The following is a 922,746-nucleotide window of genomic DNA, read 5'->3' as shown; positions in this document are numbered from 1 at the left end:
AGTTCGGGAGGGGCAGGTGTGAGAACCTACTCGCCGGGTCGTCCCCCCGGTGCGGCTCCTTTGCCGAACTGCCTTGTTCCAAGGAGGAGTTGAGTCAACGCATGCTCTGGCGCATCTCCCGTGGGCTGACGCCGTAGCGCCGTCGGAAGGTCGTGCTCAGGGCGCTCGCGGAGGAGAAGCCGGCGGAGTAGGCGAGATCCGTGATCGTCATGTGCTCGCACTTCGCGCACAGTAAGTGGTCCCGGACCAGGCGCAGTCGCTCCTCGCGGATCAGCTCGCGGGGTGTGGTTCCCGCTTTCTGCAGGGCGAGTTGGATCTGGCGCAGCGACCAGCCGAGAGCGCGCGCCATCGTCGTACCCGTGAGGTTGGGGTCGGCCGCGTGGTCGCGCACATGACGACGGACCATCGTCTCCACCTCGCCCAACTGTCCCGGGGTGTCGGGGCGGTCGTCGCCGGCGGTGAGCATGCACACCAGCTCCACGACCCGGTCGGAGACGGCGTTGAACTCCGGGTCGGTGAGGTGCTCCCGCTCCTCGTGCAGACCGGTCAGCATCGAGCCGACGATACGGCCGAGGCCGCAGGAGAGGTTCAGACCACTGGCGACCGGTGACCTGGCGTTGAGCCGGCCGTCCACCTCGCGGGCCGGGATGGTGAAGATGAACGCGTCGATGGCGTCGCTCTGGAGGCACTGGAAGGGCGAGGCGAAGGTGACCAGCGCCGCGGTGCCCGGGGTCAGCCGGGCCTCCTCGCCGTCCTGTCGCAGCACTATCTCGCCGCTCATCGGCAGCAGCAGCCGGTAGTCCTCGTCCGGGTCCTGGCGGACCTGGCGCAGTGTGCGCGTGTACTCGATCTCGTCCGACCGGTACTTCACCAATTGGTACGTGTCAGTGCGCTGACGGACGGTCTCGCCGCGGAAGTTGTCCGACTGGGCGTACCTGAAGCCCATCCGGGACTGGTACGAGCCGATCTGCTCGGTCCAGAAGTCGGCACGCTCGCGCGGGTCCAACTCCTCGGTGGTCAGCGTCTCGACGCTGTAGCTTCCCGCGGGCAACGCCGCTCCTCCCCTGTGCCGGCTCCCGACCCCGTCCTTGTGGTCTCTTACGGTCCCCGGCGGGAAAATCTTCAACTTCTGCTTGATCAAAGATAGTTACCATCCGGTCGGACCCGGAAGGCACCCTAGCGTGGCAAGCGGTTGCCGTGCCGCTCGGGCGAGGTGGCCGAATATGCCGGGGTCAGTGTCACGAGCCCTGCGCGCCCCTTGCGCCACTCATGCGCCCTGTGGCAACTTCCGTGCGCGTCACGGAAAGTACCCGAGCGGTCGCCGAGCTAGCGTCGGGCGCTCCGTCAACTCCCGCCCGGCGTCCCGGACCTGCGGACGCCTGGGGACTTGAGGCGTTAAGGACTCGTGGACCTCATGACCGAACCGATACCGCAGGCGGTGACCTGGGCCCTGGCCGCGGCCCTGCTCGCCACCGCCGTACTCCTGCTGCGCCAGCACGGGATCAGCAGGCGGCAGCGCCGCCGGAACGCCGTCCTGGCCGACGGCGTGCGGGCCCGGGAGGAGGAGCTGCGCCATCTGGTCACGGTCCGGCTGCCGGCCCTGGCGGACCGTCCCGGCCAGAACCTGCCGGGCGTCGGACCGCTCGACGCCCAGCTCGCCGACACGGAGTTCGGCAAGGGCCTGGACGAGGTGCTGGCCCGCTTCTCCGGCGCCGTCGAGCACGCGCAGGCCCGCGCCGACCAGTCCGCCAAGGCCGCCCTCAAGGCGTCGATGCGCTCGATCCAGGCCCTCGCCAACGAGCAGCAGGTGGCCATCTCCGAGATGCAGGACCGGCACGACGACCCCGACGTGCTGCGCGACCTCCTCGAAGTCGACCACACCAACGCCCAGTTCGGCCGCCGCGCCCAGGCCATCGCCGTACTGTGCGGCTCCTGGCCCGGCCGGCAGCGCGCCACCTCCCCCCTCGTCGAGGTCGCCCGGGGCGCCACCTCGCGCATCCGCGACTACCGGCGCGTCCGCGTCCACGGCCAGGTCGACATCGCGGTGGAGAGCCGCGCCGTGGAACCGGTCGTCCTCGCGATCGCCGAGCTGCTCGACAACGCGGCCCGGCACTCGCAGCCCAACACCACGGTCGAGGTCAACGTCCAGAACGTGCACAACGGCGCGTGCGTCGTCATCGACGACGCGGGCGTCGGCATGGACGGCCAGGCCGTGGAGCGCGCCACCCGTCTGCTCAGTGGACGCAGCGAGGTGGACGTCACCCGCCTCGACGACCCGCCCCAGTTCGGCTTCGCCGTCATCGGGGTGCTCGCCCGGCGCTACGGGTTCACCGTCTCCGTGGACACCCGCTCGCCGTACGGCGGCGTCCGCGCCGTCGCGTTCCTGCCCGCCGCGCTGCTCACCCACCTGGAGCCCGCCGCCCCGGAGCCACAGATCGACCTGACACCCGCACCCGACACCGACACCGCCTCCCGCCCGGCTCGCGCCGACAGCGCCCCCGAGGGCACCACCGAGGGCGGACTGCCCAAGCGCCGCAGGCGCACCCCGAAGCGGACGGCCGCCCCCGAGCCGGAGCCCGCGACGGCCGACGACATGCCCGGCCGCTCGCCCGAGGAGAACGCCCGCCTCATGGGCGCCTTCGCCCGCGGCACCCGCTTCGGCCGCGCGGCGGGACGCATCCTCGACGAGGACGAGTACGCCCCCGACCCCGCCGACTCCGCGCGGACCGCCCCCCACGAGAACGAAGGGACCCCCCACGCATGATCGAGCCCACGAACAACGAGCTGGGCTGGATGCTCGACGACGTGCTGAAGGTCCCCGAGGCGCGGCACGCCATCCTGCTCTCCGCCGACGGCATGCTCCGCGCCCACTCCGCCGACATCGCCCGCGACGACGCCGAACGCCTCGCGGCCGGGCTCTCCGGACTCCAGTCGATCAGCCGCAGCACCGCCGAGTTCTGCGGCTCGACGGACAGCCCGTGGCGGCAGACCCTGATCGAGTTCGGGCACGGCTTCGTCTTCCTGGTCGCGGCCGGCGAGGGCGCCTATCTCGCGGTGTCCACCGGCGACGAGGTCGACATGGAGGCGGTGACCTACCGCATGCACAAACTCGTCGACCGGCTCGGCAGGGAACTGACCAGCCCGGCGCGGCTGGACACGGGCAGCAGGGCATGACGCCCCGCCCCCGGCCCGAAGGGCGTCTGGTGCGGTCCTACGTCGTCACCGACGGCCGCGCCCATCCGACCCGCAACACCCTGGACCTGGTCACGCTGCTGATCGGCGCCACCGACCTGTCGCTGTCCGGACTGAACCCGGAGAAGCGCCGGATGATGGAGCTGTGCCGCCACGGCGCGCTCTCCCTCGCCGAGGTCGCGGGCCATCTCCGGCTCCCCGTCAGCGTGACCAAGGTGCTCGTCGCCGACCTCATGGACAGCGGCCACATCGTCACCCGCGCACCCGCCCCCACGATCGAATGGACTCACGCGGGGGGACCCCCATCGGCCGCCCGGCCGTCCGACGCCAGAATCCTCCAGGAGGTCCTCGATGGGCTCCGCGCCCGCCTCTGACGACGTCTACCTGCGGCCGACGGTGAAGACAGCGGTCAAGCTGCTCGTCGTCGGTCACTTCGCGGTCGGCAAGACCACGTTCGTCGGCACACTCTCCGAGATCCGGCCGCTGCGCACCGAGGAGGTCCTGACCGAGGCCGGCGCCCTCGTGGACGACCTCGCCGGCACCCGCGACAAGACCACCACCACGGTCGCCATGGACTTCGGCCGGCTCACCCTCGACGACTCCCTGGTGCTGTACCTGTTCGGCGCCCCGGGACAGCAGCGCTTCACCAAGCTCTGGCAGGACATGACCCGCGGCGCCCTCGGCGCACTGGTCCTCGCCGACACCCGGCGCCTGTCCCACTCCTTCGACGTGATGGGCGTCCTGGAGGAGCTGGACCTGCCGTACGCGGTCGCCGTCAACGACTTCGACGGCGCCCCCGTGCACGACCTGGACGAGGTGCGCGAGGCCCTCGACCTGCTCGACGAGACCCCGCTGGTGCGCTGCGACGCCCGCGACCCGGACTCCTCCACCCGGGCACTGATCTCCCTCGTCGAGTACCTGCTCAGCCGTGAGACCGAACTGGAGCACGCGTGACCCCCGCATCGCCGTCCGGCCCGCCCCCGGGCTGCCCGGCCCACGAGCCCATGTACGGCGCCGCCTTCGCCGCCGACCCGGCCGCCGCCTACCGGCGGCTGCGCGAACACGGGCCCACCGCGCCCGTGGAGCTCGCCCCCGGGGTGAAGGCCACCCTCGTCACCTCGTACGAGGCCGCCCTGCACGTGCTGCGGAGCACGGAGACGTTCGCCAAGGACCCCCGCCGCTGGAACGACCTGAACGACGGCACCGTCCCCCCGGACAGCCCCGTCGTACCGATGATGATGTACCGGCCCAACGCCCTGTTCGCCGACGGCGAGGAGCACCGGCGGCTGCGCGGCGCCATCACCGACAGTCTGGCCCGGGTCGAGCCCCACATCCTGCGCGGCTATGTCGAGCGCAGCGCCGACACCCTCATCGACCGGATCGCACCCACCGGCAAGGCGGACCTCCTCGGCGAGTACGCCCAGGTCCTGCCCCTGCTCGTCTTCAACCACCTCTTCGGCTGCCCGGCCGAGCTCGGGCTGAAGCTGGTCGAGGGCATGTCCGCCATCTTCGACGGGGTGGACGCCGAGCGGGCCAACGAACTGCTCACCGCGACGCTCTTCCAACTGGTCACGCTGAAGCGGAACCAGCCCGGGCCGGACGTGACGTCGTGGCTCACCCTGCATCCGGCCCGGCTCACCGACGAGGAGATGATCCACACGCTCGTCGTCCTCATGGGCGCGGGCACCGAGCCGCAGCAGAACCTCATCGCCAACGGGCTGCGCCTGCTGCTCTCCGACGACCGCTTCGCGGGCGACCTGTCCGGCGGCAGCCTCCCCGTCGAGGACGCGCTCGACGAGGTGCTGTGGACCGACCCGCCGATGGCCAACTACGCCGTGCACTACCCCAAGCGGGACGTGAGGTACGAGGGGGCGCTGCTGAAGGCCGGCGACCCGGTCGTCGTCTCGCTGGCCGCCGCCAACACCGACCCGGCCCTGACGAACGATCAGCGCGCGGGCAACCGGGCCCACTTGGCATGGAGCGCGGGCCCGCACAACTGCCCCGCGCAGAGCGAGGCCCGGCTGATCGCGTCGGTGGCGGTGGAGAAGCTCCTCGACCGGCTGCCGGACGTCGAACTCGCCGTACCGGTGGGCGAGTTGGAGTGGCGCCCGGGCCCGTTCCACCGGGCGCTCGCGGCGCTGCCGGTGACGTTCCCGTCGGCACCCGTGGTCGGGGCGGCGGCCGAGGAGCCCGTATCGCCCATGCGCCGCTCGGCTTCGTACGTCAGCGCTGCGGGCGCCCGCCCGGCGGAGCCCACTCGCCCGAGGAGCGGCTGGGCCCGGCTGCTGTCCTGGTGGCGCGGCGAGTAGCGGAACGGTCGGGAACACCCGTCGGTCGCCCCCGCCGCCCCTACCCGTCCCATCCCCAGGGGCGCTGCCCCTTCGACCCCGAGGGTGGGTTGTTCGGGTGCGGGTGGGTGGGGGCTTGTCGCGCAGTTCCCCGCGCCCTGAAAGGGGCGCGGGGAACTGCGCGAGCAACCACGACGGACCCGCGGCTGGGGGTCGAAGGGGCGCAGCCCCTGGGGGATGGGACGGGTAGGGGCGGCGGGGGCGAAAAACGGCCTGCTCAGGCCTTGCGCACGGGCAGGCGGCGGTGGCCGTTGGAGATGAACGACTCCACGTGCCCCAACTCCTCCTCGGCGGCGCCCAGTTCGAGCACCGGGAACCGCTCGAAGAGCGCCGGGAGCGCGATGCGGGCCTCCATACGGCCGAGCGGAGCGCCCAGGCAGTAGTGCACCCCGTGGCCGAAGGCGAGGTGTTCCTTGTCGGCACGGGTGACGTCGAAGACGTCGGCGTCCTTCCCATGCCGCTCGGGGTCGCGCCCGGCGGCCGCGTACGCGGCCAGGATCGGGTCGCCCTTGGCGATCACCACGCCCTCGGGACCGCCGAACTCGGCGAGGTCGAGATCCTCCACGGCATAGCGCAGCGGCAGGCTCGCCACCGGCGCCTGGACCCGCAGCGTCTCCTCGATCACGTCGTCCCAGGTCGCGCGCCCTTCCCGGACATGGGCGAGCTGCTCGGGGTGGGTCAGCAGGGAGTGCACGGCCTGGTCGAGGAGGTTGACCGTGGTCTCGTGCCCGGCGCTGACCATGAGCACCAGGGTGTCCAGCAGCTCCTGCTCGCTGAGTCGGGTGTCGTCCTCGTCGCGGGCCGCGATCAGCCCGCTGGTGAGGTCGTCGCCCGGCGACTCCCGCTTGGCGGAGACGAGTTCGCCGAGCACGCCGTACATCCGCTCGTAGGCGGCGTTCATCTCGCCCGGCGCGGCGGAGGTGTCGAACAGCTTGTCCACCAACTCCTTCAGTACCAGCCCCCGTTCCTCGGGCAGGCCGAACAGCTCGCTGATCACCTGGATCGGCAGCGGGTAGCAGAACTCCTGCCGCAGATCGACCGTCACCCCGCGCCGGAAGCCCTCCTCGACCCGGTCGAGCAGCTCCTTGGTGATCTCCTCGACGCGTGGCTGCAGCGCGGCCGTCCGGCGCGCCGTGAACGCCTTGGAGACCAGGATCCGCAGCCGTTTGTGGTCACCGCCGTACGCGGTGAACATGTTCTGCACCGCGACCCAGGTGAACAGCGGCCACTCCGGGGTGATCTCACCGGCGGCGAACCTCGGCCAGTGCTGCCGCGGGTCCTTCGACACCCGGGGATCGGTGAGCAGCCGCTTCAGCAGATCGGGGCTGCTCACGGCCCAGGCCTCGACATCGTGCGGCCCCGGAAGCACGACCCGGGTCGCCGGACCCGTCTCGCGGATACGGGCGGCCTCACCGTGGATGTCACGGCCGGTCGCGTCAATCACCAGGGGGCTCGGGTGGCCCATGGGGGGTCCTCCTGCGGTCGAGTCGAGTACGGTCCAACAGCACAACGTGGAAGCCCCGTTACGCTACGGCCCGGTAGCGTCGCAGGGCGAGAACGCGCGCCGCGCGCTGCGTACGGCGTCAACTTCCCTGCGCGTACTCGCAAGTTGGGTCCTGGACAGGACCCTAGGATCGGCCTCACCCCCACGAAGAGCCGGTGAGTGCCATGACTGTCAGCAGGGCCCCGCGCTGGATGTGTTCCTACAGCCCCGAAGTACGCACCGTGCCGGCCGGGCGCTGGTGGAACGCGATACGCGTCCCGGTCGCCCTCGGCACCCTCGCGCTGAAGTCCCTCGGGGACGAGTCGGGCGCTGTGATCAAGGACGGCTACGGCGGCATCATGTACTGGCTGGTGCCACCGGGCGACGCCTCCGAGTGGCGGATGGCCGACGTCCAGGTCCTCGGCCGGGGCAGCCACGTGGCGGTCCCACCCCTGCGCCGTACCTCGGGCCCCGGCCTCTACTGGCGCGTCCCGCTCTCCCACGACCGCTACTGGACCGACACGGAACGCCTCCGCTCGGCCCTGTCCGAGGCGGCAGTCACGGCCGCCCTGTAAACGCCGGACCCCGCGCCCCACCTAAAGGGGCGCGGGGCTGTATCGATTTGCGGCTCCGCCGCGTGGGCGCGAACAACCACGAACAACCCGCACCCGCCGAACAGCCTCACCTACCCGAGCTCTGCGGCGTGCTGTTCAGGCTGTCCCTTCGGCTTCGCGGAGCGCTTCCGCCGGGGTTCCTGGTCCGGCAGCCAGCCGAAGGCCAGCGTGCTACCGATCGCCCCCAGCAGCAGGCCCACGACGAACCCGCCGATGTTCGACGTGAGCCACGTGCCCAGCGAGAGCATGATCCCGAGGATGGAGTAGAACAGGCGCTGAGCGGGGTTGAAGATGATCAGCGACCCGCACACGATCATCAGCGAGGGCAGGAGATAACCCGCGAGGCCCTGCATCCCGATCTTCAGGATGACCGGAAGCGGCGCTTTCATGGTCACCAGGATCTCGGCCCCGCCCAGCACCAGCAGCAGACCACCGGCGAACGGCCGGTGCCCTCTCCATTCCCGGAATCGGCTCACTGCGGGCAGCCCTCGCTCGTGAAGCTCATGTGCAGGTCGGGCAGCTTGAAGACGGCCGCGGTGGCGGCGTAGTTGTGCTGGTACAGGTCGGTGATGACGACCGAGTCGGCCTGCTGGCCGTAGACACCCCGCGGGCCCTGCTGGTCGACCTTGTCGAACGTGCTGGAGTCACGGCCGATCTCGATGTTGTTGAACGAGGCGTCGCCCGAGATGTCGTCGGAGTCGATCGCCAGGTTCTTCACGCTCACCGGCGTGCCCTTGTTGCCGGCGCTGAGGACCAGCTGGATGCCGCCGAGGTCGACGCTCTGGCAGAGGTTCGTCAGCTTGCCGTTCTTCACGACCGAGGTCACGACCAGCACCTGACCGCCGGTGTCGCCCTCGTTCGGGCTGTTCTCGATCATGTGGTCGAGCGAGCCGAACTGGGCGAAGCCCTCGCCCTCCAGCTTGTCGGCGGTGACCACGAACGGCATACCGGAGATGGCGAACTGGACGCCAAGGGCGCCCTGCGCGGTGAGGATCATGAGACCGGCGGCGACCGCCGTGGCCGGCACCGCCATCACGGCGGCGCGCTTCAGGCGGACCCGCCCGCGTCTGCCTGACGCTTCGGGACCCTCGGGTCTTTCGTTGGTGGACGCCGCGGCGTCCGAGGACGAGGCCATGTGTGCTCCCTGGACTTCCAAGTCATTGCAGATATCGCAAATGGGGCTTCGACGGCACGTTGTCCTGGCGCGGACAGCGGTTGCGGCGCACACCTGGGTGCACCTCCCGTGGGTGCAAGGGCTTACTCGTTACGCCGCAGTAGCCATTTGGGAAGTTACCGGTGGTTACTTTCAGGGGTCAAGGCGCTTGTGACAAAAGGATGTCGGTTGTGCGACACCTGTGAAAGGTGAACATCGCTCACCTTTGGTTTTGTGGCCCATGGCCTTCGGTCTCGGCCCTCGCCGCGACCTCTGGCCCTCACCAACTTCCGTATGCAGCCTTGACGTTGACTCTCCAGCAGGTCTACAACTCTCCCGGGTTTCCCCCACGGATCCGTGGCGCCGGATCCGACGCGCAGCGCATGTCACCGTCCCGAACTCCTCGTCGCAGGCGGGGTGTGGGTGACACCACCTGAACGCACTGCGCGGCCCGACGCAGCACCACCCCCTCGCCGCGGTGCCGGGCACGGTCGCCTTCCCCTCCACTGGGCCGTGTCCGGTTCCTCCGGCAGTCGCTGTCGATCCGTCACGTACGGAGAAGGCGTGTCACGGATCGGCAGCGACCGTTCGGCGCCGTGCGGCATCGCCGCGTTCCCCCGCGCGAACGGTGTCCTCCCGCGCGCAATCACCGCAGCCCGCTTCTTCCGAGGGCTGTCACCCGCACCTGCCGAGGGCCGTCACCTGCGGCCCCCGCTTCCTGAGAAGAGGCACCCCATGCGTACGCGATCCCTCCTTGCCCTCGCCGCGACCACCGCCGCCCTGATGGTGTCCGCCGTCAGCCCCGCCTCCGCCGCCGACACCGTGCTCACCACCGGCGGCCTCGCCGGTGACGCGGTCGCGGTCGGCGACGTGCTCAACGCGTCGCTGGCGTCCGGTACGACCGGCAAGTTCTACTCCAGCGCGACGGGCACGAGCGGCGTCTCCTGCGCCGAGTCGACGTTCACCGCCACGGTCACCGACAACCCGGCCGCGCCCGGCACGGCCACCGAGCGGGTCGACGCCCACACCTTCGGCAGCTGCACCAGCAACGTCGTCGGCGTGCTCGGCGTCACCGGCGTCACGGTCAACAACCTGCCCTACACCACCACCGTGACCTCGGACGGCGTCGTCACCGTCAGCCCGGCGGCGGGCTCGGTCCTCCAGACCACCGTCGTGCTGCGCACCCTGCTGGGCACCATCAACTGCGTCTACCAGGCGGCCAGCATCACCGGCACCTCCAGCAACGACGACAACAGCATCAACTTCACCAGCCAGCCGTTCACCAAGACCTCCGGCTCGTCCCTGTGCTTCGCCACCGGCTACTTCACGGCGAAGTACGCGCCCGTCACGGACGCCACCCAGGGCGGCGCGACGGTCTACACCAACTGACGGCCTGCACAACTGACGGCCTGCACAACTGACGGCCTGCACAACTGACGGCCTGCACAGATGACGGCCTATACCAACTGACGTAAGACACCGGTCGGTTGCTTGACCGCTGGCCGGATCGCCTGCCCGATCAGTCGCTGATACGAGAGCGGCGCCCGCGTCCGCGGAGGAAGAGGGCGGTGCCCACGGCCAGTACCAACGCCAACGCCGTGGCGCCGCCCGCGACCAGCGGAACGGGGGCGCCGCTCTCGTCGGTCGTGGAGGCGACGGGGCTGCCGGGGTCGGCCGCCTGCGCGTCGTCGTCGGCGTTGTCGGCGGCTTCGGCGGGAGGCGCCTGCGTGGACTCCGTCGGCGCGGTCGTGGCGGGCTCGGACTTCTCGGCCGCCGGCTTCTCGGAGGCGGTCTCCTCGCTCCCGGCGGGCGTCTTTGCCGAACTCCCGTCGCCCGCCTCGGAGTTGGCCTGCTTCGCCTTCGGGAACACCACGTCCGAACACGAGTAGTACGTGTCGACCGTGCTCGTGTTCTGCCAGATCGTGTACAGCACATGGTGCCCGGCCCGGTCCGCCGGCAGCTTCGCCGAGAACTGGTACGAGCCGTTCTTCAGCGGCGGGTCGGTGATCGAGGCGAACGGCTTCCCGGGCAGATCGGACCACTTCAGCGGTTCGGTGGGGTCGTAGCCCGGTTTCGTCAGGAACAGCTTGAAGGTCCCGGTGTGCGGGATCGTCGACCGGTACGTCAGGTTCAGCGTGGTACCGGGGGAGAGGCGGGTCGAGGGCCAGTCGGCGCGGGCCAGGTCGAGACCCCTGTAGTCCGCGAGCCCTCCACTGCACAGCTGCCCGTCCGGGACGACCTCCCGGTCGCGCCCGTTCACCCCGGCGATCCGCATGTTGTCCCACGCGGTGAAGGGCGCGCCGTTCGCGGCGACCGCCGCCTCGCACGCCGCCGACCCCTGACTGCCGCCCTCGGGCGAGCATGCCGACACCCGGCTCACCGGATCGGTCGGCGCGCCGTGCGCCCAGGCCGGGGTGACGGCCCCCGCGGTGAGGATCAGCGGGGCCACGACGGTGACGGCGGCGGCCGTGACCGCGGTGCGGTGGCCGGTGGTGCGGCAGGCGGCCGTGCGACAGGCGGTGCGTCGGCCGGTGGTGCCTCGGCCGGTGGTGCGGCGGGCGGACAAGCGGTACATCCGGTACGTCCGATCCAAGGGGATGGTGGGGCTGGCGGTCCACCGAGTCGTACGGGACCCGAGGGCGCCGCGTTCAACACCGCGGCCGTGTTCGACCGGTCGGATCCAGCCATGCGCCGGGCATCGGCAAGGCCTCGGCAAACCCGGCGAAGCGGCACATCCGGCCCGACTGCCGCCTGGCATAGGGGAGTTCCCCGGGGGTCGAGGGTTTTCCCCGTATCCCCATGACCTGCGCTTTGCCTAATGTCATCGCACAGCCGAACCATAGGTAACCCCTGGTGGCACGGCTCGCGCCTGGCCGGCCTTCGCGCCAACCCTTTCTGGACCCCCGCCGCTTCGAAGAAGAAGCGTTTCATTGCCGCTCCTCCCCTGACATGAGCAGGCCACGAAAGGCGAAGCCCTTGCGTACCTCCCCCTCCCGTACCGCCGGACGGAAGCTCATATCCGTCGCTGCGGTCTCCGTCGCCCTGGTGGCGGGCATGACCTCCTCGGTCGCCGTCGCCGCCCCGTCCGCCAAGGCTGACGCGGCCCCCGCCGTCGCCGGTGCCACCGAGGCCGCGCCCGGTACCACCGCCGAGCGCCTGATCGTCGGCTACAAGTCCGGCGCCGCCGAGGCCAAGTCGAACAAGGCCGCCGACGCGGACGCCGTGGCCAAGGGCAAGGAGGCCGGCGAGAGCCTCGACTTCCAGCGCCGGCTGGGCAGCGGCGCGGCCCTCGTCGACCTGGGCGAGGATCTCACCAAGACGGACGTCGCCGACGTCATCGCCGAGTACCAGGCCGACCCGCAGGTCGCCTATGTCGTCCCGGACCGCCTGAACAAGCCGCTGGCCACCCCGAACGACACCGAGTACAGCAAGCAGTGGGACCTCTACGAGTCCACCGCGGGCATGAACGTGCCGGGCGCCTGGGACACGGTGACCGGCTCCGGAGTGACGGTCGCCGTCATCGACACCGGTTACGTCGCCCACTCGGACCTCGCCGCGAACATCGTCGGCGGCTACGACTTCATCGCCGACACCGCTGTCGCCAACGACGGCAACGGCCGTGACAGCAACCCGGCCGACCCGGGCGACTGGACCTCGGACGGGGAGTGCGCCACCGACTGGACGGCCACCACCTCCTCCTGGCACGGCACGCACGTCGCCGGCACCATCGCCGCCGTCACCAACAACAGCAAGGGCGTCGCCGGTATCGCCTACGGCGCCAAGGTCTCCCCGCTGCGGGTGCTCGGCAAGTGCGGCGGCTACGACTCCGACATCATCGACGCGATCACCTGGGCGTCCGGCGGTACCGTCTCCGGTGTCCCCGCCAACACCAACGTCGCCAAGGTCATCAACATGAGCCTCGGCGGTAGCGGCGCCTGCACCACCGCGACGCAGACCGCGATCAACTCCGCCGTGAACCGCGGCACCACGGTCGTCGTCGCGGCGGGCAACAGCAACGCCAACGCGGCCAACTACTCTCCGGCCAGCTGCGCCAACGTGATCTCGGTGGCGGCCACCAACCGCGCCGGCTCCCGCTCGTACTACTCGAACTTCGGCTCGGTCGTCGACATCGCGGCCCCCGGCGGCGATACCCGCACCACCGCGTCGGGCGGCATCCTGTCCACGCTGAACACCGGCGCCTCGGGCCCGGGCAGCGAGACGTACGACTACTACCAGGGCACCAGCATGGCCGCCCCGCACATCGCGGGCCTCGCCGCGCTGCTGAAGTCGGCGAGCTCCGCGCTGACCCCGGCCCAGATCGAGTCCGCGATCAAGACCAACTCGCGTGCTCTGCCCGGAACTTGCTCCGGCGGTTGTGGCGCGGGCCTCGCCGACGCAGCCAAGACGGTGCAGGCGGTGACCGGCGGCTCCGGCGGGGGCTCCACGGGGGGCACCACCTTCACCAACGCCACGGCCGTCTCCATCCCGGACAACGGTGCGGCGATCGAGTCCTCGATCTCCGTCAGCGGCCGCACCGGCAACGCGCCCTCGACCCTCCAGGTCGGCGTGGACATCACCCACACCTACCGCGGTGACCTGGTCCTGGACCTGGTGGCCCCCGACGGTTCGACCTACCGTCTCAAGGCCTCCAGCTCGGACTCCGCCGACAACCTGGTCACCACCTACTCGGTGAACGCCTCCAGCGAGGTCGCCAACGGCACCTGGAAGCTGCGGGTCCAGGACGTGGCGTCCGCGGACACCGGCCGGCTCAACAGCTGGAAGCTGACCTTCTGAGCCCTCGGCCGACAGGCCGGGCCCACTGACCGCCACCCCCCACTGACCGCCACCCCCCACTGCCGGCGGCCGACCGATGCGAGCGGGCATCGGTCGGCCGTCGGCGCATATGTGTTCGACCGTTAGCGTATGTGCATGTCGACAGAGAAGACTGAGACGTACGGGCGTCCCGAAGGGCAGCCGGTCGCGGCGGTGTGTCCCGGCTGTGGCGGTACGGGCCCGGCGGTGCGTACGGTCGCCGACGCCTGCGCCGATCCGGAGTCCCGGCGCGGCGGCCTCACCGACCGGCTGGCGAGGAGCCCGGGCGTGCATGACGGATCCGACAGCCTCGTGCACTTCCTCGAAGGCATGGTGATGGCCGGCATCGGCGCCGGCCTCGCCTACAGCGGCGTACAGAACGACAAACCGCTCTACACGATCGGCGGTTCGCTCCTCGCCGTGCTGCTCTTCGTCGGCACCATCGTGGTGGTCCGTGGCGAGAGGCGCGAACGGAAGGCCGTCGTGGCCGGCGAGGCGCACGCCGAACGACTGTGGCGTCCCGCGCACCACTGCTCGTCGTGCGGGTCGGTGTTCTACCCCGGCGGCAGCCCCTGGCCGGGCCCGCTGACGCCGGAGCAGTTCAAGAAGTACGTGTGGACCGAGGCCGGCTACGGCAAGCAACTCGACACCAAGGTCAAGGGCGTCTCCCTGCCGCCCGGCATGCCTTCCGGCCCCGGAGGGACCCCCGGCCATGCCTGACACCGCCCCCGTGATCCGCTGCGACGACCCCACCTCCTTCCCGCACAGCGTCCTCGCCGAACGGCACCCCGCCCTCATCCGCAAGGTCCAGGACGCCACGCCCTACGGCCCCGAACAGCGCCGAGCCCTCGACGAGTTGCTCAAGAACACCCTCCACGGCACCGTCGAACCACCGGCCGACGACGACTGGTGGGACACCTGGAACGTACGCCGCCACGCCGGCCGCTCCTGGTTCTCCCTCCCCTTCCTCGTCGCCGAGAGCTGCTTCTACCGCCAACTCCTCCGCGCGGTCGGCCACTTCGGCCCCGGCCCGTGGCAGGGCACCGATCCGTTCCGCCCCTTCAAGCTCGCCGAACTGGACACCCCCGAGGCGGCCGCCGAACTCACCGCTCTCGGCACCTTGGCCCAGCACCCCCTCCCCGACCAGCTCAAGGCCCTCCTGCACGGCTCCCTCTGGGGCAACCGCGCGGACCTTGGCTTCCGCATCCAGACCGCCGAGGAGGACGCAACCGCCGCCGACTCCCAACTGGTCGCGGACGACAGCGAGTCGCTGATGTCCTTGCTGACGGGCGCCGGCAGGGGCGCGGGCGCCGGCGCCGGCGCGAGAACGCTCTGCCTGGTCGCCGACAACGCGGGCCGCGAACTGATCCCCGACCTGCTCCTCATCGACCATCTCCTCACCCACGGCCACTTCGACCGCGCCGTACTGCACCTGAAGCCGTACCCGTACTTCGTCTCGGACGCCACGACCGCCGACACCCTCGACGCCGTACGCCATCTGGTCGCCGCAAAGACCGACGCCGGGCACCGCCTCTGGTCCGCACTGTCCGACGGCCGCATCGTCCTGCGCGCTCACCCCTTCTCCTGCGCTCCCTTGCCGTACGCGGACATGCCGGCCGACCTGCGCGACGACTTCGCCTCCGCCGACCTGACCCTCCTCAAGGGCGACCTCAACTACCGCCGCCTGGTCGGCGACCGGCTCTGGCCTCCCACCACGCCCTTCGCGGAGGTCACGGCGTACTTCCCCGGCCCGGTCGCCGCCCTGCGCACCCTCAAGTCCGATGTGATCGTGGGCCTGACCGCGCAGAAGGAGGCCGCCCTCGTGGCCGCCGAGGGACAGCGCTGGCGGACGAGCGGGACCCGCGCACTGATCCAGGTCAGGGTCTGACCGAGGCGCTTCCCCGACCGAAGAACCGGGGGAGCGCCGGGCGGACGTGGGCAGGGCCGTACGCACGGGAGGCTGAGAAAGCCGGCCGGCGAGAAAACCGCCCGGATTCACGCGATGGTGTGATCATGTGCCCCTGTCCGGATGCCCGCCGGAGGCGACGGGTAGGGCCCCGGCCATGACGCAGCCGTTCGAACTCCCGCACTTCTACATGCCGTATCCCGCACGGCTGAACCCCCACCTCGAAGAGGCGCGGGCCCACTCGACCGGGTGGGCCCGGGAGATGGGCATGCTGGAGGGCTCCGGCGTATGGGACCAGAAGGACCTGGAGGCGCACGACTACGGTCTGCTGTGCGCGTACACCCACCCAGACTGCGACGGCCCGGCACTCTCGCTCATCACCGACTGGTACGTGTGGGTGTTCTTCTTCGACGACCACTTCCTGGAGCTCTTCAAGCGGTCCCAGGACCGCGCCGGCGGCAAGGCCCACCTCGACCGACTCCCGCTCTTCATGCCGCTGGACCTCTCGACCCCCGTACCGGAACCGCGGAACCCGGTGGAGGCCGGCCTCGCCGACCTCTGGGCGCGTACGGTGCCGTCGATGTCGATGGACTGGCGCCGCCGTTTCGCCGTGGCCACCGAGCATCTGCTCAACGAGTCGATGTGGGAGCTGTCCAACATCAACGAGGGCCGGATCGCCAACCCGGTCGAGTACATCGAGATGCGCCGCAAGGTCGGCGGCGCCCCCTGGTCCGCCGGTCTCGTCGAGTACGCGACCGCCGAAGTCCCGGCGCCCGTCGCGGAGTCGAGGCCCCTGCGCGTCCTGATGGAGACCTTCTCCGACGCGGTCCACCTGCGCAACGACCTGTTCTCGTACCAGCGGGAGGTCGAGGACGAGGGCGAGAACAGCAACGGCGTGCTCGTCCTGGAGACCTTCTTCGGCTGCGGCACCCAGCAGGCCGCCGAGACCGTCAACGACATCCTCACCTCCCGACTGCACCAGTTCGAGAACACCGCGCTCACCGAAGTACCCGCGCTGGCCCTGGAGAAGGGCCTCACCCCGGACGAGGTCGCCGCCGTCGCGGCGTACACGAAGGGGCTGCAGGACTGGCAGTCCGGCGGCCACGAGTGGCACATGCGCTCCAGCCGCTACATGAACGAGGGGGCCGCCTCCTCGCGCGGCCCCCTCGACTTCGGCGGCGCGGTCCTGTCCGGCCCCGCACTGGTCACCCGGCCGGGGTTCGGCACGGCCGCCGCCAACGTGGGCGCGCTGCTCGCGACCGCCGCGGCGGAGCGGCTGCGTGCCCATACGCATGTGCCGTACCAGAAGGTCGGGCCGTCCCGACTCCCGGATTTCTACATGCCGTTCGAGGTGGAACTCTGCCCGCACCTGGACGCCGCCCGCCCCCGCCTCACCACGTGGATGCACGCGATGGGCATGCTCAGCGAGGGCGTCTGGGACGAGGAGAGGCTCGCCGCCGCCGACCTTCCGCTCTGCGCGGCCGGCCTCGACCCGGACGCGACACCCGAGCAACTGGACCTCAGCTCCCAGTGGTTGGCCTGGGGCACCTACGGCGACGACTACTACCCGCTCGTCTTCGGCCACCGCCGCGACCTCGCCGCCGCCCGTCTGACCACGGCCCGGCTGTCCGACTGCATGCCCGTCGAGGGCGAGGCGGTCACCGTCCCGGTCAACGGCATGGAACGGGGACTCATCGACCTCTGGGCGCGTACGACGGCGGGAATGACCCCCGACCAGCGACGCGGCCTGAAGGCGTCCGTCGACAAGATGACCGAGAGCTGGGTGTGGGAGCTCTTCAACCAGATCCAGAACCGTGTCCCCGACCCGGTCGACTACCTGGAGATGCGGCGCGCCACCTTCGGCTCCGACCTCACCCTCAGCCTGTGCCGGATGGGCCACGGCCCGCAGATCCCGGACGCGGTCTACCGCAGCGGCCCCGTCCGCTCACTGGAGAACGCGGCCATCGACTACGCGTGCCTCATCAACGACGTCTTCTCGTACCAGAAGGAGATCGAGTACGAGGGAGAGGTCCACAACGCGATCCTCGTCGTGCAGAACTTCTTCGGCTGCGACTACCCGACCGCGCTCGGCGTGGTCCACGATCTGATGACCCAGCGGATGCGGCAGTTCGAGCACGTGGTCGCCCATGAACTCCCCGTTGTCTACGACGACTTCGAGCTGTCGGAGGAGGCGCGGGCCATCATGGACGGCTATGTGACCGACCTGCGGAACTGGCTGTCCGGCATCCTCAACTGGCACCGGCAGGTCGACCGCTACAAGCCCGAGTTCCTGGCCCGCCGAGCCCACGGCTTCGTCCCGGACCGGCCACCGGTCCTGTCCTTCGCGCCGGCGCACGCGGGCTGAGCCGACGCCCGGGTCGCGTGCTCGACCGCGGCCCGGGCGAACGCCCGCCGGCAACCGACAGCACCTGGCGGCCGTACCGGGAGTCGTCACCTGAGGAGCCGGGCCGGAAGCCTGTGGAGCCCTTACGAAGCCACCCTGAAGTGGCTCGTCAGCCGTCCCTCGTCGTCCAGCACATGGAAGGCGAGCCCGGGCGGCGCCTCCCGGTCCGCGGCCTGGTCGCCCTCCCAGGGCAGCCGCAGCGTCCAGGTGACGCCGGGCCCGACGACGAGCGGACGCCCGGCGAAGGTGGTCGCGGCGGGGGTGTGGGCGTGCCCGGTGACGAGGCCCGCGATCTCCGGGCGACGCCCCAGCAGCCGGGCCAGAGCGGCGGGCCGGCCCAGTCGGTACGCGTCCGGCAGGGGATGGTGCAGTGCCACCGGCGGGTGGTGGAAGGCGAGCAGGACCGGCCGCTCGCCGTCGAGTTCGTCGAGCGTCTCCTCGATCCAGGCGTACGTCTGGGCGTCCAGTTCGCCCTCGTCCTGCCCCGGAATGCTGGAGTCGCACATCAGCACGGCCGCGTCCGCGAAGACCCGCACGCTGTTGACCGGCCCGTCGGCGGCCGGCTCCCCGAGCAGTGCCTTGCGGTAGGGCGCCCGGCTGTCGTGGTTGCCCGGGCAGGTGAGCACCGGGAAGGGAGCCCCGCCCTCCCGCAGGCCCAGGATGCTCGCCGCCTCCTCGTACTCGGCCTCCGTGCCGTGGTCCGCGATGTCCCCGGTCACCAGCAGCGCGTCCACCCGCCCCGGCAGCCCCCACAGCAGATCCCGCACCCGCTCGGCCCGCCGGGTCGCCCGCTCGCTCCCGTCCAGATGCAGATCACTGATGTGCGCCAGTACGAGCATCGTCGTACGCCTCCTCGGGCGGTGCTTAATGGAACAGTCGAATCCAAGCATTAGACCTAACGGATGGGCAACCCTCAGGCATTAGCCGGGTCCTCGTTGTCTTCGGCGCGCGGACCCTGTGGCAGGCGTGCCGTTCGAAGGGGCAGCCGGCGAGCATGGGGGAGGCGGCCGGGAAGAGCGGCTGGGCCTCGTACCGGGCGTGCTGCTGCTCCTCGGGGCGCGGCTCGCCCGGGAGAGCTGACGCCGAAGCCGCACGACAGTGGACGCCACGGCGCAATCGGCTCGCGTGCGCTGCGGCGGAGGGGCAGGATGCTGCCCGTAGCTTCAGGGAACTCCGAGCAGACGGAGGCATGGATGACCGGCACGCCCAGCGACGGGCCCGCGACCGTCACGACCGATGCCACACCCGCGCCCTTCACGACCGACGACTACCGGGCCCGTATGCGGCGGGCGGCACGGGCCGCAGCGGACGCCGGGCTCGACGGGCTGCTCGTCGCGCCCGGCCCGGACCTGGTGTGGCTGACGGGCCACCGGCCGCCGGAGACCGAGCGGTTCACGATGCTGGTGCTGCGGGACGGCGAGGACCCGGTGCTGGTCGTCCCCACCCTGGAGGCCCCGGACGCCGCGGAGGCACCCGGCGGACCCGCGCTCACCCTCCGCGACTGGACCGACGCCAAGGACCCGTACGAGGCGGCCGTCTCCCTCCTCGGTCCGCGTGGCCGCTTCGGGGTCAGCGACAACACCTGGGCGCTGCATCTGCTCGGCCTGCGGCGGCGCCTGCCCGAGACGACGTACGTCGCGCTCACCGAGGGCCTGCCGATGCTGCGGGCGGTGAAGGACACGGCCGAGCTGGAGCGGATGGCGGCGGCGGGCGCGGCCGCCGACCGGGCGTACGAGGAGATCCGGCAGGTCCCCTTCGCCGGGCGCCGGGAAAAGGAAGTCGCCGCCGATCTCGCCGGCCTGCTGCGGCGGTTCGGGCACTCGCAGGTCGACTTCACCATCGTCGCGTCGGGCCCGAACGGCGCCAACCCGCACCACGAGGCCGGCGACCGCGTCATCGGACGCGGCGACATGGTCGTCCTGGACTTCGGCGGCCTCAAGGACGGCTACGGCTCCGACACCTCCCGCACGGTCCACGTCGGGGAACCGGCCGCCGAGGAGCGCGAGGTGCACGACATCGTGCGCGCCGCCCAGGAGGCGGGCTTCCGCGCGGTACGGCCGGGCGCCGCCTGCCAGGACGTCGACCGGGCCGCCCGCGCGGTCATCACCGAGGCCGGGTACGGCGACCGCTTCATCCACCGCACCGGGCACGGCATCGGCGTCACCACCCACGAACCGCCGTACATGGTCGAGGGCGAGGAGCGGCCCCTCGTGCCCGGCATGTGCTTCTCGGTCGAACCGGGTATTTATCTGCCGGGCCGTTTCGGGGTGCGGATCGAGGACATCGTGACGGTGACCGAGGACGGCGGCCGGCGCCTCAACAACACCCCGCGGGAGATGGCGACAGTGGAGTGACCGACCGCGTATCCCCGTTCCCCTGAACCCCCGGACGACGGCGCGACCATGACCCAGGCACCGACACCCACCGCGGACAGCGTCCGCCGGCTGGTCCGTTCCCTCCTGAAGAACGGGGAGGGCCGGGGCGGCGGCCCCGACGTGCGGCCCGTCGCCGGGGACGAGGCGCACCGCACCTGGTGGGTGGGCACCCGCCACGTACTGCGCCTGACCACCGACCGGCACGCCGTCGGACGCCAGCGGCGCGAACTGCGGCTGCGGGACCTGGTCCGCCCGCACATCGGCGTCGCCGTCCCGGTGAGCGTCGCGGCCGGCGAGTGGTCCGAGGGCCTCACCTACACGCTCGACACCAGGCTGCCCGGCGGCACGGCCGAGGACCACGACGTGTCCGCCGTGGGCGAGGCCGATCTGGCGGCACTCCTCACGGGACTGCGCGAGGTGCCGCTGCGGCAGGTGGAGACGCTCGGGGTGCCCCGGCCGGCCCCACGCTCCCTGGAGACGTTGCGTACGGCCGCCGGGCGCGCGGCGCGGCGCCTCGCCGAGGCCGACGAGTTCGACGCGGCTCGGCTCGGGCAGCTCACGCCCGCGAGCGCCGCGCAACTGACGGCGCCGGCCGCGGTGCTGGTCCACCACGGGCTGACGGGCGACCGCCTCGTCGTGAGCGCCGACGGCCGGGTCCGTGGCGTCCTCGACTGGGCCGACGCGGTCATCGGTGACCCCGCCGAGGACATCGCCGGCCTCGCCACGGCCGTCGGTGCCCCCGCCGCCGTCCGCGCCGCCACCCTCGCGGGCTACGGCGCCCGCCCCTGCCTGCGCGGCCTCTGGCTCGCCCGCTGCGACACGCTCATCGCCCTCGCGGAGGGGGTGCAGGGCCGCGGCGCCGCTCCGCTGCCGGTGCTGCGGGGTCGCCTGCGGCGCACGTGGGAGGCGATCCTGCTGGAGAGGGTGACGGATCTGCGGGGCGAGGACTGAGGCGCCTGATAGGTCGGGGGTGCGTGTTGCACGGCGACTGCGGGTCGTATGTGGCTGATCGCGCAGTTCCCCGCGCCCCTGAAGGGGCGCGCCCCCGCTGACCTGCCTGCCCCAGCTGCGGGCAATCGTGCCGCCGGGGCGGCACGGGTGGGCGCAGCGGCACCTCGTAGCGCCGAGTTGCGCACCGCCCCCCGCCCAGCCCCACCCGCCGGGTGCCCCGCTCACGCCACCGTCAGCACCACGCAGGACTCCCCGCCCAGGCTCAGCACCCCATCCGCACCCGGCCCCTCCACCGGCTCCCAAGCCGCCAGCACCCGCGCATCGGGCACCCCGACCGGAATCATGGCCGTTTCCTTCCCCAGATTCACGGCCACCAGGACGTCCCCCCGGCGGAAGCCGAACCACCGGGCCTCCTCGTCGAACGCGACCTTGACGTCGGAGAGGTCGGGGTCGGAGAGGTCGGGCAGGGTGCGGCGGAGGGTGATGAGGTCGCGGTACCAGGCCAGAACACGGGCATGGGGCGCGCGTGCGGGCTCGGACCAGTCGAGGCAGGAGCGGTCGCGGGTCGCCGGGTCCTGCGGGTCGGGCACGTCCTCCTCGGCCCAGCCGTGCGCCGCGAACTCCCGGCGCCGCCCCCGCCGTACGGCCTGAGCGAGTTCCGGATCGGTGTGGTCGGTGAAGAACTGCCAGGGCGTGGACGCGGCCCACTCCTCGCCCATGAAGAGCATGGGGGTGAAGGGGCCCGTCAGCACCAGCGCGGCCGCGCAGGCCAGCAGCCCGGGGGAGAGGGAGGCGGAGAGTCGGTCGCCCTGGGCGCGGTTGCCGACCTGGTCATGGGTCTGGGTGTAGCCCAGCAGACGGTGCGCCGACACGCTCGTACGGTCCAGGGGGCGGCCGTGGCGGTGCTCCCGGAACGACGAGTACGTGCCGTCGTGGAAGTAGCCGCCCGTCAGGGTCTTCGCCAGGCCCGCCAGACCGGCCCGCGCGAAGTCCTCGTAGTAGCCCTGCGATTCACCGGTCAGGGTGGTGTGCAGGGTGTGGTGGAAGTCGTCGTTCCACTGGGCGTGCAGCCCGAGGCCGCCCTGGGCGCGCGGGGTGACCAGACGCGGGTCGTTGAGGTCCGACTCGGCGACCAGGAACAGCGGGCGTCCGACCTCGTCGGCGAGCGTGTCCACCGCCGTCGACAGCTCCTCCAGGAAGTGCAGGGCGCGGGTGTCCCTGAGCGCGTGGACCGCGTCCAGGCGCAGCCCGTCGAGGCGGTAGTCGCGCAGCCAGGCCAGCGCGCTGCCCAGGAAGTACTCCCGTACGTCGTCCGAGCCGGGCGCGTCCAGGTTGACCGCCGCGCCCCAGGGCGTGTGGTGCCGCTCGGTGAAGTACGGGCCGAAGACGGGCAGATAGTTGCCGGAGGGGCCCAGATGGTTGTGCACGACGTCGAGCACGACCCCGAGGCCCAGCTCGTGCGCCGCGTCCACGAACCGCTTCAGCGCCTCGGGACCGCCGTACGGCTCGTGCACGGCCCAGAGCGAGACCCCCTCGTACCCCCAGCCGTGCGTGCCGGGGAACGGGCACAGCGGCATCAACTCGACGTGCGTGACGCCCAGTTCGGCGAGGTGGCCGAGGCGCTCGGTGGCCGCGTCGAGCGTGCCCTCGGGGGTGTACGTGCCGACGTGCAGCTCGTAGAGGACCGCGCCCGGCAGCCCGCGCCCGGACCATGGCGCACGCCACGCGTACCGCCCGTGGTCGACGACCGCGCTCAGCCCGTCGGGGCCGTCCGGCTGGCGGCGCGAGCGCGGGTCGGGCCGCACCGGTCCGTCGTCGACGGCGAACCCGTAGCGCGTGCCGTCCGAAGCCTCCGCCTCGGCGGTCCACCAGCCCGGCCGCTCCGGATCGCGCTCCATCACATGCGTGGCGCCCGCGCAGTGGAGCGTCAAACGGTCGGCCTGCGGTGCCCACACCTCGAACTGCACGGAACGGTTCTCCCTCGGCTGCCGGTCGTGGTCCTGGGTAGTCAGGGGGTAAGCGGTTCCGGGAACGCACCCACACCGCCCCGTTTCCGCTTCCGTCCATCGTGCGGCAAACGAGATCGGCGCGCGCTCGGATCGGGGCTTTTGAACCCGCGAGTCGTACTGTCCTCCCGCATGTCTGCGGATGGTCACCGTTTACGGGTTGTCTGGACACCTCCGGCCCTCCTGACCGACAATCACCAGCGTGACGTCGTCTTTCGAGTTCCCCACGCACCCCGCGCGGCTGTCGGACGCCGAGCGCGACCGCGCGCTGAGGGTGCTCCGTGACGGCGTCGCGCTGGGCCGGCTGTCGCACGACACGTTCATCCGGCGGATGGAGCTGGCCCTCACCGCCCGCCGCTCCGACGAACTCGCCGCGCTCACCGCCGACCTGCCCGCCGAGAAGCGCTGGTCCCGGCTGGTGCTCGGCACCGTCGGCGCGATCTCCGGCTTCGGGGTGAAGCTGCGCCGCGCCTGGCAGGCCGAGCGGCTCCCCAAGCTCCAGCTGCCGCACCCGGCGAGCGGCCACGGCCTGCGCATCGGCCGCGACCCGGCGAGCGGACTCCGGCTCAGCCACGAGACGGTCTCCCGCGTCCACGCCGAGCTGACCCGACAGGGCGGCATGTGGATCCTGCGTGACCTCGGCTCCACCAACGGCACCACCGTCAACGGCCGTCGGGTGATCGGCGCGGCCGTCGTGAAGGACGGCGATCAGGTGAGTTTCGGCCGGATGACGTTCCGCCTCTCCTCGGAGTGACCTCCCCACCGATCCCCGCACAAAGCTCTGGCCTGGTATTTACGCAGCGAGTTTGTCAACTCACCTTCCCTTCCGGGGTGTTGACGTACGTTCTCGGCCATGACTGACTGTGCTTACACCATGCACACCCGGTGAACCGACGGCGCCACACGCGTGGAGGTGTGCCCTGCCGCCACTCCTCCGCTACCCGACCGTGGACGAGTTGTCCGCCCGTGCCGCGGCACTCGTCGCCCGACATCCGCACCGCGCCCGACTGCGCCGCGTGGGCACGTCACGGGCGGGCACGCCGATGTGGCTGCTGTCCGTCGGGCGGGGCAGCCGCCACACCCTGATCGTCGCCGGCCCGCACGCCAACGAACCCGTGGGCGGTGCCACGGTCCTCCGACTCGCCGAACGGGCCCTGGCCGACCCCCGGTTGAGCGACCAAGCGGACACCACCTGGAACCTGCTGCTGAGCCTCGACCCCGACGGCTCCCGCCGCAACGAGGGCTGGCTGTCCGGCCCGTACACCCTCGGGCACTACTTCCGGCACTTCTTCCGCCCCGGCTTCCTGGAACAGCCCGAGTGGCTGCCCGACGGCGCCGCCGGGGCCGTCCTGCCGGAGACCCGCGCCCTCCTCGACCTCCAGGACGAACTGCGGCCCTTCCTCCAGTGCTCGCTGCACGGCGTCGACGTCGGCGGCGGCTTCGTCGAGCTGACCCGCGAACTGCCGGGCATCGCCCAGCGCGTCGCCCGCACCGCCGCCCGCCTCGGCATCCCGCGCGAGCTGAGCCCGTACGACACCCTGTACTGGCCCCGCCTCGGCCCCGCCGTCTACCGCATCCCGCCGCCGCGCCGGGGCGACCTGGCCGCCGCCATCACCGAGGCCGCCGTCGAGTCCACCTGGTACCACCCGCACCGCTACGGCACGGTCACCGCCGTCGTCGAGGCACCCATGTGGGGCGTGACCGCCGTCGAGGACGCCTCACCGTCGCCCGACGCCGACGCCGTACTGCGCACCGTCAGCCGCGCCCTGCGCCGCGACACCCGGCTGCTGGAGAGCATCCTCGCCCGCGTCCGCCCCTCGGCGGGCGCCGGCCCGGACGCCGCCCGGCTCCTCGCCCCGGTCGACGACTACGTACTGGTCGGGCCGGGCCTCGCCGACTCCTGGGACCCCGACGTCCACGACGTCGCCGCCCGGCCGCTGCCCCCGCTCGACACCGCCCGGCTCACGACCCTCGCCCTCTCCGGCCGCCGGGTCGCCCTGCGCACCGCCGGGCTGCTGCACCAGCTGGTGACCCGCGCCGGACACGACCCGGCCGACGCGCTGCCCGAGCTGGACCGGCTCATCGACGAGTGGTGCGCCGACTACCGCGACGGCTACGGGGCGCGCTGGATCCCCGTCGCCCGCCAGGCGGAGTACCAGGCCCGCGTCGTCCTCGCCGCGTTCGAACTGACGGCCGGACGTCCGCGCCCGGAGTCCGCCCCGCCGCCGCCCTGCCCGGACGCCCACGCCGACTCCCGTTCGGGTGAGCCCCCATGGAGTTCCGAGCCCGCCGTGCCGATGCACCGGGAATGACGAACACCACCCACGCGGTACGCAGCGGCCTGTTCGCCGCACTCGCACTCCTCACCGTCGGCGCCTCGGCCCCGGACCGGACGTCCGCCGCCCACAGCGACTGGCTCTACGTCTCCCTCACCCGAGGCGACGCCCGCTCCTTCGACACCCGCGGCACCCTCCTCCTCTGCGACCCGCCCCAGGGCCACGGCCGCGCCGCCCAGGCCTGCGCGCAACTCCGCGAAACCGGCGGAGACATCACCCGCATCCCCCACGAGCACGCCATCTGCGCCCAGATCTACGCCCCCGTCCGCGCCACCGCCCAAGGCCGGTGGAACGGCCGCCCGATCACCTACGAACAGACGTTCGCGAACGGCTGCGTGATGACGGCCCGGACGGGAGCGGTGTTCGCGCTGTCAGACTGACCGGCGCCCCGTAAGGGGCGCGGGGAACTGCGCGACAAGCCACGACGGACCCGCAGCCGCCTCACCACACCACGAGGCACTCCAGTAGGCGCACTCAGGACCCCACATCCCCCCGCGCGTACAACGCAGCCGCCAGCACCGTACGCACCTGATGCTCGACCTGATCACAGATCGGCACCCACCGCGCACGAAACCGGTCGGCAAAAGACTCGCACCAGTCGGAGACAACCCCTTCGAGATACGGCGCAGCCGGATCGTCGGCCTCCCTCAGAACCCGCAGCAGCATCGCCCCGGCCCGCAGCGGGAGCCGGCGCCCGAAGGCGTCCACACTGCCCACGTACGCCGTCGAGAGGTCCGGCGGCGGGCCGTCGGCCCAGTCCCGGGCCAGCCCCGGCACCAGGGCCAGCGCCCACCGGGCGGCACGCAGCAGCGGCCCCTCGGGCCCCGGCAGCCGGGGCAGCGCGTCGGCGAGGACCCGTTCCACCTGTCCCGCCTCCGCGAGGAGCCGCCGCGCCAGATGCCGCAGGGCCGCCGCCGGGGCCGGGTGCGGGGCCGTGTCGTCCACCAGGTCGCTCGCCCACATCGGCACCTCGACGACCGCCGTCAGGCCGCCGTACCGGTGGGCTTGGTACCAGGTGCTGTGCCGGGCGTCGTCCGGCATGCTCGGGTACGCCGCATGGCCGCCGGGCCGCGGCATGACGAAGACCCCGGGTCCGGAGACGGGCCAGCCGGCGGCGTCGGAGGCGCCCATCTCCACGGGTATGCCCAGCTCGGCCGCGGACTTGGCGAACGGCTCGGCGAGCCCCGGCACGTCCTTCGTCAACTGCACCCAGCTGCCGCCGAGATCGGTGCCGTGCAGGGTCACCTGGAGGTAGGGTCGCAGCTCGTTGATCACCTTCAGCAGGGCGCGCGTCTCGGGCGGCAGCCGGTCCGGCGGCAGCACCGACGGCGACCACTCCGGCTGCTCGGGACCGGCCGGCCGGAAGAACCCCAGGTGGTAGTCGAGCAGCGTGCGCGGCGCCTGGGCCATGTGCAGGCTCGCCCCGTCCGGGTCCGCGCAGAGCACGAAGTGCCAGGAGACACCGGTCCGCAACGCCCGCTCCCGCAGGACCCGTTCGGCCAGCGCGAGCACGGTGGAGCCGCCGGTCGGCTCGTTCGCGTGGGCGCCCGCGACGACCAGGACGGCATGTCTCGCATGGCCCACGGACAGCAGCCGCAGCGGCCGGCCCGCGCGCGAGACACCGATCCGCCGCAGCGCACACAGCCCCGGCCGACGGACCGTCAGAGCCCGCGCCGCCGACTCCAGTTCCGCCACCGTGGGATAACCGAGCTCCAACAGGAGACCCACCCCCGTCCAGTCCACCTGGCATCACAATCCCTCCACCCGACCGAATCGAGTGGGGGATATGTCCAGTGTCCTTCCGTGGAAGGGGCGGCTCCAAGGGGCGCCCAGAGGCATTCACCGTTACCCGGCACGGGAGTTACCGCTACCCGGCGCAGGAGTCACGGCTGCCTGTCGACCCGTTCAAGGAGCGCGACCGGCAGCGTCTCGAAGAGCTCCGCCACCCGCACGTCCCCCGCGAACTCCCGCTCCTGGCCGAGCGCATCGGTCCACCGCCCCTCCGGCAGCGCCAGCCGCGTGTCCCCCCAGCCGCCGGCCTCCGCCAGTCGCAGCGACAACCGCGTGACAGCGGTGACCACCGCACCGGACCGTTCGAACGCCACACAGTGCCCGGCCCCCGGTCCGTCCGCCGGCAGCGGCGCGTACGTCGCCCCGTCCCCGAACACTTCCGGCCGCCGCCGGCGCAGCCGTAGCGCGGCCGAGGTGAGCCGGAACTTGTCGGAAGCCCCCTCCCCGGGCGCCAAGGGCCGCCGGTTGTCCGGGTCCACCAGCGCCCGGTACTCCTCCTCCGTCCCCTGGTAGACGTCCGGCACCCCCGGCATGGTCAGCTGCACCAGGGCCGCACCGAGAGAGTTCGCCCGCACATGGGGCTCCAGGGCCTCCCGCAGCGAGGCGACACGCGCGTCCACGGCGGGCCCCCGCGCGACGAAGTCCGCCACCGCCCGCTCGTACGCCGGGTTCTGCTCGGTCCAGGAGGTGTGCAGCCCCGCCTCCCGCACATGCTTCAGCAGGGCCCCCTGCAACCGCTCCCCGTCCGCGGGGCCGAGCCCGAACGCCGTCTGCCAGGCCGCCCACGCCATCTGCGGATCCGGCACCCCCGCACCGTCCCGCGTCACCTCCGCCAGCGCATCGGCCCACCGCTCCGGGCACTCGCCGAGCACCGCGATCGCCGCCCGCACATCCGCGCTGCGCTTGGTGTCATGGGTCGACAGCACGGTCCCCGTCGCCGGCCAGTCGCGCTGCACCCGAGCGCAGTAGGCGTGGAAGTCCTCCGTCGAGACGGCCGGACTCCCCGGATCGCCACCCACCTCGTTCGCGGACAGCAACGGCACATACCGATAGAACGCCGTGTCCTCCACCGACTTGGCCCGCAGCGCCGACGAGGTCTGCGCGAACCGCGCCCGGAACTCCTCGCCCTCCGGCCCCTCACCCACCCGCCCCAGCACCAGATCCCGTACGGCGTCCACCGACCGGGCCTCCTCGGGCACCACGAACACCGCACGCGCCTCGGCCGCGGCCTCCTCGGTGACGACGAGGGAGGCGTCCCGGGAGGTGTACGGCCGGTACACCTCCATCCGGGCGAGCAGCTCGCACAGCGCGGTGCGCAGCGCCCACGGCGCGTGGTCGCGCAGGGTGAGCTCGGGGGAGCGCTCGCACAGCCGGTGCGCCACCCGGGTGAGCCGTTCGACCTCCGTCGCCAGCTCATGCGTGAGCACGCGATACGCGGCCCGCCGTACGGTCGACTCCCATTCGCCGCCCCGGTCGGCCTGCGCGGCCGTGAACCGCCGGTACTGCCCCAGCAGCTCACCGGCCCCCGCCGGATCGGTGAACAGCCCGTCGACGTGTCGCAGCGCGTCATAGCCGGTGGTCCCCGCGACCGGCCAGGCCGCGGGGAGCGTCTCCCCGTCCGCCAGGATCTTCTCGACGACGGTCCACCGCCCCCCGGTGGCCTCGTGCAGCCGCCGCAGATAGGCGTCGGGATCGGCGAGTCCGTCAGGATGATCGACCCGCAGCCCCTGAACGACGTCCTCCTCCAGCAGCTGGAGGATCTTCGCATGGGTCGCGTCGAAGACCTCCGGTTCCTCCACCCGCACCCCGATCAGCTCCGAGATACTGAAGAACCGCCGGTAGTTCAGCTCCGTACGGGCCAGCCGCCACCACACCGGCCGGTACCACTGCGCGTCCAGCAGCTGCGGCAACGGCAGCTTCTCGGTGCCCTCCCGCAGCGGGAACACATGGTCGTAGTAGCGCAGCTCCCGCCCGTCCACCACGAACTGCTCGATCTCCGCGCCGATCGGCCCCCCGAGCACCGGCAGCAGCACCCGCCCGTCCCGCGCCTCCCAGTCGATGTCGAACCACCGCGCGTACGCCGACTCCGGCCCGTCCCGCAACACCGCCCACAGCGCCCGGTTGTGCCGAGGCGCCATCGCCATGTGGTTCGGCACGATGTCCACGACCATCCCGAGCCCATGCTCCCGAGCGGTCCGGGCCAGCGCCCGCAGCCCGTCCTCCCCGCCGAGCTCCCCCCGCACCCGCCCGTGATCGACCACGTCGTACCCGTGCCGCGACCCCGGCACGGACTCCAGCACGGGCGAGAGATGAAGATGCGACACCCCGAGCGAGGCGATGTACGGCACGGCGGCGGAGGCGGCGGCAAAGGGGAAGTCGGGCTGGAGCTGAAGCCGATACGTGGCGGTGGGCACGACAGAGGTCATGCAGACCTACGTACCCGCCAGACGACGGTTGAGCGCCCTGACACGCCGCCTAAGTCGGCCTCCTGAAAACAGCCAGGCTCCGATCCACCAAACTCACCCGTTCCCCAGCCGCCACCTTCGGCCCGTCCACAGGCACCGCGTCCTCCCGCCCCGTATCCACCACCATCTGCCACTGGGGCCCATGGTTGACCGGCACCACGAACTCCAGCGGCTCCGCAGACGCGTTGACCATCAACAGGAACGAGTCATCGCTGATCCGCTCGCCGCGCGAACCCGGCTCGGAGATCGCGTTCCCGTTCAGGAACACGGTGACCGCTCCCGCCCCCGTCGAGTCCCAGTCCCGCTGCGTCATCTCCGTCCCCTCCGGCGTGAACCACGCGATGTCCGACAGCTCGTCGTGGGTCCCCTCCACCGGCCGACCGTGGAAGAAGCGCCGCCGCCGAAAGACGGGATGGTCCTTCCGCAGCCACACCATCGCGCGCGTGAACTCCAGCAGATCCCCGAAGACCTCGCCGTCGTCCCCGTCCTCGCCGGAAGGCCACGGCACCCAGGACAACTCGTTGTCCTGGCAGTACGCGTTGTTGTTGCCGCTCTGCGTCCGCGCGAACTCGTCGCCGTGGCTGAGCATCGGCACCCCCTGCGACAGCATCAACGTCGCGACGAAGTTCCGCATCTGCCGGACCCGCAACGCCAGCACCTCGGGGTCGTCGGTCTCGCCCTCCGCCCCGCAGTTCCAGGACCGGTTGTGGCTCTCGCCGTCCCGGTTGTCCTCACCGTTCGCGTCGTTGCGCTTGTCGTTGTAGGAGACGAGATCCCGCATCGTGAAGCCGTCGTGGCAGGTCACGAAGTTGATGGAGGCCAGTGGCCGCCGCCCGTCGTCCTGGTACAGGTCGGAGGAGCCGGTCAGCCGGGACGCGAACTCCGCGACCGTGCGCGGCTCGCCCCGCCACAGGTCCCGCACGGTGTCCCGGTACTTGCCGTTCCACTCGGTCCACAGCGGGGGGAAGTTCCCCACCTGGTAGCCGCCCTCGCCGACGTCCCAGGGCTCGGCGATCAGCTTCACCTGGGAGACCACGGGGTCCTGCTGGACGAGGTCGAAGAACGACGACAGCCGGTCCACCTCGTGGAACTGCCGGGCCAGCGTCGCGGCGAGGTCGAAGCGGAAGCCGTCGACGTGCATCTCGGTGACCCAGTACCGCAACGAGTCCATGATCAGCTGCAGGACGTGCGGGGACCGCATGAGCAGGGAGTTTCCCGTCCCCGTCGTGTCCATGTAGTAGCGCGGGTCGTCCGTGAGCCGGTAGTACGACGGATTGTCGAGGCCCTTGAACGACAGCGTCGGACCCAGGTGGTTGCCCTCGGCCGTGTGGTTGTAGACCACGTCGAGGATGACCTCGATCCCGGCCTCGTGCAGCGCCCGGACCGCCGACTTGAACTCCAGCACCTGCTGCCCCCGGTCGCCCCAGGAGGCGTAGGCGTTGTGCGGGGCGAAGAAGCCGATCGTGTTGTAGCCCCAGTAGTTGCTGAGGCCCATGTCGGCCAGCCGGTGGTCGTTCACGAACTGGTGTACGGGCATCAGCTCCAGCGCCGTGACGCCCAGTCCGGTCAGGTGTTCGATGATCGCCGGGTGGGCGAGCGCCGCGTAGGTGCCGCGCAGTTCCTCGGGCAGCCCCGGGTGCCGCATCGTGAGGCCCTTGACGTGGGCCTCGTAGATCACCGTGTGGTGGTACTCGGTGCGGGGCCGCCGGTCGTCGCCCCAGTCGAAGTACGGATTGACCACGACCGACGTCATCATGTGCGGTGCCGAGTCGAGGTCGTTGCGCCGGTCGGGCGCCCCGAAGTGATAGCCGTACACCTCCTCGCCCCACTTGACGGAGCCGCTGATGGCACGCGCGTACGGGTCGAGAAGCAGCTTCGCGGAGTTGCAGCGCAGCCCGCGCTCCGGTGCGTACGGGCCGTGCGCGCGGAAGCCGTACCGCTGCCCGGGCATCACGCCGGGCAGGTACGCGTGCCGTACGAACGCGTCCGTCTCGCGCAGCTCCACCGCCGTCTCGGAGCCGTCGTCGTCCAGGAGACACAGCTCGACTCGGTGCGCGGCCTCCGAGAAGACCGCGAAATTGGTTCCGGCGCCGTCGTACGTGGCGCCGAGCGGATACGCCTGTCCAGGCCAGACCTGCATGGATACGACTCTTCCAGTTGTCGCGCGCCGCTGGGGGCGACTCCGGGTGGAGTCTCCCCCAAACTGATGGAACCACCTATGACATACGTGCCTTCTGCCCAGTGGACGACACTTCGTGACGGTCCGGCGTCCACTTGTGATGTCCCGGCGCGGCTGACCGCTATGAAACAGCTCACTCCCGAAAGCGGTAGCAGGCCGGAACGGCCAAGTCACGTGGGGTAGTTGAGAAACGACCTGTCCATCCGGCTGTATCGCCGGGCGGTACCGGAGTACCCTTCCTTGATCGTTGAGTAGGGGTGAGCTCGGGGGAGCGGAAGGCGGTGCGTGGGTGGGCTCGGGAGGGCTGGAGCTGCCTCCTGGTGACGCGGGCGACGCGGGTCACGAGGGGAACTCCACAGATGTCCCACCCGGCGCGGTGTCCCTGGCACGGCCGATGGAGAGGGGATCCATCGGCCCGGAACTGGACTGGAACGCCGACGCCTGGCTCGAAGTGCGCACGCGCGCCCAGCGGGCCGGCCGCGCCTACATCTGGCTGAACCTCGTCGAACAGCGGCTGCGGGCGGTGGTGGCCGCCGTGCTGCGGCCCATCTACGAGCCCGTCCACGGCGACGACTGGGTGGTCGCCGCCGCCGGACCCGCCGGACAGGAGTGGGTCCAGCGAGCCGTCGCGGTCCGCGAGGTCAGCCGCCGCAAGGGCTATCTCCTCGACCCCGCCGACGACAATGTGCTCAGCTTCCTCACCCTGCCCCAGCTGCGCGAGCTGATGGTGCAGCACTGGCCCTGCTTCGAGCCGTACGTCGACGAGCGGCGCGACGTGGAACTGGCCCTCGACGAGCTGGAGGTCACCCGGAACGTCGTCTCCCGCAACCGGGCCCTCTCCGAGGCCGTCCTCGCCCAGGCCGAGCGCGCCTCGGCGAAGCTGCTGGAGATCCTCGGCGCGGGCAGCGACGTCCCCTCCGCGCGCCGGCTGCCCGTCGACGCGGTCGAGGACCTGGTCGGCGACCGGTACGCGGACGTCGTCGGCGTCCATCCCGACCGGGTACGGCTGCTGCGGCAGTTCCCCGCCGAGGACCTCTTCGGCGGCGCCCGCCGCCTCGACGCCATCGGCATAGGCCTGAACCTCCTCGTGCAGAACTTCTCCGGGCGGCGGCTGGTGCGGCTCGCCGAGTCGGGATGCCGGGTACGGCTGCTCTTCCTCAACCCCGCGTCCAGCGCGGTCAAGCGGCGCGAGCGCGAACTGGGCATAAAGAGGGGCGAGTTGAGCCGTGCCGTGGAGATGAACATCCTCCATATGCGCCGGGTCCGCTCCAAGCTGCGCGACCCCGGCGCCTTCGAGATCCAGGTCTACGACGAGACGCCCCGCTTCACCGCCTACCTCGTGGACGGCGACGGCTCGGACGGCGTCGCCGTCATCCAGACCTATCTGCGGCGCACCCGGGGCATGGAGGCGCCGGTGCTCGTACTGCGCGGCGGCAACCGCGTCCTCAAGGCGAACGAGAACGGCGAAGTCGGTCTTTTCGATACATACCGCGAGGAGTTCGAGGTGGCCTGGGCGGACTCGCGGCCGGTGTCGTGAGCCGCGCGTGAGCCGGGCTGTGAGCCGAGCTGTGACCCCCGCCGTGGCCCGGTGGCGCGGTGCCAAGCGGAATGCGGTCCTCGGATTGTCAGTGGCCCATGCGATGGTGGTGGTCACTGGGGGAAAGCACCACCAAGAAGGGGGGCCAGCATGGGTTGGCACCGGCAGCTGCTGATCGGCTTCGACCTGGAGACCACCGGGACGGACCCGCGCGAGGCGCGCATCGTCACGGGCGCGGTGATCGAGGTCACGGACGGGGAGCCGGTCGGGCACCGGGAATGGCTCGCCGATCCGGGCATGGAGATCCCGGAGGAGGCGGTGGCGGTGCACGGCATCACCAACGCCCGCGCGAGCGCCGAGGGGAGACCGGCCGACCAGGTCGCCGACGCCATCGCCGACGTCCTCGTCTCCTACTGGAAGACAGGCGTCCCGGTCGTGGCGTACAACGCGGCCTTCGACCTCACCCTGCTCGCCGCCGAGCTGCGCCGGCACGCCCTGCCGTCCCTGCGCGACCGTCTCGGAGGCCTCGACCCGGCGCCGGTCATCGACCCGTACACGATCGACCGCTCCGTCGACCGCTACCGCCGCGGCAAGCGCAACCTCGAAGCGGTCTGCGCCGAGTACGGCGTCCCGCTGGACGCCGCCCATGACGCGTCCGCCGACGCCCTCGCCGCCGCCCGCCTCGCCCGCGCGATAGCCCAGCGCCACCCGAAGGTCGCCGCCCTCGGCCCGGCCGAGCTCCACCGCCGCCAGATCGACTGGTACGCCGAGTGGGCCACCGACTTCCAGGCCTTCCTCCGCCGCAAGGGCAACCCGGAAGCCGTCGTGGACGCGACCTGGCCCCTGCGTGAGTCGGCGGAGGAAACGGTATGACCACCGCCCCGATCTCCCTCCGCGAAATGCGTGACAGCGACCTGCCCGTCTTCTGGAAGCACGCGTCCGACCTCGAGGCACAGCAGATTGCCGCTTTCACCGGGGAGTACCACTACGACCGGGGGCTCTTCGACAGCCACTGGGCGAAGATCCGCGCCCACCCGGACGTCCTGATGCGCACCGTGCTCGCCGACGACGAGGTGGTCGGCCATGTCTCGGTGTACGGGCCGTCGGACGAACGTGAGGTCACCTACTGGATCGACCGGGCGTACTGGGGCCGTGGCGTGGCCACGGCGGCGCTCACCGCCCTGATCGGCCTCGACGGCTCCCGGCCCCTGCACGCCTACGCGGCGGCCGACAACACGGGCTCGATCCGCGTGCTGGAGAAGTGCGGTTTCGTCATCGCCGGCCACGAGCGAGGTTTCGCCCGGGCCCGCGCCGGTGAGATCGACGAAGTGGTCCTCGTCCTGACCTGATCTCCCCGCTCAGAAGGGATACCAGCGGACCGTCTCGTCCCCGTCGCGCAGCGAGGCGACGCGGCGTTCGAACTCGGCCAGTGCCTTGGGGTTGGTCGGGGCGTGCTGGGCGACCCACGCGCAGCTCGCCGTCTCGCGGGCACCGCGCAGCACCGAGCAGCCCTCCCATGCGCGTACGTCCCAGCCGTACGTGGCCGTGAAGGCGTCATAGTCCTCGGCCGGCAGGCCGTAACGGTCGTGGGAGAGGGCCATGACCACGAGGTCGTGTTCGCGGAGGTCGCCGGAGAAGGTCTCCAGGTCGACGAGGACGGGGCCGTCCGGGCCGACATGGACGTTGCGGGGGAGGGCGTCGCCGTGGATCGGCCCCGGCGGCAGGTGGGGGGTGAGGGCGGTCGCGGCTGCCGCGAAGCCGTCGCGCCGTTCGCGGAGGTAGGCCGCGTCCGCCGGGTCGATCGCGTCGCCGGCCAGGCGCAGCCAGCGCTCCACGCCGCCCAGCAGTTCACGGCGGGGCAGTGCCAAAGGAGGGGTGGGGAGGGCGTGGACCAGTCGAAGGAGTTCGGCCAAATCGCGGGGGCCCGCCGGGCATACGGGGTCGGGCAGCCGGTGCCACACGGTCACCGGGTGCCCCTCCACGAGCAGGGCCTCGGACTCGGCGGCCCGCACGGCGGGGACGCCCGCCTCGGCGAGCCAGACCGCGACGGCCAGTTCGCGGCGGGCCCGGTCGAGGAGTTCGGCGTCGCGGCCCACCTTGACGACCAGGTCATCGGCGGCGAACACCGCGTTCTCCCCCAGGGCGAGCAGTCGCGCCTCCCCGGCCGCACCGGGCAGCACACCGGCCGCGACCAGTACGTCCCGCGCCCGTGCCTCGTCCATCCTTCGCCTCCGCATCCGACCGGGTCCGTACGACCGACGCCCCGGCGGGACGTCAGGTTCACGCCATACAACGGTCAGTCTCGCATTCGTCCAGGTCGGGCGATGTGCGCGGTGCCTTGACGACCCTTCAAGCCGTCAGCACCATGACGGAGGCCGCGTGGGAGACCACACCGTCACAAGTCGCCCGAGCCCACTCAATCGCCCAGTCCGCCCAGTCCGCCCAGTCCGCCCAGGCACATGCGAAGGAGCCGGCCGCATGACATTGGCGACCGCGACGCCGAAGCGCCCGCGACCGGCCGAGCGGCGCACCTCGGCCAAGGACGAGGAGCGGCGCCTTCTCGACCACGGCGCCTGGTTCCTGGTGCTGCCCGCGCTGATCCCCATCCTGGTGCTCAGCGTCGGACCGCTGCTGTACGGGATCGCCCTGGCCTTCACCGACGCGCAGTCCGGCCGGACCGAGCCCACCCAGTGGATCGGCACGCTCAACTTCCAGGATCTGCTGCACGACACCCTGTTCTGGGACTCGTTCCGGATCGGCCTGCTGTGGGCGGTCGGGGTGACCGTGCCGCAGTTCCTGCTCGCGCTCGGCCTCGCCCTGCTCCTCAACCAGCGGTTACGACTGCGCTGGCTGGCGCGGGCGCTCGCGATCATCCCGTGGGCCATGCCCGAGGTGGTCGTCGGCATCATGTGGCGCCTCGTCTACAACCCGGACGCGGGCATCCTCAACGAGACCCTCCGCGACCTGGGCCTCGGCGACGGCCGCGACTGGCTGAGCGGACTGGCCACCGCCCTGCCCGCCGTCATGGTGGTCGGCGTCTGGGCGGGCATGCCCCAGACCACCGTCGCCCTGCTCGCCGGCCTGCAGAACACCCCGCGCGAACTGCACGAGGCCGCCGCGATGGACGGCGCGGGCGCCTGGCGCCGCTTCCGCACGGTCACCTGGCCCGCCATCAGACCCATCGCCCTCGCCATCTCGGCGCTCAACCTGATCTGGAACTTCAACTCCTTCGCCCTGGTCTACGTCCTGACCAACGGCGGACCGGGCGGCCGCACCCGCCTGCCGATGCTCTTCGCGTACGAGGAGGCCTTCCGCTACGGGCAGTTCGGGTACGCGGCGGCGATGGGATGTGTGATGGTCGCGGTGATCTCGGTCCTCCTCGCCCTCCATCTGGTCGGCCGGCTGCGGCGGGGCGGTGACGCATGAGGACCAGCGGAGCGGCACGGACCGGCCAGTACGTGGCCCTTCTCGCGTATCTCGTCTTCCTCGCGTTCCCCTTCCTCTGGCTGGTCTCCACCGCCTTCAAACCCGCCCGCGAGCTGGGCAGTCTCCACCCGACCTGGATCCCGGAAAACCCGACCCTCGCCAACTTCCGGCAGGCCTTCGACGAACAGCCCCTGCTGGACGCCGCGCTCAACTCGCTGGTCGCGGCACTCGGCGCGGCCGTCGTCGCCGTACTGATCGCGACCCCGATGGCGTACGTCATGGCCCGGCACCGCACGACGCTGTCGCGGATGGCGACCGGGTGGGTGGTGGTCAGCCAGGCGTTCCCGTTCGTGCTGGTGATCATCCCGCTGTTCCTGGTGCTGAAGAACCTCCGGCTGATCAACTCCGTGCCCGGACTGATCATGGTGTACGTGGTGTGGGCCCTGCCGTTCGCGCTGTGGATGCTGGTCGGCTATGTCCGGGCCGTGCCCGCCGAGCTGGAGGAGGCGGCGGCGGTCGACGGGGCCGGGAAGCTGCGGACGCTGGTGTCGGTGACGGCGCCGCTGCTGGCACCGGGCATCGTGGCGACGGCGCTGTTCGCGTTCATCACCGCGTGGAACGAGTTCTTCTTCGCGCTCGTGCTGCTCAAGACCCCGGAGAAACAGACCCTGCCGGTCGTGCTCACGCACTTCATCGGCGCGGAGGGCGTGGCCGACCTCGGCCCGCTGGCCGCCGCCGCGTTCCTCGCGACGCTGCCCTCCCTGGTCGTCTTCGCGGTCATCCAGAAACGGATCACGGGCGGCATGCTCGCCGGGGCGGTGAAGAGCTGATGCGCGCACGATGGCTGATCACGGCCCTGCTGCTGTGCCTCCTGGTCGGCGGCTGCACCGGCGACGACGGCGGCTTTGCCGACGGCCGCGTCACCCTCCGCTTCCAGTCCCTGGCCTGGCAGGAGGAGTCCGTCGCGGCCAACAAGGAGCTGGTGAAGGAGTGGAACGCGACCCACCCCGACGTCGAGGTCGAGTACGTACAGGGGTCTTGGGACAGCGTCCACGACCAGCTGCTCACCTCCTTCGAGGGCGGTGAGGCGCCGGACATCATCCATGACGCCTCCGACGACCTCGCGGACTTCGCGTACGGCGGCTACCTCGCCGATCTGCGTGAGCTGCTGCCCGAGCGGCTCACGTCGGACATCCCGCGGCACAGTTGGGAGACGACGACCTTCGGGGACGGTATCTACGGGGTGCCGTTCCTCCAGGAGCCGAGGGTCCTGATCGCCAACGCCACGTGGCTCCGCGAGTCGGGCGTGCGCATTCCGACCCCCGAGGACCCATGGACCTGGGAGGAGTTCCGCGAAGCCGCCGAGGAGCTGAGCGGCGACGGGAAGTACGGCGTCGCCTGGCCGTTGAAGGAGCCGGTGTCGGCCACGCTCAACCTGTCGCTGTCGGCGGGCGGACAGCTGTTCCACCGGGACGAGGACGGCAGGGTCGAGGTCCGCTTCGAGGCGGCCGACGCGGTCGTACCGAAGACCGTGCACGACGAGGTGAACACCGACGAGAGCGCGTCGGGCACCACGCTCGGCATGGGCGGCTCCGACACGCTGCCCGGCTTCTTCGGCGGCAGGTACGCGATGGTCCCGCTCGGCTTCTCCTACCGTCAGCAGATCGTCCAGCAGGCACCCGAGGGCTTCGACTGGCAGGTGCTGCCCGCCCCGGCGGGCGCCGACGGCCTCACCCAGGGCGTCAGCCCGCAGACCCTCTCCGTCGCCGAGGACAGCCCCCACAAGAAGGAGGCCGCCGAGTTCATCGACTTCCTCCTGCGCCCCGAGAACATGGTCCGCCTCGCCCTCGGCGACTGGATGCTCCCGACCGGCACCGAGGCCCTGAAGGACCCCGCCCTGCGCACGACCGAGTACGACTGGGCCACCGGCACCGCCCTCGCCGCACACCTCCGCTCCGCCCCCGCCCAGTCCGTCCGCGGCTACCCGGAATGGAAGGACAAGGTCGCGACCCCCGCGTTCCAGGAGTACTACAGCGGCGCGATCGACCTCGACGAGCTGCGGGAACGGCTGGAGAAGGACGGCAACCTGGTGCTGGCCCGCTATCAGCGCTGAGCGGCACGCAGGACCAGAGCCTCCTGGAAGTCGGGGTGCGCCTCGGTGAACCGCTGACCCGCGGTCAGAGCGCTCGCCCGGTCGAACAGGGCCCGGGCGAGCGATGCGCCGCCGACCGCCGGATCCAGGGCGTACAGTCTGCGGGCCAGTGCCACGCCCTCGTCGAAGAGCGGCAGCACGGGCTCCAGGAAGAGGTAGCCGCGCCGGTGCACGGCGTGCAGCGCGGAGCGGACCGTCAGCCGGCGGTGCGTCAGGACTTGCCCGGCCAGTTCCGCGTCCGTGGCCCGCGCGTCCACGGCGGTGCTCGGCGCGGGCAGTCCGGCGAAGTAGCGCTCCCGGACATCGGGGGTCCACCTCCCGGCCTCCGCGCCGAATGCCGGGGCCGGGGCCGGGGAAGGGGCCGAAGAGCCGGGCGTCGGCGGCTCCCGGTCAGGGCCGGACAGTCCGAACAGGACCGCCCAGTACGGGTACAGATAGGCGCCGGGGCTGATGTCGCCGCTCGCGGCCGCCCCGGCCAGCAGCTCTGCGACCTCGTCGAACGCGGCGGAGGCGGCCTCGGACTCCCCGTACCCGTCCAGCAGTTCCGCGAGCCGGAGCAGGGCGAAGAGCAACAGCGACCGGGTCGTCCCCCGGGGGGCGAGGTCGCTCCGCTCCATCTCGACCAGTTCCCTGGCGGCCGCCAGGGCCGTCTCCCGCAGCCCGGCCGCCTCGGCCTCGGCCATCCATTCCAGGACGGCCCAGGCGGCGCCCCCGCCCTGGGTTCTGTACGGCCGGGCGTGCCGGACGACCTCCTCGTGGATCTCGGCCGCCTCGCGGTGCCGGCCCTCCTCGGCCAGGGCCCGCGCCCACAGCTCCAGCGTCGACCAGGCCGGGCCGCCCGAACCGTCTTCCAGCGCGCCGCGCGCGAGATCCGCCATCTCCTCGCGCAGCGCCAGCCCCTCAGGACGCCGACCGAGCACGAACAAGTGGTGCTGAAGGGGGTCGAGAGCCTTGAGCAGCACCTTCGTACGCATCGGATCGGATCCGTCCAGCGCGTACGCGGCCTCCGCCGCCTCCTCGAACAACGCCAGCCGCGCCTTGGGCAGTTCGTCGAACACGTCGCCGTAGCCGAGGGCGACCAGGGCCCGCGACAGCCGGGGCAGATAGGTCGCCGGACTCACCCGGGCCAGCACCCGGCACGCCTCGACCTCGTCCCGCCGCGTCGGTCTGCCGGAACCCAGCAGCACGTTCCGCGCCCGCAGCACCGCGTCCTGATCCACGTCCCCGCTCATCGTCCCCCTCTGCCGGCCATCCCTGCTGTACTCGAACGTTTATACGGCATTCGGCGGCGTCCGGCGTCGAGCCCCGAGGTTGTAAACGAGTTGCACGAGACGTCTCGTCTCGCATAGGGTCGCGTCATGACCTCCCACATCGCCATGTTCTCCATCGCCGCCCACGGCCACGTGAACCCGAGCCTCGAAGTGATCCGGGAGCTGGTGGCCCGCGGCCACCGGGTGACGTACGCGATCCCGCCGGCCTTCGCGGAGAAGGTGGCGCAGACGGGTGCCGAGCCGAAGCTCTGGCACTCGACGCTGCCCGGCCCCGACGCCGATCCCGAGGCGTGGGGCACCACGCTCCTCGACAACGTGGAGCCCTTCCTGAACGACGCGATCCAGGCCCTGCCGCAGCTCCTCGAGGCGTACGAGGGCGACGAGCCCGACCTCGTGCTGCACGACATCACCGCCTACCCGGCGCTCGTCCTCGCCCACCGCTGGGGCGTGAAGGCGATTTCGCTCTCCCCGAACCTGGTCGCCTGGACCGGCTACGAGGAAGAGGTCGCCGAACCCATGTGGGCCGAGCCGAAGAAGACGGAACGCGGCCAGGCGTACTACGCCCGCTTCCAGGCCTGGCTGGAGGAGAACGGGATCACCGAGCACCCCGACCCGTTCGTCGGCCGGCCCGCCCGCTCCCTGGTCCTCATCCCCAAGGCCCTCCAGCCGAACGCCGACCGGGTCGACGAGAGCCGCTACACCTTCGTCGGCGCCTGTCAGGGCGACCGTGCGGCACAGGTCGACTGGACGCGGCCGGCGGCCGCGGAGAAGGTGCTGCTCGTCTCGCTCGGGTCGTCCTTCACCAAGCAGCCCGACTTCTATCGCGAGTGTGTGAAAGCCTTCGGCGACCTGCCCGGCTGGCACATGGTGCTCCAGGTCGGCAGGCACGTCGACCCGGCCGAGCTGGGTGAGATCCCGGCCAACGTGGACGTGCGGGACTGGGTGCCGCAACTGGCGATCCTCAAGCAGGCCGACGCGTTCATCACCCACGCGGGCGCCGGCGGCAGTCAGGAAGGGCTCGCCACCGCCACGCCCATGGTCGCCGTACCGCAGGCCGTCGACCAGTTCGGCAACGCCGACATGCTTCAGTCGCTCGGCGTTGCCCGCCATCTGCCCATGGGGGAGGTGACGGCCGAGACCCTGCGCGAGGCGGTCCTCGCCCTCGTCGACGACCCCGAAGTCGCGCGCAGGCTCAGGGAGATACAGCAGGGCATGGCGGGGGAGGGCGGCACCCGGCGGGCGGCCGATCTGATCGAGGCGGAGCTTCGGTAACGGCCGGATAACACCGGGGGTGCGCGGAAAAGAACCATCGACTTGGGTGTGGGGTTCGACCGTTACCCCCGGTGAAAGGTTGCGCTCGGCACTTCTTGTACCTCAGGTGAACGGCTTCCAAGCTGAGTCTGAATTCATTTCGAACGCCAGGAAGTTGACCCATGCGCCGAGACATACCCGACCTCGCGGAAGTGCGCCGCATCACGCAGAAGAAGCGTGACGCCTGGTGGACCGTGCTGCTCGTCGACCCGGTCGCCACCCCGCTGGTGCGGTGGACCGCGACGTACACGAGGATCACGCCCAACCAGCTGACGTGGGGCGCCTTCCTGCTGGGCCTTGTCTCGGCCGCCTTCTTCGCGCTGGGCGACTGGCGCTGGCTGATCGCCGGCGCCGTCGTCTACCACCTGAGCTTCATCCTCGACTGCATGGACGGCAAGGTCGCCCGGCTCACCGGCCAGGGCTCCGTGTTCGGCGCCTGGCTCGACTTCGTCTTCGACCGGATCCGGGTGGCGGCCTGCTCGGTCGCCCTGATGGCCGGGCAGTACCACCGCACGGGCGAGACCTTCTACATCTGGCTCGCCGCCGCCGTCATCGGCTGCGACGCGCTCCGCTACATCAACTCCCTGGAGACCTTCAAGGTCCGTCACACCATGCGCAAGCAGATCAAGGCCAGGCTCCGCGAGGCCCGCCGCGCCGAGAACGAGCGCGAACTCGCCTTCATGGAGGACCTGCTGCGCGAGAACCCCGAGGCCGACATCGAACAGGACGTCCGCACGGCCGCCGCCGAGGTCACCCAGGCAGCGCCGCAGACCCAGGTCGTCGACCTGCACCAGGAGTTCCGCCGCCGCTTCCCGGCCTACCTCCGCGTACGCTCCTTCCTGCTGCGCCACCGCGTCCGCCCTCACCTGATCAGCGGCATCGAGTTCCAGATGGGCGTCTTCATGATCGGCCCGATCGTCGACTCGGTGATGGCCGCGACCGTCGTCTCCGGCGCCCTGCTGCTCGTCTTCGAACTGGCCATCATCTACAAACTGCTGCTGTCCACCCGTGACTTCGCCCGCACCCTCGACTCGTTCGACCAGGGGGACGTGGCCCAGGCGGCCTGACCTCGCGAACGCGAACGCGGACACGGCCCGGAACGCGGGTGTGGGCCGGGGTGATGTCTCCACCCCGGCCCACACCGGTCCTCAGCAGCCGATCAGACTCTCGTCGCGCCTATCGTGTGCTCATGACGACGTACGCGGCGCTTCTGCGCGGGATCAACGTGGGCGGCAGCAAGAAGGTCCCGATGGCCGACCTCCGCACCCTCCTGACCGGCCTCGGCCACACCGGCGTGGCCACCTACCTCCAGAGCGGCAACGTGGTCTTCACCAGCGACCACGGCGACGAGGACTCCCTCGCCACCGAGATCACCACCGCCATCGAGAAGCACTTCGGCTTCACCGTGGACGTCCTGGTACGCGACCACGCCTATCTGGAGTCCGTACGGGAGGCCTGCCCCTTCCCCGCGGCGGAGCTGGAGGGCAAGCAACTCCACGTCACCTACTTCTCCGAGCCGGTGGGGGAGGACCGCTTCGAGTCCATCGACCAACAGGCGTTCCTCCCGGAGGAGTTCAGACTCGGAGACCGTGCCCTGTACCTCTACGCTCCCGACGGCCTGGGCCGCTCCAAGCTGGCGGAGACCCTGTCGAAGCCCCGCCTCCTGAAGGGCCTGGTGGCGACGACCCGTAACTGGAACACGGTGGTGAAACTGGCGGAGCTGACAAAGGCCGGTTGACCGAGGCCCCGCATCGTTTAATGTCCCCATGCGACATATCGTCATCGGCGCGGGCGCGGTAGGCGGAGCCATCGGCGGACGCCTCGCCCAGGCCGGCCACGAGGTGGTCCTCGTGGCCCGCGGCGCCCACTACACGGCCCTGCGCGACCGAGGCCTCCGCCTCATCACCCCCGACGGCGCCCACACCCACCACCTCCCCACGGTCGACGGCCCCGCCGCCCTCGGGGACCTCCGCCCCGACGACGTACTGCTGCTCGCCGTGAAAACCCAGGACACGGAGTCGGCCCTCACCGTCTGGGCCCCCGCCCCGGTGGCCGGCGGCGGCACCGCGGCGGAGCGCCTCCCGCTGGTCTGCGCCCAGAACGGCGTCGAGAGCCAGCGTCTCGCCCTGCGCCGCTTCCGCCAGGTGTACGGCGTCTGCGTCTGGCTGCCCTCCACGTTCGTCGAACCCGGCGTCGTGTCGGCCGCCGGCACCCCGCTCACCGGCATGCTCCACCTCGGCCGCTACCCCCACGGCACCGACGACACGGCCCACCGCATCGCCGCCGACCTGGCGAAGTCCCACTTCGAGTCCCCGGTCGTCCCCGACGTACAGCGCTGGCAGTACGCCAAACTGCTGGGCAACCTGGCCAACGCCCTCGAAGCCGTCAGCGGCCCGCTCGACAACGAAGAGGCCCGGGCGCTGTACGCCAGGGTGCGGGCGGAGGGCGAGCGGGTGCTCGACGCCGCCGGGATCCCGTACGCGTCCGCCGAGGAACAGCGGGCGACCCGCGGCGACAAGATCACCCTGGTCCCGCTGGACGGCGTCCCGCGCGGCGGCGGCTCCTCCTGGCAGTCCCTCACCCGCGGCACCGGCACCATCGAGGCCGACCACCTCAACGGCGAGATCGCCCTGCTGGGCCGCCTCCACGGCGTACCGACCCCGCTCAACGAGCTGCTGCAACGGCTCGCGAACACGTTCGCCCATGAGCACAAGGAGGCCGGTTCACTGCCCCTGCCGAGGCTGACGCGCATGGCGGACGAGGCTGTCGCGTCTGTCCGAGAGGACTGAGCGCGCCGTCCCCGGCGTGAGGCGCACGACGAACCACGACACGCACCCTCAAGCGGTGTCGATATGCGGCTCCGTCGCGTGGGCGCGACCAGCCACGAACCACCACCGGCGCTCAGGCGGTCGCGCCCACCCGCGTCCGCGGCAGCGCCCTCGTGGACGCCTCGTCGTACCTGCGCAGCAGCAGCCGCGCCACCTCCGGCGCGGCCCCCAGCACCTCGCCGAGGACATCCGCCCGCGCCGCGCCGCGCGCGATGCGGTCCGGCAGGAAGCCGGGGGCGAGGACGTACGGCGCGACGGCGACGCGTTCGCAGCCGAGCGCCCGCAGTTCCCGTACGGCGTCCTCGGTGCGGGGGAGGGATGCGGAGGCGAACGCGGGTCGCACGGCGCACCAACCGGTGTGCCACCACTCCCGCGCGATGTCGGCGATCACCGCGATCGCCTCCGGGTCGGTGGACCCCGCCGAGGCCAGGACGACCCCGGTCGAGGACTTGTCGGCGGGGCTCAGCCCCGCCTGGTACAGCCGGCGTTCGAGGGCCGACAGCAGCAGGGGCGAGGGACCGAGGACCTCCGCCTGGCGGATGCGCAGGCGCGGCGGGGCCTCCCGCAGGACCGCCGGGATGTCCGCCTTGGCGTGGAAGGCGCGGGTCAGGAGCAGGGGGAGCGCCACCACGTCCCGTACGCCTTCCTCGGCCAGCGACTCCAGCACCCCTTGGACGGAGGGGATGTTGAAGTCCAGGAAGCCGGTCTCCACCCGCAGCCCCGGCCGCATCGCCCGCACACGCCGTACGAGGGCGTGGACGCTCGCGGCGTGCCGCGGATCGCGGCTGCCGTGGGCGATGACGAGGAGGACGGGACTGCGGCTCATGGAGGTTCGGCTCAGCTCTCTTTCGGCGGCTCGGGGGTTTCGGTCAGCGGCTCACGAGGAGACCGCGGCTGCGGAGCACCCATCGCTCCAGCGGGCTGAAGATCAGCAGGTCGATGGCGATGCCGACGATCAGGATGAGGAAGATGGCGAGGAAGACCTGGGACATGCTGCTGTTGGTGCGGCCCGCCTCCAGCATCTGACCGAGTCCCGAGCCGATGTCGGGTGCCTTGGCGATGATCTCGGCGGCCATCAGCGAGCGCCACGAGAACGCCCAGCCCTGCTTCAGACCGGCCACATAACCGGGCAGCGCCGCCGGCATCACGATGTGCCAGGTCCCCTTCAGGCCCGTCGCGCCCAGGGTGCGGCCGGCCCGCAGGAACAGCGGCGGCACCTGGTCGATGCCGGACACCAGACCGTTGGCGATCGACGGGACCGCGCCGAGCAGGATCACCGTGTACATCACCGACGGCTCCAGGCCCAGCCAGACCACCGCGGGCGGCACCCAGGCCACCGACGGCAGCGACTGCAGACCGGAGAGGATGGGGCCGATCGCCGCGCGGACGATCCGGACGCGGGCCACCAGCAGACCCAGCGGGGTGCCGATCGCCAGGGCCGCGAGGAAGCCCAGCAGACCACGGGAGACGCTGGTCCAGACGGACTCCAGGAGCGTGCCCTGGAGCCAGGCATCCCGGACTTCCTCCCACACCTCGGACGGCGCGGGCAGTTTGTAGGCCGGCGCGACCTCCGCCAGGACGAGGAGCTGCCAGACCGCCAGCACCAGGGCGACCGCGGTGATCGGGGGCAGCACCTTCTGGACGAGTACCTGGCGCAGTGGCGGACGCCCGGTCTGTACCGAGTCGAGCGCGTCGAGGCCCGCCTCCAGGCCGGCGAGGTCGTCCGTCTCCTCGCCGGGAACGGCGTCGCTCTTGGTCTCAGTGCTGGCCATGGCGGCGGATCTCCCTACGCAGTTCTTCGGTGATCTCGACGGACAGCTCCGCCACGGCGGTGTCCTCGATACGGCGCGGCTGCGGAATGCCCACGGTCCACTCGCGGGCCACCCGGCCGGGGCGCGAGGACAGCAGGACGACCCGCTCGGCGAGCCGAACCGCCTCACGTACGTTGTGCGTCACGAACAGCACCGAGACCTGGGTCTCCCTCCAGATCCGGGTCAGCTCGTCGTGGAGCACGTCCCGGGTGATGGCGTCGAGTGCGGCGAACGGCTCGTCCATCAGCAGCAGCTTGCTCTCCTGCGCCAGCGCGCGGGCCAGGGCGACACGCTGGCGCATACCGCCCGACAGCTCGTGCACCCGCTTGCCGTACGCGCCCTGGAGCCGGACCAGCCCGAGCAGCTCCTCGGTCCGCTCGCGCCGCTCGTTCTTCGCGACCCCCCTGAGCTTCAGGGCGAGTTCGATGTTCTTGCCCGCGGTCAGCCACGGGAACAGGGCGTGCTCCTGGAACATCAGGGCCGGACGCCCGTCGGTCGTGATGCTGCCCGCGCTCGGCTCGTCGAGCCCGGCGACCAGGTTCAGCAGCGTCGACTTGCCGCAGCCCGAGGCCCCCAGGAGGGTGACGAACTCGCCCGGTGCGACATCGAGGGTGATGTCGTCGAGGACGAGCTGCTGCCCGGCGGGTCCGGCGAAGGACTTCGACACGTGCTCGATACGGGCGGCGTGCTCGACCGCGTCCTGGACGCCGTCGGCGGCCTTGGCGATTGTGGTGGCCATGGTCGTCACCTCCTGGGAACTCATCGGACTGTGGGGTTACTTGACGCCGAGACCGGCGTCGTCGACCTCGTCCTCACCGGCGGCCTTGAGGACCTTGTTGAGCAGCGTCAGGTCGTAGATCCCGTCGAGCTTCGGGTTCTCCAGCAGGCCGGCCTTGACCGCGTGGTCCGCCTCGGACTGCAGGGTGGACGCCAGCGGGTCGTTGATGAACTGGATGGACTTCCACGCCGGGTCGAGCACGTTCGCCGGCAGCTCCTTGCCGGAGTCTGCCTTGAGCTGGGCGTTCGCCGCGGCCTTCGCCTCGTCCGGGCTGGAGTCGATGTACGCGTTGGTCTTGACCGAGGCGCGCAGCACGGCCTCGACGACGTCCGGGTGCTCCTTCAGGAACTCCTGCCGCACGATGATGTTCGTGATCACGAACTTCTTGTCCGGCCACAGGTCCGCCTCGTCCAGCAGCACCTTCGCGCCCTCGGAGACCAGCTTGGACGCGGTCGGCTCCGGCACCCAGGCACCGTCGATGGCACCGGACTTGTAGGCGTCAGGGGCGACGGAGTTCTCCGTGCGGACCACGGACACATCACCCTTGCCGGTCTCCGCGTCGACCTTCCAGCCCTGCTCCGCGATCCAGTTGAGGAACGCCACGTCCTGCGTGTTGCCGAGCTGCGGGGTGGCGATCTTCTTGCCCTTGACGTCCTTCAGGGACTTGATCTTGTCCGGGTTGACGACGAGCTTCACACCGCCGGACGCCGAGCCGCCGATGATGCGCAGGTTGGCGCCGTCCGCCTTGGTGTAGCCGTTGATCGCCGGGGAGGGGCCGATCCAGCCGATGTCGATGGACTTTCCGTTGAGGGCCTCGATCTCCGAGGGACCGGCGTTGAAGGTCGTGTACTTCGCCCTCGTACCGCCGAGCTCCTTCTGGAAGAAGCCCTTCTGGATGCCGACCAGGGCGGTGGCATGGGTGAGGTTGCCGAAGTAGCCGATGTTGACCTCGTCGAGGCCGTCGATCTTCTCGGCCCCGGCGGCGACCTTGTCGGTGTCGGCTTCCGTGGACTGGGAGCCGTAACCGCAGGCGGCGAGGGTGAGGAGGGGAAGTGCGGCGATGGTCGCGAAAGTACGCCGGAATGCGGCGGAGCGGTGTGCAGGCACGGGAGGTGTTCCTCTCGGAGGCCCGGCGGTCACGGTCTCTCAGGTCGTGGCCGGGAGATCAGGAAAAGGGTCTTCGTCGCAACCGGGACGTCGGGTGGGGGGACGGGGCGCGCAGGCAGTGCGCGTACGTCAGCGCACACATCGCGCCACCCCGCCCTGCCCGCTCCCGAGGGCGCCGCTGCCCACACGGCCGCCCTCCTTCGCGAACGTCGCGTAGAAGTCCTGGAGGTTCATGTCAGAAGTCCCACCCGTCGTCCTCGGACTCGTCCTTGACGGGCTCCGGGGAGGCGAACGACTCGCCGACCATGCCGGCGGTCAGCGTGGTGCCGTCCGCCGGGTCGATCAGGATGAAGGAACCGGTGCGGCGGGAGTCGGCGTACGAGTCGACCGGCAGCGCCTCGGCGGTGCGGATCTTGACCCGGCCGATGTCGTTCGCGACGAGCTGTCCCGGGTGCGGGTGCAGGGACAGGTCGTCGAGCGTGAGGCGGGAGGGGATGTCCTTGACGATCGCCTTGACCGTGCGGGTGCCGTGCTTGAGCAGCACGCGGTGGCCCACGGTCAGCGGCTGGTCGGCCACATGGCAGACCGTCGCCTCGATGTCCTGTGTGGTCGCGGGCGCGTCCTTGGTGGGCACGAGCAGATCGCCGCGTGAGATGTCGATGTCGTCCTCGAGGAGGAGGGTCACCGACTGCGGGGTCCAGGCCGCAGCGACCGGCTTGCCGAGCAGGTCGATGCCCGTCACCTTCGTCGTGCGGCCGGACGGCAGCACCGTCACGGAGTCGCCGACGCGGAACGTACCGGCCGCGATCTGGCCCGCGTACCCCCGGTAGTCCGGGTGCTCGGCGGTCTGCGGACGGATCACGAACTGCACGGGGAGACGGGCGTGGCAGTGCGCCAGGTCGTGGGCGACCGGCACGGACTCCAGGTGCTCCAGGAAGGTCGGTCCGCCGTACCAGTCCATGTTGGCGGACGGCTCCACCACGTTGTCACCGGCGAGCGCCGAGATCGGGATGGAGGTGATCTCCGGGACGCCCAGCTCGGAGGCGTACGCCGTGAACTCCTCGGCGATCGCCGCGAAGACCGTCTCCTCGTACCCGACGAGGTCCATCTTGTTGACGGCGAGGACCACGTGCGGGACGCGCAGCAGCGCGGCGATCGCGGCGTGCCGGCGGGTCTGCTCGACGACCCCGTTGCGGGCGTCGACGAGGATCACCGTCAGCTCGGCGGTGGAGGCACCCGTCACCATGTTGCGGGTGTACTGCACATGGCCGGGGGTGTCGGCGAGGATGAACCGGCGCTTGGCCGTGGCGAAGTAGCGGTACGCCACGTCGATGGTGATGCCCTGCTCCCGTTCGGCCCGCAGACCGTCGGTGAGCAGCGCGAGGTCGGGGCCCTCCTGGCCACGGCTCGCCGAGGCGCGCTCCACGGCCTCCAGCTGGTCGGTGAGGACCGACTTGGAGTCGTGCAGCAGCCGCCCGACGAGGGTGGACTTGCCGTCGTCGACCGAACCGGCGGTGGCGAACCGCAGCAGGGTCGTCTCGGTGAGTTCCGTGGTCGTGCTCATGCTTAGAAGTACCCCTCGCGCTTACGGTCTTCCATCGCGGCCTCGGACATCTTGTCGTCGGCGCGCGTCGCGCCCCGCTCGGTGAGCCGGGAGGCGGCGATCTCGGTGATCACGGCGTCCAGCGTGGTCGCGTCGGAGTCGACGGCACCCGTACAGGACATGTCACCGACCGTCCGGTACCGCACCTGCCGCTTCTCGACGGTCTCACCGTCCTTGGGCCCGCCCCACTCGCCGGCGGTCAGCCACATGCCGGCCCGCATGAACACCTCACGCTCGTGGGCGAAGTAGATCTCCGGCAGTTCGATGCCCTCGCGGGCGATGTACTGCCAGACGTCCAGCTCGGTCCAGTTGGAGAGCGGGAACACACGGACGTGCTCGCCGGGCGCGTGGCGGCCGTTGTACAGGTTCCACAGCTCGGGCCGCTGGCGGCGCGGGTCCCACTGCGAGAACTCGTCCCGCAGGGAGAACACCCGCTCCTTGGCGCGCGCCTTCTCCTCGTCGCGTCGCCCGCCACCGAAGACGGCGTCGAACTTCTCCGCCTGGATCCTCTCGGTGAGCGGCACGGTCTGGAGGGGGTTCCGGGTCCCGTCGGGGCGTTCCCGCAGCACACCCCGGTCGATGTAGTCCTGCACGGAGGCGACATGCAGTCGCAGGCCGTGCCGGGCCACCGTGCGGTCGCGGTACTCCAGTACCTCCGGGAAGTTGTGCCCGGTGTCGACGTGCAGCAGCGTGAAGGGGATCGCCGCCGGGGCGAAGGCCTTCAGCGCCAGGTGCAGCATGACGATGGAGTCCTTGCCGCCGGAGAAGAGGATCACCGGCCGCTCGAACTCGCCCGCGACCTCGCGGAAGATGTGGACGGCCTCGGACTCCAGCGAGTCCAGGTGCGAGAGGGTGTACGGGGTGCCGGTCTCCTCGGAGACGGCCGCGACGGTCGTCGTCATGCCAGACCCCTCTCGGTGAGCAGCTTGTGCACAAGCGCCGCGGACTCCTGGACCGTCTGGTCCTGCGACTCGATGCGCAGGTCGGGGGTCTCGGGAGCCTCGTACGGGTCGTCGACCCCGGTCAGCCCGGAGATCTCACCGGCCGCCTGCTTGGCGTACAGGCCCTTCACATCGCGTACGGAGCACACCTCGACCGGCGTGGCCACATGCACCTCGACGTACGCGGCGCCGCTCGCGTCGTGGCGCTTGCGCACCGCCTCGCGGCTGTCGGCGTACGGCGCGATGACCGGCACCAGGGCCTTGACGCCGTTACGGGCGAGCATGTCGGCGAGGAAGCCGATGCGCTGCACGTTGGTGTGCCGGTCGGCGCGGCTGAAGCCGAGGTCCGCGGTGAGGAACTCACGGATCTCGTCGCCGTCGAGGACCTCCACGAGGTGGCCCTCCTCGCGCAGTCGGCCCGCGAGCTCGTAGGCGATGGTGGTCTTGCCGGCGCTCGGCAGACCCGTGAGCCAGACGGTGGCTCCGGTGGCTCCGGTCGTCACTTGGTTCTCCTGGTTCGTCACAGGAACGCGGTCCGTCACGGGGACGGTGTTCTCGGGGGTGTCGGCGGTCTCGGCAGGCGCTGCGGCGGTCACAGGTGCAGCCCGCACTCGGTCTTGGCGTTGCCGGCCCAGCGGCCGGCCCGCGCGTCCTCGCCCGGGGCGACGCGGCGGGTGCAGGGGGCGCAGCCCACGGACGGGTAGCCGTCCATGAGCAGGGGGTTGGTGAGCACGCCGTGCTCGGCGACGTAGGCGTCCACGTCGTCCTGCGTCCAGCGCGCTATCGGGGAGATCTTGACCTTGCCGCGCTTGTCGTCCCAGCCGACGACCGGGGTGTTCGCCCGGGTCTCGGACTCGTCGCGGCGCAGGCCCGTCGCCCACGCGTCGAACCGGGCCAGACCCTCTTCGAGCGGCTTGACCTTGCGCAGGAAGCAGCACAGGTCGGGGTCACGGTCGTGCAGCTTGGGCCCGTACTCGGCGTCCTGCTCGGCGACCGTCTGACGCGGGGTGATCGTGAGGACGTTGACGTCCATCACGGCCTCGACCGCGTCCCGGGTGCCGATGGTCTCGGGGAAGTGGTAGCCGGTGTCGAGGAAGACCACGTCGACCGGGCCTTCGTCGGGCCTGGCGCGGGAAGCGAGGTGCGCGACCACGGCGTCCTCCATGGAGGAGGTCACGCAGAAGCGCTTGCCGAAGGTGTCCACGGCCCACTGGAGGATCTCCAGTGCCGAGGCGTCCTCCAGGTCGCGGCCGGCCTGCTCGGCGAGCGCCTTGAGCTCGGCGCGCTTCGCCGCTTCGGGGTCGGCGGCGTCCTCGAAGGACGCGGCTGTATCGGAATCCGCCTGAACGGTAGTCATATGTGATCCCCTCCGCTGTCGGCTCGCTGAAGGCTGCTTTTTTGAGGGGCGTGAGCCGAGGGAGCGCCATTGCCGGCGCCGAGGGACCGACCGTGCTCAGCCCCTCCTTCGTCGGGGCCTCCGCGCGCTCGGTCTCTCGACACCGTCGCGCTCCCTCGGCTCACGCCCCGGGCCAGCAGCCCGAGGAACTTCAACTGGAAGGCTCGATTGCAGGCCCCGCATTCCCACGCGCCGTGACCTTCTTCGTTCGGGCGCAGGTCCTCGTCACCGCAGTAGGGGCAGTAGAAGGGGGCGGCTCGCTCGCTCACGACAGGGCCTCCTCGCTGGCGCGGGTGACCCAGGTGGCGAACCGCTCGCCGTCCTCGCGCTCCTCCTGGAACCGCTTGAGCACCCGCTCGACGTAGTCGGGCAGTTCGTCGGAGGTGACCTTCAGACCGCGTACCTTGCGGCCGAAGCCGGCCTCCAGGCCGAGCGCGCCGCCCAGGTGCACCTGGAAGCCCTCGACCTGCTCGCCCGCGTCGTTCAGGACGAGCTGTCCCTTGAGACCGATGTCCGCCACCTGGATACGCGCACAGGCGTTCGGGCAGCCGTTGATGTTGATGGTGATCGGCTCGTCGAACTCCGGGATACGGCGCTCCAGTTCGTCGATCAGGGCGGAGCCGCGCGCCTTCGTCTCGACGATGGCGAGCTTGCAGTACTCGATGCCGGTGCAGGCCATGGTGCCGCGCCGGAACGGGGACGGGTGCACCGTGAGGTCCAGCGCCTCCAGGCCCGCGACGAGCGAGTCGACCTGCTCCTGGGTGACGTCGAGCACGATCATCTTCTGCTCGACGGTGGTCCGGACACGGCCCGAGCCGTGTGCCTCGGCGAGGTCGGCGATCTTCGTCAGCGTGGTGCCGTCCACCCGGCCGACGCGCGGGGCGAACCCGACGTAGTACCGGCCGTCGTTCTGCGGGTGCACTCCCACGTGGTCGCGCCAGCGCGCCACCGGCTGGTCGGGCGCCGGGCCGTCGATCAGCTTCCGCTTGAGGTACTCGTCCTCCAGGACCTGGCGGAACTTCTCCGTGCCCCAGTCGGCGAGCAGGAACTTCAGGCGGGCGCGGGTGCGCAGCCGCCGGTAGCCGTAGTCGCGGAAGATCGAGATGACGCCCTCGTACACGTCCGCGACCTCGTCCAGCGGCACCCAGGCGCCGAGCCGCTGCCCGATCTTGGGGTTGGTGGACAGGCCGCCGCCGACCCAGAGGTCGAAGCCGGGGCCGTGCTCGGGGTGGCGGACACCGACGAAGGCGATGTCGTTGATCTCGTGCGCCACGTCGAGCAGCGGGGAGCCGGAGATCGCGGACTTGAACTTGCGGGGCAGGTTCGAGAAGTCCGGGTTGCCGATGATCCGCCGGTGGATCTCGTCCATCGCGGGCGTGCCGTCGATGATCTCGTCCGCGGCGATCCCGGCGACGGGTGAGCCGATGATCACACGGGGCGTGTCACCGCAGGCCTCGGTGGTGGACAGCCCGACGGCCTCAAGGCGGTCCCAGATCTCAGGAACATCTTCGACCCGGATCCAGTGGTACTGGACGTTCTGCCGGTCGGTGATGTCGGCCGTGCCCCGCGCGAACTCCTGCGAGATCTCACCGATCACCCGGAGCTGCTGGGTGGTGAGGCGACCGCCGTCGATCCGCACCCGCAGCATGAAGTACTTGTCGTCCAGCTCCTCCGGCTCCAGGATCGCGGTCTTGCCGCCGTCGATCCCGGGCTTGCGCTGGGTGTACAGCCCCCACCAGCGCATCCGGCCGCGCAGGTCGTTGGGGTCGATCGAGTCGAAGCCGCGCTTCGAGTAGATCGTCTCAATGCGTGTCCGCACATTGAGACCGTCGTCGTCCTTCTTGAACTGCTCGTTGCCGTTCAGCGGGGTGAAGTGTCCCGCGGCCCACTGGCCCTCGCCACGGTGACGGCTCACCTTGCGGCGGGGCGTGGCGGGGTTCTGCGGGGTGGCGGCCATGGTGTGTATGTCCTTCGGGAAAGGCGTGGAAGCGGCTCTGACCGCGCTTGCGCGCGCATGCGGGCACACGTGAATGCGACGTGTGCGGCGCCTGCGCGCCCTTGCGCCGGCTGAAACAGAGGGGGGTGCGGCGCTGTCGCCCGGGGTCGTCGGACCCCTCGCGGTGGGGCGTCAGCTCACCGGACAGATGGCGCTGGACATGCGGCCGAGGTCGACGTGCCGCCGACTCACCAAGGCAATTCCAGTTCCAGACATGACGGAAGCGTGTCACGGCTCTTTAGACCGAGTCCACCATAGTCCATATGTCGGACGAGGATGTCTCGCATGTCGAGACAATGTGATGTGGGTCATGGTGTGGGCGCGGTCGCCCCGGGCCAGGGTCCCGGCGCCGGAACATCCGCCTCCTCCGTCACCTCCGTGTCGAACAGGGTGAACCCCCGCCGCAGGTAGTTCCCCATGGCGTGCTCCCCGTCCAGGCTGCAGGTGTGCAGCCAGACCCGCTTGGTCGGCGGCAGCCCCGGCCACCGCTCGGCGAGGTCCCAGGCGCGGGCCGTCCCGCAGGACAGGAGGTGTCCGCCGATGCGCCGGCCCCGGAAGGCCGGGATCAGCCCGAAATACGTGATCTCCACGACCCCGTCGTCCTGTGGCTCCAGCTCCACATAACCGGCGGGCGTGCCCCGATCGTATGCGACCCAGGTCTCCACGCCCGGCCGTCCCAGGTGCTCCTGCCAGCGGTCGTACGACCACGAAAGCCGGTCGATCCAGTGGATGTCGCCGCCGACGGAGGCGTACAGGAAGCGGCTGAACTCGGGGGAGGGGACCTCGGAGCGGACGATACGGATGTCGTCGCCGTCGGGGGCGGCGGCGGGAAGCAGGTCGCTCGGCGAAGTCTGCTCCAGGGACCAGGTGGTGACGGGGTTGCTGCTCATGGGGCCAGGGAATCATGGGGCCCGGCCCGCCTCCAAGGGCGGGCCGGTTGCCCGGCCGGGCCGGACTCGCTGACCGGGCGTCCGGGCCGGGCGCCCTGACCAGCGTCCGGGGCCGGGCTCCCTGACTCGGTGTCGGGTCGGGTGCCCTGGCTCGGTGTCGGGGCGGGCTTTCTAGCCCAGCGTGCCGTCGACGTCCGACAGCTTCACCGCGTACAGCACCCGCTCGGGGATCGGGTCGGTGAGCGTCCACACCTCGTCGGTCTCCGGCGAGTAGGAGAGGGAGGCGGTGTGCCGCCCCCAGCAGGCGGACGTCCGCAGGCCCGACTTCTCGTCCGACTTGTCCGCCGCGCACTTGGCGGCCTTCGCGCCGTCCTGGTCCTGCCGCCAGAGGGTGTCGTGCTCGTCACGCCCCTCGCCGGCCTGCCCGATGTACCAGTCCCCGCCGTGGGAGAGGACCCCCCGGACACCGGTGGCCTCGGTCTCGTACGCCTCGGTGGCGACGGCGTCGCTCCAGCGCCCGGTGGTGGTGAGCAGGCCGGTGCGGTCGGCGGTGGTGTCGAGGGCGTAGCGCCAGACGCGGGTGGGCTCCTCACGGCCCGGCTGGAACGACTCGCTCGCGACGAGGCTGGGCCGCGCCGACGTCCGGTCGAGGGAGAGCGAACCGAAGCAGGGCACCCCGTCGTTGTCGCGCGCGTCACAGCCGCCGCCCGCCGCCGGGCTGTAGGTGGCGACCGCCGGCAGCGCGTACCGGTAGTGATGGGCCGACCAGCCGTCGCCGACCTTGCCGATCACATCGCTGTCGGTCACATCGGCGCGGAGGAAGCGAGCCATGTCGAACACGTACAGGGAGTCGTCCTGCCGTCCGCCGCTCTCCGGGCCCCGCGCGGTGACGATCAACTTGTCCTCGTACCAGGCCATGCCGCCGAGCCGGGACCGCAGCCCCTCGAAGCCCTGTCCGTCGGCCTTCGGCACGACCAGCAGAACCCACCGGTACTTGAGGCTCGCGGGGTTCTTGGCGTCGATGAAGGCGACCCTGGTGAGCCCTTCGCCGTCGGTGCTGTCGCCGTTCGTACGGTCGGCACCCGCACCGTCGGCGCTCGTGTCGCCGTCACCCGTCTCGCTGGTCCACCCGGACACGATGACCTGGTTGTTCCGGGACGTGGTGACCGACCGGGGGACCCACTTGTCGTTGACCGCGTCGCCCGGCTCCCAGCAGTACGCCCGTGAGGCCGCCGGTTCGACGGGCAGATTGTCCTTCTCGGAGTCGAAGCAGTCGTCCTCGTCGCGCATCACATGGTTGGCGCTCTCCAGCACCTCGTCGACACCGACCCCACCGCCCATCTCGTCGGCGAGGATGGACAGCCCGGTCTCGTCGGTCAGGGTCTCCCGCAGCTGAAGCCCGCGCAGCTCACCGGCCGAGCCGATCGAGGACAGCGCGCCCGGCGTCTCCCCGCCCGCCGCCTGCGACGTGCTGATCAGCGTGGCCGCCGCCGTGAGCGCCAGCGCGGTCCCCGCCAGGGACGCACGCAGCGCACGTCCCCTTCTGCGTCGACGGTGCCTACCGCGGTGCTTCACAAAACCTCCCGGGGACGGCCAACTGCCTACCGAGAACAAGACCTTGACGCAGAGGCAGGTGGGGCGGCCTGGCAGCGATGCTACGGCAGTGGGACACGTGTCACGCCGAGGACGCGTGAAATACAGGGAGATCCCTCACCCTGGGGACATGATCCGTTCACCGGGAAGGGGGTGCGGCCGGCCCGCCGGTGCCGCTCCCCGCGCCCGCACCACCCCCGGCGCCACCGAATGCGGCAGCAGGTCCAACGGGGCCTCGGGGAGGAGGACTTCGACGTCGGCCCGTTCGGTGAAACGGTACGGCCGGTGGTCGAGGAAGGCGCCGAGGTAGCGGCGTACGCGGGACATCTCGGCGCGGACGGTGACCGTGCGGGCGGGGTCGCCGAACATGTCGTCGGCGAGGGCTGAGGCGCTGCGGCCGCCGCGGTGGAGGGCGAGGAGGTAGAGGAGTTCGGCGTGGCGGGGGGTGAGTTCATGGGTCCAGGAACCGGCGCAGCCTGTGACGGTGACGGTCCAGCGGCGGGGGTGGGAGACGTCGAGGGTGATGTGCGTGGTCGTGGAGGCGGGCGCGGGGTCCGCCGTGGGGCGTATCAGCCAGCCGGCGGGCAGCGGCTCGACGGTGCACAGCCCGAGCGCGGAGAGCCGGCAGCGGCCGGGGGAGAGGGACTTGGGCAGGGCGACGCGGCTGGTGTACGGCATGCCGGTCACCGCGGCCGTCCAGCCGTCCCGGTCGACGGCGATCGCGGGGCCGCCGATACGGGCCAGCACCGGCGCCGCCACCGCCCGCAGTTCTTCGAGCGAGGTCAGGTGCAGTTCTCGTAGCCGGGCCTGGGCGAGCTTGGCGACGGCGTCGACCAGGGCGAGGGTGGAGGGATGCAGGGTCTCCAGGGGGCCACTGATGTCGACCGCGCCGAGGAGACGGCCGTCGCGCGGGTCGGTGATGGGGGCGCCGGTGCAGGTCCAGGGGTGCAGGGCGCGGACGAAGTGCTCGGCGGAGAAGACCTGCACGGGGCGGCGGGAGACGAGGGGGGTGCCGACGCCGTTGGTGCCGATGGTCTCCTCGCGCCAGTCCGCGCCGATCCCGAGACCCTGCCCGTCCGCCTTGCGGAGCACGGCCGTACTGCCCTCGCGCCACAGCACCCGGGCGTCGGCGTCCGCGACCATCATTATGTGCTGCGCGGTGTCCGCGAGGGAGAGCAGCCCCTCGCGCAGGACCGGCAGGACGTGCCGCAGGCGGGTGCTCTGACGGCGGCGCTCGATCTCGTCCTGGCTGAGCAGGTCGGACCGGAAGTCGTGGTCGGGGTCGACGCCGCTGTGGACCATGCGGCTCCAGGACTCCCGGATCGCCGGGCGGGGGGCGGTTTTCGGCCGTCGGCCGTCGAGGGCGGAGGCACGTACCTCGCCGAGGACCCGTGCCGCCCGGGCGGCGTCCGTGGCGGTGAGCCGCGCGACTTCCATCGGCGAGTGCGGCACTCGTTCCTCCCCGGCAGGCCCGATCGCGCCACGGCCCCTGGTGGCCGTGGAAGTCCGGATCTGCGTGACGGCGTTGACTGCGGGCTTCATAGTCTGCCGCTCCTCGGCCACGGAGGGACACACTCCGGCCACAGAGCGCGGACACGTTGCAACCCCCTGCAACTCTGGCGAACCGGCCCTGGCTGCTTGAGACTTGTTCGACGTCGCCCGGTGCGGCGTATGTGCTCCGCTCGAAGGGGCCAGAAAAGCGGGGGTGGTGCCGTGTCGGCGCAGCACCACCCCCGCGTCGTACCACTCGAAAAAGGCCCCCCGCGAAAGGGGGCGTCTCCTGCCCGGCGGCGGCTCAGCTCACCGGACGCGCCCGTTCCACCACCGACGCCAGATCCAGCGTGTGCGGCAGCGTGCCGAAGGCCGTGCCCCAGTCGCCGCCCAGCCGGGAGGCGCAGAACGCGTCGGCGACCGCCGGGGGCGCGTACCGCACGAGGAGCGCGCCCTGGAGGACGAGGGCGAGGCGCTCCACGAGCCGGCGTGCGCGGGCCTCGATGCCGTCGAGATCGGCGAGTTCGGTCAGCAGGTTCTTGATGGCGCCGTCGAGCCGGTGGTCCGCTCCCCGGGCCCGGCCCACTTCCCGCAGGTAGGCGTCGAGGGCCCCCGGTTCCCGCTGGAGTGCCCGCAGCACGTCCAGGGCCTGCACGTTTCCGGCGCCCTCCCAGATGGAGTTGAGCGGGGACTCGCGCAGCAGTCGGGGCATGCCGGACTCCTCGACATAGCCGTTGCCACCGAGGCACTCGGAGGCCTCGACCACGGTCGGGGTGCAGCGCTTGGTCACCCAGTACTTGGCGGCCGGCACCGCGAGCCGCAGGAACGAGCGTTCGGTCTCGTTGCCCGCCTCGGCCGCGTCGTACGCCGCGGCCAGCCGCATCGCCAGCGTCGTCGCCGCCTCCGACTCCAACGCGAGATCGGCGAGGACATTGCGCATCAGCGGCTTGTCGATCAGCCGGCCGCCGAACGCCTCCCGGTACGCGCAGTGGTGCACCGCCTGGGCCACCGCCTGCCGCATCAGGGAGGCCGCGCCCAGCGCGCAGTCCAGCCGGGTGGCCGACACCATCTCGATGATCGTGCGCACCCCGCGGCCCTCGTCCCCGACCCGGCGCGCCCACGTCCCGTCGAACTCGACCTCGGCGGAGGCGTTCGACCGGTTGCCCAGCTTGTCCTTGAGCCGCTGGATGCGGAACACGTTCCGCGAGCCGTCCGCCAGTACCCGAGGCACGAGGAAACACGTCAAGCCGCCCGGCGCTTGTGCCAGTACCAGGAAACCGTCCGACATCGGCGCCGAGCAGAACCACTTGTGGCCCGTCAGCTCGTACGTCCCCTCCTCGGCCAGGGGGCGCGCCCCGGTCGTGTTGGCGCGTACGTCGCTGCCGCCCTGCTTCTCGGTCATGCCCATGCCGAAGAGGGCCCCGGCCTTCTGGTCGGCGGGCCGCAGATCCCAGTCGTAGAGCGGGGACGTCAGCCGCGGCTCCCACTCGGCGGCGAGTGCCGGGTCCGTGCGCAGGGCGGGTACCGCCGCGTGGGTCATGGACAGCGGGCAGCCGTTGCCGGCCTCGACCTGGGACCAGACGACGAACCCGGCCGCGCGCCGTACATGCCCGCCCGGACGGGTCCAGGCCGCCGTCAGCCCCGCCGAGACGCCCTTGCCGAGCAGCCGGTGCCAGGACGGGTGGAACTCCACCTCGTCGATCCGGTTGCCGTACCGGTCGTGCGTGCGCAGCTTCGGCGGATTCTCGTTCGCCAGCCGTCCCCACTCCTGCACCTGCACGGAGCCCGCCGTACGGCCGAGCCCCGACAGCTCGCCCCGCGCCTCGTCGAGGAGGTCCGGGGCCAGATGCCGGTCGACCGCCTCCGCCAGGGCCCGGTCGGCGCTGAAGACGTCGTAGTCCACCAGGGGCGGAGCCTGATTGGTCACTTCGTGGGTGCGGGCAGCCATATCTGGAACCTACCCCTCGGCAGCGCATCGGCACCGCGACGCCCACCGGTGTCCGGTGGGCAGGCCCGGGCAGGTGCCCGGCGCCGGACCCGTTCTGTCCGGCGCCGGACGGCTGGTCTCGGCTCAGACGGGCGCCGCCAGCTCGCCCGTCCCCAGTTCACCTGTGCCGAACTCGTCCTCCGGGTCCAGTACGCCCTCCCCGTACTGCTCCAGCGGCCACCCCGGCCGGTAGATGGTGTCGAGGTAGCGCTCGCCGAGGTCCGGGGAGATCGCCACCGCCGTGATGTCGGGGGAGCCGTTGCGGTTCAGCCAGTCGGTGGCGCCGCTGACGACCGTGCCGGTGGAGCCGCCGAAGAGGAAGCCGCGCCGGGCCATGCGGTGACAGGCCCGTACGGTGTCGATCTCCTCCACCCGGACGACGTCGTCCACACAGGACGGGTCGAGCAGCGCCGGGGGCACGCTCGTGCCGAGCCCCGGGATCATCCGGCGGCCCGGCGCCCCGCCGAAGGCGACCGACCCCACGCTGTCCACGGCGACGATCCGCACCCGGCGCCGTCGTTCCCAGAACCACTGGGCGCAGCCCATCAGCGTCCCGGAGGTGCCGACCCCCACGAACAGCACGTCCAGCCGCGGGAACTGCCGGGCGATGGCGGGCGCGGTGGTGCGGTAGTGCGCCCGCCAGTTCGCCTGATTGGTGTACTGGTCGAGCCACACGTACTCCGGGTCGGCGGCGCACAGCGCGCGGACGTACGCGATCCGCGCGCCGAGGAAACCGCCGTGCGGATCCGGCTCGGAGATGACGTGCACCCGGCTGCCCAGCGCCTCGATCAGGCGCCGGGTCTGCGGATTGCACCGGGAATCGGTCACGCACAGAAACCGATAACCCCGGCTCGCCGCGATCATGCTCAGCGCGACGCCGAGATTGCCGGACGACGACTCGACGAGCGTCGAGCCCGGCCGGAGACATCCGTCCCGTTCGGCGGCCCGCACCATCTCGGTCGCGGCCTTGAGCTTGATCGAGCCGGCGAAGTTGAATCCCTCGCATTTCAGGAAGAGCTCGTGTCCGACGACCTGGCGCAGATCGACGTACAGCTCCTCTTCGTTGAAGTCCGTGGGAACGGATATGACTGGCACTGCGGCCCCCCTGGTTGTGCACTGTGGTACTCGCTGCGCCCGGCAGGTCAGCCGTGGCGGCGCAGCTCGTGGAAGAAGTCGTCCACGACCCGTAGTCCGCCGGAGCGGGCCACTTCGTCGTGGACATAACCGCCGACCGCGAGGTCGAGGACCCCGAGGCCGAAGGGCGAGAAGATCACCGGACGGTCCGTCGGCACGGTCGCCCGGCCGGTGAGGACGTCATGGAGCGTTCCATCGAGGAAGTCCCGTGCGCCGGTGAGCTGTTCGGTCAGGTGCGGTGACGTGTTCGCCTTGAGACAGTGCTCGACGTCGTCGACGAAGTTCGCCGACGCGAGCAGCACCTCGGGCGCGAGATCGCGCAGCGACACGTGCAGCACCAGCGGGTGGTGGGCGAACCACTTCGGTTCGTGGATGTGCGGCTCGCCCGCGATCGTCGCGAAGACCACCAGGTCGCTCGCCCGGATCACGTCCTCGGCACTCTCGTGCACGGTCACGCGCCCGCTCGCGTGGGACCGTTCCAGGTACCCCCGGAACCCGGCCGCGCTGTCGGCGGACAGATCGTGCACCCCCACCTCCTCGAACGCGAAGCCCGTCGCCTCGAGGAAGGTGTGGATGTACCGGGCGATCAGGCCCGTGCCGAGGAATCCGACCCTGGCCGGGCGCGGCGCCCCCCGGCGCTCGCTCAGCCGGTCGGCCGCCAGTGCCGCCGACGCGGCCGTCCGGGTGGCGCTGATGACCGAGGCCTCCAGGCACGCGAACGGATAGCCGGTGGTGTGGTCGTTGAGGATCAGCACGGCGGACGCGCGCGGCAGCCCGGACGCCGTGTTCTCCGGGAAACTGGAGATCCACTTCAACCCGTCCACCTGGAACTTCCCGCCCAGCGAGGCGGGCAGCGCGATGATCCGCGAGGACGGACGGTCGGGGAAGCGGAGGAAGTACGACGGCGGATTGACCGTGTCGCCCGTGTCCCCCGCTCCGTGCAACAGGTAGGCGGATTCGACCAGGTCGACGATCTCCCCCTCCCGGCCCCGCAGGGCCTGCTGTACCTGGGCGCCGGAGATCACGGCGAAACCCGGAACCTCGGTCATCGGAAGCTCACCTCGTCCTTCGCGTCGGAGTCCTTCGAGTCGGGGTCCTGCGAGCGGGAGTCCTGCGAGCGGGAGTCCTGTGTGTCGGAGTCCCGCGTGGCGCAGTCGGTCGGCCGTACCGGATCCGCCAGGCCCACCAGCACCTCGCGCGGCCCTTCGAAGGGCTCACGGCTGTGGGCGGAGCGGATGTTGTCGACGAGCAGGAGGTCGCCGGGCCGCCACGGTTCGCGGACGGTGTGCGCCTCGTAGATCTCGTTGAGGGTCCGGACGGCGTCCTCGCCGATCGGATCGCCATCGCCGTAACGGGTGTTGAAGGGCAGACCGTCGGCTCCGTACATGTCCACCAGGTACTCGCGCACCTCGGCGTCCATGGTCCATTCGTTGAGGAACGCGATCTGGTTGAACCAGCAGCGCCGGCCGGTCATCGGATGGCGGAGCACGGCGGCGCGCCGCTGCCGGGTGTGCAGGGAGCCGTCGGGCTGCCAGGCGAACTCGATGGCGTGCGCCCGGCAGTAGGCCTCGACGACGGTCCGTTCGTCGGTGCCGAACGCCTCGGCGACCGACGCGCCGATCTCGTCGTTGTACGAGCGGGTGAGCAGCCAGCCGTCCCGCTCGAACCGCTCGGTCAACTCGGGTGGCAGCGCGGCGAGTACGGCCTCCGCGTCGGCGACCCCGGTCGCCCCGCCCCGCTCGGCGGCTTCGAGGCAGGCGAAGAGCATCAGGCCGGGGAACTCCACCGTGTAGCTCAACTCGTGGTGCATGCACATCGGTTGGTTCGGCGGCCAGGCCGTCGAGGAGTACACGCCGTCCGCGTACGTCCGCCGCGGCGCGAAGGCCTCCTTCTCGCTCATCAGCGTGTCCGCCAACGCCCGGAAGACGGCTCCGACTTCGGTGGCGTCCCGCAGCCCGAGACCGCGCACGAGCACCGAGCCGTGCTCGGCGACGGCGGCACGCAGGGCCTCCCGTCGCCCGGCGACCCAGTGGGCAGCGGGATCGGCGGGGGAGACCATGAGCAGCGGCGGCCTGCCGGCCGCCGACTCGATGTCCGGTAGCGGCAGGGCAGTTGAGGAGGGCGCCGCCATCCCCGTGTTCTTGCGACGGCGGCTCGCGGCGCCTCGGCGGCTCAGGAAACTCATGACGTCGGCCTCCCTACGGTGTTCGCGCCGGCCCTCGTGTCGATCAGCCCGGCCAGGTCGGACAGCACCGGATACGCGGTCACGTCCTTGGGGGACACCGCCCGGTCCAGGGCGATCGCGAGCTTCACCGCCGACAGCGAGGTGCCGCCCCGGTCGAAGAAGTGGTCGCGACGGCCGATCAGGGACCGCGCCACACCGAGCACCTCGGCCCACGCGGTAGCCAGCCGCTCCTCCGTCGGCGTGGCCGGAAGCCCGCCCGACTCGCCTGGCACGGCGGGGAGTTGTTCGGCCAGCGTGGTGAGCGTCCGCCGGTCGATCTTGCCGTTGGCGGTCAGCGGCAGGCTCTCGCGCCAGTGGAACACCGACGGCACCATGTACGCCGGCAGCGAGGCCGCCAGCCGGTCCCGCAGCTCCTCGCCCGCGAGCGGACGCCCGGAGTGGAAGGCGACCAGATGCGCGCCCTTGGCGACCACCACCGCCCCGTCCCGCACACCCGCCACCCGCAGTAGCGCGTTCTCCACCTCGCCGATCTCGATGCGGAAGCCGCGCACCTTGACCTGGGTGTCCCGGCGGCCCAGGAACTCCAGCTTGCCGTCGGGCCGCCAGCGCCCGTGGTCACCGCTGCGGTACAGCCGCTCACCCGGCAGGTACGGGTCGGTGGTGAAGGCCCGCCGGGTGCGCTCGGGATCGTTGACGTACCCCCGCCCGACACAGACCCCGGAGAAGACGATCTCCCCCGGAGCGCCCAGCGGGACGAGGGAGAGGTGTTCGTCGACGACGTACACACGGACGTTGCGGACCGGACGGCCCAGCGGCACCCGGCCCCCCTCCGGAGCCCGGTCCATCACCTCGTGGTTGGTGTCGTCCGAGGTCTCCGTCAGCCCGTAGGCGTTGACCAGGGGAATCCCCGGCTCGGTGGCGAACCAGCGCTCCGCCAGCTCCTTCTTCAGCGCCTCCCCGGTGACGGAGACCCGGCGCAGATCGGGCAGTTCCCGGGGCGTCTGCTCCAGATGGGCGAGGACCGCTTCGAGGTACGACGGCACGACCTGGAGCACGTTCACCCGGCCGTCGGCGATCCGGTCGACGAACTGTTCGACGTCCAGGATCGCCTCCTGCTCCACGAGCAGCGTCCGACCGCCGACCAGCGGCGCGGCCAGCAGCTGCCACAGGGAGATGTCGAAGCACTGGGGCGCGGTCTGCGCGACCACGTCCCCCTCGCCGATGTCGAGGTCGTCCAGCTTGGCCTGAAGATGGTTGAGCATGCCGGCGTGCTCGCACATCGCGCCCTTGGGCTCGCCCGTGGAACCGGACGTGAAGTAGATGTACGCCAGCCGGTCCGGCGCGATCTCCATGCCGAGGTCGGAGTCCGGATGGGCCTCGTCGTACGCCTCCCCGACGAGCAGCCGCTGCACCCCGGGCAGCGCGGGCAGGGCCTCGTCCAGGGTGGCCGTGCTGCCCTCCTCGGTGAGGACCAGCTCGCAGCCGGCCCGGGCGAGGGTGGAGGCGATGCGCTCGGCGGGGAAGTGCGGCTCGACGGGCAGATAGGCCCCGCCGGCCTTGAACACCGCGAGGACGGCCGCCATCCAGTCCAGGTTCCGCTCGGTCACCACCGCGACGACGCCCTCACGGCCGAGGCCCCGGACCAGCAGGGCCCGACTGAGCTGGTTGGCACGGGAGTTGAGCTCCCGGTAGGTCCAGCGGCGGTCGCCGTGCACGGCCGCGACGGCGTCCGGGTGCGCCACGACCCGCTGCTCGAACAGCTCGTGCACCCGGCGGTCGGGCAGTTCACGGTATGGTCCGGCCAACCCGTCGAGCTGGAACCGGAGTTCGTCGTGCGACACCAGGCTGCGCCGCCCGTGCTCGGCGTCCGGATCGGCGGCCAGCCGGGTGAGCGCGGTGACGTGGTACCCGGCGATCCGGGCCGCGCCGTCCTCGTCGAGCACCTCGGTGCGGTACCGCAGCCGCAGCGCGGGCCCGTCGTCGCGATACACCAGCCCCACCCGCAGGACCACCTCCTCGCCGAGGTCGCCGTCGCCTCCGCTCGTGTCGAGCACGGTCTCGAACGGCGGCTCGGCGAGGCCGAGTTCGCGCCGCAGGGTGTCGACCGGGAAGTCCGCGTGCGTGAGCAGCTCCGTGGTGACGCGGTGGGTGTGCCCCAGCAGGTCGCGCCAGGTGTCGCCGGGCGCGGTCGTGAGCCGGCACGGCAGCAGCCGGCCGTCCTCCATCCAGCCGGTGGTGACCTCGTGCTCGCCCGACAACGCGGCGAGCACCTTGGCATGGGCGGCGAGCACTGCGGCCGTACCGTCCGAAGCGGCCAACGGCCCCTCCGGAAGCGCCACTTCGTAGGCGGCGACGCCCTTCACCGGATCGGCGCTCCACCGCGGAACCACGGTCCGCCCCCCGGCGGTGAGCACCTCGTGCCAGTACTTCCGGGCAGCGGTGCCCGACTCCGACTGATCCATCATTTCCCCCCGATTCACCGTTCTCCGGTGGTTTCCGTAGCCGGGTTCCCGCCCCAGCGCGCGTGCGGCGGCACCTCCTCGCCCTTCATCAGGAAGGAGTCCGGCGCGAGCACGGCCCCCTCGCCCAGCACCACGCCGTAGTGGACGAACGCTCCGACCTCCAGCGTGCAGCGCGCGCCGATCGTGACGTGGTCGGACTTGTAGGTGCCGTCCTCCTGCGAATGCGCCTGGATCTTGCTGCCCGCGGCCAGCGTGCAGTCGTCCCCGACGGCCGTCAGCGTCCGCTCGGTGATGACCACCCCGTCGTCGAAGACCCGTCGTCCGATCCGGACCCCCAGCAGCCGCCAGACGAGGTTCTTGTACGGAGTGCCGCTGAGCACCTGTATGTGTGTGTCCCGCAGCTTCCACAGCCGCTCCTGCCGCCAGAAGAGCGGGTCGTAGATGGAGCACAACCGCGGCCGCAGCGGCCGGAAGCGGGTCATGGACCGTTCCACCAGCGTGTAGTACAGGACGGTGAACACGAGCGCCGCCAGGGGCAGCGCGGCGAGCGCGAGCAGTCCCGCCATGCCGTCCCCGTGCCCGTACAGGTCGAAGGCCGCGAAGCCGAGGACGGTGAGCGCGAAGGTGTGCAGCCAGCGCAGGAACAGGAACAGCCCCATCGAGCGCAGGTTGAAGCGGTTCTTCGCGGCGAGCCGGCGGCGCAGTTCGTCACCCTCGCGCAGATGGTCGAAGCGGGTGTCGCGCTCCACCGAGCGGGGGATCTCGAAGGGCGGCGAGCCGAGCAGCCCGACCCCCTCGCGGATCTCGCCGTCGAGCGGGACCAGCACCTTCGTGGCCAGCAGACAGTTCTCGCCGGTCCGGCCACCGACCGGGTAGGCGATGAAGTTGCCCAGGAAGTTGTGCCCGCCGATCGCCGTCCGGGACACCCGGAACGACGTGGCGGAGTAGTCCGCGTTCATGACCGAGAGACCGTCCGCGACCATCGTGCCGCTGCCGACCGTCACCAGGTACGGCGTCTCGTGCCGCACCTCCGTGCCGAAGTTCGACCCGGTCTGCTCGACGCGCGAGAGGTCGTATCCGAGGGCCTTGAGGTACGGGACGATGTAGGAGCTGTCGCCGCACAGCCACGTGAAGAGCTTGAGGTTGGTCAGCCGGGTGATCGCGCGGTGCACGGAGTAGTGGAAGCCGTACAGCGGGTAGACGCGGTCCGGGCGGACCAGCGGGCGCAGCAGTCGGGGCACGACGAACACGACGACGGCTGCGACGACGAGGGAACCGGCGAACAGCACGAGCGACAGGGCCAGTGCCTCGAGGTAGAAGCGCGCCGACGCGATGTGCCGCGACGCCGGGTCGAGCAGGGTGTCCAGCGAGGGCGCGGCGGTGAGCAGCAGATACGCGCCGCCGAGGGTCAGCGGCACATACAGCAGCAGTGTCTGGAGCAGGGCGGCGCATCCGTATCCGGCCCGCCGGAGCCTGCCGCAGTCGGCCGGGGCGACCCGGATGTGGTCCACGTCCGTGCGCCGAGCCGGGGAGCCGTGCCAGCTCTGCCCGGCCGGGACCGCCTCGCCGGCGCGCAGTGCGGAGGAGTGGCCGAGCTGGGAGCCGTCGCCCAGGGCGGTGTCGATGTCGAGCACGGTGTGCTCGCCGACGAAGACGTCCCGGCCGAGGGTCACCGGGCCGGTGCGGATCCGCCCGGCGCGCGCCCGGTAGCAGAGGAAGAAGGATTCCTTGCGGATCACCGTGCCCGCGCCGATCGTCAGCAGATCGGTGCAGACCGGGAGGGTGCGGCTGAGGATCGTGACGCCCGGGCCGATCCGGGCGCCGAGGGCCCGCAGGTACAGCACGTACAGCGGGTTGCCGACGAACAGGATCATCGGGCTGGTGCGCAGCAGCGCCTTGACGATCCAGAACCGTAGATACGCCGGACCCCACACGGGGAACTCCCCGGGCTTCCACCGCCCGATCAGCAGCCACTTGGCGACGACCGGCAGGGTGCACAGGGCGAGGAAGGCGAGCGCGCCGAAGAGCGCCGACCGGAGATAGACCGCGACGATGCCCGAGGCGTCCGCCACCCACTCGTACCCCAGTACGTATCCGGACGTGGCCAGCAGGGAGTACGCGGCGAAGAGGAGCAACTGCAGCGCCCCGCACAGGACGTACCGGAACGTGTTGCCCGGTGGTGTGACCTCAGCGGGTACCGGCGGGGCGGCCGGCGGTGGCGGTGCCTCGGTGAGCGCGGCCGCGAGGCCGCGGATGGTCGGGTGGCCGTAGACGTCCCGTATGGACACCGACGGCAGATCGGGGTGCTTCCTGACGCGGGCACAGAAATGGGCCATCGTCAGGGAGTTGGCGCCCAAGTCGTCGAAGAAATGGCTTTCTGCGGGCACATGTTCGATACGTGCGACGCCGGCCAGAAGTTCGGCGAGGAGTCGCTCGGTGGCGGTGTACGATTCCGCCGCGTCCGGCTCGGCCGCCTGGACCTCACCCGGTTTTTCCACCACGTGTCGTGGCACTGGCAATGTCATTGAATTTCTCCGCGACAGGTATTGCGAGGGAAGGCGCCCGGGGGTGAACGGGACGGCGCGCGGAATGACAGAAGGAGAGGGGATGGAGAGCGGTGACGGGTGGGGCGGAATTGATCAGGCCTGGTCGGAGCCTGCGTGAATCCCCCGGTGCGCGTTGCGCCGGTACCTGGTCCAGGTGGGCGCAACGGAATGCAATCCGGATTCTTTCGGTACGTTCGGGAACGGGTCAAGGCGGGTCGGGTAATTGACGCTTTCCCACCCCTTTTCCGATCTCTTCCGGCCCGTCGGACCCGGTTCGACCCAAGGCTTCAGCGGGGAACTTTCCAAAAAGCGGGTACAAGCGTGCCCGAACGTTCCACTTCTGGTCCCTCACTGATTCGGCCAGCACGTTCATGACAGAAAAGGAGATTCGGAATCACCTTTGTTTTCTGCTGGGTTTCCTTTTGTTTGCTGCCCCGTGACGCGACCGGAGGGAAGCCTGCGCCGCACGCGGACCCCGCCGCGGCGGGCGGCACCGGGAGGTGAGGGCGGCACGCCCGGCCGGATACCTTTAGGGCGTGCAGCCAGCAAGTCAGTCACCCCCACCACCCGAGAGCCCCCATGGGCGTCTCCACCGCGCGCGTGCCCTCTACCGGAACGTCTCCAAGCGCAGGACCGCCTGGCTGCTCCTGAAGGACACCGTCAACTCCTGCATCGAGTACCGCATCCTGGGCCTCGCGGCCGAGGCGGCGTTCTTCACGCTGCTCTCCGTGCCTCCGCTGCTGCTCAGCATGATCGGCCTGCTCGGCTACGTCGACGACTGGACCGGCGCCGACACCATCGCCAGCCTGGAGCTCAACCTCCTGGAGGCCTCGCGCACCGTCCTGTCCGACAAGGGCGTCGCCGAGATCGCGCAGCCCATCCTGGACGACGTGATGAGGGGCGGCCGCCCCGACGTCATCTCGATAGGGTTCCTCTTCGCCCTGTGGTCCGGGTCCCGCGCGGTGAACGTCTTCATCGACACCATCACCGTCATGTACGGCCTCGACGGCGTCCGCGGCATCGTCAAGACCCGCCTCATGGCGTTCCTGCTCTTCATCGTGGCCCTGCTGATCGGGTCGGTCGCCCTGCCGCTGATGGTCGCCGGCCCCGACGCCGTCGTCCGGATCGTCCCGTGGTCGGCGACCGTCGTCCAGGTCCTCTACTGGCCCGTCGTGATCGTCCTGTCCATCGTCTTCCTGACGACGCTCTACCACGTCTCGGTTCCGGTCCGTTCCCCCTGGGTCGAGGACGTCCCGGGCTCCCTCATGGCCCTCGGCATGTGGGTCCTCGGCAGCTTCCTGCTCCGCATCTACCTCACCAGCACGGTCGAGGGGGCGACGATCTACGGCTCCCTGGCCGCCGCCGTCGCCGTCCTCCTCTGGATCGGTGTGAGCGCCTTCGCCGTACTGGTCGGCGCCGCCGTCAACGCCGCCATCGACCGCGTCTGGCCCGCCGCGGCCACCGCCGCCGCCCGCGCCGCCAACGAGCGCCTCCGCGAGGAACAGGCCGCCGAGTACGTCGCCCGCGCCGCCGCCGCCCGCTCCCACGACCCCGAGGACCCGGACATGCCGTCCGAGTTCCCGGAGCGGTGGTCACGCTTCCTGCCGCCGGAGGACGTGACGTCACGGCTGCGGTCACCTGTGAAGAAGGGGGACGACTAGCGCCCTGAAGGGGCGCGGGGAACTGCGCGATCAGCCACGGACGGTCCGCGGTCCGCAGAGCACCCGCACCTCCAACGGCGCTCACGCTCACCTCCGAGGCGTGGCGGTGCCCGGGGGTAGTGCGCGGTTGCTCGTTCGGTCCCCGCGCGCCCCGGGGCATGCTGGGGAGCCCCTTTGTTCACAGGCGTAGCCTTTTCGTGTGTATGCGGAAAGGGCGTCTCGGCTGGGCGGGGCCGTCGTGTGGACGAACACGCCGAGTGGTTCGGGCGAGCCCGGGGCCGGGCGCATTCTGCCGGACGGGTGCATGGATCTGCTGTGGAACGACGGGCGGCTGTTGGTCGCCGGGCCCGATACGACGGCGTACGTCACCGAAGGCCCGCCCAGCAGCTGGGCGGGCCTCCGCTTCTACCCCGGCACCGCGCCCGCCTATCTGGGTGTGCCCGCGCATGAGCTGCGTGACCGGCGCGTGGAGCTTGCCGAGCTGTGGTCACCGGCGCTCGTACGGCGGCTCACCGCCCGGGTGAACGCGGCGGCCGACCCGGCGAGCGGGCTCGAAGAGGTGGCCCTGGAGCGGGCGGCCGATGGGGGGCGGCCCGATCCGCTGCTGCGGCGGATCGTCGTCGCGCTGGACGCGGGGCGGCCGGTCGCCGCGACCGCCGACGAACTCGGGCTCGGGGTACGGCAGTTGCACCGCAGGTCGCTCGCCGCGTTCGGGTACGGGCCCAAGACGCTGGCGCGGGTGCTACGGCTGCGAAGGGCGCTCGCGCTCGCCCGGGACGGGGTGCCCTTCGCCGAGACGGCGGCCCGGACCGGGTACGCCGATCAGGCACATCTCGCGCGTGATGTACGGGAGTTGGCGGGGCTGCCGCTCGGCGAACTGCTCGGCGGACGATAGCGGGTGCCCGGTGCCCGGTGCCCGGTGCCCGGTGCCGGTGCCGGTGCCGGTGTCGGTTGCGGCGGCGGGTCGGCTACTCGGGGGCGGACGTCGGCAGTGGCGCGAAGAGGTCGACCCCGTTCCCGTCGGGGTCCTGGATCACGGCGTACCGCTGGCCCCACACCGCGTCCCACGGCTTCAGCTCGCCCTGGTACCCGGCGTTCACCAACTCCTCGTACACCGCGTCGACTTCGGCGGGACTGTCGCACAGGAGCGCGAGCCCGGCGCCGCCGCCCGTCCCCGGACGGTACTGGGGGAAGAAGGAACGGACGGTCTCCTCGGTGTCGAGCATCAGCCGCAGACCGCCGGGCAACTGGGCCTCGGCGTGCGGCTGGTTCTCGGCGCCCTCGGGGAAGGCGAAACCGAGCCGGCGGTAGAAGGTGACGGAGGCGGCCATGTCCGAGGCCACCATGCCGATCGCATCGAGTCGTGGAGTCATACGGTCACCGTAGGCGGGCCGGCGCCGGCCGGTCTTGAAGGAATCGGACACCTCACGCTCCTCGCGAGACCCGCACGCCGACGCCTGCCGCGGCGCGAGGGAACCATGTGAGTAAGCGCTCTCGCGGGAACGGACTCTTTGGCTCACCTGTGGAACAACTGTGCGGCAGGATGGAGGGCATGTTCCGTACCGCACGTGTTCTGCTGCCCCTGGCGTTGCTGCCGTTGCTGCTCACGGCCTGCGGGACCGAGAAGGTCGTGGCCGCGGGCCGGGAGCCCCTGATGCCTGCCCCCGACCCCGCCGAGCTGCACGCCCGCGCCGAGGCGCTGGGCATCGCGCCGGGGCTCGTCCATGTCACCGAGTCGCCCGGATTCATGCTGGCCCGGCAGTCGGTCGGCGTGTACGGCGACGACGGCTTCTCCGCCGTCTACTGGTCCCGGAAGAACAGCGCCCAACTCCTGCTCCTCGTCGACCACGGCACGATGAACGCCCAGAACTGCCCCGAGCACCCGCTCGGCCAGGGCACGGGTACGTCCGTCGGCTGCGAGCGCGACGGGGACACCTGGTACCGGACCTCGGCGGGACAGCACGAGTACGCCGTACCGGAGGACGGCCATGTCGTCCGGATCAGCGCCGCCACGGCCGCGGTCGACCGCGACGTCCTGCGCGCGGCGGCCCTCGCCGCGCACCGCCCCACCGACGCCGAACTCGCCTTCCTCCTCCCGCCCCGCCACCACGACAAGCCCCCGCCCCCGCACGACGGCATGCCGATCCAACGCGGCGACCTGCCCCCGGCGGGCGACGGCGCACCGAACAACGAGGTGGGCACGTCGGGCTGAGCCCCGGCCAGGACTGGAACGGTCCAGTCGGGCGCGGCCGTTCGACGCGGCCGGGCCCCGAAGAGAGTCGGCCCATGCCGGCGGCCCGCATCTCCTCCGGCGAAACGCCGGCCGCCCGCTCCGACCAGGACCGCACCCTGCTTCAGGACCGCATTCCGGTCCCGTGACGCGCATCACAGGGAACTCGGGGGTGGCGGAATGGCAGAACCAGGTATGGAGCCACTATTCCGGGCCCGCGTCCGAGCGGGCGACGAGGACTCCTTCAGGGTGCTGTTCCGCGAGCACGGGCGGGCGGTGTACAACCACTGCTTCCGCCTGACCGGCGACTGGTCGGTCGCTGAGGACTGCGTCTCACTGGTGTTCCTCGAAGCCTGGCGGATACGGGAGAAGGTCGACCCGCACGGCGGAAGCCTGCTGCCGTGGCTGCTGGGGATCGCCACGTACGTCGTGCACCACCGAAGACGCACGGCCCGGCGGCACCGGGCCCTGATGGAGCGAATGCCCCCGCCCGGCCTGTTGCCCGACTTCGCCGACGAGGTGGTCGGCCGGCTCGAGGACCAGGAGCGGATCGCCGCGCTGCGCAAGGCGCTGGACCAGTTGTCGCGGCCGGACCGCGAGGTGCTGGCGCTGTGCGTGTGGGCCGGGCTGGACTACGCCGCGACCGCCGAGGCGCTGGGGGTGCCGGTGGGCACCGTCCGCTCCCGGCTGTCCCGGGCGCGTGGTCGGCTGCAGAAACTGACGCAGAAAAATCTTGACGGTGACACGGAACCTGCGGCCGCGAGACGGCAGCAGACAGGTGACCGCCACGAGGCGGTCCGGCCGAGCGGGGACAACGGAAGGGGACTGCGGTGAGCTGGGACGGAGACCGGGACGACGACGTCCGAGAACTGCGCCGGCTGCTGGCCGTGCCGGCCGAGCGGGACCTCCCCGCCGGCCGACGGATCCAGCGTGAGGAACACCTGATGCGCAGTTGGCGGACGATGGAAAAAGAACGCACCGGCGGGCGCGAGCACGGGCGCCGCGTGCGAAAGCGGTTCGCGTGGGGGCTGGCCGCAGCGTCGATCGTGGCCGGCGTGGCGGTGGCGGTGCCGGTGCCGGGCGGGACGGAGACTCCCGCCTACGCGGTGGAGAAGAACCCGGACGGCACGCTGACCATCTCCGTCCGCGACCTCGACTGGTGGGGGGACCCCCAGCACTTCGAGCGGCTGGCACGCGAGATCCGGGCCGCCGGCTTCACCGCGATCGTCGACAAGATTCCCGCGGGCAAGACGTGCCGGCTCGATCGGGGAACGCCCCTGAATCAGCAGAAGACCGGCGACGGCAAGGGGGGCTACCAGTACGTCATGACGCATGCGGACGCGTATGTGGTCGAGGAGTACCTGCCCGGGTCCGGTCCGAAGGGGTCGGACATGAGAACGGCCCAAGCTTTCCGGTACATGTTCTTCAAGGGCCAGGTCAAGCCGTGCGACCCCGTGAGCCGTCCCCAGTTGAAGCCGCCGCAGTGAGGCGGTGACGCGGCTGTGGTCCGCCCGGGGCCGAGCTGGCCCGGGCGGACCACAGCCGCGACTAGGGGACCCGGCCTACACCAGCCGCTGGGGCGCCCAGCACTGGCAGAAACCCCTCACCCGCACCACCCGCACCACCACTCGCCACGGCGCGGCCGCCGTGGCGATCGGCAGGCGCGCCCAGGGACACCCGATCCGGCGACGGACGGCACCGCCCCCTGCTCACCGGAGCGATGAGCAGGGGCATCGGACCGTCCAGGCCCGACCAGGCATTCCCGGGCGTGAGGGAACCCGCCCCCGCATCCCCGGACCACGGACACGATCCGTGCGCGCCGGACGCGGAGCGAAAGCGGGCGACCAGAACACCCAATACCGTTCGGGTTGTTCGGCTGAGCATGAGTCCTGGCAACAGGACTCACTCCCGCTCAGTCTTTAGGAACGGTTCCCGGCGCCCTGCGGGCCGAACGCCGTCATGAAGCGGTCGCGGAACTTGTCCATCCGCCACACCGGGGTGTCGTCGGCGGGCTTGAGGCCGTCCGTCCAGTCCCAGTCGGCGATCTTCTCCAGTACCTCGGGGTCCTGGGCGACGATCGAGACCGGCACGTCATGGCTGGGATTGGCACCGGTGACCGTCTTGTTGGGCTGGTGGTCGCCGAGGAAGACCAGGACGGTGTCCTTCGAGCCGTACTTCGCGACATAGTCGACGAGGCTGGTCACCGAGTACTGGATGGACTTGCGGTACTCGTCGCGGACGTCCGAGGGGTCCTTCCAGACCTCCTTGGGGTCCTTGCCCTCCGCCTTCTGGAGCGAGTGGTAGACCGAGCCGTCGCCGATCCGCTCCTCGGGGATCGTGCTCGGGATGGGCGCCCACGGGTTGTGGCTGGAAGTCAGGATGATCTCCGCCATCATCGGCTCACGGTCCCGCTTGCCGTGCTCCAGCTCCTCGAACGCCTTCAGCGTGTACTGGTCGGGCATCGTCGACCAGCTGAACTTCGGGCCTTTGTAACCGAGTTGGTCGGAGTCGTAGATGTGGTCCAGGCCGAAGTACTTGCCCTCCGGCCAGGCCATCTGGGTGCCCGGCACGATGCCGACCGTGCGCCAGGCGCCGGTGCGGCGGAACGCCTCGGTGAGGGTGAGACGGTCGCTCGCGACGAGGTTGGCGTAACGCGACTGGTTCTTGATCCACAGACCGGACAGGAACGTGGAGTGGCCGAGCCAGCTGCCGGCGCCCGTGATGGGGGAGCGCAGCCAGCCGCTCCGCGACGCGTACCCGGCCTCCTCCAGCTCCTTCGTCTTCTGCGTGAGCGTCTCACCGAGCGGCTCGCCCATCTGCGGGTCGTCGATCGCGGAGCGGCCGTAGCTCTCGATGAACGTGATCAGTACGTCCTTGCCGCGCAACCCCGTCAGCAACTGGTCCGGCGGTACGTCGGCGAAGGCGTCGACCGCCGCCTGCTTCTCGAACGCCTCCCCGTCCTTCAGACCGTCGCTCACCGCCTCGATCCGGTTCTCCACGAGGGTCGCCGCGCTGTGCGAGGCCACCGGTGTGTCGGCGACCTCCAGCGTCAACGTCGAACAGGTGATCCATGCGGTTCCGAGGACCAGCAGCGTACGGCTCGCCGTGTGCCGGTGGCGCACCATCAGCCGGCTGATCCGCACGACTGCGAGTGTCATCAGCGCCGGCAGCGCGAGCGCCAGCGCGATCACCCCGATCGTGGCAACCCGCGCGACCGCGCCGCCCAGCGAGTCCTTCATGAACGACTGTGCGTCGTCCAGCAGGATCCAGTCCAGCACCAGGTCGAACGGGCGGTCCAGGGTCCAGTACGACCCCATGTCCAGCACCTTGACGATCATCAGCAGCCCGAGCACCACCCCGACGACCACCACCGCCACGCGCCGCGCCCTCGGCGGCAGCACCAGCAGCAGCGCCGCCACGAGGATTCCCTCCGCCGGGATCCGCAGGAAACGGCCGACCTCGATGTTGGTCACGTCGTTCGGCACCAGCAGCACGAACATGACGAGAGCGACGGCCAGTCCGGTCACGGCCCAGGCGACGGCACGCGCGGCCCGGGGGTGCTTGGTGCGCCAGCCGGAGGGTGGTGCGACGGGGGCGGGGGCCGACGTGGATGCGGGCTCAGGATCGGGTGCGGGGGCCGACTCGGCCTCGGGGTCGGGTGCGGCTGCCGACTCGGCCTCGGACTCGGGGGCCGGCTCGGCCGCAGGGTCGGGTGCGGCTGCCGGCTCGGCCTCGGGCTCGGGCTCGGGGGCCGGCTTGGCCTCAGGCTCGGGTTTCCCCGTATCCGGCTCCGCCGGCTCCTCGGCCTCCGCCTTGGTCTCCGTAACCGCTTCCCGCTCCGGAGGGGCCGCGTCCTCCGGGGCCGTGTCGTCGTCCGGTGCCGGTGTCGGTCCCGGAAGCTGCGGAGAGCGTATGTGCGACAACCCGAAGGTCCTTCCCTGTGGAGCATGTGGAGCTCAGTGCTGGTGGAGCGGAGGGGGCCGGGGACGGCGGCACCGCCATCACACCCGTACGCCCATCACTATGCGTACGGTCCGACGACGCCCACCGTTCACCCGAACTCAGGTGCTCCGCAACCATTTCGTCCGAACCCCGACACGATCCCACTCCCCCTTCAGGCCGAGCGCAGCACCCCCGTGCTCGCCCGCTCCACCAGCCGCGTCGACAACTCGGTGCGCGTCCCCTCCGGTTGGTCGCCCTCCATCATCCGCACCAGCAGCCGCAGCGCGGTCGAGGCCATCTCGGAGAGGGGCTGGCGCACGGTGGTCAGGCCGGGATTCGCCCACCGGGCCTCGGGCAGGTCGTCGAAACCGACCACACTGATGTCGTCCGGCACCCGCAGCCCCCGCTCGGCCAGCGCCTCGTACGCGCCGAGGGCCATCTTGTCCGAGCAGACGAAGACGGCGGTCGGCGGTTCGGGGAGGTCGAGCAGCTGGAGCATACGGTGGCGGGAGGCGGTCTCCATGAAGTTGCCGTAGCGGACGTACTCCGACCGGTACGGGATCCCCGCGGCCATCAGCGCCGAGCGGTAGCCCGCCACCCGTGCGCTGCTGCACATCTTCCGCCGGTACCCGGCGATCACGGCGATCCGCTCGTGCCCCAGGGCCAGCAGATGCTCGGTGGCGGTGGTCCCGCCCTGCCAGTTGGCCGCGCCCACCGACACCACGCCGGGCGGCGGTTCGAGGACCGGGTCGATCAGGACGAACGGGATGCGGTGCTGGGTGAGCCAGGAGTACTGGGCGGGGGACAGTTCGGCCAGGTTGAACAGCACGCCGGCCGAGCCCCGGGCGGTCAGCTTGTCGAACCAGCCGCGTTCCGGGCGGGCGCCCCGGGTGCGGGTCAGACCGGCCGAGACCACGACCTCCAGGCCGGCGTCGTGGGCCGCCTGTTCCACGCCGTGCAGTACCGCGCCCGACCAGGAACTCTCCAGCGAGTGCACCACCAGGTCGACCATGCGCGGCGGTTTCGACGCCTCGAACCGGGGTCTGCGGACGTAACCGAGCCGGTCCAACGCCTCGGTGACCCGGCGCCTGGTCTCCGGGGCCACGTCCTCCCGGCCGTTGACCACCTTCGAGGCCGTCGGTACGGAGACCCCGGCCTCGCGCGCCACCACCGCCAGCGTCGGCCCGGCCGTCGCGCTCCCGCCACGCACCATCGCGACTCCACCTCTCAGGGCCCCGTCCCGAGGGCCGGTGAAATTTTCGAACAGCCTCGCTCGCGCGGCGGAACCACCCGCCACGTAGCAAGCGCTTCCTACGGTAAGGCCAACTCAACACGGCGGGAAGGAGCGGGGAATCAAAGGACCGCCCAAGCCAAAACTTTCGAAACCTCGAACAAGGGGCGCGGATGGGTGCTTGGCCGAGGGCCGTCGGGGGCCGGAGGGCTGGGGGCGCAACCGGCGTCTGTTCACGGGGGCTTGCCCCCAGGGGTTCTGGTCGCAGTCCTCAACGAGTAGCCATGACCGGCACTTCACCGACAGACCCCAGGCGTATTGCCCCGCAGCGTTGCCTGCACAGAGCCAGAGCCAGAGCCAGAGCCCTGCGGGGCGGACCCGCACCCGGGGCGGTGCCCTCACTCCTCGCCGCACACCAGCCGGAACCCGCCGAAGTCCGCCGTGAAGGCCGCGCCGACGAGGTCCTGGGCGTGGATGCCGGCGAAGGCGCCCGTGAAGCGCAGCTTGGACCCGTAGTCGTCGGAGAGCCGGCTGAAGTCCAGGACCGGTCCAATCGGCGTACGTACCTCGTCGCGCAGATACCAGAAGCGGGCCTCGGCGCCGTCGACACTCGCCCCCAGAGTGACCGGCCGCCCCGCCTCGACCTCGACCTCGGCCACCTGCCGCGCGCCCTCATCGTCACGTTCGACGAGGCTGAGTACGGTGCGGCCCTCGCCCCGCCACTGCTGGCCGCGCTGCGGCTCGCCCTCGGGTTCGGCCCAGGTCAGGTCGAGGGTGAGGTAGGAGGCGGCGTTGTAGCGGAGGGTCAGCCCCGCGGCCTCGCCGAAGGTGCGCGGCCGGGCCTCCACGGTGACCTCCACCTCCGCCCGGTGCTCGGTGACGCGCTGGGCCAACAGGCTCTGGTCCCACAGCGATTCGGGCCCCTGCCGTCCGCGCAGCCGGATCCAGCCGGGACGGGCCGTCGCGTCGACCCAGGACGCGTCCGGCTCCGCGCGCAGACTGCTCCACGGCCAGGACAGCGTGTCCCCGCGTACGACCGGCGCGGACGTGGACGTGGACGTGGACGTGGACTCGCCGGAGGCCCCAGGCACGGTCGGCACCTCCACCTCGACCGCAGGATGCCAACCCCCCTGCCGCAGCCTCGGCCACCCCTCCGCGTCCCAGGCCACCGCCTGGACGGCGGTCTCCCGTCCCAGCGGGCAGCGCATGCCCTGGTCGGTGTGCAGGGGGCGGGCGGTGAGGTGGCTCAGGAACCACTCGCCGGTCGGCGTCTCGACCAGCTCGGCGTGCCCGGCCTTCTGCAGCGGCACCTTCGGGTCGTCCCGGGTCGTCAGCAGGGGCAGATCGTCCAGCTCGTACGGGCCGGTCAATGAGCGGCTGCGCGCGACCCGCACCCCGTGCTCGAAACCGGTGCCGCCCTCGGCCAGCACCAGGTGGAACCAGCCGTCGTGGACCAGGAGCTTGGGGCCCTCGATCAGCTTGTCGTGCTGGAGGAGGAGGTGGGTGTCGCCGAGGGGGCGCAGAGTGGAGCGGTCCAATTCCGTCAGGACGATACCGGCGAACCGTTTGCCGCCGGGGCGGTGGTCGCTCTGCATGTTGAGCAGCCAGAGCCGGCCCTCGTGGTGGAACAGCGCGGGGTCGAAGCCATGGCTCGCGACCCGCCTTGGAGCGGTCCACTCGCCGTCCACCGCCGCGGCCGTGCTGACGTATGTGTCCAGGTCGAAGTACCGCGTGCCGACCGACCGCACGATCGTGTAGACCACCCAGAAGCGTTCGCCGTCCCAGCTCAGGGAAGGCGCCCAGACGCCGCCCGAGTCGGGGACGCCGGCCAGTGAGCCGCCCGGGGCCGCGCCGCGCACATGGCCGGCGTACTCCCAGTGCGCCAGATCCCTGGACCGGTGCAAGGGAATCGTCGGGAACCACTCGAACGAACTGGTCGCCACGTAGTACCACTCGCCGACCCTGATGAGGGAGGGATCGGGGGCGAAGCCACGGATGACGGGGTTGTGGGCCACGGTCATGAGCGAACTCCCGGTGCTTCCAGACTGACGGTCACTCGAGCAGGCACCGGACCGGCCCCTCGAGCAGGCACCGGACGTGTCACTTCAGCGCCCCCAGCGTCACACCGGACCGCCAGTAGCGGCGCATCGCGGTCATCATGATCGCCAGCGGCACGATGGAGAGCAGGGCGCCGGTCAGGACGAGACTCGTCAGGTCGATGCCGGATTCGAGGCTTTTACCGGTCCAGTTGTAGAGGCCGAGGTTGAGGGTCCAGTTCTCCTCGCCGCGCAGGACGGTGAGGGGGAGGAAGAAGGCGTTCCAGGTGTTGACGAAGGCCAGCAGGAAGACCGTCGCGCCGCCCGTGGTCATCATCCGCAGCACGATGCTGAAGAAGATCCGCAGCTCACCGGCGCCGTCGATCCGGGCCGCCTCCAGGAGTTCGAAGGGGATCGTCGCCTCGGTGTAGACCTTCGCCAGATACACGCTGAAGGGGTTGATGAGGCAGGGGATCAGCATCGCCCAGGGGGTGTCGACCAGGCCGATCTTCGAGAACATCAGGTACAGCGGCAGCGTGAGCAGGGCGATCGGGATCAGGAACGAGCCCACCACGCACGCGAACACCACACCCCGGCCGGGGAAGTCGAAACGGGCCAGGCCGTAACCGGTTGCCAGGGCGATGAGGGTGCCGCCGAGGGAGCCGACACCGGCGTACAGGAACGAGTTGGCGGTCCAGCGCAGGAAGATGCCGTCCCCGTACGTGAACAGCTGACGCAGGTTGTCCCACAGGTGTATGTCGGAGAACCACATGCCGTTGCTCTGGTACAGCCCGACCCGGTCCTTGGTGGAGGCGACGATCAGCCACCACACGGGGAACAGGCTGTAGGCGCTGGCCAGGATCAGACCGAGCAGAATGAACCGCTGGCCGCCGCGCCCGCGCGAGGCGGTGTCCGCGCGGGTGATGCGCCGCACGGGCGGGACCCCCGACGTCCCGGATGTCCCGGACTTCTCGGGGGAGCCGGTGGTCGTCGTCGTGGCCATCAGTCGACCTCCTTCGAAGTCAGCCGGAAGAAGAGGAAGGAGGCGACGCCGAGGATCAGGGCGAGGAGCACTGACAGGGCGGCGGCGTAGTGGTAGTTGCCCGCGTTGAACGCCTGGTTGTAGATGATCATGATCGGGGTGAAGCTGTCGTCGACGGTCTCCGGGGTGATTCTCCGGAACAGCGCCGGCTCGTTGAAGATCTGCAGCATCTGGATGATGGAGAGCAGCCCGGTCAGCACCAGGGCACCGCGTACGAACGGGATCTTGATGTTCAGCGCGATACGGGCCTCGGAGGCGCCGTCGAGGCGGGCGGCCTCGAACAGCTCGCGGGGCACGCCCTGGAGCGCCGAGTAGATGATCACCATGTTGTAGCCGATGCCGTGCCAGGTGAGCAGGTTGCCGATGGACGGCCACACCATGGAGGGCGAGAAGAAGTTCCAGTCGAACCCGAAGAAGTCGCCGACCGGGGTCAGCGGGCCGACCTCGGGGCTGTACAGGTTGATCCACACGATCGCCGCGACCACGCCCGGGATCATGTACGGGAGCAGCAGCACGATCCGGAACCGGTTCGCTGCCTTCGAGGTGAGCGCGTCCAGGAACAGTGCCAGGACCAGGCTGACCAGCAGCATGAACGGTATCTGCACGCAGGCGAACAGCACCACCCGCAGGATGGAGCCCATGAACGCCGAGTCGGTCAGCCCGAGCCGGTAGTTGTCGAACCCGGAGTACTCCCGCGTCGCACCGCCGAGGCCGAGCCCGGACTGCTTCTCCTGGAACAGCGACTCGTACACCGCGTACCCGATGGGGAGCAGATAGAGGAAGACGAATCCGAGCTGGAAGGGCACCGTGAACGCGGCACCCTTCCAGCGCTGGGAGCGAATCATCGAAAGATGCCTTTAGCCCTTGACGTTGATACCGCGGGACTTCAGGTCCTTGACCGTCCACTCCTGCATGTGCGCGAGCAGGTCGGTGACCTTCTGTTCCTTGCTGACGACCTTGCCCCACTCGCTCTGCAGCTCGGTGAACATCGCGGTCCAGTTCGGGCCGTAGACCCAGTCGGTGGTCACGGTGCCCAGACTGTCCGTGACGACCTTCTTGCCCGGCTCGTAGTGGTCACCGAGCAGCTTCTCGGAGATCGCCTCGGCGACGTACGCGTCACTGTCGGCCAGAGCCGGCATGACACCGCTGCCGGTCTCCGGGCTCGCCATCGACTTCACCGCGTCGGTGTCGGTGGACAGCCACAGCGCCGCCTCGGCCGCCTGCTTCTTGTACTCGCACTGCTCGGTGACCAGGTTCATGCCACCGCTCTGGTTGGTGCCGGCCGGGGTCTTCGCCGCCTCGCCCTTGTACGTCGGCCACGGTGTGAGCGCCCAGTCGCCGAAAGAGTCGGTGAAGTTCTGCACCATGCCGGACATCTGCCAGGTCGAGATCTGCCGCGTGGCCGTGCCGCCCTTGTCGTAGTTGCGCTGCACGGCCGCGTAGTCGGCGAAGGAGAGCTTGGAGTTGAGGTCGTTGTCGATGATCTGCTGGATCACGTCGGCGGCCTTGAGGCTGCCCTCGTCCTGGAAGTTCACCTTCCAGGAGTCGCCGTCGATCGCGTACCAGTGGGCGCCCGCCTGCATGGCCAGCACCTCCAGGGTGCTCGGGTCCTCACCGGCGTAGTTGGTGATGTGGATGTCGTGCTTCTTCAGTTCCTTGCCCGCGGTGATGAAGTCGTCCCAGGTCGCGGGCGCGTCGAGGCCGTACTTCTTGAAGACGTCCGTGCGGTAGATCGTGAAGGCGGGCGCCGAGCTGGTGGGCACGCCGTAGACCTTGCCCTGCACCTGGACACCGGCCCAGGCGCCGGCGTTGAACTTGTCCTCGCTCGCCCCGACGTACTCGGTGATGTCGGCGAGCGCGCCCTGCGACACCCAGGTCGTCACATACTCGGCGGTGTTCTGCAGCAGACAGGGGGCGTTGCCCGCCTTCACCGCGTTGCTGAGCTGCTTCTGCATGGTCAGCTGGTCGGTGACCTTGGTGTACTTGAGCTGGATGTCCTTGTGGGAGGCGTTGAACGCCTTGACGAGGGTCTCCTGGCCGTTGGCCCAGCCCCAGAAGGGGAGGGTGACCGGACCGGAGGCTCCGGAGCTGTCGTCACCGGAGTCCGAACCGCCGCACGCGGCGAGCAGACCTGTCAGTGCCACACTCGCGACGGCAACGCGGGCGAACCTTCTCCGGGGGCTGGTGGAGTTCATCGTACGGTCATCCTTCGAGACGTAGACGATCGCGGAAGCGGGGGGAGCGAGGGGCGGCTCGGTGGGGCGACGGCGAGCGAGGCGGACCATCAGCTCGGGTCTCGGGACCCCTGCGGAACGTGTAGTAAACGGTTGCTGTGAAACGTAGGTCGCCTGATCGGCTCACGCAAGAGCGCGACGGCAAATTGTTACGCCGGATTGTCCGCGGGGTTGCCGAGAGTCGCTGATCGGTGACGAGAGCGTGACCGGAGCTGCCCAGGTCAGAGGCGCGCCGAACGGCGTACGGGCCGTCGCGGAAGCGGCTCGCGCGGCGGCCCGGCATGTGAAAACGTTTACGTCTCCCTGTCATCCCTTGCCAGCGGGAGGGCTTCCGGTGCGGACGTGAGAGCGCCGCGGAGGGAGAGGGCGGCGTGCCGGCACGGTTCAGGCGACCCGGGCCAGGTCCGTGTGGCGTACCTCGTGGGCCGGTGGCAGGCCCGAGGCGAGGCGCTCCAACTCCTCGACGACGGTACGGCCGAGGCGCTCCAGCTCGTTGCCGAGTGAACCGGCGATGTGCGGGGTGAGGAAGACGTTGGGGAGGTTGTAGAGGGGGGAGCCGGCGGGCAGCGGCTCGGGTTCGGTGACGTCCAGGACCGCGCGGAGCCGGCCGGAGAGCAACTCGTCGGTGAGCGCCTCCGGGTCGACCAGGGCGCCCCGGGAGGTGTTGATGAGCACGCCGTTGTCCTTGATGAGCGCGAGTCTGCCGCGGTCGAGCATGCGGTAGGTCTCGGGGATGTCGGGGGCGTGCAGGCTGACGATGTCGCTGGTGCGCAACAGGTCCTCCAGCGCCATCGGTTCGGCGCCCAGTGCGGCGGCCCCCGCGGTGTCGACATACGGGTCGTACAGCGAGACGGCGAAGTCGAACGGCTTCAGCAGTTCGAGGAGCCGGCGGCCGACTCGCGAGGCCCCGATGACCCCGACCCGGCGGCCGACGTTTCCGATGGCCGCGGTCTCGGCGGGGGAGGGGTAGGTGTGGGTCTGCCGGAAGCGTTCGCGCTGGTCGAAGGTGTCCTTCCCGGCCAGCAGGATCATCGCGAGCGTGTACTCGGCGACCGGCAGCGCGTTCCCGGCCACCGCGCTGGAGACGGTGACCCCGCTCTGCCACAGGGCCTCGCCGACCAGTGCGCGGACCGAGCCCGCGGCGTGCAGGACGGTACGCAGGCGGGGTGCCGCCGTCAGCACGTCCGCGTCGAGGTGCGGGCAGCCCCAGCCGGTGATCAGCACCTCGGCCCCGGCCAGCGCCTGGGCGGCGGCGGGATCGGCGAAGTCCCGGACGACGAACTCGGGTTCGATCTCGACCACGTGTCGCAGCCGGGCCATGAGCGGCGGCGGGAAGAGCAGGGGTAGATGCACCGGATCCATGGCGAACACGGCTCGCGTCGACTGGGCGCTGGGCATGACTCTCCTGGAGAGCTGGGGGTGGATGCGAGGGCTGGTGTGGGAACAGTTTCAGAAAACGTCTTCTACCGTAGATCCGGGTTCGATGGCCGGTCAATCGTCGTGATCGGGAGTCGCGTGCGGAGTCTTGCTGGGCATCGTCCGTAAATGAGCAGGTCATGTGGATGTGCCGAGGGAGGCGAAGTGGGGGTTCGTCGGGGCTTGTCAGGGTGGAGGGGCCGCTTTCCCGCCGGAAAGTGGTGAGATTCCGCGTGATGGCGTAATCGGTTACCCCCGCGTGCCCCGTCGCTGAGGCGGGGTGGCCGCGGCGGATGCCGCGCGGGTCTCCCCGCGAGGCGGGCGACAGCGGTGAGGTGGGGAGCAACCGGTTCCTGGATCCGTGGGTTTCGGGAGACGTGGATCTGTGGTGCCGACTGGCTGAAGTCGGCCGATGACCTGGAATTTCCGCACCCCTTGTGGGGCCCTCGGTGGTGCGTGACGGCGTATCTGGCCATGTCCGGGGGGTTGCGCGGAGTTTTCGAAAACCGGTCAAGACTCTTGACGCAGATGGCGCTCAGGAACAAGCTCTGCCCCGTCGACCGGTAGAAACCGGTTGTTGCCGCTGAAGGTGAGGCGTCCATGCATACCCGTGCCGGTGGTCCTCTGAGCCGCCGTCGATTCCTCGCCCTCTCCGCGGGCGGCGTCGCGGCCGGTGGGGCGGCGTTGAACGGCTGTGCGCTCCAGGTGTCCAGCGGGGTCAGTGGTCCCGGCGAGACCGTCACGCTGATGGTCAAGGCCGAGGACATCTCCCCGGAGCTGATCAAGCAGGCGCAGCAGGACATCGGCGTCCGGATCACCACGGTGAAGTACGACATCACCAAGCTGATCGCGATGCTGACCAGCGGAAACCCGCCGGACCTGGTGCGTGGCGTGGGTGCCGTGGACGCGCCGTACTTCGTGGCGCGGGACGTGGCCGAGGAACTCGACCCGTACTTCGCCGGGAGCAGTGTGCTGAAGGCCGACGACCTCGACCCGGTCAACGACCTGTGGCGCTACGACGGCCGGACCCAGGGCAAGGGCCCGCGCTACGGCATGGTGAAGGACTTCTCCCAGGACTCCATGTACTGGTACAACACCGCGCACTTCGACGAGGCGGGCATCGACTATCCGCCCGAGTCCGAGCCGGTGACGTACGAGGAGTGGTTGGACCGTGCCAAGCGGCTCACGCAGCGGAAGAACGGCCAGACGATCGTCTTCGGCGGCAGCTACAACGGTCTCTACGAGGCCACCAACCTGTCGACGCTGACCGTGGCCGCCGGCGGCAGTCTCTTCAACGACGACTTCTCCCGGATCGACTTCACCACCCCGGCGGCCCGCAAGGCGCTCGGTTGGTACATCGACTACTGCCGGGCCAAGGTGGGCCCGAGCGCGATCCAACCCGACCCGAACACCTGGGACGGGCCCACCTATCAGGCGAGCCGGATGGCCATGACCAACAGCGGCTACTGGCTCGGCGGGATGATCAACACCGACGAGAAGCTGGCGAAGGCGTCCCGGCTGGCCCCCGCGCCGGTCTTCGAGGGCGGTGCGCGGGTCAGCGCCTGCCAGGGCGGCACCGGGTTCTGGATGCCCCGGAAGGCGCGGAACAAGGACGCCGCGTGGCGGGTCTTCGAGTGGTTCTTCGGCGAGGCTCCGGCCAAGGACCGCGCGGGCGGCGGCTGGGGCATCCCGAGCCTGAAGTCCCTGCGTCCACTGATGCCGGCCGCGAAGGACTACCAGCGGCGGGTGCTGAAGGCGCAGGAGGCCGAGCTGGAGCACTTCTCGGTGATCTCCTTCACCCCGTACATCACGGCGGAGGGCTTCAAGGCCCTCTTCAACCAGGTCGCGCCCGCGGCGATGAAGGGCGAGATCTCCGTCGACACCCTCGCCGAGCGCCTGAACTCGACCATCAACGAGCAGCTCGAGCGCGGTAAGGAGCAGGTGGGATGACGGCCGATCAGATCTCCGCCGTGGAGAAGAGGCCCAGGAACGGGGGTGGCGGTGCGACGGTTGTCGCTGCCCGGCCCCGTGTCTCCATGACCACCCGCAGGCACCGGGCGTTCTACATGTTCGCCTCGCCCTGGATCATCGGTTTCCTGCTGCTGACGATCGTCCCGATGGGGTACGCGCTGTGGCTGAGTCTCACCACGTACGACGGGATCTCGCCGCACTGGCGGTTCATCGGGCTCGCCAACTACCGGGAACTGCTCGCCGATTCGGTCACCTGGGACGCCCTGGGCCGCACGGGACTGTTCGCGGTGACGTCGGTGCCGTTGTCGATCGTGGCGGGGCTCGGGCTCGCGGTCCTGGTCAACCGGCCCCTCAGGGCCCGGGGGCTGTTCCGCACCCTGCTCTATCTCCCGGCCGTGGTACCGCCGGTGGGCGCGGGGCTCGCCTTCAAGTCGCTGTTCGACCAGAACTCCGGTGCCGCCAACGGGGTGTTGAACATCTTCGGCATCGACGCCCTCGGCTGGCTCGCCGATCCGTACGCCCGCTACGTACTCCTGATGACGGTGTTGTGGGCCGCGGGCAACGTCATGATCATCTCGTTGGCCGGGCTCCAGGACGTGCCCCGGGAACTCCACGAGGCGGCCCGCATCGACGGGGCGAGCGCCTGGCGGACCTTCCGCAGCATCACCGTGCCACTGCTGTCGCCGGTGCTGCTCTTCCAGACGGTGACCGGGGTCATCGCCTCCGTGCAGACCATCATGCCGCTGCTGCTGGCCGCCGAGCCGACCACGGGCGGCGTCACCGCGATCCCGCAGTCCAACTACATGTACATGATGCATGTGTTCGCCGAGTACTTCGCGCTCGGCCGCTACGGCTACGCCTCCGCGCTGCTGTGGGTGCTCTTCGTTCTGATCCTCATCGTCACCGGACTCATCTTCAGGTTCACGTCCGGAGTGGTGTTCTACAACGTCGATCCGGAGGCGAAGAAGTGACCGTCACGAGCGACACCGCCGGCGGCACCGTCCAGAGCGGCGCCACCACCGCCACCGGTCCGTCCTTGCACCGGTCCAAGTCCCCGGGAGGTCCGGCTCAGGCCCGGGTGCGGGTGCGCACCGGACGACTCGTCCTCTACACCGTGCTCGTCGTCGTCACCGGGCTGTTCCTCGGCCCCTTCGGCTGGCTGGTCCTCACCGGTCTGAAGACCTCCGCGGAGACGGCCGCCGCCCCGGTGCACTGGCTGCCCGGAGACTTCCAGTGGCACAACTTCGCGGACGCCTTCCAGCTGATCGACTTCCTCGGCTACGCCCGCAACTCCCTGATCATCGCCTTCCTCTACGCCACCCTGGTCACCCTCAGCTCGGCCTGGGTCGGCTACGGCTTCGCCCGGCTGGACGCGCCCGGGAAGAAGACGCTGTTCGGCGTCCTGCTCGGCTCGATGATGCTGCCCCAGATGATCACCCTGCTGCCGACCTATCTGATCTTCGCCAAGCTCGGCATGGTCGACACCTACTGGCCATGGGTGCTGTGGGGCCTCGCGGCGGCGCCGTATCTCGTCTTCCTCTTCCGGCAGTTCTTCGCCGGGCTGCCACGCGAGCTGGAGGAGGCCGCGATCGTCGACGGCTGCGGTTACGCCACGATCTTCTGGCGGATCTTCCTGCCGCAGTCCTGGCCGGTGCTCTCCGCGAGCTTCGTGATCGCCTTCACCTGGACGTGGGGCGACTACATCGCCCCCCAACTCCTGCTGTCCACGGACCGTTCCACACTCGCGGTCGCCGTGATGTCCACCTACGTGACCTCGGCCGGGACACCGGTCACCCACCTCCAGGCCGCCGCCTCGGTGATGTACGTCGTCCCCATCCTGCTGATCTTCCTCGTCGCCCAGCGCGGGTTCGTCGCCGGGATGTCCACCTCCGGGCTCAAGTAGTCCCACGTCATCCCGCGCAGTCCCACACGGCCCCAAGTGAACCCTCTTCACTCCACTTGATTCCCCTTGCACATAAGGAAGTCGCTCATGACCGACACCCAGGGCACCGGCCTGTCCCGGCGCTCCCTCCTCCAGGCCGCCGGTGCCACGGCCGCCGCGTACACGCTGCTCGGCGCGGCCACCTCCGCCGCGAGCGCGGACGACAGATCCGAGGCCGCCGACCGGCTGGTGGTGTACCCGATCCCGACCGGGCTGCCGCTCAACACCAGCTTCGCCGTCAAGGCCCGTACACCGGGCGGGGAATGGCAGCCGGTGCCCGTGGTGCGGGCCCGTACGAAGACCATCAACGAGAAGACCGGCTCCGGCATCGTCCGCAGCTCCTCGGTCGCCAACCTCGATTTCCAGGGCACCGTGGAGGTCCAGGTCATCTCCTCGAAGGGGGCCGTCCCTTCCGCGCGCATCCGCCCCCTGTCGTACGACATCGCCCACGAGGTCAGCGGCGACACCATCACCTTCAGCCTCACCGAGCCGCGCAACCTCTCCATCGAGATCGGTGACGCCGACGGCGGCGCGTTCGACCTCTACGACAACCTCCAGCTGCACGCGAACCCGATCGAGAAGTGGCGGCCGGAGGAGGACGACCCGGACGTCATCTACTTCGGCCCGGGCATCCACACCGTCACGGACAACGTGGTGAAGGTGCCCAGCGGCAAGACGGTGTACCTGGCCGGCGGCGCGGTGCTCAAGGCCCGGGTGGAGTTCACGGGCGTGGAGAACGCCCGCCTGCTCGGCCGGGGCATCATCTACGACTCCGACGCCGCCACCCTGGTCGCCTTCTCCAAGAACATCGAGATCGACGGCATCCTCGCCCTCAACCCCAAGACCGGCTACTCCTGCACCATCGGCCAGTCGCAGCAGGTCACCGTCCGCAACCTGCACTCCTACAGCTTCGGCCAGTGGGGCGACGGCATCGACGTGTTCAGCAGCGAGGACGTGCTGATCGAGGGCGTCTTCATGCGCAACAGCGACGACTGCATCGCCATCTACGCCCACCGCTGGGACTACTACGGCGACTGCCGCAACGTCACCGTGCGGAACTCCACCCTCTGGGCCGATGTCGCCCACCCGGTGAACATGGGCACCCACGGCAACCCCGAGAAGCCGGAAGTCATCGAGAACATCGTCTTCAGCAACGTCGACGTCCTCCAGCACCGCGAACCGCAGGTCCTCTACCAGGGCTGCTTCGCCCTCAACCCCGGCGACAGCAACCTCATCCGGAACGTCCGCATCCAGGACGTCCGTGTGGAGGACTTCACCTGGGGCCAGCTGGTCAACATGCGGGTCATGGCCAACCGGTACAACGCCTCGCCCGGCCGGGGCATCCAGGACGTGTACGTGCGGAACCTGTCGTACAACGGCACCAAGGCCGACATGGCGATCCTGACCGGCTATGACGCGGACCGCCCCATCAAGGGCCTCACCTTCCAGAACCTGCAGGTCAACGGCACCGTCGTCCACGACAGGATGAAGAAGCCCGGCTGGTACCTCACCACGGACATGGTCCCGATGTTCGCCAACGAGCACGTGAAGGAGCTCCGCTTCCTGGACGCCGCCACGGCGGCCGCCACGGTGGCTCCGGAGATCACCAGCGCGGGCGAGGCGACGGCCACCAAGAAACGGGTGTTCAACCACCTCGTCACCGCGACCGCGCTGCCGACCTCCTTCGCCGCCGAGGGCCTGCCGAAGGGCCTGGAGTTCGATGAGCAGACGGGGCTGATCTCCGGCATCCCGGCGGTGCCCGGCACCTACACGGTCACCGTCTCGGCCACCAACACCGTGGGCACGGCCACCAAGTCCCTCACGCTCACGGTGCGGCACCCGTAGGACCAGGAGACATCTGTGCTTCCCCTCAGCAGACGGTCGTTCCTCGGAGCGGCCGGGCTCACGGCCGTGGCCGGCGCCGGACTCCTGTCCGCCTCCGCCACGGCCGCGTGGGCCCGCACCACCGAAGCGACCCTCACGTTCAGTCACCCGGGTCTCCTGCACACCACCGCCGACTTGGACCGGTTGAAAGCGGCGGTCGCCGCCAAGGAGTCGCCGATCCACGACGGCTATCTCGCGCTCGCGGCCCACGCCCGGTCCAAGTCGACGTACACCGTCCAGAACACGGGACAGATCACGTCCTGGGGGCGCGGCCCCACCAACTTCCAGAACCAGGCCGTCGCCGACTCGGCCGCCGCGTACCAGAACGCGCTGATGTGGTGCGTGACGGGCGAGCGGGCGCACGCGGACAAGGCGCGGGACATCCTCAACGCCTGGTCGGCGTCCCTGACGATGATCACGGGCGCCGACGGCCCGCTCGGCGCGGGCCTGCAGGCCTTCAAGTTCCTCAACGCCGCCGAACTGCTCCGGCACACCGGCTACGACGGATGGGCCGACGCCGACATCGCCCGCTGCGAGCGGTCCTTCCTTGACGTCTGGTATCCGGCGGTGTCCGGTTACATGCTGTACGCCAACGGCAACTGGGACCTGACGGCCACGCAGACCATCCTGGCCATCGGCGTGTTCTGCGAGGAACGCACCCTCTTCGAGGACGCCCTGCGCTTCGCCGCCGCGAGCGCCGGCAACGGCAGCGTCCGGGGCCGTATCGTCACCGCCGGCGGCCAGGGCCAGGAGAGCGGCCGCGACCAGGGCCACGAGCAGCTCGCGGTCGGCCTCATGGGCGACGCCGCCCAGGTCGCCTGGAACCAGGGCGTGGACCTGTGGGGCCACGACGACAACCGCATCCTCGCCAACGCCGAGTACGCCGCCCGCTACAACCTCGGCGGCGAGGTCCCCTTCACCTCCGACCTGGACCGCACCGGCAAGTACATCAAAACGACCGTCTCCGAGAAGGTCCGTGGCAACCTGCCGCCGATCTACGAGATGTACTACGCCCACTACGCCGGCGTACGCGGACTCGACGCCCCGTACACGAAGGCGGCCGTCTTCCGGGGCACGGGCGGGGCCCGCTTCGTGGAGGGGAGCAACGACGACCTGCCCAGCTGGGGCACCCTCACCTACGCGGGGGCGTCGGCCCCTTCGCCGAGCGTGCCGAAGCCCCCGGCGGGCGTGACGGCGGCGGGCGAGGAGAAGGCCGTCACGGTGGCCTGGCTGCCCTCCGCGTGGGCCACCGGGTACGCCGTCCGGCGGTCCACCCGCCCCGAGGGTCCGTACGAGGAGATCGCCACCGGACTCGACAAGCCGACGTACACCGACACCGGCGTCCGCCCGGGCCGGACGTACTCCTACATGGTCACCGCCACCAACTCCCTGGGAACGAGCGGCGATTCGGGTCTTGCCCGAGCCACCGCCGGACTCCCGGAGCCCTGGTCGACCCGGGACCTCGGGGACGTCAGGATCCCCGGCTCCGCCGCTTTCGACGGCGAACGGTTCCTGCTGGAGGCGAGCGGCACGGCGGACACCTACCGTCTGGCGCATCTGCCACTGTCCGGCGACGGCACGGTCACGGCACGGATCGTGTGGCCGCTCAGCTCCCAGTACTCCAAGATCGGCGTCACGCTCCGTGACTCGCTCGACGCGGAGGCCGCGCACGCCTCGATGCTGATCCAGGGGCTGCCGCTGCACACCTGGAGCGGTGTATGGAGCGTGCGTCCGGCGGCCGGTGCGCCGATCTCCGCCACCGGCAGTACACCGGTCCCGCCCTCCCAGCAGCAGGCCATCACCACTGCCGCCGCCTTCCCGATCTCCAGCCTGGGCACGTTGCCGGAGTCGGCGACACCGCTGGAGGCCCCGTACGTCGAGGGCGCGGGCGACGGCTACCGGCTGCGAGCCCCTTACTGGGTGCGGGTGACCCGCAAGGGCCGCCGCTGCACCGGGGCCATCTCACCGGACGGCATCGACTGGACCGAAGTAGGCAGCACCGAGGTCGAGTTGGGGCGCACCGCCTACGCGGGGCTGGTGCTGACCTCCTGTCTGGGAGTGGACGAGGAGTACGCCGAGACCGGCACCGGCGCCTTCGACAACGTGAGCGTCGTGTCAGCCGCCGGGGGAGAGGTCTGGTCGGTGGGCCGCCCCACCCGGCGGGTCACCGATCTCAAGGCCGGCGCCGGTGCTGATGCGGTCGAGCTGGCTTGGACCGATCCAGACCTCTCCGCCCGTTACAAGGTGCTGCGCGCCACCCGCGCCGACGGCCCTTATCTGACGATCGCGACCGGCGTCGGCCCGGTCGGCTTCGGCGCCCGCATCCGCCACATGGACGCCACCGGCACCCCCGGCACGACGTACCACTATGTCGTCACCAAGACGAACAGCGGTGGACACGGCCCGCGTTCGGAGCCCGCCTCGGCGCGGACGCCGACTCCTTCCACGCCCCAACTCACTTCCACGACAACGGCGTTCGCCAACAAGGGCGACACCTTCCGGCACCTGATCCGCGCCTCGCACGAACCCGTACGGTTCACCGCGAGCGGACTCCCCGACGGCCTGCGCGTCGACAAGCGCACCGGCCTGATCTCCGGAACCCCCACCCGGACCGGCGAGTTCACCGTCACCACCACGGCCGGCAACGCGGCGGGCGACGCGACCGGCACCCTCACCCTGACCGTCGGCACACCCCCGCCCACCCCCTGGACCTACGGCGACCTCGGCGACCCGGTCCTCGACGACCGGCAGTTCGGCACCCTCGGTGTGGTCGCCGTCCGCACGCCCGGCAGCACCGCGTACGAGGACGACGGGACCTTCGTCGTGCGCGGGGCGGGCGTCGACCTGACCGTCAACAACCAGGGAATGACCGGCCAGTTCCTGCGGCGGCCGATCACCGGTGACTGTGAGATCACCGCCCGCCTGGACTCCCGTACCGGGGCCACCGCCGACCGGGTCGGGCTGCTGATGGCCAAGTCGCTGTCACCGTTCGACCAGGCGGCCGGGGCGATCGTCACCGGCGGGACCAGCGCCCAGCTCATGCTCCGCACGACCGTGGCCGGACGCTCGGCCTTCACCGGCAACGCCACGGTCACCACCCCCTGCCTGCTGCGGCTGAAGCGGACCGGGACCGTCTTCGCCGCAGCGGTCTCCACAGACGGCGGCGTCACCTTCACCCCCCTCGCCGAGGGAGAGATCCCCGGCTTCGGTGACGCCTCCTCCTACGTGGGCCTGGTGGTCTGCTCCCGCAGCCCGCTGACCCACGGCACCGCGCGATTCAGCGAGGTGAGCGTCACCCCCCTCTAGATCCTCCATGGATTGGAGATGCACCGATGAGCCGCACTTCCCCCCACAAGAGCCCCAACGAGCCTGTTACTGACGGTGAGTTGAGCCGTCGCGGTCTGCTGCGGACCGCCGGCGGTCTCACCGCCGCCCTCGCGCTGGGCTCCGCCTTCGCCGCCGGTACGGCGGAGGCGGCCCCGGCCACCTTCACCCACCCCGGCATGCTGCACGCCTACGGCGAACTCAACCGCGCCAAGGTGCGGGTGGCCGCCGGCGACGACCCGTGGCTGTCCGGCTGGAACCGCCTGACCGCCAACTCCCACTCGGCGAGCACCTGGACGCCCAACCCGCAGGCCACGATCATCCGCGGTGGAACGGGCCAGAACTACGGCATCCTCTACAACGACATCCACGCCGCCTACCAGAACGCGCTGCGCTGGAAGGTGGCCGGCACCACCGCCAACGGCGACGCGGCGGTCCGCATCCTCAACGCCTGGTCGTCGACGCTCACCAGCGTCACCGGCAACGCCGACCGGTTCCTGGCCGCCGGGATCTACGGCTACCAGTTCGCCAACGCCGCCGAGCTCATGCGCGGCTACAGCGGCTTCGATCTGGACCGGTTCAAGACGATGATGCTCAACGTCTTCTACCCGCTCAACAACCAGTTCCTGAACAGCCACAACGACGCCTGCATCACCAACTACTGGGCCAACTGGGACCTCTGCACCATCAACTCGATCCTCGCGATCGCGATCCTGTGCGACGACGGCGCCAAGTACGACCAGGCCGTGAACTACTTCAAGACCGGCGCCGGGAACGGTTCCATCGCCCACGCCGTCCCGTACCTCCACACCGACTCCGCCGGCTACGCCCTCGGCCAGTGGCAGGAGGCCGGCCGCGACCAGGGCCACAGCGTCATGGGCATCGGCCAGATGGGCGCCTTCTGCGAGATGGCCTGGTCGCAGGGCGACGACCTCTACGGCTACGACAACAACCGGTTCATGAAGGGCGCCCAGTACGTCGCCAAGTACAACCTCGGCCAGGACGTGCCCTTCACCACCTACACCTGGGGCAGCGGCCAGAACTGCGCCCAGCAGACCCACACGGCGGTCTCCTCCGCCGGCCGGGGCCAGCTCCGCCCGGTGTGGGACCTCGTCCACTACCACTACGCACGGCGCCGGGGCCTGTCCGTCCCGTACATCACCGCGATGGCCGAGCAGGTCCGCCCCGAGGGCGGCGGCGGGGACTACGGCTCGACCAGCGGCGGATACGACCAGCTCGGCTTCGGCACCCTGATGTACGCCAAATAGCCGCCTCGTCCACCGAACGGCCCTCGAAGACCCGGCACGACCGGAATACCCCGGAGGGATGTGGTGCTCTGAGGTGAACGACGGTTCACGAGCGGGCGGCCGTGAGGAGCTGGTGCGCGATGACAGCAGACCGGCAGAACCCCGTGGCCGACACGCCGTATGGGGACGTACGCGGCACATACGAGTACGGGGGCGGCTACGAGGACGGGATCGCGGTCTTCCGCGGCATCCCGTACGTGGCCCCGCCCTTCGGCCCCCGCCGGTTCCGGCCGCCCGTCCCGCCCGAGCCCTGGGCGGGTGTGCGTGAAGCCGTGGCCTTCGGGCCGACGCCTCCGAAACCGCCGTACTCGGAGGCGTTCGCCCGCTGTCTGTCGGACCCCGTCGTCCCGGGGGACGACTGCCTCAACCTCAATGTGTGGACGCCGGAGCCGGGCCGCGGGGCCCGGCTGCCGGTGCTGGTCTGGATCCACGGCGGGGCCCTCACCCGGGGCTCGTCGGCGGTCCCGGTCTATGACGGCGCCGCCTTCGCCCGTGACGGCGTGGTGCTGGTGTCCCTCAACTACCGCCTGGGTGTGGAGGGTTACGGCCTCTTCCCGGACGCCCCGGCCAACCTCGGACTGCGCGACCAACTGGCCGCGCTGGAGTGGGTGCGGGACTCCATCGCCGGGTTCGGCGGTGACCCGGACCGGGTGACCGTCTTCGGGCAGTCCGCGGGCGCCATCAGTGTCGGCGCGCTGCTGGCCGCCCCTCGTGCGCGGGGACTGTTCCGCAGGGCCGTTCTCCAGAGCGGGTCGCCCGAGGCCTTGGACCGGGACAAAGTGCGGCGCGTGGTCCGCCGTATGGCCGCCCGCCTCAAGGTCCCGGCGACCGCCGCGGCCTTCGCCGCCGTGGACCGCTCCACACTCGCCGAGGTGCAGGCCGAGGTCGGCCGCCTCAGCAGCCCGGTGCTGGGCGGCCCCGCCTTCGGCATCGTCGTCGACGACGACCTGGTGCCCACCGACCCCCTGGAGGCCCTGACCGAGCACGGCGCGGCCCCGGGCGTCGACCTCCTCATGGGCTGGACCCGCGACGAACACCGCCTCTGGCTGGTCCCCGGGGGCCTCCAGGAGCGCGTCGACCGCCTCGGCACGGTCGCCCTGGCCGGCGCCCGCGCCCGCTGCCGCTGCGGCCCCGAACTCCCCCGCGCCTACCGCGACCTCCATCCCGACAAGGGCACCGCCGACCTGGTCGGCCAACTCGTCACCGACCACCTCCTGCGCGTCCCCCTGCACCGTGTGGCGGACGCCCGCCTCGGCGAAGCCCGGTCGTTCGTCTACGAGTTCGCCTGGCCCTCCGGCCTGCCCGGCCTCGGCTCCTGCCACGCCCTCGAACTCGGCTTCGTCTTCGACACCGGCGGCGCCCCCGCCTCCGCCAAGCTCGCCGGCGAGCACGCCCCACGCGACCTCGCCACCGCCATGCACGCCGCCTGGGTCCGCTTCGCGACGGACGGCACCCCCGGCTGGCCCGCCTGGGACCCCACCCACCCGGTCGGTGTGTTCGACGTGTTCGACACCCCGGACGACGAGCGGATCGCCTTCGGCCCCTACGACACCGAACTGGCCCTCTGGGACGCGGACGCGAGGCGACCCCGGAGAGCCCAGGGTTCCGGCACCTTCATCACCTCCGGCGGAGGTCCACTGCCGGCTCTTCGCCGCTTCCGCCGAACTCCGTAGAGGGCGCGTCTCTCCGCCACCGCGGGCCGGCACCCCCGAGTGACCGGGGGAAGCTTCCGGCGTGGGCACCGCCGGCTGTGACCGTCGAAGCGGCTGTCTGTCCGCGATCCGAGCGTGGCTAGGGGGTGCCGTCCGAGGTCGAGGTCGTCTCGGGTGTCGTGCGGAGGATCTCGCGGGCCTGTTCCGCGGCGCGGGCGGTGCTCTCGCTGACGAAGTCGAGGAAGCGGGCGATGTTCTCCAGGCGTGCGGCGGCCGGGGTGCCCGGGACGAGGACGTGGACGCCTTGCCGTGCGGTCTCCACGAGCTGGGCGAGGGAGCGGGCGCTGGCCATCATCGTCTGGTACCAGACGTCGTCGTCGACGACGTAGCGCTCGCGGCGGCGTTCGCCCTGTTCCCGGCGCACCATGCCCTGGCTCTCGAGGAACGCGATCGCTTTGGAGATGGACGCCGGGCTGACCTGGAGGCGCTGGGCGAGTTCGGACGCGGTGAGGCTGCCGGTGTCGGTGAGGGTGAGGCAGGCCATCACCCGGGCCATCATCGTGGGCATGCCCGAAGCCATCATGACGGTGGTGAAGGTCTCCTCGTACTCGCGCACGGCCTCGGCGTCGCGTCCGTAGGCCTGCTCGGATGTCTCCGGTCCCCGGGGCGCGGCCTGCCTGCGCCGGTGGGTGCGGCGTTCGGTGGAGCGGTGGGCGAGGTCGGCGCGGTAGGTGGTGGGGCCGCCGTTGCGCATGACCTCGCGCGTGATGGTCGAGGTCGGGCGGTCGAGGCGCCTGGCGATCTCGGCGTAGGCGAGGCCGTCGGCCAGCCCCAGCGCGATCTGCTGACGTTCCTGCTGGGTGAGCCTGCCTCCCGGCATCGCGGCCTCCTTCGTGCGTGCTTCCTGGTGCGGCGAGTATAGCGTTCACTCTCAGATCATTGCAACGAACAGAGCGACCACTGTTGCATTCTCGACAGAGCTGTTGCAACGATTTTCTGCTGTCTACCTGCACTGATGCAGATTCTGCGCAACGAGGTGATTGCTGGATCTCTGAATGCAACGTAGCTTTTCCCTTGTTGGAAACGACGAGCCACAGGAGAGCATGATGCAGAAGTTCACCACCCCCGCCCCGATCGCCGCCGTCCTCGACATCCAGTCCGGCCGGGTGCAGGTCATCGCCGCCGACCGGTCCGACACCGCGGTCGACGTCCGGCCCGCGGACCCCTCCAGCGGTCGGGATGTGAAGCTGGCCGAGCAGACCACGGTCGAATACGCCGACGGCACCCTGCGGATCACGGCCACGGCGGCGACGAAGAACCGGATCCTGGGCCCGGCCGGCTCGGTCGAGGTGACCGTCCAGCTGCCCGCCGGCTCCCGTGTCGAGGCGAAGTCGGCCGGCGTCGAGTTCCGGGGGGTCGGCCGGCTCGGCGACGTAGCCATCGACGGTGCCCTCGGCCCGGTCAAGCTCGACGAGACCGCAGGCGCCCGCCTGGCCGTCCTGGCCGGGGACGTCTCGGTCGGCCGCCTGGGCGGACCCGCGGAGATCAGCACCCAGCAGGGCGACATCCGCATCACCGAGGCGGTGCGCGGCACGGTCACCCTGCGCACCGAGAAGGGCGAGATCTCGGTCGGCGCCGCCCGCGGAGTCTCCGCCTCCCTGGACGCCGGCACCTCCTACGGCCGGATCCACAACGCCCTTGTGAACACCGAAGGCACCGCCGCCCAGCTCGACATCCACGCGACCACCGCCTACGGCGACATCACCGCCCGCAGCCTCTGACCCAGGGGGTTGTGAAAGTCCCGCACAGCACCCCCAGTAGCCACGAAGGAGCACCCTCATGACGAACCCGGCCATTGCGGCGAACGGGTTGCGCAAGTCCTACGGTGACAAGGTCGTGCTCGACGGCATCGACCTGGCCGTCCCCGAAGGAACGATCTTCTCCCTGCTCGGCCCGAACGGCGCCGGCAAGACCACCGCCGTCAAGATCCTCTCCACCCTCATCTCCCCGGACCCCGCGTCCGGCGGGATCCGGGTCGGCGGCCACGACCTCGCCGCCGCCCCGCAGGCGGTCCGCGCCGCGATCGGCGTCACGGGGCAGTTCTCCGCCGTCGACGGTCTGATCACCGGCGAGGAGAACATGCTCCTGATGGCGGACCTGCACCACCTGTCCAAGCGCGAGGGACAACGGGTCACCGCCGAGCTCCTTGAGCGCTTCGACCTGGTCGAGGCCGCGAAGAAGCCCGCCTCCACCTACTCCGGCGGCATGAAGCGGCGCCTCGACATCGCCATGACCCTGGTCGGCGATCCGCGGATCATCTTCCTCGACGAGCCGACCACTGGCCTCGACCCGCGCTCCCGGCACAACATGTGGCAGATCATCCGTGAACTCGTCACGGGAGGCGTCACCGTCTTCCTCACCACCCAGTACCTGGAGGAGGCCGACGAGCTGGCCGACCGTATCGCCGTGCTGAACGACGGCAAGATCGCCGCCGAGGGCACCGCGGAGGAACTCAAGCGGCTGATCCCGGGCGGCCACGTCCGCCTCCGTTTCACCGACCCGTCCGCGTACCGGAGCGCCGCCTTCGCGCTGGGCGAGGTCACCCGGGACGACGAGGCGCTGGCCCTGCAGATCCCCAGCGACGGCAGCCAGCGCGAACTGCGCTCCGTCCTCGACCGGTTGGACGCGGCCGGCATCGAGGCCGACGAACTGACCGTGCACACGCCCGACCTCGACGACGTGTTCTTCGCCCTGACGGGCACCAACGTGACCACCCAGCCCAAGGAGACTGTCCGATGAGCGCACCCCTGGCTTCCGCCCGCCCGACCCGGCTCTCCCTCGCCGTGCGCGACTCGGTCACGATGCTGCGCCGCAACCTCCTGCACGCCAGGCGCTATCCGTCCCTCACCCTGAACCTGCTCCTCACGCCGATCATGCTGTTGCTGCTCTTCGTCTACATCTTCGGCGACACCATGAGCGCGGGCATCGGCGGCGGAGACCGCTCCGCCTACATCGCCTACCTCGTGCCGGGCCTGCTGCTGATGACCATCGGCAGCACCACGATCGGCACCGCGGTGTCCGTCTCCAACGACATGACCGAGGGCATCATCGCCCGCTTCCGCACCATGGCCATCCACCGCGGCTCGGTGCTCATCGGACATGTCATCGGCAGCGTGCTGCAGTCGGTAGCCAGCGTGGTCCTCGTGGGCGCCGTCGGCGTGGCCATCGGCTTCCGGTCCACGGACGCCACGGCCCTGGAGTGGCTGGCGGCGTTCGGGCTGCTCGTGCTCTTCGCCCTGGCGCTCACCTGGATCGCGGTCGGTATGGGCCTGGTCAGCCCGAACGCCGAGGCCGCCAGCAACAACGCGATGCCGCTGATCTTCCTCCCGCTCATCTCCAGCGCCTTCGTCCCGGTCGACGCGATGCCGGGCTGGTTCCAGCCCATCGCCGAGTACCAGCCCTTCACCCCGGCCATCGAGACCCTGCGCGGGCTCCTGCTCGGCACCGAGATCGGCCACAACGGATGGCTCGCCGTCGCCTGGTGCCTGGGCCTCGCGGTCCTCGGCTACTTCTGGTCGGCCTCGAAGTTCAACAGCGACCCGAAGTAACCGCCATGACAGCGCGGGCCACCTCCCGCAACCCGTCCCACCCCAGGGCGGCGTACTCCGACACCACGTCGGCGCACGCCGCCCCGTTCGTCTGCGGGGCGGCCTCGCGGGCCGGTTATAGACACCGAGCTCTCAAGCCCCGGCAGTTTAAGGGGCGCGGGGAACTGCGCGACCAACCACAAACAACCCGAACCCGGCAAACGACCTCACCCGGCAGACGAATCCCCGACCGCCCGAACAGAGTCCCGCACCACCACATGCGTCCCCAACAACACATGCTCGTCGGGCGGCGCATCGCGCCCCCGCCCCCGCCCCCGCTCCAACGCCGTCCGCACAGCCAGCCGCCCCAACTCCTCGTACGGCACACGCACCGTCGTCAGCGGCGGATACAGATCCCGCGCGAACGGAATGTCGTCGTACCCCACCAACGACACATCCCCCGGCACCGACACCTCCGCCTCGTGCAGCGCGGTCAGCGCCCCCGCCGCCACCATGTCGGTCGCGGCCATCACCGCCGTGAAGTCGAGCCCGTCCTCCAACGCCCGCCGCATCGACCGGTACCCGGAGTCCCGCGTGAAGTCCCCGGCCAGCCGCAGCGCGGGGTCCGCCTCGACACCCCGCGCGCGATGCGCGGCCAGATACCCCCGCTCACGCCCCTGCGCGGTCGTGTGCTCCGGCTCGCCGCCGAGGAAGAGGATCCGCCGGTGGCCCTGGGACAGGACATGCGCGCACAGGGCGTACGCGCCGCCCTCGTTGTCGTACTCGATGACGGTGACCGGCGCCCCGGGATCGAGCGGCGGTCGTCCGCACAGCACGAGCCGGGACCCGGCGGCCGCCAGCGCGTCGGCGACCCGCGCGGTGCGCGACCGGTACTCGGGGGTGTCCGCCCCGCCGCCGACCAGGATGACCGCGGCGGCCCGCTGGGCCCGCATCGTCTCGATGAAGTCCAGCTCGTGCGCGGCGTCGCCGTCGGTGCTGCACACCAGGCAGAGATGGCCGAGCCGGGTCGCCTCGCGCTCCACACCGTGCGCCATCAGCGCGAACGAGGGGCCGGTGATGTCGTCGAGGACGAATCCGAGGGTGGGCGTGCCGACGCCGGCGATCGCCTTGGCGCGGGCGTCGGCGACGTAGTCCAGTTCGCGGACGGCCCGCAGCACCTGGGTGCGGGTCGCCGTGCTCACCGGGTAGGCCCCGCCGAGCACCCGTGACACCGTCGCCGCCGAGACGCCGGCCCGCGCGGCCACGTCCCGGATCGTGCTGCGGCCCCCGCCGTCGGCGCTCTTCCTCGTCATGCCCCGCCCCACCCCGCCTGTCGGCACACATCGGTAACCGGTTTCCCCGGAACGGAGGCTAGCAGCGGGGAGCGGTCGGAACGCCGTGTTCGTCAGCCCAGCGTCTTCGCGATCGCCGAGATCGCCTCCGGTCCCACCCGGCAGCACCCCCCGATCAGCCGGGCGCCGGCCGCCCGCCATCCCTCCACCTGCTCGGTGGTGAACGTCGACCGCCCGGTCCAGGCCCGCGCCGACGCGTCCCAGACCTCCCCGCTGTTCGGGTACACGACGACCGGCTTGCCGGTGACCCGGACGGCCGTCTCGATCGCCCCGTCCACGTCGTCGGGCGAGCAGCAGTTCACGCCCACCGCGACGACCTCCTCGGCGTCGGCGGCCAGGGCGAAGGCCTCCTCCAGCGGCTGCCCGGCACGGGTGCGGTCGCCGGCGACGGTGTACGACAGATAGGCGGGCACGTCCAGACCGCGGATCGCCCGCAGCAGTGCCTCGGCCTCGTCGGTGTCCGGGATCGTCTCCAGCGCCAGCACGTCGGGGAAGGTGGCGGCCAGCGCCTCCAGGCGGGGCCGGTGGAACCGTTCCAACTCGGCCACGCTCAGCCCGTACCGGCCCCGGTACTCGGAGCCGTCCGCGAGCATGGCCCCGTACGGGCCGACCGAGGCCGCCACCAACAGGGGGCGCGTGATGCCCTTCGCCTTGGCCTCTATCGCCGCGTCCACGGCCAACTCGACACTCAGGCACATGAGTTCGGCCGCCCGCTCACGCCGGATCCGGCGCCTGGCGAAGCCCTCGAAGGTGGCCTGGTAGCTGGCGGTGATCGCCACGTTCGCGCCCGCCTCGAAGTAGGCGAGATGCGCCGCGGTGATCGCCTCCGGCCGCTCCGCGAGCAGCCGCGCCGACCACAGCTCGTCGCTCAGGTCGTGCCCGGTCGACTCCAGCTGGTTGGACATGCCGCCGTCGAGGACGAGGACATCGGCGGCGAGGGCCGCGGCGAAGGGGCCGACGGGGGGACCGGGGATGCCGGGGAACGTGCCGGGCGTGTTGCTGGTCATGCCGACGACGGTAGTCGAGCCGCGGAGGCGGCCCCCGATTGTGTCCAGTACATGAACAGATTGACCACCATGTGGAACGCGGCGATACGATCACGCCTTCCCCGTCCCCTCCCACTCCAGCACCCGGGAACCGCCATGACCACCCCCAGCACCCCCGAGGCCACCGAGCCCGAGCCGACCCCGGCCCCGGCAGCCGAGACGGCCCCGGCGACGAGCGCGGCCGCCCCGGACCGCAAGTTCGGCCTCGCCGCGGCCACCGCCCTCGTCATGGGCAACATCATCGGCGGCGGCATCTTCACCCTCCCCGCCGCCGTCGCCCCGTACGGCACGGTCAGCCTGCTCGCCTTCGTCATCCTCTCCGTGGCCGCCGTGCTGCTGGCCCTGCTCTTCGGCCGGCTGGCCAAGCGCAGTCCGGTCACCGGCGGCCTGTACGTCTACCCGCGCGACGCCTTCGGCCCCTTCGCGGGCTTCCTCTCGGCCTGGTCGTACTGGACGATGTGCTGGGTCAGCATCGCCGCGCTCGCCGTCGGCGTCGTCGGCTATGTCGACGTACTGATACCGCTGGGCGACAGCAAGGTCGTCCTGGCGCTGGTGGCCCTGGCCGCCCTGTGGCTGCCGGCCGCCGCGAACTTCGCGGGCACCCGCTATGTCGGTGCCGTGCAGATGGTCTCCACGGTCCTGAAGTTCGTCCCGCTGCTGCTCGTCGCCACCATCGGACTGTTCTTCATCGACATCGACAACTACGGCCCCTTCAACGCCTCCGGCGAGAGCACCCCCGGCGCGATCGCCGCCGCTGCCGCGCTCCTCCTCTACAGCTTCCTGGGCGTCGAGTCCGCCGCCGTCAGCGCCGGCGAGGTCCAGGATCCGGAGCGCACCGTGGGCCGGGCCAGCGTCCTCGGCACGCTCGCCTCCGCGCTGGTCTACATCCTCGGCACGGTCGCCGTCTTCGGCCTGGTCCCGCACGAGGAACTGGTCGAGTCCGGGGCGCCGTTCGCCGACGCGGTCAACTCGATGGCCGGGGGCAGCTGGGGCGGCACGGTGATCGCGCTGGTCGCGGTCGCCTCCATCGTCGGCTGCCTCAACGGCTGGGTGCTGCTCAGCGCCCAGATGCCGTACGCCGCCGCCCGCGACGGGCTGTTCCCGAAGCCGTTCGCCCGCGTCGGCAAGGGCGGCGTCCCCGGGTTCGGCGTCCTCGCCACGGCGGTCCTCGGCACGCTCCTCATCGTCGTGAACTACGCCGACGACCCGGACACCGCCTTCCGCGTGCTGGTCCTCATCACCACGTTCACCGGCTGCGTCCCGTATCTGCTCTCCGCCGCCGCCCAGCTCTACTGGCTGGCCCGGGGCACCCGCGAACGCGTCCGCCCGGCCGGCCTCGTCCGCGACCTGATCGTCGCCGCCCTCTCCTTCGCGTTCTCCTTCTGGCTGATCGCGGGCGCGGGCTACGCGGCCGTCTACCAGGGCGTCCTGTTCCTCTTCGCCGGCATCCCGGTGTACGTGTGGCTGCGCGGCCGGCAGGAGAAGCCGACCGAGACCCAGGCCACCGCGTAGGCGCACCCCCGGTATCCCATGAGACGGGCGGGCGGCCGCTGACCCCCGTACAGCGACCGCCCGCCCGGGCTCTTTCTCATTCCTCGATATGCCGGTCTCAGCCGGTGGCCGCGTGTCGTCCGCCCCGGCGTCGGTTGTTCCTGCGGCGCCGGCTCACCGGTACCAGCAGCCCGGACAGCATGGCGAGGGCGAGTGCGTACGGCCACCAGCCGAACCCGCTGTCGGCGGAGGCGCTCGCGTTCTGCGTACGGGTGTCCTGGGCGTCGGTGTCGGAACCGGAGCCGGCGGCGGCCTTGACGGCCGGTGACGGGCTCGCCTTCGCCGTGGTCAGGACGACGTCGTTGCCGTCGCCGCCCTTGTAGCTGATCCTGTACGTGCTGTCGGCGAGCTTCACCTTGGCGCCCTCGCGCAGCCCGGTGAACGTACCGGCGTTCTTGCCCTTGCCCTTGTGGTCGATCACGGTGATCTTCTCGCCGGGCCCGCCGACGGCGCCCAGGGCCGCGAAGTCCAGGTCACCGGCCAGCCTCACCGCCCCGCTCACCTTCAACGGCTTCTCCCACAGCACCAGTTCGCCCTGCTTGGTCTGGGTGTAGCCGCCGGTCACTGTGAGGCCTGCCACGACCGCGCCCGCGTTGGTCACCGAGCCCTTCACCGTGCCCTTGCCGGACAGCGACCTGGTCACCTTCAGTCCGGCGGTGCCCACGTCGAGCTTCGCCCCGGCGGTGGTGAGCCGAATGGTCTTGCTGCGGCTGAGGGTCGCTCCCGAGCGGAGCGCCAGCGTGCCCTTGGTGACGGTCGTCGTGCCGGTGTACGTCACCGCGCCGCCCGTCAGGGTCGTGGTGGCCGTGCCCGACTGTGTGAACGAGCCGCTGCCGCCGACGCGCGACAGCGTCACGGGCTTCGAGACGTTGCGGACGATCAGCGAACCGTTGTTGACCACCTTGTAGAGGTCGCCCTTGGTGTACAGCCCGCCGTCGCCGCCGGACCTGCCGCTGCCCAGCCGCAGCACCGCGCCCTTCTCGACCGTCGTCGAGCCGTTGTAGTACTGGACGGCCGCGAAGGTGACGTCGTTGCCCTTCGTCCCCTTGATGACGATGTCCCCGGCGCCGGGCGCGGAGAGGGTGTCGTGGAAAACACCACCGCCGATGGGGGCTCCGAGCGTCACCGGCCCGTTGTAGTCGAACGTGAGCAGTGAACGCGAACGTGCCGCCAGCAGATTGATGTAGACGGTCTCGGCGGTGCCCGGCATGAAGATCTTGTTCGTGGTGCCGTCGCCCCACTGGACGTTCGCGCCCTTGATGTTGGTGCCGCGCTTGTTGACGTTCTTGCGTGCGGGCGTCCAGTTCAGGGCGGGGTCGCTGAGCGAGGGGTTGGTGTCGCCGCCCTGGTTCGACCAGCTGTACTGGCCGGTGAGGATCACCTTGCTGCCGGGCCGCGACTGGACGTTGATGTCGCTGCCGTACTCGCGCTGGTAGAAGTCCATGCCCTGGGTGACGGTCTGGCCCAGCGGGGTGTCCACGGTCCAGGTGCCCTGGTTGAGGACCTTGCGCGCACTCGGCAGCGAGGTCGCGAACTCCGGGCGTCCGGCGTTCACCTGCGTGCCGTTGTCGATGACTCCGGTGAAGGGGTGGGTGCCCGAGAGGTCCCAGGTGGCCCAGAGGAACCTCGGCTGGGTGACCAGGCCGGAGCCGCTGATGGTGCCCAGGTTGTACTGGACGTCCTTCAGGGAGAGCCGCAGGGTGCCGTCGACCCGGATGTTGTCCTGGTTGAGCCGGAACGCCGGGGTGTTGTAAGGGAAGTGGCCGATCAGGCCGGTCCCGCCGCCGTTGCCGTACTGGAGGGTCGCGCCCTTCTCGACGGTCACGGCCGGTGGGTCCGGGTTGGTGACGGTGACGTACGGGTGGTTGCCGCCGAGCGTCTTCACGGTCTGCCGCTGCCGGGACTTCGGCAGGGTGAAGTCGCTGTCCTTGGTGAGGACCAGCGTTCCGGAGCCGCGCACGGTGAGCGTGCCCGTCCCGCTGAACACGCCGTCGTACCTGGTGGTTCCGGACGGCACGGTCACCACCGTGTCACCGGCGAGCGTGACGTTCCGCCCGGCCAGTACGTCGGCGGTCGCATCGCGGGGGCCGGCGGCGGTCGCGGTCGGGGCACCGAGCATGAGGGCGGTGACCGCCAGAGCTCCGGCTGCCGCTGCTGTCTTGTGGGTTTGGCTGCGCACGACATCGGAGACGGTCCGGGGCCCGCCTCGATAACAGAAATTTCGCTTGTAGTTCGTCTCGTCCGACCCGTTGACCTCCGCGTAACACACCCTTACCTTTCAGCCGTTCGGAATGACAGATCTTGTGCGAAATGTCGAACGATTCTGTTTTCTTTTGTGTCCCCCCACGTGCAGCAATCTGCAGAGAGGCAGACCGCATGAGCCGCGAGCACGACCTCCCCGAGCCCCCCAACCGAAGGCTGCTCCTGAAGGGCGCCCTGGCCGCGGGCGCCCTCACCGCCCTGCCCGCCACCGTCGCCCACGCGGCGAGCTCCCCGGCAGGGCCGGGCGCCGCCGCGCCGTACGTCAACCCGCTGGTCCGCAACCGTGCCGACCCGCACATCAACCGGCACACCGACGGCTTCTACTACTTCACGGCGACCGCGCCCGAGTACGACCGGATCATCCTGCGCAGATCCCGCACCCTGCGCGGGCTGTCGACGGCCGCCGAGTCCGTGATCTGGCGCAAGCACGAGACGGGCGTGATGGGCGCGCACATCTGGGCGCCGGAGATCCACCGCATCGACGGCAAGTGGTACATCTACTTCGCCTCCGCGCCCGCCGAGGACATCTGGGCGATCCGGATCTGGGTCCTGGAGAACTCCCACTCAAACCCGTTCAAGGGCACCTGGGTCGAGCGGGGGCAGCTGAAGACCGCCTGGGAGACGTTCTCCCTGGACGCCACCACCTTCACCCACCGGGGCTCCCGCTACCTCGCGTGGGCGCAGCACGAGCCCGGGATGAACAACAACACCGCGGTCTGGCTGTCCAGGATGGCCGACCCGCTGACCCTGACGGGCCCTCAGGTACGCCTCACCACCCCGGAGTTGGACTGGGAGGTCATCGGATTCAAGGTCAACGAGGGGCCGTCCGTCATCAAGCGCAACGGGCGTCTCTTCATGACGTACTCGGCGAGCGCGACCGACTTCAACTACTGCATGGGCCTGCTGACCATCGACGCGGACGCCGACCTCATGGACCCCGCGAACTGGTCCAAGTCCCCCACGCCGGTCTTCACCAGCAACGACACCACCAAGCAGTACGGGCCGGGCCACAACAGCTTCACCGTCGCCGAGGACGGCCGCACCGACGTCCTCGTCTACCACGCCCGCCAGTACAAGGACATCGTCGGCGACCCGCTCAACGACCCCAACCGGCACACCCGCATCCAGCGCCTCGGCTGGAAGCCCGACGGCACCCCCGACTTCGGCATCCCCGTGGCCGACACATCCACCCCGAACGCCCGGTAAGGACAGCTGAGATGAGACGTGCGTACGCGATGCTCCTCGCGCTCTGTCTGGCGCTGGCCGGCGCCCTCGTCACCGCCGGCCCCGCCCAGGCGGCGCCGCAGACGATTCCCAACGGCACGCAGTTCAAGGACACTTCGGGCAACGCCCTGCACGCCCACGGTGGCGGGGTCATCAAGGTCGGCTCGTACTACTACTGGTTCGGCGAGCACCGGAACTCCGACAACACCTTCCGGTACGTGTCGGCCTACCGCTCCACGGACCTGAAGACCTGGGAGTTCCGCAACAACGTCCTGACCGAGGCCACCGACCCGGAGCTGGCGACCGCCAACATCGAGCGGCCGAAGGTCATGTACAACGCGGCCACCGGCAAGTTCGTGATGTGGATGCACAAGGAGAACGGCGTCGACTACAGCGAGGCCCGTGCGGCCGTCGCCGTCTCCGACACCGTCGACGGGAACTACACCTGGCGGGGCAGCTTCCGTCCGCTCGGCCAGCACATGTCCCGTGACATCACCGTCTTCGTGGACACCGACGGCACCGGCTACATGATCTCGGCGGCCCGCGAGAACTACGACCTCCAGATCTACCGGCTCACCGCCGACTACACCGGCATCGCCGCCCTCGTCGCCGACCCCTGGCACGGCGGCCACCGCGAGGCCCCGGCCCTGTTCAAGCGGGGCGGCGTCTACTTCATGCTGACCTCGGGCGCGACCGGTTGGAACCCCAACCAGCAGCAGTACGCCACCGCCACCAACATCGCGGGCCCCTGGACGGCCATGGCGAACATCGGCGACTCGACGACCTTCGGCTCGCAGACCGCGTACGTCCTGCCCGTGCAGGGCACGTCGACCACCTCGTACCTGTACATGGGCGACCGCTGGGGCAACTCCTTCGGCGGCACGGTCAACGACTCCCGTTATGTCTGGCTGCCGCTGACCTTCCCGACCTCCACCACGATGTCCATGTCCTGGGCGCCGGAGGTCACGATCGACACCGCCACCGGCACGATCAGCGGTACCAGTGCCACCTACAACACGCTGATCGCCCGCCACTCCTCCAAGTGCGCCGATGTCACCAGCCAGTCGCAGTGGGCGGCCGCGCAGCTCAAGCAGTACACCTGCAACAGCGGAAACAACCAGAAGTACTGGTTCAAGTCCGTCGGCAGCGGCTACTACCAGCTGATGACCCGTCACAGCTCCCTGTGCGTCCAGGAGAACGCCAACACGGTCACCCAGGAGAACTGCGACTCCTCGGCGACGAGCCAGCAGTGGTCGGTCACGACCACCGGCTCCTACGTGAACATCAAGTCCCGGGCGACCGGCGAGTGCCTGGACGTGAACGGCGCGTCCACCGCCGACTCGGCCGCCGTCATCACGTACACGTGCAACGGAGGGACGAACCAGCAGTGGACGCGCGGGACATGACGAGTGTTCAGCCGAGCAGATCGATCGCGTCGATCGACGTCCCGGCACTCAGATAGGACGTCGACCCCGACCCGCTCACCACGTTGATCTTCAGCACGTTGTACTGGCTCGTGTCCGTCAGCCAGGCGGACGCCGGGACGCTGTAGGTGAACGTGTGGTTGTTGCCCCGGTAGGACCCGTTGGTCAGGGACCGGGTGTTCGGCTGGGTGGGCGGGGAGGGGATGGCCGACGTCCAGGTGTCGTTGACGACGACCTGCGGCCGGCCGTTGGCGTAGGCCGTCGTCACACCGATGCGCAGCGTGTGCGCGGCGGCGGCCTGCGCGGCGGTCAGCCGGAAGTAGACGAGGAGACCGCTGTTCACGTCCTTCCAGAGGTAGCAGGGGAAGGCGGAGGTCTCGGTGCCGCTGCCGATCACCACGTTGCCGGTCCAGGCGGCGGCCCGGGCGTCCGACGGATGCGCGTACGTCATCAGGTCGGCGTTCTTGAAGCCGCTCGGCGTGCCGTTCCAGTCGTTGATCCGCCAGATCGCGCTCGCGTTGGACGGGTCGTTCGACGACGGGATCGCGATCGAGTTCAGGGTCGTCGTACCGCCCGCCGTGACCGTCACCGAGGTCGTGTGGACCGCCAGTTCACCCTTGAAGACGGTGAGCGTGTACGTCCCCGGAAGAACCCCGGAGATGGCGAAGTAGCCGTCCGACGCCCGAGCCGAACCCCAGTACTGCGCCGCCGAGTTGGCGAGCCCCACGGTGTACGCGTACGACGTGTTCCGCCCGGTGATGCCGACACCCGCCACCCGGCCCCGGCCGCTCGCGGCGACGTACCCGGACAGGCCGAGCGAGTCCGCCCACGAGGTGGTCAGCGTGCCCGGGAACAGCGACGAGGAGGGGGCACCGCCGTCCGTGAAGGCGATGACGTACGGGCCCTGGAGGCCGAACCGCTGCTCCTCGGTCTGGTTCTGCCCGTAGTACAGGATCTCGTAGAGACCGCCGCCGTCCGCGCTCTGGTGGCGCAGCAGGGAACGGTAGAAGGGGCCGCCGGAGGCCTTCTCGTGGTTGCTGCGGACCATCCACAGGCCGACGCCGTTCGCCGACCAGCCGACGTAGTTGTAGTCCATGACCCGCAGTTTGGAGAAGTGCTTCGAGCGGGTCTGGCCGTCGGACTTCCTGAACACGTCCGAGGCCTCGATGGTGGTGGGCGCGTAGGTGTACGAGTCGGGCTCGTCGTTGAGGAACAGGCCCGCCTTCACGCGCACGATGTAGCGGGTCGCCGAGACCGAGGTGTCGGCCTTGTTGGTCCACAGGTAGATGTTGTTCTCGCCGCTGCGGGCCGCGTAGTAGTGCCTCAGCGTGCCGTAGGTGACGGAGACGAGGATCGTCGAGCCGGACTGCGTGATGGTGACCGTGGAGCTGCCGAGGCCGGACTCGATGTGCGAGTTCATGCCGCCGTAGCCCTGGTACTCCGTGCCCCGGTAGACGAGCGACGACAGGTCGCCGTTGCTCTTCCTGACCTTGAACACGAGGTTCGCGCCGGTGTCGATGACGTAGTGGGTGCCGTCGTCGGAGTAGCCGAAGGCCGCGGCGCGGGCGGTGCCGGCCAGCGGCCCGGCGAGCGCGGCGCCGGCGGCGGTGGCCGCCGCGCCGACGACGAAACCGCGACGGCCGAGGCCGGGTGCGGTCGGTCTGTCGATGGATTCGGACATGGGGGTCCTCCTCGAAGGTGTGGGGGGAGTGCGGGTGATTCGGAAGGGTGACAGTTGAATCGATTTCGCGAAAGGGCTTTCGTGGCAGGGAAGTTGGCAATCTTGTGAAAATGATCCGAGATCTAGAAAGCGCTTGCCAAACGATGTACCGTCCAGCCGCCGGGTCTTGTCATCCCTGTCGGAGGAGCCGCAATGAGACGTTTCACCGTCGCCGTGCTGACGGCCGCGACCCTGGGCACCGCCCTGTCGGCCGTACCGGCCCAGGCGCACCAGGGCCGGCCCGCGCTCGGCCTGGACAACTGCGCCGCGAACGCCTGCCACTTCGCCGTTCCCGCCGGCACGTACGACGTGACGGTCCGCCTCGGCGGTGAGAGCGCGGCGAGCACCAAGGTCACCGGCGAGGCGCGCCGCACGCTCCTCGCCGAGACGGCCACCGAGGCGGGCGAGCCCGTCTCCCGCAGCTTCACCGTCAACGTCCGCACCCCCGAGGGCGAGCCGACCGGCGCCGAGGGCACCCCCGGCCTGGACCTCGTCATCGGCGGCTCCGCACCCGCCCTCGCCGACATCCGCGTGACCCCGGCCAAGCGGGCCCGGCAGATCTTCCTCGTCGGCGACTCGACGGTCTGTGACCAGCCCGGCGACCCGTACTCCGGCTGGGGCCAGCAACTCCCGCAGTACCTCCGCAAGGGCGTCTCGGTCGCCAACTACGCCGACTCCGGCGAGAGCACGGTCTCCTACCTCGCCGACTCCCGGCTGTGGGCCACCGTCCAGCCGCAGATCCGGCGCGGCGACCTGGTCCTGATCCAGCTGGCCCACAACGACAAGCAGACCGACGAGGCCACCTACCGGGCCAACCTCGAAACGCTGGTCGCCGGCGTCCGCGAGAAGGGCGGGAAGCCGGTCCTGGTCACCCCGATCGTCCGCCGCTGGTTCAACGCGGACGGCACCCTGAACAACAACACGGCCCTGCTGGTCAACGGCCTCGGCGTCGACCACCCGGCGGTCACCCGCTCGGTCGCGGCCGCCCACGACGTACCCCTGATCGACCTCACCGCCAGGACGAAGGCGCTGGTCGAGTCCCTGGGCACCGAAGGTTCCAAGGCGCTCTACCTCTACAACGAGAAGCGCGACAACACCCACACCTCCGTGCACGGCGCGACCGTCTACGCCGACCTGGTCCGCGACGAACTCGTCGCCCAGGGGCTGGTGCCGGAGGGGAAGACCAGGGTGGGATGAGCCCCTGGGGCGCCTCGACCGGAACCGGGGCGCCCCAGGTCTGTGCGCGGGAGGGCTCGGGTGGTGGGGTTGCGTCGGCGGGTGCGGGTGCGGGTGCGGGTGCGTGGGGCTTCTCGCGCAGTTCCCCGCGCCCCTGAAGAGCAGGGGCTGCGCCCCGTGCTTTTCGGCCCGCAGCCCTGCCGATCCCAGGCCCGCAGGCCCGACGCCTTTCAGGCCCGCAGGGCCTGGTCTTTTAGGCCCGCAGGCCTGATCTTTTAGGGGCGCGGGGAACTGCGCGACCAGCCCCCACTCACCCGCAGCCGACGAACTCACCCAGCCCCCCGAACCTCCCACTCCAGAAAGCGCACCACATGCCCTCCCAGCCCCACGACGACCGCACCCTCAGCCCGTACACCGGCTACACCCGCGCCCACTGGGAGGCCGCCGCCGACTCGCTGCTGGCGGCCGTGGAGCCGTACGCGACCGCCGACGGCGCGCTGTACCACCTGCCGGGCGACCGCGCGAGCTGGTCGGGCCGGCTCTCGGACGGCCTGGAGGGATACGCCCGCACGCTGCTCCTCGCCGCCTTCCGTCGCGACGAGAAGGCCCTCGCGCGGTACGCGGACGGGCTCGCGGCCGGTGTCTCGGGCGTCTGGCCGCGCATCGAGGACCGCAGCCAGCCCCTGGTGGAGGCCGCGTCGATCGCCTTCGCGCTCCGCGTGACCCGGGAACTGCTCTGGGACCGCCTCGACGACTCCGTACGACAGCGGGCGGCGGCCTGGCTCGGCGACGCGCTCACCGCCGAACCCTGGCCCTGCAACTGGGAGTTGTTCCCGGTGACGGTCGGGGGCTTTCTGGAGGAGATCGGCCACGAACCCGAGCTGGCGCGCCGGGTGATCGACGAACGCCTCGACCGCATCGAGCAGTGGTACGTCGGCGACGGCTGGTACACCGACGGCGACGGCCGCAAGTTCGACTACTACAACGGCTGGGCGATGCACCTCTACCCGGTGCTGCACGCCTGGCTCGCCGACGACGAACGCCTCCTCGCCCTCTACGGCGACCGCCTGTCGGCCCATCTCGCCGACTACGCCCGCCTGTTCGGCGGCGACGGCGCCCCCCTGCACCAGGGCCGCTCCCTCACGTACCGCTTCGCCACCACGGCCCCGCTGTGGCTGGGCGCCCTCACCGGCCGTACGCCCCTGTCACCGGGCGAGACGAGGCGGCTGGCGTCGGGCGCGCTCAAGTACTTCCTCGACCGGGGCGCGGTCGACGACCGGGGCCTGCTCTCCCTGGGCTGGCACGGCCCCAACTTGGCTGTCCTACAAGGCTATTCGGGCCCCGCCTCCCCCTACTGGGCCAGCAAGGGCTTCCTCGGCCTGCTCCTGCCGCCGGACCACGAGGTGTGGACGGCGACGGAGGAGCCCGGGCCGGTGGAGCGGGACGACGAGGTGCGCCCGGTGGGCCCGCCCAACTGGCTGCTCCAGTCCACGAGTTCGGACGGCGTCGTCCGCCTCCACAACCACGGCAGCGAGGACGTCCGCTACGACCCCTTCTACACGCGGCTCGCCTACTCGACCGTGACGGAGCCCGTGCCCCTGGCGGAGCCCTCGGAGTCGTACGACAACAGCGTGATCGTCGACGCAGATCCGAGCCGGACGGACATCGAGCCGCTGGGGGTGGGGGCGGGCTGGGCGGCCTCCCGGCACACGGTCGGCGACGGCGGCGTCCGGGTCACGAGCCTGGTGGTTGCCCGGGGGGCGGTGGAGGTCCGGGTGCACCTGGTGGCGGGCGCGGCCCCCGGCACGCCGGTGCGGGTGACGGGCTGGGCGGAGGCGGAGGGCCTGGAGTGCGCACTCCACCCCGCGTACGGCCTGTCGGGCGCCGACGGACCGGGCCTGACCGGTGAGACGGCCGATGCGGACGCGACCCTCTTCGTGGCCCTCGCCCGCCTCACCGCCGACCCCGACCCCCGGCCCCTCCCGGAGCTGGTCTCCGTGGAGGTGCGGGGGACGTACGAGGTGTCCGTGACCTGGGCCCACGGTGAGCGGGCGCAGTTCGTGTTCACGGCGTCAGACGGGCGATCCTCAGCGTCTTCGTGGTCGGTGACGCCCCGTTGAGTGCGGACGTGTAGGACGGGGTGACGGGGACGTAGGCCCAGGTCAGCGTCCCGTCCTTCAGTACCGCGATATCACCGGAGATCCGGGCCCTGACGACCTTGTCGGCGCCCTGGAGCTTGCCGTTCCAGTCGACGAGGCGGAAGTGGGTGCCCGTGAAGGTGCCGGTGCAGGTGCCGCTCGCGCACTTGGCGTTCTTCAGGGACTCCCAGGAGACGAGGAGCCGGTTCTTGCCGTACGGGGCGACGCGCACGTTGACGTGTTCGGTGCCCTTGGCGGCGGTGAGGTAGACCGGCTTGCCCGAGGGGGTGTCGCGGTTCTTGAGGAACGCGATGGCGACCTGGTGGGTGCTGGTCCTCGGCTTGACCGTCCAGCCCCGTCCGCTGGAGTCGTCCGGGTTCTTCTTGGCGGAGGCGGCGCCGCGCGAGGCGAACGCGGTGGCGTAGCGGCCGGTGGAGGACTTCACGAGGTCGCCGGTGCGGCCCGCGAAGGTGCCACCGCAGTAACCGGCCCAGCACTGCTCGCGCTGGACGACGGGCGCGTTGTCCGGGGCGGCGATGCCGGTCGAGACGAAGAGCCCCGAACGCCAGTCGTCGAAGCAGAGCGAGGTGAAGTCGCCGCTGGTCTCGGCACGCAGGGCTATGCCCTCGTTGTGGGAGCAGCCCCAGCCCCAGCCGCCGCTGAGCTTCTTGCCCTTCGGGCCGACGTACGCGAGCTTGTCGCCGAAGTGGCCGTCCGCGAAGCCGCCGGCGCCGTGCACGACGAAGTAGGCGCCGTACTTCTTGCCGTTCCAGGCGAGCTGGCCGTCGAGCAGTGGGGCCGTGTCGTTCGAGGAGGTGCCGGTGAGCTTGGTCCGCCAGGTCTGCTTGCCGTTCTGGTAGCGGATCAGCGCGGCGGCCGTCTCCTTCCACTTGTTGGTGTCGGCGACCCGGGTCAGCAGCGCGAACCCGTCGTTGTGCGCGACCAGCCCCCCGACCTCCTTCGCCCCCTTGACGACCGTGTCGGCGCCCGAACGCTTCCCGGCCGCCGTCAGCGGGGTGACATGGATGCCGTCCGAGGCGGGCCAGGCCACCCGCAGCGTGCCGTTCGGCGCCACGGCCGTCGCCGTCCGCGTCCACTCCCGGCTGTTGTTGTAGCCCGCCGAGAGATAGGGGAACTTCGCCGACAGGCTCACGGTCGTGTCGGTGACGGTGAGGTCACCGGCCGCCGCGGTGGTCGTGGGCGCCGCCCCGGCCGTCGCGTACCAGGCGCCGGCCAGTACGGACGCCGCCACGAGCGAGCCGATGACGGGCTTGCGCGCGAGGTGGCGACGACGGTGTCCGGGCGGGGCGGGGGGCGTGGGTGTTGCGGATGTCATGTCCTGTGGTCGCCGCTGGAGGACGGAAGGTTGCCGCCGAGGCGGACATATGTGAGACGTCAAACGCCTTCCCGGGGCCAGTGGATGAGCGCCAGATGCAGTGCTTCGACGGCCTTGTCCCACGACCTCCGCACCTCACGCGGCGCACCGAAGCCACCCCCGGCCTCCAGGGCGCAGTAACCGTGGAACGTGCTGCGCAACAGCCTTACGGCGTCCGTGAGATCGGGTTCGTCGAGGCCGTACGCGCGGAGCATGCCGTAGGTGATCTCGGTGGTGCGGCGCAGGGCGGGGGAGTCGGTGACGAGGACCTGGTCCACGGGGATCTGTGTGGCCGCGTACCGGCCGGGGTGCTGGAGCGCGTACTCCCGATAGGCCCCGGCGAACGCGGCGAGCGCGTCCTTGCCGGCCCTCCCGGCCACGGCCGCCGCGATCCGGTCGATCATCTCGCCACCGGCGAGCAGTGCCATACGGCTGCGCAGGTCCTGGAGGTTCCTGACGTGCGAGTACAGGCTGGCGTCCTTGACCCCGAAATGGCGGGCCAGCGCGGAGAGCGAGACGTTCTCGAAACCGACCTCGTCGGCGAGATCGGCTGCGGCTGCGGTGATGCGGTCGGGCGTCAGACCGACTCGGGGCATGGAGTTCCTCTGGGCCGGGGGTGATCCTAGGGCCCCTAGGTTATTGCCTAGAGACCCATCCCGCCGCGGACACACGAAAAGACCGACGCGAGAAAAGGCCCGAGAGAAGAAAAGACCCGACAGAAGAAAAGGCCCGACACAAGAAAGAGGCGCGGACACAAGAAACGGCAAGGAGGACAACCACTCCTTGCCACTCTCAACGTATAGCGCACCGGGGGGCTTGCGGCAAGACCCCGCCCGTGCCGCAGAATCGCTGGCCGAAGCGAGAACTCGCGCACATGGGGGTTGTGATGATCGACGTGATCGTGGTCGGCGGCGGACCGACCGGCTTGATGCTGGCCGGGGAGTTGCGGCTGCACGGTGTGCACGTGGTCGTGCTGGAGAAGCTGACCGGGCCGACCGGGGAATCCCGTGGGCAGGGCCTGCATGCGCGCAGTGTCGAGATGATGGATCAGCGCGGACTGCTGGACCGGTTCTCCGCGGTCAGTGAGAGGTTCCAGGTCGGCGGTCTCTTCGGCGGCGTCATGAAACCGTGGCCGGACAGTCTGGACACGGCTCACGCGTACGGTCTCGCCGTCCCGCAGCCGGTCACCGAGCGGCTGCTCGACGAGCGTGCCGTCGAACTCGGCGTGGAGATCCGGCGCGGCTGTGAAGTGGTCGGGCTGAGCCAGGACGAGGACGGCGTGAGCGTCGAGTCGGCGGACGGCACACGGCTGCGCTCACGCTACGTCGTCGGGTGCGACGGCGGCCGCAGCGCGGTGCGCAAGCTGCTCGGCGTCGGTTTCCCCGGCGAGCCCGCCACGGTCGAAACCCTGCTGGGTGAAATGGAGGTGACCGAGGAGCCGGCGACGATCGCCGCCGTCGTCGAGGAAGTCCGCAAGACCCAACTGCGGTTCGGTGTCGTCCCCGGTGAGGGCGGGGTGTACCGCGTCGGCGTGCCCGCCGACGGGGTGGCCGAGGACCGTGCGACCGCGCCGACCCTCGACGAGTTCAGGCAGCAGCTGCGGGCGTTCGCGGGCACCGACTTCGGCGTGCACTCGCCGCGCTGGCTCTCCCGGTTCGGCGACGCCACCCGGCAGGCCGAGCGCTACCGGGTCGGCCGGGTGCTGCTGGCCGGCGACGCCGCGCACATCCATCCGCCGACCGGCGGGCAGGGGCTCAACCTCGGTGTGCAGGACGCGTTCAACCTCGGCTGGAAGCTGGCCGCCGAGGTCAACGGCTGGGCGCCGGAAGGGTTGTTGGACAGTTACCACGCCGAACGGCACCCGGTGGGCGCCAGTGTCCTGAACAACACCCGCGCACAGATCACCCTGTTGGGGACGGATCCGGGTGTGGTCGCGTTGCGGGAGCTGTTCTCGAAGCTGATGGACTTCGAGGAGGTGAACCGGTACGTGACCGGGATGATCACCGCGGTCGGGATCCGCTACGACTTCGGTGAGGGCCACGAACTGCTCGGCCGACGGCTGCGGGACGTCAAGCTGAAGCAGGGGCGCCTCTACGAGCTGATGCACGGCGGCCGCGGCCTGCTGCTCGACCAGACCGGCCGGCTCTCGGTGGAGGGCTGGGCCGACCGTGTCGACCACGTTGTCGACACCAGTGAGGAACTGGACGTGCCCGCGGCGCTGCTGCGGCCGGACGGCCATGTGGCGTGGGTCGGTGAGGACCAGCGGGAACTGCTCGGCCGGTTGCCCGAGTGGTTCGGCGCCGCCGCCGGTTGAGCGCGCGACCAGGCCGGCCCCACCCCGGGAACTCAACCAGTCCGGAGTGGGGCCGAGGTGAATCAGCGAGTCGCTGTGGGGCCCGTGCTCAGCCGATCGGCGCGTACAGCACACCCAGCTTGTCGATCTCGTCGCCCGCGCGGCCCGTGAAGCCGACGATCTGCCAGCCGCTGGGGGCGGTGAAGGTCTTCGTGGCCGAGGTGGCGGTGCCGGCGGAGAGGGTGCGGCCCTTGTCCGTGCCGAAAGAGGCGGAGAAGATCCGTGTGTGGGAGTCCTTCTGACCCTGTGTCAGCTTCACCGAGGTGAGGTGCTCGTCCGCGGCCAGCGTGAGGGAGGTCGCCGTACCGCCCGTGCCGCCGTGCGTCAGCGTCGTACCGCCGTCGTGCGTGAGCGAGACCGCGTCGAGGCGGGAGGCGCCGCGCAGGGTCAGGGTGCGGGGCGAGACCGTCGCCGGGAGGTCGTCCGCGTCGTTGAAGGTCGTGCCGTGCGGGCCGCCGTGGAAGTCGCTGGCCCGGAGCTTCGAATTCACGGTCCAGGAGAAGTCGACGGCGTGCGGGAAGTGGTCGGAGAGGTGGGCGCCCGCCGAGTCGAGGAACTTGGCCCAGTCGTTGTTGTAGCGGGTGGCGGTCAGGTCCACGACGTTGCTGTCGCGGTAGAGGACCTTGTCCACGACCTCGCAGTCGTTCGTCGGCGCGGGGGCGGGGCAGAGGACCGGGTCGCTGCCCTGAGCCGGAGCCGTGCCGCCCTTCACCAACTGCACCCACGGGTCCGTGAGGCCGTTCTCCGTGACGAGCGTGCGGATGTTGTCGCCCGCGCGCGTGTAACGGGTGTTGGTGTCACCCATGACGATCACCGCGTTGCCCGCCGAGTTCGCCTTGATGAACTCCGAGAGCTGCGTGACGTTGGCGCGGCGCGCGGCCAGGGCCGCGTCGTCCGAGTCGGCGTTGGTGTGCACGTTGTACAGGTCGACGAAGACGCCCTCGTCGAGCCGCACCCGGGCCAGCGAAAAACCCTTCGGTGTCAGGCAGTTGGTGCCGGTGCAGTTGTTCCACTTCACCCGCTGGAAGTCATCGAACGCGTAGTCCGACAGCGTGTTGAGGCCGTCGCCGAACGGCACGCCACCGCTGGTCGCCGTGCGGTGGGGGTGGTTGTCGCCCGCGTACAGCGCCGCGTGGTAGTTGAAGTCCTCCTGGACGTTGACGATGTCGTAGGCCCCGAGACGCGGTGAGATCAGCGGAGTGTTGGTCGCCGGTTTGCCGGAACTGAGCCCCTCCGGGAGACCGGCGACGTTGTACGTCAGCACGTTGAACGTGCCGCTGGTGGCGGCCGCCGCGGGCGTCGCGCCGGTGGTGGCGAGGCCGGTGACGGCCAGCGCGCCGGCGGCGAAGGTGCCGATCAGCCTTCTCATGGGACGTGTGCGGCTCATGGGGCTCTCCGGGGGGTGTGGGGAAGTTGAGCGGTGCTCAGGTTCAATGTCAACCAGTGTGACGTGCAAGGTCAGTTGGGGAAACAGTGAGGGACGTGGCGATCCGCCGTATCCAGGGCACCCGGTGGCCATCCCTTGATCGTTCGACGTTCATGTTTCGCCTCGATCCTCCACAGGCGGCGCGGTCGCGTCGCGGAAGGCAGCCGCCGAAGGCAGCGGCATCGGGAGGCGTTTCATGGGACACGGGCACGCGCACGGTCATCATCACCACGGACACGATCACGACCACGATCACGGGGATGTGGCGGCGGCAGCGCTCCCCGCGGCCTTCGACACCTCCGTGCCCGACGAGGCGCTGAGCCCCGAGCAGCAGTCGCGCCGTTCCCTGCTGCGCCGTGCCGGTCTGCTGGGCGCGGGCCTGACCGCCGCGAGCGTCCTGGGCCAGGCGGCGGCGACCGCCCCGGCGTACGCGGCCCCGAGCGGCCGTAAGCGCGGCGGCTTCCTGTGGCTGGCAGGCGACCACCACATCCACACCCAGTACAGCAGCGACGGCAAGTACCGCGTCGTCGACCAGGTCCGCCAGGGCGCCAAGCACGGCATGGACTGGCTGGTCATCACCGACCACGGCAGCACGACCCACGCCAAGATCGGCGTCGAGAAGGTCAACCCGGACATCAAGGCGGCCCGGGCCGCGTACGAGGACACGCTCGTCTTCCAGGGCCTGGAGTGGAACATCCCGGGGGCGGAGCACGGCACCGTCTTCGTCCACCCGGGCAAGAACGAGGTCTCCGTCCTCAAGCAGTTCGAGACTGACTACGACGGCAGCGTGAAGGGCGCCTCCGACTCCACGCCCGCCAACGAGGCCCTCGCGGTCGCGGGCCTCGCCTTCCTCGGCGACCAGGTCCGGCGGCGCAAGGTCAAGGACGCCCTGATGCTCGCCAACCACCCGGCGCGGCGCGGCGTCGACTCCCCGCACGAGATCCGCGGCTGGCGCGACGCGACCCCCACGCGTCAGATCGCCGTCGGCTTCGAGGGCGCGCCGGGCCACCAGGCGGCCGGCCTCCCCACGCCCCTCGGCATGGCTCGCGCCCGTGGCATCTACGACAACAACCCCAGCGCCAACTCCTTCCCCGGCTACCCGCTGGAGAGCTACCGCACCTGGGGCGGCTTCGACTGGATGACCGCCACCGTCGGCGGCCTGTGGGACAGCCTCCTCGCCGAGGGCAAGCCCTGGTGGATCACCGCCAACTCGGACTCCCACCAGGTGTACGCGGACACGGCGGTACGGGGCCCGGGCGGCGACTTCGCCACCGACGGCAGGTACCCGGACCCGGTCTACGGCGGCAAGATCGACATCACCCAGGGCGACTACTGGCCCGGCCAGTACAGCCGCACCCACGTGGGCGCCGACGGCTTCTCCTACGCCGCCGTGATGGACGGCATCCGCGCCGGCCGCGTCTGGGTCGACCACGGCCAGCTCCTCGGCGGCCTCGACGTCCGTGTCTCCGGCGGCAGCCGCTGGGCCACCCTGGGCGGCGCCCTGCATGTGAAGAAGGGCACCAAGGTCACTCTGACCGTCGACGTCGCCCTGGCCGGTGGCCCCAACTGGGCCGGATTCGAGCCGAAGTTGGCCCGTGTGGACGTCATCCAGGGCGATGTGACGGGCACGCCCGCCGACAAGGACACCTTCACCGCGCCGACCGCCAAGGTCGTCAAGTCCTACGAGGTGAACAAGTCCACCGGCACGGTCCGGCTCACCTACGAACTCGGCAAGGTCGACCGGCCGCTCTACGTCCGGCTGCGCGGCAGCGACGGCAACCGCTCGGCCGTCGGTGCGATGGGCGCGGCGGTCGACCCGGCGGGCCCCGCCATCGACGTCGTCGGTGACGCCGACCCGTGGCGCGACCTGTGGTTCTACTCCAACCCGGTGTGGGTCCTGCCCTCGTGAGCGCGACCGCGACCGCGACGATGGGTGCCCTCACCGTGGACGCGGGGGTCAGGGACCTGCGCGCCGCCGATCACCTGCTTCACACGCTGGCCGCCGAACTCGCCCTCCCCGAGGGCACGTTCGGCTGCACGCACCTCCTGCGCGGGGACCGGCCACGGGTCGCCCTGTCCCTCGCGGTGCCGTCCGAGCCGCTCCTGAGCACCGTCCAGGAGCGGCTGGCGGCCCGCGGCCACGAGGTGGCGCCCGGCATACCGGACGCCATGGGCCGCGCCGTGATCTATCCCGGCGCCGCGGCCCTGACCGGCACGCTGACGATCGCGGACGTGTTCACCCGCTCCGCGATCGCCCGCGTCACCGTCCTGGGATCGGCCGGCCAACCGACCCCGGACACACGGCTGATGACGCGGGATCACGTACGCCCGCACTGGCACGACGGTGAACTCGTCCTCACCGCCATGCCCGCCGTCGGCGGCACCCTCGTCCCCTTCGAGGTCCCGGAGCCGACACCCTGCTGCGCGGACCACTGAAAGCGCGCCCGCGCCCCGCTCCGGGGGCGCGGGGCGCGTGAAGGTCGCCGTACGGGTGAGGGCGGCCGGGCCTCGGGCCCGGCCGCCCTCACCGGGCCACTGCCGCTCAGCCCGTCTCGGAGAACACGAACGAGAACTCCGTCGGCCCGGCGAGCAGGTGGTACTGAGGCAGGGCGCCCGGTCCGCAGGACTGGGACCCGATGCCCATCTGGCCGTGGTCGAGGTTGACCCACACCGTGTCACCGGCCTGGAGGTCCGTCAGATGCTCGGCGGCGTCCAGCTGTTCGGTCGTCCAACGGCGGGCCGTGAACCAGAACTCCGGGTCGCCGTCGATGCGCAGGCCGCCCAGCTCCGCCCAGCGGACGTCGGGCCGGGCACCGTTCTCCTGGGGGCGGACGTACGGGGTCTGGAGCTCGTCGACCGTGGCGTGCCAACGGCCCAGCATGGACGCCGACTTGGTGTCGGGGTAGCCCTCGCCGGGGCCACCGCCGTACCACCTCACCGCGTCCGCGGACGACAGCCCGAAGCGGATGCCGAGCCTCGGCAGTGGAACGGTCCAGTCGCCCTCCGGGTCCACCGACACGGTCAGCTTCAGCCGCGTCCCGTCGGAGGTCCACCGGTATGTCGTGCGCAGGCCGATCTCCCAGGCGGCCGGCGCCACCCGGGTCCGTACGGTCAGCGCGTCCGCGCCCAGCTCGACGTCGTCCAGCCGGTGCTGCATCCGATGGAAGCCGAACTTGCGCCACAGCAGGCCGTACCGCAGGTCGGGCTGCCAGGGCGCCCCGCTGTCGTTGTCGGTCGGCGCCCGCCACACGTCCAGGCGCAGCCCGGTCACGTCGAGGCCGCCGATGGTCTTCAGCGCGCCGGTGCGGGCGTCGAAGGAGGCCGGGCCCAGGTAGATCAGCCTCTCGCTCGCCGAAGGACCGTCACCCGGCACCACGGTCGGCAACGGCCGCTCAGCGAACGGCAGTTGGGCCCACGCCACCTGGTGGTCCTTCTTGCCCCAGGCCGTGTCCTCGGCCAGCAGCGCCCGTACGGTCCACAGCGCCTCGCCCGCCGGTCCGCCGGACGGCGGCTGCGGCAGCTTCACCTCGGCCGACTCGCCGGGCCGCAGAGAAGGCACGGAGAGGGTGCCCGCCTCCACCGTCTCCCCGTCGACCTGGTACGACCACTCGAAGGCCAGCGAGGAGAGGTCCGCGAAGTCGAACGCGTTCCGCACCCGGACCGTTCCGGCCGACCCGTCGCCCTCGATGCGGACCGGCTCGATGACCTTCTTGAACTCGGTCAGGCCGGGGGAGGGCGTGCGGTCCGGGAAGACCAGGCCGTCGCAGACGAAGTTGCCGTCGTGCAGTTCCTCCCCGAAGTCGCCGCCGTAGGCGAAGCCCAGCTCCGGGTGCTTGACGCCGTGGTCGATCCACTCCCAGATGAAGCCGCCCTGGAGGCGTTCGTGCGCCTCGAAGACGCGCTGGTAGTCGGCGAGGCCGCCGGGGCCGTTGCCCATGGCGTGGCCGTACTCGCACTGGATGAAGGGGAGCCCGCGGCGCTTGTGGGTGCCACCGTCCAGGCCCTGGCCGATGCGCTCGACCTCGGCGTGGTCGGCGTACATCCGGGAGTAGATGTCGGTGTCGCGGCAGTCCCAGTCGCCCTCGTAGTGCACGAGGCGTGAGCTGTCGCGGCCGTGGATCCACTCGGCCATGGCGGTGAGGCCGCGGCCGGTGCCGGCCTCGTTGCCGAGGGACCAGATGACCACCGAGGGGTGGTTCTTGTCGCGCTCGACCATACGGGCCGCGCGGTCCAGGAGGGCCGGGGTCCAGCGGTCGTCGTCGACGGGGTTGTCCCGCCAGTTCTGCTCGGTGAAGCCGTGGGTCTCCAGGTCGCACTCGTCGATCACCCAGAGGCCGTACTCGTCGCACAGGTCGAGGAAGGCCGGGTGCGGCGGGTAGTGGGAGGTGCGCACGGCGTTGATGTTGTGCCGCTTCATCAGCAGCACGTCCTCGCGCATGGTCTCCAGGTCGAGGGCGCGGCCCTTCGTGGGGTGCCACTCGTGCCGGTTGACGCCCTTGAAGAGGATCGCGTGGCCGTTGACCTTGAGCAGGCCGTCCTCCAGGACGACCGTACGGAAACCGATCCGCAGCGGGATCCGCTCGCCCTCGGTGACCAGCTCACCGTCGTACAGCCGAGGGGTCTCCGCGGTCCACGGCTCCACCGGGACCGTCACCGGCTCACCGGTCTCGACATCGATGTCCAGGGCGGGCACGAGGACCCGGCCGTCGACGTCGGAGTCGACGCGCAGGGTCCCGACGCCGCCGACATGGTCGTACGAGGCGTGCACGAAGAAGTCGAGGGCGCTGCCCGCCGGGCGGTGCAGCAGGGTGACGTCCCGGAAGATGCCGGGCAGCCACCACTGGTCCTGGTCCTCCAGGTAGGAGCCCGCCGACCACTGGTGCACCCGGACGGCGAGCACGTTGCCGGCGGGCTTGAGCAGGTGCCCGACCGCGAACTCGTGCGGCAGCCGGGAACCCTTGAACTCACCGATGTCCGTGCCGTTCAGCCACACCCGGGCGCAGGACTCCACGCCGTCGAAGCGCAGCACCGCCCCGCCCTCGGAGTGAGCGGGCCACCCCTCCGGCAGGTCGAAGTACCGCAGATGGTCGCCGGTCGGGTTCTCCGTCGGCACCCTCGGCGGGTCCACCGGGAAGGGGTACAGGTGGTTGGTGTAGATCGGCGCCCCGAAGGCCCCGTCACCCTGCAGCACCCAGTGGCCCGGGACGGCCACCTCGGCCCAGCCCCCGGCGTCGTACCCCTCCGCCGCGAAGGACTCGTCCTCGGCGTCGGCGGTGGGGGACAGCCGGAAACTCCAGCTGCCGTTAAGGGAGAGGCACTTGGCGTCGGACGACGCGTACCAGGCGCGGGGCGGAAGGGCCCCGCTGCCCGGTGACACGTCCTCGACATACTCGACGGAAGATGTGGTGGTGCGGAAAGACATCGGTCTCCTAGCTTGGTCCTAGCCCTTGATGCCGGTCTGCGCGATGCCCTGCACCAGCCAGCGCTGGAGGAAGAGGAACACGAACACCAGGGGCAGGATGGAAACGGCGGTGGCCATGAAGATCAGATGGAAGACGACGGTCTGGTTGGTCATGTAGGCGGAGAGCGCGACCTGCACCGTCCAGGCGCCTGGGTCCTGGCCGATGACCAGCGGCCACAGGAAGGCGTTCCAGCCCTGGATGAAGGTGATCGTCGCCATCGCCGCGAAGAAGTTCAGCGAGTTGGGCACCACGATGCGCCAGTACGCGCCCCAGTAGCCCAGTCCGTCCACGCGCGCCGCCTCCTCCAGCTCCTTGGGGAACCCAAGGAAGTACTGCCGGAACAGGAAGCAGGTGAAACCACTGAACAGGCCCGGGATGATGAGACCCCGGTAGGTGTCCACCCAGCCGAGCGACGACACCAGCACGAAGCTCGGGACGAAGGTGACCGCGGTCGGGACCATCAGGGTCGCCAGGACGGCGTAGAACACCTTGTTGGCGTGCTTGTACGGGATGCGGGCGAGACCGTAGCCGGCGAGGGAGCACACCAGCAGGACGCCGACGGTGTGCAGGGTGGCCACGACCGCCGAGTTCCACAGGGTCTGGGCGAAGGGGACCGTCTCGTCGGTGAAGAGCTCGCTGATGTTGCCCCACTGGATGTCGGTGGGGAAGAACTTCCAGTTCTCGCCGGTGATCTCGGCGTCCGTGGACAGGGCGTTGCGGACGAGAATGTAGAACGGGACCAGGAAGAGGAGCGCGGAGACGCCCGTGGCCACGTAGAGGCCGGTGGAGCTCATCACGCCACCGCCGCCGCGCTTGACGCGGCGGGGCTTGCCTGATGTCGGCGCGGACTTCCGCACCTCGGGGATGGTGGTGGTCACTTGGACTCGTCCCCCCTTCCGAAGCCCAGGATCTTGCCCTGGAGCAGGGTCACGGCACAGATCAGCACGGTCAGGATGAGTGCTCCCGCGCTGCCGGCGCCGTAGTCCTGGCTCTCGCCCAGGGCCTTGTAGTACAGCTCGACGAGGGGCGGGCGGCCCCACGTGGTCTTCGACAGCAGGTTGAAGAACTCGTCGAAGGCCTGGTACGCCGCGATGAGCAGCAGCAGGATCACCGCCGTGGAGGTGGCGCGCAGCTGGGGCAGGGTGATGTACCGGAAGGTCTGCCAGCCCGGCTTGGCGCCGTCGATGGCGGCGGCCTCGTACAGCTCGTCCGGGATGTTCTGCAGCGCCGCGATGAACAGGATCATGTAGAAGCCGGACTGCAGCCACAGGCGCGCGGTGACGATGACCAGCCAGTACCACGGCGGGTTGGGGTCGGCCAGCCAGGCGATGTTCTCGATCCCGAACCAGCCGAGGACCGTGTTCATCAGGCCGAAGCGGACCCCGCTGAAGATGGACATCTTCCAGATCAGCGAGGCGGCCACATAACTGCACGCGGTCGGGAGGAAGAAGACCGAACGGAAGAACGCCCGCATGAAGCGCAGCCGGTTCACCAGCAGGGCCAGGCCCAGCGAGAACGCCCAGGTGGTGGGCACGATGAACGCGGCGAAGACGGTGAAGGTGCCGAGCGAGCCGACGAAGTCGTCGTTCGTCAGCATGTACGTGTAGTTGTCGAAGCCGACGAACTTGTCGGGCGTGACGGTGAAGCGGGCCTCGAAGAAGCTGAGCCAGAGGCTCCAGAGGATCGGCGCGTAGACGAAGATCGCCAAGCCTATGAGGAACGGCCCGGTGAAGAGCCAGAAGTTGAAGGTGGGGCTGCCCCGCAGACCCCGCCGCGGCTTGGCCGATGAGGCCTTCGCCGGGGCGGGGTGCGCGAGGTCGCGCGTCGTGGTCGTCGACATGTCGTGGTCCGTCCCGCGGTCTATCCGAACTATCCGAACAGCTTCTTGAGCTCGCGGTTGACGGCCGTGTCGGCCTTGTCGAGAGCTTCTTCCGGGTCCATGTCCTTGCGGACGGAGTTGGCGAAGACGTCCTCGAGGGCGGTGATCATGGCCTGGGTCCAGCCGATGTTGTCGAAGTGCCCGAACTCGTTGAAGAGCTTGACGCCCTCAGCGGCGTTGCCCGACTTGAGCTTGCCGGCCGACTCCGCGAGCGAGGTGCGCGGCGGGATGTGGAAGCCGTAGGAGGTGGCCCAGTCCTCCTGGTACTCCTTCTGGTCGATCCACAGCCACTTCACGTACTCCTTGGCCGCCTCGACGTTCTTGCCCTTGGCGTTGACGAACATCGACCAGCCGCCGTTGTAGACCGACTGCTTGCCGGAGTCGATGGTCTTCGGGAAGGGGAAGATCCCCCAGTCGTCGCCGAGCGCGTCCTGGATCTGCGGCATCGCCCACATGCCGCACCACTGGATGGCGCACAGACCCTGGTTGAGCGAGGAGGGGTCCCAGGATTCGGTCGGGGCGCCGAGGAGGAGGTCGCCGCTGGTGAACAGCTTGCGCATCTTTTTGAGGCCCTCGATGACGCCGTCCGTGTGGTAGGCGATCTGGTTCTTCTCGTCGAGGGTGTCGGCGCCCGCCGACCAGATCATCGGGTTGATGACGTTGTGCAGGTCGTTGCCGAGGTACAGGCCCTTCACCTTGCTGGTGGTGAGCTTGGCGGCGATCTCCATCAGCTCGTCGAGCGTGGTCGGGACCTCGACCCCGGCCTCCTCGAACATCGACTTGCGGTAGAAGAAGAACTGCGGGTCGTCGATCATCCGGACGCCGTAGATCTTCCCGTCGACCGTGTGCGACTGGATGTCGGCCGGGTTGAAGTCGTCCTTGACCGGCTCGATGATGTCGGTCAGGTCCGCCACCTGGCCGCTCTTGATCATCTGTATCTGCGGGTGGAACTCGAAGACGTCGGGCGCGTTGTCGGTGAGCAGCGTCGAGAAGAGCTTGCTCTCGAAGTCCGAGCTGGTGATCCACTGCGTGGTCACGTTGGCTTCCTTGTAGGCCTTCGCGTAGCGCTTGATGGCCTGCTCGGTGCCCGCCTCGCCGTATGCGTGGAACATCTGCACGAGGGTCTTGCCCGAACCGCCGGCGCGGCCGGTGTTGCCGCCGCACGCGGCGAGTCCGCCGGCGGCGGCCAGGCCCATGGCGGCCCGCAGTACGGAGCGGCGGTCCCAGTTGCTGTTGCTCATTGCCGACATGCTGACGTCCTTGTCTCGAGTACGGCTGCGGCTCTGCGCCAGTGGCTCGGCGGCTCAGTGCCAGTTGGCTCAAAGGGGCTTGCGGTGCGGGACGTTAACCTTCGGCTAAGGCTTCGGCAAGGGGTTGGACGAAGCCTGTTCGAAGCGTTGTATTCGGTTCGGTGTTCCGAACGTCTGTGCGCCGCAAAGGGTTTGGCGAAGGGGGTGGGGGCCGCCGGGTCAGGGTCCGGCGGCCCTCGGCTCATGGGGCACCACTGTGGTGACCGGGCCTGATCGGCCTCGAACGGGCATCGCTTCCGTCGTCATGCAGACGGTGCGCTACGGCTCCTTGCCGGCACGGCGCGTTTCGCGGACCTCTGTCCGACGGACTGGAGCGCCCCTTCGAGCGCGAAGGTCGCCGCGCCCAGGCATGCCGGGTCGGTCGGGATCAGGGAGAGGACGATCTCGGTGGCGGCCATCGGCCGCGGCAGCGCGTGCCGGGCGACGGCTTCGCGCACCTCCGCGACCAGGGGTTCGCCGAGGGCGGCCGCGACCCAGCTGCTGAGCACGACCACTTCGGGATTGAACAGGTTGACCAGGTCGGCGATGCCCGCGCCGAGGTAACGCGCGGTGTCCCGCACCACCTTGACCGCCACCGGGTCCTGCCGGGCCACTCCCTGGGCGAGCGCGGCGATGGTGGCCGTCTGGTCCTCCGGGTGCAGCAACGTGCTGCGCGGACTCAGCTCCCGGAGGTTCAGCATGATCCCGGGAGCGCCCACATACGTCTCCACACAGCCGTGGTTGCCGCAATGGCACAGCCGGCCGTCCAGCACGATCGTGGTGTGCCCCCACTCCCCGGCGCTGTTGCTCACCCCCCGGTGCAGCCCGCCGCCCAGGACCAGCCCGGCGCCCACCCCGGTCCCGAGGTTCACCACCACGGCGTCCCCGCGCCCGCGCGCGGCCCCGAACCACAGCTCGGCCACCGCGACGGCACGCAGCGGGTTGTCCAGGTACAGCGGGTAGGCGATGTGCTCGGTGAGCAGGTCGAGCAGCGGCACGTCGTGCCAGTCCCAGTTGGGCGCGTACTCCGAGATACCGGTGGCGCGGTCCACCTGCCCCGGCACGCTCACACCGACGCCGAGCACCCGGGCGCCCTCGATGCCGGCCTGCGCGACCACCGAGCCGACGGCGGCGGCGACATGGCCGACCATCTGCTCCGGGAGGCTCTCACCGGCGCGGACGTCCTCCTCGGCGCGGGCCAGGACGTTCAGCGCGAGGTCGAACAGCTCGACATGGACGTACGTCTCCGCGATGTCGACGCCGATCAACGCGCCCCCCGACGCGTTGACGGCCACAAGTCCGCGGGGGCGGCCCCCCGCCGAGTCCTCGAACCCGACCTCGGTGATCATGCGGAGGTCGAGCAGCTCACCGACAAGCGTGGCGACCGTCGCCAGGCTCAGCCCGGTGGCCGCCGCCAGCTCCTGCCGGGAGGTGGGAGACTTGGCGATGATCTGGCGCAGCACCTCGTAGCGGTTCGCGGTGCGAATGTCGCGTGAGGTGCGCTTCACCGACGACATGAATCCCCTCGATCCCTCCAGGCCATGACGAGGCCTGCTGCCCCGGCGCGGCGCCAGGCTATGGCGCGGAGGGGCTTTCGACAAGGGGTTAGGAAAGGGGGTTTACAAAGTCCCCCGATGAGCGAGGATCCATGGCCGAGGACCGATGGCACGCCGGCAGCCCTGGTGGGAGCCTCGCACTCCGGTGACCGTCAGGCGTCGAGGACATTCCGCACGAACGCGTTGCGGAACTTGCCCGCCGGGTCCAGCGCGTCGGCCAGCGCCCGAAAATCACCCAGTCGTGGGTACAGCTCCCCAAGTGCCGCCGCCGGAACCGTGAACACCTTGCCCCAGTGCGGCCGCGCCTCGAACGGAGCGAGCACCTCCTCCACCCGCCGCACCACCGGCAGTACGGGCGCCGCGTCCGCGATCCACGTGAAGTGCAGCGCGACCGTGTCCCGCCCGTGGGCGGGGCTGAGCCACTGCTCGTCGGCGGCCACCGTACGGACCTCGCAGACCTGCAGCACCGGCGCCACGGAGTGCCGGATCCCGTCGAGCGCGTGCAGGGCGTCCATGGCGAACGGGCGCGGCAGCAGATACTCCGACTGCAGCTCCTCCCCACTGCTCGGTGTGAACTCCGCCCGGAAGTGCGGCAGCCGCTCGTGCCAGGGACCGGGCACCCCGAACTGCTCGGTGCAGTTCACCGCCGGCATCCCCGGCACCGGATGCATCGCCTCGGTCGCGGGCGCGGCCCAGGGGAAGTCCGCTGTGGACCGGTCCATGCGCTGCTTGACCCAGGCCTGGTCGAAGCCGGAGTGACGCCAGCGGGTGAAGAGGCTCACGCTGTACGCCGACGCCGACACAGCCGCGAAGTCAAGGCCCGCCAGGGAGAGTTGGGCGAACACGTGCTGGCTCACCTCGAAGGCCGGTTCCAGGTCGAGGGTGAGCGCCGTGACCACGCCGAGGGCGCCGAGCGAGGTGACCGCCCCGCCGAAGCGGTCGTCGCCCCGGGCGAGCGTCACCCTCGTACCGTCCGCCGTGACCAGCTCGACCTCGCGCACGGCCGCCGCGAGTGGACCGTTCCCGTTGCCCGAACCATGGGTTCCGGTGGCGACCGAGCCCGCCACGGAGATGTGCGGGAGCGAGGCCATGTTGTGCAGGGCGAGACCGTGGGCGTGCACCGCGCGGGCCAGCTCCGCGTACCGGACACCGCCCCCGACCCGTACCGTACGGGCCGCCGTGTCCACCTCGATCGCCGGCGGCAGGCCGGTCAGGGAGAGCATGACACCGTCGGGGCCGGGCTCCGCGATCTCGTTGAACGAGTGCCCGCTGCCCAGCACCCGCACCCTCTCGCTGCCCGCGACCAGGGTGCGCAGCGCGTCGACGGAGCGCGGCCGGTGCAGTTCCTTGGCGGTGTAGGTGATGTTCCGGGCCCAGTTGGTCAGGGTCTCCGTCGTCATGCTCGGTGTCCTCCACGGTCCGCGAGCCAGGGAGTCTGTCCGGCGGACAGGCCCCAGTCGTACGGGCCATCCTCCCTGCCCGTCCATTGACCGTTCCTAGGGACTGAGCGGGAGTGAGTCTTGTTGCCAGAACTCATGCTCAGCCGGACGCCCCGAACGGTGTTGGGCGTCCTGGTCCACCGCGTTCGCTCCGCGTCCGGCGCGTACGGATCGTGTCCGTGGTCCGGGAATGCGGGGGCGGTGTCCCTCACGCCCCGGAGCCACCGGTGCGGCCTGGACGCTCCGATGCCCCTGCTCATCACTCCGGTGAGCAGGGGGCGGTGTCGTCCGTCGCCGGATCGGGTGCCCCAGGGCGCGCCTTCCGATCGCCACGGCGGCTGCGTCGCGGCGCGTGGTCTTTCTGTTCTTGCTCGTCAGTGGCTTCTGCCAGTGCTGAGCGCCCCACCGGGAGGTGCAGGCGGGGTCTACGGCGATGACGGTGATGCCGAGTTCGGCCGCCATGGCCACGAGCCGGGCCCGCAGCCTGGACGTGGGCAGGCCGGAGATCAGCTTGCGGAAGCGTTTGCGGCGGCCGTGCTTCTCCCGGGTCTTCTCCGCTTGGAAGTCGAGGTCTTCGATCGCGATGGCGAGGCCGTGGCGTTTGGCCCAGTGCAGGAGGCGGATCAGGGCGTGGCGTACCTGGGCGTCCCGGTGGGTGGCGGGGCCGGACAGGTCGTAGCCGAAGTTGAGCGGTTGGCCGACGGGGTTGCCGTGGGCGTCGAGGCGCCAGGCGGCGAGGTGGTCGGCGTTGGTGTCCACCCCGACCAGGCCGCCCATGCGGGCCGCTTTCAGCGGCATCGTGCGGGCCGGGGGGATGGTCCATGAGGCGGTCAGGTACCAGCGGCCCCTGTCCACGTCTTCGTGGATGCGGTACGCCACGGCCCGGTTCGCATGGACGCGGTCGGCCCACTGCTCGCCCCGGTGCGCGAACCCTGCGCGGGTGGTAAGGACGTACCGGCCGTGCGGGGCGTTCGCCAGATATGCCAGCGGCGCGGGCAGTTTGAGGGAGACCTCACCGTCCGGGGTGACGCGGATGGTCTCGTTGCCGAACCGCTTGCCGGACTCTCCGTCGGCCTGGAGGAACCGGCGCCCAGTCTGCCACCGCTGCCGCCACCGCTCTTCGGTGAGCTGGGCGGGGTCTAGGTGGTGGCGGGTGTTCAGCAGTCGCGTGCCGCCCCGCACCACACGCACGATTCCGGCCTCCCGGTCGGCCCGTGCAGCCCGGAGCCGGTCGTCGAGCAGGTGAAGACGGCGGGACTTGGCGAACCACTCCTGTCGGCTGCCATAGCCACGCGGAGTCTTCTTGCTGCCCTTCTCCCCGACGGGCAGGGACAGCCGGTGCGTGATGGTCCTGACGCTGGCTTCCAGGCTCTGGATGTGCGCGAGCTGGCCGCGCCGGGCCAGCGCCCACTGATCGTGGGCGGCCTTCGTGATACTGCCTGCCCAGCGTGACGACGATTCGGCGGAAAGGACGCGCTTGCGCTCGGCCCACTGCTCGCTGTCGTGGTCCAGCCCGGCCGCGCAGCGGGCTTTGAGATCCCGGGAGGCGAGCGAGCCGAGATGGTCGCCGACCAGGCGCAGCGCCCTCTCGTCCCCGGCGGTCAGGCCCTTGAGTCGGGTACGGACTGCGACTCCCGTGGGGCCTGGCACCACGAACGGCGCCGCCACCTCCCGCAGCTCACCCACCTCGCCACCCCCCGGTGTCGCAGAAATCCGTCATCACACCCAACGACCACCACTGGTGAAGGTCACGCATTCGATGCAGGAACTCCCGTTCCCGTTTTGCTCCTCGTGAGCGTTCCCGCAGCTGGCCGGAGACTTCAGTCATACGTGCCAAGCACGTTCAAGTACTGTCGATGCCCACCTGCTCAGCCTTCACGAGCGCCTGGCTACCGTAGAGATCGGTTTCTGTAGTCGGCCTCTCCCAGCCGGAAGGTCCTTCCTTGCCCGAGCTTCACCGCGCAATGTTCGCCATGACGGCCGAGAACGTTCCCCAGGTCTTCCCACCGGATGTGCTGTCCCGCCTGCGCGAGACCGTGGAAATCGATCCCGCTCTGATCGCCGAGGACTTCACAGACCCTCGGGTGCGGGAGGTACTGGCCGAGGTCGAGGTGCTGGTCACCGGATGGGGCTGCCCGCGGATCGACGAGACGGTCCTGGAGGCGGCGCCCAAACTGCGGGCGGTGCTGCACTCGGCGGGCTCGGTGAAGGGATTCGTGGCCCCCGCCGTCTGGGAGCGGGGCATCGCCGTCTCCACGGCGGCCGCCGCGAACGCCCTGCCCGTCGCGGAGTACACGCTCGCCATGATCCTGCTCGCCGGCAAGGACATCCTCGGCCGCCGCGACCGCCTCCGGGCCGAACGCGTCTCCCCCGGCTGGGGGTTCGTCCCCGGAATCGGCAACCACGGCCGCCGCGTCGGCGTCATCGGAGCCTCCCGCATCGGCCGCCGGGTCATCGAACTGCTGAGCCCCTTCGACCTGCGGGTCAGCCTCACCGACCCGTACGTCGACGAGGCCGGGGCCGCCGCCCTCGGCGTACCCCTGCTGCCGCTGGACGACCTCCTGCGCACCTCCGACATCGTCACCGTGCACGCCCCGGACACCCCCGAGACCCACCGGCTGCTCGACCGCCGGGCACTCTCCCTGATGCCCGACGGGGCCGTCCTCATCAACACCGCGCGCGGCGCGCTCGTCGACCACGACGCCCTGATCGACGAACTGCGCGCCGGCCGCCTCTCCGCGATCCTCGATGTCACCGACCCCGAGCCGCTGCCCGCCGACTCCCCCCTCCTCGACCTCCCGAACGCCTTCGTCACCCCGCACCTGGCCGGCTCCCAGGGCAACGAGGTGGCCCGCCTCGGCCTCGCGGTCACGGAGGAGGCCGAACGGCTTGTCGCCGGGCGGGAGTTGGTGCACGTGCTCGACCGGGCCGTGTTGGAGCGGACGGCGTGACCGTCGGGCGTTGGGCCGGTAGCGAACTCTCCGACCGTCAGCACCTGGTCCTCGGCACCCATGTGGTGCTGAGGGGGTCGACGCGGCGTCCCGGGAGCTGACGGTTCACTCATTCCGGTTCGTGCTGGGCGAGGAGTCGGCTGAGCAGGCAGGTCAGAGTCTGCCGGTCCTCGGCCGACAGCGGTTTGAGCAGGTCGTCCTGTACCTGATCGAGCACCCCGTCCATGCGCCGCAGCTGGCGGACACCCCCCTTGGTGAGGGTCACCCTGTTGCGCCGCCCATGGTCCGGGTCCGGCGTCCGCTCGACGTAGCCCTGCTCGACCAGTTCGTTGACGGCCGCCACGACGTCGCTGCGGTCGACGCGGCACCGGCGGCCGAGCTCCGCCTGGCTCGCGGGCCCGAACTCGTACAGTGCCGCCAGGATGCGGTAGTGGTACCCGCGCGCCCCGGAAGCGGTGAAACCGTCGAACACCAGTCGCCGGACGTGCACGGCCAGTTGGGTGATCAGCCAACTCGGCTTCGCTGACAGGCGCTCGGGGGTTTCCTCCATGGCGGCAACTCTATGGCCATAAGTGTGGGTGAGCCCAACACTCTGTGCGTAGTGTTGGGCTCACCCATGTTGGAGCAGCCATCAAAGGAGCCCTTGTGCCCGCTGCCACCCCGACCGCCGACCGAGCCGAGATCGCCGATCTCTTCGCCCGCCTGGCCAACCTGCTGGACGAATGCCGCCACGACGACGCCGCAACCGTCTTTCACGACGACATCGTGGGCCGTTCGCCGCGGGGTGAGCTGCACGGCCTCGATGAGATGACCGCCCTCCTGAAGCGAAGCCAGGTCGAGGGAGAGCGCACCCAACATGTGCACGGGGACGTGCTGGTGCATGTTGATGGTGACCGCGCGAGGGCCACCGCGAACCAGCTCGTGTACTTCTACCGCAACGGCGAAGCGCCCCACCGGACAAGCGGTCTACGAGTGGCCTGCACCGCGGTGCGGACCCCGGCGGGCTGGCGATTCAGCGACATGCACGTCACACTCGCCTGGACGCAAGAGAAGTGACGCGGTGTGCCAGGCGCGGCCATCAGTGTCCACAACCGATCTCCACGCAGTCGTACGTCTCGAAACTCTTTCTGCCGCAGTCCACGACTTGCACGGCCCGGACGCAGAGGTCGTTGATGTCAACGCGGAAGACAGGGCGCGCGTCGCCAAGCCCCTCTCCATCCCCACCGTCGAGGGTGGCGTTTCACGCTCGCCGTCGACCCGGTCCACCAGAACCACCTCACGGTGAGACTGCTCTGACACGCATGTGAGCACCGGTCTGTGCTGTCGCCCTCAGCCTTCTGGGCGCTGCTGCTGCTCGATGTACTGGCGCACAACGGTCAGCGGCGCCCCTCCGCACGAGCCCGCGAAGTACGAGCCCGACCAGAAGTGCCCGCCCCACAAGTACCGGCGGACGTGGCTGTCGTACTCCTGGCGGAGTCTGCGGGAGGAGACGCCCTTGAGGCTGTTGACCAGCTTGGAGAGCTGGACCTTGGGCGGGTAGTGCACCAGCAGGTGTACGTGGTCCTGCTCGCCGTTGAACTCCTTCAGCTCCGCCTCGAAGTCCGCGCACACGTCCCGCATGATCTCTTGGCACCGGGTGAGCATGGCATCGGTGAAGGCGCCGCGCCGGTATTTGGTGACAAAAACCAAGTGGACATGAAGGGTATGGCCAACATGACGGCCCGTGCGTACATCAGGGTTTGGATTCCAGCGTGGTGACATAGCCCAAATGATACGGTGATCGCGTGACCACGGAACGTGCATGGGAGAAGCGGCAGTTCGGGCATCGCGCCCGGCTTGCACTGACCCCTGCGCAGGCCCGGGGCATCGACGATCAGGCGCACGCGGCCCGCACCACGTGGAACCTGTTGCACGACTGGTGGACGATGCTGCCGAAGGACAAGCGCTCCCTGGTCGCAGCGGACACCGCGATCCGCCAGGCACGCAAAGAGATCGGATGGCTCGCCGTCCTTCCTGCACAGGCCGCGCAGGCCGTACTGAAGACCTACGTCCAGGCGTGGAAGAACTGCTGGTGTAATCGCGCCGACGCACCGAATTTCAAGTCCCGTATCCGCTCGACGATGTCGGTGGATATCCCGCAGGGCCGGGACCTGAACATCGTCCGCGTGCACCGCCGCTGGGGCATGGTCAACATCCCCAAGGTGGGCCGGATCCGGTTCCGCTGGACCAAAGACCTCCCCGTGGGCAAACGGGCCAACAAGGACAACCGGATCACCGGCGCACGACTGATCAAGGATGCGCTCGACTGGCACATCGCCTTCCGCGTCCAGACCCTCGAAACTAAACCGGAGCCCCACCAGGGGGCCGAGGTCGGTATCGACGCCGGGGTGAACCTGCCCCTGGCCCTCTCCGACGGCAACCACTTCGACCACAACCGGCCCGCCCGCCTTCCGGACAACACAGCAGACCGCGACAAGTGGCTGACCGATGAGGAGAAATCCAAGCTCCTGCGCCTGGAACAGCGCGCCGCGCACCGCAAAAGCTTCCGCAAGCCCAAAGAACGCAGCTCCAACCGCCTGCGCACCACCTACGACCAGATCAAACAGCTCCGCGCAACAGCCACGCGCCGAGCAGTCGACTGGCAGCACAAAACCACCACCCGCATCGCCGAGCGGTACGGCACCGTGGTGGTCGAACAACTCACCATCACGAACATGGTCAAGTCCGCGAAGGGCACCATCGAGGAACCGGGGAAGAACGTCGCGCAGAAAGCCGGGCTGAACCGCTCCATCAGCCAGGAGGCGTGGGGCCGCACGGTCACGATGCTGACGTACAAACTCGCCCAGCGCGGCGGCACCCTCCACAAGGTCCCCGCCCCCGGAACCTCCCTGCGCTGCTCCGCCTGCGGCCTCACCACGCCCGGCAGCCGCAAGGACCAGGCCACGTTCGTGTGCAAGAACCCCGACTGCGGCTTCGAGGCGAACGCCGACTGGAACGCGGCCCGGAACATCTTGCACCTGTACCGGATCGGCCACGTGGCGATCCCGGCTGCCGGGAGGGCAGTCGTCAGACGCGGAAACGCGTCAAGCCCGCCACCGCAAGGTAGGCGGGAATCTCCCGGCTGAAGCCCGGAGAGCACTTCAAAACCAGGTGATGTACACATAGGCACATACGAGGGTGCCTGGGAGGCACACGAGGGCCTGCGGGTCATCAGCTCGGAGTTCTACGAGGGCCGGGCGCGCGGCCACCGCATCGGCGGCGAGCCCCTCGGCTGCCAGCGCTTCCTCGGCGAGGAAACGCTGGTCGGCCCGGACGGCCAGGACCTGGATTTCTCCCACTTCCTCTTCTGGCACGACCAGACCACGCGCCGGACCGACGACTACATCAAGTACGTCATCAAGGGATTGGCCCGCTCCAAGCTCGACGCGTACGGCAACCTCGTCCGCCGCCTCCCCCTCGGCACGTACTGCACGACCATGGGACGGTAGGCGCGGTGGGGCGAAAAACGCCGCTCCGGCCCCCCGCCACCAGTCCACCCCCGCCGGAGGCATACCGTGAGAAGCCGAGCGCGGGCGACCCCCGCGTGACATCGGGAGCGAGGAGAACGGGATGGGCAGCCGCACCGCACTGGTGGAGGACCTGATGGAGAGGTTCCCGCACGTGCCACGGGAAGCCGTCTTCAAGGAGGACCTGCTCAGGGGCGGCATGGCCTTCGACGCCTCCGCCCTGAGCGACAACGAGAAGGGCGAGGTCAAGCCGAAGTCGTACTTCATCTTCTCCTTCGACCACGGCACCCTCCCCGAGCTCGGCGAGGCCGCCCTCCGTCGCCCGCCGGAGGAGATCATCCTCACCGGCGGCCCCTACGACCTGCGGCGCACGGTCGTCTCCGTACGGGTCAACCCGTCCTCCCCCTACCGCGTGGCCGCCGACGAGGAAGGCCTCCTCGGCCTGTACCTCGACGGCCGGCGCATCGCGGACGTCGGCGTCCCGCCCATGCCCGAGTACTACCGGCACACCCTCTCCAACGGGAAGTCCGTGATGGAGGTGGCCCCGACCATCCAGTGGGGCTACCTCATCTACCTCACCGTCTTCCGCGTCTGCCAGTACTTCGGCGCGAAGGAGGAGTGCCAGTACTGCGACATCAACCACAACTGGCGCCAGCACAAGGCGGCGGGCCGGCCGTACACGGGTGTGAAGGACGTCGACGAGGTCCTGGAGGCGCTGGAGATCATCGACCGGTACGACACGGCGAAGACCTCCACCGCGTACACGCTCACCGGTGGCGCGATCACCAAGACGGTCGCCGGCCGGGACGAGGCCGACTTCTACGGCCACTACGCCAAGGCCATCGAGGAGCGCTTCCCGGACCGCTGGATCGGCAAGGTCGTCGCCCAGGCGCTGCCGCTGGACGACGTCAAGCGCTTCCACGACTACGGCGTGAAGATCTATCACCCCAACTACGAGGTGTGGGACGAGTACCTCTTCAAGATGTACTGCCCCGGCAAGGAGCGCTACGTCGGCCGCGACGAGTGGCACAAGCGGATCCTGGACTCGGCGGGTGTCTTCGGCGCGCGCAATGTGATCCCCAACTTCGTGGCGGGCGTGGAGATGGCCGAGCCGTTCGGGTTCACCACGGTCGACGAGGCCATCGCGTCGACCACCGAGGGCCTGCGCTTCTTCATGTCGCACGGCATCACGCCCCGCTTCACGACCTGGTGCCCGGAGCCCACGACCCCGCTCGGCAAGGCCAACCCGCAGGGCGCGCCGTTGGAGTACCACATCCGGCTGTTGCAGGCCTACCGCGCCACGATGGACGAGTTCGGCCTGCAGTCCCCGCCCGGATACGGCCCGCCCGGACCCGGCCGCGCCGTCTTCTCCGTCAGTTCCTTCATGGACAGCCTCCCGGCCGTCGAGGAAGCCGCCGGGGAAGCCGCCGACGAGACTGTCGGGGAGGCTGCCGGGGGGATTTCCGCGCAGTAACTCCTGTGACGATTGAGTCGATGGGGATCGGCGTACGTACAACTCCACAGTGTGACCGCTGGTAACCGCATTTGAAGACGCAGCTTGTCAGTTGTGTGGGAACCGTGAAAAGCTCGGGGCTGCCGCAAGGTGGTCCCCCCAACGCCCTTGAATCAGAGGGTAGTTGACCGCTTTTGCGGACTTCCCCCCTCGCTCTGTGGATGCAGGAGACCCATGCCCGACCTGCCGAAGCCCCAGGACGCCGCCGAAGCCGCGCTGTTCTCGGAGTGCTGGGACGCGGTCCTGTCGTACGCCGATCTGTGCACGTCCGGTTCGACCGCGGCGACTCAACTGGCCACCGAAGCCTTCACGAACGGCATGCACGAGGCACGCGCCCTGGAGATCGACACGGGGACCGAACGCGGTGCCGGGCGGCGTGCCCTGCGGCTGCCCCGAATACCGTTCCTCCTGACCTGGGTCAGGACCAGCGCCGCGGCCTGGGAGACGGACGGACAGGGCCACCGGCTCGACCCCGACCTGCGCCTCTGGCTCAACTCGGACAAGGCGGCCCGCTACACCGGCCCCCCGCTGCACCGCCCCCTCGCTCTGCGTGCCCTGCGGGACATGCAGGAACCCGACGCGGCCCTGCTGTGGCTGACCGAGGTCGAGTCGCTGCCGCCGGCCTCCGTGGCCCGCCGCCTCGGCCTCGACCCGTCGGTCGCCCGGGCCGAACTCGACCAGGTACGGGCGCTGTTCCGGGACCGGTGCCTGCGCAGCCAGCACGACGCGCCCATGCACGCCGACTGCCGCAGCTACGCCCGGCTGTTGGACGCGGTCACCCGCTCGCCCGGCGCCGACACCCCCGAGGACCTGTCACGGCACCTCGCCACCTGCGTGGAGTGCGCCGAGGCCGCGGCCTGCCTCGGCCTGCACGGCGGCGGCCTGCCCGCCGCGCTCGCCGGCGGCGTGATCGGCTGGGGCGGACTCGCCTACCTGGAACGCCGCCGCCGCGCGGCCGAGGCCGGGCTGCTCCCCGGGCGCGCGGACTCCACCGGCACCGACCGGGGACTCTCACCGGGCCAGGAGCCGAGGCCCAGGCTGGGCCGCAACGGCGTGCTCGTCGGAGCCGGTCTCGTCTCCGTGCTGGCGCTCGCCGTCTCCCTCATGCCGTTCGGCGACGAAGAGCCCGTCGCCGACGGCGCCTCCGCGGGCGAGTCGTCGGTGGTGCAGCAGGACCCCCGGTTCCCGGTGACCCAGTCCCCGTCCGGCGTGTCGTCCGAACTGCAGAGCACGTCCCGGCCCCAGGAGACCGGCTCCGACGGCGATGAAGGCAGCGGCAACGGCAACAGCAACGAGGAGCCCCAGGGCGACTCCTCGACGCCCGCCCGCGTCTCCCACGCACCGGTCGAGCCCGGCGAGTCGTCCACCGCCACCTGCCACGTCCGCTACCAGGTCGTCAACGAATGGCCCGGAGGCTTCCAGGCCGCCGTCACCGTCACCTCCACCAAGGCCCTCGACGGCTGGCAGATCGCCTGGACCTACGAGGACGACCAGCGCGTCACCCAGATGTGGGACGGCACCTTCGACCAGGACGGCTCCCAGGTCACCGCCGGCGCCGCCGACTACAACGAGACCGTCGCCGCGGGCGGCACCTTCGGCGTCGGCTTCCTCGGCACCTGGGACGACGACAGCAATGCGACACCGCAGGACTTCACACTGAACGGGAGTGACTGCAGGACGACGGATTAAGTCGTTCGACGGGGGGCCCGTGTGCTCCCGCTGGGGTGAGATCACCGAGCGCGGCGGCCCTTGAGCGGACGACTTCGCCCCGTACGACGCCGAAGGTCTGCTCGCCGGGCGGGTCGTCCGGGTCGACCGAGGGCAGTGCGACGTCGTCACCCCGGACGGCCTCCTGCCGACTCCACCTTCTCCCAGCGCGCCGAGGGGCGGATCATCCTGGCCGTCAACGTCGACTACGCGGTCGTCGCCGTGTCGCTCGCCGTGGAACTCGACCTCGGCCGCGTCGAACGGTTCCTGGCGCCGGTCTGGGAGAGTGGTGCGCAGTGGACAGCGGTGAGCCGCACGCCTGGAAACCCTGGGTGAACGGGGTGATGGATGCGGCGAGTTGTGCGTGCAAATCGTGAAGTCCTGGCTCAGAAAGCTGAGTTACTCTCCAGGAAATATTGAAAGCTCAATCGGTATGGCTAAGATCACTTGGTATGCACGATGTGATCGTTCGCTGAGCGCTCCGATCGCAATGGCGTCCCCCACTGTTCCCAGCCGCACGGCTGAAACCCTCTCCCCGGTCCGACGCGGCTCCTCCCCCTCCCCGAAACCCCCCCCTTCCCCCCCATGCTCCCTTTCCTACTTCCCCCCACCCCTCTGCACCGGTGATCGATGCTGTCCGCTCACCGTGCGAGTGCGAAAGCGGCACTTCCATGAGCGACGTCAGGGGCCGAGGGCTGCAGACCACTGTCCTCGGCAGGTTCCATTCCGTTGTGATGGCGGTCGCGGGCAGTGACGCCCGCGTCCCGGTGACGGTGACCCGCACGGTCCGCGAAGAGGCTGGGGACTCCCGGCGGTCTCGCCGCCGCACTCGACTCGAACGGGGACAAGGCCTGGCACCACGCGATCCGGCCCGAAGACGTGCTTTCGCGGCGTGAGACGACCTTGACCGGAAAGTTGTCGGAGTTCGGGCCGATCTGGCCGGCCCGGCAACTCCTCCACGGGCTCCAGGGCCGGCTGCGGCGCACCGCGGCCGGCGGGGTGTCTCCGCGGGCGGGTGCTGCCGCAGTGAGAGGCGCATGCGGGTCGGCGATCGACAACTGCCATGGTGGGAGCGCTGTCGACCTGTGTCGCCTCGGGATCTCCTGACCTCGCACGCCGAGGTCCGCTATCACGCCCCTCGACATCTTCCGCCTGCCACGGCCGGGCGCGGTTGTTACTGAACGGGTGGTTTCCCCCACATCATGAGCAAGAGTTTCCTGCAACACGACCAGCTCCGCATCGCGAAGAGTCTCCATGCCGGCGATTCGGGTGCTGACCTACCCCGACTCGGGCGTTCCTTCGCGCTGAGCGTGCTCCGGGATACCGCCTCTGCGGCACGCAAGGGCAGCGCCGGCGCGGCTTTCGTCAGCGGTGCGGCCGGAATGGGGAAGACCAGCCTGCTGACGCGGGCGCGCGCGGAGTTCGCACGTCACGAAGGCACTGTGCTTTTCGCCACCGGCCGTGAGCCGGAGTCTCCCCGCACAACCATGCGTGAGCTGTTCCAGCCGCTCGGGCTCACGGTGTCGGGGTCGGCGGCTTCGCCCCTGCTGGCGGGCGCGGCCCGATGGGCGCTGCCTACGCTCCTGCCCGGCAGCGGGCCGGCCTTCGACGAGGTCGGCGAGAATGACAGGTATCTGATCCTGAGTGGACTGTACCGGCTCGCCGTCAACGTGATGGCCGATGGGCCATTGACGATCATGATCGACGACGCACACCGTTGCGATCCTTTCGTCCTGCGCTGGATCGACTTCCTGCTCCAGAGAACTTTCGACAATCCACTGCTCGTCGTCCTGGCGTACGACGCGGACGCGACGGGGCCGGGGCGGGAGTTGCTGACCAGCGTCACCGGGCACGTCGCCGGTACCATCGTCGAGTTGGGCCCGCTCTCCCATGCCGAGATCGCCGATCTCGTCGCCGCGGTACTGGGGCCTTCGCCCGAGCCGTCGTTCGTTCGACTCTGCTCCGATTTGTCCGGCGGCAGCCCGCTTCTGCTTCGGTCACTGCTCGCCGAGTTCCGCGATCACGACGTGCGACCGGAGGGCGCGGAACTCCGGCGAGCTGCCGACATCGGCGGGCCTGTGCTGTCCGGGGCAGTGTCGGCGCGGTGGGTCCGGCTACCGGAGAGCGTTCGTCAGGTGGCCGTCGGCATCGCCCTGCTCGGCACCACCGAGCTCCCGGTGATCGCCGCTCTGCTCAAGCTGTCCGCGTCCACGGTGGCCGCGGCGGTGGATGTCCTGCGCAGACAAAGCCTGCTGGCGGCGGACCGGCTGGAGTTCGTGGCCGAGCAGGCACGTAGCGCCGTTCTCGGCGGACTGCCCCCCGGCGAGCTCGACGCGCTCCGGATGCGTGCAGCGCTCCTACTGCACGACGAGGGCCGCCCGTCGGAGGAGGTCGCCCACCTGCTCGTCGACCTGCCCGAGCTGCGGGAGCGATGGATGACCAGCATCCTACGGAGCGCGGCGGCCGACGCACGACGGCGTGGAAGCCTCAAGGACGAAGTGCGGTTCCTCGCACGTGTCCTGCAGGCGGTACCCGACCACACCGAGACCCTGATCGAACTCGCCTGGGCACTCCGGAACGCCGATCCGGAAGCGGCGATGGCCCACCTCATGCGCGCCATCGAGCGGACGGCCGATCTCCGGGCCCGCGCCCGACTGATGGTCCGCTTCGAGACGCTCTTGCGCAGGGCTCGAAATCCCGCCTCGGCGTTTCGTCTGCTGTCCGACGTACTGGATGCGGCAGACGGGGCCGCCGGGGAACTTCTCGCCTCTGACGGCAGCCTGCGCAGGCAGGTTCAGGCCGTGTTGCTCGGCGTCGGCCTCTTCACCGGGCCACATGTGGGGGAGACCCTCCGGCGTGCTCGGACGATGACGGTTCCGGACGGCGACACCCCGTCCGACCGGGTGGCCGCCGGCATGCTGGCGGGCGCCGTCATGCTGGACGGCGGGTCCGCGGAGCAGGCGGCGGACTGCGCGAGGGCCGCGGTCTCCGGCGCCCTCACCGCTTCCGACGGACCTCTGATCCTGGCGGCGAAGGCCCTGGACCACGCTGGCCTGCCGGAGGAGGCACTCACCGCGCTGGACCGGATCGTGGAGAACACTCGGCGGGTCGGTGCGGTCAGGACGCACTGCCACGCGTTGGCGATCAGATCGGCCGTGGCAGTGCGCATGGGGCGGCCGGCCAGGGCAGCGGCCGACGCCCAGGCCGCGATGGAAATCGCCCGGGACCGGAGCTGGGCCACGCCCCGGATCGTGTTCGCCACCCTTCTGGTGAACCGAGGTGAGGCAGAGCGGGCCGAGGCGTTGCTCGACGAGATCCACAGGCGGAACTTCGTCTGGGAACACCACGAGGTGCTCGTGGTGCGGGCCGGCGCCAGGTTCATGCTGGGCGACAGCGAAGGCGGGCTGTCGTCCCTGTTGCGGTGTGGGCGCAGCATTGCTGAGGCGAGGGTCTCCGGTTCCGTGCCGGTGCCGTGGTGGGTACCGGCCGCCGTCGTGCTGACCGACCTGGACCGTCGGTCGGAAGCGCTCGATCTGGTCGAAGCGCAGGAAGAGTGGAGCACCCGCTGGGGAACGCCGGAGAGCATCGGGCTCAGCCTGCTGGCCCGGGGGGTGGCGACGCAGGGCCGACGAGGACTGGAACTCATGATGGAGGCCGTCGAGCGGCTGGCGGCATCGCCCGCACTGCTCAGCCAACTCCAAGCGGAGCTCCTGCTCGGCCGTGGGCTGCTGCAGATCGGCGATGACGCGGGAGCGCGCAAGCATCTGCGTCGCGCGGCCATCCTGGCGGTGCGGTGCGGCGGCTCGGCAGTCCACTCGATCGCCAAGACGTTACTCGTGTCCGCGGGGGGCAGGATGCGGGGACTGAACGACGAGTCGTCGGATCTCCTGACCGCCGCCGAGTGGCGGGTGACCGAGCACGCCATGGCCGGTGCGACCAACCGGGACATCGCAAAGGCACTGTTCGTCACCCTGCGCACCGTCGAGACCCACCTGTCCAGTGTGTACCGCAAGCTCGGTGTGACTTCCCGCGCGGAGATTGCCGCAGCGCTCAGGGAGTCCTCTGAGGCTGAGCGAGCCATCGGGCCGACGGCCGTTGTGATGCCCGCCGGGCAGACCTGCGGGCGGGGTTGGGTACGCAGCGGGCGCGAGTGATCCGAACGTACGGAGACACGTGCATGTTGCGGCCTTGACGGCGCCGGAACGGTCCCTTGGACGCCGTGCACGGACCACCGTGCTCGCCTTCGATCGCCTTGACCGGAACAGGAGGTTGTGAACAGGTGTTGCTCGAGCGAGACGACGAACTGAGCTCGGTCTCCGAGGCACTTCGATCCGCTCACCGCGGCAGCGGGTCGCTTCTGGTGATCGGCGGCCCACTGGGTATCGGCAAGTCGGAGCTGCTGCGCGCCCTGCCGGGCCTGGCCGCACAGGGGAGCATCAGGGTGCTCCGTGCGGGAGCCTCGGCGCTGGAGCGGAATCACGCCTTCGGCGTGGTGCGCCAGCTCCTGGAACCCGCCTTGTCCGGGGCGGACGAGAAGACGAGGGAACGCTGGCTGTCGGGTGCCGCAGGGCTCGCTGAAGCGGTCCTCGGCGAGGCCTTGTTCACGACTGCGCACGCCCGGCCGGTCACCGTGCGGCAGGCGGTGCTGCGCGGGCTGCAGGAGCTCGTTGAGCGGATGAGCACCGAACAGACGTTGATGATCCTGATGGACGGCCTCCAGTGGGCCGACGAGCCCTCGTTGCAATGGCTCGCGAACCTGGCGAACCGGCTGAACCGGCTGAAGGTGCTGGTAGTGGTCACGGTTCGGGACGGTGAGTCGGCGTCGAACAGACCGACGGTGCGGGCCGTTACCGGGGCAGCCGCCCGGACCATGCGGCCACGCCCGTTCTCCTTGGCGGGGACACGTGCATTGGTGGCGGACCAGTGTGGTGAAGCCGGACACGAGGAGTTCGTCCTCGCCTGCCACGGGACGACGGACGGTAATCCGTTGTTCCTCAAGTCGATCCTGGTCAAACTGTCGCTCGACAGCATCCCCCCGAGGGCCGAGCACGCCGACCGGGTCCGATCGCTGCGGCCCGCGGGTCTTCGTGACCGGCTGCTCGACTGCATCGGTTCACAGGCCGAGCCGGTACGCGACGTGGCCAAGGCCATGGCGATCGTGGACGGCCAGGCCGATCTGGAGGTCATCAGGAAAGTCGCCGGCCTGGACGCCGTCAGGTGTGCGGAGGCGATGCATGTCCTGCACGAGCTGGGCCTGTTGGCCGACGGGCAGCGGCCCAGGTTCGTCCACCGCGTGGTACAGGACGTGATCGAGGAGTCGATGTCGGCCGAGGAACGCGAGAAGCTTCACATCCGGGCGGCGAAGTCGCTGTACCGAAGCGAGAACACCGTTGAGCAGAGGGCGGCCCATCTGTTGGCGACGACCCCACCTGAGGGGCAGTGGGCGGCTGACCTGCTGCGCGAGGCGGCTGGTACGGCGCTGGGACGGGGTGCTCCGGAAACCGCTGCGTGCTACCTGCGCCGCGCGTTGCTCAACACGTCGACGAACGGGGAGGACCGGGCACGGCTGCTGGTCGACCTCGCGACAGCGGAGCAGGCATTCGACGTGCGTGCCTCGGTACGACACTTCGACCACGCGCTTCCCTTGCTGACTTCCGCGCGGGATCGCGCGGCCGCGATGGTGAGGCTGGGGCCGGCTTTGCTCGGCAGCGCCCCGTCCGGCGTACGCAGGCTGATTCGACAGGTATGCGACGAGTTGGGCGACCTGGACGGGCTGTCCGGTGCGGATCGAGAACTCAAGCTGCGGATCGAGGCTCGGATGCGGCATCTCGACTACACCGAGCCGGTCGAGCTGGCCGACGGAAGCAGGCGGCTCGCCGAGCTCGGCGACGATCCCCCGGCGGATACTCCCGCGGAGCGGGAACTGTTGACCATGCTGCTGTTCGCCGCCACCCTCACCAGCAGCCGGCCGGCCTCCTGGGTGGCCCGGATCGCCGAGCGAATCGTTGAACGGGAGCCCCCCTCGTCCTCACACGTACACGCCGCGCTGCCCATACTGGTGCCGGTGTTGGCGGCCGCGGAATCGACCGGGCGCCTCGCACCCTGGTTGGAGGCGGCACTCGGCCATGCCCGCACGCACGGGACGGTCGTCGAGCAGGCGTTGATCCGGACGGAACAGGCTGTGGTCGCCCTGCACACGGGCCGAATCGCGGACGCGAGACGCGCCGCCACGGACGCGTTCGAACTCGGCGTACTGGAATGGGACACAGCCAACCCCACCACCGCGATCGCGATGGCCGCCGTGGCGAGCGGGGTGCGGGACATCGAGCTGACCAGGAACGTGCTGGGCAACTGTGGCACCGACACCACGAACGAGTGCTTGGCCTCGGTGCTGCTCCTGATGCGGGGCACGCTGGCCACGGCGGAGGGCGATCTCCGGGCGGCCCTGGAGCAATACCAGGAGTGTGGTCGGCAGTTGGGCCGTTCGGACTGGACCAACCCTGTGCTGTTCCCGTGGCGTGCGCTGACCGCGGACTTGTACCGGCGTCTGGGCGACCTCGTCGCGGCGCGTGAGGTCGCCGAGGAGGACTGTCTGCTGGCGGCCGAATGGGGGGCACCGTCCGCCCTCGGGCGTGCCAAACGGATTCTGGGTGACGTCATCGGGGGCGAGGCGGGCATCGCCGTACTGCGGGAGTCGGTCGACATCCTGGAGAGCTCTGTCAATTCGCTTGAGCTGGCAAGGTCGTTGCTGCGGCTGGGGATCAGGCTCCGCGACCAGGGGTCCCCGGAGGCGGTCGGGCATCTGCGCCGAAGTCACCGGCTCGCGCTCGACTGCGGTGAACCCCAACTGGCCGAGAGTGCGCAGGCGACTGCCCTCGAGGCCGCGAGCAGGCTGACGGGGGGCCCGTCACTGACGAACACGGAACGCCTGGTGGCGCGGCTGGCGGCCGCAGGGAGCACCAACCGTGATATCGCGCAGTTTCTCGGGGTGAGCCGACGAGCGGTGGAGAAGCATCTCACGAACTCCTATCGCAAGCTCGGAATACACTGCCGGGGCGAACTCGCTGATGTCCTGCCGTCGGCCGGGTCCGATCGTGGGCCGACCGGGCGGTAGTCCGATACCACCTCCACCTCCATCATCTCCGGCCATCTCATCCAGATATCCCGCGCTCACCGTACCGAACCGCTGGGGCGATCCCGACCACGATCTTAAGCGTGGGTGGGGTCCATTTTTATTGACGGTCGGCTTTTTGCCTTCTTATGATTCTGTGGGTGAGAAGCAGAGTTTCGGCTCCAGCATGCTCGCACCCCATTGCGTATTTTTCTTTCGGCGGACAGAACAGGAGCCGGACGATGGAGATTCTCGCAGGGCCGAAGGCCGAGCAGTTGGTGCACGACGTCCTGGCCGGGTGCACCAAGGAGTTTCTGGTGGCGCGGTCCGCTCCCGAACCGATGGAGGGGGCGGCGCATCGCGTCACCGACCTGCTGCAGCGCGGCATCGACGTCCGCGCGCTGTTCCACCACACCGCCCGCACCCCTCCCGCGGTACGTGACTACGCCCGTACGGTGACCGAGCGGGGCGCCCGGCTGCGCACCGTCCAGTGCGTGCCTGGGGAGTTCGCCGTCGTCGACCGCCGACTGGTGCTGCTGGGACACATGTCCGGGAGCACCTGCCTGATCAGCGAGCAGAGCATCGTGGACCACTTCACCCGGGTCTTCGAGCACCTGTGGGAGGGGGGATGGGCGCTACCCGCCGTCATCACGCGCCACCCGGACCCCGCGAGACCGGCGGAGGCGGATCCCAAGCCCGCCATACTCCGTTTGCTCAGCGAAGGCGCGACGGATGAACAGGTGGCGCGCGCTCTCGGCCTGTCCCTGCGCACCTGCCGCCGCCACATCGCTGATGTGATGTCCCAGGTCGGGGCAGTCGGCCGGTTCCAGGCGGGCGTGCGGACGGCCCGCTACGGACTGCTCGGCATGCCGCCGGTGCCGGATGACGCAGGTGGCGCGAAGTGACGTCACTCGCCGGCGGATTCCGGCGCCGGGTTCACGGCAGAGCGACGCAGCAGCACGTAGCCGACCGTGGCGGCGAAGGCCAGTACGGCCAGCAGTGACGGGAGCCCACCGCCGAGCAGGAACGCGGCGCTCGCCATCAGCGCCACGGCGCACAGTGTCCGCATCGCCCGGTTCGTGAACAACCGCCTGCCTGCGGCGAAGGTCAGCAGGTACACCACCAGCGTCGAGGCGCTGGCGAACGGGATCAGGTCGTGCTCGTCGCCGCCCAGGACGTACATGCCGCCGATGTCGAGCGCGTAGCACCCCCACACCACCCAGAGAGCGGCCATCGGGGTGCCGGTGCGGCGGGAGACCGTCGCCAGGCGACGAGGTGCCGCACCGTCGCGGGCCATCGCGTACAGCAGCCGGGAGGCGCCGAGGACCCAGGCGTTGATGTTGACCACGATCAGGAAGACGGCCAGCGCCGCGCCGAACCGAGCAGCGTCCTCGCCGTGGCTGAACCGCAGCAGCGCGGCCAGCACGGCGGTGGTGTCGGTGTCGGTTCGCGGCGGCACGACCAGGGTGATGACCAGCGCGAGGGTGCAGTAGAGCGTGCCGATGATCCCGGCGACGATCAGCGCGGCGCGCGGAAAGCTGCGCTGCGGGTCACGGACCTCGTCGGCGACGTGCGAGACGTGCTCCCAGCCGAAGAACGAGAAGAAGCACACCAGTACCGCCGTGCCCACCGCGCCCCAGCCGTACGGCGCGAAGGGGGTCAGCCGCTCGGGCTGAGCCGCCGGAGCGGACACCACGATGACGGCGACCAGCCCGACTATCAGGCTGAAGACCAGGACCAGCTGGACCTGCGAGGCGAGCCGGAGGCCGAGCATGTTCGCCACCACGCCCAGGCTCATGGCCGCAAATCCGACCAGCAGGATCACCGTATGGCCGTGCCAGCCCATCAGCGCCGCGAAATAGCGGGCTGCGGCCAGCCCCAGGACCGGGTTGACCACCAGGTTGAGCAGCAGCAGAAACAGGCCGGAGGACGCGCCCAGACGGTCACCGAACGCGCGTCTGATCAGGTAGCTGGTTCCGGCGGCGCTGGGGTACTCGGCGGAGAAACGGGCGAAGGCCGCCGCGATCGGGAACGAGACGACGGCCAGGATCAGCCAGGCCAGCAGCGAGGCCGGCCCCGCCAGCTCCAGCGCGATGCCAGGCACCACGAGGATGCCCGAGCCGACCAGTGTGGACATGTAGTAGACGATGAGGTCGCGGGTGCCCAGCACCTTGCGCAACTGTGTTTGGGCGGCCGAATCCACACTCACCATACACTCCCAACAATTCGGGCCAATGGCCGCGAGGTCATTGTTTACTCTGCTGTTTCGATGGCATTTCGCGTCACTGCAACGGTTCGACGTTAAGATCATCACGCGGGCGGGGTCAATGTGTATGAGTGGCAAGTTCTTGCCAGCATGTCCGGAATTTTGCTGGGAATGCTCTCCGGCATGGAAAAGCTCAATGCCGAAACCGCCCGTTTTACTGCCGAAAATCAAATTCAGATCGGCAGGTGGACCCAGTACGCCGTTAATGAGCAATTGCCTTTCAACGCCATGTGGTGCGTCATTCCGCCCGGCGGCAGCAGCCGGCGCGACTGCCACGACGAGGTGGAGCTGGCCGTGGTCGTGAGGGGCGCCGCCGACTTCGAGACCCCGGACGACACCGCGGAGGCGGCGGGCCGGACCGAGGCCTCGCAGGGGACGGCAATGCTGCTGAACAGCAACGAGGCGCACGTCGTGCACAACCGGTCGGCCACCGAGTCGCTGGTGCTGCTGAGCGTCTACTGGCTTCCGGAGACCACCCGGACGGAGACGGCATGAAGGACACAGCCGAGGCGATGAACGCGGGCGGCCGGCTCACCGTGCTGACGACCCCGCCGCCGACGCCCAACGGCCCCCTGCACATCGGCCATCTGAGCGGCCCTTACATCGCTGCGGACGTCGCAGCCCGGGCAGCCCGCCACCGCGGTGAGCGCGTGCTGACCATGACCGGCCTCGACAGTCACCAGAACTATGTGGTGGCGAAGGCGGAGGCCGAGGAGCGCCCGGTACCGGCTGTGGTGCGCGACTACGGCGCCGACATCAAGACGGCGTTCCGGCGGGCCCGTATCGACTACGACCTGCTGGTCGACCCCACCGAGGACGCCGACTACCGCAAGGCGGTGGACCGGCTCACGGCCGAGCTGGTGGACGCCGGAGCGTTCGCACTGGAGGAGACCGCCCACCAGGTCTGCGCCGAGTGCGGGCGCACGCTCCACCACGCGTACGTGACCGGCGCCTGCCCCGGGTGCGGTGAGGCGATGGGCGGCGGAACCTGTGAGGGCTGCGCGCGCTTCGCGACGGCGGGCACCATGGTCGACGCACGCTCGACCTGCTGTGGCGCCCCGGCCGCCGAGCGGCGGGCGGAGCTGCCCGTTCTGCGTCTGGAGCGGTACCGCGCAGCGTTGCTGGAGGCCTGGGCGCGCGCCCAGGTGCCGGCCCCCGCCATGGCGCTGGTCCGCCACTACCTGGACGCCGGGCTGCCCGATGTCCTGGCCGCCTACCCCAGTGACTGGGGCATCGAACTCGGCGCACTTCCGGGGCTGCGTGCCGACGTCTGGATCGAGATGGGTCTGGGCTACCTCTACGCCGTCGCCCGCGCCGTCGACCCGGCCGTCTACTCCCTGGCGGACTGCGTCGCCGCGTGGCGGCAGGTGGGCGAACTGTGGCACTTCCTGGGCATCGACAACACCTTCTACTACACCGTCGTGTTCCCGGCACTGTTCGCCGCCGCCGGAGTGCCCGCCGGGACGCTCGGCGGGCTGGTGGTCAATCAGTTCTACCGGCTGGAGGGGAAGAAGTTCTCCACCAGCCGCAACCACGCGATCTGGGCCAACGACCTGCTCGCGGCGGAGGACCCCGGCCTGGTGCGGCTGTTCCTGTGCCACGACCGTCCCGACCGCTACGGGAGCGACTTCACGCTCGACGCCTTCCGGGCCTTCCACGGCGATCCGCTGCGGGGCGAAGGAGACCTCGAACGGGCGCAGGCCGCGCTGCGGCTGCCCGACTTCGATCCGGCCCTGGCCGTCCGGTGCCTGGGGAACGCGCCGAACGCGCTGCTTCCGCTCATCACCGGTGAGTCATGACCGGGCCACGCGTGGGAGTGGCCGGGGCAGGCATCGCCGGCACGCTGCTCGCCTGGCGGCTCAAGCTCGCCGACCGGAGTCTGCGGGTGGAACTCGTCGACGCCGGATCGCCCGAGCGCGGCGCGACCGGGGCGTCCGGGGGACTGGTCCGAGGATACGAACCGGACCTGGCCCAACTCGACCTGGCAGCCTCCACCCTGGCCGAGTTGCGCGCCAGCCGTCTGCTGCGGGCCTGGAGCGGTTACCAGGAGACGGGATCGGTCTACCTACAGGCCGATCCGGCCGATCCCGCGGCCGTAGAGCACTTGGAGCGCCTGCTGCCCGGGTCCGCGCGGGCCTGTCCGCCCGGGGAGGCCCCGTACATGGCCGCACGGCACGCCGTCGTGGAACGGCACGCGGGCTTCATCTCGCCACGGAGGCTCCGTGACGAGGTGCTGGCCGACTTCGTCCGGTCCGGCGGCCGCCTCGTCCACGGCACGGTCGGCGGCGTCCGTGCCGGACCCGGCGGAACGGTGAGCTGGCAGGTGGACGGCCGCAGGCGTCACTACCACAGTGGCGTCCTGGCCACCGGCCCGTGGACTCCGGTGCTGCTGCCGGGCGACGAGTACCGGACCAAGCTCATCCAGTACGGCGTGTACGACGCGACCGGGACGGTCCCGGCTCCGTTCGTCGACGAGGTCACCGGCCTGTACGGGCGGCCCGGACCCGGCAGCGGGATCCTCCTCGGCGTTCCCAGCGACGCCTACGACGTCGACCCCGCGGCTCTCCGGCCGGTCCCGGCACTCGTCCGACGTACCACGGACCTGGCCGCTCGTATCTTCCCCGACCTGGGGATCACCGGCCTGCGCCACATAGTGGTGGCCGCCGACTGCTACACCGCTCCGCCGGGCCTGCGGCTGCGTCCCGCACCTCCGGCCGTACCTCACCTGTTCACCTTCACCGGCGGAAGCGGCGGCGCCGCCAAGACCGCGCTCGCGGCCGCACGGCACGCCGCCGACCGCCTCCTGCACGACCTCGCAGTCCCCGCCTGATGTGACGGCTGAAAACTCAGCCCGAACACAAGAACCCACTGGCCAACCACCGTTGGAGAAGACTGCCATGCGCCATTACCACACCGTCGGCGTCGGAGCCGGCCCGGCCAATCTGAGCCTGGCCGCCCTTTTCGAGTCCGTCGCACCTCACCGGATAGCCCTGCTGGAGCGGCGACCCGATTTCTCCTGGCATCCGGACCTGATGCTCAGCGGCGTGTGCCTGCAGACCTCATGGCTGAAGGACCTGGTCTCGTTCGCCGATCCGTGCCACCGGATGTCGTTCATCAACTACATGGTCTCCACCGGGCGGGCCTGGGGTCTGCTCAACGCCCAGTTCGACACCATCCCGCGGCAGGAGTACGCGCAGTACCTGCGCTGGGCGTCCGAGCAGCTCGACTGCGTCCGCTACAACACCGACATCGACCGCATCACCTTCGACAACGGCTTCGCCTACCACGCCGGCGGCGAGCTCGTGGCCACCAGCGACCACCTGGTGCTGGGGCTCGGCAGCAAGCCGTCCGCGCCCCCCGGCCTGGCCGGCGTGCTGGGCGACCGGGCCTTCTTCCCCGAAGAGCTGACCGCCCGGTTGCCCCTGCTGGACCCGGCGGACCCGATCGCGGTGGTGGGCGGCGGGCAGACCGGCGCGGAGTCCGTGCTGGAGCTGCTGGGTCGCGGGTTCACCCGCATCTCCTGGTTCGGCCGCCGTCCCTGGTTCCAGCCGATGGACGACTCGCCGACGGCCAACGACTTCTACCGCCCGGCGTACGTCCAGTTCCTGCAGGACGTGCCCCGCGAGACGCGCCGCCGGTTGGTGGACGGTCACGTCCTGACCGGGGACGCCATCACCTCGGGCACTCTCCGCGCGATCTCCCAGGCCAACTACGAAGGGATGCTGCGTCACAGCGAGTACCCGGTGACGCTCTACCCGGAGCGCGACGTGGTCTCGGCCGGGGCCGACGGCGACCGGCTCACCCTGCACGCGGTCTCCCCCGTGGGGCGTGAGGAGCACCGTGTCGCGCACGCCGTGCTGGCCACCGGCCGACGCGCGGCCGAGCCGCCGCTGGACCCCGAGCTGCTCGAGCGGATCGAGCTGGACGACACCGGGGAGATGCTCGTGGACAGCGACTACTCGGTGCGCTGGAAGGGCCCGGACGGCCACCGGATCTTCGCGCTCAACCGGTCCCGCCACACGCACGGCATCCCGGACGCCAACCTGACCCTGCTGTCGGTGCGCAGCGCCACGGTCATCAACTCGCTGTTCGAGAGTGAGATCTTCACCATCCGCGACACCAGCGTCAGCACCCGCTGGCAGATGGCGTCATGACGGCGGATGTCACCGGGGCGATCGACTACGACGGCAGGTCGTTCCGGTCCGCTGCGGCCGAAACAGCCACCGGCACCGGCGCCCCGGTGGGCCGCTACCACCAGGAGCGCGACACCGTCTGGGCGGAGTTCTCCGGCGGCGCCGTGGTAAAGGGCTACCTGGTCGGCCGGCAGATCGGCGACGGCCGCCTCGACCTGGTCTACTGCCAGGTCCTCGCGGACGAGAACGTCGTGTCCGGCCGCTGTGTCAGCACCCCGGAGATCCTTCCCGACGGGCGCATCCGGCTCCGTGAGGACTGGGAGCGCTTCGGACCCGGGGCGTCCCGCGGGGTGTCCTACATCGAGGAGATTCCGCAGCACGAGCCGTCGGCCTGACCTCATGTGACGAACCGTCACCGAGCGAGGATCTCTCCCCGCGGCGGCCCGGCCGAGCGCGCGGGCCGCCGCTGCCGCGGCGTGAGAGCCGTACACCCGTCGAGAGATCCCGCACCGCCGTCCTCTCTCCCGATCTCCCGACTCGTGCCACCGTCTCCATGAAATCCGAGGCTCGCTCGTCCTCGCCACTGACGGCATCGCCCCGGGGACCGTGGAGGAGACCGCATTGGCCCACTGAACTGATCGTCGCAAGTGGCAGGTTGTTGCCGACATCGTCCGACCGCGCCCCGGCCAGAATCAACAGCAAGGAAAGGCCGCCGACCAGGCGGACCGCTCAACCTGCCTCCCGCGCAAGGACGTTCAGTGAACCAAGCGAGGTGCCACACCGTCGTCGACAGCCCGTACGGTCCGCTCACCCTGGCCGCCGCCGACGGCGTCCTGTGCGGCCTCTACCTGAGCGTGCGGCGCCACAGTCCACCGGAGGAGACCTTCGGTGCCCGCGACGACACACCCTTCGGCGAGGCAGAAGAACAGCTGGCGGGCTATTTCGCGGGCGAGTTGAAGGAGTTCACCCTCGAACTGAGGCTGGACGGCACACCCTTCCAGCGTCGCGTCTGGGAACAGTTGCGGAGGATCCCGTACGGCGAGACCCGCTCGTACGGCGAACTGGCCGACACCCTGGGCAACCCCAAGGCGTCTCGTGCGGTCGGCCTCGCCAACGGCAGGAACCCCATCAGCATCATCGTGCCCTGCCACCGTGTCGTCGGCGCAAACGGCAGCCTCACCGGATACGGCGGCGGCCTGGAACACAAGCGGCGGCTCCTGGACTTCGAACGGGGAACGGCACTGTTCTGAGGAACTGACCCGAGTGCATGACGAAGTGAAATCGCAAAAACGGCACCGATTTCCACTCCCCGTTGATCCGCGCAACTGGCAAGTTGTTGCCAGCGTAATTCGACCGTCACTCGGAAAGAATTGAGGACATGGGAAAGATCGCTGAAGGGGTGACAGGAATGGATTTCGAACTCGTACACGTGAACGTCGGCAGGATGGCGGCGCCGGCGGACGATCCGCGCATGAGCGGCTTCATGGACAACCTGGGACCCATGTTCGCACTGGCAGAGGCGGCGCCGGGTTTCGTCTGGCGACAGACCGACGATGACCCGGGATTCGAGTGGGACGCGGGCGACAGTGCGGGCGCACTCGTGAACATATCGGTATGGGCGTCGATCGAGGAACTCGAGAAATTCACCTACTCCGGCGAGCACCGCGAATTCGTACGCAGGCGGCGGGAATGGTTCCAGCACATGACCGCGGCCGCGTACGCGCTGTGGTGGGTCCCGGCCGGCCACCGCCCGACCACGGCCGAGGCCGAGGAAAGGGTCAGGCACCTGCGGGCGAACGGCCCCACGCCGTACGCGTTCACCTTCAAACAGAATTTCCCGCCCGGCACGGAAATTCCCGGCACGGAAATTCCCGGCGCGGCTATTCCGGAGCCCGGCTCTTCCGAGCACTCGGTGCCCGCTTCCCCTCTCCTGTGAGTGCCCCCGGCGTACGCAGCGGGCCCAGCGGACGGAGCACGGCATCCGGTCACACCGACCGACCGTTCTACGTGCTGTTGGGCCCGGACGGCGCGGGCAAGTCCTCGGTCATGGCGGAGGTCGCGGCCCGGCTGCCCGGGTGGCGGATGCTGTCCACGGACGACGCCTTCATCGGGCGGGGCCACGAACTCGTCGGGGCACTGCGCCGCCAGGTCGTCGAGGACGTCCTGCCGAACCTCGGGACGTCCTACTCCGTGGATTTCCTGGCCGGCGTCCTGCAGACCGCCGTCGTCCACCTCAGGGACCAGGTGGAGCGCCAGGACGAGGACGTTCCGCTGCTGATGGACTCCTACTACTACAAGATCCTCGCCAAGTGCCGGCTGGCCGGTATCGAGCAGAACCCCATGTACACCTGGTGGCGCTCCTTCCCGCAGCCACGCGCGGTGGTCTACCTCGACGTGTCCGCCGCGTCCGCCTCGCGGCGTTCGGCCGAAGGCGCCCGGCCCAACCCCCTGGAGTACTACGGCGAGCGTCCCGAACGGCTGGGCTTCGACAGCTACCGGAAGAGCCTTCGCAAACTGATGCTGGAAGAGGTACGGGACGTGCCGGTGACGCTCATCGAGGAACTTCCCGGTGTGGCCGGGACCGCGGACGCGGTGCTGGAGGTGCTCACCCCGTGACCATGGACCACGGCTGGGCGCACGCCGGCCATGCCGACCGGTACCGGGAGCGGGTCCGCACCGAACGCACACGGCGGCGAGGTGGTACGCCGTAATTCGATGGCATCGCGGGTCCGTGTACCTCTAGGGTTGCTGCTGTTCGAGCGGTGACCGAGAACCGCTGCGGATGACTTGGCATGGTTGGGAGGTGTGACCGATGGCTGTCTTTGAGATGGGCGCTGCCCGCATCCGGAAGTTCATCAAGTCCACCTCTGTGGCCTCCGGCTGACCTCTCCACTTCTCCCGTGCCAGTGAGCGCGGTGCCGGGGCCACCCATGTGAAGGGTCTCCCCCTTGTCTTTCTCTTCTCTCCTGGGTTCTTCCGCGACCTCCTCGCATCCGCTCGTGTCGTACGGCTGGGATGCGGGCTGGGAGGCCGAGTTCGCCCCGTATGCCGGGCAGGGTCTGCTGCCCGGCCGTGTCGTACGGGTCGACCGCGGCCAGTGCGACGTCATCACTCCGGCCGGTGCCGTCCGCGCGGACACAGAGTTCGTCGTCCCCCGCGACCCGATGAAGATCGTGTGCACGGGTGACTGGGTCGCCGTCGACCCTGAAGGCAGCGACCCGCGCTATGTGCGGACGCTCCTCCCGCGTCGTACCGCCTTCGTCCGCTCGACCTCGTCGAAGCGCTCCGAGGGCCAGCTACTGGCCACCAACGTCGATTACGTCGTCATCTGCGTGTCACTCGCCGTGGAACTCGACCTCGGCCGCGTCGAACGGTTCCTGGCGCTGGCCTGGGAGTCCGGGGCACTGCCGGTGGTCGTGCTCACCAAGGCCGACCTCGTGCCGGAAGCGGCCACGCTGGCGCATCTGGTGCAGGACGTGGAGACCGTCGCGCCCGGCGTCGCCGTGTTGACGGTCAGCTCCGCCCTCGGCGAGGGCCTCGACGTCCTCGCCGCGGTGCTCTCCGGCGGCACCTCCGTGCTGCTCGGGCAGTCCGGCGCCGGCAAGTCGACCCTCGCCAACGCGCTGCTCGGCGAAGACGTCATGGACGTCCGGGCCATCCGCGACGTGGACGGCAAGGGACGGCACACCACGACCACCCGCAACCTCCTCGCCCTCCCCGGCGGAGGGGTCCTCATCGACACCCCCGGCCTCCGTGGCGTCGGCCTCTGGGACGCCGAGAGCGGGGTCGGGCAGGTCTTCGCCGAGATCGAGGAACTGGCCGCGGACTGCCGTTTCCACGACTGCGCGCACCTCGCCGAGCCCGGCTGCGCGGTCCTCGGCGCGGTCGAGACCGGCGAACTGCCCGAGCGACGGCTCGACAGCTACCGGAAACTGCTCCGCGAGAACCAGCGGATCGTGGCGAAGAGCGACGCCCGCGTGCGGGCCGAGATCCGAAAGGAGTGGAAGCGGAAGGGCGCGGAGGGGCGCGCGGCGATGGAGGCGAAGAGGGGGCGGCGCTGATTTTTGGCTGCGGGGAGTCTGTGGCTTGTCGCGCAGTTCCCCGCGCCCCTGGGAAAGCGGGGCTGCGCCCCTGCTTTCCCAGGGGCGCAATGTCGTGTCCGAATCCCGCCAGCCCCGGCGGCCGGCGTGGTCGACACTGGTTGTCATGAAGGACGAAGACACCAGGTACGAGGCCGTGCGCAGCAGGGACGGGCGGTTCGACGGGGAGTTCTTCTTCGCCGTCGAGACGACCGGCATCTACTGCCGGCCGAGCTGCCCGGCGGTGACGCCGAAACGGGAGAACGTCCGCTTCTACGCGACCGCGGCCGCCGCCCAGGGCGCCGGTTTCCGGGCCTGTCGGCGGTGTCGGCCGGACGCCGTGCCCGGATCGGCCGAGTGGAACGTGCGCGCGGACGCCGTGGGCCGGGCCATGCGGCTCATCGGGGACGGCGTCGTCGACCGGGAGGGTGTCGCCGGCCTGGCCGTGCGGCTGGGATACAGCGCACGCCAGGTCCAGCGGCAGCTCACCGCCGAGGTCGGCGCCGGCCCCGTCGCACTGGCCCGCGCCCAGCGGGCCCACACCGCGCGCGTCCTCCTCCAGACCACCGGACTGCCGGTCACCGAGATCGCCTTCGCGGCGGGCTTCGCCAGCGTCCGCCAGTTCAACGACACGATCAGGGCGGTCTACGCCATGACGCCCAGCGGACTGCGCGCGGCGAGGCCCCGACGGTCCGTCGGCACACCGACCGCCGGTATCCCCCTGCGGCTCGCCTACCGGGGCTCGTACCGGTCCACCGCCCTCTTCGACGTCCTCGCCGCCGAGGCCGTCACCGGCATCGAGGAAGTCACCGGCGAACGCGGCCACCGCACATATCGACGCACTCTCCGACTGCCGTACGGCACGGGAATCGCCGAGATCGACGAACGACCGGGTGGGCGCCGGGGGCGTTCGGGGACGGCCGCATACGGGCGGCCGGGTGGTCGTCCGGGGCGTGGGGCGGCGGATTCGGATGGGCGGCCGGGTGGTCGTCCTGGCCGTGGGGCGGCGGATTCGGATGGGCGGCCGGGTGGTCGTCCTGGCCGTGGGGCGGCGGATTCGGACGGGCGGCCGGGTGGTCGTCCCGGGCATACGGCGGCCGGACCGGACGGACGGGCGGGCGGTCGGCGGACCATGACGTCGCCCTCGAAGGGCCACCCCGGCGGCTGGCTCGACGCCCGGCTCCATCTCACCGACCCCCGGGACCTCACCACCGCCGTGCAGCGGCTGCGCCGGCTCTTCGATCTCGACGCGGATCCGTACGCCGTGGACGAGCGCCTCGGGAAGGACCCGCGGCTCGCCCCGCTCGTCGCCGCCAGGCCGGGGCTGCGCTCACCCGGAGCGGCCGATCCGGAGGAGTTCGCGGTACGGGCGCTCGTGGGGCGCGGGGAGGCGGAACGGCTGGTCCAGGCATACGGGAAGGCGCTGGACGCCCCGCACGGGACGCTGACGCACCTGTTCCCCGAACCGGCCGCGCTGGCCGGGGCGGACGGCCCGCTCGGCACCCTTGCCACCGCCCTCGCCGACGGCACCGTACGCCTCGACGTGGGCGCCGACCGGGCCGAGGCCGAGGCCGCGCTGCGCGCGCTGCCGGGCCTGGACGCCCACACCGTCGCCGCGATCCGCACCCGCGCCCTCGGCGACCCGGACGTGGCGCCGCCGGGCGAGGTCGTGCCGGACGCCTGGCGGCCCTGGCGGTCGTACGCCCTTCAACACCTCAGGACAGCAGGCGAGTCGGAGTCGGACACGGCTTCGCACGTACAGGTACAGGGAGTTCAGCCGTGAGCACCGGACAACGGACGTACTACACCACCGTCGACAGCCCCGTCGGGCAACTCCTCCTCACCGCCGACGACTTGGGCGCTCTCACCTCCCTCTCCGTACCGGAGCAGAAGGGCGGCCGGGTCCCGCTGGCGGACTGGCTGCGCGACCCGGGGCCCTTCCACGCGGCCGAGGAACAGCTCGCCGCCTACTTCGCCGGTGAACTCAAGGAGTTCCGACTGGAGTTGCGCGGCGAGGGCACCGACTTCCGGCAGCGGGTCTGGGCCGCGCTCGACGACGTCCCGTACGGCGCGACCACCACCTACGGTGCCATCGCCGCCCGCATCGGCGCGCCCCGCGCCGCCGTCCGGGCCGTCGGTGGCGCGATCGGCGCCAACCCGCTCCTCGTCGTCCGCCCCTGCCACCGGGTGATCGGCGCGGACGGCACCCTCACGGGGTACGCCGGCGGCCTCGACCGTAAACGCCTGCTCCTCGGCCTGGAGGGCGTGCTCTAGCACTGCTTGGACCGGTCCACTCGGCCTGTGTCTCGTGGACCGTTCCCACGCCCGCGGTATCCGGGTCATCGGCGCCACGCTCACCCCGTACGGCGATCACGGCGCGTACACGGCGGCCCGGGAAGGCGTACGGCAGGCGGGTAACGCCTCGATCAGGGGTGGCGGGATCTTCGACGCGGTGGCGGATTGGACCGGGCCGTCCGCGACCCCGTCCGCCCGCATCGGATCCGTCCCGCCTACGACCCCGGCGACCACCTCCACTTCAACGACGCGGGGCATGCGCGCCCTGGCCGACGCGATCGACCTGTCCGACGTGACGCCATAACCCGTACCGCCGTACCCCGTACCGCCGTAACCCGTGACCCCGTGACCCGTGCCGTCGTGAGGACAACGACCACCGGCCCGTCTCAGCCCCCGAACACCACGCCCACCCACGCCCCCGTGACCAGCAGGCACGCGAACAGCTCCGCCAGGACGCTCGACCCGCCCGAGCGCATCGCCGTGCGCGTCGCGGCCTTCGCCGCGCCGTGGCGGCCGAGGCGGAGCCGTTCCGAGAGGTAGATGCCGCCGACGAAGCCGGGGATCGCGCCGAGCACGGGGAGGAGGACGAAACCGAGGAGGCAGCCGACACCGGCGTACACGGCCATTCGGGGGGTGGCGCCGCTCTCCGCCACGCGCCGGGGCGGCAGGACCCAGCGGATCGCCCGGGACAGGAGCAGGACCACGGTGGCGCCCACGAGAACCCACCAGGCGATCGGCCGCGGGTCCTCCAGCGCCCACCACATGACCCCGGCCCACACCAGCCAGGACCCCGGTACGCCGGGCACCAGCACTCCGCACAGGCCGAGCAGCACCACCACTCCGACCAGCAGGAGTTCCCACGCTCCCATCTGCCCAGGGTGCAGGACCGCGCGAGAAAGCGCAGGTCAGTGTCAGTCCCGGATCACCCACGCGCGCTCGTACGCGTGCCAGCCCAGTTGCAGGCGGGTCGTCACACCGGTCAGCTCCATCAGGCGTTTCACCCGGCGCTGCACGGTCCGCAGGCCCAGATCGAGCTGTTTGGCGACGCTTGCGTCGGTCATGCCGGCCAGCAGCAGGGAGAGGATCTCCAGATCGGTGTCGTCGGGGCCGTCCGGTACGTCCTCGGTGACGCGGCCGACGCCGAGCCGCAGCGGCAGGGCCTGCCGCCACACCGACTCGAACAGGCCGGACAGCAGCTCCAGCAGACCGCTCGCGTGGACGACGAGCGCGGCGGGCTCGGCGGTGTGGGTGGTGAGCGGGACCATCGCGAGCGTCCGGTCGGCGATGACCAGCTTCGTCGGCACCTCGTCCATCACCCGCACCCGTTCCTCCCGGCCCAGCGCGGCCGACAGCTCGGTGAGCCCGCTGTCCTCGTCCAGGACGGCCCGCTCGACCACCACGCGGTAGCCGACACCGCGGCCGGTGGCCTGCTCCTCGGCGGGATTGTTCTCCGGCCCGGAGACCGCGATCGGCGCGCCGGTGACCATGGCGCACACCTCCTCCGTGGCACCGAGCTGGATCTGCAGGAAGCGCTGCGCTATGGCGGCCGAGCCGATCACCACCTCGACCAGGTCGTGGGCGGCGGGCTCGGCCGCGCTCGCCCGGTACTCCTCGGCGAGGATCGCCGCCGCCAGCTCGGCCTTCTCCAATTCGTGCCGCTGCTGGGTGAGCAGCGCGCCCAGGGCCACGCCGGGCGGCGCGGCCACCCAGCGGCCGGGGCGGGCGGAGGACTGGGCCGCGAGACCGTGCCGCTCCAGCCGACGCAGCGCGCGCTCGGTGTCGTGCTCCCCGAGCGTGAGCCGGCGCGCCAGGTCCGGTACGTCGGCGGCGCCCACGGACACCAGGGCCCGGTACGCCGACTCGTGCGTCTCGTCGAGCCCTATCGCTCCCAGCATGCGACGACGCCCTCCCTTGCCGTGCCTTTCCCGGCGTTTCCGCCTCGGCACATCATCACCGCACCGCACACCGCACTGGTCGGCGGGGTCATACAGCGGAATACCAGGAACATGCCTCACACTCGGCCGACCAGCCCGCGCGCCCGCAGCGCGCCCCCGGTCATCCGGCGCCGCCGGGCGGTTTCTCCTGTGGGGGTGGCACCGCCCGGCGGCTTCTTCCCGCCGGACCGTTCCAAACCGGACTGTCCAAACCGGACTGTCCAAACCGGACCGTTCCAAAGCCGTCTCGGCGGCACCGGTGGCTTCGGACGATCCTCCGAATCCTTCCGGTCCCCACCGATCCCTCGACTCCCTTGCCTCGCACCGGAGTTCGACGTGTAGTCCGACACGCCGTTAGGTCGTCGGCTCCGCGGGCCGATTTTCCGGATGCCCCGTTTTCATACGGCTCCTGAGGTGGACAATTAGGGGCATGAGCCAGCAGGGGGAGAGGCCGACCGGTCACGAGGACGACTGGTGGCGGCAGTTGTACGACGACTCCAAGGGGGACACGGGCCCCTCGGTCGCGGCCGATTCCCTCGACGACCGCTTCGCCTCGGCGGCGGACACGCTCGGGAAGCCGCCGACGAGTCCGACGACGCCGAGGAGCGCGCCGGGCGCGTCGAGTCCATCGGGTGCGTCGAGTCCGCCGGATCCGCCGGGTGCGTCGAGTCCGCCAAGCGGGTCGAGCCGAGCGGGTGCCTGGAGCGCGGTGCCGGGTACATCGGGTGCCTGGAGCGCGGTGCCGGGTGAGTCGAGCGCCAGGGCGAACAGTCCGGGGGGACCGTCCGCCGGAGCCAGCGGCACGGGCGGACCGCCCGCGGCCCAGGACGCCCCGGGGCCCGCATCGGCCAACCCGGGCGGCCTCTCGGGCAGGGTGCCCTCCCAAGGCCCGCCGGGGGGACTCGGCGGGTGGGGCAGCGCCGAGGGACTTGCCGCTGCCGGTGAGTCCGCTGAAGCCGGCCGAGTCGGCGGACAGGCCGCCGGCGGTGGTCCGAGCGGGCAAGCCGACCGTCGCGGTCCCAGCGGACAGGCCGACCGTGGTGGTCCGGCCGGGCAGGGCGGACGGGGTGGCCCCGCCGGGCAGGCCGACCGTGGCGGTCCCAGTGGGCAGGCCGCCGGCGGTGGTCCCGCCGGGCAAGGTGACCGTGGTGGTCCCGTCGGCCAGGGCGGACGGGGTGGCCCCGCCGGGCAGGCCGACCGTGGCGGTCCCAGCGGGCAGGCCGCCGGCGGTGGCCATAGCGGGCAAGCAGACCGCAGTGGTCTCGCCGGCCAAGGCGGACGTGGCGGCCGAGCCGGTGACCCCCCGAAACCCGCCTCACCCCCGGACACCGGCCCCGACGCCCTGCGCCGCAGTGGTCTCACCCCGCAGCGCGCTCCTTGGGAACCACCACCCGTCCAGCCGACAGGTCCCCTGACCTTCCCGCCCGGGCCCACCCCGTCGGGCTTCCGCGTGACCGCCCCCCGACGCCGTACGCCCCCACAGTCACCCACCGGGAGAGGGCGCGACTCGCGACACTCGACGGACGCGCCTTCCACTCCGGGCGGCTGGCCTCCAGCGGGCGCGCCTCCTGTCCCCGGCGGCCGTCCTCCGGCGGACGTACCTCCCGGCGGCATGCCGCCGACGGATGCACCCCCCAGCCGTACACCCCTGCGCCCACCGCTCGTCGGGGGAGGGCCCGCCTCAAGTCCCCCGACGGACGTGCCTGCCGGCCCAGGCGGCCCTCCCCCGGGGGACGTGCCTGCCCGCCCCGGTGGCCCTCCTCCGGGGGACGTGCCTGCCGGTGGTATGCCCCCGGCGGACACTCCCCCCGGCGGCACGCCCCCGCGCCCTCCGCTCGCCGGGCGAGGGCCCGCCTCAAGTCCCTCGACGGACGTGCCTGCCGGCCCCGGTGGCCCTCGTCCGGGGGACGTACCTCCCGGCGGCCTCCCCCCGGCGGACACACCCCCCGCCGGTACACCTCCGCGGCCCTCCGTCCCCCCGCAGGCGCGACCCTCCAGCCCTCCACCGCCCCCGCGCCCATGGACGCGCTCGCCCGCGCCGCGGCCTTCCGACGCCGTTCCGCCCGCCGCGCGTCGGTCGGCGGAGGGGCCCTCTTCGGAGTCCTCGGGGGCCAGCGGCTCGACCGGGCCCCACACCCCCGAGGCGCGCCGGACCGGCGGCTCGGCGGCCTTGGCCGGTGCCGCCGCGTCGGCCTCGGCCCCGCCGCCCGACGCCGAGCCCTCCGACGCCCGGCCGTCCACCCAGCTCGACCTCCCCACCCTTCAGGCGCAGGAGATCACGCTGGTCACCGGCAGCCGGCCGGTGCGGGTCGACTACGTGGGGTCCGGGCCGCCGACGTACGACGCGGAGCCGACCGCGTTGCCGGCGGCGGATCCGGAGGATCTGGGGGATCTGGTCGCGGACACGGTGCTGGACGGGGCGCGTTACGGGGCGTGCACGCTGCGCGCCGCGTCGCTGCGCGGGGACTCGGCGCGCTACCGGGGCGAGCCACGCCGGGACGCGCTCCTGACCGCCCGTTTCGGGGTGGGTGAGCAGGCCCTGGTGCTGGTGGCCATGGCGACCGGCGCCCGGGCCACGCCGGGGGCGCACCGCGCGGCCGCGGAGGCGTGCCGGTGGATCGGGCGGGCCGTCGGGCTCAGCCACGCACGGCTGGTGGAGGACATCCGGGCGGGCCGGCGCGGAGACCTCAAGTCCGGACTGCACCGGCTCACCGACCGCAGCCTCGGCAAACTGCGTGCCGGCGCGGTCGAGCAGGGGCTCGACCCGGAGGAGTACACGGCGAGCCTGCGCTGTCTGCTGCTCCCGGCCGACCCCCGGTGCCGTACGCGCGTGTTCTTCGGGGTCGGCGCCGGGGGACTGTTCCGGCTGCGGGACGGGGAGTGGCAGGACATAGAGCCCCGGGTCGCGGACACCGCGGGCGCGCCGGTGGTCGGCTTCGGTTCGCTGCCGCACGAGACCCCGGACGGCGACCGCCTCACCATGGACCTTGGCATCACGACACCTCCGAGCCCGTACGAACCCGCCCCCGTGCCACCCCGCGAACCCTTCCGCTTCCGGGCATCCGTGGCCCGCGAGGACGACGTCCTGCTGCTGTGCACCGGCGGCTTGGCCGAACCCCTGCGCGGAGAGGCCCCGCTCGCCGAGCATCTCGCGGCCCGCTGGGGAGCCGCCGAGCCGCCCGGCCTCGCCGCGTTCCTCGCCGACGCCCAGGTCAGGGTCAAGGGCTACGCCGACGACCGTACGGCCGCCGCCGTCTGGGAGGCCTGACGACGACCACGGCCGACAGGAACAGGCGTCAACCAGCCGCGCTCGGCCGCAGGTTGGCCTGTACCAAGCGCAGGGTTCCGGCCAAACAACATCATCGGGGCGAGTGACCGGTCTCGGGCGGCGGCTGCCGTACGCGTACGGCAGCCGTGCCCCGGTGGTATACGGCCGGATCGGCGGCCCCGCACGGGCAGTTGGGCCCGACGGCGGCGGTCGGACCGGGGCGTCCGGAGTGGGGTGGGGTGCCGGGTTCGTCGGTGTGTGCGGTGATTTTCCGGGGCGGGAAGAGCTCTCACAAGGTACTGATAGCTGGCTTGACTCTGTGCGTTTGAAAGCGTACGGAGGGTCGTTGACGATTCGACATGAGTGCCGCGTTCCGGACGGGGCATGGATCCCCGTGTACGTGTTCGAGCGGGAGGGGAAGCGTCATCGGCGTGTGGGCGGGGGTCATGAAGAGGCAGGCGCGAGGGAGCGGTCCCATGGCGATCGGGGCCTCCTCGGCAGAAGCGGTGGGGGAAGCGACCGACAACGGGACGGACCAGGCCGGTGCCGGACAGCTCAGGCGCAGACTCGGGCGGGCCGACCTGAGGGCGGTGCCCGAGGCCCGTAGAGCCCTGCGGGAGCTGCTACGGCAATGGGGGCGGCCGGAAAGATCGGAGATAGCGGAACTGCTGACGAGCGAGCTGGTCACCAACGCGCTCATCCACACCGACCACGACGCGGTGCTGACCGCCACCGTCTCACCGCGCGGACTCCACGTGGAGGTACGGGACTTCGTGGGACGCAGGCCCAAACCGCGGATGCCGAACGCCGACGACGGCACCCACGGACGCGGCCTCCTCCTCGTACAGTCCCTCGCCGACGCCTGGGGGGTACGGGCGCACGGAGTGGGCAAGGCGGTGTGGTTCGACCTCGACGGCGGCCTGACGTAGCGACAGCCGGCCCGCTTCGGAAGAGGACGCCGAAACGTGAAAACGGACCGGGGCGCGGCATGATGCCGCGCCCCGGTCCGATGTGCGGTTCGGGATCAGCCGAACTGCTGCTCCAGGTCCTTGAGCTTGCGCTCCAGGGAGTCGAGCCGCGGCAGGGCCATGGTGTCGTCCTCCGCGGTGAGGTCGACGGTGTACGACTTGTCAGAGCCGTTGCGTACGGGCTGCAGGGAGGGACGCGAACGTACGGGCAGCTGATCCGGCGTCGATATGGCAGGCTCCGAGGCGACCTGAGCCGCGGGCACGCGCTCCACGGTGGTGTCCACCTGGCGCCCGCCGCCACCGCCGCCGCCGCCACGACCGGGCAGGCCCCGGTGGCCCCGGCTGATGGCCTTGAGATGGGCGCGCTCCAGACGCTCCTGCTCGCGCTTGCGCGTACGGCTCTCGGCCTTGATCCGCTTGTCCTCGCGCACCTCGTCCACGGCCTCGTCCAGGCTGCGCACACCCTCCAGGAGCATGAGCGACCAGGCCTTGTACGTCTCACGCGGGGCCCGCAGCCAGCGGACGACACGGATCTGCGGCAGCGGACGCGGCACGAGGCCCTGCTCGCGCAGCGCGGCCCGGCGGGTCTGCTTCAGCGCGCGGTCGAAGAGGACCGCGGCGGACATGGACATGCCGGCGAAGAACTGCGGGGCGCCGTCGTGGCCGAGGCCCCTGGGCGCGTGCACCCAGTTGAACCAGGCCGCCGCACCGGCGAACGTCCATACGAGTATCCGCGAGCCGAGGGCCGCGTCACCGTGGCTGGCCTCGCGCACAGCGAGCACCGAGCAGAACATGGCGGCACCGTCCAGGCCGAACGGAACCAGGTACTGCCACCCGTTGGTGAGGCCCAGGTTCTGCTCGCCGAAGCCGACCAGGCCGCGGAAGGAGAGCGCGGCGGCGACCGCCGCACAGCAGAAGAGGAGGATGTAGGAGGCCGTGCCGTACAGGGCCTCCTTGCGCCTGCGGCGCTCCTCACTGCGTTCCCACGAATCCTCGGTCTTCGCGTGCTCCCCGGAGCGCTTGCCGCGCGCGAGCACCGCAACCGCCGCCAGCATGCCCAGGAGCAGTACGGCGCCCGGAAGCAGCCAGTTCAGCGATATGTCGGTCAATCTCATCAGGGGTCCCTTGCATTGGGATAGGGCGTAACGCCCGCCATAGTGGCCCAATCCTCGCGGCCCTCAGGGGGTTTCGGGGCAAGAGACCGCCAAAGAAGTGCAATGAGTGACGCCAGGCGGCATTCTGCTCGAACTACCGCGCGAGGGACGGGAGTTGAGTGCGAGTGAGATTACCCGTTCGAGTGGTTCAACGGAAAGTTCCTGCGGCAAGTGAGGAATTTGTGAACCACCTGTAACCCAACGAGGGTCCCACCCGGAGTTGATCTTACGGCACATGCCGCGGGCGATCGCCGGGGGGTTGCTCCGGCGAGGAGCATCCCGGCGATCGCGAGGGTCCGTCAAGTGGTGGCGGCGGCCGTCAGTTTGGCGATCCGGTCCGCCTCGCAGGTGCGCGGGCAGGTGACGCAGGTGTCCTCCGGGGCCAGCGTGTAGAACATGCAGCAGCTCGCCCGGTCCCGGGTGGGCAGCGACTCACCGCCGGGGCCGGTCAGTTCACGGAACCCCGCGGCCCCTACGTACGGCCGGGTCGCGCCCGGCAGCAACAGCTCCAGCTCGCGTCGGCAGCGCTCCTGCTCGTCCGCGCCGAGGAGTTCGGCGATGTACCAGATGCCCTCGACGATCTCGTCGGTCGCCATGCCCCACAGCGCGCGGCCACGCCGCCGCATCCTCGGGCCGAAGCCGCCGAGTACCGGTTCTATGTGCTCGGCGAACGCCGCCCGGACCTCGGCCCGCAGTGCCTCCTCGTCCGGGACCACCCGGGCGCCCGGCTCACCGGCCGCCGGATCGCCCGGCAGGCAGCTGAACGTTTCGCCCCGCACCACCAGCCGGCTCTGCTCGCGCTGGAACGCGACATGCTCGGCCGGGAAGCGCGGCACCCGGCGCTGCAGGAACCAGGGGACCGTGAAGAGCAGACAGGCGTACCAGGAGTACCGGTGCAGCCCGAACGTCGCCACCACGTCCGGGCGGCCCTTGCGGCCGTAGTCCCGCAGTACCTGGGCCTCGTCCCACGCGAGGAACGCGTCGAGCTCGGGTCCGGCCGCCGCGAGTCCGGCGGCGCTGACCCATCCCTCACCATCGGGCAATGGATCACCGGGGGAGAGTTCTGTCACGCTCATCACCGGCAGAACCTCGGTCAGGCGGGCGTACGCGGCTGTCACGGGGGACGTTCGCGAAGTGGGTGCCGGTGCCGGTGCCGGTGCTGACTGGGGCATACGGAGACCGCCGTTTCACCATCGCTGCCAGGTAAGGCTCACCTTACCCAAGGCGGCGGAGGTTTGAACTGAGGGCTAGTGCGCCTATCGCGCTTCATGGCCGACAGCTCTGCCGCACCTCTCTGACGCGGACAGCTCCGCGCAGCCGGTCGTGCAGCCTCGCCCCGCCACTTGATGCCGTTGTCGACGAGGTAGCGCGCCGCGTCGATCATGGGCATACGGAGACCGCCGTTTCGCCATCGCTGCCAGGTAAAGAGCAGCCGTCAGAAGAATCGTTTCTTCTTGCGGATTGTGCTTCTGGCAGCCAAGGCGGAGGGTACCGTTACCTGCACCTGCTTTCTTGCCAACCCGCCCTGGCCTGTCCGGTCCTGCCAACTCAATCAGGGAGAGTGACGCGTGACAGAGGCCATTGTGACTGCTGCGCTCGCCAAGATTTCCGAAGGGTCCGGCGCTGCGCTCATCGACCTCATCCGCCGCCACCTTGACGGAAATCAGGAGCCTTCACAGGAACCAGAAGTCCTGGCCCGAGCGGAACGAGGAGCTCTCTCCGCGGATGACAGGCGTGAACTCCACGCCCTGCTGTCCACACACGCGAGTCAGAACCCAACGTTCCGGGACCATCTGCACAGGCTTTCCATGTCCGCTGGCGTCAACAACTCCGTGACATCCAGCAATGTGCAGAAACTCATTCAGGCCCAAAACGTTGGTAACGTCTCGATGTGACGCACAACGCAGCGGGAATACGAAGTGCTAGGGACGGATCTGGCCCGCGCCGTGGACAAAGGACTGGAGGCAAGGCTCAGTGAATCCCGAACAGGAAGGCGGTCCACATAATATTGCGGAACGCCTGTCGGCGAATCAGCTGCTGCAGGTGGGGTCGTCAGGTCCTATATATGTCCAGCGATCACCCTCGGTGAACCGTGCTGAAGTACCGCATATGCTGCCCGGCGGCGTGGGCCGGGTCATCGGCCGGTCGCACCTCCTGAAAGCCATGGACGACGCCATGGGATCCCTGGGATCCCGGTGCTGTGTGCTGTGGGGACTGGCCGGATCGGGCAAGACCACTCTGGCACTCGCATGGTCGGGATCGCGGCTGGAAAATTACCCCGACGGGCAGTTCTTCGTCGACATGCAGGCATATTCGAATGCCCCGAGGGTGGAACCCCGTGACGCGCTGCGCACCTTCCTGGCCGCGCTTGGCGTAAGCCGCTCCGACTTGACCGATGACACAGGATGGGGCAACGCCTTCCTCGCAGCGACAGCAGGAAAGAAGTGCCTGGTAATAATTGACAACGTGTCGACATACGACGATGTCAAAGAACTCGTCCCTGGCGTGGGCTCCAGCCTTATTGTCACAAGTCGACGCGCCATCCCGGAAATGATCATTCGGCACCAGGCTCAGGTCCTCAAATTGCCCCTGCTCAGCATCGAAGAAGGCATCGAACTGCTCGCGGAACGCGTGGGCTTCGTCCGCGTCGGCAGGGACAACCACAGCGCGACCCGCATCGTCGAACTGCTGGAAGGACACCCACTGGCGCTCGCCATCGTCGCCGCCAAACTCGCCGTCCACACCACTTGGGACCTCCAGGACGCACTCGCAGGAATCCAGTCCGGAGACACCCCCCTGCGGTTCCTCGACGACGCTGATCTCGGCATAGAGGTCGGAAGAGTCGTCTCTTGGTCCGTCGAAGACCTCGATCCCGAAACCAAGTACGTCCTGTACGCAGCATCGATGTTGCCCAACACCGAGCTCTCCAGCGCCGTGCTGCGCCTCGTCCTCGACCAGGACGAATCCAGATGCGACCGGACCCTGCGCGCACTGACTCTCGCCTCACTGATCGACGAGATCAGCCGAGGGCACTACCGCATGCACGACATCATCCGGGCGTACCTGTCTGAGACGCGCGCCCAAGTACTGAACGCTGAACAACAGACCGACATCGCCCGCCGGATCCGCACCACCTACCTCGCGCTCAGCTTCGCAGCCGACCAAGCGATCGACCCCAACCGCGCACCGATCGCGCTGGGAGACACAGCAGAACGGATCGCTGGCGAGGTCCGATTCACCGTTCCCGAGGCACTCACCTGGTTCAGCACCATCACACCATCCATGGTCCGCCTGATGGACGAAGCATCAGACACCCACGACTGCGAGTTCGTCACCCGCTTCGCCTGGTGCGTCAACACCTACCTCTACTGGCGACAAGACGTCCCCAAAACCCTTGAGGTCCAAGAACGCGCCCTCCAAGCGGCCGTGGCCGGCGACCACCCGATGGAGGCCCACTGCCGGCGCGGCCTGGGAAGGGCGCTCGCCGACGCCGGACGGCTCGACTCCGCAAAGGAACAGCTCCTGACGGCCCTCAGCATTGAAAGTGCCCGCGGAGACAGCAGCCAGACAGCCTCCACCCAGCACGCCATGGCCGAACTCTCACTCCGCTCCGGCTCCTACCACCAGGCCCTGCGCTGGGGCCTGCGCGCCGCCAGAGAATCCCGGCGCAACGACAACGCCGTGCGCGAAGCACGAGGCTTGTACGACGCCGCACGCGCCCTCATCGAGCTGGGACGCTACACCTGGGCCGAAGACCTGGGCCTGCGTAGCCTGGCGATGTGCGAGGAAAGGGCGAACGCGTACGGCCGCGCGCTCGCCCTGCGAGTCCTCGGGACAGCCGGAGTCAGGTCCGGAGACCTCGAGAAAGGCTGCACCTGGTTGGAACGTGCATGGCGAGCCGAAGAAGCACTCGGCAACTCCCGTTCCGTTCGCGCGATTCTGCAGCAACTCGAAGATGCCTACACCCAAGTCGGGAACGACAGCGCGGTGGCCGAGGTCCATCGCGTCCTCACAGATCTCGATCGCTTCGTCAGCGCAGGCGAGCCCAGGTGAAACGGCAACCACATGGCTCTGCGTCACACGCCCCTCGTCCCCTCCGATCGACTGGCCAGTCCTTCCTCCTATCGTCAGCTCGCGCGCCGCACCGAGGACGCCCGCTTCCGCGCCACGCTGGACAATCTCATCGGGACACAAGCCCTTGGCACCTTGAGCCGAGCGCTCGCCCGCGAGGGAGCCGTCAGCACGACCGGACTGCTCGCGGCGAGCCAGTTCGACGACTTCCGGCAAACCTACGACGCGGAGATGCGCGCAGGCGGCAGCCGCGGCACGCTGCACAGCTACCTGAACATCGCCTCGTCGACACCGTTGCTGACGAACCCCGGCTTGTGGGACACCGTCGCGCACCCGCTCTTCGTCGTCCTCATCGCCTACGCACTGGGCGGCCCGATAAAGATGATCGACATGCGGGCCAAGGACACCTACCCAGTCGACGTGGTCGCCCGGGACAACACCCTGCACCTGGACAACAGCCCCTTCATCGACGAGTACAAAGTGGTTGTCACCTGGAAGCTGGGCAGCGCGAAAGGACCCTCAGGCCAGGGGCTGACCTACCTGCCGCGCACGAACCGGCTCTTCAGACAGTGCTTCGTGGAAGCGGACGGGAGCGTCTGGAGTGACGAAGACGCCTGCATCTTTCCGTCCGAGAGCCGAGTCGATGAAGTACTTACCGCACAGGCAGGCTTCATCGAAGGGCCTGACCCGCTGGTGGTGCACTTGACCGATCTCGACGCGCCATGTCACACGATCTTCGCGGCAAGCCGACTGGTCCACCATCGATACCGCACGTCGACCGGAGCGGCCCGAAGCGCTGTCATGGCGTCCTTCCACCGCACTGATGACAGCGAGGAACAACTCGGCTCGAAAGAGCCCGGCCACACGCCACTCAAGCAGTTCCTCGTCACCGGCGGATCACAAGAGCGATTCCTTTCCGCCGTGCACCATGAAAAACCCGCTATCGAAGCAGCCTTGGACCAACTCTCTGCAAGACCGGACCTTCTGGTAGACCCCCGGCGGCACTCTCTCACCGGAGAGGCCTTCACCCAGTGGTACTCACGTCAATGCGCAGGCGTCACACTCAACAACCTACGCACACGGCAAATGTCCCAGAAAACCGCTGACCGTACGTCTCCCGTCGGCCGACTCGTGCAAAGACTCCAGTTCGACCTGCAAGGCCCTCTCAACATGCCCTTCTTCGCCGACATGAGGGAGGCGCGGCGCAAGCGCGCGCGGATCTGGCTTCGGGAAATGTCCCCTGAGGACATCCACGAGGTCATCGAAGCAGAGTGCATGGCATCCCCCCACATCATCAGCCCGGCCGGACAGGAAGCCATCCACGGATCCACCACCGCCCTCCGCAGCCTCCTGCTGGACCTCGGCCGGCTGCTGGCCCCATCACGAGCAGCCGAAGCCAGTGCCATGCCGGGACCGGCAGACGCGTGGGCTGTTCGTTCCTTGCCTTCATTCATCCGGGACCTCACCGTCACAGCGAGCTGGCTGGGGGAGGGGGACAGGGACTCGCTGACCACAGCGATGGCGTTCGCTCTCCTTGCCTCCGCTCTGAGCTCAAGACGGTTCAGCCTGGGAGAGGAAGGCCACCACATCACCGAACGGCTGCTTCAAGGCTACGTGGCCCTGGTGAACGACACCGCGGACACGCACCCATGACACCGGAGCGCCGCAGCCTCGACATCTACCTGCAGTCGGTCAACGAACAGATCCAAACGACGAAAATGTCGTCGGAGCTGTGGTTTCGAAGCCCTCCCCGGCATCAGATCCGCGCAAACGACCAGTTCGTGCGGGTACTCATGAGCGGAGGGCTGGCACCGGCGGCATCGCCCCCCATCTCCGTGGCTGAACTCGCGGAGCCTTGCCCCAGCGCAGTGCGCAGTGCGTACTGGGTCCAGGCCACACGAACTCGAGACGTCGCTGTCCACTTCGGGGCGGCCGGCCACACCTATCTTCACGAGTACTTCACAGCCGACGCCGGACGAAGCCGCGAAGCTGCACGCGCACGCGCACGACGGACCGTGGCCCCCTCCACACCAGCGGACTACCTGCTGCGCAGCATCGACCGGCTCACCGCGGCGACCGGCGCCGATCCCGCTGAGTCCTGCCGCAAGAACATGCGCATACTGGCGCGGGACTGGCCCCGCCTCGTCCGTTCATGTCAGGCACCACCGGACTCCGCGCTGCCTGCCTCCCGCGTACTGCGCGAGTTCTACCGCTCGGCCGCAACGGAAAACCCGCCAGGCCACGGTCCCAAGCACACGCCACCCAGCTCGCCAGGCGATGGTCCACCGGTACTGCTCACGGAGGCCGAAGCCCGCGAGATGGCAACGTCGTACATGCTCGGCCGGCTCCCGTTCACGGCCCAGGAATACCGCATGGCCGCGGAACTGGTGGCCATGCCCCGACTGCAGTCAGCGCTGCTGGCGGTTCAACTGCAGCTCACAGCCTCCTCCGCAGAGCCGCTGGCCAGGCTCGTGGCGGGCTTCGGGACACCGCGAGTCCTGCTGCCGTTCACCGAAGCCTTCGTCGACCGCTTCGATTACAGCTCATCGGCGGGAATCGACTTGTCCCCGAACCCCAAGCTGATCACGGTTCTCTGCAACAACGTTGTACCGGCCATCGCCGGCGAACTCCTTCGCAAAAAGGCGCAGGCCCCCGACCTGGACTCCGACTCCATCCGGGCCGGTGTCATCGCAGCGAGACGACGCCACATCTACGAGATAATGATCGCGCTCTTCAACCGAGCAGACACTCTTCCCCCTGACATGGTGGCGTTGTCCGGCTTCAACCGGCGTGTGTGTCCCGCCGCCGTGCCCTTCTCAGCGTTCCTCGAAGAATGGCTGCCCTACTACTTCGAACGCCTTTCATAAGATGACGAACCGTCCTCCCAACGCGCGGATGAACCAGATCCCAGCTTGGGAGGAGGCTGTGAGTCACCGCCTGTCTGCTCAAGGCGGAGAGCGAGTTGTGACTGAAGGCCCGCGCTGCGTGCTCAACGTTCTGCGGCAAGGCGGGCATTTGTGGGCGCTGCAGGGCTTGTCGCGCTCGGCGAGCCTGTCTCGGCGATGCCGCCGAGACGGAGTGCGGTTGTGCAGTTGCGGGCTTCGAAGCGCCTGCGAGGAACGTCCCGCGCGGTCTTTAGACTCGAACTTTCGTGGCTACTCGTCACTACGACGAAGTGGAGGTGGTCTGGACAGCCTCGACCCGGCGCAACGTCACCGAGGTTCTGGAACTGCTTGGGGCCACGCGCGTACACGCGGACGCACTCCACGACGACGCAGCGCTTGCACATCCTGGCGAACCCCCGCACCCACGACCGTGGCGGCGGGCTCATTTCATCGACCCCATCGACGGAACGGCCGGCTTCGCGGCCGGGCGACCAGACTGGCGTACCCTCATCGCCGTCGAAGACAACGACGACATCACGATGGGATTGGTGCGCGTTGTTGGTTGCCGCTGGCCGACTGGATGTGTTCCTGCTGGCCGGATGCGGACCATGGGACGTTGCCGCCATGGTTCCGGTCGTCGAGGAAGCTGGTGGCCGATTCAGCGACATGACGGGCGGGCGCGCACTCGATGCTGGGGCTGCCCTGTTCAGCAACGGTGTACTGCATGAAGAGGTCCTTCGTTGCATACGCAGATCTGAGTCCTCTGTCGGCGATCTCTGAACCTGCACCCCTTTGGGGTCGCGGACGCGATCGCGTGGCTCAACCAGGTCTCCCGTACTGCGGCGCCGGCCGACCCCGCGCACGGCCCGGTCCGCGACCTCGCACACGAGCAGATCAACTGTGACCGGTGAACCGTCACGTCGAACCGGCGGCCTCCCGTACGAAAACGCCGTTTGCGGAAGTGTTTCCACCTTCGGTGCGACCCGGATTCGACCCCGCACACCTACTGCCCCAAAAGCGTCCGGTTGACCTGGGTAAATGTGAGCGCAGGGGGATTAAACCCTATACTCGTGGTAACAACCCCAGTAGTGACCTAAGCGCCCCCATGTACCCCGTCTGTACCCCGTCGGCCGCACTACTCGACACACGACTCGGCTCGGAGGAGAACCCGTGGAGCAGGCCGGACCTCGCTCGCGTCAGGCCGCGGCCGCCAGTGCGCCGGACGTCGCCGCCCGTCCGGCGTCCGCCTACCGCGTGCCCGCCCAGCCCGGAGTCGCGGACGTCGACCGGGAGCGGGGCATCGCGGCGGACGGGGGCGGCGGGTCGGCGGTACGCGGCGACACCGGCCCCGTCGCCGACGCGGCCCGGGGTGAGCACACGCACAGCGAGACGCCGATCCCCATGCCCCGCGCGCCGGGCCGCCCGGTCGTCCAACGGGCCTCCGTGCGGGGGCAGATCCTCGACGCGCTGCGGGCCGCGCTCGCGGGCGGGGAGCTGACGCCGGGAGAGGTGTACTCGGCGCCCGCGCTCGGTGAGCAGTTCGGGGTCTCGGCGACTCCCGTGCGCGAGGCGATGCAGCAACTGGCCATCGAGGGCGCGGTCGAGGTCGTGCCCAACCGCGGGTTCCGTGTCGTACGGCGGGGCGCCCGGGAGCTGGCCGAACTCGCGGAGGTGCGGGCGCTGCTCCAGGTGCCGGTCATCATGCGGCTCGCGCGTACGGTGCCGGCGGACCGCTGGGGTGAGTTGCGGCCCCTCGCCGAGGAGACGGCTCGGGCCGCCTCCTCCGGGTGCCGGGCGACGTACGGGGAAGCGGACCGGGCCTTTCACCGGGGGGTGCTGGGGCTGGCCGGGAACGAGCAGTTGACGCAGATCGCCGATGATCTGCACCGGCGTACGCAACTTCCGCGGAGCGTTGGCCACTTGGGCGGGGCGGGGGGCGGTGGTCGGGTGGAACTGATGGCTGACGCCGCCGAGCACATCGCCTTGTTGGACGCGTTGGTGGCGCAGGACCTGGACGCGGCTTGCTGTTTGGTGGAGAAGCATTTCGGCGCGGTGGGTTGAGGGCGGGGCGGCGCCGTAGGGGTTGAGGTGCGCTTTCGGCTGCGGGTCGTGTGTGGTTGCTCGCGCAGTTCCCCGCGCCCCTGAAAAGCAGGGGCTGCGCCCCGTGCTTTTCGGCCCGCAGGGCCGTGTCTTCGTCTTTCAGGGGCGCGGGGAACCGCGCGATCAGCCCCCACCCACCCGCGCCCGAACAACCACCTTCCCGCAGTCACGCCGTCGCAGCCGGTGGTGGTGCCAACTGCCTCGCCAACCACGTCGGTACCCCTCCCAGAAGCCGGAACAACCGCCCGGCCTCCTCGCGGAGTCGAGACGCCTCCGGGTCGGATTCTGTGTCGGCCAGGGAGACGAGCGCGGGGGCGGTGCCGACCAGGTAGCCCAACTCCTCGCGGATGCGGAGGGATTCGGCGAAGCCGTGACGGGCCTCGGCCAACTCGCCGTCACGGAGGGCCAGTCCGGCGAGATGGCGCCAGGTGAAGGACTGCAGGAGCAGGTCGCCGTGGGCGGTGGCGCCGGCGTGGGCACGGCGGTAGGCGGCGCGGGCGGCCTGCGGGGAGCGGGCGAGGTTCTCGGCGAGGACGCCCCGGCGGAAGTCGAGCAGGGCCCGGCCCGGCGCGCCGGGGGCGATCAGGGCCGCCGCCCGGCCGAGCGCGGCCCGCGCCTCGTCGGAGCGGTCCCGTACGCCGAGCAGCGTGGCGGCGTACGCCAGTTGGCCGCGCTCACAGGCCGCCGCGCCCCGCTCGTCGTCGCTCTGGGCCTGCGCCTCGGCCGTGCGCAGCGCGTCCTCGGCCTCCTCCCAGCCCTGCTCGGTGTAGAGACAGCGCTCGACGAGCAGCGCGGTCCGCTGGAGCGAGGCCTGTGGGGTGACGGGCTCGATGAGGGCGGCCGCGTCGACCCAGCAGGCGCGTGAGCGCAGCCGCCATACCGCGGTCTGGAGTGGATCGTCACCGGCGGTCGTTCCGTTACCGGACATGGCGGTATGCGCCACGTTGCCCTCCCCGAGCACGCCTTTGAGCTTTGAGTGGTGGCCGCATCTCAGCACGAATCCCCGGGCCCGGCCAAGGGGGTGGGTGAAGGAATTCACAAAGTCATGGGGTGCGGACGGCGCATATGGATCTTCGCCCACACCCCCATGACCTCAGCTCATGCGCAGTGCCAGGAAGAAGTCCAGCTTGTCCTCCAGCCGGGAGAGGTCCCGGCTCGTCAACTGCTCGATGCGGCCCACCCGGTACCGCAGCGTGTTGACGTGCAGGTGGAGGCGCGCCGCGCAACGCGTCCAGGAGCCGTCGCACTCCAGGAACGCCTCCAGGGTCGGGATCAGCTCGGCGCGGTGCCGGCGGTCGTAGTCGCGCAGGGGGTCGAGGAGACGGGCCGTGAAGGCGCGGCGTACGTCGTCGGGGACGAAGGGCAGGAGCAGGACGTGTGAGGCCAGCTCCTGGTGGCCGGCCGCGCACACCCGGCCGGAGCGGGCCGCCGCCACCCGGCGGGCGTGCCGGGCCTCCTCCAGGGCGCCGCGCAGCCCCTCGGCCGAGTGCACGGCCGCGCTGACGCCGACGGTGAGCCGTCCGTCGTCGTCGAGGCCGGCTGTCAGCGGCTCCCGTACGGCCGCGAGGAGCGTGTCGGCCAGGATGCCGGACTCGGAGCCGTCGTGTTCCGTGGCGATCGCCGGGAGGGGGACGAGGGCGATGGCCTCCTCACCCGTGTGGGCGACGGCGATGCGGTCCGAGGGCTCGGGGCCCGTCGCCAGGGGATCGACGAGGATCTCCTCCAGGAGCGCCTGGGTGACGGGGCCGCCGTCGACGTCCGCGCCGTCCCACTCGACCCGGGCCACGACGACCTGCCAGTGCGGTGCGGTCCCGAGGCCGGGCAGCAGCACCGGCGCGGCGACCCGCAGCCGGGCCGCGATCTCGGCGGGGACGGCCCCCGCCTGCACCAGCTCCAGGATCTCCTGGGCGAGCCGTCGCCGTACCGTACGGGCCGCCTCGCGGCGGTCCCGCTCGACCGCGATCAGCTGGGCGACGCCGTACAGCAGGTCGAGCCGCTCGGCGGGCCAGTCCCCGGCGTCGGCCTCGACCGCGAGGAGCCAGTCGGACAGCACCGTCTCGCGGACGTCACGGGCCCCGCCGGGCGCGCGGCCCGTGCTGCTGATCGGGAAGAGCGAGTACGTGGTGGTGCCGACGGCCACGCGGTGCGGGCCGCGCCGCCCCGTGCGGGTCGCCGCCAGGTGCTCGGCGGACAGCCGCGCGCACAGCTCGGCGGGGAGGGCGGGCCCGCCGACCTTGGGGCCCGCGATGAGCCGGCCGGCGGGGGAGAGCACCCAGGCCCTGAGGTCCAGGTCGGAGCCGAGCAGGTCCAGGACGACGTCCGGGCCGCCGCCCGCCGGGCCGGAGGTCATCATCCGGCGGTGGCGGTCCACCACGGCCGCCAGATCCCCGGCGCGCTCGCCGGAGACCTGGCGTACGACGTGCTCGGTGATCGTCGCGAAGGCCACCGACTCGTTGACCGCGAACAGCGGCAGCCGGTGCCGGGCGCAGGCCACGACCAGGTCCTCCGGGATGTCGCCCAGCTCGGCCTCGCCGGCGGCCAGGGCGGTGACCCCGGCACCGACCAGGAGCCGTACGAAGGGTTCGGAGTCGGCGGCGTCGCGGTGCCAGGCGAGGCCCGTGAGCACCAGCTCGCCGCCGGAGAGGTAGCGGCTGGGGTCCCTGAGGTCGGTGGTCATCACACCGCGCACGGTGCGGTCCAGCTCGTCCTCGCCGCCGAGCAGCCGCAGACCCAGCGCGTCGGTGTCCAGCAGTGCGCGCAGGCGCATTCTCGTCGCCGCCGTTCTTGTCTAGAAAACAACGTTCGGTTCGCCCGGGAAGCGTGTCCGTGACTTCCGGAGGAGGGTGGTCGTGAAGGCCGGGGGGCCCCGCGTGTGTGCGGGATGTTTCCAGCACAAAACGAAGAGGGTGCTGATGACGTGCGTTCATACGAATCTACAAGATGCGCCCCCTGGCCAGCCAACTCCTTCATGTTTTCCGTGACTGACAGGGGTGGAGGAGCGCGCTGTGTACTGAAGCTCGATACACCTGAACAGCGCATGGACGAGCCGGGCCCGCCGCACACGATCTGGCTCAAACGAGACGACCACAAGACGAAGAAGAGAGCCGGTCGCATGGACTTCCTTCGCCCCGCCAGCTGGGAGGAGGCGCTCGCCGCGAAGGCCGAGCACCCCACCGCTGTGCCGATCGCCGGCGGCACCGATGTGATGGTCGAGATCAACTTCGACCACCGTCGGCCCGAGTATCTGCTCGACCTGAACCGCATCGGCGATCTCCACGAGTGGGAGGTCGGTGAGGAAACGGTTCGTCTGGGTGCGTCCGTCCCGTACACCCGGATCATGGAGGACCTCCGTCCCGAGCTGCCCGGCCTCGCCCTGGCCTCGCACACGGTCGCCTCCCCGCAGATCCGCAACCGCGGCGGCGTCGGCGGCAACCTCGGCACCGCCTCCCCGGCCGGCGACGCCCACCCGGCCCTCCTCGCGGCGGGCGCCCAGGTCGAGGCCCAGTCCGTGCGGGGCACCCGGCTCATCCCCATCGACGACTTCTACACCGGCGTCAAGCGCAACGCCCTCGCGCCGGACGAGCTGATCCGTGCCGTGCACATCGACAGGGCGGACGGCCCTCAGCAGTACTCGAAGGTCGGCACCCGCAACGCCATGGTCATCGCCGTGTGCGCCTTCGGGCTGGCCCTGCACCCGTCGACGCGCACCGTCCGTACCGGCATCGGCTCGGCGGCGCCGACCCCCGTCCGGGCCGAGGCCGCCGAGGAGTTCCTGAACGCGGCGCTCGACGAGGGCGGCTTCTGGGACAACGGCAGGATCATCACCCCGTCGGTCGCCAAGCAGTTCGCGGACCTGTGCGCCGGCGCCTGCAACCCGATCGACGACGTCCGGGGCACCGCGAGCTACCGCCGCCATGCCGTCGGAGTCATGGCCCGCCGCACGCTGATGTGGACCTGGGAGTCGTACCGCGGCACCGCCCGCGTCTCGGAGGGAGCTGCGTAATGCGCGTCAACTTCACGGTCAACGGCCGTCCACAGGAAGCCGACGACGTGTGGGAGGGCGAGTCCCTGCTGTACGTGCTGAGGGAGCGGCTGGGACTTCCGGGTTCGAAGAACGCCTGTGAGCAGGGCGAGTGCGGCTCGTGCACCGTCCGGCTGGACGGCGTACCGGTGTGTTCGTGTCTGGTCGCGGCCGGGCAGGTGGAGGGCCGCGAGGTCGTCACCGTCGAGGGGCTCGCGGACTTCGCCAAGCAGCGTGCGGAGCACGGTGGTTGTGCGTCCGGCGCGTGCGGCACGCCTGGTACGGGCGGGACCTCGCTCGACGCGGCCAAGGAGTGGGCCGCGAGGGGCACCGACTCGCAGACCGGCGAAGGCGGTGAACTCTCCCCGATCCAGCAGGCGTTCATCGACGCTGGAGCGGTCCAATGCGGCTTCTGCACGCCGGGTCTGCTCGTCGCCGCCGACGAGATGCTGGAGCGCCACCCGAACCCGAGCGACGCGGACATCCGCGAGGCGCTGTCGGGCAACCTGTGCCGCTGCACCGGCTACGAGAAGATCATGGACGCGGTCCGCCTCGCGGCCGCCCGGCAGTCCGAAGGGGTCTGAGCATGGGAACCACCGGCCTGCCCACCAACATCACCCAGGGCTCCCGCACCAAGGGCGGTATCGGCGAGTCCACGCTCCGCCCGGACGGCACCCTCAAGGTCACCGGCGAGTTCGCCTACTCGTCCGACATGTGGCACGAGGACATGCTCTGGGGCCAGATCCTGCGCTCCACGGTCGCCCACGCCGAGATCGTCTCCATCGACACGGCCGAGGCCCTCGCGACCCCCGGCGTCTACGCCGTCATGACGTACGACGACCTGCCGACCGAGGTGAGGACCTACGGCCTGGAGATCCAGGACACCCCGGTCCTCGCCCACGGCAAGGTCCGCCACCACGGCGAGCCCGTCGCGATCGTCGCCGCGGACCACCCGGAGACCGCCCGCCGCGCCGCCGCCAAGATCAAGGTGGAATACCGGGAGCTGCCGGTCATCACCGACGAGGCCTCCGCGACCGCGCCGGACGCGATCCTCGTCCACGAGGGCCGCGACGACCACCACGTCGGCCATGTCTCCCACCCGAACATCCTCCACCGCCAGCCGATCATCCGAGGTGACGTCGCGGCGGCCCGTGAGCGCGCGGACGTGATCGTCGAGGGCGAGTACGTCTTCGGCATGCAGGACCAGGCCTTCCTCGGCCCCGAGTCCGGGCTCGCCGTGCCCGCCGAGGACGGCGGCGTCGACCTCTACGTCGCCACCCAGTGGCTGCACTCCGACCTGCGCCAGATCGCGCCCGTGCTCGGCCTGCCCGAGGACAAGGTCCGCATGACGCTGGCCGGTGTGGGCGGTGCCTTCGGCGGCCGCGAGGACCTGTCGATGCAGATCCACGCCTGCCTGCTCGCACTGCGCACCGGCAAGCCGGTGAAGATCGTCTACAACCGCTTCGAGTCCTTCTTCGGCCACGTCCACCGCCACCCCGCGAAGCTGTACTACGAGCACGGGGCGACGCGCGACGGCAAGCTCACGCACCTGTCGGCCCGCATCGTCCTGGACGGCGGCGCGTACGCCTCCGCCTCCCCGGCCGTCGTCGGCAACGCCGCCTCGCTCGGCGCGGGCCCGTACGTCGTCGACGACGTCGACATCGAGGCCATCGCCCTCTACACCAACAACCCGCCCTGCGGCGCGATGCGGGGCTTTGGAGCGGTCCAGGCGTGCTTCGCGTACGAGGCGCAGATGGACAAGCTGGCGGCGAAGCTCGGCATGGACCCGGTGGAGCTCAGGCAGCTCAACGCCATGGAGCAGGGCACGCTCCTGCCGACCGGCCAGGCCGTCGACTCCCCGGCCCCGGTCGCCGAACTCCTGCGCCGCGTCAAGGCGATGCCCCTCCCGCCCGAGCAGCAGTGGCTCACCGCCGGCGAGGCGGCGGACGTACGCCAGCTGCCGGGCGGCCTCTCCAACACCACGCACGGCGAGGGCGTCGTACGGGGTATCGGCTACGCGGTCGGCATCAAGAACGTCGGGTTCTCCGAGGGCTTCGACGACTACTCGACCGCCCGCGTCCGTATGGAGGTCGTCGCCGGCGAACCCGTCGCCACCGTCCACACCGCCATGGCGGAGGTCGGCCAGGGAGGCATCACCGTCCACGCGCAGATCGCCCGCACGGAGCTGGGTGTCACCCAGGTGACGATCAACCCGGCTGACACGCAGGTGGGTTCGGCCGGTTCGACGTCCGCGTCGCGTCAGACGTACGTCACGGGCGGCGCGGTCAAGAACAGCTGCGAGCTGGTGCGGGAGAAGGTACTGGAGATGGGCCGCCGCAAGTTCGGCACCTACCACCCCGCCTGGGCGACCGCCGAACTGCTCCTGGAGGGCGGCAAGGTCGTCACCGACGGTGGTGAGGTGCTGGCCGACCTGGTCGACGTCCTCGACGACGAGGCCGTCGAGGTGGAGGCGGAGTGGCGGCACCGGCCGACCGAACCCTTCGACCTCCGCACCGGGCAGGGCTTCGGCCACGTCCAGTACTCCTTCGCCGCGCACCGGGCGGTCGTCGAGGTCGACACCGAGCTGGGCATGGTCAAGGTCATCGAACTGGCCTGCGCCCAGGACGTCGGCAAGGCCCTCAACCCGCTGTCCGTGGTGGGCCAGATCCAGGGCGGCACGGTCCAGGGCCTCGGCATCGCGGTCATGGAGGAGATCGTCGTCGACCCGAAGACCGCGAAGGTCCGCAACCCCTCCTTCACGGACTACCTCATCCCCACGATCCTCGACACGCCGACCATCCCCGTCGACGTGCTCGAACTCGCCGACGACCACGCGCCGTACGGGCTGCGCGGCGTCGGCGAGGCGCCCACTCTGTCGTCGACTCCGGCCGTCCTCGCGGCGATTCGGGATGCGACGGGGCTGGAGCTGAACAGGACGCCGGTACGCCCGGAACATCTGACGGGTACGGCGTAGTTCGGTTCGGGCCGCGTATGAGCTCGGGGGGTGCGGTTCGTCGGCGGGTGCGGGTGGGATGTGGTTGCTCGCGCAGTTCCCCGCGCCCCCTTAAAAGCACCGGGCGCGACCTATGCCGGTCAGGGGCGCGGGGAACTGCGCGACCAGCCCCCCACCCACCCGTACCCGCCGACGAACCCGAACCCCCGAGCTCAGAGGCAGCCGGTCAAGCACCGCAGGTACCACGTCTCGGGCCGTCCCCCGGGTCGGGCACCTTCCCAAAACCCGCCGAAGCCCAGTGCGACGGCCGGGTGCCCCTGTGAACCTTGGGAGAAGGCCCACATGACCCAGCAGTCACTCCAGCCGAAGGCCACAGCCGAGGACGCGACCGCGGAACCCCCCGTCCCCGCCGGCAGGCCCTGGCTCGACCGGTACTTCCACATCACCCACCGAGGATCCTCCGTCGCCCGAGAAGTCCGCGGCGGTGTCACCACCTTCATGGCGATGGCGTACATCCTCCTGCTCAACCCGCTCGTCCTGTCCGGCCCGGACGCCGCCGGCGCCACCCTCGGCCAGAAGGCCCTGATCACGGCGACCGCGCTCGCCGCGGCCGTCACCACGCTCCTCATGGGCTTCGTCGGCAAGGTGCCGCTCGCCCTCGCCGCCGGCCTCTCCGTCTCGGGCGTCATCGCCTCGCAGGTCGCCCCCCGGATGACCTGGCCGCAGGCGATGGGCATGTGCGTGATGTACGGCGTGGTCATCATGCTCCTGGTCGTCACCGGCCTCCGTGAGATGATCATGAACGCCATCCCACTGGCGCTGAAGCACGCGATCACCATGGGTATCGGCCTGTTCGTCGCCCTGATCGGCTTCTACAAGGCCGGCTTCGTGCACCAGGGCAAGGCGACCCCGGTCGCCCTCGGCCCGAACGGCGAACTCGCCGGCTGGCCCGTCCTCCTCTTCGCGGTCACCCTGCTCGCGATCTTCATGCTTCAGGCGCGCGGCGTCCCCGGCGCGATCCTGCTGGGCATCGTCGGTGGCACGGTCCTCGCCGTGATCCTCAACGCCCTAGGCGTCATCGACCCCGGGCAATGGGCCGGTGGCGCACCGGAGTTGCACGGCGGCGCGGTCTCGATGCCCGACTTCTCGCTCCTCGGTCACGTCGAGTTCGGTGGCTGGGGCGATGTCGGAGCGATGACGGTCGGCCTGATCGTCTTCACCCTCGTACTCGCCGGGTTCTTCGACGCGATGGCCACCATCATCGGCGTGGGCACGGAAGCCGGGCTGGCCGACGACAAGGGCCGGATGCCGGGCCTGTCCAAGGCGCTGTTCATCGACGGCGCGGGCGGCGCGATCGGCGGCGTGGCCGGCGGCTCGGGCCAGACGGTGTTCGTCGAGTCGGCGACCGGGGTCGGCGAGGGTGCCCGTACGGGCCTCTCCTCCGTCGTCACCGGCCTGTTCTTCGCGGCCTGCCTGTTCTTCACGCCGCTGACGGCGATCGTCCCCGGCGAGGTCGCGGCCGCCGCCCTTGTCGTCATCGGCGCCATGATGATGACGACCGCCCGACACGTCGACTGGTCCGACCGCGCCACCGCGATCCCGGTCTTCCTGACCGTCGTGATCATGCCGTTCACCTACTCCATCACCGCGGGCGTCGCGGCCGGAGTCATCTCCTACGTCGCCGTCAAGCTCGCCCAGGGCCGGGCCCGGGAGATCGGCGCGTTCATGTGGGGCCTGACGGCGGTCTTCCTCGTCTTCTTCGCCCTCAACCCGATCGAGGGCTGGCTGGGCGTGCACTAGGGCCCGCCTGGCAAGTACCGTCCGCGCAACCGTTGCCTGTAAGGAGACCGACAGATGCTGGACATCGCCGAAGAGCTGCACCGGTGGGTCGAGCAGGGACGTGACTTCGCCGTGGCCACCGTGGTGGCCGTAGGCGGCAGCGCGCCCCGCCTGCCCGGCGCCGCCCTCGCGGTGGACGCCGAGGGCACGGCGATCGGCTCGGTCTCCGGCGGCTGCGTGGAGGGTGCCGTCTACGACCTGTGCCAACAGGCGTCGGCCGACGGGAAACCGGTCTTCGAACGCTTCGGCTACAGCGACGAGGACGCCTTCGCCGTCGGCCTGACCTGCGGCGGAATCATCGACATCGTCGTGATGCCGGTACGGGTGGGCGACCCGGTCCGCCCGGTCGTCGCCGCCGCGCTGTCCGCCGCCGCGAGCGGGGAGGCGGCGGCCGTGGCCCGGATCGTCTCCGGCCCGGCGGACCTGCGGGGGCTCGCCCTGCTGGTCCGCCCGGACGGCTCGTACGACGGCGGCTTCGGCGCCCACCCCGAACTGGACCGCACGGTCGCCGCCGAGGCCCGCGCCCTCCTCGACACCGGCCGCACCGGCACCCTGGAGATCGGAGAGCAGGGCTCACGTTGCGGAGCACCGCTCACCGTCCTGGTCGAATCCTCCGTTCCGCCGCCCCGGATGATCGTCTTCGGTGCGATCGACTTCGCCTCGGCCCTCGTCCGCATCGGCAAGTTCCTCGGCTATCACGTCACCGTCTGCGACGCCCGCCCCGTCTTCGCGACGCGCACCCGTTTCCCGGAGGCCGACGAGATCGTCGTCGAATGGCCCCACAAGTACCTGGAGCGCACCTCGGTGGACGCCCGCACGGTCCTCTGCGTCCTCACCCATGACGCCAAGTTCGACGTCCCCCTCCTCCAACTCGCCCTACGACTCCCCGTCGCCTACATCGGCGCCATGGGCTCCCGCCGCACCCACCTCGACCGCAACACCCGCCTCCGCCAAGTCGGCGTCACCGAACTGGAGCTGGCGCGACTCCGCTCACCCATCGGCCTCGACCTGGGCGCCCGTACGCCGGAGGAGACGGCCCTGTCCATCGCCTCCGAGATCGTCGCCCACCGGCGTGGGGGAAGCGGGGTCCCCCTGACCGGGGCGCACACGCCGATCCACCACGACGGCACCCCCGGCGTCACGGAACTGCCGAGCCTTCGGATTTCCTGAACGTGAACCCGACCCGGACCCGAACCGGTGACTTGACCCCCGGGGCGGCAGGGGTGACCGTGTGCGATACGGCAACGGCACAACGGGGGCGGACAGTTGAGCGCGGTGAGCATCGAAGAGGGCCCGGGCGGGGGCATGGACGAGGGTCCGGACGGTCGTACGGGCCCGGATGTGGGCGACAGCCGTTCGGGTTCGGGCGGGGCAGGCGGTGCGGACGACGGCCGTGCGGACTCCGCCGGGAACGCGGACGACGGCGGTGCCGGCCCGGGCGCGGACGACGGTACGACCGAGGCGGGAGCCGATGGCACCCGTGACAAGCGGCGGCTGTCGACGGCGGCGACGACCGCGCTGGGCCTCTTCCTCCTGGCCGACGTCGTCTTCGTCTGCGGCGCCCTTGTGACTCTCTGGCCGGTGGTGCTCGCGACGGTCGAGCCCGGGGCGGAGGCGACGGCCACGGCGCGCTGGTCGCCGTTCGGCTTCGGCGACTGGGCGCTGACGGCCGACACCGCGATGCTGCTCGCGGTCGTCGTGTGCAGTGCGCTCGGAAGCTTCGTCCACGCGGCCACGTCCTTCGCGACGTACGTCGGCAACCGGCGGCTGTACGCGAGCTGGCTGTGGTGGTACCTGCTGCGCGCCGGTATCGGCGTGGCCCTCGCCCTCCTCGTCTATCTCCTGCTGCGCGGCGGCCTGTTCGCCGGCAGCTCCGGCGCCGGGGCGACCAACCCGTACGGCTTCTCCGGCATCGCCGGGCTCTGCGGGCTGTTCTCCAAGCAGGCCACCGACAAGCTGCGCGAGATCTGCGACACCCTGCTCAGCACGACGGGCGACGGCGACCGCGACCGCCGCGACGGCCTGGCGACCGCCCCCCGGAACGGGGACCCCGGCACGTCCTGACCGGCCCCCGCCTTCGGGCTCTTGGCCGCCTACTCCGGCTTGCGCGCCAGCACGTACGCCTGGGGGGTGGTCGCCGTCGGTCCGTCGGCCTCCCGTACCAGCCGCGCCGCCTCGATGAACCCGGCGTCCCCCAGCAGCTCGGCGATCAGCTCCGGTGGGAAGCGGTAGACGTCGAGGGCGAGGTCGTGGCCGTACGCGTGCGTCAGGTGCACGGACTCGTCGCCGACCTTGTAGGCCATCGCGAGGAGGCCGCCGGGGGCGAGCACCCGGTGGAACTCGTCGAATACCGCCGGGAGTCCGGCGGGCGGGGTGTGCACCGTGGAGTACCAGGCGAGGGCGCCGGCCAGGGAGCCGTCCTCGAAGTCGAGCGCGGTCATCGTGCCGACGTCGAACCGGAGCCGGGGGTGGGCCCAGCGGGCCACGGCGATCATTTCCGGCGAGAGATCGATCCCGCAGATGTCGAGCCCCAGCGAGGCCAGATGCCCGGTGATCCGCCCCGGGCCGCACCCCAGGTCCGCGACGCGTCCGCCCCCGGCGTCCAGCACCCGCTCGGCGAACACTCCCAGCATGGCCCGCTCGAACGGGCTGTTCGCCAGCTCGTCTCTCAGCAGCTTCTCGTAGTCGGCGGCGACAGTGTCGTAGGACTCCCGGGTGGTGTGCGGGCGGTGTGTGGTCATGGTTCGGACAGTAGCCGGGGGGTCTGACAACGGCCCCGATCACCGGCCGGGGGTGGGGACCGCGAGGCTCAGTTCGTGTCTTGCCCGTCGGCCGCCAACAGCCCGTCCATCGCCCGCCCGAACATCCGCCGTGCCAGCCAGGCCAGCGGCCGGTCGCAGAACACCGGCAGCCACCGCACCCGCAGATCCTCGCGCCACACCACACGGCACGCGCCGTCGCCGTACGGGTGCACCTCGATCTCGGCCCACCCGGTGACGAACGAACCGTGCTTGACGAGGAGGCACCTCCCCACCACCTCCTCCCCCTCCGGCGGCTGCCAGACCGCGACCTCCATCGGGTCGTCGAAGGCGAGCGGGCCGATGCCGCTATGGGCCACGAACACCGTGCCCTCGCCGGTCGGCGGCGGCGTGCGCACGGTGACGCGGGTCAGGGGGACGACGTCGGCGTGCCGGGGCCAGTCGGTGAGGCGCTGCCAGGCGTGGTCGGCGGGGAGGGGCGAGAGGCGTTCCAGGGCGAAGAGGACCACGAAGTTGATCATAAGTGGACAACCGGGGATGTGGCGGACGCGGCGGAGGGCCGTCGCCCCGTGAGCCATCCCTGGCAGGGCGCCGCTGTTCGGGACTCACACGTCCAGCAACTTCCGCGCCGCCACCGGCATCCCCGTCTCCAACGACCGGTTCGCCGCCAGCCCCGTCACCAGGGACCGAGCCCCGTCCACGGCGTCGGCCGCCCGCCCCAGCTCGTCCGGGACGCGCTCGCCGAAGAGGTCGGTCAGCATCCGTACATCCCCGCCGCCGTGCCCGCCCTCGCCGGTCGTCACCTTCACCTCGCGCGGCCGCTCCCAGAACCGGCGGACCAGCAGCTCCGTCCGGCCGGCCCCGTCCTCGGCCTCCACTCCGTGCAGGACCGGGCTCGCGCCGGTCGTACGGACGTGGGGGCGCGTCCAGGTCGACTCCTCGACCAGCAGCTCGATGCGGCCCTCGCTGCCGTTGAAGGCGATGCGGTAGCCCTCCCAGGGGGCGTACGCGGTGAGGTGGTAGGTCAGGGTGGCGCCGGAGGCGTAGCGGACCAGGACCGCCATGTCGTCCTCAATGGTCACGCCGGGGCCGAAGACGTTCTGGTCGCGGTGGTAGCCGTCCTCCCGTTCGGCGTCCAGGTACAGGGAGGTGAGGACGGGGGAGTCCTTGAGGTGGAGGGCGAACGGGTCGTCCTCGGCCGCCGGGACGCCGTGGGCGCGGGTGTAGTCGCGGGCGAGGCCCCGGCGACGGCCCGCCTCGTCGCCGTAGAAGAAAAGGCCGCCCTGGGCGAAGACGGTCTCGGGGCGGGTGCCGAGCCACCAGTTGACCAGGTCGAAGTGGTGGGTCGACTTGTGGACCAACAGGCCGCCGGAGTTGGCCTTGTCCCGGTGCCAGCGGCGGAAGTAGTCGGCGCCGTGCCGCAGATCGAGCAGCCACTCGAAGTGCACCGAGCCGACCTCGCCGATCTCACCGCTCGTGATCAGTTCGCGTACGGCCGAATGCACCGGGTTGTAGCGGTAGTTGAAGGAGACACGCACCTCGTGGCCCGTCCGCCGCCGGGCCTCCAGGATGCGGTGGGCGCGCTCGGCGTCGGTGGTCATCGGTTTCTCGGTGACCACGTCGCAGCCCGCCTCCAGCGCGCGGACGATGTAGTCGTCGTGGGACCGGTCCATGGTGCAGACCACGACCAGATCGACCCGCTCGCGCCGCAGCATCTCGTCGAACTCCTCGGCCGCGTACGCCGGTACGGGCGGGCGGCCCGGGTGGTCGGCCGCGATCCAGGAGTTGTGGACGGCCATGCGGTGCGCGTTCGTGTCGCAGAAGCCCACCAGTTCGATCCGCTCCGCGAAGGGTCCCGTCAGCGCCTCGGTGAACATCCGCGCGCGGGCCCCGAGACCCACCACGGCGGCGCGACGGTGTCCCATGGAGGTGGTGCAGGGGTCTTGTTGTGACATCCGGACCTTCCCTAGGGTCATGCGAGGGGGGAAGCGCTTTCTAGTGAAAGAGGTGACCCACTCATGCCCGGAAACAGGACGAGGAAGTCCTGCGCGACGGCCGTGGTCCTCGCCCTCTGCGCGGCGCTCGCGGGCTGCTCGGGCACGGACGAGGCGACCGGCGTGGGCGGCAAGGCGGTCCTGCGGTACACCTGGTGGGGCAATCCGGACCGGGCGGCCAGAACCCAGGCGGCCGTCGAGCTCTTCGAGAAGCAGAACCCGGGGATCGACGTCCAGACCTCCTTCGCCGGCTACGAGGCCTACAAGCAGAAGCTCGCCACCCAGGCCGCCGGCGGCGACGCGCCCGACGTCATGCAGCTCGACTACCGGATGATCGACCAGTACGCCTCCGGGGGTGTCCTCCTCGACCTCGCCGAACAGCGATCCGCCCTGGACACCGGTGAGTTCGAGCCGGGACTCCTCGCCACCGGCAAGGTGGACGGCAAGCAGTACGCCGTACCGCAGGGTCGCGGCACCGAGACCATGGTGTACGACACGGAGAAGTGGCAGGCCGCCGGCGTCGAACCGCCCCGGGTGGGCTGGACCTGGAGCGAATGGGCCGACGCCATGCGGAAGGTGGCGGAGGAGACGGGGGTGCCCGGCGGCACCGACCCCGGCCAGAGCGAGGACGCCTTCGAGGTCTGGCTGCGCGGCCAGGGCAAGTCCCTGTACACCGGCGACGGGCAACTCGGCTTCGACGCCGACGACTTGACCCGCTGGTGGAGCTTCACCGACACACTGCGCCGCGAGGGCGTCGTCTCGTCCGCCGAGCAGACCACCCAGATCGACGGCACGGTCGAGAACACGCCGCTCGGCCGGGGCAAGGCCGCCTCCGACGTCAACTGGGACGCTCCCGCCAGCGGTTATCTCGCGCTCGTCCCCACCGGGATCTCCCTCGCCCCCATGCCGGCCGGCGAGGACGGCACACCCGGCCAGTACTTCAAGCCCTCCATGTTCATGGGCGTGGCCGCCGACTCCGGTCACCCCGAGGAATCCGCCCGGCTCATCGACTTCATGCTCAACGACAGGGAGGCCGCGAAGATCCTCGGCGCGACCCGGGGCATCCCCGTCAACGAGTCGATCCGCGAGGACATCGCGGCCGACCTCAAGGACTTCGACAAGACCATCTACGACTACCAGGCCACGGTCGAAGGAAAGCTCAACCCGCCGCCTCAGGCGCCCCCTTCGGGCGACAGCGCACTGCAGACCACCTTCCAGCGCGACTACGACCAGGTGTCGTACGAGCGGATGTCCCCCCGTGAGGCCGCCGAGAACTACATCACCGAGGCGAAGGCGGAGCTGAGGTCATGACCACCACGCAATTGCCGACCACCGCACGCCAAAAGGGAGTTGTCCCGACCGGCGGACCCGCCCGGCGACGCCGCCGCGAGGGCGCGGCCTGGGTGTTCCTGTCCCCCTGGGTGCTCGGGGCCTGCGTCCTGACCCTGCTCCCGATGGCCGTCTCGCTCTACCTCTCCTTCACCGACTACGACCTGTTCAACGCCCCCAACTGGGTGGGCCTGCGCAACTACACCCAGATGTTCACCGAGGACCCGCGCTACTGGCGCTCGGTGGTGGCGACCCTGACGTACGTCGTCATCGCCGTACCGCTCCAACTGGCCCTCGCCCTCCTGGTGGCCCTGGCCCTGAAGAACATGAGGCGCGGCCGGGGCTTCTACCGCTCCGCCTTCTACGCCCCCTCGCTCCTCGGCGCCTCCATGTCCATCGCCCTGGTCTGGCGGGCGATCTTCAACGACGGCGGCACCGTCGACAACCTCCTCGGCACCGGCGGCTGGGTCAACCGGCCCGGCTGGGCCCTGCTCGCGGTGGCCCTGCTCACGGTGTGGCAGTTCGGCGCCCCGATGGTCATCTTCCTCGCCGGACTCCAGCAGATCCCGGGGGAGTTGTACGAGGCGGCCGAGGTGGACGGGGCGGGCACCTGGCGCCGGTTCGCGTCGATCACGGTGCCGATGCTGTCGCCCGTGATCTTCTTCAACCTGGTCCTCCAGACCATCCAGGCCTTCCAGGTCTTCACCCCGGCCTTCGCGATCAGCGCCGGCAAGGGCGGCCCCGCCGACTCCACGCTCTTCTACACCCTCTACCTCTACGACCGGGGCTTCGTCGCCTCCCACATGGGCTACGCCTCCGCCATGGCCTGGGTTCTGCTGCTGGCCATCGGCGCGGTCACCGCGATCCTGTTCCGCACGTCCCGCTCCTGGGTCTTCTACGCCTCCGAGGGGGACCGATGACCACCACCACGACCACCTCGACTCCCGTCGCCCGCAAGCCGATCGCGTGGCGACGTGTGGCCCTGCACATCGGCTGCCTGGCCGCGCTCCTCGTCATGCTGTACCCGCTGGCCTGGCTCCTCGCGACCTCCGTGAAGCCGGCGAACGAGGTCATCGCCAGCCTCGACCTGCTGCCCAGCCGTTTGGAATGGTCCAACTACGAGACGGCGCTCGACGGCGTGAACGACGTGTCGGTCGGCCGACTGCTCGGCAACTCACTGCTGATCGCCGGCGGCGCGGTCGTCGGGAACGTCCTGTCCTGCTCTCTGGCCGCGTATGCCTTCGCCCGCCTGCGATTCCGCTTCCGTGGACCGCTCTTCGCCTTCATGATCGCGACGATCATGCTGCCGCATCACGCCGTGCTGATCCCGCAGTACATCATCTTCAACCAGCTCGGCATGGTGAACACCTACTGGCCCCTGATCCTGCCGAAATTCCTCGCGACGGAGGCCTTTTTCGTCTTCCTCATCGTGCAGTTCATGCGCGGACTGCCGAGGGAACTGGAGGAGGCGGCACGGATCGACGGATGTGGACCGTTCCGGAGTTTCTTCCTGGTGATTCTTCCGCTGACCAGGCCCGCCCTGATCACCACCGCGATCTTCACCTTCATCTGGACCTGGAACGATTTCTTCACCCAGCTGATCTACCTCTTCTCGCCCGAGAAGTTCACCCTGACCCTGGCCCTCAGGTCCTTCGTCGACGCGTCGAGCACCTCGGCCTTCGGCCCGATGTTCGCCATGTCGGTGATCGCCCTCCTCCCGATCGTGCTGTTCTTCCTCGCCTTCCAGCGATTCCTGGTGGAGGGCATGGCCAACTCCGGGATCAAGGGATGAGGGGGGACAAGGGATGAGCGCCCTGCGCACGAACAAGGAAGCGGGCGAGATCTTCGGGCCCCGTATGACGCTGTTCGCGGACGTGCTGAGCGTGGGGATCGCCGTGGCGGTGGTGAGCCTCCCGCTGGTCACCCTGCCCGCGGCGCTCTCCACGGCCTGCGCGGTCCTGCGGGGCGTACGGGAGGACCGTCCGGCCACGGCCGGACGGTTCCTCGTGGCGCTACGGCGACGGCTGCGGCCCGGCGACCTGGCCGCCGGGCTCGTGGCCCTCACGGGCCTGGTCCTCGTCCTCGCCGACCTGGCCCTCGCCGGCGCCGGACTCCCGGGCGGCCGCGCCTTCGCCCTTCTCGCCGCCGCCATCGGCGCCTGCGCCGCCGTGGTGGGCCTGCGCGCCTGCGGACGCCCCGAGTCGGTCGACGACTGGCCCGCGGCGGTGCGGGGAGCGGCCCGGGACGCGGTGCGTGATCCGGGCGGCAGCGGGCTGGTCGTCCTGGCCGTGGCGGCGGCCGCGTTGAGCGCCTGGATGCTGCTGCCGCTCGCGTTCCTCGTACCGGGGCTGCTGGCTCTGGCGCTCACCGCCGTCGACGTACGGGAAAAAGAGGTCGCCCCTGGGAGCGGCGTGTGATGGGGTGACGGCCGGTGTGTCCGACGGGGGCGAGTGACGGTGAACAGACGGCGGTGGAAGAAGCTGTCGGCTCGGCTGACTCTGGCCGCGAGTGGCGGTGACCATCGCGTCGTCGGCCAGTTGCTGCGGTCCAAGCTGCACCCGGACACGGCGGACGCCGAGGGCACGACACCGCTGTACGCGGCGTCCGTCCACGGTTCCACCGCCGCGGTCCGGCGTCTGCTGGCCGGCGGGGCCTCGCCCGACCTGGAGAGCGGACACGGCACGGAAGGCACACCGCTGTGCGCGGCCGCGTGCTGGGGCCACACCGAGACGGTCCGCGCACTGCTCGCCCACGGCGCCGACCCCGACCTCCGTGAGGACCACGGCACGGGCTGGTCGCCCCTCGACTGGGCGGAGCACGGCTCCCACACGGAAACGGCGGCCCTGCTGCGCGCCGCGGGGGCCCGCCCGCGCGAGGGGGCCCCGTGACGCCGCCGCACGCCGGCGGACGGTGACCGAACCCGGCCAGGTCTCAGAACGCGTACGGCCCGAACCGTCCCCAGGCCACCACGGCCGCCAGGACCAGCAGCACCAGACTCGGGACGGTCTCCTTGGTCTCCTTGCGGCGGAGATGGAAGGCGGCCGCGCCGAGCATCGTGACGACGAGGCCGGTCGCCGCGAGCGGGACGAACACCGGGGCTATGTCGAGGACGGCCGGAAGGATCAGGCCGACAGCGCCCAAGGCCTCCAGCGCGCCGATGGTCTTGACCATGCCCGGGGAGAACTCCTCGGCCCAGGTCATGCCCGAGGCCGCCAGCTTCTCCTTGGACTGGGTGGTCTTCATCAGGCCGGCGGCGAGGAAGGCGGACGCGAGGAGGCTCGCGATGATCCAGAGGGTGATGTTCATGGCGGACTCGTCCCGTTTGTGGGTTGAATGTTCAAGGGAAGTGGGGGTTCAACGTAGGGCTGTGCGAGTTGAAGCGTCAAGTCATTCCGTTCTTGATCACTTGAGGCGGCACGTAAAGTGGGCGTCATGGAGACACCGCAGCAGTCGCGTTGGCTGACCGATGAGGAGATGCAGATCTGGCACGTGCTCGCCGGGGTGATGGTCAGACTCCCGAGCGCGCTCGACGCGCAGCTGCAGCGGGATTCGGGGATCAGTCACGTGGAGTACCTGGTGATGGCGATGCTGTCCCAGACCGACGAACGCACCCTGCGGATGAGCGAATTGGCCGCCTACGCCGGTTCGTCGCTGTCCCGGCTGTCCCATCTCGTGAAGCGGCTGGAGAAGAGCGAATGGGTGCGCCGTGCGCCGGACCCCTCCGACGGGCGCTACACGCTGGCCATCCTCACGGACGCCGGATACGCCAAGGTCGTCGAGAGCGCGCCGGGCCACGCCGACGCCGTACGGCGCTATGTGTTCGACGTGCTCAGCAAGACGCAGCAGCGGCAGTTGCGGGACATCGGGCGGCGCATCTGGCAGACCGTCGCACCGGACGATCACTGCCTGTTGCCGCCGAACTGACGGCTCGCTGCCCCCTCACGCGGCGGCGGTTCACAGCTGAGGGCTCAGTGGTCCGGCGGCGGGCCCGTCGTGCCGCGGACCTCCAGGGTCGGTGTGGTCAGGACGACCTTGGCGGGGCGGGTCGGGTCGGCGATGCGGTCGAGCAGGCACTGGGCGGCGCCGCGGCCGACGTCGTGGCTGGCGTTGTCCACGGTGGTGAGCCAGAGGTGGCGCAGGCGTGAGACGTACGTGTTGTCGTAGCCCACGAGGGAGAGGTCGCGCGGCACCTTCAGGCCCAGCTCCTCGGCGGCGGAGAGGGCGCCCACGCAGGCCATGTCGTTGAACGCCACGATGGCGGTGGGGCGCTGGGGAAGGCTGAGCAGCCGGACCGTGGCGCGGTAGCCGCCCTCCTCCGTCAGGTCGCCACGCTCGACGGCCGCCGTGTCGGCCAGCCCGTGCTCGCGCATGACCGTCTCGAAGCTGCGGCGGCGCAGCGCGCCGACCACGCCTTCACCCGCGATGTGCGCGATACGCCGGTGCCCGAGGCCGATGAGGTGCTCGGTGGCGAGGCGGGCGCCGTGCTGGTCGTCGCCCGCGACGACGTCCACATGGGGGAGGGTGGGCTCGCGGGCGCCCGCGACCACGGTCGGGATGAGCCCGGCCGCCGTGCGCAGGGCCTCGGACGGGGGCAGGGTGCCGACCGCGATCAGACCGTCGACCCGCAGTTCGGTGAAGGTGTGGGTGAGGTCCTCGCCGAGCCGCCGGTTGAGATGGCCGTCGGCCAGGAGCATGCGCAGACCGTTGTCGTGCAGCCGGGAGTTGAGGCCGTCCAGCAGCTCGACGAACCAGGGGTTGCGCATGTCGTTGAGGAGGACGCCGACCGTGCGCGTGCGGCGCTCGCTAAGGCTGCGCGCTGCGGCGTTCGGCCGGTAGCCCAGCTCGTCCACGGCCGTCAGCACGGCCTCCCGCTTCTCGGCGCGCACCTGGTCGGAGCCGCGCAGCACCAGGGAGACCAGTGACTTCGACACGCCGGCCCGCTCGGCGACATCCCGGATGGTCGGAGGTCTCATGACGTGGACCGTTCCACAGCCGCGGTGCCCTTGTCAAAGGGGTCTGCAAGGGGTTGACAGCAGCGAAGACGGCCTCGCAGAGTGGGCGACGTACGCTTCTGGACCGGTCCAAACATGGCCCGGTGATTCTCTTGGCGATTCCGGTGATTCCGGTGAAGGTCCGAGGAAGGGCAGTCATGGTGAGTGCGCTCGGTGTCGCGGTCGTGGGGTTCGGCTGGATGGGACGGGTGCACACCCAGGCGTACGCCCGCGTGCCGCACCACTTCCCGCAGCTGCCTGTACGGCCCGAGCTGGTCACGGTCGTCGAGGAGGTGCCCGGTCGCGCCGAGGAGGCGGCCGAGCGGTTCGGGTTCGCCTCGACCGCCCGGGACTGGCGTGAGGTGGCCGCCGACCCCCGGATCCAGGCGGTCAGCATCACCGCGCCGAACTTCCTGCACCGGGAGATCGGCATCGCCATGGCCGAGGCGGGCAAGCACATCTGGATCGAGAAGCCGGTCGGGCTCACCGCCGCCGACGCCCGGGCCGTGGCCGACGCCGTCGCCAAGGCCGGCGTCCAGGGCACGGTCGGCTTCAACTACCGCAACGCGCCCGCCGTCGCCGCCGCCCGCGAGCTCATCGCCGCCGGTGAGATCGGCACGGTCACGCACGTCCGGATCCGTCTCTTCAGCGACTACGCCGCCCACCCCGAGGGCGCTCTGACCTGGCGGTACGAGCGTGAGCGCGGCGGGAGCGGCGTCCTCGGCGACCTCGCCTCGCACGGCGTGGACCTCGCCCGTTTCCTGCTCGGCGACCTCGCCTCCCTCACCGCCGACACCGCGATCTTCGTCCCCGAGCGGGCCCGGCCCACCGGCGCCACCGCCGGGCACACCCGCGCCTCGGGCGGCGAGCTGGGCCCCGTCGAGAACGAGGACTACGTCAACTGCCTGCTCCGCTTCGCCTCCGGCGCCCGCGGCGTGCTGGAGGCCTGCCGGGTCTCCGTCGGCGAGCAGAACAACTACGGCTTCGAGATCCACGGCACCGAGGGCGCCCTCTTCTGGGATTTCCGCCGTATGGGTGAACTGGGCGTCAGCAAGGGTGACGCCTACCAGGACCAGTCCGTCCACACCCTCTTCGTCGGCCCCGGCCACGGTGCGTACGCCGCGTTCCAGCCGGGCTCCGCCAACGCCATGGGCTACGACGACCTCAAGGTGGTCGAGGCGTACAACTTCCTGCGCTCCGTCGCCGAGGGCACCCCGCACGGCACCACCCTGGCCGACGCCGTGCACAGCGCCACCGCGCTGGACGCCATGAGCCGCTCCGCCGAAACCGGGGCGTGGGTGAACCTCTGAGGCCTTGGACCGCTGCCGGCGCCGAACGAGCCCTGTGAAGCGTTCCAGGCCCTGAACTTCCCTTGCCCCGGCGTCAGCTGCGGACGAGCAGCTGGAAGTCGAAGGAGTAGCGCGAGGCCCGGTAGACATGGGTGCCGTACTCGACGGCGCGCCCGGTGTCGTCGTACGCCGTGCGCTGCATGGTGAGGAGTGCGGCGCCCTCCGGTTCGCCGAGGCGCTCGGCCTCCTCGGGGGTGGCGATACGGGCGCCGACGCTCTGGTGGGCGCTGTGCAGGGTGATGCCGGCGTTGCGCATCATCCGGTACAGGCCCGTCGACTCCAGGCGTTCGGTGTCGAGGTCCAGCAGCCCGGCCGGGACGAAGTTCGACAGGAACGCCACCGGCTGGCCGTGCGTGAGACGCAGCCGTTCGAAGAGGTGCACCTCGGCGCCCTCGGCGATGCCCAGGGCGGCCGCGACCTCGGCGGAGGCCCGCCGGATCTCGCTCAGCAGCACCTTGGTCGTGGGCTGCAGGCCGGCCTCCTCCAGGTCGTCGTACAGGCTGCTCAGTTCCAGCGGCCGTTTGACCTGGCTGTGCACCACCTGCGTGCCGACGCCCCGGCGGCGGACGAGCAGGCCCTTGTCGACGAGCGACTGGATGGCCTGCCGCACGGTCGGCCGGGACAGGCCGAGCCGGCCCGCGAGCTCGATCTCGTTGCCCAGCAGGCTGCCCGGGCCGAGCGCACCGTGCTCGATCGCCGACTCCAGCTGCCGGGCCAGCTGGTAGTACAGCGGCACCGGGCTGCTCCGGTCGACGCTGAGGCCGAGACTCCCTGTACTCCCCGTAGTCGCGCTGGTCACGCCCATGAGGGTATCCGTCCGTCCGGATGACAGGAACCCCTGTCATCGCGTTGTCCTTACATGGCCCGGATTCGTAAGAGATTCCGTCACGGATTGCTCAGCGGTGTCAGAGGTGGCGGCGCCGGTTGGCCACCTCCCGGTCGTACGTCGCGCGCGCCTCGACGGCCGCCGGGCGGGCGGCGGTCTCCGCGACCGGGACGTCCCACCAGGCCTCGGCCGGGGGAGCGGTGGGCGTCGGGTCGGTCTCGATGTACACACAGGTGGGACGGTCGGAGGCGCGGGCCGCGGCCAGGGCTTCGCGTAGTTCCCGCACGGTCTTGGCGCGGATGACGTCCATGCCGAGGCTGGCCGCGTTGGCGGCGAGGTCCACCGGGAGCGGGGCGCCGGAGAACGTGCCGTCGTCGGCGCGGTAGCGGTAGGCGGTGCCGAAGCGTTCTCCGCCGACCGACTCGGAGAGGCCGCCGATGGAGGCGTAGCCGTGGTTCTGGATGAGGACCAGGTTGACGGGCAGGCCCTCCTGGACGGCCGTCACGATCTCCGTCGGCATCATCAGATACGTGCCGTCCCCGACCAGCGACCAGACGGCCGTGCCGGGCGCCGCCTGCTGGACACCGATCCCGGCGGGGATCTCGTAGCCCATGCAGGAGTAGCCGTATTCGAGGTGGTACTGGCGGGGGCTGCGGGCGCGCCACAGCTTGTGCAGGTCGCCGGGGAGCGAACCGGCCGCGTTGATGACGACGTCCTCGTCACCGACGACCGCGTCGAGCGCGCCGAGGACCTGGCTCTGCGTGGGTACGGCGTGTTCGTCGGCCGGGGTGTAGGCGGCCTCGACGATCTGCTCCCAGCGCTCCTTGCCGGCCCGGTACTCGGCCTCGTACGCCTCGCTCACGCGGTGGCCGTCCAATGCCTCGGCGAGGGCCGTGAGACCGGACCGGGCGTCGCAGACCACCGTGCGGGCGGCCAGCTTGTGGGCGTCGAAGGCGGTGATGTTGAGGTTGACGAAACGGACGTCCGGGGCCTGGAAGAGGGTGTGGGAGGCGGTGGTGAAGTCGGTGTAGCGGGTGCCGACGCCGATGATCAGGTCGGCGGTGCGGGCGATGTCGTCGCAGACCGCCGTGCCGGTGTGGCCGATGCCGCCGAGGTCGGCCGGGTGGTCGTACCGCAGGGACCCCTTGCCCGCCTGGGTGGACGCGACCGGGATGCCCGTGGCGTCGACCAGCGCCTTCAGGGCGTCTTCGGCCTCGCTGTGGTGGATGCCGCCGCCCGCGACGATGAGCGGACGCCGGGCGGCACGGATGGCTCGTACGGCTTGGGCCAGCTCGACCGGGTCGGGCGCGGGACGCCGTACGGTCCACACGCGCTCGGCGAAGAACTCCTCCGGCCAGTCGTACGCCTCCGCCTGGACGTCCTGCGGGAGGGCGAGGGTGACGGCGCCGGTGTCGGCCGGGTCGGCGAGGACCCGCATGGCGTTGAGGGCGGCCGGGATCAGGGCCTCCGGGCGGGTGATCCGGTCGAAGTAGCGGGAGACCGGACGCAGGGTGTCGTTGACCGAGACGTCGGCCTCGGTGGGGTGCTCCAGTTGCTGGAGCAGCGGGTCGGCGGTGCGGGTCGCGAAGTAGTCGCCGGGCAGGAGGAGGACGGGCAGCCGGTTGATGGTGGCCAGGGCGGCGCCGGTGACCAGGTTGGTGGCGCCGGGGCCGATGGAGGTGGTGACCGCCTGGGCGGAGAGGCGGTTCAGCTGACGGGCGTAGCCGACGGCGGCATGCACCATGGACTGCTCGTTGCGGCCCTGGTGGAACGGCATCGTCTCCTCGCCGGCCTCCAGGAGGGCCTGGCCGAGCCCCGCGACATTGCCGTGGCCGAAGATGCCCCAGGTCCCGGCGATCAGCCGGTGGCGTACGCCGTCGCGCTCGGTGTACTGCGCGGACAGGAACCGCACCAGCGCCTGGGCGACGGTCAGACGGCGGGTGGGCTGGGACATCGGGACCTCACAGGGGCGAAGGGGTTGTGGTGGGTGGCGGGGCTTGTGCGGCCTGAACAGCGTGGGTCGCGTCCGGCGCTTCTAGGGGCGCGACCGGCACCCACTCACCCGCGGACGACGACGGGCGGGACGCCGGTCTGCAACGGATAGAGATCGATTCCGATACGGCCCAGGGCGATCGGATCGGAGGATTCGGGCATGCGCGTCGCTCCTCGGGTGGGGGATGCGGGCCACCGGAGGTCCGTGCGCGCGGGGTGTGCGAGCACTCAGGTCCGGATGTATCCCAGGTTTAGGACCCGAAGCGACCCGCTGTCAAGGATTTGTACTGACATTCGGACCTGAGCCTGAAATGATGTCTTAACAAAGTATTGACAGGCGGGTGTGTCAGGGGTTTGTATCCCGTCCCAACGAAACAGCTCAGTCGGCCTACCGGCACAATGATCCGGACTTCGATGTCCGGGCCCGCGCGGGCACTCCGCCCGACGCTGTCCCGTTCCCTTTCCACCTGTCGCACAGTGAGGTGCAGGAAAGATGGACCGCACGTTTTATCCCCGCTCCCGTAGAGTGGCCCCCTTCTTCGCGATGGCCGCGGCATCCGCGCTGCTGATAGCCGGCTGCTCCAGCGGTTCCGGCGGCAAGGAGGCCGAGGAGGGCGGGGCGGACGCCTCCGCGGGCAAGGCCGACACCCCCAAGATGACGGTCGCGATGGTGACCCACGCCGGCCAGGGCGACACCTTCTGGGACATCGTCCGCAAGGGCGCCCAGACGGCCGCCGACAAGGACAACGTCGAGCTGATCTACTCGAACGACCCGAACGCGGCCAACCAGGCCAACCTCGTCCAGAACGCGATCGACCAGAAGGTCGACGGCATCGCCGTCACCCTCGCCAAGCCGGACGCGATGAAGGACGTCATCGCCAAGGCGGAGAAGGCCGGCATCCCCGTCGTGGGCCTCAACTCCGGTATGGATGTGTGGCAGGAGCAGGGTCTGCTCTCCTTCTTCGGCCAGGACGAGACCGTCGCCGGCGAGGCCTTCGGCAGGAAGCTCAACGAGACCGGCGCCAAGCACGCGGTCTGCGTGATCCAGGAGCAGGGCAACGTCGCCCTTGAGGCCCGCTGCGCCGGCGTGAAGAAGACGTTCGAGGGCGAGACCGAGAACCTCTATGTCAACGGCACGGACATGCCCTCGGTGAAGTCCACCATCACGGCCAAGCTCAAGCAGGACTCCTCCATCGACGAGGTCGTCACCCTGGGCGCCCCGGTCGCCCTGACCTCCGTGCAGTCGGTGGACGACGCGGGCAGCAAGGCGAAGGTCGCGACGTTCGACCTCAACAAGGAGATGACGGACGCCATCAAGTCCGGCGACATCGAGTTCGCCGTCGACCAGCAGCCCTACCTGCAGGGTTACCTGGCCGTGGACTCGCTCTGGCTCTACAAGAACAACGGAAACTACAGCGGCGGTGGCGAGGAGCCGGTGCTGACCGGTCCTGCCTTCGTGGACAAGGACAACGTCGACACGATCGCCCAGTTCGCCGCGAAGGGCACCCGGTGATCCGACCATGACCCAAGCAACGGCACCGGCGGCGAGTTCACCCTCGTCGCCGGCTCCGCCGGCCGCCCACAAGGACGGCCGAACCGCACAACGCTCCCTGGGCCGACGCCTGTTGGCCCGCCCCGAGGTCGGCGCGCTCATCGCCGCGATCGGCGTCTACGCCTTCTTCTTCGCGGTCGCCCCCTCCTTCCGGGAGACCAGCTCGCTGGCGACCGTGCTCTACCAGGCCTCCGTCATGGGCATCATGGCGCTGCCGGTGGCCCTGCTGATGATCGGCGGCGAGTTCGACCTGTCCGCCGGTGTCGCGGTCACCACCTCCGCCCTCACCGCCGGGATCCTCAGCTTCCAGCTCACGGTGAACGTCTGGACCGGCGTGTTCGTCGCGCTGATCGTGTCCTTGGCGGTGGGCGCCTTCAACGGCTGGCTGCTCATCAAGACCGGACTGCCGAGCTTCCTCGTCACCCTCGGCTCCTTCCTGATCCTCCAGGGCTCCAACCTGGCCGTCACGAAGATCTTCACCAATAACGTGGCCAGTGACTCGATCGCCGACATGGACGGCTTCGACCAGGCCAAGAGCATCTTCGCCTCGGAGATCGGCATCGGCGGCGTCGACTTCAAGATCACGATCTTCTACTGGCTGATCTTCGCCGCGATCGCGACCTGGCTGCTGCTGCGCACCAAGTTCGGCAACTGGATCTTCGCCGTCGGCGGCAACAAGGACAGCGCGCGAGCCGTCGGTGTCCCCGTCAACTTCACGAAGATCGCCCTGTTCATGGGCGTCGGCGCCGGGGCCTGGTTCGTGGGCATGCACCTGCTGTTCTCGTTCAACACGGTGCAGTCCAACGAGGGCGTGGGCAACGAGTTCCTGTACATCATCGCCGCGGTGATCGGCGGCTGTCTGCTGACCGGCGGCTACGGCTCGGCGATCGGCCCGGTCATCGGTGCCTTCATCTTCGGCATGGTCAACCAGGGCATCGTCTACGCCAACTGGAACCCCGACTGGTTCAAGGCCTTCCTCGGCGTGATGCTCCTGATCGCCGCCCTCGTCAATCTGTGGGTCCGCAGCCAAGCGACCCGGAGGTGAACCACCCCATGACCACCACCAACGGATCCGCTGCCGACGGCACGCCCCCGAAGGACACCGTCACCGACGCGACGCCCGGCCAGGACACGCCCATCGTCGAGCTGAAGGGGACCGGCAAGGCCTACGGCAACGTCCGCGCCCTGCACGGCGTGAACCTCGCCGTCCACCCCGGCCGCGTCACCTGCGTCCTGGGCGACAACGGCGCCGGCAAGTCCACCCTCATCAAAATCATCTCGGGCCTGCACCAGCACACCGAAGGCGACGTCCTCGTCGACGGCAAGCCGGTGCGTTTCACCACCCCCCGTGAAGCCCTCGACGCCGGTATCGCCACCGTCTACCAGGACCTGGCGGTCGTCCCGCTGATGCCGGTGTGGCGCAACTTCTTCCTCGGCTCCGAGTTCACGCGCGGCCCCTGGCCCGTGCGCCGCCTCGACATCGACAGGATGAGGAAGACCGCCGACGAGGAACTGCGCAACATGGGCATCGTCCTGGACGATCTCGACCAGCCCATCGGCACCCTCTCCGGCGGCCAGCGCCAGTGCGTGGCCATCGCCCGCGCCGTCTACTTCGGCGCCCGCGTCCTCATCCTCGACGAGCCCACCGCCGCCCTCGGCGTCAAGCAGTCGGGTGTCGTGCTGAAGTACATCGCCGCCGCCCGCGACCGCGGCCTCGGCGTCATCTTCATCACCCACAACCCCCACCACGCCTACATGGTCGGTGACCACTTCAGCGTCCTGCGTCTGGGCACCCTCGAACTCTCCGCCACCCGCGACCAGGTCAGCCTCGAAGAACTCACCAACCACATGGCCGGAGGCACCGAACTCGCCGCGCTCAAGCACGAGTTGGCCCAGGTCCGTGGCGTGGACGTCGAGGAGCTTCCCGAGGAGGGCGACCTCACCGCACCCGTGGCCACCTCGAAGGACGGGGCCGCGTGATGTCGGCGGCTGCCCCCTGAGGGCAGCCACGCCGATGACGACGGCCGGGTCGTCAGGACGACTTTCCTGGTACGACGGCCCCTTCGACCGAGGGGGCGTCCAGGAGGGGCGTCCTGACGACCGAGGCCGTACGCATGGACGATGTAATGACGGTGTATTGACGGCCCTTCAGGTGGACCAGTCCGTTCCCCGTCGCCGCGGCCCAACCACCTCGCACCTGCGTTCCAGCGCTGCCGCCAAGGCGTTTGACGATGTCTCTTTGCCGCACGGACTTGGCTGGCGATCGCCTTGCTGTTCGGTTACCGGGCCGTCACTATGAGGTGTGCCGCCCGGAGCCGTACGCCCGAGGAGACGCCTATGGACAGGTACGAGCAGCCCTTCGCCACGAGCGTCGTCAGGGACTTGCACGACACCTCGCTGGATGAGGTTCCGGAGTCCGCTCAGGAGTCGGCTCTGGCAAGGATGCTCGCGGGTGGCGGAGAGCCGGTGGCCGCCTTCCAGTCGTCGCTCTGACCAGGCTGACCGGAACGACGAGGAATCGTACCGGTGACGGTGGCGGCGCGGCCCTTCCGCCAGTTCGTGATCAAGGTGCACAGTCGCTGCGATTTGGCCTGTGACCACTGCTACGTCTACCAGCACGCCGACCAGAGCTGGCGCGGGCGTCCGGTGACGATGTCGGAGGAAACGTTCCGCCGTACGGCTGACCGGATCGCCGAGCATGCCGCCGAGCACCGACTCACCCGCGTCCATGTCGTGCTGCACGGCGGTGAGCCGCTGCTCGCCGGGCGTGAACGACTGCGCGGCTACGCCCGCCGACTGCGCTCCGCCTTGCACGGCGTGGCCGAACTCGACCTGCGTATGCAGACCAACGGTCTCCAACTGGACGACGCGTTCTGCGAGATGCTCGTCGACGAGTCCATCGTCACCAGCATCTCGCTCGACGGCGACGAGGCGTCCAACGACCGTCACCGGATCAGGCGGGACGGCTCGGGCTCCTACCGGGACGTGGTGCGCGCGGTGCGCCGCCTGGGCGCCCCCGCCCACCGGAGCGCCTTCGGCGGGCTGCTCTGCACGATCGACGTCGAGAACGACCCGGTGGAGGTGTACCGGGCGCTGGCCGAACTGCGCCCGCCCGCCGTCGACTTCCTGCTGCCGCACGCCACCTGGGAGTACCCGCCGCCCCGCCCCGGCGGAGAGGCCGGCTCCGACTACGCCGACTGGCTGATCGCCGTGCACAAGCAGTGGACCGCGGACGGCATGCCGATGCGGATCCGGATGTTCGAGTCGATCAGCCGGCTGACCCGCGGCCGGGGCAGCCTCACCGAGGCGCTGGGGCTGGGCAGTTCGGATCTGCTGGTGGTGGAGACCGACGGCGCCGTCGAACAGGCGGACTGGCTCAAGACGGCCTATCCGGGAGCCCCGGACACCGGCATGCACATCGCCACCCACCGCCTGGAGGAGGCCGCCGAACACCGGGGCATCCAGGCCCGCCGCGCCGGACTCGACGGGCTGAGCGCGCAGTGCCGCGCCTGCCCCGTCGTGTCGGTCTGCGGCGGCGGCCTGTACGGACACCGCCACCGGAAGTCGAACGGCTTCGACAACCCCTCCGTCTACTGCGCGGACCTGCTGAAGACCATCGAGTACGTCCAGATCAGCGAACGCGACGACGCCGAGGTCCGCCACGGCTGGCACGGCCTGTCCTGGACCCACTTCGACGAACTTGCCGCCGGATACGGCAGCACGGCGGCCGTCCGGTCGCTCGCCGCGGCCCAGAGCAGCCAGCGACGGGCTCTGCTGGCCGCCGCCCGCCGGGCGGACACCCAGGACCCCCGTGACTCGGCGGACTCGGCTCCCGGCGGCCCGGCGGCCTCGGCCCCTGGCTGGGAAGCGATCCTCGCCCTGCCCGCCGGCGCCCTGGACATACTGCTGGCCGACCCCTATCTACGCGTGTGGGCCCTCGCCTGCGGCCAGTCGGCACGGCGGGCCGAGGGCCACCCGGCCGAGGCCGCGCTCTCGGCCGTCGTACGCACCGGGGGGCAGCTGACCCTGCCGGTCCCGCTGCGGCACGGCCCCGAGGGCTCGGCGATCCATCTGCCCGGCATGGGGCGGCTGTTGCTGCGCGCCGGCAGCCGCGACCGGCGGTCCGGGACCGTCACCGTGACGGCCGCCGACTCCGCGCTCACCGTGGAAGGGCGGACCCTCGGCCGGGAGCGGCCACCCGCCGGCATGATCTGGCAGCCGCTGCGGCACCTGTCCGCGGAGGGGCTGGACGTGGCCTTGGACGACCTGGACCCCGCCCGCGACTGCTACGGGTACGAGCCGTTGCCCCGACTGGACGAGGCCGAATTCCGACGGTGGGAGTCGATGTTCGGGGAAGCCTGGCGGCTGATCCGGACCGAGTACCCCGACTACGCGCCGGGGATCGCCGCCGGGCTGACCGCCGTGACCCCGCTGGCCCCCTCACCGACCGGTGACGACGTCAGCGCCACCTCCCGGCACGCCTTCGGCGCGGTCGGTATCGCGCTGCCCCGCTCGGCCGAGGACCTCGCCATGCTGCTCATCCACGAGTACCAGCACGTCAAACTGGGCGCCATGCTGGACATGTTCGACCTGCTCGACGGCCTCGACGAGCGCCGCTACCGGGTGCTGTGGCGGCCCGACCCCAGGCCGCTCGACGCCATCGTCCAGGGCGCGTACGCCCATCTCGCGGTCGCCGACGTCTGGCGGATCAGGGTCCGCCGCGGTGCGGCGGACGTCGGCGCCGCCCTGCACGAACGCTCCCGCGTCGAGGCGGACAAGTGGCGTACGGCGGTGCTGGACGCCCTCGACACGGTGGCCGGAACCGGCTCCCTGACCGCCCTGGGTCACCGCTTCGTCCGAGGGCTCCGGGGCGAGGCCGAAACTCTGGGAGGAGTGGCCGAAACCGGTCCGGTCGCGGTGTAATGGGGGACCAACTCCCGTTCTCCGCACCGGTGTCCGCTACAACTTGCTCCGGCCGAACCCTGGCACCGGCAGTGGTTTTCGCGTTCCAATGGATCCTGGAGGAGATTCAGCTGTGATGCTCGGGGCTGGGAGGCCCGAGGTGGGCGACGGGGGAGGGGAAAGGCGAGTCCATGATTCATCCGGCTTCTCAGGCGACCCGGTCGACGGTTTCCTCCGATCCGTATGTGTTCTTCATGAGCTATGCCCGGACACCGCTGAAGGGGGCCGCGCGGGCCAGGAAAGATCCGTCGGATGTGGCGCTGGAGCAGTTCCACGCCCAGTTATGCAGCGACATCATGCAGTTGACCGATCACGACGGGGAGGAATCGCCCGGATTCCTCGACCTGAGCATGGACCCCGGCGACGACTGGGAGAGCAGACTCAAACAGGCCCTGGCCACCTGCCGGGTCTTCGTACCGATCTACAACAGCCGGTACTTCAAGAGGGAGTGGTGCGGAAGGGAATGGGACGCCTTCGCGCGGCGTCAGGAGGAACAGCTCCGTACCCGCCCGTACACGGGCAACGCGATCGTCCCCGTCCTCTGGGTGGGGCACCAGCATCTGACGCTGCCGCCCACGGCGGCGAGGGTGCAGTACGCCCACCCCGATCTGGGTAAGGATTACCTGCAGTCCGGTCTCTACGGACTGAAGCAGGCGGGCCGTCACCTCAAGTACCGCAGCTCCGTGTGGACGCTCGCCCAGATGATCGTCAAAGTGGCTCAGCAGACCAGCCTTGAACCGTGCGACGTGGAGCTGTTCAAAGACCTCCGGAATGTCTTCGAGGGGGAATAGCGGGATGCCGATGTTCTTCATGAGCTATGCGCGGGTTCCTGCTCCCCGACACCGGGATGCCTCACAGGATCCCAATCGTCTGGTTTTCCAGTTCTTCGACGAACTGTGCGGGAAAGTGGCACGTCACGCGAGAGTGTCACGGGAGGAGGCCGGGTTCGTCGAGCGGCCCGGGACGCCGGGGGAGAAGTCGATCAAGGCGCTCCTCGGCTGCCAGGTCTTCGTTCCGCTGTACTCGAAGCGGTACTTCAGCAATCCCCAGTGCGGGCGCCAGTGGACCGCCGTCACCCAGGGGGCGTCTCAGGGGGTTCGGCCGAGCATGGTCCCGGTGCTGTGGACCCCGTATTCGCCGACGTCGCTCCCCAAGAGGGTCAAGGAGCAGTACCCCGAGGTGCCGGAAGGCATCGGTGAAGCGGCCGAGAACTACGCCTCCATGGGGCTGCACCGGCTGCTCGACCAGTTGCTCGACCTGACCGAACGGCCGGACCCGGACGACGAGAACGCGGCGGCCCAGCTCTCCGCCCAGGTCGCCCAGGTCACCGACTGGCTCGCCAAGCGCATCGTCGACCAGGCGGCCTCCGTGCCCGGGCAGTCGCGGGTGTCCACCGGCGGCGGCAGGACGGCGGAGCCGACGACGCTGGCCGGCCTGGACGACGCCTTCGCCGATCCGCCCTTCGCCTCCCCGCTGCACATCACCGTGCTCGCCCCGACCGAGGAACAGTTACCGGTAGGCCGGGACAACACCCGCTACGGACCACGCGTCGACGACTGGCGGCCCTATGGCCAAGCGGTGGGACCTCTGGTCGAGCAGATGGAGGCCCTGGCCCGCAACCTCGGCTTCGAGCCCACCGTGCTGCCCTTCCACAAGATCCAGGCGGAGCTGCGGGGTGCGGAGATCCCGACGGCCCCCTGGATCCTGGTGGTGGATCCCTGGGCGCTGGAGAATCCCCAAATGGCCAGTCAGGCACGGGAGTTCGACAGGGCCCGGCGTCCGTGGACGGCCGTGCTGAGTACTCTGGCGGGGGACGATCTGCAGACCAAGGAGCAGGCCGACCGGCTGCGTGGACTGCTGACGACGCACTTCCCCCGCTTCCTCAGCGAGGGCCGGGCGGGAGAGCAGGATGCGGTACGCGGGCTGGCCGGGGCGGATGTCTTCACCCGCTGGTTCAGTGAGCTGGCCGAGGCAACCAAGATCCGCTATTTGCGGTACATTCATTCACAATTGTCCCGGAGCGGAGCTGGCGTCCGGGAAGTTCCGGAATCCGGTGCGGACCTGCCCCGACGGCCCGACGCCGGCAGGGACAACGGGGCACCGAGCGACGGACGTCGCGTGGAGGGCAGGCCATGACCGGCGACGACGCGGGCAGGATCATCACGTTCTACTCGTACAAGGGTGGTACGGGACGGACGATGGCACTGGCCAACACGGCCTGGATCCTGGCCTCCTCGGGCAAGAGTGTCCTGGTGGTCGACTGGGATCTCGACGCTCCGGGTCTTGACCGCTTCCTGCACCCCTTTCTGAGTGAGAGTCAGCTGCGCACCACACCCGGGGTGCTCGAACTGGTCAGCCGGTCCACCCAGTTCATGCTCCAGGCGCTGAACATGGCCGAGCAGACGCGTCAGCTCGAACTCGATTCCGAACTGTCGGCCGCGGCCGACGCCTGGGCGAGTGACGGAATCGCTCTCAACAGCTGCCTCATCCAGGTCGACTGGGAATTCCCCGCGGGAGGCCAGCTCTACTACCTCCCGGCCGGCACGAAGAACAAGGGCTACCTCTCGGCGTTCTCCCAGTTCGACTGGAAGCCCTTCATGGACGGGCCGCTGGCGACCAGGTTTCTGGAAGGGCTCAAGCGCGAGTTCGTCGAGAACTTCGACTACGTCCTCATCGACAGCCGCACCGGGCTCAACGACATCTCCGACATCTGCACCGTCAACCTGCCCCACACCCTCGTCACCTGCTTCACCCCCAGCAGCCAGAGCATCGAGGGCGCGGCGGGCGTCGCCGAGCGCATCGACGGGATGCTGTACGGCAACCGGGACATCCGGATCCTGCCCGTCCCCATGCGGGTGGAGAACGCGGAGGCGGACCGGCTGGACGCCGCCCGGGGACAGATCCAGTACCGCTTCGACCGGATCGTGCGCAAGCACATCACCGACCGGGACCCGGAGGACTACTGGGGCAACGTGGAGATCCCCTACCGGCCCATCTACTCCTACGAGGAGACGCTCGCCCCGTTCCGCGAGCAGCCGGGGGACCCCAAGAGCCTGCTCGCCGCCTACGAGAGACTCACCGAGGTCATCACGGACGGCCAGGTCGACTCGATGCCCCGCATCGACGAGACGCTGCGCCGCAAGACCCTCGACCGGTACACCCGCCACCGCCCGCCGCGCATCTCCGACGTGTACGTCAGCTTCGTTCCCCAGGACCGGAGTTGGGCCAACTGGGCGGGCGCGGTCCTGGAGCAGGCCGGTTTCAAGGTCCACCTGGCGCAGGAGGGCACGGCCGAGGGCGCCCAGCGCAGGGACGAGATCGAGCGCGGCGTCGAGTCGGCCTCGCACACCCTGGTCATCTTCTCCGAGACCTACCTCAGGTCGTCCCGCTTCCGCACCACCTGGGAGGCGGTCTACGCGGAGGGCGACCGGCGCTCGCACCAGCTGGTCTCGATGCAGGTCGACAGGAAGCTGTCACTGGACGCGCCCTTCACGGAACAGCTCGCCGACATGACCCGCTGCGACACCGGAGAGGCGGCCCGTGAGGCCCTGCTGGCCAGCTTCGGCCGGACCTCCGAGTCGCTGACGCGCAATCACTTCACCGGCGCCGAGCCCAAGTTGCCCCGCTACCCCGGCGCCGAACCTCCGGTCTTCGATGTCCCGTTGCGTACGTCGTCCTTCACCGGGCGGACGGAGCTGCTGGAGGGCATCCGGGAGAAGCTGTGGAAGGAGGACAACCGGGCTCTCGTGCTCAAGGGCATGGGCGGGGTCGGGAAGACCCTGCTGGCCCAGGAGTTCGCCTACCGCTACAAGAGCGACTACGACGTCATCTGGCACATCCAGGCCGAGCAGAAGATCCTGGCCGTCGAGCGGTACGCGGCCATGGCCGAGAAGCTGGGCCTGCCGGTGCGGACGAACCCGACCGACACGGCCAAGACGGTCTACGAGGCGCTCAACCACGGTGAGCCGTACGGCAGTTGGCTGCTGATCCTGGACAACGTGACGGAGGCCGACTACCTCCCCGAGTTCATGATGGACGGCCGGGGCGGCCACATCCTGATCACCAGCCAGCGCGCCGAGGGCTGGGGACGGTTCGTGGACACCGTCGACGTCCCCGTGTTCGAGCGGGACGAGAGCATCGCCCACCTCCACAGCCGACTGCCCGACTGCGGCTGGGCGGAGGCCGACCAGATCGCGGAGGCCCTGGGCGACCTGCCGATCGCGATCGAACGCGCCGCGGCCTACATCGAGCAGACCAGAGTCGACGTCCGCAGCTACATCAAGCAGCTCCAGCCCCAGGCCACCGGAGCCCCGGACGACAACACGGTCGGCGAAGTCGTCAAGTCGAGCACCAACACCTGGGAGTTCGCCCTCGGGCAGCTGAGGGAGAAGTTCCCGCCCGCGGTGAAGCTCCTGCAGATCTGCTCGTACTACAGCCCCGAGCCGATCTCCATGGACCTGCTGGAGGGCTTCGAGGTCTCCCGGGCGCTCGGCGGGGTCCGCACGGTCTCCCGCGCCTACAAGGAGCTGAGCAAGTTCTCCCTGGTCACGGTGGACCGCAAGGCCCGGAGCGTGACGGTGCACCGGATGATGCAGATCGCCATGCGCGAGGAGATGACCGACGCGGAGCGCGAGGCGGCGCAGGAAGTCGTGTACCGCTCGCTGATCGCCGCCAGGCCGAGCGGGGACGACCCCGAGAACCCCAACACCTGGGAGAAGTACCGCATCATCTGGCCGCACCTCGGCACACCGTGGGCCGAGACCGCGCCCGACGAAGGCATCAAGGAACTCTTCGTGGACCGGGTGCGCCAGCTGCGCCGCCGGGGCGAGCTGAGCCAGGCCATGGACTACAGCTTCCGGCGGGTGGCCGCCTGGTCCGCGGAGGGCTCACCGGACGAACGCTGGACGCTGCACATGCGCTTCCAGATCGCCAACATCCTGCGCGCCCAGGGCAGGTACGAGGAGTCGCTCGCCCTCGACCAGGAGGTCCTGGAGCGACAGCTCGCGGTGCTCGACGACGTGGACGACCAGCACATCCTCATGACCACCAGTAGCATCGCGGCCGACCTGCGGGGTCTTGGCCGACTGACGGAGGCTCTGCGGTACGACGAGGAGACGTACCAGCGGTACGAGCTGATCTACGGTGAGGACCACGCGCGCACCCTCAGCGCGGCCAACAACCTCGCCGTCGCCCTGCGACTCTCCGGCGACTACTACAAGGCCCGCGATCTGGACCGCAAGACGCTGGAACTGCGTGAGGCGATCCAGCTCCACGACCATCCGCTGACCATCGAGTCGGCGGTGAACCTGGGCCGCGACCTGCGTGACTGCGGTGACTACGAGGAATCCGTCACCCTGCTGAAGCGCGCGTACGAGCGCTGTCTGCGCAATCCTCGCCTCACCCAGGGTTCGCCGACCGTGCTCAACACGGCCAAGGGGCTGGCCGGTTCACTGCGCCGGGCGGGCCGGCCGGTGGAGGCCGAGGAACTCGTGCGCCATGTGCTGCGGAGCACGCCCGACGGGGAGAAGGGGTCGTCCGCCGAGCAGTTGCTGCTGGAGATGAGCCTGGCCGGTGACATGGCCGCCCAGGGGCGGGTCGACGAGGCGCTGACCCTGATCCGCAGGGTCCAGGAGGACCTGAGGGACAACCTGGGGGAGGGCCACTCCCAGACCGTCGCCTGCTCGGTCAACTACGCGGTTCTGCTGCTCGGCGACGTCGAGTCCATTCGTCCCGAAGCGGCGGCCGAGGCACGGGAGTTGCTGCGCAAGGCCCAGGACCGCTTCAGCACGCTCAACGGCGAGCACCATCCCTATGTGCTCATCTGCATCGCGAACCTGGCCGTCGCGGAAGCGGCGCTCGGCGAGTGGGAGGAAGCCCGAAGGACCTGCTCCGAGGCGTTCCAACTCCTCAAGGAGGTCCTTGAGCCCACGCACCCGTCGACGCTGACCTGTGCGGGGAACCTCGCCGTCATCCTGAGCCGACTGGGCCGGGCGGACGAGGCCCGCACCAACCACCATGACGCGCTGGCCGCGCTGAGCAAGCGCATCGGCCGGGAGCACCCCCGGGTACTGGCCCTCCAGGAGTGGGATCTCAGCTGCCTCGACCTGGAGCCGCACCCCATCTAGGGGTCGTCGACCGGAGTGTGCGGCCGGTGCCGGAACCCGGCAACGGCCGCACGCACCAAGGACGTTGGTCAGCGGGCCTTGTCACGCGCCCAGGCGAGCACCTGGGGCAGGGCCGGCAGCGCGGCGAAGTGGGCGGCGGACGGCTGCAGTACGGCCTTGGCCGAGGGGATCTTCTTGGCCAGCCAGTGGAAATGGGCCACCGGGGCGAAGACGTCACGTTCGCCGTGCCAGAGCATCACGGGCACCGAACCGTCGATCTCCTTGAGATCGAATCCCCAGTGCGACCGGAACGCGACCAGGTCGTCCACCCAGCCCATCGGCGCGCGCGGATCGTCCGCCGCTCCCTCACCCTGTTCGGCCTGGCCCACCGCCGAGAGGTAGTTCCTGAGGAGGTGCTGGCGGATTCCGGCGTCTTCGACGATCACCCGGTCCACACTCGGCATCTCTTCTCGGAGGGAGGCGAGGAACACGGTGGGATCGCGCCGGATGGTCTCGGCGTTACGGGCCAGCAGCGCACCCAACTCGGTCACATCGGGCGCGTGGCGGTCGAGCAGGTCGTAGGTCGACACATTGGACTCGGACATCTCCTTGTCCCAGTCGAGTCCGTCGCCGTCCGCGTTCGGTGGGGCGAGCGAGACCAGTGCGGCGACGCTCGCCACCTGGCTGCCGATGTTCCGGGCCGCGCAGGCCAGGGCGTGCGGTGCGCCGCCCGATCTGCCCACCACGGAGTACTTCTTGAGGTCCAGCTTCTGCGCGATGGCGTCGACGTCCTCGGCGGCGTCGACGACCGTGCGTTTCTCGTGGCGGTCGGAGCCGCCGTAACCCGGTCGGTCGTAGGCGATCAGCCGCACGCCGAGCTTGTGCAGGTCGAAGGTGCGCAGTCGGGGCCCGAGTCGGCTTCCGGGAGTTCCGTGCAGCAGAAACACCGGGTGTGCGTCCGGATCGCCCCAGGTCTCAAAGGCGATCGTCCGTCCGCCGGACGGCGTCTTCACTGTCTTAACCACCCGATGCCCTCCCGTGCCAGCGGCTGTGGAGTGAAGCGCGGGACCTCCCAGCATTACGCATGGAAAGCCCCGCTCCTAGTAGCTGCTCAGCCGTTCTGGCTTCATGTGGCAAGAATTGGGTAAACGTGGGCCGCTCGGCTGTTCACGCCCCAAGGTAGTGCACCGAGCCACGGGTCGCCGGACGAGGGGGGAATTCATGGTGACGAAGTGAGTCATGGAGTAACCGCCTCATCGCACTCTCGGGGCCCGTTCCGTCCCTGCGCGATGCCCGGCACCTGGGTGAAGGTGCGACCACCCGTATGGAGCAGCACGGACGCTGACGTTCCGGACGTGGTGTGTCTCACGCCCCGCGGGCCGGTTCGGGGCGGTGTACGCCACGTGGCCGATAGCCCAGCAGGTCGGAGCGGCCCAGCAGGTCGGCCAGCAGCCAGACGATGGCCAGCCACATCTCCGTCCCTTGCAGCCCCGGCTCCGGGCCCGGCCCCACCGTGCCCGGCCCGAACCCGAAACCCTTCCCGTCCTGCCAGCGGGTCAGGGCGGCGGCGAGTTGCTGTTCGGCCCAACCGCGGATCTCGGCCGAGCGGTAGCCGTCACCGCCTGCGCCTCTGCCGCCCGACTGCCGTGTGGACAGCCACAACGGATGGGCGACGTCCAGGACGTTGCAGGCGTTCTCCCGGCCCGCCCCGAAGTAGCGGGTGTCGCGGACGTGGTCCAGGACCGCGTCCACGACCCGTTCCGGATGCGGGACGGGTACCCCGAACTGGGCGAAGGAACCGCGGGTGAGCCGGTAGTAGCCGTTCACCACCTGGAGGCGTCCGGCGGTGGCCGATGGGCTGCCCCACATGCCGGTCCAGGGATCGGCCCGGGTGAGGAGCCAGCCGAAGAGGGCTTCGAGCGTGCCTGGGTTGAGGCCCCCGCTGCCGGGGTGCCGCAGGTTCCAGTGGGCGGCTGTGGCCCACGCGTCGATCCAGGCACCGGCGCCCCACGCGCCGTCCCGCCAGGACAACCCCTCCAGACGGGCGACGAGTTGACTCGCCGTCATGTTGCCTACCCCGTGGACCGGTTGGGTGAAGGACGCGCCCAACAGGTCGAGCGCGTAGCCCACGGACAGCACGTGGTACAGCGCCGGGCCGTCGCCGATGAAACCGTCGGCGTCCATGGGAGGCAGTTGCTCGCCGAGTTCGGGTATCAGGCCGGTCTCCCGGTCCTGGAGGGTGGTCAGGCGCTCGATGTGTGCCGCCGTGTCCAGCTGCTCGGGGGCGGAGCCCAGAAGGAGGTCGGCGATCTCCACGGCGTCGCAGTGGGCCCGCACGGTGGGGGCGGCGCCGGGGCGGTCGGTGTAGTGGTCGCCGTTCCAGCATCGGTCGAGGAGGTCGGCGGCCTGGGCGCGGGCGGTGTCGGCGAACCGGGTGAGGGCGTCCCCGCCCACCCGCTCGCGACCGCCCGTCTCCCGCCGGTCCCGGATCCGCCGGGCCGGATTCCCCGCCGCCACCGTCCACGCCGGGACGTCCTTCGTGACGACCGCCCCGGCGCCGATGACGCAGTGGTCGCCGATGGTGACGCCGTCGACGACGACCACGTGGGAGCCGATCCAGACGTCGTCGCCGACGGTGATGCCCCGGCTGGTCTGGGGCTGACGGAAGACCGGTTGGTCGGGGGCCGTGGAGTGGTTGAAGCCGAGGAGCGAGGTGTGGGCGCCGATGCGCACCCCGTCGCCCAGCACGACGGTGCCTCGCACCACGGTGAACGGGTTCAGGGTGCAGTCCGTGCCGGTGGTCAGGTCGCCGGTGACATAGGCGTGGGCGGCGATGTACGAGTCGTCGCCGAGCCGTAGGACGTCCGGGTACACCGCCGCCGACTCGGCCACGTAACACCGCTCGCCCACCTCGCTGTCTCCGCCGAGCTTCCGCTGCCGTTCCCGCTGCGCGGCTCGCTGTTCCTCCGTCGCCTCCTTCTCGAACAGCCAGGGGCAGTGGTCGACGTGGTCGAAGGGCCGCGTGGGCGGCAGCTGTCGGTGATCCATGAGGCGCACGCTAGGCAGAGGCCCGCCTCGGGAGGAAGGGGGCCGTGCGGGGAGGGCGTGCTGAGCCGGGCGGGTGAAGGGCGCCTGCGGGCCGGTGTGCCGCATCGTCCGGCCGCCGACATATGTCTCATCCTTTTGTCTCTTTAGAGGCTTTTCGTACTATCTCCGGGATGAGTCATGCGTCTCAGTCCGAACGCCGCGCCGGTCGTCACACCACTCGTGGCGCCGGCCGCCGCACCGGCCCTCGGCCTCGTCGCCGTGGTGGCCTCGGCCTTCACACTGGCCCAACTCGTCCTCGTACCCCCGGGGACGGGGCTCGGCTGGGACGAGACGGTGTACGTCAGTCAGGTCAGCCCGCATGCTCCGGCGGCGTTCTTCAGCGCGCCGCGTGCCCGGGGCGTGTCGCTGCTGGTCGCACCGGTCGCCGTGTGGTCGTCGTCCACCGCGCTGCTGCGCGTGTATCTGGCGGTGCTGTCGGGGCTGGGGCTCTACCTCGCTCTGCGCGTCTGGCGGGGGCTGTTCCCGGTGCGTGTACTGGCCCTCGGGGGCGCGCTGTTCGCGTCCTTGTGGGTGACCCTCTACTACGGACCGCAGGCCATGCCCAACTACTGGGTCGCGGTCGGCGCGCTCCTCTGTGTGGGCTGCTTCCTGCGCGTGCGGAAGAACCCCGCGGACCGGGCGGCCCTGTGGGGTGTGGCCGCCGGCAGCGCGCTGATGGCGTGGATGCGGCCCACCGACACGGTGTGGGTGACTCTCCCGCTGTTCGTGCTGCTGGTGGGCGTACGGCAGTGGCGGCGGCCGCGGCTGCCGGTGGCGTTGGCGGCCGGGCTCGGCACCGGGGCGGGGGCGTGGGTCGTCGAGGCGTACGCCCAGTACGGCGGGTTGGCGCGGAGGCTGGCCGACGCGTCGCGGATTCAGGGCGGGCTGGGCTGGAACATCGCCGTCGACGACCAGTTGCGCAGTCTCGTGGGGCGCACGCTGTGCCGTCCGTGCACCGGGGACATGCCGCCTGTGGCGGTCGTCGCGTGGTGGTTCGTGCTGCCGGTGCTGGCCGCGCTCGGGTTGGCCGTCGCGCTCAGGGCCGGGCGGGCGTCGTCCACGGCGGTGCCCCTGGCGTGTGCCGCCACGGCCGCCGTCCCGTATCTGTTCCTGATCGGGTACGCCGCGCCGCGCTTCCTGCTGCCCGCGTACGCCCTGCTCGCGATCCCCGTCGCCGACGCGCTGCTCGACCTCGTGACGGGGCCGGGCGGGGCCTGGCGGCCGGTCGTGGGGGCGGTGGTGGTGCTCGGGCTCGTCGGGCATCTGGCGGTGCAGTACGCGGTGCTGTCGCGCACCGTCGAGCGCACCGCCTCATGGCATCGCGACTGGGACCGCACCGCCGCCGAACTGCGGCACCTCGGCGTACGGCCGCCCTGTCTGCTGACCGGTGACTACGCCATCCCCATCGCGTACTACGCCGGCTGCGCCTCCGCCGCCACCCACGGCAACAACGCCAACATCACCCGTGAAGGCATCCTGGAGACCGCCGAGCGCATCCCGGTGGCGGCCCTCGTCGCACCGGGCGGCGGCCCGCCCGAATACGCCCGGGCGTGGCCCGCCCACCAGGTCGCCGGGTTCCAGCTGCATGTGGCGCCGGAGTTCAGGAAACGCCCGTGATGAAGCCGTCCCTGACGCTGTCGAAGACGGGGCGGTGGGTGTCCCAGTCGGCGTCCGGGGCCGAGAGGTAGATGTCGTACTCCCGTTCGCCCTCGCGGCCGTAACCGAGGTCGATGGCGCGGTAGGCGCGGGCCCGTCCCTCGAAGGTGAACTCCCAGACGGCCGCGGGCTGTCCACGGAAGGTGGTCTGCTGCATGCGCAGCCTGCGGTACGAGGTGGGGTAGTTGAGCTTGGTGTTGGCCTCGATGTCCTCGAAGTGGGCCATGGGGTGCGAGCCTGCGGGGTCCACGACGCCGATCGTGATGCCGACCAGGCGCGTCTCGTCGGTGTAGGTGACCGACTCGGCCGTCCGCTTGGCGACCTTCCAGCCGTCCGGGACGGGGAAGGAGACGCCGAGGCTCTCCTCCGTGACCAGGTGGAAGCCGTCGGGTACGGGGGACGGGGAGTGGGACGGGGTGGGTGAGGCGGAGTTTCCGCTGCTCGGCGAGGCCGTTCGTCCGTCGGGGTCCGACGTCGCGTAGAGCGTGGCCCCGACGACCGTGGCGGCCACGGTCACGGCGACGACGACCGGGACGAGGACACGGCGCTTTCCCCGGCCCCGGTGGGCGGGCCGGCCGGTCTGCGGGCCCGGGCCTCCCGGGGAGCCGTCCAGGGCGCCGTCTCGGCCCGTTCCGCCCCGGCCGCCGGCGTGCTCCGCCGGCTCCCGGCCGGTCTCCCGCCCGTCGGACGAGCCGTCGCCGGCCGGGCCCCCGCTGGGCGAACCCGCGTCGGCCGAGCGCCCGGCACCCGGCACCGGCAGCGCCGTCGTCGCCTGTCCGGACACCACGGCGTGCAGAGCCCGTTCCGTCTGTTCGGTGGAGGGGCGGTCGGCGGGGTCCTTGGCGAGGAGGGCCTCGATGAGGGGTTCCAGGGCGCCGCCCTGCTTCAGGGGCTCCAGGGGGTCCACGGCGATGGCGTACGCGGCCTCCATCGCGGTGAGGCGGCGGAACGGCGGGCGGCCCTCCACCGCCTGGTACAGCGTGGCGCCCAGCGCCCACAGGTCCGAGGCGGGGCCGGGCTTCCGGCCGCGGATCCGCTCCGGGGCCATGTAGTGGATCGAGCCGACCATCTCGCCGGTCTTGGTCAGGGTCGAGGCGTCCGCGGTCATCGCGATGCCGAAGTCGGTGAGGACGACCCGGCCCTCGGCGCCGAGCAGGACGTTGCCCGGCTTGACATCGCGGTGCAGTACCCCGGCGGTGTGCGCGGCGCGCAGTGCGGCGACCATGCCCAGACCGATCCGGGCCGCCTCCTCGGGCGGGAGGGTCCGGCCGTCCGTGAGGAGGTCGGCGAGCGTGGGCGCCGGGACGTACTCCATGACGATGCAGGGCCGGCCGTCACCGGTGCCACCGTCGGCGTCGTCCACGTGGTCGTCCACGACGTCATGGACGACGATCACATTGGGGTGCGCGATCCGGGCCGCGCTGCGCGCCTCGCGGCGGGTGCGCTCGTACAGGGTGACGAGGTCGTCGGCGGACAGGTGCGGCTGCACATGCAGCCGTTTCACGGCGACCTGGCGGTCGAGGACCTCGTCCCCGGCCCGCCAGACCGTGCCCATGCCGCCGCGGCCTATCTGCTCCGTGAGCCGGTAACGCCCGGCGACGAGCCGCCCTACGTCCGACACCACGTGCCCTCCGCCAGCCCTGCATACGTTCGATTCGCCTCGTCACCATAACCGGCCCGAGGTGAGGGAGGGCAGGCGGACCGGGCCCGTGCAGGGTCGGGGAGATGGCTGTGAGCGGGGGCGGGTCCGTTCGACGTCACCCGTGGGACGAGTCGCGCCCGGTCCGGGTGTCGACGGCGGCCATGAAGTCCAGCATCCGGCGGTTCATCTCCTCCGCGTGGTCCATCCACGGGCCGTGGCCGGTGTCGGAGAACATCTCGGCCCGGGCGCCCGGTATCAGGCGCGGCACCCGCTCCACCTGCCGTCGGGCGTGCACGAGGAGGCTGCGCCTGCCGAGGGCGAGGTAGAGCGGGGTGCGGACGGTGGACAGTTCCTCGTCGGTCAGGGGCAGGGGAGACGGGCGGCGGACGGTGTAGGCGCGGAGGGCCGTTCTGGCCATCGTGCGCAGCTCGGGCACGACGAGGACCGGCTGTTCCAGCCAGGCGGCCAGGCGCGGACGCAGCGCCTTGGGAGCGAAGGTCGCGAACAGGCTGGCGAAGATCCACACGAAGAAGCGCAGCCCCACCTTCTCCAGCCCGCCGGGGTCGAGGAGGGTGACCGAGGCGAGGCGGCCGGGGGCGCGGTGCGCCTGGTTCAGCGCGAGCCAGCCTCCGTAGGACGCGCCGACCAGGTGGACACGGTCGAGCCCGAGCCCGGCGAGCGCCTCGTCCAGCCATCGGGCGGCGTCCTCGGGCCGATGGAGAGGCGCGCGCTGGACGCTGCGTCCGGGGTCGCCCGGGGTGTCGAGGGCGTAGACGGGGCGCTCGGCGCTGAGGGCGGGGGTGTTGGGGTACCACATGGCGGAACAGGAGCCCGCCCCGTGGATCAGGACGACGGGGGTACGGGACCGGCCCTCCGGGGCGGCCGGGCCGTAGCGGTACACGTGGGTGGTGCCGTACGAGGTCTCCACGTCCTGCTCCGCGAGGGCGGTCGCGCCCAGGGCGTGGACCGCGTCGCACGCCGCGAAGTGACGGTCACGCCAGGCATCGCTCACATAGCGGCCGACATCGGCGTTCTTGCTCGCAACGGTCGGGGACACGTCCACCTCCGGGGTCTCGGTTTCGTGATACGAGAGTACCACCATGGTGGTACGGCTGTACCATCAAAAAGGCGTGCGGCTCGTTCGTGGACGGGCGGTGTCAGCGACGCCGTGTCAGCGACGCCGTATAGCGACGTGTGTCAGCGACGCCGTATCAGCGAGAACGACGAGGGGAGTACCGGTCGATGCCCAGACGGGTGGACCACGCACAGCGGCGCACCGAGATCGCCGAGGCGCTCATCAGGGTGGCCGGGCGGCAGGGGCTGCATGCCGTGGGGATGCGTGATGTGGCGGCGGAGGCGGGCGTCTCGCTGCGGCTCGTGCAGTACTACTTCGAGACCAAGGAGAAGCTGCTGCTCTTCGGGCTGGAGCGGCTGGCCGAGCGGTTCGGCGAACGGGTCGCCGAACGCCTCCGGGCCGCCGGCGACGGCACCGGCCCGCGTGCGACCGTCGAGGCGCTGCTCATGGCGGCCCTGCCGACCGACGAGGAGAGCCGTACGTTCCACCACCTCTACACCTCGTACGCCGTCCTCTCCGTCACCGATCCGGCGCTCGCGGCCCAGCCCTTCATCAAGCGGCCCGACGCCGCCGAGGAGGCCCTGACCGGGCTCCTCCGGAAGGCACAGGACGAGGGTCTGCTGCGGCCGGGCGCGGACCCGCGGCTGGAGGCGATCGGTCTGCTCGCCATGTCCGCGGGGCTCGGCTCGAGCGTCCTCGTCGGCCAGCGCGGCCAGGAATCCGCGCTGGCGGTCCTGGACCACCACCTGAACCGCGTCTTCCGGGGTACGGCGGACGAGGCGGGCCCGCGGTAGGGCGTAAGCGGTTGTTCGGCGTACCGTCGTGACTGTGGACCCCACGGCTGACGGTCTTGTGTCCCGTGTCGCGCGCGAACTCGCCTCCAGAGCGGACGAGCTGATCGCCGAGGTGGAGCGGTGCCTGCGTCGTGAGACGCCCGAACTGTGGGAGCACTCTGAGGCCATGACGTTGGAGAACGTGGCCGAGCACGTCATCGTGGTACTGACCGGCCTCGAACACGGTCTCGAAACGGGCGGCATCGAGGCACCGGCCGACGTGCTGGCGCGGATCCGCAGACTGGCCCGGCACGGCGTCCCCATCGGCGCCGTGCTGCGAGGCTTCCGGGTCGGCCAAAGAGTCATCCTCGACCGCCTTCTCGAAGAGATGCCCCGTCGCACCGATGACGCGAACCTGATCAGCGAGGCCGCGCGCAGCCTGATCGTGACGGCGACCGGGTACGTGGACCGCACCTCCGAGCAGGGCGTCGTGGCGTACGAGGAGGAACGCGACCGGCGGTTGCGATGGCGGCTGTCGATGGTGAACGAGGCGAGCATGCGCATCGGCACCACCCTGGACGTCGCCCGCACCACCCAGGAGCTGGCCGACTTCGCCACCGAGCACTTCGCCGACCTCGTCACCGTCGATCTGCTCGACTCCGCGCTCAACGCTCATGACACCCCGCCGGACGACCCGCCCGTCTCACCCGTCTCGCCTGTCTCGCCCGTACTGCGCCGTCTCGCCCGGCGGCCGGCCGCCGCACCCGACCGGGCGTCGTCGACGGTGGCGCGTCGGCAGTCGCACACCTTTCCGTCCGATTCACCACCGGCCCGCGCCCTGGCGACGGGACAGCCGACCCGGCATCGGCTCCACGGTGGGGGACGGGAGCCGGACCACGCGGCAGGCGGCGGTGTCTGCGGCGGCGGCGTGGACGGCGGCGGTGCGGGCCGTGTCCGTCCGGTCCACTCCACGCTGGTCGTGCCGTTGCGGGCCCGGGGCGCCACGCTCGGTGTCGCGCAGTTCTGCCGGGACCGCGACCCCGACGCGTTCGACGACGAGGATCTGCTGCTCGCCCAGGAGATCGCGGCGAGGGCGGCGATCGCCGTCGACAACGCCCGCCGCTACACGCACGCCCGCGCCACCGCCCTCACCCTGCAACGCAGCCTGCTCCCGCGCCGGACCCCACGGCAGTCCGCCGTCGACGTCGCCTTCCGCTATCTGCCCGCCGACTCGCAGGGCGGCGTGGGCGGCGACTGGTACGACGTCATCCCGCTCTCCGGCGCCAGGGTCGCCCTTGTCGTCGGCGACGTCGTCGGCCACGGCATCCACGCCGCCGCCACGATGGGCCGCCTGCGGACCGCCGTACGCACCCTGGCCGACATCGACCTGCCGCCCGACGAACTCCTCACGCACTTGGACGACGTCGTGATCCGCCTGGCGGCCGAGATGGAGAGCAGCGGCGACGCCGAAGCGGCTGATGGCGCCGAAGGCGTCGGAGGCATCGGGGCGACCTGTCTCTACGCCGTGTACGACCCCGTCTCGCGGCGCTGTGCCATCGCCCGTGCGGGGCATGTGCTGCCCGCTGTGGTGACCGGGGACGGCACCGTCGACATCCTCGATCTGCCCCCGGGCCCGCCGCTCGGCCTGGGCGGGCTGCCGTTCGAGGCGGCGGAGTTCGAGCTGCCCGAGGGCAGTCTGCTCGCGCTCTACACCGACGGGCTGATCGAGGCGCGGGACCACGACATCGGCGCGGGCCTGGCCCGGCTCCAAGACGTCCTCGCCCGGCCCGCGCCCTCTCTGGAGGCCACCTGCGACGCCGTACTGAAAGCCCTGCTGCCCGCCCGACCGCCCGACGACGTGGCCCTGCTCCTGGCCCGGACGCATGCCCTCGGCGCGGCCCAGGTCGCCACCTGGGAGCTGGCGGCCGAGCCCACCGCCGTCGCCCGGGCGAGGGCGGACGTCTCCCGGCAACTGGGCGACTGGGGCCTGGAGGAGCTGGAGTTCACGGCCGAGCTGGTGGTGAGCGAACTGGTCACCAACGCCATCCGCTACGGCCGGCCCCCCATCCGGCTGCGCCTCATCCACGACCGCACCCTCATGTGCGAGGTCTCCGACTCCGGCGGCACCACCCCGCTCCTCCGCCGCGCCCCCGTCTTCGACGAGGGCGGCCGAGGCCTCCTCCTGGTCGCCCAGCTCGCCGAACACTGGGGCACACGCCGGGCCCGACGAGGCAAAACGGTCTGGGCCGAACTGAACGACTCCGCACTGTAGCCAGGCCTGACCGCACACCTCACATGTCCCACGTATCTCACATGTGCACCACGGGGGCCGCGTCCGGGGCGTGGACCGGGGCGCCCCGTCGGTAGAGCACGAAGCTGATGACCACGCCGGCGACGAAGAAGACGGCGGACCACCAGTACGCCGTGGAGTACGCCTCCAGTCCCGCCTGGGCGACGACGGTGGGGTCCTTGGGGTTCCTGCCGGCCAGGTAGTCCGCGGCGGCGCTGGTGGAGAGGGTGTTGAGGAGAGCGGTGCCGAGGGAGCCGCCGACCTGCTGCATGGTGTTGACGGCGGCGGACGCGACGCCCGCGTCCTCGGCGGCGACGCCGTCGGTGGCCAGGCTCATGGCGGGGGCCATGATCAGACCGAAGCCGAGTCCGGCGAGGACCAGCGGCGGCATGATGCCGGTGGTGTAGGAGCTGTTCAGGTCGAGGGCGGTCAGCCAGGCCATCGCGGCGGCGGCCATGCCCATGCCCAGCGGAACCACCGGCTTGGGGCCGATGCGCGGGACGAGCATCGTGGACGCCAGCGTCGAGGTGAGCATGAGCCCGGTGATCATGGGCAGGAAGGCGAGCCCGGTCTCGATGGGCGTGTAGCCGAGGCTCTGCTGCAGGTAGTAGGTGAGGAAGAGGAAGACGCCGAACATGCCCGCGCCGATGATCAGGACGGAGACGAACGAGGCGCCGCGGTTCCGGTCGAGCAGGACGCGCAGGGGCAGCAGCGGGTGCGGCGAGCGGGTCTGCCACACCGTGAAGGCGACGAGCAGGACGGTCCCGGCGAGCAGGAAACCCCAGGTGGCCGGCGCGTCCCAGTCGTGGCTCTCGGCGTTGGAGAACCCGTAGACCAGGCCGAACAGACCCGCGGAGACGAGGACCGCACCGGGAACGTCTATCTTGGCGGTCCTGTCGCGGCGGGTACGGCCGAGCAGGAGCACCCCGCCGACGAAGGCGACGGCGGCGAAGACGAGGTTGACGTAGAGGGTCCAGCGCCAGTCGAGGTGCTCGGTCAGTACGCCGCCCAGCAGCAGGCCGACGGCACCGCCGGCCCCCGCGATCGCGCCGTAGACGCCGAAGGCCTTGCCACGTTCCCTGGGGTCGGTGAACGTCGTGGTCAACAGCGACAGGGCGGCCGGTGCGAGCAGCGCCCCGAACACACCCTGTCCGGCCCGCGCGGCGACGAGCATCTCGAAGCTGCCGGCCGCGCCGCCGACGGCGGAGGCACCGGCGAAGCCCACCAGTCCGACGAGGAAGGCCAGCTTGCGGCCGAACAGATCGGCCGCACGGCCGCCGAGCAGCAGCAGGCTGCCGAAGGCGAGCGCGTAGGCAGTCACGATCCACTGCCGGTCGCCGTCGGAGAAGCCCAGGTCCCGCTGGGCCGAGGGCAGCGCGATGTTCACGATCGTCGCGTCCAGCACGACCATCAGCTGGGCCAGGCCGATGACGGCGAGGATCCACCAGCGATGGCGGTGCGGCGGGGCGGTCGTTGGCGGGGACGACACGGTGGCTGTGCCGGCCGGTGTGTCCGAGGTGGTCCGAGGCATGACGAAACTCCAGGGGAAGTGCTGGACAAGGGTGGGTACGGCGGTGGGCGGGAGAGGACGGCTGCGTCGGCGGAGCTCGTCACGAGTGAGAGGGCCCGTTCCCCAGGAGAGGAAGCCGTCTGACACCTGTCAGATTAACTGTGATCTGACAGGTGTCAAATAAGATGCTCGCCAGCCTCCGGACTGCGTTCAAGGGGTCTCCGGGACGGTGTTCGCTGGTCCTTAAGATGGGCGCGGGACCGCCCACGCAGGGCGTACGGGCGCGAGCTGGAAGTGAGGGAGGCAAGGGTGGGAGCAAGAGCCGAATCCGCTCGGCGGCCGGGGCGCCCCGGCGCGGACACTCCCGCGGTGCCCGAGGAGGGGAGCGTCCTGCTGCGCGGGCTGGAGGCCTTCGCGGAGCTGGGCTACGACCGGGCGTCCGCCCGGGAGCTGGCCCGCCGTCTGGGCGTCAGCCACAACTTCATCAACGACCGTTACGGCTCCAAGGCGGCGTTCTGGCGCGCGGTGGTGGACTCCGCCATGGGGGTGCAGCTGGCGAGCCTGCCCGAGCGTGATCCCTCGGTCGACGACGCGGAGAACCTGCGGCGGCTGATCACCGACTTCTACCGGGGCGCGGCGGGCGCGCCCCTGGTCGCACGGCTCCTCGTCGACGAACTCAACCAGGACACCGAGCGGTTGGACTACCTCTACGACCACTACATCAGCGTCGTCCTGCGGAGCATGACGTCCAGCATCGAGCGGCTCGTCGCCGCCGGACGCATGGCGCCCCTTCCGATGGACGTCCTGTTCTTCGCCATCATTCCGCCCGTCTCCGGAATGCTGGACGTCCCCCTCGCCCGCCGCCTGGGCCGCCCCGAGCCCTACTCGCCCGAACAGATCGCGGCCACGGCGGAGGCACTGGCCGCACTCGTGCTCAACGGGCTGCTCGGCACGGGACGGAAGGGCGACGCCTGAACCGAGGGGCGAGTACGCGACGTGCTGGGGAGGGCCCGGCCTCCCCCCGGCCGTGCCTAGCTGTAGCTAGTGCCGCATCAGGCAACGTTCGCCCCGTCGCGACGCCCGGCACGCTCCCCCATTCTCGGCTTCGCTCGAACGGGAGGGGCCCCCACCGCCGCACCGGCCGAAAGCCCAAGTACGTCCGGTCCATCGACGAGGACTTCCGGCCGGCACGCCGAGAGCACGCACCGGACGCCGCTCCTTGACGGGCAAACCTTGGCTGACGCGGCACTAGCGCAGCGGAACCGTGTCCAGTAGTTCGCGGGCCATCCGCCGCGCCGGCTGCGTCGTCTCTTCGGCGACGCGGCGGAAGGTCTCCTCGGCCGGCCGGGCTGGCCAGGCGGGGGGAAGGTGGCGGGTGGGGAGCCGGGGGTCGGTGCGGATGGTCCAGAGCCATTCGCTGACGAGCCGCAGCCGGGTGCCGATGGGGTCGTCGCCGGAACCGCTGCCCAGGTGGGCGGTCCAGCGCTTGTCGAAGGTGACGTAGCGGGCGGCGACGGTCTCCAGATCCCAGGTGTCGCGGATCATCAGCTCGATGTCGGTGGCCCCATCGGCCTGGGCGTGGAAGATCTTGACGTGGCCGGTGAGCCCGAGCTCCGCGACGACACCGGCGATGTCGACGTTCCCGGGGGCGATCCACAGCCCGCTGTACAGCGCGCCGAATCCGGACCACGTGAGCCGGGAGCGCAGGTCGTGGCGCCGGCGCTTCCAGGAGTCGGGGAGGGAGAAGCCGAGGAGGGTCCAGGTGCCGTCCCAGTCGTCGTTGACGGCGCCCTGCTTCCAGATGCGGGTGCGGCCGTCCCACAGGACGCGGGTCGCCTGCGGGGTGAGGCCGAAGTACATCCTGCGGCCCTCACGTTGGCGCCGCAGCAGCCCGCGACCGACCATACGGGTCAACGTGGAACGCACGGCCTGTTCACCGACGCCGACGCGGCCGAGTACGTCGATGATGCTGCCCGAGTAGACACACAGATCACGGTCGTCCTCCTCCAGCACGTGGTTGCCGAAGAAGGCGAGCATGAGCGACTGCGGGCGCGGCTGCGGGCCGTCCGAGGTGCCGCTGTCCGGGGTGTCCAGGATGTCGTAGTCCTCCACGGGGCAAGCGTACGGCCGCCCGCCGACGCTCCGGCGGGCGGCCGTACCAGGTCACCGACCGCTCTCTAGGGCCCTGGAGGGCGTAGGCCGGGTCATGACCACCCCGCGCGTCAAGAACGTCACTTCGCACTTCACGATGAAGACCGTCAAGCCCACCCGAGGAAAGCAAGGAACGCCATGACCACCATCGCCGTCATCGGAGCCGGGCCGGGTCTCGGCGCGGCCGTCGCCCGTCGCTTCGGGCGTGAGGGGTTCGCCGTGGCGCTCGTCGCCCGCGACCCGGAGCGGACCAAGGCACTCGCCGCCGACCTGGCCGAAGAGGGCGTCACGGCCCGGGGATTCGCCGCCGACGTACGTGACCCGGAGGCCCTGGCCGCCGCACTCGACGCGGCGCACACGACCCTCGGGCCGATCGAGGTCCTGCAGTACAGCCCGCTGCCGCACCGGGACTTCATGCTGCCGGTGCTGGAGACCAGCCACACCGACCTCGTCGGCCCGATCGAGTTCTCGGTCTACGGCTCGGTCGCCGCCGTACGCCAGGTGCTGCCCGACATGCGTGCCCTCGGCCGCGGCACGATCCTCTTCGTCAACGGCGGCACGGCCGTGGTCCCGCACCCCGACCGGGCCGGCACGTCCATCGCCTTCGCCGCGGAGAGCGCGTACGGCCTGCTGCTGCACGACACCCTCGCGGGCGAGGGCATCCATGTCGCCCAACTGGTGGTCCCCGGCGCGATCGTCCCCGGGCACGACCGGAAGGACCCGGCCGTCCTCGCCGACACCCTGTGGGGGATCCACCGCGACCGCCACGGCTTCCGGCACTTCGCGGACGACCTCGACACCTGACGGCCCGTCGGCTCGGACGGTGGCGGCAGGGGAGAGGCTGTTCCGGAGGAGCGCGCGGTCAGTTGTGGGGGTTCGCTTGGTCGCCGTCATGCGCCGTCATGCGCCGTCATGCGCCGTCATGCGCCGTCATGCGCCGTCGTGCGCCGGGGCGGCCGGGCCGTACGGCGGGGCGGGATCGTACGTCGGTGGGCGGGACATGGAGGCCGCGGTGGGGAACGAGTTCCCGCGCGATGTCATCGGCGGCCGGCTCGTCAGGCGCGGCGGGCTCGACGCCCGAGCAGCGGCGGCGGCGCCACCGCGACGCCCGGGGCGGCCGGGCCCGATCGGCGATCCGCCCGACCGCACAGCGGCCGACGCGCGATCGCCGGGGTCGGATGTCAGGCTGAAATCACAGGACCCGCGAACGCGAAGGGGTATCCCCGTGATCACCACTGACCTCACTCCTGGTTCCCCCTGCTGGCTCGACCTCGGTGCTCCCGACGTTCCGGCCGCCGCCGCTTTCTACGGCGCGGTGCTCGGCTGGGCGTACGAGCCCATGAGCGACGGCGGCGGCGAGGGGCAGGAGACGGAAGGCGAAGGCGGAGTGTTCCGGAAGGACGGCAAGATCGTCGGCGGGCTCGGGCGGCTCACCGAGGAGGGCGCGCGTTCGGCCTGGATGATCTACTACCGCGTCACCGACGCGGACGCCACGACCCAGGCCGTGGAGCGCGCGGGCGGCACGGTGCGGGTGGCACCGAGGGACCTCGGCGACTGGGGCCGCATGGCGCAGTACAGCGACCCGCTGGGCGGCCAGTTCGCCGTCTGGCAGCCGGGCAAGGACCAGGGCTTCGAGCTGGTGGACGAGCCGGGCTCGCTGTCCTGGACCGAGCTGTACACGACCGACGTCGCGGCCGCGAAGGAGTTCTACGGCGGGGTCCTCGGCTGGCAGTTCGGCGACATGCCGCTGCCGGGCGGCGGAGGCACGTACACCCTCATCACACCCGCCGGACTCCCCGAGGAACGGATGCAGGGCGGCCTCATGGAACTCAGCGCGGACGACCTCGCCCTGGCCAACGGGCGGCCCTACTGGCACCCGGTCTTCGCCGTCACCGACTGCGACGCCGCGGTCGCCGGGGTCACCGGGAACGGCGGCAGCGTGCAGATGGGACCCGAGGACGCGGAGGGCGTCGGCCGCCTGGCCGTCTGTCTCGACCCGTCGAACGCGGACTTCGTGGTCCTCGCCCCCGCCCAGAGCTGACCTTCACGCCCCCGCCCAGAGCTGACCCTCACGAGGCCGCGGCCTTCCGCGGCCCCTCGCCGAGGCCTACGGAACCCGCTCCGACGCCCACCGGCCCCCTCCTCCGACGCCCACCGGAACCCACTTCGACGCCACCGCGATCCGATGCCGTTCGGCAGTGGCGCGCTCACCGTTGCGCAAATCAGGATTACCGTCCATCATCAGGAATCCTGTTAATTCAACGTTGTAGCGATGGGTGGGGCCGATCATGCCGTTCAGTGCCAGAATCCAGGCCAGAGGGGTTCAGCTGCTGCTCAGCGGCGTCATGAGCCGGGTCCACAAGGACCTGCGCTTCACCGATATCCCGAAGCAGACGGAATCCCTCCGGGTCGAGACCGGCGCCGGACCGGTGAACTGCACCGTCTACCGCCCGCCGGCCTCCACCGGCACCCCCGCTCCCGTGTACGTCAACTTCCACGGCGGCGGCTTCATCGTGGCCCGCCCCGAGCAGGACGACCACATCTGCCGCTACACAGCCGCCACGGCCGGCTGCGTCGTGATCAACGTGGACTACGCCGTCGCCCCGCAACGGCCCTTCCCCACAGCGGTCACCCAGGCGTACGACGTCACGAAGTGGGTCGTCGAGAACGGCGCCGCCCACGACTGGGACGGCTCCCGGGTCGCCGTCGGCGGACACAGCGCGGGGGCCGCCCTGACCGCCGCGGTCTGCCGTACGGCCCGCGACCGGGGCACCTTCACGCCGCGACTCCAGATCATCGACTCCGCGCCGCTCGACCAGGTCGCCGACCCGTCCACCAAGTTCTCCCCCATCGCCAAGCCGCTGCTCAGCCCCAAGCTCATGCGGATCTTCACCGCCGCGTACGTCCCGGATCCGGCGGACCTCGCCAACCCCTTGGTCTCGCCCGGGCTGGCCGACGACCTCGCCGGGCTGCCGCCGGCCCTCGTCATCACCGCGGAGAACGACCGCCTGCGCGACGAGGGCGACGCCTACGCCAAGGCCCTGGAGGCCGCGGGCGTCCCGGTCACCCACCGTGTCTTCGAGGGCGTCGACCACTACTTCACCCACACCGGCCCGGTGCCGGCCGGCAAGGAGGCCATAGAGCTGATGGCCACGACCCTGCGTACCGCGCTCACCGCCTGACACGGATCGACGACTCGCGATGGTGGGGTGTACCAAGGCCGTCACCCGGGACCGGGGGCGCGCCGGACGTTTCGTGCATCCACCGGACGAAAGGCGGCGACGTGCAGCTCCACACCCGTGAATGGGGCGCAGGTGACCGGACGGCCCTGCTCGTCCACGGCATCATGTCCGACTCCCGTACCTGGCGACGGGTCGCCCCGGCGCTCGCGGAGCGCGGTTACCGGGTGATCGCCGTGGACCTGCGGGGGCACGGACTCTCGCCCCGCGGCGAGTACAGCCCGCAGCACTTCGCCGACGACCTCGTCGACACCCTGCCCCAGCGGGCCGACCTGGCCATCGGCCACTCCCTGGGCGGCCTCAGCCTCTCCCTGGCCGTGGAGCGGCTGCGCCCCCGTCGGGCGGTGTACTCGGACCCGGCCTGGTCGTCGGCCGACCCCGACCGGCACGTCGGTCCCGAGGTCTTCGCCTCCTTCAAGCACGCCACCCGCGCGCAGATGATCGCGCTCAACCCGCGCTGGGACGCCGAGGACGTCGACATCGAGGTGGACACGCTGGCCGCCTGGGACGCCGGTTCCGCGCGTTTCCTCGGTGGCCGCCCGCTCACGGGGTTCGTCCCCGACCGGCCTGCCGTGCCCTCCCTCGTCCAGCTCGCCGACCCAAGCTTCCTGGTCGGGGCCGAGGACGCGGAGCGGCTGCGGGCGAGCGGCTTCGAGGTCCGTACGGTCGCCGGTGCGGGACACACCATCCACCGCGACGACTTCGAGGGGTTCATGAAGTCCCTCGACGGCTGGATCTGACTCCTCGCCGCCACCTGAACCACCGGTCAGCTCTGGTGCCGGACACTCACCTTCACGGTCATCGTGCCCCTGTTGTCCTCGGAACAGGCCCCTGCGGCGTCGTTCATGCCGAGTTGCAGGGTGCCGTTCCCGGTGGCCTTGAAGGTGAGCTTCCGGCCGACGGAGTGGACGGGGAACTTCTTGTCGCCCGTGAGGACCGCCAGCAGGGTGCCGAACGGTGCCCCGGGCTTGACCTTGCAGTCCTTCGCGCCGTCCAGCAACGTGTCGGTGGCCGCGTCGTAGCCGGCCGGCCCGGTCATGGGCATGTTCCGGTGGTCGGCCGTCCATTCTCCCGAGACGAAGCGCACGGTGACCCGGTCTCCCCGCTGGACGGACACCCCGGTCACCGGCTGCCAGCCGGTCGCCGACTGGACGACCTGACTGACGGTCGTCGTTGTCGTTGTCGGGCCTTCCTTGAACGGCAGCACCCCGGTGAGGAACAACCCCCCTCCGACACCCGCCGCCAGCACCGCCGTACCGGCCAGGGCCCACCACAGCCGCTTGGGCCCCGCCGAGCGCGACGACCGGTGAGGTGCGGGCGACGTGGTGTGCCCCGCCGTCGGTACGGTCTCCCCGGCCGGGACGAGCCGCCCGTGACCGCTGGTCACGGTGGCCGCGTCGGCCGAGGCGGGCGTGGGCCGGGTCACGCGCACGGTCGCCGAGGGCAGCGGCCCGGCGTCCGACTCACCCGCCACGACACGCCGCAGCGCGGAACGCGCACCCGCCGCCGAAGGACGCTCGTCCGGGGACTTGCGCAGCAGCGCCTCGACGACCGGCCGCAGCGGGCCGAGCCGCTCCGGCAGGACGGGTTCCTCGTACGCCACCGCGTGCAGCGTCGCGGGCGCACCCGGCCTGCGGAAGGGGGACCGGCCGCCGCAGATCGTGACGAGGGTGGCCCCCAGCGACCACAGGTCGGAGGCCGGGCCCGCCTCCGAGCCCGTCACCCGCTCCGGCGCCATGTACTCGAGGGAGCCGACCAGTTGACCGGTACTCGTCAGGAACTCCCCGTCGTCCAGGGCCGCGATGCCGAAGTCGGTGAGGACGGCGTTGCCGTCACGGCGCAGCAGAACGTTGGCGGGCTTGACGTCGCGGTGCAGGGTGCCGGCCGCGTGCACGGCCTCCAGCGCGTCGAGCATCTGCAGACCGAGGGCGGCCGTGTGACGCGGGGTGAGTGGTCCGGTCTCGGCGATACGGTGGGCCAGCGAGGGGCCCTCGACGAGTTCCATGACGATCCACAGCCGGTCCTCCGACTCGACCAGGTCATGGACGCCGACCACATGCGGGTGCGGCACCCGGGCGACCGCGCGGGCCTCACGGATCGCCCGGCGCATCCGTATGCGGTGCTCCTCGTCGCCCTGGGTGAGGACGTGCAGTTCCTTGGCGGCGACCGGGCGGTCCAGCAGTTGGTCGTGGGCGCGCCAGACCGTGCCCATGCCGCCTCGGCCGAGAACGTCGTGGAGCAGATACCGACCGGCGACCAGTCGTTCCGAGCCGCGCTGCGCACGTGTCGCCGTCTGGTCGTCGCCGTCTTCGGATATCACGTGCTCTCTCACGTTTCCTTCCCGGGGGACTGGGTGCCCGCCGGTCGCCGTTCGTTCCGTCGTCGTTCGTTCGGTCGTGGTTCGTTCGGTCGTCGTTCGTTCGAACGGGGCTGAGCATAGCGGAGCGCCTGGTGGCTATACGCCGTTCAACTACCGTGTGGCTAAGGGGCTTTGGCTTGAGGCGGCAGGACCGGGAAGCCGTGCCCGGACGCGGTCCGAGGTGCGCGGCGGCCCGTCCCGGTGGAACCTGATGATCATGACGCTCAAGGGTGCGGGGGGCGGTGAAGGCCACGACGTGGAGCAGGCTCTGGACGAGCTCTTCACCACGCCGCCGCCTGTCTTCGTCTCCCGTCGCCAGGAGCTGGCCGCCCGGGCCAAGGCGGCCGGACGGGTGGCTGACGCCCGTCGGATCCGGGCCGCTCACCGCCCCTCGCTCGCGGCCTGGGCGGCCAACCTGCTGCTGCGCTCCCAACCGGAGGAGAGTCGCCGCTTCCTGGAGCTGGGGCGCGCGCTGCGCGAGGCCTATCAGAGCCTGGACGCCGACGGGATCAAGGAGCTGTCCGAGCAGCGCCGGAGTGTCGTCTTCGCGCTGTCCCGGCAGGCCGGCGAACTCGCTCGTGAGGCCGGGCACCCGCTGTCGGACACGGTGCGACGCGACGTCGAGTCCACCCTGCGCGCGGTGCTCGCCGACCAGGACGCGGCCGGCCTGTGGGCCACCGGCCGCCTGGAGAGCGCCCTCGTCCCACCGACGGACTTCCCCGCCCGCGCCGCGGCCGGCCCACTCCGGAAGCCGGCCGCGCCGCCCTCCTCGCGGACCCGGGCGAAGGACGAGGTCGCCGAGAAGCGCCGCCAGAAGCAGGAGGAGCAGCTCGGTCGGGCCCGCGAGGCGGCCAAGACCGCCGAGCAGCGGTTGCGGCAGGCGCGCGAGGAACTCCGGCGAGCCGAGCGGGAGCAGCAGGAAGCCGAGGAACGGCGTAGATCGGCCGCCGAGGCCGTGGCCGGGGCGGAACAGGCGGCGCGTGACGCCGCACAGGAAGTGGAACGCCTGTCCGGCCCCGTCAGGTAGGCGAAGGACCGGGACCGCGTGGGGCCGACGGTGCGGCGGCCGGGATCGACTTCTCCGTCTGCGTCCTGGGCGCCACGGAGCGCATGAGGATGGCGGGACCCGACGGCAGGATCCATCACGAACGGTCTTCGCCGAGGCCCTCGCCAGGGGCGCCACGGAGCTGAACGCGGTCAAGGACGAGTTCTACGGCGACAGGGTCGGCCGTTTCGAGGACCCCTTCGGCCATCGCTGGCACGTCGCCACGCATGTGGAGGACGTCCCGCCGGAGGAGTTGGAGCGGCGGGCGAGGGAGGCCATGTCCGGCGGCGGCTGAGCCGTCCGCCGGCGCACTCATGGACCGACGCGGGCGGGGTCTCGGCTGCGACTGCGCGTGGGAGCAGCGGGTTCGTGGGAGCAGCGGGTTTTGGCTCAGCTTCCGTGGTCGGTCCGCGCCGACAGCCCCCGGTGCAGGCACTCCGTGAGGCGGGCCGCGATACTCCCGTCGGGGTCGAGGCGGGGGTTGAAGATCGTGACGTCGAAGCCGACGGCTCGTCCGTCGGCCAGTGCGGTCCGCAGCACACTCTCCAGCTCCGACCAGGTCAGCCCGCCGGGGAGGCGGTAGTCGACGGCGGGCATGATCGCGTCATCCAGGACGTCGACGTCGAGGTGGACCCAGTACCCGGCGATCCGGCCGCGGGTGAGGTGGCCGACCGCCTGGCGCGCTGCCGTCGCGGCGCCGGCCGCCCGTACGGCGTCGAGGCCGATCGCGTACAACCGTGGCGGCAGCGGCTGCATGCCTGCCTCCGCGGACTCGGCGACGTCACGGAAGCCGAAGGCGACGGCGTCCTCGTCGCGGAGCAGGGGACCGAGGCCTTCGAGGTCGGTGAGCAGGCGAGGGCCACGGCCCGTGGCCAGGGCGAGTTCCATCGAGGCCGCCTCGCCCGCCGGTTCCGCCGAAGGCTGGTAGAAGTCGGTGTGGCCGTCGAGGAACAGCAGACCGTGGCGTCCCCGGCGGCGCAGGGCGAGGAGATTGCCGAGCAGGATGCTGCAGTCGCCGCCGAGGACCACCGGAAACCGGCCGGCGTCCAGGGCGGCGCCCACCGCGTCGGCGAGCCGGAGCGAGTAGCGCGCGATACCGACAGGGTTGAGGACACCCGTGCCGGTGTCCCGCCTCGGGTCGTACGCCGGTGCTTCGACGCGGTAGGCCAGTACCGCCCCGGGGTGATCCGGCAGCCCGGCATCGATCAGAGCCTCGGGCAGATCCTGGACGCCGGACGGGCGCAGCCCCAGCGTGGACGGCGCCTCGATGATCGCGAGTCCCTGCACGAGCCGGTCCCTTCGCCTGCTGGGCGGCGTCGGTCCCGCTGGGCCCGTCCGGCGCCGGCCGTCCGAGTGTCGCCGCCCTCCCTCCATGGTGCTGCAGAACGGACACCGAGCGGAACCCGGTTTCTAGGTAGACTGACCTACCTACTCCCGGGAAGGCCACGCAATGACCGACACCCCCACTCCGGCAGTGCGCCCCGGCAAGCGGCAGGGAAGCGCGCGCGCCCGGCTGCTCGCCGCCGCCGCGCGCCGCTTCTACGCGGACGGGGTGTCAGCGACAGGCATCGACACGATCACCGCCGAGGCGGGCGTGGCGAAGATGAGCCTGTACAACAACTTCTCCTCCAAGGGCGACCTGGTGATGGCGTACCTCGATGCGCGACATGAGGAGTGGCTGGGCCTGTACCGGCGACGGCTGGAGGAAATCCCGGACGTCCAGGGCGTCCAGGGCGACGAGGGCGTCCGGGACGGTCGCGGCGGCGTACTGGCCGTCTTCGACGCGTACGCCGATCACGCCGCCTTCACCTACGAGCACGGCTTTCGCGGATGCGGACTGCTGAACGCGGCCGCCGAACTGCCCGCCGGGCACGAGGGGCGGGACGTGGTGCGCCGGCACAAGGAGGAAGTCGAGTCCCTGCTCGCCGGGCACCTGGAGGAACTGCTGCCCGACCGGCCGGAGGAGGCCCGCGCGGTGGCGGAGCATCTGTCGTTCCTGCTCGAGGGCGCGGTGGCACGGGCCGGACTGGAGGGAGCGGCCACGCGTCTGGAGCACGCACGGACCATGGCGGCGAACCTGCTGGACCGACTGTGACGCGGCCCGCCGGACATACGGCCGGCGCGATGGGCACGGGCACGGGCACGCGATCGACGGGCACGGCCTCGGGATCGACGGGCACGCGCACGCGATCGACGGGCACGGCCTCGGGATCGACGGGCACGCGCACGCGATCGACGGGCACGGCCTCGGGATCGACAGGCGCGGGATCGACGGGCATGGGCTCGCTGTGCGTGCTCCTGGCGTCGGTGCTGTGGGGCACCACGGGCACCGCCGCGACCTTCGCCCCAGCCGTGGGCCCTCTCGCGATCGGGGCCGCGGCCATGGGCCTGGGCGGACTGCTCCAAGCCCTCATGGCGGCCCCCCGGATCGCCCGGGAAGCGACCGCGCTGCGCGCGCAGCGCGGTGTCGTCGTGCTCGGGGCGCTGTCGGTGGGGGCCTACCCGCTGGCGTTCTACAGCTCCATGCACCTGGCCGGGGTCGCCGCCGGAACCGTGGTGTCGATCGGCTCGGCCCCGCTCGCCTCGGCCGTGATCGAGCGCGTGGTGGACAAACGCCGCCTCACGCGCCGCTGGATGATCGGCGCCTCCCTCGGCCTGTCCGGAACCGTGCTGCTGTGCGTGGCCGAAGCGGCCCGGGCGCACGACGGCCCCGGGGCCCGCTCCGCGCAGAGCATCGTGCTCGGCGTGGGGCTGGGCCTGGTGGCGGGCTTCACCTACGCCCTGTACTCCTGGGCGGCCCACCGCCTGATCAGCCATGGCGTCACCTCGGGCGCGGCCATGGGCACCGTCTTCGGGCTGGGCGGGCTGCTGCTCCTGCCCGTGCTGCTGACCACCGGCGCCCCGCTTCTCGACTCCTGGTCCAACGCGGCCGTCGGCGCCTACATGGCCCTCGTACCCATGTTCCTCGGCTACGTCCTGTTCGGCTGGGGCCTGGCGCACGTCCCGGCGAGCACCGCGACCACGCTCTCGCTCCTGGAACCCGCCGTCGCGGCCGTACTCGCCGTACTCGTCGTCGGTGAACGCCTGCCCCCGCTCGGCTGGTCCGGCATCGCCCTGGTCGTCGGCTGCCTCGCCGTGCTCACCACGCCGACCCGCACCACGGCCCCGACACGGCCGGTGTCCGGGCTCCCTGACGTCACGTCCGTCGAGGGGGAGGGCGTCGACGAGAACGACCGACAGCGACGACGGTGACGGCGGTCCGGACGATCCCGGTCGGGGCCTGTCCCCGGAACAGGGTGGTGGGTCAGGGGTCCGCGCGGCGAACCGTGTTCGCGGGCCTCGGCTGCGTGCCGGTACTTCGGTGAGGGCTGCTCCCATGACCCAATGGCTGAACGCGAAGTTCATCAGCCTGGGCATCGCCTTCGCCGTGGCGTGCCTGGAGATCCGTCAGGGCCAGGACGACGACGCCGATGATCAGCCCCAGCACGTCGACGGCCAGCCCCGCTTGCGCCCCCGGCGTCCTCTTGTTCGCACCGTCAGCGCATCCGGCTCCGCCGGTCATCGGGCCGCTGTCCCCCGCAGCATTTCGCGATGGGCTCGGGCGCTGGTCATCAGCGCGTCGAGTGCGTCCCGGGTCCGTACGAGGTCAGCGACGTGCTGGGTCAGACGGTCGTGCTCCTGCGCCATTCGCTCCAGCGCGGCGTCGGAGTCGTTCTCACCGGGGGCATCGACGCACGCCACAGTTCCGCGATCGTGCGGCTGGACAGCCCAGCGGCGAACAATCGCTGGACGCACTGAGCTGACGGCGTCGGCGCCGTCCGCGCCCCGGCCGAGCGGCTCGGGGGTGCCGCCGGCAGGGCACGCTGATGTCTTTTAGACCTCTCTGTCCGGGTACCCGACGTCACGCGGAACGACAGTGAGGAGGACATCATGAGCACGGTGAAGGAAGCAGTGGAGGTCGAGGTGCCCGTGCGCACCGCCTACAACCAGTGGACGCAGTTCGAGGAGTTCCCGAACTTCATGGAGGGCGTCGAGGAGGTACGGCAGCTCGACGATCGGCACAACCACTGGACCACCAAGATCGGCGGGGTGCGGCGCGAGTTCGACACCGAGATCGTCGACCAGATGCCGGACGACCGGATCACCTGGCGGGTCGTCGAAGGCGAGCCCCGGCAGCGGGGATCGGTCAGGTTCGAGCGGCTGGACGAGACCCACACCCGGGTGGAGCTCACGATGGACGTCGAGCCCTCCGGTATGGCCGAGAAGGGCGCGGACATGCTCGGCGTGATCGACCGCCGGGTCAAGGGTGATCTGCACCGCTTCAAGGACTACGTCGAAGGCCGTGGAGGAGAGACGGGCGCCTGGCGGGGACGTGTACGGCCCGAGGATTCCGGTCCGGCCCTCTGACAGGCAGAGGACAGGCAGAGGGCAGGCAGAGACACGAAGGGGGCGGGCGGGTCCGTCGCCGAGGGGCGTCCGGGCCGAGCCGTCCCTCGTCCATAGACGTGGAGCCATGGAACGACGTGGAGCCGCCATGGAACCGCACGATGCCGCCGCAGGCCCTGACACCGCCCCCGTGGCGCTGATCACCGGATCCGACTCCGGGATCGGCCGGGCGAGCGCGGTCCGACTGGCCGAGTCCGGCATGGACATCGGCGTCACCTGGCATCGCGATCAGGAAGGCGCCCGGCGGACGGCGGACGAGGTACGCCGGACCGGGCGCCGCGCCGAGATCGAGCAGCTGGACCTCACCCGGCTTCCGCAGGCCGCGGACGTCATCGACCGGCTGGCCGAGCGGCTCGGCAGGATCGACGTGCTGGTCAACAATGCGGGGACCGGCACCATGACGCCCTTCCTCGACCTGGATCTCAGCACCGTCCGCGAGGTCGTGGATGTGGATCTGGTGGGGCCGTTCCTGTGTGCTCAGCGCGCCGCCCGTCACATGATCGCCCAGGGTGACGGCGGTCGGATCATCAACGTGACCAGCGTCCATGAGCATCAGCCGCGGGTGGGCGCGGCGCCGTACTGCGCGGCCAAGGGCGGCCTCGGACTGCTCTCCCAGGTCATGGCGCTGGAACTGGCCGAGCACGGGATCACTGTCAACGCCGTCGCTCCCGGAGAGATCGCCACCCCGATGACCGGCCAGGAGGACACCGACGTCACCTCCGAACGGCGGCCCGGTGTGCCACTGGGCCGCCCGGGCGATGCCCGCGAGGTCGCGGCCGTGATCGCCTTCCTCGCCGGGGAGGGCGCGTCGTATGTCACGGGCGCCTCCTGGGTGGTGGACGGAGGGATGCTGCGGATGGGCCCGCAGGCCGGCAGCCATCTCCCCGACGACGGCTGGCGGCGCCCTTGAGTGTGTGGCGCGGGAAGAAGCGTCACACCATCAGGGCCACCGCCATGCCGATGAGCCCGATCGCTATCAACGCCACCACGACCATGATCAGGGCGAGGGGCATCGGCCCCCACCCCTTGCGCAGTTCGGGCGGCTCGGGGTGCGAGATGCCGTACGTTCCGCCCTCGGCGGGTGGTGTCTCACCGGGTGGCACCCCGCCGCCCGGTTCGACTCCCGGGGTTCGCCGCGGGTCGGGATCAGGAGTCGTCATGGCGCACGCTCCCTTCGTGGCTCAGTGTTCGTGACTGATTCCAGGACGCGTCACTTGTTGGGCCTCGCGGATCACTGGGGCCTCGCGGATCACTTGTGCCTTGCGGATCACTTGTGCCTTGCGGATCACTTGTTGGGCCTCGCGGCGCTGATGTCGCCGAGAGCCGACTCGGGGTCGCGCTCGATGGCCAGGTCGCCGATGGAGACGATGCCCACCGGGTGCTGCCCTTCGTCGACGACCGGCACACGGCGGACCGAATGCTCACGCATCAGTTCCACCGCCCGGCGCACGTCGTCGTCGGGCCCCACCGTGACGAGGTCCTCGCTGCACGCGTCGGCCACGGTCGTGTTGTTGGGGTCGCCGCCCTTGGCCACCGCGCGCACCACCAGATCGCGGTCACTGACCAGCCCCCGCAAGCGCTCGCCCTCGGTGACCAGAACGGCACCGATGTTCTCGTCCCGCATCATCCGGGCCACGACCGCCACCGAGGTCTGCGGCTCGACGGCCACCGGGGCACTCGTCATCACGTCGCTCACATGCTGAGTCATGGGAACCATCCCTCCGCGGAGTGGACGGTGCTTTCACCGCCGCTCAGCCTCCCGAGTACCCATAAGCGACAAAACAGCACTCCTCGCCGAAGGAGCCGCGGCGCGGCCCGCACCAGGGCCACCCCGGCCAGGGGGTGTTTTGAAAGCCCCGCACAGCACCCACGGCGCCCGGCACGCACCCTCGCCGCACCGGCCGAAAGCCCAAGCACGTCCGGTCCATCGACGAGGACTTCCGGCCGGCACGCCGAGAGCACGCACCGGACGCCGCTCCTTGACGGGCAAACCTTGGCTGACGCGGCACTAGCCCGAGCGCGCCCCCGACGGCCACGTCGGCCGGGTAGTGCGCCCCGCTGTGCAACCGCTGCGCTCCCACCAGCACCCCGGCGGCCCCGCATACGGCACCGACGGCCGGCCACACCAGCGCGACCGCCCCGGAGAAGGCGACGGCGGCGGCCGTGTGCCCGGAGGGGAAGGAGGAACTGGCCGGGCGGTCGCGGAGGTTCTCCGGCGGCACCCACTCCCGCGGCGGGCGGCGCCGCTCGCACACCGGCTTGGCGACCCCGTTGGACAACACCTCGGCCGCCGCCATCGCGGCCACTCCGGCGGCAGCGGCCCTCCGGCCGCGCCATCCGCCGGCGACGGCCAGCGTCGCGGCTGCCGCCCACCACAGCCTGGTGTGCTCGGCCGCCCCCTCCAGCGCGGCCCCGACCCGCCGCAACCAGGGCGGGCCCCACGCGATCAGCCGCCTGGCCAGACGACGGTCCCTCTCGCGCAGAGCACTCACCACGCGCACGTACGCCACCCCCTCAAGGTCCGAGGCGGCGACGGTCCTCTTCGTCCCACTTCCGGGTGTCACGCGGTTCGACGTACGGCTCCTCGTCCGGCGGATGGCCACCCGCGATGGCACGCTGCCGTGCCAGCTCCGCGTCGAACTCCAGGCCCAGCAGGATCGCCAGGTTCGTGATCCACAGCCACACCAGGAAAATGACCACGCCGGCGAGCGTGCCGTAGGTCTTGTTGTACGAGCCGAAGTTCGCCACGTAGAACGCGAAGCCGGCCGAAGCGACCATCCAGATCAGGAGGGCGAGGAGACTGCCCGGTGTGATCCAGCGGAAGCCGCGGACCCTCGCGTTGGGTGTGGCCCAGTACAGAAGCGCGATCATGATGGTGACCAGGGCCACCAGCACCGGCCACTTCGCGATCGACCACACGGTGAGCGCCGTGTCGCCGACGCCGAGTGCGGTGCCCACCTCCTGGGCGAGGCCACCGGTGAACACCACGATCAGCGCGCTGATCACGGCCATGACCATCAGGACGACCGTCACGCCGACCCGGACCGGCAGCACCTTCCACACCGGGCGCCCCTCGGGGACGTCGTACACCGCGTTCGCGCTCCTGATGAACGCGGCGACATAGCCGGAGGCCGACCACACCGCGAGCGCCAGACCCACGATCGCCATGACCGAACCGAGCCCGGCGTTGCCCTGCATCTGCTGGACCGCGTTGGTGAGGACGTCTCGCGCCGCCCCGGGGGTGAGCGTCCGGATGTTGTCCAGCACCTGCTGCGTCGCCGACCGGCCGACGATCCCCAGCAGGGACACGAGCGCCAGCAGAGCCGGGAACAGCGCCAGGATCGAGTAGTACGTCAGGGCGGCGGCCCGGTCGGTCAGCTCGTCCTTCTTGAACTCCTTCAGGGTGCCTTTCAGCACCGACAGCCAGGAGCGCCTCGGCAGGTCCGTCGGACTGTCCGGCGCCCGCCCCTCCACCTGCTCGTCCGGCCCCTCGGCGGTCGGCGCCCGCCCGTTCCCGCCCTCGCGATCGGCCGCTACGTGGTTGCCGTGCCGCTTGTGCGGCTTCAATGTCCGTACCATTCCCCGCGAGTATCCGGCCCGGCGCCACTCATGCCGGATTGGCGACATAGCGGACTTTTCGGTCGTAAGGCGAGGTGGTTCCGGCCGTGGGCCGGGAGCCAGATGACGACACCGACTGACCATCACCGGCGCAGGTCACTTCGTCTCGAGTCGCGTCCCACGGGTCTCCGGCAGAAGGGCGAGAAAGATGATCGCGGCCGCCAGTTCCAGTGCGAGGATGTAGTAGCCGAGAGCGAGTGGCCGGCCGTGGCCGATGGTCCAGGTGGCGATGATGGGCGCGCTGCCGCCGAAGACCGTGACGGCGACGTTGTAGGCCAGGCCGACCCCGGAGGTCCGTACCCCCGTGGGGAACAGCTCGCAGAACACCGCCGCGACATTGCCGTAGGTGAGGGCGAGCAGCAGATTGCCGGCCACCGCCACCAGCAGGTAGGTGAGCGGCGTCGGATGCTGCAACAGGCGCAGCATCGGGTAGGCGAGGACCGCGAAGCCCAGGGCTTCGGCGATGATCAGCGGACGTCGGCCGGTCTTCCGGTCCGAGACCATGCCGACCAGGGGCAGCACGAGCACGAAGGCCGCGAGAGCGACGCAGTTCAGGGCCAGACCGGTCTTCAGCGGGAACCCTCCGACCAGGTGTGCGTACGTGGGCAGGAAGACCTGCCAGGTGAAGTACGTGACCTGGCTGAACTGAATCACCATCACCAGAAGAAGGCTTCGCGGGTACCGTTTCACGGCCGTCCGCAGCGGCTTGCTCTCGACCTGCCCTGTGGACTGCAGTGCGGTGAAGAGCGGACTCTCCGGAACCGCGCGCCGCAGGCGGAAGCCGTAGAGACAGAGCGCCGCCCCGATCAGGAACGGGATGCGCCATGCCCAGTCGGCCACCACCTCCTTCGGGAAGACGGTGGTGAGCGTGGTCGCCACCAGCGTGGCGGACAGGATTCCGAGACCGGCGGTCATGTACTGGACGGCGCCGGTCGTCGCCCGGCGGTCGGCCGGCGCGTGCTCGACGATGAAGGTGGAGGCCGCCTGGAATTCGCCGGAGTTGGAGACGTTCTGCACGGCCCGCCCGACGACGAGACAGATGGGCGCGAGCACACCGATACTGCGGTAGGTGGGCGACAGGCCGATGATCAGCAGCCCCGAACCCATGAGGAACAGGCTGAGCGAGAGCAGTTTGCGACGGCCCCGCCGGTCCCCGTAGGGCGACAGGAGCATCGCGGCCGCGGGACGCACGACGAAGGCGACGCCCACCACGAGACCGTAGGTGTAGAGCAGCGCGAACGCCTTGTTCTCCACGGGGAAGAACTGCTGGGCGAAGACGGGTGCGAGCAGGGAGTAGATCGTCGCGTCGTAGTACTCGATGAGGTTGCCGATCGCCCCTGCCCTGATCGCCTTGCGGGACGGGTCGGCGAAGGCGGTCCGGCCTTTCACGGGTACGTGGGTGGGGGGCAAGGCGACTCCAGGGGTGCGGGAGGCCGCTCGGCGCGACGCGCGTGCGGTGGCCTCGGACGGACCGCCACGACGCCTACGGGATCACCTTCGCGGGGCAGAGCGCGGTGCTGTGCTCCGAGGCGTCCTGCGGGAGGGTACGGGCGGTGTCTGCCGGCATCGTGTGTCCGGTCAGCAGCCTGAATTGCTCGCGTACCTCTATGAACAGCACCGACCGGCCGTCGATGGCGGGCAGCCCATGGGCGCGGGCCGCGGTCATCAGCGCGGTCGGCTCTTCCCCGTAGACGAGTTCCAGCACGACGGCTCCGGGATCGGCGGTCGTGAGCTGGAACGGAGGGCGGTCGGTCAGCGGGGTGGCGTGCACCAGCAGCGAGTGCCCTCGGGCGGAGAACGCCGGGAGGGGCACGAACGGCAGGCCGACCAGCGAGGCGGCCCGCAGACCGCGGTCCCGGCTCCGGTTCACCATGGTCACCCGGGCACCGGCCTGACGCAGCGCCAGGGCGACGGCCCGTCCGGCGCCCCCGCATCCCACGACGGCCGTACTGCGTCCGGCCGGATCGATGCCGGCTGCGGCCAGCGAGTCGAGCACGCCTGCCGGGTCGGTGGTGTCGGCGTGCCGGCGACCGTTCTCCAGCGACAGTACGTTCGCCGCGGCGGCGCCCCGCGCGGCCCGGGAGGCCGTGTCGGCCAGGGCCAGAGCGTCCTCCTTGTGCGGCGCCGTCACCGTGAGGCCGCGCAGCGGGAGCCCCGCGTGTGTCCCCAGGGAAGCCGTCGTGTGCAGGAGGTGGGACAGTGAGCGGCTCGGAAACGGGAGGTAGAGCGCCCGCAGGCCCAGCGCGCGCAGGGCTGTGTTGTGCAGGCGGGGAGAGAGCGAGCGGCCGGGAGACACACCGGCGATGCCGTAGAGATGATCGAGTCGAGGCAGGGCGGGCAGCCCGTAGTCCACGACGAGCTGACGCAGGCTCGGCATCCCGTCCGGCCCTTCGGCGCCGGCGTGACCGAAGACCACGGGTGCACCGAGCCAGGGAGCCAGGATCCGGGTCCAGATCCCGGCCGGGCCGGAGGCGAAAGCCGTGACGTCGGGCCGGTCCAGGGCGCTGAGGAACATCGGCGCCGATGTGCTGCCTTCGGTGGTCGGACCTACCGACAGCAGGTACAGCGCCGCGGGGACGGCCGCCATCGCGTCGAAGATCCGGAACAACCCGTCGCGTCCGGTTTTCCCGCCGTGCCAGGAGATCCGTCGCCGGTGGGGTGGGACGCGGGCCAGCACGTCGGGCGTCAGGTCGTGGGGCCATTCGAGATCGACCATGTCGTACCGGTCGGCGGCGTGCGCCAGCCTGGTCTGCCGCTCGCCGGACCGTCCCTGGTGACGACCGCCGTGCCGCTGGCTGCGCAGGCAGTACGTCAGCGAGCCGGTGAAGTTCCGCCGCAGCCACCTCGGTTCTGGGTCACCCACCAGGTCGGCACGGACCTCCAGCCCGTCGGCGAGGGGGTCGACACCGCTCAGCGGGTCGTGGTCGAGGTCGTCGGGAGAGGTCAGGACGGCCACCAGCTGTGCCCGTCGCCCCCCCTGTCTCATGCGTGCCACTGGATGTACTCCTCCGGGCGGACCCTCGTGAACTGGCCAGCGGCCGGCAGACGAACGTCTGCCAGTAGACCGCACGGGACGACATGATCAAGGAGGCGCGCACGCGGTGGAGAGCCACGTGGGCAGACATCCCTCGAAAGCATTGATCAACTGTGCGGCTCGGTTGACGTTCAGCGTCGTGGCGCCGGTAACTGCTGTGGCTGCCTCGCCGTTTCACCCCGATGTTCCCGACTTCGGCGCCCGTCGTCGCTCGGCGAGTGCACGCACCAGCAGGCCGAGCAGCACGGCGGTGCAACCGATCGCGCAGACAGTGAAGACAGCCACGTAACCGTCATCCGTCGGGTAGCCGTCGGGGGCGGTGTGGGCGGCGAGGATCACTCCGGTCGCGGCGCTGCCGATCGCGCTGCCGACGACACGGAGCACATGGTTGAAGCTGGTCGTGGATCCGAGGTCGCCGCCCGGGACCGCGGTGTGGATCAGGGCGGCCACGACGGCCCAGACGATGCTGCTGCCCAGGCCGAAGGTCAGTATGGCGAGGAGCAGGTGCCACAACTCGTCGTGGTGAGCGGCCAGGGCGACATGGGTACCGGTGAGCAGGACTCCGCCGAGCGAGAGCAGCGCGTACGGCCCCGTGCGGACGGCCGGACGACGTGCCAGCCGGCCCGCGAGCTGGCTCCCGGCCGAGAACGGGAGCATCACACACCCGGCCGCGAAGACCGAGAGCCCAAGCCCGTACCCCGTGCCGACGGGCACTTGCACGAGAGTGGCGAGAGCGGAGACACCGATGAACGTCGCGGCGCCTAGTACGACCGTGGCGAAATTGGCCAGCAGCACATCGGGATGGACGAGCAACTCGGGCCGGACCAACGGCTGGGCGACGCGCCGCTCCCACCATGCCCATGCGGTGAGCAGCAGCCCGGCGTCCACCAGCACGCTCAGCACGATGGCGGAGGTCCAGCCCCAACGCGACCCCTGGCTCAGTAAGAGGAGCAGGCTCGCCAGACCTGCCACCAGAAGAACGGTGCCCGCCAGATCGGCGCGCGCGGAGGAGGACAGCGCGCCGGGGCCGGCGCCCGGCCCGGCCGCCGGGCGCTCGTCCTTGGGCAGAATCAGCAGGGCCCCCACGACGGCCGGTGCGGCGAAGCCGGCCGCACACCAGAACCCCCAGCGGTGGTCGAGGTATTCGGCGATCAGGCCGGTCAGCGGGAAACTGAGCCCGGCCCCGGTGGCGGCGGTGACCGTGAGGGCGGTGATGCCGTCCGGCACCTTCGCCGGGGCGAGGTGACGGTGCGCCAGGGCGATCGTCATCGGCAGCATTCCACAGGCCGGGCCCTGGAGCGCCCGACCGATCAGCAACTGCGGGAAAGTCGCGGCGATCGCGGCCAGCAAGGAACCCGACAGCGTCAGGACGAGCACCCCCACCAGCGCCCACCGACTGCGGTGCCCGTCGGCCAGCCGGCCGAGCACCGGGGTGCTCACCGCTCCCACGAGCAGGGTCACCGTCAGCATCCACTGGGCCGAACTCACCGGCACGTGATGCGCCCGGGCGATGGAGGGGATCAGCAACGCGCCGAGCGAGCTCACCATCGTGGTCGACAGCGCGCAGTAGATGAGCAAGGGCCCCACCGCGTTCGGTCGTCGCCGCACTCGTGGGCCCATCGCCACCGCCTTCTGGAAGCGCTCGCTCGGATCACCCTCGATCTGGCTCTCGCGCAGTGGTGCGAACCCTGCGGTCACTCTCCCGACGGCGTGTCACTGGGCCGAACGGCGGTCTGTGTTCCGGGCGGGGATATCACCACGCGATCAGACCATCGGGAACCACCATTTCAACCCGAGTACCGTTTTACGATTTTCGCGGGATACGGGATCTGTCGTGAATCCGCAAGCTCGCACGGGCAGAGGGCTGGGGCATTCGACCGGCGCACGCGGGGCGCACGCACCATGACGTCAATCGTGCTCCTGTGCGACACCGCGAACAATGTGTCCCACAGCGGCATCCGGAGAGGAATTACCCCTGAAATCCCGGGACTTGAGGCACTTGCGCGGTGCATCGGATCCCTGCACACTGCGAATTGACGAACCCTTCTTCTGGGCCGCTCCGGAGGACCCTGCGTATGGCTTGGCTCGCGCTCGGATACTTTCTCGCCTACATTCCCTACGCCATGCTCGTGAAAGCGATGGCCACCGGGGTTTCCCCGCTGGCCGGGAGCCCGGTCGACGGTCTGGTGCTGCTCCCGGCGGCCGCCCTCGGACAACTCGCCGTCATGCCGTTGTTCCTGGCGGCCAGCGGATGGTGGCGTTACGGCCGGCAGCATGAGATACCCGGAGTGGGGCGTGTCCGCGGGCCGGGAAGAGAAACGCTCCTGGCGGGGTTCTTCACCGCGCTCGTCATCGGCACCACCACGCTGAATTTCACGTTCGCCGGTGTCTCCATCCTCCTTGTGTTGCTTCTGATGCGTGGGGGTGTGCTGATCATTTCCCCGCTGGTCGACTCGGCACGTAAGCGAAAGGTCTCGGGTTCCGCGTGGGCCGCTCTCGCTTTCAGTCTGCTGGCGGTCTCGGTGGCTCTCGGCGATGTGGACAGTTATCACCTCACTCTGGCGACGGTTCTGAGCGTGCTCACCTATCTCGTCGGGTACGTGGGGCGATTCGAGATCATGAGCCGCGTGGCCAAGACCGGAGTGAAGGAAACCGATCGCCGCTATTTCGTGGAGGAGCACGCCGCCGCCCCGCTTTTCCTGGTCGGGATTTCGGCGGCCGCGGCCCTGGCGGGACAGCCGGAGCTGCGCTCCGGGTTCACCACCTTCCTCGGCACCCCCGCCGCCTGGGGGGCCTTCGGGATCGGCGTGGCCTACGAGGTGCTGTTCGTCTTCGGCACGCTGATCTACCTCGACCGCCGCGTGTACACCTGGTGCGTCCCGGCGAACCGGTGCGCCAGCCTGCTGTCCGGCCTGGTCGCCTCGTACGCCCTCGCCGGACTGGCCGGGCTGCCGGTCCCGGGGGACGCACAGCTTCTCGCGCTCGTCTTCATCGGCATCGCCATCGTGTCCTTGTCCTACCCCGCGACGGCCTCCTGGTGGCGGGAACGCGGCATAGGCACGCGGCGGGTGCTGTTCGTCTGCGGCGGCAACACCTCCCGTTCGCCCATGGCCGAGGTCATCGCCAGGAACCACGCGGTGCGGGCGGGACGTTCCGCGAGGCGGGTGCGCTTCGCCAGCGCGGGAGTCACCCCCGCCCGCGGCGGAGCGCCGCTGGCCCCCGCCGCCCGGACCGCGCTCGCCGACCTCGGCATCCGGCGGGTGCCGGGCCCCGTCCATCCTCGCCGCCACCGGGCGAGGCCGGTCACCCCCCAGCTGTGCCGGGACAGCTCCGTCATCTACTGCATGACGCGCGCGCACCGCGACGCCGTGGTCGCCCTGGCGCCCGACGCGGAGCACCGCACCCTCTGTCTGGACCCGCACGGCGACATCCCCAACCCCGAAGGGCAGTCGCCCGAGGTCTACCGCCAATGCGCCCACCGCATCGAGGAATTGGTCCGCACCCGTCTGCACGAGTTCCTCGACGGCGACCCCGGCCTCGACATCCGCCCGGCCGGCGCGGGTTGACATGCCGGATGAGTCGAGATGCCGGAAGAAGTGAGGCGCCCATGACGGCACACACCGAGCCGGCACACACCGAGCCGACGTACGACGGCCTGTCCCTGATCGCGTCCCGTCACTGCAAGCGCGCCTTCCTGGACCGGCCGGTGCCCCGGAGCGTCCTCGCGGAGGTGTTCCTCGCCGCGGGTCAGGCACCCTCCAGCCGCAATCTCCAGCCGTGGCGGGTGACCGTGGTGACCGGCAGCACCCTGGACGCGTTGACCCGTGGCCTCCGCGAAGCCTTCGACCGGGGAGAGCCCGCACGGCCGGACTACGCCAACCGGCCGCCGACGCTCGACGACACCGCGGTGGAACGCGCCCGCGCGGCCCTCTCCGGAGTCCTACGAGCCAAGGGCCGTGCCCCCGACGACACGGCAGCCGCCCGGGACCACCTCCGTGACAATCTGCGCTTCTACGGCGCCCCGGCCGCTGTCGTCTGCCACGTCCCCGGCGACGCGGTGCCCGGCACCTTCCTGGAGACCGGCCTCTTCCTGCAGAACGTCATGCTCGGGCTGGTCGCCCGGGGCCTCGGCAGTTGCCCGCAGTTCAGCGTCGCGGGCTACGCGGACGTGCTGCGCCGGAGGCTGGACATCGAGACCCATCGGATCATCGTCTGCACCCTGGCCGTCGGCTACCCCGACGAGGCGGCACCGGTCAACCGGTTCGTCCCCCCGCGGGCCCGCATCGAGGAGTACGTCCAGTGGGGCTGACTCCGGCACATGAATCTGTGAGAGGGAGAACACCTCATGACCATGCCCTCGGTGGCCGGTGCGGCACCATCGGCGGAGCCGTACCCACCGGAAAGCCCCGACATCTCGGCCCTGTCGGGCGACTGGCTCAACACCGACGGGGGAGCGGTGTCCAAGGGCCCTGTCCGGCTGACCGTCGCCCCGCGCGGAACGGGCCTCGCCGTACGGGCCTTCGGCAGCACGGCGGGCGGGCAGCCGTACGACTGGGGTGAGGTACCGGCGGTCCTCTACACCGCGCCGGGCACACCATCCCTGGCCTGGGCGTTTTCCTCCGTCTACGAACTCGGCGGATTCCGCACGGTTCTCTGCGCCTACTACAAGACGGGCATCCTGGTGGCCACCGCCTCCCGTGTCCCCGTCGACGGCGGCGGGCGCCCCGGCGAGTGGTCCCGCTCCTTCTTCCACCGGCTGGAGGAGGGCGCATGACGGCACCGCACACCGACCTGGCCGGGCTCACCGGCGGGTGGGTCAACTTCGACACCACAGCCCTCGGCATCCGGCTCGTCGACGCCGTCGAGGACGAGGGCCGACTCGCGCTGAGCATCGCCGAGGCCGGCCCCGGCGCCGTCGGCACCCGCACCGCACTCACCGCCACACCACTGGTGGACGCGGGCGGGGACGGCCCGGCCGTGGGCTTCCTCGCCGAAGCGCGGCTCGGCACCCGGGACGTCATCCTCTGCGGCTATCTCAACCGCGGCCTGCTGACCATCGACGTCCACACGGCCCACCCCGACGACCAGCGGGCGCCGAACACGATGTACCGCGCCCATTACTACCGTCCGGGACCCGCCCGGCCGTCCGGACCTCCGGAAGGGGTTCCTCTCCCATGACCGCCGACCTGGCGCACGGCTCGCAGGGGCCGCACGGCCCCGTTCTCGGGCATCGTGCCGCCCTGGACAGCGCACGGAAGCTGGCCGTGGAGACGTTCTCCGCCCGCGCGGACGACTACGACCGCAGGGCCGCCTTCCCCGCCGAGGACTTCGACGACCTCTTCGCCGCCGGGTTGCTGGCCGCCGCCGTGCCACACGAGTACGGGGGACTGGGCTTCGGCCCGCAGCAGCGCGACACGCTGCCCCTGTGGGAGCTGACGACCGTCCTGGCCTCGGCGGATCTCTCGCTGGCGCGCTGCTGGGAGGGACACGCCAACTCCCTGGTGCTCATCGACGCCCTGGGAACGCCCGAGCAGAAGCAGCGCTGGTTCGCGGGCGTGGTCGAGCGAGGGGAGAAGTGGGTGGCCTGGAGCGGCGAGCCCCGGGCCCCCAAGCCCGGGGAGACCAGCGGCTTCGGCACCACCCTCACTCCTGTCGAGGGAGGCTGGACCGTGCGGGGCACCAAGGCGTTCGCCACCAGCGCCACGGGCGCCCAGTGGGCCGTCCTGTTCGTCGACCCCGCCGGACCCGGCGGAGCACGGCACGCGCCGGCCGCCCGGAACGGCCGGGCGGCGGGCAGCGGACTGCTCATGCTCGCCTGCGATCTGTCGGACCCGACCGTGAGCGTCGACAGCGCGTGGTGGGACCCGGGGGGCATGCGCGCGACGGTCAGCCATCTGGTGCGGTTCGACGACACGTTCATCCCCCGGGACCACCTCATCGGCGCGCCCGGCAGCTATCTCACCGGGCACTGGCAGGCCGCGTTCGTCCCCCACTACGCCTCCAGCTTCCTGGGCGCCGCCCAGGCGGCGTACGACTACGGACTGGCGTACCTCAGGAAGCAGGGCAAGGGGTGCGACCCGTACGTACGGCAGCGGGCGGGCAGCATGGCGGTCAACGTGGACACCGCCCGCCTGTGGCTGCGCCATGTCGCCGCGTTGTGGGACGAGGGCAGGGTGGACGAGGCCAGGCTCGCGGGCAGCAAGGCCCGGCACGTCGTCGAGCACCTGGCGGAGGAGACCGTGCATCACTGCATCCGGGCCTGCGGCGCCCGCAGTCTGGTCCGTCCCAGCCCGGTGGAACGGATCCTGCGCGACCTGACCTTCTACCAGCGCCACGACAACGACGACCACATCCTCGCCACCATCGGTCGCGCGGTGCTCGGCGAGGACCACGACCCGTCCTTCCACCAACCCTGAGCCGAGTGAGGAGGGACGCGATGCCCGTCCCGGACTGTCGGCCCGTCGCCTTCCCCTTCGACACCCGTGTCCACTCCGAGGTGTTCGAGAGGCTGGCCTGGCTGCGCGAGAACGAACCCGTGACCCGTGTGGTCATCGCCAGCGGGCACGAGGTGTGGCTGGTGACCCGGTACGAGGACGTACGGCAGGTGCTCCGCGACCGGCGGTTCGGTGTGACGGCCAACACCGCGTCCGACGCGCCCAGGTTGTTCACGACTCCGTTCCCGCCCGGTGTCTCCCTCCTGCGGGACACCGAGCCGCCGGACCACGCCCGGCTGCGCCGGCTGGTCATGCCGGAGTTCAGGGCGCGCCAGGTCGAGCGGTCACTGTCGCTGATCCAGAAGATCACCGACGGGCTGCTCGACGCCATGGCCGGGACCGGCCCGCCCGCCGACCTCGTCGCCGACTTCGCACGCCCCCTGCCCATGGCCGTGATCTGCGCCTGGCTGGGCGTCCCGGTCGAGGAGAGCGACCGGATCCTGGCCCTGTCGGACACGATGAACGGCAAGGGCCCCCTGGAGCGGATCACCGGGGCCCAGCGGGAGATGTGCGACTACCTGGAGACCTTGATGGACTCCCGTCGTAGGAGACCCGGCGACGACCTGTTCAGCGCCCTGGTCGCGGCACACGACGAACAGGGCGCGCTCTCCGACGCCGAGTTGACCGGGATGGGCGTGAGCCTGCTGTTCGCGGGCCACACGGTGGTGACGACCGCCCTGACCTCTGCCCTGCGCACCCTGCTGCACCGGCCCGCCGACCTCGCCCGGCTGCGGCACGACCCCGCGTCGGTGGAGCGCGCGGTGGAGGAACTGCTGCGCTACCACCTGGTGCTGAGGGACGGTCAGATCCGGGTGGCCACCGAGGACGTGGACATCGCCGGGGTCACCGTCCGCGCCGGCGAGTCCGTCGTGGTCTCCCTCAACTCCGCCAACCACGACACGGATGTCTTCTCCGACCCGGAAGTCCTCGACCTGGGCCGTGACCCCAATCCACATGTGGCCTTCGGCCACGGCATCCACCGCTGTCTGGCGTCCCATCTGGCGCGGGCGGAGTTGCGCATCGGCCTCACCTCGCTCCTGGCCCGCTTTCCCGGACTGCGCCCGGCCGCCGCCGAGGTGTCGGCCGACTGGAAGGACCATCAGCGCCTGCAGGCACTCGCCGCCCTCCCCGTCAGTTGGTGAGCGCACATGGCCTTCCATTCCACCAAGACCGGCCAGTTCGCCTACTTCGACACCCAGCTCGGCCGCCCGGACTGGTCGGGGCGCAGGGTGCTGGACTTCGGCGGGAACATCGGCGCGTTCCTGGCGGAGGCCGCGGGACGGGTCGAGCCGTCGCTCTACTGGTGCGTGGACGTGTCGCGGTCCGCGATCGAGGAGGGCCGACGGCGCGAACCGGGGGCCCACTGGGTCTTCTACGACCGGTACAACCCGCAGTTCAACCCTGGCGGCGTCCGCGGGCTCGCGCTGCCCGACCTGGGGTCGCGTTTCGACTATGTCCTCGCGTACTCCGTCTTCACCCACACCCCGGACGACGAGACCCTGGAACTGGTGGACGCGCTGCGGTCGATGCTGACCGACGACGGCATACTCGCCTTCACCTTCATCGACCCGGGCTGGGCGCCACCGGGCGAGGGGCAGCAGCCCAATGTGCTGTGGCGACTGAGCAGTTGCTCCCTGGGGAACGCGACGGCGTCGCCCCCGGTTGAGGCGCACGTGGACGCCGCCGTCGAGCGGGCGCGCGAGGCGCCCTGGTGCGCGGTCGTGGACCAGAGCCTGCTGTTCGACGCCAGCGCCCCGGTCGGCCCGTGCGGACGGTACGACGTGCTCTGGAGCCCGGACCACGCGAGGTCACTGTTTCCGTCCGCCGAGGTACGCCCCCCTGCGGCACCGGAGCGGCAGCACTGCTGTCTGATCGGCCCGAAGGACTGACAGCGCCCGCCTTTGTGGGGCGGGCGCTGTCAGGGGACCGGCTGCCGGAAGGTGTCAGCGGCCGGCCGTGTTGGTGTGCCAGATCGCCTTGCCCTTGTTGTAGATGACTACATTCCCGTCGGTCTGGACGACGAGTTGGGCCTCCGGGTTGCCCGCGGTGCCGGAGCTGAAGAGCTTCTTGTCCTTGTTCTTCGGGTCGATGACGAAGAGCTCCCCGTCCTTGAACCACGCCTGCGCCTTCGGACCGGCTGCGGTCTTCGCCGACCAGCGGACCTTGTTGTTCTTGCTGTCGACGACCTGAAGGTCGCCGCCCTCCGTCAGGAACAGCCGCACCGTGCCCGAGTCGACGGTGTCCCGCTCCGTGTTGTCGAAGCTGTCGGAGGTGAAGACCGTGTTCCCGTGGACGACCATGTTGGTGTTCATCCGGCCCTCTGCCAGCTGGTCGATGACCGAGATCGACGGCATGAAGGCGTACACCGCACCCTCGGTCCGTACGAACTGGGCGAACTTCAGCGGGACCGGCTCGCTGCTGCCCTCGTGCACCCAGGAGACCACGGTCTCCTCGCCGGCCACCGGGTCGGCGCCGGCGGGGTGCGGGCCGGGGTCGATCTGCTCGTGGTGGGTGTTGGGGTTGGGCTGGGGGAACGTCTCGTCGTTCATCCAGTCCCGCTGGATGAACTCGAACTGCCGGTAGAGGTCGGCCTGGTACGAGACGAAGACCAGACCGCGGGGCGCGTCCGGGCCGTTGAGGGCCGAGGCGGACGGGTCGAACGGAAGGCCGTACGGAATGCCGCGGCGCATGAGGCGGCGGTGGTTGAACTTCGTGTCGTCGACGAACTGGGAAGTCCTGGGGTCCTTGAAGCCGTCCCTGGGGTTGGTCTTGCGCAGGTGGGACCAGAGCGGGGTGACCTTGCCCTCGGGGTCGTCCCTGAACGAGATCAGGTTGTCGCCCGACGATTCCGCGTTGTACGACATGTCGGCGTGCGGGCACTTCGCCACCGGGGTACCGCTGCGCCAGCGTCCGACGAGCCGGGCCGCCAGCCACTCGGTCGTCGCCTCCGGGGGCGCGGCCTTCGCCTCCTTCAGCACCTTCAGCTGCTCGGCCACGCCGGCCCACCAGCCGGGGACGTCCTGGGCCAGTCGGCGCACCACCTGGAAGGAGCCCTTCTGCGCCCACTCCGGGTACGGCAGGGGGTGCGGGCGCTCCCGCTCGAGGCCGACGACGAACTCGCCGGGGTTGATGAGGAGGGTGCCGGGGTGGCCCTTCTCGTAGAGCGGCTGCTCGGGGTCGGGCTCGTCGAGGTACTTGATGGCCGGCTCGCTGACGCCGTCCTTGAATCCGAAGTGCTCCCGGCCTCGGCGCGGACCTTCGAGGGTGGCGCCCTCCTGCTCGTAGACGGTGACGATCTTGGCGCGGGCGAGGTCCTGGCGTACGTCTCCCAGGGTGGCCCGCAGCACGTGCGCCTGGTCGGCGGCGAGGGTGAGCACCGCGTGGACGTTTCCGCCGCCGAAGTTGCCGAAGAGCCAGTTCTGTGGGGCGTTCTGCCCCGTGTCGCCGAGAGCCGCCGCACGGTTGGCCGGGCCCTCCATGAAGGCCTTCAGGGGGCCGTCGGTGCTGTTCTTGCCGACGCCGGGCAGCGGGTTGTTGCCGGTGAGGAACTTCAGCCCGTCGAAGGTGAAGCTGATGCCGTACCACAGCGCGTTCAGGTTCTTCGGATCGTCGCCGCCCGAGTACTGGCGGGCCCGGGAGAACTCCCTGTTGAACTTCGCCACCTGGCCGGTCGTGGCGATGAGCGGCCGCAGCTGTTTTAGCCATGTGCGCGTCATCTGCTGGTCCTCGAACCGCAGGAACACCAACTGCATGTGGTCCTTCTTGAACCCGGCGAGTACATCGCCCTGGATCTCGGTGTCCTCGCGCAGGAACAGCTGGGATTTCGGGTCGGTTGGCTTTTGGGGATCGGCCGGCGCCGTGTACGTGGACATGCGTGCGCTTCCTCCGGGGAATTTCGGCGGCATGTTTTCGGGTCTCCCGTACCCAGCGGAAATGGCGGTGAGTGGAGATTTCGAGCCAAACCTCCCAATGCCATGGATGTTCACCCGGTTGGTGGAGCGCATGCCAGGCGCACCATTCTTGACCGTGCGCCGGTGATATACCCCCGTGCCCCTGATGACCCTTCCGACGTGCATGGAGTGCGTGATTCCTGGTATTTGTTCTTGTTGTTGCAACGGCAGTGTTGCCGGAAAGGATGTGGACGCCTCGGGGCATGTGTTCGTCGCGGGTCACGTCTTGAATTTCCTTTCTCTGGATTTCGATCCCTGATTTCCTCAGGTGGCTAGGAGAGCCATGCCTCCAAAAAAGATTTCTGCGGCCTTTTCGGTGTGCGCGCTGGTATCCGCGCTGGCCGTCACGGCAGGGTTGGCCGCGCCTTCCGTATATGCGCATGACGGTGCCCATCACGAGGGCACGGGCGCGGGCGAAGCCAAGGTCCATGTGCCCGAGCGGCAGGTAAAGAAGGAGATGAGAGCCGACGAGGCCGCCGTCCTGGGTAAGGAGCACGCCCGGGAGCACGCCCGACTCCGGGCGACGGCCAAGGCCCTGGGTGAGTACCCGCAGACGACCCGTACCGAGCGGCTGAAGAAGCTGACGGAGTCCCAGACGGAGACCAACAAGCAGTACGCGCCCGGCCAGTTCGGCCGGTTCGCGGAGTACTTCCCCTCGCCGGACTACGGCGACCACATCGCCATGCTGCCCACCGGCAAGGTACTGCTCTTCTCCTTCGAGCCGATCGAGGACAACCCCCAGAAGGAGACCGCGCCCACCGACGTCATCGGCAAGGAGAACGCGGGTCGCGCGTATGTGTGGGACCCGGACAAGGGCACGGGGCCCGACGCGTTCAAGAGTGTTCCCCCGCCGATGGTGGTGATGCCGGACGGCAAGAACGAGGAGCGCCCGGCGCCGTTCTTCTGTTCCGGCCACGCGTTCCTGCCCAACGGCATGGTGGGCGTGTTCGGCGGCAACCTCGGCGGCAACGGTGGCAGCGGCGCCAAACTGTCACTCGTCTTCGACCCGTGGACCGAGACCTGGCACCGCAACCAGGACATGTCGGTCGGCCGGTGGTACCCCGGAGTCGTGGAGGGCAAGGACGGCCGGCTGCTCATCATGTCGGGCCAGTCGGAGATCGGCTGGGGCACCCCCACACCCGTCGTCGAGCGCTTCCCCGCCAAGTCGCACCCGGTGCCGTGGCAGCGGGACGACGTGCCGGTGAACGTACCGGTCGACAGGTTCCGTGCCGACGCGCCCTTCAGCAGGGACTACCCGCACCTGTTCTCGCTGCGCGACGGCAGGATCTACGGCCTGGGCCGGATGCTCAACGAGCAGTACGTCTTCGACCTGGACACCGAGTCGCGGGGGAAGCTGCCGGACCGGCCCAACATTCCCTGCAAGGACGCGAGGGACGGCAACGGCGAGGGCTGCAATCCGGAGCGCATCAACGGCTCCGCGGTGGCGCTGCCCAACGGCTACGAGGGCCCGGACTCGGTGCTGATCCTCGGCGGCAACCGGGATGACGCGAACACCTACGAGCTGGTCAAGGGCGCGAGCTGGACCAAACGCGAACCCCGTGCGTTCGGCCGGTCGAACGACAGTACCGTCATCCTGCCGGACGGCAAGCTCTTCACGGTCAACGGCTCGTTCCACATCCGCAACTACGGCAACGGCATGTACAACCCGAACGCGCTGCCGAAGTACCGGCACACCGAGGCGCGCGAGGCGGACGGCAGCTGGAGGCTCGGCCCGGTCCAGCGGCTGCCGCGCGGCTACCACTCCAACGCGGTGCTCATGCCCGACGGGCGGATCCTGGTCACCGGGGACGAGGCCCAGCAGATCGCCAACGACCCGGACATCAAGGACGACATGCACGGCAGCATCGAGATGTTCGAGCCGTGGTACATGCACGTCGGCAACCGGCCCCAGCTCAACAGGGTCCCGGCCGGGGCGCTGACCTACGACTCCGCCTTCTCCGTGCAGACCTCGACGCCGGGACGCGTCAACAGGGCCGTCCTTGTGGCACCGTCGACCGCCACGCACTCGACGAACTCCAGCCAGCGCCACCTCCAGGTGAAGATCAACAACCGTGACGGCAACAGGCTCAGCCTGCAGACCCCGGCGACGTCCGCCGACGCCCCACCCGGGTGGTACATGCTGTTCCTGCTGGACGAGCGAGGCGTGCCGAGCACGGCGAAGTGGGTGAAGCTGGAGCCCGCGCGGGCCACGTCCCTCGTCGGGCGCTGATCGACGGATCACCCGTCCCGGGCCGCCCCCTGCCGAGCCGGCTTTCCCGGCGGCAAGGGTCGGCCCGGGGGCCGTAGTCAAAGGTGGCGCGGCTGCCCGGTCCCGGCGCTGCGAACGCGTCGTCCGGGAGGTCTTCGGGATCGAGGCGGCCGTCCGAGGTTCGGATGCTTCGGGTGGGCACCATGGGAAAGGGCGGTGCCACCCCGCAGAACAGCGCCGAACTCAAGGCGGAGGAGTCCAAGACGAAGCGCGGCCCTGCCCATGGCACGGACAAGGGCACCAAGGGCGGTGGGAAAGGTGGAGGTGTGCCGCCGGACCAGCGCTCCGAGCACCCTTGATACATCAGGACGCTCCGAGCACCCCTGATACATCGAGAAGGGTGCCGAAGGCCGCGGTGAGTCCTCGAAGCGGGACAAGGAGATCGCGGCACGGACACCGGATGTCCGGCGACGCCCGCGAGGTCACGGCCGTGATCGCGTCCCTCGCGGGCCCGGACCCTTCTACGAAGCACCGCACACATGATCGACTGATTCACTCGTTCGGCGGCAGTCTGAACCGGCCGCCGATTCCTTCAGGCGCCTGGCCTCAGTCAGGCATTCTTCGAGCCCGGCAGTCAGAACGCCCCTGCTGCGGGAGCCCGGCGACGCAGCGCGTTCCGTGCGGGACGAAGAGTGAGAAATGCGCTTGTTCATGACGAGCTGTCTCCAAGTGTTTGAGACAGCCGGGACAGCGGCACTCGCGAATCCGTAGCACGAGCCCCGCAAGCCACCGGGACGGAGCGGCCACCCCATGCGCACCCTCGGCATCAACGCCCTGTTCCTCGACCAGGCCGCGACCGCGCCCGGACCGCCCACCCGCCACGAAGGGACGACGATGCCCTTGACCAGCGCGCTCATCCCGCCCGCGGCGACCTGGCACCGGCTGAGCGGACCCCGGCGTCACCGCGACGTCCCCTCCTGGCGCGAGGTGGCGGCATGAGCCCCGTCAAGGCCGTGCTGTTCGACCGCGACGGCACCCTCGTCCATGACGTCCCCTACAACGGCGACCCCGACCGGGTCCGCACGGTCGACGGAGCCCACGAGGCGGTCGGCCTGCTGCGCTCGCGCGGCATCCGCACCGGGGTCGTCACCAACCAGTCCGGCATCGCGCGCGGGCTGCTCACCGACGCCGACGTGCGCCGCGTCAACCGCCGCGTCGACGAGCTCCTCGGCCCCTTCGACGTCTGGTCCGTGTGCCCGCACGGCCCCGACGACGGCTGCCACTGCCGCAAGCCCGAACCGGGCCTGATCCTGTGGGCGGCCGGCCGGATCTGTACCGCGCCCGCCGACTGCGTCGTCATCGGCGACATCGGCGCCGACGTCGAGGCCGCCCGCCGGGCGGGCGCCCAGGGCATCCTCGTCCCCACCCCGCGGACACGGCCGGAGGAGACGGCGAGCGCCGACCATGTGGCGCCGGACCTCCTGACCGCCGTACGCGCGGTGCTGACAGGGCCACCGCTCCGGAGCGCCCTGGCCACCGAAGCCGCCCACGACGCCGACGGGAGGCCACGGTGAAAGCGCCCGGCACCCGCCTCGACAGCTTCGGCGACGTACCGCTCGACGGGCCGGCCCGCCTCGCCGCCGCTGTCGGCACCCCGTCGTCTCGCTCTGCGCGCCGGACGCGCCTGGCGCGCCGGCCGAGCGCCGCGGCCGTACGGCGTGCCCTGCGTGCTGCTCGGCGACCGGTCGGTGGCGCCCTGCGTGGCCCCGTCGAGAGAGCCGATGGGGGAGATATGTCCTCCGCACCGACCTGCCCGAGGCCGCGCCGCTCGAGGAGTGGGGCGGGCAGGCGGTCCTGCTGGCGTACCTCGACGGCCGCTCCGCCACCGCGCCGACGGCACGTGTACGGGAAGGAGCCCCATGAACACGCCCCCCCGTCTGCTCGTCCTGCGCGCCCTGGGCCTCGGTGACCTCCTCGCCGGTGTCCCCGCGCTGCGCGCGCTGCGCCGGGGCCTCCCGGACCACGAACTGGTGCTGGCAGCCCCGGCCGAGCTCGCCCCCGTGGCGGCCGCGACGGGAGCGGTCGACCGGCTGCTGCCCGCCTCCGCCCCCGGCCGCGCCGTACCCCGCAGCCTCGACTGGACCGGGCCCCCACCCGACGTCGCGGTCGACCTGCACGGCAACGGGCCGCCCAGCCACCGGCTCCTGCAGACCCTGCGTCCCCGCCGGCTCCTGGCCTTCGCGCACCCCGACACGCCCGAGATCGACGGACCGCCCTGGTACGCCGAGGAACACGAACGGGACCGCTGGTGCCGCTTCGTCGAGGCGTACGGCATGGCCGCCGACGCCTTGGACCTACGGCTGCCCCGCCCGGCGGACCCGTCCCCGGCGCCCGGCGCGATCGTCCTGCACCCCGGTGCCGGAGCGCCGTCACGCTGCTGGCCCGTCGACCGCTACGCGACCGTGGCCACCGCCCTGCGCGAGCGCGGCCACCGGGTCGTGGTCACCGGGGGAGCCGGCGAGGAGGACCTGGTGGCCCGGCTGACCAAGGAGGCGCGGCTGCCCGACACCGACGTGTTCGGCGGCGGCCTTCCCTTCGGACGGCTCTCCGCGCTCGTCGCCGGCGCCCGCGCCGTGGTCAGCGGCGACACCGGCATCGCCCACCTCGCCGTGGCCCACGCCGCCCCCTCCGTCACCCTTTTCGGCCCCGTGCCGCCCAGCCGCTGGGGCCCACCCGCGCATCCACGCCACCAGGTCCTGTGGCACCCGGGCCCGGACGGCGACCCCCACGGGCGCCGCACCGACCCGGTCCTGTCGCGTATCCGCCCCGAAGACGTCCTGGAAGCCTTCGGCCGACTCACCGACATCCCATGACCCACCGACATCCCATGCCCCACGCATCCGTCGGCGTCGTCATCGCCACCCGCAACCGCGCGCCCTCGCTCGCGTGCACCCTCCGCCACCTCCTCGACCTGCCCGAGCGGCCTCCCGTCGTCGTCGCCGACAACGCCTCCACCGACGGCACCCGCGACCTGCTCGCCCGCGGCTTCCCCCAAGTGCGGGTGCTGAGCCTGCCGTTCAACCGGGGGGCCCTCGCCCGCACGGACGGAGTGCGCGCCCTCGACACCCCGTACGTGGCGTTCAGCGACGACGACTCCTGGTGGGCGCCCGGCGCGTTGTCCGGGGCCGCCGACCTGCTCGACCGGCATCCCGCGCTCGGAGCGGTCACGGCACGCATCGTCGTCGAACCGGACGGCACCGAGGACCCGATCGTCACCGAACTGCGCGACTCGCCCATCCCCGGGCCGAGCTGGCTTCCGGGACCGGCTCTCGGCTCCTTCCTCGCCGCCGCGACCGTACTGCGGGCCGACGCCTTCCGGGCCGCCGGCGGCTTCCATCCCCGGCTGTGGCTCGGCGGCGAGGAGGAACTGCTCGCCGCGGACCTCGCCGTCGACGGCTGGTGGCTGACGTACGCCGACCACCTGACGGCCCATCATCATCCGTCGGTCGTCAGGGACGCCACGCTGCGCCGGACCCACGGCATCCGCAACACCCTGTGGTTCACCTGGCTTCGCCGCCCGGCGGGTCGTGCACTGCGCCGCACCGCGTACCTGGCCCGCACGGTCCCTCGCGACACCACGTCTGTGCTGGCCTTCGCTGAGGCGGCGGCCGCGTTGCCGTGGGTGCTGCGTGAACGGCGGGTGTTGCCGGCGGAGGTCGAGTCACGGTTGCGGCTGCTGGAGGATCCCCAACGCCGGTCGACCGCCCGCCGGTACACGGGCTGAGCGGGGCCACGCCGGCATCCTGGCCGGAGATCCACGACCGCCCCGCCCGCCGCTCACGGCTCCGACCCCGTCCAGGCCGGGGAAAGCCACTCCAATGGACCTCCCGGCGGGGTCCATTGCCACCGGGCCCCGTCGTGTGGCGCTCACGGCCGGGGGTTGGCTGCCCTCCTCCTCGGCGGCCCACGGTCCGGACGCTGCGACGGCGTACTGCTGGGCGCTGCGACGGCGTACTGCCGGGCGCGTGCATGTGCCGTGCGCTGCCCGCCGGTCAGCCGGCCGCGTTGTCGACGCGCAGCCGCACCTGCTCCTCCAGCCGCTGAAGGCTGCTCTCCAGGGCGTCGCGGACGGCCTTCTCGCCCGGGTCGTGGCTGTCGTCGAAGAACGACAGGTGCACCGTCACCTCACTGGCTCCGCTGCCGATACCCGCTACCTGGAGCCACCCCGCGTAGCTGCCTTGGTCGCGGGTCCCCCATTCGAGCCGCATCTGGTCCCGCTGGGCGCGGAACAAGGCGGAGGTGTCCTCGTCGGTGCGGTCCTCGTGCACGGTGACGGCGGGAAGATCCCCGGCGTTCACGTGCAGGTCCTGCGGCAGCCAGGTCTCCAGCTGGTCGACATGGGCGGCCTGATCGAAGATGTGTTCGGGTAGTGCGGGCATCGTCCGTGAACGTTCGTACTCGGTCATCGCGGAACCGTCCTAGCCTCGGGGTCGTACGGCGGAACGCGTGCCCGGCCCGCCCGAACCCAATCCCCGCCGCTACCGGTCGCCCATGGCGCGGTGATCGAGGGGGGAACCGTCCGGGCAGGCCGGGGCCATGGTGTCGACTCGGCCGAGCCGACGATGAGCGCGGATTCCACCGTCTTGCTAGTCGTTGCCGAAGACGGACTTCTGCACGTCGTTGGGTCCGTCGAACTGCTTCGTCCCGGACTGGGAGATCTTCTTGACGACGGCGTCGTCGGCGCCGTTGTTCTCGGCCAGCGAGATGAGATCGTCGCTGCTGGCCGGATAGTCGGCGTCCTTCAGGGCCTTCTGCAGGTCGAGGGGACTGATCTCTGCCATGGCGTTCTCCGTTCCGTGTGGCGCGGGGCCGCGCCGCCGGCCGGTACCCGACGGGCTGCCGTGCCAATCGATGTTTGCGACGATGCCGAAGCCGCCCCCGTCCGCCTGCCTGGTCAGCTCCGCCGTGCGGATGCCCTGCGTCCTCCCCCGTAGCCCTGAACGGGCATGGGAGGTGCCCCCAGGCGTCGTGGCGCCAGTCCATGGCGTAGGCGGCCACCCGTTCGGGTGGCAGCGGAATGACGTGGTCAGCCGTCACGTCGACCGTCATGACTTCACGGTCCTCTGCCCCATGCGTCCAGGGTGCCCCGCAGCGGCGACGGATGCGCGTTGCCGCCGCTGCGTGAGCGGAGCCCCGCAGCCGGTCACCAGCCGGTCACCAGCCGGTCACCAGCCGGTCACCAGCCGGTCAGCAGGAGGTGGTTGAGGAGCAGGGCGAGGGCGGCCTGGGTGGTGAGCCAGGCGCGCGGCCGGGTGAGGAGAGCGCAGGCCGGGAGCAGCCACAGCGCGAACGGCAGCCAGATCCGTTCGGTCTCGGCCTTGCTCATCCCGGACAGGTCGGCGACCAGCAGGGCGAGCGCGGCGGCCGACACGAGCAGGGCGAGGCGGAACTCGGCATCGGGGCCGCCGGGCCGGCCCGGGCGGGGCAGGATGCCGTCCCGCCGCCGGGGTACGAGGCGGTGGCGCCGCCGGACGAGCGTGACACCTGCCCGCCGCAGGCCCGCCACGGTCGCCAGGCCCACGACGAGCACCGTGCACGCGAGGTTCGCCCACACCCAGTAGCCGTACGGGCGGAAGCCGCCGGCACCCTGGTGGTAGCGCCGGACCAGCAGGTGGTACGCCTCCCACCAGTCGAACCCGGCGAGGGTGAACAGCAGCGGGACGACGGCGAGGCCGGGGAGCAGGAGGAACAGCCCCCGGGCGGGATGCCGGAGCTGGTGCCGCCCCAGGACCAGCACGCCTGCCGCGATCAGAACGAACAGCGTGAGCCCGTACGACAGGTAGCAGGTCAGGCCGAAGAGCAGCCCCGAGCCGAACGCCGCCGTCCGGCGTCGGAGTGCCGTGCGTCCGGTCAGCGCGAGCGCGAGCAGGGCCACGGACCACGCGGCGACCGCCGCGAAGTAGCCGTCGGCGGAGGTGCCCATCCATACCGCGGCCGGCGCGAGGACCAGGAAGGGTGCCGCCCGCCTCGCCAGGGCCTCCCCGGCCACGGCCCGGACCGTGACGAGCACGGCCGCGCACGCCGTGGCGCCGACGGTGACGCACCAGACGCCGGCCCATGCTCCGCCGCCCAGACCGATCCGGTCGAGCAGCACGAAGGTGAGGGTGGCCGCCGGCGGGTGTCCGGCGACGTGCGGGGGCCACTGGTCCGGGGAACCCTCCAGGATGTGGCCGGTGAAGGTACGCAGGGTGCCGGGGATGTCGTCGAAGCGGTCGATGACCTGGAGGTACTCGTACCTGGTCGTCAACCGCCGCGCGATCCCGCGGTGCCAGCCGTCGACGAGGGCGAGGGACCACGTCCAGGCCATGGCGGTGGCCCAGGAGGTCCACAGCAGGGAGCGCCAGGGCAGCCGGGCGGCGAGCTGAGGGCCGTACGCCACGACCGCGACCGCGACGGCCAGTGCGGCCGGGGTGCCGGGGCCGGTGTGCGGCAGCCAGTTGGCGTACAGCGGTGGCCAGCCCACGTGGAGGACGTCCTTGGCGCGTTTGATGGCGACGCCGACCAGCGCGGCGGCCACGACGAGCAGGACAGCGGCCACGGCCGCGTACAGATCGCGCCGGAGGTCGCGGTCGCGCAGAGCACTGTCGCAGAGGTCACCGTCGTCGGGAGCACGGTTGCGGAGATCGCGGGTCACGCGGGAACGCTAGGCCGGACGGCCGTCCACGGCCCCCTGACAGGCGCAGACGTCAGCGTTTCGTCATGGGTCGCGGCCCCTCTCGCCCGGGCCTCCGGACCTACGGTCGGGGCATGGCACGGACTCCTTCCTCCCCCGCGTTCTGGCGCAGCCCGCTGCGCGGCCCCTGGCTGACCTCCGTACTCGGGGTGGTGCTGCTCGCCGGGGTCATGGTGCTGTTCGTGACGGGGCTGCTGTCCTACGCGGCGTACAACCCGGGACTGTCGCCCGTGAACGACCAGACCCCCGACAAGGGGATCCTCGGCTTCTACCTGTTCGCCTGGCCGACCGACCCGCCCTGGCTGTACCGCCTCAACCAGGGCGTGCACGTCACGCTCGGCATCACCCTGGTCCCCGTACTGCTGGCCAAGCTGTGGTCGGTGGTGCCGAGACTGTTCCAGCTGCCGCCCGTCCGGTCGCTCGCCCACGCGCTGGAGCGTCTGTCGCTGCTCCTGCTGGTCGGCGGCGCCCTCTTCGAGTTCGTCACCGGGGTCCTCAACGTCCAGCTCGACTACCTCTTCCCCGGCTCGTTCTACCCCCTGCACTTCTACGGCGCCTGGGTGTTCTTCGCCGCGTTCGTCGCGCATGTGGTGCTGAGGGCGCCGACGGCGCTGCGTAACCTGCGCCGCATGCGGGAGCGGGCGCGCGGCGGGGAGCCGGAGGCTCCGCCGGTGTCCTCGGCGGAGCCCTCGCTCGTGTCCCCGGACCCGGCCGAGCCCACCACCTCCCGACGCGGGGCGCTGGGGCTGGTCGGAGGCGGCTCGCTGCTGCTGTTCGTCACCACGGCGGGGCAGAACTTCGACGGGCCGCTGCGGGCCACCGCCCTCCTCGCCCCGCACGGCGGTGCCGAGCCGGGCAGCGGCCCCGGCGGCTTCCAGATCAACAAGACGGCCGCGTCACGCGGGATCAGCGCGGCGGAGACGACCGAGGAGGCGTGGCGGCTGACGGTGACCGGGCCCGGCGGCACCGTACGGCTCAGCCGGGCCGATCTGCTCCAACTTCCCCTGCACAGCGCGGCGTTGCCCATCGCCTGCGTGGAGGGGTGGTCGACCTCCGACCAGTGGTGGCGGGGCGTACGGCTGCGCGACCTCGCCGCCCTCGTCGGGTACGAGGCCGACGCGCCGCCCGACGTCCTGGTGGAGTCCCTTCAGCGGCGCGGTGCCTTCCGCAGGGCCGCCCTGCGCGCCAACCAGGTGCGCGACGCGCGCTCCCTGCTCGCCCTGGACGTCAACGGGGAGCCGCTGACCCCCGACCACGGCTACCCGGCGCGTGTCATCGTGCCCGCCGCGCCCGGTGTCCTCAACACCAAGTGGGTGGCCCGGATGACGTTCGGAGACCTGTGATGGGGAAGTTCCGTCTGCCGCTCGGCAGCCCGTTCCACCTGCTGCTCCTCGCCTGTTCGTTCGCGTTCGCCGGATATGCGGGGGTACGGCTGTTCGCGGACGACTGGTTCGAGGTCGCGCTGTGGTTCGTGGGCGCGGCGGTGGTGCACGACCTGGTCCTGCTGCCGCTGTACGCGATCGCCGACCGTGCGGTCGTACGGGCTTCCGAGGCGGCCGGTCACCGCGAGTGGGTCACGTATGTGCGCGTACCGGCGGCTCTCTCCGGGTTGCTCCTGCTGGTGTGGTTCCCGCTGATCAGCGGCAGGGTGACGGACCGCTACGCGTCCGCCACCGCGCTCTCGGCGGACGGCTTCCTGCCCCGCTGGCTGCTGATCACGGCCCTGCTCTTCGGTGGCTCGGCGCTGCTGCTGGCCCTGCGGCTGCGCAGGGCGACGAAGGACCGGCCGCCCGCCGTCCACTGACCGGCGGCGCGCCAGCCGAGCGGACGGGCGCACCGCAGCAGCGCCGGCGTGCCGAGCCGGGCCCACGGGAACGGGGCATCACCGGCACCGCTGCTGCCGGCCGTCTCGTGGGGGTTGCCGGGACCGCTTCTGTCGGCCGTCTCGTGGGGGTTGCCGGGACCGCTGCTGTCGGCCGTCTCGTGGGGGCTGCCGGGACCGCTGCTGTCGGCCGTCTCGTGGGGGCTGCCGGGACCGCTGCTGTCGGCCGTCTCGTGGGGGCTGCCGGGACCGCTGCCGCCGGCCGTCTCGTGGGGGCTGCTGAGGCCGCTGCTGTCGGCCGTCTCGTGGGCGCCGACGGGACTGCTGCCGCCGGCGGCCCCCACGAGGCGGACCTCGACGCGCTCGTCCACGTCCGCGGGGACCGTCTCGGCGATCAACAGCCCGCCGGGGAGCAGTAGTTCACCGAGTCGACGGAGCAGGGCGCGCGGGTCGCCGCCGATGCCGAGGTTCCCGTCGAGGAGCAGGGCGGTGCCCCAGCGGCCCTCGCCGGGCAGCGGTGCGAAGACCGAGCGCCGCAGGGCCTGCCCGCCGAGTCCCACGGTGTGGGCGACGGCCGCCTCGCTGACGTCGATACCGAGTACGGGCCGTCCCAGCGCGGCGAGTTCCACCACCAGCCGTCCCGGCCCGCAGCCCACGTCCAGCACCGCTCCCTCGCACCGCCGGAGGACCTCCTGGTCCACGGCGTCGGCGCGGGCGCACCACCGCTCCACCTCCAGGGGCAGCAGCCAGCCGTCGTCGCGACGCAGGAAGAGCGGGCCACGGCCGGTGCGCAGGGCCTTGGCGTAGGGATCCCCGGACCAGGACCTCCCCGGGGTCTCCTGTTGCGCGGTGCTCATCGGCGGGTGACCGCCCGCAGCCGGGCCAGCTCCGCCGTGAACCGGCCATGCGGCGCGATCGCGGCGACCGCCTCCGCGTCGGCGGCCGTGTCGACGTCCCGCAGCCGTGGCAGATCGCGGACGCGCAGGCCTGCGGCGACGAGCCGGGCGCGCTGTACGGCGCCGGTGGCGGGCGTGGACATGGGCACGCCGCGCAGGAGGCCCGGGTCCGGTTGGGCCAGGCCCAGGGCCCAGAAGCCGCCGTCCTCCGCCGGACCGAAGTACGCGTCGCACTCGGTGAAGTCGACGGTCAGCAGCTCCGGGGTGACCTGCGGGGTGTCCATGCCGATGAGCAGGGCCGGGCCGTCGCAGCCGGCGAACGCCGCGGCGAGCCGTTCGTCCAGTCCGCCCGCGCACTGCGGTACGACGTCGAAGCCGGGCGGCAGCCAGGGGCCGGGCTCCCCGGCCAGCACCAGCACGCGACGGCGCGCGGGAGTGGCCGCGACGGTGCGCAGGGTGTCGACCAGGGCCGCCTCGGCGAGCGCCGCCGCCTCGATGGCAGTGAACGGCGGGGTGAGCCGGGTCTTCACCCGTCCTGGCCTCGGCTCCTTGGCGATGACGAGGAGCGTGGTCATCGGCGGGTTCCTCCCGCGGTGACGGGCGCGGACGGTTCGTTCAGCACGCGGCTCATGTCCCGAACCGCCTGCCAGGTGCCCCGCCAGGTGCCGGTCACCTTGGAGGCGCCGGTGCGCGGCAGGTACGGCACGTCGTGCTCGGTGACACGCCAGCCCGCGTCGGCGGCGCGCACGACCATCTGCAGCGGATAGCCGCTGCGCCGGTCGGTGAGACCGAGGGCGAGCAGCGGCTCACGGCGGGCGGCGCGCAGCGGGCCGAGGTCGTGCAGGCGCAGCCCGGTGCGGCGGCGCAGCATCAGGGCCAGCGCCAGATTGCCTGCCCGGGCGTGCGCGGGCCACGCCCCGCGGCCCTGCGGGCGGCGCCTGCCGAGCACCAGGTCGGCCCGCCCGTCGGCCACTTCGCGTACGAAGGGGACGAGGAGCGACGGGTCGAGGGAGGCGTCGCAGTCGCAGAAGCACACGAGGTCGGCCGTGGCGGCGGTCAGCCCGGCATGGCAGGCGGCGCCGAAGCCGCGGCGCGGCTCGTGGACCACGGTCGCCCCCAGCTCGCGGGCGAGGTCCGCCGAGCCGTCGGTGGAGCCGTTGTCCACGACGAGGGCACGCCAGCCGGGTGGGACGCGGGCCAGGACCCAGGGGAGAGCCTCGGCCTCGTCGAGGCAGGGGAGCACGACATCGACGTCCGGCGATGTGGGAGAGGTCGTCACGGCTTTCACCCTACGAGGACGAAGTGCGCATATCAGACTTCGGGTTCTTACGAAACGCGGACGTGAGAGACCCCGCGTGCCGGGCGGGCGGTGCGGGAGCAGGGCAGGGTGCGACGCTGGCGGCATGCAACAGCAACCGAGTGGGCCGGCGGCGGCCCGCATCCTGGTGGTCGACGACGACCCCACGGTCGCCGAGGTCGTCGCCGGATACCTCGACCGGGCCGGATACGTCGTGGACCATGCCGAGGACGGCCCGGCCGCGTTGGCCCGTGCCGCCGCCCACTGGCCGCACCTGGTGGTGCTGGACCTGATGCTGCCCGGCATGGACGGCCTGGAGGTGTGCCGCCGGCTGCGGGCACACGGCCCGGTGCCGGTCATCATGCTCACCGCCCGGGGCGACGAGGACGACCGCATCCTCGGCCTGGAGGTGGGCGCCGACGACTACGTCACCAAGCCGTTCAGCCCCCGCGAACTGGTGCTGCGCGTCGAGTCCGTCCTGCGCCGCGCACGGCCCGATGCGGGTACGGGCCTCCTGCGTTCGGCCGGCCTCACCGTCGACCCGGCCGCCCGCCGTGCCGCCCGGAACGGCTCCCCACTCGCCCTCACCGTCCGGGAGTTCGACCTCCTCGCCTTCTTCCTGCGCAACCCGGGCCGCGCCTGCAGCCGCGAGGACCTGATGCGCGAGGTGTGGGGCTGGGACTTCGGCGACCTGTCCACGGTCACCGTCCACATCCGCCGGCTGCGCGGCAAGGTCGAGGACGACCCGGCCCGGCCGCGGCTGATCCAGACCGTGTGGGGCGTCGGCTACCGCTTCGACCCCACCCCCACCCCGGTCGACGCCGATGGCAGGGAGGACTGACGATGGGCGACACCCTGCTGATAGCGCTGTTCGCCTTCCTCGGCGCCGGTGCGGCCGGACTGCTCGGCGCGGCCGCGCTGTGGCTGCTGCGCCGCCGCTCGCTCACCACGTCGCTCACCGTCGTCGCCGCCGTCGCGGTGACCGCCATGCTCGCGGGCACCCTCGCCGTGGCATGGGCGATGTTCCTCTCCGCGCACGACCTGACCGTGGTGACGACGGTCGTGGCCATGGCCGCCGTGGTCTCCCTGGCGACCGCCGTCCTCCTCGGCCGCTGGGTCGTCGCCCGCAGCCTGGCCCTCCAACTCGCCGCCCGTTCCTTCGGCGACGGCGGCGACTTCGCGGCCCCCGACGGCCCGGCGACCGCGGAACTCGCCGCACTGAGCGCCGAGTTGGCCGCCACGAGCGCGAAACTCGCCGCGTCACGGGAACGCGAACGCGCGCTGGAGTCCTCCCGCCGCGAACTCGTCGCCTGGATCTCGCACGACCTGCGCACCCCGCTCGCCGGACTGCGCGCCATGGCCGAGGCACTGGAGGACGGGGTGGCCGCCGACCCCGACCGCTATCTGCGGCAGATCCGCACCGAGGTCGAACGCCTCAACGGCATGGTCGGCGACCTCTTCGAGCTCTCCCGTATCCACGCGGGAGCCCTCGCCCTCACACCGTCCCGCATGTCCCTGTACGACCTGGTGGGCGACGCCCTGGCGGGCGCCGATCCGCTCGCCCGTGAACACGGGGTCAGACTCGTGGGCGAGAGCGTCGAGCCGGTGCCGGTCGAGGTGGACGGCAAGGAGATGAGCCGGGTCCTCGGCAACCTGCTGGTGAACGCGATCCGCCGCACCCCGGCCGACGGCACGGTCGCGGTCGCGGCCGTACGCTCACCCGAAGGGGTCGTCGTGTCCGTGACGGACGGCTGCGGCGGTATCCCCGAGGAGGACCTGCCGCGCGTCTTCGACACCGGCTGGCGCGGCACCCATGCCCGCACCCCACCGGCCGGCGCGGGCCTGGGCCTCGCCATCGTCCGGGGAATCGTGGAGGCCCACCGGGGCTCCGCCACCGTACGCAACATCCCCGGCGGCTGCCGCTTCGAGGTGGTGCTGCCCGCAGCCGCTTCCTGAGGCAGACAGCACCACCGGTCCAGGGGGTCCTACGCGTCACGCAGGCCGGCCCGCGCGAACTCCCGCATCCCCTCCGCGAAGGCGACCTCCGCCTTCCAGCCCAGCTCCGCCCGCAGCCGCGAGGAGTCGGCGGTGATGTGCCGTACGTCCCCGAGCCGGTACTCCCCGGTGACGACCGGCTCGGGCCCGCCGAACGCGGCGGCCAGCGCCCGCGCCATCTCCCCGACCGTGCGTGGCTCGCCGCTCCCGGTGTTGTACGCGGTCAGCGCACCCTCGGCCGAACCCGCCTCCAGCGCCGCGACATTGGCCGCCGCCACATCCCGTACATGGACGAAGTCCCGCCGCTGCCGCCCGTCCTCGAACACCCGGGGGGCCTCCCCACGCGCGAGCGCCGAACGGAAGAAGGAGGCGACGCCGGCGTACGGGGTGTCGCGGGGCATCCGGGGCCCGTACACGTTGTGGTAGCGCAACGACACCGCCGCCCCGCCCGTGGCCCGTGCCCACGCCGCCGCCAGATGCTCCTGGGCGAGCTTCGTCGTCGCGTACACGTTCCGCGGATCGGCCGGCGCGTCCTCGCCCACGAGCCCCGGCGACAGTTGCTCGCCGCATGCCGGGCACAGCGGCTCGAAGCGCCCGGCCGAGAGGTCGGCGACGTCGCGTGGCGCCGGCCGCACCACCCCGTGCCGCCCGCACGCGTATCGCCCCTCCCCGTACACGACCATCGACCCGGCCAGCACGAGCCGCCCCACACCCGCGTCCGCCATCGCGGACAGCAGCACCGCCGTCCCCAGGTCGTTGCGGGACACGTACTCCGGCGCGTCGGCGAAACCCGTACCGAGGCCGACCATGGCCGCCTGATGGCACACGGCGTCGGCCCCGGCGAGGGCGCGGCGGACCGCTTCCCCGTCCCGTACGTCCGCCCGTACGTCCGCCCGCGCGTTCTCGCGGACGTCGAGCACGACGGGCTCGTGCCCGCGCGCCGCCAGCGCCTCCACGACATGGGACCCGATGAACCCGGCACCGCCGGTGACCAGTACACGCATGAGCCCCACGCTAGGGCGCCGCACCCGCCGCGACGGCGGGCGCGCCCGGCACGTCACGGGTCCGTAAGACACCGCGCGGCGGGCGACGAGGCCACGCCCCGAGCATGGTCGCCTACCAGCCGTCCTGGAGGTCGTCGTCCTCCCCGGCCTCCAACAGGGTGGCCGCCGCGCCCACGATCCTCGGATCCGGTTCGCCGACCACCTCGTGGTCCTTGCCGGTGTAGTCGAAGCGGGCCAGCACACTGCGCATGGCCTCCACGCGGGCCCGCTTCTTGTCGTTGCTCTTCACCACGGTCCACGGGGCCTGCTCGGTGTCCGTCTCGCGGAACATGGCGACCTTCGCGGAGGTGTAGTCGTCCCAGCGGTCCAGCGACGCCAGGTCCATCGGGCTGAGCTTCCACTGCCGTACGGGATCGACCTGACGGATCGTGAAACGGGTGCGCTGTTCGCCCTGGGACACCGAGAACCAGAACTTCACCAGGTCCACGCCGTCGTCGACGAGCATCCGCTCGAAGGCGGGCGCCTGCCGCATGAAGCGTCGGTACTCGTCGTCCGTGCAGAAGCCCATGACCCGTTCCACACCGGCCCGGTTGTACCAGGACCGGTCGAAGAGCACGATCTCCCCGGCCGTCGGCAGATGCTCGACGTACCGCTGGAAGTACCACTGCCCCTTCTCGCGTTCGGTCGGCTTCTCCAGGGCCACCACCCGTGCGCCGCGCGGATTGAGGTGCTCGGTGAAGCGCTTGATCGTGCCGCCCTTGCCGGCCGCGTCCCGCCCCTCGAAGACGACGACCAGCCGACGCCCCGACTCCTTGATCCAGCTCTGCAACTTCAGCAGCTCGATCTGCTGCAGCCGCTTGTGCCAGTCGTACTCCCCGCGCTCCATGCGCCGGGAGTACGGGTAGTTCTCCCGCCAGGTGTCCACCGTGCTGCCGTCGGGCCGGATCAGCACCGGGTCGTCGTGGTCGCTGTAGTCGACGCGCATGTCGCTGAGCAGTTCGGTCATTTCTACTCCCCGTGAGAATCAGTGGAACTGCGGCACGATCAGATAGATCCCGTACGCCACCACCGCGGCGCACGCCAGGAAGCACAGCCCGGCCACGCCGAGCCCCACCGCGTCGGTGCCTCCCTCTCCCTCCCGCGCGGTCTCCGCGCGGGCCAGCCCCAGCACTCCCAGGGCGAAGACGACGACCACTCCGACCGTGACCGCGGTACTCACCGCGGCGACCTCGCCGAGGGCGCTCCAGTCCAGCTGCATCGTACGTACTCTCCTTGCTCTCCCCGACGCGGGCGGTTCAGGCGGCGGTGGAGACCTGCGCCGGCACCGCGCCGCGGACACCGACCTCGTGGGTCTCGTTGACGTTGGACGCGTGCACCGGGTCGCGGCGCGACATGAGGACGATGAAGGCGGCCACGGCGAGGGCGAGGAGCGCGATCACCACGAGGCCGAAGTTCCCGCCGTGCGTCACCACGCTCGCGGAGAGACCGCCGACCAGCGCGGCGGCGGGCAGTGTCACCAGCCACGCCACCACCATCCGTCCCGCTGTGCCCCACCGCACCTCGGCGAGACGCCTGCCCAGTCCCGCGCCGAGGATGCCGCCGGAGCACACCTGTGTGGTCGACAGCGCGAAGCCGAGGTGCGCGGAGGTCAGGATGACCGTCGTGGACGCAGCCTCCGCCGCGAAGCCCTGCGGCGACTGGATGTCGGTCAGCCCCTTGCCCATGGTCCGGATGATCCGCCAGCCGCCGAGGTACGTACCGAGGCCGATCGCGAGTCCGGCCGACGCGATCACCCACAGCGGCGGCCCGGCGTCGTGGCCGAGCGCCCCCGCCGAGATCAGCGTGAGCGTGATGACGCCCATCGTCTTCTGCGCGTCGTTGGTGCCGTGCGCCAGCGAGACCAGTGAGGCCGAGGCGATCTGCCCGAGCCGGAAGCCCTTCGTCACCGTCTTCTGCCGGGCCCGGGCGGTGATCCGGTACGCGAGATACGTCGCGGTCAGCGCGGCCACACCCGCGACCAGCGGCGAGGCGACCGCCGGGATCAGCACCTTCTCGACGACCTTGCCGAAGTGCACACCGTGTTCACCGGCGCCCACCCAGACGGCTCCGATCAGACCGCCGAACAGCGCGTGCGAGGAGCTCGACGGCAGCCCGAGCAGCCACGTCGTCAGGTTCCACAGGATGGCGCCGACCAGACCGGCGAAGATCATGCCCGGTGTCACCAGGGTGTCGTCCACGATGCCGCCGGAGATCGTCTTCGCGACCTCGGTGGACAGGAACGCGCCGACGACGTTCAGTACGCCGCTGATCAGGACCGCCGTTCTGGGCCGCAGGGCACCGGTGGCGATGGACGTCGCCATCGCGTTCGCCGTGTCGTGGAAGCCGTTGGTGAAGTCGAAGGCGAGGGCCGTGACGATGACGACGGCCACGAGGAACGTGATGTGGTCCATGCCACCGATGCAAGCAAGCCGAGACGTACGGGCGGCGAAGCGGAGGCAAAGGCTACGCATGCGCGTGGTCATGCCACCTGCAAGTCCGTGCGAGCACCGTCCGCCCGGCGCACTGGGCGTCGACCCGAGACGGCGACCGACCACGCCGGACACATGGAAGGCGCCCTCGCGGCCGGAGAGCGCACAGTCCAGGCCGTACTGGAGGTCCCCGGCGTCCCGAACAGCCGCAGCATCACCATCCCGATCGCAAGCCGACAGCCAAGTGCCCGCAGCCGCACGCGGGTCACCTGTTGCCGCCGGTGGCCGGGCGGATGTACAGAAGGCGATCTTGTACAGAAGGCGATCTCCGCGCTGCGGTGCGGGTCCGAGGAGACCGTGGTCGAGATGGTTCCGAGCGTCAGGTGTGGGCGATGTTGCCCACCGCGGTGCGCAGGTCTCCCTCCTCAGGCCGCAGCGGGGGCAGGGGGGTCGCGTTGGCGGGGTTCAGCGCGTCGAACAGCAGGGCGGTGAAACGGGCCCTCGTCGAGGGGGCGGTGCCGGGGATCGCGAGCCCGGCGACGGCCATGACGAGAAAGCGCGGGATGTCTTCCGCGGTGAGGTCATGGCGGACCTCACCCTGTTGCTGTGCGCGAAGCAGCAGAGGGTGCAACGACTCGCTGAAGCGCTGAAGGGCGTCCACGGCGACGTCGGAGAAGTTGCTCGCGAAGGTGACCAGCCCCTTCTCGTCCGTGATCAGGTCGAGCAGGCGCGTGGCGATGTCCTGGAGGGCCCGGCGGGGGTGGGGGCTGTCGACGGCGCGGTCGATGAGAGGGAGCAGGTCGCTTTCGAGGATGTCGTCGAGTACGGCCCGGACGATGGCTTCCCGGTTGGGGAAGTGGCGGTAAAGCGTGGCGATGCCCACGCCGGCCTCGGCCGCGATCTGCTCGAGGGAGGCTTCGCCCGTGCCGAGGACGGTCCGTCCGGCGGCGGTGATGCGCTCCATGGTGGAGCGTGCGTCGACTCTGCGTCGCCGGGCGCGGTCGCCCTGGGTGGTGGCCATCTGCGGCTCCTTCCTGCTCGTGGTGAAGGTTATCCGCCCCTCGCCTAGCCGATAGTTATCTATCGCTTTGATAGTCTCCTATCGCTTCGATAGCGTCCTCTCATTAGGCCCTCTCATACAACCTCCGGTGGGGCCTGCGGGGCGCATGAAGACGCCTGAGACACCCGAGACGCCTGAAGACAGGAGAGAGCTGTGTCCGTTCTGCTGTACCGGCTGGGAAGGTTCGCCTACGGCAAACCCTGGTATGTCATCGGGGGCTGGCTGGCCGTGGTGGCCGCCGTCGTGGGGCTTCTGGTGGCCAACCCGGTCAGGGTGAGCAACGAGGTGCGCATCGACGGCACCCCGTCCCAGCAGGTCATCGACGATCTGGCCAGGTCCCTGCCGGAGGCGTCCGGGGGACAGGGCATGCTGGTCTTCGAGGCACCGGCCGGCGCCCGGATCGGCGACAGGAAGGTCCAGAGCGCTCTGCTGGCGGCCGTGGACGCCGTCTACCGCCACGACCATGTCATCGACACCCGGAAAGCCCTCGCCGAGGAAGCCGCCAAGGGCGACAGCAGCCCGCTGGCGCAGGCCCAGGCGGCGGTGGCCCGGGCCGCGGGACAGCCGTCCTCCGGCAGGACACCCGTCCCGTTGCAACTGGACGGACAGCCGGTGCCCGGCGTCGTCGTATCCGCCGACGGCTCTGCGGCCCTGATGCAGTTCCAGTTCGACGAGCAGACCTACGAGCTTCCTTCCGGGACCGTCGACAGCACCGTCGAGGCCGCCGAGCGAGAGGCCACCCGCGGCGGCCTGGACGTCCTGCCGTCGGCGTCGATGATGGAGATACCGGAGGTCATCGGCGCCGGGGAGGCCGTCGGCGTCGTCGTGGCGGCCATCGTCCTGCTGGTCACCCTGGGGTCGGTCGTCGCGGCGGGCCTGCCCCTGGTCATCGCCCTGGTCGGCGTCACGGTGGGCGTGGGCGGTGCCTTCACCCTCTCCACCGTCTTCGAGATCCACTCGCTCACCGCGGTCCTGGCTCTCATGCTGGGGCTGGCCGTCGGCATCGACTACGCCCTGTTCATCGTCAACCGGGAACGCAGGCTGATCCTCGACGACGGCCTGGACGCACACGAAGCGACCGGCCGCGCGATCGGCACCGCCGGAAGCGCGGTCTTCTTCGCCGGCAGCACCGTCATCATCGCCCTGGCGGGGCTCCTGGTCGTCGGGATCACCCTGCTCAGCACCATGGCCGTCGTCGCCGCCGCCACGATCGCCGTCGCCGTCCTCCTCGTCCTGACCCTGCTGCCGGCGCTGCTGGGACTGGTCAAGGAGCGTGTCTGTCCCGCCCGCACACGGCGCCGGGCGCAGCGGCGGGCGGCCGACGCCGAGCACGCCCGGCGCACGCGGGCGACCCGCTGGGGCGCGCACCTGGTCCGCCACAAGTACCCGGCCCTCGCGGCCGCGTTTCTGATCCCCGTGATCCTGGCGGTGCCCGCCGCCGACATGAGGATGGGCCTGCCCTCCGGCGCCAGCTTCAACACCGACACCGCGCAGCGCCAGAGCTACGACCTGGTCAGCGACGCCTTCGGGCCCGGCTACAACGGCCCACTCATGATCGCCGTCAACTCCACCGCCGAGGAGCGCCCGCTCACCCCGGCAACGCTCGCCGCGGTCACCGCCGATCTCAGGAACGTCAAGGGCGCGACCTCCGTGTCCCTGGCCGGGATGAACAGCGCCGGCACCACGGCCATCCTCACCCTCGTCCCCGGCAGCGGCCCCAACGACGACGCCACCAAGGACGTCGTGACGGCCGTACGGGACGCAAGCGCGCGGATCAGCGCGACCACCGGCACCACCACCGGCGTCACCATCGGCGTCACCGGCTTCACCGCCCTCGCCATCGACGTCTCCGACCGACTCGCCGATGCCCTGCCCCTCTACGTGGCCACCGTGCTCGGGCTCTCCTTGATCGTCCTGCTCCTGGTCTTCCGCTCCGTCATGGTCCCCGTGACGGCCACTCTCGGCTTCCTGCTGACCATCGCGGCCACCTTCGGCGTCACCACGGCCGTCTTCCAGTGGGGCTGGCTGCAGGGCCTGATCGCACTGGACGCCACCGCGCCCGTCGTGAGCCTGCTGCCCATCATCATCACCGGCGTCCTGTACGGGCTCGCCATGGACTACCAGATGTTCCTGGTCACCTCCATGCGCGAAGCGCACGTCCACGGCGCCACCCCGCTGAACGCCACCATCACCGGCTTCGCACGCGCCAGTTCCGTCGTCGTGGCGGCGGCCACCATCATGGTCTCCGTCTTCGCCGGGTTCGTCTTCAACGCCCAGCCCATGGTCAAGCAGGCCGGATTCGCGCTGGCCGCGGGCATCGTCATCGACGCCTTCGTCATCCGCATGACACTCATCCCGGCCACCATGGCCCTCGCCCAGGAGAAAGCCTGGTGGCTCCCCGCCTGGCTGGACCGCGTCCTGCCCGACCTCGACGTCGAGGGCGACAAACTCGCGCAGAAGATTCCGCCACCCCGCCCCGCTGCCGCCCAGCCGCACGCCGCCGCAGTGCAGGAGGCGGACATCACTGGTTGACCGTACAAGTCGGGGTGGGGCGACGGCGCCGGCCCGCCCTGCCCCTCTCTACGCGTTCGGGGATCCTTGCTGCTCGGCGGGCGGAGTCCTGTCTGGTCCCTTCCTCGTCCTCGGTCACCTTCGGTCCTCGGTCACCTTCGCGTGAGGATCGCGGACAGGCCGAACTCGAAGCGATCGCCAAATGATTCCGCGTCGAGATGACCGAGGACGCGACGGAGGGCGGGGTAGGCCGTCTCGGAGACCGCGTTCGCCAGACGGCCGCTGGGGGAGTGGTGGACCGCCGCCTGCTCTTCCTGGGTGAGGCCGAGGGTGAAGTAGATGATCGTCCACGTGGTCCAGGCGGTCTCACGCTCGTCCAGACCGCCGTCGAGGAGCGCGCCCACCAGGGTGTCGGCGAAACGCAGGGTATGCGGCTCGGCGGCGTAGGTGCCGACGACGAGCGCGGCGCCGTCGCGGTGGGCGAGCAGGGCGCGGCGGTACCGACGGGCCAGTTCGCGGACGCGCTCGTCCCAGGGGGCCGGAAGGTCGTCCAGCGGGGCTTCACCGACGACGGCGTCCGCCATCAGCTCCAGCATCCGGGCCTTGGTCTTCACATGCCACAGCACGGTGTTCATCCGTACGCCGAGCCGGTCGGCGACCGCTCGGGTGGACAGGGCGTCCAGGCCCTTTTCGTCCAGCAGTTCCAGCGCGGTGCGGATCACCGTTCCGGGGTCCAGCCGCGGGCCGCGGTCCTCGCGCACTTGCCTATTGGTCATTGACCTAGTCTACTGCGGACAAGTTTATTGGTCACTGACCTAGGATGGTCCATGGAACAGCAGGTTGTCATCGCCGGAGGGGGCCCGGTCGGGCTCTGGCTCGCCGCCGAACTGCGGCTGGGCGGGGTTTCCGTCACCGTCGTCGAGGAGCGTGTGGACATCGACCAGCGCTCCAAGGCCCTCACCATCCACCCACGCACCATCGAGATCCTGGCCTCGCGCGGCGTGCACAAGCCCTTCCTCGCCGAGGGCCTGCCGATCCCGGGCGGCCACTTCGCCATGCTCGACGACCGGCTCGACTTCCGGGCGATGGAGACTCCGTTCCCGTACACCCTCGCCCTGCCCCAGTCCCGCACCGAGGAACTACTGGAGGATCACGCGCTCGCGCTCGGCGCCACGATCGTGCGCGGTCATCGCGTCACCGGGTTCACCGAGCACGCGGAGTCGGTGATCGCGCAGGTGGACGGGCTGGACGGGCCGTACGAACTCCAGGCGGCGTTCATCATCGGCTGCGACGGCTCCCGCAGCACCGTGCGCACCGACGCCGGCATCGACTTCGGCGGTACGCCCTCCACCGTCTTGGGCTGGCTCGGCGACGTCACCCTTGACAACCCGCCGCGGCCCGGGTTCAGCGCCTTCGGGCTCCGGGGTGGGGTGATGGTCGCGCCGCTGCCCGGTGGGCGGTACCGCGTGGTCGGTGTCAGCCCCGACAGCCTCACGACCCAATGGCCCGGCGACCTCGCCCTGGAGGAGTTGCGGACCAGGACCGTCGCCATCACGGGCGAGGACTTCGGGATGCGCGACCCGGTCTGGCTCTCCCGATTCGGCAACGCCACTCGGCTGGCCGCCCAGTACCGGCGAGGCCGGATCCTGCTCGCCGGTGACGCCGCCCACCAGCACTTCCCGGCTGGTGGCGTCGGGATGAACGTCGGCATCCAGGACGCGCACAACCTCGGCTGGAAAATCACCGCCACCCTCCGCGGCTGGGCCCCTGACCACCTGCTCGACACCTACCACACCGAGCGCCACCCCGTAGGCGCCCAGCTGATGGAACACAGCCGTGCCCAGACCGCCCTGATGACCGGCTTCACACCCGAAGGTCTCGACCTGCGTTCCCTGTTCAGCAAGATGATCGCCACCCAGCCGGCACTGAACAAGGCCCTGTCCGAACGTCTCACCGCGCTCGCCGTCAGCTACCCCTCGCCGGACCCGACAGCCCACCCTCTCACCGGCAGCCGCGCTCCCGACCTCGCGTTCACCGGCTCCGAGAACCACCTGTTCTCCCGTTTGCGCCCGGACAGCCACCTCCTGCTCGACCTGACGGCGGGCGTCCTGGCGGACCGGACGCGGCCCGGGCTCACGGTGCACACCGCGACCCTCGACCTGCCCCCGGCCGCCTGGGCCACCGTGCGCGCCGCCCTCATCCGCCCCGACGGGCACGTCGCCTGGGCCGGCATCGACGAGGACGACACCGCGCTGTCCGCCGCCGTGGACCGGGCGCTCGCCACCACCCACCGCACTGCGGCCGGCTGACCGCACCCCGCCGATCGGAGCCTCTGACGTACAAGTCGGAGGTCTGGTTCAAGCGCCGGTTCAGTGCATCTCAGCGCCGCCGACGGGCAGCGGGGTTCGCGCTGGGCACCATGCCGGGCGACCGCGTCGGCGCCGGGACGCGCGTACCGCTCCTCACCGACCCCCGGCCTTGCGCGGCCATCGACGCCGGCACCCATGTCCCTGGCAGGGGTTGAAGGGGTGAGGGAGTGTGGGATGGGCGGCGCGGCGGCAGCCGCCGCGCCGGAAAGCGAATGCTCGCCGCGCTACGCCCGGCAGATTCTCACGTCGCTCTCGAACATCATTCCTCGGCCATGCGGCGGATCACCGGCTTCGGCTCGGCGGTCCGGTACATCCGCACCGCACGCTCACGCAACTCCAGCGGGTACTTCCTCGGGGCAGGCATCGTCTGGGCTCCTCTCATGAGACCCATCTGACCTGCTGTCACCTTTCCCCGCATCTCGGGGGAACCTCAAGCAGGCGTTGGTGTGGTTCGACCGCGCAACCGAGGGCGGTGACGATGCCGCTCTTTACTGGGCAGCCACTGCGCTCGCATCCGTGGGCCGTTGGAAGGCCGCTGAGACATGGTTGGAGCGCGCATCCTCAACCTGCGGGCCGGATGCCCTGGAGACTGCGGCAAGACTGCTCGCAGCGGAGGGTCGTCTGGACGAAGCACTGACCTGGGCGAAGCGGGCAGCCGACAACGGGAACATCACGGCGCTCCGTTGGGCGGCGGACCAGTTGGTGACGGCAGATCGTCTGGACGACGCGCTTTCCTGGTACGAACGAGCAGCCGCTCATGGGGACAGTAACGCCGCGCGGAAGGCCGCGCACGAGTTATGGCGCGCGGCGCGCTTCCTCGAAGCACAGCTCTGGTCCGAGCGCGCGGCGGCCGATGGGAGCAATACCGTGCTTCGATGGACGGCCGACCGGTTGATGATGGCGGATCGTCTGGACGACGCCCTTCCCTGGTACGAACGAGCAGCCAACAAGGGCGACACCAACGCGCTGCAGGCAGCAGCCGGTCAATTGGCCATCGCAGGCCGAAAGGAGGAGGCACTCGCCTGGTTCTGGCGCGCTGCCGATGCCGGAGTGAGCTTGCTTGGCGGCTGGTTCCCCGCCCTGAGGCTCGGACTCCTGGGCGACGAAGCCGATGTGCTTCTGCGCTACGGACGGGACCCGAGCGGGCACCTTGCACGCAAATGGCAGATGGAGTCTGAAGCGGATGATTAAGAGGCCGACCGCTGCCAACCGAATAATTGTCAAATTCTGTGGATTACGAGGCTTCGGAGACGTCCTGTAGCCAGTCGTCGAGCGCTGCGAGGTCGGTGTCGGTGGGGCTGTTTGAGGAATCGACGCGGTGGAGCAGGGCTTGTCCCTGGTGCTGTGCCGTCACCCATGCGCGGTCCGTGCAACAGGACGAGGGGCGACCCCGACCCACCCCAGTCACGGGATGAGAGCAGCACCCCCGTCGTTGACGAGGGTGCGCTCGGACCACCTCATGCGCTCCCATGCGTGGCAGCTCAGTTGCCGGACCGCTCGGCGAGAGTGTGCGCGACGAGGGCATTGGCGTGACCGTGGCCCAGCCCGTGCTCGGCCTTGAGCCAGTTCACGAGCTCCATGTGCTTGGTCAGAGGGGAGGAGCGGATCAGGTCCTTCCACTCCGCAATCGGGCGACCGTACTTCTTCTCGATGGAAGGGAAGTAGCTGGCAGGGCCCTTCGCGGTGGCGGTCATGTCAGCCATCCTGTCTGTCCGTTGTGCTGCTTCGGTGTTTTCGCTGGTATGACCGAGGGGCACGGACGGAGTCATCGGTCGATGAAGGTGTGCTGCGTCACACCTCCTGCTCGCCGATGTGCGGGGGCAGGTTGAAGAGCGGGAACAGCCGCTCGGTGTCCCGGAAGACATGGATGTCGGTGATCCGGTCCTCGGAGATGTCGACGACCTGAAGGGCCCGGGGCTCGAATCCCGCTCCGGGGACGCTGGGCCGGTACGGGCCGAAGGCCGGCGAGCCGTTCGCCAGGGCGGGGACCAGCCGGGATCCCCGGCAGCCGACGGCGGGTCTGGTCAGCCATGCCTGGATGTCGGTGACGCCTCGCATCCACAGGGCGTACGGCGGCAGGGACATGGTGGCGTCCACGTGTAGCAGCATGTTCAGCTCCTTCATGTCGAAGCTGGAGAAGGCCGCGGCATACCGCTTCGCCAGTGCCCGCTGAACGGCGTCGGGCGGCGGTACCGCCGTGTCGCCAGCCGCCTCGCGCCGGGCGGCCAGTGTGGCGCGGGCGCGCTGGAGGGCGCTGTTGACCGAGGTGACGGTGCAGCCGTGCAGGTCTGCGACTTCGCGTGCCGAGAATCCCAGGACGGCCGACTGCCGTACGAGGAACTTCCACGCATGGCACACGCACTGAAACGGCGAAGGTAAGTGATCAAGGGATCAGAAGCAGCTTCCAAGGCGTCGTCGATGACGTGGCGTACGGCGAGTGATTGAGGGCCACAGCGGCGGGGTCTGTGCAGGCCCGTGCCCTCAGTTGCTATACACAGCACGTATACTCCGTGTGTATAGTCGTGGGCATGGCTACCTTAACCGCCTCCCATCGCGATACCCCCGTCACCATCCTCACCGCCACCGCGATCTTCGGGCTGCTGCTCGGCTGGGCAACGTACGGCCTGCACGGGACGACACCCCTGTTGGAGCGGGCGACCAACTCGGTGTCCACCTGGATCATCTGGACTGCTGCCGCCGGTGCACTGATCCGTGTCCGGCCGCTCGCCGTCTGGGGCGGAGCGTTGATGATGCTCGCCACCTGCGGCGGCTACTACGCGGCGTCCACGCTCGGCGACACATTCGGGGCCGGAGGGCTCGGAACCGCCGTCGTGTGGTCGATGGCGGGGCTGGCTGGAGGGCCGCTGCTGGGGTGGGCCGGGTGGACGGTACGGCGCGGGCGGGGGGACGTGCGGGCGGTGGCCGGGGCAGTCATCGCGATGGTGACGCTGGGGGAGGCGCTCTGGCTGGGTCTGGCGCTCCACTACTGGGGAGAGGCGGCCGTCTTCATGGTCGTCGGCGCACTGCTCACCGCTCTCCTGACCATCTACTTGGCGCGCGCCGGGGTGCAGCGCTACTGGCTGTGCGCCGTGCTCGCTCCCGTTGGCGGTCTCGCCTTCTACCTCGCCGAGGAGGGCATCCTCGACGGCCTGCTCGGATCGGTGTAACGCGGGAACAAGCACCGGGATGGCGGGAGCTCTTGGCTGGAGTAAGAGGCGCTTCGGCCTGCACCGCTACGCACGCACGACCGATCACCGCGCGGTCGTGGCGGTCAGTTTCACCCGCTCGGCCACCGAGGAGATACGCAGCCGCGTGTCCCGGCAGTGGGGCCTCTCGGCACTGACATGGCCCCATCGCATCGTCACGCTCGACACGATCCTGAACGACCTCCTCGCCCACCTCCTGCGGTCCGGGATCCTCCAGTGGCCCGGCGGCCACCAGGAACTTGAGGTACTGGATACATGGCGGTCCCATCTGCCCGCCATTTACACCCTCGACAAGCCAGTCCTCGCCTTGAACGGCACAAGCATCGTCACCGACTCCGAACGGCAAGCGAGGCGGGGAAGCTACGTGAAGCCGCGGCCTGCTTCGCCTCGGCCGTCGGCGAAGGGCGGTGCACGCACGAAAATGTACGTGAGGTACTGCAGGTGGCTCTCCGCGTCGAGGACATCCGCGCCTCCGTGATGGCCTACTTCGCCGCGACGATCCGGTCCCTGCTCGTCGACGAGGTCTACGACGCGAACGACCTGGACCTTGGGGTCATCCACCTTGCGGCAGACGCGGGGCTCGTCATCACGCTCGTGGGGGACCCATGGCAGGCTCTCTACGGCTTTCGCGGTGCACGCCCCGAGAGCGTCCCTCGCCTCCTGAGCCGGCTGGGCTTCGAGCGCAGTGAACTCCAGACCTCGTTCCGCTGGCGTGGCAGTACTGCCCAGACATTGTTGGCACACCAGCTGCGGCGCAGGGAGAGGACAGTCCTTCCCACAGGGGTGGCAGGGGACGTCGATGTCGTCCTTGCACGGAAGTGGAAGCTGTTGTGGGAAGCCGACACCCATATCCTTCCTCTGGCCGTCAGACCCAAGACAGGCCAGTTCCAGGAAGCTGTGTGCACTCTGCTTCTGAACGAACTCGCCCAGAGCACCTTCGGCAGACCGGCTGTCGACGTCATCGATGCCCGGACCAGCTTGGGCGTCATGGAAAGCGACACTTTCGCGGAGCTGCGCCCGCACCTGCGTAGCGCCCTTGAGCGCCTGGCGGGCCGGGGCGATCCAGCCACGATCTGGACCGACTTGGTAGCCACAATGGTCACCATGACGCCCGTCGAGCCGTCGGAGGGCCAGAAACGGACGCCCCGGGCCGCCTTCGCCAATCTGCGGACGAGGCTGGAGGTCGCCCACGAGGGGCTGATCCCCGGCATGACCTGCCACCAGGCGAAGGGGCGGGAGTGGGACCGGGTCGGGGTCAGGCTGGAGGAGGCCGACGCGGCCGTGCTCCGGCGAGGTCTCGATCCCGCCGACGAGGCCCACCGTGCGCTCTACGTCGCGCTCACCAGGGCACGTCACCTCAGTCTCGCGGTGTGAGAACTTTTGCTACCTACTCATTTCCTGGTTCTTACGCTGATCGATTGCAGATGTGATCTCATCCGGACGTGATCAGTCGATGTCCGGATCATCGGCCTCCTCGAGGAGACGGGTGGCGAGGTCGTCGGCCCACTCCACGGCCCAAGGTGCGGAGAGCGGTGATGGTAGCGTCATCGAGCCCATAGGCGCCGAAGGCTTCGTCGTCGGTCCACTCGGCGCCCGTGAGGTTCGACTGCAGATCCTCGCGCTCGAAGCGGCCGCGGGCGTGGCGGCGGCCGAACTCTTCGAGCTCGGCATTGGTCCAGCGGCGGGAGGCTGCGAACACGTCGATTAGGTCGCGGGGCGCCCCACGGTCGGCGAGGGCGCGGACCTTGGTCCCGATCACGTCCTCCTCCGCGAGGACGGGCCCGTACGGGCTCTGGGCGACCGGCCGCCAGAAGATCTCCTTGAGGATGTCGACTTCGCATTCTTGCCCGGTGGCCGGGTCGGTCACGGTGAAGCGGGCGGACAGCGGGGCGGTCTCCAGCGCGTGCACCTTCCAGCCGCGGGCTTCCAGGCCGGCGCGGAGCGTGGCGGCGATGTCGGTCATGGGCGCCGGGTTCTCGGTGGCGACGTCGAGGTCCTGGCTGGGGCGGTTCACGAGGCGGTGTGCCCGCACGGCGTATCCACCGGTGAGAACCAGTGGATACGGGAACCGAGCGCGATCACATCCGCCAGGAGCCGTGTGTGCAGCTCCGGCATGTCCGTCACGCGGCTGCCCGGGTGCGGGAGGCGAGCTGGGGGAAGGCGTCTTCCCATACGGCGCGCACGGTGCGGCCGACGAGGGTGCGCAGCACCGGCCACAGCTGGAGGAGCAGGTCCTGGTCGAGGTAGCGGGGCAGATCGTCGTGCAGGCCCTCGTGCAGGACAGTGCGGTACAGGCCCATACGCTGGCGCGGCTTGCCCAGGTCGTATGAGGTCATCCCGGACCAGGCCATGTGCAGCGGCAGATCCACGACACCGCGGGTCGGCCCGCGCAACTCGTCCAGTGATTCCGGCAGACGGCGGCGGAACTTCTCCCGGTACAGCGCGAGGTCCTCGGCGTCCGCGCCCGAGACGTCCGTCGGGGTGGGTGCGGGGTGCTGTGGGCTGGAGGGCATGACTCCATTATGGCGGCCGGAGACAGTGCGAGGGTCATGATGCGTGAGCTGGAGTCCGGAGCGAGCGGGGGCGGATCCCCGGGTGAGCTGGTTGCCGCAGTGATGCTCAGCCCTGAGCAGGACGTCGGCCTTGACGCTCTGGGTGTCTGCACGAAGCTGGACCTGCTCTTTTGTGGGTGCGTGTTGTGTGTACTGATGCCCGGGAACGGGCGGTGCGGGAACGGACGGACTCTCAGTCACAGGACACGGCCGGCACCGTACCTTCCGAAGGGAAAGACCTGCAGCAGTACAGGCTGGCCGTCATCGAAGGTGGACTACACAGGATCGTCGGCGAACAGGGGCAGCCGAAATTCTCACTGTCTGTGATGTGGCTGCAGCGGCGGCGACGTCGCGCGGGGGTGCCGAACAGAAAGCCATGCGGGCCAGTTGCCGAAAATCCACGGGGGCTGCCATTCGTTTCTCCCCGGATTCTCCCCACTGGCAGCCAATGCGCAAAAGACCTGGTCAGGGGCTCTTTGGAGGTAGGGCGAGGAGATCACCCGCATCACTTCTCCCCAGAGACTCCCCACGGCCGTTTCTGGCTCGATTTGTAAGAGATGCGAGAGCAAAGCGCGAAGAAGGGCTGAGCGCGGTGCCAGGTTTCTAGAGCCAGTCGCGCCGCTTGAAAATTACGTACAAACTGACGCAAACTACCCCCATCAAGCCGATCGCGAAGGGGTATCCGAAGCTCCAGCCCAACTCAGGCATATCCTCGAAGTTCATCCCGTAAATAGTTCCTACGAGTGTCGGAGCAAACAGAATCGCCGCCCACGACGAGATCTTCTTGATCTCCTCGTTCTGTTCGAAGCCCGCCTCCGCCAACGCGCGCATCTCCGCGTTCTGTTGCTGCGTGACGAGGGTGGCGTTGACCGTGAGGATGTCGGTGAGGGCCTGGCGGAAGGTGTCGACGCGTTCGCTGGTGTGGGTGACGTGGTCGGCGACGTCGCGGAGGTAGCGCTGGAGTTCCTCGTCCGTCTCGTACTTGGCGAAGCCGGCCATGAGGCCGTGGAGCATGCCGACGAGGGGCCGGGTGGCGCGCTGGAACTCGACCATTTCGCGGGAGAGCTCGTAGATGCGGCGGGAGACTTCCGGGTCGCCGCGGAAGACCTCCGTCTCGATCTCGTCGACGTCGTTCTGGACACCGGCGACGACGGGCACATAGCCGTCGACCACCGCGTCGAGGATGGCGTAGAGGACCGCCTCGGGGCCGAGCTTCAGCAGCTCCGGGGTCTCCTCCATGCGGTGGCGGACGGCCGAGAGGTCGGGGGCCGCGCCGTGGCGGACCGTGATGACGAAGTCGGGCCCCACGAAGACGTGCAGCTCGCCGAAGTCGACCTCCTCGGGCGCGTCGAGGTAGCGGGCGGCGCGCAGGACGACGAAGAGGGTGTCGCCGTAGCGCTCCAGCTTGGGGCGCTGATGGGCCTCCATCGCGTCCTCGACGGCGAGCGGGTGCAGGTCGAACTCGGCTGCCAGGGAGAGGAGTTCACCCTCCGTCGGGCGGGCCAGCCCGATCCACGCCATCCCGGCCGGTGCCTCCCGCAGCTCGCGGTAGGTGTCGGCGAGCGTGGCGGGGGAGGAGACGCGTACGCCGTCCTGGTACAGGGCCGCCTCCACGACGCTGGGCGCCCGCTCGGCCGAGGCCGGAGCCGCCGGTTCCGGGCTCGGCGCCGCGGAATCGGTGGGTGGTGTCGACGGAGGGGTCAGGGCGCGGCGCCAGGCGGACTTCCTGGCGCCCTTCGAGGCGGCCGGGCGGGCGCGTCGATCGGCCATCGCGGATGCCTTCCGAGTTGCGCGTACGACTGGGTGATCATCGAGCAGGATATACGGGGCAAACCCCGCGGGAGTCGGTGAGGGGTGGAGGGAATGCGGACAGAAACGGTCTCGTCGAGGACAGAACCTGTCCGCGACCCCCGCTAGCGTGCGCAGCATGACGAACAAGGAGACCGCGAACGGGGCGACGGCGAACAAGGTGACCGCGAACAAGGTGACGGCCAGCAAGGCGACCCAGACCGCACTCCGGCTCGGCACCCGTGCCCTCAACCGCGCGACCCTGGCCCGCCAGCTCCTGCTGCACCGGGCGCCCGTGCCCGCCGAGGCAGCTGCAGAGGCAGCGGCAGCTGCTGAGGCATCGGCCGAGTCCAAGCCCGCCGCCGGGCCGTCGACACCGGCCGGGTCCGCGACTGGATCGGCGGTACCGGCCGGGTCCGCAGGTGGGCCGTCGGTACCGGCCGGGTCCGCAGCTGGACCGGCGACACCGCCCCAGCCCCCCGCAGGATCCGCGACACCGCCCATGTCCGCCTACGACGCCGTCCAGCACCTCCTCGGGCTTCAGGCCCAGAACGTGCAGCCGCCGTACTACGCGCTCGCCGCCCGGCTGGACGGCTTCGTGCCCGAGCAGTTGTCGATGCTCATGGCCGACCGGGCCGTCGTCCGCATCGTCACCATGCGGTCCACGATCCACACCCACACGGCCGAGGACTGCCTCACGCTGCGGCCCCTGGTGCAGCCGGCCCGGGAGCGGGAGCTGCACCAGTTCCGCAAGGGGCTCGCCGGGGTCGATCTCGACCGGCTCGCGGCCCTCGCGCGGGAACTCGTGGAGGCCGAGCCGCGCACCCTGAAGCAACTGCGTGAGGCCCTGCTCGTCGAGTGGCCCGACGCCGACCCGTTCGCCCTGGGCATCGCCGCCCGCTGCAGGCTGCCGCTCGTCCAGGTCACCCCGCGAGGGCTGTGGGGCAGGAGTGGCCAGGTCGCCCTGACCACCGCCGAGCACTGGCTCGGCCGCCCCGCCGAACCGGCCCCCGCCCCCGAGACCGTCGTCCGGCGCTATCTCGCCGCCTTCGGGCCCGCCTCCGTCAAGGACATGCAGACCTGGGCCGGACTGACCCGGCTGCGCGAGGCCTTCGAGCGGCTGCGCCCGGAGCTGCTCACCTTCCGCGACGACGACGGCGTCGAACTCTTCGACCTCCCCGAGGCTCCCCGCCCCGACCCGGACACCCCGGCCCCGCCCCGCCTGCTCCCCGAGTTCGACAACCTGCTCCTCTCCCACGCCGACCGCTCCCGCGTGGTGCCGCCGGACCTCAAGGGCCGTAGCTGGCAAGGGAATCAGGCCTACCGCACCTTCCTCGTCGACGGTTTCCTGGCGGGGATCTGGAAGCTCGACGCCGACGTCCTCACCCTCGAACCCTTCGGCCGCCTCACCAAGGAACAGCGGGCCGACCTGGTGACGGAGGCCGAGCGCACCCTCACCACGCTGCACGGCGACGGACCGTACGACATCCGCTACGGCACCGTCGCCACCGTAGCCCCTTGAAAGTACCCGGACATGGGACCGGACATTGGAGAGGGGGCGCCGCGAACCGCTCGTGGCAGGTTCGCGACGCCCCCTGGTCATCACCTGAGGTTGTGCCTCAGGAGTCTTCCGGGTGCCGGGCCTCGAAGGCCGGGGCCGCTAGGAGTTGACTTCAGCGGTCACCAGGTTCGAGAACGTGGTCAGCCGGGTGTAGATACCGGGGTACTGCGCGTCGGCGCAGCCATAACCCCAGGAAGTGATGCCTGCCAGGACGCCCCCGATGATCAGGGGACCGCCGCTGTCGCCCTGGCAGGTGTCCACGCCGCCGGAGGTGTATCCGGCGCACACCATGTCGCTCGCGATGAACTCGGAGCCGTAGGAGCTGGAGCTGCCGCAGACCGAGTTGGCGACGACCGGCACGGTCGCGGTGCGGAGCTGGTTGGAGGAGGAGCCGCCCGAGGAGGTGGTGCCCCAGCCGAGGATGCGGGCGGTGGTGCCCGCCGTGTACAGGGAGGTCTGGCTCGACGAGGCGTAGCCGATCGGGGTGTACGGCATCGAGGTCGCCAGGGTCAGCACGGCCACGTCGTCACCGGCGGTGGCGTCCGTGTAGCTGGGGTGGACCCAGATGTCGGTGACCTGGCTGACCGTGCCGTTGGTGCCGTTGCGGTAGGTACGGCCGCCGACCACGCGGGTGCTGGAGGTCGTTCTGCCGTCCACACAGTGCGCCGCGGTGACGACCTTGGTGGGCGAGACCAGGGTGCCGCCACAGAACTGGCTCTGCGAGGCGTTCGTGATCTGCATGACGTACGGGTACGCGGCCGCGGTGGTGGTCGTACCGCCGACGATGGGCTGGGGAGCGGCGACGGCGCCGGGGGCGGTGAGCAGCGCGGCAGCGGCGGCGGCAGCGGTGGCCGCGGCGGCGACCATCGACTTCTTGGCCAGGTTGAACCCGAACATGGTTCTCCTCATGGGGGTTGCCGGTGGGGGACGCGCGGGTGGGGGGAGTGCACAGAGCCCGCGGTGCCGCCCCGCTCGGGGGAGCCGAGCGGGGCGGCGGGCCGGTCTGTGTGCCCTGGCGTGGGCACGTCACAAAAACTATGAGCCGGAGTGATCCCCTCCCAAGGGGGGATCCCCCTAAGGGAGTTGGGGAGGGAAAACCCTCGATGACCCGGGCCGGGGTTTGAGCCTAGGCTGGAGTCGCAAGGTCGCTGCGCGCACGGGAGTGTGACGACAGGGCCCAGGCCCCGGGAGGGGTTCGTCAGCCGGTCCCGGGGAGGTCAGTTCGTACGGTGTCCCGCCGCCAGACGCACGATGTCCACACGCGAACGGATGCCCAGCTTCCGGTAGACCCGCGTGAGTGTCGCCTCGACCGTCTTCACGCTGATGTACAGCCGGCCGGCGATCTCCCGGTTGGTCGCGCCCTCCATGACCAGCTCCGCGACCTGGCGTTCGGTCGCCGCGAGCACGGCGAGGGCGTCCAGCGCCGACGGCGCGACCGCGGGCTGCTGCAAAGGCGCCGGGGCGACCGTGGCCTGCTCCACCTGACGCAGCCAGGGCAGCGCGCGGCAGCGGCGGAACAGCCGGGCCGCCTCGTCGTACGAGGCCGGGGTGGGCGTCCCCCCTGGCCGGGCGAGGCCGTGCGCCTGCGGGAGAGTGCGCAGACCCGCCAGGGCGTACGCGGCCCGCGCCTCCTCCAGGCCGTTGCCCAGCTTGGCGAGCCGGTCCTGCGCCGAGGTCAACTGCCGTACGGCGGCGTCCTGTTCACCTCGTGCCGCGCGCACCAGCGCCTCGGCCCGGTCGAGGACGGCGAGCACGCTCTCCCGCCCGAGCCGCAGCGCCTGCTGCCGGGTGACGTCGATGACGTCCTGTGCCTCGGCCAACTCGCCCACCCGCACCAGGGCTTCGGCGAGATCGCCGTGCCAGCGGCCGCGCGCGGGGTCGGTGACCCCGAGCCCCTCCTCCAACTCCCGTACGCGGCGCAGCGATTGAACCGTGCCGCACGCGTCCCCCGCCACCAACTGCGCGTGCCCGAGGGCGCCCAGGGCGCGGGAGAGATACATCAGGTCGCCATCCTGCTCCGCGTGCTCGGCGGCCTCGCGGGCGAGGGCCTGGGCCCGCTCCACGTCACCGCCGGCGGCCTCCGCGAGCGAGGTGAGCATGGCGGAGGCGCCCTCGCCGATGCCGGAGTCCCGGGCGAGGACATAGCCCTCGCGGGCGAGGTCGAGGGCCCGGCCGCAGTGCCCGGAGCGCAGTTCGGTCTCGGCGAGGAAGCGCACGTAGTGCACCTCGCTCTCGACCATGCCGCGCCGGCGCACCTCACGCAGCAGCGAGGTGATCGTCGCCCGGGCCTCGCCGAGCTGGTCGCTCATCATCAGCCAGCGGAAGCGGGTCGCGCCCGCCCCGTTGTGGTGGCACGCGAGCTGCGGGTCCTGCGGCTCCTTCAGCGCCCGCTTGATCGTCATGGGCGCGTCCGGGTGCCCCATCAGGATCTCGGCCTGCGCCTGGAAGGCGAGCGCGAGGAGTTCGGTGCGCCGGTCCTCGGCCCGCGCGGCCAGCTCCGCCGCCCGTGCGGCCTCCTCCCGGCCCTCGGCGAAGTCGCCTTCGAGGACCAGCGCCCGCCAGGCGAGCTGGTAGCGGACGAGGGCGAGCAGCCGTGGGTCGTCGCCCGCGTCGGCGAGGACCTGCGGATAGACGGCGTCGACCTCGGCGAGGGACTGCCCGGCCGCGTCGATCACCACCATCCAGGCCCGGACCCGCTCGGCGGGCTCGGTGGCCCGGCTCAGTACCTCGCGGGCGATGTCCCGGCCGAGGTCGTTCTCCCCGGCGGTCAGCGCGTCCTCGGCGGCCTGCAGCCGCCGCTCGTCCGGGCCGGGGACCGCGTCCGCCGGGGTGTGCCGGGCCGAGAGCAGCCCCAGCTCGGCGGCGACCGAGGGCGCGCCCCGGTCCCGGGCCACGGCCGCGGCCTCGCCCAGCTGCCCGGCGACCTGCGGATCGGTGCCATGGGTGGCCAGCGCCAGATGCCGGGCCCGCTCGATGGGGTCGACGGCGGCGGTGGACAGCGCGGCGTGGGCGGCCCGCCGCTCCTGGGCGGTGGCCTCGGCGTACAGCGCGGCCGACACCAGGGGGTGCGCGAAGCGCACGCCCGGCCCCTCCCGCTCCGGCGCGAGCAGCCCCAGCTCGACGGCCTGCGCGGTCTCCGCCTCGGCGTTCTCCCGCCCCGCGGCGCGCAGCAGGGCCACCGTGGGACGGGCACCGGCGCAGGCGACGAGCAGGGTGTGGCGTGCCTGAGCCGAGAGCATGTCGAGCCGGTTCAGGACCAGGGTCCGCAGCGAGGTCGGCACGGGCAGCGGCTCGCCCGGGCGCGGCGGGGTCGGGCTGTCGGCGAGGGCGCGGCCCAGCTCCAGCGCGAACAGCGGGTTGCCGCCGCTGGTGCGGTGGATGTCCCGCACGGTCGAGCGGGGCAGACCGGTGTAGCCCCTGTTCTCGAGCAGCTCGGCGACGTGCGTCCTGGAGAGCGGGGTGACCCGGAGGGCGAGGGTGTCGGGAGGGGACGCGCGTAGATATCTGTCCTGCTCATGCCCGTGCGGGTCCGTCGAGGTACGTACGGCGCACAGCATGCGCACCGGCATCTCGCCGAGCCGCCGCGCGGCGAACCCGAGCAGCTCGACGCTGGCCGGATCCAGCCACTGGAGGTCGTCCGCGACGATCAGCACCGGGCCTTTCGCGGCCAGCGCGCGCAGGGTCGACAGGACGGCGAGCCGCAGGGCGAGCCCGTCGCGCTGGAGGGTGGACTCGCCACGGCCGGTGAGTGCGGATTCGAGCGCGGTGCGCTGCGGGGCGGGCAGCTGGTCGGACACCTCGTCCATGACCAGACCGAGCAGATCGGTCAGCGCGAGGAACGGCAGATGCGACTCCGACTCGGTGGCCGAGCAGCGCAGTACCGTCCGTGCCGTTTCGTCGTATTCCGCGGCCAGTGCGCGCAGGACGGTCGATTTACCGATGCCGGCGGAGCCGTGCACGAGCACACTGCCGCCGCGTGAAAGCTGCTCGCGAGCGCCGGCGAACAGCTCCTCCCTGCCTATGACCAGGTCGGGGCGGGGTCTCCCAGGCTCCTTGAACTCCCGTCGCACGGGCCACCGCTCCCCTCGAGTGTCGTGTCCGGGCCAATATTAGGCGTCCAGGCTTTGAATTTCGGAACGTAACCCTGGTGAGGGAAATAACAGGAAGGGTACGGCATAGGAAAATTCACACGCCGGTTACATGAATGGCCCCGGTGGCCTGCGGCGGCGCGCCCTGAAGGGGCGCGGGGCTGTGACATCTGCGGCTCCGCCGCGTGGGCGCGACCAGCCACGACGGACCCGCGGTCCGGGACAGACAGGTACTCCCACGGCGCGAAACGGCTCAGCCGAGCGGAGCGCTACGGCAACAATCCGGCTCGGCGAGCAGCCACCACCGCCTCCCACCGGGTATGAGCCCCGAGCTTCCGCATCGCCGAGCGAAGGTACGCCTTCACGGTCTCCGGACGCAGCCCCAGGCGATCCGCGGCGCCCGCGTTGGTCGCGCCCATCGCGACGCAGGCCAGCACATCCAGCTCGCGCGGCGTCAGGGCGACGCCGCCGGGGGAGGGGGAGCCAGGCCCGATGCTCTGCCCGCCGGCCACGCCGGCCACGCCGGCCACGCCGGCCAGGCGCCCGCACACCCGCAACAGCTCCGCCCGCAGCTCCGGATCGTCGATGCGCGGGGCGAGCGCGCGCAGCGCCCCGTGCGCCTCACGGACCTCCTCCCACGTCCCCGGCGCCGCGGGCGCCCGTGTCGCGGCCAGCAGACTCCGCGCCTCGTCCCGCACCACCAGCGCCTGCTCCATGTCCCGCGCCGCCTCCAGGGCCGCGCCGACCGTGCGGTCCCCCAGCGGCTGGGCCGCGCGCAGGGCGCCGTACAGCACACCGCGCACCTGCCGCCGCACGACGACGGGAACCGCGAGGACGGAGCGGATGCCCTCGGCGGCGACCGCGGCGTCGTACTCGTGGCTGATGTGGCGCGAGAGGGAGTAGTCGGTCACCCGGCACGGGCGGGCCAGGGCGAACGTCTTGCCGCCGAGGCCGTTCCCGGAGCGCACCGCCAGGCCTTGCAGCGCGGTCGTCCGGTTGCCGTGGAGTTCGCTGATGCGCAGTTGCCCGGGACCGGGCTCGATCAGCCCCGCGAAGGCGAGCGGCAGCCCGGTGGCGTGGCGCAGCCGGCTCAGCGTGCCGCGCAGGTCCGCCCGGCCGGACACATCCGTATCGACGGAATCCGAGGGATCCAATGCCACGAACTCGCCCCTTCCGCGCGGCGCACCCCCGTTCGGGGGTAGTGAGACGTGTATCACGCATTACACGATGTCAGGCAACGGTCCGGCAATGAGGAGGACACATGTCGGCGAGGACGAGCGCCACGGACGAGTTCCGGGCGGCCCGGGACTTTCTGCTGGCCCATCGTGAGGACTATGCCACGGCCTACAAGGGCTTCACCTGGCCGCGTCCGGAGTACTTCAACTGGGCGCTCGACTGGTTCGACGTGATCGCACAAGGGAACGACCGCACGGCGCTGCACATCGTCGAGGAGGACGGCACCGAGACCCGGCTCACCTTCGCCGAGATGTCCGAGCGGTCCTCCCGGGCCGCCAACCGGCTGCGGGACCGGGGCGTCCGCGCCGACGACCGCATCCTCGTCATGCTCGGCAACCAGGCGGAGCTGTGGGAGACCGCCCTCGCCACGATGAAGCTGCGCGCCGTCGTCATCCCCGCCACCCCGCTGCTCGGCCCCGCCGACCTGCGCGACCGCGTGGAGCGCGGCCGGGTCAAGCATGTGATCGTGAGGGCCGAGGACGCCCCCAAGTTCGATGACGTGCCAGGCCGTTACACCCGCACCACCGTCGGCGGCACGGTGGACGGCTGGCGGCCGTACGAGGAGGTCTACGCGGCCCCCGCCCGCTTCGAGCCCAACGGCGCCACCAACGCCGGCGACCCGCTGATGCTGTACTTCACGTCGGGCACCACCGCCCGCCCCAAACTGGTCGAGCACACCCATGTGTCCTACCCCATCGGCCACTTGGCGACCATGTACTGGATCGGCCTGCGACCGGGCGACGTCCATCTCAACATCTCCTCGCCCGGCTGGGCCAAGCACGCCTGGTCCAACCTCTTCGCCCCGTGGAACGCGGAGGCGACCGTCTTCATCCACAACTACACCCGCTTCGACGCCAGTCGGCTGCTGACGGAGATGGACCGCGCGGGCGTCACCACCTTCTGCGCCCCGCCCACCGTGTGGCGCATGCTCATCCAGGCCGACCTCACCCAGCTGCGCACCCCGCCCCGCGAGGTCGTCGCGGCCGGGGAGCCGCTCAACCCCGAGGTCATCGAGCAGGTGCGGCGTGCCTGGGGCGTCACCGTCCGCGACGGTTTCGGGCAGACGGAGACGGTCGTCCAGGTCTCCAACAGCCCCGGCCAGGAACTGAGGATCGGCTCGATGGGCCGGCCGGGACCCGGCTTCAAGGTCGTCCTCCTCGACCCCGTCTCGGGCGCCCCCGACACCGACGAGGGCGAGATCGCCCTCGACCTCTCCCACCACCCCGTCGGCGTCATGACCGGCTACCACGGCGACCCGGACCGTACGGCGGAGGCCATGGCCGGCGGCTACTACCGCACCGGCGACATCGGTTCACGGGATCCGGACGGCTACATCACCTACGTGGGCCGTGCGGACGACGTGTTCAAGGCAAGTGACTACAAAATCAGCCCGTTCGAGCTGGAGAGCGCCCTGCTGGAGCACGAGGCGGTCGCCGAGGCGGCCGTCGTGCCCGCGCCGGACGAGGTACGGCTCGCGGTGCCGAAGGCGTACATCGTGCTGGCGGACGGTTGGGAGCCGGGTCCGGACACCGCGAAGGTGCTCTTCGAACACTCCCGGAGCACCCTCGCGCCCTACAAGCGCGTCCGCCGCCTGGAGTTCGGCGATCTGCCGAAGACCGTGTCGGGCAAGATCCGCCGCATCGAGCTGCGCGAGGCCACGGCCGAGGGCTCGGACGCGGAGTACCGCGAGGAGGACTTCCGGTGAGCGAGCGGGGGAGTGAGCTTTCGAGCGGGTCGTCGTACACACACGGCACGAGCGACACGGCCCTGCTCGGCGACACCATCGGCGCCAGCCTCGACCGGGCGGTCGCGGCCTGGCCGGACCGCGAGGCCCTCGTCGACGTGCCGTCCGGGCAGCGCTGGACGTACGCCCGATTCGCCGCCGACGTCGACCGGTTGGCGTACGCGCTGCTCGCGAGCGGCGTCGCCAAGGGCGACCGGGTGGGCATCTGGGCGATCAACTGCCCCGAGTGGGTGCTCGTCCAGTACGCCACCGCCCGCATCGGCGCGATCATGGTGAACATCAACCCGGCCTACCGCACCCACGAGGTCGAGTACGTCCTCAACCAGGCCGGTATCTCCTTGCTCTTCGCCTCCCTCAGCCACAAGACGAGCGACTACCGGGCGATGGTCGAGCAAGTCCGCGCCAGGTGCCCGCAGTTGAGGGAGACCGTCTACATCGGCGACCCCAGCTGGGACGCGCTGATCGCCCGCGGGACCCCGGTGCCGTACGAGGAACTGTCCTGCGACGACCCGATCAACATCCAGTACACGTCGGGCACCACGGGCTTCCCCAAGGGGGCCACCCTCTCCCACCACAACATCCTCAACAACGGTTACTTCGTGGGGGAGTTGATCGCCTACAGCGAGCAGGACCGGATCTGTGTGCCCGTGCCCTTCTACCACTGCTTCGGCATGGTGATGGGCAACCTCGCGGCGACCTCGCACGGTGCCTGCGTCGTCATCCCGGCCCCGTCGTTCGACCCGGCGGCCACCCTGGAGGCCGTCCAGCGGGAACGCTGCACCTCCCTGTACGGCGTACCCACCATGTTCATCGCGGAGTTGAACCTCCCCGACTTCGGCTCGTACGACCTCTCCTCCCTGCGCACCGGCATCATGGCGGGCTCGCCCTGCCCGGTGGAGGTGATGAAGCGGGTGGTCGCCGAGATGCACATGACGGAGGTCTCGATCTGCTACGGCATGACGGAGACCTCGCCCGTGTCCACCCAGACCCGGCGCGACGACGACCTGGAGCACCGCACCGGCACCGTCGGCCGTGTCCTCCCGCACATCGAGGTGAAGATCGTCGATCCGGCGACCGGTGTGACCCAACCTCGCGGCGCCGCAGGCGAGTTGTGCACCCGTGGCTACAGCGTGATGCTCGGCTACTGGGAGGAGCCGGAGAAGACCGCCGAGGCCGTCGACGCCGGGCGGTGGATGCACACCGGGGACCTGGCGGTGATGCGCGAGGACGGCTACGTCGAGATCGTCGGCCGCATCAAGGACATGATCATCCGGGGCGGTGAGAACATCTACCCGCGCGAGATCGAGGAGTTCCTGTACGGCCACCCGAAGATCGCCGACATCCAGGTCGTGGGCGTCCCGCACGAGCGGTACGGCGAGGAGGTCCTCGCCTGCGTCATCCCGCGCGAGGCCGCCGAACCGCTCACCCTGGAGGAGCTACAGGCCTTCTGCGACGGGCAGTTGGCGCACTACAAGATCCCGAGCGCGCTGCGGATCCTGGACTCCTTCCCGATGACGGTGTCGGGGAAGGTGCGGAAGATCGAGCTGCGGGAGCGGTACGCCGCCGAGTGACCGCTCCGCGCGGACGCCGCCTCAGGCTTCTCCCGAGCCGGTCGCGACCAGCTCCGTCGCCGCGCCGTTGACCGGTTGCGGGGTGCCCGTGAGGTCCAGGACGAACAGGGAGACGCCCAGGCCGTCGGCGCGGTCGCGGGCGTCGTTCGCGTATCCGGCGAGGGAGAAGTAGACGCAGTCGGTGGACTCCGTCATGGCGGTCAGCCACAGACACTCGACATCGCGCAGCGAGGCAGGCCGCACCGACGGGTCCACCTGGGCCAGGACCCCTCGCGCGGCCAGCCCGATGCCGCTGGGCTGCCGCTGGTCGGCCCGGCGGACGTCCCGGTAGCCGAGCCAGCGCAGATAGAGGGCGACGGCGGTGACCGCGTCCCGGGCGGTGCGGATCGTGACCGGCTGGAAGGCGGTACGGGGGCGGACGGAAGGGTCGGCTCCGTGCGGATCCCGGGGGCGCAGGGTCCGTAACGCGCCCGCGACGGGGACGCGCAGCACCGTTCCGCAGGCGCAGCCCAGCTCGGGATGGGGCCACTGGTCCTCGCGTCCGCAGCTCCCGCAGCGGACGGTGACCCAGTCCTCGTCCCAGGTGCGGTGAGTGACGGCGGTGGGGGCGGCCCCGAGGTTCAGCGACGGGGCGACGGGGGTGCCGCAGGCGCACGGATAGGCCGGGGCCGCGTACAGATGCTCCCGTCCACAGTCCGGGCACCGCACCGCCATGCTCTCGCTCATTTCCCACCCCGACCCACCGAGAAAACGCCCCCATCATCGTCCTCCAGTCAGGGCTGTTCCGGCAGGGAAACACCCGGAGACGCTCCAGGTGGATTCGGCCGCGCACGCCCTTGACGCCCCTCACCCCCACCCCTACATTGCTTCCAGATAGTAGAAAACAATTTCCGCATTACGGAAAGAATTTGCGGAAAGTCACTGACGAGACCACGGAAGTGCTCACCGCGGGGCGCGACGGGAGCGCGAGTCCGGCAGCTGAAGCAGGAGTACGCAATGGCTCGTATGACCGCTGCCCGCGCGGCAGTCGAGATCCTCAAGCACGAGGGCGTCCGCGACGCGTTCGGTGTCCCCGGCGCGGCGATCAACCCCTTCTACGCGGCCCTCAAGGCCTCCGGCGGCATCCAGCACACTCTCGCCCGGCATGTCGAGGGCGCCTCGCACATGGCCGAGGGCTACACCCGCACCCACCCCGGCAACATCGGTCTCTGCATCGGCACCTCCGGGCCCGCCGGGACCGACATGATCACCGGGCTCTACTCGGCCATCGGTGATTCCATCCCGATCCTCTGCGTCACCGGCCAGGCACCCACGGCCGTGATCCACAAGGAGGACTTCCAGGCCGTCGACATCGCCGCCATCGCGGGGCCGGTCACCAAGATGGCCGTCACCGTCCTGGAGGCCGCTCAGGTCCCCGGCGTCTTCCAGCAGGCCTTCCATCTGATGCGCTCCGGCCGTCCCGGACCCGTCCTCATCGACCTGCCCATCGACGTCCAGCTGACCGAGATCGAGTTCGACCCGGACACGTACGAGCCGCTCCCGGTCTACAAACCGGCCGCCACCCGCGCCCAGATCGAGAAGGCGATCGGGCTGCTGAACGCGGCGGAGCGGCCGCTGATCGTCGCGGGCGGCGGCATCATCAACGCCGACGCCTGTGAACTCCTCGTCGAGTTCGCCGAGTTGACCGGCGTCCCGGTCGTCCCCACCCTCATGGGCTGGGGCGTCCTGCCCGACGACCACGAGCTGAACGCCGGCATGGTCGGCCTGCAGACCTCGCACCGCTACGGCAACGCGACCTTCCTGGAGTCCGACTTCGTCCTCGGCATCGGCAACCGCTGGGCCAACCGGCACACCGGGAAACTGGACGTCTACACGGCCGGACGGAAGTTCGTCCACGTCGACATCGAGCCCACCCAGATCGGCAGGATCTTCGCCCCCGACTACGGCATCGCCTCCGACGCCAAGGCCGCCCTGGAGCTGTTCGTCGTGGTGGCAAGGGAGTCGAAGGCGGCGGGCAGGCTGCCGGACCGCTCCGCGTGGGCGGCCGGCGCGCAGGACCGCAAGGCCCGGCTCCAGCGCCGTACGCACTTCGACGACATCCCGATCAAGCCGCAGCGCGTCTACGAGGAGATGAACAAGGCCTTCGGTCCCGAGACCCGGTACGTCTCGACCATCGGCCTCTCCCAGATCGCCGGCGCCCAGATGCTGCACGTCCACCACCCGCGCCACTGGATCAACTGCGGCCAGGCGGGCCCGCTGGGCTGGACGGTCCCGGCCGCGCTCGGTGTCGCGAAGGCCGACCCGGAGGCGTCCGTAGTCGCCCTCTCCGGCGACTACGACTTCCAGTTCATGATCGAGGAACTGGCGGTCGGGGCACAGCACCGCATCCCGTACGTGCATGTCCTGGTCAACAACGCCTACCTGGGCCTGATCCGCCAGGCCCAGCGCGCCTTCGACATCGACTTCCAGGTCAGCCTGGAGTTCGAGAACGTCAACTCGCCCGAGCTGGGCGTCTACGGCGTCGACCACGTCAAGGTCGCCGAGGGCCTGGGCTGCAAGGCGATCCGGGTGACCGACCCCGCCGAACTGGGCGCCGCCTTCGAGCAGGCGAAGAAGCTCGCGGCGGAGTACCGGGTGCCGGTCGTCGTCGAGGCGATCCTGGAGCGCGTCACCAACATCTCGATGTCCACGACCAACGACATCGGCAACGTGGTCGAGTTCGAGGAGATCGCGACGGAGCCGGGGCACGCGCCCACGTCGATCAGGACGTTGCGGGTCTGAGGTGGAGGAGACGTTGCGGGTCTGAGGCGTACGACGTCGAGGGCGGCGTTCGACGTCGACGGCGGCGTACGGACGTCAGGGGCGGCTTATCCGGGGGGTGGGTCGCCCCGGCCGACGAGTCCCGCCTGGCGGGCGAATCGTGGTGCTACGGCCAGGAGGGCGGCGGGTCCGTCGAGGGCGACCAGGAGGACCAGTTGGTCGGCGGGCAGGTTCCCGGGGTCGTCGTCCGGCAGCGGGAGCGACAGGGGCAACTGCTCGCGGAGTTCGGTGAGAAGGCGTCGGGTGGCCTGCTTCCGCCGTGGTGGGAAACGCCGTAGCAGACCCTGTGCGGTCAACTCAGCGCGGACTTCGGCGAGTTCTCGGCGCATCCGTGGCCGTTCCATGAGTTCCCGCAGATCGGCGGGCCGGTGGAGCGAGGTGTGCACCGCCTTCTCCAGCGGGTGCAGGGGAGGGAGGGGATGCCCCACGCCGCCGGACGGTCCCGACGTCCGCATCGTGCCGCCCCTTCCGGCGACGGCCCCCCGTAGATGCAGAGCCAGTGCGGCGACCGCCACGGCGGCGCGGGGCCCACCCCGCAGCAGCGCGACCTCGCATGACGCGAGCCGCTTTGTCGCGCTGCCGCTCATGGGCTCTCCCGTTTCCCCCGTTTCCCCCGATCACCGAGAGATCCCCCCGTTTCCCCCGGATCTCGCGTTCCCCCGTTCCCCCGTGCCCCCGTTCCCCCGTTGTCCCCCGTGGGCTTCCCCCGTCGAGGCCCGCCGCCCCCGTGCCGACGGGCCTCGTGTGTCGAGAATGTGCCCTCACCCAGGGGGAGTTGAAGCCCTCGCGCAGGGGTTCAGAGGTTGATTTGAGGGTTCCGTAGACGGTCTACGCACCCTTGCGTAGACAGAGGGCCACGATGGTGGGCGGTGATCGGATGGTCAGACCCTGATCGCACACAATCCCTTCCTTGCGACGCGATGCGGCATGGCACTGGAGTGGCAGCTCGAGAAGGCGGCGGAGGAGGCGGCCGGGGCAGGCGTGGAACGTGGTGCGCATACATCGAGGATCCCGCCGTCGCCGCTCGGGACATCGTCACCTCGCCGGAGGCCCCCGCCTGCTCGCCGCCGACAACAATGAGCCGGACCGCGGCGGGTGCGACGGCACCGGTTCCGCGTCCCTCATGTCGAGACGCGGGCCGGAGCCTTCGCCACCGCACTGGCGCACACGCCGCCGCGATCCGTGCCCTGCCCGCGTGCGCCGACGGTCACCCCTCATCCGGGTCGTCGGCAACAGGTGCGGGTGGTGCGTCCGGTGGCTGATGGGTGTCACCAGGGACCGGACGCGGCTCGGGGCCCACTCCCCGCGCGGCGCGCACCGCGGTTCCGGGGAGTGGATGATGTCGGAAATTCGATCGGGGCCTTGATGAAGACGACCGCGGCGTAGTTCCCGACGAGGCCGTAATTGACCTCTTCCGTAGAGAAGTTGATCGCCAGGCAGGGCCGTCGCACACCGCGTCGGCGGTGGCCGAACCCGCCCCCACCGTCCAGAGGCGTACGAACATCGCGGTGCGCCCGCCGACGCTCCTCAGGAACTCGGCGTACCCGAGACGGCGGTTCCGGTCCGCGGCGGCACCTGGGCGCGACAGGACAGATGTCGGCGCCGCCGCGGACCGGAAGTTCGGGGAGTGGCCGGCCTCAGACCTGGGCGCCGGAGAGACGTTCCACGCCCCGCAGCAGGGCCGAGTGGTCCAGGCCGCCGTCGCCCTGGGCACGCAGCGAGGCCACCAACTGGGCCACCACGGCGCCGACGGGCAGGGCGGCGCCCACGGTGCGGGCGGCGTCCGTGACGATGCCCATGTCCTTGTGGTGCAGATCGATACGGAAGCCCGGCTTGAAGTCCCGGTTCAGGAAGTTGTCCTTCTTGCGGGTCAGCACGGTCGAGCCGGCGAGGCCGCCGTTCAGCACGTCGAGCGCCGCCCTCAGGTCCACGCCGGACTTCTCCAGGAAGACCACGGCCTCGGCGCACGCCTGGATGTTCACGGCGACGATCAGCTGGTTCGCGGCCTTCACGGTCTGCCCGGAGCCATGCGGACCGCACAGCACGATGGTCCTGCCGAGCGCCTCGAAGACCGGCTCGGCCTCGTCGAAGTCGGCCTGCTCGCCGCCGACCATGATGGACAGCACGGCCTCGATCGCGCCCGCCTCACCGCCGGACACCGGGGCGTCGAGCACCCGGATGCCCTTCGCCTTCGCCGCTTTCGCCAGGTCGACCGAGGTCTGCGGGGTGATGGACGACATGTCGATCAGCAGGGCGCCCGGCCTGGCGTTCTCCAGGATGCCGTCGGGGCCGTACGCGATGGCCTCGACCTGCGGTGACGCGGGGACCATCGTGATGACGACGTCGGCGTCGCGCACGGCCTCGGCGAGGGAGCCCGCGGCGGTCCCGCCGGCGGCGGCCAGCCGGTCGAGCTTGTCCTGCTCCAGGGTGTGGCCCGTGACGTCGTAACCCGCCTTGATCAGGTTCTCCGACATGGGGGAGCCCATGATGCCGAGGCCTATCCACGCGATCTTGGGGAGATTGCTCATGGTGAGGGTGCCTCTCTGACTGCTCTGCCGCGTCTTCGGGGGTGGGCTACGACTGTGGGTGGGGCTCGACTGTGGGGCTACGACTGTGGGTGGGGCTACGACTGTGGGGTGGGCGCTCAGCGCGCCGCGCGGGCCTCGCGGGGGAGCCACTCGAAGGCCTCGGCGCTCGGGCGGTCGCCCGGCTTGTACTCCAGGCCGACCCAGCCCTCGTAACCGGCCTTGCCCAACTGGTCGAGGAGGTCCTCCAGCGGAAGGGTGCCCGTGCCGGGGGCGCCGCGGCCGGGGTTGTCGGCGATCTGCACATGGCCGGTCCTGTCGGCGTACCCGGCGATGACCTGTGGCAGGTCCTCGCCGTTCATGGACAGGTGGTAGAGGTCCATCAGGAAGCGCGCGTTGCCGAGGCCCGACGCGTGGTTGACCTTGTCGACGACGCCGACGGCGGCCGGGGCCGACACCAGGGGACAGAGCGGCGACTCCACCTTGTTCAGGGCCTCGATCAGCAGGGTCGCGCCGATCCGGTCGGCCGCCTGGGCCGCCAGGACCAGGTTCCGCAGCGCGAGCGCGTCCTGCTCGACCGGGTCCACGCCGGCGACGCGGTTGCCGTACAGGGCGTTGAGCGCCTTGCAGCCGACGGACTCGGCGAAGTCCGCGACCACGTCGATGTTGGCGCGGAACTTCTCCGACTCCTCGCCCGGGATCGACAGCGCGCCCCGGTCCGGCCCTGGCAACTGCCCGGAGTAGAAGTTCAGCCCCGTCAACTGCACGCCCGCGCCCTCGAGCGCCCGCCGCAGGGCGTCGAGTTCGGACTGTGCGGGGGTGGGGGAGTCGACCCAGGGCCACCACAGCTCGACCGCGGTGAAGCCGGCCGCGGCGGCGGCCGCGGGGCGCTCCAGGAGCGGGAGTTCCGTGAAGAGGATCGACAGGTTGACGTTGAAGCGCTGCTCTGCGAATCCCATGGGGCCTCAGACGCTCCCTTCCGTGCACGTTTCCATATTGCGGAAGTTGCTTTCTGCTTAATGGAAGACTGCCGTCGATCGTCAGAGCTTGTCAAGAGGGCTCGGTGGGAAACGGCGCCGCGCGTCAGGGAGTGCGCGTGCGAGGGACCTGCGTGCCACGCCAGGGGCGCCGTCATTGACGAGTCCGGTGGCGTGGGCGTGGTGGAGCGGGCGGGGAGGCTCCGCGTCAGGCCGGGCCGAGGACGCAGAACTCGTTGCCTTCCGGGTCGGCCAGAACCTTCCACGGGAAGTCGCCCCGGCCCGCGTCGGCGGGCGTCGCGCCGAGGGCCTTGAGCCGGGCCACGCCCGCCGCTTGACCGTCACCGTCGAAGGGGTAGGGCGCCAGGTCGAGATGGACGCGGTGCCGCATCTCCTTCAGGTGGGGCGTGCGGAGGAACTCCAGATACGGGCCGACACCCTCGGCGGAGCGCAGCAGCGCATGATCGTCGGTCACCTCGTGCGGGGTCCAGTCCATCGCCGCGCCCCAGAACCGGGCCATGGCCCGCGGGTCCGCGCAGTCGACGACCACCGCGGCGATGGGCCCGGTGTCCCGGTGGATCTCCCGAGGCTCCAGGACGCAGAACACGTTGCCCTCCGGGTCGGCCAGAACTGTCCGAGGGAGGTCGCCTTGGCCGTCGGCGGGCGTCGCGCCGAGCTCCTTCAGGCGCGCGACCAACTCCGCGTGATGGGCCGCAGAGGTGGTGGCGAGTTCGATGTGCGCGCGGTTCTGCACCGTTTCGGGGTCCGGGACGGCGATGACATCGACGCGGACGGCGGCGGGGTCCGGCCAGGCGGAACCCACGGGCTTGACGCTGGTCGCACCGGGTGCCTCGCTGGAAACACTCCACCCGAGCGCCTCCGCCCAGAACCGGCCCAACGCCGAGTCGTCCCGGGCTTTGACGTTCACCTCGAAGAGTCGCAGCGCCATGCCGCCAACCGTATACCCGGGGGACGAATCGACAGGTGTGGCGGAGGACCTTGAGCAGACCTGGATCGATGGGCCACAGCGGTGTTCGATACACCCACGATATGCACCGGCTCATAGCCTCGAGGGCATGCGTGTGCTGATTGTCGAGGAGAGCCCTGTCTGGCAGAAGCCATCCGGGACGTACTGCGCGACCTCGACCAGGGCCGAGCAGCCCGCCCCGAGCTCCATGCGGTCAGTGAAGGCGGAGGACTGTTGCGGCGGCGTATGCGTATGTCGATACGCCCGCGATACACGCCATCCCCGGCGCCACGAGGACACGGACGGCCGGGAAGGCCGCGCGCCGCCCGGCAGGGGTGGCGCGCATCAACTCAGCCGGATCACTGCGTACGTCTCGCCGTCCCTCGGCGGCCGCGTCCAGGAGCGGGTGGTGAACGTGTGCAGCCGCCCGTTCACGATCGCGTGGCGCGGCAGATGGGCACCGAACTCCCCGGTCACCGCTTCCAGCAGCGACCGTTCGGCCTCGGCGCTGTCCGCCAGGTCGCCGAAGAACCGGCTCGGGTCCAGTGCCCGCGGTATCTCCCCGCTTGACCGGACCTCTCCGTCCGCGTACGTGAACGCGTACTGCTCGGCACCGTCTCGCGCCACCGAGAGGTGGAAGAACGGCTCACCGTGCCAGGTCCTCAGGCCGCTCCACACCACCACCGCGCGGGTGCCCTCGCCGGCGGCCGCGGCCGGGGAGACGAACCGCTCCCGGCCGAACGGGGCGGGATCGCCGTCGAAGGCGAAGCTCCAGCCGGTGCCGGCCCGGCCGACCGCCATGAGAGCCCTGTCGTCGTAGGACGAGAACTCTCCTTGTTTGTTGTCCAGCGACCTGCGGCGTGCCTCCCAGAAGGTCATGGGTTCGTTCAGCACGGTGCCGTCCCCGTCCCCGTCTCTGTCCCCATCCCCGTCCGTGAGACGTCGGGGCAGTTCCTCCGGCTCCACCCCTTCCACCAGGACGAAGCGGTAGGACGTGCGGTTGTCGCCGGGGTCCGGCTCCGCGAGCCACGCCAGGCCGCCGGGGTCGAGCCCGGCCGTCGGCCTCGGTGCCTCACCCGCCTGCCCGCCCCTCGGTGTGGACAGCAGCTCCCGGCCCCGCTCCGGGGTCAGCAGCGGCCCGAGCAGTGGGTCGGCCACCCACCCCAGCGGCGCCAGATGGTCCGGTCCCACCGGCTCCCACAGGGGCAGAGCGTCCATCAGTGTCCGCCATGCCCCGTCGGTGTCTCCCCACCGCGCCAGCTCCCGCGCCCGCTCGACCGGCTCCCCGAACGGTCCGGCCGCCGTGTACCGGTACGTGCCGTTCCGCACCTGATTCAGCGTCGTGTGAGCCAGCGACACCACGTCGTCGTCGGCGCCCCGCAGAAAGAACGTCAGCGCGGAGTCGTCCCGGTACGAGTGCGCCGCGTGCTCGGCGACCAGCGGTGGCAGCAGCTCGGGCGCGTACCGCGGGCCCGTCACCAGGTCCTCGAAGTACACCATGGAGGTCTGTCCGAGCAGACGACGTATCTGGTCACCCAGCCCGGCGGCCCGCGGTCTGCCGTACTCCTTGGCCTCGTCCAGCGCCTTCACGGCCCGCTCCCAGCCGCCGCGCAGCGCCTCCAGCCGGGCCTCTTCGACCTGGGCGTCCAGGTTTCGCGTCGTGTCGTTGGCGAACTCCGGCTCCCCGTCGCTCCCGTGCGCCCGCAGGCTGTGGAACTCCCGGTACATCTCCCGCATGAACTCGAGGAAGTTCGCGTGCCGCTCGGGTGGCGCGGCCCGCCAGCTCGCCCATGTGTAGACGGCCCACTCGCCGACCTCGTCGACGTCCTCGGGGTCCATGAGGACGTGGGTGACGTCGGACTCGACGTCGAGCTGCAGTCCGCGCCGCCAGAGGTCCGCCTCCCGCCGCTCCTCGGGCCCGGCGTCCTCGTCGAGGTCTTCCTCGACCATCTCCGCGAGTCCTGACTCGTTGTTGTGCCAGTGCGCGTCCTGCGTCCCCGCGAGCAGCCACACGAACCCGCCCGCGTGCCGCCATCCGTCGCTGACCTTGAGGAACTCCCGGTACGACGGGGGCATCCGCCGGCCGAGGCGCTCTTCCAGGGCTGCGATCCCCTCCTCCGACGCGGGCGGGAACCCCAGCCACCGCGCCCGCCGCGCGGCCTCGTCGTCCTCGCCCCGCGTGTCGCCGTCCGGCAGGGAATCCGCCCACTCCCCGCTCCATCTGAGCAGGAAGGAACGCCAGTTGAATGCCGTGGTGTCCGTCATGTGTCCGATGCTGCCACCCACCACTGACAGCGCTCCGCTCCTCGCCGCGGCCGACGGCGTTCGGGGAGGGGTCCCGGAACGGGTGCGGATACTGGTCAGTACGTCGGACGCCTGCCGAGAAGCTCTCGAACCCGGACGCCGTCGAACCCGGACGCCATCGAACCCGGAAGCTCTCGATCCGAGGAGACCAACGATGCCCCCCTCCGCCAGCCTCGCACGTGGTGTCCCGCCCACCACGCCAGGGACCCTGCATGCCCGTACGGTCACCGCTGAACTCAGCGCACCGCCCCGCCAGGGGCTGACCGTCCGCTTCGGGCGCGGTGAGGAGCCGGACGTGGACCTGGGGGTCGGCGTGGACGACCTGCGCGTGAGCCGGCGGCACGGCGAGTTGACGTACCGCCAAGGCATGTGGTGGCTGCGCAACATCGGGCAGCAGCTCGTCCGGCTGCCCCGCGGCCGGATGATGCACCTCACCACCGAGCCCATCCCGCTCGACGCCGGCTACACCCCGCTGTTCGTGAAGGGCTCCGGCTACCGCGAGCACCTCGTCGAGCTGTATGTCGCGGGCCATGACGACCAGGGTCCCGTGTCCCGGCGGCGCACGGAGACGGTCCGGCCGGAGACGTGGCCGCTCGACGACGACGAACGACTGCTGCTGGCCCTCCTCGGCCAGCGGTATCTGCTGTACGAGGAGAACCCGCGCCCCCTCACCTACTCCACCGCCGCCAAGCAGCTCGCCTACCTCCGCCCGGACGGCAACTGGAACGAGCGCCGGATCGAGCGCCGCATCGAGGCCGTACGCCGCCGTCTGCACCACAGCGGCTTCAGGTACCAGCTGCTGCACGACAAGTCGCAGGGCCGTCCCGCCGACAACAGCCTGCTGCACAACCTGATCAAGGGGCTGGTGGAGTCGACGACGCTCGTACCGCCGGACCTGGACCTGATGGAGGACGACATGGCCTGGCCGGACTCCGTGTCCTGACCAGGCGCCGACGCCCCCGTGTCATCTCATCGCGCGCGGAGTTCGGCGGCGGCGGACGCCGCGAGGGCTTCGGTCATCGCGCAGAGCTTGTCCGCGGGCTGTCGCCCGCCGACATCCAGGCGCACCATCTCGGCGGCGGTCTCGGCGTCCTGTCCGCCGTACGTGCGGTACTCGACGAAGGCCGTACAGGTGTCGCCGTCGTCGTCCGGTTCGACGACCGTGCGGTATCCGCTGAGCCTGACGGTGGTGGCGCCGTCCTCGGCGGACCTGGGCTGATCGCGGAAGAAGGCGATCTCCGCATCCAGCTCGTCGACATCACTGGACCACTCGCAGCTCCAGTTCGCGACGCCGGCGTCCGGCGCATCGGCCTTGAGGCCGGGAACGGCGGACAGGGCCTTGGCGTCGAGGAGTCGGCAGGCGTTCGCCCAGGCCAGCGACGTGCGCGGGTAGGCCGGTGACCGGCGGGGGAGCGGACCCCGGTCGAGGACCTCGGCCGCGCTCCGGGCGGCCTTGTCGGCGACCGTGCACAGGGTCGCGTTGCCGCCGAACACAGAGCCCTTGCCCATGTTGACGCGGACCCCGACCAGTGAGCCGTCGGTATCGGCGTCGGACGTCAACAGCAGCTTGCACTCGTCGCTTTCGGCCTGCTCCTGATGGATGTCGATCCCGCCGACGGTGCGGGAGGGCTTCGAACCCTCGGGCGGCGAACCGCGAAGAAGGCTGATCGACACGTCGATCCGGGTCTCGTCGTCGATGTCCACCAGTACGTCGCAGCGGTCGAAGTTCCCGTAGTCCACGTCCACGTGGGCGTCCCCGAACTGGTCGAGGGCGGCGGGGTCGGCCACAGCGCACACGTCGGCCGTGTGCGGATCGCCGATCAGGGCTTGCGACGCGCCGTCCGAGGCGTCGTCCCCCGGCTGGCTCCGACCGGGCTGAGGGCTGGCGTTCCCTGCGTTGTGGTCGGGGATGACGACGAGCCCCAGGGCCAGTACGGCGCTGATGCCGAGCGCGGTCGCGATCAGCGGCCGGCGCCACCGCCGGTGCCCGGTGACGGTGCCGGCGGTGGCCGTGTCCCCCGGGGTACCCGGTTCGGATCCGGCCACGTCCTCCAGGAGCCGCTTGACCTCGGCGGCGTCGGGGCGGTGCCGAGGGTCGCGTTGAAGCATGGCGGTGAGCACGGGATACAGCGGTCCCACGGCGGCGTCCAGCTCGACGACGCCCTGCTCGGCCTTCCAGTACCTCAGCTGCTCGGCCTCCTTCCCCTCGTCCCCCGTCCTGGCGGGGTCGGCGTCCTCACCGGTCGCGTCGCCGCGCGGCGGCGCACCGGTGACCAGTGCGTGGAGGGTGGCGGCCAGGCAGAACACGTCGGAGGCCGGGCGGGGGACGTTGCCCCGGGCCAGCTCGGGGGCGGCGTAGTCCGGGGTGAAGCTGAACGGGCCGTTGACGGTGATGGTCTCGGTACCGCCGACCCGGTAGGCGGCGCCGAAGTCCAGTAACTTCGCGGCCCCGTGCCGGGTGAGGCCGATGTTGGCGGGCTTGACGTCACAGTGGACGATGCCCGCTTCGTGCAGGGCGGCCAGCGCGTCGGCGAGCTGGGCACCGATGCGGGCCGCCCGCGCGGGAGAGACCGTCGGCTGCCGGTCCAGGCCGCCGCCGGGCACGTACTCCATGACGAACCAGAACGTCCGCCTTCCGGCCCTGTCCTGCTCCACGGTCACGACATCGAACAAGGTCACGACGTGGGGATGGTCGCGGAACTTGGCCATGGCGCGCGGTTCACCCAGCAGCCGCCGCACCGCGGTCTCGTCCTCACTGTCCGTCCGCTCCGGTTTGAGCGCGACGTCCTGGCCCACCACCGTGTCGTGGGCCAGCCACACATCGCCGCCTCGCCCCGCGCCGATGACCTCCTTGAGGACGTAGCGGTCGGCGAACTCGTCCCCGGAACGCACGGATCTTCCCCCTCGTTCGAGCCCGGCACGCGCACGGCCCAGGGCCGCACTCACGGGGAGAACCTACTGCGTACGGCCGACCGTACGCAGCGTCTACCCAGAGCCTTCATGAGTCGTACCCATGCACAAGGGGAAGTGGTGAGATCGCGGCTCCGGGACGGGTCCCGACAACGGCGCCTACGGTACGCGTCGTCAACCGAACCCCCCCCGACAGGAGAAACCCCCCATGCCAAGCACTCGGAGCATCGTGCTGGCCGGCATCACCGCCGCTGTCTCGGCCGCCACGCTCACGCTGCCCGCCCAGGCGGACACTTCGGCCCCCCAGGAGCGGCCGGCCGGCTGCGCCTACCCGTCCGAGGTCCTGGACCTGACCGACTGGAAGCTGACCCTGCCCACCGGCGAGGACGAGGACCCCACCGAGGTCACCCAGCCCGACCTGGCGACCTTCTCCGCCGATCCCTGGTTCCGGGCCGAAGCCGACTGCGACGCGGTCAGGTTCCGGGCCGCCGTCAACGGTGTGACGACGGGGGGTTCCAGCTATCCACGCGCCGAGCTGCGGGAGATGACCGACGGCGGCGAGGACGAAGCCGAATGGTCCACGACGGACGGCACCCACACCCTCGTGGTCAGGGAGGCCTTCATGGCACTGCCCGAGGAGAGGCCGTACCTGGTCGGGGCGCAGGTCCACGGCGGGGACGACGATGTCACCGTCTTCCGCCTCGAGGGCAGCCGCCTCTACATCACCGACGGCGACGATCGCCATCACCACCTCGTCACCGACGACTACGAGCTGGGCACCGAGTTCGAGGCCAAGTTCGTGGCCAGGGACGGGGAGGTCGACGCGTACTACAACGGCCGGCTCCAGACGACGATCTCCCACGACGGCGACACCAACTACTTCAAGGCAGGGGCCTACACCCAGGCCAACTGCGGCAACTCCGACCCGTGTGCCGGCGACAACTACGGCGAGGTCCGCATCTCCCGCATCAAGGTCACCCACTCCTGACCGGAGCGGGTTGTTCTCCCGAGCCTCGGATGATCAGCCGGGTGGGAACGGTGATGGTGCGAGCCCGGGAGCGGTCGCCGTCGAGGCGGGCCAGGGCCGTGGACGCGGCGCTGCGGCCGATTTCTTCGGGGTCCTGGGCGACGACGGTCAGGGCCGGTTCCAGTGCCTCGGCGAGTGATACGTCGTCGAAGGCGACGACGGCCACGTCCTTGCGTTTGTCGCGCGCGAGTTGGGCGACGATGCCGAGCGCCATGATGTTGTTGCCCGCGAACACGGCGGTGGGGGGATCGGCCAGTTCGAGGAGTTGGGCGGTCGCGGCCTCGGCGCCCGGCTGATCATGGGCGTTGGCGACCAGCGAGCGGTCGTAGGGGATGTCGGCTGCTCGCAGGGCAGCGCGGTATCCGGCGAGGCGTTCGCGGCGGGTGTACAGCTTGACGGGCAGGTCGCCGACGAAGCCGATGCGGTGGTGCCCGTGGGCGATGAGGTGGGCGACACCGTCCTGGGCCCCCGCACGGTTGGAGCTGACGATGCTGTCCGTGGGCAGGCCCACTCCTGGTCGGTCGAGGAAGACGATGGGCAGCCCCGCCGTGCGCTGCGACCTGAGGTGGGAGTGGTCGGCGCCGACGGACGGCACGACGATCAGGATGCTGACGCGGCGGGCGAGGAACTTGTCCGTCAGGGCGCGTTCACGGTCGGGGTCGTCCGCGGAGGAACCCATGAGCAGGGTCAGTCCGCGTTCGCCGACCGTGTCCTCGATGGCGCGGGCCACGGCGCCGAAGAAGGGGTTGGCGAGGTCGGGGATGACCAGGCCGATGGTGGTGTCGGGGCCGCCGACGCGGATGTTGCGGGCCATGAGGTTCGGCTGGAAGCCCAGCTCGGCCACCGCGGCGAGTACCTGTTCCCGCGTCCGCGCCGAGACGGGTCCGTCCTCGTTGAGGACACGGGAGACCGTCTTCGCGCTGACACCTACTTCGCGGGCGACGTCGGCCAAGGTGGGGCGGCGGCTCGCTGCCATGGAGGAAACCGTCTCCTGAGGGCTCTCGGTTCCGGCCGCGGCCTCGGCCGGAACATGCGAGAGCGGGGTCGATCCGTCAAGTGGCCTGGACTCCGGCGGCCTTCGCTGCCGCGGAATCCGCTACGACAGTATCTCCGGCCTCGTCGACGGTGAGCGCGCCGGTCATGATGGCGACGACCTCCGCCATGGAGTAGTCGGAGGGCTTGATCACGGCGGCGCGCCGGCCGAGGCGGTGGACGTGGATCCGGTCGGCGATCTCGAAGACATGGGGCATGTTGTGGCTGATCAGGACGACCGGCATGCCCTTGTCGCGGACCCGGCGGATGAGGTCCAGGACCTGGCCGGACTCCTTGACGCCGAGGGCGGCGGTGGGCTCGTCCATGACGACGACGGAGCGGGCCCAGGCGACGGCGCGGGCGACCGCCACGGCCTGCCGCTGACCGCCCGAGAGGGTCTCGACCGACTGGGTCAGCGAGCGCAGGCCGATCTTCAGGTCGGCCATGTGCTCGGCGGCCTCCTGACGCATCCGCTTCTTGTCGAGCATGCGGAAGGCGCTGCCGAGGATGCCGGGGCGGCGGAGCTCGCGGCCGAGGAACACGTTCGAGGCGATGTCCATGGAGGCGGCCACGGCCAGGTCCTGGTACACCGTCTCGATGCCGTGGGCGCGGGCGCTCTGCGGTCCGGAGAAGGTGATGGGTTTGCCGTTCAGGCGTATCTCGCCCGCGTCGGGGGTCACCGCGCCGGTGAGGGCCTTGATGAGGCTGGTCTTGCCGGCGCCGTTGTCGCCGATGACGGCGAGGACCTCGCCGGGCAGCAGGTCGAAGTCGGCGCCGTCGATGGCGGTGACCTGGCCGTACCGCTTCACCAGGCCGCGAGCCTGCAGGACGGGGGTGGGGGTGTCGGCGGCGGTCATCGTGCCTTCTTCCGGGAGATCTGGTCGACGGTCACCGCGAGGATCACCAGGACGCCGGTGATCAGGGTCTGGTAGATGGAGGCGACGCCCATCAGCTGCAGGCCGTTGCGGAAGACACCGACGATGAGAACGCCGATGAAGGTGCCCAGGACCGAGCCGCGTCCACCGAAGAGGCTGGTGCCGCCGAGGACCACGGCGGTGATGCTGTCGAGGTTGTCGGTCTGCCCGGCCTGCGGGTCGCCGACGCCGGTGCGGGAGATGAGCAGCAGGGCGGCGATGCCGTAGAGGACGCCGGCCACGGTGTAGACGCCGATGGTCAGTCGGGAGGTGCGGATGCCGTTCAGGCGGGCGGCTTCCGGGCTGTTGCCCAGGGCGTAGACGTGCCGGCCCCAGCCGGTGCTGCTCAGCGCGTAGGCGAGGAGGAGGAACAGGGCGATGGTGACCAGCGAGCCGTAGGTGATGTCGGTGTTGCCGAGCGGGAAGGTCTGCCCGAGCGCCGTCAGCGGTCCCGGCAGGCTGGTGACCGTCTGCTCCTCGGAGTAGATGTGGGTCAGCGCGAACGCCACGTTGAGCATGCCGAGGGTGACGATGAACGGCGGCAGCGGGATCTTCTGCACCAACGCCCCGTTGAGCAGGCCGAAGCCGCCGCAGACGACCAGGCCCAGCGCGATCGCGGCGAGTGGCGGCAGGGAGCCCTCGGCCGCCATCTTGGCGATCACGATGCTGCCGAACGCCATCACGGCGCCGCACGACAGGTCGATGCCCGCGGTCAGGATGATGAGGGTCTGCCCGATGGCGAGGGTGCCGACGACCATGACCTGCTGCACGATCAGCGAGAAGTTCCCGCCGGTGAGGAACTGGTCGCTGGAGAGGGAGAAGAAGACACAGGCCAGAAGGAGGGCGACCAGGGGTCCGGTGGTCGGCGCCGTGAGCAGTCGGCGGGCCGTGGTCGGTGCCTTGAGCTCCGAGTACGGCGTGGACGTGCCCGGGGGCGTGGTCGTGGCTGTCATGCGAAGTCCTTGTCGGAAGACAGAAGTCGTTGTCCGCCCTGGCCGGAGAGGAATGTGGAGGGAGGAGCGGACAAGCGGGGCGGCCGTCCCCCGGCCGGGGAGGAAGGGACGGCCGCCCCGCTGAGCGGAGAGGCGAAAGTCGTACGGTCCTCAGGGGCCGGCTCAGCCCCAGCAGTTCTCCAGGCCGTAGGCGGTGTCCTTGGACGTGACACCGTCCTGCGCCTTGTCGGTGATCAGGGTGACGCCGGTGTCGGTGTAACCGGACGCCTTCTCGCCGTCCTTGGCGTACGTCGCCACGGCCTTGACACCCTCGGCGGCCATCTTCAGCGGATACTGCTGCGAGGTCGCGGCGATCGTGCCGTCCTTGACGGCCTCGGTCCCGGTGCAGCCGCCGTCGACGGAGACGATCAGGACGTCCTTCTCCCGGCCCTTGGCCTTCAGCGCGGTGTACGCGCCCAGTGCGGCCGGCTCGTTGATGGTGTAGACGACGTTGATGTCCGGCTCCTTCTGGAGGCAGTTCTCCATCGCCGTCTGGCCCTTGGCCTGGTCGCCGCCGGTGTCCTGGGAGCAGACGACGGAGGGGTCGCCCTCCTCGACGCCGAAGCCCTTCAGGAAGCCGTTGTGCCGCTGGACGCCGACCGAGACGCCCGGCGCGAGGTCGAGCATGGCTATCTTCGCCGACTTGCCCTTCATGGCGGCCTTGGCGTACGCGCCGATCAGCTCGCCCGCCTTGAGGTTGTCGGTGGCGAAGAGGGCGTCGACCGCGCTCTCCGGGTCGGTCGGGGTGTCCAGGGCGATGACCAGAACGCCCTTGGCCTTGGCCTTCTCGATCGCCGGAACGATCGCCTTGGAGTCGCTAGGTGTGATCAGGATGCCCTTCACCCCGGCGGCGACCATGTTCTCGATGGCGGTGACCTGACCGGCGTTGTCCCCGTCGAACTTGCCCGCCGCGGTGGACAGTTCGACACCGTTCTCCTTGGCGGCCTTCTCCGCGCCCTCCTTCATCTTCACGAAGAACGGGTTGGTGTCGGTCTTGGTGATCAGTCCGACCTTGACGCTGCCCGAGCCGGAGTTCGCGGTGCCCGATCCGGATCCGGAGCCACAGGCGGTGAGGGTGAGGGCCGCGATGCCCGTGCAAGCGGCGGCTCTGAGCACGGAGGAGGGCAGACGAGAGATGCGTGACATGAACGACTCCTGCGGGATTGCGGGCGAGCGGCCGGCATCGGGGCATGCCGTCCCGAGGTGTCATCGTTGACTTATGTCATCGTTGACACTGCTTGGCCAGGATGATGGACTCCGCTTCCAGGCAACGTCAATGCCTTGCACCCGTCACAAATCGGCAACGCCCGTGGCCGTGGCCCGCCCGAAGTGGTTCGGCGACTGCCCGCGACGTGCCCGTTTCTGCCCGCGCGTTACGAGAGTTCCGAGAGTTCGAGAGAAGAGCAGCCCATGAGCCCTCGCCAGATCACCGTCCTGGGAGAGTGCGTCGCCGACGCGTTCACCGAACCCGCAGGTACCCGGAACGAACTCGCCCTGCGTGTGCTGCCGGGCGGCGGACCCGCCAACACGGCGGTCGCCCTGGCCCGGTTGGGAACCCCGGCCCGCTTCCTCGCCCGGCTGTCCGGCGATGTGTTCGGCCGCCTCTTCCGGGCCCACCTGGAGGCGTCCGGGGTGGACCTGTCGTACGCCGTCGAGGCCGCCGAGCCCAGCACGCTGGCCGTGGCCGAGCTGGACACCCAGGGCCAGGCCACGTTCTCCTTCCACGCTCAGGCCACCGCCGACTGGCAGTGGACGAGCGCGGAACTGGCCGGGGTGGATCTGGCCGACACCGCCTGCGTACACACCGGGTCGCTGGCCCTGGTCAAGGAACCGGGGGCGGCCGTGGTGGAGGACTTCCTGGCGGCGGCCGCCCCCCGGGCCACCATCAGCGTCGACCCCAACGTCCGCCCGCTCCTGGTGCGCCCCGAGGTCTACCGCGCCCGGCTGGCGCACTGGTGTGGCCTCGCGGATGTGCTGCGGCTGAGCGAGGACGACCTGGAGCTCCTGCTGCCCGGGACGCCGCCCGAGCAGGCGTGCGACACCTGGCATGCGGCGGGGGCGCGGCTCGTCGTGATCACGCGCGGCGGCGACGGCGCCCTGGCCTCGCTCGACGGGGAACGGGTGCGGGTGCCCGCGGTGGCGACGCCGGTCGTCGACACGGTCGGTGCGGGGGACTCCTTCACCGCCGGACTGCTGCACCACCTCGGCGCCCGCGGACTCCTCGGCGGCAGGCTGACGGACCTGCGTCTCGGCGATGTAGAGGCAGCCTGCCTGTTCGCCGCGCGGGTCGCGGCCCTGACCTGCTCGGTCGCCGGCCCGAACCCGCCGTGGCAGGACCAGTTGGCGCGGTTCGCGACCGCCGCCGACGCCTGACGGACCGTACGCCGTCCACCTCGACCGCCCCCGCTGACAAGGACCCGCAACCATGACGAAAACCCTGCTCGCCGAGTTCACCGCCCGCGAGGGGGCGCAGGACGAGGTCGCCCGTCTGATCCGGGACTACGCCCTGAAGGTGCGCGAGGAGGAAGGCAACCTGTCCTTCGACGTCTACACCAAGGCGGCCGCCCCGCGCGCCTACTGGATCTTCGAGGTCTACCGGGACGAGGACGCCTTCAAGGCCCACCTGGCCGCCCCGTACGGCGCCCCGTTCAACGCCGCCCTCACCCCGCTGATCGAGGAGGACGCCTCCGTACTGACGTTCCTCGATCCGCTGGCCGCGCATCCGTGACGAGCGCTGACGAACAACTGACTCGGGTCAGGCGCACCCCACGCCACCTCACCCCACGCCACCTCACCCGCACCAGCTGGTGACGCTCCGCCTACCGGTCGTCCCGGTCGTCTCGGTCGTCCCGGTCGAGGAGCAGGCGGACGAAGTCGTTGAGCGGGCCGATGATGTCGAGGTCCTGGTCGAGGACCCACTGCAACTGGAGGCCGTTGAGCACGGCATGGAAGAGAGCCGCGGCACTCTCGGGGCTGACGCCCTCACGCAGCCGGCCGCGGGCCGCCTTGTCGAGGAATCCTTCGGCGAACTGCGTGCGCCCGCGTTCGTAGCGCTCGACGAAGTAGGTGTGGGCGGGATGATCTGTGCGTGAGGCCGCGGCGGCGAGCTCGATCCACAGACGCATGAGCTCCGGGGCCTTCTGGTGGTGACGGATGAGCTCACCGAGGTAGGGCGCGAGCCGGTCGAGGCTGTCGACCTGTGCCGCGCCGTGCTGCCACTCCTCGGAATCCCGCTCGGCGAGCACCGCGGCGAGGAGCTCCTCCTTGTTGCGGAAGTGGTGGAGCAGTCCGGCGTGGGTGATGCCGGCCCGCTCCGCGATGTCCCGCAGGGAGGCCTTGGCGTAGCCGTTCTCGGCGAAACTGTCGCGCGCCGCCCGTACGATCTCCGCTCGGCGGGCCGGTGTCTTGGCGTACGGCCCGCGCGCTGTTGCCTGACCCACGGTGCGCTCACTTTCCCCTTTGAAGCCGGTTCGTACAGGTCGTGCGCAGCAGTTGAACATCAAAAAGTTACTACATGGTTGGGGTTCATTTCTCGATACGGCGAGTGGCACGGAAGGTGCCTGTCGTGGCGGTCTCGGTGGTGCCGTCGGGGAAGACGACCCGCGCGGTGGTGGCCGGCGGCACGCCGACGGTGATGGTCAGCTCGTCGCCGGTCGTCCGCCACTCGACGGTGATCGTGCCCTGCGGGGACTCGTGTGTCCCCCGGGCCCAGGTCAGCGACGGGTGGGGGACGGGCGCGACCTCGAAGGACTCCCAGGCGACCGACCCCGGTGCCTGGCGCAGTCCCAGCGTGTGGGTGTGCAGGAAACGGATCACGGCGCCCTTGCTGTAGTGGTTCAGGGAGTCGTGGGCATCTCCGTTCTCGTCGATGCCCTCCCAGTCCTCCCAGATGGTCGTCGCGCCGCGGTCGAGCATGTACAGCCAGGACGGTGCGGTGCGCCGCAGGAGCAGTTCGTAGGCGATGTCGGCGTGGCCGGTGTCGGCCAGGACGGGGAGCAGGTCGCCGGTGGCGAGGAAACCGGTGGCCAGGTGGGTGTCGGCGGCGCGGACGAGCTCGACGAGGCGTGCGGCGGCGGCCGGGCGCAGTTCGTCGGGGACGAGTCCGAAGGCGAGGGCGCGTACGTAGGCGGCCTGGGTGTCGCCGGTGGTGCGTCCGTCGGGGGTGAGGAACTCGGTGCGCCAGGCGCCGCGGACGCGCTCGGCGGTCTCGGTGTAGCGGGCCGCGTCCTCGGTGCGGCCCAGCACCCTCGCGACGTCGGCGAGGGTCGACGTCGAGCGGTACAGGAACGCCGTGCCGACCTCACCCTTGTCGGCCATGAACCAGGCGATCGGATCGGTGCGGACCGGGTCGACGCGGGTGCCGTCGGCGGCCTTCTCCTTCGGCTCGGTCCACTCGCCCCAGTGGAAGGAGCCGTCCCACACGTACCGCTCGTGCGGCAGTGGCTCGGCCGAGCGCTCGATACGGGACTGGTGGCGGGCGGTGCGGGCGGTCCGCAGCGCCCACTCGACCCAGCGGACCATCGCCTCCCAGTTCTCGGCGAGGACCTCCCGGTCGCCGTAGGACTCGTACAACTCCCAGGGGACGGCGACGATCGCGTCACCCCAGCCGGCGGAGCCGGTCATCATGGCGAACTGGTCGTCGAGGTGGTGCTTGATGCGGCGGCCGTCGGGCGAGAAGTTGGCGATCCGGCCGTCGGGCAGTTGGTCGTCGCGGACCGAGCGGAGCCATGTGCGGCTGAAGCCGAGGACGTCGTACAGGCGCGTGGCGGTCGGTGCGAAGACCTGGTAGTCGCCGGTCCAGGCGAGGCGTTCGCGGGTCGGGCAGTCCGTGGGTACGTCGACGGCGTTGCCGCGAAAGCTCCAGTCGGCGATCTCGTGAAGGCGGTTGAGGTCGTCATCGCCGCAGGCGAAGGTTCCGGTGCGGCGCAGGTCGGTGTGGACGACGCGCATCGTGATGCTCGCGGGGTCGAGCGGGGCGTCGTCGCGGCGGACGCGCGCGTACCGGAAACCGTGCACGGTATGGCGTGGCTCGAACGTCTGGTCCCGGCCCGCCGAGACGACCTCGTCGCGCTGGACGAAAGGGATCGGCTCCTCTCCGGGGCGCGTGGAGTCCAGGTGGGTGGTCGTCAGGTCGCCGTCGGGGCCGACGTGTTCGCCGTAGTCGATGACGGTGCGGGTGCCGGCCGGGCCCAGGTCGCCGAGGGCGATCCAGCCGGAGGCGTTCTGGCCGAAGTCGGCGATCCACAGCCCGTCTCGCAGCTGTGTGACCGACTGTGCTGGATGCGATGCGATGACGCGCACGGGCGGTGCCGGCGACCAGTCGATCGCCGGGGCCTCGACCTGATCGACGAGGACGGGCTGTCCGGGACCCGGCCCGGTACGGAAGTCGGTGGTCTGCCCGTCCATGAGGTCGGCTCTGGTGAGGGCCGACCGGGTGCTCGTCCAGGTCTCGTCGCTGCGCACGACCTGGCGTGAACCGTCCACGTAGGCGATGTGCAGCTCGGCACGTGCGCCGAGTACCGTGCCCCAGCCGGCCGGCAGGCGGAACGCGCCGACCTGGCCCCGGTACCAGCCGTCGGAGAGGACGATCTCGATCGGGTTCTCGCCCACCCTGACGGCGGAAGTGACGTCGGACGCCTGGGCGTAGAGCGTGCGGTCGTAGGAGCTGGACCCGGGCGACAGTTCGGCGGTGCCGGCCCGTTCGCCGTTCACGTACGCCTCGTACACGCCGAGCGCCGTCGCGTACAGCCGTGCCGAGCGCACCCCGGCCCGTGCCTCGAACCGGGTTGTCAGAGTGTGGGCCGGGCGCTTGCCGTAGCCGGGGTCGACGGATTCGGCCGGCGATATCCAGCGCGCCTGCCAGTCCTTGTCGAGGAGGCCGACCTCGAACGCGTTCCACTGCGACCACGGCGAGGGACCCCCGGTGCCGTCGGCCCGGACGCGCCAGGCCACCTGCCGGCCGCTGCCCAGTTCCGCCCATGGCCAGGGGAGGTACCGGTGCCGGCCGGGCGCGACCCGCACCGCGGGCTGCGCCTCGCCGTCGACGGTGCACTCCAGCTCGTATCCCGCCGGACATCCCGCGTCCGACGGTGGCTTCCACGACAGGCGGGGCGCGGGGCCCGACACGGTGAACTGGTCACCGCCGCTGTCGACGCGCAGGTCATACGGTGCGTTGTTCATGCTCTGCTTTCTCGCGACTCGTGTTTCTCGGAACGCGTTAAACCCCGCTGTTTCCACGGTGGTCGGCCGAGTGCCGAGGTGCCCGCTACCGGACCGACTTGATCTTGAACTTGATGATCAGACCGCCGACGAGCGCCAGCACCGCGCCGCTCAGGTAGAGCAGCGTGTAGTTCTTCTCCCCTCCGCTCGGGACACCGATGGTGATGACGAGCGGCGCGATGAGCGGGGCGAGGGCGCTGGGGATCTTCTGCGCGAAGGCGACCACCGCGAGATAGCGGCCGGCCTGGGCCCGGTCCGGGAGGACGGCGAACACGATCGCCAGGTCGACGGCGCTGAACATCGCGATGGCGAGCTGCATCAGCACCGCGCCGACGACGAGCTGGGGCAGCGAGTAGGCGAACGCCTCGGCGACGGCCCCGGCGACGAAGATCGCGGATCCGATCACGGTGAACAGCTTGCGCCGGCCGAGCTTGTCGGAGAGGAAGCCGCCCCCGATGGCGCCGCCGGTCGCCGCCAGCACCCCGAGGATCCCGATCGCCGACACGACGCCGGCGACCTCCTTGACGGGCATGTCGAGCCGCTGGGCGTAGAAGAACGTCCCGAAGGTGGTGTTGAAGTACAGGCCCATGAAGAAGACGAAGCGGCCGAGCCAGTTCCAGCCGAAGTCGGGGTACTGCCGCGGATCGAACCCGTAGCTGGCGACCAGGCCCTTGAGGCTCACCTCGCTGGTGTGGACGAGCGCGCGGGAGTCGCCCTCCGGCTTGAACAGCGGGAACAGCAACAGCATGGCCGCTCCGAGGACACCCGGGACCAGGAACACCAGAAGCGTGCTGGAGGCCACCGTGTACGCGATGCCGATGCCGACCACCGGCGCGATCTGGGTCATGACGCTGGTCACCGCCGAGACGCGTCCGCGCTGCTCCTCGGGCACCCGGTCGGCCTGGACGTTCTGGATCGCCTGCCCGACCGTGGACCAGCCGACCATGCCGACGACCCACGCCAGCCCCACCAGGAAGACGGTCGGTGCCACGGCGATCCCCAGGAGCCCGGCCATGCCGATGGCCGTGCCGGCGAACATGAACGGTGTCCGGCGGCCCAGGCGGGAGCGCATCCGGTCGCTCCAGAAGCCGATCAGCGGGCTGAGGACCAGATAGACGAACTGGGCGGATCCGGTGACGTAGCCGAGCAGTTCCTCGCGTCCGGGGGCGAGTTCGTCGATCCGCAGCGCCAGCGAGTAGGAGAGCGGAACCATCAGGGCCAGGGAACCACCGAAGCTGGCGATCATGATCCAGGCGAGGTAACTCCTGCTGACCCTCTCCAGCGGCGGGGCCTCGATCTCGGGGGCGGGAGTCTCGCCCGGTTCCGCACCCAGGACCTTGGCCGGCCCGGTCGGCTCCGCACCGTCCCCCTTCGCCGGCTCGATCGGCGGGGGCCCGGCCACACTGATGTCGCGGTCGTTCTGAGGCATGAGGACTCCTTCGTCTCACGGGTGCCAGGTGGCGCGGCGGTTGGCGGAGGTCGGCACGCGCGGTCATGGAGGAACCGGCGGTGCCGGACACGGTGCGGCGCGCGTCGCCGTCCGCTCGGTGACGGGCCGCCACCGGGGGCGGGTGCTACTGGACCGACCAGCCTCCGTCGGACGGGAGGACGGCGCCGTTGATGTTGATGCCGTCGTCACTGAGCAGGAAGGTGAGGGAGGCCGCCAGCTGTTCGGCGGTGGCCAGGCTCGGAATCGCCTGCTGGAAGGGGGCGAGGCGGGCGGAACCCGTCTGTGACACCTGCTCGGGCATCGGGATGCCGGTCGCCACGCCACCGGGTGCGACCGCGTTGACGCGGATGCCGTGCGGACCGCACATGAAGGCGGCGGATCGGGTCAGGCCGATGACACCGTGCTTGGAGACGGTGTACGCGGTGCCCGAGGAGTTGCCGCGCAGCGCCGCTTCCGAGGCGACGTTGACGATCGAGCCCGTGCCGGCGGCGATCATGACCGGCAGGACCGCGCGGGACAGCTTGAAGGAGCCGGTGAGGTTGATGCCGATGACACGGTCCCAGACCTCGTCGGAGGTTTCGTGGACCGGAGAGAAGTCGTCGTTCACCCCGGCCACGTTCGCCAGGGCGTCGATGCGGCCCTCGGCCGCGTCGACGATCCGGTCGATGTCGTCCTGGCAGGTGATGTCACCGACCACGGCGGTGATCGCGCCCTCGGGGAAGGACGCGGCGAAGGCTTCGAGGCGTTCGGCCGAGACGTCCACGGCGATCACACGGCCGCCTTCCCGCGCGATGCGTGAGGCGGTCGCCCGGCCGATGCCCGAGGCCGCGCCGGTGACAATGGCGGTCTTGCCGTCGAAACGTCCGGCTGTGACGCGCTCGGTCCACTGGTCCGGGTCGCTGTCCTCGGCCGGCATGACGCCGTCGTTGGCCTGGATCACCAGGTCGTCGACGACTGTCTGCGGCAGCTGCCCCTGGCTGGCGGCGACGAGTTGCTGGAGCGGGAGCGTGCGGACGGGGGCGAGCATCTCCTGTGGTACCCCGGCCTGCCGCAGCAGCGCCTCGATGAGCGGTGCGCCCTTCGGGTGGGTCAGCCATGCGTCGATGGTGCTGCGCGCGGTGAGGGGACGCGGGGGAGGGGGAGTGGACATGGTTCGGTTCCTCTCAGATGCTGGGCGATGCTGCTGCTTGGAACGTTTCAATCACTGGCGTCCGTCGTCGGTGGGGGCGGGCTTACGCCCCTCCAGGCCGTGCCAGCGGCGACGCAGCGAGAACGCGGCCGTCTTCGGCCTGCGGTCGCGGGTGAACACGCCCTTCTTGTTGCCGTCGACGCGGTGGATGCCGTTGGAGGTCTGGAAGTCGGCGAAGTTCCAGACGTGTTCGCCGACGAACTCGGGGATGCGGTCGAAGACGCGGTGGTACGTGGCGAGGTAGTCGCTCTGGTACTCCTCGCTCCACGGGGTGTCCCAGACGGAGTGCAGGCCGGGCTGGGTGTCGGCGCCGTACTCGGACATCATGACCGGCTTGCCGAAGCGCCGGACCCAGCCGAGGAGGTCCTGCTCCAGGGCCTGTTCGGCGGCGGCGAGGTCGCCGGTGAAGAGGTACCAGCCGTAGTAGCGATTGATGCTGAGTACGTCGAACAGGTCGCCGATCCGGTCGTTGTCGGGGGTGGCGAACATGACCGCGGAGTAGGTGAGGGGGCGGGTCGGGTCGAGTTTGCGGGCCAGCTCGACCAGCGGCTCGAAGTACTCGCGGGCACCGTCCTCGTTGGAGGCGGGCTCGTTGGCGAGGGACCACATCACCACGCTCGGGTGGTTCCTGTCCCGCTCGATCAGCTCCCGCAGGTGCTGGGCGTGGACGTCGGCGGTGATCCCGCCGAAGTTCTCCGGCGCGAAGGTCGGGGTCGGCGCCTGGCCGGTGAGGCCGCCCATGACGCCCAGGTTGAGCCCGACGGCGGCGGTCTCGTCGATGACGACGATGCCGTGCCGGTCGGCGAAGTCGAGGACTTCCTCCGCGTACGGGTAGTGCGAGGTGCGGAAGGAGTTGGCGCCGGTCCATTGCAGGAGCTGGAAGTCGTGGACGAGGTAGGCGTCGTCATGGCCCTTGCCCCGCACGGGGGTGTCCTCGTGCTTGCCGAAACCGGTGAAGTAGAACGGTTCGCCGTTGATGAGGAACTGGGTGCCCCGCACCTCGACGGTACGGACGCCGAAGGGCTGGGTGTAGCTGTCGACCACTTCTTCCGCACCGGTCTCGCTGTCGCCGATCAGCTCCACCACGAGGTCGTAGAGGTAGGCGGCGCCGGGCTGCCAGAGCGAGACGTCCTCGATGCGGAGGGCGCCCTCGGCTCCGTTCGCCGCCGCCACGATCCGGCCCGCCTCGTCGACGGCGCGCACCCGGACGGCGATCGCGTCGGCGCCCTCGCCGCCGGTCTCCACGCGGTACTCGACGATGCCGGCCGCGCCGTCCCGTCCGGTGACGACCGTGACGTCCTCGACGAAGGTCAGCGGCGTGCTGCACAGGCGGACCGGGCGCGCGATGCCCGCGTAGTTGTAGAAGTCGTGCAGATAGGACTGGCGTTGGCGGCCGTCGGGGCCGGCGGTGACGGTGCCGGGCGGGATCGTCTCGTTCGTCAGCCGGTTGTCGACGCCGACCGTCAGTCTGAACTCGGCGCCGGGGTCGACGATCCCCGTCAGGTCCGCCTCGAACGGGGTGTAGCCCCCGGTGTGTTCGGCCACCAGCCGGTCGGCCGCGTAGACCTGCGCGGCGTGGGTGACGGAGCCGAAGCGCAGGACCACCCGCTCGCCCGCCCAGCCGCGCGGCACCCGCACGTCGCGCTGGTACCAGACGACGCCGACGTGGTCACGGATCTCCGCGTCCACGAACAGGTCGTTGTAGCTGGCGGGGACGGGGACTTCGAGGGGCGGGGTGAGCCGCGACGTCCACGGAGTGGCGCCGGCGCGGCTGTCGAGGGCGAATCGCCAGAGGCCGTCGAGGCTGACGATGTCGCGGGTCGGGCTGGTGCGGGGGAAGAGCATGGGGCTCCTACGCGTCGTTGCGGGCAGCGGCCTGAGGGGGACCGGGGGTTGGCGGGGGTCGGAACAGGTCGGTGGGAGCGGAGGGGTGGGGAGAAGGGGGATCAGATCGTTTCGCCAGCGTCGGCGAGGAGTGTGCTCCCCGTCATGAAGGCCGAGAGGTCGCTCGCGCAGAAGAGCACCACGCGGGCGATGTCGTCGGGGACACCGAGTCGGCCGAGCAGGCTCGGCCGCATGACGGACATGAGCGCCTCGGAGTCCATCGGGACACCGGCAGCGGCGGCCGCCGCCATGTTCCCCTCGGTCGGCACGTACGTGGGTGCGACGCCCAGGACGCGAATACCGAACGGGGCGAATTCCAGGGCGAGTTGCCGGGTGAGGCCGCGTGCCGCGTGCTTGGAGCCGACGTAGGCGGCCAGCCCGGGGGCCGTTCCCCGGAACCCGGCCGTGGAGACGACGTTGACGATGACGCCGCCGTTCCCGGCCTCGCGCATCCGGCGTGCGGCCTCCCGGGATCCGAGGAAGACGCCGCGCGCGTTCACGGCGAACACCTCGTCCCAGGTCTTCTCGGACATCTCCAGCGCGGGAACGCTGGGGAAGATCCCGGCGTTGTTGACCCAGATGTCGACCCCGCCGAGCTCCCGGACCGCGAGATCGGCGGCCCCGACGACGCTCCCGGCGTCGGTGACGTCCACGTGGGCGGCCACCGCGCAGCCCGGGCGGCGGGCGTTCAGATCCTCGGCGACGGTGGTGGTGAGCCCGTGCTCGATGTCGGCGACGAGCACGTCCGCGCCTGCTTCGGCCATGCGCTCGGCGATGGCCCGGCCCAGTCCACGGCCCGCGCCGGTCACGACGGCTCGCCGCCCGGACAGCGAGACCAGTTCGGCCAGGGACCGTGACGAGACGTCGGGTACGGATACCTGCACGATGTGTCCTTCCGGTGGCGGTGCGGTCAGTTGAGCCCGCGACGGGCGGTCTCGCCCAGCCAGGCGAGGCTGGGCTTGGGGCGGCGCTCGAAGGTCTCGCGGTCGACCTCGACCAGTCCGAATGTCGGCGCCCAGTGGCCCCATTCGTAGTTGTCGAGGAGGCTCCAGTGCAGGTAGCCGCGTACATCGACGCGGTCGCGGTCGCGGTCGCGGTCGCGGTCGGCGATCGCCGCCTGGAGGTGCTTCAGGGCCTCGCCGGTGTAGGCGATCCGGCGGGTGTCGTCGCGGGTGGCGATGCCGTTCTCGGTGACCAGGATCGGCATGCCGCCGGTGACCTCGGCGGTGTGCCGTACGGCGATGGCCAGGGCGTCGGGCCGGTAGGCGGTTCCGACGAGTGTGTTGTCGGGGTGCTGGGGGTGGGGCTCGATGCCGTCCGGGCCGACCCACTGGCTGGAGTACGACTGCACGCCCACGAAGTCGTCGCCGCGTGCCCCCTCCAGGTAGAGGTCCTCCCAGACGTACTCCAGCTCCCGCTTCTTCTCCTCGGCCCCCGGGCGGGCGACGAAGGCGCGGTTGGCGACCGTCCAGCCGACCTTGGCGCCGGTGCGCTCGCGCAGTACCTCCCGGACGGCATGGTGCGCCTCGACCAGCCGTTCGCCGATCTTCACATCGGGGGCCGGCAGCGGCGGTCGGGGGCCCTCGTTGTCGAGGGTGGGGCTCTGCCATTCCCCGGACGCCTGTCGGTCCCGCATGGCCTGGGCCATGCCGGTCATGATGGCCAGCATGTTCGGCTCGTTCATGGTGACGACCCACTCGACGCCGTCGAGAATCGGAGTGACCGCCTCGGCATACGCCCGGAACCGCTCCACGGCGCGGTCGCCGAGCCAGCCGCCCTCCTGGGCGAACCAGAGCGGGCTGGTGAAGTGGTGCAGGGTCACGACCGGCGTCAGGCCGAGTTCGAAAGCCGTCTCGATCATGCGCCGGTAGTGGGCCAGTTCCGCTCGCGAGACCATGCCGGGGACGGGCTCGATGCGGGCCCATTCGATGCCGAAGCGGTAGGCGTTGAGCCCGGCGTCGGCGAGCAGTCGCATGTCCTCGCGGTACCGGTGGTAGCTGTCGCAGGCGTCGCCACTGCGCTCCATGCCCGGTATGCGCCCTTCGCTCGCCCAGAAATCACTGTTGAGGTTGTTGCCCTCGATCTGGTGCGGTGCGGTGGACGCTCCCCAGAGGAACCCGGGAGGGAATTCGGTCATCGTCGACTGCCTTCCTGAAGGTCGGTGGTGGCGCTCCGGACCGCGTCGCCGCGGGTCGTACGGGTGCGGTGGGCAGCGGCCGCCGCGCGAAGAGCGTGTCCCTCTCCCGCACCACCGCGCCGTGTTCCGGCACGCTCGCCATCGCGTGAACTCCGCATGGATGGATTCCTTCGCGGGAGAGGAAGGGGTTGAGGTCTCCGTGGGTGCGCCGGTGGCGGTACGTGGGAAGACGAGCGCCAACTATTACCAGGTGGTTGGTTTTCGATGGGAACATAGACCGGGAGTGCAAGGGGGCGGAAGGCTGCCGTTCGGCTTCGTGATCAGAGCGTTATCTGAATTGGCAGGCGGGCGCTTGGTGCGTTGAGGAGTGTTGTCAGGTCGGTTCCGGTGGTTCGGCCGAGAACTGCTGACCCCGCCACCGGCCGCGTCAACGGCACCTGTCCTGCTCGGCGGACCGCAGGAGACCGGTGCGGCCGGCCGATCCCGACCCACGCCCACCGGATGCCGCGCCGGGGGCGGACGCCCCGGCTGGTGTCCTCACCCCGGCCGCATCCGCCTCGCCGACGGGCGTGCCGGACGCTTCGACGGCCTGCCCGACGGCGGCATGTCGGCGTGAGTCATCGACTCCAGGCGATTGTGTTCCGGCCGATGTTGTCCATAAGCTTTCCACTTGGAAGGTATTGAAACGATTCAACACCTGCCGGGGAGGGACACCCCTGCTCCAGCGCGGAGCGCATACGAAAGGAATCTGAGCCGTGGCCGAGGAGAACAGAAGTGCGTTGAGCCGCCGACACATGCTCGGCATCATGACGACCGCGGCAGCCGGGGCCTCTCTCCCGCTCGCCGCCGCGCCCAACGCCGTGGCGGCGAGCGCGGCGGCATCGGGCGGGCACGGCTCCGTACCCGCGGATCTGCAGGTCAACTCGCGGGTCGCACCGCTGGGCACGGAGACCGCGCCGGCGTTCAGCTGGCTGCCCCCCGTGGCCAGGCAGACCGCGTACGAGATCCAGGTCGGCACCGGCCCCGGCAAGGCCGACGTCTGGCGCAGCGGCAGGGTGGCAGGCTCCCACAGCACTGAAGTCCCGTACGGGGGCGGCGCGTTGCGGCCGGAGCAGGCGTACTTCTGGCGGGTGCGGAGCTGGGACGAACAGGGCGCCCTCGGGCCCTGGAGCGAGCCCGCGACGTGGGAGACCGGCCTGCTGAGGGGCGAGAAGGACTGGTCGGGCGCGCGGTGGATCGGCGGCCGTGAGGCGCAGGACCACGACTGGAAGGACCTGGCCGCGACCGTCGTCTTCCGTGGCGGTTCGGACGCCGCCGGCGGGCTGTCCCTGCTGCTGCGCGCCGAGCCCATCGGCAAGACCTGGGGCGAGGGTCTCAACTGGACCATTCGGCAGAGCGGCGACGACATGCAGCTGGTCATGAAGACCAGCCACTACGCCGGCAACACCTGGGTGGACGACGGCACTTCCGAGCCCGACTGGGGCGTCAACCACTACGACCCGCAGAGTGAGACCAACCCCACCACCGCGGGCACCCGAAGCGTCCCGGTCGGCACGGTCACGCTTCCCGCCTCCACCGGGCTGACCAAGGACACCTGGGCCACCCGCGACCACACCGTGCAGGTGGCGGCCCATGGGCTCACCGTGACCACGACCGTCAACGGCGTCGAGGTCGACAGCCGTACGCTCACCGGCGATCAGATCCGCCGCCACGGCAGCTTCGGCTTCGGCGGCGGCACCTCCGCCACCGTCCGCAGTGTCAAGGTGACCGGCACCGGCGCCCGCGACTTCTCCGTCGACCTGACGACCGGCGCCAACCCGTTCGAGGCCGGTATCGGCACCCTCGCCGGCCTGACCTTCCCGCCCAAGAACCCGTACATCCCCGCCAAGAACGCCGTACTGCCCATCGCCAACCCGGCCCCGGTGCTGCGCCGCGCGTTCACCCTCCCCCGAGGCCGCCGCATCGCCAGGGCCCGCCTGCACCTGAGCGCCGCCGGCAACGTCACGTTCACCGTCAACGGCGATCCGATCACCGTCGACGGCAGGCGGGCGAACCGCGGGCGGACCAACGTGCCCCGGCTGCTCACCGACCAGAGCACCTACGACCGCACAGTCCTGTACGACACCTTCGACGTCACCCCGCTGCTGGCGGCCGGCCGGGAGAACGTGCTGGCCGCCGAACTCGGGCGCGGCTGGTACGGCGTGACCACCCCGCAGGAGTGGTACTGGCAGCTCGCCCCCTACGTCGGCCGGCCCCGGCTGCGCGCGAAGCTCGTCGTCACCCACACCGACGGCTCAACCACCACCCTCGTCACCGACCAGGACTGGGTCGGCGCGGACGGGCCCACCACCTTCGACTCCGTCTACTCGGGCGAGAAGTACGACGCCCGGCGCGCGGACCAGCTGGGGGAGTGGCGCTCGCCCGGCTACCGCACCGGCCGCGACTGGCGAGCGGCCACCGTCCTGATCCCGCCCGGCAGTTGCTCCGGCCCCTCGCCCAAGTACCACGGTGCGCTCCCCGCCACTACGATCCCCGACGGCTTCAAGCCCGCCGTCCTGCGCGCCCACGAGGCGGAGCCGGTGCTCGTCAGCCAGACGCTGCGCCCGGTCTCGATCACCGAGACCGCTCCCGGCTCGGGAATCTGGGTCCTGGACTACGGCCAGATCCTCACGGGCCTCGTCGGCCTGACGCTCACCGGCATACGCCCCGACAAGGAGGGCCTGACCCTGCGCCTGCGCGGTGGCAACCGCATCAGCGGCGGCGACGGCACGGCCGCCTCCCCGCTGTCGGTCGAGGAGGAGAACTTCCAGCACGACGCCAACCTCCAGACGCACTACTACACCCTCGGCAGGCGGCCGACACAGACCTGGGAACAGCAGTTCAGCCACTTCGGCTTCCGCTACCTGGAAGTGATGAACCTCGAGGCGGTTCTCGGGCGAGCTCCCGACCTGAAGCGCGACGCGGATCTGCTGACCGTCGGCGTCGCCCGCACCGGTTTCGCCCGCACCGGCACCTTCACCACGGACAACGCCCTGCTCAACCGCCTCCAGCGCAACCTGGAGTGGGCCGAGCAGAACAACCTGGTGCAGAAGCCCACCGACACCCCGTCCCGGGAGAAGAACGGCTGGACGGGCGACGCCATGGCCAGCTCCGAGTCCGAATCCCTCACCTGGGACGTCAACGCCGTCTTCACCAACTGGCTGCGTCACTTCCCCGACAACCAGATCTCCACCGGACAGCTGCCCATGGTCGTCCCCCTCGGCAAGGGCGGATTCGGCTACGACCACACCCCCGGCTGGAACGCCGCATGGAAGGCGGTGCCCGCCTGGGACTCGGCGTACTTCGTCATGCCGAGGGAGCTGTACACGTACTACGGCAACAGCAGCCTGTTCGCCGAGCTCTACGACCACCAGGACACGCTCCTGAAGTACTACGAGACCCTGTTCACACCCGAGAACGACTACAAGTTCGAAGCCTCCCTCGGCGCCTACTCCGGCGCGGAGAGCCCCGGCAGCAACGCCGTCATCAGCCTCGCCTTCTACATCCATTTCTGCGACTACATGGACGAGGTGGGACGCGCACTCGGCCGCACCGGCCGCGCCGCCCACTATGCGAAGTTGGCGCGAACTCTGCGCAAGGCGTTCATCGCGAACTATTGGGACGCGTCCAAGGGCTGCTTCATCCAGGGCAGCGTCTCCAGCGAGAACGCCATGGCCATCGCCTTCGACCTGGTGCCCGGTTCGGACCTGAAGCCGGACGACCCTCGCCACCTCGCGGGCACGAAGACGGTGGAGGAGAACAAGGAGGCCCTCGCGAAGCTGCTCGCCGACCGGATGGTCGCCGCGGACCAGCACATCCAGAACGACATGTACGGCTCGCGCTACGAGTTCAACATCCTCAGCGAGTACGGCTACACGGATGTGGCGTTGAAGGCCGTCACCCAGACCGGCCAGCCCGGCTACGTCCACCAGATCGCCAAGGGCGCCACCTCACTGTGGGAACAGTGGACCGACCGCCTCTCGGTCAACCACCACTACCGCTCCAACGTGGCCACCTGGTTCTACCAGAGCCTGGCCGGCATCAAGCCGACCTCGACCGCCTACGAGACGCTGCGCATCCGCCCGTACATCCCCGCGGCCGCGGTCAACAGCCGGGTCCCGAAGGACACGCAGGACACCGACCTGTCACCGGCGACCCTCGACCACGTCAGCGCCTCGATCGACACCGTGCGGGGCACGGTGTCCTCGGAGTGGCGCCGCCGCCCGGACGGCAGGATCGACCTCGCGGTCACCCTCCCGTACAACACCGACGCCGAGATCTGGGTCCCCACCCAGGACAAGCCCGTCACCGCGCCCCGGGGCGTCACCTTCGTCCGGGACGACACCTCGGGCGGCGCGGCCTACAAGGTCTACCGGGCCCGGGCGGGCCGGTACCGCTTCAACGCCGCGTGACCTGAGCGCGCGGACCACCGCACCGTCGCCTCGGCACGGTGCGGCAAGATGGCCCGGCGGCTGCCGCCGGGCTGGGCATCCCGGCTCCCGGAAGCCGGTCGCCGTCAGTCCTGGGGCTCGCCGTTCACCGGCGAGCCCTCGTCCTGTGCCGCTTCGGCGAGCGCGGAGATGATCTGGCTCAGCTGGTCCGCGTAGTGGTCGATGAACGCCGGTGAGGCGGGGTCCTGTCGGCCGAGTTCACGAGCGATCCACGGGATGGCCACCGGAGCGATCGAGGCGGCGAAGAAGACGAGAGCCACGGCCCCCACGTCGAGGTCACTGCGGAGTTCACCGCGCGCGGAGTTCCTCGACGTGCTTGAACAACTCGGTGGCCCGCTCGTCCTCGGCGGGCGGGCGCGTGCCGGGTTCTTCGCGCGTCAGTGTGTGTACCCACCGAGGGTCCTCATGTGCCCAGTGGACGTAGCGCCGTACGGCCTCCGCGAAGGTGTGGGTCTGGCTGACGCGCATGGACTCCTCGATCCACTGCTCGCTCAGCGCCTCGTACAGCCCGCGTTTGCCCCCGAAGTAGTAAGTGATCAGCTGATGGCTGACGCCGGCCGCCTCCGCGATCCGTACGACCCGGGCCCCGTCGAAACCATGGGTGCCGAACTCCGTCGCGGCGGCGGACAGGATGGCCCGCCGGGGTGCCCACCGGATCCCGCTGGCGGTCGGGATTCCTGGGGTGTCTGCGGCGCTGCTGCCGGCCCGACCGGTGATCCCGGCTTTCCCGACGTCGCTTCCTCCGCTGTCACAAGGCCGACCTTACCGGCGCTCTTGTCGGACAGGCCAACTACCTGCGGCGCTCCCGCGCTCGTAGCCAGGGTCCGCCCCGCTGGTGATCACCACTGTCTCGCCGCCCAGGTGCTTGCGGCAGGAGATGACGATCTGCTCGAAGGCGGCCACCGGGGACGGACAGGTCGGCGCCGCACCTGACGGGCTCGCCGACGCCGCCTGTTCTGTCGGGAGCTCTCAGCGGCGCGTGCTTCCGCCGTCCGCGACGACGATCTGCCCCGCGATGAACGCGGCGTCGTCGGAGGCGAGGAACGCCACGACGCCCGAGACGTCGGCCGGCATCTGCACACGCAGTGGGCGGGGCGGACGACACCACTGACGACCGCATCGCGCAGCAGGCTCGCGATTCCGTCGCGAAGATCGTTGCGTAGGCCTGTCTCCTGGTCGGCGATGCGGAGATGCCGAGCCTCGCCGCAGTCGCCGCAGTCGCCGCGGCCCCTGGGCGATGCTGACTCACATGTGCCTGTCGGCACGCCTGACCTCGCATCGCGCGACAACACGGCGGCCTTTCCCGCGCATTGAGGACGACGCTGCCGAGGCAGACGGACGAGCTACAGATCCTCACCTTCGACCCGGCGGCCCACGTCCCACCTCGTCCGGCGTCGGGCGGCGTCTCAGAACATCGCCTGGATGATCCCCACGGTGCGCGCCAGGTGCGGCTCGGAGCGGTCCGCGCGGTGGGCGACGGCCAGCTCCACGCGTGCGTCGGCCCCGGACAGCGGTCGATAGGCGACGCCGTCGAGCGCCAACGCTGTCACGGGCTCGGGCACGACGGCGACGCCGAGACCGCCGGCCACGAGCGTGACCAGGGTCGAGGTCTCGCCGACCTCGTGGCGGATGTGCGGCTCGACGCCGGCGTCGCGCAGGAGGCCCAGCACGACGTCGTACATCACCGACCTGCGGTCGGCGGAGTGCACGATCAGGTCGGCACCGGCCAGGTCCGCTGCCCGCAACCGTTTCCGGCGGGCGAGGGGGTGGTCGACCGGTACGGCGACGACGAGCCGGTCCCGGCGCAGCGTGTGCACGGTGAGGGAGAGGTCGGCTGCCACCGGGCGCAGGAGCGCGACGTCGATCGCGCCGGTGCGCAGCGCCTCGACCTGGTCGGGCGCGAGCATCTCGCCGCGGAAGGCGAAGTCGACGCCGGGAAGCTCCTCCGTGAGCCGCCGCGAGAGCGCGGGCAGCAGGCTGTACGTCGCCGAGCCCACGCACCCGATCGCGAGGTGACCCACCGAGCCGGCGGCGACCAGCCGTGCGTGGTGGGCGGCCTCGTCGACGTCGGCGAGGATTCCGCGCGCCCGCTCGAGGTAGGCCCGGCCGGCCTCGGTGAGGTCGACGCGGCGTGTGGTGCGGTGGAGCAGCTCGACGCCGAGCTCTGCCTCGAGCTGGCGGATCTGCGTGGAGAGCGGCGGCTGGGCCATGTGGAGCCGCTCGGCGGCGCGACCGAAGTGGCGCTCCTCGGCCACTGCCACGAAGTACCGCAGGTGGCGCAGATCCATATGCTGTCCGTATCAATTGGCTCGGATATGCGTACTTCAGAATATCGTGGCCCGGGATTAGCGTCGCTGCCATGAGCGCATTCCTGTACGCCGCGACGCGAACGCCGTTCGGCCGTTTCAACGGCGCGCTGGCCGGCGTCCGCCCCGACGACCTCGCCGCCGCCGCGATCATCTCGACGCTCGCCCGGGTGCCGGGCCTGGACCCTGCCGCGATCGACGACGTGGTGTGGGGCAACGCCAACGGCGCCGGTGAGGAGAACCGCAACGTCGGTCGCATGGCGGCGCTGCTCGCCGGGCTTCCGGTGAGCGTGCCCGGCACCACGGTCAACCGGCTGTGCGGTTCGAGCCTCGACGCGGCGATGACGGCCAGTCGCACGATCGAGTCCGGCGACGCCGAGGTGGTGCTGACCGGCGGTGTGGAGTCGATGACGCGTGCGCCGTGGGTGCTGCCCAAGTCGGCGAAACCGTTCCCGGTCGGCGATGTCACCGCGGTCTCGACCACGCTCGGCTGGCGGCTGGTCAACCCGCGGATGCCCAAGGAGTGGACCGTCAGCCTCGGCGAGGCCAACGAGCAGCTCCAGGAGCGCTTCGGGATCTCCCGCGAGCGACAGGACGAGTTCGCCGCCCGATCCCACCAACTCGCCCACGCAGCATGGGAGTCGGGCTTCTACGACGACCTGGTGGTGCCGGTCGAAGGTGTCGACCTGGCCCGCGACGAGGGCATCCGGGCCGGGTCCACGCCGGAGGTGCTGGCCGGGCTCAAGCCGGTGTTCCGTACGGCGGAGCAGGGCGGCACCATCACGGCGGGCAACGCCAGCCCGCTCAACGACGGTGCCTCCGCGGTGCTGTTGGGCAGCGAGAAGGCCGCGGCCACGATCGGGGCCGACCCGATCGCCCGTATCGCCGGCCGCGGTGTGATGGCGCTGGAGCCGCAGGCCTTCGGCTACGCCCCGGTCGAGGCCGCGGGCCGTGCGCTGGCCCGAGCCGGCATCGGCTGGGACCGGGTAGGCGCGGTCGAGCTCAACGAGGCCTTCGCCGTGCAGTCGCTGGCCTGCCTCGACGCGTGGAAGGTCGACCCCGCCATCGTCAACCAGAAGGGCGGCGCCATCGCGATCGGGCACCCGCTGGGCGCCTCGGGTGGCCGCGTCCTCGCCACGCTGGCCAAGGTGCTGCGCGAGACGAGGCAGCGTTACGGCGTCGCCGCGATCTGTATCGGGGTAGGCCAGGGGCTGGCCGTCGTCCTGGAGAACTGCGACGTCACGGAGACGGCCCAGTGAGCCGGGCGGAGATCGTCGAGAGCGCGGATGCGGCGGTCGCCGGTATCGAGGACGGCTCCACGGTTCTCGTCGGCGGCTTCGGGTTGGCCGGGATGCCGTTCGACCTGATCGACGCGCTCATCCGGCAGGGCGCGAAGGACCTCACGATCGTGTCCAACAACGCCGGCAACGGTGAGGTCGGGCTGGCCGCGCTGCTGGCCGCCGGCCGGGTGCGCAAGGTGCTCTGCTCCTTTCCGCGCCAGGCCGACTCCTGGGTCTTCGACGGCCTCTACCGCGCGGGGAAGATCGAGCTCGAGGTGGTGCCGCAGGGCAACCTCGCCGAGCGGATGCGCGCGGCCGGTGCCGGTATCGGCGCGTTCTACTGCCCGACCGCGGTCGGCACGCCGCTGGCCGAGGGCAAGGAGGTGCGGGAGATCGACGGCCGGAAGTACCTGCTGGAATACCCCATCAGGGGCGACTACGCGCTGATCGGCGCGCACGTCGCGGACGCGATGGGCAACCTCGTCTACCGCAAGACCGCCCGCAACTTCGGACCGGTCATGGCCACGGCCGCGACGACGACCATCGTCCAGGTCGACGAGGTCGTCGAGCCCGGAAAGCTCGACCCCGAGGCCGTCGTCACCCCGTCCATCTACGTCGACCGGGTCGTCCAGGTGGCGGCCCGCCACTACACCGTGCAGGGGGCCCGATGACCACCACATCAAGCGGTCAGGCGCACGCCGACCACCGGCTCTCGATGGATGACCTGGCCGCCGTCATCGCACGTGACATCCCGGCCGGCTCCTTCGTCAACCTCGGTATCGGGCAGCCCACCAAGATCGCCGACCATCTGCCCGCCGGCTCCGGGGTGGTACTGCACACCGAGAACGGCATGCTCAACATGGGCCCCAAGGCCGAGGGCGACGCCGTCGACCCCGATCTGACCAATGCCGGCAAGGTCCCGGTGACCGAACTGCCGGGGGCGGCGTACTTCCACCACGCCGACTCCTTCGCGATGATGCGCGGCGGGCACCTCGATGTCTGCGTCCTCGGGGCCTACCAGGTCGCCTTCGACGGCGACCTCGCCAACTGGACCACCGGCAAGCCCGACGACATCCCTGCCGTCGGCGGCGCGATGGACCTCGCCATCGGCGCCAAGGACGTCTACGTGATGATGACGCTCTTCACCCGCTCCGGTGAGTCGAAGCTCGTGCCGCAGTGCACCTACCCGCTCACCGGCGTCGGCTGCGTCAGCCGCGTCTACACCGACCACGGCGTCTTCGACGTCGGCCCCGACGGCGTGAAGATCCGGGAGACCTACGGCGTCAGCGCCCATGAGCTGGCGGAGCGACTCGGCATCACGCTGTCTTAGACCCTGCCCTTGTGTGATCGTTCTCCGCTTGCGGGACGGGAACCGGCCACAATCGCCACCACCGGTTCCCGCCCCCTCCGGCCGGTCAGGCGTTGTCGCTCTCCAAGCTGAGCACCCGCAGCTCCCTGATCAGCCCGTCCGCGTCGACGGTCACGCGCTCGATGCCGCCCTGGGACCCGAGCCGGCCATCGGTGGTGCGCCAGGCCGCTATGAAGCGGACCTCGATCGTTCCTTCGTCGAGCACCGTGGTGGTCCACACATGCTTGCTGTCGGCCATGTCCGAGTAGAAGCGTCGGTAGAACTCCGTGATGTCGGCCAGGCCGGTCACCGGAGGGAGTTCGCCGAACTGCACGGTGGCCTCCGGCGCGAACACCGCCTCAAGTTCCTTCAGGGCTTCGGGCTCGTGCACCGCACGGTCAACGAGCGTGATGTAGCGATCGACCACCGTCTCGGTCGTCTGAGTCATCGCATGTCCTCTTTCTCGTGAGCTGTCAGCCCATCAGGGCCTTGCCGAGCTTGGCGCCGACCGGGGTGGAGACGGCGCGGATCAAGGTGCTGCGGGCGATGCGGCCGAAGCGGTTGGCGGGCATGAAGAAGTGCCGCATGCGCAGCGCTTCCTTCTGGTAGCGGGTGACGAGACAGCACCGGCCGCGGACCAGATCTGCACGATCGACGCGGTGCTGACCGGGTTCATGATGGGGGGCCTCGCCGTCCCCCCGAGCGAGGAGTTCCCCCCGGACCACCGGGCGGACCTGCTCGGCCACACGATCAAAGCGGCTCTCGAAACCTCCGCCGGGCCGGACGAGGCCCCCCTCCGCGCAGCCGCCCAGGACGTTCTCGCCGCCCTGGCAGTCGCCCAGGCCACGCTCGCCGAGGCCCGCTCGCGCTCGGCGTCCCGCTGAGCGGCAAGGGTCCCGCCGGTCGGGCAGACCGGACGACGAGGGCACCGGGGCTGCGGCTCATCCCCGTGACGTACGGCGGTCCCGGCAACGGAGAGACGCTGAGGAGGCCTCCGGCGGCAGCGGCGCTGTGGCCGGGCCAGGGGCGGGCCGTGTCGCGGCACCGCGCGTTCTGAGCTTCCGCCGGGTGCGTCCCGGACCGGTGGCGGCAGGCCGTCCCCTGCCGCCACCGACCACCGACCACCGACCACCGACCACCGACCACCGACCACCGAGCACCGACCGCCGAGCACCGAGCACCGAGCACCGAGCACCGACCGCCGACCGCCGAGCACCGAGCACCGAGCACCGACCGCCGAGCACCGAGCACCGAGCACCGAGCACCGACCGCCGAGCACCGACCGCCGACCACCGAGCACCGAGCACCGAGCACCGAGCACCGGGTCCAGGGTTCTTCACCGCCGGGCCGGGCGCCCTTCCGCTCTTGGCGCATCCGGCCCGGCGACTGTCACTCGCTCAGGTGGGAGAGCTCGATGTCGTGGCTCTCCACACCCGAGCCGTGCACGGTCACGTTGTCGGCCTTCGGCGGATAGCCGGCCGCCATGACCGTGTACTCGCCGCCGTCCAGGTCGGTGAAGGCGTAGCCGCCGTCCTCGCCGGTGGTCGCGGTGGCCACCACGTTGCCGGCCGCGTCGATGAGCGTGACCCGCGCGTCGTTCAGCGACCGGCCCGCGGCTCGGACCGTGCCCTGCACCCGCAAGCCGGGGGACAGTTCGAGCTCGGTCCTGGTGACGCCCTGCGCGGCGATCTCGACGGGCAGCGCGACCGGCCGGTAGCCGGCCGCGGTCACCGCGAGGGTCAGCTCGCCGGGCACCAGTTCGGCGAAGCTGAAGGTGCCGTCCGTGTCGGTCTCCCCGGCGGCGAGCACGTCGCCCCGTACGTCGGCCGCGACCACCATGGCGCCGGCGACCGGCTTCCTGCGGTCGGCCGACCTGACCGTGCCGAGCAGGCCGCTGGTGCCGGAGAGCAGGATGTCGTACGAGACCGGCTCGTCGCCGACCACGACCGTGGACGCCTGTGGCTGATAGCCCTCGGCGGAGGCGATGAGCACGTAGCTTCCCGCGCCCGGCGCGTCCACGGTGTAGGAACCGTCCGGGTGGGCCACCACGCGGCCGACCTGCTGACCGCCCGGCGAGATCAGGGTGACGGCCGCCCGCGGCACGGGTGCCGACTCGGCACCGATGACGTGACCGCTGACCGGGAGGCCGCCGGAGGACGGGACCGCGGCAGCGGTCGGGCTCGGCCCCTTCGCGTCGTTCTCGCCGTGCCCGTCCTCCCGGCCCCGGAGGCCGAACGCCGCGAGGGCGGCGCCCACGAGGGCGAGGACGCCGGTGACCAGGACGGCGGTGTGGACGCCGTTCATGAAGGCGGTGTGGCTGCCCTCCACCACGGCCGCCCTGAGCTGTGCGGGCATCGCGTCGGAGACCGGGGCGACGCCCATCGCGACCGCGTCCTTCGCCTCCTCGAAGCGAGCGGCAGCCGAGTGGGGCACGCCGGCGTCGGTCAGTGAGTCGGTGAGTGTGGAACCGACGCGGCTGCTGATGAGCGAGACGAGCACCGAGGTGCCGAGCGCTCCGCCGACCTGGAGCGAGGTGGCCTGGAGGCCACCCGCGATGCCACCGTCCTGAACGGGCGCGTTGCCGACGATCGCGTCGGAGGACGCGGACATCACGATGCCGACGCCGAGACCGAGCGCGACGAACGGCGGCCACATGGTGGCGTACGACGAGTCGGCGCTCCACGCGAGCATCGTGAACGCGGCGCCGGCCTGGAGCACCATCCCGAGCGGCATGGTCAGGCGCGGGCCGAACTTCTCGGTGAGCTTCGCGCCGAGCGGCGAGGCCACCATGGAGGCGAGGCTGAGCGGCAGTGTGCGCACACCGGACTCGACGGGCGTGAAGCCGCGTACGTTCTGCAGGTACAGCATCACGAAGAAGATCGCGCCGAGCAGGACGAAGAAGTTCAGCGCGGTGACGAACGTACCGATGGTCAGGGCCGGGTTGCGGAACAGCCGCATGGGGAGGAGGGGGTGCGCTACGCGGGTCTCGTACCAGCCGAAGAGGACCAGGACGACGACACCGCCGACGATCGCGCCGAGCGTGCCGGCCGAAGTCCAGCCCCACGTCTCGCCCTTGACGACACCGAAGACGACGGCGAGCAGTCCGAGCGCGAGCAGCACGACGCCGGGCACGTCGAACTTCTCGCTCGCGGCCGCCTCGTTCCTGGACTGCGGCAGCACCACGAGACCGAAGACGAGGGCGATGACGCCGATGGGGGCGTTGATGTAGAAGACGGACTCCCAGTTGACGTGCTCGACGAGCAGTCCGCCGACGATCGGGCCGAGCGCGGTGGAGACGGACGAGATCATCGCCCAGATGCCGACCGCCATGCCGAACTTCTTCGGCGGGAACACGGCACGCAGCAGCGCGAGGGTGTTGGGCATGAGCAGCGCACCGAAGAGACCCTGCACGGCCCGGAAGGCGATGACGCCCTCGACCGAGCCGGCGAGGCCGATCGCGACGGACGCGACGGTGAATCCGACGACGCCGACGAGGTAGACGGTACGGCGCCCGAGGCGGTCGCCGAGCTTGCCGCCGAGGATGAGGGCGGCGGCGAGGGCGAGCAGGTAGGAGTTGGTGACCCACTGCAGTTCCGCGGTGGTGGCGTTCAGGTCGCGGGCGATCTCGGCGTTGGCGATCGAGACGACGGAGCCGTCGAGGCCGACCATGAACAGGCCGAGCCCGACGGCGAGCAACGTCAGCCAGGGGTTGGCGCGAAGACCGCGGGGAGGGGGGTCGGATACGGGAGTGGACGCTGTGGAGACAGCGGTGACAGACATGTGTGAGCTGTCCTCGGGACGTGAGGCGCGCGGCTGAGGCGCGTGGACATGTGCGGGGGAGCTGTGCATGCGAGCAGCACACCCGGCCCTGCCGCAGTAGCGGCAAGGGCGGTTGGGCGTACGGGGAGCCGGACCGACCGGTCAGGCGGAGTGGTCGCGCAGGCGCCGGGTGAGAGCCTCGAGGGCGCCGAGCGCCGAGCCGAGGGCATCGAGGTCGCCGTCGGTGAGCGTACGCAGCGCGGCCGCGAACTGCGCCGCCGCGATGGTCTCGACCTCGCCGATGCGCCGGCGCGCCTTGGCGGTGACGCACAGGTGCGCGACGCGCTTGTCGGTGTCGTCCTGACGCCGTTCCAGCAGGCCCGCGTCGGTGAGGCGGGTGACCAGGGCGCTGACGTTGTTCGGCATCATCCGCAGCGCGTCGGCCGCCTTGTGGACGGTCACGCCGTCGTGCTCGGCGACGTACTGGAGCAGGGCCAACTGCCGCTCGGGGAGTTTGGGATAGGGCAGTTGCCCGTCGATGCTCTGCTTGAGGTACCGGTTCAGCGTGGGCAGGCACGCCACGAGGCCTGCGGCCACCTGGTCGACGCCCTGGCTCAGGTGAGCCTCACTGATTCCGGTCATGGCGCCAAGTTACCTATGACAAGAAACCTATGTCAAAATACTTATTGAGGGCAGCGGCTGGACCCGCTCTCGACGGTTAGGGTCACTTCGTGGCGGACGAAGGCTCCGTCCCAGTGAAATTGATTGGCCTGGGGTGCACCGCGGCTGTGAAGCAGTCGACTGACGCATCCCCGATGTGCCCTGATGTGCCCTCGCGGTGGGTGATCCGGGCAAGGCAGGCCAGAGGCGTGTTCTGGGGGCACAGTGCGATTGAGAGTGGAGTTCACGACCGAGCCCTTCGACCTCGACGAGGCCCCGGCGCACGCGCTCGTGGCCCGCGAGGTCGTCGAGGCGGCCGACCTGGACGCGGTGGACGTCGGCCCGTTCGGCAACACGGCGGAGGGAGGCGCCGAGGCGGTACTCACCGCCGTGGACACCCTCCTGCGCAGGACCCTGGAGTCCGGCGCCACCCGGATCTCGCTCCAGGTCAATGTGATCGGGGAGGCCGGCCAGTGACCGGCACCGGCGACGAGCCCTTCGTCGCGGCCGTCAAACCGCTGGTCGACGCCATGGGCGGAGTCATGCTGCCGCCGGACGAGGCCGGCCCCGACGACGTCGTCCTCGCCTGGGAGGGCGCCGACGTCGTCGCCGTACGCCTGCCGCAGCTCGCCGAGTCGCTGGATCACATCCTGGCCGCGCTGGAGCGCAAGGTGGGCAAGCCGCTGGCCGACCTCGACCGCAAGGCCAAGCAGGAAGTCGTACGGATACTGGAGGCGCGCGGCGCCTTCTCCGTGCGCCACGGCGTGGAGACCGTCGCGAGCGCGCTCGGCGTCAGCCGCTTCACCGTCTACAACTACCTCAACCGCGAGAAAGAGGCCTGAGGGCTTCCGGGTGCCTGGCGCGGTCGCGATCCGTAACCGCGATTTTTCAACAAACTGTTGACGCGGTGTCGTCGCGGGGCGTTAGCTTGCCGTAAGCCAGTCCAGCGACACGGCCACGGAGGCTCCCGTGACTTCGAGTTCCTCGACACCGGGCCTCGCCCGGTTCAACGCCCTGGAGAAGCACGCGGCCACCGCGGCGCTCCACGAGGCGTGCGCCTCGGCGGAATGGGGGCGCAGGCTCCTCGCCGGCCGCCCGTACGCCGCCGTCGAGGACCTCTTCGCCGCCAGTGACGCGGCCATGGCCGAGCTGACCGCCGAGGACCTGGCGGAGGCGATGGCCGGACATCCGCCGATCGGCCGCCCGAAGCCGGGCGATCCGACGTCGGCGCGTGAGCAGCGCGGGATGGCCGGCGCCTCGGACGAGCTGAAGGCGGAGATGCTCGAACTGAACCTGGCCTACCAGGAGAAGTTCGGCCATGTCTTCCTGATCTGCGCCACCGGCCGCACCGGCGAGCAGATGCGCGACGCGGTCAAGGAACGGATCGGCAACGCGCCCGAGCGGGAACGCGAGATCGTCCGCACCGAACTGGGCAAGATCAACCGCATTCGCCTGGCCCGGCTCGTCGAAGAGGAAGCCCGATCATGAGCACCAGCACGACCGCCTCGGTGTCCACACACATCCTGGACACCTCCGCCGGCCGTCCCGCCGAGGGCGTCGCCGTCCACCTCGCCGCCCGCTCCGGGCGCGACGCGACGTGGCAGACGCTCGGCGGATCCGCGACCGACGCCGACGGCCGGTGTAAGGACCTGCCGGCGCTGCCGGAGGGCACCACCCACGTACGGCTCGACTTCGAGGTCGAGCCCTACCTCGAACAGTCCGTGAAGAAGCAAGCCGATGCGCAGCAGGACGCCCCCGCGAATCGGGACAGCGGTGCCGTGTTCTTCCCCGAGGTCGTCATCACCTTCGCGGTGACGCCCGGCGAGCATTACCACGTACCGCTGCTGCTCAACCCGTTCGGCTACTCCGTATACCGAGGGAGCTAGCACCGATGACCGACCATTCCCGCCCTGCCCGCCCGGTGTTGGGGCAGAACCAGTACGGCAAGGCCGAGAACCGGGTCGTCAAGATCACGCGGGACGGCGCCACCCACCACATCAAGGACCTCAACGTCTCCGTGTCGCTCTCCGGCGACATGGAGGAGGTCCACCTCTCCGGCTCGAACGCGAACGTCCTGCCGACGGACACCACCAAGAACACGGTGTACGCCTTCGCCAAGGAGCACGGCATCGAGTCCGCCGAGCAGTTCGGCATCCACCTCGCCCGCCACTTCGTGACCTCCCAGCCGGCCATCCACCGGGCCCGCATCCGTATCGAGGAGTACGCCTGGGAGCGCATCGAGCACGGCGGTGAGGGCGCGCACTCCTTCGTCCGCAGGGGCCAGGAGACCCGGCTGACCCAGATCACGTACGACGGCTCGTCGTGGGAGGTCGTCTCCGGCCTCAAGGACCTGACGGTCATGAACTCGACCGACTCGGAGTTCTGGGGCTACGTCAAGGACAAGTACACGACCCTCCCCGAGGCGTACGACCGCGTTCTCGCCACCGAGGTCTCCGCCCGCTGGCGCTTCAACTGGACCGACGACGAGCGGGAGATGCCCGACTGGGAGGCGTCGTACGAGCAGGTGAAGAAGCACATGCTCCAGGCGTTCGCGGAGACGTACTCGCTCTCGCTCCAGCAGACCCTGTACCAGATGGGCGCGCGGATCATCGACAACCGCGACGAGGTCGACGAGGTCCGCTTCTCCCTCCCGAACAAGCACCACTTCCTCGTGGACCTCGCCCCGTTCGGTCTCAAGAACGACACCGCCGACGGAGCCGTGTACTTCGCCGCCGACCGCCCCTACGGCCTGATCGAGGCAACCGTCCTGCGGGACGGATGCGAAGAGAAGATCCCGGCGGACCTCACCAACCTCTGAAGGACGGACCATGGCAGCAACCCAGCGCGTCGTCATCGAGAACGCGGCGATCGCGACCGTGGACGCGAAGGACACCGAGTACACGTCGGGGCATGTGGTCGTGGCGGACAACATGATCGAGTCGGTCGGCGCCGGCAAGGCTCCCGAGGGGCTGGCCGACGTCGTACGCCGGATCGACGCGACCGGGCACCTGGTGACCCCCGGCCTGGTCAACTCCCACCACCACTTCTACCAGTGGATCACCCGGGGCCTCGCCACCGACCACAACCTCTTCGACTGGCTCGTCGCCCTCTACCCGACCTGGGCGCGCATCGACGAGCGCATGACGTACGCGGCCGCGCAGGGCTCGCTCGGCATGTTGGCCCGTGGCGGGGTGACGACCGCGATGGACCACCACTACGTCTTCCCGCAGGGGACCGGAGATCTGTCGGGCTCGATCATCCGGGCGGCGCGCGAGATGGGCGTCCGCTTCACGCTCGCCCGGGGCTCCATGGACCGCAGCGAGAAGGACGGCGGTCTGCCCCCGGACTTCGCCGTCGAGACCCTTCAGGGCGCGCTCGCCGCCACCGAGGCGACCGTCGACGAGCACCACGACGCCTCCTTCGGCGCGATGACCCAGGTGGCCGTCGCGCCCTGCTCGCCGTTCTCCGTCTCCACCGAACTCCTCAAGCAGGGCGCCGAGTTGGCGCGCCGCAAGGGCGTACGGCTGCACACCCATGGCTCGGAGACGGTCGAAGAGGAGCAGTTCTGCAAGGAACTGTTCGGCATGGGCCCGACCGACTACTTCGAGTCGACGGGCTGGCTCGGTGAGGACGTGTGGATGGCCCACTGCGTCCATATGAACGACTCCGACATCGACGCCTTCGCCCGCACGAAGACGGGTGTCGCCCACTGCCCGTCCTCCAACGCCCGACTGGCGGCGGGCATCGCCCGTGTCCCGGACATGCTGGCGGCCGGCGTCCCGGTCGGCCTCGGCGTCGACGGCACCGCGTCGAACGAGTCCGGTGAGCTGCACACGGAGTTGCGCAACGCGCTCCTCATCAACCGCCTCGGCGCCCACCGCGAAGCGGCGTTGAACGCCCGCCAGGCGCTGCGCCTCGGCACTTTCGGCGGCGCCCAAGTCCTGGGCCGGGCGAGCGAGATCGGCTCCCTGGAGGTGGGCAAGCTCGCCGACCTCGTCCTCTGGAAGCTCGACACCCTCGCTCACGCGTCGATCGCCGACCCGGTGGCCGCCCTGGTCTTCGGCGCGGCGGCCCCCGTGACCGCGTCGTTCGTGAATGGCCGTCAGATCGTGGAGCACGGACGGCTGCTGCACGTGGACGAGGACGCGATCGCCCGCTCGACACGGGCAGAGGCTCAGCGGCTGGCGCGGATCGCCGCCGGGAGCTGATCGCGTAATCCCGCTGCGCCGTACGGCACTTGAGCTCCGGTGAGGGGGACGGCCCTCGGCCGGAAGCCGTGGACCCGAGCGGGAACCACGGCGGCCGTCTCCGGGGCGCACATGATCGTGTGCGCCCCGGAACGGTTCGACTCGACCCGGCTGACATCGCTGTGGACCTGCTACTGCCTTCGTGAAATTGCCGTGGCAGTGGGCTGTGATCCGTCAGGAGAGCGCTGTGAGCCGGTCCCGGACCCGTGCGGCGACCGTGTACGTGTCCCCGCTCGGCTCGGTCGCGAGCGGCCCCGGATCACGGGTCCAGCGGTCCTCCAGGGCGAACCAGTCGATCTTCTTCGGCGCCCGGCCCTCCTTCAGCGCGGCCCGCAGCTCCTCGAAGTACGTCGACCAGCGCAGCCGGTACAGCCCGCCGACCAGCCCCGCCCACTCCCGGTTCGCGTAGTCCCGCAGCCCCGCGTCCGCGCCCTTCCGCGTCCCCCACACGGTCAGCAGCGACAGATTGTCGTACGCCAACTGCTCCCGCTCGGCGGCCCCCGCACCCCAGGAACGGGCGTCCGCGACCCAACGGCCCAGCAGATGCCGGGAGTCGGTGGCCACCAGCTCGTCCAGCAGATCCATGAGCGAGAGCCAGACACCGCTCAACTCGTCGAAACGGTCCGCGTTCCCGGCGTCGTACGCCTCCTTGATCCGCGGCAGCAGGACCCGGCTGCGATTGGAGAGCGACTGACGGGCCACATCGAGGAGGTCGCGACGGTACGCCGAAGATGCGCGCAACTCGGTCCGCACTCGCAGCAGTTCGCCGAGCGCGGGCTCGAAGTCGGCGGCGTCGTAGCGGAGTCGCTTCGGCGACCAGCGGCCCGCCCGTACGGAGTTCAGTGCCGGCCGGGCGCCGAACAGGCCGTCGGCGCCCTCGCTCCACGAGTCGGCGCGGGTGGTGCCGTACGCGGTGCGGCGCAGGATGTCCCAGGCGGCCTCGGCGTGCGCATCGCGGGCCCCGTACCGGGCGTGCGCCCACTCGGCGAACCAGGCCTTCAGATCCAACGCGCCTTCCCGCCAGGCCAGTTCGGAGAAGAGAGCGAAGGCGGCCGGGTTGTTGTCCGCCGCCTCCGGCATCAGGGCGATCCCGCGCAGCTTGCTGCCGCCGTTCGTGCGCCACTTCTCGTACAGCTCGGCCCAGTCGGGCGTGTTCGCGCCGAGCACGGTGTGGCCGCCGAAGTTCCAGATCGAGCCGAAGGCGTACGGCGTGTCGCCCCAGTCGGCCTCGCGGTCGGTGACCGTGGGGAAGCGGTCGGAGAGGCCGTCGACGACGAGCATGTGCTTCTTGTCGACGGCATCGACGATCGCGCGCGGCGGGTTGTGCTGCCAGCCGAGGATCACCCAGGTGGCCCCCGGGTGGGCCCGGCGGAGTGCCCGCTCGACGCCCTTCGCCGCGTCGGCGACGGGCACGTCGCCCGGGTCGCCGCCCTCGTGCAGGAGGTCCATCTTGTACAGGGTCGACGCGCCGCCGCACATCTCGTCCTGCACGCGGTAGAAGGCCGCCGCCACCCGCGCGAACTCGTCCGTGCGCGGGTCCAGCCAGTCGGGGCGCGCGAAGCCCATCCACTCGCCCTGCGGCACGGTCCGCGCCCCCGGATTGCGCTCCGCGAAACCGGCCGGGACCGTGCCGAAGTAGCCGGGGAACACCGGCGTCATCCCCAGCTCCCGCACCCGGTCCGCGATCCGGCGGCCGAGGGCGGCCCGGGCGTCCAGGAGCTGTTGGGAGACGGGGGAGGGGAAGGCGGACAGGTTCTGCAGCAGCCACCAGGGCTGGTGGGCCGGGCCCGGGATCCACGTCCGCAGCTCCTCGTCCGCGTACCCGAACTCCTGGAACACCCGGTGGTACAGCGCGTCCGCGCCCGCGTAGACCAGGACCTCGTTGTAGCCGTGCAGCGCCAGCACGTCGAGTTCGCGCTCCCAGTACGTCCAGTCGAGGTACGCGCCCGTGTAGCCGTCGTTCGTGTCGTTCAGCGCGAAGCGGTGGGGGACGTTCGCCCGACGGCTGACCGTGCCGTCGAGGCCCGGCAGCTCGCGCGGCAGGAGGTCCGTCTGCTCGCCCGCCCAGTTGATCTCGGCGTACGCGATGTGCCGCAAGTACCAGTTCAGGCCGGTGAGTTGGGTGGCGGGTGTGTCACCGGCGACGGTGACGTGCCCGGTGCTCCCCGACACGCGGAAGGTGTCCCGTTCCTGCCCTTCCGCGAACGTGATCTGCCGCCAGTGGTCCGGCAGCAGCCGCCGGGCCGCCACCGAGGCCGTGCGCAGTGCCTTGTCGGTGCGGGGCGCGTCGTCCGAGGGGATCGCGCGGGCCGAGGTGCAGGCCGCCGCCGAACTTACGGCGAGGGCGGCGAGGAGGGCACGGCGGGCGAGCGGCATGGTGTCTCCGGGGTGCGGGTGGGGGGTACGCCGTGGGAGGAATACCCGCCGAAACCCCACTTGTGCACAGACACAGGGCCACAAGGGGGAGAACCCGACGTGAACGGCTCCTTCCCCGGAACGGGCCGTCGGCCTCGCGTGGCCTCGTACGACGCCGAGCGTCAGCTCGCATCTACGTCAATATGAGTAGATTTCCCGGACCAGGAACCGCCCGCCGTGCACGACACGTTGTCGGGAAACAGGGATTTATCCGAATGATCGCTTCGCGTCCGGTGGGGGCCGGTACGCACGGGGAGAACCGGTAAGTCCGGTTGCGACCGTTCGCGGAGCCGGGGGACAGAACGGGGACACACATGGTGCATCGACACCATCGCGAGACCTACTTCGTCGTCGACGAGGGCCGGATCCTGGAGTTCGAGAAGGGGGAGGCGATCGCGCGCGTACCTAGCGCGACCGAGCAGCAGATGGCCTTCCGCTTCTCCCGGTTCGGCGAGAAGGGGGTCCAGCTCGACGAGACACTGCGCGGCAAGCTGGCCGAGGCCATGACCACGGGCACGGGCGGCGCCGACCCCGACTCCGGGGAACCCGGGACGGCGATCCCGGCGGGGTTCACGTACCTCGGGCAGTTCGTCGACCACGACCTGACACTGGACCGCACCCAGGTGGGGCTGGGCGAGCCGGTCCCGGTCGAGGACCTGGCGCAGGGGCGCAGCCCCGCCCTCGACCTGGACTCGCTCTACGGTATGGGCCCGAAGCACGCGAGCAGCGCCCGCTTCTACGAGCCCGACGGCCGCCTCAAGACGGGCACCACACTCGGCGTGGGCTTCCCGCCCGAGTTCCCGCCCGCCAGCATCGACCAGGAGGGCTTCGACCTGCCGAGGGCCGGCGAGGCGGCCGGCGGCACGCAGGCGGACAAGCGCGCCCCGCTCATCCCGGACGCGCGCAACGACGAGAACCTGGCCGTCGGCCAGCTCCACCTGGCGTTCATCCGCTTCCACAACCGCGTCGTCGACCACCTCGCCGAGCGCGGAGTGCCCGAGCACCGGCTGTTCCACGCGGCCCGGGACATCGTCGTGAAGCACTACCAGTGGGTGCTGCGCACCGACTTCCTGCCGCGCATCGTCGACCCGGACATCGTCGAGCGGGTCTTCACCCGGGGGCGCAAGCACTTCGAGCGGCCCGGGTACACCCGTCCCGGTGACCTGCCCACGATGCCCATCGAGTTCTCCGTCGCCGCCTACCGGCTCGGACACAGCATGGTGCGCGGGGCCTACCAGTGGAACAGCGTGTTCCGTGCGGGCGGACCGGGCCCGATCGCCTCGCTCGGCCTGCTGTTCCGGTTCAGCGGCACGGCGGGCAACCTCACGCCGGGCCCGGACGACCTGAGCGACCTCGACGACCCGAACTCCGGGGAGAACCTGCGGCTGCCGAGCAACTGGATCGTCGACTTCCGTCGGCTGTTCGACTTCGGCGAGACCGGCCGGGACGACCTGGTCGTGCCCGAGGGCGAGTTCAACGTGGCCAAGCGTCTCGACACGCTGCTCGTCGACCCGTTGGCCACGCTGCCGACCGGCACCTTCGACGGTCGTGGCCGCCCTGCCCCGCCGCCGATCCAGCGCAACCTCGCGTTCCGCAACCTCACGCGGGCCGCGATGGTCGAGCTGGCCACCGGGCCCCAGCTGGCCGCCCAGATGGGCTTCAAGCCGCTGACGGAGGACCAGATCCTGCGGGGCGACGGCGGCGCCGTCCTGGAGGGCCTCTCCGACGCCGAGCGCGCACAGCTCGTGGAGCACACCCCGCTGTGGTTCTACGTCCTGCGCGAGGCCGAGGTGAACGAAGCCCACCCCGGCCGCCTCACCGGCGTCGGCGGCACCCTCGTCGCCGAGGTCTTCCACCGTGCGATGGAGGGCAGCAGGACGTCGATCGTGAAGCACCCGCACTGGCGCCCGAGCCTCCCGGCCCACCGGAAGGGCCGGTTCACGATGACGGACCTGCTGCTGTTCGCCTTCGAGAACGACCCGGCTCTGCTCAACCCGCTGGGCTGAGCGACAGGAAGCGGTGACTCACCCGCCGTCCGAACCGTGGGCCCGTGCGCACGGTCCGGGCGGCGGGGGTCCGCCGCGTTCAGAGTCCGAGCAGCGTGGGGCCCGCCACGCTCAGAACCCGAACAGCGAGGGGTCGGCCGCCAGGGCCCGGAAATACTCCCCGGGGTCGGCCACCAGCTTGCGGATCTTCAGGTCCATGAGCCCACCGACGCCGGTGATCTCGGCCGCCACGGTGCCGTCCGTCCTGCGTACGGTCTGCTCGATGCGGAACGTCTTGCCCTCACCCCAGACGAACACACACGTCACCTCGACCTCGTCACCCGCCAGCAGCTCCCGGCGATAGCTGATCGTCGTCTCCAGCGCCACGGGACCGACCCCCTTCGCCATCAGATCGGCCTGACGTATCCCGGCCGCCTGCAGCAACGCCCACCGCGCATGCTCGCCGTACTGGAGATACACGCTCTGGTTCAGGTGCCCCTGTATATCGGTCTCGTATCCCCGCACGGTCACTGGAACGAAAAACGGCTCGGTCACGACTGCCCCCTACTACGACCCACTACGGATCTACGGCGAACAGGACGGCGCAAGCTTACTGAGCGCTTGCTCATGCCTGGCAACCTTCCAGTGGCCGACGGCATTCCCCGGCGACAGGCCTACGCCCGCCTCGGCGACGCCAGCAGATACCGCTGCCGCGTACGCGGATCCGTGTGCTCGCCGACCTGCCAGCCCGCCTTCTCCAGCGTCGCCGCGCAGGCCCGCAGCGCCTCGGCGTCCGGCTCGCGTACGGCGACGGCCTCCGGCTGGGGCGTGGCCCGTACGCGATAGCCACCGCCCGCCCCCGCCGCATCCGCGTCCGCTCCCGCCGGCCGGTGGCCCGCCGCCTCCAGGGCCAGCGCGGCGGCCCGCACCAGATGTGTCCGCTCCCAGCCGCACGGGCGGTCCATGGCGCCGCCCGGGTTGGTCATCCGGCGCAGCTCCAGGAGCCCCTGCCAGGCGCTGTGCACCTCACGTACACGCGCCGGCCCGGCCTCGGCGGCCTCCTCGCCGCCGACCCGCGCGGCGAAGACACCGGTCTCGGCGGGGGCGGCGGCCGGGACGGCGGTTTCGGGGACCTTCTCCGCGACCTCGGCCGTCTCCCGCAGGCGATGCCCGGCCGGTGTCAGGAAGTGGTCGTGCGGCGGGCGCGGATGCCGGAAGGCCAGCCCCCGCTTCACCAGCGCCGCGAGCTGGATCTCCGTACCCGTCAGCCGCCCGGTCACGGGCTCGGCGGCATCGATGATCCGCCGCTGGGCGGCGGTCGGCGGTCGTGTCACGGCACCCTCCCTCACCCGAGCCGGCCGTGGGCCGACCCGAGCAGAGAACGTGGATCAACCCACTCGAAGAATACGAGGAGGGTTTGGAGCTGCTGCCGCTGGAGTGCGTTCAAGAGCGTTCTGGTGAGCGGGAGTGGGTGTGGGGGGTCGGTGTCGTGGCGTGCCTTGGCGGTGGGGTCGGTTTCGGTGGGGAACTGACGTTCTTTCATCGAATGCGTGACGTTCGTCGATGACGCTCGTTTCCCATGGCGACGGGATCTTCGGGGTGGGTACGGGCGGGGGTGACAGGGTGGGTGAGCTGAGGGCTGTGGCGGCGCCGTTCGTCGCGTCCGGCCCGCATGGTGTGGCCATCCGGACCCGTCTCAAGCAGCTGACACCGGATGATGAGAAGGTGCTGCGTTTGGTCGGCGCACATCTGGGGGCGCTCGCTTCGAAGGATCTCAAGGTGCGCTGTCAGGACGGCCTGGAGCGCTCCGCTGAGACGTGGGCGGTGCGTAAGCGGGAGCTGACGCCGCTCTCGTCGTCGCGGTGGGCGGGCAGTATCACCAAAGCGACGCACGACCAGTGGGCGCTGGCCCGCCGCTGCCAGCTGGCGCACCTGCAGAACCTGGAAGCCGGCGTCCGCACCATCGAGCACCGGCTGTCCCTGCCGGTCGGGCAGCAGGGGACCAAGGGGGCGCCGGGGGGTTATCGGTCGAGGCGGGAGTGGCACGCGAAGGCCAGGCGGCTGCGGGTGCTTCAGGACCGGCTGACTGCCGTGCGGGCCGACCGCGAGGCCGGCATCGTGCACGTCGTGCGCGGCGGCAAGCAACTGGCCCACACCCGACACCACGGTCATCGCTGTCGATCCGGCCTACACCAGCCGCTGGGGTGCCCAGCACTGGCAGAAGCCACTCACCAGCACAACCCGTAAGACCACTCGCCACGATGCTGCCGCCGTGGCGATCGGAAGGCGCGCCCAGGGACACCCGATCCGGCGACGGACGGCACCGCCCCCACAGCACCGGAGTGATGCGGTGGGGCATCGGACCGCCCAGGCCGGACCAGGAGTGCCTGTGCGTGAGGGAACCCGCCCCCGCATCCCCGGACCACGGACACGATCCGTGCGCGCCGGACGCGGAACGAACGCGGGCAACCAGAACGCCCAACACCGTCCGGGGCGTTCGGCCGAGCATGAGACCTGGCAACAGGACTCACTCCCGCTCAGTCTCTAGGAACGGTCTGACATTCCACCCGGCAGCACTACGCGGAGGGCCTGATGTTCCACCCGGCGACGACCGGACGCCCATGCTCCGTACCGAGTCGGCAGACCGTGCCCGTGGCCAGTTGGAACAGCGCCCCGCCCGACGCGGGCAGCCCCAGCCAGCGCGCGGTGAGGACCCGCAGGAAGTGCCCGTGGGCCACCAGCACCACGCATCCCTCGGTGTTCCCCAGCGCCGCGTGGACCCTCGCGAGCATCCGGTCGGCGCGCGCCCCGACCTCCTCGGGGCTCTCCCCGGGATGCTCCGGCGGTCCGGGCGCGACGCCGTCCGTGAACAGGAACCAGTCGGGCCGGGTGCGATGGATCTCGACGGTCGTGATCCCCTCGTACCCGCCGTAGTCCCACTCGACGAGGTCCCCGTCGACGCGTGCCCCGGTGAGCCCGGCCAGTTCGGCGGTCTCCTGGGCACGCTTCATGGGGCTGACGAACACGGCGCCGATGCGGTGCGAGTCGAGCAGCGGGGCGAGGCCGCTCGCCTGCGCCCGCCCGTTGGCGGTCAGTGGGATGTCGGTCCAGCTGGTGTGCTGACCCGAAGCCGACCACTCGGTCTCACCGTGCCGCACGAGAAGAAGATCACCCATGCCCCCAGGCTACGAGCACTCCGTACCGAAGCCGCCCCCGGCCTCACAAGGCACGGGCCCATCGCTCCAACTCCGCGAACTCCTCCTCCCGCAGCCCCCTGCGCGGATCGATCCGCAGCAGCAGCGCCGCCGTGTCGTGGTGCTCGGCCACATGCCGTACGTCGAGATCGGTGATCATGTCGTCGACCCAGACGAACGGCCGTCCCGCCGCCCACTCCAGGACCCGCCGGGTCTTCCAGTACAACCCGTCCGGATCCTCGGCGAAGAGGTTGCCGAACTCGATGACCGGCAGATCGGCCGGCAACCCGATCACCGGCCCGATCATCTCGTTGGCCTCGTGCATCCACGTCGTGGCCCACGCCAACTCGTACGGCAGCGCGAGCAGTCGCTCGCCGTGTGCCGGGTTGAGCCGGATCCGCAGACCCCGGCGCAGCCGCCGGGAGCCCGGTTTCTGCCGTGCGGACCAGTTCGCGGGATGCACTCGGCACGTGACATAGCCGCGTGGACGCCATAACCGGGCGCCGAAGGGATTGAGGGGGCCGTCGACGTCGAGGAGGAGCAGCGGTCGATCGCTCATGGAGAAGGGCTACCCATCTCCGGTACGCGTCGATGCCCGGACTGCTGCCGCCTGCTGCCGACTACTGCCGGTACCCGCTCAGGAACCGCCCGATCCTGCTGATCGCCGCGTCCAGGTCGTCCGCGTACGGGAGGGTGAGGATGCGGAAGTGGTCGGGGGTGGGCCAGTTGAAGCCGGTGCCCTGGACGACCTGGATCTTCTCCCTCAGCAGCAGGTCCAGGACGAACTTCTCGTCGTCGTGGATCTTGTGGACCTTGGGATCGAGGCGGGGGAACGCGTACAGCGAGCCCTTCGGCTTCACGCACGACACACCCGGGATCTCGTTGAGCTTCTCCCAGGCCACGGTGCGCTGTTCGTGCAGGCGCCCGCCCGGGGCGGTCAGCTCGTGGATGGACTGGCGGCCGCCGAGCGCGGCCTGGATGGCGTACTGCGCGGGCGCGTTGGCGCACAGCCGCATGGAGGCCAGCATGGTCAGGCCCTCCAGGTAGTTCTTCGCGTGCTGTTTCGGGCCGGTGACCACCAGCCAGCCCGAGCGGAAGCCGGCCACCCGGTACGTCTTCGACAGGCCGCAGAAGGTCAGGACGACCAGGTCGGGGGCGAGCGCGGCGACCGAGTGGTGCACGGCGTCGTCGTACAGGATCTGGTCGTAGATCTCGTCGGCGAAGACCATCAGGCCGTGGCGGCGGGCCAGGTCGAGGATGCCCTCGATGATCTCCTTCGGGTAGACGGCGCCGGTGGGATTGTTCGGGTTGATGATGACCACGGCCTTGGTGCGGTCCGTGATCTTGGACGCCATGTCGTCCAGGTCCGGGTACCAGTCGGCCTGTTCGTCGCAGAGGTAGTGGACCGCCTTGCCGCCGGCGAGGGTCGTCACCGCCGTCCAGAGGGGGAAGTCCGGGGCGGGGATGAGGATTTCGTCGCCGTCCTCGACCAGCGCCTGTACGGCCATCGAGATCAGCTCGGAGATGCCGTTGCCGAGGAAGACGTCGTCGACGCCGACCTCCAGGCCGAGGGTCTGGTAGCGCTGGGCGACGGCCCGGCGGGCGGAGAGGATGCCGCGCGAGTCGGTGTAGCCGTGCGCCTGCGGCAGCATGCGGATCATGTCCTGGAGGATCTCCTCCGGCGCCTCGAAGCCGAACAGTGCGGGGTTGCCGGTGTTCAGGCGCAGCACGCTGTGGCCCGCCTTCTCCAGCGCGTCGGCGTGCTCGATCACCGGGCCGCGGATCTCGTAACAGACCTCGCTGAGCTTGTTCGACTGCCGGAATTCCATGCGCGCTCGCCCCTCCGGATTCGTGTGTTGCTTGGTTTTACCAAGTTCGAGCTTGGAAAGTCCAACGACATGTCTAGACTGCGTCCCATGTCACCTCGTCGAAGCTACGACCAGTACTGTTCCGCCGCCCGGGCACTCGACCTCGTCGGTGACCGCTGGACCCTGCTGATCGTGCGTGAACTGCTGGCCGGCCCGCGCCGCTACACGGACCTGCACGCGGATCTGCCGGGCGTCAGCACGGACGTCCTCGCGTCGCGACTGAAGGACATGGAGCGGGACGGGCTGTCGACACGGCGCCGGCTGCCGCCGCCGGGTGCGGCGTACGTGTACGAACTCACCGGGCGGGGGCGGGAGTTGCTGCCGGTGCTGCAGGCGCTGGGGGCGTGGGGCGAGAGTGCGCTCGGGGAGCGCCGGCCGACGGACGCGGTACGGGCGCACTGGTTCGCGTTGCCGTTGTCGCGGGGGTTCGGCGGGGGGAGTGCGGGACTCGTCGAAGTCCAACTGGAGGAAGGGCAGTTCCATCTCCGGGTCGGTTCCGAGGAGGGGCCGTTGTACGGGGACGGGCCTGCTCCCGAGGAGCCGGACGCGCGGCTTTCGTTCGACACGGAGACCTGCGGTGCGGTTGGCCGGGGGGAGTTGGGGCTGAGGGATGCCGTTCGATCGGGGCGGGTCGAGGTGGGGGGAGAGGGGGCGCTGGCCAAGGAGTTGCGGGAGGCCTGAGCGAGGGTGTGGGGTCCGTCGTCGTCGGCTGCGGGTGGGTGGGGGCTGGTCGCGCAGTTCCCCGCGCCCCTGAAAAGCAGGGGCTGCGCCCCTTGCTTTTCGGCCCGCAGCCCTGTCGTCTTTCGGCCCGCAGCCCTGTCGTCTTTCGGCCCGCAGCCCTGTCGTCTTTCGGCCCGCAGCCCTGTCGTCTTTCGGCCCGCAGCCCTGTCGTCTTTCGGCCCGCAGCCCTGTCGTCTTTCGGCCCGCAGCCCTGTCGTCTTTCGGCCCGCAGCCCTGTCGTCTTTCGGCCCGCAGCCCTGTCGTCTTTCGGCCCGCAGCCCCGTCGTCTTTCGGCCCGCAGCCCCGTGGTCCGTCAGGCCCACAGGGCCTGATCTTTTAGGGGCGCGGGGAACTGCGCGAGAAGCCCCCCGGACCCGCGGATGGGGTCGAAGGGGCGCGGTCCCGGCGCAGGCCCGCCGAACCGGCATGGTTCGGCGGGACCTTGACGGAGGGTCAGGCTCCCGGCGGCGGGGGCACCCTCGCGGGTCGGCCCGACCCCCGGGTCAGGGTGTACCCGCCGATGCCCGCCAACGCGGCCAGGGCCGCGCCGAGCGCCGTCCATACCCAGCGGTCGCTCCACCAGCCCGACGCCCAGCCGTCGTCGGGTTCCAGGGAGGAGAGGACGGCCTCGGCCGAGGAGTCCTCGTCCTCCTTCTGGGAGGTCACGGCGATGCCCGGGACCAGCGGCTGCGCCAGTGAGCCGTCGACCGCGGCGGAACCGCCGATGTCCTTGGAGTCGGCCTGGATCTCGGTGTCGACGGGCAGGCCGAGGTCGGCCGTGGCCAGCCGGGTGGTGGTCAGGCGGATGTAGTACGTGCCGGGCAGCGGGTCGTCGGACCACTGCTCCGACCAGGCACGGACCGTGCGCAGGGTACAGGACAGCTCGACGGAGGTCGCCGCCGCCCCCGCGGTCCGGGTCTGGGCGCCGTACTGGCAGGCCTGGCGGCGCCGCAGCCCGTCGTACACGTCGATCTGCCAGGTGGAGGAGGACTGGGCCCCCTCGGGCAGCTTGACGGTCGCCCGTACGGTGGGCCGCTGCCCGGCGTCGGCCGGGAACGACCAGTACAGGTAGTCGCCGGTCGAGGCGCCCGCCGTCGCGGTCTCGCCCTGCTCGAACTCCGTGGCCGTACGGAAGGAGGTGCCCGCCTCGGTGGGCGCGTCACCGTCCTCCGACGGGCTCGCGGAGGGGGTGGAGTCGGCGAAGGCCGGAGAGACAGCCAGGCCGAGCATCAGCAGGGCCGCGCTCAACACACGTGTGATCCGCATCAGTTGGTCCTCCAGACCGCGAGCCGCCAGCGTGACAGCCAGCCCCACAGCACACCCGCCAGGAACCCGACGAGCACCAGCACACCGAGCAGCCACCAGCCGCGGCCGAGGCCGAAGGAGGCGACATCGCTCGCCTGGTCGGGCCCGTCCACGACGTCGACGGTGATTTCGAGCGGCAGACCGGGCGTGGTCTTCACGCCGCTCGCCGGAGAGTAGGAGTTGGTCACCTGGAGGCACACGGTCTCGGTGACGTCCTCGTCCGCTGAGTCCTCTGCGTTCTCGGCCTCCGCCTTCGGATAGCGCAGGCCCGTCGAGACGACATCGGTACGGCCGTTGCCCGCCGCCTCACCGCGGACGATCTCGCGGTTCTTGAGTGTCACCGCGCGCAGCAGCACCCCGTAGTCCGGGTTGACCTCGCGGTCGGCCGCGACGCTCACCGAGGCGCGCAGCTCCTGGCCCGGCTTCACGTCCACGCGGTACCAGCGCTGCCGGCCGAACTCCTCGCGGTCGGTGTACAGACCCGACGTGAGCGTGGGCGCCTCCGCGCATGCCTCGGCGCCCTCGACGGCCTTCGGCACGACCACCGGGTCGGCGGCACGGTCGACCAACTGGTTGACGCGGTCGGTGAGTTCGTCGCGGTGCTCGATCGAGGTGTATGTGCCGCCGGTCGCCTCGGCGATGCAGCTCAGCTGGAGCCGCATCTTGGCGTTCGGGACCAGGCCGAGCGTGTCGATGGTCAGTCCGATGCCCTTCGCCGCGATCTCGCGGGCCACCTCGCACGGGTCGAGCGGGGCGCAGGTGTCCTCGCCGTCACTGATCAGCACGATGCGCTTGGTGCCTTCGCCGCCCTCCAGGTCGTCGGCCGCCTTCAGCAGCGCGGGCCCGATCGGGGTCCAGCCGGTCGGCGTCAGCGTCGCCACCGCCGTCTTCGCCTCGGTGCGGTCCAGCGGCCCCACCGGGTAGAGCTGCGCGGTGTCCTTGCAGCCCGTCTTCCGGTCGTCGCCCGGGTAGTTGGCGCCGAGGGTACGGATGCCGAGCTGGACCTCCTCGGGCGTGGCGTCCAGCACCTCGTTGAACGCCTGCTTCGCCGCGGCCATGCGGGACTGCCCGTCGATGTCCTTCGCCCGCATCGAACCGCTGACGTCCAGCAGAAGGTTGACCTTGGGCGCCGTGGCCGTGGTCTCGTCGGCGACGGCCGTGGACGGGACCGCGATCCCGGCCGTCAGGGCGGCGAGCAGGACGAGCACCCCTGCTGCCAACCGTTGTCTTGTGATCATCGGCGGATCCTATTGATCCAAGGGGCCACGCTTCAAAACGAGACCGGCTGTTCACGAGGTGGACAACCGGTCCCGGCCTCCCCCGGGGGTCTGCCGCTCACCGCAGCGGACTCGGCACCTCCGCCCAGATGTCGCCGGGCCGCTCCGGCGAAAGTCGCATCAGCGTCAACGCCTTCGTCGGTACCGGCCCCTCCAACAGCGTGCGGAGATCGGCGGTGCGCGGCAGATCCCGTACGGCGGTGGAGAGCGCCTCGCGCAGGACGGGCGTCGAACCGGCCGTGGCGCCCAGAGTGCCCGTGATCAGGGCCCCGAACAGCTTGCGGCGCAGGGTGGTCTCGTCGTCCGTGATGATGCGGCCGCTCATCGCCGGGGCCGCGATGCCGTGCCGGGCGAGGCGCGCCGGGCTGACCCGGATGTCCGCGAGGTCGCGGTAGACGAGGCGGCGGGGGGCACCCGACGGGGACAGCACCACCAGGAGGTTCTGACCGTGTGCCTCCAGGGCCACGCCCAGGTCGAGGAGCCGGAGGCAGACCGTGAGCGCGAGTCGGGCGAAGTCAGCCAGCCAGGACGGCGACCGGGGCAGCTCGGTCGTCGCGAGCGCCGCCACCGGTACGACGCGCTCACCGGTCGCCGTGTCCGCGTACGTCTCCGGCGACTCCCGCAGCACCGCCGCCAGATCCGGCGAACCGGCGGTGACCGCGCCGAGCGTGCGGGTCACGTGCAGCAGCCCGTCCGTGCGGGCGGCCACCTCCGCCATGAAGTCCGAGACGATCGCCGAGGTCTCGATCGAGTAGACCGAGATGTCCCGCACGGAGGAGGTCAGCCGGGCGCTCAGCGCTGTCTTGACGTGCGGGCCGCCGTCCGGGAGGGCGAGGGTCCGCAGGGACATCAGCGGATGGGCCTCGATCACCTCTCCCAAGGCGGACTTGAGCACATGGGCCGCCTGCCACGGGTGCACCGGAACCAGCACCCGTCCACGGTCCCGCAACCATTGCGGCCACTCCCCGACGACCAGCGCGTCCTCCACCGGCGCGAGCCCCAGCCGTACCACCTGCCCGTGCTCCGGCCCGTAGGCGAGCTGGTCCCCCGCCGAAAAACCGGGCCGGGAACGGCAGTTGGGGTGGAACGGGTGGCCGTCGACGATCCGCTGCTCCCACTCCCAGTCGGCCACGGGGGACGTGACAGCCGTCCGCTGATTCGCGCGGGACAGGGCCAACGAGGCCACACTGTGGTCGAGTTCGGCGGCGAAGGCCGCGCTGTGCGGCACGGCGAGGGCCGACATGAGCCGCGCCGGACGGTCGTGCGACCGCTCGTCGAGCCGTACTTCGGAGGTGTGCGCGGAGGTGTCGTACGGGTCCACGGGCGGGCCGTGCAGCCGGCGGCCGTCGGCGAGGTGGAGCGTGATCCCGTCGTCCCCGGCCGCCTCCCGGCGCACCACCCAGGGCAGCGGCTCATGGACGAGGCCCCGCCACAGCCGGGACAGCACGGCCGCCCGGGCACCGGGCAGCGCGGTCGTGCAGGGCAGCGTCAGATCGGGGCGCACGGCGCCCAGCTCGGCGCCGAGCGCCGCCTCGGCGTCGGACATCGGGTGACGGTCCACGGACGGGCTCCTCGGGTGCGGGGACGGTGGCGGAGGGTACGGAACCTGCATCGGTATCGGCGTACGACCACTGCCCGCATGCCTCCGCCGCGACGCATGCCGGGCAGACATACTGATCACGAACGCACCGTATGGAACGCACCGTAGGGAACGAAGGGACCCCGTGGACGCCACCCCGCCCCGCGACGACGTCGGCACCGCCGCCGACGCCCACGCCGCCGCACCGCTGCTGAACTGTCTCCTGCGGGAGGTGGCGGAGCCCGTCGATCAGGAGGCGGTCGGACGGGAGGCGGCGGAGCAGGTCGACCAGGAGGCGATCGGAGCGGTGGAACAGGTCGAGCCGGGCGCGACCGGAGTGCACAGGCTCACAGCCGGCGGCCGCCTCCTGCGCGTGCGCGGCACGCGCCGCCCCACCGGCCCCGAGGTGTTCGCGGCGGGCGCCTGGCAGCCGCTCACCCACGCCGAACTCGTCAAACTCGCCGCCGAGGAACTCCGCGCCCGCACCGGCCTGTCCAACTCCGAACTGCCCGCCGAGATGCTCGACAGCCGCGAGGCCGTGGCCGCCCTCCTCGCCGCGCGCGGCCGCACACCGGCCCCCGAGGACCCGTACCGCCGTTCCGAACAGTCCCTGATCACCGGGCATCCCTACCACCCCGCCCCCAAGGCTCGCGGTGGCGGCCCGGTCGCCGGCTGGCTGCCGTACGCGCCCGAGGCGTACGCCGACTTCCCGCTGACGCTGCTCGGGGTCCGGGAGGACGCGGTGGTCGAGGAGGGCGACACGACCGCCCTCGACAGCCTCGGCACGGCCCCGCCCGGGTACCGCCTCCTGCCCGCCCACCCCTGGCAACTCGATCTCGTGGGACGGGAGTTGACCGATGCCTTCGCCGACGGCCGCCTCGTGAGGCTGGGTCGGACGGACGGCGAGGTCTGGCCCACGGCGGCGATCCGCACGGTGTACGTCCCGGGGGGCACCCCCGGCCGGTCCGCCGAGGCCGACCTCTTCCTCAAGTTCAGCCTGGACGTACGCATCACCAACGACATCCGCCGTCTGTGGCGCCACGACCTGCTCAAGCTGCGCCGTACGGACAGGGCGGTCACCGCGGCCTTCGCCGAACTGCCGGGTGCCTGGCTGAGCGACCGCGGATACCGCACGGCCGACTTCGCCTTCGAGGAGCTGGCGGTCCTGGTGCGGGACGGGCTGGGCGGCCATCTGGCCCCCGGCACGACCCCCTTCCTCGCCGCCGCCCTCACCGAGAGCACCGAAGCCTTCCCCGGCAGTCCGCCGGCCGGCACCGCCGACCCCGAGGCCTGGTGGGAGGCGTATCTGCGCGCGGTCGTGCCCCCGGCCCTCGGCGCCTTCCACCGGCACGGCGTCGTCCTCGAAGCCCACCTCCAGAACACCGTCGTCGCCTGCGACCCCGCCGGCACCCCCGTCCGGGTCCTGTACCGCGACGCCGAGGGTGTGAAGCTCCTGCCGGACGTGACCCGCGCGGCGGGCTGGGAGCGGCTGGTGTACTGCCTGGTCGTCAACAACATCCTGGAGATCGCGGCAGCCGTGTCCGAACACCACCCGGGCATCGACCCCTGGCCCGCCGTACGACGCGAGCTGGGGCGGCACCGCGACATCCCGGAGGTCGCGGACCTCCTCATCTCGCCGACCCTGCCCGCCAAGACCAACCTGCTGCTGCGTTGGACCGGAGCGGACGGGGCGGACGCCCGGTACCTGCTGGTGCCCAACCCGTTCTGTCGAGAACCTGTTCAGACGCGGTGAGTGTGATCGTGCACGACGGCAATCCGGTTCTGCAGTGGCCCGTGTGCTGCGCGAAGTGACCGTGAAGCTGTCCACCCAGGGGCACTGACCTGCGGTGATGCGGCTACGTCCATGGCTGACCTGGATGATGAGGGGCGGGCTGCCGGGCAGAGGCGGGTGTCCCTGCCCGGCAGCCCGTGGGGGTCAGGCTGTGGCGGGGGTGTAGTGGGAGGCGTCGTCGCCCTCGATGACGTGGCTGAGAGTGCCGTCGACACCGGCCGGGACGTCGCCCGCGACGGTCACCCGGTGCAGCAGGCGCGGCAGGTCGCCGTAGTCGTCGGGGGCGTAGTGCTGGGTGATGCGGTTGTCGAACAGGACGAGGTCGCCGGGTGTCCAGGCCACGCGCACGATGTTCTCGGGACGTGTGACGTACGACTGGAAGATGCGCAGCAGGTCACGGGAGTCGGACGGGCCGAGGCCCACGATGCTCTGGGCGAAGCCGCCGATGAACAGCCCGCGCTCCCCGGTCTCGGAGTGGACGCGGACGACCGGGTGGGCGGTGCGGTACGTCCGAGAGACGAACCGCCTGCGGTGCTCGGCCGCCTTCTCGTTCTTCGGGGCGGCGTAGTCGTAGTCGTTGGTGTGCACCGCCCACAGCTTGTCCGCCAGCTCGCGCAGTGGCTCGGGCAGGTCCCGGTAGGCGGCGGCCGCGTTGGCGATGAGGGTGTTGCCGCCGTAGGGCGGGATCACGATGCCGCGCAGCGTGGACGCCTTCGGGGGCGTACGGACGAAGGTGACGTCCGTGTGCCAGTGGTTGGCGCGGATGCCCTCGTCGCCGTCGACGGGCAGGATCTGCGGCCGGCCGTCGACGGAAGGCACGGTGGGGTGCGCGGTGGTGAGTTCGCCGAAGAGGGAGGCGAAGCGGAGCTGGCCCGCGTCGTCAAGGTTCTGGTCGCGGAAGACGAGTGCCTTGTGTTCCAGGAGAGCGGAGTTGATCTCGGTGACGATGGCGGGGTCGAGGTCGGCCGAGAGGTCCACGCCGAGGATCTCGGCGCCGATACGGCCGCCGATCCTGCGGATGTCGAAGCCGGTGCTGGTGGTCATGTGCGGGTGTTCCTTTCAGGAAGTGATCATGGAGAGGTGATCGGTCGGGAGGTCGTCAGGAGGTGATGGGCAGGGAGGTTCCCTGGGGCCCCGGGGGTCCCAGGGGAGGGCAGTCATGCGGGTTGCCCTTCTCCTACGGCCGCCGCGGCCAGCCGGTTGGCGGGACGGGGCAGGCCGTAGTTCTCGCGCAGGGTGCGGCCGGTGTACTCGGTACGGAACAGGCCACGCCGCTGGAGGATGGGCACCACGTGGTCGACGAAGTCCTCCAGACCGCCCGGCAGATGCGGCGGCATGATGTTGAAGCCGTCGGCGGCACCCTGGGTGAACCACTCCTGGAGCTGGTCGGCGATCTGTTCCGGGGTTCCGGCGACGGCGCGGTGGCCGCGGCCGGCTCCGAGGCGGGCGATGAGTTCGCGCAGGGTGAGGCCGTCGCGGTGGGCGAGTTCGGCGACGAGCGTGAAGCGGCTCTTGTTGCCGTTGATGTCCCGCTCCTCGGGGAGCTCGGGCAGCGGCCCGTCCAGCGGGAGCCCGGTCAGGTCGGTGCCGAGCATCCCGGACAGCTGGGCCAGCCCGTACTCCGGCACCTGTAGTTCCGTCAGTTCCCGCTCCAGCGCTCGGGCTTCCGCCTCGGTCGAGCCGATGACGGGGGCGATGCCGGGAAGCACCAGCAGCTGGTCCTCGGTGCGGCCGTAGCGGGCGAGCCGTGACTTGAGGTCCTTGTAGAAGGCTTGGCCGTCGGCGAGGGTCTGCTGGGCGGTGAAGACGGCCTCGGCGTGCTGGGCGGCGAACTCCTTGCCGTCCTCCGACGAACCGGCCTGCACCAGCAGCGGGTATCCCTGCGGGCTGCGCGGCACGTTCAGCGGGCCCTGCACCCCGAAGTACTCCCCGCGGTGGTTCACCTCCCGCACCTTGTCCGTGTCGGCGTAGACGCCCCGCTCACGGTCGAGCAGGATCGCGTCGTCCTCCCAGCTGTCCCACAGCTTGGTGGCGACCTCGACGAACTCCCGCGCCCGCTCGTAGCGCAGCCCGTGTTCGAGGTGCTCCTCCTGGCTGAAGTTGCGGGCCTCGTTCAAGGTGCCGGAGGTGACGATGTTCCAGCCGGCCCGGCCGCCGCTGATGTGGTCCAGGGAGGCGAACTTGCGGGCCGTGTGGAAGGGCTCGTTGAAGGTGGTGGAGACGGTGGCGATCAGGCCGACGTGCTCGGTGACCGCCGCCAGTGCCGACAGCAAGGTGAGCGGTTCGAAGCCGCCGAGGGCGTTGTGCCGGACCTTGCCCCACAGGGCGAGGCCGTCGGCGAGGAAGACCGAGTCGAGCAGGCCGCGCTCGGCGGTTTGCGCGAGCTGCTGGAAGTAGCGCAGATCGGTGACCCGTTCGGGCTGGGTCCGGGGGTGGCGCCAGGCGGCGTCGTGATGGCCGGCGTTCATCAGGAAGGCGTTGAGACGCAGGCGTCGGGGGCTGGTCGCGGTCATGGCGTTCCTCGGATCGGGGGGCTGCGAGACGAGCGGGTGACAGGGGGAGGAGGGGAGGACGGAGGCCGGTCAGCTGTTGGCGGGTACGCGCCAGGAGCTGAGCCGCCGTTCCACGGTCACCAGGAACTGGTTGAAGATCACGCCGATGGCGGAGATCGTGATGATGCCCGCGTACATCTGCGGGATGGCGAAGTTGTACTGCGAGGCGTTGATCAGATAGCCGAGGCCCGCCTTGGCGCCGATCATCTCGGCGGCGACCAGCACCAGGATGGACACCGCTCCGGCCAGCCGGATTCCGGTGAACATCACCGGTACAGAGGCCGGCAGGATGACTTTCTGGAACAGGCGGGGCGCGGGCAGATCCATCGACTTCGCCAGCTTCAGCAGGGTCGGGTCGACGTTGCGGACCGCGCTGATGGTGTTGAGCAGGATCGGCCAGGTGCAGGCGTACACCACGATGGAGATCTTCGATGTCTCGCCGATGCCCAGCAGCAGTACGAACACCGGCAGCAGGGCCAGGGCGGCGGTGTTGCGGAACACCTCAAGGAGCGGTCCGAGGAGGTCGGCGACCGGCCGGTACCAGCCGATCAGCAGGCCGAGCGGCACGGCGACGGCCACGGCGAGCCCGAATCCGCTGAACGAGCGCACCAGGCTGGCACGGGTGTTGTCGGCGAGCTGACCGTCGGCGGCCAGCCCCCACCAGGCGCGCGCGACCTCGCTGAACGGCGGCAGGAAGGTCCGGTCGACCAGGCCGAGTCGCGGTGCGGTCTCCCACAGCAGGAGCAGAGCCACGATCGCAACGGACCTGGTCGCCCCCTTGACCAGCAGGTACGGCAGTCGGCGGGCCGCCAGGCGGACATGGGCCGTCCGGGAGAGAACTCGGCGCGCGTCCGGCGGCGCTGCCTCAGGCGGCGCGGATACAGCGGAGGCAGCAGATACAGCAGATACAGCGGAGGCAGCGGGGGAAGCGGGGGAAGCGGGGGAAGAAGCGGCCGGGACGGGCTCGGCGGCGCGCGCAGCGCCCGGCGTCGTGGTCTTCTCGGTGGCCGTGCCGGTTGTGGGGCTCATACGGAAGCTTCCTCCTTCTCCAACTGCTGGGCCCTGGCCACCTCGTCGTGCAGCAGCGACCAGATCTCGTGCCGGTGTCGCGCGAACTCGGGACTGGAACGGAGGTCGTCCGTCGCCGTGCGGGAGTCGAAGGCGACCGGCACGATCTGTTTGATGCGGCCCGGCCTGGATGTCATGACGGCGACGCGCTGTCCCAGGTAGACGGCCTCGTCGATGCCGTGCGTGATGAAGACGACGGTCTTGCCGGTGCGTTGCCAGATGCGCAGCAGTTCGTCCTGCAGCGACTCCCGGGTCTGGGCGTCCAGCGCGGCGAACGGCTCGTCCATCAGCAACACATCGGGGTCGTAGGCGAGGCTGCGGGCGATCGCCACCCGCTGCCGCATCCCACCCGACAGCTCATGGGGATGGCGGTCCTCGAACCCCGTCAGGCCGACCAGGTCCAGGAACTCCCTGGCGCGTGCGGCCCGTTGACGTCGTGGGACGCCGGTGGCCTCCAGACCGAACTCGACGTTGCCCTGCGCCGTGCGCCACGGCAGCAGCGCGTATTGCTGGAACACGATGCCCCGGTCCAGGCCCGGTCCGGTGACGGGTTCGCCGTCCAGCAGGATCCGTCCGCCGGTGGGTTGGGTGAGGCCGCCGAGCAGATCCAGCAGCGTCGATTTTCCGCAGCCGCTGGGACCGACCAGGACGGTGAACTCGCCGGCGGCTATCTCCAGATCGATGCCTTCGAGTGCGGTGAACCGGGTTGCCTGCCGGGCCCTCGTCCGGTCCTTGACGGTGAATTCCTTCCGTACGTCCTCGAACACGATCTTGGGTGTGGTGGATTCCGGCATGAGATCAGCTCCCGCTCGTCGCGGCGGAGGACTTCTGGTTGCCGTTGAACTCGTTGGTGTACAGGTCCGACAACGTGACCTGGCCCTTCTTGATGTCACCGCGGTCGGCCAGCCAGTCGATCCACAACTGGAGTTCCTTGCCGGTGATCAGCCCCGCCTTCTCGGCGACGCCGTAGGACCGCCAGAACTTCAGGGGTGCGGTGTCCTCATTGCGGCCGCGCTTCTTCACGATGTCCGTCATCCGGGCGACGACCTCTTCGTGCGGAGTGGAACGGGTCCACTCGATGGCCCGCCCCACGGCGGTGACGAAGATTCGGGCCGTGTCGGGGTTCTGCTTCAGGAAGCGGTCCGTCATCACGTAGGTTCCAGCGCTGAATGCGCCGAGCAGCTCATAGTCGGTGAACAGCGGGCGGATGCCCCCGGTCGCCAGTGCCTTGTCGCGCAGAATGCCGCCGAGCACGGCCACGTCGATCTGCTTCTGGCGCAGCGTCTGCTCGGTGTTGACCGGTGGAACCACGAGTGGCTCGACATCGCCGATCTGTGCCCGGGACAGGCCGCCTCTCTGCAGATAGATGTCGAGCATGGCTTCGGAGTGGGCTCCGAGGGTGTTCATCCCGACCTTCTTGCCGACCAGGTCCCTGGCCGAGCGGATCGGGCTGTCCTCGAGGACGTAGTAGCCGCTGTAGGCGTACTTGTCGGAGCCGTAGTAGCTGATGACCGCCTTGATGGGGGCGTTGTTCGCGGCCAGTTTGACGACCGCGCCGTTGAACGCGCCGCCGAAGTCGACCTGGCCCGTGGCCGCGGACTGGATGTCCTGCGGCCCGCTGATGGTGTTGCCGACCCACTCCAGCTTCACGTCCTCCACATAGCCGAGGTCCTCGGCCAACTCCGGCAAAGTGACCTGGCCTGCCCATCCCTGGTATCTGAGGGTCTTCGTCTGGTTCTTGCCGGAAGTGGCCCCGGTCGCGGTCGTGCCGCAGCTCACGGCCACCGCGGAAAGACCGAGCAGGGAGAGAAACTGGCGTCGGGTCGATACGGTCGTGGCCATGGAAATGTCCTGTTCAAGGGAAAGGGAGACGGGGGTGGAATCGGTGGCGTGAAGAAGACGCGCCGACGGAAAGTGGTGCTCGGCAGTCGGGTGCCGGCAAGGGAGGCACTAAGAAGCCGAAAGGGGCCCTCAGGAATACCTGCGAGAAATCAGTCGTCTACGGCAACAGCGGTATGGCCGTTGCGGCAGGCGGTGAAATGGAGCGGGAGCGACGAGCGCCCGTCAGCGGGTTCAGAGGCCGACGGCACAGATGGCGCTGGCCTGACGTCGCAGATCGACGTGCAGGCGCGCGGCGAGGTTCTCGGACTTGCTCACAGCCAAGAGAGTTGCAGCGAAATCCGGCCAAGTCAATGTCGCCCGCGCAGGCGTCTCATATTCTCAACCGACCGACACGTGAGTGAAGTGCGGCGTTCACAATTGTCTGGATGCCGGGTTGCGTAGCCAATTTCGATCACGCCGAGTTCGCCGGGGAAAAGCCGAGCGGCATCGCAAGGTCAGACAGGCAGGACGAACTCGGGGTGCGCACCATTGAGGAAATAGTCCCCGACATCACGGAGCCGGTGAGTGACGGGCTCGTACAGGGTGTGGGTGCGGGCATTGCGCCAGAAGCGGTCGAAGCCCAGCCGTGCGGACGCGGAGCGGGCGCCGATGATGTCGAGGGCGCGGGCGGTGGACTCCTGCGCGGCCCTGGAGGCGGCGGTTTCGGCCATGGCCACGAGGACCGAGATCTCCGCGTACTCGTCGTAGGTGAGGTCTTCGCCTCGTGCCAGCCCGTCGTGCACGGCTTCCAGTGCTTGATCGGCGAGCGCGGACGAGGCGCGGGTGAGGACGGTGAGTTCTCCGTAGGCGGTCAGCACCTCCGGGTCCTGGGGGGAGGAGACCGGCGGGGCGGGGGGCCAGGGGGACTGGCCGGCCCTGCGGTACTCACGGGCCTCGGCCAGGACTCCCTCAGCCATGCCGAGGCGGAGCTGGACGGAGAGGAGACGCCCGACCGGCGATGTCAGAGCGGCCAGGGGCGACAGGTCGGCCTCGTCCACGGACAGGGAGCCGAGTACGTCGTCGGCGGCCACCGGTACACCGTCGAACTCCACGTTCCCGCCGGCCGCGAGCCGCTGGCCGAACGTGTCGGCGTCGCCGTCGATCCCCACGCCGTGATGGGCGGGATCGACGACGACGGCGTGTGGTTCGCCTGTATCGGCCTGTACGGCCCGCACGGCGAGCCGGTCGGCGACCAGGACCCCGGTGGCGTAACTCTGCCGGCCGTCGAGCGCATAGCCGCCGGCTGTCCTGGTCAGCGTCACGGGCCGGCGGGCGTAACCACCACCCCAGCACCACTGCTCCGCCGCGGACCGTTGCTCGATCTGAGCGGTGTGGGCGGGCTCGGTGAAGAACCGGACGCTCCACGACAGGAAGTAGTGACAGCTGAGCAGTTGACCGATCGCGCCGTCGGCTGTGGCGATCTTCCGGACGACGGCGTAGGCCGTGGGCCAGTCCGCGCCGCCTCCCCCGAGCTCGGCCGGTATGAGGAGAGTCAGCAGTCCCGCCTCGCGCAGCCGGGACACCTCGTCGAACGGGGCCTTGCCCGCCTGCTCCCGGGCCACCGCGTCCGTGGCCAGGTCGTCCGCCGTCTCGCGGGCCACGCGCAGCCAGTGCGCACGGCCGGGCCCGGTCCGGTCGGATTCCGAGGCGGGGCCGGACGGCGCAGTGGCAACGCCCATGGCAGGGGTCTCCTCAAGGTCGGCGGCACGGTGCGGTGTTGGTGCTCTCCTGCTGGTTGGGCACGTACTTGTAGCCCACGCGCCGCACGGTGACGATCTGGTGCCGGTGGGCGGTGCCCAGCTTGCGGCGCAGCCGCGCGATGTGGACGTCCACGGTCCGGCCGTCGCCGATGTGGTCGTATCCCCAGATGGCGGCCATCAACTGCTCGCGGGAGTGCACCCGGTGGGGCTGCTGTACGAGATGGGTCAGCAGCCCGAACTCCAGGTAGGTGAGGTCCAGTTCGGTTCCGTCCACCTCTGCGACACACCGCGTGGGATCGATGCGCACGACACCGCCTCCCGCCTCCGTCTGCCGCACGGGAGGCGAGGCCGTGTAGGCGACCGGTCGGATCTCCGGCCGTGTCACGTCCTTGGCGAAGAGCTGGGCGGGATCGGTGCCCTCGGGGACGAGCACGAGATAGCCGACGAGGGGAGCGGAACCGTTTCCTTCGTCGCCGTTCCGCGCGGTGTCGCCCACGAGGCGGAGATGGCGCATGTCGGTGAGCGGTGAGTCCGATGGAGTGGCCTGGGCCGGAAGTGCCGTGGTCATGGCGGTCGTCCTTCAGAAGTACGTCGGGCTGTCAGGCGCGGTGGATGGGTGCGCCTGATCACCGGGAATGAGAGAGAAGGAGCGGAACGGCACGCGTGAGGTGTGAGCCGCGTGCCTTACACGCGACAGCAGGCGGCGCTGACGACGTGACCAAAGTCGACATGCCGACGACGAACGAGTCGTTGCTGCGTGTGGGACATGTGCATCATCCTGCGCGCCCGTTGGACGGGCCGTCAATGCTTTCCTAGTAAATCGATAGGAAATGTAGGGCGCGCGACACCACAGGTGGGCTCACCGGTCCCCGCCGATCGCGGGACGGGCCTCGGCCGCGGTCGCCGCACCCAGTCGGGCACGAAGCGCGGCCAGATGGCCCCTGAGCCTCTGCACAGGCGTGGGCGGCAGCGCGCGGGCGGAGCCACGTGCGTAGGAGCGCTCGACGTAGAACTGCCCCACGCTGAGCACGGTCGTGACGGCGATGTACCAGAGGGTGGCCACCATCAGTAGCGGGATGACCTGGTAGGTCTGGTTGTAGACCAGCTGCACCGAGTAGAGCAGGTCGTGCACGGCCAGCACGCTGACGATGCTGGTGCCCTTCAGGGTGCCGATCAGCATGTTCCCCGCAGTCGGGACGATGGAGCGCATCGCCTGCGGGATGACGATCCGGCGCAGGGTGCGCCGCCTGCCGATACCGAGAGCCTGGGCGGCCTCCGTCTGGCCGGCGTCCACCGACAGGATGCCGCCGCGCACCACCTCCGCGGCGTACGCGGCTTCGTGCAGGGTCAGCCCGATGACGGCGGTGAGGGTGGGACCGAGCAGGTTGACCGTCTCGACGGTGACGAACTGGGGCCCGAAGGGGATGCCGAGGCCGAGCGTCGGGTAGAGGGCGCCGATGTTGAACCAGAACAGCAGCTGCACCAGCAGCGGGGTGGACCGGAAGATCCACACATAGCCCCAACTCAGCGTACGCAGCACCGGGTTGGCGGACAGCCGCATCACCGCCAGCGGGGTGCCGAGCAGGAAGCCGAGCACCATCACCACACCGGTCAGCCACAGTGTGAGCAGCAACCCGTCGAGCACGGCGGCGGTGGTGAAGTACCGGCCCACCACATCCCACTGGAAGGCGCGGTTGCGGACGACGGAGTTGACCACCATCGCGAAGACCAGCAGCGCGGCGGCAGCGGTCAGCCGACGGCCGACGTGCCGGCGCGGCATGATCCGTGGCAGGTCGTCCGTGGGGTCCTGGCTGCCGGAGGCTTTGAGATCTCGTGCGGGTGGGGCGGATGCGGAGAGGAGGGAGGGATCGGTGATGTCGGACGGCGAGGCCATCAGGAGGATCTCCAGGGGAGGGAGGCGCGGGCGTCGGTGACCACCCGGCGGCGGATGGTCGCGGAATCCGGGCACACACAGCGCGGGCACCGGGGGTGGTGGCTGGGTTTCGCCGTCATCACGCTCGCCGCGTCCCTCAACGCGGCAGGTACGGCTTCCGCGCGCGGCGGAGCCGGTCCGGCCTCGATCGTAGGGGCGCACCGCGCGCATGTGTCAACCACGCCCAGGAACCGCTCGACACCGGTCCGGCATCCGGGCCGTAGTTGACGAGAAGCGAGATGTACTGCTCAATTAATCGCATGAATGCCGATCAGCGCCTGGTCACCCGTGACCACATCGACTTCGGTCGGGTGTGGTCCGCAGCGTGTTGCGCCTGATGCGGCAGCGGGCCGTCTGACCGGCCCTTCCCTCCCTCGGTGACCCCGTCGCGGGCCGAGTTCCTCCCCTCGCAGCACCGTCGTACGCACGCGCTCACCACGCGCTGAATCCGCGTACGGAAACGCTTGCGAGACCTGACGCGCGCTGCTGCCGCCGCCCGACCTCACCCGAGGCACCCGCCCCGGCGTCGTCACACCCGCTCACCACCCGTTCCCAGCGCCCTGAAGCGCCGTCACACCCGGCCGCATCGAGGGCTGCTCCGCCGTGCCCGCGTGCTCAACACGGCCCGGCCCCAGAGGACTTGAGGAAAGGCCATCCCCCATGCCCGTGGAGTTCCTCGGCATCGCCGCCACCAACGACGGCTCCGAAACCACCCCGCGCTCCGGCGCCGCCTTCGACAAGGAGTACGCTCTCCGGCTCGCCCGGGCGCACGAGGACCACGGCTGGGACCGGGTGCTGTTCGCCTACGGCTCCGGGTCGCCGGATCCCGCACCGGCAGCCGCGTACATCGCGAGCAGACTGGACCGCCTCCAGATTCTGCTCGCCCACCGGCCCAACGTCTCGTACCCGACCTTCGCAGCCAAGACCTTCGCCACCCTCGACCAGATCAGCGACGGCCGGCTGACCGTGCACTTCATCACCGGCGGCAACGACCGAGAGCAGGGCCGTGAGGGCGACACCCTCACCAAGGACGAGCGCTACGCCCGCACCCGCGAGTACATCCGGATCGTCAAGAAGATCTGGACCACCCGCGAGCCCTTCGACCACGAGGGCGAGCACTACCGCTTCCACGACTTCGTCAGCGACGTCTTCCCGGCCCGACAGCCCCGCCCCGACGTCTCGTTCGGCGGCTCGTCGCCCGCCGCGTACGCCGCGGGAGGCGCGGAGGCCGACATCTACTGCCTGTGGGGCGAGCCCCTCGCGAAGACCACCGAGCAGATCGAGAACGTGAAGGCCGCCGCGAAGGCCGCGGGCCGCACCGGCGTGCCCCGCATCCAGGTGGCGTTCCGCCCGATCATCGCCCCGACCGAGGAGCTGGCCTGGGAGAAGGCCCACCGCACGGTCGGCGCGATCAAGGCCCGCAAGGAGAAGGGCGAGGCGATCACCAAGCGTCACAACGGGCACGCCCAGTCGCAGGCCGCACCACCTCAGAACGTCGGCTCGCAGCGGCTGATCGCCATCGCCGAGGCGGGGGAGCGCTACGACCGCGCCCTGTGGACCCCGACCGCCGCCGCCACCGGAGGCGCGGGCAACTCCAACGCCCTGGTCGGCACCCCGGAAACGGTCGCCCAGGCGCTCCTTGACTACTACGACCTCGGCGTCGACATCCTCTCCGCCCGCGGCTACGACCTCCTGGACGACGCCATCGACTTCGGCCGGTACGTCATCCCGATCGTCCGCGAGGAGGTCGCCAAGCGCGACGCCGAGCGGGCGGCGCGCGGCACACAGGACCTGGCGGCGGTGAACGGATGACGTCCGCGCCCGACCTGACGATCACTCAAGTCACCGTCAGCGACCCGAGAGTGAAGCCCCTGCTGCGCGAACTCGGCGACGAGTACTCACGACGCTACGGCAGGGACGCCCACGCCGAACTGGCCCGCTATCCGGACGAGGAGTTCACCACGCCGTACGGCGGCGCGCTGCTCCTGCTCCTCGAACGTGGCGAGCCGGTCGCGGGCGGTGCCTTCCGCCGGTACGACGCGACCACGGCCGAGCTGAAGCGGATCTGGACGCACTCCGCCCACCGGAGGCGCGGCCTCGCCGGACGCGTCGTCGCCGAGTTGGAGCGCGAGGCGAGTGCCCGCGGCTACCGGCGGATCTACCTGACCACCGGACCGCGCCAGCCCGAGGCCCGCGGCCTGTACCTGGCCACCGGCTACACACCGCTGTTCGACACCGAGGCCGACCCGGAAACCATCGGCCCGCTGCCCTTCGAGAAGCATCTGCCGGCCGAAGCCCGCACAGCACGCACGGGAAAGGCAGCCGACCTGTGAACCTGCGCCCGATCAGAACCCGCCTGCGCATCGTCGCGGCCATCGCGCTGCTGCCCGTACTGGCGCTGACCGCCTGTGGTTCCGGCGACACCTCCGGCACCACACCGGCGGGTGCTCAGGCACCCCCCGCGTCGACCGACGACCCGGTCGGCGCCGTACGCAAGGTGGACTCCGTCGCCGCCCTGCTGCCCGCCGACGTCCGTGAAGCGGGCACGCTGCGGGTCGGCAGCTCGGTCGGATTCCCGCCCGGGGCGTACTACCCGAACGGGCAGGACAAGCCACCCGCCGGCCAGGACATCGACATCGCCGACGCGGTGGCCAAGGTCCTCGGCGTCAAGCTGGAGCGCCAGTATGCCTCCTTCGAGACGATCCTGCCCGCCCTCGGCAGCGGCAAGTACGACTTCGGGACCGGCAACTTCGGCGTCACCACCGAACGCCTGAAGACCATCGACTTCGTCACCTACATCAACGATGGCCAGGGCTTCGCGGTGAAGACGGGCAACACCGCGCTGAAGAAGAAGGTCACCGACCTCACCCAGCTGTGCGGGCTGACCATCGGCACCGGCGCCGGCACCACCTTCGAGGCCACCCTCACCGCGCGGAAGGGGGTGTGCACCAAGGCGGGCAAGAAGCCGTACGACGTGAAGGTCTACTCGGAGAACGGGGCAACTCTCACCGCGCTCCAGCAGGGCCGGATCGATGTGGTCATGTCGACCATCAACGGCCTGCGCCACCAGGCGGCACAGCCCGCCTCGCAGACCGCGTTCCTCGGTGAGTACCACCGCCTCGACGTCGGCTTCGCCTTCAAGAAGGGCTCCCCGCTCACCAAGGCGTTCCAGTCCGCCGTCAACGAGCTGATCAAGGACGGCACGTACGCCCGGATCCTCAAGAAGTGGGGCACCTCCGCCTCCGCGATCGAGACGTCGCGGATCAACCCGCCCGAGCACGCATAAGAGTTGAGCAGGAACATCACGATGGCATCCACAACCGACACCGCGCCGCCCGGCGCGGCCACCCCGGGCACTGGCCGCGAAGCCCCGGACGACCCGGCCTCGCTCAAGGTCGTCCCCGCCCGCCACTACGCCCGCTGGGTGGCGGCCGTCGCCGTGACCGTGCTGGTCGCCCAGTTCGTGCACGGGCTGGCCACCAACCCGGTCTGGGAGTGGGGCGTCTTCCGCGACTACATCCTGTCCGAGACGATCGTGCAGGCGGTGTGGGTGACCCTCCAGCTCACCGCCTACGCCACCGTGCTGGGCTTCCTCCTGGGCACCGTCCTGGCCTTCATGCGGCTCTCGCGCAGTCCGGTGCTGCAGACCGTCGCCTGGACCTACATCTGGATCTTCCGGTCCATCCCGATGATCGTCCAGCTGGTGTTCTGGTTCAACCTGAGTGCCCTGTACGAGGAGTTGGGCTTCGGCATCCCCTTCGGCCCGGTGTTCTGGTCCGTCGACAGCAACAGCATCATCGGCACCATGGGCGCGGCCATCATCGGGCTGACGCTGCACCAGGCCGCCTATGCCGCCGAGATCGTGCGCGGCGGCGTCATCGCCGTCGACCACGGACAGCTGGAGGCGGCCGCCGCGCTGGGCATTCCCCGGCTCCGGCAGATCCGCCGGATCGTGCTGCCGCAGGCCATGCGCGCCATCCTGCCCACGGCCGGCAACGAGATCATCGGCCTGCTCAAGGGCACCTCGGTGGTCTACGTGATGTCCATCGGCGAACTCTTCTACCAGGTGCAGGTGATCTACGGCCGCAACGGCCGGGTGATCCCGCTGCTGCTGGTCGCCACCGCCTGGTACGTGGTCCTCACCTCCCTGCTGTCGGTCGCGCAGTACTACGTGGAGCGCCGCTACGCCCGGGGCGCCAACCGCACCCCGCCGCCCACCCCGATCCAGCGCGCCCGCCGCTTCGTCCGCACCCTGCGCGTGGCCGCCGCCCGGCGCGACCAGCCCGTCATACCCCTGAAGCCCTTGGGAGACAGCCGATGAGCGACGTGACGGTGGCCGTCAAGGACGCGAAGCCGACGGTCGACGACGTGATGGTGGACGTCCACGGCGTCCACAAGAGCTTCGGCCCGCTGGAGGTACTGCGCGGCGTCGACCTCCAGGTCCGGGCCGGTGAGGTCACCGTGATCCTCGGCCCGTCCGGCTCCGGCAAGTCCACGCTGCTGCGGACCATCAACCACCTGGAGAAGGTCAACCGCGGCTGGATCAGCATCGACGGCGAGCTCATCGGCTACCGCCGGTCCGGCGGCAAGCTGCACGAACTGAAGGAGAAGGACGTTCTGAAACAGCGCACCCACATCGGGTTCGTCTTCCAGAACTTCAACCTCTTCCCGCACCTGACCGTACTGGAGAACCTCATCGAGGCACCGGTCTCCGCACTGCGCCGCCCGCGCAGGGAGGCGGAGGAGACCGCCCGCCGGCTCCTTGAGCGGGTCGGCCTCGCCGACAAGACCGACGCCTACCCGCGGCAGCTCTCCGGAGGCCAGCAGCAGCGCGTGGCCATCGCCCGCGCACTCGCCCTCGAACCGAAGGTGCTGCTCTTCGACGAGCCCACGTCGGCGCTCGACCCGGAACTGGTCGGCGAAGTCCTCGACGTCATCAAGGACTTGGCCCGCACCGGAACCACCATGATCGTCGTGACCCACGAGATCGGCTTCGCCCGTGAGGCCGCCGACACCGTGGTGTTCATGGACGACGGTGTCGTCGTCGAACAGGGCCCGCCCACGGCCGTCCTTGACGACCCGCGGCACGAGCGCACCCGCGCCTTCCTCTCCAAGGTCCTCTGACCAACCCTCCCCCCTTTCCGCAAGCAAGGAGCACGACCATGTCCACCTCGATCACCCGCCGCACCGCCGCAGCCGCGCTCGGACTCGCCGCCGCCCTCGTCCTCGCCGCGTGCGGCAACCCCGACGACGGCGGCACGACCGAGGTCGCGGACACGTCGGGCAGCAAGACGAAGATCAACCTGAGCCCGGACCAGAACCGCATCACCACCGACAAGGTCGACTCCATAGCCGCCCAGGTCCCGGAGGAGATCCGCAGGAGAGGCACCCTGGAGATCGTCGACTCGTCCGGCTCCGCCGCGCCGCTGACCTTCTTCGCCACCGACAACAAGACCGTCATCGGCGTCGAGCCCGACATCGCCTCTCTGGTCGCCGACGTGCTCGACCTCAAGCTGCACATCAACACGGTCTCCTGGGAGAACATCTTCGTCGGCCTCGACAGCGCCAAGTACGACGTCGGTTTCAGCAACATCACCGTCACCGAGGAGCGCAAGGAGAAGTACGACTTCGCCACCTACCGCGAGGACAACCTGGGCTTCGAGGCGAAGAAGGGCAGCGGCCTGAAGATCACCGGGCCCGAGGACGTGGCGGGCAAGACGGTCGCGGTGGGCAGCGGCACCAACCAGGAGAAGCTGCTCATCGAGTGGAGCAAGGACAACGAGAAGGCCGGCCGCGAGCCGGTGGACATCAAGTACTACCAGAACGACAGCGACACCTACCTCGCCCTCCAGTCCGGCCGGATCGACCTCTACCTCGGCCCCAACCCCACCGCCGCCTACCACGCGGCCACCACCGGCAAGACGGAGGTCGTCGGCACGTACTCCGGTGCCGGCGCCACCCTCCAGGGCCTCATCGCGGCCACCACCAAGAAGGACAGCGGACTGGTCAAGCCGCTCGCCGACGCTCTCAACGAGGTCATCGAGAACGGCACATACGCGAAGGTGCTTCAGCGCTGGGGCCTGTCCGACGAGGCCGTGACCAAGTCCGAGATCAACCCGCGCGGCCTGCCCAGGACCAACACATAGCCGACCCGGCGCGGAGGCCGCACGCCTCCGCGCCCCTGTCCCTCCGCTCCCTTCCCTCACACCTCCGTGCAGGACTCGCTCCGGCGCGCAGGTCTCCTTCGTACAGGACACGAGGTCATGCCCCGCGAACTCCACCTCTCCCTCGACCTCGGCGGGACCGGCCACCACCCCGCCGACGCCGATCCCACCGCTCCCCTCACCGCCGCCCCCTGGGCGGACCTGGTTCGTCTCGCCGAGCAGGGCGCCCTGGACTTCGTGACCGTCGGCGACTCTCCCGCGCCGCCACCCGGCGGCAGCGGCGGCGGGCTCGACGCGGCGGCCGTACTGGCCCGCGTCGCCTCCGAGACCAGACGGATCGGCCTTGTCCCGACCATGACCACCACCCACACCGAGCCCTTCCACACCTCCACCGCCCTCGCCAACCTGGACTTCGTCAGTCAGGGCCGGGCCGGCTGGCAGGTCGACGTCTCCACCGCCGAGGCCCCCGCCGTGAGCCGCTTCCCCCGGGCATCCGCCGCCGAGCTGTGGGCCGAGGCGGCCGACGTCGCCGAGTTCGCCGCCCGGTTGTGGGACAGCTGGGCGGACGGCGCGGAGATATGGGACGCCGCCACCGGCGGTTTCACCGACCGACACCGGCCGCACCACATGGACTTCGACGGCCCGCGCGTCTCCGTCCGCGGGCCGTCCATGGTCCCCCGCCCGCCGCAAGGGCGACCGCCGCTCGCCGTCGCCCTCGATGTGCACGACTCCGACGGGCAGTGGGAACTGGCCGCGGGGCACGCCGACGTCGTACTGCTGGACGTCGATCAGCCGGCCACCGTCCGGCTCGCCCGTGCGGCGCTGCTGAACCGGACGGCGGAGGCCGGACGAGACCCGGGCGCGCTGCGGGTGCTGGTACGCGTCGCGGTCGATCTCGGCGGTGGGGCCGGGCCAGGGCCCCGCTCACTCCCAGCCGCCGACACAGTCCGCTTCACCGGCACCGCCGCGGACCTCGCCGGACTGCTCGCCGACTGGCACGCGGCCTCCGGCGCCGACGGCTTCCACCTCCTCCCGGCCTCGGCCCCAGCCGATCTGCCCGCCGTGGTCCACGAACTCGTACCGGCGCTGCGCGAGCGCGGAGTCTTCCGCACCGACTACACCGGCCGCACCCTCCGCGACCACCTCGGCCTGCCTCGCCCCGCGGACCGCTACGCCCGACGGACGGACACGGCCCGATGACGCACACCGCGACGGCAGTGGCGGCGACCAGCACCGAGCTGCCGCATGCGGCGCGCGGATGGCCCGAACTGTCCCAGCCCACTCGGTACTCCTGAAAGGTCTCCTCATGTCCACCGTCCTCTCCGTCTCAGGAAGCCCCTCCGCCACCTCCCGCACCGCACGGCTGCTGCGCCACCTGGACGACCGGCTCATCGCGCAGGGGCACGAGGTGATCCCGCTGGACGTCCGCACGATCCCCGCCGAGGCGCTGCTCGGGGCCGACTTCCGGCATCCGGCGATCGTCGAGGCCACGGCCCTGTTCGAGCGGGCGGACGGGGTGGTGATCGGCACCCCCGTCTACAAGGCCGCCTACTCCGGGCTGCTGAAGTCCCTACTGGACCTGCTGCCGCAGTACGCCCTGGCCGGCAAGACGGTCCTTCCGCTGGCGACCGGCGGGACCACGGCGCACGTCCTGGCGATCGACTACGCCCTGCGCCCCGTGCTCAGTTCCATGGGCGCCGCGCACATCGTCCAGGGCTGGTTCACGCTCGACAAGGACATCGCGGTGGGCGACGACCGCACCCTGACCGTCGCGCCGGGCCCGGCCGAGGCCCTCGCCCGGGTCGTCGACCAGTTCTCCGAAGCCCTCGGCAGCCGCACGGCCCTGCCGGCGGCCACCGGACGAGCAGCTTGACCGTGACCGCCGACGCGGCACGAAGGCCGCCTGACACTCCCGCCCTGCCAGGAGCCTCTGGACGGTTTCATGGAACCGCAACACGCCCTCCACCTTCGTCCGTCCAGCTCCGCTTAGCCTGCGACGACACGGGGTCTGCCATGTCGGAGCACGGCAGACCCCGTTCCGAGCACGGCAGACCCCAGTCCGAGCAGGACAGACAGCCGGAAGAGCGGAGGTGACGGTGTTGTCCTCCGTTTCCCGCGTGCTCGTCCCGGCTGCCGAGGCTCTCGTCGCGCGCGGCTGTGTCCGCCTGTACTCCCGGACCCACATCGATCTGCGACGGGTGGCCGGCGCCCTCTGTCGTTCCTGACCTGTTCCCCGCCATCGAGCCCTCTGTGCGAGGGCTGGTGATCACACATGGTCAACCAGGAAGGCACCCTTTCGTGTTCGCGCATCCCCCTCTTCATCTTGCCGTGGCGCTGGACGGCACCGGTTGGCACCCGGCCGCATGGCGCGAGCCGGGCGCCCGGCCTCACGACCTGTTCACTGCCGGTTACTGGGCCGACCTCGTGACCGAGGCCGAGCGCGGCCTGCTCGACTTCGTGACGTTCGAGGACTCGCTCGGACCGCAGTCCTCGCACCTGACGGAGCTGGACGGGCGCACCGACCAGGTGCGGGGCCGACTGGACGCCGTGCTGGTCGCTTCCCGGGTCGCACCGCTGACCCGGCACATCGGGCTGGTGCCCACCGTGGTCGCCACCCACACCGAGCCGTTCCACATCTCCAAGGCGATCGCCACCCTGGACTACGTCAGCACCGGCCGCGCGGGCCTGCGGGTCCAGGTGACGGCACGCCAGGACGAGGCCGCGCACTTCGGCCGCCGCACCTTCCCGCCTCTCCCTGCCGAGGACCGGGACACCCCGGCCGGCCGGGAACTGATCGCCGACCTCTTCGAGGAGGCCGCCGACCACATCGAGGTGGTACGCCGACTGTGGGACAGCTGGGAGGACGACGCGGAGATCCGCGACGTCGCCACCGGGCGCTTCATCGACCGCGACAAGCTGCACTACATCGACTTCGAGGGCAGGCACTTCAGCGTCAAGGGACCCTCGATCACCCCTCGGCCGCCGCAGGGACAGCCCGTTGTCAGCGCGCTCGCGCACCAGAGCGTGCCGTATCAACTGGTGGGCCGTTCGGCCGACATCGGTTACGTCACCCCGCACGACATCGACCAGGCCCGCGCCGTCGTCGCCGAGATCCGCGCAGCGCAGGCCGCGGCAGGTCGGGCGGAGGAGCCGCTGCACGTCTTCGGTGACCTGGTCGTGTTCCTGGACGACGATCACACGGCGGCGCAGGACCGCAGGACGCGCCTGGACGACCTCGCCGGATACGCCTACTCAAGCGACGCGGAGGTGTTCACGGGCACGCCCGCGGAACTGGCGGACCTGCTGCTGGAGTGGCGCGAGGCCGGACTGAGCGGCTTCCGGCTGCGCCCCGGAGCGATCGGCCACGACCTGGAACAGATCACCCGGGGCCTGGTGCCCGAACTCCAACGCCGGGGCGCCTTCCGGCACACGTACGAGGCGGACACCCTGCGCGGGCTCCTCGGACTCGCCCGCCCCGCAAACCGCTACGCCGCTGCCACCGCCTGAGCCGGAGGAGTCGTACGACCATGAGCGAACCGACCACGGGCACACCGGGCACGGGCACACCGGCCACGAGCAAGGCGGCCACGAGCAAGGCGGCCACGAGCAAGGCGGCCTCGGGCAAGCCCTTGAAGCAGATCCATCTCGCAGCCCATTTCCCCGGCGTGAACAACACCACCGTGTGGAGCGACCCGCGGGCGGGCAGCCAGATCGAGTTCAGCTCGTTCGCGCACTTCGCGCGGACCGCCGAACGCGCCAAGTTCGACTTCCTCTTCCTTGCCGAAGGACTGCGACTGCGCGAACAGGGCGGCCGGATCTACGACTTGGACGTGGTGGGGCGCCCCGACACCTTCACCGTCCTGTCCGCGCTCGCCGCCGTCACCGAACATCTCGGCCTGACCGGCACCATCAACTCCACCTTCAACGAGCCCTACGAGGTGGCCCGTCAGTTCGCCGGCCTGGATCACCTCTCGGGCGGACGCGCCGCCTGGAACGTCGTCACCTCCTGGGACGCCTTCACCGGCGAGAACTTCCGCCGCGGCGGCTTCCTCCCCCAGGACCAGCGCTATTCCAGGGCCAAGGAGTTCCTGGCCACCGCCACCGAGCTGTTCGACTCCTGGCACGGCGACGAAATCGTCGCCGACCGGGAATCCGGCATCTTCCTGAAGGACGCGCAGGCCGGAGCCTTCGTCCACCAAGGACAGCACTTCGACATCGCCGGTCAGTTCAACGTCCCGCGCAGCCCGCAGGGCCGCCCGGTGATCTTCCAGGCCGGCGACTCCGACGAGGGCCGCGAGTTCGCCGCCTCCAGCGCCGACGCCATCTTCAGCCGGCACAGCACCCTGGAGGCGGGCCAGGAGTTCTACGCCGACGTCAAGGGACGGCTCGCCCGCCACGGCCGAACCCATGACCAGCTGCTGATCCTGCCCGCGGCGACCTTCGTCCTCGGCGACACCGACGCCGAGGCGCAGGAGCTGGCACACGAGGTACGACGCCGACAGGTCAGCGGCCAGACCGCGATCAAGTACCTCGAACACATCTGGAACCGGGACCTCTCCGCCTACGACCCGGACGGCCCGCTCCCCGACATCGACCCGGACCCCGGCGAGAACACCATCGCCCGCGGCCGGGCCAGCGTCCGGATGTTCCGCGACCCGATCGCCGTCGCCAGGCAATGGCGCGAGCGCGCCGCGGCGGAGAACCTGTCGATCCGCGAGCTGGTCATGGAGACCACCGGCCGCCAGTCGTTCATCGGATCCCCGGCCACCGTCGCCGAGACCATCAACACCTTCGTCCAGACGGACGCCGCCGACGGCTTCATCCTGGTCCCGCACCTCACCCCCGGCGGTCTGGACGACTTCGCCGACACCGTCGTCCCGCTGCTCCAGGAACGCGGCGTGTTCCGCCACGACTACACGGGCACCACGCTCCGCGACCACCTCGGCCTGGCACACCCCGATGCCCGCCCGGAGCCGGAGAGCCGGCGGGCGGCGTCGTGAAGTTCCTGGCCATCACCCTCATCGTGCACGCACCGGATCCGGTGACCGGCCTCCAGAAGTCCACCGACGAGCGCTTCCGCGAGATGATCGACAACGCGCTGCTGGCCGAGGAACTCGGATTCGACGGCTTCGGCGTCGGCGAACGTCACGAGCGGCCGTTCATCTCCTCCTCGCCACCGGTCGTGCTCAGCCATATCGCCGCGCTCACCTCCCGGATCCGGCTGTTCACCGCCGTCACCACCCTCAGCCTGCTCGACCCGGTGCGCGCGTACGAGGACTACGCGACCCTGGACCACCTGTCCGCGGGCCGACTCGACCTGATCATCGGCAAGGGCAACGGCACCGCCCAGCGCGAGCTGTTCCACGTCACGCCCGAGGACCAGTGGGACCGCAACGCCGAGAGCTACGAGCTGTTCCGCCGGATCTGGCGGCAGGACAAGGTGAGCGTCTCCCCGCGCTTCCGACCCGAGCTGACCGACGCCGAGGTGTGGCCGAGACCGCTTCAGCAGCCCATCCGGGTCTGGCACGGCAGCGCGACCAGCCGCGAATCGGTCGACCTCGCCGCCCGCTACGGAGATCCGCTCTTCTCGGCCAACGTCACCCACCCGATCGAGCCGTACGCCGAACTCATCCGCTACTACCGGGAGCGCTGGGAGCAGTACGGCCATGACCCGGCAGGGGCCGTCGTCGGCGCGGGAACGGCCGGCTACTACGCGGCCCGCACCTCACAGGAGGCCATCGCCGCGTACCGGCCGGTCTTCGAGGGCCGTCTCGCGTTCCAGAAACACCTGGGCGTCGAGCCGGTGTTCGCCACCCTGGAGGACTTCGTCGAACGCAGCTCGGCGCTGATCGGCAGCCCTCAACAGGTGATCGACAAGGTGCACCGCTACCACGAGCAGTTCGGCCACAGCGTGCTCCACCTGCACGCCGACGCGGGCGGGCTCACCCAGGCCCAGCACCGTGCCTCGCTGGAACTCTTCCAGTCCGACATCGCCCCCGTTCTGCGACGCGACATCCCCGACCCGCCATTCCCCTGGGCTCCGGTCATGGCCGAACCCGAACCCGGACCTGGATCCGGGCCCGGGCCCGGGCCCCCACTTGAGCCCGAGTCCGCATCCGCGCCCGCATCGGCACCCGCGTCCACCGACCGCTGAGGAGCAACACCCGACCATGTCCGGCATCCCTCTCGGGGTCCTCGACCTCGTCCCGATCTCGTCCGGCTCCACCGCCGCCGACGCCCTGCGCAACACCATCGACCTCGCCCAGCAGACCGAGCGTTTCGGCTACACCCGTTACTGGTTCGCCGAGCACCACCTCAACCCCGGCGTGGCCGGGACCTCTCCCGCCGTCGTGCTGGCCCTGACCGCCTCCGCGACCTCCACGATCAGGATCGGCTCCGGGGCCGTACAGCTCGGTCACCGCACCGCCCTGTCGACCGTGGAGGAGTTCGGACTGATCGACGCCCTGCACCCCGGGCGACTAGACCTGGGCCTCGGCCGCTCGGGCGGACGTCCCCCCGGGCAGGCAGCGGGGCCGCGGCCGACCACGACCCCCGTCGTCGACGGGCGAGCCCCCAACGGGCTGAAGATCCCACCACGGTTCTCCCCCGAGCACCTGATCGGTTCGCCCCGTTTCCTGCTCCAGCAGCAGCTCCTGCACCAGCCCGGCGCCGCCCCCCAGGACTACGGCGAGCAGGTCGACGACATCCTCGCGCTCCTGCGCGGCGACTACCGCTCGGCGGACGGGATCGAAGCGCACGCCGTCCCCGGCGAGGGCGCCGAGACGCAGATATGGATCCTCGGCAGCAGCGGCGGACAGAGCGCCGACGTCGCGGGCCGCAACGGCCTGCGCTTCGCCGCCAACTACCACGTCAGCCCGGCCACCGTACTGGAGGCGGCCGAGGGCTACCGCGCCGCGTTCCAGCCGTCCGACCACCTCGACAAGCCCTACGTCAGCGTCTCCGCCGACGTCGTCGTCGCCGAGGACGACGCGACCGCCCGCGAACTGGCCACCGGCTACGGCCTGTGGGTCCGCGGCATCCGCACCGCCGAGGGCGCCATCCCCTTCCCGACCCCGGACCAGGCCCGCGCCCACACCTGGACCGAAGCGGACCGGGCCCTGGTCGCCGACCGCGTCGACACCCAGTTCGTCGGCTCTCCGGGGCGCGTCGCCGACCAGCTCGAACAACTGCAGGAGGCCACCGGCGCCGACGAGTTGATCCTCACCACCATCACCCACGACCACGCCGACCGGGTGCGCTCCTACCGCCTCCTGGCAGAAGAGTGGCAACGCCGATGAGTCGGCAGGCGAGCCGACGGATCACGACGGCGGTGTCGTCGTCGAGATGGTCCTGCACTGCCGTCGGCGGGGTGGGCTGTACGTGACCGGCTGCGGGTGGCCCCCGCGCCGCAGCACGCAGCCCACCTCAACTGACCGCCCCGACCTGCGCCTGCTCGACGTCAGCGCACTCGCCGTTCCTCGAGCGGCGCCGCCCGCAGCCGTGCGGCGGCCTCGCTCGGCAGGTGCGGGGTGTGGCCGACGAGCCGGGCGGAGTTGGCGACCACGGCGATGCTGCTGGTGTTGTGCAGCAGGGCGGCCAGGACGGGGTTGATGGAGCCGCCGGCGCTCGCGATGAGGCCGGCGAGGTTCACGCCGATGGCGAGCGTGTAGTTCTGCCGTACGACGCGCAGGGTGTGCCGGCTGAGTTCCACGACGGCGGCGACGTTACGCAGGTCGTTTCCGGCCAGGGCGATGTCTGCGGTTTCGAGTGCGACGTGGGAGGAGTGGGAGCCCATGACGATGCCGACGTCGGCGAGGGCCAGCGCGGGGGCGTCGTTGGTGCCGTCGCCGACCATGGCCACGCTGTGGCCCTCGGCCTGGAGGTCCCGGATCAGCTGGAGTTTGGCCTCGGGCAGGGCGTGGGCGTGGACTTCGGTGATGCCGAGAGCGTCGGCCACGGCCTGGGCGGTCTCGGGTGCGTCGCCGGTCAGCAGCACGATACGGGTCACGCCGAGTTCGGTCAGTTGGCGGACGACGGTGTCGGCTCCGCCGCGCACCGCGTCGGACAGACCGAGCATGCCGATCAGTTTCTCGTCGTGGGCCAGGCAGATGACGGTCTCCCCGCCGGCGCGCAGGCGGCTCGTCCACTCCTGGGCCACCTCGGAGAGTTCCAGGCCGTGGCGGCGCAGCAGGGCGGGGCTGCCCACCAGCAGGCGGCTGCCGTCGAGTTCGGCGCGTACGCCCATGCCGAGGACGACCTCGCAGGCTTGGTGGATGGGGATGTGCAGGTGCTGTTCCTCGGTGCGCCGGACGATGGCTTCGGCGAGGGGGTGGCGTGCGTGCAGTTCCCCGGAAGCCGCCAGGCTCAGTACCTCGTCGGCGGTGACCGTTTCGTCGAGCGTCACCACGCTCGTGACCAGGGGGCGGCCGAGGGTGAGGGTGCCGGTCTTGTCGAAGACGACGGCGGTGACGCGGCCGATGCCTTCCAGGTGGGTGCCGCCCTTGATGAGGGTGCCCCGGCGGGCGCCGTTGCCGATGGCCGCGCTGATCGCGGTGGGGGTGGCCAGGCCGGCGGCGCAGGGGCAGGCGATCAGCAGCATGGTCATCGCGCGTCGGGCGTCCCGGGTCAGCACGTAGGTGATCCCCGCGAGGGCGAAGGAGACGGGCACGAAGCGGCGGGTGAAGGCGGCGGCGACGGTCTGGATCGGGGCCCGGTCGGCCTGAGCCTCCTCGACCCGGGTGATGATCCGCCCGACGACGGTGTCCTGTCCGACCGAGGTGGCCCGCACGGTCAGGGAGCCGGTGGAGACGACCGTGCCCGCGTACACCTCGCTGCCGGGCTGCACATACACCGGGAGCGCCTCGCCGGTGATCGCCGCCTGGTCCACCAGTGCCTCGCCGGACTCGGCGGTGCCGTCGACGGGGATCCGGTGGTGCTCGTACACGGCGACCAGGTCCCCGGCCCTGACCTCCGCGAGGTCGACCTCCGCCTCCACGCCGTCACGGACCAGCCAGACCCGCTCCTCGCCGATGGAGAGCAGCTCCTCGATCGCGCGCCGGGTCCGCCGCAGGGTGACGGCCTGGAGGAACTCACCGATGTTGAGCAGCCACAGCACCATCAGCGCGACCACGTTCTCACGCAGCACGAGCGAGATCACGGTCGCCGTGGTCACCAGCAGATCGGTGCCCGCGTGGCGTCTGCCGCCGAGGGTGCGTGCGGCGCCCCGGAAGAACGGCAGCCCGGTGAAGACGGTGACCGCGCCGAGGAATCCGGCTGAGCCCCCGGGGGTCCATGGGGGCCGGCCGAGCAGCCGCCGCAGTCCCACGAGGGCGAGCACCGCACCGCCGACCACCAGCCGCGCGACCTCCCCGGTGGAGGAGTCGGGCACGGACCGGCTGGCCCTGGCGGGCATGCCCGGCGGCGGCGCCTCGGTGAGGGCGGCGACCAGCCGACCCACATCGACGACATCAGGCTGCACCCAGACGATCACCGCACCGGTACGCGGGAAAATACGCAGCGCCCTGAACCCCGGCAGATCGGTGAACCGCTCATCGACGATCCCGGCACAGCCCGGGCGCGCCCGCAGCCAGGGAACCATCAGCCGTACGCGGCCCGCGGCGGCGGACCGCACCACCACCCCGGAGCCGGAGGCGGGACCAGGCACAACAACGTCACCGGGGGCGGACGAGCCGGACATGGCGCACGCCCCTCAGTGCTCGTGGTCGTGGTCGTGCCCCTCGACACCGACCGCCGACGGCGGCGGCGCCTCCTCACCCAGCTGCTCCCTGGCCTCCGCCAGCAGGTCTCCGGCTTTCAGGCGGGCCTCCTCGGCAGCCGCCCCGAGCCGTCGTCCCGTCGTGATGCCGCCGGCAATACCGCTGACCATGAGCCTGCGGGCCGCGGGCTTCGCCCTGGGTGCGGCCTTGGCGGCTCCCCGCAGAACCAGGACACCGGCGGTTCCGGACAAGGCGTAATGCGTGATGCGGCCCACGACCACACCTGCGAAAGCGGCGGGATGCATCATGCTCTCCTTCCGCGGGCGGATTCCTCCGTACTCGACGCGGTACATCCATTCTCACCCCGGAGCGGACATCGCGCACCAGCCGTTCCGGATCACGCTCTGGCCGCGCAGGCCGAGGCCAGGGGGGTTAAGTTATTGGCAAGGATTTCCATATCGGCTGGCCCGGAAGATGTCATTGCCATCTGTTCCCATCCAGCGTGTGCCGCGGCCGGGGCAGGCTGAGCTCGGCGGACAACTCACCCCAGTGCGGAGGGATCCTCCATGCGTGCGTCCTCCTCCCGGCGTCTGGCGCCGCTGATGACCGGCCTCTCCCTGGCCCTCCTGGCCGGTTGCGGCAACTCGTCCGCCTCCGGAAGCGACACCGGCGCCTCACAGAGCCCCGCCTCCTCGGCGACCATTCCGGTGGTGGCCTCAACGAACGTCTATGGGGACGTGGTTGAGCAGATAGGCGGCGGGAGGGTGAAGGTCACCTCCATCATCAGCGACCCCGACCAGGACCCGCACTCCTACGAGGCCGACACCCAGAACCAGTTGGCGCTGTCCAAGGCGAAGGTGGTCATCGAAAACGGCGGCGGTTACGACGACTTCATCGACCGCATGCTGAAGAGCAGCGACAACTCCTCCACCGAGGTGATCAACGCGGTCGAGGTCTCCGGGAAGACCGCCCCGGCAGGCGGGGAGCTCAACGAGCACGTCTGGTACGACTTCCCCACGGTCGGCAAGCTCGCCGACAGCATCGCCACCGCCCTGGGCAAGGCCGATCCCGACGATGCCGCCACCTTCACCAGGAACGCGGAGGACTTCAAGGCGAGGCTCAAGCCGCTTCAGGAGAAGGAAGCGCAGATCAAGAGCGACCACGGCGGCGAGGAGGTGGCCGTCACCGAGCCGGTGCCGCTGTACATGATCGAGGCCGCCGGCCTCAGGGACGCGACACCCGAGGCATTCAGCGAGGCCATCGAAGAGGGCGACGACGTCTCCCCACGGGACCTGCAGGACACGCTGGCTCTGTTCACCGACAAGAAGGTCAGGGCGCTGGTCTACAACGAGCAGACCTCCGGCCCGCAGACCGAGAAGGTCGAGGAGGCGGCCAGGACCGCCGGAATCCCCGTCGTTCCCGTGACGGAGACCCTGCCCGAGGGCAAGGACGGCAAGGACTACGTCGGCTGGATGACCGCCAACGTCGACGCGCTCGCGAGCGCGCTGGGTAAGTGAGGCGGCCCACGGTGGCCTCCGTTCTCCGTGCCCGCGAGGGCAGGACCGAGGAGCCGGACCGTGGCGCGGACGCCGCGGTGATCAGCCTGCGCGGCGCTGCCCTGTCCTACGGCGAGCGTGTGCTGTGGCAGGGCCTCGATCTCGACGTACGGCCCGGGGAGTTCCTGGCCGTACTCGGGCCGAACGGCTCGGGCAAGACCAGCTTCGTACGTGCCCTGCTCGGCCGGCGGCCCCTGTCCGCCGGCACGTTGACGGTCCTGGGCCGCCCGCCCCGCAAGGGCAGCCGGTACATCGGCTACGTCCCGCAGCAGGCGACGCTGTCCGCGCACGCGATGCTGCGCGCCCGGGATCTGGTCCGCTTCGGCATCGACGGACACGGCTTCGGACCCCGGCTGCGCACGAGCGCCGTCCGCCACCGGGTGGACGAGGTCCTCGCATCGGTCGGGGCCACCGAGTACGCGGACGTCCCCGTCGGGCTGCTCTCCGGCGGGGAGCGGCAGCGCGTACGCATCGGGCAGGCGATGGCGACCGACCCGCGGATCCTGCTCTGTGACGAGCCGTTGCTCTCCCTCGACCTGCACCATCAGCGGGCCGTGACGGAACTGGTGGACGCCCGGCGCCGCTCCCACGGCACGGCCGTCGTGTTCGTGACCCACGAGATCAACCCCGTGCTGGGGCTCGTGGACCGGGTGCTGTACCTCGCCCGCGGCGGCTACCGGGTCGGCACACCGGACGAGGTGCTGACCTCCGAGGCGCTGTCGCAGCTGTACGGCACGCAGGTCGACGTCATCCGCGTCCGGGACCGGATCACGGTCGTGGGCGTACCCGACGAGGTGGCCGAGCCGCCGCACCACCCCGAACTGCCGCACGGAGTACGGCCATGACCCTCGCCGACGGGATCTGGCAGCAGATCTTCACCTTCGACAACTACGGCGAACTGCTCGCCCTGGTCCGCAACTCCCTCATCGCCGGCGTCGCACTCGGCCTGGTCGGCGGCCTGGTCGGGGTCTTCGTGATCATGCGGGACCTGCCGTTCGCGGTGCACGGGATCAGCGAGCTGTCGTTCGCCGGCGCCTCGGCCGCGCTGCTGCTGGGCGTGAACATCGTGGCCGGCTCGATCGTCGGATCGCTGACCGCGGCCGGCACCATCGGCGTCCTGGGCTCCCGCGCCCGGGACCGCAACTCGGTGATCGGCACCATCATGCCCTTCGGCCTCGGCCTCGGCGTGCTCTTCCTCGCCCTGTACGAGGGGCGGGCGGCGAACAAGTTCGGCATCCTCACCGGGCAGATCGTCGCCGTCGACACCCCGCAGATGTCCTGGCTGCTCGGCACATCGGCCCTGGTGCTGGTGGCGCTGGCGGTCATGTGGCGGCCGCTGGCGTTCGCCAGTGCCGACCCGGAGGTGGCCGAGGCGCGCGGCGTGCCGGTCCGCGCCCTGTCCTTCGCCTTCATGATCGTACTGGGGCTCGCGGTCGCCCTGTCGGTGCAGATCGTCGGGGCGCTGCTGGTCCTCACCCTCGTCGTCACCCCGGCGGCCGCCGCGGCCCGGATCACGGCCTCACCGGTGCTGCTGCCCGTGCTGAGCGTGGTCTTCGCGGTGGCCTCCATCGAGGGCGGGATCCTGCTCGCCCTGGGCAGCAGCATCCCCATCAGCCCCTACGTCACCACCATCTCGTTCACGATCTACATCGTCTGCCGACTGGTGGGCACCTACCGGACCCGGCAGTGGGGAGCCGGAAGACCAGCTCCCGAGCCGGGCTGACCAACGCGTGCGCGCTCCTGCCCCGGACACGGAAGACGCAGGCGAGCAATCTCATTGCCCGTACCCACAGACGGCGGGCGGCTCCGTGGTCGTGGTCCTCACCGGCATGTTCGACCTCACCCGGTGCCTGACACCGCGCCACGGATCGCTCGCGAAGCTTGTACGGCGGCCGGATTCCTCCGCTGCCCTCCCTGCCGGACCGTGACCGCCGAACGAACAACCCGAGTACGCCTGCGGGGCTGCTCGTCACGGTCGCCGGGTCTCGTGCGTCAGCCCTCCACCTGCCCCCGCACGCGGCGGGAGGGAGTGAAGCCGTACAGGTCGAGGATGCCGGGTGGTTCGGCGAGGCCGGGCCCGCCCTGCTCGATCCAGGTGGCGATGTCGGTGGTGGCGTCGGGGTCGTTGACCAGGCCGAGCCACACGGGCCGTCCGCCTGCCGTGCGGCCGGCGGGCGAGGGCTGCACGACGACGACGTTGGCGTGCTCGCACGCGTCGAGGCAGTCGGTGACGCGGACGGTGGCGGTGCCGTCGAGGGCTTGGCGCAGGCCGCGCAGCTGAGCCGCGTGGTCGAGGCCGGGGATCTTCGGCGTGCCGCAGCAGCAGCCCCGGCACACGGTGACCGTGCACCGCGCCGCCCCGGCCGACGGGGCGGAGGCGGCAGCGGCAGTACGGCGGGAGCGCTTGCTCACGCGGTGTCCTTCCCAGGGCTGGTCCAGGCGGCCTCGCGCAGCAGGCGCAGGCCGTTGAGGCCGACGATGACGGTGGAGCCCTCGTGCCCGGCGACGCCGAGCGGCAGCGGCAGCGTACCGATCAGGTCCCAGGCGACCAGTACGGTGATGAACGCCCCGGCGATGACGAGGTTCTGGATCACCAGGCGCCGGGCGGTGCGGGACAGCCGTACGACGGTGGGGATGGTGGCGAGTTCGTCGCGGACCACGACGGCGTCGGCGGTCTCCAGGGCGAGGTCGGAGCCGGCCTTGCCCATGGCGATGCCGGTGTGCGCGGCGGCCAGGGCCGGCGCGTCGTTCACGCCGTCGCCGACGACCAGCACCTTCCGGCCTTCCCGCTCCCACGCGCGGACGGCGGCCACCTTCTCCTGGGGCAGCAGCCCGGCGCGGACATCGGTGATGCCGACCTCGGCGGCCAGCTGCCGTGCGGCGCGTTCGTTGTCGCCGGTCAGCAGGGTCGGGGCGCGGCCGGTCAGGGCGGTGAGCGCGGCGACGGTCGCGGCGGCATCGGGTCGCAGCCGGTCGGAGATACCCAGCACTCCGGCCGGTTCCCCGTCGATCAGGACCACCACGGCGGTACGCCCGGCATCCTCCAGCCCCTGGACGACGGCATGGGCCCGGCCCGTGGCGGCGGGCAGGAGCCGGTCCGGGGAGCCGACCTGGACGGTGCGGTCCTCGACGGTGGCGGTGACGCCGTGACCCGGCACGGAGGTGAAGCCGTCCGCGTCGGCAAGGGTCAGTCGGCGCTCGCGGGCGGCGTCGACGACGGCACGGGCCAGCGGGTGCTCGCTGGGGTGCTCGGCGGCGGCCGCCAGGGCCAGCAGCTCGTCCTCGGTCAGACCGCTGCCGGTCAGCGGGCGGATGTCGGTGACGCGGGGCGTGCCCTCGGTGAGGGTGCCGGTCTTGTCCAGGGCGACGGTGTCGATCTGGCCCAGGCGTTCCATGGCGACGGCGGACTTGGCGAGCACGCCGTGGCGTCCGGCGTTGGCGATGGCCGACAGCAGCGGTGGCATCGTGGACAGCACCACCGCGCACGGCGACGCCACGATCATGAAGGTCATCGCGCGCAGCAGCGCCGACTGCAACTCGTCGCCGAAGAGCAGCGGCACGGCGAAGACCGCCAGCGTGGCGGCGACCATCCCGACCGAGTAGCGCTGCTCGATCTTCTCGATGAACAGCTGCGTCGGTGCCTTGGTCTCGGAGGCTTCCTCGACCATCTTCACGATCCGGGCGATCACCGAGTCCGACGGATCCCGCTCCACCCGCACCCGCAGGGCGCCCGTGCCGTTGACCGTGCCGGCGAACACCTCGTCGCCCGCCTCCTTGGCCACCGGCAGCGGCTCGCCGGTGATGGTGGCCTGGTCCACCTCGCTCTGACCGGTCACGACCCGGCCGTCCCCGCCGACCCGCTCGCCGGGCCTCACCAGGATCACGTCCCCGACCGCCAACTGTTCGGCCGGCACACTCTCCTCGCTGCCGTCGGGCAGCAGCCGGGTCGCGGTGGAGGGGGCCAGGTCGAGCAGGCCGCGCACCGAGTCCGCGGTCCGGGCGGTCGCCACCGCCTCCAGGGCGCCGGAGGTGGCGAAGATGACGATCAGCAGCGCGCCGTCCAGGACCTGGCCGATGGCGGCGGCGCCGAGCGCGGCGACCACCATCAGCAGATCCACGTCCAGGGTCTTGTCCTTCAGGGCCTTCAGGCCCTCCCAGCCCGGCTCCCAGCCACCGGTGACGTAGACGGCGGCATACAGCGGCCCCCACAGCCACACCGGGGCGCCGAGCAGATGCAGCGGCAGCGCGATCAGGAACAGGACCAGGGCCGCGAGCGCCCAGCGGGCCTCGGGAAGCGCCAGGATCCGGGTGCGCCGACGCGGTGGGGAACCGGCGACGCGGTGCCCCGGCGGCGCGGGGGCGGTCAGCGTGGAAGTCATCAGACGGGTGCCTTCGATGGGGACGGGGTTTCCGACCCTTCCACCGTACAGGAACATCTGAACAGCTATTCATGTATTCATTCCCGTACGATGACCCCCATGGGCCACGGACAGAAACCCCCCGCGAGCGACTACGCCGCCCCGCGCACCCGGCTGACGCCGGAGAACGCGCCGAAGGTCGCCGAGACGCTCCAGGCCCTCGCCACCCCCTCCCGGCTGCTGATCCTGGCCCGGCTGCGGGAAGGCCCCTGCGCGGCCACCGAACTCGCCGACGCCGTCGGCATGGAACAGTCCGCCTGCTCCCACCAGCTGCGCGTGCTGCGCAACCTCGGCCTGGTCACCGGCACCCGTCAGGGCCGCTCCGTCGTCTACGCCCTGCACGACAGCCATGTCGCCGGACTGCTCGACCAGGCCCTGTATCACATCGAGCACCTGCACCTGGGCCTCACCGACGGGCCCGAGGAAGAGCCCGTGCCGGTCGCGGTCCCAGGAAAAGGCGCCCGGGAAGGGGGGCAAGCGGGAGCGCCGGGGCGAGGGGGACGAGAACCACTGATCACAACTGGCCCGCCCGGCTGAAAGTCTGGTGGGCGAACCGCCGAGCGCGAAGAGGGCCGGGGCAAAGCCGCGAGGTTGTCATGGGCTGGTCGGGCGGGTGTTGTCGGGTGTAGGTCACTCGCGCCGGCTGGTGCGGTCGGCGGTGAGGCGGGCCTCGAAGCCGTCGAGGATGGACTGCAGACCGAATTCGAAGGTGTTGTCGGGGGCTGCGATGTACTGCGAGGCGGCGGGGGTGCCGAGGCGTTCGCGCAGCCGCGGGTACTGCTGGGCGGTCTCGACAGCCCGTGTCATGGCCTCGGTCATCAATTGCTCGGCATCCGCGCCGTTCTTGCCGAGCCGGCGCTTCAGCGACACCTCTGCGGCGGGGCCGAGCGCGTTGCCGAGCACGAAGGTGAGCACGGTGGCGGCTGCCCGGTCCGCGTCGGCGGCGGTGAAGCCCGCCTTTTCGTAGATGGCGAGACTGAGATCGTCATGGCGGGCCTGGCCGGGGCCGTGCATGAGATGGCTGCCGAACGCCTGGCCGAGCCAGGGGTGCCGGGTGAGCATCGCGTGCATGCCGGCGGCCTGGACGGCAGCGGCCGTACGCCAGTCGGTGGCGTCGAGATCGGGCTGCTCGATCTCGTACCAGATCGCGTCGCCGGCGAGCCGGACCAGCTCGTCCTTGGTCTTGATGTGCCAGTAGACGGCCGTGGCGGCCGAGCCGAGCCGTTGGGCCAGGCTGCGCATGTTGAGGCCGTCCAGTCCCTCGTCGTCCAGCAGCTCGATGGCCGCGTGGACGATCCGGTCTGCGGTCAGCGTGTCTCTCGGCATGACCGCCACCTTAGTTGCACTTAGTTCGGGCGAGGTCTTGCACTTTGTTCAAGTGGCGGCCTACGCTCCTCCTCGTACTTAGTTCAAGTCATGGAGGGGGAGCGATGTCGCAGCAGAAGCTGTTGGATTTCGTCGAAGCGCAGGCCAAGGAATTCGGGGTTCCCGGTGTCGCCGTCGGGGTGCTGCTGGGCGATCAGGAGATCTACGCGTCGCACGGGGTGACGAGCCTCGCCAACCCGCTGCCGGTCGATGAGAAGACGCTGTTCCATCTGGCATCGGTGTCCAAGACCTTCACCGCGACCGCGCTGATGCGCCTGGCCGCGGAGGGGAAGGTGGACCTGGACGCGCCGGTGCGGCGCTACGTCCCCGAGCTGAAGCTCGCCGACGAGCAAGCCGCGGCGCAGATCACCGTCCTGAACCTGCTCAACCACACCGCGGGCCTGGACTGGAACCTGGTCGACGACGGCAAGGGCGACCGCTCCCTGGCCGGACTCGTGGCGAAGCTGCCCGAGCTGCCGCTGATCGCACCGCCCGGCGCCCGCGCCTCGTACAGCCAGGCCGGATACAACCTGGCCGGACGGGTCATCGAGAAGGTCACGGACCTGCCCTTCGAGCAGGCCATGGCCTCGCTCATCCTGGAGCCGGTGGGCCTTTCCGACACCGTGTACGGCCTGGCCGAGGTGATGGTCCGCAAGTTCGCGGTGGGCTACAACCGCGGCGAGAACGGCGAACTGCACCCCGCCCGGCCGTGGGGGGCGTTCAAGGAGGGCGGGCGCGCAGACAACCCCGGCGGCGGCCTGGCTTCCTCGGTGAGCGATCTGCTGCGCTGGGCGCGATTCCAACTCGGCCACGGTGACGGCGTGTTGCCCGCACCAGTGCTGCGGCGCATGCGGGAGCAGACCGTCAAGCTGCGTGCCAGCTCGCTCGGGGACGGTCTGGGCATCTGCTGGTTCCTGCACGACCTGGACGGCATTCTCGGGATCGGGCACGGCGGCTCGGGCAACGGCCAGTTCGCCGAACTCCTCATCGCGCCGGAACGCGACTTCGCGGTGGTCTGCCTGGCCAACGCCGGGCCGGACGGCTACTCCTTCAACCAGTCCGTCGTGCAGTGGACGCTGGAGCACTACCTCGGCGTCGTCGAGCAGGAAGCGGAGCCGGTCCCGTACGGCGAGGAGCTGGCCCGGCAGGTCGTCGGCCGCTACGAGATCGACGCCATGAGCCTCGACATCGCCGCCGACGGCACCCGCCTCACCCTGGCCGTCGATATCAAGCCGGAGATCCGTGAGGCATCGGACGAGGAAATGCCGCCCGGCTACCCGCCCGCAGCGATCGGTTTCCTCACCCACGACGGTGACGAGTACATCGTCACCGAAGGCGGCCTCAAGGGGCAGCGCGGCTACTTCTCCCGCGACGACAACGGCGCGGTCATCGGCGTCGATCTCGCCGGCCGGCTCTTCAACCGGGTCACGCAAACACCCTGATCCAGCTGAGCCGGGGCGGTCCCGAGCGGCCGCCCTCTGCCGGGGACGGTTCGCACGGTTTTCCGGGACAGACCACCGGCTGTACGCCGAGCATTCCAAGGGACGAAGCGGTGCCGCGACGCTCCTGACGCTCACTGGGGCAGGTGGTGTCAGTAAGACCAGGCCGGCACTGGAGACGGCTGCCGCGTCCAGCAGTGTCTTTCAGACGCGCATTTCTCTCCCGCGCCCCCGGTCGCTGCCTGGTGGGTGGCGATCAGCACCGGTTCCGCCCCATTCCGTAACTGGGCGTCTGGCCGATGCCAGGCGTCCGCCTACAGGTCGGGCGTCGATACTGCCGTGTTACCGCTAGCGGCTGCCGCTGCGCCGGTATAGCGTTGTGATTCAGCAGTCGTGGTTCCGAAGTCCGTTCGCCCGTGATCGCAATCACGGGCGTTCTTGCTGTTCAGCGCCTCTCCGGACCAGGGCGATCACCTCCCGGGCGCGCAAGGTGCGAGCCCGGTATTCCCTCGAAGGAGACAGTCATGGCCAAGGGCACTGTCAAGTGGTTCAACAGCGAGAAGGGCTTCGGCTTCATCGAGCAGGAGGGCGGAGGCCCCGACGTCTTCGCCCACTACTCCAACATCGCCAGCCAGGGCTACCGTGAGCTGCAGGAAGGCCAGAAGGTCGAGTTCGACGTCACCCAGGGCCAGAAGGGCCCGCAGGCAGAGAACATCCGCCCGGCCTGACCGCGCCCATTGTTGGGGATGCCCGGTGCCCACATTTCGTGGGCACCGGGCATTGGCGCATCAGCGGCGGAGCAGGCAACCGGCCGGGCGCCGGCCTGCCTGTGACTATCGGTTGACATTCCAGGGAGCTCGGTTCGTCTTCTGCACCGGCTCGCCGATCGGCCGGCACGTGATCCTTCAGTGGTACGTCGTCGATCCGGCGCGGGCGGTCACGGTGGTCTGCGCGCCGGCGAAGGCCCGGACAGCCGTGGCGGCGGTCAGCCGGGCCGGGGGAGCGTACGGAGCGGCCTGAGCCGTCAGCAGCGGCCGGGCTCTTGCGACGAAGTTCATCGCCGACCTGCCGGCCCGGCGAGCACGCCGACGGCGTAGACGGCGAAGACGATCGTGACGGGGAACGTGGAGAAGCCGTCTCGTGCCTGGTACAGGGGGTACAGCGACGTCGGGACGGTGGAGAACGCCATGGCCGTGACGACCCCCGAGGCGATCAGCCGGAATCCGGCACCGTGCCTGCGGGCCGAGTGCCGCTTGCCGACCCCCTCGGCAGGTGCCGGCCGTGGGCCTGGGCCCACTTGACCTCGGCCCCGGCGGCCTCACCGCCGGTGGCCTCCGCCTGGGCGCGACCCACTTGGATGACTGTCGTCCCGTTCCATGTGGCTTTCTCACGGCATCCGCCCGCGACCGCCTGACCAGGTGGTTCACCGCCGAGGGTGGGAGCGAGCTGCTTCGGCGGAGTTGGAGCCGGCGACTCGATGCACTGAGCGAGGACCAGTTCGGTGATCCTCACCGCACCCGCCGCCCGTCGACCGCCACATCGGCCAGGTCCAGAGATGAAGGCCATGCACACGCCTGGACGACCCGGAGAGCGCCAAAATGTACCCGGGTATCCATGAGCGGACGACCGATGCGAGAGGTTGGCGGGACAGCGGAATGCGTGAATCGGACACGGAGCCAAGTGCCGAGGAGATGTGGGATCCGCAGGTCGCGCGGTGGCGTGATCCAGAAGGTGACTATGTCCTGCCCCACGCCCTGCGATCCTTGCCGCAGCCCTGGGACGCATGCGACTGGAGCCGGATTGTGGACCTGCCGCGCACCGACGAGCGGGTGGCGGAGGCCCGGCGGGTGGTAACCGTGCTGCTGGAGGATTCGGAATTGGCGCCTCGTGTGCCGGAGCCGCCACCGCCTGGCACGTTGTGGCACGTGTGGGAGGAATTCCATCAAGCGGTCGGTATGAGGATGCCCCGCACGAGCCAGGTGACGTGGGCCGGTGTGGATGAGCTGGTGCGTGAGTGGCGGGGGCGGGAGAAGCTGTACCCGCTGCAACGACACGTCGTGGATCATGTCGAAGTGGTGATGCTGGCACTGATCCCGTTCCTGCGGGATGACACGGCCGACTCGGTGTTCCGCTGGTTGGCTCTCGACCCTGATCCGGGCCGTTTCGCCGAGTGGGCGGTGGAGCTGGCTGAGCGGTGCGTGATCGAGGACATCGGTGCCGACATGGCCATCGAGTTGCTGGGCGCGATGGGCGGTACGGAGGCCAGGGCGGCGCTGGAGCGTCTCTCGGTGAAGCCGGGTGGTCCGGCGAGTTGGGACAACGCGGACGCCGCACTGGGGATGCTCGCCGACTTGGGAAACGGAAGAACGAGGCGGTAGCGCCCTGCACGGCGTCGTCATCCGGAGCTCTTGCGTCGTAGCGCGGAACCGTCGCGGACGAACAGCAGCAGGATCGCCAAGGCCACCACCACGATGACGAGTATTCCGGTGCGGCCGCCCAGATAGGTACTGATCCTGTCCCACGTGCCGATCTGGGGTGCCGCTGCTGTGTCCCCCAGCCAGACCGAACCGTCCGACGCCGTCGCGGGCTGTCCGGCCGCTTGCCGTATGGTTTCAGCCAGTCTTGGCACCTTTTGGTCCATTTCCGCCGAACTGAGCTTTTCCGACGGCAGTTTGCCGAAGTCGACGCCGCCGGTCCGCATCACGTAGGTGACGGTGGTGTTGCCGACTCGGGTCGTCCGCTCGTAGGTGAAATCCCCTTCGTTTATGGAACGGAGATACGCGTCGTAGACCTGCTTCGGCTGCCATGATCCGCGCAGGGATGCGGGGCCCAGGTCACCGGAATCGATCAGCTTGTCGAACGAGGTGCTGTGGCCGCCGGCGTGCCGGTCGCGTATCCACTGTGCGACGACACGGGCCAGGAACGCCCTGCGCAACGGCCCGTACTCGGGCTCCGAGTTGACCGCCTTCACGATCTTCGGGACCAGCATTTCCTGTTCCAACCGCTCATTGCGTGCCGTTTCCGCAGGATCCGCGTTACAGGAGCTTTGGCCCAGCCCGGCGACGTCTTCCGCCTTCGCCTTGACGTCGAGCGTGGCTTTCAGGACGTAGAGCGAGTCTCCGTCCTCGCGTATCTCCACGTCGCCCGGAACGATCCACATCCGCGACGAATAGCAAACCTGCCCCGACGAACCGCCGAGCCGTCTCCAGTACTCGGCACCGAAAGACGTCTTGGGGTCGAGCAGGGCCCCTTGCGTCTGCTTCATCCGCCAGTCCGCCTCCAGCAGCGCACGGCCGGCGTTCGTCTGGCCGAGTTTCGTGTCGATGATGCGGTCCGGCTCGTCCGGGCTCAGGTTCACCCAGAATGTGTCCGGGCTCAGCACCAGCCAGGTGCGGAGATCGGCCATGCTCTCCGTCAGCGCGCTGAGTCCCGAGCTGGAATCCTGTTCCAGTCCCTTCTGGGCGGCTTTCGCCGAGAAGGCGTATTGCACGCCGGAGCCGGCGTGGTCCGACAGGTAGCGCAGTTGAAGACTGGAGAAGTCGACGCCGCCGTAGGTGGGAGAGGACAGCGCACTACTCAGCCCGCTCTCCTCGCCGCCGCAGGGTGCGGCTTTGGACAGTGCCGCGATGCCGAGATCCTGGGAACCGTCTTGTCCTGGGCATGGATGCGTCATCCCCAGGTTTTTATTGGCCTCTTCGACTGCTTCTTTGACCGCGGTGGCCTCTTGCGCCGCGATGCCCAAGTACGCCTTGGCGCTCTCCGGGTCCTGCATCTCCGGCCAGTCCATCGTGCCGTTCTTCGTGCGCTCGTCTATAGCGCTCTGCATCCTGCCGAGCTGGTCGGCAGAAAGACTCTGACCTGCGATCTTCAGGTCCACGCCGTTCTTGGCCATCTCGCCGGCCGCCGTCCGGGTGTCCTTGGGCGGCTTCCCGTCCCGGGCGGGCTTGAACTGGCTGAAGATCTCCGTCCAGCGGTCCGTCGTCTCGATCTCCACGGCGGCCTTGCGGCCCGGCTCCTTGTCTGCCCACTTCGTGAGCCGCTCGACCTGGTTGGCGAAGTCCTCCTTGCGCGTGGCCGAACCGGCGTTCTTGACCTCCTTGACGTGCACGGTGCTGCTCTTGTCCTTGTAGACCACGTCGGCGTCCGGGATCTCGTCGAGATCCACCTTCTGCCCGTTGCCGAGGTCAGCTTCCTTGCGGCGCATGTTGACGCCGACCGCGGCGTCCACCTGGGTGCCGGGTGCCGCGTTGTCGGCGGCGCGCCGTACGGCGTTCACTTCCGCGCGGGCCTCGGCGAGCTTGTTGGCGTTGGGGGCGTTGGCAACCTTGCCCACCAACGCCGCCGCGGCGTTGGCGTTGACGTTCCTGCGGCGCGCGACATCAGTGATCTCGTCGAGAGCATCGGCCGCGTCCTTCTTGCTGATCTCGCCCTTGCTCGGGTCGGGGTGGTCTTTGGCCCGGTCGACCAGCCCGTCGATCTGGTCGTTCGGCACCGAGGAGCCGCTCTCCCGGAGAGCAGCCTTCGCCCTGTCGGCGCTGGCTTCGAGATCCGTCTGCGGCGACTCGCGCGCCACCTGGCCTGCGTAGTCGGGGGTGGTGCTGCGGGCCGACGCCTCGTAGCCGGCTGCGGAGACCTTGGCCTTGTTGTCGCCGCGAGGGGAAGGGTCGCCGGCCCCCGCGACGGTGTTGCAGGCCGGCGCCGACGCACCCAGCAACAGGGCCAGTCCAACGGACAGGGCGCGGCGACACAACCGAGCACGTATCGGCACCATCATCTCCCCCTTGGCGTCCCGGCGTCCCCGGCGAGGAACAACCGCGCCAACAGCGCGCTGAGACGTAGTACGTCACGGCGCATGGTCGTCGTCTCCCCGGGCCGAAGGCACGACACCCGCGGCGTCCAAGTAGTCGGCCAGGGCCCATGGGTTCGCGCTCGTCTCCCGCTCACCCCTGCGGAAGACGACGACACCAGCCGTCGCCAGGGCTCCCAGTGCCAGGGCGGTGAAGCCGGCGACGCCGACCGCGGAAGAGCCGGTCGAGCACGTCCTGCGGTGGGTCAGGTCGTCCATGCTCACTGACGGCTTGTAGCCGATACCGACGGCACAGGCGGACGCCGGCTGCGGGGCCGTCAGCAGGGCGCAGCCCGCCAGTACCGCACCCGCGGCCAGCCTCGCGGCGGCCCTCCGGCCGCGACCGGCGCGGCTCACGGGTTCATCACCTGGAGCCGGACCTTCCCTCGTATGACGCGTGCCCTCAACTCGTCCCCCTCGGCCTCGGTTTCCGGATCCTGTCGCACCCGCCAGCTCGCGAGTTCCAACTGGGCGGACTGCAGGCGGTGCAGGGCCAGCGCCGTGCTCCGGCCGTACACGCGCCAGGTGCTCACCACCGCCCAGAACCGCAGCACGGGCGAGACGAGGACCGGCGCCTCCGCCTCGGTGATGGGCCCCTCCGCCGTGGTCTCGGCCACCACCGCGTTCCGCAGCACCAGCGCGCGCGAGCGCAGGCCTGTCACGAGGAGGGCCACGGCCAGCGCGATGAACGGCAGTTGTGGCAGCAGCCAGAAGAACGGCGAGACCACCAGGGTGTCGAACGCGCTGCCGACCTCAACGTGGCCACTGACCTCGCCCGCCAGCCAGCCCGACAGGACCTCGGCCGCGATCGCCCCGCCGATGGCCGCGACCAGGCTCGCCACGACGAGCCTCCCGCGCCGCTGGGCACCCACCGCCGCGCCGAACCCGGCCCCGATCAGCGCCCCGAACGTCACCGGCCCGCCGAGCAGGCCGATCGACTGGCGGATCCAGTACTCAAAGCCGCTGGTGGGCCCGAAGAAGACGCCCAGCGAGCCGTAGAGCTTGATGATCAGGACGCTTTCCACGAAGGTGTGCCCGAGTCCGATCGCGGCGCCGAGGACCAAACCGGTCACCGCATCGGTGATGCGATGGCGCAGCAGCGTCAGCAGCAGGACGACACCGGCCGCGACGATGCACTCGTTGACGACGCCGAGGTGGACGATCAGCAGGTCGATGGTGTGGTCGAGCCCCTTGGTGAAGGCGCTGAGGTCGGTCACGCCACTGAAGTCGGTGTCGGCGCTGGGGCCCAGGTAGCCGTAGACCGTGCCGAACGCCAGGCTGGTGTATGCCCGTCCGAGCCCGAAGACGATCAGCGCGCCCCAGGCGAACGCGAGCAGTAGCGCCGTCCATGACACCGCGCCGAACCGCACTACCGCGCGCAGCAGGAGCAGGACCAGTACGGTGCTGGGCACGCACAGCAGGGCGATCGGGAAGAACTCGAAGACGACGGTCAGGGATATCAGCCCGAACGGCAGCAGCAGGCAGCCCAGGGTGAACCAGGTCAGCGCGATCGCACGCCGCCCTCCATCGCTCGCGCCGCCTTGTCGGCGTGCCGTCACCGCGGCGAAGATCTGGATGCCCGCGCCCACCACGATGCCCACCAGCACGATCCAGAAGACGAGCTCCGGCGTGGAGAGGAGTCGGCCGAAAGATCCGGATGATCCGGGCAAGTCGTAGAAGATCGACAGAGCCGGCTCGTCGGGCAGTAGATGCGGCCGGGACAGGTTGAGCAGCAACTCGACCAGATATACGGCGATGGCGGTACGCGCGATCAGCAGCGCCCGCGCCCGTACCAGCGGGTCGTCCCGGAGCAGCGGGGAATGCGAACCCTTCACGAGCCACCTCCCGTCAGGCCCGACAGGTCCGGCAAGCTGGGCAGGTCTGTGGGCATGTCCGTGGGCATGTCCGTGGGCATGTCCGTGGGCAGATCCATGGGCGGTGAGAAGCTCGGAAGCTCGGTGGGCAGGCCAGTCATCTCCGGGACGGACGGGAAGGACGTCGGCAACAGCCCGGACGGCGTCGGGACGCTCGGATAGGTCACGTCGTTCGCACCAGTGAGATTCACGGCCAGCGAAGCCGCCAACAGCACCGCACCACATGCACCGCCGGCTACCACCAGCCGGACCTGGATGCGCGGCGGATCACCCTCCCCGCGCGTGGAATCATGCATGCTCCCTGATCCCCCGTCCTGCCAAGGCGCCCGCAGTCCATATCTCTCTCAGTCCGCCGGGCCCGCCACTTGACCATCCGTCAGATTGACGAGTCTCGGGGCGAGTATGGCATGAACACGTAAAAATGTGGCCGACCGGAAGAGGATCCGGTCGGCCACGTGACGCTCGGCCAACCTTGGGCCTTTGTGGGCTCCACGCGCTCGGTGTCCGGCGTCACGCTCTCGACGCCGGCCGCAGCCTTTTTCAGGAACCCTGTCTCGCCCTGCGGTGAGTCGCAATCCGACCTGTCACCCCGCAAGTCGACAGTTCCACTCTGGCAAGATCGAATGAGAAGGGACACCAACGCCCAGTAGGCCAAGCGGCCGCGCCGGGAACAGCCGGTCCGGCCGGCACGGTTGCATCGACCGAGGGACCGGCGCCGCACGTGCTGGGAACACGGAACCGCAAGGTCGTCCGGCCCACCAGGATCGCGGTACGCCCGCCGCACACGCGGACCGAGACGTATTTCTGCAGGAGGACTGATTTCATGACTGACCGCCCCTTGACGCTCATGGCGGTACACGCCCACCCCGACGACGAGGCCACCGGAACCGGAGGGGTCCTCGCGCGGTACGCGGCGGAAGGCATCCGCACGGTTCTCGTGACGTGTACCGACGGCGGTTGCGGTGACGGACCGGGGGGTGTCAAGCCGGGCGATCCCGGGCACGATCCGGCGGCGGTCGCCTTGATGCGCCGCCAAGAACTTGAGGCGAGCTGTGACGTCCTGAAGGTCAGCGATCTGGAGATGTTGGATTATGCCGACTCCGGGATGATGGGCTGGCCTGGCAACGACGCCCCCGGATCCTTCTGGCAGACCCCCGTGCAGGAAGGCGCGGCCCGACTCGCGGAACTCATGCGGCACTACCGACCTGATGTGGTCGTCACCTACGACGAGAACGGCTTCTACGGCCACCCCGACCACATCCAGGCCAACCGCATCACGATGGCGGCGCTGGAGATGACCGCGCTGGCACCGAAGGTGTACTGGACCACGATGCCCCGCTCGATGATGCAGCGGTTCGGCGAGGTCATGCGCGAGTTTCATGAGGACATGCCGGAGCCGGATCCTGCCGAGGCCGCCGCGATGGCCGAGATCGGCCTCCCCGATGATGAGATCACCACATGGGTGGACACCACCGCGTTCAGCGGTCAGAAGTTCGACGCGTTGGCCGCGCACGCCAGCCAGGGCGAGAACATCTTCTTCCTCAAGATGGGCAAGGAGAGATTCGGCGAGCTGATGGGCATGGAGACCTTCGTACGTGTCCAGGACGCCACCGGCGCGGCCATACCCGAGAACGATCTCTTCGCCGGACTGCGCTGATCCGCCCGTCCGACCGGCCGGGCAACGCATCGAACGGGTCACACACCCGGAGGCTTCTCCCGTGAGGCCGCCTGCCGGAGCCTGCGTACGGCCGCCGCCGGCATGCGACGCCGAAAGACGGCTTTCATGTGCTGCGGCACGCCTACACCTCGATCACGCTGGAGGTGGGGGAGTGGGGGAGTGGGGGAGTCCGTGGTGACGATGGCTCGATGGCTCGGGCACTCCTCCCCGGCTGTCACGCTTGGTTACTATGCTCACTTCATGCCGCAGGCCCGAAGTGAGGGGCGCACCGCCATCGACGGACTGATCGGGGAGGTTTGCCGGAGTGCACCACCTTGGAGCTGTCCGTGGAATGTAAGGTAAATGGCTTGGGGGGTATTTGAATATGCTGAGAAAGGTCACCGCTACTCGCTATATCGAACCCCTGCGCTCCGGCGGCTCCGTCCCCGGAATCGTCGAGGCCGACGACCTGGGCACCTACGTCGTGAAGTTCACGGGCTCGGCCCAGGGACGCAAGGCGCTGGTCGCCGAGGTGATCGTGGGGGAGCTGGCGCGGGCGCTCGGCCTGAGGTTCCCCGAGCTGGTCCTCGCGCACTTCGACCCGGCGATCGCCGAGCACGAGCCGCACCAGGAGGTGCGGGAGCTCCACGGCGCGAGCGCCGGCCTCAACCTCGGCATGGACTACCTGCCGGGCGCGAAGGACTTCACGCCGGAGGTCGCGAAGGAGTTCCGCGTCGACCCGCTGGAGGCGGGGAGGGTCATCTGGCTGGACGCCCTGACGGTCAACGTCGACCGCACCGTCCACAGCTCGAACCTCATGATCTGGCCCACGTTCGGCACGACACCCCCGCGCCTCTGGCTGATCGACCACGGCGCGGCCCTCGTCTTCCACCACCGCTGGGACGCCTCGGACCCCGCGAAGGCGTACGACTTCCGCCATCATGCCCTCGGCCACTACGCCCCCGACGTACGCGCGGCCGACGCCGAACTCGCGCCGAAGGTGACGGAGGAGCTGCTGCGGCGGATCGTCGCGGAGGTGCCCGACGCCTGGCTCACGGACTTCGAGACGCCGGAGAAGGCGCGTGAGGCGTACGTGGAGTACCTCCACGCGCGCGTGCGGGCCTCCGCGGCCTGGCTCCCCACCGACTTCCCCACCCGGGAGGAACTCGCCGCAGAGGAGGCCCTCCGCGCGGCGAGGACGCAGCAGGGCCGTCCGAACTGGCTCAAGCGGGTCCCGGACCTGCACGGCAAACCGGCGGCGGAACAGGATTGGTCGGTACACCTGGGATGACAGATGTTCAGCGGGTCGAGATCGAGTACTGCACCCAGTGCCGCTGGCTGCCGCGTGCCGCCTGGCTGGCGCAGGAACTCCTGACCACCTTCGAAGCCGAACTGACCGAGCTGGCTCTCAAGCCCGGCAAGGGCGGGATCTTCGTCGTCCGTGTCAACGACGAGGTCGTCTGGGACCGCCGCGACCAGGGCTTCCCGGAACCGACGGCGGTGAAGCAGGCCGTACGCGACCGAGTGGCCCCGGGAAAGTCCCTGGGCCACTCGGACAAGCCTGCTTCGTGAGCCTCAGCCCTTGAGGCCTCCTTGGGTCCCCCTTGAGCCTCAGCCCTGGAGCTGCTCGTACGCCGGCAGCGTCAGGAAGTCCGCGTAGTTCTCGTCCAGCGCGACCTCCAGCAGCAGGTCGTGGGCCTGCTGCCAGTGCCCGGCGGCGAACGCCTCCTCGCCCAGTTCGGCGCGGATGTTCGCGAGCTCCTCCGCGGCGACCTCGCGGGCCAGCTCCGGCGTGGCCTTCACTGTGTTTCCCGCGTGCTCGAACTCGACGCCCGCGTTGATCCACTGCCAGATCTGGGAGCGGGAGATCTCGGCGGTGGCCGCGTCCTCCATGAGGTTGAAAATGGCGACGGCACCGAGGCCGCGCAGCCAGGCCTCGATGTAACGGATACCGACCTGGACGGCGTTGACGAGACCGGCGTACGTCGGCCTGGCGTCCAGCGAGTCGACGGCGATCAGGTCGGCGGCTTTCACGTCGACGTCCTCGCGGAGGCGGTCCTTCTGGTTCGGCTTGTCGCCGAGGACGGCGTCGAACGAAGCCATCGCGATCGGGACCAGGTCCGGGTGGGCCACCCACGACCCGTCGAAACCGTCGTTCGCCTCGCGGTCCTTGTCGGCCTTCACCTTCTCGAACGCGACCTTGTTGACCTCCTTGTCGCGCCGCGACGGGATGAACGCCGCCATGCCGCCGATCGCGTGCGCGCCGCGCTTGTGGCAGGTGCGGACGAGGAGTTCGGTGTACGCCCGCATGAACGGGGCCGTCATCGTCACCGCGTTGCGGTCCGGGAGGACGAACTTGGCGCCGCCGTCACGGAAGTTCTTCACGATCGAGAAGAGGTAGTCCCAGCGGCCGGCGTTCAACCCCGAGGCGTGGTCGCGGAGTTCGTAGAGGATCTCCTCCATCTCGTACGCGGCCGTGATCGTCTCGATGAGCACGGTGGCGCGGACGGTTCCCTGCGGGATGCCGACGTAGTCCTGCGCGAAGACGAACACGTCGTTCCAGAGGCGGGCCTCCAGGTGCGACTCCGTCTTCGGGAGGTAGAAGTACGGGCCCTTGCCGAGGTCGAGCAGACGCTGGGCGTTGTGGAAGAAGTACAGGCCGAAGTCGACGAGCGCGCCGGGGACGGGCGTGCCGTCGGCGTCGACGAGGTGGCGCTCGTTCAGGTGCCAGCCGCGCGGGCGCATGACGACCGTCGCCAGCTCCTCGTTCGGACGTAGGGCGTACGACTTGCCGGTGCGCGCGTCCGTGAAGTCGATGTTCCGGGTGTAGGCGTCGGCCATGTTGACCTGGCCGAGGACCACGTTCTCCCAGGTGGGCGCGGAGGCGTCCTCGAAGTCCGCGAGCCAGATCTTCGCGCCGGAGTTGAGGGCGTTGATCGTCATCTTGCGGTCGGTGGGGCCGGTGATCTCCACGCGGCGGTCGTCCAGGGCCGCGGGGGAGGGGGCCACCTTCCAGGAGTCGTCGGCGCGGATCGCTGCGGTCTCCGGCAGGAAGTCGAGCGTGGAGGTGCGGGCGATCTCGGCGCGGCGCTCCGCGCGGCGGGCCAGCAACTCGTCACGTCGGGGCGTGAACCGCCGGTGCAGCTCGGCCACGAAGGTGAGGGCGGCGGGGTCGAGGACCTCGTCCTGGCGGGGCAGGGGCTCGGCGTCGACGATGGCCAGCGGGGACGGCGCTGGTGCGGACATGAGCTGTCACTTCCTTCAGCGGGCGTGGCACCGGGTGTCAGTCGACCCGGGTAGGGCGGTGAGTGCCCTTGGATCGAGAGGGCGCTTCTGATCAGTGGATACTAGTTTCCTCATGGTGGAAGTTCAATGTTTTGTTGACGTCGAGATTCCTCGGGTCGGGGCAAGGTGGCGCTGAGTGCCACCCTGTTCACTCAAGGTGGACGAGGTCGGCCTCCGTGTCGATGTCGTACGGCTGCGCCACGTCACCGCACTCGACGAGCGTGAGCGCGTCGCCGTGGGCCCTCAGATAAACGCGTGCCCCTCGGTCACCGGTGGCGGTCGCGGCGATTTCCGCCCAGTGATCGGCACCGAAGAGGACGGGATGGCCCCGTTCGCCGTTGTACGCGGCTGCCGCGAGCGATCCACGCGACTCGTACGTCGCCAGGACGCGGGCCACCGCCGCCGGTCCGATGCCCGGCTGGTCGACGAGCGAGACCAGGGCGGCCTCGGCGTCCGTTCCGGCCAATGACTCCAGTCCGGCCCGCAGTGACGAGCCCATGCCCTCGACCCACTCCGGGTTGTCGACCAGTACGCAGCCGGGCAGTTCGGCCCGGGCGCGTACGGCCGCGGCCTCGGCACCGAGGACCACATGGATCCGGGTGCAGCCGCCCGCCCGCAGCACCGCGACCGCGTGTTCGACCAGGGGGCGGCCGTGGTGGGTCAGCAGGGCCTTGGGGCGGCCGCCGAGGCGCCGCCCGCCGCCGGCGGCCAGCAGCAGCCCGGCGACCCCGCCCGTGTGGTGAACCGCGTCAGGGGCTGCGTTCTGGGCCTCGTGGTGCGTCATGTCCCCTTGCATACCCGACCCGGTGTGGGCGGCGCGTGAAGCCGGACGCACTGTGTGCCGGCTGTGTGATGGCCGTGGACTGAAATTCAGTCCACGGAGTGGCGCTCGCCACACTGATTGGCGTTTACTGGCCCGCGCCGCCCCTGGCATCCGACCCACGCCACGGGGTGGTCGGCCGTGCGAGGGCGTGCGGCCATGACTCGCGCACAAGGGTGTGCGCGAGGGGGGAGAGCTGTGTTGCGGAGCTTGGGGCAGAGGCCAGTGACCGGCATGGACGAGGATCCGAGGGTGGCGGAGTTGCGCTCGGCCGTGTCCCGGCTGCGCCGTGAACTCGCCGCGCATCCGGCTGAGTTCCCCGACCGGGGCATAGCCGAGGACGAGTTGGCGGCGCTCGCGGCGATGGCTGTCAGCGGGATTCCCGAGGTTCCCCGGTTGCGTCGCTCGTTGCTTCTGATCGCGGGTTCCATCGGCTCGGTGAGCGCGCTGTCGAGGGGGCTGGCGGAGGTGCGTACGGCGGTGGAGTTGTTCGGGGAGCCGCCGAGGCGTTGAACCGGGTTTCTGTGCCCAATAGCTTGGGGGCGACTGTGGTCGGGCGAGTGCGGGTGGTTCGTGGTTGCTCGCGCAGCTCCCCGCGCCCCTGAAAACTCCGGGTGCCCCCCATGCTGTTAAGGGGCGCGGGGCTGTGTCGATCTGCGGCTCCGCCGCGTGGGCGCGACCAGCCCCCACGCACCCGCAGCCGAATGCCCGCACCCGCACGCGCAGCCGAATGCCAGAGCCCTCAGCCGTTCGCACCCGAAGTCGCCAGGGCCTCCGACAGTTCCGCGGCCACCTGCTGGAGCACCGGCACGATCCGGTCCGTCGCGGTCTCGGTGACGCGGCCCGCGGGGCCGGAGATCGAAATGGCCGCGGCGGTGGGGGAGTTGGGGACGGAGACAGCGAGGCAGCGGACGCCGATCTCCTGCTCGTTGTCGTCGACCGCGTAGCCGAGCCGGCGTACGTCCTCCAGGGCGGTCAGGAAGCCCTCAGGCGTGGTGATCGTCTTCTCCGTCGCGGCCGGCATGCCCGTACGGGCCAGCAGGGCGCGGACCTCGTCGGCCGGGAAGCCGGCGAGCAGCGCCTTGCCGACGCCGGTGGAGTGGGGCAGGACCCGGCGGCCCACCTCCGTGAACATCCGCATCGAGTGCTTCGACGGCACCTGGGCGACGTACACGATCTCGTCACCGTCGAGGAGCGCCATGTTCGCCGTCTCCCCGGTCTCCTCGACGAGGCGCGCGAGGTAGGGGCGCGCCCAGGTGCCGAGCAGCCGGGACGCGGACTCGCCGAGGCGGATCAGACGCGGGCCGAGGGCGTACCGCCGGTTGGGCTGCTGGCGTACGTAGCCGCAGACGACCAGCGTCCGCATCAGCCGGTGGATGGTCGGCAGTGGCAGCCCGCTGCTCGCCGACAGCTCGCTGAGGCCCACCTCACCGCCGGCGTCCGCCATCCGCTCCAGCAGATCGAAGGCGCGCTCGAGGGACTGGACACCACCGGTCGACGACTTGGTGGAGTCGGTGGTGCTGGCGCTGGCGCTGGACGTCGGCACGGGCGCGGTCCTTTCGGGGTGGCGGGCAAGGTCGCAGCCTACCGGGCAGTTCGTTGACTGCTTGCTTGTGCGTCACTACGTTCTGCGTAGTGGAAGTTTAATTTCGTGTTGTGAAAATATCCAGGGCGCGTCCATGGGAGGCAGAGTGGAGGGGTGCGCCCTTGACGGCGCGGGAGCAGGGGTGAAAACTCCTTCAACAGAACGTTGAATTCCGTTACGCGGAAGTAAATACCGTTAAGCGGAAGTGAACAGCGGTACGGCGAGAGGGGTCCCGGTGTCCGAGGCTGAACTGGTGCTGCGCTCGACGCGCGTCATCACCCCCGACGGGACGCGCCCCGCCGCGGTCGCCGTCGCGGACGGCCGGATCACGGCCGTCCTCCCGTACGACGCCGACGTGCCGTCCGGTGCGCGCCTGGAGGACCTCGGCGACCATGTCCTGCTGCCCGGCCTCGTCGACACCCATGTGCATGTGAACGACCCGGGCCGTACCCACTGGGAGGGTTTCTGGACCGCCACGCGCGCCGCGGCGGCCGGCGGCATCACCACCCTCGTCGACATGCCCCTCAACTCCCTCCCGCCGACCACGACGGTCGACCACCTGCGGACGAAACGTGAGGTCGCCGCCGACAAGGCCCACATCGACGTCGGCTTCTGGGGCGGGGCTCTGCCCGACAACGTCAAGGATCTGCGGCCGCTGCACGACGCCGGGGTCTTCGGCTTCAAGGCGTTCCTGTCGCCGTCGGGCGTGGACGAGTTCCCGCACCTCGACCAGGACGGACTCTCCCGCTCCCTGGCCGAGATCGCCGGCTTCGGCGGACTGCTCATCGTCCACGCCGAGGACCCGCACCACCTCGAGGCGGCCCCGCAGCAGGGCGGCCCCAAGTACGCCGACTTCCTCGCCTCCCGCCCGCGCGACGCCGAGGACACCGCGATCGCGGCCCTCATCGCCCAGGCCCGGCGGCTCGACGCACGCGTCCACGTCCTCCACCTGTCCTCCAGCGACGCGCTCCCCCTGATCGCCGAGGCCAAGCGGGACGGCGTACGGATCACCGTGGAGACCTGCCCGCACTACCTCACGCTCACCGCCGAGGAAGTCCCGGACGGGGCAAGCGAGTTCAAGTGCTGCCCGCCCATCCGTGAGTCCGCCAACCAGGACCTCCTCTGGCAGGCCCTCGCCGACGGCACGATCGACTGCGTCGTCACCGACCACTCCCCGTCGACCGCCGACCTGAAGACCGACGACTTCGCCACAGCCTGGGGCGGCATCTCCGGCCTGCAGCTGAGCCTCGCGGCGGTCTGGACGGAGGCCCGCGAGCGCGGCCACGGCCTGGAGGACGTGGTCCGCTGGATGTCGTCACGCACGGCCGAACTGGTCGGCCTCGACGACCGCAAGGGCGCGATCGAGGCGGGCCGCGACGCCGACTTCGCCGTCCTCGCCCCCGACGAGACCTTCACCGTCGACCCGGCCGCGCTCCACCACCGCAACCGCGTCACGGCGTACGCCGGCAAGACCCTGTACGGCGTGGTCAAGTCCACCTGGCTGCGCGGCCAACGCATCGTCGTGGACGGCGAGTTCACCGCCCCGAAGGGACAACTCCTCACCCGCACCCCCTGATTCACCCCCAAGCTCTCGGATTCGCTCGACCAGGGGGACCCCCATCCGCACCCGCAGCGGCCGACCACCGAAAGGCAGACCTGATCATCGTGACGGCGCAGCATCACTCCCCGCCTGCGAGCTTCACCGGCGACGCGAACCCGTACGGCGGCGGTGACCCGTACGCGGACTACCGCACCGCCGACTTCCCCTTCACCCGGTTCGCCGACCTCGCCGACCGCCGGCTCGGCGCGGGTGTCGTCGCCGCCAACGACGAGTTCTTCGCCCAGCGCGAGAACCTGCTGGTGCCCGAGCGCGCCGAGTTCGACCCCGAGCACTTCGGGCACAAGGGCAAGATCATGGACGGCTGGGAGACCCGGCGGCGCCGGGGCGCCTCGGCCGAGCACCCCTGGCCGACGGCCGAGGACCACGACTGGGCGCTGGTCCGCCTGGGCGCGCCCGGCGTGATCCGGGGGATCATCGTCGACACGGCCCACTTCCGCGGCAACTACCCGCAGGCGGTGTCCGTCGAGGGCGCCTGTGTGCCCGGTTCCCCGTCGCCGGAGGAACTGCTCGCCGACGACGTGAAATGGACGACCCTCGTCCCGCGCACCCCGGTCGGCGGTCACGCGGCGAACGGTTTCGCGGTCTCGGTCGAGCAGCGCTTCACCCACCTCCGCGTCAACCAGCACCCCGACGGCGGCATCGCCCGCCTCCGTGTCCACGGCGAGGTGGTCCCGGACCCGGCCTGGCTGGCCGCCCTCGGCACCTTCGACGTCGTCGCCCTGGAGAACGGCGGCCAGGCCGAGGACGCGTCCAACCTCTTCTACTCACCCGCCACCAACACCATCCAGCCCGGCCGCGCCCGCGTGATGCACGAGTGCTGGGAGACCCGCCGCCGCCGCGACCAGGGCAACGACTGGATCCGCTACCGCCTGGCCGCCCAGGCCGAGATCCGCGCCCTGGAGATCGACACGGCCTATCTGAAGGGCAACGCGGCGGGCTGGGCCACGGTCTCGGTGAAGGACGGCGAGGACGGCGACTGGACGGAGATCCTCCCCCGCACCCGCCTCCAGCCCGACACCGACCACCGCTTCCTCCTCCCCACGCCCGCCGTCGCCACCCACGCCCGCATCGACATCTACCCCGACGGCGGCATCTCCCGCCTACGCCTCTTCGGCTCCCTGACGGAAGAGGGCGCGACCCGCCTGCACTCCCGCCACCAGGAACTGGGCGGCTGAGCGGACAGCAAAGGGGGACGGGTGGGGGATGTGGGATGTGGGACGGGGGACGGGTGACGGGGGATGGGGGCTGAAAGACAGGGGCGAAGCCCCGTCTTTCAGGGGCGCGGGGAACTGCGCGACAAGCCCCGACGCTCCGGCACGTGTCCACGCACACCAGCCACCCCCTCACCCCCCAGCGGGGGTCTGGGGGCGGCAGCCCCCATAGGCAGTCCCGGGGCCGAAGCGGCAGCGCTCACGCCGCGTGCCCACCGTCCACCGAGAACTCCGCCCCGGTCACATACTCCGCCCCCGCCAGATACGCCACCGTCCCCGCCACCTCGGCCACCGTCCCGAACCGCCCCAACGCGGTCATCGCCACCTGCCCCGCCGCATACGGCCCATCAGCCGGATTCAGATCCGTATCGATCGGCCCGGGATGCACGATGTTCGCGCTGATCCCCCGCCCACCGAGCTCCCTGGCCAGCGCCTTCGTCAACCCGACCAACGCCGACTTGCTCATCGCGTAGAGCGTCCCGCCGGGCCCCGGCACCCGCTGCGTCATACACGTCCCGACGGTGATGATCTGACCGCCGCGCCCCATCCGGGCCGCGGCGGCCCGGGACGCCAGGAACACGCCCCGCACATTCACGGCGAGCACCCGGTCCACCTCGGCGAGCGGCAGGCTCTCCAGCGGCCCCAGCACACCGACACCGGCGTTGTTCACGAGCACGTCCAGCCCGCCCAGCGCCTCGGCCGCCAGTCCCACCGCGCCCGCCGCCTCCCCGGCGTCCCCGGAGTCCGCCCGCAGGGCCACTCCCCGCCGCCCGAGGGCTTCCACGGCCCGTACGACCTCCTCGGCCGCCTCCTTGCCCCGCACATAGGTGACGGCCACGTCCGCGCCCTCCCGGGCCAGCCGTACGGCCGTCGCGGCCCCGATGCCACGGCTGCCACCGGTCACGAGGGCGACCTTGCCGTTCAGAGGTGTGTCGCCGTTCAAGACGTCGCTGTCGGTCAGGTTTCCGTTCTCAGTAGTCAGGTTTCCGTTCGCAGTAGTCATGTCCCCCATCCCACCGACAACCCCGCCCGACCGCTGGCGGCGAACGGACGTCGACTTCCCGCCGGAGCCGTCCCGAACGCTTCCGGGCCCCGATTCCTCGGCCCACCGATGAGTTGCGGGCGCCCCCGGGGTCTGCCCTGATGACAACAGACCCCGATGACGACAGACCCCACTACGGGGCACGAAAGCAGGCACCTGCCATGGGCAAGCTCTCCCTCACCTCCTTCGTCACCCTCGACGGCGTCTACCAGGCCCCGGGCGGCCCCAACGAGGACCGCCGCGACGGCTTCGAGCACGGCGGCTGGAGCGTCCCGTACGGGGACGAGGACTTCGGACGGTTCATCGACGGAGTCTTCGGCCGCGTCGGCGCCTTCCTGCTGGGCCGCAGGACGTACGAGATCTTCGCCGCCCACTGGCCGAAGGTCACCGATCCGGCCGACCCGGTCGCCGGGAAGCTCAACTCCCTGCCCAAGTACGTCGTTTCGAACACCATCACGAACCCCGAATGGAACGGTACGACCGTGCTCTCCGGCGACCTCGCCAAGGAGGTCACCGCCCTCAAGGAGCGCACCGACGGCGAGGTGCAGGTCCACGGCAGCGGGGACCTCGCCCAGTCGCTGCTCGCCCTGGACCTGGTCGACACCTTGCATCTGCTGACGTTCCCGGTCGTCCTCGGTGCCGGCCGCCGCCTCTTCGCCGAGGGCGCCCTCCCGACGGCGTTCCGTCACGCCGGGGGCAGCATCACGAGCACCGGCGTCTCGATCCAGACGTACGAGCTCGCGGGGCGGCCCGAGTACGGCACGTACGAACTCCCGGAGAACGCCTGACCTGCGACGGGCCCGCCCGCGGTCGGCGGTGTCAAGACTTCCGCGACGGTCGTGCGTGGCACCGACACCGGTGTCCGCGTGCTCCTGCTGCGGTCGCTCAGCGGTGGTAGAGCCCGACGATGTTCCCGCTGCCGATTTGGTGTTTCTCGACGGCCTGGTGCACCTGGTCCGCGCCGGGGGCGTCGGGCAGAGCGCAGGGTTCGGACAGGGCGTAGAGGCGGAAGAAGTAGCGGTGCGCCTCATCCCCGGCCGGTGGGTGCGGTCCGCCCCAGCCGGGCTCGCCGAAGCCGTTGGTCAGTTCCGTGCCTCCCGGCGGACACTGTCCCGCCTCCACGCCGCCACTGCGTGGGTCGATGCCGACCACGATCCAGTGCACGAAGGTGCCCGACGGTGCGTCGGGGTCCTCGCACAGCAGCACCAGCTCGGCTGCCTCATCCGGTACACCGGACCAGGTCAGTGGAGGGGAGGTGTTCTCGCCCTCTCGCGCGTACCGGCGCGGGACGAAGGAGTGGTCATTGAACGCGCTGCTTCTCAGCTCGATGCCTGCCATGCGGCTGGGGTACCCCTTGCCGCGACCGGCCATACGGCGCTGATCGAGTGGTTCCCCAATGCGCGCACCCCCCTTGGCCCGCCAACAACCGCTGAGGGGCCGCGCTTTCTTCGACTCCGCATCGGCGAGCCAGTCCGGGGCACCCCATGAGAGTTCCACCACATCCGCGACGTCGGCCGTCTCCCCCACCCGGCCCAGCGCGGACAGCGCCGCCATCTGCTGCGGGGACCGAGGTCAGTAGGCGAGCGAGGCTGCGCAGGTGATCCGCGTTCTCCGGACGCATCGCCGTGCGCCTGAAGGCGGCCAGAGCGGCTGCGTGGTCCCCCGCCGGGATGGCGGTGGCCGCGTCGACGAACTCCTTCGCGCCGGCGACCCCGGCCTTGCTGAAGCCGGCGATGCGGCGGGCGAAGGTGTCGGCGAAGTCGTCCAGCTCGCCCTCGGGAAGAACGCGATTGACGTATCCGTATTCGGCGGCGAGCTGGGCCGGGAAGTCGTCTCCTCCCACCACGATCTCCATCGCGCGGCCCCGGCCCACCAACTCGGCCAGTCGCCCCATCGGGTTGCATCGGGTGCGGCGCCGAAGCCAACCAGCGCTCCGGCCGTGTCCGGGCCGTATCCTCGGCGCCGTGACGCTTACAGACGGAACCTACCGGCTCGGACCGTCCACCGGCCGCCTCCTGATCAAGACCGGCCGCGCCGGCCTGGGCCGCAAGGCGGGGCACGACCTCACCATCGAGGCCACTCGATGGTCGGGGGAGGCCGTGGTGGCCGTGAGCGATCCGGGCGGGTCGTCGGTGCACGTGAGTGTGGAGACCGGCTCCTTGGAGGTCCGGGAGGGAACGGGTGGGCTGAAGCCGCTCACTGACGCCGACCGGGCGGAAATCAAACGGACGCTGGGAGACAGGGCCCTGCTGCACATCGCGGAGCACCCCACGATCACTTTCCGTTCCACCGGCGTCACGGGGACGCCCGAGTCGTTCGAGATCGCCGGGGACCTCACCATCAAGGGCCGGACCCATCCGGTGACGGTGCACGGGAAGGGCAATGGCGGCAGTCTGCTGCGCGGCTGGGCGACGGTCACGCAGTCCACCTGGGGCATCAAGCCCTACGCCGCGTTCCTGGGCGCGTTGCGGCTGGCCGACGAGGTTCGTGTGGAGTTCGAGGTGGTCAGGCTCGAGCCTGTGGACCGCCCTGAGCGGTAGCCACGGTCATCGTCCCGCGCGCGGGAGCCATCCGTCCACGCTCGGCAGAGGTCGCAGGCGCCAAGGTCGGAGTCAGACGAAGATCACCAAGTGGGTCATTTTTTGATCCGCCGTCACTCAATCGCTCCCTGTCGCCTTGCTCATCAGCGCGCCGTACGCCAGTTGCAGGGCGTCCGCGCCGGCCAGTGCCGCGAGGGAGCCCATGGCGGTGTGCGTCGCGCGCGGCCAGAGCAGCCGGCCTGCGGTCAGGGTGGAGACCACCCAGACGCTCACGCAGAAGGGGCAGGTCACCAGCTCACCGGCGGTCTCCTTGCCGTCCTCGGGCTGCGCCTCCTCATGCAGCTCGGCCGGGCCTTGCGGGCCGACGTACTGCGTGAAGGGCGCCCGCAGCGGACTGGTGACCGCTGCCTTGTCCATGGACTCGGCCCGCCTCCATCGCTCTTCTTCGCAGGTTTGCTTCCGACCGTTCTGGGTTCGTTCACCGGTCCCCGTCTCCGTCTCCGCTCGCGCAGGCGCACTCCACGTCGCACGGACACGCACGTACTCGAGTGGCTGCCGCGCAGCCTGCCCATGGCGTGCGAATAGCTGAAGACGGCGCCCGTCTCGTAGCCGAACAGCGCTTGTCCTGGGCCCGGACATCTCCTGCGAGTTACGAGCCGCGCTTTCCGCTGATCGCGTCGATGAGCTCTTCCTTGCGCATGTCGTGGACCCCGCTGATGCCCTTCTCGCGGGCCAGGTCGCGCAGTTCGTCCGTATTCATCTCGCCGAGTCGTTCCTCGGAGAGATCCGACTTGCCGGACGCCTCTGTTTCACCGCTCGTGGACGCTCCGGCCGGGTCGTGGCGCTCGGCGGTGACGTGGGGTAGCCCTCGCCCGCCTCGCTCGAGCCCATCTGGTCGACGAGACGGCCGAGCAGCTGTTCCGTCTCACGGCACGCCTGTGCGGACAGCTCGAAGTACGTCGTGTCCTTGAACTCGTCGGCGGCGTCCGCGCTCGCGCGCAGAACGGTTCGGGTGGCCTCGATGATCGCCATGGTCGTGGGCGCGTCGTATCCCGTCTGCCGGGCCAGGAGCCGGGCGGCGACGGTGCACAGGTCGGCGCAGTCGTTGTCGAGCCGCACGCACTTGATGGACATCACGATCTTTTGCGGGTCCTGCTCGGCGGCCGCCGCGTCAGCGCAGCTGAGGCAGACGCCGGCGCATTCGTAGAGCTTGTCGACCGCCTCGCCCAGCAGCCTGGGCGGCATTCCGGTCTCGGCGGGGTAGGCATCGAGCAGCTTCTCCACCAGTGACATGGCGTCCTCCGTACATCGCGAGTAATGCGGAAATATCCGGACGTCGGGTTCGTTTCCACGCTCCCGTCGAGGCCCGGGCCTCGCCAGCGGAGGCGGCCGCGTGACCGTCATGGCCGGTGGCGAGGCTCTCCGAGGCGATAACGCCTCGCGAGCGTCAACCGGGACCCTCCTCGGACTCGGCGCGTTCCCGCAGGGCCTCTTCGGTGGGCTCGGCGGAGGTATCGGGCTGGGGGCGCCCTTCCTCCTCCGGGTGGACGTCCCGCTCATCGGTCTCCCGCTCCAACGGGGACGTGGGCTCGCGTCGGGCATCTCCGGAACTGCTCATGACTGCCTCGCTCAGGGCGCCCCCACACGAACGGACCTATCGAATGGCGTGGCTCCCGATCACCGCGGCCACCGGCGCAGCCGCTGCCCGGGTGTCGCTGTGCGGCCAAGTGCAGGGGCCGCTGGTCCATCATCGATGCCGGCGTCGTTCCTTCGGGGTCTCGCCGCCTGGTTCGGCCTCCGCTTCGGCGCGCTTCTCGGCGCCCGTCTCCAGGTAGCCGGGGTCGTCGCCGGCGACCCGGCCCACGAAGATGTCGTTGGGCCTCGTTCCTGTCGTGCTGTGCTGGTCCGCTGCCTCGTCCACCGGCTCACCACCCGTGACTTTCGGCCTACCCGAAGGGACCTCCGAGGTTCGGGCAGGTGCGGAGGGTTCGGTCGATCCACGCCCCAGGTGGTCGCGGATCCATGACGACAAAGACATGGTGCCTCCCGATCAGGAGGTAAGTGCCGACGCCGACGGCGTACCCCTCAATGCGGTCGGCATTCTGTCTTGCGGCGTGCCGCGGGTGGCGTGGACGGCCTGCCGGCAGATGGTTCGGGGCACGGGAACAGCACCCGCGGCTCTGTCTCACCCGGCCCCGGCAATGCGCCCGGAAGGATAGAGAAATCAGCTACTCAGCCCCATTCACGTGGCTGAACACGCTCTCCTCGATCGGGGCCTTCTTGCTGGGCCTGTCCACCCTGCCGTTCCTCCACAACGTCTGGAAGACCGCCAAGATCGGCAAGAAGATCGAGGTCGACGACCCCTGGGGATACGGCCGCTCGCTCGCATGGGCCACTTCCTGCCCGTCTCCGCGGCACAACTTCACCACCCTGCCGCGCATCCGCTCGGAATCCCCGGCCTTCGACCCGCACTACCCGGGCATCGCCAAGCGGGAACACGCGGCGAACACGGGACGGCGTGATGTCGTGGAGGCCGAAGACCACAAAGGCGACCGTTCATGAGCAAGGGCCGACGAAGCCGAGCCGTGAACAGCCCACGCTGAGCATCAAACCCGAAGCCGGTCGTCATGACGGCGGCCTTGACCGGGTGAGTGGTCTTGTCTGGTGCCATGGAGGTGGAGAACCTCAGGCCGCACTCGTCGCACTCGTAGTAGTACGTGGTGGTCGGGTTTGCGTCGTCGTGCCACGAGGTCCATGCGGTGCTGCGGTCATCGTCGTAGATCTCGCCGGTCAGCCGGACCCGCGCCCCCGGCACAGTGTCCGATACGCCGAGGCCAGCCCAATGGCAGTTTTTCTGCTGGACGCGTGAGGGGATGCAGTCCGGATCGAGTGGGAACGTTACACGTCCGTGGCGCAGGTCGGCGGTTCCCTTCGACCAGGAGCCATCAGACCCCCTCCACGCGTGCAGAACGACAGTTCCGTCGAGTGGAGCTGGGCCCTTGCGGGCGACTTCGAGCATGTTGAGTTCCATGATCCCCCTTGATCGGCGATCAACTGCATGAGCCTGCCGCCATGAACAAGCTGCCCGCCTGTTCAAAGTTCACGCAACGGAGAGCGACCCTGCTTCAGCGGATTGTGATGACCCGGACGGGCGGCTCGTCCTCTTCGCGGGCGGGACCAGCCACGACCAGATGCGCGAGTGCCTGCAGCGGCTCGGCGACCGACGTGCCTGCCTGATACTGCGGATCAGGCACCTGCCTCAGGCAGCCGCCGCGCTCAGCTCAACGTCAAGTGCACTAGGTCGATCTCCTCGCCGCGAGCCTGCGCGAAGCACCGGCTGCGTCCCGTGACGACAAAGCCACACTTCTCCAGGACGCGGATGGAACCGGCATTGTCAGCAGCGGCGTCGGCGTGCAGTGGTCGGGTGCACTCCAGCTTGATCAGTTCGGCGAGCGCCAGGGTGGCAACGCCTTTGTCCCCAATGAGATCGCCCGACGAGTTTAAGGTTCAAATACTTACTGAGGTGGGGTCAAGGCCGGACGGCGCCTCCGCCGGAGGTCGGCGAGTCCCGACGGCCCGCTCTGGTGGTGGCCGCGGTGCGCGGCCTCGGGGCCAGTGCCGCGCGCAGCGCCGGGGTGAGGATGTGGCGGGTCTCGGACGGGGTGAGGGCGGCGGGGGTGGGGAGGGGGTTGAGGTAGCGGGTGTAGATCAGGCCGCCGAGGATCGTCACCACGGCCGTGGCGCGGGCGGTCGCGTCCAGGCCGCCGAGAAATTCAACAAGCCGGGCCAGCAGCTCGCGTTCCAGGTATTCACGGATCACCTCGGCAGCCTCGTCGCCCTGGGTGGTGAGCTGTAGGAAGTCGGCGTCCTCCCACAGGTCCGTCACCGCGTCGATCAGGCGGTCGGGGAGGGTGGCCGGGTCGCCGCCGAGGACGTCGTCCACGGCCAGCGCATTGGCGCACTGGAACTGCATCACCTCCGCGAACAGGCCCTTCTTCGAGCCGAAGTGGTACGCGATGAGCGCCGGGTCGACCCCGGCAGCCCCGGCCACCGCGCGCAGGGTGGTACGTCGGTAGCCGCGCTCCAGGAACAGCGCACGGGCCGCCGGGACGATCGACTCACGGGTCGGCGGGTTGCCGCGGGGGCGGCCTCGGGTGCGGGCGGGGGCAGGGGCGGCGTTATTCATCAGCGTTGAGCCTGCGTTTCGTGATCGGCACAGTCAAGGGCGTTCCGGGAACCACACGAAGGGATGACCGACACCATGCGCATCGCAGTCTTCGGCGCCAACGGACCGACCGGCCGCCACCTCACCGACCAGGCCCTCGCCGCCGGCCACGAGGTCGTCGCCGTGACCCGCCGCCCCGGCTCCCTCCCCGCGCGGCCCGGCCTCGCCTCGGCCGTCGCCGACGCCACCGACCCGGCGGCCGTCGACGCCGCGATCGCCGGGACGGACGCCGTCCTCTCCGCATTGGGCGCGCGCTTCAGCAAGGAGACCATCACCACGTACTCGGCGAGCGCCACGGCCATCACCGGGGCCATGGCCCGCCACGGCATCAAGCGACTGCTCGCCGTCAGCTCCAGCATCGCCGACCCGAACTGGCGTCCCACCGGCGCGCACTTCTTCAACCATGTGCTCGACCCGCTGGTGAACCGACGCCTCGGCCGTACCCTCCACGAGGACATGCGCCGCATGGAGGCCGTGATCCGTCAGACGGACCTGGACTGGACCCTCGTCCGGCCCTCGGGCCTCTTCGAGCACCCCGTCGTCACGGACCATCACACCGCCGAGGCGAGCGCTGACGGCGTCTTCACCGCCCGTGCCGACCTCGCCGCCAGCATGCTGCGCGAGCTGGAGGAGCGGCGGTACGTCCGTACAGCCATGGGTGTCATCACCACGGCCGTGAAGCCGAACATCGCCAAGCTGATCTGGAACGAGGGCGTGAAGAAGAAGTGAGCCGGGCGACCGTCGAACTCCCGGCCGTCACACGGGCGTTCCTCACCCGCCCTCACACGGCCACCCTCACCACCCTCCGCCCCGACGGCACCCCGCATGTCACCCCTGTCTGCTTCACCTTCGACGCGGCCACCGGCCTGGTCCGGGTGACCACCCGGGCGGGAGCGCGCAAGGCCCGGAACGTGGTGGCGGGCGGCCCGACGGCCCGTGTCGCGCTCTGCCAGGCGGACGGCTTCCGCTGGGTCACCCTCGAAGGCCGGGCCGCCGTCACCGACGACCCCGCGCGCTTGGCCGAGGCGGTCCGCCGCTACACCGTCCGCTACGGCGCGGCCCCGCCCGCCCCGCTGGACCTGGTCGTCGTCGAGATCGCCGTCGACCGTGTCCTGAGCCTCCACCTCTGAATCCCCGTCCTGAAAGCGAAGTGAAACACCGCCGTGCCCACCCTCCCCGTCCTCGACTCCACCCTCACTACCGCGAGTCCGGCGACCCGACGGGCTGCCGTTCGTCTTCCTCCACGGCAACCCCACCTCCTCCCACCTGGGCGGAACGTCCTGCCGGGTGTGGCCGCGCCCGGCCGCCGCCTTCTGGCCCCCGGCCTCATTGGCACGGGCGACTCCGACAGCCTGACCTCGCCCACTCCTTCGATGACCACGCCCGCTACCTCGACGCCTGGTTCGACGCCCTGGGCCCTGCCGAGGCCGTCCTCGTCGGCCACGACTGGGGCGGCGCGCTTGCCTTCCACCGCGCCGCCCGTCTCCCGGGCCGCGTCCGCGGCCTTGCCTTCACCGAGACGATCATCAAGCCGCTGGTCGGCGACGAGTTCCCGGTGGCAGGGCGGGGTTGTTCACCGCTGGTGCTCGGCCTGTTCGGCGTCGGCTACGGCGGTCACGTCTCCTGGGCCGCCGCGGGCGTGCTCAGCGTCATCCGTGACTGATCAAGGCGCGGAACGTACACCGCTACCGGGAGGAACTCACGCGGCTGCGCGACGAGTTCGGGGAGAGCCCACCGACTCGACACGCTCGACACGACGGCGAACGGCTCGCCGGACCGGTGAACCAAGGACCCATGCTCACCAGGTCGTGGCGGCTGAGCGGACCACGGACCACGTGTCGCCTTCGCGGGCGTAGTCCATGGTCATCAGCAGCCGCCAGTTCGCGCGGGTGCCGTACACGGTCGCGTCGGTGATGAAGCGGCCGGAGACGTGGGCTGTGCTGTCCTCGATCTCGACAGTCAGGCTCTTCTCCTGGATCCGGTGGTAGAGGAATTCGCCGGCACGCATCTGCGACAGCCACTCGTCCTTGGGCTGCACGTAGCCGGTGACGTGGGTGAGGGTGCAGCCGTCGGCGAGCAGGTCGTCCAGGGTGTCGGTGTCGCCGTCGAGCATCGCTTGCAGGTAGGCGCGGAAGGCCGTGGTGACGTCGTCGTGGGCGGTCTGGTCGGGGGACGGTTGCATGGTGGCTCCTGTTGTTCGGCAGGTCGGTCGAGATCTGTGTCCTGTTGTTGTCAGGAGGCGGATTCGGTGGGTGGGGCCGCCAGACCCTTGAGCAGCCCCAGGGCTTTCCGGGACGTCGAGCCGGGTTCGGCGTGATGGACGACGAGGGTCTGGTCTGTGTCGCCGTGCAACCCCATGGCTTCGAAGGCGAGGGTGAGTTCGCCCACCACCGGGTGCCGTAGCCGCTGGACACCGTGGCCCCTGCGGCGCACGTCGTGCCGGGCCCACAGCCGCCGGAAGTCGTTGCTCTGCTCCGCCAACTCGCCTATCAGGGCGGCGAGTTCCGCGTCCTCCGGGTGTGTGCCCGCGTTCACGCGCAGGACGCTGACGATGTCCAGCATCCTGGCTTCCGGGTCGGTGAAACGGTCGCGTGCCGCGGGGGAGAGGAAGACCAGCCGGGACAGGTTGCGCTCCCGGGGCGGTAGCCGGGACCAGTCGCCGAACACGGTGGTGGCGAGCCTGTTCCAGCCCAGGACGTCCAGGCGCCGACCGCAGACGTATGCAGGGACCCCGTCGAGCGCGTCCAGCAGTTGCTGGACGCCTGGCCGTAGCCTCTGCTTCTGGGGCACGGCGTGGCGTTTCCCGTGAAGTTCCGGCCGGGCCAGGCGGAACAGATGGGCGTGCTCGTCTCCACTCAGGCGCAGGGCGCGGGCGACGGCGTCCAGCACCTCGGGTGACATGGTGTCGCCGTGTCCCTGTTCCAGACGGGTGTAGTAGGCGAAGGACACCCCCGCCAGCCGTGCGAGTTCCTCGCGGCGCAGGCCCGGCACCCGGCGTCGCCCGGATGACGGCAGCCCCACGTCCTCGGGTCTGAGCCGGGCACGCCGGGATCGGAGGAACTCCCGCAGTTCGGCGCGCCGGTCCAAGCCGGGCTCCGAACTGCTCCCAACCGGTGGGCGCGACGGCGGCTGCGCGCTTCTGGGCGTGACATGAGAAGGCATGAGGGTCCGTGTGGGGGCCGGGTTCCGGGCAGTCAGAAGTTCGTGGGCATGCGCGTGACGTACGGCTTTTCCAGGGAGCGGATCTCGTCATCGGTGAGGACGATGCCGACGGCCATGACAGCGTCGGTGAGGTGACCGAGTCGGGTCGCTCCGACAACGGGTGCGGTGACGATCGGATTCCTCAGCACCCAGGCGAGGGCGACCTGTGCCATGGGCACGCCGCGGCTTCTCGCGATGGCCTCGACCGCGTCGACGATGGCCTTGTCGCTGTCGAGGAAGAGCGGCCGGCCCCAGGGATCGGTGTCCGGGTCGGCTCGGGCGCGCGGTGTCGCGCCGCTGCCAGGGCCTGGTGGCCATGCCCTTGGCGAGGGGGCTCCACGGGATGCTGCCCACGCCCTGGTCGGCGAGCAGGCCGAACATCTCCCGCTCCTCCTCACGGTGGACCAGGCTGTACTGGTCCTGCATGGACACGAACCGGGTCCAGCCGCCCGCGTCTGCGGCATGCTGCATCTTGGCGAACTGCCACGCCCACATCGACGAGGCGCCGAGGTAGCGGGCCTTGCCCGCCTTGACCACGTCGTGCAGCGCTTCCATCGTCTCCTCGACCGGTGTCTCGGGGTCGAAGCGGTGGATCTGGTACAGGTCGACGTAGTCGGTGCCCAGGCGCCGCAGCGAGGCGTCGATCTGCTCCATGATCGCTTTGCGGGACAGGCCGGAACCGCCCGGCCCGCCGTGCATGCGTGAGAAAACCTTGGTCGCCAGAACGATGTCGTCGCGCCGTGTGTACTTGTCGACGGCTCGGCCGACGATCTCCTCGGATGTGCCGTCGCCATAAGCGTTCGCGGTGTCCCAGAACGTGATGCCGAGTCCGACCGCCTGCTGGAACAGTGGTTGGGCGGCGTCCTCGTCGAGCGTCCACGGGGTCTGTGGTCGGGGAGCGCCGAAGCTCATACACCCGAGGGCGACACGGCTGACCTTGAGACCTGAAGTGCCCAGGCGGGTGGAGTCCATGTGGGGGCTCCCTCCGTCACGCCTTCTCGATGGTCTGGCTGTCGGGCGAGAGTCTCGGGGCGTGCTCGGACTCGGTGGCGGCCAGGTCGAGCAGGGTCAGCGCGTCGTGTTCGGGTGTGCCGGCCTCGGCGTAGTACACGACCATGCACTGGCCCGGGGTGCCCTGCAGTTGCATGGTCTGGTAGCCCAGGGCCAGGTCGCCGACCTCGGGATGGTGGAACGTCTTGCGGCCATAGGAGTGGCCCTTGACGTCGTAGCGCTCCCACATGCGCGCGAACTCGGGGCTCTTGAGCAGGAGTTCGCCGACCAGCTGCGTCAGGTCGGGTGCGTCCGGCTCCATGCCGGCCAGGGCGCGCAGTCCGTTGACACAGGTGCGGACCTGGCCCGACCAGTCGTCGAACAGGCCTTGGGCGGCGGGATGCAGGAAGACGTAGCGGGCGATGTTGCGCTGCTTGGCCGGCCAGTCGTCCATGCCGGGGAGCAACCGCAGCCCGCCCGGGTTGTACGCCAGCATGTCGCCGGTGCGGCTGAACACGTGCGCGGGGTAGGGGCGCAGGCTCTCCAGCAGCAGCTTGACCCCGGGCCGCACGGTGCGGTTGGGCGCCGATGGGGGTTCGGGTGCCGACCGGGCGGCGAGGGCCGCGAGAGCGCGCAGGTGATCGCGTTCGCCCTCTTCCAGTTTGAGCGCGCGGGCGAGGGAGTCGATCACGGACGGGCTGGGCCGGGTCTCCGTGCCGCGCTCCAGCCGTGCGTAGTAGTCGATGCTGATGCCGGCGAGCGTGGCCAGCTCCTCCCGGCGCAGTCCGGGAGTGCGGCGCCGCCCGCCGCCGGCCGCCAAGCCGACCTCTTCGGGCGTCAGGCGGGTACGGCAGGCGCGCAGGAAGCGCCCCAGCTCCGTACCTCGGGTGCCGCCGCTGTGCTGCTCACGATCCATGTGTTCAAAGTGTGGGGATGCCGCGACCTGGGCGGAAGGCGTGTGGGGTGCCCTGCCACAGCACCGAACGCGGCTCCAGGGCACAGCCCGGCCTGCCACCTCTCGCCGCCGGCCCGCACGCTGGACGCGTGGAAGAGGGCCTTGCCCGCGCGGCCGACAGTGTGGTCCCCGCTCTGAGGTGTCCGGCACTTCCCTTCGTTCCATCCGTCACAGAAACCGAGCCATTCCTCATGTCTGCACGTCACACTTCCGCCGGTGCGCCGGCAGCCGATCCCCGGCGCTGGAAGGCGCTGACGGTCATCGCGATAGCCCAGCTGATGGTCGTGCTGGACGCGACGGTCGTGAACATCGCGCTGCCGCACGCCCAGGCGGACCTGAACATCTCCGACGGCAACCGGCAGTGGGTGATCACCGCCTACAGCCTCGCCTTCGGCGGTCTGCTCCTGTTGGGCGGGCGGATCGGCGACCTGTGGGGCCGCAAGCGCGCCTTCGTGGTGGGACTGGTCGGCTTCGCCCTGGCCTCCGCGCTCGGCGGCGCCGCCGTCAACCTCGGCATGCTCCTCGCCTCCCGCGCCCTCCAGGGCGTGTTCGGCGCCCTGCTCGCCCCCGCCGCGCTGTCCCTGCTCACCGTGGCGTTCACCGAGGCCAAGGAACGCGCCAAGGCGTTCGGCATCTTCGGCGCCATCGCCGCGGCAGGCGGTGCGGTCGGCCTGCTCCTGGGCGGTGTGCTCACCGAGTACATCAACTGGCGCTGGTGTATGTACGTCAACATCGTCTTCGCCGTCGTGGCCGCGGCCGGTGCCACCGTCTACATCAGCGACCGCAGGGACCAGCGCAACCGCGACCGGCTCGACGTCGTGGGCACCCTGCTGGCCACCGTCGGACTCGTCGCCCTTGTCTACGGCTTCGCCCGGGCGGAGCAGGACGGCTGGGGCTCCGGCCTCACCATCGGCATGTTCGTCGCCGCGGTCGTGCTGCTCGCCGCGTTCGCCCTGGTCGAGACCCGGGTCAAGGCACCCCTCCTGCCGCTTCGCGTGATCACGGATCGCAACCGCGGCGGCGCCTACCTCTCAATCGGTCTGGCCATGATCGGCATGTTCGGTCAGTTCCTCTTCCTGACCTACTTCCTTCAGCTGAACAAGGGCTACTCGCCGGTCCTGTGCGGCATCGCCTTCCTGCCCCTGGTCGTCTGCCTGGTCATCGGGTCCACCCAGATCGGCACCCGCCTGGTCAACCGTGTCCCGGCCCGCTTCCTGATGGGGCCCGGCTTCCTGCTGGCCGCCATCGGCATGGCGCTCCTGACACAGCTCGAGGTGGACAGCTCCTTCGTCACCCACGTCCTGCCCTCCGAGATCCTGCTCGGTCTGGGGATGGGTACGGCATCGATGCCCGGCATGAGCCTGGCCACCTCCCGCGTCCGGCCACAGGACGCGGGTGTCGCCTCCGCGATGGTCAACGTCTCGCAGCAGGTCGGCGGTTCCATCGGTACCGCGCTGCTGAACACCGTCGCCGCCAGCGCCACCAGCAGTTGGCTCGCCGCACGCGCGTTCTCCGGTTCCGTCCCCGAGGCGGCCGCCGAGCAGGCCGCCGTCCACGGCTACGCCGTGGCCTTCGGCTGGGGCACCGCCATCATGGCGCTGGCCGCGCTGATCGCCTTCGTCCTCGTCAACGGCGGCGGCCGCAGCGGGGCCGGCTCCTCCGGCGAGGCCGCGCAGCAGGTCGCGATCCCGGTCGTCGCGCACTGACGGCCCGGGCGCGACGCGTCGTCCCGCCCCACCGGGACGGCCCCGTGCCCGGGGCCCGAACCAGCCCTCCAGTGAAGTCACCTTCCTCTTTGCCCCATCGCACTCCGATTCCTCTTTGCCCCATCGCACTCCGACCCCCAAGGGAGAACGCACGATGGAATACCGCCGACTCGGCAACACCGGCACGGTCGTGTCGAACCTTGCACTCGGCACGATGACCTTCGGCGACGAGACCTCGCAGGAGGAGGCGTTCGTCCAGATGGACGCCTTCCTGGAAGCGGGCGGAAACCTCATGGACACCGCCGACCTCTACAACCGCGGCGTAACCGAGGAGATCATCGGCCGGTGGCTGGCGAGCCGTCCGAGCGACGTCACCGACCGGGTGGTGCTCGCCACCAAGGGCCGGTTCCCCTTCACCGACGACGTCAACGACATCGGCCTGTCCCGGCGCCATCTCTCCCGGGCGCTGGACGGTTCCCTTCGCCGACTGGGCGTGGACAGCGTCGACCTGTACCAGGTGCATGCCTGGGACCCGCTGACCCCGATCGAGGAAACTCTGGCGTTCTTCGACTCCGCCGTCCGGGCAGGCAAGATCCGCTACGCGGGCCTGTCGAACTTCACCGGCTGGCAGCTCCAGCTCGCGGTCTCCACCGCCCGCGCGGGCGGCTGGCCGGTCCCGGTGACTCTGCAGGAGCAGTACAACCTGGCCGTCCGCGAGGTGGAGTGGGAGGTTCTGCCGGCGGCGGCGCACAACGGCCTCGGCGTACTGCCCTGGTCACCCCTGGCGAGCGGATTCCTGACGGGCAAGTACGCGCGCGGCGTCCAGCCAGGGCCCGACACCCGGGCCGGGGGAGGCAATCCGCTGTACCAGTACACCTCGGCCAACTACGCCAACGCCGACCGGACCTGGGACGCGGTCGACGCGGTCGTCCAGGTGGCCAAGGAGACCGGTGCCTCGCCCGCCCAGGTGGCGCTCAGCTGGGTCGCCGACCGTACAGGTGTCACCTCGGTCATCATCGGCGCCCGTGACATGAGGCAGCTGACCGACAACCTCGGCGCCGCCGACCTGCACCTCGACGCGGACGCCACGGCCCTCCTCGACAAGGCCAGTGACCCGAGCCCGACGCCCTACCCCTACGGCCCGTTCGGCCGCGCCCAGAGCCACCGGACCGTCGATGGCGGCGCTCAGCTGGGCTGACACCCACCCGGGGCAGGCCGAAGCGGCCCCCCACAGCAGCTTGCTGCCTCGGCGGGCTGCCCGGTCGCGCACCTCGCCCGGACAGCCCGCCGGGGTCCTGCTCACTGGCAGCAGTCGCCCACCGAACCGTACGGAGCGGCAACCGTGCACCACCACATCACGCGACACCCGGGCGAGGGCTCCAGGCCGACCACCGCCGTCGGACCGGAAGTCCAAGCCGGCAGACCGGACGCCGGAGGCATCCATTTCGCCTTCGACGCCATCGGCACCGGCTGGCAGATCGACACCGACGAGCCGCTGAGCGGCAGTCTGCGCCGCCGGGTCCTGGACCGCATCCGGCGATTCGACGCCACCTACTCGCGCTTCCGCCCGGACTCGCTGGTGTCCCGGATCTCGGACGCCCCGGCCGGGGGCCGGTTCGAGTTCCCGGAGGACTCACTGGCCCTGTTCGACCTCTACGACCGCCTCGCCACCGCGACCGGCGGTGCCGTCGACCCACTCGTCGGCCGTGAGCTCGAACTCCTCGGATACGACGCCTCGTACTCCCTCACGCCCGCTCCGCAGACGGTTCGGGCCCAGGAACGCGCCCGCGGCCGGGCGATCTGGGCGGCGGACATCGTGCGGGACGGCAGGACCCTCGTCACCCCGCGCCCGGTTGTGATCGACGTGGGAGCGGTGGGAAAGGGCTACCTGGTGGACATCGTCTCGGCGATCCTTCGGGATGCCGGAATCACACGGTTCGTCATCGACGCCGGCGGTGATTTGCGCCATGCGGGGGACCGCGCCATCCGGGTCGGCCTTGAGCATCCGTTCGACCCGCAGCTCGTGGTCGGCGTGGCGCACCTGCGGGGACGAGCGCTGTGCGCGTCCGGGGTCAGCGCACGCGCCTGGGGTGACGGGCTGCACCACCTGCTCGACGCTCGCACCGGTCGTCCGGCCAGGAAGGTGGTGGCCACCTGGGTCGTGGCCGACAGTGCCGCTCTGGCCGACGGACTGGCGACGGCGCTGTTCTTCACCGAGGCGCGCCGGCTCGCGCAGACCTTCGACTTCGCCCACGTGCGCATGTACGCCAGCGGCCACGCGGAGATCTCGCGGAACTTCGACGGCGGGCTGTTCACCTGAGCGGCGCACCGGACCTCGTACAGAGCACCATGGCAAGGAGGAACATGACAGCACCGAGCAAGAAGATCACAGCCGCGATCGGGCTCTCACTCACCGCGGCCCTCACCGGATGCGCCTCGACGGACGCGGACAACGCGAGCTCACCGGCCGCTTCGGACACCGCGGCTGAACCGACTTCCTCGACCTACGAGGACGGCGAGTTCGAGGCCGAGGGCCGGTACGGGAACCTGCCTTCGAGCATCGGAGTGACCGTAACCCTCGCAGACGACAGGATCACCGCCGTCAAGGTCACACCCCGGGCAACGGACGAAACCTCGCTCGCTCTGCAGAAGCGCTTCGCCGCCGCGGTCCCACGACTCGTCGTCGGCAAGGACATCGACAGCGTGCGCCTGGACCGCGTGGCCGGAAACAGCGGAACCCCGAAGGGCTTCAACGACGCTCTGGCGCAGATCAAGGCTGAGGCATCCAGCTGACCGACGGCCGTTGGTCAAGTGACAGGTCCGGTCACAGACAGCCGGGGACGCATCCGCCCCCCGGACACCACAAGGGAAGGGCTGCGCAGAGTCGTGGTCATCGTCGTATCCGTCTTCGTCCTGGCGTTGTTCGGCGCACTCCACTGGTACGTATGGCGCCGCCTCATACGGGACACCACACCCAAGGGGTCGTTCCTCCGACGAGCCGGAAGCATCGTCGTCGTGGCCGGGCCCCTGCTGTCGATGGCGGCCATGACAGCGGAGGGCGACGGTGTCCCTTTCCCTCTGCAGCGGATCCTGGCCTGGCCCGGGTATCTGTGGCTGGCGCTGTTCCTGTACCTGCTGCTCGCGTTGCTGGTTGGTGAGGCCGTGCGGCCTGTGCTGCGGCGGTGGCTCGCGCATCGGGGCGCCGGGGCAGACGCGCGGCAGCGGATTCTCCCGACGGCGCAGTCCGCGGAAGTGGCGGAAGTGCAAGCGACCGACTCCGATGCGGAGGAACTGGTTTCGGCCGACGAGCCGCTGACCGCGACGGCGCATCGCGGCGATTCCGATGCCTCTGCCTCACGAGGCACCGCGCCCGTCACCGTGCTGGACCCTCCGCACGTATCGGAGCCGACGCTGCCGGCCGGCACCGCCCCCACCGGCCCGTCGCGCCGCCTCTTCGTCTCCCGCGTCGTGGGCGGGGCCGCCGCGGCCGTCGCCGTCGGCACCGTCGGCTACGGCACGTACGGTGTCCTCCGCGGGCCCAAGGTGAAGCGCCTCACGGTTCCGCTGGCCAAACTGCCGCGCAGTGCGCACGGTTTCCGGATCGCCGTCGTCAGCGACATCCACGTCGGTCCCCTCCTGGGCCGTGGCTTCGCCCAGCGGGTCGTCGACACCATCAACGCGACCCAGCCCGACCTGATCGCGGTCGTCGGCGACCTGGTGGACGGCAGCGTCGAGAACCTCACTCCTGCCGTCGAACCACTCGCCGGGCTCCGGGCACGGCACGGCGCCTACTTCGTCACCGGCAACCACGAGTACATCTCCGGCGCCGAACCATGGGTGGAGAAGGTACGGGAGCTGGGACTGCGCCCGCTGGAGAACGCCCGCACCGAGCTGCCCGGCTTCGACCTGGCGGGCGTCAACGACGTCCGCGGTGAAGAGGAGGGCCAAGGCCCCGACTTCGGCAGAGCACTTGGCGACCGCGACCGTTCCCGCACGGCCGTCCTCCTCGCCCACCAACCCGTCGTCATCGACGACGCCGTACGTCACGGCGTCGATCTCCAGCTCTCCGGCCACACCCACGGCGGTCAACTCTGGCCGGGCAACGTCCTCGCCGAACTGGCCAACCCCACGGTCGCCGGCCTGGAGCGCTACGGCGACACCCAGCTGTACGTGAGCCGCGGTGCCGGCGCCTGGGGCCCGCCGGTGCGCGTGGGCGCTCCGTCCGACATCACCGTCGTCGAACTGGCCTCGGTGCAGGTGTAGTTGGGTTGCCGACGCGGCGGGGTTGATCGGCACGAGGATATTCAGGCCAGGTCCGCGACCATCCGAGGCAGGTCGAGGGTGGTCCTGATGCCGGGCGGTGCCTCGCAGACCAAGGGCACGGCGTTGACGACGATGTGGGCGCTGTAGCCGGGTGAGACGGCAGCGTAGTTCTCGGACGGGACACGGATGTCGATGTCGAGGGGCGCGTCACCCTCGACGACGACGTGCCAGCCGGTGTCGCGCACCTGCCCTTTCCAGTCCTGTTCGAGATCCTGGGTGAGGTACCAGGTGGGCCGGACCACCATGAACGGCTTGCCGTCTCGCCAGCCGGTGACCTCGAACCGCCATGCGGCGACCGTGCCGGCCTCGACGGTCGTGGTGCCGACCTTCACCGGTTTCGCCGCCGTGCCCACCATCCCTGTCGCGGTGACCTCGTCGAGAGGTACCGAAAGACCGTCGGCGAGTTGGCGCAGCGAGGTGCCGAAATCTTCGCCCAGGCCGGCGGCCACCCGCGTGAGGTCCATCGCCGCGGGGTCTCCGCCGAACATCTGGGAGAGCAGCTCCGGTGAGTTGCGCGTCGTCATGTCGGCGAACTCCTCGATCGTCAGGCGATCGAGCCGGCGCTGGAGGGCGGTCACCGCGAGCGGGAAGACCTCGGTGATCCAGCCCGGGCTGGAGCCCGTGGCGTGGAGCGATGTACCGCCGCGCTCGCACGCGGCCTGGATCCGCTGCCGTGCATCGGGGTCGAGGCCCTCCGGGTAGTGGAAGTCGGTGACGCTCGTGACGACGTTGGCGCCCGACTCGAGGAGTTGGCAGATCTCGTCGATCCTGACCGCCTCGAGCACCGGCATGTACAACACACAGTCGGGACTGGCGGCGAGAATGTCGTCGATGCTGCCGGTGGCACGGACGCCGGTCGGCTCCAAGCCGCACAGTTCACCGGCGTCGCGGCCGACCTTCGCGTCGGCGTACACGTACACGCCGACCAGGTCGTACCGCGGGTGCTCGATGACGCATCGCAGGGCGTGTGCCCCGGTGTGACCGGTCGCCCATTGAGCGACTCGGTAGCGTCCAGGCGGTGTCCTGCCGGGCTGGTGATCAGACACTTCTCTCCCTTGTGTGAGTCGTGCGGCGGGCAGCCACCGAGCCGGCAGGCTTCCAGGCGCGCTGTCCACCGGGGCCGGGGCCGGGGCCGAGGCACGGGCTGCTTCGTTCGCCATGACCATGGGTGGGCCTCGACCGGTCGGATACGGCTCTTGTCAGCCGAGTTCGGCCAGCCGTCGTGCCGCTGGCGCGGCGCGCTCCCGGCGGTGGCACGCACACGGTCTCGGCCAGCTGGTAGTGCCTGCCCTCGAACGGCCCGCTGTCCTGCGGATCCCACATCTGCAGGCAGATCCGCAGGGTCTCCTCCAGCCGTTCGAACCGCTCGGCCGTCGGCGGGAAGGGCACGCCCAGGCCGAGATGTTCGCGCTCGTACCAGGCCGCCCCGATGCCGGGGTGGCGCGGCCGCCGGAGAGGTGGTCGAGCGTGGTGACGATCCTGGCCAGCAGGCCGGGATGGCGGTACGTCACCCCGGTCACCAGCGCCCCGAGTCGCACGGTGGAGGTGTGCGCGGCGAGGTGGCCGAGCGTGGTGCAGCACTCCAGCATGGCGCTCTCGGCGCCGCCCAGTACCTCCATCTGGAAGCCCCGCAGACCTTGGTCCGCGTCTCGCGTGTCAGTCCTGGCTGAGGGTCGCGCGGGTGTCGCCCGCGGTACGCCGGACGGCGGTTTCGGTCAGCTCCCTCACTTTGGCGGCCGGCACAGGGACGCCTGCGGCCTCGAAGAACCAGCGCCCCATCTCCTCGTCGGTCAGCCCCTCGGGCTGCGCCGGCAGGTACGGCTGGACATAGACGGGAGTGCCCGGCTCGCTGCGCCAGCTGTCGTCGAGGGTGCCGGTGTCCACGGCGTCGTAGCCCAGCGCGTCCAGCAGCTCGGCGACCTGCGCCTTGGCGGCCGTGTCGTCGCCGGCGATGGGCAGGGCACTGCGGTCGTCGGCGCCGGCGGGCCTGGCTGCGGTGAACAGGCGCACGAAGTCGATGTTGTTGAACGCCTTGACCACCCGTGAGTCGGCCAGGTGCCGCTGCACCAGAGTGCTGGAGGTCAGCCCGCCGGCGTCCAACTCGGCGATGTGGCCGATGCGATCGGGGTAGTAGTTCATGGTGTCGATGACGATCTTCCCGGCCAGGGCGGCGGCCGGCAGCTTGTCGTAGCTGCTCAGCGGGATGGTCGCCACCACCAGGTCGCCGGCTTGCGCGGCCTCGGCGGGGGTGGCCGCGCGCGCTTGCTCGCCGAGTTCGGCGACGAGGTCGGCGAGGGCCTCCGGGCGGCGGGAGTTGCTCAGTACGACATTCAGGCCGGCGGCGACGGCCAGGCGAGCCAGCGCACTGCCGATGTTGCCGGCGCCGATGAGTCCGAGGGTCTTGGTCATGGGGTACGTCTCCGGTCAGTGGTCATAGGTGAATGAGAACGAGAAGGGTGCATGGGGTCCCTGGAGGGACCGGGCGTGGCGGAGCCGCAGCAGCTGCTGTCAGCCGCGCAGGCTCATGCCGCCGTCGATCGACCAGGCCTGGCCGCTGATCCAGGCCGCGTCGTCGGAGAAGAGGAAGGCGACGGCGCCGGCCAGATCGGAGGGCTCGCCCAGCCGCGGGCTGCGGGCGTACTGCAACGCCATGGCCTGCAACTGCTGGTCGTCCTGCTCCTGCTGGGTCTCGCCCATGACCAGGCCGGGGGCGACGACATTGCAGCGGATGCCCTCCTTTCCCCAGCGGGAGGCGATGTGGCGGGTCAGCGCGTTGATCCCGGCCTTGGAGGCGGCGTACGCGGGCCGCGTGGGCTCGCCGCCCCAGGCCGCGCCGGAAGAGGTGTTGACGATGACGCCGCCGCCCTGGCCCAGCAGGTGCGGGAGGACTGCCCGGCAGGTCAGGGCGTAGCCGAGCAGGTTCACGTCGTGGGTGCGGCGCCACACGGCCGGGTCCATCTCCAGCAGGTCGACGTCACCGCCCAGAGTGGCTGGCGAAAGGTCGGCGCCGACGTTGAAGAGACCGTCGACCCCGCCGAACTCGGCGACGGTCCGGTCGACCAGCGCTTGAATCGTGGCCTCGTCACCGAGGTCGAACTCCACGGCGATCGCGGTGCCGCCCGACTCGGTGATGTCCTTGGCAGTGGCTTCCGCTCCAGCGAGATTGATGTCGCCGACGACGACCGAGGCCCCCTCCTCGGCGAGCCGCTCGGCCGTGGCCGCGCCGATGCCGGTCGCGCCCCCGGCAATGACGATCCTCTTGCCCTGCAGACCCCTCATGGTTCTCTCCCTTGCTGAGCTGGAGCGCCACACTTGCGTCAATCGCTACAGTGTGACACTCGGTGTCAGAGCAGGAACTGTAGCTCATCGTTGCGAGCCGAGGTCAAGGGAGAGGTAGGATCGAGAAGTGAGTGGAGCAGTACGTACGAACACGAGAGACATCGCGCGGGCCGCCATTCGGTTCGAGCTGGCCCAGGTGGCCTTCGACCTGTTCCGCCGCGAGGGCTTCGACAATGTCACCGTCAATGACCTGGCGGCGGCTGCGGGAGTGTCCCGCAGTACCTTCCTGCGCTATTTCGGCAGCAAGGAGGACGCCGTCCTCGGCGCCGTCGACGCCCAGGGCGAACAGGTCGCCGATGCTCTACGCGCCCGGCCTGCCGACGAGGGTGACTGGACGGCACTGCGGCGCGCGCTGGACGCCGTCACCGAAGTCCATCGCCGGGACCCGGACGGCGCACTCGCGATGTCCCAGCTGATCATGCGCACGCCCGCGCTGGGCGTCCGCACGCTGGAGAAGCAGAACGGCTGGCGCCCCGCCATCGCCCAGGCCCTCGCCGAGCGCGCCGACCCCTCCTGGCCCTCGCTCCTGGTTCCGCTGGTGCGTGCCGCCGCCGCGGTGGACTGCCTGAACGTCGCCGTCGACCGCTGGACCGCCTCCGACGGCCGCCTCGACCTCGATGCCCTGCTCGACGAGGCCTTCGCCGCATTCGCATTGCGGTAGGCGCGCCCCCTTCGTGAAACCGGGTGTCATGCCGGCTCTTGAAGACAGTGCTGGGCCAAGGCCGGAGTACGGGATGGGGGTGCCGGCGGAAGTGGCAGCGGGGCGCGCGAAGACCCGTGCCATCGCCCGGACCGCCATACGGGCCGAACTGGCCCAGGTGGCGTTGGACCTGTTCCTGCGTGAGGGATTCGACAAGGTCACGCCGGATGACCTGGCTGCCGCTGCAGGGGTGTCCCGCACTACCTTCCGCCGGTACTTCGGCAGCAAGGAAGAGGCAGTCCTCAGCGTCCTCGACGCCCACGGCAGGCAGGTCGCCGACGCCGTACGCGCCCGCCCGGCCGACGAAGGCGACTGGACGGCGCTGCGTCAATGTCGACGGAGGCGCAAGCCTCGTCTGAACCGGTGCCGGGCGACCTGAGTCGCCGTTCGCATCTGGCTGCCGGCTGCCGACTGCCGGTATCCGCAGCAGGTCATGCCGCGGATACCGGCTTCGCCAGTTCAGGAGGTCCGGCCACAGTTCAGCGCGGCGGGGTCGATCGTGCCGCGCTGCACCTTCGCGTCGTGGGGCTCGGCGAGACCGGCGTTGGTGACGTAGAGCCGGTTTCCGCGCACAGCGGTGGAGGTGGGGGAAGCGAGGCCGTCCGAGGCGGTCAGGACGGTCTCGGTGGTCCCGTCGGGGTGGACGAGCGCGACCTGGTTGAGGCCGTTCTGCGCGGCGAACACCACGTCGGAGCGGTCGTTGAGGAAGGTGAAGTCGTCAACGCCGGTGAGGCTGCTGGTCACGGTGTGGATCCGGCCGGGGGCGCCTGTGGCGGTGACCGGGATGCGCAACAGGGTGCCCTTCGCGAGGTTGGAGACCCAGACGGCGCCCTTGTGGAAGCGGAGCCCGTTCGCACCGAGGGGTACGGACGGGTCGCCTTCGAGGGTGGGGTCGGTCAGCCAGGCGGTCGCCTTTCCACCGGAGACCGGGACGCTCCATACGGTGGCCTTGTTGCTGTCGGCCGCGTACAGGGTGCGCCCCGCCGGGTCGAGGGCCAGGCCGTTGGGGAGTCCGTCGGTGGGCAGGGCGACGATGCGGCGAGGGGTGCCGCCGGGGGGCAGCGTCCATACGCCGGCCCGGGCGGAGTTGGAGGAGGCCACGTTGTAGTAGATGTTGCCGCCGCGGTCGCGCGTGTTGCCGGTGAACGTGTCGCCCGGCTGCCCGGCGACGATCACCTGGCTGCGCCCGGACGGGGCGATCCGCACCAGCGCCGGACGCTTGCCCGCCACGCTGCCGAGCATGGAGACGGTCAGTGAGTTGTCCGGGTTGACGGTGATGTTCTCCGGGGAGTCTCCGGCGGTGAAGTCGAAGGAGGCGAGGGTCTTCACGTCGGTGACGACCGGCTTCGGGGATGTCTCCGTCGCCGTGGATGCGAATGCGGACGCGGACGCGGACGGCGTCGAGACGAGAACGGCCGCCGTCGCGGCGATCGCCGCCGCGAGTCTGAACCGCTTGTTCAGGAGGGTTGCGGTGGGGACTGCTATGGAGGTTTCCATGGGGTGCATCGCACTTTTCTTGAAGGGCGCAACTGTGGTTGCGCGTGGGGTGGGGCAGGAAAGGCCGGGGGCGTCAGTCGCTCAACTCGGCCCCGGACAGGCGTACTTCCTCGATGTCGAGGTAGGCCTGTACCTGGCGTAGCACGGTGTCGTCGATGTGGTTCTCGTCGCGGAGTCTGACGACGCTGGCGCGTTTGCGGGCGAGGAGGGCGAGGCTCAGCGCGGTGTAGTCCTCCTTGTGGCGCAGGACCACGGCGTCGTCGGCATCGTCGTCGGCGCGTACGACGCGCAGGTGGGTCTCGTACTCGTGGCGCGTCCATTCGGCGACCTCCGGGGCGGTGCCGAGACCGGCGGCCACCTCCGGCAGCGCCTTGAGGGCTTCCTCGGCGGCGGTCGTCTCGGCGAGGGAGCGCTCCTCCTCGGCGGACGTGTCGTGGGGGAGGCGGGCCCAGCGGACCACGCGCGGCAGGAGCAGGCCCTGCACCACCAGGGTCAGCATGATGACCCCGGAGGTCACGAAGACGATCACGTCGCGGTCGGGGAAGGGCGCGCCCGAATCCAACGTCTCCGGGACCGACAGCGCCACGGCCAGTGACACCGCCCCCCGGAATCCGGTGACCCCGCCGACCACCCGGGCCCGATGGCTCATCCGGCGCAGCCGCTGCTGTGGGCGGCGGTCCAGCAGACGGATCAGGTACACGGCGCCGAACTGGAAGGCGAAGCGCACGGCGACGAGCACGACGGACACGACTCCGACGGTGATCAGGGCGTGGGTGAGGTCGTCGCTGGTCAGTTCGCGGACGGCGGACTGTACCTCCAGGCCGACGAGGACGAACAGGGAGGCGTTGAGCAGGAACGTGGACAGCGACCAGAACGCCTGCCCCTGCCGCCGCGTCGCCGCCCCGATCAGACGCGGGCCGACCTGGCTCATGATCAGCCCGGCCACCACGACGGCCAGGACACCGGAGGCCTCGATCTCCTCGGCGAGGAGGAACGCGGTGAAGGGCGTACCGATCGTGACCACGTTCCCCAGCAGGGGGTCGTCCAGGCGGCGGCGCAGCTGGATGCCGACCCAGGCGGTCACGGCTCCGGCCGCGGCTCCGCCGACGTAGGCGAGGAGGAAGAGCCATCCGACGTGCGGCACGCTGAAGTGCTCCTCGCCGACGGTGATGCCGACGGCGAGTCCGTAGACGACCAGGGCCGTGCCGTCGTTGATCAGGCTTTCGGCGCGCAGCAGGGTGATGCTGCGGCGGGGCAGCATGCGGGCGAGAACGCCGACCGTCGTCGCGTCGGTGGGTGCGACGGCCGCACCGAGTACCCAGGCCGGCCCCCAGGGAAGCCCCAGGGCGTGCGCGACCGCTGCTACGGCCCAGGCGGTGAGGATGACCAGCGCGGTGCTCATCAGCATGATGCCGCGCAGGTCCTGCCGGATCCCGCGCAGGGAGGTCGTCAGGCTCTCCCAGTACAGGAGCGCCGGGAGGAACAGCAGCAGCATCGCCTCCGGCGGCAGATGCACTTCGCGCAGTGCCGGGACGAATCCCAGCAGCGCCCCCGCGGCCAGCAGCAGGACGGGCGGCGCGATACGGAGCCGGTCTCCCGCGACCTGGCACACGAGCACGGTCGCGCACAGGACCACGACGAGTTCGAGACCGAGCACGTTTCATCTCCTGGACAGGTGGTGCAAGTGCGGCGGGAGGCCGCAGGAGGCCCGGCGCGGTGCGCGGGACTGTTCTTGGTCGGGGTATCCGGGCTGGCTCGTTGCGGAAGCCGGGGTCAGCGCGGCACGAGCTGCATCGTCGTGGTGGACGCCTTGGGGCTCGTGATGGCCTCGATGATCTCCGCGGCGTAGTGCCCGTACTTGCTGCGGTAGGCGGCGTCCACCTGACCATTGATGTCGTGGTCGGCATCGAGGAAAGAGACGTCCTTGTCCACGCCACCTGCCCGGATGTGACCCTCCTGACGCGAACGCGTCGTGCGGAACCAGTCGGAGGTGGGGCCGTACACCGAACGGACGTAGATCCCGTCACCCACGCGGACGACCCAGATGGTCCGCGGCTTGCTCAGCACACCGTTTCGGCGCACGGACGCGATCACCAGCTCCTCCGCCGCCCCGACCCTGTCGAGTTCGTCGTTCGTCCATGCCGTCGCCATCGGGGTCTCCTTCGTACGTACGGATGTGGTCCTCGCCGCAGGTGGGCGGCTGCCGAGGTCACGATGAGCAGCGCCGTCACGACCGGCAAGCGGGCGCGCAGGTCCTCGGGAATCGTCACCCCGTGGGCCACTGGCCACGCCCGCACGCCGCGGACCTGGGAACATCCGCGTGCCCTCAGCTTGCCGCCCGCACGCGCCGGATGGCAGGCCGGGTTGTGCCAGGCAGCCGTGTTCAGTGCTGTGACAGGGCACCCCTCGACGTCGTGTGCACCGCCACACGGGTCACGGGGCTGCCACACTGGAAGGTATGGCACGTGAGCAGCACAGTGGCGGTAGCGGCGGCACCGAGCTGGGACGCTTTCTGCGCGCACGCCGCAGCCGGGTGACGCCCGGCGACGTCGGCCTGCCGGCCTCCTCCGGATTGCGCCGCACCCCGGGGCTGCGCCGTGAGGAACTGGCCACGCTCGCCGGCATCAGCATCGACTACTACGCACGTCTGGAGCGCGGGACCGAGACCCGTCCCAGCCCGTCCGTGATCGACGCCATCGCCCGCGCTCTGCGCCTGGGGGAGGCCGAGCACAAGCACCTGCGAGAACTCGCGGCGAGCGCCGACGGGAACGTGGCCGCGCCGACGACGGTGCCGAGCCGGTCCGTACCTCCGGGCACCGAGTTGATCCTGGAGAGCCTGCGGCCCAATCCCGCGTACGTCGTCGGCCGCACCTTCGAACTGCTCGCCGCCAACCCCGGCGGACTGCGCCTGTTCGCCGGGATCGAGGACTGGCAGGGGGAGCAGCGCAACCTCGCGCGCTACGTCTTCCTCCACCCCGCCGCCCGCAACCTGTTCGCCGACTGGGACGGCGCGGTCCGCAGCGTCGTCGCATGGCTGCGCGGGCTGGCCGGCATCGAGCCGGACGCCCCCGACCTCGCGCTCATCGTCGACGAACTCCTGAGCAAGAGCCCGGAGTTCGCGCGCATGTGGGACCGCTACGACGTCAAGGGAAACACCAGTGGCCGCCACACGTACCACCATCCCGACGTCGGTGAACTCGCCCTCGGTTACCAGGGCTTGACGCTGAACGGCACCAACAGCCAGCACCTGGTCGTCTTCTACGCCGAACCCGACACCCCCGAGTACGACGCGATGGTCCTCCTCGACAAGGCCGCGCAGGAGAAGGCCTCAAAGCCGTCGACGTCGCCCGCGCAATAGCGAACCGGCGAACCGGCGAACCCAGAACATCAAGCAAGCCATCGCCTCAGGCGTTGGCTTGAACTGACTGCTACTGCCGGACGTAGGCACGGGAGTCGTACGCAAAGTACTCCCTGGCGGCTCTCCGTCACCCGGCACAGGCTGGACCCTGCGCCGAGATCACAGCCGTAACCGCGGCCTGTCCCGCATCTCGGCTCACTGCCGGAACGCCGAGGGCCCACCCCACAACGGGCCTCCGCGAAGGGCTTCCGGCGACGACCCGCGTCCGCCGGGTGTCGACGGACGGGCGCCTGCGCGCATACCGCACAGCGTCGCCGGACGGTCGTGGCGTACCAGCCCGAGACGGCCGATCCTCCGCCGCATCCCCCAAAGCGAGAGAGTGCGTATGACCACCGAACTCCCGGACACACCCCTCGAACTGTCCGAAGGACCCGCGCCGGTGCCCACCCGGCGCACCTTCATCGCGACGACAGCCGCCGTCGGTGGTGTGGTCGCGGCGGGTGGCCTGACCGCGGGATCGGTCCTGACCGACCAGGAGTCGCCGGCCGCCGAGGCCCCGCCCAGCGGTCGACTCGCGTTGACCGTCAACGGCGAGCGGCGCACGGTCACGATCGACAACCGGACGTCGCTGCTGGACCTGCTGCGTGAGCACTTCGGGCTGACCGGTTCCAAGAAGGGCTGCAACGCGGGTGCCTGCGGGGCCTGCACGGTCCTGGTCGACGGGCAACGGGTCAACTCCTGTCTGACGCTGGCTGTGCGTCTGGAGGGTGCCGAGGTCACCACGATCGAGGGACTCGCCAACGGCGACCGGCTGCACCCGCTGCAGGCGGCGTTCGTCGAACAGGACGCTTTCCAGTGCGGGTTCTGCACCCCGGGTCAGATCATGTCCGGCGTCGGCTGTATCGAGGAAGGCCACACGGACTCCGCCGAGGAGATCCGGGAGTGGATGAGCGGCAACATCTGCCGCTGCGGCTGCTACGTCAAGATCGTCAAGGCGGTCGACCAGGCCGCCCACGGGAAATGAGGCCCGCCCCCCCATGTACCCCTTCTCCTTCACCAAGGCCTCCGACACCCGTGAGGCACTCAACGCCGGGCGTCGCGGCGGGCGTTACATAGCCGGCGGCACCACCCTGGTCGACCTGATGCGTGAGACCGTCGAGCGCCCCGACACGCTCGTCGACATCAGCGACCTGCCGCTGCGGGACGTGACCGTCACCGAGCGCGGCGGCCTGCGCATCGGCGCTCTCGTACGGATGACGGACGCCGCCGCCCACCCCAAGGTGCGCACCCTCTACCCGGTCATCTCGCAGGCGCTGGAGCTGAGCGCCTCCCCCCAGCTGCGCAACATGGCCACCATCGGCGGCAACATCATGCAGCGCACCCGGTGCACGTACTTCCGGGACGTGAGCGCCGACTGCAACAAGCGGGACCCTGGCTCTGGTTGCGCCGCGCGCGAAGGCTTCAACCGCACCCACGCGATCCTCGGCACCTCCGACGACTGCGTGGCCACGCATCCCTCCGACGTCGCCGTGGCCTTTGCCGCGCTGGAGGCGCGCGTGCGTCTGCTGGGTCCGGACGGAAGTGAGCGCACCGTCCCCTTCGCCGACTTCCTCCTCAAACCCGGCAGCACCCCGAACCGCGAACAGGCCCTCCAGCGGGGTGAGTTGATCACCGCCGTCGAGATACCGGCCCTTCCGCGGCCGCTCAGGTCCGGCTACCTGAAGGTGCGGGACCGGCAGTCGTACGAGTTCGCCCTCACCTCGGCCGCCGTCGCCCTGCACATCCGCGGCGGCGTGATCCGCGAGGCGAAGGTGGCCGCCGGGGGCGTCGGCACCGTGCCCTGGAAGCTGCCCGCCGTCGAGCGCCGCCTCATCGGCGAGCGCCCCTCGGACGCGTTGTGGGCCGAGGCGGCCGGGGAGGCGTCAGACGGGGCCCGGCCCCTCCAACACAACCGTTTCAAGGTCGAGTTGCTCCGGCGAACAGTCGAGCGCCAGCTGCGCATCGTAGGAGAGAGTGAATGAGCCCGCAGCCGCAGGCAGCCGTCGGCGCACCGCTCTCCCGGGTGGACGGGCGGCTCAAGGTCACCGGCAAGGCACAGTACGCCGCCGACTTCGACCCCGACGGCGTCGTGCACGCGGTCGTCGTCGACAGCACCGTCGCCCTGGGTCGGATCACCGGCATCGACACCCGCGCCGCCGAAGCCCAGCCCGGCGTACTGACGGTGATCAGCCACCTCAACGCACCCACGCTGGAGTACCGCGACAACCCCGGGGGATACAACCCGCCCGGCAGACGGCTGCGCGCCTTCCAGGACGACCAGATCCTCTTCCACGGTCAGCCGGTCGCCGTGGTGGTGGCCACCACCCTGGAGGTCGCGCAGCACGCCGCGGACCTGGTGAAGGTCGAGTACGAGTCGCGGAAGCCCACGACCGACATGAGCGGCAGCCCGGCCGGCGGCCAGCCCCAGAACTACGCCCGGGGCGACGCGGAGGCGGCGCTGGACTCCTCGGCCGTACGCATGGAGATGACCTACGGGCTCGCCCGCAATCACCACAACGCGATGGAGCCGCACGCCACCGTCGCCCGCTGGGACGGCGACCGGCTCACCGTCTGGGACAAGACGCAGTGGGTGCAGGGCACCCGGAACGAACTCGCCGCCGTGTTCGGCATCCCGCAGGACTCGGTGCGCGTGATCTCACCGTTCGTCGGCGGCGCGTTCGGCAACGCGTCGAGGGTCTGGCCGCAGACCACCATCGCGGCCGTCGCCGCTCGCGAGACGGGGCGTCCGGTGAAGCTCGCGCTGACCCGCGAGCAGCTCTACTTCCATGTGGGCTACCGGCCCACGTACGAGTACCGGGTACGGGTGGGCAGTGACCGGCGCGGACGGGTGACCGGGATGATCCACGACCTGAGGTCGGAGACGTCCCGTTACGAGACGCACGGCGAGCCCATCCTGTCGCTCGGGCAGATGCTCTACGACACGCCCAACGTCCGCATGACGCACCGGTCGGTGCCGTTGGACGTGAACACACCGACGTGGATGCGCGGCCCCGGCTACGCCACCGCCTCCTACGCCGTCGAGTCGGCGATGGACGAACTCGCGTACGAGCTGGGCGTCGACCCGATCGAGCTGCGGCTGCGCAACGAACCGGAGGACGACCCGTCCGACGGGCTGCCGTTCTCCACCCGGCGGCTGCGCGAGTGCCTCGCCACCGGCGCCCGCGAGTTCGGCTGGAACCGCCGCGACCCCCGGCCGCGCTCCACCCGCGACGGCGACTGGCTGATCGGCACCGGCATGGCCGCCGGCGCCTACCACACCCGGCGGGACCCGGCCCAGGCCTCGGTCCGGCTGGACGCCGACGGCACCGCGCTGGTGCAGTCCGCCGCCAGTGACATGGGGCCGGGCACGTACACCTCCATGACGCAGGTCGCCGCGGACGCCCTCGGCCTGACCATGCGCAACGTGACCTTCCGGCTCGGCGACTCCCTCATGCCGCCGGCGCCGCTGCAGGGCGGTTCGAAGACCATGGCCAGCGTCGGCTCCGCCGTTCAGGACGGCTGCGACAAGCTGCGGCAGCAGGCGATCAGGCTGGCCGTCGCGGACGAGGGATCGCCGCTGTACGGCGTCGACCCGGACGATGTCGTCGTACGGGGCGGCCGGCTGCACGTGAAGGACAACCCGGCGCGCGGGGAGACCTACCGTCAGCTCCTGGCCCGCAACAACCGCACCCGCCTCGAGGCGAACGGGTCCTACACGCCGGGCGAGGAAGTGGAACGGTTCTCCACCCATGCCTACGCGGCGACCTTCGCCGAGGTCGCCGTGGACGCCCGGCTGGGCCTGGTTCGCGTGCGGCGGATGCTCGGCGTGTACGACGCGGGCCGCATCATCAGTCCCAAGCTCGCGGACAGCCAGGCACTCGGAGCCATGGTGGGCGGTATCGGCACGGCTCTCCTTGAGCACACGGTCACCGACCACCGCGACGGCCGGATCGTGAACGCCAACCTCGCCGACTACCTAGTGCCCGTCAACGCCGACGTCCCCGACCTGCGAGCGATCTACCTCGAAGGGGAGGACACGGAGGCCGACCCCTTGGGCGTCAAGGGCCTCGGGGAGGTCGTGCAGGTCGGCGTGGCACCGGCCGTCGCCAACGCCGTGTTCCACGCCACCGGGCGCCGGATCCGCGAACTGCCCATCACCGCCGAGGCGATGCTCTGAGCCGAGGCCGATACGAGCACCCCGGGCAGCCGGTTTCGTCGCGAAACGGCCGCCCGGCGTGCTCTCCACAACCGTCCGGCGGCCGGCCACGCACCGCCGGCGGACACCAGGGCCGCTGCCGCGACCAACCGTTCCCCCACGGCGCGCGGCGGCGGCCCGCCCCATCCGTCGTCCCTTACGGAGACCCGGCGCATGAGGGGCCTCCCGTGCGTGGCCGCCGGTGGTGTGGACACCGTGCCGTGGAAGCTGGCCGCCGTCGAGTATGGCGCCTGTCCCTTCCAACACAACAGGTCCAAGGTCGAGTTGCTTCAGCGGGCCGTCGAACGCCAGCTGCGCATCGTAGGAGGTACCAAGTGAGCCCCCAGCCGCAAGCAGCCGTCGGCGCACCGCTCTCCCGCGTGGACGGACGCCTGAAGGTGACCGGCCGGGCGAAGTACGCCGCCGACCACGACCCTGACGGTGTCGTGCACGCGGTCGTCGTCGACAGCACCGTCGCCCTGGGACGGATCACTGGCATCGACACCCGCGCCGCCCTCGCCCAGCCCGGCGTACTGACGGTGATCAGCCACCTCGACGCACCCGAGCTGCCGAACCTCGACACCCCGTTCGAGCGGCTGCTCGCGTTCCAGGACGACCGGATCCTCTTCCACGGTCAGCCGGTCGCCGTCGTGGTGGCCACCACGCTGGAGTCCGCGCAGCACGCCGCGAGCCTGGTCGAGGTCACCTACGACGCCGAGCAGCCCGCCACCGACCTGACCGAGGCTCCTCCGGCCGACGACCCCGAGACCTACGCGCGCGGCGACGCGGACGAGGCGTTGCGATCCGCCGCCGTACGGCTGGAGACGACCTACCGGCTGGCCCGCAATCACCACAACGCGATGGAGCCGCACGCCACCGTCGCCCGCTGGGACGGCGACAGGCTCACGGTGTGGGACAAGACCCAGTACGTGGTCGGCACCCAGAACCAGCTCGCGGGCGCCTTCGGCATCCCGCGGGAGTCGGTGCGGGTCATCTCGCCGTTCGTCGGCGGCGCGTTCGGCAGTGCGTTGCGGACCTGGCCGCACGTCACCATCGCGGCTCTCGCCGCCCGTATGACGGACCGCCGGGTCAAACTCGTCCTGACCCGCAGGCAGCAGTACTTCGGCACGGGTTACCGGCCCGCCTACGAGTACTCGGTACGTCTGGGCAGTGATCGCCGCGGACACCTGACCGCCGTGATCCACGAACTGCGGTCGGAGACCTCCCGTTACGAGACGCACAGGGAGCCCGTCCTGGGCATCGGGCAGATGCTCTACACGACGCCCAATGTCCGTCAGACGCACCGCTCGGTGCCGCTGGACGTGAACGCGGCCACCTGGATGCGCGGCCCCGGCTACGCCACCGCCGCCTTCCCCATGGAGTCGGCGCTGGACGAGCTTGCCCACGAACTGGGCCTCGACCCCATTGAGTTGAGGCTGCGCAACGAACCGGAGGAGGACCCGTCCAGCGGGCTGCCGTTCTCCACCCGACGCCTGCGCGACTGCTACCGCGTCGGCGTCCGCGAGTTCGGCTGGAACCGCCGCAACCCGGAGCCCCGCTCCAGCCGCGACGGCGACTGGCTGTTCGGCACCGGTGTGGCCACCGGCGTCTACGACGTCGTACGCAGCGCCGCCCAGGCCTCGGTCCGGCTCGACGCGGACGGCACCGCACTGGTCGAGAGCTCGGCCAGCGACATGGGCCCCGGCACGTACACCTCCATGACGCAGGTCGCCGCGGACGCCCTCGGCCTGACCATGCGCAACGTGACCTTCCGGCTCGGCGACTCCCTCATGCCGCCGGCCCCGGCACAGGGCGGCTCGCGGACCATGGCCAGTGTCGGCTCCGCCGTCCAGGACGGCTGCGACAGACTGCGGCAGCAGGCGATCCGACTCGCCGTCGAGGACGAGGACTCTCCGCTGTACGGTGCCGACGCCGCCCATGTCGTCGTACGCGGCGGGCGGCTGCACATGAAGGACAACCCGGCGCAGGGGGAGACCTACCGGCAACTCCTGACGCGCAACGACCGCGGCCACCTGGAGACGCTCGGGACCTTCACCCCACCGTCGGGACCGGCGCGGTTCTCCATGTACGCCTACGGCGCGATGTTCGCCGAGGTCGCCGTGGACGCCCGGCTGGGGCTGGTTCGCGTGCGGCGGATGCTCGGCGTGTACGACGCGGGCCGGATCATCAGCCCCAAGCTCGCCGACAGCCAGGCACTCGGCGCGATGGTCGGCGGCATCGGAGCTGCCCTGCTCGAGCACACAGTGACCGACCACCGCGACGGCCGGATAGTGAACGCCAACCTGGCCGACTACCTCCTCCCGGTCAACGCCGACATCCCCGACCTGCGCGCGATCTACCTCGACGGCGAGGACCCTGAAGCCGACCCCATCGGCGTCAAGGGCCTCGGTGAGATCGTGCAGGTCGGCGTGGCACCAGCCGTGGCCAACGCCGTGTTCCACGCCACCGGGCGCCGGATCCGCGAACTACCCATCACAGCGGAGGCGTTGCTCTGAGCCGAAATCCGCAGACACGAGCCCCCGGGCGGACGGAATCGCCAAGTGGCGAGCCGGGTCCCCGTCGTGCTCCCCGATCCGTCCGGGGGCTGCCACGCACAGCCGCCGGACACCAGGGCCGCCGCCGCGACCACAGTCCCCCACGGCGCGTGGCGGCGGCCCTCCCGATCCGTCGTCCCTCACGGAGACCCCCATGCTGAACATCGCGGACACGCTGTACGACTGGTGCCGCGAGGCACGTCCCTTCGCCCTCGCCACCGTCGTCCAGGTCAGCGGCAGCGCGCCCCTGCCGCCCGGTACCGCACTCGCCGTGGACGCGGACGGCAATGTGGCCGGCAGCGTCTCCGGAGGCTGCGTGGAGGGAGCGGTCTACGAACTGTGCCGCCAGGTCCTGGCCGACTCCGGCGCCCCCGCACGGTCCCGTTTCGGCTACTCCGACGACGACGCCTTCGCCGTGGGCCTGACCTGCGGCGGCGAGATCGACGTGCTGGTGCAGCGAGTGGACCCGGTCGACCAGCCCCACCTCACCCTTGCCCTCGACGAGGTACGGCGAGGCGGACCCGCCGCCGTGGCGCAGGTGGTGGACGGGCCGGAGGAACTCCTCGGCCGCAGCCTGTGCGTTCTCGGCGACGGCAGCGCGTACGACGGAACCCTGGGCGGCGCGCGAGAGAACAGGGCGGTCGCGGCGCAGGCCCGCGCCCTGCTCCGGGCGGGCCGCATCGGGTTGGTCGAGGTGGGAGGGGACGCCGACACCTGCCCCGAACGGCTGACCGTCCTCGTCCACACCCGCGCGCCCCGCCCCCGCATGCTGATCTTCGGCGCCGTCGACTTCGCCGCCGCCCTCAGCCAGGCCGGAGCCTTCCTCGGCTATCGGGTCACTGTCTGCGACGCCCGCCCGGTCTTTGCCACTGCCGCCCGCTTCCCGTACGCCGACGAGGTGGTCGTCGACTGGCCGCACCGTTACCTGGCCGGCACCGAGGTGGACGCCCGTACCGCCGTGTGCGTGCTCACCCACGACGCCAGGTTCGACGTCCCGCTCCTGCGCCTGGCCCTGAGCCTGCCCGTGGGGTATGTGGGTGCGATGGGCTCCCGGCGTACCCACGACCACCGCCTGGGCCTGCTGCGGGAGGCGGGCGTGCCGGAGACGCATCTGGCCCGTCTCCACTCACCGATCGGCCTGGACCTCGGTGCCCGCACCCCTGAGGAGACGGCCGTCTCCATCACCGCGGAGATCATCGCCCATGCCCACCACGGCACCGGGCTGCCTCTCTCCCATGGCTCCGGGCCCATCCACGAGCCCCTTGCCGCGAGGGGTTGGGAACTGCCGCCGGTGTACTGAGCGGGAGTGGCTTTTGGTGACTATGAGTGAGTGCCGGGGTCGGATGCGGCTGTCGATGGCCGCCGAGCAGGACATCGCCGTTGTCGCGGTGGATCCGGCGTACACCAGCCGGTGGGGTGCCCAGCACTGGCAGAAACCCCTGACCACCCCACGACGCAAGATGTCCCGGCACGATGCGGCGAGCATCGCGGTCGGGCGACGCGCCCTCGGGCACCCGATCAGGCTGGGGGCACCTCCCAGGCCCTTAAGGCACTGGGGGAGGACGGCACCGCCCCCGCAGCACCGGAGTGATGCTGCGGGGCATCGGACTGTCCAGGCCCGACCGGAGACCCGGCGGCGTGAGGAACCCCGCCCCCCACCTGCCCGGACCGCGCACCGGATGCGCGCCGCCCGGCGGTGGAGCGAAAGCGGGGAACCAGGGTGCCCAACACCGTTCGGGGCAGCCGGCTGAGCATGAGTCCTGGCACCAGGACTCACTCCCACTCAGTCTTTAGGAACGGTGCCCTGGCAGGTCACTGAACACCGCTACAGGGCACAGCCCGGCCTGCCACATCGCGGCGCCGCGGAGCAGGCTGAATGCTCGTAGGAGATCTCTTCCTCGGCAAGGCCCCCTTTTTTCGATCACAGGAGACAGACGATGGACAAGGACGTAGCGGTCATCATCGGTGCGGGCGGTATCGGCCTGGCGATCGCCCGTCGCGTGGGCATCGGCCGCACCGTGCTGCTCGCCGACTACAGCGAGAAGGCACTGGGCGTCGCCGCCGAGCAGCTGCGTGGCGCGGGCTATGACGTGACCACGCACCTCGTCGACGTCTCGGAGCCCGACGCGGTGGCCCGGCTCGCCGACGCCGCCGCGGAGCTGGGCCCGGTCACACAGGTCGTGCACAGCGCCGGAGTCTCGCCCGTACAGGGCACCACGGAGCAGGTCCTGCACGTCGACCTGCTCGGCACCGCACTGGTCCTCGACGAGTTCGCCCGCGTCATCGCGCCCGGCGGCGCCGGTGTCGTCATCTCCAGCATGGCCGGCCACATGGCGGGCGCCTACCCGTACGACACCGAGCACGCGCTTGCGAGCACCCCTGTCTCCGAACTGCTCGCCCTGCCCTTCCTGGCCCCCGAGAAGGTGGGTGACTCCGGTGCCGCCTACGCCCTGTCCAAGCGGGGCAACGCGCTGCGCGTGCAAGCCGCCGCCGTCGAGTGGGGCAGGCACGGTGCCCGTATCAACTGCATCAGCCCCGGCATCATCTCCACGCCGCTGGCCCAGGACGAGATGTCCGGCCCAGGCGCCGAGGGGTACCGCCAGATGATCGAGACGTCAGCCGCCGGACGCATCGGCACCCCCGACGACGTCGCCGAGGCAGCGGCCTTCCTGCTCGGTCACCAGGCCGGCTTCATCACCGGGTCCGACCTCCTGGCGGACGGCGGTGTGATCGCGGCTCTTCGGGCCGCGCAGGTGTGGCCTGTGGGCCGGGCACAGAGCTGACGCCGAGGGCTCCGCCGGAAACGCGTGAAGGCCCGTCGATCGTCTGCGGCATCGTCGTGGCTGGTCGCGCAGTTCCCCGCGCCCCTTTGGGGCGCTGCCGAACCGTAGTCGGCAGGCGCCCGCTGTCCCACCGCCCCTGAACGCTGCCACCGTCCGCGCCATCGAGAGGAACCCCGCCGTGCCCCGTCCCACTCCGAAAACGCCCTGGGCCGCGGCCTGCGCCGCCGCCGTACTGATGCTCGCGGGCTGTACGTCGGGGAGTTCGGGCGGTGAGGAGGAGCCCGCGTCGGCCGCCGGAACGGACAACGCGGGCTCGGGCTCCTCGCGCGTGCGGGTCCTGCGGACCGTGACGCAGGGACTGAACACCCCGTGGGGCATGGCCGCTTTGCCGGACGGCGACCTGCTGGTCTCCTCCCGCGACGACGGCACGATCACCCGCGTCGACGCGGACAACGGCACGACGACCGAGGCCGGCACCGTGCAGGGAGCGCGGGACCTGCCCGGCGAGGGTGGCCTGCTCGGGCTCGCCGTCTCCCCGGACTTCGCCTCCGACCGCCTGGTGTACGCCTACCTCACGACCACCTCGGACAACCGCATCGTCCGCATGCGGTACGACACCTCGCGCCCACAGGGCGAGCAACTGGGCCGTCCGGAGACCGTGTTGGAAGGAATCCCCACCGGGACCTACCACAACGGCGGTCGGATCGCCTTCGGCCCGGACGGCATGCTCTACGCCGGCACCGGTGAGACGTGGGACAAGCCGATCGCCCAGGACCGGGACTCGCTCGGCGGCAAGATCCTGCGCATGACCCCCGAGGGTCGGCCCGCCCCCGGCAACCCCGAGCCCGACTCGCTCGTGTACTCCTCCGGCCACCGCAACCCGCAGGGTCTGGCCTTCGACGACGACGGGCAGTTGTGGGCGTCGGAGTTCGGGCAGGACACCTGGGACGAGCTGAACCTGATCCGGCCTGGCCGCAACTACGGCTGGCCGGAGGTCGAGGGCAGAAGCGACCGGGCGGGCTTCACCAATCCAGTGGCGCAGTGGACTCCCGCCGAGGCCTCACCCAGCGGCATCGCCTACGCCGAGGGCGCCATCTGGATGGCGAGTCTGCGGGGCGAGCGCCTGTGGCGCATCCCGCTGGACGGCTCCAGGATCGCGGGCGAGCCGTCGGCCGCGCTGGAGGGCTCGTACGGCAGGCTGCGCACGGTTGTCGCGGCGGGCGGTGACAGGCTGTGGCTGGTCACCAGCAACACCGACGGCAAGGGCTCCCCGGAGGACAGCGACGACCGGATCCTGCTGGTCCGGGTGTCCTGAAGGCACACGGCGGGGGCCACCCCCGGCCGAACATCCCGCAGCTGTACGGGAGTTCGGCCGGAGGTGCCGCCGTTCGGTTGGTGCGAGGCGGTCAGCGGGGCGGTGCTTCGACGCCCGTCAGCGCGAGGGACGCTGCCGGAAGCCGGGCACCGTGGATGGTGACCTGCGCGACGGCGGCGTTGAGCTCCTGGAGTTCGTCGGGGCTGAACCTGATCTCTTCGGCGCCGATGTTCTCCAGGAGGTGGGACAGCCTGGTGGTGCTGGGTATCGGTACGATCCACGGCTTCTGGGCCTGCAGCCAGGCGAGGTCGATCTGGGCGGGCGTGGCGCCCTTGCGTACGGCCCAGTCCTGGAGCAGCTGTACCAGTGGCATGTTGGCGGCCATGTTGTCCCGGCTGTTGCGGGGTGCCGCGGTCCGGCGGTCTCCCTCCGTGAACCGGGTGTACGGATTGATCGTGCCGGTCGTGAAGCCCGTGCCCAGGGGCGAAAAGCACACGAAGCCGATGCCGAGTTCCTCGCAGAGCGGCAGGACCTGCTCCTCCGGTCCGCGCCACAGCGTGGAGTACTCGTTCTGGATCGCGGTGAGCGGCAGGACCGCGTGGGCCCGGCGGATGGTCCCCAGTCCCGGCTCGGACAGGCCCCAGTGCCGCACCTTGCCTTGAGCGACGAGGTCCTTCACCGTGTCCGCGACGTCCTCGATCGGGACGGTGGGATCCACCCGGTGCTGGTAGAGCAGGTCGATGTGGTCCGTCCGCAGGCGCCCCAGTATGCCGTCGACGACCTGCCGGATGCGATCGGGACGGCTGTTCAAGCCGGTGTTCGCTCCGGTGTCGGGGTCGATGTTCCAGCCGAACTTGGACGCGATCACCACGTCGTCGCGGACGGTCCGGAGGGCTTCGCCGAGGATGCTTTCCGACTCGAACGGTCCGTACGCCTCGGCCGTGTCGAAGAACGTCACCCCCTGGTCGAATGCTGTACGGACGAGGGCGACCATGTCCCTGCGGCTGGTGACCGGACCGTAGAGGTTGCCCGGCATGGTCTGGGTGCCGAGGCCGATGCCGGAGACCTTCAGGGAGGCGGGCCCGGACCCGAGCCTGCGATGACCGGTCTGTGTGATGGCCGCGGTCACCTGGTTGCGACGGCCGACGGTACCCCTGGCGCCGATGGCGGACGATGCCGCTTGCGCCTGTGCCAGGGTGGCCGGCCCGGCCACCGCCGAGGTGGCTGCCAGACCGGCCGCGCCCATCAGGAAGCCGCGACGACCGCGACCGGTCGAGTTGCCGTTCGGCGTGCTGTCCTGTTCGTGCATGAACTACATCCCTCATGGTCGTCGGTTGAGAGCACCCTCGGTGCGTCACCGCATCACGGCGATGAAGAAGCAGATCGCGCCGGAGATGAGCACCTGGGCACTTCGACCGGCGGCATCGGCCCACGTCCGTGACGTCGGAAGACGGCCAGGCCCGTTCGGTGACGGGCGCGTTGTGTGGTGCCGATGTTGCCGGGGGTCAGCAGGATTCAAGCAGAGGGCCCGCCAGGGTGGGAGGCCGTGCTGTACCACGCAACGGCAGTGCCCCCCAACGCCCGTGCAGAGCCCTCTCGGCCTGGCTCGGGCCGCCCGTAGCGTTTGGTTGCAGGTTCAGGTGTCGACGCCCTGTGAGGTTTCGGCACCTGTGGAGAAGGACTCCTGCCCACGGTTTCTGACGTCCGACGGCCACGGGGTTGCGGCTCACGGGGCCGAGACGGGCTGCGAGCGCGTCAACTCGCGCCGGAGATCGTCGAGACGCTGCCGGTAGCGGGTCACGTTGTCGAGCTTTGTCTGCTCGTAACCGCGGACCTCGTCCGGGAGACCGGCGATGGTCACAGCGAGAGCGTGGTTCGTGGGGTCGAGGAACCGGAGGACCTCTTCGATCACGCGACGGTATTCGGCGATCAGCTCGCGCTCCACCCGCCGCACATGGGCGTAGCCGAAGAGGTCGAACGGTGTGCCGCGCAGCCGTCGCGCGCCGGCGAGCAGGCGGAACACCGAGGTGAACCATGGGCCCAGGGAGACCTTCCCGCGCATGCCCGGACCGGCCGGTCACGTCGGCCGGCCGCACCGACCTCACGCGACCAAGGGAGGCGTCCTCTGTCGTCCTGTCGTCCTGAAGCACCGGCCGGCGGCACACGGAGAGCTCCTTTGACCCGGCCCCTTCAGGGATGACGTGCCGGCCGACCACCGTCTCACGGAATCGCCGCAGGGCAGGAGGCGCGCGAACCCACATCATCGACCCAGTCGATGCCGATCATGGCGATCCAACCAAGTCGCCCCAGATCGGCCAGGTCTGAGCCGCCGGCACGACCGGCTTTGACAGCCAACCCAGTCCGCGCAGGTCAGAGACTTCGACCGGATTGGGTTGGTTGTCAACGGACAGCGACACGTCGGAGGCTCGGGCCACAAGCTGGGAGCACCGCAGGCCGGCCCCACCCGACCCGGCCGATGCGGCGCTACGCCCGTCGGGACGCGGATGCCGTTCGAGACGACATCCGCGTCGCGGGAATTCTCTCTGCATGCCGATCGAGTCCAGGCGGCGTTTCGGTGCTCAGACCCGTGTCGGTACGTCGACCCTTGCCGACCGGTCAGGAGAAAAAGACGGGCAGGCGCGGAACATAGGGTGCTTCAAGAGCGTCGACCTCGTCGTCGGTCAGCTCGATGTCGAGCGCGGCGACGGCGTCGGCGAGGTGGTGCGGCTTGGTGGCGCCCACGATCGGGGACGAGACCACCGGGTTCCTGAGGACCCAGGCCAGTGCGATCTGCGCCATGGACACCCCGCGCCCCTCGGCGATCTTCTGCACCGCGTCGACGATGGCCTTGTCGCTGTCGAGGAAGAGCGGCCGGCCGTTCATGTCGACCTGACGGTCCTCCTCCGACCTGCGCGTCGTGCCCTGCTCGCCCCAGGGGCGGGTCACCCTTCCCCCGGCAAGGGGGCTCCAGGGGATGCTGCCCACGCCCTGGTCGGCGAGCAGGCCGTACATCTCCCGCTCCTCCTCGCGGTGGATCACGCTGTAGTGGTCCTGCATGGACACGAACTTCGTCCAGCCGTTGGCCTCCGCGGCGTGCTGCATCTTGGCGAACTGCCACGCCCACATCGACGAGGCGCCGATGTAGCGGGCCTTGCCCGCTTTGACCACGTCGTGCAGCGCCTCCATCGTTTCCTCGACCGGTGTCGCGGGGTCGAAGCGGTGGATCTGGTAGAGGTCGACGTAGTCGGTGTCCAGCCGTCGCAGCGAGGCGTCGATCTGCTCCATGACGGCCTTGCGCGAGAGCCCCGAGCCGCCCGGCCCCTGATGCATGGGCTGGAACAGCTTCGTGGCGAGGACGATGTCGTCGCGCTGGGTGTACTTCCGTAGCGCGCGTCCGACGATCTCCTCCGAGGTGCCCAGGCCGTAGATGTTGGCGGTGTCCCAGAACGTGATGCCGAGTTCGACGGTCTGCCGGAAAATCGGCTCTGCCGCCGTGTCGTCGAGCACCCATGGCATCCGTTTCGCGGGATCGCCGAAGCTCATGCAGCCGAGCGCGATACGGCTGACCTTCAGGCCCGAGGTTCCCAGACGCGTGTACTCCATGACCAACTTCCTCTGACTGATCTGTGGGACTGCTCTGTTGTCGTGTTCGGCCGATGCCGGCTCAGTAGTAGCGGCCACCGGTCGGGGTGGGCAGGGCGTCGAGTTCGGCGAGGTCCTCGCCGCTGAGCCGCACGTCGGCCGCGCCGGCGTTGTCGAGCAGGTACTTGGGGGTCTTGGTGCCGGGGATCGGGACGACGTACTCGCCCTGGGCCAGCACCCACGCCAACGCCACCTGAGCAGGGGTGGCACCGATGCGGTCGGCGATCTCGCGGACCTTGTCGGTGATGGCGCGGTTGATCGCCAGAGCGTCGTCCTGGAAGCGGGCCAGGCCGCGCCGGAAGTCCTCCCGCGGCAGGTCGTCGTTCGAGGAGAAGCGGCCGGTGAGGAAGCCCTTGCCGAGCGGTGAGTACGGCACGAAGGCCATGCCCTGCTCCTCGCAGTACGGCAGCACCTCGGTCATCCAGTCCCGCGTCCACAGCGACAGTTCGGACTGCACCGCCGTGACCGGGTGCACGGACTGGGCCCGCCTGATCTGCTCGACGCTCACCTCGGACAGACCGATCGCGCGGGCCTTGCCCGCCTCCACCGCCTCCGCCAGCGCGCCCACACTCTCCTCGATCGGCACACTCGGATCGACGCGGTGCAGGTAGTAGAGGTCCACGTGGTCCGTGCCCAGGCGCCCGAGACTCTCATCGAGAGAACGACGGATGTGCTCCGGACGGCCGTCGAGACCGGTGACAGCACCGTCCTTGGCCAGCACGCCGACCTTGGTGGCCAGTACGGTGCGCTCCCGGTGGCCGTCTGCCAGAGCTCGCCCGACCAACTGCTCGTTCGTGTAGGGGCCGTACACGTCGGAGGTGTCCAGCAGGGTCATTCCCAGGTCGAGGGCCTGATGGATCACCGAGACCATCTCGGCCTCGTCGCGCGGGGTCGCCTGGTCGTAGCTGAAGCTCATGCCCATGCAGCCCAGGCCGACGACGCCGACCTGGGGTCCCTTGGTACCGAGGGTGGTGGTACGCATGCTGTTCGTCCTTTCGGTCTTCGGTGGGTCGGACCGGTGTTCGGTGCGCGGGCGACGCACCGGCCGGGGGAGTGCTGTGTCAGTCCGCGAACCCGGTGCGGGAGGCTCCGGTCCTCGACGCGTGCGCCGAGTCGGACGCCGCCAGGTCGAGCAGGACCATCGCGTCGTACTCGGTGCTGCCGGGCTCGGCGTGGTACACGACCAGCCGGTGGCCGGGTGTGCCCTCCAGTTGCATCGACTGGTAGCCGAGGGTGAGGTCGCCGACGTCCGGGTGGTGGAACGTCTTGCTGCCATACGAGTGGCCGCGGACGTCGTAGCGTTCCCACAGGCGGGCGAACTCCGGGCTCTTGAGCAGGAGTTCACCGGCGAGCTGGGTGAGGTCGGGGGCGTCCGGATCGGTGCCGGCCAGGGCCCGCAGGCGGGCTACGCAGCCGCGGACCTGGTTGCCCCAGTCGTCGAAGAGGTCGCGGGCGGTGGGGTGGAGAAAGACGTAGCGCGCGATGTTGCGCTGTCTCGCCGGCCAGTCCTCCATTCCGGCGAGCAGTCGCAGTCCGCCCGGGTTCCAGGCCAGTACGTCGCCCGTGCGGCTGACCACGTGCGCGGGCTGGGGCCGCATGGCCTCCAGCAGGAGCTTCACTCCGGGCCGAACGGAGCGGCTGGGCGCGGTGGGCCGTTCCGGAGCGGTACGGGCGGCGTGCGCGGCCAGGCTGCGCAGGTGGTCGTGTTCCGGCTCCTCCAGCCGGAGGGCGCGGGCGAGGGAGTCGACGACGGACGGGCTGGGGTTGGTCTCCTTGCCGCGCTCCAGCCGGGTGAAGTAGTCGATGCTGATCCCGGCGAGGGTGGCCAGTTCCTCACGGCGCAGTCCAGGCGTACGACGCGGGCCGGTACCGGGTGGCAGGCCGACCTCCTCGGGGGTCACCTGGGCCCGTCGGGCGCGTAGGTAGCGCCCCAGCTCGGTGCCGCTGCTGTGTTGCTCACGATCCATGTCTTCCGAGTGTGGGGACGCCACGACCTGGGTGGAAGGCGGGTGGGGTGCCCTGTCACGGCACTGAACAGCACTCCGGGCTGCAACGCGGTCTGCCACATGGCGAGCCGGAGGCGCAGGCTTGATGCTCGTAGAACGTCTCCGCTCCCGGCAGCCGCGCACCGCGACGATCCAGCGCGTGGCCGCGCTCGGAAGGCCACTCGGAAGGCCACGGGGACGGACTCGGCGGCCACCCGGCTGCCCGGCACCACCCCGTCCTTTTGGAGAAACCGTGCTCACCGTCAACGCCTATGCCGCGACCTCCGCGACCGAACCGCTCGCCCTGACCACGATCGAGCGTCGTGACGTCGGTCCGCACGACGTCCTCATCGAGATCAAGTACTGCGGCATCTGTCACTCCGATTCCACTTCGTCCGCGGTGAGTGGGGCCCGCAGACCTACCCGGTCGTCCCCGGCCACGAGTTCGCCGGCATCGTCACCGAGGTCGGCTCCGAGGTCACCAAGCATGCTGTCGGCGACCGGGTCGGCGTCGGTTGCATGGTCAACTCCTGCCGCGAGTGCGCGAATTGCCTCAAGGGCGAGGAGCAGTACTGCCTCAAGGGCAACACCCTGACGTACGGCGCCGTCGACAAGGACGGCACGCTCACCCAGGGCGGCTACTCCACCCACGTCGTGGTGACCGAGGACTTCGTCGTACGCATTCCCGAAGGGCTCGGGCTGGACGAGGCGGCCCCGCTGCTGTGCGCGGGCGCCACGACGTACTCCCCGCTGCGCCACTGGGGCGCGGGCCCCGGCAAGAAGGTCGCCGTGATCGGCCTGGGCGGTCTCGGCCACCTGGGCGTCAAGCTCGCACACGCGATGGGCGCCGAGGTCACCGTCCTGTCGCAGTCGCTGAAGAAGATGGACGACGGCCTGCGCCTGGGCGCGGACGCCTACTACGCCACCAGCGACCCGGAGACCTTCGAGAAGCTGGCGGCACCTTCGACGTCATCCTGAACACCGTGAGCGGGAACCTCGACCGGGGCGCCTACATGAACCTGCTGGCCCTGGACGGTGCGTTCGTCACCCTGGGCGCCTCCTCGGAACCGGAGATCTCGTTCCCCACGTTCGCCGTTGTCGCCAACCGCCGTGTGTTCACGTACTCGCTGATTGCCGGCATCCGTGAGACCCAGGAGATGCTCGACTTCTGCGCCGAGCAGGGCATCGGCGCGGAGATCGAGGTCATCCCGGCCGAGAAGATCAACGAAGCGTACGAGCGCGTCCTCGCCTCCGACGTGCGCTACCGCTTCGTGATCGACACCTCGACGCTGGCCTGATCAGCGGGCCCTCACTGGGTGTCAGGGGACGGTGAGAACGACCTTGCCGTGGGCCTGGTGGGAGCGGAGCCGTTCGGCGGCCTGGGCGGAGGTGTCGAACGACAGTGTCGTGTCGATCAGGGGCCGTACCCGTCCGTCGGCGACCGCGGGCAGCAGTTGCCGGCCGGCCGTAGCGATGACGGAGCCGAGTTCGGCGGGCTGGGTGAAGCCGAAGGAGACTCCCCGGACGCGCAGGTGACGGTAGGACAGGGCGTCCAGGTCGATGGTGGAGGCAGCCTGGTCGAGGCGGCCGATGTTGACCACGGACCCGTCGGTGCGGGTGGCGGGCAGGCAGGCGGCGAAGGTCTGGCCGCCGACGTGGTCCAGGGCCACGTCCATGCCCTCGCCGCCGGTCGCGTTCAGCACTGCCTGGGCCAGATCCTGCTCACCGGTGACGATGACGGTGTCGGCTCCGGCCTTCTCCAGGAGTTGCCGCTTGGCGGACGACCGGGTGGTGGCGATGATCCGGCTCGCGTTCAGGGCGCGGGAGATCTGCACGCCGATCAGGCCGATGCTGGAGGTGGCGCCGGTGATGAGCACCGACTGTCCGGCCTGGAAGTCGGCCACGGTGAGGGCGCCGTGTTCGGTCAGCAGCCCGGTGGGCAGCGCGCACGCTTCCTCGTAGCCGAGTTCGTCGGGGACGGGCAGGACGTGGCGGTGATCGGCCAGGACGTACTGGGCGAAGCTGCCCGGTGTCGTGCCCATCACGCGGCTGCCGACGGCAGGCGTCTGGACGCCCTCCCCGACGGCGGAGACCTCACCGGCGAACTCGAAGCCGGCCTGGTACTCCTTGCCCGTGCCGCCGGAGGTGGAGTCGGCGGCGGCGAGCATGGAGGCGTCCGCGTTGTTGAGCGCCACCGCGTGGGCGCGCACCACGACCTGACCGGGACCCGGCTGCGGTACGGGGACCTGACGTGGTGTCCAGTCGGGTCCGGCCCCGCCGAACAGGGCGGTCATCGTCTCGGGCATGGGCACTTCTCCTTGGCGTACGGGGTCAGTGGCTGCGGGTGCGCGGTGCGGTGTACTGCTCGTCGGTGATGTGCTCCAGCCAGGTGGTTTCGGGCCTGTCGTCGTCCGGGGCCGTGCCGTCCCACAGGGCGAGGTGCTGCATGAAGTGTTCTTCGGCGGCGCCGTGCCAGTGCTCCTCGCCGGGCGGGCAGGTCACCGTCTCGCCGGGGTGCGCCTCGTAGACGGTGCCGTCACGGGTGCCGATCAGGGCGATGCCGGCGACGACGTGGAGGGTCTGGCCGACGGCGTGATGGTGCCAGGCGGTACGGGCGCCGGGGGCGAAGCGCACCATGTTGGCGCGGATTCGGGACGGCTCCTGGCCTGCGTGGATGACGTCGAACCAGACGTCACCGTTGAACCAGCCCTCGGGTCCCTTGCCGGTGGGCTGCGGCTTGACGAATTCCATGAGTGTTCCTTGAGTCGTTCGGGTGGTTGGGGCCGGGTGGTCAGGCGGCGTCGTCGTGGGAGAGGCCGGTGCCCAGGGCGCGGGAGGCGCTCGCCTGGTCGGTGATTTCCTTGCCCTTGCCCTCGGCCGTGGGAATCGCGTCGTCGCCGGCGACGAACCGCAGTGGCGGCTGGTCCAGGTCGATGACCTTCAGCAGGGCGTCGGCGAGCTTGGCGGGATCGCCGGCCTGTTGACCGTTCATGGACTGCCACATCTTCTTGGTCTCGGCGGTGCGCTCGGCGTAGTCGTCGAGGGACAGTTCCGCCCAGCTGGTGGAGGCGTCCACCAGCAGTTCGGTGCGGAAGAAGCCGGGTTCGACGATCGTGGTGCGGATGCCGAACGGTTCCAGGTCGAAGTGCAGGGACTCCATCCAGCCCTCGACGCCGAACTTGGAGGCGGCGTAGGCGACGCAGAACTCCTGGCCGACCAGGCCGGCGATCGACGAGATGGTGACGACGTGACCGGCGCGCTGGGAGCGCATGACGGGCAGGACGGCGCGGGTGACGTTCATCGGGCCGAACAGGTTCGTCTCGATCTGCGCCCGCATCTGGGCGTCGGAGATCTCCTCGAAGTAGCCGGCCTGGAAGGTGGCGGCGTTGTTGATCAGCACGTCGATACGGCCGAACTTCTCCGTGGCGGCCTGGGCCGCGGCGCGGGCGGCGTCCGGGCTGGTGATGTCCAGGGAGGTGGCCAGCAGGTTGTCCCGCTCCCCGCCGAGGGCGTCGATGACCTTCTGCGGGTTGCGGGCGGTGGCTACAACCTGGTGACCGGCGTCCAGGGCCTGCCGGGCGATGTCGGTGCCCAGGCCGCGCCCGGCACCGGTGACGAAGATGACCTTGCTCATGGGGAGTGCTTCCTGCTGTCGAGGGGGAGGGGCCGCCCAGAGGGGGCTCAGCTCAGCGTGGCGATGTCGATGACGAACCGATAGCGCACGTCGGAGGCCAGAACACGCTCGTACGCCTCGTTGATCTTCTCGGCCGGGATGACCTCGATCTCGGAACCGATGCGGTGCTCGGCGCAGAAGTCGAGCATCTCCTGCGTTTCGCGGATGCCTCCGATCAGGGAGCCGGCGAGGGCCCGCTGTCCGCCGAGGAGGGTGAAGACGTTGAGTGAGACGGGTTCGGCGGGAGCGCCGACGTTGGCCATGATGCCGTCCGTGGCAAGCAGCGACAGGTAGGCGTCGAGGTCGATCCGGGCGCTGACCGTGTTCACGATGACGTCGAAGGTACCGGCGAGCTGCTCGAAGGTGGCCGGGTCGCTGGTGGCGTGGTAGTGGTCGGCGCCCAGACGCAGACCGTCGTCCATCTTCTTCAGCGACTGGGAGAGCACGGTGACCTCGGCGCCCATCGCGTGCGCGAGCTTGACGGCCATGTGGCCCAGCCCGCCCAGGCCGACGACGGCCACCTTCTTGCCGGGGCCCGCGCCCCAGCGGCGCAGCGGTGCGTAGGTGGTGATGCCCGCGCACAGCAGTGGCGCGGCGGCGTCGAGTCCGATGCCCTCGGGGATGCGGAGGACGAAGTCCTCGGTGACGACGATGTGGGTGGCGTAGCCGCCCTGGGTGAGGCGACCGTCCTCGCCGAGGGAGCCGTAGGTGAGCGTGTTGCCCTGGAGACAGTACTGCTCCCGGCCCTTGCGGCAGTTGACGCATTCTCGGCAGGAGTCGACCATGCAGCCGACGCCCACCCGGTCGCCCACGGCGTACCGGGTGACGTCGGAACCGACCGCACTGACGACGCCGGCGATCTCGTGGCCGGGAACCAGAGGGTATGTCTCCTCCCGCCAGTCGCTGCGGGCGTGGTGGATGTCGGAGTGGCAGATGCCGGTGTACTTGATCTCGATGAGGACATCGTGCGGGCCGACCTCGCGTCGGTCGACCGTCATGGGGACGAGCGGCTCGGTCGCGGAGGTCGCTCCGTACGCGTTGACGGTGAACATGGTTCTCCAATCAGTACCGGTGCGGGTACGTCACGGGTGGGTGGTTCCTGCCCGGCAGTCCGGGACGAGTTGGCCCCTGCCGGCGCCTGCCGCGTCGCGCGGTCACTCCCCGGCGGGGTAGTCCGTGGACTTAGCCAGGTCCCGCTGCGACTCGAAGTCGGCGGTCCTCTTGCGCAATACGTCGAGGGTGGAGTCCAGGGCTTGCGAGCCGAGGATCATCCGCATGGGGGCGGGCTTGACGTCGACGGATTCGATGATGCGCGCGGCCATGCGCTGCGGGTCCCCGGGCGCCAGGCCGTTCGCGGGGTCGAGCATCGCCTTGAAGGCGTGGGCGGGGGTGGCGTCGTAGACCTCGGTGAGGTCGGCGACTCGTGCGCTGCCGTAACGGAACTCGGTGCGGGCACCGCCCGGTTCGACGATCGTCATGCCGATGCCGAACGGAGCGACCTCCTGGGCGACCGACTCGACGAAGCCTTCGATGCCCCACTTGGTCGCGTGGTACAGGGAGTTGCCGGGGAAAGCGACCTGGCCGCCGTAGGAGGAGAGCTGGATGACGCGTCCGCCGGCCTGTGCGCGCAGATGCGGGAGGGCCGCACGGATCAGGGTGATGGAGCCGGCGAGGTTGGTGGCGATGATGTGGTCCACCTGCGTGTCGGTGAGTTCCTCGGCGGCGCCGAACAGCCCGTACCCGGCGTTGGAGACGATCACGTCGACGCGACCCGACGCGAACGCCTCGTCCACCATGGCGCGGACCGCGGTGGTGTCGGTGACGTCAAGGATCTTCGCCTGGAAGGCGTCCGGATACCGCTTGCGCAGGTCGGTCACCTTGTCCAGGGAGCGGACCGTGCCGATGACGCGGTCTCCGCGCTCCAGCAGCTGAGTGGTCAGGGCGCGTCCGAAGCCGCTGCTGACGCCCGTGATGAGCCAAGTGCCTGTGGTCATGCTTCTTCCTTCGGGCCCGGGGCGCCCGGGGACGGGGTCACGGCGTCGACGGCGCTCAGGGCGTTGAGGGTGCGGGGATAGCCGATGAACGGCAGCAGGCCGGTGAGGACGGCGATCAGAGTGGCACGGGTGTTGCCCACGTTCAGGTTGGCCGCCACGTGTCCACGTACCTGTGCGTCCGCGCCGCCGAGCGCGGCCAGCAGTGCGAGGGTGAGCAGCTCGCGGGTGGGGACGTCGAGGCCCGTGCGGGTGTAGTGGTCGCCGAAGCAGTTGGCGCTCAGCAGTTCCTGGACGTGCTGCTGGTCCTCGGGAGCATTGGCGTACAGGGCGTCCACCGTCGCGTCGCCCACGATCCGCTTCTGCACCGCCAGACCTTCCGCCATTCGGGTGGCGGGGGTGGTCGCGGACCGGCCTTCGAGCGGCAGTCGCACGCCGCGGTCGGTGAGCGTTTCGTTGGTGGCGTGCAGGAAGTCGAAGACGCGGGCCATTCCGGCGTACGGCACCGCCTGGTAGACGATCTCCTTCGCCTCCACCGGGGTGACGCCGACGGTGAGGGCGGCGCCGAGCATGATCCGGTACTCCGCCACCGCGCCGACGCCGATCATCGCGGCGAGTTGCGTCATCAGCCGCGTGCGCTCGGGCAGATCGGCGGTGTGGCGCAGTACCTCGTCGAAGGCGAAGTTGTCGAAGAGCTCGATCAGCTCCGGATCGGTGACCGCGAGGGTGGAGGCGTGGCCGGGGAACAGCCGCTCATGTGCCGCCGCGGCGGCTTCGTTGGGCTCGCGATGTGTCATGGCCGCCTCCAGGACCCGGTGCAGGGAGCGGATGGACTCCGCCTGGCCGGTGCCCGAGTCGGTGTAGCCACGGGACATGCCCATCGCGCCGACCGGATCCGGGAAACCCCCAGGTCCCGCCGCTTGATGTGCTGCATCGCTTGTTCCCTCTCCTCATTCGTCTCCCCGGCGCGTTGTCACGGGCTGGACATGTGACGCGGGACCTGCCAGGCGGCAGCGCCCTCCGGCCCGTGCCCCCTGTGCACAGGCCCCGACGTTCTCCAGGGTGCCCCGGTACGCCGATGACAGGCAGGCCCCGGTGTTCCGGGGAGCGGCCAGCCATGGTGTGACAGGGCACCCCTGATCAGGCATGTCACAGTGACGGCGGGGAATGACCGGCGTCACGGCACCCGAGCACAGCGGCGACGACGAACTGGGACGCTTCCTACCCGGAAACGGGCCACGTGCTGCCGGCCCGCCGTGGTGGAGTACGTGGCCCGGCAAGTGAGGGTGCCGGCCGGAGCATGTGCCCCGGCTCGGACCTGAGGGCGCGCTTGTCAGGCGTAGACGAGCTCGGCCTGCCACTGGTCCTTCGGCTGGTGGTGCAGGTCGAGGTAGGCGGCGGCCAGGGCGTCGGGAGCGAAGCGCGGGTCCTCGCCGCCGATGTTGCCGGCAACCGTGACGGTGGAGACGTGCACGCCCGAGCCGTGCTGGTCGGCGTGGAGGGCATGGACGTAGGCACGCAAAGCAGCCTTGCCCGCCGACATCGTGGTGTATTCGGGCGAGGGGTGGAGGGCGAAACCGCCACCGGTGAAGAGCAGACTGCCCCGGCCGTCCCGCAGGAGAGGAAGGACCGTCCGGGTGGCGACCACGGCCCCGGTGACATTCACCGCGAGAGCCTGCGCCCATGCCGCGGCGTCCAGCCCCGTGGGAGTGTCAGCCTGCATCACGGCTGCGTTGTAGACGAGGACCTCCGGCGCGCCGAGGCCGTCCGCCGCCCGGCCGAGCGCGGTCCGCAGATCTTCGGGGTCCCCCGCATCGGCCCGGTACGCGGCCGCCACAAAGCCCTGGCCGGTCAGCTCCGCCGCCTGCTTCCCGAGGCGGTCCGCGTCGCGGCCGAAGAGCGCGACCGGATGACCGTCCCGTGCGAAAGCCTCCGCGAGCGCCAGGCCGAGGCCGGGGCCGACACCGACGATGAGGGCGGTTCCTTTGTTCATATCTCGCTCTTCTCCAGATGTCCTGCCGTCCCTGGGACAGCGGTGATCCACGTCATGCATGCGGCGGATGTCCGCACATGCGGTGCTCCATCCATGCAACAGGCAGAGCGGCCGATGAGGGAGAGCCTGCTGATCCAGGTACTGACAGGGCACCCCACCCCATCGGCAAGGGACCTAATCTCGAAGAATGGACAGGCGCAAAGAGATCCGTGAATTCCTGACTTCCCGCAGGGCCAGGATCACGCCCGAGCAAGCGGGCCTGCCCGTCTACGGCAAGGCCTCCCGGCGGGTCCCGGGCCTGCGCCGCGAAGAGGTCGCGCTCCTGGCCGGAGTCAGCGTCGACTACTACACGCGGTTGGAACGCGGCAACGCCCGCGGGGTCTCCGACAGCGTCCTGGACAACATCGCGCGAGCGCTCAGGCTCACCGAGGACGAAGGGGCCCACCTCTTCGACCTGGTCCGCGCCGCGAACGCCACCACCCGGACGCGCCGGGCCACCAGAGCACAGATACGTCCCGCCATCCAGCGCGTCCTGGACGCTCTTGCCATCCCCGCCCTCGTGTGGAACGGACGCTTCGACACTCTGGCCGCCAACCGCCTGGGGCGGGCCCTGTTCTCCCCGTTGTTCCAGGACCAGGCCTCGTCCGTCAACAACGCCAGGTTCGTCTTTTTCGACCCGCGGGCGCAGGAGTTCTTCGGCGACTGGGAGGGCGTCGCCAACGACACCGTTGCCGTACTGCGCTGGGAAGCCGGTCGCGCCCCCTATGACAAGGCACTGACCGACCTGGTCGGCGAGCTGTCCACGCGCAGCGAGTTCTTCCGCACCCGCTGGGCAGCACACAACGTGCAGCCGCATCGCAATGGCGTCAAGGAGTTCCGCCACCCCGTCGTCGGCGACCTCACCCTGGCCTACGAGTCGATGTCCATCGACGCCGACACCGGCCTGACCCTCATCTCCTACAGCCCTGCACCCGGATCGCCCTCCGAAGACGCGCTCCAACTCCTCGCCACCTGGGCAGCCACCATCGACCGCGAGCGGGCTGCCCATCCGGCGCCCGAGCCCGACCCACGGGAGAACCGCTGAGGTCATCGGGCGAAACCGTCACCGGTCCGCTGCGTGGCCGGACCGAATCGTGCCTGCGCCTTGCCCGCCCGCAGGCAGTGCCCGTGGGGTGCCCTGGCACACCACTGAACCCCGCTCCCCGGCCCAACTCGCCCTGCCATCCGACGAGCGCAGCGAGCAGGCTGGGGGTGAACTGAAGATCCGTTCCGAACGACCCGCGGAGCACTGGAGCCATGAAGCACATCAAGCTGGGGGACCTGGACGTCTCCCGCATCGGCCTGGGCACCATGACGATGTCCGGCGTCTACCTCAGCCCCGGGGAGACCCCCGACGACACCGAGTCCATCCGTGCCATCCACCGGGCGCTCGACCTCGGCCTCACCCTGCTCGACACGGCGGAGGCCTACGGTCCCTTCGTCAACGAAGAACTCGTCGGGCGGGCCATCAAGGACCGCCGCGACCAGGTTGTTCTGTCCACGAAGTTCGGCATGTACTCGCACACCAGCGGCGGCATGGGCCACATCGACGGCACCCCGGCCAACCTCCGCACCGCGCTCGAAGGCTCCCTCAAGCGGCTCGGCACGGACCACATCGACCTCTACTACCAGCACCGCGTCGATCCCAACACGCCCGTAGAGGAGACCATCGGCGCCCTCTCCGACCTGGTCACCGAGGGCAAGATCCGCCACATCGGCCTGTCCGAGGCGGCGCCCGAGTCGATCCGTCGTGCCCACGCCGTGCACCCGATCGCCGCACTGCAGTCGGAGTACTCGCTGTGGACGCGGGATGTGGAGGCGGAGATCCTGCCGCTGCTGCGGGAGCTGGGCATCGGTCTGGTGCCCTGGTCGCCGCTGGGCCACGGCTTCCTCACCGGCACAATCCGTGCCACCGAGCACTTCGAAGCGAACGACTGGCGGGCGAACAACCCCCGCTTCACGGAGGAGAACCTCAAGAGCAACCTGCGCATCGTCGAGGAGGTCGAGGCCGTCGCCGCCGAGGTCGACGCCACTTCCGCGCAGGTGGCCCTGGCCTGGCTGCTGGCCCAGGGCGACGACATCGCCCCGATCCCCGGCACCAAGCGGGTCTCCCGCGTCGAGGAGAACACCGCCGCCGACGCCATCGCACTGACCGCCGAGCAGCTCACCCGCCTGAACAACCTCGCCCCCGCCGCCGGCGACCGCCTCCACGAGGCGGGCATGCGGCTGGTCAACCGCTGACCCGGCCCGCCCGACGACCTTCGGAAGGAACACATGCGTACCACCACACTCGGCCCGGGCGGACCCGAGGTCGGCGTCATCGGCCTGGGCTGTATGGGCATGAGCTTCGGCTATGACCAGGCCACCCCGCGCGACGAGGCCGAACTGATCTCGGTGATCCACCAGGCCCTCGACCTGGGGATGACCCTGCTGGACACTTCCGACGTGTACGGCCCCCTCACCAACGAGCAGTTGCTCGGCCGTGCGCTTGCCAACGGCCACCGGGAACGAGCGGTGCTGGCCACCAAGGTCGGCGCCCTCACCCGTAACGCCCAGGGGAAACCTGTACCCGGACTGAACAACCGTCCGGAGCACATCCGTCGTTCTCTCGATGAGAGTCTCGGGCGCCTCGGCACGGACCACGTCGACCTGTACTACCTGCACCGCGTCGACCCGGATGTGCCGATCGAGGAGAGCGTGGGCGCGCTGGCGGAGGCCGTGTCGGCGGGCAAGGCCCGCGCGATCGGTCTGTCCGAGGTGAGCGTCGAGCAGATCAGGCGGGCCCAGTCCGTCCACCCGATCACCGCGGTGCAGTCCGAACTGTCGCTGTGGACGCGGGACTGGATGACCGAGGTCCTGCCGTACTGCGAGGAGCAGGGCATCGCCTTCGTACCGTACTCCCCGCTCGGTAAAGGCTTCCTCACCGGCCGCTTCACCTCCTTCGACGACCTGCCCCAGGACGACTTCCGACGCGGTCTGGCCCGCTTCCAGCAGGACGCCCTGCGCGTCAACTTCGCCCTCGCGGAGAAGGTCCGCGAGATGGCCGAACGCATAGGCGCCACCCCGGCGCAGGTGGCGCTGGCGTGGGTCCTGGCCCAGGGTGAGTACGTCGTCCCGATCCCCGGCACCAAGACCCCCAAGTACCTGCTGGACAACGCCGGCGCGGCCGATGTCCAGCTCAGCGCCGAGGACCTCGCCGAGCTCGACGCCCTACCCACCCCGCAGGGCGGCCGCTACTACTGAGCGGCCCGTGCCCAACTGATCCCCGACCACCGAGTGACGGCGCGCCCCACGACTTCGAGGAGGCGCGCCGTCCGCTCGCAGGAGGTTCGGGTGCCCCGTCCGGCAGCACCTCTCGCCATCGCGGCGCCTGTTCGGTGCGTCTGTCAGTCGTAGTCCTCGATCCGCCATTCGTCGTGCCAGTCCACGAAGGCCATCTCTCCTTCGAAGCGGAGGGGCAGCCAGACGTAGTCCGCGATGGAGGTGTCGGGGTCGATCAGTTCCTGGGGGAGCACGGCGGCGTCCTCCGTGGCTTCTCCGGAGAAGCGCCTGCGCATCTCATCCTGGATCGGCTCGGCCAGGTCGGGTGCCAGGCCGGGCAGCCATCTGTCGGCCAGGGCGATGTAGAGGTCCTTCTTGTGCGGATGCCTGAAGACCGAGCTGATCTGGGAGCGGTACGAGGTGCCGGAGGCATCGTGGGGATGCGGGTCGCCCAGCACGGTCCACGGGCCGTGGAAGGTCCGCGCGACCGCCACCTCCGACCGGTTGGGCGCGTAGCCGGTGGTACCCGAAGTGATCAGGTAGTGCAGTCCGTTGCGTGTGAAGTGCGCCGGTGCCTCACGGACGTACGGCGGGTGCGGGTGCGGGAAGTGGGTCGAGTAGTAGCCGGTGACATCCGTGTAGTCGTCGGTCAGGTCGGCGCAGATCAGCTCGCTGTGCACGCGCTCGAAGTAGTAGTACGCCTTGCCGTCGTCGGGATGGACGGCGAGGTCGAAGTCGCCGGCGTTCATGCCGAGCGGGCGCAGCCCCGTGCGGACGACGCGGTAGGGGCCGAGGAAGTCGTCGGCGACGAGGACGGTGCTCTCCTGGGTGTGCCCCTCACCCATGATCTTGATCCAGCACACGTACCCCTTGGTCGTCGCGTTGAAGATGATGTGGGGGCGGTCGACCTGCTGGGCTGGGTGGAGAGGAGACTTCGGGTCGTCCGGCTCGGGCGGGATGATCAGCCCCCGGTCCTCCCAGTTGTAGAGGTCGGTGGAGGCGTAGCAGCGGATTCCCCAGTGCCAGATGCCGCTGCCGGGCTTCGTCCTCTCCTTGTTCTCCCCGTACCAGTAGAACGTTCCGTCGAGGTACGTGATCGACCCGCCGTGCGCCTGGATGCGGCGGCCGGCGGTGTCGTACCAGACCTGGCCCGGACGTATGGACGACCGGGGCGGTGGCGGTGTGGTCACTTCGAAGCCCCCTGCACGGTGTCGAGTGCGTCGACGAGCTGCCAGACGGAGCGGGCTCGGGCGTAGGCCGCGTACCGCGAGATGTTCGGGTTGGCCACGAACCAGGACTCCGGTGTGGCGAAGGCGTGTCCCAGGGTCGTGGCGCCGTCGTCGTAGATCCGGTTCGCCACGGCCTCGCTCATCTTCAGGGCCTTGGCTATGAGTTTCCCGTCACCGGTCGCGCGGCCGATGTGCACGGCGGCCGCGGTCGCCATCCAGGTGGTGCCGGGCCACACGTCGGCGATCTCCGGGACGAAGCGGCCGGGGGCGGGCTGGATGTAGTCCATCGGGTAGGGGTTGAGGTTCTCGTCCAGGATGATGGGCGGGCCTACGGGAACGCCGTTGGTGTCCTTGGGCGCGAGGAAGGCGTCCAGGGTGTTGTGCCAGTGCTTGCGGGCGCGCTGGAGGTTGATCAGGTTCGGTAGGCCGAGTTGGGAAGCGACGCACTGGGCGTAGAACGCGTCCAGGAAGGCGGCGTCCGTCGGCAGTACCGGCTTCTTGGCGCCGAAGATGTCGCCGGTCCGCCCGTCGATGCCGCCGGTGCCGTCGCAGTAGCGGTAGCGCCCGGTCTCGGGGTTCCAGAAGGTTTCCTCGAACTCCTCCTTCGCCGCTGCCAGTTCGGTGTCGATCTCTTTCTCGACCGCGCGCGTGGCCTCGGGTATTCCCAGGGCTCTGGCCTTGGGGGTGAGCGTCGAGAGGATCTGCAGCGAGAGCAGATACAGCTGGCAGTTGTAGATGCCGTGGCCGTTGACCAGGAGCTGGTCGTAGGTGTTCGCCGGGTTGTTCGACGGTGGGTCCGCCGGGAGGTGGGAGCCGGGCGGGCGGAAGAACTGCGAGTGCTTCAGCGTGCGCAGCATCTGGGGGTAGCCGTAGGTGAGCAGGCTGGTGTCGCCGGTCTCCTTGTACAGCGCGTACACCCGGTATATGAGCTTGTGGAAGCAGTCGCGGAACGCGTCGCCGCCCGCGGGGTCGAAGAGCGCGCCGAGGTCGTTGGTGCCGGCGGGCGGTGCGCCGAAGACGGGTTCGGACGTTGCCGAGGGAGCGCCCTGATTGGCCGCTGTCGCGCTGATGAACGGACCTGTGTCGGCCATGATCTGCTGGGGAACCCGCCCCCACCGGTCCTGCTTGGTCAGCTGCAACCAGGCACGCAGGCGCCCGAGTTCGATGGTGGGGAACAGCTTCGTGTACAGCAGGTAGCCGAAGCTGTCGACGTCCATCTCGTTGGCCCCTGCGCCGCCGCTTCCCGCGTCGATCGTGTAGAAGAGGTGCGTGTCGGGGATCTCCGCGCCCAGGCGAGGTCCGCCGGGGGCGGGCGGGATGGTGTTGCTGACCAGGCCCGCCTCCCAGAACGAGGCGTTGAAGACCATGCCGAACAGCTCGTTCAGGGCCGCTTTCCGCAGCCACACCGGGTACTTCGGGTTCTCGGCGATCGGCTTCCACCACGCTTCTACCGCGGCGAGGGAGTCGTCGTGCCGTGCCAGCTCACGCTTGGCGATGGTGAAGGCCTGCTTGAAGGGGTACGAGTTCGGGACGTAGTCGTTGGTGGCCGTCGAGGTGGCGCCGAGGAACTCGGTGTAGCGGCGCATCCAGACGGCCCGGCCCTCGGGCGCGCCGTCGTAGTACACCTGGGGGAAGTCCCAGGACAGGGCGTACCGGACGGTTGTCTTCTGGCCCGGCCGTAGCCGCACGGTCATGGCGACGGCGCCCGCCGAGTCCGAGTCGTCCAGGGCGCTGTTCGGCAGTTTGCCAGTGGAGGCAAACGGCTCGTAGATGTCGCTCCCGTCGCCTGCTCCGTTCCAGGAGGTGACGTACGTCAGTTTCTGGCCCGCGGTCGGCAGGGCGGCGATGGTCCACTCCGACTTGTAGGAGTCGGGCGTGTTCGTCGCGTCGTCCGAACCCAGCGTCACGCCGGCGACACCCGACCGGGCGTCGGTGTCGAAGCGGCTGTAGAGCCCGGTGCGTGTCGTGCCCTCCACATGCGGCGTGGCGTTCGGAAACGTGAACATCACCGAGAGGTCGATGGCCTTCGCGGTGGGGTTCGCCAGTTCCACGTCGAAGAAGGCCACCGGCATCGAGGTGCGCTCGTCCTCGCCGGCCACGATCGGCGACCAGAACCGCATGGACACCTTCGACTTGAACACGTTGTAGGTGGTCCAGCCGAACGGGTACAGCGCGGCATAGGTGCCGTCACCGGGGTTCAGCTGGTTCCACCGCGGAAGAACCCCGTCGAAGTCCCGCTGCGGGGCGATGTGGTCGTGCCGCGTGGCGAGGGTCTTGACGGTCGGGCCGCCCGAGGCACCCGCGACCTGCTCACGGATGTGGAAGGCCGCCTGGGGGAGTGTGCGCATGTCCCACCAGTCCGACGCCTGTGAACCGCCCATGCTCCATGGCCCGAAGGTTCCGAACAGGTTGTAGTGGAACGAGCCGGCGCCGACGCCGCCGAGCGGGATGCCCAGACCGGGCACGCTCATACCGCCGGCGCGTCCGCGCAGGCCCGAGGGTATGCCCGTGCGGCACTCCGGGTCGCCCACCGCCTCGCAGGGGCCGTCCGGTGCGAGGCCCCAAGTGCGGACGTACGCCGCCTCCGGTCCTCTCACCGCGTTGAGCGGTGACGCGTGGGCGGTCGAGGTCGAGCGAAGGGCCGGGAATCCACCGAACTCGCCTGCGGCGACGAGCCCGGCCACGGAGAGCGCGCCCCCGCGCAGGAAAGCCCTCCGCGGGAAACCTCCGCCCTCGCGTGTCGTGTTCGGTTCGGACCTGTCCTGCGGCTCCATGCCAGTCCTTTCGGGGGGTCGATGAATCGAAGGCGGTACCGGTCGCCCTTGCCGCCGACGCCCGCGACTCGGCGTGCCGGGCTGCATGCCCGGTGTCCGCCTATCGGTGGGCAAGTGCGTCCAGGGGCGGGTGGTGCGTACAGAGGTGGGGGCGCGTGTACTCAGGGGACCCGCGCGCACGGGATCGTGTGCGGACCGTCGGCGGACCGCGACGACGCCCTCGAGACGGGGCCGCCGGTCGCCGGCGCGTCGCCGCCGCTCATGATCCGACCTTGGGAGCGGGAAGCTCCGCCGCCATGGTTTCCAGGCGCTTGGCCCGCCGCAGTCGCTGCTTCTTCGGATCCGCGACGGGAGCCGCCATCTGCAGCTTGCGTGTGTAGGGGTGCTCGGGAGCCGTCGCGACGTCGGTCGCCTTGCCGATCTCGACAATGTGCCCTTGGTGGAGGACGGCGATCCGGTCGCTCACCTCGTTGACGACGCCGAGGTCGTGGCTGATGAACAGGTACGCCACACCCGTCTCGCGCTGGATGTCCTTCAGCAGCGTGAGCACCCGGGCCTGCGTGGTCACGTCCAGGGCGCTGGTGGGTTCGTCGCAGATGATGACCGTGGGGTCGAGGGCGAGTGCCCTGGCGATGGCGATCCGCTGCCGCTGTCCGCCGGAGAACTCCCGGGGGGATCTGCGGCCGGAGTCGGCGGGGAGGCCGACGGCGTCGAGCAGTTCCCGCACGCGCGTGCGTCCGTCCCGGGACCCGGCGGCCAGGAGGGGTTCGACCAGGATGTCCTCGATCGACATCGACGGATTCAGCGAGGAGTACGGGTCCTGGAACACCACCTGGATGTCCCGGGCGACCTTGCGCCGGCGGGCCCGTGGGATGTTGCTGATGGACTCGCCACGGAACGAGATGGAGCCCTCCGTCACCGGCGCGAGCCCGAGGATCGCGCGCCCGATCGTTGTCTTTCCCGATCCGGACTCGCCCACCAGGCTGAGCGTCTCCCCGGTGTTGAGGTCGAAGGAGACGCCGTCGATCACTGTGCTGCCGGTGCCCCGACGTCCGCCGTAGCGCACGGCGAGGTCTTCCACCTTCAGAACCGGCTCTGCCACCTGTCTCACACCTCCGCGATCTCGACACGGCGTGCCGACGAGAGCAATTCCTGCGTGTACGCCTCATCGGGCGCCTCGAAGAGAGAGTCCACGTCGCTCCGCTCCACGATGTGCCCGTCCTTCATCACGCTGACGGTGTCGCAGAGGTCCGCCACGACGCCGAGGTTGTGCGTCACGAGGATCATCGCGAGGCCTCGCTCGTCACGCAGTTCTCGCAACAGCTCGAGCACCTCTGCCTGCACGGTCACGTCCAGAGCGGTCGTCGGCTCGTCCGCGACGATCAGGTCCGGGCCGGAAGCGACCGCACCGCAGATGAGTACGCGCTGTGCCATGCCGCCGGAGATCTCGTGCGGGTACTGGCGGAAAACCCTCTCCGGATCCTTGATGCCGACCCGCGCGAGCAGGGCGAGCAACTCACGTTCTGCTTCGCGTTTCGTTACGGCCTTGACCGCACGCAGGCCCTGGGTGAGCTGCGCCCCGATCGTGAAGCAGGGGTCCAGGTTCGACATCGGCTCCTGCGGCACGTACGCGATGCGTCGGCCGCGTGCCTGGCGCATGTGCTGCTCGCTCGCCAGCAGATCCTCGCCGTCGAGCAGGACACGCCCCCCGAGAATGACCGCCTCGCGCGGCAGGATGCCCAGCGTCGAGAACGCGATCTGCGATTTGCCCGAGCCGGACTCGCCCACCAGGCCGTGGATCTCGCCGGGGCGGACGTCCAGGTCGACTCCGTGGACGACCTCGCGTATGCCGCTCTCACTGTCCGGGTAGCCGATGCGCAGGCCCCGTATCGACAGAACCGCATCCGTCGCGGGGGCAGGCCCTTCCGAGAGTGCGGCAGTGCTCTCCTCGCGAATTCGCCGGGCCGTCTCCCGGAGCAGTCGCGCCGAGGGTGTCGGGCGGTGCGCCGAGGACTGGAGCACGTCACGCAGGGCGTTGCCGAGCAGGACGAGGGCCAGGATGGACAGACTGATGAGGAGGGCCGGCCAGGCGACAGCGGCCTTGCTGGTGTAGATGTTGCCGAAGGAGTCCTGCAGCACCGTGCCCCAGGATGCCGTGGCGGGATCACCGAGCCCCAGGAAGCTCACGCCGGCCTCGATGCCGATGCCCGCTGCGACGACGAACGAGCTGTGGATGATGACAGGGGCGCGGACCGCCCAGAGCACGTGACGGCCGACGATACGCAGGTCGGAGAGACCGACCACCTTCGCCGCATCGATGTAGAGCTCGCTTCGGACGCCCACCACGACGGACTTGACCAGTCGGAAGTAGGACGGTGCGACGAGGAGGCCGAAGACGATCATCGCGACGACGATGTTGGGGCCCGTCCTGGCGTAGAGCGCGAAGAGGAGCAGGACCCCGGGCAACGTCATGACGACGTCGGAGACCCAGTTGGAGACGGCTTCGACCCTCCCTCGGTAGTAGCCGGCGACGAGGCCGCTCGTCATCCCGATCACGAGCGAGACGGCCAGAAGGAGCACGCAGGCCAGTGCCGTCTGCCGCGTACCCCACATCAGCCGCGACAGGATGTCCCGGCCCGACGCGTCCCCGCCCAGGAGATGACCTGAACTGAACGGCGGCGCGTTCACCGCCGACAGCTCCGAGGCGTTGGGGTCCACCGGCGCCAGCCAGGGGCTGCCCAGCCCCAGGATCAGGACGACGAGCAGGAAGGCCAGACAGAACGCGGCCATCGGGTCGCTCACGAGCCGGCGAAGCACCGACCGTCCTTTGGCCGTCGACTCCGTCTGCGGCCCGACGGCCGGGGAGAACTCGGGCACGCTCATCGCGTCCTCGCTTTCGGATTGAGTGCCGCGTTCGCGAGGTCACCCAGCACGTTGACGACGAGGACGATGAAGACGGCCACGACCAGGATTCCCATCACCACCGGCACGTCGCCCTGTTGGGAGGCCTGGTTGCCGGCTTCCCCCAGACCGGGGAGCGCGAAGATCTGCTCGACGAAGACCGCGCCGCCCAGGAGGGTCATGATCTGCAGGTTCAGGGCCATGAGCCCGGGGCCGCCGGCGTTGCGCAGAACATGGCGGAAGATGACCCGGGACTCGCTGATCCCGCGTGCCCGCAGCGTGCGGACGAAGTCCCGGGAGAGCGTGTCGATGACCGCTCCCCGGAACTGCGAAGCCGCGCCGGCGACCGATCCCGTCAGCAGCGCGAGCACCGGAAGCGTGACGGATTCGAGCCAGCCGGTGGGGCTCTGGTCCGGGGACACGTATCCGGTCGCGGGGAAGAGCCGGACCGAGATGGCGAACGCGAAGACCAGCGCGATCGCGATGATGAAGGGCGGGATCGCTGCCCCCAGAACAGCCAGGAACTGCACCACCCGGTCGATCCAGCCCCCGCGGACTGCGGCGGTGACACCGATGAGGACGCTGAGGACAGCCGTCAGGATGATCGCCAGGATGACCAGGGCGAGCGTCACCGGCACACGGGCGGCCAACAGGGACGTCACGGACTGTCCTGTGAAGAACGACTCGCCGAAGTCGCCGGTGACGACCCCCTTGAGCCAGTCCCCGTACTGCACGAGCAGCGGCCGGTCGAGACCGAGGCGGGTCATCTCCAACTGGACGTCGGCCTCCGTGGCCTCCGTGGCCTCCGGGCCCAGCACGGCCCGCGCGATCGCGTGCCCATCTCCATACATCAGGGCGAAAGTGGTGAAGCTGACGACGAGCAGGATGATCACCGCCCGCCCAAGCTTCTTCAGTACAGCACCGAACACGTGCGGCTCCCCTCGCTCACGACCGGCTGCTCACTTGAAGTCCTTCAGCACCGGGTTGAGGCCGTTGGGGTCGTTCGACTTGGGGACGCTGATCTTCGAGCTGTAGGCGTAGAACCCGTCCGGGTACACCATCGGGACGAACCATGCCTGGTCGACGATGTAGCGGTTGATCTCCTGCTGGATCGTGGCCGCCTCCTGCCCATTGGTGGTGAGCAGCTTGTCGTAGAGCTTCTTCACCGTCGGGTCGGACTGGTGCATGACGTTCCAGATGCCGTCGGACAGCACATAGTCCTTGATGTCCTGAAGGGAATCGCCGTAGTTCCCCAGCGGCCACAGGGGCACCGGGTATTTACCGCTGAGCAGTTCCTCCACCGCGCTCGGGCCTGACAGCGTCTGCTGCTTGACCTTGATGTTGAGCTGGCCGAGCTGCTGTGCGACGACGGGCACCAGCTTCTCGAGGCCCTGGCCCTCCATGACGGGGAAGGTGAGGGTGAAGCCCTTCTCGTATCCCGCCTCCTTCATCAGCTCCTTGGCCTTGGCGACGTTGTAGGGGTACGGGTCCTTGAGCTCCTTGATGTACGCCGCCGTCCCCGGGCGGAAGATCTGGTTCGCCGGAGTGGCTCGCCCCTGGTAGAAGTCCTTCGCCAAGGCGTCCTTGTCGAACACCATGTTCATGGCGCGGCGGACCCTCAGATCGCCGATGGCCGGGATCTTCTCGCCCTTGTGGTCCGTCAGGAGCAGCCGTGTGGTGGCGCCGCGCATCGACAGGATCTTGAGGCCGGAGGACTTGGCTTCCTTGTACATCGACTGCTGGATGAGGGTGCCGTCGATCTGCCCGGTCTTCAGGGCGTTGAGCGCTGCCGTCTGGTTCTTGAGCACCTTGATGACGAGCTTTTTGTACGGGAAGGACTTGGAGTCCCAGTAGGCCTCGTTCTTGACGAAGGTGTACGTCGAGCCGCTGGTCGTCGCCGCCTGGTCGAGCGTGTAGGGGCCGGAGCCGACGGGGGCCTTGTTCACCTTGCCCGAGGCCAGATACTTCGGGCTCGCCAGCGCTATGCCGCCCAATCCCATCAGCGTTGGATCCGACTCCTGCACGGAGGCCACCACGGTGCGGGCGTCCGGGGTACTGATCTTGATCTTGGCGATCTTTCCGGCCTGGCCGCCGTGCGTGGCCGCGTACTTGATGGACTCCTTGACGGCCGTGGCGTCGACCGGCGTGCCGTCGGAGAACTTCATGCCGGACCGCAGACGAAACGTCACCCTGGTGTTGTCGGAGTTCAACTCCCAGCTCTCGGCGGCATTCGGGGTAGCTCTGCCCTGGGCGTCGGCTCCCGTCAGGGTCTGGTAGACCGCCTGACCCGACCATCCCTGGAAACCGGGCTGGTTCGACGGATCCCAGCCCTGGATGTCGGCGGTCGATCCCAGAACGAGCGTGTCCTTCTTGCCCCCCGGGTTAGATGCGGAGTTCGAATCGGTGCAGGCGCTGAGGGCTGCCAGGGAGGTCAGGGCCGTCGCCATGGTCAGTGTTAAGCGGGCAAGTCTTTTGGTGCGCCGCATGATCGGCTCCTTCGGACACGGGAGAGGTTCGGCCGGATGTGGCCGTGAGTGCTGGTGGAAACGTCTACGCCCGGGAAACGTCAATGGGGCGTACCGGCTGAAAATGCTCTCTGGAACGTTTCAAGTGGAGGCTAGGTAGCGGGCGGGGATGGGTCAAGGGAGTGCGCCGTGATTGCGTGGTAACGGTTACGTAACGCGCCCCTGCTGCAGGGGTCAAAACAGCAGCTCAGAGCGTCCATAGCTTGAGTTGGTCGGCAGTGCGCCTCTCATGTCGACGCACTGGTGGGCGTCGAGCCGTGCGAAACGGTATGCCCGCTTCCGTCACACGGAGTCCGTGGATCGTTCTAGCGAGGGTGGAGGCGTGTGGAGGCGCGAACCGGCCGGTTCGCTGTCCCTGTCAGGGCAACCGTCGGGCGGACTTGCGTACCGGTGCAGCGCTCGTGCCACGCGCCATCAGTCGAGGGGACACGACGTAGTGCACGGGCTGGGTCCGGCCGTTCAGCCGTTCCAGCAGGAGTCGCGCGCTCATCTGGCCCGTGAGGTGGCCCGACTGGTCGACGGTAGTGAGGGAGACCCGGCCGATGGTCGAGGCATAGACGTTGTCGTACCCGGCGATGGTGATGTCCTGAGGCACCCTCAAGCCGCGTTCCTCCGCAGCGCGCAGGGCGCCGAACGCGGCGATGTCCGCACCGGCGAAGACGGCCGTCGGTGGCGTCGGCCTGGCAAGGGCCTCCATGGTGGCCCGGTACCCGCCTTCTTCCGAGTACGTGGTCTCGATGACGTCGGGCTCGAGGCCGTGCCTCTTCATGGCGTTGACGTAGCCGTCGCAGCGCGCGGTGTGGGCCAGGACGAAGGGCCTCCTGAGGCGTCCCGCCGGATGACTGGTGTGCAGGATGCGCTTGTGGCCCAGGGCCACGAGGTGATCGACCATGAGGCGCGCGCCGCCCTGGTCGTCGTCCACGACGGTGTCGTACTGGGCGGAGCCGCCGTGCCGTGCGATCACCAGGGTGGGCAGTCCCGATCCCAGTTTCTCCAGCCACGAGGTGGCCATCGCCGGCGCGATGACGATGAGCCCGTCCACCTGCCGGTCGCTGAGTGCTTCGATGCTTCGCTGCTGGCGCTCGGGGGAGAGGCCTCCGGCGACGAAGATCTCCTGGTACGGACTCGGCTCCAGCTCGTCGGCGATCCCTTCCGCGATCTCGGTCTGGAAGGGGGCCGAGAACTCGGTGAGCATGACGCCGATGGTGTAGGAGCGTCCGCGCATCGCACGGGCGCCGGCCTGGGGCCGGTAACCCAGTTTCTCGATCGCCGCAACGACCTTGGCTTTCATCTGGGGGCGGACGCCGGGAGCATCGCGGATCACATTGGAGACGGTCGAAACCGAGACCCGCGCCTCCCTCGCCACGTCCTGAATCGTTGCACGGCGACCCCTGGAAGGCTGCCGGGACACGAGGGTGTCGTCAGCGCGCACCGGCCTCGCCCGGCCACCACTGGAATCACGCACGTCGTCCCGCGCACCTGGTTCAGCAGCGTCATCTTCCACGGGCGCCATGCTACAGCCGCAGTGACAGACCAAGACCGCACAGGTCGCGATGGAGCGGGGCCGACGCCTTCCTAAGCCGATCTCTTCATGGAACGATACAAAGAATGACGGTCCCATCGGCGACTCGATCCAGGAGCCGAGAGAGCGTCTTCGCACGACAACGACGAGGTAAGGACAGCATGAGCGAATTACCCTCCCTTCCGCCCGACTTCGTGTTCGGTGCCGCCACCGCCTCGTACCAGATCGAGGGCGCGGTCGACGAGGACGGCCGCGGGCCCTCCATCTGGGACACCTTCTCCCGCGAGCCGGGCCGGGTACTGCACGGCGCCACCGGTGACGTGGCCTGCGACCACTACCACCGATACTCCGAGGACGTGGCGCTGCTGCGCGAGCTGGGCGTCGGCTCGTACCGCTTCTCCATCGCCTGGCCGCGCATCCAGCCGACCGGCTCGGGCCCGGTGAACCACAAGGGCCTGGACTTCTACTCCCGACTGGTGGACGAACTGCTGGCCGCCGGCGTCGAACCGGCCGCGACTCTCTACCACTGGGACCTGCCGCAGGCCTTGGAAGACCGTGGCGGCTGGCGGATACGCGACACCGCGGAGCGGTTCGGCGAGTACGCGGCCCTGGTCGCCGACGCCCTGGCCGACCGGGTCCCCCGCTGGATCACCCTCAACGAGCCCGGGTGCAGCGCCTTCCTGGGCTATGCGGACGGCCATCACGCCCCCGGCGCGACGGAAGGCACCCCGGCGCTGGCCGCCGCCCATCATCTGCTCATCGGTCACGGCCTGGCGATGCGGGCGCTGCGTACCGCCGGCGTTCGGGAGGCGGGCATCACGCTCAACCTCAGCCACGTGACCGCGGCCTCCGACTCCGCCGCGGATCTCGCGGCCCTCGTACGTGCCGAGACCATGCAGAAGCTGATGTGGACCGAGCCGCTGCTGCGCGGGCGCCTTCCATCCGCCGAAGAGGAGACGTGGGGTGAGCTGATCACCCGGCAGACCTTCCGACAGGAGGGCGACCTGGAGTTGATCTCCACGCCGATGGACTTCCTCGGCATCAACTACTACACCCCGACCGTGGTCCGGGACGCGCCCCATCGCCGGCCCGACCCGGCCCTGCGTACCGCGACGGACTGCCGCATCGAGACGGTCGACATCCCGGGAGTCCGGCGCACCGCGATGGATTGGGCAGTGGTTCCCGACAGTCTGCGCGAGCTGCTCGTCTCACTGCGTCACGAGTACGCGGACGCCCTTCCGCCCATCCTCATCACCGAAAACGGCTCGGCGGAGGACGACGTGCTGTCCACCGACGGCCAGATCCACGATCCCGACCGGATCACGTACCTCCGCGACCACATGGCCGCCGTCGCGAACGCCGTCGCCGAAGGAGTGGACGTACGCGGCTACTACGTCTGGTCGCTGCTCGACAACTACGAGTGGGCCTTCGGCTACGACAGGCGTTTCGGGATCGTCCACGTCGACTACGACACCCTGCGGCGCACGCCCAAGGACAGCTACCGCTGGTACCAGCAGTTGATCGCGGCCAAGGCCTGACCGCCGGACCGAGCGCTTCCCGTCGGGGCCACACGCCTTTCGCTGCGGTGGCCCGAGCGACAGCGGCTGGCCGGGGCGGTGACGGAGGCGGCGCACGCGCTGAGCATGCTCCTCAAGCGCCTCGGGCAGCACTGACCGGGCCCCTGGGCGCGTGGAACCACGGGCCCGTGGCGGTCCGGCTCTTGCCCTCCCGGGCGCCAAGTGCCGTATTTGTATGGGCCGTTGACAAAAGAGCGCCGGTCTCCATACGTTCGGACGGCAGTACGTCACTCGCCTCACCGACCTCCTGAGCAGCGGCAACACCCACTCGGGAAAACACCCGTTGGGCTCTCTTCCCCCCGACCTGCGATCGCCGGGCCTGTGCGCACGGCGCCGATGGGAGTGTGCAATACCTTGACCAGCGAAATCCGGCGGGCCCTTGTCGTCCGTGGTGGTTGGGACGGGCATCAGCCCGTGACGATCAGCGACAGTTTCGTCCCGTTCCTCAAGGAGCAGGGCTTCACCGTCGAGACCTCCGAAGACCTCGCGGTGTACGACGACGCGGAGCGGCTCGCCGCCACCGATCTGGTCGTGCAGTGCTGGACGATGGGGACGATCACCCCGCAGCAGCGCGACAACCTGGCCGCCGCGGTCCGCGGCGGCACCGGACTCGCCGGCTGGCACGGCGGCATCGTGGACTGCTTCCACGACCACGGCTATCACCTGCTGACCGGCGGCAAGTTCGTGATGCACCCGCCCGGCTTCCTCGACCACACCTACCAGCTGTCCCCCGAGCACGCGGACCACCCGATCATCGCGGGCCTGGACGACTTCGCGATCCACAGCGAGCAGTACTGGGTCCTGACCGATGCGCACATCGACGTCCTGGCCACGACCACGTTCCCCGCCGACGACCTGCACGACCGGCCCGCCGTCATGCCCGCGGTGTGGACCCGGACCCATGGCGCGGGACGCGTCTTCGTCTCGACCATCGGGCACAAACCGGACGACTTCGACGTGCCGCAGGTGCGGACGCTGACCGAGAGGGGACTGCTGTGGGCGAGCCGGTGAAGCCTTTGAACATCGGGATCGTGGGCGCGGGCAAGATCAGCGGCGCCTATCTCTCGACCCTGGAGAAGCTGACGTCGGTGCGGCTGACCGCGATCACCGACCTCGACCGGGCCCGTGCGCAGTCCGTCGCCGACCAGGCCGGATCGCAGGTCTCGGTGGCGGACTCGGTCGCTGACCTCGTCGCCCGTGACGACGTGGACGCGGTTCTGAATCTGACCATCCCGGCCGCGCACGCCGAGGTCGCCCTGGCCGTACTCGCCGCCGGTAAGCACGTCTACGGCGAGAAGCCTCTCGCGACGAACCGCAAGGAGGCCGATGCCGTCCTGACCGCCGCCCGTGATGCGGGACTTCGGGTGGGCTGTGCCCCCGACACCGTGCTGGGCACCGGCACCCAGACCGCGCGCAAGGCGGTCGATGACGGACTGATCGGCCGTCCGGTGGCGGCGACGGCCTTCATGACGACCGCGGGGCACGAGAAGTGGCACCCGGACCCGGAGTTCTACTACCAGCCCGGAGGAGGCCCACTGCTCGACATGGGCCCCTACTACCTCTCCGCCCTGGTGCATCTGCTGGGCCCGGTGGTGAAGGTGACCGGAGCCTCCTCGCGGCCGCGTGCCGAGCGGGTCATCGGCAGTGGTCCGCGGGCCGGGCAGTCCTTCCCGGTCGAGATCGACACCCACATCACGGGTGTCCTGGAGCACGCGGACGGCGCCCTGTCGACGCTGGTGATGAGCTTCGACATCCAGGCCGCGCGCCTGCCGCGCATCGAGGTGCACGGCACCGAGGCCTCACTCTCCGTACCCGACCCGAACAACTTCGACGGGCCCGTCGAGATCCACCGCGGCGACAGGTGGGACGTCCTGCCGGTGTCCGCCGGTCACGCGGACACGGGCCGTGGCGCGGGGCTCGCCGACCTCGCCGAGGCCCTGGACGCCGGGCGCCCGCACCGCGCCTCGGCCGAACTCGCCGCGCACGTCCTGGACGTCATGCTCACCCTCATGGACGCCGCCGAACAGAGCCGCGCACTGCCGGTGACCAGCACCTGCGAGCGGCCCGCCCCGGTCATCGGCCTCTGGCCAAGTGCGCTGACCGGAGAGGTTGGTGACGCGGCCGCCTGGGGTCCACGGAGGTGAGCGGCGGGGGCGGCTGGAGCGGTCGTGCATGCCCTCGGCGCCGTGCCGGTGGTAGCGGCCGGCCCACCGGCTGCGGTGCTGTGGCTGACCTGGAAGCGATCCGCAGCCCGCCGCGGGGGCCGGCCGTCATCGACGACACACCGGGCCGGACACAGCCCGCCGGTCGGTGTCAGCAGGGCATTACGGTGGGACAACGAAGGCCTCCTGGGTGCCGGTTGTAGATGTCGTCATCCACACCGAACCCAGGGGCCCTCGGCTCTTTCAACGCCGCTCAAGCATGTCGCCTGTCACCAACGCCCCAGGACAGCACACTTAGAACGTGATGACGTGGGTTCCCGGTTCCAGGACGACGGGCTCGCCCACGCGGAACTCGCATTCGGTGTCCGCCGGCACGACGACCTCATAGCGAACGGTGCCGTCTTCGCGTCGCCACGACGACGACGCGAGGCCGAAGGGAGTCTCGAGCGTCGCTCGTGCCCAGTCCAGCCGGTCGTCGATGACCGGTTCCACGACGAAGCGCTCGTAGCCGGGGTGCGATTCGAGCGGACGCAGGCCGGCCACGTACCGGTGCAGGAACTCGATGACCGCGCCCTTGCTGTAGTGGTTGAGCGAGCCGCTCGGTGTGCCCTTGGCGTCGATGCCGTCCCAGTGCTCCCAGATGGTGGTGGCGCCTCGATCGATCATCGTCAGCCACGAGGGCGAGGTGTCCTGGAAGAGCAGGTCGAACGCGACATCGGCACGGCCGTTGTCCGCCAGCACAGGGAGCAGCATCCCAGTGGACAGGAAGCCGGTCGACAGGTGTGTGCCATCGGCCCGGATCAGTTCGACGAGGTGCTCGACCGCCGACGGCACGAGGCGCTCGGGGATCAGGCCGAACCCCAGCGCTCTGACGTAGGTCGCCTGGCTGTCCCGCGCCAGTCGGCCGTCGGCGCCGATGAATTCGGTGGCCCAGGCGTGCTCGACGTTCGCCGCGAGCTCGGTCCAGCGTGCCGCGTCCTCCGCCTTGCCCAGTACCTCCGCGGTCCTGGCGAGCAGACGGGCGGAGTTGGCGAAGTAGGCGGTGGCGACGATCGAATGCTCGCCCTCGAAGAGGGCGATCTCGACTCCGGGCTCCAGCCATTCCCCCCAATGGAACCCGGTGTCCCAGAGGAACTGCTCGTGTTCGGGTGCCTCGGGATTCGCCTCGATGCGCTCCGGCGCTCGCGCCGTACGCGCGGTCGTCTCGACGAACTCCAACCACGCGACGGCCGACGGGTACTGCCGCGCCAACACCTCGCGATCCCGATACGACTGCCACATCTGCCACGGTACGGAAACCGCCGCGTCGGCCCACCCCGACGAACCCTCGACAACCGCGACGGCCGCCTCCGGAGACGGGACGTAGTTCCTGACCATGCCGTTCGGCGCCTGGTCGGAGGCCAGATCCTTCAGCCACTTGTCGGTGAAACCGGCGATGTCGTCGAGGAAGGCCGCCGTCGACACGAAGACCTGATAGTCGCCCGTCCACCCCGCCCGCTCACGCTGGGGGCAGTCGGTCGGCACGTCGCACGCATTGGTCCGCCAGCTGCGCACCGCAGCCTCATGCAGCAGTTCGATGCGGCGGTCACTGCAATGGAAGGTGCCGGTAGGGCGCAGATCCGTGCGGACTTCGACGCCGTGGAGGTCGGCCGTGCCGAGAGGTCCCGGCAGTCCGTCGACGGCCACGTACTGGAACCCGTGGGTCGTGTGGCGCGGTTCGAACGCCTGGCCTTCGGCGACGAAGACCACCGAGTCGATCTGGTTGAACGGGCTCGGAGTGGGGCTGTCCGCGTCAGGACGCAGGTGATCCGTCGTGACGTCACCGTCGGCGTCGAGGGCCTCGCCATGGGTCAGCACGATCTCCGACCCGGGACCTGCCTCGTCAAGGTGGATCCAGCCGTTGGTGTTCTCGCCGAGGTCGACGATGTGCCGCCCGCCCTCAAGCGTCGTCACCGACACAGGCGTGATCGACCGGACGCGGCGAACGGGAGGTGCCGGGGTCGCGCACAGGCGGCTCCAGTCGGCGCACAGCGGATCCGTCGGCTCGAGCACCGGCTGCCAGTCGCGGCGATCCCAGCGGAAACCGCCCGGCCGCTGCACCACGCGCTGTCCGTCGAGCAGGTCCGCCTCCGTCGAGTCGGAGATGGTGGAGCCCCAGCCGAGGTCGGTACCGACCACGGTCGTGGAACCGTCGGTGTAGGTGACTTCGAACTGGGCGAGGAACGCCGTGCGGTCACCGAAGTTGTCGTAGGTACGGCCGTAGCCGAACAGGCCGCGGTACCACCCGTCGGAAAGGAACGCGCCCAGGTCGTTCGCGCCTTGGTGCAATACGGTGGTCAGGTCATAGGTCTGCACCTGAAGGTTCGAACGGTAGGCGGTGAAGCCCGGGGTGAGCTCTTGGTCGCCGATCCGCTGACCGTTGACCACCAGTTCGTAGATGCCGTGGGCCGTGACGTAGGCCCGGGCCGAGGCGATCGGCCCGGTCAGTTCCACATCCGAGTGCAGGGCGTAGACGGGCCGATGACCGGGCTCGGGCACGTCCTGCTCATGGGGCCGGATCCAGGAGGCCGACCAGTCGCCTCGCCGCAACAGCCCCATCTCCCAGAACGCCGGCGCCGACCAGTCGCTCTCGCCGAGGTCGGTCCACACGCGCACCCGCCACTCGACTCGTTCGCGAGCGGACGGCTCAGGGCCTGTGTACGGGAGCAGAACGCGCTCGGCGGATCGCACGACGCCGGTCGACCAGTCACCCGCCTCTATCTCGTACGCCGTCTGACGCGTGGCACCGACGGGCAACTGCCACGACAGGCGTGGGCGGGTGACATCCGTTCCCAGAACGGCGTCATCAAGGTGCTCGAAGCGCAGTCGGTGCGGTGCGTCGGTCGTTGTCTGCTCATTCATGAAGGCCTCCGTTGCTCGGACAAGGTTCTCGGGCACAAAGAAGGTCGGCGTGCAGGCCCGCGCTCCGCAGGCCGTCGGCGACAGCAGAGGCTCGCTCTACGCGGCAACGCTCCATCGCACAGGGCACCGTGGAGAGGCGCATTACCTGGCAGTTCGTCAGGTCGGGTGGGGAAGTCCGGGCGCGCCAAGTCTATGTAACGTTTCACGCAAGGCTAGGCAGTGAGGTCGAGAGTGGTCAATGAGATGCGCTGGTGTTGTGAGGTGGCACTTCGCTGGGGATCAGGGGCGTGAGCGTCGAATGGCCAGGTCAAGACAACTGTTATCCGGATCTTGTCGAGAGAAGGAGCCTGCGGCGGCTCCGCCCCCAGGGTGGAGTCGGTCATCGGCGCCTTCCTAAGTCGAGGTGCTTGTGGAACGATACAAATTGTTGGACCTCGTTTGACGCTGCTCATCCCGAGCGCTCCCAGGGGTGTTTCCACCGGACAACGCGTACACCCCCGTCCCGGATCCCACCCATCTGCCGAGAAGCCTGGAGACCTGCATGGTTGTGGCCGCCGCTCCCCGCGCACCTCGATTCGAGCACCACACGGACGGTTCTCCCGTGCTCGGCGTGGGGACTGGTACCCCCCGCTTGTCGTGGACGGTTCCGCAGGCCGACGAGGGCTACGAGCAGACGGCGTACGAGGTCGAGATCAGTCGGGACGGGAACCGTGAGAGATACCGGGTGGACAGCGGCGAGCAGGTGCTGGTGCCCTGGCCGGCCGAGCCGCTCGCGTCCCGGGAGTCCGCCCGGGTGTGGATCCGCGTCGCGCACAAGGAGAAGTGGAGCGAGTGGGGAGCGCCGGCAGTCGTGGAGGCCGGTCTGCTCGATGCCTCGGACTGGTCCGCTGCCTTCGTGAGTCCGACCGGCGTCGGTGATCTGCACGCACCCGCGCCGGTGCTGAGCGGCTCGCTGGACGTGCCGGGCGAGGTGGTCAAGGCCCGGCTGTACGCCACCGCCCACGGCCTCTACGTCGCCACACTCAACGGGCGCCGCGTCGGCGACCTCGTCCTGACGCCGGGCTGGACCGCCTACCAGCACCGGCTGCGCTACCAGACGTACGACGTCACGGACCTGGTCCGCAGCGGGCGCAACGAGCTGGACTGCCTGCTGGGCAACGGCTGGTACCGGGGTCGGCTCGGTTTCCGGGGCGAGCGCGCGCTCTACGGCGACCGACTCGCGCTGCTGGCGCAGTTGGAGGTGACGACCGCTGACGGCCGCGTACACGTCCTCGCCACCGATGGCACGTGGACAGCGCGCGAGAGCGAGGTACTCGCCGACGATCTCTACGACGGCCAGCGCACCGACCTACGGCGGCGGGGCGCAGGCCGGCGCCCGGCCACCGGCGGAGTCGAAGTGGCCGAGGGCGACTCCGTCCCCCTCGTGGCGTCGGACGGTCCCGGCGTGCGGGTCAGTTCTCTGCTGTCGCCCGAGCGGGTGTGGACCTCACCGTCAGGCCGGACGCTGGTCGACTTCGGCCAGATCGCCGTGGGTTGGGTGCGGTTGCGCGTCCGCGGTCTCGCGCCGGGCAGCGAGGTCGTCGTACGGCATGCGGAGGTCCTGGAGGAAGGGGAACTCGGCACCCGTCCCCTGCGCACGGCCGAGGCAACCGACAGTTACCTCGTCACGGGCACCGACGGGGAAGTCCTCGAACCGTCCCTGACGTTCCACGGCTTCCGGTACGCGGAGGTGTCCGGCGTGCCGGGCCTGCGCGGTGAGGACATCGAGGCGGTGGTGATCGGGTCGGACCTGCGGCGCACGGGCTGGTTCAGCTCCTCGCACGAGCTGCTCAACCAGTTCCACGAGAACGTGGTCCGCAGCATGCGCGGCAACTTCGTCGACGTACCCACCGACTGCCCTCAGCGGGACGAACGGCTCGGCTGGACCGGCGACATCCAGGTGTTCGCGCCGACGGCGGCCTTCCTGTTCGACACCGCGGGCTTCCTCGACTCGTGGCTCGCCGACCTGGCAGCCGAACAGCAGCCCGACGGATCCGTCCCGTTCGTGGTGCCGGACGTGCTGCGCACCCCGTCCCCCAGTGCGGCGGCCTGGGGCGACGCCGCGACCGTGGTGCCGTGGGTGCTGTATCAACGCACCGGGAACCGCGGCGTATTGGAGCGGCAGCTGCCGAGCATGTGCGCCTGGGTCAGGCGGATGACCGAACTCGCCGGCCCCGACCGGCTGTGGACGGGCGGCTTCCAGTTCGGCGACTGGCTGGACCCCACCGCACCGCCCGAGGACCCCTACCGAGCCAAAGCCGACCCCGACGTGGTCGCCACCGCACACCTGGCCCGCTCGGCCGACATCGTGGCCGAGGCGGCCCGCGTGCTGGGCCGGAGCGAGGTGGCGGACCACCACGCAGCCCTGGCGGCCGAGGTCCGCGAGGCGTTCGCCCGTGCATTCGTCACGCCCGCCGGCCGTGTCCTGTCCGACGCGCAGACCGTCTACGCCCTGGCCATCGAGTGGGCACTGCTGCCCGGCGAGGAGCAGCGCAAGGAGGCCGGCCGACGGCTGGCGGACCTCGTACGCACCAGTGGCTTCCGCATCGGCACCGGGTTCGTGGGCACCCCTCTGGTCACCGACGCACTGACCTCGACCGGACATGCGGACGTCGCCTACCGCCTGCTGCTTCAGACGGGCTGCCCCTCGTGGCTCTACCCGGTGACCATGGGCGCGACCACGATCTGGGAGCGCTGGGACAGCATGCTGCCCGACGGAAGCATCAACCCCGGCGAGATGACCTCCTTCAACCACTACGCGCTCGGCGCGGTCGCGGACTGGCTGCACCGGCGGGTCGCCGGCCTCGCCGCCGCCGCGCCCGGCTACCGCGTGATCACCATCCACCCCGTGCCGTCCGCCGCGCTGACCTCCGCCTCCGCCCGCCATCTCACTCCGTACGGCGAAGCCCGCGTGGCCTGGACACGCGCCGACGGCCGTTTCCGCCTGGAGGCGCAGGTTCCTGTCGGGACCACCGCGCAGGTCTGGCTGCCCGGCGCCGACGCGCACGAGACCGTCGCACACGGCGAGCATCGCTGGGAGATGCCCGACCCGTTCCCGACCTCCCCGGAGCCGCGTACGCCGGTCACCGTCCGCGATGTGCTCGACGAACCGGCGATCTGGTCCGCGGTAGCCGCTGCGGCTGTCCGGACCGGTGTGACCCCCGGCGGCGAGGCCGAGGCGGCCCGTCAGCTCGCCGCGCACCTCGACGCGCCCGCGACGGATCTCGCTCGCGCCCTCGCCCCGCAGGAGTTCTCACCGGGCGCGGGCGCCTTCCAGCATGAGGTCGACGCCATCTTCGGATCGCTCCGTGACTGACTGACTGACTGCTCGCCGCCACAACGAACGCATCGGAAACCACGGACTGCTCTGAGGGGTCTTGACCAGCCCGGGCGGTGGCCTCAGGGGCCCATCGGCGCGCGGCGGTGACGGTGTGCCGGTGCGGCGCTCGCGCACCGGCGCGGGGTGACTCGTCTGCCGTCGGGAGTCGCTGCCCGCTCCCCGGCCCGAGCAGCGAACCCGCACGAGATTCCATCCAGGATCGCCCTCGGCGTGCGGGTTCCAGGGCGAGAGCATCAAAGATTCCGCGAACCTGCGCGCTTCGGCGAGTGGTCGCCGTAAGCGCTCCCGGCGAGATGGACACGGGAGGACGGGCCTACTTGGTGAGCACGGCGGTGCGCCGGGACCAGGAGCCCTCGGCAGCGGCGCTGAGCAGGAACGCGGCGACATCGGCCCGGGAGATCCTGGGCACGCCGGGCAGGCGGTCGAGCTGCTTCAGGTCGATTGCCTGGATGGTCGTGGCCGGCTTGTTGGTCAGCAGCACCGGGTAGACGAGCGTCCAGTCCAGGATGGAGCCGGTGAGGATGTGCTCGCCTGCGGCCTTGTCGGCGAAGTTCGCCTTGCCGCCCTTGTAGAGGAACCGGAGGATCCCGGAGGCCTTTGCCAGGGACTCGCCGACGCCGAACGCCGACATGATCACCACGCGCTTGGTGCCGCTGGCCTCGGCGGCCTGGACGAGCGCGCGCGTGCTGTCGGTGATCAGGTTCGCCGGGTCCTTGGCCTTGCCGATCCCGAGGGTGCTGACCACCGCGTCCACGCCGCGCATGGCCTCGGCCAGCGCCTCGGCGTCGCGGACGTCACCAGCGATCGCGGTCACCCGCTTGCGCTGGGCGAGCTTGGCCGGGTCGCGTACGAAGGCGACCACCTCGTGTCCGGCGGCGCCGGCCGCGTCCGTGAAGAGGCCGCCGGTCGCCCCGGTGGCGCCCAGGAGGAGAAATCTCATTGCAGTCGGTCCTTTCAGCGAGCCTCGACGGCTCTCGTTTTACGAATCTGGTCACGCGGTGAGGAAATCGGTTCCTGCTCGTGAGGCAGTCCGGGCAGGTACATCCACTGCCGACGGAACGTGCTCCGCACAGCTGGGTACGTCGTGTGCGGTCAGCGTCCTGTCCTGGAGCGCACTCGTGACCTCGACGCGGCTCTCATGAACCCACTCAACCAAGCCTTGCTACACGATAGTAAAGATGAAACTGAGTTGCAAGCGTGAGTCGGATGGTCAATACCGAACGCTGGCATTGAATGCGGACGTGATCGTCAGGTGGCCGAATCGGCGGGGAGAAGGCTGTCCTCGGCAGCTTCGAAGACCACGGCCAGCGACCAGCTGGGGGTACGGCTTGCCGCGCAGCATGTCGACCACGCTCTGGATGACGATGGCGTCCCCGATGCCTCCACGGCCAGGCGGTCGGACGGGACCGTAGGGCTTGAGCCGCACCTCGCCGTCCTGGGAGACGGGCTCCACGCGGCGGATCAGCAGCGGGGCGAACTTCGGGTGCCGCCAGGGCCCGCCGCCGCGCGGCCCGGTCACCACCACGGCCGGGTAGCCGGCCCGGGGTTCGGCCTCCTGCTCGGTGGCCGACTCGATCAGCGGGTGCGCCTCGGCGGGAACGGGCACGCAGCCGTCGTCGTCGACCTCACCGGACAGGAACCGCTCCGCGCCGGTGAGACAGACGTGCGAGGTCTCGCGGTCGCCCACCCACATCAGCGGCGTCTCGGAGGCGCGCAGGCCCACGGCGAAGCCGCCGCTGCGGCAGCAGTCGATCATCGCGATACCTTCTGCGCGGCCCAGCACTGCTCCAGCCCGCTCGCTGACGAAGCCGGCGCTCACGCCGGTCTCCGCGATCCGGTCGAAGTCGGTGTCCGTGGCGATGAAGATGAAGTGGAATTCGCCGCAGTCCCGGACGAGCCGCGCACCGTGCCCGGACACGTACACCAGGGCCAGTTCGTCTGCTCGCACTCCTCCAGGAACTCGCTGTCGGCCTCGCGGCAATGGGCCAGGGACTGGCCGGAACACGTGACGCGCAGATCAAGAGTTCGCCGATCGGCTTCCTGCTCCTCGCTCAACGGCGCCTGCCGCTCGCGAGGTTCAACGGCCGCGCCATCCGCCCGATGGTGTCTCAGGCCTTTCCGCGGCAGGCGATAGGACGGCGTGGTCCATCCGGTCGCATTGGGAAGCGACGTGGAAAAGGGAGGCGCCGAAGTTGATTTGGCGCGGGCTACCGCAGAACGTGCCTCGCCCCGCGCCCGATGTTCGTGTGTGGGGGGTACGCGGGGCGAGGAGTTCTGCGGTGCTGGATTCCGTCGAGATCGAGCCGTGCAGCTGTCGCACGGACTCGCCTCACAGCGTGGCTGAGGCCTTCCGGCGAGGTGGGTTTGCGTCACCGGCTCGGGAAGGCACCACGCTGTTCAGGGGTGCGTCCCGGTCGCCGCCGGATGCTGAAGGCCCGGCTGAGCGCATCGCCGGACCTTCAGCGGGTCGCACCGTTCCTCGGGCTGATGCGTGGGGGACTCAGCAGCCGTAGTTGACCAGGTCGAAGGACTCGTAGTGGTCGGCCGTGTAGTAGTCCTCTCGGTTCTCCTCGCCGGTGACGATGCGGCGCGCACCGCGCGTGGAGGAGCCCGGCGTGATCACGGTGTACTCGTGATAGTAGCCAGAGGACTGGCTGGGCAGAATGCCTTCCCGGTTCTGGAAGACGGTGCCGTCCTGCGAGTACGGATAGGGGCCGCCCTGCTCGATCAGGTCGAGTGTGTCGTGGGCCTGGGAGGGCAGGTCGCTGTAGCAGATGCTGCCGACCGCGGCGGCCGCCGGAGTGGCGGTGGCGACGGTGCCGCCGACGAGGAGGGCGGACAGGACGGCGGCTGTGGCGCCGATGCGGGTGATTCGTGGGGGGAATCTCATGCCTCATGATGACGCGCGTAGACAGTGGCATGTCAATGACAACTCCGGGGAATTTCCCGTCAAGTCCGATGAGTTTTCGCGGAGTTAACTTGCGACTCCGTGTCACCACCTCATCCCCACACGCTGGTGTACCGCCTGGTGACTCGAGCCTGGAGCCGCTCGTTCTCCAGGCCGGCGACGGCGCACACACCTCGGGGTCGGCGTGCGCGCGTTGTTGCGGATCCAGAAGCCGGCGTGGCTGATGATTTCCCATTCAAGTCGGTGCCGCGACGTCACGCATCGCAGGTGGACGATCTGGCCGAGCTTCCGGAAGTTGTCGACCGGGCGCCGGTCTGGGAGGCGCTACGGTCCCCCACCGGACAGACGGTCGAGCGGGCCGCCGGCCACCCGCTTCCTCGGAGACGGTCACCCGGATTTCCGGCTCTCGGCCGCCGCGAACAGGGCGAGCGCCAGGACGATCAGCGCGATGCTCACATAGATCTCGTAGCCGTCCAGGGTGCTCCACCGCTGCGTCACCCCCCACCGCAGCTTGCCGGTGAGTTCGTACACCAGACCGCCGGAGCCCTGCAGCAGGGCGATGAACCCGAGAAACTCCAACAACTGCTTCATGTCCAGGATCCTCGCCCCGCGGTCCCCCCACATCCATCGGCCGCGGGGCGAGCCCTGTCCGACGGGAGTACCGATCCGAGGGGCGGCGGGCCGCCGAAAGTCGACGAGGTCACGACTTTGGTCGCGATCACCGGCTGAGGGAGGTGGTGGAGGCCGTCTCTGCGTAGATTTGTCGACCGTGAGTGGTGACAAGCCGGTACCCGAGCCGCCGACCTTCCCGGGGCGGAGCTGGCTGTTGCCGTCCGCTGTGCTCGACCCCGACCACGACCCCGAGAACGGACACGCCGGACGGCCGCCCAAGCGCACCGCACGCGACTGGGTCGTCGACTTCACCTGCTTCCTGCTGGCCGTGTTCATCGGTCTCCTGACCGTGGAGACGGTCAGGAACGAGCCCTACCTGCCGCAGGGCTTCGCCGTCTTCGACCAGGTGCTGGGCGCGCTCGCCTGCGCCGCGGTCTGGCTGCGCCGGCGCTGGCCGGTCGGCCTCGCCGTGGCGATGGTCCCGGTCTGTTTCTTGTCCAGCACGGCGGGCGGCGCCGGCTTCGTCGCCTTCTTCACCCTCACCGTGCACCGGCCCTTCCGCTACGTGGCCTGGGTGGCCGGCACCTCCCTCGCGCTGACCCCGCTGTTCTTCTGGCTGCGGCCCGACCCCGACATCAGCTACCCCTGGGCGGTCTTCCTGGCCGCGCTGCTCACCGCCGCGATCGTCGGCTGGGGCATGTTCGTGCGTTCCAAGCGGCAGCTCATGCTCAGCTTCCGGGACCGGGCCCGGCGGGCCGAGACGGAGGCGGTGCTCCGGGCCGAGCAGGCGCAACGGCTCGCCCGTGAGGCCATCGCGCGCGAGATGCACGACGTCCTGGCGCACCGCCTGACGCTGCTGAGCGTGCACGCGGGCGCGCTGGAGTTCCGGCCCGACGCGCCCCAGGCCGAGATCGCCCGCGCGGCGGGCGTCATCCGGGAGAGCGCCCACGAGGCCCTGCAGGACCTGCGGGAGATCATCGGTGTGCTGCGCGCGGGCGAACCCGACGACGCGGGCCGGCCCCAGCCGACCCTCGCCGCCCTCGACACCCTCGTCTCCGAGTCCCGCGAGGCCGGCATGAAGGTCGTCCTGGACCAGCACGTCACCGACCGCGCCGCCGTCCCCGCCTCCGTCGGCCGCACCGCCTACCGCATCGCCCAGGAGTGCCTGACCAACGCCCGCAAGCACGCCCCCGGCGCCGAGGTCACCGTCACCGTCTCGGGCGCCCCGGGCGACGGACTCACCGTTTCCGTACGCAACCTGGCGCCTCCGGGGGAGGTCCCGCCCGTCCCCGGCTCCGGCCAGGGCCTCATCGGCCTCACCGAGCGCGCCACGCTGGCCGGGGGCCGTCTGGACCACGGGCCCGACCAGGACGGCGGGTTCGGCGTACGGGCCTGGCTGCCCTGGCGCTGAACCCGGGCATCGGCGTGCGCGACGCCATCTCGTCCCCCATGATGGCCAGTTGACTCGTACGACCCGTGCGGGCCGTACGGCGCCGGGCGCCTCGGGAGGGACAGCAGAGTGAGTTTCGGGGGACACGATCCGCACCAGCCGCCCTGGCCGCCGAACGGAGGACCGTACCCCCCGACGGCTCCACCGCCGCCTCCGGGACCGTACGTCCCGCCCCGGCCGGGGCCACCGCCGTACGGCCCCAACGCCCCCTATCCGTACGGTCCCTACCCGCCGCCCACCCTGTGGCGGCAGCTGCGGGAGGACGACTGGCCGCCGCTGAGGCAGTTCCTCGGCGGGCTGCGGCTGCACGGCTGTCTGTGGGCGATGGCGGTGATGTGCGCGTGGCCGATGGTGGTCGGTCTGCTGGTGGGCTACCCACTGGCCCGCTCGGCCCGCCGCCCGGCCCGGCGGATCTTCCCCTCCCGCGCCCGCCACCGCCTCGTGGACGACGAGGTGGCACGGGTGCAGCGGAAACGGGCCTGGACGGCCACCGCGATGTCCCTGCTGATCCTGGCGGTGTACGGCAGACCCGAGGACGTGGACCAGGCGCAGCAGCAGTTCATGATGCGGCTGACCATCACCCCCTGGCTGCTGCTCCTCAGCGCCCCCGCGGTCGTCGCGGCCCTCTTCCGCTGGTCGTCGCCGACCGCGAGAGAAGCCATGCGTCCCCATCTGCGCACCGCAGGGACATCGGCCCTGTGGTACGTCGGCGCCTTCACAACGATCCCGCTCCTCGTCGGGGCGATCTACTACGCGGACAGTCACCTGGGGAAGGACGTGGGCCTCTGGGGGCCGCTCGTCCTCCTCCTGCCGCTGCTCTGGGTACTGCTCTTCCTCGCCTTCGCCTCCGGGCCCGCCGTACGCAGCGCCTTCAACACCGCCGAGGTGCATCCGGCGCTCCCGGCGCTGCTCACCGGTGCCCTGGTGTGGGAGTTCGCCGCCATCAACCTGGCCGTCGGCGGGCTGCCACCGGGCCCGCCGCTCGTCCAACTCGCCGCCCTCATCGGCGGCCCGGCCTCGGTTTCGGCCGTCGCGTGGTGGGAGATCCACCGGCTGCGCACCCGGTACGGGGTGCGGCTGCGCGGCTGAGGAGGGCCTTTGGTCGGTCGGCGCTGGGGAGCGTCCAGCATCGGTTGGCGTTGAGGAGCGACGCCCGCCGGTCGGCGCTGGGGAGCGACACCGGTCGGTCGGCGCTGGGGAGTGAGACCGGCCGACTGGCGCTGGGGAGCGAGACCCGCCGGTCGCCCCAGCGGGGTCGACCGAGCTGTACAGGACCGACCAGCCCGTACACGTCCGTTCAAGCCATCCGCGGCACCACGCGCTGCCCCGCCGACCCGTACACCCACGCCGACGCCTCGTCGATGAAGTCGCCGGGGAAACCGAGGCGGAAGTCGGTGGCCTCCTCCAGCCGGGCCAGCAGCTCCTCGGGGAGGACGAGCCGGGCGGCGCCGAGGTTGTCCATGAGCTGTTCGACGCGGCGGGCACCGAGGATGGGGTGCACGGCGGGGGAGTGGGCCATGGTCCACGCGATGGCGACCTGGGCCGGGGTGGCGTCGAGTTCGTCGGCGGCGGCCTGCACGGCCTCCGCCACCGCACGCTCGCGTTCCCCGATCGCCTCGGCGGACAACCGGGTCGCGGTGCCCGGCGCCACCCCGCCCGGCCGGGTGTACTTGCCGGACAGGACACCGTTCTGCAGGGGGCTCCAGGCCGCGACCGACATGCCGAACGCCTCCGCCATCGGCAGCAGTTCGCGCTCGATGTCCCGGTTGAGCAGGCTGTACGGCACCTGGAGCGCCGACAGCGGCGACCAACCCCGCCATTCGGCAAGGGTGTTGGCGCGCGAAACCACCCACGCCGGGGCGTCCGAGATACCGACGTACAGCACCTTCCCGGACCGTACGGCGTCGTCCAGGGCGCGCATCGTCTCCTCGACCGGGGTGTTCCGGTCCCAGATGTGCACCCAGTAGAGGTCCACGTAGTCCGTGCCCAGGCGCCGCAGGCTCGTCTCCAGGGACAGCGCGAGGTTCTTGCGGTGGTTGCCCGCGGCGTTGGGATCGGTGCCGTCGCGCGAGACCGTGTACTTCGTGGAGAGCACGAACCGGTCGCGCCGCCCCTTGAGCAGCTCGCCGACGATGCGCTCGCTCTCCCCGCCCCGGTAGTTGACCGCGGTGTCGATCACATTGCCGCCGGCCTCCGCGTACACGTCGAGGATCCGCGCGCACTCCTCCCGGGGTGCTCCCACCCCACCCTGCTCCCCGAACGTCATGGCGCCGAGGAACAGCTCGGAGACGCGGAGCCCGGTCCGCCCCAGGAGTCGGTAACGCACCCAAAACCTCCGTCAGTTGAATGCCGTACCGGCCGACACTAACGGGTCGGCGCACGACAAGGCGGTGCTCCGGGACGAAGCCTCATTACGGTGGTGCCCATGACCGCGATCCGAACGGTGGGCCGATGACCGCGATCCGCCTCCTCCTCGTCGACGACGACCCCCTCGTGCGCGCCGGACTGTCCTTCATGCTGGGCGGCGCCGACGACATCGAGATCGTGGGCGAGGCGGCCGACGGCGACGAGGTGGACGCCCTCGTCGACCGTACGCGCCCCGACGTCGTCCTCATGGACATCCGGATGCCGACCGTCGACGGCCTCACGGCCACCGAGCGGCTCCGCGGCCGCCCGGACGCGCCCCAGGTCGTCGTCCTCACCACTTTCCACGCCGACGACCAGGTCCTGCGCGCCCTGCGCGCGGGCGCCGCCGGGTTCGTCCTCAAGGACACCCCGCCCGCCGAGATCGTCGAGGCGGTACGGCGGGTCGCGGCCGGCGACCCGGTGCTTTCGCCCGCCGTCACCCGCCGCCTCATGGCGCACGCCGCCGGCACCGCCCCCGACACCCGCCGCACGAACGCCCGTACCCGCGTCGCCGCCCTCAACGACCGCGAACGCGAGGTCGCCGTCGCCGTCGGCCGCGGCGCCTCCAACGCCGAGATCGCCGGCGAACTCTTCATGAGCGTCGCCACCGTCAAGACCCACGTCTCCCGCATCCTCGCCAAGCTCGACCTCAACAACCGGGTACAGATAGCCCTGTTGACGTACGACGCGGGGTTGCTGGAGGAGGACGGGCGCCAGGGCCCCTAGAGGCCTGGCGCCGGGCACTCGTGGGTGGACCCGCGCGTTGTACGGGCGAGGGGGGAACTCATGGGACAGGCGAAGGTGATCGATCTCGGGGAGTACGGGCCGCGGTTCACGGAGGACCCGCATCCCGTGTACGCGGAGCTGAGGGCGCTGGGCCCGGTGCACCGGGTGCGGCTGCCGAAGCTCGACGCCCATCACGAGGTATGGCTCGTCGTGGGGTACGAGGAGGCACGGGCGGCGCTCGCCGATCCCCGGCTGTCGAAGGACGGCTCGAAGATCGGCGTCACCTTCCTCGACGAGCAGCTGATCGGCAAGTATCTGCTGGTCAGCGACCCGCCCCAGCACACACGGCTGCGCGGGCTGATAGCCCGTGAGTTCACCGCCCGCCGGGTCGAGCAATTGCGGCCGAGGGTCGAGGAGATCACCGGCTCGCTGCTGGACGCGATGCTGCCGCTCGGCCGCGCCGACCTGGTGGAGTCGTTCGCGTACCCGCTGCCGCTCACCGTCATCTGCGAACTGCTCGGCGTGCCCGAGTTCGACCGGGCGGCCTTCCGTAAGCTGTCGACGGAGGCGGTGGCACCGACCAGCGGTGCGAGCGAGTACGAGGCATTCGTCCAACTCGCCTCCTATCTGGGCGAGTTGATAGAGGACAAGCGGTGCTCCCCGCCCGCCGACGACCTGCTGAGCGCCCTGATCCGGACGACGAACGAGGACGGCGACCGCCTGTCCTCCGACGAGCTGCGCGGCATGGCCTTCATTCTCCTCATCGCCGGCCACGAGACCACGGTCAACCTCATCACCGGCGCCGTCCACGCGCTCCTCACCCACCCCGGTCAACTCGCCGAGGTGCGGGCCGACATGAGCCTCGTCGACGCGGTCGTGGAGGAGACACTGCGCCACGAGGGGCCGGTGGAGAACGCGACGTTCCGCTACGCCGCCGAGCCGTTGGACATCGGCGGTACGGCCATCCCGGCGGGCGACTCGGTGATGATCGGCCTGGCTGCCGCCGACCGTGACGGCACCCGCTATGCCGCGCCCGACCGCTTCGACATCCACCGCGACACGCGCGGGCACCTCGCCTTCGGCCATGGCATCCACTACTGCCTGGGCGCGCCCCTGGCCCGGCTTGAGGCCCGTGTGGCGCTCCGTGCACTTCTGGGACGCTGCCCCGGCCTGGCCCTGGACGGCCCGCCGGGTGAATGGCTGCCGGGAATGCTGATACGGGGGGTGCGGAGCCTGCCGGTGCGCTGGTGAGGGGTGTTTTTTCGCCCCCGCCGCCCCTACCCGTCCCATCCCCGGGGGCGCTGCCCCTTCGACCCCGTGACCGTGTCACGGGGCTCCGCCCCGGACCCCGTTCCCTTGATCGCCGTAGGGGCTTGGGGGAGTGTGTGGCTGCGGGATCGTCGTGGCATGTCGCGCAGTTCCCCGCGCCCCTAAAAGCATCGGGACCCGCCCGGCACATTCAGGCGAGCCCCTGGACTCAGCCGAGGCCCGGCGCATCCCATCGCCGCTGCCCTCTCCGGTCGCGCTCGGGCGTATTCAGCCTGTCCGGCGTTTGAGGACAGCCCGGAGGGCGATTCACCGCCCGCTCATCCGCACGCTTCCCGCTCACCCACCGGGGGGCGGGAAGGTGACCCGGAGCGGGCCGGGGGCGAAAACCCCCTGGCCCCAGCCCGGCGGCTAGTCCCGGCCCCCCGGAATCTCCCCCAGGTTCACCGGCCGGTGCTCCCGACGGGACAGCTCGCACGCCTCGGCGACGCGAAGGGCCTGGAGGGCCTCACGGCCGTCGCACGGGTTGGCCCGCTCACCGCGCACCACCTCGACGAAGGCCGCGATCTCGGCTTCGTACGCGGCGGCGAACCGCTCCAGGAAACCGGTCCATGGCTTGTCGGCGGGCGGCGGCCCGCTCGGCTCCGTGGACGCGACCGGCGTACGGTCGTCCAGTCCGACCACCACGGTGTCCAGCTCCCCGGCCAGCTCCAGACGCACGTCGTACCCGGCCCCGTTCACCCGCGCCGCCGTGGCCGTGACCAGCGTCCCGTCCTCCAGCGTGAGCACGGCGGCCGCCGTGTCGAGGTCGTGCGCCTCCCGGAACATCGGATGCCCGACGTCCGACCCGGTGGCGTACACCGTGGCGACCTCGCGCCCCGTCACCCACCGCACGATGTCGAAGTCGTGGATCAGACAGTCCCGGTAGATCCCCCCGGAGACCGCCAAGTACGGCGCCGACGGCGGCGTCTGATCGGCCGTCAGCGCCCGTACGGTGTGCAGCCGCCCGAGCCGCCCCGCGCGCACCGCCTCCCGCGCGGTGACATAACCGGAGTCGAAACGGCGCTGGAAGCCCATCTGCAGCACGGTCCCGGCCGCGTCGACCTCGGCGAGCGCGCTTAAGGTGCCCGGCAGATCCACGGCGATGGGTTTCTCGCAGAACACCGGGAGTCCCGAGCGCGCTGCCCGACCGATCAGTTCGCCGTGGGCCGAGGTCGCGGCCGTTATGACGACGGCGTCCACACCCCAGGTGAAGATCTCGTCCACGCCTGGCGCCGCCGTCTCGCCGAGGCGATCCGCGAGGTCATGGGCCCGAGCCGTGTCGACGTCCGTGATGATCAGAGAGCCGACATCACGGTGGCGGCTGAGCGTGGTCGCGTGAAACGTTCCGATGCGACCCGCCCCGATGAGTCCGATGCGCATGGGAAACAAAGTGGGGTCGCACCTGCCGCCGTGTCAATGGTTTGTCCGGACAACCGAACTACGCAACTTCCCGTCAACAAGCACCGGGGCTACGCTCGGCCCGTGCCGAAACCAGAAGTGGCTCCGACCGTGTCGCTCCAGCTCAGCGTCGACCGCAGCAGTCCGGTCCCGCTCTACTTCCAGCTGTCCCAGCAGCTGGAGGCCGCGATCGAGCACGGCGAGCTGACCCCGGGCAGTCTGCTGGGCAACGAGATCGAGCTGGCCGCCCGCCTCGGCCTGTCCCGCCCCACCGTCCGCCAGGCCATCCAGTCCCTGGTCGACAAGGGACTGCTCGTACGCCGCCGCGGCGTGGGCACCCAGGTCGTCCACAGCCAGGTCAAACGCCCTCTGGAACTCAGCAGCCTCTACGACGACCTGGAGGCCGCCGGCCAGCGCCCCGCCACCCGCGTCCTGGTCAACACCACCGTCGCCGCCTCCGCCGAGGTCGCCGCCGCCCTCGCCGTCGCGGAGGGCGGCGAAGTCCACCGCATCGAGCGACTCCGTCTGGCCCACGGCGAACCCATGGCCTACCTCTGCAACTACCTCCCCACCGACCTCCTCGACCTCGACTCCCCCCAACTCGAAGCCACCGGCCTCTACCGCCTCATGCGCGCAGCGGGCATCACTCTCCACAGTGCCCGCCAGACCATCGGCGCGAGAACGGCCACACCGGAAGAGGCCGACCGTCTGGGAGAACCTGAGAACGCTCCTCTCCTCACCATGCAACGCACGACCTTCGACGACACGGGCCGAGCCGTCGAATACGGCACCCACATCTACCGGGCATCCCGCTACTCGTTCGACTTCCAGCTCTTGGTCCGCTCCTGAGCGAGAGGGCACCCCCTGGCTTTTGCTTTTAGGGGCGCGGGGAACTGCGCGACCAGCCCCCACCCACCCGCACCCGAAAAACAACCGATCGCACCCCCCGCCCCCACGCCCCACCCAGCGGAGCGTTAAGGCAGAATCGGCCTGATGAGCACTTACCGCGACTTCACCCACCGCGGCTCCGCGCGGGCCACCGTCCTGCGGACCGTGGGAACGCGCGAGCGCCGCTCCCACCTGACGGCCCCCCGCGTCCCGACCGTCGGCATCGACATCGGTGGTACGAAGGTGATGGCGGGCGTCGTGGACGCCGACGGCAACATCCTGGAGAAGCTCCGCACGGAGACCCCGGACAAGTCGAAGAGCCCCCAGGTCGTCGAGGACACCATCACGGAGCTGGTCCTGGACCTCTCCGACCGGCACGACGTGCACGCCGTCGGCATCGGCGCCGCCGGCTGGGTCGACGCGGACCGCAACCGCGTCCTGTTCGCCCCCCACCTTTCCTGGCGCAACGAGCCGCTGCGCGACCGCCTCGCGGGCCGCCTCGCCGTGCCGGTCCTGGTCGACAACGACGCCAACGCCGCCGCCTGGGCCGAGTGGCGCTTCGGCGCCGGCCGCGACGAGGACCACCTGGTCATGATCACGCTCGGCACCGGCATCGGCGGCGCGATCCTGGAGGACGGCCAGGTCAAGCGCGGCAAGTTCGGCGTCGCGGGCGAGTTCGGCCATATGCAGGTCGTGCCCGGCGGCCACCGCTGCCCGTGCGGCAACCGCGGCTGCTGGGAGCAGTACAGCTCAGGAAACGCCCTGGTCAGAGAGGCCCGCGAACTCGCGGCGGCCGACTCCCCGGTGGCGTACGGCATCATCGAGCACGTCAAGGGGAACATCGGTGACATCACAGGGCCGATGATCACCGAGCTTGCCCGCGAGGGTGACGCGATGTGCATCGAACTGCTCCAGGACATCGGCCAGTGGCTCGGCGTCGGCATCGCCAACCTGGCCGCCGCCCTCGACCCGTCCTGCTTCGTCATCGGCGGTGGTGTCTCGGCCGCCGACGACCTGCTGATCGGCCCGGCCCGGGAGGCCTTCCGCCGTCATCTCACCGGCCGCGGCTACCGCCCCGAGGCCCGTATCGCGCGCGCCCAGCTCGGGCCCGAGGCCGGCATGGTGGGCGCCGCCGACCTCGCCCGGCTCGTCGCCCGCCGCTTCCGCCGGGCCAACCGGCGCAGAGTCGAGCGGTACGAGCGTTACGCGCGGTACGTAGAGGCCCGCCGGACCACCCAGGACTCCGCGTGACCGCCTCGCTGCCGCATCAGGGCTCCTCCCCGGAGGAGCCGGAGCGGCCCGCCGAGAACCGCCGCCGCACGATCCGCCGCCGGGCGATCACCCTGGCGATCATCGTGCTGCTCATCGGCGTACCCGCCGGCTATCTGGTGATCTCCGCCAACCAGAGCCGCGACAGCGGCAAGGACAAGGAGAAGAAGTACTCGGCGACCGGCCTCACCGCGCACTGGCCCTCCCGGGTCCAGCAGCGCCTCTACCAGGTGCCGATCCCGCCGTACTCCAAGCACGTCGCGTACTACGAGACGAACAACTGGAGGACCAGCCGTCTCTACGTGCAGTTCTATACGAGCAACGAGGGACTGGAGAGCTTCCTCAACCAGATCGGCCTCGGCACGGACGACCTGGAGGACGACGAGATCGCCATCAACGCCCGCGACCGGCGGATCGTCGGCTGGGACTTCACCGGCTCCGGCCCCTGGTACGGCCTCGTCAACGACCGGAAGAACCCCGCCCCCACCCACGACATCGTCGTGAACCGGTCGAACCCGGACCACCCCATGGTGTACGTGGTGTCACGGACAGTGCCCTGACCAGGGAAAACAACTGCCCGGACGGGTCCGCGCACGGTCGTCGAGACCGATTGTCAGACCCCGCCCGTAGAGTCGGAGACAGCTGATCGGAGCCGGAGACGGCTCATCCGACCGAAGGGCGGGAGGTGACCGGACGTATGCGGGACATGGCTGTTCCCGAGGCCGACACGGCCGCCCTCGCGCGGACGGCCGTCCCCGTCCGGCTGGCCGCCGTCTTCCTGCCCGCGCCGCTGCCCCGCCACGGCCGGTTCGCCTTCTGGGACCCGGCGGGCGGGGAACCGCCGCCGGGAGACACCGAGGACCTCACGGTCGTACGACGGCACGGCTCCGGAGCCCGCCGAGGCACCGCCCCCGCCGTGTGCCTGCCGGTCGGCGAAGCCCTCCCCCTGCTCACGCGCGCCCGGCGTGACCCGGCCGCCCACCCCGCCACGGCCTGCTGGGGCGCGGCCGCGCTGCACGCGCTGCGACTGGTCGCCCGGGGGCGGCTGCTGCCCGGACTGACCCCCGAGGGATACGACGCGTGGCGGGCGGGACCACTCGACCAGGACGACATCGCGCACCTCAGAGCCGTCGCCGCGGCACTGCCGTACGAGGGCCACGCCGTGCCCCTGCCCGGCAAGGGCCCCCTGCGGCTGCCCGAACCGGAAGCCCTGATGCGGTCCTTCCTGGACGCGGTCGCCGACACACTGCCGCGCGGCCCGGCGGCGCCGTACGTCTCCGGGAAACCGTTCGCGGCGCACACCGGGCAGCGGCTGCCGCACGCACGCGACTGGGCGGCCGAGGTCGCCGCGGGCATGGACGCGGGCGTCCGCATCTCCCTGCGCCTCGACCTGTCGGCGTACGACCTCTTCGACGACAGCGAAGGCGCCCCACGCGCGGGCGCGGCCGTCGTCCAGGTGCACAGCCTCGCCGACCCCACCCTCGTCGTCGACGCCTCGGCCCTGTGGGCGGGCGACGCGGACACGGCGTTCGGACCCCGCGCGCACGTGGACGCCGCCCTCGCCGTACGACGCGCGGCCCGTGTCTGGCCACCCCTCGACCGGCTCTCCGAGCAGGCCGTGCCCGATGTCCTCGCCCTCTCCGAGGACGAGCTGTCCGACCTGCTGGGCGTCGCCGCGACCCGGCTCGGTGCGGCCGGCGTCGCCGTGCACTGGCCCCGGGACCTGGCCCACGATCTGAGCGCCCGGGCCGAGGTCAGTTCCGCGCCCGGCTCCGCCACGGACGGCACCGGCTTCTTCGAGAGCGAGGAACTGCTCCGCTTCCGCTGGCAGTTGGCGCTCGGCGGCGACCCGCTCACCGAAGCCGAGATGGACACGCTCGCCGAGGCCCACCGTCCGATCGTCCGCCTCCGCGACCAGTGGGTCCTCGTCGACCCGGCCCTCGTCCGCAAGGCCCGCAAACGCGAACTGGGCCTGCTGGACCCGGTGGACGCCCTGTCCGTGGCGCTCACCGGCACCGCCGAGGTCGACGGCGAGACGGTGGACGCGGTGCCGGTGGGCGCGCTGGCGGCTCTACGCGACCGCCTGACGGCGGGCATCGGCACAGTGGACCCGCCACCCGGCCTCTCGGCCACCCTCCGCGACTACCAACTCCGGGGCCTGGCCTGGCTGGACCTCATGACCTCCCTCGGCCTCGGCGGCTGCCTCGCCGACGACATGGGCCTCGGTAAGACGATCACGCTCATCGCCCTGCATCTGCGCCGCGCCCGGCCCGAACCCACGCTGGTCGTCTGCCCCGCCTCCCTACTGGGCAACTGGCAGCGGGAGATCACCCGTTTCGCCCCCGGCGTGCCCGTCCGCCGCTTCCACGGCCCCGACCGCACTCTCGACGGGCTCGACGGCGGCTTCGTCCTCACCACCTACGGCACCATGCGCTCGACGGCCCCGCTCCTCGCCCAGCAGGAGTGGGGCATGGTCGTCGCCGACGAGGCCCAGCATGTCAAGAACCCCTACTCGGCGACGGCGAAGGCCCTGCGTACGATCCCGACCCCCGCCCGCGTGGCCCTCACCGGCACCCCGGTGGAGAACAACCTCTCCGAACTCTGGGCCCTGCTCGACTGGACGACCCCGGGACTCCTCGGCCCCCTGAAGTCCTTCCGCGCCCGCCACGCCCGCGCCGTGGAGAACGGCGAGGACGCGGAGGCCGTGACCCGTCTCGCCCGCCTGGTCCGCCCCTTCCTCCTCCGCCGCAAGAAGTCCGACCCGGGCATCGTCCCCGAACTCCCGCCCAAGACCGAGACCGACCACCCCGTCCCCCTCACCCGCGAACAGGCCGCCCTGTACGAGGCCGTCGTACGCGAGTCGATGCTGGCCATCGAGACGGCGGAGGGCATCGCCCGCCGGGGCCTGGTGCTGAAACTCCTGGGCGCGCTGAAGCAGATCTGCGACCACCCGGCGCTGTATCTGAAGGAGGAGGCCGGAGCCGCCGCCGGAGACCGCCTCGCCGCCCGCTCCGGCAAACTCGCCCTGCTGGACGAGCTGTTGGACACGTTGCTCTCCGAGGACGGCTCCGCGCTGGTCTTCACCCAGTACGTCGGCATGGCCCGTCTGATCGCCGCGCACCTCGCCGCCCGTGCCGTCCCGGTCGAGCTGCTGCACGGCGGTACGCCCGTCAAGGAGCGCGAACACATGGTGGACCGCTTCCAGAGCGGGGCGACACCGGTGCTGGTCCTGTCCCTCAAGGCCGCGGGCACCGGCCTGAACCTCACCCGCGCCGGCCATGTCGTCCACTTCGACCGCTGGTGGAACCCCGCCGTCGAGGAACAGGCCACCGACCGCGCCTATCGCATCGGCCAGACCCAGCCCGTCCAGGTCCACCGCCTCATCACCGAGGGCACCATCGAGGACCGCATCGCCGAAATGCTGGAATCCAAGCGGGCCCTCTCCGACGCCATCCTCGGCTCCGGCGAGGCGGCCCTGACGGAGATGACGGACCGCGAGCTGACCGACCTGGTGTCCTTGCGGAGGTCGGCGTGAGTGGGGGAGCGGGGACGCCTGAGGGCGCGAAGGGGCGCGCCGGGGAGGGCGTGTGGCTCGGGGATGAGGCCGGTGCGGAGGACGCGCGGCCTGCGGAACAGGATGCCGTTGAGCAGCCGCGCCTTCAGGTGGAGGCCGACGGGGTCTCACTGCCCGACGTGGCAGGGGCGGCAGGCGTGGCGGCCGACGGGTCTGACTCCGGTGGCCGTACGGGGTGGTCAGCCCCTGGTGCGGAGGAGCAGGCCGTCTCCGCCGACCGGCCACTTTCTGTGGGAGAGCCGGGCGGGCCGGACTCCGGTGCCGGGCCACGGCCCGCCGATGCGGCCCGCCGGGCGTTGCGGGCGGCGCGGGGACAGGACCGGCACGGGGCCGAGGCCTGTGATCAACGAGGTTCGGGTTCCGCGCCGGCTGCCGGCGCCCCGAGGCCGGAGGCGGCGTCCACGACTCGGGCGGCTGCCCGCCCCGGCGACGTGGCGCGGGAGGCGTTGCGGCGGGCTGCGGAATCCCGGGCGGCCGGTCTCGGGGAGACGGCTGGGGAGCGGAGTGCTGCCGAGTTGGCTGGGGAGCGGAGTGCTGCCGAGGTGGTGGGGGAGCGGGGTGACGCCGAGTCTGCGCGGGAGCGCGGTGCTGCCGAGGTGGTGGGGGAGCAGGGTGACGCCGAGTCTGCGGGGGAGCGGGGCGCTGCCGAGTCGATGGCAGGGCGGGGTGCTCCTGGTGGGCGGGCGACGGAGCGTGCTTTTGCTGAGCCGGGGGTCTCCCTGCTCGGTGAGCGGCCCGGTTCTGGTGCCTGGGTCGATGAGGGAACCAAGCCAGGTGCTCGCTCTGGCGGGAAGCCTCGGGCCGGTGCCCAGCCTGGTGCCCAGCCCGTTGCTCGGGCCGGTGACGGAAGTAAGCCCGGTGAGCGGCCTGGTGAGGCAACAGGAAACGGCGCTCGCCCCGGTGAGGGGACCAAGTCCGGCGCTCGCCCCGGTGAGGCGACAAAGCCGAACGCTCGCCCTGGCGACATTGCCCGGGAGGCGTTGCGGGCCGCCCGCGATGCGGCTGAGCGGGCTCGTGTCGAGGCGGAGGGCGCTCGTGGTGCGGCCGCAGGCAAGGAAGGCCGAGTTTCGCGGCGAGCCGCCGGTCTGTCGCCGGGCCGGCTGCCGGAGGGGCGGGGGCTTCGAAGCGGCGCCGGGGCCAACCGGGGAACGGGGAGTCAGGCATCAGGAAGTGCCCTGACAGGCAGGGGAGAGGCCCAGGGCGGCAGGGCCCTCGCAGACGCGCCCGGAGAGCGGGCCCCAGGGGGCGCCCCCGGAGAGCGGGCTCCCAGGAATCGGGCCCGCGACGTACGCGAACTGCTGGCCGATGCCTTCAAGTTGCCCTCCGAGGGGCCGGACGCCGACGCGGCCTCCAGCGAAGGCACGGATACCGAATGGGACGGTGACGGCGGTACGGCGGCTTCCCGCGAGGGAGCGCCCCACGGCCACGCGTCTGGCGACCGCGCGTCCCACGGCCACGCGTCCGGCGGCCACGCGTCCCACGGCCACGCGTCCGGCGGCCACGCGTCCCACGGCCACGCGTCTGGCGACCGCGCGTCCCACGGCCACGCGCCTGGCGACCGCGCGTCCCACGGCCACGCGCCTGGCGACCGCGCGTCCCACGGCCACGCGTCCGTCGACCGCGGGCCGCACGACCCCGCCATTCACGGCGACATCGCGCAGGAGCCGTCCTCGGGTGCAGGCGGTCCATCCGCACGGCGGGAGGGCTCCTCAGTCGCTCCCGATCCTGAGCCCGCTGCCGATCCTGAGCCTGCCCCCGATCCTGAGCCTGTCCCCGGTTCCGGTGCCGACCGCCAGGTCCCACCAGCTTCCCCCGGCGCCGCCTCCTCCAACGTCCCCCAGCCAGACACCAGCCTCGCCGCCACGCCCCGGCCGGACATCCCCACAACCCCCCGCGTCCCCCGCACCATGGCCGCCCCTTCCCGAGACGGTGAACTGCGGCGTACCTTCCGGCCGTTCCCGCCGCGCCCTACGGCCGGGGAGGCGTTCGCGGAGACGTGGTGGGGCAATGCGTGGGTGACGGCTCTGGAAGAGGGCGCGTTGGACGCGGCGCGGTTGGCGCGTGGGCGGGCGTATGCCGAGAAGGGGCACGTGGACGCGATCACCGTCACGCCGGGGCTGGTGCTGGCGTATGTGCATGGCAGCAGGCCTCGGCCGTACCGGGTGCAGCTCCGCCTGCGCACGCTGGACGACGGCGAATGGGACCGTTTCCTGGACGCGGCGGCGGAGCAGCCGGGGCACATCGCGGCGCTGCTGGACAAGGAGATGCCGCAGGCTCTCGCCGGACCCGGACCCGACCCCGAAGTTGAAGCCGAAGCCAGCCCCGAAGCCGGACCTGGACCCGGACGCGAAGTTGAAGCCCGACCTGAAGCCGGACCCGACCCCGAAGCCGGACCCGGACCATGGCTCGGTCACGGACCCGGACCAGGGCTCGGTCACGGACCCGGACCAGGGCTTGGACCCGGACCCGGTGCCAGCGCCCCGTCCTCCCCCCGTGCCCCACGCGGCGTGCGGCTGCTCCCCGGGTCCGGGGAGCTCGACCCCCGTTGTAGTTGCCCGGACTTCGGGCACCCCTGCAAGCATGCGGCCGCGCTCTGCTACCAGACGGCACGGCTGCTGGACGAGGACCCGTTCGTACTGTTGCTTCTGCGGGGCCGGGGCGAGCGGGAGTTGCTCGACGCGCTGTCGCGGCGCAACGCGGCCCGTGCGGCGCGTGCCGCTCAGGAGCAGGAACCCGCACCGCTGCCGGGGGTTCGGGCCCGGGACGCCCTCGCCCCGCGCACCCTCCCACCGCTGCCCGCCCCGCTGCCCCCGCCGCCGCATCCGGAACAGCCCCCGGTGTACCCGGGCGCGCCCGGCGGTCCGGACCCGTTCGCGTTGGACCAGTTGGCCACCGACGCGGCGGCACGCGCGCACGCGCTGCTCACCACGGGACGCGACCCGGTGGCCGAACTGACGCTGTGGCAGGACGCGGTACGGCTCGCGGCCGCCCGCCCCGGCTCCGGTCTCACCGCCACGACCCGCGCCCTGTACTCGTCCCTGGCCGCCGCCACCGGGCGCACCCCGGCCGACCTGGCCCGCGCGGTCGCCGCCTGGCGTCAGGGCGGCCTCGAAGGGCTGGCCGTCCTGGAGGAGCCCTGGGACCCGCCCGCCGGCCGTTTCGACCGCGCCCGCCCCCTGCTCCTCGCCGCCGACCTCCCGGCCTTCCGCCCCTGGCGCAACCACCTCACCCACCCCCGCGGCCACGTCCAGCTCCGCCTCGGCCGCGACGGCCTCTGGTACGCCTACGAGTCCGAACCGGGCCACGACGACTGGTGGCCGAGAGGCATACCGGACCTCGACCCGGTGGGCGCGCTGACGGGCCTGGGAGCGACCGACGACTGACGACACCAAAGACTGTCCAGGGGTGTCCGGCCGATCCATGACAAGCGCGTGATGCCAGGTCAGCGCCTCGCAGTCCGGGGGAGTCCGTACAGTTGGTGGGACCTGTCCGAGAGTGCGTGAGACGACGAAGCGTCGCCCGGAATGAGCCGTACTCCGGCGGGGCTTCTGCGCGCTGCGAGGTTACGACGGCGGGCAGCGGCCGCCGCGGGCACCGGTGCACTCCGGCTCTCCGCTTTCGAGCAGGCGGGCAAGGACGATGGCGGCGACACGTGTGGGAACCCTCGGGCGGACGTCGTTGACCCCTTCCCGACGACGATGTCCTCCGCGCTGTTGCTCTCGGCCGGCGAGATGAGATTTTCGCGGATGGCCGGACAGTCGGACCCCTTCAGGATCTCTGCGAGGCTGGGCCGATCTCTGCCATGACGGTCTCCGTTCCGCTACAGCCGGAGCAGGACAGTCGGCGGACGTGGTGCTGCGGCGGCCCGGGATGAGAGGACCAGCACCTTTCCCATCCACTTCCCCGTTCGCTTCCCCATCACCTTTCCCATCCACGTCCCCATCGACTTCGCGACATGGGCGAGCGTGACGCCGCATCGTCCGCCAGCCCCGCGGGTACTCAGGGGGCGCCATGGGCGCGACGTTCCGCACGCGCCGCACGAGCCGTGAGGAGCGGGCCATGGGACGCAAAGGACCGCACACCGAACAGGGCCGGGCCACGCGCCTGCGTGAGATCGCCGCGGACGTGTTCGGCTGGGACACCCTCCTACCCGAGCAGCTCACGGCCATGGAGTGGGTGCTGAGGGGCGAGGACACCCTCGTCGTCATGCCAACCGGCGCCGGCAAGTCCGCCGTCTACCAGGTCCCTGCCCTGATGCTGTCCGGACCGGTCGTGGTGGTGTCGCCGCTGCTGGCCCTGCAGCGGGACCAGATCGCCGGGCTGCCGGACGGTGACCGCGCCCCTGGTGCCGTCGCCGTCAACTCCGACCTCGGCGCGGCGAGGACGGAGGCCGCTTGGGAGGCGGTGCGCCGGGGCGAGGCCCGTCTGCTGTACCTGTCGCCGGAGCAGCTGGCCAAGGACGAGGTGGTGGAGCGGCTGGCAGAGTCGCGTCCTGCTCTGTTGGTGGTGGACGAGGCCCAGTGCGTGTCCTCGTGGGGCCATGACTTCCGCCCCGACTACCTACGCCTGGAACAGGCGGTACGCCGGGTGGGGAGACCACCGGTGCTGGCCCTGACCGCGACCGCGACGCCTTCTTGTCCGGCGCGGCTGACGTCGTGGTGGCGACCTCGGCGTTCGGTATGGGCATCGACAAAGAGGACGTACGGTTCGTCCTGCACGCGTCGCTGCCGGGTTCCCTGGACGCCTACTACCAGGAGATCGGCCGCTGCGGCAGGGACGGACGTCCGGCCCTCACCGTGCTGCACTACCGGCCGGAGGACACGGGCATGCAGACCTACTTCGCCGGCCGCACGGCGGGCCGGGACGTCCTGTTCGACGTGGCCGACGCCGTTCACGACCACCGCGGAGACCCCGCCGGCCTGGACGAGCTGCGTCAGGACACGGGCCTGTCCAGGAACCGGGTCACCGCGGCGGTGAACCTGCTGGAAGAGGCCGACACCGTCGTCACGGGGGAGGAGGGCGATATACGTCCGGCCCCCGGCGTGTCTCCCGGCCAAGCTGCAGAGCAGGCCGCAGAGGCCGCGCGGGCGCATCGCAGGAGCGACCGGTCACGCGTCGAGATGGCCCGGGCGTATGCCGAGACGACCGGCTGCAGGCGGCATTTCCTGCTCGGCTACTTCGGGGAGGAGTGCGCGGCGCCGTGCGGGAACTGCGACAGGTGCGACGAGGACCGCCCCGAGAGGAGGCAGGGGGAGCGGCCCGCCCACCCCGCGGCGGCAACGTATTCCGTCGGGACCGAAGTGCGGCATGAGCGATGGGGCGAGGGCACCGTGCTGAGCGAGAACCAGGACCGCATCACCGTGCTGTTCGACCACGCCGGCTACCACACGCTGTCCCTTGAGGCGTTGGCCGCACGAGACGGCCTGCTCACGGTGCTGCGCACACGGCGCGAGCCGGAGGACGGCGACCGGGAGACCGACCGTCGTCAGGAGGCGCCTTGAAGTATTTGAGCCGCTGAAGGCACTTCCCGCCGGTGGTCGACTGGCCTGCCGAGGGGGCGGCCGGTCCTCCGCCGAACGCTGGGATCTTCCTCCTCCGGCGCCCGCGCGACGGTGACATCGTCGGGTCCCGTGCCACGTCGACGGACACGAGACCGGGCGTTCCCCAGGAGCCTCTGTGTGTCCCTCGCAGCCCTCGGGGCACTCGGCCCGAGCACGGGGATGAATGAGGAGGATGTGTGCGGCTGTCAGTCCTGGAACTGCTCCTCGACCGCGTCGGCCCGTGGGCCGCCGCGTACTTCGGCCCTGCTCAGGGCGACGAGTGGCGGGCGAAGCGGCGCGAGGTGTTCGTACGGGAAGCGTGCCGGACGCTGGAGGAGGAGGGTGCTGACACGGCGACCACTCAAGCGGTGCCCGACGCCCCGACGGACATCAGCCCGGCGGAAGATCCGGCAGGGCGAGCGATCTTCGTTGCCGGAGGGGAGGCGCTCAGCTGTCGTCTCTCCCGGCCTCCGCAGGGCCAGATCGCCTGCTGGGCCCCTCTGCCCCGCCTTGCGCCGCTGTTGGAGCGGTGTGGCCAGGACCCGGTCTGCCCGGTGACATACGTCGACCGGACCGGCGCCGATTTCGCTGATCGTTTTCCCCCGGACGGGGACTGCGCGGACGTTCCGGGCGTGGTCTCGGCGCGTTGCTCCGCTGGACGAACGAGCCCACCGCTGTCTGACGAGCCCACCGCTGTCTGACGAGCCCACCGCTGTCTGACGACGGCACGCGGCAAGAAAGGGAGGTGTTGGAGATGGAACGGGGCAGCAATCCCGTCAGTCCCCGTAAGGACGACGAGATGAAGCACGAACTGGAAGGCCATCTGCGTTCCGGCCGGCCCACTCACGTGGAGGAGGCGTACGAGCCTGAGCCGCCGGCGGACGACGACATACGTGTGGACCCGGGCGGACCGGTGCCGCCGCCCGGTGAGGAACGGGAACGGGCTCAGGCGGACACCGAAGCGGAAGCCTTGCGGAGCGAACTGGCCCGCCACCTGGAGCGATCCGTTTTCCCGGCCGACCGGCAGACAGTGCTGGATGTCCTGGAAGCACACCACGCGCCGGACGCGGCGCTGGCTGCAGTGAGACGGCTGTCGGACAACGGTGAGTACGCCAACGTGACCGAGATCGTCAACGCGATCCCTCACAGGCACAACGGGTGAGTCATCCGGAACACCGGCCGGAATCCTGTCGGCCACCGGAGTGAAGTGACGGACCGGCGTGCGGTCGTCGGTGCGCGCGTGGCAGGTATCCGGCTGGGTGGCGGGCCGGTGGAGCTCCGGACAGCGATTGCTCCGGCGGCTACCGAAGGAGCCGGCCGGTGGGACCCGGACGCGCCGACGCACGGTGCACAAGACGGCCGGTCGACACTCGGCCTCAGAACTACGCAGGAGTGGAGAACCCATGGGACACGGCGGAAACGTCATCCAGGAACTGACCGCGGATCACCGCGAGGTGGATGACCTCTTCTCACAGATCGAAGCGCTGCCTGGGGCCGACCAGGAGCGACGCGAACTCGCGGACCGGCTCACCATGGAGCTGATCCGGCACTCGGTGGCCGAGGAGGAGTATCTCTACCCGGCGGTGCGCCGGTACGTCGACGGGGGAGACGACCTCGCCGACAAGGAGATCGCCGATCACAGCGAAGTGGAGCGCATGCTCAAGGAGCTCGAGGGTTGCCAGCCCGGGGACGGGCGTTTCGACACGCTGATCCTGCGGCTGAAGAACTCCGTCACGGCCCATGTCAGCGACGAGGAGAACCGGCTCTTCCCGATGTTGGCCGACGTCTGCTCCGCCGATGCCCTGGAGAAGCTCGGTGAGAAGGTGCGCTCGGCCAAGGAGCACGCTCCCACCCGCCCGCATCCGACCGCGCCGGACACACCGCCCGCGAACAAACTCCTCGCGCCCGGTGCCGGCATGGTCGACCGCCTGCGCGACATGCTCACCGGCCGGGGAAAGCAGGACTGACAGGACTGACAGGACTGGCGACACTCACAGGACTGAAGCGGCTCCTGCACCACCGGTGCGGCTCGGCGAGCGGCGGTCCCTTGTTCGCGGCGCGGCGTGCGATTCCGTCCTCGGGTCGTGACCGCGGTACTCGGTGCTCCGGCTGTCGTGCCGATGGACGGAGCCGTGAGTGTCCCGGGAGTTTGTGCCTGGCGGGGCGTGGGGTACCCGGCGCCAGGAGGTGATCGTCGTGCCCCAACCCGGAAGCAAGAAGTACGACACCAAGAGGGCCAGGCTGCGCAAGGAGGCGGAGCGGTCGGGGGTCTCCGGCCAGGATGCCAACGAGGCCGCCAACGACTCCCTGCAACAGGATGCGCGGTGGCGGAGTCAGGGACCGCGCACCGAGCGCGGCCGCGGCCCGAAGGGCGAACGTCCCGAGAACGCCGACAGAAGCCACCGGTCGCATCCCCCTGAGCGGGGCCGCCCAGCACGCGGCCCCGCTCAGCCTTGTACCGGCGGGGCGGTCGACTGGCGCTGAGGGGCCTTTGGGGGCCTCCAGCAGGGTTCGTCCGGTTCGCCTGGGCCCGCCCCTTCGGTCGCACTCCGTGCCGCAGGCGTGGCCGACATGCCGTGCTCGCGTATCCAGCGCGTGTCAGGTCCTGCGTCGACCTGATTGTTCTCATTGATCCCTGTGTGCCGGGAATCGACACGGGTACGCGGAGCCCGTCCTCCACCTGAGTGAGGAGTGTTTCCCATGGCGCACGCGACGGTCGACGACGTGCTGGGCGCTCTGCGGAATGTGGACTTCCCCGCGGGCAGGACCCAACTGCTGGAGGCGGCCCGTTCCGCCGGTGCCTCGGGCGAGGTGATGTCCGCTCTGCGCGGCATCCCGCCGGAGACCTGCACCAGTCGCGACGACATCGTCCGTTCCGTGCGGACCGATCCCGACTCGGACCTGGGACACAGCCAGGCCCAGCGCGGCGATCAGGCCCGCCAGGGCGGCAAGCCCGGTCTGTCGCAGCACCTGCGCGAGGTGCCCAAGCCACCGATAGAGGAGGAGCTGGACCGCTGAAACTGGACGCCGGCCCGGAACCCTGCACTCATACCGGAAGGAAGGCTCCTCGCCGCAGGAGTAGGGTCCGCTGCTCGCCGCTGCTCGCCGCTGCTCGCCGCTGCTCGCCGCTGCTCGCCGCTGCTCGCCGCCGGTCACGCCCGAGGTGCGACGGTCACCGCGTACCGGTTTCCGCCGGACCTGCCGGGCTCCCTGACGCGCAATGCCGCACGGCAGGTTCCGATGCCCAGCGGAAGCTGCGGCCGATTCGGACACCGCCGGGCCGCCGCCATGGCGAAGCCCAGGGACCGCGCGCGAGCCACCGCACCGAACGTCGGAGGTACGACGGAGGTACGACGGAGGTATGACGGCGTGGCCCCGACCGCCGTGCCGACGGTGCTCCTCGCGCTAGGCGGGGGGCTCGTCGGCGCGTCCTGCGGGCAGCAGCTCGCGGATGTCGGCAGGGAGGGCGTCGGCCAGCTTCCGCATCTCCTCAGGAGAGACAGCCGCGTCGAGAACCTCCAGAACCGCAGCGCAGTACTGGAGCGCCGTGTCCTCCGTGGTACCGGCCCGGACCGCGACCCGGCCGGCGAAAGCCGTCAGGTCGAACGGCTCCCCGACGCCGCTCGGCCGCCCGCCCGAGGTGGCCAAGGCGGTCGCTTCGCGGATGTACGCCGCCAGATCCCGTGGCAGCTGAGCGGCCAGGTGGTCGGCCAGCCCGACCGGCAGCCTTTCCGCCAGTGTCCGTAGTACCGACTGGGTCGCTCGCTCGGTGGACCCCCGATCTGGGAGGTGAGCAAGAGCCTGGACCTTGCCGATCATTTCGTCGTGCTGCATGTCCGTTTTCCTTTCAGTGCCATAGCGGTCTGACGCAAAGGAGCCGTACCGCTGCGCTGCTGCACTGGTCGGCCGCAGTCCTTGCGCTCATCGCTTGGTGGCGCTGCAGACGCGGTGGCACCTGACTGGAACCGCGGCTTCCGAAGAGCTCACTGCTCCTCGCGCCTGTGACCCACGGTGCATGCCACTGCGTCCTGAGCCGTTCTGGGCCGGACCCCTCCCCAGGCGCCCTCCACGAACTCGGCGGAGGACGCCGCATTCGCCGAGTGGTGCGAGGCCCGGTCCGTCGCCGGTCGCGGACGGTGCATGCACTACGACTGAAGTTCGAGCGCTACGAGCCCGGGTAACCGCAAGGCCGTCCCTCACACGCGGCCGCCGCCCTGTTCGCCGAAGCGGCCGCGGGCCACCTGGGCGCTGCCGCCCGGCCGGGCCAGGGACCCGGGGCTTCCCCGTCGGCTCTCCCGCGAGCGGGCGTACAGGCTCATGGACGAGAACCCGCTGCGGCGGGTGCGCCGTGTGAAGCCCGATGTGGAGGATCTTCGCGAGGCTGCCACAACATGGGACGGCCTGCACGGAGTTCCGACCCAAGCGCGTGAGAAATTGTGAGATGTGGGAGTGTGAGTCGGGTGAGTGAGAGTACGCCCAGCACCCTGCAGTACCGCTTTGACGGGCCAGAAGAGGCGCCAGTCCTGATCTTGGGCCCTTCGCTTGGTACAACCTGGCACATGTGGGATCGGCAGATCCCGGAACTGACCAAACAGTGGCGGGTCTTCCGCTTCGACCTGCCGGGCCACGGTGGCGCGCCCGCGTACCCGGGCGGCTCGGTCACCGAGCTGGCCGCCCGGCTGCTGGCGACGCTCGACGCCGTCGGCGTGCAGCGCTTCGGATACGCGGGCTGTGCGCTCGGCGGCGCCGTCGGCGTCGAACTCGCGCTGCGCCACCCCGAGCGCCTCGCCTCGCTCGCGCTGATCGCCGCCTCGCCCCGCTTCGGCACGGCGGACGAGTTCCGCCAGCGCGGAGTGATCGTACGGACGAACGGCCTCGACCCGATCGCCCGTACGTCCCCGGACCGCTGGTTCACCGCCGGGTTCGCGGCGGCGCAGCCCGCGATCACCGAGTGGGCCGTGCAGATGGTCCGCACCACCGACCCCGGCTGCTACATCGCCGCCTGCGAGGCCCTCGCCTCGTTCGACGTGCGCACCGAACTCGGCCGTATCGGCGTCCCCACCCTCGTCCTCGTCGGCTCGGACGACCAGGTCACCGGCCCCGCCGAGGCCCGTACGCTCGTCGCGGGCATCCCGGACGCCCGTCTCGCCGTCGTCCCCGGTGCCTCGCACCTCGTCCCGGTCGAGCAGCCCGCCGCGGTCACCGACCTCCTCGTACGCCACTTCTCCACGGCCTGGCAGCCCGCCTACGACTCCACCGGCCAGATCGCCATCCCGGCGGCCCCGGTCAAGCCGGCCCTCACCGCCGTCCCGCCGCAGACCGGCCCGGTCGCCGAGATCGCCCCGGCCGCCGCCCAGCCCGAGGCGATGGGCAGACCCGATCCGTACGACGCCGGGCTCAAGGTCCGCCGTGAGGTGCTCGGTGACGCGCATGTCGACCGCGCGCTGGCCTCGGCGGACGACTTCTCCGGCGACTTCCAGGAGTTCATCACCCGCTACGCCTGGGGCGAGATCTGGGACCGCCCCGGCCTCGACCGCCGCTCCCGCAGCTGCGTCACACTCACCGCCCTGGTCGCCGGCGGGCACCTGGACGAACTCGCCTTCCACACCCGCGCCGCCCTCCGCAACGGCCTCACCCCGAACGAGATCAAGGAAGTCCTCCTCCAGGCCGCCGTCTACTGCGGGGTGCCGGCCGCGAACAGCGCGTTCCGGGTGGCCCAGCAGGTCATCCGCGAGGAGACCACCCCCGAGGAGTGAGCCGGTGGCGGGCGGTCGGAGGCAGGATGGACCCATGAAGCTGACGAAGAAGTCGCACGCCTGCGTCCGTCTGGAGAAGGACGGACGCACGCTGGTCATCGACCCGGGCGGGTTCAGCGAGGAGGACGCCGCGCTCGGCGCGGACGCCGTCCTCGTCACGCACGAGCACCCCGACCACTTCGACGAAGGACGGCTGCGGGCGGCCCTGGAGGGCAACCCGGCCGCCGAGATCTGGACCCTCAGGTCCGTCGCCGAGAAGATCTCCGCCGCCTTCCCGGGCCGGGTGCACACCGTCGGCCACGGCGACACGTTCACCGCCGCGGGCTTCGACATCCAGGTCCACGGCGAACTCCACGCCGTCATCCACCCCGACATCCCGCGCATCACCAACGTCGGCTACCTCGTCGACGACGGCCGTGTCTTCCACCCCGGCGACGCCCTCACCGTCCCGGGTCACGCCGTCGAGACGCTGATGCTCCCCGTCATGGCCCCCTGGAACAAGATCTCCGAGGTCATCGACTACGTCCGCGAGGTCAAGCCCCAGCGCGCCTACGACATCCACGACGCCCTCCTCACCGACCTCGCCCGCCCCATCTACGACCGCCAGATCGGCGCCCTGGGCGGCGCGGAACATCTGCGCCTCGCCCCCGGGACCTCGGCGGACGTCTGAGGGACCACCGGGCGGGACCGGGAGTGTCAGACCCGCCCGGTAGGTTGTGAGTCATGCGCATCGCCACCTGGAACGTGAACTCGATCACCGCCCGCCTCCCGAGGCTTCTGGCCTGGCTGGAGAGCAGCGGCACAGACGTGCTCTGCCTCCAGGAGGCCAAGATCGCCGAGGACGGCTTCCCGTTCGACGCGCTCCGCGAAGCGGGCTACGAGGCCGCGGTGCACGCGACGGGCCGGTGGAACGGCGTGGCGGTGATCTCCCGCGTCGGCATAGAGGACGTGGTCAAGGGCCTGCCCGGCGACCCCGGCTACGAGGGAGTCGTGGAGCCCCGTGCCCTCTCCGCGACCTGCGGCCCGGTCCGCGTCTGGTCGGTGTACGTCCCGAACGGCCGCGAGGTCGACCACCCGCACTACGCGTACAAGCTCCAGTGGTTCGAGGCCCTCAAGGCCGCCGTCGCCGGTGACGCGGCCGGCAGCCGCCCCTTCGCCGTGATGGGTGACTACAACGTGGCGCCGACGGACGACGACGTCCACGACGTGGCCGCCTTCGAGGGCCTCACCCACGTCACCCCCGCCGAGCGCGCCGCCCTCGCCTCCCTCCGCGAGGCCGGCCTCTCCGACGTGGTCCCCCGCCCCCTCAAGTACGAGCACCCCTTCACGTACTGGGACTACCGCCAGCTCTGCTTCCCGAAGAACCGGGGCATGCGCATCGACCTCGTCTACGGCAACGAGGCGTTCTCCAAGGCGGTGAAGGACTCGTACGTGGACCGCGAGGAGCGCAAGGGCAAGGGCGCCTCCGATCACGCGCCGGTCGTGGTGGACCTGGACGTGTAAGGCGTCACAGCAGGCTGAGGTCCACCGACTCGGCCAGCGCGGCGAGCCCCGCGTTCCCGGGATGCAGATGGTCCCCGCTGTCGTACAGGGGAAGCATCCGCGTCGGCCTCTCCGGGTCCCGCAGCACCGCGTCGAAGTCGAGGACCCCGTCGAACTCCTCGTTGCCCCGGATCCACTCGTTCACCGCGACCCGCTGGGCGTCGGCGGCCGCCGTGCATCGGGCCTCACCCTCGCACGGCGCGATCGTGGCCACGAGCATGCGCAGGCCCCGCTCGTGCCCGCGGGCCGCGATCTCCCGCAGCCCGGCGATGACGTCGTCCGCCGTCGCGCCCCAGCGGACGTCGTTGACGCCCTGGAAGACGACGGCGGTACGGGCGGAGGTCTGGGCGAGGACGTCACGGTCGAGGCGGTGCAGGGCGCTCACGCCGCCCGTGTCGGTGGAGACTCCGTCGCCCGGGTAGCGGTCGGCGACCACCCGGTTCGCCGAGATGCCCTGGTTGAGGACCCCGTAGTGCGGGACCTCGCGCTGCCCCAGCAGCCGGTCGGCCAGCACGTCCGGCCACCGCCGGTTCGCACCGACCGTCGACTTCTCCCCGTCGGTGATCGAGTCCCCGAGGAGCACGACGGACCCCGGCCCGCCGCCCACGTCCACGCCGGTCAGCAGCGGCCAGGTCGTGAGCGTCGAGGTGTACGCCGCCGCCGAGCCGTCGCCCGCGTGATCGCCCGGCTCGCTCACGTACGAGGTCTGCTGGGCGAGCCGGTGCACGGGCGCGGAGGTGATCGTCTCCGGCAGATGGAAGCTCACCAGCAGGTTCGTGTCCGGCGGCACCTCGAAGCCCAGCGGGTCGCTGAACGCCTGTGCCCCCGCCGGGATCTCGGTGCCCGACGCGCCCCGGAACGACAGCGGCACGGGCGTGCTCCGGGCTGCCGCGCCCGCCGCCTGCAAGGCCACCGTCGCGCTCCCGACCCGTACCGGCGCCGACGCGAAGGTGTTGTCGAGCCGGATCCGTACTCGGGGGCCTCCCGCCGAGGTGTGGACGACGAGCCGCAGCGTCCGGTCGGTCCAGGGGCCGACGGCCGTGTAGCCGGAGGTGGAGGCGGCCCAACTGCCCGTCCAGCCGCGCGACTCGGGCCGCACCGACAGGGCGAACACATGCAGGTCCCGATGGCGCGGCAGGGTCACCGAGGCGACCTCGCGGCCACGGGCGAGCGGCACGGTGACGACGTACAGCCGTGCCTTCTCGGTGAGTTGACCGCCGGGGGTGTTGATGTGGGGGAGTGCCACGGCCTTGATGGCGAGCGGGCCGGTGCGCCAGTCCGGGGCGGTCAGACGGTACGAGGAGCGGGTGCCGCCCGCGTAGCGGACCGTACCGGTGCCCGTCGCGTCGGTGCCGCCCGTGCCGGCGACCAGGAAGGCGAGGGCGTCGCCCCGGCCCCGTACGCGGACGGACTGGCCGGCGGCGCGTACGTTGTCGGGCTCGCCCGCCGCGCGGCGTGGCCAGGTCAGCCGGGCGCCCTGAACGGTCAGCGCCCGCCCGGGCGTCCACCCCGCGGCCTTCAGATCGGTCGCCGAGAGGGAACCGCCGGAGCCGTCGAAGTCGGCCTCGGCGGGCCGCGCGTCGTCGCTGACCGCCCGGTTGTCGAAGAGGCGTTCCAGCGGCGCCGGTTCCGCCGCCCTGTCGTCGGCGGCCCGGGCGGAGGCGACGGGTGCGACCGTCGCCAACAGAGCCAGTACGACGGTCGTTCCCCAGACGCGTCGGCGCACGCGCGACCCCTCCCGCTCGGTGATGACCATGATGGCGATGACGACGCCTCATGCGACATCGGTACAACGATGAGACGACAGATGCGCCACGAAGCTAAAGAGGCGTCAGAGGCCCGTCAATGAGGCGGGTACGAACTGCGGGCGAACTCCCGGCGAACAAGCGGTCCCCGCGCGCCTGTGGTGCGAAGGGCGGTACGAATGACACGCTGACCGCATGAACATCTCTTTCCTGGGCAACTGGCGCAAGAGGCGTGACCCCGCGTTCGGGGTCGCGGTGTTCACCTCCGGTGACGGTGACGACGACGGTCACGAGGGACTCGCCGAACTCCTCTCCGAATGCGAACTGCTGCGCACACAGGCCGCGCAGGCCGGTGTCGAACTCGACGACTCCGCGACCTCGTTGGAAGCACTCGACCAGCTCGTCCCGCGCTGGCGCGACGACGAGGAGACCGTGGCCTGGCTCGGGAACGACGCCGGGCTCTACCTGGGCACGGTCGTCGTACGGACCGTCCCCGGCGCCCGCTGGGAGATCTGGTCCAATGGACAGCCCGTGGTACGACTGGCCTCCGGCCGTGAGATCGATGTGGTCGAGGCCGGCCAGGAGTGGGCCGCCAGCGGCGCACCGGAACTCTCCCAGCTGTACGCCGAGGTCGCGGAGGGGTGATCGCCTCGGGGTCGACATCGGCGCGACCGATTCCTGACAATACGGCTAATCCTTGAGAGTGCGTGTCGCGGATGGAGGCCACTTCCGTCCGGATAGTTTGCGGCACCTGCGACACGACACGGCCGAGAGCGAGTAGGGCGGGCAGGGCATGGCGGTCGATCCGCTGATCGAGATGCACGACGTGAACAAGTACTACGGCGAGCTGCATGTCCTGCAGGACATCGACCTCACCGTCGGCAAGGGGGAGGTGGTCGTGGTCATCGGCCCGTCGGGGTCGGGGAAGTCGACCCTGTGCAGGGCGATCAACCGGCTGGAGCCGATTCACTCCGGCACGATCCGGATCGACGGGCAGCCGCTGCCGGACGAGGGCAAGGCCCTCGCGGCGCTCCGCGCGGACGTCGGCATGGTCTTCCAGGCCTTCAACCTCTTCGCGCACAAGACGGTCCTGCAGAATGTGTCGCTCGGCCAGGTCAAGGTGCGGAAACGGAGCAAGGAGGACGCCGACAAGCGCTCCCGTGAACTCCTCGACCGTGTGGGCCTCGCCGACCAGGCGCCGAAGTACCCGGCGCAGCTCTCCGGCGGCCAGCAGCAGCGCGTGGCCATCGCCCGCGCCCTCGCCATGGACCCCAAGGTCATGCTGTTCGACGAGCCGACCTCGGCCCTCGACCCGGAGATGATCAACGAAGTCCTCGAAGTCATGCAGCAGTTGGCGCGCGAGGGCATGACCATGGTCGTCGTCACCCATGAGATGGGTTTCGCCCGTTCCGCCGCCAATCGCGTGGTCTTCATGTCGGACGGCCGCATCGTCGAGGACCGCACTCCGGACGAGTTCTTCACCAACCCGGAGAGCGACCGTGCCAAGGATTTCCTCTCCAAGATCCTCAAGCACTGACCACCCCCACCGAACCGGGCGCGGGCCTCGACTACGATGAGCGGTTCATCCACTTGGGGTGAGCGAGGCCGTGGACGCCACCCCGGCCGAAACAGGGATGCTGCTGCCGGGCGCGCAGTAGCCAGGGGCCAGGCCCGCCCGGCGGCAGCCGGAGATCACTGCTCGCGCAGCGGTATCGACACGTACGACGGGTCGTTCGGCGGCGAGGAGAAGGTCAGCTGCGCGCCGGTCGGGTTGTGCTCGATGTAGAGCGGGTCGACCGTGTCGACGACCAGGGCGAGACGGTGGCCCGCCGGAACGTCGTAGGCCGTGGAGAGCAACTCCAGGTCCACGCCGAACGGCCGGCCGGGTGTCTCACCGTGGAAGGTGTACGGCGCGTGGCTGACCAGCTTGCCGAGGCCGAGCGGGCCCACGTCGTACAGGTAGGCGACGAGGGTGCCGCTCTCCTTGGTGGCCGTCACCGTGGTGTGCAGCTTCGCGGTGCCGCGTACGGACCGCGCCGTCGCGTACTTCTCCGACTGCCATACGGCCGCCCAGCGGCGCGGCAGCAGCGGAATCGAGGCGACCGGCGGGAGTTGGGCGAGCTGGTCCAGGACGCTGGACAGGAAGATGACGCCGCCGTTCGCGCCCGAGTCGACGTTCGCGCGGATCGTGGTGCCGCTCGTCAGGGCGATCTTCTCGCGGGTCGAGGCGACCGACTTCCAGTCCGGATAGCCCTCGAAGGCGCCGCCCGTACGGGACTTGAGCTGGACGGGCTGCTCGCGGTCGATGCCGTTGGCCGTGCCCTTGAGGTAGCGGTCGAACCAGCGCCGGGTGTCCGTCCACACGTCGTTGGGCAGCCCGAACAGGCCGGTCACCTCGGTGGTGGCGTGGTCGCCGGGCCGCAGCTCCAGCCGCTTCGGGCCGGCGAGCTTCTCGTAGAAGTCGGCGTACTGGTTGGGCGGGAAGATGGAGTCGCCCCAGGCGTTGGCGAGCATGACCGCCGTGCCGTTGGTGTTGAGCTGGTCCAGGTAGGCCTCGGGGGAACGTTTCTCCCCCCAGGCGATCATGTCCCCCTCCTTGTCCAGGTTGGAGGCGTAGAAGTCCTTGAAGATCTGCTGGAGTTCGGGGCCCTGGCGGCCGGTGATCCGTCCGGCGCCGTCCAGCAGGGCGGCCGCCTGGAGGTGCTGGGTGCGCCCGCCGTAGATCGAGTCGATCAGGTCGGCCCAGCCGCTCAGCGCGGCGACCGCCTTGACGCGCTTGTCCTGTGCGGCGGTGAGCAGGCTGATGCCCGCGCCGTACGACAGCCCCGCCATGCCGATGTGCCCGGCGTCGGCCGGGGTGTTGGCGAGGGCCCAGTCGATCACCTTCGAGGCGTCGGCCATGTCGGGTGGGCCCGCCACCTCTATGTATCCGCCGGACTCCCAGAAGCCGCGGACGTTGTAACTGACCACGACGTAACCGGCGTCGGCGAGCTTCTGCGCCTGGGCCAGATATTCGACCTGGGGGAGGCCCCAGCTCGTGGGGAGCACGAGGAGCGGGTACGCGCGTGAGGCGTCGGCCGGGGCGACGACGTTGGCCTTGAGGACGGTGCCGCCGTAGCCCTTGATGTCGACGAAGCGGGTGGTGGGGGCGCCTGTGGTGCCGGACGCCGCCTGTGCGGCGGGGGCGAGGCCCAGGGCCGTGCCGGCAACCAGGGTGGCCGAGACGGCGCCGGCGGCGCTCGTACGCAGAGCCCTGGCCGTACGCGATGTGGTGCCGTGCGGGTGTCTCACGGGTCACTCCTCACTCGTGTAAGTGCAAAGTGACCCGACGGTAACCGGACTCCCTTACCGGAAGTAACTCCCCGGTAAGTTACGTGACGGTAACGTTCAGCCGTGAACTAGGAAGCGCGGTGCGAGATCTGTGCGGGGACGGACGGCGCCGGGGCCTGGGCCGCGCGCGTGACGTCCGCGACGAGTTCGACCAGATCGGCGCCGTACGCCTGGGAGTTGACGACCTTCAGGAGGAGGACGAAGGTGCCGGTGCCGTACTTGCGGTGCAGGCGCTCGTGGTTGCGGGCGAGATAGCGGGTGGCGGCCTGGTTGGTGATGGCGCGCTGGCCGCAGAAGAGGAAGACGGGCCGCGCCTGGTCCGGCTGGCCGGTGGTGAGCCGGGCCAGGATGACGTGCTCGGTGACGCCGGGCTCCAGGCGATAGCGCTCGCCGCCGATCTGGAAGGAGGCCCGGTCGGGGCCGGGCTCGGTGTCGGTGTTGAACCGTATACCGGGCAGCATGGCCGATATGTGCGCGGCCATCCGGCGATTGGAGACCGGCCCGCCCACGCAGAACTCGGTGCGTTCGCCGAAGCCCTGCTGGGCCGCGTCCTGGGTGATCATCTGCGCGTGCGAGCCGCAGTCCTTGATCAGCGCGGAGAGCTCCAGCAGCGCGAACACGTCGAAGCGGTGGACCGCCAGATCCGCGCTGGACGGATCACGGTTGACCACCAGCAGGGACTCGGAGTTCGCGGGCAGCCCGAAGAACGTCTGCTTGCGGCGGAGCTTCCGCTTCCACAGGTACGTCCGGACGAACCAGCCCAGCGAGGCACTGAGCCCCGCCGCGATCACGCCGAGGACGATATTGCGCACGTCGTCATTCATGGCCGCGCATGGTAGCGGGCGCCGCCGAACACTGCCCGAATCCCTGTCCGATTTACCGTCCTCGGGTGCCTCCTGACGGGACCATGGCAACCGGGTTAGTCTGCGCGCACGGTCCTTGACTGGAGGTACGGATGCGTCTGCGTCGCCCTGTCGCGCGGAAACTGGCTGTACTGGCGGCTGCGTCCGCCGTGGTGTCGGTGGGGGCGGCCCCGCCGACCTCCGCCGCGACGGACACCGTCGAGAAGGCCCCGCTGGCCGTCGGCTACGGCGGTGCCGTGTCCAGCGTCGACCCGGACGCCTCCGCCGCCGGCATCGAGGTGCTCCGCAAGGGCGGCAACGCGGTGGACGCGGCCGTCGCCACGGCCGCCGCGCTCGGCGTCACCGAGCCCTACTCGGCGGGCATCGGCGGAGGCGGCTACTTCGTCTACTACGACGCCAAGTCCCGTACGGTGCACACCATCGACGGCCGCGAGACCGCGCCCCTGAGCGCCGACGAGAGCCTCTTCCTGGAGAACGGCACGGCGATCCCCTTCGCGGAGGCCGTCACCAGCGGCCTGAGCGTCGGCACGCCCGGCACCCCGGCGACCTGGCGGACGGCGCTGAGGAGTTGGGGCAGCAAGCCGCTCGGCAACCTGCTGAAGCCCGCCGAGAAGCTCGCCCGCGACGGCTTCACCGTCGACGCGACCTTCCGCGCCCAGACCGCCTCCAACGAGGCCCGGTTCCGGAACTTCCCGGCCACGGTCGACCTGTACCTGCCCGGTGGCCGGCTGCCGGTGGTCGGATCGACCCTCAAGAACCCCGATCTGGCCCGCACCTACGCGGAGTTGGGCCGCAAGGGCGCCGGCGCGCTCTACCGGGGTGGCATCGCCCAGGACATCGTTGACACGGTCAACAAGCCGCCGGTGGACCCGAGTTCGGGCTACAACGCCCGCCCCGGCGACCTGACGGCCAAGGACCTCGCCGCCTACCGCACCAAGCGCCAGGTGCCCACGAAGGCGACGTACCGAGGTCTCGACGTCTACGGGATGGCCCCCTCGTCCTCCGGCGGTACCACGGTCGCCGAGGCGCTCAACATCCTTGAGCGGACCGACCTTTCGAAGGCGAGCGACGTCCAGTACCTGCACCGCTACATCGAGGCCAGCCGTGTCGCCTTCGCCGACCGGGGCCGCTGGGTCGGTGACCCCGCCTTCGAGGACGTACCGACGAAGGAGCTGCTGTCGCAGAGGTTCGCCGACTCGCGCGCGTGCCTGATCAAGGACGACGCGGTGCTGACCAGCCCCGTCGCACCGGGTGACCCGCGCGATCCGGCGGCCTGCGCGACGGGCGGTACGGCCGCGCCGACGACGTACGAGGGCGACAGCACGACCCATCTCACGGTCGCCGACAAGTGGGGCAACGTCGTCTCCTACACGCTCACCATCGAGCAGACCGGCGGCAGCGGCATCACCGTGCCGGGCCGGGGCTTCCTGCTCAACAACGAGCTGACGGACTTCTCCTTCACCCCGGCCAACCCGGCCGTGCACGACCCGAACCTGCCGGGTCCGGGCAAGCGCCCGCGCTCGTCGATGTCGCCGACGATCGTGCTGGACCAGCACGACAAGCCCGTGGTGGCGCTCGGTTCGCCGGGCGGAGCGACCATCATCACCACCGTGCTGCAGACGCTGACCGGCTTCCTCGACCGGGGCCTGCCGCTGGTCGACGCGATCGCCGCGCCCCGCGCCAGCCAGCGCAACCAGACCACCACCGAACTCGAACCGGGCTTGTGGAACAGTCCGTTGAAGACCGAACTCGAAGCCATCGGGCACGGCTTCCGGCAGAACCCGGAGATCGGCGCGGCGACCGCCGTCCAGCGCCTGTCGAACGGCAGGTGGCTGGCCGCCGCGGAGACGGTACGGCGCGGGGGTGGCGCGGCGATGGTCGTGCACCCGGTCAGGTAGCGGGCTCGGAGGCGGGCGGCGGCGTCGTACGGAAGGCGAGCCGCCCGTCCTCCACTTCCGCCACCAACCGGGTGCCGGACGGCAGTCGACCGTCGAGGAGCTGCCGGGACAGGGGGTTGTCGACCTCCCGCTGGATCGTGCGGCGCAGTGGCCGGGCACCGTACTCGGGCTGGTGGCCGTGGCGGGCGAGCCGGTCGACGGCCTGCTCGGTGAACTCGATGGTGACGCCCTGCGCGTGCAGCCGACGACGCGTCTGCTCCAGCAACAGGTCGGTGATGCGCCGCAGTTGCTCGTCGGTGAGCTGACGGAACACGACGATCTCGTCGATGCGGTTGAGGAACTCGGGCCGGAAGTGCTCCCGCAGCGGACGCAGGGTCCGCTCGCGCCGGTCCTCCTCGGCCGCCTCGGCGCCGCCCGCCGAGAAGCCGAGCCCCGCCCCGCTCCGGACGATGGCCTCCGAGCCCAGGTTGCTGGTCATGACGATGACCGTGTGCGTGAAGTCGACCGTGCGGCCCTGGGCGTCGGTGAGCCGGCCGTCGTCGAGGACCTGCAGCAGGGTGTTGAAGACATCGGCATGGGCCTTCTCCACTTCGTCCAGCAACAGCAGCGAGTACGGATGCCGTCGTACGGTCTCCGTCAGCTGGCCGGCCTCCTCGTGGCCGACGTAGCCGGGCGGGGCGCCGACCAGCCGGCTGACCGTGTGCCGCTCCTGGTACTCGCTCATGTCGAGCCGCACCATCCGGTCCTCGCTGCCGAAGAGGGTCTCCGCCAGCGCGCGGGCCAGTTCGGTCTTGCCGACGCCGGTCGGGCCCAGGAAGAGGAAGCTGCCGATCGGCCGGTCGGGGCTGGCGAGTCCGGCGCGTGAGCGCAGCACGGCGTCCGCCACCACGGCCACCGCCTCCTCCTGTCCGACGACCCGCTGATGCAGTTGCTGTTCCAGTCCCAGCAGCCGTTCCTTCTCCTCCTGGGTGAGGCTGCTGACGGGGATGCCGGTCTGCCGGGAGACGACCTCGGCGATGTCCTCGGCGCCGATCTCCAGACTCTGTCCGTCGTCGGCCCGCTCCTCGTCGCGTCCCGCGCCGATCCGCTGCCTCAACTCGCCGATCCGGTCCCGCAACCGCGTGGCCTGCTCGTACTGCTCGCCCGCGACCGCCTGGTCCTTGTCCCTGGTCAGCTGTTCGACCTCCTGCTCCAGCGCCCGTACGTCCGTCCCCTTCGTCCGGGCGCGCAGCCGCACCCGGGCCCCGGCCTGGTCCATCAGGTCGATGGCCTTGTCGGGCAGCCGGCGGTCGGTGAGATACCGGTCGGACAGATCCACGGCGGCCACCAGCGCCTCGTCGGTGTAGCGGACCTGGTGATGGGCCTCGTACCGGTCGCGCAGCCCGCGCAGGATCTCCAGGGCGTCACCGGTGCTCGGCTCGGAGACCAGCACCGGCTGGAACCGGCGGGCCAGCGCCGAGTCCTTCTCGATCCGCCGGTACTCCTCCAGAGTCGTCGCCCCGACGATGTTCAGCTCTCCGCGCGCCAGGGCCGGCTTGAGGATGTTGCCCGCGTCCATCGTGCTGCCCTCGCCCGCGCCGGCGCCCACGACGGTGTGCAACTCGTCGATGAAGACGACCAGTTCCGCGGAGTGCGCGCGGATCTCGTCGACGATGTTCGTCAGCCGCTCCTCGAAGTCGCCCCGGTAACGGGTCCCGGCGACCACCCCGGACAGATCCAGGGCGACCACCCGGCGCCCGGCCAGCACATCGGGGACGTCCCCCTCGGCGATGCGCTGGGCCAGCCCCTCCACGATCGCGGTCTTGCCGACGCCCGCCTCGCCGATGAGCACGGGATTGTTCTTGCCGCGCCGGGAGAGCACTTCGACGGTCTGCTCGATCTCCTCCTCCCGCCCGATCACCGGGTCGATACGGCCCTGCATCGCGAGCTCGGTGAGATCGCGCCCGTACTTGTCGAGGGTCGGCGTGGGTGCGCGGCGCGGCGGATCCGAGCGCGACGGGAGCCCTGTGGGTGTGCCCGCCGCCGACGGCTCCGCTGCCTCGGGTGGCAGCGCGGAGGCCGACAGATGCGCGGCGCCCAGGATGTGCCCGGCCGCCGAGTCGGGGTTGGCGGCGAGGGCACTCAGGACGTGTTCGGGGCCGATGTAGCCGGAGCCGGTGACCCGGGCCAGCTCGTGCGCGTCGAGCAGGGCCCGTTTGACCGCCGGCGTCAGGGCCAGCGACGCGGGCGTCGGCCCCTGGCCCGGCTTGTGCCGCTCCGGGCCCGACCGCTCGTCGATCTCACCGGCCAGCGCGTCGGGATCGGCGCCCGCGCGGGCCACCAGACTTCGGGTCGGCTCGGCGGTCAGCGCGGCGCGCAGCAGATGCTCGGTGTCCAGGTCACTGCTTCCGTGCCGCGCCGCGTACGCCGCCGCGTCGGCCACCAGCTGCCGGGCCTGGCCGCTCATCAGCCTCCCGATCTCGATCCGTTGCGGGCGCGGACCGCCGAAGAAACGGGCGAAGAACTCACTGAAGGGGTCCGGACCGTAGCCTTCGGGCCCCGGGAATCCGTTGTTCATTCGCTGCCGAGTGCCCTGTCGCTGCGCGGCTACACCGGGGGCGTCGTGGGGGTGCCGGTGATTTTGTGGCTGCGGGTGCGTCGTGGTTGCTCGCGCCCCGCGGCGGAGCCGCATATCAGGCACAGCCCCGCGCCCCTGAAAAGCAGGGGCTGCGCCCCGTGCTTTTCGGCCCGCAGGGGCCGTGTCTTTCAAGGGGCGCGGGGAACTGCGCGAGAAGCCCCACGCACCCGCAGTCGCACCATCACCCGCAGCTCAACGGCGCTCCCCCGTCCCCCTATCCGTCAGCACGCGCGGCCCGGCGTCCGTGATGGCCACCGTGTGTTCCACGTGCGCCGCCCGGGACCCGTCATTCGTCCGCAACGTCCACCCGTCCGCCGCCTCATGGAAACCGTCCGTACCCCCGCCGATCAGCATCGGCTCGATCGCCAGCACCATCCCGTGCCGCAACCGCATCCCCCGCCCGGGCCGCCCCTCGTTCGGTACCGCTGGATCCTCGTGCATATGGCGCCCGATCCCGTGCCCGCCGAACCCGTCGGGAATCCCGTACCCGGCGGCGCGGCACACGGTGCCGATCGCGTGGGCGATGTCGCCGATGCGGTTGCCGACCACGGCCGCCTCGATGCCCGCGGCGAGGGCGCGCTCCGCGGTCTCGATGAGCCGCAGGTCGGCCGCGCGCGGCTCGCCCACGACGAAGCTGATCGCCGAGTCCCCGGCCCAGCCGCCCAGTTCGGCGCCGAAGTCCATGGACACGAGGTCGCCGTCGCGCAGCCGGTACGAGGTGGGGATGCCGTGCACGATCGCGTCGTTCACGGAGGCGCAGAGCACCGCGGGGAAGGCCGTGGGCGCGAAGGAGGGCCGATAGCCCAGGAAGGGCGACGAGGCGCCCGCCTTGCGGAGTACCTCGTGCGCCACCTCGTCCAGTTCGAGCAGGGAGACCCCTACGTCGGCGGCCTCCCGCACCGCGGTAAGCCCTTGCCCCACGACCTGCCCGGCCTCGTACATCGCGTCCATCGACGCATCCGTCTTCAGTTCCACCATGCCAATTACTATACCGCTCGGCGTCCAATTAATATACCGGTCCGGTTGAAGGGGATCGGTATTAGAATGGGGGCATGGTGCGCACCCCCCTGACCCCCGAAGAGCGCGAACGCGGCGAGCGGTTCGGCCGGTTGCTGCGTGAGGCCCGCGGTGGTCGCAGCATGGCGGAGATCGCTGCCGGAGCGGGTATCTCCGCGGAGACGCTCCGGAAGATCGAGACCGGCCGTGCCCCCACGCCGGCCTTCTTCACGGTCGCCGCCCTCGCCCGCACGCTGGGCCTGTCCCTGGACGACCTCGTCGTGCGGTGCGCACCGGCCGACGCGGTGGTGCCCACGGCCGCCGTGGCTTGAGTCGGCCACCGTAATGGCTTGAACCCATCACGCACAGCCTTCACATGACCGCGCACAGCACACTGCGTCCGCTCTGAAAACTTCGCGTAGCCCTTCTGTAACACAACTGGTGTTTTCTTGCGGACCGGAGCACTCCAGTCTGCCGGGGAGTATGCGATGGCTGTGGATCAACTCCCGGGTCAGGTGCGGGAGTTCGCGGGATACCTGAACAAGCTGATGACCAAGCTAGACCAGGGCGGTGGCTGGTGCGCCGTCTTCTGGCAGCGCGACCCCGACGGCATGCGAGCCTGCCTGGACGGCCTGGAGGTGCCGCCCTGGGATGTCGTGGAAGCGCTCATGCACGACCTCAACACCGCGTACGGTCCCGCCGCCGCGGCCCAGGAGACCGAGCGCGCCCGCGCCCTGCACAGCGCGTCCCTCGCCGCGTACGACTCCCGGCCCGGCGGCCGCGAGGCCCTCGGTGACCGGCTCGACGTGATGGTCGGAGAGCAGCGCTACGCCGCCGAACGCACCGCCGAGCTGAATCGTCTGCTCCAGGCCGCCACCACCCAGGAGGAGGCCGACTCCCTCCGCCTCGACCTGGCCTGGGCCCACGACGACCACGAGCGAGCCACGGCCCGCTGTACCGAACTGCGCTCCCGCATCGAGGACGTCGACCGCCGCGCCCCGCACCACCCCGTGCGGGGCGCGGCGCGCGTTGCGGGCGACACCGTGGGGGACGTCTTCCGGGTGCCGGAGGCGGACGGGCGTACGGCCGACTCGGTGGAGCGTGGCGGTGGACGTATACACGCGGACCAGCAGCAGCACGGCGGCCGTACCGCTGGGGACCGGTACGGCGGCGGACGTACCCCCGACAGCCGTTCCCCCGACGGCCCCGCGCACAACGGCCCCATGCACAACGACTCCACCCACAACAGCTCAACCCACCACGGCCCTGCGCACGACACCCGGCGCGACACCTACGTGGCCGCCTTCCCCGACCCCGAGGAACCCGCCCGTACCACCCCCGAGCCCGAACCACAGAGCCCCGACCCGGAACCCGCCGCCCCGGTTCCCGCCAAGCAGCGCTCCAAGCGCCGGGCCCGAGGGGGTGCCCGTTTCGCCGGGGCCATGGAAGCCGAGGAGGCGCCGCCCGCCGTCGTTCCCCAGGCCGCGCCGGCCGCCGGCCGCAAGGGGCGGGCCCCCCGGGGTGCCCGCTATGCCGGGGTCGCGGCACAGGCCGAGGTGGCGGCGCCGAAGCAGCCGCAGGCGCGCCAGCCGCTGGAGGACGAGGCTCGTCGGGAGGTCACCGGGACCGTGGAGCAGTTGCTGCGATTGCGCCGGGAGGGGCGCAGCGGGGAGGCGCACGCTCTGCTCGTGGAGGTCGCGTACTGGCCCGCCGCCCGGTTCCCGCTGCTCGCGGCCGACATGCACCGCGCGGGTCTGGGCGCGGACTGGGCGACCCTGCTGTGGGAGGCCGGCTCACTGCCCGCCGACCGGCTGGTCGCGGTCGCGGACGCCCTGACCGCGGTGGGCCGCGCCTCGGACGGGGAGCAGATGCTGCGGCAGGGCGTCTCGCGACCCGCCCAGGAGATCGGCGAGGCGGTGCTCGGGTTCGTCGTCGAGGGGCGTGAGCGGGAGGCGCGTGCGCTGCTCGACGTATATGTGCGCGTGCGTACGCCGGAGGAGGCGGCGCGCAGCGCGGAGGTCCAACCCCAGCGGCTCGCGCCCCTGGTGCTGGCGGCGGCACGCCGTGTCTCGGAGGAGCGCTACCGCGAGGTGGTGCACGCGCTGCGCGTACAGGGGCTCACCTGACGCAGCCGAAGCACCACCAGACACGTGTGACGCACGTGACGCACCTGGCCCGTACCTGGCGACCGACGCGGGAGCTGCCGGTTCGGCATACGAAACACAGGGGTAATCACCCACTGGAGTGCGAAACCTGATCGACTCGGTCGGTTGACGACGATGGTCTTGCCCAGCCCGTCGACGGGGCTTAGTTTCAAGCCTCTACGGCCTGCGTCTACGGGCGTAGAGGCTCTCTGACGTCCCCGTCGAAGGAGCAGCTGACATGGCCAACGTCGTACGCGCCGCCCTGGTCCAGGCGACCTGGACCGGCGACACCGCATCCATGGTCGCCAAGCACATCGAGCACGCCCGCGAGGCGGCCCGGCAGGGTGCGAAGGTGATCGGCTTCCAGGAAGTCTTCAACACGCCCTACTTCTGCCAGGTCCAGGAACCGGAGCACTACGCCTGGGCGGAATCCGTGCCCGACGGCCCGACCGTCACGCGTATGCGGGAGCTGGCCCGCGAGACCGGCATGGTGATCGTCGTCCCGGTCTTCGAGGTCGAGCAGTCCGGCTTCTACTACAACACCGCGGCGGTGATCGACGCCGACGGCACCTACCTCGGCAAGTACCGCAAGCACCACATCCCCCAGGTCAAGGGCTTCTGGGAGAAGTACTACTTCAAGCCCGGCAACCTCGGCTGGCCGGTCTTCGACACGGCCGTCGGCAAGGTAGGCGTCTACATCTGCTACGACCGCCACTTCCCGGAGGGCTGGCGCCAGCTCGGCCTGAACGGCGCCCAGCTCGTGTACAACCCGTCCGCGACCCACCGAGGCCTGTCGTCGCATCTCTGGCAACTGGAGCAGCCCGCGGCCGCCGTCGCCAACGAGTACTTCGTCGCCGCGATCAACCGGGTCGGCGTGGAGGAGTACGGGGACAACGACTTCTACGGCACCTCGTACTTCGTCGACCCGCGCGGCAAGTTCGTCGGCGAGGTCGCGAGCGACCAGGCCGAGGAACTTGTCGTGCGTGACCTGGACTTCGACCTGATCGAGGCCGTACGCACGCAGTGGGCGTTCTACCGGGACCGCCGGCCCGACGCGTACGAGGGACTCGTACAGCCGTGACCGCGTACGAGGGACTCCTACAGCCGTGACCGAGTACGAGGGACTCCTACAGCCCTGACGTGGGCACGTACAGCCGTGACACACGCAGAACCCGTACAGCAGTGAAAGGAGTGGTGCAGCCGTGACCGACGAACTGCTCGGACGCCACAAGGCCGTACTGCCCGACTGGCTCGCGCTCTACTACGCGGACCCGATGGAGATCACCCACGGCGAGGGCCGCCATGTCTGGGACGCCCGGGGCAACAAGTACCTCGACTTCTTCGGCGGCATCCTCACCACGATGACGGCGCACGCGCTGCCCGAGGTCTCCAAGGCGGTGAGCGAGCAGGCCGGGCGGATCATCCACTCCTCGACGCTCTACCTCAACCGGCCGATGGTCGAACTCGCCGAGCGGATCGCCCAGATGTCCGGCATCCCGGACGCCCGCGTCTTCTTCACCACCTCCGGCACGGAGGCCAACGACACCGCGCTGATGCTGGCGACGACGTACCGGCAGAGCAACCAGATCCTGGCGATGCGCAACAGCTACCACGGCCGCTCCTTCAGCGCGGTCGGCATCACCGGCAACAAGAGCTGGTCGCCGACCTCGCTGTCACCGCTCCAGACCCTGTACGTGCACGGTGGCGTCCGGACGCGCGGCCCGTACGCCGACCTGAGCGACGCCGACTTCATCACGGCCTGCGTCGCCGACCTGGAGGACCTGCTCGGCCACGGCCGCCCGCCGGCCGCGCTGATCGCCGAGCCGATCCAGGGCGTCGGCGGCTTCACCTCACCGCCGGACGGCCTGTACGCGGCCTTCCGCGAGGTGCTCGGGCGGCACGGCGTGCTGTGGATCGCCGACGAGGTACAGACCGGCTGGGGCCGCACCGGCGACAACTTCTGGGGCTGGCAGGCGCACGGCCAGAACGGGCCGCCGGACATCATGACCTTCGCCAAGGGCATCGGCAACGGTATGTCCATCGGCGGCGTCGTCGCCCGCGCCGAGGTCATGAACTGTCTGGACAGCAACTCGATCTCGACCTTCGGCGGCACCCAGATCACCATGGCCGCCGGCCTCGCCAACCTGAACTACCTGGTCGAACACGACCTCCAGGGCAACGCGCGGCGCGTCGGTGGACTGCTCATCGAGCGGCTGCGGGCGATCACCGCGCAGATCCCGGTGGTGAAGGAAGTGCGCGGCCGGGGTCTCATGATCGGTATCGAGGTGGTCAGGCCCGGAACCGACGAAGCCAACCCGGAGGCCGCCTCCGCCGTCCTCGAAGCCGCCCGCCGCGAGGGCCTGTTGATCGGCAAGGGCGGCGGCCACAACACGAGCGCGCTGCGTATCGCGCCCCCGCTGTCGCTGACCGTCGCCGAGGCCGAGGAGGGCGCCGACGCCCTCGAACGTGCTCTGAGGAGCATCCAGTAACGCCAGATGTAAGGAAAACAGCGCCATGACCACCGCCTTGGAACCCGCTCTCTCGGTACGCCAGGTCCTCAACCTGGACCGGGTCCTCGCCGGAGAGCCCGAGGTGGTGGCCGGGGCCGGCCAGCTCGACCGGCCCGTGCGCTGGGTGCACGTGGCCGAGGCCCCCGACGTGGGCGTGATGCTCAGCGGCGGCGAGATGGTCCTCACCACCGGCGTGCTGCTCGCCGGGAACGAGGAGGCCCAGGCCGAGTACATCCGCTCGCTGCACCGGGCCGAGGCCGCGGCGGTCGTCCTCGGTCTCGGCCGGGCCTTCCCGACGCCGCCCGACGTGATGCGCCGGGCGGCCGAACGGTGCGGGCTGCCCATGGTGGTGCTGCACCGGCCGTTCCCCTTCGCCGAGCTGACCGAAGAGGTCCAGTCCCGGCTCGTACGACGGAAGTTCGCGGCCGTGAGTCTCTCGGAGGCCGTACGGACGGCACTCACCGGGCTCATCACGGCCGGTGCCCCGCTGCAACGGCTGCTCGACGAGATCGCCAAGCACGCCGGCTGTCCGCTCGTCGTCACCAACCTCGCCCACCGCGTCCTCGCCACGGCGGGGGAACGCTCGGCGGTCGACGACGTGCTGCGCGACTGGGAACGCATCTCCCGGCAGGCGGGCGGCAGCGAGGGCGACGGCTGGGTGCGGGCCGAGCTGGGCGGGCGCGGGGAGCGCTGGGGACAGATCGTGCTGTGCGGGTACCGCGGCGACACCGCCACCGGGCGGCTGCTCGCCGACCGGGCCGCCGAAGCACTCGTCCTGCACCGCATGCTCGGCGGCTCGGTGCACTCGTGGGAGGAGCAGTCCGCGCAGAGCCTCCTCACGGACCTCGTCTCCGGGGTCGTACCGGCCCGCCAACTGCTGCCGAGGGCACGGGCGGCCGGGCTCCCGGTCAACCGCCGTACCTTCGTGCCGCTCGTCGTGCGGGACGGCGACCCGGCCGAACTCGACCGCGTACTGCGGATGCTGGGCCTGTCCGGGCTCGTCGCCGAACTGGCGGAAGGCGCCACCGCCGTACTCCTCAGCCTCGCCCGGGACCAGGACGCGGCCGCGCTCACCACGCACTTCGCGACCCGGCTGCGGTCGGAGTCGGGCGTGCGCAGGACGGTCGTCGCGGCCGCGGAGGCGCGGGTCACCTGGGAGGACGTGCCGGGCGGGCTGCGCGAGGCGCGGCATGTGGCGGACGCCGTCGCCCAGTCGGCGACGGCCGGACTCGACCTGCCGGTCGTCGTACGGCTGCGGGACGTCCATCTGCGCGGCCTCATCCGGCTCTTGCGGGACGACCCGCACGTACAGGCCTTCGCCGAGCGGGAGCTGGACGGGCTGCTGTGCGGTGACGGGCACGCCGAGCAGGATCTGCTGCCCGTGCTGCGGACCTATCTCGCGACCGGCCGCAACAAGTCGCACACCGCTCAGCTGCACCACGTGAGCCGGCCCGCCCTCTACCGCCGCCTGGAGGCCATAGAGGCCCGCCTCGGCGTGGACCTCGACGACTTCGAACAGGCCGCGTCCGTCCACATCGCCCTCCTCGCCCACGACGCGCAACAGGGTTGAAACATGCCGGGACCTGGGAAAACGGCGGTGAAACATGCGCCCGCGAAGAGGTGACACGGTGGAACGGGAAAGGCCCGCAGACGTGACACCGTGCAACTCAAACCCGATCTCCGGGCTTTCTACGCTCGCTGCACACCGAGTGACCGGAGGTCCCGATGAGCAGAGTCATCCGCGCAGCCATCTTCCAGACGGCCTGGACCGGCGACAAGGAGTCGATGATCCAGGTCCACGAGCAGGCGGCCCGCGACGCGGCCGCCCAAGGTGCTCAAGTGCTGTGCTTCCAGGAGCTGTTCTACGGGCCCTACTTCTGCCAGGTCCAGGACAAGGCGTTCTACGAGTACGCAGAGCAGATCCCGGACGGCCCGATCGTCAAACGCTTCCAGACGCTCGCCAAGGAGCTGGGCCTCGTCCTCGTCCTGCCGATGTACGAGGAGGAGCAGCCGGGCGTCCTCTACAACACCGCCGCCGTGATCGACGCGGACGGCAAGTACCTCGGCAAGTACCGCAAGCACCACATCCCGCAGGTGCCCGGCTTCTGGGAGAAGTTCTACTTCCGCCCCGGGAACGCCGGCTGGCCGGTCTTCGAGACCGCTGTCGGCAAGATCGGCGTCTACATCTGCTACGACCGGCACTTCCCGGAGGGCTGGCGCGCGCTGGGGCTCGGCGGTGCCGAGATCGTGTTCAACCCGTCGGCCACCTCGCGCGGCCTGTCCCGCTATCTGTGGCAGCTGGAGCAGCCGGCGTCGGCCGTCGCCAACGAGTACTTCATCGGCGCGATCAACCGCGTCGGCGTCGAGGAGCTCGGCGACAACGACTTCTACGGCACCTCCTACTTCGTGGACCCGGAGGCCCAGTTCGTCGGCGAGGTGGCCAGCGACAAGGAGACCGAACTCGTCGTCCGCGACCTGGACCTGGCCAAGCTCCGCGAGGTCCGCGACCGCTGGCAGTTCTTCCGCGACCGCCGCCCGGACGCGTACGGCCCGCTGACGGCGCCGTAATCAGCAAGGTCCAGTATCCCCGCGCCCGAAAGGGGCGCGGGGAACTGCGCGACCAGCCCCCGACGACCGGCACTTTCCCGACAACCGAACGGAGCGTGACCGAATGAGCGGCCGTACAGTGATCCGCGGCGGTCTCGTCATCACAGCCTCGGATGAGATCCACGCCGATGTCCTGATCGAGGACGGCCGCGTCGCCGCCCTCGCCGCCAGCGGCACACCCGCCGCGGAGGCCTGGACCGCCGAACGCACCATCGACGCCACCGGCAAGTACGTCATCCCGGGCGGCGTCGACGCCCACACCCACATGGAGCTGCCCTTCGGCGGCACCTTCGCCTCGGACACCTTCGAGACCGGCACCCGGGCCGCCGCCTGGGGCGGTACGACGACGATCGTCGACTTCGCCGTGCAGAGCGTCGGCCACAGCCTGCGCGAGGGCCTGGACGCCTGGCACGCCAAGGCGGAGGGCAACTGCGCCATCGACTACGCCTTCCACATGATCGTGTCCGACGTGAACCAGGACACCCTCAAGGAGATGGATCTGCTGGTGCAGGAGGGCGTCACCTCCTTCAAGCAGTTCATGGCCTACCCGGGCGTCTTCTACAGCGACGACGGCCAGATCCTGCGCGCCATGCAGCGCTCCGCCGAGAACGGCGGCCTGATCATGATGCACGCGGAGAACGGCATCGCGATCGACGTCCTCGTCGAGCAGGCGCTGGCGCGTGGCGAGACCGACCCCCGCTACCACGGCGAAGTGCGCAAGGCCCTGCTCGAAGCCGAGGCCACCCACCGCGCCATCAAGCTGGCCCAGGTCGCCGGCGCCCCCCTGTACGTCGTGCACGTCTCGGCGATGGAGGCAGTCGCCGAGCTGGCCCGAGCGCGTGACGAGGGGCTCAACGTCTTCGGCGAGACCTGCCCGCAGTATCTGTTCCTGTCGACGGACAACCTCGCGGAGCCGGACTTCGAGGGCTCCAAGTACGTGTGCAGCACGCCTTTGAGGCCGCGCGAACACCAGGCCAAGCTGTGGCGCGGCCTGCGCACCAACGACCTCCAGGTGGTCTCCACCGACCACTGCCCGTTCTGCTTCGTCGGCCAGAAAGAACTCGGCCGCGGCGACTTCTCCAAGATCCCCAACGGCCTCCCGGGCGTCGAGAACCGCATGGACCTGTTGCACCAGGCCGTCGTCGACGGGCACATCTCGCGCCGCCGCTGGATCGAGATCGCCTGCGCGACCCCGGCCCGTATGTTCGGCATGTACCCGAAGAAGGGCACCATCGCGCCGGGCGCGGACGCCGACATCGTCATCTACGACCCGCACGCCGAGCAGGTCATGTCCGCCGAGACGCACCACATGAACGTCGACTACTCGGCGTACGAGGGCAAGCGCACCACCGGCCGGGTCGAGACGGTCCTCTCGCGCGGCGAACTCGTCATCACCGAGCGGGAGTACACCGGACACGCCGGGCACGGCGTCTACACCCCCCGCTCCACCTGTCAGTACCTCAACTAGGAGTGGAGCAGATGGACTTCGGACTCGTCCTGCAGACCGACCCACCGGCCTCGCGTGTCATCGAGCTGATGAAGCGCGCCGAGAACAACGGCTTCACCTACGGCTGGACCTTCGACTCCGCCGTGCTGTGGCAGGAGCCGTTCGTCATCTACAGCCAGATCCTCTCCAGTACCACGAAGCTGACGGTCGGCCCGATGGTCACCAACCCGGGCACCCGCACCTGGGAGGTCACCGCCTCGACCTTCGCCACGCTCAACGACATGTTCGGCAACCGCACGGTGTGCGGCATCGGCCGCGGCGACTCCGCGATGCGCGTCGCCGGGCGCACCCCGAACACGCTGGCCCGGATCAGCCAGGCCATGAAGGTCATCCGCGCGCTCGGCTCGGGCCAGGAGGCCGACCTCGGCGGCACGGTCGTCAGGTTCCCCTGGATCAAGGAGGACGCCGAACTGCCGGTCTGGATGGCCGCGTACGGCCCCAAGGCCCTGAAGATGACCGGCGAGGAGGCCGACGGCTTCATCCTCCAGCTGTCCGACCTCTATCTGACCGAGTACATGGTCAAGGCGGTCAAGGACGCGGCCGTGGCCGCCGGGCGCGACCCGTCCGAGGTGAAGATCTGCGTGGCCGCCCCCGCGTACGTCACCGAGGACGACTCGCCCGAGGCGCTGGCCCACGCGCGCGAGCAGTGCCGGTGGTTCGGCGGGATGGTCGGCAACCACGTGGCCGACCTGGTGTCGAAGTACGGCGAGCACTCCGCGGCCGTACCGGAGGAGCTGACGGACTACATCAAGGCCCGCGAGGGGTACGACTACTCCCACCACGGGCGCGCCGACAACCCCGACACCCAGTTCGTGCCGGACGAGATCGTCGACCGGTTCTGCGTCATCGGCACCCCCGAGATGCACATCGAGAAGCTCAACGCACTGCGCGCGCTGGGTGTCGACCAGTTCGCCGTGTACGACATGCACGACGCGCAGGAGCGGGTGATCGACGTGTACGGCTCGACGGTCATCCCGGCGCTCAACGGCTGACCCGGGTTCCCGGCCCAGGCCGGCGACTGTAAGAATCCCGCCACCGCACTGATCCGGAACCAACCGCTCCACTCGCCGACCCCCCACACCTTGACTCCCTTCCTTCCGCCGTCCCGGAGGGAAGGGGCCCAAGGCCTCCGCACGGCCTTTCTTTCCCGTCCCGCCTCCTTGATTGGCCTGCCCATGACCGAAACAGTCCCCACGGGGTCGCCGATAGCCCAGTCCGCCGACTCCTCCGGCCGGATCGAGCTCGCGCCCGGGGCCTTCCCCGCCGACAGCCCCTTCGCCAACGAGGACCTGCGCCCCGTACCCGTCTCCGAGCGCAAGTGGACGACGTACAACTTCGCGGCGCTGTGGATCTCCATGGCCCACTGCATCCCCAGCTGGACCCTGGCCTCCGGCCTGGTCGCCCTCGGCATGGACTGGAAGCAGGCCGTCTTCACCATCGCCCTGGCCAACATCATCGTGCTGCTGCCGATGCTGGCCACCGGGCACGCGGGACCCAAGTACGGCATCCCCTTCCCGGTGCTCGCCCGCGCCTCCTTCGGTCTGCGCGGCGCCAACATCCCGGCGCTGATCCGCGCGGCCGTGGCCTGCGGCTGGTTCGGCATCCAGACGTGGATCGGCGGCTCCGGCATCTTCGCGCTCGGCTCCAAGCTCACCGGCGGTGAGTGGGAGAACGCGGGGAAGATCGCGGGCAACCCGTGGCCGCTGTGGCTCTGCTTCGTCCTCTTCTGGGCGCTGCAGATCGCGATCATCTACCGCGGTATGGACTTCCTGCGGCACTTCGAGAACTGGGCCGCGCCCTTCGTGATCGTCGGCGCGCTCGTGCTGCTGATCTGGATCGCGGTCAAGGCCGACGGCTTCGGCGCGCTCCTCGACCAGCCCTCCAAGCTCGGCTGGGGCCCCGACTTCTGGCCGGTCTTCTTCCCGTCCCTCATGGGCATGATCGGCTTCTGGGCCACGCTCTCCCTGAACATCCCCGACTTCACCCGCTTCGGCGCCAGCCAGAAGGCGCAGACCTGGGGCCAGTCCCTCGGCCTGCCCACCACGATGACCCTCTTCGCCGTCCTCGCCGTGCTGGTCACCTCCGGCTCCGAGGTCGTCTACGGCGAGGCCATCTGGGACCCGGTCACGCTGGCCGCCAAGGCCGACAACGTCTTCGGGCTCCTCTTCGCCCTGATCACCGTGCTGGTCGCCACCATCTCCGTGAACATCGCGGCGAACGTGGTCTCACCGGCGTACGACCTGGCGAACCTCGCCCCGAAGCTCATCAACTTCCGTACGGGCGCGCTGATCACGGGTGTCGTCGGCGTCCTGATCTTCCCGTGGAAGCTGATCTCCACGCCCGAGTTCTACATCTTCACCTGGCTCGGCGTGGTCGGCGGTCTGCTCGGCACGGTCGCGGGCATCCTCATCGCCGACTACTGGATCATCCGCCGTACCGTTCTGCACCTCGCGGACCTGTACACGCCCGGCGGCCGCTACTGGTACTCCAACGGCTGGAACTGGCGCGCGATCGTGGCCTTCGTGGTCGGTGGCGTCCTCGCGGTCGGCGGTTCGTACTCGACCGTGTCCGCGGACGGCGTCTCGTCGGGTCCGTTCCCGGCCGACGGCATCATCCCGTTCCTCAAGCCGCTCGCCGACTACGGCTGGGCGGTGGGCCTGGCCGCGTCCATGCTGCTGTACGTGGCGCTGATGGCCGGCCACAAGGAGCGTGCCACGACCCCCTGAGCGGAGTGGGCCGGTGGCCGTGCCGGAGAGACGTACCCCTTACCGGGCGTCCTCCAGCACGGCCACCGCCTCTTTCGCCGCCTTGATGGCGCCCTTGTTGATCTCGTCCGTACTGGGCGCCTTCTGCGACTCGAAGTCACTGCCGTTGTACGTGACGACCACCAGGGCGTTGGACACGCGGACGTACACGACGCCCTCGCGGGTCTGCTGCTTCTTCTCGGTGGTGAGGTTCACCACCGAGTAGGCCGCGTCACCGAGACCGGGGACGGCCCCGCCGCCGCTCTGCTCCGTGACACGGTTCTTGTAGGAGGTTTCCGCCTTGTCGTCCGTTTCCTGAATCTCGTACGAGACGTCGAGCCAGCGGTAGTCGAAGCCCTTGAGCGCGTTCCAGGAACAGGTACGGCGCACGGACTCGTCGGTCGACGCGATCTCCTTGCCGGCCGTCTTCGCGCCCGGAACAAGGGATTTGACCGTTTTCGTCGTGATGCCGGAACAGGGCGAGGGCGCCTTCGTGTACGTCCGGGACGCGGCCGAAGTCGACGGCGCGGACTCGGAGGTCGAGACGGGCCCCGACGCGGTGTCCTTCGCGGAGTCCTCCCCGGCCGGGCTCGCGGCCTGCGGACCGGACGACAACGCCCAGCCCGCACAGGCGAGTACGGCGACCGGCAGCAGACGCGCGGTGAGGGCGAGCGGCAGAGGGAGATCACGCACAGCGCACTTCTCGGGGTCGAGGCGGCGGTACCGCCGGGCGGTGGGGTATGCCAGTGTCACACGGCTACCTGTGGGGCGAAAGTACGAACTCGCTCCGTGCATACGCGGTGACTGAGCCTCACACGCGCGGAGTCACGGCTTCCGCGCCGAGTCCGTGTCAGGATCGGCTCATGATCCCGATACCCGGCCGTACGGCCTCCCGCGCGGCCCTCCTGGCGGCACTGACGCTGGCCGTCGGCGGCTGCGGACTCTCGGAGGAACTGGACCGCGAGCGCAACCCCGACCGCGCGGTGCCCTCGGTCACGGCGTCGTCGGCGGGGACGGATCCGGCCGAAGGGCTGCGGCTCCCGGAGCCGCCGGAAGCGGCGGAGGCGGAGTTGGGGGCGGATCCGACAGGGGTCCCGTCGTTCGATCCGACGGCAGCCTGCCCGGCCTCCGGGGTGCGGATGCTGCCCGGTCCCGTGGAGCCCGCGATGGGGCTGCGGGCGATGAGCGTGACCCTCACGAACTGCGGAACGAAGCCGTACACCCTCAACGGCTACCCCTCGCTCCAGGTCCTCGACGAGGACCACGACGTCATCGACACGAGCGTCCTCGAAGGCCCGGAGGAGATCACCACCGGTGTGCCGGACCCCGGTCCGCACACGGTGACCGTCCGGCCCGGCAAGCAGGCCAGGACCTCGCTGGTCTGGCGCAACACGGTCACCGAGGTGAACACTCCCGCCGTCAACGCCCCGTATCTGCGGCTCGTCCCGGCGAAGGGCGAGCCCGCGGAAGTGCTCACTGTCGACGGCGGCATCGACCTCGGCAACACCGGACGCATCGGCGTGACGGCGTGGGAGAAGGTCGTCGACGACAGATAAGTGGTTGCGGGGGTCTCGCCCTGATCAGCACCCTTGGGGAATGACCCAGTCACCGTCCGCCACCGAGACCGACCCCCCGCCCCTGCCCGTGGAGATCCTCGCCTATTACGAGCGGGGAGGGGAGGAAGTACGTCTCAGACAGGGTGCCGGACGCCTGGAGTTCTGGCGCACCCAGGACATCCTGCGGAGGCTGCTGCCGTCGGCTCCCGCGCGGGTGCTCGACGTCGGCGGCGGCACCGGCATCCACGCCGAGTGGCTGGCTCGGGACGGATACGAGGTCGAGGTCGTCGACCCCGTGCCGATGCACGTGGAGTGGTCCGGGCGGCTGCCCGGGGTCACCGCCCGGCTCGGGGACGCCCGCGCGCTGCCCGCCGAGAACGCCACGTACGACGTCGTGCTCCTCCTCGGGCCGCTCTACCACTTGCCCGAACGCCCCGACCGGGTAGGGGCGTTGACGGAGGCATATCGGGCCGTCCGCCCGGGTGGGGTGGTCGTCGCGGCTACGATCAACCGGTTCGCGGGCCTCAACGACACGCTCCGGCAAGGGAATTACTTCATACCGGAGCGACGGACGCGCGTCGACGAGGTCTCGGCCGACGGCAGACACCGGTACTCGTCGGCCGACCCGCACTTCACCACCGCCTACTTCGCCGACCCGGCCGAGGTGCCGGTCGAGTTCACCGAGGCGGGGCTCGCGTACGAGGGACAGTACGGGGTCGAGGGCGTCGCTTGGCTGATGGGCGGCGTCGAGGAGTGGCTGGACGAACCGGAGCGTCGGGAGGCCGTGCTGGCGGCGACCCGGCGGATCGAGTCGGAGCCGTCCCTGTTGGGGGCGAGCGGGCATGTGCTGACGGCGGGCCGGCGTCCTTGAGGGAGCCGTCGGTGGGCGGTCGTCGCTGAGGGAGCTTCCCGCGCGCTGCGTACGATCATCGAACGCCCGTCGCGCAGTGAGGAGTCCACCCGTGTTCACCACTCGACCGACGCTCCAGGGGACCTTCGGCATGGTGTCCTCCACGCACTGGCTGGCGTCGCAGTGCGCGATGGCCGTCCTGGAGGACGGCGGCAACGCGTTCGACGCGGCCGTGGCGGCGGGCTTCGTCCTGCACGTCGTGGAACCGCACCTCAACGGGCCCGCCGGCGAGGTGCCGATCGTCCTCGCCCCGGCGGACGGCGAGGTCCGGGTGCTGTGCGGGCAGGGCGTCGCGCCCGCCGGGGCGTCGATCGGGCACTATCGGGGGCTCGGTCTGGAGCTCGTACCCGGTACGGGGCCTCTGGCGGCGGCCGTGCCGGGTGCGTTCGACGCGTGGATGCTCCTGCTGCGCGACCACGGCACCAAGGACCTGGCCGACGTCCTGAAGTACGCCATCGGGTACGCGGAGGACGGACACGCGCCCGTGGAGAACGTGGGGGCGACGGTCGAGTCCGTGCGTGACCTCTTCGAGAAGGAGTGGGTCTCGTCGGCGGAGGTGTATCTGCCGCAGGGACGGTCGCCTCGCCCCGGCGAGTTGTTCCGCAATCCGTCCCTCGCCGCGACCTGGCGGCGGCTGCTCGCCGAGGTCGAGGGGGCGGGGGACCGGCAGGCCCGGATCGAGGCGGCGCGCGAGGTGTGGCGCTCCGGGTTCATCGCCGAGGCCCTCGTCCGGCAGGCCGGGCGGCCCACCCTGGACACCAGCGGCGAACACCACACCGGGACACTCGCCATGTCCGACCTCGCCGCCTGGTCCGCGTCCTACGAGGCCCCGGCGACGTACGACTGGAACGGCTGGACCCTGTGCAAGGCGGGCCCCTGGAGCCAGGGCCCCGTGCTCCTCCAGCAACTCGCCCTGCTGCCGCCCGAACTGCCCCCGTACGGGTCCGCCGAGTACGTGCACCTCCTCGTCGAGGGCTGCAAGCTCGCCATGGCCGACCGGGAGGCCTGGTACGGGGACGCCGCGCCGGTGCCGCTCGCCGAGCTGCTGTCCGACGAGTACAACGCCGCGCGGCGGGCGCTCGTCGACGAGACGGCGTCGCGGGAGCTGCGGCCCGGCGGCCCCGGCGGTCGCGCCCCGAGACTGAGCGCCCACGCACGCGTGGTGGCCGCGGAAGAGCCGGGCCACAACCCCTTGGGCGCCGGTGAGCCCACGGTCGCGAGGGGGCTCGGGGGAGTGGGTGAGCCGACCGTCGCGAAGGGGCTCGGAGGAGTCGGTGAGCCCACCGTCGCCAAGAGTCCGCGGTCGCCGGTGCCGGGGGAGCCCGAGGTCGCGGCGGACGGGGGCACGCGGGGCGACACCTGCCACCTCGACATCGTCGACCGCTGGGGCAACATGGTCGCGGCCACGCCCAGTGGGGGCTGGCTGCAGTCCAACCCGGTGGTGCCCGAGCTGGGCTTCCCGCTCGGCACCCGCCTGCAGATGGCCTGGCTGGACGAGGGGCTGCCCAACTCGCTCACCCCGGGCCGTCGGCCGCGCACCACGCTCACCCCGTCGCTGGCGCTGCGCGACGGCGTGCCGGTCATGGCCTTCGGCACACCAGGCGGCGACCAGCAGGACCAGTGGCAGCTGCACTTCTTCCTCGCCGTCGCCCTCCGCGCGCCGATCCGGGGCGGCTTGGACCTCCAGGGTGCGATCGACGCCCCGAACTGGCACAACGACGGCTTCCCCGGCTCCTTCTACCCGCGCGGTATGCGCCCCGGCAGTGTCACTGTCGAGTCCCGTATGCCCCCGGAGGTGGTCGCGGAGCTGCGTCGGCGCGGCCACGACGTCACCGTCGGCGAGGCCTGGTCCGAGGGCCGACTGTGTGCGGTCGCCCGGGACCCGGAGACCGGGGTGCTGTCGGCGGCGGCGAACCCACGGGGGATGCAGGGGTACGCGGTCGGACGCTGAGAGGGCAGCGGGCCGAGGGCGGGTGCGGGCCGAGCCGAGGGGCGGGTGTGTGCCGAGCGGCGGGTGTGTGCCGAGCGGCGGGTGTGTGCCGAGTGGCGGGTGTGAGCCGAGTGGCCCTTGTCCGGTCGCCCGGCGGGGCCACTCCTGTACCAGATGCCCGCCCGCCCTGGGTATTCATGGCGATTCCATACCGAATACACCGGACGGGTGAGGATTGTCAGTGCCGCGTGCTGTCATGGAGGCATGATCGAAGACAGCGAAACCATCGACGAGTTTCTCGCCCGGCACGCCTCGGACGTCGAGGAAGCGATCCGCAAGGCCGCCGCCGCGGAGATCATGCCGCGCTTCCGGCAGCTCGCCGCACACGAGATCGACCAGAAGAGCGGCCCGCACGACCTGGTGACCGACGCCGACCGCAAGGCCGAGCTGTATCTGACGGAGGCGCTCGCCGCGCTGCTGCCCGGCTCGGTCGTGGTCGGCGAGGAGGCCGTGCACGCCAACCCGCTGTCGTACGAGGCGATCCAGGGCGAGGCGCCCGTGTGGATCGTCGACCCGGTGGACGGCACCCGGCAGTTCGTGCGCGGCGAGCCCGGCTTCTGCACGCTCGTCGCCCTCGCCCAGGGCGGAGTCCTGCGCGCCTCCTGGACGTACGCGCCCGCGCTCGACCGGATCGCCGTGGCGATCCGCGGCCAGGGGGCCACCCTCGACGGCGAGCCCCTGCGCGCCGGCTCGCCCGACCCCGGCCGTGACCTCGACATCGCCACCTCCCACCCGGACTACACCACGGAGGAGCAGAAGGCGGCCCTCCTGGACCTCTGGACGGACGGCGTCGCCCCGCGTGCCTGTGGTTCGGCCGGGCTGGAGTATCTCGCCGTCGCCGAGGGCCGGTTGGACGCCACGGCGTTCTCCTGGGAGGCCGCCTGGGACCACGCGGCCGGCCTGCTCCTCGTCGAGGAGGCGGGCGGCGCCCATCTCACCCTGACCGGCGAGCCCTTCCGTATAACCGGCGGCAACGCACTGCCCTTCACCGCCGCCCGGGACGCGGCCACGGCCCGCCGGGTGGCGGGATTGCTGTCGGGCGGAGCCTGACCCGAGGGCCGGGGCGCGTCGTCCTGTCGGCTCGGGCGGCCGGGGCATCTCCCAGCTGTCCGGGGTCGGAGCGGAACGGGCGCGTCCGTCGGCGGGGCGTACCCTTGCCCGGGCCTGTCGGTGGCCGGGCATATCCTGAGCGCAGGTCTGTCGGCGGGCGGGGATTCCCGTCGGCGGACCTTGGTGGCCATCGGCTGACGAAGGGGTCCGGACGTGCCGTCGATGCTCGACGCGGTGGTGGTGGGGGCGGGGCCGAACGGCCTGACGGCTGCCGTGGAGCTGGCCCGCCGCGGGTTCTCCGTGGCCGTGTTCGAGGCGAAGGACACCGTGGGAGGGGGCGCCCGCACCGCGGAGCTGACCCTGCCCGGCTTCCGCCACGACCCGTGCTCGGCCGCGCACCCGCTCGGCGTCAACTCGCCCGCGTTCAAGGCGATGCCGCTCCACCGTTACGGCCTGGAGTGGCTGCACGCCGAGCTGCCCATGGCGCACCCCTTCCTCGACGGTTCGGCGGCCGTGCTGTCGCGCTCGGTGGGGGAGACGGCCGCCTCGTTCGGGCCGCGTGACGCGGGCACGTACCGCAGGCTGGTCGAGCCGTTCCTGCCCAAGTGGGACACCCTCGCCCGGGACTTCATGTCGCTGCCGCTGTCGGCGCTGCCCCGCGACCCGGTCACCCTCGCCCGGTTCGGCCTCATGGGGCTGCCGCCCTCGACATGGCTGATGCGCCGCTTCAAGGACGAGCGGGCCAAGGCGCTGTTCGCCGGGCTCGTCGCCCATGTCATCGCCCCGCTCGGCGGCCTCGCCACCAGTGCCGTCGGCCTGGTCTTCGCGCTGGCCGCGCACGCCGCCGGCTGGCCGGTCGCCCGGGGCGGCTCGCAGGCCATCTCCGACGCGCTCACCGCGTATCTGGAGGACCTCGGCGGCACCGTCCACACCGACTACGAGGTCAAGCGCCTCGACGACCTGCCGCCCGCCCGCGCGTACGTCTTCGACACCTCGCCCACCGCGCTGGCCCGGATCGCGGGCTTCGGGCGTTATTACGAGCCGTACCGGTACGGCGCCAGTGTCTTCAAGCTGGACTACGCGCTGGACGGCCCCGTGCCGTGGACCGCCAAGGAGGCGCGCGGCGCCGGCACCGTCCAGGTCGGGGCGAGCAAGGCGGAGATCGGCGCGGCGCTCGACGCGGCGTCCCGGCACGGGCGGGCGCCCGACGCGCCGTTCCTGATCACCGTGCAGCCCAGCCTGGTCGATCCCAGCCGGGCGCCGGAGGGCAAGCACGTCTTCTGGGCGTACGGTCATGTGCCGAACGGCTGGAGAGGGGACCTCACGGACGCCGTCGAGCGGCAACTGGAGCGGTTCGCCCCGGGGTTCCGCGACCGCGTCCTCGCCCGCGCCACCGCCGGCCCGCCCGAACTCGCCGCGCACAACGCGAACTACGTCGGCGGCGACATCGCCTGCGGCGCCGCGTCCGGACTGCAGTTGCTGCTGCGCCCCAAGCTCTCGCTCTTCCCGTACCACACCCCGCATCCGGCCGTCTTCATCTGCTCCTCGGCGACCCCGCCGGGCCCGGGTGTGCACGGCATGTCGGGACACAACGCGGCCAAGGCGGTGTGGCGGAGGCTGCGGCAGGAACTCTGACGGTTTTCGGACGATCAAGGGCGCAGTAGTGGTCAAGTGCTCTCGAGAGGTTTCATCGGCTGGTAAGACAAAGTCACAAATCGACAAAGGTCTTCACTACTTCTCCATGTGAATGTTCAAGTCATGTGGGTAGGTTGCCGCCATGAAAGATCGGGAAGCGGTACTGCGCTCCGGCTCACGGCCTGCCGTGGGCCTCGCCGACCTCGCACAACTCGTCCGGGCACCGGCCGCGTTGAGCGTCCCGGGCGACGTGCTTGCGGGCGCCGCTGCCGCCGGGCACCCCCTGGGTGTGCGGACGTTCGGTGTGATGGGCTCGTCCGTCTGCCTCTACTGGGCCGGCATGGCCCTCAACGACTACGCCGACGCCACGATCGACGCGGTAGAGCGCCCCGAGCGCCCCGTCCCGTCGGGCCGGGTCCCGCGTCGCACCGCCCTCGCCGTCGCGGGCACCCTGACCGCCGGGGGTCTCGCGCTAGCAGCCGTCTCCGGGGGCCGTCGGAGCCTTCTGGGAGCGCTCCCGCTGGCAGGCGCCGTCTGGGCGTACGACCTGAAACTCAAGTCCACCCCGGCGGGCCCGGCCGCCATGGCCGCCGCGCGCGCCCTCGACGTCCTCGCGGGCGCCCTGGCCGGCGGACGGGGGCCTGGCCGTACGACCGGAACCGGCACCGCCCTGTGGCGCGGCGCCCTCCCCGCCGCACTCGTCGGCGCCCACACCTACACCCTGACCGCTCTCAGCCGCCACGAGATCTCCGGCGCCCCCGCCCGGCTGCCGGCCGCGACCCTCGCCGCCTCCACTGCCACCGCCCTCGCCACGGCACTCCCGGCCGTCCGCACGGCTGTCGCCTACGCGGGGCGCCGCTCGGAGCGCACCGGGGACACCGCCGCCAAGCGCTCCGCCGGAAGTGCCGCGCTGTGTCGTCAGCCGTCCACGGCGCCGTCGTGGCCGGTCGCGCCCCGCGGCGGAGCCGCAATTCGATACAGCCCCGCGCCCCCTCAGGGCGCTGCCGCCCGGGCCGCGGTGGTCGCCGCCGGGGCCCTCGCCTACCTCGGCAGCTACGGCACGGCCCAGGCCCGTGCCGTACGCGAGCCATCGGGTGAGAACGTACGGCGGGCCGTCGGGGCCGGGATTCTCGGGCTGGTGCCCCTGCAGGCGGCGTTGACCGCACGGAGCGGGGCCACGGCCGCGGCGGCGGCCCTGGGTGTCGTGCACCCCCTCGCGCGACGGCTCGCCCGGCGCATCTCCCCCACCTGAACCAGCACAGACCCCCGCAGGAGCAGCGCCGGAATGAACCCTCCCCCCACCCCCCTCAGATTCGGCTACGGCACCAACGGCTTCACCAACCACCGGCTCAGCGATGTCCTCGCGGTCCTCGCCGACCTCGGCTACGACGGCGTCGCGCTCACCCTCGACCACGGCCACCTCGACCCGTACGCGGACGACCTGCCCCGGCAGGTGGCCGCGGTCGCCCGGGAACTGGCCCGGCACAGGCTCGATGTGACCGTCGAGACCGGCGCGCCCTACCTCCTCGACCCCTGGGGCAAGCACCACCCGACGCTCATGTCGGACGGGGCCGAGCGCAGGACCGACCTGCTGCGGCGGGCCGTCCGCATCGCCGCCGACGTCGGCTCGCCCACCGTCCATCTGTGCAGCGGCCCGGCTCCGGACGACGGACTGCCGGAGCGGGACGCGTGGAAGCGGCTCGTCGCGGGTGTCGAGTCGGTCCTGGAGACGGCGGGGGAGTACGGCGTGTCGCTGGCCTTCGAGCCCGAGCCGTACATGTTCGTCGACACCGTGGAGCGGTGCCTGGAACTCGCCGAGATGGTCGGCGGGCACGAGCTGTTCGGGATCACCCTCGATGTCGGGCACGCGCACTGCGTGGAGGACCGGACCGTGCTGGAGTGTGTCCGCCTCGCCGCCCCGCGCCTGCTGAACGTGCAGATCGAGGACATGCGGCGGGGCGTCCACCAGCACCTCGAATTCGGCACCGGCGAGATCGACTTCCCGCCCGTGCTCGCCGCCCTCCAGGACCTCGACCACCGCGGACTGGTCTCCGTGGAGATCCAGGGCGGTTCCCTCGACGCCCCCGAAGTGGCCCGCCGCTCGCTGGACTTCCTCCGCGCGGCGACGGCCTGACCGACCCCACACCCCCACACCTCCGTACCCCCACCACCATCCTGTCCGGTCCTCCAGCCTCATCAGGAGGTTGTTCCGTCATGGTTTCCACCGGAGTACCGCTCGCCGAGCTCGCCGAGCCCGCCGAACTCTCCGAGCCCCACGAACTCTCCGACCCCCGAACCCTCCTCTCCCGCCACGCCCTGGACGCGGCCGCCCGCGCCTGGCTCGACGAGGCCGTGGCCCGCATCGCCGACCGGCCCGCCGCCGTACGCACCCTGTTCCCCGCCGCCCGAAGACGCTGCGGGCGGGCGCGGCTGGACGCGTTCTGGACCGTCGACGAGGCGGCCCGAGCCGTTCTGCTCACCGCGCTGCCACTGGGCGGGCAGCCGCTCGCCGACGAACTGGCGGGCCTCTTCCGCCACGGCGACCCGGCCGAACAGCGGGCCGTACTGCGGGCCCTGCCCCTGTTCGCCGACTCCGAGGCCGGCGACGACGTGCGGGCCCCGCTCGGTGAACTCGCCCTGCGACTCGTCCGCGAAGCCCTGCGCGGCAACGACAACGGCCTCATCGAGGCCGCCCTCGGCCCGTACGGCGCCGCCCGCCTTCCGGACGCCGAGTACCGGCAGGCCGTACTGAAGTGCGTCTTCTCCGAGATCCCGCTGGACCGGATCTGCGGGCTCGACACCCGCGCCGACGGCGAACTCGCCCGTATGCTCGCCGACTTCGCGCATGAGCGGGTCGCCGCAGGACGGGACGTACCGGCGGACATCTGGCCCGTCGTCCGCGCCTTCCCCGCCGTCGACCACCTCACCGACAAGCTCTCCATCGAGACCGGTGCCGCCGTGAGTCGGACACCGGCCGCCGTGTCCGGGTCGGTTTCGAACCGGAGCCCGGCTGTGTCGTGGAGACCACCGCCCAGGCCGTACGGGAGCTGCGCGGCCTCGACCCCGAACGGCTCGGCGTCTGCCTCGACGCCTGCCATCTCGCCGTACAGTTCGAGGAGCCAGGCGCGGCCCTGCGCCGCCTCGCGGACGCCGGGCTGCCCGTCGTCAAACTCCAGGCGTCCTGCGCGGTCGAGGCCGCAGAGCCGGCCGACCCGGCGACCCGGGCGGCACTGGGCCGCTTCGTCGAACCCCGCTTCCTGCACCAGACACGCACCCCGACAGCGGCCGGAGTCCGCGGGGTCGACGATCTCCCGGACGCGCTGGACGGCGGTCTGCCCACCGACACCGGTCCCTGGCGCGTCCACTTCCACGCCCCGCTGCACGCCGACCCCGAACCGCCGCTGCGCACCACCGCCGACCAGCTCGGCCGCGTCCTGGCCGGACTGCTCGGCGGGGCCGTGGCCGACTGCGACCACATCGAGGTCGAGACCTACACATGGTCCGTCCTCCCCGAACCGCCCGCCGACCTGCCCGGCGGCATCGCCGCAGAACTCGCCTGGGCGCGCGAACGGTTGACCGGCCTCGGCCTCAAGGAGGACCGGTGACGAGCATCCGAATGTCACCCCCGGGGCAACAGCCGGTGAGCACTCGAATCGGCCTCAAGGAGAACCAGCAATGAGCACCCGACCCACCCGGCTCGTCGTCCTCGACATCGTCGGCCTCACCCCCAAACTGCTCCGGCACATGCCCGCGGTGGCCGCCCTCGGCGAGCGCGGCTTCCGGGCCCGGCTCGACCCCGTACTGCCCGCCGTGACCTGCACGGTCCAGTCCACGTTCCTCACCGGTCAACCGCCCTCCGGGCACGGCGCGGTGGGCAACGGCTGGTACTTCCGGGACCTCGGCGAAGTACTGCTGTGGCGCCAGCACAACGCGCTCGTCGGCGGCGAGAAGATCTGGGAGACGGCCCGCAGATCCGCCCCCGACTACAAGGTCGCCAACATCTGCTGGTGGTACGCGATGGGCGCGGACGTCGACCTCACCGTCACCCCACGCCCGGTCTACTACTCGGACGGCCGCAAGGAACCCGACTGCTACACCTGGCCGCCGTCCCTGCACGACGAACTCACCGACCGGCTGGGCCCGTTCCCCCTGTTCACCTACTGGGGCCCCAACGCCGGAATGCCCTCCACCCAGTGGATCCTCGGCGCCGCCCGCCAGGTCTTCGACGAACACGACCCGGACCTCACCCTCGTCTACATCCCCCAACTCGACTACGAACCCCAGCGATCCGGCCCCGACTCACCGGCCACGATCCGCGCCGCCCGCCAACTCGACGACGCGCTAGGCCCGTTGATCGACCACTTCCTGAGCGAGGGTGCCACGGTGGTGGCCCTCAGCGAGTACGGCATCACGCCCGTCTCCCGCCCGGTGGACATCAACCGTTCCCTGCGCCGCGCGGGGTTGCTGGAGGTGCACACCCAGGACGGCATGGAGTACCTCGACCCCTGGACCTCACGGGCCTTCGCCGTCGCCGACCACCAGGTCGCCCACGTCTACGTACGGGACCCGGCCGACACGGCGGAGGTCGCCAAGCTCCTGGCCGAACTCGACGGCGTGGAACAGGTGTTGGACGCGGACGGCAAGGCGGCCCACGGCCTGGACCACGAACGCTCCGGTGAACTGGTCGCCGTCGCCGACCCCGACGCCTGGTTCACGTACTACTACTGGCTCGACGACGAACGTGCCCCCGACTTCGCCCGCCAGGTCGAGATCCACCGCAAGCCCGGCTACGACCCCGCCGAGCTGCTGTACGACGAGACCGTCCCCGCCGTGAAACTCCGCGCGGTCGGCCAGATCGCCCGCAAGAAGTTGGGCTTCCGCTACCGCATCAGCACCGTCCCGCTGGACCCCGCCGGCGTCAGCGGCAGCCACGGCCGACTGCCCGCCGACCCGGACGACGGTCCCGTACTGCTGTGCTCCACAAGCGAGTTGACCCGGGAGGCCTACTCCGCCACCGAGATCAAGTCCCTGCTGCTGGGGCTCGCGGGACTGGACGAGGACGAGGAAGGACTGCCCGCATGACGACGCACCCTCCCCTGCCGACCCTGCGGCCGCTGCTCGACCCCTCGCCCGAGTACGCCAAGTGGCGTGCCGAGGAACCGATCCGGCGGGTGACGATCTGGGGCGACAACAGCCCCTGGCTGGTCACCCGGCATGAGGACGCCCGCGCGGTCCTCGCCGACCCGCGCTTCAGCGCCGACGCCACCCGCGACGGCTTCCCCGGCTTCCGGCCGCAGTCGCCGCCGCGCGCACCGGGCCAGTTCTTCATGATGGACCCGCCCGACCACACCCGCCTGCGCCGCGTACTGATCCCCGACTTCACCTTCCGCCGTATCGAGCAGTTGCGGCCGGCCATCGCCCGGATCTGCGGGGAACTGCTCGACTCGATCACGGCGGACGGGGGCACGACCGCCGACCTGGTCGAGTCGTACGCCCTGCCGCTGCCGTCCCTCGCCATCTGCGAGCTGCTCGGGGTGCCGTACGAGGACCACGACTTCTTCCAGCGACAGGCGAGGGCGTTCAGCAGTCTCGCCTCCGGACCCAAGGAGATGCTGGCCGCCCGCAAGGCCCTCCACACGTACCTGGGCGAACTGCTCGCCCGGCGGGCCCGGGAGCCCGCCGACGATCTCCTCTCGCGTCTCGCGCGGGACCGGGTGGCGACCGGCGAGGTGAGCGCGCCCGAGGCCGTCGGCATCGCCTCGCTGCTGCTGGTGGCGGGCCACGAGACGACCGCGAACATGTTCCCGCTCGCGGTCGTGGCCCTGCTGAGCCACCCCGACCAGCTCGCCGCCCTGCGCGCGGATCCCGGCCTGTGGCCCGGCGCGGTCGAGGAGTTGCTGCGCCATCTGACCGTCGCGCACTCGGGGCTGCGGCGGATCGCCACCGAGGACGTGGACGTCGCGGGTGTCCGTATCCAGGCTGGGGAGGGCGTCGTCGTGGCGCTCCAGGCCGCCAACCGCGACCCGTCCGCGTTCGCCGATCCCGACGCACTGGACGTCCGCCGGGGCACCACCGGCCATCTGGCCTTCGGCCACGGACTGCACCAGTGCATCGGCCAGTCCCTCGCCCGCGCGGAACTCCAGATCGGCCTGCCCGCCCTCTTCGACCGCCTGCCGGGCCTGCGCCTGACCGCACCGCCGGAGGACTTCGCGCTGACGATGACCACGGTCCACGGGGTGCGGTCGTTGCCGGTGAGCTGGTAGGCCGGCACGGCATCGGCACAGGCCGACAAGGCCCGTGAATCAGCGGGCCGACGAGGCCCGTCGGCTGATATAGAGGCGGGCATGACCACCATCACCCTCGTCCGGGGCGACATCACCCAGCAGTCCGTCGACGCCATCGTCAACGCCGCGAACTCCTCACTCCTCGGCGGGGGAGGAGTGGACGGCGCGATCCACCGGCGCGGCGGCCCCGCGATCCTGGCCGACTGCCGAAAGCTCCGTGCCTCTCACTACGGCAGGGGGCTGCCCACGGGCCAGGCCGTCGCCACGACGGCGGGCGAACTGGACGCGCGCTGGGTGATCCACACGGTGGGGCCCGTCCACAGCCAGAGCCTCGACCGCTCCGCCCTCCTCGCCTCCTGCTACCGCGAATCCCTGCGCGTGGCCGATGAGTTGGGCGCCCGCACGGTCGCCTTCCCGGCCGTCTCCGCCGGTATCTACGGCTGGCCGATGGAGGACGCCGCCCGCATCGCCGTGGAGTCCGTACGCGCCACGGAGACCTCGGTCGAGGAGGTCAGATTCGTCCTCTTCGACGACGAGGCGTACGCGGCGTTCGCGGCCTTCGCCGAGCAGGCCGGCTGACGGCGCCGAGGAACCCCGGAAGCTGCCCGGCGTGGCGCGCTTGCGCACTCTGACGGACGAACGGCCGGAGCGTGTCGAACGGAGTCGTGCGGAGCTGTCCATCTGGCGAAACCGCCTGGTCAACGTCATCGGCGTGGCAGGTTGACAGGCCGGCTCCCGTCCCTGTGATCGGTTGCGGCGGGCCGTGCCGCCTCCCACGGTGAGCGCAAAGGACAGCAGCTTCGAAAGGAACGTGCATGCGCGCCCTCGTCTCCCGTGGTCTTCTCCTGCCGCCCCTGGTCTGCGGGGCCCTGGTCTTCGGACCGGTCGGCACCGCCACCGCGGCCGTCGACGCGGGCCGAACCGCCTCGAACCCCTCCGCCTCGAACCCCTCCGCCTCGAACCGCACCGCCTCGAACCGCACCGCGGCGAGGCTCGCCGCGGCCCCCGTTGCCGATCTGGACGACTTCTTCGACGCGCTGGACGCGCAGATCGACGCGCTCCTGGAGAAGGAGGAAGCCGACGTGGACGCGCTCATCGCGAAGGAGGAAGCCGAAGTGGAGGCATTCCTCGCGGAGCTCGACCTCGACCTGGACGGGATGCTGGCGGACATCGACGCAGACGCAGACGCGGATACGGACACAGTCACCGACACCGACACGGACACAGCCACGGACACAGCCACGGACACGGACACGGACACGGACACGGTTACGGACACCGACGCCGCCGGAAGCGACGCGGACGTATTGCTGACCCAGCTGGACCTGCTCGACCGGATGGATCAGGACGACGTACTCGCCCCGCTGCTGGACGAGTTGACCACCATCGTCGAGCTGGACGCCGACCAGCTCGACGCGGCCGAGGCGGCCCGGCACGTCAAGGCCCTCAAGACAGCCAACGCCACCGTTCAGGAGCGGCTGCGGAAGCTGGACGCGGCGGCCCCGGCCACGTCCGACCGCGCCGCCGTGGCGGCCGACCCGGTGGCGGACCTGGTGGCCGCGCTCCAGTCCGCGCTCGACGGCCTGCTCAAGGCGTTGACCTCGCTCGACCTGGGCGCCGTACTGGGCGCGGTCACCGGCCTGCTCGCCCCGGTCCTCGGCATCGTCACCGGTCTCCTGCAGCCGGTACTCGGCCTGGTCACCGGCCTCCTCGGCGGCCTCCTCGGCGGCCTGACGCCCAAGCTTCCGGCGACGTGACCTCCACCCCCGGCCTTCGCCCACCGGCCGGGGCCTCAGCCGGCGCCGGGCGGCTCAGTCGCCGTCCGGCGCGTCGCTGATCCTCAGCCTCAGGTGCTCCAGGGCTCGGCGGCCCACGAGGTCACCCCTGTCTTGATGTCGGATTCTTGCCAGCCCTGCCCCCTCCCCGTACCCGATGCTTGAGTCATGCGGAACGGGATGTACACGGATGTCGAGCGGTGTGTGCGGGCCGTGCGGTCGAAGGACGCGCGGTTCGACGGGTGGTTCTTCACGGCGGTGCTGACCACGCGGATCTACTGTCGGCCGAGCTGTCCGGTGGTGCCGCCGAAGCCGGAGAACATGACGTTCTATCCGAGCGCGGCGGCGTGTCAGCAGGCCGGGTTCCGGGCGTGCAAGCGGTGTCGGCCGGACACGAGTCCCGGGTCGCCGGAGTGGGATCAGCGGGCGGACCTGGTGGCGCGGGCGATGAGACTGGTGGGGGACGGGGTGGTGGACCGGGAGGGCGTGCCGGGGCTGGCGCGGCGGCTCGGTTACAGCACCCGGCAGGTCGAGCGGCAGCTGCTGGCCGAGCTGGGCGCGGGCCCGCTGGCGCTCGCCCGGGCGCAGCGGGCGCAGACCGCGCGGCTACTGGTCGAGACGACCGCGCTGCCGATGGCGGAGATCGCGTTCGCCGCCGGGTTCGCGTCGATCCGGACCTTCAACGACACGGTGCGGGAGGTCTTCGCGCTGTCGCCGAGCGAGCTGCGCGAGCGGGCCACGCGATCGGCCCGGCAGCGCTTGGACTCCCCTGGTACCTCAGGGGTGTTGAGCCTGCGGCTGCCGTTCCGGGCCCCGCTCAACCCCGACAATCTCTTCGGTCACCTCGCCGCCACCGCCGTACCCGGCGTGGAGGAGTGGCGCGACGGCGCCTACCGGCGCACGCTCCGCCTCCCGTACGGCCACGGCATCGTGGGCCTCACGCCCGAGCCCGACCACATCGCCTGCCGCCTCACCCTCAGCGATCTGCGCGACCTGCCCGTCGCCATCAGCCGCTGCCGGCGCATGCTCGACCTGGACGCCGACCCGGTCGCCGTCGACGAGCAGCTGCGCACCGACCCGGTGCTCGCGCCGCTGGTGGACAAGGCGCCTGGGCGCCGGGTGCCGCGTACCGTCGACGAGGCCGAGTTCGCCGTACGGGCGGTGCTCGGCCAGCAGGTGTCCACGGCCGCCGCCCGCACCCACGCGGCCCGGCTGGTCACCGCGCACGGCGAACCCGTCGACGACCCCGAGGGCGGCCTCACCCATCTCTTCCCGCTCCCCGAGGCGCTGGCGGCCGTCGACCCCGAGACCCTCGCGATGCCCCGCACCCGCCGGACCACCTTCACCACGCTGGTGCGGCAACTCGCCGACGGTGAACTGCACTTGGGCGTCGGCAGCGACTGGGCGGAGACCCGCGCCCGTCTCCTCGCCCTCCCCGGCTTCGGCCCCTGGACCGTCGACGTCATCGCCATGCGCGCCCTCGGCGACCCCGACGCCTTCCTCCCCAGCGACCTCGGAATCCGACGCGCGGCAAAGGAGTTGGGCCTCCCGTCCACTCCGGCCGCCCTCACGGACCGCGCGGCGGCCTGGCGGCCGTGGCGGGCGTACGCGGTCCAGTACCTGTGGGCGACGGACAGCCATCCCATCAACTTCCTGCCTGTATGAGCCAGTTCTGATGAGCCAGTTCTGATGAGCCAGTTCCGATGAGTCACTTCGGACGAGCCGGTTCGGACGAGCCGATGCAAGGGCCGATCGATCTTTCAAGGACCTCCCATGAAGCAGCAGAAGCGGCACACCGTCATCGACAGTCCCTACGGTCCGCTCACCCTCGTCGCCGACGACGGTGTCCTGTGCGGCCTCTACATGACCGGGCAACGCCACCGCCCGCCGGAGGAGAGTTTCGGCGTACGCGACGACACGCTCTTCGCCGAGCCGGAGGAACAGCTGGAAGCCTATTTCGCGGGTGACTTGAAGGAGTTCACCCTTGAACTGCGGCTGCACGGCACCCCGTTCCAGCGCACCGTCTGGGAACAGCTCGTGCGGATCCCCTACGGCGAGACCCGCTCGTACGGCGATCTCGCCGACGCCCTCGGCAAGCCCAAGGCGTCCCGCGCGGTCGGCCTGGCGAACGGCAGGAACCCCGTCGGCATCATCGTCCCCTGCCACCGCGTGGTCGGCTCCGACGGCAGCCTCACCGGTTACGGCGGCGGCGTGGAGCGCAAGCAGCGCCTGCTGGACCTCGAACGGGGGACGGCCCTCTTCTGACAGTCCTCTTCTGGCAACCCTCTTCTGACGACCCTCTTCTGACAGCCCCCTTCCGAGGGCCCTGTGCGCCGGGTCGGCTGAGGGACCGTGGCCTGACCGCTCAGGCGCTCGCGGTACCGATCCCGCGCAGCACCTCCGGCAGCGCGGTCCCGATCGGCTCCCGTACGACCTCGTCCGCCAGGTCGTCGTACGGGGTCGGCTCGGCGTTGACGATGATCAGCCGCGCCCCGTGGTCGGCGGCGACACCGGCGAGTCCGGCGGCGGGCTGGACCTGGAGGCTGGTGCCGACGGCGATGAAGATCTGGCAGGCCTTGGTGATCGCGACGGCCTCGCCGAGCACCACCGGGTCGAGCCGTTCGCCGAACATGACGGTGGCCGACTTGAGGATGCCCCCGCACTCCAGGCACGGCGGATCGTCCTCACCGGCCTCGACCCGGGCGAGGGCGTCCTCCATCGGACCGCGGGAGTGGCATGCGGTGCAGACGAACTCCCGTGCGGTGCCGTGCAGTTCCAGGACCTTGCGGGCGGACGTCCCGGCGAGCTGGTGCAGCCCGTCCACGTTCTGCGTGATCACCCGCACCGGTACCCCGGACCGCTCCAGCTCGGCCACCGCCCGGTGCGCCACGTTCGGCTCCGCCAGCAGCGTCCGGTTCTGCCGCCGCATTTGCCACGAGCGCCGCCGGATCTCCGGGTCTGCCATGTAGTACTCGTACGTGACGAGCTTCTCCGCCTCCGGATCCCGCCGCCACAGCCCGTTCGGGCCCCGATAGTCGGGAATACCCGAATCCGTGGAGATACCTGCGCCACTGAGGAGGGCAACGAGAGGCCTGGTCATGGGCCCGAGAGTAGGACGCATCCGCCGGCCGGGCCAGCAGACGTCCTCGTCGTCCCCAGAGTCCCGAACGATATGGCCGCGGAGCCCCCGGGCAGCCTCCGCCCGTGACCGGAAGGTCCACCCCAGCCGCGCCCTACGGTCCGCCGTGTGTGGTTGCCCCGGTGGCGCGTCGGGCGCCCCGAAGCCCGTGGCGGTGTGCCCTGTTCATGTGCCCCGCAGGCTCTGGTGGAGCCGGGACCGGTTCGGCCATACTTCCCACTCGTGCGGAGCAGCGAGCCCAGGCCGTGCGCATGCCGGTGGCTCGGCGGCCACGCGGTCGGTCCCGGCACGGGGTCGTACGACACCTGTGCGGGCAGTGGGCACCCGCGGCATCCACACCCTGTTCGGACATCCCCTTGGAGACACACCCGATGAAGCTCGCCAAGCGTCTCATCCTCACCACCACCGCTGTCGCCGCCGTAACCGCCGGCGCGCTCTCGAGCGCGCCGGTCGGCCTGGCCGCGGAGGCGAAGCCCGCCCGTGGCGGCGTCGACGCTCCCGCCGCACTCAAGGTCCCGGACGGGAACCGGCTCACCGGAGTCCTCCGGGCCGAAGGCGTCCAGACGTACACCTGCACCGACGGGGCCTGGAAGCTGCTGGAGCCCGCCGCCACCCTCTGGGACAGGAACGACCGCTCCCGCCGTACCGTCGCCCTCCACTCCCGGGGCCCCGTCTGGGTGTCCACGGTCGACGGCAGTGCCGTGAACGCCGCCGCCGTCGCCAGCTCGGCCAAGGAGGGCACCATCCCCGAGCTTCTCCTGCAGTCCACCACCACGCGCGGCACCGGGGTCTTCGCGAACGTCTCCTACATCCAGCGCCTCAACACCCGCGGCGGCGTCGCCCCCACCGCCGCCTGCACCGGCGCCGACCAGGTCAGCGTCCCCTACTCCGCCACCTACGCCTTCTACAAGCCCGCCAAGTGATCAAGTGATGCGGGACAGGCACGCAGACCAGTGACGGCACGGGCCCTCCGGCCGATGGACGATACGGAGGGCCCCTGCCCGGCGGTGTCAGGGGGCAGGCAGGCCGTACGTGCGGTCGTAGTGCTGGGCGACCAGGACGCCGGAGTGGTCGCAGGCGAGCTGCCAGTCGTTGACGCCGGTCTCCAGGCCGTCGGTGAAGTTCCACAGGAGCCGGCCCCGGGCGGCGCCGATCGCGTAGAAGCCGTTCCTGTTCTTGTAGGCGGGGACGTAGACGGCGTCGGGGCCGGCGGTGATCGGCTGGTCGATGTTGAGGCGCGGGGTGGGGCAGAACCAACGGCGGGAGCCGGTCCCGGCGTTGAAGGCGTACACGCCGGCGGGGTCCGTGCCGGTGACGTAGACCGTGTTGCCGTAGGCGCCGAGCGAGGCGAACTGGCCGCGCTCGGGCTTCACCCGCCAGCGGAGTTTGCCGTCGGCGACGTTCAGGGCCTCCAGCTCCTGCCCGATGGCGAACACCGTGCGGTTGAGCGCGGCGAGGCCGGGCCGGAGGTCGTAGCCGACGGGATGCCGCCAGAGGACGCCGGAGTCCTCGGTGTTGCGGGCCGTGACATTGCGCAGGCCGTCGGCGTAGACGAAGAGCTCGCGGAGGATGACCGGCGCCAGTCGGATACCCACGTCCTCCGGGCTGATGGGGATGATCTCGGCCCGGCGGGCCGCGAGGTCGACGCCGAACACCGTGTCCGTGGACGTCGCGACGCCCTGCGCGTCGGACTCGCGCCGGAGGCGGACGCCGATGACGGAGATGGCCCGGTCGTTGATGCCGCCGAGCAGCGTGTTGAACCGGAAGTCCGGCCCGAAGTCGATGGTGAAACGTTCCGTCCCGTCGACCGGGTCGACCCCGATCACCGTCGCCCCCTCGCCGAGCGCGATGGCGGCGTCGAAGGCCAGTACGGCCGGGGTGGGGGACTGGCTGATGCCCTCGTAGACCCACTTGGGCCGGGTGCCGTCCTTGAGGTCGAGGCAGACCATGTCACCTGGGCGGGTCTTCACCAGGGCCGTTCCGTTGCTGAAGACGGCCGGTGCCTGGAGCAGCGGGCCGCCGCGGTAGGTCCAGAGCGGCTTCGGGGCCGGGCCCGCGGGCTCCGTGGACCGCGCGGCCGGCTTCGTGCGCCGGCCGAGCACCACGGCGGCGCCGATGGCGGTGGCGGTGGCGCCGGCCGACACGGTGAGGACCGTACGCCGGGACGGTCCGGGCCGCGGCACGGCGCGGCGATGGCCGGGGGTGGTGGCGCGGTACGGCCGCGCCTCCTCGGGGGCGGAATACGGCTCCGTACCGGAGTAGGGCTCCGGGGCCGGCGGCTCGCTGCCGGTCGGCGCCTCGGCCCGGTGGCCGGGGCGCCCGGAGCGGTCGTAGGGGCCGGTGTCGCACGTCGACGGGGCCGCCGCGGCGCTGGGCGCCCGGTCGCCGTCGACGTCGTACGCGGCCTGTTCCTGCTCGAAGTCGTACGCGGCCCGGTCCTGCGGGAAGTCCTGAGCGGCTCGGCCATAGCCCTGGGCGGGCGCCGCCCGGTCCGTGTCGTAGCCAGGGGAAGCCTGGGCCTGCCCGTACGCGTCCGGCGCGGGGGCCGTCCCGGCCGAGGGGGACGGGACCCGGCCGATCGGCTTGATGTCGAGGGTCTTCACCGCCGCCGCGCGGAGGGCGATCGAGGAGGCCACCGACGGGGGCAGCCAGCCGTCCACCGTCAGCTGCTCCACGTCGCCGGGCGCGCAGGCCGCGGCCAGCTTGTCGGGAGTGATCCGCAGCCGGGGGTCCTTGGTGAGACAGAGATTGATGATCTTGTCCAACGGCTCGGGCACCCCCGTCAGGTCGGGTGCGCTGTGCACGACCTGGTAGAGGAGCGTGGCCGCCGCCGTGCCGCTGAACGGCGCGTGCCCGGACGCGGCGAACGTGAGCACCGAGCCGAGCGAGAAGACGTCCCCCTCGGGGCCCAGCGGCTCACCCGTGGCCTGCTCGGGGCACATGTACTCGAAGGAGCCGAAGAGGGCGCCGGAGCGGGTGAGGTCGTAGCCGTCGCTCGCCCGGACGATGCCGAAGTCGATGACACGGGGGCCGTCGGCGGCGAGCAGCACATTGGACGGCTTGAGGTCGCGGTGCACCAGCCCGGCGGCCTGCACCGAGATCAGCGCCTCGGCGATGCCGGCGCCCAGCACGAGCACCGACTCCACCGGGAGCGGGCCGTGCGCGGCGATCGCCTCGGCCAGGGTGGGGCCGGCTATGTAGTCCGTGGCCAGCCAGGGAATGGGGCCGTCGGGGTCGGCGTCCACCACGGGCGCGGTGTATCTGCCGCCGACCGCTCCGGCGGCCTCCACCTCCCGGCGGAAGCGGATGCGGAAGTTCTTGTCCCCCATCAGCTCCGGTCGGATGGCCTTGACCGCGAGGGTTCGCCCCTGCGGGGACCGCGCGAGATAGACCCGTCCCATTCCTCCTGCGCCGAGCCGGGCCACGAGTCGGTAGGGGCCTAGCTCCTCGGGATCGTCTGAGCCCAGTGGTTCCATGACCTCAGCTGCCTGTTCGGTGAGGACGGGCGAGAAATGGCCCGCAGTGGGGGGGGAGACCGACTGGTCCGGGCGGCTCCCGGTGGCCGTTCCCCAGAAGCTCCGGATCTCCCGGAGCCACGGCCCGCGCCCGGGCCGCCGGTCACGGGTGTCCCGAGTGCTGCCCCGGTTCCGGAGCGAGGTGAAGAGGCGGGATCGCTCGGTCGGGGTGATGTCAGCCTAGATGCTGGAGTGACGGGCGGGCAGCGTTTTCAGCCAGCGCTTTAAATTTCCATTAAGTGAAGCGCTCACCTTCCTCACGTTCTGTGCAAGGGGAGTTGACAGGATGTCAGCTGACTCCTGTCACCGGTGGACGACAGCCGCATGGCACTGCCGTGGCTGATCTTCGCCGGTCCTTCTTCGCGCCTTCGTCGGTTTTTCGCCGGTTCAGTCCACCCGGTTGCCGTTCTCCAGTTCGACCGGACCTGTGCCGTCCGCCAGCGCGTCGAGGGCGGCGAGAACGCGGAGGCCGAGCGTGCCCAGGAGGTACCCGGTGAGTTCGGCACGCGGGACGAGCCGCCACGACAGCAGCTCCTCCTCCTGCAAGCGGATCCGCTTCAGGTCCTCCTCGCCGAGCACACCGCCGTCGTACACATACGCCACCAGCGGCGGGCGCCCCACCCCGTGCACCCAGTCCACGGCGAGCAGCCGCCCCAGCTCGACGTCGAGCCCGATCTCCTCGGCCGTCTCGCGCCGCGCGCCCTGCCTCGGGGTCTCGCCGTCGTCCGACTCGATCGTCCCGCCCGGAAGCGCCCATCCCTCACGGTAGTTGGGCTCGACGAGCAGCACCCTGCCCTCGGCGTCCCGGAAGACCGCGGCGGCGCCGGCGAGGACACGGGGCAGGCTCGCGATGTACGCGGCAAAGTCTGGAGTGGCCATCCAGGAAGCGTAGACGGCGGCCGAGGGGCGGGACATGGGCGCTCGGGGGCGGAGGAACCGGCGCGCGGGGAGCGGGGCGAATGCCGCTGGGGGAGCGGAACGACCGGCGCTCAGGGGCCGGAGGCCACCGCCAACCGGGCCGTGCGCTCCGCGAGTTCGCTGATGCGCACCCCGTCGAAGCCGAACACGGCGCTGCGCACGGTGTCCTCCAGCGGGTCCTTCCACCGGTCCGGAATCGCCGCCGCCCCGCACAGCACACCCGCCACCGAACCGGCGGTGGCCCCGTTGGAGTCGGTGTCCAGGCCGCCGCGGACGGTCAGCGCGATCGTGCGGGTGAAGTCGCCCTCGCCGTACAGCAGACCGGCGGTCAGCACCGCGACGTTCGGCACGACGTGGATCCAGCCCGGCCCGGCGGTCTCCTCGCCCACCGTCGTGAGCGTGTCCTCCCATGTCAACCCGGTGTCGTGCAGCGAGGCGACCCGCCGCACGATCCGGGCGAGGCGGCTGCTCGCCGGGATCACCGCCAACGCCTCGTCCACGGCCGCCCGCACCCCGGGCGCCGTGAACGCCGCCGCGATCAGCGCCGCCGCCCACATCGCCCCGTACACCCCGTTGCCGGTGTGCGACAGCACCGCGTCGCGCCGGGCCAGCGAGGCCGCCTGCCGGGGCCGGCCCGGGCAGGTCCAGCCGTAGACGTCGGCACGGATGAGGGCGCCGATCCACTCCTGGTAGGGGTTGTCGTACGTGGCCGTCAGCGGTGGCTTCAGGCCGTTCGCCAGATTGCGGTAGGCCGCGCGTTCCGCCGTGAACGTCTGCAGATACGGCAGCCGCAGCAGCCACAGGTCGCCGACCTGCTCGGTGCTGAAGCCGAAGCCGTGTGTCTCCAGGAGGTGCAGCCCGAGGATCGCGTAGTCGATGTCGTCGTCCCGGCAGCTGCCGTGGATCCGGCCGCGTACGCAACTCCGCCACTCCGGCCGCATCGCGAGCCCGTCGCTCTCACTGACCGGCTCCGGGAGGTAGTCGGTGAGAGGCAGGCCCCCCGTCCGCCGCAGATAGCCGTCGATCCGCTCCCGCGTCCACACATCACCCTGCTCGACCGGCTTCCCGAGCATGTTGCCCGCGATCCTGCCCAGCCAGCCCCCGTGAACGCGGTCGGCGAGTTCCGTGCCCACGGGGGGCATCGCGGTCATGGGGGTCATGGGCGTCATGGGTGAAGGTCTACCCAATTCGGGCCGGGGCTGCTCGGGGAACGGCGTGCGGGTGGGGCGACGGGCGACGCTGAGGACATCGGCGAACGGCGCCACCGGCTCCGCGACGCGGGCGTCGGAGGCCCCCGGTCGGCGTACGGCGTGGGGCCCGCCTTCGTCCGGCCCACGAACGGCGTCGGGGCCCGGGACCTGCTTGTGGTTGGGGGCGCGCCGCCCCGGTTGGCGTACGAGCGTGGGGCCCGCCTTCGTCCGGCCCCCATACGGCGTCCGGGTCCCGGATCCGCTTGTGGTGCTGGGGTCCGCCCCCAGCCCCGCATACGGCATCGGAGGCCGCCCCCCCGTCCGCCCGGTCCCGGGGTCCGCCCCGGCCCCGCCCTTGGCTCCGGGGGCCGCCCCCGGACCCGCCCCTGGCTTCGACGAGGCCGTCCTCGGCCACGCCTGCCGTGTGTTCGGTGGGCGGGACGGGGCATGGCGGAGCGGGGCCAGGGCGGTTAGGGTCGCAGCGGCGCGACTGCCTTGACATGCGCAAGGCTTGATGAGCGAGGGGAACGCAAGGTGGCGAACGCCGCAGTGGACGGGATCGGCACGGGCAGGGCAACCCCGCGGGTGCTGATCGCCGCGGACAAGTTCAAGGGCACGCTGACGGCCGTCCAGGTCGCCGAGCGGGTGACGGCGGGCCTGCGCCGGGTCCTGCCCGACCTGGAGATCGAGGCGCTGCCGGTGGCCGACGGAGGCGACGGCACGGTGGCCGCGGCGGTCGCGGCCGGGTTCGAACGACGTGAGGTACGGGTCACCGGGCCGCTGGGCGAGCCCGTCACCGCCGCCTACGCGCTGCGCGGCGACACGGCCGTCGTCGAGATGGCGGAGGCCGGCGGGCTGCAGCGGCTCCCCGCCGGGGTCTTCGCGCCGCTCACGGCCACCACGTACGGCTCCGGAGAGCTGCTGCGCGCCGCGCTCGACGCGGGCGCCCGCACGATCGTGTTCGGCGTCGGCGGCAGCGCCACGACGGACGGGGGCGCGGGCATGCTCGCCGCGCTGGGCGCACGCTTCCTGAACGCCGCCGGTGAGCCGGTCGGCCCCGGCGGCGGGGGCCTGCGCGATCTGGTGACGGCGGACCTCGCGGGCCTCGACGACAGGTTCGCGTCGATCGACTTCGTCCTGGCGAGCGATGTCGACAACCCGCTGACGGGCCCGAAGGGCGCCCCCGCCGTGTACGGGCCGCAGAAGGGCGCGAGCCCCCAGGACGTGGCGACGCTGGACGCGGCCCTGGCCCACTTCGCGGCCGTCCTGGAGCAGACGGTCGGCAGCCGCGCCGCCGAGCACGCGCTCGCCCCCGGCGCGGGCGCCGCCGGCGGTATCGGCTACGGCGCCCTCATCCTCGGTGCCCGCTTCCGCCCCGGCATCGAGGTCATGCTCGACGTCCTGGGCTTCGCGGCGGCGCTGGAGAAGGCCACGCTGGTGATCACCGGCGAGGGCTCGCTGGACGAACAGACCCTCCACGGCAAGGCCCCGGCGGGGGTCGCGGCCGCCGCCCGGGCCGCCGACAAGGAGGTCGTGGCCGTCTGCGGCCGCCTGGCGCTGCCCCCGCAGGCGCTGGGGCGTGCGGGCATCCGCCGGGCGTACCCCCTGACGGAGGTCGAGCCGGACGTCGAGCGCTGCATCGCCGAGGCGGGGCCGATCCTGGAGCTGGTGGCCGAGCGGATCGGCCGGGACTTCCTCACCTGAGCCTCTACGGGACCTGAGCCTCTACTGGACGGGAATCAGATTCCCGTCCAGTTCCCTGAAGTACTTGCCGCTGCTCACGCCCTCCACCTTGCCGTTCTTGAACCAGTGCTTCGAGTAGTGGTGGATGGCCTGGGCGGTGGTCTCCCAGACCAGGGAGTGGCTCGATGCCTCGAAGCAGAACATCAGCTTCTCCGAGCCCCCGATGGCCGCATAGAGGTCCGGAACGGAGAAGTACAGGTCGTCGGGCATCGACGTCTGCGTGTTGGCCGTCCGGTCCAGTTCCCCGTAGAGGATGAGTACGGGGACCCTGTCGCCGAGCACGTGCCTGCCCTCGCTCATGTGCGGCACGGTCTTGCTGTTCCAGCCCCACCAGTAGGTGTTCCGGTACCGCAGGACGCCCTCGTAGTCGCCGTTCGTCTGGGGTCCCCACTTGCTGCCGACGGGGTCGACCTCCATGCAGGCGGCCCACACACGCTCGCCGATGCCGGCCTCCCACAGGGGGCCGGTCAGCGGCCTCGTGAAGCCACCCTTGCTGCCGACATTCATCGGGAAACCGAACTGGTTGGGCGGCTGGCCCACGGGCAGTGTCGTGACCCCCGGCGGGCGCCCGAAGGGGTCTTCGGTCTTTCCCGACCACCGGCCTCGCGGCGGGAACATCGGGGCGATCAGAAACAGGCTCTCGACATCGTCGGGGTGCTGGAGGGTGTAGGGGCCCATGACGAACGCGGCTGCGGACCAGCCGACGAAGCGGATCCGCTTCCCGGTGCCCACCTGGGACTTGATGAACTTCACCACCGCCGCCAGCTCTGCCCCGTCACTCTCGGCATTGCCCAGCTCGGACGTGTACTGGGGCGGGCAGGGCGCCGGGATGGTGTGGTCGACGAGGACCGGTTGTTGCTGCGCCGGGTTGGCGTTGCACGGATCGTCCATCGGCCCGGGGCGGGTTGACCGGCCGGAGCCCTGGAGATCCATGATGAAGACGTCGTAATGAGCCTGCGCGAGTTCCTGAGCCCAGCTGTACCGGTTGGGGTCGCCGCCGGGCACCGGCGCGAGGTCGAACCCTGGCAACGCAGGCACGCTCCTGCCGTGGAGCATCAGCACCGGCTCGCGGTCCTGCCCGGTGGGGGTGCCGTCGTACTCCCGGACGGCCAGTTCGATCTCGACGTCCTCGGTCGCCGGGACCGTCGACAAGTGCTTGACCTTGTGCTCTCTGAGTTCGTAGGACGTCATGCCCATCTCCTGACGGTCACATAGGGGCAAGTGGGATGAAAGTCATCCTTTTCCACCGTCCTCCCCTCCGTGGGTCCTGGCAACTGGGCCCCCACGCCAGCTAGTTGACCCCTCAAGAGCAAACCGTGGACGCCCTTGAACGCGAAACAGGTGTGGCCCGAGCCGGGGAGGCTCGGGCCACACCTGTCAGTGCTGGAACGAGAGTCAGGGCAGCTGCGCCGCCCGTGCCTCGCGCCGGTTGTCACGGAAGTTGTTCACCCGCCGCGCCGTGGCGAAGAGGGGGATCACCGCGCCCATGACGAGCTGCAGGGCACAGCCGGTCTGGAGGAGGAGCTGGCCGCCGGGGGCGTCGAAGGCCCAGGCCATCAGCAGCCCCATGGAGAGGACGATCCAGGAGAGCATCGCCACCGCGAGGGGACCCCGCGGCTTCGGGTACTCGACCCGGCTCACCATCAGCCACGCCGTGCCGAGGATCGCCAGGAGGGTCGCCACGAAGGGCAGCTCCAGGAGCACGATCGACACGACGGTCAGCGCGCCGAACGGCGACGGCATGCCCTGGAACGTGCCGTCCTTGACCGTCACACAGGAGAATCTCGCGAGCCTCAGCACCACGGCCAGCAGTACGACGATCGCGCCCACCGCGGCCACACGCTGGTGCGCGTCGTCGGCGACCATGCCGTAGACGAGGACGAAGTACGCCGGCGCCAGGCCGAAGCTGATCAGGTCGGAGAGGTTGTCCAGCTCCGCGCCCATCGGCGAGGAGCGGAGCTTGCGCGCCACCAGCCCGTCGAACAGGTCGAAGATCGCCGCGCACAGCATCAGGATCACGGCGGTGGCCGCGCTGTGCCGGGCCATGCCCGACTCCTGGCTGCCGGTGAGATGCGGGATCAGGATGCCGGTGGTCGTGAAGTACACCGCCATGAAGCCACACGTGGCGTTGCCCAGCGTGAGCGTGTCCGCTATCGACAGACGGAGTGACAGCGGCATCTCCTCCGCGTCGTCCTCCACCTCGTCGACGTCGGGCACCCAGCCGGTCCCGGTCTGGCCGGGCTGGGTCTCCGGATCAATCACGGTCAATGCGAGTCACCCCAGCCACGGTCTTCTGACCCACCTCGACGTCGATCTCCACACCCTCGGGCAGGTAGATGTCGACGCGCGAGCCGAAGCGGATCAGCCCGATCCGGTCACCCTGCTCGACCTTGGTGCCCTCGGGGAGGTACGGAACGATGCGGCGAGCCACGGCGCCGGCGATCTGGATCATCTCGATGTCACCGAGTTCGGTGTCGAAGTGCCAGACGACGCGCTCGTTGTTCTCGCTCTCCTTGTTGAACGCCGGAACGAACCCACCCGGGATGTGCTCGACCGACGTCACCGTGCCGCTGAGCGGCGCGCGGTTGACGTGGACATTGAGCGGGCTCATGAAGATCGCGACGCGGGTGCGGCCGTCCTTCCACGGCATGATGCTCTGCACCACTCCGTCGGCGGGCGAGATGACCCGGCCCTGGGCGATCTCACGCTCGGGGTCGCGGAAGAACCACAGCATGCCCGCCGCCAGCGCGGTGGCGGGTACGGCCACGGCCCGGGCGGCGCCGGAGCGACGCGAGCGGGCGAGGCTGAGTGCTGCGGTGGCGACGGTCGGGAGAAGCCACGGCGATGCTCCGCGCGCGAGCCGTACGCCGACGAGGCTGTCGCGTGGTGCAGAGGTTTGGCTGTGGGGCATGGATGACCTTCGTAGCGGATGATGCCGCGCGGTGACTGGGGACGGCGGCTTTCCCAGGGATCGTACCGGTCGCCGACCGCAACTGGGCAAGCCAGGAAGTCGAGTCGGCGACCGAAGAGTGCTGACAGGGTGTGATCTCCTTCTCGAAGAAAACACCCCGAATCAGGCATCCGGCCCTCGACTAGCCCTGGAATCGATACTCTTCGAGCAGTCGACGGCCGATGATCATTTTCTGGATTTCGGCGGTACCTTCACCGATCAGCAGCATCGGCGCCTCACGGTAGAGGCGCTCGATCTCGTACTCCTTGGAGAAGCCGTAACCGCCGTGGATCCGGAAAGCGTCCTCGACGACTTCTTTGCAGTATTCGGAGGCGAGGTACTTCGCCATCCCTGCTTCGAGGTCGTTTCGTTCGCCCGAGTCCTTTTTGCGCGCTGCGTTCACCATCATCGCATGGGCGGCCTCGACCTTGGTAGCCATCTCGGCCAGCTTGAACTGGATCGCCTGGTGCTGGGCGATCTGCTTGCCGAAAGTGTGGCGCTGCTGGGCGTACCGGACACCGAGCTCGAATGCGCGCTGAGCGACACCACAGCCACGTGCGGCCACATTCACCCGGCCGACCTCTACGCCGTCCATCATTTGGTAAAACCCTCGGCCGGTGACGCCACCGAGTACACGATTGGCCGGAATGCGCAGTCCGTCCATGATGAGCTCGGTCGTGTCGACGCCCTTGTAGCCCATCTTGTCGATCTTCCCGGGAATGGTGAGGCCGGGGCGGACCTCTCCGAAGCCGGGCTCCTTCTCGACCAGAAAGGTCGTCATCGACTTGTGGGGGGCGGTGCCCTCCGGGTGTCCTTCGTCACTTCGGACGAGAACGGCGACCAGGGTTGACGTCCCGCCGTTCGTCAGCCACATCTTCTGACCGTTCAGGACATACTCGTCGCCGTCCTTGACCGCCTTCGATGTGATCGCCGACACATCGGAACCGAGCGCCGGCTCCGACATCGAGAAGGCGCCCCGGATCTCACCGAGCGCCATCTTCGGCAGGAAGTAGTCCTTCTGCTCCTGCGTGCCGTGCTGCTTCAGCATGTACGCCACGATGAAATGCGTGTTGATGATCCCGGACACGGACATCCAGCCCCGGGCGATCTCCTCCACGCACAGCGCGTACGTGAGCAGGGACTCGCCCAGACCGCCGTACTCCTCGGGGATCATCAGGCCGAAGAGGCCCAGTTCCTTGAGCCCGTCGACGATCGCTTGCGGGTACTCGTCGCGGTGCTCCAGTTCGGTCGCGACCGGGATGATCTCCTTGTCCACGAAGTCACGGACGGTGGAGAGAATCTCCTGCTGAATGTCCGTGAGGCCGTGGGTCTGGGCGAGTCGTGCCATGGCTACTTCTCCGTCTTTTCCGAAGGGGCCTTCAGCTCCGGGCGGCCCGGCTGCTCGCCGCCGCGCTCCTTGATGTACGTCTCGGTCGGCACCATGACCTTGCGGCGGAACACGCACACCAGCGTGCCGTCCTGCTTGTAGCCCTTGGTCTCGACGTGGACGATGCCGCGGTCGTTCTTCGACTTCGACGGCCACTTGTCGAGCACGGTCGTCTCGCCGTAGATCGTGTCGCCGTGGAAGGTCGGCGCCACGTGCTTCAGCGACTCGATCTCCAGGTTGGCGATCGCCTTGCCGGAGACGTCCGGCACGGACATGCCCAGCAGCAGCGAGTAGATGTAGTTCCCCACGACGACGTTCTTGCCGAAGTCGGTCGTCCGCTCCGCGTAGTTGGAGTCCATGTGGAGCGGGTGGTGGTTCATCGTGAGGAGACAGAAGAGGTGGTCGTCGTACTCCGTGACCGTCTTCCCGGGCCAGTGCTTGTAGACAGCCCCGACCTCGAACTCCTCGTAGGTGCGCCCGAACTGCATGTCCTTACGCCTCCGGGATCTCGAACTTGCTGGTGCGCTGCATGCCGGCCGCGCGCCCCTTGCCGGAAATGACCAGGGCCATCTTGCGGCTGGCCTCGTCGATCATCTCGTCGCCGAGCATCGCCGAGCCCTTCTTGCCGCCCGCCTCGGACGTGTAGTAGTCGTACGCGTCCAGGATCAGCTCGGCGTGGTCGTAGTCCTCCTGCGAGGGCGAGAAGATCTCGTTGGACGCCTCGACCTGGCCCGGGTGCAGCACCCACTTGCCGTCGAAGCCGAGGGCCGCGGCGCGCCGGGCGACCTCGCGGTAGCCGTCGGTGTTGCGGATCTGCAGGTAGGGGCCGTCGATCGCCTGGAGGTTGTTGGCGCGGGCGGCCATCAGGATCTTCATCAGGATGTAGTGGTAGGCGTCCGCCGGGTAGCCGGGCGGCTGCTCGCCCACGACCAGCGACTTCATGTTGATGGAGGCCATGAAGTCGGCCGGGCCGAAGATGATCGTCTCGACGCGCGGGGAAGCCGTGGCGATCTCGTTGACGTTGTTCAGGCCCTGCGCGTTCTCGATCTGCGCCTCGATGCCGATCTTGCCGACCTCGAAGCCCATCGTCTTCTCGATCTGCGTCAGCAGGAGGTCGAGGGCGACGACCTGCTGGGCGGTCTGAACCTTCGGCAGCATGATGCAGTCGAGGTTCTGGCCCGCGCCCTCGACGACGGTCACGACATCGCGGTACGTCCACTCCGTCGTCCAGTCGTTGACGCGCACGACCCGCGTCTTACCGGTCCAGTCGCCCTCGTTGAGGAACTTCACGATCGTGTGCCGGGCCTCGGGCTTGGCGAGGGGGGCGCACGCGTCCTCCAGGTCGAGGAAGACCTGGTCCGCCGGGAGGCCCTGTGCCTTCTCCAGGAAGCGGGGGTTCGAGCCCGGTACGGCCAGGCAGGAGCGCCGCGGACGAAGACGGTTGACGGTCATGCGGGGACCTCCAGGGGGTCGAGCTTGTTCGCTTTACGGATCTCGTCGACGATCCGGCCGATGATTCCGGTGATGTCGAAATCCTTCGGCGTGAAGACCGCGGCGACTCCCGCGGCCCGCAGCTGTTCGGCGTCACCATTCGGGATGATGCCACCGGCGATCACCGGAATATCTGTGGCGCCTGCCACACGCAGCCGTTCCAGCACGTCCGGCACGAGCTGCGCGTGCGACCCGGACAGGATGGACAGGCCGACCGCGTGCACGTCCTCGGCGAGGGCCGCGTCCACGATCTGCTCGGGAGTGAGCCGGATGCCCTGGTAGACGACCTCGAAGCCCGCGTCACGGGCCCGCACGGCGATCTGCTCGGCCCCGTTGGAGTGTCCGTCCAGGCCCGGCTTGCCGACCAGGAAGCGGAGCTTGCCGACGTTCAGGTCCTTCGCCGTCAGGTCCACCTTGCGGCGGACCTCCGACATGGCCGAGCCCTCCTCGGCGGAGACGGCCACCGGCGCCGACGACACACCGGTCGGTGCCCGGAACTCCCCGAACACCTCTCGCAGGGCCCCGGCCCACTCGCCGGTCGTGACCCCGGCACGGGCGCACTCCAGGGTGGCCGCCATGAGGTTGTCGGTGCCCTTCGCGGCTTCCTTCAGCCGCTCCAGCGCCTTGCACGGGCGCGGATGGTTGAAGGGCGGCTGGTAGCGGGTGTCGCGCCAGTTCTGGAGCGACTTGATCACCCGCGCCTCGACGGCCGGGTCGACCGTCTGGATCGCCGCGTCCAGGTCGGCGGTCAGCGGGTTCGGCTCCGTCGACTCGTAGATGTTGACGCCGACGATCTTCTCCTGGCCCGACTCGATCCGGGCCCGGCGCTCGGCGTGCGAGGAGACCAGCTGCGACTTGAGGTAGCCGGACTCGACGGCGGCCATCGCGCCGCCCATCTCCTGGATCCGCTCGATCTCGGCGAAGGACTCCTCGACCAGCTGGGCCACCTTCGCCTCGATGACGTGCGAGCCCTCGAAGATGTCCTCGTACTCCAGCAGATCGCTCTCGTGCGCCAGCACCTGCTGGATCCGCAGCGACCACTGCTGGTCCCACGGCCGGGGCAGGCCGAGAGCCTCGTTCCAGGCCGGCAGCTGGACCGCCCTGGCCCGCGCGTCCTTGGAGAGCGTCACGGCCAGCATCTCCAGCACGATCCGCTGGACGTTGTTCTCCGGCTGCGCCTCGGTCAGACCGAGGGAGTTGACCTGGACGCCGTACCGGAAACGCCGATGCTTGGGGTTCTCGATGCCGTACCGCTCGCGGGTGATCCGGTCCCAGATGCGGCCGAAGGCCCGCATCTTACACATCTCCTCGACGAAACGGACGCCCGCGTTCACGAAGAAGGAGATACGGCCGACGACGTCACCCATGCGCTCCTGCGGCACCTGGCCGGAGTCACGCACGGCGTCCAGCACCGCGATCGCCGTGGACATCGCGTACGCGATCTCCTGCACCGGCGTGGCCCCGGCCTCCTGCAGGTGGTAGCTGCAGATGTTGATCGGGTTCCACTTCGGGATGTGGGAGACCGTGTACGCGATCATGTCCGTCGTCAGCCGGAGCGAGGGTCCCGGCGGGAACACATGGGTGCCCCGCGACAGGTACTCCTTGACGATGTCGTTCTGGGTCGTCCCCTGGAGCTGGGTGATGTCCACACCCTGCTCCTCCGCGACGACCTGGTAGAGCGCCAGCAGCCACATGGCGGTGGCGTTGATGGTCATCGAGGTGTTCATCTGGTCCAGGGGGATGTCCTGGAACAGCCTGCGCATGTCACCGAGATGGGCCACCGGGACCCCGACCCGGCCGACCTCGCCGCGGGCGAGGATGTGGTCGGAGTCGTAGCCGGTCTGCGTCGGCAGATCGAACGCCACCGAGAGACCCGTCTGCCCCTTGGCGAGGTTGCGCCGGTACAGCTCGTTGGACGCCTCGGCCGTGGAGTGACCGGCGTACGTCCGCATCAGCCACGGCCGGTCCTTCTGACGCTCACTCATCTTTTGGACCTCAGATGTTCCGGAAGCGGTTGATGGCGTCGATGTGCTGGGCGCGCTTCTCCTGGTCCCGCACGCCCATGCCTTCCTCGGGGGCGAGGCAGAGCACGCCGACCTTGCCCTGGTGGAGGTTGCGGTGCACGTCGTACGCGGCCTGCCCGGTCTCCTCCAGGGAGTAGACCTTCGACAGCGTGGGGTGGATCTTGCCCTTGGCGATGAGGCGGTTGGCCTCCCAGGCCTCGCGGTAGTTCGCGAAGTGCGAGCCGATGATCCGCTTCAGCGACATCCACAGGTAGCGGTTGTCGTACTCGTGGTTGTAGCCCGACGTCGAGGCGCAGGTGACGATCGTGCCGCCCTTGCGGGTGACGTAGACCGAGGCACCGAAGGTCTCGCGGCCCGGGTGCTCGAAGACGATGTCGACGTCCTCGCCGCCGGTGAGTTCACGGATGCGCTTGCCGAAGCGCTTCCACTCACGCGGGTCCTGGGTGTGCTCGTCCTTCCAGAACTTGTAGTCCTCGGCGGTGCGGTCGATGATCGCCTCGGCGCCCATGGCCCGGCAGATGTCGGCCTTCTGCTCGCTGGAGACGACACAGATCGGGTTGGCGCCGCCGGCGAGGGCGAACTGGGTGGCGTACGAGCCGAGTCCGCCGCTCGCGCCCCAGATCAGCACGTTGTCGCCCTGCTTCATGTCGGCGCCGTTGCGGGAGACCAGCTGCCGGTACGCGGTGGAGTTGACCAGACCCGGCGCGGCGGCCTCCTCCCAGCTGAGGTGGTCGGGCTTCGGCATCAGCTGGTTCGACTTGACGAGTGCGATCTCCGCCAGGCCGCCGAAGTTGGTCTCGAAGCCCCAGATCCGCTGCTCGGGGTCGAGCATCGTGTCGTTGTGGCCGTCGGACGACTCCAGCTCGACGGAGAGGCAGTGGGCCACGACCTCGTCACCGGGCCGCCAGGCGTTGACACCGGGGCCGGTGCGCAGGACGACGCCCGCCAGGTCGGAGCCGATGATGTGGTACGGCAGGTCATGGCGCTTGGTCAGCTCGGAGAGCTTGCCGTACCGCTCCAGGAAGGCGAAGGTCGGCAGCGGCTCGAAGATCGAGGTCCACACGGAGTTGTAGTTCACCGAGGAGGCCATGACGGCCACCAGGGCCTCGCCCGGGCCGAGCTCCGGGAGCGGCACGTCGTCCAGGTGGATCGACTTGCGGGGGTCCTTGTCGCGGGTGGTGAGGCCCGCGAACATGTCCGTCTCGTCCTTGTGCACGGTGATCGCGCGGTACGACTCGGGGAGCGGCAGAGCGGCGAAGTCGGCGGACGTGGAGTCCGGGGACTGGATCGCGTCCAGGATTTCCTTCACGGTGGTGCCTCCGGCGACGAGCGTCCTGAGGGAAGACGCTGCTGAGGGTTACGTCGGGTGCTGCTGAGCTGGGTCGGGTGTGATGCCGTCGGTTCGGCGGAGGTGGTGCTTCGGCGGCGCTTTGTGGCGCGGAAGGTTGCCTGTGACGCAGGCGTCCGGGCACGCAGGCACGTGGCTTGCGGGGGACAGCCGACGTACGAGAGTTCGCTGCACGCCGGCCGCCCGGACTCCTTCAACGTATGGCACGCCGTGTCACCCCGCAAGGCACCGAGTGCCAGAAAGTTCGCTCAGGTGAAATCTTTACGTAACACCTGAGCGATGATCGATCAAAAGGAGGTCGAAAAGGGCCTCTGACGTGCAAAAACGGCCACCCGCTGGGGTGGCCGTTCTCACAGTTACCAATGAGTAGATCGAGGTTCGGGCAGAGGCCTCAGCGGTCCCGGAGTGCCTCTTCGATGGTCCGCATGACCTCGTCGAGGGGGGCGTCCGTGCGGGCGACCGTCACCAGCACCTCGCCGTGGGTGGAGGCCGTCACGAGGGCCGGCTCCGGGGTCAGGATGCGGCCTGCGCCGACCGTGCCGAATGTCCTGCGGACGATGGCGAAGGCGTGGTCGAGCTGCCTCTCGACATCGCCCTGTCCGCCGGATCTGAGCCACCGCCGCAGCACGTGGTTGTGCGCGGTGACGACCGCCGACGCGGCGACCTCGGCGAGCAGCGGGTCGTCGTTGCCGTCGTCGTGGTGGGCGTGCTCGTCGAAGTGGCCCAGCAGATAGCGGGTGAAGAGGCGCTCGTAGCGGGCTACGGAGGCGATCTCCGCCTCGCGGAGGGTGGGGACCTCACGGGTCAGCTTGTAGCGGGCGACCGAGATCTCCGGCCGGGCCGCGTACATCTTCATGACTTCCTTGATGCCGCGGCACACCGTGTCGAGCGGATGCTCGTGCTGGGGTGCCGCGTTGAGCACCGCCTCGGCGCGGATCAGGGTGTCGTCGTGGTCCGGGAAGATCGCCTCTTCCTTGGAGCGGAAGTGGCGGAAGAAGGTGCGGCGGGCGACCCCGGCCGCCGCCGCGATCTCGTCGACGGTGGTCGCCTCGTACCCCTTGGTCGCGAACAGCTCCATGGCCGCGGCCGCCAGTTCCCGGCGCATCTTGAGGCGTTGGGCGGCGGCACGACTGCCCGCGGCGCTCTCCGGGGCGTCGGGCGCAGCTGGTGTACGTGAGGACTTGGCGGGCTGGGACATGCCCCGAACGTACTGCATCCGTGCAGGAGAGTGCGCGTGTCCGGCCGTCCCCCCGCCCCGCTCGGACGGGGGAGTGGCCAGGTGGGCGGGCGGGGGAGCGGTGGAACGGACGGGCGGCGGACGGCTGCCCGGGGCGAGCAGCCCGCCCCAGTCCGTGCCCGCCGTCGCGTGGTCCTTCCGGTCCGTACTCTCCCCGGCCCCGTCGCCCGGACGCTCAGCGCTTGGCATATTCGCGGAAGCCTCGGCCCGTCTTGCGGCCGAGGCAGCCCGCGGCCACCAGGTGCTCGAGAAGCGGCGCCGGGGCCAGCCCCGGGTCGCGGAACTCGCGGTGCAGGACCTTCTCGATGGCCAGCGAGACATCCAGCCCGACCACGTCCAGCAGCTCGAACGGACCCATCGGGTAGCCGCCGCCCAGCTTCATGGCCGCGTCGATGTCGTCCAGCGTCGCGTAGTGCTCCTGGACCATCTTGATGGCGTTGTTCAGATACGGGAACAGCAGCGCGTTCACGATGAAACCGGCGCGGTCGCCGCAGTCCACGGGGTGCTTGCGGACCTTGGCGCACAGGTCGCGCACGGTCGCGTGCACGTCCTCGGCGGTCAGGACCGTGCGGACCACCTCGACCAGCTTCATCGCCGGCGCCGGGTTGAAGAAGTGCATGCCGATCACGTCCTGCGGGCGCGAGGTGGCGCGGGCGCAGGCCACGACGGGCAGCGACGAGGTGGTGGTGGCGAGGATCGCGCCCGGCTTGCACACCTTGTCGAAGGTCGCGAACAGCTGCCGCTTGACCTCCAGGTCCTCGGCCACGGCCTCCAGCGCCAGATCGACGTCCGCGAACGCGTCGTACGAGCCCGCCGGGGTGATCCGGTCCAGCGTCTCGGCGGCGGCCTCGACCGTCATCCGTCCCTTGTCGGCGGAGCGCGCGAGCGACTTGCCGATGCGGGCCTTCGCGGCCTGCGCCTTCTCCTCGCTGCGGGCGGCCAGCACGACCTCGTACCCGGCCTTCGCGAACACCTCGGCGATCCCGGACGCCATGGTGCCCGAGCCCGCGACACCCACCGAGCGGACGGTACGGCCGGGAACCGTGGCGGCCCCCTCCGGCGGCGTCAGCGCGTCCCGCACGACCGTGGCGGAGCCGGGGGCCTCGTACGTGTAGAAGCCGCGCCCCGACTTACGGCCGGTCAGGCCCGCCTCGCTGAGCTGCTTGAGGATCGGCGCCGGCGCGTGCAGCCGGTCGTGCGAGGCCGTGTACATGGCCTCCAGGACCGTGCGCGCGGTGTCCACGCCGATCAGGTCCAGCAGCGCCAACGGGCCCATCGGCAGGCCGCAGCCGAGCCGCATCGCCGCGTCGATGTCCTCGCGGGAGGCGTACTTGGCCTCGTACATCGCGGCGGCCTGGTTGAGGTAGCCGAACAGCAGGCCGTCGGCGACGAAGCCGGGCCGGTCGCCGACCGCGACGGGCTCCTTGCCCAGGTCGAGGGCGAGATCCGTGACCTGGGCGACGGCCTGGGGCGCGGTCAGCACCGAGGAGACGACCTCGACCAGCTTCATCGCGGGCGCCGGGTTGAAGAAGTGCAGCCCGAGCACCCGCTCCGGGCGCGCCGACTCGGCGGCCAGACGCGTCACCGACAGGGCGTTGGTGCCGGTGGCGAGGACGGTCTCCGGACGCACGATGGCGTCCAGCTCACGGAAGAGCTGCTGCTTGATCTCGTACGACTCCGGAACCACCTCGATCACCAGGTCGGCGTCGGCCGCGGCCTGCAGATCGGTGAAGGTGCGGAAACGGGCGAGCGCGTCGCCGCGCTCCTGCTCGGTGATCCGGCCCCGCGCCACGGCACGCTCGGTGGCGGCCTCCAGCGCGGCGACGGCACGGGCGGCGGCCGCCTCGCTGATGTCGACGCCGACGACCTCACGGCCGGCCCGGGCCAGCACCTCGGCGATACCGGTGCCCATGGTGCCGAGACCGACCACGGCGATCGTCTTGAAGGGGGACTGCGGGGACAGGGGGGAGTCGGAAAGGGGAGTGGCCATCGCGGGACTCCAGACGAGGGTGACGACTGAGGGAAGCGCCGCGGGTACGCGAAGAGCGCGCAACCGGCGCGTGGAATGCGGGTGTTGGTGGTGCCGGGCTGATGAACGCACACGCCCGGCGCCGTCGCCGCGGGCGTGCACACGCCCAAGGGGAACGGCTGAACCGACCGGCCCTGTCCCGAGGCCGAGCCGTACTGGTACTCCAGGTACCGAACCGACTGTGCTCACCACGGCTGCGTCACCAAACCGTCGCGAGCGAACACGAGTGGGTATCTCGCTCGTCTGAGCTTAACCGGTGGGTAACGAGCGCGCCAGCCCTCATGTTTGTGATGTACGTCCCCGAAGGGCGTTCACGCCCGTACGCTCGGTCGTATGGACGTGGAGTTGCGATCACTCACGGAGCGTGTGCGGAGCGAGTCGGGGGGCGCGGCGGGATACGAGCGGCTCGTCACCACCGAGTCCACGGACGAGCTGGCCGCCGTGCTGACGGAGCCCGGACAGCCGTTGTGGGCGCGGGAGTTGGCGGCGTTCCGGTTGGGGGTCGCGGGGGACCGGCGGGCCTTCGAGGCACTTGTCCTGCTGCTCAATCACCGTGATCCGCCGCGCTGCGCTTCCGCCGCGTACGCGCTGGCCCGGCTCGGGGATCCGCGCACCGCCCGCGCGGCGGCCGCCCTCGCGACCAACGAACTCCGCGTCGCCTACGCCCTCCACCCCGTACGCCTGCTCGTCGAGCTCGGCGCCCCCGAGTCCGTCCCCGCGCTGATCACCACGCTGCAGCGCCGCCTGAGACCGCACGATCCGTATCGCAGGGTGGCGCTCGCGTGTGTGGAGGGACTGGGGGCGCTGGGGGACGCCCGGGCCAGGACCGTGCTGAACGAGGCCCTTGCGCATCCGACGCTCGCGGAGGCGGCGGTGCGGGCGCTGGCGCGTATCCCCAGGCAGCGGTAGCGCTCCGCTGCCTGGGTGGTGATGCGGCCGCGGGTCCGGTGGGGGCTTGTCGCGCCCACGCGGCGGAGCCGCATATCGGATACAGCCCCGCCCCCCTTATGGGGCGCGTACGTACCGGATCTCGGGCACCTCGACCCCGTTCACCTCGAAGGGTTCTTCGGCGCCGTCCGCGGTGAAGCCGTGGTGTTCGTAGAAGCGGCGGGCCCTGGCGTTCTCCTTCAGGACCCACAGGAGCATGCGGCCGTGGCCGGCGGCCTCGCAACGCTCGGTGGACGCCCTCAGCAGCGCGGTGCCCACCCCGGCGCCGAAGTGGCCCGGTCGTACGTAGAGCGCGTACAACTCGGCGTCCTCGGTGCGGACTTCGCCGTCGCGGTAGGGGCCGTACGCCGCCCAGCCGACGACCTGCCCGGCCCGCTCGGCGATCAGGTTCACCACGGGGCTGTCCGGCTTCGAGAGCATCGCGCGGCGCTTCTCGGCGTCCTGCGCCACGTCCATGGCGTCGAGGTACGACTGCGGTACGAGCCCGGCGTACGCGGTCTGCCAGCCGCCGACGCGGATCTCGGCGACGGGGTGGCAGTCGGACAGGGCCATCTCGCGTATGCGGAGGGCACGGAGAGCGTCGTTCATGGCGGCACATTAAGCGGACGGCAGGGGGTGGGGGCGTGAATTTCGTGCCCCACCCCCTGCCGTCAGGTCGTGCTCAGCCGCGGAAACCCAGCAGGCCGTGCAGCGTCGAGCCTCGTGAGGAGGCGGACGCGGCCTTGGTGCGCAGGGGCTTGGGGTCGGGGAGCTTCTTGCAGACGGCGTCGGCCTCGCCGTGGCCCCTGGGTACCGTGCCGTCGGTCAGATACGCCGCCAGGTGCTTGTCCAGACAGGCGTTGCCGCTCAGTGTGATGCCGTGGTTCCCGCCACCCTGCTCGACGACCAGGCTGGAGCCGCGCAGCAGGAGGTGGGTGATGACTCCGCCCTCGTACGGGGTGGCCGCGTCGTCCGTCGCCTGGAAGATCAGGACCGGCGGCAGCGCGGTGTTGGAGATGTCCACCGAGTGCAGGGACTTCGTGGGCCAGAACGCGCACGGCGCGTTGTACCAGGCGTTGTTCCAGGTCATGAACGGTGCCTTCTCGTACACCGCCCAGTTGTCGTCACGCCACTCGTCCCAGTCACGCGGCCAGCGCGCGTCACGGCACTGCACCGAGGCGTAGATGCTGTAGCCGTTGTCGCCGGCCGCGTCGACGGCGCCGAAGTTCTCGTACGCCTCGACCAGCGGATCGTCGTTCTTCTTGTTCACGAAGGCCGCGAACGCCTCGGCGAGATAGGGCCAGTAGCCGTTGTAGTAGCCGCCCGGCATGAACGTGTCCTCCAGCTCGGAGGCGCCCACCACGCCGTCCGCGGGCTTCCTGGCCAGCGCCGACCGCATCGCGTACCACTTGGTCTCGATCTTCTCCGGATCGGTGCCGAGCCGGTACGTCTTGTCGTTCTTCGCGATCCAGGCCATCAGCGCCCGGTGGCGGTCGTTGAACGCCTGGTCCTGCTGGAGGTTGTCGTCGTACCAGACCCCCGTGGGGTCGACGACGGAGTCCAGCACCGCACGCCGTACGCGGCTGGGGAAGAGCTTGGCGTACACGGCGCCCAGATAGGTGCCGTACGAGTATCCGAAGTAGTTGATCTTCTTGGCGCCGAGGGCCGCGCGGATGGCGTCCATGTCCTTGACCGCGCTGATCGTGTCGATGTACGGCAGCACGTCCGCGTACTTCGTGGCGCAGGCCGTGGCGAAGGCCTCGGCCCGCCTGAGGTTGGCCTGCTCGATCTTCGCGGTGGTCGGCAGGGAGTCGGGGCGCACCGGTGAGAAGTGGTCCCGCCTGCAGTTCAGCGCCGGCTTGCTGGCGCCGACGCCGCGCGGGTCGAAGCCGATGACGTCGTACTGCGCCGCCACCTTCTCCGGCAGCGAGGACGCGACGAACCCGGCCAGTGTGAGCCCGCTGCCGCCGGGCCCGCCCGGGTTGACCAGCAGCGGCCCCTGGTACTTCTTCGCGGTGTGCGGGATGCGGGAGAGGGCGAGCGTGATCTTCCGGCCGTTCGGCTCGCGGTGGTCCAGCGGCACCTTCAGGGAGGCGCACTGGAGCTTCGGATAGTCACTGGTGGCGCACTTCTTCCAAGCGGGTTTCGGCACCGGCGCGGAGGCGGAATCGCCGCTCGCGCCGGCCGGGACCGCCGTGACCATCCCGGCCAACACGGCGGCGGCACCGCACAGAGCGACTGCGCGTTTCTTCATCGTCAGGCCTCCCAGGACGGAGGATTTCGAGCCGTGCACGCCACGGCCTTCGTCGCATCGTCCCGGACTGCGCCCTCGGAGGAACGCGTTCTGCCCAGACTTGACCCCATCGGGGTGGGAGAAGCGCCCGGATGACCCCGGAGGCGTCAGAGAAGGGTCAGCTGGGTCGGTTCCGTGGCCGGGACCGTCTCCGGCGCGGCCGGCTCACGAGCCGGTATGCGCCTCGGCAGCTCCGCGCGCCTCGGACCCATCCCGTACTCCTGGGCCAGCTCGTGCACCTGACGGGTGATCTGCCGCTGGTACCACTTCGGGGCGTAGGCGCCCTCCGCGTACAGCCGCTCGTAACGCCGTGCGAGGTAGGGGTGATGGCGCTCCAGCCAGGCCATGTACCACTCGCGTGCGCCGGGCCGCAGATGCAGCACCAGCGGGGTCACGGACGTCGCCCCGGAGGCCGCGATGGCCCGTACGGTGGCGCGCAGCCGGTCCGGGTGGTCGCTGAGGAAGGGGAGCACGGGGGCCATCAGCACTCCGCAGCCGATGCCGGCGTCGGTGAAGGCGCGCACGACGTCCAGCCGGCGCTCCGGGGCAGGCGTGCCCGGCTCGACGGTGCGCCACAGCTCGTGGTCGGTGAAGCCGACGGAGACGGAGATGCCGACCTCGGTGACCTCCGCCGCCTGCCGGATCAGGTCCAGGTCGCGCAGGATCAGCGTGCCCTTGGTCAGGATCGAGAAGGGGTTCGCGTGGTCGCGCAGGGCCGCGATGATCCCCGGCATCAGGCGGTAGCGGCCCTCCGCGCGCTGATAGCAGTCCACGTTGGTGCCCATCGCGATGTGCTCGCCGTGCCAGCGCGGCGAGGCCAGCTGCCGGCGCAGCAGCTCGGGCGCGTTGATCTTCACCACGATCTGCGAGTCGAAGTCGAGACCCGTGTCGAGGTCCAGATAGCTGTGGGTCTTGCGGGCGAAGCAGTAGACGCACGCGTGCGTGCAGCCCCGATACGGGTTCACCGTCCACTCGAACGGCATCCGCGAGGCGCCCGGCACCCGGTTCACGATCGTTTTCGCCCGGACCTCGTGGAAGGTCATGCCGCGGAACTCCGGGGTGTCGAAGGTCCGGCTCGTCACCGCGTCCGCGCCGAACAGCGCGGCGTCCCGGGCCGTGGCGGGGTTCTCGGCCAGATGGTCCCAGCGCATGGACGCCTCCTCGGTTGCTCTGCGCCCCAGAATAGAACACACGTTCCCTTGATCGTGCGAACTGGTTTTCGAACATCGTGTGGAGGTCTTGCCGGGGGCCGCCCGGACCTGCCGCGCCCGGCCCTTGGGGCACCCCGATTTGGGCCCTCCGGCCGGGTGGTGGTTGGCTTTCCGCACATCCCCGAGTTACCAAGTGCTGGAGGAAGTGCAATGGCGCAGGTCGAGGCCACCACCGAACGAGTCGTCGCGGCGGACGCGGAGACGGTGTTCGACACCCTGGCCGACTACAGCGGCGCGCGCGAGAAGCTGCTGACCGAGCACTTCAGCGAGTACGAGGTGCACGAGGGTGGCGACGGTGAGGGCAGCCTCGTCCACTGGAAGCTCCAGGCCACCAGCAAGCGCGTCCGCGACTGTCTCCTGGAGGTCACCGAGCCCTCCGACGGCGAGCTGGTCGAGAAGGACCGTAACTCCTCCATGGTCACGGTCTGGCGGGTCACCCCCGCCGGCGAGGGCAAGTCCCGCGTCGTCGTCACCACCACCTGGCAGGGCGCCGGCGGCATCGGCGGCTTCTTCGAGAAGACCTTCGCCCCCAAGGGCCTCGGCAGGATCTACGACGGCCTGCTCGCCAACCTCGCCGCGGAGGTCGAGAAGTAACACCGAGGGCGAGAAGGATGCCCGGCCCAGCGAGCGATCATCCGGGGCGCGTTGCCTCCCTCACCGGTTCGAGTGGATCTTCGTGACGCTCCCCGGAATGCCGTAACTCGCCGCACTTGCCGACAGTTGCCGCTTAACGCGGGAATTGTGCGGTAAGTGCGACGAGGGGAGCGGTACGCATGGGCGCGATCACACTGGTGAAGGACGAACCCACCACCCCACCCGCGACACCGCCACCGGCGGACGCACCACCCCGACTCGGTCCGCGCCGCGTCCGGTTGGTCTTCTTCGCCCTCGTGCTCGCGCTGCTCCTCGCCGCGCTGGAGCAGATGGTCGTCGCCACCGCGCTCCCCGAGATCGCCGGTGAGCTGCACGGTGTGGGCCGGATGTCCTGGGCGATCACGGCGTATCTGCTCACCGCCACGGTCGGACTGCCCGTCTACGGCAGGCTCGGTGACCTCCACGGCCGCAAGGGCGTCTTCCAGTTCGCGCTCGTGGTCTTCGTGGCCGGGTCCGCGCTCGCCGGCTTCGCGCGGACCATGGACCAGCTCATCGCGTTCCGCGCGCTCCAGGGCGCCGGCGCGGGCGGCCTCCTGATCGGAGTGCAGGCGATCGTCGCCGACATCGTGCCGTCCCGGAACCGCGGCCGCCATCTGGGTCTGATCGGCGCCGCGTTCGGTCTCGCCTCCGTCGCCGGCCCTCTCCTCGGCGGTTGGCTCACGGACCACCTCTCCTGGCGGTGGTGCTTCTACGTCAACGTGCCGTTCGGCCTCCTCGCTCTGGCCGTCGTCACCTTCGCGCTGAAACTGCCGAAGCCCACGGCCAAGGGCCGCCTCGATGTGCTGGGGACGCTCCTGCTCGCCGCCGCGTCGACCTGCCTGGTCCTGCTGGCCAGTTGGGGCGGCACCGCGTACGCGTGGAACTCACGGATGGTCCTCGGCCTCGGCGCCGGCGCGCTCGCCGCGACCGTCCTCTTCCTCGTCGCCGAGCGGTTCGCGGCCCAACCCCTCATTCCTCTGCGGCTGTTCAAGGACCCCGTCTTCGTCGTGACCGGGCTCGTGGGGGCGGCCATCGGCATCGCCCTCTTCGGCGCCGCCAGTTACCTGCCGACCCAGCTGCGGATGGTCGGCGGGACCTCCGCCACCGAGTCGGGACTGCTCATGCTGCCGATGACGGCCGGCATCGTCGGCGCGTCCGTCGTCTCCGGCCAACTCATCAGCCGCACCGGGCACTACCGGACGTACCCGGTCCTCGGCAGCGCCCTGACCGCCCTCGGCATCTGGCTGCTGTCCCGCCTGGAGACCGACACGCCCCGGCTGCACTTCGGCATCTGGACGGCCGTACTCGGCGCCGGCATCGGCATGGTGATGCCGGTCCTGATCCTCGCCGTGCAGAACTCCGTACGCCCCTGCGACGTCGGCGCCGCCACCGCCGCCAACAACTACCTCCGGCAGATCGGCGGCAGCGTGGGCGTGGCCGTCTTCGGCGCGCTCCTCCTGGACCGGCTCGCCGACCGGCTGCCCACGCGCGCGCGTGCCGTCCTCCCCGACCCCGACTCCCTCACCCCGGAGCTCGTCCACGCCCTGCCCGACCCGCTGCGCGCCGCCTACGTCGAGGCCTACGCCGAGGCCATGCCGCGGATCTTCCTGTATCTCACGCCGGTGCTCGTCCTCGGGCTCCTGATCGCCTGCTTCCTCAAGGAGAAAACACCGGTGTCCTTCGACGAGGTCCCCGCCGAGCCCGCGCCCACCCCCTCCGTCCAGATCCCGCAGGCACGTTCGCCGTACGTCTCGGGGGCTCCCCTCTGCGGCACGGTCCAGCACCCCGACGGCACCGTCGTGCCCCGGGCCGCGCTCACCCTCATCGACGCCACCGGCCGGCAGACCGGGCGCGGCGGCAGCGGCGAGGACGGGCGGTACGCGCTGTCCACGCCGGGGCCGGGGGCGTACGTGCTGATCGCGGCCGCGGGCGGCCACCAGCCGCAGGCCGTGAGCGTCACCGTCGGTGAGCGCCCCGTCGAGGTCGACATCGTGCTCGGCGGCGCGGGGCGCCTGGTCGGGGCCGTACGGACGGCGGACGGCCGGGCGGTCAGCGACGCGACCGTCACGCTCACCAACGTGCACGGCGAGGTCGTCGTGACCACCCGCAGCGGGGAGGAGGGCGAGTACCTCATCACCGAACTGGTCGCCGGGGAGTACACGCTCGCCGCCGGCGCCCACTCCTACCGCCCGGCCGCGCTGCCGGTCACCGTCCAGGCCGCCCGTGAGATCCGGCAGGACATCGAACTCGCCGGGGGCGCCGTCCTGCGGGGCACGGTCCGCGCTGGGGGCGGCCGACCGGTGGAGGACGCGCATGTCACTCTCCTCGACGCCGCCGGGAACGTCGTCGACACGATCACCACCGGCATCGACGGAACGTTCCGGTTCGTCGACCTCTCCTCCGGCGAGTACACGGTGATCGCCACCGGATATCCCCCCGTCGCGACGGTGCTCCAGGTCGCCGGCGGTGGGAGGACGGAACGGGATCTGCACCTGGGGTACGTGGACTGAGCCGCCGGCCAGGAGAAGGCGGGCCGGTGGTTCTACGGGGGCGCGCGAGTGATCGTGCGCCGTCCGTGGGGTCGGCGCGTGCGCCGGAGGCTCCCGCGGAGCAATTCGCGTATTGCCACACATCGCAACGCTACGCAGCCGTACGGTAGTGGGGGCGGCGCAGATCTTGCGAGCCATGGGGAGAAAGGGCCTTGGCCATGGACCGTGGCACCGACACGGGCGCGACTACCGGCCACGGAGCCGGTGACGGCACGGCGGAGCACGCCGCGGCCGGCCGCATCCCCCTGGCCGTGGTCGTCGTCGACCGCGCCGGCCTCGTCTCGCACTGGAGCACCGGCGCACGCCGGCTCTTCGGCACCCCCAAGGACGACGCGGTGGGCCGCCCCGCCCTCGATCTGCTGCCCGTCTCCGGCGCCCTCCCGGACGCGGACGACACCCCACCCCACGCGGCGTACGGCGCGTACGACGCACTCGGCCACGACCTGGAGTCCTCCCTCGACGGACAGCTGTCCTACCCGGCCGCCGGCCGCGCCCGGATCACCGTGCCCGACGGCGACGGCGACCGCGACCGTGTCGATGTGCTGTGGTGGGCATATCCGCTGGTCGTCCCCGGCCGGGAGCGGCTCCTCGTGCTGGCCGCCGACGCCGAGACGCTGCGCCGGCCGGACGACGAGGCGGCCGTGGCCGTCGAACGCATCGCGCCCGGCTTCGCCCTGCACACCGACTTCCCCGGCGCCGAGGAACTCGCCCGCAGGCTTCCCGAGATCCTGCCCAGCATGAGCGTCGGCGAGAGCGCCCGCATCGTCGCCCAGGTCCTCGAACTGGGCTATCCGGTGCTGGAGTTCAGCCAGAACGACCGGGTGCCCGTCACCCCCGACTGGGGCGTGCCCCGGCGCGCGGAGCGGCAGGCGCGTCGCGAACGGGCCGCGCGCGCCGTCGCCGAAGGCCTGCCGGTCTCCCAGGACGTACGGGACGAGGGCGAGGACCTCGAGTACGCGGCCGTACGCGAGCGCCTGGAGTTCCTCAACGAGGTCAGCGGACGCATCGGTACCTCACTCGACCTGTCCCGGACCATCGTCGAGGTCAGCAAGGCGGTCGTGCCGCGCTTCACCGACGTCGCCGGCACCTATCTGCGCGAACAGGTCGTCGCCGGTGAGGGCTTCCCCGAAGGGGTGCCCGACACGACCACCATGTGGCACCGGGTCGCCGTGGAGCACACGGACGAGCCGGGCCGCTGGGACGACGTCGTACCGGTCGGCGAGGCCATGCCGTTCCCGGCGCACACGCCGTTCTTCCAGTGCATGACCACCGGCGAGCCCGTCCTGGTGCCGCGCATCAGCGAGCAGATGGGGCACGCGATCGCCGCGCAGTTCGAGAAACGCGACATCCGGCCGCTGATCAGCAACCGCTCCATGCTGATCGTGCCGCTGAAGGCCCGCAACGTGGTGCTCGGCTTCATGATCCTGCTGCGCCACCCGGAGCGCGAGGTCTTCAACGACATGGACCGCGTGACCGGCGCCGAACTCGCCGCCCGCGCGGGCCTCGTCCTCGACAACGCACGCATGTACACGCACCAGGAGAACGTCGCCGAGACGCTCCAGGACAGCATGCTGCCGAACATCGCGGCCCACATGGCGGGCTGCGACATCGCCACCCGCTATCTGCCGGGCACCCTGCTCGGACGCGTCGGCGGCGACTGGTTCGACTCCGTGAAACTGCCCGGCGCCCGCACCGCGCTCGTCGTCGGCGACGTCATGGGACACGGCCTCAACTCGGCCGCGATGATGGGCCAGTTGCGCACGGCCGTGCAGACCATGGCCGCCCTCGACCTGCCGCCCGCGCAGCTCCTTCGCAACCTCGACGACCTCGCTCAGCGCCTCGGCGAGCACTACCTCGCGACCTGCCTGTACGCCGTCTACGACCCCATCGCCGGCGAGCTGCACCTCGCCAACGCCGGCCATATCCCGCCCGTGCTGGTCCGTGCCGTGGACGGCCGCAGCGAACTCCTCGACCTGCCCACGGGCGCGCCCATCGGCGTCGGCGGGGTGCCCTTCGAGGCGGTACGCGTGCGCGTGGAGCCCGGCGACCGCCTCGTGATGTGCACCGACGGACTCGTCGAGGTGCGCGGCGAGGACATCGGCGTGGGCCTCGCGACCCTCTGTGAGTCCGCCGCCCACCCGGCCGCCTCCATGGACGACGCCTGCGACACCATCATCCGCACCCTCGCCGCGACATTGTCGGAAACGGGGCGCGGCGGACGCAAGGACGACGTGGCCCTGCTGATGGCCCGGCTCAACGGCATCGAACCCGAGGACGTCGCCGAGTGGCGCCTCGCCCCCGACCCGATCGAGGTCGCCCGCGCCCGCGCCGCCGTCCGCGAACAACTCCACGTCTGGGGCCTGGACGCCCTCACGGACACCACCACGCTCCTCGTCGGCGAACTCGTCACCAACGCCGTACGCCACGCCCGCGGCCGCCGCATCGAACTGCGCCTCGTCCGCGGCGACACCCTGCAGTGCGAGGTCTACGACGACGACCCCACCCTGCCGACGCTGCTCAGCGTGGCCCCGACCGACGAGTTCGGCCGCGGGCTGCGCGTCCTGACGACCTTGGCGCGCGAGTGGGGCACCAGCCGGACGGGTGCGGGGAAGACGGTGTGGTTCGAACTGACGCTGCCGCGGCGGCGTTGAGGCGGTGGGGGACTGGCTTCGGCGCCGGCCCCGGGTACCTGTGCGTCGTGCACCGGCCCCGCCGGAGTGGCTCGCCGCCGTTTCTGGGTGGCCAGGGGGCGTGCGGGGCGCGTTGGGGCGCGCGCGATTTGGATGAGAGGTGAAGGTACGCGCGCGGTGCTTGTCTGCGCATTCCGGGCGCGGTAGACCGTTCTGGGCCGCCGAGCGGCGGGCCGACGTGCTATCCCGGGGGAGTTGGGCATGAGCGTGACGAGTCGGTACAGGGAGGCCTGGGAGGGGTTCTGGCGTGAGGCCCCCGACGAACCGGGAGCGGTCTTCTGGGACGCCGCGCCCGAACGGACCGCGGCCGTCCATCTCGCCCTGTACGAACCGTACTTGACGGACCCCGACCTGCCTTTCGTCGACCTGGGCTGCGGCAACGGCACCCAGACCCGTTTCCTGGCCGACCGCTTCCCCCGCGTGCTCGGCGCCGACCTCTCCACCGCCGCCCTCGACCGGGCCCGACACGCCGACCCCGGCGGCCGGGCCACGTACCGCCTGCTCGACGCGGCCGACAAGACGGACGCCGAGACCCTCCACACCGACCTCGGCGACGCCAACGTCTACGTGCGCGGCGTCCTCCACCAGTGCGAGCCCGACGACCGCCAACGCCTCGTCGACAGCATCGCCACGCTGCTGGGAGAGCGCGGCCGGGCCTGCCTCGTCGAACTCGCCGAGGCCGCGAAACCCGTCCTCATGGGCCTCGCCCAGAGCCCCACCGGCCCCCCTGCCAAGCTCGCCCCGATCTTCCGCCACGGCATCGCCCCGGGCGAGGTCACCGACGCCGCGATCCCGGAGTACCTCCGCGCCGCCGGCCTCACCCTCGTCGCCGGCGGCGAACTCCCGCTGCTCACCACCGAGTACACGGCCGACGGCACCCGGATTGAACTGCCGTCGAGGTGGTACGTGGCGGGGCGTACGGCATAGCGCCCTCGTCCTCGACTTTCGGCGTGATGGCCGCGGCAGTCACGCATCAGCGCGCCGCGGGCACTCTCGGTGTCGACGAGCGGTCCTGCGCGGGCGGCCCCGCCTTGGCGGGACATAAATTCAATCTCGGGGTGAACTGGTACAGGGATGCGCGAAAGGTGAGCGGCAGAGAAGGCTGGAGACACCTCAGGGAGCCGATCATGGGTGACCGACGCAGTGTGACCGTAGGGGTACTGGGCTCCTACGGTGGGCGGAATGTGGGCGATGAGGCGATCCTCACCGCCATGCTGGACCGCATCCGGTCCGGGCGTCCGGACGTCCACATCCTGCTTCTCTCCCGCGACCCCGAGTACAGCCGACGTGTCCATCCGGACGTCGAGGTCGTCGGATGGGAAGGCGTGTGCCGGGAGCAGATCTCCGAGCACCTGCGCCGGCTCAGCGTGCTCGTGCTCGGAGGCGGCGGCATCCTCTACGACACCGAAGCGCGCCGCTATCTCCGGCTCACCCGCACCGCCCAGGATCTCGGCGTCCCCGTCTTCACCTACGCCGTCGGCGTCGGTCCGCTCACCGACGAGGCGGACCGCGCGTGGAGCCGTACGACGCTCTCCGACGCGGCCGAGGTGACGGTGCGCGACGAGGAGTCGAAGCTGGTACTGGAGGAGGCCGGCCTGTCCCGGCCGATCTCCGTCACCGCCGACCCGGCGCTGCTGCTGGAGCCCGGGGACGGCGGTGAAGCGCTCCTGCGGGCCGAGGCGGTTCCGCCGGGAGTGCGGCTGGTGGGGATGAGCGTGCGGGAGCCCGGCCGTGCCGCCGAGCACCTCGATGCGGAGGGCTACCACCAACTCCTCGCCAACGTCGGCGACTTCCTCGTCCACCGGCTGGACGGGCATGTCGTCTTCGTCTCCATGGAACGCGACGACATCCGGCACGCGCACGCGGTGGTGTCCCACATGGCGGACGCCGATCGCTGCACGGTGCTGCACGGCACCTATCGCCCGCAGCAGGTGCTCGACATCATCGCGCGGCTGGACCTGGCCATCGGCATGAGGCTGCACTTCCTGATCTTCGCCGCGCTCGCCGGCATCCCCCTGCTGCCCCTGCCCTACGCGGGCAAGGTCTTCGACTTCGCCCAGCAGGTCGGCGCCCCCGCCCTGCGCGGCGTGGTCAGGGAGAACACCGGTCTGCTCCTGGCGGAGGTGGACCGGCTGTGGGACGAGCGGCCCGCCCGCATGGCGCACACGTCCGCTCGCACCGCGTCGATGCGGCTGCGGGCCGCCGGGACCGCTGACCGGCTCCTCGCCTACCTCGACAGCACCGCGCCCCGTCCCCTCGTCGACCGCCCCGTGCCGACGGTCGCGTCCGCAGGCTGAACCCGCCGCCACCGGTACCCAAAGGATCGCCGAAGGATCGGCCCAAGGGAGGAACCGTGTCCTCTATGATGCCGCCCCGCGTCCCCCGGAGCGTGGAGCTGCCCCCGCGCCAGGCCCTGCACGCGGGGTCCACGCAGGTGCTGGTGATCGGCGGCGGACCGGCCGGCATCGGGGCGGCCCTCGGGGCCGCGAACGCGGGCGCCCAGGTGATCCTCGTCGAGCGGTACGGATTTCTCGGGGGCAACGCCACCGCGGCCCTCGTCATGCCCTTGATGAGCTTCCACAACGAGGTCAAACAGGCCGTCGCCGGCGATGCCGCCCGCCTGCTGCCGCCCGACCACGGAGAGGGCGAGCCGGTCGTCGGCGGCGTGCTGTGGGTGCTGCTCGAACAACTGGTGCGCGCGGGAGCGGCGATCCGCCCTTCGCTCGAGACCGGCTACACGGTGCCCTTCGACGCCGAGCTGTTCAAACTGGTGGTCTACGAGCTGCTGGAGACCCACGAGGTCCGCACCCTGCTGCACGCCTTCGCCTCCGGTGTCCTCGACCTGCCCGACCGCGCCCGGGCGGTGTTCGAGACCAAGTCGGGGCCGGTCGTCATCGACGCGGACGTGATCGTCGACTGTACCGGGGACGGCGACATCGCCGCGGCGGCCGGGGCCGCGTACGACATCGGCCGGCCGGAGGACGGCTGGACGCAGCCCATGACGCTGATGTTCCGCATGGTCCGCTTCGACCACGAGGAATTCGCCGCGTACGCCCATGCCCACCCGGATCAGTGGAAGGGCGTGCACGGGTTGTGGGACCTGGTCCGTGCCGCCACCGACGCCGGAGAACTGGACCTGCCGCGCGAGGACATGCTGTTCTTCGCCACACCGAACACCGGCGAGGTCGCGGTCAACTCCACCCGCGTCACCGAGGTGCTCGGCACCAGCGTCTGGGACCTCACCCGCGCCGAGTTCGCCGCCCACCGCCAGATGGCGCAGATCTCCCGCTTCCTGCGCGACCGCGTGCCGGGCTTCGCCGACTCGTACGTCGTGCAGAGCGGCGTCCAGGTGGGGGTCCGGGAGACGCGCCGGATCCATGGCGAGTACCAGCTGACGGGCGAGGACGTACTGACCGCCCGCAAGTTCCAGGACGTCATCGCCCGCGGGGCGTACCCGGTGGACATCCACAACCCGAGCGGCCGCGGCACCACGCTGAAACGACTCCCGCGCGGCCAGTCCTACGACATCCCCCTGCGCTGCCTCTTCCCCCGTGAGGTGAACCGGGTCCTGGTCGCCGGCCGTTGCATCTCCGGCGACCACGTGGCCCACTCCTCGTACCGCGTCATGCCGATCTCGATGGCCACCGGACAGGCGGCGGGCGTCTGCGCGGCACTCGCCGCGGCCCAGGGCGAACGCCCCCAGGACATCCCGGCGAGCGCGGTGCAGCGGGAACTCCGCTCCCAGAACGCCAGCCTCTGGTGACGCCCGGCGCAGACGGAGAGCCGCCCCTCTCCTCGTGGGAGGTTCCCTCGCCGACGCATAACGTGAAGCAGCATGAAGATCCTCATCTCTTGGGGCTGCTGCCGTGACCTGCGGCGCAGACTGGAACATGGCAGTTCGTAGTCCCGGGCGCGGATCCACAGGTGCAGCCCAGCCCAGCGCCGGCTGGCGTGGGCACGCGGCTACGTACGGGCGATCGACCCCTTGAACCGGCTTCCGGAGATGCCGACTCCGCACGATCCGACGCCGGAGCGCTGCCGGCGTGCGGGGTCGTGCCACCGGCCCGAGGCGTCGCGGGCGTTGTCGACGCCGACTTCTGCCATCAGTTCGGGCTGCACCAATCAGCGTGACGGCGAAAGGCCAGGGTAAAAGTCTGATAAACCGATTTAAAAGCTACGGAATGCCTCTTTTGAGACGAGTGGTGTCGGGGCGGGGGTTGAGTGGCGGTATCGATGTGCGCTGCTGGTGCGGTGTGGCATTCAGCCTCGGGTGGCGGGTTACGGCCGATGCGCGCTTCCCGGGAACAGTCGTTGGCGGCATCCGGGTACCGGAGGCCGCGGGGACCGGCGTCATGCAGAGCCGCGCTGGCTGAAATGTGCTATCTCGCCCGGCTGTGACCGGAACCCTCCCGGCGCAGGGTGACCTGCCCGATGCGCCGGTGACGGGCAGCAGGGGGCGGTGTCAAGGTTTTCACGCGGAACCCAGCGGGACTCCGGCCGGACCCGTTCCCGTGTCCTGATGTCCTGGCGTCTGCCTCTTGCGGCGCCCGATTCCCTGGAACACATCTCACCAGCATGCCCCCTGCCCCGCGACGGGCTTGAGGGCTGGAGAGGGCACACGATGGCTTCATGGCAGTGGAACGACCAGAACAAACCCACACCGACGATCGGCGTCCGGGCCACCGCCGGCGCGGTGACCGTGAAGGACAACCCGCAGGTCGGCCAGCGGCCGTACGTCTTCGTACGCGGCTCCGACTCGCGGTTGCACGCCAACTGGTGGGACGGCGGCAAGTGGCAGTGGAGCGACCACGGCGTACCAGCGGGGCGCACCATCCTCGAGAAGGTCGGCTCCGTGACGGTCCGGGACACCCCGGGTGCGGCCCAGCGGCCGTACACCTTCGTCATCGGTGACGACTCGAAGCTGTACGCGAACTGGTGGGACGGCAGCCAGTGGCACTGGGCCGACCACGGCGCACCGAGCGGGCGGTGGGTGCGCGAAGGAGTCGGTGTCGTCGTCGTCCAGGACAGCCCGACCTCGCCCGAGCGCCCCTACGCCTTCGTCCTCACCGATGACTTCCGGCTGTGGTGCAGTTGGTGGGACGGCAGCACCTGGCACTGGGCCGACCACGGCACCCCGCCCAGCCACACCATCTCCCGCCCCCTGGGCGTCACCACCGTCCGAGACACCCCCAGCTCCTTCGACCGCCCCTACGCCTACGTCATCACCGCCGACTCCCACCTCTGGTGCAGCTGGTGGGACGGCAACACGTGGCACTGGGCCGACCACGGGACCCCGGCAGGCCAGCCGGTCAAGAACGGCGTGGGCGTCATCACGGTCCAGGACACACCGAACGCGGCCCAGCGGCCGTACGTCTTCGTCCAGGGCTACGACTCGAAGCTGTACCTGAACTGGTGGGACGGCGGCACCTGGCACTGGAGCGCCCAGGGGACGCCCAGCGGGAGGCTCATCCTCGACTCCGTCGGCGCCATCACGGTCCGGGACGCACCGACCGCGGCCCAGCGCCCGTACGCCTACGTCATCGGCGACAACTCCAAGCTGTACGCGAACTGGTGGGACGGCAGCACGTGGAAGTGGGCCGATCACGGCACCGCGACCGGACGCGTCCTCGAACGCCCCGGCGAGGTACTCACCGTGCAGGACAACAACAACGCCGCTCAGCGCCCCTACGCATTCCTCATCACCGATGACTCCGAACTGTGGGTCAACTGGTGGTCCCTCCCCTGAGCAGGGCGGGAAGGCGGGCCGCGGCAAGTCCCGCGGCCCGCACTTTCTCTCCTCCCCGGAAGGCGGGGACAAGGCCGAAGCGCGGGGCGTGGGACATCGCGGTGGTCTGTCACGCAACGGGGTTGATTCTGTTCGTCCGGGCGGGTGACGGCAGGCCCGTTCAGCCCACGGGGCAGTCGGTGGCCTGTAGTTCAGGTTTCCGAAGCGGTTCTTTACTGCGTTCCACAGCTCTGGAAGGAGTTCGTGATGAGCCGAGGTTTGATCGTCGTGGATGTGCAGAACGACTTCTGCGAAGGAGGCAGTGTTCCCGTCGCTGGAGGCGCGCGGATCGCCTCGGCGATCGCGGAACTGGTCGAGAAGAGTGCGGGGCGTGACTACCAGTACGTGGTGGCCACCCGGGATCATCACATCGATCCGGGCAGTCACTTCTCCGAGAACCCGGACTTCCGGGACAGCTTCCCCGTCCACTGTGTGGCCGGGAACGAGGGGGGTGAGTTCCACCCGAACTTCGCTCCCACGGCCACTGGTGGCAAGGTGGATGCCGTTTTCTTCAAGGGCGCTCACAGCGCTTCCAAGAGCGGCTTCGAAGGCGCCGACGACCACGGCACACCTCTGGCGGACTGGCTGCGCTCGCGGGAGGTGGAGGACGTTGATGTGGTGGGCATCGCCACCGACCACTGCGTCCGCGCGACCGCGCTGGACGCCGTCAAGGCGGGCTTCTGTGCCCGCGTGCTCCTGGACTACTCGGTCGGCGTCGCCCCGGACACCACAGCGTCGACCCTGGACGACTTCCACCGCGCAGGCGTTGCGGTATCCGGCGAGGCACCTGTACCGGAATAGTCCTGGCACCGGTCCGCCGCCGTCCAGGACCACCAGCCCACGGCAGGCCCGCTGCTCTGCCGTGGGCTCCTCCCCGGCCAGGAAGCCTGCCCGGGGACGAAGGATCGGCAACACGGCCGGTGACCGGGACGATCAAGTGCCGGGCCGCGCCATTGCTTGAGGTGATCGGCGCAGGGGTGGATGGCATGGCCGCTGCCCTGCGCCGACCTGGTCGGCCGGCAGCGCCGACGAAGCACTACCGGACGCCTTCCTGTTCGGCGGTCGGGAGGAAGGCCGGCGCGGGTCTGCGTAGGGGGCCCGGGAGCGCGTAGGCCACCGTGATGGTGGTGGCGAGGATGACGCAGGTGGTGGACAGAGCGGTGACGTTCATGGCCTCGATGAAGGCGTGGCGGACGGCGGTGGCTGCCGCTGCTCGGGTTCCTGGGGGGAGGGCTTCGAGGTCCAGGGTGCCCGGGAGGTCGTAAGGCGTGGGCCGGCGGAGCGTGGGGACGGGCTGCGGTAGTTGGTCGAGGTGGGTCCTCAGGCGCCGGGGATAGACGGTGGCGAGGATCGAGCCCTGGACGGCGATGCCCAGGACCGAACCGACTTGGCGAGAGGCGTCGTTGACAGCCGAGCCCAGGGCGGCCTGCCAGGGGGAAACCGCGTGCATGACCGCCTCGGTGCCGGCCGTGGCCACCAGCCCGGCACCGGTGCCGGCGACGAGCTGGACCACGAGCAGTCGTGGGTATCCGGAGTCGGAAGTGGTGGACGACCAGACCGCCAGGGCTCCGGCGATCAGCAGCAGGCCCAGGACGACAGGTACTTTCTCGTGGAACCGGCGGAGCAGCGGCAGGGCCGACGCCGACCCGATGACCAGGGCGCCGCCCTGGGGCAGCAGACGGAGCCCGGCCTCCCACGGGTCGTATCGGAGGATGCTTTGCAGGTAGAGGGTGACGACGAACAGCGAGCCCGCCAGGGCGAAGCACACCAGCGCCACGGCTGCGGCGCCGCCGCTCACCCGGCGGTCGCGTAGCAGGGCGGGCGGCAGCATGGGGTCAGCGGTACGGCACTGCCGTACGGCGAACGTGGCCAGCAGAGCCGTGGCGAGGGCGAAGGCGACGGTGACCGGGAGGCTGGTCCAGCCGCGTCCCGGTGCCTCGATGAGGGCCCAGACCAGTGTGGTCAGACCGGCGGCGGACAGGACGGCCCCCGGCACATCGGTCCTCCCGCGGCGCGCGGGACCGGTCGTCGGCACGAGGAGCGCGGCCAGGGCCGCGCTGATCAGTGCGAGCGGCACGTTGATCCAGAAACCGGAATGCCAGGAGAAGTGGGAGACCAGGAGCCCTGCGACCACCGGGCCGGTGAGCATGCCGAGGCCGGCCACCACCGCCCACACGGCGATCGCCTGACGGCGCAGTGCGGGCTCCGGGAAGAGGCCACTGACGATGGAGAGCGTGGCCGGCATGAACAGCGCCGCCCCGACGCCCATGCCCACCCGTGCGGCGATGACGCCGTGGGAGGTGGTCGCCAGGGCTCCCAGAGCGGAAGCCGCTGCGCACACCAGCAGGCCGCCGACGTAGGCGCGCCGTCGGCCGACACGTTCGGTGAGTCCCCCGGTGGACAGTACAAGTCCGCCCAGGGCGAGGGCGTAGCCGTCCACCACCCACTGGGCCTGGGCCGCCGTCAGATCCAGATCTCGGTGCAGGTCGGGCAGGAGTGTGTTGAGTACGGTCAGGTCCATCCCGAGCATGTAGAGCCCCAGGCAGACGGCGCCCATGGCGACCCTCCGGCGCGCCGGTGTCATGCCGCCGGTCACCGATCCTCGGGCCTTCACTGCATCCCCCTCCCTTTCATGCCGCCCCGCAGAGTACGCCCGAACCGATCGGGTGCGTATAGGGTTGCCGTATTCGGGGAATATGATTATTTGAATAGTTGAATTAATGGTTAATTGTGCGCCCGGATGTAGCCTTTCGTTGTGAGGGTGAGTGTGAAAGCATTTACGGGAATGGAGTCGGACTCCTGCCTCAATCTCCCGGTTCATGAGGGGATCCTTTGGTGCCACTGTCCCCATCGCGGACCCCTGACCTGGTGCGTCGTCCGCTGACCTGGTTGCCTGGACACCTTCCCCCGGCGGCCGGGCCGGACACCGTCGCCGATTATGTGGCACGGATTCGTGAAACGGCTTATGTGCTCAGTCGCGGCCTGGCGACAGGGCGGACCATCGCGCTCGGTGGTGGTGCTTTCACCGGACTCGCCGCGGACCCGGCTCTGCATGTCGAGGGAATTGTTCCACCCATTTATCCGGAATGGCTGGGCGAGCGTTCTTTCGGGGAGGAGCACGGTGTTCGCTTCCCTTACGTGGCCGGGGAAATGGCCATGGGTATCGCCACACCCCGGATGGTGATCGCGCTGGGCCGAGCACGGATGCTCGGCTTCCTCGGGACGGGCGGACTGGCCCATCAGGAGGTCGAACGCCGCCTGGACGAGGTGGCGCGAGCCCTCGGCGCCCAGCCGAACTGGGGGGCCAACCTCATCCACTCCCCGGCGGAGCCGTCGCTGGAGGAGAGGGTCGCCGAGTCCCTCGTGCGGCGTGGCGTGCCATGCGTCTCGGCGTCGGCGTACATGGATCTGACGCCGGCGGTGGTGCGGTGCCGTGCGGCCGGGCTGCGCCGTGCCCCCGACGGCCGGATCCTGCGCGCCCGGCGGGTGTTCGCCAAGGTGTCCCGGGAGGAAGTGGCCGAGCGCTTCATGTCTCCGGCTCCGCCGCACCTGCTGCGTGTTCTGGTCGACCGAAGGCAACTCACCGCCGAAGAGGCGGCGTTGGCCGGCCAGGTACCGATGGCCGATGACGTCACCGTGGAGTCCGACAGCGGTGGCCACACGGACAACCGCCCACTGGGCGCGCTGCTGCCCGTCATCCTGGCCCTGCGCGACCACCTCACCCGACGTCACGGCTACGCGCGCCCCATCAGGATCGGTGCCGCGGGCGGGCTGGGCACGCCGCAGGCGCTCGCCGCCGCCTTCGGAGCGGGCGCGGCGTACGTCGTCACCGGTACGGTCAACCAGATCACCGTCGAGGCGGGCACCTCGGACGACGCCAAGAACATGCTGGCCACCGCCGACATCGCCGACGTGACGATGGCTCCGGCCGCCGACATGTTCGAGATGGGCGTACGACTGCAAGTGCTGCGCCGCGGCACACTGTTCGCCTCACGCGCGAGCCGCCTGTACGAGATCTATCGTGCGGTTCCGTCGCTGGAGGCGCTCGACGCCGGCACCTCCGCTTGGCTCGAGCAAGAGGTCTTCCGTGCTCCCATGACGCGGGTGTGGGCCTGGACCGAGAAGTTCTGGGCCGAGCGCGACCCCGGACAGCTCATCCGGGCCGACACCGATCCCAAGCACCGTATGGCGCTGGTGTTCCGCTGGTATCTCGGCCGCTCCAGTGCCTGGGCGATCAACGGGGAAACCGACCGGCGCGCGGACTACCAGATCTGGTGCGGGCCGGTGATGGGAGCCTTCAACAACTGGGTGCGGGGCAGCTTCCTAGCCGAGCGCGCTCAGTGCACCGTCGTCCAGGTCGCCCTCAATCTCCTGGAGGGCGCGGCGGTGGTGACCCGGGCCCAGCAGCTGCGCTCCTACGGAGTCGCCGTCCCCGCCGCCGCCTTCACCTTCACCCCCCGACACCTCAGCTGACCCATACGGCCGGCGTCGTCCCCGAGGAGTTCCGCGCCCCATGCCCACGCATCCGAAGCCGCCGCGCCCCGCGCCCACGGACGCCACCGGGGGCCATGTCCCCGTCGCCGTGGTCGGGGTCGGAGCCCTCCTGCCCGGCGCCACCGGCGTCACGGACTTCTGGCGCGGTGTGCTGGAGGGGCGCGACCACATGAGCGACATTCCTCCGACGCACTGGCTGGTGGAGGACCACTACGATCCCGATCCGTCCGCCGTGGACAAGACCTATGCCCGACGGGGCGCCTTCCTGCCCCAGGTCGCCTTCGACCCGCTGGAGTTCGGGATGCCGCCGAAGGCCATCCCGGCCACCGACACCAGCCAGCTGCTGGCCCTCCTCGTGGCCCGGTCGGTCCTCGACGACCTCGGACCGGAGCACCTCGCCGGGACCGATCGCGACCGGGTCAGCGTCGTTCTGGGCACGACGACCCTTGAACAGGTGAGCTACTCCGTCTCCAGGCTCCAACGCCCCGTGTGGCGCAAGGCCATGCGCGAGGCCGGTCTGCCCGAGAGCCGGGTGACGGAACTGTGCGACCGGATCGCCGAGCACTATGTGCCGGCGCAGGAGGACACCTTCCCCGGCGCCCTGGCCAACGTGGTCGCGGGCCGGATCGCCAACAAGTTCGACTTCCGGGGCTCGAACCACACCGTCGACGCGGCCTGCGCCAGTTCGCTGGCCGCGCTCTCCGTGGCACTCGGCGAACTGACGCTCGGCCGGGCGGACATGGTGCTCACCGGCGGAGTCGACACCCTCACCGATCCCGGCATGTACCTGTTCTTCAGCAAGACCCCGGCCCTGTCCCCGACGGGGGACTGCCGCCCCTTCGCCGAGAACGCCGACGGAACGATGCTCGGCGAAGGACTCGCGATGTTCGCCCTGAAACGGCTGGCCGACGCCGAACGGGACGGCAACCGCGTCTACGCCGTGATCCGCGGGCTGGGGTCCTCCTCGGACGGCCACGGCACCGCTGTCTACACCCCGTTGGCCCAGGGACAGGCCAAGGCGCTGCGCCGGACCTACGACGCGTCCCGCTACGGCCCCGACACCGTGGAACTCGTCGAGGCGCACGGCACCGGAACCCGCGTCGGCGACCTCGCGGAATTCACCGCCCTCAACACGGTCTTCACCGAAACAGGGCGCCCCGACCGGCAATGGTGCGCCCTGGGCTCGGTCAAGTCGCAACTGGGCCACACCAAGTGCACCGCCGGAGCCGTGGGGCTGCTCAAGGCCGTCCTCGCGCTGCACCACAAGGTGCTCCCTCCCACCATCAAGGCCGAGCGGCCCAACCCCGACCTCGACCTCCCCGACAGCTGCTTCTACCTCAACACCCGCACCAGGCCATGGGTGCGCGGCAACGACCATCCCCGACGAGCGGCGGTCTCCAGTTTCGGATTCGGCGGCAGCAACTTCCATGTGACGGTGGAGGAATACGTGGCGGCGTCGGAGACCGGAGCAGGCGGCGCTCCCGCGTGGCGCTGCCGCACCGCGCCGACCGAACTCGTCCTGCTGGCGGCGGACTCCCCACGCGAACTGGCGGCGCTCTGTGCCGAATACGGCCAGGGGCGGCCCTTGGCCGAGACGGCTCGGATCAGTCAGCGCGCGTACCGGGCGAGCGCCCCCGCCCGGCTCGCCGTGGTCGCGACCGACGAGGCGGACCTGGCGGCCAAGCTCGCGCGGTCGGCCGAAACGCTCAGGTCGGCATCGGCATCGGCGTCGGCGTCGGCGTCGTGCGCGCCCGCGCACTCCGCGCCTGAGGGCGTCCATCTCGCCCTCGGCGCACCGGCTCCCGGCCAAGTCGCCTTTCTCTTCCCCGGCCAGGGCAGCCAGTACGTCGGCATGGGGGCCGACCTGGCCATGGAGGCGGCTGTCGCCCGCTCCGCCTGGGACGAGCTGGGGGCGCGGGAGTGGGAAGGCCTGCCACTGCACCGGGTGGTGTTCCCCGCTCCGGCCGTCACCGACACCGAGCGGGACGCCCAACGGTCCCTCCTGCGCGCCACCGAGTGGGCACAGCCCGCGATCGCCGTCCACAGCGTGGCGTCGCTGGAGGTGCTCCGTGCCCTCGGGCTGCGCCCCGACCGTGTGGCGGGCCACAGCTTCGGCGAACTCGTCGCCCTGCACGCGGCGGGAGTCCTCGATGCCCCCACGCTCCTGCACGTGGCGCGGGTGCGCGGCGAGGCCATGAGGGACGCGGCCAGCGCGGGGGGCGCCATGCTCGCCGTCGCCGCCGGGCCCGAGGAGGTGACCGACGCGATCAACGGCGTGGGCCACCCCGAGCTGTGGACGGCCAATCGCAACTCTCCCCGGCAGACCGTCGTCGGAGGAACCGTCGAGGCCGTCGAAGCCCTGCGGACGCGGCTGGCCGACGCGGGCACCGCGGCCGTTCCGCTGGAGACGAGCACCGCGTTCCACACCCCGCTCGTCGCGGACGCCGTCCAGCGCATGGCCGTACTGGCCGACAGCGTCGACATCGGCGAGCCGACGCTCACCGTCCACGGGAACGCCGAAGGCGGCGCCTGGCCCACGGCACCGGACGAGATCCGCGGGCACATCGCCGAACACATCGTCACACCCGTCGATTTCACCGCGGTGATCGAGTCGATGTACGCCGACGGCGTCCGGACCTTTGTGGAAGTAGGCCCCGGCGCGGTCCTGTCGGGACTGGTGGACGACATCCTCGCCGGTCGTGAGCACCTAGCCGTGCCGCTGGACCGCAAGGGCGCACACGGCGTGACGAGTCTTCAGGAGGCCATGGCCCGGCTCGCCGTCCGGGGGATCGACCTTGACCACGAGGCCCTGTGGACCGAGTACGCACCGCCCCGGCCCGAGACCGCGGCCGGGAGGAACGAGGAGACGCGGATGACCGTGAACATCAGTGGGGTCAACTCCGGGCGCCCCTATCCTCCTCCCGGAGGCGCGCCCCAGCTGCCCCCGGCCAATCCGGAGCCCGGCGTGGCGCCGGGGCCATGTGCTCCGGACCAACCGGCTCCGGAGCACATGGCCCCGGCGCCTGCCACGGTGCCCGTCCCCGTGTTCCCCACGCAGCCACGGGTCGCGCCGTACGTGCCGGCGCCGATGTCCCCGGACTCCGATGCCCTGTCCTCGGTCTTGTCTCCGCCGCCGGACTGGCTGCGGGTCATCGAGCAGGCGCAGGCCCAGACCGCGGAGGCGCACGCGGCGTATCAGCGTGCGTTCACGGAGAGCCATCTCGCGTTCCTGCGCGTGGCCGAGACGTCGTTCGCGGCGGTGCTCGGCGCATGCGGCATCGACGCCGGTGCCTCGACCGGCTCGCGGGAACTCGCCGTACCGGCCGTGCCCTTGCCGACCGGTTCCCCGTCGACCATGGCCGAACCACCTGAGCTGCCGCCCGAGAACGATCCCCGCCTGTCGGCATCGCCGGCCGTCGTGACGATGCCACCCCCAGCAGTGGAGAGGGAGCGCCACGAGGTGGACGTGGAGGAGTTGCTGCGGTCGGTGGTGGCCGACAGAACGGGCTTCCCCGCCGAGATGCTGAAGATGAGCATGGACATGGCCGCCGAGCTGGGTATCGACTCCATCAAGCGCGTGGAAATCCTGGGCGCTCTGATGGAGCGGGTCGGGAATCTCCCGAGTGATGAGATCTCCGAACTGAGCACCGCACGGACACTCGGTGACGTGGCGGAGGTGCTGCGGCGGCACACGTCGCCTCCGGCCGGTCCGTCCGCACACGTGGTGCCCGGCGCGGGCGGGGACCTGTCCGGAAGGCTGGCGGGTGGCACCGGCGGAGTGGCGGTCGTGGACGAGGATGGTCTGTCCGGGCTGTCAGGGCTGCCCGCACCCTCCGAGACGGTTGCCCCCTCCGAGCTGTCCGGGCCGCCCGAGCCGTCGCGGCCGCGGTGCCACATCGTCGAAGCCGTACCGGAGGATCCGGTAGGTCTGGCGCCGGCGGGGTTGTACGGTTCGCGGCTGGTGGTCACCGACGACGGTCGGGGAACCGCGCGACTGGTCGCCGACGGGCTGAGGGCGGGCGGCGTGGACGCCGTCGCCGTCGACGAGGTACCCGCCGATGCTCGCGCTGTGGTGCTGCTCGGTGGGCTCGCGCAAGCCGCCACGTGGGAGAACGCGACGGCCCTGCAGCGTGAGGCGCTGCGGGTCTGTGGCGGGCTGGCCCCGGTGCTCGAAGCGGAGGGCGGGCTCCTGGTGGTCGTCCAGGACAGCGGCGGTGACTTCGGGCTGAGCGGCCGCCACGGGGAACGTGCCTGGGCCGGCGGCCTGGCCGCGCTGGCCAGGACGGCCGCGCGGGAATGGCCACGCGCGACCGTGCGGGCCATCGACTGCGAGTGGGGTGCCCGTACCGCGCGGGAAGTGGCTGAGGTGATCGTGCGCGAGATCCTCAACGGAGGAACCGCTCTCGATGTGGGACTGCGCGCGGACGGCACGAGGCTCGTCCCGCACCTCACCCCGCGATCCTCCGTCCGATCGGCCCTCGACCCCGAACAGACGCGAGAACTCGGGCCCGAGTCGCTGCTCGTCGTCACCGGTGGGGGCCGGGGGGTCACAGCGGCGGCGCTGCGCGAACTGGCTCGCGCCCACCGGCCAGGGCTCGTCCTGGTCGGCCGTACCCGCCTGGACGACGAACCGGCCGGTCTGCGGCCCATGACCGACGAGGCGGCCCTCGTCCGGGCTCTCGCCGCGGAACACCTCGCGCGACGCCCCGCCGAACACGCCGACGCCACTCCGGCGGCGCTCGCGGCGCGGGCACGCCACATCCTCGCCGTACGCGAGATCCGGGCGACGTTGGAGGCGCTGCGACAGGCCGGCAGCGATGCCCGGTACGTCACGGCGGACGTACGCGACGCCGGTGAACTGAGCCGGGCGCTGGACCGCGTACGGAGCGAATGGGGGCGGCCCGTCACCGGGATCGTGCACGGTGCGGGCGTTCTCGCGGACCAGCGCATCGCGGAGAAGACCGAGGAGCAGTTCGACCTGGTCTTCGGTACGAAGGTCGCCGGCCTGCGCGCGTTGCTCGACGCCACGGCCGACGACCCGCTGGAGACGATCGTCCTGTTCTCGTCGGTCGCCGCCCGGTTCGGCAACACCGGGCAGGCCGACTACGCGATGGCCAACGAGGTCATGGACCAGGTGGCCTGCGTCGAACAGCACCGCCGCCGGGGCTGCCTCGTGCGGAGCATCGCCTGGGGGCCCTGGGACGGCGGCATGGTGGACGCCGGGCTGGCCGCGCACTTCGCCCGGTCCGGAGTCGGGCTGATCCATCCCGAGGCGGGCGCCCAGGTGTTCACCACCGAACTGACGGGCCCGTTGACACCGACACCGCGCGTGGTCGTGACCGCGGACGGCCCAGGTGGGCCGATGGGGTTCGGTGGGCCGACGAGTCACGGTCGGTGGACCGGTCCCGGCGCGGCCCGCGCCGCCGAGTTGCTGATCCGGCCGGACACGCACGGTCATCTGGCCGATCATGTGCCGGGCGAAGCCCCCGTCGTGCCGATGGCCGTCGTGCTCGACTGGTTCGCCCGCGCGGTCCGTTCGTGGCAGGGCGACACTGCCGAGGTCGTGCTGCGGGACCTGCGTGTCCTGCGCGGAATCGAGTGCGATGTGCGGCGGCGGGACCACCGGAGCGTTCTCACGGTCACGTCACAGCCCTCGTCCTTCCCGGGCGGTCCCGTCGAGGTGCAGTTGCGTGCCGATGGCGATGGCGCTGCCGTCCTCCACTACCGTGCCACCCTCGCGGCGCTCGACGCGACGGACACCGGTCCCTGGCCCACGGGACACGGCCTGCCGTCGTACCCAGGTGCCGACGTGCCCGGTGCGGACGACGTGTACGACGTGTACGACTCACCGGCCCTCTTCCACGGCCCCGGCTTCCGTGCACTGCGCACGGTCCACGGGCTCGGCCCCGACGGAGCGGCGGCGGAGGTCGTCGGAGCCGAGGAACTGGGCTGGGCCGACGACGCCTGGCACGTGGACCCCGGGGCGCTCGACGGGGCCCTCCAACTCGCCCTGCTGTGGGCCGAGCGCGCCCTGGGCCGGGCGTGCCTGCCGATGTCCGTCGGTACCGCGCGCCTCCCGCGTACAGGGGCGCTGACCGTCCCCACGACGTGCGCCGTGCGGGCCGGCCGCGTGCGGGGCGACACCGCGCGCTGCGACGTCGCCCTGCTCGCCGCCGACGGCGCGCCGCAGGTGCAGCTCCTTCAGGTGGAACTGGTCGCGCGCCCCGCGTGACACCGGGCCGGGCCACACCCCGGCGCGGGCGAGAGAGTGGATCAGTCGGGATCAGCATGGGATGTGAACCGATCGCGGTAGTGGGGCGCGGGTGTGTCTTTCCCGACGCCCTCGACCCGGACACGCTGTGGGAGAACGTCGCCGCCGGCCGCGTCGCCGTGGCCCCGGTGCCCGAGCGGCGCTGGCGGGTGACGGACCAGCACATCACCGGCCCGGTGGACGTGTGTGCCGATGCCACCTGGACCCGGATGGGCGGCTACGTACGCGGATTCGACGATGTCTTCGACCCGGAGGGCTTCCGCCTGGCCGGTGCCGAGGTCGGGGCGTTCGATCCGATGGTCCGCTGGGTTCTGCACAGTGCGCGCCAAGCACTCGGCGAGGCCGGATACGAGCTCCACGACGAGGCGCGGACGGCGCGGTCCGGACTCGTCCTGGGCAACCTGAGCTATCCGTCGGACGTCGCCGCGGATTTCGCCGAGCACGTGTACGTCGACGGACAGACGGCCGGTGTCCGGGACCGGCTGCTCCCCGCGCTCGGTCCCCGGCCGGCCGGTCGCGGTGCCTTCCACACGGGCCTGCCCGCGCACCTCGCGGCACGTGCCCTGGGCCTCGGCGCGGGCGCCTTCGCCCTGGACGCCGCATGCGCCTCGTACATCCATGCGGTCAAACTCGCCTGCGACCGGCTGCATGACGGCTCCGCCGACCTCATGCTCGCGGGAGCGGTCAACTGCACGGACAACCTGTTCATCCAGATCGGTTTCTGTGCCCTGGGGGCGATGAGCCGCAGCGGTCGGTGCCGGCCGTTCGACCGCCGGGCGGACGGCCTGGTGCCGGCCGAGGGAGCGGGCTTCACCGCCTTGATGCGGCTGCGCGACGCGGTCGCCGAGGGGCGGCCGGTCCTCGGCGTCGTACGCGGGGTGGGCCTGTCCAACGACGGCCGTGGGAACGGCTTCGCGTCGCCCTCGGCGGACGGCCAGGAGCAGGCCATGCGTGCGGCGTACGCCGCCGCCGGCCTCGATCCGGCCTCGATCTCGCTGCTGGAATGCCATGGCACCGGCACCCCTGTCGGAGACGCGACCGAAGTGCGCAGCTCCGCCCGTGTGTTCGCGGACCACCCCGGTCTGCCCTTCGGCTCGGTGAAGGCGAACCTCGGGCATCCGCTGACCGCCGCCGGAGCGGCCGGCATGCTCAAACTTCTCGGTGCCCTGCGCTGCGGCACCCGCCCCGCCACGCCTGGCCTGACCGAGCCGATCGACACCGTGCGCGGCACGCCGCTGCGTCCCCTGACCGAGCCGCTGCCGTGGGCCGGGCCACGTCGTGCCGGTCTGAGCGCCTTCGGGTTCGGCGGCACCAATGCCCATCTCGTCCTGGAAGCCGCGGACACGGAACGAGCCCTCGTGGCCCCACCGCCGCCGCGGCCCGTGCCGGAGCCGACCGACCGTCGGGTGGCCGTGGTGGCTCTCGGCGCACGTGTGGCCGGCGGCCGTGGCCTGGACGACTTCCGCCGCACCCTGCTCGCGGGCGACGTGGTCGGGGACACCCGGGCACGGATCGAGGTCGCGCTCCCCGGCCTGCCCTTCCCACCCCGTGATCTGGACGACGTACAGCCCCACCACCTGCTCGTCCTGGAGGCGGCGCGCGAGGCCACGGCAGGGGTGCGGCTGCCGCGCGAGCGCACGGCGGTCCTCGTCGGAGCGGGCGCGGCGGCCTCACTCACCCGGTACGGAGGCCGCTGGCGCGTCCCCTCCTGGCTGGCGGCGGCCGGCGTGCACACCGACGCCGACGAACTCGGCCGGTACCGAGACGCGTTCACCCCTGAGCTCACCGCCACCCGCGTTCTTGGCACCCTGCCGAACCTCGTCGCAGGCCGCATCAACGCCGTCCTGGACCTCCGGGGCCCCGGCTACGCGGTCTGTGCGGAGGAGGCGTCCGGAGTCGTCGCCCTGCACCTCGCGGTGCGCGCACTGCGGTCGGGCGAGATGGACGCCGCGGTCGTCGGGGCGGTTGACCTCTCCCACGATCCCGTGCACCAGGAGGCGTTGCGGGCGGTGGGCCGTGACACCCCACCAGGGGACGCGGCCGTGGTCATGGTCCTCAAACGTGTCACTGACGCCCGCCGCGACGGCGATCCCGTCCTCGCCGTCGTCGGGGACGAGCACGCCGACGGCGGCCCACCGGAATCCGACGATCTGCTGGTGCGCGGTGGGGATGCCACCGAGGCAGTCGCCCTACCCACGGCACTTCCGCCGGGCTTCGACCCCGCCGCCCTGTTCGGTACGGCGCATGCCGCTCAGGGCCTGCTGAGTGCCGCTGCCGCCGTCGTCGCCCTCGGACACCGCGTCCGGCCCCGTGCGGACGGCCCCGCCGAGCCGGACCCCGCGCTGAGGACAGCCACCGTCGTCGTCTCCACGCTGGGGGCGCCCCCGGCCCGGGTACGGCTGACGGCGGGCGACCACACTCCCTGGCTGTCGGAGGGGCCGCGCCGCCTGTCGGTGTATTCCGGCGCGGACCGCGAGGAGGTGGTGGCCGCGCTCGCCGAGGGCCGCGAGGACAGCCGCGGCCCCGCGCGCCTCGTCCTTGCGGGCCCGGCCGCGTCGGTGGCGCAGCGCAGCGAAGCGGCACGCCGATGGCTGACCGGCGCGGGCGGCCGTCCGCCCGGTGCCGCCTACCGGGCGGCGCCGATCGAGGGGGAGACGGCTTTCGTCTACACGGGCGGCTCGGCCCACTACCCCGGGGCAGGACGCGAACTGGCCCTCGCCTTCCCGGCGGAGCATGCGGAGGTACGGCGTGTCCACGGTCTGCCCGCGACCGCGCCCAGCGGCGTGCTCGGCCAGATCTTCGGGGTCACGGCCCTGGCCGCCCTGCACACCCGCCTCACCCGTGACACGCTCGGACTCGTCCCGCAGGCCGCCATCGGCTACTCGTCCGGCGAGTCGACTGCTCTCGTGGCGCTCGGGGCCTGGCCGGACGCGGCGGCCCTGTACGCCGACGCATGCGCCGACGAGTTGTTCACCCGCGATGTCACCGGCGAGCATCGCGCCGCCCGCACGGCCTGGCAGCGCCTCGGCATCACGGGCCGGCACTGGGCCACGCACGTGGTCAACGCGCCCCTCGACGAGGTGCGCGCCGCGCTGACCGGGCTACGTGCCGTGCATCTGATGGCGGTGAACGCGCCCGGTGTGTGTGTCATCGGCGGCGAGGCCGACGCCTGCGCCGCCGTTCTGGAAGGACCCCTGCGCGGGGCCCACACCGTCCGGGTCGACTATGACATGGCCGCCCACGCGCCCGAGTTGGAGGAAGTGCGCGAGCAGTGGTGGCGGCTTCATCACCGAGCCACCGTCGCGGTGCCAGGCGTCCGTTTCTACGGTTGCGCGGCCAGGGACTCGTACGTTCCCACGGCGCGGCTCGCCGCCGACGCCGTCACCGCGCAGGCCATGGGCACCATCGACTTCGCCGGGGTGATCGAGCGGGCTTACGCCGACGGTGTGCGTGTCTTCGTCGAGCATGGTCCGCGTGGCTCGTGCACGGGTTGGATCCGGCGGATCCTCGGCGATCGTGACCACCTCGCCGTCGCGTTGGACGAAACCGGTACGCACGGCGTCGACCAACTGTGCCAGGCCGTCGCCGAGTTCGCCGCCGCGGGCATCCCCTGCGCGGCACAGTCCCTGTTCGAACGCCTCACCGCCGTGGCTCCCCCTCTCGCCGACTCCCCACGCGCCACCCGCCTGATCCCGTACCGGGCTCAGGTCGTCCTCCCCGCCTCACCTGGCGGCGGGCCGCGCGTCTCCGGTGCCGCCGGTGCCTTCCCTTCCCCGGCGCGGAGCGTCGCTCCGTCCGAGGCCGCCCGGTCATTGGCGCGTCAACGTGAACTCGTCGTCGTCGCCCACCGCGACCACCTCACTCACGCCACCCGCGCCCACGAGGAATTCCTGGCGTCACGCACACGCGACCTGGCCGCGCTCATCGCGGCGGCTGGAGCGGGGAGAGCGGCGGGAGCTGACAGGGCGGCCGGAACTGCTTCTTCGCACCACACCGTGGCGTCGCCTCGCCGACCCGGCCCCGCCCCGTACCCGGGCCCGTCGTTCGACCGCGCGCAGCTCGAACGGCATGCGACCGGACGGATCTCCGACCTGTTCGGGCCGCTCTTCGCGCCGCAGGACGGCCGAGTCCGCCAGACCCGGCTGCCCGCGCCTCCCCTGTTGCTCATCGACCGGGTCCTGGGGATCGCCGCCGAGCCGGCCTCCCTGGGCACCGGAATGATCTGGACCGAGACCACGGTGCGGAACGACAGCTGGTACGTCGATCCCGCAGGACGGATGCCCGCGGGCCTCATGATCGAGGCGGGGCAGGCCGACATGCTGCTCATGAGCTACCTCGGCGCCGATCTGGCAGGACAGGGCGACCGCGTGTACCGCCTGCTGGGCTGTGAGGCCGACTTCCACGGTGTCGCGCCGCGCCCCGGCGACACTCTGCGCTACGCGATCCACGTCACCGGCAACACCGAGCACAACGGCATCCGGATCTTCTTCTTCCAGTACGACTGCTACGTGGGCGACGAACTCCGGCTGCGCGTACGCGAGGGACAGGCCGGATACTTCACGGACGCAGAGCTGGCGGACAGCGACGGGGTGCGGTGGGACCCGGCCGACCACACCCCGCCGGAGCCGGCCCGCCACGACCCGCCGGCTGTCGACCAGGTGGCCGTCCGCTTTGGCCATGAGCAGGTGCGGGCGTTCGCCGAGGGACGCCCCGCCGACTGCTTCGGGCCGGGCTGGGAACGCACACACGCCCACGTGCGGTCACCGGGCATCGACAGCGGGCGCCTGCTCCTGCTCCACGAAGTCACCGCACTCGACCCCGCGGGAGGTCCCTGGAAACGCGGCTATCTCCGGGCCGAAACACCGATCGAGGGCGACGAATGGTTCTTTGACGGCCACTTCCACAACGATCCCTGCATGCCCGGCACCTTGATGTTCCAGGCAGGCGTGCAGGCCATGGCCTTCTATCTCGCCGCCCTGGGCCACACCGTCGACCGGGACGGCTGGCGTTTCGAACCGGTGCCCGGCCGCACGACCCGGATGCGCTGCCGAGGGCAGGCCACCCCCGCGAGCCGGCTCGTGACCTACGAACTGTTCGTCCGGGAGACGCACGCCGGACCGCACCCCGAACTCCGGGCCGACATGCTCGTCACCGTCGACGGTGTGAAGGCGTTCCACGCCGCCGACGTCGGCGTACGCCTGGTGCCCGACTGGCCCCTCACTCACTGGCGAGAACTGGGCCCACCCGTCGTACGGACGACCGGCGAACACGTGCCACCGGGTCTGCTGGGCGGCCTCGTCGGGCACCGGGAAACCAGGCCGGTGGCCGAGTCGGGCGGAGTCTCGTACGGCTACCCGGCTCTCCTCGCCTGTGCCTGGGGCAGACCGTCCGAGGCATTCGGTCCCGCTGTCGCGGCCCTGGACGACGGCCGGCCCCTGCCGCGTCTCCCCGGCCCGCCCTATCACTTCGTGAGCCGGGTCGTCTCGATCGAGGGCCCCCAGCACACACTGAGGGAAGGCAGCGGCGTACGAGCCGAGTACGACGTACCGGAACAGACCTGGTACTTCGATCAGAACGGCACGGCCACCATGCCCTTCGCGGTGCTGCTGGAGGTCGCCCTGCAACCCTGCGGATGGCTCGCCATGTACGGCATCGGCAACGCGCTCGCGGACGGGCCGCCGCTGGCGTTCCGCAATCTCGACGGCACCGCCATCGTGCACCGCGCGGTGGATCCCGGCACGCGCACACTGCACACCCACGCGGAACTGACCGGTGTCTCCCGGTACGGCGACATGATCCTGACGGCCTTCACCGTCCGGTGCCTGGCCGACGGAGAACCCCTCGCGGACCTCCAGACGTCCTTCGGTTTCTTCCCGGCGGAAGCCTTGGCCAGACAACTCGGCCTGCCCGCCACCGAGGCCGAACGAGCCCGCCTGGCCGCACCTTCCGACGTCACTGTCGCCCTCGGCGCCGACCGTCCCTCAGGAATCGGCCCCATGCTGCGCATGCTCGACCGCGTCACAGGCTACTGGCCCGACGGCGGCCCACATGGACAGGGACGGCTGCGTGCGGAGAAGCACATCGATCCCGGAGCCTGGTACTTCAGCGCGCACTTCTTCCAGGACCCGGTCCAGCCGGGATCCCTCGGTATCGAAGCCATGTGCCAACTCCTACGGTTCCACATCGAGGAACGCTGCGCGGGAACCCTTCCCGAGGGAACGCGTTTCGAGCCCATCCTGACCGGCTGGAAAACCACCTGGAAATACCGCGGGCAGGTCGTTCCCACCGACCGTCTTCTCACCGTCGAGATGGATGTGCTGAGCTTCACGCGCGATCCGGGCAGCACCACGGCTGTTGCCGAGGCATGGCTGTGGATCGACGGCCGCCGCATCTACCATGTGCGCGACCTCGGCATGAGGGCGGTGTACCCGAAATGAACGAACCCGGTGTCGGTGCCCGGCTGTTGGAGGAGGAGCGAAATGCTGTGCGCTTCGCCGGGTACGACTATTCCTACCGAATCATCCATCAGGATCGTCCGACCACCGAGCCCATTGTTCTCCTGGGCGGGGTACTGCAGGATCAGTTCGCCTGGACCGGTGTGGAGCAGCATCTCTCCGCACACGCATCTGTCATCACCGTGGATCTGCCGGGGGCAGGGGATTCCGATGTGCTGCCCGCCTACCACGGTTTCGACTTCCTCGCCGATGCGCTGGCCCATGTGCTCGACGACGCCGGAATCCCGAGGGCCAATCTCTTCGGAGCCTGCTACGGAGCCGTCACGGCCGGCCGTTTCATCTGCCGCCATCCCGCGCGTACGGTCGGCGCGGTCCTGGCCTCCGTCGGCCCTGAACTCGCTCCTCAGACACGGGACTCGCTCCACTACGCGTTGGATGCTTTGGTAGGAGGAGATCCGGACGAGTTCGTAAGGACCACGGTCGATCTCTTCTTTCCGCCCACTGCGGGCGAGTCCGCTCAGCGGAAGGCGATCACCTTGCTCGCCTACCGGAATTTCAACTCACTCTCCCCGGACGGGATGGACAGGTATGTGCAGAACACGCTGCGGGTTCTGCGTCATCCGTTGCGCCCCCGTGAGGCTATTCCCGCTGATGTGCGCTTTCTGATCGTCGCCGGTGAACACGACCGGTTCGCTCCTCCAGGGCTCAGCCGCGAGTTGGCGGTTGAACTTCCCCGTGCCGATTTCGCGGTCATCAGGGACGCCGGCCATCTGCTGAGCGGGGAGCGGCCCGAGGCACTCGCGGATCTGATCGCGAATTTCACCATGGGACGCTCCGTCGACACGGCCGAGTACCTCGCGACCTACGAGTCCTTGGACCGTCTCGCCGGATGAGCCAGAGTCCGGCACCGCCCTGCGCCGAGGTGCCGAGTCTCAGGAGTGGACTCCCTCTCTGCCTCGTAAGAAGTTCCCGCGTCGACGCGTAACGTGAAGCAGCATGAAGATCCTCATCAGCGCCGACATGGAGGGCGCCACCGGTGTCACCTGGCCGGCCGACGTGCTGCCGGGGACGCCGCAGTGGGAGCGGTGTCGTGCGATGTTCACCTCCGATGTCAACGCCGCCGTGCTCGGCTTCTTCGACGGCGGAGCCGACGAGGTGCTGATCAACGAGGCGCACTGGACGATGCGCAATCTGCTGCTGGAGCGGTTGGACGAGCGCGCGCAGATGCTGACCGGGCGGCACAAGGCGCTGTCCATGGTGGAGGGCGTGCAGCACGGGGACGTGGACGGGATCGCGTTCGTCGGCTACCACGCGGGCGCGGGGATGGAAGGGGTCCTGGCCCACACGTATCTCGCGAACTCCGTCACCGGCGTGTGGGTCAACGACGAGCGGGCGAGCGAAGGGCTCCTGAATTCGCATGTCGTGGCCGAGTACGGGGTACCGGTGGTCCTGGTGACAGGCGACGACGTGGCTTGCGAGGACGCCCTGGGGTACGCGCCCGGGGCGCTCAAAGTGGCGGTCAAGGACCATGTGTCGCGGTACGCGGCGGTGTGCCGCACCCCGGCGAGAACGGCCGCCGACATCCGCGCGGCGGCGAAGGAGGCCGCGTCGCTCGCGGTGCGTCACGAACCCGTCAGGGGCGGGCCGTTCACCGTGGCGCTGGAGTTCGACGCCGAGCACCTGGCGATGGCCGCGACCGTCGTGCCCGGTGTGGCACGTATCGGTGAACGCAAGGTCGCGTACACCAGCCCGACCATGTACGAGGGCATCCGTACCTTCAAGGCGGTCACGACGATCGTCTCGGCCGCAGTGGAGGAGACCTATGGCTGAGCAGACGGCACCGGTGGAGCAGCGGGCACTCGACGAGGTCGTCCGGTTCACTTCCGACCTCATCCGCATCGACACCACCAACCGCGGCGGCGGGGACTGCCGGGAGCGGCCCGCCGCCGAGTACGCCGCCGCGCTGCTGGGCGAGGTCGGTCTGGAGCCCACGCTGCTTGAGCGCACCGAGGGCCGGACGAATGTCGTCGCGCGGATCGAGGGCAGCGAACCGTCGGCGGACGCGCTGCTCGTCCACGGTCATCTGGACGTGGTGCCCGCGCGGGCGGAGGACTGGAGCGTGCACCCGTTCTCCGGGGAGATCCGCGACGGCGTCGTCTGGGGCCGGGGCGCGGTCGACATGAAGAACATGGACGCGATGATCCTCGCGGTCGTCCGGCACTGGGCGCGCACGGGTGTACGGCCCCGCAGGGACATCGTGATCGCGTTCACCGCCGACGAGGAGGCGAGCGCCGAGGACGGCTCCGGTTTCCTCGCCGACGAACACGCCGGACTCTTCGAGGGCTGCACCGAGGGCATCAGCGAGTCGGGGGCGTTCACCGTCCACGACGGCGCCGGCCGGCAGATCTATCCCATCGCGGCGGGGGAGCGCGGCACCGGCTGGCTGAAGCTCACCGCGCGCGGCCGGGCCGGCCACGGCTCCAAGGTGAACCGGGCCAACGCGGTGACCCGCCTCGCGGGGGCGATCGCCCGGATCGGCGCGCACGAGTGGCCCGTCCGGCTCACCCCGACCGTCCGCGCGGCCCTCACCGAACTCGCCGCGCTGTACGGCATCGAGGCCGACCTCGACGACCGCCATGACGTCGACCGGCTGATCGACAAGCTCGGTCCGGCCGCCGCCCTGGTCGAGGCGACCGTGCGCAACAGCGCCAACCCGACCATGCTGGAAGCCGGTTACAAGATCAATGTGATTCCGGGGGAGGCCGTCGCCCATGTGGACGGGCGGTATCTGCCCGGCGGCGAGGACGAGTTCCGGGAGACCCTCGACCGGCTCACCGGCCCCGATGTGGAGTGGGAGTACGAGCACCGGGAGGTGGCCCTCCAGGCCCCGGTGGACTCCGTGACGTACGCCCGGATGCGGGCCGCCGTCGAGGAGTTCGCGCCCGAGGGGCAGGTCGTGCCGTTCTGCATGCCGGGCGGCACGGACGCCAAGCAGTTCTCACGGCTCGGCATCACCGGCTACGGCTTCTCGCCGCTGAAGCTCCCGGAGGGCTTCGACTACGGGGCGCTCTTCCACGGCGTCGACGAGCGCGTCCCGGTCGAGGCGCTCCACTTCGGCGTCCGCGTACTCGACCGCTTCCTGCGGACGGCCTGAGAAACGATGGCACACGGGGGACCAAGGGAGATGGGGGACAAGGTGCAGACCCTGGCGTACGGTTCGTGGCCCTCGCCGATCGACGCGGCGCTCGCCGCCGCGCACGACGGGCATCCCGAGTTCGTGGGCTTCGTCGGCGACGAGGCGTGGTGGACCGAGCCGAGGCCCACCGAGGGCGGCCGCCGCACCCTCGTGCGGCGTACGGCCGACGGCACGGAGGAGTCGGTGCTGCCGCCGCCGTGGAACGTGCGCAGCCGGGTCATGGAGTACGGCGGTCAGCCCTGGGCCGGCGTCCTGCGGGACGACGGCCCCCTCGTGGTCTTCGTGAACTTCGCCGACCAGCGCCTCTACCGCTACGAGCCCGGCGGCGAGCCCCGCCCGCTCACCCCGGTGTCGCCGGTGGGCGGCGGACTGCGCTGGGTGGACCCCCAGCCGCACCCGGAGCGGAACGAGGTGTGGTGCGTCCTGGAGGAGTTCACCGGCGACGGTCCCACCGACCTACGGCGGGTCGTCGCCGCCGTCCCGCTGGACGGCTCGGCGGCCGAGGACCGGGGCGCCGTACGTGAAATCACCGACGACAGCCACCGGTTCGTCACCGGCCCCCGTCTCTCGCCCGACGGCCGCCGCGCCGCGTGGCTCGCCTGGGACCATCCGCGCATGCCGTGGGACGGCACGTCGCTGCTCGTCGCCGAGGTGACCGAGGACGGCCTGCTGGGCGAGCCCAGGACCGTCGGCGGCGGCCCGGACGAGTCCGTCGCCCAGGCCGAGTGGGCCGCCGACGGGACGCTCGTGTACTCCAGCGACACCACCGGCTACTGGAACCTGTACCGCCTCGACGGCGACGAGCGTACGGCTCTGTGCGCCCGGGAGGAGGAGTTCGGCGGGCCGCTGTGGAAGGTCGGCTGGCGCTGGTTCGCGCTGCTGGAGGGCGGCCTCGCCGCCGTGGTGCACGGGCGGGGCGCCACCTCGCTCGGCATCCTCGACACCGAGACCGGTCAGGTCGTCGACGCGGCCGGACCATGGACCGAGTTCGCCCCGTCCCTCGCCGTGCGCGGCAGCCGGGTCCTCGGCATCGGGGCCAGCCCCCGCAGCGCCTACGAGGTGGTCGAGCTGGACGCCACCACCGGCGACGCCCGCGTGATCGGGGCCGCGCACGACGACCCGGTGGACCCCGCGTACTACCCCGAACCGCAGATCCGCACCTTCCTCGGCCCCGCCGGACGCGAGATCCACGCGCACATCTACCCGCCCCACCACCCCGGCTGCGTCGCCTTCAGCACCGAGCTGCCGCCGTACGTCGTCTGGGCGCACGGCGGACCCACCGGCCGCGCGCCCCTGGTCCTCGACCTGGCGATCGCGTACTTCACCTCGCGCGGCATCGGGGTCGCCGAGGTCAACTACGGGGGGTCCACCGGATACGGCCGGGAGTACCGCAACCGGCTGCGCGAGCAGTGGGGTGTCGTGGACGTCGAGGACTGCGCGGCGGTCGCGCTCGGCCTCGCCGACGAGGGAACCGCCGACCGGACCAGGCTCGCCGTGCGGGGCGGCAGCGCCGGCGGCTGGACGGCGGCCGCGTCCCTCACCACGACCGACGTCTACGCCTGCGGAACCATCCTGTATCCCATCCTCGACCTCACGAACTGGGGCTCGGGGGAAACCCACGACTTCGAGTCCCAGTATCTGGAGAGCCTGGTCGGACCGCTGGCCGAGGAGCCCATGCGGTACGCGGAGCGCTCGCCCAGCGAGCACGTCGACCGGATCACCGCGCCCTTCCTGCTGCTCCAGGGCCTCGACGACGTGATCTGCCCGCCCGTGCAGTGCGAGCGGTTCCTGGCCGGTCTGGAGGGGCGGCGGGTGCCGCACGCGTACATCGCGTTCGAGGGGGAGGGGCACGGATTCCGGCGGGCGGAGACAATGGTGCGGGTCCTGGAGGCGGAGCTTTCGCTGTACGCGCAGGTCTTCGGGTTGAATCCACCGGGAATCCCTACTCTGGAGCTCGCCAAGTGACGACACCCGCCCCGCACCGGCCGACCACCCCGGCCCCCGCCGTCCCGCCGCTGACCAGGCCCGCCCGTCTCGCCCCCGGCGCCCGCGTGGCCGTCGTCGCCCCCAGCGGGCCGGTGCCCGAGGAGCGGCTCAGCGCCGGACTGGACCTCCTGCGGGGCTGGGACCTCGACCCCGTCGTCGGACCCCACACGCTGGACCGGCACCCCGAGTTCGACTACCTCGCGGGCACGGACGCCGACCGCGCCGCCGACTTCCAGGCCGCCTGGTGCGACCCGTCCGTGTCCGCCGTGCTCTGCGCCCGCGGCGGCTACGGCGTACAGCGGATGGCCGACCTGCTCGACTGGGACGCGATTCGGGCGGCGGGCCCCAAGATCCTCGTCGGCTTCAGTGACATCACGGCGCTGCACGAGGCGTTCGCCACCCGCGCCGGACTGGTCACCCTGCACGGCCCCATGGCCGCGGGCGTCGACTTCCTCAAGAACGCGCGGGCCCAGGAGCATCTGCGGGCGACCCTCTTCGCCCCGGAGACGGTACGCACGATCAAGGCCGCCGAAGGAAGCGCCCCGCTCCTGCCCGGGCGCGCCCGAGGCGTCCTCCTCGGCGGCTGCCTCTGCCTCCTCGCCGCCGAACTCGGCAACCCCCACGTCCGCCCCTCCGCCCGAGGCGCCCTCCTCTGCCTGGAGGACGTCGGCGAGGAGACCTACCGCCTCGACCGCTACCTCACCCAACTCCTCCGCGCCGGCTGGCTCGACGGCGTCGCCGGCGTCCTGCTCGGCTCCTGGGCCCAGTGCGAGCCGTACGAAAGGGTGCGGGGGCTGCTGGTCGACCGGCTGGGCGGGCTCGGGGTGCCGATGGTGGAGGAGTTCGGCTTCGGCCACGGCGACGGGGCGCTGACCATCCCGTTCGGGGTGATGGCGGAGCTGGACGCCGAGGCGGGGACGCTGACGCTGGACGAGCCGGCGCTGGTCTGACAGCGGGCGCGTCCCGGCGGTTCGCGTCATCCTGGAGACATGAGCCCGAAGACATCGGAACGTGTCCGGACGCACGGGCGGAAGCGGTGGGGTGATCTGCTGACACCCGGCCGGGTCATCGTGGGTGTGCTCGCGGTGCTCGCGCTCGTCTTCGTCTTCCAGAACACGCAGAACACCGAGATCGAGCTGTTGGTCTCCGAGGTCACCATGCCGCTGTGGCTGGCGCTGCTGGGGACGGGATTGATCGGGGCCCTGTGCGGGGCGTTCTTCATGAGACGGCGCAGGTGACGCGCGCACCGACGTACCGTGGCGAGGTGGCTGAGAACGTTCGTTACCTCGCTGAAGGCCCCCGTGTGGGGATACGACACTTCACACCCGACGACGGCGCCGAGTTCACCGCGCGGGCGCGGGAGAGCAAGGCCCTGCACCAGCCGTGGTTGTTCCCGCCGACCACAGCCGCCGCGTACGCCGCGTACGCGGGGCGGCTCATCGAGGACCCGACGAAGGCCGGGTTCCTGGTGTGCGAGAAGGACGGCGGGGGGATCGCCGGGTTCATCAACATCAACAACATCGTGGAGGGCGGCTTCCAGTGCGGCGCCCTCGGATACGGGGCGTTCGCGCACGCCGCCGGGCGGGGGCTGATGCGGGAGGCGCTCGGGCTGGTCGTCGACCACGCGTTCGGGGCGATGGGGCTGCACCGGCTGGAGATCAACGTGCAGCCGGGGAATGCCGCCTCCATCGCGCTGGCCCGGCGGTGCGGATTCCGGCTGGAGGGGTTCTCGCCGGACTTCCTGTTCATCGACGGGGCCTGGCGGGACCACCAGCGGTGGGCCGTCACCGCCGAGATGGGACGAGACCGGGGGTCCCGGGCGTGAGCCGCAGGAATGAGTGATTCCCGCCCCGGCGGCCTTCCCGTCGCGCAGGATGAGATCCATGCGGAACATCGTCGTCGTGGACGCCCCCTCGAACCTCGGCCTGCGGCCGCCCGCCCCGGGTACCGTGCCCGGCTGCTACAAGCTCGCCGGTGCGCTGCGGGAGCAGGGCATCGTGCGGCGGCTCGGAGCGCTGGAGGGCGGGGTGGTGGTGCCGCCGCGCTACGACCGGGGGAACTGGCAGGAGGGCGACGGCGTCTTCAACGCGGCCGCGATCGCCTCGTACACGCGCAGGCTCGCCGACCGGATCGAACGGCATGTCCGAGCCGGTGAGCTGCCCGTCGTCCTGGGCGGGGACTGTTCGATCCAGCTCGGCGCCTCGCTCGCCCTGCGGCGGATCGGGCGGTACGGACTGGTCGCGATCGACGCGTCCGCCGACTTCCGGCATCCGGGGAACTCCGACCGGGTCGGGGCGGCCGGCGGAGAGGAACTGGCGCTCGGCACCGGGCGGGGGCAGTCCGACCTGACGGACCTGGAGGGGCTCGGGCCCTATCTGCGCGACGAGGACGTACGGCTTTTCGGCATCCGGGACGAGTTCGAGGACGACCGGGCCGAACTGGCCGCGCTGAAGATCCCCGTCGTGACCGTCGGCGAGCTGCGGACCTGGGGTGCGGAGGATCTCGCCCGGGTCACCGCGCAGAGCTTCGAGACGCCGGAGCCGGCCGGTTTCTGGGTGCATCTCGACGCCGACGTCCTCGACCCGTCCGTCATGCCCGCCGTCGACAGCCCCGACCCCGACGGGCTCCTCGCCGACGAACTGACCGCACTGCTCCGCCCGCTGGTCAGGTCACCGCACTGCGTCGGCCTCAACATCACCATCTACGACCCCGATCTCGACCCCGACGGCACGGCGGGCGCGCTGCTCACGGACATCGTGGTGACCGCGTTCGCCGACTGACCCTCCGGCCGCCGGGCACCCGCCTGCGTCGGACGACCGGAGCTACCCGACCGTCCGGCGGTCCGCGTACTCGTAGACCGAACCGTCGGGGTGGACCGCGATGAGATTGCGGCCGACAGGGGTGGGGATCGGTCCCGCCAGCACCTGGGCGCCCGAGTCGGTGAGGACCTGGTGGGCCTCGTCGACGTCCTTGACCGCGATGGTGGCGGTGACCTTGCGTAGGACCTCCAACTCGGACTCCGGGCCGCTCATCAGGAGGAAACAGCCGACGGCGGCGACCTGGACGCCGCCGCGTTCGAAGCGCATCGCCGGTCCGCCCGAGAGTCTCTCGTAGAACGGGACCGCGGCTTCCAGGTCGTCGACGCAGATGCGGAGCGTGGTGCCGAGAATCTCCATGCGGAAAAGCCTAGTTGGGGCCGGCCGGGAAAGGGAGATCGTTTCGGACGGTTGGACCGGATCGGCTCGCTGATCGATCACCCGTCCGCCGTCCGCCGTCCGCCGTCCGCCGTCCGCCGTCCCTCGTCCGCCGTCCGCCGTCCGCCGTCCGCCGTCCCTCGTCCGCCGTCCGCCGGCCCCCCCGGACGCGCCGTTACGCGGGTCCCGGCCCGGGTACTCGGGCGGCATGGACCGCTTGGATCATCTGGAACATCTGGACAAGCACCTGGTCGACGAGCTGGCGCTGGTGGCGCGCGAGACCGTACGGGACGAGCTGCGGCAGCAGACGCGCAAGCAGCGCCGTAGGGCCGCGCTGTACGCCGCGTCCGGTGCCGTCGCCCTGTACGCGGGTGCCGCCCTCGCGCTGGCCCTCGGTCTGGCGCTCTCGCTGGGCCTGCCCGACTGGGCGGCCGCGCTGATCACGGCCGTCGTGCTCGGTGTGGTGGCCTATGTGCTCAGGGGCGCGGCCCGTCCTTCGGCGTCCCGGCCCACGGCCGGGCGCGAGGGGGAGCTCGCGGCGGGTCGTGACCAGGTCGTCGGTGGTACGGCGCCGGGGATGCCCCCGGGTGGGATGGGCCCGGCCGGTTATCCGCCGGTGCCGCCCGTCGCGCCCGGCGGTGGGACCGGGGCCGTGGGTGGACCTGCGCCCGGTACGGCGGCCGGGGCGCCGCCCCCGCCGGGTATCGACCCCGAGACGCCGCATCACAGGGCCTGACGGGAGTGTCGTGATGTCCGTACGCCGCCGCAGGACCGTGGTCGTGACCGGGGCCAGCGGTGGCGTCGGCCGGGCCGCGGCCGTGGCCTTCGCCGCCCGGGGCGACCGGGTGGCGCTGCTCGCCCGGGGGCGTGAGGGGCTCGCGGCGGCGGCCGACGAGGTGCAGCGGGCCGGGGGCGAGGCGCTGGTCGTGCCCGTGGACATGGCCGACGTGAAGGCCGTGGACGACGCGGCCCAGCAGGTCGTCGACGCGTTCGGCGGCATCGACGTGTGGGTCAACAACGCCTTCGCCGGGGTGTTCGCGCCCTTCATGGACATCACGCCCGACGAGTTCCGGCGGGTGACGGAAGTGACGTACCTGGGCTATGTGTTCGGGACCCGGGCGGCGCTGCGGCACATGCTGCCGCGCGACCGAGGCACCGTCGTCCAGGTCGGCTCCGCGCTCGCCTACCGGGGCGTCCCGCTGCAGTCCGCGTACAGCGGGGCCAAGCACGCGATCCAGGGCTTCAACGAGTCCCTGCGGTGCGAGCTGCTGCACGCGGGCGCGCATGTGCGTACGACCATGGTGCAGCTGCCGGCCGTCAACACCCCTCAGTTCGACTGGGTGTTGAACCGTCTGCCGGGGCGGGCGCGGCCCGTCGCCCCCATCTACCAGCCGGAGGTCGCCGCGCGGGCGATCGTGCACGCGGCGGGGCACGGGCGGCGGCGGGAGTACTGGGTGGGCGGGTCGACGGTGGCGGCCCTGATCGCCAACGCGGTGGCGCCCGCGCTGGTCGAGCGGTATCTCGCTCGTACCGGGGTCGAGTCCCAGCAGGATCAGTGGGATGCGGGGGAAGCGGGGAAGCAGCGGGAGGACCTCGGCGATTACGGCGGTCACGGGAATCTGTGGACCCCTGCGGACGGTCCCCACGGGCGGGACTTCGGGGCGCATGGACGCTTCGACTCCGAGGCGGTGACGGGGAGCCCGCAGAACTGGGTCTCACGGAACCGGAACCGGGTGGGCGCGGGCCTGGTGCTGGGCGGGCTGGGCGCCGCGACGACCACCGGCCTGCGCCGTCGCGGTCGTTCTCGGCCCAGCTGATGCCCCAGATGATGCTCGGCCCAGATGATGAGGAGAGGGAGCACCATCTGGGCCGAGAACTGTGGGGTGGTGTGGGTCAGTTGGGGCCCTGTTGGAGTTGGGGGAGGACCTTCGTGCGGTAGAAGTCGAAGAAGCCGCGCTGGTCGGGGCCTATCTGGCTGACGTAGACGCGGTCGAAGCCGGCGTCGGCGAAGGCGGTCAGTTCGGCGACGTGTTCGTCGACGTCGTCGCCGCAGACCGTGTTCTCGCTGACCATCTGTTCGGTGACCAGCGGCTCCAACTGCTCGAAGTGGCTGGGGGTGGGCAGGATCTGGGCCATCTCGCCGGGCAGGAGCTGGCTCGACCAGAGGCTGCGGACGAGACGGACGGCCGCGTCGCGGTCGGGGCCCCAGCACACCTTCGTACCGCCGCTGACGAGTTTCCCGCCCCCGCCGCCCTTGCGGTACTGGGCCACCAGTTCCTCGTCGGGGCCCATGGTGATGAAGCCGTCGCCGATGCGGGCGGCGAGCCCGGTGGCCTTGGAGCCGAAACCGGAGATGTCGATGGGGACGTGCTCGTCGGGGACCGTGTAGAGGCGGGCGTTCTCCACCGTGTAGTGGGGGCCGCGATGGGTGACCTCCTCGCCGGTGAACAGGCGTCGCATCACCTGGACCGCCTCCTCCAGCATCTCCAGACGGACGTCCGCCGGGGGCCAGCGGGTGCCGAGGACATGCTCGTTGAGCGCCTCGCCCGAGCCGATGCCGAGCCGGAAACGGCCGCCGGTCATCACCGAACTGGTCGCCGCCGCCTGGGCGACGACCGCCGGGTGGATCCGCACCGTCGGGCAGGTCACCGCCGTCTCGATCGGCAGCGACACGGCCTCGGAGAGCGCGCCGATCACCGACCACACGAACGGGCTCTGACCCTGGGCGTCGTTCCAGGGATGGTAGTGGTCCGAGATCCACAGGTGCTGGAATCCGGCCTGCTCGGCCATCCTCGCCTGCTCGATCAGCTCAGCGGGACCGAACTCCTCGGTCGCCAAGAAGTATCCGTATGCGGGCATGGGGGTACCTCCGCGACGGGTGCGGGTCGGGTCGGGGTCCGAGTACCCGGGGGTCACCGGGGAAACCCACGGACGTTCGGACGCCCTGCCGGTTTGGGCGCCTTGACCAGGGGGACGCGGAAGGCTCGTACGTCACAGGACCCCTGTGCCTGAGGACGACGCTCAGGACCCCTACGCCTGAGGACGCTGAGGCTCCTCTGCGCGACCCCGCCGGAGGCGAACCGTGAGTCGACCCCGCATCGTGATCGTCGGAGCCGGCTTCGCCGGCTACCGGACGGCCCGCACCCTGTCGCGGCTGACCCGGAACAAGGCCGACATCACCCTGCTCAACCCGACCGACTACTTCCTGTATCTGCCCCTGCTGCCCCAGGTCGCCGCCGGCATCCTGGAACCACGCCGGGTCACCGTCTCCCTCGCCGGCACCCTGCGCCATGTCCGCCTGGTGCTGGGGGAGGCCGACGACATCGACCTCGACGCGCGCACCGTGCACTACTCGGACCCCGAGGGCGGCGTCGGCACGCTCACCTACGACCGGCTGGTGCTCGCCGCCGGCAGCGTCAACAAGCTGCTGCCCATCCCGGGCGTCGCCGAGCACGCCCATGGCTTCCGGGGGCTGCCCGAGGCGCTGTACCTCAGGGACCACGTGACCCGGCAGGTCGAACTGGCGGCGGGTGGCGAGGACCCCAAGAGCTGCGGCGCGCGCTGCACCTTCGTGGTGGTCGGTGCCGGATACACCGGCACCGAGGTCGCCGCGCACGGCCAGCTGTTCACCGACGCGCTGGTACGCAGGCAGCCGTTGCGGGAGGGCATGCGGCCGCGCTGGATCCTGCTCGACATCGCGAAGCGGGTGATGCCCGAGATGGACGAGAAGCTGTCGCGGACCGCCGACCGGGTGCTGCGGCAGCGGGGTGTCGATGTCCGGATGGGGACCTCCGTGAAGGAGGCGACGCCGACCGGAGTGCTGCTGAGCGACGGGGAGTTCGTCGACACGCGCACGCTGGTGTGGTGCGTGGGCGTACGGCCCGATCCGCTCGCCGAGTCGCTCGGGCTGCCGATGGAACGAGGCCGGCTGCTCGTCGAGCCCACGCTGCACGTGCCCGGGCGGCCCGAGGTGTTCGCCTGCGGGGACGCGGCCGCCGTGCCCGATCTGACCAAGCCCGGCGAGTACACGCCGATGACCGCCCAACACGCCTGGCGGCAGGGGAAGGTGGCCGGGCACAACGTCGCGGCCTCCCTCGGCCGGGGTGAGCCCAAGCCCTACCGCCACAGCGACCTGGGCTTCGTCGTGGACCTCGGCGGCGTCAAGGCCGCCGCCAACCCCCTCGGCATACCGCTGTCCGGCCCCGTCGCCGGAGCCGTCACCCGCGGCTACCACCTCGCCGCCATGCCCGGCAACCGCATCCGCGTCGCCGCCGACTGGCTCCTCGACGCCGTACTGCCCCGCCAGGGCGTCCAGTTGGGCCTCGTACGGTCCTGGTCGGTACCCCTGGACACGGCCTCACCGGAACTGGCCAGGATGCCGGGCGGACCGGAGAAGGCGGGGGCGGAGAAGGGCCGGGGGACGCCGGAGAGGCCGGAGCAGCGGGAAGCACGGACCGCGCCCGATCGGGCCGGGGTGTCGGGCGGGCCCGGAGCCGCACGCAAGCAGGAAGCACCTGCCAAGCCGGGGCCCGCGGCGGTGCCAGGGGCCTTGGAGGAACCACACGCCGCACCGGTGCCCGGGGCATCGGACCACTCCCGGTCCGCCCCTGAGCAGCACCCACCCGCGAAGCCCGGACCGACCGCGGTGCCGGGGGCGCCCGAGAACCCCAAGCCGGCGCCGTCGCGGAGCCCGGCCCCCGATGACCCTCAGAAGCCCGCCAAGGGTTCGGAAGGAGACTCATGAAGAGCCGTCAACTCACCGATCTGGCCCAGCAGTTGCGGGTCGACAGTATTCGTGCCTCGGGGGCCGCGGGGTCGGGGCACCCGACGTCGTCGATGTCGGCGGCCGAGCTGATGGCGGTGCTGCTCGCCGGGCATCTGCGCTACGACTTCGACCGCCCCCAGCACCCCGGCAACGACCGCTTCGTGCTGTCCAAGGGCCACGCCTCACCGCTGCTGTACTCCGCGTACAAGGCGGCCGGCGCGATCAGTGAGACCGAGCTGATGACGTTCCGCAAGCACGGCAGCCGTCTCGAAGGGCACCCGACACCGCGCAAGCTGCCCTGGGTGGAGACGGCCACCGGCTCGCTCGGCCAGGGGCTGCCCGTCGGCGTCGGTATCGCGCTGGCCGGGAAGCGGCTGGACCGCACCGGCTACCGGGTGTGGGTGCTGTGCGGGGACAGCGAACTCGCCGAGGGATCGGTGTGGGAGGCCGCCGAGCACGCCTCGTACGAGCATCTGGACAACCTCACCGCGATCGTCGACGTCAACCGGCTCGGCCAGCGCGGGCCCACCCGCCACGGACACGACCTGGACGCCTACGCCCGCCGCTTCGCGGCCTTCGGCTGGCACACGATCGAGATCGACGGGCACGACGTGGACGCCGTCGCCCGCGCCTACGGCGAGGCCGAGTCCACCAAGGGCCAGCCCACCGTGATCCTCGCCCGCACCCTCAAGGGCAAGGGCGTCGAGGCCGTCCAGGACCGCGAGGGCCTGCACGGCAAGCCGCTCAAGGACGCCGAGGAGGCGATCGCCGAACTCGGCGGCGTGCACGACATCCGCGTCGAGGTCCAACAGCCGCCCGCCGCCCGGATGCTGCACGCCGTACGCACCGGGCACCTGGAGCTGCCGCGCTACGAGACCGGCGACGAGGTCGCCACCCGGAACGCCTTCGGGCAGGCGCTCGCCGCGCTCGGTACCGCGCGCGGTGATGTCGTCGCCCTGGACGGCGAGGTCGGCGACTCCACGCGCGCCGAGTTCTTCGCCAAGGAGCACCCCGACCGGTTCTTCGAGTGCTACATCGCCGAACAGCAGCTGGTGGCCGCCGCGGTGGGGCTCGCGTCACGCGGCTGGGTGCCGTACGTCTCCACGTTCGCGGCGTTCCTCAGCCGCGCCCACGACTTCATCCGCATGGCGTCGATCAGCGGGTCCGGCATCAACCTCGTCGGCTCGCACGCGGGCGTCGCCATCGGGCAGGACGGGCCCTCACAGATGGGCCTGGAGGACCTGGCGATGATGCGCGCGGTGCACGGCTCGACCGTGCTGTACCCGTGCGACGCCAACCAGACCGCCAAGCTCGTCGGCGCGATGGCCGGCCTCGAGGGCATCCGCTATCTGCGCACGTCCAGGGGCGACACGCCCGTTCTCTACAGCCCGACCGAGGAGTTCCCGGTCGGCGGAAGCAAGGTGCTGCGCGCCTCGGACACCGACCGGCTGACGGTCGTCGCGGCCGGGGTCACCGTCCACGAGGCGCTGAAGGCCGCCGACGCGCTGGACGCCGAGGGCATCCAGGTCCGGGTGATCGACCTCTACTCGGTCAAGCCCGTCGACCGGCGCACCCTGCGCGAGGCCGCCGAACGCACCGGCTGCCTCCTCACCGTCGAGGACCACCACGAGGAGGGCGGACTCGGTGACGCGGTCCTCGACGCCTTCCTCGACGGCCGGCCGGTGCCCCGCCTGGTCCGCCTCGCCGTCCGCACGATGCCGGGCTCGGCCTCCCCCGAGGAGCAGCTGCGGGAGGCGGGCATCGACGCGGAGGCGATCACGGCGGCCGGACGGCTGCTGGTGGAGCACGCGATCGCGCCCTGAGCGGCCTTGGCGCGAACAACCCGTCCACAGAGGGGAGTCGGAGATGGGGGACACGCACACGATGCGGGTCGGCCGGCGTGGCGTCGAGATCCACCGACCGGACAAGGTGCTGTTCCCCGCCGACGGGAACGGCGGCGGCAGGGAGTACACCAAGGGCGACCTGGTCGCCTACCACCGTGCCGTCGCCCCGTTCATGCTGCCCCATCTGCGCGGGCGCCCGCTGATGCTGGAACGGCATCCCGACGGGCTCGACGGGCCCATGTTCATGCAGAAGAACACGCCCGAGCACTACCCGGACTGGATCGAACGGGTCGAGGTGCCCAAGGAGGGCGGCACGGTCCTCCACCCGGTGTGCGAGGACGCGGCCACCCTGGTCTACCTCGCCGACCAGGCGTGCCTCACCCTGCACCGCTGGCTCTCCAAGGTGGGCCACGTCGACCGGCCCGACCGGCTGGTCCTCGACCTCGACCCGGCGGTGGACGACTTCGAGCAGGTCCGCGAAGCGGCAAGGGACGTAAGGGAGCTGCTCGACGAGTTGAAGCTGCCGTCCGCGCCGATGACCACCGGCTCCAAGGGTGTCCACATCGTCGTACCGCTGAACGGGCGCGACGACTTCGACGCCGTACGCGACTTCGCCAAGGAGATCGCGGAGGAACTCGTCCGGGCCCACCCCGACCGGCTCACCACCGAGGCCCGCAAGAAGGACCGCGGCGACCGGCTCTACCTCGACGTGCAGCGCAACGCCTACGCCCAGACCGCCGTCGCCCCCTTCACCGTACGGGCACGCCCCGGCGCGCCCGTGGCCACGCCCCTGACCTGGGAGCAGTTGGACGATCCGGCCGTCGACGCCCGGCGCTGGACGCTGGAGGACGCCGTCGAACAGGCCCGGACCAACCCCTGGGCGGGGGCGATGAGCAGGGGCCGTGCCCTGGGGCCGGCGCGGCGACGGCTCACGGCGCTGCGCGGGTGAGCCCAGAAGGTTTGGCCAACGGACGTGGGGCCACTCGGTCTTCGAGGTGGCCATGTCGAACACATCCAACACATCAAAAACACAGAGTTCACGTAAATCCCAGAAATCGGATGAACCGGAAGAAGCGCAGGAATCGAACGAGGAGCGCGAGTCCTCCGGGGATTCACGGCATGACGCGTCGGACGACCGCCCCAGCCCCATACAGGTGCTGCGCCACGCGCGGACCCAGCTCGCGGAGCTGACCGGCATGGCGCCCGAATCCGTGTCGTCCTTCGAACAGAACGAGGACGGCTGGACGTTGGAGGTCGAGGTCCTGGAGATCGCCAGGGTCCCCGACACGATGAGCCTGCTCGCGAGCTATCGGGTGGAACTCGACCCCCAGGGCGAACTCACCGGCTACCGGCGCGTCCGCCGTTACGAACGCGGGAGGGCCGACCCACATCGCCCCGGCGGCCGCTAGGCCGCCGTCCCGCTCCAGCATCCACAGACAAGGAGGATCAGCCGGCATGACCGTAGTCCCGGCACAGCAGTCCGGCGGCGGAGGCGGCAGCAGCGGCCTGTACGACGTCCTGGAACTCATCCTCGACAGGGGGCTCGTCATCGACGCCTTCGTACGAGTCTCCCTGGTCGGCATCGAGATCCTGAAGATCGACGTCCGGGTCGTCGTCGCCAGCGTCGACACCTATCTGCGCTTCGCCGAGGCGTGCAACCGGCTCGACCTGGAGGCCGGGCCGCGCAAGAACCCCGGCCTGCCGGATCTCGTCGGTGAGATCACCGAGTCCGGTGCGCGCGGCAAGTCCAAGGGGGCGCTGTCCGGCGCCGCCGAGACGGTCTCCGACGCCTTCCGGCAGGCCCGCGACGAGGGCCAGACCGAATCGCGGCCACGGGCCCGTAAGACCACGAGCTCGCGCAAGAGGGAGGAACAGGAGTGAGCACGTACGTCTACGGCATCGCCGCGAGCTCACACCCCGCACTTCCCGAGGGCATGGGCGGCGTGGGCGACCCCGCGCGCCCCGTGCGCATCCTCCAGGAGGGCGAGCTGGCGGCGATCGTCAGCGAGGCCCCCGAGGGGCTGCGCCCCAAGCGCAAGGACCTGCTCGCCCACCAGAACGTCCTGAGCGAGGCGGGTGCGGGCGGCCCCCTGCTGCCCATGCGGTTCGGCAGTGTCGCACCGGACGACGCGTCCGTCACCGGGGTGCTCGCCGAACGCGCGGAGCACTACCTGGAGCGGCTCGGCGCCCTGGACGGCAAGGTCGAGTACAACGTCAAGGCCAGCCACGACGAAGAGGCCGTGCTGCACCGTGTGATGGGGGAGAACCCCGAGCTGCGCGCCCTCACCGAGGCCAACCGGCAGGCGGGCGGCGGCACTTACGAGGACCGGCTGCGGCTCGGCGAGATGGTGGTCGCCGCGGTGCAGGCCCGGGAGGCCGAGGACGCGGCGGAGCTGCAGCGGGCACTGGAGCCGGCCGCGACCGCCGTCAGCGCGGGTCCCGAGTCCACCGGCTGGCTCGCCAATGTGTCGTTCCTCGTGGACCGGCAGTCGGCCGAGGTGTTCCTCGCCGCCGTGGAGCAGCTTCGCAAGAGCCATCCGCATATCGAGGTCCGCGTGAACGGGCCGCTGCCGCCGTACAGCTTCGTCGAACCGGGCCCCTCACAGCCCGCGGAGACCACGCACTGACAGCGTTCCGCACGCGTGTTCACGGCGCGCCCTGCGCGCGGCGTTCTCAGGCCGAGGAGGCGAGTACATGGGATTGATCACCGAGGTGCTGCTGCTGCCGTTCGCACCGGTGCGCGGCAGCTTCTGGGCGGTGAGACAAGTGCTCACCGAGGCCGAGCGCCAGTACTACGACCCGGCGGCCGTCCGCGCCGAACTCGCCCGCCTCGAGCAGCGGCTCGAAGCGGGCGAGATCGATGAGGAGGAGTTCGACCGCCTGGAGGACGAGCTTCTCGACCGGCTGGAGATCAGCGCGCGCCGGAGCACGGGAACCGGCGACGGGAGGACAGGATGAATCGACTGGGACTGGGCCTCGCCATCGGGGCCGGATACGTTCTCGGACGTACCAAGAAAATGAAACTCGCGTTCGCGGTCGGCACCATGGTGGCCGGCAAGCGGATGCAACTGAGCCCGCGGGCGCTCGCGGACCTGGTGTCACAACAGCTGCAGAACAACCCGCAGTTCAAGGAGATCGGGGACCAGCTGCGCGAGGACCTGCGCGGTGTCGGCAAGGCGGCCACCGGCGCGCTCGTCGAGCGGCAGATCGAAGGGCTCGCCGACCGGCTGCACGGGCGCACCTCACAGGTGCGCGACCAGCTGGCCGGAGCGGCCCCTGACCTGCCGGGGCGCGGCGAGGAGGAGGCCCGGGAGGATTCAGCCCCTCCGGCGCTTGAGGAGCGGGGTCCGGGGCGGAGCCCCGGGGACGGGACGGGTAGGGGCGGCGGGGACGAGAAACCGCGGGTCGGCCACGACGCATCCGAGGACGAGCGGCAGTCACCGCGCAAGCGGGCGGTGAAGAAGGCCCCCGCGAAAAAGACGGCCGCCCCTTCCGCCCGGAAGGCCACGCCGAGGAAGGCCGCGGCGAAGAAGACGGCCGCCGGCAGCGCCCCGGCCAAGAAGGCCGCACGCAAGGCCACCCGGGCGCGGACCACGAGGGGAGGCGGCGGCGATGACTGACACCCTCGGCGCGGCGACCGGCCGCGCGACCCGTGGGGCGACCGGCGCGACGGACCGGGCGAAGGACGCGACGAAGAGCAGTCCGCTCACCGACGTGGTCCACAGCGAGGCCGTCGACCATCTCAAGGCCGAGGCCCGGGAGTATCTGGCCGCCCAGGCCCAGCGGCTCCTCGTCGGCGCCGGCCGCAAGCTCGGCGAGACGACCGTCAAGCTCAACGACATCGCCGAGGGCAACAGCCCCGGCTTCGCGAAGCTCGCCCTCGAGGGCGGCCGCAAACTCGCCGAGGGCAAGGGGCCGTTGCGCACCGCCCTGGAGGTGGGCGCGGGCCGCGCCAAGGACAATGTGCTCGACGCGCTCAAGAACCTCGGTGGCGGCAAGGGCACACGCAAGGGCGGCTCGGGCAACAAGCCCACGGTGATCGTCGAGTCCATCGACGTCGGGGTGCCGGTGCGTACCGCGTACGACCAGTGGACGCGATTTCAGAGCTTCAGCACCTTCGCCAAGGGCGTGAAGAGCGCCGACCGGGCCGACGACACCCACTCCGACTGGCAGCTGAAGGTGTTCTGGTCCAACCGCAGCTGGAAGGCCCACACCACCGAGCAGGTGCCCGACGACCGGATCACCTGGACGTCGGAGGGCGCCAAGGGCACCACGAAGGGGGCCGTCACCTTCCATCGCCTCGCGGACAACCTCACCCGGGTTCTGCTGGTCATCGAGTACTACCCGAAGGGCCTCTTCGAGAAGACCGGCAACATCTGGCGCGCCCAGGGCCGCCGGGCGCGGCTCGACCTCAAGAACTTCGCCCGCTTCATCACCCTCCGTGGCGAGGCCGAGGACGGCTGGCGCGGCGAGATCCGCGACGGCGAGGTCGTCGTCAGCCACGAGGACGCCCTCGCGGAGGAGGAGCAGCGCGAGGAGGCCGAGGGCGAGCCCGAGGACGAGGCCGAATCCGAGTACGGGGAGGAGGAGCCGGAGCCGGACGAGGAGCCCCGCGACTCCTACGAGCCGGCCGAGGCCGATGAGCGCGATGAGCGCGATGAGACGGACGAGGCCGACGAGTACGCCGACGAGGCAGAGGAAGGCGACGAGGCCGAGGAAGGCGACGAGGAGGCCCCGGAGGACGAGTACGAGGAGGTTCCCGAGGCCGAGGGCGACGCCGGAGAGGACATCGACGAGGAACCGTACGAGGATGAGGACGAGGAACGGGCCACCGCGGGCGGGAGCCGACGATGACCTTCCCGAGCCGAGTCCCCGAGCCGTACGGGCAGAACGGGAGCGCCAACCTGGCCGACATCCTGGAGCGTGTACTCGACAAGGGCGTAGTGATCGCCGGCGACATCCGCATCAACCTGCTCGACATCGAGCTGCTCACCATCAAGCTGCGCCTCATCGTCGCCTCCGTCGACAAGGCCAAGGAGATGGGGATCGACTGGTGGGAGACCGACCCGGCGCTGTCCTCGAACGCCCGCCGTGACGAACTCTCCCGTGAGAACGCCGAGTTGCGGGCCCGCCTCGCCGAACTGGACGACGACGGGTACCGGCGGGAGCCGGAGCGGTCCATCGAGCGCGGCCGCGCCAGAGAGGAGCCCTCATGACCGGACTGCGTTATGTGTACGCCGTCTGCCGCCCCTTCGACGCGGCCCTCCAGTCCCAGCTCACCGGGGTCGCCGGCGCGCCGCCCCGGCAACTGCGCCACCACGACCTGATCGCCGTGGTCAGCGAGGTGCCGGAGCGCGACTTCGCGGAGGAGCCGCTCCGCGCGCACCTGGAGGACCTGGACTGGCTGACCGAGACCGCCCGCGCCCACCAGAGCGTGATCGACGCGCTCACCGTCGTCACCACGCCCCTGCCGCTGCGGCTAGGCACCGTGTTCCGCGACGACAGCGGCGTACGGGTCATGCTGGAGGCCCGCGAGGAGAGCTTCCTGCGGACCCTGGACCGGCTGGCGGGCCGGGTGGAATGGGGCGTCAAGGTGTACGCGGAATCCGAGGCCGAGGAGCCTTCCCAGGAACCGGCGAAGATCTCCAGCGGTCGCGACTATCTGCGGCAGCGGCGCCGGAGCCACCGGGCCCACGAGGAGATGTGGGAGAACGCCGAGCGGTTCGCGCGCCGCCTGCACGAGACTCTGTCGGAATTCGCCGAGAACAGCCGGCTGCACGCCCCCCAGAATTCGGCGCTCTCCGGTGTTCCAGGCCGCAATGTGCTGAACGCGGCCTATTTGGTGCCGCGCACCCATTCCGAGGAGTTCGTGGAACTGGTGGATCGCACGAAGGGTGAGGAGCCGGGATTGCGCGTGGAACTCACCGGACCGTGGGCGGCGTATTCCTTCAGCGGGGAGGAAAATCCGTGACCGTCGTGGAACGTCGTGAAGTGGCCCTCGTCGATCTCCTCGACCGGCTCCTCGCCGGCGGGGTCGTCATCACGGGCGACCTCACCCTGCGCATCGCGGACGTCGACCTCGTCCGTATCGATCTGAACGCCCTGATCAGCTCCGTGAACGCACAGGTTCCGTCACCCTGGGGAGGTATCGAGTGACCGGCCGCAACCGTCTCGAACTGGAGCCGGACACGGTGGAACGGGACCTGGTCAAGCTGGTCCTGACCGTCGTCGAACTGCTCCGTCAGCTGATGGAGCGGCAGGCGCTGCGCCGCTTCGACACCGGGGAGCTCTCGGAGGACCAGGAGGAACGCATCGGGCTCACCCTGATGCTTCTCGACGACCGGATGACCGAGCTGCGCGAGCGCTACGGCCTGCGGCCCGAGGACCTCAATCTGGACCTCGGGCCGCTCGGACCGTTGCTACCGCGGGAATGAGTAATGCGGGAGTGAATTCACTTGTGGTTCGGGCGGATTCACCACCTGTACCAGCGGCCCCTTCCTCCGGAGGCGGACGTACCGCGCACCAGGAATCCGAGGAGCCACAGCACCAGAACGGCCAGTGCGATATACCAGAGAACCTTCACCGCGAATCCGGCGCCGAAAAGAATCAGCACCAGAAGCAGTACCAGCAGGATGGGAACCATTATGCGAACCTCCTGATGGTTCGGGTTTCCAGAATTCGCTCGATCAGGCCGCCTTACGGCAGAGAATTTCTCCGTGCAGTACGGCGAACCAGCCGTCCTCCCGCCGCCCCCATTCCCGCCAGGCCGCCGCGATCGCGTCGAGCCGCTCGACCGTGGCGTGACCGCTCTCGGTGGCCCGCTCGGCGTAGGAGGAGGCGACCGTCCGGTCCGCCCACAGTCCGCTCCACCAGGCCCGCTCGTCCGCCGTGGCGTAGGTCCAGGTGGCGGAGGTGGCCGTGATGTCGGTGAGCCCGGCGCGCAGCGCCCACGACTTCAGCCGGCGCCCCGCGTCGGGCTCGCCGCCGTTGGCGCGGGCCATGCGGCGGTACAGGTCCAGCCAGTCGTCCAGGCCCGGGGACTCGGGGAACCAGGTCATCGCCGCGTAGTCGGAGTCACGGACGGCGACAAGACCGCCCGGCCTGGTGACCCGGCGCATCTCGCGCAGCGCCTGGACCGGGTCGCCGACGTGCTGGAGCACCTGGTGCGCGTGGACCACGCAGAAGGTGTCGTCGGGGTAGTCGAGTGCGTGGACGTCCGCGACCGCGAAGTCCACGTTGCTCAGGCCGCGTTCGGCGGCCGTGGCGCGGGCCTGGTCCAGGATGCCCAGGGCGTGGTCGACGCCGGTGACATGCCCGTCCGGGACCAGGGCGGCCAGGTCCGCGGTGATGGTGCCCGGACCGCACCCGATGTCCAGGATCTTCATGTGGGGCTTCAGCGAACCGAGGAGGTAGGCCGCCGAGTTGGCGGCCGTCCGCCAGGTGTGCGAGCGCAGCACCGACTCATGGTGTCCGTGCGTGTAGACGGCGGTCTCCCGTGCCTTCGACATGGCCGTTCCCCTTCCATGAGGTCCGCGAGGTCCGCGAGGTCCCCGAGTTCGTGCTCGAACCGTACGCGACCATGTCGAATGATGAGACCGCCGTCTTGAATTGTGGACTGGCTGCCGCCTGGGTGTCTCTTGCCTCTGTGATGCCTCAGTGCATCGGTACGGGCCGGTAGACCGTCAGCGCCTCCGGGATCTTGCGCAGCGTCAGATCGCCTTCCACCTCAGTGACTTCACCGTCGTACGCGAGGAGGGTGCCCGGCGCGATGCCGTCCACCCGGAGCCGGCGTACGCGGACCGCCGCGTGGGCCGGGGTGCGGGTCAGCGGGCCGGCGACGGCCGCGGCCAGCAGCCGCAGCGCCGGGCGGCGGCCGCCGTGCACGACACGGACGTCCAGCAGACCGTCGGCCAGGTCGAACCGGCGGGCCGGGGCGAGGCCCAGCCGGTGGTACGTGCCGTTGCCCGCGAAGAGCAGCCAGATCGGGCGCGGCCGGCCCAGGAAGGTGGCCTGGAGCGGATGGCGGTCGGAGCGCAGGACCCGCAGCGCCGCGATCACCCCGGCCGGCCAGCCGCCGATCATCCGCTCCCAGCGCTCGCGCTCCCGGACCAGCTCCGGATAGACGCCCAGGCTGAACGTGTTGAGGAAGTGGCCCTCCGTCTTCTCGGTCGCGAAGTGCCCGAGGTCCACCCGGACGGCCTCGCCCTGGCGCACGGCGCGGCCCAGGTCGCGTACGTCCTCCACGCCGAGGTCGTGCGCGAAGTGGTTGAGGGTGCCGCCGGGGAGTACGGCGAGGGGGAGGCCGTGGCGCAGGGCCACCTCGGCGGCGGCGTTCACCGTGCCGTCGCCGCCGCACACGCCGAGCACCCGGGCGCGGGCGGCGGCCTTCTCCAACTCGGCCTTCATGTCCTCCGGTTCGCACTCCACGGTCTCGGCGCCGGGCAGGGTGTCCCGCAGCGCGCGTACGCGGTCCGACGTGCCCGAGGCCAGGTTGGCGACCACGACCAGACCGTGCCCGTCCGGCAGCGCGGGCGCGTCCACGTACGGGCGGCCGGGTGGCGGGAGCTGGTCACGGGTCGGCGCCATGCCCCGTACGGCATAGGCGGCGCCCACGCCCAGGGCGGCGCCCACCAGGACGTCGCTCGGGAAGTGCACGCCGGTGTAGACGCGGGACAGCGCCACCGCGGCCGCCAGCGGCGCGACCGCCGCGCCCCAGCCGCGGGACTCCAGGGCGACGCCGGTCGCGAAGGCGGCGGCGGAGGCGGAGTGGCCCGACGGGAAGGACGTGGTGATCGGCTGGCGCTTCAGCTGGCGCATCATCGGGACGTTGTCCAGGACCGGGCGGGGGCGGCGGATCGAGCGCTTGCCGAGGGTGTTGATCGTCGCCGAGGCGAGGGCGAGGGAGGCGACGCCCCGGACGGCCGCCCTGCGGGCCCTCGGGCTCCGGGTCGCCGCGATCGCCGCCGCCGTGGCGAACCACAGAACGCCGTGGTTCGCGGCGCGGCTCAGCTTCGGCAGGAGGGGGTGGGCGCCGGGCCAGTCGCGGGTCGCCACCGCGTTGAAGAGGCGGCTGTCCGCGGCGAGGAAACGGTCGCGGAGTATGTGGTGGCCCGGGGGGCGGACGGTGAGGTCGACGTCTGGGGTCATGTGTCCACGGGTACCCCATGGCGGCGGAAGCGTGTCGGGCGGGGGTGGGGTAGGTGACTGAGCCGGGGTTCGCTGGGCGCCCGGTGTTCGGTGCTGGGCGGGGCGGGTTTCGCTCACCGGCGCCGGCCGGGTGCCGCTGCGCCCACCCGTGCCGCCGCTGCGCCCACCCGTGCCGCCGCTGCGCCCACCCGTGCCGCCGCTGCGCCCACCCGTGCCGCCGCTGCGCCCACCCGTGCCGCCCCAGCGGCACGACTGCCCGCAGCCAGGACAGCAGGGGTGATGGCGGCGCGGTTGTCCGGGCTGGGACGGCTGGGACCGCTGGGGCGAGGGCGGCGCGGCTGCCCTCGGCTGGGGCGGGCTGGGGTGGCGGCGGTACGAGTGCCCGTGGCTCCTGGGCGCCGATATGGATTTGCTTGGTTGTTGCCCGGCCTCGGACAATGCGCCCCATGGGACACCTTGAAGCCGCTCATCTGGAGTACTACCTGCCGGACGGGAGGGCGCTGCTCGGTGATGTGTCCTTTCGGGTGGGGGAGGGGGCCGTGGTGGCGCTCGTCGGGCCCAATGGGGCCGGGAAGACGACGCTGCTGCGGTTGATCTCGGGGGAGCTGAAGCCGCACGGGGGCTCGGTGACCGTCAGCGGGGGGCTCGGGGTGATGCGGCAGTTCGTGGGGTCCGTGCGGGACGAGACGACCGTGCGGGACCTCCTCGTGTCGGTGGCGCAGCCGAGGATCCGGGAGGCGGCCGAGGCCGTCGACACCGCCGAGCACGGGATCCTGACCGTGGACGACGAGGCGGCCCAGCTGACGTACGCGCAGGCCCTCTCCGACTGGGCCGAGGTGCGCGGCTACGAGGCGGAGACGCTCTGGGACATCTGCACCACGGCCGCGCTCGGGATGCCGTACGAGAAGGCGCAGTGGCGACAGGTGCGGACGCTGTCCGGCGGTGAGCAGAAGCGGCTCGTCCTGGAGGCGCTGCTGCGCGGCACCGACGAGGTGCTGCTGCTCGACGAGCCCGACAACTACCTCGACGTCCCCGGCAAGCGCTGGCTGGAGGAGCGGCTCAAGGAGACCCGCAAGACCGTGCTCTTCGTCTCCCACGACCGGGAACTGCTCTCCCGCGCCGCCGAGAAGATCGTGAGCGTGGAGCCGGGTCCCGCGGGCGCGGACGCCTGGGTGCACGGCGGCGGATTCGACACGTACCACGAGGCGCGGCGGCAGCGCTTCGAGCGCTTCGAGGAACTGCGGCGCCGCTGGGACGAGAAGCACGCCCAGCTGAAGAAGCTGGTGCTGACGCTCCGTCAAGCAGCGGCCGTCAGCCATGAGATGGCCTCGCGGTACGCCGCCGCGCAGACCCGGCTGCGCAAGTTCGAGGAGGCCGGGCCGCCGCCGGAGCCGCCGCGCGAGCAGGACATCAGGATGCGGATCAAGGGCGGTCGTACGGGAGTAAGGGCCGTCACCTGCGAGGGACTTGAGCTTTCCGGGCTGATGAAGCCCTTCGACCTGGAGGTCTTCTACGGCGAACGCGTCGCCGTCCTCGGCTCCAACGGCTCGGGCAAGTCCCACTTCCTGCGCCTGCTCGCCGGCGACGACGTCGCCCACACCGGCCGGTGGAAGCTCGGCGCCAGGGTCGTCCCCGGGCACTTCGCGCAGACGCACGCCCACCCCGAGCTGGAGGGGCGGACACTGCTCGACATCCTGTGGAAGGAGCACGCCCAGGACCGCGGCGCCGCCATGTCCCGGCTGCGCCGTTACGAGCTGACCAAGCAGGCCGAGCAGCCCTTCGACCGTCTCTCCGGCGGCCAGCAGGCCCGCTTCCAGATCCTGCTCCTGGAACTGCAGGGCGTCACCGCCCTGCTCCTCGACGAGCCCACCGACAACCTCGACCTGGAGTCCGCCGAGGCCCTTCAGGAAGGGCTGGAAGCCTTCGACGGGACGGTCCTCGCGGTCACCCACGACCGTTGGTTCGCTCGCTCGTTCGACCGCTATCTCGTCTTCGGCTCCGACGGCCGCGTACGGGAGTCACCGGAGCCGGTGTGGGACGAGCGCCGCGTGGAGCGCGCCCGCTGAGCGCTCCGCCGGATGCACGGTGTCGAACCCGCGGACCGGCGGGGGCTGGTCGCGCGGTTCCCCCGCGCCCCTTACTGGGCGCGGGACCGCACCGTCCCCGCCGGACAGGTCACTTCCAGCGCAGCAGTGCGCCCAGTCCGCCGACCGGCACCTCACGCTCCGTGGCCTCGGCCGCAGCCGTCACGGAGATCGCGGGGGCACCGGTCGTCACGACGGACCGCAGCAGCGCGTCGTCCGCGCGGGCCGACAGGGCGTGGTCCTCGGCGAGCCCGAGCGTCCGCAGCTCGGTACGGCGTACGGCCACCTGGTCGGGGTCCTCGCCGACCCACAGCGCCCGGTGCGTGTCGGGTCCCTCGGGGCGGACGAGCAACTCGTCGATGCGGTGCTCACGCGCCGCCTCCACCAGCTCGGCCACGTCCTCCACGGCCCCCGGGCGCCCCTCGGCGTCCGGGCTGCGCGCCGCCAGGAACCTCTCGATCTCTTCGGCGGCCCGGCGGCGTACGTGCTCGGTGCGGACCCGCTCCACGTCCTCGTCCAGCAGCCTGCTGCCCGCCCCGTGCGGGGCCTCGACCACCCGGTCGAGCAGCTGCTGCGGCAGCCGGTCCCGCACGGCATGTCGCTCGCGGTCCTCACCGACGAGAATCAGCAGGTCGGCGCGGGTCTCCTCCTGGCACCCGGCGAGCGCGTCGGCGACCTCCGCCGCGTTGTGCTCCCAGGTGTTCTCCACCCGCAGCTGGAAGTGCCGCTCCGACCAGTCGGACGTGCTCGTGCGGTGCAGTGGCCACTGCCGCCCGGCCACCGCCCCGGCGTCCTCGCCGCCCAGGGCGCCGCGCAGCTCGAACCGCGCGCCCCGCCGGTCGACGTACGCCACCAGGCACACCGGGTCCTCCCCGGCCAGCTCCAGCAGCGGTGCCGTACGGGGCAGCGGGGACCAGAAGGCCTGGTTCGCCGGGGGTGGCGAGGTGAGCGGCGGGTCCAGGACCACCTGGCCGTCGCGGGCGAAGAAGGCCCGGCCGTGCGGCTCGGCGTCGTGGCGCAGCTCCTCCACGGCCCGGAGCACGGCCCGGCAGGTCGCCTCGTCCGCTCCCTGCTCGGCCAGCTCATGGGAGACGGCGGCCGCCGTCAGGGACCGTTCATGGGCCATGGACTCCGATGGCGCGGACGAACCGACGTACACAGAGGCCCAGGGCCCGGGATGTTCGTACAGTGGATGGAGAAACGCGAGATCCATGGCTCCCTCCCGGATGCCGCTCGGGGTAACGCTTGCCGGGCGGGTACCCGGACCTCATGGAGGAACACGAAGATCGGGGTACCACCATGACCGGAGTGCAGCCGGACCAACTGGACGACCAGCAGTTGATGAAGGAGCTGGAGTCGATCCACCGCACCCGCCACGAAACGCTGCTGCATGGATCGAGCGAAGCGCTGCGCACCCACAACGAACGGATGGCGCAACTGGAGGGCGAGTATCTGCGGCGCCATCCGCGCCGGCCGGTCGCCCCGGGCCGCACGCGCGAGGGCGCGCGGGAGCGAGGGCCGGCATGACGTCGGACGCGCAGGCGAGTGCGCTGCTCACCCGGCACGCCGAGGCGCAGGACCTCTTCGGCGTGCGGGTCCACGCGGTGCGCCACGACCAGTGGGGGGCGGGCACCCCCTGCACCGAGTGGACGGTCCGCGACCTCGTCAACCACCTTGTGTCCGAGCAGCTGTGGGTGCCGTCGCTGGTGCGGGACGGCTGCATGATCGAGGAGGTCGGCGACACGTTCGAGGGGGATCTGCTGGGGCCGGATCCCGCGGCGTCCTGGGACACGGCGGCGCATTCCGCGCGGGAGGCGCTCGCGGCGCCGGGTGCGCTCGAACGTACGGTCCATTTGTCGTACGGGGACACTCCGGCGACCGCGTACTGCGCCCAGATGGTCGCCGATCTCGTCGTCCATGCGTGGGATCTGTCGCGGGCGATCGGGTTCGAGGAGCGGCTGCCCGAGGAACTGGTGGGGTTCGCCGTGGAGGAGATCACTCCCTATGCCGGCGACCTGGAGAAGAGCGGGTTGTTCGGGGCGCCGGTGGAGCCGCCGGCGGGCGCGGATACGCAGACCAGGTTGTTGTGTCTGCTGGGGCGGCGACCATAGTTCGAGCGCCGTTGTCCGAGAGCCGGGGAGAGCTCGGGGCTTGATGTGCGTCGCGGGATGCCGGTGCGTGGGGGTTGATCGCGCAGTTCCCCGCGCCCCTGACGGGCCGGGCCTGCCCCTTCGGGGCGGCCCGGCCCGTCACCGTCTCAGCAGCGGGTCGGTGGGCGGTCCCAGTGGCGGTGTGCCGCTATCGCCGCCACGAACTCTCGGACGAAGTCCTCGCCCGCCGTGCCCTGGGCCGTGTCCGTCACGACTCCCCGGTCGGTCACCACGTGGTGGAACTCGGAGGAGAGGCGTACGCCCTCGGGTTGCAGGGCGGCGACGATGCCGACGCCGGAGCCGAGGGCGCCCACGGGTTTGCCGTGGCGGTAGGCGTCGCGGACGAAGCGCATGGCGTCGGGGTCGGTCGACGGGGACGGCGTGGCGACGGGGCCGCCCGGGAGGAGGACCGCGTCGTAGAGGACGGACGCCACGGTCGGCAGAGCGCGGTCCACGGTGTACTCCGCGCCGTCCGAGCCGCGTACGGTGCCGTCCTGGGCCGCGATGGCCTCCACGATCGCGCCCTGAGCGGCCAGGGCCTCCCGCACGCTGGTCACCTGGTCGGCGTCCACGCCGTCGGCGACGAGTACGGCGATCTGGCGGGTGCGGATGGAGCCGGGGCCGCGCTGGGACTCCAGACTGAGCGCGGGGGAGGTGAGCTTGTACGCCACCGGCTCGGCGTCCGTCGGGACCGGGACGCCGATGCCCTTCGCCACCTCGGATGCCAACTCCGGGTCCACCTTGGCCAGTTGCCCGACCGTGCGGGCGCGGACGCTGAGGGCGCCGACCTTGCCGAGTTCGAAGCGGAAGGCGGCCACGATGTGCTGCTTCTCCCAGGGGGCCATGCTGTTCCAGAACATGGCGGGCTGGCTGTGGTGGTCCTTGAAACTCTCGCTGCGGCGGCGGATCTTGGCGCCGTCGACGCGTTCGGCGTAGTGGGTGTAGGCGTTGGCGTCGACGCCCGCGTGGGCGGGGCAGCCGCCGCCGAGGGAGTTCGGGAAGTAGTTCGTGCCGCCGTGGATCGCGGACTGGTGGTAGCCGTCGCGCTGGTTGGTGCGTACGGGCGCCACCGGGCGGTTCACCGGCAGTTGACTGAAGTTGGGGCCGCCGAGGCGGATCAACTGGGTGTCCAGATAAGAGAAGTTGCGGGCCTGGAGCAGCGGGTCGTTGGTGAAGTCGATGCCGGGGACGACGTTGGCGGTGTGGAAGGCGACCTGTTCCGTCTCCGCGAAGAAGTTCTCGGGGTTGCGGTCCAGCACCATACGGCCGATCGGCCGTACCGGCACCTGCTCCTCCGGAATGATCTTCGTGGCGTCGAGCAGATCGAAGTCGAAGGCGAACTCGTCCTCCTCGGGCACGAGTTGGACGCCCAGCTCCCACTCCGGGTACTCGCCGGCCTCGATCGCGTTCCACAGGTCCCGGCGGTTGAAGTCCGGGTCCCGGCCCTGGCACTCCTGCGCCTCGTCCCACACCAGCGAGTGCGTGCCCAGCTTCGGCTTCCAGTGGAACTTGACGAACGTGCCGCGCCCGTCGGCGGTCACGAAGCGGAAGGTGTGCACGCCGAAGCCCTGCATCATGCGGTAGCTGCGCGGGATCGCCCGGTCGGACATCAGCCACATGATCGCGTGCAGTGTCTCCGGTTGAAGGGACACGAAGTCCCAGAGCGTGTCATGTGCGGACGCGCCCGTCGGGATGTCGTTGTGCGGCTCCGGCTTCACCGCGTGCACGAAGTCGGGGAACTTGATGCCGTCCTGGATGAAGAAGACGGGGAAGTTGTTCCCGACGAGGTCGTAATTGCCTTCCGACGTATAGAACTTGGTGGCGAAGCCGCGTACGTCCCGCACGGTGTCCGCGGAACCCTTGGGGCCCTGCACGGTCGAGAACCGTACGAAGACCGGGGTCCGGACCGACGGATCCTGGAGGAACGCGGCGCGGGTGAACTCGGCGCAGGACTCGTACGGTTCGAAGTAGCCGTACGCGCCCGCGCCCCGCGCGTGCACCACCCGCTCGGGTATCCGCTCATGGTCGAAGTGGGTGAGCTTCTCCCGGAAGTGGAAGTCCTCCATCAGCGTCGGCCCGCGCTCGCCGACGGTCAGGGAGTCGTCGGTGTGGTCGACGGCCACGCCCTGGTCGGTGGTGAGGGGGCCCGACGCCGGGTCGTCCGGGTGGGCGGCCTCGCGCTGTCGCTGTTTGCGGTCCATGGGGGAGCTCATCAGGCGGTCTCCTGGGAGAACACATCGAGGAACGCCTCGCAGAACGCCTTGAGGTCGTCCGGTTTACGGCTGGTGATCAGCTTGTTCGGGCCGTGGTCGCAGATCTTGACCTGCTCGTCGACCCAGGTGCCGCCCGCGTTGCGGATGTCCGTGCGCAGGCTCGGCCACGACGTCAGGACCCGGCCGCGGACCACGTCCGCCTCGACCAGCGTCCACGGGGCGTGACAGATCGCGGCGACCGGGCGGCCCCGCTCGAAGAACTCGCGGACGAAGGACACGGCCCGCTCGTCCATGCGCAGGAAGTCCGGATTGGCCACTCCCCCCGGTAGGACCAGCGCGTCGAACGACTCGGCCGGCACCTCGCCTACGACGTCGTCCACGGAGAAGGTGTCCGCCTTGTCGAGATGGTCGAAGGCCTGGACATGGCCGGGCTTCGTCGACACCAGCACGGGCTCGTGGCGGGCGTCCGTCGCCGCCTGCCAGGGGTCGGTCAGCTCGATCTGCTCGACACCCTCGGGTGCGGTCAGAAATGCGATACGCATGGCTGCTCAGTCTCCTTTCACTGTCTTCTTCCGCGTCTTCCTCCGCCGCCTGCGTCCGGCACGGACGCGGTGCGGCGGTTGGTCGTGGTGCGGACACAGCGCGGTCGCCTCGCCGACGTCGACGGTGGGGGACGTCGCGCTGATCTCGGTGACCCGGTCGCGGCTCATCGGGCCACCACCCGCAGGGTGCGCAGCTCCGGGTCCGAGGGGTCCGGCACGTACATGCCGTGCTCCACACCGGACTTGAGGTACTCCATCACCGCCCGGTTGATCCGCTCGCCCGGGCAGACGACCGGTACGCCCGGCGGATAGGGGCTCGCGGGCTCCGCGGCGATCCGGCCCACGGCGTCCTCCAGCGGCACCTGGTCCACCGGGCCGAAGAAGGCGTCGCGGGGAAGCATCACTCCCTCCAGCTCCAGCTCGTCCGGTTCGGGCAGCCGGATGGGCGGCGGTGACGGCAGCGAGTCGCGCCTTTTCACGAGTTCCGTCAGGGCGTCGAGCAGGGCCCCACAGCTCTCCTCCGTGTCGGCGTGGGTCAGTTGGGCGACCACGCGCCGGTGGTCGCCGAGCCCGAGGTCGACCCGGTGGTGTTCGCGCAGCCACTCGACGGCCGCGTAGCCGCTCGCGCCGAGTCCGGACACATCGATGACGACCATCAGCGGGTCGTACGCGAACGCCCGCCCCGCACCGACGAGTTCGGCGCCGCCGAGCGGATCGAGCCCGGGAAGCACGGCCACCTCCTCGCGTACCCGGCCCGCCAACGTCAGTGCCCGGTCGAGGAGTTGACGGCCGCGCTCCACCATCTGCCGCCGCCAGCCGTCCAGCGCCGCCCACATCAGGACCGACGGGCTGGTGGTGTTGAGCAGATCGCCGCGGAGCCTGAGCACGGCCGGATCGACCAGGTCGCCGCGCAGATGGAACACCGAGCCCTGCTCCAGGCCCGCGCCCATCTTGTGCACCGACGTCACACACAGGTCGGCGCCCGCGTCCATCGCCCAACTCGGCAGGGCCTCGTGGAACGGCAGATGCGCGCCCCACGCCTCGTCGACGATCAGCGGCCGGCCGCGCGCGTGGCACACCTCGGCGATCCCGGCGATGTCCGCGCACGTGCCGTACGCCGTGGGCGTGACGAGCAGCATGCCCTTCGCGTCGGGCGCCCGCTCGAAGGCCTCGGCGACCTCCGCCGGGCCCGGCGGATGCGACAGATGGTGTTCGGCGTCCCAGCGCGGACGCACCCACACGGGTTCGATACCGGCCAGGATCACGCCCGCGATCACCGACTTGTGGGCGTTGCGCGTGACGAGCAGCCGCTCGCCGGGCCCGGCGACCGCGAGCATCGACGCCTTCACCGACAGGGAACTACCGCAGGTCGAGAAGTACGCCCGGTCCGCGTCCACCGCGTCCGCCATCAGCTCCTCGGCCCGCTCCAGGACCCGGCCCGACATCCGCCGGTCGTCCAGCCCGTTGAGGGCGAGCACGTCCGACGCGAACACATCGGGGCCGAGCGTCAGCGCGACCCGAGCATCGACACCCGTACCGCCCTTGTGACCGGGCGGCGAGAACGGGCGGCGGCCGGAGCGCCGGTAGTGCTCCAGGGCCTCCAGAACGGGGGTACGGGAGTGGTCGGGCTGCTGTTCCGTGGTCTCCGTGTCGTCGTTCATGGTCTCCGTGTCGTCGCTGTCCGGGCGTCGGCCGGGGCCGCGCCCGGTCCGGCGCGTCAGGTCGGTGAACGGTGTCCGGTCCGGCGTGTCAGATCGGGGACCGCGCCCGGTTCGGCGTGTCAGGTTGGTGACCGGTGTGCGGTCCGGTGTGTCGGCCCGGGACCGTCCCCGGTCCGGTGTGCCAGGCCGGGGCCGTGTCCGGTCCGGCGTCCCAGGCCGGGGGCCGCGCCCGGTCCGGCGTGTCAGGTCGGGGTCGTGCCCGGCCAGGTGTCCGGGTCGGCCCGGCTGATGTCGGCGAGCGCCGACTCCGGGTCCTGCGAGAGAGCCAGGTCGCCGAGGCTGACCATGCCCACCGGGTGCCCGTCCTCCATGACGGGGAGCCGGCGTATCGCGTGGCCGCGCATCAGCTCCACGGCGGCGGACACCGCGTCGTCCGGGCCGATCACGACCGGATTCGGGGTGCAGACGGCCTGGGCGCTCACCGTCAGCGGGTCGGCGCCGTCGGCGACGGCACGCAGGGTGATGTCGCGGTCGGTGAGGACCCCGATGACCTGCCCCTCCGCCGCGACGAGGACATCGCCGATGTCCTGGGCCCGCATCAGCTGCGCCGCCTCGACGAGCGAGGCGTCCGGACGGACCGCCACCACACCTGGCGTCATGACTTCTCTCACGAACTCGGCCATGGCTCTCTGAGCCTTTCGTCGCTCCGCCCCGGCTGCGGGGGCCCGCCCACGTCGGCGTGACGATGCCCGCAGTACCCGCGAGCAGAGGGCCTATGTGTCCCGTTCGTGTGCGGATTCCGTGTCCTCGGCCGGGGGCCGCCCGGCGCCGCCCGCGGTTTCGTCCTGGGCGTGGACGACCGCCTCCGCGAGCTGGTGCACCGAGTCGTAGCGCGCCTTCCGGGGCAGCAGCTCCAGGGGCTCCACGAGCCCGTCCGGGGCGTGCCGGCCCCGCAGCACGCGGATCAGCTCGGCGGGGCCCGCCGGGAACGACGTACGGCCCAGGACCCGGGCCAGCTCCAGTTGCAGCGCCTCCACCCGGGCGGGCGCACGGCTCGGCGTCACCGGCCCGTACGTCACCTCCGGGTCGTCCTCGGCGTACGGCTCCGGGTCGTGCCATTCCTCCGTTCGTGTGGGATGCCCCGAACGGAGCAGTCCCTGCAGTTCCTGCTTCATCTCGTCGTCGCGGTGCACGTTCAGCCGGTTGCTGCCTCGCTGCATGACTCCCCTCCAGATCGTCGGTGGCCCCCCGCGTACCCGAAGACCCGGCCTCGACACGGATGCCGTGCGGTGTTCCGCCGGTCGTTCCGCCGGTTCCGTTTGCCGCCCGGGTTTGCCCGTCCGCGCAGGGGAGACCCGGCGAGACACCCCCCACCGAACATTCCCCGGGGAAGGACCGGACTCATGGCGGCTGTCGCTGTGATCATTCCGCTGTTGATGCTCGGCGTCGTTCTGGCGCTGGGCCGCTACGAGGAGATGGTGCTGCCACCCGTCGAGGAGACCGACCGGCCGGAACGGGCCGTGCCGATCCGCTGAACGGGTGAGGACGAGGCCGCGCCCGGTGTCCAGGGCCACCGGGCGCGATTCCCGTCCGTATCCCGCCCGCGCGGCGCCTACTTCCTGTCCTTGCCCTTCTCCTTGTGGCCCGGCAGGAACTCCTGCATCTTCGCCTTGAAGCCCTGCTTGACCACCGACGCCCGGTCGGCGTCACCCTTGAGGAGCGAGGCGGCCGTGGCCTCCATCTGCTCCCAGGTGGCGTGCGGCGGGATCGGCGGTACGGCCGGATCGGTGAGGAACTCGACGACCGCGGGGCCGTCCGCCGCGAGGGCCGCCCGCCAGCCCGGCTCGACGTCCTCGGGCTTCTCGACCCGGATGCCGGTCAGGCCGAGCGAGCGCGCGAAGGCGGCGTACTGGACGTCCGGCAGCTCCTGCGACGGCAGGAAGGAGGGCTCGCCGCCCATCGCCCGCAGCTCCCACGTCACCTGGTTCAGGTCGTGGTTGTTCCAGACGGCCACCACCAGCCGCGGATCCTCCCAGCGATCCTTGTACTTGGCCGCGGTGATCAGCTCCGCCATGCCGTTCATCTGCATCGCGCCGTCCCCGACCAGGGCGATCGCCGGCCGGTCCGGATGGGCGAACTTCGCGCCGATCGCGTACGGCACCCCGCAGCCCATCGTCGCCAGCGTGCCCGACAGCGACCCCCGCATGCCGTCCCGCATGGTGATGTGCCGCGCGTACCAGTTCGCAGCCGAACCCGAGTCCGAGGAGATCATCGCGTCGTCCGGCAGCAGCGGGTCGAGGGCGTGGGCCACGAGCTCCGGGTTGATCGGGTCGGCCGACAGCTCCGCCCGCCGCGCCGTCACCTCGCGCCAGCGCGCCACGGCCGCGCACACCTCGTCGTACCACTCGCGGCCCCGCTCCGGATCGATCAGCGGGATCAGCCGCTCCAGCGTCGCCTTGGCGTCCCCGACCAGGTTCACCTCGTACGGGTAGCGCATCCCGACCATGTGCGGGTCGATGTCGATCTGCACGGCCCGCGCCTTGCCGTACTCCGGCAGGAACTGCGAGTACGGGAAGGAGGAGCCGATGGTCAGCAGTGTGTCGCAGTCGCGCATCAGCTCGTACGAGGGGCGGGTCCCCAGCAGGCCGATCGACCCGGTGACGTACGGCAGTTCGTCGCTCAGCGCGTCCTTGCCGAGGAGCGCCTTGGCGACGCCCGCGCCGAGCAGCTCGGCGATCCGCTCGACCTCGGCGCGGGCCCCGGCGGCACCCTGGCCGATGAGGATGGCGACCTTGTCCCCGGCGTTCAGGATCTCGGCGGCCCGCTCGACCGACTCCGTCGAGGGCACCGCCGTCCACGCGCTTCGGCCCAGGCTGGAGGGGACCATCTTGAACTCGTGGGTCGGCGCCGAGTAGTCCAGTTCCTGCACGTCACCGGGGATGATGACGGCCGTCGGTGCCCGGCGGGCGTACGCGGTGCGGATCGCCCGGTCGAGGACGTTCGGCAGCTGCTCGGGCACGGTCACCGTCTCGACGAAGTCCGACGCCACGTCCTTGAACAGCGTGTGCAGGTCGACCTCCTGCTGGTACGAGCCGCCCATCGCGCTGCGGTGCGTCTGCCCGACGATCGCGAGCACCGGCACATGGTCCAGCTTGGCGTCGTACAGGCCGTTGAGCAGGTGGATCGCCCCCGGCCCCGAGGTCGCCGCGCACACGCCGAGCCGGCCGGAGAACTTGGCGTAGCCGACCGCCTGGAACGCGGACATCTCCTCATGCCGCGACTGGATGAACCGCGGCCGGTCCTCGGCCCGCCCCCAGGCCGCGAGCAGACCGTTGATGCCGTCGCCCGGGTACCCGAATACGTGTTCGACTTTCCACTCGCGCAGCCGCTGCAAGATGTGATCCGCGACCGTGGTGCTCATACTGGACCTCCCGGGGTGTTTTCGCCCGAGTCACCCCGCGGCGAGAGGAAAAACCTGCGTGTGTTTGCCCCGCGTGCTCCGGGGCAGGCGCAGTGCAGTGCTTCGGACAGGAGGCACGTCCGTGGAAGAGGCGATGTGTCCATCACGGGTGTGCCATCCCCTGTGCACGTCCGCGCCCCCACGGTGACCGTCCATCCCAGCACCATCAAGGGAGTTGCGACGCACCATGCGTACTCAGGCAAACGCGAAGCACCACCCTCACGACGACGCCCCCGACACCGCGGAGGCGTTCCGGAAGCTGGCCACGCTCCCCCCGGGCCAGCAGCGGGACACTCTGCGTGAACAGATCATCGAAGCGTGGCTGCCCATGGCCGAACGGCTCGCGGGACGCTTCCGCAGCCGCGGCGAGAGCTACGAGGACCTGCGCCAGGTCGCCTCGCTCGGCCTGGTCAAGGCCGTCGACCGGTACGACCCCGAGCGCGGCAACGCCTTCGAGAGCTATGCGGTACCCACCGTCACCGGTGAGATCAAGCGGCACTTCCGGGACCACATGTGGACCCTGCACGTGCCGCGCCGGGTCCAGGACCTGCGCAACCGGGTGCGGTTCGCCAGCCAGGACCTGTCCCAGACGATCTCCGGCCGGCGGCCCACCGTCGCGGAGATCGCGGAATACGCGAACATGAGCGAGGAGGACGTCCAGGTCGGCCTGGAGGCGCTGGAGAGCTTCACGGCGCTGTCACTGGACGCGGAACTGCCCGGGAGTGAGGACGGGTACTCGCTCAGCGACGCGCTGGGGGAGCCCGACCCCGCGCTCGACACGGTGGTGGACCGCGAGGCCGTGAAGCCTCGGCTGGCCGCGCTGCCGGAGCGGGAGCGGGCCATTCTGTACATGCGGTTCTTCGGGGACATGACGCAGAGCCGGATCGCGGAGCAACTGGGGATCTCCCAGATGCATGTGTCGCGGTTGATCAGCCGGTGCTGTGATCGGCTGCGGGATCAAGTGATGCGGGATGTCGCGTAGAGCCGTGGAGCGCGGGGCTGTGTGCGGATGCCGGTTTGTTGTGGCTGGTCGCGCCCACGCGGCGGAGCCGCACATGGACACAGTCCCGCGCCCCTCATGGGGCGCTGCCCCACGGGTCGCGTTCCATGGCCAGGGCGATGTGGCGGGACATGGTGTCCATCGCCTGGGCCTCGGCCATCGAGAAGGCCAGGCGGGCTCCTGAGCGGAAGAGGGTCAGGACGGCTTTGATGCGACCGTTCGGGGCCGGTAGGGGGACGGTCAGGAGAGAGGTCACGTTCGCTCTCACCAGGACCGGGGCGCCGGAGCTGTCGTGGCCGAAGGCGTCGGGGTCGGCGGGGCGGATCTGCAGGGCCGGGGAACCGCCTCGCGCGGCGTCGACGACGAGGGGGCAGGTGGCGGGGTTCTGGGCCTTCAGGAGCTTCGCCTCTCCCTCGGAGGGGGCCAGGACCGTCGTACGGGTGAGGCCGGGGCTCGCCGTGTCGGCGATCACCCAGTCGGCGAAGCGGCCGTGCAGGACGTGCGCCGCCCGGTCGAGGGCCGCCCCGGCGGGTGCGGTGAGCAGGGCCGTGGTCATGGCGTCCACGAGGTCCATGAGGGCCGCGTGGCGCGTGGTCTCGGTGAGGTTGGGCAGGGGGCGGCGGGGCTCGACGGTGGGCATCCCGTCGCCCGCCGGCTGCAGGACGACGAGGACCGTGTTGCGCGGCTCGCTGCTCGGACGCAACGCGGTGAGCGTGGCGCGCACCGGTAGCGAGGGGCGCTGCTGGAGGTGGACGTTGAGGCTGCGGTCGCCCTCGCCCCGGGCCACGGCCGCCGCCTGGGAACGGAACGCCGCCCGGTCGGCGTGGACGAGGAACCCGCTGAGCGGACGGCCCGTCGCATAGCCGGACCGTACGCCCGTGAAGGCGGTCGCGGCCTGGTTGAGGCGACGCACCACGGTCTCCCGGTCCACCAACACCACGGGCAGGGGCAGGCATTGGAAGACGGCCTTCAGTAACTGGTGTTCCTGGGCGGCGGACGAGGCACCGCCGGAGGGGCCCGACGTGGTGAGCCGTTCGTACCAGGGCCACAACCGGTCGGCGACATGGTCGAGTTCGAAGATCGCCGCGTCCAGCACGGTCGGGAGATCGCCGGTCGGCACCGAGCGGGCGGCCTTGAGCTCCGCGACACGGCGGACGAAATCCGCGAGTTCCTCACCGAATTCGTCCGTCTGCGTCATGCGACGAACCTAACGCCTGAAGGGCGCCCGGGGGACGGCCGGATCGAAAGCGGGACGACTCGTTTTCCGCGCAGGTGAGCGGGAAGGCGACCGGAAGAGGAGGCGTGCACTATGCCGGAAACCGAACACCTCGGCCTTCTGGGCAGGGAATCACCGGAATCGACGCATCCGGGCAGGAGGCTCTCCGAACTCGTCGAACAGGCCGCGCGCTGCACCCACGACTGCTGCGGTGCCAGCAGTGTGGCCTCCGACCGCGGCACCGAACGCTCCGCCGCGGTCACCCACCCGGACCTCGCCGGACTGGTCTCCGTCCAACTGCGCTCGGGCGACGGGCCGATCCCGGCTTCGCTGGAGCGTGGTGAACCCGTCGACTCCGCCGATCTGCTGCGGGAGGAACGCTGGCCGGAGTACCGGGCCGTGGCCCTCGACGCGGGCGTACGCTCCAGCGTCACGCTCCCCTTCCGCCGCTCGGGCCTCACCGTGACCCTCAGCCTCTACAGCTTCCGCCCCCACACCCTGGGCGACGCTCCCCACGGCCCCGCCCGCGCCCTCGGCGACCTCGCCGCGACCTGCATCGTCCGCGACCGTTCCTACCGGGACGCACTCACCGAACTCGGCCAACTCGGCACCGCCCTGCGCACCCGCCCCGTCGTCGACCAGGCCTGCGGCATGGTCATGCACATCCTCGGTTGCGACGCCGACACCGCGTTCACGGTCCTCCGCCGTATCTCCCAGGGCACCAACCGCAAGCTCTCGGACGTGGCATCAGCGGTGGTGGAGAAGAGGGGCAGGGGTTTGGACCGAGAACTGGTCTCACTTTCCAACTGAGTCGAGCCGGGCGCCCCGAAGGGGCGCGGGGCTGTGTCCATGTGCGGCTCCGCCGCGTGGGCGCGACCAGCCACGACTCACCCGCAGCCCGCAACGGACCAGGCACACCAACGGCGCTCAACGGCTCAACCCAGCGGAGCGCAAGGTCACCCGGTCGGCCGCCCCACGTCCCGCGAATGGTGCCCGGCGGCGCGCGCCCCGCCGGGCTCGGCGCTCTGATGGACGCGGGGCACGGCGGTCGTGCCCCGCCCGCCGGAGCCGGCCGAAGGAGCCCCACCCATGCGCCGCATAGCCCGTGTCCTGTCCGCCACTGCCCTGACCGGTGCCGTCCTGGGCGCCGCCGCCCCGGCCGCGTACGCCGACTCGGCGGCCGAAGCGAGCCCGCAGACCGCCGATCCGGGCGGCACGCTCACGATCTCCGTCGCCTGCGACCCGACCGACGGCCCCGCCCCCGAATCCATCGACGCCAGCTCGCAGGCCTTCGAACAGGGCACCGTCACACTGCAACGCCTCCCCGGCGACGACGACTCCGCGGCCGGTCCTTCCTACGAGGGAACCGCCACGATCGCGCCCGCCGCGGACTTGGAGATCGACCCCGACGCGTCGGACTCCCCCTCCGAGTGGGGCGTCGACGGCACCTGCCCGACGGCCCCCGGCGGCGAGGCCGAACAGTGGAGCGCCGCCTTCGATGTCTCCCACGGCGACAAAGAGCAGGACCCCGCACACGAGCCGATGCAGCAGCCGACCCATGAGTCCGACCACCAGCCGACCCACGGGTCCGACCACCAGGCCACCCACGAGTCCGACCACCAGCCTGCCCATGAGCCCGACCACCAGGCCACCCACCAGCCCACCCATCACTCCACGCACCACCCCGCGCCGGTCCAGCGCGGCGTCCACGCGGGCGGCGGCGGTGCCTTCACCGACTCCGTCCCGGCCCTCGTCGCCGGCGGCCTCCTCGTCGCGGGCGCACTCGGAGCCGCAGTGCACCGACTCCACCGCCGGAGCCGGTGGACGCCATGAGCGGCCTTGAAGCACTGACCGGCCCGAACCACTACCGGCCCGAACCACTACCGGCCCGAACCACTACCGGCCCGAACCACTACCGGCCGGAACCGTGACCGGCCCGACCTCCGGACCAGCCCGAGTGTCTGACCGTCCGGAATCATGACCACTCGGCACCATGATCGGCCGGAGTCGCGGACGGTCGCCCACCGCCGTGCGTCACCTCTGTGACCTGCGCAACCCGTACGGGTGCCCATGGGGCGCGTGAGCCTGGGTACTGACAGGCCGAGGGTGTGCACGGCGCCTCCCGTGGCACAGCGCGTGCCACAACGGGGCACACCCGTCGCGTGACGGAGCACCATCGACATCCCGGAGCGCGAAGCGCCGAACGAGGCACCACGACTGCGCGGAGGCACATATGCGGCGGACGGATCCGGAAGGGCACGGCCCAGTCCGCTTCGGCCCGCCCCTTCCCGCCCAGGGGCTGCCCCTCCTGCCGGAACTGGCGGCCGTGCTCTCCGCCGCCGCGGGCCACCCCCACGCCGTACCCCCGGGCGGCTCACCCGCGCTCCTGGACGCCGCCTGCGGCTACTGGGACCGGCGCGGGCTGCCCACCGAGCGGGACAGGGCTGTGGCCGCCCCCGGCGCCCCCGCCCTGCTCCTCGCGCTGACCGCCGCGATCGGCGGCGACGTCCTGCTCCCACGGCCCTGTGCCGCCTGGTGGGAACCCCAGGCGCGGGCGTTGGGCAGATCCGTGTTCCACGTGGCCACGCCCGCCGAATGCGGGGGCGTGCCGGACCCGTACGCGCTGCTGGAGACCGTGCGCAGGATCCGGGCCGAGGGCGGCGACCCTCGGCTGCTCGTGCTGTGCGTCGCGGACGATCCGACCGCCACCGTCGCCCCGCCCGAACTGGTGCACGAGACCATGGAGGCGGCCATGGGGGAGGGGCTGCACCTGGTCAGCGACGAGACCTGGCGCGACACCCTGCACGATCCGCACGACACCGTGCTGCTCAGTCCTGCCGAGATGCTGCCCGACCGGGTCACCGTCGTCACCGACCTCGCCGGACCCTTCCTGCCGCCCGGCTGGCCCGCCGCCATCGCCCGTTTCCCGGCCGACGGGGACGGTACGGGCCTGCGCGACCGGGTCCTCGACGTGCTCACCGCGCTCGGCGCCCGGGTCGCCACCCCGGTCGCCGCGGCCGCCGCGTACGCCCTCGACGAGCCCGCCGCCGTCAGCGAACGGCTCGCCATCGCCGTACGCCTGCACGCGCGCGTCGCCGCCGCCGCGCACCGGGCCGTGGTGACCGCCGGGGCGCTCGCGCTGCCTCCGCGCGCCGGGCGTCATCTGTACGCCGACCTGGCCCCGCTGCGCTCGGCTCTCGCCACGCGAGGTGTCGGTGACGCCCAGGAGGCGGAGGACTTCCTCACCGCCCGGCTCGGGATGCCCGCGCCGGGCGGCCACCGGTTCGGGGACGACCTCGGGGAGCTGCGCGTCCGGCTGTCCACCGATCCGTTCCTCGGCACCACCGACGCGGAACGGGCGGAGGTCCTCGCCGCGCCGGATCCCCTGGAACTACCTCATGTGGAACGCGCGTTGACCCTTTTCGGAGCGGCTTTCGAGGATCTTCGATGACGAGGGTTCTCCGGCCGACGAGCCCCGACCAGTTCCTCCCCGGCCAGTTCCTCCGCGACGAATTCCTCCCCGGCCAGTTCCTCCGCGACGAGTTTCTCCCTGACGTCAGTGACCACGACCCCCAGCGACCCCTGGCCGCCTTCAGCGACGACGATCCTTCCTGACGAAGCTCAGCGACGGGAGCCTCCTCGATGACGCAGCAGTCCGAGTCGACCACCTCGGCGACCACCTCCGCGACGACCACTGAGGACACCGACGATCCGGCGTCCATGTCACCGTCCATGTCACCCTTCGCCCGCCCCCTCACGCCCCCGCCGCTCGCCGAGCCCCGCCCGCTCGGCGAGCGCCGCCGCTGGCCTCGCTCCTTCGCCGACCGGCTCACCACCCCCCTGCCCGGCCTGAAGGCCTTCGCCCGCTTCGCCCGCGAGGGCTCGGTCCGGCCGGGGGCCGAGGGGCTCGTCGACATCCCGCGACTGCCGTACGAGCCAGGCCCGCTGCCTCGCGTCGACACGCGTACCGTCGCCGTCTCCTGGGCGGGGCACGCGAGTTGGGTGGTGCGGATCGGCGGGCTCACCGTCCTCACCGACCCCGTCTGGTCCCGCCGGATCCTCGGCACCCCCGCGCGGATCACCCCCGTCGGCATCGCCTGGGAGGCGCTGCCCCGCGTGGACGCGGTCGTCATCAGCCACAACCACTACGACCACCTGGACGCCCCCACCCTGGCCAGACTCCCGCGCGACACCCCGGTCTTCGTGCCCGCCGGACTCGGCCCCTGGTTCCGGCGGCGCCGGTTCCGCCGGGTCACCGAGCTGGACTGGTGGGAGGCCGCCGAACTCGACGGCGTCCGCTTCGACTTCGTCCCGGCCCACCACTGGTCCAAGCGCACCCTCACCGACACCTGCCGCTCACTGTGGGGCGGCTGGGTCCTCACGGCACCCGACGGCCATCGCCTCTACTTCGCCGGGGACACCGGCTACGGCCACTGGTTCTCCCTCATCGGCCGCCGCTACCCCGACATCGACCTGGCCCTCCTCCCCATCGGCGCCTACGACCCCCGCTGGTGGCTCAGCGACGTCCACTGCGACCCGGAGGAGGCGGTACGCGCCTTCCAGGACCTGCGCGCCCACCGCATGGTCCCCATGCACTGGGCGACGTTCGTCCTCTCGGCGGAACCGGTACTGGAACCGCTGACGCGAGTACGGGCGGCCTGGAAGGCGGCGGGCCTACCACGAGAGGATCTATGGGACCTGCCGATCGGCGCATCACGAGTGCTCGACTGAGACCGCCGGGGCACCCCCGCGCCCTTCAGGGGCGCGGGGAACTGCGCGACCAGCCACAACGAACCCGCAGCCCGCAACGCACCACAAGCCTCGAGCTCTCACCGGTTCTCAGCGACCCACCCGTCGCCACACACTCGGCACCACACTGATCAGCAACGTCAACACAACCGCCGCCAAAACCCCTTCCCACGGCTCCGCGAACAACGACCCACCCACAATGCCGATCAACTGATACGTCACGGCCCACGCGAGGCACGCCGGCAGATTCCCCCGCGCGAACCGCCGCAACGGCATCTTCGCCAGCAGACACGCCAGCATCACCGGAATCCGCCCGGCCGGCATCAGCCGCGACAGCACCAGCACGGTCACCCCGTGGTCGTCGAGCTTCGCCTGGGCCTGGGTCAGCCGGTCCTCCTGCGCCCGGCGCCGAATCGCCTCCAGCCAGCGGGAACCGTTCTTCGAGCCCATCCCACGCCGCCCCAGCCAGTACAGCGCGACATCCCCGAGGAACGCGGCCACCGAAGCCACCACGAACACCAGCAGCAGCGCGAACGGCGCCGTCTGATGGAACGCCACCACGGCCGCCGAACTGACCAGCGCCCCCGTCGGCACCACCGGCACCAGCGCCCCGACGAGCACCAGCAGGAACAGCGTCGGATAGCCGATCGCCTGCTGCGTGGACTCGTGCGGCAGAGGGCTGCTCACGGCGGCCAGGACGATCACCGGGTGTCCTCCACGACCTCTGCCGGCCGTCGTCTCATCGCGCCACCCCCGGCCGTACGCTTTCCCCGTGCCCGAGCCGGTGCACGGCCACCTCGGGGGCGCGTGCGGCGGCGAGGCGGACGAACTCCTCGCCGGGGGCGTGGAATTCATGGGGGCGCACGGCGTCCATGCCGATCGGCCAGTACGTGCCGTAGTGCACCGGCACCGCGCTCCGGGGCGCAAGCAGCGCAAGCGCCTCCGCCGCGCGCCCCGGGTCCAGATGGCCCTCGCCGAGGTACGGTCCCCAGCCGCCGACCGGCAGCAGCGCCACGTCGACCGGCCCGACCTCCTTGGCCATCGACTCGAACAGCCCGGTGTCCCCGGCGAAGTACGTCCGCGCGTCACCCTCGATCACAAAGCCGAGCGCGGGCGAACGATGCGGCCCGACCGGCAGTCGCCGCCCGTCGTGCCGCGCGGGCACCGTACGTACGACCAGGTCACCGACCCTGATCTCGTCCCCGGGCGCCACCTCGCACAGCCGCAGATGCGTCAGCCTGCGCAGCCGCGGCACCTGGCGCGCCGCGCCCTTCGGCACCACCAGCCGCGTACCCGGGGCGAGCCGGGCCAGCGAGGGGACGTGCAGATGGTCGGCGTGCAGATGCGACACCAGTGCGACATCCGCGACCGCCGCCTCCGGTGGGGGAGGCGCACCCCGGCGCCTGCGCAGATGCGCGAGCCGGCGCGTGAAGAGGGGGTCGGTGAGCACCCGCGTGCCCGAGTCCTCCACGGTGCAGGTCGCATGACCCCACCAGGTGATCTCCACCGGCACTCCGTTCGCCTCCTTCGCGCTACTCCCCCGAGCGTACGTGCTGGAGTAGGGTCTGCGGCCTGGGTCTGAGGGGGACACCGTGGGAGACAAGGGAGACAAGAGTGGCGCCTACGGTACGGCGTGCCCGGACGCGGCTCGCGGCCGCGGTGGGGCGGCCCCGCGTGGCGCCGTCGTGCGGGTCGCGGCCATAGCGAGCCTGACGCCGTTGGAGGAGCTGGAGGCCGATCCCTTCCTGGTCGACTCCCGCAGCCAGCACGCCATGTGCGCCCGCTGGGCCGCCGAGCGCGGCTATGTGGTGACACGCGAGCTGCTCGTTCGCGGGCTGCGCCCCGACCACAGCGCCCTGTGGGCCGACGTCGACGCCGGCCTCGTCGACCTCTTCGTCGCCCCCAGCCGCCGCGTCCTCGAACGGGCCCTCGCCTCCGTCGACGACTTCACCGCCGAATGCGCCCGCCGCGGCATCCGCGTCGAAACCGTCGGCCACGCCGAACCCGCCTACGACGCCCAGATGAAGGCCAGCGTCCACCGCCGCCTCTCCATGCCGACAGCGGGCTACGACGGCCGCTGAGCGGGAGCGAGGGGACTGTTTCAAGCGCCGGGCGCCTGTGCGCCCCTTCAGGGGCGCGGGGAACTGCGCGACCAGCCCCATACGACCCGCAGTCCGCAACGCACAGCACGTCTCGAGCTCTTCCGGGGCCGTACTCCGCCTCTGCCTCCATGCCACCCGGAATGCCACCCCGGCGCCCCCACCCCCTATGACAGGCTGGGCCCAGGATCAGGACGGTAAAGGTGGCCGAACGTGGGCGGTGGTCGTTGGCGGAGCCTACTGCGCGGGATCTGGCGGATGCTGGCCGTATGGGCGGTGTCCACACTGACGCTGCTGGCGCTCGCGGGCGCGCTGCCCGACTTCCGACTGCAGTCCCGGACCGGCGAGAGCGCCACACAGATCGGGGTGACCGCGGCCCTCGGGGCCGGGGCGTTCGGCCTGCTGTCCTCGCTCGTGTGGCCGCTGCTGGTGCGCGCGTTGCTGCTCGTACCGGCCCTCGTTCTCGGCCTGCTCGTCTTCTTCCTCAACGGCTCGCTGCTCCTGGTCGCGCTGTGGATCAGCCCCTCCGGCCAGGGTGAGGCCGAGCCCGAGACCGCCGTGGTGGTCGCCGCGGTGATGTCCGCCGTCGCCTCCGCCACCGGCGGTGCCCTCGCCGTACGGGACGACGACGCGTACCGGCGCCGTCTGTACCGGCTGGCCGACCGCCGCCGCAGGCACGCCGAGGGCCGTCCGGGACCCGCCGGACCCGGCACCCTCTTCCTCCAACTCGACGGCGTCGGCCACGACGTGCTGGAGGCGGCGACGGAGAAGGGACTCATGCCGACCGTGGCCACCTGGCTGGGCCGTCCGCCGACCGGGACCACCCACCCCCGGCCCACCCACCGGCTCACGCCGTGGCGCACCGACTGGTCGAGCCAGACCGGCGCCAGCCAGCTCGGCATCCTGCACGGCAGCAACCACGACGTGCCGGCCTTCCGCTGGTACGAGAAGGATCGCCGGGAGGTGATGGTCTGCAACCGGCCCGCCAGCGCCGCCGAACTCCAGCGCCGGGCCATCGACCGCACCGGCGACGGCGGCCTGCTCACCGTCGACGGCGCCAGCCGCGGCAACCTCTTCAGCGGCGGCGCCGACCAGCTCGCGCTCGTCCTGTCGATCGCGGCCCGCCGGGGCAGGCGCAACCGGTCCCGCGCCGGGTACTTCGCCTACTTCTCCGACCCCGCCAACGCCGTCCGCACCGCCATGTCCTTCGTCGCCGACGTCGGGCGGGAGATCGGCCAGTCCACCCGCGCCAGGTTCGCCGAGCAGCGGCCCCGCGTCGCGCGCGGCGGCCTCTACCCCTTCATCCGCGCCTTCGCGACCGTCGTCGAACGCGATGTCGTCGTCTCCGCGGTGATCGGGGACATGTTCGCGGGCCGCGCGGCGATCTACGCGGACCTGGTGGCGTACGACGAGGTCGCCCACCACTCCGGCCCGCACAGCCGGGACGCCGCGAAGGTCCTCGAACGCCTCGACCGTTCCCTCGCGCTGATCGCCCAGGTCGCCGAACACGCCCCGCGCGCCTACCGGATCGTGCTCCTCTCCGACCACGGCCAGAGCCCCGGCGAGACCTTCCTCGGCCGCTACGGCCTCACCCTCGGCAACCTGGTCCGCGCCGGCTGCGGCCTGCCCGTACCGCGCCGCGCCCGGCGCACCCACAGCGGCGCCGAGGCACGGGCGGCCGTACGGGCCGCGCTGCGCATCCCCGTGGAGGAGGGCGTCGAGGAGTACCGGCCGACGCGCCGTTCCGAGCCGATCGTGCTCGCCTCCGGCAACCTCGGCCTCGTCTCCTTCCCGGACGTGCCGCACCGGATGAGCCGCGAGGAGATCGACGCCCGTCACCCGGCCCTGCTCTCCACGCTCGCCAACCACCCGGGCATCGGCTTCGTCCTCGTCCGCAGCGAGGAGCACGGCGGTCTCGTACTCGGCGCGCACGGCGCGGAGATCCCGGTCGACGAGCTGAGCGACGAACACCCGGGCCCACTCGCCGACTTCGGCCCCGGCGCCGCCGAAGCCGTACGCCGCACGCACGGCTTCCCGCACGTCGCCGACATCATGGTCAACTCCTGGTACGACCCGGCCGACGGCGAAGTCCTCGCCTTCGAGGAACAGATCGGCTCCCACGGCGGCCTGGGCGGCTGCCAGGCCCGCCCCTTCCTCATGTCTCCGCTGGCCCTGTCGGACCCGGCCGAGGACGACGAGGAACTGGTCGGCGCCGAGCAGATCCACCGCGTACTGAGGCGATGGCTCCGCGAGGCGAACGGCCCCCAAGTACCACTGGCCCACGACAGCGCGCCCCAAAGGGGCGCGGGGAACTGCGCGACCAGCCACGACGAACCCGCACCCGCCAACGACCAGAACCCGGCAGACGCATAGGCACCCGGCCCACGAATAATTCGGCTGCGCCCCGCAGAGAGCTCGCACACACTGTTCGCACCGGACGCCCCACACCGCGCGTCCACGCGAACACCCCCGGAGCCCACACTTTGCAGGCAGCCGCCACCGTCACCCCTTCCCGTCTCCCCGACCTCCTCCTGGGCCTCGCCACCGTGCGCCCCGTCTTCGTCTGGGGCGCCCCCGGCATAGGCAAGTCCTCCCTCGTGCGGGACTTCGCCGAGTCGCTGGGCCTGGAGTGCGTGAGCCTCCTCGGCACGCAGCTCGCGCCGGAGGACCTGATGGGCGTACCGCAGATCCGCGACGGTCGCTCGGTGTTCTGCCCGCCGGAGGCGATCGCCCGCGACGAGCCGTACTGCCTGTTCCTTGACGAGCTGAACGCGGCCACCCCGGATGTGCAGAAGGCCTTCTACTCGCTGATCCTGGACCGCCGTATCGGCGCCTACGAACTGCCGAAGGGTTCCATCGTCATCGGCGCCGGCAACCGCGCCACCGACAACGCCCTCGCCCGCCCCATCGCGTCCGCCCTCGTCAACCGCCTCACCCACGTCCACCTCGAGGCCTCGGCGAAGGACTGGCTGGCGTGGGCCGCGGGCAGCGGCATCCACCCCTGGATCCTGGACCACCTCACCGACCGCCCGGACCACCTGTGGTCCAAGCCGCCGAAGACCGAGGAGCCGTTCTCCACGCCCCGCTCCTGGCACATGCTCTCCGACGCGTTGCACTCCTTCGGGCGCGACCTCGACGAGGAGACCCTGAAGGTCCTCGCACACGGCACGCTGACGCCGGCGCACGCGGTCGCCTTCTGCGGCTACGTCAAGATCGTGCGCAGCCGGTTCGGCATCGAGGCGATCCTCAAGGGCGAGGCCGGCTGGCCCCACCGCCTGGAGGACCGCGACCTGCTGTACTACCTCGCCGACTCCTTCCGCGGCCGGCTGATCAAGGAACTGCCCGCGAGCAAGCAGCACATGTCGGTGAACGGGCGGCAGACCGCGTACCGCGCCAAGTCCCTGCTGGTGCAGCTCGCCGAGATCTCCGTCGAGGTCGCCCAGACCGTCATCGCCGGCGACCCCGACGGCAACCCCGTCCTGCCCGCCTGGTTCCTCGTCGAGGCCGCCCGGGACATGCCCCGGCTGGTGGAAGCGCGTCGATGAGCGCGGCCGGCGGCAAGGGGAAGGGCAAGGGCAAGAGCAAGGGGAACGGCAAGCGGAAGACTCAACGGGACCTCGCCGGTGAGGCGTTCGAGGCGGGGCTGGCGACGGTGCGGGCCAACTCCGCGCTGCGCGCGGTCCGTTTCAGCACCTGCCGCAAGGAGAAGTGCGATCTCGCGCCCCGCGACGGCCTCGTCCGCGTCGACTCCGAGGGCGTCCTGCACGCGCACCCCGACCGGCTCGCCACCCCCGAATCCTGGGCCTGGGCCATCGCCCACGCCGCCATCCACCTGGGCTTCGGGCACGTTCCGGCGGCCCAGGGCGTGCGCGAACAGCCCGACCGGTTCGACCTCGCCGCCCGCTGCGTCGCCGTCAACCGTTTCCTGCTCACGTTCCCCGTCGGTCTGACGCCCGAGAACCTGCCCGCCCGCTATCCGGACGGCGACGAGGAGCGCCTCGCCGCCCGCTGGCGCCGCGACGGGCTCCCGGCGGCGTACGAGCGCTGCGGCACGGCCGGCGGCGAGCCCGACCAGCTCCTGCTGTCCTGGCCCACATGGCAGGGACAGCCCCCGGACTGGCAGCTCGCCTTCGCGTACGCCCTCACCAGCACCATGTCCGCCGCGATGGACATGGCGGGCGGCCGCCGCGAGTCCCTCGACGACGAACCGGTCCGCAAGCGGCCCTGGGAGAAGGCGCTGAGCTGGTTCATCTCCTCCTACCCGCTGCTCGGCGGCATCGCGGCCGGCATCAGGATCGTCGCCGACGTCGAACTCGCCCACGCCCACGGCATCGCCATCGCGGCCGTCGACGCGGAGGCCGGCGAGATCTACATCAACCCGCTCCGGCAGTTCGAGGACGAGGAATGGCGGTTCATCCTCGCCCACGAGATGCTGCACGCCGCCCTGCGCCACGGCGACCGCTGCGGCACCCGCGACCCGTATCTCTTCAACGTCGCCGCCGACTACGTCATCAACGACTGGCTGCGCGAGATGCGGGTCGGCACCATGCCCGACGGGCTGCTGCACGACCCCGCGCTGGCCGGCCTGTCGGCCGAGGAGGTGTACGACCGGATCGTCGGCGACCTGCGCCGCATACGCCGGCTGTCCACCCCGCGCGGCAAGGGCGCCGGTGACATCCTCGGCGGCCCGCTCGGCTCACCCCGCGACTACGTGGACCTCGACGAGTTCTACCGCCGGGGCCTCGCCCGGGGGTTCGATCTGCACGAGCGGCAGGAGCGTGGTCTCCTGCCCGCCGGCCTGGTCGAGGAGATCCGCGCCCTCAGCCACCCGCCGCTGCCCTGGGACGCCCGACTCGCCCGCTGGTTCGACGAGTTCGTGCCCAGCCCACAGCCCGTACGGACCTACGCGCGCCCCTCGCGCCGTCAGTCGGCCACCCCCGACATCCCGCGCGCCGGACGGTATGTCCCGCCCGAGGAGATCGCCCGCTGCACCTTCGGCGTCGTCCTCGACACCTCCGGCTCCATGGACCGGGTACTGCTCGGCAAGGCGCTGGGCGCGATCGCCTCGTACGCCGCGGCCCGTGACGTACCGGCCGCCCGGGTCGTGTTCTGCGACGCGGCCCCGCACGACGCGGGTTTCCTGCCGGTCACCGAGATCGCCGGGCGCGTCCGCGTCCACGGGCGCGGCGGCACGGTGCTGCAACCGGGCATCGACCTGCTGCACCGGGCCGACGACTTCCCGCCCGGCGCGCCCGTCCTCGTCATCACGGACGGCTGGTGCGACGTGCTGCGCGTGCGGCGCGAGCACGCCTATCTCATTCCACAGGGTGCTCGCCTGCCGTTCACCGCGCGTGGGCCGGTGTTCAGGGTGAGATGAGCCTCGCACGCGCCGGAGTGTGATCGGATGGGGGTCACGGAACCCGGCAACGGGACCCCGGCATCGTGACCCACAGAAAGGACTCATCGTGGCCACCACGCGCACCGCACACACCGTCTGGGAAGGCGAACTGCTCAAGGGCAGCGGCACCGTCACCTTCGACTCCTCCGGCATCGGTTCGCAGCCGGTGTCGTGGCCGTCGCGCGCGGAGCAGGCGAACGGCAAGACCAGCCCCGAGGAACTGATCGCGGCCGCCCACTCCAGCTGCTTCTCCATGGCGCTCTCGCACGGCCTCACCGGCGCGGGCACCCCGCCCACCCGGCTGGAGACGAAGGCCGACGTGACCTTCCAGCCCGGCGAGGGCATCACCGGCATCCACCTCACCGTCCGTGGCGAGGTCCCCGGCCTGGACGCGAACGGCTTCCAGGAGGCGGCCGAGGGCGCCAAGAAGAACTGCCCGGTCAGCCAGGCCCTGACCGGCACGACCATCACCCTGACGGCCGAACTGGCCTGACCCGCGGGTCCCGGACGCCGGACAGGTCGCCTTCCCAGGGCACCTGTCCGGCTTTCGTGGTGTCACGGCTGCCGAGCGGACCCCGTCGTCCCGGGTGCGCGGGTGGACCGTGGCGAGCGCCAGCGCGGTCCGCACGGTGGTCGACCAGCGGTCCTGGCGGCTGCTCTTCGGCACGGTCGGCAGGACACTGCGCCTGGCGCACGCCGTCCGCAGACGCCTCCAGGCCTCCGCACGCCCCATTGACAAGAGCCCACTCAAGTTTTGTGCTGGAGGCGGGAACACCTGGCGGACCTTGCTGGAAGGAGACGGCGATGGCACGTGCGGTCGGGATCGATCTCGGTACGACGAACTCGGTGGTGGCCGTACTGGAAGGCGGCGAAGCAACCGTCGTCGCCAACGCGGAGGGGCAGCGGACCACTCCGTCCGTGGTGGCGTTCGCCAAGAACAACGAGGTCCTCGTGGGCGAGGTCGCCAAACGGCAGGCCGTGACGAACGTGGAGCGCACCGCCCGATCCGTCAAACGCCATATGGGCGACGGGAGTTGGCGCTTCCCCGAGCAGGGCTCCGTGGACGGCACCCGCTACCGGGCCCAGGAGCTGTCCGCGCGCGTCCTGCAGAAGCTGAAGCGGGACGCCGAGTCGTATCTCGGGGAGGACGTCACCGACGCCGTCATCACCGTGCCCGCGTACTTCGACGACGCCCAGCGGCAGGCGACCAAGGAGGCGGGGGAGATCGCGGGCCTGAAGGTCCTGCGGATCATCAACGAACCCACGGCCGCGGCCCTCGCCTACGGCCTGGACCGGGGCGAGGAGCAGACCGTCCTCGTCTTCGACCTCGGCGGCGGCACCTTCGACGTCTCGCTCCTGGAGATCGGCGACGGGGTCATCGAGGTCAAGGCCACCAACGGCGACACACACCTCGGGGGCGACGACTGGGACCAGCGGGTCGTCGAGTACCTCGTCAAGAAGTTCAAGGGCCAGTACGGCATCGACCTCGGCAACGACAAGATGGCGCTGCAACGGCTGCGCGAGGGCGCGGAGAGGGCCAAGATCGAGCTGTCCAGCTCCTCCGAGACGTCCGTCAACCTGCCGTACATCACCGCCTCCGGGGAGGGGCCGCTCCACCTGGAGGAGAAGCTGACGCGCACTCAGTTCCAGGAGCTGACCGCCGACCTGCTCGACCGCTGCAAGACGCCCTTCCACCAGGCCGTCAAGGACGCGGGGGTCAAGCTCGCCGCGATCGACCACGTCATCCTCGTCGGCGGCTCGACGCGCATGCCCGCCGTGACCGACCTCGTGAAGGAACTCACCGGCAAGGACCCGCACAAGGGTGTGAACCCCGACGAGGTGGTGGCCATGGGCGCCACGCTCCAGGCGGGAGTCATCCGCGGCGATGTGAAGGACGTCCTGCTCCTCGACGTCACCCCGCTGTCCCTGGGCATCGAGACCAAGGGCGGCATCATGACGAAGCTGATCGAACGCAACACGACGATTCCCACCCGCCGTTCGGAGATCTTCACGACGGCGGCCGACAACCAGCCGTCGGTCGGCATCCAGGTCTACCAGGGCGAGCGGGAGATCGCCGCCTACAACAAGAAGCTGGGCGTCTTCGACCTCACCGGGCTGCCGCCGGCGCCGCGCGGCGTGCCGCAGATCGAGGTGGCCTTCGACATCGACGCCAACGGCATCATGCATGTGTCGGCGAAGGACCTGGCGACCGGCCGCGAACAGAAGATGACGGTGACCGGGGGCTCCGCCCTCCCCAAGGACGACATCGACCGCATGATGCGGGAGGCCGAGCAGTACGCCGACGACGACCGCCGGCGCCGCGAGGCCGCCGAGACCCGCAACCACGCCGAGCAACTCGTCTACCAGACGGAGAAGTTCCTCCGCGACAACGTGGAAGGCGTCCCCGCCGACGTTCGCTCCGAGGTCGAGTCCGCCATCACCGACGTGAAACGCCTCCTGGAAACCCCCGAAGACACCGCCACCCTCCACACCGCCACGGAGAAACTGGCGACCGTCAGCCAACGCATGGGCCAGGCCATGTACGCGGCCGCCGCCGGCACCCCAGCCGACGAACCGAGCCCCGGCCCCGCCGAGGGCTCCACCGACGAAGAGGGCGTGGTCGACGCGGAAATCGTCGACGAGGACAAGGACACGAAGGGGGGAGCGGCGTAGGCCGGTCGCGGGTTCTGGACGGTTCGGCCGGGGCGGAGGGCTCGGCTGACTCTTCTGAACCCGCCGCTCCCCATATCCCGCCGCGAGGGCGATCAGCCCACGCTGCGCGTCCCGGCGGTGCCGAACCGGCCGTGCGTGTCCATGGGGCCGGCCTCAGTACTTGTCGCGGTAGCGCTCCAGGATCTCTCTCGTGTGCTCGGCGGACGCCGCATGCGCGGCCATGTGGTCGAGGACCTCGAGGTGCAGGGCGACCTCGCCGCGGGAGTCGAGGTAGAGGGCGCCGGTGAGGTATTCGGTGTAGACCATGTCGGGGAGTTCGGGTTCGGCGAAGCGGAAGAGGGAGAAGGGGGCGTAGGTGCCCGGGTGGGGCCCGCTGGCGAACTCGGCGACCTGGAGGATGACGTGGTCCTTCTCGGTGATGTCCAGGAGCCGGTCGATCTGGTCGCGCATCACCTGGGAGCGGATGCTCACCGGACGCATGAGGGCCGTCTCGTCCATGATGACCCAGAGGTGCGGAGGGTTCTCCTGGGTGAGCAGCTTCTGCCGGGCCATCCGCAGTGACACATGGCGATCGATCGTCTCGGGCCCCGTCTGGCCGACCGTCCCGGCCTCCATCACGGCCCGCGCGTACTCCTCGGTCTGCAGCATCCCCGGCACGAAGTGCGGCTCGTACTGCCGGATCAGATGCGCCGCACCCTCAAGGCTGACGTACACGCTGAACCAGTCGGGCAGCACATCGTGGAACCGCTGCCACCACCCGGGCTTGTTCGCCTCCTCGGCCAGCGCCACGAACGCCGCGACCTCCCGCTCGGCGACGCCGTACGTCGTCAGCAGCACCTGTACGTACGGGATCTTGAGCGAGACGTCGGCGGTCTCCATACGCCGTACCGTCGCCGGGGCCACCCGCAGGACGCGCGCCGCCTCCTCGCGCTTGAGCCCGGCGGCCTCGCGCAGTTCCTGCAGCCGTCTTCCGAGCACCACCTGACCCACGGTGGGCGCGGCCCGCCGCTCACTCACGCCACGCCTCCCCACGCGCCGAGATACGCGCACAGTCTGTCATGTTCCGGTGGACATCTCACGGGGTCGGCCGGAACGCGACGCCCCGGATCTCCGGCTGTCCGGAGAGATCGACACGTCGGTTCCGGCAGCCTCCGCCACGACGACCCGACAGGGTACGGGGTGCCATGACCTCCGAGGTAATCGACCTCCGCACACCCCGCCCGGCAAGGTGAAGTCACCGGATTCCGGGCCCGCGCACTCCGGCCCGGTATCCGGGCCCGGACCGTGTTCCGCCGCCGTCCTTCCGGCCAGACTCCCGGCCCTCCGCCGGATTTCCCGACCACGACCTCGACGGAGAGTGATTTGCTATGTCCACGACCCAGCTCGCCCTGCTCGCCCGGACCACCGACCCCCGGACCATGCTGCGCCGCTTCCTGGCCGTGGACGCGGTGGTGACCGGGGCGAACGGGCTCGCCTACCTTCTCGTCCCCGGCCCCCTCGGCCGCTTCCTCGGCGTCGACTCCACACTGCTCGTCGCACTTGGCGTGTTTCTTACGGTGTACGCGGCGGGTGTCGGCCTGCTGGCCTCGCGTGAACGTCCGCCCACGCCGGCCGTACGGGCCGTGATCGACGCCAACCTAGCCTGGACGGTCCTCAGCCTCGTCGCGCTGGTCCTGTGGCTGACGCCGAGCACGGCGGGCACGGTGTGGACGCTGCTCCAGGCACTGACCGTCGCCGGGTTCGCGGCGGTCCAGTACGTCGCCGTGCGCGCGACCGGTACATGAGCCAGAAACTGAGGGAACGTCAGTTCATGAGTGAGTGAAGATACTTGACCGTCGCCGGGTCGGCCGGGAGGAACGTCTCGATGGCCAGCTCGGCCACGGTCACGTCCATGGGCGTATTGAACGTCGAGACCGATGAGATGAAGGAGAGCACCCGGCCCTCGTGCTCGATCCGCATCGGCAGCGCGAAGTAGGCACTCGCCTCAGTATCGGGACCCGCACCGGCATCCTCGCCGGGCCCGTCGTCGAGTGCCCCCGGCGGCAGCGGGTACGCCGCCACCTCCTCGTACAGCGCGCGCAACGGCTCCGAGCGGCGCAGCGCGATCTGGCGTTCCATCTGCTCCAGCAGATGACCGCGCCAGGCACGCAGGTTCTGGATGCGCGGCGCCAGGCCCTCGGGGTGGAGGGTCAGCCGCATCGCGTTGAGCGGCGGCACGAGCAGCGACTCGGGCACGCCGTCGAGCAGCATGACGATGCCCCGGTTGGCGGCCATGACGTCGTACGTCGCGTTCATCACCAGCGCCGGATACGGCTCGTAGCCCTGGATCAGCCGCTCCATGCCCTCGCGCAGGGCGGCCATCGCCGGGTCGTCCAGCGGGGTCTCCGGGTAGCGCGGGGCGTAACCCGCCGCGAGGAGCAGCGCGTTGCGCTCCCGTACCGGTACGTCCAGGTGCTCGGCGAGCCGCAGCACCATCTCCTCGCTCGGGCGGGAGCGGCCCGTCTCGACGAAACTGATGTGCCTGGCCGAGGAACCGGCGCGCAGCGCCAACTCCAGCTGGCTGACCCGCCGTTCCTCCCGCCAGGCCCGCAACAGCGGGCCCACGCCCTGGTCGGGAGGGGTGGCGGGACGGCCCGAGGCGCCGGTCGGGACAATGGTCATACGAAGAACGTAGCCGAGGCGATCGAGGAGTGACGCGTGTACAACCCGTGGAACCCGTCCTGGGAGGCGACGGCCGTCTACCGGGCACGGGTACGAGGGTGCCTGCTGGGCGGCGCGGTCGGTGACGCGCTCGGCTATCCGATCGAGTTCGCCTCGCTGCCGATCATCCGGTCCACGTACGGCGACCGCGGCGTGACCGGGCTCGTGCCGGACGGCGAGGGCGTCGTGGGCCGCGTCAGCGACGACACCCAGATGACCCTCTTCACCGTCGAGGGACTCCACCAGGCCCATGAGCACGAGCGGCTCAAGGGCGTCGACGGCGCCTGGTCCGACCTGGTCCGGGGCGCCTACGGCCGCTGGCTCGACACCCAGCGGCAGCCCGGCCCCGACCCGCGCGCCGTCGCCGGCCTCGCCGCCCGGCGCTGGCTGTACGCCCGCCGCGCCCCCGGCAACGCCTGCCTGTCCGGCCTCGCCCAGCCGTACCACGCCGAACCGGCCGTCCCGCCGGGTCGGCCCGGGCCCATCAACCCGGACTCCAAGGGCTGCGGCACGGTCATGCGCTCGGCCCCCTTCGGGCTGGCCCGCGTCCCGGCCGAGACCGCGTTCGAGCGGGCCGTGCGGGGCGCCCGGATGACCCACGGCCACCCCACGGGGTACTACGCCGCCGGAGCCCTCGCCGCGATCGTCGCGTATCTGGTGGCCGACGAGTCCCTGGAGGGCGCCGCGCTGCGCACCCTGCGGCTGCTGGCCCGCCACCCGGGCCACGAGGAGACCACCCGCGCCCTGACCCGCGCCCTCGACCTGGCGGACGAGGGCGCGCCCACGGCCGAGAAGGTCGAGTCCCTCGGCGCCGGCTGGGTCGCCGAGGAGGCCCTGGCCATGGGCCTGTACTGCGCTCTCGCCACGCACAGCGTCACGGAAGCACTTCTCCTCGCCGTCAACCACTCCGGCGACAGCGACTCCACCGGCTCCCTCTGCGGCAACCTCCTCGGCGCCCACTACGGCGACCACGGTCTGCCCCAGGAATGGGTGGCGGCGACGGAGGGCCGCGCCGACATCACCGTACTGGCGGACGACTTCGCGGCGGAGTGCGTACGGATCTGATCACTGACGGCGTACGGACGGATCCGGTCGGCCGGCCGCCTGACCAGGGACCCGGCGGCCGGGCTGTGGCACGCTGAGAGGGACCGCACGTCACGGAGGGGACGTCTCGGAAGGAGTGGGCCATGCCCGTCGAACCCTTGTCGCAGAAGGAGATCGAGGACCGGCTGGCGGAACTGCACGGTTGGTCGCTGGACGGAGGCCGGCTCGCCCGCTCCTACCGGCTGGGCTCGCACTTCGCGGCGACCGCGCTGGTCGTGCACATCGCCCGGACGCAGGAGGAACTCGGCCACCACTCCGACCTCGCCCTCGGCTACAACACCGTCTCGCTGACCATCAGCACCCACAGCGCGGGCGGCGCCGTCACCGAGAAGGACTTCGAGCTGGCCCGCAGGGTGGAGGCGCTCGCGCCCGGCCACGGGGCGGGCTGAGGCGGGTGCTGGACTACGACAAGGAGGCCGGCGACTACGACGCGCTGCGCGGCGGCGAGCCCCGGGCCGAGGCCGCCGCCCGTGCCGTACTCGGCCTCGTCCCCGAAGGCACCCGGAATCTGCTGGACATCGCGTGCGGCACCGGGATCGTGACCCGGCGGTTCGCGGCCGCGCGGGACGGGATGCGGGTCACGGGCGTCGACCTCACGTACGCGATGGCGAGCCGCGCCGCCGCCCGTCTGCCCGGCTCGGTCGTGATCGGAGACGGCCGCCGACTCCCGTTCCGCGACGGGGAGTTCGACGCCGTGACCAGTGTGTGGCTGCTGCATCTGCTGGGCGGCCCCGAGGACGTACGGACCGTGGTCGGCGAGTGCGCCCGGGTGCTCCGCCCCGGCGGTGTCTACGTCACCACCGTCGACAAGGCCGCCTCCCACAACGTGGGCAGCGACATCGACGCCGTCCTCGCCCCGCGCCCCCGGGCCCCGGCCATGGACACCGCGGCGGCCGTCGAGAAGTACGCCGACGAGCACGGTCTGCGCGCCGCCGGACAGGCCCGCTTCCAGGGACGCGGCCAGGGCCGCAGCCCCCGCCGCACCGTCTCCGACCTGCGCCGCGGCTGGTTCGTCACGCTGCCGCCCGGTGACCCTCTCGCCGACGACTTCGCGGTGCGGCTGGCGGCGCTGCCCGACCAGGACCGGGCGCGCCCGGACCCGGAGTTCACGGTGCGGGCGTTCCGGAAAGGCTGAGGTCAGGAGTCGGCCGACCGCCTCCTGAACTCCATGGTCCAGTTGGTCAGCCAGTTCGCCCCGTCGTCGAGCGAGAACGCCTGCTCCCAGCGGGCCGAGGCCGCGGACATGCCCGACCACACGAACCGCACCCGCACGTCCTTGCCCTCGTACGTGTCGTCCCCGTAGAACTCGCCGTGGTCGCCCTCGAACCGGCCGACGACCGGCGGGAACAGCTTGCCGCTGCGGCTGGAGGACCAGTTCAGCGACCACACCCGCGCCTCGGTGTCGAACAGTCGCAGCGTCAACCCCTTCGAGCCGAGGTACGGCATGTCGATCTCGTCGATGTTCGCGGCCCCGTCGAACAGGGGTTGGCACCGGCTCGTGGCGGGGAACTCCTCCCAGCCGCTGTCCGGATCGAGGAAGTCGGTGCGGCGGCGGTGGTGGACCTCCCACTCGCCGTGGAAGAAGTCGAAGTCGTGCGGGCTGCTCATGAGCGGTCTCCGGTGGTACCAGTGGTTCCGGCGGGCAGGGAATCGGCCAAATAGGCGTCGAGGGCCGGGGCTTCGGGCGCGAGGATGTGGCGTACCCAGGCGTCCCGTTCGTGCTGGATCGGCGGCAGTTCCCAGACGCAGCCGATCCACGGCCGGTCGGTGGCGACGAAGTGTGTCGGGTCGCTGTCCGGGCAACCGAGCACCGGCTGGCCCGCCGCCGCGCCGGCGAAGTGCAGGACGTTGTCCCACACCCAGCTGTAGACGTTCAGATAGGCGCCGTCGTCCCCGCCCCGGTGCAGCACGACGAACGTCGCCGGCGGTGTCCCGTCCGGCTCCGGCAGCAGCTTCGGGAGGATCGCGTACGCCGCCTCCTCGACGTCGGGCGCGATACCGGCCGGGTCGGCGGTGACGTGGTAGCGCTTGATCCGCCGACCGGCCACCTCGATGGGCGGCGGCACGGTCAGCAACTTCTCGGTGAAGGGCATGACGGGACGCTACGGCCGCTTCACTGACACCATGTGTCAGTGAAGTCCAGCCGACTCGTCTCGATCCTTCTCCTGCTCCAGACCCGGGGCCGGATGACCGCCGCCCAGCTCGCCGAGCAGCTGGAGGTCTCCGTCCGCACGGTCTACCGGGACGTGGAGGCGCTGGGTGCGGCCGGGGTCCCGCTGTACGGCGACGCGGGCCACGCCGGCGGCTACCGCCTCCTCGACGGCTACCGCACCCGCCTCACCGGCCTGACGACCGACGAGGCCGAAGCCCTGTTCCTCGCGGGCGCCCCCGGTCCCGCCGCCGAACTGGGCCTCGGCGCGGTCCTGGCGGCCGCCCAGCTGAAGGTCCGCGCCGCCCTCCCCGCCGAGCTGCGGGCCCACGCGGACCGGGTCGCCGGCCGCTTCCACCTGGACGCCCCCGGCTGGTACGCGGAGGCCGACGACACCCCGTTCCTGCCCGCCGTCGCCGACGCGGTGTGGAACAGCCGGGTCCTGCACGTCCTCTACCGCCGCTGGGCCGAGCCCACCGATGTACGGCGCCGCCTCGAACCGTACGGAATCGTCCTCAAGGCGGGCCGCTGGTACGTCGTCGCCGGCCCCGCCCCGCGCACGTACCGCGTCGACCAGATCCTCGAACTCACCGCGCCCGACGAGGAGTTCACCCGCCCCGGCGACTTCGATCTGGCCGCGTACTGGACGGCGTACCAGCGTGGCTTCCAGGACCGGCTGTACCGGGGCGAGGCACTGGTCCGGCTGGCGCCGGGCGCGAGCCTCGCCAGGGCCGTGCCGGTCGACGGGGGTGCTGGGGACGACGGTTGGACCACGGCCCGGGTGCCGATCGAGTCGGTGGAGCACGCCCAGGGAGAGTTCCTGCGGCTGGGCGCGGCCATCGAAGTGCTGGAACCTGCCGAGCTGCGCCGGAGGATGGCCAAAACGGTGGCCGAACTGGCCGAAAGGTACGGCAACGTGGCCGGGATCGGTGGCGACCGGTAGGCGGAACCCGTCCGTCCTTTCTGGAGGTTCGTCACGTGCAGCACCCGCAGAGGCACCACAGACGCCGAGCCCTGCGCTCGGCTGTGACAGCGGCCCTCGTCGCCGCCGGACTCACCACGTTCACCGGCACGCCCGCCCAGGCCGCCACCGCCCGCCAGGTCGAGGCCCTGGACCGAGGCGTGGTCAGTGTGCACGTCGACAGCGGCAACCTGGTCAGCTGGCGCTGGCTGGGCACCGACCCGAACGACGTGTCGTTCAACGTCTACCGGGCCGGAACGAAGGTCAACTCGACGCCGATCACCGGCTCCACCAACTACTTCCACTCCGGTGCCCCCGCCCAGGCCGACTACACGGTCCGCGCGATCGTGGGCGGCGTGGAACAGGGTGACTCGGTGCACGCCGTCCAACTCCGCACCGGCTACAAGGATGTGCCGATCAGCGCCCCCGCCGGCGGGACCACCCCGGACGGAGTCGCGTACACCTACGAGGCCAACGACGCCTCCGTGGGTGACCTCGACGGCGACGGCGCCCTGGAGTTCGTCCTGAAGTGGCAGCCGACGAACGCCAAGGACAACTCCCAGTCCGGCTACACCGGCAACACGATCATCGACGGCATCAAGCTCGACGGCACCCGTCTGTGGCGCATCGACCTGGGCCGCAACATCCGCTCGGGCGCGCACTACACACAGTTCCAGGTGTACGACTACGACGGCGACGGCAAGGCCGAGATCGCCGCCAAGACGGCGGACGGCACGGTCGACGGCACCGGCGCGGTCATCGGCAGCTCCTCCGCCGACCACCGCAACTCCAGCGGTTACATCCTGTCCGGCCCCGAGTACCTGACCATGTTCAACGGCCGGACCGGCAAGGCGATGCAGAGCGTCGACTACGTCCCGGCCCGTGGCACGGTCTCGTCCTGGGGCGACTCGTACGGCAACCGCGTGGACCGCTTCCTCGCCGGGACGGCGTACCTGGACGGCGCCCGGCCCTCGCTGATCATGGCGCGCGGCTACTACACCCGTTCGGTGATCGCCGCCTGGGACTGGCGGAACGGCTCCTTCACCCGCCGCTGGACCTTCGACACCAGCTCCTCCACCAACAGCGGCCGAGGCTACGACGGGCAGGGCTCGCACAGCCTCTCCGTCGGTGACGTCGACAACGACGGCAAGGACGAGATCGTGTACGGCTCGATGGCCGTGGACGACAACGGCAACGCCCTGTGGACCACCAGGACGGGCCACGGGGACGCGCAGCACCTCGGTGACCTCGACCCGTCCACCTCGGGCCTGGAGTACTTCAAGGTCTCCGAGTCCACCTCCCAGCCGGCAGAGCTGTACATCAACCCGGCCAACGGGGCGATCCGCTGGCAGCTGGCCGCCTGCTGCGACAACGGCCGGGGAGTCGCCGGGGACGTCCACGCCGGCAACGACGGCCCCGAGATGTGGTCCGCCTCCGACACGTCCATCCGTGACGAGGCCGGCGCGACGAAGGGCCGCGAGCCCTCCTCCGTCAACTTCCTCTCCTGGTGGGACGGCGACCCGGTCCGTGAACTCCTCGACGGCACCCGCATCGACAAGTACGGCACCTCCTCCGACACCCGCCTGCTGACCGGCTCCGGGGTCTCCTCCAACAACGGCACCAAGGCCACCCCCGCCCTCTCCGGCGACATCCTCGGCGACTGGCGCGAGGAGGTCGTCTGGCGGACCAGCGGCAACACGGCCCTCAGGATCTACTCGACCCCGGTCGAGACCGGCACGAAGATCACGACCCTGCTGCACGACCCGATGTACCGCACGGGTCTGGCCTGGCAGAACACCGCCTACAACCAGCCCCCGCACACCAGCTTCTTCATCGGCGCCGGGATGCCCACGGCACCCAGGCCGACGGTGTACACGCCGTAGGGGACCGGTCCGTGGGTGGGCTCAGGCGCCCGGCCCGCCCACGGACTCCGGTGAGACCTCAGCCCAGCGTCAGCGACGCCTGTACGGGCAGATGATCGCTGGGGAACTGGCCGTTCAGGGAGAAGGTGTTGATGGAGGCCCGGTGCGCCGTGACCTCCGGCGTGGCCAGGATCCAGTCGATGCGGTCGCCGCCCGGCGTCAGCGGCCGGTAGCCGTGGAAGGTCGCGTACAGCTCACCGCGCTCGGCCGCCGTGTCCCAGGTGTCGACGAGTCCGGCGCCCAGCATCGTGTCGTAGACCGTGTTCCTGTGGGCCGCGACATTGAAGTCGCCGGTGACGACGAGGGGGAGCGACTGGTCGAACCCGGCGATGCGCTGGGCGATCAGCGCCGCGGAACGCTCGCGGGCGTACTGGCTGACGTTGTCGAGGTGGGTGTTGAGGAAGTAGAACTCTCTGCCGCCATCCTGCAGATCGCGGAACCGGACCCAGGTGACCATGCGGATGGAGCCGCCGCCCCAGGTGTTGGAGCCGGGCACCTCCGGAGTGTCGGAGAGCCAGAAGTGCTGGTGCTCGACGGGCGCGAGCCGGCGGGTGTCGTAGAAGACCGCCATGAACTCGTCGCGGTTGCCGCCGGCGCGTCCGGTGCCGATCCAGCGGTAGTTCGCCCCGAGGTCGGCCTCGATGTCGAGGAGCTGCTGGTGGAGGCCTTCCTGGGTACCGATGACATGGGGCGCTTCCTGCCGCAGCAGTGCCCGCATCACCGGCCTGCGCACGGCCCAGCTGTTGGGCTGGGTGGTGCTCGCGTAGCGCAGGTTGAACGACATCGTGTCGAGACGGGGGCCGGCGAGTTCCTCCGCCGCGGCGGCGGGTTCGACGGACATTCCGGTGTGGGACAGGGGCAGCAGCACCGCCGCGGCGAGGGCGGTCTTCAGACTGAGGCGACGCGTGACTCGGCTGTGGTTCGGCACAGGGGCTCCTTCTGCGGCGGCTTCCGGGCGAGTCGTGCGCGGAACAGTGTGGAACGGCTTTCCATGCTAGTCATGAACATGTCGATATATCGAGGTGTACATGGCTCGAAGAGGGCGCGCGCCCGACCCCGGCGCGCGCCCTCTCCAACGTCCTGCTCGGGTGTCAGGTCACCGTGCAGGACTGGTCACCGAGCTTGAACGCGGTCGGTCTGCCGTTCGTCCCCGACCAGCTGCCGGTGAAGCCGAAGCCCACCGACGAACCCGCCGCCACACCGCCGTTCCAGCTGATGTTCCTGGCCGTGACCGCCGAACCCGACTGGGTGTGGTCGGCGTTCCAGAGCTGGGCGATGGTCTGGCCGTTCGGGAAGGTCCAGCCGAGGGACCAGCCGGTCCAGGCGCTCGTGCCCGTGTTGGACAGTCGCACATCCGCCTGGAAGCCGCCCGACCACTCGTTGGTGACCTTGTACGTCACCGCGCAGGCCCCCGCCGGCTCGGGTCCCGGATCCGTACCGCCGCCCCCGCCCCCGCCGCCGGTGTCGGAGGAATCGCCGTAGATGACCCCGCGCCCGTTCGTCGCGACGTAGACCCGCCCGTACACCCTCGGGTCACCCGTGATCGCCGCGCCCGTCCAACCCCACTGGTGGGCGTCGTCGTTGAGCCGCGTCCAGCTCGCACCCTTGTCCGTCGAGCGGAAGATGCCGCGTACCCCGCCGATCTTGGCGCTGGTGTAGAGGGTCTGGTACGAGGCTCCCGTCGCCGCCTTGCCGAAGCCGATCGTGTCGGCCTGCTCGACGCCTGAGAGCTTGGTCCAGGTGGCGCCACCGTCCGTGGAGTGCCACAGGCCGTACGCGCCGTCCGTCGCGCCGCCCGCCAGCCAGATGTCACCCTTCACCCCGGGCAGCGCCTTGAAGCGGACGCTGTCACCGCTGGGAAGGCCGGTGGCGCTCGACGCGGTGAAGGTCGCGCCGCCGTCCGTACTGACGTAGAACTTCCCGGACTTGAAGCCGTAGAAGGTCCTCGGGTCGACCCGGTCCGACTCGACGATCGCGTCGGCCGGTATCCCGCCGGCCGCCTGCCACGAGGTGCCGAACCCGGTCGTGTACTGCACGCCCGCGCCCGCCGGGCTCCACACGAACCGGCTGCCGTCCGAGGCCGCCGCGACCGTACCGCCGCCGCTCACGCCCGACGGGTCGGTGCCCGCGAACCAGTTGGCGCCGTTGTCCGTGGAGAAGGCGATGTGCGGGCCCGAGTCCAGGTTGCCGACCCGGACGACCGTGTTCGGGTTGGACTCCGCGTAGTCCAGGCTGGTCGTCGTCGTGAAGTTCGGCGAGGTGAACATCATCGACGGGACCTTCGTCAGATCCGTGTGCCGGAAGCCGCCGATGTCACCGAGGGCGCTCAGCAACGGGGCGCCGGACGGGGGAGAGGCGAGGTCCAGGACGGCCGTCTCCTCCAGGCCCCGCACCATCGGCTTGATGGTGAACTGGCTGCCGCTGTCCCAGTTCCCCAGGTTCTCCGTGCCGTAGATCGTCGCGCCCGTCCCGTACATCATCCGGTCGGAGTCGAACGGGTCGATCTCCAGCGCCTCGGTCATCCAGCCGAGTTTCGGTGTCTGCTCGGGCGGCGACGGGTTCGCGCCCCAGGTCAGCCAGGGCGACGAGGACACGTCCATCGTGTAGCGGTTCGAGCGGTTCGGGTACGACGTGTAGTCCCAGGCCCTGGTCCAGGTGGCACCGCTGTCCGTGGAGCGGAAGATCTGTGTGTCCGGCCACCAGGAGCTGTACGCCGTCGCCATGACCGTCCCCGGATCCTGACGGTCGACCGTCAACCCGCTGAAGCCGTAGTACGTGTCGGCCTCCGCGACCGGGCTGATGTTCGTCCAGGCGCCCGTCGCCGTCGCGTACCGCCACAGCTGGCCCTTGCCGCCGTCGTACGGCCCGCCCTTGTCGCTGTACGACAGATACAGATGGCCGTTCGTCGCGTCGAGGACGCCCTTGTGGGCCAGATAGCCGGTCGGCTGCCCGGCCACCCGCGACCAGGTCGCGCCCGCGTCCGTCGAGCGGTAGACCGCGTTGTCCTTGTCGGCGACGCCGACGTAGAGGGTCTTCGTCGCGCTGCCCGACGTGCCCGTCGACTCGTCGAAGGTGACCCAGACGATGCCCTGGTTGTCGCTGGAGTACCCGCTGGTGTCGGACGGGTCGGCCACGTAGGTGCCGACGTTCGGGAAGTTCGTCACCTGCGACCAGGTGACCCCCGAGTCCGTCGACCGCCACAGGCCCTTGCCGCTGGGCGCGCCCAGATACAGCACGCTGTTCCGGTTCGGGTCCACGGCCAGCCGCTCGCCCATGCCCCGGCCGGGCATGTTCCCGCCCAGCTTGAACGGCAGGTCGGTCTTCTGCCAGCTGGCGCCCCGGTCGGCGGACCGCAGAATGGCCCCGTTCCCCGGGTCCCAGCTGTTCGTGTACGTACCGGCCGCCACGTACACCTTGTTCGGATCGACGGAGTCGGAGGCCAGGCTCACGACCCCCGTGTGCCCCCAGTCGTCCCAGCCGACCGAGTCCAGCAGCGGGGTCCACGTCTTCGACGACTCCACCCAGCGATAGGCCCCGCCGATGTCCGTACGGGCGTACGCGAGGTCCTGCTCCTTGCGGTTGAAGACGATGCCGGGCACGAAGCCGCCGCCGTCGATACGCGCGTTCTTCCAGGTGTAGGTGTCGGCGGCGATGGACACCGACTTCGAGGCCGTCTCGGCGGCGATCGCGGGTGGGGATCCCGCGAGCAGCCCGGCCGAGAGGGCGAGCACGGCAGTAAGAATGCGGGTTCTTCGCACGGTGGGGGCCTCTCCTTCAAGAGTGGGGGAAAGGTGCGAAGCGATACGTGCACAGCCCCCGCGCCCGTCTTTCAGGGGCGCGGGGAACTGCGCGACCAGCCACGGACTACCCGCAGCCGACATACGACCCGGAGCTATTCCAACAACTCCGCGTACGAACCCATGGCCAAGGCAATATCCGCCTGAGCCCAGAACCGGTGATACGTGAACGACGGCGCGGCCCCGCCCGCGAGATACGCCTCGATCTTCGACCAAGCCGGATCGTCCTCATAGAACGACCGAATGGAATCAAAGGTCGACGACGAGTTGATCGCGTCACCGTTCGGCATCGTCCCGGTCCACCCACTCGGCACGTACACCCGGTCGTCGAACCGGTTGTAGTCCGCGCGGGTCTCCGGAACCGCGACCCCCAGCCCGTCCTGGTGGTGTTCCCACATCCCGTCGAGCAGCGCCTTGGCGACCCGGGCCGCGTCGGCGTCACCGGAGCGGTCGGCGTAGTAGGTCAGGGTCTTGGCGTAAGCGGCCGCCACCCCCACGTCGTCGGTGTAGTCGGCCACGGTGACGTGAAGTCCCGCGTTGGCACCGGGACTTGACGCGTTCCACGTGTCGGGCGCACCCGACCACTGAAGCGTCGACGGAATCCGGTACGTACCATCCGGATTGATCGTCGTCTTGGACAGCGCCCAGTCGACCCACTTGTCCAGCACGGTCTTCGCGGCAGCGTTCCCCGTCTGCTGGTAGTACTCGGCGACCCGCTCCATGGACCACGCCTGGAAGCCGAACCACTGGTTGGACGGCGGGTCGTGGTACACCGGCTTCTCGTCGTAGAACATGCCGTAGAACGTCGGCGTCCCGGCCGGAGGCGTGGCGTACCGCCCCGCCCAGCTGTTGGTGGCGCCGCCCGCGATGCCGCCCTCGTTGGACTGCAGCCACCGGTAGAACTCGATCTGCCGGTCGAGGGACTTGGCCCAGTCCGCCTGCCCCGTCGACGACTTGGGCTTCAACGGGCCGTAGTTGGCGAGGGCGTGGGCGGCCAGCGGGTTCTGGTAGCCGCCGTGCGTGTGGCTGGAGCCGATGCGCCAGGCCCAGCCGGCGCTGGTGTCGGTGGCGCCGCCCCACGCGTAGTACCAGTTGAGCAGGTAGTGGGCGGAGTCCTTGCCGGTGCCCGCGGGGCAGCTGGTCGGGCCCACGCAGTTCCCGATCTTCTTGAAGTACTTGTCGTACATCGCGTAGCGCAGGTAGTCGCCCATCTTCGCGGCCTTGCCGATGGTCGCGGAGACGTCGCCGCCCTTGCCCTGCTGCTTGGCCCAGATGTCCGCCCAGTACGCGGCCTGCACGGCTCGTGCGTCGGCGTCCGGGGCGTTGGTGAACTTCCACTGCTTCGAGTACGACGCGTCACCGGTGAACAGGTCCAGATACCCGTTCGTGCCGCCGTACTTGAACTGGTCGCAGGTGGGCTGCGGAATGGTCTCCCAGACCGACTCCTGCGGCCCGCGCTGGAAGGTGTTGATGTACGACGGGCCGGTGTCCGTCGGTCCGGCCTCGCACTTGCCCGGCGAGTTGCCGTAGCCGTAGACATTGTCCACGTCCTGCAGCCAGTGCATGCCGTAGATGTCGTCCGTGCCGTACGCGCTCTTCAGCTCGGCGGCGATCGGGTCCGAGCCGACCGAGACACCGGTGTTGAGCTGCGCCGGATACTCGTTGGGGGTGTCGTGCTCGGGCGCGTACGTCGCCGGCTTGCTCGGCGTGTAGAAGGAGTTGGTCGGCTGGTCGGCGCGGGTCGGGATCATGTACTTCTCCATGATCTCCCAGGCGCCGTTGAACTTGGACCAGTCGCCCGTGACCTTGCCGTACATGGCCTGGAGCCACAGGAGGTAGCTGTACGCCTCCGAGGTGGTCTCATGGCCGTGGTCCGGCGCCTCGACGATCAGCGTCTCCACCGAGTGGTACGGAATGCCCTCGGGGGAGAAGTAGCCGTTCGCCGGGTTGGTGATCTTGCCGTAGAGCTCCAGGAACCGCTCGTCGTACTCGCTCGAAGCGGTCAGCTGGGTCACGGTCACCGCGGCCTTGGCGTGCCCGGTGGCCGTCGACTCGAAGACCGCCGAGCCGGTGCCGGAGGCGTTCGCGCCGATGGTCACCTTCTGCGCGGTGTTCCAGTTCGACGACGTGAAGGTCAGCGACGCGCCGCCCGTCACGGAGAGCCCGGTGTTCCCGGACGCCCGCGCGGTCGTCACCGTCACACTGCCCGACGGCTGGGTCGAAAGTTTCACCTCGTACGTGCCCGACTCGCCCTGGCGCACCCCCAGTTGGGTCGGCGAGACCACCACCGCGGGACCCGAGGCGACGGTGATGCCGACCGGCGTGGAGTTGGCCGACGCGCCCAGGCTGTCGTACGCCTTGGCCACCAGCGAGTGACTGCCCACGGCCAACCCCGTGGCCGAGAACGTGTACGGCGACGTCGTGTCCGTGCCCAGCAACGTCGTGTCGTCGTAGAACTCGACCTTGGAGATCGTCGCGTTGTCCGCCGCGGCGGCGGTGGCCGCCATCGGCACCGCGTCGCCCTGCGAGTACACCGCGCCCGGGGCGGGGCTGGTCAGCACCGTGATCGGCGGCTGATGGGCCCCGACACAGGTGGTGCCGTTGATCGCGAAGCCGGTGGGCGCCGCGTTCGTGCCGCTGTACGTGAACTGGGCGCCGGTGGTCACCGCGGCCCCGACGGCGATCGTGCCGTTCCAGGACGAGTTCCGAGCCGTCACCGTCTTGCCGGACTGCGACCAGGTGCCGCTCCAGCCGTTGGTGAGCGTCTGGTTGCCCGCGTAGTCGTACGTCAGGGTCCAGCCGCTGATGGCCTCGGTGCCCCGGTTGCTGATCGTGAGCTCGGCGGTGAAACCCGAGCCCCAGTCATTGGTCTTGTAGTCGACATTGCAGGCGACTGCCGCCGCACTGGCGGGAGTCGATCCCGTGCTCAGCATCGTCAAGGGCAGGGCGAGGGCCGCGACCACGGCGGTCCACAGGCGCCGCGTGGCACGGCGTCTCCGTCTGGGGTGCATGCTCTGGTTCCTTCCGTGCGGCTCTTACGAAGGTGGGGGCGGAGCAGCAACAACAAGCCTTGAACCAGTGGGAGCGCTCCCATATTGAGGAGGGGGGTGCAAGGGGTCAAGGTGCTTGAAGAGTCGAAAAGATTCGACGAGGCGAAAAGATTCGTCGCGCGCAACAGCGCGACACCTCTGTCTTTTACCGTCACTTGGCGCTACCTTCACCCACACCAGTGGGAGCGGTTCCATCAGTCGACGCGTTCGTCCCAGACGCGTCCGAGCTGCGAGGGACGCTCCGAGAACACCCCCAGTGTTTTCAGGTCTTTTACTCGCCTCGGCGACAGCGCGACGACTCCTCCTCGTACACCCCACTACGGAAGAGGAACCCGCACTCATGAGCCGTACCAGAACAGCACTCCTCGCGGCGTTGGCGCTGGTCGCCGGCGCCGCCGGGACCGCGATCGCGGCCGTCCCCGACGATGTCGGCGCCAAGGCGATCCCCTGCACCGTCGACTACAAGGTGCAGAACCAGTGGTCCACCGGCTTCACCACCGCCGTCACGATCACCAACAACAGCGCCGCGAAGTCGTCGTGGGCCGTGAAGTGGTCGTACGCGGGCAACCAGCAGGTCGGCAACGGCTGGAACGCCCGGATCACGCAGAGCGGCACCTCGGTGACCGCCGCGAACGAGACGTACAACGGCACGCTGGCGACCGGCGGTTCGGTCAGCTTCGGCTTCAACGCCACGTACAGCGGCACCAACGCCCTGCCGACGACGTTCACGCTCGACGGCGTGACCTGCAACGTCGACGACGGCGGCGGTGGCCCCACCACTCCGCCGGGTCCGGGCACCCCGGGCACGAAGGTCGACAACCCGTACTCCGGCGCCAAGGTGTACGTGAACCCCGAGTGGTCCGCGAAGGCCGCCGCCGAGCCGGGCGGCAGCCGCATCTCCAACCAGCCCACGGGTGTCTGGCTGGACCGGATCGCCGCCATCGAGGGCGTGGGCAGCGCCATGGGCCTGCGCGACCACCTCGACGAGGCGCTGCGCCAGAAAGGCTCCGACCAGCTCGCCATCCAGCTGGTGATCTACAACCTGCCAGGCCGTGACTGCGCGGCCCTCGCCTCCAACGGCGAGCTGGGCCCGACGGAGATCGACCGCTACAAGACGGAGTACATCGACCCGATCGCGGCGATCCTCGCGGACCCGAAGTACGCCTCCCTGCGCATCGTCACCACCGTCGAGATCGACTCGCTGCCGAACCTCGTCACCAACACCGGCAGCCGCCCGACGGCCACCCCCCAGTGCGATGTCATGAAGGCCAACGGCAACTACGTCAAGGGCGTCGGCTACGCGCTCAACAAGCTCGGTGACGTGGCGAACGTCTACAACTACGTCGACGCCGGCCACCACGGCTGGATCGGCTGGGACGACAACTTCGCCGCCTCCGCCACCACCTTCAAGGAGGCCGCGACCGCCGAGGGCGCCACGGTCAACGACGTCCACGGCTTCATCACCAACACGGCGAACTACAGCGCCCTGAAGGAGAACAACTTCACCATCAACTCGGCGGTGAACGGCACCTCCGTCCGTGAGTCGGACTGGGTCGACTGGAACCGCTACGTCGACGAGCTGTCCTTCGCCCAGGCCTTCCGCAACCAGCTGGTCTCGGTCGGCTTCAACTCGAACATCGGCATGCTGATCGACACGTCCAGGAACGGCTGGGGCGGCAGCGCACGGCCCACCGGTCCCGGTGCGACGACCAACGTGAACACCTACGTGGACGGTGGCCGCTACGACCGCCGTATCCACATCGGCAACTGGTGCAACCAGTCCGGGGCCGGCCTCGGCGAGCGTCCGCAGGCATCCCCCGAGGCCGGGATCGACGCCTATGTGTGGATGAAGCCGCCGGGTGAGTCCGACGGTTCCAGCCAGTTCATCGAGAACGACGAGGGCAAGGGCTTCGACCGCATGTGCGACCCGACGTACACGGGCAACCCGCGCAACGGCAACAACATGTCCGGCGCCCTGCCGAACTCGCCGCTGTCCGGGCACTGGTTCTCCGCCCAGTTCCAGCAGCTGATGCAGAACGCGTACCCCGCGCTGTGAGCACCATCGGGTGAACCGGTCCGCCAGGGGTCAGCCATGCTTTCCCGGCCCCTGGCGGACCGCGACTCCGCCACCGAACAGTCCTCGCTTCGGTGGCGTTGTCAGTCATGCCGGTCATCCTCGACGGCGGAAAAACGATCTTCCCCGGGTGGCGGCAAACGACTGAATCGGCAGGGAGAGTTTGCCGATACGGCAAGAGAAGTGGCCGTTCCCGGGTGTGCCGGAGCAGGCTGACGGCACCCGGAAGAGAGGCTCACCGTCATGGGACAGCACCACCACGGCCACGGCCAGGGTCAGCACGAGCACGGTCACGGCCATCACGATCACACCGACATCGACTGGGCCGAGCTGGCCGAGCATCTGGAGGGCCAGGCGGAGCTGTTCGCGCCGCTGAACCGGCAGGCCGCGGCCTGGGTGGCCGAACGGCAGCCCGAGCCGGGGCTGGTCGTCGACGTCGGCAGTGGCCCGGGGGTGGTGAGCTGTCTGCTGGCCGACGAGTTCCCCGGTGCCCGGGTCGTCGCCCTCGACGGCTCGGGACCCCTGCTGGAGCGGGCCCGCGCCCGTGCCGAACGCCTGGGGATCGCCGACCGGTTCGGCACCCTGGAGGCAGAACTCCCGGACGGGCTGGGTGACTTGGAGTACCCCGCCGATCTGATCTGGGCGAGCCGCAGCCTGCACCACCTCGGCGACCAGCGCGCCGCCCTCGCCGCCTTCGCCGAACGCCTCGCCCCCGGCGGCACATTGGCCATCGTGGAGGGCGGCCTGCCCAGCCGCTTCCTGCCGCGTGACGTCGGCATCGGCCGCCCCGGACTGCAGTCCCGGATCGACGCGGCGGAGGACCTGTGGTTCACCGAGATGCGGGCGGCACTGCCGGGCAGCGTCCCGGAGACCGAGGACTGGCCGGGCCTGCTCACCGCCGTGGGCCTGCGCGACGCCACATCGCGCACCTTCCTCCTCGACATCCCGGCCCCGGTGCCGGAAGCCGCCCGCGCCTACGCCCTCGCCTCGTTCCAGCGCGGCCGGGGACTTCTCGCGGACTTCCTCGACGCCTCCGACCTCTCGACCATCGACCGCCTCCTCGACCCCGACGACAAGTCGAGCCTGCACCACCGCACGGACCTCTTCGTCCTCGCGGCCCACACGGTTCACGTCGCCCGGTCGTGACGTCGGGTCGGTCCTCGCCCGGCGGTCCTTGACTTCGAGAACGCTTCAAGTGGTGGACTGCACTCGTCGGCCGGAGACAGACGGCCGACCGGAGTCCTCTGGGGGTAGGTCATGTCCGAAGCACCAGTCGCGCTCATCACCGGCGGCGGCACCGGTATCGGAGCCGCCGTCGCCCGGCGGTTGCTCGACGAGGGCCACCGCGTGGCCGTCACCGGGCGCAGGGAGGAGCGGTTGCGTGCGTTCGCCGCCGAACTCGGGGAGCCGGAAGGGCTGTTGACCCTTCCGGGGAACGCGGCCGAGTACGCGGACGTACAGGCGGCGGTGGACGCCACGCTCAAGGAGTTCGGGCGGATCGACACCGTCCTCGCCAACGCCGGATTCGCCACGCACGACACCGTCGCCGAGGGGGACCCCGCCGGGTGGACGGAGATGGTGCTGACCAATGTGCTGGGCCCGGCCCTGCTCATCCGGGCCGCCATCGACGCCCTCAAGGAGACCCGGGGGCGGATCATGCTGGTCGGCAGCGTCGCCGGGTTCGTCCACGGGCCCGGCAACATCTACGGGGCCACGAAGTGGGCCGTGACCGGGCTCGCCGAGAACACCCGGCGACAGGTCACCGAGTGGGGTGTCGGCGTGACCCTGATCGCGCCCGGCCGTGTGGAGACCCCGTTCTGGGACGCCTACGGCAGCCTCCCGCCCGGCCATCTCCTCACCGCCGACCAGATCGCCGACTCCGTCGTCTGGGCGATCCGGCAACCGGCCGGGGTCGACATCAACACCGTGGTCGTACGCCCGATCGGGCAGCCGGTCTGAGACCACGGGCGTCAGGGACCGGGATCACCGCCCGCCCCCCCCGACGCACGAGACCGCCCGTCGGAAATCGTCCGGCGGGCGGTCTCCGCACTCTCGGCGAGCAGGCGTCAGCCGTGGGCCCGGTCGCCGTGGGCCCGGTCTCAGGCCTGGTTGAACGTCGCCGGGTCCGGGCCGATGCGCCGGTCCTCGTTCAGCGCGCTGATCGCGGCGATGTCCTCGGTGTCCAGGGAGAAGTCGAAGACCTCGATGTTCTCCTTGATACGGGACGGGGTCACGGACTTGGGGATGACCACGTTGCCCAGCTGGAGGTGCCAGCGCAGCACGACCTGGGCCGGGGTGCGGCCGTGCTTCTGCGCGATGGCGATGATCGCCGGGACCTCCAGGAGACCCTTGCCCTGGCCGAGCGGCGACCAGGCCTCCGTGGCGATGCCCTGCTCCGCGTGGTACTCACGGGACGCGTGCTGCTGCAGATGCGGGTGCAGCTCGATCTGGTTGACGGCCGGGATGACGTTCGTGGCGTCGATCAGCGTCTGAAGGTGCTCCGGAAGGAAGTTGGAGACACCGATGGACTTCGCGCGGCCGTCGGCGTGGAGCTTCTCGAACGCCTTGTAGGTGTCGACGAACGTGCCCCGGGCCGGCAGCGGCCAGTGGATCAGATACAGGTCCACGTACTCCAGGCCGAGCTTGTCCAGGGACTCGTCGAAGGCGCGCAGGGTGGAGTCGTAGCCCTGATCGCTGTTCCAGAGCTTGGTGGTGACGAAGAGGTCCTTGCGGGCGACGCCGGAAGCGGCGAGGGCCTTGCCGGTGCCCTCCTCGTTGCCGTAGATCGCGGCTGTGTCGATGCTGCGGTAGCCGGCCTCCAGCGCCGTGGTGACCGCCTGCTCGGCCTCGTCGTCCGGCACCTGCCACACGCCGAAGCCCAGCTGGGGCATCTCGACGCCGTTGTTCAGGATGATCGGGGGGACCTTGCTGCTCACGAGCTCTCGATCCTTAAGTCGGTCGGGTGGTACTTCCCATCGTCAACGATCACGGCGCGCGATGCATTCCTGAGCGGTCTCCTCGCGCCCCGAATCGCAGATTGGCCGGAATTGGACCCGGCCGTTCCAGGGTATCGGTCTGGACCATTGACCGAGCACGGTCACGCAGGGATTCTGTCCTCTGCGTCAACGCACATCGGTGAATCCTGGTCACATACGTGAAGGATGGCCCATGACCCCCACGCGAAGGAACCTCCTCGGCGCCGCGCTCGGCGGTGCCGCCGCGGCGACAGTCGGGCTGCCGGCCCCCGCCGCGCACGCCGCCACCTGGCAGCTGAAGTGGTCCCCGTCGGCGAGCGCCGAGGGGCTGCGTGCCTTCGAGACCATCGAGGACGACCGCGCCGACTCGCACACCTCCGCCGCGCCCCACATCTACGCCACCGGCGACACCTGGCGGTTCGACATGCACACCGTCGACCGCGACACCTCGACCGACCGCCAGCGCCAGGAGGTCACAGGCCTGCGCACGGGCAGCGGCTTCCTGCGGTGGACCGAGGGGCAGACCTGGCGCGTCACCTACGGGATGTACCTGCCGAGTTCACTGAAGGCGACCACCAGCTTCACGCACATCATGCAGATGAAGCAGCCGGGCAGCGGGACCTCGCCCCTCGTCGTGCAGTCCCTGCGCCGGGTGAACGGCGCGCAGACCATCGAACTGAAGCTGCCCATCGACGACGTCCTCATCGGCCGCACCGACCTGACACCCCTGCACAACTCCTGGGTCGACGTCGACTTCCAGGTCAAGGTCGGCAACGGCTCGGCCGGTTCCGTGCGCTGGATCCTCAAGAAGGGCTCGACGACGCTCATCGACGTCTCCCGCACCGGCGTCGACACGTTCCTCGCCGACCGGCTGCGCCCCAAGTGGGGCATCTACCGCTCCCTGGGCGACACCTCGGGCTCCCTGCAGAACTGCCACATGCTGCTGCGGAACATGCGGGGCTACCAACTGCTCTGACCGCACGGGGGAGTGGTCGGCCCGGGTGGGCTCACGCCCGGTACAGCGCCTCCACCTCGGTCGTGTACGCCTTCTCGATCGCCTTCCGCTTCAGCTTCAGCGAAGGCGTCAACAGGCCGTGCTCCTCGGTGAACTGGTGCGCGAGGATCCGGAACGTACGGATCGACTCGGCCTGCGAGACCAGGGTGTTGGCGGCGACCACCGCCCGCCGCACCTCGGTCTCCAGCTCCGGATCGCGTACCAGCTCGGCCGGTGCCGGCTTCGGCTTGCCGTGCATCTGCAGCCAGTGCTCGACCGCCTCGGAGTCCAGGGTGACCAGGGCGGCGATGTACGGCCGGTCGTTGCCGACGACGATGCACTGGGCGACCAGCGGATGGTCGCGCACCCGCTCCTCCAGGATCGCGGGCGAGACGCTCTTGCCGCCCGAGGTCACCAGGATCTCCTTCTTGCGCCCGGTGATGGTGAGATAGCCGTCCTCGTCGAGGGAGCCCAGGTCGCCGGTGGCGAGCCAGCCCTCGTGCAGGGTCTCGTCGGTGGCCTTGGGGTTGTTGAGGTAACCCTGGAAGACATTGGGGCCGCGCAGCCAGATCTCGCCGTCGTCCGCGATGTGCACGGTCATGCCCGGGATGGCCTGGCCGACCGTGCCGTAGCGGGTGCGCTCCGGCGGGTTGGCGGTCGCGGCCGCCGTACACTCGGTGAGGCCGTACCCCTCGAAGATATGGACGCCGGCGCCCGCGAAGAACAGCCCGAGCCGCCGGTCCATCGCCGAGCCGCCGGACATCGCGTACTTGATACGGCCGCCCATCGCCTCCCGGATCTTGCCGTAGACGACCTTGTCGAAGAACTGGTGCTGCATCCGCAGGCCCGCCGACGGGCCGGGCCCGATGCCCCAGGCCCTCGCCTCCATCGCGTCCGCGTACTTCACGGCGACCTCGACGGCCTTCTCGAACGGGCCGGACCTGCCCTCCCGTTCGGCCTTGCGGCGGCTCGCGTTGAAGACCTTCTCGAAGATGTACGGCACCGCGAGGAAGAAGGTCGGCTTGAAGGCGGCGAGGTCCGGCAGCAGGACGGCCGCGTTGAGCTGCGGCTGATGACCGAACTTCACCTTTCCGCGGATCCCGGCGACCTGCACCATCCGCCCGAAGACATGCGCGAGCGGCAGGAACAGCAGCGTCGCCGCCTCGTCGCCCTTGCGGGACTTGAACAGGGGCGCCCAGCGCTCGATGACCGTGTCCGCCTCGACCATGAAGTTGGCGTGCGAGATGACACAGCCCTTGGGGCGGCCCGTCGTGCCGGACGTGTAGATGATCGTCGCGATCGACTCCGGGGTCACGGCCCGCCGGTGCCGGTGCACCACCTCGTCGTCGAGGTGCGCGCCCGACTCGTACAGCTCCCGCACCGCGCCCTCGTCCAGCTGCCAGAGCCGGCGCAGCTGGGGCAGCCGGTCGATGACCGTGGCGATGGTCATCGCGTGGTCCTCGTGTTCGACCATGGCCGCCGTGCACTGCGAGTCGTACAGCATCCAGAAGACCTGCTCGGCGGAGGAGGTCGGGTAGACGGGGACGACCTGGGCGCCGATGGTCCACAGGGCGTAGTCGAAGAGGGTCCACTCGTAGCGTGTACGGCACATGATGGCGACCCGGTCGCCGAACCGGATGCCCTGCGCGAGCAGGCCCTTGGCCAGCGCGAGCACCTCGTCGCGGAACTCCGCGGAGGTCACGTCACGCCACTCGCCCAGCTCGTCCTTGCGGCCGAGCGCGATGTAGTTCGGGTCCTCCTGGGCGTACTCGAAGACGACGTCGGCCAGGCCGCCCACCGGCGGCGCCGACGCCAACGGAGGGTTGGTGAACTCGCGCAAACCCGCTCCTCGTGGCGCTCCGCACAGCGCGTGAAAGCTACCTCACCGGGAGAACGGGCGGGAGGGGTTGTGGAGGGGGCGCATGGGAACACAGGGCGAAGCTCGGCGCCGAAAAATGACGTGGATGGGGAGGTATCCGGCGTAATTCCTGACGGCGGAGTACGTCCCGGCACCGCAATCTCCACCGAACCCGCACGCTCAGGTTACGGTGCGCGACCCTATGGACACGCTCTGGCCTCGGGCGCGCCCGCTGCCACCGGGGAAAGGCGAATGCCGCTCACGTCCGCCGCACCGACGGAGCCGGGACGCGCCGCTTCGCGCCCGGCCCGCCCGTCACATCCCTCGCGCGCGGCCGTGGAGCCGGTCGCCGCCGGAGAGGATCGCCGCGGCGAGGGCGTCCGCCGCGCTCGACGCGGCTCCCGGACGGCGGCCGTGGACGAGGACGAAGTCGACCTCGCCGAGTTCCGGCAGTCCCGCCCGCTCCGGGACCCGGACCAGACCAGGGGGTACCAGGCGACGGGAATGCGCCATCACGCCGAGGCCGGCGCGGGCGGCCGCGATGAGGCCGTTGAGGCTGCCGCTGGTGCAGGCGATGTGCCAGGCGCGGCCCTCGCGCTCCAGCGCCTCCAGGGCCAGCGCGCGGGTGATGCCCGGCGGCGGGTAGACGATCAACGGGACCGGACGGTCGGGGTCGAGGCGGAGCCGTTCCGCGCCGATCCACACCAGCCGGTCCGTCCAGACGGGTTCACCGCGCGGATCCTCCGGGCGCCTCTTCGCCAGGACCAGGTCGAGCTTGCCCGCCGCGAGCTGCTCGTGCAGCGTGCCCGAGAGCTCGACGGTCAACTCCAGGTCCACCTCGGGATGGTCGTGCCGGAAGGCCTCCAGGATCTCCGGGAGCCGGGTCAGCACGAAGTCCTCCGAGGCGCCGAACCGCAGCCGCCCGCGCAGCCGCGTCCCGGTGAAGAACGCCGTCGCCTGCTCGTGCACCTCGAGGAGCCGCCGGGCGAAGCCGAGCATGGCCTCGCCGTCCTCCGTCAGCTCCACGGAGTGGGTGTCCCGCGAGAACAGCTGCCGCCCGGTCGCGTCCTCCAGGCGGCGTACGTGCTGGCTGACCGTGGACTGGCGCAGCCCCAGCCGCCGAGCGGCCTGCGTGAAGCTCAGCGTCTGGGCCACGGCGAGGAAGGTACGCAGATGGGAGGGGTCGTACATACGGTCAACCGTACTCCCCTTATCGCAATAAGCGATCACAGTAAGAGCGGTATGACGGATTCCCGATCACGGGTCGGAGGAGGACGATGGGGAGGGGCCTTCCGGCCCTCCGACGCACCCTCATCGAACGTACGTGGAGCACCGTGAAACGCCTGCAGTGGCCGAGTTGGATGCCGATCGACCCGTACATCCTGCTGTTGCTCGGGACGGTGGGCATCGCGGCTCTCCTCCCGGCGCGGGGTACGGCCGCCGAGGTCGCGTCGGGCGCGTCCACGGCCGCGATCGCCTTCCTGTTCTTCCTCTACGGCGCCCGGCTCTCCACCCGCGAGGCACTGGACGGCCTCAAGCACTGGCGGCTGCATGTCACCGTCCTGACCTGCACCTTCGTCGTCTTCCCGCTGCTGGGCCTGGCCGCCCGCGGTCTCGAACCGGTGTTCCTGAACCACTCCCTCTACACCGGTCTGCTCTTCCTCACCCTCGTCCCGTCGACCGTCCAGTCGTCGATCGCCTTCACCTCGATGGCCCGCGGCAATGTGCCGGCCGCGATCTGCGCGGGCTCCTTCTCCTCCCTCGCGGGCATCGTCATCACCCCGCTGCTCGCGGCGAGCCTGCTGGGCGGCAGCGTCGGCGGCTTCTCCGCCGACTCGCTGCTGAAGATCGTGCTCCAGCTGCTGGTGCCGTTCCTCGCCGGGCAGGTCGCCCGCCGCTGGATCGGCGGCTTCATCACCCGCCACAAGCAGATCCTCGCCCTGGTCGACCGCGGCTCGATCCTCCTCGTCGTCTACGTCGCCTTCAGCGAGGGCATGGTGCGCGGGATCTGGAGCCAGGTCAGCCCCCTTCGGCTCGCCGGTCTGCTCGCCGTCGAGGCCGTGCTGCTCGCGGTAATGCTGCTGCTCACCTGGTACGGCGCGAAAGCCCTGCGCTTCGACCGGGCGGACCGGATCACCATCCAGTTCGCCGGCTCCAAGAAGTCCCTCGCCTCCGGGCTGCCCATGGCGAGCGTCCTGTTCGGCGCCGAGGCCTCCCTCGCCGTGCTGCCGCTGATGCTGTTCCACCAGATGCAGCTCATGGTCTGCGCGGTCATCGCCAAACGCCGGGCCAAGGACCCGGTGGAACCTGCGGTCACGGAGCGGCGAGACGAAGCGATACGAACCGAGGTCGGTACAAGGACACGTTCCGCGTGATGTTCAGCTGCGCCGAGGCCGCGTCGGCGTCCAGCCAGTTGACGTCGTAACTCAGGACCAGCCGATCGCCGTCGACCGCCTCGTGCGCCTGCGGGTTGTACGCCGCGACCCCGCCGTCCGGCAGCGACGGACTGAAACCCTTGGTGGGCCCGTGCCAGGGCCCGGTGGGGGAGCAGGCCCAGTACGCGGTGACGGTCGTCAGTCCCTCGGTCCCGGCCGCCATGGTGAACAGCACATACGTACGGCCGTCGCGTACGACGGTGAACGCGCTGCCCACCCCCTTGTCCGCCCCGTTCCCGAGCACCGCCGCCGGCCGCCCCCGCACCGCCCACCGCGAGCCGTCCCAGTACTCCCAGGCCCCCGGCTCCCCGAGCCGGCCGCGCGGCACCCGGGCCACATACGCGTGCGAGGTCGGCCGGGAGGCCGCCTGGGCGTCGGTGCCGCCGAAGACGTACGTCCACTCGCCCGCGTCCACGGCCGTCGTACCGAACAGCACCCGCCGGGCCGGATCGGCGACCGACCCCTGGTCCAGCACCGTCGTGATCCCCTCCAGCCGCAGATCGGGCAGCGACAGCGTGGCGACCTCGGTCGCCGTCGGCACCCCGTAGATCCACGGCGACTGCCCGGCGGTACGGGTCCACAGCAGCACCCGTACGACCCGTTCGGCCGAGCCGGGGGAGCGGGGCTCGACCCGGGCGGCCACCGGCCAGCGCCACTGCCGCGGGGCCGGATCCGGGAAGACCGGGGCCGGGAGCGTGGATTCGAGGCGGCCCGAGGGGGACATCACCACGGCCGAGTTGCGCACCAGGGGCGTGGAGACGTCCCGCCAGGCCACGGACTCGCCGGCCGGGTTGGGCGGTGGGTGCACCTGGCCCAGATAGGTGTCCGAGAACAGCCACAGCACGCGTCCGTCCGGGAGCCGCACCGAGTGGGTGCCGTCGCCGCCGGTCCAGTCGTCGGTGCGGGCCGCGTCGTCGCCGTAGCGGGCGAACTCGCCGGTCAGGGAGGCGTCCGGATCCCAGTCCCGGACCGTACGGGCCGTGCAGGTGGCGCCGCCCTCCCGGTCGTCGTCCGGGAGGGCGGTGAGCAGCACGGCCGCGAGGGCCAGGACCAGTGCCAGGATCAGGACCGGTCCGGCCCCCGTGCGCTGTCGTGCTCCTGCGTCGTCGGGCACGGAAGGGACGTTAGTTGCCTCCGTCCACCCGGTCCATGGGCAACCACAGGATCGAGCCCCGCGTCTGCGCGTCCTGCGTACCGAGACCGGCGACCTCCGCGTCGCTCAACGCCCGGTCCCGGACGCGGACTTCGTCGATCGCCCCGGTGAAGTGGACCCGGCTGTCGACCCGTTGCCCGATGTGCACCCCGAACGGCGAGTTCCGGCTGACCGATCCGGGGATGTCGGCGGTGCTGAACGGCGTCCCGTCCACGAAGAGGGTGAGCTGCCCTCCACCCCGCCGCAGCACGAGCTGATGCCACTGCCCGTCGTTGTACGCGCCCGTGGACCGTACCGACGTGGTCCGGGGGGGCGAGGCCCCGTCCCGCACGGTGATCAGCCCGGTCAACCGCCCGGCCGCCGGCTCCCCGCGCAGCCACACCTGCGGCTGCGACGCCCCGACCCCGCCCATCCACAGCATCGGCTGCTCACCGCTGGTCGCCGAGTAACGGAACCAGAGCGACGCGGTGAAGTCCTTCGTCCCGAGGGGGAGTTGGGACCGGTACGGCAGCCGTACGGCGTCGTCGGTGCCGTCGAACTCGATCGCGCCGCCGAACCTGCCGTCCGTCGGCCGGGCGCCACCGAGCACGGCCGCCCGCTTGCCGCCTGGCGCCTTGTCGGGTGTCGTCGGGTCCGGGCCCCGGCGCGGCTGGAGCCAGTCCTCCGTGAACCGGGCGAAGCGGATCTCGTCCCGGGCGTCGACCGCGCCGCCCTCGTACAGCAGCCCCACTACATCGTCGCCGCTGCCGCCGTCACCGCCGATCCGCACCAGGTCGGAGTAGCCGGACCAGTCGGTGGTGACGACCGTGCCCCGGTCCACGCTCTCCCAGGTGCGTCCGCCGTCGTAGGAGGAGCGCACCGCCATCGTCCGGCGGCGGTCGGGGTCGGCAGGTCCGGCCAGCAGCATGCGGTCGCCCAGGCGCAGCACGGATCCCTGCACCTGGGGCATGTAGAAGTCGGGAAGCGCCCGGAAGGGTTCGGCGAAGGTGGTGCCGCCGTCCCGGCTGACGGTCTGGCTGCGATGGCCGAGGTCGGTGCCGTCCTGCTCGCGCCCGCTGACCAGGACCGTGCCGTCCGCGCGCTCGGCGAGCGTCAGCTCCGACGGCTTCTGACGGAATGTGCCGTCGTCCGCGATCGGCCATGAGTCCGTCGCGCCGACCTTCCAGTTCTCCCCGCCGTCGTCGCTGGTCACGAGCGCCGCGTGATTGACGGTGATCCGGCCGTCCGCCCAGGTCTCGGCGTTGACCCCGAGGACGAGCCGCCCGGCGTGAGCGCCCCGGGTGAGCTGAATGCCGTGGACGGGGCCGGTGGCGTACCAGGAGTTCCAGTCGGCCGGGCGGATCTGCTCGCTGAGGCTGCGCGGCTCGGACCAGGTCAGCCCGTCGTCGTCGCTGTACTGGACGTGCGGGGCCCGGTCACAGGGCACGTCGCAGCTCGCGCCGTCCTGACGGCCCGTGTTGTACGTCTCCGCCAGCACGATCCGGCCGGTCCTGCGGTCCACGACCGGCGCGGGGTTCCCATGGGTGTCGCCGCCGCCCTCGTTGACCACGTGCAGCGGGCCCCAGGTGCGGCCGCCGTCCGTGGACCGCTTGACCACGAGGTCTATGTCGGCCGCGTCCCCGCAGTTCAGCACGCGGCCTTCGGCGAAGGCGAGCAGGGTGCCCTTGGTGCTCCGCACGATCGCCGGAATCCTGAAGCAGGCGTAGCCCGGGTCCTGCGAGGCCTTGAAGAGGACCTGCTGTTCGAACTCCGCTGCGGCGGCGGCTTGCTGGGGCTCGGCTCCGGCGGGGTGGGGGAGGGAGAGGAGAGCGGTGGTGGTGACTACCGCGGTGAGGGTGGATCTGAGACGTGCGTGAAGACTCGACGGCACGGTGCGGCCAGCCCTTCATCCGTCTGGGTGATGGGACATCGGACGTCCCACGTCCGATGTGCGGCCACAGACGCTACTTGGGGGTTCTGGGGGCTCACAAGAACCGTGCGTCGGTTGTGATTGGCGTGTCGTACGACAGGGTGACGATCAGTCAGACTGGCTCGGGAGAGCTCGGGGGGTGCGGCTTCGTCGGCGGATGCGGGTGGTGTGTGGTTGCTCGCGCAGTTCCCCGCGCCCCTGAAAGACCCCGGGCGCGCCCCATGCCTTTAAGGGGCGCGGGGAACTGCGCGACCAGCCCCCACCCACCCGCACCCGGCAACGCGAGTAGTGGACCAACGACGCGTACCCGGCGGTGCAAGAGGCGGGACCCCCGTGGCGCAGGGGGCGCTCCCCGCCGGTGGGGGCCCCGCCGCCGTGTCGCGGGGAGCCGGGGTCAGCCCTGGCCGGCAGCGGCCCGCAGAGCGATCCGGTGCTCGCCCGCGTACACGTTCATGGAGGCCCCCCGCAGGAAGCCCACCAGGGTCAGCCCGGTCTCCGCCGCCAGGTCGACCGCGAGGGACGACGGCGCCGAGACCGCCGCCAGCATCGGGATCCCCGCCATCACCGCCTTCTGCGCCAGCTCGAAGGAGGCCCGCCCCGACACCAGCAGCACCGCCCGGGACAGCGGCAGCGACCCGCTCTGCAGGGCCCGCCCGACCAGCTTGTCCACCGCGTTGTGCCGCCCCACGTCCTCCCGTACGTCGAGCAGCTCGCCGTCCTCGCTGAACAGGGCCGCCGCGTGCAGACCCCCGGTCCGGTCGAAGACCCGCTGGGCCGCGCGGAGCCGGTCGGGGAGGCTCGCGAGGAGGTCGGGTTCGAGGCGGACCGGGGGAGCGTCACCCCCGTGCGTGTCGTCGATGGCCCAGCGGGCGGTCGTACGGACGGCGTCCAGCGACGCCTTGCCGCAGAGCCCGCAGGACGAGGTCGTATAGACATTGCGTTCGAGGGTGATGTCCGGGATCACCACATCCGGCGCCGTCTTCACATCCACCACGTTGTACGTGTTCGAGCCGTCCGCCGTCGCGCCCGCGCAGTAGACGATGTTCTGCAGGTCCGACTGCTCGGCGAGCACGCCCTCGCTCACCAGGAAGCCGGCGGCCAGCGCGAAGTCGTCACCCGGGGTGCGCATGGTGATCGCCAGCGGCTTGCCGTTCAGCCGGATCTCCAGGGGCTCCTCGGCGACGAGCGTGTCCGGCCGGGTGGAGACCGCGCCGTCCCGGATGCGGATCACCTTGCGTCGTTCCGTGACTCGTCCCATGTCGTCTCTCAGTCCCGGTTCTGTACGTGCTGGTAGCCGAAGCGGCCCTTGATGCAGAGGTTCCCGTGGGTCACCGGGTTGTCGTGCGGGGAGGTGACCTTCACGATGTCATTGTCCTGCACATGGAGGGTGAGGTTGCAGCCCACACCGCAGTACGCGCACACCGTGGTCGTCTCCGTCTGCGCCGACTCGTCCCAGGTACCCGCCGCCCGCATGTCGAACTCCGACTTGAAGGACAGCGCGCCCGTCGGGCACACCTCGATGCAGTTCCCGCAGTACACACACGCCGAGTCGGTGAGCGGCGCGTCGTGCTCCACCGCGATCCGGGCGTCGAAGCCACGGCCCGCGACCGAGATCGCGAACGTGTTCTGCCACTGGTCCCCACAGGCGTCCACGCACTTGTAACACAGGATGCACTTGTCGTAGTCCCGCACATACAGCTCGTTGTCGATCTTGGGTTCCTCGTTCAGCCGGGCAGCGTGAGGGCCGAAGCGGTCCGGCTTCGCCTCGTACTCCTTGATCCACTCGGCGACCCGCGGGGTCGTCGACAGGTCGACCGACGACGCGAGGAGTTCCAGGACGATCTTGCGGCTGTGCCGGGCGCGCTCGGTGTCGGTCCTCACCTCCATCCCGGGCTCGGCCTTGCGGGAGCAGGCCGGGACGAGGGTTCTGGCCCCCTCGACCTCGACGACACAGACCCGGCAGGCGTTCTTCGGGGCGAGCGTGTCGCCCTGGCAGAGGGTCGGGACGTCCTTGCCGGCGGCCCGGCAGGCGTCGAGGATCGTCGAGCCCTCGGGCGCCCGCACCGGCTCCCCGTCGAGGGTGAACTCCAGCAGGCGGCGCGGCACTCCCAGCGGTATCACGGTCATACGGCGGCTCCGGTACGGCGAGTTCGGCTTCGGCGATGCGCGGTCATTCGTACGCCCCCAAGCGGTCGATGGCGGATTCCACGGCGTTCCACGCGGTCTGCCCGAGACCGCAGATCGAGGCGTCCCGCATCGCGCGGCCGACCTCCCTGAGCAGGGCGATGTCACCGGCCGCGGCCGCACCGGTCCGCTCGACGATCCGGTGCAGTGCCTCCTCCTGGCGCACGGTCCCGACCCGGCACGGCACACACTGCCCGCAGGACTCGTCCCGGAAGAACTCCGCGATCCGCAGCAGCAGCCGGGGCAGCGGAACCGTGTCGTCGAAGGCCATGACCACGCCCGAGCCGAGCGTCGTGCCGGCCTCCCGTGTCCCCTCGAAGGTGAGCGGGATGTCCAGCTCGTCGGGGCGTACGAAGCCGCCGGCCGCGCCGCCGAGGAGGACGGCCCGCAGCCGGTCCCGCACCCCGGCGAGCGTCAGCAGATCGCCGAGCGTCGCCCCGAAGGGCAGCTCGTAGATGCCGGGCCGCTCCACGCTCCCCGACACACAGAACAGCTTCGGTCCGGTGGAGCGGCCGGTGCCGATCGCCGCGTACGCCGGGGCGCCCATCGTGAGGATCGGCAGGACGTTCACCAGCGTCTCGACGTTGTTCTCCACCGTCGGCTTGCCGAAGAGGCCCTTCTCCACGGGGAACGGCGGCTTCGAGCGCGGCTCGCCCCGGTACCCCTCGATGGAGTTGAAGAGGGCCGTCTCCTCGCCGCAGATGTAGGCGCCCGCGCCACGGCGGATCTCGAGGTCGAAGGCGTAGCCCTGCCCGAGGACGTCGTCGCCGAGCAGGCCCCGGGAGCGGGCCTGGGCGATGGCGTGCTCCAGGCGCCGCAGAGCTCTTGGGTACTCGCCGCGCAGATACAGGTAACCCTTGTGCGCGCCGGTCGCGTACGCCGCGATGGTCATCGCCTCGACCAGGGCGAACGGGTCGCCCTCCATGATCACGCGGTCCTTGAAGGTGCCCGGCTCGGATTCGTCCGCGTTGCAGACGACGTAGTGCGGACGGTCGGGCTGCGACGCCGTGGCCTGCCATTTCCGGCCGGTGGGGAAGGCGGCGCCGCCCCGCCCGACCAGACCCGAGTCGGTGACCTCCCGGATGACCCCGGCGGGGCCCAGCTCGAAGGCCCGCCGCAGAGCCGTGTAGCCGCCGTACGCGCGGTAGTCGTCCAGGGAGGCCGGGTCGACGACCCCGACCCGGGAGAGGAGGGTGAGCCCCGGTTCTCCCGCCTGGGGCACCGCCATGGCGGCCGGCGGCTCCTCGTCGGCCGAGTCGGGGGCGCTCGCCGCGAGGACGGCCGCCTCGACGGTCGCCGGCGCCGACACGGCCGTACGCACCGGATTCCCGGCCTTGATCGCGAGGGCGGCCGGCGCCCGCTCGCACAGCCCCAGACACGGGCTCCGCTCCACGCTCACCCCGCTGCCGAGGCCGAGGCGGGACTCGATCCCGGCGCACAGGCCGGCCGCCCCGGCCGCCGCGCAGGCGAGGTCCGTGCACACGTGCAGCACGGTCGCGGGGCGCGGCTCGACCGAGAACATCGCATAGAACGTGGCCACGCCGTACGCCTCCGCCGGCGGCACCGTCAGCCGCCGGCACAGATAGTCCAGCGCGCCCTCGCTGATCCAGCCGATCCGGTCGTTGATCGCGTGCAGCCCCGGCAACAGCAGGTCACGGCGCTTCCGTGCCTCCCGGCCGCCCCGTGCCCACCGCAGATCGGCGTCGGAACGGTCCGCGCCCTCCCAGGACGATTCCGGCGGCCCGAGCAGCGCGTCGACCGCCTCCTTCTCCTCGTCCGTGGGTTTGCTGTCGCCGAAGTGCAGGTCCACTCAACTCACCTCACGATGGTCGCGACGGGCAGCTTGTCGATCCGGATCGCCGACGCCTTGAACTCCGCCGTCCCCGCGATCGGGCAATTGGCCTCGATCGTCAGCTGGTTGGTGTCCACCTCGTCGGGAAAGTGCATGGTCATGAAGGCGAGACCGGGCCGCAGCGCCAGGTCGATCCACACCGGCGCCACGACCGAGCCGCGCCGCGAGGACACCTGGACCTCCTCGCCCACCACGACCCCGTAGCGCTCCGCGTCCTCCGGGCACAGCTCGATGTACTCCCCGCGCCGCAGCGGCGAGGCGAAACCACCGCTCTGCACACCGGTGTTGTAGGAGTCCAGCCGCCGCCCGGTGGTCAGCCGGATCGGGAACTCCTCGTCCGTCAGATCCACCGGCGGATCGTGCCGCACGATCCCGAAGGGCGCGAGCCGGCCCCGGTTCGCCGGGTCGGGATCCCACAACCTGCCGTGCAGATAGGTCGGTTCGAGCCTGTCCGTGTCCGGGCAGGGCCACTGGATGCCCTGGTGCTCCTCAAGCCGCTCGTACGTCATCCCGTAGTGGTCAGGCGACACCGACCGCAGCTCGTTCCAGACGGCCTCGGCGTCGGCGTACTTCCACTCGTGCCCGAGCCGGGAGGCCAGGTCGCAGAGGATGTCGATGTCCTCGCGGGCCTCACCGGGCGGGTTGACCGCCTTGCGGACGCGCTGGACCCGCCGCTCGCTGTTGGTGGTGGTGCCGTCCGTCTCCGCCCACCCGGCGGTCGCGGGCAGCACGACGTCCGCCAGCTCGGCCGTCTTCGTCAGGAAGATGTCCTGGACGACGAGGAAGTCCAGCTGCCTCATACGCCGTACGGCCTGTTCGCTGTCCGCCTCGGACTGCGCCGGGTTCTCCCCGATGCAGTACACGGCCTTCAGCGAGCCCTCCTCCATGGCCTCGAACATCTCCGTCAGGTTCAGCCCGTAGTGCGGCTGGATGACGGTGTCCCACGCCGACTCGAACTTCAGTCGGGACTCCGGGTCGAGGATGTCCTGGAAGCCGGGCAGCCGGTTGGGGATGGCGCCCATGTCGCCGCCGCCCTGCACGTTGTTCTGGCCGCGCAGGGGCTGCAAACCCGATGCGTGCCGCCCCACATGCCCTGTCAGCAGCGACAGGTTGATCAGCGCGCGGACGTTGTCGGTGCCGTTGTGGTGCTCGGTGATGCCGAGGGTCCAGCACAGCTGGGCGCGCTCGACACGGGCGTACGCGTGCGCCAACTGCCGTATCGCGGCGGCCGGTACGCCCGTCACCTTCTCGGCGAGGGAGAGCGTCCACGGCTCGACGAGCGCCTTGTACTCCTCGAAGCCGGTGGTCGCCCGCTCGATGAACGCCTCGTTGGCCAGGCCCGCGTGGATGATCTCGCGGCCGACCGCGTGGGCCATCGGGATGTCCGTGCCGACGTTCAGCCCCATCCAGCTCTCCGCCCACTCGGCGGTGGATGTCCGCCTCGGGTCGACGGCGTACATCCGGGCGCCGTTGTGGATGCCCTTCAGCACGTGCTGGAAGAAGATCGGGTGGGCGAAGCGGGCGTTGGAACCCCACATCACGATGACGTCGGTGTGCTCGATCTCCTCGTACGAGGAGGTGCCGCCGCCGGAACCGAAGGCGGCGGACAGGCCGGCGACGCTCGGGGCGTGGCAGGTGCGGTTGCAGGAGTCGACGTTGTTGGTCCCCATGACCACCCGGGCGAACTTCTGCGCCACGTAGTTCATCTCGTTCGTGGCGCGGGCGCAGGAGAACATGCCGAAGGCGCCGCGATGGCGTTCGATGCCGCGGGCGGCCCGGTCCAGCGCCTCCTCCCAGGTCGCCTGCCGGAAGGGCTCGTCGCGTGAGTCGCGGACGAGGGGATGGGTGAGCCGGGTGTAGGTCTTCGGGCTTCGGTCGCGTTTCCTCATCGGCGTTCCTCAGAGTTCATGCCGCGCTCCTCAGCGCGAGCAGGTCCGAGATGGCGTGGACGGTGCGGAGTGTGGGCACCTCGACGCCGGTGATGTCCGCCAGTTCGACGACGGCGGCGAGCAGTACGTCGAGTTCCAGTGGTTTGCCGCGCTCCAGGTCCTGGAGCGTGGAGGTGCGGTGGTCGCCGACGCGTTCGGCGCCGGCCATCCGCCGTTCGATGGAGACACCGACCTCGCAGCCGAGGGCCTCGGCGACGGCGAGCGTCTCGGCCATCATCGTCTCGATGACCTTGCGGGTGCCGCCGTGCAGACACATCTGCCGCATGGTCGCGCGGGCCAGGGCGCTGATCGGGTTGAACGAGATGTTGCCGAGCAGCTTGATCCAGATGTCGCCCCGGATGTCGGGCTCCACGGGACACTTCAGGCCACCCGCCACCATGGCCTCGCTGAACGCCTCACAGCGCGCCGAGACCGTACGGTCGGGTTCACCGAGGGAGAACCGGGTGCCTTCCAAGTGCCGTACGACACCGGGCCCTTCGAGTTCGGTGGCCGCGTAGACGACACAGCCGATGGCCCGTTCGGGCGCGAGCACCGCACTGACCGCGCCGGCCGGGTCCACGCTCTCCACACGGTGGCCGTCGTGCGGGCCGCCGTGCCGGTGGAAGTACCACCAGGGAATGCCGTTCTGGGCGGCGATCACCGCCGTGGTGCCGTGCAGCAGGGGCTCGATCAGCGGCCCGCACGCCGCGTACGAGTTGGCCTTGAGGCCGAGGAAGACGAAGTCGACCGGGCCGATCTCGGCCGGGTCGTCGGTGGCGTGGGCCCGGGCGGTGAAGTCCCCGCGCGAGCTGAGCACACGCACCCCGTCCCGCCTCATGGCCGCGAGATGCGGTCCACGGGCGACGAGATGCGTGTCCGCGCCGGCGCGGTGGAGCGCGGCGCCGGCATAGGCGCCGATCGCACCGGCGCCGAGAACTGCGACTTTCATGACGAGGGAGCTCCGTTCGGTCGAGGGATACCGCGGAGATGGCGCACCGTCGAACTCTGTCGACGAAATATTGTCTACAGTATGGAAGTTGACCCAGCAAGGGTTCGCGCAGCCGCCGCACAGGGCATTGCCCGGACATGAAGGTGGCCGGGGAACTACCGTTCGGCGCGCGGTGGATACCGCTCGTCGCACACGGCCGACGCGCCGCCTTTCCAACTCCCTTGTCACTGCCTACCGTCCGGGATCATGAGTCCCCCCGTCGCACCCCCGGGCTGGAGCCGCTGGCTCGTACCCCCGGCCGCGCTCTCCGTCCATCTCTCCATCGGGCAGGCCTACGCCTGGAGCGTCTTCAAGCCGCCGCTGGAATCCGCGCTCGGCCTCAGCGGCACCCAGAGCGCGCTGCCCTTCCAGCTCGGCATCGTCATGCTGGGCCTGTCGGCCGCGTTCGGCGGGACGCTCGTCGAGCGCAACGGGCCACGCTGGGCGATGACCGTGGCGCTGATCTGCTTCTCCTCCGGCTTCCTGCTCGCCTCGCTCGGCGCGGCCACCGAGCAGTACTGGCTGATCGTCTTCGGCTACGGCTTCGTCGGCGGCATCGGCCTCGGCATCGGCTACATCTCGCCCGTCTCCACCCTGATCAAGTGGTTCCCGGACCGGCCCGGCATGGCCACCGGAATCGCGATCATGGGCTTCGGCGGCGGCGCGCTCATCGCCTCGCCGTGGTCCGCCCAGATGCTGGAGTCCTTCGGCTCCGACTCCTCCGGCATCGCCGTCGCCTTCCTCGTGCACGGCCTGTCGTACGCCGTGTTCATGCTGCTCGGTGTGCTGCTCGTACGGGTGCCGCGCACGGAGGACCGTGTGAGCACGGAGAGCGGACCGGGCGTCCTGGCGGGCCCGCAGGTCTCGGCCCGCAACGCCATCCGCACCCCGCAGTTCTGGTGTCTGTGGGTCATCCTCTGCATGAACGTGTCCGCGGGCATCGGCATCCTGGAGAAGGCCGCCCCGATGATCACGGACTTCTTCGCCGACTCCTCCACCCCGGTCTCCGTCACGGCGGCCGCCGGCTTCGTCGCGCTGCTCTCCGCGGCCAACATGGCGGGCCGTATCACCTGGTCGTCCACGTCCGACCTGATCGGGCGCAAGAACATCTACCGCGTCTACCTGGGCGTGGGCGCGCTGATGTATCTGCTGATCGCGCTGTTCGGCGACTCCTCCAAGCCGCTGTTCATCATCTGCGCCCTGGTGATCCTGTCCTTCTACGGCGGCGGCTTCGCCACGATCCCCGCGTATCTGAAGGACCTCTTCGGCACCTACCAGGTCGGCGCGATCCACGGCCGGCTGCTCACCGCCTGGTCCACGGCCGGTGTCCTCGGACCGCTGATCGTCAACTGGATCGCGGACCGGCAGGAGGAGGCGGGCAAGTCCGGCCCCGACCTCTACGGCATGTCCTTCTTCATCATGATCGGACTGCTCGTGATCGGCTTCGTCGCCAACGAGCTGGTCCGGCCCGTCCACCCCCGCTTCCACATCCCCGCCCCGAGGGAGGCCGCCGATGTCGTCCAGCGACAGCAGTCCGAATCCGCCTGACCGGCGACCGTTGATCGTCTTCGCCTGGGTGTGGGTGGGGGTGCCACTCGGTTACGGACTGTACGAACTCGTACGGAAGGCCACGCAGTTGTTCACCGGGTGAGTACGCGGACGTCCCCTCAGGACAGTGAGGCGTCGTCGGCGCCTGGACGCGTGGAACGGGGCTCCGTCCGCTTCGGACGGAGCCCCGTTCGTGATCTCAGCCGAATCGCAGGATGCGTGGGGCGAAGGTGTTCTCGGGGCCGTCGGCGCGGCCGACCGACCACACCGTCGCCGTGCCCGGCACCGGCGCCAGCCGCAGCAGCGAGGAGTCACCCTCCCCGGCCACCGCCGGTTCGCTGTACTCGGTGAACGACTCTCCGTTCCAGGCAAGGAAATCGGGCCCGGGGACGAACGGCGGATAGCTGCCCGGTGGCCCCCACTTCTGCGAGCGGGTCACCGAGACCCAGCCCAGTGCGCCCGACTCGGTGGGCGCCAGTGAGGTGATCCCGCCGAAGTCGGTGGGCATGGTCACCCGGCTCCACGCCTGCCCGTCGAAGCGGACCAGCAGGGGCGGAATCGGCCGGCCCACCGGGCCGCCGACGAAGCCGGCCGTGCCACCCGCCCACACCTCCGTCGGCGAGACCGCCAGCACACTGCCCACGGCCGACCGCGGGAACCCGTCCACGATCGTCTGCTGCCACGTCTGTCCGTCCCAGTGCGCCACGGCCGCACCCGAGGCGGTGGCGCCCGCGGCCCAGACGTCGTCGGCCGCCAGGATGTGCAGGCCGTACACGGATCCCGGCGGCACCGGCACGTCCCGCCAGCCGCGCCCGTCCCAGCGCAGCAACACCTGTGCGCCGTCCCGCGAACCGATCAGCCAGGTCTCACCGCCGCCGGTGACGGCTTTGGCCAGCACGACACCGCGCGGCGGCCGGCTCTCGGACCAGGTGACGCCGTCGGAGCGGAGCAGGTGGGCGCCGCCCGCCGAGTCGCGGCCCACCGCCCAGAGCGCGGTCGGTGAGGTCGCGGCGACGGACAGCAGCTCTCCCTGCCAGCCGACCCCGGGCAGGCTCTGGCGCTGCCACGCGGTTCCGTCCCAGCGCAGCACCAGCGGAAAGCCCGGCGCCTCGCGACCGACGGCGTCGGCACCCACCGCCCACGCCCGGTCCGGCCCGAACGCCACGACCTCGTTCAGCCCGGCCTGTGGGCGTACCTGTGCCGGGACCGGAACGTGGTGCCAGGACAGGGTTTCCGCCGCGGCCGAGCTCATGGCGGCCATGATGGTCATGGCGACAGCGAGGACCGCGACGAGAAGTCGGCGTGCCATGGTCAGCCTCCCAGCCGCTCACTCATCAGGTTCGGTTTCGAGCCGTAGATCTCGACGGTCCCGAAGGACAGCAGCGAGGCCCCGGCCCTCGCCAGCGCACGCGGTTTGACGTCGATCGCGTCTTTGCGCTCCGGGCCGTAGGAGAACGTGGTGCGGGGGCCGTCCACCCGCGCGTACTTCGACTGGAACGCGCGGTCGCTGCGCACCGGCAGCCACAGCGCTCCGTCCGGGCCGCGCACCATGGCCTCGGTGTAGGTGTCGCCCAGCGGTGGGTGAGTGGTGCGCCAGGCGTGCCCGTTGAAGGTCATCAGGTAGGTGCGGGCCACGCCGTCGGTGTACTGGTGGCCGCCGATCGTGACCCGGCCGGACGGTTCGGGGATCACCGTGTGCACGTTGCTGTTCGGCGGCAGCGGCACCTTCGCGTCCCGCCAGGTCGTGCCGTTCCAGCGCAGGACGACGGTGGTCCCGGCGTCGGTGCCCGCCCAGGCCCAGGCGTCGGTGGCGGAACGCGCGGTGACCCCCGACACGTACAGCACACCGTCCGGGGTGGACTGTGTGGTCCAGCCGGAACCGTCGTGGTGCAGCACCTTCAGCCCGGTGTCGTCCTCACCGACCACCCACGCACCACCCGGTACCGCGGCGAAGTCCTGGTAGACCCACAGGGTCTGCGGCAGCGGCACGGCACTCCACCCTCCCGCCGACCGGCGCAGGATCTCCCCCACCCCCGCGCGGTTGTGGAAGATCCACACCTCCTCGCCGACGAACCGCACCTTGCCGAGCCAGCCCGACTCACCGGCGCCGGGGAAGGTGGTGTCCCGGCGCCACGCCGTGCCGTCCCACCGGTACAACATCGGCCGCACTCCATCGGCGGCCTCCTCGTACCCGGTCGCCCACGCCTCGCCCGGCCCACGGGCGGCGAGATCGGACACGGTCACCGGCGGGGCCGCCGCCGGCACCGGCAGCGCCGACCAGCTCGGCGTCACAGCCGCGGCCGGCGACACCACCGCGGCACACGCGATCACAAGGCAGAGAACAACCGCACGGAGACCGTTCATGAGACCCCCCAGAGCGCGAAGGTCGCACACGCTAGGGGCGTTCACCATCCGTGAACAGACGGCATTCAGCCGATCACGCTTCCCTCTGGAGGCTCACCGTGTCAGGGGACTCCTGGGGCCACGAGCGAACGAGTCCCGGGTGGGCCGAGTACGCGGTGCAGGCCCGGCTCGATGTCCGGGGCGCTGATCGAGCCGTAACCGAAGACGAAGCCCGGGCGCGCGGAGCGGTTCGCGGTGACCTCCGCCAGGGTGTGGACCGCCACGCCGGATGCCCGGGCCCGGCCGGCCCTGTCCGCGAGGGCGTCGGGGTCGGCGAGGTGACCGCGGGTGAAGGTGGTCACGTGCAGGCCCGCCGCGGACGGCACCAGCTCGGCCAGGTCCGCGAAGTGGTCGGTGAGCGCGCGGGTGATGGCCTGGTGCCGGGCCGCGTACGTGTGCTGCATCCGGCGGATGTGCCGGGCGAGCAACCCGTCGTCGACGAAGCGGGCGAGTGCCGCCTGCGCGGGGACCGCTGTGTGCCAGTCGGCGGTGTACTTCGCGGTGCGCAGTGCGGTGCGCAGCGGGGCGGGCGCGACCAGGAAGCCGACGCGCAGGGAGGGCAGCATCACCTTGGAGAACGACCCGACATAGATGACGTGTCCGTCCCGGTCCAGACTCCGCAGCGTCTCGACCGGCCGTCCGCCGAACCGGAATTCGCTGTCGTAGTCGTCCTCGATCACGGCCGCGCCGTGCCGTCGCGCCCATCGCAGCAGCGCCGTTCTGCGCCGCAGGGACATCGGCATGCCGAGCGGGAACTGGTGGGCCGGGGTGACGTACACGGCGCGGGTGTCCGGCGGAATGGCGTCCACCAGCAGGCCCTCGGCGTCCACCGGTACACCCGTGACCTCGGCGCCGTGCGCCAGGAACGGCAGCCGGGCCGGTGGGTAGCCGGGCTCTTCGACGGCCACCCGGTCGCCCGGTTCGAGCAGCACCCGCCCGATGAGGTCCAGGGCCTGCTGCGTACCGGTGGTCACCAGCACGTCGTCCGGGCCGGTCCGCACGCCGCGGGAGAGTCCGATGTGCCGGGCGAGTGCGGCCCGCAGCCCGGCGTGGCCGGCCGGATCGCCGTACCCGACCGTCCCGGCCGCCGAGTGGCGCAGTTCCCGGGAGATCAGGGGACGCCAGGCGTCGTACGGGAAGAGCCGGGCGTCCGGCAGGCCGACCCGGAAGTCGTGGGCCGCCGTGGTCGGTCCCGTGGTCTCCGGGGCCGCCCATGGGGACAAGCCGGCCCACAGGGCGCGAGGGCGCAGTACCGAGCCGGGGGTGTCGGTGTCGGTCGCGTCCCCGCGCGTGGCCAGGCCCGTCGTACGCACATAGGTTCCGGAGCCGACTCTGCTGTCCGCGTAGCCCTCGGCGACGAGCCGTTCGTAGGCGACGCCGACGGTGTTGCGGGCGACGGCAAGGCGGCGGGCCAACTCCCGGGTCGGGGGCAGCTGATCGCCGGGCCGCAGTAGCCCGTCGTGGATCGCGGTGCGCAGTTGGCGGTAGATCTGGCCGGACAGGTCGCGCTGCCCGTCGAGCCTGACGTGTACGTCCATCGTGGCTTTCCGCTCTCGGCTGCTGCCTGCCGTCTGCTTCCGGACCGGCGATTGGCTCAATCACTTGGCAGCTTATTGGCCCTGGAGCTGAACCGCTGCGGGATCTTACGCTCCGGCCATGGACATACGACAACTGGACCGCCAGGCACTGTTGTTGACCGGGGAGGTGGTCTCCCGGGTGAAGGCCGATCACTTGAGGTGGGCGACGCCGTGCGCGGACTGGACCCTGTACGGCCTGGTGCGCCATCTGGTCAGCCAGAACGAGGGGTTCGCCGCCTCCGCCCGCGGCGCGGGCGAGCCGTGGGCCGTGTGGCGAGAGGGCGATCTCGGCGATGACCCGGCCGGAGCGTATGAGGCGTCGGTGGGCGAGGTCACCGCGGCGTTCGCGGAAGACGACGTGCTGGAGCGGCGGTTCGCGCTGCCGGAGGTGGGCGAGGGCTTCGCCGTCCCCGGACGGACGGCGATCGGCTTCCATCTGCTCGACTACGTGGTGCACGCCTGGGACATCGCGGTGACGATCGGCGCCCCGTGGGAGCCCGCCCCCGAACTCACCACCGCCGCGCTGCGCGTCGCGGCCCTGGTCCCGGACGAGGGCCGCGGGCCCGGTGCCGCGTTCCGCCGACGGACCGCCGTCCCCGACGACGCCCCGCCGGGCGACCGCTTGCTCGCGCTGCTCGGCCGCGACCCGTCCTGGACGCCGCGGCCGTGCTGAGGAGCCGTTGGTGCCCTGGTCCGGCCGGGGAGTCCCTGGGCGACCGCGCCGCGTCGAACGACCTCGACAGCGGCGTACGCGGTCGATCGAACGGTCCGCTGATCGTCAGCATCACCGACTTCACCAGCGACGCGTACCGAGATCTGCCCGGCATCGCTCGTCGCGGCCTCGCGCTGCGGCGCCACTGGCCGCATCTCGACGGAGCGGTCGGGATGTGGTGGTGGGCCGTGCCCTCGGCCCGGCGCTGCGGAGCCGTCTCGGTGTGGACCGGGCGGCGGGCTCTGGCGTCGTTCGTCCGCCTGCCGGAGCATGTGGCGATCATGGACGAGTACCGCGAGCGAGGCACGACCAGGTCGGTGATCCGGGAGTACGAGAGCTTCGACGCGGCGCGGATCCAGCGGGACGCGCAGGCATGGCTGCTGCCGGACGAGCGCCGCCGTGCCGCGCGGGAGGCACCACGCCAGAACGGCTGACAACGGCATCCGAAGGCCGTGCTCGGCGCGGGTGGAGGCCACGGTGCTGGAGATACGGCGGTCGGTGGTCGGTGGTCGGTGGTCGGTGGTCGGTGGTCGGTGGTCGGTTGGGTGGGGCGGTTCACTGTGCCGGAGACTGGCCCTCGGGGGCCGTCGGCTGAGGTGCCGTCACAGCGTTGTGGAGCGTGACGGCGGAGCTGGTTCGCGAGACGCCGGTGTCGGCCGTGGTGCGGTCGGCTGTGCCACGGTCGGTTGTGTCACGGTCGAGCCAGAGCAGGAGGAGACCGAGCGTGCCGGCGAGCGCCGGCCAGTAGAGGTAGCGGTAGTTCGTCGCCGGCATGATGGGCAGGTAGCCGAGCACATAGGCCAGCGAGCTGATGCCCAGCGCCCGGATCGGCAGGGAGAACGTCCCCCGGCCCGGGCGGACGGCGAGCACGAGCGCGACAGCGAGCCAGAACCACCCCCGGAAGAGCGGCCGCAGATCCGTGGCCGTGCCGTTGATGTACGAGTCGAGGGTGTCTTCCAGCCGGGGGTGGGCCACTTCGACTCCGAGGTCGTTGCCGAAGACCCCCGGGTGGTACGGGTAGCCGGTCTCGAAGAGCAGGGCGGCGAAGAGCCGCAGCCGGTACTGGAGATAGCCGGGGACGTGTCCGCGCATCTCGCGCAGCCACAGGGACGTGAGCGGGCCCGAATCCTTGGTCAATCCGTCCGCCGGGCGTTCGTAGCAGGCCCAGTAGGCGTCCGACAGGGCGCCGATGCGGTCGCATTCCTCGGCGGCGGCCACGAGGCGGTCCCGAAGGTCCGGCGGGACGTTCGCCGACCGCAGCTCCTCCACGGTCAGGACGTGGATCAGGTCGTCGAGCATGATCTGCGCGCCCTGATGCGTCTGAACGGGCCGCACGATCCAGGAGATCGCGGCGGCGGGCAGGACGAGGCCGGCCACGAGTGCCGCTGTGCACCTGGCCCATGTGCGGCGCCCGGGGGAACGCCACAGCGCGAGGACGAGCAGGACGAACATCGGAATCGCGGCGAGGAACGCGTTCTTGCGCACGAGCATGGCGTAGGCGAGGAAGAGCACGCCCAGCCACAGCAGGCCCCAGCGCATCGCGGTGGGAAGGCGGTTGTCCCGCAGCCGCAGCCCGACGAACGCCACCGCGCAGGCGGCGAGCAGCGCGCCGGCCACGTGGACGTCCTTCCACACCACGCCGACGAACGTCAGGACGGGGGGAGTCAGCCCGAGGCCGAGGACGGCGAGCGAACCGGCACGGCTCGCGGTCAGTTCCCAGACACACCATGCGACCACCCACAGCGCGCCCCAGAAGACGACGGACTGTAGGACGGCCATCGACGAGGGCATACCGGTGACGGCGATGAGCGCTCGCCACACCAGGCTCAGCACGGGCGGGTGCCAGTCGGTCAGGGGCGTCCTGCCCATGGCCTGCCGGAGCTGGTCGATGCTGTCGGGACTCATGTACCCGGGGGCGAAGACGATGGTCGTGGCCAGGCAACACGCCACGGCGACAGCCGCCAGCCACCAGACCCAGCGCTTTTCGCCCTGAATCCGTGCGTTTTGTCCCATGCGGCGGATGCTAACAGCGACGACGGGACCCTACGGATCAGGGCGCGACGAAGACGTAGCGCCGGTAGGCGAAGAAGCGGAACAGGGTGGCGAGGACCCAGCCGAAGACGCGGGCGGCGTTGTCGCTGAGCACCGATTCCAGCCCGAGCAGATGCCGTGAGGCGAAGACCGTGCCCGCCGTGATGGCGACACCGACGACATTCACGAACAGGAACAGGGTCAGTTCCTGAGCCACGTTCACGCGATGTCGGTCGTGGTAGGTCCAGTAACGGTTCCCCGCCCAGCTGAAGAGCGCCGCCGCGCCCGTCGCGAGGACGGACGCCCGCACGGGGGCGGCCCGCATCACCCCACCCTCCGGGCCGCCGGGAAGACCGAACACCAGCAGGTTGTAGCCGCCGTTGTCCACGACGAAGGCCAGCGCCCCGACAACCCCGAACTTGGCGGCCTCGCGCCAGACACCCCTGACGACGTCACGCACACGCAGCGCCACGGATACGAGGACCAGCACACGGTGAGAGTAACGACCCGGCGCGCCCCAACCACCCGGACGCGCCCATAACGCATTATTTCCTCTCATAATTCGGCGCCGGGTCAGGTTCAGGTAAGGAGCGGCCGTGCAACCGACGATCGCGTGTGTCGTGCCGTGCCACAACGAGGAGGCCACCGTCGGCAAGGTGGTGCGCGACCTGAGGGCGGCACTCCCCGAAGCCGACATCTACGTCTACGACAACGCCTCGACCGACCGCACGGTGGAGGTCGCCCGCGAGGCGGGCGCGATCGTCCGGGAAGAACCGCGCAAGGGAAAGGGCAACGTCATCCGGCGTGCCTTCGCCGATGTCGACGCCGACGCCCTCCTCATCATCGACGGTGACGACACCTACGACGCGTCCCGGGCGCGCGACCTGGTCAACCTGCTCTTCGAGGGACCGTACGACCAGGTGGTCGGCGCCCGTCGCGAGACGGTCAGCGCCGCCTACCGGGCGGGGCACGCGACCGGAAACAGACTGCTCACGGGTGCGGTGCGGTCGCTGTTCGGCAACGACGTGACCGACATGCTGAGCGGCTACCGCGTCTTCTCGCGGCGCTTCGTCAAATCGTTCCCGGCACTGGCCCGCCAGTTCGAGACCGAAACCGAGATGACCATCCACGCACTCCACCTCCGGCTTCCCACGGCGGAGCTGACGGTGGACTACCGGGTCAGGCCCGCCGGGAGCGAGAGCAAACTGCGCACCTTCCGGGACGGCTGGCGCATCCTGCGGGTCATCCTCGATCTCACGCGGCGCGAGCGGCCCTCGCTCGTCCACACCCTGGTCGCGGGACTGCTGGCCTTCGTCTCGGTCGTCCTCGGCATCCCCGTCATCGCCGACTTCATCCGCACGGGCACCGTGCCGCGCATTCCCACGGCGATCCTCGCCGCCGCCATCATGACGATCGCGGTGCTCGTGCTGCTCGTCGGGTACATCCTCGAGTCCCTCATGCACATGCGGCAGGAACAGTCCCGGCTCGTGCACCTCGCCTACGCCGCGCCGGCCCGCGCACCGCGCTACACCAGGCACCGGTCCGGCACCGGTCCCGTGCCCGCCCGGAACGTCTCCGGCAGTCCCTGACGGCCGCGTGACAGGCGGACGTACTACGACGAGGACGCGCCGGCGTGGCGCGTCCCTGGTTCGTCAGCGCCGTCCGCCGAACTCCCAGTCGTGGACCTCGATGTCGGCGTACCGGTCCACAGTCAGGACGGTGCGTGCCGTGTCCGGATCCGGGGCCCTGAGCAGCGCCGCCGTACCCAGCCAGGTGGCGCCGTCGTCGGACAGCAGCGGCCCGTACGCGATCAGATCGTCCCGGTCGGGAGGCACGTCGAGGTCGACGGCCGGCCCCGAGCCCAGGCCGAGCACCAGGTACCGTTTGCCACCGCTTGGGCCACCGGGGAAATCCCACATGGTGCGCCCCAGCAGGTTGCGCCACCGGCGCAGCAACACGTCCCGGTACGCGCCCGCCTGGTAGTTGGGCTCGTCGAAGGCGAACGCGCGGGCAGCAGCGGGATCGGGCAGGTCGACGATGTGCACGCTGCCGGTGGGCGTCTCGCCGTCGTCGGCGAAGGTCGGGCCGCGAGCGATGAGCTCCTTCGCGTACCGGTCCATGTACGACCAGTGCTCTTCCAGCAGCTCGATGCGGAGCGCGAGGGACCCGGGCCGGTCGCGGTGGTAGCAGAAGTACTCCATGCCTCCAGACCCTCCCCGACAGACGGCGGCGTCTCAACAGACTTTCCCAGCGACGACCACACCCTCCGAACGCGGCGGCGTTCGCTTGTGAGCCGGAGTTCGACCTGGCCGACGGCCTGCACCCCACCGCCACCACGCCGACACCGACATCGCCGACGACGGCGCGTCAGTGGCAGTGGCCGTGTCGGCCGAGGGTCTCCACGGGGGTCGCGCCGGGGCGGGTCCACTGCGGGACGGGGCGGCTGGTGGGGCCCCACGTGGGGTTCCCGTCCGCGTCCGAGCGCCAGGACCAGCACGGGCTGCCCCCCTCGGGCCGGCCCTCGGGGTTGTCCTCCCACGCCTCGCCGCGGCCGTAGGGCGTCATGTCGAGCAGGCCGAGGGACCCGTTGACCCGCTCGTTGCCACGGCCCGTCGTGGAGTACGTGAGGAACACGCGGTCGCCGTCGCGCAGGAAGCAGGTGAGGTAACCCATGTCGCCGCCGGCCGGCCCCTCCACGTCGCGCACCGAGTACCAGGGCTGGGTGTAGCCCATGAACTCGACGTAGGAGGCCACCTCCTCCCAGCGGCCCGTGGTCAGCACGGCGAACGAGACGCCGCGGGCGTTGAGATAGACGGCGTCCTTCAGGTGCCAGGCCGTCGTGGTGCAGCCCTCGCACTGCCCCTGGTGCGGCGCGCCGTCGTACCACATGTGCTTGTAGACCACGAGCTCGTCGCGGCCCTGGAACAGGTCCAGGAACGGCACCGGGCCGTCGGGGCCGACGACCTCCACCGTCCCGTCGAACTCGACCATCGGCAGCCGGCGGCGGGCCGCGGCCAGGGCGTCGCCCTCGCGCGTGTGGGCCTTCTCACGGACCAGAAGCTCGTCACGGGCGGCCTGCCAGGTGGCCAGGTCGACGACGGGCGGGCGTCCGGGCAGCGCGGTGGTCGGGTCACTCGGCGTGGTCGTCATGGTGTCCTCCGTGGTGTCTCGTGCCGGGCGGCGTCGTACGACCGACGTGCTACGACGGTCACCGGAACAGACTCGCGACCCGGCCGAAACTCATCGCGGCGGAGGGGCGCCCTCGGCCGAGCCCGCGCCGACCCGACGACGTGGGGCCGACGAGGTCACGGACGCGCTCTGACGGAAGCCCACAACTCGGGCCACGCTTTACTGTCGCCTCACCCGTCCTCGTACCGGTGAGTCACTGATCAGACTGGTGGATCCCGCTGACCACAGGCTACGAGGGGAACCACCCATGAACGGCTCGCGAATCGCCGCCGTCGGCCACTACCAGCCCGCCAGGGTCCTCACCAACAAGGATCTGGCGGACATGGTCGACACCAGTGACGAGTGGATCACGAGTCGCGTGGGCATCCGCACCCGGCACATCGCAGGACCCGACGAGCCGGTCGATGAGCTGGCCGGCCACGCCGCCGCCAAGGCGCTCGCCTCGGCCGGCCTCGGTCCGGAGGCCATCGACCTGGTCGTCGTCGCCACCTCCACCGCCGTCGACCGCTCCCCGAACATGGCCGCCCGGGTCGCGCACCGGCTCTCCATCCCGAACCCGGCCGCCATGGACGTCAACGTCGTCTGCGCCGGGTTCACCCACGCCCTCGCCACCGCCGACCACGCCGTGCGCGCCGGGGCCGCCACCCGGGCGCTCGTCATCGGCGCCGACAAGATGTCCGAGGTCACCGACTGGACCGACCGTACGACCTGTGTCCTCGTCGGGGACGGAGCGGGCGCGGCCGTCGTCGAGGCCGCCGAGGAACCCGGCATCGGACCGGTGCTGTGGGGATCGGTACCCGAGATGGGGAACGCCGTACGCATCGAGGGCACCCCTCCGCGCTTCGCGCAGGAGGGCCAGAGCGTCTACCGCTGGGCCACCACCAAGCTGCCGCCCATCGCCCGCGCCGCCTGCGAGAAGGCGGGACTCACGCCCGCCGACCTCGCCGCGGTCGTGCTCCACCAGGCCAACCTGCGCATCATCGAGCCCCTCGCCATGAAGATCGGCGCGGTCAACGCCGTGGTCGCGCGGGATGTCGTCGACTCCGGCAACACCTCGGCCGCGAGCATCCCCCTCGCCTTCTCCAAGCTCGTCGAACGCGGCGAGATCACCAGCGGCGACCCCGTGCTGCTCTTCGGCTTCGGCGGCAACCTGTCGTACGCGGGACAGGTGGTCCGCTGCCCGTGAGCAGGGCGTTCGTGGGATGTGACGAGGCATACCCGTCGGCTCCCTGGTCATCGCGGGTCGTAGACTGTAGACGAAAGACAATCCATACTGGCTGTTGACGTGGACTTTCCAGTACGGGCCGTTGACTTTCCGTGTGCGGTACACCCGGTGGTGCTCTGGAGGGGGACCCGATGTTGTCGACAGGACTTCCGCAAGGGGCGGTGCCCAAGCTCGAACGCCCCGGTCCACTGCGCGACCGCGTCTACGAGGCCCTGCTCGAACTCATCACGACGCGGGCGCTGCGTCCCGGCCAGCACCTCGTCGAGAGCGAACTCGCCGGGCACCTCGGGGTGTCCCGGCAGCCCGTCCGCGAGGCCCTGCAACGCCTCAACACCGAGGGCTGGGTCGACCTCCGGCCCGCCCAGGGCGCCTTCGTCCACGAGCCGACGGAGGCGGAGGCCGACCAACTCCTCACGGTCCGCACCCTGTTGGAGGCCGAGGCCGCCCGCCTCGCCGCGGCGAACGCCGGCACGGCGGGCATCGCGGCGCTGGAGGAACTCTGCGCCGAGGGCGAGCGGGCCGTCGACGCCGACGACGTCGACGCCGCGGTCGCCATGAACGCCCGCTTCCACGCGAAGATCATGGAACTGGCGGGCAACGCGGTCCTCGCCGAACTCGCCGCCCAGGTCGACCGCCGCGTCCGCTGGTACTACACCCCGGTCGCCCGCCAACGCGGCCACCAGTCCTGGATCGAGCACCGCGACCTCATCACCGCGATCTCCGCCCGCGACGAACAGCGCGCCACGGAGGTCATGCGCGCCCACACCGAGCACACGCGCAAGACGTACCACGAGCGCGAGAAGTAACCCTCCGCCTCACGTGCCGCGCCCCCGCTTTGTCCTGTGAGTGGAGAAAGTTGGCGGCAATCTGTGCGCGACTTCTTCCCAGTCCCGGTAGCCGCTGCTACGTTCCCCTGCGAAAGGTCGGTCGCGGGATGTGGCCGGAACGTCGGCTGCGGGATGTGGCCGGAAGGCGACGGGCGTAGAGGCCGGTTGAGGCGGGGAGGGGCTTGTGAGACGTATGACGGCTCGACCCGCGAACACGCATCAGGCCCGGCTGCTGCGGCTGTTGCGGGACGGCGGGCCCAACTCCCGGGCGCAGCTGGGGGATCGGGTCGATCTCTCGCGGTCGAAGCTCGCCGTGGAGGTGGATCGGCTGCTGGAGACGGGCCTGGTCGTGGCCGACGGACTCGCCGCCTCGCGCGGTGGGCGCCGCTCGCACAACATCCGGCTCGCCCCCGGGCTCCGTTTCCTGGGCGTCGACATCGGCGCGACCTCCATCGATGTGGCCGTCACCAACGCCGAGTTGGAGATCCTCGGACACATCAACCAGCCCATGGACGTACGGGACGGCCCGGTCGCCGTCTTCGAGCAAGTGCTGTCCATGGCCGCCAAGTTGAAGGCCTCCGGGCTCGCGGAAGGGTTCGACGGCGCCGGCATCGGCGTCCCCGGACCGGTTCGCTTTCCCGAGGGCGTCCCCGTCGCCCCGCCGATCATGCCGGGCTGGGACGGGTTCCCGGTGCGCGAGGCGCTCAGCCAGGAACTCGGCTGCCCCGTCATGGTCGACAACGACGTGAACCTGATGGCGATGGGGGAGCAGCACGCGGGCGTGGCCCGTTCCGTGGGCGACTTCCTCTGCGTCAAGATCGGCACCGGCATCGGCTGCGGCATCGTCGTCGGCGGTGAGGTCCACCGCGGTACGACGGGCAGCGCCGGCGACATAGGGCACATCCTCGCCGTACCGGACGGCCGCCCCTGCGCCTGCGGCAACCGGGGCTGCCTGGAGGCCCACTTCAGCGGCGCCGCGCTCGCCCGTGACGCCAAGGACGCCGCCCAGCAGGGCCTCTCGGCGGAACTCGCCTCTCGCCTGGAGACCCACGGCACCCTGACCGCCGTCGACGTGGCCGCCGCGGCCGCCGCCGGCGACGCCACCGCGCTCGACCTGATACGCGAGGGCGGCAACCGCACCGGCCAGGTCATCGCCGGACTCGTCAGCTTCTTCAACCCCGGCCTGGTGGTGATCGGCGGTGGGGTGACCGGCCTCGGCCACACCCTGCTCGCCGCCATCCGCACCCAGGTCTACCGCCAGTCACTGCCCCTCGCGACCGGCAATCTGCCCATCGTTCTGGGGGAGTTGGGGCCCACCGCCGGAGTCATCGGCGCGGCCCGCCTCATCAGCGACCATCTGTTCTCACCCGCGTAGCCACTCCGTTCGTTCGTACCGAACACCAGCAAGAGTCGCCCGCACGGCGCACGCACGAGTCGCCCGTACGGCGCACGCAAGAGCCGCCCGAACAGCGCACCAGCACCGAGCCGCACAGACATCACCACGCACAGCGCCCCCGCTCCGCCCTGCCCGAACACGCCTGCCCAGCAAGCGGATTCGCCCTGAAACCGGCCCGCACGCCCGCCAAGGGGAACTCATGGCACCAGAAACACCGCTGCTCACCATGTCCGGCATCACCAAGTCGTTCCCCGGAGTCCGGGCCCTGGACGGCGTCGACCTCGACGTCCAGGCCGGAGAGGTCCACTGCCTGCTCGGCCAGAACGGCGCCGGCAAGTCCACCCTGATCAAGGTCCTGGCCGGCGCCCACCAGCCCGACGACGGCACGATCACCTGGCGGGGCGAACCCGTCACCCTCAAGTCCCCGATCGCCGCCATGCGCCTAGGTATCGCCACCATCTACCAGGAACTCGACCTGGTGGAGGGCCTGTCGGTGGCCGAGAACGTCCACCTCGGCCATGAACCCACGGCTGCCGGCTTCGTCGTACGGGGAAAGGCGGCCCGTGCGTCAACAGCCGCATTGCTCAAGCGACTTGGACATCCCGAGGTCGATCCGGCGCGGCTCGTCGGTGAGTTGTCCGCCGCCCAGCAGCAGATCGTCTCCATGGCCCGGGCGCTCTCCCACGACGTACGGCTCATCGTCATGGACGAGCCGTCGGCCGCGCTCGACCCGGACGAGGTCGACAACCTCTTCAGGATCGTGGGGGACCTGACCGCGGCCGGGGTGGCCGTCGTCTACATCTCGCACCGTCTGGAGGAGATCCGGCGGATCGGCGACCGGGTGACCGTACTGAAGGACGGACGGGCCGTGGCGGGCGGGCTGCCCGCGAAGTCCACGCCGACGCGCGAGGTCGTGGCGCTGATGACGGGGCGGAACGTCGAGTACGTCTTCCCGGACCGGCCGCCCGCGCCACCGGCCGGCGCCACGCCCGTGCTCGAAGTGCGAGGGCTCGCGCGCGAAGGGGAGTTCGAGGCCCTCGACCTCGAGGTCCGGCCCGGTGAGATCGTCGGGCTCGCCGGACTCGTCGGCTCCGGGCGGTCCGAGATCCTGGAGACGATCTACGGTGCCCGCAAGCCCACGGCGGGTCAGGTCAGCGTCGACGGGCGGGTGTTGCGGCCGGGCAGTGTGCGGGCCGCCGTACGCGCCGGGCTCGGACTCGCGCCCGAGGAGCGCAAGGCGCAGGCGCTGCTGATGCTGGAGTCCGTCACCAGAAACGTTTCCGTGTCGTCGATGTCCCGCTTCGCGCGCGTCGGCTGGATCGACCGGGGCGCCGAACACCGCGCCGCGCGGGCCGCGACCCGCGAGCTGTCCCTACGTCCCGACAACCCGGCCGTACCGGTCCGCACCCTCTCCGGCGGCAACCAGCAGAAGGCCGTCCTCGCCCGCTGGCTGCTGCGCGGCTGCCGGGTGCTGCTGCTCGACGAGCCGACCCGGGGCGTCGACGTGGGCGCCCGCGCGGAGCTGTACGCGGTGGTCCGGCGGCTCGCCGACGAGGGGCTGGCCGTGCTGCTCGTCTCCAGTGAGGTGCCCGAAGTCCTCGGCCTCGCCGACCGGGTGCTCGTCCTGCGCGAGGGCCGGGTCGTGCACACCGCGCCCGCCCGTGAACTCGACGAACACCGCGTACTCGACCTTGTGATGGAAGGAAGCCCCGTGACCGTTGAAGGGAGCCCGGCGTCATGACCCAGCCCGTGTCCCCGCCCCGGGGCAGCGCCGACAAAGTGACACCCGTCAGTGAACCACCGGCCTGGCGCGCCCTCGTGTTCCGCGCCGACGTGCGCACCCTCTCGCTCCTCGGTGTCCTCGCCGCGCTGATCGTCATCGGCGGCGTGACCAAACCCGACGAGTTCCTCGACACCCGCAACCTCCAACTCGTCCTCACCCAGGCCTCGGTGATCGGCGTCGTCACCGTCGGCATGACCTTCGTCATCATGTCCGGCGGCATCGACCTGTCCGTGGGCGCGATCGTGGCGCTGGCCTCCGTCTGGGCCACCACGGTCGCCACTCAGGAGTACGGCTTCGCCGGCATCCTCTTCACGGCGGTGATCGTCGGCGTGGGGTGCGGCCTGGTGAACGGGCTGCTCATCGCATACGGCGGGCTGGTCCCCTTCATCGCCACCCTCGCCATGCTCGCCTCGGCCCGGGGGCTCGCCCTCCAGATCACCGACGGCAGCACCCAGATCGTCACCGTCGACGCCATCCTGGACCTCGGCGAGCGCGACGCGTACGTCCTCGGCATCCCGCCGCTGGTCCTCGTCTTCGCGGTCGTGACGATCATCGGCTGGTTCGTGCTGAACCGTACGACCTTCGGCCGGCGCACGGTCGCCGTCGGCGGCAACGCGGAGGCGGCCCGGCTCGCGGGCATCGACGTCCGGCGGCAGCGCCTGTACCTCTACCTGCTCTCCGGACTGTGCTGCGGCATCGCCGCGTTCCTGCTGATCGTGCTCTCCGGCTCCGGCCAGAACACCAACGGCAACCTCTACGAACTCGACGCCATCGCGGCCGCGATCATCGGCGGCACCCTGCTCACCGGCGGCCGGGGCACCATCGTCGGCTCCGTGCTCGGCGTCCTGATCTTCACCACGATCACCAACCTCTTCGCGCTCAACAACCTGCAGACCGACGTCCAGCAGATCGCCAAGGGCGCGATCATCGTCGCCGCGGTCCTGGTCCAGCGACGTACGGCAAGCACGACCTGACACACCGAAGAGCCGACACGGGAAAGGTCCACCGCCATGCCAGAGTTCACCAGCCGTAGAGGACTGCTCTTCGGAACCGCCGCCGTCTCGGCCGGCGCCCTCCTCGCCGGTTGCACCAGCAACGAAACCAAAGACGACCCGGCGGCGAACGACCAGCCGGCCGCGACGGACACTCCCGGCAAGGAAGTCACCATCGGCTTCGCCGGACCGCAGGCCGACCACGGCTGGCTCAACGCGATCAACCAGAACGCCAAGAGCCGCGCCGAGCGGTACGAGGACGTCACGCTGGAGATCACCGAGGGCTCCAACGACACCGCCCAGCAGATCGGCCAGATCGAGACCCTCATCAACAAGAAGGTCGACGTCCTGGTCGTGCTGCCCGCCGACGGCAAGGCGCTCACCCAGGTCGGTCTCAAGGCGATGCGTGCGGGCATCCCCGTCGTCAACCTCGACCGGATCTTCAACTCCCCGCAGGCGTACCGCTGCTGGATCGGCGGCGACAACTACGGCATGGGCCTCAGCGCCGGGCACTACATCGGCGAACAGCTCAAGGACAAGGGCGACGCCCGTGTCATCGAGCTCGCCGGGCTCGACAATCTGGAGCTGACCCAGCAGCGCACCCAGGGCTTCGACGACGCGCTGAAGAACTACCCGAACATCAAGAAGGTGGCCCGGCAGGCCGCCGACTTCACCGTGGAGTCCGGGCAGGCCAAGATGGCCCAACTCCTGCAGGCACAGTCGAAGTTCGACGCTCTGTGGAACCACGACGACGACCAGGGCGTCGGAGCCCTGCGCGCCATCGAGCAGGCCGGACGCGACGACTTCCTGATGGTCGGCGGCGCCGGCGCGCTGTCCGCCTTCCAGGCCATCAAGAAGGACGACGGCGTCCTCAAGGCGACCGTCCTCTACCCGCCGACCATGGCCGCCTCCGCGATCGACCTCGCCCGCGCCCTCGGCCAGAGCAAGGGCGTCAGCGGCCTCGCCGAGTTCGAGATCCCGGCCTCCCTGACGCTCTACTCGGCCGTCGTCGACAAGGACAACGTCGACCAGTACATGCCCACCGGCTTCAAGTGACGGCTCCCGCCGGACGGGCCTGACCAGGAACGAGGACCGGGGAGCGCGGACCGGAAGGCGACGCCCCCGGAAACCGGGTCACGCCCCACCCCCACCGCGCCGCGATCACGAGGAGGACACACGCATGGGACAGCCGCAGCAGCCCGACCAGGCCGAGGCGGAGCAGTCAGGAGCGCCGGGGCCCGATGCGGCGGTCGGAGCCGAGATCACCACCCGAGCCGAAGCGGGGGACACGGCCGGTGCCTTGGGCGAAGCCGCCATGGAGGCCGGAGCCGGGGCGGGGGTCGTGCCAGGGGTCGGCACCGGGGCTGGAATCCCGCCCAGCGGGATCTCGGCACGGACCGGGGGCGCGGCCGGGGCAGGGGCAGTTGCCGAAGCCGGGTTCGGGTTCGGGTCCGGGTCCGGGGCTGGAATTCCGCCCATCGGGGTCTCGGATGGGGCCGGGGGCGCGGCCGGGGCAGGGGCGGTGGCGGCCGGGTCCGGGTCCGGGGAGGGAATCCCGCCCAGCGAGGTCTCGGCACGGTCAGAGGGCGCAGCCGGGGCCGGGGCCGGGGCCGGGGCAGCGGCAGTGGCCGAAGCCGGGGCAGGGGCAGGGGCAGTTGCCGAAGCCCGGTCCGGGGCCGTGGACGGGTTCGGGGCGGAGCCCGCGCCCGGGGGCGGCGCCCGAGCAGGCATCGCGGCCGGTGGTGGGGGAGCGCCGGCGGGGACCGGAGCCCAGGCCGGGACGGCGGCCGGTGGTGGGGGAGCGCCGGCGGGGACCGGAGCCCAGGCCGGGACGGCGGCCGGTGTCAGTACCCGCGCCGGATCCTGGCCCGCCGGGCTCGCTGGTGGGCCGGGCAAGCCGCCGCTGCGGGTCGGCATGGTCGGTTACGCCTTCATGGGGGCCGCGCACTCCCAGGGGTGGCGGACCGCCGGGCGGGTCTTCGACCTGCCGCTCAGCCCGGTGCTCGCGGCGGTCTGCGGTCGTGACGGTGACGCGGTGCGGGCCATGGCGGACCGGCACGGCTGGGCGGCGACGGAGACCGACTGGCGGGACCTGATCGCCCGGGACGACATCGACCTCGTCGACATCTGCACCCCCGGCGACAGCCACGCCGAGATCGCCCTCGCCGCACTGGCCGCCGGGAAGCACGTGCTCTGCGAGAAGCCCCTCGCCAACACGGTCGCGGAGGCGGAGGCGATGGCTGCGGCGGCCGAAGAGGCTTACACCCAGGGCAAGTTGGCGATGGTCGGCTTCAACTACCGGCGTGTGCCCGCCACCACGCTCGCCCGCCGCATGGTCGCCGAGGGCCGCCTGGGAGCCCTGCGTCACGTGCGGGTGACGTACCTTCAGGACTGGCTCGTCAACCCGGAGTTCCCGCTCACCTGGCGGCTGCGCAAGGAGTCCGCCGGGTCCGGGGCGCTCGGCGACCTGGGCGCGCACATCGTCGACCTCGCGCAGTACGTGGCGGGTGAGCCGGTGATCGGGGTGTCCGCGCTGATGGAGACCTTCGTACGGGAACGGCCCCTGCCCGCGGGGGCGGCGGGCGGTCTGGCGTCCGCCGGCGGCACGGCCGGGCGAGGTGCGGTCACCGTCGACGACACGGCCCTGTTCACCGGCCGCTTCGCCTCCGGCGCCGTCGCCTCCTTCGAGGCGACCCGCTTCGCCACCGGCCGCAAGAACGCCCTGCGCATCGAACTCAACGGTGAGCGCGGCTCGTTGGCCTTCGACCTGGAACGGCTCAACGAACTCGCCTACCACGACCACACCGAACCCGGCACCCACGCCGGCTTCCGCCGCATCCTCGTCACCGAACCCGACCACCCCTACCTGGACGCCTGGTGGCCGCCGGGCCACGGCCTCGGCTACGAACACACCTTCGTCCACCAGGCCCGCGACCTCGTGCACGCCGTCGCGGCGGGGACCAGGCCCGAGCCGTCCTTCGCCGACGGGCTCCAGGTGCAGCGCGTGCTCGCGGCCGTCGAGGAGAGCGCCGAGAAGAACTCCGTCTACACCCCGACCCACACCCCCACAACGGTCTGAGGAGGCCCCGGACATGCCGCGCGACTTCACGCTCTTCACCGGCCAGTGGGCCGACCTGCCCCTCGAAGAGGTCTGCCGCCTCGCCCGCGACTTCGGCTACGACGGACTCGAACTCGCCTGCTGGGGCGACCACTTCGAGGTCGACAAGGCCCTCGCCGACTCGTCGTACATCGACTCCCGCCACCAACTCCTGGAGAAATACGGCCTGAAGTGCTGGGCCATCTCCAACCACCTGGTGGGGCAGGCCGTTTGCGACGCCATCATCGACGAGCGCCACCGGGCCATCCTGCCCGCCCGTATCTGGGGCGACGGCGAGCCCGAGGGCGTACGGCAGCGGGCCGCCGCCGAGATGGCCGACACCGCGCGGGCCGCCGCGGCCTTCGGCGTCGACACCGTCATCGGCTTCACCGGCTCCGCCATCTGGCACCTGGTCGCCATGTTCCCGCCCGCCCCCGAGTCGATGATCGAACGCGGCTACGACGATTTCGCGATGCGCTGGAACCCGATCCTCGACGTCTTCGACGCCCAGGGTGTGCGGTTCGCCCACGAGGTCCACCCGAGCGAGATCGCGTACGACTACTGGACAACACAACGCGCCCTGGAGGCAGTCGACCGCCGTCCGGCCTTCGGCCTGAACTTCGACCCCTCGCACTTCGTGTGGCAGGACCTCGACCCGGTCGGCTTCCTGTGGGACTTCCGCGACCGGATCTACCACGTCGACTGCAAAGAGGCCCGCAAGCGGCTCGACGGCCGCAACGGCCGCCTCGGCTCGCACCTGCCCTGGGGCGACCCGCGCCGTGGCTGGGACTTCGTGTCGGCCGGTCACGGAGACGTCCCCTGGGAGGACGTCTTCCGGATGCTCCGCTCGATCGACTACCAGGGCCCGATCTCCGTCGAGTGGGAGGACGCCGGCATGGACCGGCTCCAGGGCGCCCCCGAGGCGCTGACCCGCCTCAAGGCGTACGACTTCGAACCGCCGTCGGCCGCCTTCGACGCGGCGTTCGGCGGCAACGACTAGGCACTCATGGCCACTTGTCGACCGGGCCCTTACGGCCCGGTCGTGTCTTCCGGGGTGACGGCGCACCCCGGCATCCCGCACCCACCCGTACGACCAGCCCCTTCCTGGAGGCATTCGTGCACCCGTACGACGAGAACAGGAACACCACCAGCCACTCCAGACGCCGCAGACTTCGCGGGCCCCTCGCACTCCTGAGCGGCCTGCTGCTCGCGGGCGCCTCGCTCTCGCTCACCTCGCCCACCGCGGGCGCGGCCGAAGCCGCCCCGCAGGCCGCCGCGGCCGAGGACTTCCAGCAGGTCACCCTCGCCAAGGGCGAACCGGAGACGGGCGAGCCCATGTCGCTCGCCGTCCTCCCCGACCGCTCGGTCCTGCACACCTCGCGCGACGGCGAACTGCGCCTGACCGACGCGGCGGGCAACACCAAGCTCGCGGGGAAGCTCGATGTGTACTCCCACGACGAGGAGGGCCTGCAGGGCATAGGCATCGACCCGGGCTTCGCCGACAACCGCTTCATCTACCTCTACTACGCGCCCCCGCTGAACACCCCCGCGGGCGACGCCCCCGAGACCGGCACGGCCGCCGACTTCGCGCCCTTCGACGGCGTCAACCGGCTCTCCCGCTTCGTCCTGAAGACCGACGGCACGCTCGACGCGGCCAGCGAGACGAAGATCCTCGACGTCCCCGCCTCCCGCGGCATCTGCTGCCACGTCGGCGGCGACATCGACTTCGACGCGGCGGGCAACCTGTACCTCTCGACGGGCGACGACACCAACCCGTTCCAGTCGGACGACTACACCCCCATCGACGAGCGGTCCACCCGCAACCCCGCCTTCGACGCCCAGCGCACCTCCGCCAACACCAACGACCTGCGCGGCAAGATCCTGCGCATCAAGGTGAACGCCGACGGCTCGTACTCCGTCCCCGACGGCAACCTCTTCGCGCCCGGCACGGACAAGACGCGCCCCGAGATCTACGCGATGGGCTTCCGCAACCCGTTCCGCTTCAGCGTCGACAAGAAGACCGGCATCCTCTACGTAGGCGAGTACGGCCCCGACGCGGGTGCGGCCAACCCCTCGCGCGGCCCGGCCGGGCAGGTCGAGTTCGCCCGCGTGACCAAGCCCGGCAACTTCGGCTGGCCCTACTGCACGGGCGACAACGACGCCTACATCGACTACGACTTCGCCACCGGCGCCTCGGGCGCGGCCTTCGACTGCGCGGCCCCCAAGAACACCTCGCCGAACAACACCGGCCTCACCGACCTGCCGCCCGCCGTGCCCGCCTGGATCCCCTACGACGGCGCGTCCGTCCCGGAGTTCGGCGACGGCTCCGAGTCCCCCGTGGGCGGCCCGGTCTACCACTACGACGCCTCGCTCGACTCCCCGGTGAAGTTCCCGGAGGCGTACGACGGCGACTTCTTCGCGGGTGAGTTCGGCCGCCGCTGGATCAAGCGGATCACTTCCGACGCGGACGGCACCGTGCAGTCGATCAACAACGTGCCGTGGACCGGCACCCAGGTCATGGACATGGCCTTCGGCCCGGACGGCGCGCTGTACGTCCTCGACTACGGCATCTCCTGGTTCGGCGGCGACGAGCACTCCGCCCTCTATCGCATCGAGAACGCCACCGACGGCCACTCCCCGGTGGCCCAGGCAGCCGCCGACCGCACTTCGGGCCAGGCGAAGCTGAAGGTCCGCTTCTCCTCCGCCGGCACCACCGACGCCGACGGCGACGCGCTCACCCACAGCTGGGACTTCGGCGACGGCGGTACGTCCACGGCCGCGAACCCGACGCACACCTACAGGACGAACGGCACGTATACGGCGACCCTGACCGTCAAGGACGCCTCCGGGCGCACCGGCGGCGCGAGCGTCCAGATCGTGGTCGGCAACACCGCGCCCAAGGTCGAGCTGCAACTCCCCGAGGACGGACAGCTGTTCGCCTTCGGTGACGCCGTGCCGTTCAAAGTGAAGGTGAGCGACCCGGAGGACGGCCGCCCGATCGACTGCTCCAAGGTCAAGGTCACCTTCGTCCTCGGCCACGACAGCCACGGCCACCCGGTGACCTCCGCCAACGGGTGCACCGGCACCATCCAGACCAGCGCCGACGGCGGCCACGACGAGAACGCCAACATCTTCGGGGTCTTCGACGCCGAGTACACCGACGGCGGAGGCGGCGGCCAGGCCCCGCTGACCACCCACGACCAGAACGTCGTCCAGCCCACCCACCGCCAGGCCGAGCACTACGGCGACTCCTCCGGCATCACGGTGCAGTCGAAGGACACGGCACACGGCGGCAAGACGGTCGGCGACATCTCGAACGGCGACTGGATCTCCTTCAAGCCGTACGTCCTGTCCGACGCCACGAAGATCACCGCGCGTATCTCCTCCGGGGGCGCCGGCGGCAAACTGGAGGTCCGCGCGGGCTCTCCGACCGGCCGTCTCCTCGGCAGCGCGACCGTGCCGGTGACCGGCGGCTGGGAGAACTTCCAGGACGTCACCGCCAACCTGTCCCGCGCCCCGCGCGGCACCACCACGCTCCACCTGGTGTTCAAGGGGACCGGCTCCGGTGGCCTGTTCGACGTGGACGACTTCACCTTCACGAAGCGGTGAGGGGGCGTCATGTCGACGAACCGACGCATGTGGGCCGCGCTGGGTGGCGCCGCCCTCCTGATCGGCTGCGTGTCGGGACCCGCCGTGTCCGACGATGACGGCGGCTCCGACGAGCACCGGGTGCTGGTGTTCTCCAAGACCGCCGGCTTCCGGCACGACTCGATCCCCGAGGGCATCGCGGCCGTACGGGAACTGGGCGCCGCCCACGGCTTCGCGGTCGAGGCCACGGAGGACGCCGGCGCCTTCACCGCACGCAACCTCGGCCGCTACGACGCGGTGATGTTCCTCTCGACGACGGGGGACGTCCTCAACGCGACCCAACAGGGCGCGTTCGAGCGGTACATCAAGCGCGGCGGCGCCTATGTGGGCGTCCACGCGGCCGCCGACACCGAGTACGACTGGGCCTTCTACGGCGGACTCGCGGGCGCGTACTTCCAGTCGCACCCCGCGATCCAGCCCGCGACGGTCGACGTCGAGGACCACGCCCACCCGGCCACGGCCGGCCTGGGCGCGACCTGGAACCGCACGGACGAGTGGTACGACTACCGCTCCAACCCCCGTGAGCGGGCCCATGTCCTCGCCTCGCTCGACGAGTCGTCGTACAGCGGCGGCACCATGAACGGCGACCATCCGATCGCCTGGTGCCAGAACTACCAGGGCGGCCGCTCCTTCTACACCGGCGGCGGCCACACCAAGGAGTCGTTCGCCGAACCCGCCTTCCGGCAGCACCTGTTGGGCGGCATCCGGTGGGCGATCGGCGAGGCACAGGCCGACTGCCGGCCGGAGAACGGCTACCGGCCGCTCTTCGACGGCACGGCCGAGTCCTTGTCGGCGTGGCGGCAGGCGGGCCCGGGCTCGTTCACGCTCGCCGACGACGGCACGGTCACATCGACCGGCGGCATGGGCATGCTCTGGTACGCCGCCTCGGGCTTCGGGTCCTACTCCCTGAAGCTCGACTGGAAGACGGCCGGCGCCTCGGGCGACGACAACTCCGGTGTGTTCGTGGGCTTCCCGCCCTCGGACGACCCGTGGTCGGCTGTGAACAACGGCTACGAGATCCAGATCGACGCCACCGACGTACCCGAGAAGACCACCGGGTCCGTCTACGGCTTCCGGTCCGCCGACATCAGGAAGCGCGACCGCGCCCTGAACCCGCCGGGGGAGTGGAACACGTACGAGATCCGCGTGGAGGGCGAGCGCCTCCGCGTCTGGCTCAACGGCGTGCAGATCAACGATTTCACCAACACCGATCCGGTACGGAGCCTGCGCGACGGTCACTTCGGCATCCAGAACCACGGAGCCGCCGACCAGGTGTCCTTCCGCGACATCCGGATCAAGGAACTGCCCGCCCGGGCCGCCGCCGCATCGGCCGCGGCGGCCCGGACTCCGGGCGACTGAGCGGCGGCGGGCGGGGGACGCCGGACCTCCGCCCGCCGTCTTCCCTCCCTTGTGGAGGGGTGCCGCGTCTCGTGCCCCGTGAGGGTTCCGCATCACGCGTGGGACGAGTTCGACCAGTGAGAAGCGACAAGGAGGCCGCCCATGTCCGCGTCCGTTTCCCCACCGCGCGTCGGCGTCTGGCTGATCGGGGCGCGCGGCTCCGTCGCCACCACCGTCGTCGCGGGCTGCGCGGCCATGACGGCCGGCCTGCACCCCGCGACGGGCATGGTCACCGAGACGCCCCTCTTCGCCGACTCCGGCCTGCCCCCGCTCTCCTCCCTCGTCTTCGGCGGCCACGACACGGCCGACTGTCCCCTGCCCAAACGCGCGGAGGCCCTCGCCGCCGGCGGCGTCCTTCCCCATGACCTCCCCGCCGCGATCACCTTCGAACTGACCGCCGCCGACCGGGAGGTCAGGCCCGGCGGCCCCCTCCCGGGCGACACGAGGACCCCCGCCGAGCTGATCTCCTCCTTCACGGCCGACATCCAGGACTTCATACGGCGACGAGGGCTGACCCGAGCCGTGGTGGTGAACGTGGCCTCGACGGAACCCGCACCCACCGGCACCACCCTCCCGCCGAGCTCCCTGTACGCGGCGGCCGCGCTCCGGGCGGGCTGCCCCTACGTGAACTTCACCCCCTCGACCGGCCTCCACCACCCGACTCTCTCCTCCCTCGCCGCCTCCTGTGGCCTCCCGTACGCGGGCCGCGACGGCAAGACCGGCCAGACCCTGCTCAGGTCCGTCCTCGGCCCGATGTTCGCCCAACGGGCCCTGCCCGTCCGTGCCTGGTCCGGCACCAACCTCCTCGGCGGAGGTGACGGCGCCGCCCTCGCCGACCCGGCCGCCGCCGCGGCCAAGAACGCCGGCAAGGAACGCGTCCTGACCGACACCCTGGGCACCACCCCCGAGGGCGAGACCCACATCGACGACGTCCCCGCCCTCGGCGACTGGAAGACCGCCTGGGACCACATCGCCTTCGACGGCTTCCTCGGCACGCGGATGATCCTCCAGACCACGTGGCAGGGCTGCGACTCCGCCCTCGCCGCCCCGCTGGTCCTGGACCTCGCCCGGCTCGTGGCCCGCGCCCACGAGGCAGGCCTCTCGGGCCCCCTGACCGACCTGGGCTTCTACTTCAAGGACCCGGTGGGGCAGGGCCCGGCGGCACTGGGGGAGCAGTACGAGGCGTTGGCGGGGTTCGCGAAGCGACTGCGGGCCCGGACGCGGTCCGCCCCGGCACCGGAGGCCGAGCCGAAGCCGAAGCCGATGCCGCGTGAGGAGGCCCGATGAGCAGGGGACACCGTCGAGTGTCGGCCGGGGCCGGGGCCGGGCCCTCCCTCCCGACGAACCCCCACGCGTCGCCACCCCTCCACCCACAGCTCCCCCGGTCGGCCCAGTCCCCCCGGTCGGCCCAGTCCCCTCAGCCGACCTCGTCGAGCGCGACCTCCCCGAAGCGCCGCCTCTCCTTCGGCTACGGCACCAACGGCCTCGCCGACCTCCGACTCGACGACGCCCTCGCCCTCCTCGCCGACCTCGGCTACGACGGCGTCGGTCTGACCCTCGACCACATGCATCTCGACCCGCTCGCCCCCGACCTCGCGGCCCGCACGCAGCGGCTCGCGCGACGGCTGGACTCCCTCGGCCTGACCGTCACCGTGGAGACGGGCGCCCGCTATGTCCTCGACCCCCGCCGCAAGCACGGCCCCACGCTGCTGGACCCCGACCCCGACGACCGTGCCCGCCGGGCCGGCCTGCTGATCCGGGCGGTACAGGTCGCCGCCGACCTCGGCGCCCACGCCGTGCACTGCTTCAGCGGAGTCACCCCGTCCACCACCGACGAGGACACCGCCTGGAAACGCCTCCCCGACGCGCTCACGCCCGTCCTCGACGCCGCCACCTCCGCCGGCATTCCCCTCGCCGTCGAACCCGAGCCCGGTCACCTCCTCGCCACGCTCGCCGACTTCCACCGCCTCCGCGAGGCCCTCGACAGCCCCGCCGCACTCGGTCTCACCCTCGACATCGGCCACTGCCAGTGCCTCGAACCCCTCCCACCCGCCGACTGCGTCCGCGCCGCCGCCCCCTGGCTCCGCCACGTCCAGATCGAGGACATGCGCCGCGGCATCCACGAACACCTCCCCCTCGGCGACGGCGAGATCGACTTCCCGCCGGTCCTGGAAGCGCTGGCCGCCATCGACTACCGGGCCCTGACCGTCGTCGAACTACCCCGCCACTCCCACGCCGGCCCCCACTTCGCCGAACAGTCCCTCTCCTTCCTCCGTCGAACGACGGGCCGGACGGCCGCTCCTCGGCTCGAAGACACCGGCCCACCCGAGCCCGACCACACGCCCAGCCGCACCACCGACAAGGCCCGAGCGACTCCGGACGCTCCCGTGACACCACCGCCGTCCCCGAACGGGAGCCCCACGTGATCCACCACCGCACGCCGGACCGTCCGGCAGCCCACCCGGCCCTCGCCGCCCCCGCCGACCTGCGCGGCCACCTGAACGCCCACCTCGCGGACGCCGCTCGCGCCTGGCTGGGACGGGCACTCGACGAGGCCGCCGATCACCCGGGCACCCACGGGCCCATCTCCGTCTGGGAACTGCGCCTCGCCGAGGCGGGCCGACGCTGCGGTACCGAACACGCCGACGCCGTCCGCGTCCTGATCCTGCACGCGGCCCGCGCCGACACCGGCGCGCTCACCCGCGTCTACCGCCAGGGCACCGCCGACGAACGCCGGGCCGTCCTGCACGCGCTGCCCCACCTGGTGCCCGGCCCCGACGCGCTGCATCTCGTCGAGGACGCCCTGCGGACCAACGACACCCGCCTTGTCGCCGCCGCCCTCGGCCCGTACGCCGCCCGCCATCTGGCCCCGCACCCGTGGCGGCACGCCGTGCTCAAGTGCCTGTTCACCGGGGTACGCGTCGACGAGATCACCGACCTGACCCGTCGTGCCCACGGCGACGCCGAACTCGCCCGCATGCTCGGCGACCACGCCGAGGAACGCACCGCCGCGGGCCGTCCCGTACCCGAGGACCTGTACCGCGTCCTGGCCCTGACCGCGCCCCCACCGGCCGATGAGAACGGCATCGACGGCAAGGAGTCCTGATGCGCATCTTCGACCCCCACATCCACATGACGTCACGCACCACCGACGACTACGAGGCGATGCACGAGGCGGGCGTCCGCGCGGTCGTGGAGCCGGCCTTCTGGTTGGGACAGCCCCGCACCTCGCCGGCCTCGTTCATCGACTACTTCGACTCCCTGCTGGGCTGGGAGCCCTTCCGTGCCGCCCAGTACGGCATCGCCCACCACTGCGCCATCGCCCTCAACCCCAAGGAGGCGAACGACCCGCAGTGCACGCCCGTGCTGGACCAGCTGCCCCGCTATCTGCTCAAGGACCGCGTCGTGGCCGTCGGGGAGATCGGCTACGACTCCATGACCGCGGCCGAGGACCACGCGCTCGAGCACCAGCTGCAGCTGGCCGCCGACCACGGCCTGCCCGCCCTCGTCCACACCCCGCACCGGGACAAACTGACCGGCCTGCGCCGCACACTCGACGCCGTACGCACCTCCGCGCTGCCGGCCGAACGGGTGCTCCTCGACCACCTCAACGAGACCACCGTCAAGGAGGCCAAGGACAGCGGGGCCTGGCTCGGCTTCTCCGTCTACCCGGACACCAAGATGGACGAGGAGCGGATGGTCGCCGTCATCAAGGCGTTCGGCCCGGAGAAGGTGCTGGTCAACTCCGCCGCCGACTGGGGCAGAAGCGACCCCCTGAAGACCCGCAAGGTCGGCGACGCCCTGCTCGCCGCCGGGTTCGACGAGGACGACGTGGACCTGGTGCTCTGGCGCAACCCCGTCGCCTTCTACGGCCTCAGCGGCCGCCTCGCCCTCGACGTCACCGCGACGGACGCCACGCACGAGGGCAACAGCATCCTGCGCGGCGGGGAGTGACCCATGCGCTTCCGCCACCCCGACGGGTCCACCGTCCACCTCGCCTACTGCACCAATGTGCACCCGGCCGAGACCCTCGACGGTGTCCTCGCCCAACTGCGCGACCACTGCGAGCCCGTACGCCGCCGCCTCGGCCGCGACCGCCTCGGTATCGGCCTGTGGCTGGCCAAGGACGCCGCCGACGCCCTGGTGACCGACCCGTCCGCACTGCGCGGCCTGCGCACCGAACTCGACCGGCGCGGCCTCGAGGTCGTCACCCTCAACGGCTTCCCGTACCAGGGCTTCGGCGCCGAAGAGGTCAAGTACCGCGTCTACCAGCCGGACTGGGCCGACCCGGAACGCCTCGACCACACCACCGCCCTCGCGCGCGTCCTCGGCCGGCTCCTCCCCGACGACGTCACCGAGGGCACCATCTCGACCCTGCCCCTGGCCTGGCGCACGGCCCACGACGACACCCGCGCCGCCCGGTCCCGCACGGCTCTGCTCACCCTCGCCGAACGCCTCGACGCCGTGGCCGAGTTGACCGGCCGCTCCATCCGCGTCGGCCTGGAACCGGAGCCCGGCTGCATCGTCGAGACCACCGCCGACGCCATAGGCCCCCTGACCGACATCGGCCACGACCGCATCGGCATCTGCGTCGACACCTGCCACCTCGCCACCTCCTTCGAAGACCCGCACACCGCCCTGGACGCGCTCGCCCGAGCCCGTGTCCCCGTCGTCAAATCCCAGCTCTCGGCCGCCCTGCACGCCGAGCACCCCCACCTCCCCGACGTCCGCGAGGCCCTCGCCGCCTTCGACGAACCCCGCTTCCTGCACCAGACCCGCACAGCCACCGCCGCCGGCCTGCGCGGCACCGACGACCTCGGTGAGGCCCTCAGGGGCGAGGCACTCCCCGACGCCTCACCCTGGCGCGCCCACTTCCACGTCCCGCTCCACGCGGCCCCCGCCGCGCCCCTCACCTCCACGCTCCCCGTACTCAAGGCCGTCCTGACCCACCTGGTCGGCGGCGCCCACCCCCTCACCCGCCATCTGGAGGTCGAGACCTACACCTGGCAGGCCCTCCCACCCGAACTCCGCCCCCGGGGTCGCGCCCAGCTCGCCGACGGCATCGCCGCCGAACTCGCCCTCGCCCGCGACCTGTTGACGGACCTCGGCCTCAAGGAGCTGCCGTGAACCCGCAACCCGACGCGGGACCCACCCCCCTCCTCGTCCTGGACGTCGTCGGCCTCACCCCCCGTCTCCTCGACCACATGCCCCACCTCAAGTCCCTCGGCCAGTCCGGCTCCCGCGCCCACCTCGGCACCGTCCTGCCCGCCGTCACCTGCGCCGCCCAGTCGACCTTCCTGACCGGCACGCTCCCCGCCGAGCACGGCATCGTCGGCAACGGCTGGTACTTCCGCGAACTCGGCGACGTCCTGCTGTGGCGCCAGCACAACGGCCTCGTCGCCGGGGACAAACTGTGGGACGCCGCCCGCCGCGCGCACCCCGGCTACACGGTCGCCAATATCTGCTGGTGGTACGCCATGGGCGCCGACACCGACATCACCGTCACCCCCCGTCCGATCTACTACTCCGACGGCCGCAAGGAACCCGACTGCTACACCCGGCCCCCGGCCCTGCACGACGAACTCACCGCGCAACTCGGCACGTTCCCCCTGTTCCACTTCTGGGGACCGGGCGCCGACCTGGTCTCCAGCCGATGGATCGTCGACGCGACCCGCCACATCATCCGCACCCGCCGGCCGGACCTGGCCCTCTGCTACCTCCCTCACCTCGACTACGACCTGCAGCGCCACGGCCCCGACGACCCGCGCTCCCTGAAGGCGGCCGCCGACCTGGACAAGGTCATGGCGCCCCTGCTCGACGACGCCCGGGCGGAAGGCCGTACCGTCGTCGCGCTCTCCGAGTACGGCATCACCCCGGTGAACCGTCCCGTCGACATCAACCGCGCCCTGCGCCGCGCCGGCCTCCTCGACGTGCACACGCAGGACGGCATGGAGTATCTGGACCCGATGGCCTCACGGGCCTTCGCGGTCGCCGATCACCAGATCGCCCATGTGTATGTGCGCCGCCCCGAGGACCTGGAAGCCACCAGGGAAGCCCTCGCGGACCTGCCCGGTATCGACCAACTCCTCGACGACCAGGGCAAGAAGGCCCATCACCTCGACCATCCGCGCTCCGGCGAACTCGTCGCCGTGGCGGAGCCGGACGCCTGGTTCACGTACTACTACTGGCTCGACGACGCCCGCGCGCCCGACTTCGCGCGACTGGTCGAGATCCACCGCAAACCCGGCTACGACCCGGTCGAGCTGTTCATGGACCCGCTCGACCCGTATGTGAAGCTCAAGGCGGCCACGGCACTGGCCCGCAAGAAACTCGGCCTGCGCTACCGCATGGCGGTCGTGCCGCTGGATCCCTCACCTATTCGCGGCAGCCACGGCCGCCTTCCCGTGAGCGACGACGACGGTCCGCTCATCATCTGCTCCACCCCCCGCGCTGTCGGCGACCGCGTCGCGGCCACCGATGTGAAAGCACTGCTGCTCCGACTGGCCGGTCTCTCCTGACCGGTCAGAGCCCTCACTGGTGAGAAGTCCTCACTGGTCACAAGTGAAGCACTCACCACTGACAACGCCCGTCCACACAGAGGAGTTCCAGGCATGAGCCGCACTCACCAGCCGGATCCCGAACTCACCCACCGCCTCAGCAGACGAGGCATGCTCGGCGTGGCCGCCGGTGCCGCGGTCGCCGCGCTGCTGGGCACCGCGGCCACTCCCGCCGCGGCCACCCCCGCCACGGCGGCGACAGGCCGGGGCCGTCCCGTCCTCCCGCCCGGCCGACTCGGCATCCAGCTCTACAGCCTGCGCGACAAGGTCTCCACCCTCGGCTTCGCTCCCGTCTTCGCCGAGCTGGAGAAGTACGGCTACGACGAGGTCGAGTTCGCCGGCTACACCCAGGGCTCGGCGGGCCCCATCACGCTCGCCCAGCTCAAGCGGCTGGCCCGCGACCACGGCCTGACCCCGATCGGCAGCCACGTCGGCTACTACTCCAGCGACCCGAACGCGTACACCTTCGCCCAGAACCTCACCAAGGTCCTCGACGACGCCCAGGCCCTCGGCCTGAAGCACATCGGCACCGCCGCCGGACCGTTCCGCTACGGCATGACCGTCGACGCGATGAAGCGGGCCGCCGAGGAGTTCAACACCTACGGCGCGGCGGCCAAGGCGCGGGGCATGAAGTTCTACCAGCACAACCACTCCGAGGAGTTCTCCTTCGCCACGGACAACCCCAAGGTCCGCCTCTACGACGTGCTGCTCAAGGAGACCGACCCCCGCCTCGTCTACCTGGAGATGGACATCTTCTGGGCGTACGTGGCCCAGTTCCGGTTCTCGAAGCGGCCCGACGGAACACCCGCGCCGTTCGAGCCCCTCGACTACGTCCTCAGGCGCCCCGACCGCTACCCGCTGTTCCACGTCAAGGACGGCGAGAGCGACCCGTCGAACCCCTTCGGCTACCGCATGGTGGACGTCGGCGACGGCGACATCGACTACCAGAAGTTCATCTCGGCCGTCACCCGCCTGAAGGGCCACCGGCTCGCCCACCACTGGCAGGCCGAACACGACAACCCCACCGAGTCCCTCACCTTCGCCCGCCGCTCCAGCGAGCATCTGCACTCCCTGCGGGAGAAGTGCTGACCGAAGACACCGAACAACGGCAGCAGGCGGCCGCCCCGTGGTGCGAGACCACGGGGCGGCCGCCTGCTGCCGTACGCCGAGGCGTCAGGCCACTTCGTCACCGAGCGGACGGGGATTGGGAGCGATGTGCTTGCTGCGGGGCCGCCCCGGCGGGTGCAGGAAGACGGCCACGAAGCCGGCGAACAGCGAGATGGAACCGGCGAGCACGAAGGCGCCCGCGTAGTCCCAGTTCGCCACGACCACGGCGCCCATGCCGGACCCGAGCAGACCGGAGACCAGCTTGGAGCTGTAGACCAGACCGTAGTTGGAGGCGTTGTTGTTCTCGCCGAAATAGTCCGCGGTCATCGCCGCGAACATCGGGAAGATCGCGCCGCCACCAAAGCCGGAGATGCTGGAGAACACCAGGAACAGCGGCAGGTTGCCGATGTCGCCGGACCAGAGGATGCCGTACTGGGACAGGCCCAGCACGATGCAGACGAAGATCAGACACTCCTTGCGGCCGTAACGGTCGGAGAGCCAGCCGATGACACCGCGGCCGGTGCCGTTGACGATCGCCTTCAGCGACATGGCCGTGGCGACGATCCCGCCCGCGAAGCCGGCCTCGTTGCCGAACGGCACCTGGAAGGCGATACCGAAGATGTTCACACCCGAGGTGCACAGCAGACAGAACCACATCAGCGCGACGCGGCCCGTCCGCCAGGCCTCACTGGGCGTGTACTGCTTCACGGCCGGCGGGTTCTTCTCCAGCGCCCGCCGCGCGCGCGGGTCGTCCGGCTTCCGCAGCGGGTCGACCTCGGCCGGCCACCAGTTCTTCGGCGGGTCCTGGAAGAAGTAACCGGCCACGGCGACGACCGCCGCGAGGAACACACCGACGGAGACCAGCACCCAGCGGAAGTTCGTCAGGTCCATGAACCCGGTGAAGATGAACACGAAGGGCACCGAACCGTAGGCGAAGCCGCCGTTGACGAAGCCGGTCTTGCCGCCCTTGCGCTCCGGATACCACTTGCCGACCATGTTCACGCAGGTCGCGTAGACCATGCCCGCGCCCATACCGCTGAACATGCCGAACCCGACGTACGCGACGACGACGTGCGGAGCGAACGCGAGGGACAGATAGCCGAGCAGGGTGCCGACGGCGCCCAGCATCATCGCCCAGCGGGCCGGCAGCTTGCCGCTCTCACGGAGCTTCCCGGCGGGGAAGGCCACCGCGGCCTGGAAGAACACCCACACGCCCAGCATCCAGAAGATGTGCTGGTTGCTCCAGCTGTGTGCCGTGTGCAGGGTTTCCTCGGCGGACGCGAACGCGTACTCCGCCGAGCTGATGCCCATCATGCCCACCCACGGCAGGATGACCATCCACTTGCGTTTGCGGCCCATGATGTCGAGGTCGGATTCACCGATCCGGTACATCCGGCCGTTGGCGTCCGTCACCTCCCTGTAGGGGACGGATGTGGAGATGTCAGTTGTTGCCATGTCGATCGAACCCTCCGCGTGGAAGAAGTCTGGCCAGCGCCCCCTGTCCGTGTTTCTTCGCGCCGGGGCCCGCGGTGAGCGGTCGCCGCAGGCCCCGTGGTTCGAGCCGTCGCTCAGCTCATCGACCGCCCCCCAACAGCCGCGTCCACGGCGTGCGCCCGCGTCACAGCAACCCCGCCGCCCGCGCCCAGCGATACTTCGCACCCAGCACCGCCACCGGCTTCTCGGTCGTGTACGGGTACGCCACGACCCCACGCTCGAAGAGGTACTGGCAGGCCTCCTCGACCTCGACATCGCCCGCCAGCGACGCCACGACCGGCTTCTCGATGCCGCGCTCCCGGAACTCGGCCACCACGCGCGCGGTGAGCTCGGCGAACACCATGGGCGGGGTGACGATCGTGTGCCAGTAGCCGAGGACGAGCGCGTGGATGCGCGGGTCCTCAAGACCCAGCCGGATCGTCGCCTCGTACGTCGACGGCGGCTCACCGCCGGTGATGTCGACCGGGTTGCCGGCGGCCCCGAAGGGTGGGATGAACTCCCGGAAGGACGCGTCCAGGTCCGGCGGGATCTCCATCAGGGAGAGCCCGTTGTCCGTCACCGCGTCCGACAGCAGTACGCCACTGCCGCCGGCGCCCGTGATGATCACGACGTTGTCGCCCTGCGGAGCCGGAAGCACGGGCAACGCGCGCGCGTACTCCAGCATGTCGTTCAGCCCTGGCGCCCTGATGACACCCGCCTGCTTCAGGATGTCCTCGTACACGGCGTCGTCGCCCGCCAGCGCGCCCGTGTGCGAGCCCGCCGCCTTCGCCCCGGCCGCCGTACGGCCTGCCTTCAGGACCACGACCGGCTTCTTCGGGACGGTCGCCCGCGCGGCCTCCACGAAGGCCCGCCCGTCCTTGAGGTCCTCCAGGTGCATCGCGATGCACTCGGTGTGCGGGTCCTCGCCGAACCAGGTCAGCAGGTCGTCCTCGTCCAGGTCCGACTTGTTGCCGAGCCCGACGATCGCCGACACACCCGTCTTCGTGGTGCGCGCGAAGCCCAGGATGGCCATGCCGATACCGCCGGACTGCGAGGTCAGCGCCACGCCGCCCTTGACGTCGTACGGCGTGCAGAACGTGGCGCAGAGGTCCTGCCACGTCGAGTAGTAGCCGTAGATGTTCGGCCCGAGCAGCCGGACGCCGTGCCGCTCGGCGATCGCCACGATCTCGTCCTGGAGTTCGTGCTCGCCGGTCTCCGCGAACCCCGACGGGATCAAGACGGCGTTGGCGATGCCCTTGCGACCCACCTCCTCCAGCGCCGAGGCCACGAACCTGGCGGGGATCGCGAAGACCGCCACATCCACCTCACCAGGGACGTCCGTGACACTCTTGTACGCCTTGCGGCCCAGGATGTCATCGGCCTTGGGGTTCACCGGGTGGATCTCCCCGGAGAAACCGCCGTCGATGAGGTTGCGCATCACCGAGTTGCCGATCTTGCCCTGCTCGTTGGAGGCCCCGATCACGGCCACCGACGAGGGCTCCATCAGCCGGCGCATCGACGTGAGGATCTCCTCGCGCGTGTATGTACGCCGGGGCTTCGGCACCGACTCCGCGAGGATCACCCGGATGTCCGCCGCGACCGCGCCCTCCGGCGTGGCGATCACCGGGTTGAGGTCCACCTCGGCGATCTCCGGGAAGTCCGCGACGAGTTCGGAGACCCGGCGGATCTGCTCGGCGATCGCCCACCGGTCCACGGCAGGCGCCCCGCGCACCCCGCGCAGGATCTCCGCCGCGCGGATCGAGTCCAGCATGGAGAGCGCCTCGTCCGCGTCGACCGGCGCGAGCCGGAACGTCACGTCCTTGAGGACCTCGACCAGCACCCCGCCGAGTCCGAAGGCGACGACCTTTCCGAAGGTCGGGTCGGTCACCGCGCCGACGATGACCTCCTGCCCCTTGGGGAGCAGCTCCTGCACCTGGACGCCCTCGATGCGCGCCTGAGGGGCGTACTCCTTCGCGTTCTCGATGATCTGGCAGAAGGCGGCCCGTACGTCGGTGGCGCCCTCCACCCCGACGATCACACCGCCCGCGTCGGTCTTGTGGAGGATGTCCGGCGAGACGATCTTCATGACCACCGGCCCGCCGAAGCGCGCCGCGTACTTCACCGCCTCGTCGACGTCCTTCGCCAACTCCTCGCCGGGTACGGCGATCCCGTACGCGTCGGCGATCACCTTGCCCTCGGGAGCGGTCAGCGCGCTCCGGCCCTCGGCCCGCACGGCGTCGAGGAGTGTGCGCACCCTCAGCACCCGGTCTTCGGCCATCAATCAGATCACTCCGTTCGACTTGAGCAGGCGCAGTTCCTCGTCGCCGAGGCCGAGCTCGCCGACGTAGACCTCTTCGTTGTGCTCGCCGAGCAGCGGTGAACTGGTCACGTCCACGGGGGAGTCGGACAGCTTCAGCGGGCTGCCGACGGTCACGAAGTCGCCGCGTTCGGGATGCGGCACGGTGACGACCATCTCGTTGGAGACCAGGGACTCGTCCTCGATGATCTCCTTGGTGGAGAGGATCGGCCCGCACGGGATGTTGTGGGCGTTGAGCCGCTCCAGCACCTCCCACTTGGGCAGGGTGGACGACCACTCCTCGATCAGCTGGAACATCTTGTTGAGCTTGGGCAGCCGGGCCTCCGGCGTCGCCCACTCGGGGTCGTCCGCCAGCTCGGGCCGGCCGATGAGCTCGCTGACGGGCTGCCAGCCGACGGGCTGCACGATGACGTACACGTAGTCGTTCGGACCGCCCGGCGCGCACTTGACCGCCCAGCCGGGCTGGCCGCCGCCGGACGCGTTTCCGGACCTGGGAACCTCGTCGCCGAAGTCGTCGTTGGGATATTCACGGAGCGGGCCCTGTGCCAGCCGCTGCTGGTCCCTCAGCTTCACCCGGCAGAGGTTGAGGACGGCGTGCTGCATGGCCACATTGACCCGCTGACCGCGCCCGGTGTTCTCCCGCTGGTACAGCGCCGCGAGAATCCCCGCCACGGCGTGGATGCCCGTGCCCGAGTCCCCGATCTGGGCCCCCGTCGCCAGCGGCGGCCCGTCCTCGAAGCCGGTGGTCGACATCGACCCGCCCATGGCCTGCGCGACGACCTCGTACGCCTTGAAGTTGGTGTAGGGGCCTTCGCCGAACCCCTTGATGGAGGCATAGACGATCCGCGGATTGATCTCCTGGATGCGGTCCCAGGTGAAGCCCATGCGGTCGACCGCGCCGGGTCCGAAGTTCTCGACCATGACGTCGGAGCGCCGGATCAGCTCGGTGAGGATCTCCTTGCCGCGCTCGGTCTTGGTGTTGAGGGTGATGCTCCGCTTGTTGCAGTTGAGCATCGTGAAGTAGAGCGAGTCGACGTCCGGGAGGTCGCGCAGCTGCTTGCGCGTGATGTCCCCGGTCGGCGCCTCCAGCTTCACCACGTCCGCGCCGAGCCAGGCGAGGAGCTGGGTGGCGGACGGGCCGGACTGGACGTGCGTCATGTCGAGGACGCGGATGCCTTCGAGGGCCTTGGTCGGCGTACCTGACGTCGCTGTCATCGGGGCCACCTCACTTGTACATCGTCTGGTTCATGGTTCCGGGGGCGTACGCGTCCGGGTCGACCCAGACGTTGATCAGCGACGGCTTGCCGGACTCGCGGGCGCGCCGGAGCGCGGGGCCGATGTCGGCGGGGTCGCGGACCTCCTCGCCGTGACCGCCCAGCATCTGGGCGAACCTGTCGTAGTGGACGTCGCCGAGGGTGTTGCCGATCCGCTCGCGTTCCTCGCCGTACTTGGCCTTCTGGCCGTAACGGATCTGGTTCATCGAGGAGTTGTTGCCGACGATGCCGACGAAGGGGAGGTTGTAGCGGACGAGGGTCTCGAAGTCCCAGCCGGTGAGGGAGAAGGCGCCGTCGCCGAAGAGGGCCACCACCTCCTTGTCGGGCCGTGCCTGCTTGGCGGCGAGCACGAAGGGGACGCCGACGCCGAGCGTGCCGAGGGGGCCCGGGTCCATCCAGTGCCCGGGTGACTTGGGCTGCACGACCTGCCCGGAGAAGGTGACGATGTCGCCGCCGTCGCCGATGTAGATGGAGTCCTCGGTGAGGAAGTCGTTGATTTCGCTGACCAGCCGGTAGGGGTGGATCGGCGAGGCATCCGACTTCAGGCTGGGCAGGCGCTTGTCGATCGCGGTCTGCTCGGCGGTGCGCAGTTCGTCGAGCCACTCCTTGCGCTTCGACGCACCCCCGTTCAGGCGTCCGGAGGCCGCCTCGGTCACCGACTTCAGGATCAGCCCGGCGTCGCCGACGATGCCGAGGTCGATGTCGCGGTTCTTGCCGACGGTCCGGTAGTCGAGGTCGATCTGCACGACGGTCGCGTCCTGCGACAGCCGCTTGCCGTAGCCCATACGGAAGTCGAAGGGCGTACCGACGATGACGATGACATCGGCGCCTGAGAAGGCGTACCGGCGGGAGAGCTGGAAGTGGTGCGGGTCGCCGGGCGGGAGCGTGCCGCGCCCCGCGCCGTTCATGTACGCCGGGATGTTCAACGTCCGCACCAACTCGATGGCGGACTCGGTGCCACGCGTCGTCCACACCTGGCTGCCCAGCAGGATCGCGGGCTTCTCGGCGTGCACCAGCAGGTCGGCGAGCTTCTCGATCGCCTCGGGGTCGCCGGCCGAGCGGGTCGAGGCCCGGTAGGCACCGGCCTTCGGCACGCGTGCCTTCTCCACGGGCACCTTGGCGTCCAGGACGTCGCGCGGGATCTCCAGGAAGGAGGGCCCGGGGGCGCCGTGGTAGCACTCGCGGAACGCCATCGACACCATGTCGGCGGCGCGGGCCGTGTCCGGCACGGTCGCCGCGAACTTGGTGATCGGCGTCATCATGTCGACGTGCGGCAGGTCCTGCAGGGACCCCATCTTGTGTTGGGTGTGCGCCCCCTGGCCGCCGATCAGCAGCATCGGGGACTCCGCGCGGAACGCGTTGGCGACACCGGTCACGGCGTCGGTCGTACCGGGGCCGGCGGTGACGACCGCGCAGCCGGGCTTGCCGGTGATACGGGCGTAGCCGTCGGCGGCGTGGGCGGCGACCTGTTCGTGGCGTACGTCGACGACCTCGATGCCCTCGTCGACGCAGCCGTCGTAGATATCGATGATGTGGCCGCCGCACAAGGTGTAGATGACCTCCACACCCTCCGCTTTGAGTGCCTTGGCGACGAGGTGACCACCGGAAATGAGGTCCTGGCTGTTGCCGTCGGGCATGGCGAAGTCCTGTCCCTTCGTAGGGGTTGGAACGCTCTCGCGGTTGATTGCATACAGTCGACGAATACTGTATGAAGCTTGTTATCCCGCATCCGGTGGGTGGTGTCCAGGGGGCGTGCGGCACTTTTGAGTCAGGAGCCGGAATGGACCTTTTCGAGCACCAGGCAAGGGAACTCTTCGAGGAATACGGCATCTCGGTGCCTCGGGCCGAGGTCACCGACTCGCCCAAGGAGGCGCGGGAGATCGCCCGCAGGCTGGGCGGACGCGTCGTCGTCAAGGCCCAGGTGAAGACCGGAGGGCGGGGCAAGGCGGGCGGAGTGAAGCTCGCCGCCGACCCGGCCGCGACCGAACTGACGGCGCGACAGATCCTCGGCATGGACATCAAGGGCCACACCGTCCACAAGGTCATGGTCGCCGAACCCGTCGCGATCGAGAGCGAGTTCTACGTCTCCTACGTCCTCGACCGCGCCGCCGGCCGCTTCCTCGCGATCGCCTCGGCCGAGGGCGGCATGGAGATCGAGGAGGTCGCCGCGACCCGGCCCGAGGCCGTGGCCCGTATCCCGGTCGACCCCGTCGAGGGCGTCACCTCGGCGAAGGCGGCCGAGATCGCGGCGGCGGCCGGCCTGCCGCCACAGACCGTCGACTTCCTCGTACGGCTCTGGGAGGTGCTGACCCGCGAGGACGCCCTCCTCGTCGAGGTCAACCCGCTCGTCCGTACCGAACAGGGAAGGATCCTGGCCCTCGACGGCAAGGTCACCCTCGACGACAACGCGACCTTCCGGCAGGCGCGTTGGGGCGACGAGGGCTTCGCGCACGACGACCCGCTGGAGGCGGCCGCCGCGGCCAAGGGCCTCAACTACGTCAAGCTGGACGGCGAGGTCGGTGTCATCGGCAACGGCGCCGGACTCGTCATGTCGACCCTCGACGTGGTCGCGGGCTGCGGCGCGCGTCCCGCCGACTTCCTCGACATCGGCGGCGGCGCCTCCGCCCAGATCATGGCCGACGGCCTCTCCGTCATCCTCTCCGACCCGGCCGTGAAATCCGTCCTCGTCAACGTCTTCGGCGGGATCACCGCCTGCGACGCGGTCGCCGACGGGATCGTGCAGGCCCTGGACAGCGTCCAGTTGACCAAGCCGCTGGTCGTCCGCCTCGACGGCAACAACGCCGCACGGGGCCGGGCGATCCTCGACGCCCGTGTCCACCCCCTCGTCCACCAGGCCACCACCATGGACGGCGCCGCGCGCCGCGCCGCCGACCTCGCCCACGCGATCTGAGGAGCCCGGTCATGGCCATCTACCTCACCAAGGAGAGCAAGGTCCTCGTCCAGGGCATGACCGGCGGCGAGGGCATGAAGCACACCCGCCGCATGCTCGCGGCCGGCACGAACATCGTCGGCGGCGTCAACCCCCGCAAGGCCGGCCGGACCGTCGACTTCGACGACCGTGCTGTTCCCGTCTTCGGCTCCGTCCACGAGGGCATCGAGGTCACCGGCGCCGACGTCAGCGTCGTCTTCGTCCCGCCCGCCTTCGCCAAGGCGGCGGTGATCGAGGCCGCCGACGCCGGCATCGGCCTCGCCGTCGTCATCACCGAAGGCATCCCGGTGCACGACTCCGTCGCCTTCACCGCGTACGCCGCGTCCAGGGGCGCCCGGATCATCGGCCCCAACTGCCCTGGCGTGATCACCCCCGGCCAGTCCAACGCCGGCATCATCCCCGCCGACATCACCAAGCCGGGACGCATCGGCCTGGTCTCCAAGTCCGGCACGCTCACCTACCAACTCATGTACGAACTCCGCGACATCGGCTTCTCCACCTGCGTCGGCATCGGCGGCGACCCCGTCGTCGGCACCACCCACATCGACTGCCTGGCCGCGTTCCAGGACGACCCCGACACCGAACTCATCGTCCTCATCGGCGAGATCGGCGGCGACGCGGAGGAACGGGCCGCCGCGTACGTCCGCGACCACATCACCAAGCCCGTCGTCGGGTACATCGCCGGCTTCACCGCGCCCGAGGGCAGGACGATGGGCCACGCCGGGGCGATCGTGTCCGGCTCGTCCGGCACGGCGCAGGCCAAGAAGGAGGCGCTGGAAGCCGTCGGGGTGAGGGTCGGGAGCACTCCCACCGAGACGGCCCGGCTCGTGCTCGCCGCCCTGGAAGCCGGAGTCTGACCTCACCCGTGGCCGACGCACCCCCCCGCCCCCGACTGTGCACCGAGAGCGGAGCAATCCATGCCATCCACCCTCACCCTCAAATCCGGCACCTCCTGGACCGACGCCTGGCAGCGCTGTCTCGCTGTCGCCCCCGAAGCCTTCCGGGACGACCGTGTCCTCAACCTCTGGGGCGCCGCCTGGCAGGCCGACGGCCGTGCGCTCCCGGCCACCAGCCCCGTCGACGGCAGCCCCGTCGCGGGCCCGCCCCGACTGGACGGCGCCACCGCGCACCAGGCGGTACGCGCCTCCCTCGACCAGCACCGGGCCTGGCGCCACGTCCCCCTCGACGAACGCCGTGCCCGGGTCGCCGCGACCCTCGACGCCCTCACCCAGCACCGCGAACTGCTCGCCCTCCTCCTCGTCTGGGAGATCGGCAAACCCTGGCGGCTCGCGCAGGCCGACGTGGACCGGGCCATCGACGGCGTCCGCTGGTACGTCGACGGCATCGAACCCATGGTCGAAGGGCGCGTCCCGCTCGACGGCCCGGTCTCCAACATCGCCAGCTGGAACTACCCGATGAGCGTGCTCGTGCACGCGATGCTGGTGCAGGCACTGGCGGGTAACGCGGTCATCGCCAAGACCCCGACCGACGGTGGCGTCGCCTGCCTCACCCTGGCCAGTGCGCTCGCCGCCCGAGAAGGGCTGCCCGTCACCCTCGTCAGCGGCAGCGGAGGCGAGCTGTCGGAAGCACTCGTACGCGCCCCCGAGATCGGCTGCGTCTCCTTCGTCGGTGGCCGCGACACCGGCGCCGCGGTGGCCACGGCCGTCGCCGACCTCGGCAAACGCCATGTACTGGAACAGGAGGGGCTGAACACCTGGGGCATCTGGAACTGCACGGACTGGGACACCCTCACCGCCGTCATCCCCAAGCTCTTCGACTACGGCAAACAGCGGTGCACGGCGTACCCGCGTTTCGTCGTCCAGCGTGAGCTGTTCCACGAGTTCCTGGCGGCGTACCTCCCGGCGGTCCGCACGCTCAGGGTCGGCCACCCGCTGGCCGTGGAGCACCCCGACGACCCGTACCCGAAGCTGGACTTCGGGCCCGTCATCAACGCGGCCAAGGCCAAGGAGCTGACCGACCAGGTCGCCGAGGCCATAGACCGGGGCGCCGTCCCGCTCCACCGGGGCAAGCTCGCCGACGCGCGCTTCCTGCCCGGCCAGGACACCGGCGCGTACGTCCAGCCCGTCACCCTCCTCAACCCGCCCTCGGCCTCCCCGCTGCACCACGCGGAACCCTTCGGCCCGGTCGACACCATCGTTCTCGTCGACACCGAGGCCGAGCTGCTCGCCGCCATGAACGCCTCGAACGGCGCGCTCGTCGCCACCCTCTCCACCGACGACCACGCGACGTACGAGCGGCTGGCACCCCAGATCCGGGCGTTCAAGGTCGGCCACGGCAAACCCCGCTCCCGCGGCGACCGCGAGGAGCTCTTCGGTGGCTTCGGCGCGTCCTGGCGGGGCGCCTTCGTCGGCGGCGAACTGCTCGTGAAGGCGGTCACACGCGGTCCGGCGGGGGAGCGGCTGCCGGGGAACTTCCCCGAGTACCACCTCATGCCGTCCGCGGCCTGACATGGCCGGATCGTGACTGTCCGATCACCCCAGGTGAGGCCGTGCGGGCCTGCTCGGTGAGGCCCGCACGGCCCTGCCCGGAGCCCGGATATGCAGGTGAAGGGCACTCCGAAATCTTGGTATTGTTGTCCATGTCGCCGCGGGGAACACCCCCGTCAAGGCGGCATACACCTGGTCCGGGTGGCGGAATGGCAGACGCGCTAGCTTGAGGTGCTAGTGCCCTTTATCGGGCGTGGGGGTTCAAGTCCCCCCTCGGACACACAGTGGGACGTTCACGAGATCATCCCGAAGCGTTCACGAATTACCGGTCGAGTCATGTGACTCACCGGTAATTCGTCGTTTCTGGGGCCTCGAGCCTCGTGATCGGCTCGATGAGGGGGCGAGGCGGTGGCGGTCCAGGTCCTGCGCCTCTCACCTGCGGAAACAGGACATGCCTGCGCGACGGCTGGCGCACCCCCGACCTCACCGCGTCCACCGCAACCACCCGCTACGGCACCGCCGGGGCGACCTCCTGGGACCGGATGCACCCCGGACCCACCCACCGCGGCCCCTGGCTGGAGCACGCCCACGAAGAACCGCCCATCCTCCACGGCACGTTGATCCGGCTGAAGGTCGAGCACCTGCCGGGCGACCGCGACCCGAAACCCGTCTGGCTGTGGTCCTCGGCAGACAGGGCCACACCTACGGACATCGACCGCTGATGGCAGTCGTTCCTGCGCCGCTTCGACCTGGAGCACACCTTCCGGCTGATGAAGCAGACCCTCGGCTGGACCGCACCGAAGAACAAGCACCAGGCCAGGCACCACGACGTCGGCAAGACGGCCAAACGCGCCGAATCGATCCAGGAGCACCGAGCTCAGCGGGGACAAAAGCCAAGCTCAGGTCAGAGCCGTCCCCAGCAGCTCGACGCGATGCGAAGTCGTTCGGGCGCTCACACCGAGTATGCCGAAGATGAGATCACGGCCCATCGTCGCGCCTACCAGCGTATTGACCGGGCCGAACGAGGCCGCCATCGGTGTGACCGCGGCTCCGGCCGTGGCCTTTGCCTCTTGGCGTGACGCGATGAAGGCCGGGACATCGGCCGGCCGGATCAACGGGCCACTCGACCCTACTCGGAGGCCGCAGCCTCCCGTGATCATCGACGCTCCGCGCTCAAGACAGGCTTGAGCGCACAGTTCCGGCAGCGACGCAGGACGGTCGGCCGCGACAACGAGGAACCCACCTTCTCGCAGGTACGGCACCAACGCCTCGCTGGTCGTGATGGTTTCCATGACAGCGGTCGGCTCCGCTTCAGGGAGACGCTCACGCACCCACTCGCGGGCCACATCGACCTTTGCCCGTCCGACGTCACAACGCCGATAGAGATATTGACGGTTCAAGTTCTCCAGCGCGACCCGGTCGCCGTCCACGAGCGTGAGCCCGCCCACGCCCGCACCCACGATCTCAGCCAGCACCGCGCCGCCGATGCCGCCGACGCCGAGAACGGTCACGTGGGCCGCGCGCAGCCGATCCTGTGCCGCGCCGGCATCCAGACCCAAGGCCGCGAAGTACTCGACCTGGTTCCGCCAAGCGGACGAGTGCCACGAACGGTCGAACGGCGCGACTACGAGGCGAAGCCGAATCAGCGTACGCACGATGGCGTCCACTTGGCTTCCGCTCGGAGCTGCGAGGCCGGCCGGCTCGTCGGAGACCGCTTTGAGCCATTCGAACATCGATTCAGGGCAGCGTCGAACCAGCAGTACCTCGTCGGAAAAGACGCGCAGCTCGTCGCCGTCGCGGGACCAGGTCGCCGCGGGCGAGAGCACGTAGCGGTCGATACCATCAGCCATCCCTGGACTTCCTTCGTAGCGAGATCACCGTTTGGCGAAGATCATGCAGAATCGGCGTTCCAGCTGAACCGGGGGAAGCGCACGGCGCCCATCGGCGGCCAGGGCCGACCTGCCAGTGCCTCGCGCTGCAGCCAGTGGCCTCGGAGACGCAGGAGCGGCAGGACCGGACACTGCTCGCGAACCGTTCGCCGCAGCTCGTCGTGCGCCGCATCGTCGTCCGGGACTTCGGACAGCCGGTGCAGCAGCGGCGCGAGGACGGGGTCACGGCGCGCCGGGTCGAGCAGGTCCAGAGCACTGATCGGATCCTCGAAGAGCGGGCCCCGCAACGCGAGGAGCACGTCGCAGGACTGCGCCGAGCCCGAGATGAAGTCGGCGCGTGCCAGCTCGACCTCGACACCGAGGTTCTCGGTCAGCTGGGCCGCGACCTCTTCGGCCACGTCCCGGTTGGGGTAGTAGTCCCAGTACCCCAGGCGCAGCCGTACGCCGGAGCCGACGGTGCTGGGCGGGGCCTCGACGTGGTGGCCGGGCGCTGCCGACTCCGCACCGTTCCAGCAGCGTGCGACAAGGCGGTCGTAGCGAATCGCGCCGAGGAGCCGGCGACGGAACTCCGCGTCGCCCACCGCCGACGGGCTGTCGGGGTTGATCTCAAGACGCATCTCGATCGCGGTCGGTGCCGTGTGGAACACCTGGCTGTCCGCGAAGTCTGGGACGCGGTCGAGCGGAAACGCCGTCGCGCACGTCACATCGACCTCGCCCCGCCGGAACCTCTCCGGGGCGTCGTGCGGATCGCGGCGGACGAGCACCCGCACAGGTGGCGTGCCGGCCTTGACGGGTTCGAGCCAGTACTCGTCATCGGCGGTGCGCACGGCACGCTGGTACGTACCGGAGGACAGTTGCCCGCACGACGAGATGGGAGCGAGATCGACGCTCCGCAGCAGGCTGGGAAGGTGCGGCGCCTGGCGGCGGAGCTCGATGACGAGCGCGTCCTTCGATGTGCGGACCGCGCGGATGTCACGCAGGAACCGCTGGAGCGACGGAACCGTGAGCGCGGTCTTGATCGCCCGGGCGTGATCGCGCGCACGCACCGGGCTCCCGTCGGAGAAGGACGCGCCCTGTTGGACGCGGTAGTGCTGGCTCAGCCCGTCGTCCGCGACCCACATGAGATCGAGCCGGCTGCGTTGGCTCGCCGCGGCGAACCAGCGGCTCAGGTAGTCGCCTCCCGTGGGCCCGTGCCATCGAATCGGGTCGTCGTCCACCTCGACAATGACGGGGCGCGTCACGTTCACGTGGTCACGAGGGGGCTGTCGGCCACCGGAGGAGTCCGTCCGGGGGCGTCCGGCGAGGCGTCGATCTGCGCACACAGCCCTGCCACCGCCGTCGCGACCTCGCGCAGCCGCCCAGGGGCGATGTTCGCGAGGAGAGCTTCGCGTTCTTCCCGCCCGCGCGGCATGAGGGCCTTGAACACCTTGGCCTGCGCCGGCGTCAGGCGGAGAGTCGACACCTCTGCCTCACTCGCGCGATACACGACCACGACTGTCGGACGGCTCAGCTCCGGCTTCCAGGTGATTTCGCGCGGGTCGGAAATCATCGTGACGACGTCGACATCGAAGTCCCTGATCAGGAAATGCGGCTTTTCCTCCACGGTGGCGGGCCGCCGGTATACGTTGACGAGCTCTTTCTCGACCTCGTCCCCCCGGAACTCCGCAAGCATCGAGTCGTATGCGAACAGCGCCCTGGCGGCCTGCGCATGCACGCCCTCCATGTGCGCCAGAATCTCAGCGAGCGCTTCCTCGATGGGCATTGCAGCCCGTTCGAGCAGTGCGTCGATGAGTTCGACGTACGTGTGTCCCGCACCTTGCTTGAGGAATCTCAGCAGGTGGTAATAGCGGCGCGTGAAGTACCGCGAAAGGCGCAACACGTCCTGGTAGTACTCGTAGTCCCGATTGCCGCTGCGAATGAAGGTGAATCCGGTGAAGGTCGCCAGATCATCCTTGATGAGCGCGCGGACGTCCGACGGGAGGAAGGTGCCCATGACGTCGAGTCCGCTTTCGAGCGGTTCGAGGTCAGCCCGGTACTCATCCGTGATCTCAGCGCCGGGAAGCGGCTGAAGCACACTGAGGTCACTGTTGACGGCACCGTAGGCGATCGCGTCGAAGACGACCTCCAGTGCCTTCTCGAGGTCGTCGGCGCTTTCGTCCGGGTATCCCACGATCGTGTTCGTCTCGAACTGGATGCCGACTTCCTGGGCGGACCGGAAGAACTCGTAGGTCCGCTTCGTCGAGGGCATCTTCAGCATGGCTTTGAGGATCTTCTCCGACCCGGCGTCCGTGCCGCAGAAGATGTTGAAGCATCCCGCGTCGGCCATGCGCCGCAGAAGGGACGGGTTGACATTGTCCGGTCGGACCGCGCAGCCCCACTCGAACATGTCGTTGTGCTCGGAGAAGTAGGACACGAACTCGTCAAGATACGTGCGCTTGTTGGCGAAGTTGTCGTGCAGGAAGTTGAACTGGGTCACCCCGTACGTGCGGTGCAGGAAGCGAAGCTCATCGAGGATGACCGCGGGATCCTTGATCCGGAAGTCGCGGTCCCAGAACGTCGACGTCATGCAGAACTTGCACGAGTAGGTGCACCCGGAGCCGATGTGCACGTCGAAGATGTGCGGGGTCGACAGCCGGATGTAGTCGCCCATCGGGACGGCGTCATACGCGGGCATCGGCACGAGGTTCAGGTTCGTGGTCGGCTGGGGCCCGCTGGACACGGCCTGGCCGTTCTTGCACGACCAGAAGCCGCGTACCGCCGCGGGATCGGTCCCGTCGGCAATGGCATCCGCGAGGGCGGTGATCGCGAGCTCTCCCTCGCCGCGGCACACGAAGTCGACGCAGTCGGCGAAGCGTGGGAGGGCGTCGGGGAAGACACCGAACGTCCCGGGTCCACCGAGAACCACCGTGACATCGGGCCGGAGGCGCTTGACCTGACGCCCGATGAGAAGGCACGCCGGGAGGGTGTCCGCGAGACAGGTGAGGCCGAGAATGTCGGGATCGTCGGCGAGGAAGCGAGCGCAGGTCTGGTCGAGCCAGTCAGCATCACTGGGCTCGAAGGCACCGATCCGGTGCTCGTACTCCAGGTCGACGACGACGGCGGGATGACCGTGCGCCATCAGTGGTGAGGCGATGCAGAGCAGTCCGAGAGGAACGAAGAACGGAGAATTGACATCGGAGTTGATCAGGGGCCGGCCGAGCGTCACGCGAGCATGCCGCGTGGACGATCGAACCGACACCTGGCCCTCTCCAGCAAACGAGAGGGCCAGTCGTTTCTGAGTCGGCATCAGATGCGATCAGCAGCGCCGCGCAACGATGGCGCCCAAAGTAGCCGATGACAGGGCGATCAACTCGACGTCATCGTCAAGGTCAAGACCTTCCTCGTCGGTGAAGAGCACCATGTCCGGTTTGGCCTCATCCGTCATGGTCACCGAACGCTCCGTCAGTGCCTGCGTCATTTTTGACCCCTCTTTACCTTGACTGGTTCCAACATCCTTATCTCATACAGTCTTTGGCGTCTCGTCAATGGGCAGTGCGCACGCTTCCCGGTGCCACGCCTGGTCCCAGACGCATCGGCCGTTGTGTGGCTGTGATGTTGCCAGGAATGAGGAAGTGCCCTGTGGCCTGCGACGATGGGAGTTCTTCAGTCTTCCAGCACGCAAGATCGCGAGGGCAGTTCACAAGATGCGATCTCCCCACGCCGCGGGGAGCCTTCGCAGCGCTGTTCGATGATCCGAATCTGATCGCGTACGGGGGGTGGCGACCTTGCTGGTGGGGACCTCTCCCTGAGCGGCGGACGCGATGACACCGGGTCTGCTTGATCCGGGGGAGCGAGAGGACCGCTGACGGTCAATCGATTCCGCTTCTCCCCCAGTCGTCAGCGCGGTAGGTCGTGAATGTCCTGTTCAGTGCCCTCTTCATGCCGATGGGGGAGTGGTACTCCACTGTTCCGGTTGAGGGCATTTCGTGGGGCGGGACTGCCGACGGCCCGTGCGGTTCCGGCGCATCGCGCACGTGCCCCGATGTCCCCTGGCCGACGGTTGCCAGGCCTTTCCCGCCCCTTGTAGGGCTTGATCGAATCTGGGTAGGCTGCTGCCGGTCCGGAACAGTGCCAAGCGGAGAGGCTGCCGTTTGAGACTGCTCACCGTCAGCGGACAAGGGCTGCACAGGGATCGTTTCCCGCCATGTGGCGCGGAAGATCAAAGACCGGAATCCGCAGGTCGTGGAAGCCGATTCGGCGATCACTCCATTCAGCGAGCCCAGTCATTCAGGGCATCCGGCAGGGTCTTCCTGCCGGCGGTCATGAGGTCTCTTGAGGCTGTGGGTGCCATCGGCCCCCACTTTTAATGTGTCTTCCGTTATGTGACATTCGGGACGGAGCTAGGATTGTGACCTCTTCGCAGGCCAACGTTCCTGATCTGGAATCCACGGCAGTCCCGTTCTTTCCGATTCCCAGGGCGTCTGGTTGTCCGCTGGATCCGGCACCTGGACTCGCCGAGCTACAGGAACGGGCGCCGCTGGTCCGAGTTCGGCTTTGGGACGACAGCACTCCGTGGTTGGTGACGAGGCATGCGGAGCAGTGCGCGCTCCTGTCGGACCGCCGGGTCAGCGCGGACTGGATGCAGCCGGGCTACCCGTTCCACAGTCAGTTTCTGCGGGACCACCATGAAGAAGGCCAGTTCCTGACCGCCATGGAAGGCCCCGAGCATCTCCGGCTGCGCCGGATGATCGCCCGGCCGTTCACCCCCCGCAAGGTCGAGCAACTGCGGCCCACAGTCCAGCAAGTCGTCGACGACCACATCGATGCTCTGCTGGCCGGCCCGAAGCCGGCGGATTTCGTGGCGGATTTCGCCCTGCCGATTCCGTCCATCACCATCTGCCACGTGCTCGGCGTCCCTTACGAGGACCACGACTTCTTCCAGCACGCCATCAGGACAATGACCGGCAGCGACGTCCCGGACGACGTCATGAACAAGTCCCAGCGCGAGCTGTATCACTATCTGGCGAAGCTGATCGGCCGCAAGCTCGCCGCCCCCGAAGACGACCTGCTGTCCCAGCTGGCCACCGAACGGCTGGCCACCGGCCAGCTGAACCGGCATCAGCTGGTGATGCTGGTCCTGTTCCTGCTGGTCTCGGGGCACGAGACCACAGCCAGCATGATTGCGCTGGGCACGCTGGCCCTGCTGCAACATCCCGACCAGATCACTGTCCTGAAGGACTCCGACGGACCCGAGGTCGCCGCGGCCGTCGACGAGCTGCTGCGGTACCTGACCACCGTCCAGCCCGGCCGTCGCCGCGTGGCCGTGGAGGACATCGAGATCGCCGGGCAGGTGATCCGCGCCGGCGAGGGTCTGATCCTCCCGGAGGAGATCGGCAACCGCGACGAAAGCGTGTTCCCCGATGCCGGGGAGCTGGACCTACGCCGCGATGCCAGCCAGCAGCTCGCCTTCGGGCACGGTGTGCACAAGTGCACCGGCCAACCGCTGGCCCGCCTGGAGCTCCAGGTCGTGTTCGCCGCCTTGTTCCGGCGCATTCCGACACTGGCCCTGGCCGCCGACCTCGTCGACCTCCCGTTCATGGACGACGGGCTCGGATACGGCGTCAAGAAGATGCCCGTGAGCTGGTAAGTGAACGAGGCTGAGCCGGTGACAGGAGCCGGAGTGGACTTGTTGCAGATCGGGCACGGCCGACCGGAGCCGGAGCCGAGTCTGCCGGTGGTGGAGGGTTACCAGGAGATGCACGCTACCGGTTCCGGCACTTGGCACCTCCACCGAGGATCGCAGCGGCGCCGGCAACGGTTCCCGGAGGGTCGGCCGGATGTCCTGCGCGAAGTAAGGACGGTAAGTTCCGGTCGACGGCGGAGGCCCAACGCCAATGATCACCGGAGTCACCAGGGGGATCCCGCAGCATGACCACCACGGAGGCCCTTGACGGGTCGGCTGCAGTCGACGACGCAGCACGAAGCATCGCGCGCCCGTTCTACGTCTACGCCGTGCTCGCCAACTCGCTGTTCCAGCGTGGCGTATTCGTCATCTTCCTCTATCAGCGAGGCTTCTCCGCCGGGCAAGTGGCCCTCCTTCAGACTCTGATCTACCTGGTCAGCGGACTCGCGGAGATGCCGACGGGAATCATCGCTGACCGGATCGGCAGGCGTGCCAGCATCGTGATCGGCCAGGTGCTGATAGCTGGATGCCTGCTCGGTCAGGTGACGTCCTCCAACTACTGGGTGTTCCTGGCACTGTTCATGCTCCAGGGCGTGGGCATGGCATGTGTATCCGGTTCGGATACCGCCCTGCTGTACGACCTGCTCGTGCGTCGTGGTGCAACGGCCGGATACGTCAAGATCAAGTCCCGGTTCACCATGCTCGGGACGGTCACCTCGGGAGTCGCCATCGTCCTCGGCGGCCAACTGCAGCAGTTCTCCTGGGGAATCGTCTACGTCGGTTCGGCGGCGTGCCTCGTCCTGGCCGTGGTGGTGCTGATGTCACGGGTGCCCGAGATCCGCGGCGCGGACGCGGTGGACGAGCAGGACGGAGCCGAGGCGCACAGCGACGCCACAGCATGGCGGGCGATGCTTCGGGTCGCCACGCCCGCGCTCGTGACGCTTGTCGTGGTGTCCGGATTGATGCACGCGACTTTGACGCCGTACATCATTTTCACGCAGAAGACCCTCTCCGATCAGGGAGCGGGCACCGCAGTGGTGAGCGTGGTCATAGCGGCGGGATTCTTCGTCGGCGGACTCGTTCCCTTGCTGTCGGACCGCGCGAACCGGCGCATCGGGTATCGGATCGTCATCCCGGTGTCACTCGTGACGCTCGCCGTGGCACTCGGCCTGAGCGGCCTCGGCCTTGTCTGGGTCACCATCGCCGCGTTCCTGGTCCTGGCCGGGATTCCCGAGATCACCGCGGTGCTCGTGGACAACGTGTTCAATGAGGCCGTGCCGTCGCGCCACCGGGCGAGCCTGCTGTCGATGATCGCATTCGTGGAGTCGGTGCTCATCGGCATCGGCTATCTCGTCCTCGGCACGCTCATGGACGGGTTCGGATCCAGCGTGGGCATGGCCACCTACGCCGCGGTCCCCCTGCTGGCATGTCTCCTGTGGCTCCCGGTGCTCTTCCGCGGGGCGCGGGTGACCACCGAGATCGAGAAGCCCGCCGACCAAAAGGCATCCTGAAACAGGCCAACGATGAGGAGCCGAAGTGGAATTGATGCAGATCGGGCACAAACGACCGGTGCTGGATCTCAACCCGCCGGTCGTGCACGAGGATGCCCTTTCGGTTGCGTTGGTCTGCATGCCCTGGGCCGTGGTGGACATGCCCTCACTGGCGCTGAGCACGATCGCTCCGTTGTTCGAGCAGCGCGGAGAAGTTGAGAAGCTCGACGTCGTCTATGCCAATATTCGGTGGCTCGACTTCCTGGTCCGGGAGGTGGGCCTCGAACGTGAGCACTACGAACTGATCGTCGATGCCGAGGTGTTCGGGGTCGGCGAATGGGTCTTCTCCAGCTGCTTCCGCCCCGGTACCGACCCACGTCACACGAGTTTCTATGACCTCGTGAGCGACAGTGAGCACGTTGATGCCTATTGTGCGATGTTCCGCGCGGCGCCCGCCTTCGTCGACGAGTTGGCCCGAGATCTCGTAACGTCAGGCGTCGATGTCCTGGGGTTGACGACGACGTTCGATCAGAACATTGCCTCGTTCGCGCTCGCGCACCGCGTCAAGGAGTTGTCCCCGAGCATCGTCACGATGCTCGGCGGGGCGAACTGCGACGGCGTTCAAGGTACGGCAGTCCACCGCGCTCGCGCGGAGTTCGACTACGTGATCCGGGGCGAGGCGGAGCGCTCGATCGCGCCACTCATCGCCCACATCGCAGGACGTCGTAGCGGTGACGAGAACGGACACGACAAACTGCTGCGTGCCGTGCCTGGCCTGTGCTGGCGATCCGACATCGATGGAGCCTCGGTAAGCAACCCCATCGGACCGACACCCGTCTCGATGAACGCGGTGCCGGAGCCCGTCTACGATCACTATTTCCGCGATCTGCGGAAGTCTCCGGCCGCCCAACTCATCGATGTCAAGATTCCTCTGGAGGCCAGCCGCGGATGCTGGTGGGGTGCGAAGCACCATTGCACATTCTGCGGCTTGAACGGGTCGGCCATGGCCCATCGCGCAAAGCCTGCCGAGCGCGTGCAAGCGGAGGCCAGCCGGGCTGTCCGTCGGCACAACGTGCTTGACCTGGTGTTTTCTGACAACATTTTGGCGCCCGACCATGTGGTTCGACTGACCACGGATATGGCGCTGCCCGCTGAATGGGACGTCCGGTTGTTCGCCGAGGTGAAGTCGAACCTTAATTTCGGTCAACTCGAGTCCCTTGCGCGCGCCGGTTTCACTCAACTGCAACCGGGTGTCGAAAGCCTCTGTACACCCATCCTGCGCATCATGCGCAAGGGGGTGACCGGGTGGCAGAACGTGCGATTCCTGCGAGACTGTGCCACCAGCAGGATCTATCCGTCGTGGAACATCCTTGTGGGCTTCCCCGGGGAGCAGGACCGCGACTATGCGGCGTTGATCGACTCGCTCCCATCCCTCCATCATCTGACGCCGCCCGCCGGGGTGTTCCCGATCAAACTGGAACGCTTCAGCCCCTACTTCGACGATCCAGAACTCGGTCTCCAGGTGCTCGGTCCCTCGCGCAACCTGGTGAGCGCTTACGAGGGGGTCGTGGATGCCCTCGATGACGTCGTCTACGTGTTTGAGTCCGCGCCCGCCGGCATATCACCTGAAATGTATGAGATGTTGCGCGAAGCGGTCGCGGACTGGAGGGCCAACGCATCCATTTCTCGGCTGGTCGTTCTGCCGGCGCCGGACGACTCCCTCGTCGTCGTCGACGACCGGTCCACCTGGCCCTCCCGTGAGGTGGTGCTTCATCCGGGTCTCGAGGCCGAGGCCTACCGTGCACTGGCCAAGGGTAAAACGCTTCCCGCACTCGCTTCCACGATGTCCTCGCTCGGGATTGCAGCGCCGGAAGGCCAGCTCGAAGAGCTCCTCAAGAATTGGATGGAGCTCGGAATCATTTTTCATGAGGATGCCACCTATTTGGCGCTCGCGACAGGACTGCGCTGGTGACGCAACAGACAGCAGAGCGGCGGTCGAACCGACGAAGGCTCTTCGCGTCAGTGAATCTCCACTCGATGCAGAGCAGGGAGGATCTCGTCACCCTGACCCGGTCGGGATACGCCGGGGTGCGACTGGTCGGTCATTTTGCCATGTCGGAGATGGGCGATCGCGAACTCGTCTCCCTGATCGCGCTCCTCCGCGACGCGCGCGGCGTTGGTTTGCGGGTTTCGTGGAGCGGCGACTGTGGTGCCCTCGAGGTCGGGTGCCTTCGCCACCTCGACCCGCCACGGCAGTCGGACGGCACCTTCGCGTGGTCGGCGCAGCAGGGAGAGTCCCTTGTCGTTCGACGCGGTCCGACGTTCCTAGCCGTTGAGGACACACGCTACGGGGAGCGTCGCCGTATCGATATCGACCGCTCGGAACCGGCGGCAGCCGTTCTTGACGCAAGCGGTTGGGGGCACACGATCACCCCCGTAGAGGCGGCCAGTCTGCACGCTCTTGAATTGCACGACCTCGTCTTTCGTTCCGGCGACCACTGTGTGGGTATTGCCGTAAGGCAAGGAGTCTGGTGTGTCTGACGGCAACATTCTCTTCCGCAAGACACTCGATGAGCGGACTATTTCGCGAGGGTCGGCGGATCCAGCAGCCACCATCGTTCCGATGCGCATGGGAACGGCAGGAGTGGGACTGCTCATCAACGATCACAGCGAAGCCACCCGCATCTTGTCCGACGTCGAAACCTACGGCAGTGCGGGCGAACTCATGGCCAGCGTTTTCGACGAGCCGGCCGAGTCGCATCCGGACTCGATGTCCGAGATGGTCTTCGCGGTCAACCAAACCGACGGGGAAGAGCATCGTCGCGTACGGCGCGCACTTCGGAGGGTCATCGATGCTCGCGTGCGCGATGTCTCGGACCAGTTGATTCAGGATGTCCAACACTCGATCGAGAGCGCTCTCACCCTGGGGAGGCTCGACGCCGTCGCCTCGATCGGCGTGCCCATCGCCGACAGCGTCATGTCGCGATTGCTTGGACTTGACGCACACCTCGTCTTGGCCCTGAGGACCGCGGTTTACCAGGGATATCCGGTGCGCGAACTCGACGCCACGCTCGTCGACTGGGTGCGCGACAGGCGTGCTCGCCCCGCCGATGACCTCGTGTCGGACCTGATGGCGGAACTGCCTTCTCTCGACGATCGACACGTTGCGGCGAACACTCGACTCCTCGCGCTATCGGGTGTCGAGGTGTTGGCGGCACTGATTACGAATGGAATCCTCTGCCTGGCGCAAGATCCAGGTACTCAGAGTCTCGTACGCGATGACGAGACGCTGCTGCCTGGCCTCGTCCATGAGGTGCAGCGGTACGCGAGCCCGATTGCGCGGGGGATCTATCGGATGACGAAGGAGTCATCCGTGATAGGCCAGTACACAGTTCCCGCAGGTACTTTGCTCGTCATCGGGGTGGACGTTTGCAACAGGGACACGTCAGCATTTCCCGATGCTCACAGGTTTGACCCCACTCGCGGTCGGGATGTCGAATATCTGACGTTCGGTCGCGGGCGGCATTCATGCCTTGGTATTCCAGTCACACGTCTGATTGCGGCGGAGGCCCTGCGCGCCTTTCTCTCGGGAACCACGAGTTTCGGCCTGACCGTGGAGCCGTCAGAGCTGCGTTTCCACGATACTGCGGTCATGAACGGTCTCGAGGAACTCCCGATTTGGGTTGAGTGCGCGAACTAGTGTCTCGTGATCCTGATTGCGTTACTTCGCGTTGTTATTGACGATTTTCTTCGCGCTGGTCTGGACGAGTCGGGCCTTGACGAGGATCTCGTCTGTGGTGGCGATCCAGGCCCTACGCTACGAGGGGAGGGACCTTGTCCGACCCCCGTCGCCTCCACGGGGCGTAAGTACGTCGCCCTCACCCCGGCGTCTGCGCACTCCGGCCGCTGAGCCGGTCGCACATCTGGAGTCGGCGGGGCACGCTGGAAGCAGCCACTCGTGACGTACGGGCGGGCCCGGTGCGGGGACGAGTCCCCATGCCGGTGCATGGGAACAAGACGAGGTGAGCACGTATGCGCCATGGGGTGGTGCCACCACTGCGGCAGATTCGTCGTGGCCCACTCGGCCAGGAGCGGAGCGGCCGGCCTGTCCGCCCGTCGGACCTGTAGAGCCCGTGGTGGAACCCATGGAACCCGTCGGACCACCGGGTCGGTCCGAGCCGTCCGGTTCATCGGGTGCTGCGCGGTCTTCCGGGTCGCCCAAGACCAGGAGGCACCTCCGCGGGCACCGCTCGATGAAACTGTGCCGCTTCCTCCACGCCAGGGGCGCGCGCGTATGGCGGCGCGGCAAGGAAGTGGAGCTGATGCACCGGGCCATGGGCTTCGCGGCGCTGGGACTGGTGACGTTCGCCCCGCTGCTGATCGTCGTCGCGGCGGCCGCACCCATCGAGGAACGCGGCTTCGCCCTGTGGATCGTGGACGGTATGGGGCTGTCCGGGCGCCCTGCCGACGCCGTGCAGGACCTCTTCTCCGCGCCCCGCAAGGTCCTGGGCACGATCAGTGTCCTGAGCATGGTGCTGCTCGCGGTCTTCGGCGTGACATTCGCCGGGAGTGTTCAGACCGGTTACGAGAAGATCTGGGACCTGTCGGCCGGACGCTGGCACACCGTATGGCGACGCGCGGTGTGGCTCGTCGTTCTGACGGCCTACCTCTTCGCCGAAGCGCAGAGCAGCGCCCTCCTGGGATCGGGAACCCTGCGCTCATGGGCCCGGCTCGTGCTGTCCTCGGTGCTCGGCGTGCTCTTCTTCTGGTGGGGGCAGCGTTTCCTGCTCGGCGGCCGGGTCTCCTGGCGCGCCCTCCTGCCGGGCGCCATCGCCACGATGGTGGGGCTGGGCGGCCTGCGCCTGTTCTCCCACCTCGTCTTCTCCCCGCTCATCGTGAGCAACGCGGCCTCGTACGGTGCGGTCGGCACCGTCCTGATCGTGACGTCATGGCTCATCGGGGTCGGCTTCGTCGTCTTCGGCGGCGCCCTCGTCGGTCGCTACTGGTACCTCCACGAACCGCACCACATTCCGCACCCCCACAACCGCTCACGGAAGCACTGAAGCACTGAAGCACTGAAGCGCTGCCGCGGTCGGGTGTGCACCGGCTTGTCGGGCGCCGTGGATCAGCCCGCTGAAAAATGTGGTGCTCCGCCCGCGTCCGCTTCCCTAGGATCGCCACACAGCGCACGCCGCACGACACCGTGGCGCGCGCGTCGTGACGAGTCGACGCACACCGATCGAGGGGAGCCCAGCCATGTGTGACCGCAGCGCTGTCGTCGTTCCCCGTTCCCTGTACCAGGTGATCCTCGTGTCCTCGTCCGTCCGGTGCCCGCTGCGCGGCCGGTACCGGATGCCCGTGACGAACGCCTGACGTCGAAGCCTCTTGCCGTGACGGAGCGACAGCTCCGTCCGCGCCATGCCCTTGCCGTCCGCCGTCCTCGTACGGGAATCGCGCTGCCCTGAAACAGCTCAGCTGAAAGGCCACGGGCCATGCGCAGCACCATCCACAACCCCCTGACCGCCGTCCGCAACCTGGGCATCCTCGCCCACGTCGACGCCGGGAAGACCACCGTCACCGAGCGGTTCCTGTACGCCACCGGGACCACCCACAAGCGCGGCGAGGTCCACGACGGCACGACGGTCACCGACTTCGACCCGCAGGAGCGAGATCGCGGGATCACGATCTTCGCGGCGGCGGTGAGCTGTGCCTGGGACGGCCATCGGATCAACCTGATCGACACGCCGGGCCATGTCGACTTCGCCGACGAGGTGGAGCGCTCGCTCCGGGTGCTCGACGGCGCGATCGCCGTGTTCGACGCGGTCGCGGGTGTCGAGCCGCAGAGCGAGTCGGTGTGGCGGCAGGCCGACCGCCACGGCGTACCGCGCATCGCCTTCGTCAACAAGCTGGACCGCGCGGGCGCCGACCTCGACACGGCGGTCGAGTCGATCCGGCAGCGGCTCCATCCGGCACCGCTGGTGGTGCAGTTGCCGATCGGTACGGAGGACGGGTTCACCGGCGTCGTGGACCTGCTGCGCATGCGCGCGCTGGTCTGGGCGGACGGCGGCGACACGGCCGAGGAGGGGCCGGTGCCGGACGCCCTGCGGGACGAGGCGGAACGACGCCGGCGGCGGCTGGAGGAGGCGGTGGCGGAACTGCATCCCCTGGCGCTGGAGGAGTTCTGCGCGGAGTCGACACTCTCCGCGCGGACGCTGGCCTCGGCACTGCGCGACCTGACCCGCACCGGCGAGGGCGTGGTCGTGCTGTGCGGCTCCGCCTACCGCAACCGGGGCATCGAACCGCTGCTCGACGCGGTCGTGGCGTATCTGCCCTCGCCGCTGGACGTACCGGCCGTACGCGGTACGCACGACGGTACGGAACAGGAGCGGGCCGCCGATGCGCAGGCTCCGTTGGCGGCCCTGGCGTTCAAGGTGAGCGCGACGGCCACCGGACGGCTGACCTATCTGCGGCTGTACTCGGGAACCATCCGGAAGGGAGACACGGTGCTGGACGCGGGGACGCGGCGCGGCGAGCGGATCGGGCGGATCCTGCGGGTCCAGGCCGACCGGCACGCCGAGCTGGACCGGGCGGTGGCCGGGGACATCGTCGCGGTGGTCGGGCTGAAGTCGGCCCGCGCCGGGGCGACCCTGTGCGCGCCGACGGCGCCGCTGCTCCTCGAACCGCCGTCCGTCGCCGAACCGGTGGTGTCGGTGGCCGTCGAGGCACGCCGGAGCACCGACACCGACCGGCTGGCGACGGCTCTGGCGCGGCTGGCCGAGGAGGACCCCTCGCTGGTCGTACGGACCGACCCCGAGACCGGTCAGACGGTGCTGTCCGGGAGGGGCGAACTGCATCTGGAGGTGGCGGTGGAGAAGATCCGGCAGACCCGGGGTGGCCTGGAGGTCGCGGTCGGCCGGCCTCGCGTGGCCTATCGCGAGACGGTCGTGCGCGGGGTGTCGGGTCTGGTCTTCCGGCACGTCAAACAGGACGGCGGGGCGGGTCAGTTCGCCCATGTCGTGCTGGATGTGGCACCCCTGGAGGGGGAGGGCGACGGTGCCGCCACGGGCTTCGTCTTCCGCTCGACCGTCGTCGGCGGCCGGGTGCCGCAGGAGTACGTCCGGGCGGTCGAGGCCGGCTGCCGTGACGCCCTCGCCGAGGGGCCGCTCGGCGGGCACCCGGTGACCGGGCTGAGCGTCACCCTGACCGACGGGGCGACCCACTCCAAGGACTCCTCGGAGATGGCGTTCCGCACGGCCGGGCGGTTCGCACTTCGGGAGGCCATGCGTACCGGTGTGATGGGCCTGCTGGAACCCGTCGCCGACGTCACCGTCACCGTGCCCGCGGACGCCGTGGGCGGGGTGCTCGGCGACCTCGCGGCGCGGCGGGGGCGGGTGTCGGACTCCGTCCCTCGGGCGGGCTCTGTGGTGATCACCGCGACCGTGCCGTTGGCCGAGTTGTTCGGGTATGCGACGCGGCTGCGTAGCCGTACGCAGGGACGGGGCACGTTCACCACCCGGCCGGCGGGGTACGCACCGGGGACGGTGCCGGTGAGCTAGGGGGTGGGGCGGGGAGTTTCCTCGCCCCCGCCGCCCCTACCCGTCGCATCCCCAGGGGCTGTGCCCCTTCGCCCCCCAGCCGCGGGTCCGGTGGGGGCTGGTCGCGCAGTTCCCCGCGCCCCTTGAGGGGCGCGGGGAGGCTGTTCGTCGCCCTTACGCCCAGGGGCTCACCGCGGTGAAGCTGCTGTCCGCCCTGAACGTGTCCGTGGCCTGGTGCACGTCCACGCGGAGCTCGTAGTTGTAGTGCCGGATGTAGCGGCCGGGATAGTTGTACGACTCCAGGCGGACCGAGCCGGAGGTCGTGCCCGGGCGGGCGCAGTACGTGGCGTCCTTGTCGAAGACGGTCGTGCCGTCGTCCGTGGCGAAGCGGACCCGGTAGTCCCAGTGCCGCAGATAGCGGCCGGCGGAGTCGCGGAAGGAGTAGCAGTTGGCGTCCGCGAGGCCGGGCATGATCGTGAAGGTCGCGCTCTGCTTGACGGCGGTGGTGCTGGAGGAGGTCACCGCGTCGACGTAGCCGAGGCTGTCGGAGCGGACCACGGCGTAGCGGCCCGGGTAGTTGACGGACTGGAGGGACCGGGTGGTGTTGGTCGGCAGGGTGACACCGCCGGACACGGTCTCCTTGAGGACGGTCAGGTGGCGTACGAAGCCGGTGAGACCCGGGAGTTCGGTCGGCGTCGACCAGGTGGCGAAGTTGTCGTAGCTGTCGCTGTACCAGTACTGCCCGGCGCCGTAGGCGTCGTAGTAGATCCGCCAGCCGCCGTTGTCGAGCTGGACGAGCGCCGGGCCTTCCATGCCGGAGCCGAAGCCCGCCCAGTTGCCCGTCTTCTGCATGGTGTACGGGCCGGTGAGGCTGGAGGCGGTGGCGTACTCGATGTACTTCGTCGTCTCGTTCTTGGTGAACGCGTGGTACGTGGAGCCGATCTTGACGATGAAGGTGTCGATGTAGTTCGGGCCGATGCCGGACAGCCGGGTGGGCGCGGACCAGGCGGTGAGCGAGGAGTTCGTCGCCGTCAGCTTGTACGGCTTGAAGATCCACTCACCGTCCGCCGCGACGGACGCCGACAGGATGATGTTGACGCTGCCGTTGGTGTCGACGAACCACTCCGGCGCCCAGGCGCGCTGCAGACCGCTGATCGGGACCGTGTAGTCGTACAGGAAGGTCCAGTTGAGGCGGTCGGTGGAGCGGGCGAAACCGATGGTGGTGGACAGCGCCGACCAGGTGCGGGTGGTGTAGGTGAGGTAGTAGTAGCCGTCCGTGTGCTTGAAGATGCTGGGGTCGCGGATCAGCCCGGAGGGCGGGGTGTACGCCGGGCCCTTGCGGAGGGTGAACCCGGTCGCGTCCGGCGAGTCGTAGACGTACATGTTCGACTCGCTGCTGTTGGTGAACGCGGTCATGGTGTACCGCGTCGCCTGGCCCGTCGGCGGGTGGGCGGCTCCGGCCGGTCCGGCGAGGGCGGTGGTGAGCCCCAGGAGGGCGGCGACCGAGGTGAGCAGGGCGAGGACCGCCCTGAGGGTTCTGTTCAACGCTTGTCCCATTTCTGCGTGAACTGCCCTGAGGCGTGGGGTGTTGGCGGAGTGTTGTTCGAAATTTCGGCTCTTGTGCGGAACTTCGGTCAGAAGATAAGAGGGCGGCATGGGCGCGTCAATGGATCGCGCAGGGATTGTGTGAGCCGGGATTCCGCTTACCCGCCACCCCCGTCGCCGGCGTTGCCTCCGGTCATGTGTTTCCCCAGGTCATAGCTGGTTTCCCGGTCGGCTCACAGGCGGGCAACAGGAAACCCGTCGACCCCGGTGAGCGGCGGGGCAACTCTGGGTCCGTCAACACGCAGCACCACCACGACCAAGCGTGAGACCAGGGGGGTTGGCCGATGAGACGTGCGTTCATGTCTCTGTGCGCGGTGGTGGCGGCCACCGCGGTCGCCGCGACCGGATGCGCCGGGGGTACCGGCGGTGATGGCGGAGGCCAGGAGCAGGGGGACCGGCGGCACCGCCCCCCGGCGCTGACCTGGCAGCAGGAACTGCGCGTCACGGATGCCCAGCAGCGCCTGACGAAGCAGTGCATGAAACGGCACGGCTTCGACTACTGGGAGGACCGCCGTCTGACGCTCGAGGAGAGCCGTCCGGTGCGCTACGTCCAGGACGACGTCGAGTGGGCCCGTAAGTACGGGTACGGCGGCCGGATCGACGCGCAGAGCCAGAAGGTCCGCGAGAGCAACCCGATCGGCACCTACCGCCAGAGCCTCTCCGCCGCCCGGCGGACCGCCTTCGACATCGCGCTCGACGGCGGCGACGACGCCCGCATGCTCACCGCGCCGCTGCCGGGGGGCGGCGGCGAGATCCGCAAACGCCTGGGCGGCTGCACGGAGGAGGCCGAGCGCAAGCTCTACGGTGACCCGGCCGAGTGGTTCCGCACCAGCAAGGTCGCCACGAGCCTCAATTCCCTCTACGGCGAGGACCTCATGAAGGACCGACAGCTGACCGAGGCGTTGGGGGCGTGGTCCCGGTGCATGAAGAAGGCCGGGCAGCCCTACCAGGACCCCCAGGCGGCCCGTGACGCCGTCCGGGTCAACACCAGCCGGCTGGGCGGGGCTCGTGCCGACGAGGCGTTCACCGCCGAGCGGAAGACCGCCGTCGCGGACGCGACCTGCGCCCGCGAGACGTCCCTGCGAGCCGTGGCTTCGGCCCGGGAGACGTACTACGAAGACCGCCTGCGCGACCGGTTCGGCAAGGACCTCGACACCTACCGGAACCTCGGTCAGCAGGCCTACGACCGGGCGGTGCGCATCGTTCCGGAACGCGACTGACCACCACGCGCCCCGGACGCGCACCGACCACCGATGACGGCAGACCGGGCCACCGCCCGGCGCACGGTCACCGGCAGCACCACACCACCCACGCACGACCAACGAAACGAGGGGAAACACCATGCGCAAGTTCACCGTCACGGCAGCGCTCCTTGGGCTCACCGCCCTGGGCGTCGTCGTACCCGCCGCCACCTCGCAGGCGGCCGAGAGCGCCGTCGCCGGCCCCAACTGTGACCGTCAGTGGGGCGCGCGCAACGGCTACATGTACGCCTGGGAGAACCTGGACTGCGGGGGCGCCCAGTTGATCGCCACCCCGGGCAACAGCGACTGGTGGGTCGGCTCGCAGGACCGGGCCACGTCCGTCATGAACCGCGGCTACGTCGGCAGCCTGGACCACGTCGCGTTCTACGAGCACGCCGGCTACGGCGGCGGCTACTCCTGTCTCGCGCCGGGGGAGCTGTACGCCGACAACCTGACCGACAACCGGCTCACCAGCGGTGTCAGCGCGAACGACACCATCTCGTCCCACAAGTGGGTGAACAGGGGCGACTGCAACGGGAACTTCCTGACCTGATCCGTCCGACCGGTGCGGGCGGCCCGGGACCGACCACCCCGGGCCGCCGCGCGCCGTTCGACGGCACGGCACACTCCACCGCAAGGGGGAACGCACGATGCGCAAGTTCACCGTCACGGCGGCGCTCCTCGGGCTCACCGCCCTCGGCCTCGCCGTGCCCACCACGGCCGCGCAGGCGGCCGACAGCGCCGTCGTCGATTGCGGCGGCCTGTGGGGTCCGCGTAATGGCAATATGTATGCCTGGGAGCATCCGAACTGTCAGGGCACTCTCCTCTACGTCGGCGCGGGCAACAGCGGTGACTGGGGTGACGCTTCCGACCGGGCCTCGTCCGTGATGAACCGCGGCTACGTCGGCATCCTGGACCACGTCGCGTTCTACGACCACGCCAACTACAGCGGCGGCCACGGCTGCCTCGCGCCAGGGGAGCTGTACGCCGCCGACCTGTCCCACAACCGGTACAGCGACGGCACCATCGCGAACAACAGCATCAGCGCGCACCGGTGGGTGAACCGGAGCTTCTGCTCGATTCTGTGGACGTGACGCCTCCGGCGTACGAAGGTCCGGAACCGCCACCCGCGGTTCCGGACCTTCGTGTTTGCGCCACTCCGGGTGAAAGGCTTGGCTGTCCTAACCGTCCCGGCAGTAACCTGGGCATCCGCCGTCTCACGGCCGCACTGCCTTGGGGGACACCTTGGGGGACCCGCAGCACAGACCGGAAGCAGACCATCGGAACGGACGGGACCGGGACGCGCTGACCACGCAGTCCTTCCCGGCACAACTGAGGCGACTGAGGCAGGAACGCGGACTGTCGCTCACCGACCTGGCACGGCAGACGCACTACAGCAAGGGCTACCTCAGCAAGATCGAGACCGGCACGAAGCGCGCGACCGTCGACGTCGCCCGCCTCTGCGACCAAGTGCTGCGCGCCGAGGGCGAGTTGCTGCGGCTGGTGCAGCAGGCACCGCATCACGACGGCGACACGGGTTCCGAAGCCGACACGTCCGAACGGCACTCCGGCGAGGCGTGTCCCTACCGCGGCCTGTCGGCGTTCACCCCCCAGGACGCGGAATGGTTCTTCGGCCGGGAGCGCGCGACGGCCGCACTGGTGGAACGGATCTTCGACAGGGTCGGAAGCGGACCGGTGATGCTCGTCGCCCCCTCGGGTGCGGGCAAGTCGTCCCTGCTCAACGCCGGTCTCGTACCCGCTCTTCGGCGCGGCGACCTCCCGATGCCGGGTGCCGACCGATGGCCGGTGGTGATGTTCACCCCCACCTCGCGCCCGCTGGACGAACTGCTGGAGCGCACCGCGAAAACGCTGGGCAGCGACCTCGGCATCACCGTGGACGAGGTGCGGGAGAACCCCGAGGCGCTGCTCGACGCCGTGCGCACCAGGTCGGACGACCCGCCGACACCCGCCGGGGACCGGCTGCCCCCGCCGCCCCGACCGGTGTTGATCGTCGACCAGTTCGAGGAACTGTTCACCCTCTGCACCGACGAGGACGAACGGCGCTCCTTCGTCCGGGTGCTGAGCGCCCTGGCGACCCCCCGGCCGACGGCCGGCGCGCACGATCCCGCGGTCGTGGTGCTCGGCGTACGCGCCGACTTCACCGGCAGCTGTCTGGACCTCCCCGAACTGGCCCCGGTCTTCACGGACGGGTTGTTCGTCCTGTCCCCGATGTCCGTGGCGGAGCTGCGGGATTCGATCACACGCCCGGCAGAACGCGCCGGGATCACCCTCGAACCCGGCCTGGTCCCCCTGCTCCTGCGCGACGCGGGACTGCGCGACGAGCCGCGGGCGGCACCCCGGGGAACGCCGATCGGCGCCGGGATCGGCTCCGACGAGACGCCCTCCGGCGCGCTCCCCCTGGTCTCCCACGCACTGCTGGCCACCTGGCAGCGGCGCGCGGAGTCCGCGCTGACCGTCGACGGGTACGAGCGGGCCGGCGGAATCCAGGGCGCGGTCGCGCGCACGGCCGAGAACGTGTTCGCGCGGCTGTATCCCGCCGAGCAGAAGACGATCCGCCGCATCCTGTCCCGGCTGGTGATCGTCGTGGACGGAGCCGGGGCGACCCGCCGCCGGATGAGCCGGGTCGCCCTGATGGCACAGCTCGGCGACGCGGACGGGGCCGCCGCCGCACTCGACGCCTTCGTCCTGGCCCGGCTCATCACCATGGACAGCGACACGGTCCAGATCACCCACGAGGCCCTGTTGCACGCCTGGCCCCGGTTGCGCGACTGGATCCACGCCGACCGGGCCGGACTGCTCCTCCACCAGCAACTCGCCCACGCGGCGGCGGAATGGGAGCGCGAGGACCGCGACCCGTCCGCCCTCTACCGGGGCACCCGGCTGGACACCGTACGGTCCTGGGCCGACGAGTCCGACGGCCGGCGTCGCCTCGGGCCGGGCGAGGAGGCGTTCCTGAGGGCGAGTCAGGCCGAGGAGGACGGCCGCCGCAAGCAGGCCAGACGGCAGGTCCGGCTGCGGCAGTCCATGCTCGCCACGCTCGTCGTCCTGCTGGGGCTCGCCGTGACCGCCGGCGGCCTCGCCTACCAGCAGCGGGAGGGCGCCCTCGACCAGGAGCGCGTCGCCCGCTCCCAGGCCCTCGCCGTACGGTCCGCGTCCCTCGCCGGGGGCCAGCCGGAGGCGTCGATGCTGCTCGCGGAGGAGGCCTACCGGGCCGACACCACCGCCGAGGCACGCGGGGCCCTGCTCAGCACCCAGTCCCAGCCCTTCACCGCCCGGCTCGGCGGGCACCGCGGGCCGGTCAACGCGGTGGCCTTCGCACCGGACGACCGGCTGCTGGCGACGGCCAGTTCCGACGGCACGGTGGCCCTGCGGAGCGTGGCCGACGGCCACCGGAAGCTCGCCACGTTCACCGTCCCCGGACGGGTGCGCTCGGTCGCCTTCAGCCCCGACGGCCGTACTCTCGCGGTGACGTCGACCGACGGTCCGGTGAGTGTGTGGAGCACCGCCGACCACCGCAGGGAGGCCGTGCTGTCCGCCGCCACGAAGGGCGCCCGGGCGGTCGCCTTCGACCCGCGCGGGCGTGCGCTCGCCGTCGCGGCCGCCGACGGGACCGTCCAGCTGTGGGACGTCGACCGCCGCAGGCTCACCGCCTCCCTCACCGGTCACGAGGGAACCCTCAACGCGCTGGGCTACGCCCCCGACGGCCGGACCCTCGTCTCCGCCGGCACCGACCGGACCGTACGGCTCTGGGACACCGACCGCGCGCGGCGGCTCGACGTTCTCGAAGGGCACACCGACGAGGTGCTGGGTGCCGCGTTCTCCCCGGACGGCAGAAGGCTGGCCTCCGCCGGGGTCGACCGGACCGTACGGCTGTGGGACGTGCGCGGGGGCCGGCAGACCGCGACGTTCACGGGCAGCAGCGACGACATCAACGCCGTCGCCTACACACCTGACGGCGCGACGGTCGTCGGCGCGGTCGGCGACGGCACGACCCGACTCTGGGACGTGCGCAGCGGCCGGCAGACCGCCGTGCTCGCCGGTCACACCGACTACGTCATGGGGGTGGCCGTGACCTCCGACGGCGCCCTGCTGGCCACGGCCGGATTCGACCAGTCCGTCGTCCTCTGGGACCTCGGCGGGCCGGTGCTGACGGCGCGTCCGTTCACCGAGGTCTGGCAGGCCGAGTACAGCCCCGACGGGAGACTGCTGGCCACCGCCGACGCCGATCACACGGTACGGCTGTGGAACGCGAAGACGCACACGCTCCTGAAAGCGCTGGAGGGTCACACCGAGACCGTCTTCTCGGTGGCCTTCGCGCCCGACGGCCGCACCCTCGCCTCGGCGGGCTCCGACGGAACGATCCGCCTGTGGGACGTGGCGAGGCAGGAGGGGCTGGCGACGCTGACCGGTCACGTCGGACCGGTCTTCTCCGTCGCCTTCGCACCCGACGGCCGCACCCTCGCCTCGGCGGGCGCCGACCGCACGGTGCGCCTGTGGGACGCGACGAAGCGCGGGCAACTCGCGAAGCTCACCGGCCACAAGGACTACGCCAACGACGTCACCTTCAGCCCCGACGGCCGTACCCTCGCCAGCGTCGGCGACGACCTGACCGTACGTCTCTGGGACGTCGCCTCGTATCGTGCGCTGGCCGAACTCACCGGCCACTCGGGCGCGGTACGTGGCGTGGCCTTCAGCCCCGACGGCCGCACTCTCGCCAGCAGCGGCAACGACGGCGCGGTACGCCTGTGGGACGTCCGCACACGCCGTTTCGAGGCAGCGCTGACCGGCCACACCGGCTCCGCCCGGGGCCTCGCCTTCTCGCCGGACGGCCGCATGCTCGCCAGCAGCGGCAACGACCGTACGGTGCGCCTGTGGGACCTCGCCGCACGGCGGCCGTGGGCGACGCTGACCGGCCACACGAACGCCGTGTGGGGCGTGGACTTCGCGCCCGACGGGCGGACGGTGGCCAGCAGCAGCACCGACGGCACGGTACGGCTGTGGGACCTCGACCCCGGGGCCCGGCTGGCGGAGATCTGCCGGCTGCGCGCCGGAATCGGCCCCGACGAACGCGAAAGCCTCCTGCCGGGGGTGCCCGTGTCGGCGGGATCAGCCTGTGGCCGCACCTGAAGGCGATGACCGGACGCTGGCCGACTGCCCTGCTCGGAGGGGGTTTCCCAGCTGTTTCCCGGTTGCCCGACCGGATGGGGCGACACTCGGATCTCGACGCGCGGGGCGCGCCGTCGGCAGGCTGCTGCCTGACCACACCGAGTTGGATTCGACTGCTGTAACCACGTCAACACGAAACGGGGGTCCCGGCATGGTGAGCCGGACCGGACTCATCCGCACACTGATCGCGCTCCTGGCCTTCCTCTTCTGGGCGCCGGTGTCCACGGCCGCCGCCGTGCCGACGGCACCGGCCGCTGCCGCCGCCGGCGAGTGCGGTGTCCTCGCACCGGGCGCCTCCGCGGCAGCCGAGCGCGCGATCGCCGCCGCCTGCGCCGAGGTCGCGGCCGGCACCTGGTACACGTGGGGCGGCGGCCACGGCGCCCAACCCGGCGCCACCTACGGGCAGGTGGACCCCACCGACCCGGACGACAGCGCGCACGACCCCGAGCGGCGCGGCTTCGACTGCTCGGGCCTCGTCCGACACGCCTACGCCCAGGCCACCGGCTCGGACATCCTCAACGGCGTCGCCAGCCAGCAGTACTACACGCACCGCACCGCCGAACGCTTCACCGCCGCCCAGGGCCTCGCCCCGCTGCTCCCCGGCGACCTGCTGGCGTGGGGCACCTCGAAGGACCTGCACCACATCGCCATCTACCTCGGCGCGGGCAAGATGGTCGAGGCCAAGGAGTCCGGCACCAAGCTCATGGTCAGCGACGTGCGCCTGAACGGTAACTACTACGGCGCCGTCCGCGTCAACACCGGCCAGGTCACCGGCCACATCCACCAGACCTGGGGCACCGACGTCTGGACCAAGGCCGAGCCCCGCCTCGCGGCCGCCCGTGTCTACGCCTTCCCCTACTCCACCACCATCCGCGTCGAGTGCCAGAAGCACGCGGAGTGGGTGTCGTCCGACGGCTACGAGAACGACGTCTGGTCCTACCTGCCGGACTACAAGGCCTGGGTCACCAACATCTACATCAAGGGCCCGGCCTGGCTGGCGGGAGTACCCGACTGCGACCAGCGGCCCACGCCGTGACAACGCCCGCACCATGACGGCGTCCACATCATGACGCCGCTCGCGCCGGTGACCGCCCGGGGGGACGGTCACCGGCGCGAGTGTGTTCGGATCGTGCGGCGCGGACCGTCAGGCGCCTTCCTTGCGCACCTCGTCCAGCCGCACCGGCCGGTGCTCCGCCACCGACAGGGTCGCCGCCTCGGCGATCCAGCTGGCCTCGATGGCGTCGGCGACGGTGCAGGGGGAGGTACGGGTGCCGGCGACGACCTCGGTGAAGGCGATGAGTTCGGCGCGGTAGGCGGGGGCGAAGCGGTCCATGAAGAAGTTGTGCGGGGGGTCGGCCGGGAAGGTGACGCCCGGCTCGGCGGAGCGGAGCGGGAGCTGGGTGTCGAGGCCGGCGGCGATGCTGTCCTTCATGCCGTGGAGTTCCAGGCGGACGTCGTAACCGCGGGCGTTGTGGCGGGAGTTGGAGATGACGCCGATCGTGCCGTCGTCGAAGGTGAGCAGCGCGGAGGCGGTGTCGACGTCGCCGGCCGCCTTGATGTAGTCCGCGCCGCGGTTGCCGCCGGTCGCGTAGACCTCCACGACCTCCCGGCCCGTCACCCAGCGGACGACGTCGAAGTCGTGCACCGCGCAGTCCCGGAAGATGCCGCCCGAGGACGCCACGTACCCGGCCGGCGGGGGCGCCGGGTCCAGGGTGGTGGAGCGTACGGTGTGCAGCCGGCCGAGCTCGCCGTTCAGGAAGGCCTCGCGGGCGGTCACACAGCCCGCGTCGAAGCGGCGGTTGAAGCCGATCTGGACCTCCACGTCGCTGTTCTGGACGGCCCGCAGCACGTCGAGGCTCTCCTCGATCGTCTTCGCCACCGGCTTCTCGCAGAACACCGGGATACCCGCCTCGACCGCCGCCAGGATGAGCCCCGGGTGCGCGTCCGTCGCCGCGGTGACCACGACACCGTCGATCCCGGAGGCGAACACGGCCTCGGGCGAGTCGGCGACCGTGGCGCCGAACTTCTCGGCGGCCGCCTCCGCCGCCGCGGCCAGCGGGTCGGAGACCACCAACTGCTCCACGACGTCGAGCCCGGCCAGAGTCCCGGCGTGGAAGGCGCCGATGCGGCCCAGCCCCAGGATGCCAATGCGCATGATCGAGTGTCCCTTTCAGATGTGCGGGAGGAGAAGGATAAGAGCAGGTCAGGCTGTCAGTCGGAAGCGCCCAGGACGTTCTGGTCCCAGTCGATCACCGAGCCGGTCACCACACCGCTGCGGTCGGACAGCAGGAAGACGACGAAGTCGGCGATCTCGTCGACCTGGCCGAGCTTGCCCATCGGCAGGCGCTCGGCGGCCCGCTCCCGCCAGTCGTCGCCCGCGCCGTGGAACTCCCGCTGGATCGCGTCCTCGCCCTCGGTCTCCGTCCAGCCGATGTTGAGGTCGTTGATCCGGATCCGGTCCCAGCGGTGGGCGTGGGCGGCGTTGCGCGTCAGGCCCGCGAGGCCGGCCTTCGCGGCGGAGTACGGGGCCAGGTGCGGCGGGCCGCCGTGCGCGCAGTTCGAGCCGATGTTGACGATCGTGCCGGGCGCCTTCCGGGCCACCAGGTGCTCCACCACGGCCTGCATCGCGAAGAAGGGGGCGCGCAGGTTGATCGCGATGTGCGCGTCGAACAGTTCGGGGGAGGTGTCGAGGAGCGAGCCGCGGGAGGTCAGACCGGCCGCGTTGACGAGGCTGTCGACCCGGCCGTGGGCCGCGATCACCCGTTCCACGGCGCCGCGCACCTGCGCCGGATCCGTCAGGTCGGCCCGCACGAAGGTGGCGCCGGTGTCCGCCGCGAGCTTCTCGCCGACCTCGGCCCGGCGGCCGGTGAACGCGACGGTCGCGCCCTCCCGCAGGGCCGCCCGGACGATGCCCGCGCCGACGCCCTGGCTGCCGCCGTTGACGAGGACGACCTTGTCCTCCAGTAGTGCCATGGGGGGAGTTTCCTTTCGGTCGGCTCCGACGCGTGCCGCCGGGTGTGTCGACGGGCCTGGTCGCAGGAGCTTTCGTGGCGCCCTCGCCTCTGTCAGTCTTGGGCCGCGGGGCCCCTCGTACAACCCGCAGTGGACCATCAAAAACCCATCATCCAGACCACCGCCGAGATCCGGGACGCACCGCCATGGCACACCCCTACACGATCCGTGAGATCGCCCGTCAGGCCGGGCTGAGCCAGGCCACGGTCGACCGGGTCCTCAACGGCCGGGGCGGGGTGCGCGAGAGCACCGCCCGTGAGGTGCACCAGGCCGTCAAGGATCTGGACCGGCAGCGGACACAGGTGCGCATCGGCGGCCGTACCTTCATGGTCGACATCGTGATGCAGACCCCGGACCGGTTCTCCACGGCGGTCCGCGAGGCGCTGGAGGCGGAACTGCCGTCCCTGCACCCGGCGGTCGTACGGTCCCGCTTCCACTTCCGGGAGACGGGTTCCGCCTCGGAGATGGTGAGGGTGCTCGACCGGATCGGCCGGCGCGGCTCGCAGGGCGTGATCCTCAAGGCGCCCGACGTCCCGGAGGTCACCGCCGCCGTCGAACGGCTGGTCGCGGCCGGCGTCCCCGTGGTCACCTTCGTCACCGACCTGCCGAGCAGCCCGCGCAGCGCGTACGTCGGCATAGACAACCGGGCCGCCGGGGCGACCGCCGCGTATCTGCTCCGGCAGTGGCTCGGCGACCGGCCCGGTGCCGTGCTGGTGACGATCAGCCGCAGTTTCTACCGCAACGAGGAGGAGCGCGAGATGGGCTTCCGCGGTGTGATGCGCGCCGTCGAGCCGCGGCGGACGCTCGTCGAGGTCACCGACAGCGACGGCCTCGACGTCACCCAACGGGACCTCGTCCTCGACGCGCTGAAGCGGGAGCCGGGCATCGGGGCCGTCTACTCGATCGGCGGCGGCAACACCGCGACGCTCGACGCCTTCGCCGCGCTCGGCCGGGAGCCGCACGTCTTCGTCGCCCACGACCTCGACCACGACAACACCCGGCTCCTGCGCGAACACCGGCTCTCCGCCGTGCTCCACCACGACCTCCGCCAGGACGTGCGCCGCGCCTGCCAGACCATCATGCGCGCCCACCGGGCCCTGCCCGACGAGGGCCCGTTCCTGCCGTCGGCGATCCAGGTGGTGACGCCGTACAACATGCCGCCCGGGGCGGGGGCCGGGGCCCCCGGGTAGCCGAGCCGGGCCCGTCAGCTCCCCGCGCGGAACGTACGCCGATACGTCAGCGGCGGCACCCCGATCGCCGCGTGCAGATGCTGCCGCAGGGACGTGCCCGTGGCGAAGCCCACGTGGCCGGCGATCTCGTCGACCGGGAGGTCGGTGGACTCCAGCAGGTGCCGGGCACGGGCCACGCGTTGCTGGACGACCCAGCGGCCGGGGCTCATGCCGACCTCGTCGTGGAAGCGGCGGGCGAAGGTGCGCAGGCTCATCCGGGCGTGCTGGGCGAGGTCGGCCAGGGCGAGCGGGGCGTCGAGGCGTTCGAGCGCCCACTGCCGGGTGGCGGCGGTGCCGTTGGCCGGGTCCTGGGGGACGGGCTGCTCGATGTACTGGGCCTGGCCGCCCTCCCGCCAGGGCGGCACCACACAGCGGCGGGCCACCCGGTTGGCGACCTCGCTGCCGTGGTCCTTGCGCACGAGGTGCAGGCAGAGGTCGATGCCGGAGGCGGCGCCGGCCGAGGTGAGGACGTCGCCGTCGTCGACGAACAGCACGTCCGGGTCCAGGTCGACCTGGGGGAACCGGCTGCGGAACGCGTCGGCCAGCGCCCAGTGCGTGGTGGCGGGCCGGCCGTCCAGCAGACCGGCCGCGGCGAGCACGAACGCGCCCGTGCAGATGGACACCAGCCGGGTGCCGGGCTCGATCCGCGCCAGCGCCGCCGCCACGGGCTCCGGCAGCTCGGCCGACGTCAGCCGCGCCGCGGCAGGGGAGAGGCCGAACGGGGCGACGATCACGGTGTCCGCCGTGCTCAGCACCTCGGGGCCGTGGTCCACGGAGATGGCGAAGTCGGCCGCCGAACGCACCGGCCGGCCGTCCGCGGTGCAGGTCAGCACCTCGTACAGGCCGTCGGTCGCGTCGAAGATACGGCTCGGCACGCCGAGTTCGAAGGGGTAGACCCCGTCGAGGGCGAGGACCACCACACGGTGCGCTGACGTCATACGACCAGTGTGGCACGATCCCATCGAATGATGGCCATCGTGCCATTGCCGTGATCGTCGGCCTGAAGCAGGCTGGACGACATGACTGAAACCACCGACAACGACACGACCATGCGAGCGATGAGCCAGGACGTCTTCGGCGGCCCGGAGGTACTGAAGGAAGTCGAACTGCCGCGTCCGGCCCCTGGTCCGAGCGAGATCCTCGTCCGGGTGCACGCGGCCGGTGTGAACCCGACCGACTGGAAGAACCGTGCCTTCGGACTGTGGAACCCCGATCCGCTGCCCGTGCTCGGCTGGGACGTGTCGGGGGTCGTCGAGGCGGTCGGCCTGGGAGTCACCGTGTTCAAGCCGGGCGACGAGGTGTTCGGGATGCTCCCGTATCCGCACCTCGCGGGCGCGTACGCCGAGTTCGCCAAGGCGCCCGCCCGGTCCTTCGCGCACAAGCCGGCGGACATCGACCACGTCCAGGCCGGGGCCCTGCCGCTGGCCGCGCTCACCGCGTACCAGGCACTCGTCGACACCGCCGACGTACAGCCGGGACAGCGCGTCCTGATCCACGCCGCCGCCGGGGGAGTCGGACATCTCGCCGTGCAGATCGCCAAGGCGCGTGGCGCGTACGTCATCGGCACGGCCAGCGCCGGCAAGCACGAACTGCTGCGTGAGCTGGGGGCGGACGAGCTGATCGACTACCGGACCACGGACTTCGCCGAGGAGGTCCGGGACGTGGATGTCGTCCTGGACACCCTCGCCGGTGACGTCCGCACCCGTTCCCTGGACGTCCTGCGCGAGGGCGGCACCCTCGTCTCGATCCTGCCTGTCGGCTTCGAGGACGATGCGAGGAAGGCGGCCGAACTGGGCGTAAAGCTCGAGGTGCTGTTGGTCGAGGCGGACCACGGGGGTATGAGGGCCATCGCCGACCTTGTCGCGCGGGGGCAGCTCCGCGCCCGGGTCGACGCGACGTTCCCGCTCGTCGAGGTGGCCAAGGCGCACGCCCACGGGGAGACCGACCGGACGACGGGGAAGATCGTCCTCACGGTCCGCTGATTCACCTTGCTTCCCCTTGGGGGATTGCTCTTGTGCGATTCGCCTCTTGCGATTCGCCTCGTGCGATCCCCTCGTGTGATCGCCAGGCGTGATTCCTCTCGTGCGCCGGGGGCCCCTGAGCCGGGCCCGCGCGCTCGATCGGCTCGCGGCGCGGCGATCCGCGCCGGTCAGCTCCTCACGAGCTCGGCCGCCCGGCGCTCGACGGGCGCCTCCACGGCCACGGCCACCGTCTCCGTCACGGTCGCCGTGGCCGTCAGCTCGGCCCGGCCCTCCCGGTTGCGGAACAGCCAGGCGATGTCCCGCCCGAACGACCAGAGCAGCGAGCCCAGCGCCAGCGCGACCAGGCCGAAGCCCGCCTCGTACGGCAGCAGTCCGGAGGCGGCGACCAGCAGGAAGACGCCCTGGACCGCGGCGACCGTCTTACGGGCCATGCTGTGCGGGAGGGAACCGTTCAGCCACGGCATGACCTTGGCGGCGGCGACGAAGACGTACCGCATGAGGCCGATCAGCATCACCCACGGGCCGAGCGACATGGAGACGTACACGCTCAGCACCAGGATCAGGAAGGCGTCGACCTCCATGTCGAAGCGGGCGCCCAGCGCGGTCGAGGTGCCCGTGCGGCGGGCCACCTTGCCGTCGACGCCGTCGAGGATCAGGGCCACGGCGGTCAGACCGACGAAGAGGGAGACGGGCGGCGAGCTCTGGAAGGAGTCGGCGACCAGGGCGGTGACGGCGCCGACGAGGATCGCCCGGCCGAGGGTGACGCGGTTGGCGGGACCGAAGGAGCGGGTCCGGGTCCGCAGCAGCGCGCGGTTGAGGACGGCCCAGGTGGCGAGCCCGAAGGCCAGCCCGGTCAGCCAGCCCGCCGGGCCCAGTCCGATCGCCGTGCCCAGGAAGGCGAGGAGCAGGACCTGGGCGCCCGCGCCCACGGTCGTCTCCGAGAGCAACAGCCGGCCGTCGTAAGTGTTGATCAGGGCCACCGCGAACCTTCCGAACGTGTGTGTGACAGAAACGATCATCGCCGCGTACCGTGTTCGCGACTCCCACCGCTGCGTACGTGGAGAATCGCCGGACCGTTCACGGAGACGCACATGAAACCGACAGCCAAGGCCTTCTGGCTACGCTCTCCCGGGCAGGGGGAGATCCGTGAGGAGACCCTCACCGGACCCGCCGAGGGCGAGGTGCTCGTCCGCGCGCTGTACTCGGGCGTCAGCCGGGGCACCGAGACGCTCGTGTTCCGCGGCCGAGTGCCCGAGAACCAGCACGCGACGATGCGCGCGCCCTACCAGGAGGGCGAGTTCCCCGCCCCCGTGAAGTACGGCTATCTCAGCGTGGGGCGGGTGGAAGAGGGGCCGGACGCACTCGTCGGCAGGACCGTCTTCTGCCTGTATCCGCACCAGAGCCGCTATGTCGTTCCGGTGAGCGCCGTCACCGTCGTACCGGCGACGGTGCCCGCCGCCCGTGCCGTGCTGGCCGGGACCGTCGAGACCGCCGTCAACGCCCTGTGGGACGCGGCCCCCCTCATCGGGGACCGGATCGCCGTCGTGGGCGGCGGCATGGTCGGCTGCTCGGTCGCCGCGCTCCTGGCCCGCTTCCCCGGCGTGCGGGTCCAACTCGTCGACGCCGACCCGGCGCGCGCCGACATCGCCCGCGCGCTCGGCGTCGACTTCGCGCTGCCCGAGGAGGCGTTGGGCGAGTGCGACCTCGTCGTGCACGCCAGCGCCAACGAACAAGGACTCGTCCGCTCCCTGGAACTCCTCGCCACGGAGGGCACGGTGATCGAACTCAGCTGGTACGGCGACCGCCGGATCGCCCTGCCGCTCGGCGAGGCCTTCCACTCACGCCGCCTCACCATCCGCAGCAGCCAGGTCGGAACGGTCTCCCCGGCCGGACGCGTCGGACGTACGTACGCGGACCGGCTGGCGCTCGCCCTCGAACTCCTCGCCGACGCCCGCTTCGACGCTCTCGTCACCGGGGAGTGCGCCTTCGAGGAACTCCCGGACGTCATGCCGAAGCTCGCGAGCGGAGAGCTGCCCGGCATGTGCCACCGAGTGCGCTACGACGCCGACTGAGCCCGGGAGTTGAGCGTTCCGGCTCGCCCCACCCGCCCCTGAACTGCCCGAACGGAACGCTGAACACCAAAGAAACCGGAAAACTCGGCTGAACAACGGGTAGGGAGCAGCCGTACTACACGGCATGCCCCGGCCCGGGGGCAGACGTACCGCACTGGAGGGTCGTCCGTTGTTCAGCATCACCGTCCGCGATCACATCATGATCGCCCACAGCTTCCGCGGGGCGGTCTTCGGACCCGCGCAGCGCCTGCACGGCGCCACGTTCCTCGTGGACGCCACCTTCCGGCGCGCCGAACTGGACGACGACAACATCGTCGTAGACATCGGACTGGCCACGCAGGAGCTCGGTGCCGTGGTCAGCGAGTTGAACTACCGCAACCTCGACAACGAGCCGGACTTCGCGAACACCAACACCTCGACCGAGTTCCTGGCCAAGGTCATCGCCGACCGTCTCGCCGAGCGCATCCACAAGGGTGCCCTGGGGGAGAACGCCAAGGGCATCGCGGGCATCACGGTCACCCTGCACGAGTCGCACATCGCCTGGGCGAGTTACGAGCGTGCCCTGTGACCGACGTGACCATCGACCGGGCGGCCGTCGGCACCGCCGCCCAGGCAGACGGGGGAGAGCAAGTGAGGCTCGGCTATGTGCCCGTGCAGAACGCCGCACTGAAGCACGCCGCGATCGTCCCCATGTCACTGCGCTCCGTGCACTTCGTGATGCCGGGCGGCGTCGACGACCCGGCCCGGCCCAGCGGCGGCAACGCCTACGACCGCCGGATCTGCCTCGATCTGCCGGGCTTCGGCTGGCAGGTGCACAAGCACGCGATCGACGGCAACTGGCCGCGCCCGGACGAGACGGCACGTGCCGAACTCGTCCGTACGCTGCGCGAATTCCCCGACGGCACGGTCGTCCTGCTCGACGGACTGGTCGCCTGCGGCGTCCCCGAGATCGTCCTCCCCGAGGCCGAACGCCTCTGCCTGGCCGTGCTGGTGCACCTGCCGCTCGGCGACGAGACGGGCCTGGAGCCCGACCTCGCGGCCGAACTCGACGCCAAGGAACGCACGACCCTGCGGGGCGTGTCCGCCGTCATCGCGACCAGCGACTGGGCCGTCCGACGACTCGTGTCACACCACGGCCTCGCTCCCGAACTGGTCCATGTCGCCGCCCCCGGCGCCGACATCGCGCCCCTCGCCTCAGGCACCGACGGCGTCTCCCGGCTGCTGTGCGTCGCCGCGGTCACCCCGCGCAAGGGCCAGCACCGGCTGGTGGAGGCCCTCGCGACCGTCACCGAGCTGCGCTGGAGCTGCGTCCTGGTGGGTGGTCTCGACCAGGACCCCGAGTACGTCGACCACATCCGCACGCTGATCGCGAAGTTCGGCCTGGAGGACCGGTTCCACCTCGCCGGACCGCAGGCCGGCGCGGAACTCGACGCGAGCTACGCCGCCGCCGACCTCATGGTCCTCACCTCGTACGCCGAGACGTACGGCATGGCGGTCACCGAAGCCCTCGCCCGTGGAATCCCCGTGCTGGCCACGGACGTCGGCGGTCTCCCCGAGGCCGTCGGCCGTGCCCCCGACGGCGGGGTGCCCGGCATCCTCGTCCCGCCGGAGAACCCCGCGGCCATCGCGGCGGAGCTGCGCGGCTGGTTCGGGGAGGCCGACGTACGGCGCCGGCTGAAGGCCGCGGCGCGCGGCCGCCGGGCCGCGCTGGACGGGTGGGCGACCACGGCCCGCAGCCTCGCCCATGTCCTGGGCCGGCTGCGGCACGAACCTCGGAGGGCCGCATGACCACTTCTGCCGATATGGCCACGTCTGCGGGTGGGCCCCTGTCCGGGGGTGCGACCGCTTCAGCGGGTGCGTCCGCGGCGGGTGCCGCTGGTGTTGGTGCTGGTGCGTCCGCTGCCGCCGCGGGTGCCGCCCGTTCCGGGGCGGGTGCCGTCTCTTCCGGGGCGGGTGCCGTCTCTTCCGGGGCCGCGCTGAGCATGGCGGGGCGCGGGGGTGACACGCCGGCGCCCGAGGGGCACCAGTACGCCCCGCAGTGGCTGGAGTTGCGTGAGAGCGCCGACACCGACGCCCGCGCGGTGGATCTGCTCGACCCGCTGCGGATCCGTCTCGCCAACCTGCCCGGGCGGGCCACCACGCTGACCGTCCACGACCTGGGCTGCGGCACCGGCTCGATGGGCCGCTGGCTCGCGCCCCGGCTGGACGGCGCCCAGCAGTGGGTGCTGCACGACCAGGACCCGGACCTGCTGCGGCTGGCCACCGCGCGGGCGCCCCGCGCGGCCGCCGACGGCAGCCCCGTCACGGTCACCACCCGGCGCGGCGACATCGGGCGGCTGACGGCGGCCGACCTGGCGGGTGCCTCGCTGGTCACCGCGTCCGCGCTGCTCGACGTCCTCACCCGCGAGGAGATCGAGGCGCTCGCGGCGGCCTGCGCGGGCGCCGGGGTTCCCGCCCTGCTGACGCTCTCCGTCGTCGGCCGCGTGGACCTCGTCCCCGCCCACCCCCTGGACGCCGAGATCGCCGAGGCGTTCAACGCCCACCAGCGCGCGAGCGATCTGCTCGGCCCCGACGCGATCACCGTGGCCTGCGAGGCCTTCGCCCAGCACGGCGCCACGGTCCGCGTCCACCCGAGCCCCTGGCAGCTCGACGGCCGGCACACCGCCCTCACCGAGGAGTGGCTGCGCGGCTGGGTCGGCGCCGCCTGCGAACAGCGCCCCGAACTCACCGAGCGCGCCGACGCCTACCTCCGCGACCGCCTCCGGGCAGGCGCGGCCGGCGAACTCCGCGTCGTCGTCCACCACAGCGACCTGCTCGCCCTGCCCCGGCCGACGGGCGGAGCCTCATGACGGCGCCGGTGGAGGAGGCGGTCGAGGCACATCCACCGGTCACGGGGGACCGCGTACGGGTACGGCCACGCGGAGTCCGGGCCCGCGTGAAGGCGAGCGCGCCCGCGGCCCGGGCGATGACGCCCGGCGCGGCTTCGCGCACACTGCCGACCGCCGTGGCGGCGGACCCGGAACCGCGCGGCGCGACCCCGGACACGGCTACCGTCGGGCCCGCCCACATACGGAACTCCCGCACGACCTCGACGGGCGCGGGTTCGGTCCCGGCTTCCGCCAGCTCCTCGGACGCGCCGGACTGCCGTACGGCCTCGACGGGCGCGGCTTCGGTTCTGGCTTCCGTCAACTCCTCCGACGTGCCGGACTGCCGTACGGCCTCGACGGGCGCGGCTTCGGTTCTGGCTTCCGTCAACTCCTCGGACGCGCCGGACTGCCGTACGGCCTCGACGGGCGCGGCGTCGGACGTGGCGGCAAGCACGCCCGCGTTCCCCCCGGATCGCCGTACGGCCTCGGCGGACATACGGACGGAGTCGGCAGTCGGCCACCGTGCCGAGGCTGATGTCGTGCCCCGTGAGATATCCGCCCGCGCGAGCGGTGCCCGACCCGAGGCTCCGGCCGGGCCCGGTGCGGCGCCGGGCGCCACCTCGCCGGAGCTCCCCGCCGAGCCTCGCCCCACCGCCAAGTTCACCCGCGCCCTGCGCACCCACTTCGGCACGCTTGCCGGAACGGTCATCCTCGCCGTCGTCATCTGGCGGATGGGCACCGGGGTGTTCGTCGACGGGCTGCGGCGGATCGACGGCGGCACGCTGGTCGCGGCTGTCGGGATCGGCGTACTGACCACGGTGTTCAGCGCCTGGCGCTGGTGCGCGGTCACCCGGGCGCTGGGGATCACGCTGCCGCTCGGGCCTGCCGTCGCGGACTACTACCGCGCGCTGTTCCTCAACGCCGCACTGCCCGGCGGTGTCCTCGGCGATGTGCACCGGGCGGTGCGGCACGGGCAGAGCTCGGGCGACATGGGGCGCGGTGTGCGCGCGGTGGTGATCGAGCGGACCGCGGGCCAGTTGGTGCTGGCCGTCGTCGGCCTAACGGTCCTGCTGGTGCTGCCCTCCCCGGTCCTGGAGCAGACCCGCCACACGGTGGGTGTGACGGTGCTCGCCGTGCTGGGCGCGCTGGCGATCTGGGCGGCGGTCCGGATGGGCCGGAAGCCGAGCGCGTCCGAAGGCGGCCGGGGCCGCCGCGTCCGGGCCGTCCTCACCGAGGCGCGCGGCGCGCTGCTGAACCGCGACAGCGGGCCCGCCGTGCTGATCTCCTCCGTGGCGGTACTGGCCGGATACGTGGCCATGTTCCTGCTCGCCGCACGGGTCGCCGGGTCCGCCGCGACCCCGCTGGAGGTGCTGCCGCTCGCGCTGCTGGCCCTGATCGCCATGAGCCTGCCGCTCAACGTCGGCGGCTGGGGCCCCCGGGAAGGCGTCACCGCCTGGTCCTTCGGCGCCGCGGGCCTGGGCGCCTCCCAGGGGCTGACCGTGGCCGTCGTCTACGGTGTGCTCAGCTTCGCGGCCGCCCTGCCGGGGCTCTTCGTCCTCGTCGGACGCTGGTACGGCTCCCTGCGGGCGCGCCGTCAGTCGACCGACGGAGTGGGCGCCGACGGCGGAACCGCCCCCTTGTCCCAGGCGTCCGAGGTGACCAACGAGAAGTACGCCCCGAAAGAATGGACGAACCCCGCCAGCAACTCCTTCCCCTTCGCGGCGGAAGCCAGCGAAGGACGGCCGATGACACCGGAATCGGTGTAGGCCGACATACCGAGGGAGAGGAGATGACGGCGGTCATCGGCAAGGAAATCGGTGGTTTCGTGACCGGGCCGGACCAATTCGGGATGGCAATGCAGAAGTATGGAGGTCTCTATTTCTCCCGCATGCATATCACTGAGCAACGAGGTCTGTATGCCCGCTCGTTCGCACGCGGCGTCCCAGTCCTCCATCGCCGGGAAAAGCGCCATGCGATGTCCCGCCGCGGTGGATTCCTGGACGACATTGCCCAGCACGTAATTCCCACCGTGTCCGTTCACCACCACCAGCGCCTCGACGCCCGACTGCCGCAGCGACGCGGCGATGTCGCGGACCATCGCGTGCAGGGTCGTCGCGGAGATGCTGACGGTGCCCGGCCAGGCCGCGTGCTCGTGCGAGCAGGCGATGGTCACGGGCGGCAGGAGGTGCACCGGATGGGCGGCGGCTATCTCCCGCGCTATGGCGCAGGCGACGAGCGTGTCGGTGGCCAGCGGCAGATACGGGCCGTGCTGCTCGTAGCTGCCGACGGGAAGCACCGCCACCTGCCGGCCGGTGCCCGCCCCGCGCGCGCGGACGTCCGCGGTGGTGTCCGTCGGTACAAGACTCGAACTGCTCATCTTTTCACGGCCTTTCGTCTCTGCTGATGCTCCGTCATTTTCGCATGACGTCAGGACTCACCAGATAGGAACCAGATCATGACAGAAAATGTTGGTGTACTCGGCACCAATGCCCAGTCCTCCGGCGCCGTACGCGTGGTGAACGCCCCCCTGCCCACGACCTACGGCGACTTCGAGGCCGTAGGTTATCTCGACCAGGACCGCGGCGAAGAACAAGTGGCGCTGGTGTACGGCGACATCAGCGGCGGCGAGGGAATTCTCATCCGGCTGCACTCGGAGTGCCTGACCGGTGACGCGTTCGGCTCCCAGCACTGCGAATGCGGCGAACAGCTCGACAGCGCGCTGCGGGCCATAGTCGCCGAGGGCCGCGGCATCCTCGTCTATCTGCGCGGCCACGAGGGGCGCGGCATCGGCCTGCTCGCCAAGCTGCAGGCGATGAAGCTCCAGGCGGAGGGCCTCGACACGGTCGAGGCGAACCTCGCCCTCGGTCTGCCGGTGGACGCCCGCGACTACCGGGTGGCGGCCGAGATGCTGCACGACCTCGGCGTACGGTCGGTCCGGCTGATGTCGAACAACCCGCGCAAGCGGGAGGCGCTGCTGCGCCACGGCATCAAGGTCTCCGAGCAGGTGCCGCTGCTGATCACGCCGTGCGAGGACAACATCACCTACCTGCGCACCAAGCGCGAGCGGCTCGACCACTACCTGCCGCACCTGGACGCGGTGGTCCACTCGTCCTGACCCCGGGGTTCGCGCGGCGGCCGCCCTCGGAGGCGACTCCGACACCGGCCGCCGTGCCCGCCGCGCGTTCGCCTTCAGGGGCGTTCCGCATGAACGTTCGCCTGTGGTGGAAGACCTGACTCCGTCGGGCAATCCGACCACGGTCGGACGAAGGGAGCGTTCGTGATCCGCAGCGCACGGGTCGTCGTCATCGGCGGAGGCGTCATCGGTACGAGCATCGCCTACCATCTGGCGGCCGCCGGAGTGGACGACGTCGTCCTGGTCGAACGCGACGAACTCGCCTCCGGATCGACCGCGAAAGCCGCCGGCGGGGTCCGCGCGCAGTTCTCCGACGAGCTCAACATCCAGCTCGGCGCCCGCAGCCTGGAGGCGTTCGGCCGCTTCAAACAGGAGCTGGGTCACGACATCGGACTCCATCGGGTCGGCTACCTCTTCCTCCTGACGACGCCCGACGAGGTCGCCCAGTTCGAGGCCGGCGTACAGCTCCAGAACGACCTGGGTGTGCCCAGCCGCATGATCGACCCCGTCGAGGCCCAGCGGCTCTCCCCGCCGATCTCCACCGAAGGACTGCTCGCCGCCGCGTTCTCGCCCGACGACGGACACTGCACCCCCGAGTCCGTGGTCCACGGCTACGCCGCCGGGGCCCGCCGCCACGGGGCGACCGTGCTGCGCAACTGCGAGGTCCTGGGCATCGAGACCTGGCGGGACACGATCACCGCGGTGGTCACGAGCAAGGGCCGTATCGTCACCGACACCGTCGTGTGCGCGGCCGGCGCCTGGTCCAGGTCCGTCGGCGCCATGGTCGGCGTGGACCTCCCGGTGGAACCCCTGCGCCGCCAGATCGCCGTCACGGAACCGGTCCCCGGCCTCCCGCCGAACCTTCCCATGACGATCGACTTCACCAGCAGCCTCTACTTCCACACCGAGGGCCCCGGCCTGCTCATCGGCATGTCCGACCCCGACGAGCGGCCCGGCTTCGCCACCGACACCCACGACCGCTGGATCCCCCGCCTGTACGAGACCATGGAGCGCCGGGCGCCCGGCCTGCTCGACCTGCGCCGGACGGGCGGCTGGGCGGGCCTGTACGAGATCACTCCGGACCACAACGCCCTGATCGGCGAGGCCGTTTCGTGCTCCCGTTTCCTGTACGCGACCGGGTTCTCCGGCCACGGTTTCCTCCAGGGCCCGGCCGTCGGCGAGGTGGTCCGTGACCTGTACCTCGGGCGCGTACCCTTCGTCGACATCAGCCCGCTGAGCGTCGACCGGTTCACGGCCGACTCCCTGCGCCCGGAGGCCAACCTCGTATGACCGCTCTCCACTTGTGGCTCCGCCACGAGACCCGCACCACCGAACGCCGCACCCCGATCGTGCCGTCCGACGCCCGGCGGCTCGTCGAGAGCGGAGTACGGATCACCGTCGAGGACTCGCCGCAGCGGATCTTCCCCGTGGCGGCGTACGAGGAGGCCGGCTGCCAGGTCGCCGCCCCCGGCTCGTGGGTGTCGGCGCCGTCGGACGCGGTGATCGTCGGCCTCAAGGAACTCCCCGACGAGCCCGCTGAGCTGACCCATCGTCATATCTTCTTCGGGCACGCCTACAAGGGGCAGCCCGGTGCCGAGGCCCTGCTGCGTCGGTTCGCCGCCGGGGGCGGGGCGCTGTTCGACCTGGAGTATCTGGTCGACGACCAGGGCCGCAGGCTCGCCGCCTTCGGCTACTGGGCCGGCTACCTGGGCGCGGCCCTCGCCGTACTCCACCACCGGGGCGTCCTGAACGCCCCGCTCCAGCCCACCTCCAAGGAGGCGATGGAGGCCGAACTCCGCGCGTCCACAGGCGACTTGAGCGCCCTGGTCGTCGGTGCCCTCGGCCGCAGCGGTCGTGGCGCCCGCGTGGCGCTCGGCGAGGCGGGCGTCGAACCGACCTGCTGGGACCTGGCCGAGACCCGGAACCTGAACCGACCGGCCCTGCTGGCCCACGAGTTGATGGTCAACACCGTCCTGACGACGACCCCGGTCCCGCCCTTCCTGACGGACAAGGACCTCGACGGACCGGACCGCCGGCTCAGGACCCTCTCCGACGTCACCGTCGATGTCGGCTCCCCCATGAACGTCCTGCCGGTCTACGACACGACCACGGAGTGGGACCGCCCCGTACGGCGGCTGCGCGAAGACCCGCCGCTCGACCTCATCGCCATCGACAACCTGCCCTCCCTGCTGCCCCGGGAGGCGAGCACCGACTTCTCGGCGGCGTTCCTGCCCCAGCTGCTCGACTTCACCGGCAATCAGACGTGGATTCGCGCCTTCGACCGGTTCCTGGAGGCCTGCCGCGAACGCCGCATCACCTTCAGGGAGTTGCCCGATGACTGACCTCGTCCCCGCGAGCGGCACCGTCCACTGGGTCGGCGCCGGCCTGTCCACCGGCAGCGGACTGGCGGCGCTGTGCGACACGGCCGCCCGCGTACGGCTGTGGCACCGCACCGAGGAGCGCGCCGGGCAGGCCCTGGCCGCACTGGGCCTGACGGGCCGCGCCGAGCCCCGCGCCTACACACTGCCGGCGCTCACGGCCGAGCTGGCTCCGGGAGACGTGGTGGTCTCGATGCTCCCGGCACCGGAACACGCCCCTCTGCTCGCGGCGTGCGTCGGGGCGCGGGCCCACTTCGCCTGCTCCAGCTATGTCTCGGACGCGGTCCTGGAGCTGGTCCCGGCGGCCGGGGCCGCGGGGGTCACCGTCCTCACCGAGGCGGGTCTGGACCCGGGCATCGACCATCTCTTCGCGCACAGCCTGATCGCCCGGGCGAGCGAGGCGATCGGACCGGAGACCGCCGCCTCGTACACCCTCACCTCGTACTGCGGTGGCATCCCGGCCGTACCGAACGACTTCACGTATCGCTTCAGCTGGGCACCGGCCGGAGTGCTCAACGCCCTGCGCGCACCGGCCCGTTACATCGAGGACGGCGCGGAGACGACGGCCGACCGCCCCTGGACGGCCACCCGCCCCCATGTCCTCGACGGCGAGACCTTCGAGGTCTATCCCAACCGCGACAGCGTCCCCTTCGTCGCCCAGTACGGCCTTCCGCCGGCCTGGAAGCCACGGACCTTCGTCCGCGGCACCCTCCGCCTCGACGGCTGGCTGACCGCCTGGGCGCCGGTCTTCGCGGAGATCGAGGGCGACGACGACCGGCGCATCGCCGCCCTGGCCCGGGAGCTGGCGACCCGCTACCCGACCACGGAGTCCGACCGCGACCGTGTCGTCCTGGCCGTCTCCCTGGATGTCCACAGCGGTTCGGGTGAGCGGTGGTCCGGTCGTTACCTCCTCGACGAGATCGGGACGGCCGAGGAGAGCGCCATGGCCCGCCTGGTGTCCCGCCCTCTCGCCCTCGGAGTCGGGCACATCCTGGACGGTTCCCTGCCGGCGGGGCTGAGCCGGGCGGCGGAGACGGGTGAGCGGTCTGAGGCGTGGCTGGCCGAACTGGTCGAGTCCGGCGTGCAGTTCACGTCCCGCATCGACTAGGGGTTACGGACCGCACCCCGTCTTTCAGGGGCGCGGGGCTGTGTCCGATATGCGGCTCCGCCGCGTGGGCGCGACAAGCCCCCACCGACCCGCAGCCATGTCACCGGACTCAGCCCACAACGGCCTCGTGAACCAACCGCTTCAGCTCCGGATAAAGGGAGGAGGACGACCGCCGCCGTACCTGCGTCATGAACTGAACCGTCAGATCGCGGCGGGGGTCCACCCAGAACGTCGTCGTCGCGGCCCCGGTCCAACCGAACGTGCCCAGGGAGGAGGGGGATTCGGTCACGGCCGGGTCGATCACCACGGAGACGCCCAGCCCGAAGCCGACGCCCACATTGCCCGGCTGCCGATGGAACGCGCTGCCGTGGGTGTGGATGTCGACGCCGCCCGGCAGCTGGTTGGTGGCCATCATGTCGACGGACTCGGGGGACAGGAGCCGTACCCCGTCGAGTTCACCGCGGCGGCGCAGGAACTCGGTGAAGCGGTGGTAGTCCCGGGCGGTGGCGACCATACCGCCACTGCCGGACAGGAAGCGCGGGCGGCCCCGCAGGGGAAGCCCGGGGACGGGCGCGATCGAGCCGTCCTCCTGCTCGCCGTACAACTCGGCCAGCCGACCGGTCTGTTCGGGGGCGACCTGGAAGCCCGCGTCCGTCATGCCCAGCGGTCCGAGGACGCGCTCGGCGAAGAACGCGTCGAGGTCCTGCCCCGACACCACCTCGATGATCCGGCCGAGGACATTGGTGGAGACGGAGTAGTTCCACTGTGAGCCCGGCTCGAACTGCAGCGGAAGCCGCGCGTACTCCGCGCACGTCTGCGCCAGGTCGGCGCCCGGCCGGACGGAGTGCTCCAGACCCGCGTCGCGGTAGAGCGCGTCGACGGGGTGGTCGTAGTAGAAGCCGAAGGTGAGGCCCGAGGTGTGGGTCATCAGGTGGCGGACGAGGATCGGTTGCTCGGCCGGGCGGGTCTGGATGCCGGCGCCCTCACCGGACACGTACACACGCGGCTCGGCGAACTCCGGGAGGTAGCGGGAGATCGGGTCCGTCAGGTCCAGCCGCCCCTCCTCGACCAGTATCAGCGCGGCGACCGACGTGACGGGCTTCGTCATGGAGTAGACCCGCCACAAGGTGTCGGTCTCCACGGGGAGTCGGGCCTGGCGGTCGCGGTGTCCGTACGTCGTGAGGTGGGAGACGCGTCCGCCGCGGGCAAGGGACAGCAGGTAGCCGGGCAGTCGGCCGTCGTCGACCTGACGGGCGAGGTACTCGTCCAGGCGGGCCAGGGTCTTCGGGTCGAGGCCGGCCTCGCGCGGCTCTGCCTCTTGGCGCAGTGGTTCCATGGTGGTTCTCCTCCGGTGGCCCGGGTCACGGCTCGCGTTCATCCTTGCTCTCATCGTTCCGTACTGATCGCGTTCCATCCCTCGCGGGGCGGGCGGGTCGGGGCATTCGTGCGGCAAGAGGCGCCCCGAGCGCGGCCACTGCCGCCAGGAACAGCAACGCGGGGCCCGTGCCGAGCGGCATGAGCGTGGTCGCGGCCGCCACACCCAGCGTCGGGCCGACGTTCATCGCGGTCTGCTGAAGCCCGCCCGCCACCCCCGCCGACTCCGGTGGCGCATGCCGTACGACGACGGCGGTCGCGGTGACCATCAGCGCGCCGAAACCGGCCCCCAGCAGCAGGAATCCGCCCCCGACCGCCACCGTCGACGAGCCCGGCCCGATCCGGGACAGCGCCAGCACCCCGGCGGTGAGCAGCGCCGTGCCCGTGAGGGCCGTGGGGCGGGCGCCCCACCGGCGCAGCAGTACGGCCGACAGCGGCGCCCCGAGCACCATCATCACGCCACCGGGCAGGGCGACGAGGCTCGTGCGCAGCGGATCCATGCCGACCACGTCCTGGAGGACGAAGCTGCACACGAACAGCGCGCCGAGCATCGCCGCCGACGCGGCCACCAGCACTCCGAGCGCCGCACCCACCGTCGCCGAGCCGAGCACGGCGGGCGGCAACAGCGGGTCGGGGGTGCGCCGTTCATGGCGCAGAAGGACACAGGCCGCGCCGACGGCGACGAGCAGGCCGAGCACACCGGTCGCCGTCCAGCCGTGCTCCGCCACCCCGACCAGCGTGTGCACGAGCGCCGCCAGGGCCACGGCGAGCAGCGCGGCGCCGGGCAGGTCGAGGCGGGTGGGCGAAGCCCTGCGAGCATGCCCCGGCTGTGCCGCCGCCGTCGCTGTCCGCTCCGCCTCCGGGGCCCGTACCGCCAGCGCCAGCAGGCCCATGACCAGCGCCGGGACGACGTTGAGGAAGAACACCGCCCGCCAGCCCAGCTGGGCGACGAGCACACCGCCGATCAGCGGCCCGGCCGCGACCGCGACACCGATGGCGCTGGTCCGCAGCGCGATGGGCATTCCCAGCCGGTCGGGCGGGAACGCGGCCCGCAGCATCCCGAGCGTGGCGGGCTGCAACAGCGCGCCGAACACCCCCTGGACGACCCGCAGTCCGATCACCCAGCCCACAGCGGGCGCGAAGCCGATGCCGACGGAGGCCGCGCCGAATCCCAACACCCCCCAGGCGAAGACCCGTTGATGCCCGAACCGGTCACCGAGTCGTCCCGCGAAAACCAACAGCCCCGCCACCGCGATCAGATACCCGGTGCTCGTCCACTGCACCTCGGTGAGGGAGGCGTCGAGGTCGCGCCGCAAGGTCGGCTGAGCGATCGTCAGCACCGTTCCATCGACGGCGACGAGCACGGCACCGAGCACACTGTTCGCGAGAGTGAGACGGCGGTGCGGCGCGGATATCGGTCCGCCCCGGTCGACAGCGGCCTCCGCCGTGGCCGTCCTCATCGCTCCTCACTCCCCAGGTGCGCGTCCAGCGCGGTGTGCAGCAGGGGTGCGAAGTCATCGGCGCCCGTGGTGAGTTGGAGGCTGCCCCAGGTCCACAGCTGGGCTATGCCGTACAGGTTCGCCAGCAGCGCGCCCGCGACGAGCCGGGCCTCGGCGTCGGGCCGGGTCCGGCCCACGAGATCCACCAGCAGGGAGAAGAGCGGCAGACTGGCGTCACGCAGCCCCAACTCGTTGCTCTCCAGCAGATCATGACGGAACATCAGCTCGTGCATGCCCCGGTTGGTGAGCGCGAAGTCGAGATACACGCGCCCCAGCGTCGCGATCTGCTCGCGCGGGCTCGCCGTACCGTCCCCGAGCGCCGCGACCCCCCGGCCCGCCAGCTCCTCGAACCCCCGGCGCGCGATGGCCGACAGCAGCTCCAGATGGGTCGGGAAGTAACGCCGCGGCGCCCCGTGCGACACCCCCGCCCGCCGCGCGATCTCCCGCAGTGACAGCGCCTGCACGCCCTCGGCCGTCACCAACTCGACCCCGACATCGACCAGCCGGGACCGCAGCCCGGTGTTCCGCTCACCCATGGACCCGGTGTTCCGTTCACCCATAGACAGTGTCTACCAGGCGGCGGTAGACACTGTCTACTGAATGTCCCGGGAGGCCGCCGCAGCAGATCGCCGCCCGTGGATCGGGCCGCCGGTACATCGGGCCGCCCATATCGGGCCGCTCGGACGGGGAATCCGTACGCACGCCGACGCGTTGAACCGATCATGACCCGGGACACGAACGACGACGAAGCCGTGCGGGAAGCGCTGCTCAAACTGCTCTCCGAGCACGACGGCGGGGTGCTTGTCACCCTCAAGGCCGACGGCCGCCCCCAGCTCTCGAACGTCAACCACGCGTACTACCCCGACGAGCGGACCATCCGTGTGTCGGTCACCGAGTCGCGCGCCAAGACCCGCAACATGCGGCGGGACCCCCGAGTGTCGTACCACGTCACCAGCGACGACCGATGGGCGTACACCGTCGTCGAGGGCACGGCCGACCTCACCCCGGTGGCGGAGGACCCGCACGACGAGACGGTCGAGGAGCTCATCCGTCTCTACCGGGACGTACGGGGAGAGCACCCCGACTGGGACGACTACCGCGCGGCGATGGTCCGGGACCGGCGGCTCGTGCTGCGGCTGCGCGTGGAGCGGGCCTATGGGGTCACCGGGCGCTGAGACGCTACTCGGCCGCCTTCTCCAGTACGCACAGGTTGCCTTCGTCGGGGTCGCCGATGTACTCCCACAGGACGGGCTTCTTCGACGTGCCCCGGGCCTCGTACGCGGTCCACACCCCGCCGGGCGTGAACGTCAGGTGGACCTTCGACACGGGGTCGCCCGTGTCCAGGTCCTCCCAGGTGTCGTGTTCCCAGGTGCCCGCGCCGGGGTCCGGCGCGGAGACGGCGTTGAGGTCGTCGTCGCTGAAGTCGCCGCAGACGCCGTCGGAGGTGAACGTCCCGTCCGGTTCCAGCACCAGACGTCCGCCCTGTTCGTCCGTCCAGGTGCCCGTGATCTCTGCCGTGTTCATTGCCAGGGGCTCGCCGTCGGGGATGGGGACCGACAGGCGGCTCACTATGAGCAGCAGGGCGAACGCGCCTATCCCGAGCAGGAAGAGCAGGCCGCAGCCGGCCGCGCCGACCAGCGGGACGATCAGGGCGATTCTCCAGCGCCGCCGACTGGTCTCGGCCGCAGGCCACCCCTCCCACGGAGGCGGGGTGGCTCTGTAAGGGGCCTCGCCGCGCCTCATTCTTCCCCCTGACAGCAGTGCCGCATGGACGCGGCAGTCCGGCCATCATGCCCCCGACCTGTACGGCTCTTCGCGTCGGGGTCGCTCTCGCGGTGCCCGCCGCCACGCACGAATCCCCGGACACCTCGGGGTGTCCGGGGACTCGGTCGTGTCGCTCGTCGGGGCTCAGGCCGCGACGCGCTCCCGGTCGTTCTTCTCGCGCGGTGCGCGGGTGCCGAGGAGTTCGGTCGGGATCTTGTGGGTCTCGCGTGCCGTGAGGGCGGCCAGGACCGGCGGGATACACAGGGCCGTGGTGAAGAGGGCCACGGCGAACCAGTCGTCTCCGTCCGGGCCGGCGATCTGTGCGGCGAAGGTGACGGCGAAACCGGCGATGGCGAAGCCGATCTGGGTGCCGATGGCCATGCCGGACAGACGGACCCGGGTGGAGAACATCTCGCCGTAGAAGGAGGGCCAGATGCCGTTCGCGGCGCTGTAGACGACACCGAAGGTGACGATGCCGAGGATCAGGACCAGCGGGTAGGCGCCGGTGGAGATCGCCCACAGGTAGACGAACATCATCACCGCGCTGCCGGCCGCGCCGATCAGGAACACCGGGCGGCGGCCGATGCGGTCGGAGAGCGTGGCCCACAGCGGGATCGCGCCGAGCGCCACCAGGTTGGCGAGCGCGCCCACCCACAGCATGGAGGAACGGGACAGGCCGACCGACTCGCTCGTGCCGTACGCCAGCGCCCACACCGTGAAGATCGTGGAGACCGAGGCGACCAGCGCGCCCGCGACCACCCGCAGCACGTCCGCCCAGTGCTCGCGCATCAGCACGACCAGCGGTAGCTTGGCGACGCCCTCGGACTCGGTCTGCTGGGTGAAGGCCGGGGTCTCCTCCAGCGTGCGGCGGATGACGTAGCCGACGACGGCGACCGCGATGCTCATCCAGAACGGGACGCGCCAGCCCCACGACAGCAGCTGGTCCTCGGGGAGCGCGGCGATCGGGATGAAGACCAGGGTGGCGAGCAGCTGCCCGCCCTGGGTGCCGCTGAGGGTGAAGCTGGTGAAGAAGCCGCGCCGGTCCGACGGCGCGTGTTCCAGCGTCATGGAGTTGGCGCTCGCCTGCTCACCGGCCGCCGAGATGCCCTGCAGGACACGGCACATCACCAGGAGGACCGGGGCGAGGGTGCCGACCTGGTCGCGGGTGGGCAGACAGCCGATGAGGAAGGTCGACAGACCCATCAGGATCAGCGTGAAGACCATGATCTTCTTGCGGCCCAGCCGGTCGCCGAAGTGCCCGAGGAAGAGCGCGCCGATCGGCCGCGCCGCGTACGCGACACCGAACGTCGCCAGCGACAGCAGGGTCGCGGTGGCCGGGTCGGACTCGTCGAAGAAGACCGTCGGGAAGATCAGGGCGGCGGCGCTGCCGTAGATGAAGAAGTCGTAGTACTCCAGGGCGCTGCCGATCCAGGCGGCCGTAGCGGCCTTTTTGGGCTGGCCGGGCGGTGCGGCGGGGACGGACACGGCGTGCTCCTTCGAGGGATCTCCCCCAATGAGAGGGGAGTGAAGCGGAGAAAAGCAAGGCAAGGCAGGGCAAAGCGGGGTGGGGGAGGGAGCCGGACCCCCGGGGTGATGGGGCGGCCGCGCCGGGTGCTACCCGGCTAATTAACGCACTGGATAGTTAGTAGCGGTTGGCTACGGATGTTGCGCCCACGTTTCCCGGGTGTCAAGGGGTGTCGTCGAAGGATCTTCCCGGCGAGATCCGGCCGAGACCCGGCCGGGACCGCTCGCCGCGCCGCCGTGGCCTCAGTCCGTCGGACGGCTGTGTCCTCAGTCCGTCGGACGGCTGTGTCCTCAGTCTGTCGCGCGGTCCGCCGTCAGGTACGCGATCACCATGTCGCCGAGCATCGTGCGGTAGTGCTCGCGCTGACCGGGATCGACCAGATCGCGGCCGAAGAGGGCACCGAAGGTGTGCCGGTTGGCGACCCGGAAGAAGCAGAAGGCGCTGATCATCGCGTGCAGGTCGACGGCGTCGACGTCCGCCGTGAACAGGCCCGACTTCCGGCCCGACTCCAGGATCCGGCGGATCACGTCCAGCGCGGGCGAACCGATCTTGCCGAGCATCTCGGAGGAGGCGATGTGCTCGGCCTCGTGGATGTTCTCGATGCTGACCAGACGGATGAAGTCGGGGTGCGCCTCGTGGTGGTCGAACGTCACCTCGGCCAGCCGGCGGATGGCCGCGACCGGGTCCAGATGCTCGACGTCCAGCTCCTGCTCGGTCTGCCGGATCACGGAGTACGCCCGCTCCAGCACAGCGGTGAACAGCTGCTCCTTGCCGCCGAAGTAGTAGTAGATCATCCGCTTCGTGGTGCGGGTGCGGGCGGCGATCTCGTCGACCCGGGCCCCGGCGAATCCGGAACGGGCGAACTCCTTGGTCGCGACGTCGAGGATCTCGGCCTTGGTGCGGGCGGCGTCACGGATGCGCCCGTTCGGTCGTGCCGGTTCTTCGACGCTGGTCATCGGGTTCCTTCGGGCAAGGGGCCAGTGACCGCGATTGTAGAAGCCCGCGGATTGTAGAAGCCCGCGCGGATCGGCTCGGTGCGCGTTCCCGCTCGCGTTCGCGAACAGGGCTTCCCATGCTCGACCTCGGCTGCTATGACTAACGTACTAGTTCGTACATTAGTAGCCGCTCAGGAGGCCCCGCCGTGCCCAAGGTCTCGAACCCTGTCTCCTCGCAGGACTCGTATCTCGTCGGCCTGATCGGCTCCGGAATCGGGCCCTCGCTCAGCCCCGCCCTGCACGAGCGGGAGGCCGACCGGCAGGGTCTGCGCTATCTGTACCGGTTGATCGACATCGACGACCTCGGGGTCGGCCCGGAGGCGGTGGGCGATCTCGTACGCGCCGCCCGTGACCTGGGTTTCGACGGGCTGAACATCACCCACCCCTGCAAGCAGCTCGTCATCGAGCACCTCGACGCGCTCGCTCCGCAGGCCGCCGCGCTCGGCGCGGTCAACACCGTCGTCTTCGAGGGCGGCCGCGCCGTCGGCCACAACACGGACGTCACCGGCTTCGCCGCGTCCTTCGCCCGCGGCCTGCCCGACGCCCCGCTGGAGAAGGTGGTGCAGCTGGGCGCCGGGGGCGCGGGCGCGGCTGTCGCGCACGCCACGCTCACGCTCGGCGCGGAGCACGTCACCGTCGTCGACGCGATGCCCGACCGGGCGACCGACCTCGCCGCCTCCCTCAACCGGCACTTCGGTCCGGGGCGGGCCGCCGCGGCGACGCCGGACGCGCTGCCGGCGCTGCTGGGCGCGGCCGACGGGGTCGTCCACGCGACGCCGACGGGGATGGCGGCGCATCCTGGTCTGCCCTTCGCCGCCGAGTTGCTGCATCCCGGGCTGTGGGTGGCGGAGGTGGTGTACCGGCCGCTGGAGACGGAGCTGCTGCGAGCCGCGAGGGCGGTGGGCTGCGCCACGCTGGATGGGGGAGGGATGGCGGTGTTCCAGGCGGTGGATGCGTTTCGGTTGTTCACCGGGCGTGAGCCGGACGCCTCGCGGATGTTGGCGGACATCTCCGAGTTGGCCGGTGTCGCTGGTGTCCCCAACTGAGCGCCGTGCGAGGTAGGTCTGAGTTTCGGCTGCGGGTTGTTCGTGGCTGATCGCGCCCACGCGGCAGAGCCGCACAATGTCTCGCCCCGCGCCCCTCAAAGAACTGGGGCGCGAGTGAGTCCCCAAGGAGCCCCCCATGCGTACATCCATCGCCACCGTCTCCCTCAGTGGGTCCCTCACCGAGAAGCTCACGGCCGCCGCGAGGGCGGGCTTCGACGGGGTGGAGATCTTCGAGAACGATCTGCTCGCCAGTCCTCTCACTCCCGAGGAGATCCGGGCTCGCTGTGCGGATCTGGGGCTGAGCATCGACCTCTATCAGCCGATGCGGGACATCGAGGCCGTGCCGGCGGAGGTGTTCGACAGCAATCTCCGGCGTGCCCGGCACAAGTTCGAGCTGATGGGCCGGCTTGGCGTCGACACGGTTCTCGTCTGCTCCAGCGTCCACCCGCTCGCCGAGGACGACGACGCGCTCGCCGCGTACCACCTGCGCCAACTGGCCGGTCTGGCTCAGGAGTTCGGCATCCGAGTCGCGTACGAGGCGCTGGCTTGGGGGCGGCACGTCAGTACGTACGACCATGCGTGGCGCATCGTGGAGGCGGCCGATCACCCCGCGCTCGGCACCTGCCTGGACAGCTTCCACATCCTCGCCCGGGGGTCCGACCCCAAGGCGATCGAGGACATCCCCGGCGAGAAGATCTTCTTCCTCCAGCTGGCCGACGCGCCGCTGATGGCGATGGACGTGTTGCAGTGGAGCCGGCACTACCGGTGTTTCCCGGGACAGGGCGGCTTCGATGTCACCGGCCTGGTCAAGCACGTCATGGCGGCCGGGTACGACGGGCCGCTGTCCCTGGAGGTGTTCAACGACGTCTTCCGGCAGGCCGAGGCCGGGCCCACCGCCGTGGACGCCCACCGCTCGCTGCTGATGCTCCAGGAGTCGGCGGGCATCACCGCGCTGCCGGAGCGTGTGGTGCCCACGGGTGTCGCCTTCACCGAGCTCGTCACGCCGGACGCCGAACCGGTGGGCGCGCTGCTCGGTGCGCTCGGCTTCGCCCGCACGGCCCGGCACCGCAGCAAGCCGGTGGACCTGTGGCAGCAGGGTGAGGCGCGGGTGCTGGTCAACACCGGCCCGGCCGCCCGGCGCGACGGCACCCAGCTCGCCGCGATCGGACTGGAGTCACCGGACCCGGCCGGCGCCGCCCGCCGCGCCGAGGCCCTGCTCGCGCCGGTCCTGCCGAGGCGTCGGGCAGCCGAGGACGCGCCGCTGGACGCCGTGGCCGCGCCCGACGGCACGGAACTCTTCTTCTGCGCGACGGACCGTCCCGAACTCCCCAGCTGGACCGGGGACTTCCGGCCCGTGGAACACACGCAGGCCGCGGGCCACGTCCACCGCGTCGACCACCTCGCCCTGACCCAGCCCTGGCACCAGTTCGACGAGGCGGCCCTCTTCCACCGCACGGTGCTCGGCCTCCACGCCAGCGAGAGCGTCGACGTCGCCGACCCCTACGGCCTGTTCCGCAGCCGGCCGGTGACCAACGAGGACGGCAGCGTCCGGATCGCCCTCAGCGTCGGCCCCGCCCCGACCGACGACACCGCCCGCGCCCAGCACATCGCCCTCACCACGGACGACGTCGTCGCCGCCGCCCGCGCCTTCCGCGCGGCCGGGGGCCGGCTGCTGGCCGTCCCCGCGAACTACTACGACGACCTGGCCGCACGGTTCGCGTTCGCCGACGGCGAGCTGGAGACGTACCGCGAACTCGGCATCCTCTACGACCGTGACGTGGACGGCGAGTTCCGCCACTGCTACACCGAGACCGTCGGCCGGGTCTTCTTCGAACTCGTCCAGCGGGACGGCGACTACAAGGGCTACGGCGCGCAGAACGCGCCCGTGCGGCTCGCCGCCCAGCACGTCCAACGGCCGGTCAGGTAAGCGGAGTCACTGACGGCTGACCGTACGCGTCACACCCGTGACGACCGTGGTCGCCAGAATCCAGCCGGTGATGACGAGGACGTACGACAGCCACTGCGACCAGCCGTCGGGTGCGTACGCCCGCTCCTGCCCGAAGTCGATGATCGGGAGGAGCAGGTCGAGGGTGTAGAAGACGGGGTTGAACTCCGGGGCCTCGTCCGCCTTGAGCGGGCTCGGCGGCCGCACCGCGTACGCCACCGAGCCCACTGCCATCAGCGACAGCAGCCAGACGGCCGCGCGCAGCGGGCGGAAGCCGTAGCCGACGGCGGCGTCCTGGGCGTACCCCCAGAGCCGCCCGTGCCAGCGGAGCGTGGCGCGATGGCGGCGCTGCTTGGCGAGCTGCACGCGCCGGGCGGCGTCGTCGTCACCGATCCTGCGGTACGCGGCGGTCAACTGCTCGTAGGAGTACGGCAGATACACCTCACCGTCCCGCTCCAGCATGGGCAGCCGCCGCTGGGCGGGCTCGTGCGGGATGAGGGAGGTGTAGGTGAGGCTGTTCAGGAGGACCTGGTCCGGCAGCATGTCCGGCTCCACGAACAGCACCTCTATCTGGGCGCGGCGCATGTTGAGGACACCCTCCATCGGAGGGCCGTTGCGCAGCCACAGTTCGCTGATGACACAACTGCTCACCCGCAGCGCCATACCACCGGGGTTCGACAGCCGCGCGTACGACAGCTCCAGCCGGCTGCCCACCCGGGCGCCGCGCAACTCGACCCGGCCGCGTACGTCCGCGTGCCGCAGCACGACATCCGACTCGGTGGCGAGTGTCGCGGCGCTCAGGGCGGTGCCGCCGGGCCGGTGCAGCCGGCAGCGCCTCAGGTCGACCGCGCCGGCGACATGGGCACCGCCGAGCTGGACCTCGCCGTTCGCGCGTAGCCCGGGAGCGCACAACTCCTCGCCGATCTCCGCCTGGTTGAGCCGCAGCGCGGGCTCGTCGTCCGGCGCGGTGAACTCGGCCCGCTCCATGAAGAGGGTCCCGGAGATCTGCGCCCCGGTGAGTCTGACCGGCCCCCGGAACCGGCACTCCGTCAGCCGCAGCCCGCCGTCGACCCGCATGCGTGCCGAACGCAGGCCGGGAAACACGGACTTGGTGAGGTTGAGGTAAGTGAACTGCGCGCCGGAGAAGTCGGGAACCTCGTCGAAGCGGCAGTCGCTCAGCCGGACGACGCTGTCGACCGTCGCGTACTTCAGGTCCAGTCTGCCGGTGATCCGGGCGCCCTCGATCTTGAGAGCGGCGACCTCGCCCTCCTCCTGGGGAGCGGTGAGCAGCAACGCCCGCAGCACCCGGGCCCGCACTGTCCGCTCCGGGCCCCACTCGGCGTCGTCTCCCGCTGCGGCGTCCTCTTCCCCGGCGGTGGTGAAATCCACCGCCGCGCCCAGGGGAAACGCGTCCCAGACCCGCCGCTCGGCCGCCGTCAGATCGTTGATCATCATCACCGGGAATCTCACCCGGAACACTTGTACCTGTCAACTACCGGGATCCGGCCCCACGTTCCTGGCCGGATCCCGTCCGACACCCCCGGCCGCTGGTGACCGGCCGCTGGTGACCCGGCCGCTAGTGACCCCACGCCCCGGCGTGCGCCCGGTGCGCGTCCGTGAGGCCGTTCGTGAAGAACCGCTCGTAGTACTCGTTCTCCACGTGATGGACCTGGAGCCACACGCCCGGGACATGGATCGCGTCCGTGTGGGCCGGGAAGCGGCCGTGGGTGCGGAGGATGTACTCGCAGATGTCGCGGGCGCAGTCGATCACCCGCTCCTCGTACTCACTGGCCTCGGTGAGATAGCGCTGCCCGTAGTCCTCCCGGTAGATCCGCGCGAAGACATCACGGTCGGTGTAGACGCCGCCCGGGCCGAACTTCTCCTTGATGATCGTCTCCACGGCCTCCGACATGGTCCCGAACGTGGGCGGACAGGCGGCGGCGATCAGCGGGGCGCCACCGTCGGGGTCGGGGAGCCGGACCGGGTGCGAGCGGACCTTGGCGTACTTCGGCAGGGGAATGTGCCAGCGCCAGATGTCGGCCGGCCGCCAGCGCGGGGTGACGAAGTCGAAGCCGAGCATCCTGCCGTACGCGCGGGAGAACTTCGGGTCGCCGAGGGCGATCTGCGGGTTGATGGACGCGTGGATCCAGGCGCCCAGGCCCATCGCCTCGGCCGTGAGCATCAGGTTCTGCAGGAGCAGGTCCGCCTCGATCTGGGTGCGCATCGGGCCGAGGGCGCCGAGGGGCAGCTTCAGATCCCCGTTGAGGAAGCCGTTCCTCACCCACTTCCTCACCCCGGCGGGACGGTAGAAGTTGCGGTCGTCCACGAGGGTGGGGCGGGCCCCGTCCGGCTGCGTGAGCAGATACATCAGCGCGTTGACGTACTGGTGGGAGAGATCGACCACCGGGAACAGCAGGGTCGTTCCCGGGAGGTTGGACAGGAAGCGGTTCGAGTCCAGGTACGCCGGGAAGTCCCGCTGGTTCGGCTTCACGTCCAGGCGTTCGTCCAGGATCTTCACCTTCGCCTCGCGCGCCCGCGCCACCAGGGTCTCGGCGTCGAACGGCTCGTCCGGCGCGGGCGCCAGCCTGCGCAGGAAGTAGGTGCCCGTGTCGTTGACGAGGAAGAAGTGGGTGCCCTGCGCGTTGTCCGGGCTCCCGGCGGTGCGGCCCGCCATCGTCAGGTTGGGCTTGGACATGATGGGCGTGCCGTCGTCCGGGTCCTCGAAGGGCCGGTCGGGCATGGTGAGCCCCGTGGTGCCGGTGATCGCGATGAGCACCGCCTCCTCCAGCTCGGAGAGAGGCAGCACCGCGTTGCGGGACGTGTAGGTCATGGTCCCGGCGGACACCTTGGCGCCCCGGCTCACGCGGTGCGTACGGCGCCGCCACACGGTCCGGAGCAGTGGGCGCCCGAAGAGGTCGGCGAGGCCCGGGTGGGTGGTGGCACCGGCCACGCCGGGCGGCGGCTCCTGCACCACGAGTTGCTCGCCGGCCCCGGGTATCGCGGACAGCTCCCCGGTTCCGGGCAGCTCTGACTGCTTGTCGGTGAACGTCATTCGTCTTTCCCCCGTTGTGTGGTTCGGACCCGGGGCCTGTCACACCCCCGGGTCGTGTGTCACGGCGTCATGGTGAACCGCCGTCGCTCGTACCGTCGTCGCTCGAACTTCCGTTGCCCGCAATGCCGTTGCCGGTCTCCCGTACCGTCCGCCATGGTGCGAACGCGCTCGCGCCGCGCGGCAGGAGCGGGGCCAACTCCGGGCAGTGGCGCAGGACTACGGAGTTCATGCCGCCCTTCTCGACCCAGTCGATACCGAGCGGTGTGTAGACCTCCGGCCGGTAGTCGACGGTCAGGAACCGGTCGCTCTGCAGGCGCCGGCTGGCCATCAGGATGAAGATGCGGAACGCCGTGTCGCTGAACCCGAAACCCTCCGGCGGGTTCTCCGCGAACAGACCGACCACGGTGTCGATCTCGTCGACGTCCCGGTAGACGTCCTTCAGCCGCGCCAGCGTCTGAGGATTCTCGGTCAGCTCCTCGAAGGAGCGGATCCGCCCCTGGTGCAGCCCGGCCCGGAAGTCGTTGTAGCGCGGCACGCCCCGCCTGCGGGTCCGGACGAGGTCGACGACCGACAGATCGATGATCTCCCCGTCGCGCTCGAAGCGCTGCAGCGAGCGAGGGAAGTTGTGGAGCGTGATCGCGCCGGGGTGGGCGATGCCGAACGAGTACAGCGAGTTCGCGAGACCGGTCTTCCGGATCTGCGACTCGGCGGCCCCGCCCTGGATGTCCAGGAAGCCCACCGTCTCCAGCCGCCGCCCGAACTGGTGCTCCCGCAGCTCGAAGTCGTCCGGGATCAGCGGATGCATCCGGTAGACGGTCGTGAAGTCCTCGGTCAGCGAGTACGGCGCCGCGTGGTGGTCCGGCAGTGTCTTCGGGATGCCCGTCAGCGAGTGCGCCTCGAACAGCCACAGGCCCAGCTGGTTGAGCCAGTTCTTCGGCGGGCCCGCCCAGTTGGTGTGCAGTGCGAGATCGATCGCCTCGGTGGCGAGGATCGCCGGGGTCCACTCCACGGTGTGGATCTTCGCGATCAGCGCGGACACCACGAGCCGGGCCGTGTGGTACACCTTCTCCTCGCTCATCGACGGGTACTCGGCGCGCAGCGCGTCGCACACCGCGTTGTGCTCCCGCGCGAACAGCGTGTGCATCGCGCTGAGCCCCATCCACCAGCTCTCGTTGAACCCGGTGAGCGGGATACCGTTCGGGCTGCCCGGCAAGTGGCCATCTTCCAGGCGGAGTTTGGCGCCCCCGTCCGGTTCGCGCAGGAACCGCGCGGTCCGCTCGTTCTCGCCGTACACCTCGGAGCCGTCCCACCAGTGCGAGGCGGAGTTGGCGAACAGGATCGGCGGCCGCCCGGGTGCCTCGATGCCCTCGTTCTCCGCGAACCGCATCACCCGTTCCGTCGGCCCGCCCGGCACGTTCTGCCAGTCACCGTCGAAGCCGGGCGGCAGCGGCACCTCCACACTGCGGCCACCCGTCTTGTACCGCCGGTGGTTCACCCAGTCGTGCACCTGGAACTGGATCCACGCCGCCGCCAGCACATTGAGCGAGGTGGCGGGCACGAAGCTCTCGCGGTACAGCAGCTGACGGCTGACCGTCACCGGGTTCGGCGTGTCGAAGGTGTCCGGCCGGTAGTCCGGCTTCAGGTTCCGCCCGAAGGCGGCGCCCACCGCGCCCATCCTCGGCTCCGACAGATCGTTGTACGTCCCGTCGTACGACCGCTCCGTGCGCAGCCGCTCCGGGATCGGCTCCGGCACGGGCTGGGCCTTCGGCGGTGCCTCGCGCACCTCGGTGTCGATCAGGTTCAGCCGGCGCAGCACCCGCCGCAGGAACACCAGGTTCAGCAGGCTCAGCGACAACGGCAGCCGGTGCCACGGCACGACACGGTTCAGCAGCCCGAAGGCGGGTCCCACGAGACGGCCGAGCAGCCTGTTGCGCAAGGGTTCCGCGGTGACGAAGCGCAGCCCGAGACGGTGTCCGCCGCCCGCCTGGTACCCCGCCTTCCGCGCCCGGTTGATGTTCCCCAGTGGCCGGAACTCATCGGTCGTGTACCAGGGGTTGAAGGTCAGATCCTCGATCCGCCGTGCCGCCGCCCGTGCCTCGGCGCCGTCCAACTCCTGGGCGGGGATGGTGAGCCGGGCGATCGGCACGGTCGGCGCCACCGCGTCCTTCCACTCCACCGCCGCGTCCTCGATCGGTGTACGCCGCTCGTCCACGTACCGCTGCACACACAGGTCGAACGCCACATCCGCCTGCCCGAGCCGCCGCGCGAGCTCCCGGTGCAGGAAGTCCGGGTCCCGGCGGTCGGGTTCGGCCGCCGTCGGCGTACCGGGCGCCGGCCGCAACAGATAGCGCACGGGCCCGGCCTCGCCCCACAGAATCGCCCCACGGCTCCAATAGGTCTCATTAGCAAGGGAATTGACGGTCCGTCGGGTGGCGTCCTGTACGTTCCGCCGCATTCGCGTAGCCGTTCCCAGCCCCACCGCCAACGGCAGCTTCACGAACAGCCCGAACGCCTTGTGCAAAGGAGTCCGCGCTCCCGCCATGGCCTTGGCGAACGCCACGAACTCCCGGGCGTTGCTCGCGTGCGACACCGGATAACTGGTGGCCAGCAGGTCATGGCTCACGCCCTCCGACACCTGCACGCGCACGGCCGCGCCCCGCAGGTCGGGCGAGCCGTCGCCCTGCCGGATACCGCTCGCGTTGGACAGCCGGACCACCGCCGGATAGTCGGCGCCGGGCTGCGCGAAACCGACCCGCAACGCCGCCGGCAGATCGTCGTGGAAGCGCAGCCGCGCGTTCTCCACACCCAGCGGAGCCTTCGCATGGAACGCTCGTTCGATCCTGCCGCCCCCGGCCCGCCGGTTCCTGACCTGGACCTCCATCAGCTCCCGCGCCAACCGCTCGAACACGAGCCGCTCGGCCTCGGGGCTGCCCCCTTCGTACCGCTCGTACCGCTGATCTTGCTGCCCGGTCTCGGCCATCGGCGTTTCCTTCGTGCAAAGGCATACGGGATGCATGCGACGTGCATACGGGACAGGGGGCGCACGCTACCGGGGGCGGGGTTCCGGCCACAGCGACAGTTCACGCCATGTACACATCTGGCAATAATGCGGGTGAATATCGCATTCCGCCACAGCACGGGAGCCTTCGAGGGCAGGCGGTAGCGTGCTCGACATGACGGTCGACGGTGGGGCACCGGACTTTCCGCACGGCGGCGAAGCGCTCGTCGGCGGCATGGTGAACGCGGGCGCGGTCTTCCGACAGGGCTCCCTCGTCGACCGCCCGGCGCCGCGCACCGCACCCGCCCTCCACGCCCACCTCCGCGCGCTGCGGCGGCACGGTTTCGACGGGGCCCCGCTCCCCGTCGGCCGCACCGCGGACGGCCGCGAGCGGCTGACCTTCGTCCCCGGCGATGTGGCACTGCCGCCGTTCCCACCCTGGGCGCTGACGGACAGCGCCCTCGCGTCCGTCGGGAGTCTGCTGCGGGACCTGCACGCGGCGAGTGCGGCCCTTCCGGTCGACCCCTGCGTCGACTGGCCCCGCGACCTGGCCGACCCCGAGGGCGGACCGCTCCTCTGCCACAACGACGTCTGCCCCGACAACGTCGTCTTCCGCGACGGCCACGCCACCGCCTTCATCGACTTCGACCTGGCGGCACCGGGCCGCCCCGTCTGGGACGTGGCCATGGCGGCCCGCTACTGGATCCCCATGCTCGACCCCGAATCGGCGGCAGCCCTCTATCCGGGCGGGGCCCTGGACGCCCCCCGACGCCTACGCGTCCTCGCCGACAGCTACGGCCTCTCCGCACAAGAACGCGCCGAGCTGCCCGAAGTCATCGAACAGACGACAGCGATCTGTCGCGACTTCGTAGCAGCGCGGGTGGCTGAGGGGGACTCTGTCTACCGGCGGGTCCTGGCCGAGCGGGGAGGCTGGACCCGCTGGGACCGCATCCAGACATGGCTGACCACCCACCGCGCCACATTCACCGCCGCCCTACTGTGCTGAAGACCTCAGCTCACCCGCGCCCCAAGGGGCGCGGGGAACTGGGCGACAAGCCACGACGCTCCCGCACATGCCCAGAACGACGAACCCCTACTTCGTCGACTCGACCGCATGCCCGCCGAACTGATTACGCAACGCCGCGATCATCTTCATCTGCGGCGAGTCGTCCTGGCGCGAAGCGAACCGCGCGAACAACGACGCGGTGATGGCGGGCAGCGGCACCGCGTTGTCGATGGCGGCCTCGACCGTCCACCGCCCCTCACCGGAGTCCTCGGCGTACCCGCGCAGCTTCTTCAGGTGCTCGTCCTCGTCGAGCGCGTTGACGGCGAGGTCGAGCAGCCAGGAGCGGATGACGGTGCCGTCCTGCCAGGAGCGGAAGACCTCGCGGACGTCCGTCACCGAGTCGACCTTCTCCAGCAGCTCCCAGCCCTCGGCGTACGCCTGCATCATCGCGTACTCGATGCCGTTGTGGACCATCTTGGAGAAGTGCCCGGCGCCGACCTTGCCGGCGTGGACATAGCCGTACGGCCCCTCCGGCTTGAGCGCCTCGAAGATCGGCTGGAGCCGCTCGACGTGCTCCTTGTCGCCGCCGACCATCAGGGCATAGCCGTTCTGCAGGCCCCACACACCACCGGAGACGCCCGCGTCGACGAAGCCGATGCCCTTCGCGCCCAGCTCGGCCGCGTGCTTCTCGTCGTCCGTCCAGCGGGAGTTGCCGCCGTCGACGACCGTGTCGCCGGGCGACAGCAGCTCCGCCAGCTCGTCGACGACGGACTGGGTGGGGCCACCGGCCGGGACCATCACCCAGACGGTGCGCGGGCCGTCGAGGCGCTCGACCAGTTCGGCCAGGCTGCCCACGTCGGAGACATCGGGGTTGCGGTCGTAGCCGACGACGGTGTGGCCGGCGCGGCGGATCCGCTGGCGCATGTTGCCGCCCATCTTGCCGAGACCGATCAGGCCCAGCTGCATCGCTGCCATGTCAGTTCACTTCTCCCTGAGCGTCACGAACGTTTCGAAGGGCCTTCTCGCCGGTGTTCTCGCCTCCGCGCAGGGCGATGGCGTACATCTCGTCGGCGTCGAGGCGGCGCAGTTCCTCGGCGATCAGCTCGGAGGTGGCGCGCACCTTCAGGGCGAGGGTGCGCGACGGCTGGCCCGGCAGGGTGAGCGTGGCGAGCGGGCCCTCGGGGCGGTCGATGACGATCTCGCCCTTCTCGGTGCCGAGGCGTACACCCGTCACGACCGGCCCGGCGGTCAGGACCCGCTCGACGGACACGCCGAGGCGGGCCTCCAGCCAGCGGGCCAGCAGTTCGGCGCTCGGGTTGTCGGCCTCGCTCTCCACGGCGGCCGAGGTGATGGTCTCCTTGGCCTGGTCGAGGGCGGCCGCGAGCATCGAACGCCACGGCGTCAGCCGGGTCCAGGCCAGGTCGGTGTCCCCGGGCGTGTAGGAGGCGACCCGCTGTTCGAGCGCGGCGAGCGGGGTCTCCACGGCGTACATGTCGGTGATCCGGCGCTGGGCGAGCGCGCCCAGCGGGTCCTTCGCCGGGTTCTCCGGGGCGTCGACGGGCCACCACACCACCACCGGCGCGTCCGGCAGCAGCAGCGGCAGGACCACGGAGTCGGCGTGGTCGGACACCTCGCCGTACGTCCGCAGCACGACCGTCTCGCCGGTGCCCGCGTCGGCGCCGACCCGTACCTCGGCGTCCAGGTGCGACTTCGTCCGGTCCTTCGGCGTGCGGGCGTGCCGCTTGATGACGACCAGGGTGCGCGAGGGGTGCTCGTGCGAGGCTTCCTCGGCCGCCTTGATCGAGTCGTACGCGTTCTCCTCGTCCGTCACGATCACCATCGTGAGGACCATGCCCACGGCGGGTGTGCCGATGGCCCGGCGGCCCCGCACCAGGGCCTTGTTGATCTTGCTTGCCGTGGTGTCGCTCAGGTCGATCTTCATGGCCTGCGCCAGCTCCGTCCGTCTCGTGCGAGCATCTCGTCCGCTTCCTCGGGGCCCCAACTGCCCGAGGCGTACTGCGCGGGCCTGCCCTGCTTGGCCCAGTACTCCTCGACCGGGTCGAGGATCCTCCAGGACTCCTCCACCTCCTGATGGCGGGGGAAGAGGTTGGCGTCGCCGAGCAGCACGTCAAGGATCAGCCGTTCGTACGCCTCCGGGCTGGACTCCGTGAACGACTCGCCGTACGCGAAGTCCATCGTGACGTCCCGGATCTCCATGGAGGTACCCGGCACCTTCGAACCGAAGCGCACGGTCATGCCCTCGTCCGGCTGCACCCGGATGACGATCGCGTTCTGCCCCAGCTCCTCGGTGGCCGTGGAGTCGAACGGGGAGTGCGGGGCGCGCTGGAAGACGACCGCGATCTCCGTGACGCGGCGGCCGAGGCGTTTGCCCGTCCGCAGATAGAAGGGGACTCCCGCCCAACGGCGGTTGTCGATGCCCAGCTTGATCGCCGCGTAGGTGTCCGTGGTCGAGGAACGGTCGATGCCGTCCTCCTCCAGATAGCCGAGCACCCGCTCGCCGCCCTGCCAGCCGGCCGCGTACTGACCGCGCACGGTGTGCCGGCCCAGGTCGTCCGGCAGCCGCACGGCCTTCAGCGCCTTGAGCTTCTCGGTGAGCAGCGACTCGGCGTCGAACGCGGCCGGTTCCTCCATGGCGGTCAGGGCCAGCAGTTGGAGGAGGTGGTTCTGGATGACGTCACGGGCCGAGCCGATGCCGTCGTAGTACCCGGCGCGACCACCGATGCCGATGTCCTCGGCCATCGTGATCTGCACGTGGTCGACGTAACTCCGGTTCCAGATGGGCTCGTACATCTGGTTGGCGAAGCGGAGCGCCAGGATGTTCTGGACGGTCTCCTTGCCGAGGTAGTGGTCGATGCGGAAGACCTGCTCGGGGTCGAACACGTCGTGCACGACCGCGTTCAGCTCACGCGCGCTGACCAGGTCGTGGCCGAACGGCTTCTCGATGACCGCGCGCCGCCAGGAACCCTCGGGCGGACTGGCCAGCCCGTGCTTCTTGAGCTGCTTGACGACCTTCGGGAAGAACTTCGGCGGCACGGAGAGATAGAAGGCGAAGTTGCCGCCCGTCCCCCGGGAGGAGTCCAGCTCCTCGACGGCCTCGCGGAGCCGCTTGAACGCCTCGTCGTCGCCGAAGTCGCCCGGGATGAACCGCATGCCCTCGGCGAGCTGCTGCCAGACCTCCTCGCGGAACTCGGTGCGCGCGTGCTCACGCACCGCGTCGTGCACGATCTGCGCGAAGTCCTCGTCCTCCCAGTCCCGACGGGCGAAGCCGACGAGCGAGAAGCCCGGTGGCAGCAGACCGCGGTTGGCCAGGTCGTACACGGCAGGCATCAGCTTCTTGCGGGACAGGTCACCGGTCACCCCGAAGATGACGAGCCCGGACGGGCCCGCGATCCGGGGGAGCCTGCGGTCGCCCGGGTCCCGGAGCGGGTTGAGCCACTCGGCGGTCATTCCCCATCAACTCCCTTGCTGTTCAAGGACTTCGCCACCGCGTCCAGCAGGTCCTGCCACGCCGCCTCGAACTTGGCGACGCCCTCGTCCTCCAACTGCCGCACGACCTCGTCGTAGGAGACACCGAGCGCCTCCACGGCCGCGAGGTCGGCGCGGGCCTGCGCGTAGCCGCCGCTCACCGTGTCCCCGTGGATGACGCCACGGGCCGCGGCCGCGTCGAGCGTGGCCTCCGGCATCGTGTTGACGGTGCCGGGCGCGACCAACTCGTCGACGTACAGGGTGTCCTTGTACGCCGGGTCCTTCACGCCGGTCGAGGCCCACAGCGGGCGCTGCTTGTTGGCGCGGGCCCCGGCGAGGGCGGTCCAGCGGCTGCCGGGGTGGGTCGCGTCGCCGGCGTGGCCGAACACCTCTTGGTACGCCTCGTACGCGAGCCGCGCGTTGGCGAGCGCCGCGCGGCCTCTGAGGGTGAGCGCCTCGTCGGTGCCCAGCAGGGTCAGCCGCTTGTCGATCTCGGCGTCGACGCGGGAGACGAAGAAGGAGGCGACGGAGTGGATGGCGGACAGATCGAGGCCCGCCGCCTGCGCCTTCTCCAGGCCCGCCAGATAGGCGTGCATGACCTCGTAGTGGCGCTCCAGCGAGAAGATCAGCGTGACGTTGACGCTGATGCCGAGGCCGATGACCTCGGTGATGGCGGGGAGGCCGGCCTTCGTCGCCGGGATCTTGATCATCACGTTGGGGCGGTCGACGAGCCAGGCGAGCTGCTTGGCCTCGGCGACGGTCGCCGCGGTGTGGTGGGCCAGCCGGGGGTCGACCTCGATGGAGACCCGGCCGTCCCGGCCCGCCGTCGCGTCGTACACCGGGCGCAGGACATCGGCGGCGGCGCGTACGTCGGCGGTCGTCATCATCCGTACGGCCTCGTCGACCGTCACACCGCGCACGGCGAGGTCGGCGAGCTGGTCCTCGTAGCCCTCTCCCGAGCCGATGGCGGCCTGGAAGATGGACGGGTTGGTGGTCACGCCGACGACGTGCCGCTTCTCGATGAGCTCCGCGAGGTTGCCGGAGGTGAGGCGCTCGCGGGAGAGGTCGTCGAGCCAGATGGAGACGCCCTCGTCGGAGAGGCGCTTCAGGGGGTCCGGGGCGGTGGTCGCCGCGGTCGTTTCGGTGGTCACAATGAGCATCTTCCTTCAGGCGCTCGCGTCAACCGTGCACGGCGGTCAGGGATTCCCTGGCGGCGGCGACGACGTTCTCGGGGGTGAAGCCGTACTCGGCGAACAGCGTCTTCGCGTCGGCGGAGGCGCCGAAGTGCTCGAGGGAGACGATGCGGCCGTGGTCACCGACGTACCGGTACCAGGTCGGACCGATCCCCGCCTCGACCGCCACGCGGGCCTTCACGGACGGCGGCAGCACGCTCTCGCGGTACGCGCGCGACTGTTCCTCGAACCACTCCCTCGAACCACTCCACCGACGGCATCGACACCACGCGCGTCCCCCCTTGGCCTCCCACCGACTTTCATCCGTGATCTAGCGAGGGCCCCCGGCTTTTAGCCGAGGGGGAATCGCTCCTCTCAACTGCTCTGAGCTGAGCTCTCCATACGGCTGCGGTTCTGGTCTGTGCCGTCATCATCACGGATTATTATACCTGTGCCGTGTGTATAATTATCCCGTGAATGTGACCCGGAGGGTTCGCCGGTTCTCCGGCGGCGTGTACGACCTCGGGCTCCACGTGGTGTGGTGCCCGAAGTACCGCCGTCCGGTCCTCGGCGGCCGGGTCGCGGCCCGCCTGGACGAGCTGATCCGCCAGAAGGCCGACGAACGGGGGTGGGAGATCGTGGCGCTCGAGGTCATGCCCGACCACGTCCACCTGTTCGTCAAGCACGACCCGAAGTCGTCGGCGTCATACGTGGCCAACCAGTTCAAGGGCTTCACGTCACGGATGCTGCGCACGGAGTTCCCGCACCTCAAGAGCCAACTGCCCACCTTGTGGTCGTCGTCGTACTTCGCCGCTTCCGTGGGCGCGGTCAGCGCCCAGACGGTGCAGGAGTACATCGAGACCCAGTGGGAGCGCCCGTGGCGGAAGGAGAAGGGGGAGCAGGCGTGATCCGTGCGTACAAGTTCCTCCTCCGCCCCACGGTTCGCCAGGAGCAGGCGCTGCGCGAGATGGTCCGGGACCACTGCTCGCTCTACAACGGCGCGCTGCAAGAACGCCGGGACGCCTGGCGGCACAGTTCGAAGACGAGCATCACGTACGGCAACCAGTCCGGCCAGCTCAAGGAGATCAGGGCTTTCGATGCGGAACGCCAGGGCCGCTGGTCGTTCTCCTCGCAGCAGGCCACCCTGCGCCGCCTGGACAAGGCATTCGCCGCGTTCTTCCGCCGGGTCAAGAAGGGCGAGAAGCCGGGCTACCCGCGTTTCAAGGGAGTCGGCCACTTCGACACCGTCACCTTCCCGAGGGACGGCGACGGCTGCCGCTGGGACCCCACCCCGCACGACCCCGTCGCCCGCGTCCGTCTGCAAGGTGTCGGGCACATCCGCGTGCACCAGCACCGGCCCGTGCAGGGCCGCGTGAAGACGATCGCCGTCAAGCGGGAAGGCAATCGCTGGTACGTGGTCCTCTCCTGCGACAACGTCCCCGCCGAACCCCTGCCTGACACGGGGGCGGTCGTCGGCATCGACATGGGTGTCACGCACTTCATGACCACCTCGGACGGCGAGCACATCGCCAATCCCCGCTTCCTCGAAACGGCGGCCGGGGAACTCGCCGAAGCCCAGCGGCATCTGGCTACGTTCCCCAAGCGCACCAAGCAACGAACCAAGGCACATCGCGCCGCCGCGCGGAAGGTCGCCGAGATCCACGCGAAGATCCGGCGCCAGCGCCTGGACCACGCGCACAAGACCGCGCTCACCCTCGTGCGCGACCACGACGCGATCGCGCATGAGCGGTTGAACACCGCGGGCATGACCAAAGCGCCCGCACCCAAGCCCGACCCCGAACAGCCCGGTGTGTTCCTTCCGAACCAGCGGGCGGCAAAAGCCGGACTGAACCGGTCGATTCTCGACGCGGGTTGGGGGGTGTTCCTCGCGATCCTCGCAGGCAAGGCTGAAAGCGCCGGTCGGACCGTCGTCGCGGTGGACCCCCGCAACACCTCCCGCACCTGCCCGTCCTGCGGGCACACCGCGAAGGAGAACCGCGTCACCCAAGCGAAGTTCCAGTGCGCGACCTGTGGATTCGTGGCCAACGCGGACCACGTCGGCGCGCTGAACGTCCTCAACAGGGCCGGGCTGGTCCTCTGCGACGTGGCCTAGCCACCGACACAGGAAGCCCGCGCGTTTACGCGTGGGTGGAGTCACGTGGTGATGCTGTTCGACGGCGGACCGGTGCGCCACGTGATCGACTTCACCGAGTACGAGGTGGGCGCGGGCGACCTGTTGTGGATCCGCCCGGGGCAGGTACATCGCTTTATCGCTTCTCACGCGCGACCGAGTACCGCCGGACCGTCCTCACCATGCAACCGGGCTTTCTGCCCCGCGCGACCGTCGGGGCGAGGGGCCTCTACCGCTACGACCTGCCGCCGCTGCTCCGCCCCGACAAGGCCCAGCTGGAGGGCCTGCACCACTCCTTGGCCCAAGCGGGTCGTCCTGGAGGCGAAACGGCTGCTGGCCCACACGGACCTGCCGATCGGCCGCGTCGGCGTGGCCGTCGGCTTCCCCGACTCCGCGAACTTCTCCAAGTTCTTCCAGCTGCACAGCGGGACGACGCCGGTGGCGTTCCGGGCGGAGATGCGGTGACTCGCGTGTGAGAACGCGGTGAGGGGCTCCACGCGCGCGTGGAGCCCCTCTTGGGATGCCGGCGGCCGATACGCCACTCAGCGGCCGAAGGTGAACCAGTTCACATTCACGAAGTCCTGCGACTGACCGCTCGTGAAGGTCAGATAGACGTCATGGGTGCCGGTGACCCCGCTGATGTTCGCGGGCACCGTCCGCCAGGACTGCCAGCCACCGGTGTTGGCGATCGAGAAGCTGCCGATGGGGGTGCTCGTACGGCTGTCGAGTCTGACCTCGACCAGGCCGCTCACCCCGGTGTTGGCGCCGGAGGCGACACGGGCGACGAACTGGGTGGCCGGGTTGGAGCCGAAGGCGACGTTCTGGAAGAGCGCCCAGTCGCCGCCCGCGAGGGAACCGATGTTCTGGCCGCCCCCGGTGTCGGTCGTGGTCTCCGTGAGGGTGCCGCTCTGGCTGTTGTACGACTCGGCCTGGATGGCGCTGTACGCGTCACGGGTGCCCGTCGGCGGCGGTGTGGTCGTGCTCCCGGCGGCCGACAGCACCTGCACATAGTCGACGACCATGGGGACACCGGACCGTGTGTCGCCGTCGAGACCGCCGCCGAACGCGTCGGGGAAGGCACCGCCCATCGCCACGTTCAGGATGATGAAGAAGCCGTGGTTGGTGGCGTTGGACCAGGTCGTGGCGTCCACCTGGCTCGCGTTGACCGAGTGGAACAGGGTGCCGTCGACGGAGAACCGGATCGTCTCCGGCGTCACCGAGCGGTCCCACTCCATGGTGTAGGTGTGGAAGCCGGACTGGCACGTCGTGTTGGGGCACGCGGTGGAGTTGCCGATGCCGGTCGTCTCGTTGCACGGCCCGCCCGGGTTGGTGCCGCAGTGCATGGTGGCCCACACGGTGTTGCGGCCCTGGACGTTCTCCATGATGTCCAGCTCGCCGACGCTCGGCCAGTTCTGGTAGTTGCCCCGGTAGGGGGCGCCCAGCATCCAGAACGCCGGCCAGTAGCCCTCGGCCGCCGTGCCGGTGACGTTCGGCATCTGGAGCCGCGACTCGACCCGCAGTTTTCCGCTCGCCGGGGGCTGGAAGTCGGTGCGGTTGGTCTCGATGCGGCCCGAGGTCCAGTTCCCGGCCGAGTCGCGGATCGGGGTGATGCGCAGATTGCCGTTGCCGTCGAGCGCGACGTTGTTGGTGCTGTTCGTCATCCTCTCGACCTCGCCGGTGCCCCAGTTGGCGGGGCCGCCCGGATAGCCCGTCCCCGTGGCGTACTGCCAGTTGGAGGTGTTGACGCCGGTGCCGGCGGTGCCGTTGAAGTCGTCGACGAAGACCTGGGTCCAGCCGGTGGGCGGCGGGGGCGCCGCGCCCTGCGCGGTCGTCGCCCAGGCCGTCGCCAGCGCCACCGCGGCGGCCATGGCGAGAAACGCGCGCCTGAGCGGGCGGCGACGTCTGATGGGTATGCCGGAGGTTTCACTCATAGCGGCCTCTTCGGGTGTACGGAGTGAAAGTGCGCGGGTGGGGGGAGCGCCTCGCGGAGTTGTTCTGAGAGCGCTCTCAGAGAACAGCGTGCGGTCAATGTGCGCTCAGGCGCTGCGGTCGTCAAGAGTTAAAGCGGAGAAAGTCCGTGCGGGAGGGGCGAGTTCACTCTGTGAAGATCGCTCCTTGTCGGCGGTCACCCGCCAAGAGGCGAGGTGACGGCCGGTCAGTCCCCGGCGGCGGAGGTGGACGGCCGGGCCGTCGGCTGGTCCGGGCGCACGGAGAGCGCCGTGTCCCCGGCCATCGCCACGATCGCGTCCTCGACGAGCAGCACGCTGGGCGGGGCCTCGGCCGCGATGTCCCCCGGGTCGTCGAGCGCGTCCGTGCGCCACAACTCGGCGCCCGTGCCGCCGTCCAGCGCCAGCAGCCGCCCGAACCGGTTGGCGAAGTAGACCTCGTCCCGGGCCTTCGACACCGCCGGAGCGGACAGGTTCTCCGTGTCCGTCGTCCGCTCCCACAGCTCCTTGCCACTGGTCGCCGACACGGCGGCGACCCACCCGTTGGTCCGCACGAAGTACACGACACCGTCCACCAGCGTCGCCGAGCCGCGCAGTGCCCGTTTCAGCGGAATCCGCGTGACCTTCCCGGTCTCCGGGTCCACCCGCAGGAACGCGTCGTACGGCCGCTCGTACCCGGCCTCGTACACCTCCTCGGTGGTCTCGGCCCCGAGGAACAGCGGCTGTCCGTCCACGGCGCCCAGGGCGAGCGACTTCTTGGGCAGCGGGGCGAGTTCCCGCCGCGTACCGTCGTCCGGATCGAGCCGTACGAGCGTGAACGGGTTGGTGTCGAGGAAGTCGGCGCCCTCCCAGCACAGGGCGTACGGGTCGCCGCCGAGCACCGTGGGAACGCAGTTCACCGCGCCGGGCACGGGCGACCGCCACAACTCCTTGCCCGCTGTGGAGTAGGCGACGATGTGCAGGTGGTCGGGCGTGAGGGTGAGGAGGCCGCCGTCGTAGAGGTGGACCTCCTCGTTCACGCTGATGGACCGGGCCCACCGCTGTTTCCCGGTCGCGGTGTCCAGGGCTGTCAGGCGCCGCCGGGTGGTGTCGGGTTCCTCGTAGGCATAGACCAGGCCGTCCCGCACACCGATGGGCCGCGACGTCTGGGGCAGGGTGCCGTGCCGCCAGCCCGTTTCTCCCGTGGCGGCGTCCACCTTCGTGACGACGAAGCCCGTACCGCCGCAGTACAGGTCCGTTCCGTCCGTCAGGCAGCCCGGTCGCTTGTAGCCGGTGGCGACGTACTCGGGAGGGAAGCCCTCGTCGTTCCGCAGCGGCGTACGCCACGGCTGCCAGCCCTCGGGGAGGGACGCCGAACGGTAACCGGCGGCGGTGTCGGACGACCTCGAGGTGTCCTTGTCGCCCGGGTACAGAAGCAGCGCGGCGCTCAGCGCGCCGACGGTCAGGGCGGCGCCGAGGCCGACGAGGAACAACTGCCGCTTGGCGCGGCGGCCCTCACCCCGGCTGTACGTCGTCGGGGCCACCGGCTCGGGCTCGGGAACGGCGGCGTCGGGGCGGGCATCCGTCGAGGTCGGCAACCCCAGGAAGAGGCGGTGCAGTTCGGTGAGGTCCGGCCGGGCCGCCGGGTCCTTGTCCAGACAGCGCTCGGCGATGCTCCGCAACGGCTCGGGCACCGCGTCCAGCTTCGGCGCCTCGAACATGACCTGGTAGCCCGCCAGATAGGGGCTCTCGGCCTTGAACGGGCTGTGCCCGCTGGCCGCGTACACCAGCAGCGATCCAAGGGAGAACACGTCCGAAGCCGGGGTGACGTCCCTCGGGGAGCGCAACTGCTCCGGCGACATGAACGGCGGGGTGCCGATCACCCGGCCGGTCACGGTGAGCGGCAGGTTGTCGCCGGCGCGCGAGATGCCGAAGTCGATGACGCGCGGCCCGTCCTCGGCGATGAGGACGTTCGCCGGCTTGAGGTCCCGGTGCACGACACCCGCCCGATGGATGTCCCGCAGCGCCTCGACGAGCCCGAGCGCGAGGCCCCGGATCCGGGCCCCGCCCAACGGGCCCTCCTCGCGCACCAGATCGAAGAGCGTCGGCCCCGGCACGTACAGCGTCGCCATCCACGGCCGGGCGGCCTCCGGGTCGGCGTCCACCACGGGGGTGGTGAACGCCCCGCTCACCCGGCGCGCCGCCGCGACCTCCTGCCGGAACCGGGACCGGAACTCCTCGTCGTCGCAGTACTGGGCGTGCACCAGCTTGATCGCGACCCGCCGCCCCGACTCGGACCGGGCGAGGTAGACGACCCCCATGCCACCCGCGCCGAGCCGGTTCTCCAGGACGTATCCGCCTATGACAGTGGGATCGTCGTCCCTCAGCGGCATTTCCCACCACGCTCTTGTTCCGTACGGCAGCTGCGGCGGATCAGCCTAGGGGATGCGGCAGGTGGCGCTGGACCAGGGGCCTCGGAGAGCGCTCCCGGGCTCTCCGCGGAGGCGTCCGTGGCGCCGTCGCACCCGGTCGGCATCGGGGGCGCGGCGGCTGAGATCCCGGTGAGGACGTCCGGCGGACGGCCGGCGAGCCCGCCCGGGCGGGCCGTGCCGTACCGGTGGCCGTACCGGTGGCCGTACCGGTCCCGCCGGTGACTTATTCGATGGCTCCGCCCGGTCCGAGCCGCTACTTTCCCCTCATGGCGGAGACTCACGGCACGTGCACGGACCGATTCGCCCCGGTGCGCGAGGCGCTCGCCGCCTCGCTGGACGACAAGGACGTGGGGGCCTCGGTCGCCGTGTACGTGGACGGTGAGCCGGAGGTCGACCTGTGGGGCGGCCACACCGACGCGGCCCGCACCACACCGTGGGAGCGGGACACCATCACCCACGTCTGGTCCACGACCAAGACGATGACGGCCCTGTGCGTGCTGATGCTCGCCGACCGGGGCGAACTGGACCTGACCGCGCCGGTGGCCACGTACTGGCCCGAGTTCGCCGCGGCGGGCAAGGAGAACGTCCGCGTCAGTCATGTGCTCTCGCACACGGCCGGCCTGCCCCGCTTCGACGCGCCCACGACCCTGGAGGACCTGTACGACTGGCCGACGGCCACCTCCCGGCTCGCCGCGCAGGCACCGGCCTGGGAGCCCGGCACCGAGGCCGGCTACCACGCCGTCACCCAGGGGTATCTGCTCGGGGAGATCGTCCGCCGGGTCACCGGCCGTACCCTGGGCACCTTCCTCGCCGAGGAGGTCACGGGCCCGCTGGGCGCCGACTTCCACATCGGCCTGACCGCCGAGCACGACCACCGGGTCGCGCCGATCCTCGCGCCGCCCTCCTCCGCACCCCGCGGCGGCCCGCCGCCCAACCCCGCCATACCGGACGGCACCGCCAACACGAGCGCCTGGCGCCGCGCCGAGATCCCGGCCGCGAACGGCCACGGCAACGCCCGCTCGGTCGCCGCCGTGCAGTCACTGCTGGCCTGCGGCGGCGCGGCCCGGGGCGTGCGCCTGCTGTCGGAGAAGGGGTGCGAGCGTGCCCTGGAGGAGCAGTTCAGCGGTACGGACCGGGTCCTGCGCGTACCGATGCGCTACGGCATGGGATACGGCCTCAACGGCGGCCAACTCCCCAACCCCCGCACCGCTTTCTGGGGCGGCTGGGGCGGCTCGATCGTCCTGGTCGACCTCGACGCCCGGATGGCCGTGGCGTACATGATGAACCAGATGATCGACGACGGCGGACTCGGCGACGACCGGGCGTTCCTGATCCTCGCGGCCGTCTACGAGGGCCTGTCGGCCTGAACCCGACCGCGTAGCCGTCATCGGCGGCACCACCGCACCGGCCCCGGGGTTTCCCCGGGGCCGGTGTGCGGCGTGGCACGGCCTTCTGGCAAGATCATTCGATCTCGGTGGAACCAGAACCCCGCATTCCCCCTCTCTAGGGTCGGGGGGCGCACAATTGATCACCTGCGACCTCTGTGACCAGCCGCAACAAGGTGTTCATGCCCTGTGCATGGTTTTGCTCCGAGCGCCCCGTCCACCATCGGATCACGAACCACCCGCCGACCATCACCCAGGAGTTCGCATGCCCAGCCGTCGTCGTTTTCTCGCCGGGACCGCCGCCGTCGGCGTGACCGGGGCGGCGGCCGGCTGTGTCGCGCACGAGGGACGCAAGGCCGGTGTCCGGGACGTCGCCGTTCCGCAGGTGAGCCGGCCGTCCGCGTCGGTCGTGCCCGCCGCCCGGACCCCGTCGCAGCGGCTGAACTTCGTGGTCGTCCTCGCGGACGACCTCGGCTACGGCGAACTCGGCTCCTACGGCCAGAGGCTGATCGACACCCCGCGCCTGGACGCCCTGGCCGCCGAGGGACTGCGCTTCACCGACGCCTACTCCGCCGCCCCCGTCTGCGCCCCTTCCCGTTGCTCCCTGCTCACCGGCCTGCACAGCGGCCACGCCACCGTCCGCGAGAACCCCTGGGGTCCGGGGGGTCAGGGCGCGCTCACCGAGCAGGACTTCACCTTCGCGGAGGCCCTGCGCGCCCTCGGCTACCGCACCGGACTCATCGGCAAGTGGGGCTTCGGCCCCGAGGAGCCGAACCAGCCGAGCCACCCCAACTCCCGTGGCTTCGAGGAGTTCTACGGCTATCTGACGCACAAGCACGCGCACGACTACTACCCGACGTACCTCTGGGACAACGGCAAGAAGCAGAGCATCCCCGAGAACCGGGACGACGCCCGCAAGATCTACGCCCCCCACCTCATCGAGGACCGCGCCCTCGGCTTCGTCGACGCCCACAAGGACCAGCCGTTCCTGCTGTTCCTCGCCCCGACCGTGCCGCACGCCCCGAGCCTCGCCCCGAAGCTCGGCGCGTACGCCGACGAGCCCTGGACCCGCCCCGACAAGGCGCACGCGGCCCAGGTCACCGGCCTCGACACCCTCGTCGGCAACATCGTGGACCGGCTCAAGGCACACGGCATCGCCCGGCGCACCGTCGTCCTCGTCACCAGCGACAACGGCCCCCACGAGGAGGGCGGCACCAACCCCGACCTCTTCGACGGCAACGGCCCGCTGCGCGGCTACAAGCGCAACCTGTACGAAGGCGGCATCCGCGTCCCGCTCATCGCCTGGTCCCCGCAGCGTGTCCCGGTCGGCACCACCGACCGGCCGACCCCGCTGATCGACCTGCTGCCGACCCTCGCCGAACTCGCCGGCGCGCCCGCCCCGTCGGACATCGACGGGCTCTCCGTGGCACCGCTGCTGCGCGCCGGCGCCGCCGAGGCGGCCCGCCACGACCACCTGTACTTCTACCGCAACCACAGCGGCGTCACCCCGCGCGCCGACCGGGTCGACCGGGGCCGGACGCGGCACGTGGCCGAGGCGGTGCGGCGCGGCGACCTCAAGGCGGTGCGGTTCGCTCCGGGCCAGGACCGGAACGCGCCCGACAGCCGGTGGGAGGTCGAGCTGTACGACCTCGCCAAGGACCCCGGCGAGCAGCGCGACCTCGCGGCGGCGCGGCCCGCCCAGGCCGACGCGCTGGTGCGGCTGATGCGGTCCTCGTGGGTGGACGACTACCGGCGCAAGCCCTACGGAGTCACCCTGCAAGTGGCCCGGGAGAGCGGGAAGTTCCTCGTCACCGCGACCTTCGCCAACGGCTCCGCCCGGCCCTGGACCGCCGCCCGCCTCGCCCTCGTCGCACCGAACCACTGGCAGGTGCGCAACCTCGGCCCGGTCACCACGGACCGCATCCGCTCCGGCGGCCGCTTCGTCACCCGCTGGGAGGTCACCCCGGCCGCGGACGCCGGCCAGGGTTGGCTCACCGCGCGGGGCACGGCCACGCACGCGGGCGCGACGGTGACGTACGCGGCGCAGGCGGTGGCCAGGAAGTAGGTGCCGGCGGGCCGGCCGCCGGTCAGGAAGGAGCGGTGCCCCGGCCCGGGATCAGTGACCCCCGCCGGGGTTCGTCCGGCCGCCAGCCCAGCGCCCGGGAGATCCCGCGCGCGGCCACCCGTACCGCCGGCGTCAACACCGGTACCTGGGCGCCTGCCTGGGGCACCACGACCGACACGGCGGCGACCACGGCCCCGCCCGGCCCGCGCACCGGGGCGGCCACCGACAGCGCGTCCTCGGTGACCTGACGGCTGCTCACCGCCACGCCCGTACGCCGGACTTCGGCGAGTACGCGCCGCAACCGGGGCCCGTCGATGATGGTGTACGGCGTGAAGGAGGCCAACGGCGCCTGGCAATAGGCCTCTTGGGACGAGGGGTCGCCGTGCGCGAGGAGGGCCAGGCCCACGCCCGTGGCGTGCAGGGGCCAGCGGGCGCCGACCCGGATGTGGACGCCGACGGCGGAGCGTCCGGAGAGCCACTCGATGTAGACGACCTCGTCGCCGTCGCGCACCGCCAGCTGCACGTTCTCGTGCGTGGCCTCGTACAGGTCCTCCAGGTACGGCAGCGCGATCTGCCGCAGGGCGAGCCCGCGCGGGGCGAGCGCCGCGACCTCCCAGAGCCTGAGCCCGACGTGGTAGACCCCGGACGGGTCCCGCTCCAGGGCACCCCACTCGGTGAGCGCGCCCACCAGCCGGTGCGCCGTGGTGAGCGTCAGCCCGGCACGGCGGCTGATGTCGGTGAGGGAGAGCGCCGGATGATCGTGGTCGAAGGCGGCCAGCACGGCGAGCAGCCGGTCGGGGGCGGAGCGGGTGGCTCCCGTCGGCGCGCTCTGCTGGGGCATGGGCCCCGGCGACGGGAGCGCGTCGGTGGTCATCGGCATGGTGTCACCCCAGTCCGGCTTCGGCGACCTTCTGCAGCAGTACGTGGAGTGTCTCGCGCTCGGCGGTGTCGAGGGGCTCCAGCAGCTCGTTCGTGACGCGCTGCCCGGCCTCGTCGGTGTCGCGCAGGAAGGACCGGCCGTCCTCGGTGAGGACGATGATCCGGCTGCGGCGGTCGTCGGGGGAGGGGCGCCGCTCGGCGAAGCCCAGCTTCTCCAGGTCGTCCACCAGGCCCACGATCGCGCTCGGGTCATAGCCGAGCGAGGCGCTCAGCTCGCGTTGCAGCGCGCCCGGTGAGGTGGCGAGGAAACGCAGCAGCGCGTAGTGCCGCAGCCGCAGGCCCGACTCCTGGAGGGACGAGTTGAACAGCTGCCCGGACCGCAGGCCCAGGCGGTACAGCAGATAGCCCGTGTCCGCGTGCAGCCCGCGCATCCACGGCTCATGCCCATCGATCGAGGCGGCGTCCTGCGTCTGCTGGCCGGCGATGGCGGGCTCCCTGGTCGAGGCCCCGGGGGGCGTACGTATTTCCCCCAGCATGACGCAACGCCCGGGGAACAACAACTATTGACGTCAACAACTATTGCTCTTAGCTTCGATCTCGTAGCCGCAGTCGGCCGGCGCTTCGCGGCGTCGACCGTCGCACCCCATCCGAAGGGATCCCCTCGTGCCCAGCATCGATCTCACCGGCAAGGTCGCCGTCGTCACGGGCAGTGGCCGTGGCCTCGGCCTCGCCTACGCACAGGCCCTCGCCGCCGCCGGTGCCTCCGTCGTCGTCAACGACATCGACGAGGCCGTGGCCGAGGCGGCCGTGAAGTCCATCACCGAGGCAGGCGGCAAGGCCGTGGCCGAGGTCGTCGCCGTCGGTACGACCGAGGCGGCGGACCGGCTGGTGGGCCGCGCGGTGGAGGAGTTCGGACGGCTCGACATCCTGGTCACCAACGCGGGCATCCTGCGCGACAAGGTCCTGTGGAAGATGTCGGACGACGACTTCGACGCGGTGATCACCACCCACCTCAAGGGCACCTTCACCTGCGCCCGCGCCGCCGCGATCCGTATGCGCGAGCAGGGCGAGGGCGGCTCCCTGATCCTCGTCGGCTCCCCGGCCGGCCAGCGCGGCAACTTCGGCCAGACGAACTACGCCGCCGCCAAGGCCGGCATCGCGGCCTTCGCCCGCACCTGGGCGATGGAGCTGGGCCGCGCGAACATCACCGTCAACGCGATCGTCCCGGTCGCCGCCACCGCCATGACCGAGACCATCCCGGTCTTCGCCCCGTACGTCGAGGCGCTGCGCGAGGGCAAGCCGTTCCCGGACTTCCTGCGCAAGGGCGAGGGCTTCGGCACCCCCGAGGACTGCGCGGCGCTCGTCCCGTTCCTCGCTTCCGAGGCCGCCCGCGGTGTCACCGGCCAGGCCATCGGCATCGGCGGCGACAAGGTGGCACTCTGGTCGCATCCGCAGGAGATCAAGACGGCGTACGCGAACGGCGGCTGGACCCCCGAGGCCCTCGCCGACGTCTGGCCGACCTCGCTGGGCGCCGAGCCGCAGACCGTGGGCATCCCCGCCCCGAAGATCCCGGAGGCGTGATGAGCCCCGACAGGCCCGCCATGGACGTCGAGGAACTGGTCGCGATCGACGTCCACACCCACGCGGAGGTGTCCTCCAAGGGCAACTCCTCCCTGGACGACGATCTGCACGACGCCTCCTCCGCCTACTTCAAGGTCGAGGGCAAGCGGAAGCCGACCATCGAGGAGACGGCCGCCTACTACCGCGAGCGGAAGATGGCCGCCGTGATCTTCACGGTGGACGCCGAGTCCGCGACCGGCACCGAGCCCGTCCCGAACGAGGAGGTCGCCGAGGCGGCCGCCGCCAACGCGGACGTGCTCATCCCCTTCGCCTCCATCGACCCCTTCCGCGGCAAGGCGGGCGTGAAGCGGGCCCGCCGTCTGGTCGAGGAGTACGGGGTGAAGGGCTTCAAGTTCCACCCCAGCATCCAGGGCTTCTTCCCCAACGACCGCTCGGTGGCGTACGACCTGTACGAGGTCATCGAGGAGACGGGCACGATCGCCCTCTTCCACACCGGCCAGACGGGCATCGGCGCCGGCGTCCCCGGCGGCGGTGGCATCCGCCTGAAGTACTCCAACCCGCTGCACGTGGACGACGTGGCCGCCGACTTCCCGCATCTGAAGATCATCCTGGCGCACCCGTCCTTCCCCTGGCAGGACGAGGCGCTCGCGGTGGCCACACACAAGCCGGGTGTGCACATCGACCTGTCCGGCTGGTCGCCGAAGTACTTCCCGCCGCAGCTGGTGCAGTACGCGAACACCCTGCTCAAGGACAAGGTGCTCTTCGGCTCGGACTACCCCGTCCTCACCCCCGACCGCTGGCTCGCCGACTTCGAGAAGCTGCCGATCAAGGACGAGGTCAAGCCGAAGATCCTGAAGGAGAACGCCGCCCGGCTGCTCGGACTGACGAAGCCATGACGAAACCGTGAGGGACACACCCCATGTGCAATGACGGACAGGGGCACAGACATGCGCAATGAGGGACTGGGGTCGTGGCCCGCCCGCCGGGCCCGCAAGACCCCGCAGCGCACCGCGCTGATCCACGGTGACACGAGCATCACCTACGGAGAGCTCTACGAGCGCACCACGCGCCTCGCCCACGCCCTGCGCGCCTCCGGCGTACGCCGCGGCGACCGGATCGCCTACCTCGGTCCGAACCACCCCTCGTACCTGGAGACGCTGTTCGCCGCCGGCACCCTCGGCGCGGTCTTCGTCCCGCTCAACACGCGCCTCGCGGGCCCCGAGATCGCCTACCAGCTGGCGGACTCCGGGGCCAAGGCGCTGGTGTACGCCTCCGCGTTCACCGGGATCGTCGCGGGACTGCCGGGCAGCAGTGACGTCCGTACGTACGTCGAGGTCGGCAGCGAGTACGAGGCGCTGCTCGCCGACGCCGAGGACGAGCCGATCGACCAGCCCGTCACCGCCGACGACACCTGCATCATCATGTACACCTCGGGGACGACGGGCCGCCCCAAGGGCGCGATGCTCACGCACGGCAACATCATCTGGAACGCCGTCAACGTCCTCGTCGACCAGGACGTCATCACCGACGAACGCGCCCTGGTCTCCGCCCCGTTGTTCCACACGGCCGGGCTGAACATGCTCACCCTGCCGGTGCTGCTCAAGGGCGGCACGTGCGTCCTGGTCGAGGCCTTCGTCCCGGAGGCCACCTTCGACCTGATCGAACGGCACCGGATCACGTTCATGTTCGGCGTGCCGACCATGTTCGACCAGATCGGCCGGCACCCGCGCTGGGCGGACGCCGACCTGTCGTCGCTGCGCATGCTCTCCTGCGGCGGCTCCCCGGTCCCGACCCCGCTCATCGCCAAGTACCAGGAGCGCGGGCTCACCTTCCTCCAGGGCTACGGCATGACGGAGGCGGCCCCCGGCACGCTCTTCCTCGACGCGGAGCACGCCGTGAGCAAGGCCGGTTCGGCGGGCGTGCCGCACTTCTTCAGCGATGTGCGGGTCGTACGGCCGGACATGACACCGGTCGACGTCGACGAGCCCGGCGAGGTCGTCGTCCGCGGACCGCATGTCATGCCCGGCTACTGGGGGCTGCCCGAGGAGACGGCCGCGGTCTTCGCCGACGGCTGGTTCCGCAGCGGGGACGCCGCGCGGGTCGACGAGGACGGCTACGTCTTCATCGTCGACCGCATCAAGGACATGATCATCTCGGGGGGCGAGAACATCTACCCCGCCGAGATCGAGGACCAGCTCCTCGCCCACCCCGACATCGTCGAGTGCGCGGTCATCGGCGTACCGGACGACAAGTGGGGCGAGGTGCCGCGCGCGGTCGTGGTGCCGCGTGAGGGCGCCGACCTGGACCCGGACGAGGTGCTGGCCTCGCTGGCCGGACGGCTCGCCAAGTACAAGATCCCGAAGTCGGTGGTGGTCGCGGACGAACTCCCGCGCACCGCCTCCGGAAAGCTCCTCAAGGCCAGGGTGCGCAAGCGCTACGGCACCGACTCTTAGCCAAGGAACCTCATATGAGCATCACCGTCAACGGCATCGACGAACTCAAGAAGCTCGCCGGCAGCGACCTCGGCACGAGTGAGTGGATCGAGGTCACTCAGGAGCGCATCAACACGTTCGCCGACGCCACGGGGGACCACCAGTGGATCCACGTGGACCCGGAGAAGGCGGCGGCCGGCCCCTTCGGGGCGCCCATCGCCCACGGGTACCTGACCCTTTCGCTGTTCATCCCGCTCTTCACCGAGCTGCTGGATGTCGAGGGGGTCTCGACGAAGGTCAACTACGGACTGAACAAGGTGCGTTTTCCGTCGCCGGTGAAGGTGGGGTCGAAGATCCGCCTGGTGGGCAAGCTCGCCTCGGTCGAGGATGTGCCGGGTGGGGTGCAGATCACCGTCGACGGCACGATCGAGATCGAGGGTGCGCCCAAGCCCGCGGCTGTGCTGCAGAGCCTGTCTCGGTTCTACGCGTGAGGATGGTGGGGAACTGCGGGACCGTCGTGGCTGGTCGCGCAGTTCCCCGCGCCCCTTCAGGGCGCGTCCCTCAGCCTCCTGACACGTCCACGAACACCGGGTTCGAGTAGAACCACGTGTCCTCCCACGGGTCGCCGTTGCCCGGCTCGTGGGGGATCGGGCCGTGCGGGTCGATGGACGCGCCCAGGTAGCCCGGCCCGTTCCGCTTGCCGTCGCTGCCGCGCAGGCGGACGTAGAAGGACTCCGCCCCGGCCGTGAGCGGGATGCGGAGGGTGTACGTGCCCTTGCGGCCGCTCACGTCCCACGTGCGCACCACCTTGGTGGCGGGGGCCTGCCAGGCGTCGCGGTCGGTCACCGGGCCGCGCACCGCGCCCCGGATGACGTCGACGTGGGCCAACTCCGGGAGGATTCCCTGGGCGTTGGGGCGGGAGGCGGTCGTCACGGTCACCGTCAGCGTGAGCTTCTCGCCCTTGCGGACACGCAGTCGGCCGCCCAGGGTGACGCCTCGGCCGTGGTCGCGGTCGCGCTTCACGCGCACGTCCAGGCCGTCGAGCAGATGGCCGTGGTCGAGCCAGACGCGGCCCGCCCGCAGGCCCGCCATCACCGCGCGGTAGCCGTAGCGGGTCACGCCGACATGGGTGCGGCTGAACTGGCCGGGCCAGAAGTCGCTGCCGGGCTGCGGGGTGCTGGTGTTCACCGGGTCGGGCAGCCTGCCGGTGTTGTCGAAGGTCTGCCCGGCCGCCCAGTCGCCGTTCTTCCAGGTGTCGAAGACGATCCGGTGGGCGTCCGAGTTGGTGGTGATCGAGAACAGCTTGCCCTCGGCGAGCATGGCGTCCCAGAGGCCTCCCACGGTCGCCGTCGACCAGTCGAAGCCGCCGTAGGTGAGGTACGCCTCCGCCGGGTAACCGGGCCACGACTGGGCCGACGGCTTGTTCTCGTACTCGCCGCGCATCGAGGTCGCCCCGCGCCAGCCGGGGATCGCCGCGCCCTGGGCGCCGGGCGCGCCCTCCATGCCGATCATGATCTCGGGGGCCGCGTCCCGCCAGTTCCGCATCTCGTGCGGGGAGTCGATGCCCAGGCGCAGGGGGTGGTTGGCCAGCACCAGTACGTCGTCGACGTACCCCGTACGGCGCTGCTCGGCCAGCCACTTGATGGCCTTGACGGCGTGCTCCTCGTTGCGGGCGGTGTTCGCGCCGCCCACGGAACCGTCCGTGTAGCCCAGCAGCTTGCCGTCGTACGCGCTCTCGAAGCGGGTGAGGAGGTCGACCTCGTGCGGGCCGGGGGTCGTGAAGACCGTGCAGTGCTCGGCGGCCGGGATGTACCACTCCAGGCCCTGGAAGATCAGCTGGCGCGGGTTCTCGGCGCGGGCCTTCAGGATCTCCTTGTGCTCCAGCGCGGCCCCGAAGTCGGCGTGCCCGAAGTTGGAGTGCTCGGTGAACACCATCCAGTCGAGGCCGTACTTGGCGCCCGCCGCGGCCAGTTGGGAGAACGTGTACTTGGCGTCATGGCTGTACACGGTGTGGATGTGGTGGTCGCCGACGAGGTAGGCGAGGCGCGGGTCGTCGCCGCCGTAGTGCGGGGAGCCGGCGGAGGCGACGGCCGGTGCCGCGAGGGAGCCCGCGGCGCCCAGGGCGAAGGCGGTGCCGAAGAGGCCCGCGCCGCGCAGGAGTCCACGGCGGGACACGCCCTGCGGGTCGAGGTCGGCGGGGGAGACGGACGGATCGGCCCAGACGGGCAGTTGCTGCTCGGACATGGTGGTGGGAAGGCCCTTCCGGGGTCTCAGTGATTCATGAACGACTTGACGGGCAGCGCCCGTTCGACGATGCGGACGTCACCGAGCCGTCCGTGCAGGATCTGGTCGATCCTGCCGCCGTACTCGTAGCCGCCGAGCAGCCAGGGGAGGCCGACGGAGGTGAGGCCCACGGCGGGGGCGTGCGGGTTGCGGGCGACCGGGCAGCCCTGCACGTACATCGTGGTGTGCCTGCCGTCGTTGACGACGGCGACGTGCCACCACCGCTCCGGTGCCGTCTCGTCGCCCCAGTTGGTGGCGATGCCCTGCTGGTTGAGCGGCCGCACCGCCCACTGCGGCCCCGGGCCGTCGGAGAGGGACAGCGTGGCGAGCGGCTCGTCGGGGTCGCCCTCGGTCTTGCCGGCGGCGCCACCCGTGCCGGTGCGGCTGACCAGACCGCCCCAGGCGTGGTGCGCGGGGTCCCAGTCGGCGGGCAGCCGGTAGAACGCCTCGATGGTGTAACCGTCCCTGAACGTCGCCGAGTTGAGCGGCGCCCCGTCGACCGTACGCAGATACGCGCCCCGCAGCGGCGACTTGTAGCCCTGGAACTCCAGGCTGCCGTGTCCGGGCTGGTCGGGGTGGTGGTCGGCGGACCAGCCCAGCTCGCCGCCGCCCACCGAGACGAGCGTGAGGTCGTTGCCGCGCCCGGAGAGATCCCGCACGGTGTCCGTCGCGGGTGCCTCGAAGCGCCAGTAGGCGACCGTGCCCGGGAGCAGCATCCGCGACACGGGCCGTGCCGGACGAGCCGGCACCGGGGCGAAGCCGGAGAAACGTTCGGCGAAGTCGATGTCGACCGAGAACCGGTCGGCGTCGCCGCTCAGTTCCATCTCCTGCCGCTCCAGCTCGTTGAGCCCCTTCGCGGCACGGCCCAGGATCCACGGGGAGACGGTCTCCACGTCGATGGTGTTCCGGTCGAGGTCGAAGCGGTACAGGCGGATCATCGCCGCGCCGCCGAAGTACCGGTTCTGGTAGTTCGTCAGGTGGAGGTGGACCTCGTTGCCCGCCGCGTTCTCGCGGGTCGCGCGGGCCGCCGGCCAGTAGTGGCCGTTGAGGGTCAGGAAGATCTGGTCGTGGTCCTCGATCAGCCGGTCCCACAACTGCTGCCCGTACGACGACAGGGTGTCGTCGTCGACGACCAGTTCGTGCGTGGTGAGGATCACCGGCGTCTTCGGATGCCGGGCGATCACGTCCTCGGCCCAGGCGTACCCCTGCGCCGACAGCCGCCAGTCCAGCGCGAGCACCATCCACTCACGCCCGGCGGCCCGGAACAGGTGGAAGGTGTTGTAGCCGTCGGGGGAGGCGCCCCCGAACGTCTTCTTGCCCTGGAAGCGCCGGGGCCCGAACGCGTCCAGGTAGGGGGTCGCGCCGCGCTGGTCGTTCGTCGACGACTTCACGTCGTGGTTGCCCGCGAGGACGCTGTAGCCCACGCCTCGCCGGTCCAGGAGTGCGAACGCCTCACTGATCGCGGTGACTTCGGCCTGTGCGCCGTTCTCCGTGAGGTCGCCCAGGTGGGAGAGGAAGACGATGTTCTCCTCCCCCCCGTGCTCCAACAGATAACGCAGCGACGCCTCGACGGGCGCCTTGTCGATGCTCGGCCCGTCGAAGAGGTACTGCGTGTCGGGCATCACCGCCAGTGTGAAGCGGCGGCTGTCCGGGTCGGGCCGCCACCGTGCGGTGGAGGCCGCGGACTCGGCGCCGGCGGCCTGCGCGGTGGCCGCCGGCAGCGTGGCGGCGGTGGTGGCCGCCGCCCCCACCAGCGCGGTCGCGCGCAGGAACTGGCGTCTGCCCGCGCCTGCCTGGGCCGCCTCGCCCTGGTCGTGCTCATGCGAAGTACACACGTGTGCTCCGTAGGAAGGTTCGTGAGAGAGGAAGGAAGGAACGAGGGGGATGGGATCAGAGCGCGCGCAGCGTCCACGACCAGCGGTGGACACCCGGCGGAACGAGATACGCGGGCGAGGTGTCGGGCCCGCACGACGCCGTGCCCAGCCCTCGGTGTGCCGCGTCGATGTGCACCACGCACCCCGGCCGCGGCGCCAGTTCGTCGTGGTGCGCGGCGGCTGCCAGATCGGTGGCGCGATGGCGGGTCGCCGAGACCTGCCGGGGCCGGTCCAGCCGTACGCCCAGAGCATGCCGGCCTCCGCTGAGCGTGAAGTGCCGTACGCCGTGCCGGCCCCCGCTCTCCTGCGGCCGCAGATAAGGGGTGAACAACTCGTCGACGGCGGCCGAGTGGTGGCCGACGGGCGCCCCGGCCGCGCGGTCCGGGTAGCTCTCCCAGGGACCCTGGCCGTACCAGGCCAGGTGGTCGAAGCCGCCGACGGTCTCGAACACCGTGCCGACGCGGGCCACGTCCGTCAGCTCCTCGGGCAGGACGGCCGTCTCCTCGACGAGCACCCGGCCGTCCACCAGCGCCGTGAACGTCTGCTCGTGCTCGACGGCCCCGGCCCCCGTCATCCAGCGGGACCGGACCCGCACGGTGGAACCCTTGCGCTCCACGGCGACCGGCTCGCGCTCGACGCGGTCCAGACCCAGTTCACGCCAGCGCCCGGCCATGCCGCCGAGGACGTCGTTGTCGGTCGGGGCCCGCCACAGGCTCAAGCCCGGCGGGGAGGCGAGCAGCGGGTGCAGCAGCAGCCCGTTCTCGTCCGTCTCCGGCGGGGGGATGTGCCCGAGCTCCTCCTCGGCGCCCACCACCGGCTCGCCCGCGTCCGCCTCGTACCACTGGATCTGCGGGCAGCACACCTCGGTGCCGCGCGGTGCCCAGGGCTCGTCGGCGGCGGTCGTCACGCGCAGCGTCAGCCAGATCTCACCGGCCCCGCCCGGCACCTCGGGCCGGTCGATGACGGCCGAGCCGCCGGGCGGTACGGCGGGCAGCTGGGCCGGCACCGTCCAGGTCCCGCCGTCGGCCGCCGCGAACTCCCACTCGGCGGCCAGCCACGACAGATCGCGGAAATGCTGCCGGTTGTGCACCCGCAGGACCCGCCAGGTGCCCTCGCCCTCCACGGACAGCCGCACCGGGGCGGCGATCTCCCGGTGCTCGAACATCACCGGCTTGGGCGTGCGGTCGGGGAAGACGACCCCGTCGGCGATGAAGGCGCCGTCGTGGATCGTCTCGCCGAAGTCGCCGCCGTAGGCCCAGCGCAGGCCGGGGCCGGCGACTCCGTTCTCGTACAGCCCGACGCCACCGCGCCCGGCCGGTCTGCCATCGCTCACCCGCTGGAGAATGCCGTGGTCCCAGAACTCCCAGATGAACCCGCCCTGAAGACCTGGGGTGCCCTCGATGGCGGCCCACGTGTCGGCCAGGGTGCCGTTGCTGTTGCCCATGGCGTGCGAGTACTCGCACTGGATCAGCGGCCGGGTCTGCTCACCCGACAGCGCGTGCGCCACACAGTCCTCGATGGGCGCGTACATCGGGCAGGCGATGTCGGAGGCGTCGTCCGTGGCCGCCCAGTCCAGCTTCGCGGCACCCTCGTACTGCACCGGCCGCGTCGGATCGTGGCGTCGCAGCCAGCCCGCCGCCGCGTCGTGGTTGGCCCCGTAGTCGGACTCGTTGCCCAGCGACCAGACGATCACCGACGGATGGTTCTTGTCCCGCAGCGCCATACGGGAGACGCGGTCCACGAAGGCGCCCAGATAGCGCGGGTCGTCGGCGATCTCATGGGCGTGGTCGTGCGACTCGATGTCCGCCTCGTCGACGACGTAGAAGCCGAGCTCGTCCGCGAGGTCGTACAGGGCGGGGTCGTTCGGGTAGTGCGCGGTACGGATCGCGTTGAAGCCGAACCGCTTCAGCGTGAGCAGGTCCGCGCGCATGTCCTCGTACGACACCGTCCGCCCCGTCAGCGGGTGGAAGTCGTGCCGGTTCACGCCCCGGAGGTAGACCCGCTCCCCGTTGACCAGCAGGTCCCGGCCGCGGATCTCGACCTCGCGGAAGCCGATCCGGTGGTGCGAGGTGTCGGCGACCGTGCCGTCGGCGCGGTGCAGGCGGACGGTGAGGTCGTACAGCTCGGGGGTCTCGGCGTTCCAGGTCCGTACGTCGGGGACGACCGTCCCCATACGGGCCTCGCCGAGGAAGTCGGAGACCCGCTCGTCCTCGGCGTTGAGCCGGTCGAACTCGCGGTCCTGGGCGAGCAGTCGACCGTCCAGTTCCCCGCTGACGTACCACCCCTCGGGCAGCGCGCCCGCCCCCGCGGCCGAGCGCACCCAGCAGTCCACCCGCAGCTCCCCGTCGCACCGCGTCCGCACGCTGACGTCCGCGAGATACAGCGGATCGGTGGCGTACAGCAGCACCGAGCGGGTGATCCCGCCGAGCCACCACTGGTCCTGGTCCTCGATGTGCGAGGCGTCGGACCACTTCACCACCGTGAGCCGCACGGTGGCCCTCTCCCCGGGGAGGACCAGGTCCGAGAGGTCGAACTCGGCGGCCAGATGGGAGTCCTTGGAGATGCCGACGGGCCGCTGGTCCACGTGGACCAGCAGCACGCTCTCGGCGGCGCCGACATGGAGGACGATCCGGCGGCCGGCCCAGTCGGCGGGTATGTCGATCTCCCGCTCGTACACACCGGTCGGGTTCTCGGCCGGCGAACCCGGCGGGAACTGAGCCCACGGCATCCGGACGTTGGTGTACTGCGGGGGGTCCTCCGCCACCTGGAGGGCCCAGGAACCGGGAAGTCGGGCCCACGACCAGCCGGGGCCCGGTTCTCGCTCGGGCGACGGCAGGAGCTGGAACCGCCAGCGGCCGTCGAGCGACAGCGCCTGGGCGCGCCGGTCGACGGCGTTCATGGGCAGCCGCCCCCAGGAGGTCACCTCAGGTGCTTCCCAGGGGCGCAGGGCGAAGAGCGCGTCGGTCATGACCGTTCCGAAGTGGGTGGTGGCGGAGGGGACGTGGCCGACCAGGGCAGGACCCGGCCCTGGAGGCCCCAGGCGGGGTCGACGGGGATGCCGAGACGGTCCAGGACGGTGGGGGCGATGTCGATGAGGCGGGGCGATTCCAGCAGGGTGCCGCCGGGCGTTCCAAGCCTTCCAGGCTTTCCGGGCGTTCCGGTCCTTCCGAGGGTTCCGGGCTCGGCGAGGACGACGAAGACCTCTCGCTCGGCACGTGTGTCGCCCCCGTGGCCGCCCGTGTCGAGATGTCCGTGGTCCGTGGTGACCACCACCGTCCAGTGCTCGTCCGCACGGGCGGGGTCGGAGCGCCGGGCCTCGACGGCGTCCAGCAGCCGCCCGAGGTGGGCGTCCTGGGCGAGGAGGGCCCGGTCGTAGGCGGGGCTGAGGGGGCCCGTGGCGTGGCCGGCCTCGTCGGTGGCGCCGAAGTACGCGAACACGACGTCCGGGTCGTCCTCGGTGAGCCACCGCACGACGGTATCGGCGACAAGGCGGTCCGCGCTCCCGTAACCGTCGGACTCGCCGTCGTACCGCACGCGGCTGCCGATGGCGGGGCCGAGGATGCCGCGGCGGACCAGCTCCGGCCAGGACACCGCGGCCACCGCACGCAGACCGGGCCGCGCGGTGACGGCCCGGCTGAGGAAGTCGGGGTAGCGGGCGTAGTCGGCGCCGGTGAAGTCGTTGCCGGTCACCCCGTGCCGGTCGGGCCACACCCCGGTCAGCACGCTCGACCAGCCGGGGCCGGAGTCGGTGTAGGCCATGCTGGTGGACGGCCCGTTCTCGGCCTGGCCGTCCACCTCGCCGTAGGGCAGCAGGCTGCTGCCGTGGGCGCCCGCGGCCATCAAGCCGTGCAGCACGGGTGCCGTGGCCGGCGCGCGAAGGGGGACGGGGGTCTTCCCGGCCGGAGGCCGTGGGAGGGGCAGCCGGTCGTAGCGCACCCCGTCCATCCCCACCACGAGGACCTTGGCGCGCCCCGGCCGTCCCGCGCCGACGACATCCACCACCGCACCCCCCTCACTCGACACCGGTTCAGCTGCCCTGGACCGCGCCTTCGGTGGCGCCCGCGATGAACCCGCGCGCGAAGACGCTGAAGACGACGACCAGGGGGATGGCCGCCATGAGCACACCGGCCATGACCATGCTGTAGTCGGTGCTGTGGCCGACGTTGAGCTGGGCGAGCTCGACCTGGAGCGTGACGTGGTCGGGGTTGGTGAGCACGATGAGGGGCCAGATGTAGTCGTTCCAGGCATTGACGAAGACGTAGATGGCGAGGAAGGACATCGCCGGCTTGATCATCGGCAGTGCGACGTTCCAGTACTGACGGAAGAACCCGGCGCCGTCGATGCGCGCCGCGTCGAGCAGTTCGTCGGGCACACCGTTCTCGATGTACTGGCGCAGCCAGAAGATGCCGAAGGCGTTGGCGAGGGCGGGCCAGACCAGCGCCTTGAGCATGCCGACCCAGCCGAGCTCGGACATCAGGATGAATTGCGGTAGGACGGCCAGCTGGAGCGGCAGCATCATGAACACCAGCAGGGTGCCGAAGAGCACCTTGCGCCCGGGGAAGTCGAACTTGGCGAAGGCGAAGGCCGCCAGGGAGTCGACGAACAGCACCAGCACCGTGGTGACGCACGCGACGACGAGCGTGTTGAGCATCGACCCGAAGAAGTCGATGGTGTTGAGCACGTTCCGGATGTTCTCCAGCAGATGCGAGCCGAAGGTCAGCTTCGGTGGGCTCTTGTAGATGTCCTTGGTGGTGTTGGTCGCCATCACGATCGTCCACACGAACGGGAAGACCGAGATCAGGACGGCCAGGATGAGGAGGAGGTGCGCGGTCAGGCCCTTGGGGCGCCGTAGCCGCCGCTTCGCGCCCGTGGCCGGCGATGTGGTGGCGGCTGTCGTCATGACTTCCTCCCTCGCTGCACGATGCGCCAGTTGATGACGACGAGCACGATGATCAGTACGAAGAAGGCCCACACGATGGCGGCGCCATAGCCGTAGTCGTTGTCGAGGAAGGCCGACTGGTAGAAGTACAGCAGCGTGGTCAGGCCCGCCTGGCCGGGGCCGCCGAGGTTCGCGTTGGCCGCGTTGCTGGCGAAGAGCACCTGGGGTTCGCTGAAGCTCTGCAGACCGTTGATGGTCGAGATGACGACGGTGAACAGGATGATCGGCCGCATGATCGGAATGGTGATCTGGAAGAAGGTGCGGACGGGGCCGGCGCCGTCCATCTTGGCCGCCTCATAGATCGACTGCGGAATGGCCTGGAGGCCGGCCAGATAGATGATCATGTTGTAGCCGGTCCACATCCAGGTCATCAGCGCCGCGATCACCACCTTGATCAGCCATGGATTGCTCAGCCACGGGACGGGCTCGATGCCGACCGTGCCCAGGATCGCGTTGACCAGCCCGAAGTTGTTGCTGAACACCGCGCCGAAGAAGATCGCCACGGCGACGATCGAGGTGACGTTCGGTATGTACAGGGCGATGCGGTAGAAGCCCTTGAAGCGGCGCACCGAGTGCAGCAGCGTCGCCAGCACCAGGGCGCCGAACAGCGTGGGCACCGTGGACAGCACCCAGATCAGCAGGGTGTTGCGGATCGACAGCCAGAAGACCGGGTCGTTCCAGAGGAACTCGTACTGCTGCAGACCCACGAACTGCTTGGTGCCCAGGCCGTCGTAGCGCTGGAAGGACAGGTACAGCGAATAGAAGACGGGAGCGAAGGAGAACGCGGCGAAGATCAGATAGAAGGGCGAGATCGCCAGGTACTGCCGCCAGTACGACAGCACCCCGCGACGCCCGGTTCGTGCGGCGCCCGCGGGCGGGGTGCGCCGCGGGCGGAAACGGGCCGGGCCCGGCCCGCCGCGGTGCTCGCGCACCGTGGCGGGGCCGGTGACCGGAGGGGACGACACCTCAGTTCACCCCCTGTCGCCGGGCGATCTGCTTGGCCTGGCTCACTGCGTCGTTCCAGGCGTCGTCGGGCTTCTTGCCCTTGGCCTCGATGCTGCTCAGCTCGGCCATGAAGGGAGCCATGACCGCCGAGTCGGCGGGTGCCTCGTAGCTCACGGGGATGGCCTCGGCGGCCGGGCCGAAGACCTCGATGATCTTCTGCCCGCCGAAGAATGCGTCGGGACCCGTCATGGCGTCCATCGCGTACGTGGCCGGGGAGGCGGGGAAGATGGCGGCGTCGGTGTAGCTCTTGGCGTTGTTGTCCGGGCTGAGGATCCAGCTGATGATCTTGAACGCCTCTTCGGGGTTCCGGCACTGCGAGGGCAGGGCCAGGTAGGAGCCGCCCTGGTTGGCCGGCCCATTGGGCGTCGCGCAGACCCGCCACTTGCCCTTGGTGCCCGGGGCGGCCGACTCGATGTCCAGCGCGTGCCAGGCGGCGCCGAGTTCGGTGGCCAGGTTCTTGCCGATGGCGGCGTTCCAGGTCTGGTCGTTGATCTTGGCGTCGATGCCGAGCGTGTAGGGGCGGATCGCCGTTTCCCACGCGGTGCGGATGTGGTCCTGGTCGCCGATGAAGTGGTTGTCCTCGTCGATGAACCGCTTGGTGCCCTGGCCGACCGCGATGTTGAACACCGAGCTGATGTTGTTGACCAGGAAGATGTCGGGCAGTGCCTTCTTCAGCTCGGTGCCGAGAGCGAAGTAGTCGTCCCAGGTCTTGGCCTCGGCGGCGACCTTGGCCGGGTCGGTGGGCAGCCCGGCCTTGTCGAACAGATCCGCGCGGTAGAAGAGCGCGGTGGGACCGATGTCGATCGGGAACCCGATCTGCTTGCCGTCCTCGGTCTGGGCGAGCTTGGTCTTCCACTCCAGGTACTGGGACGAGATCTTCTTGAAGCCCAGGTCGTTCAGGTCGAGGAAGCGGTCGGCGTTGGGGAGGAAGGAGGCGATGTCCTCGCCCTTGATGCCGGTGATGTCCGGCACCGAGTCGCCGCCCGCCGAGAGGGTGGTGGTGAGCTTCTGCTTGAAGTCGCCGCCGATGGAGGCGCTGGTCAGCTTGATCTGGCCCTTGAAGTGGGTCTTGGCCTCGGTGACCACCTTGTCGCTGAGGGCGCCGCCCCAGTACCACATGGTCAGGTTCTTGCCGTTCTTGGTACCGCCGGATTCCGAGTCGCCACCACAGGCGACGGTCAGGCCGGAGGCTGCCGCGGTGAACACGGCAGCCTGGAGGAAGCCTCTACGAGAAAGGTCCACGGGTCACTCCTGTTTGTTCCTGTTCGTGGTACTTCAGGGATTTTTGCGGGGGGTCAGTGGAGCCGCGCGGGCGGGGTGACCGGGGCGTGGAGCACCGGCGGGCCGACGTCGGCGGGGATGCGGTCCGTGAGGAAGCCGTAGGCCTTCTTCAGGTCGGGGTCGGTCAGCGAGCGCCACCAGCGGTCGACGCCGTACCAACCGGGTGCGGCCAGGCCTCCGCCGTGGTGGCCCACGGACAGTCCGGCGGAGAGTACGGCGAACCGCAGCCGCTCCGCCAGGGGCCAGCCGCCGAGGGAGGCGGCGACGAAGCTCGCGCCGAAGACGTCTCCGGCGCCCGTCGCGTCGAGCACGTCGACGTCGAGGGCCGGGACCTCCGCGTACTCGCCGGTCGTCTGGTCCACCGCGACCGCGCCCTCGCCGCCGCGTGTGACCACGGCCACCGGTACCAGCTCGCTGAGCGTGCCGAGCGCGGCGACCGCGCTGTCGGTACGGGTGTACGCCATCGCCTCCGTCTCGTTGGGGAGGAAGGCGTGGCACAGGGCGAGTTGGTCGAGCAGGTCGCGGGACCACTGCTGGGTGGGGTCCCAGCCGACGTCCGCGTAGATGTGCGTGCCGTTCGCGGCGGCCTTGGCGAGCCACTCGCGCGGCTCGGCCTCGAGGTGCACGAGCGCCGTGCGCGACTCGGGCGGCACGCCCATGAGCACGTCCTGCGAGTACGGCGGCTCCTGGCCGTGGGTGACGAGAGCCCGGTCGTTGCCGTGGGCGAGGGAGACGGTGACGGGGGTGTGCCAGCCGTCGGCGGTGCGCGAGAGGGAGAGGTCGATGTTCTCCTGTACGGCGAGGACGTCACGGCAGTGGAAGCCGTAGTAGTCGTCGCCGAAGACCGTCGCCAGGGAGGTCTTCAGGCCGAAACGCGCGGCGGCCACCGCCAGGTTGGCGATGCCGCCCGGACCGCAGCCCATGCCGTCGGTCCAGATCTCCTCGCCGGGTGTCGGCGGCCTTCCCAGCCCCGTGAGCACGAGGTCGTAGAAGAGCAGCCCGGTCAGCAGCACATCGGGCCGGTCGTCGTCCACGCGTGCACCTCTCGTCAGAACTCTTCAAATTCGATGCCCGGAATCGTGCGCTGATCCGAGAGATTGGTCAATACCCGAGCAGAAGTGAGCATGGAAATGATTGGGAATGACGAGTACTGTTCAGCGCGTGCTGGCAGAGCGACGACACCAACTCATCCTGCGGGCCCTGAGATCAGGCGGCCCGGCGGCCGTCACCGACCTGTCCGAACAGCTCGGTGTGAGCCCCGCCACCATCCGGCGTGACCTCGTCCGGCTGGAGGAGGAGGGGCTGCTCACCCGGGTGCACGGCGGCGCGGTCGTGGAGGACGGCGACCAGCCCTTCGCCGAGGTCGCCGAGGTACGGGTGGCCGAGAAGGACGCGATAGCGGCGAAGGCCGCGTCGATGGTCCGCGACGGCCAGTCCGTCCTCCTCGACATCGGGACCACCGCCTACCGGCTGGCCCGGCAGCTGCACGGCCGCCGCCTCACCGTGATCACCAGCAACCTGGTGGTCTACGAGGAACTGGCCGACGACGAGGGCATCGAACTGGTCCTGCTCGGCGGCATGGTCCGCCGCGAGTACCGTTCCCTCGTCGGCTTCCTCACCGAGGACAACCTCCGTCAGCTGCACGCCGACTGGCTCTTCCTCGGTACGAGCGGAGTGCGGCCCGGCGGACAGGTGATGGACACGACCGTCGTCGAGGTCCCCGTCAAACGCGCGATGATCAAGGCCGGCGACAAGGTCGTCCTGCTCGCCGATTCCGCGAAGTTCCCCGGCACGGGGATGGCGCGGGTCTGCGGTCCCGGGGAACTCGACGTGGTCGTGACCAACGGGCCGGTGGACCATGTGACCCGGTCGTCGTTGGAGGAGGCGGGGGCCGAAGTGGTCATCACATGACCGCCCCCGGGACGGGGCGGCTGACGCGTGTCGGAACGGGTGCCGGGACGGCCCGCACGCACGGTGTCGGGAGGACCCGCACAATTGCACGATCGGCAAAGGTGGTAGTTGCGTGAAGCTGACGATTCTGGGCGGCGGAGGATTCCGGGTGCCCCTCGTGTACGGGGCGCTCCTCGGGGACCGCGCCGAGGGCCGGGTCACCCATGTCGTCCTGCACGACCTGGACGCCGAGCGGCTCTCCGCCGTCACCCGCGTCCTCGCCGAGCAGGCGGCCGACGTGCCCGACGCCCCCGAGGTGACCGCCACCACCGACCTCGACGAGGCCCTGCGCGGCGCCGACTTCATCTTCTCCGCGATCCGCGTCGGCGGCCTGGAGGGCCGCGCGCACGACGAGCGGGTCGCCCTCGCCGAAGGCGTCCTCGGCCAGGAGACCGTCGGCGCCGGCGGCATCGCCTACGGCCTGCGCACGGTCCCCGTGGCCGTCGACATCGCCCGCCGCGTGGCCCGGCTCGCCCCCGACGCCTGGCTCATCAACTTCACCAACCCGGCGGGCCTGGTCACCGAGGCCATGTCCCGCCACCTCGGCGACCGCGTCATCGGCATCTGCGACTCCCCCGTGGGCCTCGGCCGCCGCATCGCCCGCGTCCTCGGGGTCGCGAACCCCAAGGAGGCCTGGATCGACTACGTGGGCCTCAACCACCTCGGCTGGGTCCGCGGCCTGCACGTCGCCGGCCGTGACGAACTCCCGCGCCTGCTCGCCGACCGCGACCTCCTCGGCTCCTTCGAGGAGGGCAAGCTCTTCGGCGTCGACTGGCTCCAGTCCCTCGGCGCCATCCCCAACGAGTACCTGCACTACTACTACTTCAACCGCGAGGCCGTACGCGCCTACCAGGCCGCCGAGAAGACCCGCGGCGCCTTCCTCAAGGACCAGCAGGCCCACTTCTACGAGGAGATGCGCCGCCCCGACGCCCACGCGCTCAAGGCCTGGGACCGCACCCGCGCCGAGCGCGAGGCCACCTACATGTCGGAGAACCGGGAGACGGCGGGCGCCGGCGAACGCGACGCCGACGACCTGTCCGGCGGCTACGAGAAGGTCGCCCTCGCCCTGATGCGGGCCATCGCCCGCGACGAGCGCACCACCCTCATCCTCAACGTCCGCAACCAGGGCACCCTCTCGGCCCTCGACACCGATGCCGTCATCGAGGTGCCCTGCCTGGTCGACGCCAACGGCGCCCACCCGGTCGCCGTCGCGCCCCTGCCCGACCACGCCACCGGCCTGGTCTGCGCGGTCAAGGCCGTCGAACGCGAGGTCCTGGCCGCCGCCGAGGCGGGTTCCCGTACGACCGCGGTGAAGGCCTTCGCCCTGCACCCCCTGGTGGACTCGGTGAACGTCGCCCGCAGACTGGTCGACGGCTACACGGCCGTGCACCCCGGCCTCGGATACCTGAAGTAGCCCCGGGGCAGCCTCCCTCTGCTCATCCCGCAGCCGCACCAGCTAGGAGACGTACGGCCATGCACGACGAACGCCGCCGCATCGAGGAACGCGTCGAGCGCGTCCACACCCAGCGCATCCAGCCCGCCATCTACGCGGCCTCCGTGCCCTTCGAGGTCGAGGCCTGGCAGGCGCCGGGCGAGCCCGTTCCCTTCGAGGAGGCCGCGGCCGCCTCCTACACACCGTTCGCGATGGACACCCCGTGGGGCCCGCCGTGGGGCACGACCTGGTTCCGGATGCGCGGACAGGTGCCCGCCGGGTGGGCGGGCCGCCGCGTCGAGGCGGTCATCGACCTCGGCTTCGTCGGCGACTGGCCCGGCAACCAGGCCGAGGCCCTCGTCCACCTCGCCGACGGCACTCCGCTGAAGGCGGTCAACCCGCTCAACCAGTACGTGCCGATCGGCAACCCCGTCCGGGGCGGCGAGAGCATCGACTACCTGGTCGAGGCGGCCTCCAACCCCGACATCCTCGCCGACAACTTCTCCAGGATCACGCCGATGGGCGACATCCTCACGGCCGGCGACAAGCCGCTCTACACCTTCCAGCGCGCCGACCTCGCCGTCCTCGACGAGGAGGTCTTCCACCTCGACCTGGACCTCCAGGTGCTGCGCGAGCTGATGGTCCACCTCGGTGAGCACGAGCCCCGCCGCCACGAGATCCTCCACGCCCTGGACCGGGCCATGGACGCCGTCGACCTCGACGACGTCTCCGGCAGCGCCACCGCCGTCCGCGAGATCCTCGCCCCGGTCCTCGCCAAGCCCGCCCACGCCAGCGCCCACACCGTCTCCGGCGTCGGCCACGCCCATATCGACTCGGCCTGGCTCTGGCCCATCCGCGAGACCAAGCGCAAGACGTCCCGCACCTTCTCCAACGTCACCGCGCTGGCCGACGAGTACGAGGACTTCATCTTCGCCTGCTCCCAGGCCGTGCAGTACGAGTGGGTGCGCGACAACTACCCGCAGGTGTGGGAGCGCATCAAGAAGGCCGTCGACAAGGGCCAGTGGGTACCGGTCGGCGGCATGTGGGTGGAGTCCGACGGCAACCTGCCCGGCGGTGAGGCCATCGCCCGCCAGCTCGTCCACGGCAAGCGGTTCTTCATCGAGCACTTCGGCATCGAGACCAAGGGGGTCTGGCTGCCGGACTCCTTCGGCTACAACGCCTCCTACCCGCAGCTCGCCAAGCTCGCCGGCAACGAGTGGTTCCTGACCCAGAAGATCTCCTGGAACCAGACCAACAAGTTCCCCCACCACACCTTCTGGTGGGAGGGCATCGACGGCACCCGCATCTTCACCCACTTCCCGCCGGTCGACACCTACAACGCTCGCTTCAGCGGCGAGGAGATGGACCGCGCCGTCCGCAACTACCAGGAGAAGGGCGGCGGCACCCGCTCCCTCGCCCCCTTCGGCTGGGGCGACGGCGGCGGCGGCCCCACCCGCGAGATCATGGAACGGGCCCGGCGCCTCGCCGACCTCGAAGGCTCACCCAAGGTCGTCGTCGAACACCCCGACGAGTTCTTCGCCAAGGCCCGCGCCGAGTACGAGGACGCCCCCGTCTGGAACGGCGAGCTGTACCTGGAGCTCCACCGCGCCACGTACACCTCCCAGGCCCGCACCAAGCAGGGCAACCGCCGCAGCGAGCACAAGCTGCGCGAGGCCGAGCTGTGGGCGACCACGGCCGCCCTGCACGCGCCGGACTACTCCTACCCGTACGAGAAGCTCGACCGCCTCTGGAAGACGGTCCTCCTCCACCAGTTCCACGACATCCTGCCGGGCTCCTCGATCGCCTGGGTCCACCGCGAGGCGGAGGCGGAGTACGCCCGTGTGGCGAAGGAACTGGAGGAGCTGACGGCCGAGGCGATCACGGCGCTCGGCGGCGGTGATCCGCGTGTCTTCAACACCAGCCCGCGCGACCGTGCCGAGGTGGTCCGTACGTCTGCGGGCGCACCGGTGTACGTGAGCGTGCCCGCGAGCGGCAGTGCTCCCCTCACCGCCGCCGAGCCCCCGCACCCCGTCACGGTCTCCGGTCGCGTCCTCGACAACGGCCTGGTCCGGGTCGAGGTGGCCGAGGACGGCACGCTCGCCTCCGTCCGCGACCTGCGAGCCGACCGCGAGGTCCTCGGCGACAAGGGCAACCTGCTCCGCCTGCACACCGACCTCCCGAACTACTGGGACGCCTGGGACGTCGACAAGCACTACAAGAACCGCTACACGGACCTGCTGGACGCCGAGTCGGTGACCGTGGTCGAGGAGGACCCCCTCCTCGGCGCCATCCGCGTGGAGCGTTCGTTCGGCAAGGGATCACGGATCACCCAGACGATCACCCTGCGCGCCGGCAGCCCCCGGATCGACTTCGAGACGGACATCGACTGGCACGAGGCCGAGAAGTTCCTCAAGGCCGGCTTCCCGATCGACGTCCGCGCGGCCCACTCCTCCGCCGAGATCCAGTTCGGCCACATCCAGCGCCCCACCCACACCAACACCAGCTGGGAGGCGGCCCGCTTCGAGGTCTCCGGCCACCGCTGGGTGCACGTGGCCGAGCCCGGCTACGGCGTCGCGGTGATCAACGACTCCACCTACGGCCACGACGTCTCCCGCACGGTCCGCGAGGACGGCGGTACGACCACCACGGTCCGCCTCAGCCTGGTCCGCGCCCCGCGCATCCCGGACCCCGAGGCCGACCAGGGCAGGCACCGCCTCACCTACTCGCTCCTCCCGGGCGCGACCATCGAGGACGCGGTCGCCGAGGGCTACGCCCTCAACCTGCCGCTGCGCGTCGCGGACGCCGCGGGCGCGCCCGAGCCGGTCGTCTCCGTGGACGGCGAGGGCGTGACCGTGGAAGCGGTCAAGCTCGCCGACGACGCCTCCGGCGACGTCGTGGTCCGGATCTACGAGTCCCGCGGCGGCCGGGCCCAGGGCGTCCTGCGCACCGGCTTCCCGCTCGCCGGCGCCCAGATCACCGACCTGCTGGAACGCCCCCTGTCCCAGACGGCCACGGACGGGAACGGCGTCCCCGTGACGCTGCGCCCCTTCGAGGTGCAGACGCTGCGGCTGACGGTGGGGGAGCGGTGACCGCCGTTCCCATCAAGAATTAAGAAAGCGGTAAAATAGCTGGTCGCGGCGGGTGCCTTGCCCGTCGCGACCAGTTCTCGTTGCTTCCAGGACACCTAGAATTCGCCGACTGCCCGTGTGATACGGGACAACGCAAGAGAGAGTTGTGAGGTGTCATCGTGCGAGATCCGCGCATGTCCGCGATCGGTAAGGGGCTGAGGCGCCGCGGCAGACTGATCGCCGAGGCGGTGAGTCCGCCGAAGAAGCCCCTGAACGCCGTGCCGGCGCCCCGGAGCGAGGCCGCCCCCACCGAGGAGCCGAAGTACGTGGCTCCCCGCGCCTCCCGGCTGGTGGACGCGCCGGTGTTCGTCCTCTCCTCGGTGCGCTCCGGCTCGACGCTGCTGCGGGTGATCCTCAACAGCCACAGCCAGATCCGCGCCCCGCACGAGATGCACCTGCGGACCGTCCACGTCCATCTCTCCCGGGACTTCACCGCGGACGCCATGAAGGCGCTCGAACTCGACAAGGCCGAGCTGGAGCATGTCCTGTGGGACCGCATCCTCCACCATGAGCTGACCCGCAGCGGCAAGCAGGTCATCGTCGACAAGACCCCGCCGAACACGCTCATCTGGCCACGGCTGCACCGATGTTGGCCGAACGCCCGGTACATCCTGCTGCTGCGTCACCCCGGCGCGGTCGTCCAGTCCCTCACGAGCCGCCGCACCGACCCCGACCACGAGGCGATCCGGGCCGAAGTCCTCTCCTACAGCGAGAAGTTGGAGGAGGCCCGCCAGAGCCTCCCCGTCCACGTGATCAGGTACGAGGAGCTCACCGCCGAGCCCGAGAAGGTCACCCGGGGCATCTGCGACCACCTGGGCGTGGAGTGGGAGCCCGGCATGCTCGACTACGGCGACAAGGACCACGGCACCTTCCGCCCCCAGCTCGGCGACTGGTCCTCCACCATCAAGTCCGGCCGCATCCAGCCGGCCCGCGAGGCGGACCCGACAGCGGAACTGCCACCACGCCTGAGCGAGCTGGCCGAGGCATGGGGCTACCCGGTCTGACGTGCCTCGCCCCCGCCGCCCCCTCCGTTTCGCGCAGTTCCCCGCGCCCCTGAAAGGGGCGCGGGGAACTGCGCGAGCAACCACGAAGCACTCGCACACGCCCATGAACCCCCACCCCGCGAGCTCGACCGCGTGCGGGGTCGAAGGGGCGGCAGCCCCTGGGGATGGGACGGGTAGGGGCGGCGGGAGCGAAGAACCCCTGGGTCGGTCAGACGGCCAGCGGCCGGTCGGCGGACGCGGACGGCGTGCAGACCGCAGGGGGCGCGACGGCCAGGTGACGCGCCTCCACGGGCTCCGCCACGACCGTCGGCACCACCGATACGTCCGCGACCTGGTGGGGCACACTCACCGACCGCACCGGGCGCGTTCCCGACACCACCGTGTAGTCCGGCCCCAACCGCGTCGGCAGCACATCACCCGGGTCCTCGCCCAGCGCCAACTGCACTGCGGCCCAGGGCGCGTTGATCCCGCACAGGGCCAGCTGGTGCAGGCCGCCCGCCGGGCGCGTGTTGACGTCCATGAGGACCGGCTCGTCGCCGTACATCCGGAACTGGATGTTCGTCAGATAGTGCAGTCCGAACTGCCCCGCGATGCGCCGCGCCGGCTCGATCCACGAGGGATTCTGGCTGAACCCGCGCCGCCGTCCGTTCTTGGTGCGGCCCACGGCCATGCGGACCCGCCCGTCGGGGCCGGTGAGGCAGTCGACGGACACCTCCGGCTGTTCGAGGCGCGGCATGACCAGCCAGTCGACGGGCTCCTCGGCCGTCCGCACCGCCTCGACGACCATGTCGAGCTGCACGTACGGGCTGGGGAATCCGCTGAGGTGAGAGAGCGAGAAGGGGGCGCGTGTGACCACGCGGAAGCCCACGCCACCCGCTCCGGCCGCCGGCTTGAAGCACGCCTTGTGCCCGTCGGCCTCCAACTCCTCGACGGCGGTGACGAGTTCGTCGGCGTTCGTCACCCGGTACCACGGCGGCACCGGAACCCCGTGTGCCTGGACCGCCTCGTACGCGGTGACCTTGTCCTCGAAGACCTCGATCGCCTCGGCGGGCGGCGCCAGCAGGGCCGTACCGACGGCCGCGAACTCCTCGCGGTGCGCGGCGAGCGCCGCCTGGTGCAGCCGCGGCACGAACACGTCGATGCCGCGCTTGGCGCACTGGTCGAGCGCGTACTCCACGTACGCGGCGGGGGAGAGGCCCTCGGGCTCCAGATCGGCGGTGTCGGCCGCGGCCAGTACGGGGGAGTCGGCGTCACCGTGCGTGGCATGGATGTCCACCGGACGAGCGTGCGGATTATGCCGCAGCTGATCCATGAAGAAGACGTTCTCCGCGTACGTGCGGTTGAGCCAGACGCGTACGCGAGAGACCATGCAGGCCGCCTTTCCAGGGTTCGCGGGCAGGGCGGAGCAGGCCGTGCCCGGCCAGGGGGGATGGAGGTACGCCGAACCGCCGTACGCGAAGAGGGGGCGTGGCGGTGGTGTAGGACGGATCATACGGCCACTGGGACCCCTGTTTCTGTCACGCGCGTGTTAATCCTTGAACGACTCGCTTGCCAGGGCGTGTCCAACGGCTCGGCAAGTCGGTCTTGTCCACCGGCGCGCACCTGTGTTCTCGTGTTGATGTTCGGTGTTCAGGAGGGAGTGCGGGTGGAGTCGAGGGTCGGCCGTCACGGGAATCTCCTGGCCATCAGTGATCTGCACATCGGCTATCCCGACAACCGCGCACTGGTCGAGAAGATGCGCCCCGAGACCGACGACGACTGGCTCCTGGTGGCCGGTGACGTCGCCGAAACCGTCGCCGACATCCGCTGGGCCCTGGAAACTCTCGCCGGCCGCTTCGCGAAGGTCGTGTGGGTGCCGGGCAACCACGAGCTGTGGACCCATCCCAGCGAGACCGTCCCCTACCGGGGCGTCGAGCGGTACGAGCACCTGGTCTCCGTCTGCCGGGAGCTGGGCGTCGTCACCCCCGAGGACCCGTACCCCCTCTGGGAGGGGCCGGGCGGCCCGGTGGTGATCGCGCCGCTGTTCCTGTTGTACGACTACTCGTTCCTGCCCAAGGGCTGCGCGACGAAGGCCGAGGGCCTGGAGTACGCGCACGGCACCGGTGTGGTGTGCACCGACGAGCATGTGCTGTTCCCCGACCCGTACCCGAGCCGCGACGACTGGTGCCGCGCCCGGGTCGCCGAGACCGAACGCAGGCTCGCCGAACTGCCGGACGGGCTGCCCACGGTGCTGGTCAACCACTACCCCCTGGACCGGCATCCGACGGACGTCCTGCACTACCCCGAGTTCGCCATGTGGTGCGGCACCGAGCTGACCGCCGACTGGCACCGCCGCTTCCGTGTCGAGGTCATGGTCTACGGCCATCTGCACATCCCGCGGACCACCTGGCTGGACGGCGTCCGCTTCGAAGAGGTGTCCGTGGGTTACCCCCGCGAGTGGCGCCCGCGCCCGGAACCGCCGGGAAGGCTGCGCCGCATTCTGCCGATGGAGGTCGGAGCCGGTGATCGAGGAGCTGCTCCCGGGGTCGGTCGTGGTCGTGGAGGCGCACGCGGATGACCCGGCCGCGGCCGAGGGGATCGAGCTGTACCCCGAGGAGGAGGCGGTCGTGGCGCGTGCGGTGGCCAAGCGGCGCCGCGAGTTCACCGTCGTACGCGCCTGCGCCCGGCGGGCCATGGAGAAGCTCGGCGTTCCGCCGCGGGCGATAGTGCCCGGCGAGCGCGGCGCCCCCGGCTGGCCGGAAGGGCTGACCGGCAGCATGACCCACTGCGAGGGGTACGCGGCCGCCGCACTGGTCCGCGCCGCCGACCTCGCCTCCCTCGGCATCGACGCCGAGCCCCATGACGCCCTGCCCGAGGGTGTCCTGACGGCCATCGCGCTCCCCGCGGAGGAGACCCGACTGCGCCGGCTGACCGCCGACCACCCCTCGGTCCACTGGGACCGGCTGCTGTTCAGTGCCAAGGAGTCCGTCTACAAGGCGTGGTTCCCCCTCACCGGGCGGTGGCTGGACTTCTCGGAGGCCGACATCGAGGTGTCCGTCGACCCCGGCGGCCGCTCCGGCCGACTGCGCGCCGAACTCCTCGTGCCCGGACCGGTGGTGGACGGTCGTCGCATCGGTGTCTTCGACGGACGCTGGACCGTCCGGCGGGGGCTGGTGGCGACGGCGGTTTCGATTCCCTTCCCCATGGAAGCCGAGGACGCCAGATGAACTTCCCTTCCTATTTAGATCTGCACAGACAGGTCGCGTCGGACATCGACGCGGAGATCGCGGCCGCTCTGGAGAACCTCGGGCCGTCGTCCGCGGCGGTACGGAAATCCATATCCGGGCTCCTTGGCCACCAGCAGATGAAATACCCCCTGTCCGTCCTTCCGCTCCTCGTGCACGCCGCCGAGACGGGCACGTGGGGACCGGCCGTTCCCCTGTCGGCCGTGCATGTCCTGTGGTGGACCTCCGCGTGCTATCTCGACGACCTCGCCGACGGCCACGGCGCGCACACACCCGACGGACTCGGCACGGACGAGGCGCTGTTGGCGTCCGTCCTCAGCGGACAGGCCCTTCCCATCAGGGTCGTTCAGGCCCAGCCGGTGCCGGACGCGGTGCGCAACGCCCTCACCGGTGAGATCGTCAACTGCTGGATCGACGCCGTGGAAGGCCAGTTGAGGGATCTGCGCGGCGATGTGGAGAATGCCTCGCGGGACGCGGTCGTCGCCGCCTATCGCGGGAAATCCGGCGCGCCCTTCGGAATGATCACGGCGATGGCCGCGATGGTGTCCGGCGCCGGGACCGAGCGGACCGAGCGGTGGCGGGAATTCGGCGACGTCTTCGGCATTCTCTGGCAGCTCTTCAACGACCAGGAGGACCTTCTCTCCGGCCGCGACGAGGACCTGCTCAACGGCACGGTGACCTATCTCCTCGCCTGCGCCCTGGAAGAGACACCACCCGAATCCAGGGCGCGTCTCGCGGAACTCAGCGACGCCGCGCGCGGTTCCGAACAGGCCCGGGCGGAACTCCGCGCGACCCTGCTCGCCCCGCCCGTTCTCCGGCGCTTCGAGAAGGATCTCTGCGCGTTCCGCGACGAGGCGTACCGCCTCCTCGACGAACTGGGCGGCGACGAGACCTACTTGCCCGCCCTGCGGCAGCTCGTCGACCAGGCCGCCGGGATGTGTCTGACGTAGGCCAGGACCCTGCGGCGGTCCGCCGGAACCCCGGCGGACCGCCGCTTCACGGCAGAACTCTCAGACCTCCGGGCACCAACTCCGCAGCAGCCGGAAGAACTCCTCCTCGTTGCCCGCCAGCCCGGCCGCCGCCAGCGCCCGCTCGGCCTCGGCGAGCGCGGTCGGCGGCACCACGGGTGGTCGGCGTGACTCCGGCGGCCCGTCGAAGGCGGCTCGTACGGTCCCCAGCAGCCGCAGATAGGCCTGCACGGCGGCGCGCTCGCGGTCGGTCAGTACGGCGGTCGGCATCGAACGGCTCTCCCCTGGTCGGATCGGTGAGACTGCGTGCCGCCCCGGCATACGGGTGGCACACCTCCAGCTTGCCGTCCACCACTGACAATCCCGTTCTCCCGGGCGGGGGTTCGCTCGGTTAGCGGAAGAGAAACCTGGCCGAAATACCGGGTGGGACGGGCGCCCTACGCTGGAGTGAAAGTGCTTTCGGCCGCCTTTGCCGAGAGCCCGGTGAAGGGAGGCGGCCCATGGCGGACGTCCCGCGCCGACACCCCCCGCACGGCGCACGGCTGCGCTCGGTGGGTGCCGGAGAGCTGAAGCTCGGACACCGTGTCGTCCACGGCTACCGGCGCGCCTACCGCATGGCCGGCCAGGGCCCGGCGCTCGTCCTCATCCACGGCATCGGCGACTCCTCGGCGACCTGGGCCGAGCTGATCCCCGACCTCGCCCGCACCCACACGGTGATCGCGCCGGACCTGTTGGGCCACGGTGCCTCCGACAAGCCACGCGCCGACTACTCGGTGGCCGCGTACGCCAACGGGGTGCGGGATCTGCTCACCGCGCTCGGCATCGAGTCCGCCACCCTCGTCGGGCACTCGCTCGGCGGCGGTGTCGCCATGCAGTTCGCCTACCAGTTCCCCGAGCGCACCGAGCGGCTGATCCTGGTCAGCGCCGGGGGAGTGGGCCGCGAGGTCAACCCGGTGCTGCGGGCGGTGTCGCTGCCCGGCGCCCATCTGCTGCTGTCCACCCTGCGGTTGCCGGGCATGCGGCTCCAAGTGGGCCTGTTCGCCCGGCTGATGAAGCTCCTCGACACCGATCTCGGCCAGGACGCCCCGGAGTTGCTCACCCTCGTCGACGCGCTGCCCGACGCCACCTCCCGCAGCGCCTTCATCCGCACCCTGCGCGCCGTCGTCGACTGGCGCGGTCAGGCGGTGACCATGCTCGACCGCTGCTATCTCACCGAGGGCATGCCCACGATGCTGATGTGGGGCGACCGGGACAGCGTGGTGCCGGTGCGGCACGCCCACGGCGCCCACGAGGCGATGCCCGGCAGCCGGCTGGAGATCTTCGAGGGCGCCGGGCACTTCCCGTTCCACACCGACCCCGCCCGCTTCCTCGCCCTCGTCGAGGAGTTCACCCGCACCACGCGCCCGGCCGACTGGAGCCGCGAACACTGGCGCGATCTCCTCGTCGAGGGCCGCCCGGGCACGGCCGCCGGCCGGCCGGACGACGCCCGCAACCACGCCCGGGAGCGGGAGATGAGAGAGGCGAGCGAGCGCAGCGCGACGTGAGGCCGACTACTTCTGAGCCGGACCCATGACCGTCTCCCGCTCACGCTCCGTCAGCGGTGGCTCCGTCAGCGGGGATTTGACCGGGCCGCGCAGCACCGCCAGGACGACCTCCGGTCTGACGAGGGCCCCGATCGGCTCGGTGAGGGTGACCACGCCGAGGTACGCCCTGCAGACCAGGGGCCGCCCGAGCGCGGTCCGCACCAGCCGCTCCACATAGCGGCCGAACAACTTCCGCAGGGCGTTCGGCTGCTTGCCGATCGCCTCGGGGTAACGGATGTCCGCCCCGGTGGCCAGCTCCCAGGCGAGGTTCACCGGCACCGCCACGGCCTTCTGGACCCGGCGCGCGAGCCCCGGCGCCATGAGGCCGTGCTCGGCGACCCGCTCGCGCAGCGCGACGGCACCCTGGGCGGCGACCGACATGCCGTGACCGTAGATCGGGTTGTACGTGGCGACCGTGTCGCCGATCGCGACGAAGCCGTCGGGCCAGTCGGACACCTTCTCGAAGAAGCGCCGCCGGTTGATCGTGCTGCGCGTGACCACGACGTCCGTCAGGGGCTCGGCGCGGGAGATCAGCTCGCCGACGACCGGGTGTCTGATGTCGCGTGCGAACTCCTCGAACTCCTCGGCGAGCGCGGTCGGCTGCCCCCCTCGGGTGCCCGACAGCGTGACCAGCCAGCGCCTGCCCTCTATGGGCACCAGGGTCGCGCTGCGCCCCGGCACCGGCTCCGCCCCGTTCGGCTGCACATTGACCACCGGGTACTCCTCGGTGCCCGCGGGCGCCCGGAAGATCCGGCTGGCGTACACGAGCCCCGAGTCGACCTCCTCCATAGGCGCCGGCGCGACCCCGAGCGCGTCGAGCCAGGCGGTGCCCCGCGAGCCACGCCCGGCGGCGTCCACCACCAGGTCGGCGGCCAGCACCCGCTCCTCGCCCTCGGCGGGACGGACCCGTATCCCGGTGACCCGTGAGGCGTCGCCCTCCAGGCCCAGGATCTCGGTGCGGTCGAGCACGGTGACCCGGGGGCCGGCGAGGAGATGGGCGCGGACGACCGACTCCAGCAGATCGCGGCTGCACGCGATCATGAACTCCATCTCCGGCCAGCGCCGCACCCAGCCCTGGGGCGACAGCGAGACCAGACCGGTCGGCAGCGGGATGCGCCGGGCGCCGGCCGTCAGCCAGGCGTCCGTGACCCCCGGCAGCAGTTCCTCCATCGCCCGGGCCCCACCGGACCACAGCAGGTGGGCGTGGCGGGCCTGCGGCACGCCCTTGCGGGGCTCCGGCCCCTCGGGCAGCGCGTCACGCTCGACGACGGTGACCTCGGCGTGGTCGCGCAGCGCGGCGGCGGCCAACAGGCCGGCCAGCCCCGCGCCGACGACGACGGCACGCCGGGGAGTCGTGACCGAGGTGTCGCCTGGGCCTCTAACGGGTTCGCTCATGGAAGTCGCTCTCTGACCTGGTCGCGGCCGCCCATTCACGGGCGGCCGCTACAACGGGTGACTGACGCAGGGCGATGGACATCCGTACGAGGTCACGGGGGTTCCCGGCGCGCGGGGCGGGGGCGTCGGCGACCGCGGAGCTGATGACCCGGCCCTCCGGGTCGTCGGCCAGGGCCCGCACCGCCGCCGTCACCATCGCCGCGTCGGCCTCGGCCCGCGCCTGGACGGGCTCGGAGCCCGACGCGACGGCCGCGTCGTACGCCTTGGCCCGCACCTCGGAGTCGAAGTACGGGTACAGGCTGAGCATGCCGTCGTGGATGTCGGACTCCCGCTGCGTCATCTGGAGCTGGGCCGGCGCCCACCAGGAGATCCGCACCTCGTGGCTCGCCCGGGCCCAGACGGGGCGCAACTCCCGCCACAGCGGGCCGAGCCGACGGTACATGGACCAGGTGGTCCAGGAGTCGCCGATGCGCTCCCCGGCCAGCGGCAGACAGAAGCCCAGCGCGCACACCTGCGCGCCGGCGGACGACAGCAGAGGGGCGACGTAGGTGCTCAGGTAGTCCAGGTTCCCGCCCTGCCAGCGGGTTGCCACGGCGATCAGCTTGACCGCCGCGAACGGGACGTTGACCAGGAAGCCGAACGCGATGATCAGCAGCCCGGCACGCAGCCAGCCGCGTACCTGGAGCGCCCAGCGCCAGCACATCACGTTCATCGCCACGCCCGCGACGGTGAACCCGGTCAGATACAGCACGATCATCTCGCGCAGGAACGGGGTGTTGGCGTAGTACGTGTCGAAGTCCCGCACCCGCTCCACGGGAGCGTCGCCGAGCACGAACAGCAGCACGATCGCCACGCACACCCCGCCGTATCCGGCGATCCAGCGGCGTGAGAGGCGGCGTGTGGTCTCGGGCGGGCCGCCGCGCCAGTAGGTGATCAGCACCAGGCAGGAGCCGCTGAACGCGCTCAGCAGCAGATAGACCACGGCCGCCGAGATGTTCGTGACGCCGGTGGCGCGGTTGAGCTCGGTGATCGTCGGCGGTGCGGCGAAGAAGAAGACCAGGGCGGCCAGCGTCATCAGGGCGCACACGGACCTGATCAGGGGGTCGCCCCAGTTCCGCAGCAGCGCGGGCGTCTTGAGGGCGAGGGCGATCGTCATCGCGGCGGCCGGAAGGTAGTAGCTGGACCCGTTCATGTCTTCGGCGTCTCGGCGTTTCCGGCCCGCTCAGCCCTGCGGCCCGCGGTAACCCAGCGAGGCCCCGATACGGCCGGCCAGGTGATCGCGGCCCACGGGCCCGCGCAGCGCCGAACCGGCGAGCCAGGTACGGCACTTGCTGGCCAGCAGCAGTCCGAAGCTCTCGGCGTCCTGCTCGTCCGCCAGGTCGAAACGGGTACGGGCGGCGACCTTCAGCACGGCCGCCCGCAGATCGGCGTCCCGGCTCAATAAGCGCGCGGCGACCGCGGCACCCTCCACATGCTGGCCGCAGTGCCCGGCCTGCATGTGCCACAGCTCGTGGCCGAGGATCACCAACTGGTGGTCGGGAGCGGTGCGTTCCTCGATGACGACCAGGTCCTGCTCGGCCATGTCCAGCCACAGCCCGCTGGCCGTGCCCGGTGGGAACGCGGCCGTGCGGTAGTGGACGGGGCGGCCGCGGCGTCTGCTCATGGCGTCGCACAGGGCCCCGTAGAGGTCGGCGGGGTCCGCCGGTGCCGACAGGGTGAGTTCGCCGACCAACTCGCCGCACAGACGGCGCATTTCCTTTCCGATGCCCACAGATCTCCCCCGGTCAGGACTCGGGCCGCTTGACGCTCTCCAGCAGCATGTCCAGCCACTCCGCCACCTTGTCGCGGTGCTGGTCGGTGGGCAGCTGGGCCGCCCGCCAGGCGATGGAGCGCACACCGTGGTTCTGCAGCAGCCGCTGCAACGGGTCGTCGGCGGCCTCGGCGGCCGCGCGCTCACGGTCGGCGAGCTGCTGGAGAAGCTCCTGCTCGGTCCGCATCAGGGCGCTCGCCAGCGCCTCGGGATCCTCGGCGGTGAGGAAACCGGCGTGCACTCTGAAGAAACGCTGGATGGCGTCGCAGTGCTCCATCGTGGGGCGCCGGTCTCCGTTGATCAGGGCGCCCGCCTGCTGGCGCGACATGCCCGCGCCGTCGGCGATCTCCTGCTGGGTGTACTTACGGCCGTTGGGCTTGAGTCTGGTGCGTCGCAGCAGGTCCAGGCGCTGCAGAAAACGGGCCTGGACGTCCGGCTCCCCGGCGCGCTGCCCGCTCAGCAGCGCCTTCACCACGGCTTCCGGCACACCGGACGCGACCGACAGCCGTCGGGTGTCGAAGACCTCCGCGTGCGCCACCCGCAGCTTGTCCGCGAGCGCGGTGACACGGGCCACGACGGCCGGCAGCAGAACCGTCGCCGCGGCGTCCGGAACCTCGAAGCCATCCGTCACCGACAGATCTCCTACGTCTCTCTCAGGCCAATTTCGCGGTACTGCGGAATCCGTGGATCCAAGCCTGGCGCGAGACCCTGGTCCCGGCAAGTACACCGTGAACTGCGGGGAGACTAGCGGTTCGGTCGAACTCACATCCAGGTCTCGCCACAACTGTGGCGAGATTCAGCCGTCAACCGACGCCAAATGCCACGATAGTTGACACGACTCCGCCCGGGGCAGCAGGATCAAGGCGCCGCGTGAAGGCCGCATAGGCAAGAGGGGTGACCTCCCGATGGCATATCAGGCAGGAGGGCAGCGGTCGGTACCGCGGGCCGTCCCCGACAGTCTCGAAGCCCAGGAAGCACAGGCGTACCTCCAGGACTACGCCACGCTGCTGGAGTCCGTTCCGTTCCCGTCCGTCGTCCTCGACCACCGCTGGGACGTCGTCCTGGCCAACTCCGCGTTCCAGGCGCTCTTCGGCGGCGTGGGACCGCATCCGACGGCCATGCCGGGCGACAACTTCCTCCGCTTCGTGCTCTTCCACCCGGACGCCGCCACGGTCCTCGGCGACCACGAGTCCAGCTGGTGCCTGCCGATGCTCGCCCACTTCGCCACCGCCGTGGAGCGGCACGCCCAGGACCGGGGCCTGCAGTCCATCCGCCGGGACATCGCCCAGGACCCCATCATGGAGGCCGCCTACCGCCACGGCCTCCCGCACTGGCTCCGCACGGTCGGCCCCGGCGCCGTCCGGCACGACGGCGCCGTACGCCCCGTGGTCCACCCCGACCCGCGCTGGGGCGCCACCGACTGCCGGGTCGTCGGCGAGACCCCCGACACCCTCCTCGACCTCGGCTACACCCGGATGACCCTCGTCCTGCGCGAGGTGGGCCGCCCGTCCGAACCCGCCCGCAGGCCGCGCCGTTCCCGGCTCGCCACCGCCGGCCATCTGAGCGTGGTGCCCTCACCCGAGAGGTGAGCCGCGCCCCCTCCGGCGCCGCCGGCGTTCAGGTCGCCGACGGCGCCGGAGGTCAACCCTTCAGCGGGACGCCCCGTTTCGCCGCCTGGATCTGCTCGTACACATGCGTCCGCAGCTCCGCGAAACGCGGTGCCACCCGGGTGTGCAGCTGATCGCGTTCGGCGGGGAGGTCGATCTTGAGCTGTTCCCGTACGACGGTGGGGGAGGCGGAGAGGATCAGGACCCGCTCGCCGAGGTAGACGGCCTCGTCGATGTCGTGGGTGACGAAGAGGATCGTGATGCCCCGGTCCCGCCACAGGCCCCGGACGAGGTCCTCCAGATCGGCGCGGGTCTGGGCGTCGACCGCCGCGAACGGCTCGTCCATCAGCAGGACGTCCGGCTCGTAGGCGAGCGCCCGGGCGATGGCGACCCGCTGCTGCATACCGCCGGACAGCTGCCAGGGGTAGGCGTCGGCCGCGTCGGAGAGGCCGACCGAGGCGAGCGCGTCGTCGACCAGCTCGCGCCGCCGGTCCCTGCTCAACCGCTTCTGCTTGAGCGGGAGTTCGACGTTGTCGCGGACCCGCATCCAGGGGAACAGGCTGCGTCCGTACTCCTGGAAGACGATCGCCATGCCCGGGGGCGGCCCGCTCACCGGCCGTCCTCCCAGGAGGACCTCACCGGCCGTCGGGTTCAGCAGTCCGGCCACGCACTTCAGCAGGGTCGTCTTGCCGCAGCCCGACGGGCCCACCAGACAGACCAGTTCCCCGGCGTCAACGGTGAAGGTGAGGTCCCGGACCGCCTCCACACGGCGCCCGGAACCCTCGTAGACCTTCTTGAGGCCCCGTACGTCCAGCATCGCCTGCTGCCCCTTCTCGAGTTTCACTACGACCGCCGGGAGGAGGCGCGCAGACCGTGGTACCAGCCGAGCACGCGCCGCTCGACCAGCCGGAAGACGACGGACAGCAGGAACCCGAGCAGACCGAGGACGAGGATGCCGGTCCACATGTCGGGGATCGCGAAGCCGCGCTGGAACTGGACGATGGTGTAGCCCAGCCCGTTGCTGGACGCGGTCATCTCGCTGATGACCATGAGGATGATGCCGATGGACAGCGCCTGGCGCAGGCCCGCGAAGATCTGCGGACTCGCCGAGCGCAGTACGACGTTCCGCAGCCGGGCCGCGCCCGTGATGCCGTAGGACCGGGCCGTCTCGGACATCACGGAGTCCACCGCGCGGACGCCCTCGACGGTGTTGAGCAGGATCGGCCACACGCAGCCGCTCGCGATGACGGCGATCTTCATCGTGTCGCCGATGCCCGCGAACAGCATGATGACCGGGACGAGGACCGGCGGCGGCACGGCCCGCAGGAACTCCAGCACCGGCTCGCAGAGCGCCCGCACCCGCCGGTAGGAGCCGATGACCGTGCCGAGGGCGACGCCGGCCACGGCCGCCAGGGCGAAGCCGGCGGACAGACGCAGCAGGCTGGGCAGGACGTCGGCGCGCAGCCGCTCGGCCGTCCAGACGTCCGGGAAGGTGGTGAGGATCGTGCGCAGGGGCGGCCAGTACACATCGGTGCTGTCGTCCGACGCGAGCCACCAGACGGTGACCAGGACCAGCGGCAGGGCGACGACGAACAGCAGCCGCAGGAGCACGAGTCTCATACCGCCACCTCCCCGCGCACCGACTGGTGCCAGGCCAGTGCCCGCCGCTCCACCGTCCGGGCGCCCACGTTGATGAGCAGCCCCAGCAGCCCGGTGACGACGACCAGGGCGTACATCTCGGGAACGGCCTGCGAGGTCTGGGCGACCGCGATGCGCTGGCCCAGCCCCGGGGCCCCGATGACGAGTTCGGCCGTCACAGCGAGGATGAGGGCGACGGCGGCGGCCAGCCGGACGCCCGTCATGACGTACGGCAGGGCGGTGGGCCACAGGACGTGCCGGACCCGCGCCCAGGTGCCGAGGCCGTAGGAGCGGGCGGTCTCCTCGGCGACCGGGTCGACGTCCTGGACGCCGTACAGCGTCTGGATCAGGATCTGCCAGAAGGACGCGTAGACCACCAGCAGCAGCACCGACCGCAGTTCGGTGCCGTACAGGAGGACCGCGAGCGGGATCAGCGCGACCGAGGGGATCGGGCGCAGGAACTCGATCGTGGAGGCCGTCGCCTCGCGCAGATACGGCACGACGGCGATGACGACTCCCGCCAGGATCCCGGCCGTCACGGCGATCAGGAGCCCGACCGCCCAGCCGGTGAGCGTGTCCCCGAGCGCCGTCCAGAACGTGTCGTCGGCGAGTTCGGTGGCGAGGGCGTCGGTGACCCGGCTGACCGGCGGGAAGAAGGCGTCCTCGACGAGGCCGAGGCGCGGGACCGCCTCCCACAGGGCGAGGAATCCCGCGAGCCCGGCCGCGCCCAGGACGGCATTGGCACCTCTCACGGCAGCAGCTTGTCCAGGTCCGGGGCCTTCTCGAACAGCCCGTCCTGCTGCCCCAGTTCGGCCAGCCGCTCGATGGAGGCACGGTCCGGCTCGGCGGGCCAGCGGGGCAGGGTGACCGTCTCCAGCAGACTGTTCGGGATCTTCGTGTACGTGGTGATGATCTGGCGGACCTCGTCCGGGTGCTCGTCGGCGTACGCGAGCGACTCGGCGGTGGCCTCCTGGAACTTCTTCACCAACTCCGGGTTCTTCTGGGCGTACTGCTGGGAGGTGAAGTACATGGCCACGGTGAGGTCCGGGGACACGTCGACGAAGTTCGACGCGAGGACGGTGCCGCCCTGGGACTTGATGGTGGCGAGCGCCGGCTCGACGACGCAGGCCGCGTCGACCTGGCCGTTCGCGAGCGCGGCCGGCATCTGGTCGAAGGGCATCTCCACGTAGTCCACTTCGGACGGGTCGCCGCCGTCTTTGCGGACCGACTCGTTGACCGAGGTGTCGCAGATGTTGCCGAGCGTGTTGGCCGCGACCTTCTTGCCCTCCAGGTCCTTGGCGGACTTCAGGGGGCTGCCCTTCGGCACGGCGATCTCCGCGAAGTCGGCGCCCGCCTTGCCGGTGGACGCGACACCGTTCACCACCGCCTGGACCGGCATGTTCTTGGACTGCGCGACCAGCAGCGAGGTCATGTTGCTGAAGCCGAAGTCGACCTGGCCGGAGACGACGCTGGGCACGATCGCCGCTCCGCCCTGGGCGAGGGTGGGTTCCAGTTTCAGGCCGCGTTCGCTGTAGAAGCCCTTCTTCTGGCCCAGATACATGGGGGCGACATCGATGATGGGGATGACGCCGATCTTGACCGTGGTGGTGCCGCCGGATGCCGAGTCCCCGCCGTCGGAGGCGGAGGAGCCGGACGAACCGCAGGCCGTCGCGGCGACGAACAAGGTGCCGGCCGCGAGACCGATGAGCAGACGACGCATGACTCCCCCTGATGGGACCGCTCTTCGACAGGCTGTGCGCAGACCGCACAGAAGTGCTCAGCGGGAAGGTAGAACGCTGCCGGTTGCAGGTCAATGGCCCAGCCGTGCAAGGCCGTTGACAGTTGCAGAAGTGTGCTCCTAGCGTGCGCAGAGCGCACCACTGTGCGTACGGAGCGCACCATCGTGCGTACGGAGCGCACATGCCGGGCGTCTCCGTGCGTCTTCCAGGAGGCGACGATGGCAGATCCAGCCCGGTTCGGCGGAGCCCGCGAACCGCACTTCGTCCGGTCCTTCGAGCGGGGCCTCGCGGTCATCCGGGCCTTCGACGCCGAGCATCCCGCGCTGACGCTGAGCGAGGTCGCCCGGACCTGCGAGCTGACCCGGGCCGCCGCCCGACGCTTTCTGCTCACCCTCGTCGACCTCGGATACGTCCACACCGACGGTCGGCTGTTCCGGCTGACCCCGCGCGTCCTCGAACTCGGCTACGCGTATCTGTCGAGCTTCACGCTCGCCGACCTCGCCGAGCCGCATCTGGAGCGACTGGCCGCGCAGGTCGGGGAGTCGTCCTCGCTGTGCGTCCTCGACGGCGACGACATCGTGTACGTGGCGAGGGTCAGTGCGGGCCGCATCATGACGGCGACGATCACCGTGGGCACCCGCTTCCCGGCCCATGTCACCTCGGTCGGCCGGGTGATCCTCGCGCATCAGGCGGACGAGGAGATCGACGCCCGGCTCGCCCGCGCCGACCTCAGGCCCCTCACCCGGCACACCCTCGTCTCCGCCGACCGGATCCGGGCCGAGTTGCGCCGCGTACGACGGCAGGGATACGCCGTGGTGGACCAGGAGCTGGAGGAGGGGCTCCGATCGGTGGCCGTCCCGGTCCGGGACCGGGACGGAGAGGTGGTGGCCGGCGTGAACATCCCGGTGCACGCCGGCCGCAACTCCGTGGAGTCGGTACGCCGCGACCTGCTGCCCCAGCTGCTGGCCGCCGTCGCCCGGATCGAGGCCGACCTGTGCGTGGCCGGGACGGCCACGGGCCGGACCCGAGCTGTGGCCCCCGGCGCCGCTACAGGTCGAGGACCAGCCGTGACCCCCGGCACCGGGACACGCAGATGAGCATGGTCTCCCCGGCCTCGCGCTCCTCGTCGCTCAGCACCGAGTCCCGGTGGTCGGGGGTGCCCTCCAGGACGTCCGTCTCACAGGTCCCACAGGTGCCCTCGGCGCAGGAGTAGAGCACCTCCACCCCGGCGGCCCGCACGGTGTCGAGCACGGAGACCCCGACGGGAACGGTGACGGTCCTGCCGGTCCGCTCCAGGACGACCTCGAACTCGCTGTCGGGGCCGGTCTCCTGCTCCTTCGGCTGGAACCGCTCGACCCTGAGCGCCCGCCCGGGGCAGCGCTCCTCGACCGCGTCCAGCAGCGGCCCGGGACCGCAGCAGTAGACGAGGGTTCCCTCGGGCAGGTCGTCGAGGACCGAGCCCAGATCGAGCAGCCCGGACTCGTCCTGCGGCGCGACCGTGACCCGGTCGCCGTACGCGGCCAACTCGGCCTGGAACGCCATGGATTCACGGCTGCGCCCGCCGTACAGCAGGGACCACTCCGCGCCCGCCGCCTCGGCCGCGGCCAGCATCGGCAGGATGGGCGTGATGCCGATGCCGCCGGCCACGAACCGGTAGCGGGGCGCCGGCTCCAGGGCGAAGTTGTTGCGCGGCCCGCGCACGCGGACCTTGTCGCCCTCGGCCAACTCCGTGTGCACGTAGGCCGATCCGCCACGCCCGTCGGGTTCCCGGAGGACCCCGATCCGCCAGGTCCGCCGGTCCGCCGGGTCACCGCACAGCGAGTACTGCCGCTCCAGCTCCGGCCCCAGCAGCACATCGATGTGCGCCCCCGGCTCCCAGGCCGGGAGTTCCTCGCCCAGCGGATGCCGCAGGGTGAGGGCGAGCACGCCGTCAGCGGCGAACTCCCGGCTGTCGACGACGAGTTCGGCTTCGTACCCGGACGAAGCGGAGGACGAGGTCATGAGCTGTTTCCTTGCGGCTCGTGTCCTTGGGGGTGGGCGAGCATCCACTCCCACATCTCGATGGGGTCCTGCGCGGTGTGCTCGCGACCGCAGTGACAGGTGCCGTGCAGGATGTCCGTGCCCGGCAGCCAGTCGATGCGGTAGACCTCTCCGGTCTGGAAGGTGGGCGGTGTGCTCACTGGACCTTCTCCACCGGCTTCTCGCCCTGCTCGACCAGCCGGGCGAGGATACGGCGGGCGGCCAGACCACCGGTGTCGATGTTGATGCTCAGCTCCTGGTAGCCGGTCCGCTCGGTGCCCAGCGTCTCCTGGAGCAGGTTCAGCGCGTTGACGTCCTGCATGACGACCGTGTGGTTGTTGCCCTTGAGGAACTCGGTGACCTCGTCGTCCTCGGTCGCCCAGTCCCGCGAGACCATCCAGAAGTCGTACACCTTGCCGTCCGACGACGGGGTGATCGCGTACGTGATCTCGGTGTGGAAGCCGTTCGGGTCACTGCCGTCCGCCTCGGGCAGCACGCCCACGGGGGCGATCCGGCTGTGCAGCAGATACAGGCACGGGGCGAAGTACTCGATGTCCTGCCAGCGCGTGATCCGCCCGTCGATGCCGGTCGACCGGGCGTAGAACGGCGGGCACTCGGCGTCGTCCATGTGCCGGCTCACCCGTACGATGCCCGCGCCCTCGTCCACCTCGGTGGTGATCGGCGTCTCGGCGACCTCGGGGGTGCCGATGTAGCCGCCGTGCAGATACGTCTCGTGCGACAGGTCGAGCAGGTTGTCGACGAGGAGCCCGTAGTCGGCGTCGATCGGCTCCATGCCGCGCACGGTGACCCAGCCGGGGGCGGCCAGGTGCTTGGCGCGCGGGATGCTCTGCGGGTCGGCGAGCGCCGGGTCGCCTATCCAGACCCAGATCAGCGAGTCCTGCTCGACCACCGGGTACGAGGCGACCCGCGCCGTCCGCGGGATCCGCTTCTGTCCGGGCACGTACACACACGCGCCCGTCGTGTCGTACGTGAAGCCGTGGTACCCGCACACGATCCGGTCCCCGTCGAGTCCGCTCTCCGACAGCGGGTACCGGCGGTGCACACACCGGTCGTGCAGCGCGATGGGCGTCCCCTCCTCCTCCGTCCGGTAGAAGACGAGCGGCTCGCCCAGGATCGTCCGGCCGAGAAGATCCCGCCCGACCTCTTCGGCGTAGGCGGCGACGTACCACTGGTTCCTGGCGAACGTGGTCATGTGCGGCATGGCTGCGGCTCCCGTCGTTGGGTGATGGCGACATCGTCCAGAGCGGCGTCACGGTGCCGCAATACCTCTTCCGCCTCACGGAAGCGTCTGGGGAAACTGCCTGTTCAGGGCGGGTGCTCGTCCATGCGCGCGAGGCCGGCACGGTCCGAACGGCTCAACTGTCGTACCGCACCCGGGAAACACAGAACGGACCTGCCGGCCACGATGCTGCTGGCGCTGGCCCTGGCCTACGGAGTCTCCCCGCTGGCCATCGACATGTATCTGTCGGCGTTTCCGCGCATGGCGCGTGACCTGCATGCCTCGGCCACCGGCGTCCAGCTCACGTTGACCGCGTTCATGACCGGCCTGGCCGTCGGGCAACTGGTTCATCGGGCCGCTGTCGGACCGCTGGGGCCGGCGTCGGCCGCTGCTGGCCGGGACCGCGGTGAGCGTGCTTCGGGTCTCGGCGATCGCCTCGTGCCCGCCTGCCCTGATGCGGGCCGCGACTCCGTGCGCCGCGGGGCGATGTTGTCGAGGTCGTCGGAACCAACCGCCCCGAGGGCGCGGGCGTGCCCCGGACGCAGCCGCTCCAGCACGTGGCGGTCGCCCGCCGTTGTTTCATGATGCGCACTCCCGGACCGTGCGCCAGTCGTGCTGCGGAAGCGTGGCCGATCCGCCCCGTGAGGTCCGGGCGGATGGCTTCCCGCCCGCCGGGAGGCCGAGGACGCGCAGCCAGGTGCGCGCCACGGCGCTCGCCCCTCGACCTGCGTCGCCCGGCACGAACCAGGCAGGCGATGGCTTTTCTCAGGCGCGGAACCACAATGACAGCCGTAGGCCCCCGGGAACGCGTCCAGGGGACCTTGTGCCGTGACAGATGTAGTCAGCGCTTGTCGCTCGCGAAGGGCCTGCGAGATGGTGGCGCGGATGGTGGTCTGGGTGTGGCGCTCGACTGTCGGGTTGGCGGGGACGCCGTCTGGTTCGCCCGCTGTGGCGACGGCGCTCCGCAGCGTCGTGCTTCCGTCCCGCCCCTCGACTCCCCGCCAAGTCCGCGCGCGGCTCCGTCCCGGAACCTGAGCGTTCGATCTTGCAGGGAAGGAATCTCGCAGCGGTTGCGCCGATCGCATCCGCGTTCCAATTGGCGCTGCGCGGACCCAACCAGTCCGCTCTCGTTGGGCGTCAGCGAGACGACGCCCGGGGTTCGGGCCATCTCCTCGGCCTGACGTGCCCTCAGGTCTGCGGCGAAGCCGTTGAGCAGAAGGTCGTAGGCGTAGAGGGGGCGCACCCCGTCCACCGCGTGCAGCACCTTTTCGCGCGCCCGCGCGAGGCGGTCGGTGTGGTCGCGTACGGCTTGCGAGTGTGTCTCCAGCCGCGTGCCGGGCGCTGGTGCCGTCTTGGGGTAGGCGGCGACGGGCTGGTCAGCAAGCTGCACGAGGTAGATGCCGTCGGAGTACGACTTCCGGGCGGTATCGGGCAGTTGGGTCGTCGCCGGATCGGTCTGCGGGATTGGCGCGCTCGGCACGGAGGTGAGGAGAAGGCCGCTGAAGACCACTGCACCAACAGGGACGCGGCTCTGCGGCCTGCCCGCAGGCGTCGGCCGGCGTTTTGCTGGGACAACGTGGCGCCTTCCCCGCGCATGCCTGCGAACGCACGCGCGAGACGGTCGATGCGGAGTGGTCAAGTCCCCGAGATCGCGGCCATCCTGCTGCCGTTGAGGCCGCCATGAGAAGCGGTAACGGCACAAATATGAATAACTCCAGATATTTTTCGCAGAGTTGGCCGCAGGTTTGAGCAGCCACGCCGACTGCCCTACCGCAGGTTGAGCAGGTCTCCCGCCAGCGTCTCCATTCGAACTGGGGCGGGTTGAGTTTCAGCGGATCGTGTCCGTGACCGGCGGCAGCAGGAGGCGGAAGGTCGCCCCCTGGCCGGGGGACGTGGTGAGTTCGACTCGGCCGTGGTGGGCCGTGACCAGGGAGTGGACGATGGACAGGCCAAGGCCGGCGCCGGCGCCGGCTGAGCGGGTGCGGGAGCTGTCGACGCGGTAGAAGCGTTCGAAGACCTGCTTGGCCTGTTCGTCGGTCATGCCGGGGCCCTGGTCGGCGACTTCGAGGACGGCGTGGCCGTCGACGGTACCGACGCCGATGCGGATGGGGGTGCCGCCGGGGGTGTGGGTGACGGCGTTGCCGACCAGGTTGGAGACGACCTGGCGCAGGGCCGCCTCGTCGGCGAGGGCGGCGGAGGAGGCCGGTGCCCCGTCGTCGGGACCGGTGAGTTCGACCGGGCGGGTGGGGTCGAGGGCGCGTACGTCACGCAGGGCGTCGACGGCGAGGGTGCGCAGGTCGGTCGGGGCGAGCTGGAGAGGGATGCCGGTGTGGTGCGGGGTTTCGTCGAGGCGGGCGAGTTGCAGCATGTCCTCCACCAGGCGGGCCAGGCGTTCGGCCTCGCCGGAGATGCGGTCCATGGTGCGGTCGATGTCCTCAGTCGTGGGGAGGGCGCCCATGCGGTACAGGTCGGTGGAGCCCTTGATGCCCACGAGCGGGGTGCGCAGTTCATGGCTGGCGTCGGCGACGAAGCGGCGCATCCGCGCCTCGGAGTCGGCGCGGGCGGCGAAGGCCGTCTCGATCTGTACGAGCATGTTGTTGATGACGGTGGCCAGCCGACCGATCTCGGTCTGCGGGGAGGCCAGGTCGGGAACGCGGTGGGAGAGGTCCCCGGCGGCGATGGCGGTGGCCGTCTCCTCGATGCTGGTCAGCGGGCGGAAGCCGGAGCGTACGGCGAACCAGCCGACCGCGGCGAGTACGGCCAGGAGGGCGGCGGCGACGGTGGTGGAGATGGTCCACAGGCGGTCGACGGTCGCGTCGGCCTCGCCCGTCGACGTGGCCACCGCCACCGAGACGGCCTTTGGGTCCGATGGACTGTCGAGGAGGCGTGCCGTGTCGGTCAGCGGCCGGACGACCACGCGCCAGCGCGGTCCGCCGTCCTGGCCGGGCACGGTGAAGGGATCGGTGCCATGCGCGACGACGGTGGTGGGGGCGGGGGCAGGCAGTTGCGGGCTGGTGTCGGGCTGCGTCCCCGCGGCGCCGACCGATCGGCCCGCGGCGTCGAGGTAGACGACAGCGGGCGTGTCGAAGAGGTTCAGCGCGGACAGGCGCTCGGCGGCTTCCTTCGCAAGTGGCCTGTCCGTGGTGGTGGGGTTGGGTGAGAGGGAGGGCGGGATGCGGGCGAACAGGTCGGCGGCGGGGACAAGTTGACGGTCCGTCTGTTCCTGCAGGTAGGCGCGCAGCAGGTGGTGGACCACGACGGTCGAGGCGACCAGCCCCGCCGTCAGCAGGACGACGGTCAGAAGGACGAGCCGGGTGCGCAGGGACAGGCGGGCGAGGAGGCCTCGCAGCCACCGGAGCGTGCTCATGGAGTGGGCCTGCGCAGGACGTAGCCCTGGCCGTAGATGGTGTGGATGAGCCGGGGCCGACCGGCGTCCAGCTTGCGGCGCAGGTAGCTGACGTAGGTGTCGACGATGCTGGGGTCGCCGTCGAAGTCGTAGTGCCAGACGTTGTCCAGGATCTGTGCCTTGGACACCACGCGGCCGGCGTTGAGTATCAGGAAGTGCAGCAGCCGGAACTCCGTCGGTGACAGGCGCACGGGCTGCCCGGCCCGGGTCACCTGGTGGGCATCGGGGTCGAGTTGCACGTCCGCGACGGACATGAGGGGGCTCGTGATGGCGGTGGTACGGCGCAGGACGGCGTGGATGCGGGCGATCAGCACCTGGAGGTCGAACGGCTTGGTGACGTAGTCGTCCCCGCCCAGGCGCAGGCCGTTGAGCATGTCCTCGGTGGTGTCCAGGGCCGTCAGGAAAAGCACGGGCATGCGGCGGCCCGTCTCTCCGGTGGTGCGGTCCGGCAGGTCGCGCAGCCGGCGGATGACGGTAAAGCCGTCCATGTCGGGCAGCATCACGTCGAGAACGACCAGGTCCGGGGGGTTCTCGTAGGCCGCCGCCACGGCCTGTCGGCCGGTGGCGGCGGTCGTCACGGTGAACCCGGCGTGCCGTAGCGCGGTGGGCAGGAGTTCGAGGACGACGGGTTCGTCGTCTACAACGAGGAGGGAGCCCGCCCCGCGGGACACCTCCCGTGGGGCCGCGGCTTCGGTCGCTTGCATACCGTCCTCCTCGGGGAGTGGAGTGCGCGTGGTCGTGGGGTCAGGGAGTGCTGTGGTGAGCGGGCGCCGTGGTCGCGTGCGGTCGCTGGGAAGCCTTGGCCGTACGTCGGGAGCGGCGCACCCGGTACGTGTCGTGGACGACGCTGCCGACCCATCCGGACGCGGCCGCGGTGAACAGCCCGAGGAGGACGGCGGCCGTCACGCTGTCGGCACCGCCCCGCGCGTTCAGGTTCATCAGGGGCATGTCCCCGAGCGACATGACCCCCGTCATCGACGGGCCGCCGAACAACTGAGCCATCACCAGCAGGACCGACCAGGCGAGGCCGACCTGCGCGGCGGTCATCGCAGCCCGCGTCGACCGGGTGGACAGCGGCGTGCCGTCGCGCCGGGTCGCCACCGGGGTACGGGCAGCGGTCAGCATCCCGCAGACGACCAGCACGGCCAGGGCGCACAGGAGCACCGCCAGACGCATGGCGAGGCTGCCTCCCGTGACGTCCGCCAGGCTCATCGAGCGGTACGGCGGGGTGAAGCCCCCGCCGTCGGAGCCTCCGGTCATGCCGCCTAGGAGACCGCCGCCGGACAGTCCGCTGAGCAGGCTCCCGAACGGGCTGCTCGCGTCCATCGCTCCCTCGAAGGAGAACGACCAGGAGGCGCCGAGGCCGGTCGACAGGAGGGCGAACACGCCGTTCGGCGCCACGAGGAGGGCCGCACCGGCCGCCTTGCCGCCGTTGTCGCCCCCCAGGGCGAAGGCGCCGACGGTCACGACCAGCGTGAGGGAGAGCGTCACGGCCAGGACGACGGTGGCAGTCGCGGAGAGCACGGGACCCACCACCGTACGCAGCCTGCCCGTCGCGAACCGTACGGGGAAGCGGGGCCGCCGAGCCGCCAGCGTCCCCAGGGCGAGCACCACGAGCAGCCAGAGCAGGCCGGCGAACACGGTCATCGCCACGTCCGTGTGGAAGTCCACGGCGGAGAGGCTGGAGGACCGATCCGCGCCGCCGAGCTTGCCCAACAGGCCGCCACCGCCCCCGCCGAGCAGGCCGCCCCCGCCCGAGCCGCCGGCTCCCGGCTTCAGCTTGGCGGTGACCGAGTCGGGCAGGTGCAGGCTTCCCCGGGCGAGGGGCGCGGCCACCAGGAGCAGGACGAGCCAGGTCACCGAGGCGACGGCCGCCCTGGCGAACAGCAACTGGGCCGTGACGCGCCGGCCGCGCAACCGCCAGAAGAACGCCAGGCCGAGGACGAGCGCACCGACCAGGGTCACCGCCAGCGGCGTGCCGCGCACACCGCCCTCCAGCCCCATCGACAGGAAGCCACCGCCGGAGCCGCCCGAGAAGCCGGCCGATCCGCCGACGGCCAGGCACACGATCGCCAAGGCCGCCGGCATCACAGGTGTGGCGGACGACGCGTCCGCGAGGGACAGCCCGAACAAGGCCACAGCGAGCATCGCGGCGAACGCCGCGAGGGCGCAGACGACGCCCGCCGACACGTTCTGCCCAGCCGTGACGGACGGGCCCTGGCCTTTCGAGGCGCGGGGACCCTGTGGTGGGTGCCCATGCCGGGAGGGGCGAGGGGGAAGAGGGTTTCGCGGGGCGCCTGAGGTCAGCGTGGTGTGATGACTCATGGTCCGGAAGCCTGGTCATCTCGCCCGAGGTTTCCCTGAAAGGTTCTGAGAGGAACCTGGGAGTCGGAGACATGACAGAACGGGCGCTGTGCGGGGCTCGTGCGGCGAGGGAGCCGGTCATGCGGGCCGGACCACGCCGGTGTCGTAGGCGAAGATGACGGCCTGGACGCGGTCGCGAGCGCCGATCTTCGCGAGGATGCGGCTGACGTGCGTTTTGACGGTGGTCTCGGCCAGGGAGAGGCGTTGGCCGATCTCCGCGTTGCTGGCGCCGGAGGCGAGGGCGACGAGGACCTCGCGTTCGCGCTGGGTCAGCTCGGCGAGCCGCTGATCCTTGGCCAGCGAGCCGCCAGGTAGGCGGTCGGCGAAGGCATGGATGAGCTTGCGGGTCAGGCTCGGGGAGAAGTCGGCTCACATGGGACTTCACGGTGGATTCGGCGAGATGGAGGTGCTCGGCGATCTCGGTGTTGCTGAGGCCGGTGGCGACGGCGGTGAGGACCTCGCGTTCGCGCTGGGTGGGCGCGTGGAGCCGACGGGTCTGCGCTGATGTGGGGCTCGGGCCGCCGACCCGAGCGGTGGCGGGTTCGCGGGCCGGACCTGGTGGGAGAACGGTGTGCTGGACGGCCACCGCGCGGATGTCGGCGGCCAGTTGGTCGGGCAGGGGCTGCACGAGGAAGGCGCTGGCACCGGAGCCCACGCCGGCGTGGGCGTGACCGTCGAGATCCAGGGCGGTCAGGACGAGGACACGCGCATCACCGCCCGACTCGGTGATGCGCCGAGTCGCCTCGATGCCGTCCGTTCCGTCCATGGGTACGTCCGTCAGGAGGACGCCAGGGGCGGGATCCGGGGTCGTGCGCACGGCTTGGGCGCCGTCGTCGGTCTCACCGGAGACGGTCATGTCGGGCCTGGCCTGCCTCAGCATGCTGAGGCCGAGACGGTTGAGGGCTTGGTCATCGACGATGAGGACGCTGGTCATGCGGTGTCTCTCTTCATGGAGGCGGTGAGGGGAGAGAGAAGGTGTGCTTGTAGGCGCCGACCGCCGCATTGTGTCGGAGGACTCGGTCCCGGCTCCGGGAGCCCCGCGGCCTGCTGTCCGACTGCGGGGATCCCTGGAGGACGGAAGTGCGCCGGCGGTCAGCCGTGTACGGACTGCTGTGGTTCGTCCGCTGCCGACGGCCCGGAAGGTTCGGGCGACGCGCTGAGAGCCTCACCCTCGATGTCCACGTTGGGCAGGGCCCTGTCGAGCCACCGGGGCAGCCACCAGGCCCGCTTGCCGAGCAGCGCAAGGACGGCCGGGACGATGGTCATCCGGACGACGAAGGCGTCGAAGAGGACGGCGATGGCGAGGCCGAAGCCGATCATCTTGACCATGGAGTCGTCGACGCCGATGAAGCCCGCGAAGACCGCGATCATGATCGTCGCGGCGGCGGTGACGACGCGCGCGCCGTGCTGGAAGCCGGTGACGACGGCTTCGCGCGGTGCCTGTCCGTGGACGTATGCCTCGCGCATGCGGGTCACCAGGAACACCTCGTAGTCCATGGCGAGTCCGAAGACCACGCCGATCATGAAGATCGGCATCATGCTCATGATCGGGCTCGGCTCCTGGAGGCCGAACCAGCCCCACTGGAAGACCGCGACCACCGCTCCGAGGCTCGCGGCCACCGAGAACAGGAAGCCGACGGCGGCCTTCAGCGGGACCAGCACGGAGCGGAAGACGGCGATCAGCAGGAGGAAGGCGAGGCCGACGACCAGGGCCAGGTAGGGCAGCAGGACCTCGCTCATCCGCTGCGAGAAGTCGACGTTCATGGCCGCTTGACCGGTGACGTAGACGGTGGCGCCGGTGTCCGCCTTGATGGTGTCGCCGGCGTCCCGGATCGTGTGGACGAGGTCTTCGGTGTCGGTGCCGCCGGGGCCCGACTTGGGGACGACCGGCACGACCGCGGTGGTGCCGGCCTCGTTGAAGGTGGCCTGGCGCACCGTCGCGACGTTGTCGAGGGTACGGATCTTCGCCGTGAGGTCGGCGGCGGCGGTCTTGGGGCCGCTGCCGGTGCCCTTGGCGTCGACCACGACGAGCAGCGGGCCGTTGACGCCGGGGCCGAAGTTGTCCGACAGCAGGTCGTATGCCTTGCGCTGGGTCGTGGAGGTCGGCTGCGAGCCTTCGTTGGGCAGCCCCAGTTCCAGGGAGGCGGCGGGTACGGCGACCACGCAGAGCCCGAGCACCGCGAACAGCAGCACCGCCACCGGCCGGCGCAGCACGAACCGGGCCCAGCGCGTGCCCATGTTGGGCCTGCCGTCGTGAGCGACGGCGCTCTCGCGGGTCTTGCGGGGGAGGAGACGGTCGCCGGCGAAGCCGACCAGTGCCGGGATCATGGTGAGCGCGATCACCACGGCGAGGGTGACGGTGGCGGCCGCGGCCAGCCCCATCTTCGTGAGCGGGGGGATGTTGACCACGGTCAGACCGACCAGCGCGATGACCACGGTCAGCCCGGCGAAGACCACCGCGGATCCGGCTGTGCCCACCGCCCGCCCGGCCGCGTGTTCTCGGTCGCTGCTGTGGGCGAGTTCCGCGCGGTAGCGGGAGACGATGAACAGGGCGTAGTCGATGGCGACGGCCAGCCCGAGCATGGTCGCCAGGACGGTGGTGGTGCTGCCCAGGTCGAGTACGTTGGCCAGGGCGATGATCGAGGTCACGGCGATGCCCACGCCGACCAGCGCCGTCGCGAGCGGCAGCCCGGCGGCGATCAGGGAGCCGAAGGTGATCATCAGGACGACGGCGGCTATCGCCACGCCGATGATCTCGCTGGCTCCCATGTGCAGCTTCTCCCGGACCGCGTCGCCGCTCGCCTCCACGGTCAGCCCGCCCTGCCGTGCCTCGTCGGCGATCTCGAACACCTGGTCAGCGATCGAGTCGTCCAGTTCGAACGCCGGCAGCTTGTACGACACCTGGATGTAGGCGGTGGAGGCGTCCCGGCTGACCGCCTGGACGGCGAACGGGTCCAGGACCCGGGCGACCTGGTCGGAGCTGTCCTTCAGCTTCGCCACGGCCTGTTCGACCTCGGCCTTGTTGGCCGGGTCGGTGATCTTCTCGCCGTCGGGCGCTTTGAACACCACGCGGGCGGTCGCGCCGTCGGCGTACGTTCCCGGGAAGCGTTCCGAGAGCAGGTCGTAGGCCTTCTGCGCCTCCGTTCCCGGCAACGAGAAGGAGGTGGGTTTGGGCGTCGACGCGCTGGCGGCGGCGACACCGGTCAGTGCCAGTACGACCAGCCAGAAGGCCACGACGACGCGCCGCCTGCGAAAGGCGAACCGGCCCAGTCTGTAAAGGTATTCGGCCACGAGGGCGCACTCCGTTCGACGGATCAGGATGGGGGAGTGGCGAGATGCCGTCGCCATCCTGGGCCGCCCGGCACCCGGTGCTCGTCGGCCATCCGTCCTTGATTCGGGACCGGGCGTCGGCCATTCGGCCGACGCTGCCCGTCCCGCACCTTTCGTAGGCTGCCCGGTGTGGAATACGACCTGCCGTTCTCCGCCAGGGCTCAGCGCCTGATCACCATAGGCGTGGGCGCCGTCTTCGTCCTGGTCTGGCTGCTGGACCTGACGCATCTGGTGTACGGGCCCACGGTGATCGACTCGCCCACCGTCTGGCTGACCACCCTGGGCTCCGGGCCACTCGCCGCGGCGGCTCTCGTTCGTGCCGACCGGAGTCCCGCGCTGATGTGGCGCGCGGGTGTCGCGGCCGTGCTGTCCACGGCACTGACCGTATGGGCCCCCGCGATTCCCTACCGACAGGGTCCCGCGTCCTGGGGATTGCTGGAGACCGCCGGCCTGCTCGGGCTGATCACGTTCACCGTGCGGGGGGTGGCTCGGCCGGGCGCCGCCTTCGGCCTGGGTGCGGCCCTCGGTGTCTCCATGATCCTGCAGCCGCTGCGAGTCGATGGGGACCCGCGGACCCTGGGCAGCTGTTTCGTACTGTTCATCTTCGTCGTGGGCGGCACGAGCCTCGGGGCGTATCTGCGGCTGCTGCAGGCCCGCCGGGCCCGAGCGATCGTCGAGGTGCGCCACGGCGAGCGCCTGGAGCTGGCCCGGGATCTGCACGACTTCATCGCCCACCACGTCACCGGGATGATCGTGCAGGCCAACGCGGCTCTGGCGGTGCACCAAAGCGCGCCGGACAAGGTCGATCCGATCCTCAAGAACATCGCCCGCTCCGGCTCGGAGACGCTCGCGTCCATGCGGCGGCTGATCCATGTCCTGCGTGAGGAGGAACGCGGCGGCCCTCGGCCTGGCGAGCTCATGACCGAACTCGGCCGAATGGTCTCGGACTTCTCAGCGACGGCGATGGAGGATGCGACGGCATCCGCGAAGGGCACCGGACCAACGAGAGCAGGACAGGCCCGGCTCGACGTCTCGGCCGCCGCTCGCGCCGTACGGCTGCCTCCGGAGGTGGAGACTTCCGTCCACCGCATGGTGCAGGAGACCCTCACCAACGTACGCCGTCACGCGCCGGGCGCGAAGGTGACGGTGCGCCTCGACGCCGATCACGCCTGGCTGCGGGTCACGACCCTGAACACCGCTCCCACCCGTCGTGGCGCACCGCCCACTGGCGGCCGGGGCGGCTTCGGCCTGGTCGGGCTGCACGAACGGATCGAAGCCGTCGACGGGACACTCACCGCCGGTCCCGCGCTGGGCGGTGGCTGGCAGACGACAGCCGTCTTCCCGCTGACCGCCGACGGTCAGAAGGCTGCGACGCCTACGCCGGCCGAGGACCTGCCGACGAAGGGAACCTGACGCCACCTGCCAACTGGCTCAGTCTGCCGTCCTGACGACACCCTTCTCCCAGGCCCAGGCCGCGATCTCGACACGATTGCGGGCGTCGATCTTGCCCTGGACCCGGCCCAGGTACGTCTTGACCGACGACAGCGACAGGAACAACTCGTCGCAGATCTCCTGGTTGGTGCGCCCCACCGCCACCAGCTGCACGATGTCCAGCTCCCGGCCACTGAGCACATCCCGGACCGGCGCTGGAAGTGCGGCGGTCCGCTCGTGCTCCTCCAACCGCCTGAGCAACCGCACCGTCACCGCGGGTGAGACAAGCGCGTCGCCACGGGCAGCGGCCCGCACTGCCTCGACCAGCAGGGCGGGCGAGGCGTCCTTCAGGAGGAATCCGCAGGCGCCGTTGCGCAGCGCGGAGGTGACGTAGTCGTCCTGGTCGAAGGTGGTAACCACCACCACGTTGAGAGGATCCACCACACCCGGGCCGGCCAGCAGCCTGGTCACCTCGATCCCGTCCAGCCTCGGCATCCGGATGTCGACCAGACACACATCCGGACGCAGCCGCCGGGCGGCATCGACACAGTCGGCGCCGTCGGTGGCCTCCCCGACCACCTCGATCCCGGGCTGCGTTTCGAGGATCAGCCGGAACCCCGTACGCACGAGATCCTGGTCATCAGCGACAAGGACGCGAATGTCGGTGGTGTTCACTCGGCAGACCCTTTCATGTGGTGCTTGAGACAGTCCAACGGCAGCGGGAAAACGGACCCGAAAAGTCTCTTGAGGAAAAGGTGAAGGGGCGTAGGGGCGGCCGGTGCCGACGCTGGCGGAGCTGGCGGCCCCGTATCCGCAGGTGAATGCCGTCGGCCCAGACATAGACGTAGTCCGTGGCGGACAGATCGCGCTCGCCGAACGCCTTGTGGTCGCCCTGCCACTGCTGGGTGAGGCGGGTCACCGTGGCCGCAGACAGGCCGGCCGAGGAGCCGAGGAACTGCTCAAGTGCGGGCACGAAGTCGCCGGACGACAGGCCGTGCAGGTAGAGCAGCGGCAGCACTTCGCTGATCTTCGGGGACTTGCGGCACCACGGCGGGAGGATCGCCGAGCTGAACCGTTTGCGCTCGCCGGTCGCCTCATCGATGCGCTTGTCGTTGACGCGCGGGGCCTTGACCTCGACAGTCCCGGCCGCGGTGGTCACCGAGCGAGGCTGGTGATGGCCGTTGCGGACCACGAGCCGCCGCCCACGTTCGTCCCTCTCCTCGGCCAACTCGGCTATATAGGCATCGACTTCGGCCTCCAGCGCGGCCGCGAGCATCCGCCTCGCGCCCTCCCGGACGATCTCGTCGATGAGCGAGGAGCCATTGGCGGTGGTGCCGTCGGCGTTGACTACGCTGAGCACGGGCGTGCCTTCCCGACCGGTGTTCGTAGCACCGGCCTACTCGATGACCATCAATCGATCACTCGGGAAGGTACGCCCTTCGCGTTCAACCCGAGGTCGATCCACAGGTCTTGAGCATTGCTCCCCCTTTTTTTTGGTGAGTGGGCATTCTGGGCGAGAGGCAGATCGGTGGTTTCTGCGCAGCGCTGGCTCGGTCGAGCTGTACACGTGATGCAGCAATGGGCTACAGGGCAGCCAATCGCCTGGCGCCCTGGCGGCTGGCGGTGACCTCCTCCGGCGGGCAGCCGAGCATGAGCAGGACGGCGTCGGCGACACCCGCGGCGACATGGGCGGTGTCGTCCTCACGCACCCGGCCGGGAGCTGTCCGATCCGGCGTACGAACCCTTCTGGGCCCGGGCCGAGGCGACGGGCGCGATCCTCTTCCTGCACCCCTTCGGCTGCACGCTCGACGAGCGCTGGACCAGTGGTACCTGCCCAACGTCGTCGGCCAACCGACCGAGAACGCCGTCGCGCTCTCCCACCTCGTCTTCTCCGGTGTCCTGGACCGGCACTGAAGCTGATCGCCGCGCACGGCGGCGGATACCTGCCCACCCACCTCGGCCGCTCTGACCACGCCTGGTCGGCCCGTTCCGACGCGGGAGCAGTACGTCGTACGGCTGCGCAAGGCCGACGAGAAGCGGCTCGACCTCGTCTCCTACGGGGCTGCGAGCGCGCCGGACGTAGACACGTGGGCCGAGGAACTCCTCGCGGGTGGCGTCCAGTTGACCTCCCAGCCGGGCAAGGTGGACACCCCCGGCGGCGGCTACGGCTTCCGCTTCTTCGACGTCGACGGTCGCACCATCGAGGTCTTGGCCGACGTCGAGGTCCGGCGGCACCGCAGGATCGAGGAGAAGGAGGCGATCCCGGTCAAGCTGTCGCACGTCGTCCTCAACTCCCCGGACCTGAACGTGACTCGGGAGTGGTACGAGCGCCACCTCGGCTTCCGCCTCTCCGGCATCCTCACGCATCCGAACATCGGCGAGGCGATGCACTTCATGCGGACCAGCAACCATCACCACTCCATGGCCATCGCCAAGGGCCCGCACACCGCCCTGCACCACATCTCCTTCGAGATGCGCGGCATCGACGAGTACATGCGCGGAACGGGCCGGGTGATCCGGGCCGGTTTCAAGAAGCTCTGGGGTCCGGGACGGCACCTGGCGGGGGACAACACGTTCACGTACTTCCTGGACCCGCAGGGCAACACGGTGGAGTACACGACGGAGCTGGAGGTCCTCGACGAGGACACCTGGCACCCGCACATCTACGACTTCTCCCAGCCCGAGGTCACCGACCAGTGGGGCACGGCGGAGGCGATGAACGAGTTGATCGCCAAGGAGTCGTTCAACGACGTCGACCGCGGCGTGTCGTCGCCCCGCCGGTCTGATCCCTCCGATTCCGGGGTCGCGGACGGCACCCTGTACCCGGTCCCCGGGGCGCACTCGCTCAGAGCTGGGCCCGCGCGGCATCCGTGTGAACACGATCCACCCCGGCTTCATCGAGACCGAGATGACGGCCTCCGCGCCCCCGCCTTCCGTGAGGCCAACATCCGCGAGACCCCGCTCGGCCGCACCGGCACGGTCGACGAGATCACCCCGCTGGTGGTGTTCCTGCTCTCCGACGACGCCTCCTTCATCACCGGGCGCCGAGATTCCCGTGGACGGCGGTCTCACTGCACACGGCGGGGTCAAGTCCATCTCCGACGCCCTGCGGGAGGGGATCGAATGAGGCGGCTCGAAGGAAAGGTGGCCCTGATCTCCGGCACAGCCCGTGGTCAGGGCCGGGCGGCGGCGCTGCGGTTCGCGGCCGAGGGCGCGATCGTCGTCGGCGACCTGCTGCACGAGGGCGCCCTGGAGACGCAGCGTCTTGTGGGCGAGGCGGGCGGCACTGCCCTGACGTCCGGCTTGCTGGACGTAACGGACGAGGACTCCGTCCGCGCGTGGGTCGAGGAGGCCGTCGATGCCTTCGGCGGGATCGACATCCTCTACGCCAACGCCGGCGCCGTCCGTTTCGGAGCCGTCGACACCCAGCCGTACGAGGACTTCACGTTCACGATGCGCGCGGAGCTGGACTCGGTGTGGCTGGCGGCACACACTGCCTGGCCGCACCTGGTCGCGAGCCGCGGCTGCATCCTCACCGTCGGTTCCACGGCCGGCCTCACCGGCTCCCTCACCAACCGGCGCACCGCGCACTCGGCCTCCAAGGGGGCGGTGATCTCCCTGACGCGTCAACTCGCAGCGGAAGGCGCCCCGCACGGCATCCGCGCCAACTGTGTCAGCCCCGGGATGATCGACACCGAGGGCTCGCTCGGCGACCTGCTCGCCGACGACCACCCCATGGTCATCGTCCTCATGGATCACACAGCGAAGGACGGCATCCCGAAGATCGTCGAGGAGTGCACACTCCCGTTGACCGGCGAGCGCTGCGTCCACCGGATCATCACTGACCTCGGCGTCCTCGACGTCACCCCCGACGGCCTCGCTCTCGTGGAGACGGCGCCAGGAGTGACGTACGACGAGATCAAAACGAAGACAGCCGCGCCCCTGCGTGCCGACGCCGTCACCGCCGCCTGCTGAACACGCCGGACCGGCTCACGGCGTCGGCAGGGGCTGGGCGCCGCTACTCGGACGCGGCCACGCCGGGCACCGACTCCAGACCGGGCGTTCCCTCTCCGGGCAGACGGGCGAGTGCGAGGCGCAGGAACACCTGGGCCGCGGGTGAGGTCGGGGCCGGGTCGCGGTGGGCGAGGGCCAGGGGCTGGAGTGCCTGGGGGTCGTCGAGGCGCAGGACGCAGTCGGCGTGGTCGGCGGGGACGACGGCGTCGGCCACCGGCCGGGGCACGACGGTCACCCCGATGCCCTCGAACGCCAGCTTGGCGAGATCTCCCGCGCTACGCAACGCGCAGACGCCCCGGCGGCGTGCTCGCGCTCGGTCGAACGCGGCGTCCACCTGCACGCGCAGTCCCGTGTCCGGACCGCATTCGAGGAAGCGTTCGTCGGCCAGCTTTCCCAGGTCCGTGACGCCGGTCCCGCGCAGGCGGTGGTCGCGGCCCCGTCCTTGCCGGCCGTCGACCTCGCCGCCGAGCAACGCCTGACGCTCGCCGGCGTTCTACGCGGCACCTCCGTGACGTGTACCCGGTCACAAGCGTCTCCGGACCTGCACGCCTGCTGGGGCTACGCCTCTTCCGCCAACCCTTCCCAGCGGTCGGCGAGCATCTGCAGTGTGGCGACGAACCGTTCGCGTTCCCCCTCGTCGAACGATTCCAGGAGAAGCTTGTCGAGTGTCCGCGCACGGTGCTTGGCCTCACGGAGGGCTTCCTGGCCGGCGTCGGTGAGGTAGAGCAATTTGCGGCGGCCGTCGGAGGCCGCGGTGCGACGGGCGAGCAGACCACGGTTCTCCAGCCTGCGAGCCACATCGGCCATGGTGGACGTGTCCAGGGCGACGGCGGCAGCCATCGAACGCTGGTCCCGGCCAGGATTGGCTTCCACTGTCTGCAGTACCGCGAACTGGGGACCCGTCAGTACCGAGTCCACCTCTTGTGCCCACACGGCCAGATACGCCTGGTAGAGACGCCGGACCTGGTAGCCGGGCGCGGCTGTCAGGGCGGCAGGAATCTCTGGGGCGGTCCCGAGGGGCGGGGTCTGGTCAGCCATGGGGCCAGCTTAAGCACGCAGGTCCACCTTGAGGGAGGGCCGGGTGCCGGCAGTGCGGTTCCGCCGCGCTTCGGCCCAGCGCCTCGGAGGTCGAACTACCCGGCCTGCGCTCCGCGTTTCTACCGGAACACGGCTTTCGTCCGGCCTGTCTTCGCGCAGATGCGTTTAGGCGGCAGCACCTTTCAGGGGGTGGAACCAAGGTGGATCGGGCCTGTTCGGTCGGCCAGCCGGGCGCCACCGCCACCACGGTTCAGAGCGATGATCTCGGCGGCGATGGACACGGCGGTCTCCTGCGGAGTACGGGCGCCCAGGTCCAGGCCGATCGGGCTGGACAGACGTTTCAGCTCGACCTCGGTCAGCCCAGCCTCCGTCAGCCGCTTCCACCGGTCCTCGTGTGTACGCCGTGAGCCCATCGCGCCCACGTAGCCGACGTCGGGCAGGCGCAGGGCGACCTCCAACACCGGGACGTCGAACTTGTGGTCGTGGGTCAGCACACAGATCACGGTCCGCCCGTCGATCCGTCCGGCCTCCGCCTCGGCGTTGAGATACCGGTGCGGCCACTCCACGACGACCTCGTGCGCGCCGGGCATCCGGGGCGTGGTGGCGAACACCGGGCGCGCGTCGCACACCGTGACCCGATAGCCGAGGAAGGAGCCCATCTGCGCGAGGGCCGTCGCGAAGTCGATGGCGCCGAACACGATCATCCGGGGCGGTGGCGCGAAGGACTCGATGAACACGTGCAGCTCATCGCCGGACACGCCCAGGTCTTCGCCGCGGCACGGTCCGTCCGCGCCGTAGCGCAGTACACCGGACCGGCCGGCGTCCAGCATGCCGCGGGTGTCCTGGCGCAGGAGGCCGTCCAGCCGGTCCGAGCCGGTGGCGCCCGCCACGCGGTCGGGCCAGACGACCAGTCGGCGGCCGAGGCGTTCCCGGGGCCCCGCGATCACGGTGGCCACCGCGACCGGACGGCCGGCCCGGACCGTCTCGGCCACTTCGCCCAGCTCGGGGAACGTAGTGGGGTCGATCTTCTCCACGAACACGTCGAGAGTGCCGCCGCAGGTCAGCGCGATCGCGAAGTCATCGCCGTCGGACACTCCGTACCGCTGGAGCACCGGCGGGGCCCCGGCGAGCACCTCGCCACCAAGGTCGTACACGGCGCTTTCGACGCAGCCGCCCGACACGCTGCCGACCGCCTCACCGCCGGGTCCCACCAGCATCGAAGCTCCGGGTGGGCGGGGCGCGGAGTGGTGAGTGGCCACCACGGTGGCCAGTGCCGACGCCTTGCCCTCGGCCCACCAGGACAACAGCTGATTCAGCACATCGAGCATGGACATCTCCTCTCGGCGCCGGAGGCCTACGACCGACCCGTTGTTCGTCTCAGCTCACGACCGGACCGGTCCCACACGGCCGCTGAGCAGGCTTCCGGCGCCCGGCAGGACAGGCGGAAGTCCTAGCTCCGTGAGGATGCGGAACGCGGTCGAGGTGGCCGCAGACAGCACGGGGAGCCCCGCCGCGTCCTCCACCGGCTGGATCGACGCGAGGGACGGCATCTGCACGCATGCCGACAGCACCAGCGCGTCGGCCCGGCGCAGGTCGAGGCGCTTGAAGTGCTCGCGCAGGTCGGCGGGGTCGAGGCGGGCGACCGCCAGGTTGTCGGGCACTTCGAGGCTGAGCGCGTCGACCACCTCGACGCCGGCGTCCTCGATGTACTCGACGACCTTGGCGGTGAGTTCCTTCATGTACGGAGTGATGATGGCGACCCGCTTGGCGCCGAGGGCCTCGATGCCGCTGAGCAGGGCGCCGGCGCTGGAGACCACCGGAGCCTTGGCGCCCTCGGCGCGCAGCGCGGAGGTGATCTCGGCCTCCGCGACGCAGTGGTGGCCCGGTCCCTGGGCCATGATGGCGACCAAGCAGGCGGTGGCGACGACGTCGGGCCGGGCGTCGGCGAGTTCGAGGGCGGCCCGCTCGGTCTGCGCGTTCATTCCGCGCAGTTCCTCGGGGGTGACGTGCTTCATCCGCATCCTGCTGCTGTGGAACACGAAGCGGTCGTCGGGCTCGACGGCCTCGCGGGCGTTCAGCATCCGCGGCAGTTCGGTTTCCATCGTCAGGTTGGAGCTGGGCACGATCAGGCCGATGTGATGGTCGGTCATGGGGGTGGTCCTCCGGTTGTGGCGCGGGTCGTTGCGTCCTCCCTGTGCCCGGAGCACGCCCGAGGGGCGGTCCGGTGGCCGGGGGGTCTACGAACCCGAGGTCAGTCCCACCCAGTGGTCGGCGAGGGACGTCAGCGTGTGCAGAAAGGTGTCGCGTTCGGTGTCGCCGAAGGGCTCCAGGAGGAGCTTGTCCAGCGCCCGTGCGCGTCGGTCGGCCTCACGGAGGAGGTCGCGGCCGTCTTCGGTGAGGTGCAGCAGTTTGCGGCGGCCGTCTTCGGTCGCGGTGTGGCGTGTGATCAGCCGCCGTTTCTCCAGTCGACGGGCCACGTCCGCCATCGTCGAGGTGTCCAGTGCCACGGCGGCTGCCAGGGAGCTCTGGTCGCGGCCCGGATGCGCCTCGACCGTCTGCAGTACGGCGAACTGCGGGCCGGTGAGCACAGGGTCCACCTCGCGCAACCAGGCGGCGAGATATGCCTGGTACAGGCGGCGCACCTGGTAGCCGGGGGCGGCGGTCAGGTCGGCCGGTGCTTGGGAGGGGGGCTCGGGGGTCGGGGTCTCGTCATCGGACATGACCGCTCTCAGTCATTCTTCTGGGAGTCGGTACGGGGATGGGAAAGGATCGTGCCCAGGACCGTGCGCAGGGCGGCGAGGCCGGTCTCCGGGGCGTCCCAGAAGATCATGTGCCCGGCACCGGGGATCTTGTGCAGCGATGCCGACGGGTTCGCGCAGGCTGCCTCCTCGGCCCCGGTGACGGTGACGACCGGGCTGTCGGCCCCGTGGAGGATGGACACGGGCCCGGGCACCTTGGGCCACCAGTCGAAGAAGTCCTCGTGCTCGAAGCCGTGGTGCGTGGCGGCGATGGCGTCCTCGGCGCAGCTGGAGAGCCAGCGCGCCCGCAGTTCCTGCTCCCGACGCGGCCAGGTGGGCCAGGAGGCGGCCACCTCGTCGGCGTCCGTGCCGCGCAGGGCCTCGGCCAGTTGCCGGCGGAACGCCTCCAGGGTGGTGGGGTACGGGCCCCGGCCCGGACCGCTCATCGGCGGATCGGCCAGGACGGATCCGCGCAGGACCACCTTGGCCCGTACCGCGACGACCGCCGCGATCCGCGCACCCATGGAATGGCCGAACAGCAGCGGGCGGTCGAGCCCCAGACCGGTGATGAGGGCTTCGGTGTCCTCGGCGTACTCCTCCAGTCCGTAGCCGTCGCCGTCGTCGGACAGCCCTCTGCCGCGGACGTCCAGTACCACGGGCCTGACCAGGTCGGTCAGTTCACGGGCGACGAAGTCCATGGTGACCGCGGGACTCGTGATGCCGGGCAGGACGACCAGCGGGGGCAGGTCGCCCCCGTAGTCGAGGGCGTGCAGCCGCACGTTGCCGGAGCGGATCCACCGGCTGGTGGCGGGCACGTCGGCGAGGTCGGCGAGCCCGGATTGCAGGACCGATCGCTGGGACACGGGATGCCTCCTCATGAGTGGGCACGCCGGGTGGCGGGGGCGGACACGGAGCTGACGTAGCCGACAGCGTCCTCAAGGTCGATGACGTCGCCGTACTTGGCCTGGATGTCGAAAAGCGCCGCGTCCGCCGGTCCGGCGGCCCGGTCGCCGACGCATTCGCGGGGCACCAGCACCGAGAAGCCGGACTGGACGGCGTCGACGGCGGTGGCCCGTACGCAGCCACTGGTGGTGGCACCGCAGACGACGACCGTGTCGCAGCCCAGGCCGGTGAGGGTGGCGGCGAGGCTGGTGCCGAAGAAGGCGGAGGCTCCCTTCTTCACCACCAGCAGGTCGTGTCCGGGCCGCATGGGCAGGCGCGGGTCGACGGCGACCGCGTCGCCGCCCTCGAGGAGGTCGCGCAGGCCAGGTGCCTTGCGCAGCCAGGTGATCGAGTCGCCGGAGGCCTCGGCCTGCGTGTAGGCGATGGCCGTGAAGATCACCGGCACGCCGGCCGGGCGCCCCGCCTCGATCAGACGGCTGGTCGAGGCGACGACCTCGGTCAGGTCCGTGCCCGAGGGGTACGAGTCCTCGGTGAAGCCCCGGGTCAGGTCGACCACGACGATCGCCGGACGGCTGCCGCGCCGGACCGGCGCTCCGAAGCCGGCCTTCTCGTAGGTGCGATCGGTGCCGACACCGTAGAGTCCGCCGCTCATCGACGCTTCCCCCGCCCCAGCAGCCAGCCCTGGAAGAGGCCGAACAGGAAGGCGGCAGCGGTCGGCCCGTACTTCTTCAGCAGTGGTACGGCGACCAGTGACAGCCCGTTGAGCTCGGCGGACGCCGCAGCCGGCGCGGCAGCCACCGGCGTGAACGTCGGCGAGGTGATGGGGGCCTGCGTACCGCCGCCGGCCAGAAGCAGGTTGCCGAGGTTCTGGGCGAACTGCTGGAGGATCCGGTCGGACACGGTGCCGATGGCGCCCTTGCCGAACTGGGCGATCTTGCCCCGGATCACCAGGTCCGTGTCGATGTTCAGCTGCGCGCCGTCCGCGGTCGGCACCACCTCCAGGAAGACCTCGGCCTCGGCGTCGCCGCTGCCATGGGTGTCGGCGCCGCTGGCGTGGACGCGCAGCTGCCGCTTCTCGGCGTCGACCTCCAGGAAACGCACGGTGCCGGCGTAGGCGGCCGTGATCGGACCCACCTTGACCTTGACGGCGCCGCGCCAGTAATCGCCGTCGCGGCCTTCGAGGGCGGCACCGGGCATGCAGGAGGCCACTCGCTGGACATCGTTGATCAGGGCGAACACCGCGTCGGGCGCGGCTTTGACGGGAACGGTGTTGATCAGTTGCATGGTGTCTCCTCGGTGCCCCTGGCACAGTGGCCGCGCCGGGCGGTCGCGCAGGCGTCGATCGCCTCGACGATGGTCTGGTAGCCGGTGCACCGGCACAGGTTGGCGGCGACGGCCTCCTTGATCTCCCCCCTGGTCGCGTCCGGCCGCTCCGCGAGGAAGCCTTCGGCGAGCATGAGGAAGCCGGGGGTGCAGAAGCCGCACTGCAGGCCGTGGTGTTCGGTGAACGACTTCTGCAGATCGCTGAGTTCACCGGTCTCGGCGTCGGCGAGGGACTCGACCGTGGTGATCCGCGCTCCCTCCGCCTGCGCGGCGAACATCAGGCAGGCCCGGGCCGGAGCCCCGTCGACGATCACGGTGCACGCACCGCAGATGCCGTGCTCGCAGCCGACGTGGGTGCCGGTCAGGCGCAGGTCGTGACGGAGCACGTCCACCAGGGTGCGGCGCGGCTCTGTGATCACTTCGTACGAGGTGCCGTTGACGTCGAGGGTGAGGAGCTGGACGTCGTCGCCCAGGCCGGCGGTGTCGGTCATGTTGTCTGCTCCGGTGCGGGTGGGGTCAGGGCACGGTGGACGGTCTCCGGTGTGATGGGGGTGTTGTCGAGTTCGACGCCGGTCGCGCGCAGCGCGTCGTTGACGGCGTTGAGCACGGCGGCGGGGGCGCCGATGGTGCCGCCCTCCCCGGCGCCCTTGGCCCCCGTCTCGGTGAAGGCGCAGGGCGTTTCGAGGTGGTGGATGGTGATGTCGGGGATCTCGTGGGCGGTGGGGACCTTGTAGTCCATGAAGCTGGTGGCCGACGGCTCGCCCTGCGCGTCGTAGGTCACCTGCTCGAAGAGCGCTCCGGCGATGCCCTGGGCGATGCCGCCGCGGCACTGGCCCTCGACCACCTGGGGGTTGATCGCCACTCCGCAGTCCTCGACACAGACGTAGGCGAGGATCTCCACCTGGCCGGTGTTCTCGTGCAGTTCGACGACGACGCCGTGGGTGGCATTGGAAAAGGTACCGTCGTTGTGGACGTCGAAGATGGCGGTGGCGCTGAGGCCGGGTTCGATGTCCTTGGGCAGCAGGTGCGACTTGAGGTACGCGGTGTCGGCCAGGTGTTCGTGGGTGAGGACGGCGTCCGGTTCGTCGCGGCGGCGCACCCCGCCCCGGTGGAGTTCGGTCTCGTCCGGGGAGATGCCCCACTCGGCGGCGGCGATCGCACGGAGTTTGTCGCCCAGTTTGCCCGCCGCGAGGCGTACGGCGCTGCCGCCGACCGCGATCGAGCGGCTGGCGAACGAGCCCCAGCCGTAAGTGATCCGGTCGGTGTCACCCTGGTGGAGCTTGACCTTGGCGATGTCGACGCCGAGCTCGTCGGCGGCGATCTGCGCCATGGTCGTCTCGTGACTCTGCCCGTGGCTGAGGGTGCCGCTGGTGATGGTGACCGCCCCGCTGGTGTCCATGCGGGCCTCGGAGATGTCGAATCCCGGGACGACCTCCATCTTGCGCGCGGCGAAGGCCTTCGAGCCGTAGCCGGTGCGTTCGCTGAAGCAGCTGTAGCCGATCCCGATGTGCCGTCCTTCGGCCCGGGCCACGGCCTGGCGGTCGTACCAGCCGGCCTCCACCAGTGACCGCTCGCACAGGTCGAGGGATTCCAGGTACGAGCCCGGGTCGTAGGTCATGTTGTTGACGCCGGTATAGGGGAACTCGGTGATGACGTTGCGGCGCCGGATCTCGACCGGGTCCAGGCCCAGTTCGCGGGCGGCGCGTTCCATGAGCCGCTCGACGACCATGACGTACTGCGGGCGGCTCACGCCCCGGTAGGGGGCGGTGGGCGCCTTGTTGGTGGTGATGGCCCGGCCGCGTACCCGGTATGCGGGCACCTTGTAGACACTGGGCATCTCGGCGGCGGCCATCAGCGGCTCGATGCCGGCTGTGAACGGGTAGCAGGAGTAGGCGCCCATGTCGCACACCACGTCCGCGTCGAGTCCGAGGATGCGGCCGTCGGTGTCGAAGGCGGCGCGCGCGGTGTAGTGCTGTTCACGGGCCAGGAAGGACGCGGACAGGGCGTCCTTGCGGTCCTCGATCCACTTCACGGGCCGGTGCAGCCGCAGCGCGGCCGCCGCCGCGGCGATCTCCTCCCGGCCGACGGCGCACTTGATGCCGAAGCCGCCGCCCATGTCGGGGACGATCACCCGCACCGCGCGCTCGTCGAGCCGCATGCAGCGCGAGGCCACCGTCCGCACCTGGTGCGGGACCTGGGTGCAGGTGTGCAGGACGAGCTGCTCCTCCCGGTCGTCCCAGAACGCCACGGCGCCGCGGGTCTCCAGGGGCAGCGCGTTCTGCCGGCCGGTCCGCACATCCACCTGGACGACACAGGGCGCGCTGTCGAAGATCTCGTCGATGCCATCGGTGGCGAACAGCGAGACGTCGACGAGCGTGTTGTGGGCGGCCTCCTCATGCACCAGCGGGGCGTCGGGAGCGAGGGCACGCTCCTCGCCGGTGACGGGCTGGAGGGACTCGTACGTCACCTTGGCCGCCTCCAGGCCGTCCTCGGCGGCGTACGGGTCACGGGCGATGACCACGGCGATGGGCTCGCCGACGTAGCGGACCCGGTCGCGGGCGAGGACGGGCATGGCGGTGGGGACGAACTCGGAGAGCGGACGGGCGAGTAGGGCCGTGATGTCGCCCAGCTCCAGGTCGGCGGCGGTGAACGCCGCCACGACGCCCGGGACTCGGCGTACCTCGCTGAGATCCACCCCGGTGATCACTCCGTGCGCGATCGTGCTGCGGACGAACTGCGCGTGCAGCAGGCCGGGCAGTTCGATGTCGTCGACGAACCGGCCGCGTCCGGTCAGCAGCCGGGGATCCTCGCGGCGAGCCACCGATCTGCCGACCAGCCGATCGCCGTTGGCGGGCTTCATCGGGACAACGCCTCCTTACAGGCTCGTTCGACCAGGGTGCGGATGAGGTGCTTGCGGTACCTGGTGCTGCCGCCCGCGTCGCCCGGCGGGTCCACCGCGGCGGCGGCCGCTTCCGCGCAGTCGCGGAACGAGCCGCTGGCGGCCAGCACCGCCTCCGCCTCGGGCACCCGCACCGGCATCGCGGCCACACCGCCGAGGGCCACCCGGCCGCCGTGGACGGCGGAGCCGTCGGTCTTCAGGTCGACGGCGGCGGCCACGATGGCGAAGTCCCCGCGGCGCTCGGCGAACTCGGTGAGCGCCGCGTGGGGTGCGGGGCGCGGGAAGACGATCTCGACGAGGATCTCGTCGGGGTCCAGGGCGGTCGTGTAGTAGCCGAAGAAGAACTCCGCTGCGGGGACGCGACGACTGCCGCGCGGACTCCGGACCACGAACTCGGCGTCCAGCAGTACGGCCAGCAGGCACCACTCGGCGGTCGAGTCGCCGTGAGCGATACTGCCGCCGACCGTGCCACGGGTACGGATCGGCAGGTGGCCGATCCACGCCATGGCGTCACGGATGACGTCGAAGCCCGCTCCCAGCTTGTGCGGCGGCGCGGTCTCCACCGTGTGGTGGGTGGTGAGGGCCCCGATACGCAGGCCGCCGTCGGTGTCGACGCCGAGGTGGTCGAGCTCGCGCAGGCCGGCGATGTCGACCAGGTGCGCGGGCCGGGCCAGCCGGAAGTTCATCATCGCGACCAGGCTCTGGCCGCCGGCGATGACCTTGGCCTCGTCGCCCAGCTCGGCGAGCAGCGCCGTGGCGCCCTCGACGTCGCGCGCCCGGTGGTAGCGGAAGGGAGCGGGCTTCATGTCTCTCCTGTCGTACGGCCCTGACCTGAGGTAGATCCGGTCAGGCGGGATGGATCCTCAGAGCCCTGCCTGACCGGACGTCGGTGCCGGGATCAACTGGGGTCCCGCTGTGTACTCGGCGTCACCGTCCAGTGCCCTGCCCTTGGTCTCGGGAGCCGCGACCACCATCCACACGACGGCCGACAGCACTGCCAGGGTGAGAATCCCGAAGGTCAGGGGCAGCCCCAGCACCGGCCACAGCACCGAGCCGAACAGCACCGGCACGAAACCGGTCACCACCCGGCTGACGGAGGAGGCCCAGCCGAAGCCGCTCGCCCGCAGCAGGGTCGGGTACAGCTCGGAGACGTAGGCGTACATGGCGGGGATGGCCAACTGGATCAGGAAGCCGAAGACGCCGATGGCCACGACGGACCCGGTCGGCATGTCCATCACCAGTGCGCACGCCACCAGCGCCAGCGCGGCCAGTGGAGCCGTGGCACCGATGAGCCACTTCCGGCCGGTCACATCCACCAGAGCGATGGATACCAGGACGGCGACGATGCCGACGCCGCTCATCAGCGTGGTGCTCATGAAGGCGGCCGCGTCGCCGAGGCCCTGTTCCTTGAGGATGGACGGCATCCAGCTCAGCGCCGCGTAGTACACCAGCATGACGGTGGCGTAGAGCAGCCAGACGGCGGAGGTGATGCGTGCGCTGAACCTCCAGATGTCGCGGAGCTGTTCCAGCGAGGCCCCGGGACCCCTCGACTTTCCGTCGTCCACCGGGGCGGGGATGACGTACGGCTCGACCGGGGCGCCGGTGCGAGCCACCAGATCGTCGATGACGGCCCGCGCCTCGGCTTCCCTCCCCTTCTTGCTGAGGTAGACCGGAGACTCGGGGACGCCGCGGCGCACCCAGAAGAGCAGCAGGGCCGGAACACTCATCGTGGTGAGCATCCACCGCCAGTTGTCGTCCAGCGTCAGCAACGCCGTCGACACCACACCGCACAGGGTCACGCCGACGGGCCACCACACGTCCAGCGCGGTCAGGACGCGTCCGCGGTACTTCCTCGGCGAGAACTCCGCCACCAGGGCGTAGTCGACGGGGATGCAGCCGCCGAGCCCGACGCCGGCCACGAAACGCAGGGCCAGGAAGACCGGATAGTTCGGGGCGAGGGCCCCGAGCACCGAGAACAGCGCGAAGATCAGCAACGTGACGCTGAAGGCCTTCTTGCGACCGATGCGGTCCGCGACCGCACCCCAGACCACCGCGCCGACGGCCATGCCCACGAGGTTGGCAGTGGCCACGAGGCCGCTCTGGGCGAGCGTGAGATCGAAGTGCTCACCCAGCAGCGGCATCAGGAAGCCGTTGAGGGCGATGTCGTAGGCGTCGAACAGGTAGCCGAGGCCACCGATGATGAAGACCTTGCCCTGGACACCCCATCTCCATGGGAGGTCCTGGACTATCTGGTCGCCTGTTTTCACGTTCACTCCACGGGTGTGCAAGGGGGACGCGCCCACGCGGGGCGGACACCGGGGTGGGAAACGGGGTGGGAAAGCGGGGGAGGGGGGCGATCGGACGGGGACCGAGGCGCTTCGATCAGCGGGCGAAGCTGTAGTCGAAGGCGCCCAGGTCCGGGTCGTTGAGCGGGGTGCCGCTCCACAACCAGTCGTAGGAGACGTCGGACTCGCCGTCGAAGCCGCGCCTGAGCAGCTCGTCGCGGGCCTCCTGACGGGGACCGTCCTCGTAGTGGTAGAAGGACATGTTCTGCAGTGAGGCGTCCTGGACCATGCCGGCGTGCTTGGCGCGCCGGTCGACGTAGCGGCGCAGCGCGGCGTCGATGCCGTCGACGGTGACCCGACCGAGTTCCTCGGCCAGCACGGCGGCGTCCTCCATGGCCTGCGAGGCGCCCTGGGCCTGGTAGGGCAGCATGGCGTGGCAGGAGTCGCCCAGGAGGGCCACGCGGCCGTCCACCCAGACCGGGTCGCGGCGGCGGTGATAGAGGGCGAAGGCCTGCACGTCGTCCTTCGCCTTGGACAGCATCGACGCGACGCGGTCGTCCCAGTCCGGGTAGGCGTTCACCAGATCCTCGGCGGTGACGTCGGCGGTCCACTTCTCGGCCACCTCGTCGGTGCACGGGACGCAGCCGACGACGTTGAGGTACTCGCCGCCGCGAATGATGTAGTGGACCAGGTGTCGGCCGGGTCCGTACCAGATGGTGCTCTGGAAGCGGTCCATCAGGAAGCGGGTCGCCGGGTCGGCCGCGATGAGGTCGCCCGGGATCAGCGCCCGGAAGGCCATCTCGCCGGAGAACTCCAGCGTGTCCGGCAGGCCCATCAGATCGCGGACACGGGACCGGATGCCGTCGGCGCCGATCACCACGTCGGCCTCGAAGCGCCGACCGTCCTCGATCACCGCGGCGGGGCGGCGGGGGTCGCCGCGGTCCAGTTCGGTGACCCTGCTCGCGGTCTCCAGCCGAACGACCGGTCCGGGACCGTTCGGGTCGACGCAGGCGTCCTTGAGAACACCGTGCAGGTCGGCGCGGTGGTAGTGCCAGTACGGGGCGTTGTACTCCTGCTTGCAGCGGTCGCCGAGCTGGGTCAGCCCGATGACGCTGCCATCCTTCCACCGGCGCCGCACCTGGTCCTGGGGCTCCGTGCGGATCGCCTCCAGCTGCTTGCGCAGGCCCAGGCCCAGCAGGATCCGGCTCGCGTTGGGCGCCGTCTGGATGCCCGCGCCGATCTCGCCGAACCGCGGCGCCTGCTCCAGCACGGTGACCCTGAGGCCGCGTTGCCGCAGGGACAGCGCGGCGGTCATGCCGCCGAGCCCGCCGCCGACGATGACGACTTCGAAGGATTGGGTGGATGCCATGTGTTCTCCAGGTACGGGTGCGGCGGGCGGTGTCAGTGGTCGGCGAGTCGGCCCGCGGTGACGACGTCCTGGCCGTCGACCGAGACGGTGCAGCCGCGCATGGCGATGTCGAGGTGTGCGTAGGACTCACGCTGCAGGACGGGGTGCGGGCCGGTGGACCACAGGAAGTTCCCGGCGAACGCCCGGGCGTCCATGCCCATCAGCTCTTCCTTGCCGTACAGGGCGGTGGCGAACCAGTCGGCGGTGCGCATCAGGCCCCAGCCCATGTGGGACAGGCTGCGCGCCCACTGGTCCTCGGCGTCCTCGAAGAAGGTCTCCAGCAGCTTGGCCTCGGAGCCGCCGGACACCTTCTCGATGGTGCCGTTCGAGATCTCCAGGGTGACCGGCTGGCGCACGTATTCCTTGAACGGCAGCAGGATGTCGTTCTCGGCGAGCACGATCCGGCCGTCGGAGAACTTCGGCCAGCACAGCACCATCGTGCTGGGCCAGTGGTCCCAGCGGCCCGGGTCGTCGGCGAAGCCCACCTGGAACTCCGGCTTGGCGCCCGGCAGTTCGACGGTCAGGTCGGTGCCGGCCTCGGAGGTCACCCGCATCACGGAGGCTTCCTTGAGCAGCTCCACGCCCTTGAGGACCTCGGCCTTGTCGCCCTCCTTGGGGAGGTTGCGGATCAGGACGTCGGGGGCGTCGCAGACGAACAGAATGCGGGTGCCCGTGCGCAGGATCTCCTGCTGGAGCGGAGCGTGGATGAAGCCCTCGCGGGTCAAGTCCACGACCAGGTCCGCCGACTTGAGCAGGTTCTGCGCGGTGGAGTCGTTCAGCACCGCGGTCAGGCCGGGCCCGGCACCGGTGTGGGTGCTGTCCGTGGGGGACGGGTTTCCGCCGGGCACGGTCGCGGCGACGACATGCGCGCCGCAGGCCTTCGCCGCACCGAAGGCGGCTGCCACGTAATCCCCCCGGCTACTGGGCTCGGACAGGACCACGACGTGCTCATCGGGCCGGAGCTTGCACAGCTTCAACTCCTGGGTGAATGCGTCGAGGAGGTCAACGGAGGTGAGGTCGAACATGTCTCGCTCCTAGGGAGGGGAGGGCGTGAGAGACGGTGATCGCGTGGCCCGGACGGGGGAGTGAAGGCACAGATCTGGCCACGCGGGCGGGTGCCGACGTCCGAGATGGCGGTGCTGTTGTGCACCGCTGACGCAATTAATCCGAACACGTACAATCTAGATCTGGCAAGGGGTGGAGGCCTCTTTTTTCGTCGGCTCCGGCCTGGCTCGGCATCCTGGTAGCCCTGACCTGCCGCTTCCTGGATGCCTGCCTGTCACTTCGGATCCATCATCCGAACTGTCGATGAATGTAGAGGGCATGGAACCTTGTGCTGGGGGATCCGTACGTGTTCGGATCACTTCCATTCGCATCCGGCCCCGCAGCCCAGGTCTCGACAGGCGCGATCCCGCACGCGTTCGGTCGTACGGCCGCAATTCACAGGAGGACTACGCGAGATGACTGTTTCCGTACGGCTCGACCAGCAGGGAATGTCCCGCTGGGTCTCGACGGACGACCCGATCACCGCGACGGACGTCGGTGAACGCTGCACCCCGGAGGCGATCGAGAAGGCGATCTCCCGGCTCGACGGGGTCAGGGTCACCTCGGCGACGGTCAACACCAGCGGGCGGGCCAAGAATGCGCCGCCGATGTTCGAGGGTGGCCCGGAACAGCCCGCGTTCGTCGAGGGTCTGCCCGACTTCTGCGACGTCCGTGTGGAGCGGACGACGCCTGCCGGGCACGTCGCGGAGATCACCGTGTGGGTGCCGCTGGAGTGGAACGAGCGGTTCTTCGGCACCGGCGGCGGAGGGTTGCGCACCTGGATCCCGTGGCTGGACCTGGAGGGGTTCCGGATCGTGTCGTTGCCCGTGGCACTCCGTAACGGATTCGCCACCGCGATGACCGACGGCGGCGTCCGTGATCCGCGCCCCGGCACGTACGCGCTCGATGAGAAGACCCGGGAGATCGACTGGGAGTTGCTGCGCGACTGGTCCTACCGCGCCACCCACGACATGACCGTGATCGGAAAGGCGGTCACCGAGGCCATCCACGGCGTACCGCCCCGCTACTCCTACTTCTCCGGCTGCTCGGGTGGCGGCCGGCAGGCCATGGCCGAGGCGCAGCGGTATCCGGAGGACTACGACGGGATCTGGTCGGTGGATCCGGCGATCAACTGGACCAAGTTCGTTCCGGCGGAGATATGGCCGGCCCTGGTGATGAAGGAACTCGGCAACGTCGTCACTCCCGCGAAGTTCGAGGCCTTCCGCGCGGCGGCGACCCGTTCAGCCGGTGCGATCGACCCCGCTCAGCTGGTGGGCACGCAGACCCCCGACGGTGAGATCACCGAAATGGACGCCGAAGTTGTCCGGAAGATCTGGGAGGGCCCGCGCACGGCGGACGGCGAGTTCCTCTGGTACGGGCTGCACCCCGAAGCCGAGAGCTGGGGGGCGAACCTCTCGCAGGGCGGCCTGGCCTGCACCACCGAGGTGGATGGCGAGTTGGTACCCGTACCCTTCTTCATCGCCACGGACGTACTGGGCGCCTATCTCCTCCGCGACCCCGAATGGGACTGGAGGACGCTGACCTTCGAGCAGTTCCGCGAACTCTTCGCGCGCTGCGTCGAGGAGTTCGCCGACTTCGCCACGGACGACCCGGACCTGTCCGGCCTCCGCGACAGCGGCGGCAAGCTCATCCTCACCCACACCACGGGCGACGAGGTCATCTTCGCCCAGGGGAGCACCGACTACTTCCAGCGCGTCCACCAGGAGATGGGCGGCCACGAGCAGGTCGCCGACTTCGCCCGCCTCTTCATGGGCTCGGGCGTCGGGCACGGCTACGTCACCGCCACCTCCCCCGGACCCACGATCGGCGGCACGATGACGGCCCTGATGCGGTGGGTCGAGGAGGGCGTCGCACCGGACGAGATCCCCGCGCAGGGTTACGACATGGAGGCCGGCAAGGTCACATTGAGTCGTACGATCCCGGCTTTCCGGTAGGCGCCGCGTACACAGAGGCGGCCGCTGCTGCGGACCTCGCGGACGGCGCCTTCGCGAAGCTCGTCGGGATACGTCCGTGGCGCTGGCACTTGCTCGTGCGCCCCCTTACGCCAAGACCATAGACCTGGCTTCAGGGGATCGTGCCCCTTGTCGTGGTGTAGCCGATCAAGGTGTGGGAGTGCGCGGGCGTTTGCCCGGGGCGCACACCTGATGGGGGTGGCCGCTCCCTGACCAAAGGCGGGCCACCGGGCAACTCTCCCTGCTAAAACGCCAGTTCAAGAAAAGGAAGGCTACGCGAGATGACTGTTTCCGTACGGCTCGACCCGCAGGGAATGTCCCGCTGGGTCTCGACGGACGACCCGATCACCGCGACAGACGTCGGCGACCGCTGCACCCCGGAGGCGATCGGGAAGGCGGTCTCCCATCTCGACGGGGTCAGGGTCACCTCGGCGACGGTCAACACCAGCGGGCGGACCGAGAATACGCCACCGAAGTTCGACAGCATCATGGAGCTTCCCCCGTACATCGAGGATCTGCCCGACTTCTGCGACGTCCGCCTAGAGCGGACCACTCCTGCCGGGCACGTCGCCGAGATCACCGTATGGGTGCCGCTCGCGTGGAACGAGCGGTTCCTCGGCACCGGCGGTGGAGGGATGCTCACCTCGTCTCCGTGGATCGAAATTGAGACCTTCCGGGTCGTGCCGATGCCCGTGGCACTCCGTAACGGATTCGCCACCGCGATGACCGACGGCGGCATCCGGGACCCGCGGCTGAACGCGTACGCGCTCGACGAGAAGACCCGGGAGATCGACCGGGAGTTGCTGCGCGACTGGTCCTACCGCGCCACCCACGACATGACCGTGATCGGCAAGGCGGTCACCGAGGCCATCCACGGCGTACCGCCCCGCTACTCCTACTTCTCCGGCGCCTCGGGAGGCGGCCGGCAGGCCATGGCCGAGGCGCAGCGGTATCCCGACGACTACGACGGCATCTGGTCGGTGGATCCGGCGATCAACTGGACCAAGTTCGTTCCGGCCGGAGTATGGCCGGCCCTGGTGATGAAGGAACTGGGCAACGTCGTCACTCCCGCGAAGTTCGAGGCATTCCGCGCGAAGGCGGTCGCGGCGGACCGTGCCGTCGACCCCGCCGAGCTGGTGGGCACGCAAACCTCCGACGGCGAGATCACCGAACTCGACGCCGAAGTCGTAAGGAAGATCTGGGAGGGCCCGCGCACGGCGGACGGCGAGTTCCTCTGGTACGGGCTGCACCCCGAAGCCGAGAGCTGGGGGGCGAGCATTTTGCAGGGCGGCCTGGCCTGCACCACCGAGGTGGACGGCGAGTTGGTCCCCGAACCCTTCATCATCGCCAAAGACTGGATAGGCGCCTACCTCCTCCGCGACCCCGAATGGGACTGGAGGACCCTGACCTTCGAGCAGTTCCGCGAACTATTCGCCCGCAGCGTCGAGGAGTTCGCCGACTTCGCCACGGACGACCCGGACCTGTCCGGCCTGCGCGACAGCGGCGGCAAGCTCATCCTCACCCACACCACGGGCGACGAGGTCATCTTCGCCCAGGGGAGCACCGACTACTTCCGGCGCGTCCACCAGGAGATGGGCGGCCAGGAGCAGGTCGCCGACTTCGCCCGCCTCTTCATGGGCTCGGGCGACGGGCACGTCTACGTCACGGCCACCTCCGCCGGTGCCACGATCGGCGGCACGATGAGTGCCCTGATGCGGTGGGTCGAGGAGGGCGTCGCACCGGACGAGATCCCCGCGCAGGGTTACGACATGGAGACCGGCAAGGTCACATTGAGTCGTACGATCCCGGCTTTCCGGTAGGCGCCGCGTACACAGAGGCGGCCGCTGCTGCGGACCTCGCGGACGACGCGTTCGCGAAGCTCGTCGGGATACGTCCGTGGCGCTGGCACTTGCTCGTGCGCCCCCTTACGCCAAGACCATAGACCTGGCTTCAGGGTCGCTACGAGACGGGGTGCAGCTCACCGAGCATCGCGTAGCGAAACCTGTCCTGCTCGTGCCAACACCATCGAAAGGTACATCGTGAGTGAAGAACTGACGTGGTTGCCAGCCTGGCGAATAGCGGCGCTTGTCGCGTCACGGGAGGTGTCACCTGTGGAGGTGACACGACATTTCCTGGACCGGATCGCCAAGCTCGACCCGACGCTTCATGTCTTCGCCAATGTCGACGCCGAAGGTGCCCTCGAACAGGCCCGACGAGCGGAAGAGCAGGTAGCAGGCGGAGGCCCGATCGGTCCACTCCACGGCGTGCCATTCGCGGTGATGGACATGGTCAAGGCGAAGGGCATGCGCTCGGCACCTTGGAAAACTGACAGCGTTGGGCGGGACAGCATTCCTGTCGAGCGACTACGTAAAGCCGGCGCCATCCTGCTGGGCACCGTCGCCACCTACTTTTTCGAACCCGGCGAGCGTCCCCGTAACCCCTGGGACACCAGCCGCGAACCTGGCAACTCCAGCAGAGGAAGTGGGTCCGCGGTTGCGGCAGGAATGGTGCCGTTCTCTCTTGGCCAGGATTCCGGGGGATCAACGCGCCTGCCGGCTGCATGGAACGGAGTTCTCGGACTTCACCCAACACGCGGCTTGATCCCTTACGTCGACTACGACAAGGCCTCGTTGATGTTGATCATGTCCGTCGGACCACTGGCCCGTGACGTCCGCGATTGCGCGATCGTCACGCAGGTGCTGGCGGGCCCGGATGGCAGGGACCTCAACGCCATCCAGGACGATCCGCCGAACTACCTCTCGAACCTGGAAGACGGCGTGGCCGGACTCCGCTTCGCATGGACCGACGACTTCGGGTGGTCGAGCGCAGTCGCCCTCGACGAAACGCCCAAAGTCAACGCAACTGCCCGGACGGCGGCATACAACCTGAGGTCCCTCGGCGCTGAGGTGACCATCACCGGTGAGGAGTGGGAGCCCTCTTGGGATGCACTGATCACACTCATCGCCGCGTTCGAGCCGGTGAACAACGCCCACCTCGTCAAGCCCAGCGAGTTCGTGGAACTTCAAGCGAAGCTGGAAAAAGCGCGCGGCCTGGATCTGGAACCCCCGGTTCCTGTACCCGACCTGGCAGCCCCTTCCTCTGAGGAGTACGAAGCGGCAACAGCCCTGCGGGATCGCGTCTGGCAAACCACAATGCGTGTGCTACGGGAGAACGACATCCTCCTCAGCCCTACCACGCCGATCCTCCCGAAGACCCTCGACGAGTGGGGCCTACTAGGAGGTGGCCTCGTGCCAACCTATGGTGCCCACACAGGGCTGTTCAATCTGCTCGGGTTCCCGGCGCTGACTGTACCGTGCGGGTTCGTCGACGGCTTGCCCGTCGGCCTACAGATGATCACGCGACCCGGTCGCGAGGACCTGCTCTTCAGAGCAGCCAAGAGTTACCTCGATGCCTTCCCCCAAGTGACCCGCCCCGCTGTGGCGGTGTAGCCCGTCACCAACAGTCTCGAAGCGCGACGCGATCGAGCTCATGCGCTCGTCGGGGCGGACAGTGACCGATGTCGCCCGCGAGTTGGGGAGAGCCTGCGGGGGGTAGGTCACGCAGGCCTGGGCCGCCGAGGCTGGCCCGGCGACGGCCGCCGACCGAGTGGCGGGGACGATCGGAACGAGGAGTTGAGGCAGCTACGGAAGCTGCCGGCGGAACAGGCGAAAACATTGAAATCCTAAAGTGAGCGACTGCCTTCTTCGCGAAGGACAGCGATCGGTGAGCGACATCTGCCGATGAATTCACGCGGAGAAGGCCAAGGCCAACTTCACGGTCGTGCTGCTGTGCCGGGTGATGAAGACCGCCCGCTCCAGCTACTACGCCTGGGTCGCAGGCCCCGAGGCCCTCGGCCACGAGATCACCGTGCCGGCCCCAGCCGAATTCGATCGGCTCGGAGGCCGGAACCGATTCGGTGACGCCAAGCCATCATCCCACTCAACATTCCCTCGGGGCTCAGCATTCAGTCCGCTCGGCAGGCGAGCGGAGAGGTGTTGCGGTCAACAGCCCACGCCAGCAGCGAGGCACCAGTAGCGGCGAGGGACCTGGTACGGCGACCACTCGTTAAATGATCCATCTGCTGCGATACATCACGGAGACACCAACTCAGGAGGTTCTTATGGAACAGCAGGCAGCTGGTCAAACGGTCCCCGGTAGCGTTACGATTCGGCCTCCCTTCGATCCAGAGATAGAGCCAATTCTCGCCGCGCTGGAATCATTCCCGACCCTCACCAGCGAATCGCTGGCGACATTCCGGAAGTTGGTCTCAGGGCCACCTCCGGGGGTGGATCCGATCGACTTCACTGTCGGGGGGGCTGTGCGCGTCGAAGAGCGTCAGGTGCCCGGACCTGAGGGTGCCCCGGATATCACGTTGGTGATCCTCCGCCCGTCCGCCGGCGCGTCGGGTCTGCCAGGCATCTACCACACGCACGGCGGAGGCATGGTCGCATGCAACCGATTCACCGGAGTCGATCAATTCCTGCCGTATGTCGCCGAGGGGAAAGCTGCCATCGTGTCAGTCGAGTACCGGCTCGCACCTGAGCATCCCGATCCGGCACCAGTTGAGGACTGCTACGCAGGCCTCCTGTGGACGGCAAATCATGCGGATGAGCTGGGTATTGATGCGCAGCGTCTGCTCATTGCCGGAATCAGCGCTGGCGGCGGTCTGGCTGCGGGCGTCGCACTACTTGCGCGAGACCGCGGATTCCCCACCCTGAGCCACCAACTGTTGCTGTGCCCCATGCTTGACGACCGACTAGAGACTCACAGTAGTCGGATGCTTGACGGCGAGGGCGCCTGGGATCGCAACGACAACCTGTTCGGCTGGAACGCTCTCCTTGGCAGCCGGCGTGGCGGCCCAGACGTCAGTCCCTATGCCGCACCCGCACGCGCCACCGACCTGTCCGGTCTACCGAGAACGTACCTTGAATGCGGATCGGCCGACGGTTTGCGGGACGAGACCCTGACCTATGCCGCTCGACTGTCTCAAGCTGGAGTGAGCGTCGACTTGCACCTGTGGGGCGGCGGCTATCACGGGTTCGAAGCGCTGGCGCCGCATGCGGCGATCTCACGCGCGTGCCTGGCAGCACGAGACGAGTTCATGCGCCGCGCCATCGGCCCTGATGGGACGTGCCGGACATGAAGGAATTGCAAGGAATTGCGGGGACGGGTAGCGGTCGTAACTGGCGGGGCCAGCGGGATCGGTCGAGCGATCGGCGCGCTCGCCGCAGCTGAAGGTATGCGCGTGGCGCTCATCGACATCGACCCGGCTGTGCACCAGACGGGAGAGGAGCTCCAACGTGGTGGCGTGGAGGTGCTCACCCTGGAGGCCGATGTCAGCAATCGGACCGCGGTGCTCGAAGCGGCCGATCGAGTCTACGACCGGTTCGGAAGTGTCGAGCTGGCCGTACTCAATGCCGGGGTCAATTGCGTCCAGGCGATTTCCACGATTAGCGGCGCGGTCTGGGACTGGCAAATTGGTGTGAACATCGGCGGTATCGTCAATGGGATCATCGCCTTCCTCCCGAAGATGATCGACTCCGGCAGCGAGGGCCACCTGGTGATGACCTCGTCAATGGCGGGGCTCATTGGTGCCGCCTACACGGCTCCTTATGTGATGGCGAAGGGCGGCATTATCAGCCTTGGAGAAGCGTTGTTCGCGGAGATGCAGGCAGATGGCGTGCCGCTCGGCGTTTCGGTGCTCTGCCCGGAAGCAGTTGCTACTGGCATCGCAAATGACGAAGCACATCGGCCGGCCGGACTGCCCACGCGCTACGAGTTGGACCCCCGATTGGCTGATCAGCGCAAGATGGTCGCGGAAATACTTGCGGCCGGCGCTTCTCCTGACGCCGTCACGGAGATGGTGTTCAGAGGTGTGCGCGAGAACCAGCTTTACATTCTCACCCACCCTGAATACGCAAAGCAGATGGTGTGGGCTCGGGCTGAGGCCATGGCGTCCGGAAAGAACCCAGTGACTCCTACGATCGAAGAATTCGCGCCTGGGCACTGAGGGGGTCGACGCTAAAGCGCGCAGAGCAGGTATTCGCCGTAAGGCGACACCGTACTCTGACGTGGCCCATCCTATTCGCTGAGGAGCAAGTGTGAGATCAGCACCGCTCTATCGTCCGATCAGCACCGAGCAGTGGGTGCCGAGGGAAGACTTGGCGCGGGACCCGCGGGGACTCGATGGTTGCACGGCCGAGGTCATCGCCGCGGCGGTTTCCCATCTCGAGGGTGTCGAGGTCGTCTCGGTCGCGCTCAACACAAGCGGGCGCTTCCAGCCGCCGTCGCCGAGCGTCCCTGGTGCGCCTCTATCGCCCGAGATCACCGACCTGCCCGAGTTCTGCGATGTCCGCTTGCATCAGGCGGGTCCAGGCGGACATGTCGCTGAGGTGATCGTGTGGCTGCCGCTGGACTGGAATGGCCGGTTCCTTGGTGTCGGTGGCGCAGGGAACCGAACCGAACCTTTGTGGGCTCTGGCGTACTCAGTGCCCATGCGAGCGGCGACCATGCATGGCGCCCTGCGCAACGGCTTCGCCGTCGCGGCGACCGACTCCGGCAACCGGGAGGAGGGCCTGATCGATTGGGGGCTCGATCCCGAGACGCGGCAGCTGGACCGGGACCTGATCGAGAACTGGCTGCACCGCAGCACCCACGAAATGACCATCGTCGGCAAGTCGGTCACCGAGGCGGCCTACGGGGTGGCTCCCATCCACTCGTACTATCACGGCTCCTCCGGTGGCGGACGGACAGCGATGATGCAGGCCCAGCGTTACCCGCGTGACTATGACGGGATCTGGGCTGTGGACCCGGCGTTGTACTGGAGCCGGTTCGTCCCCGCGGCAATGTGGCCGGCCCTGGTGATGAAAGAGGAGAACAATCCGCTGCCGCCGGCGAAGCTTGCGACCTTCCGCGACGCTTTCCTGAGCGCCGTGACCGGACCCGGCGGCGATCATTTCCTTCCCGACGTCACGGTTCCGGACTGGGCTACGGAGAGCATCGTCGGAACTGATACCGAGGCCGGCGTGATCACCGAGGCTGATGCCCGGGTGATGCGCAAGATCTGGGACGGCCCGAGACGCGCTTCCGGCGAGCGGTTGTGGTACGGCTTGCGTCCGGGCACCGAGTGCTGGGGTGAACTGCTCGGGCGGCTGCCTGGAATCGGAATGGCTGGCACCGTGACCGTCGACGGTCAACTGCAGCCGGCGCCGCATGTGTTGCCGCTGAGTTATCTCGGCGCGTGGGTAGCGCGGGAACCGGACTGGGACTGGACCACCCTGACGTATGAAAAGTTCGAGAAGCTCTTTGATCGCAGCGTGGCTGAGTTCGCCATGCTCGACACCGACGATCCCGACCTCTCGGGTCTGAGCGACGCTGGCGGAAAGGTGCTGCTGACCCAAGGCCTGACAGACGAAACCATCTTTCCAGAGGGCGCCCTTCACTACTACGAGCGGGTTCTCGACACGATGGGTGGCCACGAGAATACGGACCCATTCTTGCGGCTCTACCTGTGCGCCGGCGACGGGCACTGCCATCTCGCGGGAGACGGTCCCGGTCTGTCCAGGGCCGCTGGCATGACGGCGCTCATGAACTGGGTCGAGCACGACATCGCCCCCGACTCGATCATCGGCGAGCGCTACGACCCAACGACCGGCGCCCTGCTCGACACCCGCCCACTATTCGCCTATCGCGCCTCGTGAACCCCGTACGAAGCCGCGGAAATGTGATCGTGTCCCGCCGAGCCGTATAGCCGGTCTGGGCTGTGGAACGCGCGGGTGTCTACTCGGCAGGGCTGATTCAAAGGCGTGGTGATCATGCGTCGGTGCTGGTCAGTTGATGTCCAGGAGCTTGAGCGGGTGAGTGAGGGTTCGTAGGAGGCTTCGCGGAGTCCGGCGGCGATGTTGCGGTGGCCCGCAGCGCGGAGGGCGTTGATCGCGAGGTTGCGGAGGGTGGCCATGTTGGCCGGCCCGTGCCCGGTACGGACCTTCGAGGCGTCCTCGGAGAAGGTGGTGTCCCGGACGTGGTGCAGCAGGTTCTCGATCGTCCACTGCGAACGGGCCATCCGGGCGATCTTCTGCGGGGAAGCTTCGGCCGAGGTCAGATCCGTGATCGCGTAGCGGTCTCGCGTGTGCACTTCCCGCTCGCGGCATCGACGCTCTCGACGACGGCCGAACGATTCAGAGGCGACAGCCCTTGTCCATCGCAGGGCTGGTCCGGATATGGTCCGGATCTTGCTCACGGTGCCCCTCGGCAGACGTCGGCGGGATGAAGGAACTGGCTTCACCGCCGGCTCTACGCATCGACGAAGTGGGCCACCAGTACACCCTGCCGCCCCGGGGGCGAACCCGACAGTCAGTGACCGCGCTCGATCCACGCGTCGAGATGCGGCGCCTCGGCGCCGATCGTGGTGTCGTCCCCATGTCCGGTACGCACCGTGGTTTCGGGCGGCAGCGTCAGCAGACGGTCGCGGATCGAGCGGATGATCGTCGGGAAGTGCGAGTACGAACGTCCCGTGGCCCCCGGCCCGCCCTGGAACAAGGTGTCTCCGGTGAAAACCGTGGCCAGTTCCTCAGCGTAGAGACACACCGCGCCTTGAGTGTGCCCGGGGGTGTGCAGGACCGTCAGTTCCGTCCCGGCGATGGTGAGACGGCGGCCGTCCGAGAGGTAGCCGTCGGGATCCCGGTCGGGATGCGTGTGTTTCCACAACAGACGGTCGTCCAGGTGCAGGAAAATCGGCGCACCGGTGCGGTCGGCCAGTGACGGCGCGGCGTCGATGTGGTCGTTGTGGGCGTGGGTGCACACGATGGCCGTAAGGCGACGGTCGCCGACCGCCTCGGCGATGGCGTCGGCGTCGTGGGCCGCGTCGACGACCAGTGCCTCGTGGTCGTCACCCACGATCCAGACGTTGTTCTCGACGTCCCATGTCCCGCCGTCCAGTGAGAAGGTCCCGGCGGTGACGACCCGCTCGACACGTACGGCCCCGCTCACAGCATCACGACCGAGCGCAGGACGTCGCCGTGGTGCATCCGCTCGAAGGCCCTCTCCACCTCGTCGAGTTGGATGGTCTCGGTCACGAACGCCTCCAGGTTTAGGCGGCCCTGCAGGTGCAGGTCGATGAGCATCGGGAAGTCGCGGGAGGGCAGGCAGTCGCCGTACCAGGAGGACTTCAGGGCGCCGCCGCGTCCGAAGACGTCCAGGAGGGGGAGTTCGAGCTTCATCTCCGGGGTGGGTACGCCGACGAGGACGACCGTGCCGGCGAGGTCGCGGGCGTAGAAGGCCTGCCGGTATGTCTTCGGGCGCCCGACCGCCTCGATGACGACGTCCGCGCCGAAGCCGCCGGTCAGCTCGCGGATCGCCTCGACGGGTTCGGTCTGCTGGGAGTTGACGGTGTGGGTGGCGCCCACGGCGCGGGCTGTGGCCAGCTTGCGGTCGTCGATATCGACGGCGATGATCTTCGCTGCCCCGGCCAGGTTCGCCCCTGCAATCGCCGCGTCCCCTACACCGCCGCAGCCGATCACCGCGACCGTGTCGCCCCGGCCGACGTTCCCGGTGTTGATCGCGGCACCGATCCCGGCCATCACGCCGCAGCCCAGCAGTCCGGCGACCTGTGGGGCGACCGACGGGTCGACCTTGGTGCACTGCCCGGCCGCGACCAGTGTCTTCTCCGCGAACGCGCCGATACCGAGTGCCGGGGAGAGTTCCTGGCCGGTCGAGGCCAAGGCCATCTTCTGCGTGGCGTTGCGCGTGTTGAAGCAGTACCAGGGCCGGCCGCGCAGACAGGCCCGGCAATTCCCGCACACCGCCCGCCAGTTCAGGATGACGAAGTCCCCGGGCTCAACGTCGGTGACCCCCTCGCCGACCGACTCCACCACGCCCGCCGCCTCGTGGCCCAGCAGGAACGGGAAGTCGTCGCTGATGCCGCCCTGCTTGTAGTGCAGGTCGGTGTGACAGACCCCGCATGCCTGCACCTGTACCACGGCCTCGCCCGGGCCTGGATCGGGCACCACGATCGTCTCCACCCGTACCGGTTCGTCCTTGCCCGCTGCGATCACGCCGCGTACTTCCTGCGCCATGGGTCAACTGCCTTTCTGGGATTCCGAGTAGTCGTGGAAGCCGCGCCCCGACTTCCGGCCGAGCAGCCCGGCTTCCACCATGCGCAACAGCAGCGGAGGTGCGGCGTGCAAGGGCTCCTTGAAGTCGGCGTACATGGCGTCGGCGATCGCTGCGAGGGTGTCCAGGCCGATCAGGTCGGCCAGGCTCAGCGGGCCCAGGGGGTGGGCGCAGCCGAGGACCATGCCGGTGTCGATGTCCTCCGCGGAGGCGAAGCCGGACTCCAGCATCCGGATCGCGGAGAGCAGGTACGGCACCAGCAGGGCGTTCACCACGAAGCCCGCCCGGTCCGGGGAGCGGATCACCTGCTTGCCGAGCGTGCCGGTTACGAACTCCTCTGCGCGGGACCGGGTCTGAGGACTCGTCAGCAGGGACGGCACGATCTCCACGAGGCCGAGGACCGGGACCGGATTGAAGAAGTGCACCCCGATCACCTGGTGCGGGCGCGTGGTGGCCCTGCCCAGTTTCATGATGGGCAGTGAAGAGGTGTTCGACGCGAGCAGCGCGTCCTCGCGTACGACGATGCGGTCGAGGGCGGCGAAGAGGTCGAGCTTCACTGCCTCGTCCTCGGTCGCCGCCTCCACCACCAGGTCCCGGTCGGACAGGTCCACGAGGTCGGAGGTGACCCGCGCCCTGTCCAGGGCGGCGTCGCGCTCCTCACCGGTGAGCTTGCCGCGCCGTACGCCCCGGTCGAGCGAGGCGGCGATCCGGGACCGACCGGCCTTGGCCGCCTCCTCGTTCACCTCGTGCACCACGACGTCCAAGCCGGCCCGGGCGCAGACCTCGGCGATGCCCGCGCCCATCAGTCCGCAGCCGACGACGCCGACCCTGCGCACGTCCGCGCCCGGCCCAGCGCTCACCGGAAGGCCGCCTGCCCCGTCAGGGCTTGGCCGATCATCAGCGTGTGCATCTCGACGGTGCCCTCGTAGGTCAGGATCGACTCGAGGTTGTTGGCGTGCCGGATGACCGGGTACTCCAGCGAGATGCCGTTCGCGCCCATGATGGTGCGGGCCGTACGGCAGATCTCCAGCGCGCTGCGGGTGTTGTTGAGCTTGCCGAAGCTGACCTGCTCGGGGCGCAGCCCGCGGTCGTCCTTGGCGCGGCCGAGGTGGAAGGCGAGCAGCGTGCCCTTGGCCAGCTCGATGGCCATGTCGGTCAGCTTGGCCTGCGTCAGCTGGAAGCCGCTGATCGGGCGGTCGAACTGGACCCGGTCGCCCGCGTAGGCGAGTGCCGCTCGGAACGACGAGCGGGCGGCGCCCATGGCGCCCCAGGCGATGCCGTACCGGGCCTCGTTGAGGCAGGACAGCGGGCCCTTCAGCCCTCGTACCTCCGGCAGGACGGCGCTCCCGGGCAGCCGTACGGAGTCCAGGACCAGCTCGCTCGTCACCGATGCCCGCAGCGACATCTTGTGCTTGATGGCCGGAGCCGAGAAGCCGGGGGTGTCGGTGGGCACCACGAAACCGCGGATGCCGTCGTCCGTGCGGGCCCAGACCACCGCCACGTCGGCGACCGACCCGTTGGTGATCCACATCTTGCGACCGTCGAGAATCCAGTCGTCGCCGTCGTGGCGGGCGGCGGTGCGCATGCTGCCCGGGTCGGACCCGGAGTCGGGCTCGGTGAGGCCGAAGCAGCCGATGGCGGTGCCGGCGGCGAGGCGGGGAAGCCACTCCTCCTTGTGCTCCTCGGACCCGAACGCCCAGATCGCGTACATGGCCAGCGAACCCTGGACCGAGACGAGGGAACGCAGCCCGGAGTCGGTCGCCTCCAGTTCGAGACAGGCAAGGCCGTAGTCGACCGCGCTCATACCGGCACAGCCGTAGCCCTCCAGGTGCATGCCCAGCAGGCCGAGCTCGCCGAGTTCCTTGGTGAGTCCACGGATGTCCTCGACCGCGCCCTGCTCGAACCACTCGGCGATGTGCGGTTCCACGCGGCGGTCGCAGAAGGTGCGGACGGCGTCACGCACGGCACGCTCGTCCGGGGTCAGCAAACTGTCGATCTCCAGAAGGTCGAGGGGGTCGGCCGGACGGCCGGAGTTCTGCGCGTGCATCGGGGCTCCAAAGCGAAGAGAAGCGAGGAGAGATGAGAGGAGACGAGAGGAGAGCAGAGGTGAAGGGAGATGGGATGGGGAGGGAGGCCGCCGGTCCTGAGGGGGAGTTGGCCGACGGCCCCCGGCCATAGGGCTCAGGACGTCGCCGTCGGGCTGATGATGAAGTTGCTGAAGCCGCCGTTGCGCTCCGCGATGCCGCTGATGGCCTCGTTGACCTGCTCCAGCGGGATGACCTGGTGCTCCAGCGGGCTCAGGTCGAGCAAGCCCGCCTCCACCATGTCGGCCATGGTCTGGCCCTCGCCGGAGGTGAACCAGGCCGAGCCGATGAGCCGCAGCTGCTGGTCCATCATGCGGTGGATGTCGATCGGCAGGTCACCGGCGACGGCGCCGATGTTCACCGCGATGCCGCCGCGCGCCATGGCCCGCATGCCGGCCAGGAACGTCTCGTGCGGGGCGCCCGGGCCGAGGGCGTCGATGTAGATGTCGACGCCGTGGTTGTCGGTCTCCTGGTGGATCCAGTCGTCCAGCGGACCGTCGTTGAGGGAGTGCAGGTGCAGTCGGCCGCCGCCCAGTTTGTCGACCTGGTCGAGCAGGCCCTGGTCGCGGCCGGTGCCGTACACCTCGGTCAGGCCCATGGCGGGCGCGAGCAGGGCGGCACCGATGCCGAGGGTTCCGCTGATGCCGTTGACCAGGATCGACTTGCCCGGACCGGCGCCGGCCTTGCGGAGGGCGGAGTACATGGTGCCGAGGTAGCCGAAGCGGGCGGCGGCGTCGAAGGACAGGTTGGCGGGGAGCTTCACCAGGGAGTAGGCGGGGGCGACCATGTACTCGGCGAGGCCGCCCTGGTAGCGGTCGAGGAGGTCGATCGCGGTGGGGGAGAAACCGAAGTACCCGGCGAAGGCGTAACTGGCGCAGTTGATCGAGTCGTTGTTGCGGCAGGACCGACAGGCCCCGCAGCTGCGGCCCGGGTTGACGTACACCCGGTCGCCGACCTTCCAGCCCTGGACTCCCTCGCCGACCGCCTCGACCACACCGGCCGGGTCGAGCCCGAAGATCGCCGGGAGTGTGGGCAGCGGGCTGTGCGGGAACCACGTGGTCCACATATTCAGGATGTTGGCGAGGTTCGGGACGATGTTGACGGCGTGCACGGCCACCCGGACGTCGCCGGGGCCCGGCTCGGGAACGGGGAGTTCCTCGATCAGCATGGGCTCGCCGACGTGGTGCATCCGCGCGGCTCGCATGGTCGCACTCATGGCCACTCCTTCGTGGTGTGGAGATGTCGCCGGTGGAGCCGGCCCCCATCTCATGGTTCGGGGATATGGATGTGGGGGGGGCGGGATGTGCGTGGGGATCTCTGGGGTGTGGAGCTCTGGGAGATGCGGTTCTGCGGTGTTGATGTCGGCCGTCGAACCGCACCTCCGGTGCCGTCTGTACGGCGTCGCCGTCGTCGTCGTACGGCGTGATCGGTCGCCCGGTCGCCCGGTCGCCCGGTCGCCCGGTCGGTCCGGTCGGACCGTGCCAACGGCGTGCGTGATCTCAGTCGTCCAGCAGCGTCGTCAGCCGCTGTCGCTGGAGTTTCCCGGTCGCCCCTCGGGGCAGTGCCGGGACGACGTGGAGGCGGCGGGGCCACTTGTGGCGGGCCAGCCGTCCGTCGAGGTGGGCGCGGACGTCGTCGAGCGTCGGTTCGCCGGAGTCGGAGACGAGGAAGGCGGTCACGACCTCGCCCCACACCTCGTCCGGCGCCCCGGACACCGCGACCTCGACCACGCCCGGAAGGTCGGCCAGAGCGTTTTCGACCTCGGCGGGGTCGACGTTCTCGCCGCCGGTGATGATCGTGTCCTTTACCCGGCCGACGACCTCCAGCCGGCCCTGGGCGTCGGCCCGTCCCCGGTCGCCGCTGTGGAACCAGCCCTCAGCGTCCGTGGCGTGCCGCAGCCCGGTCGCCGTCCAGTAGTGCGAGGCGACCGACGGCCCGCGCACCCAGATCTCACCGGCGGCACCCGCAGGAGCCGGCGCCCCCGCCTCGTCCACGACCAGCAGTTCGACGTGGGGCACGGGACGCCCCGCGAGGGTGGCGGCCGTGTCGAGCGGCGAGTACGTCACCCCGGCACACGTCTCTGTCAGCCCATAGGAGTCGGCGACCCCGATGCCGCGCTGATGGAGCTGCGCCCGGGTCGCCGTCTGCGCCGGTGCCCCGCCGGACAGGATCCACCGAAGGGTGTCCAGGTCAGCGCTGGTGAAGCGGGAGTGTCGGGCCAGCAGCGCGGCCATGGCGGGCACCGCGAACGCGCAGGTCACCCTGTGGTCACGGACCAGGTCGGTGAAGAGGTCCGGGTCGAACTTCGGCGCCAGTACCACCGTTCCGCGCCGTGCCCAGGTGTACTGCGGAAGCCCGCCCAGTACGGCCACGTGCGCCAGCGGGGTGGAGACGAGGGCGACGTCGTCCTCGCCGACCGACAGCAGGGACAGGCCGTTGACCATGCTCCAGCGCAGGTTGTCGTGCGTGAGCGCGACCCCTTTGGGGCGGCCGGAGGTCCCGGACGTGAACGCGATGATCGCGACATCGGACCCGGCGGGCGGCTCGGGATCGGCGGCCGGCGCCGACGCCTCGTCGCCGGGGTACAGCTCGTCCCACGTCAGCCGGAAGCACGTACCACCGCCATCGCCCGGCCCCGCGCTCAGGAACCGCTCGTCACCGACCACCGCACGCGGCGCGGTCTCCTCGCGGAACACCGCCAGCTCGGCGCCGGTCACCTGAGGGTGGACCGGTACGAGGACCGCGCCCATCCGCGTCACGGCGAACAGCGTGATCAGCGCCTCGGGCCGGGCCGCCCCCTGCATCACCACCCGGTCGCCCCTGCGCACCCCGAACTTGTCGAGCCGGGCGACCGTGCGCCGTACGGCGAGATCTAGCTCGGCATATGTCCAGGACTTGTCCGCGAAGACCAGGGCGGTGCGCGAGCCCGCCTCGGCCGCGCTCGTCACGAGGTGGGCGCCGAACCACACCTCGGTGGAGTCTGCGGTCATGCGCGCACCTCCTTCGTGCGTCGGGCGCGGGCGAGGGCGCCGAGGGTGGACCCCGCGAGGTCGGCGGGGGATACGGGCGGGTCCTGTTGGAGCAGTCGACGGGCCGCCAGGTGCTCGGCGGGCCAGTTCAGTGTTTCCACGGCCACCAGCCGCTCGTCGCGGAAGGCGTACGTGGCCAGCCGTTCCGGGGTGTCACCGGGCACCACCCGCACCTCGTCGGTGGTCGCCCGCAACCCCGCGATCTGGAGCTTCACCGGACCCTGGTCGCTCCAGAACCACGGCAGGCTCTCGTACGGCCCGGCGGCGCCCCCGGCGATACGGCGGCCGATGAGCGCCCCCTGGTCGATGGCGTTCTGCACGGACTCCAGCCGGATGAGCCCGTCCGCGTGCGGATGCGGATACCGGGCGCAGTCGCCCACGGCAAAGACCCGGGGATCGGAGACCGAGCGCAGCTGCTCGTCCACGATCACCCCGTCGTCCACCGCCAGCCCGGCCTCCCGGGCCAGTTCGTCCCTGGGCACGGCCCCCACGCCGTAGAGCACGAGGTCGGCGGGCAGCGGGCCCTGGCTGGTGGCGACCCGGTGAACCTGCCCACCCGTGCCCTCGATCCGCTCGACGGCCGTCCCGGTGAGGATCCGGACGCCGTCGCGCTCGTGCCGCTCCCGCAGATGCTCCTCGAGTTGAGGTGAGACGGCCCGGCTGAGCAGCCGGTCGGCCAGTTCGACCACCGTCACGCGTGCTCCGCCTGCCTGGGCGACCTGGGCCAGTTCCAGTCCGATGAACCCGCCGCCCACGACGACCACGTCACGGGCCGTTGTCAGCGCCCGGCCGATCGCGAGGGCGTCGTCGAGGGAGCGCAGCGCGTGGACGCCCGCCAACTCGGCGCCGGGCACGGGCAGCGGGCGGTTGCGCGCGCCGGTCGCCAGGACCAGGTGCTCGTACGGGACGCGCTCGCCCGAGCCGGTGGTCACCGCGCAGGCGGCCGTGTCGAGGGCGGCGACGTACTCGCCGAGCCGCAGCTCGATGTCCCGCTCGCGGTAGAAGGACTCCGGCACCAGGTCGACGCCAGGGCCCTCCGGTTCGGTGTGGGCCTTCTTGGACAGCGGGGGCCGCTGGTACGGCAGCCGGGGCTCGTCGGCGAAGACGGTGACCGGGCCCTCGTACCCGGCGCCGCGCAGGGCCTGGACGACGCTGAACCCGGCCTGTCCGCCCCCGACGACGACCACGCCCGCGTTGGTGCCGCTCATACCTGCTCCTCGGGGATGTGGACGACCAGCCCGTCGAGCGCGTCGGAGACCTGGACCTGGCAGCTGAGCCGGCTGGTGGGCCGGCGTTCGGCGGCGGTGAAGTCCAGCATCTCGTCCTCGACGTCGTTCGGCGGACCCACCTGTTCGCCGTGCCGTTCGTCGACGTAGACGTGGCAGGTGGCGCAGGAGGCGTTACCTCCGCACTCTGCGACGATGCCGTCGACGCCGTTCGACACGGCCGCCTGCATGAGCACCGTCCCGGAATCGGCGGTGACCTTGCGTTGGGTGCCGTCGGGCAACTCGAAGATGACGATGGGCATGAAGTCCTCCCGGTGGGGACCGGCTCAGGCGGCGTACCAGACTCAGCTGGTCTGCCAGGTGACGTTCAGCGAGGTGAGTCCCCGGAACACCCAGCCCTCCATCAGGTCGTCCGCGCCTTCGACGAGGCGGAGTACCTTGAGGCGGCTGAAGACGAGGGGCCAGGCGAGCGCGCTGACCTCGTGGCGTGCGACCCACGCGCCCATGCAGAAGTGCGGACCGCCTCCGAAGGCGAGATGCGGCCGGTGCGGTCGGTCGATGTCGAACTCGTCGGCTCGTTCGAAGACCGACTCGTCCCGGTTCCCCGAGGCGATGACGAGGGCCACGCGGCTCCCGGCGGGGAGAGCGACGCCCGCGATCTCGTAGTCCTGGGTGAGCTGGCGCGGATACATGCCGATCGGCGAGATCCAGCGCGCGGTCTCCTCGAAGACCCGCTTCCAGAGACCCGGATCGGCCACGACCCGGTCCAGTACGTCCGGGCGTTGCAGCAGTGCCTGCGCACCGACACCGAAGACGTCACGCGGCTCGTTGACGCCCCCGCCGATGATGACCTTGATGTTGTTCTGGATCTCCGTCAGCTCCACCGGATCGGCCGCGTGGACCATGGAGGAGATCACCGAGCCGTCGGGCTCGCGGCGGGCGGCATCGGCCATCTCGGCCACCGCGTCCTCGATGTCCCGGGTGGCCTGCTCGGCACGCAGCCAGATGTCGGGGTCGTCGGCGTAGTTGCCGTTCGCCGCCATCATCGCCCGCGACCAGTCGGAGATGTCGTCGGCGCCGGCGTTGCGCAGCCCCAGGACCACGGCCAGGTTGGCCGCCGCGAGTGGCTCGGCGAAGTCGCCGATCAGGTCGGCCTCGCCGCGCCCGGCGATCCGGTCGAGCAGCTCGTGCGCGTTGTGTTCGAAGGTTTCGGCCCACAGGTCGCGGACCTGGCGGGGGCGGGTCGGCGGCTCGGCCGCGGCCCGCAGCCGCCGGTGCTCCGGGTCGTCCTCACGGAGCAGATTGGGGCCGACGGTGCGCAGCAGCAGCGAGCCCTCCTCGCGCGAGCTGAACACCTCCGGCAGCTTCTCCGCGTGGACGATGTCCTCGTACCGGGTCAGCAGATGCCGTCCGACCGACGGGACCCAGGCCAGCGGGGCGGTGCGGCGCAGTTCGGCGTAGGCCGGGTACGGGTCGCGGCGCAGCTCGGCGAGGTCGAGGTCGACGACCGGCGCGCCGGGGGCCGCGGTGGTCACGGCGCTCATGACGTCCCGCTCGCGCCGATCAGGACGAAGAACATCGTGGCGGGCTCCGTGCCGGTGACGCGCCAGGCGTGGCGGGTGCCGTTCTGCACGACTATGTCGCCGGGTCCCAGGACTGCCGTCTCGCCGCCGTCCAGGTCGAGGACGATCTCGCCGGACAGGACCACGCCGTAGTCGACGGTGGGGGTGGTGTGCATACCGGGGTTGTCGGGCTCGAAGAGTTCGGCGAGTCCGGAGGAGGTCGCCAGCTGCTCGGCCGCCGCGGCGGCGGGGTCGAAGCCGGGGTCGGCGTAGACGGTGCTCGGCGGGAAGGTGACGGTCAGGGCGATCGTTTCGCCGGGAGCGGGCACGAAGGACTTCAGCGATGCCGTCGGGTCGGCCGACGGGGTGGCGGGCGCCGTCGTGTTCCACACCAGGGACCTGGCGTGGCCCGGGGTGTGGATGCACTGATGGGTGCGCGGCGGCTCGCCGTCACTGATGATCACGGGCTTGCCGCTCGGGCTGACACCGGTGACGACACGACGGACCATGATTCTCTCCCTTGAGAAACCGACGGGGGGCGTCAGGTGAAGGTGGCTGAACGTTAAAGCGCTTAGGGGATATTCGATAGAGGTGTGACAGTCAAAGTTCTGACGAATTTGGAAGGTGGTGTCACCGCGGGCAACGGGCAGTCGTCCGAGGGGCCGGGCGCGGTCGTTCAGTCTGCGGCCGGGGTCTCCTGATTGACCAGGGTTCGCAGCAGGTGAACCAGCTCACCGAGCTGGTCGTCGCGCAGGACAGCTGTCCACGCCCGCTCGCGCAGGGTCTGGGCCTCGATGGCCTTCCGCAGCGTCTCGCGGCCCTCTTCCGTGAGCTCGACGATCAGCTGGCGGCGGTCGGTCTCCACGCGCATGCGCGTGACCAGTCCGCGGTTCTCCAGGGTCGTCAGCGCGCTGGAGATGCTGGCGCGCGTGGAGCCGGAGACCCGGCCGATGTCCTGCTGGGCGAGCCCGTCGTAGGCCCACAGGGCGTTCAGGATGCGGAAGCCCGCCCAGGTCAGGCCGAGCGGCCGGTGGACGTGCTTCTCGAAGTCCTTGGTGAGCCGGGCTTCGAGGCGGGTGAGGTCGGTGACCATCTCGATCGCGTCGAGGTCCCGGGGATCGGTCGTGCCCAGCTCGCGATGGTGATGGCGCAGCAGCTCCGAGAACTCCCGGGTCCGGCGCAGCCTCGCGGCTTCCGCTTCTCCTGCGGTCTCCGTCACGATCTCCCGCCCTCTCTGGTCCGACCGGACCGCAGTCAGCCGCCGATGACCGGGTTGACCATAGTGCCGACGCCCGTGACCTCGGTCCGCAGGACCTTACCCTCGGTCAGGTACAGCCGAGGAGTGCGGCGGACTCCGCAGCCTGCGGGGGTGCCGGTGAAGATCAGGTCGCCGGGCTCGAACGTGACCCGCCTCGACAGCCAGGCGATCAGCTCGGGCACGCTGAAGATGAGGTCCGAGGTGCGGCCCCGCTGCACTTCCAAGTCGTCGACCCAGCCGGCCACCTCGATGTCGTTCGGGTCCGCGAACTCGTCGACGGTCACCAGGTACGGGCCGATCGGGCTGAAGGTGTCGTACGACTTCGGTAGCGTGAACTGGTTGATCGGCTTGCGCCACTGCTCCTTGCGGTCGCTGATGTCCTGGCCGGCGGTGACCCCCGCGACGTACGACCAGGCGTCGGCCTCGGGGATGTTCTTGCCGGTCCGCCCCATGACCACCACGAGCTCGGCCTCGTAGTCGACCTTGTCGTACTGCGGATCCACCACGATGGAGTCGTACGGACCGACCACGGATGAGGCGAACTTGGCGAACACCGACGGCTCGTCCGGGACGGGCAGGTTGGACTCCTCGGCGTGCGCACGGTAGTTCAGGGCCACGCCGATCGCCTTGTAGGGCTTGGCGACCCGGCCCAGGTCCTGTGGGTCGAACGGCTTCCAGTCCGCATCCTCGGCACGCTCGGCGAGGGTGCGCAGCTCGTCGTGGAGCGAGAGATCGGAGAGCATCTCCAGACGCGGCTCGATCGCTCCCTTGCCGGCGTCCGCGATGTCGAGGGCGAGGTCGTCGCGGACGACGACCGGGCGGCCGGCGAGGTTGGCGAGCTTCATGCGGCTTCTTCCTTCTTCTCGGTCGGTTCGGGGAGGGGCAGTGCGAGGTCGCCCTCGACCTGGACCCCGAGGGTGTTGATGACGGTGGCGATGGTCAGGTACTGGCCGACGGTGTAGAGGACGTCGATGACTTGCTCGGTGCTCAGGTGGGCCGTCAGCCGGGCCCACAGCTCGTCGTCGACGCCCTGGCGGTCCAGGAGCGAGTCGGTGGCGGTGAGCAGCGCCCGGTCCAGCTCGTCCAGTCCGTCCCAGTCGCCGGTCGCGGCGGCCAGGATCGTGTCGTCGGCGAGCCCGGCGCGGCGGGCGATGCGGACGTGCTGGTCCCACTCGTACGCGGCCCGCGCCCGGGCGGCGATCCGCAGGATCATCAGCTCGCGGGACGACAGCGGCAGGGTGTTCTTCCCCAGTACGTGGTTGCCGAAGACGATGAAGCGGCGCAGCGCCTCCTCGTGGTGGGCCAGCGTCGCCCAGATCGTGTAGATCCGACCGTCCTGATCGCGGTACGGCGCCAGCGACGTCAGTGTCTTCTCGTGCAGCTCGCCCTCGTCGACGGGCTGCAGGCGGGCCTTCTCGGGCACTTCTCCCGACATCGGAGACCTCCTCGGCTCGATGGTGTCAACGTATTCGTAAGACTCTTGACCGTCAAGGGTCTAACAAATATTGTCCTCGTCATGACGATCCAGAGCCTTGGGTATGTGGGCATCGGTGCGCCCGACCCGGATGCATGGGCGGAGTACGCCCGGACAGTGATAGGCCTCGCGGTCGAGCCGGGGGCTGCGGCCGGCAGCGGCTCCGCCGCGGGCCGTGACTTCGCGCGCCACCACCTGCGTATGGACCAGCACCCGTTCCGCATGTGGCTGACCGAGGCGGAAACCGGTGGCGTGACGGTCATCGGCTGGGAGGTCCGCGACCAGGCCGCGATCGACGAGATGACCGTGCGCCTCAAAGAGGCCGGGGTCGACGTGACCGCCGGCACGGACGAGGAGTGCCACGACCGCCAAGTGGCCCGGATGGTGCACTTCACCGGCCCGCTCGGCATCCGCACCGAGCTGTTCTGCGGCCGGCGCCTCGCCCCCAGCCAGTTCGTCTCACCGCTGGGCGTCGACTTCGTGACCGGGGAACAGGGGCTCGGGCACGTGGTGATGAAGACGCCGCACGTGCAGGAGGCGGTGGACTTCTACTGCGAGATCCTGGGCTTCCGGCTCAGCGACACCGCCGACTACCCCTGGGGCACCTTCTACTTCCTGGGCTGCAATCCCCGGCATCACAGCATCGCCTTCATCCGCTCGTACAAGAACGAGGGCACCCACCACATCCTGTGCGAGGTGACCAGCCCGGAGGAGGTCGGCCGCGCCCTGGACCGCACACGCGAGCACGACATCGAACTCATGGCGACGCTCGGCAAACACGCCAACGACGGGATGTTCTCCTTCTACATGACGTCGCCCGCCGGCTTCGGCATCGAGATCGGCGCGGGCGGTGTGCAGGTGGATGAGAGCACCTGGGTCAGCCGCGTCTACACCGCTGACATCTGGGGCCACCACCCCGTGGACTGACAGCCCCGGGCCTCCATTCCGTGGAGTGAACGCCCGGACCTTCCCGTCCCGCCCTCGCCCCCATCCGCCGTGGCGCCCATCCGCCCTCGACGAAAGCAGCCGTACCCCATGCTCCAGAGTTTTCTGCAGGACACCTGGGTCACCCCCACGGTCACGCCCGCATCGGCGGTCGCCGTACGCGACGCGGTCACCGGCGAGACGGTCTGCCACGTCTCCTCCGAAGGGCTCGACGTCGCCGGGGCGTTCGCCCACGCACGATGCGTCGGCGGTCCCGCCCTGCGCGACCTCACCTTCCCGCAGCGAGCCGACCTCCTGGACGCGGTCGCCGCAGCCGTCCGCGCACGCCGCGAGGAGCTGTACGCGCTGTCGGCCCGCGCCGGAGCGACCCTGCCGGACGCCCGGTACGACGTCGACGGCGGCATCCGCGTCCTGCGCGACTACGCCACCCGCGCACGCCGCGAACTGCCGGACGCCCCCTATCTGTTGGAGGGCCCCGCCGAACGCCTCGCGCGCGGTGAGGACTTCCTCGGCCTCCACCTCGTCACCCCCTCACCGGGCCTGATGCTCCAGGTGAACGCCTTCAACTTCCCGGTCTGGGCCCCGCTGGAGAAGCTGGCCCAGGCGGTGCTGGCCGGCATGCCCAGCGTGGTGAAGCCGGCCACCCCCACCGCGTACCTCACCGAACACCTCGTCCGGATCGTCACCGAGGCCGGAGTCCTGCCGCCCGGAGCCCTGCAGATGGTCGTCGGCTCGGCGCGCACGGCGCTCGATCTGCTCCACGAACAGGACGTGCTGTCTTTCACCGGCTCGGCCGCTACCGCCGAGACACTGCGCACGCAGCCGAACCTGGTCGCCCGCTCCATCCGCTTCAACGCGGAGGCCGACTCCGTCAACGCCATCGTCCTCGCGCCGGACGTCGAGCCCGGATCCCCGCTGTTCGAAGCCTTCGTCCGCGAGGTCGTGACCGAGATGACGGTCAAGGCCGGCCAGAAGTGCACCGCGATCCGCCGGGTCCTCGTCCCGCAGGAGCATGAACTCGCCGCGCTGGACGCGATCTCGGCCGAGCTGGCAGGGGTGACCATCGGCAACCCCGGTGCGGAGGGCGTCCGGATGGGGGCGGTCGTCAGCCTGGAACAACGCGAGGACGTACGGCGGGCGGTCCGCGCCATCGTCGAGTCCGGCCGCTTCGTGTACGGTGACCCGGGCAAGGTGCGTGTGGTGGACGCCGACCCGGAGCGGGGCGCCTTCCTGGACACGCTGTTGATCTCCGCGGACCCGGACGCCTCGGCACCCCACGAGGTCGAACCCTTCGGACCGGCCGCGACCGTGCTGGCGTACCGCGACACCGCCCACGCCACGGACCTGGTGGCGCGCGGCCGAGGCAGCCTCGCCGCCTCCGTGGTCGGCGACGACCTCGCCTGGACGACCGCCTTCGTCCGGGAGGCGGCTCCCTGGCACGGGCGCCTCCACCTGCTGGACTCGACGAACATGACGCAGACCACCGGGCACGGATCCCCGCTCCCCGCCCTGCGCCACGGCGGCCCGGGCCGGGCCGGCGGGGGATCGGAAATGGGGGGCACCCGCGGTGTCGTGGACCTGATGCAGCGAACGGCACTCCAGGCATCACCGAGGCTGCTGGACACCCTCCGGAACGGGCACGCGCGGCCGCCGGCCGACTCCGCGTGACGTCCATGCGCGCGAGGCGGGCACATTCCGAACGTCTCAACCGCCGTACCGCACCCGTGGAACACGGAACGGACCTGCCGGCCACGATGCTGCTGGCGCTGGCCCTGGCCTACGGAGTCTCCCCGCTGGCCATCGACATGTATCTGTCGGCGTTTCCGCGCATGGCGCGTGACCTGCATGCCTCGGCCACCGGCGTCCAGCTGACGCTGACCGCGTTCATGACCGGCCTGGCCGTCGGGCAACTGGTCATCGGGCCGCTGTCGGACCGCTGGGGCCGGCGTCGGCCGCTGCTGGCCGGGACCGCGGTGAGCGTGCTCGCGGGGCTGCTCTGCGCCGCTGCGCCCTCCGTCGGAATGCTTGTCGCGGCCCGTTTCATGCACGGCGTCAGCGGCGCCGCCGGGATCGTCATAGCCCGTGCTGTGGTCGGGGACCGGGCGCGCGGGGCGGGGGCGGCCCGGGCGTACGGACTGCTGATGATGACGGCGGGCGTGGCACCGGTCGTCGCCCCGCTGATCGGGGGAGCACTGGTCGGTGCCGTCGGCTGGCGCGGGATCTTCCTCGTCCTCGCGGGGCTGGGGGCACTGACGTTCCTCGGCGCGCTCTTCCTGGTTCCCGAGACTCTGCCGCCCGACCGGCGGAGCGGCGGAGGGTTCGTCACCACCCTCCGCCGTACCGGCATCCTCCTCGCCGACCGCCCGTTCCTCGGTTACGCCTTTGCCTTCGCCTTCGGGTTCGGCACCCTGTTCAGCTACCTCGCGGCGTCGCCGTTCGTCTACCAGAACGTCTTCGGTCTCTCGATCGGGACCTACGCGGTGATCCTGGCTGCCAACGCCGTCGGATTCACCGCCACCAGCGCCCTCAACCGGCGGGTCGTCCGGCGCTTCGGCGCCCGTCTCCTGCTGCGCGTCGGCCTCGTCGTCATGGCGGTCTGCGCTACGACGCTGTGCCTGCTCGCCGGCACCGGACTGTTCGTCCGCGACGTCGCCGTCCCATTGGTCTTCGTGACGGTGTCGTCGCTCGGTCTGATCGCGGCCAACGCCACGGCGCTCGCCGTCGCCCGGGCCCCGCAGGCGGCGGGCAGCGCGTCGGCGATCCTCGGGGCTCTGCAGTTCGGTCTGGCCGCCATCGTCTCGCCGCTGGTCGGCCTGGGTGGCGAGCACACCGCCGTCCCCATGACCGTGGCCATGGCCGCCTCGACGGTCGTGGCGGGATCGGCAGTGCTGGCGCTGGCGGGAACCGACCGGGACGGTGATGAACTCGCCTGACCCGCCGGTCACTCCACTGGATCCTGCAGGCCTCCGTGGAGTTCGCCGCCTTGAGGGGAGCGCGCCGCAGTTGCTCACGGCGAGCCCGAGGGGCGTCCGCTGGTGCGGCACGGTCGAGTTCATGCCATCGGCGGCGGCTGTACCGACGGTTGATGCCGTGATGGCGGTCAGGAATGAGCTGTGGGCACTGGCCGACCGCGGCCTATCTGGGTGATGCCGATCTGATGGACCCCGGGTCCTCCGTCCGTCTTCGGCTTGCATAAGACTGTGGCGCAGCTGACAGGGCATTGGATGCCGCCCGGCGTCTTGCCAGGGGCGGCAAGTCGCCCCTGGACAAGCCACCACTGCCGGCACACCCGTCATGCCCTGAGGTGGTCCTGCTCCCGACGCCGACACCAGGCCGCCACCATGCGCGCCCACTACAAACGCCGCACCGCCGGTCACGAACTCCGTTCACATGACGACGCGTCACCTGAGTGGCTCCGAGACCAGCTTCTGACCAGCGGCAATAGTGAAGTGCAACCGGAGTAATGGTACTCCGGTTGCACTTCACTATTGAGTCCCGCTCAGCCCATCAAGGCACTCGCCACCGAACACTCGGCACCATGCTCCGCTCGCGTCCCGTCAGCTCCCGACCGCGATCGCCTCGGTGATCATCTAGTCGACGCTGGGGAGGACGGTGTAGGTGTGCGAAATGCCGTATTGGGCGAGGAACCTGCTGAAGTTCTCCGTGATCTTCTTGTCATCCTTGTCGTAGAGCCAGTCGCCGTTGCCGACGAGGGGGGGGCACCTTGACGCCCTGGGCCTTGATGGCGCGGGTGTTGTGCTCGACGTAGTAGTGCGGGCGTACGGAGTTGAAGTAGGCGGCCGAGGCGGGGTCGTCGAGCGGGCCGAAAGTATTGGTGACGTACTGCTTCATGGGCTCGTCGTCGAAGCCCGAAGTCGATGACGGTGCCCGCGAAGGTCTCGGGGTACTTGAAGGCGAGGCGCAGGGTGCCGAAGCCGCCTGCCGATCAGCCCTCGGTGCCGCGGCCCTCACAGCGGGCGATGGTGCGGTAGCTGGCATCGATGTGCGGGATCAGGTCCATGACGATCACATCCTCGACGGGGCCGCTCAGGACGCCGTCCACGGTCTCACGGGCGTTCACGTACCAGCCGATCGACAGGCCCTGTGCGCAGACGACGATGGTGGGCGGCAGCTCTCCGGCCTTGATGAGGTTGTCCACCTGCGTCATCAGCCAGTGCTTCGCCTCGCGCTGGTTGCCGTTGCCGCCGTGCAGGAAGTAGATCACCGGGAAGCGCTGGTGCGGTTTCTCGGCGTAGGCGTCGGGCAGGTAGACCGCGTAGCTGGCGTAACTGCCCTGTCCGCGCGAGGGCGTCGGGAAGACGCGGTACGCGCCGAGCTCGCTGGTGTGGATGCAGGGGTCGATCCAGACGACGTCCGGTGTGGTCATGGTGAGCGGGTCGTAGATGAGCGCCTGGTAGTCCGTGTCCTTGGCCGCCCCGACCGCCAGGTCGGCCACGTTCCCCGCTTTGCCGGCTCTGACGGGGATGCTCGCTGTGTAGCCGGTGCGCGTGGCGGTGACGACGCCGATGGTGTCCGTGTCGATGACCAAGTCGTCGGCGTGCGCCTTCAGATACGCGATCAGCAGTCTGAGGTCCTTGCCCATGGACGCCTGAGAGGCGTACGAGGCGCTGATGACCGCGTATCCGTAAGCGAGGTAACTGAGGATCGGGGTGGGGTACTCACTGTCTACGTTGGTGTGGTTGCGACCGGCCTCGTACTCCTCGATGCCGTAGGGCAGGACCCAGATGACCACCGGGGTGGGTGTCGTGGGCGGGGTGGGTGTGGTCTCCATTCCGGTGCCGGCCGGCTGGACGGTGCCGTCGAACCGCAGGTCCGCGCCGCTGGCCACGGCTTAGTTGACGTCCTGGGCGAAGGTGAGGCCGCTGATCACCAGAACGTTCTCCTCCTGAGGATTGGGGATGTCGTCCTTGTCGGCGGTCGTGCTCAACCGGCGTTGATGACGACGCACTTCACCTGCGTCCAGTCCTCCAGGTAGTCCGGACCCATGGAGCGGCCGAAGCCGCTGTGCTTGTAGCCACCGAAGGGTGCCCCGATCGCCCCGGCCGGCCCGCCGTCGCCGAGGGTGTTGACGGCGACCTGGCCGGCCTGGACCCGGCGGGCGAGGCGCACCGCCCGCCCCACGTCCTGGGTCCACAGGGTGGCGGTCAGTCCGTAGCGGGTGCCGTTGGCGATGGCGACGGCCTCGTCCTCGTCGTCGTAGGTGAGGACCGACAGGACCGGGCCGAAGATCTCCTCCTGGGCGATGCGCATCCCAGGGGTGACCCGGTCGAAGAGGGTCGGTTCGACGAAGTAGCCGTCGTCGTACGGCTCTCCGGTCAACTTGCCGCCGCCGACGACGACTTCGGCGCCCTCCGCCTTGCCGATGGCGAGGTAGTCGAGCACGCGCTTCTCCTGCCGGGCGTTGATCAGCGGACCCATGTCGACCTGCTGGTCCCACAGCCCGACCCGGACTGCGCGGAAGGCGTCCGCCACCTCGGAGACGAGGCGGTCGTGGAGGGAGGAGTGGACCAGGACCCGGGAACCCGCGGCGCAGACCTGGCCGCTGTTCATGACGATGCTGCGCACGATCGCCGGTACGGCCTTGGCGAGGTCGGCGTCCGGCAGGACCAACTGCGGTGACTTACCGCCGAGTTCGAGCTGGAGCGGGATGAGGTTACGGGCGCAGGCCTCCATGACGGCGGTGCCGGTGGCGGGCGAGCCGGTGAAGCTCACCTTGCGGATGCCGGGGTGGTCGGGCAGCGCGGCTCCGGCCTCGGTGCCGTAGCCGGTGACTACGTTGAGGACGCCGGGCGGGATGCCGGCCTCCTGCGCGAGGTGGGCCAGGTAGAGGGCGGTCAGCGGCGCGTCCTCGGCCGGCTTGAGGACGACGGTGTTGCCGGCCGCGATAGGGGCCGCGGTGTTGAAGACCGTCATCGGGCCCGGCGCGTTCCACGGGATGATCGCGCCGACCACGCCGTAGGGCTCGCGCAGGGTCAGGCCCAGGACGTCCGGGGAGCGGGTGGGCAGGGTGTCGCCGAATACCTTGTCGGCCTTCCCGGCGAGGTAGGTCAGCCGGGCCGCGATGGGCGAAGGGCCGACGGGGTGGCCGACCTCGATCGCCTCCAGACGGTTGATGGCGTCGTCGTGCTCGCGGACCAACTCGGCCCAGCGGTAGAGGAGTTCGCTGCGGCTGGCGGGGCTGGTGTCACGCCAGGCGGGCAGTGCGTCCTCCGCTGCTCGTACGGCGTCGTCGATATCCTTGGCGGTGCCGCGGGGGACGCGCGCGATGACGGCGCCGGTCGCCGGATTGACGACGTCGAGGGTCGCCTTGGAGCGGGCGGAGACCCACTCGCCAGCGACGAGGTGCGTGCCGTCGGGCAGCAGCACGGAGATGTCGAGCGGGGCAGGTGCGGTGGTGGTCATGAGGGTCCTTGACGGAGAGGGGCGGGGAGGTCTCGGCTGTCACGGCCGGGACTATGGAGGAATCCCGGCTGAGACGGGAGGGTCATGGGCGCGTGAGGTGCAGGGGACGGTGCCGACGGACCTGCCCGCAGGCGTGGCCTGCCGCCGCCACGACCCACGGTCACGCGGCCTCGGCCATGACCTGGTCGTAGCGATGGCAGGCGACGGCGACACCGTCGTGGTCGGTCAGCTCGGGCCGGGTGCTCCAGCAGGTCTCCTGGGCGAACGGGCAGCGCGGGGCGAAGTCGCAACCCTGGCTGGTACGGCCTGTGGCCGGGGTGGCGGCGACCACACGCCGACGTTCCGCCTGCCGTCGGCGCTGGATCACAGGGTCCGGGACCGGCGCCGCCGCCAGCAGCGCGCGGGTGTACGGGTGGGCGGGGTGGTCGGCGATCTGCGCCGCCGGGCCCCGCTCGACGACCCGGCCCGCGTAGAGGACGACGATGGTGTCGCTGAGGTAGCGCACCACGGACAGGTCGTGTGAGATGAAGAGGTAGCTGAGGCTGCGGGTGCGCTTCAACTGGGCCAGAAGGTTGAGGACTTGGGCCTGTACCGACAGGTCCAGGGCGCTGACGGCCTCGTCGCAGACGATGAAGTCCGGTTCCATGACCAGGGCCCGTGCGATGGCGATGCGTTGCCGCTGGCCGCCGGAGAACGCCGCCGGGTAGCGGCGGGCGGCGCCCGGTGGCAGCCCCACGTCGTCGAGAGCGCGCAGCACCCGCTTCTCGATCTCGTCCCCGGGCAGGCCCAGGTTGTGGCGCAGGGCCTCGGAGAGGGTGTCGCCGACCGTGTGAGCGGGGTTCATGGAGCCGTACGGGTCTTGGAAGACGACCTGCATGCGGCGGGCGAGCAGGCGGCGGTCCGCGCGTGAGCTGTGGGTGATGTCCGTGCCGTCGAAGGAGACGCTTCCGCCGGTCGCGGGCACGAGGCCGAGGACGGCCGAGCCGATGGTCGACTTGCCGGAGCCGGACTCGCCCACCAGGCCGACGGTCTCGCCGCGCCGCACCGTCAGGTCGACACCGCGCACGGCATGGACGGGACCGCCGCGCCGGCCCGGCCGCCGGTAGGTGACGTCCAGGTCGCGCACGCTCAACAGGTCCGTGCCCGAAGCGGTTTGCTCAGTCATGCGCGGCTTCTCCGATCAGCTCGGCGGGCCGGATACACCGCGCCGAGCGCTCCAGGGACGTCAGTTGGGAGATCACGACCGGCTTCTCGCGGCAGGCGTCGGTCACCCGAGGGCAGCGGTTCTGGAAATGGCAGCCCACCGGCCACTGGGGCGGCGGTGGTACCGCGCCCTCCACGGCGGGCAGCGGCTCGCCCGGTACGGCGTGGTGCGGGTCGGACCTCAGCAGCCCGGCCGTGTAGGGGTGGGCCGGCGTGGTGACCAGTGCGGTGACCTCGGCCTCCTCGACGACCTCGCCGGCGTACATCACGACGGCCCGGTCGCACAGGTCGGCCAGTACGCCCCAGTCGTGCGTGATGAGGATGACGGCCGTGCCCGTCCTCTGGAGATCACGCAGGACGTCGAGGATCTCGGCCTGCACGGTCACGTCCAGGGCGGTGGTCGGCTCGTCGGCGATCACCAGGACGGGGTTCCCGGCCAGCGCGGTGGCGATTCCGACCCGTTGGGCCATGCCGCCGGACAGCTGGTGCGGGTAACTGGCGGCGACGCGTGCCGGGTCGGGCAGTCGTACCAACTCGAAGAGTTCCATGGCTCGTTGGCGGGCCTCCTTGCGGGTGCACCCGGTGTGGATTCGGACCGCCTCTGCCACCTGGGCGCCCGCGGTGAACGACGGGTCGAGGCTGGAGATGGGGTCCTGGGAGATCCAGCCGATACGGCGGCCGCGTACGCGGCGCAGCGCGTCGGCGTCGGCGCGGGCGAGGTCGGTGCCTTCGAAGTGGATGGCGCCGGCGATGATCTCGCCGCCTGCGGGCAGCATGCCCAGCAGCGAGGTCGCGGTGATGGTCTTGCCGCAGCCGGTCTCGCCGACGATGCCCAGCACCTCACCGGCGCGCAGGTCGAACGACACGTCCCGGATGACCTCGGTCGGCGTGCCGTCGATGGGCAGCGCGACGGTCAGTCCGCGCACCGACAGCAGCGCGTCCGCGGCGGGTTCGGCCGGCGGCATGACCCCCTTGGGGGCCTTCACCAGGGCCTCCCGGGCAGCGCGCCGCCGGGACGGTGGCTTGTCGGCCGGAGGCGCGTACCGCTCGGCGAGCGTGTCCCGCAGACCGTCGCTGAGCAGCCCCAGGGCCAGGATGAAGCTGATGATCATGAACCCGGAGGGCAGCAGCAGCCATGGATCGATACCGACGTTCTTCGACGCCTCGGCGATCATGCTGCCCCAGCTGGCCTGGGTGGTGCCCACGCCGAGGAAGCCGAGCCCGGTCTCCAGCAGCACGGCGTAGGCGCCGTACACGGAGGCCTGGACGAGGACGACTCCGGTGACCCGTGGCAGCACGTGGCGGCGGATGATGACCCGGTCGCGGATGCCGCTGGCGACGGCGGCCCGGACGTACAGCTCCTCCTTGACGCCGAGCGTGGCCGAGCGGACGACGCGGGCGAGCAAGGGTGCGCCGAGGAGGCCGTTGGCGGCCATGGCGGCGCTCTCGTTGTTGGTGAAGACCGAGAGGACCACAAGGAGCACGATGATCACGGGTACGGCCGAGATCAGGTCGGCGCTCTTGAGGACGAGCCGGTCGAACCAGCCGCTCCGGTAACCGGCGATCATGCCGGCCGGGACGCCGAGCGTCAGGTACACCGCCAGGGTGATCACCACGCCGAGGAGCGTGACCTGGCCGCCGTGAATGAGCCGGCTCAGCACATCCCGGCCCAGCTCGCCGGTGCCCAGCCAGTGCACGCCGCTCGGCCCGCTCAGCGCGGCGGTCAGATCCTGCTCGTCGGGGTCGTAGGGGGCGAGCCAGTCGGCGAGGAGGGTGACGACCAGGACGAGGAGGAGGTAGCAGGCGGAGATCAGCGCGGCGCGCCTGCGGGCCAGCCGGGCGACGAAGCTGGGCCGTTCGGTGGCCGGTCGCCGTACCGCGACCTTCATGGCGGCGCTCGTCATGTCCGCACCTTCGGGTTGACCATCGTGTACACCACTTCGATCAGCAGGTTGATCAGCATCACGGTCACCGTGAACACCAGGGCGACGCCTTGGACCATGGGGATGTCCTGGGTGGAGGCGGCGGTCACGGCCAGTCCGCCGAGGCCCGGCATCACGAACAGTGTTTCGGCGAGCACGGTTCCGCCGAACAGGGTCACCACGACCACGCCCAGGACCGTCACGATGGGCGCGGCTGCGTTGCGCAGCACGTGCCGGAACAACACCGACCGTTCCGGGATACCGCGCGCCCGCAGGACCCTGACGTATTCGCGGTCCAGCTGGTTCAGGACGCCGTCGCGGGTCTGCTTGGCCACGGGTGCGGTGGCCGGCACGCCGAGGGTGAGTACCGGGAGCACCAGTGACTCGAACCACTGGACAGGGGATTCGGAGAACGGGACGTATCCCGTCGCGGGGAAAAGCGGCAGCTGCACGGCGAACGCCGTCATCAGCACCAGGCCGAACCAGAAGTTCGGTACGGCCAGGCCGACCAGGGCGATGCCGTCCACGGTCCGTCCCAGCCAGCCGCCCTTGAGGGCGCTGAGGACACCGAGCACGACACCCGCCACCGCGGCCACGAGGATCGCGCCGCCGATGAGCGAGAGGGTGACACCCAGCCGGGAGGTGAGCTGGTCGCTGACCGGCACGCCCGAGGTGATGGAGTCGCCCAGGTCGCCGTGGAAGGCGCCGGTCAG

The 922,746-nt window shown here is 70.6% G+C and carries 758 protein-coding genes, 1 tRNA gene and 32 pseudogenes (1 of these 791 only partly in view); 411 read left to right on the top strand and 380 right to left on the bottom strand.

Annotation, left to right across the window (positions count from 1 at the left end):
- Window positions 1-94: 94 nt before the first annotated feature.
- Window positions 95-1,051 carry a helix-turn-helix domain-containing protein gene (locus JIX56_RS09670; RefSeq protein WP_257538774.1) on the bottom strand — a complete coding sequence of 319 codons (957 nt, stop codon included), beginning with the start codon at window positions 1,049-1,051 and terminating at the stop codon, window positions 95-97.
- Window positions 1,052-1,414: 363 nt separating this feature from the next.
- Between JIX56_RS09670 and JIX56_RS09665 the strand changes: the two genes are divergently transcribed.
- The 5 genes from JIX56_RS09665 to JIX56_RS09645 are packed head-to-tail and all read left to right on the top strand — an operon-like array spanning window position 1,415 to window position 5,501.
- The gene (locus JIX56_RS09665; RefSeq protein ID WP_257538772.1) at window positions 1,415-2,764 is read left to right on the top strand and encodes an ATP-binding protein; all 1,350 of its coding nucleotides are present in this window, start codon (window positions 1,415-1,417) and stop codon (window positions 2,762-2,764) included.
- Window positions 2,761-3,174 (top strand): roadblock/LC7 domain-containing protein, encoded by a 414-nt coding sequence (locus JIX56_RS09660; RefSeq protein ID WP_257538770.1) that lies wholly within the window; start codon window positions 2,761-2,763, stop codon window positions 3,172-3,174. The genes JIX56_RS09665 and JIX56_RS09660 overlap by 4 nt, the downstream gene beginning before the upstream one ends.
- Complete coding sequence (locus JIX56_RS09655; protein ID WP_257538768.1) at window positions 3,171-3,566, top strand: DUF742 domain-containing protein; 396 nt, start codon at window positions 3,171-3,173, stop codon at window positions 3,564-3,566. Before JIX56_RS09660 ends, JIX56_RS09655 begins: the two co-directional genes overlap by 4 nt.
- The gene (locus JIX56_RS09650) at window positions 3,544-4,146 is read left to right on the top strand and encodes a GTP-binding protein (protein ID WP_257538766.1); all 603 of its coding nucleotides are present in this window, start codon (window positions 3,544-3,546) and stop codon (window positions 4,144-4,146) included. Before JIX56_RS09655 ends, JIX56_RS09650 begins: the two co-directional genes overlap by 23 nt.
- A gap of 50 nt (window positions 4,147-4,196) precedes the next feature.
- Entirely contained in the window at window positions 4,197-5,501 is a 1,305-nt protein-coding gene (locus JIX56_RS09645) for a cytochrome P450 (protein ID WP_257550799.1), read from the top strand.
- Window positions 5,502-5,757: 256 nt separating this feature from the next.
- Here JIX56_RS09645 and JIX56_RS09640 read toward each other — a convergent pair whose 3' ends face one another.
- Entirely contained in the window at window positions 5,758-7,005 is a 1,248-nt protein-coding gene (locus JIX56_RS09640; RefSeq protein WP_257538764.1) for a cytochrome P450 family protein, read from the bottom strand.
- 203 nt (window positions 7,006-7,208) lie between these two features.
- Here JIX56_RS09640 and JIX56_RS09635 point away from each other — a divergent pair, with 203 nt between their 5' ends.
- Window positions 7,209-7,598 (top strand): hypothetical protein, encoded by a 390-nt coding sequence (locus tag JIX56_RS09635; RefSeq protein ID WP_257538762.1) that lies wholly within the window; start codon window positions 7,209-7,211, stop codon window positions 7,596-7,598.
- 110 nt (window positions 7,599-7,708) lie between these two features.
- On the opposite strand, the gene JIX56_RS09630 is transcribed toward JIX56_RS09635, so the two are convergent.
- Both JIX56_RS09630 and JIX56_RS09625 read right to left on the bottom strand, forming a co-directional pair.
- Window positions 7,709-8,065: a DUF6114 domain-containing protein gene (locus tag JIX56_RS09630; protein ID WP_443032029.1), complete on the bottom strand. Its 357-nt coding sequence runs from the start codon at window positions 8,063-8,065 to the stop codon at window positions 7,709-7,711.
- 44 nt (window positions 8,066-8,109) lie between these two features.
- Window positions 8,110-8,772 carry a DUF6230 family protein gene (locus JIX56_RS09625; protein WP_257538758.1) on the bottom strand — a complete coding sequence of 221 codons (663 nt, stop codon included), beginning with the start codon at window positions 8,770-8,772 and terminating at the stop codon, window positions 8,110-8,112.
- A 753-nt stretch (window positions 8,773-9,525) separates the two neighbouring features.
- Here JIX56_RS09625 and JIX56_RS09620 point away from each other — a divergent pair.
- Window positions 9,526-10,179 (top strand): Tat pathway signal sequence domain protein, encoded by a 654-nt coding sequence (locus JIX56_RS09620; protein ID WP_257538756.1) that lies wholly within the window; start codon window positions 9,526-9,528, stop codon window positions 10,177-10,179.
- Between the two features lie 130 nt (window positions 10,180-10,309).
- Here the strand turns inward: JIX56_RS09620 and JIX56_RS09615 are convergent, their stop codons facing one another.
- Window positions 10,310-11,365: a lytic polysaccharide monooxygenase auxiliary activity family 9 protein gene (locus JIX56_RS09615; RefSeq protein WP_257538754.1), complete on the bottom strand. Its 1,056-nt coding sequence runs from the start codon at window positions 11,363-11,365 to the stop codon at window positions 10,310-10,312.
- 401 nt (window positions 11,366-11,766) lie between these two features.
- Here JIX56_RS09615 and JIX56_RS09610 point away from each other — a divergent pair, with 401 nt between their 5' ends.
- The 4 genes from JIX56_RS09610 (at window position 11,767) to cyc2 (ending at window position 17,873) form a co-directional block, all read left to right on the top strand.
- Window positions 11,767-13,584 carry a S8 family peptidase gene (locus JIX56_RS09610; protein WP_257538752.1) on the top strand — a complete coding sequence of 606 codons (1,818 nt, stop codon included), beginning with the start codon at window positions 11,767-11,769 and terminating at the stop codon, window positions 13,582-13,584.
- Window positions 13,585-13,719: 135 nt separating this feature from the next.
- Window positions 13,720-14,322 carry a hypothetical protein gene (locus JIX56_RS09605; protein WP_257538750.1) on the top strand — a complete coding sequence of 201 codons (603 nt, stop codon included), beginning with the start codon at window positions 13,720-13,722 and terminating at the stop codon, window positions 14,320-14,322.
- Window positions 14,315-15,490 carry a damage-control phosphatase ARMT1 family protein gene (locus JIX56_RS09600; RefSeq protein ID WP_257538748.1) on the top strand — a complete coding sequence of 392 codons (1,176 nt, stop codon included), beginning with the start codon at window positions 14,315-14,317 and terminating at the stop codon, window positions 15,488-15,490. Before JIX56_RS09605 ends, JIX56_RS09600 begins: the two co-directional genes overlap by 8 nt.
- Window positions 15,491-15,665: 175 nt before the next feature.
- A complete protein-coding gene (gene cyc2, locus JIX56_RS09595) occupies window positions 15,666-17,873 on the top strand; it encodes a germacradienol/geosmin synthase Cyc2 (protein ID WP_257538737.1) in 2,208 nt (735 codons plus the stop codon).
- A 122-nt stretch (window positions 17,874-17,995) separates the two neighbouring features.
- Here the strand turns inward: cyc2 and JIX56_RS09590 are convergent, their stop codons facing one another.
- Window positions 17,996-18,751, bottom strand: coding sequence for a phosphodiesterase (locus JIX56_RS09590; RefSeq protein ID WP_257538736.1), 756 nt, complete (start codon window positions 18,749-18,751; stop codon window positions 17,996-17,998).
- A gap of 354 nt (window positions 18,752-19,105) precedes the next feature.
- On the opposite strand from JIX56_RS09590, the gene JIX56_RS09585 reads away from it, so the two are divergent.
- Together JIX56_RS09585 and JIX56_RS09580 are read left to right on the top strand one after the other, a co-directional pair.
- Window positions 19,106-20,266 (top strand): aminopeptidase P family protein, encoded by a 1,161-nt coding sequence (locus JIX56_RS09585; RefSeq protein WP_257538734.1) that lies wholly within the window; start codon window positions 19,106-19,108, stop codon window positions 20,264-20,266.
- 48 nt (window positions 20,267-20,314) lie between these two features.
- Window positions 20,315-21,238, top strand: a complete 924-nt coding sequence (locus JIX56_RS09580; protein WP_257538732.1) for an aminoglycoside phosphotransferase family protein — start codon at window positions 20,315-20,317, stop codon at window positions 21,236-21,238.
- Window positions 21,239-21,459: 221 nt separating this feature from the next.
- On the opposite strand, the gene treZ is transcribed toward JIX56_RS09580, so the two are convergent.
- On the bottom strand, window positions 21,460-23,205 hold the full coding sequence (gene treZ, locus JIX56_RS09575) for a malto-oligosyltrehalose trehalohydrolase (RefSeq protein WP_257538730.1): 1,746 nt from the start codon (window positions 23,203-23,205) through the stop codon (window positions 21,460-21,462).
- Window positions 23,206-23,446: 241 nt separating this feature from the next.
- On the opposite strand from treZ, the gene JIX56_RS09570 reads away from it, so the two are divergent.
- The 3 genes from JIX56_RS09570 (at window position 23,447) to JIX56_RS09560 (ending at window position 25,960) form a co-directional block, all read left to right on the top strand.
- The gene (locus JIX56_RS09570; RefSeq protein ID WP_257538719.1) at window positions 23,447-23,998 is read left to right on the top strand and encodes a DUF1707 and FHA domain-containing protein; all 552 of its coding nucleotides are present in this window, start codon (window positions 23,447-23,449) and stop codon (window positions 23,996-23,998) included.
- A 193-nt stretch (window positions 23,999-24,191) separates the two neighbouring features.
- Entirely contained in the window at window positions 24,192-25,556 is a 1,365-nt protein-coding gene (locus tag JIX56_RS09565) for a M14 family zinc carboxypeptidase (RefSeq protein ID WP_257538717.1), read from the top strand.
- A complete protein-coding gene (locus JIX56_RS09560) occupies window positions 25,553-25,960 on the top strand; it encodes a subtilase-type protease inhibitor (RefSeq protein WP_257538715.1) in 408 nt (135 codons plus the stop codon). The genes JIX56_RS09565 and JIX56_RS09560 overlap by 4 nt, the downstream gene beginning before the upstream one ends.
- A 94-nt stretch (window positions 25,961-26,054) precedes the next feature.
- Here the strand turns inward: JIX56_RS09560 and JIX56_RS09555 are convergent, their stop codons facing one another.
- The 3 genes from JIX56_RS09555 to glgX all read right to left on the bottom strand — a co-directional run bounded on the left by JIX56_RS09555 (window position 26,055) and on the right by glgX (window position 31,976).
- Entirely contained in the window at window positions 26,055-27,308 is a 1,254-nt protein-coding gene (locus tag JIX56_RS09555; protein WP_257550797.1) for a M14 family zinc carboxypeptidase, read from the bottom strand.
- Between the two features lie 155 nt (window positions 27,309-27,463).
- On the bottom strand, window positions 27,464-29,797 hold the full coding sequence (gene treY / locus JIX56_RS09550) for a malto-oligosyltrehalose synthase (protein ID WP_257538713.1): 2,334 nt from the start codon (window positions 29,795-29,797) through the stop codon (window positions 27,464-27,466).
- A 49-nt stretch (window positions 29,798-29,846) separates the two neighbouring features.
- The gene (gene glgX, locus JIX56_RS09545; protein ID WP_257538711.1) at window positions 29,847-31,976 is read right to left on the bottom strand and encodes a glycogen debranching protein GlgX; all 2,130 of its coding nucleotides are present in this window, start codon (window positions 31,974-31,976) and stop codon (window positions 29,847-29,849) included.
- A 328-nt stretch (window positions 31,977-32,304) separates the two neighbouring features.
- Between glgX and JIX56_RS09540 the strand changes: the two genes are divergently transcribed.
- The 3 genes from JIX56_RS09540 to JIX56_RS09530 all read left to right on the top strand — a co-directional run bounded on the left by JIX56_RS09540 (window position 32,305) and on the right by JIX56_RS09530 (window position 34,901).
- Window positions 32,305-33,552 (top strand): SAV2148 family HEPN domain-containing protein, encoded by a 1,248-nt coding sequence (locus JIX56_RS09540; protein WP_257550796.1) that lies wholly within the window; start codon window positions 32,305-32,307, stop codon window positions 33,550-33,552.
- Window positions 33,553-33,702: 150 nt separating this feature from the next.
- Complete coding sequence (locus tag JIX56_RS09535; RefSeq protein WP_257538709.1) at window positions 33,703-34,425, top strand: 3'-5' exonuclease; 723 nt, start codon at window positions 33,703-33,705, stop codon at window positions 34,423-34,425.
- The gene (locus JIX56_RS09530; RefSeq protein WP_257538707.1) at window positions 34,422-34,901 is read left to right on the top strand and encodes a GNAT family N-acetyltransferase; all 480 of its coding nucleotides are present in this window, start codon (window positions 34,422-34,424) and stop codon (window positions 34,899-34,901) included. The genes JIX56_RS09535 and JIX56_RS09530 overlap by 4 nt, the downstream gene beginning before the upstream one ends.
- Before the next feature lie 9 nt (window positions 34,902-34,910).
- On the opposite strand, the gene JIX56_RS09525 is transcribed toward JIX56_RS09530, so the two are convergent.
- Window positions 34,911-35,774 carry a phosphotransferase enzyme family protein gene (locus tag JIX56_RS09525; protein ID WP_257538705.1) on the bottom strand — a complete coding sequence of 288 codons (864 nt, stop codon included), beginning with the start codon at window positions 35,772-35,774 and terminating at the stop codon, window positions 34,911-34,913.
- Window positions 35,775-36,030: 256 nt separating this feature from the next.
- Between JIX56_RS09525 and JIX56_RS09520 the strand changes: the two genes are divergently transcribed.
- Genes JIX56_RS09520 through JIX56_RS09510 form a run of 3 tightly spaced genes read left to right on the top strand, consistent with a single transcriptional unit; the run spans window position 36,031 to window position 39,091 of the window.
- On the top strand, window positions 36,031-36,978 hold the full coding sequence (locus JIX56_RS09520) for a carbohydrate ABC transporter permease (RefSeq protein ID WP_257538703.1): 948 nt from the start codon (window positions 36,031-36,033) through the stop codon (window positions 36,976-36,978).
- Complete coding sequence (locus JIX56_RS09515) at window positions 36,975-37,808, top strand: carbohydrate ABC transporter permease (RefSeq protein ID WP_257538701.1); 834 nt, start codon at window positions 36,975-36,977, stop codon at window positions 37,806-37,808. Before JIX56_RS09520 ends, JIX56_RS09515 begins: the two co-directional genes overlap by 4 nt.
- On the top strand, window positions 37,808-39,091 hold the full coding sequence (locus JIX56_RS09510) for an ABC transporter substrate-binding protein (RefSeq protein ID WP_257538699.1): 1,284 nt from the start codon (window positions 37,808-37,810) through the stop codon (window positions 39,089-39,091). Before JIX56_RS09515 ends, JIX56_RS09510 begins: the two co-directional genes overlap by 1 nt.
- Here JIX56_RS09510 and JIX56_RS09505 read toward each other — a convergent pair.
- A complete protein-coding gene (locus tag JIX56_RS09505) occupies window positions 39,082-40,362 on the bottom strand; it encodes a hypothetical protein (protein ID WP_257538697.1) in 1,281 nt (426 codons plus the stop codon). The genes JIX56_RS09510 and JIX56_RS09505 overlap by 10 nt on opposite strands.
- A 126-nt stretch (window positions 40,363-40,488) precedes the next feature.
- Between JIX56_RS09505 and JIX56_RS09500 the strand changes: the two genes are divergently transcribed.
- From JIX56_RS09500 to JIX56_RS09485, 4 genes are all read left to right on the top strand, one after another.
- Complete coding sequence (locus JIX56_RS09500; protein WP_257538695.1) at window positions 40,489-41,673, top strand: glycosyltransferase; 1,185 nt, start codon at window positions 40,489-40,491, stop codon at window positions 41,671-41,673.
- A 161-nt stretch (window positions 41,674-41,834) separates the two neighbouring features.
- On the top strand, window positions 41,835-42,779 hold the full coding sequence (locus JIX56_RS09495; protein WP_257538693.1) for a CDP-alcohol phosphatidyltransferase family protein: 945 nt from the start codon (window positions 41,835-41,837) through the stop codon (window positions 42,777-42,779).
- Window positions 42,780-42,901: 122 nt separating this feature from the next.
- Window positions 42,902-43,450, top strand: a complete 549-nt coding sequence (locus JIX56_RS09490; protein WP_257538692.1) for a DUF1697 domain-containing protein — start codon at window positions 42,902-42,904, stop codon at window positions 43,448-43,450.
- A 28-nt stretch (window positions 43,451-43,478) separates the two neighbouring features.
- Window positions 43,479-44,501, top strand: coding sequence for a ketopantoate reductase family protein (locus tag JIX56_RS09485; protein WP_257538690.1), 1,023 nt, complete (start codon window positions 43,479-43,481; stop codon window positions 44,499-44,501).
- 112 nt (window positions 44,502-44,613) lie between these two features.
- On the opposite strand, the gene JIX56_RS09480 is transcribed toward JIX56_RS09485, so the two are convergent.
- From JIX56_RS09480 to JIX56_RS09395, 19 genes are all read right to left on the bottom strand, one after another.
- Window positions 44,614-45,366, bottom strand: a complete 753-nt coding sequence (locus tag JIX56_RS09480; RefSeq protein WP_257538688.1) for a sirohydrochlorin chelatase — start codon at window positions 45,364-45,366, stop codon at window positions 44,614-44,616.
- A 43-nt stretch (window positions 45,367-45,409) separates the two neighbouring features.
- Window positions 45,410-46,312, bottom strand: coding sequence for an ABC transporter permease (locus tag JIX56_RS09475; protein WP_257538686.1), 903 nt, complete (start codon window positions 46,310-46,312; stop codon window positions 45,410-45,412).
- On the bottom strand, window positions 46,299-47,090 hold the full coding sequence (locus tag JIX56_RS09470) for an ABC transporter ATP-binding protein (protein WP_257538675.1): 792 nt from the start codon (window positions 47,088-47,090) through the stop codon (window positions 46,299-46,301). The genes JIX56_RS09475 and JIX56_RS09470 overlap by 14 nt, the downstream gene beginning before the upstream one ends.
- Window positions 47,091-47,126: 36 nt before the next feature.
- Complete coding sequence (locus JIX56_RS09465) at window positions 47,127-48,236, bottom strand: aliphatic sulfonate ABC transporter substrate-binding protein (protein WP_257538673.1); 1,110 nt, start codon at window positions 48,234-48,236, stop codon at window positions 47,127-47,129.
- Between the two features lie 235 nt (window positions 48,237-48,471).
- Window positions 48,472-49,800 (bottom strand): sulfate adenylyltransferase subunit 1, encoded by a 1,329-nt coding sequence (locus tag JIX56_RS09460; protein ID WP_257538663.1) that lies wholly within the window; start codon window positions 49,798-49,800, stop codon window positions 48,472-48,474.
- A gap of 2 nt (window positions 49,801-49,802) precedes the next feature.
- The gene (cysD, locus tag JIX56_RS09455) at window positions 49,803-50,741 is read right to left on the bottom strand and encodes a sulfate adenylyltransferase subunit CysD (protein ID WP_257538652.1); all 939 of its coding nucleotides are present in this window, start codon (window positions 50,739-50,741) and stop codon (window positions 49,803-49,805) included.
- On the bottom strand, window positions 50,738-51,322 hold the full coding sequence (gene cysC, locus JIX56_RS09450) for an adenylyl-sulfate kinase (protein WP_257550795.1): 585 nt from the start codon (window positions 51,320-51,322) through the stop codon (window positions 50,738-50,740). The genes cysD and cysC overlap by 4 nt, the downstream gene beginning before the upstream one ends.
- Window positions 51,323-51,372: 50 nt before the next feature.
- Window positions 51,373-52,137, bottom strand: coding sequence for a phosphoadenylyl-sulfate reductase (locus tag JIX56_RS09445; protein WP_257538650.1), 765 nt, complete (start codon window positions 52,135-52,137; stop codon window positions 51,373-51,375).
- Between the two features lie 304 nt (window positions 52,138-52,441).
- On the bottom strand, window positions 52,442-54,133 hold the full coding sequence (locus JIX56_RS09440; protein ID WP_257538648.1) for a nitrite/sulfite reductase: 1,692 nt from the start codon (window positions 54,131-54,133) through the stop codon (window positions 52,442-52,444).
- Window positions 54,134-54,304: 171 nt separating this feature from the next.
- Window positions 54,305-54,388: a putative leader peptide gene (locus JIX56_RS47835; protein WP_309474722.1), complete on the bottom strand. Its 84-nt coding sequence runs from the start codon at window positions 54,386-54,388 to the stop codon at window positions 54,305-54,307.
- Between the two features lie 92 nt (window positions 54,389-54,480).
- A complete protein-coding gene (locus JIX56_RS09435) occupies window positions 54,481-55,062 on the bottom strand; it encodes a GNAT family N-acetyltransferase (RefSeq protein WP_257538637.1) in 582 nt (193 codons plus the stop codon).
- Between the two features lie 171 nt (window positions 55,063-55,233).
- Window positions 55,234-56,637 (bottom strand): hypothetical protein, encoded by a 1,404-nt coding sequence (locus JIX56_RS09430; protein WP_257538627.1) that lies wholly within the window; start codon window positions 56,635-56,637, stop codon window positions 55,234-55,236.
- Between the two features lie 135 nt (window positions 56,638-56,772).
- Complete coding sequence (locus JIX56_RS09425) at window positions 56,773-58,092, bottom strand: helix-turn-helix domain-containing protein (protein WP_257550794.1); 1,320 nt, start codon at window positions 58,090-58,092, stop codon at window positions 56,773-56,775.
- Between the two features lie 358 nt (window positions 58,093-58,450).
- A complete protein-coding gene (locus JIX56_RS09420; protein ID WP_257538617.1) occupies window positions 58,451-60,094 on the bottom strand; it encodes an acyl-CoA dehydrogenase family protein in 1,644 nt (547 codons plus the stop codon).
- 123 nt (window positions 60,095-60,217) lie between these two features.
- Window positions 60,218-61,228: a 2,3-diaminopropionate biosynthesis protein SbnA gene (sbnA, locus tag JIX56_RS09415; protein ID WP_257538615.1), complete on the bottom strand. Its 1,011-nt coding sequence runs from the start codon at window positions 61,226-61,228 to the stop codon at window positions 60,218-60,220.
- 47 nt (window positions 61,229-61,275) lie between these two features.
- Window positions 61,276-62,316, bottom strand: a complete 1,041-nt coding sequence (gene sbnB, locus JIX56_RS09410; RefSeq protein ID WP_257538613.1) for a 2,3-diaminopropionate biosynthesis protein SbnB — start codon at window positions 62,314-62,316, stop codon at window positions 61,276-61,278.
- Window positions 62,313-63,398, bottom strand: coding sequence for a TauD/TfdA family dioxygenase (locus JIX56_RS09405; protein ID WP_443032028.1), 1,086 nt, complete (start codon window positions 63,396-63,398; stop codon window positions 62,313-62,315). Before JIX56_RS09405 ends, sbnB begins: the two co-directional genes overlap by 4 nt.
- 50 nt (window positions 63,399-63,448) lie before the next feature.
- Window positions 63,449-65,914, bottom strand: coding sequence for a non-ribosomal peptide synthetase (locus JIX56_RS09400; protein WP_257550793.1), 2,466 nt, complete (start codon window positions 65,912-65,914; stop codon window positions 63,449-63,451).
- Between the two features lie 14 nt (window positions 65,915-65,928).
- Window positions 65,929-68,439, bottom strand: a complete 2,511-nt coding sequence (locus JIX56_RS09395; protein ID WP_257538609.1) for a Pls/PosA family non-ribosomal peptide synthetase — start codon at window positions 68,437-68,439, stop codon at window positions 65,929-65,931.
- Between the two features lie 557 nt (window positions 68,440-68,996).
- On the opposite strand from JIX56_RS09395, the gene JIX56_RS09390 reads away from it, so the two are divergent.
- Window positions 68,997-70,121 (top strand): YihY/virulence factor BrkB family protein, encoded by a 1,125-nt coding sequence (locus JIX56_RS09390; protein WP_257538607.1) that lies wholly within the window; start codon window positions 68,997-68,999, stop codon window positions 70,119-70,121.
- Window positions 70,122-70,320: 199 nt separating this feature from the next.
- On the top strand, window positions 70,321-71,016 hold the full coding sequence (locus JIX56_RS09385) for a helix-turn-helix domain-containing protein (RefSeq protein WP_257538605.1): 696 nt from the start codon (window positions 70,321-70,323) through the stop codon (window positions 71,014-71,016).
- 73 nt (window positions 71,017-71,089) lie between these two features.
- On the opposite strand, the gene JIX56_RS09380 is transcribed toward JIX56_RS09385, so the two are convergent.
- Window positions 71,090-71,494 carry a VOC family protein gene (locus tag JIX56_RS09380; RefSeq protein WP_257538603.1) on the bottom strand — a complete coding sequence of 135 codons (405 nt, stop codon included), beginning with the start codon at window positions 71,492-71,494 and terminating at the stop codon, window positions 71,090-71,092.
- Between the two features lie 179 nt (window positions 71,495-71,673).
- Between JIX56_RS09380 and JIX56_RS09375 the strand changes: the two genes are divergently transcribed.
- From JIX56_RS09375 to JIX56_RS09360, 4 genes and pseudogenes are all read left to right on the top strand, one after another.
- Window positions 71,674-72,333 carry a hypothetical protein gene (locus tag JIX56_RS09375; RefSeq protein ID WP_257538601.1) on the top strand — a complete coding sequence of 220 codons (660 nt, stop codon included), beginning with the start codon at window positions 71,674-71,676 and terminating at the stop codon, window positions 72,331-72,333.
- A gap of 213 nt (window positions 72,334-72,546) precedes the next feature.
- The gene (locus tag JIX56_RS09370; protein WP_257538599.1) at window positions 72,547-73,185 is read left to right on the top strand and encodes an RNA polymerase sigma factor; all 639 of its coding nucleotides are present in this window, start codon (window positions 72,547-72,549) and stop codon (window positions 73,183-73,185) included.
- Window positions 73,182-73,838, top strand: a complete 657-nt coding sequence (locus tag JIX56_RS09365; RefSeq protein ID WP_257538597.1) for a hypothetical protein — start codon at window positions 73,182-73,184, stop codon at window positions 73,836-73,838. The genes JIX56_RS09370 and JIX56_RS09365 overlap by 4 nt, the downstream gene beginning before the upstream one ends.
- 67 nt (window positions 73,839-73,905) lie before the next feature.
- Window positions 73,906-74,274: pseudogene (locus JIX56_RS09360) on the top strand (IS200/IS605 family accessory protein TnpB-related protein); the annotation flags it as partial.
- Here the strand turns inward: JIX56_RS09360 and JIX56_RS09355 are convergent.
- The 7 genes from JIX56_RS09355 to JIX56_RS09325 form a co-directional block, all read right to left on the bottom strand.
- Complete coding sequence (locus JIX56_RS09355) at window positions 74,271-76,274, bottom strand: sulfatase (RefSeq protein ID WP_257538595.1); 2,004 nt, start codon at window positions 76,272-76,274, stop codon at window positions 74,271-74,273. The pseudogene JIX56_RS09360 and the gene JIX56_RS09355 sit on opposite strands and share 4 nt — an antisense overlap.
- Window positions 76,275-76,465: 191 nt before the next feature.
- On the bottom strand, window positions 76,466-77,506 hold the full coding sequence (locus JIX56_RS09350; RefSeq protein WP_257538584.1) for a LacI family DNA-binding transcriptional regulator: 1,041 nt from the start codon (window positions 77,504-77,506) through the stop codon (window positions 76,466-76,468).
- Between the two features lie 416 nt (window positions 77,507-77,922).
- Complete coding sequence (locus JIX56_RS09345; protein WP_257538573.1) at window positions 77,923-79,545, bottom strand: family 43 glycosylhydrolase; 1,623 nt, start codon at window positions 79,543-79,545, stop codon at window positions 77,923-77,925.
- A gap of 79 nt (window positions 79,546-79,624) precedes the next feature.
- Window positions 79,625-80,566 carry a carbohydrate ABC transporter permease gene (locus JIX56_RS09340; RefSeq protein ID WP_257550792.1) on the bottom strand — a complete coding sequence of 314 codons (942 nt, stop codon included), beginning with the start codon at window positions 80,564-80,566 and terminating at the stop codon, window positions 79,625-79,627.
- The gene (locus JIX56_RS09335) at window positions 80,563-81,447 is read right to left on the bottom strand and encodes a carbohydrate ABC transporter permease (RefSeq protein ID WP_257538572.1); all 885 of its coding nucleotides are present in this window, start codon (window positions 81,445-81,447) and stop codon (window positions 80,563-80,565) included. The genes JIX56_RS09340 and JIX56_RS09335 overlap by 4 nt, the downstream gene beginning before the upstream one ends.
- 12 nt (window positions 81,448-81,459) lie before the next feature.
- Complete coding sequence (locus JIX56_RS09330; RefSeq protein ID WP_257538570.1) at window positions 81,460-82,797, bottom strand: ABC transporter substrate-binding protein; 1,338 nt, start codon at window positions 82,795-82,797, stop codon at window positions 81,460-81,462.
- Between the two features lie 423 nt (window positions 82,798-83,220).
- Window positions 83,221-84,234 (bottom strand): hydroxyacid dehydrogenase, encoded by a 1,014-nt coding sequence (locus JIX56_RS09325; RefSeq protein WP_257538568.1) that lies wholly within the window; start codon window positions 84,232-84,234, stop codon window positions 83,221-83,223.
- Between the two features lie 618 nt (window positions 84,235-84,852).
- On the opposite strand from JIX56_RS09325, the gene JIX56_RS09320 reads away from it, so the two are divergent.
- From JIX56_RS09320 to JIX56_RS09290, 7 genes are all read left to right on the top strand, one after another.
- On the top strand, window positions 84,853-86,202 hold the full coding sequence (locus JIX56_RS09320; protein ID WP_257538566.1) for an extracellular solute-binding protein: 1,350 nt from the start codon (window positions 84,853-84,855) through the stop codon (window positions 86,200-86,202).
- On the top strand, window positions 86,199-87,194 hold the full coding sequence (locus tag JIX56_RS09315) for a carbohydrate ABC transporter permease (protein WP_257538556.1): 996 nt from the start codon (window positions 86,199-86,201) through the stop codon (window positions 87,192-87,194). The genes JIX56_RS09320 and JIX56_RS09315 overlap by 4 nt, the downstream gene beginning before the upstream one ends.
- A gap of 65 nt (window positions 87,195-87,259) precedes the next feature.
- Window positions 87,260-88,126: a carbohydrate ABC transporter permease gene (locus JIX56_RS09310; protein WP_443032027.1), complete on the top strand. Its 867-nt coding sequence runs from the start codon at window positions 87,260-87,262 to the stop codon at window positions 88,124-88,126.
- An 87-nt stretch (window positions 88,127-88,213) separates the two neighbouring features.
- Window positions 88,214-90,010 (top strand): putative Ig domain-containing protein, encoded by a 1,797-nt coding sequence (locus JIX56_RS09305; RefSeq protein WP_257538546.1) that lies wholly within the window; start codon window positions 88,214-88,216, stop codon window positions 90,008-90,010.
- Between the two features lie 15 nt (window positions 90,011-90,025).
- On the top strand, window positions 90,026-93,355 hold the full coding sequence (locus tag JIX56_RS09300; protein WP_257538544.1) for an alginate lyase family protein: 3,330 nt from the start codon (window positions 90,026-90,028) through the stop codon (window positions 93,353-93,355).
- A 26-nt stretch (window positions 93,356-93,381) separates the two neighbouring features.
- Window positions 93,382-94,641, top strand: a complete 1,260-nt coding sequence (locus tag JIX56_RS09295) for an alginate lyase family protein (RefSeq protein ID WP_257538534.1) — start codon at window positions 93,382-93,384, stop codon at window positions 94,639-94,641.
- Between the two features lie 119 nt (window positions 94,642-94,760).
- Window positions 94,761-96,353, top strand: coding sequence for a carboxylesterase/lipase family protein (locus tag JIX56_RS09290; protein WP_257538532.1), 1,593 nt, complete (start codon window positions 94,761-94,763; stop codon window positions 96,351-96,353).
- A gap of 118 nt (window positions 96,354-96,471) precedes the next feature.
- On the opposite strand, the gene JIX56_RS09285 is transcribed toward JIX56_RS09290, so the two are convergent.
- Window positions 96,472-97,212: a GbsR/MarR family transcriptional regulator gene (locus JIX56_RS09285; RefSeq protein ID WP_257538512.1), complete on the bottom strand. Its 741-nt coding sequence runs from the start codon at window positions 97,210-97,212 to the stop codon at window positions 96,472-96,474.
- A gap of 226 nt (window positions 97,213-97,438) precedes the next feature.
- Between JIX56_RS09285 and JIX56_RS09280 the strand changes: the two genes are divergently transcribed.
- Genes JIX56_RS09280 through JIX56_RS09270 form a run of 3 tightly spaced genes read left to right on the top strand, consistent with a single transcriptional unit; the run spans window position 97,439 to window position 99,940 of the window.
- The gene (locus JIX56_RS09280; RefSeq protein ID WP_257550790.1) at window positions 97,439-98,113 is read left to right on the top strand and encodes a DUF4097 domain-containing protein; all 675 of its coding nucleotides are present in this window, start codon (window positions 97,439-97,441) and stop codon (window positions 98,111-98,113) included.
- Window positions 98,114-98,171: 58 nt separating this feature from the next.
- Complete coding sequence (locus tag JIX56_RS09275; RefSeq protein WP_257538501.1) at window positions 98,172-99,131, top strand: ATP-binding cassette domain-containing protein; 960 nt, start codon at window positions 98,172-98,174, stop codon at window positions 99,129-99,131.
- Window positions 99,128-99,940 carry an ABC transporter permease gene (locus JIX56_RS09270; RefSeq protein WP_257538490.1) on the top strand — a complete coding sequence of 271 codons (813 nt, stop codon included), beginning with the start codon at window positions 99,128-99,130 and terminating at the stop codon, window positions 99,938-99,940. Before JIX56_RS09275 ends, JIX56_RS09270 begins: the two co-directional genes overlap by 4 nt.
- A gap of 206 nt (window positions 99,941-100,146) precedes the next feature.
- Here the strand turns inward: JIX56_RS09270 and JIX56_RS09265 are convergent, their stop codons facing one another.
- The gene (locus JIX56_RS09265; protein ID WP_257538480.1) at window positions 100,147-101,232 is read right to left on the bottom strand and encodes a LacI family DNA-binding transcriptional regulator; all 1,086 of its coding nucleotides are present in this window, start codon (window positions 101,230-101,232) and stop codon (window positions 100,147-100,149) included.
- Window positions 101,233-101,324: 92 nt separating this feature from the next.
- On the bottom strand, window positions 101,325-102,278 hold the full coding sequence (gene mmuM, locus JIX56_RS09260) for a homocysteine S-methyltransferase (RefSeq protein WP_257538468.1): 954 nt from the start codon (window positions 102,276-102,278) through the stop codon (window positions 101,325-101,327).
- A 135-nt stretch (window positions 102,279-102,413) separates the two neighbouring features.
- Here mmuM and JIX56_RS09255 point away from each other — a divergent pair, with 135 nt between their 5' ends.
- Window positions 102,414-103,829: an amino acid permease gene (locus JIX56_RS09255; RefSeq protein ID WP_257538455.1), complete on the top strand. Its 1,416-nt coding sequence runs from the start codon at window positions 102,414-102,416 to the stop codon at window positions 103,827-103,829.
- Between the two features lie 97 nt (window positions 103,830-103,926).
- Here JIX56_RS09255 and JIX56_RS09250 read toward each other — a convergent pair whose 3' ends face one another.
- Window positions 103,927-106,047 carry an autotransporter gene (locus tag JIX56_RS09250; RefSeq protein WP_257538454.1) on the bottom strand — a complete coding sequence of 707 codons (2,121 nt, stop codon included), beginning with the start codon at window positions 106,045-106,047 and terminating at the stop codon, window positions 103,927-103,929.
- 197 nt (window positions 106,048-106,244) lie between these two features.
- Here JIX56_RS09250 and JIX56_RS09245 point away from each other — a divergent pair, with 197 nt between their 5' ends.
- Together JIX56_RS09245 and JIX56_RS09240 are read left to right on the top strand one after the other, a co-directional pair.
- Complete coding sequence (locus JIX56_RS09245) at window positions 106,245-107,336, top strand: glycoside hydrolase family 43 protein (RefSeq protein WP_257538452.1); 1,092 nt, start codon at window positions 106,245-106,247, stop codon at window positions 107,334-107,336.
- 11 nt (window positions 107,337-107,347) lie between these two features.
- Complete coding sequence (locus JIX56_RS09240) at window positions 107,348-108,760, top strand: RICIN domain-containing protein (RefSeq protein WP_257538450.1); 1,413 nt, start codon at window positions 107,348-107,350, stop codon at window positions 108,758-108,760.
- 7 nt (window positions 108,761-108,767) lie between these two features.
- Here the strand turns inward: JIX56_RS09240 and JIX56_RS09235 are convergent, their stop codons facing one another.
- The gene (locus JIX56_RS09235; protein WP_257538448.1) at window positions 108,768-110,459 is read right to left on the bottom strand and encodes a rhamnogalacturonan lyase B N-terminal domain-containing protein; all 1,692 of its coding nucleotides are present in this window, start codon (window positions 110,457-110,459) and stop codon (window positions 108,768-108,770) included.
- Between the two features lie 192 nt (window positions 110,460-110,651).
- On the opposite strand from JIX56_RS09235, the gene JIX56_RS09230 reads away from it, so the two are divergent.
- Window positions 110,652-111,695 (top strand): rhamnogalacturonan acetylesterase, encoded by a 1,044-nt coding sequence (locus JIX56_RS09230; RefSeq protein WP_257538446.1) that lies wholly within the window; start codon window positions 110,652-110,654, stop codon window positions 111,693-111,695.
- A gap of 350 nt (window positions 111,696-112,045) precedes the next feature.
- Window positions 112,046-113,794 (top strand): DUF2264 domain-containing protein, encoded by a 1,749-nt coding sequence (locus JIX56_RS09225; protein WP_257538444.1) that lies wholly within the window; start codon window positions 112,046-112,048, stop codon window positions 113,792-113,794.
- Here JIX56_RS09225 and JIX56_RS09220 read toward each other — a convergent pair.
- Both JIX56_RS09220 and JIX56_RS09215 read right to left on the bottom strand, forming a co-directional pair.
- On the bottom strand, window positions 113,739-115,148 hold the full coding sequence (locus JIX56_RS09220; protein WP_257538442.1) for a hypothetical protein: 1,410 nt from the start codon (window positions 115,146-115,148) through the stop codon (window positions 113,739-113,741). The genes JIX56_RS09225 and JIX56_RS09220 overlap by 56 nt on opposite strands.
- Window positions 115,149-115,207: 59 nt before the next feature.
- Window positions 115,208-115,783, bottom strand: coding sequence for a TetR/AcrR family transcriptional regulator (locus tag JIX56_RS09215; RefSeq protein ID WP_257538440.1), 576 nt, complete (start codon window positions 115,781-115,783; stop codon window positions 115,208-115,210).
- Window positions 115,784-116,073: 290 nt separating this feature from the next.
- On the opposite strand from JIX56_RS09215, the gene rox reads away from it, so the two are divergent.
- Entirely contained in the window at window positions 116,074-117,501 is a 1,428-nt protein-coding gene (gene rox, locus JIX56_RS09210) for a rifampin monooxygenase (protein WP_257538430.1), read from the top strand.
- An 88-nt stretch (window positions 117,502-117,589) separates the two neighbouring features.
- On the opposite strand, the gene JIX56_RS09205 is transcribed toward rox, so the two are convergent.
- Complete coding sequence (locus JIX56_RS09205; protein ID WP_257550789.1) at window positions 117,590-118,909, bottom strand: jacalin-like lectin; 1,320 nt, start codon at window positions 118,907-118,909, stop codon at window positions 117,590-117,592.
- Between the two features lie 253 nt (window positions 118,910-119,162).
- Here JIX56_RS09205 and JIX56_RS09200 point away from each other — a divergent pair, with 253 nt between their 5' ends.
- Window positions 119,163-120,875 (top strand): PHP domain-containing protein, encoded by a 1,713-nt coding sequence (locus tag JIX56_RS09200; protein WP_257538420.1) that lies wholly within the window; start codon window positions 119,163-119,165, stop codon window positions 120,873-120,875.
- A 20-nt stretch (window positions 120,876-120,895) separates the two neighbouring features.
- Window positions 120,896-121,402 carry a hypothetical protein gene (locus JIX56_RS09195; RefSeq protein WP_257550788.1) on the top strand — a complete coding sequence of 169 codons (507 nt, stop codon included), beginning with the start codon at window positions 120,896-120,898 and terminating at the stop codon, window positions 121,400-121,402.
- 106 nt (window positions 121,403-121,508) lie between these two features.
- Here JIX56_RS09195 and JIX56_RS09190 read toward each other — a convergent pair whose 3' ends face one another.
- The 7 genes from JIX56_RS09190 to JIX56_RS09160 all read right to left on the bottom strand — a co-directional run bounded on the left by JIX56_RS09190 (window position 121,509) and on the right by JIX56_RS09160 (window position 132,277).
- Window positions 121,509-124,388, bottom strand: a complete 2,880-nt coding sequence (locus tag JIX56_RS09190; RefSeq protein ID WP_257538418.1) for a glycoside hydrolase family 2 TIM barrel-domain containing protein — start codon at window positions 124,386-124,388, stop codon at window positions 121,509-121,511.
- 18 nt (window positions 124,389-124,406) lie between these two features.
- Entirely contained in the window at window positions 124,407-125,306 is a 900-nt protein-coding gene (locus JIX56_RS09185) for a carbohydrate ABC transporter permease (protein ID WP_257538416.1), read from the bottom strand.
- On the bottom strand, window positions 125,303-126,268 hold the full coding sequence (locus tag JIX56_RS09180) for a carbohydrate ABC transporter permease (RefSeq protein ID WP_257538414.1): 966 nt from the start codon (window positions 126,266-126,268) through the stop codon (window positions 125,303-125,305). Before JIX56_RS09180 ends, JIX56_RS09185 begins: the two co-directional genes overlap by 4 nt.
- Window positions 126,269-126,297: 29 nt before the next feature.
- Entirely contained in the window at window positions 126,298-127,557 is a 1,260-nt protein-coding gene (locus tag JIX56_RS09175; RefSeq protein WP_257538412.1) for an ABC transporter substrate-binding protein, read from the bottom strand.
- A gap of 302 nt (window positions 127,558-127,859) precedes the next feature.
- Window positions 127,860-129,113 (bottom strand): ROK family transcriptional regulator, encoded by a 1,254-nt coding sequence (locus tag JIX56_RS09170; RefSeq protein WP_257538410.1) that lies wholly within the window; start codon window positions 129,111-129,113, stop codon window positions 127,860-127,862.
- Between the two features lie 191 nt (window positions 129,114-129,304).
- Complete coding sequence (locus tag JIX56_RS09165) at window positions 129,305-130,552, bottom strand: FAD-binding protein (RefSeq protein WP_257538408.1); 1,248 nt, start codon at window positions 130,550-130,552, stop codon at window positions 129,305-129,307.
- A gap of 96 nt (window positions 130,553-130,648) precedes the next feature.
- A complete protein-coding gene (locus JIX56_RS09160) occupies window positions 130,649-132,277 on the bottom strand; it encodes a transposase (protein WP_257538406.1) in 1,629 nt (542 codons plus the stop codon).
- A 287-nt stretch (window positions 132,278-132,564) separates the two neighbouring features.
- On the opposite strand from JIX56_RS09160, the gene JIX56_RS09155 reads away from it, so the two are divergent.
- Window positions 132,565-133,542: a hydroxyacid dehydrogenase gene (locus JIX56_RS09155; protein ID WP_443031797.1), complete on the top strand. Its 978-nt coding sequence runs from the start codon at window positions 132,565-132,567 to the stop codon at window positions 133,540-133,542.
- A gap of 109 nt (window positions 133,543-133,651) precedes the next feature.
- Here JIX56_RS09155 and JIX56_RS09150 read toward each other — a convergent pair whose 3' ends face one another.
- Window positions 133,652-134,092: a MarR family winged helix-turn-helix transcriptional regulator gene (locus tag JIX56_RS09150; RefSeq protein WP_257538394.1), complete on the bottom strand. Its 441-nt coding sequence runs from the start codon at window positions 134,090-134,092 to the stop codon at window positions 133,652-133,654.
- Window positions 134,093-134,187: 95 nt separating this feature from the next.
- Here JIX56_RS09150 and JIX56_RS09145 point away from each other — a divergent pair, with 95 nt between their 5' ends.
- Window positions 134,188-134,598: a nuclear transport factor 2 family protein gene (locus JIX56_RS09145; protein ID WP_257538392.1), complete on the top strand. Its 411-nt coding sequence runs from the start codon at window positions 134,188-134,190 to the stop codon at window positions 134,596-134,598.
- Between the two features lie 273 nt (window positions 134,599-134,871).
- Here JIX56_RS09145 and tnpA (JIX56_RS09140) read toward each other — a convergent pair whose 3' ends face one another.
- Window positions 134,872-135,303 (bottom strand): IS200/IS605 family transposase, encoded by a 432-nt coding sequence (tnpA, locus tag JIX56_RS09140; protein WP_257538380.1) that lies wholly within the window; start codon window positions 135,301-135,303, stop codon window positions 134,872-134,874.
- An 80-nt stretch (window positions 135,304-135,383) separates the two neighbouring features.
- Between tnpA (JIX56_RS09140) and JIX56_RS09135 the strand changes: the two are divergent.
- Window positions 135,384-136,648, top strand: a pseudogene (locus tag JIX56_RS09135) (RNA-guided endonuclease InsQ/TnpB family protein).
- A gap of 34 nt (window positions 136,649-136,682) precedes the next feature.
- Here the strand turns inward: JIX56_RS09135 and JIX56_RS09130 are convergent.
- Complete coding sequence (locus tag JIX56_RS09130) at window positions 136,683-136,880, bottom strand: hypothetical protein (protein ID WP_257538378.1); 198 nt, start codon at window positions 136,878-136,880, stop codon at window positions 136,683-136,685.
- 271 nt (window positions 136,881-137,151) lie between these two features.
- Between JIX56_RS09130 and JIX56_RS09125 the strand changes: the two genes are divergently transcribed.
- The 6 genes and pseudogenes from JIX56_RS09125 to JIX56_RS09100 all read left to right on the top strand — a co-directional run bounded on the left by JIX56_RS09125 (window position 137,152) and on the right by JIX56_RS09100 (window position 148,284).
- A complete protein-coding gene (locus tag JIX56_RS09125; protein ID WP_257538376.1) occupies window positions 137,152-138,522 on the top strand; it encodes a radical SAM protein in 1,371 nt (456 codons plus the stop codon).
- Window positions 138,523-138,735: 213 nt separating this feature from the next.
- Complete coding sequence (locus tag JIX56_RS09120; RefSeq protein WP_257538366.1) at window positions 138,736-140,250, top strand: cellulose-binding domain-containing protein; 1,515 nt, start codon at window positions 138,736-138,738, stop codon at window positions 140,248-140,250.
- A 64-nt stretch (window positions 140,251-140,314) separates the two neighbouring features.
- Window positions 140,315-140,565 (top strand): annotated as a pseudogene (locus JIX56_RS09115) (ribosome small subunit-dependent GTPase A); the annotation flags it as partial.
- Between the two features lie 905 nt (window positions 140,566-141,470).
- On the top strand, window positions 141,471-144,422 hold the full coding sequence (locus JIX56_RS09110) for an AAA family ATPase (protein WP_257538364.1): 2,952 nt from the start codon (window positions 141,471-141,473) through the stop codon (window positions 144,420-144,422).
- A 125-nt stretch (window positions 144,423-144,547) separates the two neighbouring features.
- Complete coding sequence (locus JIX56_RS09105) at window positions 144,548-147,382, top strand: ATP-binding protein (protein ID WP_257538362.1); 2,835 nt, start codon at window positions 144,548-144,550, stop codon at window positions 147,380-147,382.
- A 239-nt stretch (window positions 147,383-147,621) separates the two neighbouring features.
- Window positions 147,622-148,284 carry a winged helix-turn-helix domain-containing protein gene (locus tag JIX56_RS09100; RefSeq protein ID WP_257538343.1) on the top strand — a complete coding sequence of 221 codons (663 nt, stop codon included), beginning with the start codon at window positions 147,622-147,624 and terminating at the stop codon, window positions 148,282-148,284.
- A gap of 2 nt (window positions 148,285-148,286) precedes the next feature.
- On the opposite strand, the gene JIX56_RS09095 is transcribed toward JIX56_RS09100, so the two are convergent.
- Entirely contained in the window at window positions 148,287-149,591 is a 1,305-nt protein-coding gene (locus JIX56_RS09095; protein ID WP_257538324.1) for an APC family permease, read from the bottom strand.
- A gap of 177 nt (window positions 149,592-149,768) precedes the next feature.
- On the opposite strand from JIX56_RS09095, the gene JIX56_RS09090 reads away from it, so the two are divergent.
- The 12 genes from JIX56_RS09090 (at window position 149,769) to JIX56_RS09035 (ending at window position 160,456) form a co-directional block, all read left to right on the top strand.
- Complete coding sequence (locus JIX56_RS09090; protein ID WP_257538313.1) at window positions 149,769-150,140, top strand: cupin domain-containing protein; 372 nt, start codon at window positions 149,769-149,771, stop codon at window positions 150,138-150,140.
- Entirely contained in the window at window positions 150,137-151,444 is a 1,308-nt protein-coding gene (locus JIX56_RS09085; RefSeq protein WP_257538311.1) for a class I tRNA ligase family protein, read from the top strand. Before JIX56_RS09090 ends, JIX56_RS09085 begins: the two co-directional genes overlap by 4 nt.
- The gene (locus tag JIX56_RS09080) at window positions 151,441-152,475 is read left to right on the top strand and encodes an NAD(P)/FAD-dependent oxidoreductase (RefSeq protein WP_257538309.1); all 1,035 of its coding nucleotides are present in this window, start codon (window positions 151,441-151,443) and stop codon (window positions 152,473-152,475) included. Before JIX56_RS09085 ends, JIX56_RS09080 begins: the two co-directional genes overlap by 4 nt.
- A gap of 67 nt (window positions 152,476-152,542) precedes the next feature.
- The gene (locus JIX56_RS09075) at window positions 152,543-153,799 is read left to right on the top strand and encodes a lysine N(6)-hydroxylase/L-ornithine N(5)-oxygenase family protein (RefSeq protein WP_257538300.1); all 1,257 of its coding nucleotides are present in this window, start codon (window positions 152,543-152,545) and stop codon (window positions 153,797-153,799) included.
- Window positions 153,796-154,173: a hypothetical protein gene (locus JIX56_RS09070; RefSeq protein WP_257538298.1), complete on the top strand. Its 378-nt coding sequence runs from the start codon at window positions 153,796-153,798 to the stop codon at window positions 154,171-154,173. Before JIX56_RS09075 ends, JIX56_RS09070 begins: the two co-directional genes overlap by 4 nt.
- 363 nt (window positions 154,174-154,536) lie before the next feature.
- Window positions 154,537-155,028, top strand: coding sequence for a methylated-DNA--[protein]-cysteine S-methyltransferase (locus JIX56_RS09065; protein WP_257538296.1), 492 nt, complete (start codon window positions 154,537-154,539; stop codon window positions 155,026-155,028).
- Window positions 155,029-155,156: 128 nt separating this feature from the next.
- Window positions 155,157-155,714, top strand: a complete 558-nt coding sequence (locus JIX56_RS09060) for a DUF3291 domain-containing protein (RefSeq protein WP_257538285.1) — start codon at window positions 155,157-155,159, stop codon at window positions 155,712-155,714.
- Complete coding sequence (locus tag JIX56_RS09055; RefSeq protein WP_306819836.1) at window positions 155,711-156,394, top strand: hypothetical protein; 684 nt, start codon at window positions 155,711-155,713, stop codon at window positions 156,392-156,394. Before JIX56_RS09060 ends, JIX56_RS09055 begins: the two co-directional genes overlap by 4 nt.
- A gap of 332 nt (window positions 156,395-156,726) precedes the next feature.
- Window positions 156,727-157,839, top strand: a complete 1,113-nt coding sequence (rsgA, locus tag JIX56_RS09050; RefSeq protein ID WP_257538283.1) for a ribosome small subunit-dependent GTPase A — start codon at window positions 156,727-156,729, stop codon at window positions 157,837-157,839.
- Window positions 157,840-157,984: 145 nt separating this feature from the next.
- Window positions 157,985-159,640 carry a DNA-3-methyladenine glycosylase 2 family protein gene (locus JIX56_RS09045; protein WP_257538263.1) on the top strand — a complete coding sequence of 552 codons (1,656 nt, stop codon included), beginning with the start codon at window positions 157,985-157,987 and terminating at the stop codon, window positions 159,638-159,640.
- Window positions 159,637-160,131 (top strand): methylated-DNA--[protein]-cysteine S-methyltransferase, encoded by a 495-nt coding sequence (locus JIX56_RS09040; RefSeq protein WP_257538262.1) that lies wholly within the window; start codon window positions 159,637-159,639, stop codon window positions 160,129-160,131. The genes JIX56_RS09045 and JIX56_RS09040 overlap by 4 nt, the downstream gene beginning before the upstream one ends.
- A gap of 34 nt (window positions 160,132-160,165) precedes the next feature.
- Complete coding sequence (locus JIX56_RS09035; RefSeq protein WP_257538261.1) at window positions 160,166-160,456, top strand: hypothetical protein; 291 nt, start codon at window positions 160,166-160,168, stop codon at window positions 160,454-160,456.
- Between the two features lie 82 nt (window positions 160,457-160,538).
- On the opposite strand, the gene JIX56_RS09030 is transcribed toward JIX56_RS09035, so the two are convergent.
- The 3 genes from JIX56_RS09030 to JIX56_RS09020 all read right to left on the bottom strand — a co-directional run bounded on the left by JIX56_RS09030 (window position 160,539) and on the right by JIX56_RS09020 (window position 162,890).
- Complete coding sequence (locus JIX56_RS09030) at window positions 160,539-161,021, bottom strand: DUF456 domain-containing protein (RefSeq protein WP_257538260.1); 483 nt, start codon at window positions 161,019-161,021, stop codon at window positions 160,539-160,541.
- Window positions 161,022-161,063: 42 nt separating this feature from the next.
- On the bottom strand, window positions 161,064-162,047 hold the full coding sequence (locus JIX56_RS09025) for a helix-turn-helix transcriptional regulator (protein ID WP_257538259.1): 984 nt from the start codon (window positions 162,045-162,047) through the stop codon (window positions 161,064-161,066).
- Window positions 162,048-162,545: 498 nt separating this feature from the next.
- Complete coding sequence (locus JIX56_RS09020; RefSeq protein WP_257538258.1) at window positions 162,546-162,890, bottom strand: hypothetical protein; 345 nt, start codon at window positions 162,888-162,890, stop codon at window positions 162,546-162,548.
- A gap of 1,366 nt (window positions 162,891-164,256) precedes the next feature.
- On the opposite strand from JIX56_RS09020, the gene JIX56_RS47625 reads away from it, so the two are divergent.
- Together JIX56_RS47625 and JIX56_RS09010 are read left to right on the top strand one after the other, a co-directional pair.
- On the top strand, window positions 164,257-165,354 hold the full coding sequence (locus tag JIX56_RS47625) for a protein phosphatase 2C domain-containing protein (RefSeq protein WP_443031796.1): 1,098 nt from the start codon (window positions 164,257-164,259) through the stop codon (window positions 165,352-165,354).
- A gap of 476 nt (window positions 165,355-165,830) precedes the next feature.
- Window positions 165,831-166,283 (top strand): ATP-binding protein, encoded by a 453-nt coding sequence (locus tag JIX56_RS09010; protein ID WP_257538256.1) that lies wholly within the window; start codon window positions 165,831-165,833, stop codon window positions 166,281-166,283.
- A gap of 95 nt (window positions 166,284-166,378) precedes the next feature.
- Here the strand turns inward: JIX56_RS09010 and JIX56_RS09005 are convergent, their stop codons facing one another.
- Both JIX56_RS09005 and JIX56_RS09000 read right to left on the bottom strand, forming a co-directional pair.
- Entirely contained in the window at window positions 166,379-167,437 is a 1,059-nt protein-coding gene (locus tag JIX56_RS09005; RefSeq protein ID WP_257538255.1) for a DUF2637 domain-containing protein, read from the bottom strand.
- 338 nt (window positions 167,438-167,775) lie between these two features.
- The gene (locus JIX56_RS09000) at window positions 167,776-168,648 is read right to left on the bottom strand and encodes a (2Fe-2S)-binding protein (RefSeq protein WP_257538254.1); all 873 of its coding nucleotides are present in this window, start codon (window positions 168,646-168,648) and stop codon (window positions 167,776-167,778) included.
- A 396-nt stretch (window positions 168,649-169,044) separates the two neighbouring features.
- Between JIX56_RS09000 and JIX56_RS08995 the strand changes: the two genes are divergently transcribed.
- The 7 genes and pseudogenes from JIX56_RS08995 (at window position 169,045) to JIX56_RS08970 (ending at window position 176,493) form a co-directional block, all read left to right on the top strand.
- Window positions 169,045-169,371, top strand: a complete 327-nt coding sequence (locus JIX56_RS08995; protein ID WP_257538253.1) for a hypothetical protein — start codon at window positions 169,045-169,047, stop codon at window positions 169,369-169,371.
- Window positions 169,372-169,450: 79 nt separating this feature from the next.
- Window positions 169,451-171,529 carry an NB-ARC domain-containing protein gene (locus JIX56_RS08990; RefSeq protein WP_257538252.1) on the top strand — a complete coding sequence of 693 codons (2,079 nt, stop codon included), beginning with the start codon at window positions 169,451-169,453 and terminating at the stop codon, window positions 171,527-171,529.
- 12 nt (window positions 171,530-171,541) lie between these two features.
- A complete protein-coding gene (locus JIX56_RS08985; RefSeq protein WP_257538251.1) occupies window positions 171,542-173,200 on the top strand; it encodes a hypothetical protein in 1,659 nt (552 codons plus the stop codon).
- Window positions 173,197-174,414 (top strand): hypothetical protein, encoded by a 1,218-nt coding sequence (locus tag JIX56_RS08980; protein WP_257538250.1) that lies wholly within the window; start codon window positions 173,197-173,199, stop codon window positions 174,412-174,414. Before JIX56_RS08985 ends, JIX56_RS08980 begins: the two co-directional genes overlap by 4 nt.
- 284 nt (window positions 174,415-174,698) lie before the next feature.
- A pseudogene (locus tag JIX56_RS47965) lies at window positions 174,699-174,923 on the top strand (hypothetical protein); the annotation flags it as partial.
- Between the two features lie 91 nt (window positions 174,924-175,014).
- Window positions 175,015-175,212, top strand: a complete 198-nt coding sequence (locus JIX56_RS47960) for an inositol monophosphatase family protein (RefSeq protein WP_443031795.1) — start codon at window positions 175,015-175,017, stop codon at window positions 175,210-175,212.
- Between the two features lie 390 nt (window positions 175,213-175,602).
- Complete coding sequence (locus JIX56_RS08970) at window positions 175,603-176,493, top strand: GntR family transcriptional regulator (RefSeq protein WP_257538248.1); 891 nt, start codon at window positions 175,603-175,605, stop codon at window positions 176,491-176,493.
- A gap of 205 nt (window positions 176,494-176,698) precedes the next feature.
- Here JIX56_RS08970 and JIX56_RS08965 read toward each other — a convergent pair whose 3' ends face one another.
- Both JIX56_RS08965 and JIX56_RS08960 read right to left on the bottom strand, forming a co-directional pair.
- On the bottom strand, window positions 176,699-177,475 hold the full coding sequence (locus JIX56_RS08965) for a hypothetical protein (RefSeq protein WP_257538247.1): 777 nt from the start codon (window positions 177,473-177,475) through the stop codon (window positions 176,699-176,701).
- Window positions 177,476-177,625: 150 nt separating this feature from the next.
- Window positions 177,626-179,299, bottom strand: a complete 1,674-nt coding sequence (locus tag JIX56_RS08960) for a PucR family transcriptional regulator (RefSeq protein ID WP_257538246.1) — start codon at window positions 179,297-179,299, stop codon at window positions 177,626-177,628.
- A gap of 345 nt (window positions 179,300-179,644) precedes the next feature.
- On the opposite strand from JIX56_RS08960, the gene JIX56_RS08955 reads away from it, so the two are divergent.
- The 6 genes from JIX56_RS08955 to JIX56_RS08930 all read left to right on the top strand — a co-directional run bounded on the left by JIX56_RS08955 (window position 179,645) and on the right by JIX56_RS08930 (window position 187,409).
- On the top strand, window positions 179,645-180,535 hold the full coding sequence (locus JIX56_RS08955; protein WP_257538245.1) for an FAD binding domain-containing protein: 891 nt from the start codon (window positions 179,645-179,647) through the stop codon (window positions 180,533-180,535).
- Window positions 180,535-181,137: a (2Fe-2S)-binding protein gene (locus JIX56_RS08950; protein WP_257538244.1), complete on the top strand. Its 603-nt coding sequence runs from the start codon at window positions 180,535-180,537 to the stop codon at window positions 181,135-181,137. Before JIX56_RS08955 ends, JIX56_RS08950 begins: the two co-directional genes overlap by 1 nt.
- A 2-nt stretch (window positions 181,138-181,139) precedes the next feature.
- Entirely contained in the window at window positions 181,140-183,527 is a 2,388-nt protein-coding gene (locus JIX56_RS08945; RefSeq protein ID WP_257538243.1) for a xanthine dehydrogenase family protein molybdopterin-binding subunit, read from the top strand.
- Window positions 183,528-183,848: 321 nt separating this feature from the next.
- Window positions 183,849-185,306, top strand: coding sequence for an NCS2 family permease (locus tag JIX56_RS08940; RefSeq protein ID WP_257538242.1), 1,458 nt, complete (start codon window positions 183,849-183,851; stop codon window positions 185,304-185,306).
- 54 nt (window positions 185,307-185,360) lie between these two features.
- On the top strand, window positions 185,361-186,515 hold the full coding sequence (locus JIX56_RS08935) for an XdhC family protein (RefSeq protein WP_257538241.1): 1,155 nt from the start codon (window positions 185,361-185,363) through the stop codon (window positions 186,513-186,515).
- 105 nt (window positions 186,516-186,620) lie between these two features.
- Window positions 186,621-187,409, top strand: a complete 789-nt coding sequence (locus JIX56_RS08930; protein ID WP_257538240.1) for a hypothetical protein — start codon at window positions 186,621-186,623, stop codon at window positions 187,407-187,409.
- A 29-nt stretch (window positions 187,410-187,438) separates the two neighbouring features.
- Here the strand turns inward: JIX56_RS08930 and JIX56_RS08925 are convergent, their stop codons facing one another.
- The 3 genes from JIX56_RS08925 to JIX56_RS08915 form a co-directional block, all read right to left on the bottom strand.
- Entirely contained in the window at window positions 187,439-188,086 is a 648-nt protein-coding gene (locus tag JIX56_RS08925) for a class I SAM-dependent DNA methyltransferase (RefSeq protein ID WP_257538239.1), read from the bottom strand.
- Window positions 188,087-188,154: 68 nt separating this feature from the next.
- Window positions 188,155-188,613, bottom strand: a complete 459-nt coding sequence (locus tag JIX56_RS08920; protein ID WP_257538238.1) for an SRPBCC family protein — start codon at window positions 188,611-188,613, stop codon at window positions 188,155-188,157.
- A gap of 96 nt (window positions 188,614-188,709) precedes the next feature.
- The gene (locus JIX56_RS08915; protein ID WP_257538237.1) at window positions 188,710-190,059 is read right to left on the bottom strand and encodes a Gfo/Idh/MocA family protein; all 1,350 of its coding nucleotides are present in this window, start codon (window positions 190,057-190,059) and stop codon (window positions 188,710-188,712) included.
- 63 nt (window positions 190,060-190,122) lie between these two features.
- On the opposite strand from JIX56_RS08915, the gene JIX56_RS08910 reads away from it, so the two are divergent.
- The 5 genes from JIX56_RS08910 to JIX56_RS08890 are packed head-to-tail and all read left to right on the top strand — an operon-like array spanning window position 190,123 to window position 194,315.
- The gene (locus JIX56_RS08910) at window positions 190,123-191,409 is read left to right on the top strand and encodes an ABC transporter substrate-binding protein (RefSeq protein ID WP_257538236.1); all 1,287 of its coding nucleotides are present in this window, start codon (window positions 190,123-190,125) and stop codon (window positions 191,407-191,409) included.
- Complete coding sequence (locus tag JIX56_RS08905) at window positions 191,406-192,347, top strand: carbohydrate ABC transporter permease (protein WP_257538235.1); 942 nt, start codon at window positions 191,406-191,408, stop codon at window positions 192,345-192,347. Before JIX56_RS08910 ends, JIX56_RS08905 begins: the two co-directional genes overlap by 4 nt.
- On the top strand, window positions 192,344-193,219 hold the full coding sequence (locus JIX56_RS08900) for a carbohydrate ABC transporter permease (protein WP_257538234.1): 876 nt from the start codon (window positions 192,344-192,346) through the stop codon (window positions 193,217-193,219). The genes JIX56_RS08905 and JIX56_RS08900 overlap by 4 nt, the downstream gene beginning before the upstream one ends.
- A 13-nt stretch (window positions 193,220-193,232) precedes the next feature.
- Window positions 193,233-193,844 carry a hypothetical protein gene (locus JIX56_RS08895; RefSeq protein ID WP_257538233.1) on the top strand — a complete coding sequence of 204 codons (612 nt, stop codon included), beginning with the start codon at window positions 193,233-193,235 and terminating at the stop codon, window positions 193,842-193,844.
- Window positions 193,845-193,883: 39 nt separating this feature from the next.
- Window positions 193,884-194,315: an ankyrin repeat domain-containing protein gene (locus JIX56_RS08890; RefSeq protein WP_257538232.1), complete on the top strand. Its 432-nt coding sequence runs from the start codon at window positions 193,884-193,886 to the stop codon at window positions 194,313-194,315.
- Between the two features lie 43 nt (window positions 194,316-194,358).
- On the opposite strand, the gene JIX56_RS08885 is transcribed toward JIX56_RS08890, so the two are convergent.
- A complete protein-coding gene (locus JIX56_RS08885) occupies window positions 194,359-194,733 on the bottom strand; it encodes a DoxX family protein (RefSeq protein ID WP_257538231.1) in 375 nt (124 codons plus the stop codon).
- A gap of 126 nt (window positions 194,734-194,859) precedes the next feature.
- Between JIX56_RS08885 and JIX56_RS08880 the strand changes: the two genes are divergently transcribed.
- Window positions 194,860-195,351 (top strand): MarR family winged helix-turn-helix transcriptional regulator, encoded by a 492-nt coding sequence (locus tag JIX56_RS08880; protein WP_257538230.1) that lies wholly within the window; start codon window positions 194,860-194,862, stop codon window positions 195,349-195,351.
- 44 nt (window positions 195,352-195,395) lie between these two features.
- On the opposite strand, the gene JIX56_RS08875 is transcribed toward JIX56_RS08880, so the two are convergent.
- Window positions 195,396-196,400, bottom strand: a complete 1,005-nt coding sequence (locus JIX56_RS08875; RefSeq protein WP_257538229.1) for a LacI family DNA-binding transcriptional regulator — start codon at window positions 196,398-196,400, stop codon at window positions 195,396-195,398.
- Between the two features lie 176 nt (window positions 196,401-196,576).
- Here JIX56_RS08875 and JIX56_RS08870 point away from each other — a divergent pair, with 176 nt between their 5' ends.
- Complete coding sequence (locus JIX56_RS08870) at window positions 196,577-197,728, top strand: Gfo/Idh/MocA family protein (protein WP_257538228.1); 1,152 nt, start codon at window positions 196,577-196,579, stop codon at window positions 197,726-197,728.
- 73 nt (window positions 197,729-197,801) lie between these two features.
- Here JIX56_RS08870 and JIX56_RS08865 read toward each other — a convergent pair whose 3' ends face one another.
- A complete protein-coding gene (locus JIX56_RS08865) occupies window positions 197,802-198,572 on the bottom strand; it encodes a GntR family transcriptional regulator (protein ID WP_257538227.1) in 771 nt (256 codons plus the stop codon).
- A 100-nt stretch (window positions 198,573-198,672) separates the two neighbouring features.
- Window positions 198,673-200,547 carry a 3D-(3,5/4)-trihydroxycyclohexane-1,2-dione acylhydrolase (decyclizing) gene (gene iolD, locus JIX56_RS08860; protein WP_257538226.1) on the bottom strand — a complete coding sequence of 625 codons (1,875 nt, stop codon included), beginning with the start codon at window positions 200,545-200,547 and terminating at the stop codon, window positions 198,673-198,675.
- A gap of 531 nt (window positions 200,548-201,078) precedes the next feature.
- Here iolD and JIX56_RS08855 point away from each other — a divergent pair.
- The 8 genes from JIX56_RS08855 (at window position 201,079) to fxsT (ending at window position 213,224) form a co-directional block, all read left to right on the top strand.
- Entirely contained in the window at window positions 201,079-202,098 is a 1,020-nt protein-coding gene (locus JIX56_RS08855; RefSeq protein WP_257538225.1) for a sugar ABC transporter substrate-binding protein, read from the top strand.
- Window positions 202,099-202,105: 7 nt separating this feature from the next.
- Window positions 202,106-203,182, top strand: a complete 1,077-nt coding sequence (locus JIX56_RS08850) for an ABC transporter permease (protein WP_257538224.1) — start codon at window positions 202,106-202,108, stop codon at window positions 203,180-203,182.
- 8 nt (window positions 203,183-203,190) lie between these two features.
- Entirely contained in the window at window positions 203,191-204,117 is a 927-nt protein-coding gene (locus JIX56_RS08845; protein WP_257538223.1) for an ATP-binding cassette domain-containing protein, read from the top strand.
- A 357-nt stretch (window positions 204,118-204,474) separates the two neighbouring features.
- Entirely contained in the window at window positions 204,475-204,630 is a 156-nt protein-coding gene (gene fxsA, locus JIX56_RS08840; protein WP_257538222.1) for an FxSxx-COOH cyclophane-containing RiPP peptide, read from the top strand.
- 33 nt (window positions 204,631-204,663) lie between these two features.
- Complete coding sequence (locus tag JIX56_RS08835; protein WP_257538221.1) at window positions 204,664-207,060, top strand: FxsB family cyclophane-forming radical SAM/SPASM peptide maturase; 2,397 nt, start codon at window positions 204,664-204,666, stop codon at window positions 207,058-207,060.
- A gap of 233 nt (window positions 207,061-207,293) precedes the next feature.
- A complete protein-coding gene (locus JIX56_RS08830; protein WP_257538220.1) occupies window positions 207,294-207,890 on the top strand; it encodes a TIR-like protein FxsC in 597 nt (198 codons plus the stop codon).
- Window positions 207,871-209,235 carry an FxsC protein gene (gene fsxC, locus JIX56_RS08825; RefSeq protein WP_306819835.1) on the top strand — a complete coding sequence of 455 codons (1,365 nt, stop codon included), beginning with the start codon at window positions 207,871-207,873 and terminating at the stop codon, window positions 209,233-209,235. The genes JIX56_RS08830 and fsxC overlap by 20 nt, the downstream gene beginning before the upstream one ends.
- Window positions 209,232-213,224: an FxSxx-COOH system tetratricopeptide repeat protein gene (fxsT, locus tag JIX56_RS08820; RefSeq protein ID WP_257538218.1), complete on the top strand. Its 3,993-nt coding sequence runs from the start codon at window positions 209,232-209,234 to the stop codon at window positions 213,222-213,224. Before fsxC ends, fxsT begins: the two co-directional genes overlap by 4 nt.
- A gap of 68 nt (window positions 213,225-213,292) precedes the next feature.
- Here fxsT and JIX56_RS08815 read toward each other — a convergent pair whose 3' ends face one another.
- Both JIX56_RS08815 and JIX56_RS08810 read right to left on the bottom strand, forming a co-directional pair.
- Complete coding sequence (locus JIX56_RS08815) at window positions 213,293-214,228, bottom strand: alpha/beta fold hydrolase (protein ID WP_257538217.1); 936 nt, start codon at window positions 214,226-214,228, stop codon at window positions 213,293-213,295.
- 340 nt (window positions 214,229-214,568) lie between these two features.
- A complete protein-coding gene (locus tag JIX56_RS08810; protein WP_257538216.1) occupies window positions 214,569-216,251 on the bottom strand; it encodes an acyltransferase in 1,683 nt (560 codons plus the stop codon).
- Window positions 216,252-216,428: 177 nt separating this feature from the next.
- Here JIX56_RS08810 and JIX56_RS08805 point away from each other — a divergent pair, with 177 nt between their 5' ends.
- Window positions 216,429-217,907, top strand: a complete 1,479-nt coding sequence (locus tag JIX56_RS08805) for a hypothetical protein (RefSeq protein WP_257538215.1) — start codon at window positions 216,429-216,431, stop codon at window positions 217,905-217,907.
- Here JIX56_RS08805 and JIX56_RS08800 read toward each other — a convergent pair.
- Window positions 217,891-219,570 (bottom strand): serine/threonine-protein kinase, encoded by a 1,680-nt coding sequence (locus JIX56_RS08800; RefSeq protein ID WP_257538214.1) that lies wholly within the window; start codon window positions 219,568-219,570, stop codon window positions 217,891-217,893. The genes JIX56_RS08805 and JIX56_RS08800 overlap by 17 nt on opposite strands.
- 133 nt (window positions 219,571-219,703) lie before the next feature.
- A complete protein-coding gene (locus JIX56_RS08795) occupies window positions 219,704-220,690 on the bottom strand; it encodes an alpha/beta fold hydrolase (RefSeq protein ID WP_443031794.1) in 987 nt (328 codons plus the stop codon).
- A gap of 140 nt (window positions 220,691-220,830) precedes the next feature.
- On the opposite strand from JIX56_RS08795, the gene JIX56_RS08790 reads away from it, so the two are divergent.
- Together JIX56_RS08790 and JIX56_RS08785 are read left to right on the top strand one after the other, a co-directional pair.
- The gene (locus tag JIX56_RS08790; protein ID WP_257538213.1) at window positions 220,831-221,457 is read left to right on the top strand and encodes a TetR/AcrR family transcriptional regulator; all 627 of its coding nucleotides are present in this window, start codon (window positions 220,831-220,833) and stop codon (window positions 221,455-221,457) included.
- A 34-nt stretch (window positions 221,458-221,491) separates the two neighbouring features.
- Window positions 221,492-223,708, top strand: a complete 2,217-nt coding sequence (locus JIX56_RS08785) for an ATP-binding SpoIIE family protein phosphatase (protein WP_257538212.1) — start codon at window positions 221,492-221,494, stop codon at window positions 223,706-223,708.
- A gap of 37 nt (window positions 223,709-223,745) precedes the next feature.
- On the opposite strand, the gene JIX56_RS08780 is transcribed toward JIX56_RS08785, so the two are convergent.
- Window positions 223,746-225,257: an MFS transporter gene (locus tag JIX56_RS08780; RefSeq protein WP_257538211.1), complete on the bottom strand. Its 1,512-nt coding sequence runs from the start codon at window positions 225,255-225,257 to the stop codon at window positions 223,746-223,748.
- Window positions 225,258-225,605: 348 nt separating this feature from the next.
- Here JIX56_RS08780 and JIX56_RS08775 point away from each other — a divergent pair, with 348 nt between their 5' ends.
- Window positions 225,606-226,211 carry a TetR/AcrR family transcriptional regulator gene (locus JIX56_RS08775; protein ID WP_257538210.1) on the top strand — a complete coding sequence of 202 codons (606 nt, stop codon included), beginning with the start codon at window positions 225,606-225,608 and terminating at the stop codon, window positions 226,209-226,211.
- Between the two features lie 273 nt (window positions 226,212-226,484).
- Here JIX56_RS08775 and JIX56_RS08770 read toward each other — a convergent pair whose 3' ends face one another.
- The gene (locus JIX56_RS08770; RefSeq protein WP_257538209.1) at window positions 226,485-227,348 is read right to left on the bottom strand and encodes a PaaX family transcriptional regulator; all 864 of its coding nucleotides are present in this window, start codon (window positions 227,346-227,348) and stop codon (window positions 226,485-226,487) included.
- Between the two features lie 177 nt (window positions 227,349-227,525).
- Between JIX56_RS08770 and JIX56_RS08765 the strand changes: the two genes are divergently transcribed.
- From JIX56_RS08765 to JIX56_RS08750, 4 genes are all read left to right on the top strand, one after another.
- Window positions 227,526-228,191 carry an SDR family NAD(P)-dependent oxidoreductase gene (locus tag JIX56_RS08765; protein ID WP_257538208.1) on the top strand — a complete coding sequence of 222 codons (666 nt, stop codon included), beginning with the start codon at window positions 227,526-227,528 and terminating at the stop codon, window positions 228,189-228,191.
- Window positions 228,192-228,612: 421 nt separating this feature from the next.
- Window positions 228,613-229,428: a VOC family protein gene (locus tag JIX56_RS08760; RefSeq protein ID WP_257538207.1), complete on the top strand. Its 816-nt coding sequence runs from the start codon at window positions 228,613-228,615 to the stop codon at window positions 229,426-229,428.
- A 247-nt stretch (window positions 229,429-229,675) separates the two neighbouring features.
- Window positions 229,676-230,569, top strand: coding sequence for an alpha/beta hydrolase (locus tag JIX56_RS08755; RefSeq protein WP_257538206.1), 894 nt, complete (start codon window positions 229,676-229,678; stop codon window positions 230,567-230,569).
- Between the two features lie 101 nt (window positions 230,570-230,670).
- Window positions 230,671-231,366, top strand: a complete 696-nt coding sequence (locus JIX56_RS08750) for an alpha/beta fold hydrolase (protein ID WP_257538205.1) — start codon at window positions 230,671-230,673, stop codon at window positions 231,364-231,366.
- A 26-nt stretch (window positions 231,367-231,392) separates the two neighbouring features.
- Here the strand turns inward: JIX56_RS08750 and JIX56_RS08745 are convergent, their stop codons facing one another.
- Window positions 231,393-232,958 carry a serine/threonine-protein kinase gene (locus JIX56_RS08745; RefSeq protein ID WP_257538204.1) on the bottom strand — a complete coding sequence of 522 codons (1,566 nt, stop codon included), beginning with the start codon at window positions 232,956-232,958 and terminating at the stop codon, window positions 231,393-231,395.
- Between the two features lie 244 nt (window positions 232,959-233,202).
- Here JIX56_RS08745 and JIX56_RS08740 point away from each other — a divergent pair, with 244 nt between their 5' ends.
- Entirely contained in the window at window positions 233,203-234,012 is an 810-nt protein-coding gene (locus JIX56_RS08740) for a hypothetical protein (protein ID WP_257538203.1), read from the top strand.
- Between the two features lie 408 nt (window positions 234,013-234,420).
- Here the strand turns inward: JIX56_RS08740 and JIX56_RS08735 are convergent, their stop codons facing one another.
- Window positions 234,421-235,317, bottom strand: coding sequence for an arginase family protein (locus tag JIX56_RS08735; RefSeq protein WP_257538202.1), 897 nt, complete (start codon window positions 235,315-235,317; stop codon window positions 234,421-234,423).
- 163 nt (window positions 235,318-235,480) lie between these two features.
- Between JIX56_RS08735 and JIX56_RS08730 the strand changes: the two genes are divergently transcribed.
- Both JIX56_RS08730 and JIX56_RS08725 read left to right on the top strand, forming a co-directional pair.
- The gene (locus tag JIX56_RS08730) at window positions 235,481-236,125 is read left to right on the top strand and encodes a TetR/AcrR family transcriptional regulator (protein WP_257538201.1); all 645 of its coding nucleotides are present in this window, start codon (window positions 235,481-235,483) and stop codon (window positions 236,123-236,125) included.
- Window positions 236,126-236,307: 182 nt separating this feature from the next.
- On the top strand, window positions 236,308-237,282 hold the full coding sequence (locus JIX56_RS08725) for a DMT family transporter (protein ID WP_257538200.1): 975 nt from the start codon (window positions 236,308-236,310) through the stop codon (window positions 237,280-237,282).
- A gap of 306 nt (window positions 237,283-237,588) precedes the next feature.
- Here JIX56_RS08725 and JIX56_RS47955 read toward each other — a convergent pair.
- Window positions 237,589-237,962: pseudogene (locus JIX56_RS47955) on the bottom strand (MerR family transcriptional regulator).
- Between JIX56_RS47955 and JIX56_RS08715 the strand changes: the two are divergent.
- Window positions 237,961-238,437, top strand: a complete 477-nt coding sequence (locus JIX56_RS08715) for an SRPBCC family protein (protein ID WP_257538199.1) — start codon at window positions 237,961-237,963, stop codon at window positions 238,435-238,437. The pseudogene JIX56_RS47955 and the gene JIX56_RS08715 overlap by 2 nt on opposite strands.
- Window positions 238,438-238,564: 127 nt before the next feature.
- Window positions 238,565-239,386 (top strand): SDR family oxidoreductase, encoded by an 822-nt coding sequence (locus JIX56_RS08710; protein ID WP_257538198.1) that lies wholly within the window; start codon window positions 238,565-238,567, stop codon window positions 239,384-239,386.
- A gap of 22 nt (window positions 239,387-239,408) precedes the next feature.
- Here JIX56_RS08710 and JIX56_RS08705 read toward each other — a convergent pair whose 3' ends face one another.
- The 7 genes from JIX56_RS08705 to JIX56_RS08675 form a co-directional block, all read right to left on the bottom strand.
- Window positions 239,409-239,636 carry a DUF6480 family protein gene (locus JIX56_RS08705; RefSeq protein WP_257538197.1) on the bottom strand — a complete coding sequence of 76 codons (228 nt, stop codon included), beginning with the start codon at window positions 239,634-239,636 and terminating at the stop codon, window positions 239,409-239,411.
- A 125-nt stretch (window positions 239,637-239,761) separates the two neighbouring features.
- A complete protein-coding gene (locus tag JIX56_RS08700; RefSeq protein WP_257538196.1) occupies window positions 239,762-240,184 on the bottom strand; it encodes a CBS domain-containing protein in 423 nt (140 codons plus the stop codon).
- Between the two features lie 43 nt (window positions 240,185-240,227).
- On the bottom strand, window positions 240,228-240,986 hold the full coding sequence (locus tag JIX56_RS08695) for a phosphatase PAP2 family protein (protein WP_257538195.1): 759 nt from the start codon (window positions 240,984-240,986) through the stop codon (window positions 240,228-240,230).
- Window positions 240,987-240,990: 4 nt separating this feature from the next.
- A complete protein-coding gene (locus JIX56_RS08690; RefSeq protein WP_257538194.1) occupies window positions 240,991-242,055 on the bottom strand; it encodes a YihY/virulence factor BrkB family protein in 1,065 nt (354 codons plus the stop codon).
- Window positions 242,056-242,190: 135 nt separating this feature from the next.
- Window positions 242,191-243,483 (bottom strand): MFS transporter, encoded by a 1,293-nt coding sequence (locus JIX56_RS08685; protein ID WP_257538193.1) that lies wholly within the window; start codon window positions 243,481-243,483, stop codon window positions 242,191-242,193.
- Between the two features lie 94 nt (window positions 243,484-243,577).
- Window positions 243,578-245,080 carry a type I 3-dehydroquinate dehydratase gene (locus JIX56_RS08680; protein ID WP_257538192.1) on the bottom strand — a complete coding sequence of 501 codons (1,503 nt, stop codon included), beginning with the start codon at window positions 245,078-245,080 and terminating at the stop codon, window positions 243,578-243,580.
- Window positions 245,081-245,302: 222 nt separating this feature from the next.
- On the bottom strand, window positions 245,303-246,826 hold the full coding sequence (locus JIX56_RS08675) for an MFS transporter (protein WP_257538191.1): 1,524 nt from the start codon (window positions 246,824-246,826) through the stop codon (window positions 245,303-245,305).
- Window positions 246,827-247,203: 377 nt separating this feature from the next.
- Here JIX56_RS08675 and JIX56_RS08670 point away from each other — a divergent pair, with 377 nt between their 5' ends.
- Genes JIX56_RS08670 through JIX56_RS08640 form a run of 7 tightly spaced genes read left to right on the top strand, consistent with a single transcriptional unit; the run spans window position 247,204 to window position 253,511 of the window.
- Entirely contained in the window at window positions 247,204-248,694 is a 1,491-nt protein-coding gene (locus JIX56_RS08670) for an arsenate reductase/protein-tyrosine-phosphatase family protein (protein WP_257538190.1), read from the top strand.
- A gap of 41 nt (window positions 248,695-248,735) precedes the next feature.
- The gene (locus JIX56_RS08665; RefSeq protein ID WP_257538189.1) at window positions 248,736-249,437 is read left to right on the top strand and encodes a nitroreductase; all 702 of its coding nucleotides are present in this window, start codon (window positions 248,736-248,738) and stop codon (window positions 249,435-249,437) included.
- 36 nt (window positions 249,438-249,473) lie between these two features.
- Entirely contained in the window at window positions 249,474-249,902 is a 429-nt protein-coding gene (locus JIX56_RS08660; RefSeq protein ID WP_257538188.1) for a hypothetical protein, read from the top strand.
- Window positions 249,899-250,306 carry a hypothetical protein gene (locus JIX56_RS08655; protein ID WP_257538187.1) on the top strand — a complete coding sequence of 136 codons (408 nt, stop codon included), beginning with the start codon at window positions 249,899-249,901 and terminating at the stop codon, window positions 250,304-250,306. Before JIX56_RS08660 ends, JIX56_RS08655 begins: the two co-directional genes overlap by 4 nt.
- Window positions 250,303-251,544, top strand: coding sequence for an acyl-CoA dehydrogenase family protein (locus tag JIX56_RS08650; protein ID WP_257538186.1), 1,242 nt, complete (start codon window positions 250,303-250,305; stop codon window positions 251,542-251,544). Before JIX56_RS08655 ends, JIX56_RS08650 begins: the two co-directional genes overlap by 4 nt.
- A gap of 20 nt (window positions 251,545-251,564) precedes the next feature.
- Complete coding sequence (locus tag JIX56_RS08645) at window positions 251,565-252,764, top strand: cytochrome P450 (RefSeq protein ID WP_257538185.1); 1,200 nt, start codon at window positions 251,565-251,567, stop codon at window positions 252,762-252,764.
- Between the two features lie 6 nt (window positions 252,765-252,770).
- The gene (locus JIX56_RS08640) at window positions 252,771-253,511 is read left to right on the top strand and encodes a class I SAM-dependent methyltransferase (protein ID WP_257538184.1); all 741 of its coding nucleotides are present in this window, start codon (window positions 252,771-252,773) and stop codon (window positions 253,509-253,511) included.
- Between the two features lie 54 nt (window positions 253,512-253,565).
- On the opposite strand, the gene JIX56_RS08635 is transcribed toward JIX56_RS08640, so the two are convergent.
- On the bottom strand, window positions 253,566-255,494 hold the full coding sequence (locus tag JIX56_RS08635; RefSeq protein WP_257538183.1) for a Dyp-type peroxidase: 1,929 nt from the start codon (window positions 255,492-255,494) through the stop codon (window positions 253,566-253,568).
- 535 nt (window positions 255,495-256,029) lie between these two features.
- On the opposite strand from JIX56_RS08635, the gene JIX56_RS08630 reads away from it, so the two are divergent.
- From JIX56_RS08630 to JIX56_RS08605, 6 genes are all read left to right on the top strand, one after another.
- Window positions 256,030-257,802 (top strand): galactose oxidase early set domain-containing protein, encoded by a 1,773-nt coding sequence (locus JIX56_RS08630; protein ID WP_257538182.1) that lies wholly within the window; start codon window positions 256,030-256,032, stop codon window positions 257,800-257,802.
- A 173-nt stretch (window positions 257,803-257,975) separates the two neighbouring features.
- Complete coding sequence (locus JIX56_RS08625; protein WP_257551549.1) at window positions 257,976-258,140, top strand: hypothetical protein; 165 nt, start codon at window positions 257,976-257,978, stop codon at window positions 258,138-258,140.
- Window positions 258,141-258,591: 451 nt separating this feature from the next.
- Window positions 258,592-258,780 (top strand): hypothetical protein, encoded by a 189-nt coding sequence (locus JIX56_RS08620; protein ID WP_306819834.1) that lies wholly within the window; start codon window positions 258,592-258,594, stop codon window positions 258,778-258,780.
- On the top strand, window positions 258,777-259,355 hold the full coding sequence (locus JIX56_RS08615) for a D-glycero-alpha-D-manno-heptose-1,7-bisphosphate 7-phosphatase (RefSeq protein WP_257538181.1): 579 nt from the start codon (window positions 258,777-258,779) through the stop codon (window positions 259,353-259,355). The genes JIX56_RS08620 and JIX56_RS08615 overlap by 4 nt, the downstream gene beginning before the upstream one ends.
- Before the next feature lie 345 nt (window positions 259,356-259,700).
- Window positions 259,701-260,654: a glycosyltransferase family 9 protein gene (locus tag JIX56_RS08610; RefSeq protein ID WP_257538180.1), complete on the top strand. Its 954-nt coding sequence runs from the start codon at window positions 259,701-259,703 to the stop codon at window positions 260,652-260,654.
- Between the two features lie 14 nt (window positions 260,655-260,668).
- Window positions 260,669-261,565, top strand: coding sequence for a glycosyltransferase family 2 protein (locus tag JIX56_RS08605; protein ID WP_257538179.1), 897 nt, complete (start codon window positions 260,669-260,671; stop codon window positions 261,563-261,565).
- 268 nt (window positions 261,566-261,833) lie between these two features.
- Here the strand turns inward: JIX56_RS08605 and JIX56_RS08600 are convergent, their stop codons facing one another.
- From JIX56_RS08600 to JIX56_RS08590, 3 genes are all read right to left on the bottom strand, one after another.
- Window positions 261,834-262,247: an SRPBCC family protein gene (locus JIX56_RS08600; protein ID WP_257538178.1), complete on the bottom strand. Its 414-nt coding sequence runs from the start codon at window positions 262,245-262,247 to the stop codon at window positions 261,834-261,836.
- Between the two features lie 180 nt (window positions 262,248-262,427).
- Complete coding sequence (locus JIX56_RS08595) at window positions 262,428-262,622, bottom strand: DUF2795 domain-containing protein (protein WP_257538177.1); 195 nt, start codon at window positions 262,620-262,622, stop codon at window positions 262,428-262,430.
- Between the two features lie 395 nt (window positions 262,623-263,017).
- Window positions 263,018-264,418, bottom strand: coding sequence for a hypothetical protein (locus tag JIX56_RS08590; protein WP_257550785.1), 1,401 nt, complete (start codon window positions 264,416-264,418; stop codon window positions 263,018-263,020).
- 170 nt (window positions 264,419-264,588) lie between these two features.
- Here JIX56_RS08590 and JIX56_RS08585 point away from each other — a divergent pair, with 170 nt between their 5' ends.
- The gene (locus tag JIX56_RS08585) at window positions 264,589-265,857 is read left to right on the top strand and encodes a molybdopterin-dependent oxidoreductase (RefSeq protein ID WP_257538176.1); all 1,269 of its coding nucleotides are present in this window, start codon (window positions 264,589-264,591) and stop codon (window positions 265,855-265,857) included.
- A 316-nt stretch (window positions 265,858-266,173) separates the two neighbouring features.
- Here the strand turns inward: JIX56_RS08585 and JIX56_RS08580 are convergent, their stop codons facing one another.
- From JIX56_RS08580 to JIX56_RS08570, 3 genes are read right to left on the bottom strand one after another with little or no spacing between them, the layout of a single operon-like run.
- Window positions 266,174-267,193: a class I SAM-dependent methyltransferase gene (locus tag JIX56_RS08580; RefSeq protein ID WP_257538175.1), complete on the bottom strand. Its 1,020-nt coding sequence runs from the start codon at window positions 267,191-267,193 to the stop codon at window positions 266,174-266,176.
- Window positions 267,190-267,807 (bottom strand): TIGR04282 family arsenosugar biosynthesis glycosyltransferase, encoded by a 618-nt coding sequence (locus JIX56_RS08575; RefSeq protein WP_257538174.1) that lies wholly within the window; start codon window positions 267,805-267,807, stop codon window positions 267,190-267,192. Before JIX56_RS08575 ends, JIX56_RS08580 begins: the two co-directional genes overlap by 4 nt.
- Entirely contained in the window at window positions 267,804-268,520 is a 717-nt protein-coding gene (locus tag JIX56_RS08570; protein WP_257538173.1) for a glycosyltransferase family 2 protein, read from the bottom strand. Before JIX56_RS08570 ends, JIX56_RS08575 begins: the two co-directional genes overlap by 4 nt.
- A 115-nt stretch (window positions 268,521-268,635) precedes the next feature.
- Between JIX56_RS08570 and JIX56_RS08565 the strand changes: the two genes are divergently transcribed.
- Together JIX56_RS08565 and JIX56_RS08560 are read left to right on the top strand one after the other, a co-directional pair.
- Window positions 268,636-269,370 (top strand): response regulator transcription factor, encoded by a 735-nt coding sequence (locus JIX56_RS08565; RefSeq protein ID WP_257538172.1) that lies wholly within the window; start codon window positions 268,636-268,638, stop codon window positions 269,368-269,370.
- 2 nt (window positions 269,371-269,372) lie between these two features.
- Window positions 269,373-270,485 carry a sensor histidine kinase gene (locus JIX56_RS08560; RefSeq protein WP_257538171.1) on the top strand — a complete coding sequence of 371 codons (1,113 nt, stop codon included), beginning with the start codon at window positions 269,373-269,375 and terminating at the stop codon, window positions 270,483-270,485.
- Window positions 270,486-270,514: 29 nt separating this feature from the next.
- On the opposite strand, the gene JIX56_RS08555 is transcribed toward JIX56_RS08560, so the two are convergent.
- The 5 genes from JIX56_RS08555 to JIX56_RS08535 form a co-directional block, all read right to left on the bottom strand.
- A complete protein-coding gene (locus JIX56_RS08555) occupies window positions 270,515-271,528 on the bottom strand; it encodes an NAD-dependent epimerase/dehydratase family protein (RefSeq protein WP_257538170.1) in 1,014 nt (337 codons plus the stop codon).
- A 112-nt stretch (window positions 271,529-271,640) separates the two neighbouring features.
- Window positions 271,641-272,534: a polyphosphate kinase 2 gene (ppk2, locus tag JIX56_RS08550; protein WP_257538169.1), complete on the bottom strand. Its 894-nt coding sequence runs from the start codon at window positions 272,532-272,534 to the stop codon at window positions 271,641-271,643.
- 18 nt (window positions 272,535-272,552) lie between these two features.
- Window positions 272,553-272,786 (bottom strand): hypothetical protein, encoded by a 234-nt coding sequence (locus JIX56_RS08545; RefSeq protein WP_257538168.1) that lies wholly within the window; start codon window positions 272,784-272,786, stop codon window positions 272,553-272,555.
- 37 nt (window positions 272,787-272,823) lie between these two features.
- Entirely contained in the window at window positions 272,824-273,978 is a 1,155-nt protein-coding gene (locus JIX56_RS08540; protein WP_257538167.1) for an inorganic phosphate transporter, read from the bottom strand.
- A gap of 397 nt (window positions 273,979-274,375) precedes the next feature.
- The gene (locus tag JIX56_RS08535) at window positions 274,376-275,017 is read right to left on the bottom strand and encodes a TetR/AcrR family transcriptional regulator (RefSeq protein WP_257538166.1); all 642 of its coding nucleotides are present in this window, start codon (window positions 275,015-275,017) and stop codon (window positions 274,376-274,378) included.
- Between the two features lie 192 nt (window positions 275,018-275,209).
- Between JIX56_RS08535 and JIX56_RS08530 the strand changes: the two genes are divergently transcribed.
- Window positions 275,210-277,588, top strand: coding sequence for an MMPL family transporter (locus tag JIX56_RS08530; RefSeq protein ID WP_257538165.1), 2,379 nt, complete (start codon window positions 275,210-275,212; stop codon window positions 277,586-277,588).
- 131 nt (window positions 277,589-277,719) lie between these two features.
- Here JIX56_RS08530 and JIX56_RS08525 read toward each other — a convergent pair whose 3' ends face one another.
- Entirely contained in the window at window positions 277,720-278,343 is a 624-nt protein-coding gene (locus JIX56_RS08525; protein ID WP_257538164.1) for a TetR/AcrR family transcriptional regulator C-terminal domain-containing protein, read from the bottom strand.
- 51 nt (window positions 278,344-278,394) lie between these two features.
- Between JIX56_RS08525 and JIX56_RS08520 the strand changes: the two genes are divergently transcribed.
- Both JIX56_RS08520 and JIX56_RS08515 read left to right on the top strand, forming a co-directional pair.
- Window positions 278,395-279,876 carry an FAD-dependent monooxygenase gene (locus JIX56_RS08520; RefSeq protein WP_257538163.1) on the top strand — a complete coding sequence of 494 codons (1,482 nt, stop codon included), beginning with the start codon at window positions 278,395-278,397 and terminating at the stop codon, window positions 279,874-279,876.
- 504 nt (window positions 279,877-280,380) lie between these two features.
- A complete protein-coding gene (locus JIX56_RS08515; protein WP_257538162.1) occupies window positions 280,381-281,127 on the top strand; it encodes a tetratricopeptide repeat protein in 747 nt (248 codons plus the stop codon).
- 290 nt (window positions 281,128-281,417) lie between these two features.
- Here JIX56_RS08515 and JIX56_RS08510 read toward each other — a convergent pair whose 3' ends face one another.
- Complete coding sequence (locus JIX56_RS08510) at window positions 281,418-281,630, bottom strand: DUF4287 domain-containing protein (RefSeq protein ID WP_257550784.1); 213 nt, start codon at window positions 281,628-281,630, stop codon at window positions 281,418-281,420.
- Between the two features lie 97 nt (window positions 281,631-281,727).
- On the bottom strand, window positions 281,728-282,294 hold the full coding sequence (locus JIX56_RS08505) for a sigma factor-like helix-turn-helix DNA-binding protein (RefSeq protein WP_257538161.1): 567 nt from the start codon (window positions 282,292-282,294) through the stop codon (window positions 281,728-281,730).
- Window positions 282,295-282,464: 170 nt separating this feature from the next.
- Between JIX56_RS08505 and JIX56_RS08500 the strand changes: the two genes are divergently transcribed.
- Both JIX56_RS08500 and JIX56_RS08495 read left to right on the top strand, forming a co-directional pair.
- Window positions 282,465-283,103 carry a DUF6518 family protein gene (locus tag JIX56_RS08500; protein ID WP_257538160.1) on the top strand — a complete coding sequence of 213 codons (639 nt, stop codon included), beginning with the start codon at window positions 282,465-282,467 and terminating at the stop codon, window positions 283,101-283,103.
- Between the two features lie 480 nt (window positions 283,104-283,583).
- Window positions 283,584-284,516 (top strand): UvrD-helicase domain-containing protein, encoded by a 933-nt coding sequence (locus JIX56_RS08495; protein ID WP_257538159.1) that lies wholly within the window; start codon window positions 283,584-283,586, stop codon window positions 284,514-284,516.
- Between the two features lie 72 nt (window positions 284,517-284,588).
- Here JIX56_RS08495 and JIX56_RS08490 read toward each other — a convergent pair.
- From JIX56_RS08490 to JIX56_RS08480, 3 genes and pseudogenes are all read right to left on the bottom strand, one after another.
- Window positions 284,589-285,257, bottom strand: a pseudogene (locus JIX56_RS08490) (nucleotidyl transferase AbiEii/AbiGii toxin family protein).
- A gap of 5 nt (window positions 285,258-285,262) precedes the next feature.
- A complete protein-coding gene (locus JIX56_RS08485; protein WP_257538158.1) occupies window positions 285,263-285,655 on the bottom strand; it encodes a hypothetical protein in 393 nt (130 codons plus the stop codon).
- A 642-nt stretch (window positions 285,656-286,297) separates the two neighbouring features.
- Entirely contained in the window at window positions 286,298-287,464 is a 1,167-nt protein-coding gene (locus tag JIX56_RS08480; RefSeq protein ID WP_257538157.1) for a magnesium and cobalt transport protein CorA, read from the bottom strand.
- A 157-nt stretch (window positions 287,465-287,621) separates the two neighbouring features.
- Between JIX56_RS08480 and JIX56_RS08475 the strand changes: the two genes are divergently transcribed.
- Window positions 287,622-289,004, top strand: coding sequence for a winged helix DNA-binding domain-containing protein (locus JIX56_RS08475; protein ID WP_257538156.1), 1,383 nt, complete (start codon window positions 287,622-287,624; stop codon window positions 289,002-289,004).
- Between the two features lie 138 nt (window positions 289,005-289,142).
- On the opposite strand, the gene JIX56_RS08470 is transcribed toward JIX56_RS08475, so the two are convergent.
- The 3 genes from JIX56_RS08470 to JIX56_RS08460 all read right to left on the bottom strand — a co-directional run bounded on the left by JIX56_RS08470 (window position 289,143) and on the right by JIX56_RS08460 (window position 294,291).
- The gene (locus JIX56_RS08470) at window positions 289,143-289,940 is read right to left on the bottom strand and encodes a S1 family serine peptidase (RefSeq protein ID WP_257538155.1); all 798 of its coding nucleotides are present in this window, start codon (window positions 289,938-289,940) and stop codon (window positions 289,143-289,145) included.
- A gap of 320 nt (window positions 289,941-290,260) precedes the next feature.
- On the bottom strand, window positions 290,261-293,113 hold the full coding sequence (locus JIX56_RS08465; RefSeq protein WP_257538154.1) for a helix-turn-helix transcriptional regulator: 2,853 nt from the start codon (window positions 293,111-293,113) through the stop codon (window positions 290,261-290,263).
- Between the two features lie 287 nt (window positions 293,114-293,400).
- Window positions 293,401-294,291 carry a helix-turn-helix transcriptional regulator gene (locus JIX56_RS08460; protein ID WP_257538153.1) on the bottom strand — a complete coding sequence of 297 codons (891 nt, stop codon included), beginning with the start codon at window positions 294,289-294,291 and terminating at the stop codon, window positions 293,401-293,403.
- A gap of 101 nt (window positions 294,292-294,392) precedes the next feature.
- Here JIX56_RS08460 and JIX56_RS08455 point away from each other — a divergent pair, with 101 nt between their 5' ends.
- The gene (locus JIX56_RS08455; RefSeq protein WP_257538152.1) at window positions 294,393-296,072 is read left to right on the top strand and encodes an AMP-binding protein; all 1,680 of its coding nucleotides are present in this window, start codon (window positions 294,393-294,395) and stop codon (window positions 296,070-296,072) included.
- Window positions 296,069-297,682, top strand: coding sequence for an AMP-binding protein (locus JIX56_RS08450; protein WP_257538151.1), 1,614 nt, complete (start codon window positions 296,069-296,071; stop codon window positions 297,680-297,682). Before JIX56_RS08455 ends, JIX56_RS08450 begins: the two co-directional genes overlap by 4 nt.
- Before the next feature lie 21 nt (window positions 297,683-297,703).
- On the opposite strand, the gene JIX56_RS08445 is transcribed toward JIX56_RS08450, so the two are convergent.
- Window positions 297,704-298,408, bottom strand: a complete 705-nt coding sequence (locus tag JIX56_RS08445) for a hypothetical protein (RefSeq protein WP_257538150.1) — start codon at window positions 298,406-298,408, stop codon at window positions 297,704-297,706.
- A gap of 270 nt (window positions 298,409-298,678) precedes the next feature.
- On the opposite strand from JIX56_RS08445, the gene gcl reads away from it, so the two are divergent.
- On the top strand, window positions 298,679-300,463 hold the full coding sequence (gene gcl / locus JIX56_RS08440) for a glyoxylate carboligase (RefSeq protein ID WP_257538149.1): 1,785 nt from the start codon (window positions 298,679-298,681) through the stop codon (window positions 300,461-300,463).
- An 86-nt stretch (window positions 300,464-300,549) separates the two neighbouring features.
- Here the strand turns inward: gcl and JIX56_RS08435 are convergent, their stop codons facing one another.
- The 5 genes from JIX56_RS08435 to JIX56_RS08415 form a co-directional block, all read right to left on the bottom strand.
- Window positions 300,550-301,089 carry a TIGR04222 domain-containing membrane protein gene (locus tag JIX56_RS08435; protein WP_257538148.1) on the bottom strand — a complete coding sequence of 180 codons (540 nt, stop codon included), beginning with the start codon at window positions 301,087-301,089 and terminating at the stop codon, window positions 300,550-300,552.
- Between the two features lie 1,050 nt (window positions 301,090-302,139).
- Window positions 302,140-303,030 (bottom strand): 2-hydroxy-3-oxopropionate reductase, encoded by an 891-nt coding sequence (locus JIX56_RS08430; protein WP_257538147.1) that lies wholly within the window; start codon window positions 303,028-303,030, stop codon window positions 302,140-302,142.
- A 116-nt stretch (window positions 303,031-303,146) separates the two neighbouring features.
- On the bottom strand, window positions 303,147-303,986 hold the full coding sequence (locus JIX56_RS08425) for a TIM barrel protein (RefSeq protein WP_257538146.1): 840 nt from the start codon (window positions 303,984-303,986) through the stop codon (window positions 303,147-303,149).
- Between the two features lie 226 nt (window positions 303,987-304,212).
- Complete coding sequence (locus JIX56_RS08420) at window positions 304,213-304,953, bottom strand: VOC family protein (RefSeq protein ID WP_257538145.1); 741 nt, start codon at window positions 304,951-304,953, stop codon at window positions 304,213-304,215.
- A 363-nt stretch (window positions 304,954-305,316) separates the two neighbouring features.
- Complete coding sequence (locus tag JIX56_RS08415; RefSeq protein WP_257538144.1) at window positions 305,317-307,236, bottom strand: SMI1/KNR4 family protein; 1,920 nt, start codon at window positions 307,234-307,236, stop codon at window positions 305,317-305,319.
- Between the two features lie 193 nt (window positions 307,237-307,429).
- Between JIX56_RS08415 and JIX56_RS08410 the strand changes: the two genes are divergently transcribed.
- Window positions 307,430-308,218, top strand: a complete 789-nt coding sequence (locus JIX56_RS08410) for an FHA domain-containing protein (protein WP_257538143.1) — start codon at window positions 307,430-307,432, stop codon at window positions 308,216-308,218.
- Between the two features lie 26 nt (window positions 308,219-308,244).
- Here the strand turns inward: JIX56_RS08410 and JIX56_RS08405 are convergent, their stop codons facing one another.
- Complete coding sequence (locus tag JIX56_RS08405; protein ID WP_257538142.1) at window positions 308,245-310,167, bottom strand: serine/threonine-protein kinase; 1,923 nt, start codon at window positions 310,165-310,167, stop codon at window positions 308,245-308,247.
- A gap of 226 nt (window positions 310,168-310,393) precedes the next feature.
- On the opposite strand from JIX56_RS08405, the gene JIX56_RS08400 reads away from it, so the two are divergent.
- The gene (locus JIX56_RS08400) at window positions 310,394-311,173 is read left to right on the top strand and encodes a polysaccharide lyase family 7 protein (RefSeq protein WP_257538141.1); all 780 of its coding nucleotides are present in this window, start codon (window positions 310,394-310,396) and stop codon (window positions 311,171-311,173) included.
- Here the strand turns inward: JIX56_RS08400 and JIX56_RS08395 are convergent.
- From JIX56_RS08395 to JIX56_RS08380, 4 genes are all read right to left on the bottom strand, one after another.
- Entirely contained in the window at window positions 311,160-312,188 is a 1,029-nt protein-coding gene (locus JIX56_RS08395) for a LacI family DNA-binding transcriptional regulator (RefSeq protein WP_257538140.1), read from the bottom strand. The genes JIX56_RS08400 and JIX56_RS08395 overlap by 14 nt on opposite strands.
- Before the next feature lie 76 nt (window positions 312,189-312,264).
- Window positions 312,265-313,101, bottom strand: coding sequence for an ATP-binding cassette domain-containing protein (locus JIX56_RS08390; RefSeq protein WP_257538139.1), 837 nt, complete (start codon window positions 313,099-313,101; stop codon window positions 312,265-312,267).
- Complete coding sequence (locus JIX56_RS08385; protein WP_257538138.1) at window positions 313,098-314,111, bottom strand: ABC transporter permease; 1,014 nt, start codon at window positions 314,109-314,111, stop codon at window positions 313,098-313,100. Before JIX56_RS08385 ends, JIX56_RS08390 begins: the two co-directional genes overlap by 4 nt.
- 162 nt (window positions 314,112-314,273) lie before the next feature.
- Window positions 314,274-315,296 carry a sugar ABC transporter substrate-binding protein gene (locus JIX56_RS08380; RefSeq protein ID WP_257538137.1) on the bottom strand — a complete coding sequence of 341 codons (1,023 nt, stop codon included), beginning with the start codon at window positions 315,294-315,296 and terminating at the stop codon, window positions 314,274-314,276.
- A gap of 264 nt (window positions 315,297-315,560) precedes the next feature.
- On the opposite strand from JIX56_RS08380, the gene JIX56_RS08375 reads away from it, so the two are divergent.
- Both JIX56_RS08375 and JIX56_RS08370 read left to right on the top strand, forming a co-directional pair.
- A complete protein-coding gene (locus JIX56_RS08375; RefSeq protein WP_257538136.1) occupies window positions 315,561-316,523 on the top strand; it encodes a carbohydrate kinase family protein in 963 nt (320 codons plus the stop codon).
- Window positions 316,524-316,575: 52 nt separating this feature from the next.
- Window positions 316,576-316,878, top strand: coding sequence for a putative quinol monooxygenase (locus tag JIX56_RS08370; RefSeq protein WP_257538135.1), 303 nt, complete (start codon window positions 316,576-316,578; stop codon window positions 316,876-316,878).
- Window positions 316,879-316,969: 91 nt separating this feature from the next.
- Here JIX56_RS08370 and JIX56_RS08365 read toward each other — a convergent pair whose 3' ends face one another.
- The 7 genes from JIX56_RS08365 to JIX56_RS08335 all read right to left on the bottom strand — a co-directional run bounded on the left by JIX56_RS08365 (window position 316,970) and on the right by JIX56_RS08335 (window position 327,029).
- Window positions 316,970-317,590 carry a TetR/AcrR family transcriptional regulator gene (locus JIX56_RS08365; protein ID WP_257538134.1) on the bottom strand — a complete coding sequence of 207 codons (621 nt, stop codon included), beginning with the start codon at window positions 317,588-317,590 and terminating at the stop codon, window positions 316,970-316,972.
- A gap of 85 nt (window positions 317,591-317,675) precedes the next feature.
- Window positions 317,676-320,330, bottom strand: a complete 2,655-nt coding sequence (locus JIX56_RS08360; RefSeq protein ID WP_257538133.1) for a glycoside hydrolase family 78 protein — start codon at window positions 320,328-320,330, stop codon at window positions 317,676-317,678.
- A gap of 85 nt (window positions 320,331-320,415) precedes the next feature.
- Window positions 320,416-321,798 (bottom strand): MFS transporter, encoded by a 1,383-nt coding sequence (locus tag JIX56_RS08355; protein WP_257538132.1) that lies wholly within the window; start codon window positions 321,796-321,798, stop codon window positions 320,416-320,418.
- A gap of 145 nt (window positions 321,799-321,943) precedes the next feature.
- Complete coding sequence (locus tag JIX56_RS08350; protein WP_257538131.1) at window positions 321,944-322,969, bottom strand: SDR family NAD(P)-dependent oxidoreductase; 1,026 nt, start codon at window positions 322,967-322,969, stop codon at window positions 321,944-321,946.
- 51 nt (window positions 322,970-323,020) lie between these two features.
- Window positions 323,021-324,853: a beta-glucuronidase gene (gene uidA / locus JIX56_RS08345; protein WP_257538130.1), complete on the bottom strand. Its 1,833-nt coding sequence runs from the start codon at window positions 324,851-324,853 to the stop codon at window positions 323,021-323,023.
- 101 nt (window positions 324,854-324,954) lie between these two features.
- Window positions 324,955-325,776 (bottom strand): SDR family NAD(P)-dependent oxidoreductase, encoded by an 822-nt coding sequence (locus JIX56_RS08340; protein ID WP_257538129.1) that lies wholly within the window; start codon window positions 325,774-325,776, stop codon window positions 324,955-324,957.
- 26 nt (window positions 325,777-325,802) lie between these two features.
- Entirely contained in the window at window positions 325,803-327,029 is a 1,227-nt protein-coding gene (locus tag JIX56_RS08335) for a family 1 glycosylhydrolase (RefSeq protein ID WP_257538128.1), read from the bottom strand.
- An 806-nt stretch (window positions 327,030-327,835) separates the two neighbouring features.
- Here JIX56_RS08335 and JIX56_RS08330 point away from each other — a divergent pair.
- Window positions 327,836-331,480: a glycoside hydrolase family 78 protein gene (locus tag JIX56_RS08330; protein WP_257538127.1), complete on the top strand. Its 3,645-nt coding sequence runs from the start codon at window positions 327,836-327,838 to the stop codon at window positions 331,478-331,480.
- Between the two features lie 104 nt (window positions 331,481-331,584).
- Here the strand turns inward: JIX56_RS08330 and JIX56_RS08325 are convergent, their stop codons facing one another.
- From JIX56_RS08325 to JIX56_RS08305, 5 genes and pseudogenes are all read right to left on the bottom strand, one after another.
- Window positions 331,585-331,779 (bottom strand): hypothetical protein, encoded by a 195-nt coding sequence (locus tag JIX56_RS08325; RefSeq protein WP_257538126.1) that lies wholly within the window; start codon window positions 331,777-331,779, stop codon window positions 331,585-331,587.
- Window positions 331,780-331,807: 28 nt separating this feature from the next.
- The gene (locus JIX56_RS08320; protein ID WP_257538125.1) at window positions 331,808-331,987 is read right to left on the bottom strand and encodes a hypothetical protein; all 180 of its coding nucleotides are present in this window, start codon (window positions 331,985-331,987) and stop codon (window positions 331,808-331,810) included.
- A gap of 84 nt (window positions 331,988-332,071) precedes the next feature.
- Window positions 332,072-332,149, bottom strand: a pseudogene (locus JIX56_RS08315) (TetR/AcrR family transcriptional regulator); the annotation flags it as partial.
- 339 nt (window positions 332,150-332,488) lie between these two features.
- A complete protein-coding gene (locus JIX56_RS08310; protein ID WP_306819833.1) occupies window positions 332,489-332,593 on the bottom strand; it encodes an SDR family oxidoreductase in 105 nt (34 codons plus the stop codon).
- A 332-nt stretch (window positions 332,594-332,925) separates the two neighbouring features.
- The gene (locus JIX56_RS08305; protein WP_257538124.1) at window positions 332,926-333,807 is read right to left on the bottom strand and encodes a LysR substrate-binding domain-containing protein; all 882 of its coding nucleotides are present in this window, start codon (window positions 333,805-333,807) and stop codon (window positions 332,926-332,928) included.
- A 71-nt stretch (window positions 333,808-333,878) separates the two neighbouring features.
- Here JIX56_RS08305 and JIX56_RS08300 point away from each other — a divergent pair, with 71 nt between their 5' ends.
- From JIX56_RS08300 to JIX56_RS08290, 3 genes are read left to right on the top strand one after another with little or no spacing between them, the layout of a single operon-like run.
- The gene (locus JIX56_RS08300) at window positions 333,879-335,084 is read left to right on the top strand and encodes a thiolase family protein (RefSeq protein WP_257538123.1); all 1,206 of its coding nucleotides are present in this window, start codon (window positions 333,879-333,881) and stop codon (window positions 335,082-335,084) included.
- On the top strand, window positions 335,081-335,776 hold the full coding sequence (locus tag JIX56_RS08295; protein ID WP_257538122.1) for a 3-oxoacid CoA-transferase subunit A: 696 nt from the start codon (window positions 335,081-335,083) through the stop codon (window positions 335,774-335,776). Before JIX56_RS08300 ends, JIX56_RS08295 begins: the two co-directional genes overlap by 4 nt.
- On the top strand, window positions 335,773-336,435 hold the full coding sequence (locus tag JIX56_RS08290; RefSeq protein WP_257538121.1) for a 3-oxoacid CoA-transferase subunit B: 663 nt from the start codon (window positions 335,773-335,775) through the stop codon (window positions 336,433-336,435). The genes JIX56_RS08295 and JIX56_RS08290 overlap by 4 nt, the downstream gene beginning before the upstream one ends.
- An 85-nt stretch (window positions 336,436-336,520) precedes the next feature.
- On the opposite strand, the gene JIX56_RS08285 is transcribed toward JIX56_RS08290, so the two are convergent.
- On the bottom strand, window positions 336,521-336,901 hold the full coding sequence (locus JIX56_RS08285) for a nuclear transport factor 2 family protein (protein ID WP_257538120.1): 381 nt from the start codon (window positions 336,899-336,901) through the stop codon (window positions 336,521-336,523).
- A 130-nt stretch (window positions 336,902-337,031) separates the two neighbouring features.
- Between JIX56_RS08285 and JIX56_RS08280 the strand changes: the two genes are divergently transcribed.
- Window positions 337,032-337,337 (top strand): hypothetical protein, encoded by a 306-nt coding sequence (locus tag JIX56_RS08280; protein WP_257538119.1) that lies wholly within the window; start codon window positions 337,032-337,034, stop codon window positions 337,335-337,337.
- A gap of 505 nt (window positions 337,338-337,842) precedes the next feature.
- Here JIX56_RS08280 and JIX56_RS08270 read toward each other — a convergent pair.
- A complete protein-coding gene (locus tag JIX56_RS08270; protein WP_443031793.1) occupies window positions 337,843-340,233 on the bottom strand; it encodes an MFS transporter in 2,391 nt (796 codons plus the stop codon).
- Window positions 340,234-340,374: 141 nt separating this feature from the next.
- Window positions 340,375-340,854, bottom strand: a complete 480-nt coding sequence (locus tag JIX56_RS08265; RefSeq protein WP_257538118.1) for a MarR family winged helix-turn-helix transcriptional regulator — start codon at window positions 340,852-340,854, stop codon at window positions 340,375-340,377.
- 243 nt (window positions 340,855-341,097) lie between these two features.
- On the opposite strand from JIX56_RS08265, the gene JIX56_RS08260 reads away from it, so the two are divergent.
- The 6 genes from JIX56_RS08260 to JIX56_RS08235 all read left to right on the top strand — a co-directional run bounded on the left by JIX56_RS08260 (window position 341,098) and on the right by JIX56_RS08235 (window position 345,080).
- Window positions 341,098-341,349, top strand: coding sequence for a hypothetical protein (locus JIX56_RS08260; RefSeq protein WP_257538117.1), 252 nt, complete (start codon window positions 341,098-341,100; stop codon window positions 341,347-341,349).
- Window positions 341,346-341,714 carry a helix-turn-helix domain-containing protein gene (locus tag JIX56_RS08255; RefSeq protein WP_257538116.1) on the top strand — a complete coding sequence of 123 codons (369 nt, stop codon included), beginning with the start codon at window positions 341,346-341,348 and terminating at the stop codon, window positions 341,712-341,714. Before JIX56_RS08260 ends, JIX56_RS08255 begins: the two co-directional genes overlap by 4 nt.
- A gap of 127 nt (window positions 341,715-341,841) precedes the next feature.
- Complete coding sequence (uraD, locus tag JIX56_RS08250; RefSeq protein ID WP_257538115.1) at window positions 341,842-342,360, top strand: 2-oxo-4-hydroxy-4-carboxy-5-ureidoimidazoline decarboxylase; 519 nt, start codon at window positions 341,842-341,844, stop codon at window positions 342,358-342,360.
- Window positions 342,357-342,758 (top strand): hydroxyisourate hydrolase, encoded by a 402-nt coding sequence (uraH, locus tag JIX56_RS08245; RefSeq protein ID WP_257538114.1) that lies wholly within the window; start codon window positions 342,357-342,359, stop codon window positions 342,756-342,758. The genes uraD and uraH overlap by 4 nt, the downstream gene beginning before the upstream one ends.
- A 5-nt stretch (window positions 342,759-342,763) precedes the next feature.
- Entirely contained in the window at window positions 342,764-343,690 is a 927-nt protein-coding gene (gene pucL, locus JIX56_RS08240; protein ID WP_257538113.1) for a factor-independent urate hydroxylase, read from the top strand.
- Between the two features lie 10 nt (window positions 343,691-343,700).
- Complete coding sequence (locus JIX56_RS08235; protein ID WP_257538112.1) at window positions 343,701-345,080, top strand: 8-oxoguanine deaminase; 1,380 nt, start codon at window positions 343,701-343,703, stop codon at window positions 345,078-345,080.
- Window positions 345,081-345,293: 213 nt separating this feature from the next.
- Here the strand turns inward: JIX56_RS08235 and JIX56_RS08230 are convergent, their stop codons facing one another.
- Window positions 345,294-347,495, bottom strand: coding sequence for an alpha-N-acetylglucosaminidase (locus JIX56_RS08230; RefSeq protein WP_257538111.1), 2,202 nt, complete (start codon window positions 347,493-347,495; stop codon window positions 345,294-345,296).
- A gap of 353 nt (window positions 347,496-347,848) precedes the next feature.
- Here JIX56_RS08230 and JIX56_RS08225 point away from each other — a divergent pair, with 353 nt between their 5' ends.
- Entirely contained in the window at window positions 347,849-349,540 is a 1,692-nt protein-coding gene (locus tag JIX56_RS08225) for a peroxidase family protein (RefSeq protein WP_257538110.1), read from the top strand.
- A gap of 111 nt (window positions 349,541-349,651) precedes the next feature.
- On the opposite strand, the gene JIX56_RS08220 is transcribed toward JIX56_RS08225, so the two are convergent.
- Window positions 349,652-350,074 carry an acyl-CoA thioesterase gene (locus JIX56_RS08220; protein WP_257538109.1) on the bottom strand — a complete coding sequence of 141 codons (423 nt, stop codon included), beginning with the start codon at window positions 350,072-350,074 and terminating at the stop codon, window positions 349,652-349,654.
- Window positions 350,075-350,193: 119 nt separating this feature from the next.
- Window positions 350,194-350,853, bottom strand: a complete 660-nt coding sequence (locus JIX56_RS08215) for a hypothetical protein (RefSeq protein ID WP_257538108.1) — start codon at window positions 350,851-350,853, stop codon at window positions 350,194-350,196.
- 289 nt (window positions 350,854-351,142) lie between these two features.
- Between JIX56_RS08215 and JIX56_RS08210 the strand changes: the two are divergent.
- Window positions 351,143-352,067: pseudogene (locus JIX56_RS08210) on the top strand (hypothetical protein).
- A gap of 28 nt (window positions 352,068-352,095) precedes the next feature.
- Here JIX56_RS08210 and JIX56_RS08205 read toward each other — a convergent pair.
- The 3 genes from JIX56_RS08205 to JIX56_RS08195 form a co-directional block, all read right to left on the bottom strand.
- On the bottom strand, window positions 352,096-352,695 hold the full coding sequence (locus JIX56_RS08205) for a histidine phosphatase family protein (protein WP_257538107.1): 600 nt from the start codon (window positions 352,693-352,695) through the stop codon (window positions 352,096-352,098).
- A 43-nt stretch (window positions 352,696-352,738) separates the two neighbouring features.
- Window positions 352,739-353,272 (bottom strand): HAD domain-containing protein, encoded by a 534-nt coding sequence (locus JIX56_RS08200; RefSeq protein WP_257538106.1) that lies wholly within the window; start codon window positions 353,270-353,272, stop codon window positions 352,739-352,741.
- Between the two features lie 61 nt (window positions 353,273-353,333).
- Complete coding sequence (locus JIX56_RS08195) at window positions 353,334-354,542, bottom strand: pyridoxal phosphate-dependent aminotransferase (protein ID WP_257538105.1); 1,209 nt, start codon at window positions 354,540-354,542, stop codon at window positions 353,334-353,336.
- Window positions 354,543-354,629: 87 nt separating this feature from the next.
- Here JIX56_RS08195 and JIX56_RS08190 point away from each other — a divergent pair, with 87 nt between their 5' ends.
- Window positions 354,630-355,262, top strand: a complete 633-nt coding sequence (locus JIX56_RS08190) for a winged helix-turn-helix transcriptional regulator (protein WP_257538104.1) — start codon at window positions 354,630-354,632, stop codon at window positions 355,260-355,262.
- Between the two features lie 492 nt (window positions 355,263-355,754).
- On the opposite strand, the gene JIX56_RS08185 is transcribed toward JIX56_RS08190, so the two are convergent.
- The 3 genes from JIX56_RS08185 to JIX56_RS08175 form a co-directional block, all read right to left on the bottom strand.
- Entirely contained in the window at window positions 355,755-356,567 is an 813-nt protein-coding gene (locus tag JIX56_RS08185) for a hypothetical protein (protein WP_257538103.1), read from the bottom strand.
- Complete coding sequence (locus tag JIX56_RS08180; protein ID WP_257538102.1) at window positions 356,567-357,844, bottom strand: VWA domain-containing protein; 1,278 nt, start codon at window positions 357,842-357,844, stop codon at window positions 356,567-356,569. The genes JIX56_RS08185 and JIX56_RS08180 overlap by 1 nt, the downstream gene beginning before the upstream one ends.
- A 97-nt stretch (window positions 357,845-357,941) precedes the next feature.
- The gene (locus tag JIX56_RS08175) at window positions 357,942-359,444 is read right to left on the bottom strand and encodes an IucA/IucC family protein (RefSeq protein ID WP_257538101.1); all 1,503 of its coding nucleotides are present in this window, start codon (window positions 359,442-359,444) and stop codon (window positions 357,942-357,944) included.
- Between the two features lie 163 nt (window positions 359,445-359,607).
- Between JIX56_RS08175 and JIX56_RS08170 the strand changes: the two genes are divergently transcribed.
- Window positions 359,608-361,215, top strand: a complete 1,608-nt coding sequence (locus JIX56_RS08170) for an IucA/IucC family protein (RefSeq protein ID WP_257538100.1) — start codon at window positions 359,608-359,610, stop codon at window positions 361,213-361,215.
- A gap of 183 nt (window positions 361,216-361,398) precedes the next feature.
- Here JIX56_RS08170 and JIX56_RS08165 read toward each other — a convergent pair whose 3' ends face one another.
- The 9 genes from JIX56_RS08165 to JIX56_RS08130 all read right to left on the bottom strand — a co-directional run bounded on the left by JIX56_RS08165 (window position 361,399) and on the right by JIX56_RS08130 (window position 370,349).
- Window positions 361,399-362,298 carry a TauD/TfdA dioxygenase family protein gene (locus tag JIX56_RS08165; RefSeq protein WP_257538099.1) on the bottom strand — a complete coding sequence of 300 codons (900 nt, stop codon included), beginning with the start codon at window positions 362,296-362,298 and terminating at the stop codon, window positions 361,399-361,401.
- Window positions 362,299-362,411: 113 nt separating this feature from the next.
- The gene (locus JIX56_RS08160; protein ID WP_257538098.1) at window positions 362,412-363,767 is read right to left on the bottom strand and encodes an LLM class flavin-dependent oxidoreductase; all 1,356 of its coding nucleotides are present in this window, start codon (window positions 363,765-363,767) and stop codon (window positions 362,412-362,414) included.
- A gap of 69 nt (window positions 363,768-363,836) precedes the next feature.
- The gene (locus JIX56_RS08155; protein ID WP_257538097.1) at window positions 363,837-364,835 is read right to left on the bottom strand and encodes an ABC transporter permease; all 999 of its coding nucleotides are present in this window, start codon (window positions 364,833-364,835) and stop codon (window positions 363,837-363,839) included.
- Window positions 364,832-365,668, bottom strand: a complete 837-nt coding sequence (locus tag JIX56_RS08150) for an ABC transporter ATP-binding protein (RefSeq protein WP_257538096.1) — start codon at window positions 365,666-365,668, stop codon at window positions 364,832-364,834. Before JIX56_RS08150 ends, JIX56_RS08155 begins: the two co-directional genes overlap by 4 nt.
- Window positions 365,669-365,672: 4 nt before the next feature.
- On the bottom strand, window positions 365,673-366,716 hold the full coding sequence (locus JIX56_RS08145; RefSeq protein WP_257538095.1) for an ABC transporter substrate-binding protein: 1,044 nt from the start codon (window positions 366,714-366,716) through the stop codon (window positions 365,673-365,675).
- A gap of 231 nt (window positions 366,717-366,947) precedes the next feature.
- Entirely contained in the window at window positions 366,948-367,031 is an 84-nt protein-coding gene (locus JIX56_RS47950) for a putative leader peptide (protein WP_443032026.1), read from the bottom strand.
- 179 nt (window positions 367,032-367,210) lie between these two features.
- Window positions 367,211-368,434, bottom strand: coding sequence for an acyl-CoA dehydrogenase family protein (locus tag JIX56_RS08140; protein ID WP_257538094.1), 1,224 nt, complete (start codon window positions 368,432-368,434; stop codon window positions 367,211-367,213).
- A gap of 13 nt (window positions 368,435-368,447) precedes the next feature.
- A complete protein-coding gene (locus JIX56_RS08135; RefSeq protein WP_257538093.1) occupies window positions 368,448-369,023 on the bottom strand; it encodes a winged helix-turn-helix domain-containing protein in 576 nt (191 codons plus the stop codon).
- 291 nt (window positions 369,024-369,314) lie between these two features.
- Entirely contained in the window at window positions 369,315-370,349 is a 1,035-nt protein-coding gene (locus JIX56_RS08130; protein ID WP_257538092.1) for an amino acid ABC transporter permease, read from the bottom strand.
- Between the two features lie 699 nt (window positions 370,350-371,048).
- Between JIX56_RS08130 and JIX56_RS08125 the strand changes: the two genes are divergently transcribed.
- From JIX56_RS08125 to JIX56_RS08070, 13 genes are all read left to right on the top strand, one after another.
- Window positions 371,049-372,200, top strand: coding sequence for an LLM class flavin-dependent oxidoreductase (locus JIX56_RS08125; protein ID WP_257538091.1), 1,152 nt, complete (start codon window positions 371,049-371,051; stop codon window positions 372,198-372,200).
- Window positions 372,197-372,721: a GNAT family N-acetyltransferase gene (locus JIX56_RS08120; RefSeq protein ID WP_257538090.1), complete on the top strand. Its 525-nt coding sequence runs from the start codon at window positions 372,197-372,199 to the stop codon at window positions 372,719-372,721. Before JIX56_RS08125 ends, JIX56_RS08120 begins: the two co-directional genes overlap by 4 nt.
- Window positions 372,718-373,674 carry an ABC transporter substrate-binding protein gene (locus tag JIX56_RS08115; protein ID WP_443031792.1) on the top strand — a complete coding sequence of 319 codons (957 nt, stop codon included), beginning with the start codon at window positions 372,718-372,720 and terminating at the stop codon, window positions 373,672-373,674. Before JIX56_RS08120 ends, JIX56_RS08115 begins: the two co-directional genes overlap by 4 nt.
- A 21-nt stretch (window positions 373,675-373,695) precedes the next feature.
- On the top strand, window positions 373,696-374,709 hold the full coding sequence (locus JIX56_RS08110; protein ID WP_257538089.1) for an amino acid ABC transporter permease: 1,014 nt from the start codon (window positions 373,696-373,698) through the stop codon (window positions 374,707-374,709).
- Window positions 374,706-375,512, top strand: a complete 807-nt coding sequence (locus JIX56_RS08105) for an amino acid ABC transporter ATP-binding protein (RefSeq protein ID WP_306819832.1) — start codon at window positions 374,706-374,708, stop codon at window positions 375,510-375,512. Before JIX56_RS08110 ends, JIX56_RS08105 begins: the two co-directional genes overlap by 4 nt.
- Window positions 375,513-375,550: 38 nt before the next feature.
- The gene (locus JIX56_RS08100) at window positions 375,551-376,534 is read left to right on the top strand and encodes an ABC transporter substrate-binding protein (protein WP_257538088.1); all 984 of its coding nucleotides are present in this window, start codon (window positions 375,551-375,553) and stop codon (window positions 376,532-376,534) included.
- Between the two features lie 117 nt (window positions 376,535-376,651).
- Window positions 376,652-377,752, top strand: coding sequence for an LLM class flavin-dependent oxidoreductase (locus JIX56_RS08095; RefSeq protein WP_257538087.1), 1,101 nt, complete (start codon window positions 376,652-376,654; stop codon window positions 377,750-377,752).
- Window positions 377,753-377,858: 106 nt separating this feature from the next.
- Window positions 377,859-378,425, top strand: coding sequence for an NADPH-dependent FMN reductase (gene ssuE / locus JIX56_RS08090; protein ID WP_257538086.1), 567 nt, complete (start codon window positions 377,859-377,861; stop codon window positions 378,423-378,425).
- A 217-nt stretch (window positions 378,426-378,642) separates the two neighbouring features.
- Entirely contained in the window at window positions 378,643-378,777 is a 135-nt protein-coding gene (locus JIX56_RS47945) for a putative leader peptide (protein ID WP_443031791.1), read from the top strand.
- A gap of 73 nt (window positions 378,778-378,850) precedes the next feature.
- A complete protein-coding gene (locus JIX56_RS08085; protein ID WP_257538085.1) occupies window positions 378,851-380,059 on the top strand; it encodes an LLM class flavin-dependent oxidoreductase in 1,209 nt (402 codons plus the stop codon).
- A 20-nt stretch (window positions 380,060-380,079) separates the two neighbouring features.
- Window positions 380,080-381,552, top strand: a complete 1,473-nt coding sequence (locus tag JIX56_RS08080) for an NtaA/DmoA family FMN-dependent monooxygenase (RefSeq protein WP_257538084.1) — start codon at window positions 380,080-380,082, stop codon at window positions 381,550-381,552.
- Entirely contained in the window at window positions 381,549-382,706 is a 1,158-nt protein-coding gene (locus tag JIX56_RS08075) for an LLM class flavin-dependent oxidoreductase (RefSeq protein WP_257538083.1), read from the top strand. Before JIX56_RS08080 ends, JIX56_RS08075 begins: the two co-directional genes overlap by 4 nt.
- Window positions 382,707-382,722: 16 nt before the next feature.
- Window positions 382,723-383,850, top strand: coding sequence for an LLM class flavin-dependent oxidoreductase (locus tag JIX56_RS08070; protein ID WP_257538082.1), 1,128 nt, complete (start codon window positions 382,723-382,725; stop codon window positions 383,848-383,850).
- Window positions 383,851-384,011: 161 nt separating this feature from the next.
- On the opposite strand, the gene JIX56_RS08065 is transcribed toward JIX56_RS08070, so the two are convergent.
- Both JIX56_RS08065 and JIX56_RS08060 read right to left on the bottom strand, forming a co-directional pair.
- Entirely contained in the window at window positions 384,012-386,249 is a 2,238-nt protein-coding gene (locus JIX56_RS08065) for a heavy metal translocating P-type ATPase (RefSeq protein WP_257538081.1), read from the bottom strand.
- Window positions 386,250-386,261: 12 nt separating this feature from the next.
- A complete protein-coding gene (locus tag JIX56_RS08060) occupies window positions 386,262-386,576 on the bottom strand; it encodes a DUF1490 family protein (protein ID WP_257538080.1) in 315 nt (104 codons plus the stop codon).
- 258 nt (window positions 386,577-386,834) lie between these two features.
- Here JIX56_RS08060 and JIX56_RS08055 point away from each other — a divergent pair, with 258 nt between their 5' ends.
- From JIX56_RS08055 to JIX56_RS08045, 3 genes are all read left to right on the top strand, one after another.
- A complete protein-coding gene (locus tag JIX56_RS08055; protein WP_257538079.1) occupies window positions 386,835-387,785 on the top strand; it encodes a metal ABC transporter substrate-binding protein in 951 nt (316 codons plus the stop codon).
- A gap of 77 nt (window positions 387,786-387,862) precedes the next feature.
- A complete protein-coding gene (locus tag JIX56_RS08050; RefSeq protein ID WP_257550779.1) occupies window positions 387,863-388,669 on the top strand; it encodes a metal ABC transporter ATP-binding protein in 807 nt (268 codons plus the stop codon).
- Window positions 388,666-389,547, top strand: coding sequence for a metal ABC transporter permease (locus JIX56_RS08045; protein ID WP_257538078.1), 882 nt, complete (start codon window positions 388,666-388,668; stop codon window positions 389,545-389,547). The genes JIX56_RS08050 and JIX56_RS08045 overlap by 4 nt, the downstream gene beginning before the upstream one ends.
- A gap of 269 nt (window positions 389,548-389,816) precedes the next feature.
- Here JIX56_RS08045 and JIX56_RS08040 read toward each other — a convergent pair whose 3' ends face one another.
- Together JIX56_RS08040 and JIX56_RS08035 are read right to left on the bottom strand one after the other, a co-directional pair.
- Window positions 389,817-390,236 carry a (2Fe-2S) ferredoxin domain-containing protein gene (locus JIX56_RS08040; RefSeq protein ID WP_257538077.1) on the bottom strand — a complete coding sequence of 140 codons (420 nt, stop codon included), beginning with the start codon at window positions 390,234-390,236 and terminating at the stop codon, window positions 389,817-389,819.
- A complete protein-coding gene (locus JIX56_RS08035) occupies window positions 390,233-392,203 on the bottom strand; it encodes a heavy metal translocating P-type ATPase (protein ID WP_257538076.1) in 1,971 nt (656 codons plus the stop codon). The genes JIX56_RS08040 and JIX56_RS08035 overlap by 4 nt, the downstream gene beginning before the upstream one ends.
- Before the next feature lie 99 nt (window positions 392,204-392,302).
- On the opposite strand from JIX56_RS08035, the pseudogene JIX56_RS08030 reads away from it, so the two are divergent.
- Window positions 392,303-392,671, top strand: a pseudogene (locus tag JIX56_RS08030) (ArsR/SmtB family transcription factor); the annotation flags it as partial.
- 201 nt (window positions 392,672-392,872) lie between these two features.
- Here JIX56_RS08030 and JIX56_RS08025 read toward each other — a convergent pair.
- Window positions 392,873-393,568 carry a TetR/AcrR family transcriptional regulator gene (locus JIX56_RS08025; protein WP_257538074.1) on the bottom strand — a complete coding sequence of 232 codons (696 nt, stop codon included), beginning with the start codon at window positions 393,566-393,568 and terminating at the stop codon, window positions 392,873-392,875.
- 104 nt (window positions 393,569-393,672) lie between these two features.
- Between JIX56_RS08025 and JIX56_RS08020 the strand changes: the two genes are divergently transcribed.
- Complete coding sequence (locus tag JIX56_RS08020) at window positions 393,673-395,049, top strand: serine hydrolase domain-containing protein (protein ID WP_257538073.1); 1,377 nt, start codon at window positions 393,673-393,675, stop codon at window positions 395,047-395,049.
- A gap of 521 nt (window positions 395,050-395,570) precedes the next feature.
- Window positions 395,571-395,774 (top strand): cold-shock protein, encoded by a 204-nt coding sequence (locus JIX56_RS08015; protein WP_014670069.1) that lies wholly within the window; start codon window positions 395,571-395,573, stop codon window positions 395,772-395,774.
- 177 nt (window positions 395,775-395,951) lie between these two features.
- Here the strand turns inward: JIX56_RS08015 and JIX56_RS08010 are convergent, their stop codons facing one another.
- Entirely contained in the window at window positions 395,952-396,104 is a 153-nt protein-coding gene (locus JIX56_RS08010) for a hypothetical protein (protein ID WP_257538072.1), read from the bottom strand.
- Complete coding sequence (locus JIX56_RS08005; protein WP_257538071.1) at window positions 396,101-396,343, bottom strand: hypothetical protein; 243 nt, start codon at window positions 396,341-396,343, stop codon at window positions 396,101-396,103. The genes JIX56_RS08010 and JIX56_RS08005 overlap by 4 nt, the downstream gene beginning before the upstream one ends.
- 664 nt (window positions 396,344-397,007) lie before the next feature.
- Here JIX56_RS08005 and JIX56_RS08000 point away from each other — a divergent pair.
- Window positions 397,008-397,424, top strand: coding sequence for a hypothetical protein (locus JIX56_RS08000; RefSeq protein ID WP_257538070.1), 417 nt, complete (start codon window positions 397,008-397,010; stop codon window positions 397,422-397,424).
- A 17-nt stretch (window positions 397,425-397,441) separates the two neighbouring features.
- Here the strand turns inward: JIX56_RS08000 and JIX56_RS07995 are convergent, their stop codons facing one another.
- The 4 genes from JIX56_RS07995 to JIX56_RS07980 all read right to left on the bottom strand — a co-directional run bounded on the left by JIX56_RS07995 (window position 397,442) and on the right by JIX56_RS07980 (window position 402,062).
- Window positions 397,442-399,820: a hypothetical protein gene (locus JIX56_RS07995; protein ID WP_257538069.1), complete on the bottom strand. Its 2,379-nt coding sequence runs from the start codon at window positions 399,818-399,820 to the stop codon at window positions 397,442-397,444.
- A gap of 69 nt (window positions 399,821-399,889) precedes the next feature.
- Complete coding sequence (locus JIX56_RS07990; protein WP_257538068.1) at window positions 399,890-400,249, bottom strand: hypothetical protein; 360 nt, start codon at window positions 400,247-400,249, stop codon at window positions 399,890-399,892.
- Window positions 400,246-401,727 (bottom strand): PrsW family glutamic-type intramembrane protease, encoded by a 1,482-nt coding sequence (locus JIX56_RS07985; RefSeq protein WP_257538067.1) that lies wholly within the window; start codon window positions 401,725-401,727, stop codon window positions 400,246-400,248. Before JIX56_RS07985 ends, JIX56_RS07990 begins: the two co-directional genes overlap by 4 nt.
- Entirely contained in the window at window positions 401,724-402,062 is a 339-nt protein-coding gene (locus JIX56_RS07980) for a hypothetical protein (RefSeq protein WP_257538066.1), read from the bottom strand. The genes JIX56_RS07985 and JIX56_RS07980 overlap by 4 nt, the downstream gene beginning before the upstream one ends.
- A 527-nt stretch (window positions 402,063-402,589) precedes the next feature.
- Here JIX56_RS07980 and JIX56_RS07975 point away from each other — a divergent pair.
- The 3 genes from JIX56_RS07975 to JIX56_RS07965 all read left to right on the top strand — a co-directional run bounded on the left by JIX56_RS07975 (window position 402,590) and on the right by JIX56_RS07965 (window position 404,995).
- Window positions 402,590-403,423, top strand: coding sequence for a PIG-L family deacetylase (locus JIX56_RS07975; RefSeq protein ID WP_257538065.1), 834 nt, complete (start codon window positions 402,590-402,592; stop codon window positions 403,421-403,423).
- A gap of 385 nt (window positions 403,424-403,808) precedes the next feature.
- Entirely contained in the window at window positions 403,809-404,714 is a 906-nt protein-coding gene (locus JIX56_RS07970; RefSeq protein WP_257538064.1) for a HipA family kinase, read from the top strand.
- Entirely contained in the window at window positions 404,711-404,995 is a 285-nt protein-coding gene (locus JIX56_RS07965) for a SelT/SelW/SelH family protein (RefSeq protein ID WP_257538063.1), read from the top strand. Before JIX56_RS07970 ends, JIX56_RS07965 begins: the two co-directional genes overlap by 4 nt.
- 39 nt (window positions 404,996-405,034) lie before the next feature.
- Here JIX56_RS07965 and aceB read toward each other — a convergent pair whose 3' ends face one another.
- Entirely contained in the window at window positions 405,035-406,669 is a 1,635-nt protein-coding gene (gene aceB, locus JIX56_RS07960; protein WP_257538062.1) for a malate synthase A, read from the bottom strand.
- Window positions 406,670-406,856: 187 nt separating this feature from the next.
- Window positions 406,857-407,492, bottom strand: a complete 636-nt coding sequence (locus JIX56_RS07955; RefSeq protein WP_257538061.1) for a nucleotidyltransferase family protein — start codon at window positions 407,490-407,492, stop codon at window positions 406,857-406,859.
- Between the two features lie 261 nt (window positions 407,493-407,753).
- Here JIX56_RS07955 and JIX56_RS07950 point away from each other — a divergent pair, with 261 nt between their 5' ends.
- Window positions 407,754-408,041 carry a DUF5955 family protein gene (locus JIX56_RS07950; RefSeq protein ID WP_257550778.1) on the top strand — a complete coding sequence of 96 codons (288 nt, stop codon included), beginning with the start codon at window positions 407,754-407,756 and terminating at the stop codon, window positions 408,039-408,041.
- A gap of 229 nt (window positions 408,042-408,270) precedes the next feature.
- On the opposite strand, the gene JIX56_RS07945 is transcribed toward JIX56_RS07950, so the two are convergent.
- The gene (locus tag JIX56_RS07945) at window positions 408,271-409,074 is read right to left on the bottom strand and encodes an IclR family transcriptional regulator (RefSeq protein WP_257538060.1); all 804 of its coding nucleotides are present in this window, start codon (window positions 409,072-409,074) and stop codon (window positions 408,271-408,273) included.
- Window positions 409,075-409,348: 274 nt separating this feature from the next.
- Between JIX56_RS07945 and allB the strand changes: the two genes are divergently transcribed.
- Together allB and alc are read left to right on the top strand one after the other, a co-directional pair.
- Window positions 409,349-410,689, top strand: a complete 1,341-nt coding sequence (allB, locus tag JIX56_RS07940; protein WP_257538059.1) for an allantoinase AllB — start codon at window positions 409,349-409,351, stop codon at window positions 410,687-410,689.
- Between the two features lie 89 nt (window positions 410,690-410,778).
- Window positions 410,779-411,909, top strand: a complete 1,131-nt coding sequence (gene alc / locus JIX56_RS07935; RefSeq protein WP_257538057.1) for an allantoicase — start codon at window positions 410,779-410,781, stop codon at window positions 411,907-411,909.
- A 235-nt stretch (window positions 411,910-412,144) separates the two neighbouring features.
- On the opposite strand, the gene JIX56_RS07930 is transcribed toward alc, so the two are convergent.
- Window positions 412,145-412,957 carry an SDR family oxidoreductase gene (locus JIX56_RS07930; RefSeq protein WP_443031790.1) on the bottom strand — a complete coding sequence of 271 codons (813 nt, stop codon included), beginning with the start codon at window positions 412,955-412,957 and terminating at the stop codon, window positions 412,145-412,147.
- 191 nt (window positions 412,958-413,148) lie between these two features.
- On the opposite strand from JIX56_RS07930, the gene JIX56_RS07925 reads away from it, so the two are divergent.
- Complete coding sequence (locus JIX56_RS07925) at window positions 413,149-413,775, top strand: dihydrofolate reductase family protein (protein WP_257538055.1); 627 nt, start codon at window positions 413,149-413,151, stop codon at window positions 413,773-413,775.
- Window positions 413,776-413,872: 97 nt separating this feature from the next.
- On the opposite strand, the gene JIX56_RS07920 is transcribed toward JIX56_RS07925, so the two are convergent.
- Window positions 413,873-414,325 carry a YbhB/YbcL family Raf kinase inhibitor-like protein gene (locus tag JIX56_RS07920; RefSeq protein WP_257538054.1) on the bottom strand — a complete coding sequence of 151 codons (453 nt, stop codon included), beginning with the start codon at window positions 414,323-414,325 and terminating at the stop codon, window positions 413,873-413,875.
- Entirely contained in the window at window positions 414,288-414,842 is a 555-nt protein-coding gene (locus JIX56_RS47940) for an enoyl-CoA hydratase/isomerase family protein (protein WP_443031789.1), read from the bottom strand. Before JIX56_RS47940 ends, JIX56_RS07920 begins: the two co-directional genes overlap by 38 nt.
- Before the next feature lie 109 nt (window positions 414,843-414,951).
- Between JIX56_RS47940 and JIX56_RS07915 the strand changes: the two genes are divergently transcribed.
- Entirely contained in the window at window positions 414,952-415,527 is a 576-nt protein-coding gene (locus JIX56_RS07915) for a YceI family protein (RefSeq protein ID WP_257538053.1), read from the top strand.
- Between the two features lie 117 nt (window positions 415,528-415,644).
- Here the strand turns inward: JIX56_RS07915 and JIX56_RS07910 are convergent, their stop codons facing one another.
- The 5 genes from JIX56_RS07910 to JIX56_RS07890 all read right to left on the bottom strand — a co-directional run bounded on the left by JIX56_RS07910 (window position 415,645) and on the right by JIX56_RS07890 (window position 417,448).
- Complete coding sequence (locus JIX56_RS07910) at window positions 415,645-415,944, bottom strand: DUF1360 domain-containing protein (RefSeq protein ID WP_257538052.1); 300 nt, start codon at window positions 415,942-415,944, stop codon at window positions 415,645-415,647.
- A gap of 232 nt (window positions 415,945-416,176) precedes the next feature.
- The gene (locus JIX56_RS07905) at window positions 416,177-416,287 is read right to left on the bottom strand and encodes a Rho termination factor N-terminal domain-containing protein (protein WP_257538051.1); all 111 of its coding nucleotides are present in this window, start codon (window positions 416,285-416,287) and stop codon (window positions 416,177-416,179) included.
- Entirely contained in the window at window positions 416,284-416,820 is a 537-nt protein-coding gene (locus JIX56_RS07900) for a hypothetical protein (protein ID WP_257538050.1), read from the bottom strand. Before JIX56_RS07900 ends, JIX56_RS07905 begins: the two co-directional genes overlap by 4 nt.
- Before the next feature lie 154 nt (window positions 416,821-416,974).
- Window positions 416,975-417,145, bottom strand: coding sequence for a hypothetical protein (locus JIX56_RS07895; protein ID WP_257538049.1), 171 nt, complete (start codon window positions 417,143-417,145; stop codon window positions 416,975-416,977).
- A 129-nt stretch (window positions 417,146-417,274) separates the two neighbouring features.
- On the bottom strand, window positions 417,275-417,448 hold the full coding sequence (locus JIX56_RS07890) for a hypothetical protein (protein WP_257538048.1): 174 nt from the start codon (window positions 417,446-417,448) through the stop codon (window positions 417,275-417,277).
- A gap of 320 nt (window positions 417,449-417,768) precedes the next feature.
- Here JIX56_RS07890 and JIX56_RS07885 point away from each other — a divergent pair.
- Window positions 417,769-418,089, top strand: a pseudogene (locus tag JIX56_RS07885) (cytochrome c oxidase subunit I); the annotation flags it as partial.
- Between the two features lie 714 nt (window positions 418,090-418,803).
- Here the strand turns inward: JIX56_RS07885 and JIX56_RS07880 are convergent.
- Window positions 418,804-419,023 (bottom strand): annotated as a pseudogene (locus JIX56_RS07880) (GNAT family N-acetyltransferase); the annotation flags it as partial.
- A 33-nt stretch (window positions 419,024-419,056) separates the two neighbouring features.
- The gene (locus tag JIX56_RS07875; protein ID WP_257538047.1) at window positions 419,057-419,713 is read right to left on the bottom strand and encodes a TetR/AcrR family transcriptional regulator; all 657 of its coding nucleotides are present in this window, start codon (window positions 419,711-419,713) and stop codon (window positions 419,057-419,059) included.
- Window positions 419,714-419,788: 75 nt separating this feature from the next.
- Between JIX56_RS07875 and JIX56_RS07870 the strand changes: the two genes are divergently transcribed.
- The 3 genes and pseudogenes from JIX56_RS07870 to JIX56_RS07860 all read left to right on the top strand — a co-directional run.
- Window positions 419,789-420,481 carry an NAD(P)-dependent oxidoreductase gene (locus tag JIX56_RS07870; protein WP_257538046.1) on the top strand — a complete coding sequence of 231 codons (693 nt, stop codon included), beginning with the start codon at window positions 419,789-419,791 and terminating at the stop codon, window positions 420,479-420,481.
- Entirely contained in the window at window positions 420,478-420,882 is a 405-nt protein-coding gene (locus JIX56_RS07865; RefSeq protein ID WP_257538045.1) for a pyridoxamine 5'-phosphate oxidase family protein, read from the top strand. The genes JIX56_RS07870 and JIX56_RS07865 overlap by 4 nt, the downstream gene beginning before the upstream one ends.
- Before the next feature lie 33 nt (window positions 420,883-420,915).
- Window positions 420,916-421,319 (top strand): annotated as a pseudogene (locus JIX56_RS07860) (alpha/beta fold hydrolase); the annotation flags it as partial.
- Between the two features lie 231 nt (window positions 421,320-421,550).
- On the opposite strand, the gene JIX56_RS07855 reads toward JIX56_RS07860, so the two are convergent.
- The 4 genes and pseudogenes from JIX56_RS07855 to JIX56_RS07840 form a co-directional block, all read right to left on the bottom strand.
- Complete coding sequence (locus JIX56_RS07855) at window positions 421,551-421,934, bottom strand: nuclear transport factor 2 family protein (protein WP_257538044.1); 384 nt, start codon at window positions 421,932-421,934, stop codon at window positions 421,551-421,553.
- 50 nt (window positions 421,935-421,984) lie between these two features.
- Window positions 421,985-422,914 (bottom strand): helix-turn-helix domain-containing protein, encoded by a 930-nt coding sequence (locus JIX56_RS07850; RefSeq protein ID WP_443031788.1) that lies wholly within the window; start codon window positions 422,912-422,914, stop codon window positions 421,985-421,987.
- Window positions 422,915-422,946: 32 nt separating this feature from the next.
- Window positions 422,947-423,925 (bottom strand): annotated as a pseudogene (locus JIX56_RS07845) (aldo/keto reductase).
- 16 nt (window positions 423,926-423,941) lie between these two features.
- The gene (locus tag JIX56_RS07840) at window positions 423,942-424,859 is read right to left on the bottom strand and encodes a helix-turn-helix transcriptional regulator (RefSeq protein ID WP_257538042.1); all 918 of its coding nucleotides are present in this window, start codon (window positions 424,857-424,859) and stop codon (window positions 423,942-423,944) included.
- 230 nt (window positions 424,860-425,089) lie between these two features.
- On the opposite strand from JIX56_RS07840, the gene JIX56_RS07835 reads away from it, so the two are divergent.
- The 5 genes from JIX56_RS07835 to JIX56_RS07815 all read left to right on the top strand — a co-directional run bounded on the left by JIX56_RS07835 (window position 425,090) and on the right by JIX56_RS07815 (window position 430,867).
- Window positions 425,090-426,604, top strand: coding sequence for an MFS transporter (locus tag JIX56_RS07835; protein WP_257538041.1), 1,515 nt, complete (start codon window positions 425,090-425,092; stop codon window positions 426,602-426,604).
- Window positions 426,605-426,758: 154 nt separating this feature from the next.
- Window positions 426,759-427,802 (top strand): aldo/keto reductase, encoded by a 1,044-nt coding sequence (locus JIX56_RS07830; RefSeq protein ID WP_257538040.1) that lies wholly within the window; start codon window positions 426,759-426,761, stop codon window positions 427,800-427,802.
- 144 nt (window positions 427,803-427,946) lie between these two features.
- Window positions 427,947-428,924: an FAD:protein FMN transferase gene (locus JIX56_RS07825; protein ID WP_257538039.1), complete on the top strand. Its 978-nt coding sequence runs from the start codon at window positions 427,947-427,949 to the stop codon at window positions 428,922-428,924.
- A gap of 44 nt (window positions 428,925-428,968) precedes the next feature.
- Window positions 428,969-429,397, top strand: a complete 429-nt coding sequence (locus JIX56_RS07820; protein WP_257538038.1) for a hypothetical protein — start codon at window positions 428,969-428,971, stop codon at window positions 429,395-429,397.
- 93 nt (window positions 429,398-429,490) lie between these two features.
- The gene (locus JIX56_RS07815; RefSeq protein WP_257538037.1) at window positions 429,491-430,867 is read left to right on the top strand and encodes a metallophosphoesterase; all 1,377 of its coding nucleotides are present in this window, start codon (window positions 429,491-429,493) and stop codon (window positions 430,865-430,867) included.
- A gap of 41 nt (window positions 430,868-430,908) precedes the next feature.
- Here JIX56_RS07815 and JIX56_RS07810 read toward each other — a convergent pair whose 3' ends face one another.
- From JIX56_RS07810 to JIX56_RS07795, 4 genes and pseudogenes are all read right to left on the bottom strand, one after another.
- Window positions 430,909-431,973 (bottom strand): NAD(P)H-dependent amine dehydrogenase family protein, encoded by a 1,065-nt coding sequence (locus tag JIX56_RS07810; protein WP_257538036.1) that lies wholly within the window; start codon window positions 431,971-431,973, stop codon window positions 430,909-430,911.
- Between the two features lie 199 nt (window positions 431,974-432,172).
- A pseudogene (locus JIX56_RS07805) lies at window positions 432,173-432,546 on the bottom strand (LLM class flavin-dependent oxidoreductase); the annotation flags it as partial.
- A gap of 37 nt (window positions 432,547-432,583) precedes the next feature.
- Entirely contained in the window at window positions 432,584-433,336 is a 753-nt protein-coding gene (locus tag JIX56_RS07800) for an NADPH-dependent F420 reductase (RefSeq protein WP_257538035.1), read from the bottom strand.
- 99 nt (window positions 433,337-433,435) lie between these two features.
- Window positions 433,436-434,206 (bottom strand): SDR family NAD(P)-dependent oxidoreductase, encoded by a 771-nt coding sequence (locus JIX56_RS07795; protein WP_257538034.1) that lies wholly within the window; start codon window positions 434,204-434,206, stop codon window positions 433,436-433,438.
- 127 nt (window positions 434,207-434,333) lie between these two features.
- On the opposite strand from JIX56_RS07795, the gene JIX56_RS07790 reads away from it, so the two are divergent.
- Together JIX56_RS07790 and JIX56_RS07785 are read left to right on the top strand one after the other, a co-directional pair.
- Complete coding sequence (locus JIX56_RS07790; protein ID WP_257538033.1) at window positions 434,334-434,927, top strand: TetR/AcrR family transcriptional regulator; 594 nt, start codon at window positions 434,334-434,336, stop codon at window positions 434,925-434,927.
- Window positions 434,928-435,018: 91 nt separating this feature from the next.
- Window positions 435,019-435,345, top strand: a complete 327-nt coding sequence (locus tag JIX56_RS07785; protein WP_257538032.1) for a TetR/AcrR family transcriptional regulator — start codon at window positions 435,019-435,021, stop codon at window positions 435,343-435,345.
- An 80-nt stretch (window positions 435,346-435,425) separates the two neighbouring features.
- Here JIX56_RS07785 and JIX56_RS07780 read toward each other — a convergent pair whose 3' ends face one another.
- From JIX56_RS07780 to JIX56_RS07770, 3 genes are all read right to left on the bottom strand, one after another.
- Complete coding sequence (locus JIX56_RS07780; protein WP_257538031.1) at window positions 435,426-436,463, bottom strand: SMP-30/gluconolactonase/LRE family protein; 1,038 nt, start codon at window positions 436,461-436,463, stop codon at window positions 435,426-435,428.
- A 73-nt stretch (window positions 436,464-436,536) separates the two neighbouring features.
- Window positions 436,537-438,120, bottom strand: coding sequence for a Na+/H+ antiporter (locus JIX56_RS07775; protein WP_257538030.1), 1,584 nt, complete (start codon window positions 438,118-438,120; stop codon window positions 436,537-436,539).
- Between the two features lie 116 nt (window positions 438,121-438,236).
- Window positions 438,237-438,614, bottom strand: coding sequence for a DUF2255 family protein (locus tag JIX56_RS07770; protein WP_257538029.1), 378 nt, complete (start codon window positions 438,612-438,614; stop codon window positions 438,237-438,239).
- A gap of 307 nt (window positions 438,615-438,921) precedes the next feature.
- Here JIX56_RS07770 and JIX56_RS07765 point away from each other — a divergent pair, with 307 nt between their 5' ends.
- The 10 genes and pseudogenes from JIX56_RS07765 (at window position 438,922) to JIX56_RS07720 (ending at window position 450,708) form a co-directional block, all read left to right on the top strand.
- A complete protein-coding gene (locus tag JIX56_RS07765) occupies window positions 438,922-439,821 on the top strand; it encodes a helix-turn-helix transcriptional regulator (protein ID WP_257538028.1) in 900 nt (299 codons plus the stop codon).
- A 385-nt stretch (window positions 439,822-440,206) separates the two neighbouring features.
- Window positions 440,207-440,845 carry a (2Fe-2S)-binding protein gene (locus tag JIX56_RS07760; RefSeq protein ID WP_257538027.1) on the top strand — a complete coding sequence of 213 codons (639 nt, stop codon included), beginning with the start codon at window positions 440,207-440,209 and terminating at the stop codon, window positions 440,843-440,845.
- A 13-nt stretch (window positions 440,846-440,858) separates the two neighbouring features.
- Window positions 440,859-441,842, top strand: coding sequence for an FAD binding domain-containing protein (locus tag JIX56_RS07755; protein ID WP_257538026.1), 984 nt, complete (start codon window positions 440,859-440,861; stop codon window positions 441,840-441,842).
- Entirely contained in the window at window positions 441,839-444,037 is a 2,199-nt protein-coding gene (locus tag JIX56_RS07750; RefSeq protein WP_257538025.1) for a xanthine dehydrogenase family protein molybdopterin-binding subunit, read from the top strand. The genes JIX56_RS07755 and JIX56_RS07750 overlap by 4 nt, the downstream gene beginning before the upstream one ends.
- 210 nt (window positions 444,038-444,247) lie before the next feature.
- Window positions 444,248-444,394 (top strand): annotated as a pseudogene (locus JIX56_RS07745) (FAD binding domain-containing protein); the annotation flags it as partial.
- Entirely contained in the window at window positions 444,391-446,571 is a 2,181-nt protein-coding gene (locus JIX56_RS07740; RefSeq protein ID WP_257538024.1) for a xanthine dehydrogenase family protein molybdopterin-binding subunit, read from the top strand. The pseudogene JIX56_RS07745 and the gene JIX56_RS07740, both read left to right, overlap by 4 nt.
- A gap of 193 nt (window positions 446,572-446,764) precedes the next feature.
- Window positions 446,765-447,910 (top strand): XdhC family protein, encoded by a 1,146-nt coding sequence (locus tag JIX56_RS07735; protein ID WP_257538023.1) that lies wholly within the window; start codon window positions 446,765-446,767, stop codon window positions 447,908-447,910.
- A gap of 40 nt (window positions 447,911-447,950) precedes the next feature.
- Window positions 447,951-448,404, top strand: a pseudogene (locus tag JIX56_RS07730) (IS200/IS605 family accessory protein TnpB-related protein); the annotation flags it as partial.
- A gap of 143 nt (window positions 448,405-448,547) precedes the next feature.
- The gene (locus tag JIX56_RS07725; protein WP_257538022.1) at window positions 448,548-449,393 is read left to right on the top strand and encodes an SDR family oxidoreductase; all 846 of its coding nucleotides are present in this window, start codon (window positions 448,548-448,550) and stop codon (window positions 449,391-449,393) included.
- A 235-nt stretch (window positions 449,394-449,628) separates the two neighbouring features.
- A complete protein-coding gene (locus JIX56_RS07720) occupies window positions 449,629-450,708 on the top strand; it encodes a PQQ-dependent sugar dehydrogenase (protein ID WP_257550777.1) in 1,080 nt (359 codons plus the stop codon).
- 91 nt (window positions 450,709-450,799) lie between these two features.
- On the opposite strand, the gene JIX56_RS07715 is transcribed toward JIX56_RS07720, so the two are convergent.
- From JIX56_RS07715 to JIX56_RS07695, 5 genes are all read right to left on the bottom strand, one after another.
- Window positions 450,800-452,017 (bottom strand): aldo/keto reductase, encoded by a 1,218-nt coding sequence (locus tag JIX56_RS07715; protein WP_257538021.1) that lies wholly within the window; start codon window positions 452,015-452,017, stop codon window positions 450,800-450,802.
- Window positions 452,018-452,434: 417 nt separating this feature from the next.
- On the bottom strand, window positions 452,435-452,770 hold the full coding sequence (locus tag JIX56_RS07710) for a DUF6537 domain-containing protein (protein ID WP_257538020.1): 336 nt from the start codon (window positions 452,768-452,770) through the stop codon (window positions 452,435-452,437).
- 554 nt (window positions 452,771-453,324) lie between these two features.
- Window positions 453,325-454,311 carry an aldo/keto reductase gene (locus JIX56_RS07705; protein WP_257538019.1) on the bottom strand — a complete coding sequence of 329 codons (987 nt, stop codon included), beginning with the start codon at window positions 454,309-454,311 and terminating at the stop codon, window positions 453,325-453,327.
- Between the two features lie 61 nt (window positions 454,312-454,372).
- Window positions 454,373-455,332, bottom strand: a complete 960-nt coding sequence (locus JIX56_RS07700; protein ID WP_257538018.1) for an aldo/keto reductase — start codon at window positions 455,330-455,332, stop codon at window positions 454,373-454,375.
- Window positions 455,333-455,411: 79 nt separating this feature from the next.
- Complete coding sequence (locus JIX56_RS07695; RefSeq protein WP_257538017.1) at window positions 455,412-456,317, bottom strand: helix-turn-helix transcriptional regulator; 906 nt, start codon at window positions 456,315-456,317, stop codon at window positions 455,412-455,414.
- 271 nt (window positions 456,318-456,588) lie between these two features.
- Between JIX56_RS07695 and JIX56_RS07690 the strand changes: the two are divergent.
- Window positions 456,589-457,633 (top strand): annotated as a pseudogene (locus JIX56_RS07690) (NAD(P)-dependent alcohol dehydrogenase).
- Window positions 457,634-457,654: 21 nt separating this feature from the next.
- Here JIX56_RS07690 and JIX56_RS07685 read toward each other — a convergent pair.
- The 7 genes from JIX56_RS07685 to JIX56_RS07655 all read right to left on the bottom strand — a co-directional run bounded on the left by JIX56_RS07685 (window position 457,655) and on the right by JIX56_RS07655 (window position 463,992).
- Entirely contained in the window at window positions 457,655-458,641 is a 987-nt protein-coding gene (locus JIX56_RS07685; RefSeq protein WP_257538016.1) for a quinone oxidoreductase family protein, read from the bottom strand.
- Between the two features lie 25 nt (window positions 458,642-458,666).
- The gene (locus JIX56_RS07680; protein WP_257538015.1) at window positions 458,667-459,086 is read right to left on the bottom strand and encodes a (R)-mandelonitrile lyase; all 420 of its coding nucleotides are present in this window, start codon (window positions 459,084-459,086) and stop codon (window positions 458,667-458,669) included.
- A gap of 40 nt (window positions 459,087-459,126) precedes the next feature.
- Complete coding sequence (locus JIX56_RS07675) at window positions 459,127-459,969, bottom strand: SDR family oxidoreductase (RefSeq protein WP_257538014.1); 843 nt, start codon at window positions 459,967-459,969, stop codon at window positions 459,127-459,129.
- Window positions 459,970-460,016: 47 nt separating this feature from the next.
- Window positions 460,017-461,060 (bottom strand): NAD(P)-dependent alcohol dehydrogenase, encoded by a 1,044-nt coding sequence (locus tag JIX56_RS07670; RefSeq protein ID WP_257538013.1) that lies wholly within the window; start codon window positions 461,058-461,060, stop codon window positions 460,017-460,019.
- Between the two features lie 102 nt (window positions 461,061-461,162).
- Window positions 461,163-462,002, bottom strand: a complete 840-nt coding sequence (locus JIX56_RS07665; RefSeq protein WP_257538012.1) for an SDR family oxidoreductase — start codon at window positions 462,000-462,002, stop codon at window positions 461,163-461,165.
- Window positions 461,999-462,880 (bottom strand): carboxymuconolactone decarboxylase family protein, encoded by an 882-nt coding sequence (locus JIX56_RS07660; RefSeq protein ID WP_257538011.1) that lies wholly within the window; start codon window positions 462,878-462,880, stop codon window positions 461,999-462,001. Before JIX56_RS07660 ends, JIX56_RS07665 begins: the two co-directional genes overlap by 4 nt.
- A 452-nt stretch (window positions 462,881-463,332) precedes the next feature.
- Window positions 463,333-463,992 (bottom strand): SDR family NAD(P)-dependent oxidoreductase, encoded by a 660-nt coding sequence (locus tag JIX56_RS07655; protein ID WP_257538010.1) that lies wholly within the window; start codon window positions 463,990-463,992, stop codon window positions 463,333-463,335.
- A 187-nt stretch (window positions 463,993-464,179) separates the two neighbouring features.
- On the opposite strand from JIX56_RS07655, the gene JIX56_RS07650 reads away from it, so the two are divergent.
- The 3 genes from JIX56_RS07650 (at window position 464,180) to JIX56_RS07640 (ending at window position 467,274) form a co-directional block, all read left to right on the top strand.
- On the top strand, window positions 464,180-465,076 hold the full coding sequence (locus JIX56_RS07650) for a helix-turn-helix domain-containing protein (protein ID WP_257538009.1): 897 nt from the start codon (window positions 464,180-464,182) through the stop codon (window positions 465,074-465,076).
- A 212-nt stretch (window positions 465,077-465,288) separates the two neighbouring features.
- Window positions 465,289-466,272 carry an aldo/keto reductase gene (locus JIX56_RS07645; protein WP_257538008.1) on the top strand — a complete coding sequence of 328 codons (984 nt, stop codon included), beginning with the start codon at window positions 465,289-465,291 and terminating at the stop codon, window positions 466,270-466,272.
- A gap of 33 nt (window positions 466,273-466,305) precedes the next feature.
- Complete coding sequence (locus tag JIX56_RS07640; protein ID WP_257538007.1) at window positions 466,306-467,274, top strand: aldo/keto reductase; 969 nt, start codon at window positions 466,306-466,308, stop codon at window positions 467,272-467,274.
- A gap of 143 nt (window positions 467,275-467,417) precedes the next feature.
- Here the strand turns inward: JIX56_RS07640 and JIX56_RS07635 are convergent, their stop codons facing one another.
- From JIX56_RS07635 to JIX56_RS07605, 7 genes are all read right to left on the bottom strand, one after another.
- Complete coding sequence (locus tag JIX56_RS07635) at window positions 467,418-468,482, bottom strand: family 43 glycosylhydrolase (RefSeq protein WP_257538006.1); 1,065 nt, start codon at window positions 468,480-468,482, stop codon at window positions 467,418-467,420.
- Window positions 468,479-471,295 carry a non-lysosomal glucosylceramidase gene (locus JIX56_RS07630; protein ID WP_257538005.1) on the bottom strand — a complete coding sequence of 939 codons (2,817 nt, stop codon included), beginning with the start codon at window positions 471,293-471,295 and terminating at the stop codon, window positions 468,479-468,481. Before JIX56_RS07630 ends, JIX56_RS07635 begins: the two co-directional genes overlap by 4 nt.
- Before the next feature lie 259 nt (window positions 471,296-471,554).
- Window positions 471,555-472,397 (bottom strand): ABC transporter ATP-binding protein, encoded by an 843-nt coding sequence (locus JIX56_RS07625; RefSeq protein WP_257538004.1) that lies wholly within the window; start codon window positions 472,395-472,397, stop codon window positions 471,555-471,557.
- A 5-nt stretch (window positions 472,398-472,402) separates the two neighbouring features.
- A complete protein-coding gene (locus JIX56_RS07620) occupies window positions 472,403-474,178 on the bottom strand; it encodes a dipeptide/oligopeptide/nickel ABC transporter permease/ATP-binding protein (RefSeq protein ID WP_257538003.1) in 1,776 nt (591 codons plus the stop codon).
- Window positions 474,175-475,125 (bottom strand): ABC transporter permease, encoded by a 951-nt coding sequence (locus JIX56_RS07615; RefSeq protein WP_257538002.1) that lies wholly within the window; start codon window positions 475,123-475,125, stop codon window positions 474,175-474,177. Before JIX56_RS07615 ends, JIX56_RS07620 begins: the two co-directional genes overlap by 4 nt.
- 30 nt (window positions 475,126-475,155) lie before the next feature.
- On the bottom strand, window positions 475,156-476,643 hold the full coding sequence (locus JIX56_RS07610) for an ABC transporter substrate-binding protein (protein WP_257538001.1): 1,488 nt from the start codon (window positions 476,641-476,643) through the stop codon (window positions 475,156-475,158).
- 436 nt (window positions 476,644-477,079) lie between these two features.
- Window positions 477,080-478,087 (bottom strand): LacI family DNA-binding transcriptional regulator, encoded by a 1,008-nt coding sequence (locus JIX56_RS07605; RefSeq protein WP_257538000.1) that lies wholly within the window; start codon window positions 478,085-478,087, stop codon window positions 477,080-477,082.
- 317 nt (window positions 478,088-478,404) lie between these two features.
- Here JIX56_RS07605 and JIX56_RS07600 point away from each other — a divergent pair, with 317 nt between their 5' ends.
- The 3 genes from JIX56_RS07600 to JIX56_RS07590 all read left to right on the top strand — a co-directional run bounded on the left by JIX56_RS07600 (window position 478,405) and on the right by JIX56_RS07590 (window position 481,964).
- Complete coding sequence (locus JIX56_RS07600; RefSeq protein ID WP_257537999.1) at window positions 478,405-479,781, top strand: GH1 family beta-glucosidase; 1,377 nt, start codon at window positions 478,405-478,407, stop codon at window positions 479,779-479,781.
- Window positions 479,782-480,156: 375 nt separating this feature from the next.
- Window positions 480,157-480,831, top strand: coding sequence for a ThuA domain-containing protein (locus JIX56_RS07595; protein ID WP_257537998.1), 675 nt, complete (start codon window positions 480,157-480,159; stop codon window positions 480,829-480,831).
- Window positions 480,816-481,964 (top strand): Gfo/Idh/MocA family protein, encoded by a 1,149-nt coding sequence (locus tag JIX56_RS07590; protein WP_257537997.1) that lies wholly within the window; start codon window positions 480,816-480,818, stop codon window positions 481,962-481,964. The genes JIX56_RS07595 and JIX56_RS07590 overlap by 16 nt, the downstream gene beginning before the upstream one ends.
- On the opposite strand, the pseudogene JIX56_RS07585 reads toward JIX56_RS07590, so the two are convergent.
- Together JIX56_RS07585 and JIX56_RS07580 are read right to left on the bottom strand one after the other, a co-directional pair.
- A pseudogene (locus JIX56_RS07585) lies at window positions 481,947-482,158 on the bottom strand (leucine zipper domain-containing protein); the annotation flags it as partial. The gene JIX56_RS07590 and the pseudogene JIX56_RS07585 overlap by 18 nt on opposite strands.
- Window positions 482,159-482,276: 118 nt before the next feature.
- Window positions 482,277-484,883 carry a glycoside hydrolase family 78 protein gene (locus tag JIX56_RS07580; protein WP_257537996.1) on the bottom strand — a complete coding sequence of 869 codons (2,607 nt, stop codon included), beginning with the start codon at window positions 484,881-484,883 and terminating at the stop codon, window positions 482,277-482,279.
- A gap of 541 nt (window positions 484,884-485,424) precedes the next feature.
- On the opposite strand from JIX56_RS07580, the gene JIX56_RS07575 reads away from it, so the two are divergent.
- A complete protein-coding gene (locus JIX56_RS07575; RefSeq protein WP_257537995.1) occupies window positions 485,425-488,238 on the top strand; it encodes an alpha-L-rhamnosidase in 2,814 nt (937 codons plus the stop codon).
- A 337-nt stretch (window positions 488,239-488,575) separates the two neighbouring features.
- Here JIX56_RS07575 and JIX56_RS07570 read toward each other — a convergent pair whose 3' ends face one another.
- From JIX56_RS07570 to JIX56_RS07555, 4 genes are all read right to left on the bottom strand, one after another.
- The gene (locus JIX56_RS07570; RefSeq protein ID WP_257537994.1) at window positions 488,576-489,202 is read right to left on the bottom strand and encodes an NAD(P)-dependent oxidoreductase; all 627 of its coding nucleotides are present in this window, start codon (window positions 489,200-489,202) and stop codon (window positions 488,576-488,578) included.
- A gap of 270 nt (window positions 489,203-489,472) precedes the next feature.
- Window positions 489,473-490,210 (bottom strand): hypothetical protein, encoded by a 738-nt coding sequence (locus JIX56_RS07565; RefSeq protein WP_257537993.1) that lies wholly within the window; start codon window positions 490,208-490,210, stop codon window positions 489,473-489,475.
- A gap of 552 nt (window positions 490,211-490,762) precedes the next feature.
- Window positions 490,763-491,152: a ribonuclease domain-containing protein gene (locus JIX56_RS07560; protein ID WP_257537992.1), complete on the bottom strand. Its 390-nt coding sequence runs from the start codon at window positions 491,150-491,152 to the stop codon at window positions 490,763-490,765.
- A gap of 405 nt (window positions 491,153-491,557) precedes the next feature.
- Window positions 491,558-491,761 carry a hypothetical protein gene (locus JIX56_RS07555; RefSeq protein ID WP_257537991.1) on the bottom strand — a complete coding sequence of 68 codons (204 nt, stop codon included), beginning with the start codon at window positions 491,759-491,761 and terminating at the stop codon, window positions 491,558-491,560.
- Between the two features lie 178 nt (window positions 491,762-491,939).
- On the opposite strand from JIX56_RS07555, the gene JIX56_RS07550 reads away from it, so the two are divergent.
- Window positions 491,940-493,193, top strand: coding sequence for a sensor histidine kinase (locus tag JIX56_RS07550; protein ID WP_257537990.1), 1,254 nt, complete (start codon window positions 491,940-491,942; stop codon window positions 493,191-493,193).
- A gap of 108 nt (window positions 493,194-493,301) precedes the next feature.
- Window positions 493,302-494,321, top strand: coding sequence for a hypothetical protein (locus JIX56_RS07545; protein WP_257537989.1), 1,020 nt, complete (start codon window positions 493,302-493,304; stop codon window positions 494,319-494,321).
- A 208-nt stretch (window positions 494,322-494,529) separates the two neighbouring features.
- Here the strand turns inward: JIX56_RS07545 and JIX56_RS07540 are convergent, their stop codons facing one another.
- Window positions 494,530-495,558, bottom strand: a complete 1,029-nt coding sequence (locus JIX56_RS07540; RefSeq protein WP_257537988.1) for an aldo/keto reductase — start codon at window positions 495,556-495,558, stop codon at window positions 494,530-494,532.
- A gap of 125 nt (window positions 495,559-495,683) precedes the next feature.
- Between JIX56_RS07540 and JIX56_RS07535 the strand changes: the two genes are divergently transcribed.
- Window positions 495,684-496,364, top strand: coding sequence for a response regulator transcription factor (locus JIX56_RS07535; RefSeq protein ID WP_257537987.1), 681 nt, complete (start codon window positions 495,684-495,686; stop codon window positions 496,362-496,364).
- A 60-nt stretch (window positions 496,365-496,424) separates the two neighbouring features.
- The gene (locus JIX56_RS07530) at window positions 496,425-497,615 is read left to right on the top strand and encodes a cytochrome P450 family protein (RefSeq protein ID WP_257537986.1); all 1,191 of its coding nucleotides are present in this window, start codon (window positions 496,425-496,427) and stop codon (window positions 497,613-497,615) included.
- 426 nt (window positions 497,616-498,041) lie between these two features.
- On the opposite strand, the gene JIX56_RS07525 is transcribed toward JIX56_RS07530, so the two are convergent.
- Entirely contained in the window at window positions 498,042-499,052 is a 1,011-nt protein-coding gene (locus JIX56_RS07525; protein WP_257537985.1) for a Gfo/Idh/MocA family oxidoreductase, read from the bottom strand.
- 129 nt (window positions 499,053-499,181) lie between these two features.
- Here JIX56_RS07525 and JIX56_RS07520 point away from each other — a divergent pair, with 129 nt between their 5' ends.
- The 11 genes and pseudogenes from JIX56_RS07520 (at window position 499,182) to JIX56_RS07470 (ending at window position 513,359) form a co-directional block, all read left to right on the top strand.
- Window positions 499,182-499,919, top strand: coding sequence for a GntR family transcriptional regulator (locus JIX56_RS07520; protein WP_257550776.1), 738 nt, complete (start codon window positions 499,182-499,184; stop codon window positions 499,917-499,919).
- A gap of 144 nt (window positions 499,920-500,063) precedes the next feature.
- Window positions 500,064-501,209, top strand: a complete 1,146-nt coding sequence (locus JIX56_RS07515) for an ROK family glucokinase (RefSeq protein ID WP_257537984.1) — start codon at window positions 500,064-500,066, stop codon at window positions 501,207-501,209.
- Complete coding sequence (locus JIX56_RS07510; RefSeq protein ID WP_257537983.1) at window positions 501,206-501,787, top strand: sugar kinase; 582 nt, start codon at window positions 501,206-501,208, stop codon at window positions 501,785-501,787. The genes JIX56_RS07515 and JIX56_RS07510 overlap by 4 nt, the downstream gene beginning before the upstream one ends.
- Window positions 501,788-501,924: 137 nt before the next feature.
- Complete coding sequence (locus tag JIX56_RS07505; RefSeq protein WP_257537982.1) at window positions 501,925-504,762, top strand: DEAD/DEAH box helicase; 2,838 nt, start codon at window positions 501,925-501,927, stop codon at window positions 504,760-504,762.
- A gap of 1,946 nt (window positions 504,763-506,708) precedes the next feature.
- Window positions 506,709-508,184, top strand: coding sequence for an SWIM zinc finger family protein (locus tag JIX56_RS07500; protein WP_257537981.1), 1,476 nt, complete (start codon window positions 506,709-506,711; stop codon window positions 508,182-508,184).
- A gap of 676 nt (window positions 508,185-508,860) precedes the next feature.
- Window positions 508,861-510,302, top strand: a pseudogene (locus tag JIX56_RS07495) (DEAD/DEAH box helicase).
- A gap of 236 nt (window positions 510,303-510,538) precedes the next feature.
- Window positions 510,539-511,042 carry a hypothetical protein gene (locus tag JIX56_RS07490; protein WP_257537980.1) on the top strand — a complete coding sequence of 168 codons (504 nt, stop codon included), beginning with the start codon at window positions 510,539-510,541 and terminating at the stop codon, window positions 511,040-511,042.
- Between the two features lie 98 nt (window positions 511,043-511,140).
- Window positions 511,141-511,503, top strand: coding sequence for a DUF2795 domain-containing protein (locus JIX56_RS07485; protein ID WP_257537979.1), 363 nt, complete (start codon window positions 511,141-511,143; stop codon window positions 511,501-511,503).
- 241 nt (window positions 511,504-511,744) lie between these two features.
- Window positions 511,745-512,308, top strand: a complete 564-nt coding sequence (locus JIX56_RS07480; protein ID WP_257537978.1) for a hemerythrin domain-containing protein — start codon at window positions 511,745-511,747, stop codon at window positions 512,306-512,308.
- Window positions 512,309-512,537: 229 nt separating this feature from the next.
- Window positions 512,538-512,825 carry a hypothetical protein gene (locus JIX56_RS07475; RefSeq protein WP_257537977.1) on the top strand — a complete coding sequence of 96 codons (288 nt, stop codon included), beginning with the start codon at window positions 512,538-512,540 and terminating at the stop codon, window positions 512,823-512,825.
- 216 nt (window positions 512,826-513,041) lie between these two features.
- On the top strand, window positions 513,042-513,359 hold the full coding sequence (locus tag JIX56_RS07470; protein WP_257537976.1) for a DUF2795 domain-containing protein: 318 nt from the start codon (window positions 513,042-513,044) through the stop codon (window positions 513,357-513,359).
- 387 nt (window positions 513,360-513,746) lie between these two features.
- Here JIX56_RS07470 and JIX56_RS07465 read toward each other — a convergent pair whose 3' ends face one another.
- Window positions 513,747-514,175, bottom strand: a complete 429-nt coding sequence (locus JIX56_RS07465; protein WP_257537975.1) for a DUF2267 domain-containing protein — start codon at window positions 514,173-514,175, stop codon at window positions 513,747-513,749.
- A 362-nt stretch (window positions 514,176-514,537) separates the two neighbouring features.
- A complete protein-coding gene (locus JIX56_RS07460; protein ID WP_257537974.1) occupies window positions 514,538-514,660 on the bottom strand; it encodes a hypothetical protein in 123 nt (40 codons plus the stop codon).
- 141 nt (window positions 514,661-514,801) lie between these two features.
- Here JIX56_RS07460 and pcaDC point away from each other — a divergent pair, with 141 nt between their 5' ends.
- The 3 genes from pcaDC to JIX56_RS07445 are packed head-to-tail and all read left to right on the top strand — an operon-like array spanning window position 514,802 to window position 517,600.
- Window positions 514,802-516,097 carry a bifunctional 3-oxoadipate enol-lactonase/4-carboxymuconolactone decarboxylase PcaDC gene (pcaDC, locus tag JIX56_RS07455; protein WP_257537973.1) on the top strand — a complete coding sequence of 432 codons (1,296 nt, stop codon included), beginning with the start codon at window positions 514,802-514,804 and terminating at the stop codon, window positions 516,095-516,097.
- 34 nt (window positions 516,098-516,131) lie between these two features.
- The gene (locus JIX56_RS07450; protein ID WP_257537972.1) at window positions 516,132-516,767 is read left to right on the top strand and encodes an MBL fold metallo-hydrolase; all 636 of its coding nucleotides are present in this window, start codon (window positions 516,132-516,134) and stop codon (window positions 516,765-516,767) included.
- A 53-nt stretch (window positions 516,768-516,820) separates the two neighbouring features.
- Complete coding sequence (locus JIX56_RS07445) at window positions 516,821-517,600, top strand: exodeoxyribonuclease III (protein WP_257537971.1); 780 nt, start codon at window positions 516,821-516,823, stop codon at window positions 517,598-517,600.
- A 4-nt stretch (window positions 517,601-517,604) separates the two neighbouring features.
- Here JIX56_RS07445 and JIX56_RS07440 read toward each other — a convergent pair whose 3' ends face one another.
- Window positions 517,605-519,395, bottom strand: coding sequence for an SGNH/GDSL hydrolase family protein (locus tag JIX56_RS07440; protein ID WP_257537970.1), 1,791 nt, complete (start codon window positions 519,393-519,395; stop codon window positions 517,605-517,607).
- A gap of 184 nt (window positions 519,396-519,579) precedes the next feature.
- On the opposite strand from JIX56_RS07440, the gene JIX56_RS07435 reads away from it, so the two are divergent.
- Window positions 519,580-520,029 carry a DUF6278 family protein gene (locus JIX56_RS07435; RefSeq protein ID WP_257537969.1) on the top strand — a complete coding sequence of 150 codons (450 nt, stop codon included), beginning with the start codon at window positions 519,580-519,582 and terminating at the stop codon, window positions 520,027-520,029.
- 148 nt (window positions 520,030-520,177) lie between these two features.
- On the top strand, window positions 520,178-520,921 hold the full coding sequence (locus JIX56_RS07430; protein ID WP_257537968.1) for an amino acid ABC transporter ATP-binding protein: 744 nt from the start codon (window positions 520,178-520,180) through the stop codon (window positions 520,919-520,921).
- Between the two features lie 155 nt (window positions 520,922-521,076).
- On the opposite strand, the gene JIX56_RS07425 is transcribed toward JIX56_RS07430, so the two are convergent.
- Both JIX56_RS07425 and JIX56_RS07420 read right to left on the bottom strand, forming a co-directional pair.
- On the bottom strand, window positions 521,077-522,675 hold the full coding sequence (locus tag JIX56_RS07425) for a CocE/NonD family hydrolase (RefSeq protein WP_257537967.1): 1,599 nt from the start codon (window positions 522,673-522,675) through the stop codon (window positions 521,077-521,079).
- Between the two features lie 107 nt (window positions 522,676-522,782).
- Complete coding sequence (locus tag JIX56_RS07420; protein ID WP_257537966.1) at window positions 522,783-523,538, bottom strand: hypothetical protein; 756 nt, start codon at window positions 523,536-523,538, stop codon at window positions 522,783-522,785.
- Window positions 523,539-523,669: 131 nt separating this feature from the next.
- On the opposite strand from JIX56_RS07420, the gene ggt reads away from it, so the two are divergent.
- Window positions 523,670-525,475: a gamma-glutamyltransferase gene (ggt, locus tag JIX56_RS07415; RefSeq protein ID WP_257537965.1), complete on the top strand. Its 1,806-nt coding sequence runs from the start codon at window positions 523,670-523,672 to the stop codon at window positions 525,473-525,475.
- Here the strand turns inward: ggt and JIX56_RS07410 are convergent.
- A complete protein-coding gene (locus tag JIX56_RS07410) occupies window positions 525,468-528,032 on the bottom strand; it encodes an ATP-dependent Clp protease ATP-binding subunit (RefSeq protein WP_257537964.1) in 2,565 nt (854 codons plus the stop codon). The two genes, ggt and JIX56_RS07410, sit on opposite strands and share 8 nt — an antisense overlap.
- 252 nt (window positions 528,033-528,284) lie before the next feature.
- Window positions 528,285-529,070, bottom strand: coding sequence for a type I methionyl aminopeptidase (gene map / locus JIX56_RS07405; RefSeq protein ID WP_257537963.1), 786 nt, complete (start codon window positions 529,068-529,070; stop codon window positions 528,285-528,287).
- 74 nt (window positions 529,071-529,144) lie between these two features.
- Here map and JIX56_RS07400 point away from each other — a divergent pair, with 74 nt between their 5' ends.
- From JIX56_RS07400 to JIX56_RS07360, 9 genes are all read left to right on the top strand, one after another.
- Window positions 529,145-529,420, top strand: a complete 276-nt coding sequence (locus JIX56_RS07400) for a helix-turn-helix domain-containing protein (protein ID WP_257537962.1) — start codon at window positions 529,145-529,147, stop codon at window positions 529,418-529,420.
- Between the two features lie 156 nt (window positions 529,421-529,576).
- Complete coding sequence (locus JIX56_RS07395) at window positions 529,577-531,214, top strand: hypothetical protein (protein ID WP_257537961.1); 1,638 nt, start codon at window positions 529,577-529,579, stop codon at window positions 531,212-531,214.
- A gap of 256 nt (window positions 531,215-531,470) precedes the next feature.
- Window positions 531,471-532,313, top strand: a complete 843-nt coding sequence (locus JIX56_RS07390; RefSeq protein ID WP_257537960.1) for a nitrilase-related carbon-nitrogen hydrolase — start codon at window positions 531,471-531,473, stop codon at window positions 532,311-532,313.
- Window positions 532,314-532,434: 121 nt separating this feature from the next.
- Complete coding sequence (locus tag JIX56_RS07385) at window positions 532,435-533,721, top strand: aspartate aminotransferase family protein (RefSeq protein ID WP_257537959.1); 1,287 nt, start codon at window positions 532,435-532,437, stop codon at window positions 533,719-533,721.
- A gap of 25 nt (window positions 533,722-533,746) precedes the next feature.
- Complete coding sequence (locus JIX56_RS07380; protein ID WP_257537958.1) at window positions 533,747-535,312, top strand: PucR family transcriptional regulator; 1,566 nt, start codon at window positions 533,747-533,749, stop codon at window positions 535,310-535,312.
- Between the two features lie 155 nt (window positions 535,313-535,467).
- Window positions 535,468-536,310, top strand: coding sequence for a nitrilase-related carbon-nitrogen hydrolase (locus JIX56_RS07375; RefSeq protein WP_257537957.1), 843 nt, complete (start codon window positions 535,468-535,470; stop codon window positions 536,308-536,310).
- 103 nt (window positions 536,311-536,413) lie between these two features.
- Window positions 536,414-537,817 (top strand): dihydropyrimidinase, encoded by a 1,404-nt coding sequence (hydA, locus tag JIX56_RS07370; protein WP_257537956.1) that lies wholly within the window; start codon window positions 536,414-536,416, stop codon window positions 537,815-537,817.
- A gap of 11 nt (window positions 537,818-537,828) precedes the next feature.
- Window positions 537,829-538,848: a TIGR03842 family LLM class F420-dependent oxidoreductase gene (locus tag JIX56_RS07365; protein ID WP_257537955.1), complete on the top strand. Its 1,020-nt coding sequence runs from the start codon at window positions 537,829-537,831 to the stop codon at window positions 538,846-538,848.
- A gap of 183 nt (window positions 538,849-539,031) precedes the next feature.
- Entirely contained in the window at window positions 539,032-540,582 is a 1,551-nt protein-coding gene (locus JIX56_RS07360) for an NCS1 family nucleobase:cation symporter-1 (protein WP_257537954.1), read from the top strand.
- A gap of 39 nt (window positions 540,583-540,621) precedes the next feature.
- Here JIX56_RS07360 and JIX56_RS07355 read toward each other — a convergent pair whose 3' ends face one another.
- On the bottom strand, window positions 540,622-541,293 hold the full coding sequence (locus JIX56_RS07355) for a hypothetical protein (RefSeq protein WP_257550775.1): 672 nt from the start codon (window positions 541,291-541,293) through the stop codon (window positions 540,622-540,624).
- A gap of 170 nt (window positions 541,294-541,463) precedes the next feature.
- Between JIX56_RS07355 and JIX56_RS07350 the strand changes: the two genes are divergently transcribed.
- From JIX56_RS07350 to JIX56_RS07280, 15 genes and pseudogenes are all read left to right on the top strand, one after another.
- The gene (locus JIX56_RS07350) at window positions 541,464-542,156 is read left to right on the top strand and encodes a DUF4232 domain-containing protein (RefSeq protein ID WP_257537953.1); all 693 of its coding nucleotides are present in this window, start codon (window positions 541,464-541,466) and stop codon (window positions 542,154-542,156) included.
- A 40-nt stretch (window positions 542,157-542,196) separates the two neighbouring features.
- Window positions 542,197-543,027 carry a class I SAM-dependent methyltransferase gene (locus JIX56_RS07345; RefSeq protein WP_257537952.1) on the top strand — a complete coding sequence of 277 codons (831 nt, stop codon included), beginning with the start codon at window positions 542,197-542,199 and terminating at the stop codon, window positions 543,025-543,027.
- Between the two features lie 91 nt (window positions 543,028-543,118).
- The gene (locus tag JIX56_RS07340; protein ID WP_257537951.1) at window positions 543,119-545,017 is read left to right on the top strand and encodes a gamma-glutamyltransferase family protein; all 1,899 of its coding nucleotides are present in this window, start codon (window positions 543,119-543,121) and stop codon (window positions 545,015-545,017) included.
- A gap of 243 nt (window positions 545,018-545,260) precedes the next feature.
- Complete coding sequence (locus JIX56_RS07335) at window positions 545,261-546,106, top strand: inositol monophosphatase family protein (RefSeq protein ID WP_257537950.1); 846 nt, start codon at window positions 545,261-545,263, stop codon at window positions 546,104-546,106.
- A gap of 222 nt (window positions 546,107-546,328) precedes the next feature.
- Complete coding sequence (locus JIX56_RS07330) at window positions 546,329-547,741, top strand: phytoene desaturase family protein (protein WP_257550774.1); 1,413 nt, start codon at window positions 546,329-546,331, stop codon at window positions 547,739-547,741.
- A gap of 142 nt (window positions 547,742-547,883) precedes the next feature.
- The gene (locus tag JIX56_RS07325; protein WP_257537949.1) at window positions 547,884-548,993 is read left to right on the top strand and encodes an SCO3242 family prenyltransferase; all 1,110 of its coding nucleotides are present in this window, start codon (window positions 547,884-547,886) and stop codon (window positions 548,991-548,993) included.
- 33 nt (window positions 548,994-549,026) lie between these two features.
- Window positions 549,027-549,875 (top strand): sugar phosphate isomerase/epimerase family protein, encoded by an 849-nt coding sequence (locus JIX56_RS07320; RefSeq protein ID WP_257537948.1) that lies wholly within the window; start codon window positions 549,027-549,029, stop codon window positions 549,873-549,875.
- A gap of 80 nt (window positions 549,876-549,955) precedes the next feature.
- Window positions 549,956-550,579: pseudogene (locus tag JIX56_RS07315) on the top strand (EboA domain-containing protein); the annotation flags it as partial.
- 53 nt (window positions 550,580-550,632) lie between these two features.
- A pseudogene (locus JIX56_RS07310) lies at window positions 550,633-551,346 on the top strand (metabolite traffic protein EboE); the annotation flags it as partial.
- A 70-nt stretch (window positions 551,347-551,416) separates the two neighbouring features.
- The gene (locus JIX56_RS07305) at window positions 551,417-552,823 is read left to right on the top strand and encodes an alkaline phosphatase family protein (RefSeq protein WP_257537947.1); all 1,407 of its coding nucleotides are present in this window, start codon (window positions 551,417-551,419) and stop codon (window positions 552,821-552,823) included.
- Window positions 552,820-554,004 carry a cytochrome P450 gene (locus tag JIX56_RS07300; protein WP_257537946.1) on the top strand — a complete coding sequence of 395 codons (1,185 nt, stop codon included), beginning with the start codon at window positions 552,820-552,822 and terminating at the stop codon, window positions 554,002-554,004. The genes JIX56_RS07305 and JIX56_RS07300 overlap by 4 nt, the downstream gene beginning before the upstream one ends.
- Before the next feature lie 81 nt (window positions 554,005-554,085).
- Window positions 554,086-554,604, top strand: a complete 519-nt coding sequence (locus JIX56_RS07295) for an O-acetyl-ADP-ribose deacetylase (protein WP_257537945.1) — start codon at window positions 554,086-554,088, stop codon at window positions 554,602-554,604.
- Between the two features lie 236 nt (window positions 554,605-554,840).
- Window positions 554,841-555,782: a hypothetical protein gene (locus JIX56_RS07290; RefSeq protein WP_257537944.1), complete on the top strand. Its 942-nt coding sequence runs from the start codon at window positions 554,841-554,843 to the stop codon at window positions 555,780-555,782.
- Between the two features lie 186 nt (window positions 555,783-555,968).
- A complete protein-coding gene (locus tag JIX56_RS07285) occupies window positions 555,969-557,465 on the top strand; it encodes an AlkA N-terminal domain-containing protein (RefSeq protein ID WP_306819830.1) in 1,497 nt (498 codons plus the stop codon).
- 108 nt (window positions 557,466-557,573) lie between these two features.
- Entirely contained in the window at window positions 557,574-558,065 is a 492-nt protein-coding gene (locus tag JIX56_RS07280; protein ID WP_257537943.1) for a methylated-DNA--[protein]-cysteine S-methyltransferase, read from the top strand.
- Window positions 558,066-558,165: 100 nt separating this feature from the next.
- Here JIX56_RS07280 and JIX56_RS07275 read toward each other — a convergent pair whose 3' ends face one another.
- Entirely contained in the window at window positions 558,166-558,900 is a 735-nt protein-coding gene (locus tag JIX56_RS07275; RefSeq protein ID WP_257537942.1) for an SIR2 family NAD-dependent protein deacylase, read from the bottom strand.
- A 410-nt stretch (window positions 558,901-559,310) separates the two neighbouring features.
- Here JIX56_RS07275 and JIX56_RS07270 point away from each other — a divergent pair, with 410 nt between their 5' ends.
- Window positions 559,311-559,862: a DUF3455 domain-containing protein gene (locus JIX56_RS07270; RefSeq protein WP_257537941.1), complete on the top strand. Its 552-nt coding sequence runs from the start codon at window positions 559,311-559,313 to the stop codon at window positions 559,860-559,862.
- 87 nt (window positions 559,863-559,949) lie between these two features.
- On the opposite strand, the gene JIX56_RS07265 is transcribed toward JIX56_RS07270, so the two are convergent.
- The 3 genes from JIX56_RS07265 to JIX56_RS07255 all read right to left on the bottom strand — a co-directional run bounded on the left by JIX56_RS07265 (window position 559,950) and on the right by JIX56_RS07255 (window position 564,514).
- Complete coding sequence (locus JIX56_RS07265; protein WP_306819829.1) at window positions 559,950-562,415, bottom strand: protein kinase domain-containing protein; 2,466 nt, start codon at window positions 562,413-562,415, stop codon at window positions 559,950-559,952.
- Between the two features lie 426 nt (window positions 562,416-562,841).
- The gene (locus tag JIX56_RS07260; protein ID WP_257537939.1) at window positions 562,842-563,333 is read right to left on the bottom strand and encodes an NUDIX domain-containing protein; all 492 of its coding nucleotides are present in this window, start codon (window positions 563,331-563,333) and stop codon (window positions 562,842-562,844) included.
- Between the two features lie 110 nt (window positions 563,334-563,443).
- Window positions 563,444-564,514 carry an ADP-ribosylglycohydrolase family protein gene (locus JIX56_RS07255; RefSeq protein WP_257550772.1) on the bottom strand — a complete coding sequence of 357 codons (1,071 nt, stop codon included), beginning with the start codon at window positions 564,512-564,514 and terminating at the stop codon, window positions 563,444-563,446.
- A 633-nt stretch (window positions 564,515-565,147) separates the two neighbouring features.
- Here JIX56_RS07255 and JIX56_RS07250 point away from each other — a divergent pair.
- Entirely contained in the window at window positions 565,148-566,266 is a 1,119-nt protein-coding gene (locus JIX56_RS07250; protein ID WP_306819937.1) for a glycerate kinase, read from the top strand.
- A gap of 21 nt (window positions 566,267-566,287) precedes the next feature.
- Here the strand turns inward: JIX56_RS07250 and JIX56_RS07245 are convergent, their stop codons facing one another.
- From JIX56_RS07245 to JIX56_RS07200, 10 genes are all read right to left on the bottom strand, one after another.
- On the bottom strand, window positions 566,288-567,496 hold the full coding sequence (locus tag JIX56_RS07245; RefSeq protein ID WP_257537937.1) for an alpha/beta hydrolase: 1,209 nt from the start codon (window positions 567,494-567,496) through the stop codon (window positions 566,288-566,290).
- Window positions 567,497-567,700: 204 nt separating this feature from the next.
- Window positions 567,701-568,522, bottom strand: coding sequence for a CDP-diacylglycerol--serine O-phosphatidyltransferase (gene pssA, locus JIX56_RS07240; RefSeq protein ID WP_257550771.1), 822 nt, complete (start codon window positions 568,520-568,522; stop codon window positions 567,701-567,703).
- Window positions 568,523-568,559: 37 nt separating this feature from the next.
- A complete protein-coding gene (locus tag JIX56_RS07235; RefSeq protein WP_257537936.1) occupies window positions 568,560-569,216 on the bottom strand; it encodes a phosphatidylserine decarboxylase in 657 nt (218 codons plus the stop codon).
- 181 nt (window positions 569,217-569,397) lie between these two features.
- Window positions 569,398-570,603 (bottom strand): acyl-CoA dehydrogenase family protein, encoded by a 1,206-nt coding sequence (locus JIX56_RS07230; protein WP_257550770.1) that lies wholly within the window; start codon window positions 570,601-570,603, stop codon window positions 569,398-569,400.
- Between the two features lie 2 nt (window positions 570,604-570,605).
- The gene (locus JIX56_RS07225) at window positions 570,606-571,130 is read right to left on the bottom strand and encodes a MaoC family dehydratase (RefSeq protein WP_257537935.1); all 525 of its coding nucleotides are present in this window, start codon (window positions 571,128-571,130) and stop codon (window positions 570,606-570,608) included.
- 4 nt (window positions 571,131-571,134) lie between these two features.
- On the bottom strand, window positions 571,135-572,094 hold the full coding sequence (locus JIX56_RS07220; RefSeq protein WP_257537934.1) for an HpcH/HpaI aldolase/citrate lyase family protein: 960 nt from the start codon (window positions 572,092-572,094) through the stop codon (window positions 571,135-571,137).
- Window positions 572,091-574,118 (bottom strand): protein meaA, encoded by a 2,028-nt coding sequence (locus JIX56_RS07215; RefSeq protein WP_257537933.1) that lies wholly within the window; start codon window positions 574,116-574,118, stop codon window positions 572,091-572,093. The genes JIX56_RS07220 and JIX56_RS07215 overlap by 4 nt, the downstream gene beginning before the upstream one ends.
- 10 nt (window positions 574,119-574,128) lie before the next feature.
- Window positions 574,129-575,466 (bottom strand): crotonyl-CoA carboxylase/reductase, encoded by a 1,338-nt coding sequence (gene ccrA, locus JIX56_RS07210; RefSeq protein ID WP_257537932.1) that lies wholly within the window; start codon window positions 575,464-575,466, stop codon window positions 574,129-574,131.
- A 430-nt stretch (window positions 575,467-575,896) separates the two neighbouring features.
- On the bottom strand, window positions 575,897-576,721 hold the full coding sequence (locus tag JIX56_RS07205; protein WP_257537931.1) for a TetR family transcriptional regulator: 825 nt from the start codon (window positions 576,719-576,721) through the stop codon (window positions 575,897-575,899).
- 196 nt (window positions 576,722-576,917) lie between these two features.
- Window positions 576,918-578,732, bottom strand: coding sequence for a 3-hydroxyacyl-CoA dehydrogenase family protein (locus JIX56_RS07200; protein ID WP_257537930.1), 1,815 nt, complete (start codon window positions 578,730-578,732; stop codon window positions 576,918-576,920).
- 372 nt (window positions 578,733-579,104) lie between these two features.
- On the opposite strand from JIX56_RS07200, the gene JIX56_RS07195 reads away from it, so the two are divergent.
- On the top strand, window positions 579,105-579,680 hold the full coding sequence (locus tag JIX56_RS07195; protein WP_257537929.1) for an adenylosuccinate lyase: 576 nt from the start codon (window positions 579,105-579,107) through the stop codon (window positions 579,678-579,680).
- A 96-nt stretch (window positions 579,681-579,776) separates the two neighbouring features.
- On the opposite strand, the gene JIX56_RS07190 is transcribed toward JIX56_RS07195, so the two are convergent.
- The 3 genes from JIX56_RS07190 to JIX56_RS07180 all read right to left on the bottom strand — a co-directional run bounded on the left by JIX56_RS07190 (window position 579,777) and on the right by JIX56_RS07180 (window position 583,142).
- Complete coding sequence (locus JIX56_RS07190) at window positions 579,777-580,307, bottom strand: GNAT family N-acetyltransferase (protein WP_257537928.1); 531 nt, start codon at window positions 580,305-580,307, stop codon at window positions 579,777-579,779.
- 73 nt (window positions 580,308-580,380) lie between these two features.
- Window positions 580,381-581,952 (bottom strand): alpha/beta hydrolase, encoded by a 1,572-nt coding sequence (locus tag JIX56_RS07185; RefSeq protein ID WP_257537927.1) that lies wholly within the window; start codon window positions 581,950-581,952, stop codon window positions 580,381-580,383.
- Between the two features lie 146 nt (window positions 581,953-582,098).
- On the bottom strand, window positions 582,099-583,142 hold the full coding sequence (locus JIX56_RS07180; RefSeq protein ID WP_257537926.1) for an Rv2578c family radical SAM protein: 1,044 nt from the start codon (window positions 583,140-583,142) through the stop codon (window positions 582,099-582,101).
- 210 nt (window positions 583,143-583,352) lie between these two features.
- On the opposite strand from JIX56_RS07180, the gene JIX56_RS07175 reads away from it, so the two are divergent.
- From JIX56_RS07175 to JIX56_RS07150, 6 genes are all read left to right on the top strand, one after another.
- Window positions 583,353-583,796, top strand: a complete 444-nt coding sequence (locus JIX56_RS07175; RefSeq protein WP_257537925.1) for an SRPBCC family protein — start codon at window positions 583,353-583,355, stop codon at window positions 583,794-583,796.
- 179 nt (window positions 583,797-583,975) lie between these two features.
- On the top strand, window positions 583,976-586,345 hold the full coding sequence (locus JIX56_RS07170) for an MFS transporter (RefSeq protein WP_257537924.1): 2,370 nt from the start codon (window positions 583,976-583,978) through the stop codon (window positions 586,343-586,345).
- Between the two features lie 197 nt (window positions 586,346-586,542).
- A complete protein-coding gene (locus JIX56_RS07165) occupies window positions 586,543-589,035 on the top strand; it encodes a SpoIIE family protein phosphatase (RefSeq protein WP_257537923.1) in 2,493 nt (830 codons plus the stop codon).
- A gap of 240 nt (window positions 589,036-589,275) precedes the next feature.
- Complete coding sequence (locus tag JIX56_RS07160) at window positions 589,276-590,001, top strand: class I SAM-dependent methyltransferase (RefSeq protein ID WP_257537922.1); 726 nt, start codon at window positions 589,276-589,278, stop codon at window positions 589,999-590,001.
- Between the two features lie 200 nt (window positions 590,002-590,201).
- Window positions 590,202-591,371, top strand: coding sequence for a polysaccharide pyruvyl transferase family protein (locus JIX56_RS07155; protein ID WP_257537921.1), 1,170 nt, complete (start codon window positions 590,202-590,204; stop codon window positions 591,369-591,371).
- A gap of 65 nt (window positions 591,372-591,436) precedes the next feature.
- Window positions 591,437-592,837, top strand: coding sequence for an FAD-dependent oxidoreductase (locus JIX56_RS07150; protein WP_257550769.1), 1,401 nt, complete (start codon window positions 591,437-591,439; stop codon window positions 592,835-592,837).
- A 200-nt stretch (window positions 592,838-593,037) separates the two neighbouring features.
- On the opposite strand, the gene JIX56_RS07145 is transcribed toward JIX56_RS07150, so the two are convergent.
- Window positions 593,038-593,178 carry a hypothetical protein gene (locus JIX56_RS07145; RefSeq protein ID WP_257537920.1) on the bottom strand — a complete coding sequence of 47 codons (141 nt, stop codon included), beginning with the start codon at window positions 593,176-593,178 and terminating at the stop codon, window positions 593,038-593,040.
- A gap of 517 nt (window positions 593,179-593,695) precedes the next feature.
- Here JIX56_RS07145 and JIX56_RS07140 point away from each other — a divergent pair.
- On the top strand, window positions 593,696-594,820 hold the full coding sequence (locus JIX56_RS07140) for a hypothetical protein (RefSeq protein WP_257537919.1): 1,125 nt from the start codon (window positions 593,696-593,698) through the stop codon (window positions 594,818-594,820).
- Window positions 594,821-595,066: 246 nt separating this feature from the next.
- On the top strand, window positions 595,067-595,660 hold the full coding sequence (locus JIX56_RS07135; RefSeq protein WP_257537918.1) for an isochorismatase family protein: 594 nt from the start codon (window positions 595,067-595,069) through the stop codon (window positions 595,658-595,660).
- A gap of 235 nt (window positions 595,661-595,895) precedes the next feature.
- On the opposite strand, the gene JIX56_RS07130 is transcribed toward JIX56_RS07135, so the two are convergent.
- The gene (locus JIX56_RS07130) at window positions 595,896-597,473 is read right to left on the bottom strand and encodes an MFS transporter (RefSeq protein WP_257537917.1); all 1,578 of its coding nucleotides are present in this window, start codon (window positions 597,471-597,473) and stop codon (window positions 595,896-595,898) included.
- Between the two features lie 254 nt (window positions 597,474-597,727).
- Here JIX56_RS07130 and JIX56_RS07125 point away from each other — a divergent pair, with 254 nt between their 5' ends.
- From JIX56_RS07125 to JIX56_RS07075, 11 genes are all read left to right on the top strand, one after another.
- Entirely contained in the window at window positions 597,728-599,332 is a 1,605-nt protein-coding gene (locus JIX56_RS07125) for a PfaD family polyunsaturated fatty acid/polyketide biosynthesis protein (RefSeq protein WP_257537916.1), read from the top strand.
- A 40-nt stretch (window positions 599,333-599,372) separates the two neighbouring features.
- On the top strand, window positions 599,373-605,585 hold the full coding sequence (locus JIX56_RS07120; protein WP_257537915.1) for a type I polyketide synthase: 6,213 nt from the start codon (window positions 599,373-599,375) through the stop codon (window positions 605,583-605,585).
- Between the two features lie 56 nt (window positions 605,586-605,641).
- Window positions 605,642-612,061, top strand: coding sequence for a beta-ketoacyl synthase N-terminal-like domain-containing protein (locus JIX56_RS07115; protein WP_257537914.1), 6,420 nt, complete (start codon window positions 605,642-605,644; stop codon window positions 612,059-612,061).
- On the top strand, window positions 612,058-612,972 hold the full coding sequence (locus JIX56_RS07110) for an alpha/beta fold hydrolase (RefSeq protein ID WP_257537913.1): 915 nt from the start codon (window positions 612,058-612,060) through the stop codon (window positions 612,970-612,972). Before JIX56_RS07115 ends, JIX56_RS07110 begins: the two co-directional genes overlap by 4 nt.
- A gap of 103 nt (window positions 612,973-613,075) precedes the next feature.
- Window positions 613,076-613,909: a M55 family metallopeptidase gene (locus JIX56_RS07105; RefSeq protein ID WP_257537912.1), complete on the top strand. Its 834-nt coding sequence runs from the start codon at window positions 613,076-613,078 to the stop codon at window positions 613,907-613,909.
- A complete protein-coding gene (locus JIX56_RS07100; protein WP_257537911.1) occupies window positions 613,902-615,233 on the top strand; it encodes a M20/M25/M40 family metallo-hydrolase in 1,332 nt (443 codons plus the stop codon). The genes JIX56_RS07105 and JIX56_RS07100 overlap by 8 nt, the downstream gene beginning before the upstream one ends.
- 30 nt (window positions 615,234-615,263) lie before the next feature.
- Window positions 615,264-617,240, top strand: a complete 1,977-nt coding sequence (locus JIX56_RS07095; protein WP_257537910.1) for a dipeptidyl-peptidase 5 — start codon at window positions 615,264-615,266, stop codon at window positions 617,238-617,240.
- Window positions 617,237-618,211 carry a S66 peptidase family protein gene (locus JIX56_RS07090; protein ID WP_443031787.1) on the top strand — a complete coding sequence of 325 codons (975 nt, stop codon included), beginning with the start codon at window positions 617,237-617,239 and terminating at the stop codon, window positions 618,209-618,211. Before JIX56_RS07095 ends, JIX56_RS07090 begins: the two co-directional genes overlap by 4 nt.
- A gap of 39 nt (window positions 618,212-618,250) precedes the next feature.
- On the top strand, window positions 618,251-618,499 hold the full coding sequence (locus tag JIX56_RS07085; RefSeq protein WP_257537909.1) for a LapA family protein: 249 nt from the start codon (window positions 618,251-618,253) through the stop codon (window positions 618,497-618,499).
- 26 nt (window positions 618,500-618,525) lie between these two features.
- Complete coding sequence (locus tag JIX56_RS07080) at window positions 618,526-619,086, top strand: GNAT family N-acetyltransferase (RefSeq protein WP_257537908.1); 561 nt, start codon at window positions 618,526-618,528, stop codon at window positions 619,084-619,086.
- Window positions 619,087-619,144: 58 nt separating this feature from the next.
- Window positions 619,145-620,041 carry an arginase family protein gene (locus JIX56_RS07075; RefSeq protein WP_257537907.1) on the top strand — a complete coding sequence of 299 codons (897 nt, stop codon included), beginning with the start codon at window positions 619,145-619,147 and terminating at the stop codon, window positions 620,039-620,041.
- Between the two features lie 42 nt (window positions 620,042-620,083).
- Here the strand turns inward: JIX56_RS07075 and JIX56_RS07070 are convergent, their stop codons facing one another.
- Window positions 620,084-620,437 (bottom strand): VOC family protein, encoded by a 354-nt coding sequence (locus tag JIX56_RS07070; protein ID WP_257537906.1) that lies wholly within the window; start codon window positions 620,435-620,437, stop codon window positions 620,084-620,086.
- Between the two features lie 226 nt (window positions 620,438-620,663).
- Between JIX56_RS07070 and JIX56_RS07065 the strand changes: the two genes are divergently transcribed.
- A complete protein-coding gene (locus JIX56_RS07065; protein ID WP_257537905.1) occupies window positions 620,664-621,191 on the top strand; it encodes a phage holin family protein in 528 nt (175 codons plus the stop codon).
- Between the two features lie 13 nt (window positions 621,192-621,204).
- Complete coding sequence (locus JIX56_RS07060) at window positions 621,205-622,272, top strand: SDR family oxidoreductase (protein ID WP_257537904.1); 1,068 nt, start codon at window positions 621,205-621,207, stop codon at window positions 622,270-622,272.
- Window positions 622,273-622,348: 76 nt separating this feature from the next.
- Here JIX56_RS07060 and JIX56_RS07055 read toward each other — a convergent pair whose 3' ends face one another.
- The gene (locus tag JIX56_RS07055; RefSeq protein ID WP_257537903.1) at window positions 622,349-623,314 is read right to left on the bottom strand and encodes a TIGR03557 family F420-dependent LLM class oxidoreductase; all 966 of its coding nucleotides are present in this window, start codon (window positions 623,312-623,314) and stop codon (window positions 622,349-622,351) included.
- Between the two features lie 223 nt (window positions 623,315-623,537).
- Here JIX56_RS07055 and JIX56_RS07050 point away from each other — a divergent pair, with 223 nt between their 5' ends.
- The 13 genes from JIX56_RS07050 (at window position 623,538) to JIX56_RS06990 (ending at window position 633,498) form a co-directional block, all read left to right on the top strand.
- Entirely contained in the window at window positions 623,538-625,199 is a 1,662-nt protein-coding gene (locus tag JIX56_RS07050; protein ID WP_257537902.1) for an FAD-dependent oxidoreductase, read from the top strand.
- Window positions 625,196-627,043, top strand: a complete 1,848-nt coding sequence (locus tag JIX56_RS07045; RefSeq protein ID WP_257537901.1) for a transketolase — start codon at window positions 625,196-625,198, stop codon at window positions 627,041-627,043. Before JIX56_RS07050 ends, JIX56_RS07045 begins: the two co-directional genes overlap by 4 nt.
- A gap of 43 nt (window positions 627,044-627,086) precedes the next feature.
- Window positions 627,087-628,013: a non-homologous end-joining DNA ligase gene (ligD, locus tag JIX56_RS07040; protein ID WP_257537900.1), complete on the top strand. Its 927-nt coding sequence runs from the start codon at window positions 627,087-627,089 to the stop codon at window positions 628,011-628,013.
- Window positions 628,014-628,065: 52 nt separating this feature from the next.
- The gene (locus JIX56_RS07035; protein WP_257537899.1) at window positions 628,066-628,473 is read left to right on the top strand and encodes a gas vesicle protein GvpO; all 408 of its coding nucleotides are present in this window, start codon (window positions 628,066-628,068) and stop codon (window positions 628,471-628,473) included.
- Between the two features lie 46 nt (window positions 628,474-628,519).
- On the top strand, window positions 628,520-628,945 hold the full coding sequence (locus JIX56_RS07030; protein ID WP_257537898.1) for a gas vesicle structural protein GvpA: 426 nt from the start codon (window positions 628,520-628,522) through the stop codon (window positions 628,943-628,945).
- Entirely contained in the window at window positions 628,942-629,691 is a 750-nt protein-coding gene (locus tag JIX56_RS07025) for a GvpL/GvpF family gas vesicle protein (protein ID WP_257537897.1), read from the top strand. Before JIX56_RS07030 ends, JIX56_RS07025 begins: the two co-directional genes overlap by 4 nt.
- Before the next feature lie 67 nt (window positions 629,692-629,758).
- Window positions 629,759-630,022, top strand: a complete 264-nt coding sequence (locus JIX56_RS07020) for a gas vesicle protein GvpG (protein WP_257537896.1) — start codon at window positions 629,759-629,761, stop codon at window positions 630,020-630,022.
- Window positions 630,019-630,684 (top strand): DNA primase, encoded by a 666-nt coding sequence (locus JIX56_RS07015; RefSeq protein ID WP_257537895.1) that lies wholly within the window; start codon window positions 630,019-630,021, stop codon window positions 630,682-630,684. Before JIX56_RS07020 ends, JIX56_RS07015 begins: the two co-directional genes overlap by 4 nt.
- Complete coding sequence (locus tag JIX56_RS07010; RefSeq protein ID WP_257537894.1) at window positions 630,677-631,918, top strand: SRPBCC family protein; 1,242 nt, start codon at window positions 630,677-630,679, stop codon at window positions 631,916-631,918. The genes JIX56_RS07015 and JIX56_RS07010 overlap by 8 nt, the downstream gene beginning before the upstream one ends.
- Window positions 631,915-632,280, top strand: a complete 366-nt coding sequence (locus JIX56_RS07005) for a gas vesicle protein (RefSeq protein WP_257537893.1) — start codon at window positions 631,915-631,917, stop codon at window positions 632,278-632,280. The genes JIX56_RS07010 and JIX56_RS07005 overlap by 4 nt, the downstream gene beginning before the upstream one ends.
- The gene (locus tag JIX56_RS07000; RefSeq protein WP_257537892.1) at window positions 632,277-633,035 is read left to right on the top strand and encodes a GvpL/GvpF family gas vesicle protein; all 759 of its coding nucleotides are present in this window, start codon (window positions 632,277-632,279) and stop codon (window positions 633,033-633,035) included. Before JIX56_RS07005 ends, JIX56_RS07000 begins: the two co-directional genes overlap by 4 nt.
- Window positions 633,032-633,220, top strand: a complete 189-nt coding sequence (locus tag JIX56_RS06995; protein ID WP_257537891.1) for a gas vesicle protein — start codon at window positions 633,032-633,034, stop codon at window positions 633,218-633,220. Before JIX56_RS07000 ends, JIX56_RS06995 begins: the two co-directional genes overlap by 4 nt.
- A complete protein-coding gene (locus JIX56_RS06990; protein ID WP_033529790.1) occupies window positions 633,217-633,498 on the top strand; it encodes a gas vesicle protein K in 282 nt (93 codons plus the stop codon). The genes JIX56_RS06995 and JIX56_RS06990 overlap by 4 nt, the downstream gene beginning before the upstream one ends.
- Window positions 633,499-633,536: 38 nt before the next feature.
- Here JIX56_RS06990 and JIX56_RS06985 read toward each other — a convergent pair whose 3' ends face one another.
- The 3 genes from JIX56_RS06985 to JIX56_RS06975 form a co-directional block, all read right to left on the bottom strand.
- A complete protein-coding gene (locus tag JIX56_RS06985) occupies window positions 633,537-633,707 on the bottom strand; it encodes a hydrophobic protein (RefSeq protein ID WP_152172599.1) in 171 nt (56 codons plus the stop codon).
- Window positions 633,708-633,750: 43 nt separating this feature from the next.
- Complete coding sequence (locus tag JIX56_RS06980) at window positions 633,751-634,572, bottom strand: class I SAM-dependent methyltransferase (protein ID WP_257537890.1); 822 nt, start codon at window positions 634,570-634,572, stop codon at window positions 633,751-633,753.
- 145 nt (window positions 634,573-634,717) lie between these two features.
- Window positions 634,718-636,211, bottom strand: coding sequence for a bifunctional phosphatase PAP2/diacylglycerol kinase family protein (locus JIX56_RS06975; RefSeq protein ID WP_257537889.1), 1,494 nt, complete (start codon window positions 636,209-636,211; stop codon window positions 634,718-634,720).
- A 446-nt stretch (window positions 636,212-636,657) separates the two neighbouring features.
- Between JIX56_RS06975 and JIX56_RS06970 the strand changes: the two genes are divergently transcribed.
- Window positions 636,658-638,277, top strand: coding sequence for an ABC-F family ATP-binding cassette domain-containing protein (locus JIX56_RS06970; RefSeq protein ID WP_257537888.1), 1,620 nt, complete (start codon window positions 636,658-636,660; stop codon window positions 638,275-638,277).
- Between the two features lie 109 nt (window positions 638,278-638,386).
- Here JIX56_RS06970 and JIX56_RS06965 read toward each other — a convergent pair whose 3' ends face one another.
- On the bottom strand, window positions 638,387-639,508 hold the full coding sequence (locus tag JIX56_RS06965) for a baeRF2 domain-containing protein (RefSeq protein ID WP_257537887.1): 1,122 nt from the start codon (window positions 639,506-639,508) through the stop codon (window positions 638,387-638,389).
- Window positions 639,509-639,564: 56 nt separating this feature from the next.
- On the opposite strand from JIX56_RS06965, the gene JIX56_RS06960 reads away from it, so the two are divergent.
- Both JIX56_RS06960 and JIX56_RS06955 read left to right on the top strand, forming a co-directional pair.
- Window positions 639,565-639,822, top strand: coding sequence for a DUF6158 family protein (locus JIX56_RS06960; RefSeq protein WP_257537886.1), 258 nt, complete (start codon window positions 639,565-639,567; stop codon window positions 639,820-639,822).
- The gene (locus JIX56_RS06955) at window positions 639,819-640,406 is read left to right on the top strand and encodes a TIGR03086 family metal-binding protein (RefSeq protein ID WP_257537885.1); all 588 of its coding nucleotides are present in this window, start codon (window positions 639,819-639,821) and stop codon (window positions 640,404-640,406) included. The genes JIX56_RS06960 and JIX56_RS06955 overlap by 4 nt, the downstream gene beginning before the upstream one ends.
- Window positions 640,407-640,552: 146 nt before the next feature.
- On the opposite strand, the gene JIX56_RS06950 is transcribed toward JIX56_RS06955, so the two are convergent.
- The 6 genes from JIX56_RS06950 to JIX56_RS06925 form a co-directional block, all read right to left on the bottom strand.
- Window positions 640,553-642,658: a catalase gene (locus JIX56_RS06950; RefSeq protein ID WP_257537884.1), complete on the bottom strand. Its 2,106-nt coding sequence runs from the start codon at window positions 642,656-642,658 to the stop codon at window positions 640,553-640,555.
- On the bottom strand, window positions 642,658-643,200 hold the full coding sequence (locus JIX56_RS06945) for a type 1 glutamine amidotransferase domain-containing protein (RefSeq protein WP_257537883.1): 543 nt from the start codon (window positions 643,198-643,200) through the stop codon (window positions 642,658-642,660). Before JIX56_RS06945 ends, JIX56_RS06950 begins: the two co-directional genes overlap by 1 nt.
- 6 nt (window positions 643,201-643,206) lie before the next feature.
- A complete protein-coding gene (locus JIX56_RS06940; protein ID WP_257537882.1) occupies window positions 643,207-643,368 on the bottom strand; it encodes a hypothetical protein in 162 nt (53 codons plus the stop codon).
- On the bottom strand, window positions 643,365-644,861 hold the full coding sequence (locus tag JIX56_RS06935; RefSeq protein WP_257537881.1) for an aminotransferase class I/II-fold pyridoxal phosphate-dependent enzyme: 1,497 nt from the start codon (window positions 644,859-644,861) through the stop codon (window positions 643,365-643,367). The genes JIX56_RS06940 and JIX56_RS06935 overlap by 4 nt, the downstream gene beginning before the upstream one ends.
- A gap of 242 nt (window positions 644,862-645,103) precedes the next feature.
- Window positions 645,104-645,544, bottom strand: a complete 441-nt coding sequence (locus JIX56_RS06930; protein ID WP_257537880.1) for a CBS domain-containing protein — start codon at window positions 645,542-645,544, stop codon at window positions 645,104-645,106.
- Between the two features lie 90 nt (window positions 645,545-645,634).
- Window positions 645,635-646,081 (bottom strand): DUF2795 domain-containing protein, encoded by a 447-nt coding sequence (locus JIX56_RS06925; RefSeq protein ID WP_257537879.1) that lies wholly within the window; start codon window positions 646,079-646,081, stop codon window positions 645,635-645,637.
- A gap of 183 nt (window positions 646,082-646,264) precedes the next feature.
- On the opposite strand from JIX56_RS06925, the gene JIX56_RS06920 reads away from it, so the two are divergent.
- The gene (locus JIX56_RS06920; RefSeq protein WP_257537878.1) at window positions 646,265-646,396 is read left to right on the top strand and encodes a hypothetical protein; all 132 of its coding nucleotides are present in this window, start codon (window positions 646,265-646,267) and stop codon (window positions 646,394-646,396) included.
- 77 nt (window positions 646,397-646,473) lie between these two features.
- On the opposite strand, the gene JIX56_RS06915 is transcribed toward JIX56_RS06920, so the two are convergent.
- Window positions 646,474-648,282 (bottom strand): thiamine pyrophosphate-requiring protein, encoded by a 1,809-nt coding sequence (locus tag JIX56_RS06915; RefSeq protein ID WP_257537877.1) that lies wholly within the window; start codon window positions 648,280-648,282, stop codon window positions 646,474-646,476.
- Window positions 648,283-648,508: 226 nt separating this feature from the next.
- On the opposite strand from JIX56_RS06915, the gene JIX56_RS06910 reads away from it, so the two are divergent.
- The gene (locus tag JIX56_RS06910; RefSeq protein ID WP_257537876.1) at window positions 648,509-649,303 is read left to right on the top strand and encodes an RNA polymerase sigma factor SigF; all 795 of its coding nucleotides are present in this window, start codon (window positions 648,509-648,511) and stop codon (window positions 649,301-649,303) included.
- A 94-nt stretch (window positions 649,304-649,397) separates the two neighbouring features.
- Here JIX56_RS06910 and JIX56_RS06905 read toward each other — a convergent pair whose 3' ends face one another.
- The gene (locus JIX56_RS06905) at window positions 649,398-650,519 is read right to left on the bottom strand and encodes a PAS domain-containing protein (protein ID WP_257537875.1); all 1,122 of its coding nucleotides are present in this window, start codon (window positions 650,517-650,519) and stop codon (window positions 649,398-649,400) included.
- Between the two features lie 111 nt (window positions 650,520-650,630).
- On the opposite strand from JIX56_RS06905, the gene JIX56_RS06900 reads away from it, so the two are divergent.
- From JIX56_RS06900 to JIX56_RS06880, 5 genes are all read left to right on the top strand, one after another.
- Window positions 650,631-651,347, top strand: a complete 717-nt coding sequence (locus JIX56_RS06900) for an ANTAR domain-containing response regulator (RefSeq protein ID WP_257537874.1) — start codon at window positions 650,631-650,633, stop codon at window positions 651,345-651,347.
- Between the two features lie 279 nt (window positions 651,348-651,626).
- Complete coding sequence (locus JIX56_RS06895) at window positions 651,627-652,370, top strand: hypothetical protein (protein ID WP_257537873.1); 744 nt, start codon at window positions 651,627-651,629, stop codon at window positions 652,368-652,370.
- Between the two features lie 400 nt (window positions 652,371-652,770).
- Window positions 652,771-653,988 (top strand): aminotransferase class I/II-fold pyridoxal phosphate-dependent enzyme, encoded by a 1,218-nt coding sequence (locus JIX56_RS06890; RefSeq protein WP_257537872.1) that lies wholly within the window; start codon window positions 652,771-652,773, stop codon window positions 653,986-653,988.
- A complete protein-coding gene (locus tag JIX56_RS06885; protein WP_257537871.1) occupies window positions 653,985-654,152 on the top strand; it encodes a hypothetical protein in 168 nt (55 codons plus the stop codon). Before JIX56_RS06890 ends, JIX56_RS06885 begins: the two co-directional genes overlap by 4 nt.
- Window positions 654,153-654,179: 27 nt before the next feature.
- The gene (locus tag JIX56_RS06880; protein WP_257537870.1) at window positions 654,180-655,268 is read left to right on the top strand and encodes an MBL fold metallo-hydrolase; all 1,089 of its coding nucleotides are present in this window, start codon (window positions 654,180-654,182) and stop codon (window positions 655,266-655,268) included.
- Window positions 655,269-655,376: 108 nt separating this feature from the next.
- On the opposite strand, the gene JIX56_RS06875 is transcribed toward JIX56_RS06880, so the two are convergent.
- Together JIX56_RS06875 and JIX56_RS06870 are read right to left on the bottom strand one after the other, a co-directional pair.
- Complete coding sequence (locus JIX56_RS06875; protein ID WP_257537869.1) at window positions 655,377-655,991, bottom strand: DedA family protein; 615 nt, start codon at window positions 655,989-655,991, stop codon at window positions 655,377-655,379.
- Between the two features lie 34 nt (window positions 655,992-656,025).
- Window positions 656,026-656,799, bottom strand: a complete 774-nt coding sequence (locus JIX56_RS06870; protein WP_257537868.1) for an MBL fold metallo-hydrolase — start codon at window positions 656,797-656,799, stop codon at window positions 656,026-656,028.
- A 79-nt stretch (window positions 656,800-656,878) separates the two neighbouring features.
- Between JIX56_RS06870 and JIX56_RS06865 the strand changes: the two genes are divergently transcribed.
- The 6 genes from JIX56_RS06865 (at window position 656,879) to dnaK (ending at window position 665,456) form a co-directional block, all read left to right on the top strand.
- Window positions 656,879-657,367, top strand: coding sequence for a hypothetical protein (locus JIX56_RS06865; RefSeq protein WP_257537867.1), 489 nt, complete (start codon window positions 656,879-656,881; stop codon window positions 657,365-657,367).
- A gap of 276 nt (window positions 657,368-657,643) precedes the next feature.
- Entirely contained in the window at window positions 657,644-659,758 is a 2,115-nt protein-coding gene (locus JIX56_RS06860; RefSeq protein WP_257550767.1) for an alkaline phosphatase family protein, read from the top strand.
- A 110-nt stretch (window positions 659,759-659,868) separates the two neighbouring features.
- Window positions 659,869-660,930 (top strand): ATP-binding protein, encoded by a 1,062-nt coding sequence (locus tag JIX56_RS06855; protein WP_257537866.1) that lies wholly within the window; start codon window positions 659,869-659,871, stop codon window positions 660,928-660,930.
- Window positions 660,927-662,762 carry a vWA domain-containing protein gene (locus tag JIX56_RS06850; protein ID WP_257537865.1) on the top strand — a complete coding sequence of 612 codons (1,836 nt, stop codon included), beginning with the start codon at window positions 660,927-660,929 and terminating at the stop codon, window positions 662,760-662,762. The genes JIX56_RS06855 and JIX56_RS06850 overlap by 4 nt, the downstream gene beginning before the upstream one ends.
- A gap of 88 nt (window positions 662,763-662,850) precedes the next feature.
- Complete coding sequence (locus tag JIX56_RS06845) at window positions 662,851-663,276, top strand: OsmC family protein (RefSeq protein WP_257537864.1); 426 nt, start codon at window positions 662,851-662,853, stop codon at window positions 663,274-663,276.
- A 311-nt stretch (window positions 663,277-663,587) separates the two neighbouring features.
- Window positions 663,588-665,456: a molecular chaperone DnaK gene (dnaK, locus tag JIX56_RS06840; protein WP_257537863.1), complete on the top strand. Its 1,869-nt coding sequence runs from the start codon at window positions 663,588-663,590 to the stop codon at window positions 665,454-665,456.
- A 153-nt stretch (window positions 665,457-665,609) separates the two neighbouring features.
- On the opposite strand, the gene JIX56_RS06835 is transcribed toward dnaK, so the two are convergent.
- The gene (locus JIX56_RS06835; RefSeq protein ID WP_257537862.1) at window positions 665,610-666,473 is read right to left on the bottom strand and encodes a helix-turn-helix domain-containing protein; all 864 of its coding nucleotides are present in this window, start codon (window positions 666,471-666,473) and stop codon (window positions 665,610-665,612) included.
- 350 nt (window positions 666,474-666,823) lie between these two features.
- Between JIX56_RS06835 and JIX56_RS06830 the strand changes: the two genes are divergently transcribed.
- Window positions 666,824-667,240: a hypothetical protein gene (locus JIX56_RS06830; protein ID WP_257537861.1), complete on the top strand. Its 417-nt coding sequence runs from the start codon at window positions 666,824-666,826 to the stop codon at window positions 667,238-667,240.
- Between the two features lie 19 nt (window positions 667,241-667,259).
- Here the strand turns inward: JIX56_RS06830 and JIX56_RS06825 are convergent, their stop codons facing one another.
- Window positions 667,260-668,117 carry a helix-turn-helix domain-containing protein gene (locus tag JIX56_RS06825; RefSeq protein ID WP_257537860.1) on the bottom strand — a complete coding sequence of 286 codons (858 nt, stop codon included), beginning with the start codon at window positions 668,115-668,117 and terminating at the stop codon, window positions 667,260-667,262.
- 36 nt (window positions 668,118-668,153) lie between these two features.
- Between JIX56_RS06825 and JIX56_RS06820 the strand changes: the two genes are divergently transcribed.
- From JIX56_RS06820 to JIX56_RS06810, 3 genes are all read left to right on the top strand, one after another.
- Window positions 668,154-669,221: an ADP-ribosylglycohydrolase family protein gene (locus JIX56_RS06820; protein ID WP_257537859.1), complete on the top strand. Its 1,068-nt coding sequence runs from the start codon at window positions 668,154-668,156 to the stop codon at window positions 669,219-669,221.
- A gap of 122 nt (window positions 669,222-669,343) precedes the next feature.
- Window positions 669,344-669,649, top strand: coding sequence for a 4a-hydroxytetrahydrobiopterin dehydratase (locus JIX56_RS06815; RefSeq protein WP_257537858.1), 306 nt, complete (start codon window positions 669,344-669,346; stop codon window positions 669,647-669,649).
- 5 nt (window positions 669,650-669,654) lie between these two features.
- Window positions 669,655-670,395 (top strand): class I SAM-dependent methyltransferase, encoded by a 741-nt coding sequence (locus tag JIX56_RS06810; protein ID WP_257537857.1) that lies wholly within the window; start codon window positions 669,655-669,657, stop codon window positions 670,393-670,395.
- A 2-nt stretch (window positions 670,396-670,397) separates the two neighbouring features.
- Here JIX56_RS06810 and JIX56_RS06805 read toward each other — a convergent pair whose 3' ends face one another.
- Both JIX56_RS06805 and JIX56_RS06800 read right to left on the bottom strand, forming a co-directional pair.
- Window positions 670,398-670,868, bottom strand: a complete 471-nt coding sequence (locus JIX56_RS06805; RefSeq protein ID WP_257537856.1) for a hypothetical protein — start codon at window positions 670,866-670,868, stop codon at window positions 670,398-670,400.
- Window positions 670,865-671,353, bottom strand: a complete 489-nt coding sequence (locus JIX56_RS06800; RefSeq protein ID WP_257537855.1) for a hypothetical protein — start codon at window positions 671,351-671,353, stop codon at window positions 670,865-670,867. Before JIX56_RS06800 ends, JIX56_RS06805 begins: the two co-directional genes overlap by 4 nt.
- 39 nt (window positions 671,354-671,392) lie before the next feature.
- Here JIX56_RS06800 and JIX56_RS06795 point away from each other — a divergent pair, with 39 nt between their 5' ends.
- Window positions 671,393-672,352, top strand: coding sequence for a helix-turn-helix transcriptional regulator (locus tag JIX56_RS06795; protein ID WP_257537854.1), 960 nt, complete (start codon window positions 671,393-671,395; stop codon window positions 672,350-672,352).
- A gap of 35 nt (window positions 672,353-672,387) precedes the next feature.
- Entirely contained in the window at window positions 672,388-674,253 is a 1,866-nt protein-coding gene (locus JIX56_RS06790; protein WP_257537853.1) for a rhamnogalacturonan lyase, read from the top strand.
- Window positions 674,254-674,311: 58 nt separating this feature from the next.
- Here the strand turns inward: JIX56_RS06790 and JIX56_RS06785 are convergent, their stop codons facing one another.
- From JIX56_RS06785 to JIX56_RS06775, 3 genes are all read right to left on the bottom strand, one after another.
- The gene (locus JIX56_RS06785) at window positions 674,312-675,220 is read right to left on the bottom strand and encodes an endonuclease/exonuclease/phosphatase family protein (RefSeq protein ID WP_257537852.1); all 909 of its coding nucleotides are present in this window, start codon (window positions 675,218-675,220) and stop codon (window positions 674,312-674,314) included.
- 163 nt (window positions 675,221-675,383) lie between these two features.
- Window positions 675,384-678,050, bottom strand: a complete 2,667-nt coding sequence (locus JIX56_RS06780; RefSeq protein WP_257537851.1) for a cellulose binding domain-containing protein — start codon at window positions 678,048-678,050, stop codon at window positions 675,384-675,386.
- A gap of 134 nt (window positions 678,051-678,184) precedes the next feature.
- On the bottom strand, window positions 678,185-681,100 hold the full coding sequence (locus JIX56_RS06775; protein WP_257537850.1) for a glycoside hydrolase family 48 protein: 2,916 nt from the start codon (window positions 681,098-681,100) through the stop codon (window positions 678,185-678,187).
- A 379-nt stretch (window positions 681,101-681,479) separates the two neighbouring features.
- Between JIX56_RS06775 and JIX56_RS06770 the strand changes: the two genes are divergently transcribed.
- The 3 genes from JIX56_RS06770 to JIX56_RS06760 all read left to right on the top strand — a co-directional run bounded on the left by JIX56_RS06770 (window position 681,480) and on the right by JIX56_RS06760 (window position 685,172).
- On the top strand, window positions 681,480-683,195 hold the full coding sequence (locus JIX56_RS06770; RefSeq protein WP_257537849.1) for a glycoside hydrolase family 6 protein: 1,716 nt from the start codon (window positions 681,480-681,482) through the stop codon (window positions 683,193-683,195).
- 261 nt (window positions 683,196-683,456) lie between these two features.
- A complete protein-coding gene (locus JIX56_RS06765; RefSeq protein ID WP_257537848.1) occupies window positions 683,457-684,359 on the top strand; it encodes a class I SAM-dependent methyltransferase in 903 nt (300 codons plus the stop codon).
- 111 nt (window positions 684,360-684,470) lie between these two features.
- Complete coding sequence (locus JIX56_RS06760; protein ID WP_257537847.1) at window positions 684,471-685,172, top strand: SDR family oxidoreductase; 702 nt, start codon at window positions 684,471-684,473, stop codon at window positions 685,170-685,172.
- A gap of 140 nt (window positions 685,173-685,312) precedes the next feature.
- Here the strand turns inward: JIX56_RS06760 and JIX56_RS06755 are convergent, their stop codons facing one another.
- Entirely contained in the window at window positions 685,313-686,149 is an 837-nt protein-coding gene (locus tag JIX56_RS06755; RefSeq protein ID WP_306819828.1) for an aldo/keto reductase, read from the bottom strand.
- A gap of 232 nt (window positions 686,150-686,381) precedes the next feature.
- Between JIX56_RS06755 and JIX56_RS06750 the strand changes: the two genes are divergently transcribed.
- The gene (locus JIX56_RS06750; protein ID WP_257537846.1) at window positions 686,382-687,164 is read left to right on the top strand and encodes a polysaccharide lyase; all 783 of its coding nucleotides are present in this window, start codon (window positions 686,382-686,384) and stop codon (window positions 687,162-687,164) included.
- A gap of 31 nt (window positions 687,165-687,195) precedes the next feature.
- Here JIX56_RS06750 and JIX56_RS06745 read toward each other — a convergent pair whose 3' ends face one another.
- Complete coding sequence (locus tag JIX56_RS06745) at window positions 687,196-689,022, bottom strand: AMP-dependent synthetase/ligase (RefSeq protein WP_257537845.1); 1,827 nt, start codon at window positions 689,020-689,022, stop codon at window positions 687,196-687,198.
- A 333-nt stretch (window positions 689,023-689,355) separates the two neighbouring features.
- Window positions 689,356-690,231: a LysR substrate-binding domain-containing protein gene (locus tag JIX56_RS06740; protein ID WP_257537844.1), complete on the bottom strand. Its 876-nt coding sequence runs from the start codon at window positions 690,229-690,231 to the stop codon at window positions 689,356-689,358.
- Window positions 690,232-690,374: 143 nt separating this feature from the next.
- On the opposite strand from JIX56_RS06740, the gene JIX56_RS06735 reads away from it, so the two are divergent.
- Complete coding sequence (locus tag JIX56_RS06735) at window positions 690,375-691,415, top strand: bile acid:sodium symporter family protein (protein WP_257537843.1); 1,041 nt, start codon at window positions 690,375-690,377, stop codon at window positions 691,413-691,415.
- Here the strand turns inward: JIX56_RS06735 and JIX56_RS06730 are convergent.
- The 7 genes from JIX56_RS06730 to JIX56_RS06700 form a co-directional block, all read right to left on the bottom strand.
- On the bottom strand, window positions 691,354-692,589 hold the full coding sequence (locus JIX56_RS06730) for a hypothetical protein (RefSeq protein ID WP_257537842.1): 1,236 nt from the start codon (window positions 692,587-692,589) through the stop codon (window positions 691,354-691,356). The two genes, JIX56_RS06735 and JIX56_RS06730, sit on opposite strands and share 62 nt — an antisense overlap.
- A gap of 10 nt (window positions 692,590-692,599) precedes the next feature.
- A complete protein-coding gene (locus tag JIX56_RS06725) occupies window positions 692,600-694,498 on the bottom strand; it encodes a sialidase family protein (protein ID WP_257537841.1) in 1,899 nt (632 codons plus the stop codon).
- Window positions 694,499-694,931: 433 nt separating this feature from the next.
- Complete coding sequence (gene fdhD, locus JIX56_RS06720; RefSeq protein ID WP_257537840.1) at window positions 694,932-695,795, bottom strand: formate dehydrogenase accessory sulfurtransferase FdhD; 864 nt, start codon at window positions 695,793-695,795, stop codon at window positions 694,932-694,934.
- An 8-nt stretch (window positions 695,796-695,803) separates the two neighbouring features.
- The gene (locus tag JIX56_RS06715; RefSeq protein ID WP_257537839.1) at window positions 695,804-696,664 is read right to left on the bottom strand and encodes a 2Fe-2S iron-sulfur cluster-binding protein; all 861 of its coding nucleotides are present in this window, start codon (window positions 696,662-696,664) and stop codon (window positions 695,804-695,806) included.
- 43 nt (window positions 696,665-696,707) lie between these two features.
- Window positions 696,708-698,531 carry an NAD(P)H-dependent oxidoreductase subunit E gene (locus JIX56_RS06710; RefSeq protein WP_257537838.1) on the bottom strand — a complete coding sequence of 608 codons (1,824 nt, stop codon included), beginning with the start codon at window positions 698,529-698,531 and terminating at the stop codon, window positions 696,708-696,710.
- A 5-nt stretch (window positions 698,532-698,536) separates the two neighbouring features.
- Entirely contained in the window at window positions 698,537-700,462 is a 1,926-nt protein-coding gene (locus JIX56_RS06705) for a molybdopterin oxidoreductase family protein (protein WP_257537837.1), read from the bottom strand.
- 16 nt (window positions 700,463-700,478) lie between these two features.
- Complete coding sequence (locus JIX56_RS06700; protein WP_257537836.1) at window positions 700,479-701,450, bottom strand: 2-dehydropantoate 2-reductase; 972 nt, start codon at window positions 701,448-701,450, stop codon at window positions 700,479-700,481.
- 246 nt (window positions 701,451-701,696) lie between these two features.
- Here JIX56_RS06700 and JIX56_RS06695 point away from each other — a divergent pair, with 246 nt between their 5' ends.
- Together JIX56_RS06695 and JIX56_RS47935 are read left to right on the top strand one after the other, a co-directional pair.
- Entirely contained in the window at window positions 701,697-703,037 is a 1,341-nt protein-coding gene (locus JIX56_RS06695) for an OFA family MFS transporter (protein ID WP_257537835.1), read from the top strand.
- Window positions 703,003-703,140: an MFS transporter small subunit gene (locus JIX56_RS47935; protein WP_442811158.1), complete on the top strand. Its 138-nt coding sequence runs from the start codon at window positions 703,003-703,005 to the stop codon at window positions 703,138-703,140. Before JIX56_RS06695 ends, JIX56_RS47935 begins: the two co-directional genes overlap by 35 nt.
- A gap of 96 nt (window positions 703,141-703,236) precedes the next feature.
- On the opposite strand, the gene JIX56_RS06690 is transcribed toward JIX56_RS47935, so the two are convergent.
- The 3 genes from JIX56_RS06690 to pdxR form a co-directional block, all read right to left on the bottom strand.
- Window positions 703,237-704,346, bottom strand: coding sequence for a hypothetical protein (locus tag JIX56_RS06690; protein WP_257537834.1), 1,110 nt, complete (start codon window positions 704,344-704,346; stop codon window positions 703,237-703,239).
- Between the two features lie 2 nt (window positions 704,347-704,348).
- Window positions 704,349-705,401 carry a hypothetical protein gene (locus JIX56_RS06685; protein ID WP_257537833.1) on the bottom strand — a complete coding sequence of 351 codons (1,053 nt, stop codon included), beginning with the start codon at window positions 705,399-705,401 and terminating at the stop codon, window positions 704,349-704,351.
- Between the two features lie 101 nt (window positions 705,402-705,502).
- Window positions 705,503-706,978 carry a MocR-like pyridoxine biosynthesis transcription factor PdxR gene (gene pdxR / locus JIX56_RS06680; protein ID WP_257537832.1) on the bottom strand — a complete coding sequence of 492 codons (1,476 nt, stop codon included), beginning with the start codon at window positions 706,976-706,978 and terminating at the stop codon, window positions 705,503-705,505.
- A 118-nt stretch (window positions 706,979-707,096) separates the two neighbouring features.
- Between pdxR and JIX56_RS06675 the strand changes: the two genes are divergently transcribed.
- Together JIX56_RS06675 and JIX56_RS06670 are read left to right on the top strand one after the other, a co-directional pair.
- Window positions 707,097-707,690 (top strand): TIGR03086 family metal-binding protein, encoded by a 594-nt coding sequence (locus tag JIX56_RS06675; RefSeq protein ID WP_257537831.1) that lies wholly within the window; start codon window positions 707,097-707,099, stop codon window positions 707,688-707,690.
- On the top strand, window positions 707,684-708,163 hold the full coding sequence (locus JIX56_RS06670) for a hypothetical protein (RefSeq protein WP_257537830.1): 480 nt from the start codon (window positions 707,684-707,686) through the stop codon (window positions 708,161-708,163). Before JIX56_RS06675 ends, JIX56_RS06670 begins: the two co-directional genes overlap by 7 nt.
- A gap of 121 nt (window positions 708,164-708,284) precedes the next feature.
- On the opposite strand, the gene JIX56_RS06665 is transcribed toward JIX56_RS06670, so the two are convergent.
- Both JIX56_RS06665 and JIX56_RS06660 read right to left on the bottom strand, forming a co-directional pair.
- Window positions 708,285-709,742, bottom strand: a complete 1,458-nt coding sequence (locus JIX56_RS06665) for a hypothetical protein (protein ID WP_257537829.1) — start codon at window positions 709,740-709,742, stop codon at window positions 708,285-708,287.
- A 37-nt stretch (window positions 709,743-709,779) separates the two neighbouring features.
- A complete protein-coding gene (locus JIX56_RS06660) occupies window positions 709,780-710,250 on the bottom strand; it encodes a GtrA family protein (RefSeq protein ID WP_257537828.1) in 471 nt (156 codons plus the stop codon).
- A 106-nt stretch (window positions 710,251-710,356) separates the two neighbouring features.
- On the opposite strand from JIX56_RS06660, the gene JIX56_RS06655 reads away from it, so the two are divergent.
- Window positions 710,357-711,349, top strand: a complete 993-nt coding sequence (locus JIX56_RS06655) for a glycosyltransferase family 2 protein (RefSeq protein ID WP_257537827.1) — start codon at window positions 710,357-710,359, stop codon at window positions 711,347-711,349.
- Window positions 711,350-711,412: 63 nt separating this feature from the next.
- Here JIX56_RS06655 and JIX56_RS06650 read toward each other — a convergent pair whose 3' ends face one another.
- Both JIX56_RS06650 and JIX56_RS06645 read right to left on the bottom strand, forming a co-directional pair.
- A complete protein-coding gene (locus JIX56_RS06650; RefSeq protein ID WP_257537826.1) occupies window positions 711,413-711,961 on the bottom strand; it encodes a YciI family protein in 549 nt (182 codons plus the stop codon).
- A 166-nt stretch (window positions 711,962-712,127) separates the two neighbouring features.
- Window positions 712,128-712,910: a DUF899 domain-containing protein gene (locus JIX56_RS06645; RefSeq protein ID WP_257537825.1), complete on the bottom strand. Its 783-nt coding sequence runs from the start codon at window positions 712,908-712,910 to the stop codon at window positions 712,128-712,130.
- A gap of 286 nt (window positions 712,911-713,196) precedes the next feature.
- On the opposite strand from JIX56_RS06645, the gene JIX56_RS06640 reads away from it, so the two are divergent.
- From JIX56_RS06640 to JIX56_RS06560, 17 genes are all read left to right on the top strand, one after another.
- The gene (locus JIX56_RS06640; protein WP_257537824.1) at window positions 713,197-714,135 is read left to right on the top strand and encodes a beta-ketoacyl-ACP synthase III; all 939 of its coding nucleotides are present in this window, start codon (window positions 713,197-713,199) and stop codon (window positions 714,133-714,135) included.
- A 170-nt stretch (window positions 714,136-714,305) separates the two neighbouring features.
- Entirely contained in the window at window positions 714,306-714,980 is a 675-nt protein-coding gene (locus JIX56_RS06635) for a GntR family transcriptional regulator (RefSeq protein ID WP_257537823.1), read from the top strand.
- Window positions 714,981-715,194: 214 nt separating this feature from the next.
- Window positions 715,195-716,376: an ROK family transcriptional regulator gene (locus JIX56_RS06630; RefSeq protein WP_257537822.1), complete on the top strand. Its 1,182-nt coding sequence runs from the start codon at window positions 715,195-715,197 to the stop codon at window positions 716,374-716,376.
- 220 nt (window positions 716,377-716,596) lie between these two features.
- Complete coding sequence (locus JIX56_RS06625) at window positions 716,597-718,138, top strand: sugar ABC transporter ATP-binding protein (RefSeq protein ID WP_257537821.1); 1,542 nt, start codon at window positions 716,597-716,599, stop codon at window positions 718,136-718,138.
- Window positions 718,135-719,154 (top strand): ABC transporter permease, encoded by a 1,020-nt coding sequence (locus JIX56_RS06620; RefSeq protein WP_257537820.1) that lies wholly within the window; start codon window positions 718,135-718,137, stop codon window positions 719,152-719,154. Before JIX56_RS06625 ends, JIX56_RS06620 begins: the two co-directional genes overlap by 4 nt.
- Before the next feature lie 36 nt (window positions 719,155-719,190).
- The gene (locus tag JIX56_RS06615) at window positions 719,191-720,228 is read left to right on the top strand and encodes a substrate-binding domain-containing protein (protein ID WP_257537819.1); all 1,038 of its coding nucleotides are present in this window, start codon (window positions 719,191-719,193) and stop codon (window positions 720,226-720,228) included.
- An 859-nt stretch (window positions 720,229-721,087) separates the two neighbouring features.
- Complete coding sequence (locus JIX56_RS06610) at window positions 721,088-722,251, top strand: Gfo/Idh/MocA family protein (protein WP_257550765.1); 1,164 nt, start codon at window positions 721,088-721,090, stop codon at window positions 722,249-722,251.
- Between the two features lie 13 nt (window positions 722,252-722,264).
- Window positions 722,265-723,269 carry a sugar phosphate isomerase/epimerase family protein gene (locus JIX56_RS06605; protein WP_257537818.1) on the top strand — a complete coding sequence of 335 codons (1,005 nt, stop codon included), beginning with the start codon at window positions 722,265-722,267 and terminating at the stop codon, window positions 723,267-723,269.
- Window positions 723,270-723,385: 116 nt separating this feature from the next.
- On the top strand, window positions 723,386-725,878 hold the full coding sequence (locus tag JIX56_RS06600; protein ID WP_257550764.1) for a PQQ-dependent sugar dehydrogenase: 2,493 nt from the start codon (window positions 723,386-723,388) through the stop codon (window positions 725,876-725,878).
- Window positions 725,879-725,887: 9 nt separating this feature from the next.
- Window positions 725,888-727,276 carry a ThuA domain-containing protein gene (locus JIX56_RS06595; protein ID WP_257537817.1) on the top strand — a complete coding sequence of 463 codons (1,389 nt, stop codon included), beginning with the start codon at window positions 725,888-725,890 and terminating at the stop codon, window positions 727,274-727,276.
- Between the two features lie 141 nt (window positions 727,277-727,417).
- Window positions 727,418-728,602 (top strand): inositol-3-phosphate synthase, encoded by a 1,185-nt coding sequence (locus JIX56_RS06590; RefSeq protein ID WP_257537816.1) that lies wholly within the window; start codon window positions 727,418-727,420, stop codon window positions 728,600-728,602.
- Window positions 728,599-729,741 carry a sugar phosphate isomerase/epimerase family protein gene (locus tag JIX56_RS06585; RefSeq protein WP_257537815.1) on the top strand — a complete coding sequence of 381 codons (1,143 nt, stop codon included), beginning with the start codon at window positions 728,599-728,601 and terminating at the stop codon, window positions 729,739-729,741. Before JIX56_RS06590 ends, JIX56_RS06585 begins: the two co-directional genes overlap by 4 nt.
- Window positions 729,738-730,421: an EboA domain-containing protein gene (locus tag JIX56_RS06580; protein WP_257537814.1), complete on the top strand. Its 684-nt coding sequence runs from the start codon at window positions 729,738-729,740 to the stop codon at window positions 730,419-730,421. Before JIX56_RS06585 ends, JIX56_RS06580 begins: the two co-directional genes overlap by 4 nt.
- Window positions 730,421-731,269, top strand: coding sequence for a TatD family hydrolase (locus tag JIX56_RS06575; RefSeq protein WP_257537813.1), 849 nt, complete (start codon window positions 730,421-730,423; stop codon window positions 731,267-731,269). Before JIX56_RS06580 ends, JIX56_RS06575 begins: the two co-directional genes overlap by 1 nt.
- 3 nt (window positions 731,270-731,272) lie before the next feature.
- Window positions 731,273-732,442: a metabolite traffic protein EboE gene (eboE, locus tag JIX56_RS06570; protein WP_257537812.1), complete on the top strand. Its 1,170-nt coding sequence runs from the start codon at window positions 731,273-731,275 to the stop codon at window positions 732,440-732,442.
- The gene (locus JIX56_RS06565) at window positions 732,439-733,833 is read left to right on the top strand and encodes a nucleotide pyrophosphatase/phosphodiesterase family protein (RefSeq protein ID WP_257537811.1); all 1,395 of its coding nucleotides are present in this window, start codon (window positions 732,439-732,441) and stop codon (window positions 733,831-733,833) included. Before eboE ends, JIX56_RS06565 begins: the two co-directional genes overlap by 4 nt.
- A gap of 93 nt (window positions 733,834-733,926) precedes the next feature.
- A complete protein-coding gene (locus tag JIX56_RS06560; RefSeq protein ID WP_257537810.1) occupies window positions 733,927-734,961 on the top strand; it encodes a sugar phosphate isomerase/epimerase family protein in 1,035 nt (344 codons plus the stop codon).
- Between the two features lie 84 nt (window positions 734,962-735,045).
- Here the strand turns inward: JIX56_RS06560 and JIX56_RS06555 are convergent, their stop codons facing one another.
- The 4 genes from JIX56_RS06555 to JIX56_RS06540 form a co-directional block, all read right to left on the bottom strand.
- Window positions 735,046-736,434: an OFA family MFS transporter gene (locus tag JIX56_RS06555; RefSeq protein ID WP_257537809.1), complete on the bottom strand. Its 1,389-nt coding sequence runs from the start codon at window positions 736,432-736,434 to the stop codon at window positions 735,046-735,048.
- A gap of 163 nt (window positions 736,435-736,597) precedes the next feature.
- On the bottom strand, window positions 736,598-738,730 hold the full coding sequence (locus JIX56_RS06550) for an acetate--CoA ligase family protein (RefSeq protein WP_257537808.1): 2,133 nt from the start codon (window positions 738,728-738,730) through the stop codon (window positions 736,598-736,600).
- Window positions 738,731-738,733: 3 nt separating this feature from the next.
- A complete protein-coding gene (frc, locus tag JIX56_RS06545) occupies window positions 738,734-739,984 on the bottom strand; it encodes a formyl-CoA transferase (RefSeq protein ID WP_257537807.1) in 1,251 nt (416 codons plus the stop codon).
- 10 nt (window positions 739,985-739,994) lie between these two features.
- Window positions 739,995-741,680: a thiamine pyrophosphate-binding protein gene (locus JIX56_RS06540; RefSeq protein WP_257537806.1), complete on the bottom strand. Its 1,686-nt coding sequence runs from the start codon at window positions 741,678-741,680 to the stop codon at window positions 739,995-739,997.
- Between the two features lie 143 nt (window positions 741,681-741,823).
- On the opposite strand from JIX56_RS06540, the gene sucC reads away from it, so the two are divergent.
- The 5 genes and pseudogenes from sucC to JIX56_RS06515 all read left to right on the top strand — a co-directional run.
- Window positions 741,824-742,954, top strand: a complete 1,131-nt coding sequence (sucC, locus tag JIX56_RS06535; RefSeq protein WP_257537805.1) for an ADP-forming succinate--CoA ligase subunit beta — start codon at window positions 741,824-741,826, stop codon at window positions 742,952-742,954.
- A gap of 11 nt (window positions 742,955-742,965) precedes the next feature.
- Entirely contained in the window at window positions 742,966-743,850 is an 885-nt protein-coding gene (gene sucD / locus JIX56_RS06530) for a succinate--CoA ligase subunit alpha (RefSeq protein WP_257537804.1), read from the top strand.
- 60 nt (window positions 743,851-743,910) lie between these two features.
- On the top strand, window positions 743,911-745,461 hold the full coding sequence (locus tag JIX56_RS06525) for an aldehyde dehydrogenase family protein (RefSeq protein WP_257537803.1): 1,551 nt from the start codon (window positions 743,911-743,913) through the stop codon (window positions 745,459-745,461).
- 174 nt (window positions 745,462-745,635) lie between these two features.
- A tRNA-Leu gene (locus tag JIX56_RS06520) sits at window positions 745,636-745,720 on the top strand.
- 181 nt (window positions 745,721-745,901) lie between these two features.
- Window positions 745,902-746,243, top strand: a pseudogene (locus JIX56_RS06515) (NF041680 family putative transposase); the annotation flags it as partial.
- Window positions 746,244-746,339: 96 nt separating this feature from the next.
- Here JIX56_RS06515 and JIX56_RS06510 read toward each other — a convergent pair.
- From JIX56_RS06510 to JIX56_RS06490, 5 genes and pseudogenes are all read right to left on the bottom strand, one after another.
- Window positions 746,340-747,290: a ThiF family adenylyltransferase gene (locus JIX56_RS06510; RefSeq protein WP_257537802.1), complete on the bottom strand. Its 951-nt coding sequence runs from the start codon at window positions 747,288-747,290 to the stop codon at window positions 746,340-746,342.
- A 41-nt stretch (window positions 747,291-747,331) separates the two neighbouring features.
- Complete coding sequence (locus tag JIX56_RS06505; RefSeq protein ID WP_257537801.1) at window positions 747,332-748,570, bottom strand: hypothetical protein; 1,239 nt, start codon at window positions 748,568-748,570, stop codon at window positions 747,332-747,334.
- A 2-nt stretch (window positions 748,571-748,572) separates the two neighbouring features.
- A complete protein-coding gene (locus tag JIX56_RS06500; RefSeq protein WP_257537800.1) occupies window positions 748,573-749,979 on the bottom strand; it encodes a B12-binding domain-containing radical SAM protein in 1,407 nt (468 codons plus the stop codon).
- Between the two features lie 201 nt (window positions 749,980-750,180).
- Window positions 750,181-750,447: pseudogene (locus tag JIX56_RS47930) on the bottom strand (hypothetical protein); the annotation flags it as partial.
- A gap of 177 nt (window positions 750,448-750,624) precedes the next feature.
- Window positions 750,625-750,786, bottom strand: a complete 162-nt coding sequence (locus JIX56_RS06490; RefSeq protein ID WP_257537798.1) for a hypothetical protein — start codon at window positions 750,784-750,786, stop codon at window positions 750,625-750,627.
- Between the two features lie 930 nt (window positions 750,787-751,716).
- On the opposite strand from JIX56_RS06490, the gene JIX56_RS06485 reads away from it, so the two are divergent.
- From JIX56_RS06485 to fusA, 7 genes are all read left to right on the top strand, one after another.
- Window positions 751,717-752,955, top strand: coding sequence for a cytochrome P450 (locus JIX56_RS06485; protein WP_257537797.1), 1,239 nt, complete (start codon window positions 751,717-751,719; stop codon window positions 752,953-752,955).
- A gap of 281 nt (window positions 752,956-753,236) precedes the next feature.
- The gene (locus JIX56_RS06480; protein ID WP_257537796.1) at window positions 753,237-754,502 is read left to right on the top strand and encodes an MFS transporter; all 1,266 of its coding nucleotides are present in this window, start codon (window positions 753,237-753,239) and stop codon (window positions 754,500-754,502) included.
- Window positions 754,503-754,536: 34 nt separating this feature from the next.
- Window positions 754,537-756,453 (top strand): RiPP maturation radical SAM C-methyltransferase, encoded by a 1,917-nt coding sequence (locus JIX56_RS06475; RefSeq protein WP_257550763.1) that lies wholly within the window; start codon window positions 754,537-754,539, stop codon window positions 756,451-756,453.
- Entirely contained in the window at window positions 756,450-757,022 is a 573-nt protein-coding gene (locus JIX56_RS06470; protein ID WP_257537795.1) for a DUF5825 family protein, read from the top strand. The genes JIX56_RS06475 and JIX56_RS06470 overlap by 4 nt, the downstream gene beginning before the upstream one ends.
- Window positions 757,015-758,181: a cytochrome P450 gene (locus JIX56_RS06465; protein ID WP_257537794.1), complete on the top strand. Its 1,167-nt coding sequence runs from the start codon at window positions 757,015-757,017 to the stop codon at window positions 758,179-758,181. Before JIX56_RS06470 ends, JIX56_RS06465 begins: the two co-directional genes overlap by 8 nt.
- Window positions 758,182-758,734: 553 nt before the next feature.
- The gene (locus JIX56_RS06460) at window positions 758,735-759,544 is read left to right on the top strand and encodes a YhjD/YihY/BrkB family envelope integrity protein (protein WP_257537793.1); all 810 of its coding nucleotides are present in this window, start codon (window positions 758,735-758,737) and stop codon (window positions 759,542-759,544) included.
- Window positions 759,545-759,973: 429 nt separating this feature from the next.
- Window positions 759,974-762,037: an elongation factor G gene (gene fusA, locus JIX56_RS06455; protein ID WP_257537792.1), complete on the top strand. Its 2,064-nt coding sequence runs from the start codon at window positions 759,974-759,976 to the stop codon at window positions 762,035-762,037.
- Between the two features lie 153 nt (window positions 762,038-762,190).
- Here fusA and JIX56_RS06450 read toward each other — a convergent pair whose 3' ends face one another.
- Entirely contained in the window at window positions 762,191-763,561 is a 1,371-nt protein-coding gene (locus JIX56_RS06450; RefSeq protein ID WP_257537791.1) for a glycoside hydrolase family 43 protein, read from the bottom strand.
- A 344-nt stretch (window positions 763,562-763,905) separates the two neighbouring features.
- On the opposite strand from JIX56_RS06450, the gene JIX56_RS06445 reads away from it, so the two are divergent.
- The 5 genes from JIX56_RS06445 to JIX56_RS06425 all read left to right on the top strand — a co-directional run bounded on the left by JIX56_RS06445 (window position 763,906) and on the right by JIX56_RS06425 (window position 771,085).
- Window positions 763,906-764,841: a hypothetical protein gene (locus JIX56_RS06445; protein ID WP_257537790.1), complete on the top strand. Its 936-nt coding sequence runs from the start codon at window positions 763,906-763,908 to the stop codon at window positions 764,839-764,841.
- A gap of 121 nt (window positions 764,842-764,962) precedes the next feature.
- The gene (locus tag JIX56_RS06440) at window positions 764,963-765,415 is read left to right on the top strand and encodes a hypothetical protein (RefSeq protein WP_257537789.1); all 453 of its coding nucleotides are present in this window, start codon (window positions 764,963-764,965) and stop codon (window positions 765,413-765,415) included.
- Window positions 765,416-765,512: 97 nt separating this feature from the next.
- Complete coding sequence (locus tag JIX56_RS06435) at window positions 765,513-765,956, top strand: peptidase inhibitor family I36 protein (protein ID WP_257537788.1); 444 nt, start codon at window positions 765,513-765,515, stop codon at window positions 765,954-765,956.
- Between the two features lie 151 nt (window positions 765,957-766,107).
- Window positions 766,108-770,010, top strand: coding sequence for an nSTAND1 domain-containing NTPase (locus tag JIX56_RS06430; RefSeq protein ID WP_257537787.1), 3,903 nt, complete (start codon window positions 766,108-766,110; stop codon window positions 770,008-770,010).
- A gap of 190 nt (window positions 770,011-770,200) precedes the next feature.
- Window positions 770,201-771,085, top strand: a complete 885-nt coding sequence (locus JIX56_RS06425) for a C40 family peptidase (protein WP_257537786.1) — start codon at window positions 770,201-770,203, stop codon at window positions 771,083-771,085.
- Between the two features lie 108 nt (window positions 771,086-771,193).
- On the opposite strand, the gene JIX56_RS06420 is transcribed toward JIX56_RS06425, so the two are convergent.
- Together JIX56_RS06420 and JIX56_RS06415 are read right to left on the bottom strand one after the other, a co-directional pair.
- The gene (locus JIX56_RS06420; protein WP_257537785.1) at window positions 771,194-772,204 is read right to left on the bottom strand and encodes a Gfo/Idh/MocA family protein; all 1,011 of its coding nucleotides are present in this window, start codon (window positions 772,202-772,204) and stop codon (window positions 771,194-771,196) included.
- 56 nt (window positions 772,205-772,260) lie between these two features.
- Window positions 772,261-773,022, bottom strand: a complete 762-nt coding sequence (locus JIX56_RS06415; protein ID WP_257537784.1) for an SDR family oxidoreductase — start codon at window positions 773,020-773,022, stop codon at window positions 772,261-772,263.
- A 185-nt stretch (window positions 773,023-773,207) separates the two neighbouring features.
- Here JIX56_RS06415 and JIX56_RS06410 point away from each other — a divergent pair, with 185 nt between their 5' ends.
- Window positions 773,208-774,251 (top strand): LacI family DNA-binding transcriptional regulator, encoded by a 1,044-nt coding sequence (locus tag JIX56_RS06410; protein WP_257537783.1) that lies wholly within the window; start codon window positions 773,208-773,210, stop codon window positions 774,249-774,251.
- 14 nt (window positions 774,252-774,265) lie between these two features.
- Here JIX56_RS06410 and JIX56_RS06405 read toward each other — a convergent pair whose 3' ends face one another.
- Window positions 774,266-775,228, bottom strand: coding sequence for a GlxA family transcriptional regulator (locus JIX56_RS06405; RefSeq protein ID WP_257537782.1), 963 nt, complete (start codon window positions 775,226-775,228; stop codon window positions 774,266-774,268).
- Window positions 775,229-775,309: 81 nt separating this feature from the next.
- On the opposite strand from JIX56_RS06405, the gene JIX56_RS06400 reads away from it, so the two are divergent.
- Window positions 775,310-776,272, top strand: a complete 963-nt coding sequence (locus JIX56_RS06400; RefSeq protein WP_257537781.1) for an NADP-dependent oxidoreductase — start codon at window positions 775,310-775,312, stop codon at window positions 776,270-776,272.
- A gap of 167 nt (window positions 776,273-776,439) precedes the next feature.
- Here the strand turns inward: JIX56_RS06400 and JIX56_RS06395 are convergent, their stop codons facing one another.
- On the bottom strand, window positions 776,440-777,252 hold the full coding sequence (locus JIX56_RS06395; RefSeq protein WP_257550762.1) for a CDP-alcohol phosphatidyltransferase family protein: 813 nt from the start codon (window positions 777,250-777,252) through the stop codon (window positions 776,440-776,442).
- A 111-nt stretch (window positions 777,253-777,363) separates the two neighbouring features.
- Here JIX56_RS06395 and JIX56_RS06390 point away from each other — a divergent pair, with 111 nt between their 5' ends.
- The 5 genes and pseudogenes from JIX56_RS06390 to JIX56_RS47620 form a co-directional block, all read left to right on the top strand.
- Complete coding sequence (locus JIX56_RS06390; protein WP_257537780.1) at window positions 777,364-778,344, top strand: zinc-dependent alcohol dehydrogenase; 981 nt, start codon at window positions 777,364-777,366, stop codon at window positions 778,342-778,344.
- A 169-nt stretch (window positions 778,345-778,513) separates the two neighbouring features.
- On the top strand, window positions 778,514-778,912 hold the full coding sequence (locus tag JIX56_RS06385; RefSeq protein WP_257537779.1) for a 6-pyruvoyl trahydropterin synthase family protein: 399 nt from the start codon (window positions 778,514-778,516) through the stop codon (window positions 778,910-778,912).
- Window positions 778,909-780,132 carry a glycosyltransferase family 4 protein gene (locus JIX56_RS06380; RefSeq protein WP_257537778.1) on the top strand — a complete coding sequence of 408 codons (1,224 nt, stop codon included), beginning with the start codon at window positions 778,909-778,911 and terminating at the stop codon, window positions 780,130-780,132. Before JIX56_RS06385 ends, JIX56_RS06380 begins: the two co-directional genes overlap by 4 nt.
- A complete protein-coding gene (locus JIX56_RS06375) occupies window positions 780,129-781,193 on the top strand; it encodes a methyltransferase domain-containing protein (protein ID WP_257537777.1) in 1,065 nt (354 codons plus the stop codon). The genes JIX56_RS06380 and JIX56_RS06375 overlap by 4 nt, the downstream gene beginning before the upstream one ends.
- Window positions 781,190-782,692: pseudogene (locus JIX56_RS47620) on the top strand (lysylphosphatidylglycerol synthase domain-containing protein); the annotation flags it as partial. The gene JIX56_RS06375 and the pseudogene JIX56_RS47620, both read left to right, overlap by 4 nt.
- A gap of 113 nt (window positions 782,693-782,805) precedes the next feature.
- Here the strand turns inward: JIX56_RS47620 and JIX56_RS06365 are convergent.
- Entirely contained in the window at window positions 782,806-783,588 is a 783-nt protein-coding gene (locus tag JIX56_RS06365) for a creatininase family protein (RefSeq protein WP_306819827.1), read from the bottom strand.
- 78 nt (window positions 783,589-783,666) lie between these two features.
- Between JIX56_RS06365 and ribA the strand changes: the two genes are divergently transcribed.
- From ribA to JIX56_RS06345, 4 genes are all read left to right on the top strand, one after another.
- Window positions 783,667-784,326: a GTP cyclohydrolase II gene (gene ribA, locus JIX56_RS06360; RefSeq protein WP_033529694.1), complete on the top strand. Its 660-nt coding sequence runs from the start codon at window positions 783,667-783,669 to the stop codon at window positions 784,324-784,326.
- Between the two features lie 162 nt (window positions 784,327-784,488).
- Complete coding sequence (locus JIX56_RS06355; RefSeq protein WP_257537776.1) at window positions 784,489-785,634, top strand: NAD(P)/FAD-dependent oxidoreductase; 1,146 nt, start codon at window positions 784,489-784,491, stop codon at window positions 785,632-785,634.
- The gene (locus tag JIX56_RS06350; protein WP_257537775.1) at window positions 785,631-786,686 is read left to right on the top strand and encodes a saccharopine dehydrogenase; all 1,056 of its coding nucleotides are present in this window, start codon (window positions 785,631-785,633) and stop codon (window positions 786,684-786,686) included. Before JIX56_RS06355 ends, JIX56_RS06350 begins: the two co-directional genes overlap by 4 nt.
- Complete coding sequence (locus JIX56_RS06345) at window positions 786,679-787,830, top strand: saccharopine dehydrogenase family protein (protein ID WP_257537774.1); 1,152 nt, start codon at window positions 786,679-786,681, stop codon at window positions 787,828-787,830. The genes JIX56_RS06350 and JIX56_RS06345 overlap by 8 nt, the downstream gene beginning before the upstream one ends.
- A gap of 109 nt (window positions 787,831-787,939) precedes the next feature.
- Here the strand turns inward: JIX56_RS06345 and JIX56_RS06340 are convergent, their stop codons facing one another.
- Genes JIX56_RS06340 through JIX56_RS06330 form a run of 3 tightly spaced genes read right to left on the bottom strand, consistent with a single transcriptional unit; the run spans window position 787,940 to window position 791,239 of the window.
- On the bottom strand, window positions 787,940-789,166 hold the full coding sequence (locus tag JIX56_RS06340) for a serine hydrolase domain-containing protein (RefSeq protein WP_257537773.1): 1,227 nt from the start codon (window positions 789,164-789,166) through the stop codon (window positions 787,940-787,942).
- A gap of 25 nt (window positions 789,167-789,191) precedes the next feature.
- Window positions 789,192-790,664 (bottom strand): MFS transporter, encoded by a 1,473-nt coding sequence (locus JIX56_RS06335; RefSeq protein ID WP_257537772.1) that lies wholly within the window; start codon window positions 790,662-790,664, stop codon window positions 789,192-789,194.
- Window positions 790,661-791,239, bottom strand: a complete 579-nt coding sequence (locus tag JIX56_RS06330; protein WP_257550760.1) for a TetR/AcrR family transcriptional regulator — start codon at window positions 791,237-791,239, stop codon at window positions 790,661-790,663. Before JIX56_RS06330 ends, JIX56_RS06335 begins: the two co-directional genes overlap by 4 nt.
- A 186-nt stretch (window positions 791,240-791,425) precedes the next feature.
- On the opposite strand from JIX56_RS06330, the gene JIX56_RS06325 reads away from it, so the two are divergent.
- Entirely contained in the window at window positions 791,426-791,878 is a 453-nt protein-coding gene (locus JIX56_RS06325; protein ID WP_257537771.1) for a PPOX class F420-dependent oxidoreductase, read from the top strand.
- Window positions 791,879-791,882: 4 nt separating this feature from the next.
- Here JIX56_RS06325 and JIX56_RS06320 read toward each other — a convergent pair whose 3' ends face one another.
- The 3 genes from JIX56_RS06320 to JIX56_RS06310 form a co-directional block, all read right to left on the bottom strand.
- Window positions 791,883-792,446: a hypothetical protein gene (locus JIX56_RS06320; protein WP_257537770.1), complete on the bottom strand. Its 564-nt coding sequence runs from the start codon at window positions 792,444-792,446 to the stop codon at window positions 791,883-791,885.
- 165 nt (window positions 792,447-792,611) lie between these two features.
- The gene (locus JIX56_RS06315; RefSeq protein WP_257537769.1) at window positions 792,612-793,952 is read right to left on the bottom strand and encodes an MFS transporter; all 1,341 of its coding nucleotides are present in this window, start codon (window positions 793,950-793,952) and stop codon (window positions 792,612-792,614) included.
- 330 nt (window positions 793,953-794,282) lie between these two features.
- A complete protein-coding gene (locus JIX56_RS06310) occupies window positions 794,283-794,948 on the bottom strand; it encodes a TetR/AcrR family transcriptional regulator (RefSeq protein ID WP_257537768.1) in 666 nt (221 codons plus the stop codon).
- 185 nt (window positions 794,949-795,133) lie between these two features.
- Between JIX56_RS06310 and JIX56_RS06305 the strand changes: the two genes are divergently transcribed.
- Window positions 795,134-796,033 carry a shikimate dehydrogenase gene (locus JIX56_RS06305; protein WP_257537767.1) on the top strand — a complete coding sequence of 300 codons (900 nt, stop codon included), beginning with the start codon at window positions 795,134-795,136 and terminating at the stop codon, window positions 796,031-796,033.
- Window positions 796,034-796,169: 136 nt separating this feature from the next.
- The gene (locus JIX56_RS06300; protein ID WP_257537766.1) at window positions 796,170-797,960 is read left to right on the top strand and encodes a bifunctional sugar phosphate isomerase/epimerase/4-hydroxyphenylpyruvate dioxygenase family protein; all 1,791 of its coding nucleotides are present in this window, start codon (window positions 796,170-796,172) and stop codon (window positions 797,958-797,960) included.
- Window positions 797,961-797,966: 6 nt separating this feature from the next.
- Here the strand turns inward: JIX56_RS06300 and JIX56_RS06295 are convergent, their stop codons facing one another.
- From JIX56_RS06295 to JIX56_RS06285, 3 genes are all read right to left on the bottom strand, one after another.
- Entirely contained in the window at window positions 797,967-799,433 is a 1,467-nt protein-coding gene (locus JIX56_RS06295) for a pentapeptide repeat-containing protein (RefSeq protein WP_257537765.1), read from the bottom strand.
- Between the two features lie 121 nt (window positions 799,434-799,554).
- A complete protein-coding gene (locus JIX56_RS06290) occupies window positions 799,555-801,030 on the bottom strand; it encodes a hypothetical protein (protein WP_257537764.1) in 1,476 nt (491 codons plus the stop codon).
- Window positions 801,031-801,097: 67 nt separating this feature from the next.
- Entirely contained in the window at window positions 801,098-804,010 is a 2,913-nt protein-coding gene (locus JIX56_RS06285; RefSeq protein WP_257537763.1) for a peroxidase family protein, read from the bottom strand.
- Between the two features lie 193 nt (window positions 804,011-804,203).
- Between JIX56_RS06285 and JIX56_RS06280 the strand changes: the two genes are divergently transcribed.
- Entirely contained in the window at window positions 804,204-805,034 is an 831-nt protein-coding gene (locus JIX56_RS06280) for a phosphotransferase enzyme family protein (protein ID WP_257537762.1), read from the top strand.
- Window positions 805,035-805,121: 87 nt separating this feature from the next.
- Here JIX56_RS06280 and gnd read toward each other — a convergent pair whose 3' ends face one another.
- The 5 genes and pseudogenes from gnd to JIX56_RS06255 all read right to left on the bottom strand — a co-directional run.
- Window positions 805,122-806,000, bottom strand: a complete 879-nt coding sequence (gnd, locus tag JIX56_RS06275; RefSeq protein WP_257550759.1) for a phosphogluconate dehydrogenase (NAD(+)-dependent, decarboxylating) — start codon at window positions 805,998-806,000, stop codon at window positions 805,122-805,124.
- Between the two features lie 10 nt (window positions 806,001-806,010).
- A complete protein-coding gene (gene opcA, locus JIX56_RS06270; RefSeq protein WP_257537761.1) occupies window positions 806,011-806,976 on the bottom strand; it encodes a glucose-6-phosphate dehydrogenase assembly protein OpcA in 966 nt (321 codons plus the stop codon).
- Entirely contained in the window at window positions 806,973-808,502 is a 1,530-nt protein-coding gene (gene zwf, locus JIX56_RS06265; protein ID WP_257537760.1) for a glucose-6-phosphate dehydrogenase, read from the bottom strand. Before zwf ends, opcA begins: the two co-directional genes overlap by 4 nt.
- On the bottom strand, window positions 808,499-809,680 hold the full coding sequence (gene tal, locus JIX56_RS06260) for a transaldolase (RefSeq protein ID WP_257537759.1): 1,182 nt from the start codon (window positions 809,678-809,680) through the stop codon (window positions 808,499-808,501). Before tal ends, zwf begins: the two co-directional genes overlap by 4 nt.
- A 19-nt stretch (window positions 809,681-809,699) precedes the next feature.
- Window positions 809,700-809,991: pseudogene (locus JIX56_RS06255) on the bottom strand (transketolase-like TK C-terminal-containing protein); the annotation flags it as partial.
- A 180-nt stretch (window positions 809,992-810,171) separates the two neighbouring features.
- Between JIX56_RS06255 and tnpA (JIX56_RS06250) the strand changes: the two are divergent.
- From tnpA (JIX56_RS06250) to JIX56_RS06240, 3 genes and pseudogenes are all read left to right on the top strand, one after another.
- Window positions 810,172-810,600 carry an IS200/IS605 family transposase gene (gene tnpA, locus JIX56_RS06250; protein WP_257550758.1) on the top strand — a complete coding sequence of 143 codons (429 nt, stop codon included), beginning with the start codon at window positions 810,172-810,174 and terminating at the stop codon, window positions 810,598-810,600.
- Window positions 810,597-811,805, top strand: a complete 1,209-nt coding sequence (locus JIX56_RS06245) for an RNA-guided endonuclease InsQ/TnpB family protein (RefSeq protein WP_257537758.1) — start codon at window positions 810,597-810,599, stop codon at window positions 811,803-811,805. Before tnpA (JIX56_RS06250) ends, JIX56_RS06245 begins: the two co-directional genes overlap by 4 nt.
- Before the next feature lie 42 nt (window positions 811,806-811,847).
- A pseudogene (locus JIX56_RS06240) lies at window positions 811,848-812,288 on the top strand (AraC family ligand binding domain-containing protein); the annotation flags it as partial.
- A gap of 77 nt (window positions 812,289-812,365) precedes the next feature.
- Here the strand turns inward: JIX56_RS06240 and JIX56_RS06235 are convergent.
- Both JIX56_RS06235 and JIX56_RS06230 read right to left on the bottom strand, forming a co-directional pair.
- Window positions 812,366-813,754 carry a glycoside hydrolase family 16 protein gene (locus JIX56_RS06235; protein ID WP_257537757.1) on the bottom strand — a complete coding sequence of 463 codons (1,389 nt, stop codon included), beginning with the start codon at window positions 813,752-813,754 and terminating at the stop codon, window positions 812,366-812,368.
- A gap of 224 nt (window positions 813,755-813,978) precedes the next feature.
- Window positions 813,979-816,141, bottom strand: a complete 2,163-nt coding sequence (locus tag JIX56_RS06230; protein ID WP_257537756.1) for a protein kinase domain-containing protein — start codon at window positions 816,139-816,141, stop codon at window positions 813,979-813,981.
- 305 nt (window positions 816,142-816,446) lie between these two features.
- Between JIX56_RS06230 and JIX56_RS06225 the strand changes: the two genes are divergently transcribed.
- Both JIX56_RS06225 and JIX56_RS06220 read left to right on the top strand, forming a co-directional pair.
- Window positions 816,447-817,547, top strand: a complete 1,101-nt coding sequence (locus JIX56_RS06225) for a serine hydrolase domain-containing protein (protein WP_257537755.1) — start codon at window positions 816,447-816,449, stop codon at window positions 817,545-817,547.
- 283 nt (window positions 817,548-817,830) lie between these two features.
- Window positions 817,831-819,630: a sulfatase-like hydrolase/transferase gene (locus JIX56_RS06220; RefSeq protein WP_257537754.1), complete on the top strand. Its 1,800-nt coding sequence runs from the start codon at window positions 817,831-817,833 to the stop codon at window positions 819,628-819,630.
- 22 nt (window positions 819,631-819,652) lie between these two features.
- Here the strand turns inward: JIX56_RS06220 and JIX56_RS06215 are convergent, their stop codons facing one another.
- Window positions 819,653-820,471, bottom strand: coding sequence for an IclR family transcriptional regulator (locus JIX56_RS06215; protein ID WP_443032025.1), 819 nt, complete (start codon window positions 820,469-820,471; stop codon window positions 819,653-819,655).
- Between the two features lie 43 nt (window positions 820,472-820,514).
- The gene (locus tag JIX56_RS06210) at window positions 820,515-820,940 is read right to left on the bottom strand and encodes a MarR family winged helix-turn-helix transcriptional regulator (RefSeq protein WP_257550757.1); all 426 of its coding nucleotides are present in this window, start codon (window positions 820,938-820,940) and stop codon (window positions 820,515-820,517) included.
- Window positions 820,941-821,172: 232 nt separating this feature from the next.
- Between JIX56_RS06210 and JIX56_RS06205 the strand changes: the two genes are divergently transcribed.
- From JIX56_RS06205 to JIX56_RS06190, 4 genes are read left to right on the top strand one after another with little or no spacing between them, the layout of a single operon-like run.
- Window positions 821,173-822,090 (top strand): SDR family NAD(P)-dependent oxidoreductase, encoded by a 918-nt coding sequence (locus JIX56_RS06205; RefSeq protein WP_306819826.1) that lies wholly within the window; start codon window positions 821,173-821,175, stop codon window positions 822,088-822,090.
- Window positions 822,091-822,110: 20 nt separating this feature from the next.
- The gene (locus tag JIX56_RS06200) at window positions 822,111-822,986 is read left to right on the top strand and encodes an amidohydrolase family protein (protein WP_257550755.1); all 876 of its coding nucleotides are present in this window, start codon (window positions 822,111-822,113) and stop codon (window positions 822,984-822,986) included.
- 51 nt (window positions 822,987-823,037) lie between these two features.
- Complete coding sequence (menE, locus tag JIX56_RS06195; protein WP_257537752.1) at window positions 823,038-824,543, top strand: o-succinylbenzoate--CoA ligase; 1,506 nt, start codon at window positions 823,038-823,040, stop codon at window positions 824,541-824,543.
- Window positions 824,544-824,557: 14 nt separating this feature from the next.
- The gene (locus JIX56_RS06190; RefSeq protein WP_257537751.1) at window positions 824,558-825,013 is read left to right on the top strand and encodes a MaoC family dehydratase; all 456 of its coding nucleotides are present in this window, start codon (window positions 824,558-824,560) and stop codon (window positions 825,011-825,013) included.
- Window positions 825,014-825,083: 70 nt separating this feature from the next.
- Here the strand turns inward: JIX56_RS06190 and JIX56_RS06185 are convergent, their stop codons facing one another.
- From JIX56_RS06185 to JIX56_RS06150, 8 genes are all read right to left on the bottom strand, one after another.
- Entirely contained in the window at window positions 825,084-826,766 is a 1,683-nt protein-coding gene (locus tag JIX56_RS06185; RefSeq protein ID WP_257537750.1) for a PHP domain-containing protein, read from the bottom strand.
- A gap of 26 nt (window positions 826,767-826,792) precedes the next feature.
- Entirely contained in the window at window positions 826,793-828,640 is a 1,848-nt protein-coding gene (locus JIX56_RS06180; protein WP_257537749.1) for a LamG-like jellyroll fold domain-containing protein, read from the bottom strand.
- Between the two features lie 55 nt (window positions 828,641-828,695).
- A complete protein-coding gene (locus JIX56_RS06175) occupies window positions 828,696-831,647 on the bottom strand; it encodes a glycoside hydrolase family 2 TIM barrel-domain containing protein (RefSeq protein WP_257537748.1) in 2,952 nt (983 codons plus the stop codon).
- Window positions 831,644-832,681: an alkaline phosphatase family protein gene (locus JIX56_RS06170; protein ID WP_257537747.1), complete on the bottom strand. Its 1,038-nt coding sequence runs from the start codon at window positions 832,679-832,681 to the stop codon at window positions 831,644-831,646. Before JIX56_RS06170 ends, JIX56_RS06175 begins: the two co-directional genes overlap by 4 nt.
- A gap of 25 nt (window positions 832,682-832,706) precedes the next feature.
- On the bottom strand, window positions 832,707-833,579 hold the full coding sequence (locus tag JIX56_RS06165) for a carbohydrate ABC transporter permease (RefSeq protein WP_257537746.1): 873 nt from the start codon (window positions 833,577-833,579) through the stop codon (window positions 832,707-832,709).
- A complete protein-coding gene (locus JIX56_RS06160) occupies window positions 833,576-834,460 on the bottom strand; it encodes a carbohydrate ABC transporter permease (RefSeq protein ID WP_306819936.1) in 885 nt (294 codons plus the stop codon). Before JIX56_RS06160 ends, JIX56_RS06165 begins: the two co-directional genes overlap by 4 nt.
- A 124-nt stretch (window positions 834,461-834,584) precedes the next feature.
- Window positions 834,585-835,865, bottom strand: a complete 1,281-nt coding sequence (locus JIX56_RS06155) for an ABC transporter substrate-binding protein (protein WP_257537744.1) — start codon at window positions 835,863-835,865, stop codon at window positions 834,585-834,587.
- 53 nt (window positions 835,866-835,918) lie between these two features.
- The gene (locus JIX56_RS06150) at window positions 835,919-836,938 is read right to left on the bottom strand and encodes a carbohydrate kinase family protein (RefSeq protein WP_257537743.1); all 1,020 of its coding nucleotides are present in this window, start codon (window positions 836,936-836,938) and stop codon (window positions 835,919-835,921) included.
- A gap of 127 nt (window positions 836,939-837,065) precedes the next feature.
- Here JIX56_RS06150 and JIX56_RS06145 point away from each other — a divergent pair, with 127 nt between their 5' ends.
- The 4 genes from JIX56_RS06145 (at window position 837,066) to JIX56_RS06130 (ending at window position 843,418) form a co-directional block, all read left to right on the top strand.
- Complete coding sequence (locus tag JIX56_RS06145) at window positions 837,066-837,815, top strand: DeoR/GlpR family DNA-binding transcription regulator (protein ID WP_257550754.1); 750 nt, start codon at window positions 837,066-837,068, stop codon at window positions 837,813-837,815.
- Window positions 837,816-837,927: 112 nt separating this feature from the next.
- Window positions 837,928-839,268: a 6-phospho-beta-glucosidase gene (locus JIX56_RS06140; RefSeq protein WP_257537742.1), complete on the top strand. Its 1,341-nt coding sequence runs from the start codon at window positions 837,928-837,930 to the stop codon at window positions 839,266-839,268.
- Between the two features lie 59 nt (window positions 839,269-839,327).
- Complete coding sequence (locus JIX56_RS06135; RefSeq protein ID WP_257537741.1) at window positions 839,328-842,375, top strand: alpha-mannosidase; 3,048 nt, start codon at window positions 839,328-839,330, stop codon at window positions 842,373-842,375.
- A gap of 158 nt (window positions 842,376-842,533) precedes the next feature.
- Window positions 842,534-843,418 (top strand): sulfotransferase family protein, encoded by an 885-nt coding sequence (locus JIX56_RS06130; RefSeq protein ID WP_257537740.1) that lies wholly within the window; start codon window positions 842,534-842,536, stop codon window positions 843,416-843,418.
- 208 nt (window positions 843,419-843,626) lie between these two features.
- Here JIX56_RS06130 and JIX56_RS06125 read toward each other — a convergent pair whose 3' ends face one another.
- Window positions 843,627-844,787, bottom strand: a complete 1,161-nt coding sequence (locus tag JIX56_RS06125; protein WP_257537739.1) for an ATP-grasp domain-containing protein — start codon at window positions 844,785-844,787, stop codon at window positions 843,627-843,629.
- Window positions 844,788-845,036: 249 nt separating this feature from the next.
- Between JIX56_RS06125 and JIX56_RS06120 the strand changes: the two genes are divergently transcribed.
- The 3 genes from JIX56_RS06120 to JIX56_RS06110 are packed head-to-tail and all read left to right on the top strand — an operon-like array spanning window position 845,037 to window position 847,592.
- Window positions 845,037-845,975 (top strand): metallophosphoesterase family protein, encoded by a 939-nt coding sequence (locus JIX56_RS06120; protein WP_443031786.1) that lies wholly within the window; start codon window positions 845,037-845,039, stop codon window positions 845,973-845,975.
- Window positions 845,920-846,624, top strand: coding sequence for a 4'-phosphopantetheinyl transferase family protein (locus tag JIX56_RS06115; RefSeq protein WP_257537737.1), 705 nt, complete (start codon window positions 845,920-845,922; stop codon window positions 846,622-846,624). Before JIX56_RS06120 ends, JIX56_RS06115 begins: the two co-directional genes overlap by 56 nt.
- Window positions 846,621-847,592: a polyprenyl synthetase family protein gene (locus JIX56_RS06110; RefSeq protein ID WP_257537736.1), complete on the top strand. Its 972-nt coding sequence runs from the start codon at window positions 846,621-846,623 to the stop codon at window positions 847,590-847,592. Before JIX56_RS06115 ends, JIX56_RS06110 begins: the two co-directional genes overlap by 4 nt.
- A gap of 60 nt (window positions 847,593-847,652) precedes the next feature.
- Here JIX56_RS06110 and JIX56_RS06105 read toward each other — a convergent pair whose 3' ends face one another.
- Window positions 847,653-847,880 carry a hypothetical protein gene (locus JIX56_RS06105; protein WP_257537735.1) on the bottom strand — a complete coding sequence of 76 codons (228 nt, stop codon included), beginning with the start codon at window positions 847,878-847,880 and terminating at the stop codon, window positions 847,653-847,655.
- A 230-nt stretch (window positions 847,881-848,110) separates the two neighbouring features.
- Here JIX56_RS06105 and JIX56_RS06100 point away from each other — a divergent pair, with 230 nt between their 5' ends.
- The gene (locus tag JIX56_RS06100; RefSeq protein ID WP_257537734.1) at window positions 848,111-849,154 is read left to right on the top strand and encodes an alpha/beta fold hydrolase; all 1,044 of its coding nucleotides are present in this window, start codon (window positions 848,111-848,113) and stop codon (window positions 849,152-849,154) included.
- Window positions 849,155-849,160: 6 nt separating this feature from the next.
- Here JIX56_RS06100 and JIX56_RS06095 read toward each other — a convergent pair whose 3' ends face one another.
- From JIX56_RS06095 to JIX56_RS06080, 4 genes are read right to left on the bottom strand one after another with little or no spacing between them, the layout of a single operon-like run.
- A complete protein-coding gene (locus JIX56_RS06095; RefSeq protein WP_257537733.1) occupies window positions 849,161-850,588 on the bottom strand; it encodes an FAD-dependent oxidoreductase in 1,428 nt (475 codons plus the stop codon).
- Complete coding sequence (locus tag JIX56_RS06090; RefSeq protein WP_257537732.1) at window positions 850,572-851,780, bottom strand: MAB_1171c family putative transporter; 1,209 nt, start codon at window positions 851,778-851,780, stop codon at window positions 850,572-850,574. The genes JIX56_RS06095 and JIX56_RS06090 overlap by 17 nt, the downstream gene beginning before the upstream one ends.
- A gap of 30 nt (window positions 851,781-851,810) precedes the next feature.
- Complete coding sequence (locus JIX56_RS06085; protein ID WP_257537731.1) at window positions 851,811-852,341, bottom strand: toxin-antitoxin system, toxin component; 531 nt, start codon at window positions 852,339-852,341, stop codon at window positions 851,811-851,813.
- 31 nt (window positions 852,342-852,372) lie between these two features.
- Complete coding sequence (locus JIX56_RS06080; RefSeq protein ID WP_257537730.1) at window positions 852,373-853,029, bottom strand: helix-turn-helix domain-containing protein; 657 nt, start codon at window positions 853,027-853,029, stop codon at window positions 852,373-852,375.
- Window positions 853,030-853,303: 274 nt separating this feature from the next.
- On the opposite strand from JIX56_RS06080, the gene JIX56_RS06075 reads away from it, so the two are divergent.
- Window positions 853,304-853,987, top strand: a complete 684-nt coding sequence (locus tag JIX56_RS06075; RefSeq protein WP_257537729.1) for an MmyB family transcriptional regulator — start codon at window positions 853,304-853,306, stop codon at window positions 853,985-853,987.
- A gap of 52 nt (window positions 853,988-854,039) precedes the next feature.
- On the opposite strand, the gene JIX56_RS06070 is transcribed toward JIX56_RS06075, so the two are convergent.
- The 4 genes from JIX56_RS06070 to JIX56_RS06055 are packed head-to-tail and all read right to left on the bottom strand — an operon-like array spanning window position 854,040 to window position 857,363.
- Window positions 854,040-854,822, bottom strand: coding sequence for an ABC transporter ATP-binding protein (locus tag JIX56_RS06070; RefSeq protein WP_257550753.1), 783 nt, complete (start codon window positions 854,820-854,822; stop codon window positions 854,040-854,042).
- Window positions 854,823-854,848: 26 nt separating this feature from the next.
- Entirely contained in the window at window positions 854,849-855,625 is a 777-nt protein-coding gene (locus JIX56_RS06065) for an ABC transporter permease (protein ID WP_257537728.1), read from the bottom strand.
- Window positions 855,622-856,395 (bottom strand): ABC transporter permease, encoded by a 774-nt coding sequence (locus JIX56_RS06060; RefSeq protein WP_257537727.1) that lies wholly within the window; start codon window positions 856,393-856,395, stop codon window positions 855,622-855,624. Before JIX56_RS06060 ends, JIX56_RS06065 begins: the two co-directional genes overlap by 4 nt.
- Window positions 856,392-857,363, bottom strand: coding sequence for an ABC transporter substrate-binding protein (locus tag JIX56_RS06055; protein WP_257537726.1), 972 nt, complete (start codon window positions 857,361-857,363; stop codon window positions 856,392-856,394). The genes JIX56_RS06060 and JIX56_RS06055 overlap by 4 nt, the downstream gene beginning before the upstream one ends.
- A gap of 237 nt (window positions 857,364-857,600) precedes the next feature.
- Between JIX56_RS06055 and JIX56_RS06050 the strand changes: the two genes are divergently transcribed.
- Window positions 857,601-858,479: an IclR family transcriptional regulator domain-containing protein gene (locus JIX56_RS06050; RefSeq protein ID WP_257537725.1), complete on the top strand. Its 879-nt coding sequence runs from the start codon at window positions 857,601-857,603 to the stop codon at window positions 858,477-858,479.
- Here the strand turns inward: JIX56_RS06050 and JIX56_RS06045 are convergent.
- From JIX56_RS06045 to JIX56_RS05995, 10 genes and pseudogenes are all read right to left on the bottom strand, one after another.
- Window positions 858,430-859,383 (bottom strand): PDR/VanB family oxidoreductase, encoded by a 954-nt coding sequence (locus tag JIX56_RS06045; RefSeq protein ID WP_257537724.1) that lies wholly within the window; start codon window positions 859,381-859,383, stop codon window positions 858,430-858,432. The two genes, JIX56_RS06050 and JIX56_RS06045, sit on opposite strands and share 50 nt — an antisense overlap.
- Window positions 859,380-859,562: a hypothetical protein gene (locus tag JIX56_RS06040; protein ID WP_257537723.1), complete on the bottom strand. Its 183-nt coding sequence runs from the start codon at window positions 859,560-859,562 to the stop codon at window positions 859,380-859,382. Before JIX56_RS06040 ends, JIX56_RS06045 begins: the two co-directional genes overlap by 4 nt.
- The gene (locus tag JIX56_RS06035) at window positions 859,559-860,623 is read right to left on the bottom strand and encodes an aromatic ring-hydroxylating dioxygenase subunit alpha (protein WP_257537722.1); all 1,065 of its coding nucleotides are present in this window, start codon (window positions 860,621-860,623) and stop codon (window positions 859,559-859,561) included. Before JIX56_RS06035 ends, JIX56_RS06040 begins: the two co-directional genes overlap by 4 nt.
- Before the next feature lie 859 nt (window positions 860,624-861,482).
- A complete protein-coding gene (locus JIX56_RS06025) occupies window positions 861,483-862,121 on the bottom strand; it encodes a protease inhibitor I9 family protein (protein ID WP_257537721.1) in 639 nt (212 codons plus the stop codon).
- A gap of 348 nt (window positions 862,122-862,469) precedes the next feature.
- Complete coding sequence (locus tag JIX56_RS06020) at window positions 862,470-864,008, bottom strand: sensor histidine kinase (RefSeq protein ID WP_257537720.1); 1,539 nt, start codon at window positions 864,006-864,008, stop codon at window positions 862,470-862,472.
- A complete protein-coding gene (locus JIX56_RS06015; RefSeq protein ID WP_257537719.1) occupies window positions 864,005-864,751 on the bottom strand; it encodes a response regulator transcription factor in 747 nt (248 codons plus the stop codon). Before JIX56_RS06015 ends, JIX56_RS06020 begins: the two co-directional genes overlap by 4 nt.
- A 40-nt stretch (window positions 864,752-864,791) precedes the next feature.
- Window positions 864,792-866,237, bottom strand: coding sequence for a streptophobe family protein (locus JIX56_RS06010; protein ID WP_257537718.1), 1,446 nt, complete (start codon window positions 866,235-866,237; stop codon window positions 864,792-864,794).
- Window positions 866,238-866,489: 252 nt separating this feature from the next.
- Window positions 866,490-866,780, bottom strand: a pseudogene (locus JIX56_RS06005) (response regulator transcription factor); the annotation flags it as partial.
- Window positions 866,781-866,823: 43 nt separating this feature from the next.
- Window positions 866,824-867,345: pseudogene (locus tag JIX56_RS06000) on the bottom strand (response regulator); the annotation flags it as partial.
- A 158-nt stretch (window positions 867,346-867,503) separates the two neighbouring features.
- Window positions 867,504-869,702, bottom strand: coding sequence for an MMPL family transporter (locus JIX56_RS05995; RefSeq protein WP_257537717.1), 2,199 nt, complete (start codon window positions 869,700-869,702; stop codon window positions 867,504-867,506).
- A 168-nt stretch (window positions 869,703-869,870) separates the two neighbouring features.
- On the opposite strand from JIX56_RS05995, the gene JIX56_RS05990 reads away from it, so the two are divergent.
- Window positions 869,871-871,154: a sensor histidine kinase gene (locus JIX56_RS05990; protein ID WP_257537716.1), complete on the top strand. Its 1,284-nt coding sequence runs from the start codon at window positions 869,871-869,873 to the stop codon at window positions 871,152-871,154.
- A gap of 18 nt (window positions 871,155-871,172) precedes the next feature.
- On the opposite strand, the gene JIX56_RS05985 is transcribed toward JIX56_RS05990, so the two are convergent.
- The 3 genes and pseudogenes from JIX56_RS05985 to JIX56_RS05975 form a co-directional block, all read right to left on the bottom strand.
- Window positions 871,173-871,847 carry a response regulator gene (locus JIX56_RS05985; RefSeq protein WP_257537715.1) on the bottom strand — a complete coding sequence of 225 codons (675 nt, stop codon included), beginning with the start codon at window positions 871,845-871,847 and terminating at the stop codon, window positions 871,173-871,175.
- Window positions 871,848-871,968: 121 nt separating this feature from the next.
- Window positions 871,969-872,532 (bottom strand): annotated as a pseudogene (locus tag JIX56_RS05980) (transposase); the annotation flags it as partial.
- 223 nt (window positions 872,533-872,755) lie between these two features.
- The gene (locus JIX56_RS05975; RefSeq protein WP_257537714.1) at window positions 872,756-872,881 is read right to left on the bottom strand and encodes a hypothetical protein; all 126 of its coding nucleotides are present in this window, start codon (window positions 872,879-872,881) and stop codon (window positions 872,756-872,758) included.
- Here JIX56_RS05975 and JIX56_RS05970 point away from each other — a divergent pair.
- From JIX56_RS05970 to JIX56_RS05960, 4 genes and pseudogenes are all read left to right on the top strand, one after another.
- Window positions 872,875-873,175 (top strand): annotated as a pseudogene (locus JIX56_RS05970) (amidohydrolase family protein); the annotation flags it as partial. The gene JIX56_RS05975 and the pseudogene JIX56_RS05970 overlap by 7 nt on opposite strands.
- A pseudogene (locus JIX56_RS05965) lies at window positions 873,171-873,958 on the top strand (VOC family protein); the annotation flags it as partial. The pseudogenes JIX56_RS05970 and JIX56_RS05965, both read left to right, overlap by 5 nt.
- A gap of 62 nt (window positions 873,959-874,020) precedes the next feature.
- Window positions 874,021-874,299 (top strand): annotated as a pseudogene (locus JIX56_RS47830) (SDR family NAD(P)-dependent oxidoreductase); the annotation flags it as partial.
- Window positions 874,296-875,147: an SDR family oxidoreductase gene (locus JIX56_RS05960; protein WP_331595110.1), complete on the top strand. Its 852-nt coding sequence runs from the start codon at window positions 874,296-874,298 to the stop codon at window positions 875,145-875,147. The pseudogene JIX56_RS47830 and the gene JIX56_RS05960, both read left to right, overlap by 4 nt.
- A gap of 43 nt (window positions 875,148-875,190) precedes the next feature.
- On the opposite strand, the gene JIX56_RS05955 is transcribed toward JIX56_RS05960, so the two are convergent.
- From JIX56_RS05955 to JIX56_RS05890, 14 genes are all read right to left on the bottom strand, one after another.
- Window positions 875,191-875,658, bottom strand: coding sequence for a LysR substrate-binding domain-containing protein (locus JIX56_RS05955; protein ID WP_257537713.1), 468 nt, complete (start codon window positions 875,656-875,658; stop codon window positions 875,191-875,193).
- Between the two features lie 86 nt (window positions 875,659-875,744).
- Entirely contained in the window at window positions 875,745-876,224 is a 480-nt protein-coding gene (locus JIX56_RS05950) for a MarR family winged helix-turn-helix transcriptional regulator (protein ID WP_257537712.1), read from the bottom strand.
- A gap of 182 nt (window positions 876,225-876,406) precedes the next feature.
- Entirely contained in the window at window positions 876,407-877,552 is a 1,146-nt protein-coding gene (locus JIX56_RS05945; RefSeq protein ID WP_257537711.1) for an XdhC family protein, read from the bottom strand.
- A 54-nt stretch (window positions 877,553-877,606) separates the two neighbouring features.
- The gene (locus JIX56_RS05940) at window positions 877,607-878,374 is read right to left on the bottom strand and encodes a maleate cis-trans isomerase family protein (RefSeq protein WP_306819825.1); all 768 of its coding nucleotides are present in this window, start codon (window positions 878,372-878,374) and stop codon (window positions 877,607-877,609) included.
- Window positions 878,375-878,461: 87 nt separating this feature from the next.
- Entirely contained in the window at window positions 878,462-878,944 is a 483-nt protein-coding gene (locus JIX56_RS05935; RefSeq protein WP_257537710.1) for a MarR family winged helix-turn-helix transcriptional regulator, read from the bottom strand.
- 8 nt (window positions 878,945-878,952) lie between these two features.
- Window positions 878,953-879,840, bottom strand: a complete 888-nt coding sequence (locus JIX56_RS05930; RefSeq protein WP_257537709.1) for an alpha/beta fold hydrolase — start codon at window positions 879,838-879,840, stop codon at window positions 878,953-878,955.
- Entirely contained in the window at window positions 879,837-880,517 is a 681-nt protein-coding gene (locus JIX56_RS05925) for an isochorismatase family protein (RefSeq protein WP_257537708.1), read from the bottom strand. The genes JIX56_RS05930 and JIX56_RS05925 overlap by 4 nt, the downstream gene beginning before the upstream one ends.
- Window positions 880,514-881,149 (bottom strand): SRPBCC family protein, encoded by a 636-nt coding sequence (locus JIX56_RS05920; protein WP_257537707.1) that lies wholly within the window; start codon window positions 881,147-881,149, stop codon window positions 880,514-880,516. The genes JIX56_RS05925 and JIX56_RS05920 overlap by 4 nt, the downstream gene beginning before the upstream one ends.
- On the bottom strand, window positions 881,140-881,679 hold the full coding sequence (locus tag JIX56_RS05915) for a (2Fe-2S)-binding protein (RefSeq protein ID WP_257537706.1): 540 nt from the start codon (window positions 881,677-881,679) through the stop codon (window positions 881,140-881,142). The genes JIX56_RS05920 and JIX56_RS05915 overlap by 10 nt, the downstream gene beginning before the upstream one ends.
- A complete protein-coding gene (locus JIX56_RS05910) occupies window positions 881,676-884,048 on the bottom strand; it encodes a xanthine dehydrogenase family protein molybdopterin-binding subunit (protein ID WP_257537705.1) in 2,373 nt (790 codons plus the stop codon). Before JIX56_RS05910 ends, JIX56_RS05915 begins: the two co-directional genes overlap by 4 nt.
- Window positions 884,045-884,893: an FAD binding domain-containing protein gene (locus JIX56_RS05905; RefSeq protein ID WP_257537704.1), complete on the bottom strand. Its 849-nt coding sequence runs from the start codon at window positions 884,891-884,893 to the stop codon at window positions 884,045-884,047. Before JIX56_RS05905 ends, JIX56_RS05910 begins: the two co-directional genes overlap by 4 nt.
- A gap of 57 nt (window positions 884,894-884,950) precedes the next feature.
- A complete protein-coding gene (locus tag JIX56_RS05900) occupies window positions 884,951-886,354 on the bottom strand; it encodes an MFS transporter (protein ID WP_257537703.1) in 1,404 nt (467 codons plus the stop codon).
- 115 nt (window positions 886,355-886,469) lie between these two features.
- On the bottom strand, window positions 886,470-887,741 hold the full coding sequence (locus tag JIX56_RS05895; RefSeq protein ID WP_257537702.1) for an FAD-dependent oxidoreductase: 1,272 nt from the start codon (window positions 887,739-887,741) through the stop codon (window positions 886,470-886,472).
- A 32-nt stretch (window positions 887,742-887,773) separates the two neighbouring features.
- A complete protein-coding gene (locus tag JIX56_RS05890; RefSeq protein WP_257537701.1) occupies window positions 887,774-888,805 on the bottom strand; it encodes a hypothetical protein in 1,032 nt (343 codons plus the stop codon).
- A 435-nt stretch (window positions 888,806-889,240) separates the two neighbouring features.
- Between JIX56_RS05890 and JIX56_RS05885 the strand changes: the two genes are divergently transcribed.
- The 6 genes from JIX56_RS05885 to JIX56_RS05860 all read left to right on the top strand — a co-directional run bounded on the left by JIX56_RS05885 (window position 889,241) and on the right by JIX56_RS05860 (window position 898,497).
- Window positions 889,241-890,779, top strand: a complete 1,539-nt coding sequence (locus tag JIX56_RS05885; RefSeq protein WP_257537700.1) for a tannase/feruloyl esterase family alpha/beta hydrolase — start codon at window positions 889,241-889,243, stop codon at window positions 890,777-890,779.
- Between the two features lie 299 nt (window positions 890,780-891,078).
- Window positions 891,079-892,617: a tannase/feruloyl esterase family alpha/beta hydrolase gene (locus JIX56_RS05880; protein ID WP_257537699.1), complete on the top strand. Its 1,539-nt coding sequence runs from the start codon at window positions 891,079-891,081 to the stop codon at window positions 892,615-892,617.
- A gap of 219 nt (window positions 892,618-892,836) precedes the next feature.
- Window positions 892,837-894,246, top strand: coding sequence for an amidase (locus JIX56_RS05875; RefSeq protein ID WP_257537698.1), 1,410 nt, complete (start codon window positions 892,837-892,839; stop codon window positions 894,244-894,246).
- 671 nt (window positions 894,247-894,917) lie between these two features.
- Window positions 894,918-895,940, top strand: coding sequence for an alpha/beta hydrolase (locus JIX56_RS05870; protein WP_257537697.1), 1,023 nt, complete (start codon window positions 894,918-894,920; stop codon window positions 895,938-895,940).
- A 15-nt stretch (window positions 895,941-895,955) separates the two neighbouring features.
- Window positions 895,956-896,807, top strand: a complete 852-nt coding sequence (locus JIX56_RS05865; RefSeq protein ID WP_257537696.1) for an SDR family NAD(P)-dependent oxidoreductase — start codon at window positions 895,956-895,958, stop codon at window positions 896,805-896,807.
- A gap of 91 nt (window positions 896,808-896,898) precedes the next feature.
- The gene (locus JIX56_RS05860; RefSeq protein WP_257537695.1) at window positions 896,899-898,497 is read left to right on the top strand and encodes a tannase/feruloyl esterase family alpha/beta hydrolase; all 1,599 of its coding nucleotides are present in this window, start codon (window positions 896,899-896,901) and stop codon (window positions 898,495-898,497) included.
- Here JIX56_RS05860 and JIX56_RS05855 read toward each other — a convergent pair.
- The 14 genes from JIX56_RS05855 to JIX56_RS05790 form a co-directional block, all read right to left on the bottom strand.
- On the bottom strand, window positions 898,482-899,036 hold the full coding sequence (locus tag JIX56_RS05855; RefSeq protein WP_257537694.1) for a transposase: 555 nt from the start codon (window positions 899,034-899,036) through the stop codon (window positions 898,482-898,484). The genes JIX56_RS05860 and JIX56_RS05855 overlap by 16 nt on opposite strands.
- A 113-nt stretch (window positions 899,037-899,149) precedes the next feature.
- Window positions 899,150-899,785 carry an MBL fold metallo-hydrolase gene (locus tag JIX56_RS05850; protein ID WP_257537693.1) on the bottom strand — a complete coding sequence of 212 codons (636 nt, stop codon included), beginning with the start codon at window positions 899,783-899,785 and terminating at the stop codon, window positions 899,150-899,152.
- Window positions 899,782-900,870 carry an S-(hydroxymethyl)mycothiol dehydrogenase gene (locus tag JIX56_RS05845; RefSeq protein ID WP_257537692.1) on the bottom strand — a complete coding sequence of 363 codons (1,089 nt, stop codon included), beginning with the start codon at window positions 900,868-900,870 and terminating at the stop codon, window positions 899,782-899,784. Before JIX56_RS05845 ends, JIX56_RS05850 begins: the two co-directional genes overlap by 4 nt.
- A gap of 3 nt (window positions 900,871-900,873) precedes the next feature.
- Window positions 900,874-901,767, bottom strand: a complete 894-nt coding sequence (locus JIX56_RS05840; RefSeq protein ID WP_257537691.1) for a 3-hydroxybutyryl-CoA dehydrogenase — start codon at window positions 901,765-901,767, stop codon at window positions 900,874-900,876.
- Window positions 901,764-902,954 carry an acyl-CoA dehydrogenase family protein gene (locus tag JIX56_RS05835; protein ID WP_257537690.1) on the bottom strand — a complete coding sequence of 397 codons (1,191 nt, stop codon included), beginning with the start codon at window positions 902,952-902,954 and terminating at the stop codon, window positions 901,764-901,766. Before JIX56_RS05835 ends, JIX56_RS05840 begins: the two co-directional genes overlap by 4 nt.
- Window positions 902,955-903,088: 134 nt before the next feature.
- Window positions 903,089-904,207: an alcohol dehydrogenase catalytic domain-containing protein gene (locus JIX56_RS05830; RefSeq protein ID WP_257537689.1), complete on the bottom strand. Its 1,119-nt coding sequence runs from the start codon at window positions 904,205-904,207 to the stop codon at window positions 903,089-903,091.
- A 283-nt stretch (window positions 904,208-904,490) separates the two neighbouring features.
- Window positions 904,491-905,981 carry a class I adenylate-forming enzyme family protein gene (locus JIX56_RS05825; protein ID WP_257537688.1) on the bottom strand — a complete coding sequence of 497 codons (1,491 nt, stop codon included), beginning with the start codon at window positions 905,979-905,981 and terminating at the stop codon, window positions 904,491-904,493.
- On the bottom strand, window positions 905,978-907,228 hold the full coding sequence (locus tag JIX56_RS05820) for an NAD(P)/FAD-dependent oxidoreductase (RefSeq protein WP_257537687.1): 1,251 nt from the start codon (window positions 907,226-907,228) through the stop codon (window positions 905,978-905,980). The genes JIX56_RS05825 and JIX56_RS05820 overlap by 4 nt, the downstream gene beginning before the upstream one ends.
- Window positions 907,225-907,548 (bottom strand): (2Fe-2S)-binding protein, encoded by a 324-nt coding sequence (locus JIX56_RS05815; RefSeq protein ID WP_257537686.1) that lies wholly within the window; start codon window positions 907,546-907,548, stop codon window positions 907,225-907,227. The genes JIX56_RS05820 and JIX56_RS05815 overlap by 4 nt, the downstream gene beginning before the upstream one ends.
- A 42-nt stretch (window positions 907,549-907,590) precedes the next feature.
- The gene (locus JIX56_RS05810) at window positions 907,591-908,790 is read right to left on the bottom strand and encodes a cytochrome P450 (RefSeq protein WP_257537685.1); all 1,200 of its coding nucleotides are present in this window, start codon (window positions 908,788-908,790) and stop codon (window positions 907,591-907,593) included.
- Entirely contained in the window at window positions 908,787-909,317 is a 531-nt protein-coding gene (locus JIX56_RS05805; protein WP_257537684.1) for a cupin domain-containing protein, read from the bottom strand. The genes JIX56_RS05810 and JIX56_RS05805 overlap by 4 nt, the downstream gene beginning before the upstream one ends.
- Window positions 909,318-909,484: 167 nt before the next feature.
- Window positions 909,485-910,027 (bottom strand): MarR family winged helix-turn-helix transcriptional regulator, encoded by a 543-nt coding sequence (locus JIX56_RS05800; RefSeq protein ID WP_257537683.1) that lies wholly within the window; start codon window positions 910,025-910,027, stop codon window positions 909,485-909,487.
- Between the two features lie 35 nt (window positions 910,028-910,062).
- Entirely contained in the window at window positions 910,063-910,911 is an 849-nt protein-coding gene (locus JIX56_RS05795; protein ID WP_257537682.1) for a fumarylacetoacetate hydrolase family protein, read from the bottom strand.
- The gene (locus JIX56_RS05790; protein WP_257537681.1) at window positions 910,908-911,501 is read right to left on the bottom strand and encodes a carboxymuconolactone decarboxylase family protein; all 594 of its coding nucleotides are present in this window, start codon (window positions 911,499-911,501) and stop codon (window positions 910,908-910,910) included. The genes JIX56_RS05795 and JIX56_RS05790 overlap by 4 nt, the downstream gene beginning before the upstream one ends.
- Window positions 911,502-911,582: 81 nt before the next feature.
- Between JIX56_RS05790 and JIX56_RS05785 the strand changes: the two genes are divergently transcribed.
- From JIX56_RS05785 to JIX56_RS05775, 3 genes are all read left to right on the top strand, one after another.
- Complete coding sequence (locus JIX56_RS05785; protein WP_257537680.1) at window positions 911,583-912,467, top strand: VOC family protein; 885 nt, start codon at window positions 911,583-911,585, stop codon at window positions 912,465-912,467.
- Window positions 912,468-912,575: 108 nt separating this feature from the next.
- Window positions 912,576-914,153, top strand: a complete 1,578-nt coding sequence (gene paaZ, locus JIX56_RS05780) for a phenylacetic acid degradation bifunctional protein PaaZ (protein WP_257537679.1) — start codon at window positions 912,576-912,578, stop codon at window positions 914,151-914,153.
- 56 nt (window positions 914,154-914,209) lie between these two features.
- Complete coding sequence (locus JIX56_RS05775) at window positions 914,210-915,418, top strand: multidrug effflux MFS transporter (RefSeq protein ID WP_257537678.1); 1,209 nt, start codon at window positions 914,210-914,212, stop codon at window positions 915,416-915,418.
- 742 nt (window positions 915,419-916,160) lie between these two features.
- Here the strand turns inward: JIX56_RS05775 and JIX56_RS05770 are convergent.
- From JIX56_RS05770 to JIX56_RS05745, 6 genes are all read right to left on the bottom strand, one after another.
- Window positions 916,161-916,337, bottom strand: coding sequence for a hypothetical protein (locus JIX56_RS05770; RefSeq protein ID WP_257537677.1), 177 nt, complete (start codon window positions 916,335-916,337; stop codon window positions 916,161-916,163).
- A 94-nt stretch (window positions 916,338-916,431) separates the two neighbouring features.
- On the bottom strand, window positions 916,432-917,334 hold the full coding sequence (locus JIX56_RS05765) for an alpha/beta hydrolase-fold protein (protein ID WP_257537676.1): 903 nt from the start codon (window positions 917,332-917,334) through the stop codon (window positions 916,432-916,434).
- A 95-nt stretch (window positions 917,335-917,429) separates the two neighbouring features.
- A complete protein-coding gene (locus JIX56_RS05760; RefSeq protein WP_257537675.1) occupies window positions 917,430-918,908 on the bottom strand; it encodes an aldehyde dehydrogenase family protein in 1,479 nt (492 codons plus the stop codon).
- 160 nt (window positions 918,909-919,068) lie between these two features.
- Window positions 919,069-920,073, bottom strand: coding sequence for an oligopeptide/dipeptide ABC transporter ATP-binding protein (locus JIX56_RS05755; protein ID WP_257537674.1), 1,005 nt, complete (start codon window positions 920,071-920,073; stop codon window positions 919,069-919,071).
- Window positions 920,066-922,015, bottom strand: coding sequence for a dipeptide/oligopeptide/nickel ABC transporter permease/ATP-binding protein (locus tag JIX56_RS05750; RefSeq protein WP_257537673.1), 1,950 nt, complete (start codon window positions 922,013-922,015; stop codon window positions 920,066-920,068). The genes JIX56_RS05755 and JIX56_RS05750 overlap by 8 nt, the downstream gene beginning before the upstream one ends.
- A protein-coding gene (locus JIX56_RS05745; RefSeq protein ID WP_257537672.1) for an ABC transporter permease crosses the window boundary here: on the bottom strand, window positions 922,012-922,746 show its 3' portion. 204 nt of this gene lie beyond the right edge of the window; 735 of the gene's 939 nt are visible here — the last part of the coding sequence; the start codon falls outside the window, past its right edge; it ends in the stop codon at window positions 922,012-922,014. The genes JIX56_RS05750 and JIX56_RS05745 overlap by 4 nt, the downstream gene beginning before the upstream one ends.

The sequence above is a fragment of the Streptomyces sp. CA-210063 genome, from assembly GCF_024612015.1.
In the GTDB taxonomy this organism is placed as follows: Bacteria; Actinomycetota; Actinomycetes; order Streptomycetales; family Streptomycetaceae; genus Streptomyces.
This window is presented reverse-complemented; position numbering and strand designations above follow the sequence as displayed.

What these genes read in the sequence shown, in the direction of transcription:
- JIX56_RS09665 (WP_257538772.1), top strand. Translation starts at nt 1,415, where the DNA reads ATGACCGAACCGATACCGCAGGCGGTGACCTGGGCCCTGGCCGCGGCC.
- JIX56_RS09660 (WP_257538770.1), top strand. Translation starts at nt 2,761, where the DNA reads ATGATCGAGCCCACGAACAACGAGCTGGGCTGGATGCTCGACGACGTG.
- JIX56_RS09655 (WP_257538768.1), top strand. Translation starts at nt 3,171, where the DNA reads ATGACGCCCCGCCCCCGGCCCGAAGGGCGTCTGGTGCGGTCCTACGTC.
- JIX56_RS09650 (WP_257538766.1), top strand. Translation starts at nt 3,544, where the DNA reads ATGGGCTCCGCGCCCGCCTCTGACGACGTCTACCTGCGGCCGACGGTG.
- JIX56_RS09645 (WP_257550799.1), top strand. Translation starts at nt 4,197, where the DNA reads ATGTACGGCGCCGCCTTCGCCGCCGACCCGGCCGCCGCCTACCGGCGG.
- JIX56_RS09640 (WP_257538764.1), bottom strand. Translation starts at nt 7,005, where the DNA reads ATGGGCCACCCGAGCCCCCTGGTGATTGACGCGACCGGCCGTGACATC.
- JIX56_RS09635 (WP_257538762.1), top strand. Translation starts at nt 7,209, where the DNA reads ATGACTGTCAGCAGGGCCCCGCGCTGGATGTGTTCCTACAGCCCCGAA.
- JIX56_RS09625 (WP_257538758.1), bottom strand. Translation starts at nt 8,772, where the DNA reads ATGGCCTCGTCCTCGGACGCCGCGGCGTCCACCAACGAAAGACCCGAG.
- JIX56_RS09620 (WP_257538756.1), top strand. Translation starts at nt 9,526, where the DNA reads ATGCGTACGCGATCCCTCCTTGCCCTCGCCGCGACCACCGCCGCCCTG.
- JIX56_RS09615 (WP_257538754.1), bottom strand. Translation starts at nt 11,365, where the DNA reads ATGTACCGCTTGTCCGCCCGCCGCACCACCGGCCGAGGCACCACCGGC.
- JIX56_RS09605 (WP_257538750.1), top strand. Translation starts at nt 13,720, where the DNA reads ATGTCGACAGAGAAGACTGAGACGTACGGGCGTCCCGAAGGGCAGCCG.
- JIX56_RS09600 (WP_257538748.1), top strand. Translation starts at nt 14,315, where the DNA reads ATGCCTGACACCGCCCCCGTGATCCGCTGCGACGACCCCACCTCCTTC.
- cyc2 (WP_257538737.1), top strand. Translation starts at nt 15,666, where the DNA reads ATGACGCAGCCGTTCGAACTCCCGCACTTCTACATGCCGTATCCCGCA.
- JIX56_RS09590 (WP_257538736.1), bottom strand. Translation starts at nt 18,751, where the DNA reads ATGCTCGTACTGGCGCACATCAGTGATCTGCATCTGGACGGGAGCGAG.
- JIX56_RS09585 (WP_257538734.1), top strand. Translation starts at nt 19,106, where the DNA reads ATGACCGGCACGCCCAGCGACGGGCCCGCGACCGTCACGACCGATGCC.
- JIX56_RS09580 (WP_257538732.1), top strand. Translation starts at nt 20,315, where the DNA reads ATGACCCAGGCACCGACACCCACCGCGGACAGCGTCCGCCGGCTGGTC.
- JIX56_RS09560 (WP_257538715.1), top strand. Translation starts at nt 25,553, where the DNA reads ATGACGAACACCACCCACGCGGTACGCAGCGGCCTGTTCGCCGCACTC.
- treY (WP_257538713.1), bottom strand. Translation starts at nt 29,797, where the DNA reads ATGACCTCTGTCGTGCCCACCGCCACGTATCGGCTTCAGCTCCAGCCC.
- glgX (WP_257538711.1), bottom strand. Translation starts at nt 31,976, where the DNA reads ATGCAGGTCTGGCCTGGACAGGCGTATCCGCTCGGCGCCACGTACGAC.
- JIX56_RS09535 (WP_257538709.1), top strand. Translation starts at nt 33,703, where the DNA reads ATGGGTTGGCACCGGCAGCTGCTGATCGGCTTCGACCTGGAGACCACC.
- JIX56_RS09530 (WP_257538707.1), top strand. Translation starts at nt 34,422, where the DNA reads ATGACCACCGCCCCGATCTCCCTCCGCGAAATGCGTGACAGCGACCTG.
- JIX56_RS09525 (WP_257538705.1), bottom strand. Translation starts at nt 35,774, where the DNA reads ATGGACGAGGCACGGGCGCGGGACGTACTGGTCGCGGCCGGTGTGCTG.
- JIX56_RS09520 (WP_257538703.1), top strand. Translation starts at nt 36,031, where the DNA reads ATGACATTGGCGACCGCGACGCCGAAGCGCCCGCGACCGGCCGAGCGG.
- JIX56_RS09515 (WP_257538701.1), top strand. Translation starts at nt 36,975, where the DNA reads ATGAGGACCAGCGGAGCGGCACGGACCGGCCAGTACGTGGCCCTTCTC.
- JIX56_RS09510 (WP_257538699.1), top strand. Translation starts at nt 37,808, where the DNA reads ATGCGCGCACGATGGCTGATCACGGCCCTGCTGCTGTGCCTCCTGGTC.
- JIX56_RS09505 (WP_257538697.1), bottom strand. Translation starts at nt 40,362, where the DNA reads ATGAGCGGGGACGTGGATCAGGACGCGGTGCTGCGGGCGCGGAACGTG.
- JIX56_RS09500 (WP_257538695.1), top strand. Translation starts at nt 40,489, where the DNA reads ATGACCTCCCACATCGCCATGTTCTCCATCGCCGCCCACGGCCACGTG.
- JIX56_RS09495 (WP_257538693.1), top strand. Translation starts at nt 41,835, where the DNA reads ATGCGCCGAGACATACCCGACCTCGCGGAAGTGCGCCGCATCACGCAG.
- JIX56_RS09490 (WP_257538692.1), top strand. Translation starts at nt 42,902, where the DNA reads ATGACGACGTACGCGGCGCTTCTGCGCGGGATCAACGTGGGCGGCAGC.
- JIX56_RS09485 (WP_257538690.1), top strand. Translation starts at nt 43,479, where the DNA reads ATGCGACATATCGTCATCGGCGCGGGCGCGGTAGGCGGAGCCATCGGC.
- JIX56_RS09480 (WP_257538688.1), bottom strand. Translation starts at nt 45,366, where the DNA reads ATGAGCCGCAGTCCCGTCCTCCTCGTCATCGCCCACGGCAGCCGCGAT.
- JIX56_RS09475 (WP_257538686.1), bottom strand. Translation starts at nt 46,312, where the DNA reads ATGGCCAGCACTGAGACCAAGAGCGACGCCGTTCCCGGCGAGGAGACG.
- JIX56_RS09470 (WP_257538675.1), bottom strand. Translation starts at nt 47,090, where the DNA reads ATGGCCACCACAATCGCCAAGGCCGCCGACGGCGTCCAGGACGCGGTC.
- JIX56_RS09460 (WP_257538663.1), bottom strand. Translation starts at nt 49,800, where the DNA reads ATGAGCACGACCACGGAACTCACCGAGACGACCCTGCTGCGGTTCGCC.
- cysD (WP_257538652.1), bottom strand. Translation starts at nt 50,741, where the DNA reads ATGACGACGACCGTCGCGGCCGTCTCCGAGGAGACCGGCACCCCGTAC.
- JIX56_RS09445 (WP_257538650.1), bottom strand. Translation starts at nt 52,137, where the DNA reads ATGACTACCGTTCAGGCGGATTCCGATACAGCCGCGTCCTTCGAGGAC.
- JIX56_RS09440 (WP_257538648.1), bottom strand. Translation starts at nt 54,133, where the DNA reads ATGGCCGCCACCCCGCAGAACCCCGCCACGCCCCGCCGCAAGGTGAGC.
- JIX56_RS47835 (WP_309474722.1), bottom strand. Translation starts at nt 54,388, where the DNA reads ATGTCTGGAACTGGAATTGCCTTGGTGAGTCGGCGGCACGTCGACCTC.
- JIX56_RS09435 (WP_257538637.1), bottom strand. Translation starts at nt 55,062, where the DNA reads ATGAGCAGCAACCCCGTCACCACCTGGTCCCTGGAGCAGACTTCGCCG.
- JIX56_RS09425 (WP_257550794.1), bottom strand. Translation starts at nt 58,092, where the DNA reads ATGGAAGTCGCGCGGCTCACCGCCACGGACGCCGCCCGGGCGGCACGG.
- JIX56_RS09420 (WP_257538617.1), bottom strand. Translation starts at nt 60,094, where the DNA reads ATGGCTGCCCGCACCCACGAAGTGACCAATCAGGCTCCGCCCCTGGTG.
- sbnB (WP_257538613.1), bottom strand. Translation starts at nt 62,316, where the DNA reads ATGACCGAGGTTCCGGGTTTCGCCGTGATCTCCGGCGCCCAGGTACAG.
- JIX56_RS09405 (WP_443032028.1), bottom strand. Translation starts at nt 63,398, where the DNA reads ATGGCGGCGCCCTCCTCAACTGCCCTGCCGCTACCGGACATCGAGTCG.
- JIX56_RS09400 (WP_257550793.1), bottom strand. Translation starts at nt 65,914, where the DNA reads ATGGATCAGTCGGAGTCGGGCACCGCTGCCCGGAAGTACTGGCACGAG.
- JIX56_RS09395 (WP_257538609.1), bottom strand. Translation starts at nt 68,439, where the DNA reads ATGACATTGCCAGTGCCACGACACGTGGTGGAAAAACCGGGTGAGGTC.
- JIX56_RS09380 (WP_257538603.1), bottom strand. Translation starts at nt 71,494, where the DNA reads ATGACTCCACGACTCGATGCGATCGGCATGGTGGCCTCGGACATGGCC.
- JIX56_RS09375 (WP_257538601.1), top strand. Translation starts at nt 71,674, where the DNA reads ATGTTCCGTACCGCACGTGTTCTGCTGCCCCTGGCGTTGCTGCCGTTG.
- JIX56_RS09370 (WP_257538599.1), top strand. Translation starts at nt 72,547, where the DNA reads ATGGAGCCACTATTCCGGGCCCGCGTCCGAGCGGGCGACGAGGACTCC.
- JIX56_RS09350 (WP_257538584.1), bottom strand. Translation starts at nt 77,506, where the DNA reads ATGGTGCGTGGCGGGAGCGCGACGGCCGGGCCGACGCTGGCGGTGGTG.
- JIX56_RS09345 (WP_257538573.1), bottom strand. Translation starts at nt 79,545, where the DNA reads ATGACCGTGGCCCACAACCCCGTCATCCGTGGCTTCGCCCCCGATCCC.
- JIX56_RS09335 (WP_257538572.1), bottom strand. Translation starts at nt 81,447, where the DNA reads ATGATTCGCTCCCAGCGCTGGAAGGGTGCCGCGTTCACGGTGCCCTTC.
- JIX56_RS09330 (WP_257538570.1), bottom strand. Translation starts at nt 82,797, where the DNA reads ATGAACTCCACCAGCCCCCGGAGAAGGTTCGCCCGCGTTGCCGTCGCG.
- JIX56_RS09325 (WP_257538568.1), bottom strand. Translation starts at nt 84,234, where the DNA reads ATGCCCAGCGCCCAGTCGACGCGAGCCGTGTTCGCCATGGATCCGGTG.
- JIX56_RS09320 (WP_257538566.1), top strand. Translation starts at nt 84,853, where the DNA reads ATGCATACCCGTGCCGGTGGTCCTCTGAGCCGCCGTCGATTCCTCGCC.
- JIX56_RS09315 (WP_257538556.1), top strand. Translation starts at nt 86,199, where the DNA reads ATGACGGCCGATCAGATCTCCGCCGTGGAGAAGAGGCCCAGGAACGGG.
- JIX56_RS09305 (WP_257538546.1), top strand. Translation starts at nt 88,214, where the DNA reads ATGACCGACACCCAGGGCACCGGCCTGTCCCGGCGCTCCCTCCTCCAG.
- JIX56_RS09295 (WP_257538534.1), top strand. Translation starts at nt 93,382, where the DNA reads ATGAGCCGCACTTCCCCCCACAAGAGCCCCAACGAGCCTGTTACTGAC.
- JIX56_RS09290 (WP_257538532.1), top strand. Translation starts at nt 94,761, where the DNA reads ATGACAGCAGACCGGCAGAACCCCGTGGCCGACACGCCGTATGGGGAC.
- JIX56_RS09285 (WP_257538512.1), bottom strand. Translation starts at nt 97,212, where the DNA reads ATGCCGGGAGGCAGGCTCACCCAGCAGGAACGTCAGCAGATCGCGCTG.
- JIX56_RS09280 (WP_257550790.1), top strand. Translation starts at nt 97,439, where the DNA reads ATGCAGAAGTTCACCACCCCCGCCCCGATCGCCGCCGTCCTCGACATC.
- JIX56_RS09275 (WP_257538501.1), top strand. Translation starts at nt 98,172, where the DNA reads ATGACGAACCCGGCCATTGCGGCGAACGGGTTGCGCAAGTCCTACGGT.
- JIX56_RS09270 (WP_257538490.1), top strand. Translation starts at nt 99,128, where the DNA reads ATGAGCGCACCCCTGGCTTCCGCCCGCCCGACCCGGCTCTCCCTCGCC.
- JIX56_RS09265 (WP_257538480.1), bottom strand. Translation starts at nt 101,232, where the DNA reads ATGACGAGGAAGAGCGCCGACGGCGGGGGCCGCAGCACGATCCGGGAC.
- mmuM (WP_257538468.1), bottom strand. Translation starts at nt 102,278, where the DNA reads ATGACCAGCAACACGCCCGGCACGTTCCCCGGCATCCCCGGTCCCCCC.
- JIX56_RS09255 (WP_257538455.1), top strand. Translation starts at nt 102,414, where the DNA reads ATGACCACCCCCAGCACCCCCGAGGCCACCGAGCCCGAGCCGACCCCG.
- JIX56_RS09245 (WP_257538452.1), top strand. Translation starts at nt 106,245, where the DNA reads ATGAGCCGCGAGCACGACCTCCCCGAGCCCCCCAACCGAAGGCTGCTC.
- JIX56_RS09240 (WP_257538450.1), top strand. Translation starts at nt 107,348, where the DNA reads ATGAGACGTGCGTACGCGATGCTCCTCGCGCTCTGTCTGGCGCTGGCC.
- JIX56_RS09235 (WP_257538448.1), bottom strand. Translation starts at nt 110,459, where the DNA reads ATGTCCGAATCCATCGACAGACCGACCGCACCCGGCCTCGGCCGTCGC.
- JIX56_RS09230 (WP_257538446.1), top strand. Translation starts at nt 110,652, where the DNA reads ATGAGACGTTTCACCGTCGCCGTGCTGACGGCCGCGACCCTGGGCACC.
- JIX56_RS09225 (WP_257538444.1), top strand. Translation starts at nt 112,046, where the DNA reads ATGCCCTCCCAGCCCCACGACGACCGCACCCTCAGCCCGTACACCGGC.
- JIX56_RS09220 (WP_257538442.1), bottom strand. Translation starts at nt 115,148, where the DNA reads ATGACATCCGCAACACCCACGCCCCCCGCCCCGCCCGGACACCGTCGT.
- JIX56_RS09215 (WP_257538440.1), bottom strand. Translation starts at nt 115,783, where the DNA reads ATGCCCCGAGTCGGTCTGACGCCCGACCGCATCACCGCAGCCGCAGCC.
- rox (WP_257538430.1), top strand. Translation starts at nt 116,074, where the DNA reads ATGATCGACGTGATCGTGGTCGGCGGCGGACCGACCGGCTTGATGCTG.
- JIX56_RS09205 (WP_257550789.1), bottom strand. Translation starts at nt 118,909, where the DNA reads ATGAGAAGGCTGATCGGCACCTTCGCCGCCGGCGCGCTGGCCGTCACC.
- JIX56_RS09200 (WP_257538420.1), top strand. Translation starts at nt 119,163, where the DNA reads ATGGGACACGGGCACGCGCACGGTCATCATCACCACGGACACGATCAC.
- JIX56_RS09195 (WP_257550788.1), top strand. Translation starts at nt 120,896, where the DNA reads ATGGGTGCCCTCACCGTGGACGCGGGGGTCAGGGACCTGCGCGCCGCC.
- JIX56_RS09190 (WP_257538418.1), bottom strand. Translation starts at nt 124,388, where the DNA reads ATGTCTTTCCGCACCACCACATCTTCCGTCGAGTATGTCGAGGACGTG.
- JIX56_RS09180 (WP_257538414.1), bottom strand. Translation starts at nt 126,268, where the DNA reads ATGTCGACGACCACGACGCGCGACCTCGCGCACCCCGCCCCGGCGAAG.
- JIX56_RS09175 (WP_257538412.1), bottom strand. Translation starts at nt 127,557, where the DNA reads ATGTCGGCAATGAGCAACAGCAACTGGGACCGCCGCTCCGTACTGCGG.
- JIX56_RS09170 (WP_257538410.1), bottom strand. Translation starts at nt 129,113, where the DNA reads ATGTCGTCGGTGAAGCGCACCTCACGCGACATTCGCACCGCGAACCGC.
- JIX56_RS09165 (WP_257538408.1), bottom strand. Translation starts at nt 130,552, where the DNA reads ATGACGACGGAGACCCTGACCAACTGGGCCCGGAACATCACCTACACC.
- JIX56_RS09155 (WP_443031797.1), top strand. Translation starts at nt 132,565, where the DNA reads ATGACGGCCGAGAACGTTCCCCAGGTCTTCCCACCGGATGTGCTGTCC.
- JIX56_RS09150 (WP_257538394.1), bottom strand. Translation starts at nt 134,092, where the DNA reads ATGGAGGAAACCCCCGAGCGCCTGTCAGCGAAGCCGAGTTGGCTGATC.
- tnpA (WP_257538380.1), bottom strand. Translation starts at nt 135,303, where the DNA reads ATGTCACCACGCTGGAATCCAAACCCTGATGTACGCACGGGCCGTCAT.
- JIX56_RS09125 (WP_257538376.1), top strand. Translation starts at nt 137,152, where the DNA reads ATGGGCAGCCGCACCGCACTGGTGGAGGACCTGATGGAGAGGTTCCCG.
- JIX56_RS09120 (WP_257538366.1), top strand. Translation starts at nt 138,736, where the DNA reads ATGCCCGACCTGCCGAAGCCCCAGGACGCCGCCGAAGCCGCGCTGTTC.
- JIX56_RS09110 (WP_257538364.1), top strand. Translation starts at nt 141,471, where the DNA reads ATGAGCAAGAGTTTCCTGCAACACGACCAGCTCCGCATCGCGAAGAGT.
- JIX56_RS09100 (WP_257538343.1), top strand. Translation starts at nt 147,622, where the DNA reads ATGGAGATTCTCGCAGGGCCGAAGGCCGAGCAGTTGGTGCACGACGTC.
- JIX56_RS09095 (WP_257538324.1), bottom strand. Translation starts at nt 149,591, where the DNA reads ATGGTGAGTGTGGATTCGGCCGCCCAAACACAGTTGCGCAAGGTGCTG.
- JIX56_RS09090 (WP_257538313.1), top strand. Translation starts at nt 149,769, where the DNA reads ATGGAAAAGCTCAATGCCGAAACCGCCCGTTTTACTGCCGAAAATCAA.
- JIX56_RS09085 (WP_257538311.1), top strand. Translation starts at nt 150,137, where the DNA reads ATGAAGGACACAGCCGAGGCGATGAACGCGGGCGGCCGGCTCACCGTG.
- JIX56_RS09080 (WP_257538309.1), top strand. Translation starts at nt 151,441, where the DNA reads ATGACCGGGCCACGCGTGGGAGTGGCCGGGGCAGGCATCGCCGGCACG.
- JIX56_RS09075 (WP_257538300.1), top strand. Translation starts at nt 152,543, where the DNA reads ATGCGCCATTACCACACCGTCGGCGTCGGAGCCGGCCCGGCCAATCTG.
- JIX56_RS09070 (WP_257538298.1), top strand. Translation starts at nt 153,796, where the DNA reads ATGACGGCGGATGTCACCGGGGCGATCGACTACGACGGCAGGTCGTTC.
- JIX56_RS09060 (WP_257538285.1), top strand. Translation starts at nt 155,157, where the DNA reads ATGGGAAAGATCGCTGAAGGGGTGACAGGAATGGATTTCGAACTCGTA.
- JIX56_RS09045 (WP_257538263.1), top strand. Translation starts at nt 157,985, where the DNA reads ATGAAGGACGAAGACACCAGGTACGAGGCCGTGCGCAGCAGGGACGGG.
- JIX56_RS09030 (WP_257538260.1), bottom strand. Translation starts at nt 161,021, where the DNA reads ATGGGAGCGTGGGAACTCCTGCTGGTCGGAGTGGTGGTGCTGCTCGGC.
- JIX56_RS09025 (WP_257538259.1), bottom strand. Translation starts at nt 162,047, where the DNA reads ATGCTGGGAGCGATAGGGCTCGACGAGACGCACGAGTCGGCGTACCGG.
- JIX56_RS09010 (WP_257538256.1), top strand. Translation starts at nt 165,831, where the DNA reads ATGGCGATCGGGGCCTCCTCGGCAGAAGCGGTGGGGGAAGCGACCGAC.
- JIX56_RS09005 (WP_257538255.1), bottom strand. Translation starts at nt 167,437, where the DNA reads ATGAGATTGACCGACATATCGCTGAACTGGCTGCTTCCGGGCGCCGTA.
- JIX56_RS09000 (WP_257538254.1), bottom strand. Translation starts at nt 168,648, where the DNA reads ATGCCCCAGTCAGCACCGGCACCGGCACCGGCACCCACTTCGCGAACG.
- JIX56_RS08985 (WP_257538251.1), top strand. Translation starts at nt 171,542, where the DNA reads ATGGCTCTGCGTCACACGCCCCTCGTCCCCTCCGATCGACTGGCCAGT.
- JIX56_RS08980 (WP_257538250.1), top strand. Translation starts at nt 173,197, where the DNA reads ATGACACCGGAGCGCCGCAGCCTCGACATCTACCTGCAGTCGGTCAAC.
- JIX56_RS08960 (WP_257538246.1), bottom strand. Translation starts at nt 179,299, where the DNA reads ATGCGCCTGCGCGCACTGCTGGACACCGACGCGCTGGGTCTGCGGCTG.
- JIX56_RS08955 (WP_257538245.1), top strand. Translation starts at nt 179,645, where the DNA reads ATGGACTTCCTTCGCCCCGCCAGCTGGGAGGAGGCGCTCGCCGCGAAG.
- JIX56_RS08950 (WP_257538244.1), top strand. Translation starts at nt 180,535, where the DNA reads ATGCGCGTCAACTTCACGGTCAACGGCCGTCCACAGGAAGCCGACGAC.
- JIX56_RS08945 (WP_257538243.1), top strand. Translation starts at nt 181,140, where the DNA reads ATGGGAACCACCGGCCTGCCCACCAACATCACCCAGGGCTCCCGCACC.
- JIX56_RS08940 (WP_257538242.1), top strand. Translation starts at nt 183,849, where the DNA reads ATGACCCAGCAGTCACTCCAGCCGAAGGCCACAGCCGAGGACGCGACC.
- JIX56_RS08935 (WP_257538241.1), top strand. Translation starts at nt 185,361, where the DNA reads ATGCTGGACATCGCCGAAGAGCTGCACCGGTGGGTCGAGCAGGGACGT.
- JIX56_RS08925 (WP_257538239.1), bottom strand. Translation starts at nt 188,086, where the DNA reads ATGACCACACACCGCCCGCACACCACCCGGGAGTCCTACGACACTGTC.
- JIX56_RS08915 (WP_257538237.1), bottom strand. Translation starts at nt 190,059, where the DNA reads ATGTCACAACAAGACCCCTGCACCACCTCCATGGGACACCGTCGCGCC.
- JIX56_RS08910 (WP_257538236.1), top strand. Translation starts at nt 190,123, where the DNA reads ATGCCCGGAAACAGGACGAGGAAGTCCTGCGCGACGGCCGTGGTCCTC.
- JIX56_RS08905 (WP_257538235.1), top strand. Translation starts at nt 191,406, where the DNA reads ATGACCACCACGCAATTGCCGACCACCGCACGCCAAAAGGGAGTTGTC.
- JIX56_RS08900 (WP_257538234.1), top strand. Translation starts at nt 192,344, where the DNA reads ATGACCACCACCACGACCACCTCGACTCCCGTCGCCCGCAAGCCGATC.
- JIX56_RS08895 (WP_257538233.1), top strand. Translation starts at nt 193,233, where the DNA reads ATGAGCGCCCTGCGCACGAACAAGGAAGCGGGCGAGATCTTCGGGCCC.
- JIX56_RS08885 (WP_257538231.1), bottom strand. Translation starts at nt 194,733, where the DNA reads ATGAACATCACCCTCTGGATCATCGCGAGCCTCCTCGCGTCCGCCTTC.
- JIX56_RS08880 (WP_257538230.1), top strand. Translation starts at nt 194,860, where the DNA reads ATGGAGACACCGCAGCAGTCGCGTTGGCTGACCGATGAGGAGATGCAG.
- JIX56_RS08875 (WP_257538229.1), bottom strand. Translation starts at nt 196,400, where the DNA reads ATGAGACCTCCGACCATCCGGGATGTCGCCGAGCGGGCCGGCGTGTCG.
- JIX56_RS08870 (WP_257538228.1), top strand. Translation starts at nt 196,577, where the DNA reads ATGGTGAGTGCGCTCGGTGTCGCGGTCGTGGGGTTCGGCTGGATGGGA.
- JIX56_RS08865 (WP_257538227.1), bottom strand. Translation starts at nt 198,572, where the DNA reads ATGGGCGTGACCAGCGCGACTACGGGGAGTACAGGGAGTCTCGGCCTC.
- iolD (WP_257538226.1), bottom strand. Translation starts at nt 200,547, where the DNA reads ATGTCCCAGCCCACCCGCCGTCTGACCGTCGCCCAGGCGCTGGTGCGG.
- JIX56_RS08855 (WP_257538225.1), top strand. Translation starts at nt 201,079, where the DNA reads ATGGACCGCACGTTTTATCCCCGCTCCCGTAGAGTGGCCCCCTTCTTC.
- JIX56_RS08850 (WP_257538224.1), top strand. Translation starts at nt 202,106, where the DNA reads ATGACCCAAGCAACGGCACCGGCGGCGAGTTCACCCTCGTCGCCGGCT.
- JIX56_RS08845 (WP_257538223.1), top strand. Translation starts at nt 203,191, where the DNA reads ATGACCACCACCAACGGATCCGCTGCCGACGGCACGCCCCCGAAGGAC.
- fxsA (WP_257538222.1), top strand. Translation starts at nt 204,475, where the DNA reads ATGGACAGGTACGAGCAGCCCTTCGCCACGAGCGTCGTCAGGGACTTG.
- JIX56_RS08830 (WP_257538220.1), top strand. Translation starts at nt 207,294, where the DNA reads ATGAGCTATGCCCGGACACCGCTGAAGGGGGCCGCGCGGGCCAGGAAA.
- fsxC (WP_306819835.1), top strand. Translation starts at nt 207,871, where the DNA reads ATGTCTTCGAGGGGGAATAGCGGGATGCCGATGTTCTTCATGAGCTAT.
- fxsT (WP_257538218.1), top strand. Translation starts at nt 209,232, where the DNA reads ATGACCGGCGACGACGCGGGCAGGATCATCACGTTCTACTCGTACAAG.
- JIX56_RS08810 (WP_257538216.1), bottom strand. Translation starts at nt 216,251, where the DNA reads ATGGATCACCGACAGCTGCCGCCCACGCGGCCCTTCGACCACGTCGAC.
- JIX56_RS08805 (WP_257538215.1), top strand. Translation starts at nt 216,429, where the DNA reads ATGCGTCTCAGTCCGAACGCCGCGCCGGTCGTCACACCACTCGTGGCG.
- JIX56_RS08795 (WP_443031794.1), bottom strand. Translation starts at nt 220,690, where the DNA reads ATGGTGGTACTCTCGTATCACGAAACCGAGACCCCGGAGGTGGACGTG.
- JIX56_RS08790 (WP_257538213.1), top strand. Translation starts at nt 220,831, where the DNA reads ATGCCCAGACGGGTGGACCACGCACAGCGGCGCACCGAGATCGCCGAG.
- JIX56_RS08780 (WP_257538211.1), bottom strand. Translation starts at nt 225,257, where the DNA reads ATGCCTCGGACCACCTCGGACACACCGGCCGGCACAGCCACCGTGTCG.
- JIX56_RS08765 (WP_257538208.1), top strand. Translation starts at nt 227,526, where the DNA reads ATGACCACCATCGCCGTCATCGGAGCCGGGCCGGGTCTCGGCGCGGCC.
- JIX56_RS08755 (WP_257538206.1), top strand. Translation starts at nt 229,676, where the DNA reads ATGCCGTTCAGTGCCAGAATCCAGGCCAGAGGGGTTCAGCTGCTGCTC.
- JIX56_RS08740 (WP_257538203.1), top strand. Translation starts at nt 233,203, where the DNA reads ATGACGCTCAAGGGTGCGGGGGGCGGTGAAGGCCACGACGTGGAGCAG.
- JIX56_RS08730 (WP_257538201.1), top strand. Translation starts at nt 235,481, where the DNA reads ATGACCGACACCCCCACTCCGGCAGTGCGCCCCGGCAAGCGGCAGGGA.
- JIX56_RS08725 (WP_257538200.1), top strand. Translation starts at nt 236,308, where the DNA reads ATGGGCTCGCTGTGCGTGCTCCTGGCGTCGGTGCTGTGGGGCACCACG.
- JIX56_RS08715 (WP_257538199.1), top strand. Translation starts at nt 237,961, where the DNA reads ATGAGCACGGTGAAGGAAGCAGTGGAGGTCGAGGTGCCCGTGCGCACC.
- JIX56_RS08710 (WP_257538198.1), top strand. Translation starts at nt 238,565, where the DNA reads ATGGAACCGCACGATGCCGCCGCAGGCCCTGACACCGCCCCCGTGGCG.
- JIX56_RS08705 (WP_257538197.1), bottom strand. Translation starts at nt 239,636, where the DNA reads ATGACGACTCCTGATCCCGACCCGCGGCGAACCCCGGGAGTCGAACCG.
- JIX56_RS08700 (WP_257538196.1), bottom strand. Translation starts at nt 240,184, where the DNA reads ATGACTCAGCATGTGAGCGACGTGATGACGAGTGCCCCGGTGGCCGTC.
- JIX56_RS08690 (WP_257538194.1), bottom strand. Translation starts at nt 242,055, where the DNA reads ATGGTACGGACATTGAAGCCGCACAAGCGGCACGGCAACCACGTAGCG.
- JIX56_RS08680 (WP_257538192.1), bottom strand. Translation starts at nt 245,080, where the DNA reads ATGAGACAGGGGGGGCGACGGGCACAGCTGGTGGCCGTCCTGACCTCT.
- JIX56_RS08670 (WP_257538190.1), top strand. Translation starts at nt 247,204, where the DNA reads ATGGCTTGGCTCGCGCTCGGATACTTTCTCGCCTACATTCCCTACGCC.
- JIX56_RS08665 (WP_257538189.1), top strand. Translation starts at nt 248,736, where the DNA reads ATGACGGCACACACCGAGCCGGCACACACCGAGCCGACGTACGACGGC.
- JIX56_RS08660 (WP_257538188.1), top strand. Translation starts at nt 249,474, where the DNA reads ATGACCATGCCCTCGGTGGCCGGTGCGGCACCATCGGCGGAGCCGTAC.
- JIX56_RS08655 (WP_257538187.1), top strand. Translation starts at nt 249,899, where the DNA reads ATGACGGCACCGCACACCGACCTGGCCGGGCTCACCGGCGGGTGGGTC.
- JIX56_RS08650 (WP_257538186.1), top strand. Translation starts at nt 250,303, where the DNA reads ATGACCGCCGACCTGGCGCACGGCTCGCAGGGGCCGCACGGCCCCGTT.
- JIX56_RS08645 (WP_257538185.1), top strand. Translation starts at nt 251,565, where the DNA reads ATGCCCGTCCCGGACTGTCGGCCCGTCGCCTTCCCCTTCGACACCCGT.
- JIX56_RS08640 (WP_257538184.1), top strand. Translation starts at nt 252,771, where the DNA reads ATGGCCTTCCATTCCACCAAGACCGGCCAGTTCGCCTACTTCGACACC.
- JIX56_RS08635 (WP_257538183.1), bottom strand. Translation starts at nt 255,494, where the DNA reads ATGTCCACGTACACGGCGCCGGCCGATCCCCAAAAGCCAACCGACCCG.
- JIX56_RS08630 (WP_257538182.1), top strand. Translation starts at nt 256,030, where the DNA reads ATGAGAGCCGACGAGGCCGCCGTCCTGGGTAAGGAGCACGCCCGGGAG.
- JIX56_RS08620 (WP_306819834.1), top strand. Translation starts at nt 258,592, where the DNA reads ATGCGCACCCTCGGCATCAACGCCCTGTTCCTCGACCAGGCCGCGACC.
- JIX56_RS08615 (WP_257538181.1), top strand. Translation starts at nt 258,777, where the DNA reads ATGAGCCCCGTCAAGGCCGTGCTGTTCGACCGCGACGGCACCCTCGTC.
- JIX56_RS08610 (WP_257538180.1), top strand. Translation starts at nt 259,701, where the DNA reads ATGAACACGCCCCCCCGTCTGCTCGTCCTGCGCGCCCTGGGCCTCGGT.
- JIX56_RS08605 (WP_257538179.1), top strand. Translation starts at nt 260,669, where the DNA reads ATGCCCCACGCATCCGTCGGCGTCGTCATCGCCACCCGCAACCGCGCG.
- JIX56_RS08600 (WP_257538178.1), bottom strand. Translation starts at nt 262,247, where the DNA reads ATGACCGAGTACGAACGTTCACGGACGATGCCCGCACTACCCGAACAC.
- JIX56_RS08595 (WP_257538177.1), bottom strand. Translation starts at nt 262,622, where the DNA reads ATGGCAGAGATCAGTCCCCTCGACCTGCAGAAGGCCCTGAAGGACGCC.
- JIX56_RS08585 (WP_257538176.1), top strand. Translation starts at nt 264,589, where the DNA reads ATGGCACGGACTCCTTCCTCCCCCGCGTTCTGGCGCAGCCCGCTGCGC.
- JIX56_RS08580 (WP_257538175.1), bottom strand. Translation starts at nt 267,193, where the DNA reads ATGAGCACCGCGCAACAGGAGACCCCGGGGAGGTCCTGGTCCGGGGAT.
- JIX56_RS08575 (WP_257538174.1), bottom strand. Translation starts at nt 267,807, where the DNA reads ATGACCACGCTCCTCGTCATCGCCAAGGAGCCGAGGCCAGGACGGGTG.
- JIX56_RS08565 (WP_257538172.1), top strand. Translation starts at nt 268,636, where the DNA reads ATGCAACAGCAACCGAGTGGGCCGGCGGCGGCCCGCATCCTGGTGGTC.
- JIX56_RS08560 (WP_257538171.1), top strand. Translation starts at nt 269,373, where the DNA reads ATGGGCGACACCCTGCTGATAGCGCTGTTCGCCTTCCTCGGCGCCGGT.
- JIX56_RS08555 (WP_257538170.1), bottom strand. Translation starts at nt 271,528, where the DNA reads ATGCGTGTACTGGTCACCGGCGGTGCCGGGTTCATCGGGTCCCATGTC.
- ppk2 (WP_257538169.1), bottom strand. Translation starts at nt 272,534, where the DNA reads ATGACCGAACTGCTCAGCGACATGCGCGTCGACTACAGCGACCACGAC.
- JIX56_RS08545 (WP_257538168.1), bottom strand. Translation starts at nt 272,786, where the DNA reads ATGCAGCTGGACTGGAGCGCCCTCGGCGAGGTCGCCGCGGTGAGTACC.
- JIX56_RS08540 (WP_257538167.1), bottom strand. Translation starts at nt 273,978, where the DNA reads ATGGACCACATCACGTTCCTCGTGGCCGTCGTCATCGTCACGGCCCTC.
- JIX56_RS08535 (WP_257538166.1), bottom strand. Translation starts at nt 275,017, where the DNA reads ATGGCCACCACCCAGGGCGACCGCGCCCGGCGACGCAGAGTCGACGCA.
- JIX56_RS08525 (WP_257538164.1), bottom strand. Translation starts at nt 278,343, where the DNA reads ATGACCAATAGGCAAGTGCGCGAGGACCGCGGCCCGCGGCTGGACCCC.
- JIX56_RS08520 (WP_257538163.1), top strand. Translation starts at nt 278,395, where the DNA reads ATGGAACAGCAGGTTGTCATCGCCGGAGGGGGCCCGGTCGGGCTCTGG.
- JIX56_RS08510 (WP_257550784.1), bottom strand. Translation starts at nt 281,630, where the DNA reads ATGACCGCCACCGCGAAGGGCCCTGCCAGCTACTTCCCTTCCATCGAG.
- JIX56_RS08500 (WP_257538160.1), top strand. Translation starts at nt 282,465, where the DNA reads ATGGCTACCTTAACCGCCTCCCATCGCGATACCCCCGTCACCATCCTC.
- JIX56_RS08485 (WP_257538158.1), bottom strand. Translation starts at nt 285,655, where the DNA reads ATGCCCTCCAGCCCACAGCACCCCGCACCCACCCCGACGGACGTCTCG.
- JIX56_RS08480 (WP_257538157.1), bottom strand. Translation starts at nt 287,464, where the DNA reads ATGGCCGATCGACGCGCCCGCCCGGCCGCCTCGAAGGGCGCCAGGAAG.
- JIX56_RS08475 (WP_257538156.1), top strand. Translation starts at nt 287,622, where the DNA reads ATGACGAACAAGGAGACCGCGAACGGGGCGACGGCGAACAAGGTGACC.
- JIX56_RS08470 (WP_257538155.1), bottom strand. Translation starts at nt 289,940, where the DNA reads ATGTTCGGGTTCAACCTGGCCAAGAAGTCGATGGTCGCCGCCGCGGCC.
- JIX56_RS08455 (WP_257538152.1), top strand. Translation starts at nt 294,393, where the DNA reads ATGTCGGCGAGGACGAGCGCCACGGACGAGTTCCGGGCGGCCCGGGAC.
- JIX56_RS08445 (WP_257538150.1), bottom strand. Translation starts at nt 298,408, where the DNA reads ATGAGCGAGAGCATGGCGGTGCGGTGCCCGGACTGTGGACGGGAGCAT.
- gcl (WP_257538149.1), top strand. Translation starts at nt 298,679, where the DNA reads ATGGCTCGTATGACCGCTGCCCGCGCGGCAGTCGAGATCCTCAAGCAC.
- JIX56_RS08435 (WP_257538148.1), bottom strand. Translation starts at nt 301,089, where the DNA reads ATGAGCGGCAGCGCGACAAAGCGGCTCGCGTCATGCGAGGTCGCGCTG.
- JIX56_RS08430 (WP_257538147.1), bottom strand. Translation starts at nt 303,030, where the DNA reads ATGAGCAATCTCCCCAAGATCGCGTGGATAGGCCTCGGCATCATGGGC.
- JIX56_RS08425 (WP_257538146.1), bottom strand. Translation starts at nt 303,986, where the DNA reads ATGGGATTCGCAGAGCAGCGCTTCAACGTCAACCTGTCGATCCTCTTC.
- JIX56_RS08420 (WP_257538145.1), bottom strand. Translation starts at nt 304,953, where the DNA reads ATGGCGCTGCGACTCTTCGAGGTGAACGTCAAAGCCCGGGACGACTCG.
- JIX56_RS08415 (WP_257538144.1), bottom strand. Translation starts at nt 307,236, where the DNA reads ATGACGGACACCACGGCATTCAACTGGCGTTCCTTCCTGCTCAGATGG.
- JIX56_RS08410 (WP_257538143.1), top strand. Translation starts at nt 307,430, where the DNA reads ATGCCCCCCTCCGCCAGCCTCGCACGTGGTGTCCCGCCCACCACGCCA.
- JIX56_RS08400 (WP_257538141.1), top strand. Translation starts at nt 310,394, where the DNA reads ATGCCAAGCACTCGGAGCATCGTGCTGGCCGGCATCACCGCCGCTGTC.
- JIX56_RS08395 (WP_257538140.1), bottom strand. Translation starts at nt 312,188, where the DNA reads ATGGCAGCGAGCCGCCGCCCCACCTTGGCCGACGTCGCCCGCGAAGTA.
- JIX56_RS08390 (WP_257538139.1), bottom strand. Translation starts at nt 313,101, where the DNA reads ATGACCGCCGCCGACACCCCCACCCCCGTCCTGCAGGCTCGCGGCCTG.
- JIX56_RS08385 (WP_257538138.1), bottom strand. Translation starts at nt 314,111, where the DNA reads ATGACAGCCACGACCACGCCCCCGGGCACGTCCACGCCGTACTCGGAG.
- JIX56_RS08380 (WP_257538137.1), bottom strand. Translation starts at nt 315,296, where the DNA reads ATGTCACGCATCTCTCGTCTGCCCTCCTCCGTGCTCAGAGCCGCCGCT.
- JIX56_RS08375 (WP_257538136.1), top strand. Translation starts at nt 315,561, where the DNA reads ATGAGCCCTCGCCAGATCACCGTCCTGGGAGAGTGCGTCGCCGACGCG.
- JIX56_RS08370 (WP_257538135.1), top strand. Translation starts at nt 316,576, where the DNA reads ATGACGAAAACCCTGCTCGCCGAGTTCACCGCCCGCGAGGGGGCGCAG.
- JIX56_RS08360 (WP_257538133.1), bottom strand. Translation starts at nt 320,330, where the DNA reads ATGAACAACGCACCGTATGACCTGCGCGTCGACAGCGGCGGTGACCAG.
- JIX56_RS08355 (WP_257538132.1), bottom strand. Translation starts at nt 321,798, where the DNA reads ATGCCTCAGAACGACCGCGACATCAGTGTGGCCGGGCCCCCGCCGATC.
- JIX56_RS08350 (WP_257538131.1), bottom strand. Translation starts at nt 322,969, where the DNA reads ATGTCCACTCCCCCTCCCCCGCGTCCCCTCACCGCGCGCAGCACCATC.
- uidA (WP_257538130.1), bottom strand. Translation starts at nt 324,853, where the DNA reads ATGCTCTTCCCCCGCACCAGCCCGACCCGCGACATCGTCAGCCTCGAC.
- JIX56_RS08335 (WP_257538128.1), bottom strand. Translation starts at nt 327,029, where the DNA reads ATGACCGAATTCCCTCCCGGGTTCCTCTGGGGAGCGTCCACCGCACCG.
- JIX56_RS08330 (WP_257538127.1), top strand. Translation starts at nt 327,836, where the DNA reads ATGACGACCGCGGCAGCCGGGGCCTCTCTCCCGCTCGCCGCCGCGCCC.
- JIX56_RS08320 (WP_257538125.1), bottom strand. Translation starts at nt 331,987, where the DNA reads ATGCGCGTCAGCCAGACCCACACCTTCGCGGAGGCCGTACGGCGCTAC.
- JIX56_RS08310 (WP_306819833.1), bottom strand. Translation starts at nt 332,593, where the DNA reads ATGCCGGCCGACGTCTCGGGCGTCGTGGCGTTCCTCGCCTCCGACGAC.
- JIX56_RS08305 (WP_257538124.1), bottom strand. Translation starts at nt 333,807, where the DNA reads ATGGATCTGCGCCACCTGCGGTACTTCGTGGCAGTGGCCGAGGAGCGC.
- JIX56_RS08300 (WP_257538123.1), top strand. Translation starts at nt 333,879, where the DNA reads ATGAGCGCATTCCTGTACGCCGCGACGCGAACGCCGTTCGGCCGTTTC.
- JIX56_RS08290 (WP_257538121.1), top strand. Translation starts at nt 335,773, where the DNA reads ATGACCACCACATCAAGCGGTCAGGCGCACGCCGACCACCGGCTCTCG.
- JIX56_RS08285 (WP_257538120.1), bottom strand. Translation starts at nt 336,901, where the DNA reads ATGACTCAGACGACCGAGACGGTGGTCGATCGCTACATCACGCTCGTT.
- JIX56_RS08270 (WP_443031793.1), bottom strand. Translation starts at nt 340,233, where the DNA reads ATGTCTGTCACCGCTGTCTCCACAGCGTCCACTCCCGTATCCGACCCC.
- JIX56_RS08265 (WP_257538118.1), bottom strand. Translation starts at nt 340,854, where the DNA reads ATGACCGGAATCAGTGAGGCTCACCTGAGCCAGGGCGTCGACCAGGTG.
- uraH (WP_257538114.1), top strand. Translation starts at nt 342,357, where the DNA reads ATGAGCACCAGCACGACCGCCTCGGTGTCCACACACATCCTGGACACC.
- pucL (WP_257538113.1), top strand. Translation starts at nt 342,764, where the DNA reads ATGACCGACCATTCCCGCCCTGCCCGCCCGGTGTTGGGGCAGAACCAG.
- JIX56_RS08235 (WP_257538112.1), top strand. Translation starts at nt 343,701, where the DNA reads ATGGCAGCAACCCAGCGCGTCGTCATCGAGAACGCGGCGATCGCGACC.
- JIX56_RS08230 (WP_257538111.1), bottom strand. Translation starts at nt 347,495, where the DNA reads ATGCCGCTCGCCCGCCGTGCCCTCCTCGCCGCCCTCGCCGTAAGTTCG.
- JIX56_RS08225 (WP_257538110.1), top strand. Translation starts at nt 347,849, where the DNA reads ATGGTGCATCGACACCATCGCGAGACCTACTTCGTCGTCGACGAGGGC.
- JIX56_RS08205 (WP_257538107.1), bottom strand. Translation starts at nt 352,695, where the DNA reads ATGGGTGATCTTCTTCTCGTGCGGCACGGTGAGACCGAGTGGTCGGCT.
- JIX56_RS08200 (WP_257538106.1), bottom strand. Translation starts at nt 353,272, where the DNA reads ATGAGCGATCGACCGCTGCTCCTCCTCGACGTCGACGGCCCCCTCAAT.
- JIX56_RS08195 (WP_257538105.1), bottom strand. Translation starts at nt 354,542, where the DNA reads ATGGAATTCCGGCAGTCGAACAAGCTCAGCGAGGTCTGTTACGAGATC.
- JIX56_RS08190 (WP_257538104.1), top strand. Translation starts at nt 354,630, where the DNA reads ATGTCACCTCGTCGAAGCTACGACCAGTACTGTTCCGCCGCCCGGGCA.
- JIX56_RS08185 (WP_257538103.1), bottom strand. Translation starts at nt 356,567, where the DNA reads ATGCGGATCACACGTGTGTTGAGCGCGGCCCTGCTGATGCTCGGCCTG.
- JIX56_RS08180 (WP_257538102.1), bottom strand. Translation starts at nt 357,844, where the DNA reads ATGATCACAAGACAACGGTTGGCAGCAGGGGTGCTCGTCCTGCTCGCC.
- JIX56_RS08165 (WP_257538099.1), bottom strand. Translation starts at nt 362,298, where the DNA reads ATGACCACCAGCACCGGCTTCGACATCCGCAGGATCGGCGGCCGTATC.
- JIX56_RS08160 (WP_257538098.1), bottom strand. Translation starts at nt 363,767, where the DNA reads ATGACCGCGACCAGCCCCCGACGCCTGCGTCTCAACGCCTTCCTGATG.
- JIX56_RS08155 (WP_257538097.1), bottom strand. Translation starts at nt 364,835, where the DNA reads ATGAGCCCCACAACCGGCACGGCCACCGAGAAGACCACGACGCCGGGC.
- JIX56_RS08150 (WP_257538096.1), bottom strand. Translation starts at nt 365,668, where the DNA reads ATGCCGGAATCCACCACACCCAAGATCGTGTTCGAGGACGTACGGAAG.
- JIX56_RS08145 (WP_257538095.1), bottom strand. Translation starts at nt 366,716, where the DNA reads ATGGCCACGACCGTATCGACCCGACGCCAGTTTCTCTCCCTGCTCGGT.
- JIX56_RS08140 (WP_257538094.1), bottom strand. Translation starts at nt 368,434, where the DNA reads ATGGGCGTTGCCACTGCGCCGTCCGGCCCCGCCTCGGAATCCGACCGG.
- JIX56_RS08135 (WP_257538093.1), bottom strand. Translation starts at nt 369,023, where the DNA reads ATGACCACGGCACTTCCGGCCCAGGCCACTCCATCGGACTCACCGCTC.
- JIX56_RS08130 (WP_257538092.1), bottom strand. Translation starts at nt 370,349, where the DNA reads ATGGCCTCGCCGTCCGACATCACCGATCCCTCCCTCCTCTCCGCATCC.
- JIX56_RS08125 (WP_257538091.1), top strand. Translation starts at nt 371,049, where the DNA reads ATGCCCGTGGAGTTCCTCGGCATCGCCGCCACCAACGACGGCTCCGAA.
- JIX56_RS08120 (WP_257538090.1), top strand. Translation starts at nt 372,197, where the DNA reads ATGACGTCCGCGCCCGACCTGACGATCACTCAAGTCACCGTCAGCGAC.
- JIX56_RS08110 (WP_257538089.1), top strand. Translation starts at nt 373,696, where the DNA reads ATGGCATCCACAACCGACACCGCGCCGCCCGGCGCGGCCACCCCGGGC.
- JIX56_RS08105 (WP_306819832.1), top strand. Translation starts at nt 374,706, where the DNA reads ATGAGCGACGTGACGGTGGCCGTCAAGGACGCGAAGCCGACGGTCGAC.
- JIX56_RS08100 (WP_257538088.1), top strand. Translation starts at nt 375,551, where the DNA reads ATGTCCACCTCGATCACCCGCCGCACCGCCGCAGCCGCGCTCGGACTC.
- JIX56_RS08095 (WP_257538087.1), top strand. Translation starts at nt 376,652, where the DNA reads ATGCCCCGCGAACTCCACCTCTCCCTCGACCTCGGCGGGACCGGCCAC.
- ssuE (WP_257538086.1), top strand. Translation starts at nt 377,859, where the DNA reads ATGTCCACCGTCCTCTCCGTCTCAGGAAGCCCCTCCGCCACCTCCCGC.
- JIX56_RS08080 (WP_257538084.1), top strand. Translation starts at nt 380,080, where the DNA reads ATGAGCGAACCGACCACGGGCACACCGGGCACGGGCACACCGGCCACG.
- JIX56_RS08070 (WP_257538082.1), top strand. Translation starts at nt 382,723, where the DNA reads ATGTCCGGCATCCCTCTCGGGGTCCTCGACCTCGTCCCGATCTCGTCC.
- JIX56_RS08065 (WP_257538081.1), bottom strand. Translation starts at nt 386,249, where the DNA reads ATGTCCGGCTCGTCCGCCCCCGGTGACGTTGTTGTGCCTGGTCCCGCC.
- JIX56_RS08060 (WP_257538080.1), bottom strand. Translation starts at nt 386,576, where the DNA reads ATGATGCATCCCGCCGCTTTCGCAGGTGTGGTCGTGGGCCGCATCACG.
- JIX56_RS08055 (WP_257538079.1), top strand. Translation starts at nt 386,835, where the DNA reads ATGCGTGCGTCCTCCTCCCGGCGTCTGGCGCCGCTGATGACCGGCCTC.
- JIX56_RS08045 (WP_257538078.1), top strand. Translation starts at nt 388,666, where the DNA reads ATGACCCTCGCCGACGGGATCTGGCAGCAGATCTTCACCTTCGACAAC.
- JIX56_RS08035 (WP_257538076.1), bottom strand. Translation starts at nt 392,203, where the DNA reads ATGACTTCCACGCTGACCGCCCCCGCGCCGCCGGGGCACCGCGTCGCC.
- JIX56_RS08025 (WP_257538074.1), bottom strand. Translation starts at nt 393,568, where the DNA reads ATGCCGAGAGACACGCTGACCGCAGACCGGATCGTCCACGCGGCCATC.
- JIX56_RS08020 (WP_257538073.1), top strand. Translation starts at nt 393,673, where the DNA reads ATGTCGCAGCAGAAGCTGTTGGATTTCGTCGAAGCGCAGGCCAAGGAA.
- JIX56_RS08015 (WP_014670069.1), top strand. Translation starts at nt 395,571, where the DNA reads ATGGCCAAGGGCACTGTCAAGTGGTTCAACAGCGAGAAGGGCTTCGGC.
- JIX56_RS08010 (WP_257538072.1), bottom strand. Translation starts at nt 396,104, where the DNA reads ATGAACTTCGTCGCAAGAGCCCGGCCGCTGCTGACGGCTCAGGCCGCT.
- JIX56_RS08000 (WP_257538070.1), top strand. Translation starts at nt 397,008, where the DNA reads ATGCCCCGCACGAGCCAGGTGACGTGGGCCGGTGTGGATGAGCTGGTG.
- JIX56_RS07995 (WP_257538069.1), bottom strand. Translation starts at nt 399,820, where the DNA reads ATGATGGTGCCGATACGTGCTCGGTTGTGTCGCCGCGCCCTGTCCGTT.
- JIX56_RS07980 (WP_257538066.1), bottom strand. Translation starts at nt 402,062, where the DNA reads ATGCATGATTCCACGCGCGGGGAGGGTGATCCGCCGCGCATCCAGGTC.
- JIX56_RS07975 (WP_257538065.1), top strand. Translation starts at nt 402,590, where the DNA reads ATGACTGACCGCCCCTTGACGCTCATGGCGGTACACGCCCACCCCGAC.
- JIX56_RS07970 (WP_257538064.1), top strand. Translation starts at nt 403,809, where the DNA reads ATGCTGAGAAAGGTCACCGCTACTCGCTATATCGAACCCCTGCGCTCC.
- JIX56_RS07965 (WP_257538063.1), top strand. Translation starts at nt 404,711, where the DNA reads ATGACAGATGTTCAGCGGGTCGAGATCGAGTACTGCACCCAGTGCCGC.
- aceB (WP_257538062.1), bottom strand. Translation starts at nt 406,669, where the DNA reads ATGTCCGCACCAGCGCCGTCCCCGCTGGCCATCGTCGACGCCGAGCCC.
- JIX56_RS07955 (WP_257538061.1), bottom strand. Translation starts at nt 407,492, where the DNA reads ATGACGCACCACGAGGCCCAGAACGCAGCCCCTGACGCGGTTCACCAC.
- JIX56_RS07930 (WP_443031790.1), bottom strand. Translation starts at nt 412,957, where the DNA reads ATGGGGGACATGACTACTGCGAACGGAAACCTGACTACTGAGAACGGA.
- JIX56_RS07925 (WP_257538055.1), top strand. Translation starts at nt 413,149, where the DNA reads ATGGGCAAGCTCTCCCTCACCTCCTTCGTCACCCTCGACGGCGTCTAC.
- JIX56_RS07920 (WP_257538054.1), bottom strand. Translation starts at nt 414,325, where the DNA reads ATGGCAGGCATCGAGCTGAGAAGCAGCGCGTTCAATGACCACTCCTTC.
- JIX56_RS47940 (WP_443031789.1), bottom strand. Translation starts at nt 414,842, where the DNA reads ATGGAGATCGTGGTGGGAGGAGACGACTTCCCGGCCCAGCTCGCCGCC.
- JIX56_RS07910 (WP_257538052.1), bottom strand. Translation starts at nt 415,944, where the DNA reads ATGGACAAGGCAGCGGTCACCAGTCCGCTGCGGGCGCCCTTCACGCAG.
- JIX56_RS07905 (WP_257538051.1), bottom strand. Translation starts at nt 416,287, where the DNA reads ATGAATACGGACGAACTGCGCGACCTGGCCCGCGAGAAGGGCATCAGC.
- JIX56_RS07900 (WP_257538050.1), bottom strand. Translation starts at nt 416,820, where the DNA reads ATGTCACTGGTGGAGAAGCTGCTCGATGCCTACCCCGCCGAGACCGGA.
- JIX56_RS07895 (WP_257538049.1), bottom strand. Translation starts at nt 417,145, where the DNA reads ATGAGCAGTTCCGGAGATGCCCGACGCGAGCCCACGTCCCCGTTGGAG.
- JIX56_RS07875 (WP_257538047.1), bottom strand. Translation starts at nt 419,713, where the DNA reads ATGAATAACGCCGCCCCTGCCCCCGCCCGCACCCGAGGCCGCCCCCGC.
- JIX56_RS07870 (WP_257538046.1), top strand. Translation starts at nt 419,789, where the DNA reads ATGCGCATCGCAGTCTTCGGCGCCAACGGACCGACCGGCCGCCACCTC.
- JIX56_RS07855 (WP_257538044.1), bottom strand. Translation starts at nt 421,934, where the DNA reads ATGCAACCGTCCCCCGACCAGACCGCCCACGACGACGTCACCACGGCC.
- JIX56_RS07850 (WP_443031788.1), bottom strand. Translation starts at nt 422,914, where the DNA reads ATGCCTTCTCATGTCACGCCCAGAAGCGCGCAGCCGCCGTCGCGCCCA.
- JIX56_RS07840 (WP_257538042.1), bottom strand. Translation starts at nt 424,859, where the DNA reads ATGGATCGTGAGCAGCACAGCGGCGGCACCCGAGGTACGGAGCTGGGG.
- JIX56_RS07835 (WP_257538041.1), top strand. Translation starts at nt 425,090, where the DNA reads ATGTCTGCACGTCACACTTCCGCCGGTGCGCCGGCAGCCGATCCCCGG.
- JIX56_RS07830 (WP_257538040.1), top strand. Translation starts at nt 426,759, where the DNA reads ATGGAATACCGCCGACTCGGCAACACCGGCACGGTCGTGTCGAACCTT.
- JIX56_RS07820 (WP_257538038.1), top strand. Translation starts at nt 428,969, where the DNA reads ATGACAGCACCGAGCAAGAAGATCACAGCCGCGATCGGGCTCTCACTC.
- JIX56_RS07800 (WP_257538035.1), bottom strand. Translation starts at nt 433,336, where the DNA reads ATGACCAAGACCCTCGGACTCATCGGCGCCGGCAACATCGGCAGTGCG.
- JIX56_RS07795 (WP_257538034.1), bottom strand. Translation starts at nt 434,206, where the DNA reads ATGAGGGGTCTGCAGGGCAAGAGGATCGTCATTGCCGGGGGCGCGACC.
- JIX56_RS07780 (WP_257538031.1), bottom strand. Translation starts at nt 436,463, where the DNA reads ATGGAAACCTCCATAGCAGTCCCCACCGCAACCCTCCTGAACAAGCGG.
- JIX56_RS07770 (WP_257538029.1), bottom strand. Translation starts at nt 438,614, where the DNA reads ATGGCGACGGCATGGACGAACGACGAACTCGACAGGGTCGGGGCGGCG.
- JIX56_RS07765 (WP_257538028.1), top strand. Translation starts at nt 438,922, where the DNA reads ATGGCACGTGAGCAGCACAGTGGCGGTAGCGGCGGCACCGAGCTGGGA.
- JIX56_RS07760 (WP_257538027.1), top strand. Translation starts at nt 440,207, where the DNA reads ATGACCACCGAACTCCCGGACACACCCCTCGAACTGTCCGAAGGACCC.
- JIX56_RS07755 (WP_257538026.1), top strand. Translation starts at nt 440,859, where the DNA reads ATGTACCCCTTCTCCTTCACCAAGGCCTCCGACACCCGTGAGGCACTC.
- JIX56_RS07750 (WP_257538025.1), top strand. Translation starts at nt 441,839, where the DNA reads ATGAGCCCGCAGCCGCAGGCAGCCGTCGGCGCACCGCTCTCCCGGGTG.
- JIX56_RS07735 (WP_257538023.1), top strand. Translation starts at nt 446,765, where the DNA reads ATGCTGAACATCGCGGACACGCTGTACGACTGGTGCCGCGAGGCACGT.
- JIX56_RS07725 (WP_257538022.1), top strand. Translation starts at nt 448,548, where the DNA reads ATGGACAAGGACGTAGCGGTCATCATCGGTGCGGGCGGTATCGGCCTG.
- JIX56_RS07720 (WP_257550777.1), top strand. Translation starts at nt 449,629, where the DNA reads ATGCTCGCGGGCTGTACGTCGGGGAGTTCGGGCGGTGAGGAGGAGCCC.
- JIX56_RS07715 (WP_257538021.1), bottom strand. Translation starts at nt 452,017, where the DNA reads ATGCACGAACAGGACAGCACGCCGAACGGCAACTCGACCGGTCGCGGT.
- JIX56_RS07710 (WP_257538020.1), bottom strand. Translation starts at nt 452,770, where the DNA reads ATGCGCGGGAAGGTCTCCCTGGGCCCATGGTTCACCTCGGTGTTCCGC.
- JIX56_RS07705 (WP_257538019.1), bottom strand. Translation starts at nt 454,311, where the DNA reads ATGGAGTACACGCGTCTGGGAACCTCGGGCCTGAAGGTCAGCCGTATC.
- JIX56_RS07700 (WP_257538018.1), bottom strand. Translation starts at nt 455,332, where the DNA reads ATGCGTACCACCACCCTCGGTACCAAGGGACCCCAGGTCGGCGTCGTC.
- JIX56_RS07695 (WP_257538017.1), bottom strand. Translation starts at nt 456,317, where the DNA reads ATGGATCGTGAGCAACACAGCAGCGGCACCGAGCTGGGGCGCTACCTA.
- JIX56_RS07685 (WP_257538016.1), bottom strand. Translation starts at nt 458,641, where the DNA reads ATGCCCGAGACGATGACCGCCCTGTTCGGCGGGGCCGGACCCGACTGG.
- JIX56_RS07680 (WP_257538015.1), bottom strand. Translation starts at nt 459,086, where the DNA reads ATGGAATTCGTCAAGCCGCAGCCCACCGGCAAGGGACCCGAGGGCTGG.
- JIX56_RS07675 (WP_257538014.1), bottom strand. Translation starts at nt 459,969, where the DNA reads ATGAGCAAGGTCATCTTCGTCACCGGTGCCGGGCGCGGCCTGGGCACC.
- JIX56_RS07670 (WP_257538013.1), bottom strand. Translation starts at nt 461,060, where the DNA reads ATGTTCACCGTCAACGCGTACGGAGCGACCTCCGCGACCGAGCCGCTC.
- JIX56_RS07665 (WP_257538012.1), bottom strand. Translation starts at nt 462,002, where the DNA reads ATGACCACAGGCACTTGGCTCATCACGGGCGTCAGCAGCGGCTTCGGA.
- JIX56_RS07660 (WP_257538011.1), bottom strand. Translation starts at nt 462,880, where the DNA reads ATGGGCATGTCCCGTGGCTACACCGACTCGGGCACCGGCCAGGCGGAG.
- JIX56_RS07655 (WP_257538010.1), bottom strand. Translation starts at nt 463,992, where the DNA reads ATGAACAAAGGAACCGCCCTCATCGTCGGTGTCGGCCCCGGCCTCGGC.
- JIX56_RS07650 (WP_257538009.1), top strand. Translation starts at nt 464,180, where the DNA reads ATGGACAGGCGCAAAGAGATCCGTGAATTCCTGACTTCCCGCAGGGCC.
- JIX56_RS07645 (WP_257538008.1), top strand. Translation starts at nt 465,289, where the DNA reads ATGAAGCACATCAAGCTGGGGGACCTGGACGTCTCCCGCATCGGCCTG.
- JIX56_RS07640 (WP_257538007.1), top strand. Translation starts at nt 466,306, where the DNA reads ATGCGTACCACCACACTCGGCCCGGGCGGACCCGAGGTCGGCGTCATC.
- JIX56_RS07630 (WP_257538005.1), bottom strand. Translation starts at nt 471,295, where the DNA reads ATGGAGCCGCAGGACAGGTCCGAACCGAACACGACACGCGAGGGCGGA.
- JIX56_RS07620 (WP_257538003.1), bottom strand. Translation starts at nt 474,178, where the DNA reads ATGAGCGTGCCCGAGTTCTCCCCGGCCGTCGGGCCGCAGACGGAGTCG.
- JIX56_RS07610 (WP_257538001.1), bottom strand. Translation starts at nt 476,643, where the DNA reads ATGGCGACGGCCCTGACCTCCCTGGCAGCCCTCAGCGCCTGCACCGAT.
- JIX56_RS07600 (WP_257537999.1), top strand. Translation starts at nt 478,405, where the DNA reads ATGAGCGAATTACCCTCCCTTCCGCCCGACTTCGTGTTCGGTGCCGCC.
- JIX56_RS07595 (WP_257537998.1), top strand. Translation starts at nt 480,157, where the DNA reads ATGGGAGTGTGCAATACCTTGACCAGCGAAATCCGGCGGGCCCTTGTC.
- JIX56_RS07580 (WP_257537996.1), bottom strand. Translation starts at nt 484,883, where the DNA reads ATGAATGAGCAGACAACGACCGACGCACCGCACCGACTGCGCTTCGAG.
- JIX56_RS07575 (WP_257537995.1), top strand. Translation starts at nt 485,425, where the DNA reads ATGGTTGTGGCCGCCGCTCCCCGCGCACCTCGATTCGAGCACCACACG.
- JIX56_RS07570 (WP_257537994.1), bottom strand. Translation starts at nt 489,202, where the DNA reads ATGAGATTTCTCCTCCTGGGCGCCACCGGGGCGACCGGCGGCCTCTTC.
- JIX56_RS07560 (WP_257537992.1), bottom strand. Translation starts at nt 491,152, where the DNA reads ATGAGATTCCCCCCACGAATCACCCGCATCGGCGCCACAGCCGCCGTC.
- JIX56_RS07555 (WP_257537991.1), bottom strand. Translation starts at nt 491,761, where the DNA reads ATGAAGCAGTTGTTGGAGTTTCTCGGGTTCATCGCCCTGCTGCAGGGC.
- JIX56_RS07535 (WP_257537987.1), top strand. Translation starts at nt 495,684, where the DNA reads ATGACCGCGATCCGCCTCCTCCTCGTCGACGACGACCCCCTCGTGCGC.
- JIX56_RS07530 (WP_257537986.1), top strand. Translation starts at nt 496,425, where the DNA reads ATGGGACAGGCGAAGGTGATCGATCTCGGGGAGTACGGGCCGCGGTTC.
- JIX56_RS07525 (WP_257537985.1), bottom strand. Translation starts at nt 499,052, where the DNA reads ATGCGCATCGGACTCATCGGGGCGGGTCGCATCGGAACGTTTCACGCG.
- JIX56_RS07515 (WP_257537984.1), top strand. Translation starts at nt 500,064, where the DNA reads ATGAGCACTTACCGCGACTTCACCCACCGCGGCTCCGCGCGGGCCACC.
- JIX56_RS07505 (WP_257537982.1), top strand. Translation starts at nt 501,925, where the DNA reads ATGCGGGACATGGCTGTTCCCGAGGCCGACACGGCCGCCCTCGCGCGG.
- JIX56_RS07500 (WP_257537981.1), top strand. Translation starts at nt 506,709, where the DNA reads ATGGCCGCCCCTTCCCGAGACGGTGAACTGCGGCGTACCTTCCGGCCG.
- JIX56_RS07485 (WP_257537979.1), top strand. Translation starts at nt 511,141, where the DNA reads ATGAAGCACGAACTGGAAGGCCATCTGCGTTCCGGCCGGCCCACTCAC.
- JIX56_RS07480 (WP_257537978.1), top strand. Translation starts at nt 511,745, where the DNA reads ATGGGACACGGCGGAAACGTCATCCAGGAACTGACCGCGGATCACCGC.
- JIX56_RS07470 (WP_257537976.1), top strand. Translation starts at nt 513,042, where the DNA reads ATGGCGCACGCGACGGTCGACGACGTGCTGGGCGCTCTGCGGAATGTG.
- JIX56_RS07465 (WP_257537975.1), bottom strand. Translation starts at nt 514,175, where the DNA reads ATGCAGCACGACGAAATGATCGGCAAGGTCCAGGCTCTTGCTCACCTC.
- JIX56_RS07460 (WP_257537974.1), bottom strand. Translation starts at nt 514,660, where the DNA reads ATGAGCCTGTACGCCCGCTCGCGGGAGAGCCGACGGGGAAGCCCCGGG.
- JIX56_RS07450 (WP_257537972.1), top strand. Translation starts at nt 516,132, where the DNA reads ATGAAGCTGACGAAGAAGTCGCACGCCTGCGTCCGTCTGGAGAAGGAC.
- JIX56_RS07445 (WP_257537971.1), top strand. Translation starts at nt 516,821, where the DNA reads ATGCGCATCGCCACCTGGAACGTGAACTCGATCACCGCCCGCCTCCCG.
- JIX56_RS07440 (WP_257537970.1), bottom strand. Translation starts at nt 519,395, where the DNA reads ATGGTCATCACCGAGCGGGAGGGGTCGCGCGTGCGCCGACGCGTCTGG.
- JIX56_RS07435 (WP_257537969.1), top strand. Translation starts at nt 519,580, where the DNA reads ATGAACATCTCTTTCCTGGGCAACTGGCGCAAGAGGCGTGACCCCGCG.
- JIX56_RS07430 (WP_257537968.1), top strand. Translation starts at nt 520,178, where the DNA reads ATGGCGGTCGATCCGCTGATCGAGATGCACGACGTGAACAAGTACTAC.
- JIX56_RS07420 (WP_257537966.1), bottom strand. Translation starts at nt 523,538, where the DNA reads ATGAATGACGACGTGCGCAATATCGTCCTCGGCGTGATCGCGGCGGGG.
- ggt (WP_257537965.1), top strand. Translation starts at nt 523,670, where the DNA reads ATGCGTCTGCGTCGCCCTGTCGCGCGGAAACTGGCTGTACTGGCGGCT.
- JIX56_RS07410 (WP_257537964.1), bottom strand. Translation starts at nt 528,032, where the DNA reads ATGAACAACGGATTCCCGGGGCCCGAAGGCTACGGTCCGGACCCCTTC.
- map (WP_257537963.1), bottom strand. Translation starts at nt 529,070, where the DNA reads ATGGTGGAACTGAAGACGGATGCGTCGATGGACGCGATGTACGAGGCC.
- JIX56_RS07400 (WP_257537962.1), top strand. Translation starts at nt 529,145, where the DNA reads ATGGTGCGCACCCCCCTGACCCCCGAAGAGCGCGAACGCGGCGAGCGG.
- JIX56_RS07395 (WP_257537961.1), top strand. Translation starts at nt 529,577, where the DNA reads ATGGCTGTGGATCAACTCCCGGGTCAGGTGCGGGAGTTCGCGGGATAC.
- JIX56_RS07390 (WP_257537960.1), top strand. Translation starts at nt 531,471, where the DNA reads ATGGCCAACGTCGTACGCGCCGCCCTGGTCCAGGCGACCTGGACCGGC.
- JIX56_RS07380 (WP_257537958.1), top strand. Translation starts at nt 533,747, where the DNA reads ATGACCACCGCCTTGGAACCCGCTCTCTCGGTACGCCAGGTCCTCAAC.
- JIX56_RS07375 (WP_257537957.1), top strand. Translation starts at nt 535,468, where the DNA reads ATGAGCAGAGTCATCCGCGCAGCCATCTTCCAGACGGCCTGGACCGGC.
- hydA (WP_257537956.1), top strand. Translation starts at nt 536,414, where the DNA reads ATGAGCGGCCGTACAGTGATCCGCGGCGGTCTCGTCATCACAGCCTCG.
- JIX56_RS07365 (WP_257537955.1), top strand. Translation starts at nt 537,829, where the DNA reads ATGGACTTCGGACTCGTCCTGCAGACCGACCCACCGGCCTCGCGTGTC.
- JIX56_RS07360 (WP_257537954.1), top strand. Translation starts at nt 539,032, where the DNA reads ATGACCGAAACAGTCCCCACGGGGTCGCCGATAGCCCAGTCCGCCGAC.
- JIX56_RS07350 (WP_257537953.1), top strand. Translation starts at nt 541,464, where the DNA reads ATGATCCCGATACCCGGCCGTACGGCCTCCCGCGCGGCCCTCCTGGCG.
- JIX56_RS07345 (WP_257537952.1), top strand. Translation starts at nt 542,197, where the DNA reads ATGACCCAGTCACCGTCCGCCACCGAGACCGACCCCCCGCCCCTGCCC.
- JIX56_RS07335 (WP_257537950.1), top strand. Translation starts at nt 545,261, where the DNA reads ATGATCGAAGACAGCGAAACCATCGACGAGTTTCTCGCCCGGCACGCC.
- JIX56_RS07330 (WP_257550774.1), top strand. Translation starts at nt 546,329, where the DNA reads ATGCTCGACGCGGTGGTGGTGGGGGCGGGGCCGAACGGCCTGACGGCT.
- JIX56_RS07325 (WP_257537949.1), top strand. Translation starts at nt 547,884, where the DNA reads ATGAAAGATCGGGAAGCGGTACTGCGCTCCGGCTCACGGCCTGCCGTG.
- JIX56_RS07320 (WP_257537948.1), top strand. Translation starts at nt 549,027, where the DNA reads ATGAACCCTCCCCCCACCCCCCTCAGATTCGGCTACGGCACCAACGGC.
- JIX56_RS07305 (WP_257537947.1), top strand. Translation starts at nt 551,417, where the DNA reads ATGAGCACCCGACCCACCCGGCTCGTCGTCCTCGACATCGTCGGCCTC.
- JIX56_RS07300 (WP_257537946.1), top strand. Translation starts at nt 552,820, where the DNA reads ATGACGACGCACCCTCCCCTGCCGACCCTGCGGCCGCTGCTCGACCCC.
- JIX56_RS07295 (WP_257537945.1), top strand. Translation starts at nt 554,086, where the DNA reads ATGACCACCATCACCCTCGTCCGGGGCGACATCACCCAGCAGTCCGTC.
- JIX56_RS07290 (WP_257537944.1), top strand. Translation starts at nt 554,841, where the DNA reads ATGCGCGCCCTCGTCTCCCGTGGTCTTCTCCTGCCGCCCCTGGTCTGC.
- JIX56_RS07285 (WP_306819830.1), top strand. Translation starts at nt 555,969, where the DNA reads ATGCGGAACGGGATGTACACGGATGTCGAGCGGTGTGTGCGGGCCGTG.
- JIX56_RS07280 (WP_257537943.1), top strand. Translation starts at nt 557,574, where the DNA reads ATGAAGCAGCAGAAGCGGCACACCGTCATCGACAGTCCCTACGGTCCG.
- JIX56_RS07275 (WP_257537942.1), bottom strand. Translation starts at nt 558,900, where the DNA reads ATGACCAGGCCTCTCGTTGCCCTCCTCAGTGGCGCAGGTATCTCCACG.
- JIX56_RS07270 (WP_257537941.1), top strand. Translation starts at nt 559,311, where the DNA reads ATGAAGCTCGCCAAGCGTCTCATCCTCACCACCACCGCTGTCGCCGCC.
- JIX56_RS07265 (WP_306819829.1), bottom strand. Translation starts at nt 562,415, where the DNA reads ATGGAACCACTGGGCTCAGACGATCCCGAGGAGCTAGGCCCCTACCGA.
- JIX56_RS07260 (WP_257537939.1), bottom strand. Translation starts at nt 563,333, where the DNA reads ATGGCCACTCCAGACTTTGCCGCGTACATCGCGAGCCTGCCCCGTGTC.
- JIX56_RS07255 (WP_257550772.1), bottom strand. Translation starts at nt 564,514, where the DNA reads ATGCCCCCCGTGGGCACGGAACTCGCCGACCGCGTTCACGGGGGCTGG.
- JIX56_RS07245 (WP_257537937.1), bottom strand. Translation starts at nt 567,496, where the DNA reads ATGACGTCCTACGAACTCAGAGAGCACAAGGTCAAGCACTTGTCGACG.
- JIX56_RS07235 (WP_257537936.1), bottom strand. Translation starts at nt 569,216, where the DNA reads ATGCCCCACAGCCAAACCTCTGCACCACGCGACAGCCTCGTCGGCGTA.
- JIX56_RS07230 (WP_257550770.1), bottom strand. Translation starts at nt 570,603, where the DNA reads ATGGCACGACTCGCCCAGACCCACGGCCTCACGGACATTCAGCAGGAG.
- JIX56_RS07225 (WP_257537935.1), bottom strand. Translation starts at nt 571,130, where the DNA reads ATGCAGTTCGGGCGCACCTACGAGGAGTTCGAGGTCGGGGCTGTCTAC.
- JIX56_RS07220 (WP_257537934.1), bottom strand. Translation starts at nt 572,094, where the DNA reads ATGACCGTCAACCGTCTTCGTCCGCGGCGCTCCTGCCTGGCCGTACCG.
- JIX56_RS07215 (WP_257537933.1), bottom strand. Translation starts at nt 574,118, where the DNA reads ATGAGTGAGCGTCAGAAGGACCGGCCGTGGCTGATGCGGACGTACGCC.
- JIX56_RS07205 (WP_257537931.1), bottom strand. Translation starts at nt 576,721, where the DNA reads ATGCAGTACGTTCGGGGCATGTCCCAGCCCGCCAAGTCCTCACGTACA.
- JIX56_RS07200 (WP_257537930.1), bottom strand. Translation starts at nt 578,732, where the DNA reads ATGGCCACTCCCCTTTCCGACTCCCCCCTGTCCCCGCAGTCCCCCTTC.
- JIX56_RS07195 (WP_257537929.1), top strand. Translation starts at nt 579,105, where the DNA reads ATGGACGTGGAGTTGCGATCACTCACGGAGCGTGTGCGGAGCGAGTCG.
- JIX56_RS07190 (WP_257537928.1), bottom strand. Translation starts at nt 580,307, where the DNA reads ATGAACGACGCTCTCCGTGCCCTCCGCATACGCGAGATGGCCCTGTCC.
- JIX56_RS07185 (WP_257537927.1), bottom strand. Translation starts at nt 581,952, where the DNA reads ATGAAGAAACGCGCAGTCGCTCTGTGCGGTGCCGCCGCCGTGTTGGCC.
- JIX56_RS07180 (WP_257537926.1), bottom strand. Translation starts at nt 583,142, where the DNA reads ATGCGCTGGGACCATCTGGCCGAGAACCCCGCCACGGCCCGGGACGCC.
- JIX56_RS07175 (WP_257537925.1), top strand. Translation starts at nt 583,353, where the DNA reads ATGGCGCAGGTCGAGGCCACCACCGAACGAGTCGTCGCGGCGGACGCG.
- JIX56_RS07170 (WP_257537924.1), top strand. Translation starts at nt 583,976, where the DNA reads ATGGGCGCGATCACACTGGTGAAGGACGAACCCACCACCCCACCCGCG.
- JIX56_RS07165 (WP_257537923.1), top strand. Translation starts at nt 586,543, where the DNA reads ATGGACCGTGGCACCGACACGGGCGCGACTACCGGCCACGGAGCCGGT.
- JIX56_RS07160 (WP_257537922.1), top strand. Translation starts at nt 589,276, where the DNA reads ATGAGCGTGACGAGTCGGTACAGGGAGGCCTGGGAGGGGTTCTGGCGT.
- JIX56_RS07155 (WP_257537921.1), top strand. Translation starts at nt 590,202, where the DNA reads ATGGGTGACCGACGCAGTGTGACCGTAGGGGTACTGGGCTCCTACGGT.
- JIX56_RS07150 (WP_257550769.1), top strand. Translation starts at nt 591,437, where the DNA reads ATGATGCCGCCCCGCGTCCCCCGGAGCGTGGAGCTGCCCCCGCGCCAG.
- JIX56_RS07145 (WP_257537920.1), bottom strand. Translation starts at nt 593,178, where the DNA reads ATGGCAGAAGTCGGCGTCGACAACGCCCGCGACGCCTCGGGCCGGTGG.
- JIX56_RS07140 (WP_257537919.1), top strand. Translation starts at nt 593,696, where the DNA reads ATGGCTTCATGGCAGTGGAACGACCAGAACAAACCCACACCGACGATC.
- JIX56_RS07135 (WP_257537918.1), top strand. Translation starts at nt 595,067, where the DNA reads ATGAGCCGAGGTTTGATCGTCGTGGATGTGCAGAACGACTTCTGCGAA.
- JIX56_RS07120 (WP_257537915.1), top strand. Translation starts at nt 599,373, where the DNA reads ATGCCCACGCATCCGAAGCCGCCGCGCCCCGCGCCCACGGACGCCACC.
- JIX56_RS07115 (WP_257537914.1), top strand. Translation starts at nt 605,642, where the DNA reads ATGGGATGTGAACCGATCGCGGTAGTGGGGCGCGGGTGTGTCTTTCCC.
- JIX56_RS07110 (WP_257537913.1), top strand. Translation starts at nt 612,058, where the DNA reads ATGAACGAACCCGGTGTCGGTGCCCGGCTGTTGGAGGAGGAGCGAAAT.
- JIX56_RS07105 (WP_257537912.1), top strand. Translation starts at nt 613,076, where the DNA reads ATGAAGATCCTCATCAGCGCCGACATGGAGGGCGCCACCGGTGTCACC.
- JIX56_RS07100 (WP_257537911.1), top strand. Translation starts at nt 613,902, where the DNA reads ATGGCTGAGCAGACGGCACCGGTGGAGCAGCGGGCACTCGACGAGGTC.
- JIX56_RS07095 (WP_257537910.1), top strand. Translation starts at nt 615,264, where the DNA reads ATGGGGGACAAGGTGCAGACCCTGGCGTACGGTTCGTGGCCCTCGCCG.
- JIX56_RS07085 (WP_257537909.1), top strand. Translation starts at nt 618,251, where the DNA reads ATGAGCCCGAAGACATCGGAACGTGTCCGGACGCACGGGCGGAAGCGG.
- JIX56_RS07075 (WP_257537907.1), top strand. Translation starts at nt 619,145, where the DNA reads ATGCGGAACATCGTCGTCGTGGACGCCCCCTCGAACCTCGGCCTGCGG.
- JIX56_RS07070 (WP_257537906.1), bottom strand. Translation starts at nt 620,437, where the DNA reads ATGGAGATTCTCGGCACCACGCTCCGCATCTGCGTCGACGACCTGGAA.
- JIX56_RS07065 (WP_257537905.1), top strand. Translation starts at nt 620,664, where the DNA reads ATGGACCGCTTGGATCATCTGGAACATCTGGACAAGCACCTGGTCGAC.
- JIX56_RS07060 (WP_257537904.1), top strand. Translation starts at nt 621,205, where the DNA reads ATGTCCGTACGCCGCCGCAGGACCGTGGTCGTGACCGGGGCCAGCGGT.
- JIX56_RS07055 (WP_257537903.1), bottom strand. Translation starts at nt 623,314, where the DNA reads ATGCCCGCATACGGATACTTCTTGGCGACCGAGGAGTTCGGTCCCGCT.
- JIX56_RS07045 (WP_257537901.1), top strand. Translation starts at nt 625,196, where the DNA reads ATGAAGAGCCGTCAACTCACCGATCTGGCCCAGCAGTTGCGGGTCGAC.
- ligD (WP_257537900.1), top strand. Translation starts at nt 627,087, where the DNA reads ATGGGGGACACGCACACGATGCGGGTCGGCCGGCGTGGCGTCGAGATC.
- JIX56_RS07035 (WP_257537899.1), top strand. Translation starts at nt 628,066, where the DNA reads ATGTCGAACACATCCAACACATCAAAAACACAGAGTTCACGTAAATCC.
- JIX56_RS07030 (WP_257537898.1), top strand. Translation starts at nt 628,520, where the DNA reads ATGACCGTAGTCCCGGCACAGCAGTCCGGCGGCGGAGGCGGCAGCAGC.
- JIX56_RS07020 (WP_257537896.1), top strand. Translation starts at nt 629,759, where the DNA reads ATGGGATTGATCACCGAGGTGCTGCTGCTGCCGTTCGCACCGGTGCGC.
- JIX56_RS07015 (WP_257537895.1), top strand. Translation starts at nt 630,019, where the DNA reads ATGAATCGACTGGGACTGGGCCTCGCCATCGGGGCCGGATACGTTCTC.
- JIX56_RS07010 (WP_257537894.1), top strand. Translation starts at nt 630,677, where the DNA reads ATGACTGACACCCTCGGCGCGGCGACCGGCCGCGCGACCCGTGGGGCG.
- JIX56_RS07005 (WP_257537893.1), top strand. Translation starts at nt 631,915, where the DNA reads ATGACCTTCCCGAGCCGAGTCCCCGAGCCGTACGGGCAGAACGGGAGC.
- JIX56_RS07000 (WP_257537892.1), top strand. Translation starts at nt 632,277, where the DNA reads ATGACCGGACTGCGTTATGTGTACGCCGTCTGCCGCCCCTTCGACGCG.
- JIX56_RS06985 (WP_152172599.1), bottom strand. Translation starts at nt 633,707, where the DNA reads ATGGTTCCCATCCTGCTGGTACTGCTTCTGGTGCTGATTCTTTTCGGC.
- JIX56_RS06980 (WP_257537890.1), bottom strand. Translation starts at nt 634,572, where the DNA reads ATGTCGAAGGCACGGGAGACCGCCGTCTACACGCACGGACACCATGAG.
- JIX56_RS06975 (WP_257537889.1), bottom strand. Translation starts at nt 636,211, where the DNA reads ATGACCCCAGACGTCGACCTCACCGTCCGCCCCCCGGGCCACCACATA.
- JIX56_RS06970 (WP_257537888.1), top strand. Translation starts at nt 636,658, where the DNA reads ATGGGACACCTTGAAGCCGCTCATCTGGAGTACTACCTGCCGGACGGG.
- JIX56_RS06965 (WP_257537887.1), bottom strand. Translation starts at nt 639,508, where the DNA reads ATGGATCTCGCGTTTCTCCATCCACTGTACGAACATCCCGGGCCCTGG.
- JIX56_RS06960 (WP_257537886.1), top strand. Translation starts at nt 639,565, where the DNA reads ATGGAGGAACACGAAGATCGGGGTACCACCATGACCGGAGTGCAGCCG.
- JIX56_RS06955 (WP_257537885.1), top strand. Translation starts at nt 639,819, where the DNA reads ATGACGTCGGACGCGCAGGCGAGTGCGCTGCTCACCCGGCACGCCGAG.
- JIX56_RS06950 (WP_257537884.1), bottom strand. Translation starts at nt 642,658, where the DNA reads ATGAGCTCCCCCATGGACCGCAAACAGCGACAGCGCGAGGCCGCCCAC.
- JIX56_RS06945 (WP_257537883.1), bottom strand. Translation starts at nt 643,200, where the DNA reads ATGCGTATCGCATTTCTGACCGCACCCGAGGGTGTCGAGCAGATCGAG.
- JIX56_RS06940 (WP_257537882.1), bottom strand. Translation starts at nt 643,368, where the DNA reads ATGAGCCGCGACCGGGTCACCGAGATCAGCGCGACGTCCCCCACCGTC.
- JIX56_RS06935 (WP_257537881.1), bottom strand. Translation starts at nt 644,861, where the DNA reads ATGAACGACGACACGGAGACCACGGAACAGCAGCCCGACCACTCCCGT.
- JIX56_RS06930 (WP_257537880.1), bottom strand. Translation starts at nt 645,544, where the DNA reads ATGGCCGAGTTCGTGAGAGAAGTCATGACGCCAGGTGTGGTGGCGGTC.
- JIX56_RS06925 (WP_257537879.1), bottom strand. Translation starts at nt 646,081, where the DNA reads ATGCAGCGAGGCAGCAACCGGCTGAACGTGCACCGCGACGACGAGATG.
- JIX56_RS06920 (WP_257537878.1), top strand. Translation starts at nt 646,265, where the DNA reads ATGGCGGCTGTCGCTGTGATCATTCCGCTGTTGATGCTCGGCGTCGTT.
- JIX56_RS06915 (WP_257537877.1), bottom strand. Translation starts at nt 648,282, where the DNA reads ATGAGCACCACGGTCGCGGATCACATCTTGCAGCGGCTGCGCGAGTGG.
- JIX56_RS06910 (WP_257537876.1), top strand. Translation starts at nt 648,509, where the DNA reads ATGCGTACTCAGGCAAACGCGAAGCACCACCCTCACGACGACGCCCCC.
- JIX56_RS06905 (WP_257537875.1), bottom strand. Translation starts at nt 650,519, where the DNA reads ATGACGCAGACGGACGAATTCGGTGAGGAACTCGCGGATTTCGTCCGC.
- JIX56_RS06900 (WP_257537874.1), top strand. Translation starts at nt 650,631, where the DNA reads ATGCCGGAAACCGAACACCTCGGCCTTCTGGGCAGGGAATCACCGGAA.
- JIX56_RS06895 (WP_257537873.1), top strand. Translation starts at nt 651,627, where the DNA reads ATGCGCCGCATAGCCCGTGTCCTGTCCGCCACTGCCCTGACCGGTGCC.
- JIX56_RS06890 (WP_257537872.1), top strand. Translation starts at nt 652,771, where the DNA reads ATGCGGCGGACGGATCCGGAAGGGCACGGCCCAGTCCGCTTCGGCCCG.
- JIX56_RS06885 (WP_257537871.1), top strand. Translation starts at nt 653,985, where the DNA reads ATGACGAGGGTTCTCCGGCCGACGAGCCCCGACCAGTTCCTCCCCGGC.
- JIX56_RS06880 (WP_257537870.1), top strand. Translation starts at nt 654,180, where the DNA reads ATGACGCAGCAGTCCGAGTCGACCACCTCGGCGACCACCTCCGCGACG.
- JIX56_RS06860 (WP_257550767.1), top strand. Translation starts at nt 657,644, where the DNA reads ATGCTGGCCGTATGGGCGGTGTCCACACTGACGCTGCTGGCGCTCGCG.
- JIX56_RS06850 (WP_257537865.1), top strand. Translation starts at nt 660,927, where the DNA reads ATGAGCGCGGCCGGCGGCAAGGGGAAGGGCAAGGGCAAGAGCAAGGGG.
- dnaK (WP_257537863.1), top strand. Translation starts at nt 663,588, where the DNA reads ATGGCACGTGCGGTCGGGATCGATCTCGGTACGACGAACTCGGTGGTG.
- JIX56_RS06830 (WP_257537861.1), top strand. Translation starts at nt 666,824, where the DNA reads ATGTCCACGACCCAGCTCGCCCTGCTCGCCCGGACCACCGACCCCCGG.
- JIX56_RS06825 (WP_257537860.1), bottom strand. Translation starts at nt 668,117, where the DNA reads ATGACCATTGTCCCGACCGGCGCCTCGGGCCGTCCCGCCACCCCTCCC.
- JIX56_RS06815 (WP_257537858.1), top strand. Translation starts at nt 669,344, where the DNA reads ATGCCCGTCGAACCCTTGTCGCAGAAGGAGATCGAGGACCGGCTGGCG.
- JIX56_RS06805 (WP_257537856.1), bottom strand. Translation starts at nt 670,868, where the DNA reads ATGAGCAGCCCGCACGACTTCGACTTCTTCCACGGCGAGTGGGAGGTC.
- JIX56_RS06800 (WP_257537855.1), bottom strand. Translation starts at nt 671,353, where the DNA reads ATGCCCTTCACCGAGAAGTTGCTGACCGTGCCGCCGCCCATCGAGGTG.
- JIX56_RS06775 (WP_257537850.1), bottom strand. Translation starts at nt 681,100, where the DNA reads ATGCACCCCAGACGGAGACGCCGTGCCACGCGGCGCCTGTGGACCGCC.
- JIX56_RS06770 (WP_257537849.1), top strand. Translation starts at nt 681,480, where the DNA reads ATGAGCCGTACCAGAACAGCACTCCTCGCGGCGTTGGCGCTGGTCGCC.
- JIX56_RS06765 (WP_257537848.1), top strand. Translation starts at nt 683,457, where the DNA reads ATGGGACAGCACCACCACGGCCACGGCCAGGGTCAGCACGAGCACGGT.
- JIX56_RS06760 (WP_257537847.1), top strand. Translation starts at nt 684,471, where the DNA reads ATGTCCGAAGCACCAGTCGCGCTCATCACCGGCGGCGGCACCGGTATC.
- JIX56_RS06750 (WP_257537846.1), top strand. Translation starts at nt 686,382, where the DNA reads ATGACCCCCACGCGAAGGAACCTCCTCGGCGCCGCGCTCGGCGGTGCC.
- JIX56_RS06740 (WP_257537844.1), bottom strand. Translation starts at nt 690,231, where the DNA reads ATGTACGACCCCTCCCATCTGCGTACCTTCCTCGCCGTGGCCCAGACG.
- fdhD (WP_257537840.1), bottom strand. Translation starts at nt 695,795, where the DNA reads ATGGGACGAGTCACGGAACGACGCAAGGTGATCCGCATCCGGGACGGC.
- JIX56_RS06715 (WP_257537839.1), bottom strand. Translation starts at nt 696,664, where the DNA reads ATGACCGTGATACCGCTGGGAGTGCCGCGCCGCCTGCTGGAGTTCACC.
- JIX56_RS06705 (WP_257537837.1), bottom strand. Translation starts at nt 700,462, where the DNA reads ATGAGGAAACGCGACCGAAGCCCGAAGACCTACACCCGGCTCACCCAT.
- JIX56_RS06700 (WP_257537836.1), bottom strand. Translation starts at nt 701,450, where the DNA reads ATGAAAGTCGCAGTTCTCGGCGCCGGTGCGATCGGCGCCTATGCCGGC.
- JIX56_RS06695 (WP_257537835.1), top strand. Translation starts at nt 701,697, where the DNA reads ATGAGTCCCCCCGTCGCACCCCCGGGCTGGAGCCGCTGGCTCGTACCC.
- JIX56_RS47935 (WP_442811158.1), top strand. Translation starts at nt 703,003, where the DNA reads ATGTCGTCCAGCGACAGCAGTCCGAATCCGCCTGACCGGCGACCGTTG.
- JIX56_RS06690 (WP_257537834.1), bottom strand. Translation starts at nt 704,346, where the DNA reads ATGGCACGCCGACTTCTCGTCGCGGTCCTCGCTGTCGCCATGACCATC.
- JIX56_RS06685 (WP_257537833.1), bottom strand. Translation starts at nt 705,401, where the DNA reads ATGAACGGTCTCCGTGCGGTTGTTCTCTGCCTTGTGATCGCGTGTGCC.
- pdxR (WP_257537832.1), bottom strand. Translation starts at nt 706,978, where the DNA reads ATGGACGTACACGTCAGGCTCGACGGGCAGCGCGACCTGTCCGGCCAG.
- JIX56_RS06675 (WP_257537831.1), top strand. Translation starts at nt 707,097, where the DNA reads ATGGACATACGACAACTGGACCGCCAGGCACTGTTGTTGACCGGGGAG.
- JIX56_RS06665 (WP_257537829.1), bottom strand. Translation starts at nt 709,742, where the DNA reads ATGGGACAAAACGCACGGATTCAGGGCGAAAAGCGCTGGGTCTGGTGG.
- JIX56_RS06650 (WP_257537826.1), bottom strand. Translation starts at nt 711,961, where the DNA reads ATGGAGTACTTCTGCTACCACCGCGACCGGCCCGGGTCCCTCGCGCTC.
- JIX56_RS06645 (WP_257537825.1), bottom strand. Translation starts at nt 712,910, where the DNA reads ATGACGACCACGCCGAGTGACCCGACCACCGCGCTGCCCGGACGCCCG.
- JIX56_RS06640 (WP_257537824.1), top strand. Translation starts at nt 713,197, where the DNA reads ATGAACGGCTCGCGAATCGCCGCCGTCGGCCACTACCAGCCCGCCAGG.
- JIX56_RS06635 (WP_257537823.1), top strand. Translation starts at nt 714,306, where the DNA reads ATGTTGTCGACAGGACTTCCGCAAGGGGCGGTGCCCAAGCTCGAACGC.
- JIX56_RS06630 (WP_257537822.1), top strand. Translation starts at nt 715,195, where the DNA reads ATGACGGCTCGACCCGCGAACACGCATCAGGCCCGGCTGCTGCGGCTG.
- JIX56_RS06625 (WP_257537821.1), top strand. Translation starts at nt 716,597, where the DNA reads ATGGCACCAGAAACACCGCTGCTCACCATGTCCGGCATCACCAAGTCG.
- JIX56_RS06620 (WP_257537820.1), top strand. Translation starts at nt 718,135, where the DNA reads ATGACCCAGCCCGTGTCCCCGCCCCGGGGCAGCGCCGACAAAGTGACA.
- JIX56_RS06615 (WP_257537819.1), top strand. Translation starts at nt 719,191, where the DNA reads ATGCCAGAGTTCACCAGCCGTAGAGGACTGCTCTTCGGAACCGCCGCC.
- JIX56_RS06610 (WP_257550765.1), top strand. Translation starts at nt 721,088, where the DNA reads ATGGTCGGTTACGCCTTCATGGGGGCCGCGCACTCCCAGGGGTGGCGG.
- JIX56_RS06605 (WP_257537818.1), top strand. Translation starts at nt 722,265, where the DNA reads ATGCCGCGCGACTTCACGCTCTTCACCGGCCAGTGGGCCGACCTGCCC.
- JIX56_RS06595 (WP_257537817.1), top strand. Translation starts at nt 725,888, where the DNA reads ATGTCGACGAACCGACGCATGTGGGCCGCGCTGGGTGGCGCCGCCCTC.
- JIX56_RS06590 (WP_257537816.1), top strand. Translation starts at nt 727,418, where the DNA reads ATGTCCGCGTCCGTTTCCCCACCGCGCGTCGGCGTCTGGCTGATCGGG.
- JIX56_RS06585 (WP_257537815.1), top strand. Translation starts at nt 728,599, where the DNA reads ATGAGCAGGGGACACCGTCGAGTGTCGGCCGGGGCCGGGGCCGGGCCC.
- JIX56_RS06575 (WP_257537813.1), top strand. Translation starts at nt 730,421, where the DNA reads ATGCGCATCTTCGACCCCCACATCCACATGACGTCACGCACCACCGAC.
- eboE (WP_257537812.1), top strand. Translation starts at nt 731,273, where the DNA reads ATGCGCTTCCGCCACCCCGACGGGTCCACCGTCCACCTCGCCTACTGC.
- JIX56_RS06560 (WP_257537810.1), top strand. Translation starts at nt 733,927, where the DNA reads ATGAGCCGCACTCACCAGCCGGATCCCGAACTCACCCACCGCCTCAGC.
- JIX56_RS06555 (WP_257537809.1), bottom strand. Translation starts at nt 736,434, where the DNA reads ATGGCAACAACTGACATCTCCACATCCGTCCCCTACAGGGAGGTGACG.
- JIX56_RS06550 (WP_257537808.1), bottom strand. Translation starts at nt 738,730, where the DNA reads ATGGCCGAAGACCGGGTGCTGAGGGTGCGCACACTCCTCGACGCCGTG.
- frc (WP_257537807.1), bottom strand. Translation starts at nt 739,984, where the DNA reads ATGACAGCGACGTCAGGTACGCCGACCAAGGCCCTCGAAGGCATCCGC.
- JIX56_RS06540 (WP_257537806.1), bottom strand. Translation starts at nt 741,680, where the DNA reads ATGCCCGACGGCAACAGCCAGGACCTCATTTCCGGTGGTCACCTCGTC.
- sucC (WP_257537805.1), top strand. Translation starts at nt 741,824, where the DNA reads ATGGACCTTTTCGAGCACCAGGCAAGGGAACTCTTCGAGGAATACGGC.
- sucD (WP_257537804.1), top strand. Translation starts at nt 742,966, where the DNA reads ATGGCCATCTACCTCACCAAGGAGAGCAAGGTCCTCGTCCAGGGCATG.
- JIX56_RS06525 (WP_257537803.1), top strand. Translation starts at nt 743,911, where the DNA reads ATGCCATCCACCCTCACCCTCAAATCCGGCACCTCCTGGACCGACGCC.
- JIX56_RS06510 (WP_257537802.1), bottom strand. Translation starts at nt 747,290, where the DNA reads ATGGCTGATGGTATCGACCGCTACGTGCTCTCGCCCGCGGCGACCTGG.
- JIX56_RS06500 (WP_257537800.1), bottom strand. Translation starts at nt 749,979, where the DNA reads ATGGGCGACTACATCCGGCTGTCGACCCCGCACATCTTCGACGTGCAC.
- JIX56_RS06490 (WP_257537798.1), bottom strand. Translation starts at nt 750,786, where the DNA reads ATGACGCAGGCACTGACGGAGCGTTCGGTGACCATGACGGATGAGGCC.
- JIX56_RS06480 (WP_257537796.1), top strand. Translation starts at nt 753,237, where the DNA reads ATGACCACCACGGAGGCCCTTGACGGGTCGGCTGCAGTCGACGACGCA.
- JIX56_RS06475 (WP_257550763.1), top strand. Translation starts at nt 754,537, where the DNA reads ATGCAGATCGGGCACAAACGACCGGTGCTGGATCTCAACCCGCCGGTC.
- JIX56_RS06460 (WP_257537793.1), top strand. Translation starts at nt 758,735, where the DNA reads ATGAAACTGTGCCGCTTCCTCCACGCCAGGGGCGCGCGCGTATGGCGG.
- fusA (WP_257537792.1), top strand. Translation starts at nt 759,974, where the DNA reads ATGCGCAGCACCATCCACAACCCCCTGACCGCCGTCCGCAACCTGGGC.
- JIX56_RS06445 (WP_257537790.1), top strand. Translation starts at nt 763,906, where the DNA reads ATGAGACGTGCGTTCATGTCTCTGTGCGCGGTGGTGGCGGCCACCGCG.
- JIX56_RS06440 (WP_257537789.1), top strand. Translation starts at nt 764,963, where the DNA reads ATGCGCAAGTTCACCGTCACGGCAGCGCTCCTTGGGCTCACCGCCCTG.
- JIX56_RS06435 (WP_257537788.1), top strand. Translation starts at nt 765,513, where the DNA reads ATGCGCAAGTTCACCGTCACGGCGGCGCTCCTCGGGCTCACCGCCCTC.
- JIX56_RS06425 (WP_257537786.1), top strand. Translation starts at nt 770,201, where the DNA reads ATGGTGAGCCGGACCGGACTCATCCGCACACTGATCGCGCTCCTGGCC.
- JIX56_RS06420 (WP_257537785.1), bottom strand. Translation starts at nt 772,204, where the DNA reads ATGCGCATTGGCATCCTGGGGCTGGGCCGCATCGGCGCCTTCCACGCC.
- JIX56_RS06415 (WP_257537784.1), bottom strand. Translation starts at nt 773,022, where the DNA reads ATGGCACTACTGGAGGACAAGGTCGTCCTCGTCAACGGCGGCAGCCAG.
- JIX56_RS06410 (WP_257537783.1), top strand. Translation starts at nt 773,208, where the DNA reads ATGGCACACCCCTACACGATCCGTGAGATCGCCCGTCAGGCCGGGCTG.
- JIX56_RS06405 (WP_257537782.1), bottom strand. Translation starts at nt 775,228, where the DNA reads ATGACGTCAGCGCACCGTGTGGTGGTCCTCGCCCTCGACGGGGTCTAC.
- JIX56_RS06400 (WP_257537781.1), top strand. Translation starts at nt 775,310, where the DNA reads ATGACTGAAACCACCGACAACGACACGACCATGCGAGCGATGAGCCAG.
- JIX56_RS06390 (WP_257537780.1), top strand. Translation starts at nt 777,364, where the DNA reads ATGAAACCGACAGCCAAGGCCTTCTGGCTACGCTCTCCCGGGCAGGGG.
- JIX56_RS06375 (WP_257537777.1), top strand. Translation starts at nt 780,129, where the DNA reads ATGACCACTTCTGCCGATATGGCCACGTCTGCGGGTGGGCCCCTGTCC.
- JIX56_RS06365 (WP_306819827.1), bottom strand. Translation starts at nt 783,588, where the DNA reads ATGAGCAGTTCGAGTCTTGTACCGACGGACACCACCGCGGACGTCCGC.
- ribA (WP_033529694.1), top strand. Translation starts at nt 783,667, where the DNA reads ATGACAGAAAATGTTGGTGTACTCGGCACCAATGCCCAGTCCTCCGGC.
- JIX56_RS06350 (WP_257537775.1), top strand. Translation starts at nt 785,631, where the DNA reads ATGACCGCTCTCCACTTGTGGCTCCGCCACGAGACCCGCACCACCGAA.
- JIX56_RS06345 (WP_257537774.1), top strand. Translation starts at nt 786,679, where the DNA reads ATGACTGACCTCGTCCCCGCGAGCGGCACCGTCCACTGGGTCGGCGCC.
- JIX56_RS06340 (WP_257537773.1), bottom strand. Translation starts at nt 789,166, where the DNA reads ATGGAACCACTGCGCCAAGAGGCAGAGCCGCGCGAGGCCGGCCTCGAC.
- JIX56_RS06335 (WP_257537772.1), bottom strand. Translation starts at nt 790,664, where the DNA reads ATGAGGACGGCCACGGCGGAGGCCGCTGTCGACCGGGGCGGACCGATA.
- JIX56_RS06330 (WP_257550760.1), bottom strand. Translation starts at nt 791,239, where the DNA reads ATGGGTGAGCGGAACACCGGGCTGCGGTCCCGGCTGGTCGATGTCGGG.
- JIX56_RS06325 (WP_257537771.1), top strand. Translation starts at nt 791,426, where the DNA reads ATGACCCGGGACACGAACGACGACGAAGCCGTGCGGGAAGCGCTGCTC.
- JIX56_RS06320 (WP_257537770.1), bottom strand. Translation starts at nt 792,446, where the DNA reads ATGAGGCGCGGCGAGGCCCCTTACAGAGCCACCCCGCCTCCGTGGGAG.
- JIX56_RS06310 (WP_257537768.1), bottom strand. Translation starts at nt 794,948, where the DNA reads ATGACCAGCGTCGAAGAACCGGCACGACCGAACGGGCGCATCCGTGAC.
- JIX56_RS06300 (WP_257537766.1), top strand. Translation starts at nt 796,170, where the DNA reads ATGCGTACATCCATCGCCACCGTCTCCCTCAGTGGGTCCCTCACCGAG.
- JIX56_RS06295 (WP_257537765.1), bottom strand. Translation starts at nt 799,433, where the DNA reads ATGATGATCAACGATCTGACGGCGGCCGAGCGGCGGGTCTGGGACGCG.
- JIX56_RS06290 (WP_257537764.1), bottom strand. Translation starts at nt 801,030, where the DNA reads ATGACGTTCACCGACAAGCAGTCAGAGCTGCCCGGAACCGGGGAGCTG.
- JIX56_RS06285 (WP_257537763.1), bottom strand. Translation starts at nt 804,010, where the DNA reads ATGGCCGAGACCGGGCAGCAAGATCAGCGGTACGAGCGGTACGAAGGG.
- JIX56_RS06280 (WP_257537762.1), top strand. Translation starts at nt 804,204, where the DNA reads ATGACGGTCGACGGTGGGGCACCGGACTTTCCGCACGGCGGCGAAGCG.
- gnd (WP_257550759.1), bottom strand. Translation starts at nt 806,000, where the DNA reads ATGCAGCTGGGCCTGATCGGTCTCGGCAAGATGGGCGGCAACATGCGC.
- opcA (WP_257537761.1), bottom strand. Translation starts at nt 806,976, where the DNA reads ATGAAGATCGACCTGAGCGACACCACGGCAAGCAAGATCAACAAGGCC.
- zwf (WP_257537760.1), bottom strand. Translation starts at nt 808,502, where the DNA reads ATGACCGCCGAGTGGCTCAACCCGCTCCGGGACCCGGGCGACCGCAGG.
- tal (WP_257537759.1), bottom strand. Translation starts at nt 809,680, where the DNA reads ATGCTCATTGTGACCACCGAAACGACCGCGGCGACCACCGCCCCGGAC.
- JIX56_RS06235 (WP_257537757.1), bottom strand. Translation starts at nt 813,754, where the DNA reads ATGAGTGAAACCTCCGGCATACCCATCAGACGTCGCCGCCCGCTCAGG.
- JIX56_RS06230 (WP_257537756.1), bottom strand. Translation starts at nt 816,141, where the DNA reads ATGCCGCTGAGGGACGACGATCCCACTGTCATAGGCGGATACGTCCTG.
- JIX56_RS06225 (WP_257537755.1), top strand. Translation starts at nt 816,447, where the DNA reads ATGGCGGAGACTCACGGCACGTGCACGGACCGATTCGCCCCGGTGCGC.
- JIX56_RS06220 (WP_257537754.1), top strand. Translation starts at nt 817,831, where the DNA reads ATGCCCAGCCGTCGTCGTTTTCTCGCCGGGACCGCCGCCGTCGGCGTG.
- JIX56_RS06215 (WP_443032025.1), bottom strand. Translation starts at nt 820,471, where the DNA reads ATGCCCCAGCAGAGCGCGCCGACGGGAGCCACCCGCTCCGCCCCCGAC.
- JIX56_RS06210 (WP_257550757.1), bottom strand. Translation starts at nt 820,940, where the DNA reads ATGCGCGGGCTGCACGCGGACACGGGCTATCTGCTGTACCGCCTGGGC.
- JIX56_RS06200 (WP_257550755.1), top strand. Translation starts at nt 822,111, where the DNA reads ATGGACGTCGAGGAACTGGTCGCGATCGACGTCCACACCCACGCGGAG.
- menE (WP_257537752.1), top strand. Translation starts at nt 823,038, where the DNA reads ATGCGCAATGAGGGACTGGGGTCGTGGCCCGCCCGCCGGGCCCGCAAG.
- JIX56_RS06190 (WP_257537751.1), top strand. Translation starts at nt 824,558, where the DNA reads ATGAGCATCACCGTCAACGGCATCGACGAACTCAAGAAGCTCGCCGGC.
- JIX56_RS06185 (WP_257537750.1), bottom strand. Translation starts at nt 826,766, where the DNA reads ATGTCCGAGCAGCAACTGCCCGTCTGGGCCGATCCGTCCGTCTCCCCC.
- JIX56_RS06175 (WP_257537748.1), bottom strand. Translation starts at nt 831,647, where the DNA reads ATGACCGACGCGCTCTTCGCCCTGCGCCCCTGGGAAGCACCTGAGGTG.
- JIX56_RS06165 (WP_257537746.1), bottom strand. Translation starts at nt 833,579, where the DNA reads ATGACGACAGCCGCCACCACATCGCCGGCCACGGGCGCGAAGCGGCGG.
- JIX56_RS06135 (WP_257537741.1), top strand. Translation starts at nt 839,328, where the DNA reads ATGCACGACGAACGCCGCCGCATCGAGGAACGCGTCGAGCGCGTCCAC.
- JIX56_RS06125 (WP_257537739.1), bottom strand. Translation starts at nt 844,787, where the DNA reads ATGGTCTCTCGCGTACGCGTCTGGCTCAACCGCACGTACGCGGAGAAC.
- JIX56_RS06120 (WP_443031786.1), top strand. Translation starts at nt 845,037, where the DNA reads ATGTTCGGTGTTCAGGAGGGAGTGCGGGTGGAGTCGAGGGTCGGCCGT.
- JIX56_RS06110 (WP_257537736.1), top strand. Translation starts at nt 846,621, where the DNA reads ATGAACTTCCCTTCCTATTTAGATCTGCACAGACAGGTCGCGTCGGAC.
- JIX56_RS06105 (WP_257537735.1), bottom strand. Translation starts at nt 847,880, where the DNA reads ATGCCGACCGCCGTACTGACCGACCGCGAGCGCGCCGCCGTGCAGGCC.
- JIX56_RS06100 (WP_257537734.1), top strand. Translation starts at nt 848,111, where the DNA reads ATGGCGGACGTCCCGCGCCGACACCCCCCGCACGGCGCACGGCTGCGC.
- JIX56_RS06095 (WP_257537733.1), bottom strand. Translation starts at nt 850,588, where the DNA reads ATGAGCGAACCCGTTAGAGGCCCAGGCGACACCTCGGTCACGACTCCC.
- JIX56_RS06090 (WP_257537732.1), bottom strand. Translation starts at nt 851,780, where the DNA reads ATGAACGGGTCCAGCTACTACCTTCCGGCCGCCGCGATGACGATCGCC.
- JIX56_RS06085 (WP_257537731.1), bottom strand. Translation starts at nt 852,341, where the DNA reads ATGCGCCGTCTGTGCGGCGAGTTGGTCGGCGAACTCACCCTGTCGGCA.
- JIX56_RS06075 (WP_257537729.1), top strand. Translation starts at nt 853,304, where the DNA reads ATGGCATATCAGGCAGGAGGGCAGCGGTCGGTACCGCGGGCCGTCCCC.
- JIX56_RS06070 (WP_257550753.1), bottom strand. Translation starts at nt 854,822, where the DNA reads ATGCTGGACGTACGGGGCCTCAAGAAGGTCTACGAGGGTTCCGGGCGC.
- JIX56_RS06065 (WP_257537728.1), bottom strand. Translation starts at nt 855,625, where the DNA reads ATGAGACTCGTGCTCCTGCGGCTGCTGTTCGTCGTCGCCCTGCCGCTG.
- JIX56_RS06055 (WP_257537726.1), bottom strand. Translation starts at nt 857,363, where the DNA reads ATGCGTCGTCTGCTCATCGGTCTCGCGGCCGGCACCTTGTTCGTCGCC.
- JIX56_RS06050 (WP_257537725.1), top strand. Translation starts at nt 857,601, where the DNA reads ATGGCAGATCCAGCCCGGTTCGGCGGAGCCCGCGAACCGCACTTCGTC.
- JIX56_RS06045 (WP_257537724.1), bottom strand. Translation starts at nt 859,383, where the DNA reads ATGACCTCGTCCTCCGCTTCGTCCGGGTACGAAGCCGAACTCGTCGTC.
- JIX56_RS06035 (WP_257537722.1), bottom strand. Translation starts at nt 860,623, where the DNA reads ATGCCGCACATGACCACGTTCGCCAGGAACCAGTGGTACGTCGCCGCC.
- JIX56_RS06020 (WP_257537720.1), bottom strand. Translation starts at nt 864,008, where the DNA reads ATGAGCACGCTCCGGTGGCTGCGAGGCCTCCTCGCCCGCCTGTCCCTG.
- JIX56_RS06015 (WP_257537719.1), bottom strand. Translation starts at nt 864,751, where the DNA reads ATGCAAGCGACCGAAGCCGCGGCCCCACGGGAGGTGTCCCGCGGGGCG.
- JIX56_RS05960 (WP_331595110.1), top strand. Translation starts at nt 874,296, where the DNA reads ATGAGGCGGCTCGAAGGAAAGGTGGCCCTGATCTCCGGCACAGCCCGT.
- JIX56_RS05950 (WP_257537712.1), bottom strand. Translation starts at nt 876,224, where the DNA reads ATGGCTGACCAGACCCCGCCCCTCGGGACCGCCCCAGAGATTCCTGCC.
- JIX56_RS05945 (WP_257537711.1), bottom strand. Translation starts at nt 877,552, where the DNA reads ATGCTCGATGTGCTGAATCAGCTGTTGTCCTGGTGGGCCGAGGGCAAG.
- JIX56_RS05940 (WP_306819825.1), bottom strand. Translation starts at nt 878,374, where the DNA reads ATGACCGACCATCACATCGGCCTGATCGTGCCCAGCTCCAACCTGACG.
- JIX56_RS05935 (WP_257537710.1), bottom strand. Translation starts at nt 878,944, where the DNA reads ATGTCCGATGACGAGACCCCGACCCCCGAGCCCCCCTCCCAAGCACCG.
- JIX56_RS05930 (WP_257537709.1), bottom strand. Translation starts at nt 879,840, where the DNA reads ATGAGGAGGCATCCCGTGTCCCAGCGATCGGTCCTGCAATCCGGGCTC.
- JIX56_RS05925 (WP_257537708.1), bottom strand. Translation starts at nt 880,517, where the DNA reads ATGAGCGGCGGACTCTACGGTGTCGGCACCGATCGCACCTACGAGAAG.
- JIX56_RS05920 (WP_257537707.1), bottom strand. Translation starts at nt 881,149, where the DNA reads ATGCAACTGATCAACACCGTTCCCGTCAAAGCCGCGCCCGACGCGGTG.
- JIX56_RS05915 (WP_257537706.1), bottom strand. Translation starts at nt 881,679, where the DNA reads ATGACCGACACCGCCGGCCTGGGCGACGACGTCCAGCTCCTCACCCTC.
- JIX56_RS05910 (WP_257537705.1), bottom strand. Translation starts at nt 884,048, where the DNA reads ATGAAGCCCGCCAACGGCGATCGGCTGGTCGGCAGATCGGTGGCTCGC.
- JIX56_RS05905 (WP_257537704.1), bottom strand. Translation starts at nt 884,893, where the DNA reads ATGAAGCCCGCTCCCTTCCGCTACCACCGGGCGCGCGACGTCGAGGGC.
- JIX56_RS05895 (WP_257537702.1), bottom strand. Translation starts at nt 887,741, where the DNA reads ATGGCATCCACCCAATCCTTCGAAGTCGTCATCGTCGGCGGCGGGCTC.
- JIX56_RS05890 (WP_257537701.1), bottom strand. Translation starts at nt 888,805, where the DNA reads ATGTTCGACCTCACCTCCGTTGACCTCCTCGACGCATTCACCCAGGAG.
- JIX56_RS05885 (WP_257537700.1), top strand. Translation starts at nt 889,241, where the DNA reads ATGACTGTTTCCGTACGGCTCGACCAGCAGGGAATGTCCCGCTGGGTC.
- JIX56_RS05880 (WP_257537699.1), top strand. Translation starts at nt 891,079, where the DNA reads ATGACTGTTTCCGTACGGCTCGACCCGCAGGGAATGTCCCGCTGGGTC.
- JIX56_RS05870 (WP_257537697.1), top strand. Translation starts at nt 894,918, where the DNA reads ATGGAACAGCAGGCAGCTGGTCAAACGGTCCCCGGTAGCGTTACGATT.
- JIX56_RS05845 (WP_257537692.1), bottom strand. Translation starts at nt 900,870, where the DNA reads ATGGCGCAGGAAGTACGCGGCGTGATCGCAGCGGGCAAGGACGAACCG.
- JIX56_RS05835 (WP_257537690.1), bottom strand. Translation starts at nt 902,954, where the DNA reads ATGCACGCGCAGAACTCCGGCCGTCCGGCCGACCCCCTCGACCTTCTG.
- JIX56_RS05830 (WP_257537689.1), bottom strand. Translation starts at nt 904,207, where the DNA reads ATGAGTGCGACCATGCGAGCCGCGCGGATGCACCACGTCGGCGAGCCC.
- JIX56_RS05825 (WP_257537688.1), bottom strand. Translation starts at nt 905,981, where the DNA reads ATGACCGCAGACTCCACCGAGGTGTGGTTCGGCGCCCACCTCGTGACG.
- JIX56_RS05820 (WP_257537687.1), bottom strand. Translation starts at nt 907,228, where the DNA reads ATGAGCGGCACCAACGCGGGCGTGGTCGTCGTCGGGGGCGGACAGGCC.
- JIX56_RS05815 (WP_257537686.1), bottom strand. Translation starts at nt 907,548, where the DNA reads ATGCCCATCGTCATCTTCGAGTTGCCCGACGGCACCCAACGCAAGGTC.
- JIX56_RS05810 (WP_257537685.1), bottom strand. Translation starts at nt 908,790, where the DNA reads ATGAGCGCCGTGACCACCGCGGCCCCCGGCGCGCCGGTCGTCGACCTC.
- JIX56_RS05805 (WP_257537684.1), bottom strand. Translation starts at nt 909,317, where the DNA reads ATGGTCCGTCGTGTCGTCACCGGTGTCAGCCCGAGCGGCAAGCCCGTG.
- JIX56_RS05795 (WP_257537682.1), bottom strand. Translation starts at nt 910,911, where the DNA reads ATGAAGCTCGCCAACCTCGCCGGCCGCCCGGTCGTCGTCCGCGACGAC.
- JIX56_RS05790 (WP_257537681.1), bottom strand. Translation starts at nt 911,501, where the DNA reads ATGTCGGGAGAAGTGCCCGAGAAGGCCCGCCTGCAGCCCGTCGACGAG.
- JIX56_RS05785 (WP_257537680.1), top strand. Translation starts at nt 911,583, where the DNA reads ATGACGATCCAGAGCCTTGGGTATGTGGGCATCGGTGCGCCCGACCCG.
- paaZ (WP_257537679.1), top strand. Translation starts at nt 912,576, where the DNA reads ATGCTCCAGAGTTTTCTGCAGGACACCTGGGTCACCCCCACGGTCACG.
- JIX56_RS05770 (WP_257537677.1), bottom strand. Translation starts at nt 916,337, where the DNA reads ATGAAGCAGTACGTCACCAATACTTTCGGCCCGCTCGACGACCCCGCC.
- JIX56_RS05760 (WP_257537675.1), bottom strand. Translation starts at nt 918,908, where the DNA reads ATGACCACCACCGCACCTGCCCCGCTCGACATCTCCGTGCTGCTGCCC.
- JIX56_RS05755 (WP_257537674.1), bottom strand. Translation starts at nt 920,073, where the DNA reads ATGACTGAGCAAACCGCTTCGGGCACGGACCTGTTGAGCGTGCGCGAC.
- JIX56_RS05750 (WP_257537673.1), bottom strand. Translation starts at nt 922,015, where the DNA reads ATGACGAGCGCCGCCATGAAGGTCGCGGTACGGCGACCGGCCACCGAA.